Below are 914,474 nucleotides of genomic sequence, written 5' to 3' on the forward strand. Positions count from 1 at the left end.
TGGGGACCATGACATTGTAAACGCCGCATCTGCTGATCATCGGCGTTGCCAAGGTAGAGCAATCAGATCTTCAACTCCGCCTTGATCCGATCCCACTCGACAGAAAGCTCATCATTCATTTCGCTAAACACGCGTGAAGAAAGCGTGATCGCGCCGTTTGCTTTGGCTGTTTCATACATGCCAAGGGACTCCAAGGTCATCGCATTGAACTTCGAAGCAGTAGGTTTCGACTGGAAGAGCCTATAGACATCCTCGTAGGTCTTCTCGAAGCGCATACGCAGCCATTCGAGCCGCAGCCATCGTGAGATGACTTGCTCACTGAAAACCGCCTGCGACGCAGCCACCACGATGCCGAGGTCTGTCCGGCGATTGAGCAGGCATACCAGCCAGATGAGGGCATAGGCAATCACTTTAGCCCGCTCAACCTTCGCCATGCGAAGCGCGATAGCTTTGCTGAAATGGCTGTTCTCCAGAACCTGAGCGGCCATGCGCTTGATGGGTTCGGTGAAATCGTTGTTGTAGTACCCGTCAGTTTTGTCGTGGGTGAGGCTCACTCCACATGCGCTGCTGAAAAAATCCTGTCGACGCTTGTCCTCCGCTCGCGGAGTGAGATAGAGGCGACTGGCTAACCCGATGGCAAAAAGAGCCACCACCGCGATTGCGAAGAGGATCAGCAGCCACTCGTAGACGATCGGATGCGCTTCCCTCTCAACCAGCAGCGTCACAATCGACAACGCAGCGCCGATGTAAAAGAGCCAGTCGGATGCTTTGTCGGCGAATTCGACGGCGTCGTAGTAGCGAGCGCGAATGGGGTCTGAACGAGACATCAGTGAACTCCTCGGTTTATCTTTGCAGCGGCGGCCTAGTAGTAGTACGTCGGAAACGCATCTGCGTAGACCAAACGCCACCAGTCGAACGCATCTGCGATCGCTCCATTCGCTCTGGCGTTGTAGGCCTTCTCGGCTCGAACGACGGCGGTACTCAACCTTGACAGAGCATCTTGCTCTTGCGCCTTGGTCTTGCAAGCGGAGATGTAGCCGGAAAACCCAGTTGGATCCTGCATTCGTGCCAGTTGGCAATCCCACAGGCTGCGCAACACGCGCTTGATGTCGATGTCATAGATGATGGTTGATTCGCCTTCCGCATATTTCGCAACCCGCATCTCGAGGTAAAACGATGAAATGGGCACGTTGCACAGGAACTTCCACCCCTTGATGAAGCGGATCAACGGTTTCAGGCGACCGGATAGCGCTGCGTCCACTCGAGCGACGTAGGCGTTGTGCGAATCCGGGCTTATTCGCATCCAGTCTCCATTGCCGTCGGCGATCTCGTAGATCTTGAATCCGTTCACTTCTTCGATGTAGTCGGCCGGCACGACCTCCGTGTCTTCGGATCTGTATTTCCCGAAGGGAACGCTGACAGCAGGGCTGTTGACTCTCACTCCCGTCGAAGGAAATCGGGCGTCTAGCGCATCTCGTACCTTCATCAGGGAGTAGGTCGACGAAGCGGTCAACATCGATGTGGGAATTGAGGCAAGGTAGTCGACGTCGCTATAGCCGGAAACACTGGTCCCGTTGCCAAAGGATCCGATGCGCGTGAAGCGCAGCAGGCCGAAGTTGTTTCTCAAGCATGCCTCGATGGAGGCACGATGCCGCTTTGCCGCTTCGACTTCCGGAGCGGTTGCCTTCAACTTGGCGAGAAAATCGGCGAATCCTTCTTCTGTAGAGCGTGGCATCTTCCTACTCCTGCGCGGCGCTGCTGCTTTGCCCTTGATGCGGCTGGCAAGGTGTGCCAGTGACAGCGGCCATTTCGCGCGCGTCCGCTGATGAAGGGACTGACCCATCGGCATTCGCATCCGGGGCAGACTGGGGCAGGATCAGGGGCCGGGCCCAGCGCTTCGGTGTCGGATCTGGATGTTGGCCGCCGCCCGACCATTCGCCTGTCAGGAGCCACAACTCGAAAAAGTACAACCATTCCGCAGTCCACGGCACAAAGGTGTCGGCCAGTCTCATGCTCGGCAGCCAGTCGCGCCCCTTGGGCCACCAGAGGCACAGTCTCGTACCTCTGCCGTCGTAGGCATACGTGTGCGGAATCTTCCTGCCGTCGGCCAGCGTGCGCAGGTCAGGCTCCAAGACGATGACGTCGGGCTGCTGGCCATCGGGTTTGACCTTCAGCAGGCATTGGTACAGACGTCCGAATGCGCCTGGAGAGATGCCGGCCCTGAAGTTCAAGATGCGGCCGCTGTAGCCAAGCGTCGCATCGGGCAGCCCCAGGCCTCTCAACTCCAGGGCGCGCTGCGCCAACGTGGGAGTCGGCGTGGGCGGAAGCCTCTTGCCCTTCATTCAGTCTCCGTAGAAGCTGTGGCTGCGTGCCGGCATCGAGATGGCTGTAGCCGCAGCTGCGGTGCCGACGGTGACGATCCGGCGGCCGATGGGCTGAACCTGCCGAGGAGCCTCCAACTCCTGAACCGCCTTGGCCGCGCGCGAACCGAAGGTGGACTGGACGATCTTGAGCAACTGATCAAGGCCTTGCCGTTGCTCAATGCACTGCAGGAGCAGTTCCAGGTCCGATTTGAGGCGAGCATGCCACTCGAAGTAGGCTTTCTGACGCTCGGGCGTGTTCATGCCGCTAGCCAGGTTGTCACCTGGCGCCGTCATGTTGGGGAGGACCCAGTGTTCGCCGCCGCCACCCAGGGGATGCCTCTGGATGAACATCGGCATGGTGTCAACGATGTCAAGGAGCAGATCGAGCGGACTGTCGTGGGCAATGGGCGCCCGCGTCGCGTAGGCCGTGGCAGCCAGATCGGTGATGAAGACGGACCGCGGGGAGAAATCGGGCCCTGCGCTGACGCCACCGAAGGCAACGTTGCGATGCAGCTTCAGCAGTTGGACGAGGCGACTCAGCAGGCGGCTCTGCACGTCTGCCATGTCCGGCAGCGGTTGAAGGTCCGCCCGGATCTGCGCCTCGTCGAAGCTCAACGCTTCGGTAACCCTGAAGAGGGCCTGGACACGGGCAGCGTCCGCGAAAGCATTGGCCAAGCCCTTGGGGTTGGTGGGCTCGAACAGCTTGAGGCTTCGGTCCGGGACGCGGGCGTGCGTTTCGCCGTAGGGAATGCCGATCCTTTCATCTTCGATGATCGGGGTAATGTCTACGCACATGCCGTCGGCGTACTGCAGGGTGATGCAGCGCTCCCAGCGCGTGACTTCCAAGCCGTGCATGGCAGCGTAGCGCTTGATCACGGTGTGCAGGTCGTTGATCAGGGCGACGGGATCGTTGCCGTATATCCGCATGGCCGCACGATGCAGTCGGACGACGATATCGATGTCGAAGCCTTCCGGCCTGAAGCGCATCGGTCGGATGATGGTGCCGAGCGCGCGTGACCCCTGGGCATGAACCGTCGCCGTCAGATCCCGAAACTCTTCGGAATTCATCACGTACTCGGCGGTCGAGTTGTAGGAGCGCTCCAGGGCATCCAGTTGGGATTGGGTCGGCTCGTTGTACTTGGCCACGGCATCGACCAGCCCGAAGAACTTGTGTCCGGTCGGTCTGGAGAACTGCCGTTTCGTTGGCACCGGGAGAGGATCGCGATTCACAGTGGACTCCTTCTTGGCAGTTACAAAAGGCAGTGATGTCCATGAAGTACTTGACCCGCAGGTCCGGCGCCCGAGCCGTGGAGCCACAAGGCGGTGCTTCGGTCTCCTCCCGGTGCTTGCGGATGTGCGCCTTGGCTGGCATAGTCACTGTCTGCGCAGGCAACGGAAGGGGCCTCCACCCAGGGGCGGAGTGATCGGGAGAGAGGGATTTCTGTTGCCTGCACAGGCAACAATTTACACTATTTCCCTACGGAAGGAAGATTTTTCATGCCGCAGTCCGGCTTGGGGTTGCTGTTGCGCAGGTTGCGCGAAGCCCGAGACCTGTCGTCGCGCGAGCTGGGACAGCTCGCTGAGATTGACCACACCTACATCTACCGCCTGGAGACCGGCGAGAAGCAATCACCCTCTGAAGAACTGCTGGCCAGGCTACTGCGGGTGCTGAAGGCCAAGCCCCGAGAGGTCGAGATGGCGCAGTTCATGCTGAACAACGACGTCAATCCGGACTGGGTCGAGCATGTGTTGGCAACGGACATGACTGCTGAAATGTTTGAGATGGGCGCCACGATGCGGCACCGAGGCGGAGGTCGACCCGACATGGCGGCGATTGAGGCGCGCGTGCGCAAGGCCCTGGAAGACGACGCATGATTGACGAGCTGGCGATCCGCATGAAAGCGCGCCAGTTCATGGCGGGTCTTGACCTTTCCCGCATCCACGAGGACCTAGCGGTGTACGTAGACAAGGTCAACGCCAAGCTCTCCGCCGAGGAGATGGACGAGGGCGAATCCGGCTACACGCTCACGCGCCGCAATGGAAAATCATCCATCGTGGTCAACGAGTTAGAGCGCCGAGAGCGCCAGAGGTTCTCGGCGTGCCACGAAGTGGCACATTTGGTGTTGGCCCTTGCTTCAAACCATCAAGAGACACCGAGCTGGTCGTACGCCAAGCGGGACGACAACGAGATCGCATGTGACATCTTCGCGTCTGAACTGCTGATGCCCTTCGAGGGGTTCAAACGCGACGTTGATCAGGAAGAGCCGTCGTTTGAGTTGGTGGAACGCTTGCGGGCAAAGTACGTGGTTTCCTTTGCCGCCTGCGCCTCGCGCTTGGCCGCCGTCACTGACTACCCGTGTGCCTTCGTCTTCATGAACTCCACTGTTGTGCGATATGCGTCGCGCTCCAAGGCGCTTCGCGAGCTCAACGCTTGGGTGGAAATGCGAGCGCCGATTCCCGTGGGATCGGTGGCCGCTAGATTGATTCAAGATGGCGAGTGGTCAGGCGAAGACTCGGGCATATCGCAGGATGTATGGTTTCGGGATTGGCCCAAGGGCTATGACCTGGTCGAGTTGGCGAAGCACTACCCGGCATTCGAAGAGACCTTCTCTTTGCTTTGGTTCGAGCAAGACAGCGGCCCAGAAGAGCCAGTGCAAAACTGGAGCGGTGTCCCAACGCAAGAAGATGATGGATTGAAGGAATTGGATGGAATGCTGAGTTTTCACAAGCGGTCGAAGAAGAGGTAGCTACGCAGCTTCATGCGGAGGTACGTTGCGGGTGAATGGGCGATTCCCCATGCGATTCAGTGGTGGCAACGGTCGGTCCAGAAACTCCTGAGTCAGGCCGCGCGAACTGGCGTGGTAGGCCCATCGATGGAATTGCTCCAGCAGCAGCATCTCGCGCTTGCGCAGTTCGGCATTTTCCCGTTCCAGGCGATAAATGCGGTCCGTGGCTGCCTGCAGCGCGGCGGACATTGGGCGGGTCCACTTGGCACTGATGGTGGTGGCCGCCGCGGCGCGCTGTTTCTCGTAGGCGACACGGATCCGGTCGTGCTTGAACAAGGCCTGCCGGGTGTACGTGGCGGAGCACTCCGAGGCGATGGCTTTGATGAGCGCAGGCCAAGTCAGGCGGCCTTGCCAAGCCCGTATCAAGTTCACGACAGTGTCTACGCGCGCAGACGTGAGGTTGGGTGCTCTTCGTTTCATGGTTTGAATTCCTTGGAAGTGGGCGCGGCAGACGCGCTCGGCGCGGGCAGGCGCGGTGCGGCGACGCCTACGAACCGGTCATGCAGGGCGCCTTCAGAAAGGGAATAGGTGCCAGCGTTGCTGAGTTGGATCACAGCGCCGTCCTCGATAGCCGGGTCATGCAGAATGCCCAGGAGCTGTGTCAGGCGATCTACGGTGGCCTGGTGGGTGGCGACCCAGTCGGTGGCGCCGTATACGCCTTCGGCAGCCGCGTCCTGTGCCATTCGAAGCTGCGTAGAGGCCAGGTCTAGTGCATCAGCGACCCGGCCGGTCTTGCCCTGGATCCGCTTGATGCAGACGTGCTCCCGGCAGTCCAGGCAGTTGCGAAACATCTCGCAAGGGGCTGAGGCGAAGTCATGAATGCAGAACCCGTACAGCGTTGTGTGCGCCGTCGGCACGGCCATCGCGGCGTACTCGTCGCGCGAGACCGGCAGATGCTTGGGGATCTCCGCCAGCGGGCCAATGGCCTTCGCATGGTCGCCCACCACGGAACGGATGTGTGTCACGATCTCGTGGCTGGAGACGTGATCGTAAGCCGTGTTCTGACGGATGTCCCTTCGACCGCTCCATTTGGCGATGTCCACTTGCGAGAGGTTGGCACTTTGGGCCAGCGTGTTGAGCCAATGGCGAAACTGGTGGCTCTTGATGGACAACTGGCGGTCCGGATCGAGCCCCACCCGCTGGAACACCGTCGTGCTGCCGGCCACGGCGTTCTGACCGAGTCCATTGCTGACATGGTGGTACTTCAGCGGTTCGAGCATGAACGCGCTGCCCAGGCCGCGGCGGAAGAAGCCCGCGGGAACGACTAAGAGCGCATCGGCGTACTTCAGCCCCGTCTTGGCATCCGCGATCGGGAACTGAGGGGGCAACTGCCCGATCGCGTATCGCTCGAAGTCCGAAAAGCGAACCACCGACGCCGGAATGTGGCCAGCCACTCGCACCACCTTCGAGATAGGAATCCCTGCTTTGAGAACCCAACGGCGCGCGCCATCTCGCTTGGCACCCGGCGTTCCGAGCAAATCGGCCATGTCTTCGAAGTCGATGAATTCCCGCGTGCGCAGATGCTCATACGGAGGCGGCAGGTAGAGACGAGTCGGATTCGCGGCGTACCAGCGGGCGAGGGTGCGTGCGGGCTCGGTGATGGCACGCAGCCGTCGCAAAGCTTCACGTACAACGTCGGCCATTCCTGGCAGGATCAGCTTGACATGCCCGGGATAGCCCTTCGAGCCGGACCAGCGCAGCCCGAGGTACGTCTTTCCGTCTTCGCCGACGCTCTCGACTTCGCAGTTGGCAGGCAGCGCCAGCACCTCGTTGAAGCGCTCCGGGGCAGAACACAGGATGGCGGCAACGGATGTGATGAGCACGTCTCTCGGATCGGTGGCGAGGTTGAACGCGCGCGCCAGCGCGTCGAGGGCCGCCGGGTCAGGCATCAGCTTGCGCCGGCGGGCCTCGAAGGCCTCGCCGACCCGGCCGCCGGTGCTGGGTAGTCGCTTCTGGTACCGCCAGAGCCCGGTCGAATGGGTGCACAACAGCTTGTCGTCGAGGAAGCGCGCGATCTTGCCCAGTCGCGGGCCGACCGCGTCGATCGTCGCGTCTCCGGAACTGCTGATCAACTCGGCGACGGCAGCGTCGAAGGTTGTCCTGTCGCACTCCGTCAAGGACTCGATCCCCTGACTGTCCATCGCGACACCCAGCGCGTGAAACGCTCGCACGGCCCGATCCATCGCGCTGAATGAAAGGTGGGCGACTTCGCTTCGGACATAGGCCCTCGCGAACGCTTGGACCCTTCGTGACAGCGTTCGACCGCCGGCGCCTGCGACCTCAGCGAAGTACAGGCGTGCGCGCCATTGCTTGGCCCGCCGATCCCCGCGCGCCAGGCAGTACGCAGTGACATCCCAGCAGTCGGAGTCGAAGTCCAGGTCCGATCCGAAGGCCGTGAGTTCGGTCCGCGCGCGGGTGATGTAGGTGTCCAGATTGGCTTGCGCTGCGCGCAGGGCCTTCGGCTTCAAGGGCGTGGTTGCGATCATGCTGCGCCCCTCTGGCCGGCTTCGCTGCACCGACGCACCACGTCAGCTACGGCAAGGATCGTCAGGTCGTTGACCGCCGCGATGCGAAGGTCGGTAGCCTTCAGCAGCGCGTCGCGCTCGCTCAGCAAACTGTCCAGCAGGGCTTCGTGAGGAGCGTCGTTCCAGGGATGGAAGTAGGCGCAGGTGTAGCAGGCCAGCGGCGCGGCGAGCCGGCAATAGTCGTGCTTGCCGCACCTGCCGACCGGGTCGATCGCGACGGCCGTCGCATGGTGGACGATGCGTCCCGGGGTGCCGTTGTCGCGCTGCACCAGGGTGCCTGCGAAAGCCTGGGCGAGCGGCGCGATCTGCAGCGCGAGCGCCTTGTCGATGCGTTCGATCATCGTGGGTCGCGTCTCGATGTAGACCAGGCTGGAATCGATCCAGCTATGGTCCATCAGGTCCGCGATGACGGAAGCAGAACAGCCCTCCGCAGCCGCGCGCGTGCCGAGCGTGCGTCGCAGCCGGATCGGAGCCAGTTCCAAGGGCTGGCCCGTGCGATGGGAGATGACCTGCAGCCCATGGAGCAGGCGCGAGAGCTTGTCGCTGATTCCTCTGCCCGCGAAGTGGCCGAGCAGGCCGATTCCTGCCATGCCGTTGGACTTGCTGACCTGCGGCGAGGGGAAGATCGGCGCTTCGCCAGCGGCGACGCCGTGCTTGGCGGCCCACTGCGCAGCGGCCTGGCACTGTGACCGCACGAGGGCGCCAACGCCGGCCGACAGTTCGCGCGCCCTGAAGAGCGTCCGAGGCCGGATGCCCTTGCCTTGCTTGAGCCGGGTGACCTGCAGGATAAAGACGCTGCCGCCCTCCTGCCGAGGCGTCTCGATGAAGTCCTTGCACTTCATCGTCGCCAACTGCTGAGGCCGGGCACCCAGGGTCGGCGCCAAGGTCATCAGCGTGTAGTTGCCCAAGCTGAGCCTGCCATTGGCGAACTCGCGGCGCATGGCCGAGGTGATCGCTTCGTACTCCAGGTCCGTTAAGGGGCCGCTGTCGGTAGCCATGGTGCGAACCGCTTTGCCGATCTCGTGGCGCTCGGTGGACAGTCGGGGCAGGGCATCCCGGAGGTCCTGATCCAAACCGGGGATGCCCAGCTCCATCCACAAGAGCAGGTGTTCCTTCAGCCTGCGCAGTTGGTAGAGCTGACGAGCCCCAAGGCCTTCACCGAACCGGACCACATCAGTCAGGGCGATGCTGTCGAGGCTGCGCCCCACGCCCGAAGTGCGCACGAGGACCCCGGAGCGCCGAGAGTGCCTGCTCTGCGCGCTTCGGCGAGATCGAGGCTAGCAAGGCCGCGCTGACTTCCTTGATGCGTTGGCATAGCTGCTCTGATGCGCCAGGTAGGTTGTTGAAGTTGAAGGAGGCGAGCCCCGTGGGTGTAGGAACCCGCCAGAGGTTCTCGTTGGGGTCGAAGACGAAGCCGTCGAGCGTGCGGGGCAGGGCGTTGCGCAGACGGCTGCCTGCGCCGGTTCGAATCCGTTTAGGCGTCATGCGGCAGCTCCTCGCCCAGCATCCCGCGCTGGATCTCGATGGAGGCCTGCGTTGCCATGCGGCGCGTGCGGCGATGCAGGTAGGTATCCGCGCTGTGTGAAGCGTCGGACCACCCCATGGCATGGTTGCGCGCCCGGCGCTCGTCGCCCTGCGACATCCTGGCCTTGTCCGCGATCTCGGAGAAGTCCTCGTTCCACGTGTGCCGCAGCACATGGGAAGAGAACGCAGCGCCGAGGGCTGGAGAGTGAAGACGAAGGCCTCTGAAGAGCTTGGTGACCGCCGACAGCGAAAGGGGGGCGCCGTGGGTCGTGACGAACAGGAAATCGTGCTTGCGTGCGCCTGTCATCCTGGCTCGGTGCTGGACGATGTGCTGGTGCGTCAGATAGGCCAGTTCCTCACTGATGCCGATGCTGCGTTCGCGTGTCTTGGTGTTGGGCTGCGCTGGACGGGGATCGGCCCTGTCGTCAGGCCGGCGTACGATATCTGCCATGTTGCGCCGGAAGTCGATGCCGCGTATCCGCAGACCGAGCAGTTCGCCGCGCCGGATGCCGGTTCCCAGTCCCCAAAGGACCAGCAGCCTGTTGCGGTCGCGGAGGAACGGCGTCGACCAGGGGTTGTTTGCCGTTGCAGGGTCGATGACCTGGAGCAGTTCGGCCTTGGCTTCCGCGTCCAGGCCCACCCGATGCCGGGTTGTGCGGGAGGTGGGTGTTCGGGACTTCAAGCGCGCGAGGAACTCCCGCAGCATGGCCATGTAGCTCGTGCGCTGCTCCAGGGTGGCGCATACGCGTGAAGCGACGGCATGCCCCAGCCAGGACAGGTAGGCACGCGCGTAGTGCAACCGGATACCGGAAGTGCCGCGGGCGACGGGCCGCGGTGTCGCTCCCGTCGTGGCGCCTCGAAGCGGCAGGTGTGACAGCGCGGCCAGATCATCCAGTTCGTGCAGGTCCAGAAAGCGTCCCGTGGCAAACCGCTCTCGCAGGTCGATGCCATGCAGGTCTGCAAATGCCAGAAGGAACTGCACTCCTCGCAGCGCCTGCTCGATGGTCGAAGAGGAGCCGCTGCGCGGGCGGACCTCCGTCAAGGCATAGACGCAGGCATCGAACACCGGCAAGCCCAAGGGCGTGCAGCACAGCACGGGCATGCGTTCCCCACTGGCGAACAGAAGGGTGCGCACTCGATGGTTCGAGAGAAGTTGTCGTGTTGGAAGGTGTCTGATTCTGGTAGTCAAGGTCGAAGGCTCTCGGAGTTAACAGATGGGTCAAAGTACCCCATAACTCCGGGCAACCGACTTGTGCCGAATGAGTGTCAACAGGCGAACCTCGGCGTGGACCAAGGAGGTTCGGGTGGCTGTTGACACAACCCGGATGCGGTCGCCCTAACACGTCAGAAATGAAAGGGGCAATTCTGTCGCGCGCCATGCGTGCGCGCCATCCAACCGGACCGATCGTCTCGGCAGTGGGGCTGCGCCGGGAGGAGAGTACGGCGCGGGCGCGCCAGCCGGTGGCCAAGCCCGATGCCCGCCTGACCCGCGCGCGTGGCGCCGGGCTGTCCTGGCATGCCATCCTCCACTGGCCGCGCCAAGACGTGCTCGACTACATCCGGCTGCATGGCGGCGTGCTGCACGAAGCCTACCGCATCTACGGCAGCACGCGGGTGTCCTGCGCCTTCTGCGTGCTGGCATCGCGCGCCGACCTGCGCGCGGCGTCCTGCTGCGATGACAACGCGGCCGTGTACCGCGAACTGGTGCGGCTGGAGGTGCGCAGCACGTTCGCCTTCCAGGCAGGGCACTGGCTGGGCGACGTGGCGCCAGCTCTGCTCGAACCCGCGCTGCGGGCCGGGCTGGCCGAAGCCAAGGAACGCGCGGCGCTGCGCCAGGCCGCCGAGGCGGAAATCCCCGCGCACCTGCTCTATGTCGCGGGCTGGCCGGTGAGCATGCCGACGCTGGCGGAGGCCCGCCACCTGGCGTCCGTGCGCTGCCGCGTGGCCGAGGCGGTGGGAATGCGGGTACGATGCACCGATGCGGAATCGGTCGTGGCGAGGTTCGGCGAACTGATGCACTGCAGGGCGCAGCGATTGCTCGCGCCCGCGTAACCCGCCGCGGCAAGGGCGGGCCGGGCGACACTTGATGGCCTGCGCCGCGGCATGAAGCTGGCGGCATGAACGCCACGACCACCACACCGCTGAACCAGGGACCGCTCTATCACGGCACGCGCCAGGCCAAGGCCCGCCAGATCCTGCGCGAGGGCTTCCGCCGGGCGGGTACGCCGCACTACCTCGGCACCGGCATCTGCCTGAGCGATTCGCTCTCGACGGCGTACGAGCACGGCGAATACGAGCGCGGCGGCTGCGTCTTGCAGGCATGGCTCGCGCCCGCCGCGCGCTGGACGGAGCGCCAGGACCTGCACCTGCGGGAGAACTGGTTCCAGGCGTGCGACCGGTACTTCCTCGACGCGGGGATGGACGCTGTGCGCGCGTATGGCGGCAATGTCTGGGTGGTGTGGAATCCCGCCGTGCTGGTTCGCATCCGGCGCCTGACGCACCGGCAGGCCTTGCGCCTCATGTGCCGGGAGTTCGAAGAGAACGGAGCGGACATCGGCTACAACGGCATCGCCCATGACTACGCGTCAATCTGGTGGGGCCAGGAGAATCAGAACGTGAACCTGACGCGATTCCCCGAGGACTGCGACGCGCTGCGCGAGCGCCTGCAGCGCCTCGTGGGCCGCGGCCGCTCGGAACGGGCCTTTTCGGCTACCGGCGGCGACGCCTCGCCGTGAGGCATCGCGGCGGCCCGCCGCTCGCCGCAGGACCCGGATCGATCCGAGCCCGGGTCGGCGCCGCGCCTACAGCGCCGCGTCCTTGAGCTTCTTGAGGGCGCGCGCCTTGATCTTCACCGAGGCGGGCTTGGCCGCGAAGACGCGCTCTTCCTTGGTGAACGGGTCGATGCCCTTGCGCTTGGGCTTGGCAGGCACCTTCACGACATCGAGCTTGAGCAGGCCTGGCAGTGTGAACGTGCCCACGCCCTTCTTGTTGACCGAGCCCAGGATGGCCGCGTCGAGCGCGGCCAGGACGGCCTTGACCGATCTGGCTTCGACGCCTGCCTGCTCGGCGATCTGGTTCACCAGCGCGGTCTTCGACAGCACTTCCTTGACGGGCTTGATGGGCGCCGCGCTCTTCGGGGCGGTGGTTGCCTTCACGGCCTTCGCAGGCGGGGCGGCTTTCTTTGCAGTTGCCATGGGATGGATTCCTTGGAGTTGGTAGACGGGGGCATGCGCCCCGTTGCATTGGAGTTGCACCCGGGATTTTAGAAGCGCGCCGGGAGGCCGCTGGCCGGAGGCATCGGCGCTGGTGACGCGGCAGTCCGCGCCCGTCCAGTCGTGGCGGCCGTGGCACTTGAAGGCGGTCCGCACGGGGGAAGCATGACGGCATCCACCCGATACAGACAGGAGCCCTCGTGACGCATCCCACCCAACCGACCCTGCCGATCCGGCGAATCGTGCAGGGCAAGAACCCCCGCGAATACTTCGACCCCGTCGAGATGGCCGAACTGGAAGAGGGCATCCGCGCCGTCGGCGTGCTCGAGCCCATTGTCGTGCGGCCCGTCCCCGGCACCGAACTCTACGAGATCATCGCGGGCGAGCGCCGCTGGCGTGCCGCGAAGAACGTGTTCGGCGAGGACTACGACATGCCCGTGGTCATCAAGGACGCGAACGACGAGACGGCCGAGGCCATGTCGGTGATCGAGAACTACCACCGCGCCGCGATGTCGCCCGCCGAGGAAGCCCACGCGGCCCAGCGGCAGCTTCTGCGCCAGCGCGGCGACAAGGAGGAAGCCGCGCGCCACATGGGCTGGTCGCCTGAAGTCCTGGAGCGGCGGCTGGCATTGCTGGCCTGCACGCCCGCCGTGCTCCAGGCGCTGACCACCCGCGCCATCCAGCTCGGCCACGCCGAACTGCTCTCGGGCATCCCGCCCGACAAGCAGGACACCGTGCTCGCGGGCATCCTGGCGCAGAAAGTGCCGGTGGCCGTGCTCAAGGCGCAATTGGGACGCTACGCGCGGCGTCTGGCCGACGCGATCTTCGACACGGCGCAATGCGCTGGCTGCGCGCACAACTCGGCGCGGCAGGCGGGTCTTTTCGGGGAATCCCTGGGCGAGGGCTACTGCCAGCATCCGAGCCATTTCGAGGAACTGACGCTTGAGGCGATCCAGGCCCGTGCGGATGCGCTGCGCGACGAGTTCCCGGTGATCCGCATCGTCAAGGCTTCCGACGGCTTCACGGCGCTGCCGCTGGCCGCCGATGGCGAACTGGGCGTCGGCGCGCCGCAGTACACGTCCTGCCAGGGCTGCCAGTCCTTCGGCTGCGCGGTGTCGGCGATGCCGGGGAACTACGGCGAGGTCACGCGTTCACTGTGCTTCGACGCCGCGTGTAATAGCCAGAAGGTGGCGCTGTGGCGCAAGGCGCAGCGCGACGCCCAGGCGGCGAAGGCCGGGACGCAGGACAAGGGCCTGAAGGCGGGCAAGACGAAGCGGGCCGGGTCGGCCACGGCGTGCGCCGCCCCGGCCAACCAGACCCCGCAGCGCGTGGTCGCGCATCGCCTGGGCGAGTGGCGCAAGTGGCTGGCCAAGGCCTTGATGGCGCAGCCGCAGCGCAGCCAGCGCGTGCTGATCGCGCTGGCGCTGGCAGGACGCGGTGCCGATCTGCGCGAAGCGCAGTTCCGCAAGGCCTTCGAACGGATCGCGGGCCAGCCCGACAGCGGCGCGTCCGGCGTGCGGGGCGGCCTGCAACGGGCCGATGCCGCGCCCGAGGACGCGCTGGCCTGCCTGTTGCAGGCGGCCACCGCATCCGCCGCCTTCGGGGTCAATACCAGCGACCTGGAATTGCTGCTGAACTACGCCGAGGTCGATGAAGGCCGGTACTTCCAGTGGGACAAGGCGTTCCTCGACCTGTTCACGATGAGCGAACTCGAAAGCCTCGCCGCCGAGGTCGGGCTCAAGGAGGCGATGGGGCCGGGCTTCAAGGCGGCGCGCGCCGGCAAGAAGCAGGAGTTCATCGCGGCGCTGCTCCAGGTGCCGGGCTTCGCCTACCAGGGCACGGTGCCCGGCGTGATGCGCTACCCGCGCCACGCGGTGCTGGCGGATGGCGCGGACGATGGCGAGTCCGGCGGCATCAACGGCGGCGACGAGTCCGGTGAGGCCGGCGTGGTCGAGGCCGGGGGCCACCCGGCGCAGCAGCCCGAGGCGGCGCTGGCCTGACGCGCAACCACGCCCTGGACGCGCGAGGGTCAGGTCCTAGCATGGCCTGGACGGTCCCGCACAGGGGCCCATTCCCAACCAAGGAGCATGACATGACGATGTTCGAGGAACTGTTCGCGCTGGCCTGCGGCGCCGCGCTCACGATGACGGTGAGCGCCGATGAGAAGTCCGGCCGATTGACGGTCAACGTGATCCCCAAGCCGAGGCACGATGCGGGCGAACCCGCATTGGCGCAGCCCCTGAGCCTGACGGCCACGCCGCAGGAGTTCGACACCGGCTTCATCGAGGCGCTGCGCGGCTACCGTGAGGTCCGGACCAGCCTCGCGCAGCAGGCCGAGGCCACGAAGGAAGTGATCGAGGCCGCCAAGGCGGCTTCGGTGAAGAAGGCCAGCGACGCGACGGCCAAGGCCGCAGCGCCCAAACCGGCCAGCGCCAAGCCCGTGCCTTCGGCCACGGCCGGCCCGTCCCCCCAGGCCGACGACGGGGACGGCGGCGAGGGGGAAGAGGGGGGCGCGGATGGCACGCCACAGGCCGGCGCGGCAAGCGGCGGCAGCGGCGATTCCTTCGACCTGTTCGGCTGACCCGGCGCCATGCCCTTGCGCAGGGCGCTCGCGGCGAGAGACTGATTCCCAGGCCATCGCCGTGGTGGCCGCAGCCATTCCCAAGGAGCCAATTCCCATGTCGATCGAGGTCACCCCCATCGTGCGCACCTTCACCTACAACGGCATCCTGCTGCCGGACGTGCCCGGCCTCGCGCCGCGCGAGGTGCGCGATCTCTACAGCGCGCAGTATCCCGAACTGGTGAGCGCCGAGGTCGAGGCCGGCGAGGTCGCCAACGGCCGCCAGGACTTCACCTTCCGCAAGGCCGTGGGCACCAAGGGCGCGGACTCCAAGGGCGCCGCCCGGCCGCTGCAGCCCGGTCCCCGCCTCGCGGCGCTGCTGGAGCGCGTGCAGGCCGTCGAGCGCGGCAACGCGGGCGCCGAGTCGAAGCTGGCCCGTGCGTTGTCGCAGCGGACGGTGCAGGCCCGCTCGGCGGCCTGGAGCCGCTTCGCGCACCGGACGCTGGAGCAGCGGCGCCAGGATGCGGCCGCCCACCGTGCCAGCGCCACCAGCGACATGCTGGCCCCCTTGCCATGAAATCCACTGCCGCGGCCCGCCCGCCGGTCCTGGGCCTGCCGGACCTGGGCGCTGGCGTGCCGCTCGCGGTCGCATCTCGTTCGCAGGCCCAGGCCAATGCCGCGCTGTGCCGCTTCCTGGTGGAGGCGGGCGTGGTGCGCGAGCACGATCTGCCGGAGGAAGAACCCGACCCGCTCAGGGCGTGCGAGCGCGCCATCGATGCCTGGATCAAGCGGCAGGTCGGGCCGCTCCGGTGCCTGGAGCCGCGCTTCGCAGTCAGCGTGCTGGACGAGCACGGCCACTACCCGGCGCTGCGCGATGGTCGGCCAGCCGCCTATGCCCAGCTCGATGTGTACTGGTGCGAGTACCGGGAGGCCGAATGGGCCGTGGGCCGGCGCTTGGAGGCGCTCGACGCCGCGATGCAGGACCTGGGGGCCACGGTCCTGCAAGTGCTGCGCGAGCAGAGCCGCTATGTGTATCCGCTGTTCACCCCGGACATCGCCGACGACGTGGCGTCGTACGTGTACTGGCAGGGGGAGATGGATGAGGAAGCCGCGCTGGACATGATGTGCGAGGACGGGGACGAGGCCGAGCGTGAAGCGATGCGCGAGGAAATGGTGACCCGCCGCATGCTGGACGAGGCCTACCCCGAATGGGCGCGGCGCTGGCTGTCCCGGCCGGCCAAGGGCACGCGGCGGCGCAAGGGCATGGCGGCCTGGAGGCCCTGCGACCTGCGGCGGGCGGCGCGGACGCTGGCCGACCCGCAGATGCGCCAGATCGCCGCCGATGCGCTGGCGCTGTCGCGCCTGACGCTCACCGACGAATTCCGGCCCGACATCGACGGCGAGTACATCGGCTTCGGCGCGGTGCTGTCCTGGGACGAGGGCGACGTGACCACCCGGATCTACGACGACCTGCTCAACCTCGCGCACCAAGCGGAGTTCTGCGACCGCATGGGCGAGGCGCAGATTCCGATGAACGACCCCGGCGCGCTCGGCGCGTGGTTCCACCGCATGGGTCAGCGCTTCAAGGCCATCGGCCTGATCGACCGCTTGATCCACGCGCTGTCCGTCTGACACTGGCTGCAGGAGGTCATCACCGATGAATGAAGCGGAGTTTTCCATCCAGACGCCCACGGACGACGTGCTGACGCTGGACCAGGCCGTGCTGCTGTACCACGGGCGCTCGGGCGCGGCGCTGGCCACCGTGCATGAGGTCCTGACCGTGGACGGCGCCCCGGTGATCGGCGCGGGCCGTGCCATGACCGCGCAGGCGGCGCGCGAACTGGCCTCGGCCTTGCTCCAGCGCGCGGCCCACGGCGGCTTCCTGCCCGAGACGGTGCTGTACGTGCATGGCGACGTGCTCGTGTGGTGGGCGCCCCCGGCGCGGCGGCACATCGCCTTCCGGGTGGGCAGCGACCATGCCGCGTCCTTGGGCGGCGGCGAGCGCGGCGAGGCGGTTCCGCAGCCAGCGCTGGTCTTCGCGGCGTCGAGCCGTGCATGGCGGGTGTGGGCGGTCAAGGGCGGACGGCGCCCGACGCCCCGGACAGCGCTGTTCCAGGCGCCGTTCTTCAACGTCGATGCGCAGGGCCACATTTGCCAGGGCAACGTGCCGGTGCCGGAAGGCACCACGGTGGAGAAGATCGGCGCCTGGAACGATGCGTTCTTCCGGTCCTACTTCACCCACCCCAACGTGCCGGGCAAGCTGCTGCGCTACCGGGGCGGCTCCTATGCCTTCTGGCGCGACATGCTGGACCAGCGCTTCGCGCGCTTTCCGGAGCGGGTGCTGGTCGATGCCCAGACGACCCTGGGCCAACTGCTCGGCGAGCCGGAGGCGGCATGATGGACCCGAGGGACCAGGCCCTGCTTGCCGCCTGCCCGGTGGTGGCCGCGCCGCGCTTCGGCGCGCTCCCGGACATGGCCAATGGCCAGCGCATCATCGTGGCGCGCAACGGGTGGTTCGTGCAGACCCGGCTCGACTGGCTCGACAGCATCACCGCCCTGGGACTGGAGCCTCCGGCGATGCGCCTGCCCTACGGAGAGGTGCGCGAGCACCTGCGGTTCAGCTTCGGGCAGTTGCCGATCCGGATGATCGAGGACTTCGTGGCCCACGGGCGCGAGCATCTGCCCGATGAAGTCGCCGGTGTGTTGATCTATTCGCGCGGGACCGGACGCCTGCGCCTGGACTTCTGCGATGCCGAGTGGTCCTCGCCCGTGCGCATCGACTACCGCAGGCCGCCGATGGCCCGCGACGAGACGGTGGCGGTGGACCTGCACACGCACGGCCGGGGGCCTGCCTTCTGGTCGGCCGACGACGACCGGGATGACCAGGGCATCAAGGTCGCCGGCGTGTTCGGACGGCTGGACCGGGCCCGGCCGATGGCGTGCTTCAGGCTGGTGATCAACGGCCTGTACAAGTCCTTGCCGCGCCACCCGTGGCAGGGTCCGCAGGCGCTTGCATCCGAGCCGGAGCGTGAGGAACCCGATGGCGGGCACGATGGGTGGATGCGCCGCATGGCGCGCCGCTGGCGCCGTGCTTGAAGGACGCCTCCCGCGCGGGACACTGGCGGCAGGACATTGAACCGGAGGCGCTCGTGGAACACCTGATTCATCCGAAACTGCTGGAGCGCCGCGTGGCGGTGCATCTGGTGGGCGTGGGCGGAAACGGCGCGCAGATGGCGGCGTGCCTCGCGCGCCTGGACATCGCGATGCGCGCCCTGGGCCATCCCTGCGGCCTGTACGTCAGCGCCTTCGACGCCGACCGCGTGAGCGAGGCCAACGTCGGGCGTCAGCTCTACAGCGCCGCCGACATCGGCCGGCACAAGGCACTGGTGACCATCCACCGCCTGAACCAGTTCTACGGCCTGGACTGGGAGGCCCATCCGATGCGCTACGAGGAGCATGTGAACGGCCAGCGCTTCTCGGCGGGGGCGGACCTGCTCATCAGTTGCGTGGACAGCCGTTCGGCGCGGCGGGCGCTGCACCGGATCGCGTGGCGGGAGGGCAGCCGCTATCGCTACTGGCTGGACCTGGGCAATACCGAGGCGACCGCGCAGGTGGTGCTGGGCGAGCCCGGAGGTGGTTCGGGCTTGGAGCCTGGGGCACGGGGGCCGCGGTTGCCGTGCGTGACCGAACTGTTTCCCGAACTGCTCGACGATGCGGCCCCCGAGGACAACCAGCCGTCCTGCTCGGTGCGCATGTCGCTGGCCGCGCAAGGCCTGTTCGTCAACGACGTGGCGGTGCGCTTCGCGGCGCAACTGCTGTACGAACTGTTTTCCAGGGGACGGCTCGCCCAGCATGGGGTCGTGGTCAACCTGGACTCGAAGCGGGCAGGCCCCATCGAGGTCGATCCCCGGGCCTGGGCACGGTTCGGCCATGTGGCCGAGCCCGCGCAGGAGACGGCGATGAGATACCAGGGGACGGTGCTCGCGGACGACGGCGATGCGGACGATCCGGGCCAGGTCTAATTGGGCGACCGTGGTGGTCGCTGCGGACACCGAGCGCGGCGCCACGGAGGCGGCGCTGAGTGCCGTCCCCGGGCCGGTCCAAGACACGCCGGGAATGACCGCGAGGGCCGCGACGCTGCCCCGGTGAACGACGCGATGGAGCGAGCAGGCGGCAACGCCTGCCGGGGCGCAGCGGCGGCTGCTCGCGCGATGCCGCCGTGGCGGCTCGCCCGATGCAACCGCAAGTGCCGGATACCGGACCTGGACTCGGGCTCGGACCCGGACCCGGACCCGGACCCGGACTGTCCCCGCGCGGCGCGGCGCGCCGCCGCCGGCTCCGGCCGGCCCTGCCGTGGGCGCGGTGCCGCCGCGCGGATTGCCGGCGCGGCCGCTCGCACGGGGTGCGGCGAGCGCGGCGCGCACGCCCGGCCGTGCCCTTGATGCGGGGCGGGCCGATGCGATCCTGGGTTCGCGGGGCAGGCGCAAGGCCCGCTCCGTTCCAACGCACAGGAGTACCCATGAAAATTTCCAAGGCGGAGATCGAGGCCCTCATCGAGGCCTCGCCGCGCACCTACATTCCGTTCAACCAACTGATCCTTTCCGACCATCACCAGGCACGCACGCCCGGGCCCGCGCCGGGCGGCAGGCCGCAGATGAGCTTCACCGAACTGGCCGCCTCCATCAAGGAATGCGGCGTGCTTCAGAACCTCATCGTGGTCAAGGGGCCGCGCAACCTGCACGAGGTCTGCGCAGGCGGTCGCCGCCTGCAGGCCATCGGGTTGCTGGTGGCTGCGGGCGGCTTGCCCGAGAACTATCCCGTGCCCGTGCTCGTCGTGCCCGCCGACCGGGGGCTGCTGGCCAGCCTCGCGGAGAACACCTTCCACGTGCCGATGCACCCGGCCGACGAGTTCGTTGCCTTCGCCAAGCTCATCGGCATGGGCAAGTCCGTCGAGGACGTGGCGGCGGCGTTCGGCGTCACGCCGCTGGTGGTCAAGCGCCGCATGAGGCTCGCATCGGTCTCGCCCGGGCTCATGGCGCAATACCGCGACAAGAAGATCGACCTCGAATGCCTCATGGTGCTGGCCTCGGTGGACGACCACGACCGGCAGGAACAGGCCTGGGCCGGCCTGGATCCGTGGAACCGCCATCCCGACCACCTGCGCCGCATCCTCACCCAGGGAGAAATCGAGTCCGACCGCAGCCCAGTGGCCCGGTATGTCACGGTCAAGGCCTACGAGAAGGCGGGCGGCCCGACGCGGCGCGACCTGTTCAGCGACGACGACAGGAAGGTCTATCTGCTCGACCCGGTGCTGCTCGACCAGTTGGCCGTGGCCAAGCTCCAGCGCAAGGCCAAGCAGGTCGCCGCCGAGGGTTGGAAGTGGGTCGACGTCCGCGCGCGCTATGTGCATGACGAGTACGCCAAGCACGGCGAGATGCGCAAGGCCGCGCGCGAGGCCAGCGCCGACGAAGACGCCGAACGCGACAGCCTGCACGCGCAGATCGCCGAACGCGAGCAGCGCATGGCGGCACTCTGCGACCAGGATGAGGGCACCGGGACCGGCGACGGCGAGGAAGAATTCCGGCGCCTGGAAGGCGAGTGCAACGAACTGAACGCCAGAATCGAGGCGATCACCGCATCGCTGTCGGTGTGGCCGCCCGACCTCATGGCCCAGGCCGGCTGCGTGGTCTACGTCGGCAACGACGCCGCGCCAGCCGTCCACTGCGGGCTGATCCGCCCGGAAGACCGCAGCGAGATGGCGCAACTCGCCCAGGCCGCGCGCGGCGGGGCGGCGGGCGAGGGCGGCGGCGCGCTGGTGTCCCTGCCCGCCGCCAGGACCCGGCCCGTCCATTCTGACCGGCTGACGCGCAACCTGACCGCGCACCGCGTGGCGGCGATGCAGGCAGAACTGCTGCGCCGCCCCGATGTGGCCGTGGCGGCGGTCACCGCGCAACTGGCGGCGAAGCTGCTCATCGATGGCCACCGGCACCCGGGCAGTGGCTGCGATCCGCTCGCGCTGTCGGCCTCGGACAGCCATGCGGCGCTGCGCCAGGACGCCGAGGACATGCAGGCGTGCGCGGCATGGCAGTCGCTGCACGCCGAGCGCCAGCACTGGCAGGCGCTGCTGCCGCCCCGGGCGGATGCCGTCCTGCCCTGGGTGCTCCAGTTGGACGCGGCGGCCATCTCGCGGCTCTTCACGTTCCTGGTCGCGCTCACGGTGACCGGCGTCCATTCCGCAGAGCCAAAGACGCCGCGCACCGACGGCCTCGCCCTGGCGCTGGGCCTGGACATGCGCAAGTGGTGGACGGCCACGGCGGCGTCCTATTTCAACCACGTGTCCAAGTCCCGCATCGCCGAGGTCGTGAAGGAAGCGGCGGGCGCCCAGGCCGCTGCGGCGCTGCAGGCGCTCAAGAAGGAGGCGGCGGCGAACGGCGCCGAACAGGCGGTCGCCGCCACGGGGTGGCTGCCCCCCGTGCTGCGCCTGCGTTCCCCGGACGGCGCCGCGCAGGCTGACGAGGTCGCCCCAGCGGCCGGTGAAGGCGGTGGCGACGGCGAGCACGCCGGCCCGCCAGAACCGCAGGAGGACGCGGCAGGCAGCGGTGCCCAGGCCGGCACGGACGCCGAAGGCCCGCAGCAGGAAGAGGCCCACGCCCTGGCCCAGGCGGCGTGAGCCTCGGCGCTTGGCCCGCTCCACGCCCGCGAGGGTGCCGGGACCGGCCTTCCCCATCGACAACCTTCCCAGGCCGGGAAGCAGCGACAACAGGAGTGCATGGCATGAACATCAAGGACTGGCGGGTCCGCGTGGCCCGCGACGGCGGCATGGTGGACCTCGGCAAGGTCAGCGAGGCGAGCGAATCCCTCGCCCGCTGCGCGGCCCTCTCGCGCTACGGGGTCAGCGACGAAGAACTCGCCCTTGGCGAAGTGAGGCCGCGCGGCGCCTCGATCTATCCCGACGAGGACTTCGAGGTGTCGCCAATGGCGTGAGCCACCGGGCGCCCGCGTCGGGCACGCCCCCGGCCCGTCCTGCGTGGGCGCCGGGGGCGTTTGTATTGGCGGGGCAGCCGCCGCGCGGACGCTGCTGCGAAGGGCGGACACTCCATGGCCCTGGCGAGACGGATGCCCATGGCAGTCGTCCTCATGGCCGCCGCGCGGCGGCCTGGTCCACCGCGCGTTCGTCGTTGGCCGCACCCGTGCCGGGCGGAGCTCCCGCCGGGCGCTGGGCGCGGACCGAACCGATGTACGCGCCCGCCGCGCGCTTGCGGGCATGTCCGGCCAGTTCCGCGATGTCCTGCCGCGCGGCCTCCCGCACCTCCTTCGGGGGCAGTGCGCCTCCCCGCACCGGGGGCTGGGTGCCGGTGGCGCCGACCCAGACTTCCACGAAGACTTCATGCCGCAGGCCGTGGCCGGTCGCGCCGCGTTCCTTCAGGGACAGGCCGAAGCGCCGCATCACGTAGCTGAAGTGGTTGAGGTTCTGCTTGAGGTCGCGCTTCGGGTTGCTCAGGTGGGCGTCGATGCCCACGGCCACGGACTGCGCATACGCCAGGGCCTGGTGCTGCGGTTCGGTGGCGATGGCCACGAAGCGCGGCCGTCCTCCCTTGCTGCCCTGGCACACCCACAGGTAACTCTCGGCCTTCTTGCGCTCCTGCGGCAGCCGGGTGGCCGAGAACGGCACGACGCAGGCGTGGGGCCGCATCATCACCGCTTCCTTGCGGCGCAGCCCGAAGGCCCGAATCAGCCGCAGGGCCGCTCCCACGTGGCGGTCGTAGGCGCACACCTCCTCGATCAGGGGCTCGATGTCGATCCCCGCGCCGGTCCAGCTCCTGTCGCGCTGGGCCACTTCGTGGCGTTGGTACTCCTGCATGTCCATGCCATACGCGCCAGGCTTGCGCACCAGCCCGGGCTTGCCGATCCATTGCGCCAGTCCGCGCAGGAAGCTCAGGTAGGTCTGGATGGTCGCGGCCGCGAGGCGGTCCTTGCGCCAGAGGTCCACCATCGCCTGGATGTGGCGCCCGCCCAGGTTGCGGGGGTCTGGAATCGTCGCGAAGCCCGCCTTGGCGTGGAGGTCGCGCAGGAAGCGCCGCAGGAACACCGCCCGGTCGTGCCGCGTCTTGTGGGACACGCTCTTGAGCATGGCCGTGTGCTGTTCGTTGAACAGGTCCAGCAGGATCTCCAGCACGTCCTCGGGCGGCGTCGATCCTGGCGGGTGGCGGGCCAGGACGTCGGCGGCGCTCAGGCCCGCCCAGTCGAGGTGGCGCCGCCCGGGGTGGCGGCGGGAGGTCTTCTTCGCGCGCCTGGACCGCCTGCGGGGCCGGTCGGGCGAAGGGGTGTCGGCATTCATTTGGCTCTCCTGTGACACGGGCCCGCGTCCCGAACGCGTGCCGTCTGGTGTGTGAAAGGGAATCCCGGTGGATGGGCTTGCCGTCGCTGGCGGATTCCGTTGCCAGTGCCGGTCCGTGGCCGATGCGTCAAGCGCCGTGCGCGGCCACGCCGCACGGCACCTACCCAGGGTTTCGCTGCACGGCTGCGGTGGGCAGTCCGGCGGCGCGGTCGGTCTTAAAAATGAACACGGGTTGATCCGGACCTGTGCGCGCGTTTCCGCGACGGACACAGGGTGGGGTGCGCCAGGACCTTGGAGGTCCATGTGCGCTGCGCGATCGGCCTGGCCGACGCGCGTCTGCGGGATCAGTGCTGGATTCGTAGCGCCACCCATCTGCTGGGTCGCTCCCCTGACCGGGGCCAGGGAGCGTCAGATGTCCGAGCAGGAACACACGTGGAGCCCACAAGGGCAAACACGACCGTGTGCCGCGCGATGCGCGTGCTCGGAAGGTGGCGGGAACAGTGCTTGGGCATCAGGTGCCCAGCGAACGGTTTGACCTGCACCGCGACGCGTCCTTGAAGAACGCCCAGCCGCGCGGGCTGGCAAGTCACGGGCTTTCACTACGAAGGGGATCCCTCTGGGCGCTGCTCTGAGGCAGGGCTCCGTCCGGGCTCGGGGCCGGGACATGAAGGGCGGGTAACGACCGCAACGCCTTTTTGCGCTCCCCGATGGGAGCCAGGGCAAGGAGCCTTCGGGAGTGCCCAGTGGACAGCAGTCCCCTGCGCGCCGTCAAGCCATCGCGGACGCTTTCGGGGTGGCGTCCGCACCTTCCTGTGAGGCGCCTCTATGTCTGGATGCCGACTTTGCCGCAATTGCGCGGGAGGGGGTTGACAAACAGGGCTTAGGCCTCTGGTTGTGAATCCGGCCTGGAGGGGGACTTGGGCGGTGCCGCGTGGGACGCGATGAAGTCCCGCCCGACTTGAACAACCTTTGAAGAATGGTGCGAGGCCAACGCCTCAGAAGGCTCGGCGCTTCAGTCTTCCTTGAAGTAGCCATCCGGAAAAGCCGGCGTCCCTTGTCTCAACACGCCGCAGTCCGAAGTATGTGGAGCGTTGAGTGGCGGGCAAGGCCTGCGCTTTCATCTTGGATCTTGGATATGCGTCGGGATCATTGGGCCGAAAGAAGGGGTCAATCAACTGCGGCTGATTCTGCGATCGTCAGGCACGGCTTGTAGACTAGTAAGGCACGCTAGGCTTTACCCGGAGGGTTATGCAGGAGATCGAAAAGCAGCCGGTTGATTCGTCGGCATCACAGCTCGATATACAGCCGGACGATTTTTCGCGGCGATTTTCTATGCGCCCCGGAAGCTTGATGTGGTTCTTGGGCGCAGGTGCTTCAGCCGCCGCCGGCATCCCGACAGCCGGCGACATGATTTGGGAGTTCAAACAGAAGCTGTTCGTAAGCCAACGGCGGGCGTCCCCCGAAATGGTCGCCGACCTATCGGCGCCAAGCGTGCGCCAACACTTGCAATCCCACATCGACTCAACAAGCAGCCTGCCAGCCGAGGGCGCTCCCAACGAGTACTCGGTCATCTTCGAGAAGGTCTTTCCCGCTGAGGCGGATCGTCGGGCGTATCTCGACGCCAAGTTGAGCGGAGCAAAGCCTTCCTATGGCCACATGGCTTTAGCCGCCCTGATGAAGGCTGACCACACGCGCATAGTCTGGACGACGAACTTTGACCCTCTGGTGGCGGATGCATGCGCCAAGGTGTTTGATGGGACAGGCGCACTCACTTCCGTGGCCTTCGGTGTTGGTCCCGAGATCGCCCGCAAGGCGATGGCGGACAGCCGTTGGCCCATCGAGCTCAAGCTCCATGGAGACTTCCGCTGGCGTCAGCTGAAGAACACCGACGATGAACTCCGCCATCAGGACCGTGAGCTGCGCGCGGTCCTGGTCGACAGTTGCCGACGCTCTGGGCTTATTGTCTGCGGCTACAGCGGACGTGACGATTCCATCATGGACGCATTGGAAGAGGCCGCGGCAATCCCGGGTGCATTTCCGGCGGGCCTGTTCTGGCTGCATCGGGGTGACGGGCCCCCGTACGAGCGGGTAACCGCGCTTCTCAACCTGGCACATACCCACGGCGTTGAGACCGGCCTGGTTCGAGTCCAAAGCTTCGACGAGGGGCTTCGAGACCTCGTGCGCGTTGTCTCCAAACTCGATGCCAAATCCTTGGAGGCCTTCGGCAAGCAGAGAGAGGTCAAGACAGCGGCGCCGGCCATCGTTGGCAAAGCCCATTGGCCGGTCGTGCGCTTGAACGCGCTGCGGATCGCGCAGATGCCGACCGTGTTCAGACGCGTGGTGTGCAAAGTCGGAGGAACTGGCGACGTGCGCGAAGCTGTGGCGGCGGCTGGTGTCGATGTACTTGCCGCGAGGACAAGGCCTGGCGTTCTTGCGTTTGGAGCCGATGCCGACGTCCGCAAGGCCTTTGCGCCGTTCGACATCGCCGAGTTCGACTTGGCTTCCATCGAAACCCGGCGATTGCGCTACGACTCGGCGGAGAGAGGTCTGCTTCGCGACGCCGTCGTTCGGGCTCTATGCCGCCATCGGGGGCTGGGGCGGATTCGCAAGCGCACTACCGATCTCCTGTATCCGATGTCTGTGGACGAGCCTGGGCTTCAGGAACTAAAGAAGCACGCGGCCCCCTTGGGTGGAACGGTGCCCAAATTTCCCAACCTTCAATGGCGCGAAGGCTGCGCCGTGCGCATCGAATGGGCAGCAGATGCCCTGTGGCTGCTCCTGGAGCCCGGCCCCATCTTCCTGACGCTGACGGCCGAGACCAGGTTCGCGGCGTCGAGCTTCGGCAGGGAGCGCACCTTCAAGCGCTACAACCAGAAGCTCGATTCCCTGGTCGATTTCTGGTCGTCGTATCTTTATGGCGACGGCGAAGAGGTTCACGCCTTGGGCGTGTCTACCGGCGTCGACGCCGCGTTCAGGTTCGGTCACCGAACCGCCTTCACTCGGAGGGCCGGAGCATGAGCGCAAGCCAGTTGGCCAACCACGTTCTCCTCAGCGAGCCGAAGCTGTCCTTTCACCCGGCGCGGCGTGGCGACGTGCACATCCATCCGCTCCGGGGCCTCATTCAGTACGGACCTTACTCGAGAGGCCTCCTGGTCCCGGACCCTATCAGGGTGGCTGCGTTGGCGCCGGCGGGCGAAAGTCAGCGCCTCTACGAATTTCTCAAGGAACTCAATTCGCACTACGAGCCCACCGAGCGCACGGATTACCTGCCCGCCTGGCCCGGTTTCCAGCACGTCTTCAATGTTCGGATGACGGGAGCCGGGAACGGCTGCCATATGGAGCTGGAACCGCATCTTGAGCGCGAGTACGAGGCGAGCCGCTCGCCGCACATTGTGCTGGCGGCCGCACTTACGCGCGCGTTGCAGCAACTGGACGGCAGGCGGAACCTCTTCGACGTCCTCTTCATTTACCTGCCTGACCGTTGGGAAATGGGGTTCACGGGAAGCGCGGGCGAGGACTTCGACCTGCATGACCACGTCAAGGCCATCACGGCTTCGGCCGGCATGCCTGTGCAAATCGTTCGCGAAGGCAGCGGTCTCACGTACAAGGATAGAGCGAGTGTCATGTGGCGCATCGGCCTGGCTCTCTATGCCAAGGCTGGCGGCGTTCCTTGGAAGTTGGCCCACACCGAATCAGAAACGGCCTACATCGGCCTGTCCTACTCGCTACGTCCCGTCGTTTCAGGCAAGCCACGCTTCGTGACCTGCTGCAGCCAGGTATTTGACGCCGACGGGGCGGGGGTGGAGTTCATCGCTTACGACACGAACGAGTTCGAGGTGCAGCGCGAGAACCCGTTCCTGTCGCGAACCGAGATGTTCAAGGTCATGACCCGCGCCATGGACTTGTACAGACGCCGGCACGCCGGCAGGGTGCCGCGACGAGTGATGGTCCACAAGACCACAGAGTTCAAGCCCGACGAAGTCGACGGCTGTATGGAGGCATTCCATCTGCGCGAGTCCGTCGATCTCATCCAGGTCGTCGAAGATGTCGGATGGCGGGGCGCACTTCATGAGCAGCCCAGGGTCAAAGGCGAACCCCAGGCAGCGATGTATCCAGTCACGCGCGGCACGCTACTTGGGCTGGGTCCCTTTGACGCCTTGCTTTGGACGCACGGGGCTGTCGCAGGTATCAGCAATCGCCCCTACTTCCAAGGCTCGCGAAGCACTCCGCGGCCGATCCGGCTGGTCCGCCACGCTGGCCACGGGTCTTGGGATGATGCCGCTTGGGCCATTCTCGCCCTCAGCAGAGCCTGTCCCGAATTTTGTGTGCGAGGCATAGCATGACGATCAGGAGCATGTATGCCAAGCAAGACGACGAAGAAGGCGGCGGCCAGCGCTGCTGCGGCGGCGAAGCTGCCGCCCATTCCCAAGGAACTGATTGACCAGTTCGTGACCGGGCCGATGACGGGCGAGGCGGTCAACGCCGCGACGGTGGCCTTCAAGAAGGCGCTGATCGAGCGTGCGCTGGGCGCTGAGCTCAGCCATCACCTGGGCTATGCCCCCGGGGGTGCCAAGCCCGAGGCCGGGGCCAACCACCGCAACGGCAGCACGGGCAAAACGGTGCTCACCGACGACGGCCCGCTGCGCATCGAGGTGCCGCGTGACCGCGCTGGCAGCTTCGAGCCAGTGCTCATCCCCAAGCACGAGCGACGCTTCACCGGCTTTGACGACAAGATCGTGGCCATGTACGCGCGCGGCATGACCATGCGCGAGATCCAGGGCTTCTTGCTGGAGAGCTACGGCACAGAGGTCTCGGCCGAGTTCATCAGCTCGGTCACCGACGCCGTCATGGCCGAGGTCACCGCCTGGCAGGCCCGCCCGCTTGAACCGATGTACCCGGTGGTGTTCTTCGACGCGCTGCGCGTGAAGATCCGAGAGGACGCGGTGGTGCGCAACAAGGCCATCTACCTGGCCCTGGGCGTGCTGCCCGATGGCAGCCGCGACATCCTGGGCCTGTGGATCGAAGGCACCGAGGGGGCCAAGTTCTGGATGAAGGTCTTCAACGACCTGAAGACCCGGGGCGTCAACGACATCCTCATTGCTGTCACCGATGGTCTCAAGGGCATGGCCGAGGCGTTGGGGGCGGTTTTCCCGGCCACCACGCTGCAGACCTGCATCGTGCACCTGATCCGCAACAGCCTGGACTACGCGAGCTGGAAGGATCGCAAGCTGCTTGCGCAGGCCATCCGACCCATCTACACGGCGCCCAGTGCTGAGGCGGCACAAGCCGAGCTGGAGGCCTTTGAGCAAGGCCCTTGGGGTCACAAGTTCCCCACCGTGGTGGCGGCCTGGCGTCGGGCCTGGGACAAGGTGATCCCCTTCTTCGCCTTCCCGCCAGCCGTGCGCCGCGTGGTCTACACCACCAACGCCATTGAGAGCATCAACGCGAGGCTGCGCAAGATCATCAAGACGCGCGGGCACTTCCCCAGCGATGACGCGGCCACCAAGCTGATCTGGCTGGCCCTGCGCAACATCACGGCTGACTGGGGCCGCGCGGCCAAGGATTGGAAGGAGGCAATGAACCAGTTCGCGATCCTCTACGAGGACCGCTTCACCAGGAGGACTGCTTAAGATGCAGTCTCCACTTGCCCAGGTATCCGTCGTTGTCTCATGCAACTCCGGCTGACCAGGGCAAGTCAATGAGAGCCTTGCACACAAAAATTCAGACAGGCCCCCTCAGCAAAATGGATTGGAACAACGACGCTCTCTACAACCCGCTGCCGGTAACGCTGGAGTACGCAAAGGTCCTGTCACGCGTGGTCAAGCGCATTGACCGGCTGGGCACAACTCCCTACCAGTTCCGGTTCTTCATGTAGACGCGAAGGCGGATCCACGGGCGGACCAGCCCACAGCCGGATTCGTGCAGCGCGGCTTTGGGTCGGCGCAACACCAGCCTCGCCAGGCCCGCGCGCAAGTCTTGTGCGCAACGCATCTGGTCGGCCCGCGCCTGCTGCAGCCAGGCGATGTCGATCCTACAGGCGTCGGCCTTGACAACTGCTTGATCGACCACAGGCGCTCAGCAGGACCCTGGACCTCGCCGCCGACTGGCGGCTATCCCCTTGCCTCGCCGTACACCCTTGAACGAAGCATCAACCTGTGAAGCCGCGGCAGCGCGGCTACATGCCGGGGCAGGTGGGCAGAAATCCGTCTGGTTTCAGGATGCTGGCCTGAACCGCCCCGTATTTTGAGGAGGCTCTTTTCTCTGAGAGGATTGAGCCATGAGCAAGAAGTCGAACCAGTTTTCACCCGAAGTCCGCGAACGCGCTGTTCGCATGGTGCGCGAGCACCGCAGCGAGTACCCCTCGCTGTGGGCCGCCATCGAATCCATCGCTCCCAAGATCGGCTGCGTGCCCCAGACCCTCAACGAATGGGTCAAGCGCGATGAGATCGACACCGGTACCCGGGCCGGCGTCACGACGACCGATCTGCAGCGCCTGAAAGAACTCGAACGCGAGAACAAGGAGCTGCGCAAGGCCAACGAGATCCTGAAACTGGCCAGCGCGTTTTTCGCCCAGGCGGAGCTCGACCGCCGTCTGAAGTCCTGAACGACTTCGTCGACCAGCATCGACAGGCCCACGGGGTCGAGTCGATCTGCAAAGTGCTGCAGATCGCCCCGTCAGGCTATTGGCGTCACGCCGCTCACCAACGCAACCCCCAGCTGCGCTGCGCGCGCACCCAGCGTGACGACACCTTGGTGCCGCACATTGAGCGTGTCTGGCAGGCCAACATGCGGGTCTACGGCGCCGACAAGATCTGGAAGCAGATGAACCGCGAGGGAGTTGTCATTGCTCGCTGCACGGTCGAACGCTTGATGAAGCGCCTGGGCTTGCAGGGCGTGCGCCGTGGCAAGGTGGTGCGCACCACCCTCAGCGATGCCAAGGCGCCGTGCCCACTGGATCGGGTCAACCGACAGTTCAAGGCCGAGCGGCCCAACCAGCTGTGGGTGTCGGACTTCACCTACGTCTCAACCTGGCAAGGCTGGTTGTACGTGGCCTTCGTGATCGACGTGTACGCCAGGCGCATTGTGGGTTGGCGGGTCAGCACCTCCATGCACACAGACTTCGTTCTGGATGCCCTGGAGCAGGCCCTATATGCCAGGCAGCCCGAGCGTGATGGTGCCTTGATTCACCATTCCGACAGGGGGTCGCAATACGTTTCCATCCGCTACAGCGAACGGCTGTCAGAGGCAGGCATCGAGCCATCTGTGGGCAGCAAGGGCGACAGCTACGACACTCAGTTCCAATGCTCTTGGACGCCGACGTGATCTGACCCGAGCTACGACTGGCCGTGCTGCCTTTGCGTTGACCTGTCGATCACGTCGGATGTTCCCCCGAGCGCTGTCGGGCTCAATGCACGTGACCTAATAGGAGCCTTGTTCTGCACCATGAGTGTCCTGTCCCGCTATTGAGGTTGGCGGCGCCTTCTGCAACACGGAGGAGCTTGTGTGAATCAGGACGAAGTCATTCTTGGCGTTGATACGCATCTGGACGTGCATGTCGGCGCAGTGATCAGCTGCACTGGCCGGCTGCTTGGGACGCAGGCCGTAGAAACCACCGCTGCCGGCTATTTGAAGCTGCTGGACTGGGCTCGATCATTCGGAGAATTGCGTCGTGCCGGTGTGGAGGGTACGGCCACCTACGGTGCTGGATTGACGAGGCTGATGCGCGATCATGGCGTCGAGGTGTTCGAAGTAAACCGCCCTGACCGCTCCGCGCGGCGGACGCGTGGCAAATCCGATCCGACCGACGCTGAAAGCGCTGCATGTGCTGTTCTCGCAGGCCGTGCGACAGCCGTCCCTAAACAGCAGTCTGGCGCTGCGTACGCGATGCGCGCTGTCTCAGCGGCGCGCCGGAGCGCGGTGAAGGCCAGAACGCAGACCATCAACCAGTTGCGCGGAATTCTGGTCAGCGCGCCACAAGACATCCGAGATCGTTTGCTGCGTCCCAACGCTGAGGATTGCGTGAACATGTGCTCCAAAGTGAGATCGCTGGGGGCTGAGCCCTTGCTGCAGTCTCTGCTGGCAACCCTGCGTCTCCTGGCGAAACGTTGGCTGGCGTTGAAAGCGGAGGTCAAGGTTCTGGATGCGGAGCTCGAGCAGCTCACCTGCCAGCATGCTTCGCGGCTCCGGCAGAAGTTTGGAGTCGGTGCCCAAACCGCTGCCGTCCTGGTTTGCGTGGCTGGAGACAACCCGGATCGACTGAAGAGCGAGGCCTCCCTGGCAGCCCTCTGCGGGGTCAGTCCCTTGCAAGCCTCATCCGGGAAGACCAAGCGCCATCGCTTGAATCGAGGCGGCGACCGTTCCGCGAACAATGCACTCTGGACCATTGCGATGGTCCGAATGCGAAGTGATCCGCGTACACGCGAGTACGTCGCTCGCCGAACGGCACAGGGGCTGTCGACCAAGGAGATCCAGCGGTGCCTGAAGCGGTACATCGTGCGCGAGCTGTACCCGTTGATATTGGGTGATCTGGGCCGGTCACCCGGCGCCCCTTGACATAGGAGCGTCAACGCCTTGGCCGAGACGATCAACGGCCTGTACAAGGCCGAGGTGATCCATCGCCGGTCCTGGCCAACCCGCGAATCGGTGGAACTGGCCACACTGGAATGGGTGTCCTGGTTCAACCATCACAGGCTGCTCGGACCTATTGGATACATACCGCCTGCAGAGGCTGAGGCAAACTACTACCGGCAACTCGCCAGTCAGACCTCCATGGTGGCGGTCTAACTTAAACCAACCGGCCTCCACGAAAACCGGGGCGGTTCAGGCCCGAGCGAACCCGTCGAATCCACTGGGCATCCCCGCGCCCGGGCGCCGGTACGCCCCGTCCGAGCCGGAAAGCGGAGCTGCCGTCGAAATCTGCTCACTTGCGCTCGGATTTCGCGTTGCGTCCCCGGGCCGCGATGGATGACGCTTCCGGTGTTTGCGTCCATGGCTAGGAGCCTGCAATGAGCAAGATCGTCAGGGCCATCGACGTCGGCTTCGGCAACACGAAGTTCGTCGTCGGGCTCACGGAGCAAGAGATCAGGTGCGCGTCCTTCCCCTCACTGGCCTATACCAGCGTCAAGGATCCGGGCACGAGGCCGGCGGCCGAGCGGCGGCGGACGGTGGCCATCCCGATCGACGGCACCTTCTACGAGGTCGGCCCGGAGGTGCACCTGGCGGCGGACACCTTCCGCGCGACGCAGCTGCACGACCAGTACGTCGAGACGCCCGAGTACATGGCGCTGGCGCGCGGAGCCATGGCCTACATGAAGCTCAGCGTGATTGACCTGCTCGTCGTGGGACTGCCGGTGTCGTCCTTCCAGGCGCGCAAGAGCTACCTGGAAAAGGCCATGGCGGGCGTGCACGACCTCGGGGGCGGCAAGTCGGTGGAGGTGAGGAAAGCCATCGCCGTCGCCCAGCCCCAGGGCGCGCTGGTTTACTACACGGCGGCGTACCACAAGCAAAAGAGCATCGAACACGAGCAGAGCCTCATCATCGATCCAGGATCGCGCACATTCGACTGGCTGCTGTCGCGGGGCATGCGCCTAGTGCTGAAGGTCAGCAACTCCGTCAACCGCGGCATGTCCGACGTTCTCAAGACGATCGCGCAGGAGATCAGCAGCGACATCGGTCGTCCCTACAGCGACCTGCCTGCCATCGACGCGGCATTGCGCACCGGCAAGCCGCTGATGATCTACCAGAAGCCCTACGACCTCGCGCCGATCCTGCCGACCGCGCGCGCGGTCGCGCGGCGCGCCGTCTCCTCGATGATGGAGTGGATCACGGAGGACTACAGCATCCAGAACGTGATCCTCGTCGGCGGCGGCGCGTTCATGTTCAAGGATGCGGTCAAGGCGGCGTTTCCGAACCACAAGATCTACGTGGTGAAGGAGCCGATGTTCGCCAACGTCAAGGGCTTCCAGATCGCGGGGGACAACCTGCTCAAGGCCCAAGGCTTGTCCGCCGAGGACCATGATGGACAGCGATGAAGCACCTGGCCCGCAAGCCATGCGCCTGCGCGTGACGCTGGAGCTGAGCCGCAGCGACGATCCCCTCCTGTTCGACGCACTGGTGCAGTTGAAGAAAGGCCGCCGGCGCGTAGCGCGGCTGCGTACCCTGGCCCATGACGGCTTGCTGGCCGCCATCCCGCAGCCGTCGGCCGCGCAAGCGCAGGGGCCGGCGAAGTCCGTTCCCGTTGACATCGAGCATGGCGGTGAGCGGACCGATCTTGCCGCGCTGGACCCGCGGGTGACCGCCGGGCTCTTCGATGTGCCGCTGGAGGAGTGAGCGACAGACCCTGGTGCCACGGCGTCCCGAATCGCGACCTTGACGGGTGCGACTCCCGTGAGACCGTGGTGAGACGGAATGCGCACCGCTGGGCCCCGACGGGACGGCGCGGGACGAACCGGGACCCAGGTCGGCGTGGAGTCACACCCGGCCGCGATCACGGGATGCCCTGGCGCAGTCTGCGTGGGTGCCTTCGGCGGGTGCCCGATTCGCAAACCAATTCTTCAGGAGAGCCATATGAAACCAGTGGTCAGGGCCGTAGACGTCGGGTTCGGCCATACCAAGTTCGTGACGGGGGTGGCCGGCACCGAGATCCGGTGCGCCAGTTTTCCGTCGATCTGCTATCCGGCGGCGAGGGATTCCTCGAAGGTCGCCGCGATCGAGGGCCGCGCCACGTTCTGCATCCCCATCGGCGGCCTGTTCTACGAGGTCGGCCCGGACGTTGCCCTCGCCGGCGAAGCCTTCCGCCCCTCGCAGATGCACGACCGCTACACGGAGACGCCCGAGTATCTGGCGCTGCTCAGGGGCGCCCTCCGCATGATGAACGTGCCCGAGATCCATCTGCTCGTCGTCGGGCTTCCGGTGGCCCTGCTGGTCGCGCGCAAGGCCAAGCTCGAGCGCGCGATGATGGGAACGCACGACGTCGGAGGCGGCCGGCGGGTGCTCGTGCACAAGGCCATGGCGATCGCGCAGCCGCAGGGCGCCCTGCTGTTCTTCTCCTCCGTCGCGGGAAAGATGGACAGGATCGCCAGCGAACAGAGTCTCGTGGTCGACCCCGGATACCGGACCTTCGACTGGGTCGTGGCGAGGGGTGTCCGGTTCGTGCAGAAGCGCAGCCACTCTGTTCCCCGCGGCGTCGCCGACGTACTGCAGGTGCTGGCATCCGAGATCACCCAGGACATCGGCGTCCACTACAGGGACGTCGATGCGATAGACGCCGCGCTGCGGGCGGGCAGGGGACCCATGATCTACCAGCGGCCGTACGACCTGGACCGGATGCGCCCCATGATCGAGAAGATCGCCGGCCAGGCGGTGTCCTCGATGCTGCACTGGATCGGCGATGCCACGGGCTTCCACAACATCGTGATGGCGGGTGGAGGCGTCCATCGCTTCAAGGGTGCCGTCAAGGCGGCGTTTCCGCGCCAGCGTGTGCTGGTGCTCAAGGACGCGATGTTCGCCAACGTGCGGGGCTACCAGATCGCGGGCATGAACTACCTGGCCAGCCGAGGCGACATCGAGACGGGAGGCGTGCGATGAGCGAGGAAAGCCGCAACGATGGGACGATCAGACTCCTGTTCGAGATGTCGCGCGAGGACAACCCGCCGCTCTACGACGATCTGGTCCGGTTCAGCAAAGGAGTGAAACGCGTCAACCGCCTGCGGCTGCTGGCGCACGAGGGCCTGCGGGCGGTTCGCGCGCACGGTTTGCCTGTGCCGGGAGCTGGGCTTCCCGCCCGCGGGGGCGGTGCGCCGAATGAAGCAGCGGCGCCTGTTGCCGCTGATGTAAATCCGCTGCTAATCGCTGGCGAGGTGGCGGATTTGCAGGGGGGCGTGGATTTGCGGTGAAGTGACCCCGGCCGAACGGCATCAGGGCCTGCATGCAGGCCCTGATGGGGGGGTGGGTGTGATGCCTGAGCTGGTAGGGCCTGGCCGGTGTGCGGAAGGTCAGAACGGCTCGTCGGGATCGAACTCAGGCGGGTCGGTGTCAGGCATGAGCTGTTCGCGCCAGGCCTGCTGCATCTGGGGCCCATAGGCGGCCCACAGTGCCTGGCGCATGGCCTGAAGGCACTCGGCAACGGCCAGTGCTTGCTCGGGCGTCCAGTGCCTTGGCACGACCGCCGCAGCGCTCGATGTCGGTGATGGCGACGATGTCGACGGCGATGCACTCATGCTGCGGCCTTACGAGACCGCGCTGGCGTTGCCTTGGCCGAGCGCGCGGCCAGGCGTTGGGCCTCGCGCTCCTGCGCTTCCTTGGCCCGGTAGGACTCGCCGTCGATGCGCACCACCTCGGCGCGGTGCATCAGCCGGTCGATCAACGACACCACGCACGCCGCGTTGGGGAAGACCTCGCCCCAATCGGCGAACGCTTTGTTGGTCGTCACCACCGTGCTCTTGTGCTGGTAGCGCCGGCTGACCAGCTCGAACAGCAGATCGGCGTGGCGGTTGGAGTACGACAGGTAGCCGACCTCGTCGATGATCAACACGTCCGGGGCGGCGTACTGGCGCAGCTTGCGGCGCAGGCTCGAGTCGCTGTCCAGCGCGGCCAGCTCGCCCAGCAACTGCCCGGCGGTGGTGAACAGGGCTGTGTGCCCGGCCAGCACCGCCTGGTAGCCGATGTTGCAGGCACACATGGATTTGCCCACCCCGTTGGGGCCGACCAGGACGACGTTGCTGGCGTCCTTGACGAACGCCAGCGTCATCAGTTCTTCGACCGCCGCGCGGTCGATCTGCCTGGGCCAGGCCCAGTCGAAGTCGGCCAGCGGCTTGAAGCGCCCGATGTGCGCCTCACGCAGGCGGCGCTCCAGGCTGCGGCGGCTGCGCTCGGCGGCCTCCCAGGCCAGCATCTGCGCCACCCAGTGCGCCTGCTCGGGTTGGGCCATCACCTCAGCCCAGTGCTCGAGCAGGCCATGCAGGCGAAGTGCGGCGGCCTGCTCACGCAGCGCGGCCGGTGTGGCGATGTCATTCATCGGGGCTCTCCGGTGGATCCTGGGGGCTGTCGGGTTGCTGGTCGGGTTGCGGGTCGTGCTGGCGGTCTGGCTGACGGTCATAGGAGCGCAAGTCGTGGGTGCGCACCGGCGCGTCGCGCTTGGCCACGTGCTCGGGCAGCACCAGCGCCACCGGCGGCGGCTCGCCACTGGCCGCGCGGGCGCGCTCCAGTGCCAGCCGCACGGCGTTGGGGTGGGCCACGTCGCGCGCGAGCGCCTCGGTGATCGCCGCCTGCAATGCGGCGGCCCCCCAGCGCTCGAGCAGCCGCATCAGCGTGGCGGTGATCGAGCCCAGGTTCTCGCCGCGCGCGCCGGCGCGCTGGAGCAACTGTGCGCTGGCCGGTGCGGCTTGGGCCAGGCGGTCGCAGGCGCGGTGGGCCCGGCCGGCGCGCTTGGCCTCGACCAGGCACTGCACATGGGCGTCGTCCTCGATCTGCGTGCGGCTGTCCCAGCAGCGCCGGTGGCGCGCCAGCTCGGTGGCGCCGTCGAGCACACGCACCCACTGCTCGTCGGCCCACACCGTCAGCGTGCGCTGGACTTGGGTGTGTGGCACCGAGTAGTCGTTGGTGTCGAAGCGCACGTAGGGCGTCTTGCCCACCCGCGCGGCCACGCGCTCGCCGAGTGCGAAGGCCGCATCAGGCAGCACCATCAAGCTGCGCCCCTCGGCCTCGAAGGCCTGGCGCACGCTCAAGGCGCTGTCCTCGGGCCAACGCCGGTCGGCGGCCGAGCCGGCTGCCCAAGCCCGTGCCTGCGCGTTGAGGTCAGCCAAGTCGGTGAACGGGCGCCCTGCGAAGAAGCTGTCGCGGATGTAGCGGATCGAGCGCTCGACCCGGCCCTTCTCATTGCCCCGCGCCACTGCCACCGGGCGCGGCTCGAAGCGGTAGTGCGCGGCCAGAGCGAGCAGTTCGGGATTGAAGCGGATCGCGTCACCCTGGCGCTCAAGCACCGCGCTCTTGAGGTTGTCGTACAGGGCCACCCGGGGGCAGCCGTTGAAGGCGCCGAAGGCCTCGACATGACCACGCAGGAAGCTGTCCATGCGCGCGTCCAGGAAGAAGCGCAGGAAGATCATGCGGCTGTGGCTGAGCACCATGACGAAGGCCATCAGCGGACGCCGGGCGCGGCCTACTGCCAAGTGACCGAAGTGGCCCCAGTCCACCTGCGCTTGCTCACCAGGCAGCGTGCGCAGGCGCAGGTAGGCCTCGGCGGGCGGCCTCGGGCGCAGCTCAGCGATGAGGTGGCGGAAGTGCGAGTCGCAGCCCACGTAGCCGCGCTCGCCCACCATGGCGTACAGCCGCGCCGCGGTGAGCGTGGGGAACTTGGCCAGCGTGGCGAGGATGAAGGGCCGGTAGGCATCGATTCGGCTGGATCGCAGCGGTGACGGCGGCACGGCTTGGCCGTTGACCGCCAGCACCCGGCGCACGGTGTCGCGGTGCACATGCAACTGCCGGGCAATGGTGCCCACCCGCCACTTCTCCGCCGCATGCAGACGCAGGATCTGCGCGACCAGGTCAGGGGCTATGGTCATGGCGCCACCCAGCGCGCGCGCAGCCCAGGCCATGACGAAGGAAGCCTTGGCGCACCCAGGCGGGCTGTGGCCGGGCACAGCGCCGGCACAGCCAGGGCGTGGTGGTGGGTGTGGCGGTGGTGGGTGTGGTGGCGGCCTCCACGGCGACCGGCGTGGTGGCCGCCGTGTGCGCAGGCGCCGAGGTGATGTGGTTTGTCCATGCGACCAGTGGAGCCGCAGCCGCCCCGCTCGGGCAACCCTGGTGCGTCACGTTGTGCTGCAGACCACCTCCACCGCCGGTGCCACCATCACCGCGGGCACGGCGCCGTTGGCGCCAGCGCCGCGACCGCTCGGCGTGGGCAAGCCGGCCGCGCCGAGACCGTTGGTACCGACGTGCGCTCTCGCGCCGAGCCGCCTCGCGCGCCAGGCGCTGGCACTGCCGGCCGCAATAGCGATTGCCACGGTCGCAGTGGCTGCACAGCAAGACCTGCACGCGGCAACGCGCACACAGGAACAGGCGCCCCGGAACATCCATGCCCACCTCGGTCAACGACCGAAGCTGCAGTGCTGGACGGACGCGTCCCAGCGGTGCCACACTGACGCAGCACCACCTTCATCGGCACGGTGTAGGGCGCGGTACGGTCGTCAAGCTTGCCGGCCAGAGAGACCGATGCCGCGCCCACCTTCTTCGGCATGAGCGCTGTTGTATCCCGAGCGCTGCCCCGTACGACCGCCGTACCGCCGAAGTCACCACGTCACCCTGATACCCATCGACTGCGTCGGCATCGCGCCCACGCCATCGGCTGCGCCTGCCCGGCCGCCCTGCAGGGCGGCCGGGCAGATGCTGTCCCTCCAACCCACCGATCAATCAGCCCAAGATCAAATCCGCCACCTCACCAGCAAATACACGCGGTTCCTGACCAGCGTTCACAGCGCCGAACTTCGGGTCGGGCGCGGTGACAGACGCGGTGTTCGCCGAGCCGCTGGGGGAGTAGTTGGCCATGGCTCGGGAAGGAATGGATCGCGGTGGCCACGGGTACGTCAGCGCGTCGGAAATCGCGGCCATGGGCATGTGCGAGCGCAGGATGGTCCTCGAACACCGCCATGGGCGGCGGCTGTCGGCCGGACAGCACGAGGCTGTCCTGCGGGGACGGCGGCTGCATGCGGCGTTCGATGCGCAGGCCGAAGCCGGGCAGGCTGGTCTTCGGGGCCGTTGCTTCATCGCCACCCAGGTCTTCGGAAGTACCGCGCCGCAGACCTCGGTGCTCAGGCGCTATCGGGACCGCGTGCTGAGGGCCAGCGCCCCGGGGCGCTGCCTGATCGCCTGGTACTACCGAGCTGCGCCGCGCGTATGCGCGTGGCTCGCGCGCCACCCTTGGGCCCGCGTGCCGGTTCGCCAAGGCCTTCGCCTCGTGGTCCTGTACGCGCATTGGCGCTGTAGCTGCGAGGAGACGGACCGTGGGTGCTGAGCTTGCCGCCGCGGGCATTCTCATCGCGGCAACCCTGTGGTTCGGCGTTCGCCGCTGGCTCAGGGCGAGGACTTCAGGGCAGCCGCTGCTGCCGCGTGAACTGCGGCAAGCCGAGCTCGCCTACAGCGAGCGGCTGTTCCGCGCCAGTGACCCGGAGGCGATCTCGGCGAAGGTCGACCGTGCCTACAGGCGGCGCGACGGCATGTTCGTGCTGCTGGAACTCAAGACGCGCGTGCACGCGAGGGTCTATCCCTCGGACGTGATCGAACTCTCCGCCCAGCGGGTGGCCTTGGGCTTCGAACTCGGCCAGCCGGTCTCGGCGCGTGGCTATGTGCTCATCCAGGCGCCGGACGGCCGCCAGCTTGCGTGTTGCCGCGTGCGCCTTCTTCCCGCGGCCGAGGTCATCGCGCTGGTCCAGCGGCGCAGGCAGGTGCTGGCGGGGACCATCGAAGCTCGCGCCAACGGCGCACCCCATCTTTGCGGCGGCTGCGCGCAGCGCCAGCGGTGCGGTCTCTGAACTGCACGCCTGCCTCTGCGCAAACGAGGTCGATGGCCCGGCCATCGGGCGAGGCGGCGACAGGGCGACTGCGCGTCCCACGTGTCCCGTGCATCAAGGTGCGGCCTGCACGGCCAGTGTCTGTACGCCTGCCGCATGCAGCATGGCATAGAGCGGGGCGATCTCGCGCCGGGCGCCCCGCTCGGCCGTGTAGGTGAAGACGACGCGCTGCTTGGCCCGCGTGAACGCAACGAAGAAGCCCGCCGTGGCGTCCGCGCTGTCGTACTTGAAACTCCACCATGCCGAGTCGTCCAGCCCGAGGAAGATCACCGTGTGGTATTCCAGTCCCTTGCTCTTGTGCAAGGTCATGAGCGCAAGCGCATGGGTGCCTTCATAGTCGTCGAGCGCGGCGGGCCAGCGCGTCTTGCCGACGGAACTGGACCACAGATGCTGCGCGACACTGCTCTCCACCTGCTGCAACCAGTCGCCATGCGCGTAGGGATCATGGGCGGCGACGAGACGTTCGCGTCCCAGGAAGGCGACGATCTCCTGGACGATGGGACGAGCGGCTTCAAGCGTCTGCGGCGGGAGAGGGAAGCGCTCGAGGAACTGCTGCGCGAAGGCATCCAGCGCTCTCGCCTGCCGCCGCCGTGCGCGCTCGTCCGCATGCTCGACGCCATGCAGCTCGCTCAGCAGGTGCAGCGATTCACTCCAGGCCCGTCCTGCGCTGGCCGCCGTTGCGAAGCGCAGCAACAGGACCACCGCGTCCGAAAGCGGTTCGGTCAGCAGCTCCTGCAGCATCTGCGCCCCGACTTGCGCCGCCTCATTGCGCAAGGGGATGCCAGCGGCCTGGAAGGCAGGAGCCAGAACTCCCGCATAGTCGTCCGCCTTCTGGCGCACAAGCAGCACAAAATCGGTGGGCTTGAGCCCATGCTCCCGCATTTGCGCAGCGATGAACCGCGCCAGGTGCTGCGCCTCTTCGTTCGCGCCGCGAAAGTCCCAGATCGCGCAGCAGGCATCCGGAATGCTCGAAGCGGTCCTCGATTGGGGTTCCACGGCTTCGGCGTCGAGCGACCGAGCCAGCACGTGCTGCATCCGCACGAGCTCGGGCGAGGAGCGGTAATTGCTGCGCAGCGGGATACGCTCAGCGCCGTAGGCTTCCTCGAACGCGGTGAACGGATCATCCATGGCCAGTGCGAAGCGCATGATCTGCTGCTTGTTGTCGCCGACGGCCGTCATTACGGTGCGGGTCCCGTGGAAGATGGTTTGCACCAGGTCGAATTGCGCCTGCGTGGTGTCCTGGAACTCGTCCATGAACACGTGCGAATAGGTCAGGGCCAGTGCATTGCGCGCGGCCGCGTTCACCCGTACCAGCAGCTCGGCAAGCCTGCTGAGCATCGGAAACGTGAGATAGCTGCGCGCGGCGCCGCGCAGCTGCTCGTCCCAGAAGCGTTGGCCGGCCCAGCGCCCGGCCGTATTCGTGGGCCATCCGGCTTCCGGTATTGGTTCCGCAAGCACGTGACGTCGCTCGAAGTCCTTGACGGACAAGGCCCGGACCGCCGCCTGGGATTCCGGCTTGGTCAGCGAGCTGCTCGCGCGATCGAGAAAATCCTCCCAATGCGCGCGTTTGGGAAAAAGGATTCCGTAGTCGGGCGTGGGCCGCCAGCGCTCCGGCAGGGCCTGGCCGAAGCGGTCGACCAGGCTCTTGGCGAAGGCATCGAAGGTCAACGAATCGAAGCGCGCTGCATGTTCCGGATGGCACCGTTGGCGCACGCGCCGTGCCAGGTTTCTGGCGGCATCGCGCTTGAAGCTGATGGCCAGAATGCGCTGCGGTGCCGGCGAGGCGCCGGTCTGCAGCAGGAAGGCCGCCCGCTGCGCCAGCAGTTCGGTCTTGCCGGCGCCAGGGCCGGCCAGGACCGAATGGTTCCTTGCGGAGCGCACGACCGTCAGGGCGTTGTGCTCCAGGCCGTCGAGACCGACGGGCCGCCAGTCCTCGGAGCGGATACGGCGCGCAGGCAAGGGCATGCTCAGAGCCCCGAGAGCTGCAAGGTGATGTGGTTCAGAACCCGCCGCAAGGTGTCCGGCATCCCCGCCTTGAGCGCCTCGGCATCGATGTGCGTCAGCGCGCGAAGGTGCGTGGCGGGCTTGCTATGGGTCAGGAAGTGGTAGCGGTAGGCGGCCATGTGCACGCGCAACGCTTCCGCGGTGCCGATGTAGCTCGCCAGCCCCGGGCCGGCCGTGCCGAGGACGACCTCGGCGGCGGCCTCGTTGGTCATGCGCGGCCCGGTGCCCTCGATGGTTGCTGCGTAGGCCGCGGGGAAGGCAGACAGCATCGCAAGGTCGAGGTCCAGAGGCCATGAGAAGAATACGGAGGAAGACCGCTCGAGGTAAGCCAGCCAGCCCTGAAGATTCGTCAGGTCGGGAACCCAGCCGTGCATGGCTTCCAGTTCCGCCTCGTCCAAGACCGAGCCGCTTCCCGTCGTGAGGATGCTCTCGCGGGGCACGCCGAGCGCAACGAGTTGCTGCAAAGCGTACTTGACCCGGCCGAAAGCTCCGCCTTCCCGGCCGAGATCGAGGTCCAGGAGCGTGGCGTACGGAATGCCCAGCCCCTTGAGCAGGCGCCAGAAGTGCTGCACATGGCGTCCGCCGAGCGGCACGATGGCCACGAACGAGGGGTCGACCGTGAGATCCAATGCCTCGGCCAGACGGGGCAGCACGATGCGCTCCGAGTCGCCTTCGACCAGCAACGCGAACCGGGCGAAATAGAGTTCCGGGAACGCCAGCATGGCGTTGCGCACGAACTTGACCGCTTCGACCTCTCCCGTCGGCAGCGGGATCGGTGACACCGAGGATGTGCCGGTTGCGTTGTCGCGGCGGCAGTAGCGGACGTCGTCGGGCACGACGCGCGCCAACACGGAGGGCGAATGGCTGGACACGACGGCCTGGCCGGCGCCCGTGTCCACGAGGGTGCGCAGTTGCTGGACGATGCGCGAGAGGTAGTAGGGTGCGAGGTGGTTCTCGGGCTCCTCGACGGCGAAGAGCGTGAGGGCGGGAATGCTCAACTCCTCGGCCCTGAAACCTTCGATGGTCCCCGCGACGGCCGCGCGTTCGACATCGAACACCGCGGCCGCCAGCGCGAAGTAGAAAAGCGACTGCTGGCCATCGCTCAGCGCCTCGAGCCCGCGATCCTTGCCGGCGGGCCCGCGCCTGAACAGCACGCCGATGCGGGCAACGACCTCCTCGAAGCGCCGGCTCATCAGGCTGAGCTCGGGGTCGCAATCGATGTCACCATCGTGGAGTGTTCCCCAGCGCTTCGAAAGAGATTCGCTGATGGCCTTGATCGCCTTCTCGCTGCCGAATGCCGTGGTCAGTTGCTCGGTCGCGGCATCCACCACGCGTTGCGTGTCAGGCGACCACTCGATCGCCCGAAGCAGGCGGGCCGCGAGTGCGCCCGTGCTGGCTCGTATCTGGGTGGCGGCGTCCCGGCTGGCCGGGGTGTAAAGGAGCTGGATCAGTCCCCGATCGCCGGGGGCCACCGGCGCCGCCTGATCGTCGCGCACAGCTTCGTCGGCGGTGGAGATCCAGCACAGGTCCTGACTAACGGTGCCCTCGGCCGTGCCATCGTCGTCCCAGCGCGCCCTCAGCCGAAGGCGGCAGATCGGCGTGCCGCCGGGCCGTTCGATGCGCATGTGGCGAAAGACCGGCGCGACTGTGGCGGCTGTCGCCGAGCCGTCCGCCAACTCCGGCAGGCTCAGCCGGACGTCGATCGTGAGGGCCCGGGATTTCGGCTGTTCGCCCTCGGCCAATGGGATGTGAAAGTCGGAGGGGACGATGGTGCGCTGCGCGCGGGTGACACCGAACAGACGCATCAAGGCATGCAGCAGTGCCGTCTTCCCGGACGCATTCGGACCGACGATGGCGGTGAGGCCTTGGCTCAGATGTATCAGCGTCGGATGAGGGCCGAAGCACCGAAACCCGCTGATGACGATGCTCTCGACATGCATGGAACTGTCTCTGTGGATGACGCGCGTCCGCAAGATACGCGCGGATACAAAGACGACATCATGTCACGCGATCAGGTGCCTCGGGCTTGGGCAAAGCCCTGGCTTTTCCCTGGCTTGATTTGAATCTCGGTAGCCCGACGCTGGCCTCGTGACGGCCCGCTTTCAGGCCGCGAGCATGCACGTGTCAGCCCGGGCCTTTGCCTCGCAGTTGGCAATGAACTCAGCCCAGCGCTCAAGCGCGACGCGGCGCTCGGGAATCTCTTCGCGCACGTCATAGATCCCTTCCACGCCCTTGAGCACATGGTTCAAGGCCACCTCGGAAATCTCCCGGGAGATGCCCATGTTGCGCATGTGGCCCTTGGCCGTACTCCGCGTGTCGTGAGGAGTGAACCGGCGGATCTCGATGTCTCCCCGCTCGAAGGCACGGGTGATCGCCGCCCACAGGGTCGTGCCTCCCACGTGGATGTCGCCGCCGAACCGGCGCCGGCGGCGCTCGACGCGGCAGGGCAGCACCCAGTCGGAGTTGCCAGCCAACTCCTTCAGTTCGCTGAACCAGCCGATCACTGTGGGCGTCAGCGGGACGAGGAAGCCTGTGCGAGTCTTGACCACGGTGTCGGGCACCCACCAGGTTCCCCTTTCCAGATCGACGTGTTCCCAACGGGCCTTGGAGAGCTCGGTGGACCGCACGCAGGTGGCCAGGAGGATCCGGAAGGCGAGGGCGTTCTCCACCCCGATGTCTTCGATGTCCTTGAGCAGGATCCGCAGTTCCTCCTCCAGCAGCATGACACGCTTGCGCACCGGAGGGCGCGGGCCCATCAAGGCGGTGAGGTCGATGCCGGCGGCAGGGTTGGAGTGGATCAGCTTCTTGCCGCAGGCGTGCGCGAAGAGCTGCTTGCAGGAAGTGAGGAGCCGCTTGGACACGGTCCAGGTCCGCTCTGCGGACTCGACGACATGGACGATGTGCGCCGGGGCCACCTTGTCGACCCGCATGGAGCCGAGCTTGGGCAGGATCACGTTCTCCAGGTCCCACTTACGGTAGTAGATGGTGCCTTCGGCCAAGTCGGCGGGCCTGAGCTTCTTCTCCTTGAAGTCGGCGATCAGGGCGCGAACCGTCCAGGACATCTTGGACTCCATCTTCACGACCTTCTTGCTGGCCGCCGGGTCCTCGCCGCGGTCGATGGCGGCGCGCTGCTCGCGCGCCAGCTGGCGCGCCTTCGCCAGCGAGATGTCGGGATAGTTGCCGATCGTCAGTTCGCGGCGCCTGCTTCCGGGAACGCTGTACCTGAGAACCCAGGTGGCGGTGCCGGCGGCGGACAACGTGAAGGTCAGGCCGTCGCCGTCGGACTTGGCGACCGCCGCGCCCTGTTTGATCCAGTGCTTGATCTGGATGTCGTCGAGTAGGTGGATTTGCTTGCCCATGTCGCTCACTCCCGCCGGGCACAGCTTCTGCCGCACCGGCTCATGTGGAGTGAAACTGTACGCTTTTGATGGACTGGTAGCTAGACCTAGAGAAGGGTTCTAGCTACCAGACGAGCTACCGGAAACCGGCGCGCTTCAGTGAGCTTGTCTGAGACGGGGTGATTTGATAACCTATTGATGGCAAAGGGGTTTTAATACTTTGCCGGGACGCGTCTGGAGGCGCTGAGACCACTATTGACATTCCAAGTGGCGATTTTCATTTGAAGAATGGTCCTTTGATTTGATTGTCGCATCACGGGTGGCAAGGCTACGATCCCGATGCTGATCTGCCTGGAGGAGCTTTTGGGAGGGCACATCAGAACCGTCACACTCCATCGACAAGACTATTCAAGATGATGAACTGGCTCTCACAAGCCGCGCCCTGGCTGGCGCTGCTGGGCGCGATTCCCTTGCTGTATGCGCTCTCGCTGCTGCTGGCCACTTTGAACTGCATGCGCCTGCGCCTGCGTGCTGCGCCTATGGCCGTGGTGGAGCGCCAGGCGCTGGAGCCCGAATCACGGGCGGTGCTGGATGCCATGCGGCCGGAGTTGCAAGCCTTGGGCTTCACCTGGTGTGCCAGCCTGCAGGGCACGCATCCGCAGGCCATGGATCCCGACCTGCCTCTGGAGGTGGACTTGTTCGTCCATGCCGACGGGCGGGCCTGGGCGATGGTCCAGGCCGAACAGGCGGGAAGCGCCAGGCATGGCCGCACCGTGGGCTCCGTGACCTGGCTCACATTCTTTGCCGACGGGCGCAATTGGATGGGCTTCAATGGCCTACCTCAGACAAGCCTGCCTGCGCCGCCCGGCTGGACCTACCTGGACGATGCCCAGCCCGATACCGCATCGGCCTGGGCCGCCTACGCCGAGCGCCTGTCCGGCGACCGGGCTCCCGTGGTCCAGGGCCTTGACCAGGCGGTACAGCGCCTGGATGAGTGGGGCCGGAGCCAGGTCCCTGCACTGGTGGCCCAGGGCCGTGCGCTGCCTGCCGGGCCAGGGTTCTGGCGGCTCAGCTGGCGCGAGTCGCTGCGGTTGGCCTGGCGCGCCTTGCGCCAGGTGCGCAAGGAAGACAGGCCGGTGCCCGCCAGCCCATCTGCCGACGCATGCCTTCATGGGCCGCAGGTCCGGCAAGTGTCCGAGGCGCTGCGCTTTCGCTACCAGAAGGCCGTGCAGCGCGGGCTGGGCATGGCGCACAACCGCCACCGCAGTTTCTGGATCACGGCGGCGCTGTTCCTGGCAGCAGGCGCCGTGCTGTTTTCATGGGACATGGCGTGGATGCTTCTGGTGGTGATCGCCGTGCATGAAGGAGGGCATTGGCTGGCCATGCGCTGGGCGGGCTACCAGCGTCAATCCGTCTTCTTCATTCCTGGCCTGGGCGGCATGGCCACCGGAGAAAAGGCGGACGCCACGCCGCTGCAAAAAGTGGGCGTCTATCTGGCCGGTCCCATGCCTGGGCTGTTGCTGGCTGTGGGAGCGCTGGCTGCCGTAGGCTGGGGCCTGCTCCCGCAGCCACCCGCCTGGACCATGCAATTGCTGCTGCTGACCCTGGTCGTCAACGCCTTCAACCTGTTGCCCCTCACGCCTTTGGATGGCGGCCGCGTGGTGGAGAGCCTGCTGTTCGCTCGCCTGCCCGCAATGCGGCTGGTGTTTGCACTGGCGGGCATGGCCGCGCTGGGTGGGCTGGCCTGGTTCAGCCGGGACCCCCTGATCTCCATCCTCACCGGCGTGCTGCTGATGGGGCTGCCGTGGCAATGGCGGGTGATGCAACTGGAGCGGGCCGTGCATCGCACCCTGCACACGCTTCCTCAACAGGAGGCATGCCAGGCCCCGGTCAGTGAGGCCGATGCCGTACACCGCGCATTCGGCGTGCTGCAGCAACCCGCTTTTGCGCGCTGGCCTTTTGTCCGGCGCGCGGCCGTTGCAGGCGCGCTGCTGCCTGCCTTGCAATCGCGTGCGCCCGGTTGGGCCGAAGGCGCAGCGGGCCTGGCAATCTACCTGGCCTGCCTGCTGCTGCCGGTGGCCATGGTCATGGGCATTCATCAAGCTGCGCCGCAGGGGCGGCAGGTTCTTGCTGCGCTGTGGGATGTGGAGCTGTCTGCCCGCCGTGATTACGTACCGGAGCAGCACCTGGCCGAGATCGAGGCTCGCCTGGCCCAGGCCAATCAACTGCCCCCGTCTGCCCAAGAGCAACGGGTGGAGATCTACCTGGAGGCTGCCCGGGAACTGCAACTCATGGACGACCATCCTCCGGCCGAGGCGCGCGCCAAAGCACTTTACCAATCGGCCTGGGCGATGACGCAGTCCCGGGCACAGAGTGATCTGCAGCGTGCCCATGCATTGAAAGGCATGGCCGACACGGCGGATACCGCCGAGCAGGCAACGAATTTGCGCCAGCAACTGGTGGCCGACCTGCAGGACGTGCAAGGCCCTGCACGCCGGGTGCTGGCCAGCGTGCAGGAAGTTCTTGCGTTCTGGGGACCGCCTGATCAGACCGTGGCGCAAAGGCTTGATCGGATGGTGCAGGCCGTGGAGATCCGCCGCGCCGACGCCGATGCGCCGGACGATTTCCTGCTGCTGCACGCGCGCATCAAGCTCGCCCGGTTGCTGGATGCCAGCGGCCACCCCGAAGCGGCGCAAGCCCAATTGCAGGCCAATGTGATCGCGCTCCAGGCCGCGCTTCAGGCAGCGCCGCAAGCTGCGCATGCCGTGACTGCGGATTCGGCTCAGCGCCGTGAATGGAAAATCTTCTCATTGATGCAGGCCGAAACCCTGCATGCCCGGTTCATGGCCGAGCACGGCCAGACTGGCGCTGCCGTGGCACTGGCCCGCCAAAGCGTGGAGCGCACCCCGCCGAAGAAGGCCGGCCACTACGCCTCCCAGGACAGCTGGATCGCCTGGCTCTGGATTGCCATAGGCATGGGTGATGCCGCTGAAGTGCGCCAGGCCCTGGCGCAACAGCTGCCTGCACCCCGTGCATATGCCGAAATCGGAATCGCCCAGGCCCGGCTAGCCGCCGCGCAACTGCTGAACGACGATGCCCTGCGCCTGCAGGCACTGGCCGCGTTGCAACCGCTGTCCCAGGCGCGCCACGTTGCGCTTTGCAGGAGCCCGCGCGTGGCGCGCGACCTTCATAGCGACTGGCAAAACCTGGAGCGCAGGCTCCAGCACGAGTCTGCGCAGGCCGCAGGACTGTGCCCCCGATAGGTATCGTCGGGGAGGGCGCGCGCATGCCGGCAGCGCAGGGCCAGCTATCCGCAGGCCCTGATGAAACCCCACCGAAAGAGAGAGCGCCGGGCCCTGCCCGCAGCATACGCAAATGCTTGATCTACTCGTCATTCACGCCACGCTGCGGCAGCGCGGCTGTCAGCCCTGGCTTCGGCCAGCGTATCGGCATGCGGGGCCGTTGACGTGATGGGGCCTGCCTCGCCACGACCTTCATGGCACCGGGCAGACCTTGAATCAGATTGATCTGATTTCATCTCGGATGAAAGATGTCTACGATTGAAAATTTTCCAAGGAAATGCGGCCTTGGAATTTTTTCATTATCCGAAGGTATTCAAAATGCATATATTCATAGGCGTTTTTTGCAGAATAAACAAGGCTGTCATGATATTTATTTTGGCAATGATGGCCACCTCCGCATGGTCCGCATGCGCAATTGAAAATACAACTGATGGGTCAGGCTATTACAAGTATGTGTTCAGTAATTTCAATCCTCCAGAATTCAATTCCAATGTGGCCAAGAATACGGTGATTTACTCAAAAAACGCTGTAGCGGTAATAAGTAATGGGCTTGGCGCTAGATTGATGAATTGTGTTCCATCGGTCACGGGCTATATTTTAGGTAAATCTACACCAGTCAATAATATATATCCGACGACAGTCGAGGGTATTGGCATGAGGGTTTCGACTAGATATGGTGCTGCGCCTGTAAGTGGTTTGGGGTATTCCAATCACAACGGATCTTTTGCATATCCACTTATCGATGTCACAGTTGAGTTGATCAAGACCGCAGATGGCGATATCACTGCAGGTGGCGTGCTGGACAGCGATTTCCTGTACGAACGCGCGAATGATGCATTTGGCCAGCTTCTCGCTCAATACAACTTTTCCTCGCCCGTCGTCCTCCGGCCCAAGGTGCCCACCTGTACCCCACAGGCGCCGGAGCCCGTGCGCATGGCCCAGACTGTCACTCAAAAACTCACCTCAATCGGCTCAACCGGTGCTCCCCGCTCCTTCCTCATCTCGTTGTTGTGCAAGGGCGGCATCCCAGGTTCGTTGACCAACGCCTATGTCACGCTGACGGACGTGGAAAATCCTGCAAATATCGGGAATGTTTTGACCCTGTCCAAAACCTCGGTGGCAAAAGGTGTGGGTGTGCAGATCCGCAAGGATGACCAGATACTGGGCTTTGGCCCGGACTCCAATGCCGCCGGCAACAGGAATCAATGGTTTGCAGGGTCTGTTGCCTACGGGCAGGAGCGGTTGGATATCCCGCTGACGGCGCGCTATGTCAAGACCGAAGAGAACGTGACCATAGGCAGTGCCAATGCGGCGGCGACCTTCACCATCAGCTACCAGTAGTTCCCCCTGATCCCTTGCGCTTTCGGTCTGACCGCTGGCAGGCCATTCAGCGTGGTCAGGCAAGACTGCGGGTGCGTGGCCATGCCCGCAGAATACGCAGATGCTTGATCTACTCGTCATTCACGCCACGCTGCCCGACGGCCGCCAGGACATGTCCATCGCCGTGCAGGGCGGGCGCATCGTCGAGGTCGCGGCGGGCCTTTCAGCGCCTGCCCACCAGGTGGTCGATGCACAGCACCAGCTGGTCTCGCCGCCCTTCGTCGATCCGCATTTCCACATGGATGCCACGCTGAGCCACGGTCTGCCGCGCGTCAACCGCAGCGGCACGCTGCTGGAGGGCATTGCGCTGTGGGGCGAGCTCAAGCCGCTGCTCACGGCCGAGGCGCTGATCTCGCGCGCGCTGGAGTATTGCGACTGGGCGGCGGCCAAGGGGCTGCAGGCCATCCGCAGCCATGTGGATACCAGCGATGCCCGCCTGCTGGCCGTCGATGCGTTGCTGGAGGTCAAGCGCCAGGTGGCTCCCTATATCGACCTGCAACTGGTGGCGTTTCCGCAGGACGGCGTGCTGCGCTCGCCCGGCGGCGTCGCCAACCTGCGGCGGGCGCTGGACAAGGGCGTGGACGTGGTGGGCGGCATTCCCCACTTCGAGCGCACCATGGCCGAGGGTGCCGACAGCGTCAGGCTGCTGTGCGAGCTGGCGGCCGAGCGCGGCCTGCTGGTGGACATGCACTGCGACGAGTCCGACGACCCGCTGTCGCGCCACATCGAAACCCTGGCCTTCGAGGCGCAGCGCCTGGGACTGCAGGGCCGCGTGACGGGCTCGCACTGCACCTCCATGCACAGCATGGACAACTACTACGTGAGCAAGCTGCTGCCGCTGATCGCCGAAAGCGGCGTGGCCGTGATTGCCAATCCGCTGATCAACATCACGCTGCAGGGCCGCCAGGACAGCTATCCCAAGCGCCGCGGCATGACGCGCGTGCCCGAGCTGCTGGCCGCAGGCGTCAACGTGGCCTTCGGCCATGACTGCGTGATGGACCCCTGGTACGGTATGGGCTCGGGCGACATGCTGGAGGTCGCCCACATGGGTCTGCATGTGGCGCAGATGACCAGCCAGGACGGCATGCGCGACTGCTTCGACGCCGTGACCACGCGCGCGGCGCGTGTGATGCACCTGGACGGCTATGGCATCGAGGCAGGCTGCGATGCCAGCTTCGTGCTGCTGCAGGCGCGCGATGCGGCCGAGGCGATACGGCTGCGCGCCACGCGCCTGAAGGTGTTCCGCAAGGGCCGGTTGCTGGCCGAGGCGCCTGCTGCAACGGCTGCGCTGCATCTGCCGGGCCGCCCGGCAAGAATCGACTGGCGGCGCTGAACCGGCGCTGAACTGCCGCTGCGCTGGCGCCGGCCTCAGGCGCCGGCCAGGCTGGCCTCGCGCACGATGGTCTGCAGGGCCACCAGGTCCCTGACCACCAGGCCCTGGGCTTCCACGCGAATGCAGTTGTCGCGCTCCATGCGCTTGAGTTCCTGGTTCACGCGCTGGCGCGAGGCGCCCAGCAACTGGGCCAGCTCCTCCTGCACCAGTTGCAGGCCTATGCGCAGCTCGCGCGGGTCGTCCAGCACCTGTGTGCCGTAGCTGCGCGACAGGTGCAGCAACTGCTTGGCCAGGCGTGCGCGCAGGGGCAGGGTGTTGAGGTCTTCCACCAGCCCGTAGGTCTGGCGTATGCGGTGGGCCTGCAGGCGCAGCAGGGCGTCGTAGAACTCCACATGCGTTGCCAGGATGGCGTGAAAGCTCTCCTTGTCCACGCACAGCAGCGTGGTGTCGCCATGGGCATAGGCATCGCGCGTGCGGGGCTCGTCAAGAAAGGTGGACATGGCACCGAACCAGGCACCCGGCTCCACATAGGCCAGCGTGGTCTGCCGACCCGACAGGCTGGTCGAGCTCATGCGCACGGCGCCCTGCGCACAGGCATACCACCTGTGCGGCACATCGCCGCGTGCATAGATCAGTGCCCCGTCCTTGAGCCGCCGGACCGTGGTCTGACGCAGGATGTCATGGCGCAGCGAGGGCGAAAGGCTGCAGAACCACTGGCCGGAATTGATGGCCTCGCGCTCGGCGGGGGTGAGCATGGGCTCGTGGGTACTCGTTTGCAAACCGCTTGTCTCCAATCGGCCGCAATTTTAGGGCGTGCGGGCCTGCGGATAGGCGTGCAATTGCTCGCGCAGCAACTGCACGAAGCAGTCAGCCCTTTCGGTGGGCGCGTATTGGGGCGGCAGGGCCAGCACCACCTCCACCGCGCAGGCTGGAAGCAGTGGCAGCACACGCAGGTCGCGCGCGAACACCGAGGCCACGTAGGGGTTGACCACGCCCAGCCCCAGCCCCTGTGCAGCCAGGGTGCAGATGGTGGAGGAGTAGGTGGTCTCCATGGTGGAGCCGGCTTCTATGCCCTGCTCCTGCATGGTGCTGCGCAGTTGCAGGTAGATGTCGTCATCGGCGTTGAGGGTCAGCAGCAACTGGCCCTGCAGATCGCGCACATGCAGCCGCGTGCGCATGGCCAGCGCATGGTCCGGGTGCATGACGCAGACGGCGCGGCTGCGGTGCAGCACGGTGGCATCCAGCTCGGGCGTGCTCAGCGCCATGGTGCTGACCACCAGGTCGAAGTGGCCATGCAGCAGGCCCTCGCGCAAGGGCGTGGAGCCCAGGGTCTGCAGGCTGATGTGGGTGCCCGGGTAGCGCTGCGCGAAGCTGCGCACCACGGCCGGGATCACGCTCAGGCCCAGGGCCGGCGTGCAGCCTATGCGCAGCGTGCCGGCGCCGGACTGGCGCAGTGCGGCCAGGTCGCGCTCTATGCGCTCGCGCCCCAGGAAATGCTGCTGCACGGTGGCGAACAGTTCCACGGCCTCGGCCGTGGGGCGCAGGCGGCCCTTGTGCATGTCGAACAGCTTGAGCCCTGCGGCCGCCTGCATCTGGGCCAGCAGCCGGCTGACCGAAGGCTGCGTGGTGTGCAGCAGCCGCGCCGCGGCCGTGGTGGTGCCGGTCTGCATGACGGCACGGAAGGCTTCGATCTCTCGGGCGCTCAGGGGTCTGGACATGGCGATTCGGTCCTGCTCGGGGTGGCTGGCAATGTATATCTTTTTTGTATAGAGGCCACGGAAAAATGCATTTTTCCAAAGATGCCCGGATTTCTACACTGGCCCCATTGCATCGTTTGCCCAGGCGCAGCAGCGCCATCGAAAGGATTCCATGATCAAGACAAGCGCAGGCCGCAAAGCCGCCATGCTCGCTGCGGCCATCTCCGCCTCGGTGGCAGGCGCGGCGCCAGTCACCGCCATCGCGCAGGATGGCTTTCCCCAGCCAGGGCGCCAGCTGCGCATCATCGTGCCGTTCACTGCAGGCGGCAGCTCCGACGTGCAGGCACGCATGCTGGCCGACCGCCTGAGCCGGCTCTGGGGCCAGCCGGTGGTGGTGGAAAACAAGCCCGGCGCGGGCGGTCATCTGGGAGGCCGATATGTGGCCGATCAGCCGGCCGACGGCTACACGCTGATGGTGGGCTCCATCGGCCTGCATGCCGCCTATGGCGTGTACGGCAAGCTGGCCTATGACCCGGCAAAGGATCTGCGCGTGGTGACCGTGCTGGCCGAGATGCCGCATGTGGTGGTGGCCACGCCCAGCCTTCCCGCCAGCAACCTGGCCGAGCTGACAGCGCTGGCCAAAAAGGCGCCTGGCACGGTCAACTTCGGCTCGGCCGGCGTGGGCTCGTCCGTGCACATGATGGGCGAGCTGTACAAGCTGCAGGCAGGCGCGCCCATCGTGCACGTGCCTTATCGCGGCAGCTCGGCCGCGCTCAACGACCTGCTGGGCGGCCAGATCCAGCTCATGTTCGAGAACCCGCCCACGGTGCTGTCGCACATACGCGGCGGCAAGCTCAAGGCGTTGGCCGTCACGGGCAGCCAGCGACTGCCGGCCCTGCCGGACGTGCCCACGGCGGCCGAGTCCGGGCTCAAGGACTATGTGGCCACCTCCTGGACCACGGTGGCCGTCTCCTCCAAGGTGCCCGAGGCCATCGTCAAAAAGCTCAATGACGACATCCGAAAGGTCGTGGCCACGCCCGAGTTCCGCAAGGGCCTGCAAGAGCAGGGCATGAGCGCCGTCGCCAACAGCCTGCCTGAGGCGCAATCCTTCGTTGCCCGCGAAAAGCAGCGTTGGGACCGCGTGATCGCCGAAGGCCACATCTCCGCCCAATGAAACGCTCCATGACTTCGAACACCCCCGCATCCTTCGTCCCCTGCCGTCGCCTGGGCGATGGCCGCCAGCACCACTTCTTCGGCTACTACAACAAGTCCAGCTGGGACCGCAGCAATCGCCTGGTGCTGGCGCAGCAAACGCCGTGGCTGGACCAGTACCTCACGCCCCAGGCGCGGGCGTCCATCGGCTACTTCGATACCGAAAACGGCGACCGCTTCCACGCCGTGGGCGAGACCGGCGCCTGGAACTGGCAGATGGGCAGCCAGCTGCAGTGGCTTGACGGGCTGGCGGGCCGCCAACTGATCCACAACGACAGGACGGCAGAATCCGGGGGGCGCTATCCGGGGTTCGGCTCCGTGGTCATCGATGTGGACAGCGGCGAGCGGCGCACCCTGCCCATGCCCGTCTATGTGGTGGCGCCCAGCAGCGCCTGGGCGCTGTGCGTGGACTACCGGCGCCTTTACATCACGCACGAAACCATCGGCTACAGCGAAGAGGGTGCTCCCTTCGCCTTGCCCCTGGCGCCCGAGGACGACGGCATCTGGCGCATGGAGGTCGCGACGGGCGAGGCAAGGCTGCTGGCCAGCTATGCGCGGCTCAAGGCCTTTCATCACCGCACATCGATGGACAAGGCCATCCACTGGGTCAGCCATATCGAGGTCAACCCCTCGTCATCGCGCATCCTGTTCCTGCACCGCTGGACCGAACGCGTCAAGGACGAAACCTGCTTTCTGCACCGCCTGATCACCATGGCGCCCGACGGCTCCGACATGCGCCTGCTCGAATGCTCGGACCATCCGCTGCCCCAGCTGGCCGACGACTTCGACCCGATGGCCGTGGGCACGTTCGACTACGAAAAGTCCGAATACCAGATCTCGCATCCGCTATGGCAGGACGACAGCCACATCATTGTGTGGGGCCCGCATGCCGGGGAGATCCACTATCACCTCTATGACGATGTGGAGGGCGGTGACGTGCAAGTGGTGGGCGCAGGCGTGCTGGTGGAGAACGGCCACATGAGCTTCTCGCCCGTGGACACGCGCTGGCTGCTCAGCGATACCTACCCCGACGACCGCACGCACGAGCGCTTCCTGTTCCTGTACGACATGCACACGGGCGAGCGCCACGACCTGGGCAGCTTCTACGCCTCGCCCGATCTCAGCAAGGAAAACCGCTGCGACCTGCACCCGCGCTGGAGCCGTGACGGGCGCCAGGTCTGCATCGACTCCGTGCACGAGCACCAGCGGCAGATGTATGTGCTGGATGTGTCGGGGATCGTGGAGGCTTGACTCGGGTAGTCGGGGGCGCGTGAGCAGCCCCCGGCTACAGCGTACGACTCAGCGCGGCTTGCGCATTCGCGTGCGGCGTCCGGCCAGGACTGCGACGCCCAGCATCAGCGCTGCCAGCATCCACTGACCCCATTGCGAAAGCGTGGGAATGGCCGCGGGGCTGCCGCCGGCAGCGGCGGCCACCACGGCCACGCCGCCCGGGTCACTGATGAAGGCGTTCACATCCAGGTCGTCATCGCCGTTCCTGCCGTCTTCAATCGTCAGCGTCACGCTGTTGTCGCTGGCGTTGAACTGCGCGCCGGTGAAGTGATACCAGTGCGGCGTTGCGTTGTCGGACGTGGGGCCGTACTTCCAGTACTGTGCATTGCGGGGCAGATTGTTCGGGAACGTGAGCTTGATGCTCACCGTGGATCCCGGCGCACCGTTGTGGACAGCGAAATCGAACAGGCCCAGCGGGAACTGAAGATTGGCAGGCGGTGCGTCGGCAGGTGACCTGATGTGCCCCTGCAGCGGGATGAAGCCCGCAGTCTGCGCCGGGCCTGTTCCCATGGGTGTGAAGACCCATGGGCTTCCCGCAGCAATCTCTGCTGAGACCGTCGTTCCGCCCACGGCACCGGTGATGGTGCTCAGAGAGTGGGGGGGCAGGGTGATCGTGAAGGTCTGGTTCACGGGCGTTGCCGCGGCGTACTCGGCATCGCCGGCCTGGCTGGCCTGCAGCGTGCAATCTCCCGTGCGCATCAGCCGCAGCGAGGTGCCGGTGACCACACAGGTCTGAGGAGTGAGGCTGCTGAAGCTGATCGGCAGGTTGGAGTTGGTTCCGGCGGCGTTTGCCAGCGACAGGGCCTGGGGGCTCAGATAACGCAGGGACGAGAAATCGAAGGTAATGTTCTGGATTGCCTTGCCGACTGCAATCTGTACCGAGCCGGTGGCCTGTGCATGGTTGGCATCGGCCGCCTTGGTCGCCGTCACCGTGCAGCTGCCTACGGCCGTGCCGGTGACGGTGTTGCCGAACAGCGTGCAGTTGCCAGCGCCTGCCGTCAGCGCCAGCGTGAGCACACCGCTGCCGCTGCCGCCAGTGACGGTGACCGTGCTGGAGTCGCCTTTGGGAATGCTGGCGGGTGATGCCACCACGGACAGGGCCACCTGGCTTGCCTGGGATACCGTCACCGAAGTGCTGGCCGTGGCCTCTTCATGGTCGGCATCCGCTGCCTTGGTGGCCGTGACCGTACAGGTTCCGATACCCAGGCCGGTGAGCGTGGAGCCCGCGATGCTGCAGGGGCCCGCGACGCTCAAGCCGATGGCGCCGGTGCCCGAGCCGCCCGTGGTGCTCAGTTGCGAAATGCCGCCAAAGCTGATGGCTGCAGGACTGGCCTGCACCGACAGTGCTGTCTGTCCAGCCTTGGCCACGATGACGGTGGTGCTGGCGCTGATGGCTTGGTGGTTGATGTCGCCAGCCTTGGTGGCCGTGATGGTGCAACTGCCGGCGCCAATGGCACTCAACTGGTTGCCCGTCACCGCGCAGAACTGGGCACCACCCGTCACGGCGTAGGTGACGGCGCCGCTGCCCGAACCCCCAGTGGTCGCCAGGGTTGCCGTGGCGCCGAAGGTCAGGGTCGAAGGCGTGGACTGCACGCTCAGGGTGACCTGGGCTGCAGGGGTCACGGTCACCACGGTGGTGGCCAGCGTGTCCTGGTAGTTGGCATCGCCCAGCTTGGTGGCGGTCACTGTGCAGGAGCCCGTGCCTTCCGCAGTGAGCGTGTTGCCGTTGACGGAGCAAAAGGCGGCTCCATCCGTGATGGAAAAGCCCACGGCGCCGGCCCCTGCGCCGCCACTGGTTGACAGCGCGGCCGTGCTGAAGGCCGCCAGCGTGCTGGGCGTTGCCATCGCCGTCAGAGCAGGCTGCTGGGCCTTGATCACCGAGATGTCCACGGTGGTCGTGGCGGCCAGGTAGCTGGCGTCTCCCGCCTTGGTCGCCGTCACGGTGCAATCGCCCACGGCCGTGGCTGTGACCGTGTTGCCTGTCAGGGTGCAATAGGCCGCGCCTGCGGTTACGGCGTAGCTGATGGCGCCTGCGCCAGAGCCGCCGTTGGTGCTCAGCGTGGTGGTGCTGGCATAGGGCAGGGTCTGGAGTGCTGCACTTGCCGTCAGTGCAGCCTGCGGGCTCTTGTCATTGGTCAGCGAGAACGAGGTGCTGGCCGCCCCTGCCTGCGCCGTCACGGTATAGCTGCCGGCGAACAGGTTGGCCGTGGCACTCAGCGATGCGATGCCCTGGGCGTTGGTCGTGACCGAGGTTCTTGTGGCAAAGGTGGTGGATGGCCCCGATGCGGCAGGCGCATTGAAGTCCACCATGATGCCGGCAAGCGGCTGGTCGTCGATGTCGGTGACCTTGACCGACAACGGCGTGGCAAAAGGCTGCTGGATGCGGGTGGACTGTTGAGAGCCAGTGAGCACCGCCATGGCCGCAGGTGGGCCGAAAGGATCGATGCGAAATACCAGGCCATTCGAAAGGCTCTCGTTTGCGCTGAGGGCGCTGTTCGCAGGGTTGGTCAGGCCGTTGGTGCCCGATGTGGTGGTGGCGCCGCCCACGGAAAGAAGGGTCCTGCCCTGCACATTGGTTGCGGCCAGGCTGCGCATGGCCTCGTTTTCCGAGGTGCCCAGGAACCCGGCATAGTCCCAGCTGTTCGGATTGTTGGTTGCGACGCTGACCAGGAAGCCGTCCTGCTTGCCACCTGGCGTGGTGGACAGGCCGCTTTGAGCCTTGACGGGAAAGCCTGCGCCATTGTTGGTGCTGCCCGTGGCGAACCAGCTCCTGCCGTCGCTGGCCAGCCCTTCCACGCTGTCGTAGCCATTGCCACCCAGGTAGGTGGCGTCCAGCACCTGGTCTCCTGATGCATTCAGGCGCAGTACAAAGCCGTCCATGCCGGTGCTGCGCGCGATCTGCGGCCCGAGGCCCTGGCGCCGTCCGCTGTTGTCGGCGGGAAAGTTGTCGGACCCGGTCTCCCCGCCCACGAGCAGTGAGCCGTCATACATCAGGTTCAGGGCCAGTGCACGGTCCGCACCGGCGCCCGAGCCTGTCAGCAGCGTGAAGTAGTCGAAGACGCTGCCGTCGGCCCGGATCTTGGCGACGAAGCCGTCTGATCCATCGATGGCGCGCGAATTGATTTGTGTCCTGAGGCCCGTGGCGCCCGGCATCCCCGAGACAGAGTCGGTCGCGCCAGCCACATAGGCCGCGCCGGTGCCGTCCACGGCAATGGCATATCCGATGTCGGCGCCGCCGTCGCCGCCGATGTATCCGGCGTACTCCAGCCCGCTGCCTGAAGCGTCGATGCGGGCCACGAAGGCATCCCGCATTTCTGACTGCGCAGGGCCGGAGCCGTGGTTGAGCTGCGGTCCGCTCACGGCAGGAAAGCCTTTGCCTTCCGTGAATCCGGTCACATAGACCCGGCCAAGGGTGTCCAGAGCCAGGGCATTGGCCTGATCGTCACCCGTTCCACCAATCAGGCCCGAATACAGAATGCCGGCACCGTCTGGTGCCAGGCGCATGACGAAGGCATCCCTATCCGTCGTGCTCTTGCTGCGCCGAAAGCGTTGGTTGGCATCTGTGCCAAGCAGGGGGAAGCCGGTGGATTCCGTGCTGCCCGCCAGGTGGATGCGGTTTTGTATGTCCACGGCCAGGCCGTTGCAGGCGTCGTCTTCCGATCCGCCCACATAAGTGACGCTCATGGGGACACCCTTGGGATCGAATCTGACGACGAAGGCATCCTCGCCACCTTTGCTGCTGCCCGCGTTGGGCAGGTCGGACGATTGCGTCACGCCACAGGCGTAGGTATTGCCGTCGCTGTCTCGCGCCACGGCGTTGACCTGGTCGGCCGAGTTGCCTCCGACCAGGCCCGAGTAGCCGGTCCAGGCCGGATCGATGACCAGCGGCAGGCCTTTGTCATGGCTGCCCAGCTCAAAGCCCACGCGCCAGGTGGTGGCGTCTAGCTGCTCCAGCCGGTAGCGGGCGGGCACGTCCACGCGGCCATTGCCCCGGGGTTGATAGACCAGCGGTGCATCGTCGGTGAAAAGGTCGTTGCCTATGCTCCACTGAAGCGCTCCCGAGGGCAGGATGCGTGCATCCGTGGCACCTTCCACGCGCAGCCAGACCAGCGAGGCATCGGCGCCAGGCGCCAGCTCAAACTGGTACTTGAGGCCACCGGGCTCACCCTGGAAGACGGCATCGATGCCGGGCCAGACACTGCGGTAGCCCAGCGCACCGAAGCTGCGCAGGCCCTTGCGCCATTGCGCGGCTTCGCCGACCAGCCAGTGGTAGAGCGTGGGCGAAGGGTGCAGGCCCTGCGGGGCCGACATGGTCCCGTTCTCGAAGCTGTAGCGCAGGCGCGAATCCGGGCGCAGGCTCAGGCTCCGGGCCACGCCGGATGCGGCCACCGACCGGCCTTGCACGCCGTTGATCTGGCCGGGCAGGTCGATGCTCATGCCTTGCGCATCGAAACTGATGCGCTTGCCTGCGGCCATGGCGCGAAAGCCGGCACCGGGTATCTCTATGAAGCGGTTGTCCCTGCCGGAGAATTCGCGTTGGACCAGGGGATCGGCCTGGACCCCCGTGGTCAGGGCCAACATGGTCAGGGCCGCAATGGAACTGCGCATAGGTGTACTCAGCTCCGTGCGGGGAAGATGCCCTGCAAGGCGATGATGAAGTTCATGACCAGGTAGGGCGGAAGATTGTTGTGTGGCTGGCTGCCGCCCGCAGGTTGAGGGGGAGCCATGGTGACCGCAGAGGTGTTGGAGGCTGGCGCGATGTAGGGGCGCGTCGGTGCGGTGCCCAGGACGGCGCCTGCCGGGCTTGCTACAGCGGGATCCGCAGGCGTGCCCGCTCGGGCCAGATGGCTGTGGACGGGAATTTCCGATGCCTGCAGCGTCACGGTTTCAACACCGCCGGATTCGCCCAGATCGCGCAGTGACAGTCCAGGTCCTTGGCCCGGGTGCATGGGCATGCGGCCCTGCAAGTCGGGAAGCGCGAAGTTGGACTTGCCATCTCCACCATATGCCGTTCCCAGCAGGGAAAACAGCGCCGTGTTCTGAGAAAGCGGTATGAGCTGACCATCGCAAAAGGCCCAGCCCTTGGGTGCGAAGTTGAACCCGCCAAGGCGGATTTCGGCGACGAAGGGATCGGACATGGTCTTCAGGTCTGAGAAGGAAAGAGGCCTTGCATGGCCATGCAAAAGCTCAGTGCCAGATAGGGCGGCATATTGAGGTGTGGCTGGCTGCCGCCCACATTGGCCAACAGGGCGGGCATGGTCGTATTGCCGCTTTGCGCATAGTGGCCGCGCGCCGCTGCAGGCAGGTTGCCGTTGCCCGATGTCGCCTGGCCCGTGGTGCCGGAAGCGGCCATGGCGTGGCTGTGCTGCGGTATCTCTGGCAGGGTCAGGGTATGGGCTTGCTCGCCTGCTCTCTCTCCCAGCGTATGGCCGGCTCCCATGTGCATGGGCATGCGGCCGCGCAGGTCGGGCAGTGCAAAGTTGGTCTGCCCGTTGCCACCGTAGGTGGTGCCCAGCAGCGAGAACAGTGCCTGGTTCTGGTTGATGGGCAGCAATTGCCCATTGCAAAGGGCCCAGCCTTTGGGGGCGAAGTTGAAGGAGAAGACGCGAACCTCTCCGAGAAAAGGGGTAGACATCAGGTGGGTGAGGGATAGATGCCGAACAGCGAGATGATGAAGTTCACGCAAAGATAGGGCGGCATATTGGTATGCGGCTGTGACCCACCGACCGCGCCCACCATCGAGGCCGCCATGGGCGTAGCGGGGGTACCGTTCGCAAAGGCCTTGTGATCCCTGTGCTTGGCAAACACCGCATCGGCGGGCGAGGCCAGAAATCCGGTGCCGGAGGACGCGGGGATGCCGTGCGTGTGGGCTGGAATCTGATTGACGGTCAGCGTGACCTCTTCGACTCCAGCGGCCTGTGCCAGCGTGAATTCGTTGCCTGCGTGCAGGGGGATGCGGCCACGCATGTCTGGCAGGGCGAACGTGCTTTGGCCATCACCGCCGTATGTCGTGCCGATCAGAGTGAAAAGGGTTTCGTATTCCGAGATGGGCATTTGCTGCCCTTCGCAGAACATCCAGCCTGATGGCGCGAAGTTGCCGGCAAACATCCGGATTTCCCCAACATAGGGTTGAGCCATGGCAAAGTGGGGTGAAGTTAGAAAACGTTAATAATTGCAAAATAGTTTAGTATGCCAACCTGTTGCGCGGCAAAAATATTTTGCTGCCGTTGCTTTGGCAGGAAGGGCCACGATGAAGACAGGACGCCGTGCTTTCATGCAGGTTGCAGGGGCCTTGCCCGCTGCAGCGGCCGTTTCCGGGATTCCAGTGATCGCCTGTGCGGCTGGCATGGAGTTGCGCCGCAGCCACTTTCAGCCGCTGCTGGGCCATAGCTTCTCGGTAGCAGGAGAAGTTTCCGAGTTACGTTTGGTTTCGTTGGCAGCGCTGCCGCACACACTGCAGGGCGACCGCTCTTTCAGCGCACTGTTCGAGTTGTCCCGCCCTGGCGCGTTGCTGCAGGACACCTGGGAAATCTCTCATCCGGCTCTGGGAAGCCACGCCGTCTTCCTGAGCCCCAGCGACGCGCAAGGCGGTCTGCTGGAAGCCGTGTTCAACCGCGGCTGAGCGCCGCGGTCCTGCGCATGCGCAGGTAGATGCCTTCCTGGTCCTGCTCGACAAAGCCCAAACGCGTATACAGGCGCCGGGCTGGATTGTTGGCTTCCACGAACAGCTGCATGTCGCGCCCTTCTTGATCTGCCCAGCCGGCCAGCCATTGCATGAGGGCCGTGCCCAGTCCCTGGCCTTGAACAGCGGCGTCGAGCGAGATGTCCATCACTCCCAATGGCCCGGGTGCGAGATTGAGGTAGAGCCGGCCTATAGGCAGACCTGCCCTCTCGATCACGAAAAACGCGCTGTGTGCGTAGTGCTTGCGGTAGTGCTGGTCCTGCAAAGCGAACTGCGAATCGCAGAAGGCATGCTTTTCAGCTTCGCTCCAGGGCACGGGCGCCAGTTCGGCAGCGCGTACCTGGCGGTACAGGGCGCGGAGAAAAGCGTAGTCGGCTTCTTCGGCCAGGCGCAGCCGCACATCCTCCAGATTCAGCGGTGGCAGCTCGGGCACGAACGGCTCAGACGGCATGGGAAAAGCAGGCCTCGTAATCGACATGGCCTGCCGACTGCGCAATGGGCGTGATGAAGATGGCGTAGTCACCGAGCTGCGCATGGCGCACGCGGTAAGTGCGCTGCGGCAGCTGCGGCTGGCGCGGACCGCGAAACACCAGGGAGAACTGCAGCATGCCGGGCGTGTCGGCCGATGTCTGCATTGCGCTGAGCACTTGCATATCGATGCCGATGGTGTGCTCGCCTTCGCGCATGAAGAAGCTCACGGTCTGCTGGGCCAGGGCCTGTGCGTCGCTCCACTGCAGGATTCGGGCGTAGAGCGCGTCGTCAATTTCGAAGTTCGCAGAGCTTGGTGCAGTCATTGGTGTAGAGGGGCATGTCGTTGGCGGCAGCCAGCATAGCCCAGGCTTTCGTTTGCTGGTGGCGGAACCCGCTGCTGTAACTGATTTTGGTGACTTGTTAAAAAGTACGGGTGCATGCAACATCGCGTTCAATAGCCATTGCGGCATTTTCTCCATTCATTTCCGTTTCCCCTTTTTATGCATCAAGCCTTTCGAGTCTTTTCATTGAGTGCGCTTGCCTGCGCGACTTTGTTTGCTTTTCCTCAATCGCATGCGCGGGAACTTGCCTCCATTGATGCCTTGGCGGACGCGCCGTTGCTTGTGCACGCCCAGTCTGCCCGCGCGACTGTTCTGCCTGAGCGAGTGCAAAAGCTCTCACGAGAGGAGCGTCTGGGCTTGCCCACCTTTGTTCAGTTGCGTACGGATCGCACGGGTCGCAGTGGCGAGGTACGGGCCCAGGCTGCGGCAGTCGACGCGGAAGGCGCGGCACGGCGTGAACTCAAAGCCGTGGCGGATCTCTACGGTCTGACTTCCCAGGAGGTGGATGCAGCGCCGCTTGGCCATGTGCAGGCTCTGCGGGGAGGTGCACGCTTGGTGAGCCTGGGCAACCAGCGCGATGGCATCGAGGTCTTTCGAGACCAGGCTACCGTCTTGCTCGATGGTCAGGCCCGGGCTGCGGCCATTGGAGGATATCTGGGAAGCACCGCACTGGCGGCGGCCTCGGGCTCGGCCAAGCTGGGCGCACCTGAGGCCGTGGCGAGGGCGTTGCAGGACTATGGTTTTGGGGCCGAGGTGGCGTCCTCGCTGCACGAGGTCGCTCCTCCCGCCAAATCAGAGGTGGGTCCCTACAAGTGGCTGGCGTTGCCGAAGGGGGTGAAGGGGGCGCATGGTGCCGTGCTTGAGGGCCCCGTGCGCGTCAAGCCTGTCTGGTTCCGCCTGCCCCAGGGCCTGAGTGCTGCTTTCTACGTTGAATTGCTGGTGAATGAGCAGGGTGAGGAGTACGGCTTCGCCTATGTGGTGGCTGCCGATGATGGCCGGCTGCTGCTGCGCAACAACCAGTCTGCCCATGCCCACGACTACCGGGTTTGGGCTGACCCTGTCTCGGGTGTGCCGCATCCCGGTCCTCAGGGGCGCAATGGCTCCCCACACCCCACGGGTCTGGCCGATGGCTATGCGCTGCCTCTGGTGCAGCCCAGCCTGGTGAGCGGTGGAGGGGGCGTCAACCCCTGGCTGGCTTCAGGGGCTACGCTGACCGACGGCAACAATGTTCAGGCCTTTGCCAACCTGGTCTTGCCAGATGGCCTCGGCCCCGTGGATGCCAACGAATGCGCCGGAGGTCCTGTTGCGGCGGACTTCCGCGCTTGCGTTACGGCCCCCGGGGTTTTTGACCATTACTACGATGTGACTCGGGGGGCCTTGGCAGACAAGACCCAGGCTGCAGCCTCCGTGGTGCAGTTGTTCTATGTGACCAACTGGCTGCACGATTGGTTTTATTCCGCTGGCTTCAACGAAGCGGCGGGCAATGCGCAGAACGACAACTTTGGGCGAGGTGGCCTGGGTGGCGATGCCCTGCTGGCCCAGGCCCTGGATTTCAGTGGGACGAACAATGCCAACATGCTGACGCGCGCTGATGGCGCGCCGTCCCGCATGCGCATGTATCGGTTCAACAACCGGGGCGTCAGCGCATCGGTACTGCCTCCTTCTTCGTTGGCTGGAGGTGTGTCCGTTGCAGGAGCTGCGTTCGGCCCGGAGCAGTTCGAGGTGGCCTCCGACCTTGTCTCCGCTCAGCCTGCCATTGCGTGCTCGGCGCTCACCAATGCGGCGGAAGTGGCTGGCAAGATTGCGCTGGTTGAGCGTGGTTCCTGCTCCTTCGATGCCAAGGTGGCTCAGGCGCAGAACGCAGGTGCTGTGGGTGTGGCGGTGATCAACAACGTGGCAGGCACGCCATCCCAGATGGGTGCCAACGATTCTTCGCTGAATATCACCATTCCCTCTGTTCATGTTGCACAGTCCGACGGCAATGCATGGAGAGCCCGGCTGACGGCTGGTGAGGTTGTGCCGTTGCGTCTCACGGGCATTGCTGCGGAGCGCAGCAGTGCGCTGGACGGCAGCATCATTGCCCACGAGTGGGGGCACTTCATCAGCAACCGCCTTATCGGCAATGCCAATGGCCTCGGGAGCAACCATGCGTCGGGCTTGGGCGAAGGCTGGGGAGACTTTCATGCCCTGCTGATGATGGTTGCCGACCAGGACCGCAACCAGGCCGGCAATCACCAATTCCAGGGCGCCTACAGCGTCGCCGCGTATTCGCTGGGAGCTGTCGAGGGCCCTGCAGATGCCGACATCCGCAATACGGCACTGTATGGCATGCGCCGCTATCCGTACTCCACGGATATGGCTAGGAATCCGTTGACGTTCAGGCATATACAGAATGGCATCTCTCTGCCTCCCAGCCCTGCGCCAGCCTTTGTGTCTGGCAATGCCGAGGTTCACAACATGGGGGAGGTATGGGCCTCCATGCTTTGGGAATGCTATGTGGCCCTGCTCAATGCCCATCCATTTCAAGAGGCCCAGGATCGCATGAAGCGCTACCTGGTCTCCGGCTACAAGCTCACCCCTGTCAATCCGCTGCTGACCGAGGCGCGCGATGCACTGCTGGCTGCCGCTTTGGCCGAGGATCCTGCCGATCACCAGCGCTTTGCCCAGGCCTTTGCCAAGCGCGGAGCAGGCACCTGGGCCCGGTCCATGGCCGATCGCTATTCAGAAACCAATGTGGGCGTGGTTGAAAGCTTCAGCCTCAGTGGTGCCTTGGAGCTCGATGCCATGGCCTTGAGCATGGCCGATGCCAACAGCCAGCGCTGCGATGCCGACGCCATCCTCGACAACGGCGAAACCGGCGTGCTTCGCCTTACCTTGCGCAATCGCGGCGCTTTGCCGGTGACAGGGGCACAGTTGCAGTTGTCGTCCAGCATGCCGGGACTGTCATTTCCTGACGGTGCAGCAGTCGCCGTGCCTGGCATCGGTGCAGGGCAGAGCCTGGTGGTCACGGCAAGTTTGAAGCTCGACGGCCTGTTGGTGCCCGCCAATGCACGCGTCACGGCCATGCTCAGCCATGCGGAGCAGGAAAACGGCCCGGTGCAGCAGCAATTGGATCTGCCTCTGAATATCGATGTGTTGCCGGGGCGACTGGCATCGGACGATGGGCAGGCTGTTCCCAGTGTCATGCAGATGGGCAGCAGCCTGCCTGTGTTTCCAGACAACTGGAGAGTGCGCGCCGATGGCGCCTCCAACCGTCTCTACGGCGGCGGCTCCCCCGAAGCGGCTGGCTCGCACTGGTTGATGACGCCACCGCTGCAGGTTGCCGCCACAGGCAACTTCATCGTGTCGTTCAATCACCGCTATCGTTTTGAGCAGGATGGCCAAAACAACTACGACGGCGGGCAATTGATGCTTTCCACGGACGACGGTGCGACATGGGCTCGCATCATGACTCCCGGCTATTCGGATTTGCTCTATGTGGGCTCCGGCAATCCTGCAGAAGGCCAGCCCGCCTATGTCGGCCAAAGTCCGCACTGGCCTGCGGCGGAAAGCGAACAGGTGAATCTGGGTCCCCTCTATGCCGGGCGGACTGTTCGGCTGGCCTGGGTCATCCAGACCGACATGGGGGGAGGCGAGGAAGGCTGGGAGGTTGACGACATCGTCATCTCGGGAATTTCCAACACGCCGTTTCCCGAAACCGTTGCCGACGCTCAGACCTGCGCTGCGCCAGGCGTACTGAGCACGGCAGCGGGCACGCCTCAATCGGCGCCTGTAGGGGCAGCATTCGGGCAGAGCTTGCGTGTCCGCTTGTTGGGCGCGGGTGGCGCGGCACTCGCGGGACGTCCTGTGAGCTTCACTGCGCCCGGGGCCGGTGCTTCGGCAAGCTTTGCCGGCGGGCAGGTGCAGACGCAGGTCAGCACCGATGCCAACGGCTATGCGGAGACTGCAGTCACTGCCAACGGCTTGATGGGCGACTATGCGGTGACTGCTACGGCAGCTGGTGGTTCAGCCAGCTTCACCCTGCGCAATACGGTTGCGCCAGTTGGCACGGGTGGGTTGGCGGGTGGTGGCGGGCTCTTGTCCGTCAGTGGTCCTTCGCCCAGCGGTGCGGGCACGGTGACGGTCACGGTTCAGTCGGCCGCACAGGCCTTGCCCGCGCATGCCTATTTCTCACAGGCCGGATTCAACACCACAATCGACGCTGGCGTGCCGCCACTGGCAGGCCGCAGCTTCCCTTTCGGGCTGGTGAGCTTTGTGCTTGAGAACGTGGGTGCGGGCAACTCCGTGCGCATGCGCCTCGACTATCCGTCTGCCGTGCCGGCCGGCGCAACCTACTGGAAATATGGCCGCAGCACCCCTGCGGGGGTGTTGCACTGGTACCAAATCCCGATTGTTGCCACCGGTTCATCCTGGGTGGAAATCGATCTCATTGACGGTGGTCAGGGCGATAGCGACGGCTTGAAGGACGGCCGTATCACCGACCCGGGCGGCTTGGCCATCCTGGCCGCACCTGTGGCGCCCGCGGGTGCCGCACCGATTCCCTTGCTTTCGCCTTGGTCACTCGGTTTGCTGGTCCTGTGCATGGCCTGGCTAGGCGGGCGGCGCAGACGGCGTGGATGAGGCCGGTTGCGCGCGATTCTTGGGCCATCGACTCCCTCAGCGCCCCCAGCGCAGCACCAGCGGATCGAGCCGCCGCGCAATGTCCAGCAACTGGCGGCGCACCTCGGGGTGCATGGGCGGCCAAGGCGCGCGCGGCGCGTCGCAGGCGATCACGCCGCCGGCCTTCATCAGCGCCTTGGCGGCCAGGAAGCCGGCCTGGCGGTTTTCGTGGTTGATCAGCGGCAGCCAGCGCTGGTAGAGGGCGAATGCGGTGTCGGGGTCGCCGTTTCTGTGCGCTTCGATGATGGGGCGTATGCCGTCGGCAAAGCCGCCGCCCGTCATGGAGCCCGTGGCGCCGGCCTGCAGGTCGGCCAGCAGGGTGATGGCTTCCTCGCCGTCCCAGGGGCCTTCGATGGCGTCGCCACCCAGCGCGATGAGCTCGCGCAGCTTGCCGGCGGCGCCTGCGGTTTCCATCTTGAAGTAGCAGACCTGCTCGATCTCGCGGGCCATGCGCGCGAGGAAGGCGGGGGGCAGCGGCGTGCCTGCGGCCGGCGCGTCCTGCACCATGATGGGAATGGCGATGGCATCGGACACGGCCTGGAAGAAGTCCTGGATCTGGGGCTCGCCGAAGCGGAAGGTGGCGCCGTGGTAGGGCGGCATGACCATCACCATGGCCGCGCCCATGTCCTGCGCGCGGCGGCTTCGCTCGGCGCACACGCGCGACGAGGTGTGCGTGGTGGTGACGATCACGGGCACGCGGCCCGCCACATGCTCCAGCGCCGTGCGCGTGAGCACCTCGCGCTCGTCATCGGCCAGCAGGAACTGCTCGGAGAAGTTGGCCAGGATGCACAGGCCGTCCACGCCCGAGTCGATCATGAAGTCCAGGCAGCGCCTCTGGCTGGCCAGGTCCAGCGTGCCGTCCTCGTGGAAGGTGGTGGGGACCACGGGGAAGATGCCGCTGTAGCGCGGCCGAGAAATTCCGGGCATGGCGTGCTCCCTCATTCGACGATGCGGAACTGGTCCAGGTACTCGGTCTTGAGCGTGAGGCCCAGGCCCGGCACATCGTCCCTGAGCTGCAGGAAGCCGTTCTCGGCCACGGGCTCGCCGTCGAAGATGTACCAGAACAGCTCGTTGCCCACCTCCACGTCGAAGATGGGGAAGTACTCGGCCATGGGCGAGGCCAGCGTGCTCATGGTCAGGTGGTAGTTGTGCATCTGGCCCGCATGCGGGATGACGGGCACGCTGAACGCCTCGCACAGCGCATTGATCTTGTGCGCCGCCGTGATGCCGCCCACGCGGTTGGTGTCGTACTGCACGACGCTGACGGCCTTCTTGTCCAGCAGTTGCTTGAAGCCGTAGAGGCTGAACTCGTGCTCGCCGCCCGAGATCGGAATGCTGCTGAGGCGGCTGAGTTCGGCGTAGCCGTCGATGTCGTCGGCGATCACGGGCTCCTCCAGCCAGCGCGGCTCGAACTTCTCCAGCTTGGGGAGCATGCGCCTGGCGTACTCCAGGTTCCAGCCCATGTAGCACTCCAGCATCAGGTCGCAGTCGTAGCCTATGACCTCGCGCACGGCCTCGACCGAGCGCAGGTTCTCGCGCACGCCTTCCTGCAGATGGGCCGGGCCGTAGCCGAAGCGCATCTTGAAGGCCTTGAAACCCTGGTCCAGGAATTTTTGCGCCTCTTGCTGCATGGCCTTGAGATCGGTGCGGTAGAGCTTGCTGTAGTAGCAGGGAATCCTTTCCTTGGTGCGCCCGCCCAGCAGCTTGAACACAGGCTTGTTCACGCTCTTGCCCAGGATGTCCCAGATGGCCAGGTCCACGGCCGAGATGGCGGCCATGGTCACGCCCTTGCGGCCCCAGGCGTGCGTGGCGCGGTACATGCGCTGCCACAGGTACTCGTAGTCCCATGGGTCGTGGCCGATGACCAGGGGCGCCAGGTACTCGTCGATGATGGCCTTGGCGATGCGCGGCGCCAGCGCCACGTTGCCCAGGCCGACGATGCCGTCGTCGGTCTCGATCTCCACCACCGTCCAGGAATGGAAGCGGAAGGTGGACATGGTCTCCTGCGGCGCATAGAGCAGGTCCATGGGGTTGGAGCAGAAGTTGCCCTGGGGCGGCACGGTCTTGCCTTGCCATTCGTAGACGCGGGCGCGGACGGATTTGATTTTCATGATGGTGATGGCGAGGGAGTGAAGTCAGTCAGGGCAGGCGCGCGGCGCCCATGCGGCAGGCGATCAGAAAGGCCTGCCACGTGGCCTCCACGCTGGCCCGGCCCTGGCCCGCGATGTCATAGGCCGTGCCGTGGGCCGGCGTGGTGATGGGGATCGGCAGGCCGCCCTGCACGGTCACGCCGCGCGAGAAGCCCAGCAGCTTGATGGCGATCTGGCCCTGGTCGTGGTACATGGTCACGATGGCCTGGTACTCGCCCGCCTGGGCCTTCAGGAAGATGGTGTCGGCCGGGAAGGGGCCGTGGAACGGATCGGGCGTGGGCCAGTCGCGGGCCTGCAGCGCGCGCACGGCCGGCGCGATGATGTCGATCTCCTCGCGCCCGCAGGTGCCGCCATCGCCGTTGTGCGGGTTGAAGCCCGCCACCGCCACCTTGGGGGCCGCCATGCCGCTGGCCAGCAGCGCGCGGTAGATCAGCTCGGCCGCCTGCGCTATGCGCTCCTGGCTCAGGTAGCCGGCCACGTCCCTGAGCGGCACATGCGACGAAATGCGCGAGGTCCACAGATCGCCCAGCGTATTGAATTCGCAGAAATAGCCAGTCACACCCAGGTACTCGGCAAAGTGGTGCAGCTCGTCCTCATGGCGCAGGCCGCCCAGCTTCATGGCCTGCTTGTTGAGCGGCGCAAAGCAGATGGCGTCGATCTGGCCGGCCTGGGCCGCGTCCATGCACCGGTCCAGCACCTGCAGCACCGAGCGCCCGCCTGCGGCTTCGGCACGGCCCTGGTGCACGGCATCGGGGGCCACCGTGTCCAGGGCCAGGAAGGCGGGCAGGGCGGTATCGGTGCGGCCCCGTGCATGGGCCATGCTGGCGATGGGCGCGGTGGCCACCTGCAGGCCCGCGATGCGCTGGCCCTGCTGCCACAGCCAGGGGTCGCCGGCCAGCACGATGTTGGCCTTTTGCATGGCCTCGGGCCGCGCCAGCAGGCGTGCGATCAGTTCGGCGCCTATGCCGGCGGGATCGCCCAGGGTCAGGGCGACGACGGGAAGTTCGGATGCGGGCATGTGCGGCTCAGTCGATCTTGATGTGGTTCTTGCGGATGATTTCGCCGAAGCGCTGGTACTCGGCCGTGTGGAAAGCGATGAACTCCGCCTGGCCCATGGGCTGCAGCTCGGCGCCCACGGCCTCCAGGCGCGTGCGCGTCTCGGGCATGGCCAGCACCTTGTTGACCTCGTCGTGCACCCGGGCCTGCACGGCGCGGGGTGTGGCCGCTGGCATGTAGATGCCGTACCAGGCGCCTATCTCCACGCCGGGCAGGCCGGCCTCGGCCAGCGTGGGCACCTGGGGCAGCTGGGCGTTGCGCCGGGCCGATGTCACGCCCAGGGCGCGCAGCTTGCCGGCCTTGATCTGGCCGATCACCGAAGGCATGGTGTCGAAGCTCATCTGCACCTGGCCGCTGACCAGGTCCACCAGGGCGGCGGCGCTGCCCTTGTAGGGCACGTGGGTCAGTTCAATGCCGGCCGCGTCCTTGAACATCTCGGCCGCGATGTGCTGGGTGCTGCCCGTGCCGCTGCTGGCGAAGTTGATCCTGCCGGGCTCCTTGCGGGCCAGGGCGACCAGTTCCTGCACCGAGTTGGCGGGCAGGTTGTTGCCCACCACCAGCACATTGGGCACTGCGCCCACATAGGCCACGGGCACCAGGTCGCGGTTGCTGTCGTAGCCCAGCTTGAGCAGGTGCGGGGCAATGGCATGGGCCGTGACCACGCCCATCACCATGGTGTGCCCGTCCGTGGACTTGGCCGTCATGTCCACGGCCAGGGTGTTGGAGACGCCGGGGCGGTTTTCCACGATCACCGGCTGGCGCAGCAGCGGCGCCAGCCGGTCGGCCACGGCGCGGGCCATGGCATCCGTGCCGCCGCCCGGGGCCGAGCCCACAAGCATGCGCACGGGCCGCGTGGGCCAGTCCGGCGGGGTTTGGGCCAGGGCGATGGCGGGCAGCAGGGCAGCTGCGGCCAGCAGCAGGGGGCGGCGTTGCATGTCTTGTCTCCGGTGCTTTTGTTGTGGACCCATGCTAGGCAGATGATTGATTGCCGTAAACTGAAAGTTGCTGATGAATCAATAACCTTGGGTAATCAATTCACGGGATATTGCTATGGGCTCCATCGACCGCAGGGACAGCACGCCGCAACTGCTCAACCGCCTGCGCATGCGGCAGGTGGCGCTGATGCTGGCCATCGACCAGAAGGGCACGCTGCGCGGCGCCGCAGCCGAGCTGGGACTGAGCCAGCCGGCCGCCACCAAGATGCTGCATGAGCTGGAAAGCGCGCTGGGCCTGCCCCTGTTCGACCGCGTGGGGCGCGGCCTGCAGCTGAACGCGGCGGGCGAGCGCGTGACGGGCTACTTCCGCCACCTGCGCGGCGGCATGGAGGCGCTGAACCGCGAGCTGCAGGAACTGCGCGAGGGCTGTGCGGGGCGGCTGGCCGTGGGCAGCATCATGGCGGCCTCGCCGGGGCGGCTCACGCAGGCGCTGCTGGCGCTCAAGCGCCAGTGGCCGCTGCTGTCCATCGAGGTGGCCGTGGACACCAGCGACCGGCTGCTGGCGCAGTTGCAGGACGGCGTGCTGGAGGTGGTGGTGGGCCGGCAGACCGGGCAGGCCGATCCCGCCCATCTGTTCCGCACGATTGATGACGAGGCCCTGTCCATCATCGTGGGCTGCAGCCATCCGCTGGCGCGTGCCCGCAGCGTGGGCTTTGCGCAGCTGCAGGCCCATGGCTGGGTGCTGCAGCCGCCCGGCAGTCCCATGCGCGCACTGATCGACCAGGAATTCCAGGCCCATGGCCTGCCGCTGCCGCGCGGCCTGATCGAGACGGGCTCCATCCTCACCACCATGAACCTGGTGCGCAACTCCGACCTGATCGCCGTGATTCCGCAGGCCGTGGCCCGGGACAGCGCCGCGCACGGCATGGTCCGCATCCTGCCCTATCGCATGCGCCGCAACCTGCAGGCCTACGGCAGCCTGGTGCGCCGCGACCGGCCGCTGAGCCAGGCGGCCGACAGCTTTCTGGCGCTGTTGCATGGGCAGGAGCCGCCGCCGGCATCCGCGCCCTAGCCGATGTACCGCGCCAGATGCGGGCTGACCCGCTTGCAGTAGCTCTTGCAGACCCGGCGCAGCACCTGGGCGGTGTCGGTGACGCCGGGCGGCGGGCTCTTGGGGTACCAGGTGGTGATGCGAAAGGAAGGCGGCGTGGGCAGCTCCAGCTCCACCAGCTCCCCGCTTTCGAGCTGCGGCGCCACCAGCATGCCGTGCATGATGGCGACGCCCAGGCCCTCGCGCACCAGCGAGACCAGGGCCGCCAGCGAGGGCGATCCCGAGATGCGCAGATCGCTGGAGACCATGCCGCTTTGCACGGCCAACTGCTGTGCCATCGCCACGGCCTGCTCGTAGGGGCCCGTGCCCCGCATCTGGGTCAGCAATTGCTTGCCCAGCGCCTTGTGCAGACCATCCTTCCTGGGCACCAGGCCCCGCCTGGCAATCCAGTGCACGGGCACTTCCAGCAGGTTCTCGACCACGGCGAACTGGGGGTCCACGCCGCTGCCGGTGCGCACGATCAGGTCCAGGTCGCGCCGCATCATCTGCTCCGACAGGTGGGTGCTCAGATCGACGGTCAGGTCCAGCTCGATGTGCGGCAGGCTGGCGCCCATCGCCTTGACGAATTCGGGCAGGAAGGTGTGTACCGCCGTCTCCAGCACGCCGACCCGCAGGCGGCAGCCGATGGCGTCGTCGGACCTGGCGGCACGCTCCAGGGTGCGTGTGGCTTCGATGACGGCTTCCGCATGCCGCAGCAAGCGGGCGCCGGCATCGGTGATCTGCAGCGTCTTGCGGTCCCAGTGGAACAGGGTCACGCCCAGGTCCGACTCCAGCCCGCGGATGCGCATGGAGACGGCGCCGGGGCTGGCGTGCACCAGTTCGGCCACGCGGCGCACGCTGCCGATGCGTGCCAGCAGCACAAAGGTTTCAAGAAAACGGATGTTCATGGGGGTGCTGCGCGGGCTGCAGTGGCTGTTCAGTTTTCCTGGGGGAGGCTGCGCACAATTCCTGAGTGGACCGGTGGCCTGCTGCTTTTTACATTGGGGGGCATCTCCATTCAATAGAGGCTCCCCCATGACGCATTGGACCCATCCGACCGAGTTCCGCCAGGAGGTGCGCGCCGGACGCTTTCGCGGGCAGACGGCCGGGCAGTGCCCCGGCTACACCCAGGGCAACCTGGCGATACTGCCGCGCGAGTGCAGCGAGGAGTTCCTGCGCTTTGCCCGGCTGAATCCCAAGTCCTGCCCGCTGATCGGCGTGACCGAGCCCGGCAGCAGCCGCGTGCCCGAGCTCGGCGATATCGATCTGAAGACCGATCTGCCCTCGTACTGGGTGTTTCGCGATGGTCACAGGGCCGAGCAGGTGAATGACCTCACGGGCCTGTGGCGCGACGACCTGGTGGGCTTCGTCATCGGCTGCTCCTATTCCTTCGAGGACGCGCTGCGCGACGCGGGCGTGCCCGTGCGCCATATCGACGAGGGCCGGGGCGCTCCCATGTTCATCACCGACATTGCCAACGGCCAGGCGGGCCGGTTCGGTGGCCGGATGGTGGTCAGCATGCGGCCCATGACGGCCGCCCAGGCCATCCGTGCGATCCAGGTGACTTCGCGCTTTCCCAGCGTGCATGGGGCGCCCGTGCACCTGGGCGACCCCGCGCAGATCGGCATTGCCGATATCGAGCGGCCGGACTTCGGCGAGCCCATGGCGCTCAAACCCGGGGAGATCCCCGTGTTCTGGGCCTGCGGCGTGACGCCCCAGCAGGCCATCCGCTCGGCGGCCCTGCCATTCGCCATCACGCACGAGCCGGGCCACATGCTGGTGACGGAGTTGCGCAACAGCCATCTGGCCGCGTTCTGACGGCCTGCCCGCCCGCCTGCCTGGCATGGGGCCCGCTTCGGCGGGCCTTTTTCTTTGCGTCGCCGGCCGGCAAGGGGCCGCTCCTGTTCAGTTTTCGTGAACAGAGGGGGCGAAAACTTCTCGATGGACGCGGTCCAGGGGCACTTTTAGATTGGACGCCAGTGGTGGGCACCGGCGGAGGGCCGTGCTCCAGGCCACGGTTTTCCTGACTTCAACTTCGAGACAAACGGGTTCCGACACCATGCAAGAACGCTCCACTCCCCATGACAGGCGCTGGCAATTCTGGATAGACCGCGGCGGCACATTCACCGACATCGTGGGCAAGCGGCCCGATGGCAGCCTGGCCACGCACAAGCTGCTGTCGGAAAACCCCGAGCAGTACCGTGATGCGGCCGTGGCCGGCATCCGCCACCTGCTGGGCCTCAAGCCCGGCGAGCCGGTCACGCCGGACCTTGTGGAGTGCGTGAAGATGGGCACCACGGTGGCCACCAATGCGCTGCTGGAGCGCAAGGGCGAGCCCACGCTGCTGGTGACCACGCGGGGCTTTCGTGATGCGCTGCGCATTGCCTACCAGAACCGCCCGCGCCTGTTCGACCGGCATATCCAGCTGCCCGAGCTGCTGTACAGCGAGGTGGTGGAGGCGCTTGAGCGCGTGGATGCCCGTGGGGAAGTGCAGCAGGAACTGGACGTGCTGCACCTGCACACCGCGCTGCTGCAGGCCCATGCCCGGGGCCTGCGCAGCGTGGCCATCGTCTTCATGCATGGCTACCGCTACATGCGGCACGAGCAGATTGCGGCGCGCATTGCGCGGCAGGCGGGATTCACGCAGGTCAGCACCTCGCACGAGACCAGCCCGCTGATGAAGTTCGTGAGCCGGGGCGACACAACGGTGGTCGATGCCTACCTCTCACCCATCTTGCGCCGCTATGTACAGCAGGTGGCTGGCGAGATGCCGGGCGTGCGGCTGTTTTTCATGCAGTCCTGCGGCGGGCTGGCCGATGCGGGCAGCTTCCAGGGCAAGGATGCCATCCTGAGCGGGCCGGCCGGCGGCATCGTGGGCATGGCCCGCACGGCAGGGCTGGCCGGGCACGACAAGGTCATCGGCTTCGACATGGGCGGCACCTCCACCGATGTCAGCCACTACGCTGGCGCCTTCGAGCGCGAGTTCGAGACCCAGGTGGCCGGTGTGCGCATGCGCGCGCCGATGATGAGCATCCACACGGTGGCCGCCGGTGGCGGCTCGGTACTGGCCTATGACGGCTCGCGCTTTCGCGTGGGACCGGAGAGCGCGGGTGCCAACCCCGGCCCCGTGAGCTACCGCCGTGGCGGGCCCCTGGCCGTGACCGATGCGAACGTGATGGTGGGCAAGGTCCAGCCCCGCTACTTCCCCAGCGTGTTCGGCCCGGCCGCCAACGAGCGGCTCGATGGCGAGGCCGTGCGGGCGCGCTTCGATGAACTGGCGGTGCAGACGGGGCGCAGGCCCGAGGAAGTGGCCGAAGGCTTCATCCGCATCGCCGTGCAGCAGATGGCCAACGCCATCAAGAAGATCAGCGTGGCGCGCGGCTATGACGTGACGCGCTACACGCTGCAGTGCTTTGGCGGCGCGGGTGGCCAGCATGCCTGCCTGGTGGCCGATGCCCTGGGCATGACCCGTGTGTTCGTGCATCCGCTGGCCGGCGTGCTCAGCGCCTACGGCATGGGCCTGGCGGACCAGACCGTCATCCGTGAACAGGCGATGGAGGTGGCGCTGTCTGCTGCGGCCTTGCCGCTGATCGCGGAGTCGCTGGATTCGCTGGGCGACGCGGCCAAGGCCGAGCTTGAGCGCCAGCAGGTCGGCGCCAGTCCCGTGCAGGTACGCTACAACGTGCATGTGCGCTATGAGGGCACGGATTCCGCCCTGGCCGTGCCCTTCGGCGGGCTGGACGACATTCAGGCGGCCTTCGAGTCGGCCTATCGCCAGCGGTTCGCCTTCCTGATGGCGGGCAAGGGCCTGGTGGTGGAAGCCGTTTCCGTCGAAGCCGTGATTGCGGGCGATGCGCCCAGCGAGCCGGTGCTGCAGGAGCATCCGCCGCGCGAGCATCCGCGCCGCGAAACCGTGCGCATGTACTCCGACGGTGCCTGGCATGACGCGGCCCTGGTGGTGCGCGAGGACCTGCGGCCCGGCGACGCCATTCCCGGCCCGGCCATCATCGCCGAGCGCAATGCCACCACGGTGGTCGAGCCTGGCTGGCTGGCGCGGCTCACGGCGCTGGACCATCTGGTGCTGGACCGCGTGGTCGCGCGCAAGATCGAGTACGCGGCCGGCACCTCGGTGGACCCGGTGCTGCTGGAGGTCTTCAACAACCTGTTCATGAACATCGCCGAGCAGATGGGCCTGCAGCTGCAGAACACGGCCTACTCGGTGAACATCAAGGAACGGCTGGACTTCAGCTGCGCGCTGTTCGACGCCGAGGGCCATCTCATCGCCAATGCGCCGCACATGCCCGTGCACCTGGGCTCCATGGGCGAGAGCATCCAGACGGTGATCCGCAAGAACGCCGGGCGCATGGCCCAGGGCGATGTCTATGTGCTCAACGACCCCTACCAGGGCGGCACCCACCTGCCCGACATCACGGTCATCACGCCCGTGTACGTGGCCGACGAGGCCTCCCCCACCTTCTACGTGGGCAGCCGGGGCCACCATGCCGACGTGGGCGGCATCACGCCCGGTTCCATGCCGCCGTTTTCCACGCGCATCGAGGAAGAGGGCGTGCAGATCGACAACTTCAAGCTGGTCGATCGCGGCGTGCTGCGCGGCCAGGAGATGGTCGAGCTGCTGCAAAGCGGCGAGTACCCGAGCCGCAACCCGCACCAGAACCTGGCCGACCTGAAGGCCCAGATCGCGGCCAATGAAAAAGGCGTGCAGGAGCTGCGCAAGATGGTGGCCCAGTTCGGCCTGCCCGTGGTGCAGGCCTATATGGGCCATGTGCAGGACAACGCCGAGGAGTCGGTGCGCCGCGTCATCACGCGGCTCAGGAACGGGCAGTTCACGCTGCCGCTGGACAACGGCGCGCAGATCCGCGTGGCCGTCACCGTGGATACGGCGGGCCGCAACGCGATCATCGACTTCTCGGGCACCAGCGCCCAGCAGACCAACAACTTCAATGCGCCGCGCGCCGTGTGCATGGCGGCCGTGCTGTACGTGTTCCGCACGCTGGTGGACGACGACATCCCGCTCAACGCGGGCTGCCTCAAGCCCTTGAAGGTCATCATTCCCCAGGGCTGCATGCTCAACCCCAATGCACCGGCCTCGGTGGTGGCGGGCAACGTGGAGACCTCCACCTGCATCACCAATGCGCTGTTCGGCGCGCTGGGCGTGATGGCGGGCAGCCAGCCCACCATGAACAACTTCACCTTCGGCAATGCGCGCCACCAGTACTACGAAACCATTGCCGGCGGCAGCGGCGCGGGCGCGGTGCTGGACGCCGAGGGCCGGGTGGAGCGCGGGTTCAACGGCACCAGCGTCGTCCAGACGCACATGACCAATTCGCGCCTGACAGATCCAGAGGTGCTGGAGTTCCGCTTCCCCGTCATGCTGGACAGCTATGCCATCCGCGAAGGCTCGGGCGGCAGCGGGCGCTGGCATGGGGGCAGCGGCGGTGTGCGGCGCGTGCGCTTCCTGGAAGCCATGACGGCCAGCATTCTGTCCAACGGACGCCTGAACCCGGCCTTCGGCATGGCGGGCGGCCAGCCGGGGCAGCCGGGCATCAACCGTGTGCTGCGCGCCGATGGCCAGGTCGAGGCGCTGGAGCACATCGGCGCCGTGCAGATGCAGCCCGGCGATGTGTTCGAGGTCTGCACGCCGGGGGGCGGCGGCTACGGAACGGCGGCCTGACACACCGCCTGCAGGGGTCTGTCCGGGTGGTGGATGAGGGCCGCCCGGCCAGGCCTGGTTCATCACCGATGCAATGCCATTGAAGGCAAGACGCTTCTCCATACCGAAGCGCAAGGAGACTGAAAAATGACAAGCCTTGAAAATGCCAAGCCCCTGGCTGGCGAACAGTCGCAGGGCAGCTGGCTGGGCCAGCTCGAACCCCGGGAAAAACGCGCACTGACGGCCTCGTTCGGCGGCTACGCGGTCGATTCCTTCGACTACTACACGCTGCCCCTGGTCACGCCCATCCTGCTGTCGCTGTGGGGCATGAGCAAGACCGAGGTCGGCCTGATCGGCACCTCGACCCTGGTGGCCTCGGCCATCGGCGGCTGGATGGCCGGCATCCTGGCGGACCGCTACGGGCGTGTGCGCGTGCTGCAGTGGACGATCCTCGTGTTCGCCCTTTTCACCTTCGCCTGCGGCCTGGCGCAGACGCCGGGCCAGTTGCTGCTGGCGCGCACGCTGCAGGGGCTGGGCTTTGGCGGCGAATGGGCCGTGGGCTCGGTGCTGATCGCCGAGACCATACGGCCGGCTTTCCGTGGAAAGGCGGTGGGGCTGGTGCAAAGCAGCTGGGCCATAGGCTGGGGGGCGGCCGTGCTGGTGTCCATGGCGCTGTTCTCGTTTCTGCCGCCCGAGATCTCATGGCGGGCCATGTTCCTGCTGGGCCTGCTGCCGGCCTTGCTGATCCTGTTCATCCGCCGTTCCGTCAAGGACCCCGAGGTCTACCTGAAGACCCGCGCCGCCGTGGGTCGGGGCGAACGCAGCGGTCATTTCCTGGACATCTTCAAGGGCGGCATGCTCAAGACCACGGTGCTGGCCAGCCTGATGTTCACCGGCATGCAGGGCGGCTACTACGCCATTGCCGTGTGGCTGCCCACCTTCCTGAAGAACGAGCGCCACCTGACGGTGCTGGGCTCGGGCGGCTACCAGTTCATGTTCATCTTTGGCGCCTTTGCAGGCTATCTGTGCGGTGCCTACGCCTCCGACCGGCTGGGCCGGCGCCTGGCCTTCACGCTGTTCGCCATCGGCGCCGGCAGCCTGGCCTATGCCTATACGCTGCTGCCCATCACCGATGCCTGGATGCTGGTGCTGGGCTTTCCGCTGGGATTTTTCATGTCGGGCATCTTCAGCGGCGCCGGAGCCTTCCTGGCCGAGCTGTTCCCCAACGAACTGCGCGGCTCCGGCCAGGGCTTTTGCTACAACTTCGGCCGCGGCATCGGGGCCACCTTCCCCGCGCTGGTGGGCGTGTTCAGCGACCGGCTGGGCCTATCGCTGGGCACGGCCATCGGCATCTGCGCCACGGCCGGCTACGTGATGGTGGTGATGTTCGCCATGTGCCTGCCGGAGACGCGAGGCCGGGATCTGGCCGCGCAGTGAAGCGCTGGCCAGACCGGCCACGGCACGTTCAGTAGCTGCCCATGTAGTCGCGCTTGCCGACCTCGACACCGTTGTGGCGCAGCAGGGCATAGGCGGTGGTCACATGGAAGAAGAACTGCGGCAGGCCGTAGTGCAGCAGGTAGGCGCTGGCGCTCAGCTTCTTTTCCTTGGGCGTGCCGGGGCGCAGCACGATCTCGCGGGACTCGCTTTGCGCGAACTGCTCGGGCGCGAACGAGCCCACATGGTCCAGCGCCTTGGCGATCAGCGCCTGCAGGTCGGCAAAGCTGGTCTGCGTGTCGGGCCACGAAGGCACCTCGGCGCCGGCCAGGCGCGAGGCGATGCCCTTGGCGAAGTCCGCAGCAATCTGCACCTGGCGCACCAGCGGGAACATGTCGGGGAACAGGCGGGCCTGCAGCAGGGCGTCGGGATCGATGTTCTTCTGCGCGGCGTGCTCCTCGGCCTTTTTGAGCACGTCGGACAGGGCCTTCAGCATCTGCTGCAGGACGGGAATGGAGGCGGTGTACAGGGGGCTGGTCATTGCGGGCTCGCTAAGAATTGTGAAGGGCTGGCAATCGCATGCATCTGCATCCATCGCCAGCCGGCACAGGCTAACAGCAACTGCTTTCACTTGCCGCCTGCGCTAGCATGCGCGCCATGCAAATCCCTGAAGCCGCTCCCTCGTTCGCAGGCCTTGGCCAGGCGGGATTCGGCGCCGCCATCTTCGACATGGACGGCCTGCTCATAGACTCCGAGCCCTTCTGGAAGCGTGCCGAACGCGAGTCCTTTGCCGAGGTCGGCATCGACATCACGGCCGAGATGTCCCGCGTGACGGCGCCCATGACCACGGCGCAGGTTGCCGCGCACTGGTATGCCCACCGGCCCTGGCAGGGGCCCAGCCAGCGCGATCTGGAGAGCCGCGTGGTCGCGCGCGTGGCGGCCCTGGTCAGCGCGCATGGACAGGCCCTGCCCGGCGTGCGCGAAACACTGAGCGCCTGCCGCGCCCTGGGCTGGCGCGTGGCGCTGGCCTCGAACTCTCCTTTGTCTTTGTGCCACCACACCCTGGATGCGCTGGGCCTGCGGCCGGCGTTCGACGCCATCGTCTCGGCCGAGCAGGTGGTGCGCGGCAAGCCCGCGCCCGACATCTACCACTTCGCGGCGCAACGCCTGGGCGTGCCGGCCGGGCGCTGCCTGGTGTTCGAGGACTCCGTCACGGGAACACATGCGGCGCGGCAGGCCGGCATGACCGTCATCGCCGTGCCGTCCGAGGACCAGTGCTTCGACGGGGCGCAGCCTGCGCCGCACTGGGTGGTGCCCACGCTGGTGGCGCTGCATGGGGCAGCGGGCCGGTAAGGCATTGGCAGGGCCCGCATCGCATGGCGCGTGCCGGCCGCAAAGGTGTTGATGAGAACCATTCTCAGTACAATCGCCGCCCGTGCCGTTCTTCTTCGTCCTGTCCGTTTCCCATGCTGGCGTGCCTGCCCGCGTCCAGACCGCCGTGCCGGGAGCCTGCCCGTGAGCGCGCGCGTGCCAGGCGCGGACGATGATGCCGCTCCCTCGCTGCTGGCCCGCGTGTATGCGCGCTGGCACCAGCCTCTGCGCCGCCTGCTGGGCCGGCAGATGCGCAACCGCGAGGATGCCGAGGATGCGGTGCAGGAGGTCTTCGTGCGCTATGCGGCCTCGGGCAAGGCCCTGCCGCCCGAGGAGCAGGAACCCTATCTGCGCGTGATCGCCCGCCATGTCTCGCACGATGCCTGGCGCCGCTCGGCGGGCGCGCCGGGGCGCGAATCGGTCTCGCTGGATGAACACATGGAACTGGCGCAGCAACTGCCGGCCGGCGAGGGGTCGGACCCCCTGCAGGCGGCGCACCACCGCGAGCGCCTGGGCCGCCTGGAGCAGGCCATGGCCGAGCTGCCCGAGCGCCGCCGAGAGGCCTTCGTGCTGCACAGCATCGACGGTCTCACGCAGACCGAGGTGGCGCAGCGCATGGGCATTTCGCGCCGCATGGTGCACAACCATGTGACGCTGGCCATGGCCTATTGCGAACTGCGCGTGCAGTACGGCAGCGCCGAAGACATGCGCCTGATGCAGGGCTTGCTGGCGCAGGCCGCGACGGACGGGGAGGGCCGGGAATGACGCTGACCCCGAAACGCCTGCAACTGCACGCCCGCGCCGCCGACTACTTCGCCCGCCGCCGCGAAGCCGACTGGACCGGCGCCGATGAGCGCGAACTCGACGCCTGGCTGGCCGCCGACCCGCAGCACCGCAGCATCTTCGAGAGCCTGGGGCGCACGGTGCTGGACCTGCAGCAGTTGCGCAGGCCGGCGCTGGCCTGCGACGCGGCTGCTGCGCCGCAAGCCAGGGCGAGCGGGCCGCGTGCGCAGACACAGGCCCACTTGCCCGCGCCGGCACGTCAGCGCACACGCCGCGGCCTGATGCCTGCGTTGCTGTCGGTGGCTCTGGTCACGACGCTGGCCCTGGGCGGCGGCTGGTATGCCTGGGACAACCACGCAAGCCATGTGATCGAGATGGCCACCGGCCCCGGCGAGGTGCGCGAGGCCGAACTGCCCGATGGCACGCGGGTCACGCTGAATTTTTCCTCCAGGCTGCAGGTGCGCTACTACCCGCGCCGCCGCGAGACGGTGCTGGACCAGGGCGAGGCCTTCTTCCAGGTCGCCGCCGACCGCTCGCGGCCCTTCACCGTGGACAGCGGCACCAGCCAGGTCCGGGTGGTGGGCACGGCCTTCAATGTGCGCGCCGGGCCGCCCGCGCTGGTGGTGAAGGTGCTGGAGGGCAAGGTGGAACTGCGTCCCGACCGCCATGCTGCGGACGGCAGGCGCCTGCTGCTGGGCGCGGGTGCCGGCATGTCCGTCGATGCCCGCGACGGCACGCAGCATCCGCTGGCGGCCGGCGCGGATACGGTGGGCGACTGGCGCAGCGGCCAGATGGTGTTCCAGCAGGCAACGCTGGCCGAGGTCGCCGCCGATCTGTCACGCTACCTGGGCCAGCCCGTACGGGTGGATGGCGATGCGCGGCTGGCCGCGCTGTCCGTGTCCGGCGTAGCGCTGACGGGCAAGCCCGAGGTGTTTCTGCGCTCGCTGCCGCACTTGTTGCCGGTGCGTGTGCAGGCCGAAGTGCAGGGCGGCTGGCGAATCTCGGCGCATTGAGTGTCTTGTCTATTTGTAAATTAATGTAAACAAATCGCTTTCTCGGTTCGGCCACGTTCCCACTTTGGCGCGGTAGCGGGTTTTACCTTCATGGAGGCCGGGTTTTCTCGCGCCTCCATGGTTGCCAGCCAGGCCGCTGCCCAGTGCACAGCTCAGCCAACAACCGCGACGGCCGCGCACGCGCGTGGCGGGTGGACGCTCAACTGTCTGCCTGCCACCCACCGCGCACACCGCGACAGCGGGCAATGGACACAGTGCAGCAGGAGCAGGGATGCAAGCAGGAAAAGAACACGGCAGCGCCGCCATGGGCGCGGGCATTTGGGGAGGAGAGTTTCAGCACAGGGGCAGGCCATGGCGGCGGGCAAGGATGCCGTCGCTGGTGGCCGCAGCCCTGGTCGCGCTGGCGCAGCCGGCGGTGCAGGCGCAGCAGCCATCGTCCGTGCAGGCGGGGCAGGCGGGCCAGGCAGGGGAGCTGGCCTTCAGCATCGCGCCCCAGCCGCTGGCGGGCGCGCTGCGCCAGTTCACGCAGCAGGCCCAGCACCAGGTGCTGTTCGATCCGCAGATCGTTGCAGGCCGCACTTCGCCGGCCTTGCAGGGCCGCTTCACGCCGCGCCAGGCGCTGGACCGGCTGCTGGCCGGCACGGGCGTGACCGTGATCGATGCCGTACCGGGCGCCTACACGCTGAAGGCGCCGCCCAGGGAGCCGTCGCCGGCAGCCGATGCTGCGCTGGGCACGGTACTGGTCACGGCCCAGGCGCACGCTGGCGATACCACGGAGGGTTCGGGCTCCTACGCGGCCTCGCGCGTGTCGCTGGGCAAGGGGCAGAGCGTGCGCGAGACGCCGCAGTCCATCTCCGTGGTCACGCGCCAGCGCATCGAGGACCAGGGCCTGGTCTCCGTGGGCGACGTGATGCAGCAGACCACGGGCGTGACGGTGGACTACGCGGGCTCGGGTGGCCTGGGCGGCACGGCCAACAGCTTCTACGCGCGGGGCTTCCAGATCAGCAATGTCCAGATCGACGGAGCGGCGGTGGATGCCTTCAGCCAGGGCACCTTCGACCCCAACATGGCCATGTACGACAGCGTGCAGGTGATCCGCGGCGCGGACGGCCTGTACAGCGGCAATGGCGAGCCCGGCGGCTCCATCAACCTGGTGAGAAAGCGCCCCACGGCCCAGCCCCAGGTGCTGGCCTCGGCCTCGGTGGGCAGCTGGAACCAGCGCCGGGCCGAACTTGATGTGGCGGGTCCCCTGGCTGCCGATGGCCGGGTGCGCGGCCGCGCCGTGCTGGCGCACAGCGACCGCGAGTTCTTCTATGACTACGCCGATGCGCGCAACACCTTGCTCTACGGCATCGTGGAAGCCGATCTCACGCCTGCGACCAAGCTGACCCTGGGCGGCAGCTACGACAAGTCGGCCAGCCTGCCCTGGCGCGGTGGCCTGCCGCGCGCGGCCAATGGCGACGATCTGCACCTGCCGCGCCATACGGCACTCATGGCGGGCTGGGGCCATTACGACAGGACCAACAAGGAGCTGTTCGCCCAGCTGGAACAGAAGCTGGAGGGCGACTGGCGCGTCCGCGCCCATGCCAACTATGTCAAGGTGGACAGCGACAGCCGGTTGGCCGATGTCACCGGCGCGGTCGATCCGACGACGGGCCTGGGAGCCACGCTCAACGGCTTCTCCAACGACTTCTATTCCACCAAGAAGGCGCTGGATGCCAACGTCAGCGGAACGTTCTCCCTGCTGGGGCGCAGGCACCGGCTGCTGCTGGGCGCGGACTGGGCCAAGATCCGTGACACGCAGGACACCTTTCTGTCCGAGGTGGACATGCCGGGGGGCATCAACGTGTTCGGCTTCGACCCGGGCGCCATTCCCCTGCCCAGCTTCGTCTGGAAGACGCGCAGCTTCGCGGGCTATGGCGCCACGCAGAAGGGCCTGTACGGCCGGCTCAACCTGAGCCTGACGGACCGCCTGACCGCCATCGTCGGCGCGCGCCGCGCCAGCTATGCAACGCAGACACCCTGGCTGCGCTTCGACCAGGCCGGCAATCTCACCAGCCGCATCGTGTCGTCCAATAGCGAGAGCGGTATCTTCACGCCCTATGGCGGCCTGGTCTACGACATCGACGACCGCTGGACGGCCTACGGCAGCGTCGCCGAGATCCACAAGTCCCAGGCCGACAAGCTGGGTGGGCCCTTGCCCGGCACGCCGCTGGACCCCATCAAGGGCCGCAATTTCGAGCTGGGCGCCAAGGGCGAGTTCAACGAGGGCCGGCTGATGGCCTCCATGGCCCTGTACCGCATAGAGCGCAATGGCGAGGCCGTGGCCGATCCCTCCTACCCCAACACCGACATCGGCGACGCGGGGCTGAACTGCTGCTGGCTGAGCAAGGGCAAGGTGGTCAGCCAGGGCGTGGAAGGCGAGATCTCGGGCGAGCTGGCGCGCGGCTGGCAGCTGTTTGCCGGCTACACCTTCAACCGCAACCACAACAAGACGCCGGGCATCGAAGGCATCTACCACTCCGTCACGCCCAAGCATCTGTTCAAGCTGTGGAGCACCTACCGCCTGCCCGGCGAGCTGTCGCAATGGACGATTGGCGGCGGGGCCAATATCCAGAGCGCACATTTCGTCAGCGGCACGGCCAAGGCCTTCAATCCTGACACGGGCAAGTTCGATGGCGCGGCCGTGCCCTTCAAGTTCAGCCAGGGCGGCTATGCCGTGTGGAATGCCAGCGTGCAGTACCGCATCAACCGCAACTGGCAGGCCGTGCTCAACCTGAACAACCTCTTCGACAAGGTCTACTACCGCACAGTGGGCACCAGCGGCGGCAACAACTGGTATGGCGAGCCACGCAATGTGATGCTGACGCTGCGCGGTAGCTTTTGAAGACCCCCTGAGGCGCTGCGCGCCTTCCCCCTGAAGGAGGACGACACCCTCGGTGCGAGGCGGCTCTTCCTCGGTGTCTCTGGTTCTGGAGCGCGCCGGTTTGCGAAGGGGAGGGCATCAAGGCCTAATCCTTATAGAATGAGAATCTTTCTCATTCATGTGGCGCACGCCTGCACGTGCTGCCGCACCAGGAGCCTGTCTTGCCCGCCGCCCCCGCCGCTTTGCACCAAGAGGTCGATACGCTGTACCGCGTCCATCATGGCTGGCTCCAGGGCTGGCTGCGGCGGCGATTGGGCAATTCCACGGAGGCGGCCGATCTGGCGCAGGACACTTTCATGCGCCTGCTCACGCGCAGCGAGCCCATTGCCGCACGCGAGCCGCGTGCCTTTCTGACCACGGTGGCGCAGGGCGTGGTGGCCAATTTCATGCGGCGCAGGCAGATCGAAGAGGCGTACCTGGCCACGCTGGCGCATTTGCCCGAGCCGCAGGTGCCGGGCCCCGAGACGCGCGCCATCCTGCTGGAGACGCTGGTCGAGCTGGACCGCCGCCTGGACACGCTGGCACCCACCGTGCGCCGTGCCTTCCTGCTGTCGCAGCTCGACGGCATGAAGCAGGCCGACATCGCGGCCGAGCTGCAGCTGTCGCTGGCCACGGTGCAGCGCCATATCGCCAAGGCCGCGCACTGCTGCTTCTTCGGCGGTTGAGCGCCAGCCCATGACCGAATTCCGCCACGCATCCACCGGCCTGCCCGTTTTTGAAGGCCCGCCCGTTTCAGAAGCCGTGAGCCTGCAGGCCGTGCAATGGCTGGTGGCCCTGCAGGCCTGCGATGCCGGCGAGGACACGCAGGCCTCATGGCGGCGCTGGCGTGCCGATCATCCCGACCATGAGCGCGCCTGGCGGCACATCGAGGCCTGCGGCCTGCACTTGCGCGATCTGCCCGCACCGCTGGCGCATGGGGCGCTGCAGCCGCGCCGCAGCCGTGCGCGCGGCCGGCGCCAGGCCATGAAGCTGCTGGCCCTGGCCGCGTTCACAGGCAGCAGCGCCTGGTGGATACAAGGCGGCGATTGGCGCGAATGGTCGGCCGACCACCGCACGGCCACCGGCGAGCGCCAGGCACTGACCCTGGCCGATGGCACGCGCATCCACCTGAACACGGCCAGCGCCATCGACGTGCGCTTTGACGCCAGCCAGCGCCTGCTGCGGCTGCTGGGCGGCGAGGTGCTGGTCACCACGGCCAGCGACCCGCATGCCCGCCCCTTTCTGGTTGAAACCGCGCAAGGGCGGCTGCGTGCGCTGGGTACGCGCTTTGCGGTGCGCCAGCGCGATGGCGCCAGCCATGTGGCCGTCTTTGAGGGCGCGGTCGAGGTGCGGCCGGCTGACGCCCCGCAGGCCGTGCGCATTCTGGCCGCGGGCGAGCAGGCCGGTTTTGACCGCCTTGCCGTGGACGCGCCCCAGCCCGCCGACGAACTGGCCGCCGCCTGGAGCACAGGCCTGCTGGCCGCGCGGGACATGCCGCTGACCGACTTCATTGCCGAGCTGGCGCGCCACCGCAGGGGCCGCCTGGCCTGCGATCCCACGCTCGCCTCGCTGCGCGTCTCGGGCATGTATCCGCTGGACGATACCGACCGCGTGCTCGACATGCTGGTGCGCACCCAGCCCATCGAGCTCACCGGCTTTGGCCGCTACTGGCTGACCGTGCGCGCCCGGCAGAGCAGGACATGAGCCAAGACAGGCTGGATGGTTGTTGTTGCGAATTGTTGCAATTTGATCGATGCCTGGACCCGTTGGCATGAGGTGTTTTCTTTTCTCGCGTGGCAAGTCCTGAAGAAGCCACTTTTCAGGGAAGAGATATTTCATGGTCCAACGACTTGCTCACACTGCGGCACCGGCCTTCCGGCGCCATTCGCTGGCACTGGCTGCCAGCACCACGCTGGCGCTGTGCGCCGTCAGCGCAGCCCTTGCGCCGCAAACCGCGCAGGCCCAGGCCCAGTCAACCTCCGAAGTGCGCAGCTACGCCATACCGGCAGGCCCGCTGGAGGGCGCGCTGGCCCGCTTCGCCCAGGAAAGCCGCGTCATGCTGTCGTACACGGCGGCCGACATCGCTGGCAGGCGCAGCGCGGGCCTGAGTGGAAACCATGCAGCGCCTGCGGCCCTGGATGCGCTGCTGGCCGGCTCGGGGCTGGCCGCCCATGCGCAGCCCAATGGCGGCTATGCGCTGCGCCCCTTGCCCGAGGTGCGCACATCGCGCGGCCAGGCTGCCGCTGGGGCAGAGGCGGGCCTGCCGGCCGTCATGGTGACCGACACGCGCATCCGTGACGGCGTCACCGAAGGCTCGGACTCCTACACCAGCGGCACGGTCACGCTGGGCAAGACCGCGCAGGCGCTCAAGGACATTCCGCAATCGGTCAGCGTGCTCACGCGCCAGCGCATGGATGACCAGGGCATGACCAACCTGCCCGACGCCATCCACAACGCCACCGGCATGGTGGCCGTGCAGGGCGTGGGCGCAGGCCTGGCCATCAATGCGCGCGGCTTTGCGGTGGACTCGCTGCAGTACGACGGCCTGCCGTTCACGCGCAATACCTACAGCCTGGGCAACTGGGAGCAGGAGTCGCTGGTGTTCTATGACCGCGTGGAAATCCTGCGCGGCGCGGCCGGCCTGCTGCAGGGTGCGGGCAGCCCCGGCGGCGCGATCAACCTGGTGCGCAAGCGCCCGGGCCGCGAGCGCTCCGTGGTCTTCACGGGCAAGCTCGGCTCCCATGACCACTACGGCCTGCAGATGGATGCCAGCACGCCGCTCAATGCGGAAGGCACGCTGCGCGGCCGCGTGGTGCTGGACGGGGACTACAGCCACGGGTTCACCGAATACACGCGCGACCGCGTGCGCAACATCTACGCGGCGCTGGACTACGACATCAGCGCCAGCACCACGGTGGGCCTGGCCGTGGGACAGCGCCACAGCCGCTCGCGCCCCATGATCGTGGGCCTGCCGCGCTTTGCCGACGGCAGCGACATCGGCCTGCCGCGCTCCACCTACACAGGCGCCATGTGGAACCGTGCAGGCAATGACCAGAACATGCTGTTCGCCGACCTGGAACACCGCTTCAATGCGGACTGGCGCTTCAAGATGGTGGGCATGGCCATGAACGAGAAGAACACCAACGTGCACCAGCGTGCCGTGGGCCCCATCAAGCCCGATGGCAGTGGCATGAGCTACGGCGATTTCGGCGTGGACTTCAACAACCAGCAGCGTGGCCTGGACATGTCGCTGTCGGGCCGCTTCAAGGCGCTGGGCATGGAGCAGGAAGTGCTGCTGGGCGCCAACTACGCTGGCTACACCACCAGCGACCGCTTCGTGCGCGCCTGGACCGCGGGCGGCAACATCTTCGATATAGACCACAACCGCCCCTGGCAGGACATGGAAAGCATCGCCGCGCGTGGCGCGGATGTGCGCAGCAATTACGACATCACGCAAAAGGGCCTGTACGGCACCTGGCGTGTCAGGCCCACGCAGGCGCTCACGCTGATCGCCGGGGGGCGCCTGGGCTGGTATGACTTCGCCTACCGCGCGCAATCGGGCGATTCTTCCACCAGCAAGACCACGGGGCGTTTCATCCCCTACGCGGGTGCCGTCTATGCGCTCAACGACAACTGGTCGCTGTACAGCAGCTACTCCACCGTCTTCGAGCCGCAGACCGCGCGCACGGTGCAGGGCGACCTGATCAAGCCGGTGCAGGGCCGCAACTACGAGGCCGGCATCAAGGGCGAGATGGCCGACGGCCGCCTGAACATGGCATTGGCCGTGTTCCGCTACGAGCACAAAAACCGCGCCGTCAATGATTACGACAGCGGCTTTGCATGTGATGACTGGTACTGCTCGCGCTCCTCGGGCAAGGTGCGCAGCCAGGGCCTGGAGGCCGAGGTCTCCGGCAAGGTCGCCACAGGCCTGGAACTGGCGGCCGGCTACACCTACAACACCACGCGCTACCTGTCCGACCCCGACTACCAGGGCCAGATCTTCAACACCTGGACGCCCCGGCACATGCTGCGCCTGTGGGGCAGCTACCGCCTGCCGGGCGAGCTGGGCCGCTGGACGGTGGGCACGGGCGTGAATGCGCAGACCGACACCCTCAGCTCCGACCGCGCCTTCCGCCTGGCAGGCTTTGCGCTGTGGAATGCACGCGTGGCCTACCAGGTCTCGCCCGAGCTGAGCGTGGCGCTCAACGTCAGCAACCTGCTGGACAAGCGCTACTACGTGCCTTCTTACAACACGGTGTCGGGCAACAACTACTACGGTGCGCCCAGGTCGCTGTTGCTGACGCTGCGCTACGCGCCGCGGATCTAGCGCGTGTTATGCGGCAGCGGCCGCCGCAACGCCAAACTCCTCGCTGTCCGCCTGGGCGCCGTCGTCGAACACCAGGCGGCGCTCGGGCCAGCGCATGGCGGCGAGCTTGAAGCGCTGCTGCGGGTCCTCGCCCGCCAGGCGGGCGTTCCAGCGGCCGCCGACCGAGTAGTCCACGCAGAACACATTGCCGCGCCGGCCGTGCCAGGACAGCGGACCGGTCTGGCCGAACAGGTTCTCGGCCTGCGCGCCGTGGAAGGACGGGCCGCCCCGGTTCAGGCGCCGCCAGTAGTGGCCCACGACCACGGCCTGGGCATCCTCGTATTCGTTCCACCAGGCCACGCGCTCGACGAAGCGCCACTTGCCGCCCGCGTAGAAGGGATTGCGGCATTCGCGCTCCACGCCCGAGGTCAGCACCTTGAGCGGATTGACCATGGCCTTGGCCAGTTCGCTCTCGCTGTGCGCGGGCAGGAAGGGCGGCAGCCAGTTGCGGTCTTCCAGGTCATGCGGCCATTGCTGGCGTTCGGCACGCATGCGCTCGGCCACCTTGTTGACCTGGGCCTGCTGGGCGGCCAGGGCCTCGTAGTGGTCGTAGGCGCTGCGTGCGCTGCCCAGCGGCAGCTCGCGCGCCATGGCGATCTGCTGCGGGCGCCAGGCCGCATGGACCACGCGCAGGTCCTCGCGCTCCATGGCGATGGGCAGGCGTTCCAGCAGGGCCAGGGTGTCAGGGATATCGCACAGCGGCATGCGCGCGAACGGCGCGTACTTGGGCGTATCGGAGGCCACGCGGCTGTCGAAGAACCAGCCGGAGCCGTCCTTGGCATCCTCGCGCAGCAGGTTGATTTCGTGGTTGCCGAGCACGGCCAGCGCATGGCCCGACTCCAGCATGGGCACCACACGGGCGAGCACGCCCGGGCTGTCGGGGCCCCGGTCGCAGAAGTCGCCGACGAAGACCAGGCGCCGACCCTGGGGATGGCGGCCCAGCGCGTCGTAGCCCAGGTGCCCCAGCAGTTGGTCCAGCGCCTCGGACTCTCCATGGATGTCGCCGACGATGTCGAGCGGACCGGGGGGCAAGGGCTGGACGAGGCTCATGGCGAAGAGGCGCGAAAGACGGCGAAGGCGTGGAAAAACGACATTATTTGCACAGACCCGCCGCGCCCGCCAGCCCCGTGTGCGACAGGGGTATGTCAGCGTCGTTGCAGGCGCACAAAGCTGTAGGGCAGCCCGTTGGCGGCCACATGGCGGCTGCGTGACGCTTCCTGCCACTCGGGGCCGAGCGTGGGGGCGAAGGCATCGCCTTCGTAGTCGCGCTCTATCTCGGTCACCTCGATGCTGTCGGCCAGCGGCAGGGCCTGGGCGTAGATCTGGGCACCACCCATGACCCAGACGTCGGCCGATGCCTGGCGGCCCAGTTCCATGGCCTGCTCCAGGCTGGTGGCATGCAGCACGCCGGGGGCGGCCGGCTCGGGCGCCCAGTCTGCCTGGCGCGTGACGACGATGTTGGTGCGCCCGGGCAGCGGCCTGAAGCGGGCCGGCAGCGAGTCCCAGGTCTTGCGGCCCATGACCACGGCCGAGCCCTGGGTCAATTGCTTGAAGTGCGCCAGGTCCTCGGGCAGGTGCCAGGGCATGGCATTGTCCTTGCCGATGACGCCGTTGGCGGCGCGTGCGTAGATGAGATGGATGGCCATCGGGCGGGTCTTTCTGCGGCCTCAGACGGCCACGGGGGCCTTGATGGGCTCGTGGTGCTGGTAGCCGACGACCTCGAAGTCCTCGTACTCGTAGCCGAAGATGGAGTCGGGCCGGCGCTTGATCTGCAGCGTCGGGTAGGCGAAGGGCTGGCGCGCCAGCTGGGTCTCGACCTGGGCGAAATGGTTGTTGTAGATATGGCAGTCGCCGCCGGTCCAGACGAAATCGCCCACCTGCAGGTCGCATTGCTGGGCCAGCATGTGGGTCAGCAATGCGTAGCTGGCGATGTTGAAGGGAACACCCAGGAAGATGTCCGCGCTGCGCTGGTACAGCTGGCAACTGAGCTTGCCGTCGGCCACATAGAACTGGAAGAAGGCGTGGCAGGGCATGAGCGCCATCTGCGGCAGGTCGGCCACGTTCCAGGCGCTGACGATGATGCGGCGGCTGTCCGGGTTGCTCTTGAGCTGCTTGACCACTTCGGCGATCTGGTCGATATGGCCGCCGTCCGGCGTGGGCCAGTTGCGCCATTGCACGCCGTAGACCGGACCCAGGTCGCCGTCCTCGCGTGCCCATTCGTTCCAGATGGTGCAGCCACGCTCCTGCAGCCAGCGCACGTTGCTGTCGCCGCGCAGGAACCACAGCAGTTCCAGGATGATGGATTTGAGGTGCACCTTCTTGGTGGTGACCAGCGGAAAGCCTTCGGACAGATCGAAGCGCATCTGGTGCCCGAACACGCTGCGCGTACCCGTTCCGGTACGGTCGGTCTTGGACACGCCATGTTCGTAGACATGGCGCATGAAATCTTCGTACTGTGAGCGGGCAGGGCGGGGCGCGGCAGTCATGTTCATGGCGGGGATTATCCCTTGATGAATACGGCGCCTTGTCCGACGGTATCCATGCCCCTCGAAACAAGGTTTGCAACCCCGGGTGCGAAAATGGCTGCCGACGGGCGCCGGTGTCTTGCCTGGGCTTTCACACCGGCGCCATGGTTTTTTCGCATCCGCTTTGACAAGGAGCTTGCGCATGTCTTCCATGCTCTCCCCCTGGCAGGCCGGAATCGCACTGGGTGCCGCCATGCTGGCGCTGACAGCCTGTGATCCGCGCTCTCCCACCGTTCCCACTCCCAAGGCCGTGCAGTCCGTGGCACTCGATGTGGCCGCGCCCGCGCCCGCATTGACGCTGAACTTTCCCGAGCGCACGCGCCTGCCGTCCACCGCCAAGGCGGGGGAGCCCGGCCTGGACAGCCTTGCCGAGTACGTGGGCAAGTATCCCTACGACGGCACCAACTACCTGGAGCAGGGCGTGCTGGCCGAGCGGCTCAAGGCGCTGCTGGGCACCAGCTACCCGACCTTGCTGAGCAATATGCGCACCGTGGGCCCGCTGACCAAGGAGGGCGATGTGTGGAGCATCGTCGGCCTGCGCCCCCACCAGGGCGGCGAGGAGATGGGCGCCATCGTGATCGACCCCGCGCGCAACGCACTGCGCGTGTGGCTGCTGACCGATGGCAAGCAGACCGACTTCTCCGACGCGGCCGGTGCCGACATCGCCTGGCCCAGCCAGGTGCAGAAGTCCTTCGCCGTGGTCGAGAGCAACAAGCCAGCTTCCTGATCTGCGCCTGGCCGAGTTTGGCCGCACCTGACCACGTTTGGATGCAAGAAGGGGCAGCGCCGCCACGCGGCCCCGCCCCTTCTTGATAAGCCGGCGCTGCCCGATCAGGCGCGCGCCAGGATGCAGCCGGGATTCATCAGGCCTTGAGGATCCAATGCCTGCTTGATGGCGCGCATCATGCCCAGGGCCACGGGCGACTGGTACTTTTCCAGCTTGTCCACCTTGAGCGCGCCCACGCCGTGCTCGGCAGAGAACGAGCCGCCGAATTCGGCCACGGCCTCGTAGACCAAGTGGTTGACCAGGTGCTCGCGCTCATTGAGGAAGGCCTTGGCGTCGCCGCCCACGGGCGCCTGCACGTTGTAGTGCAGGTTGCCGTCGCCCAGGTGGCCGAAGTTGACCAGGCGCACACCCGGGATCTCGCGCTGCAGCACGGCATCGGTGTGCTCGACGAAGGCGGGAATGCGCGATGCCGCAATGGAGATGTCGTGCTTGATGTTCAGGCCTTCCTCGGCCTGGGCCAGGGGAATGCTTTCGCGGATGTGCCACAGCTCATGGGCCTGCGACAGGCTTTCGGCCACCACGGCGTCAAGCACGCAGCCGTCCTCGAAGGCCAGCTCCAGCAGCGCCTCGAAACGCTCGCGCGCATGCTGCTCGGACTCGCTGTCCGAGTTCTCGACCAGCACGTAATAGGGCGGCGCGCCGTCCAGGCCCGCAAAGGGCACGCGCAGCTGGGGCATGTGCTTGATCACCAGGGACAGCGCGAACTGGCCCATGACCTCGAAGCCCGTCAGCCCCGCGCCCAGGTGCCTGTGCGCCATGCCCAGCAGGCGCACGGCCGCTTCCATGGAGGGCACCGCTGCAAAGGCCGTGAGCTGGGCCGCAGGCTGGGGGAACAGCTTCATGGTGGCGGCGGTGATGATGCCCAGCGTGCCTTCGCTGCCGATGAACAGGTCGCGCAGGTCGTAGCCGGTGTTGTCCTTGCGCAGGCCCTTGAGGCCGTCCCAGACCTCGCCCTGCGGCGTGACCACTTCCAGGCCCAGGCACAGCTCGCGCGTGTTGCCGTAGCGCACCACCTGGGTGCCGCCCGCGTTCGTTCCCAGGTTGCCGCCAATGGTGCAGCTGCCTTCGGCGGCCAGCGACAGCGGGAACAGCAGGCCCTCTTTCTCGGCAAGCTCCTGCAGGCTTTGCAGGATGCAGCCGGCCTCGACGGTGAAGCTCAGGTTGTCGCGGTCGATGTGGCGCACGGCATTCAGGCGCGTGAGGCTGAGCACGACCTGCGTGCCGCTGTCGTCCGGCGTGGACCCCACCGACAGGCCGGTGTTGCCGCCCTGCGGGATGATGCTGGTGCCTGCGGCCGCGCATTCGCGCACCACGGCGGCCACCTCGGCCGTGCTGGCCGGGCGCACCACGGCCAGGGACTTGCCGCGCACGCGGCGGCGCCAGTCCTGTTCATAGGCCACGAGGTCGCCCTCGGTGAGGACATGGGCTTCGCCGACGATCTGGCGCAGGCGTTCAAGCAGTGCAGTCATGTTGCAACTTCTTTCAAAGACGTGAAGGCATGAAAACGGGGACTCAGCCGCCGGCCGCCTGGGCCGCGCGGCGCGCGCTGCGCTGGCGCCAGCGCACATGCAGGGCGCAGGCGGTGAACAGCATCAGGCACAGGAAAACTTCGAGCAGCGCCAGCCAGCGGCCGGGCGCCGCGTCGCTCCAGGCGCGCACGACGCCCTCGGTGAAATAGATCCACACCAGCAGGCTGACCCAGCGGTAGGTATACATGCGGTGCTTGAGCAGGCCGATCAGCGGAATCGCCAGCGGCAAGGCCTTGAGCACCAGCCAGGAGCCCCCGGGGCGCATTGGCGCCAGCCACAGTTCCCAGGCCAGGCTCAGCACGATCAGGCCCATGAGGCTGGAGACCGCCAGCCAGCGGGTGGCGGCGACATCGGCGCCGGGGCGAGAAATGGAATCAGTCATCGGGGTGGCATCATATCGGCCATGGTCTTGTCCTTTGAACATGTGATTGCTTGGATGGTCACGCGCGTTCCCGTTTCAGGCACGCGCGTTGCAGCGGAGATATGGCGATGAGCGGCGGCCCCGGGCAGGAGCCTGCCGGTGGCCTGGAGGACGGTGCCGTTGCACTGCCCGCGCCCGAACAGGAGCGCAGCCTTTCGCTGATGGAGCGGCCCGAGCCGGTGGTGCCCCCATCCTGGCGCGAACGCCTGCGCTGCTTTCCCTGGCGCAATACCGCGCACACGCTGCGCGAACGCTTTCGCGAGGACCGGCTGGGCGTCACCGCCAGCAGCCTGACCTTCACCACGGTGCTGGCCCTGGTGCCGTTCTTCACGGTGGCGCTGGCGCTGTTCACGGCGTTTCCCATCTTCTCGCGCGTGCAGATCGTGCTGGAGCGCTGGCTGATCGACAGCCTGATTCCGGAGACCATTGCACGCCAGGTGCTCGGCTATCTGACGCAGTTCGCCTCCAAGGCCAGCCAGCTGGGCATGGCCGGTTTTTCCATTCTGGTGATCACGGCGGTCGCGCTGATCCTCACCATAGACCGCACGCTCAACAACATCTGGCGCGTGCGCCAGCTGCGGCCGCTGGGCCAGCGCGTGCTGATCTACTGGGCCGCGATCACGCTGGGCCCGCTGGTGCTGGGCCTGAGCCTGGTGCTGTCGTCCTATGTGATGTCGGCCTCGCGCGGGCTGGTCAATGCGCTGCCCGAAGGGTTGCGCTTCATCTTCGATTCCATCGAGTACCTGGCGCTGGCCGCTGGCATGGCGGGCCTGTACCACTATGTGCCCAACACGGCGGTGCGCTGGCGCCATGCCTGGGTGGGCGGCCTGTTCGTGGCCACCTGCATGGAGCTGGCGAAGAAGGCGCTGGGCCTGTACCTGGCCTCGGTGCCTACCTATTCGGTCATCTACGGCACCTTTGCCACCTTGCCGATCCTGCTGATCTGGATCTACATGGCCTGGATCATCGTGCTGCTGGGCGCCGTGGTCACCGCGTATCTGCCCATCGTCATGGCCGGCGTGCAGCGCATGCCCGGACAGCAGGGCTGGCAGTTCGAGATGGCCGTGGAAATCCTGCAGTACCTGGAGCAGGAGCGCGAGTCGCCCGCCAAGGGCCTGTATGCCAGCGATCTGGCACGCCGCCTGCATGTGGACTGGCAGCAGATCGATCCGGTGCTGCAGGCGCTGTCCGTGCTCGACTGGGTGGGAACGGTGCAGGCGCCAGGCGTTGCGGCGGGCAGCGAGGGCACCGAGCCCCGCTACATGCTGCTGGTGGACCCGCAACACACGCCCTTGGCCCCCCTGGTCGAACGCCTGCTGCTGGCTCCTTCCGCGGCCGTGCAGCCGCTGTGGGAGCGCACGGGCCTGGCGGGCATGACGCTGGCCAGCCTGCTGGAGAGCCGGCCCCGGCCGTAGTGCCCGGCGCGGCGCTTTAGAGCGCAATGCGTCCGGTGAGGATGTCGCGCCACATCACCCAGTCGCCGCGAAAGCTGTACAGCGGGCGCTTGAAGCTGGCGGGCCGGTTTTTCTCGAAGCCGAAGTGCCCTATCCAGGCAAAGCCGTAGCCGAACAGCAGGCCGCCGAGCAGGAACCAGAAATTGCCGGTCAGGAACAGCGCGAACAGGCACAGCAGCGCCAGCGTGGAGCCGACGAAGTGCAGGCGCCGGCAGGTACGGTTGCTGTGTTCCTGAAGGTAGAACGGATAGAACTCGGCAAAGCTCTTGAACTGGCGCGGGTCCACGGCAGCCTGTGCGGCGCCGGGCAGGGGAGCGGAAGCGTGTGACATGGCAGGCCTTCGCGTGCATGGGGTGGCTTCAACTTATACGCCGCTGCCTGGCCTTTCACCATCGGAGGAACCCGCGCGCCCGGGTTCGCAAAAGCTGCCCCGAGAGAGACAAAAGCTGCCGCATTCCGCCCCGCGCGTCGCCACGGTGTCGCCCTCTGGCGGCATGCAGGCGCATGATGTCTGCCGGGCCGGCGCCGACCGGCATGGAGTTTTTTTCGATGCCTTCCTCGTGCATGACCGACATCCCCGCATCCTTGAACGAAATCCGCATTCCCACGCCGCAGGGCAGCATCTACGTCAGGCGCTGGCAGGCGCCGGCGGCCGGCGAAGGCGAACAAGGCCCGGCGCGCGCGCCCATCGTGCTGCTGCACGACTCGCTGGGCTCGGTGGCGCTGTGGCGCGATTTCCCGCAGCAATTGGCCGAGGCCACGCGCCGCGATGTGCTGGCCTATGACCGGCTGGGCTTTGGCCAGTCCGATCCCTATCCGGGCACGCTGGGGCCGGGCTTTGTGGCCCGGGAGGCAGAGACCGTGTTCCCGGCCGTGCACCAGGGGCTGGGCCTTGAGGATTTCATTGTGCTGGGCCACAGCGTGGGCGGCGGCATGGCCGCCATGGTGGCGGCCCGATATGGCGCGCAGTGCAAGGCGGTGATCACGGAGTCCGCCCAGGCCTTTGTGGAAGATCGCACCTTGCAGGGCATTCGCGCGGCCCAACAGGATTTCGCCCGGCCCGGCCAGCTGGCGCGCCTGGAGAAATACCACGGCGACAAGGCCGCCTGGGTGCTGTCTGCCTGGGTCGATACCTGGCTGTCCCCGCCTTTTGCCGACTACCGGCTGGACGAGGCGCTGGAGCGCGTGCGCTGCCCGGTGCTGGCCATCCATGGAGAGCTCGACGAGTTCGGCTCCCTGGTCCATCCCGAGCGCATCCGCGACCGCGCCAGCGGCCCGGTGGAGGTGGAGATCGTGGCCGGCGGCGGCCACGTCCCCCACCGCGAGCAGCCCGAGCGCATTGCCCAGCGCATCGCGCGTTTCCTGGCACGGGTCTGATCCCGGGCGGGCTTCATGGGCCCGCCTGGGTGGACGCCGAGAGCTCCGGCGGAAACAGCGCCTTCTTGATCACGGCGTGCACGCCCCAGTTGCCGTCCACCACCTGCGTCACGGCGAAGTCCACGGCCACGGAGATCAGCGATACGGCCTCGTCCTCGTCCAGCCCGTGGGCCAGCATCAGATAGCGCCTTGCCTTGTGGAAGGCGTCACGCATGGCGCCTTCCAGCGATGACTTGCGATAGACCTGGGACTGCGCCTGGCTGCCCAGTTCGGCCAGGTGGTCGGTGAAGCTGAAGCCCTGTATCACCCATTCGGAGCCGGTCTCCAGGAAAGGGTGGTCCAGCTCTGCAAGGAAGCGGTTGTCCAGCGCGGCGCGCTTGTGCACCCGCAGCTCGAAGCTGCCGGTCAGCGAACATTCGATGGCCGTGCCGCACAGTTCCGAGTCGCCTTGGGATGCATGCGGGTCTCCCACCGAAAACAGCGCGCCGGGCACCGATACGGGCAGGAAGAGCGTCGCGCCCTTGCCGGCGCGCCAATTGTCCAGGTTGCCGCCGAAGTAGCTCGGCGGTATGGAGTCGATCAGGCCGGCCTCTCGCGGTGCCACGGCCAGCATGCCGAAATGCGGACGCAGCGGCACGCGTGCCTTGTCCAGCACACCAAAGCGCCGGGTGATGCTGGCGGGGTCCACGGGCACGCCCGGGTAGTCGATGGTCGGATGGACCACGCCGAAGGGGTCGGTCTGCGGCGTCCAGCGGTAGTTGTAGACAGCGCGGGCCGTGGGCTCCTCGGGCAGTGCGTGGTCGATTTCGTAGATGGTGACCACTTCGCGCTGGCGGGGCTCCGTGATCTGGTCGCGGTAGTGAAAGCCCCACCAGGCGGCGGCGTTGCTGCCGAAGACACGGCCGTGGTGGGCGGGGCTGCAGCTGGGGCGTGGCTGCACGTCGAGGATGCGTATCTCCAGCAGGTCGCCGGGTTCGGCCTCATGCACATAGACGGGGCCGGTGCAGATGTGCACGCCGAAGCCCTCGCCCGCGCCGCGGCCGTAGATCGAGGCATCCATCGGGCCCGCGCCGCGCCGGTCCACGGCCTTCTGGGCCGCGGTCCAGTGGAACACGCTTTCGGCGCCCGGATCGCCTTCGATCATGCGTTCCCAGTCGTCCGAGGCATGCTGGGTCAGCGTCTCCATGGTCACCACGTCACCTGAGCGCACCGAAAGCACGGGCTTGAGTGAACGGCTCAGGTAGCCCCAGTGCACGGTCTTGTCGGAGACCGGAAGGTAGTAGTGCTGGGGCGACGCACCGCCATTGTCTGCATGCGCCGAGCGCTTGGGCACAAGGGCCAGCGCCTGGGCGTAGCGTGCGTGGTCGCGCAGCAGGGCCTGGAACGGGCTGTGTGCCAGGCGCGCTGCGGCCGGTTCTGCACCCTGCGCAGCGCTCTCGGCGGGCGAGGGGCGTCCGCGCTGGCCGGGCGGCGCATCCTGCACGCGCGCCGGACTGGCGCGATAGGCCTTGGGGGACAGACCATAGCGGGCCGTGAAGGCACGGCTGAAGTTGGCGGCATCGCCAAAGCCCCAGCGAAAGCACAGCTCGGCGATGGAGAAATGCTGCAGCGAGCGGTTGCTCAGGTCCATGCGGCAGCGCTCCAGCCGGCGTTCGCGCAGGTAGGTGCGGAAGCTGGTGGCAGCCCCCTTGAACAGCTTTTGCAGATAGCGCGTGGACAGCCCCTCGGCGCCGGCGATGGCATCGATGGACAGCTCGGCATCGCCCAGCCGGGTTTCGATGGCGCGGCAGATGCGGCGCAGATGGCCAAGCTGTACGGCGCTTGGCGGCTCTGTCGCCTCGGCCTGCTCCTGGTCGGGATTGCCGGCGCGTGGTGTCAGGCAGGTGACCAGCATGTCGGTGAGCGTGGCCTCCACCGACAGCAGATCGTCCTGTGCCAGTGTGTCGATCTGCTCTGCCAGTGAGGCCGCCATTGCCATGCACATGGCCCCCACGCCGCCTGTCCCGCCGATGTGCCTGGCCTCGGGCGGGCACGAGCGCAGCAGGCGCAACAGAAAGCTCGAGGACTCCAGCCGCGCAAGCAGCAGGCGGCCGTCGCCGGGCAACTGCAGCTGCCAGTCCCGGTCTGACTCCAGCAGCAAGGCCGAGCCGGCCTCGAGCGGGAACGCGGCGTCCTCGATCACCGCATCGGCGCTGCCTTGCAGCAAGGCGCACAGCAGCAGGCCCGGGCCGCGCAGCCGCTTGGCCACGGCCCGCAGCGTCAGGGGCGAGGTGGCCAGCGTGATGAACACCGATCCCAGTGGCGAGCTGCGCAGCGCCAGGTGGGTGGCCGGTGGCGTGGGCGCTTCGCCATGGATGTCTGCCCTGGACAGCGCCTCATTGAGCGCAGCCTGCCGCAAGGCATCGGGAAATGCGTGGGTGGAAAAGCGTCTTGGATCGTCGTGCATCAGGGTCGAACTATGAACGCCCGCGTACTGCCTGTCCAAGCCCGGCGCACCGGATGGCAGCCGCGACAAGTTTTTGTGCGCGCAGGAACAACCGGCCTGGACATGCTCGCCTGGACACTGGCGCTGCCGGCACCGATCCACAACAGCAGGAGTATTTTCGATGACCATCCCCCACCAAGAACATATCTGCGGCCCGGGCTGCCAGCACGGTGCTTCGCCAGCCGACGAGAAGCTGATCCGCGAGGAATTCCAGGTTGCACGCCGTTCCTTCCTGCGCGACGCCATGGTGGTCGGTGGCGGCGCGGTCTCGGCCGGCGCCATCAGCGGCGCGATGGCACCGTCCCGGGCCTTTGCCCAGGGCGCGCCTGGCGCCCGGGCCGGCCAGGGCATGGCCAGCCACTACTACATTCCCGCCTCTGCCAGCACCGTGCTCTGGGGCTACTTCAGCAGATCGGCCAAGCCGGTGGTCGAAGTCGAATCGGGTGACTACGTGACCATGGAGACGCTCACCCACCACGCCAATGACGATGCCGAACGCATGGTCCGGGGCGACCCTGGCGCCGAGAGCGTGTTCCACTGGGACAGCCAGCGCAAGAACGTCGATCGCCGGGGCGCCGGTCCCATGGATGCCAAGAACGGCGCAGGTGGCGGCCAGGGCGTGCACATCTGCACGGGGCCGGTACGCATCAAGGGCGCCCAGCCCGGCGATGTGCTGGAAGTGCGCATCATTGATGTGGTGCCACGCCCCTCGGGCAACCCGCAGTTCAAGGGCCGGACCTTCGGCAGCAATGCGGCGGCGAACTGGGGCTTTCACTATGGCGACACGCTCACCGAGCCCCGAAAGCGCGAGGTGGTCACCATCTACGAGGTGGATGCGACCGGCGAGCGCAACTGGGCCCGCGCCGTCTACAACTACCGCTGGACGCCGCAGACCGACCCCTTTGGCGTGGTCCACCCGACCATCGACTATCCGGGCGTACCCGTGGACCACCGCACGATCAGCAAGAACGAAAACGTGCTGCGCAATATCCGCGTTCCCGTGCGGCCGCACTTCGGCACCATCGGCGTGGCGCCGGCCGAGGTGGAGATGGCCAGCTCCATTCCGCCCAACCACACGGGCGGCAACATCGACAACTGGCGCATCGGCAAGGGGGCGACCATGTATTTCCCCGTGGCCGTGCCAGGGGCCAACTTCACCGTGGGCGATCCGCATGCCTCGCAGGGGGACTCCGAGCTGTGCGGCACGGCCATCGAGTGCTCGCTGACCGGCACCTTCCAGCTGGTCCTGCACAAGAAGGCGGATCTGCCTGGAACGCCGCTGGCCGAACTGGCCTATCCGCTGCTCGAAACCCAGGACGAATGGCTGCTGCACGGCTTCAGCTACGCCAACTACCTGGCGGAGCTGGGGCCTGATGCACAAAACCAGATCTTCAAGAAGTCTTCCGTGGACCTGGCGCTGCGCGACGCCTATCACAAGATGCGCCACTTCCTCATGACCACCCAGGGGCTGGGAGAGGACGAGGCCATCTCGCTGATGTCGATTGCCGTGGATTTCGGCATCACCCAGGTGGTGGATGGCAACTGGGGCGTGCACGCGCTCGTGAAAAAGAGCATCTTCCCCGCGCGCGGCGCGTGAGTGCGTCCGGGCCCTGCGGGCAGGACCCGGCCGGGCTCAGCGCGCCAGGAAATCCCGGATGGCGAACAGCGTCTGGTCGGGCGCCTCGGTCATCTGGTTGTGGCCGCTGGGCAGGTGCACGATGCTGACCTGGCGCTGCGCGCCCCGGGCCGCCTCGATCAGGCCCTTGGCGGCCTTGGGCGGCGTCATCTGGTCCTGCTCGCCCAGGGCGAACAGGACCGGACATTGCAGCGCCGCCATGGCCGCCTCGCCGCCCGCATAGCTGTCGCAGGCCTTGAAGCCGGCGTGCAGCAGGTTGGTGCGGTCATTGCTGGCCAGCACGCGCCGGCCCAGCGCCATGCCGGCGCCGAACACCCAGCTGCCTGCGCCGCTGGGTGGCGCCAGCGTGGCGCGCGAGAACACATTCACCATGCGGATGGCCTGCTCGGGCGTGCTGAGCGCGGAGTCCAGCAAAGCAGGCGAGACCTTCATCGGGTAGGCCGTGCCCACCAGCACCAGGTGGCTGACGCGCGCGGCCAGCCGCGCGGCCGCTTCCATGGCGATCAGGCTGCCCCAGCTGTGGCCGATCAGCGCGGCCTTCCCGATGCCTGCCGCATCCATGAGCTGGCCGATGAAATCCGCTGCTGCCTCCACGCTGGCGGGCGCGTCACCCGCGCTGCGGCAGTGGCCGGGCAGGTCTATGGCCAGCACGTTCCAGCCGTGGTTGGCCAGGTAGCGACTTTGCAGAGCCCAGACGCTGTGGTCGCACAGCACGCCGTGGATGAGGATGGCCGTGGGCTGGGCGGGGTTGAAGGCCTTGCCGCCGGTATAGGCGTAGATGGCGTGGCCCTGAACATCGATCTTCATTGTTGGTGTCTCCCTTGTCGGCTCACGCTGCCTTTTCAGCGGCCTTGAGGGCGCGCTTGAGGTCATCGATCAGGTCGTCGGCATCCTCCAGTCCGATGGACAGGCGTATCGTGCCCTGGCCGATGCCGGCCTGGGCCAGTGCTTCGTCGCTCATGCGGAAATGCGTGGTGCTGGCCGGATGGATCACAAGGCTGCGGCAGTCGCCCACGTTGGCCAGGTGGCTGAAGACCTTGAGCGTCTCGATGAACTTGCGCCCCTGGTTGCGGTTGCCCTTGATGTCGAAGCTGAACACCGAGCCCGCGCCGCGCGGCAGCAGCTTCTTTGCCAGTTGGTGCGAGGGATGGGTCTCCAGCAGCGGGTGGCCCACGCGGCCCACCAGCGGATGGCTGGCCAGGAATTGCACCACCTTCTCGGTATTGCGGATGTGGCGCTCCATGCGCAGCGGCAGCGTCTCTATGCCCTGCAGGATCAGCCAGGCCGTGTGCGGGCTCATGCAGGCGCCGAAGTCGCGCAGGCCTTCGCGCCGCGCGCGCAGCAGGAAGGCGCCGGTGCTGCTCTCCTCGCTGAACACCATGTTGTGGAAGCCGTCGTAGGGCTCGGTCAGCTCGGGGAAGCGCCCCGATTTTTCCCAGTCGAAGCTGCCGCCATCCACCACGATGCCGCCGACCACGGTGCCGTGGCCCGACAGGAACTTGGTGGCCGAGTGGTAGACGATGTCCGCGCCATGCTCCAGCGGCTTCATCAGCCAGGGCGAGGTCAGCGTGGAGTCCACCAGCAGCGGTACGCCGGCCTCATGGGCTATGGCGCTGATGGTGGGGATGTCCATCACATCCAGGCCCGGGTTGCCCACCGTCTCGCCGAAGAACAGCTTGGTGTTGGGGCGCACTGCGGCGCGCCAGCCGTCGATGTCGCCGGGCTTGACGAAGGTGGTCTCTATGCCGAAGCGCGCCAGCGTGTAGTGCAGCAGGTTCTGCGAGCCGCCGTACAGCGCCGTGCTGGCCACGATGTGGCTGCCCGCGCCCATGAGCGTGGCCACCGACAGGTGCAGCGCCGCCTGGCCACTGGCCACGGCGACGGCGCCCACGCCGCCTTCCAGGGCCGAGACGCGCTGCTCCAGCACGGCGTTCGTGGGATTGGAGATGCGGCTGTAGACGTGCCCTGGGCGCTCCAGGTTGAACAGCGAGGCCGCATGGTCGCTGGACTCGAACACGAACGAGGTCGTGAGGTGGATGGGCGTCGCGCGCGCTCCGGTGGCGGGGTCGGGCTGTGCGCCCGCGTGCAGCGCCAGGGTGTCAAAGCCGGGGTCCGAGTAGCCGGGCATTCCTGTCTCCATGGTTGTCAAGGCAAGCGGGCATTGTGGGCTATATTTCCTGTCAGACACGGGCTTGCCGCAACCACGGCGACACAGACAAATTTGGAGATACGGCATGAAAGTAAGTGACATCCTGCGCGTCAAGGGCAACACCCTCTACACGGTGTCGCCGGACGAAAGCCTGGCCAGCGCGGTGCAGGTGATGTCGGAGCGCGATATCGGCTCCCTCGTGGTCATGGAGCATGGCGACGTGGTCGGCATGCTGACCTTCCGCGAAGTGATCCAGGGCTTCGTCAAGCACGGCGGGGTGGGCGAGACGCTGGTGCGCTCGGCCATGGACGACGCTCCCATGACCTGCACCATGGAAACCGACATGGACGAGGTGCGCCGCATGATGCTGGACCGCCACGCACGCTACATGCCGGTGATGGACAAGCGCATGCTCATGGGCGTGATCAGCCTGTACGACGTGGCCAAGGCCGTGGTGGACAGCCAGAACTTCGAGAACCGCATGCTCAAGGCCTACATCCGCGACTGGCCCGAGGGCGAGCGCCAGGGCGCGGACTGATCGCCAGGTCGATATCTACCGACCGTTCGACCGTTTCACTTTGAGCAGCAAGGCCTCCGAACGCAAAATGCGGCGGAGGCCTTTGTCTTTGCGCGCAGGGCGCAAAGCAGACAGTCGCGTGAACAGCGAATGGATGGGCTGCAGGACCTGTCAGTGCACCCGGCGGCGTTTGGGCTTGAGCAAGGCGCTGGGCGGCACGTCATAGGCCTGTCTGAAGACGCGGCTGAAGTGCGAGAAGCTGGTGAAGCCACAGGCCAGCGCCACATCGGTCACGCGCCGCGCATTGTCTGCCCGAAGCAGCAGGTGCGCCTGGGCCAGCCGTTCGTTCCAGAGCCAGCGGCTAGGGGTCAGGCCTTCGGTGGCAAACAACCGTGCCAGGCTGCGCAGCGACATGCCCATGTCCTGGGCCACCTGCAAGGGCTTGAGCTCGGGGTCGTCGAGCCGGGCCCGCATGTACTGCTTGGCCTGGGCAAGCCTGTTGCGGGTTCTGAAATCGCCAGGGCTGGACGATGTCAGCAGCACATTCAGCAGCGAGGGGCGAAGGTCCTGCTCCTCGTCCTTGGGCTGAAGGCCTGGCGATGCCGGTGGAGTGCTGCGCGCAGGGTCGCTGTGATCCTGGCTTTGTGTTGAGTCGGAAGAGGCCTGCATTTCACGAACCTCCCGCAGTTTGCGGCTGGTGCCTGTGTGGTGATCCGCAGGCGGTTGAAAAAGGGTGGATTGCAATTTTAACTATGAATATTTGCAATCCGATAGCTATATTTGTTATCGCCGGGCGATGGCTGCCTGCGCAATGCACCGCCGCCGCAGGCACGGCGCTTGCGGGCTACCCGGGCATAATCGTCGGCCTATGAGCGGCAACACCTTCGGCACCCTATTCACTGTCACCAACTTCGGCGAATCGCATGGCCCGGCCATAGGCTGCGTCATCGACGGCTGTCCGCCCGGCATGGCGCTGAACGAAGCGGATATCCAGCAAGAACTGGATCGCCGCCGCCCCGGCACCAGCAAGTTCGTGACCCAGCGCAACGAGCCCGATGCGGTGGAAATCCTCTCGGGCGTCTACGAAGGCCGCACCACGGGCACGCCGATCGCGCTGCTGATCCGCAATACCGACCAGCGCAGCAAGGACTACTCCAACATTGCGCAGAGCTTTCGTCCCGGCCATGCCGACTACGCCTACTTCCAGAAATACGGCATCCGTGATCCACGCGGCGGCGGCCGTTCCTCGGCACGGCTGACGGCCCCCACGGTGGCCGCTGGTGCCGTGGCCAGGAAGTGGCTCAAGGAAAAGTTCGGCACCGAGTTCCGCGCCTGCATGACCCAGGTGGGCGAGTTGTCCCTGCCCTTCGAGAGCTGGGAGCATGTGCGCAACAACCCCTTCTTTGCGCCGGTGGCCGATGTGTCCCAATACGAGGAATACATGGATGCGCTGCGCAAGTCGGGCGACTCCTGCGGCGCCGCGCTGCGCGTGCAGGCCAGCGGCATGCCGGTGGGCTTGGGCCAGCCGCTGTATGACCGCCTGGATGCCGACGTCGCCTACGCCATGATGGGCCTGAACGCGGTCAAGGCCGTGGAGATCGGTGCCGGTTTCGACAGCGTGGTCCAGCGCGGCACCACGCACGGTGACTCGCTGAGTCCCGAAGGCTTTCGCAGCAACAACGCCGGTGGCATCGTCGGCGGCATCAGCACGGGTCAGGACCTGGAAGTGCGCATAGGCATCAAGCCCACCAGTTCCATCATCACGCCGCGCGAATCCATCGACGTGCAGGGCCAGAGCACCGAGGTCATCACCAAGGGGCGCCACGACCCCTGCGTCGGCATCCGCGCAGCGCCCATCGCCGAGGCGCTGCTGGCCCTGGTGGTGATGGACCATGCGCTGCGCCACCGCGCACAGTGCGGTGACGTGGATTCGGGCCTGGCTCCCATCCCTGCCGCCGCGCCCTGAAAGCACTGCCAGGCACCAAAGAAAAAGCCGCCCAAGGGCGGCTTTCTTGCGTCCTGCCGGCCTGATCAGCCGGGATTGCGCACCTCATCCATGACGTTCTTGAAATCGTCCACATCCTCGAAGCTGCGGTAGACGCTGGCGTAGCGAATGTAACCGACCTTGTCGAGCAGCTTGAGCTCGCGCATCACCATCTCGCCCAGGCGGCTGGAGAGCACTTCGCGCTCGCCCAGGTTGCGCAGCCGCTCCTCGATGCGCTCGATGGCGGCATCGATCTGCTCTGTGCTTACGGGGCGCTTGCGCAGCGCGATCTTGAACGAGCCCAGCAGCTTGGCGCGCTCGTACTCGATGCGCCGCCCGTCCTTCTTGACGATGGCGGGAAAGCTGACCTCGGGCCGCTCGTAGGTGGTGAAGCGCTTGTCGCAGCCGCCGCACTGGCGGCGGCGGCGGATGAAGCCCCCATCCTCGGCCTCACGGGTCTCCACGACCTGGGTGTCCGGATGGCTGCAGAACGGGCACTTCATGGCAGGCCTCTATGCGTGCAACTCAGGCGCCGTAGACCGGGAAGCGGGCCGTCAGCTCGGCCACCTGGGCGCGCACGCGGGCCAGGTTGGCTTCGTCGGCGGGGTTCTCCAGCACGTCGGCCAGCAGGTTGGCTGTCAGGCGGGCTTCCTCTTCCTTGAAACCGCGCGTGGTCATGGCGGGCGTGCCCACGCGGATGCCGCTGGTCACCATCGGCTTTTCGGGATCGTTGGGGATGGAGTTCTTGTTGATCGTCATGTGGGCGGCGCCCAGCGCGGCTTCGGCCGCCTTGCCGGTGATGCCCTTGGCGCGCAGGTCCACCAGCATGACGTGGCTTTCCGTGCGGCCGGAGACGATGCGCAGACCGCGTGCCGTCAGCGTTTCCGCGACAACCTTGGCGTTCTTCACGACCTGTTCCTGGTAGGTCTTGAACTCGGGCGACAGCGCTTCCTTGAAGGCCACGGCCTTGCCGGCAATGACATGCATCAGCGGGCCGCCTTGCAGGCCGGGGAAGATGGCGCTGTTGATGGCCTTCTCGTGCTCGGCCTTCATCAGGATCACGCCGCCGCGCGGGCCGCGCAGGCTCTTGTGCGTGGTGGTGGTGACCACGTCGGCATGGGGCACGGGGTTGGGGTACACGCCTGCGGCGATCAGGCCGGCATAGTGGGCCATGTCCACCCAGAAGATGGCGCCGACTTCCTTTGCGATCTTGGCGAAGCGCTCGAAGTCGATGGCCAGGGCGTAGGCCGATGCGCCGGCCACGATGATGCGGGGCTTGTGCTCGCGCGCCAGCGCTTCCATCTTGTCGTAGTCGATGGCTTCTTCGGCATTCAGGCCGTAGGAGACCACGTTGAACCACTTGCCCGACATGTTCAGCGGCATGCCGTGCGTCAGGTGACCGCCTTCGGCCAGGCTCATGCCCATGATGGTGTCGCCGGGCTTGGCAAAGGCCATCAGCACGGCCTGGTTGGCCTGGGAGCCGGAGTTGGGCTGCACGTTGGCGGCTTCGGCGCCGAACAGCTTCTTGACGCGGTCGATGGCGAGCTGCTCGACCACATCGACGTTCTCGCAGCCGCCGTAGTAGCGCTTGCCCGGATAGCCTTCGGCGTACTTGTTGGTGAGCTGGGAGCCCTGGGCTTCCATCACGGCAGGCGAGCAATAGTTCTCGCTGGCGATCAGCTCGATATGTTCTTGTTGACGCAGGTTCTCGGCCTGGATGGCGGCAAAGACTTCGGCGTCGACCTTCTCGACGGTATTGGTGCGTTGAAACATGGCAGTCCTGTGAACTTGAAATTCCCTTGAGGCCAAGGGCTGCCCAGGCGAACGGCGGAACACTCCAGATCCCGCGTGCGCATGGAGGCTGGGCGGTACGCTCCCCGGTGGTTCACAGAAGGTGGTCCTTCTCGGGCCTTCTGCTGGTTTCCACGTCAGCGGCAGCGGTGCGTGAAGCGGCTGCGCCTATCGCCAGTTGCGTACCCCGCTAGTGTAGCTGAGCCGGTGGCGCCGAAGACCTGGCAGGGGCGTTGCAGAAGGCGTTTGCGTGGGCCACCTGCAGTTGGATCGGGCATGAAAAAAGCTGGCCTTGGCCAGCTGTGCACTCACTATGCCGGGAAGTCAGGCTACAGCGCCGGCTCCTGGGACTGAAGGGCCACCTGCTCGGAGCGGGCAGAGGTGTTGCTCGAGCTGACCGGCACGGCTGCAGGTGCAGCCGCTGCTGCCGGGACCGAGGCCTCGGCCACGGGGGTCGCCGGCTTGGTGGAGGCGATCTGTACGGCCTGCCGGGGCTGATCGACCTTGGCGGTCATCAAAGGCACGGCACGCAGGCCGGCGGCCATGCGCAGGCGCTGGTGCTCGGCCAGCACCTTGGCGGCGTAGCCACCATCGGTGGGCAGGTTGGCCGCGCCCACGTAGTAGCGCAGGCCTCCTTCGATGGAGCCGGCGCGCTCGATGCATTCCTTGAGCACGCGCACGCCCACGCGCAGATTGCTGACCGGGTCGAAGGCAGCATTCTGGCCACCGAAGTTCTCATACTTGTCGGTATGCACCGTGGTCATCACCTGCATCAGGCCCTGCGCGCCGACAGCGCTTTGCGCAAACGGGTTGAAGCTGGATTCGATGGCCATGATGGCCAGGATCAGCGTCGGGTCCAGGCGGTTGACCTTGCCCAGGTCATAGGCCTCGCTGACCAGTGCCGCGATCGGCTCAGGCGCCACGCGGTACTTCTTGCTGAGCCAGAAGGCCACGGCTGCCTGCTCCTTGGGCAGGTTCTTGGGGTTGGTCGCCGTCGCCCGATCGCTGGCAGCGAGTTCGACGGGAACACCCAGCTCGGCCATCTGGCGAGCGGTCAGCCAGGAGCGCAGCTGGCTCTCTCCGGCATCGCGCAGGTCAGGGCGGGCGAACAAGGTGATGGCCATGAAGGCCACAGCAAGGCCCAGCAGGGCGAAGCTGTTGTGGATGATGGCAAGAAAACCGTTGGCCACATCGATGGCGAACGTTCGCGCGGCGGCGAAAAATTTTCCTGACGCTGGCATAGCTTTTTCCTTTCTAGGGGCACCAACCCGAAACGGCCTTCGCCGAAGCGAAGGCCGGTGAGGCTGACACCCTGGATTGGGTGCTGCGGATCCGGGAGGCTGGCGCTTGGTGCGCCATTGCGTTGTAGGCCTGCGGGATCTGCTCAGTCGTGAGGCAGCAGAAACAAAAAACGCTCTATTCGAGCGCTGGCGGATTCTAGGAGTTCACCAAATACACGGTCAACACTATGAAATCAACTTTTTAGATCAATGAATAATAACAAACCATGGATGCAAACACAGTTTTGAGGTCTTGAAGAGCGGGTGGCGTGCTACCGATGTACGCCGCCTCCGCCGTTTTCAGAGCGCGTCATGAAATTGCAATGAAATGCAAAAGCACTGGCAGGCCGACCCTGCGTCCTTCTATATTGGAGGTGACTGCTCTTGCAGTCGTCTCGCCAAGGTGGAAGACAGGTAAAAGTGGTGTTCGATAGTGCGGACACCGTGGTTCAAGTCTTCTTCCGCGGCCTTCCTGGAAGCAATCTCTTGCTTCCAAGCAGCAAGGACCATCCTCTCCTTGACTGCGGAAAACGGTCGGGACTTGTGCCCGCCGTAAAGCCCGGAAGCCGGTTCACGGCTTCCGGGCTTTGTCGTTCAAGGATGGCCGCAACGTCAAGAAATGTGCCGTGGTGCGGACCCAGCCGTTGCTGCCGCCCCAATTTCTGGTGCAATGCAGCCGTTGCCCTGTCCTGTGTCCCAGGATAGGGCTGTACTAGTTACCAGAGCCCCATGCAATCTCTCTTCAAGCACCGCTGGCTGCGCAGGCTGGCCATCGCCCTTGTGGCGTTCCTTTTGCTGTGGCTGCTGTTGTGGGCGCTGGTGCCCGTTGTGGCCAAGAGTCAACTGGAAAAGCAGGCATCGGCCAAGCTGGGCCGTCAGGTCCGTGTGGGTGCAGTGGAGTTCCGGCCCTGGTCGCTGGAGCTGACCCTGCGGGACCTGAGCATTGCCAGGAGCCAGGCGGAAGGCGCGGCGCCGGAGTCCGTGCCGTCTTCATCTTCGTCCCCCCAGCTTCAGATCGACCGCATCTATGTCAATGCCAGTATCCAGTCGCTGTTTCGGCTGGCGCCGGTGCTGGATGCCATCGAGGTCGATGCGCCGGTGCTGCGCCTGACCCAGCAGAGCCTGGGGCATTTCGATGTGGACGATGTGCTGGCCAGGCTGGCCGAACCCGGCGACACGCCGCCCTCCAGGCCCGTGGGCTTTGCGCTGTACAACATTGCGCTGCGCGACGGCCGCGTGGAATTGCAGGACGAGGTCCAGCAGCGCCAGCACATGCTCGAGCAGTTGCAGCTGCGCCTGCCCTTCATCAGCAACCTGGAGTCCAAGCGCGAGATCAAGGTGCTCCCGCACCTGTCCTTTGCGCTCAACGGCAGCCGGTTTGAATCCAGCGCCCAGAGCACGCCCTTCACCGAGCAGCGCCAGACCGCTGTCGATCTGAGCTGGCAGGGCGTGGACCTGACACCTTATTTGGGCTATGTGCCCGTCACCGCACCTGTCAAGCCGCGTTCCGGCGTGCTGGATGCCAACCTGCACATCTCCTTTGAGCAGGCCGAGCAGGCCGTGGTCCGCATCACTGGGGAGGTCAGCCTGTCCGGCGCCGAGCTGCACGACCGCGACGGCGCCCCCCTGCTGCGCTTCGAGCGCCTGGCCGCCGTGCTCAAGAACGTGCAGCCGCTGCAATCGGTTGCGGAGCTGGAGTCCGTGCAGTGGAGCGCTCCCGAGATTTTTGCGGCCCGCGATGCGCAAGGCCGCATCAATTGGACGGCGATGGGGGGGGCTTCCTCCCCGGATGCCAGGCCGGCAGCGGAAAAGCCTGCCTCCGACGCGCCCCAGCCGTGGAAGGTCAGCCTGGACAGGCTGTCCGTTGCCAATGCCACGGTGCACTGGCGCGATGCCGCTCCCGACGCTGGAAAGTCGGGCGCTGCGCTGCAGGCGCGCGAGCTGTCGTTGCAGGTGCGCGATATCCGCTGGCCCCTGGAGCAACCGCTGCAGCTTGCTGCCAGCATGCAGGTGCAGCCCGAATCGGCGGGGGAGGGGGCGAAACCTGCCGAGTTGCAGCTGCGAGGCGCCTTGACCGACAAGCAGGGCCAACTGGCCATCTCCGCGCGGCAATTGCCGCTGCAACTGGCAGCACCGTACCTGTCCGCCCATCTCAAACCCGAGCTGACGGGTCTGTTGAGCACCGATGCAGGCCTGGGCTGGAACGGTTCCGCCATGGTGGTTCAGGTGGCCGGGCTGGGCGTGGAGCAGTTGAGCCTCAAGGACAAGGCCGCGCCCGTCGATATCGCGCACCTGCAGCTGGAGCAGGTGCAGGTCAATCTGGCCAGCCAGCAGGTCTCCGTTGGCCGCCTGGCACTGCAAAAGCCGCAGCTGGCCGTGTTGCGCGATGCCCAGGGCCGGTGGATGTACGAGCAATGGCTGCCGCCCGCCTCATCGGCGTCCGCATCGCAGGACGCCGGCAAGGACAAGTCCCGGCCCTGGGGCCTGAAGCTGCAGGCGGTGGAGGTCGATGGCGGCGCCATTGCGCTGCGTGACGAAGCTCCCGTGCGCAACGCGGATTCGGCGCGCACCGTGTCGCTGGACCTGGGGTCACTGCGCCTTCGCATGGGCGCCATCGAGCCGCTGGCCGCAAAATCCGCGCCCACGCCGCTGGAGCTGTCCGCGCAGGTCAGCTCGGGCCGGCGTGTCCAGGCGGGCTCGCTGAGCCTACGGGGGGACCTGGGGCTGGCGCCGCTGTCGCTTCAGGGCAAGTTGCAGGCGCGCAGCCTGCCGCTGCATGCGCTGGAGCCCTACTTTGCCGACATGCTCAATGTCGAGTTGGTGCGTGCCGACGGAAATTTCCTCGGACAACTGCGCTTTGTCAGCCAACCGGCCGGCCCCGAGCTGGCGGTGCAGGGGGATGTCGAGCTCGTGGATCTGCGCATGCGCTCCGCGCTGGCCTCTCCCGTGCAAGCAGCGGGCGAGGCCGCAGGGCAGGGCGCGCCACGCACGGCGGCAGGTGCCGTGGCTGCCGTGCTCAGCGAGTCCACGGCCGACCGGGCCAAGGCCCAGTCGGTTGCCTTGGGACTCGGCCTGCGCGATGAACTCGTGGCCTGGAAGACGCTGGCCGTGCGCGGCCTTGACCTGCAGATGCAGCCCGCCCAGCCGCTGCGCCTGAGCGTGCGCGAGACGGCTCTCAGTGACTTCTTTGCGCGCGTCATCGTTCAGCGCAACGGGCGCATCAACCTGCAGGACATCGTCAAATCGGCGAAGTCCCAGCAGTCCCTGGAGCAGAACGCCGCGCCGGCCGCGGATGGCACGGCGGCTTCCGCCGAACCGGCGCCGCCGCAGGCTGCCTCCGGGCCTGCGCCCGTCATCAAGATCGGGCCGATTGTGCTGACGGGCGGCAGGGTCCAGTTCTCCGACTACTTCATCCAGCCCAACTACTCGGCCGACCTCAGCGAGCTGGCGGGTCGCCTGAGCGCCTTCTCGTCCGAGCAGCCTGCCAGCCAGCAGGCGCCGCAACTGGCGGATGTGGAACTGCGCGGCCGCGCCCAGGGCACGGCTTCGCTGGAGATTACCGGCCAGGTCAATCCCCTAGCCAAGCCGCTGGCCCTGGACATACGAGCCCAGATGCGCGACCTGGAACTGCCCCCGCTGTCGCCGTACTCCATCAAGTACGCGGGCCACGGGATCGAGCGCGGCAAGCTCAGCATGGACGTCAACTACAAGATCGAGCCCGATGGCCAGCTCACGGCGCGCAACAAGCTGGTGCTGCATCAGCTCACCTTCGGCGAAGCCGTCGAAGGCGCGCCCGCCTCGCTGCCCGTGCGCCTGGCGGTGGCGCTGTTGGCTGACCGCAACGGAGTCATCGACCTGGACCTGCCGGTCAGCGGCTCGCTCAACGATCCGCAATTCAGGCTGGCGCCGGTCATCTTCAAGATCATTGGCAACCTGATCATGAAGGCCATCACCTCGCCGTTCTCGCTGCTGTCGGGCGCTTTTGGGGGCGGCAGCGAATCGGGCGTGGTGGCCTTCGCGCCGGGGCGTGCCCAGATCGACGGCAAGGCCCGCGAGAGCCTGGACAAGGTGGTTGCCTCCCTCAAGGATCGCCCGGCCCTCAAGCTCACCGTGATCGGCGAGGCGCGCGAGGCGCAGGACAAAGAGGCCTGGAAGCAGGCGGAGCTCGATCGCCTGCTGCTCGCCCAGAAACGCCGCCAGGTGCTGCGCGACGGCAAGTCGGCAGAGTCCGTGACCGAGTTGCCTGCCTCCGAAGTACCGGCCTTGACCAAGGCGCTGTACAGTCGCGCCGACTTTGCCAAGCCGCGCAATGTCATCGGCATGGCCAAGGACCTGCCCACCGACCAGATGCGAAGTCTGCTGCTGGAGCAGATTGCCGTGCCCGACGACGCCATGCGCGAACTGGCGCTGGCCCGCGCCGTGGCCGTGCGCGACTACCTTGCCCAGCAGCAGTTGCCGCTTGAGCGCCTGTTTCTGGGGGCTCCAAAACTGGACTCCGACGACCAGGAATGGAGTCCGCGCGCCCAGCTCAGCCTGTCCACGCAGTAGCCCGGTTTTGGCTCCGCTTCAAATAACGGCGAGAATATGGTTTTCCCGGTCCGGCTAGCATGCCCGCATGCGGCCTGGCCGGCCGCGTCTGGCGGCCCGCGGCAGCCAGACATTCAACGATTGATTCATGTCTTCTCTTTCCCCCCGCAGCACCATGTCCGATGCACCTGAAGTGAGCCCTGCTTCTGCCAAGAATCCCGAACAACACCCCTTGGATGTGCTCACGGGCGGTGCCTTCTCCGCCGAAACCTCGGGTGATCGCGCCGCGCGCATCCGCGACTGGCTGGCAACCCAGCCTTCGGTCGAGCAATTGCAGGACGTCCTCAAGGAACTGAGCGCGCGCGACAAGGGCGCGGCCCGTGCCGTGCGTGAGCGCCTGGACGAGATCCGTCGCACCAAGGACCAGGAAAAGATCGCAGTGGAGTGGGCTGAAAAGGCCCAGGCGCTGCTGGTCGCATCGCCCTTCAATGCCGCCGACGCCATCGCCTGGCAGCGCGACGCCGCCAAGGCGGGCGCCCCGCTGTCGCGTGAACCTCTGTCGCAGCACAAGGCCCAGCTGGCCGAGCGTGTCAAGGCCATCGAGGAGCTGCAGCACCGCGTGCAGGTCCAGCGCGAAGTGGCCGTTTTGCTGGCCCAGCGCATCGAGGTCCTGTCCACCAAGCCCTGGCGCGATGCCCAGGCTGTGCTCGACAACCTGCGCGCCGACGTGGCCCGTTGGCAGGAGCAGGCCGGCGAACTGACTGGCGATGACAACTGGGCCAGCGTGGACGGACGTTTCCCGCCCCAGCTGGAAGCCGCCAGCGCACAGCTGATCCTGGTCTGGGATGCCTTCCAGTCTGCACTGGCGCTCACCGAAGCTGCCGCCGCCGACGAAGCCGCTCCGCTGCCCACCGTGCCCGTGTGGGCCGATGAGCTGCGTGTGGCGCGTGGCCTGCCTCCCGAGGCAGCGGCTGCCGAGCCGTCCAAGCCCGCTCCCGCAGCCCGCAGCGCAGCCCAGCCCAAGGCGAAGACATCGCCTGAGCAAGTGGCTGCCGCCAGCAGTGCTCTGACCCAGGCGCTGGAGCAGCTCCAGGCCGAGACGGCTGCCGGCGAAAGCAAGGCCGGTTCCGCCGCCGTGCAGGCCGTGCGCGCCGCCATCAAGGCCCATGGCCGCCTGGTGGACGATGCACTGGTCACCAAGGTGCATGAGGCCCTTCTGGCCGCTGGCGAGTCCGAAGGCTGGCCGCGCCAGAACGCCGACAAGCTGCGCGAGGAACTGGTTGCCAAGGCCGAAGCCCTGCTGAACCGCCCTGAAGGCCAGGCGCTGGGTGGCCGCAAGATCCAGGAATCGCTGCGCAGCCTGCGCGAGCAATGGAAGCTGGCCGACCAGGGCAGCGCAGCCAACCACGCACTGTGGAAGAAGTTTGACGAAGCCTGCAACACGGCCCACAAGGTGGTCGAGTCCTGGCACGACAAGCTGCGCACCGAAACCACCCAGTCCAAGGCACAGCGCCTGGCGCTGATCGAAGAGATCAAGGCCTGGGCAGCACAGCAGTCCGCCAGCGAAGATCTCAAGGGCGCGGCGCGCGCACTGCGCCAGTTCGCTGAACGTTGGCGTGAAAGCGGCCACATCGGCGAGAAGCTGTTTGCCGAACTGCAACCCCAGTTCAAGCAGGCCATGGCCCTGGCCGAGGCTCCGTTGCATGCCGCGCAAAAAGCCAGCCTGCAGCGTCGCCACGCCATGATCGACGAGGCCACGGCGCTGGGCGCAGCGCCCAATCTGCGCATCGACGCCGTCAAGGCCCTGCAGCAGCGCTGGCAGGCCGAGGCGCAGGCCGTGCCTCTGGACCGCAAGCACGAGCAAAAGCTCTGGGATGCCTTCCGCAAGCCACTGGACGAAGCCTTCAACCGCAAGGGCACCGAGCGGGGCCCCCGCGCCGCAGCCGTGGCGCTCAGCGACCATGATCGCCGCGTGCTGGAAGCGTCTCAGGCCGTGGAAGCTGCCAACACCTCGGGTGATGTGCAGCAAATCCGCGCTGCGGTGGAGGCCCTGGAGCAAGCGCTGCGTGGCCGTGCCGATGCTTCCGTGAATGCGGCCCAGCCAGCGCAGGAACCTGCCGCTGCTGCTGCTGCTGCTGGTTCGGAAGAATCCGAAGCCAAGCCGGTGCCGGTGCGCCCCGTGGTTGCCGTGCGCGGCGATGATCGTCCTGGCATGAAGAAGGAAGAGGGCGGTGCACGTGCTGCCCGTCCTGGCGACCGCCGCGATGGTGGCCGTGGCCGCGACGGCCGGGATGGCCGAGACAGCCGCGACAGTGGCCGTTTCAGCCGCGAGCCGCGCGAAGAGCGCGGACCGCGCCTGGCGGATCCCGCCTTCCGCGCCCAGCGTGAAGCCATGGAACATGCCCAGGACGCTCTGCGCAAGCTCGCGGCCCAGGCCCATGGTGAGGCACTGACCCAGTTGATGGCGGCATGGGAGTCGCGTGATGCTGCCCAGATGCCGGCTGCCCAGCAGCTTGGCGGCCGCGTGTCTGCACAAGTGCGCAGTGCCTGGTCGCAGGCCCTGGGCCAGGCTCCCAAGGGAGACGCGGGCGAAGCCCTGCTGCGCCTTGAAATGGCCGCCGACGTTCCCACGCCTGCGGAATATCTGAGCGCCCGCCGTGCCCTGCAGCTGCAGCTGCTGACGCGCCGCAACGATCCTGCTCCGCAGGAAACCTGGGGCAACGATGCCGCCCGGGTGCTGGCATCGCCGCGCGATGATGCCAGCGCGCGCCGCCTGCAGAACGTGCTCAAGCAACTGCTGCGCAAGTGATGCACGGGAGGTGATCCTCTCATCCAGGAAGGGAGCCGCTGGCTCCCTTTTTTTTTGTGCCATGGATGCGATCTTCTGGGGTCGATGCGTCTGCAGCGCCCAAGAAAAAAGGCCGTTGCATGTGCAACGGCCTTTTCATGTTTGGTGCCCAGGAGAGGACTCGAACCTCCACGGAGTTACCCGCTAGTACCTGAAACTAGTGCGTCTACCAATTCCGCCACCTGGGCATTTCAGAGTGATCAAATTATATAGCGCGAAATCTCCGTCTGAAGCCGATTTCCCAAGTTTTTGAGAAATTTCTGCGGGATGGGGGAGGGGCTTGCGACGGTGCCGGCGAGGCAAAGAAAAAAGGCCGTTGCGTGTGCAACGGCCTTTTCATGTTTGGTGCCCAGGAGAGGACTCGAACCTCCACGGAGTTACCCGCTAGTACCTGAAACTAGTGCGTCTACCAATTCCGCCACCTGGGCATTTCAGAGTACGCAAATTATATAGCGTGAAAGCGATGTGCCGGGCAGGTTTGCAAAGATTTTCCTGAACTTTTCTTGGCGAGATGCCCTTGTCATCGGCTTTCAGCGATCAGAAAAGAAAAAGGCCGTTGCGTGTGCAACGGCCTTTTCATGTTTGGTGCCCAGGAGAGGACTCGAACCTCCACGGAGTTACCCGCTAGTACCTGAAACTAGTGCGTCTACCAATTCCGCCACCTGGGCTTGCTGAAGCTGAAATTCTACTGCATTTTTTGCAGAAGCATCCCGATCTTCGATTTTTTTCTTGAGACTGTCATCTGCCAAGTCATGAAGCCAGGGAACTGCCTTCTGCTGAAGATAGTTCCTTAGTTCACCGCAACCTCTGCAGGTTGTCGTTAAACTTGGTGCCCAGGAGAGGACTCGAACCTCCACGGAGTTACCCGCTAGTACCTGAAACTAGTGCGTCTACCAATTCCGCCACCTGGGCATCTCAGGAAAGATTTAGATTGTATACCAAGAAAATGAACCCTCACGCCAAAAGCGCCGATGTGAACGACGAAATCGAGGGCAGTGTGCAGGGGCACCGCGACGGACATGGCTTCGTCATCCGCGATGACGGCGAAGGCGACATCTTCCTCCCCCCCAATGAAATGCGTGCCGTGCTGCACAAGGACCGCGTGAAGGTCCGCATCGTGCGGCAGGACCGCCGCGGCCGGCCTGAAGGCCGTGTGGTCGAGATCATCGAGCGCCCTGCGCACAACATCATTGGCCGCTTCTTGCAGGAAAGCGGTGTGTGGTTGGTGGCGCCCGAGGACAAGCGCTACGGTCAGGACATCCTGATCCCCGCCAATGCCACAGGATCGGCCAAGATCGGCCAAGTGGTGGTGGTGGAACTGACCGAGGCGCCTGCGCTGTTCGGCCAGCCCGTGGGACGCATCATCGAAGTGCTCGGTGAAGTCGATGATCCCGGCATGGAGATCGAGATCGCGGTGCGCAAGTACGGCGTCCCGCATGTGTTTTCCGATGCCTGCCTGGCGCAGGCCAAGGCGCTGCCGGACAGGGTGCGGCCTGCCGACTGCAAGAAGCGCATCGACCTGACCGATGTGCCCCTGGTGACCATCGATGGCGAGGACGCGCGCGATTTCGACGATGCCGTCTACTGCGAGCCCGCCAAGGTCGGGCGCAGCAAGGGCTGGCGACTGCTGGTGGCGATTGCCGATGTGAGCCACTACGTGACCACGGGCAGCGCCATCGACATCGATGCCTATGACCGCGCCACCAGCGTCTATTTCCCGCGCCGCGTGATCCCCATGCTGCCCGAGAAGCTGAGCAATGGCCTGTGCTCGCTCAACCCCGATGTGGACCGCCTGTGCATGGTCTGCGACATGCTGATCACCGCCAAGGGCGAGATCCATGCCTATCAGTTCTATCCGGCGGTGATGCACAGCCATGCGCGCTTCACCTATACCGAGGTGGCGGCCATCCTGGCCAATACGCGCGGCCCGGAGGCTGCGCGGCGCTCGGAGCGCGTGGGTGACTTGCTCAATCTTCATGGCGTCTACCAGGCGCTGCTCAAGTCGCGCGAGGCGCGCGGCGCCGTGGACTTCGAGACCACGGAGACGCAGATCGTCTGTGACGAGAACGGCCGCATCGAGAAGATCGTGCCGCGCACGCGCAACGAGGCGCACAAGCTGATCGAGGAGGCCATGCTGGCCGCCAATGTCTGCAGTGCGGACTTCATCGAGCAAAGCGGTCGCGTCGGCCTGTTCCGCGTGCACGACAAGCCTTCGCTGGAAAAGCAGGACATTCTGCGCAACTATCTGAAGGCCATGGGGGTCGGTGTGGCGCTGAGCGAGAACCCGGCCACGTCCGAGTTCCAGGCCATTGCCAACGCCACCAAGGACCGTCCCGACGCCCAGCAGATCCACACCATGCTGCTGCGCTCGATGATGCAGGCCTTCTACACGCCCGAGAATTCGGGCCACTTCGGCCTGGCATTCGACGCCTATACGCACTTCACCAGCCCGATCCGCCGCTATCCCGATTTGCTGGTGCACCGCGTGATCAAGGCCGAGCTCGAAGGCACGCACTATCGCCTGCCCGAGCTGCCCACCCCCGGAGAAGCCGAGGCCAAGCTGGCCAAGCGTCTGGCATCACGCGTCAGCCCACCCGGCCAGAAGCCGCGCAAGCGCGCGCCCGCTGCCGAGGTCCAGGCCTGGGAAGCCGCTGGCCTGCACTGCAGCGCCAACGAGCGCCGGGCCGACGAGGCCAGCCGCGATGTCGAAGCCTGGCTCAAGTGCAAGTACATGCGCGAGCATCTGGGCGAGGAGTTCGGCGGCATGGTCTCTGCGGTGACCACCTTCGGCATCTTCGTCACGCTCGACGCCATGTATGTGGAGGGGCTGGTCCATATCACCGAGCTGGGTGGCGACTATTTCCGATTTGACGAGGCGCGCCAGGAACTGCGCGGCGAGCGCTCGGGCATTCGCTATGGCATCGGCACGCGGCTGCGCGTGCAGGTCAGCCGCGTGGACCTGGATGGCCGGCGCATCGATTTCCGCCTGGTGCGCGATGGCGAAGAGCAGCCGGCCTCGGGCCGGCCCGGCAGGACGCCGGCGCGCACGGAAACCCATCAGGGCGAAAAATGGGGCCGCCGCGATGCCAAGGAAAAGCGGGCGCAGCGCAATTCGGGAGGCTCCGGCGGTGCAAGGCCTGAGTCTGATGCAGCGTCGTCGGCCGGCAAGCAGGGGCGCAAGGCGTCTAAAAAGGCCATGGTCAAGGGTGTGAACCTGGCCGCGCTGGAAGCTGAATATGCGAATGCCCAGCCGCGCCCGGCTACCACGGCGCGGCAGAGCGATATGGGCGAGGCGGTTGCGGAGCCATCATCCGCTGGCTCCGCTGCGCGACCCCGCAGAGGCCGGGCGTCCGAGGCGCGCAAGTCCGAGGCACGCAAGCCTGCGGCCACGGATGCTGCTGCCCACGGCCTGCCGCAGCTGCCTCCACCGTCGCCGGTGCAGGCGCTGCGCGCCTTGGGCAAGAAGGCCTTGGGCGCCGTCAAGTCCAAGGTGACGGGCAACACATCCAAGCCCCGGCGCAAGTCCTGAGGGTTTTTATGCTCCGAGCTGCTGGGCCAGTGCACTGGCGCTGAACGGGATGTGCGCAGGCCAATGGTCTGCTGCAAATCCATGGCGCCAGGCCGCCAGGGCTGCTGCCTGCGTGGGCTCCAGGCCCTGGGCCCACAGTGCGGCAATCAGCCCGGCGAGCACATCGCCGGTTCCTCCGGTCGACAGGCGGGCGTTTCCCGTGGGATTGATCCAGCAAGGCAGTGCATCACTCTCTTCCTGGGGGCCGGCGATCACGGTGCCGGAGCCTTTGAGCAGTGCGGTGCAGTCGAAGCGTTGCGCCAGCTGCCTGGCGGCGTGCAGCCGCTGTGCCTGGACCTGTGCGGTGTTCGTCTTCAGCAGGCGGGCGGCCTCCAGCGGGTGGGGCGTCAGCACCGTGTGCAGGTCGCGCTGGCGGCGCTCTTTCAGGAGCGAGGCCAGCGATTCATCTTCGGCAATGGCATTCAGTGCGTCCGCGTCCAGCACCAGCCTGGGGGCTTGTTCCAATATCTGGGGCAGCCATGCGCGCACCGCCACGCCGCCCCCGCATCCGCAGGCCACGGTGGTGCTGCGCCAGTCCTGCGCTTGAGGGCTGCGCAGCATGATTTCGGGCCAGGGCGCGGTGGCCTGGCCTGACCCGGCCGAGGCATCGAGCAGGGCGAGCATCACGCGCCCCGCGCCCCCATGCAGCGCGGCCAGGGCAGCCAGCCAGGCGGCGCCGGTCATGGAAAGGCCGCGCTGTCCCAGCCCCTCTCCGCCAAGGATGGCCACGTCGCCAAAGCTTCCCTTGTGGCTGGCATGCGGGCGCGGGGTGCTGGCGCCTGGTGAAAACAGTTGTGCGCAGGGCGGGGGAGTGAGGATTCGCTCGCCTTTCGCCAGTCCCGTGTCCAGGTCATCCCACCATATCTGGCCGCAGGCATCGCGGCCACTTCCTGTGAACAGTCCGGGCTGCAGCGTCAGCAGCGCCAGTGTGTGCCGTGCACTGGCTGGGGCGTTCGGGGGGGCGAACCCAGGCAGGTACTGCCCGGTGTCGGCATCCAGTCCGGAGGCTATGTCCGCGCAAAGGACCGGGCTGGTGCTGGACTGCAGGCTGCGCAGCACAGTGAGCAGGCGCTCATTCGTGCCGGTGCGTGGGCTTGCGGCGTCTGGCTGGCGCAGGCCGATGCCCAGCAATGCGTCAATGCACAAGTCCTGTGGCCCCATGTCGGCGGGCATGTGCTCGGTCCATTGCACGCCGGCTTCGCGGGCGGCGTCCCAGGCGGCGCGTGCATCGTCTGGCATGTGGGCGCGTTCGCGCACGCAGCTGACCAGAATGCGGCAACTGCGGGCCGTTTCTGGCGCCGCATTCAGGCTTTGTTGCAGCCAGGCGGCTGCCTGCAAGCCATCGCCGCCGTTGTTGCCGGGGCCACAGGCTATCCAGATGCAGCGTGCATGGGGAGCGATGGCGCGTGCCAGGCGTGCCAGGCCCGCGCCTGCACGTTGCATGAGGCTGTGCGCGGGCAGTCTGGCTGCCGCCTGCTGTTCCAGGGTGCGAGTGGCCGCCGTATCAAACAGCGGCAAGGCGGTGGATGTGGGAATGCGCAGCATGGACCGAGCATAGCGGTCCGCCGCCCGGTGGTGGATGGGGCGATCAGCCGAAGCGGCGCGGGTCGAGCAGTGCGCTGTCCAGGAAGCTGGCGCGGTTGTCCATCAGGTCGCTCAGCATGCTTGCACACCCCTGCGCGATGGCGGCGCCGCAGCTGCCGTGTCCCAGGTTGAGCCAGATGCCGGGCAGTCCGCTGGCGCCCACCAGCGGCAATGCATCGGCCGTGCACATGCGCGTGCCATGCCAGATCTGTACGCCCGAGGCCAGCACCGCGCTGCCAGGGAAAACCATGTTGAGGCGGTGATACATGCGCTGCAGCGTGGCCTCATGCATGGGGCCGCGGCGGCCCAGCTCCGCGCCGGCCACGATGCGCATGCGCTGGCCCAGGCGGACCAGGGTCATCTGCTCACTCCAGTCCACGATGGCGTGGCGGGGGGCATAACCTTGTTCGCGCAAAGGGGCGCTGACGCCATAGCCGTGCAGGGCGATCATCGGTGGGCGCAGGCCCAGCGGCGTGAGCAGGTTCGCGGCCTCGGCGCCGGCGCAGACGACGATGGCGTCGTGCGAGCGGGGGACGTCTTCGCCCAGCAATTGCAGGCGTGCGGTGCGCCCGGCGCCGCCGGGCTGCAATTTCTGCACCAGGCGCTGCGTCTCGAATCGTGCTCCTGCCGACTGCGCTGCCTGGCGTTGCATCAGCGTGGCAAGGCGGCCATTGGCTGCGCCTGCCTGTGGAAAATACAGGGCGCCTGCGAGCGTGGTTTCCTCGCCCAGAGCGGGTTCGCGCAGCCGGGTCTGGGTGGCATCCAGTGCCTCGCAGCGTGTGCCGGCCTCGGCCAGTGCGTCCAGCGCAGGCTTGAGTTGTTCGTGCTCGGCCTCGCTGCCCAGAAGCACCAGGCTTCCGGCGACATATTCCGGGTCAAACTCCCATTGCCGCCACAGCGATTGCTGGAACTGCTGGCTGCGCTGCGTGAGCGCCTCCAGCGCCGCCATGGCGGCTGTGGGCACGTTGCCTTTGCGCAGCTGCCGTCCGGCCTGGCGCCATTGCCATAGCCAGCGCAGCTGGGCTGCAAGGTTTCCGGAGCCCAGTCGCGGCAGGGCCTGCCGGCCGGGAAGGGTGGGGGAGCGTTCGGCGGTCGAAAGGCCGGGGACGCTCCAGGGCTGGAGCAGGCTGGGGCCCAGCCAGCCGGCATGTCCGAAGCTGGCTTCTTCGGCTGCGGTGCCGTGACGCTCGTAGACGGTGACCTCGTGGCCGGCCTGTGCCAGTGCGTGGGCTGTCGCAACGCCAATGCTGCCGGCGCCCACAATCGCGATGTTCATTTTTGGGTGGAATCTGCTGAAGTGCCCGGATTATCAAGCGGATGCAGCTATCACTACAGGAGTGTGTGCATGTTGCGCAACTGCCGCGGCCGTGAGGGGTGGTGAGCGCGCTTTGAGAGCGAAGCCTCGGTTGAGGGGTGGCGTGTGCTAGAATCTTGCGGCTTTGCTAGGGGTTCCCCCTGATTTTCTCCGCGATTGCCGGGGGTCAGGCGAAAGCTTTTGGGTGCGGGGTGTTCGTCAAGAACGCCTGCCCATGCTTGGGGATCCTGCGCAAAGTCAATCGCAAACCAGTCCCTTCAAGGTGTTGCGCCCTGTGTTTCAGGGGGCAATTGTCGGGCTGGATTTTAGACCTAACCTTTGAGGTATTCATATGTCCGTCACTATGCGCGAGATGCTGGAAGCAGGCGTCCACTTCGGTCACCAGACCCGTTTCTGGAACCCCAAGATGGCCCCCTTCATCTTCGGTCACCGCAACAAGATCCACATCATCAACCTGGAAAAGTCGCTGCCGATGTTCCAGGACGCCCAGAAGTTCGTCAAGCAACTGGCGTCCAACGGCGGCACGATCCTGATGGTCGGCACCAAGCGCCAAGCCCGCGAGATGGTGGCTGCTGAAGCCCAGCGCGCTGGCGTGCCCTTCGTTGACCAGCGTTGGCTGGGCGGCATGCTGACCAACTTCAAGACCGTCAAGACGTCCATCAAGCGTCTGAAGGAAATGAAGGCCCAGCAAGAAGCCGGCCTGGAAGCCATGAGCAAGAAGGAACAGCTGATGTTCGTTCGCGAACTGGAAAAGCTGGAAAAGGACATCGGCGGCATCCAGGACATGAACAGCCTGCCCGACGCCATCTTCGTGATCGACGTGGGCTTCCACAAGATCGCCGTGGCCGAAGCCAAGAAGCTGGGCATCCCCCTGGTTGGCGTGGTTGACTCCAACCACAACCCCGAAGGCATCGACTATGTCATCCCCGGTAACGACGACTCTGCCAAGGCTGTGCAACTGTACGCCCAAGGCATCGCCGACGCGATCCTGGAAGGCCGCGCTGCTGCACTGACCGACGTGGTCAAGGCTGCATCCGGCGAGAGCGGTGACGAGTTCGTGGAAGTGGAAGAATCCGCTGCCTGATTGAGCTTGTCCGGCTGAGCGACCTCGTCGCTGAATAAGAAGCGGGGCTCAGGGTAGCCCCGTTTTTTTAGCCGAAATCCTGTAACGAATCGAACTGACATTGGAGAAATACGATGGCTGCAATTACCGCAAGCATGGTGGCTGAACTGCGCGCAAAGACTGACGCGCCCATGATGGAATGCAAGAAGGCCCTGACCGAAGCCGAGGGCGATCTGGTCAAGGCCGAAGAGTTGCTGCGCGTCAAGCTCGGCACCAAGGCTGGCAAGGCTGCCTCGCGCGTGACCGCCGAAGGCGTGATCACCGCCTTCATCGATGGCAACAAGGGTGCCATGATCGAAGTCAACAGCGAAACCGATTTCGTGTCCAAGAACGACAGCTTCATCGCGATGGCCAATGCCGCCGCCAAGCTGGTCGCCGAGCAAAACCCCGCTGACGTGGCCGCGCTGAGCGCCCTGGCCTATGAGCAGGACGGTTTCGGCCCCACCCTGGAAGACGTGCGCAAGGGCCTGATCGGCAAGATCGGCGAGAACATGTCCTTCCGCCGCTTCAAGCGTTTCGACGGCACCAGCCTGGCTTCGTACCTGCACGGTTCGCGCATCGGCGTGATCGTCGAGTTCGAAGGCGATGCAACCGCTGCCAAGGACGTCGCCATGCACGTGGCCGCCATGAAGCCCGTGTCCGTGACCAGCGCTGACGTGCCTGCCGAGCTGATCGAAAAGGAACGCACCGTTGCTGCCGCCAAGGCTGCCGAATCCGGCAAGCCTGCCGAGATCGTCGCCAAGATGGTCGAAGGCTCGGTTCAGAAGTACCTGAAGGAAGTCTCGCTGGCCGACCAGGTCTTCGTGAAGGCTGCCGACGGCAAGCAGACCGTGGCCCAGATGCTCAAGGCCGCCAACACCAACGTCAAGGGCTTCACCCTGTACGTGGTCGGCGAAGGCATCGAAAAGAAGGTTGACGACTTCGCTGCCGAAGTGGCTGCCCAAGTGGCCGCTGCCAAGGCCGGCGCCTGATTCGTCTGAGCGCCTGAACCGTTCCCTTCACCATCCACCACCATCCACCTTTCGGAGAAACACCATGTCCAACGCCGCACCGGCCCACAAGCGCATCCTGCTCAAGCTGTCCGGTGAGGCGCTCATGGGCGACGACTCGTTCGGCATCAACCGTGCCACCATCGAGCGCATGGTCTCCGAAATCGCCGAAGTCACCCGCGTGGGTGTCCAGGTGGCCGTGGTGATCGGTGGAGGGAATATTTTCCGTGGCGTGGCTGGTGGTTCGGTCGGAATGGACCGCGCCACCGCCGACTACATGGGCATGCTGGCCACCGTGATGAATGCCCTGGCCCTGGCCGATGCCATGGACAAGCAGGGCCTCATCGCCCGTGTCATGTCGGCCATTGCCATCGAGCAGGTCGTGGAGCCCTATGTGCGCCCCAAGGCCCTGCAGTATCTCGAAGAGGGCAAGGTGGTGGTGTTCGCCGCCGGCACCGGCAACCCGTTCTTCACGACCGATACGGCCGCGGCACTGCGCGGCGCGGAGATCGGTGCCGAAGTGGTGCTCAAGGCCACCAAGGTCGATGGTGTCTACACCGACGACCCGATGAAGAATCCCAACGCGACCCGCTATCACAAGCTGGCTTTCGACGAGGCCATTTCGCGCAACCTGGGCATCATGGACGCCACTGCCTTTGCGCTGTGCCGCGATCAGAAGCTGCCGATCCGGGTGTTCTCCATCATCAAGCCCGGCGCGCTCAAGCGCGTGGTCATGGGCGAGGATGAGGGCACGCTGGTGTACGCTTGAGCGTTTTGATCCCGCGTTTCACAGCTCTTCAAGGAACAAGAACATGACGATTGCAGACATCAAGAAGACCACCGAGTCCAAGATGGGCCAGTCCATCGAAGCGCTCAAGAACAATCTTGCGCGTGTGCGTACCGGCCGTGCCAACCCCTCGCTGCTGGACTCCATCCATGTGGATTACTACGGCTCCATGGTGCCGCTGTCCCAGGTGGCCAACGTGAACCTGCTCGATGCGCGCACCATCAGCGTGCAGCCCTGGGAAAAGAGCATGTCCGCCAAGGTGGAGAAGGCCATTCGCGAAAGCGATCTGGGTCTGAACCCTGCCTCGCTGGGCGATCTGATCCGCGTGCCCATGCCTCCGATGAGCGAGGAACGCCGCAAGGAAATGACCAAGCTGGCCCGCAACGAAGGCGAAGCTTCCAAGATCGCCGTGCGCAACCTGCGCCGCGACGCCAACGAAGCCGTCAAGAAGCTGGTCAAGGACAAGGAAGCCTCGGAAGACGACCAAAAGCGTTGCGAAGCCGATGTCCAGAAGATGACCGACAAGCACATCACCGAGATCGACGCGCTGGTGGCTGCCAAGGAACAAGACATCATGGCGGTCTGAGGCGTTCTGCCTCGCTTGCCTCAGGGCCCGTACCTTTGACAAACCAAGACTCCGGCGCGGTGCCGCGCCATATTGCCGTCATCATGGATGGCAATGGACGCTGGGCCAATCGCCGCTTTCTGCCGCGACTGGCTGGCCACAAGCAGGGCGTGGAATCACTGCGCCGCTGCGCCCGCGCCTGCGTCCAGCGCGGCGTGCAGGTCCTGACCGTCTTCGCTTTCTCTTCCGAGAACTGGAGCCGCCCCGAAGAGGAGGTTTCCGGTCTCATGGGCCTGCTGGCCAATGCCCTTGCCAAGGAAGTGCAGCAGCTGAGCCGCGATGGCGTGCGCCTGCACTTCATCGGCGACCGCAGTGGCCTGAGCGAGAAAGTGTGCGCAGGCCTGGCCCAGGCCGAGCAGGTCACGGCACACAACAACCGCCTGGTGCTCAATGTCTGCTTCAACTACGGCGGGCGCTGGGACATTGCCCAGGCCGCAGCCCGGCTGGCAGAGCAGGGCGAGCCCATCACCCCGCAGAGCCTGGACCGCGCACTCGCGCTGTCCCATGTGCCCGACCCGGACCTGCTGATCCGCACTGGCGGGGAGATGCGCATCAGCAACTTCCTGTTGTGGCAGGCCGCGTATTCAGAGCTCTTCTTCAGTGCCAGCCTGTGGCCTGATTTCGACGAGGCCTGCCTGGACGAGGCCATTGCCGCCTTCACTTCGCGCGAGCGGCGCTTTGGCCAGACCTCCGCGCAAGTACACCAATCACAATCGAAGTCGTCCCATCAACAGACGACCTGAACAAGGGGGAGCCATGCTCAAGCAGCGAGTCATCACCGCCCTGATCCTGCTGGCCATCTTGCTGCCTGCGCTGTTCTATCCGACGGGCGTTCCGTTCGCCGTGGTGGTGCTCGTGCTCATGGCAGCGGGTGCCTGGGAATGGGGCCGTCTCAACGGCTTTGGCTCCGCTGGTGCCATCGGCATAGGTGCCATCTGCACGGCGATGTGCGTGGGGACCTGGGCCGCGGGATGGCTGGAGCGGCCTCTGACCGCGGTCTGGGTGGTCGCTGGCTCCGCCTGGGTGCTGGGCGGCGCGGCGCTGCTGCGCGCAGGCGTGGCCGGCTGGCCGCGCATTGCGGGGCCTGTGCGACTGGTTGGCGGAGTGCTGGCCCTGTGGCTGGCCTGGGTGGCCGTGGTGCAGGCGCGCATGACGGGCATCAACTTCCTGCTGTCGGTGCTGGTGCTGGTCTGGGTGGCCGATGTCTTTGCCTATTTCGCAGGCCGGACCCTGGGCCTGAAATTCACCAAGTCCAAGCTCGCGCCGTCCATCAGTCCCGGCAAGAGCTGGGAAGGCGTGTGGGGCGGCATGGCCGGCGTGCTGGTGCTGGCCTTGGCCTGGGTCTGGGCGGACCGCCACTACGCGGTGGCCGTGCCCAGTTTCTATTCGTTGCTGTTGGCGCGCGGGGCCTGGTTCCTGCTGCTGGCGGTTGTGTTCATGGCCGCGATGAGCGTGGTCGGCGACCTGGTCGAATCCCTGGTCAAGCGCAGCGTGGGCGTCAAGGACAGCAGTGGTCTGCTGCCCGGCCATGGCGGCGTGCTTGATCGCGTCGATGCCCTGCTGCCGACCCTGCCGCTGGCCATGATGCTTTCCTCTTTCGCGCATTCATGAAGCAGAAAATCACCGTCCTGGGCTCCACGGGCTCCATCGGTACCAATACGCTGGACGTGGTGGCGCGCCACCGCGAGCACTACGAGGTCTTTGCACTCAGCGCGGCCACGCAAGTGGACCTGATGCTGCGCCAGTGCGCCGAATTCAAGCCCGCCTATGCCGTCATGGCCAGCGCGCCACACGCGAAGTTGCTGGCTGAACAGCTGCGCAGCAATGGGCTGGCGACCGAAGTGCTGCAGTCGCCAGACGCGCTGGAGCAGATCGCCTCGCATCCCGAGGTCGATGCCGTCATGGCTGCCATCGTCGGTGCGGTGGGCCTTGCGCCTTGTCTTGCGGCCGCGCGCGCGGGCAAGCGCCTGCTGCTGGCCAACAAGGAGGCTCTGGTCGTTGGCGGCGCACTCTTCATGGACACGGTCAAGCGCCACGGCGCGACCCTGCTGCCCATAGACAGCGAGCATTCGGCCATTTTTCAGTGCCTGCCGGAAGACCGAGCCAGCTGGCCCGATCGCGTGGACAGTCTGCTGCTCACGGCGTCGGGCGGACCCTTTCGCCTGCGCGATCCGGCCACCTTGTCCGAGATCACGCCGGAGCAGGCCTGCGCGCACCCGAACTTCTCCATGGGGCGCAAGATCTCCGTGGACTCGGCGACCATGATGAACAAGGCGCTGGAGGTCATCGAGGCACGCTGGCTGTTCGACATGGCTCCCGACAAGATCAAGGTCGTCATCCACCCGCAGCAGATCGTGCACTCCATGGTGCAGTTCAAGGATGCTTCGGTGCTGGCACAACTGGGCACGCCCGACATGCGCGTGCCCATCGCCTGCGGCCTGGCCTGGCCCCAGCGCATCGCCAGCGGCGCAGCGCCCCTGGATTTCGCGAAGCTGTCGGCCCTGACCTTTGAAGAGGCGGATGCCGTGCGCTTTCCGGGCCTGCATCTTTCCTGGCAGGCGCTGCTCGCCAGCGAGGGAACTACGGCGGTTCTCAATGCTTCCAATGAAGTCGCCGTTGCCGCCTTCCTGGAGCGACGCCTGGCATTTGACCGTATCCACGCTGTGAATTTGCGCACTCTCGAAACCTTGCTGCCGCCTACACTGGGCAGCCTGGACGATCTGCTGGCCCTGGACGCCCAGGCCCGTGAAATCGCGCACACCGTGGCGCGGCAGTGGCAGCTGTAATGCCGGCTTCGCGGGCCAGACCGGGTTTCTCGGTGGGCCTGCGGCGGTATCCAGGTGCGCATTGGATTCAAAGGAGTATCAATTGTTGCTGACCGTAGTTGCATTCGTGGTCGCGCTGGGCGTGCTGATTGCCGTCCACGAGTGGGGCCACTACCGCGTCGCTGTGGCCTGCGGCGTGAAGGTGCTTCGGTTTTCCGTCGGCTTCGGTCGCCCCATCCTGCGCTGGAAGCGCAAAGGTTCGGACACGGAATTCGTCATCGGTGCACTGCCGCTTGGCGGCTATGTGCGCATGCTCGACGAGCGTGAGGGCGAAGTCCCTGCCGATCAGCGCCATCTGGCATTCAACACCCAGCCGCTGCGGTCACGTGCGGCCATCGTAGCGGCAGGCCCGGTGGCCAATCTCGTGCTGGCCATTGCGCTGCTGGCCATCGTCAATTGGATGGGCATGCAGGAGCCCGTGGCGCGATTGGCCACGCCGCCGGCGGGCACGGTGCTGCAGATGGCGGGCGTGCAGGGCGGTGATCGCGTGCTGCGCATCGCCTTGGGCGACCAGGAGTGGGAAGAGGTCCGCTCCATCAATGATCTGCGCTGGACACTGACGCGCGCCGCGCTCGATGACGAGTCGGTGCGCATGGAAGTGCTCCAGGGCCGTCGCACCGCTCCGTCCGAACTGCGGCTGGCGCTGGCCGGGCAGGTGCAGGGCGAGCCCGATGCCGCCTTCTTCGAGCGCCTGGGCCTGCTGGGGCCCTGGACGCAGCCCGTGCTGGACAAGGTAATTGCCGGTGGTGCCGCCGAAAAGGCCGGCTTGCGCCAGGGCGACCTGGTGCTGCGCGTGGGCAGCACCCCGGTGGATGACGGCACCCAACTGCGCAATCTCATCCGCAAGATGGGTGCATCGGGCCAGGTCCAGCAGCAGGTCTGGCTGGTGGAGCGCGATGGCAGGCAACTGCAGATTCCCGTGCTGCCTGATCTGGGCCGCTCGGAAGATGGCAAGGAGAGCATTGCCCGCATCAGTGCCTACATCGGCAGTGCTCCCGAGATGGCTCTGGTGCAGCGCGGTCCGCTGGAAGGCCTGTGGGCTGGCGTGCAGCGCACCTGGGAGCTGTCGTCGCTGACGCTGCGCATGATGGGCCGCATGGTGATAGGCGAGGCATCGCTCAAGAACATCAGCGGCCCCTTGACCATTGCCGACTATGCGGGGCGCTCGGCCAGCATGGGCCTGGTTCAATACCTCTCGTTCCTTGCGCTGATAAGCATCAGCCTGGGGGTTCTCAACTTGCTCCCCCTGCCGGTGCTCGATGGCGGGCACCTGATGTATTATCTTTGGGAGGGCGTGACTGGCCGAAGCGTGTCGGAAGTCTGGGCCGGGCGCTTGCAGCGTGCAGGCGTGGCGGTTTTGATGATGATGATGTCCGTCGCCTTTTTCAACGATATCAACCGGCTTTGGGGCTAACTTTTCAGCCGTTTTCGGCAAGCCGCAGCGGCGGCAAATCCATTCATGACTAAACGTATCAATCGCCTGGGCGTGCGCGCTGCATCGACCCTGGCTGCCATGGTTTTGGCTGCCAATGCAGCCTGGGCGCTGGAGCCCTTCCGGGTACAGGACATCCGCATCGAAGGCCTGCAGCGCGTGGAGCCGGGCACGGTCTTCGCATCCATCCCGCTGCGCGTGGGCGACCAGTATGACGATGACAAGGGCGCAGCTGCGATCCGCTCGCTGTTCGCGCTGGGGCTGTTCAAGGACATCCGCCTCGAAGCCAATGGCAACGTGCTCGTTGTCGTCGTCGAAGAACGCCCGACCATCGCCGAGGTGAACTTCGCCGGCACCAAGGAGTTCGACAAGGAAACCCTGCAAAAGGCCATGCGCGATGTGGGCCTGGCAGAAGGTCGTCCCTTCGACAAGGCCCTGGCCGACCGTGCCGAGCAGGAGCTCAAGCGCCAGTACATCAACCGCAGCCTTTATGGCGCGGAGGTCGTCACCACGGTCACGCCCATCGAGCGCAACCGCGTCAACCTGACCTTCACGGTGACCGAGGGCGATCCGGCCCGCATCAACGAGATCCACATCGTCGGTAACAAGGCCTTCAGCGAATCCACGCTCAAGGACCTGTTCGACCAGGACACCGGCAACTGGATGAGCTGGTACACCAAGTCGGACCGCTATGCGCGCAACAAGCTCAACGCCGACCTGGAAACGCTGCGCTCGTACTACCTGCAGCGTGGCTACCTGGAGTTCCGCGTGGACTCCACCCAGGTGGCCATCTCGCCCGACAAGCAGACCATCTCGCTGACCCTGAACATCCATGAAGGCGAGCGTTTCGTCGTCTCCGGCGTCAAGCTGGAGGGCAACTACCTCGACCGCGACGACGAGTTCAAGTCCCTGGTCAAGATCAAGCCCGGCGAGCCCTACAACGCCGACCAGGTCACGGCGACGACCAAGGCCTTCACCGAGCACTTCGGCAACTTCGGCTTTGCCTTTGCGCGCGTCGAGGCCGTGCCGGACATCGACCGTGCAACCAACCGGGTGGCCCTGGTGCTGCACGCCGAGCCTTCTCGCCGCGCCTATGTGCGACGCATCAATCTCAGTGGCAACAACCGCACGCGCGACGAAGTGATCCGCCGCGAATTCCGCCAGTACGAGGCCTCCTGGTATGACGGCGACAAGATTCGCCTGTCGCGCGACCGTGTGGACCGCCTGGGCTTCTTCACCGAGGTCAATGTCGAGACCCAGGAAGTGGCGGGTTCGCCCGACCAGGTGGATCTGGTCATCTCGGTGGCTGAAAAGCCCACCGGCTCGCTGCAGCTGGGCGCTGGTTTTTCCAGCGCTGAAAAGGTTTCGCTGTCGTTCGGCATCAAGCAGGAAAACGTGTTCGGCTCGGGCAATTACCTGGGCGTGGACGTGAATACCAGCAAGTACCGCCGCACCATGGTGCTGTCCACCACGGATCCGTACTTCACGGACACCGGCATCTCGCGCACCTACGACCTGTACTACCGCACTGACCGTCCCTACTACGACGATGCGGCCTACAAGATCGTCACCTCGGGCGGCAGCGTGCGCTTTGGCGTGCCCTTCAGCGAGATCGACACGGTGTATTTCGGCGGCGGCGTGGAGCGCTCCGAAATCAAGCCCGGCACCTACCTGCCCCAGGCGTACAAGGACTATGCCGACAAGTACGGCTACTCCAACACCGGCATACCGCTGACCCTGGGCTGGTCACGCGACAGCCGTGACAGCGCGCTGGCGCCCAACTCCGGTCTCTACCAGCGCCTGAACACCGAGTGGTCGGTGGGTGGCGAGGCCCGCTATGTGCGAGCCAACTACCAGATCCAGCAGTACATCCCTCTGAGCAAGAAGTACACGCTGGCACTGAACGGTGAACTGGGCTACGGCAAGGGCCTCAATGGCCGTCCGTTCCCGCTGTTCAAGAACTTCTTCTCGGGCGGCCTGGGCTCGGTGCGTGGCTTCGAGCAGGGCTCGCTGGGTCCGCGCGACACCAAGGAAAACTTGGCGCTTGGCGGCTCCAAGAAGGTGACCTTGAACGCAGAGTTCATGATTCCCTTCCCCGGTGCCGGCAATGACAGGACTTTGCGTCTTTTTACATTCCTCGATGTGGGCAATGTCTACGGGGCCAACGAGAACTTCGATCTCGGGGAGCTGCGGGCTTCCACGGGCCTGGGCATCAGCTGGATTTCCCCGCTGGGCCCCTTGCGTCTCGCCTTTGCTCAACCCATCCGCAAGCAGACCGGGGATAAAATCCAGCGACTGCAATTCCAAATCGGAACCTCTTTCTAATGAAATCTCTATCTAGCCATTTTTCCCTGGCTGTGCTGCTTGGCGCCATGGCTGTTTCTGCGCACGCTCAAGAGTTCAAGGCCGGCTTTGTGAACACGGACCGCATCTTCCGTGAAGCGTCGACGGCCAAGGCTGCGCAGTCCAAGCTGGAGCAGGAATTCTCCAAGCGTGAGAAGGAACTGGTCGACCAGGGCAATACGCTCAAGAGCGCTTCGGAGAAGTTCGAGCGTGAAGCGCCCACCATGGCCGAAAGCCAGCGCGTCTCCCGTCAGCGTCAGCTGGTGGACCAGGACCGCGAGTTCCAGCGCAAGCGCCGTGAGTTCCAGGAAGACCTGAACTCCCGCAAGAACGAGGAACTGGCCCAGGTTCTGGAGCGCGCCAACAAGGTGGTCAAGCAAGTGGCCGAATCCGAGAAGTACGACGTCATCCTCCAGGAAGCCGTCTACATCAACCCCAAGTACGACATCACTGACAAAGTGATCAAGGCGCTGAACGGCGGCGGCAAGTAAGCCAGCGTCCAGGGCTGCATGCCGTGAGCGTATTGTTGGGTCAGATCCTCGATGCACTCGGTGGCGAACTGGTCGGTGGCGAAAGGGAGATGCCCATCTCCCGCATCGCGCCGCTGGATTCCGCCGGGGCCGGGGATCTCAGTTTTCTGAGCAACCCCCGCTACCGCCAGCAACTGGCCGCCTCCGAGGCGGCCTGCGTTATTGTGGCGCCCGCCATGCGTGAGCTGGCGCAGCAGCGGGGTGCCTGCATCGTGGTCCCTGACCCGTATGCCTACTTCGCCAGGGCCACGCAGTGGTGGAAGCGGAACTGCAGGTCTGTGGCGCCGGCCGGTATCCATCCAAGCGCGGTGGTGCACGAGAGTGCCATCGTTGATGCCTCTGCCACGATCGGCCCGCTCTGCGTGGTTGAAGAGGGCGCCACCATCGGTGCCCACACCGTGCTCAAGTCGCGCGTCACCATTGGCGAGAACTGCCATGTGGGGGCGCGCTGTTTGCTGCATTCCGGCGTGGTGCTGGGAGCGGACGGCTTCGGGTTTGCGCCTGAGAACGGAGCATGGGTGAAGATCGAGCAGCTCGGTGGCGTGCGGATCGGCGACGATGTGGAAATCGGCGCCAATACCTGCATAGACCGCGGAGCGCTGGACGACACGGTGATCGAGGACGGGGTCAAGCTCGACAATCTGATCCAGATCGGTCACAACGTGCACGTCGGCAAGCATACGGCCATGGCCGGTTGCGTGGGGGTGGCCGGCAGCGCGCGCATTGGCGCGCATTGCACCGTGGGAGGCGGCGCCATCGTGCTGGGCCATCTGCAGCTGGCCGACAGGGTGCATATTTCGGCAGCGACGGTAGTGACCCGTTCGCTGACACAATCAGGTGTTTACACGGGCATGTTTCCCGTGGATGAAAACGCCAAATGGGAAAAAAATGCTGCGACGCTGAAGCAGCTGCACTCCATGCGCGATCGCATCAAGGCCCTGGAGCGGCAACTGCAGCAATCGGCGGATCAAGGCCATAACGGAACGCAATGATGGATATTCACGCAATTCTCAAGCAACTGCCCCACCGCTACCCCTTCCTGCTGGTGGACAAGGTCACGGAGCTTGAGCGCAATACACGCATCAAGGCGATCAAGAACGTCACGTTCAACGAGCCCTATTTCATGGGCCATTTCCCAGGCCGTCCCGTCATGCCGGGCGTGCTCATCCTGGAGGCGCTGGCGCAGGCTGCCGGCCTGCTGGCCTTCGATGCCATGGGCCAGGTTCCCGACGAAAACAACATCTACTACTTCGTGGGCATCGACGGTGCGCGCTTCAAGCGCCCCGTGGAGCCGGGCGACCAGCTGGTGCTGGAGATCACCATCGATCGCGTTCGCGGCGGCATCTGGAAGTTCAAGGGCGTGGCCCGCGTCGAGGACGAAGTGGCCTGCGAAGCCGAGCTGATGTGCACCATGCGCAACGTGGGCTGACGGGCGCATGGCTGGCATTGAACGCATCCATCCCACGGCACTGATAGATTCCGCTGCACAGCTGGATTCATCGGTGTCGGTCGGCCCCTATGCCGTCATCGGGCCGCATGTGGAAATCGGCGCCGGCACCACGATTGGCGCGCATTGCGTTGTCGAAGGCCATACCCGCATTGGTTGCGACAACCGGATTTTCCAGTTCGCGTCCCTGGGCGCGCAGCCCCAGGACAAGAAGTACGCAGGCGAGCCCACGCGGCTTGTCATCGGTGACCGCAACACGGTGCGCGAGTTCTGCACCTTCAATGCGGGCACCGTGCAGGACCAGGGTGTCACGGTCATCGGCCATGACAACTGGATCATGGCCTATGTGCATGTGGCCCACGACTGCGTCGTGGGCAGCCACACCATCCTGGCCAACAACGCCACCCTGGCTGGCCACGTGCATGTGGGCGACCATGTGATCCTGGGCGGCCTGACGGGCGTGCACCAGTTCACCAAGGTGGGCGCTCATGCCATGGCGGGCTTTGCCAGCCATATCTCGCAGGATGTGCCGCCCTTCATGATGGTGGATGGCAATCCCCTGGCCGTGCGTGGCTTCAATATCGAAGGCCTGCGCCGGCGCGGATTCGGGCCGCAGCGTATCCAGGCCATCAAGCAGATGCACCGTCTGCTGTATCGCCAGGGCCTGACCCTTGAGGCCGCGCGCGACGCCATTGGAGCGCTGGCTGGCGAGCAGCCCGAGGCCGCTGCCGATGTATCGCTGATGCTGGATTTTCTGGCCGCTTCGACCCGGGGCATTGCGCGCTGATCCGGCGCGCGAAAGGACGGCATGACAGAGAACGCGGCGCCATTGGCGCGCCTGAGTCCATCGATTGCCATGGTCGCCGGGGAAACCTCAGGCGACCTGCTGGCGTCCTTGCTCCTGGGTGGGCTGCAGGCCCGCTGGCCCGAGGCTTCGGCCTTTGGCATCGGCGGGCCCCAAATGCAGCAGCGCGGTTTTGAGGCATGGTGGTCCTGCGAGCGGTTGGCCGTGCATGGCTACAGCTGGGAAGTGTTTCGCCGACTGGCCGAGATTCTGAATATCCGCCGGCAGTTGCGCCAGCGCCTGCTCAAGCAGCCGCCAGCCGTTTTTGTCGGCATCGATGCGCCCGACTTCAATTTGGGCCTGGAGACCGATCTGCGGGCTGCGGGCATCAAGACCGTGCATTTCGTCTGCCCCTCGATCTGGGCCTGGCGTGCCGATCGCGTCGAGAAAATCCGGCGTGCGGCTGACCATGTGCTGTGCATCTTTCCCTTCGAGCCCGAGTTGCTGGCCCGTCACGGCATAGATGCCACCTACGTGGGCCATCCCCTGGCCAGCGTGATTCCGCTGCAGCCCGACCGTGCCGCCGCGCGCCGTCGGCTGGGCCTGCCGGAAGATGGTCTGGTGCTGGCCGTGTTGCCCGGCAGCCGACGCTCCGAAATCCGCTATCTTGCAGCCCGTTTCTTTCAGGCTGCAGCTTTGGTCCGGAAGGCGCTGCCAGCTATTAAAATAGTAGTGCCTGCCGTGCCTTCGCAACTGGACGAGTTGCGGCGCATTGCCCAGGAGTCCGGCATGGCCTCGTCGCTGCACATCGTGCGCGGCCAGTCCCATGATGCATTGGCAGCCTGCGACGTGACGTTGATCGCCAGCGGCACGGCCACGCTGGAAGCCGCGTTGTACAAGCGTCCCATGGTGATCGGCTACAGCATGCACCCCTGGAGCTGGCGCCTGATGCGTGGCAAGCAGTTGCAGCCCTGGGTGGGCCTGCCCAACATCCTGTGCGGCGATTTCGTCGTGCCCGAGCTGATCCAGGATGCGGCAACGCCCCAGGCGCTGAGCGCGGCTGTGCTGCAATGGCTGCAGGCGTGCGAACATTCCCCTTCAACCGTCGAGGCGCTGGTACAGCGCTTCACAGCGCTGCACCATGAATTGCGGCGCGATACTGCCGAACTGGCCGCCCATGCGATCGAGAAAATCATTGCCCCCACTGCCGCCTGAACAGGCGTGCCTGCCCTGGCATCCGCCGGGGTTGGTTGCGGGCGTGGACGAAGCGGGCCGCGGCCCGTTGGCCGGCCCTGTCGTGGCCGCTGCTGTCATTCTTGACGATCTCAATCCCATCGAGGGCCTGAACGATTCCAAGAAGCTCACGGCTGCGCGCCGCGAGGCACTCTATGACGAGATCCGTGCCAAGGCGCTGTGCTGCAGCATTGCCGAGGCCTCGGTCGAGGAGATTGATCGCCTGAACATCCTGCAGGCCACGCTGCTGGCCATGCGCCGCGCGGTGCTGGGCCTGCGCCTGAAGCCGGTGCTCGTGCTGGTGGATGGTAACCAGCTGCCCGTGCTGGATGTGCAGGCCGAGGCCATCGTCAAGGGGGACTCGCTGGTGCAGGCCATCTCGGCAGCCTCCATTCTGGCCAAGGTCACGCGCGACCGCTGGTGCGAACGGCTGCATGAGCAATATCCGGAGTACGGCTTCGACGGCCACAAGGGCTACGGAACGGCGGCCCACCTTGCGGCGCTGCGCCTGCACGGTGCCTGCGAGGAGCACCGGCGAACCTTCGCGCCGGTGGCCCATGTCGTGAGCATTGCCCGCATGGCCGAGCCTCTGGCCGCTGCCCGCGTGGCAGCTGCGGCGCAGGGCGCGCAAGCCTTGCTGCTGTCGGCCTGAGCGCCTTGCCGTTTCTTTCTGCGCCCGTGGCGCGCTGTTCCCTTTGCCCGAAAGCCTCACCATGAGCCGACAACCCGCCGCCACATTGATCCAGTCCCGTGACAACGTCCTGGTCAAGGATTTGCGCAGGCTTGTCCAGGACAGTGGGGCCTACCGCAAGCAAGGGCGCGTCTGGCTGGAGGGGGACCATCTGTGCCGTGCCGCGCTGGCGCGTGGCATGCAGCCCTCCGTGGCCGTGGTGGCCGAATCCTTCTGGCCGCTGGTGCCGCTGGAATGGGTGCAGGGTGCGGGCAAGTGCGTGGTGCTGGCAGATGCCCTGTTTGCCGAAGTCAGCGGCCTGGAGTCCCCGGCGCGCATCGGTTTTCTGATGGACTGGCAGGCATCGGCGATCATCCGTGCCGGCGTGGCCACGGTGGTGTTGGATCGCGTGCAGGACGCAGGCAATGTGGGCTCCATCCTGCGCAGTGCCGCTGCCTTCGGTTTCAGCCAGGTCGTGGCCCTGAAGGGCACGGCTGCGCTGTGGAGCCAGAAGGTGCTGCGCGCCGGCATGGGGGCGCATTTCGGTCTGCAACTGGTCGAGTCGGCCTCGCCCGAAGACCTGGATGCGCTTGGCTTGCCCCTGATCGTGACCAGTTCCCATCAGGGCGAACTGATCCAAAATGCCGCGCTGCCCTGGCCTTGTGCCTGGGCCATGGGCCATGAAGGGCAGGGCGTTGGAGAGGCGCTGATGCAGCGGGCAGCGCAGCATGTGCGCATCGGCCAGCCAGGCGGTGAGGAGTCGCTGAACGTGGCTGCAGCAGCGGCGATATGCCTGCACGCAAGCAGCGTGAGTGCCGGCTCACGTCAAGGGTAATCCCGCCTCCTGTCAGGAGGCTGAAGCACGACCAGCCTATAATGGGCGGCTTTCAAGCATTCCACACTACGCCTAGCGACGCTTCCTCGCCACCCCCTGCAGACAAGCTATAACCCGCCCGGATCCGTCCGTGCGGCACGCTGGGCGTAACCGTAATTAGAACCGGAGAACCCAGTGCTTTTGTCTCTCAAGGGAGCATTCCCATCCGCCATCCTGGCGCTCGCAGACGGCACGGTCTTTGTTGGCAACTCGATCGGTGCGCAAGGCACCACGGTTGGTGAAGTCGTTTTCAACACGGCAATCACCGGCTACCAGGAAATCCTCACCGACCCCAGCTACTGCCAGCAGATCGTGACGCTCACGTATCCGCACATCGGCAACTACGGCGTCAACGCAGAGGATGTCGAGGCTGGCAAGGTCCATGCGGCGGGCCTGATCATCAAGAACCTTCCGCTGCTGGCCAGCAACTTCCGCAAGTCCGAGACCCTGCCCGACTACCTCACGCGCAGCGGCACGGTGGCGATTGCCAACATCGACACGCGCAAGCTCACACGGCTGCTGCGCGACAAGGGCGCACAAAACGGCGCCATCGTCGGTTTGGCCGCTGGCGAAGAAGTGACCCAGGCGCGCATCGACGAGGCACTGGCTGCGGCCAAGGCGGCCCCCAGCATGAAGGGCCTGGATCTGGCCCAGGTGGTGAGCGTAGCCCAGCAGTACGAATGGACGGAAACCGAGTGGAAGCTGGGCGAAGGCTACGGCCAGCAGCAGGCCCCGCGTTTCCATGTGGTGGCCTATGACTTCGGCGTGAAGTTCAACATCCTGCGCATGCTGGCCGAGCGCGGCTGCAAGCTGACCGTGGTGCCGGCCAAGACGCCCGCCAAGGATGTGCTGGCACTCAACCCCGACGGCGTTTTCCTGTCCAACGGCCCTGGCGACCCGGAGCCCTGCGACTACGCCATTGCCGCCACCAAGGAGCTGGTGGAGTCCGGCAAGCCCGTCTTCGGCATCTGCCTGGGTCACCAGATCATGGCCCTGGCCGCTGGCGCCAAGACCTTCAAGATGGCCAACAGCCACCACGGCGCCAACCACCCCGTCAAGGACTTGGACAACGGCCGGGTCAGCATCACCAGCCAGAACCACGGTTTTGCCGTGGAGATGGAGTCCCTGCCCGACACGCTGCGCGCCACGCACATCAGCCTGTTCGACGGCACGCTGCAAGGCCTTGAGCACAAGGACAAGCCTGCGTTCTGCTTCCAGGGCCACCCCGAGGCTTCGCCCGGCCCGCACGATATCGCCTACCTGTTTGACCGCTTCACGGCGCTGATGGAGAAACACAAAAATGCCTAAGCGCACCGACCTCAAAAGCATTCTGATCATTGGCGCCGGTCCCATCGTCATCGGCCAGGCCTGCGAGTTTGACTACTCCGGCGTGCAGGCCTGCAAGGCGTTGCGCGAAGAGGGCTACAAGGTCATCCTGATCAACAGCAACCCTGCCACGATCATGACCGACCCGGCCACGGCCGACGTCACCTACATCGAGCCCATCACCTGGCAGACGGTCGAGAAGATCATCGCCAAGGAGCGTCCCGACGCCATCCTGCCGACCATGGGTGGCCAGACCGCGCTGAACTGCGCGCTGGACCTGTGGCGCAACGGCGTGCTGCACAAGTACAAGGTCGAGCTGATCGGCGCAACTCCCGAGGCCATCGACAAGGCCGAGGACCGCCTCAAGTTCAAGGATGCGATGACGCGCATCGGCCTGGGTTCGGCGCGCTCGGGCATCGCCCATTCGATGGACGAAGCCTGGGCCGTGCAAAAGGAAATGGGCTTTCCCACCGTCATCCGCCCCAGCTTCACGCTGGGCGGCACGGGCGGCGGCATTGCCTACAACCCCGAAGAGTTCGAGACCATCTGCAAGCGCGGGCTGGAAGCGTCCCCGACCAATGAGCTGCTGATCGAGGAATCGCTGCTTGGCTGGAAGGAGTACGAGATGGAAGTCGTCCGCGACAAGGCGGACAACTGCATCATCATCTGCTCCATCGAGAACCTGGATCCCATGGGCGTGCACACCGGCGACTCGATCACCGTGGCACCCGCGCAGACGCTGACCGACAAGGAATACCAGATCATGCGCAACGCCTCGCTGGCGGTGCTGCGCGAGATCGGTGTGGACACGGGCGGCTCCAACGTGCAGTTCTCGGTGAATCCGAAGGACGGCCGCATGATCGTCATCGAGATGAACCCGCGCGTGTCGCGTTCCTCGGCGCTGGCCTCCAAGGCCACGGGCTTCCCCATCGCCAAGGTCGCTGCCAAGCTGGCCGTGGGCTACACGCTGGACGAACTCAAGAACGACATCACGGGCGGCAAGACGCCCGCTTCGTTCGAGCCCTCGATCGACTACGTGGTCACCAAGATCCCGCGTTTCGCGTTCGAGAAGTTCCCCGCTGCCGACAACCGCCTGACCACGCAGATGAAGTCCGTGGGCGAGGTCATGGCCATTGGCCGTACCTTCCAGGAGTCCTTCCAGAAGGCGCTGCGCGGCCTGGAAGTCGGCGTGGACGGCATGAACGAAAAGACCCAGGACCGCGAAATCCTTGAAAAGGAACTCGGCGAGCCAGGTCCGGACCGCATCTGGTATGTGGGCGATGCCTTCGCTGCCGGCTGGACGCTGGACGAGGTGCACAACATCACCAAGATCGACAAGTGGTTCCTCGTGCAGATCGAAGAGATCGTGAAGATCGAACTCGAGCTGGACCAGGTCTACGAGGAAAAGGGCGATGCCGCGCTGGCCGCACTGGACGCCACCACGCTGCGCACGCTCAAGCAAAAGGGCTTCTCCGACCGTCGCCTGGCCAAGCTGCTGCACAGCAATGAAAAGGCCGTGCGCGAGGCGCGCAAGGCACTGGGCGTGCGCCCCGTGTTCAAGCGTGTGGACACCTGCGCTGCCGAGTTCGCCACCGACACGGCCTACATGTACTCCACCTATGACGAGGAGTGCGAGGCCGAGCCGACGGACAAGAAAAAGATCATGGTGCTGGGCGGTGGCCCGAACCGCATCGGCCAGGGCATCGAGTTCGACTACTGCTGCGTGCATGCTGCGCTCGCCATGCGCGAGGACGGCTATGAAACCATCATGGTCAATTGCAACCCCGAGACCGTGTCCACCGACTACGACACGTCGGACCGCCTGTACTTCGAGCCGCTGACGCTGGAAGACGTGCTCGAAGTCGTGGCTGTCGAGAAGCCTGTTGGCGTCATCGTGCAGTACGGCGGCCAGACGCCCCTGAAGCTTGCGCTGGGTCTTGAAAAGGAAGGCGTGCCCATCATCGGCACCACGCCCGACATGATCGACGCGGCCGAAGACCGCGAGCGCTTCCAGAAGCTGCTGCATGAGCTGGGCCTGCGCCAGCCGCCCAATGCCACGGCCCGTACCGAGCCCGAAGCGCTGGAAAAGGCGGCCGGCCTGGGCTACCCCCTGGTCGTGCGTCCCAGCTATGTGCTGGGTGGCCGTGCCATGGAAATCGTGCACGAGCAGCGCGACCTGGAGCGCTACATGCGCGAAGCCGTCAAGGTCAGCAACGACTCGCCCGTGCTGCTGGACCACTTCCTGTCCAACGCCATCGAGTGCGATGTGGACTGCGTGCGCGACCGCGAAGGCGCCGTTTTCATCGGCGGCGTGATGGAGCACATCGAGCAGGCTGGCGTGCATTCGGGCGATTCCGCCTGCTCGCTGCCGCCTTACTACCTCAAGCCCGAGACCGTGGCCGAGATCAAGCGCCAGACTGCCGCCATGGCCAACGCGCTGAGCGTGGTCGGCCTGATGAACGTGCAGTTCGCCATCAAGGAAACGGCCGACGGCGACGTGATCTACGTGCTGGAAGTCAACCCGCGCGCCTCGCGCACCGTGCCCTTCGTCTCCAAGGCCACCGGCATCCAGCTGGCCAAGGTGGCTGCACGCTGCATGGCCGGCGACACGCTGGCCCAGCAGGGCATCACCAAGGAAGTCACGCCGCCGTACTTCAGCGTCAAGGAAGCCGTCTTCCCGTTCGTGAAGTTCCCTGGCGTGGACACCATCCTCGGCCCAGAGATGAAGTCCACTGGCGAAGTCATGGGCGTGGGCAAGACCTTTGGCGAAGCCTTCGTTAAGAGCCAACTGGGCGCCGGCGTCACGCTGCCGACCCAGGGCAAGGTCTTCCTGACCGTGAAGAACGCCGACAAGCCGCGTGCCGTGGCCGTGGCCAAGGAACTGGCTGCGATGGGCTTCGTGCTGTGCGCCACGCGCGGTACGGCAGCGGCCATTTCCGAGGCCGGCATCGAGGTGCAGCTCGTCAACAAGGTGACCGAAGGCCGCCCCCACATCGTGGACATGATCAAGAACGGCGAGATCGCCATGGTCATCAACACGGTGGAGGAGCGCCGCAACGCCATCGCCGACTCGCGTGCCATCCGTACCAGCGCCCTGCTGGCGCGTGTGACCACCTTCACGACCATCTTCGGTGCAGAAGCTGCCGTCGAAGGCATGAAGTCCATGGGCAACATGGACGTGCACTCGGTCCAGGAATTGCACGCCCAACTGCAGGCTGCCTGAGATCCTTCCATTGCCGCTGCGCCTGTTTTTTGATGGCGCGCAGCGAGCGGCACTGTCCGACAGTGCCGCCGGGTTATCCCACCATTTCGGGTGGGTAAACACGGCATAATGGAACGAATCATTCGATGAAACCGCCGCGCGGCAACGTGCGGCGGTTTGCTTTTGGGGTGCAGGTCCAGCCGCAAAGTCGCCGGCCCGCCTGTACCAAAGAAACCGCGCAGCGCGCGGCGTTCGCTGAACATGGAGACTTTTCAATGGCCACCATTCCCATCACCAAGCGCGGAGCCGAGAAGCTCAAGGACGAACTGCACCGCCTGAAAACCGTGGAGCGTCCCTCCATCATCCAGGCCATCGCCGAGGCACGTGCCCAGGGTGACCTGAGCGAAAACGCCGAATACGAGGCCGCTAAGGATCGTCAGGGCTTCATCGAAGGCCGCATTGCCGAGGTCGAGAGCAAGCTGTCGGCTGCCCAGATCATCGATCCCTCTTCCGTGGATGCCGGTGGCCGCGTGGTCTTCGGTGCAACGGTGGAGCTCGAGGATGAAGACAGCGGCGACACGGTCAAGTACCAGATCGTCGGCGAGGACGAGGCCGACCTCAAGCTGGGCCTGATCAACGTCTCCAGCCCCATCGCGCGCGCGCTGATCGGCAAGGAAGAGGGCGATACCGCCGTCGTGCAGGCACCGGGCGGCGAGCGCCGCTATGAAGTGGTGTCGGTGCGCTACCTCTGATGCGTCGGCGCCTGTGCCTCGATCATTGAGGAAGGCCTAAGCCCATGAGCAACCTGTACGAACGCGTTCCCCTGCTGGCTGCTGCTCTGTGGTGGGGCAGCCTGTCGGCCATCGGCTTCATGGCCGTGCCCATGCTGTTCGCCCAATTGCCCACGCCGGCTGTCGCGGGCTTCATGGCAGCCAAGCTGTTTGCCGCGCAGACCTGGGTGTCCATCGCCTGCGCGGCCCTGCTGCTGGTCCTGTCCCGGCGCAACAAGGAGCCGGTCCTGCAGCCCTGGGCCAAGGCCTGTCTGGGCTTTGTGATCGCAGGCATGCTGCTGGCATTTCTGGTCCAGTACGGCGTGTCGCCGCGCATCGTTGCACGCGACAACCTCAAGCTGTGGCACAGCGTGGGCACGGTGATGTATGCGCTGCAGTGGCTGTGTGCGCTCGTCGTGCTGTGGCGCATAGGCAGTCTGTCTCAAGCGAAAGCCGAGGCCACGGCCTGATCCCGGTCCTGCCGGTTCGGTGCCATGCCAAACGAAAACGCCCGCAAGCGCGGGCGTTTTTTTGTGGGTCGAGCTGCTTACTCGTGCCAGTGCTCGGCCACCCAGGTAGCAGGCCGGATATAGCGAAAGCGCCGATTGCGCCGGCCGGCCAACGCGTCGGGCGGGTTGCATTCTCCGTGGAAGATCACCACGCGTGCACCATCCGGCACGAAGGGCGGCTTCCAGTAGTTCGTCGGCCATGCGGGAATGCAGTGGTACTTGAAGCTGGGGCACCAGGCCTGCGGCCAGTACTTGAGCTTGCCCTGCTTGTGCAGCATGTCGGACAGGTAGGCCTGCTCGTTGCGGAAGCTGCTGCGGATCTCTTCGAAATGCGTGCGGAAGTAGTCCAGTACCTCGGGGTGTGCACCCAGCTCGAAGCGGTACACCGAGGAATTGCCCGTGATGCGCCAGGGGCGCTTGTAGTCGTGGATGATCAGGAATTCGCCGGGCTCGGTGAAAAAATCGTCCAGCGGCCCGGTGATGACCACGTCCACGTCAAGAAACAGCGCCGTGCCGCGCAGGCCATGCAGGTCGGCACTGAAGGTGGCCAGCTTGTTCCAGCCGCGCTCGGGAATGCCGGCGGGCAGGTTCAGCGGCGGAATGGGCAGGCATTCGACTTCGTCACGAATCCCCACGCCGTCATCGGTCAGGCAGACAAGGCGAAAATCGCCCTTCAGATGCCGACGCACCATGGCGTAGAGCCTGTTGACATACTCCGGACCGTACTTCTTGCCCCACTTCATGCAGATCACGAAGCGCTGCTGCGCAGAGGGGGAGGCGGAGGGCGGTTGCGCGGCCTGGGCCACGCTGGCGGCATGGGATGCTACGGTCATGGATGCGGCGGACTCAGTCTGCCTGGCGCTTCTTGACCGACTTTTGCTTGGGCTTGGCGCGCTTGACCTGGCCACCTGCCGTCAGGCGCTGGTTGCCCAGCACGCGGATCTGCTTGACCTCGGGCTTCTGGCCCGAGCGCTTGCTGAACTTGAGCAGCTTGACATCGCGAGGACCGGGCATGCGGTTCTCGTCGACGGCTTTTTCCTTTTCTGGCATGGGGCGCCAGAGCACCAGCAGCTTGCCGATGTGTTGAATGGGTGCAGCGCCAAGTTCGTCGCACAGCTGCAGATACATCTGCTCGCGTGCGGCGCGGTCGTCGTTGAAGACACGGACCTTGATCAGGCCATGTGCGTTAAGGCCGGCGTTGACCTCCTTTTGCACGGCAGCCGTCAGGCCGTCACCTCCGATGAGGACCACGGGGTCCAGGTGGTGTGCGTTGGCGCGGTGTTCCCGGCGCTCGGCGGGAGTCAATTGAATTTGGGGCATGGCCGTATTATCGAGGCTGAAAGAATCCAGCATGAAAGTCAACACAAAAAGCAAGAAGGTCAACAAGGCTTGGCTCAACAGCCACGTCAACGATCCTTACGTCAAAGCCGCCCAGAAGGACGGCTACCGCGCTCGCGCGGCCTACAAACTCAAGGAGATCGACGAGCAGCTCAAGCTCATCCGGCCGGGTGCCACGGTGGTGGACCTGGGCTCTACGCCAGGAGCGTGGAGCCAGTATGTGCGCCGCTGTCTGTCGCCAGAAGGCGCGGCGGTGGGCGCGCTCAATGGTCGCATCATCTCGCTGGATCTGCTGCCCATGGAGCCTATCGAGGGCGTGCAGTTCATTCTGGGCGATTTCCGCGAGGAGCCGGTGCTGGCGCAGCTGCAGGAAGCGCTGGGCGGTGGCAAGGCCGATGTGGTGGTCTCCGACATGGCTCCCAACCTGTCGGGCAACGGTACGACGGATGCGGCGCGCATTGCGCTGCTGGTGGAGCTGGCGGTTGATTTTTCCATCCACCATATGAAACCTGAAGGGGCCTTGGTCGTGAAGCTCTTTCACGGCGGGGCCTACGACGACCTGGTAGCGCTGTTCCGGCAGACCTTCAAGGTGGTCAAGCCGATCAAGCCCAAGTCCTCGCGCGACAAGTCTTCGGAGACGTTTCTGGTGGGCATGGGGCTCAGGTAGCCCTGCACAGCCGCCCGGCGCGGCCCTGACGCGGGTCAAGACCGCATTCAAGCTATGGCTGCTATAGAGGGATATAGGCGACCAGCCAGCTTGAAACACCTAAAATGAACCGCAAATACGCTTCGAGCACGCTGGAAGTCGTTTTATCTGTATCCCCATTGGAGCCCCGCTTGAACAATCAGTGGTTTTCAAAAATTGCCGTCTGGCTGGTCATCGCCATGGTGCTGTTTACGGTGTTCAAACAATTTGACACCCGTGGCGGCGCCGGCGCGTCCCATGTCGGTTACTCCGAGTTCCTGGAAGAGGTGCGCAGCAACCGCATCAAGAGCGCCACCATCCAGGAAAGCCCCGGCGGCACCGAGATCGTGGCCACGACCAACGATGATCGCAAGGTGCGCACCACGGCCACCTACCTGGATCGTGGGCTCGTGGGCGATCTGATCAACAACAACGTCAAGTTCGACGTCAAGCCCCGCGAAGAAGGCTCGGTCCTCATGACCCTGCTCGTCAGCTGGGGCCCCATGCTGCTGTTGATCGGCGTGTGGGTGTACTTCATGCGCCAGATGCAGGGCGGCGGCAAGGGCGGTGCTTTCAGCTTCGGCAAGAGCAAGGCGCGCATGCTGGACGAGAACAACAACACCGTGACCTTTGCCGACGTTGCAGGCTGCGACGAAGCCAAGGAAGAGGTCAAGGAAGTCGTGGACTTCCTCAAGGACCCCAACAAGTTCCAGAAGCTCGGCGGCCGCATTCCGCGTGGCCTGCTGCTGGTCGGGCCTCCGGGTACCGGCAAGACGCTGCTGGCCAAGTCCATCGCTGGTGAAGCCAAGGTTCCGTTCTTCAGCATCTCGGGCTCCGACTTCGTGGAAATGTTCGTCGGCGTGGGCGCTGCCCGTGTGCGCGACATGTTCGAGAACGCCAAGAAGAACGCACCCTGCATCATCTTCATCGATGAAATCGACGCCGTGGGCCGCCAGCGCGGCGCAGGCCTGGGCGGTGGCAACGATGAGCGTGAACAGACCCTGAACCAGATGCTGGTCGAGATGGACGGCTTCGAGACCAACCTCGGCGTGATCGTCGTGGCTGCGACCAACCGTCCCGACATCCTGGATGCCGCCCTGCTGCGTCCCGGCCGTTTCGACCGCCAGGTGTATGTGACGCTGCCCGATATCCGCGGCCGCGAGCAGATCCTCAATGTGCACATGCGCAAGATTCCTGTCGGCCAGGACGTGAATCCGGGCGTGATCGCCCGCGGCACGCCCGGCATGTCGGGTGCCGATCTGGCCAACCTCTGCAACGAAGCAGCCCTGATGGCCGCGCGCCGCAATGCGCGTACCGTCGAGATGCAGGATTTCGAGAAGGCCAAGGACAAGATCATCATGGGCCCCGAGCGCAAGAGCATGGTCATGCCCGAGGAAGAGCGCCGCAACACGGCCTACCACGAGGCGGGCCACGCACTGATCGGCAAGCTGCTGCCCAAGTGCGATCCCGTGCACAAGGTCACCATCATCCCGCGCGGTCGTGCGCTGGGCGTGACGATGAGCCTGCCCGAGAAGGACCGCTACTCCTACGACAAGGAGTTCATGCTCAACCAGATCGCCATGCTGTTCGGTGGACGCATTGCCGAAGAAGTGTTCATGAACCAGATGACCACGGGCGCGAGCAACGACTTCGAGCGGGCCACGCAGATCGCACGCGACATGGTCACGCGCTATGGCATGACCGACGCGCTGGGTCCCATGGTCTATGCGGAGCAGGAAGGCGAGCCATTCCTGGGCCGCTCGATGAGCAAGACCAACAGCATGAGCGAGCAGACGATGCAGAAGGTGGACCAGGAGGTTCGCCGCATCATCGACGAGCAGTACGGACTGGCGCGCAAGCTGATCGAGGACAACTCCGACAAGATGCATGCCATGGCCAAGGCCATGCTCGACTGGGAAACCATCGACGCCGAGCAACTCGATGACATCATGGCCGGCCGCGAGCCGCGTCCTCCCAAGGACTGGGTGCCGCGCAACCCGCCGTCGTCCGACGGTGGCAACTCGTCCGGCGGCACGCCGGCAGTGGATGCCGACCCTGCGCCCACCACGGCCTGATCTGCTTGCCGCAGAATCTGCCAATCCCATGCAAAGGGCCCCGAGGGGCCCTTTTGCTTTGCTTGCAGGATGTGCTCAATCGCCCGCAGCGGTGGCCGAGCGAGGGGCCCGGTCCGGCAAGCGCCTACCTTCAGGAAATCCCATGCCGCATCAATGGCAGACTTCGCGCTTTGTTCTAGACCTTCAGCGTCCACTGGTCATGGGCATCGTCAATGTGACGCCCGACTCGTTTTCCGACGGCGGACGGCACAACACGGTGGAGCAGGCCTTGCGGCATGCAGAGCAGCTGGTCGGTGAAGGCGCGCACATCCTCGACATCGGCGGCGAGTCCACCAGGCCCGGCTCACCGGCCGTGCCGCTGGACGAGGAATTGCGGCGCGTGCTGCCCGTGGTGCAGGGCGCGGTGCAACTGGGCGTGCCTGTCTCCGTCGATACCTACAAGCCCGAGGTCATGCAGGCCGTGCTGGATCTGGGGGCCGACATCGTCAACGACATCTGGGCGCTGCGCCAGCCGGGCGCGCAGCAGGTGGTGGCCGCGCACCCGCGCTGCGGCATCTGTCTCATGCACATGCATGGCACGCCGCAGGACATGCAGACCACGCCCATGCAAGGCGATGCCGTGCCCGCCGTGCGCGATTTCCTGCAGTTGCACAGCGATGCCCTGCTGGCCCAGGGCGTGGCGCGCGAGCGCATTGTCTGGGACTACGGCATCGGCTTCGGCAAAAGCGTGGCGCAGAATTTTTCGCTGCTTGCGCGCCAGCAGGAATTGCTGGGCCTAGACTTCCCGCTGCTGGCGGGCTGGTCGCGCAAGGGCTCGCTCGGGCAGGTCAGTGGCCTTGCGCAGGGCCAGCGCATGGTGCCCAGTGTGGCGGCGGCGCTGCTGGCCGTGGAGCGGGGTGCGCGCGTGGTGCGCGTGCACGACGTGGCCGATACGGTGGCGGCATTGACGGTCTGGCAGACCATGCACGACAACAACTGAACAACAAAGGAGCACTATGGCACGCACATATTTTGGTACCGATGGAATTCGCGGCCTGGTGGGCCGCTCGCCCATCACCCCCGACTTCTCGCTGCGCCTGGCGCACGCCGTGGGCCGTGTGCTGCGGCGCAAGGAAGCCCGCCCGATGGTGCTGATCGGCAAGGACACCCGGATCTCGGGCTACATGCTGGAAAGTGCCCTGGAGTCCGGCTTCAACTCGGCCGGCGTGGACGTGATGCTGCTCGGTCCCCTGCCCACCCCGGGCGTGGCCTACCTGACGCGCGCCCAGCGCGCCAGCCTGGGCGTGGTCATCAGCGCCAGCCACAACCCTTATTACGACAACGGCATCAAGTTCTTCAGCGCACAGGGCACCAAGCTGCCCGATGCCTGGGAGGAAGAGGTCGAGCAGGCCTTGACCGAAGATCCCGTGTGGGCCGACTCTGCCGCTCTGGGAAAGGCCCGGCGCCTTGAAGACGCGGCAGGGCGCTACATCGAGTTCTGCAAGAGCACCTTTGACCATGCGCTCACGCTCAAGGGCGTGAAGATCGTTGTCGATGCGGCCCATGGCGCGGCCTATCAGATCGCACCCAAGGTCTTCCATGAACTGGGGGCCGATGTGGTGGCCATAGGCTGTGCGCCCGATGGACTCAATATCAACGAAGACGTGGGTGCCACGCACCCCGAGGCTCTGGTGCTGGCCGTGCGCGCCAACAAGGCCGACTTCGGCGTGGCGCTGGATGGCGATGCCGACCGGCTGCTGCTGGTCGATGCGGCAGGGCGGCTCTACAACGGCGACGAACTGCTGTATCTGCTGGCAGCCGACCGGCTGGCGCGCGGCGAGGCCGTGCCGGGCGCCGTGGGCACGCTGATGACCAATATGGCCGTGGAGGTGGCGCTGAAGTCCCAGGGCGTGGGCTTTGTGCGTGCCAAGGTCGGCGACCGCTATGTGCTGGAAGAGCTGCACCGCCAGGGCTGGACCCTGGGCGGTGAGGGCTCGGGACATTTGCTGGCGCTGGACAAGCACACTACGGGCGACGGCCTGGTCAGCGCGCTGCAGGTGCTGCAGGCCTGCGTGCGCTCGGGCAAGAGCCTGTCGCAGTGGCTGTCGTCCGTGCAGCTGTTTCCCCAGGTGCTGCTCAACGTGCGGCTGCAGCCGGGCCAGGACTGGAAGCGCAACACCCAATTGGAAGAGGCCACCGAGGCCGTCCAGGCCGAGCTGGGAGATACGGGGCGTGTGCTCATCCGAGCCAGCGGCACCGAGCCTTTGCTGCGCGTGATGGTGGAGGCGCGCGATGGCGATCAGGCCAGCCGCTGTGCCGAGCGCCTGGCCAGCGTGGCCAAGAATTCGCCGGTTGCCTGAGCGGTTGCACGCTCCTGTGCATGGAAGGCCGAGGCTTCATGCCCCGGCTTTTTTTTCGTCTGGATTCCGGTGCGCGAGGTGATGCGATGCGCGCGGTGATGCGGCCCGGTCAGCCCTGGCTGCGCAAGAAGGACTCCAGCGCCTCTGGTGCCAGCGGGCGGCTGAAATGGTAGCCCTGGGCCTCATCGCAGCCTTGCTCGCGCAGGAACTCCAGCTGTGCCTCGGTCTCCACGCCCTCGGCCGTGGTCTGCATGCCCAGGGCCTGGGCCATGCGGATGATGGCGCTGACAATGGCGCGGTCGTTGCTGTCGTGGTCCAGGTCCTGGATGAAGGACTGGTCGATCTTGAGCTTGTAGATCTGAAAGCGCTTGAGCTGGCTCAGGGATGAATAGCCGGTGCCGAAGTCATCCATGGCCAGGCGCACGCCGTGCTCGCGCAGCCGGTCCATGGTGGCTGTCGCCTGGCGCGGATCATGGATGGCCACGCCTTCGGTCAGCTCCAGCTCCAGAGAATCGGCCGGCAGGTCGCTGTCGAGCAGGATGCGGTTGATGATCTCGGGCAGTTGCTGCTGATGGAACTGGATGGCCGAAAGATTCACGGCCACCTTCAGGTCGCGCAGGCCCGCATTGCGCCAGACCTGCAACTGCTGCATGGCGCTGCGCAGCACCCATTCGCCGATCTGCAGGATCTGGCCGCTGTCCTCGGCCACGGGAATGAACTCGGCCGGCGAGACCGAGCCCAGTTCCGGGTGCTCCCAGCGCAGCAGCGCCTCGACGCTGCGCACACGGCCCGTGCTCAGCGTGATCTGCGGCTGATAGTGCAGATACAGCTGATTGCGCTCCAGCGCCCGGCGCAGCGCATTCTCCAGCTGCAGGGCTCGCAGGGACTGGGCCTGCATCTGCGGAGTGAAGAAGCGGTAGGTGTTGCGGCCGGCCTGCTTGGCGTGGTACATGGCCGCATCGGCGGCCTGGGTCAGCGAGTCGATGTCGTGGCCGTCGCGCGGGTACAGCGCAATGCCCATGGACGGCGCAATGGTCAGCTCATGGCGGTCGATCTGGTAGGCCTGGCGCGACGCCTCCTGCAGCTTGCCGGCCACGCGGGCCGCACCCTGGGCATTGGCGCCGGGCAGCAGCAGCACGAATTCGTCGCCGCCGATGCGGGCCACCGTATCGCGGTCGCGCACGACGGCACGCAGGCGGCGGGCAATCTCCACCAGCAGGGCATCGCCCACGCGATGGCCCAGCGAATCATTGACATGCTTGAAGTGGTCCAGGTCCAGGAACATCACGGCCAGCGGCGTGTCGTTGGCCTTGGCCAGCTCGATGGCGCGGGCACTGCGCTCGGCCAGCAGCGTGCGGTTGGGCAGGCCGGTGAGCGCGTCGTAGTGCGCCATCCAGTAGATGCGTTCCTGGTCCAGCTTGCGGTCGGCAATCTCCCGGTGCAGGTTCTCCACCGTGGCGCTGAGTTCGCGTGTGCGGTCGCGCACCTGCTGCTCCAGCAGTTCGTGGGCCTGGCTCAGGGCCTGCTGGGCTCGCAGGCGGTCGTCGATATCGCTCACGATCCAGATCGATCCCTCGCGCGCATCGCCCGGATTGATGAGCCGCCCTGTGAGCTCTCCCCAGAACAGGCTGCCGTCCTTGCGGCGCAGGCGGCGCTGCGTGCGAAAGGACAGGCCGGCGCTCAGCGTGCGGTAGGCCTCGCGTCCCAGGCTGCGCAGCTCATCACGGCTGGGATGCAGGTGTTCGCTGTTGATGCCCACCAGCGCATGCTCGCCCGCGTAGCCGAAGATGTCTGCGTAGCACTGGTTGCAGCGGACGATGACGCGTTGGCGAATGAAGACGATGCCGACGCCGGCATTGTCGAGCAGGGCCTGCTGCTCGCGCAGGCTGCGTTGCAAGGACGCCGCCATCATCGAAGACGGACGTTCGAGTACAGGGTCGTACGCAATCGTCGGCGCGGACATGGCGAAGCGGTGGGGCGGTAATGAAGGGAGGGTGGGAAGCTTACAAAGTGTAGCACTTGTGCGGAAAACACTCTATCGGCCTTCCCTGACGCAAGCAGGGCCTGGGCCGTCATGGGCCGTCATGGGCCGGGTGCAACTTGCCTGCGCCTGTGTTTTCCGGAGGCTTCGGCATCCAGCCGATCGGCCAGCTCATACAGCACGCCATGCCGCAGGGCGCCATGCGTCACGCGCATGCGCTCGATGCCCAGGCTGGAGAAGATCGCCCGCATCACGCTCATGCCGCCGCCGATCATGGGACGCAGTTCTTCCTTGAGCCCGTCCATGTTCACGCGGCTGACATGCCCTGCACGCAGCAACTGCGCCTGCAGCCAGTCCAGTCCCTGCCGCGTGATCCAGCCGGCCGTGCCATCGGGTGCATGTGCCAGCACCTTGACGATGGCACCGGCCGTGCCGGAGGACCCATAGGCATGGCTCCACTGCCCGGCGGCAAACCGCGCGGCTTCGGGCGCAATGATGTCGGCCACCGCCGCTTCGGCCTGGGACAGTGCCTGGGCCGACAGCTCTCCATCGGGAAAGTGGCGCAATGCCCAGGTCACGCTGCCGAAGGCGAAGGAGCGTGCCTGCAGCACCTGCCGCTGCTGGCCAAGGCACAGCTCGGTCGATCGGCCACCGATGTCCACCACCAGCCGCCGCTGGGGACCGGGCGGCAGCAACTGGGCAACGCCACGATAGATCAGGCGCGCTTCTTCCTCGCCGTCGATGACTTCGATGGCGCAGCCCAGGATGCGCTGGCCTTCGTCCAGGAAGACCTGGCGGTTCGATGCCTCTCTCAGCGTCTGCGTGGCCACGGCACGAACGCGGTGGCGGGGCAGGTCGCCCAGCACCTGCGCATAGCGCTCCAGGCAGGCCCAGCCACGCTGCATGGCCTCCAGGCTCAGGGCTCCCTGTGCGTCCAGGGCGCTGCCCAGGCGTATGGCTTCCTTGCGGTGGCTGAACAGCTGTACCTTTGCGCCGTCGCTGCGGGCCATGGCCAGCAGGCAGCTGTTGGAGCCAATGTCGATGGCGGCCAGGCGGCTTTCGGGGGGATTGGAAGAGGGCATGCGCGAAAGGCGGACGACGACACGGCTGCGGCAGGTTTGCAGCAGCCAACGCCATCCAGGGGGATGGCAGTGAGCTTAGCACCCTGGCGATACAGCGTGGCCCTCGTGGCTGCGTGACCTGGTCATGACCTTTGCATGACAGCGCCAGCGCAGCCATTCATTGCCGGAAGTCGCTTGTATGACAGGTGTCATGCGTGGTTGGGATCTATGTCATGAACATGTCACAAACCCGGGGCAGACTGCCCGAATCCCCGGTCCACGGGGTGACTACCGGGTCCTGCACAGGCCGGGCCCCTGCATCCATGCCCCAGACATTCACGCCGATTCCCGCCAGCGCCTCTGCCGCGCCTGCCGAGCCAGAACATGAACAGGGGCTGCGCACCATGCCCGCAGGGCCGGCCTCGCTGGGCATGGCCCGCGAGACAGCGCCCATACCCGTCTGTGCACCCTTGAATGTCCCGATGATGCCCCTGGCCAAAAGCCTTTCCACCGCCCTGCTGGAATTGCAGGGCCAGGCGATGCCAGCGTCTGCCCCGGTCTCTGCTGCGGGGCTGGCCGCCGCGGCATACACTGGCCTGTACGCCACAGCCGAAAGCGGTGAAGTGCAACAGCAACAGCAGCAGCAACAACAGTTTCTGGACCGCGACCATTGCATCCTGGCGTTCAACGAACGCGTGCTGGACTGGGCTGTGCGCGAGGATGTGCCGCTGCTGGAGCGGCTGCGCTACCTGTGCATCGTCTCTTCCAATCTCGACGAATGGTTCGAGGTGCGCTGCGCCCCCCATGTGACGGCGGCCAAGGCCGGCGACGCCAAGGGCCTGTACACGCTGCAGAGCTTTCGCTCGCTGATGGACAAGGCGCATGAGCTGGTATTGCGCCAGTACACGCTGTACAACCAATCGCTGATTCCTGCCTTTGCGGGGCAGGGCATACGCGTGGTCTCCCATGGCGAGCGCAGCAGCGCCCAGCGCAAATGGGTGCGCGAATACTTTCTGCGCGAAGTCCAGCCCCTGCTCATGCCGGTGGGCCTGGACCCATCCCATCCATTTCCCCAGGTGGCCAACAAGGCGCTGAACTTCATCGTGCGCCTCAAGGGTGTCGATGCCTTCGGCCGCGCCAACGAGGTGGCCATCGTCAAGGTCCCGCGCGCCTTGCCTCGCCTGGTGCGCCTGCCGGAGAAGATCGCGGGCAAGCAGCGCCTGTTCGTGAGCATCTCCAGCATCGTGCGCGCCCATCTGGTCGAGCTGTTCCCGGGGCGTGAGGTGGCGGAGTTCGCGCAGTTCCGTGTCACCCGCCATTCGGACCTGGCGGTGGATGAGGACGATGTCAGCGACCTGCGCATGGCGCTGCGCCAGGGTCTGCACCACCGCCACTACGGCCAGGCCGTGCGGCTGGAGGTGTCCTTTGCCTGCTCGCCCATGTTGTCCGACCTGCTGCTGGGCCAGTTCGGCCTGCCGACCGAGGCATTGTTCCGCGTCAAGGGGCCCGTGAACCTGGTGCGCCAGTCGCAGCTGGTCGATCTGGTCGATGACCCCGCGCTGCTGTTCCCGCCGTGGCGGCCGGCATGGCCGCGCCAGCTGCAGCCGGGCCGCTCGGTGATGGCCCAGATCCGCAAGCGTGACGTGCTGATCCACCAGCCTTTCGAGAGCTTCGACGGCGTGCTGGAGCTGCTGCGCGAGGCCGTCAACGACCCCGAGGTGCTGGCCATCAAGCAGACCATCTACCGCACCGGGTCCGACTCCGAAATCATGCAGTTGCTGGCCGAGGCCGTGCGCCGCGGCAAGGAGGTGCTGGCCGTGCTGGAGCTCAAGGCGCGCTTTGACGAAGAGGCCAACATCAACTCCGCCGAGAAGCTGGAGGCCCTGGGCGCCCAGGTGGTCTACGGCGTGCTGGGCCTGAAGACGCACGCCAAGATGCTGCTGATCACGCGCCGCGAAAAGCGCAGCGGGCAGCTCAAGCGCTATGGACACCTGTCCACCGGCAATTACAACGTGCGCACGGCGCGCCTGTACACGGACATCAGCCAGCTGACCTGCGATGCGCAGATCACGGCCGATATGGATGCCGTGTTCAGCCACCTGTCCAGCCACAACCGCCTGCCCAAGCTGCACCAGCTGGTGATTGCGCCGTTCCAGCTGCACGACCGCATGCTGGCGCTGATCAACCAGGTGGGCGAGGCGGCGCAACGCGGCGAAGAGGCGCGCATCGTGCTCAAGATGAATGCGCTGACCGACGAGCTGCTCATGCAGGCCCTGGTGCGTGCCGGCCAGCAGGGCGCGCGCATCGATCTCATCGTGCGCAGTGCCTGCATGCTGCCGCCGCAGCGCAAGGGCTGGACCGACAACATCCGCGTGCGCTCCATCATCGGCCGTTTCCTGGAGCACTCGCGCGTCTTCTACTTTGCCTGGGGCAAGCAGCAGGAACTGCTGCTGTCCAGCGCCGACTGGATGAACCGCAACATGATGCGCCGGGTGGAGCTGGCCTGGCCCGTGCGCGACCCCGTGCTGCGCCAGCAGGTGATAGACGAATGCCTGGTCGCTGGCCTGTATGACAACCGCGATGCCTGGACCCTGGAGGCCAATGGTGCCTACCAGCGTGCACCCTATCCGACCACGGGCCTGGGTGCGCAGTGCGCCTTGATGGAGCGCTACGGGCCCCAGGTCTGAGCTGCGTCACGGCCGGCGGGCCGGCCGCCCCGCGCCATCCCGGCGCAAGCCGAAGCGGGTGGCCGTGCTCAGTGCAGATGCAGCTGCAAGGTCCAGGGCGTCTTCTGCCAGGCCACGGCCTCGGTGCGCAGCAGCTGGGCGGACTGGGGATAGCTTTTGGCCCAGCCTTCCGGCACGGTCAGGTGAAAGACGCTGTCCGAGCGATGCAGGCGTATGCCCTGCAGATCGGGGTCACGCCGGGCATGGCACAGCTGCACGGCCAGCCGCAGTGCCAGCAGGGGCCAGGCCACGGCCTGGTCCTCGATGGCGGCTTCCAGCTTGCGCAGCTTGCCCTGGTGGCCGAGCACGAGCTGGGTGATGCGCGCGCGCAGCTCCACGGGCCATGTCGCGGCACCGCAGTGCTCGGTGATGTAGGCGCCGTGCCGGTGGTAGGCGCTCAGTGAGATGCGCATGCCGATCTCGTGCAGGCTGGCGGCCGTGTCCAGTGCATGCGTGGACAGGGCATCGGGCGGTTGTTGTGCGTGCAGCGATTGCCAGGCCCAGCGTGCCACCTTGCGCACGCGCAGCGCATGCGGGGCGTCAATGCCGAAGTCCTGCTGCAGCGCGGCAATTTCGGCTGCCTCGCGGTCGGCGGGGGGCTCGTGCTCCAGCAGGTCGTGCAAAACGCCCTGGCGCAACGCGCCCTGGGCGACTTCCAGTTCATTGATGCCCAGCAGGCCCAGGGCCGCAATCAGGATGCTCAGGCCTCCGGCGATGACGGCGCGGCGGTCTTCCTTGAGTCCGGCCAGCCGGATGCGGTCCACATGGCCGGCCTCCATCAGCTGCTCATGCAGCCAGCGCAGGCTGTCGGGCGTGATCAGCCCGCCGGAATATCCGTTGGCAGCCAGGATGTCGCCCACGGCGTTGGCCGTGCCCGACGAGGCATAGGCGCAGTCCCATGCAGTGGCCGGGTAGGCCGAGACGGTCTGGGTGAGGGCCGCCTGCGCGGCCTTGATGGCGGCCGAGAAATGTGCGCGCGACAGCGTGCCTTCGCCAAAGAACTGCGTGCTCCAGGCGACGCTGCCTATGGGGTAGGAGGCCACCTGACGCGCCTCGCCATGCTGGCCGATGATGACTTCGGTCGAGCGGCCGCCAATGTCCACCACCAGGCGCCGCTGCTGCGAGGGCGGCAACAGGCTGGAGACGCCGCGATAGATCAGCCGGGCCTCTTCCTCGCCCGAGATGACCTCGATGGGAAAGCCCAGCAGGGCGCTGCCGCGTGCGATGAAGACATCGCGGTTGCGGGCCTCCCGCAGGGTTTGTGTGGCCACGGCGCGGACCTGGTCGGCAGGAAAGCCGGCCAGTCGCTCGCCAAAGCGTGCCAGGCAGTCCCAGCCGCGTTGCATGGCCTCGTCGGTCAGCTCATGGTGCTCGTTGAGCCCATTGCCCTGGCGCACGGTCTCCTTGAGATATTCCACGCGCTCTATGCGCTGGTGGCTGCCGACGCGGCCTATTTCTAGGCGAAAGCTGTTGGATCCGAGGTCAACGGCGGCGAGCAGGGATTCTGGTGCCATGAAAGAAACGCCAATCAAGATTCGTCGAGCAGGAGTGCGCAGCGGTGCCGGGTGGCAGGGCTGCGCTTGTCTGGTGCCAGCTCGTGCGAGGCACAAGACTAAGACGGAATTGTGACACCGCGATGACCCGGGTCTTACAGACTATGGCCCAGCATTTGTGACGCCTTTTCTCCGTGTCATATCAATGTCACAAAGCCTTCTTACAGTCCAGCCATCGCATCTTTCAACCCCTAAGAGGTCTGTACATGAAGTTGTCTGTGATTCACATTCTGGTGGCTGGTGCTCTGTCTGCGGGCGGTATGGGCCAGGCCCTGGCCCAGCAGGAAGCCACCGGCGCCGGCGCCAGCTTCCCTGCGCCGCTGTACTCGAAGTGGGCCGCCGATTACCACAAGGCCACCGGCGTGAAGATCAACTACCAGTCCGTGGGCTCCAGCGCCGGCATCAAGCAGATCGAAGCCAAGACCGTGGACTTCGGTGCTTCGGACGAGCCGCTCAAGGACGACGAACTGGCCAAGAAGGGCCTGGTGCAATTCCCCACCGTGATCGGCGGCATCGTGCCCGTGGTCAATATCAAGGGCATCCAGCCCGGCCAGCTCAAGCTGACCGGCCAGGTGCTGGGCGACATCTACCTGGGCAAGATCACCAAGTGGAACGACGAGGCCATCAAGGCCCTGAACCCCGGCGTGACCCTGCCTGACGCCACGATCGCTCCCGTGCGCCGTGCTGACGGCTCGGGCACCACCTTCGGCTTCACGAACTACCTGTCCAAGGTCAATGCCGAGTGGAAGGAAAAGGTTGGCGAAGGCAAGGCCGTGAACTGGCCCACGGGTGCCGGCGGCAAGGGCAATGAAGGCGTGGCCGCCTTCGTGGGCCGCCTGCCCAACTCCATCGGCTACGTCGAGTACGCCTATGTCAAGCAAAACAAGCTGACCTACACGCAGCTGCAGACCGCTGGCGGCGCTTTCGTGTCGCCCGACGACGCCACCTTCAAGGCCGCTGCCGCCGGTGCCGACTGGGCCAAGAGCTTCTACCAGATCCTGACCAACCAGCCCGGCAAGGATGCATGGCCCATCACCTCGGCCACGTTCATCATCATGCACAAGGCCCAGGACAAGCCCGCACAGGCCGCTGCCTCGCTGAAGTTCTTCGAGTGGGCCTACAAGTCCGGCGACAAGACCGCCACCGACCTGGACTACGTGCCCATGCCTGACGCCGTCAAGAGCGTGATCTTCCAATCCTGGGGTCAAGTCAAGGACGCCTCGGGTACCGCGATTTCCCTGAAGTAAACCCTGAAAAGGGGCCGTGGCGCACCGCCGGCAGGTGCATCATGGCCCCCCTGATCTCCCCACAAACCGCGAATAAAGGCGCCTCACGTGTCCACAACGTCGCCCTCGAACTCGCTGGCCGCCTCCGCACAGGCTTCCCAGCGACGCACACCTTCTCCGCTACGCCCCCCGATGCTGTCGGGGCGCGTGGCGGATCGCTTGTTTGGCGCTCTCGCGCGTCTGGCCGCGCTGCTGACGCTGGGCCTGCTGCTGGCCATCCTGGCTTCGCTGCTGGTCGGCGCCTGGCCCGCCATCTATGAATACGGCCTGAGCTTTCTGGGCCGCAGCGTCTGGGACCCCGTTCGCAACGAATATGGCGGCCTGGTCATGATTTACGGCACGCTGGCCACTTCGGCCATCGCGTTGCTGATTGCGGTGCCCGTGAGCTTTGGCATCGCCCTGTTCCTCACCGAGCTGTCGCCCGCCTGGCTCAAGCGCCCGCTGGGCACCGCCGTCGAGCTGCTGGCTGCCGTGCCTTCCATCGTCTACGGCATGTGGGGCCTGATGGTCTTCGGTCCCGTGCTCTCCACCTATGTGCAGCAGCCGCTGCAAAAGCTGTTTCAGGGCGTTCCTTATCTGGAAGCCTTCGTGTCCGGCCCGCCCGTGGGCATCGGCATCCTGTCGGCCGGCATCATCCTGGCCATCATGATCATCCCCTTCATCGCCTCGGTGATGCGCGATGTGTTCGAAGTCACGCCGGCCCTGCTCAAGGAGTCGGCCTACGGCCTGGGCTCCACGACCTGGGAAGTGGTCTGGAAGGTCGTGCTGCCCTACACCAAGACCGGCGTGCTCGGTGGCGTGATGCTGGGTCTGGGCCGTGCGCTGGGCGAGACCATGGCCGTCACCTTCGTGATCGGCAACATGAACCAGCTCAACTCTCTGTCTGTCTTCGAGGCTGCCAACAGCATCACCTCGGCGCTGGCCAACGAGTTTGCCGAAGCGGGCGAAGGCCTGCACCAGGCTTCGCTGATCTATCTGGGCCTGGTGCTGTTCTTCATCACCTTCGTGGTGCTGGCCTGCTCCAAGGTGCTGCTCAACCGTCTGCAGAAGAATGAAGGAGCCCGCTCGTGAGCAGCACCTCCACCAAGATGATCAATGCCGCCGAACTGACTCGCGTGCGCCAGGCCAAGTACGCCAAGCGCAAGCGCGTGAACCAGGTGGCGCTGACCCTGTCGCTGGCTGCCATGGCCTTCGGCGTGTTCTGGCTGGTCTGGATCCTGTGGGAAACCATCACGCTGGGTATCGGCGGCCTGAGCCTGGCGCTGTTCAGCGAAATGACGCCTCCGCCCAATGAGGCGGGCGGCATTGCCAACGCCATCTTCGGCTCGCTGATCATGGTGGCGCTGGCCACCTTCGTCGGCACGCCCATCGGCGTGATGGCCGGTGTCTACCTGGCCGAATACGATGCGCGCGGCTGGCTGGCCAATACCACGCGCTTCGTCAACGACATCCTGCTGTCGGCGCCTTCCATCGTGATCGGCCTGTTCGTCTACACCGTGGTCGTGGCGCGCTTCAAGAGCTTTTCCGGCTATGCGGGTGTGGTGGCGCTGGCGCTGATCGTGATTCCCGTGGTCATCCGCACCACCGAGAACATGCTGGTGCTGGTGCCTGCCAGCCTGCGCGAAGCGGCCTATGCACTGGGCACGCCCAAATGGAAGGTCATCATCATGGTGACGCTGCGTGCAGCGCGTGCCGGCGTGATCACCGGCGTGCTGCTGGCCGTGGCCCGCATTGCCGGGGAAACTGCTCCGCTGCTGTTCACGGCGCTGAACAACCAGTTCTGGAATGCCGACCTGTCCAAGCCCATGGCCAGCCTGCCGGTGACGATCTTCAAGTTCGCGATGAGCCCCTACGAGAATTGGCAGCAACTGGCCTGGGCCGGCGTGTTCCTGATCACCGTGGCGGTGCTCGGTCTCAATATCCTGGCGCGGTTCCTGACCCGCCAGAAGTAATGCAGCAATAAGCAATCAACAAGGACAAGGATCACGCAATGACTGCGACCTCTTCCACCGCGCTGAACTCCTCCAAGCTGACGGTTCGCGACCTGAACTTCTACTACGGCAAGTTCCACGCCCTCAAGGGCATCAACCTGGACATCCCCGAAAAGAAGGTCACGGCCTTCATCGGCCCGTCGGGCTGCGGCAAGTCCACGCTGCTGCGCACCTTCAATCGCATGTTCGAGCTGTACCCCGAGCAGCGCGCCGAAGGCCAGATCATGCTGGACGGCGAGAACCTGCTGACCAGCAAGCAGGACGTGGCGCTGATCCGCGCCAAGGTGGGCATGGTCTTCCAGAAGCCCACGCCGTTTCCCATGTCCATCTACGACAACATCGCCTTCGGCGTGAAGCTGTTTGAAAACCTCAGCTCCTCCGACATGGACGACCGTGTGGAATGGGCACTGCGCAAGGCGGCCCTGTGGGGCGAGGTCAAGGACAAGCTGCAGCAAAGCGGCTCGGGCCTGTCCGGCGGCCAGCAGCAGCGCCTGTGCATCGCGCGCGGCATTGCCATCAAGCCCGAAGTGCTGCTGCTCGACGAGCCCTGCTCGGCCCTGGACCCGATCTCCACGGCCAAGATCGAGGAGCTGATTGCCGAGCTGAAGAACGACTACACCGTCGTCATCGTGACGCACAACATGCAGCAGGCAGCGCGCTGCAGCGACTACACGGCCTACATGTACCTGGGCGATCTGGTGGAATTCGGAGACACCGAGCAGATGTTCTTCAAGCCCCAGCGCAAGGAAACGGAAGACTACATCACAGGCCGCTTCGGCTGAGCAGGAGCAATCGATGAACGAAAAACACCTTTCCAGCCAGTTCGACAGCGAACTCAACCGCGTCTCTGCGCGCGTCATGGAGCTTGGCGGCCTGGTCGAGTCCCAGATCCGCCAGGCGGTCTATGCGCTGTCGCGCTTCAGCATCGAGGCCGTGGAGCAGGTCGATGCCGCGGAAAAGCGCGTCAACGCCATGGAAGTGGAGATCGACCACGAGCTCTCGTCCATCATCGCCCGGCGCCAGCCCACGGCGCGCGACCTGCGCCTGCTGATCGCCTTCTCCAAGGCCACGGCCAATCTGGAGCGCATGGGTGACGAAGCGCACAAGATGGCGCGCATGGTCAAGTCCATCATCGAAAGCGGTGCTGCGCGCTCCCTGCCCACGGGCGACCTGCGCACGGCGGCCGAGATGGCCTCGGGCCTGCTGCGCAAGACGCTGGATGCCTTTGCGCGCCTGGATACCAAGGCTGCCGTGGCCATCCTCAAGGAAGATGATCTGATCGACCAGGAGTTCGACGGCTTCGTGCGCAAGCTCATCACCTACATGATGGAAGACCCGCGCACCATCTCGGCCAGCCTGGACCTGCTGTTCCTGGCCAAGGCCATCGAGCGCATCGGCGACCATTCCAAGAATGTGGCCGAGCTGATCATCTATCTGGTGGAGGGCAAGGATGTCCGTCACCAGACCATGGATGCCATTGAGTCGGCAGTGCTGTAAGTGCCGGAGGCGAACAACGGATGAAGAAGATGCCCATGGTCCTCATCGTCGAGGACGAGCCCGCCATCGCGGAGCTGATCGCTGTCAACCTGCGGCACAACGGCTTCCAGCCGGTCTGGGCCGAGGATGGCGTGACGGCTCAGCGCGAGCTGGATGCCGTGCTGCCCGACGTGATCCTGCTTGACTGGATGCTGCCCGGCGCCAGCGGCCTGTCCCTGGCGCGCAAATGGCGCGCGGACAGCCGCACCAAGGCTGTGCCCATTCTGATGCTCACGGCGCGCGGCGATGAACCTGACAAGGTGGCGGGGCTCGATGCGGGCGCCGATGACTACATCACCAAGCCCTTCTCGACCCAGGAGCTGCTCGCGCGCATCCGTGCCGTGCTGCGGCGCCGTGCGCCCGAGCAGATTCAGGACAAGGTCAATATCGGCGAGCTGGTGCTCGATGCCGCCGCGCACCGCGTGAGCTGGCAGGGCGACATGATCAAGGTGGGCCCCACCGAGTTCAAGCTGCTGCACTACCTGATGAAGCACCCGGAGCGCGTGCACAGCCGTGCCCAGTTGCTGGACAAGGTCTGGGGCGATCACGTCTTCATCGAGGAGCGCACGGTGGACGTGCACGTCAAGCGGCTGCGCGAGGCGCTGGGCATGGCCGGTGCATTGATCGAGACGGTACGCGGCGCCGGCTACCGGCTCAGCGCGCAGGCGCTGGCCTGAGGCCGTTTTTTCCGCATGAATCCACGCATGGCCTTCGCGGGTCATGCCATGGCGCCGCTGCCCAGGGCAGCGAATACAACGCAAAGAAGGCGCAAGTATGGGTTGGCGAGGTTTCCGCTTGTTGGCGTCCCAGATCGCGGGCGCATTGCTGGGCTGGTGGCTCTGGGGCGTCATGTCCGCCTCCAGCCCCGGCATGGCCGCCCAGGCCGTGGCGGCCCTGACGGGGGCGCTGTGCGCGGGCTGGATCTGGTGGCTGGTGGACAGCTGGAACGCCATGCGCCTGCTGTCCTGGCTGCGCCAGTCGGAGCTGCGGGAGGCGCCCGAGCTCAGCGGAATCTGGGGGGAAGCCAGCGTGCGCATGCGCCGGTGGCTGCGCCAGAGCGTGCAGCAGGTGCAGCAGGGCGATCAGCGCCTCAACGACATTCTTTCCGCCCTGCAGGCCAGCCCCAATGGCGTGGTCCTGCTGGACGCCGATGGGCGCATCGAATGGTGCAACCAGATCGCGGCGCGGCAGTTCGGCTTCGATGCCGAACGCGACCTGCTGCAAAGTATTGGCAACCTAGTGCGCGACCCCGAGTTCAGCGCCTACTTCGCCACCCAGGATTTCTCACGCGACCTGGTCATGCAGGGCCGCGAAAGCACGGCCTCGCGGCCCGTCAAGCTGTCGGTGCAGCTGTATGGCTATGGCGAAGGGCGCAAGCTGCTGCTGGCGCGCGATGTCACCGCGGTGGAGCAGGCAGAGGCCATGCGCCGCGACTTCGTGGCCAATGTCTCGCATGAAATCCGCACGCCGCTGACCGTGCTCGTGGGCTTTGTGGAGACGCTGCAGAACCTGCCGCTGGAGCCCGAGGAGCGCAACCGCTACCTGGGACTGATGGCCCAGCAGGCCGAGCGCATGCAGCATCTGGTGGAAGACCTGCTGGCGCTGTCGCGCCTGGAGGGCAGCCCCTTGCCCAGCAGCAACGAATGGGTGCCCGTGGCCCAACTGATGCAGCGCTGCGAGAACGAGGCACGCGGCCTGTCTTCCATGCTCACGCGCAAGCAATCCCTGCCGCATGCGCTGAGCTTTCCGTCGGCCGAGATGCTGGCGCAGGCCGGTGAGGTGGCCGGCGCCAGCGCCGAGCTGCAAAGCGCTTTCTCCAACCTGCTGGCCAACGCCATGCGCTACACGCCGGCAGGCGGGCGCATCGAGGTGACCTGGGAGAGCCTGCCTGATGGATCGGCACGCTTTGCCGTGCAGGACTCCGGGCCAGGCATCGAACCCAAGCACTTGGCGCGTCTGACAGAACGCTTTTACCGTGTGGACCGCAGCCGTTCGCGCGATACCGGCGGCACGGGCCTGGGCCTGGCCATCGTCAAGCATGTGCTGCAGCGCCATGGCGCCAAGCTGGGCATCACCAGCGCGCCGGGCCAGGGGTCGGAGTTTTCCGTGACCTTTCCGGCCAGCCGCGTCCGCATCGCGGCCCCAGGCACACGCGAAGTCGGCGAGGCCCGCGAAAGCCGCGCCGCATAGGCGTGGCCCCGTGTGAACGGTCGTTGCCGTTCAGCGGCCTGTGGCTTTGCGCACGATGGCGCTGAACACCAGGGCCGTCACCAGCAGCGCACAGGCACTGCTGGCCCAGAACGGGGCGGGCGTGCCATGGTGCAGCCAGGCGGGCAGGGCGCTGTCCGTGCCGTAGGCCAGCCAGTATCCGCCGGCCAGTCCGCCGCCCCACAGCAGCAGGCAGTAGATGACCAGCGGCGCCACGGTGATGCGGTAGCAGCGCAGTACGAAGAGGCAGAAGGTCTGCACGGCGTCGGCCACATGGTAGGCAGCCACCCAGGCCAGCAGGCTGGCGGTAGTGGCCACCACCTCGGGGTTGCTGCTGTAGATGCGGGCCAGGCCCTCGCGGGACAGGAACAGTGCCGAGGCCAGCACCAGTCCACCCGTTGCCGCAAGCCGCCAGCCCATGGTGACAAGGCGGCGCGCCATGGCCTCGTCCCCCGCGCCGCGCCAGTAGCTGATCCGCGCGCTGGTGGCAATCGCCAGCGACAGGGGCACCATGTAGCACAGCGCCGCAAGATTGGCAGCAATCTGGTGGCTGGCCGAGGACAGCGTGCCCTGGCGCGCCACGAACAAGGCCATCAGCGTGAACGAGGTCACCTCCACCAAAATTGCCAGCCCTGCAGGAACGCCCAGTCGAGCGAACTGCGCCAGTTGCGGCCAGTTCGGGGGCTCCATGCGCTGCCACAGCGCCAGGGGCGCATACAGGCTCTGGCTGCGCATCAGCACGAATGCGAGGGCAACCATGGCGTAGTTCACCACCAGCGTGGCCCAGGCACAGCCCTCGGCGCCCAGCGCAGGCAGGCCGGCGCCGCCAAAGGCCAGCCAGATCGACAGGGGGATTTTCAGCAGCAGCGACAGCAGCTGCAGCCAGGTCACCAGCAGGGGATGGCCCAGCGCCTGGTTCAGTGTGCTGTAGATGCGAAACAGCAGCGCGGCCGGAAGGCTCCAGGCCAGCACCGAAAGATAGGCCCGCACCTCCACCTGCAGCGGTGGCGGCACATCGGCCCAGCGCAGCAGCGCATCGGGAAACAGCAGCACGCCCATGCCCAGGGCGCAGGCGGCCAGCAGCATGTACATGGCCTGGCGCAGCGTGCGGCCTATGGCCTCGGGCTGTCCGGCACCGCGATGCTCGGCCCACAGCGGCAGCAGGGCCTGGAAGATGCCCATCAGCGAGACATAGACACTCACGAAGATGGCCGAGCCCACGGACAGCGCTGCCAGCGCTTCTTCGGCGTAGCGGCCCGCCACGATGGTGTCGGTCACGCCGAAGGCCATCACCGCCAGCTGCCCGGCCAGCACGGTCAGCGCGTGCTGGGCGATGGTGCGCCGTTCGGTGCCCAGTGGCGCGCGCGCGGGCTGGCTCATGGCCTGGCCTGGGCGCGGCTCGCCTCGGGCCTGCGCTTCAAGACCAGCAGGAAGTCCTTGCGATCGGTGGGGCGCACCACGCGGGCCACGGTTTCCCAGGTGCCCTGCAGGCGCGCGCTGTGCGGGTCCAGCCAGGTTTCTTCCTCGGCCACCATCCAGTCGCAGCGTGCGGCGCCGGCCATGCTCAGGCGTTGGGTGTCGATGTCGCCGTAAAAGCGCAGCGCCGCAATGTGTGCGCGGGGCAGGCCATAGGTTTGCACGCAGCTGCCGTCCTTGGGCAGTTCGGCCAGCACCTGGCGCATCTGCGGCTCGAAGCTGCGCGCGTGGTCCAGCAGCGGCAGCCACAGCGTCATCAGCAGCAGCCAGCCCAGCGTGGCGCCGCTGGCCGGCAGCACCAGGCTCTTCCAGATGGCGGCGCGGTTGCGCGATGTGCGCCAGGCGACGAGCACGCACCAGGCCAAGGTGGCGGCAACCGCCACGGCGAAGGAGAACACCGAGAATTCCGGCGTGAACTGCGGAGCCAGCCTGGCCACATTGGCGGCCGGCTTGGCGGGAATGCCCGTCTGCAGCGAGAGCCAGATCACCCAGATGGCAATGGCGGCGGCGCTGAAGAACAGCAGGGTGAACCAGTCGATCAAGGCGCTGATGCTGCGGCGCAGCGTCGGCAGGGCAAAGGCTGCCAGCGTGGCGATGGCGGGCAGGCCCAGCAGCAGGGCGCGGTCCGCAGGCAGCGTGCTCAGCGAAGCGATCACCGGAATGACGGCGAACCACAGCGGCAGCGCCAGATGGGGATAGCGGCGAGGCGCGGCGATCTGGCGGCGCCAGACCCACAGGGTCCACATGGCCAGCGGCCAGGCCGGCCAGCTGAACCACAGCAGCAGCCTGACCAGGCTTTGCCATTCCTTGGCGGTGCCGCTGTCCACCAGGCGCCAGGCCCATTGGTCCAGCCACCAGGACAGTGCAGCCGCCAGCAGCGTGACGCCCAGCCACAGCGCGGTCCAGATGCGCGCCTCGCGCGGCGCGAGCGAGGGCTCGTCACCCCAGGTGCGCGAGAAAAACGCCATGGTCGCACCGCCCAGGCCGAACAGCGTGGCCACGGTGGGCGCGCCGCTCAGCGCCAAGCCTGGCAGGCCCAGCAGCAGCGCCAGCATGGCGGTGCGGCCGTGGTAGGGCATGGCTGCGGCGGCAAAGAACAGCAGGGCCGCGCAGCCGAGCTGGGTCATGTAGCTGGTGGTTTCATGGGAAAGCTGGGCCAGGCCCAGGCAGGCCACCAGGGCCAGCAGGCCGCCATCGGCCATGGCGCGCGCATAGTCGGTGGGCTGTGCCTCGCCGCCAAAGGCAAAGGCCACGGGGCGCGCGCCCGGCGTGCGCGCCAGGTAGTACACGCCCCACCAGGTGGCCGTCAGCGTGAGCACCAGCATGGCGATGAAGGGCAGGCGTGCCGCCATCTCCAGATTCAGCCAGGAAGGCGCTCCCTGCATGGCCAGCGCGCCAAGCCAGTACGACAGCAGGCCCTCGGATTCGGGCAGCAGGCCCGCCATGCGCGGTGCCAGCCACGAGGTATGGCCCAGGGCCAGCTCCCGCATGTAGCCGAAGGCCTCCATGTCGGCCATGCGCCAGGGGCTGCGCCCCACATATCCGGGCACGACATAGGCCAGGCACAGCAGCAGCAGCGACCAGCGGGGCAGGCGGCGCACGGCGCTTTGGGCAACGATGGCAGGGGTGGGCTGGTTCACTCACAGGACTTTCTGCAACGGAGGGCGCAAGAATACGCGAAGCAAGGGCCTCGAAAAGCGTGGAACATGGCTGGCCGGCAGGGATTGGCCGGACTGCGAAAAACAAAAGGGCAGCGCGGTTGCCCGTGCTGCCCTTCTGGCCGGAGAAGCAGGATTTACTTCTTGCCGAAACGGTTGCGGAAGCGCTCCACACGGCCGCCCATGTTGTCCACCGACTTTTGCGTGCCGGTGTAGAACGGGTGCGACTCGGACGAGGTGTCCAGCTTGAACAGGGGGTAGTCCTTGCCTTCGAAGGTGTCGGTTTCCTTCGTGTTCACGCAGGAGCGGGTCACGAACTTGAAGCCGTTGGACAGGTCCACGAACAGAACTTCGCGGTAGTTGGGGTGGATGCCTTCTTTCATGATCTTTCCTTCTGATGCAAGTGCGGTAGCCGTGCCTGACCCGCTGCAACCTTTGTAGCGGTTCAAATCAAGCGTACTTTCCGCAAGAAAAAGCCCTGCATTATCGCATAGTGCTCAGTTGCGTGCCAAGCCGGCGGGCCTGGGGCCAGTGTACGCCGCGCGTGGCCGAATGATCTGCCGTGTGGCGCGCTGCTCCAGCGCCTGTGCCAGCCAGCCTGCGCAGCGGCCCAGCGCGAACAGCCCGAAGGCGCTGCCCGCCGGCAGCTGCAGGTGCCGCCGCAGGGCCACCAATGCGAAATCGACCGAAGGGGCCAGGCCAGTGAGTGCCATCACTTCGGCCGCCAAGGCCGCCGCCGGTCCCTGCCTGGGCAGCATTTCCAGCAACAGGGCGGCGCGCACATCGCCTTCGGGGTAGAGGTGGTGGCCGAAGCCGGGCAGGGTCTCGCCGCGCGCCAGGCGCTGGCGCAGGCGTGCCGGGGCCTGCGCCTCGCCCAGCTCGTCCCAGAGCGCCTCGACGCGCGCGGTCGTGCCGCCGTGGCGCCCGCCCGTCAGGGCGGCAAGGCCTCCCACCACGGCCGCCCGCAGGCTGGCGCCCGTGGATGCCACGCAGCGCGCCGTGAAGCCGGAGGCGTTGAGTTCATGGTCGGCGCACAGCACCAGGGCCATGCGCACTAGGTCGGCGCCTTGTGCGTCCAGCGCCCAGGCCTGGGCGCATTGCAGGTGGATGGGGGCCTTGTCCGGCGCCGTGCCCAGCAGGCAGGCTGCCAGCAGGCGCAGGAGCGCTCCGCAGCCTGCCGCCAGCCGTTCTGGCGATTGCTGCCATGCGGCAGTGGCCGCGTCATCGCTGGCGACGGTGAACAGGGCCAGCAGCGTGTTTTCGCAAGGCTGGCCGGCCATGCGCTGCTGCAGGTCGGGCAACACAGGGGCGGCCTCCACGGCGTGTGCGGCGAAGGCGGCATCGGCCGGGTATTGCCAGAGCAGGGCGGCGGTCTCTTCCAGCGTGTGCGCGCGTGCCCAGTCCACGGCGTCCTCGCCACGGTAGTAGAGGCGGCCCTGTTCTATCAGCGTGATCGATGACTCCAGCACCGGCAGGCCCCAGTTGAGCGCGGCCTGGGCGACTTCGCGGGGTTTGCGGCCCTGGCCGCGCTGGCGCGCGAGCTGCTCGACCTCTTCGCGCAGGTAGCGGCTTTCGCGCGGCGTGTCTGCCGCATGGGCATGGAGCAGCCCCCGGCTGACATAGGCATACAGCGTGGCGCGGCTCACGCCCAGCAGTGCGGTGGCTTCGGTCGAGTTCAGGTAGTCGGGCATGGACGTGATGATATGTTGATTTATTTAATCAATATTGACAATATTTTCTGGAAATCTATCGTGCGAGTTCCAACCCTTGTTTCCGTTGCCAGGAGTGCTCCATGTCCAGTCTTCCGTCCCCTTGCGCTTTTGATCACTGCGCCGCCCAGATCTGGGCGGCACTGGACGGTGCCCATGGCGCGCTGCACCGTCTGGAGATGCGCGGGCAAGGCGCCTTGGCCTCGGTGTTTCCGGTCTCCGATCTGGCGGCGGCCAGCCTGGGTGTGGCAGGCCTTGCCATCTCCGAGCTGGTGGCCCAATGCGGCGCTGCCGCGCCGCAGGTGGTGGTGGACCGCAGGCTCGCGTCCCTGTGGTTTGGCAGCAGCCTGCATCCACTGGGCTGGGAGATGCCCGCGCTGTGGGACGCCGTGGCCGGTGACTACCGCACGGCCGATGGCTGGATCCGCCTGCATACCAATGCGCCCCACCACCGCGCAGCGGCGCTGGCCGTGCTCGACGCGCCGGCCGACCGGGAGGCTGTGGCGACGGCGGTCAGGCGCTGGGCGGCGCATGAGTTGGAGTCGGCCGTTGTCGCGCAGGGTGGCTGTGCCGCCGCCATGCGCGGGCTGGCTGCCTGGGCTGCGCATCCGCAGGGGCAGGCCGTGCAGCAGGAGCCTTTGCTGGCGTGGCAGGTGCATCCGCAGCCGGGCCAGCCCTTCAGTTTCAGTGCTGGTGCGTGGCAGCCATCGGCGCAGCGGCCGCTGCAGGGGCTGCGCGTGCTGGATCTGACGCGCATCCTGGCCGGTCCCGCCGCCACGCGCTGGCTGGCGGGCCATGGTGCCGAGGTGCTGCGCATCGATCCGCCCGGTTGGGAGGAGCCGGGTACGGTGCCTGAAGTCACGCTGGGCAAGCGCTGCGCCCGGCTGGACCTGCGGGCGCCCCAGGATCGTGCCGTGTTCGAGCAACTTCTGGCCGGCGCCGACGTGCTGGTCCACGGTTACCGGGACGGTGCGCTGGAGGGGCTGGGATTCGGGGCCGCGTGGCGCCGTCGGCTGAATCCCTCGCTCATCGATGTGTCGCTCAACGCCTATGGATGGAGCGGGCCCTGGCAGCGGCGGCGCGGCTTCGACAGCCTGGTGCAGATGAGCGCCGGCATTGCCGATGCAGGCATGCACCGGCTGGGCCGTGACCGGCCCACGCCCCTGCCGCTGCAGGCGCTGGACCACGCCACCGGCTATCTGATGGCTGCCGCCGTGGTGATGGCGCTGGTGCGGCGCATGCAGGGGCAGGGCGGCAGCACGGTGCGCGCCTCGTTGGCGCGCACGGCCCATCTTCTAGCCGGACATGGCGTGGGCGACCCGGATACCTGCCCGCTGGCGCCGGTGAGCGGTGCCGAGGATTTCAGCGTGGCGATCGAGGCGACCTCCTGGGGCGCGGCGCGGCGCCTGCGGGCGCCAGAGGAGGTGGCGGGGGCGCCCATGCATTGGGAGCGCGCGGCCTGTGCGCTGGGCACGTCTGTCGCAGCGTGGTGAGACGGGGGCGGCTGGAATGCAAAACGCCCCGCGTGAGCGAGGCGTCTGTGGGGGCCGTGGGCTGGATCTGTGCGATCAGCCGCCGCGGCGCATCATGTCGAAGAAGTCCACGTTGGTCTTCGTGGCACGCATGTTCTTGATCATCAGCTCCATGGCCTCGATCTCGTCCATGTTGTACATGAACTGGCGCAGGATGCGGGTCTTTTGCAGGATCTCGGGAGCCAGCAGCAGTTCTTCGCGGCGTGTGCCGCTCTTGTTGAGTTCGATGGCGGGGAACACGCGCTTCTCGTAGAGGCGGCGGTTCAGGGCCAGTTCGCTGTTGCCCGTGCCCTTGAACTCTTCGAAGATCACTTCGTCCATGCGGCTGCCGGTATCCACCAGGGCTGTGGCGATGATGGTCAGCGAGCCGCCTTCTTCCACATTGCGAGCCGCGCCGAAGAAGCGCTTGGGGCGCTGCAGGGCGTTGGAGTCCACGCCGCCCGACAGCACCTTGCCCGACGAGGGCACGACGTTGTTGTAGGCGCGGGCCAGGCGGGTGATGGAGTCCAGCAGGATGACCACGTCCTTCTTGAGCTCGACCAGGCGCTTGGCGCGCTCGATCACCATCTCGGCCACGTGCACGTGGCGCGTGGCGGGCTCGTCGAAGGTGGAGGCGATGATTTCGCCCTTGACCGAGCGCTGCATCTCGGTCACTTCTTCGGGGCGCTCATCGACCAGCAGCACCATCAGGTGCACGTCGGGATGATTGGCCGTGATGGAATGGGCGATGCTCTGCATCATCATGGTCTTGCCGCTCTTGGGCGGTGCGACGATCAGCGCGCGCTGGCCGCGGCCGATGGGGGCGATGATGTCGATGATGCGGCCGGTGATGTTCTCCTCACCCTTGATCTCGCGCTCCAGGCGCAGCTGCTGGGTGGGGAACAGGGGGGTCAGATTCTCGAACAGCACCTTGTGCTTGTTCTGCTCGGGCGAGCCGCCGTTGACGGAGTCGAGCTTGGTCAGTGCGAAGTAGCGCTCGCCATCCTTGGGCGTGCGCACTTCACCTTCGATCATGTCGCCGGTGTGCAGGTTGAAGCGGCGGACCTGGCTGGGCGAGATGTAGATGTCGTCGGTGCTGGCCGTATAGCTGGTGTCGGGGCTGCGCAGAAAGCCGAAACCGTCCGGCAGGATTTCCAGCACGCCGTCGGCGAACACTTGTTCGCCTGCCTTGGCTCGCTTTTTGATGATGGCGAACATCAACTCTTGCTTGCGCATGCGACCGACGTTTTCGATCTCAAGCGCTTCGGCCTGCTTCAGGACTTCAGACACGTGCAGTGCCTTGAGTTCATTAAGGTGCATGGAGTGACTCCAGAACGGAGTGGAAAGAAACCAGGGGAAGGCGTTGAGCCAAGCGAAACACTGTGGAAGTGGGCTGGCTTGCCTGAGGGTCTCAGCGCGGCCTTCAATGCATAAGGCCGGTGATGAAGGGCATTATGACAGGAAAAAATCCGAAGGTCACAGGGAAATTTGCGCTGGCGCCTCGTTTATGCGCCAGTGCGATGCGGTGCTGCGGCCAACGCCGGCCCGCATCTGTGACGGCCCCGTGTGCGGGGCCGTCGGGGGAATCAGGCCAGGTGCTGTTCCAGGAAAGCGGACAGCTGTGCCTTGTTGAGGGCGCCCACCTTGGTAGCGGCCAGCTGGCCATCCTTGAACAGCATCAGCGTGGGGATGCCGCGGATGCCGAACTTGGCGGGGATCTCGCGGTTCTCGTCCACATTCATCTTGGCGATGGACAGCTTTTCCTTGTAGGTCTGCGCTGCTTCGTCGAGGATGGGGGCGATCATCTTGCAGGGGCCGCACCATTCGGCCCAGTAATCGACCAGCACCGTGGTGCCAGGCTGCAAGACGTCGGCTTCAAAGCTTGCGTCGGAGATGTGTTTGATCAGTTCGCTGGCCATGGGTGGAGTCCTTGATTTTTCGCAATGAGGAAGGCGCAGGAAAATCCGCACCGCAAAAAGATTGTGACAGAAACCTATCACCTGCTGCACCGTATGGGCGGTAGCTCAATGCTATGACTGTCATAGCTGTTTATGGGGTGGCGACAGGGTTGCCGGGACTCCGGGAATTAGTGGCGCCTGCGCGCAGACCGGCCTGCGGCAGGGTATTCTGCGCGCCCGCGCTGCAGGCATATGTGCCGGCCGGCAGCGCCAAGTTGAATGCGAGCATGGAATGGAAACTGATGTGATGGATGCTTTTGAACCCGGTGCGGCAGCGCGCACGATGGACTGCGATGTGGCGGTGATCGGTGCGGGGCCTGCGGGCCTGATGGCGGCCGAAGGGCTGGCCGGCAAGGGGCTGGATGTCCATGTGTTCGAGGCCAAGTCCTCCGCTGGGCGCAAGTTCCTCATGGCAGGCAAGGGCGGGCTCAACCTGACCCATTCCGAAAACCTGCCCGCCTTTGTCTCCCGCTACGGCGAGCGCAGTGCCGAGGTGTCGCGCTGGCTGGAGCTGCTGTCCCCGGATCAACTGCGTGCCTGGGCCGGCGAGTTGGGCGTGGAAACCTTTGTGGGCAGCTCGGGCCGCGTATTCCCCAAGGACATGAAGGCTGCGCCCTTGCTGCGTGCCTGGCTGGTGCGTCTGCAGACCCAGGGCGTGGTCCTGCACACGCGCCACCGCTGGCTGGGCTGGCAAGACGGCGATGCGCTGGGCTTTGATACACCCGAAGGGCGGCTGCAGGTGCGGGCAAGGGCCGTGGTGCTGGCATTGGGCGGTGGCAGCTGGGCGCGCCTGGGCTCGGATGGCGCCTGGCTGCCCTTGCTGGAGCAGCGCGGTGTTGAAGTCGCTGCGTTGAAGCCTTCCAACTGCGGGTTCGATGTGGGTCTGGACGGCGCGGCTTCGGGCGGACAGATCGATCGCCGGGAGTTCATGGCCGAGCTGCTGGGCGCCAGCCCCCAGCCTGCGCGCGGCTGGAGTCCTTACTTCACCGAGCGCTTTGCGGGCCAGCCGTTCAAGTCGGTGGCGCTGTCCTTTGATGATGGCAAGGGCCATGTTTTCTCGCGCAAGGGCGAATTCATTGCCACGACCACGGGCGTGGAAGGCAGCCTGATCTATGCCGTCTCTGCGGCGCTGCGCGAAGCCATTGCGCGCGATGGGCAGGCCACCGTCCATCTCGACCTGCTGCCCCAGTTGACGCCCGAGCGCGTGCTGGTGGAAGTGCGCCATCCGCGCGGCTCGCGCAGCCTGGCCAGCCATCTGAAGGGGCGCCTGGGCCTGGACGGCATCAAGGCCGCCGTGCTGCATGAGGTGCTGGGCAAGGAAGGTGTGGCTGACCCTGTGCGGCTGGCCCATGCCATCAAGGCCCTGCCCATCACTGTGGTGGCGGCCCGACCCATTGACGAGGCCATCAGCACGGCAGGCGGCGTGCGGCTGGAAGCTCTGGACGCCAACGGCATGTGCGCAGCCGCTCCTGGCGTTTTCTGTGCCGGCGAGATGCTGGACTGGGAGGCTCCCACGGGCGGCTACCTGCTGACGGCGTGCATGGCCAGCGGCCTGCAGGCGGCGCAAGGCGTTGCGCGCTATCTCAAGGCGGATGGCGCAGAGCGTTAAGGAGAAGAGGGTGCCGCAGCGGGCCTGGACGGGGCAGGCGCCCGCAGGGCCTGCTGTTCAATGAAGGTGACGAGCCTTGCCCTCGGCACTGGTTTCACGGTTAGGGCTGCTTGGTTCCCCACCTGACCCGGTTGGCCGCTTCCCCATGCGAGGAGGCCCGTCACTCTCGATTATAGGGGCAAACACCGGGCCGCCCGGACGACATGGCCGGCCAAACCCGGGTCGCCTCGGGCAAGGGCGCCCAGCCCCGTAGAATCGCGGGATGTCTTATCTTGTGCTGGCCCGCAAATACCGCCCCCGCAATTTCTCTGAAATGGTGGGGCAGGAGCATGTCGTTCAGGCGCTCACCAATGCCCTGACGCAGCAGCGCCTGCACCATGCCTATCTGTTCACCGGCACGCGCGGCGTGGGCAAGACCACGGTCTCGCGCATTCTGGCCAAGTCGCTCAACTGCCAGGGCGCTGATGGCCAGGGCGGCATCACGGCAACGCCCTGCGGCGTCTGTGCGGCCTGTACCGAAATCGACAGCGGGCGCTTTCCCGACTACACGGAGCTGGACGCTGCCTCCAACCGTGGCGTGGACGAGGTGCAGAGCCTGCTGGAGCAGGCTGTCTACAAGCCGGTGCAGGGACGCTTCAAGGTCTTCATGATCGACGAAGTGCACATGCTCACGAACACGGCCTTCAACGCCATGCTCAAGACGCTGGAGGAGCCGCCCGAATACCTGAAGTTCGTGCTGGCCACCACCGATCCGCAGAAGGTGCCCGTGACCGTGCTCAGCCGCTGCCTGCAGTTCAACCTGCGGCCCATGGCGCCCGAGACCGTGCTGGAGCATCTGGGCCAGGTGCTGGGGCAGGAAGGCGTGGCCTCCGAGCCCCAGGCCCTGCGCCTGCTGTCGCGCGCCGCGCGTGGCTCCATGCGCGATGCGCTGTCGCTGACGGACCAGGCCATTGCCTTTGGCAGCGGACAGCTGCAGGAGGCCACGGTGCGCCAGATGCTGGGCAGCGTGGACCGCAGCCATGTGTTCCGCCTGATAGAGGCACTCGCCCAGGCTGATGGCCAAGTGGTTGTGGAAACCTCCGACGCGCTGCGCCGCAATGGCCTGTCTGCCGCCTCCACGCTGGAGGAAATGTGCGCCGTGCTGCAGCGCATGGCCGTGGCACAGGCCGTGCCGCAGATGGCCGCCGACGCCAGCGATCCAGAAGCCGCAGAGATCGCCCGCCTTGCGGTGCTGATGCCGCGCGACGAAACCCAGCTGCTCTACAGCATCTGCCTGCATGGTCGGGCCGAACTGGGCCTGGCCCCCGACGAGTACGCGGCGCTGACCATGGCGCTGCTGCGGCTGCTGGCGTTCAAGCCGCAATCTGCAGAGCCCGCCCCGGGCGCGGCTGAAAAAAAAACTCCAGCGCTGACCCCCTCCACGGCGAAGCCTGAATCTCCCGCGCCCGTGGCGCAGGCGCGGCCCGCACAGCCCGCTGTGCCTGAGGCTCCCGCTGTGCCGGCCAAGGCGGCCATGCCCGTCCCGGTCGCGCCTCCTGCTCCTGTCGCGCCTGTCGCATCTCCCGTGACCGCTGCGCCCGCCGTGGTCACTCCCGTGGTGCAAGCCGTTGCGGCTGCAGCACCTGTTCAGGCGCCCGTGGCCGTGGCCCCAGTTGCCAGGCCGGAACCCGTGCTTGCGCCTGTCCGGGAGGCCAGGCCTTCCGCTGCTCCAGAGGTTAAGCCGGCCGCCGGTGTCGCCCAGGAGCCCCTGGACGAGCCTGTGGATGAGCCCGTGGACGATGTGCAGGAAGACGAAGACTCTTCTGCCGATGAGGCGCCGCAGGCGCAGGATGCCGATGCACCGGACGAGGGTGCCTGGGCCGGGATGCCCGATGAAGGCTGGGCCGACGAAGGCCGCTGGAGCGATGACGGAGATCTGGCCCTGGAGCCGCCTGCCGCTGCCGTGGCACGGCAGTCCGAACCGCAGATCGACACTCAGATCGATGTGCAGGACTTCGCTCCCGAACGTGGCCGCCAGTCCCCCGGTGCGCCTCCCGCGCCGACCGTGGAGCGCACGCCCGACGGCGATGTCTGGCACGCTGCCGTCCAGCAACTGGTGCAGGCCGAGGCCGTCACGGCGCTGGCGCGGCAGCTGGCGCTGCAGTCGCAACTGGTGGCGCGCGATGGCGATGCATGGACGCTGCGCGTGGAAAGCAGCTCGCTGGCCCAGCCCGCCACGCGCGAGCGCCTGCGTGCGGCGCTGGAGGCCGCTGGCCTGGCGCGGCAACTGCATGTCGAGCAAGGCGCCGTGGCAGACAGCCCCGCGCGGCGCAATGCGGTGGCCAGCCATGAGCGCCAGCGCATTGCAGAAGACATCGTGATGAATCATTCTCTGGTGCAGACCCTGATCCGCAGCCATGGCGCGAAAATCGTGCCCGGCAGTATCAAGCCCGTATCCATTCAGCCCTGACACGCTCTAGAGCGTTTCGTTTTTACCCTACAGAAGAAGGAACTCACATGTTCAACAAAGGACAACTGGCCGGCCTGATGAAGCAAGCCCAGGCCATGCAGGACAACCTCAAGAAGGCCCAGGATGAACTGGGCAACATTGAGGTGGAAGGCGAGTCTGGCGCGGGCCTGGTGAAGGTGGTCATGACCTGCAAGCACGACGTCAAGCGCATCACCATCGACCCCAGCCTGCTGGCCGAAGACAAGGACATGCTGGAAGACCTGGTGGCTGCCGCCTTCAACGCCGCCGTGCGCAAGGCCGAAGAGACTTCCAACGAGAAGATGGGCAAGCTCACGGCCGGCATGCCCGGCCTGCCGGGCGGCATGAAGTTCCCGTTCTGAGGCAGGCCCCAGCGGTTGTGCCGAACAGCCTGGAGAGGCCATGCCGGCTTCTCCAGCTGCCCACTCGTGTGGAGTGGCCATCGAGCGATCTGCCCCTGCAGATCGCTTTTTTTCTGAGAACCTTCTCCATTGAAAGGAAGCTGCCATGTCGGACGTGCAATCGCTCGATGGCCTGATCGAGGCCTTGCGCAGGCTCCCGGGTGTGGGCATCAAGTCGGCGCAGCGCATGGCCTTCCACCTGCTGCAGCGCGACCAGGACGGCGCGCGGCAACTGGCCCGTGCCCTGACCACGGCCGTGGAGTCGGTCACCCACTGCGAGCGCTGCCATACCTTCACCGAAGGCCGCATCTGCTCCATCTGCCAGGATGAAGGGCGTGACGCGGCCCGGTTGTGCGTGGTGGAGGCACCCGCCGATATGGCGGCCATGGAGCGCACGGGTGCCTACCAAGGCTATTACTACGTGCTGATGGGGCGGTTGTCGCCACTCGACGGCATAGGTCCGCGCGATCTGAACCTGTCATCCCTGCTGGAGCGTGCCGGCGACGGCAAGGTGCAGGAGGTGATCCTGGCCACCAGCTTCACGGCCGAAGGCGAGGCCACGGCCCATGCGATCAGCGAGGCCCTGAAGGCGCGCGGCATCCATGTGACGCGGCTGGCGCGCGGCGTGCCCATAGGCAGCGAACTCGAATACGTGGACCTCGGTACGATCGCCCATGCGCTGGTGGACCGCCGGTAGTGGCCGAGGCGGCTGGCGTTTCTTGTCTATTCATCAGGAGCCTGTATGCCGACCTCTGTCATCCTGCCGCCCGGCGGCTTCTCCATAGCGCATTGGTGCCTGCTGGTGGCGGCCCTGCTGCCGCTGGCCTGCGCCTACATCGCCAAGGCGCCCGGCATGAAGCACCGGCCGGGGCAGCGCGGTTTCGACAACCACGAACCCCGGGCCTGGCTGGCGCAGCAGACGGGCTACCAGGCACGGGCCAACGCGGCGCAGGCCAATAGCTTCGAGTGCCTGCCTTTCTTCATTGGCGCCTTGCTGGTTGCCTGGCAATTGGGTGCACCGTCCGCGCGTGTCGATGGCCTGGCCGTGGCCTTTGTTGTGTTGCGCATTGCCTACATCGCCTTCTATGTGACGGACCGCGCCACGCTGCGCAGTCTGGCCTGGGCGCTGGCGCTGGTGGTGAATCTGCTGCTGTTTTTCGCGGGCTACCGCTGAGGCCTGGGTGAGACCTGGGTGAGGGCCGGGCGCGTGTTCACCGCTCGCCGTGCTGGCCCTGAAGCCTACGGTGTTTCACATACGGGCAAGCACCGATGCTGTGCATGCGGGCTCTGGGCATGATCTTGTTGCACTGCAGCAAAATAACCACCATGTCTTCCCACGTGCTTGATCGCCGAACCTTGTTGAGCCTCATGGGGCTGGGTTCCCTTTGGTCGCTTCCTTCCCTCGGTTCGGCCGAGCTGGTGACGATTTCCGTGGGCGGTCAGGGCCTGCTGTATTACCTGCCGCTGGTGATTGCCCAGCAACTGGGGTATTTCGAGGCCGAGGGCCTGACCGTGCGCATCGATGACTATCCGGGCGGGTCTCAGTCGCTGCAGGCGCTGGAATCGGGCGCCGCCGATGTGTGCGCGGGTGCCTATGAACACACGCTTGTCGCGCAGCAGCGCGGCAGTGTGCTGCGTGCCTTTGTCGTGCAGGGGCGTGCGCCGCAGATTGCGCTGGGCGTGTCCTCGCGCTGGATGCCGCGCTACCAGACGCTGGCTGACCTGCGCGGGCGGCGCGTGGGCGTGTCCTCGCTGGGCGCATCCACGGCCCGGGCCGTGCAACTGATGCTGCTGGGCGATGGTCTGGAGGCCGATCTGGTGCAATTGGTGGGTGTGGGCTCGGGGCCTGACGCCATGGAGGCGCTGCGCACCGGGCGCGTGCATGCGCTTTGCCATGCGGACCCGCTGATGAGCGTGCTGGAGGACAAGGGAGCCGTGCGCATCGTTAGAGACCTGCGTGATCTGCGCAGCAGCGCACAGCTGTACGGCGGCTCCATGCCCTCGGGCACGCTGTACGCGACCCAGGCCTTTTTGCGCAAGAACCCTGCCAAGGCCCAGGCGCTGAGCAATGCCATGGTCCGATCGCTCAAGTGGCTGCAGACCGCCGCGCCCATGGATGTGCTCAGGGCCGTGCCTGCACCTTATCTGCTGGGCTCGCGGCGCGCCTATCTGTCGGCCTTCGAGCACATGCGCACCACGATCTCCCCGGATGGCCTGATGCCCGATGACGGGCCTGCCACGGCCCTGCGCGCCCTGGTCCGGCTCAACCCTGCGCTGGCGCGCAGCGGTATCGACCTGGAGCGCTCGTTCACCAACGAATTCGTGCGGCAGTCCCGCCAGCGTTTCCACACCTGAGCCCCCGGGCCGTACGCAAAAGAGCCCGCGAAAGCGGGCTCTTTGGAGTGGGGCAGTGGCGGTGCCTTCAGCGCCTTCAGCGCTTTTTCACCTTGGATGGCTTGCCGCCACGCGGCGCCGTGGTGACCGACACCTTGGCGTTGCGGTTTTGCGGCTGCACGGCCACCTTGCGTGCGGTTCCGGTGGACTTGGCCGCCCGGGCATTGCCGCCGCTGCTGGCGCGCACCGGCAGGTAGGCCACCAGCGATTGGCCGGCATGCAGGGTGGCGGAGGACTTCAGGTCATTCCAGTCCGCCAGATTGGATGCGCTGACGCCGTAGCGGTTGGCCACGCTGATCAGCGTGTCGCGCTTGCGGGCCTTGATGGTGGTGCGGCGCGTGACGATCTCGGGGGCAAAGCTGATCTGGCCGTTGTCGGCCACGTGGCCGGCCACGTCGGCACGCACGTTGGCGCCGCGCGGCACCATGAGCGCGGAGCCGGCCTTGATCAGCATGCGGGGCGGGATGTTGTTGAGGGCGCGCAGGTCGGACTCGCCCAGGCCCACGCGCTGGGCCGCCTCGGCCACGCTGATGGTGGAAGGCACGGTCCACACGGTCCAGCTCGCGTACTGGCCTTCGTCGAAGGCCTGCATGTTGCGGCGGAACACCTTGGCGTTGTCCCAGGGCAGCAGGATCTCCGGCGTGCCGGCCGCAAAGATCACCGGCTTGCGGAAGCTAGGATTCAGCGCCTTGAAGTCATCGGTCGACACGTCGGCCAGCTTGGCCACCAGTTCCACGTCGATGTCACGGGTGATGGTGACGGTCTGGAAGTAGGGGTGGTTCTCGATCAGCGGCAGCTCGGTGTTGAACGCATCGGGGTTGGCCACGATGTTCTTGACGGCCTGCAGCTTGGGCACGTACATGCGGGTCTCGGCCGGCATCTGCAGGTCGGTGTAGCCCGTGGGCAGGCCCAGCTTCTCGTTGCGCTTGATGGCGCGGCCCACGCTGCCTTCGCCCCAGTTGTAGGCAGCCAGGGCCAGGTGCCAGTCGCCGAACATGTCGTAGAGCTTTTGCAGGTAGTCCAGCGCGGCGCGCGTGGAGGCCAGCACGTCGCGGCGGTCGTCGCGGAAGGCGTTTTGCTTGAGGTCGAAATAGGTGCCGGTGGCCGGCATGAACTGCCACATGCCGGCCGCCTTGGCGGTGGAGACGGCCTGCGGGTTGAAGGCGCTCTCGATGTAGGGCAGCAGTGCCAGCTCGGTGGGCATGTTGCGCCGCTCCAGTTCCTCGACGATGTGGAACAGGTACTTGCTGGAGCGCTCGGTCATGCGCTGTATGTAGTCGGGCCGGCTGGCATACCACTGCTCGCGGTCCTTGACCAGATCCTGGTCCAGGTCGGGCATGGCGAAGCCCTGGCGAATGCGTACCCACAGATCGCCCGTGGTCTCCAGCGAGGCCACGCCGCCGTTGCCGGCGCTGCCTGTGCCCAGCGGGCTCAGCGGTCCGTTGGGGTACATCGGGGAGTGCGGTGCGGTGCTGGGGGCGGGGGCCGTGCTGGCCAGGTCCGGGCTGCTGGTGGTGGCGCAGCCCGCAAGAGCCAGCAGGCTGCCCAGCAGCAGGGTGTGTAGCAGTTTCATCAGAAGACGTTTTTCCATTGGCGCAGGCCGGCCAGCACGCCGGCGGGGTCCTGCTGTCTCACCTGTGCGTCGAAGCCTGCGGCGGCGGCGGCCACTGCGGATTCGCGCGTTCTAAGAAAGGGATTGATGGAGCGCTCGGTCTCCATCAGGGAAGGCAGCGTGGGCCGGCCGGCCTCGCGCAACGCCTGACAATGCCTCTGGTAGTGAGCCAGGGCCTGGTTGTTTGGTTCCACGGCCTGCGCAAAGCGCAGGTTGGACATTGTGTACTCATGTGCGCAGCAGACCAGGGTGTTGTCCGGCAGCGCGGCCAGATCGTCCAGCGATTGCTGCATCTGCTGCGGCGTGCCTTCGAACAGGCGCCCGCACCCCCCTGAAAACAGCGTATCGCCGCAGAACAGCACGGGCTGCGCCTGCGCCGCCGTGCTGTAGAAGGCGATGTGGCCGCTGGTGTGGCCGGGCACGTCAATGACCTGCCAGGGGCCGCCCAGGGCCTGCACGGTATCGCCACCCTGCACACGCTGCACGGGTTCGGGCAACTGCTCGTAGGCGGGGCCCCAGACCTGGGCGCCCGTGGCCTGGCGCAGCTGCGCCACGCCGCCGACATGATCGGCATGGTGGTGGGTGACTAAAATGCCCTGCAACTGCAAGTCCAGCTGGCGCAGGCTGGCCAGCACGGGCGCTGCATCGCCGGGATCGACGACCAGGGCCTGCCCTGCGTCGTACAGCAGCCAGATGTAGTTGTCGGAAAAAGCGGGGATGGGCAACAGGTTCATGAGCAGCAAAATTATAGGGACGCATCACTGGACGCAATCTGCCCTCGGCCACTACCTGCTGGAATGGGAGCAGCAGCGCTGCGACGAGGCGGTGGCCGATATTTTCGGCTATCACAGCCTGCAGTTGGGCATGCCCATGCTCCAGGGGCTGCGCGCCAATCGCATGCCGCACCGCTGGCTGGCCCTGGATTCCATGCAGGATGCGGTGCCAGCCGAGGCAGTGCCGCCGCTGGAGGTGCCCGTGGCGCTGCTGGCCGATCCGGCCGCGCTGCCGTTTTCCGAGGCCAGCCTCGACCTCGTCGTCATGCCGCACACGCTGGAGACCTCGCCGGACCCGCATGCCGTATTGCGCGAGGCGGCCAGGGTGCTGATGCCGGAGGGCCGTATCGTCGTGTGCGGGCTCAACCCCGCCAGTCTGCTGGGCGTGCAGCGCCGTGCCGAGCGCGGCGTGTATCTGCCCGATGTGGGCTGGGGCGTGGGCTACTGGCGGCTGCGCGACTGGCTGCGATTGCTGGCCTTCGAGATCGAGGCCGTGCAGTTCGGCTGCTATCGTCCTGCCGTGCAGACGGATCGCTGGCTGCGGCGCTGGCAGTTCATGGACCGCGTGGGGCGGCTGGGCTGGCCCATGCTGGGCGGCGTGTACTGCGTGGTGGCCGTCAAGCGCGTGCCGGGCGCACGCATGCTGGAGCCTGCCTGGCGTGGCCGCGCAGCCGTGTCGGGCGCCTCCGTGCCTGTGGCCCACCGCATGCCGGCGCAGGCGGTGCAGGGCAGCGATCCGCATTCCAACCGGCCTGAAGGCCGGGCCATTCAACCCAAGGAAATTTTTTGAATCAAGTTGTTATCTACACGGACGGCGCCTGCAAGGGCAATCCGGGTCCCGGCGGCTGGGGCGTGGTGCTGGAGGCCGGCAGCGCCAGGAAAGAGCTGTTCGGCGGCGAGCTGAACACGACCAACAACCGCATGGAGATGATGGCCGTGATCGAGGCGCTGTCCGCGCTCAGGCGGCCCTGCGATGTGGTGCTCTACATCGACAGCCAGTACGTGCTCAAGGGCATCACCGAATGGATCCATGGCTGGAAGGCCAAGGGCTGGAAGACGGCCTCCAAGGAGCCGGTCAAGAACGTCGAGCTGTGGCAGCGGCTGGACGCCCTGGTCCAGGGTGGCGGCCACCGCATCGACTGGCGCTGGGTCAAGGGCCACGCAGGCGACCCTGGCAACGAGCGGGCAGACGCCCTGGCCAACAAGGGCGTGGACCAGGCACTGGGGCGCTGAGCGCCTGGTGCGGGGGCGGGTGCAATGCCCGTCCCTTGCTTCCACCTCCCGAGACCTACCTACAACGCGGTAGATGAAAACCCCAGAACCAGAATTCGGCCCGCGCAGCTAATATTTCCATAAGTGGAAATTAGTTCGCGCCCTGCCAGGCATCTTCCGTGGCGTGGTGTTCAAAATTGCCACTTGTGGAATTTTTTTACCCATCTCACGATGAAAGAGCCTTGCGATGAAATACAAAGCAATTGCCGCATTGGCGATGCTGGGCGGCGCGGGAGCGGCGCTGGCCCAGAGTTCGGTGACGCTGTACGGCAGCATGGACCTGACCATGCCCTGGATCAGCGATGTGCGCGGGAGCCGGCTGACGCGCATGGATTCGGCCATTTCCCAGCCTGACCTCTGGGGCCTGCGCGGCTCGGAGGATCTGGGGGGCGGCATGAAGGCCTCGTTCCAGCTGGAGAACGGATTCCTCACGGACATCGGCTCGCCGATCTCGCCGACCAGCTACTTCAACCGGGCTTCCTGGGTGGGTCTGGACAGCGCGTCGATGGGCTCGGTGCGGCTGGGTCGCCAGGTCGATTTCACGGCCGGCACGCTGAGCCAGTGGGGCAACGGCTACCAGCTCTACAACTTCTATCTCTACCACCCCGGCAACCTGGACGGCCTGTCCAGCCAGTTTCCGGTGGACAATTCCGTGGTCTACCTGACGCCCAGCATGGGCGGCATGCAGTTCGGCGCGCAGTACGGCTTTGGCGAGGTGCCGGGCCGCTCGCAGGCCAACCGTACCTACAGCGTCATGGGCAGCTATTCCAGTGCCAAGCTCAATCTGGCCGTGGCCTACACCGATGCGCGTGGCCGTGCCTTCGATATCGCCGGGCGCACGGGCCTGGCGAACGCGCTGGGCCAGGACCTGGTGGCGGGCCGGCCGCTGGTGCTCGACACCTTCCAGGTGCTGGGCATAGGCGGCGGTTACCAGCTCGATGCGCTTCCGGTCCGGCTCAACGCGCTGCTGACGCGCTCCACGCTCAAGTACGGCGGGGCCTCCAGCAACATGAGTGCGCTCGACCTGGGCCTGGCCTGGCAGACCAGCCAGGCCGTGACCATCAACACGGGCTACTCCTTCAGCCGTTTCGAGCAGACGAAGTGGAACCAGGTCCACCTGGGCGCGCGCTACGCCTTCTCCAAACGCACGCAGCTGCATGCCTCGGTCACGCACCAGCGCGCCTCGGATGGCGTGGCGGCGATGAATTCCGTGGGCGTTGCCAGCGGGCGCACGCAGACCGTGATTGCGGCAGGCATACACCACTCGTTCTGAGAGGCATGACACATGCAGCCCGGTCGACGCGGGCGCATTGGAGACCCCACGATGAAATTCACCCTCAATTCCCGAAGCGTGGCCTTTGACGGCGACGGGCAGACCCCGTTGCTGTGGGTGCTGCGCGATCACTTCAAGCTGCCCGGCACCAAGTTCGGCTGCGGCATCAGCATGTGCGGAGCCTGCACGGTCCATGTCGATGGCGAGCCGGTGCGCTCCTGCGTGCTGCCCGTCTCGACGGTGGGCGGCAAGGCGGTCACGACCATCGAAGGGCTGTCCAGCAACCGTTCCCACCCCATCCAGAAGGCCTGGATGGACAAGGACGTGCCGCAGTGCGGCTACTGCCAGTCCGGCATGGTCATGGCCGCTGCCGCGCTGCTCAAGACCCATCCACAGCCCACCGATGCGCAGATCGACGAGGCCATGACCAATCTGTGCCGCTGCGCCACCTACCACCGCATCCGGGAGGCCATCCATGCCGCAGCGTCCAAGCAATGAACGGGGCCGCACGGCCGGCTCTGCCATCTCGCTGCGGCGCAGGCATCTGCTCCAGAGCGCTGCTGCGCTGCTGGTGGCGCCTGCTGCCGGCAGCCTGCTGATTCCGCTGGCGCAGGCCGCGCCAGCGGGGGCCGGTGCAGCGGCAGCAACGGCCTCCTCCATCGGCGACTGGGTCTGGATCGAGCCTTCGGGGCAGGTCGTGATCGGCGTGTCGCAGTGCGAGGTGGGCCAGGGCATCTACACGGGCCTGCCCCAGGTGCTGGCCGACGAGCTCGATGCCGACTGGGCCAGCGTGACCGTGCGCTTCGTCACGGGGCGCGACGCCTATCGCAACGATGCGGGCGAGATGCCGTTCCAGCAGTTCGTGGGCGCGTCGATGTCGATGAACTATTTCTACGAGCGCATGCGCCTGGCCGGTGCCCAGGCCCGTGATGTGCTGCTGCGTGCCGGCGCGGCCCGGCTGGGGGTGCGGGCATCCCAGTGCAGCACGCGCGCCGGCCGCGTGCTGCACTCCGCGACGGGCCGCAGCGTGGGCTACGGCGAGATCGTGGCCGATGCCTCCAGGCTGTCCATCGCCGCGCGCCCGCGCATGAAGTCGGCTTCCGAGCAGGGCCTGATCGGCCGCAACCTGCGCCGGGTGGACACCCCGGCCAAGGTCGATGGCAGCGCGGTCTTCGGCATCGATGTCGAGGTGCCCGGCATGCTGATCGGCGCCGTGCGCATGGCGCCCAGCGTGACGGGGCGCATCGTGCGCATCCGCAACGAGGCAGAGGTGCGCGCGCGCCCCGGCGTACATGCCGTCGTGCGCACCACGCAGTGGCCCGACCCTGAGCCCAGCACCGTGGTGGTGGTGGCTGATTCGTACTGGATCGCCAAGCAGGCTGCCGATGCGCTGGACATCGAATTCGACGCCGGCGCGGCGGCCGGCGTGGACAGCGAGCGCATCCATGCGCAGTTCGTCGCAGGTCTGTCGAACGACAAGGCCGTCGTTGCCCGCAGCCTGGGCAAGCCGCGCGAAATGCTGGCGGCGGGCAAGCCGATCACGGCCGACTACCACTCGCCCTACATCACGCACGCCACCATGGAGCCGTTGGCCGCCACTGTCCATGTGCGCGACGGTGAGGTCGAGACCTGGGGGCCCTACCAGGGCCAGGACTTCCTGCGTGGCGAACTGGGCAAGGCCTGCGGCGTGCCTGCGGACAAGGTCATCGTGCACACCACCTTCCTCGGAGGCAGCTTCGGGCGCAAGTACATGCCCGACTTCGCCTTGCATGCGGCAGCGGCATCCAAGGCCGTGGGCCGGCCCGTCAAGGTCATCCGCTCGCGCGAGGACGACATACGGCATTCCTACTACCGGCCCGGTGCCTCGGGGCGGCTGAGTGCCGTGCTGGGCGCCGACGGCCTGCCGGCCGCGCTGCATGCGCGCATCTCGGGCCAATCGCTGTACGGCGCCATCAACCCCAAGAAGATGGCCGATGCCGGCGGCTGGGACGAGACCATGGTCGAGTCCATCTACGACCTGATCTACGGCGTGCCCAACCTGCTGGTGGATGCTGTGGACGTGCAGCAGCCCATACCGCTGAGCTATCTGCGCAGCGTGGGCACCACGTCCAGCGTGTTCTTCCTGGAAAGCTTCATCAGCGAGCTGGCCCACACCGCAGGCGTGGACGACTACCAGTACCGGCGCCGCCTGCTGGCCGGCCAGCCGCTGGCGCTGGGCGTGCTGGACGCGGCGGCCAAGGCCGCGCGCTGGGAGCAGCCCGCACCGGCAGGCCTGCACCGCGCCATGACCTTCAACGTCTACACGGGGCGGGGCGAGAGCTTCCAGACCTTCGTCGCGCTGGTCATGGAATTGCGTGTTGTGGAAGGCCGCGTGCGGCTGGAGCGCGCCATCTGCGCCATCGACGCGGGCCGCGTGGTCAACCCGGGACTGGTCAAGGCCAATGTGGAAGGCGGCATCGGCTTTGCGCTGACCAACACCTTCAAGAGCCGGCTGCGCTTTGACAAGGGCGTGGTGCAGCAAAGCAATTTCCACGACTACCCACTGCTGCAACTGTCCGAAATGCCCCGCGTGGAGGTGGTCCTGGTCGAAAGCGACCGGCCGCCCCAGGGCTGCGGCGAAGTGGCCCTGGGCCCCACGGCGCCTGCCGTGGCCACGGCCCTGTTCCATGCCACCGGCCGCCGGTTCCGCTCCATGCCGCTGCCGCAGGACATCGCGTCCACCTGATCACCCCCCAACCCGCTTTTTTCGAGAAAAGGAATTTCATGCAAGTCGAACACATCACCCCGTGCATAGGATCGGAGATCTACGGCATCGATCTCTCGGACCCGGCGCAGGTGCATGACCATGCGGACGCGCTGCGCCGGCTGCTGGCCGAGCGCCAGGTCATATTCTTCCGCGACCAGACGCTGGACCCTGCGCAGCAGGTGCGCGTGGCCCAGGTGTTCGGCAAGGTAGAGCCCGTGTCCTCCACCTTTCCCTCGCACCCGGACGATCCCCATGTCGAGCTGCTGATCAGCCAGGGCACGCGCACCGGCACCGACATCTGGCATGCCGACCTGACCTGGCAGACCAAGCCGCCCGCCGGCGCCTGCCTCTACGCCGTGGACGTGCCGCCCACGGGTGGCGACACCATGTGGGCCAGCATGACCACGGCCTTCGCCTCGCTGGCGCCCGAGCTGCAGGCCTATCTGCGCAAGCTGCGCGCCACCCACAACTGGGAGGCGCCAGCGCTCAGGCAAAGCCTGATGCGCCGAGATCCGTCTGGCGAGGCCTATCGCGCCACCCGCCTCAAGCATCCGCCGCTGGAGCAGCCCGTGGTTCTGGAGCACCCGGTCACCGGGCTGCCCGTGGCCTTTGTGAACTCGCTCTACACCACGCACATAGAAGGCGTGACCAGCGACGAGAGCGCGGCCCTGATCGCCATGCTCAGCGGGCTGGCCAAGGTGCCTGAATGGCAGGTGCGCTTTCGCTGGCGCAAGGGCTCGGTGGCTATCTGGGACAACCTGGCCACGCAGCACTACGCGGTCAATGATTACCACCCCGCAGCGCGGCGGATGCACCGTGTGGCGATACGCCAGGCTTGAGCCCGGCAACAACCTTTGCTGACAATGAAAAAACCACGATGAAAGCCCTCTCCATGAAAGCGAAACGCAGAACGCTCGCCCTGGGCGCGGCCATGGCCCTGGCGCTGCTCGCCGGTCCGGCGCAGGCCCAGACCTACCCCCACAAGCCGGTCACCATCGTCGTGGCCTACCCCGCAGGCGGCGATACCGATGCGCTGGCGCGGCTGCTGGGCGAGAAGCTGTCGGCCCGCATCGGCCAGTCCGTGCTCGTGGACAACCGCGCGGGCGCCAGCGGCACCATAGGCAGCAGTTTCGTGGCCAAGGCACCGGCCGATGGCTACACGCTGCTGCTGGCGCCCAATACCTTTGCCATGGCCCAACTGGTGCTCAAGCTGGGCGCGGGCCACGGCTACGACGTGCTCAATGGCTTCACGCCCGTGATCGAGGTCGGCTCCACTTCGCTGTTCCTCGTCGCCGGGCCCGGTGCGGGCGTGCGCAGCTTCAAGGAGGCCATCTCCTCCAGCCAAGGCCGCTCGCTGGGCTATGCCACGCCGGGCAACGGCTCGCCCATGCACTTCCTCGGCGAGATGGTCCGGCGCGCCACGGGCGCCCGCTTCGAGGCCATACCCTACAAGGGCGTGGCGCCGGCCGTCACCGATGTGGTGGGCGGCCATGTGCCCTTCACCTACAGCACGCTGGGCTCCATCGCTCCCTACCTGCCCGGCGGCAAGCTGGTGGCGCTGGCCGTGGCCGACGCCCAGCGCTCACCGCTGGCGCCCGACGTGCCCACGCTGGCCGAGCTGGGCTACAAGGACGTGGAACTGACTGCCTGGTACGGCCTGTTCGGCCCCAGGAACATGCCCGCCGAGGTGGTCAAGCTGCTAAATACGCATCTCAACGAGATCCTCAGGATGCCCGACGTGGTGGCTCGCATGGCCACGCTGGGAACCGTCCCTGTGGGCGGCCCGCCCCAGCGGCTGGGCAAGACCAATGCCGGCGATTTCGAGCGCTTCGGGCGGCTGGTCAAGGAGCTGGGCATACAGCCGGACTAGATCGAACAGGCGCTGAACGAAAGGAGGGAGGAAGCAGCGGGCGCCGGCGCAAGTCATCCCGGGTGGTGGCCCGGGGACGGAGGGTGGTCTTGCGCCGGCGCATCCTGCCTGATGCGCTCGGCCAGCAGGTGGGACATGAAGCGCAGGTAGCGCTCGATCTGCTGGTCTGCCTCGGGTCCCTCACCGAACAGCTCGGCCAGCAGCGGCCGTGCCGTGGGCAGGAAGGCCGAAATGCTGAGGATGGCCAGGTGGATGAAGCGCGGGTCCACCTGTGCCGGCTGGCTGGCCTGCGCTCCGTCCATCAGCATGGTCGAGGTCAGCTCCAGCCCGCGCCGCGTGATGCGCTGCAGCGGCGTGCCCGAGGGCGGCGGCTCTTCTTCGCTTTCGTAGTGGTAGATCTCGGAGAGCGCCAGCCGCTCGAACTGCGGGTGCTCGCGCATGAAATCCAGCCGCAGCAGCAGGCGCTGGTAGACGCGCTCTTCCACCGTGCCCTGCGTCCTGAGCGCCACTTCCATGCGGTTTTGCAACTCGCGCATCAGTGACTCCGTCACCTCCTGCAGCAAGCCCTTGAGGCTGCTGAAGTAGTAGCGCACCAGGGCACGCGTGACACCGGCTGCCGCCGCGATTTCCAGAATGCTCAACTGCTCCGGCGTGCGGGTCTTGAGCAGGTTGACCGTGGTCTGCAGGATGATGTCCCGTCCCACGGCATCGTCGGCCAGCGGGCGGCCGCTGTTGCGGCGGGGCTTCTTGGGCGCGGATTCGGTTGGCTTCTTTTGAGGCGGCATGCGGGCCATTGTCGGCGATACACAGGCAGCGGCCGCGCCGCAAGCGTCAGGGCTGGGCGGTAATGCGGGCCAGCGCGTCCGCGATCTCGCGGGCCTGCTGGGGCCGCACCAGCCTTTGCACCTCCTGCCCGTCACGCAGAAAGATCAGGGTGGGCCAGAGCTTGACGCGGTAGCTGCGACCCAGGGCCCGGCCGGGGCCGTCTTCCACCTTGATGTGGGCCACCTGCGGGGCGGCCTCCAGCGCCTGGGCAATCAGCGGTTGCGCGCCCTGGCAGTGGCCGCACCAGGCGGTACCGAACTCCAGCAAGGTAGCGCCGGGCAGCGTGTCGACGGTGCTGCGATCGGGGGCGTCGGTCAGGTGCTTGGACTGGAAGGGCATGGGAATCTCCTGTCAGGGAAAGGCCTGCAGCGGCAGGATGGACACGGTTTCACCGGCTTGCACGGCACCGCGCTCATGTTCGAGCACGATGAGGCAATCCGCCTCGGCCATGGAGCGCAGCACGCCCGAGCCCTGCGGCCCGGTGGTGCGGACCAGGCAGCGGCCATCGGCGCCTGTGGACAGAAGGCCGCGCTGGTACTCGGTGCGGCCCGGCCGCTTGGACAGCGCATGGGCAGCCACGGCCTGGGGCAGGGCGGCCGGCTCGGCAGCTGCCTGCGCAGCGCCCATGAGCTGCAGCAGCGCCGGACGGACAAAGACCAGAAAGCTGACCATGGCGGCCACGGGATTGCCAGGAAGGCCGATCAGTACCGTGGTGCGTGCAGGCGTGCGGCTTGCGGCAAACGGCGTGCCCGCATCGGGCTGCAGCAGGCCCACGGCCAGCGGCCGGCCGGGCCGCATGGCCAGTCGCCAGAAGTGCACGCAGCCCATGCGCTGCAGCATGGCGCGCGTGTGGTCGGCCTCGCCTGCGCTGATGCCGCCGCTGGTCAGCACCACGTCGGCCAGGGAGGCGGCTTCGCGCAGGCGCTCCTGCAGGGCCTCGGGCTCGTCGGCCACCACGCCCAGGTCTAGCACCTGCACGCCCATGCGCTGCAGCAGGCCGATGAGGCTGAAGCGGTTGCTGTCATAGACAGCACCCTCGCGCGGTGCCGTGCCGGGGTGGAGGATTTCATCGCCCGTGGAGAAATAGGCCACGCGCAGCCGCCTGCGCACGCGCACCTGGGGCTGGCCCAGGCTTGCGATCAGGCCCAGGGCCGCGGGATGCAGGCGCTGGCCCGCCGCCAGGGCCACGCGGCCCCGGCTCAGGTCCTCGCCGCGCAGGCGCCGGTTGTCCCCGGCACGCACGCTGCCTGCCGGAATGCCGATGTGGTCAGTGCCTGCGGACACGGTGCGTTCATGCGCGATCACCGTGTCCAGCCCGCTAGGCAACACGGCGCCGGTCATGATCTTGATGCACTCGCCGGCCTGCACGGTGCCGTGCCAGGGTTTGCCGGCCAGGGCCTGGCCGACCACGCGCAGCACCAGCGTTGCAGCGGGCGAACCGGCGTGAGCAGCCTGCAGCTGGCCGCCATCGAAGGCATAGCCATCCATGGCGGCGTTGTCATGCGCTGGCACATCGACGGGGGAGACGATGTCTTCGGCCAGCACGCGGTCCAGCGCATCGGCCAGCGCCAGCGTCTCCAACTCCGCCACCGGGCCCAGGGGCTGCAGCAGGCTGGCCAGCTGTGACAGGGCCTGATCGACCCTCAGGTCCTGGGTGGATGCGGTGGTGGGGGATGCGGGCTGGAAGGATGCTGTCATCAGAACGGAATCCGGTTGGGCAAGGCGGCGTGCGGGCCGGCGGCGCGGGGCACTACGACGGGGTGGCTGCGGCGCGCGTCAGCGCCTGCAGCTCCTGCTGCGTGTTGGCGTTGGCAAAGGCCAGCGGGCTGTCGCCTGCGCGGTCGAAGAGGGCCGTGGCGCAGCGGTGCTGGCCCGTCCATGCATCGATCTTGCGGCCGCCCGAACGTATGAACGATTGCAGACTATCACGCAGCGATGACCGCATCAGGCAGAACACGGGCTGGGCCCGCAGCAGGGATTGATCTGCGTCAAGCGAGCGCTCCCAGCCATGGGCGACGACGATGTCGGCCGCAGGCTGCTGCGACAGCGCCGCCTGCACAAGCCGCTCAACAAGGTCCAGCGGGAACAGCGGCGTATCGCAGGGCACGCAGACCAGCCAGGGCGTCCGGCAGTGCATCAGGCCACTCAGGAAGCCGGCCAGCGGGCCGGGATAGTCGGGTTCGGCATCGGGCCAGACCGGCGCACCGTGGGCCGCGCCCAATTGCGCATAGGCCTCGGCATGGCGGTTGGCGTTGATCAGCAGATGCCCGACCTGGGGCGCCAGGCGGTCCAGCGCATGGGCCGCCAGCGGCTGGCCCAGAAAGGGCTGCAGTCCCTTGTCGATGCCGCCCATGCGCATGCCGCGCCCGCCTGCCAGCACGCAGCCCGTGATGTCGTTCAGGGGCAGGGGGGCGGGCTGGACAGCGGGCTGGGAAGAAGGGGGCATGTGGGGCGGGAGGGAGCAGCGGGAAAAGGAGTAGGGGCCGGGGCGGCGATGGCAGGGCGCCGACGCCCCGCGCACGCCGCACGGATCAGCCGCCGATGTAGCTCATCTCGATGCGCCTGCGCTGCGTGCCCGTGCTGGCCGGCAGGCTGGCGCGCAGCTCGGAGTAGCGGTCGCTGCGCTGCTGCCAGATGGGGGCCAGCGCGGAGGCGACCTCTGCATCGCTGGCGCCGCTGCGCAGCAGGCTGCGCAGGTCCCAGCCTTCGGAGGCGAACAGGCACAGGTACAGCCGGCCTTCGGTGGACAGGCGCGCGCGGTTGCAGTCGCCGCAAAAGGCATGGGTGACGCTGCTGATCACGCCGACCTCGCCCAGCGACGGGTCGTGCAGGCCGCGCGCGTCGGCATAGCCCCAGCGCACCGCCGTCTCGCCGGTGGCGCTGGGCTGCAGCGGCACCAGGGGCAGTTCGGCGCGCAGCCGGGCGATGACCTCGTCGGAGGGCAGGACCTCGTCCATGCGCCAGCCGTTGGTCGCGCCCACATCCATGTATTCGATGAAGCGCAAGGTCACGCCCGTGCCCTGGAAGTGGCGTGCCATGGGCAGGATCTGGTCTTCGTTGGTGCCGCGCTTGACCACCATGTTGACCTTGATGTTGGTCAGGCCCGCGGCCTGGGCCGCCTCGATGCCGGCCAGCACGTCGGAGACCGGGAAGTCCACGTCGTTCATGCTGCGGAACACCGCGTCGTCCAGCCCGTCCAGGCTCACGGTGACGCGGTTCAGGCCGGCGTCCTTGAGCGCGCGGGCCTTGCGGGCCAGCAGGGAGCCGTTGGTGGTCAGCGTCAGGTCCAGCGGCTGGCCGCCGGGCGTGCGCAGGGCGGAGAGCTGCTCCACCAGCGTTTCCACGTTCTTGCGCAGCAGCGGCTCGCCACCCGTCAGCCGGATCTTCTGCACGCCGTGCTGCACGAACAGGCGCGCCGTGCGAGTGATTTCCTCGAAACTCAGCAGCGAGCCGTGCGGCAGGTAGCTGTAGTTCTTGTCGAAGACTTCCTTGGGCATGCAGTAGCTGCAGCGGAAGTTGCAGCGGTCGGTGATGCTGATGCGCAGGTCGCGCAGCGACCGGCCAAGCCTGTCCTGCAGATCGCCGGTGGGCGTCTGCAGCAGACTTGGCACGGCGGCCGGGCGCGTGGGGGAGCGCTCGTCGACCAGGGGGATCACTCGTTCTGCCATGCCTGCGATTTTGCCCGAATGCCTATGTCCAGGCACTGCGCAAGCCTGCAGTTCTTGATCTGTGTCTAGACGCAGCGCGCTCCGTCCACCTCGATGCAGGTGCCGCTGATGAAGGCGGCCTCGTCGCTGGCCAGATACAGCGCGGCATTGGCCACGTCCAGCGCTGTGGAAAAGCGGCCCAGCGGAATGGTCGCCAGAAAGCGTGCGCGGCGCGCTTCGTCCACCGGGCCGCCGGCAAACTCGGCGGCCAGGCCGGTGTCCGGGTTGAACACGGGGTTGATGCAGTTGACGCGGATGTTCTCGGGCCCGAGCTCGGCCGCCATGGACTTGCTGGTGATGATGACGGCACCCTTGGAGCCGTTGTACCAGGTCAGCCCCGGCCGAGGGCGCAGGCCTGCCGTGGAGGCGATGTTGATGAAGCTGCCGCCGCCAGGGCGGCCATCGGCCAGCGCCGGGTTGGCGCGCATGGCGGGCACGCCGTGCACGGCAGAGAGGTAGATGCTCTTGACGTTGATGGCGTAGACGCGGTCGAACTCGGCCTCGCTGACTTCGAGCATGGGGCGGTTGCGGTGCGTCCAGCCCGCGTTGTTGATGAAGGCGTCGAGCCGGCCATGCGCCTGCAGCGTGGCCTCCACCAGGGCCTTGACCTGTTCGCTGCGTGTCATGTCCGCCTGCACGAAAAGTGCCCGGCCGCCTTCGGCGGTGATGGACTGTGCCACGCGCGTGCCGGCCTCGCGGTCGATGTCGTTGACGATGACCCGGGCACCTTCGGCGGCTAGCCGCTTTGCGATGCCGGCCCCGATGCCGCTGCCGGCGCCTGTGACGATGATGGATTTGTCCTGGACACGCATCGGGCTTTGCTCCTCGGTCGGGGGTCAGGCCCCCTGGGTTTCGGTGGTTGCTGTGGTCGCCGGGATCGGGGTCGCGCCGCCTGTGCCGGGCTGCCAGCCCACGAATTGCGGGTAATAGCGCGCCACGCCGGGGCCATTGAAGTCCCAGCCCAGGCACTGGCCCAGGTGGCGTGGCGGCTGGCTGGGGTCGGCATCGCCAAAGACGCCCGGCACGGACTGGAAGGCGGCCGTTGCCATGTTGAACAGCAGCTCGCGCAGATGCGTGCAGCTGGCCACGCCGCCCAGGTTCTCGTTGATGGCCTTGCGCCAGCCGCGCGCCATGCTGCAGCCCACCATTTTCTGCAGGGCCCGCGTGGCCTCGGGGCAGTGGCCCAGCGGGTGGGAATCCATGACGACCTCGATGGCCTGCACCGCCAGGCGGGCATCGACCGTGGTGCGTATCCACATGTGGTGTATGGCCGTGCCGGCGGGCATGTGGCGGCCGCCGCTCAGTTCGATGTCATGGGTCTTGCTGTCGCGCAGCTCGCCTTCAATATCCCAGAGGCCGTCGGCGCGGGCGTAGCTGCGGTAGCGCACGTCGCGTTCATGCTGGGGCGTGCGGTCGGGAATGGGGGACAAGGGCATGGGGGAAGCTATTCTTTCTGTCGCGGGCTGCCGGCTGGCGCCGGGCATCCCGCGATTTTCCGTCATGCGCAAAGATCAGCCATGCCGTATGGCGACGGTCTTCAGCGTGGTAAAGCCGTAGAGCGCCTCGAAGCCCTTTTCGCGGCCATGGCCGCTGGACTTGACGCCGCCGAAGGGCAGCTCCACGCCGCCACCGGCGCCGTAGTTGTTGATGAAGACCTGGCCGCAGCGCAGGCGCCGCGCCAGACGCAGCTGGCGCGCGCCGTCGCGCGTCCACAGGCCGGCCACCAGGCCGTAGGCCGTGCCGTTGGCCAGTTGCACGGCATGGTCCTCGTCATGGAAGGGCATGGCGCAGAGCACGGGGCCGAAAATCTCTTCCTGCGCCAGCCGGTGCTCGGGCGGCACGTCGCGCAGCAGGGTGGGCGCCTGGTAAAAGCCGCTGTCGGGCGCATCCTCGACGATCTGGCCCTGCGCCACCACGGCAATGCCGGCCACCTGGGCGTCGGACAGGAAATCCCAGACGCGCTGCTGCTGGCTGGCGCGGATCAGCGGCCCCAGGTCCAGGTCCATGGCAGCCGGGCCCACGCGCAGCGCCTCGAAGGCCTGGCCCAGGCGTTCGAGCAGCGGCTCGTAGATCAGCGAGTCGATCAGCACGCGCGAACCTGCCGAGCAGGTCTGGCCCGCGTTCTGCACGATGGCGTTGACGATGGCGGGCACGGCGGCATCAAGGTCCGCGTCTGCAAACACGATCTGCGGGCTCTTGCCGCCCAGCTCCAGCGTGACGGGGCAGTGGCGCTCGGCCGCCGCCTGCTGGATCAGCGTGCCCACGCCGGGGCTGCCCGTGAAGCTCAGGTGGTCTACGCCGGGATGGCGCGCCAGGGCCTCGCCCACCTCGTGACCCAGGCCGGTGACCACGTTGAAGGCACCGGCTGGAAAGCCTGCCTCGGTGGCCAGCCGCGCCACGCGCAGCACGGACAGGCAGGCGTCTTCCGAGGGCTTGACCACACAGGTATTGCCCGCGGCCAGCGCCGCGCCCACGCTGCGGCCCAGGATCTGCATGGGATAGTTCCAGGGCACGATGTGGCCGGTCACGCCGTGGGGCTCGCGCCAGGTCAGGGCGCTGTAGCCCTGCTGGTAGGGCAGGGTCTCACCGTGCAGCTTGTCGCAGGCACCGGCATAGAACTCGAAGTAGCGCGCCAGCGCCAGCACGTCGGCACGGGCCTGGCGCGTGGGCTTGCCGCAGTCGCGCTGCTCAATGGCCGTGAGCTCATCGGCATGCTGGAGCACGCTGCCCGACAGGCGCATCAGCAGGCGCCCACGCTCTGCGGCAGAAAGCTTGCTCCAGACGCTGTCCTGGCACTCGCGCGCCGAACGCACGGCCAGGTCGATGTCCTGGGGCGCGCCGCGCTGCAGCTCGTCGAAAGCCTGCCCGTCCGACGGGTCCAGCACGGGGATCGTGCGTCCCGACTCCGTGGGCACGGACGCATTGCCGATGTAGTGGTATTGCATGGAGCCCGATTGTGGGGTGCCCGCGCCGCTTGTCCAGTCCCGGGCGTTGCTGCGTCCCCTCGATCGCCTTGGTGGCTCCAGCGGCTACAGCGGTTTCAGTGGCTTCAGTCCTCGGGCCAGCCCGCGTCGCGCAGGCCCTGCCGGTCCAGCACCTCCATCTTGCCGCGCCGCAGTTGCAGGCAACCGGCCTGCTGCAGCTCCTGCAGGATCTGGTTGGTCGTCTGGCGCGACAGGCCCAGCATGCGCGCCAGCTGTTCCTGGGAAACATCCAGCTCGCGGCGCCAGCGCTGGCGGCCCTGGCCATCCGGCTGCCACTGGTCAAAGCCTTCGGCCATGCGCACCAGGCGCCGCGCCAGGCGCTGCGGCGCAGGCAGCAGCGTGTGCTCCTCCAGCGCCATCAGGCACACGCGCAGCTTGTCGGTCAGCAGCAAGGCCAGCACCTGCCAGTGTTCGGGATGGGCCGCCAGCCATGCCTGCAATGGGGCCTGGGGCACGTGCAGCACGGTGCAGGCCGTGGCTGCCTGGGCATCGTGGGTGCGCTCGGCTCCATCGAACAGCGCGATTTCCCCCAGCCACATGGGAGGCTCCACCAGGGTCAGCAGCGCCGTGCGGGCCTGCTCGCCGCAGGCGGCCGTTCCCGAGATGCTGAGCGCACCACGCGCCACCGCATACAGGCCGCAGGGCGGGTCGCCGCGCCGGAACAGCCAGTCGCCTGCCGCCAGCGTGCGGGGCTGGGCCAGTGCCTTGAGCTGTGCGCCCAGCTCCGGCGGCAGGGCGTGGAACCAGCGGCCCGCCTCGATGGTGGCCCAGAGATCGGCCATGCCCGGCGGGCCGGCCGCAGCACGGCGCCGTACGCCGCGCGGGGCGGCGTGGGCTGCCGGAGCTGCCGGGGCGGGTGCGGGTAAGCCCGAGGTGTGCGATGAGGCTTGTGTCGGATCCATGACAGACGCCAATCCTTGATGACACCACCATGGTTGCGCAACATCCACCGCAGGTGCAGCCTATGAAAACCCTCATCGACCAACTGTCCCAGTACGCGGACTATCACCGTGATCCGCGCAACATCCTCACGCACTTCGTCGGCGTGCCGCTGATCATGTGGGCCGTGGTGATTTTGCTGGCCCGCCTGCAGTGGGCTGCCCCCTTGGGCGATGGCCTGCCCGAGCTGCCATTGAGCCTGGCCCTGCTGGCGGCACTGGCGGCAGGCATCTACTACTGTCTGCTGGACCTGCGCTACGGCATCGCCATGGCCCTGGTGCTTGCCCTGATGCTGGCACTGGCCCAGCCCATCGCCATGCTGCCGATGGGGGCTTGGCTGGGCTGGGGCCTGGGCATCTTCGCCGTGGGCTGGGTGATCCAGTTCGTGGGCCATTACTACGAGGGCCGCAAGCCGGCTTTCCTGGATGACATCGTGGGCCTGGTCATCGGGCCGCTGTTCGTGCTGGCCGAGCTGGGCTTTGCCCTGGGCCTGCGCCGCGAAGTGCAGCATGCGGTGGAGCAGCGCAGCGGGTCCGTGCAACGGCGCGCGGGCGGCGCACACGCCTGAAAACGGCCCGGGCGCTGCAAGCTTGGCGCAGGCTTGCCGCCGTAGCATGGCAGGCGTTCCTGCGGAGCCATCCGTGGGGGCGTGTGCCTGCGCCTAAAATCACGCTGCTATCCCCCTGCGGGGGCTTTTTTGTTTCAACTCTCCTCATCCATCATGTCTTTCGACAAAGTCACACCGGGCAAGAACGCTCCTGAATCCTTCAACGTCGTGATCGAGATCTCGGCCAACTCCGATCCCATCAAGTACGAAGTGGACAAGGAAAGCGGCGCCGTCTTCGTGGACCGCTTCATGGGCACGGCCATGCACTACCCGGCCAACTACGGCTATGTGCCCCAGACGCTGTCCGGCGACGGCGATCCGGTGGACGTGCTGGTGATGACGCCCTTCCCGCTGCCCCCGGGCGTGGTCGTGGCCTGCCGCCCCATCGGCATCCTGTTGATGGAAGACGAGTCCGGCGTGGATGGCAAGGTCCTGGCCGTGCCCACGCAAAAGCTGCTGCCCGCCTACGACAAGATCAACACGCTGGAAGACATCCACGAGATCACCCTCAAGCAGATCCAGCATTTCTTCGAGCACTACAAGGACCTGGAAAAGGGCAAGTGGGTCAAGGTGCTGGGCTGGAAGGGCGTGGACGAGGCCAAGAAGGAAGTCGTGGACGGCATCGCCAACTACAAGGGCTGATCCTTTTCACTCCCGTTGAGGGAGTCTCAACTGCGCTGAGGTAAATGCCCGCTTCGCAGTTGATACAATTTGAAACGCACCCGTTGCCTACGCGCCGGGTGCGTTTTTTGTTTTGTCGTGGATCAGGGTTTGGGCAGATCAATCAGGCGCTGGTGCGAGCCATCGGCCCGGGAGCGAGCAAATGAAGTTGGCAGATTGGCGCATGGGCACGAAGCTGGGCATGGGATTCCTCGTCATGGTCCTGTTCTCGGCCATCCTGGGGGCGGTGGCCTGGTTGCAGCTGGCGCAGATGCACCGCAACGCATTGCATTTGTCGGATGTTGCCCTGCCCAGCATGTTCCATGCGGGCGCCATGCGATCCGAATACAACCGCCTGCGCCGTCACGAGGCCGGCATTGCCTCGGCGCGCAGCCTGGGCGAGGTCGATGGCTTTGCCAAGCAGGTGCAGGACCGGCTGCAGACCATCGGCGAGCATGAGACGGCGCTGCGTGCGCTGATCGACCAGCAGGCCCTGCGCGCGGCCTTTGACGACTACCTCGGCTTCAAGCAGCAGTTCCTGGCCATGCATGCGCGCCTGCTGGAGCGCGCGCGTGCCGGCAACTATTCGACCACCGAGGAGCAGGCCTTCATGGCCGACGAGATGGGGCTGATGTTTGCCGGCGAATCCGAGGCGCAGTTCGGCAAGCTGGCCGAAAGCGCCGGCCGCCTGCTGACCCTGCAGCGCGAGGCGGGCGAGCAGGCACGCCAGCAGGCGCAGGCCGGCTTTGACCTCGCCCGCATCTGGGTGCTGGGCACGCTGACCGTGGTAGTGGCCATTGCCGCCCTGGTGGGCTGGGCCATCACGCGTGCCGTGACCGGCCCCGTCGCCCAGGCCGTCCATGTGGCGCGCAACGTGGCGGCCGGCCATCTGGAGACGCCGGTCACCAGCCGCCGCCGCGACGAAATGGGCCAGCTCATCAACGCGCAGGAAGACATGCGCCGCAAGCTCGCCGAGCTGGTGGGCGAGGTGCGCGGCAACGCGCAGGGCGTGGCACTGGCCGCTGGCGAGATCGCCCAGGGCAATGCGGATCTGTCGGCGCGCACCGAAAGCCAGGCCAGCGCGCTGGAGGAAACGGCAGCCTCCATGGAGCAACTGGGCGCCACCGTGCGGCAGAACGCCGACAGCGCGCGTCAGGCCAACCAGATGGCGGCCTCCGCATCGGGCATCGCCGCGCGTGGTGGCGAAGTCGTGGCCCAGGTGGTGGACACCATGAAGGGCATCAACGACAGCAGCCGCCAGATCGCCGACATCATCGGCGTGATCGATGGCATTGCCTTTCAGACCAATATCCTGGCGCTGAACGCCGCCGTGGAGGCGGCCCGTGCCGGCGAGCAGGGCCGGGGCTTTGCCGTGGTGGCGGGCGAGGTGCGTTCGCTGGCCCAGCGCAGCGCCGAGGCGGCCAAGGAGATCAAGGCGCTGATCCAGGCCAGCGAGCAGCGCGTGGAGCAGGGCACGCAACTGGTGGACAAGGCGGGCGAGACCATGTCGGAAATCGTCACCGCCATCCGGCGCGTGACGGACATCATGGGCGAGATCAGCGCGGCCAGCAGCGAGCAGAGCGCGGGCGTGGCCCAGGTGGGTGATGCCATCACGCAGATGGACCAGGCCACGCAGCAGAACGCGGCCCTGGTGGAGCAAAGCGCGGCCGCCGCCCAGTCGCTGCAGCAGCAGGCACAGGCCATGGTGGCCTCGGTCTCGGTATTTCGCACGGCGGCTGCCGATGCGCCAGCTGTCACTGTGGCGACTGCCGCAGCATCGCGCGCAACGGTTGTTGCCTCCTTGGCACCGCGTCCGGCCCTGGCTCCCATGGCCGCCGGGCCGGCGCAACAGATCGCTGCGGCCACCCCGGCCAAGGCCACCAAGGCCACCAAGACGACCACCGCCGACGATGAGGAGTGGGCCGCGTTCTGAGGCCTCACGCGCAGTTCGGCTTCCTTTTCTGGCGGCTCCATGCTTTGCATGGGGCCGCTTTGCTTTTGTGTCTGCCGCTGAGCTGGCGCAAGACGGGAGCGAGAGGCTGTGGCACAAATCTGCCAGTGAAGGTTTCTGCCTACTACCAGTACCTGAACTTGTCCTGAACAATGCCTGGATACTGGCAGAATGTAAGTGGATGTAGTCCTAGTCTTACAGCGTGAACAATGGCGGCTTCTGGTGCCGCTCCCTAGGAACGAAGGGGTATCCCGTGATCACCTTGTTCTCATGGCCGCCACGCCTGGCGGCAATCAGTCTTCCAGCGGACCGCGCCACCGCGGTGGCTCTCCCTCTCCAATCCTTGCCCACAAGCCGACTTGCGCGGTTGCGGCAGATCTGTTTTTGCGAAGTCCGCGCCGGGCCTGGCTGACGCCTGTCCATGGCGCAACACAAAGCTAGGCACAACAAGATGGCAGGACTTCGACAAGAAAGACGAACGTGAAAAACCTCAAGATCTCAACGCGCATGCTGGGCACCTTCGGCCTGCTGGTGGTGCTGCTGCTGGCCGTGGTGGCCGCAGCCCTGGTGCAGTTGCGCGCCATGCGCGCCAGCATGGAAGTCATCACGGGCAACGCCATGCCCAGCGTGGAAGTGATCAACCAGATCGGCACCGATGTCGTGCGCACGCGCCTTCTGGAAGTGCGCCATGTCAACAATGACGATGCCGCCTACAAGACCGATTCGGAAAAGCAGCTGGAACAACTGCAGCGCCGCCTGGCCGAGCGCAAGAAGGCCTATGAGCCGCTGCTGTCATCGGACGAAGAACGCAGGCTCTACGCGCAACTGGTCCAGGAACGCGAGCGCTACCAGCAACTGAGCCAGCAGGTGCTGGCGCTGTCGCGCCAGGGCGAGAAGGAAAAGGCCCAGGCGGTGCTGGGCGGCGAGTCGCTGAAGCTCTACAACGATTCGTCGAACACGCTGGATCTGCTGGTCAAGCTCAACAGTGATGCCGCCTTGCAGGAAAGCCGCAACGCCGAGGCCGTGTACGGGCGCTCGGTCGTCGTCCTCAGCGTGGCGGCGCTGGCGGCCGTGCTGCTGGCCGTGCTGGCCGGCCTGTGGCTGACGCGCTCCATCCGCGCGCCGCTGGCGCATGCGGTCGATGCCGCAGACCGCGTGGCCAACGGCGACCTGGGCGGGACCATCCGCATCGATCGCAATGACGAAACCGGCCTGCTGCTGGGAGCGTTGCAACGCATGCAGTCCAGCCTGGTGCAGACCGTGCGCAGCGTGCGCCAGAACGCCGAAGGCGTGGCCTCGGCCAGCGCGCAGATTGCCTCCGGCAATGCCGACCTGTCCAGCCGCACGGAAGAGCAGGCCAGCGCCCTGGAGCAGACGGCAGCCTCCATGGAGGAGCTGGGCTCCACCGTGCGCCAGAACGCCGACAACGCACGCCAGGCCAATCAGCTGGCGCTCAATGCATCCAGCGTTGCGCGCCGTGGCGGCGACGTGGTGGCCGAGGCCGTGGAGACCATGAAGGGCATCAACGACAGCAGCCGGCGCATCGGCGACATCATCGGCGTGATCGACTCCATTGCTTTCCAGACCAACATCCTTGCGCTCAATGCCGCCGTGGAGGCGGCCCGCGCAGGTGAGCAGGGCCGGGGCTTTGCCGTGGTCGCGGGCGAGGTGCGCTCGCTGGCGCAGCGCAGCGCCGAGGCCGCCAAGGAAATCAAGGCGCTGATCACGGCCAGCGTGGAGCGTGTGGAGCAGGGCTCGCAACTGGTGGACCGCGCAGGCACGACCATGACCGAAGTGGTGGCCGCCATCGGCCGGGTCACCGACATCATGGGCGAGATCAGCTCGGCCAGCACCGAGCAGAGCTCCGGCGTGGCCCAGGTTGGCGAAGCCGTCACGCAGATGGACCAGACCACGCAGCAGAACGCGGCCCTGGTCGAGGAAAGCGCGGCCGCCGCTGCCTCGCTGCGCAAGCAGGCGCAGGACCTGGTCGAGGCCGTGGCCGTCTTCCAGTTGCCCCGTGGCGCCACGGACAGCCATGCGCATGTGCCGCACAGGGTGGCGGCACCGGCCAGCCCCGCAGCGCGCCCCGCAGCCCCGCCTGTCCGGCCCGCCCCACCCGCCAGCCCTGCGCGGCCTGCGGCCCTGGGCGGCGGCGGTGCGCCTGCAGGCGGCGAGACGCTGGCCCGCCGGCTTGAGCGCGATGCCACGCCCCCCATCCGGCCGCGCGCCGGACCCACGCAGGCCGGCAAGCCGGCACCACGCCAGCCCGGTCAGGGCGATGACGACTGGGAAACCTTCTGAGCCTTGGCCCTCGCCTTACCCCTGGCGCAGCGGGCTGTGGGCCTGCAGCTCCTGCAGATAGCCGGCCATGCCCTCGCCCTCGCGGTCCAGAAAGCGCGAGATGGCATCGGCAAAGGACGGGTGGGCAATCCAGTGGGCGCTGGGGGTGACCACGGGCAGCAGTGCCCGCGCCATCTTGTGCTCGCCCTGGGCGCCTCCCTCGAAATGCGCAATGCCGCGTTCTATGCACCAGGCGATGGGCTGGTAGTAGCAGGCCTCGAAATGCAGGCAATCCACGCGCTCCAGTGCACCCCAGTAGCGGCCGTAGGCCGTTCCCTGCGGGGTCTGCGGCGCGTGGGCGCGTCCGCCTGGATGGCCCGCTGACAGCCTTGCGGCCGCAGCATCCAGCGCGATCAGGCTGCAGGCCATGGGCTGGCCGTCGCGCTCGGCGATGAACATCAGCCAGGCCTCGGGCATTTGGCGCGCCATGGCCTCGAAGAAGGCCGGTTCGAGGTACGGGGCGTTGCCATGCTCCAGGTAGGTTCGCTCGTGGCAGCGGTAGAAAAAGGCCCAGTCCTGTGCGCCCATGTCCGGCCCGTGCAGGGTGCGAAAGCGCACGCCGGCCTCATGCACCTTGCGCCTTTCCTGGCGTATCTTCTTGCGCTTTTCCTGGTTCAGCGTCGCCAGAAAGTGGTCGAAATCGCTGTGCCCGGCGCCATCGGCGCCCTGGTTGCTCCAGTGGAACTGCACGGTGCTGCGCTGCATCCAGCCGTCGGCATCGCAGGCTGCCAGATCCTCGGCATCGCTGAACAGCAGGTGCAGCGAAGACAGTTGCTGCGCCTGGGCCCATTCGCGCACCGCGCGCACCAGGGCTGCACGCAGCAAGGGCGTGCGCGCCAGCAGGCGGCTGCCCGGCACGGGCGTGAAAGGCACGGCCAGCACGCCCTTGGGATAGTAGTCCAGCCCATGCTGGGCGTAGGCACGTGCCCAGGCAAAGTCGAACACGTACTCGCCATAGGAGTGCGCCTTGGCGTAGACCGGGCAGGCGGCGACCAGCTCGCCGCCCTGCCAGAGCGTGACCACGCGGCCGGCCCAGCCGGTTTGCGGCACGGCGCTGCCGCTGGATTCGAGCGCGCTCAGGTACTCGTGGCGCATGAAGGGAGTGGGCGCGGCCTGCGATGCCAGCAGCGCATTCCAGGCCTGGGCATCGAGCTGCTGCACGCTGTCCAGCACGCGGGTGATAATTGCGGTTTCAGCCATGCCATTCCTTGCAGGCCGGTGTGACGCGCGCTGCCGCCTTTCGCTGTGGGGTGGCCTTGTCGGCCCTGTTGGCTCCATTGCATTCCATGACGCTCTCCATCTGCACTGCCCAGCTCAACTTTGTCGTGGGCGACCTGCCCGGCAATGTCCAGAAAATCATTGCCGCAGCCCGTGAAGCTTATGCCACGGGAGCGCGCTTGCTGCTGACGCCCGAGCTTGCCCTGTGCGGCTATGCGGCCGAAGACCTGTATCTGCGCCCCGCCTTTCTGGATGCCTGCGACCAGGCCGTGCAGCAGCTTGCGCTGGAGACCGCGCAATGGCCGGGCCTGGCGCTGGTGCTGGGCCATCCCTGGCGCGACCAGGGCGCCGTTGGCGCGTTGCGCAATGCGGCCAGCGTGCTGCGCGACGGGCGCGTGGAATGCAGCCATGCCAAGCAATGCCTGCCCAACTACGGCGTGTTCGACGAGCAGCGCTACTTTGTGGCCGGCCAATCGCCCTGCGTGATCGAAGTGCAGGGCGTGCGCGTGGGCCTGCTGATCTGCGAGGACGCCTGGCATCCCGAACCCGCACGCGCCGCCGCCCAGGCCGGCGCGCAATTGCTGGCCGTGATCAATGCCTCGCCCTTCCATGAGGGCAAGCAGGCCGAACGCGAAGCCACGCTGGCCGCGCGTGCGTGCGAGACCGGCCTGCCCCTGGTCTACGCGCATCTGGTTGGCGGCCAGGATGAAATCGTCTTTGATGGCAGCTCCTTTGCCGTGCAGGCGGACGGCTCCATTGCCGCGCGTGCGCCGGCCTTTGCCGAGGCCTTGCCGCGGGTGGAGGTCCGCACGGGCGGGCATGCGCTGGTGCTGGCCGGCGAGGTGATTGCGCAGCCAGGGCACCTGCCGGCGCTGTGGTCCGCCCTGGTGCTGGCCGTGCGCGACTACGTGGGCAAGAACCGTTTCCCCGGCGCCCTGCTGGGCCTGTCGGGCGGTATCGACTCGGCCCTGGTGCTGGCGATTGCAGTCGATGCCCTGGGCGCGGACAAGGTGCATACGGTGATGATGCCTTCGCCCTATACGGCCGACATCAGCTGGATCGACGCGCGTGACATGGCCGAGCGCGTGGGCGTGCGCTATGACGAAATCTCCATCGCGCCCCAGTTCGAAGCCTTCAAGGCCGCCCTGGCCCCGGCCTTCGCGGGCCGCGCCGAGGACACGACCGAAGAAAACCTGCAGGCCCGCATCCGCGGCACCTTGCTGATGGGCCTGTCCAACAAGTTCGGCTCCGTGGTGCTGACCACCGGCAACAAGAGCGAGATGTCCACCGGCTACTGCACGCTCTATGGCGACATGGCAGGCGGCTTTGCGGTGATCAAGGACGTGCTCAAGACCGAGGTCTTTGCGCTGGCGCGCTGGCGCAATGCCAACGATCCGTTCGGCACGGGGCTGGACCCCATCCCGGATCGCATCATCACGCGCCCGCCCAGTGCCGAACTGCGCCCTGACCAGAAAGACCAGGACAGCCTGCCCGCTTATGAGGTGCTCGATGCCATCGTGCGCCGTTACATGGAAAATAACGAAAGCATCGCCTCCATCGTGGCCGACGGATACGCCAGCGCCGATGTGGAGCGAGTGACGCGCCTGATCCAGATCAACGAGTACAAACGCCGCCAGGCGCCCGTGGGGCCGCGACTGACGCGCCGCAGCTTCGGCAAGGATTGGCGCTACCCCATCACCAACCGCTTTCGCGCTTGAAGCACCTGAGGCGGCGGGGTTTCCCGGCCAGCCGTCTTGCCCCGTATTGCATGCACTGAGGAGTTCACCCCATGAAAATGATCACCGCCATCATCAAGCCGTTCAAGCTGGAAGAGGTCCGCGAGGCACTGGCCGACTGCGGCGTCAACGGCCTGACCGTCACCGAGGTCAAGGGCTTTGGCCGCCAGAAGGGCCATACCGAGCTTTACCGCGGTGCTGAGTACGTGGTGGACTTCCTGCCCAAGGTGAAGATCGAGGTCGTGGTCCGCACCGAGGACGTGGACCGCTGCGTGGATGCCATCGTCAACGTGGCGCGCACGGGCAAGATCGGTGACGGCAAGATCTTCGTCACGGCCGTGGAGCGCGTGGTGCGCATCCGTACCGGCGAGCTCGACGACGGAGCCATTTGAGTCCGAGAGCAGGGCAGGGCGCATGCGGCGCCCTGCATTCTGGATATCTCGACGCTGGCGGCCATCCTCTCAAGGGTGGCCGTTTCCGTTTCCGCTTGTGTTCAGATCACGGCGCGCAAGGGCGCAGTCTCCAGGCCCGTGCCGGCGTTTTGCACCAGTGATTGCAGCAGCGTGGGGATGTCGCTGCCGCTTTCGATCAGTCCCATCTGCCACTCACCCATGAAGCCATGGCCCACGCAGGTCTGCAGGAACTGCAGCATGCTGTCGTAGTAGCCATCCACATTGAGCAGGCCGATGGGCTTGTCGTGGTAGCGCAGCTGGCGCCAGGTCCAGACCTCGAACAATTCCTCGAAGGTGCCTATGCCGCCGGGCAGGGCGACGAAGGCATCGCTGCGCTCGGCCATCATGGCCTTGCGCTCGTGCATGGTCTGGACGATGTGCAGCTCGTCGCAGGCATGGTTGGCCAGTTCCTTGTCCACCAGCGCCTGCGGGATCACGCCCACGACGCGGCCGCCGGCCTGCCGCGTGGCCTCGGCCACCTCGCCCATCAGGCCGCTGCGGCCGCCTCCATAGACCAGCTGGCCGCCGTGCTCGCCGATCCAGCGGCCGGTGGCGCGGGCCGCCTCGATGAATCCGGGCTGGTCGCCGGGGCGCGAGCCGCAATACACACAAATGGAAAACGTGGGATTTGTCATGCAATGAACCGTTGATAGAGGGCGGCCAGCCAGACGCCGGCGCACAGCAGCAGCGCCAGCATCACGGCCGCGCTGCCCATGTCCTTGGCCTGCTTGGACAGAACGTGCCATTCGGGGCCTATGCGATCGACCACGGCCTCGATGCCGCTGTTGAGCAGCTCCACGATCAGCACCAGCAAGACCGTGCCCGCCAGCAGTGCGATCTCGATCCAGCTGCTTCCCAGCCAGAAGGCGGCAGGGATCAGCACGATGGCGGCCAGCGCTTCCTGGCGGAAGGCTTTTTCATTCCATCCGGCGCGAAGGCCTGACAGCGAATAGCCTGCCGCGTGCCAGATACGCGTCAGGCCTGTGCGGCTTTTCTGGGGATTGACAGGTGCACTGTCGGTCGGGTCGGGAGATGCGGCGGGCATGCTTGCGAGTGTAGGAGATGCGACGCTGCCTCTGGGCCTGTCAGCGCTTTTTCCTGGGTGCCGGGGCCTGGTGGATCAACTGGGTGCCGGCCCATGCGTCATGCCAGAACTGGCGGCGCGGATGAAAGCGGCTGAGCAGCGCCCAGAGCGCCACCCACAGCACCAGCAGCATCAGCGTGGTCAGTGCAGGCACGCCGGTCGAGTAAGCCGCCAGCGGCGGCAGCAGCCAGATCCAGCTGAACACATAGCGCCGCAGCGCGCGCAACTGGCTGACGGGCTGGCCTGCCGCATCCACCAGGCGGATGTGCCAGGTCTTCATGGCCAGCGTCTGGCCCTTGGACCAGAACCAGACGAAATAGATGCCCAGCACCACGAACATGAAGGCCTGCAGCGCATGGCGGTTGTCCATGGCATTGCGTGTCTGCGACAGGGTGCCGAACAGATAGCCTGCAATGAAGACCACGCCGAACAGCAGCATGCCCTCGTAGAGCCAGCAGGCCATGCGCCGCGCCAGTCGCGGGGCCATCTGTGGGGAGGCTGCGGTTGCGGCTGCCGTGGTGGAGGCGGGGGATGTGGCGTTCGTCATGCGGACGGGGAGATCGGTGCGTCAGTGCGTCAATGCGAGAGGGGCGCTTCGCCGTGCGATGGCTGGGATGCAGCATCAGGGCTGTCATGCAGTTCCATGGGCGGCAAAGGCATGGGCGTGGCCGAGGGCACTTCCACCGGCGCCGTCTCCACCAGCGCCGGCGGGCGCACGGGATGGGTTTCCACGGCCGCAGGCGATGGGGCCGGGGGTACGGGAAGCGGCGGGTTGTAGATGGTGGCGGGCGGAATCTTCGGCGGATTCGGAATGGTGGCCGGAGCCACCGAGGCCGCAGGAATCCGCGCCAGCCGCTTGGGCGCAACGGGCTCTATGGCGGTGGCGGCGCCCTTGGCCTTGGGCGCGGCGCGCGCGGCCAGCAGGCGTTTTTCCTCGTCGCTGAGCGCCTGGTAGGCCTCCCACTGGGCGCGCTTGTCCGTGGCCAGGCGGTTGGTCAGGGCGAAATTCAGGCGGGCCTGGCTGCGCTGCTGGGCGCTGAGGCTGGACCAGGTCTGCATGCGATCGCGCAGCTTTTCCTGCTCTTTTTCACTGAGCTTGTCCCAGCCCTCGGCCAGCGCCATCCAGCGGCGCTTTTGCAGCGCGTCCATCATGGACCAGCGCTCGGACAGGGGTTCAAGCACGCTGCTCTGCGCCGGTGTCAGCTCTGCCCAGCGCGGGCCGGAGGCCAGGTCCGTGGCGCGCTGGCGTGTGGCTGCATCACCGTGCAGGGTCTTGGAGGCTGCGATCGTGGCCGGCGAGACGGTGCTGGGTGCCAGCCGTACCTGCTGCACGACGCGCCAGCCGGTCCAGGCCAGCGCCATCAACAGCACCGCCGCCAGGATGGCGGCGGCTGAGCGGTGGAACGCGGCGCGTGAATCAGTGGGCATGCAGGCAGGCAAGGCGGGGATCAGCGTTCCGTGTTGGTGGCCGAAGTCTTCAGGTACTGGATGAAGCCGGGGTCGGCATAGGCGGCGGGCGGCAGATCATCGGTCAGCAAGGCGGTATCCACCTCGGCAACCTCAGTCAGACCTGTCTGGTCCGTCTGCACGTTGACGACCACCAGGCCAACGATCAACGCCAGCACCGGCACGGCCGAGATCAGCGCGCGCCACCAGGTGCCGCCCTCGTCGCCGGAGCCCAGCGTCAGCGTGCCGCCCTGGGCCTGGGTTGCGCTGGCAGCCTGCACGGGCGCAGCGCGCAGCTCACGCCGGCGAACGGAAAGGGCGCGCTCGCGCCCAGCGCGCAGCCGTTCGGTGATGTCGTATGGCAGCAACGCCTCGCCGTCACCCAGGCGCGCGGTGATCCGGCGTGCGATGCGGTCTGCCGCCATTTCGCTGTGGAGAGTGAGAGTGGGCGCAGTCTTCATAGCTCGATTCCTTTGGCCTTCAGTGCCTTGCTCAATGTCTGGATGGCGCGGAAACAATGTGTTTTTACACTTCCTTCGGAACACCCCATCGCGGCAGCGGTCTCCGCGACGTCCATCTCTTCCCAATAACGCATCAGGAAAGCTTCGCGTTGACGTGCTGGAAGCTCCTGTATCTCTTTTTCAATGCTTTGCAAAATCTGGGCCCGCTCGGTCAGATCTTCGGCGCTGCGGGCGGTTTCGCCGTTCTGGCCGGAGTCGGCATAGGTTTCAAGCCAGTCGAAGTCCGCATCGTCGCCGGCCGAGGCCTCCAGATCGCTCATGCGGGTGAAGAGGGCGTTCTGCGTTTTTTGCCTGCGAAACCAGTCCAGCGTGCTGTTGGACAGGATGCGCTGGAACAGCATGGGCAGCTCGTTGATGGGCTTGTCGCCATAGTGCTGCGCCAGCTTGAGCATGCTGTCCTGCACGATGTCCAGCGCCGCCTCCTCATCCCGGACGTGAAAAAAGCTGCGCTTGAAGGCTCGCTTTTCTACGCTTTTGAGGAAGTCGGATAGTTCTTGCTCGGTTGCCAAAAGGAACGCAGGCCCGGATGAGGGGCTCGTTGATGAGGGGCTGAACGGGTGCGGGGCCTGATTATCGCACCGCACTGTCAATTTTTTTCGCAGGATGGCGCGCAGGCTTGTTGCAGTGCGATAATGTCTGCTGCAATTCAAAAAGGCAAACGGGTCACGGTCCGGCGTTTACTCACTCGCCCATGTCTGTTGGTCCTAAGTCCCGCACCGGCCTCACAAGGGCTTCAGGCAAGGGGCACCCAAGGTTTTTCGTTAGAGAAATTCACAAAGGTTGATCATGGAAATTTCCAAAGCCGAGTACTCCAGCGCGGCAGCAGCGGCGTCGCAGTCCCATGCATCCCAGGAGCTGATGGGCTCCGAGATCCTCGTCAAGTCCCTGCAGGCCGAAGGTGTCAAGCAGCTTTGGGGCTATCCGGGCGGTGCGGTTCTGTACATCTACGACGCCCTCTACAAACAAGATTCCATTCAGCATGTGCTGGTGCGCCACGAACAGGCGGCCGTGCATGCGGCAGACGGTTTTGCCCGTGCCACGGGTGAAGTCGGCGTGGCCCTGGTGACCTCGGGTCCCGGCCTGACCAACGCCGTGACCGGCATTGCCACCGCCTACACCGATTCCATTCCCCTGGTCGTGATCAGCGGCCAGACCTCGACGGCCTACATCGGCACCGATGCGTTCCAGGAATGCGACACCGTCGGCATCACCCGCCCCATCGTCAAGCACAACTTCCTGGTGAAGGATGTGCGCGAGCTGGCGGACACCATGAAGAAGGCCTTCCACATCGCGCGCACCGGCCGTCCCGGCCCCGTGGTGGTGGACATTCCCAAGGATGTGTCCTTCAAGAAGGCTCTCTACGCCGGCTACCCCGACAAGGTGGAGATGCGCTCCTACAACCCGGTGCGCAAGGGCCATGCCGGCCAGATCCGCAAGGCGCTGCAGTTGCTGCTGGCCGCCAAGCGACCCTATATCTACACGGGCGGCGGCGTTCTGCTGGGCAATGCCTGCAACGAGCTGCGCACGCTGGTGGACATGCTGGGCTACCCGGTCACGCATACGCTGCTGGGCCTGGGTGCCTATCCGGCCAGCGACCGCAAGTTCCTTGGCATGCTGGGCATGCACGGCACCATCGAAGCCAACAATGCCATGCAGAACTGCGACGTGCTGCTGGCGGTGGGTGCACGCTTCGATGACCGCGTGATCGGCAACCCCAAGCATTTCATGTCGGTGGAGCGCAAGATCATCCACATCGACATCGATCCCTCTTCCATCTCCAAGCGCGTGAAGGTGGACGTGCCCATCGTGGGCGACGTCAAGGAGGTGCTGACCGAGCTGATCTCCATGATCCGCGAGGCAAGTGCCCGTCCCGACGCAGCGGCCCTGGGCCAATGGTGGGAGACCATCGAAGGCTGGCGCAGCCGCGACTGTCTGCAGTACAGCCGTGGCGATGGCTCGGTCATCAAGCCCCAGTACGTGGTGGAGACGCTGTGGAACATGACCCGCGACGCCGATGCCTACATCACGTCCGACGTGGGCCAGCACCAGATGTGGGCTGCGCAGTACTACCGCTTCGACGAGCCGCGCCGCTGGATCAACTCCGGCGGCCTGGGCACCATGGGCGTGGGCCTGCCCTACGCCATGGGCATCAAGCTGGCCAAGCCTGAATCCGAGGTGTTCTGCATCACGGGTGAAGGCTCCATCCAGATGAACATCCAGGAGCTGGCTACCTGCCTGCAGTACAACACGCCGGTCAAGGTGGTGTCGCTGAACAACCGCTACCTGGGCATGGTGCGCCAGTGGCAGGAGATCGAGTACTCGGGCCGCTACAGCAGCAGCTACATGGACTCGCTGCCCAACTTCGTGAAGCTGGCCGAGGCCTATGGCCACGTGGGCATGCTGATCGAGCGCCCCGAGGACGTGGAGCCCGCCCTGCGCGAGGCACGCAAGCTCAAGGACCGCACGGTGTTCATGGACTTCCGTACCGATCCCACCGAGAATGTGTTCCCCATGGTGCAGGCCGGCCGTGGGATCACCGAGATGCTGCTGGGGGCTGACGACCTCTGAGCATGGTCCCTTGCGGGATCTGCCCAGGTTCATTCCTGCCGCATCCGTTCCAGTGAGCCGTCCTCGAGGCGGCCCCTTTGACGAATCTATTGCCTGCCAAGCCCGACGTTTACCGGCGCCGGGGGAGGGCAGCGAAAAGAGGAATCTTTCTTTCATGAAACACATCATTGCCGTGCTGCTCGAAAACGAGCCGGGAGCCTTGTCGCGCGTGGTGGGCCTGTTCTCGGCCCGCGGCTACAACATCGAATCGCTGACCGTGGCCCCCACGGAAGACGCATCGCTGTCGCGCATGACCATTCAGACGAATGGCTCCGAAGACGTGATCGAGCAGATCACCAAACACCTGAATCGCCTGATCGAAGTCGTCAAGGTCGTGGACCTGACCGAAGGCTCCTATACCGAGCGCGAGCTCATGATGGTCAAGGTCCGCGCCGTGGGCAAGGAACGCGAGGAGATGAAGCGCATGGCGGACATCTTCCGCGGCCGCATCATCGACGTGACCGAAAAGAGCTACACGGTCGAGCTGACCGGCGACCAATCCAAGAACGACGCCTTCCTGCAGGCGCTGGACCGCACGGCCATTCTGGAAACCGTGCGCACCGGCTCCTGCGGCATCGGCCGCGGCGAACGCATCCTGCGCGTTTGATGCGCTGCAACGCACCTGAAACCTGTCCCCTTCCCCTTTTCAACCCCTACACACACTAAGCCTGGAGCCAACATGAAAGTTTTCTACGACAAGGACTGTGACCTGAGCCTGATCAAGGGCAAGACCGTTGCCATCATCGGCTACGGCAGCCAGGGCCACGCACACGCGCAAAACCTGAACGAAAGCGGCGTGAAGGTCGTGGTCGGCCTGCGCAAGGGCGGCGCTTCCTGGGACAAGGTCGCCAAGGCTGGCCTGACCGTCGCGGAAGTCGATGACGCCGTGAAGTCCGCCGACCTGGTCATGATCCTGCTGCCGGATGAGAACATCCCCGAGGTCTACAACAACAACGTGGCCCCCAACATCAAGCAAGGCGCCACGCTGGCCTTTGCCCACGGCTTCAATATCCACTACAACCAGGTCGTGCCCCGCGCCGATCTGGACGTGATCATGGTCGCCCCCAAGGGTCCTGGCCACACCGTGCGTTCCGAGTACCTGAAGGGCGGCGGCGTGCCTTCGCTGATCGCTGTGTACCAGGACAAGTCCGGCAAGGCCCGTGACCTGGCCCTGTCCTATGCCATGGCCAACGGCGGCGGCAAGGGCGGCATCATCGAGACCAACTTCAAGGAAGAAACCGAGACCGACCTGTTCGGCGAGCAAGCCGTTCTGTGCGGCGGCGCGGTGGAACTGGTGAAGATGGGCTTCGAGACCCTGACCGAAGCCGGCTACGCTCCCGAAATGGCCTACTTCGAGTGCCTGCATGAGCTCAAGCTCATCGTGGACCTGATGTACGAAGGCGGCATCGCCAACATGAACTACTCCATCTCGAACAACGCCGAGTACGGCGAGTACGTGACGGGTACCGAAGTCATCAACGACAAGTCGCGCGAAGCCATGCGCGCTGCCCTCAAGCGCATCCAGACCGGCGAATACGCCAAGATGTTCATCCAGGAAGGCCGCACCAACTACCCGAGCATGACGGCCCGCCGCCGCATGAACGCCGACCACGCCATCGAGAAGGTCGGTGGCCAGCTGCGCGCCATGATGCCCTGGATCTCCAAGAACAAGCTGGTTGACCAGAGCCGCAACTGAGATTGCTGCATTCCATCTTGCCTGGGTCGCGCAAGCGGCCTACGCAAGGTGCAGGACAAGGCCACCCCGACGGGTGGCCTTTTTCGTGCAGGGAAGGGGTGCGGCGCGCAGGTACACTGACCCTTTCGGGGCGGCGCGGTCCGCTCCCTTAGAATACTATCGTTTTAATAGCTGCCCGCGCCCGTAGGCGCTGTGCTGGAGGCTGGATTGATGCAAAACCACAATGAGTCCAACGAGATTGAGGGCGTGGTGGTGCGCAAGCGCCGCAAGGGTATCTACATCCTGCCCAACCTGTTCACGCTGGCTGCGCTGTTCGGTGGCTTCTACGCCATCGTGATGGCCATGAATGGCCGCTTTGAGCTGGCTGCCGCAGGCGTGTTCTGCGCCATGGTGCTGGACAGTCTTGACGGCCGCGTGGCACGCATGACCAATACGCAAAGCGCCTTTGGCGAACAGATGGACTCGCTGTCGGACATGGTGTCCTTCGGCGCCGCTCCCGCCTTGATCGCCTATGAGTGGGCGCTCAAGGGCATTGGTCGCTGGGGCTGGATTGCCGCCTTTGTCTATTGCGCCTGCGCCGCCCTGCGGCTGGCGCGTTTCAACGTGAATACCGGCACGGTGGACAAGCGCTGGTTCCAGGGCCTGCCTTCGCCTGCCGCGGCGGCGCTGGTCACGGGCTTCATCTGGCTGCTGGACGAGGCGGGCCTGCTGCGCGGGCAGGATGCCTGGCTGAGCTGGACGCAGATCACCTGGATCATGTTCTTCCTGACGCTGTACGCGGGCCTGACCATGGTCACCAATGTGCCGTTCTACAGCTTCAAGGACGTGCACTTCAAGAAGAGCGTGCCGTTTGCCGCCATCGTGCTGATTGCGCTGGGCATTGCCATCATCAACATCCACCCGCCCATCGTGCTGTTCGGCGTGTTCCTGCTCTACGGTTTCTCGGGCTATGGCGTCTACGCCTGGCGCAAGGCCAAGGGCCAGCGCACCAGCGTCATCAGCACCTCGACCGACGAGCCCGAGGAGCGCGGCCTGCACAAGTGATGCGGCGCAGCATCTTCACAGCCTTTGTGAACCTGTGCTAAAGTTGTCCGAATGCAATACCTGTCGCTAGCTCTACTACTGATGTCCAACGGGCAGAGACAGTAGCGCGCGCGTACATACCTACTTTCACGGCCCGTTTGCACCAGCGACGGGCCGTTTTGCATTTGTGGGGTCGCTGGAGCAGGTGGGTCTTGTTTTTACCTAGACGATAGAAAGCACTTCAGCCATGTTGCAAAACCCTTCGACCAAGTACCGTCCGTTCGCTTTCGCTCCTGTGCGTCTGCAAAATCGCAGCTGGCCCGACGCGACGATTACCAAGGCTCCGATCTGGTGCAGCGTGGATCTGCGCGATGGCAACCAGGCGTTGATCGAGCCCATGGACATCGATCGCAAGATGCGCATGTTCGAGCAACTGGTGAAGATCGGCTTCAAGGAGATCGAGGTCGGCTTCCCCTCCGCTTCGCAGGTGGAGTTCGACTTCATGCGCAAGCTCATCGAGGAAAACCGCATTCCCGATGACGTGACCATCCAGGTGCTGACCCAGGCGCGCGAGCACCTCATCCGCCGTACCTTCGAAGCGCTCGAAGGCGTGCCCCGTGCCATCGTCCATCTCTACAACGCCACCGCGCCCGTGATGCGCCGCGTGGTGTTGAACATGAGTGAAGACGAGATCGTCGAGCTGGCCACCACCAATGCCCGCATGTTCAACGAGATCGCTGCCGGCTACCCCCAGACGCAGTGGACCTTCCAGTACTCGCCCGAGATGTATTCGGACACCGAGCTGGAGTTTTCCAAGCGCGTCATCGATGCCGTCACCGATGTATGGCAGCCCACGACCGAGCACAAGTGCATCATCAACCTGCCCACCACGGTGGAGCATTCCACGCCCAATCTGTTTGCCGACATGGTGGAGTGGACGCACCGCCATATCCAGCGCCGTGATTCCATCGTGCTGTCCGTCCATCCCCACAACGATCGCGGCACGGGCACGGCCACGGCCGAGCTCGCGCTGATGGCCGGTGCCGACCGCCTCGAGGGCTGCCTGTTCGGCAACGGCGAGCGCACGGGCAACCTCGACGTGGTCAACGTGGCGCTGAACATGTACATCCAGGGCGTGTCGCCCGGGCTGGATTTCTCCGATATCGACGGCATCCGCAGCACGGTCGAGCATTGCAACCAGTTGCCCGTGCACCCGCGCCATCCGTACGTGGGCGACCTGGTCTACACCTCGTTCTCTGGCTCGCACCAGGATGCGATCAAGAAGGCCTTCGCCGACCGCAAGGAAGGCGACGTCTGGGACATGCCCTATCTGCCCATCGATCCCAAGGACCTGGGTCGCAGCTATGAGGCCGTCATTCGCGTCAACAGCCAGTCGGGCAAGGGCGGCATCGCCTATCTGCTTGAAAGCGAATATGGCCTCCAGTTGCCGCGCCGCCTGCAGATCGAGTTCAGCCAGGTCGTGCAGCGCGAGATGGATGCCAGCGGCAAGGAATTGGCTGCCGCCGACCTGTGGAATCTGTTCCAGCGCGAATACGGCCTGCAATCCGTGCAGGCGCCGCACTACCGGCTGAGCGAGAACGATGGTGTGGTCAGCCTGTCGGCCGACCTGGCTGTCGAGGGCGGCAAGCGCACGGTCGAGGCCGAGGGCACGGGCCCGATCGACGCCTTCGTGCAGGCGCTGAGCGAGCACAGCGGCCGCGCGGTGCGCGTGCTGGACTATGCCGAGCACGCCATTGGCGAAGGCGCCAACGCCAAGGCCATCGCCTATGTGGAACTGCGCGTGGACGAGTCCCACGTGTGCTACGGCGTCGGGGTCGATGCGAATATCGTCTCTGCCTCGTTCCGGGCCATCATGTCGGGCTTGCAGCGTGTTCCCTCCGCCGAGAATGCGGTGGAGCAGGAGGCGGTCGCCGCCTGAATTTCGTTCCCGAGCCGGTGCAGCCACAAGCGCACCGGCTTTTTTCATCGCCTGCCCGTGGGCAGGGGCTTCGCATCCACAAGAAAGACGAGACTCCCCATGACCGACCAATTGATCATTTTCGACACCACCTTGCGTGACGGCGAGCAGTCGCCCGGTGCCTCCATGACCCGCGACGAGAAGCTGCGCATCGCGCGCCAGCTCGAACGGCTGAAGGTCGATGTGATCGAGGCCGGTTTTGCGGCGAGCTCCAACGGTGACTTCGAGTCGGTGCAGGCCATTGCACGCGCCATCAAGGACTCCACCATCTGCTCGCTGGCGCGGGCCAATGACCGTGACATCGCCCGTGCAGCCGAGGCTCTGAAGGATGCCAACCGCGCGCGCATCCACACCTTCATTGCGACCAGCGCGCTGCACATGGAGAAAAAGCTGCGCATGACGCCCGAGCAGGTGCTGGAGCAGGCGCGCCAATCCGTGCGCTTTGCGCGCAACCTGATTGCTGACATCGAGTTCAGCCCGGAGGACGGCTACCGCAGCGACCCGGATTTCCTGTGCCGCGTCATCGAGACCGTGATCGCCGAGGGCGCAACCACGATCAACGTGCCCGACACCGTGGGCTATGCCATTCCCGAGCTCTACGGCGCCTTCATCAAGAACCTGCGCGAGCGTGTGCCCAACAGCGACAAGGCGGTCTGGAGCGTGCACTGCCACAACGACCTGGGCATGGCCGTGGCCAACTCGCTGGCCGGCGTCAAGCTCGGCGGCGCCCGCCAGATCGAATGCACCATCAATGGCCTGGGTGAGCGCGCCGGTAACTGCTCGCTGGAAGAGGTGGTGATGGCCATCAAGACGCGCAAGGACTACTTTGGCCTGGACGTCAACATCGACGCCCTGCACATCGTGGCCGCCAGCCGCATGGTCAGCCAGACCACCGGCTTCGTGGTGCAGCCCAACAAGGCCGTGGTGGGGGCCAACGCCTTCGCCCACGCCTCCGGCATTCACCAGGACGGCGTGCTCAAAGCGCGCGACACCTACGAGATCATGCGTGCCGAGGACGTGGGCTGGAGCGCCAACAAGATCGTGCTGGGCAAGCTCAGCGGCCGCAACGCCTTCAAGCAGCGCCTGCACGAGCTGGGCGTGGAGCTGGACAGCGAAGCCGCGATCAATACCGCCTTTGCCGCCTTCAAGGAGCTGGCCGACCGCAAGAGCGAGATCTTCGACGAGGACATCCTGGCCCTGGTGACCGAGCAGGACGCGCATCAACAGGCCGACCCCTTCCAGTTCATCTCGCTGGCCCAACAAAGCGAGACAGGTGAGCGCCCACACGCGTCAGTGGTGTTCAGCCGCGACGGCCGAGAGATCAAGGCCCAGTCCGACGGCAATGGCCCGGTCGATGCCTCGTTCAAGGCCATCGAGTCCGAGGTGAAGAGCGGTGCCGAGATGCTGCTGTACTCGGTCAACGCCATCAGCGGGTCCACCGAAAGCCAGGGCGAAGTGACCGTTCGCCTGCAGCGCAGCGGGCGCGTGGTCAACGGCGTGGGCGCCGACCCTGACATCGTCGTGGCTTCTGCCAAGGCCTATCTGAGCGCGTTGAACAAATTACACAGCAATGCAGAGATCGTGGCTGCGCAGGGGTAAGCACTCGCCTTATAATTTCACTTAAATTATCGAAAAGTCGCACAAGTTATTGTCACAGTGCGACTTTTTCGATTAATGTAAGGTCTAGTCACAAATTCTTGCTGCTTGGAGCATTTCTCATGCCCACCCTACGCCGTGCCCGCCTCGGTCGATTTGCTCAGGTCATGTCCTTTCTGGCCCTGAGTTGTGCTCTTGCTGCTCCGGGCGCATATGCCGCGCCCGCCAAGAAAGTTGCCAAGAAACAGGTGGCCGTGGCCCCTGTCAAGAAGAAGGCGGTGAAGGAGCGCGCCACGGCCGCTCCCCAGGGCAAGCGCGTTGCCAAGAGCGCGCGCCAGCCCAGCCGCGTCGCTGCACGCAGCGTGGCCAGCCCCATTCGCGCCGTTGCCTACGAGCCACGCCTGTCCTTCGGCCAGATGGCCGGTCTGCATGCGGTGGCCGATCCTCTGGATCTCAAGAGCAGCGTGGCCCTGGTCCTGGACCAGGACACCCATGAGGTGCTGCTGAGCAAGAACGACCATGCCGTCTTGCCCATCGCCTCGTTGACCAAGCTGATGACCGGCCTGCTGATTTCCCAGGCCCATCTGCCGATGGATGAAACCATCACCATCACGCAGGACGACGTGGATACCGAAAAGGGCAGCAGCTCGCGCCTGGCCGTCGGCACCACGCTCACGCGCGGTGAAATGCTGCACCTGGCCCTGATGTCCAGCGAAAACCGCGCTGCCCATGCCCTGGGCCGCACTTTCCCTGGTGGCCTTGATGCCTTTGTCCAGCAGATGAACGCCAAGGCCCGTCTGCTGGGCATGACCGATACCCGCTACGTGGAGCCCACCGGGCTGTCCAGCCGCAACCAGTCCAGCGCCCGTGATCTGGCCGTGCTCGTCAATGTGGCGCACAGCGATCCGCTGGTGCGCGAGTACACCACCTCGCCCGGCTATGAGGTGGCCGTGGGCCGCCGCACGCTGCAGTACAACAACACCAACCGCCTGGTGATGAGCCCCACCTGGGACATCGGTCTGCAAAAGACCGGCTACATCTCCGAGGCAGGCCGCTGCCTGGTTATGCAGGCGCAGGTGGCTGGCCGCAAGATCATCATGGTCTTCCTGGATTCGGCCGGAAAGTTCAGCCGCCTCGGCGATGCCGAGCGCGTGCGCCACTGGGTGGAGTCCATGGGACAGGTGGCTGGCGATCCCATGATCCACAAGGTCAAGGGCTGAGTTTTCTTTCCCCTCACAACAAAGGCGCCGATGGCGCCTTTGTTGTTTCTGGTGGGCAGGGGTCTGTGTAGCCAATGGCCCCTGGCCAATGCCAACGGGGCCGACGACCGTTCAGTGGCTGCTGCGCGCGTAGGGGTTGGGTGGCGGTGCCGCCGGGCGGGTTGCGTTGAAGCCCAGGGCGCCCGAGATCTCCTGTGCGGTGGACTGGAGCTTGGACATCCAGCTCTCGTCCAGCCGGTCGGCGGGAGCGGAGATGGACAGGCCGGCCACCAGCTTGCCCTGGTCGTCGTAGATGCCGGCGGCCATGCAGCGCACGCCCAGTTCCAGCTCTTCGTTGTCGCGGGCCACGCCATGGTGGCGTACCTTGTCCAGCTCGTTTTCCATGTCGGCCAGCCGCGTGATGCTGAAGTGCGTCTTGCCGGGCAGGCCGGTGCGCGTGGCGTAGGCGCGGACCTGTTGCGCATCGTCCGCCGCCAGGAACAGCTTGCCGTTGGACGTCAGGTGCAGCGGCGCATGGCCGCCGATGGCGCGCACCACCTGCATGCCGGAGCGCTCGCTGTAGGCGCGTTCCACATAGACGATTTCATCGCCCTGGCGCACGCTGAGGCTGACTGGCTGCTGGATCTGCTTGTGCAGCTGGCGCATGGGGATCAGGGCCGCTTCGCGCACGCTCAGGCGGGCCTTGACCAGATTGCCCAGTTCCAGGAAGCGCATGCCCAGGCGGTAGCTGCCCGATTCGGGGCGATCGACAAAGCGGCCAATGGCCAGATCGTTGAGGATGCGGTGCGTGGTGGAGGGGTGCAGGCCGGTGCGCTCGCTGATCTCCTTGAGCGATACCGCTTCCTCGCGCGAGGCCAACACGTCGATCAACGTGAACATGCGTTCCAGGACCTGGACGCTGGGCTTGGGGGAGGCCGCGTTATCGTTTTTTTTCATGAGGCGGAGTGGAGTTTCGGCATTCGGTCATTCTAGCGGCGGCCATGGCATGGCGGCATATGTGCCGCCAGCAAACAGCGGCTATGCGCATAAGAAATGTCGCTGAAAAGGCGTGGAGTGACGCTGTATCAGCGCGGCAGCTGATCCACGCGCTGCCAGCGCTCGTCAACGCGCACTTCATGGGGCAGGAAGCGCGCCTTGTAATTCATCTTCTGGCTGTCGGCGATCCAGTAGCCCAGGTAGACATAGGGCAGGCTCATGGACCGGGCCTGGTCGATCTGCCACAGCACATTGAAGGTGCCGTAGCTGGCGGGGTCGTTGGGTTCGTAGAAGGTGTAGACGGCAGACAGCCCATCTTCCAGCACATCGAGGATGGAGACCATCTTCAGCGTGCCGATGCCGCCATCGGCCGCCGGCGTGCGGAACTCCACAAGGCGCGAGTTGACGCGGCTTTGCAGCAGGAATTGGGTGTACTGGTCCACGCTGTCATGGTCCATGCCTCCGCCGCTGTGGCGGCTTTGCTGGTAGCGCAGGTACAGCTGGTAGTGCTCGTTCGAGTAGTGCAGGCGCTGGATCGATGCCGTGAGATCGGCGTGGCGCGCGGCGGCGCGGCGCTGGCTGCGGTCGGGGCGGAAGTCGTGGACCAGGATGCGCATCGGCACGCAGGCGCGGCATCCGTCGCAATACGGCCGGTAGGTGAACATTCCGCTGCGTCGAAAACCCAGTGAAACCAGCTCCGAATAGGCGCTGTTCTGGATCAGGTGGCTGGGCGTGGCCACTTGCGAACGCGCCAGCCGGCCATCGAGATAGCTGCAGGGGTAGGCGGCGGTGGCATAGAACTGCAGGGCCTGCAGCGGAAGATCGTTCGGGTGCGTCATGGTGTGCTGGCGGCAGCCGGTGATGTGTCGCCAGCCTCACCGGACGGTGGCAGCAACGCGTCCCAGTATACGTTTTCGAACTGCCAGCGCATGGGCGGCAGCTGGCTTTGCTCGGCCACGGTTTGCAGGAACCGGGCGCGCGGCATTTCGCGCGCCCCCAGCGAGGCCAGATGCTGCGTGGCCTGCTGGCAATCGATCTGCGCGGCGCCTTGGTGTCTGCACAGTGCAACCAGTGCGGCCAGCGCGATCTTGGATGCGTCGGTGGCATGCGCGAACATGGATTCTCCAAACACGGCGCGGCCCAGTGCCACGCAATACAGGCCGCCCACCAGGCGTCCGTCCACCCAGGTCTCCACGCTGTGGGCTGCACCCTGGTGGTGCAGGTCGGTATAGGCGTCAAGAATTTCCTGCACGATCCAGGTGCCATCCTGGTCGTGGCGCACCGTCTGGGCGCAGTGCTGCATCACGGTCTCGAACGCGCTGTCGATGCGGATCTCGCAGCCTGGCGTGGCGCGAAAGCGCTGCAATGTTTTGCGCAGGCTGCGGTGCAGCCGGAACTGCGATGTCTGCAGCACCATGCGTGGATCGGGCGACCACCACAGCGTGGGCTGGCCTTCGCTGAACCAGGGAAAAATCCCCTGGCTGTAGGCGATGCGCAGGTGCGCCGCATCCAGCGTGCCGCCTGCGGCCAGCAGGCCCGGGATGGGGTCGTTGGGGCCCCATGCCGTTTCCACAGGAGGGAAGGCCTGATGGGGGATGAGCCATGGGAGGGGATGGGACATGATCGGGTGCGGACGGAGGAAATGGATTCGTATTCTCTGCAGCCGCAGTCTTGCACAAACCATGCGCAAGAGGGCTGCGTGGATGCGAGGGCATCGCCTGGCCGGGGTAAGTGAACCTCCTACGCGGCCTTGTCGCGCCAGGGGACAATGCCGCCTGGCAGGCTTGGGCTATGCTGGTTCCGTCTTCTTGCGGATGCTTGGCTTTCGCTGTGAAGGCATCGAAGGAGGATGAGCGATGTTTTTCAGCAAAATCTTTGGCGCAAGCCTTGCCGAGCCGCGCTATATCCGTCGCACCCGGGCCTACCTGCAGGAAGCCCGCATGGCGATGCTGGAGCACACCATTGCAGCGGAGTACTACAAGTCCTCTGCTGACATGTATGCGGAACGTGCCGCACGGCTGGAAGAAGAGCTGCGCGCATGGGAAGAGGGCGTCGAGCAATCCCGTGCCGCCCATGTTTCGCGCCGCACACATGCCAGGCACAGCAAGCCCGTCACCGTGGAGCCCGCTGCAGCGCCATCGCCACCGAACACGCCCACCGTGGGCATGGTGCGCGCAGCCTGACCCAACAAAAAAGCCCGCATGCGTTGGCATGCGGGCTTTTCATCTGGCTCCTCAACCTGGGCTCGAACCAGGGACCTACGGATTAACAGTCCGGCGCTCTACCAACTGAGCTATTGAGGAATATGTTGGCGTTGGGTCTTGTGCGATTGCAAGGCCACTGAAATTTGGCTCCTCAACCTGGGCTCGAACCAGGGACCTACGGATTAACAGTCCGGCGCTCTACCAACTGAGCTATTGAGGAATACACGTCTATCGACAGAGATCTTGTGCGGTTGCAAGATCTTGAAATTCTTTTGGCTCCTCAACCTGGGCTCGAACCAGGGACCTACGGATTAACAGTCCGGCGCTCTACCAACTGAGCTATTGAGGAACAAGACCTAGATTATATGACGTAAAAAACACGTCACAGAAAACTCGGGGGAATTTTTTCAGGAAGGGCGGCTGCAGGCCTTCATTCTCACGGCTCGGGCCTGAACCACAGCCACACCAGCACGCAGCCCATGGAGGTCAGCGCCACGGCCTGCACCCAGGCGGGCGGGCGTGTCCACAGCAGTATGACGGCGCACAGGCTCATCATGGCGCTGGCGCTCCATTTGGCGCGCCGGCTCACGCAGCCGCCCCGTGCCCAGTTGCGCAGCATGGGGCCGAACAGGCGATGGCGCCACAGCCAGGTGTGCATGCGCTGCGAGCTGCGCGCCGCGGCCCAGCCGGCCATGAGCACGAACACCGTGGTGGGCAATCCTGGAATGAAGATGCCGGCAATGCCCGTGGCCAGGCTCAGGCAGGCAAACAGCTGCAGCGCCCAGCGCAACGGGGCGGCCGGCATGCGGTGCAGGGGGGGGGGATCGTCATCATGGAAGGCCGGCGCCGTGCCTGCCTGCGCAGTGGCCTCGGGCTCCAGGGCCTGTGCCGTGGGTATTTGCTGCGCGCCTGCCTCACGGTCCTCTGGGGACGCGGTGGATGACTCTCTGGCGGTGCTGGGCATGCTGCGATTGTGCCAGCGCGCTGTGGCCATGGCGGCCAAGAGGCGGCCAAGAGGCGGCCAAGAGGTGGCCAGGGGGGCGGCCGGGAGCCGGGCGGCAGCTATGCTTGGCAACCCACATTTACATGCATAGCCTTGCACTGCCATGACTGTCCGCACCATTTTGAAGATGGGCGATCCGCGCCTGCTGCGCGTCGCCCAGCCCGTGACCGAATTCGACACCGACGAACTGCACCTGCTGCTCAGCGATTTGCTGGACACCATGCATGCAGCCAACGGCGCGGGATTGGCCGCGCCGCAGATTGGCGTGGACCTGCAGATGGTGGTGTTCGGCTCCGGCCTGCCCAATCCGCGCTACCCCGATGCGCCTGTGGTGCCGCGCACCGTGCTCATCAACCCGGTCATCACGCCCATGGGCGAGGACGAGCAACTGGACTGGGAAGGCTGCCTGTCCGTACCCGGCATGCGCGGCATGGTGCCGCGCTGGAACCATATCCGCTACACGGGCTTCGATGTGTTTGGCGATGCCATCGACCGCACGGTGGATGGCTTTCATGCGCGCGTGGTCCAGCATGAGTGCGATCACCTCTGGGGAAAGCTCTATCCCATGCGCATGCGTGACTTCAGCCAGTTCGGCTTCACCGATGTGCTGTTCCCCGGCATCAGCGCGGCCGAGGACGACTGAGCGGGCGGGCGCTGCCCGTATTCAAGGATCTTCGGTCAGGTCTTTGTATACAAATCGGTAGACAATTTTTCCATGCTGGCGCCGTACATTGGCACTTCCCGCCAAGGCGGGGATTGTGTGCGTTCGCCCGCCAAGAGCTGCCAAGCAGCCACCGGGCTTCGCGATGCAGGATGCAGGAGAGCGCGGCCTATCGGGTCGGCGGCAAAAGGTGCGCGGGGGCGCGCCTGCCGCCATCCGGCTGCCGCGTACTTGTCCGGCGTTCTGTGAACAAGAGGACAAGGAGACAGCGATGGAAAAAAGTTCTGGCAATGCGCCGGCCCTGGGTACAGACATCCGCCCGGAGGACGAGCAACTCGGCCTCACGGCCAACACCCTCTATGGTTTGCAGCATGTGCTGACCATGTACGGAGGCATCGTGGCCGTGCCCCTGGTCATGGCCAATGCGGCTGGCATGTCGGCGGCCGACACGGGCCTGCTGATCACGGCCTGCCTTTTCATGGGCGGGCTGGCCACGCTGCTGCAGACGCTGGGCATTCCGTTCTTCGGCTCGCGCCTGCCGCTGGTGCAGGGCGTGTCCTTCTCGGGCGTGGCCACCATGGTCAGCATCCTGCACACGGGCGGCGGCATGCAGGGCGTGCTGGGCGCCGTGCTCTTTGCCTCGGTGTTCGGCCTGATCATTGCGCCCATTTTTTCCAAGCTCACCCGGTTTTTCCCGCCGCTGGTCAATGGCTGCGTGATCACCATCATCGGCCTGTCGCTGATGCCGGTGGCGGCCCACTGGGCCATGGGCGGCAATCCCCAGGCGGCCGACTACGGCAGCATGGGCAACATCGGGCTGGCGGGCCTGTCGCTGGTCATCGTGCTGGCACTGAGCAAGCTGGGCAACGCCATGATCTCGCGCCTGTCCATCCTGCTGGCCATCGTCATCGGCACGGCGGTGGCGGCCATGATCGGCAAGTCCGACTTTTCCGAGGTGGGCAGCGGCGCCTGGTTCGCCGTGCCCATGCCGCTGCACTTCGGCTGGCCGACCTTCAGCCTGGCGGCGACGCTTTCCATGTCCATCGTGATCCTGGTGACCCTGGTGGAAACCTCGGCCGACATCCTGGCCGTGGGCGACATCGTGGGCACCCGCGTGGATTCGCGCCGCCTGGCCGACGGCCTGCGCGCCGACATGCTGTCCAGCGTGGTGGCGCCGTTCTTCGGCTCGTTCACGCAGAGCGCCTTTGCCCAGAACGTGGGCCTGGTCGCGGTCACGGGCATCAAGAGCCGCTATGTGGTGGCCTTCAGCGGCCTGATCCTGATCGCCTTCGGCCTGCTGCCCATCATGGGGCGCATCGTGGCCTGCGTGCCGCCCTCGGTGCTGGGCGGCGCGGGCCTGGTGCTTTTTGGCACGGTGGCGGCCAGCGGCATCCGCACGCTGGCCAAGGTGGACTATCACAACAACATGAACCTGATCATCGTGGCAGCGTCCATCGGCATGGGCGTGCTGCCCATGGTCAAGCCGGACTTCTATCACCACTTCCCGGACTGGTTCGCCACCATGTTCCATTCGGGCATCAGCTCCACGGCGGTGACCGTGCTGCTGTTGAATCTGGTCTTCAACCACTTCAAGCAGGGCAACCCCGAGGAGCCTTCGGTGTTCGGCGCAGGTTCTGAGCGCGTGCTCAGCGAGGCCGTGCTGTCTGCCCTGGCCGATGGCGACCGGGTGGTCGACGGCAAGCTCTATGACCGCGAGGGCAAGGAAGTGGCCACGGTGTCGGCGCCTGCGGCCGCCATGCACTGACGGCTGCACCCGAGCCCGCGCCTGGACGCAAAAGGCCCGCCCTGGTTGACAGGGCGGGCCTTTTTTTGCCGCAAGCTCAGACCGCCAGGGCCTGCAGCAGCTCGGTTTCTATGAGCAGCTGGCGCTGGTTGTTCTGCAGTTCGGCGCCCTCGATCAGAAAGCTGTCTTCCACGCGCTCGCCCAGCGTGCTGACCTTGGCCAATTGCACGCTCAGGTGGTGCTGGGCCAGGATGCGCGCCACGGTGTAGAGCAGGCCGGCGCGGTCCGTGGCCGAGATGGACAGCAGCCAGTGCTGGGCTTTCTCGTCGGGCTGCAGCGTGACGCGCGGCGCAAAGGGGAAGCTTTTGACGCGGCGCGACAGGCGGCGGGGGGATGGCTCGCGCAGCGGCCCGCCCTGCATCAGCGCGGCGACCAGGTCGTTTTCGACCATGTGCATCAGCTCGCGGTACTGCTCCTGCATGGCGGGCGCGACCACCTGGAAGGTGTCCAGCGCATAGCTGTTGTGGGCCGTGTGCACGCGCGCATCCAGAATGGAGAAGGCCGCCCGGTCGAAGTAGCCGCAGATGCGCGCGAACAGATCGGGCTGGTCAGGCGCGTAGACCAGCACCTGCAGCCCCTCGCCGGCCAGGGAGCGGCGCGCGCGCACCACGGGGCGGGTGGTGCCCACATGGCGCGACAGGTGGCGCGTGTGCCAGGCGATGTCGGCCGCCTCGTGGCGCATGAAATAGTCCACGCCCAGCGTGTCCCAGAGCTTCTTGTGCGATTCGAAGGGCTGGGCTGTCAGTGCCAGCTGCACCAGGGCCTCGCGGCGGCGGGCCTCGATTTCGGCGGCTGCATCGGGCGCGCGTCCGCCCATGACGCGCAAGGTCAGGCGATAGGTGTCCTCCAGCAGCTTGCCCTTCCAGGCGCTCCAGACCTTGGGGCTGGTGCCGCGGATGTCGGCCACGGTCAGCAGGTACAGGGCCGTGAGGTTGCGTTCGTTGCCCACGCGCTCGGCAAAGGCCTGGATCACCTCGGGGTCCGACAGATCCTGCTTTTGTGCGACCTGGCTCATGGTCAGGTGCTCGCGCACGAGGAATTCGATCAGCTCGGCGTCGGCGCGCGCAATGCCGTGGGCGCGGCAAAAACGCTTGGCCTCCACGGCGCCGATGATGGAGTGGTCGCCGCCGCGGCCCTTGCCGATGTCGTGGAACAGCGCGGCCACGTACAGCAGCCAGGGCTTGTCCCAGCCGCTGGCCAGCTGCGAGCAGAACGGGTACTCATGCGCATGCTCGGCCATGAAAAAGCGCCGCACATTGCGCAGCACCATGAGGATGTGCTGGTCCACCGTGTAGACGTGGAACAGGTCATGCTGCATCTGGCCCACGATGCGCCGGAAGGGCCACAGGTAGCGCCCCAGCACCGAGGTCTGGTTCATCAGCCGCATGGCGTGCGTGATGCCGCTGGGCTGCTGCAGGATCTTCATGAAGGTGGCGCGGTTGACCGGGTCGCGCCGGAAGGCCGCGTCCATCAGGTCACGCGCGCCGTACAGCGCGCGCAGCGTGCGCGCCGACAGGTCGGTGAGGCCCACATGGGTCTCGTACATCAGAAAGGTTTCGAGGATGGCGTGCGGCTCGCGCTCGTAGAGATCGTCACTGGCCACCTCGATGGTGCCGGCCTTCTCGTAGAAGCGCGAGTTCAGCCGGATGCGCGGCGTGGGGCGCGGGTTCAGCCGCTCCTCGATGTTCAGCCGCAGGATCTGGCACAGCTGGGTCACGGCCTTGGCCGCCCAGTAGTAGTGGCGCATCAGCGTCTCGCTGGCACGCATGGCCAGCTTGCGCCCCTCGGCCGAGGTGGAGCGGTAGCCAAAGGCCTCGGCCACGGCGGTCTGCTGGTCGAAGACCAGGCGGTCCTCATGCCGGCCCGCCACCGCGTGCAGGCGTGCGCGTATCAGGCTCAGCAGGGCTTCGTTGTCCTCGAGCTGCCGGCGCTCGAAATCGGTGATCAGCCCCTTGCCGGCCAGGGCCTGCCAGCTGCTGCCCAGGCCTGCGGCACGGGCCAGCCAGATCATGGTGTGCAGATCGCGCAGGCCGCCGGGCGATTCCTTGCAGTTGGGCTCCAGCGAGTAGGGCGTGCTCTCGTACTTGTTGTGGCGCTGGCGCATTTCCAGCAGCTTGCCGGACAGAAAGGCGTGCGCATTCATCTGGGCCTGGTAGCGCGTCTGGAACTCGGCGAACAGCGGCTCGCTGCCGCAGATGCGGCGTGATTCCAGCAGGGCGGTCTGCACCGTCAGGTCGCGCTCGGATTCCTCCAGGCATTCGGCCAGCGTGCGCACGCTGGAGCCGATCTCCAGGCCCGCGTCCCAGCAACTGCCGATGAATTTCTCGATGCGCGAGGCCAGCTCGGCATCTGCCGTGCCAGCGGCTGGCAGCAGCACCAGCACGTCGATGTCGGAATAGGGAAACAGCTGGGCGCGCCCGAAGCCGCCCACGGCGGCCAGGCAGGCCTCGGGCGGCATGCCGGCGCGATGCCACAGCGCGCGCAGCAGCGTGTCGGCCAGATCGCTCAGGTGCTGCAGCACCAGGCGCACGCCGCGCCGGCCCATGGTGGGCGCCAGCAGCGAGCCTATCCAGCGCCCGCGATCCCGGGCGTACTGCACGCGCAACTGCTCCAGCGAGTCCGGGGCAGAGGGCGCAGCGTGGGAAGGAGTGTGGTCAGTGGTCTGTTTCATGCGCGGCGAGGGCAGGGAAGGCGCCGGGAGCGGGTGCCCCGGACGCCATGCCATTTTGCCTGCGCATCACGCAAGAAACATGCCGAGCCTCAGCAGCTCGTGGTGGTAACGAAGGGGGGCAGCGCGGGCGAGCCGGCCGACAGGGTCATGACTTCGTAGCCGGTCCTGGTCACCACCAGGGTGTGTTCCCACTGGGCCGAGAGGCTGTGGTCCTTGGTCACGATGGTCCAGCCGTCCTTGCCCAGTTCCTTGATCTCGCGCTTGCCCAGGTTGAGCATGGGCTCGACGGTGAAGACCATGCCTTCTTCCAGCACGGTGCCCGTTCCGGGGCGGCCATAGTGCAGGATCTGGGGCTCTTCGTGGAACTTCTGGCCGATGCCGTGGCCGCAGAACTCGCGCACCACCGACAGGCCGTGGCCTTCGGCAAAGGTCTGGATGGCGTTGCCGATGTCGCCCAGCGTGGCACCGGGCCTGACCTGCTGGATGCCCAGCCACATGGCGTCGAAGGTCAGTGCCGACAGGCGCTTGGCCGCGATGGAGCACTCTCCGATCATGAACATGCGGCTGTTGTCGCCGTACCAGCCGTCCTTGGTGATGACCGTGACGTCCACATTGACGATGTCGCCCTTCTTGAGCGGCTTGTCATTGGGAATGCCGTGGCAGACCACATGGTTGACCGAGGTGCACAGGTGTCCGGGGTAGGGAGGGTAGCCGGGCGGCTGGTAGCCGATGGTGGCGGAGACCGTGCCCTGCTGCGCCATGCATTCGGCGCCCAGGCGGTCGATCTCGGCCGTGGTGATGCCGGGCTTGATGTGGGGGGTGATGTAGTCCAGCACTTCCGAAGCCAGGCGGCAGGCCACGCGCATGGCTGCGATGTCTTCAGCGCTCTTGATGGTGATGCTCATGCCCGCAATTATCCCATTGCGCCTTCGGGCGTGCAGGGGTAAGGGGCGGCTGTCGCCATCGGGACGGCTCAGCCCGGTAAAATAGCGGCCTCACCGATTCAGCGCCTTGCAGCCAGCCCCCGGAGGGCGGGGCCGCAGGGCGCTTTTCACAAGCCTCCTCACCCAACAGGCCGCCACGTGACCTTGCATCTGACACAGTTGGAGGGTGGAAACGCTCTCAGCTCGTTCCGCGCCCAGCAGCTCCTGACCGAACTGGTCTCCATCCATCCCAAAATCACCGGCATTGCCGCGCGCTTCGTGCACCTGGTGGCCACGGACGCCGCACCCACGCCCGCATTGCAAGAGCGCCTCCAGGCGCTCTTGACCTATGGAGACCCCTATGAAGGCCCGGCCGACGGTGCTGCCCTGGTGGTCACGCCGCGCCTGGGAACGATCTCCCCCTGGGCCTCCAAGGCCACGGACATTGCCCGCAACTGCGGCCTGGGCGTGTTCCGCGTGGAGCGCATCACCGAATACCGCATCGCCTTCAAGACCGGTCTGCTGAGCAATGTGCTGGGCAGCGCGCCTGAGCTTTCGGCCGAGCAGACTGCACGGATCGCCGCCTTGCTGCACGACCGCATGACCGAGTCGGTCTTCGCCACGCGCGCCGAGGCCGAGCAACTGTTCTCCGCCCTGGACGCCGCTCCCATGGAGTTCGTCGATGTGCTGGGCGGCGGCCGCGCCGCGCTGGAGACCGCCAACCGCCAATGGGGCCTGGCCCTGGCCGACGACGAGATCGACTACCTGGTCGATGCCTTCAAGGGCCTCAAGCGCAATCCCACGGACGTGGAGCTGATGATGTTCGCGCAGGCCAACAGCGAGCACTGCCGCCACAAGATCTTCAACGCCCAGTTCACCATCGACGGCGAGGCCCAGGACAAGAGCCTGTTCGGCATGATCCGCAACACGCACCAGGTCTCGCCCCAGCACACGGTGGTGGCTTATTCGGACAACGCCTCCATCATGGAAGGCCATGAGGTCGAGCGCTTCGTCGCCACCTTCGAGGCGGCCCTGGACAAGATCAAGGCGCCCAGCTACCAGAAGAAGCAGGCCGTCAACCACGTGCTGATGAAGGTGGAGACGCACAACCACCCCACGGCCATCTCCCCCTTCCCCGGCGCATCGACCGGCGCGGGCGGCGAGATCCGTGACGAGGGTGCCACGGGCCGCGGCTCCAAGCCCAAGGCCGGCCTGTCGGGCTTCACGGTTTCCAAGCTGTGGGGCAGCGAAGTGGGCAAGCCCGAGCACATCGCCAGCCCGCTGCAGATCATGATCGAGGGCCCGCTCGGTGGCGCGGCCTTCAACAACGAATTCGGCCGTCCCAACCTGACCGGCTATTTCCGCGAGTACGAGCAGCAGGTCGGCGTGGGTGCCGATGCCGTGATGCGCGGCTACCACAAGCCCATCATGATCGCGGGCGGCCTGGGCGTGATCGACTCCGAGCTGACTCAGAAGATCGAGTTCCCCGCCGGCACCCTGCTGATCCAGCTGGGCGGCCCCGGCATGCGCATCGGCATGGGCGGCGGCGCTGCCAGCTCCATGGCCAGCGGCACGAACGCGGCCGAGCTGGACTTCGACTCCGTGCAGCGCGGCAATCCCGAGATCGAGCGCCGCGCCCAGGAAGTCATCAACCATTGCTGGGCCCAGGGCGACAAGAACCCCATCCTGGCCATCCACGACGTGGGTGCCGGCGGCCTGTCCAATGCCTTCCCCGAGCTGACCAACGATGCGGGCCGTGGCGCGCGCTTTGACCTGCGCGCCGTCAACCTGGAGGAATCCGGCCTGGCGCCCAAGGAAATCTGGTCCAACGAAAGCCAGGAACGCTATGTGATGGCCATCGCTCCCGAATCGCTGGCCGAGTTCACGGCCTTCTGCGAGCGTGAGCGCTGCCCGTTCGCCGTGATCGGCACGGCCACGGAAGAACGCCAGCTGGTGCTGGAGGACACGGCGGTGGCCTCGGGCGACCAGAAGTTCCCCGTGGACATGCCCATGAACGTGCTGCTGGGCAAGCCGCCCAAGATGCACCGCGACGTGGCCACCGTGCAGCGCGAGCTGCCGCCCATGGACCTGACCGGCGTGCCCCTGGAAAAGGCCGTGATCGACGTGCTGGCCCACCCCACCGTGGCCTCCAAGCGCTTCCTGATCACCATTGGCGACCGCGCCGTGGGCGGTCTCACGCACCGCGACCAGATGGTCGGCCCCTGGCAGGTGCCCGTGGCCGACGTGGCCGTGACCCTGGCCGACTACCGTGGCTTCAAGGGCGAGGCCATGGCCATGGGCGAGCGCACGCCGCTGGCCTCCATCAACGCCCCGGCGTCGGGACGCATGGCCGTGGCCGAGGCCATCACCAACATGCTGGCCGCCCCCATCGAGCTGTCCAAGGTCAAGATGTCGGCCAACTGGATGGCGGCCTGCGGCGAGCCCGGCGAAGACGCGGCGCTCTACGCCACCGTCAAGGCCGTGGGCATGGAGCTGTGCCCGCAGCTGGACATCTCGATCCCTGTGGGCAAGGACAGCCTGTCCATGCGCACCCAGTGGAACGAGGGCGGCCAGGTCAAGAAGGTGACCTCGCCCGTCAGCCTGATCATCACGGGCTTCGCCTCCATCGACGATGTGCGCGGCACGCTCACGCCCCAGCTGGACGCCTCGGAAGACGACAGCACCCTGGTCCTGGTGGACCTGGGCCGCGGCAAGATGCGCATGGGCGGCTCCATCCTGGGCCAGGTGCTGGGCCAGTCCGGCAATGAAACGCCTGACCTCGATGACGCCAAGGACCTGATCGCCCTGGTCGATGCCGTCAATGACCTGCGCGCCAAGGGCCAGATCCTGGCCTACCACGACAAGGGCGACGGCGGCCTGCTGGCCACAGTGGCCGAGATGGCCTTTGCCGGCCATGTGGGCGTGGCCATCAACGTGGACATGCTGGTCACCGAAGGCGACGGCATCAGCGACAGCCGCATGGACTCGGGTGAAGGCAAGAACTGGGCCTCCCAGATCAGCGGCCGCCGCGACGACATGACGCTGCGCGCGCTGTTCAACGAAGAGCTGGGCGCCGTGCTGCAGATCCGCACGGCCGACCGCGCCGCCGTGCTGCAGACCCTGCGCGAGCATGGCCTGTCCACCTGCAGCCACATCATCGGCAAGACGCGCCCCGTCTCGTCCAAGGTCGATGCGGGCAAGGGCGAACTGCAGGTCTGGCGCGATGCCAAGTCCGTCTTCGGCGCCTCGCTCAGCGACCTGCACCAGGTCTGGGATGCCGTCAGCTGGAAGATTGCCCAGCAGCGCGACAACCCGGCGTGCGCCGACAGCGAGCACGCCGCAGCCGGCGAGCCTGCCGACCCGGGCATGCACCTGCACCTGACGTTCGACCCGGCCGAGAACCCCGCCGCACCCTTCCTGAACCTGGGCGCGCGCCCCCGCGTGGCCGTGCTGCGCGAGCAGGGCGTGAACTCCCATGTGGAAATGGCCTACGCCTTCACCGAGGCCGGCTTCGACGCGGTGGACGTGCACATGACCGACCTGCAAAGCGGCCGCGCGCAGCTGCAGGACTTCGCCGGCGTGGTGGCCTGCGGCGGCTTCAGCTACGGCGACACTCTGGGCGCCGGCATCGGCTGGGCGCGCTCCATCACCTTCAACGACAGCCTGTCCGCGCAGTTCCAGCAGTTCTTCGGCCGCAGCGACACCTTCGGCCTGGGCGTGTGCAACGGCTGCCAGATGTTTGCCGAGCTGGCCGACATCATTCCCGGTGCCCAGGACTGGCCGCGTTTCACGCAGAACCAGAGCAATCGCTTCGAGGCGCGCCTGTCCATGGTGGAAGTGCTGGAGTCGCCCAGCCTGTTCCTGCAGGGCATGGCCGGCAGCCGCCTGCCCATCGCCGTGGCCCACGGCGAAGGCTTTGCCAACTTCCGCTTCCGCGGCAATGCGGACAAGGCCATCGCCTCCATGCGCTATGTGGACAACCACGGCAAGGCCACCGAGCAGTACCCGTTCAACCCCAACGGATCGGCCGGCGGCCTGACGGCAGTGACCACGGCCGACGGCCGCTTCACGGCCATGATGCCCCACCCCGAGCGCGTGTTCCGCAACGTGCAGATGAGCTGGACCAACGGCGACAAGTCGGAATTCAGCCCCTGGATGCGCGTGTGGCGCAACGCCCGCAAGTGGCTGGGTTGATGCACTGAGCAACGCTGCAAAGCAGACAAAGGCCCTTCGGGGCCTTTTCTGTTTCTGTTTCTTTTTGGCGGCTGTCGTTACGGCGCCAGCATCTGCGCCGTGCGCGCGCGGGCCTGCTGGACCAGGGTGGAGATCAGCACCGTCTCGGGCAGGTTGTGCCAGTAGCGGCGCGGCATCTCGCGCAGCATGGCCTGCTCCTTCAGGCGCGCCGGGTTGAAGGTGCTGGCGTAGTAGGTCAGCCACAGGGCCTCGCCCGCGTCGGCTGGCGGGGCATCGCTGCGGCGCGCACCGGGCGCCAGGCGCAGCGCATGGCCGTCCCAGTGCGCGCTGCATTGCGGCGTGAGGATGGCCCAGTGCATGTTGGCAAAGCGCTTGCAGAAGAAGGGCGCTGCCGCGCGCACGATGTGGTGCTCGGGCTCGAACCAGGCAATGTGCAGCTCGGGCTGGTTCTGCCGCTGCGTCGTCCGAAAGCGCACAAAGGCGTGCATCTTGTGGATCTCGCGCGAGACGGGGCGGGCCAGGGCCTCGATGGCGCGCCAGTCCGCATCCAGCGCATCCAGCCTCAGTTCGGGCCGGGCCTGCATGCGCGCCAGCCAGCGGTGGCATAGCTCGAAGCGGCCCGCCGCGCGGTGCATGCAGGCATGGCGCAGCGCGGACATCTGGGTGTCAGACAGGGACAGCCCGGCCTCGCCGGGGCCGGCCAGCCCGGCGAGTGCCGAGGCGGGCATGGCCTGCTCCGGCGCTCTGGAAAACAGATCCACCCCCGCGCCGAGTTGCTGCGCACCCCGCGTGTCGGGCCACCGCCAGCGCACCAGGGCGGGGTCGGCGCCATGGGCCAGCAGCGCCCGGCAGGCTGCGCGAAAGCCGGGCCAGTCGTCGGGGCTGTCGAGTTCGATGGTGAGAGCCTGTTCTTGCATGGCGTGCTCCAGGCGCTAGAACAGGCTGGCCTGCAGCGCGTTTTGCACGCGCATGCCGCTGTGCCGTGCCTGGGCCTGGCTGGCCTGCGACTGCGCGATCAGCCGGGTGCGCAGCGCGGCCGAGTCGGTCTCGCCCAGCAGGGGCCGGTGGCCGTCGATCAGCACGAAGGGCAGGGCCTTTTGCACGGGGGCGCGCAGCCGCAGCAGATCGTCCAGCCGCAGCCTGCGCACGCGGCGCGCCGCCAGCAGGCGGTCCACCGTCTGCGTGCCCAGGCCCGGCACGCGCAGCAGCAGGCTGCGCGGCGCACGGTTGAGGTCCACGGGGAACTGCTGTCGGTTGGCCAGTGCCCAGGCCAGCTTGGGGTCGATCTCCAGGTCCAGCATGCCGTGGCGGCTGGCTGCCGCGATCTCGCCCGCCCCGTAGCCGTAAAAGCGCATCAGCCAGTCGGCCTGGTAGAGCCGGTGCTCGCGCATGAGGGGCGGTGCCTGCGGCGGCAGGTCGCGCGAGGCATCGGGAATGGGGCTGAAGGCCGAGTAGTACACGCGGCGCAGGCCGTAGCCCGCATACAGCGTATGGCTGGATTCGAGGATGTCGGCATCGGTTGCGCGGTCGGCGCCCACGATCATCTGCGTGCTCTGCCCGCCCGGCGCAAAGCGCGGCACGGCGGCGCGCTGCGCGGGCGCGCCGGGCAGGGACTGCGCCTGGCGCTGCTCGCGCGTGGCCGCGCGCCAGGCCTGCACATGCCGGTCCACGCCCTGCATGGCCTGGCGTATGCGCTGTCCATCCTTTTCAGGCGCGAACTGCGCCAGGCCGCTGGCCGTGGGCAGTTCCACATTGATGCTCAGGCGGTCGGCATGGCGGCCTGCCTGGGCCAGCAGTTCGGGGGCGGCATCCGGGATGGTCTTGAGGTGGATGTAGCCGCGAAAGTCATGCTCCTCGCGCAGGCGGCGCGCCACTTCCACCAGTTGCTCCATTGTGTAGTCGCTGGAACGGATGATGCCGCTGGACAGGAACAGCCCCTCGATGCAGTTGCGCCGGTAGAAGTCCAGCGTCAGCTGCACCACCTCGGCCACCGTGAATCGGGCGCGCTGCACGTTGGAGCTCTTGCGGTTGATGCAGTAGCGGCAGTCGAAGATGCAGACATTGGTCAGCAGGATCTTGAGCAGCGAGATGCAGCGCCCGTCGGGCGCATAGCTGTGGCAGATGCCCATGCCGGTGACCGAGCCCATGCCCTTGCCGTCCAGCGAGTCGCGCCCCTGCGATCCGCTGGAGGCGCAGCTGGCGTCGTACTTGGCGGCGTCGGCGAGGATGAAAAGTTTGCGTTGCAGCTCCATGACTGTATAAATATACAGTATATTTGCCTGGCACGTCCGGTTTTCTGAGAACCCATCCCCCAGCCAGGGTCTGGTCCGGCCTTGCCTGGCTGCGGGTCGAACGCACTGTCGCGCTATCGCAATGGCCAGCGGATTGCAATGGTTGCCAGTGCAATGGAATGAAACCGTTTTCAGGTGCGGAATGAGTGCTTGCTTTCAATGGGTGGCGATGTGCATCGCAGGAAATGGTGAATGCGTGTTTTCTGCGTCTTTCGCAATGCCTGAAGACTGGCATGGCTTGGTGCCATCAATGCACGCGCTGATATAGCGCAGCTGGCTGCACGCCATGGGGGGTTCCCATTCATGGGAGAGAGGTTGGGTGTTGTTGTGAATTGTTTCAAATTGCCGATAACTATTGCTGATAGGCTTTCGGGTTTGCCGGGCGGTGCCGTTTCATTCAATGCGCTCGGCGATGACAAACACTTGGAGAGGGAGCTTCGGTGTCGCGTGTATTAGGAACAGAGAGCGAAGTGCTGGCGCTGTCGCCGGACGCCTCATCCAGCAAGGCCGCCAAGGGCCTGCAATCGCCCGCCAAATGGCCCTCCATGGGCGCCAATGATGTGGCGGTCTGGGGTGAATGCCAGGGCAGCGGCAGCAAGCCCTACCAGACCCAGGTGGACCTGTCGGGGCCTTCCTTCAAATGCTCTTGCCCCAGCCGCAAATTCCCCTGCAAGCACGGGCTGGCGCTGATGCTGATGCGTGCCGGCGGGCAAGTCCCCGAAGGCGTTGATCCGCCCGCCTGGGTGCAGACCTGGCTGGACAGCCGCCAGGAAAAGGCCGAGAAGAAAGAGGCCAAGGCTGCCGCCGCAGCGGCCGAGCCGCCACCCGATCCCGAGGTCGCGGCCAAACAGCAGGCCAGGCGCGAGGACAAGCGCTGGGACAAGGTCGAAGCCGGCCTGCAGGAACTGTCGCTGTGGATGCAGGACATGGTGCGTGCGGGCCTGGCCAACCAGGCCAGCGACACGCAGATGCGCCAGCGCTGGAACAACATGGCCGCGCGCATGGTCGATGCGCAGGCCACGGGCATGGCGGCGCGCATCAAGGATTGCAGGGATCTGGTGGACAGCCACCGCGACTGGCCGCGCGACATGCTGGTGCAGCTGGGTCACTGGCAGTTGATCATCGACGCCGTGCGCCGCCGCGAATCGCTCAGCCCCGAGGTCAAGGCCGACGTGATGGCCGCGCTGGGCTGGCCCATGGACAAGGCCGAGGTGCAGGCCAGGGGCCAGCTGGTCGAGGACGAATGGCTGGTGGCCGGCCTGCGCATGATCGAGCGCGAAGGCCGGCTCATGGAGCGGCGCGTCTGGCTGCAGGGCCAGCGCACCGGGCGCATGGCCCTGGTGCTGGACTATGCGCAGGGCGGGCGCGGCTTTGAATCGGCCTGGGTGCCGGGCCATCGCTACGGTTGCGCGCTGAATTTCTATCCGGGCCATGCGCCGCTGCGCGCCATTGCGGCCAATGGCAACGGGCCTGCGCTGCCTGCCGATGGCGCCAGCCCGCTGGCCAACTCGGCCGGGGGCGACGTCCTGCAACTGCTGGGCCAGCGCATTGCTGCCAACCCGCTGCAGGCCACGCAGCCGCTGTGCCAGGACCGGCTGCGGCTGGTGCCCGCCCAGGGCCAGTGGTTTGCGGCCTGGCCCCAGGCGCTGGATGCATCGCCGGTCGCCCCTGGCACGGCAGCGCCAGTGCAGCCCGTTCCCGTGGCGATTGACGATGCCGAGGCCTGGCGCCTGCTGGCGCTCAGCGGCGGTGCGCCCATGCAGCTGTTTGGCGAATGGGAACCCGGCCCGGCCGTGGGCCGCTGGCGGCTGCTGAGTGCCTGGCAGGCCCGCGAGGGCGAAACCGCCCAGCAATGTATCTGGCAGAACCAGGGTGATCCGGTATGAGCAACGCACAACTTTGGGCTGCGCTGCAGCAATCGGCCATGGTCGGCTCGGACCGGCTGGCCGTGCCGCCTGCGCTGGCTTCGGGCGTGGACCCGTCCGCAAGCGGGTCGCAGCAGGCCGTGCAGGCCGCGCTGCAGCCCCGCACTGACGTGGCCGGTGACTCGCCCGCCCAGCAACTGCTGCGCGCCAGCGCCGTGGCGGCCGTGTTCGAGCGGGCCGGCTGGCAGCCTGGCGCGCTGGTGCGCCTGACGGCACCGCTGGCCGTGCCGGCCGCAGCGCCTGCGGAGTCGCGCACTGCGCCTGCCGATGCGCGCCTGCACACCCTGATGGGCGACGTGCTCAAGGACGGCCCGTTCGAGCTGCAGGCCTCCATGCTGCGCACCCTGGACCAGGCCGGCCAGCGCCTGCCCCATGACCTGCTGGTGCCTGCGCTGGAGCAGGGCCGCCAGTCCGTGGAGCTGCGCCAGTGGCTGGCCCCCGTGCTGGGCGAGCGCGGACGCTGGCTGGGCACGCTCAACCCGCAATGGGGCTATGCCAGCGGCGTGGAGGAAACCGCCGACCCCGAACTGGTCTGGCAGGAGGGCTCGGTGGAGCAGCGCGTGGCCCTGCTGCGCAGCGAGCGCGCAACCGATGCCGCCAAGGCCCGCACGCGGCTGGAAGGCAGCCTGAAGGAGCTGGGCGCCAAGGAGCGCCTGCCCCTGGTCCAGGCCCTGGCCGTGGGGCTGGGCATGGACGATGAGCCGCTGCTCGAAAAACTGCTGTCCGACCGCAGCAAGGAGATCCGCGAGAACGCCGCGCAAATGCTCTCGTGCCTGCCGGACAGCGCGCACAGCCAGCGCGTCATGGGCTGGATGCAGTCCATGCTGCAGCAGGACGACAAGGGCCAGTGGATCGTGGAGCCTCCCGAAGAAGGCCTCAAGGAATGGGAGCGCGACGGCATCACGCTCAAGCCCGACGCCTACCACCGTGGCGGCAAGAAGGCCTGGCTGCTGGAGCAGATGGTGCAGCTCACGCCTGTGTCCTTCTGGACCCGCGCCCTGGGCCTGACGCCCCTGGAAGTGATGGAGTGGAGCCGGCGCAGCGACTGGAAGTCCTCGCTGCGCCAGGGCTGGGTGCAGGCCCTGCAGTACCAGCTGGACGTGGAATGGATCGATGCCGCCCAGACCATGGGCCGCGACATGCGCCACGACGCCCTCCTGCCCGCCCTCATGGCCCGGCTTTCCCGCGAGGAACGCGAGTCCCGCTGGATTGCCCAGTTCGAGCGCGACAGGCACAAGCTCATCGATGCCATCGAAGGCATGTCCCAGTCGCTGGGCGGCGCCGAACTGCTCTCGCCAGCGCTGTCGGCGCGGCTGACCGAGGCACTGCACGTGGCCGTGGGCGGCAAGCAGATCACGGGCAACTGGCACAGCTACCGCGCCGACCAGGCCCTGCTGTCCTGTGCGCGCATGCTGGACGTGACCGCGCTGGAGCGCTTTGCCGAACTGTGGCGCAAGCCCTCGGTGCTGGATGCGCAGCCCGAGCCTGAGCCCGAGCCGCAAACCGAACCTGCGGCAGCTGCGGCAGCAGTCACGGCCACCGCTGCCGCCACAGCCGCTGCAGTTGCCGCACCGGCAAGCATTCCCCTCACGCCCCAGCAGCAGGCGCGCCTCGAACGCAGCCGCGTGCGGCCCTGGGACGAGGAGCGCATGCGCGGCCATCTGGAGCGCATCGTCGATCTGCGCCTGGGCCTGCACCAGGCCTTTGTCGCCCTGCGCGGCCCGGCCTGAGCCGCGCCCGTCCTGCCGCATACCCCGAACCGAATCCAACCCTTACCCCTTCCCGGAAGCACACCATGAGCCAAGTCCTGCGCCAGCATGCCGAACAGCAATTCGCCGAAGAACTCGAAGCCCTGCGCAAGGTGGACGATCGTCCGCGTCCGCCCAACTGGAAGCTCTCGCCCTGGGCCGTGCTCCAGTACCTGATGGGCGGCAAGCTCGGCAACGGCTTTGAAGTCAGCCCCAAGTACATCGGCAATCCGCGCCTGATGGAAATCGCCGTCTCCACCCTGGCCACCGACCGCGCCCTGCTGCTGTACGGCGTGCCGGGCACGGCCAAGTCCTGGGTGTCCGAGCACCTGTCGGCCGCCGTCAGCGGCGACTCCACCATGCTGGTGCAGGGCACGGCCGGCACCAGCGAGGAGCAGCTGCGCTACGGCTGGAACTACGCCCAGCTGCTGGCCCACGGCCCTTCCGAGAAGGCGCTGATCCCCAGCCCCCTGGTCAATGCCATGAAGCTGGGCAAGATCGCCCGCATCGAAGAGCTGACCCGCATCCCGGCCGACGTGCAGGACACGCTGATCACCGTGCTGTCCGAAAAGACCCTGCCCGTGCCCGAGCTGGGCAGCGAAGTGCAGGCCGTGCAGGGCTTCTCGGTCATTGCCACGGCCAACAACCGCGACAAGGGCGTGAACGAGTTGTCCAGCGCGCTCAAGCGCCGCTTCAACACCGTCATCCTGCCCGTGCCGGCCTCGCAGGACGAAGAGGTGCAGATCGTCACCAAGCGCGTGGCCGAGCAGGGCCGCGCCCTGGCCCTGCCCGCCGAGCCGCCGGCCCTGCAGGAAGTGCGCCGCGTGGTGCAGATCTTCCGCGAGCTGCGCAACGGCCAGACCGAAGACGGCAAGACCGTGCGCGTCAAGTCGCCCAGCAGCACGCTGTCCACGGCCGAAGCCATCTCGGTCATCAACAGCGGCATGGCGCTGGCCGGGCATTTCGGCGACGGCGTGCTGCGCGCGGGCGATGTGGCCTCGGGCCTGCTGGGCGCCGTGATCAAGGACCCGGTGCAGGACAGCGTGGTCTGGAAGGAATACCTGGAGACCGTGGTCAAGGAACGCAGCGACTGGAAGGACCTGTACCGCGCCTGCCGCGAGCAGCTCTGAAGCCCCCAGTCCCGCACCGCTGACCGACCGCACCCTCTGCGCATCCCCTGTATGGCCACCTCTGCCAATCCGCTTCATTTCTTCGGCATCCGCCACCATGGCCCGGGCTGCGCGCGCAGCCTGCTGCAGGCCCTGGAGCAGCTGCAGCCCGACTGCCTGCTGGTGGAGGGCCCGCCCGAGGGCGAGTCCCTGCTGCCCATGCTGCAGCATGCCGACCTGCAGCCGCCCGTGGCCATGCTGGTCTATGTGCAGGACAGCCCGGCCCATGCCGCCTTCTATCCCTATGCCGAGTTCTCGCCCGAATGGCAGGCCCTGCAATGGGCGGCGCGCCAGGGCGTGGCCACGCGTTTCATCGACCTGCCCCAGACCCACCGCATGGCGCTGGACATGGCCGAACAGGAGCGGCGCCGGGCCGAGGCGGCGGCAGCAGATGCAGCTGATGCAGGCGCGGATGCGGCCGATGGAGGCCAGGATGCAGATGCAGATGCCGACACCGGCTCCGATTCCGGCGCCGCTGCGGCAGACGGCAGCCAGCTCCAGAGCAATGCCGCCGAGGCCCTGGACCGCGACGACACCACGCAGTCCGTGCCGGCTGCCGACCTGGCCGTCGATCCCTCGGCACCGTCCCCGCAGGACTGGCACGATCCGCTGGACCTGCTGGCCGAGGCCGCTGGCTACCCCGACGGCGAAAGCTGGTGGAACCGCATGGTCGAGGAACGCGGCGACGGCGCCACCCTGTTCGAGGGCATTGCCGAAGCCATGACCGTGGTGCGCGCCGAGCTGCCCAACGAAGTGCGCGGAGAACGCCACGCCCAGCGCGAGGCATTGCGCGAAGCCTGGATGCGCCAGTGCATGCGCGAGGCCGTCAAGGCCGGCCACCAGCGCATTGCCGTGGTCTGCGGCGCATGGCATGTGCCTGCCCTGCAGGCCCAGGTCACCGCCAAGGCCGATGCCGCCACGCTCAAGGGCCTGCCCAAGGCCAAGGTCCAGGCCACCTGGGCGCCCTGGACCTACCGCAACCTGTGCTCATCCAGCGGCTATGGCGCTGGCGTGGATTCGCCGGGCTGGTATGAACATCTGTGGCGCTGCTCCGAGCCTGTGCCCGAGTCCTTGCTCCAGCCCGCACCTGCTGCCGACCCGGCACGCGCCAGCACCCAGCGCACCGTCGGCTGGCTGGCGCGCGTGGCCCATCTGCTGCGCTCCAAGGACCTGGACTGCTCCAGCGCCCACATCATCGAGGCCACGCGCCTGGCCGAAAGCCTGGCGGCCCTGCGCGGCCACGCCAGCCCCGGCCTGCCCGAGCTGGACGAGGCCATCGTCACCGTCATCAGCATGGGCGAGCGCACGCCGCTGCGCCTGATCGAGCGCGAACTCAGCGTGGGCGACCGCATCGGCGGCGTGCCCGCCGACGTGCCCCAGGTGCCGCTGCAGCGCGACATCGAGCAGCAGCAAAAAAGCCTGCGCCTCAAGCCCGAGGCGGCCGCCAAGGTCCTGGCCCTGGACCTGCGCAAAGACACGGACCGCGAACGTAGCCACTTCCTGCATCGCCTGCGCCTGCTGGGCATAGAGTGGGGCAGCGTCACCACCGACCAGCAGCGCAACCGTGGCACCTTCCGCGAAAGCTGGCAGCTGCAGTGGGAGCCCGAGCTGGCCGTGCGCATCATCGAGGCCAGCCGCTACGGCGGCACCCTGGTGCAGGCCGCCGCCGCCAAGGTGCGCCAGGCGCTGACGCCCGAGACCCCGCTGCCCGAGCTGGCCAAGACCATCGACGACGCCCTGCTGGCCGACCTGCCGCACCTGGTCGATGCCCTCATGCACGACCTGGCCGACCGCTCGGCCAGCACCGGCGATGTTTCCCAGCTCATGCAGGCGCTGCCGCCGCTGGCCAATGTGCTGCGCTACGGCAGCGTGCGCCAGACCGACACCCAGGCCCTGGCCACGGTGATCGACAGCATGGCGCTGCGCGCCGCCATCGGCCTGCCCCTGGCCTGCATGGCGCTGGATGAAGACGCTGCAAGACACATGCAGGCCACGGTGCTGCAGGCCCACGAGGCCCTGCGCCTGCGCGATGCCGAGGAGCCGCGCGAAGCCTGGTTCGGCGCCCTGCGCAGCATTGCCATGGGCGACGCGGGCGCCGCCTTGCTGCGCGGCGCGGCCTGCCGCCTGCTGCTCGATGCCCACCGCCTGGACAGCGAGGCCGTGGCCACGCAACTGGGCCGCAATCTCTCGCTGGGCGTGCCGCCGCTGGACGCTGCCGCTTGGCTGGACGGCTTTCTCAACCGCCAGGCCCTGGTGCTGCTGCACGACGACGCCATCTGGGGCGCCGTCGATGCCTGGCTGGCGCAGCTGGGCGAGACCCAGTTCACCCAGATCCTGCCCCTGGTGCGCCGCAGCTTCTCGGCCTTCTCCAACCATGACCGCCAGAGCCTGGGCGAAAAGGCCCGGCGCGGCCAGGGCAGTGCAGCCGTGGCGGCTGCATCCGCAGGTGCCGCGGGTGCCGCAGGCGCGGCAGGCGATGGGGACGACGGCGCCTGGAACGAGGCGCGTGCCGTGCTCGCCATTCCCGTACTCGATCAACTGCTGGGCCTGAACCTGCCCGCGCAACTGCTGTCCAGCCCGCAGGAGGCCCAGCCATGAACACCGCTGCCACCGTGAACGATGCATCCCTTGCCGGCGCCGACCTGCAGGAGACCGCCCCCCAGCCCACCACCCGCCTGCAACGCTGGCGCCTGGTGCTGGGCCAGCCGTCCGAGGCCAGCTGCGGCGGGCTGGGCCCCAAGGGCAGCTCCATCGACGAGATGGACAAGGCCCTGGCCGCGCTCTACGAAGAGGACAACAAGGACGGCGGCCTCTCGCGCCGCGGCGGGCGGGGCAACTCCTCGCCCAGCGTGGCGCGCTGGCTGGGCGACATCCGCAAGTACTTTCCCAGCCAGGTCGTGCAGGTCATGCAGCGCGACGCCATGGAGCGCCTGAACCTGCGCGAACTCATGCTCCAGCCCGAAATGCTGGAGCATGTGCAGCCCGACGTGCACATGGTGGCCGACCTCATTTCCCTGGGCTCCGTCATCCCGCAGAACACCAAGGAGACCGCGCGCATCGTCGTGCGCAAGGTGGTGGACGACCTCATGAGCCGCCTGGAAGAGCCCATGCGCAGCGCCGTCTCGGGCGCGCTGGACCGCAGCCAGCGCAACCGCCGTCCGCGCCACTCCGAGATCGACTGGAACCGCACCATCCGCGCCAACCTGCGCCACTGGCAGCCCGACTACCGCACCATCGTGCCCGAGACCCTGGTCGGCTACGGCCGCAAGGTGCGCCGCCCGCAGCGCGAAGTCATCCTGTGCATAGACCAGAGCGGCTCCATGGCCAACTCCGTCGTCTACTCCAGCATCTTCGGTGCCGTCATGGCCAGCCTGCCGGCCGTCAGTACCAAGCTGGTGGTCTTCGACACGGCGGTGGTGGACCTGACCGACAAGCTCTCCGATCCCGTGGACGTGCTGTTCGGCGTGCAGCTGGGCGGCGGCACCGACATCAACCGTGCCGTGGGCTACTGCCAGGGCCTGATCAGCGAGCCGCGCAACGCCATCGTCGTGCTCATCTCCGACCTCTATGAAGGCGGTGTGGAAAGCGGCCTGCTGCGCCGCGCCTCCGAACTGGTGGAGTCGGGCGTGCAGTTCATCACCCTGCTGGCACTCAGCGACGAAGGCGCCCCTGCCTACGATGCGCAACTGGCCGCCAAGCTGGCCGCGCTGGGCGTGCCATCGTTCGCCTGCACGCCGGACGCCTTCCCGCAGCTCATGGCCGCCGCCATCCGCCGCGACGACGTGGCGGCCTGGGCGGCAGGGCAGGGCTTCAAGACCAGCAAGTGACGCACGGCCGGTCGGCCCCGTGACCGGGCTGGCCGCCGGGCATCTCCTACATGGGCAGGACATGCCCAGGCCCCATGATGGCGCCCAGGCAAAAAGAAGTTCCCCGAACAATTCACTGGAGTAATGCGATGGCTGGTGCTGGTTTGCTGATGCTGCTGGACGATATTGCAGCGATCCTAGACGACGTGGCCCTCATGACCAAGGTGGCGGCACGCAAGAGCGTGGCCATGGCCGACGATGTGTCCGTCATGACCAAGGTGGCCGCGCAGAAGACGGCCGGCGTGCTGGGCGATGACCTGGCCCTGAACGCCCAGCAGGTCACGGGCGTGCGGGCCGAGCGCGAGATTCCCGTGGTCTGGGCCGTGGCCAAGGGCTCGCTGATCAACAAGGCCATCCTGGTGCCTGCGGCGCTGCTGATCAGCGCCTTCATTCCCTGGGCTGTCACGCCGCTGCTCATGGTCGGCGGTGCCTTTCTGTGCTTTGAGGGTTGCGAGAAGCTGGCCCACAAATTCCTGCATTCGCCCGAGGAAGATGCCGTGGAGCGCGAGCGCCTGACCCAGGCCAATGCCGATGCGGGCGTCGATCTCGTCGCCATGGAAAAGGACAAGATCAAGGGCGCCGTGCGCACCGACTTCATCCTCTCGGCCGAGATCATCGCCATCACGCTGGGCACCGTGGCCTCGGCGCCGTTCGGGCAGCAGGTCGCCGTGCTGGCGGGCATTGCCCTCATCATGACCGTGGGCGTCTATGGCCTGGTGGCCGGCATCGTCAAGCTCGATGACCTGGGACTGTGGCTGGGCCAGCGTGCCAGCGCCGCGGCCCGCGCGCTGGGCCGGGGCATCGTCGCCGCCGCGCCCTGGCTGATGAAGGGGCTGTCCGTTGCGGGCACGGCCGCCATGTTCCTGGTGGGTGGCGGCATCCTCGTGCACGGCGTGCCTGCGCTGCACCACGCCGTGGAAGGCCTGGGCGAGGCCGTGGCCCAGGGCGCGCTGGGCGGCCTGTGGCGGGTGCTGGCGGTGAATGTGCTCAACGCGGTGGCCGGCATCGTGGCCGGTGCCATCGTGCTGGCGGCTGTCGAAGGCATCAAGCGTCTGCGCCGCCGCTGAGTCGCGGCAAACATCGCCGGCCGGCCCTGCAGCCGGCAAGGCACGCCACGGGGGCCGGACGGCCCCCGTTTGCATGGAATTTTCGCTTCGGCGCATCGCATTTGACTGTGGGCGCAAGCACATGCATTCCCCCTGGAACTCCGCAAGGCCAGGCGTCCTCCTGTCCCTTGGCGGCGGCGCAATGCGTTTGCGCCTGCCGGCCGCCGAGGCTTCGGGAGCGGCCCATTGCCGCAGCGGAGCCGTTGTCGGGACCGGGCGGCTGAATTCGCATCCGCACCGGTCCCTGGGTGTTCATCAGGGGGACTCCATGATTTCCAACCTCACCAAGGCCAGCGTGCTGCGGTCCGTCATCGCCGGCTGCACGCTCGCGCAAGCGGGCAGGGCCGAGAAACTCAGCACCGAGCGCGCGCGCACGGCGCTCAACCGCATCTGCGAGCTGCTGCATCTGCCCAACGACCTGGCCGCCATCCACGCGGAGCCGCAGCTGTACCTCGAATCCCTGGCCCACTTCGAGAGCCTGCCCCAGTTCGAGCTGCGCACGCCGCTGGTGGCCAAGCTCAAGCAGGTGCTGGGCCTGCGCTCGTCCAGGCAGCTGACGCCGGCCGTGCTCGCGCAGGTCAGCGCGTCACAGCTCATCAACCAGGGCGTCTCCATCATCGCCCTGGCCGATCTGCAGGAGTGGCTGCTCAAGCATGACCTGTCGCTGATGCATGGCCCGCCCATCACGGACATCGACTTCAGGGAGGCCAGAAAAGCCATTGCCTTGCTCGACGCCTTCGACTTCGACACCGAATCGCTGGAATGGCAAATGAATCACCTGGCCCGCAAGCGCGGCCGGGCCAGGAGCCGGCCTGCCCCGGCTGCCTGCGCAGTGGAATCCCTGCCTGCCGTCAGCACCACAGGGGCTGCGCCCTAATATCGGGGCTTCCCAACAAGGCCCGATACACCATGAAGCTCTCCTTGCTTGCTGCCGCGGCTGTGGCATTGCAACTGCTGGCGCCGGCGCCTGCCCTGGCGGCCGACGACATCGTGTTCAAGGACAGCGCCGGCCGCGTGCTCAGGCGCAGCGACCTGGACAAGGCCGATGGCCGCTTCAGCTGGGAGCTGCCCTCCGCCACACCCGTCAGCCAAGCCGCGCGCGATGCCCATGCCTTGGGCCGCGCTGCAGGGCAGAACGGCGATTACCGCACCGCCCTGGCACATTTCGAGACCGCCTCGAAGCTGGCGCCCCGCTGGCCCTATCCCGTCTACGACGCTGCATTCACCTACCTGCTGCAAAAGGACTTTGACGCGGCCTATCGGCATTACCGGCGCGTGGATGCACTGGCGCCCAGGGGCTTCTTCACCGCCAAGACGGCCGTGCACAGCCTGCGCATGGAGCGTGACGGCAAGCTCCCCCAAGGCACCTACCTGCGCTACCTTGCCCTGGAGTGGGAAACCGACCGCGACAAGGCGCGCCAGGCCGCGCTGGCCATGACCCGCGAGACGCCCGGCTTCGCTCCCGCCTGGAAGACCGCCGCCCATCTGGAGGACGACCCCGCAAAACGTCTCGCCCTGCTGGACAGCGGCCTGAAGGCCGGCCCCGATGCCGAGACCCGCGGCTTTCTGCTCCTGAACAAGGCCATGGTGCTGCGCGAACGCAACCAGATCCCCGAGGCCATGGTGATGCTGGGAGAGCTTGCGGTAGACCCGCAGTCTCCGCTGGATGTCGAGGCCCTGGCGCGGCACACGCTGGCGCAGTGGGCGCGGCCTTGAGGCTAGCACCTGCACCTTCACCCGCCCTGCAGCCCGCTCAGCGCAGGGCGAGCTCCACGGCTTCCGCAGACAGCCCGTAGGCCTCCACGAAGACCTCGATGCGGTCCTGCGTCTGCGCGTTCACAAACGTCTCCATACCCACGCTGTCCATCTCCCCTGACAGCATCTGGCCCGTATTCACGGGGCGGGTATCGAGCTGCTGCGCCAGCACGCAGCTGTCCTCTCCCTCCGGCTGCAGGCCGATGAGCCCCGTCTGGTTGTTGATGGCAATCACCCTGGCTTGTCTTTGCATGCTCCACCCTGTCGTCTGAATCCGTCGTTTCTGGAATGGCGAAAAGGCGCCGCCTTGTGCAACGCCCCTGCCTGTCCTGGCGACTGTAGGCAAGGCTTGGGGACGGCGGTAGAGGCCCGGGGCTTGGTGGACTGCCAAGGAAAATTTACGAATGGCTTTCGGAGATGCTGGGTTTTCTGTTGAATTTGGCGGATGTGCCGAGGCGGTTGCAAGGCGCTTTGACCCGGCGACCTGGAGCGGATGCAATAGACGCGGCATCTGCTGTGCGATGGCCATGCATGGCGAGGAATGCATGAAACCTTCCGAAGCGCTGGCTTTGAACCGTACCGGGATTCGCCATGTGGTCGAGTCCCACCGTGCGACCCTGATGGATGAGGCCGCCATTCAGGAGGAACTGCAGCGCCTGCTGGGCATGTCGGTCGATGGGCTGACGCCCAGTGCCTTGCCGGAGGCCTTCCGCAGCCAGGTGCTGGCCGAGGCGCTGCCGATGTGAGCAAGGCATTGCGCGCCAGCGTTCCTTCCTGATGAATCGGCAAGTGAACGGCATCTGCCGCAAACCTGCGATAGATACCTGACCCAAGCACCTTCATTGCGGGTATCGCGGGCAGCCTCCCCCTCTCAGTTCCCCAGCGCCCCGCGCACGGCAGCGCGCTCGCCCATGCGCTTGAAATGCGCCTGCACCTTGGGGAAGCCGGCGATGTCCACGCCGTCGCCTTCCAGCCAGCCGGCAATGGTGAACAGATAGGCGTCGGCCACGGAATAGTCCGAACCCAGCACCCAGGGGGCATCGCCCAGGTAATGGCGCTCGATCACGCCAAAGCATTCGGCCATGTTGGCTGCCACCTTGCGCTGCATGGAGGCAATGGCCGCTTCGTCATCGGCCCAGCGGCCTGCGCGGCGCCCGTGGGCGTGGGCCACGTGCACGGTGGAGGACAGGTAGCTGTGGAAATCCTGCATGTGGGCAAAGGCATACGCATCGTCGAGCGGGGCGAGCCGGGCCTCGGGGAAGCGGCGCGCAACGTAGGCCAGCAGGGCCGGCGTTTCGGTGAGCACGCCGCGCTCGGTCACCAGGGCGGGCACGCGGCCCTTGGGATTGATGGCCAGGTATTCAGGGCTGCGCTGCTCGCCCTTGGGGAAGTCGAGCTTGATGACTTCGTGCGGCGCATTGGCTTCGATCAGGGCGATGCGGGTGGCCAGGGCGCAGGTGCCGGGCGCGTAGTAGAGCTTGAGGGTGGTCATGAAAGAGACGGGTAGGGATGGGATACGTGCAGATTCTGCCGTCGGCGCCGATGGCCGGGCCGGCCCTCCAAGTTAGTGCGTATCGCACGGCCGTGCAAGCGGCATCTGCGTCTTTGCTTATGCCTGCTCGGCATTCCAACGCACGGTGCGTGCGGGCAGGTCAATGTGGATGGTGTGGCGGCCGCCGTCATGCAGTAGCAGGTCCAGCTTCCCGTCCTGGCCATCCACGAACGTGATGCCTTCAATCATGGGTGCGTCGATCAGGTCGTTGCAGTCGAGCGCGATCCAGGCATCGGTCTGCAGATCCAGCAGGCGCAGATTGGGGAAGTCGGGGTCCTCGCCATATTCGACGCAAGCCACCATGGCCCAGGGTCTGGAGACGGCCACGGCCGTGAGGGTGCTATCCGGGCTCTGCGCGCAGGCGCGCGCCTGCAGGGCATCGAGCAGCGTGGGCGCGTCGTCCAGCATGTGTGCGTAGGGAGACTCGGGTGGCACGGTGCGCACCGGCTGGGTGGCGGCCTTGGCGCTTTTGGCGCGTTTTGCGCGTTTGGCAGGCTCTGCCGTTTGGGTGCTGCGCCTGCGGCCCGCTGGCGGAAGGTGCTGGATTTTGCCGCCCGCAATGCCCAGAAAGACACCGCATTCGCTCACGCTCAGATGCCTGTAGTTGCGGCTGCTGCACGGGGTTTCCCAAAGCGGGGTGCCGGTGTCCGGGTCCACGGCGACAAGATAGGCCCGCTCCATGCCGTCCTCGTGCCTGTCCTGTATTCCATAGAGGACGCCGGCATGGCATTGCGGCGCGCTGACATGGGTAGGCGACAGGCACGGTCCGAAACGGTTGCTGCGAATGTCATAGCCATACATGCCCTGGCGTGCAAAGCAGAAATAGACCACGCCGTCACGATGTGCTGCCCGCTGGGCATGCACATGCCGGCGCTCATCGTCAGGTTGAACGGGAGGTGTGATGGCCAGGACTTCGCCGCTGCAAGGATGGATACGAAGCCAGGGTGCATCGATGTCCACGTGGTCTCTGCTGCCGGGGCCGAACACGGCCCACGCGCCTGCAATGGCGGGCGAGTACAGGTTGCGCGCACTGTCCACCCACAGCACATGCTCGGTGTGCCCGTCGGTTTCATGCCAGCGCCGCAGCTCCGAGCGCTCAGGGTGGACGATCCAGCCGTAGACCGCCCCCTCCAGCACAAACGCACCCTGCAGGCCCAGCGCCAGCGTGCTGCCCTGCCAGTTGCGACGGTCCAGCAGCAGATAGCGGCCCTCGGGACTGCTCTCCTCCATCGCGACGAGCCAGCGATGCGCGTCCAGCTCCACGGGAACGGGCCAATGCCTGGCCTGCATGCCCGGCACGGCATGGAAGTCGAACAGGCATTCGCCGGTGCGGGCATCAAGCACCTGGTCGCAGAGCATCAGGTGCCGCTCGTCCACGAACCACGACATGCCCTCGCTCTCGCGCATGCGGTGGTCCCAGAGCACGTTGCCGGTGGCCACATCAACGGCGCGCAGAAAGGACGTTGTGCTGTCCCCCTTGTTGCAGTACTCGTAGTAGAGCCGGCCATCGACCACGCTCATGGCGGTGTCGATGATGAAGATGCTCTTGTCTCCAATGGCCTGGGATTTGCCGTAGTGCATGCGCGCCTTTCAAAGACCTGATTGTCGCCAGCAGAGCGCGGTGTGGACTGGGCGAAATGTCAAGTCGATGGCGTCGTGCGCGCCTGAACCAATGCAGCTGCGGCGGCGCAACGCCATCCGATCCAGGCGAGCAGGTCCGCGATGCGCTGTGCCGGATGGAAGCTGCACCGAGCGTGCTGCAGATGCATGCCGAGTGGGCTGTCTGTTGCTGTCCGCCAGGCGTTGTTCCAAGAGCGGGGCCTGCATTGCTCCCGCCCTGGCGGGCAGCAATGGAGGCACTTAGAACCGATAGGCCGCAGCCACACGCACCTCACGCCCGAAGCCCAGCGCGCAGAATTGCGCGCCGCCACGGAAGGTGTTGCATTGCGTGCGGTACTGCCTGCCGGTGAGGTTGCTGAGGTTGACCGAGAAGCGCCACGGGCCGGTGGTGTAGGCGGCCATGGCGTCCCACAGCGTGTAGGCGTCGTTCATGGGGGTCTTCACGCCGTCCATGGGCAGCTCGCCAGGCGTGGCGCTGATGTGGCGCAGGCCCAGGCCCAGCTCCAGGGCGCCGCGCTGGTACTTGCCCCACAGCGATGCGGCATGGCGCGGCGTGGCGCCGGGGCGCGCGCCGATCTCGATGGCGTTGTTGCTGCGCGTGACCCTGGAGTCGAGGTAGGTATAGGCCGCAATGGCCGAGAAGCCGCCGCCGATCTCGCCCTGGGCCTGCAGCTCCAGCCCCCGGTTGCGCACTTCGCCGGTCTGCACGTCGAAGCGAGGGTTCAGTGTGGATGGCGTGCGCACATTGCGCTTGCGCAGGTCGAACACGGCGGCGCTGAGCGTGTAGCCGGCCGATGGAGGCGCGTAGCGCAGGCCGGCCTCGAACTGGCGCGCGGTCTCGGGCTCGTAGGGCCTGCCGTTGGCGTCGGTGGCCGTGACCGTGGTCAGCGGCGGCTGGAAGGAGTTGTTGAAGGACACATAGGGAGCCAGGCCGCTGGGCGCCAGGTAGATCAGGCCCAGCCGCCCGGTGACGGCGCTGTCGGTGCGGCGCACGGTGGTGATGGCGAAGGGCGCGGTGGCTGCGGCGCGCGCGTCGTAGTCGGTGTCTATGCGTGCGCTGTCGCGGCGCAGGCCGGCGCTGAGCACCCAGCGCTCGCCGAACTTGATCTGGTCCTGCACGTACAGGCCTGCCTGGTGCGTGCGGGCCAGCGCGCGGTCGCTGAGGTAGTTGTCATTCCAGTTCGGCGCGATGTGGATGGGGTTGACCAGGTCCAGCGGCGCCACGGCGCCGTTGAGCGAGTAGATGCGCCAGTCGAGCCTGGAGCGGTAGTAGTCGAAGCCCACGGCCCACTGGTGCGAGACGGCACCCGTCCGGTGGCGCCCTTCGATCTGCGTGTCCATGACCCAGGTCTGTTCGGCGTCGGGCCGCACCATGGCCAGGCGTGCCATGTCGCGCTGGTCGGCCGTCAGGCCCCGGTTGCGCATCTCGCGCCGGTCGTTGCGGCCGTCCAGGTAGCGCAGGTTGTTGCGCAGCGTGAGCTGGTCGTTCAGGCGGTGCTCCAGCAGCCAGCCCACGCTGGCATTGCGCTTGTGGTGGCCAGATCCCGGTCCGCTGACGTTGATGTCCCTGGCCGACCAGCCTGCAGGCGTCTGGCGGTAGTAGGGGATGACGAAGCCGGTTTCGTCCTCCTGGTACTGCGCCAGCAGGGTGAGGCTGGTGCGCTCGCCCAAAAGTGTGAGGGACGGGGCGATGTAGCTGCGATCGGCGCGCAGGCCATTCCACTGCGTGCCCGATTCGCGCTTGAGCACGGTCAGCCGGGCCAGTGCCGTGCCCTGTTCATTGATGGCGCCACCGATGTCGGCCGTGAGCTGGCGCCGGTCGTGGCTGCCGAATTCCACGCCCACTTCGCGCTGCATGCCGGCGCGCGGGCGCTTGGTGACGGCATTGATCAGGCCACCGGGCGCGGACTGGCCGTACAGCACCGAGGCCGGGCCGTGCACGACTTCCAGCCGCTCCAGCCCATATGGCTCCAGGTTGGTCATGAAGCCGTTGTGGACCATGCGCATGCCGTCGCGGTACAGGCCCGTGCCGGTCAGATAGAAACCGCGCACGGCCACGTCGTCATCGGTGACGCCGTAGTCCATGGGACGCACGCCCGCGCTGTAGCGCACGGCCTCGGCCACGCTGGAGATGGCCTGGTCGCGGATCTGGGCCTCGCCGATGATGCTGACCTGCTGCGGCGTCTCCAGCAGCGGCACATCCATCTTCATGGCCGAGGCGCTGCGGCGCGGCGCGTAGCCGGGCACGGCGCCCCAGGCGCTTTCATGCTCGGCATCGGCCAGCACGTTCACGGTGGGCAGTGCATGCTCGGCCGCGGCCCCGGGCCGCGCACGGTGCACGGCCCAGCCGCCTTCGGCCGTGCGCGTGGCCTGCAGCTGGTGCGGGGCGAGCAGGGCGGCAAGTCCTTCTTGCACGCCGCGCGTGCCGCTCAGCGCCGCCGACTGTCGGCCCTGGACCAGGGCTGGATCGAACGAGAGGGTGATGCCTGCCTGGCGCGCAAGGCTGTGCAGGCTGGTCTCCAGATCACCGGCCGGCAGGTCGAACCGGATGGACCTGGCATCCGGGGCGGAGCTCGGGCTCTGGGCCAGAGCGGTCGCTGGCAGGCCCAGCGTGATCAACAGGCCCAGCGCCAAGGCCTGCGTGGCCAGGGCCGTGGGGCGTGTGCAGGAGGGCGGATGGGCAGCGTGGCGGGTACTGGGCAGGCTGGGCATGGAGGCAGTCCTTGAGAAGCGGCAAAGGAAAAAGCGATGTCTTTGCTCCTATGCCGAACGGGCGGTGTGAAACCCGTAATGACTGCCTGAAAAAAATTCCGGATCAGGCTTTGACCAGGCGCATGGCGCTGTGGGCACCGCTGGCCGCACCTTGTCCGCGCTCCACACGCACAGGCAGCGTGCGGGCAATGGCGGCCAGCGCACGACCCGCCGGATCCGGCCCGTCCAGCTGGAATACGCCTGAAACATGCAGGGCAGCCACGTCGTCGGCGCATTCCATGGGAATGCCGGTCTGGCGTGACAGCTCGGTCATGAAGGCGTCCAGGCGCATGCGGCGGGCGACCAGTACGCCGTCGGTCCATGCGTCGGGCACCAGGCCTTCGTCGGGCAGGCGCACAGGGCGGTGCTGGCCGGCGTGCAGCACATGGGTTTCGCCGGAGGTGGCGACGATGGCGTCCAGGGAGCCTGGCGCAGTGCCGTCCAGCGCCCTGACATGGATGGCCACGCGGCCCTCGGTGACGTACAGGCGCGTGGCCGTGTCCGGATGTTTTTCGTGGCGCACGCCGAAGCTGGTGCCCAGGGCCTCGAAGCGGGCCAGCGGCGTTTCCACCCAGAAGGAGCGTCGGCCCGCGAGGGAGCGCGGGTCGCTGCCGGTGTCGATGAAGATCTCGCCGCGTGCCAGGCGGACCACGCGGCGCAGCAAGGTGAAATCCACCTGCACCAGTGTGTCCGGTGCCAGGTGCAGGCGGCTGCCGTCGGCCAGCAGGGTGCTGCGGCGCTCACCGATGGCCGTGCCCAGCGCGATCTGCTCGCGCGGTGCAGCCCAACGCCATGCCATGGATCCCAGCAGCAGGGCCGCGGGGCCCAGGAACAGCAGCCGCTGCAGGCTTGCGCGCCGGCCTCGCGCCGGACCTGGGCCAGCGGACCGCAGCACGCCGTGGGCCAGTCCCGCCTGGCCGGCGGGCAGGGCGAACTGGGCCTCCACCGCCTGGACCTGTTGCCAGGCCTGTTCGTGCGCGGCGTGGCTGCTGCGCCATGCCTGGCAGGCGGCGCGGTCGGCATCGGTGGCCGTGCCGGAGGCCAGCCGCACGGCCCAGGCAATGGCCTGTTCCAGCGCCTGGGGGGCCTGGTCCGTGCTCACGCCGTCAGTTCCTTGCGCAGGGCAAGGCAGTGGCGTATGGCGGTGGCCATGTATTTCTCGACGGAGCTCAGGCACACGCCCAGCTGCAGGGCGATTTCCGGGTAGCTCAGGCCTTCCAGGCGAGAGAGCAGAAAGGCGCTGCGGGCCTTGGGCGGCAGGCCGGCCAGCAGGTTGTCCATGCGCACCAGGGATTCGATCAGCAGATGGCGCTCCTCGGCCGAGGGCGCCAGCGGCTCGGGCAGGCTGGCGATGGCGTCCAGGCAGGCGCGCTCCAGCGCGGCGCGGCGGGTGTGGTCCACGACCAGGCCGTGGGCGATGGTGGTGAGCCAGGCGCGCGGCTCGCGCACGCCATGCAGGGACTGGGGCTTGCCCAGCACGCGAACGAAGGTGTCCTGGGCCAGGTCTGCCGCATCGCAGGGATTGCCCAGCCTGCGCCTGAGCCAGCCCACCAGCCAGCCGTGGTGGTCGCTGTAGAGCAGGGCGATGTCGGGGTGCGAAGGCGCGGCGGCCATGGAGCGGGTTCCTGGGAATGCGGATTTGATAATGATTCGCATTCTATTTGAGCAATGGCTGCAGCCTGCCCGCAACTGGCCCGCCGCGCAATGCGTTGCATGCATCCAACGCGATCCGGCCATGCGGGGCTGCGCACCTTCGGGTTTGAGCTAGGACAAGATCGGCCACGTCCGCCCCTGATGCAATACAGCTACGGGATTTGCCCCGGGCTACTCCAAGACTCTCCATCATGAAAAGAACTCTGCTCGCCGTTGCTGCCGTTTGCGCCCTGTCGTCGGGTGCCGCGTTTGCGCAGCAGGCCGAAGGCCCCTGGATGGTGCGCGTGCGCGCCGTGAATCTGGACAGCGCCAACAAGGACAGCACGGGTCTGGGTCTGTCGATCAACAACAAGTGGATGCCCGAACTGGACGTGTCCTACTTCTTCACGCCCAACATCGCGGCCGAGCTGGTGCTGACCTACCCGCAAAAGCACGACCTGCGTGCCAACGGCCTGGGCCAGATCGGCAGCCTCAAGCACCTGCCGCCCACGCTGCTGGCGCAATACCACTTCACCAATTTCGGCGCCTTCAAGCCCTACGTCGGCGCCGGTGTGAACTACACCCGCTTTTCGAGCGTGAGCTTCAACCCTGCCGTGCAGGCCGCGCTGAACCCCTCGATCAAGAAGAACAGTTTCGGCGGCGCGCTGCAGATCGGTTTCGACTACGCGCTGGACAAGAACTGGTCGCTGAATTTCGACGTGAAGAAGGTCTTCATTGAAACGGACGTGAGCTCCGCCGGCACCAAGGTGGGCACCTTCAAGGTGAACCCGGTGCTGGTCGGTGTGGGACTGGGCTATCGCTTCTGATCTCCGGATCATGAGTGAGGCACGCGCTGCTTCATCCGGCAGCGCGTAGTGAGGCAAGGATGGGTACTTGGTCCGGTATGCCGTTCGCGGCATACCGGATTTTTTTCGTCCGAACCGGCGCTTTCGCCTGCTGCGGACGTGCTGCGGCGCACCACCTGACAGGTCACGAAAAAATCACGCGCGGGGGAAACTGTCCTACCCGCATGCCATGGGCAGGCGCCTAGGCTGGTGCCTCGGCCTGCCGGTGCGAGTCTTGCGAGGCTCGCTTGCCGTTTGCAGGCGTCAGTCACCATTGGCTGTCCGCCCCGTGGCGACCGCGCCCTGCTGCAAGCCGGGATGCGGCATTCACCATGCTGCGGCGGGCGGCGCACAACGCGAGGCCCCCACCATGCTGTCTGCCCACGATTCGACCGTGTCTTCCTCTGCCCTGGCATCGCGCGCCCAGCGCGTGCCGCTGCCTTTGCCTTCGGCGCCGCGTGCGCCAGCCCAGGGCGGCAGGCGCGAGGCGGCCCCGGAATGGGCGGACCACGCACTGCGCGCGACCCGCGCCGAACTGCAGCACGGGCTGATGCAGCCCCAGGCCCAAGTCTCTCCCAAATACCTCTACGACGCGCGCGGCTGCGACCTGTTCGAGCAGATCACGCGGCTGCCCGAGTACTACCCCACGCGCACCGAGGCCGCCATCCTGGCCGACTCTGGTGCCGCCATGGCCGAGGCCCTGCGCGGCAGCGAGGTGCTGATCGAGCTGGGCGCCGGCAATTGCGAGAAGGTGCGCGCCCTGTGCCGCAGCCTGCGGCCACGGCATTTCGTGGGCGTGGACATTGCGGGCGCGTTCCTGCGCCAGTCCGTGCGCCGGCTGGCCGAGGAATTTCCGCAGCTGCAGGCCCATGCCGTCACGGCCGACATCACCGAGCCGCTGACCCTGCCGCCCCATATCCCGCAGGCCGGGCGGCTGCTGTTCTATCCGGGCTCGTCCATCGGCAATTTCGACCCGGTACAGGCCCAGCGCATGCTGGGCCAGATGCGTGCCATGGTCAACGACGACGGCGGCCTGCTGATCGGCATAGACCTGCCCAAGTCCACGCAATGGCTGGAGCCCGCCTATGACGATGCCCAGGGCGTGACGGCGCGCTTCAACCTGAACCTGCTCAGCCACGTCAACAGCCTGCTGGGCAGCGACTTCAACCCGGACGACTGGGAGCATGTGGCCTTCTTCAACGCCGAGCATTCGCGCATCGAGATGCACCTGCGCGCGCGCCGCCCGCTGATCGTGGGCTGGCCGCAGGGGCTGCGGCATTTCTCGGCCGGCGAGACCATCCACACCGAAAACAGCTACAAGTACCCGCTGCCCGAATTCCTGGGCATGCTGGCCTGCGCGGGCTTCGGGCCCTGCCAGGTCTGGACGGATGAGCGCCAGTGGTTTGCCGTGATCCATGCCCATGCGTGAAATGCCCGCCGTCTTCCGCTGGGTGCAGCGCTACGAGGCCGTTCGCCAGAGCACCGTGCTGCTGGCCGCGCCCCTGTCGGCCGAGGATGCCTGCGTGCAGTCCATGCCAGACGCCAGCCCGGCCAAATGGCATCTGGCGCATACCACCTGGTTCTTCGAGACCTTTGTGCTGGCCGAGCACGCGCCCGGCGTGCCGCCCTTCGATGCCGACTTTCGCGTGCTGTTCAACTCCTACTACCAGCAGGTGGGCGAGCGGCATCCGCGTGCCCAGCGCGGGCTGCTGACGCGCCCCTCGCTGGCGCGGGTGCTGGCCTACCGCGAGGCCGTGGACCAGCGCATGCTGCAGATGTTCGAGGACTGGGGCACGCAGCCGCCTGCACGGCTGGCCGCGCTGCTGGAGCTGGGCCTGCAGCATGAGCAGCAGCACCAGGAACTGCTGCTGACCGACATCAAGCACCTGCTGTCCTGCCACCCGCTGTGGCCTGCGTACCGGGCGCAGGAAGAGGGCGTGCCTGCGCCGCAAGAGCCCGATGGATTGCCCCCGCCGCTGCAGTGGCTGACCGTGCCGCGCGGCATGCATGCCGTGGGCCATGCGGGCGAGGGCTTTGCCTTCGACAACGAGCGCCCGCGCCACGAGGTGTTCCTGCAGGGCTGCGAGATGGCGCAGCGGCCCGTGAGCAATGCCGAGTTCCTGCGCTTCGTCAAGGATGGCGGCTATGCCCAGCCGCAGTGGTGGCTGGCCGAAGGCTGGGACTGGCGCTGCGCGCAGCAGCTGGAGCACCCGTGGTACTGGCGGCGCCAGGCCGGCGGCGTGATGGACGGCATGTGGCAGGAATTCAGCCTGCATGGCGCGCTGGCGCTGGACGGGCGCAGGCCCGTCTGCCACCTCTCTTACTTCGAGGCCGATGCCTATGCGCGCTGGGCTGGCGCGCGCCTGCCCACCGAGGCGGAATGGGAGGCGGCCCTTGCCGCGCAGATGGCGCAGCGCCCGCAGCACGGCGAGCCGCCCGGCCCCGTGCACCCGCGCGCCATGCAGCCCGGCAGCCATGCGCTGGGCGAGGTCTGGGAGTGGACCCAGTCCGCCTACACCGCCTACCCGGGCTTTGTGGTGGCCGAGGGCGCGGTGGGTGAATACAACGGCAAGTTCATGGTCAACCAGTACGTGCTGCGTGGCGGCTCCTGCCTCACGCCGCCCGGCCATGCGCGCGCCAGCTACCGCAATTTCTTCCCCACCCAGGCGCGCTGGCAGATGACCGGCCTGCGGCTGGCAAGGGATCTGGCCTGAGCCTGCCCGTGCCGCGTTGCCTGGCATTGCATCGCGCGCCGGCGCATGCAGTAGCATCGTCGGCCTCAATGATCCGAGGGAGTTCCATGTTGTTGCGTTCGCTTGTTCTTGCCATGCCGCTGTCCCTGGTCCTTGCCGGCTGCGCCACTGCGCCGCCCCAGGCACCGGCGCTCAGCCAGCCACAGGACCAGCCCCGGCCCGAGGTGCCCGCCAAGGCCCCGGCCGATGCGCCGCACGCCGAGCCCGAGGTCGCCAACCTCACGCCCCTGCCCAGCCTGCTGCTGATCGGCGAAGACGCTGCCGGCCGCTACTACTCCATGGTGGCCAAGGCCACCTTCACCATCGAGGCCGATGGCCGCCTGAGCCTGGCCGACCAGGGCGGCGGCCACGGCGGCGAGCCCATGGCGCCCCAGGCCGACATGCAGGACCAGAGCATGTCCACCGAATGCAAGCCCTATGGCGCCGTGGCCAACCAGCGCACCACCTGGTTCCCGTACACGGGCGTGTTCGTGCGCGGCGGCACGCTGGTTGGCGCCAGGGCCGACGGTGCGGACGTGGCCGCCAAGGCGCTCACCGAGCATGAAGGTGCCCAGATGCTCTACACGGGCAAGGATGCCGACGCCACCGAGTACTACTACGCGCCCTGCGTGGGTGCGCAGCGTGTATCCACGGGCTGGCGGCTGGACCGCTACCTGCCCGACGGCGGGCAGCTGCGCGTGCGCGCCGATGCGCGCGGCGGCAAGGGCCAGACGCTGGAGCTGAAGATTCCCAAGCCCTTCGCGCCCTTCGTGCTGGTGCGCTACCAGTCGGGCGCCATGATTCCCGTGCCCATGCGCGCCGTGCTGGCCACGGTGGACTTGGCCGAGCGCCGCGTGGTGATGCAGTACCAGGGCACCTATGCCGTGGAGCCTGCCATCCGCAAGATGGAGCTGCGCCTCATCGTGCCCGGCAGCCGCCCGTCCGAAGGCGAGACCGCCGCGCGCCACGCCGAACGCACCCAGGCCCAGTTGCGCGACCTGGCCCGCTGCGCCCCGCCCAAGGGCCACGCCATCGAGCCCTGCGCCAACCCGCAACGCACGCCCGATCCGCTGATCTTCTACTCCTCGCAGCAAGCGCGGGAGCGCGCCAAGCGGCGCTGACAGGCCAGGAGCCTGCCTGCAAGGGCCGGGCCGCCGCGCAGTCCGGCCCGCCCTTGCGCGGGAATCAGACCTTGGCCAGCGCCTGCTCCAGGTCGGCCAGCAGGTCGCTGATGTGCTCGATGCCCACGGACAGGCGCACCATGCCTTCGGTCACGCCGGCCTTGGCAAGCTCCTCGGCGTCCAGCTGGCGGTGCGTGGTCGATGCCGGGTGCGTGGCCAGGGACTTGGCGTCGCCGATGTTGACCAGGCGCGTGAACAGCTGCAGCGCATCCAGGAAGCGCGCACCGGCGGCGCGCGTGTCGCTGTCGCCGCTGCTGTTCTTGAGGCTGAAGGAGAGGATGCCCGAGGCGCGGCCGCCCAGCTGCTTCTTCACCAGGGCGTGGTCGGGGTGGTCCTGCAGGCCGGCGTAGCGCACCCATTCGATCTTGGGATGCTTTTGCAGCGTCTCGGCGATCTTCTGGGTGTTCTCGCAGATGCGGTCCATGCGCAGGGCCAGCGTCTCGATGCCCTGCAGGATGAGGAAGGCGTTGTGCGGTGACAGGGCGGCGCCGGTATTGCGCAGCGGCACCACGCGCACGCGGCCGATGTAGGCGGCCTCGCCCAGGGCCTCGGTGTAGACCACGCCGTGGTAGCTGACATCGGGCTCGTTCAGGCGCTTGAAGCGTGTCTTGTGCTCGGCCCAGGGGAACTTGCCGCTGTCCACGACGGCGCCGCCCACGCTGTTGCCGTGGCCGCCCAGGTACTTGGTCAGCGAGTGCACGACGATGTCGGCGCCGTGCTCGATGGGGCGCAGCAGATAGGGGCTGGGCACCGTGTTGTCCACGATCAGCGGCACGCCATGGGCGTGGGCCACGTCGGCCAGCGCGCGGATGTCGGTGACATTGCCCAGCGGGTTGCCGATGGACTCGATGAAGATGGCCTTGGTCTTCTCATCGATGTGCTGGGCGAAGCTGGCCGGGTCGCGCGGATCGGCAAAGCGCACCGTGATGCCCTGCTGCGGGAAGGTATGGGCGAACAGGTTGTAGGTGCCGCCGTAGAGCGTGCTGGCCGAGACGATGTTGTCGCCGGCCTCGGCAATCGCCTGGATGGCATAGGTGATGGCGGCCATGCCCGAGGCCACGGCCACGGCGGCAATGCCGCCTTCCAGCGCCGCGACGCGCTTTTCCAGCACGTCGGTGGTGGGGTTCATGATGCGCGTGTAGATGTTGCCGGCCACCTTGAGGTCGAACAGGTCGGCGCCATGCTGGGCACTGTCGAAGGCGTAGGCCACGGTCTGGTAGATGGGCACGGCGGCCGACTTGGTGGTGGGGTCGGGCGAGTAGCCGGCGTGGACGGCCAGGGTTTCGATGCGCATGGAAGATTGCCTTTCTGGTGACGGCTTACGCAAGAAGGGCACGGTCGGGCCATTTGCCATGGGGAGCGGCGCGTTCCCGCATCCTGTTTGCGTAAGTCCTGAGGTTTTACTAGCGGAGGACGGTTGGCATTGTGGCGTGCCGGCCTGCGGTGCCCAACGATGCGTTGGTTACGAACATATACGCCGCAGCCCGGTTGCTCCTCTGCCACGCGCAGATATGCCCGGCCTGCCATCGCCAGAACCGTGAGTGAATGTGTATTTTTGTTAACGACGTGTTGTAACGTGACCTGATCGCTAGACTCCATCAGGGAGTTGATGGTGACGTTGACAGCAAGACATCTTCTGGCGCTGGCGGTGCCCCTGTGCACCTTGCTGCTGGCCGGCTGTTTCTATGTCTGCTGGCGGCATCTGCGTGCCCGGCGCGAGTTGCGCAGCATGTCCTTCGCCTTCACCGGCTTCAGCCTGGCGCTGCTGCTGCAGATCCTGGAGCGGCCTGCGGCCGTTCCCGTCAATGCATTGACGACGGCCGCGCTGCAACTGTGCGCGGCCTGGTTCATCACCGAGGCCATGGCCATACGCCAGGGCGTGCGCCCCGATGCACCGCTGGCGGCCGGCTTTGGCGGCGCGGTGCTGGTGGTGCTGGGCTACTACGCCTGGGCCGTGCCCGATGCCCAGGCGCGCCAGCATGTGCTCAATTTCGGCCTGGGCCTGCAACTGGCCCTGCCGCTGTGGCGGCTGCCACGCAGGCATCCCTGCACAGGCTGGGACCGGCTGCTGCTGTGGGTGTTCGTGGTCTTTGCGCTGAGCTTTTTCGTCCGCACGCTGTGGGTGACGCCGCGTGCTGCTTCGGTATCGGCCAGCGCAGCCGGGGAATGGCTGGGCATTTCTTCCTCGTGGATGGCGCTGCAGCTGAGCCTGCTGGTGTTCGGCCTGCTGTTTGCCATGCTCTTCCTGGCCGCAGCGGTGCGCGACACCGTGCAGGAGCTGCACGAGGAGCGCGACCGCGATCCGCTGACCGGGCTGCTGAACCGGCGCGCCTTCAAGGAGGCCGTGCAGCGCCGGCTGGCCGAGCAGCCGCAGCTGTCGGCCGCCGTACTGGTGTGCGACCTGGACCATTTCAAGCGGGTCAACGACGGCTGGGGCCATGCGGCGGGCGACGAGGTGCTGCAGCGCTTTGCGCGCCTGCTGCTGCGCAGCACACGCCAGCAGGACCTGGTTGCACGCTTTGGCGGGGAGGAGTTCGTGGCCCTGCTGCCGCACGCCGACCCGCTGGCCGCGCAATGGATCACCCGGCGCATCCAGACCCAGCTGCGCCTGATGGGCTTCAGCGCGCTGCCCGACGACATACGCATCACGGCCAGCTTTGGCGTGGCCTGGATGGCCCAGGGCCAGACGCTGGAGCAGGCGCTGGCGCGTGCCGACGCCATGCTCTACGAGGCCAAGCGCGCAGGCCGCGACCGGGTGCGGCTGGTGCCGCAAGAGGAAGAGGCCTAGCCGGGGCTTGGCTTGCCCGGTGTGACCGGCGCCTGCAGCAGGCGTGGGGTGCGGGAAGGGCGTGGCGATGAGCGCGGGGCGCTGGACTCGCGCGGTACATGTGGCTCATGCGGCTTGTGCTGCTCGTGCGACACATGCGGCTCGCGCGGTGCATCCTGCTCGCGTGGCGCGTGGGGCCTGTGTGGTCCCCGCGGGCCGCTGGAGCTGCCGGGGCCGCGGGGTTCAGGCGCAGGCCTGGCGGGCCTGGCCGGGCGTTCGGCCACGGCCGGCTGGCGCTGTTCCCAGGCGGGCAGGGCGGCATGCACCATGGCGGCGCCGTGGGCGTCGTTGGCCGCGTAGTGGCGCTGGGCCAGGCTCAGCTGCGGTGCAGCCCAGTTGGAGGTGGAGATCTTCTTGGACTTGTGGAAGTTCTGCCCCAGCACCAGGGCCACGGCCGCGCGCACGCCTACCGAGCTGGCATAGCCGTGGCGCTTGAACACGCGGTCCAGGTCGATCACGTTGTGCAGCGCAACGCCCAGGCGCGCGGGCAGCGCGCTGCGGTCATGGTCCAGGCCGAAACCGGCCTTGCAGATGGACTCGCTGGCCAGCACGTCGGCCGCAAGCGCGCGTGCCTGCGCATGGTGCAGCTGCAGCAGCCAGGCCTGGTCGCAGGTGGCCAACTGCACCACATGGGGGCCGGTGTCGGTCTGGTGGGCGTGGAACAGGGGCTTGCTCTCGGTATCGAAACCGAGCACGGGCGCCGCCATCAGCGCGGCGCGTGCGGCCGCGAATTCGGCGTCGGTGGCGGGCACGTGGATGCAGCGCTCAGGCAGGGCGGCAAAAGGCGGCAGCAGGCGGCTGTCATCCTTGCTGGGAGCGTGCAGGCGGGGCATGGGAAAAGAGGGGGAAGCCGAGGCAAGCCGTCAAGTATGCCTGCACTTGCATGCCCCTCAGGCACCGGGTTTTTATCCCCGGTGCGTGTGGACGGAGTTGTGGAAAACTCCGGGTGTAACTTGCCGAATCCGCGCCCTGCAAGGCTTTCCACGGAATGCCTAAAAAATCAGCGCAGTGGCGAAAGGGCGTCGAATAAGGGTATTTGCGGATGGCTGCGCCGGACCCCGATGCAGGGTCCGGCGGCTGTTTCAAAAGGTGTCTAAAGGCCTTGATCGTTGAAGACCGGCACCCGCTTTTCCAGGCCGGCGCGCACGGCCTCGGCCTGGTTGGAGCTGCCCAGCAGGGCCTGCTGCTCCTGCGCCTCGGCCAGCAGGATGTCTGCGGGAGAAGCGGTTTCGCTGAGCTGCATCAGCCGCTTGGACGCGCGTATGGCGTGCGGGCTGCTGGCCGCGATCTGGCGGGCCAGGTGGCGCGCTTCCTCCAGCGGCGCGGCGCTCACGCGCGTGGCCAGGCCCAGGGCCACGGCCTCGGGGCCGGGCACGATGCGGCCGGTGTAGACCAGCTCGCGCAGCACATCGCCGCGCACCAGCGGCGCGGCCAGCGCGCAGCCGGCCATGTCGGGCACCAGTCCCCACTTGATTTCCATGATGGACAGCCGCGCATCATCGGCCACCAGGCGGATGTCCGCACCCAGCGCCAGCTGCAGGCCGCCGCCGTAGGCCACGCCGTGCACGGCGGCGATCACGGGAACGGGCAGTTCGCGCCAGCCCCAGCAGATCTGCTGGAAGCGGTTGGCCATGCCGTGCGTGCGCGCAGCCAGGTCCGTCATGTCCGCCGTCTGCTGGCCGTCGGCAATGCCGGCCATGCTGCCCATGTCCAGGCCCGCGCAGAAGGCGCGCCCTTCGCCATGCAGCACCACGGCGCGCAACCCGGGCGTGTCCCGCAGCCGCGCCAATGCGTCGATCAGGGCGTCGAACATGGCGGGGTCCAGCGCATTCATCTTGTCGGGCCGGGCCAGGGTCACCTCGGCCACGCCGTGGTCCACCGATATGCGCACGCGTTCTTGGCTCATGGCTTGTCTCCTTGTGTCTATGCGGTTCTTTGCTGGCGGTCGGCCGCGTTGCGCGATTCGATGGCGCTGCGCGCATTCGCCCAGTCCTGGTCGCTCCAGCTGGCCAGCCCGGCGAAGTTGCCTCCCGTCGCCTGGTATTGTCCGCCGTCTATGGCGATGGTCTGTCCCGTCAGGTACTCGGCCTGGGTGCTCATGAGGAAGACGGCCAGGTTGGCCAGCTCGGGCATGCGGCCGTTGCGGCCCATGGGGTTGTCGGCGCGTACATGCTCGCCGCCCTGCGGGTTCAGCCGCGCGCTCATGCCTTCGGTGGGGAACAGGCCCGGCGCGATGGCGTTGAAGCGTATGCCCCGGTTGCCCCATTCCACGGCCAGCGACTGCGTCATGGCATGCACGCCCGACTTGGCCATGGCCGAGGGCACGGTGAAGGCCGAGCCGTTCCAGACCCAGGTGGTGAGGATGGACAGCACGCTGGCCTTGCGCCCCTCGGCCAGCCAGCGGCGGCCGCACTCCAGCGTGAGGTTGAAGCTGCCGCGCATGACGATGTTGGCCACGGCGTCGAAGGCGCGCATGGACAGGTCCTCGGTGCGGCTGACGAAGTTGCCGGCCGCGTTGTTGACCAGACCCGTGAGCGCGCCGCCATCGGCCCAGATGGCCTCGATCATCTGCTCCACGGCCTCGGGCTGGCGCACGTCGCAGGCATGGCCCGTGGCCCGGCCGCCGTGCTGCTGCATCAGCTCCTGGGCGGTCTGCTCGACCACGGCGCCGCGCCGGCCGCACAGGTGGATGTCGGCGCCCATCATGAGAAAGGCCTCGGCCATGACACGGCCCAGGCCGGTGCCGCCGCCAGTGACGAGGATGCGTTCGCCCTTGAGCAGGCCGGGCTTGTAGATGAGGTCGTCGAGGGTCATGGCTGCTGTCTCCTGTGCTGCCGGGGAAGGGATAGGGGGGACTGCGGCAGCGCTAGGTGCCGCGAGGGGATCAGAGCGTCAGAGCACGCGCGAGATCACTTCCTTCATGATTTCGCTGGTGCCGCCGTAGATGCGCTGCACGCGCGCATCGGCGTACATGCGCGTGACCATGTATTCGTTCATGTAGCCGTAGCCGCCATGCAGTTGCACGAGTTCGTCAAGCACGCGGCCCTGCGCTTCCGAGCCCCAGAGCTTGGCCATGGAGGCCGTGGCCGTGTCCAGCGTGCCGGCCACCAGCTGCTCCACGCAGCGGTCGATGAATGCGCGGCCCACGGTGAGGGTGGTGGCCACCTCGGCGAGCTTGAACCGGGTGTTCTGCATGTCGGCAATGGCCTGGCCGAAGGCGCGGCGCTCGCGCACGTAGGCCAGCGTGGCCTCGTAGGCGCCTTCCATGCAGGCCAGGGCGGCCAGGCCGATGATCAGGCGTTCGTAGGGCAGGTCGCCCATGAGCTGGTAGAAGCCCTGGCCTTCGCGCCCGCCCAGCAGCGCGTCCTGCGGCACGGTCACGTCATCAAAGAAAAGCTCCGAGGTGTCCTGGGCCTTCATGCCCATCTTGTCGAGTACGCGGCCCACGCGAAAGCCCGCGCAGTCCCGGGTCTCCACGATGAGGATGGAGGTGCCGCGCGCGCCCTGGGCCGGGTCGGTCTTGCAGACCACGAGGATCAGGCCGGCCAGCAGGCCGTTGGTGATGAAGGTCTTGCTGCCGTTGATGCGGTAGCGTCCGTCCCTGAGTTCTGCGCGCGTGCGCACGCCCTGCAGGTCCGAGCCCGCGCCGGGCTCGGTCATGGCGATGGCGCCCACCAGTTCGCCGCGCGCCATGGCGGGCAGGTACTTGCGCTTTTGCGCCTCGGTGCCGTGGTTGAGCAGGTAGTGGGCCACGATGGAGTGCACGGAGTTGCTCATGCCCGAGAGGGCGCGGCGCGCCATCTCCTCGTGGATCACGGCCTCGTGGCGGAAGTCGCCGCCGCCGCCGCCGTAGTCCTCGGGGATGTCGGTGCACAGCAGGCCCAGCTCGCCGGCGCGGCGCCAGATGGCATGGCCCACGTTGCCGCGCTGGCGCGCGGCCTCGTCCTGAGGCTGCATTTCGGTTTCCAGAAAGCGCACGGCGGTGGCGCGCAGGCTTTCCAGCTCGGGGGTGCTCCAGGAGCGTGTCAGTTGCAGTGGCATGGCGTGGCCTGGTGGTTCGTGGGGGTCAGTTGATGCGGCGTTCGCGGCCCTGCCAGTAGGGCTCGCGCAGTTGGAATTTCTGCAGCTTGCCGGCGGCCGACAGCGGCAGCTCGGCGCGGAACTCCACCGAGCGCGGGCACTTGTAGCCCGCGATGCGTTCGCGGCAGTGGGCGATGACCTCGGCCTCGGTCAGCGGCTGGCCCTCGCGCGCGACGATCACGGCGTGCACGCGCTCGCCCCAGCGTTCGTCGGGCACGCCGATGACGGCGCACATGGCGACCTGGGGCAGCTGGGCGATGGCGTTCTCGACCTCGGCCGAGTACACGTTCTCGCCGCCGCTGACGATCATGTCCTTGAGCCGGTCCACGACGAAGAGGTAGCCGTCGGCATCCAGCCGGCCCATGTCGCCCGTGTGCATCCAGCCGTCCTTGAGCGCGGCGGCCGTCTCGGCAGGTTTGTTCCAGTAGCCCTGCATGACCATGGGGCCGCGCGCCGTGATCTCGCCCACCTCGCCGGGCGGCAGCTCGCGGCCCTCGCCATCGACGATGCGCACCTCGGCAATGGTCACGGGCCGGCCGGCCGCGCGCAGCAGGCGCTCGCGCTGCGGGCCGGGACGGTGCTCGGCCGGGCCCATGGACACGATGGTGGGCGACAGCTCGGTCATGCCGTAGGCCTGGGCGAAGTCGGCGCCGGGCAGCGCCTGCATGGCGCGCTCCAGCAGGCTGGCGTCTATGGGCGCCGCGCCATAGAGCATGAGGCGCAGGCTGGACAGGTCGAACTCCGCCAGGCGCGGATGCTCGATCAGCCGGCGGATCATGGTGGGCACCAGGAACAGCTCGTTCACGCCGTGCTGCTGCACGCCGGCGAGGATGGCCAGCTCGTCGAATGCCGGCACGATGACCTGGGGCACCAGGCGCTGGGCCATGAGCAGGGCCAGGCCGCAGCCGGCCACATGGAACATGGGCGTGACCACCATGCCCACCTTCACATGCTGGCGCGGCACGTTGCTGGCATTGGACAGGGCGTTGATGAACAGGTTGTCGTGGCTGAGCATCACCCCCTTGGGCCGGCCCGTGGTGCCGCCTGTGTACATGACGGCAGCCAGGTCGTTGCCGCTGCGCAGCGCGTCTGCGCAGGGCGTGGCGGCGGCCAGCAATTGCTCGTAGTGCAGCGCGCCTTCGGGCGCGGCGCCCGTGCCGCAGAACACCACGGTGCGCAGGCTGGAGGACAGCTCGCGCAGCCGGGGCACCAGGGGCGCGAAGGCATCGTCCACGAAGAGCACGCGCGTGTCGCAATCGTCCAGCGAGTAGGCCACCTCGTGCGCGCTCCAGCGGATGTTGACGGGGTTGACCGCGGCGCCTGCCCACCAGCAGCCATAGAAGTATTCAAGGTAGCGGATGGAGTTCAGGCCCATCATGCCGACGCGGTCGCCGGGCGCCACGTCCAGCGCCCGCAGCAGGCCGGCGCAGCGTTCGATGCGCTGCGCAAGCTGCGACCAGCTGGCCTGCTCTGCGCCGCAGATGGCCGCCGTGGCGCCGGCCCTTTCGCGGCGGCCCTTGTGGATGGCCTGGGTGAGATACATGGGCATGGGGTTTCCTCAGGAGCGGGCGTTCCAGGCGGCCAGCGTGTCCTGCAGGCTGGCGGCGCGCGGGGGGCGGGGCTGCTCGGGCACGCTGCGCGAAAAACGCGGCGCCGGCGCGGGCTGGAGCACGCCACCGGCCTCGGTGAACGTGGCGCGCGCGCGGTTGTGGGCATGCTGCGGCGCCTCGTCCCAGTCAAGCACGGGGGCGAAGCAGGCATCGCTGCCTTCCAGCAGCTCGCACCACTGCTGGCGCGTGCGCGTGCGGAACACATCGGCCAGGCGCAGCTTGAGCAGGGGCCAGCGTGCGGCGTCCAGTTGCGCGTCGAACAGCGGGTCCTGTATGCCGCAGCGCTGGCGCAGCTCGGCGTAGAACTGCGGCTCGATGGCGCCTATGGCGATGTATTTGCCGTCGGCGCAGGCATAGGTGTCATAGAAGTGCGCGCCGCCGTCCAGCAGGTTCTCTCCGCGCTGGTTGCTCCACTGGCCCTTGGCCTTGAAGCCGTACATGAAGGCCGACAGCAGGGCCGTGCCATCGGTCATGGCCGCGTCGATGACCTGGCCCCGGCCGCTGCGCCCGGCCTCGTGCAGTGCGGCCAGCAGGCCCACGGCCAGCAGCATGCCGCCGCCGCCGAAGTCGCCCACGTAGTTGAGCGGCGGCACGGGCGCCTCGCCCGCGCGGCCGATGGCGTGCAGGGCGCCGGAGATGGCGATGTAGTTGATGTCATGCCCCGCCGCATGCGCCAGCGGCCCGTGCTGGCCCCAGCCCGTCATGCGGCCGTAGACCAGGCGCGGGTTGCGCGCCAGGCAGGGCTCGGGCCCCAGGCCCAGGCGCTCCATCACGCCGGGCCGAAAGCCCTCGATCAGCAGATCGGCGCGTGCGATCAGCGCCAGGGCCGAGGCCTGGCCTTCCTCGCCGCGCAGGTCGATCTCGACCTGGCTGCGGCTGCGCGTGGTGATGTCCTGTGCATCGACCGGCGTGCCGGGCCGCGCGATGCGCAGCACCTCGGCACCCATGTCGGCCAGCAGCATGGCGCAGAACGGCCCCGGGCCCAGGCCCGCGAACTCGACCACGCGCACGCCTTCAAGCGGTCCTGGCATGGAGGTCTCCTTTCAGGCCGTGGGCAGTGGATGGTTCTTGTACTGCTCGCGCAACTTCGTTTTCAGCAGCTTGCCGGTGGCTGTGTGCGGCAGCTCGGCTACCTGCAGCACGTCGTCGGGCAGCCACCATTTGGCGATGCGCGTGGACAGGAAGTCGAGCATGGACTCGCGGCTGACGCTGTGGCCTGCGCGCGGCACCACCAGCAGCAGCGGCCGCTCCTGCCACTTGGGATGGGCCACGCCGATGATGGCGGCCTCGGCCACGCCGGGATGGCCCATGGCGGCGTTCTCCACGTCGATGGAGGAAATCCACTCGCCGCCCGACTTGATCACGTCCTTGGCGCGGTCCACCAGCTGCAGGAAGCCGTCGGCATCGATGGTGGCCACGTCGCCCGTGGTGAAGAAGCCTTCCTCATCGACGGGCGAGCCGCCTTCGCCCTTGAAGTAGCCGCTGGCGATCCAGGGGCCGCGCACGCGCAGGTGTCCCCGGGCCTGGCCGTCCCAGGGCTGGGGCCGGCCGTCGTCGTCCACGATCTTGAGGTCCACGCCCCAGACGCCGCGTCCCTGCTTGAGCTTGACCTTGACCAGTTCCTCGCCCGACAGCGCGTCGTGCCGGGGCAGCAGCTTGCTGACCACGCCGATGGGGCTGGTCTCGGTCATGCCCCAGCCCTGCACGACCTGGGCGCCGAACTGGTCCTCGAAGCGCTCCAGCATGGCGCGCGGCACGGCCGCGCCGCCGATGCCTATGCTCTTGACGCCCAGCGCGCGCGGGTCGATGTCGGGATGCGCATCCAGGTACTGGAACAGCATCAGCCACACGGTGGGCACGCCCTGCGAGAAGGTGACCTTCTCGTCGCGCATGAGCTCGTAGACGCTCTGGCCGTCCAGGTGCGGGCCGGGCAGCACCAGCCGTGCGCCGGCCATGGCCGCCGCATAGGGCGTGCCCCAGGCGTTGGCATGGAACATGGGCACGATGAGCATCACGGTCTCGCTCGCGTTCAGGCCGAAGGTGTCGGGCGCCAGCTCCATCAGCGTGTGCAGCACGGTGGAGCGGTGCGAGTACAGCACGCCCTTGGGGTGGCCCGTGGTGCCCGAGGTGTAGCACAGCGAGGAGGCCGTGCGCTCGTCGAACTCGGGCCAGTCGAAGTCCTCGCTCTGGTTGCCCACCAGTTCGTCCCAGCAGTGCAGGTCGGGCAGGTCCAGCGCGGGCATATGCTCGCGCGAACTCATGCAGACATAGGTGGTGACGGTCTTCAGATGCGGTGCGAGCTTTTCCACCAGCGGCGCGAAGGTCACGTCGAAGAACAGCACCCGGTCCTCGGCATGGTTGGCGATGTATTCGATCTGCTCGGGAAACAGGCGCGGGTTGATGGTGTGCAGCACCGCGCCGCTGCCCGAGACGCCGAAGTACAGCGCCAGGTGGCGCCAGCTGTTCCAGGCCAGCGTGCCCACGCGTTCGCCAGGCTGCACGCCCAGCGACTGCAGGGCGTTGGCCACCTGGCAGGAGGCGCGGCGCATGCCGGCCCAGTCGGTGCGGTGCAGGCCACCGTCCCGGGATTCCGGCAGGCGCGAGACGATCTCGGTGTGCGGATGAAAGCGCGCCGCATGCTCGATCAGCGACGAGATCATGAGCGGGCGGTCCTGCATCAGTCCTTGCAAGGCGGGCATGGGGTGTCTCCTGTCGTTGTCCTGAAGGCCGGGGTCATTGCACGGGCGCGTAGCGGCTGCCGTCGAAGCGCACGAGCTGCATCTTCTTGATGGGGAAGAAATCGTCCCCACCGGTCTGCAGGCTGATGCCCGGGTAGAGCATGGGCAGGTCCATCTTCAGGCTGGCGGCCTGCTTCATGATGTTGGCGCGCGTGAGCTCGTCGCCTGCCTGCCTGAGCACCTGCACCAGGGTCTGGGCCTGGGAGTAGCCGATGACGTTGAGCGAATCGTTGGGGTCGCCGGCCGGGTAGAACTGCTTCATGAAGGCCAGGTAGCCGGCCAGCTCGGGCGTGCCCTGGTTGGTGGGGTCCGAGGGCTCGCGCAGGTAGCTGGCCGTCATCACGCCGCGCGCGTTGTCCAGGCCCGCGGGCTTGAGAACCGAGCTGATGGACAGCGAGACGCTGACCAGGTAGTGCGCAGGCTTCCAGCCGATGTCGGCGGCCTTGCGTAGGGACTGGGCCGCGAACTTGGGCGTGCTGATGTTGATGAAGGTGTCCGCCCCCGAGCCCTTGAGCGCCACCATCTGGCTGTCCACCGTGGGGTCGCCGACCTCGTAGGTCTGCTGCACGACGATGCGCTGCTTGGCCTGCTCGCCAAAGCCGTCGAGCACGCCCTTGAGGTAGTCCTTGCCGAAGTCGTCGTTCTGCATCAGGACGGCCACCTTGGCCTGGGGCCGCGTGGCCAGGATGTGCTGGGCGAACGTGCGGCCTTCGAGCTGGTAGGTGGGCTGCCAGCCCATGGTCCAGGGGAAGTTCTTCGGATCGCCCCAGCGCGTGGCACCCGTGGAGACGAACAGCTGGGGCACCTTGCGCTGGTTCATGTAGCGATGCACGGCCTGGTTGTGCGAGGTGCCCAGCGCGCCGAACATCAGCAGCACGCCGTCGCGCTCGACCAGCTTGCGCGTCTGCTCCACGCTCTGGGCGGGGTTGTAGGCGTCGTCGGCAGAGATGTAGGTGATCTTGCGGCCGTTGATGCCGCCCTCGGCATTGATCTTGGCGAAGTAGGCCGCATGGGCCTTGCCTATGGTTCCATAGGCCGACACGGGGCCCGAGTAGGGCACGAAGTTGCCGATGCGGATCTCGGTGTCGCTGGCGCCGGTGTCGTACTTCTTCTGGGTCTGGGCCTGGGCCTGGGCCTGGGCTGGCGCCTGGGTGATGGCCGGCAGGGCCAGCGCCAGGCAGGCGATCAGGGCCCAGGGGCCCCGGGCGATGGTGTTGCGCATGGTTGTCTCCTGGCTTGCGGGCGCCGTGCCCGCTTTTCTTGTGGTGGCCGGTCCATGGTAGGAACCGGCCCGGCGCGCGCCCATCGTCGATTCCGACGAATGCATGTGCAGGCGCAGCAAGGTGCGTCGGGAAGGCGTGGGGGGAAGGCGCGGCGGTCAGCCCGGCTGGCGTGGCGCGAACACGGGTTCGCGCTTTTGCATGAAGGCCTGCACGCCTTCCATGAAGGCCGGCGCGCCCACCAGATCGCGCTGGCGTTCGGCCTCGTAGTGAAGCTGCTGCTCCAGCGTGGAAGCGGCTGCGTGGTCCAGCGCGCGGCGGGCTTCCAGCACGGCACCGGCCGGCAGCCGCGCCAGGCGGGCTGCCGTGGCCAGGGCCTGCTCGCGCAGGGCCTCGTCGTCCACGCAGGCCCAGACCAGGCCCCAGTCGGCGGCCTGCTGCGCGCCCAGCCTTTCGCCCAGCAGGGACAGGCCCATGGCGCGCGCACGGCCCAGCCGGCGCTCGATGAACCAGGTGGTGCCCAGGTCCGGCACGATGCCCAGGCGCGGCAGGAAAGGCAGGTAGAAGTAGGCCGAGCGCGCCGCCAGCGCCACATCGCCAGCCAGGGCCAGGCCCACGCCGGCCCCGGCTGCCGCGCCGTTGATGGCGCAGACCACGGGCACGGGCAGCTGCTGCAGGTCCAGGATGAGGCGGTTGGACAGCTGGTGCATGTTGTCGGCCGTCTGCGCGCCCAGCGTGCGGCCATCGGCCTGGGCCCCGCCTTGTGCCCCGCCTTGCGCCCCGCCTTGCGCGCCGCCCATGGACGACAGGTCCGCGCCCACGCAAAACCCCCGGCCCTCGGCGGTGAGCACCAGGGCGCGTAGGGAGGTGTCCTCGCGCACCTCGGCCAGCAGTTCGCGCAGCCGCAGCTGCAAGGGCCTGCCCAGCGGATTCATGCGGGCGCTGTCCTGGAGGACGATGAGGGCGATCTCGCCGTTGTTGCCGTTGTCGCCGTTGTTGCCGTGGCGTTCCATGCGGACGGCCGGACTGGAATTCATGGGGGACTCCTGTGGGTGGGGATGGAAAGTCAGGCACGCGGCCGCTGCCGGGGCAGACGCCGGCCCGGCCGGCCCAGCCGGTGCAGCAGGCCCATCACGCCGCCGGGCATGGCGAACATGAAGACGATGAGCACGGTGCCGTAGACGGCCCAGGGCGCGGCCTTGGAGACCTGCTCGGCCAGCCCCGGGATGAACATGATGAACAGGGCGCCGAACAGCGCGCCCCACAGCGTTCCCACGCCACCCACCACCACGCCCACCAGCAGCGAGATCGACAGGAACATGGTGAAGGAGTCGGGCGCCACGAACTGCACGGCAATGGCCGACAGCGCGCCGCCCACGCCCGTGTAGCCGGCCGAAATCGCAAAGGCCATGGACTTGCAGTGCGCGTTGTCCACGCCCATGGCCTCGGCCGCCATGGCGTGGTCGCGGATGGCGCGCAGCGCCAGGCCGCTGCCGCTGTCTATGAGGTTGCGCGCCATCCAGAACAGCAGCGCCGCCACGGCCAATGCATAGAGGTAGAACCACTGGTCGGCATCCAGCGGCAGGCCCCAGGGCGCCTCGGGCTTGGTCAGCACGATGCCGCCCACGCCGCCGGTCCAGGCCTCCAGGTGGCGGTACTTGAGCAGTTGGGGCATGGCCACGCCCAGCGCAAAGGTGGCCAGCGCCAGGTACAGCCCTTCCAGCCTGAGCGCGGGCCGCCCGAACAGGTAGCCCGCCGCCAGGCTCACCAGGCCCGCTGCAGGCACGGCCAGCCAGTAGGCCAGGCCCGCGCGGTCCATCAGGATGCCGGCCGCATAGGCGCCTATGGCGAAGAAGGCGCCATGGCCCAGCGAGATCTGGCCGCTGTAGCCCGTGAGGATGTTCAGCCCCACCAGGGCCACGGCATAGGCCAGCACCATGGTGGCCTGGAACAGCTGGTAGCCCTTGGCCACGAAGACCAGCGAGCAGGCCGCCAGCGCCAGCGCCGCGATCAGGACCGTGCCCAGGGGCAGGGGGCGGCGCGCGCTGGTGGCGGCGACCAGTGCGTCAGACGAGGAGGCGGACCGTGTGGACATCATTGTTCTCCAGGGCGTTGGGCACAAAAATGGCGTGGCCCAAAAGCGAGGGACACCGAGCAAGGGCCTACGCCGGCCGCGCCGCCCCGCCGCGAGGGTGTCGTCCCCCTCCCGCGTAGCGAGAGAGGGGGCGCCGTGCAACGGGAAGCGGCGTAGCCGCTCAGGGAGGGCATTGTTCAAACCCTCCTGACGACTTTGCGGCCCATCAGCCCGGCCGGCCGCACGATGAGCACGCCCACGATCAGCACCAGGGCCACAGAAAGCTTGAGTTCGGTGCCGACGACGTAGCTGCCCACGAGGTTTTCAAGCACGCCCACGATGAAGCCGCCCAGCACGGCGCCCGCGGGGCTGTCGATGCCGCCCAGCAGCGCGCCCGCAAAGGCATACAGCAGCACGCCGCTCATCATGTGCGGATCGAGGAAGACCACGGGCGCCACCATCATCCCGGCCACCGCACCGATGGCGCCGGCCAGGCCCCAGCCCAGCATCAGCATGCGCCCCACGGAGATGCCCACCAGCCGCGAGGAGGCCGGGTTCTGCGCGGCCGCGCGCATGGCCAGCCCCAGCGGCGTGAGCCGGAAGAAGGCAAACAGCAGGGCCACGATGGACAGCGCCACGAAGATGGTGCCCACCTCGTGGGCCGACATCAGGGCGCTGCCATACCCGGCGTCGGCCGGGAACGGGCTGGGAAACTCCTTGATGGTGTAGCCGAAGATCCAGCCGGCCAGGCTGTGGAAGACGATCAGCAGGCCGATGAAGACCACCACCTGGGCCAAGTCCGCCGCCTTGTGCATGGGGCGGATGATGGCGAACTCCACCGCCGCGCCCAGCACGAAGGACAGCGCCACCGTGGCCAGGAAGGCCCACCAGTACGGCAGCCCCGCCTGCAGCAGCGCCCAGGCGATGAAGGTGGAGAACATGGCCATCTCGCCCTGCGCGAAATTGATGTGGTGCGTGGCCTGGTAGATCATGACCAGGGCCAGCGCCACGGTGGCGTAGATGCCGCCCGTGGCCAGGCCGGCCAGCAATTGGTGGATGAAGGCGTCCATGGCCGCTACTCCCCGAGATAGGCCTGGCGCACCGCGTCGTTGCGGCGCATGGCTTCGCTGGGGCCGTGCAGCACGATGCGGCCGGTCTCCAGCAGGTAGGCGCTGTGCGCCAGCTCCAGCGCCAGGCGCGCGTTCTGCTCCACCAGCAGGATGGTCGTGCCCTGTTCCTCATTGATGCGCCGCAGGATGCCGAAGATGTCGCGCACCACCAGCGGCGCCAGCCCGAAGGAGGGCTCGTCCAGCAGCAGCAGGCGCGGGCGGCCCATGAGGGCGCGGGCAATGGCCAGCATCTGCTGCTCGCCGCCCGACAGCGTGCCGGCCTGCTGGGCGCGGCGTTCCCTGAGCCGCGGGAAGTAGCCGAACATGCGCTCCATGTCGCCGGCCACGTCGGCGCGGGCCGCCCGCGTGGGGCGCGCCTGCGCGCCCAGGCGCAGGTTGTCCTCGGCGCTGAGCTGGGCGAAGGTGCCGCGCCCGTCGGGCACATGGCCCACGCCCTGGCGCGCGATGCGCTCGGTGCTGTGCCGGTCTATGCGTTCGCCGGCCAGGCGCACCTCGCCGCGTGTGTCCACGAGGTGGCGGCAGATGGCGCGCAGCGTGGTGGTCTTGCCCGCGCCATTGGCGCCCAGCAGGGCCGTGACGCGGCCTTCGGCCAGGTCCATGTCGATGCCGTCCAGCACGCGCACCGACCCGTAGGCCGCATGCAGTCCGCGGATTTCAAGCAGTGCCGGCATGCGCCACCTCCCTGTCCTGATCCTGCGGCTGCATGTCCGAACCCAGGTAGGCACGGATGACTTCGGCATGGGCGCGAACCTCGCCCGGCGTGCCTTCGGCGATCTTGCGGCCGAAGTTCAGCGCCACGACCTTGTCGCTCACGCGCATGACCAGGCCCATGTGGTGCTCCACCAGCAGCACGGTCAGCCCCAGCCGGTCGCGCAGCGACAGGATCAGGTCGCCCAGGCCGGCCAGCTCCTCATGGTTGAGGCCGCAGGCCGGCTCGTCCAGCAGCAGCAACTGCGGGCGGCAGGCCAGGGCACGCGCCAGCTCCACGCGCTTTTGCGTGCCGAAGGGCAGGTCGGCCACGCGGCGGTCTGCCACGCCCGTCAGCTCCAGCAGGGCCATCAGCGATTGCGCCTGGGCGCGGGCTTCTTCCTCGCGCCGGCGCACGCCGGGCAGGCGCAGGGCGTCGCGCACAAAGCCGGCGTGCTGGCGGCTGTGCGTGCCCAGGCGCACGTTGTCGGCCACCGTCATGCTGGAAAACAGGGCCAGGTTCTGGAAGGTACGGCCCATGCCCAGCGCGGCCATGCGGTGGCGCGCCAGCGTGGCCAGCGGCTGGCCGCGAAAGCGGATGTGGCCGGCCTGCCAGGCATACAGCCGCGACAGGCAGTTGAACAGGCTGCTCTTGCCTGCGCCGTTGGGGCCGATGAGGCCGCAGATCTGGCCTGCCGCAACATCGAAACTCACGCCGTCCAGCGCGACGATGCCGCCGAAGCGCAGCGAAACGCCTTCGATGCGCAGCAGGGGCTGCGAGTCCTGGCTCATGGCTTTCCCTCCCCCCGATGGTGGGCGACCGGCGCGGGCCGCGCCGGCCGCACGGTGGCCTGGCGGCGCCTACAGGCGCTCGATGATGGTGACGTTGGCCATGCCGCCGCCCTCGCACATGGTCTGCAGGCCATAGCGCCCGCCGCGCGCATGCAGGGCGTGGATCAGCGTGGCCATGAGCTTGGTGCCCGAGGCGCCCAGCGGATGGCCAAGCGCAATGGCGCCACCGTTGACGTTGAGCCGCGCCGGATCGGCGCCCGTGGCCTGCAGCCAGGCCAGCGGCACGGGGGCAAAGGCCTCGTTGACTTCGTACAGGTCGATGTCGGAGATGCGCATGCCGGCCTTTTTCAGCGCGGCCTGGGTGGCGGGGATGGGGGCCTCCAGCATGATCACGGGGTCATGCCCGAGCAGGCTCATGTGGTGGATGCGCGCCAGCGGCTGCACGCCCAGGGCCTTGAGGCCGCGCTCGCTGACCACCATGACGCCGCTGGCGCCATCGCAGATCTGGCTGGCCGTGGCGGCGGTCACGCAGCCGCCCTCGCGGATGGTCTTGACGCCGGCAATGCCTTCCAGCGTGGCGTTGAAGCGTATGCCTTCATCCACCGTGTGCGGCTGGCCTTCCCCCTCGGCACCGCCTTCGGCGCTGCGCGCCTGCACGGCCAGGATCTCGCGGTCGAAGCGGCCCTCGCGCGCGGCCTGCACGGCGCGCTCATGGCTTTGCAGCGCATAGGCGTCCAGCTGGTCCTTGGTCAGGCCGTACTTGCCGGCCATCATCTCGGCGCCCATGAACTGGCTGAACTCCACGCCCGGGTAGCGCTGCTGCATGGCCGGGCTCATGTACACGCCCAGGCCGGCCTTGGCGGGCAGGGCGTTGGGCGTGCCCATGGGCACGCGCGACATGCTCTCCACGCCAGCGGCGATCACCATGTCCATGCTGCCCGACATCACGGCCTGGGCCGCGAAATGCAGTGCCTGCTGGGACGACCCGCACTGCCGGTCCACCGTGGTGCCCGGCACGGACTCGGGCAGGGACGAGGCCAGCACCGCGTTGCGCGCCACGTTCGTCGCCTGCTGGCCGACCTGGCTGACGCAGCCCATGATCACGTCCTCGACCTGGGCCGGGTCGGCCTGGCTGCGGCGCACCAGCTCGTCCAGCACCTGGGCCGCGAGATCGGCCGGATGCCAGCCCGAGAGCTTTCCGCCGCGCTTGCCGCCCGCCGTGCGCGTGGCGGCGACGATGTATGCCTGTGCCATGGATATGTCTCCTGTTCCTGTATTCCTGGGGGGATGGTGGCCCGGCCGGCGCGGGCCGGGCATCGTCGCAAGCGACGATTCCGGCCAGGGAAAACGCGGGGACGGTGCCTGCCGTGAGGCCTGGGCTGTACGCCTAGCGCGGCGCCATGCGGATGGCGCCGTCCAGGCGCACGCACTCGCCGTTGAAGTAGCCGTTGGTGATCATGGTCTCGGCCAGGTGGGCGTATTCGTCGGGCTGCCCCAGCCGCTTGGGAAAGGGCACGGAGGCGGCCAGCGCCGCCTTCACGTTGTCGGGCGCGCCTTGCAGCAGCGGCGTGTCGAAGATGCCGGGCAGGATGGTGTTCACGCGGATGCCCTCGCCCATGAGGTCGCGCGCGATGGGCAGGGTCATGCCCGTGATGCCGGCCTTGCTGGCCGAGTAGCTGGCCTGGCCCATCTGCCCGTCCTGCGCCGCCACCGAGGCGGTGTTGACGATGGCGCCGCGCTCGCCGTCGGCCAGCGGCTCCAGCGTGAGCATGCCTGCCGCCGACTTGGCGATGCAGCGGAAGGTACCCACCAGGTTGATCTGGATGATGCGGTCGAAATTGGCCACGGGCAGGTGCCGGATCTCGCCCGTGGCCTTGTCGCGGCTGGCCGTCTTGACGGCATTGCCCGTGCCCGCGCAGTTGACCAGGATGCGCTCCTGCCCGTGGGCTGCGCGCGCCTGGGCAAAGCCCGCGTCCACGCTGGCCTCGTCGGTCACGTCCACGCGGCAGAACAGGCCGCCTGTCTCGCGCGCCAGCGCCTGCCCGGCCGTCTCGTTGAGGTCGAACAGGGCAACGCGCACGCCCCTGGCGGCCAGGCGGCGCGCGGTGGCCGCGCCCAGGCCCGATGCCCCGCCCGTGACGACGGCGCTGATGCTTGCGTCAAGCTGCATGTGAAGGTCTCCTTGGTTGGTGCGTTGGCGGCGCGCCGTTGCCTGTCGCCTTGGATCGGGACAGGCGGCAGGCCGCCACCTATGATCTGCCTTCAAGTCTAGGAATCGCCCCTTCTTGCCGCCATCGTCGAAACCGACGAAAGTGCCCGGTGCCTCACCCCTTCACAGTGCCCCCTGCCTGCATGCAGCCCCCAGCGCCCACCCATTCCTCCGGCCCCGGTCCGGGTTCCGGCTACGTGCCGCAGGCCAAGCTGAGCCCGCCGCGCGCCGCTGCCGCCCAGGTGGCCCGGCTGGCCGTTGCCGCGCGCTGGCCCGAGGCCTTGCGCGCCCGCGTGGTGCTGGTGCGCGCCCCTGCCGGCTTCGGCAAGACCACGGCCATGCGCCAGATGCGCGAGCGCCTGCAGGCCGAGGGCCAGGCCACGGCCTGGCTGACGCTGGATGCCGCCGACAACGATGTCTCGCGCTTTCTGCAGTGCCTGGGCGCGGCCGTGCGCACCCTGGGGGTGGGGCCGTCGCAAGGCGCCGGCGAGTTGTCCCAGGCCCTGCATGCGCTGGCCGGCGAGGGCCGCTCCTTTGCGCTGTTCATCGATGATTTCGAGGTGCTGCACAACGATGCCGTGCTCGGCCTGGTGCGCCAGCTCATGGAGCAGCTGCCCGAGCGCGGGCGTCTGGTCATAGGCTCGCGCGCGCTGCCGGCCCTGGGACTGGGGCGGCTGCGCACCAGTGGCCAGTTGCTGGAGATCGATGCGGCGCTGCTGCGCTTTTCCGTGGGCGAGGCCGAGGAGTTCTTTCGCCTGCGCGGCTGCCCGCTGCCGCGCGAGGCCCTGGCGCGGCTGCTGGACAAGACCGAAGGCTGGATAGGCGCGCTGTGGCTGGCCTCGCTGGCGCTGGAGCGCCATGGCCTGCACAGTGATTTCATCGAGCGCTTCTCGGGCTCGGAGCGCGCCGTGGCCGACTACCTGGCCGAGGATGTGCTGGCCCAGCAGCCCGCGTCCGTGCGCGACTTCCTGCTGCGCACCAGCATCCTGCGCACGCTGGACGCCCAGGTTTGCCAGGCCCTGGTGCCGCGCGCCGACGGCGCCGCCATGCTGCAGGCGCTGGAGCAGGCCCACCTGTTCCTGGTGCCGCTGGCCGACGAGGCGCAGGGTGGCCAGGGCGGGCACAGCTGGCGCTACCACAGCATGTTTGCCGACTTCCTGCGCGCACAGCTGCTGCGCGAGCAGCCCGGTGAATTGACGCGACTTCACCTGGCGGCCAGCGGCTGGTACGAATCCTGCGGCCGGCCCGTGCCCGCCATCGAGCATGCGCTGGAAGGCGGCGACCTGCCGCATGCCCTGTCCCTGCTGGCGCGCCATGCCGAGGCGCTGATGGAGCAGGGCCGCATGCGCCTGCTGTCACGCTGGTTCTCGGCCATGCCGGCGCCGCTGATGGTGCGCGAGCCGCTGTTGCAGGCCGTGGCCGCCTATGCCGACTGCTTCACGCGCGGCCCCTGGCAGGCGCAGCAGCGGCTGGACGCCTTGCGGCCCCGCATGGCCGCAGACCCCGCCGCGCAGGCGCTGGTCATGGCCCTGCAGCCGCTGCTGCTGGCCATGATGGACCGCGTGGAAGAGGCGGCGCCCCTGGGCCGCCAGGCGCTGGCCTGCCTGCCCAGCTGCCGGCCGTTTGCAGACAGCTCGCTGACCAATGCCATGGCCTACGTGGTGTCGGTGCTGGGCGATGCCGAGGAGGCCCACCGCCTGCTGGACGCGGCGCGCAGCACCCAGGCCGGCAGCCTGTTCAGCCGCATGTACACCGAGGCCATGGAGGGCGTGCTGGACCTGTCGGGCGGGCGGCTGCGGCAGGCGGCATCGCGCTTTCGCGTGGCGCTGGCCGCCACGCCGCGCAGCGCCTCCTACAACCCCACCAACGGCAATGCCTGGGCCGGCGTGCTGCATGCCGGCGTGCTCTACGAGACCAACGACCTCGACGGCGCCGACCACCTGCTCAACGTCTACCTGCCGCTGGCCCGCGACGTGGGCCTGCCCGACCATGTGATCTCCAGCTACCGCATGCGTGCGCGCATTGCCTTCGTGCGTGGCGATGTGGATGCGGCCTTCGGCCTGCTGACCGAACTGGAGTACCTGGGGCATGAACGCCAGCTGCCCCGCGTGACGGCCAGCGCGCGGCTGGAGCATGCGCGCATCTTCGTGCTGCAGGGCAACCGGGCCGCCGCGTCCGAGGCGCTGGAGCGTGCCGACGATCCCGGCGTATGGCCGCGCGTGGAACGCCTGCGCCTGCCCCCGCACGAGGTGGAGGACATCGCCATCGCCCGGCTGCGCTGGGGGCTGCACTTTGGCGACTGCCGTGCCGTGCGCGATGCCATCGCCCCCTTGCTGGCCGATGCGCAACTGCGCGGGCGCCGCCACCGCAGCCTCAAGCTGCAGGTGCTGTGCGCGCTGGCCGAGGCGGGCTGCGGCGACATGGACTCCGCAGCCGCCATGCTGGCCCAGCCGCTGCGCCACGGGGCCAGCGAAGGCTTTGTGCGCCTGATGCTCGATGAGGGGCCGCTGCTCGCGCCCGTGCTGCAGCGCGTGCTGTCGCCTTCACTGACGCCTTCACTGACGCGCCGCACGGAACCGGCGGAGCCGGAGGCGGCCGCCCATGCGCAGCGGCTGCTGTCTGCCCTGGGCGAGCCTGCCGAGCCCGCCGATCCCCCCGAGCTGCAGGCAGCGGATGCTCCCCAGGGCCCGGCGCCAGCCACGGCGCTTGCCGAGCCCCTGACCCGCAAGGAGCTGCGCGTGCTGGAGCTGCTGGCCTCGGGCTACTCCAATGCGGCCATGGCCGAGAAGCTCTTCGTCTCCGACAGCACGGTGCGCACCCACCTGCGCAGCATCAACCTCAAGCTGGGCGCGCGCAGCCGCACCCAGGCCGTGGCGCTGGCGCGGGAGCTGCGGGTTTTGCGCTAGGCCGCTGGCGGCTCAAGCCTGCAGATGGCGCGCATAGGTCAGGAACACTTCATCACGCACCCAGCCCAGCGACTCGTACAGCGCCTGGGCGCGCAGGTTGTTGCGGGCCGTGGTCAGGTCCATGCGTGCATGGCCCGTGGCGCGGGCATGGGCTTCGGCCGCCAGCAGCAGGGCGCGGCCCACGCCCAGGCGGCGCGCGTCGGGCACCACGAAGAGGTCGTAGAGCACGTAGATGGGCGCGGCCAGCACCGAGCAGAACGAGGGATAGAGCTGGCAAAAGCCCAGGGCACTGCCGTCCGGTCGGCGGGCCAGCAGGATCACGGATTCGCCGCGCTCCAGCCGCGCCGTGATGAAGGCCAGCGCCGCGTCGGCATCCGCAGGTTGCTCGTAGAACTGGCGGTAGGCGTCGAACAGCGGCGCGATCAGCGCAGCGTCTTCGGGGATGGCGGTGTGTATGGCTGTTGAGTTCATCGGTGGTCCGGGGCTGAGGTTGCCAGCATGGCGCAGGGCAAGGATGCCGTGCTCATATCTTTGCTGAATCTCTCCATTTGGAGATGTGATTTGACCTGGATCATGGACAGGCGGAACACTTCCGGCCCATGTCCGAACAAAAGATCGAGTTCTACAAGGGGGCCGCTGGCGGCTGGGGCGCACTGCGCAGCGTGAGCCAGGCCCTGATGCGCCAGGATATCGCCGTCAAGGGCGCCAAGACCCTGCTGTCGGCCAACCAGCCCGACGGCTTCGACTGCCCGGGCTGCGCCTGGCCCGACCGCAACCACCATTCCACCTTCGAGTTCTGCGAGAACGGCGCCAAGGCCGTGGCGGCCGAGGCCACGGCGCGCCGCGTGACGCCCGAATTCTTTGCCCGGCACACGGTGGCCGAACTCATGGCGCAAAGCGATTTCTGGCTGGAAGACCAGGGCCGGCTCACCGAGCCCATGGTGTACGACGCGGCCAGCGACCGCTACCGGCCCATCGCCTGGGACGACGCCTTTGCGCTGATCGCCCGCCACCTGAACGCGCTGCCCGACCCGAACCAGGCCATCTTCTACACCTCGGGCCGCGCCAGCAACGAGGCGGCCTTTCTGTACCAGCTGTTCGTGCGCGCCTACGGCACGAACAATTTTCCCGACTGCTCCAACATGTGCCACGAGCCCAGCGGCAGCGGCATGAAGCCGCAGATCGGCGTGGGCAAGGGCACGGTGCAGCTGGCCGATTTCGAGCAGGCCGATGCCATCTTCATCTTCGGCCAGAACCCCGGCACCAACCACCCGCGCATGCTGGGCGAGCTGCGCGCAGCCCACAAGCGCGGCGCGCGCATCCTGAGCTTCAACCCGCTGCGCGAGCGCGGGCTGGAGCGCTTCCAGGACCCGCAAAGCAAGCTGGAGATGGCCACCCTGGGCGCCACGCCCATCAGCACGCACTACTTCCAGCTGCGCGTGGGCGGCGACATCGCGGCCGTCAAGGGCATCATGAAGCATGTGATCGCGCAGGACGATGCACTGGGGCACGGGCGCGGCGGCGTGCTGGACCATGCCTTCATCGCCGAACACACGACCGGCTTCGAGGCCCTGGCCGAGGACCTGCGGGCCGAGGACTGGGGCCTGCTGGAGGTCGAGTCCGGCCTGAGCCGCGCGCAGATGCAGACGGCGGCCGAGGTCTACATCGCCGCCCGCAGCACCATCGTCTGCTGGGGCATGGGCATCACGCAGCACATGCATTCGGTGGCCGCCGTGCAGATGCTGGTCAACCTGCTGCTGCTGCGCGGCAACATCGGCCGCCCCGGCGCAGGTGCCTGCCCGGTGCGCGGCCACAGCAATGTGCAGGGCGACCGCAGCATGGGCATCTGGGAGAAGCCGCCGGCCGCGCTGCTGGACCGGCTGCAGCAGGTCTTCGGCTTCGAGCCGCCGCGTGCCCACGGCGTGGACGTGGTCGAGTCCATACGCCTCATGCTCGAAGGCAGGGGCAAGGTCTTCTTCGCGCTGGGCGGCAACTTCGCGGCGGCCACGCCCGACACGCATGCCACCTGGCAGGCGCTGCGCCGCTGCGACCTGACCGTGCATGTGACCACCAAGCTCAACCGCAGCCACCTGGTGCACGGCCGCGAGGCGCTGATCCTGCCCTGCCTGGGCCGCACCGAGATCGACATGCAGGCCACCGGCCCGCAGGGCGTGACGGTGGAGGACTCCATGGGCATGGTCCACATCTCCAGCGGCATCAACCCGCCTGCGTCGGAGCATCTGCTCAGCGAGATCGCCATCGTCGCGCGCCTGGCCGCCGCCACGCTGGGCGCGCAGCGGCCCGTGCCCTGGCTGGAGCTGGCCGGCGACTATGCACGCATACGCGAGCTGATCGAGCAGGTCTTCGACGACTTCCACGACTTCAACGCGCGCGTGGCCGTGCCAGGCGGCTTCAAGCTGCGCAATGCGGCGAGCGAGCGCATCTGGGAGACGCCCCGGGGCAAGGCCGGCTTCTTCGTGCACGCCGTGCCGCGCGACACGCCCGTGCACCGCGCACGCGCCGCGCGCAGCCCCGGCGCATCGCCGGTGTTCACGCTGTTCACCACGCGCTCGCACGACCAGTACAACACCACCATCTACGGCATGGACGACCGCTACCGCGGCGTCTTCGGCCAGCGCCGCGTGGTCTTCATCCATGCCGAGGACATCCGCGCCCTGGGCTTGAAGGATGGCGACTGGGTGGACCTGCAGACGGTGTGGGATGACGGCCAGCAGCGCAGCGCCGAGCGCTTCAGGCTCGTGGCCTACGACATTCCGCGCGGCTGCATCGCTGCCTACTATCCGGAGACCAATCCGCTGGTGCCGCTGTCGGCCACGGCCATCGTGGCGGGCACGCCCAGCTCCAAGTCCATTCCCGTGCAGATGGTGGCGCACAGGCTGCCTGCCGTGCCATCTCCCGCGCTGGAAGAAATGGCGGCCTGAAGTGCAAGGCATGGAAGAACTGGCCGCCGCCATCCTGCGCGAATTGGCCACCGAGCCCGCACCCATGTCCCTGCCCAGGCTGGGCAAGCGACTGGGGCAGGGCGCCAGCGTGCTCATGCGCTGCCTGGCGCTGATGGGCGATGCGCCCATTGCCGGCACACCGGGGCCGGGCTGGGTCAGGCTGGAGCAGGAAGAGGGGCGGTGGCTGGCGGCCCTGACGGAGCGCGGGCGCTTGTGGGTGGAGGCCGAAGCCTGTCAGGCGCTGGCCGAAGGCACGGGACGCGTGCGGTAGAACTGCATCGGAAACTCCTGCATTTCCTTGGCGTGCTGGTTGATCACCGCGCGCTTCATCTTGCCGACCACATGCATCTCGCAGGGCTTGCAGTCGAAGCGCAGCGTGAGTTTTTCCTTGCCGTTGATCAGCTGCAGCGGCTCGGCCTTGATCGTGCCCTTGACGCCGATGACGCCCTTGGCCTGCTTGGGGCACAGGCTCATGGAAAAGCGCACGCAATGCTTGGTGATCATCAGGCTGACTTCGCCTTCTTCTTCCTTGCTCTCGTAGGCCGCGTCCATGACCTTGACGCCGTGCTTGATGTAGAAGTCGTGTGCCTTCTGGTTGTAGACGTTGGCCAGATAGGTCAGCGTGTCCTCGGGGAAGGGCACGGGCGGCTCCACGGGCAGGGCGCGCGGCAGGCGCACGAAGCCGGCCTGGCGCGCGGCCTCCAGCGCGGCGACGGCGTCGCGGCGCAGCTGGTTCAGGGCCGAGGCCGGCACGAACCAGGGCTGGCTCAGCTGCAGGCCGATGTCATGCACGGAGAAGATGGTGGCGCCGAAGCGGCCCAGCTGCTCGCGCAGCGTGGCCTCGGCACGGGCTGCGTCGGTGGCGGCCTGGTGTTCCTGCGCGATGGCGGCAGTGGCGGTGAAGCCATCCTCGTCGGTCAGCGTGAGCGCAAAGCCGTCGGGCGTTTCCTTGAGTTCGGCCCACAGGCCGATGCGGCGGTCGCTGGACTTCTTGTCCAGCGTGCGCACCCAGGCCATGTCGCGGTTGCGGTTGACCTCCAGGCCCTTGCGCAGGTCCTTGAAACCGGCGATGGGGTCCTTGGGGAACAGGCGCCACAGCGACTTCTTCGCATCCACCGACTCGGCGCGGTTGATCTGCAGGCCCACCAGTTCCTTTTGCAGGTCGTAGTAGCACAGGCCGTCGCCGTTGTGCAGTTCGGTGTCGCGGCTCGATGTCTCGATCTCCACGAAGTTCTCGCCCACCTTGGTGACCCAGCCGATGGCGCGGCCCGGTGTCTTGGGCGTGTCGAAGGCGCCGATGTCGTCCTTGCGGCCGTTGACGAAGTAGTCGGTGAACTCGCGGTTGAAGTTCTGGTCGGGGTCGGGCGTGAAGCTGAACGTGGTGCTGCCCGAGGATGAGCGCGCCAGGGGCGTGTCGGAGAACTCGCGCTCCTCGATGATTTCGTCCAGCAGCTTGCGGTAGTGGGCCGTGATGTTCTTCACGTAGCCCATGTCCTTGTAGCGGCCCTCGATCTTGAAGCTGCGCACGCCGGCGTCGATCAGGGCGCGCAGGTTGTCGCTCTGGTTGTTGTCCTTCATGGACAGCACGTGCTTTTCGTGGGCGATGATGCGGCCGCTGGCGTCCAGCACCTCGTAGGGCAGGCGGCAGGCCTGGTTGCAGTCGCCGCGGTTGGCGCTGCGGCCCGTGTGGGCGTGGGTGATGTAGCACTGGCCCGAGTAGGCCACGCACAGCGCGCCGTGCACGAAGAATTCGATGGTGGTGCGCGCCGGGTCGGTGGCCGCGCGCACGGCGGCGATCTGCTGCAGGTCCAGCTCGCGCGCAACGACGATCTGCGACAGGCCGGCGTCCTGCAGGAAGCGCGCCTTCTCGGGCGTGCGGATGTCGGTCTGGGTGCTGGCGTGCAGCTGGATGGGCGGCAGGTCCAGCTCCAGCAGACCCATGTCCTGGATGATCAGCGCGTCGGCACCGGCCTCGTAGATCTGCCAGGCCATCTTGCGGGCGGCCTCCAGTTCATCGTCGCGCAGGATGGTGTTGAGCGTGATGAAGATGCGGCTGCCGAAGCGGTGCGCGTGGTTGATCAGCCGCTGCAGGTCGCGGATGTCGTTGCCTGCCGTGGCGCGTGCACCGAAGGCCGGGCCGCCGATGTAGACGGCGTCGGCGCCATGGTTCACGGCCTCGATGCCGATGTCGGCATCGCGCGCGGGAGACAGGAGTTCGAGCTGGTGGGGCAGGAGGGACATGGGGCTTTGTGGTGTTCTGTGTTCGTACCCGCACCGGCGTGGGGGCCGGGCGTCGGGCGCAATGCGGGGGAAACTGGCCCCCACGCTACCCTTGCTGCGCAAGGTCCGCTGCCCCCCAAGGGGGCCGCTTTTTGTCTTGGGGCGGCCCGGCGACAAAAAAAGGCCCCCACTCTTGGGGCGGTCCGGCGACGAAAACCTCGCAGCCCGCTTGCGGTGAGGCGCAGCATTATCGCCGCAGCCCCGAAAAAACGCGCGCCAGGGGGTATGCGCCCGATGCCCTGGCGGGCGGCGCCGGTTTTTGCCTATCCTTTAGGATGCGCACTGCACGGGCCGGGCCGCCATGCCGGATACCCCGGCCCGTGCCTGCCCCGCCCCGGGCCTGATGCGCGCTTTCTGCGCCAGGCCTTGCCCGGCCGGGCAGCGCCCGAGTGGGCCACGCCGCAGCGGATTTCGTTTGCCAGGGCGCCTGTTTCACAGATTGACCGTTTTTTCCAGGAGTTGCCATGCACGCCTCGATTCGCCATTTCCCGTGGGCCGGCCCGGCCCTGCTGTGCACCCTGCTGGGCAGCGGCGGCCTGGCCTGGGCGCTGCCGGGAAGCGGCCCGGCCAACGGGCAGTCGGCAGGGGCTTCCGCTGCGGCGGCTGCACCCGGTACGGCCGCTGCACCTGCTGCACCTGCTGCACCCGCTGCACCCAGTTCAGCCGATGCGCCCCTGGTGGTGCGCATTGCCCATGCGGGGCCGGTGTCCGGCCCCATTGCCAGCCTTGGCAAGGATGAGGAAAACGGCGTGCGCATGGCCCTGGACGATCTCAACGCCAAGGGGCTGGAGATCGGCGGGCGCAAGCTGCGCTGGAAGCTGGAGGCCGGCGACGATGGCGGCGACCCCGGCCAGGCCGTGGCCCTGGCCCGGCGCCTGTGCGACAAGAAGGTGGCGGCCGTGGTCGGCCACCTGCAGTCGGGCACCACGCTGCCGGCCACATCCATCTACCACGACTGCGGCATCGTCATGGTCACGCCCGCAGCCAGCAACCCGGCCATCACCCAGGCGGGCTACGACACCACCTACCGCGTGATCGCCGACGACCGCGCCATGGTCGATGCGCTGGTTGCGCACGCCGTGGGCAAGCTGGGCGTCAAGCGCGCGGCCATCATCGATGACCGCTCGGCCTACGGCCAGGGCATCGTGGCGCTGTTCGAGGCCGAGGCGCGCGAGCAGGGCATCGAGATCGTGGACAAGCAGTTCACCGGCGACAAGGCCACCGACTTCGTGCCCATCCTCACCGCCATCAAGGGCAAGAAGCCGGACGCCATCTTCTTCGGCGGCCTGGACGCCCAGGCCGGCCCCATGCTCAGGCAGATGGCCCAGCTGGCCATGGACAAGGTGCGCCTGCTGGGCGGCGACGGCCTGTGCACGCTGCGCCTGCCCGAGCTGGCGGGCAACACGTCCCCGCTGCGCAATGTGACCTGCGCCGTGGGCGGCAGCCCGCTGGAGCGCATGCCGGGCGGCGCTGCCTGGAAGCAGCGCTACGACCAGCGCTTTCCCGACCAGTACCAGGTCTTCAGCCCCTACGCCTACGACGCCACCATGGTGCTGGCCCAGGCCATGCTGCGGGCCGACTCCATCCGGCCCGACGCCTATATCCCCTATCTGCGCCAGACCCGGCATGACGGCGTGACGGCGCCGATTGCCTTCACGCCCCAGGGCGAGCTGCAGGCGCCGGTCGTCACGCTCTACCACTATGCGCAGGGCGTGCGCAAGCCGCTGCCCTGACCCCCAGTCGCCCGGACACTGTGACACCTTGACTGCCGAGCACCGTCCACTGCCGCAGGCCGACGACGAGGCCTGGATGCGCGCCGCCCTGGAGCTGGCGCGTGCCGCCGCCCAGGCGGGCGAGGTGCCTGTGGGCGCCGTCATCGTCAAGGACGGCGCCATCGTCGGCCAGGGCCGCAACGCGCCCGTGGCCCAGGGCGACCCCACGGCCCATGCCGAGGTGCTGGCGCTGCGCGACGCGGCCGCGCGCCTGGGCAATTACCGGCTGGACGATTGCACGCTCTACGTGACCCTGGAGCCTTGCACCATGTGCAGCGGCGCCATGCTGCATGCGCGCCTGGGCCGCGTGGTCTATGGCGCGGCCGAGCCGCGCACGGGCGCGGCCGGATCGGTGCTGGACGTGTTTGCGCTGCCGCAGATCAACCACCACACGCAGGTGACGCGCGGCGTGCTGGCTGGGGAATGCGCGGCCCTGATGTCGGACTTCTTTCGCACGCGCCGCGCCGAGCAGCGCGCGGCCCAGCCGCATCCGCTCAAGGACACGGCGCTGCGCCATGCGGATTCCACCTTCGGCGGCTTTGCCCAGCCGCAGTGGCGCAGCGATCTGCCGGCGCTGGCAGGCCTGCGCCTGGCCGTGGTCGATGAAGGACCGCGCGATGCGCCGCTCACCTGGCTGTGCCTGCACGGCAGTCCCTCATGGGGCCAGCTGTTCCAGCCCATGCTGCCCGGCTGGCTCCAGGCCGGCCATCGCGTGGTGGTCCCCGACCTGCCGGGCTTTGGCCGCAGCGACCAGCCCAAGAAGGAGAAGGCGCACAGCGCGGCCTGGCATGTGCAGGTGCTGCGCGAGCTGGTGCTGGCGCTGGACCTGCGAAGCATCGTGCTGGTCGGCCATGACGATGGCGCGCGCCTGGGCCTGGCCGTGGCGCAGGCCGAGCCCGCCCGTTTTTGCGGCGCCTGGCTCATGAATGCCTGGCCTGCAGGCCCGGCACCCGATGCCTGCGTGCAATGGTTTGCGCAGGCGGCGCGCAAGCCGTCATGGCCCGTGGGCCGCGCCATGCACGAGGCGGGTGGGGAGGCCGGCGCACAGCCGCAGGCCTGGAACCTGCCGTTTTCCCAACCCGGCCACCGCGCCGCGCTGCAGGCCTGGCCCCGCGTGCAGGCCGAAATGCCGGCCCTGCCGATGGCGTTGCTGGCGCAGTGGAGCCAACAGCAACGCCTGTGGGTGCAGGGCGGAGAGCACGATGCGCTGATGCCTGCGCCCGCATGGCGCCATGCCTGGCTGCAGGCGCTGCCACAGCTGCCGCCAGCGCAGCTGCGCCTATCCCCGTGCGGCCATTGGGTTCCCCTGTGCGCTGCCGGCATGGTGGCCGACGCTGTGGAATACTTCCGCCCGTAGGCCTGCGCCGCCGGCCCCTTGCCGGGGCTGCGCAGCGGCAGGTCCCCGTCTTCACTCCCCTTGCAATATGGAGCATGCCGGCCAGGGCCGGCATGGAACCACCTTGGCCACTTCGCGCAGTTCCCGCTCTTCCAGCACGCCCGGCACACCCAGCACATCCGGCACGCCCCGCAAAAAGGCAGCCGCTGCCGCGCCTGCACCCGTTGATCACGCGCACGAACATGTGCATTCCGCCGACGGCACCTGCTGTGCCCACGGGCACGAACATCCACATGGCCATGACCGTGCACAGGAGCATTCGCATGCTGCGGCGCATGACCATGGCGCTGCCCACGAGCACGATCACGGCCATGTGCATGCCGCGGACGGCAGCTGCTGCGGCCATGCGCATGACCAGGGTCCGCGCCACATCTATATCTATTCGCCCGCCGGTGCCGTGCGCGACAAGGCCGGCTTCAAGCGCGGCGTGCGCCGCCTGGAGGCCATGGGCCACCAGGTGGAGATCGATGCCGATGCACTGAGCAGCCACCAGCGTTTTGCAGGCGACGACGCCACGCGCCTGGCGGCCATCGAGCGCGCAGCGGCCAGCGGTGCCGACCTGGCGCTGCCCACGCGCGGCGGCTACGGCCTCACGCGCATCCTGCCGGGCATCAAGTACAAGGCCGTGGCCAAGGCCATCGCAGGCGGCACGCGCTTCGTGGGCCTGAGCGACTTCACGGCGCTGTCGCTGGCCCTGCTGGCCAGGACCGGCGCCACCACCTGGGCCGGCCCGCTGCTGGTGCACGACTTCGGCCGCCCCGACGATGAGGGCGGCGTGGACGACATCATGCTGGACTGCTTCAACGACCTGCTCAGCGGCCAGGGCGAGGGCGCGGGCTGGCAGATGCCGAAGATCGGCCTGCGCGAAGACGGCAAGCCTGCCGTCAAGGACTTCTACATCAGCGGCGGCGCCACGCTGTGGGGCGGCAACCTGGCCGTGCTGGTCTCCCTGCTGGGCACGCCTTACTTCCCGCAGATCAAGGGTGGCATCCTGTTCCTGGAAGATGTGGGCGAGCATCCCTACCGCGTGGAACGCATGCTGACCCAGCTGCTGCATGCCGGCGTGCTGGCCCAGCAAAAGGCCATCGTGTTCGGCCAGTTCAGCGAGTTCAAGCTCAGCTCGCATGACAAGGGCTTCAAGCTGCAGACCGTGATCGACTGGCTGCGCAGCCAGGTCAAGTGCCCCGTGCTGCAGGGCCTGCCCTATGGCCATGTGCCGACCAAGGTGATGCTGCCCGTGGGCGCGCCCGTGTCGCTGTCGGTCGAAGGGCGCGATGCGCTGATCTACTGGGGCCACGTGCACTGAGCGGCAAGGAGCAGGCGGCATGCTGCAGATGTGGGAGTTCGCGGCCTACCCGCTGCTGGCGCTGATGTTCGTCGGCATCTTCACGCGCGAGGTGATCGCGCCGGCTTCGCGCAACCATTGCGACCGGCGCTGGCTGATCCTGTCCACGCTGCTGGGTCTGGGCACGCTGGCCACCACCTTGGCGGTAGGCCATCTGTTCTCGGACAGCATCCGCCGCCATGCGTTGCTGGACGTGGGCCGGCAATGGCCGGCCTGGGCCGTGGGCGCGCTGAGCTTTGTGCTGACCAGCTTTGTCTTTTACTGGTGGCACCGCGCCACGCACCGGTCGGACACGCTGTGGCGCCTGTTCCACCAGCTGCACCACAGCGCGCCGCGCGTGGAGGCGCTCACGGCTTTCTTCGCCCACCCTATGGACACGGCCGCCGCCGTGCTGCTGAGCGCGCTGTCCAGCTACTGGGTGCTGGGGGCCAGCCCGCTGGCTGCCGCCTTCGCCATCGGCCTCACGGGGGCGTTCGACCTGTTCCTGCATGCCGACATCCGCACGCCGCGCTGGCTGGGATACATCGTGCAGCGGCCCGAGATGCATACCGTGCACCACCAGTACGGCCACCATGCGCAGAACTACGGCCTGCCCGTCTGGGACCTGCTGTTCGGCACCTGGGCCAATCCGGCCGAGCGGGTGGAGCGCCTGGGCTTTGATGCCGACAAGGCCGAGCGCGTGACCGACATGCTGCGCTGGCAAGACGTGCACAAGCAGAACTCCCCCTGAGGCGCTGCGCGCCTTACCCCTCTCGCTTCGCGGGGGGGACGACAGCCTCGCTGCGGGGCGGCGCGGCCGGCGTAGGCCCTTGCTCGCTGTCCCTTGTTCTTGGCCGCGCCAGTTTTTGAGGCTCTGTACGGTGGCGGTGGGGGCTGACTGCTATTCGAGATACCGGCCGTTTTCCTTGCGGCGGGCGCGCATGCCGGTGCGCAGGAAGAGCACGGTGCCGCCTTGCTCGGCCAGCGGCACGCGCGTGTCGCCGGCCAGGTGGGCGTCCAGGCGCTGGGGCAGGTTCTCCAGCAGGGAGTGGATGGCGGACAGGTCGGTGTCGGCCGCTTCGGGGTGGTCGCGCACGAAGCCTTCAAGGTAGGCGCGGGCGTCGGCCTCCAGCTGCTCGCGCGTGGTGGCCAGCGAGACATAGCTGACGCCGGCCTGGCCCGGCGCCTCGGTGCCCAGCAGGTAGCAGCCGATGTAGTTACCACGGGGCTGGCCCACGGGCGGGTCCTGGGTGAGCTTCTTCAAGAGGCTGAAAGGCCACATTCCACGTACTTCCTGTTTCTGTCGGTTGCCCTGCATCCATGTGCGCAGGGCCGGCAGTGATTGTCGCCTGAAGCCTGCGCCCTGCAGGCGCGGCTTTCTGTCGTGAGCAATGTGAGCATGTCGCGCGCGCATATGCTACAAACTGCAACACTACGATACGAAAAAAGCAGAGGGTGGGGAAAAGAATGGGAATCATGCGAATCCTGAACTCGCGGTGGTGGGGTGTGGGCGCCGTGGCGGTGGTCGGCTCGGCCCTGCTGGCCGGCAGCGCGCTGGCCATCTATGCCGTGCGCGTGCAGCCGGTGCTTGACGGACAGCTCACGCTGGCCGGGCTGGAGCAGCCTGTGCGCGTGCGGCGCGATGATGCCGACGTCACCCATATCAGCGCCTTCTCGCCGCAGGACCTGTGGCGTGCCCTGGGCCATGTGCATGCGCAGGAACGCGGCTGGCAGCTGGAGTTCAACCGCCGCCTGATGCATGGCACGCTGTCCGAGATCCTCGGCCCGGCCACGCTGGATACCGACAAGCTCATGCGCGCGCTGGACATACGCGGCGCGGCGCGGCGCCAGTACGCATCCCTGCCCGCCAACGCGCGCGAGGCGCTGCAGGCCTACAGCGAAGGCATCGCGGCCTTCTATGCGGCCCTGCCCATGCGCCAGCACCCGCAGGTGCCCGAGTTCATGCTGCTGGACACGTCGCCGGGCGGCGGCGACAACTCGGCCTGGGCGCCCGAGGACAGCGTGGGCTGGGCGCTGATGATGGCGCTGGACCTGGGCGGCAACTGGGGCAACGAGTTCGCGCGGCTGGCCGCGCTCTCGCAACTGGACACACAGCAGCTGTGGCAGCTGATGCCGCCTTATCCCGGCGAGGCGCCGGCCACCTCCACCGATCTGGCCGCGCTTTACCGGGGGCTGGGCGTGTACCGCCAGGAGGCACAGGCTGCGTCTGCGTCCAAGGTGGCTGCCGCCAGCGAGGCGAGCGATGCCTGGGCCCGCTGGTCCCGCGACATGGTGCGCGATGCGGGCACCAACGACGGCAAGGGCAGCAACAACTGGGTGCTGTCGGGCAGCCGCACGGCCAGCGGCAAGCCGCTGTTGGCCAACGATCCGCATCTGGGCCTGAGCGCGCCCGCCATCTGGTACTACGCGCGCCTGCAGTCGCCTGCCGGCCAGGCGCAGGACGGCACGCCGCTGTCGCCCATCGACGTGGTGGGGGCCACCCTGCCGGGCCTGCCCTTCGTGGTGCTGGGACGCACGCGCGAGGTGGCCTGGGGCTTCACCAACACGAATCCCGATGTGCAGGATCTGTACCTGGAGCAGATCGATCCAGGCAACCCGGGCCGCTACCGCACGCCGGATGGCTGGGCGCCTTTCACCGAGCGCAGCGAGCGCATCAGGGTCAAGGGCCGGGCCGATGTGCAGCTCACGCTGCGCAGCACGCGCCACGGTCCCGTGATCAGCGATGTGCAGCCCCAGTACGAGGCCGTGCTCGACAAGCGCCGCTACGCCGTGGCCCTGCGCTGGGCGGCGCTGGACACCGACAACCTCACCGTGCAGGCGGGCCTGCGGGCCAACGAGGCGCGCAGCGTGGCCCAGCTGTTCGAGGCCTTTGCCGACTACCACTCGCCCATGCAGAGCATCGTCGCGGCCGATGTGCATGGCGCCATCGGCTTCAAGGCCGCAGGCCGGGTGCCGCTGCGTGCGGCCGACAACGACCTGCGCGGCGTGGCGCCCGCGCCTGGCTGGGAGGCACGCTACGACTGGCAGGGCTGGCTGCCCTACGACCAGGCTCCACAGGACGATGGAACGGCGCTGGGCTATCTGGCCACCGCCAACCAGCGCATCACGCGCGAGGGCTATGCCCACTTCCTCACCCAGGACTGGAGCCTGCCGTACCGGCACCGCCGCATCTCCGAGCTCATCGAGGCGAAGGACAGGCACGACGTGGTCAGCATGGCCTCCATCCAGAACGACCAGACCTCGCTGGCCGCCCGCGCCCTGCTGCCGCAAATGCTCAAGGCCCTGGACGAAGCGCCGGCCACACATCCGCTGGCCCCGCAGGCGCGCCGGGTGATGGCGCAGTTCGACGGCCGCATGGACGCTGCGCAGGCCGCGCCGCTGATCTTTGCCGCCTGGGTGGACGAGCTGACGCGCGGCCTGGTGATCCCGCGCATTGGCGCCCAGACCTTTGCGGCCACCTATGGCAAGCGCGACTACCGCGCAGGCATCGAAGGCATGCTGGAACGCCGCGACGGCTGGTGGTGCGCGGCTGCAGGCTGCAGTGCCCAGGTCAGCCAGGCGCTGGACCGGGCGCTGGTGCGCCTGCAATCCATGCAGGGCAGCGACCTGGGCCGCTGGCGCTGGGGCACGGCGCATGCGGCCTTGAGCAGCCACCGGCCGCTGGGCAGCGTGGGGCTGCTGGCGGGCATCTTCAATGTCAGCGTGCCTTCGGGCGGCGACAGCTACACCGTCAACGTGGGACAGTACCTGCCCGGTGATGCCAGGGCGCCGTTCGCCAACCGCCATGCGGCATCGCTGCGCGCCATCTACGACCTGGCCGAGCCCGAGCGCTCGCTGTTCATCTACCAGACCGGCCAAAGCGGCGTGGCCCTGTCCAGCCGCTATGCGGACATGTCTGCCGAATGGGCCGACGGCCGCTACCGGCCGCTGCAGATGGCGCCCGCGCGCTGGCGCCATTCGATGATGCTGCGGCCCCAGTAGGTTGCAATAGGCTGCATTAGGCTGCAGCAGCGGCGCGCGCCGGCCTCAGGTGCTGAGGAATTGCTCGATCAGCCCGGCCACGTCCGCCGGCTGGTCGTGGTGCAGCATATGGCCCGCGTCCTGGACCACGGCCGTGCGGCAGTCGGCAATCTGCCCGATGCGCTCGTGGTACTCGGCCAGCGTGTAGCGGTCCTTCCACCACATGCCCAGGCTGTCGTCGCTGGCCTCGACGGCCAGTACCGGCGCCGTGATCGCCCGGTACAGGGCAAGGATTTCTTCCACGCGGAACAGCTGCGCGCTGATGAGCTTGTGCGCCGTGTCGCCCAGGATTTCCCAGCGGCCCTGCGCATTGGGCGCCGCCCAGTGGTGGGCCAGCCACAGCGCCTTGTCCCCGGGCAGGCGGCGGTTGGTCTTCATCAGCCTGCGCGCCACGTCCTGCACGCTGTCATAGCTCTTGAGCTCCATGCCGCCGCTGCGCAGCTGGCGCAGCTCGTCCATCCACTGCGCGTAGCGTGCGGGCGCCTGGTCGGGCCGGGTGGCCGGCATGCCGAAGCCCTCCAGATTGACCAGCCGGCGTATGCGCGCAGGCCGCGCGCCCGCATACATCATGGACACGTTGCCGCCCATGCTGTGGCCCACCAGGTCCACGGGCGTATCGCCCACCAGGGTGTCCAGCAGGTGGTCCAGGTCGCCCAGGTAGTCGGCAAAGTCATGCCGGTCGGCAGGCCAGGCCGGCCGGCTCAGGCCGAAGCCGCGCCAGTCCGGCGCAATGATGCGGCGCCCCGCCATGAAGGCCTCGCCAAAGGCATCGACCACGAACTGGTAGGAGGCCGCCACATCCATCCAGCCGTGCACCAGCACCAGCGGCGCCAGGGCGGGATCGCCATCCACGGGCCCCCACTCGCGCACGTGGTACTCCATGGTGCGCACCGGCACCATGCGCGAGCGCCAGGGGCGGCTGGCAACGTAGATGGGCGCTTCTTCAGCGGCCGTGGCGGGGAGGGAAGAGGGGGCTTGCAGCATCCCGCCGATTATTCCGGTTTGCTGCTGTGCAGCAGTCAGGGGCGGGACAGCGGTGGCTGGGGATTTCCCGGTGCGCCAGCACGGCTCCCGGCCGGGGTGGGCATCAGCCGTGGCTTTCCGAGGCGGCGGTGCGCGGGCGGGACAGCAGGCTCTCGGCCGGTATGCCCAGGTCATGAAGCCTGTAGAGCATGTTCAGCGTCAGGGGGCGGCTGCGGTTGAGTATTTCGTAGATGCGGTTGGTCTGCCCGATGTAGGGCACCAGGTCCTTGACCGTCATGCCCCGGGACTCCATGAGCAGGCGCAGCGCATCGATAGGGTCGGGGGGAGCGATGGGGTAATGCCTTGCCTCGTAGGCCTCAACCAGCGTTCCGAGAATGTCCAGCCTGTCGCCGTCGGGCGTTCCCGAGGCCGGGTCCTTGTCGATCAGTTGCGAGATCTCGGTCAGTGCTGTCCTGTAATCCTGCTCGGTCCGGATGGGGCGGATTTCCATGGTCATTCCTTTCATTGCAGGCTCTGGTCCACTGTGGCGGCATCCACCTTGTCGTACTGCGCGTGCGTGCCTATGAACTTGATGTACAGCCACTGCTGCCTGTAGGCGATGGCGGCAATCAGGCGGTAGTCGTTGCCTTTGACGTTGAACACGACCCGGTTGTTGCCCACGATGCTGGCATTGCCGATCTGGTCCTTCACGTCCTGAGGGCAGGTCCACTGCGCGCGGGTGGCCATGTCGAACCACGCCTCAAGCGGCCCTTTGGCATCCGCATGCTCCGGCCTGCTGTAGAAATTGACGAGGGTGGAACGGGCCACGATGTGCATGGGTGGATGTTAGTCCCAAATTGGGACTGAGGCTGCTGGCATGGTCTTTGTGCTCTTTGCCGTGCTTGTGTTTTCGCGCCGGGTTAACCCGAGCGCCGCCGCCGCTGATGCACGGCATCAGAAACAATGATTGGCCGGCCGGGCCGGCGCTGCCTACAGTGGGTTGCAGATTGACCGCACAACAACCCGAAGGAGACAGCAATGCAGCAACGCAGATGGCTGACGGCCGCCATGGCCGCAGGATTGTGGGGCGCCGCCATGGCGGCCCAGGCCGGCACGGTGACGGTGCTGACCTCGTTTCCCAAGGAGCTGACCACGGCCTACCAGAAGGCCTTCGAGGCGGCCAATCCGGGGATCAAGATCGAGATCCTGAACAAGAACACCACGGCCGCCGTGGCCTATGTGCGCGAGCTGCCCGAGGGCCAGCGGCCCGACATCATGTGGGCCAGCGCCCCCGATGCCTTCGAGGTGCTGGCGCGCAACAAGCTGCTGACCGCCGCGCCCGAGACGCGCAATCCGGCCGCGCCCGCCAAGATCGGCAACTACCCGCTCAACGACCCGCAGGGCCTGTACTACGGCCAGGCGCTGGCCGGCTACGGAATCATGTGGAACACGCGCTACCTGAAGGCGCACAAGCTGGCGGCGCCCAAGGAGTGGAGCGATCTGACGCGGCCCGAGTACTTCGGCCACATCGCCATCTCCTCGCCCTCGCGCTCGGGCACCACGCAGTTGACGGTGGAGACCATCCTGCAGGGCGAGGGCTGGGACAAGGGCTGGCGCCAGCTGCTGTCCATGATGGGCAATGCCGCCGCCGTGACCGATCGCAGCTTTGCCGTGCCCGATGGCGTGAACAACGGCCAGTACGGCATAGGCATCGTGATCGATTTCTTCGGGCTGGCGGGCAAGTACTCGGGCTTCCCGGTGGACTTCGCCTATCCGGCGATGACGGCCGTGGTGCCGGCCAACATCGCGCTGATCGCGGGTGCCAAGAATGCCGATGAGGCGCGCAAGTTCATGGCCTTCACCATGTCGGTGCCGGGCCAGCAGCTGCTGTTCGACCCCAAGATCAGCCGCCTGCCCATCCTGCCCTACAGCCAGCTCAAGGCGCCGGCCGGCTACCCCGTGCCGCAGGAGGTGGCGCAGCGCGCCAAGGTGCAGTTCGATGCCAACCTGTCCGAGTCGCGCTACGCCGTGGTGATCAGCCTGTTCGACCAGATGGTGACCTTCCGCCTCAAGGAACTGCAGGCGGCCACGCGCGCCATCCAGGAGGCGCACAAGGCCCTGCAGGCCAAGCCCAATGCCAAGGGGCAGGAGCTGCTGGCGCAGGCGCGCGACATCGCCTACTCGCCGCTGGTGGGCGAAGCCAATGTGAAGGACGAGCAGTTCCTGGAGCTGTTCCGCAAGAGCCGGCGCGACGTGGCCGTGTCCAAGGAGCTGACGGGCCTGGAGCAGATGTGGGCCGACAAGGCGCGTGCCAACTACGAGCGCGCAGGCAAGCTGGCGGCCGAGGCGCGCGGCCTGGCGCGGTAGGCGGCGTGGTAGGTGGCGCAGGGGCCCGGCACCGGGCGCCTGCATGCACTCCCCTTGACAGTCTCTTTCGCTGCGGAGCATTCGCATGAGCATCGATTCCATGGCGGCGCCCGGCGCCGCCCCCCTTGCTGCGCGCGCACGGCGCATTCCGTCGGGCTGGGGGCCGTGGCTGGCCTTCGCGCTGATCCTGGCCTTTTTGCTGGCCTTTCTCATCGTGCCCGTGGGCATGGTGGTCTACACCGCCTTCGTCAATGAGGGCGGCGGGCTCACGCTGGGGCACTTCGGCAATTTCTTCGGCCAGAGCGTCTTCCGCGAGTCGTTCTTCAACAGCCTGGGCGTGTCCCTGGCCAGCGTGTTCTTCGCCAGCCTGATCGCCGTGCCGCTGGCCTACCTGACCGTGCGCTTCGAGTTCCGGGGCGCGCTGCTGATACAGACGCTGGGCGTGCTGCCGCTGATCATGCCGCCCTTCGTGGGGGCGGTGGCGCTGCAGCTGATCTTCGGGCGCAGCGGCTCGGTCAACCTGCTGCTGGACGACTGGTTCGGCTTCACCGTGCCCATCATGGAGGGGCTGACGGGCGTGATCTTCGTGGAGAGCATCCACTACTTCCCGTTCATCTTGCTCAACCTCGTGGCGGCCATGCGCAATATCGACGGGGCCATGGAGGAGTCGGCGCTGAACCTGGGCTCGCGTGGTTTCCGGCTGTTCCGGCGCGTGATCTTTCCGCTGGCCATGCCCGGCTACCTGGCGGGCGCGGCCCTGGTGTTCGTCAAGGTGTTCGACGACCTGGGCACGCCGCTGGTGATGGGCGTGACCAATATGCTGGCGCCCCAGGCCTATCTGCGCATCACTTCGGTGGGGCTCGATGATCCGCTGGGCTATGTGATCAGCGTGATCATGATCGCGTTCTCCATCGTCGCCCTGTGGCTGGCCGCGCGGGTGATGAAGGGCAAGGACTACGCCACCTTGCAAAAGGGCGGCAGCGCGCTGCAAAAGCGCCGGCTGTCGGCCTGGGAGGCGCTGCTGGCCTATGGCTGGATCGCCCTGGTGCTGCTGGTGGTGCTGGCGCCGCACATCGGCATCTTGCTGATGTCGTTCTCCAAGGTCTGGAGCTTCTCGGTGCTGCCCGACAGCTACACGCTGGAGCACTACGCCACGGTGTTCACCGACTCGGGCTACATGATCGGCAACACGCTGCTGTACTGCCTGATGGCGGCGGGCATCGACGTGGTGATCGGCACCGCCATCGCCTACCTGATCCTGCGCACCCGGCTGCCTGCCCGGCAGTGGCTGGACTACCTGGCCTCGGTGGCGCTGGCGATTCCGGGGCTGGTGCTGGCCATCGGCTACCTGCGGCTGTTCAAGGGCGTGAATCTGCCCTTCACCGACACACCCATCGTCACGACCTGGGTGCTGATCATGCTGGCCTATGCGGTGCGGCGGCTGCCGTATGCGCTGCGCTCGTGCATGGCGGCGCTGCAGCAGGTGCACATCTCGCTGGAGGAGGCCGCGCAAAGCCTGGGCGCGGGCCGCACCAGCGTGATACGGCGCGTGATGGTGCCGCTGATGGCCGGCGGCATCCTGGCCGGCTTCGTCACCAGCTTCATCACGGCGGCCGTGGAGCTGTCGGCCACCATCATGCTGGCCTCGGCCCAGAGCCAGGCGCCCATGAGCTACGGCATCTACCTGTACATGCAAAGCATCTCGGGGCGCGGGCCCGGTGCGGCATTGGGCGTGCTGGCCGTGGTCGTGGTCGGCCTGGGCACGTATTTCTCGCACCGCTTCGTGGAGCGCTCGCGCGCCACCGTGCAATCGACTTCGGAGTGAAACGCCATGCACCTGGACCCTGTCTCCCTCGAATGCAGGCACATCAGCCTGAGCTACGGCAGCAACGAAGTGCTGCGCGACGTTAACCTCAAGATCGAGCCCGGCGAGTTCTTCGCGCTGCTGGGGCCTTCGGGCTCGGGCAAGTCCACGCTGCTGCGGCTGATCGCGGGTTTCAACCGGCACCAGCGCGGCGAGCTGCTGGTGGGCGGGCAGGACATCACGGGCGTGCCGCCGCATGCGCGCAACATCGGCATGGTGTTCCAGAACTACGCGCTGTGGCCGCACATGACGGTGTACGACAACGTGGCCTTCGGCCTGGTCGAGCGCCGCGAAAGCCGCGACACCATCCGCCGCAAGGTGGGCGAGGTGCTGGAGCTGGTGGGCCTGTCGCAGTACGCGCAGCGCCGCCCGGGCCAGCTGTCGGGCGGGCAGCAGCAGCGCGTGGCGCTGGCGCGCACCGTGGTCATCGCGCCCAAGCTGCTGCTGCTGGACGAGCCGCTGTCCAACCTCGACAAGCAGCTGCGCGTGCAGATGCGCGAGGAACTGCGCAGCCTGCAGCGCAAGCTGGGCCTGACCACCATCTTCGTCACCCACGACCAGGAGGAGGCCATGACCACGGCCGACCGCATGGCCGTGCTGGACAAGGGCGTGCTGCAGCAGGTGGGCTCGGCGGCCGGGCTGTACGACTATCCGGCCAACCGCTTCGTGGCGGGCTTTGTCGGCACGGCCAATGTGCTGGAGGGCGAGGTGCTGCCAACGATAGGCGAGTCGCTGGTCTTCAAGGTGCCGGGCCTGGGCACGCTGACCCTGCCGCGCCCGGCCCAGCCGCCCGTGCCAGGGCGCGCGGCGCTGGCCTTCCGGCCGCACCAGGTGCAGATTGCGGTGCGCGACGATGCGGGCGATGCCTCGCGCGTGTGGGTGGAAGGGCAGATCGAGAGCGCCGAATTCCTGGGCGAGTTCTCGCGCTACCGCGTGCGCGTGGGCGAGGTGGCCGTGGTCGCCGACCAGGCGCACTACGCGGGCATTGCCATGTTCCCCATGGGCATGCCGGTGCGCCTGGGCATCGAGCCCACGCAGCTGCGCTACCTCGATGAGTGAACGATGAGACGGCTAGGGATGTTCCCTGAAACCCGGGCCTGCCCGGGCCGCAGGCCCTGGCGCCTGCGCTAGGCTGGCCGCCCATGGAGATGTATCAGCTGCGCGCCTACGTCACGGCGGCCACGCTGGGCAGCGTCACGCGCACGGCCGAGGCCCTGCACCTGACGCAGCCCGCCATCACGGCCCAGATCAAGGCGCTGGAGGAGGAGCTGGGCGTGGCGCTGTTCGACCGGCGCCCGGGCCGCATCAGCCTCACGCGGGCTGGCGAGGCCCTGATGGAGCCCGCCCGGCAGGTGCTGGATGCGGCAGGACGCCTGCAGGGCCAGGCCCGCGAGCTGCAGGGCGAGATCACCGGCCAGCTGCTGCTGGGCACGGTGGCCGACCCCGAGGCGCTGCGCCTGGGCTCGCTGCTGCATGGCCTGGTGGAGGCGCTGCCGCTGCTGGACATCAAGACACGCCAGGGCTGGGCCGAGGAGTTGCGCGCGCAGGTCGCGGCCGGCGGCCTGCAGGGCGCGTTCTACATCGGCGCCCACATGCCGCGCGACCTGGGCGCGCTGGTGCTGCAGACACTGCACTACCGCGTGGCGGCGCCGCCCGCGCTGCGCGAGCGCGTCCTGCAATCGGGCTGGAAGGACCTGGCGCAACTGCCCTGGATCGGCGCGCCCGCGCAGCACCATGAGCAGGCCCTGCTGCTGGCGCTGTTCGCCCGCCAGGGGCTGAGCCCCAATCAGATCGTGGAAAGCGATGCCGCCGCCGCGCCCGAGAGCCTGGTGCGCGCCGGCCTGGGCCTGGCGCTGCTGCGCGAGGACCGCGCCCTGGCCGCGGCCGAGCATGGCTGCGTGGCCATCTGGCCGCATGCGCGCGTGTCGGCGCAGCTGGGCTTCATCCACCCGCGCGAGGCCGAGCACGATCCGGCCCTGGTGGCCACGCTGTCGCAACTGCGCAGGGTCTGGGGGCTGACCGAGGTTCAGGCGGCGCCGCCGCCGCCGGCCTGAGGGGTGCCTGCCTGGACGATGGCCTCGACCAGGGCATCGAGGCTGCCCTGGCGCTCCTGCTCGCCCACCTCGAACAGCTCCAGCACGCCGGTGCCGCGCAGGATGGCGAAGGCCATGGCCGCAAAGCCCTGGGGACGGGGATGGTGGGCCGCGATCTCGGGGAAGACGTCCAGGAAGCGGGTGTAGAACACGCTGTCCACATGTACCCGGCGCGCGTCCACGCGGTCGAACAGCGAGGGGGAGGCCTTGCAGCCGAAGAACATGCTCCAGGCTGCCTGGTAGTTGGCCGCGCCGAAGATGTTGTCCCAGGCCAGGGTGACGAAGGTCTGTGCACGCTCGCGCAGGGGCAGGGCCTTGTCGGGCCAGACCGTGCCCTGGTCGCTCAGCGGCTCCATGACCTCGATGACCAGCCGCTCCATCAGCGCGTCGCGGCTCTCGAAGTGGTGCTGCAGCGCGCCCAGCGACACATCGGCGCCACGCGCGATGGCCTGCAGTGTGGCGCTCTTGAAGCCGCCCTCGCGCAGCAGCGCCAGGGCGGAGTCGATGATCTTGCGTTGCGTTGTCTCCACACGCTCGGTCTGCGGCGTGCGTGCGCGCCGCTGCGTGGCGGACGTCGTCATGTTCTGGGCTCCAGAGGGCAAAAAAATAATAGTAGATTGTTTTTGTTTGTTGCGGGCGTTCAACCGTTGCCGCAGTGCGGCATGGCGGGCGGCAATGCGTCGATCGCCTTCGCTACTCCTTCTTTTTGGGCTTGTCCATAGGGATAAATTACAAGAAATAATAATTTATTGTTTTTTATAGTTGATACCCATCAACAAGGGGCGCACAACGCCCCGCATTCCAACAGGCACCCCACGAGGAGACATTGCCGTGAAGACCACCGAAGTGTTCCAACCCCTGCGCCGCCGCGCGCCTTGCTGAGAGCCGGAGCGCCCCCTTGATGCACAGTTCTTCTTCGCAGGGCCATCTGGAGCGCAGGCTCAAGAACCGCCATATCCAGCTCATCGCGCTGGGCGGCACCATCGGCACGGGCCTGTTCCTGGGCTCGGCCGGCATCATCGAGCTGGCCGGCCCGTCCGTGCTGCTCGGCTACGCCATTGGCGGGCTGATCATCTTTTTCATCATGCGTTTCCTGGGCGAGATGCTGGTCGAGGAGCCCAACGCGGGCTCGTTCAGCTATTTCGCCAACCGCTACCTGGGCCGCTTCGCGGGCTTTCTGGCGGGCTGGAACTGTGTGGCGCTGTATGTGCTCGTGGGCATGCTGGAGCTGACGGCCGCAGGCAAGTTCATCCAGTTCTGGTGGCCCGGCATACCCACCTGGGTGACGGCGGCGGTGTTCTTCGTGCTGATCAACGGCGTGAACTTCATCAACGTCAAGGCCTATGGCGAGTTCGAGTTCTGGTTCGCGCTGATCAAGATCGCGGCCGTGCTGGCCATGATCGCTGCGGGCGTGTATCTGCTGGCCAACGCCGACCGGCCCGAGCAGACCGTGCGCAACCTGTGGACGCACGGCGGCTTCTTCCCCAACGGCCTGTCCGGCCTGGTGATGGCCTTCGCCTTCATCATGTTCGCCTTCGGCGGCGTGGAGATGCTGGGCTTCGCGGCGGCCGAGACCGACCAGCCGCGCATCGTCATCCCCAAGGCCGTGAACCAGCTGATCTACCGCGTGCTGGTGTTCTACATCGGCTCCATGGCCGTGCTGATGTCGCTGATGCCCTGGACGGACCTGCTGGGCCAGCTCAAGGCCGGCGGCGACACCTACAGCAGCAGCCCCTTCGTGCTGGTGTTCTCGGGCCTGGGCGAGAACACGGCCGCCCATCTGCTGAACTTCGTGATCCTCACGGCCACGCTGTCGGTCTACAACAGCATGGTCTACAGCAACAGCCGCCTGCTGTACGGCATGGCCAGCGAAGGCAATGCGCCGCGCTCGCTGATGCAGGTCAACCGCCGCGGCGTGCCGGTGCGGGCCATCGTCTATCCGGCCATCTTCACGGCGCTGGCCATCGTGCTGAACTATGTGGCGCCGGCCGGCGTGCTGGAGTTGCTGATGTCGCTGATCGTGGCGGCCCTGGTGATCACCTGGACCATCATCATCGTGGCGCACTGGCGCTTTCGCCGGGCGCATGTGGCGCGCAAGACCGTGCTGGGCTTTCCCGCACCGGCCGCGCCGCTGACCAACGCCATCTGCCTGGCCGCCATGGCCCTGGTGGTGGGCGTGATGCTGCTGACACCGTCGGTGCGGTCCTCCGCGCTGGCCATTCCGATCTGGGTCCTGGTGGTCTACGGGGCCTATCGCCTCGTGTTCCGCCAACGTCCCACGCCTGTGCTGGAATCCGTACTGGAACCCGCGCACATCCCCCGTTGAAACCTTCAAGGAGAACCAACCATGGCAGACCTGTTCGACAACCCGATGGGCCTGATGGGCTTCGAATTCGTGGAATTCGCGTCGCCCGCGCCCGGCGTGCTGGAGCCGCTGTTCGAGAAGCTGGGCTTCACCCTGGTGGCCAAGCACCGTTCCAAGAACGTGCTGCTGTACCGCCAGGGAGGCATCAACTTCATCATCAACAATGAGCCGGGGCAGGCCGCCTATTTCGCGGCCGAGCACGGCGCCTCGGCCTGCGGCCTGGCCTTCCGCGTCAAGGACGCGCACCAGGCCTACAAGCGTGCGCTGGAGCTGGGCGCGCAGCCGGTGGAGATCCCCACGGGTCCCATGGAGCTGCGCCTGCCGGCCATCAAGGGCATCGGCGGCGCGCCGCTGTACCTGATCGACCGCTTCGACGAAGGCAAGTCCATCTACGACATCGACTTCGAGTTCCTGCCCGGCGTGGACCGCAACCCCAAGGGTCACGGCTTCCACGTGGTGGACCACCTGACGCACAACGTCTACCGCGGCCGCATGACCTACTGGGCGGACTTCTACAGCAAGCTGTTCAATTTCCGCGAGATCCGCTACTTCGACATCTCGGGCGAGTACACCGGCCTGGCCTCCAAGGCCATGACCGCGCCCGACGGCCTGATCCGCATTCCGCTGAACGAGGAATCGCGCCAGGGCGGCGGCCAGATCGAGGAGTTCCTCATGCAGTTCAACGGCGAGGGAATCCAGCACATCGCGCTGCTGACGGACAACCTGCTGGACTCCATCGACCAGCTGCAGATGGCCGGCATTCCGCTGCTGACCGCGCCCAACGACATCTACTACCAGAACCTGGAAGGCCGCCTGCCCGGCCACGGCCAGCCCGTGGGCGAGCTGCAGGCACGCGGCATCCTGCTGGACGGCACGACCGAGGGCGGCCAGCCGCGCCTGCTGCTGCAGATCTTCTCCCAGCCCATGCTGGGCCCCGTGTTCTTCGAGTTCATCGAGCGCAAGGGCAACTACCGCGAGGGCTTCGGCGAAGGCAATTTCAAGGCCCTGTTCGAGTCCATGGAGCGCGACCAGATCAACCGCGGCGTGCTGCAGACCGAGGCACCGCAGGGCGCCTGATCCCGACGGACGCAGCGCGCCCGCCCGGCCCTGGCCGGGTGGGCGCGCTGTCGTCAGGGTAAACACGGGCGGCCCTACACTCGGTGCCCATGAATTCCCCCTCCATGCAACCGGTGGCGCTCGGTCAAAGCGCATTGCAAGTCAGCCCCATCTGCCTGGGCACCATGACGTTCGGCGAGCAGGTCGGCGAGGCCGAGGCCTTCGCCATCATGGACCGCGCGCTGGAGCGCGGCGTGGACTTCTTCGACACGGCCGAGATGTATGCCGTGCCCGCACGCGCCGAAACCTGCGGCGCCACCGAAACCATCATCGGCCGCTGGTTCGCCCAGCGCCCCGGCGCGCGCGCCAAGGTCGTGCTGGCCACCAAGGTGGCCGGTCCTTCGCGGGGCATGCCCTGGGTGCGCGAGGGCAAGGGCATGACGGCGGCCGACATCGCCGCCTCCTGCGAAGGCAGCCTGCGCCGCCTGGGCACGGACGTGATCGACCTCTACCAGATCCACTGGCCCGAGCGCAATGTGCCGGCCTTCGGCCAGCTGTACTACGACCCGGCCAAGGAAAGCTCGCAGACCGGCATCCACGAGCAGCTCGAGGCGCTGGGCCGCCTGGTCCGTGAAGGCAAGGTGCGCCACATCGGCCTGTCCAACGAAACGCCCTGGGGCGTGCACGAATTCGTGCGCCTGGCCGAGCAGCACGGCCTGCCGCGCGTGGCCTCGGTGCAAAACGCCTACTGCCTGCTGAACCGCAGCTGGGAAAACGGCATGGACGAAAGCTGCCACCGCCTGGGCGTGTCACTGCTGGCCTATTCGCCGCTGGCCTTCGGCCTGCTCACGGGCAAGTTCGACGTGCATGCACCCACCGATCCCGCAGCGCCGCAGGCCGCACGCATTGCGCGCTACGAGTCCGTGCGCAAGCAGCGCTGGGGCCGGCCCGAAGCCCTGGCCGCCGCGCGCCGCTACAACGCGCTGGCGCGCGAGCATGGCATGACGCCCACGCAGCTGGCGCTGGCGTTTTGCTACACCAAGTGGCAGGTGGCCAGCACCATCATCGGCGTGACCTCGGTGGCCCAGCTCGATGAGGACCTGAACGCCTGGGGCACGCAACTGTCGCCCGAACTGCTGTCGGCCATCGACGCCATCCGCTGGGAAGTGCGCGACCCTGCGCAATAGGCCTCAGCCCTGCGCAATAGGCCTCGGCCCCGCGCCTTCAGCGGCTGCACTCGCCTTTGAGCGCAGCGGCCGCCAGCATGGGCAGGCTCAGCAGGCCCATGCCGCCGCCCTTGAACTCGCCCTTCATGCAATCGCCCTGGGCGGCCTCGCGCATGCCGCTGGCCAGCGGGTCCTCGCGCTGCGCAGGGATCTGGGGCCTGACCAGGCCTTGCCGGGCCGCCGACTGCACGGCCTCGCGGCCTGCGGCCGAGTCCAGCAGGCGGCCCATGGCCCTGGCGCTGCGCGCGGTGTCCGGGACGGCCTCGGTGTCGGCGGGGACAGGCGCTTGCGGCGCGGCGGCTGTCGCGGCCTGCTCCGTGGCCTTTGCAGCCCCTGCGCCTTGCCTTGAAGGCGGTGCGACGGCGGCGGTGTCCGGCCGTCGCGTAGGCGGGGACGCGGGCGCCGGTCCGGGCCGGGCAGCCGCTGGAGCAGGAGAGGGGGCCGGCGTCGGCGTCGAAGTCGGCGTCTCGACCCAGACCACCTGAAGGCGGTGCGCCTCGGCCTGCCCGGTGCCGGGCCGCGCAATGTCCGGGGCCAGACCCTGCCACAGCAGCGCCCCGTGCAGCAGCAGCGACAGCAGCAGGCCCGCGATCAGTCGCAGCCGTCCGCTGCTCAAGCCTCGGGCCCTGCCACCCATTCCAGCAGGTCGCCGGGCTGGCACTGCAGTGCCTCGCAGATGCGCTCCAGCGTGTCGAAGCGCACGCCGCGCACCTTGCCGCTCTTGAGCAGTGAAATGTTCTGTTCGGTGATGCCGACCATCTCGGCCAGTTCGCGCGAACGCATCTTGCGGCGCGCCAGCATCACATCGAGGTGGACGATGATGGGCATGCTCAGACGAATCCCGCGTTCTCGTCGGCGATGCGCCGCGCCTGCAGCATCACATGGGCGATGGAGACCAGCACCACGCCGAGCAGGACCAGCAGGCCATCGTGCCAGTACAGGCCCAGCGTGACGAAGCGCTGCCCCGGCGGATTGCCCATGCTGGCCGCCACCGACATCAGCGCGCGCGTGAAGGGCAGGGCCAGCGCGCCCGCCAGCACCGTCCAGGCAAAGCGCATCAGGGCGTGCTGCGCCTGCTGGCCGAAGACACGGCCCTGCAGATACTCGCCGAACAGTGTCCACAACTGGCGCAGCGCATAAAGGCCGCAGCCCACGGGCAGCAGGCTGACCAGTGCGGTGCGCCAGCGCGCAGCCATGTCCAGCGGCTGGCCGGGCGGCATGCCCAGCAGGCCTTCCGCCTGGCCCGAAAGATCTTGCGGCGACAGCAGGGCGGCTGCCGGCAGGGCCAGCAGCGCGACGGCACCGAGGGCAATCAGGATGCGCGCCGCCTGGGAGTGGCGCCTCAGGGCGTTTCCCGCGGCGTGGGGCGTATAGTTCATGGCACAGCCTTGTATTGATGAATCGATAAAAAATTATTGTAAAACGATAAAAAATTCATGTCCAAGAAAAACTCTCATGTCAGCGAGACACCGGCCACGCAGCTGCTGCGCGCCCACAAGGTGGAGTTCACCGAGCACCCCTATGAGTACCTGGAACACGGCGGCACCGAGCACAGCGCGGCCAGCCTGGGCCTGGACGAGCACATGGTGGTCAAGACCCTGGTGATGCAGGACCAGGACGCCAGGCCGCTGATCGTGCTCATGCACGGCGACTGCAAGGTTTCCACCAAGAACCTGGCACGGCAGATCGGCGCCAAGAGCGTGGAGCCCTGCAAGCCCGAAGTCGCCAACCGCCACAGCGGCTACCTGGTCGGCGGCACCTCGCCCTTCGGCACGCGCCGCGACATGCCGGTCTATATCGAAGAGAGCATCCTGGCGCTGCCGCGCATCGCCATCAACGGCGGGCGCCGGGGCTTTCTGGTGCAGCTGGACCCGCAGGTCTGCGTGCAGCTGCTGGATGCACGGCCCGTGCACTGCGCGCTGGCAGAATAGATGCCCTGAAGAAATGAACATGACTTGCGCACACGGGAAGGCGGCCACCGCCTCCAACGGGTTCGCGCAGGTCCTGATGAAAAACATGTGTCGGCGATCAGGGAGGGCGGGCCATCATGGCCGGCCGGATCGCGCGCCGGCGCTCCACAGACCGGCCAAGGACTTCAATTGAACGCGCTCTACCCCCTTCTCGCCACCGTGGCGGCCTACCTGATCGGCTCGCTGTCGTTCGCCGTCATCGTCAGCCGGGCCATGGGCCTGAATGATCCGCGCACCTACGGCAGCGGCAACCCCGGCGCCACCAATGTGCTGCGTTCCGGCAGCAAGGCGGCCGCAGCCGTGACCCTGTTGCTGGATGCGGCCAAGGGCTGGCTGCCCGTGGCCCTGGTGCAATGGTTCGGCAGCCGCTTCGGCCTGGGCGACGGCACGGTGGCCATGGTGGCGCTGGCCGCCTTCCTGGGCCACCTGTACCCGGTGTTCTTCCGCTTCAAGGGCGGCAAGGGCGTGGCCACGGCCCTGGGCGTGCTGCTGGGCATCAGCGTCTGGCTGGGCCTGGCGGTGGCGCTGACCTGGCTGATCATTGCCGTGTTCTTCCGCTATTCCTCGCTGGCGGCCCTGGTGGCCTCCGTGTTCGCCCCCGTCTACTACCTCCTGTGCAGTGGCGTGGTCTGGTATGCCGAGACGCCGATTGCCGCCGCCATCGTCGCCATGGCGGCCCTGCTGATCTGGCGCCACCGCGAGAACATCCAGCGCCTGATGGCCGGCAAGGAATCCAGGCTGGGCAGCAAGAAGGCCGACCCGGCAGCCGCCGCGGCCAAGCCCGGCACGGCCAAAGGCAAGCCGCATTGACCGCCGCCGCCGCGCTGCGCTCCACGGGCGCAGCTTGCGTGAATGGCGTGGCCGGCCAGCCGCGCTCCAGGCCCTCTCACCACTGACGACCTTCCCACATGGCATCGAGTCCATCGCAGCGCGTCTACCGCGCACCTTGCCCCGGCTGCGGCGCGCCCGTGGAATTTTCCAGCGCCCAGGCCAGCTACGCCGTCTGCGAGTTCTGCCGCAGCACCGTGGTGCGCCAGGGCGATGTGCTGCAGCGCCGCGGCTCCATGGCCGAGGTCTTCGAGGACTACAGCCCCCTGCGCATCGGCGCCACGGGCCAGATGCTGCGCAACGGCAAGCCCGAGCACTTCACCCTGGTCGGGCGGCTGCAGCTCAAGAGCGAGGCGGGCGCCTGGAGCGAATGGGTGGCCGCGTTCAGCGATGGTGCGCTGGGCTTTCTGAGCGAGGACAACGGCCAGTTCGTCTGGTCCTGGCCCTGGGAGGCCGAGGCCCTGCGCAACGGGCCGTTCAAGGCCTCCGACTGGCTGCTGGGCTCGCAGCGCGTGCTCGGCGGCAAGAGCTTCACGGTCAGCAGCGTGCAGAACGCGCGGCTGGTATCGGCCCAGGGCGAACTGGCGCAGCTTCCCGAGCCCGGCACGCCGTACCGGCTGGTGGAGCTGCGCAGCGAGCAGGGCCAGGTCCTGTCCGTGGACTTCTCGGCCCAGCCGCCTGCGCTAAGCCTGGGCGAACGCGTGGTGCTGGACGACCTCAGGCTGCAGGGCCTGCGCGACGGCGCCTCGATCAAGGGCGAGCAGGGCCGGCATTTCAACTGCCCCAAGTGCGGCGCCGTGGTGCCTGTGCGCTTTTCCACCACCAAGAGCCTGAGCTGCCCCAGTTGTGGATCGCTGGTGGACCTGAGCCAGGGCATTGGCAAGGAACTGTCCTATGCCGAACAGAACGAGCCCGTGCGCCCCGCCATCCCCCTGGGCAGCAAGGGCGCATTGGAAGGCCTGCAATGGCAGGTGGTGGGCTTTCAGCACCGCATGGGCGAGGAGGCCGGCGACGACGAGAGCTTTGGCTGGGAGGAATACCTGCTGTTCAGCCAGAAGGCCGGCTTCGCCTTCCTGGTCGATTCCTCCGATGGCTGGAGCGTGGCCCGCGTGACCACGGGCGTGCCCAAGCTCTCCAAGAACCGCAGCACGGCCAAGTACATGGGCCGGCAGTACCAGCTTGAATCGCGCTACACGGCCGAGACCACCTACGCTTTGGGCGAGTTCTACTGGCCCGTGCAGCGCGGCCAGACCACGCGCAATGTGGACTATGTGAGCGCAGGCGCGCAGAACAAGGCCTTCCTGGCCAGCGAGACCGAGAACGGCGAGACCACCTGGTCGCATGGCAGCGCCGTCTCGGCCACCACGCTGGCCACGGCCTTCGGCCTCAAGCAGCTGCGGGACCGCTCGCAGGTCGGCGTGATGTCGGGCAGCCGCTTCGGCCTGTGGACCATCGTCATCGGCGTGGTCATCCTGTGGCTGGTGTTCGTCATGCTGCGCGGCTGCATGTCGCGCCCGAACTGCAACCCGAACACCGATCCCAACTGCAACAGCTACACCCGCAGCAGCGGCGGCTCCTGGGGTGGCTACACCTCGGGCGGCAGCCACAAGTAAACAACGGAGAAACTGATCATGAACTTCGACTGGTTCAACCCCGCCGCCTTCTTCGGCTCGATCCTCTATGCGCTGGTGGGCGTGGTGGTGTTCTGGCTGTGCTTCATCATCATCGACAAGATCACGCCCGTGGACATGTGGGCCGAGATCGTCGAGAAGCACAACAAGGCGCTGGCCATGGTGGTGGCCGCCATGTGCCTGGGCATCAGCATCATCGTCGCTGCCGCCATCCACTGAACGGGGCCGCCTGGCCCCCCCTGCACTCCCCATCTCCCGCCGACACGCAGCCCGCCTGAAAAGGTGCGGCTGCGCTGCGCATGGCGGCGTTGCTGCGTCGCAACAAATTCCTTGTTGATAGTGAGTTTGCAAATGATATTCGTTTGCATTCTAAATAGAATCGCCCCCTTCATTCGAAGAGAGGGTTTCCATGACAGACCATCAAGCCGCCCGCAGGGCAAGGCTTTCAGCGGGTGTGACCGCTGGCATCATCACCACCGCGCTGGCGGGCGCGGTCCATGCCCAGGAGGCCGCTCCAGCCGTTCCTGCCGATCCGGCCCAGGCACAGACGCAGACGCAGACGCAGACGCAGACGCAGCCTCAACAGGCCCACACCCTGCCCACGCTGCAGGTCAACGCCTCCCAGTACGACCCTGACGACGTGCGCCCCGAAGGCGTGACCACGGCGACCAAGACCTACCTGGCGCCCAAGGACATCCCGCAGACCATCGATACGCTGGAGGTCAACAAATACAAGAGCTACGGCATCAACGACCTGGCCACCATGCTGGACGGCGTGCCGGGCGTGAACACCACCTACGACATGCGTGGCGAGGGCGTGTACATCCGCGGCTTCAAGGCCGACGAGAGCGACATCTACCGCGACGGCGTGCGCGAAAGCGGCCAGGTGCGCCGCAGCACGGCCAATGTGGAGCGCATCGAGATCCTCAAGGGACCGGCCTCCGTGCTCTATGGCCGCAGCGCGGGCGGCGGCGTGGTCAACATGGTGAGCAAGCAGGCGCGCTTCGACGCCAAGAGCAGCATCACGCTGCGCGGCGGCTCCTGGGACAACGTGGGCGGCACCATCGACATCAACCGCGTGCTCAACGAGAACGTGGCCGTGCGCCTGACGGCCGACCGCGAGCAGGCCCACAGCTTCCGCGAAGGCATACGCAACCGCAACGAGATGGTCTCGCCCAGCATCCTGGTGGACACCCGCACGGGATGGCGCTGGACCGGCCAGTACACCTATGACAACGTCTGGCGCGTGCCCGATCGCGGCCCGGTCTATGACCAGTTGCCGGCCGGCGTTTCCATCCGCAAGGGCTTCGCGGCGCCTGGCGACTACGTGGAAGACCGCCTGCGCGTGCTGCGCTCCGACCTGTCCTATGACTTCAACAACCGCTGGAGTCTGCGCTGGGTGGCCAGCAAGCGCGAGGCCAGCCAGGACTTCGACCACTATTTCGCCGGCACCTACCGCGCCGCGACCGGCAAGATCACGCCCAACTACGCTTGGCAGCAGACCCGCAACACCACGCTGTCCAACACGCTGGACCTGACGGGCAAGTTCAGCACGGGCAGCATCAAGCACGACCTGCTGGTGGGCCTGGAGGCCAGCGAGGAAGAGCGCGCGCCGCGCGTCGGCCAGCCCGGCAGCACCTTCTCCTACGATCCGTTCCAGCCCATCGTCTGGCCCAGCCGTCCGGCGCAGGGCAAGCCGACCCAGGACAACTATCACAAGGGCAAGGGCCAGGCGCTGTACATGCAGGACCTGGTCAGCCTGACCGAGCAGTGGAAGCTGCTGCTGGGCCTGCGCTACGACAGCTATGACTTCCAGAGCACCAACAAGATCGCCAACCTCACGCGCAAGACCGACGGCAACGGCTTCAGCCCGCGCGTGGGCGTGGTGTGGCAGCCGGTGCGTGAGCACAGCTTCTATGCGTCCTGGAACAAGAGCTACTCGCCCTATGGCGGCCGCGGCATCCTGACCGTGGAAACCGCTGTCGGCGCGGTGCCGGACGACGAGCCCCAGTACTCGCGCCAGTCCGAGGTCGGCGTCAAGAGCGACTGGCTCGGCGGTGCGCTGTCCACCCAGGTCTCCGTCTACCAGCTGGAGAAGTACAACATCCGCTACCGTCCCGATCCCGAGAACGATCCCTACACCTGGGCCATCCGGGGCAAGGACCGTTCGCGCGGCATCGAGTTCAGCGCGGCGGGCCGCGTGGCCAGTTCCTGGTATGTGCGCGGCGGCGTGGCCTTCATGGAGGCCAAGGTGGCTGAAGACGCGCAAAGCCCCGCCAACGTGGGCCTGTACCTGCGTGACACGGCCAAGCGCAACGGCAACCTGTTCCTGCGCTATGCGCCCAAGGGACCCTGGTACGGCGAAGTCGGCGTGACCTACACGGGCAGCCGCTTCACCAACGCCGCCAACACGGCCCTCCTGCCCGGCTACACGCGCTGGGATGCGCTGGTGGGCTGGCGCCAGGACGCCTGGACGGTGACCGTGGCGCTGTCCAACCTGTTCGACAAGCAGTACTGGCGCTCCAGTTCCATGCCAGGCGCACCGCGCAGCGTTCTGGTCAGCGCCAACTACCAGTTCTGACGGCGGCGCCCGAGGCGCTGCGCTCCTTCCTGCTTTGCACGGTGTCCGTTGCACGCGGGAAGGGGCGCATCGCGCACAATACCGGCCGTGCAAACCTCAGCCCCTCTTGCCGGCGCGCAGCCGGCGCGTCCCATCGACATCGCCCTGCTGGTCAGCGTCTTCGTGATCGCGGCCTGCGGCCTGCTTTACGAACTGGCTGCGGGTGCGCTGGCTTCCTATCTGCTGGGCGACTCGGTCCTGCAGTTCTCCACCATCATCGGCAGCTACCTGTTCGCCATGGGCATCGGCTCATGGCTTTCGCGCTATTTCGAGGACCATCTGCCCGCGCACTTTCTGCGCATCGAGCTGATGGTGGCCCTGGTCGGCGGCGCGCTGCCGGCCACGCTGTTCATTGCCAATGCCTACGCGCCCGGCGCGTTCCGGTTCCTGCTGTACGGCATGGTGCTGGTGGTGGGCACGCTGGTGGGGCTGGAGATTCCGCTGGTGATGCGCATCCTCAAGCGCAATGTGACGCTCAAGGACCTGGTGTCCCAGGTGCTGACCTTCGACTACCTGGGCGCGCTGGCCGTGTCGCTGGCATTTCCGCTGCTGCTGGTGCCCAAGCTGGGCCTGGTGCGCACGGGGCTGCTGTTCGGCTTCATGAATGCGGCGGTGGCGGTCTGGGCACTGTTGCTGTTTCGGCATGAGCTGCGGCGCCCGCGCGCCCATGCCCTGGCCTGCGCGGCCGTGCTGGCCCTGCTGGGCACGGGCATCTGGGGCGCCGACCATCTGACGCGCCTGGCCGACGACCATTTCTACCAGGACCGCATCGTGCTCTCCAGCAGCTCGCCCTACCAGCGCATCGTGGTGACGCAGGGGCGCCAGGGCGCGCGGCTGTACCTCAACGGCAACCTGCAGTTCGCCCAAAGCGACGAGTACCGCTACCACGAGGCCCTGGTCCACCCCGTGATGGCCGCGCATGGCGCGCCCAAGCGCGTGGCCGTGCTGGGCGGCGGCGACGGCATGGCCGTGCGCGAGGTGCTCAAGTACCCCTCGGTGGAGTCGGTCACCCTGGTGGAGCTGGACCCGGCCATGACGGACCTGTTCAAGGACAACGCCATGCTGCGCCGGCTCAACGGCGAAGCGCTCAGCGATGCGCGCGTGCACATCCTCAATACCGATGCCTTCCACTGGCTGCAGCAGGGCGGGGAGACCTTCGACGTGGTCATCGTCGATTTCCCTGACCCGACCAATTTCGCCATCGGCAAGCTGTTCACCAACAGCTTCTATGCCTTGCTGGACAAGCGCCTGGCGGCCAGCGGCTACGCCGTGGTGCAGACCACCTCGCCCCTGATTGCACGCAAGAGCTACTGGACCGTGGTGCAGACCATCGAATCCATCGGCCTGCAGGCCACGCCCTACCACGCCCATGTGCCCAGCTTTGGCGAATGGGGCTTCGTCATCGCCAGCCACCGGCCTTGGCGCGAGCCCGATGCCCTGCCTGCGGGCCTGCGCTTTCTGAGCGCGCAGACCATGGCGCTGATGTTCGACTTCCCGCTGGACATGGCGCGTGTGCCGGCCGAGGTCAACCGCCTGTCCAACCAGGTGCTGGTCAACACCTACGAGCGCGAATGGGGCAGGGTGGAGCGTTGAGTACCGGCCTCTCGCCCCTGTGGAGCCGGCGCCAATGGCTGCAGGGCCTGGCGGGCGGTGCAGCCCTGGGGCTGGGCCTGCCCGGCTGCACGCCAACGCCACCGCGGCTTGAAGACCTGCCCGGCGGATTCAGCGGCGTGGCGCTGGAGCGCGGCCATGCCTTGCGCGCGTTCTGGCAGCGCCTGGGCCAGGGCCTGGCGCTGCCGCCGCCGGCCGTGGTGCACCGTGCCAAGGTGGTGATTGCCGGCGGCGGCATGGCAGGCCTGGCCGCCGCGCGCGCACTGGAGCTGGCGGGAGTGCAGGGCGTGGCCCTGCTGGACACGCAGCAGGCCATGGGCGGCAACAGCCAGGGCGGCAGCATTGCGGGCCTGCCCTGTCCGCTGGGTGCCCACTATCTGCCCCTGCCCGGCGACGATGCGGCCGAGGTGCAGGACTGGCTGGAGGCCCTGGGCCTGCGCCAGCGCCGCGCGGGCCGCTGGCAGTACGACGAGCGCCATTTGTGCCACAGCCCGCAGGAGCGCCTGTTCTGGCAGGGCGCCTGGCATGAGGGCCTGCTGCCCGTCGATGGCGTGGCTCCGCGCACGCTGGAGCAGTACGAACTCTTTGCGCGCAGCGTGGCCCAGGAGATGGAGAGGGCGGCCTTTGCCATGCCGTCCATCCGTGTCTGGCAGCGCGAGAGCCGGCTGCCCGCCGCCCATGCCGCGCTGGACGGCCAGACCATGCAGGCCTGGCTGACCAGCCAGGGCATCGATGATGCGCAACTGATCTGGTATCTGGAGTACTGCTGCCGCGACGACTTTGGCGCGGGCCTGGCGCGCGTATCGGCTTGGGCAGGCATTCACTATTTCGCCAGCCGCCATGGCTTCTCGGCCCCGCGCCGCCAGGACGAGCGCACGGCAGAAGAGGCCGGCGACGCCGTGCTGACCTGGCCCCAGGGCAATGGCTGGCTGTCACAGCAGCTGGTGGCAGGGCTGGGCTCCACCGACCTGCAGACGGATTGCAGCGTGCTATCCATCGCCGAAGGTGCCGACGGTGTGGAGATCGACGTCTACCACCATGGCCGCCAGCAGCACGAGCGCTGGCTGGCCGCGCGCTGCGTCGTGGCCCTGCCCAGCTTCATCGCGGCACGCGTGGTGCGCGATGCGCCGGATTTCCTGCGCGCGGTGGCGGGCCGGCTGGACTGGGCGCCCTGGCTGGTGGCCAACATCCATCTGCAGCGGCCGCTGGCCGACCGGCCCGGCGCCGATCCGGCCTGGGACAACGTGCTGTTTGCCGATCCGAATGCGGGCGGTCTGGGCTACGTGGACGCGGGCCACCAGGGCCTGGACCGGCTCACGCCCCGGCCCACGGTGCTCAGTTACTACCAGGCGCTGGGCGACTGGCCTGACGGGCGCGCGCAACTGCTGGGCCAGCCCTTCGGCTTCTGGCGGGACCGCATCGTCGGCAGCCTGCTCGTCCCCCATCCCGACCTGCTGCACAAGGCCACGCGCATGGAGATCACGCGCTACGGCCACGCCATGGCCATTCCCCGGCCTGGCGACCAGCAACTGCTCAGCCAGGTGGCGCTGCAGTCGCACCACCGGGGCCGCAGCGCGCAGTGCGCCGGCGAGCGCGTGGCCCTACTGCCCACGCCGGGCACGAGACGCCTGTGGTTCGCGCATTCCGACTGGGCGGGCTACTCGGTGCTGGAAGAGGCCTTCACGCGCGGCCACCATGCGGGCCTGTGGGCCGGAGCGCGGACCTGAGGCTGTTCGCGGTGGCCACATGCGCGTGGCAGGCGCTTCAGATGTTGCCCGGCACCTGCACCATGCGGTACAGCGACTGGCTGCCGCGTGCGGCCAGCACGCCCAGCTGCGCCAGCGTGCGCGGGTCCAGCTCCAGCGTGATGGCGGCGCGCGCCAGTGCCGAGCGGATGCGGGGGCCGTCCTCGCCTTCATGGATGACGGGCGGGTAGAGGCTGGCGCCGTCGGCGCCGATCACGCTGGCCACCAGCGGCGGCTGCGGCGGCTCGCCACGGCGCAGCACCACGGCGATGTCGCCGTTGTCCAGCCGCACGTAGGTGCCGGGCGGGCACAGGCCCACGGCGCGCACCAGCGCAAAGCCCACCTCGTCGGAGTAGCGCTGCTGCTGGGTGAGTGCGCGCAGCGACTCGGCGGCGCTGCGGCCTTCACGTGACTTGCGCGGGCTGATCAGGGCCGCGTAGCGGTCCACCGTGCCCAGGATGCGCACCAGGCGCTGCACCGGGGGCAGTGTGGCCAAGGGCTGCTGAGGTACGGCTTCATGGTGGCGGGCCACCAGTTCCAGCCACAGCGCGTCGTTGACGAACAGACGCGCCAGCAGGGCCTGGCTTTGCAGCGGATGGCGCTGCACGGCCTGCTGCTGGCCGGGGGTCAGCGGCTCGCGCTGCAGCGCCAGTTCGTCCTGCAGCGCGTTCATGCCGATGTTCATGGTCAGCGCGCCGCGTACCAGGGTGCGGTGCTCGGTCTCGTTCAGGCGCAGCTCGCGCGCCAGCACATGGCACAGGCAGGCGCAGACCAGGGCATGGGAGGCGCTGTAGCCCACGGTGGAGGAGCAGGCGCGCTGGAACATCAGGTACAGCGCGGCATCGCTGTCGTGGGCGATCAACTCCTGCAGCCACAGGTCGATCTGCTGCAGCTTGACCAGGAAGCCCTGCACCTGCAGCGGCGCGGACAGCAACACGGACAGCGCGGCCTCCAGGTCGGACCACAGGCCCAGCAGGTCTTCGTAGGAATCGTCGGGGCGTCGGCTCATCGGTGGCGGGGTGCGGAAAACGGGGCGCGTGCAGGCCGCATCAGCGCCGCTCCAGCACCATCTCGCTGCCCTGGCGGGTCATCTGGACGTGGGCCAGAAAGCTGTTTCCCAGCAGCACATAGGGCATGGCAAGAGGGGCGACCACGGCGTCCACGCCAAAGACCTCGACATCGCCCACGCGCACCGAGTCCAGCCGCAGGCTCCAGCCCTGGGCGTCGCCGTTGGCGGTGCGCATCATCACGGGCTGGCCCTTGAGAAAGGGCAGGCCCATGCGTTCGGCGTCGGACCGGCCTATGGCTACCGAGCTGGCGCCCGTGTCCACCATGTAGACCATGGTCTTGCCATTGATCTGGCCGCGTTCGATGAAATGGCCCCGGTTGTCGGCCTTGAGCACCACGCGCCGGCCAAGCGCGGGATCGCCCGCTGCCGCGCCCCGGCCGCCCAGGCTGATGGGCGCTTCGCCCAGGCGCAATGTCTGGCGGCGGCCCTTGATTTCCACCTCGGCCGTGTCGCCCGATACCTGCAGCACGCGCACGTCCTGCAGGCTGTCGCCGGCCGCCAGCGCGCGCGGCGTGCCGCCGTCGATGACCAGCAGGGCCTTGCTGCCCAGCACGCCGCGGAGTGCCACGGACTGCGCTGTCGCCGGTGGCGGAGCCAGCACGGCCACGCCGGCCAGGCTCAGAAGTACGGCACGTAGGTGGCGCATGGGGCTTGTGATGGAGGGGCGGATGCCGGGCGATCAGTCGCGGAAGTTGTTGAAGGACAGGGGATGGTCGGCCAGGTCCTTGCGGATCAGGGCCATGGCCGCCTGCAGGTCGTCGCGCTTGGCGCCCGTGACGCGCACGGCGTCGCCCTGGATGGCGGCCTGCACCTTGAGCTTGCTGTCCTTGATCAGCTTTTGCAGCTTCTTGCCCAGCTCGGCCTCGATGCCGTTCTTGACCTTGATGGTCTGCTTGAGCTTGTCGCCGCCGATCTTCTGGGCCTTCTGGATGTCCAGGAAGCGCACGTCCACGCTGCGCTTGGTCAGCTTGTTGCGCAGGATGTCCTCGACCTGCTGCAGCTGGAAGTCGGCATCGCCGAACAGCGTGATTTCCTTGTCCTTGAGTTCGATGGCGGCCGAGGTGCCCTTGAAGTCGAAGCGCGTGCCGATTTCCTTGGCGGTGTTCTCCACGGCGTTCTTCACTTCGACGAAGTCGGCTTCGCACACGGTGTCAAAAGAAGGCATGGCAAATATTTCCTGTAAATGTTCTGAAAAAGTATCGCAGCGCGGGACCGGGCGATGCGGGCACGGTGCCGGAGGCGTGGGGACGCGGTGCGACAATCCGGCTGATGTTAGTCGAGAAAAATGTTCCGCTGCAGCATTGCAACAGCTTCGGCATCGCCGCCCGTGCCCACACCCTGGTGCGTGTGCGCAGCGATGAGGATATTCGCCATTTCCTGGCCGATCCGCTGTGGGGCCGCCAGCCCGTGTTCGTGCTGGGCGGCGGCAGCAACGTGGTGATCACGGGCGATGTCGATCCCGTGGTCCTCAAGATGGAGATAGCGGGCATGCGCCTGCTGCGCGAGACCGATCGCCACTGGATCGTCGAGGCCGGTGCCGGCGAGCGCTGGCACGACCTGGTGGCCTGGACCCTGTCGCAGGGCTATGGCGGCCTGGAGAACATGGCGCTGATTCCCGGCACCGTGGGCGCATCGCCGGTGCAGAACATCGGCGCCTACGGGCTGGAGCTGCAGGACCGCTTCGAGTCGCTGGATGCCATCGACCTGGCCACCGGTGAATCCTTCACGCTGGATGCCGCGCAATGCGCCTTCGGCTACCGCGACTCGGTGTTCAAGCACGCCCCGGCCGAACCCACGCCCGTGGCGCGGGCGCGCATGAGCGGCGTGCCGCCGCGCGGCATGGGCCTCAAGGGTCGCGCCGTGATCACGCGCGTGCGCCTGGCCCTGCCCAAGGACTGGAAGCCCGGCCTGGGCTACCTGGACCTGCAGCGCCGCCAGGCCGAGGCCGGCGTGGCCGAGCCCACGGCCCGCCAGATCTTCGACTGGGTCTGCGAGATCCGCCGCGCCAAGCTGCCCGATCCGGATCAGATCGGCAACGCCGGCAGCTTCTTCAAGAACCCGACGGTGACGCCCGAGCAGTGCGCCGACATCATTGCGCGCGAGCCCAAGATCGTGCACTACCCCATGGACGACGGCTCCATCAAGCTGGCCGCCGGCTGGCTGATCGATGCCTGCGGCTGGAAGGGCAAATCCATGGGCCGCGCCGGGGTGTATGACAAGCAGGCCCTGGTGCTGGTCAACCGGGGCGACCGGCACAGCGTGGACCGCAGCGTCACCGGCGGCGAGGTCATGACGCTGGCCGGCGCGATACAGACCAGCGTCTACGAGCGATTCGGCATCCGCCTGGAGCCCGAGCCCGTCGTGGTCTGATCGATCGACGGCCTCAAGAAAACAGCGGCCCGCAGACCATGGAGGCCTGCGGGCCGCTTTGCTTGCTTTGTATTAGCGCTTCAGTGGGCGGAGTGGCTGCTGCGCCAGCTCATGTAGTCCTTGTCGGTCATCAGCACCCACAGCGCCAGCACCATGACCACCACGCCGGACACCACGGCATTGCGCATGGCATCCATCTGGCCCGCATAGCCCAGCACCCAGGGCGAGATCACCATCCACAGTCCCAGCAGGCCTTCGGTCCATTCCTCCCACGCGCGGGGCATGAAGATGGCCCCCAGCGCAGCGGCAATCAGCGCCAGGCCGATGACCACGCCATTGGCCGTGGGCGCCATCTGGTCCTGGAACCCGAGCGCCCAGGGCGAGACCGCCAACCAGGCTCCCAGCAGGACATTGATCGGGTCCTGCCAATGCTTCATGTATTTCATGGCTGCACCTCCTGCCGCCACGAAGAATGAGGGCGGCAATTCGTTGGATCAAGGCCGCAGCATGCAGGTTCCATGAGGATTTTTGTGAAAGTGCCTGCTTACCAGGGCATCTCGCCCTTGTTCACCTTGGCGCCAATGTCCAGCGACAGCGCCATGCCGGCCTGCGGGTAGGCCTGCTTCATGGCGCCGCTCAGCTCGGCACTGTTTGCGGCCTTGGCGGCGGCGGCCTCGAAACGCTGGAGATAGTCGCGTGTATAGGCGATGGCGCTGGCGTCCATGGCGGTGCCGGCCTGCATGTGGCCGGGCACGACGACGGCGGGCTTGAGGGCCTGCATCTCGTCCAGCTGCGCCAGCCAGGCCTTGCGCTCGGCGCTCTTTTGCGTGTCCGCCGTCCAGACATGCAGGTTGCCGAACACGCCCACGTTGCCGACGATGGCCTGCAGCGCAGGCACCCAGACATAGGGGCGGTGGGCCAGCGGGCCGGTGGTGCCGCGCAGCTCCAGCGTCTGGCCGTCCACGGTCACCGTATTGCCCTGCAGGGCTTCGGGGAGGACCGGCTTGCCGGGTGCGTTGGCGCCCATCTTGGGGCCCCAGAAGGCCAGCTTGCCCTGCAGCTTGGACTCGATCTTCTCGCGCACGGCGGGCGTGGCCACGACCTTGGCCTGCGGGAACAGGTTCTTGAGCACCTCGGCGCCGAAGTAGTAGTCGGGGTCGGCATTGCTGATGAGGATGGTGGTCAGCTGCTTGCCGCTGTCCAGCACATTGGCGGCAATGCGCAGGCCGTCGGCGCGGGTGAAGCCGCTGTCCACGACCACGGCCTCCTTGGCGCCGGTGATCAGGGTGGAGGTCACGGCAAAGCTGTGTTCGTCGGCCTGGTAGACCTTCATCTGCAGCGGGGCGGGCGCCTGGGCATGGGACAGGCCGGCCGACAGGGCCAGGGTGAGCGAAAGCACGGTGGTGCGAAGCATGACGATTTCCTTTGAAAAAAGCACAAGACAGAAAACGGGTGGCAGCGCCGTGCTGCCATGTGTCGTACTTTAGTTTTTGAAATCGAGCAGATAAACCGCAGAATATGCGCTTGTTTGTTGCAGAAATCGAGCAGATCCATGGACCGATTGCTGGCGATGCAGGTGTTTGCCACGGTGGCCGAATGCGGCAGCTTCACGGCGGCGGCCGAGCGGCTGGACCTGTCGCGTGCCATGGCCACGCGCCATGTGGAGTCGCTGGAGCAGTGGCTGGGCGCGCGCCTGCTCCACCGCACCACGCGCCGTGTCTCGCTCACCGATGCCGGTGCGCAGTGCCTGCGCTACAGCCAGCAGATGCTGGCCCTGGCCGATGAGGTGCAAGGCGAGATGCGCGCCGGCGACAGCCAGTTGCGCGGCCTGCTGCGCGTGACCTGCAGCATGTCCTTCGGCCATGCGCAGATGGCGCCGGCCATTGCGCAGTTCATGCGGCTGCACCCGCACCTCAAGATCGACCTGCTGGTGGACGACGGCGCGCTGGACCTGGTGCAGCAGCGCATCGACCTGGCCATACGCATCAGCGCCGATCCGGGCGCCGCACTCATCGGCCGGCCGCTGGCCGTGTGCGAATCGGTGCTGGTGGCCTCGCCCGCCTACCTGGACGCGGCAGGGCGGCCGCAGACACCGGCCCAGTTGCAGGCCCACCGCTGCCTGGGCCATATGCGCGTGGGCCGCAATGTCTGGCAATTGGCGCGGCGTGACGATGAAAGCGATGAGCAGCAGATCGCCGTCACCACCTGGTTCAACGCCAACGAAGCCACCGTGCTGGCCGCCGCCGCCGTCGAGGGTGCGGGCATCGCCTTCCAGCCCACCTACCTGGTCCAGCCCATGCTGCAGGCCGGCCAGCTGGAGCTGGTGCTGCCGGACTGGCGCCCGCAGCCGCTGACCGTGCATGCGCTGTACAGCTCCCGCCGCCACCTGCCGGTGGCCGTGCGCGCGCTGCTGGATTTTCTCGTGCAGCGCTTCGAGGGCGCGCGCTGGTAGCAGGGGCGTAAAAAAAGCCGCCTTGCGGCGGCTTGTGGGATGCAAGTGTGCGATTTTTGGCCCATGGCGTCGCGTGCTTGGCGGGCGCGTCCCATGCCAGGGACGCCGAGCAAGGGCCGCCCCGCAGCGAGGGCGTCGTCCCCCTCCCTCGCGAAGCGAGTAGAGAGGGGGAAGCGGCGTCAGCCGCTCAGGGGGTGTAGGTCATTCCTTGCCGCCCAATTGGGGCAGGGCGGTGCTGGTGCCCAGCGACAGCAGGCCGGCCTTGGAGTAGATGGCCAGCTTGTCGCGCGTGTCCATCAGGTCCAGGTTGCGCATGGTCAGCTGGCCAATGCGGTCGGCGGGACTGAAGGGCGCGTCCTCGACCTTTTCCATCGACAGGCGCTCGGGGGCGTAGGTCAGGTTGGGCGATTCGGTGTTCAGGATGGAGTAGTCGTTGCCGCGGCGCAGTTCCAGCGTCACGGTGCCGGTCACGGCGCGGGCCACCCAGCGCTGGGCGGTTTCGCGCAGCATGATGGCCTGCGGGTCGAACCAGCGGCCCTGGTACAGCAGGCGGCCCAGGCGCAGGCCGTTGATGCGGTACTGCTCGATGGTGTCCTCGTTGTGGATGCCGGTCACCAGGCGCTCGTAGGCGATGTGCAGCAGGGCCATGCCGGGGGCTTCGTAGATGCCGCGGCTCTTGGCTTCAATGATGCGGTTCTCGATCTGGTCGCTCATGCCCAGGCCGTGGCGGCCGCCGATGCGGTTGGCTTCCAGGAACAGCTCCACGGGGTCGGCGATTTCCTTGCCGTTGATGGCCACGGGGCGGCCTTCGTCAAAGGTCACCGACACTTCCTCGGCCTTGACCTCGACTTCGGGCTTCCAGAACGCCACGCCCATGATGGGGTTGACGATGCGGATGCCGCTGTTCAGGAACTCCAGGTCCTTGGCCTCGTGCGTGGCGCCCAGCATGTTGCTGTCGGTCGAGTAGGCCTTCTCGGCGCTCATCTTGTAGCCGAAGCCTTCCTTGGTCATGAAGGCCGACATCTCGGCGCGACCGCCCAGCTCGTCGATGAAGGTCTGGTCCAGCCAGGGCTTGTAGATCTTCAGCGCGGGGTTGGTCAGCAGGCCGTAGCGGTAGAAGCGCTCGATGTCGTTGCCCTTGAAGGTCGAGCCGTCACCCCAGATGTTGACGTCGTCTTCCTTCATGGCGGCCACCAGCATGGTGCCGGTCACGGCACGGCCCAGGGGCGTGGTGTTGAAGTAGGTGATGCCGCCCGTGGAGATGTGGAAGGCGCCGGCCTGGATGGCGGCAATGCCTTCGCCAGCCAGCTGCGAGCGGCAGTCGATCAGGCGGGCCTGCTCGGCGCCGTACTCCATGGCCTTGCGGGGGATTTCGTCGTAGTCGGCCTCGTCGGGCTGGCCCAGGTTGGCCGTGTAGGCGTAGGGCAGGGCGCCCTTGTTCTTCATCCAGCGCAGGGCAGCGCTGGTGTCCAGGCCGCCCGAGAAGGCGATGCCGACCTTCTGGCCGACGGGAACGTTTTGCAGGATGGTTTCCATACGATGCTTCTCTCAATAACGATGGCGGCTGGCGTGCGGGACGCGGCTGCCGGAAAACACGGAAGGCGCCTGGGCGCCGTCAGGTCGAATGCGTCGGTCTGCTCAGGCGCTCAGGCGCTCAGGCGCTTAGGCGTAGTGGCAGATGTAGTGGTAGGCCTCGGTCACGCGGATGTCGAACTTGGAGTTCGCAGGCACCTGGAAGGACTCGCCGGCCTTGGAGGTCAGCCACTGGTCCGAACCGTCGAGCTTGTACTCGCAGGAGCCGGCCACGCATTCCATGATCTCGGCAGCGGCCGTGCCGAAAGTCAGCTGGCTGGGCAGCACCACGCCGGCAGACTTCTTCGTGCCATCGGCCAGCGTGAAGCCGTGGCTGATGCATTTGCCGTCGAAATAGACATTGGCCTTGGTGGTCAGGGTGATGCCAGAGATGGTTTCGGTGGTCATGGAAGCTGGGCAGAGGGTGGACTAAACCGCCCATTTTAGGCCAGCACCCGGCCGCTGCCCGTACGTGCTGGCCGCCGCCATGCAAAAAGCCCCTTGTCGGGGCTTGCGGGGCGAGCGCATGGCGGCCTCAGCGGCGCCAGCCATGGCGGTAGCCGCCGCGCCAGCCGTGATAGCTGGGGCGCGAGGCGTAGTACACGCCGGCAGCAAGGGCTGCACCAATCACCACGGGCGCCACATAGTCACCGGCCGAATACACCGGTTGCACCGGCTGGGCCGGGTAGTAACCACCGTCGTAGTAATTGTTTTCATAAACCACGGGCGGCGGCACGGGCGTGGTGGAGTACGCGGCCTGGGGCGGCTGGTTGGTGCTGTAGTAACCATTGCTGCCGTAGGCGCCGCTGTTGGCGGCGGGCTGCACGCTCAGTGCGATCCAGTCGCCAGGCGGCGTGGCGGTCCGCGTCGTGTAGTTGCGGCCCGCGTACTCATAGACCACGTCGTAGGCCACGGCGCGGTTCTGGTAGTAGGTCTGGGTAGTGCAGTTGCGCACCGTCTGGTATTGGGGCTGCTGTCCCGAGGCTTCAGCCTGGTTGCCCAGCATGGCGCCGCCAATCACGCCGGCTGCCGTGGCCGCAGCGCGTCCGCCGCCGTGGCCAATGGCGTTGCCCACCACGCCGCCCGCCAGCGCACCCAGCACGGCGCCCGCGCCCGAGGTGCTGCGCTGGCCCGAGTAGACGTTCTCATCGCGGCAGACCTGCTGGGGCACGGCCACCTGTTGCGTCACCGGGGTCACGGAAAGCACCCGGCCTTGCTCCTGGGCCAGGGCTACGGTGGCGGTCGTGGCCGCCAGCGTCAAAAGAACCAGGGATTTCATGATTGCACTCCTGTTGCGCTGGCGGTACTTCCTGCCAGGCTCCATGCAAGTGTATTCCTCGGGCCCGAAAAGCAGTTTGCGGCCGCGTAAATCCACGTAATAAGCTGTTCCAGGCTTGACGGCAGTGTTAGCGCTTGCCCTCGTGGGCCAGCTCTGCCCAGGCGTCGGGCGCAAAACCCACGGTGATGCGTCCCTGCGGCCATTGGACGACCGGGCGCTTGATGACGCTGGGCTGCTGCTGCATGAGGGCTGCGGCACCGGCCGCATCCTGGGCGCCGGCCTGGGTGTCGGCATCGAGCTTGCGCCAGGTCGTGCCCTGGCGGTTGAGCAGCTTTTCCCAGCCCACGGCCTGCATCCAGGCAGGCAGTTGCGCGGCAGGGACGCCCTGTTTCTTGAAGTCGTGGAATTCGTAGGCGATGCCCTGGTCGGCAAGCCAGGCGCGGGCCTTCTTGACGGTGTCGCAGTTGGGAATGCCGTAGAGCGTCACAGTGTTTGAGGTGGTCATGATTGGTTGCAGTTGCCGCAGTCCGCGGATGGCGAGGACCCCATAAGGACACTGTCCCTGGGTAACAATAGCGCGCAGTATGCACACCTCATTTCCCACATTGGATGCATGGCTCGCATATTGCGAGCGCCTGCACCCCAAGAATATCGCGCTGGGCCTGGATCGCGTGCGCGAAGTCGCCCAGCGCCTGGACCTGCGTTTCGACTGCCCCGTGATCACGGTGGCGGGCACCAATGGCAAGGGCTCGACCTGCGCCATGCTGGAGGCCGTGGCGCTGCAGTCGGGCTTTCGTCCCGGCGTCTACACATCGCCGCATCTGGTGCATTTCGAGGAGCGCTGCCGCGTGGGCGGCGAGATCGTGAAGGCCGCCGAGCTGCTGCCGCAGTTCGAGGCCGTGGAACAGGCGCGCGTGCAGGGCACGGAAGTGGCGCTCACCTATTTCGAATTCACCACGCTGGCCATCCTGCGGCTGATGAGCCAGTCCAGGCTGGATGTGGCGATTCTCGAAGTGGGGCTGGGTGGGCGGCTGGATGCCACGAACGTGATCGACGCCGATTGCGCCGTCATCACCAGCATCGACATCGACCATGTGGAATTCCTGGGCCCGGACCGCGAGAGCATCGGCCGCGAGAAGGCCGGCATCATGCGCGCCGGCCGGCCGGTGGTGGTCAGCGATCCAATGCCGCCGCAAAGCGTGCTGGACCATGCCCAGGCCATTGGTGCCGATCTCTGGCGCCTGGGCCAGGACTTCAATTTCTCGGGCGACAAGCAGCAGTGGGGCTGGGCCGGACGCGGGCGGCGCTATGCGGGTCTGGCCTATCCGGCGCTGCGCGGCGCCAACCAGCTGGTCAATGCATCGGGTGCGCTGGCCGCGCTCGAAGCCATTCGCAGCCGCCTTCCGGTCACGGCCCAGGCCGTGCGCACGGGGCTGGCCATGGTCGAGCTGCCAGGGCGTTTCCAGATCATTCCGGGCCAGCCCACGCTGGTGCTGGACGTGGCGCACAACCCGCATTCGGTGGCGGCGCTGACGGCCAACCTCGACGCCATGGGTTACTTCCCCTGCACGCATGCGGTGTTCGGCGCCATGCACGACAAGGACCTGGCGCCCATGCTGGGCAGGATCGCACCGCTGATCGACCGCTGGTACCTGACCGACCTGCCCACGCCGCGTGCCGAAAGCGCCGAAGTGCTGCGCCAGAAGATCGAAGCCCTGCCGCCCGCGCCCGGCGTGCCCCGCGAGCTGTCGGTGGCCACCTTCGCAAACCCGCAGCTGGCGCTGGATGCAGCGGTTCTGGCCGCAGGTCCCACTGATAGAATCGTGGTCTTTGGCTCGTTCTTCACGGTGGGCGGCGTGCTGCAGGACGGCCCGCCCCGGCTGAACGCCAAGCATCTGGGCACCTGAATCCAGTGATCCGCACCGCAGGCGGCCATCGTGGCCGCTGTGGTGGCCGATATGAACGAGTCCGCACTCCATGGCATTTTTCAATTTTCGTTGGCCCGGCAAAAAAGACGACGGTGATTCGTCGTCCGCATCGAGGCGGCCCACACGGCTGGGACAGGCGGAAAGCGTCGATGTCATGCGCCGCCGGGCGCGCCACCGCCTCATCGGCGCTGCCGTGCTGGTCCTGGCGGGCGTGGTGGGTTTCCCCCTGCTGTTCGACACCCAGCCGCGTCCGATTCCCGTAGACATCCCCATCGAGATTCCTGACCGCGACAAGGTTGCGCCCCTGGTCGTGCCCGGCGCCAATGCCGTGGATGCCCATTCGCATGGCGCGGCTGCGCCGACGGGCCGCGTGTCGGCCCAGGCCTCGCTGGGTGCCGATGAGGAAGAGGTTCCCATGGGCAGGCCTTCGGCGCCGTCCGTGCCGTCCGTGCCTGTGGCGCCTCCCGTTTCCCAGGTGGCTCCGGTCAAGCCTGAAGCGAAGCCCGAGGCAAAGCCGGAGCCCAAGCCCGCCGCCAGGCCTGAGACCAAACCCGAGCCCAAGCCGGAACCCAAGCCCAAGCCTGAGCAGCCGAAGCCCGAACACAAGCCGGAGCCCAAGCCCGAACCGAAACCCGAGCCCAAGCCAAAGCCCGAACCCAAGCCCGAGCCGTCCAGGAGCGACGACGCCGCGCGTGCCCGGGCCCTGCTGGAAGGACGCAGCGCGCCCGCCGCTTCAACGGCAGCCGCGGCGACGGACGAACGCTTCATCGTGCAGGTCGGTGCCTTCTCAGACGCCGGCAAGGCCCAGGAAATCCGCGCCAAGCTGGAGCTGGCGGGCCTGAAGACTTTCACGCAGGTGGTGGACACCAAGGACGGCAAGCGCACGCGGGTGCGTGTGGGCCCGTTCAACGGCCGTGCCGAAGCCGACAAGGCGGCGGCGCGCGTCAAGGGCCAGGGCCTGCCGGCGTCGGTGATCAAGCTCTGACGCGGTGACGTACATCTTGCAAAGCAGCACGGGCGCACAGAAATAGCGTATGTCCACGGTGGACTGGGTTTTGCTGGCCTGCGTGCTGGCCTCGATGCTGCTTGGCGCCTGGCGCGGGCTGGTGTACGAGGTGCTGTCTCTGCTGGGCTGGCTGGTGGCCTTTGTCGTGGCCCGCATCTGGGCGGCCGATGTGGCGCTGTGGCTGCCCATGCAGGACTGGGACATGCAGCTGCGCTACGCCGCAGGCTTTGTGCTGTTGTTCGTGCTGGCGCTGTTCGGCTGGGGCCTGGTGTCCTGGCTGTCGCGCCGGCTGATCGAGGCGGTGGGCCTGAGGCCCGTCGACCGCACGCTGGGCGCGTTGTTCGGCGTGCTGCGCGGGGCGCTGCTGGCCCTGGTGGCAACGATGGTGATCAGCTACACGCCGCTGCACCAGGGGCAGTGGTGGCAGGATTCAGCCCTGGCGCCATGGCTGATGCAGGCGCTGGCTGTGGTTTTGCCGCAGCTGCCGCAGGAATGGGGACGCTATCTGCCGGCTGCATGACAAGGCGCTGCAGCGCAGGAGTCGGCTGGCAGAAACAGTTTGGATAGAGAAATCGGGCGCAGGCGTGGCCAATGGGTGGCTGCTACGGCCCAGACAGCGAAGGGCGACCTTCGCAAACGGATGGAACGCAACTATGTGTGGAATCGTTGGTGTAGTCAGCACCGCGCCCGTGAATCAACTGATCTATGACGCCCTGCTGCTGCTGCAGCACCGTGGCCAGGATGCCGCAGGCATCGTGACCCAGCAGGAGCGCAAGTTCTTCATGCACAAGGCCAAGGGCATGGTGCGCGACGTGTTCCGCACCCGCAACATGCGTGCCCTGCCGGGCACGGTGGGCCTGGGTCAGGTGCGTTACCCGACGGCCGGCAACGCGACCAGCGAGGAAGAGGCCCAGCCCTTCTACGTGAACGCGCCCTTCGGCATCGTCATGGTGCACAACGGCAACCTCACCAATGCCAAGCAGCTGCGCGAGGAGCTGTCGGACACCGACCACCGCCACACCAATACCGAGAGCGACTCCGAAGTCCTGCTCAACGTGCTGGCCCACGAGCTGGCCCGCGCCAGCAGTGGCGCGCCGCTCAAGAGCGAAGACGTGTTCCAGGCCGTCAGTGCCGTGCACAAGCGCATCAAGGGCTCGTATGCGGTGATCGCGCTGATCGCCGGCTACGGCCTGCTGGCCTTCCGCGACCCGTTCGGCATCCGCCCCCTGTGCATGGGCCGCGGTGCCGACGGCTCGGTGATGCTGGCCAGCGAGTCCGTGGCCCTGGAAGGCACGCTGCACCAGCTCGAGCGCGATGTCGCCCCGGGCGAGGCCGTGTTCGTGCACAGTGACGGCCAGGTCGAAACCCGCCAGTGCTCTGAAAAGAGCGAGCTGCACCCCTGCGTGTTCGAGTACGTGTACCTGGCCCGCCCGGACTCCGTGCTGGATGGCATCTCCGTCTACCAGGCCCGCCTGAACATGGGCGAGACGCTGGCCAAGCGCGTGGTCTCCACCGTGCCTCCCAACGAGATCGACGCCATCATCCCGATTCCCGAATCCAGCCGCCCCAGCGCCATGCAGCTGGCCCAGCTGCTGGGCATTCCGTACCGCGAAGGCTTCGTCAAGAACCGCTACGTGGGCCGGACCTTCATCATGCCGGGCCAGTCCTCGCGCAAGAAATCGGTGCGCCAGAAGCTCAACGCCATCGGCAGCGAGTTCAAGGGCCGCAAGGTGCTGCTGGTGGATGACTCCATCGTGCGCGGCACCACCTCCAAGGAAATCGTGCAGATGGCGCGTGATGCCGGTGCCGTCAAGGTCTACCTGGCCTCGGCAGCGCCTCCGGTGCGCCATCCCAACGTCTACGGCATCGACATGCCCACGCGCGCCGAACTGGTGGCGCATGGCCGCACGGTCGAGGAAATCCGCCAGGTCATCGGTGCCGACGCGCTGATCTACCAGGACGTGGCCGCCATGAAGCAGACCGTGGGCAAGATCAACCCGCAGGTGCAGGGCTTCGAGGCCTCGTGCTTCGACGGCGTCTACATCACGGGCGACATCTCCGAGGACGAAGTCACGGCACTCAATGAAGGCCGCAACCGCGGCGGCGAGGAAGAGTCCAGCGACGCCTCGCGCCTGTCCCTGCCCAACGCCCAGGAAGCCTGAGCCCGAGCCCGAGCCTGAGTCAGAGCGATCGGGCTTCAGTGACAATACGGGGGCGGGCCTGAGGCCCGCCCTTTTTTGACAAATGAGCTAAAAGCGCTGGTGCTGGAGGACTGCAGGCTGCAACGCCCAGCAAGTCCCCAGGTGACAAGTGTTTCTAGCTCCTTTTTTCCGGGCACCGCCGCCATCGGCGGGCCGCGCCCGACCCCAAGGACCATCAACGTGACGAACAAGACACTTCCCGAAGGCCTGCACCCCGATACGCTGGCCCTGCGCGTGGCCGTGGAACGAAGCCAGTGGGGCGAGCACAGCGAAGCCCTGTACATGACCAGCAGCTTCGTGCAGCCTGACTGCGCAACGGCAGCGCGCCGCTTCGCCAACGAAGAGCCCGGCTACACCTACAGCCGCACCTCTAACCCCACGGTGACCAGCTTCGAGCAGCGCCTGGCTGCCATGGAAGGCACGGAATGCGCCGTGGCCACGTCCACCGGCATGTCGGCCATCTTGCTGGTGGCGCTGACCACGCTCAAGGCGGGCGACCATGTGATCTGCTCGCAGTCCATGTTCGGCTCCACCATCAAGCTGCTGGGCGGCGAGATGGCGCGCTTCGGCATCGAGACCAGCTTTGTCTCGCAGACCGATGTGCAGGCCTGGAAGGCCGCCATCCGTCCCAATACGCGATTGCTGTTCGCCGAGACGCCGACCAACCCGCTGACCGACCTGTGCGACATCGCCGCGCTGGCCGAACTGGCGCACGCCCATGGCGCGCTGCTGGCGGTGGACAACAGCTTTGCCTCGCCCGCGCTGCAGCGGCCCGCGCAGTTCGGTGCCGACCTGGTCGTGCACTCCGGCACCAAGCTGCTGGACGGGCAGGGCCGCGTCATGTCGGGCGCGGTCTGTGGCACGACGGCACTGGTGGACAAGGTCATGGGCACCTTCCTGCGCAGCGGCGGCCTGAACCTGGCGCCGTTCAACGCCTGGGTGGTGCTCAAGGGCCTGGAGACGCTGTCCCTGCGCGTCAAGGCGCAAAGCGCCGCCGCGCTGGAGCTGGCCACCTGGCTGGAGGCCCATCCCAAGGTCGCCCGTGTCTACTACCCGGGCCTGGCCAGCCACCCGCAGCACGAGCTGGCCATGCGCCAGCAAAACGGCATGGGCGGCGGCGTGCTGTCCTTCGACGTGGTGGGCGAGGGCGCCGAACAGCTGCGCGCCAACGCCTTCCATGTGGCCGACAGCACCCTGGTGTGCTCGATCACGGCCAACCTGGGCGACGTCAAGACCACCATCACCCACCCGGCCAGCACCTCGCATGGCCGCCTGAGCGAAGAGCAGCGCCGTGCCGCCGGCATCGGCCAGGGCCTGCTGCGCATCTCCGTCGGACTGGAATACCTGGGCGACATCAAGAACGATCTGTCCCGCGGACTGGATACCCTGCAATGACACAAAAAGTACGAACCCGTTTTGCCCCGTCTCCCACGGGCTTCATCCACCTGGGCAACATCCGCTCGGCCCTGTATCCCTGGGCCTTCGCGCGCGCCACGGGTGGTGATTTCATCCTGCGCATCGAAGACACCGACGTGGAGCGTTCCACCCAGGCCTCGGTGGACGTGATCATCGAAGGCATGGCCTGGCTGCAGCTGGACCATGACGAAGGTCCGTTCTATCAAATGCAGCGCATGGACCGCTACAAGGAGGTGCTGGCCGGCCTGCAGGCCTCGGGCCATGTCTACCCCTGCTACATGAGCGTGGAAGAACTCGACGCCCTGCGCGAGCGCCAGATGGCCAACAAGGAAAAGCCGCGCTACGACGGCACCTGGCGCCCTGAAGAAGGCAAGGTGCTGCCGCCCGTGCCCGAAGGCGTGCGCCCCGTGCTGCGCTTCAAGACGCCGCAGGGCGGCGTCGTGGCCTGGGAAGACAAATGCAAGGGCCGCATCGAGTTCCAGAACAGCGAGCTGGACGACCTGGTGATCGCGCGCCCCGATGGCACGCCCACCTACAACTTCTGCGTCTGCGTGGACGATATGGACATGGCCATTACCCATGTCATCCGTGGCGACGACCACGTCAACAACACGCCGCGCCAGATCCACATCTTCGAGGCGCTGGGCGCCAGCGTGCCCGTGTTCGCCCACCTGCCCACCGTGCTCAACGAACAGGGCGAGAAGATGAGCAAGCGCAACGGCGCCAAGGCCGTCACCCAGTACCGCGACGAAGGCTACCTGCCCGACGCCATGGTCAACTACCTGGCCCGCCTGGGCTGGAGCCATGGCGACGACGAAATCTTCAGCCGCGCCCAGTTCCTGGAGTGGTTCAACCTCGACCATCTGGGTCGCAGCGCAGGGCAGTTCGACGAGGCCAAGCTGCGCTGGGTCAATGCCCAGCACCTGAAGGCGCTGGACGATGCGGCCCTGGCAGAGCTGGTGCGCCCCTTCGTGCTCAAGACCGGCCTGGACCAGGCGCTGCTCGATGCCGATGACCGCCTGCCGCGCATCTGCGCCCTGTTCAAGGACCGCTGCGAAACCCTGGTCGATCTGGCCGCCTGGGTGCGCCTGTTCTATGTGGACGCCTTCGACCGCAACGCCGAAGACCTGGCCAAGCATGTGACCGACGCCGTGGCGCCCGCCCTGGACGCCTTCGCCGAAGGCATCGCCTCGGTGGAGTGGAGCAAGGAAGCCATTGCCGCCCTGATCAAGGAAGTGCTCAAGGCCCAGGGCCTGAAGATGCCGCAACTGGCCATGCCGGTGCGCGTGCTGACGCTGGGCACGGCGCACACGCCTTCGGTGGACGCGGTGCTGGAGCTGCTGGGTCGTGAAAAAATTCTGGCCCGTTTGAAAAACCGCTAAAAACCTGTCTATAATTCGAGTCTCTGATGCAAACGCAGCAACTAACAAGAAGCAGCGATTGCAGCATGAAGGGGGTATAGCTCAGCTGGGAGAGCGCTTGCATGGCATGCAAGAGGTCATCGGTTCGATCCCGTTTACCTCCACCAAAAATTGAGACTTGAGTATTTACGCAAGTTCTAGGATTGACCCTATCGTCTAGAGGCCTAGGACATCACCCTTTCACGGTGAGTACCGGGGTTCGAATCCCCGTAGGGTCGCCAAGTTTGCAGCACTTGGCTCGAAAGAGCGCAAAAGCTGTCTGCCAGGAGTGGTAGTTCAGTTGGTTAGAATACCGGCCTGTCACGCCGGGGGTCGCGGGTTCGAGTCCCGTCCACTCCGCCAAAATTTGCCGCTTGGTATGTAAGCGCCTTTGAAAAACGAAGGCGCTTTTTTATCGGCGGATCATAGGCTGTGACCCTATCGTCTAGAGGCCTAGGACATCACCCTTTCACGGTGAGTACCGGGGTTCGAATCCCCGTAGGGTCGCCAAGTTTGCGGCACTTGGCTCGCAAGAGCACAAAAGCAGCCTGCCAGGAGTGGTAGTTCAGTTGGTTAGAATACCGGCCTGTCACGCCGGGGGTCGCGGGTTCGAGTCCCGTCCACTCCGCCAGTATCGGATTTTTGGGGGTATAGCTCAGCTGGGAGAGCGCTTGCATGGCATGCAAGAGGTCATCGGTTCGATCCCGTTTACCTCCACCAAAATTGAGACTTGGGTTTTTACGCAAGTTCTAGGATTGACCCTATCGTCTAGAGGCCTAGGACATCACCCTTTCACGGTGAGTACCGGGGTTCGAATCCCCGTAGGGTCGCCAAGTTTGCAGCACTTGGCTCGAAAGAGCGCAAAAGCTGTCTGCCAGGAGTGGTAGTTCAGTTGGTTAGAATACCGGCCTGTCACGCCGGGGGTCGCGGGTTCGAGTCCCGTCCACTCCGCCAGATTCCTTGTGCAAACCCAGCGTCTGCACAGACAAGAAGCCACCGCAAGGTGGCTTTTTTGTTTCTGCCGCGTGCAGCTCGCCTGCATGGCTGCCTCGCTTTCGCTTGGCAGCAGGCAAGCATGTGCGAAAAGCGGGCTTTGCCACAGATTTTTTAAGGGCAAACCCGGAACTTTGCCTCAACATTCGTAACAATAGATGGTGTCCCGATCACGGGACATTCACTTTCACTGCTCCCGCCTTCGTCTCGCCCCATGCGCCTTGCGCCATCGTTCCTGTTTTCCTTGCTGATGCTGTTGTCCATCTTCTGTGGACAGGTGGCGGCGTCGGCATCGTCCGATGGACTGGAAAGCGATGGCTTGCTGGCGCACCACCCCATCGTGACCATCGATGAGGAATTCCTCGAAGAACTCGCGGAAGTCGAGGAAGACGACGAGACGGAGTTTGCCGAGCTGACGGCACACGGCGGCAACACCCGCCAGCTGCTGGCCCTGCTGGCCTGTGGCGAGGACCGCTCCGCCGAGATGTACTGGCCGCCCGAGCCCATCGCCGTGCAGGTGGTGTCGCTGTGGGCCCCGCCTTCGACCTATTCCCAGGCGCACCTGTCGCCCGCTCCGGGCCAGCTGCTGCGCCCTCCAAGACCTTCCCTGCTCGGCTGACCGCATATTGCGGCGCAGGCATGCCCTGCGCCCCTTGCGCCCCTTGTCGGCTGACGCATCCCACTGCCTGATCACTGCTCGTGCGCGCCTTGCTGGCGTGCATGCCATGCCGTCGTCCGCGCGCTGACTGCGCACGGCCCGGCCATGCCCGTTCCCGCGTTGTCCGCAGGGGAGGGCCCATCTCTTACTCAACCCCTCGACTGTCGTTTCGCGGCAGATGCATGCCATGGTGAATCCAACGGTATTGGCGGGAATGGCCCCCGCTCGTTTTCCATCCTTTTCGCGCAAGGCCTTGCAAGGCGCGATCTGCAGCCTGCTGGTGGGCTGGGGTGCCGGTGCCTCGGCACAGGCATCCCAGCCTCCCATGACCCAGGCGGCACCCGCCGCGGCTGCAGCTGCCGAGGCCGCAGCGGCCCGCGCACCGGTCACGCCTAAGGCCGCATCGACAGCTTCTGCGGCTTCCGCGGCTTCGGCCGCCGCACAGCGCCTGCCCCAGCTGAGCCTGAACGAGGTCGTTCGCGCCGTGCTGGACCACAACCCCGATCTGCGCGCCGTCGAGCAGTCGCGGACCACGGCGCGCGCAGGCGTGGTCAGCGCCTCGGCGCTGCCCAATCCCAAGCTTGAATGGAACCAGGGCCGCAACAGCGCCCGCGTGCCCGGCGCGGCGGCCGGCACGGTGCAGGGCTGGGCCGTGGCGTTGCCCATCGAGAACCCCGCCGTGCGCGGTGCGCGCGTGGAGGCCGCCAAGGCAGGCGAGCAGGGGTCGGTGCACTTCGTGGCGACCACGCGCAATGCGCTGGTGGCCCAGGTGCGGCTGCGCGCCTACGAAATGGTGCTGCGCGAGGCGGAGGTGGAGGCCGCCAAGGAGGCGGTGCGCCTTCTGGAGCAGGCCCATGAGCGCGTCCGCGTCCGCGTGGACAGCGGCGAGGCGGCCCGCTACGAAATCATCAAGGCCGATGCCGAAATCATCCAGGCGCGCCAGCAGGAGCAGACCGCAAGGCTGCGTGCCGAGCAGGCGCAGCTGTCGCTGGGCCGCCTGGCCGCAGGCCAGCTGCCCGTGCGCTTTCGCCTGGATGTGTCGCTGGAGGACCCGCTGCGCATCGAGGACATGGGCGAGATCGATCCCATGGAGCATCCCGAACTGCGCCAGCTCAAGGCGGAGGTCGAGCGTGCCCAGGCGCGGCTTGATGGGGCAAAGGCTTCGCGCTGGCCGGGCGTGGAGCTGCGCTACGGCCAGACGCGCGAGCCCGACGTGCGCCTGAACACGGTGGGCGTGAGCATTCAGATCCCCTTGCTCGACCAGCACCGCGGCCCCATCGACGAGGCGGCCTCCGAGCTGGAGCGCGCGCGTCTGCAGCTGGAAGGCCGGCAGATCGAGCTGCGCCAGCAGACGCTGCAGGCCTGGAAGGAGCTGGAGATGGCACGACTGCGCACCCAGGCACTGAGCCAGGGTTCGGTGCGCGAGGCCGAGTCGGCCCTGCGCGTGGCCGAGGCCGCCTACCGCTTCGGCGAGCGCGGCATTCTCGATGTGCTCGATGCGCAGCGCGTGCTGCGCTCCATCCGTGCAGACCTGCTCGATGCGCGCTACCAGCTGCAGGCGGCGCGCATACAGCTCGAATACCTCGCGGGCCGCTACGACGATCCGTCCGCGCTGTGAAGCGCGCCGTCCCTGCCTCACACCCGAAATCAGAAACGAACATGTCCTTGAATATGCATCCGAAACCCATCGCCGCCCGCGCAGGCAGCAGCACCTTGGTGAACTCCCTGGCCCTGGCCGGCCTGCTGGCCGCAACGCTGGCGCTGAGCGCCTGCGGCAAGAACGAAGAGGCCGAAGCCAAGGCGGCGCACGCAGCGGCCGCTGCCCAGGAGCAGGATCCGATGGAGGTCCGTGTGACCGCCGAGATGGCTCCCAACTTCGCCGTCAAGCCCGTGGCGCAGGCGCAGATCGCGCTGCTGCAGGAGGTGTCCGGCCGCATCGAGGCCAATGAGCGCCAGGTCACCCGCATTGGCGCGGCCGCCACGGGGCGCGTGACCGAGGTGCTGGTCGAAGTGGGCGACCGCGTGCGCGCGGGACAGGTGCTGGCCCGCGTGGCCAGCCCCGAGCTGACCACCGCCCAGCTTGCCTATCTGCGTGCACACTCCGCCGCCACGCTGGCCGAGCGCGGCGTGGAGCGCGCGCGCCAGCTGATCGCCGCCGACGTCATCGGCTCGGCCGAGCTGCAGCGCCGCGAGTCCGAGCTGTCGATTGCCCGTGCCGAGCAGCGCGCTGCTGGCGACCAGTTGCGCCTGATCGGCATTCCCGACAGCGCCATCGCCCAGCTGCGCGACAAGGGCACGCTGCAGTCGCATGCGGCCGTGCTGTCCACAGGGGCCGGCGTGGTGATCGAGCGCAAGGTCAGCTCCGGCCAGGTGACCCAGCCCGGTGATCCGCTGTTCACCGTGGCCGACCTGAGCAGCGTCTGGGTGGTGGGCGCGATTCCCGAGCAGATGGCCAGCGGCGTGCGCGCCGGCCAGGCCGTGGAGATCGCCGTGCCCGCCCTGGGCGAGCGCGTGCTGTCCGGCCAGATCGTGCATGTGGGCGACACCGTGACGCCCGAGACCCGCACCGTCACCATCCGCACCCAGGTGGACAACACCGAGCGCGACCTCAAGCCCCAGATGCTGGCCACCATGCGCATCCAGGGCGAGGTGCGCCAGCTGCTGGCCGTGCCGGCCGAGGCCGTGGTGCGCGAGAACGACCGCGACCATGTCTTCGTCAAGAAGGGCGAGAACCACTACCGCCTCACGCCCGTCGAGCTGGGCACCGCCAGCGGCGGCATGCGTCCCGTGAACAAGGGCGTGGCCGATGGCACGGTCATCGTCACCACGGGCGCCTTCCACCTGAACAACGAGCGCAAGCGCGCAGAGCTGGAGTAAGCCCATGATCGCTTCCATGATCCGGGCCGCACTGAGCCAGCGACTCATCGTGATCGTGCTCTCGCTGGTGCTGTGCGGCTTTGGCCTGCGCGCCGCCATGAATCTGTCGGTGGACGCCTTTCCTGACGTGACCAACGTCCAGGTCCAGGTCGCTACCGAGGCGCCAGGCCGCTCGCCCGAGGAAATCGAGCGCTTCGTGACCGTGCCGCTGGAAATCGCCATGACCGGCATGCCGGGCCTGGTGGAGATGCGCTCGCTCAACAAGAGCGGCCTGTCCATCATCACCCTGGTCTTCACCGATACCACCGACGTGTACTTTGCGCGCCAGCTCGTCACCGAGCGGCTGATGGAGGTCACGCCGCGCATGCCCGAAGGCATCATCCCCGTGCTGGGGCCGGTGTCCACGGGCCTGGGCGAGGTCTACCAGTACACGCTGGACCATCCCGACGACGGCAAACGGGCCCTCACGCCCGAGGAGCTGACCGAGCGCCGCACCATCCAGGACTGGGTGGCGCGCCCGCTGCTGCGCTCCATTCCCGGCGTGGCCGAAATCAATTCGCAGGGCGGCTACGTCAAGCAGTACCAGGTGGAGGTCGATCCCGGCCGGCTGCGCCACTACGGCCTGTCCGTGCGCCATGTGGTCCAGGCCATCGCCGACAACAACGCCAACGCCAGCGGCGGCATCCTGCCCCAGGTCACCGAGCAGTACCTGATCCGCGCCGTGGGCCTGATCCAGTCGCTGGAGGACATCGGCAACATCGTTCTCAAGCAGGATGGCGGCGTGCCGGTCTTCGTGCGCGATGTGGCCGAGGTCCAGCTGGGCCAGGAAGTGCGCCAGGGCGCCATCATCAAGGGCGGCTATACCGAAGGCGTCTCCGGCATCGTGCTGATGATGCGCGGCGGCAATGCCAAGGAAGTCGTCACCCGCGTGAAGGAGCGCGTGCAGGAGATCAACTCCAAGGGCATGCTGCCCGGCGGCCTGCAGATCGTTCCCTACTACGACCGTACCGACCTGGTCGACTCGGCGCTGTGGACCGTGGGCAAGGTGCTGATCGAGGGCATCCTGCTCGTGGTCGTGGTGCTCTTCGTCTTCCTGGGTGACGTGCGCTCCAGCCTGATCGTGGTGGCCACGCTGATCATCACGCCGCTGACCACCTTCATCATGATGAACCGCTGGGGCATCTCGGCCAACCTCATGTCGCTGGGAGGGCTGGCGATCGCCATCGGCCTCATGGTCGATGCCACCGTGGTGGTGGTGGAGAACGTGTTCCACAAGCTCGGCCAGGCCGGCGACAGCATGGGCGCACGCGTGCGCACCGTGCTCTCGGCCACCACCGAGGTGGCCACGCCCACCATCTTCGGCATCGCCATCATCATCCTGGTGTTCCTGCCGCTGATGACGCTGCAGGGCATCGAGGGCAAGATGTTCGGCCCGCTGGCGCTGACCATCGCGATCTCGCTGGCGGTCTCGCTGGCCGTGTCGCTGTTCCTGTCGCCCGTGCTGTGCTCGTACTTCCTCAAGGGCGGCGCGGACCATGACACGCGCCTGATCGCCTTCCTCAAGCGCCACTACCTGCGCCTGCTGGACCTGGCCACCGCGCGCAACCGCGCCACGCTGGCCGTGGCCGTGGCGCTGCTGCTGGGCTCGCTGGGACTGTTCCCGCTGCTGGGCAAGTCCTTCATGCCCACCATGAAGGAGGGCGCGCTGACGCCGCAGATCAACCGCGTGCCCAGCATCTCGCTGGACGAGTCCATCCGCATGGAAATGGCGGCGATGAAGGCCGTGGCCGAGGTGCCCGGCGTGCTCAGCGTGGTCTCCAAGCTCGGGCGCGGTGAATCGCCGGCCGATCCCGCAGGCCCCAACGAGTCCGACCCCATCGTGCTGCTGGACCCCGAGTCCGACCGCACCCAGGACGAGATCGACGAAGACATCCGCCAGCGCCTGTCCTCGATCCCGGGCGTGCAGATCGTGCTGTCCCAGCCGATCTCCGAGCGCGTGGATGAAATGGTCACGGGCGTGCGCTCGCAACTGGCCATCAAGGTCTTCGGCGACGAGCTGGACGATCTGCGCGATGTCTCCGAACAGGTGGCCCGCATCCTCAAGAGCGTGCCGGGCAGCACCGACATCCGTGTCGAGCGGCTGTCGGGCCAGCAGGCGCTCACGGTGGATATCGACCGCAAGGCCATTGCCCGCCACGGCCTGAACGTCACCGACGTGCAGGGCGTGATCGAGTCGGCCATCGGCGGCAAGGACGTGACCACGGTCTACGAGGGCGAGCGCCGCTACAACGTGGTCGTGCGCTTCCCCGAGCCCTTCCGTGGCTCGCCCCAGGCTGTCGGCGCCACCTTGCTGACCACCAGCACCGGCGCGCAGGTTCCGCTCAACAGCGTGGCCCGCATCGAACTGGTGGACGGACCCGCGCAGATCAGCCGCGAAGGCGGCAAGCGCCGCGTGGTTGTGGGCGCCAACGTGGAAGGGCGCGACCTGGGCGGCTTCGTGACCGAAGTGCAGCAGCGCATCGACAAGGAAGTGCAGTTGCCCGACGGCTACTACTTCAAGTACGGCGGCCAGTTCGAGAACATGGAGCGCGCCATGGGCACGCTGCAGGTGATCGTGCCGCTGACCATCGTGGCCATCTTCTTCCTGCTGTTCGTTCTGTTCAATTCGGTCAAGCTGGCCGGGCTGATCATCCTGGTGCTGCCCTTCGCCTCCATCGGGGGACTGATAGGCCTGTTCGTCACGGGCGAATACGTGAGCGTGCCGGCATCGGTGGGCTTCATTGCGCTGTGGGGCATTGCGGTGCTCAACGGCGTGGTGCTGGTCAGCTGCATCCGCAAGCTGCGCGAGGATGGAATGGACGTGGCCGAGGCCGTGCGCGAAGGCTGCGTGCAGCGCTTCCGCCCCGTGATGATGACGGCCACCGTCGCGCTGCTGGGCCTGGTGCCCTTCCTGTTCGCCACCGGCCCCGGCTCGGAGGTGCAACGCCCGCTGGCCATCGTCGTGATCGGTGGCCTGATCTCGTCCACCCTGCTTACGCTGGTGGTGTTGCCGACCCTGTACCGCTGGTTTGACGAAAAACCGCTGGAAGCCTGATGAAGGAGACACTGCAATGACCATGAAGGAAATCCGGGCCATCGTGCGCCCCAGCCGCCTGGAGCGCCTGCGCGACGCGCTGCGTGCCATTCCCAACTTCCCCGGCGTGACGCTGTTCCGTGCCGAGGGCTTCACGGCCCCGGCCGCCATCGACAAGCGCAGCGTGAAGGAGGAGTTGACCGACTTCTCCGACAAGATCATGGTCTGCGTGCTGGCCGAGGCCTCCATGGTCGAGCCTATCCGTGCGGCCATCACCACGGCCTGCCATTCGGGCCAGGTCGGCGACGGCCTGGTCTGGGTGGTGGACATCGCCGAGATCCACCGCATACGCGATGGGCAAAGCCTGGCCTGACCCGGGCTTGAGCAGGGCGCCGGAATGCAGGGCGACATAAAAAAGTCATGCATTCCGGAATTGCCCCAAAAACGCTGTGCTACAATTTTTGAATCGCAGCAACGAAGCAGTGCAACGTTGCAGCAAGGGGGTATAGCTCAGCTGGGAGAGCGCTTGCATGGCATGCAAGAGGTCATCGGTTCGATCCCGTTTACCTCCACCAAAAATTGAGACTTGAGTATTTACGCAAGTTCTAGGATTGACCCTATCGTCTAGAGGCCTAGGACATCACCCTTTCACGGTGAGTACCGGGGTTCGAATCCCCGTAGGGTCGCCAAGTTTGCAGCACTTGGCTCGAAAGAGCGCAAAAGCTGTCTGCCAGGAGTGGTAGTTCAGTTGGTTAGAATACCGGCCTGTCACGCCGGGGGTCGCGGGTTCGAGTCCCGTCCACTCCGCCAGATTCCTTGTGCAAACCAAGCGTCTGCACAGACAAGAAGCCACCGCAAGGTGGCTTTTTTTTCGTCTGCAGGTTGCAGCAGCAGGCTGCGCTCCTTTCGCTTTTCCTGCCTGCGCACCCAGCCCTTCGGTGCCCCCCGCGCTGCGCTTGGGGCATCACCAGTCCGTCATGATCCAGGCCCATCATCCATGGCGAGGGAAAGCCATGGGGACGGGAATCCATAGGCACCGGCTGCCGATTTTCCAATGCCGATAGCCGTGTCTTCGTTTACCTTGGCGGGACGTCTTCCAGACAGGTACGAGATGCCGATCCAGACCCGGTTTTGTCGCCGGAGCTGTTAATGCTTCTCATTTCATGTTCTGGAAAACGTTAAAGGAGCACCACTGCATGCCTTGGTCCCGGTTCAAGTTTCAGCACGTCTGCAAGGCCGCACAGCCCTTGCCGATCCTGTTCCAGGACGCATGGGCCCGGCGAGGTCGGCCGCCGCCATGAAGCCGCCATGAAGCCGGTATGAGGCCGATCTAAGGCCCGTCTCCCCAAGTCACGCCGATGCGCATCGGCGTGCACTGATGCCCTGCGGTCAGCGGTCGTGCCGCCGCTTTCCGCCTGTGCCGAGTCCCGTTCCCGTCCTTTTTGCACGGGCGGCGCGCCGGCAGTCCATCGACCTGCGGTCGACATTTCCCCTTGACGTTCTTGCCTAGCTTGCGAGAGGAACTGCATCGTGTCCTTGAATCACACACATTCTTCGCTGGAAGAGGTTTTCATTGCTTCGCGTGGACAGTTGGTGAGGGTCGCGCGAAGAATTCTCAGGAATCCCGAACTGGCCGACGACGCCGTGCAGGACACCTATCTGCGCGTTGCCGAGATGCGCAGCGATGCCGAGATCGCCAAGCCTGCCGCCTACTGGACGCGCGCCGTCTGCAACATGGCGCTGGACTACCTGCGCCGCCAGGAGCGCGAGAACAGCTACCGCACCCACGGCGTGGATGTGGAGACGCTGGAGATACCGGACAGCCGCTCGCCCGAGCGCCTTTTGTTCGAGTCCCAGGCCATACGCCTGATCGACCGGGCCCTGGACGAGGTGCCGCCCAAGACCCGCGAGACCTTCGAGCTGTACCGCATCAAGGGCCTCACCCAGCGCCAGATCGCCGAGCACATGGAGTGTGCGCTGGGCCTGGTGAACGCCAGGATTGCCGATGCCTGCAAGGCCATCCATGTCCACCGCTCGCTGCTGGATCACCATTGAACGGTGCAGCCCCGCGCATGACCCGGAACCGGCGCGCACGCGGCGTGAACAGTTTCGGATTCGGAACGTCATGTTCAACAGAGGCGCAGTACCGGGTCGCCGCGATCCGGTACTGGCCTCACCGATGTTCAACCGCATAAAGGACGCCTGCATGTCTACAAGCTGCTTCGACCGCGAAGACGAAACCTTCATCGTTCTGGTCAACCACGAGGAACAGTATTCCATCTGGCCGCACTGGAAGGCCGTGCCCGGCGGCTGGACCGCCGTGGAGGGCGTGAAGGGCGACAAGAAAACCGTGCTCGACTACGTGGACGCCACCTGGACCGACATGCGGCCCAAGTCGCTGCGCGTGTGGATGCAGCAGCAGGAACAGGCGGGCTCCGGCGCCGCGCGGCACAAGGCCGATACCGATACCGAAACTGCAGCGGGCTGACGCGCATGCACGCGCCGCTGACCCTGCTGTGCCTGCCGTGCGCAGGCGCCAGCGCCACCATGTACCTGCGCTGGCGCAGGCTGCTGCCCCACTGGATCCGCATTGCGCCTGTGGAGCTGCCGGGGCGGGGCAGCCGGCTGGGCGAGCCTGCGGTCGAGGACTTCGGGCAATTGGTCTCGCTGCTGTGCGCCGAGCAGCGCCAGGCCATGCGCGGCCGCTTTGCGCTGCTGGGCCACAGCATGGGCGCGCTGCTGGCCTTCGGCATGGCGCGGCAATTGCGCGAGGAGGGCAGGGAGCTGCCGCTGGCCCTGGTTGCCTCGGGCAGCCCGGCACCGGCCTCCCGCGATCCCGAGCGCTTTGCGGGCAAGGGCGACGATGCGGCGCTGATTGCCGATCTGCGCAGGCAGGGCGGAACGCCCGAAGAGGTGTTTGCCAGCCCCGAGCTCATGCGCATCACGCTGGATGTGCTGGGCTCCGACTACCGCGTCTGCGAGAGCTTCGGCCATGTGCCCGCTGCGGGCCTGCCGCTGCCGGTGCACGTCTTTGCGGGGCGGCAGGACGACATCGAGGCGCCCCGCGTCCAGGCCTGGTCGCAGGAGGCCGCCGGGGCCTTCACGCTGGACTGGTTCGAGGGCGGGCATTTCTTCATCAAGCAGCGCGAAGGCGATGTGCTGGCCGTGCTGGTGCAGCGCCTGGCCGGGGCCCAGTCACTCCAGGGGGAAATCCATGCAGCTCGTGTCCGTGCGTGAGGCCATGAGCCAGGGCATCGAGGTCTTCAGGCTGGACCTGGACCTGTCGGCCGAACTGAGCGACAGCCTGCCGCACCTGACCCCCGAGGAGCGCGGTCGCGCCGCGCGCTTCGTGCGGGCCGCCGACCGGCTGCGCTTCGCACAGACGCGCGCTGCCACGCGGCGGCTGCTGGGGCGCAGACTGGGCTGCTGCCCGGCCGATGTGCCGCTGGCGGTCGGCGTCCACGGCAAGCCCTTTGTCGACGAGGACCCGCTGCGGGCACCGCTCTTCAATGTCTCGCATTCGGGCGGGCATGCGCTGATCGCGCTGGCCGATCCCGGTGGCGTGCTGCACCTGGGCGTGGACATCGAGCAGCACAAGCCCGACCTCGATGCCGAGGTCATGCTCGACGCCGTCTGCACCGACCAGGAGCGCGCCAGCGTGCGCCGTGCGCCTGATCGGCTGGCGGCCTTCTACCAGCGCTGGGTGGGCAAGGAAGCCGTGCTCAAGGCCATCGGCATCGGCGTGGCCGACCACCTGCGCTCCATAGGCATCAGCCCGGGAGGGGACGGACGGCTGGCCATCGCCTGCGCGGTCCCCGACTGGAATGGTTTTCAAGCGATGGCGCTGCCAGCGCCGCCGGGCTACGCGGCAGCTCTTGCGTGGCGCACCAAGGAATCGACATGAACGAAACCCTCCAGCGCTTCGAGCGCAAGGCGCCCGCGGGCTCGCTGCTTCCCCATCTCATCACGCCCGCCCAGCCGGGCCAGGACCTGCTGGCCGCGCTGCCGCCGCTGCGCCGCGACATCGACGAGGCCCTGCTGACCACGGGCGGCGTGCTGCTGCGCGGCTTTGGCGTGCCCGATGTGGAGACCTTCCAGCGCTTCGCCTCGGCCTTCGGCCATCCGCTGCTCAAGTACGAATTCGCCTCCACGCCGCGCAGCGCGGTCGAGGCCTCCAGCGGCGCGGGCGTCTATACCTCCACCGAATACCCGGCCCACCAGAGCATTCCGCTGCACAACGAGCAGGCCTACACGCGCGAGTGGCCCATGAAGATCTGGTTCCACTGCGTCACCGCATCGCCCGAGGGCGGCGAGACGCCGATTGCCGACAGCCGTGCGGTCTACCGCCGCATTCCGGCGCGCATCCGCGAGCTGTTCGAGCCCGGGATTCTGTACGTGCGCAACTTCGGCGAGATGGACGTGCCCTGGCAGAAGGTCTTCAACACCGAAAGCCGCGCCGAGGTCGAGGCCTTCTGCCGCCATGCGCGCATGGACTGGGAGTGGAAGGAGGACGACGGCCTGCGCACACGCCAGCTCTGCCAGGCCATGGAGAGCCACCCCGTCACGGGCGAGATGGTCTGGTTCAACCAGGCCCACCTGTTCCACATCTCGGCGCGCGAGCCCGAGGAGCGCGAGGTGCTGGAGGAGGTCTACGGCATCGAGAACCTGCCGCGCAACACCTTCTTTGCCGACGGATCCACCATCGGCGACGACATCTTTGCCGAGGTGCGCGCCGCGCTGGACGCCGAGACCGTCAGCTTCCCCTGGGAGCAGGGCGACGTGCTGATGCTGGACAACATGCTCGTTGCCCATGCCCGCTCGCCCTTCAAGGGGCCGCGCAAGGTCATCGTCGCCATGGCCGAGCCGCGCAGCAATCTGGACCGTTTCTGAGAACCCGGGAGGCAGCTGACATGCTGAGTGGACAAAGTGCAATCGCGGCAGCAGGCCAGGCGCCGGCCAGCCTGGTCGAGCATCTGAGGGGACTGGCGCAGCAGCGGCCCGACGACATCTGGCTCACCGTGGCCGCCGTGCAGGACGGCCGCGTGGTCGAGCGCAGCCACAGCTATGGCGAGTTCGACCGCCGCGTGCGCGCGCTGGCTGCCGGGCTGCAGCAGCTGTGCCCCGTGGGCGCGCGCGCCCTGGTGATGATGGACAACGACGAGCACTACGCCGCCAGCATGCTGGCCTGCTTCTACGCGGGCGTGATCGCCGTGCCGGTGCCGCCGCTGGAATCGCTGCGCGTGCAGCATCTGGAGCGGCTGCTGGGCATCGTGGGCGACGCGGACGCGGCCTGCGTGATCAGCACGGCCGAAGTGATGCAGGCCCTGCCCGGCGCCGATGCGCGCTTTGCAAGCATTGCCGCCGTGGCCGCCGATCAGGTGGACCTGGCCGATGCCGACGCCTGGCGACCCCATGCGCCGGCTGCCGACGACATCGCCTTCCTGCAATACACCTCGGGCTCCACCTCGGCGCCCAAGGGCGTGATGGTCAGCCACGGCAACCTCATCGCCAACGAGGCTGCCATCCAGCAGCGCATGGACATCGGCGCGGGCGACCGCTTCATGTCCTGGGCGCCGCTCTACCACGACATGGGCCTGATCGGCGGCCTGCTGCAGCCGCTGTACAGCGGCCTGCCGCTGGTGCTGACCTCGCCGCGCCTCTTTCTGGAAAGCCCCGTGCGCTGGCTGGAGCTGATCTCGCGCCACCGCGCCACCATCAGCGGCGGCCCCGACTTCGCCTACCGCATGTGCCTGGAGCGCATCAAGCCGTCGCAGCTGGCGCAGCTGGACCTGTCGAGTTGGCGGCTGGCCTACACGGGCGCCGAGCCTGTGCGTGCCGACACCGTCACGGCCTTCGCGCAGCGCTTTGCTGCCTGCGGGCTGCGGCCCGACGCAGCCTATGCCTGCTACGGCCTGGCCGAAGCCACCCTGTTCATCACCGGCGGCAGTTGCGGCGCAGGCGCCACGATCACGTCCTTCGATACCGAGGCCCTGGCGCAGGGCCGGGCCGAGGAAAGCTCCTGCGCCTCGCAGACCACCCCGCTCGTGGGCTGCGGCCCCGCCGTTCCCGGCCATGTCGTGGCCATCGTCGAGCCGCACAGCCTGCAGGTGCTGGAGCCCGGCCGCGTGGGTGAGATCTGGGCGCACGGCCCCAGCATCAGCCAGGGCTACTGGGGCAAGCCGCAGCAAACGCAGCAGGCCTTTGTCGAGCATGCAGGCCGGCGATGGCTGCGCACGGGCGACCTGGGTTTCGTGCACGGCGGGCAGGTCCATGTGGCGGGCCGCATCAAGGACCTGATCATCGTGCGCGGGCACAACCTCTACCCGCAGGACATCGAGCGCGTGGTCGAGGCCGAGGTCGAAGCCGTGCGCAAGGGGCGCGTGGCCGCTTTTGCGGTGGAGGGGCCTGCCGGCGAGGGCATAGGCGTGGCCGCCGAGATTTCGCGCGGTTTGCAAAAGCTGGTGCCGAGGGAGACGCTGGTCGACGCACTGGCTGCCGCCGTGGCCACGGCCTTTGGCGAGGCGCCTGCCGTCGTGGTACTGCTGGAGCCCGGCGCGCTGCCGCGCACATCGAGCGGCAAGCTCCAGCGCCAGGCCTGCAAGAAGGGCTGGGCGCAGCGCAGCCTGGATGCCTATGCGGTCTGGGAGCATGGTGCCTTCGTGGACGCAACGGAATCTGCAGCGAATGACGGTGCAGATCAGTCCGCCCCCCCGCCGCTCGATGCCACCGAGACTGCGCTGGCCATGCTCTGGTGCGAAGTGCTGCGCCGTGCCGAGCTGCCTGCGGGCGATCCGCAGTTCTTCCTGCTGGGCGGCAACTCCCTCTCGGCCGTGCAACTGGCTGCACGCGTGTCGCAGCAGTGGGGCGTGGACTTTGCGCCAGGCCTGCTCTTTGACCGGCCCCGGCTTTCGGCGTGCGCGGCTGCATTGCGCGAACTGCAGGCGGCAGGACCCGGAACTGGCATCCCTCGTCCTGGCCCTGTGGCGCGCGGCCCCGGTGCAAGCCAGCCCCTGTCCCACGCCCAGCAGCGGCAGTGGTTTCTCTGGCACCTGGATCCTGCGGGCACGGCCTACCACGTGACGGTGGAGCTGCAGCTGGGCGGCACGCTGGATGCGCAACGGCTGCACACGGCCCTGGAGCGCCTGGTGGCACGCCACGACGCGCTGCGCACCGTGTTCCTGCCTGCCGCCGACGGGTCGGCCCGGCAGCATGTGCTGGATAGCGGCGGCCTGGAGTTCCAATGGCTGGACCTGGACCACGAGCCGCAGCGTGCCCATGAAGAGGCACGCCGCCTGCACGCCAGGCCCTTCGACCTGGGCAAGGGCCCGCTGCTGCGTGCGCTGCTGATGCGGCTTGGGCCGGATGACCACCGTCTGGTGCTGGTCATGCACCACATCGTGTGCGACGGCGTATCCCTGCAGAACCTGCTGGACGAGCTTGCGCAGCAATACCTCCATCTGGGTGATGCGGCGGCGGCCGCCGAGCCCGCTGCCCCCGCATTGCAATACGCCGACTACGCAGCCTGGCATGCGGCCTGGCTGGATGGCGGCGTGCGCGAGCGGCAACTGGCCTACTGGCGCGGGCAACTGGGCAGCGAGCATCCCGTGCTGGCCTTGCCCAGCGACCGGCCGCGCGCAGCCGTGGCCCGCTACTCGGCTGCCCGGCATGGCTTCGCGCTGCCTGCGCCGCTGGTGGACGCGTTGCGCGCGCGTGCCGCCGAAGCCGGCGCCAGCCTGTTCATGGTGCTGCTGGCAGGCTGGCAGGCCGTGCTGCACCGCCATACGGGCCAGCAGGTGCTGCGCCTGGGCGTGCCCGTGGCGGGCCGCCAGCATGCGGGCACGCAGGGCCTGATCGGGTTCTTCGTCAACACCCTGGTGCTGCAGGCCGAGGTCGATGGCCGCACCCCGCTGGCCCAGGTGCTCAATGCGGCCAGGCGCGCCACGCTGCAGGCCCAGGAGCACCAGGACCTGCCTTTCGAGCAACTGGTGGAAGACCTGCAGCCCCAGCGCAGCCTGGCGCATCCACCGCTGTTCCAGCTGATGTTCAACCATGTGCATGAGGACTTGCGCGGCTTCGAGCGCATGACGGGCTGCATGGCCGAAGCGGCTTCAATGCCCGGAGGCACGGCGCAGTTCGAGCTGTCCCTGGAAGTGCGTGAACGCGCAGGCGGCGCCGTGCGCGTGGGCATGGACTATGCGGCCGAGCTTTTCCTGCCCGCCACCATGGAGCGCCTGGGCCAGCACTATCTGCGCATGCTCGAGGCCCTGGCCCATCACCCCGAGGCCACCGTGGGCGAGGTGGATCTGCTGTCCGATGAAGAGCGCGCACAGCTGGCGTCCTGGCAGACCGGCCAGGGCGGGCAGGGCGGCCATGCCGTCCCCGAGCTGGTCCATGCCGCCTTCGAGCAGCAGGCGCGCCGCAACCCGCAGGCCACGGCCCTGGTCTTCGGGGAAGACTCCTGGAGCTATGGCGAACTCAATGCGCGCGCCAACCGCCTGGCCCACCATCTGATCGCACTTGGTGTGCGGCCCGAAGTGCAGGTCGGCATTGCCATGGAGCGTTCGCTGGAAATGGTGGTCGGCCTGCTGGCCATCCTGAAGGCCGGCGGCGCCTATGTGCCCATGGACCCCGAGCACCCGGCCGAGCGCCTGCGCTACATGGCCGACGACAGCGGCATCGGCGTGCTGCTGACGCAGTCGGGCCTGGTCGCACGGCTGCCGCCCGCGCTGCAGCCGCTGTGCCTGGCGGTGGACGCCATCGATCTGTCCTCCTGTCCGGCCCATGACCCGGGCGTCGCGCTGCACGGCGAGAACCTGGTCTACGTCATCTACACCTCGGGCTCCACCGGCCGCCCCAAGGGCGCGGGCAACCGCCACCGCGCGCTGTGCAACCGCCTGGCCTGGGGCCAGCAGCACCAGCCGCTGGCCGCGCAGGACACCGTGCTGCAGAAGACGCCGTTCAGCTTCGACATCTCGTTCTGGGAGTTCTTCTGGCCGCTGTCCACAGGCGCCCGGCTGGCGCTGGCTGGGCCCGGGGAGCATCGCGATCCTGCGCGTATCGCGGCCCTGGTCGAGCGCCATGCCGTCACCTGCATCCACTTCGTTCCGTCCATGCTGCAGGCCTTTCTGTCCAGCGGCCATGCCCCGTCCTGCACCGGGCTGAAGCACATCGTCTGCAGCGGCGAGGCCCTGCCGGCCGAGCTGCGCGACCGCGCACTGGCCCTGTTGTCGGGCGCGCGCCTGCTCAACCTCTACGGACCGACCGAAGCCGCCATCGAGGTCACCTACCACGACTGCCGCGAGCCCGGACCGCAGGCCGTGCCCATCGGGCGGCCGCTGGGCAACGTGCAGGTGCATATCGTCGACGCTGGCCTGCAGCCCGTGCCGCGCGGCGTGGCCGGCGAGCTGCTGCTGGGCGGCCTGGCGCTGGCGCGCGGCTACTGGGGCCGGCCCGCGCTCACGGCCGAGCGCTTTGTGGCCAGCCCTTCGGCGCTGGCCGGCGAGCGTGCCTACCGCACGGGCGACCTGGTGCGCTGGAACGAGCAGGGCGAGATCGAGTACCTGGGCCGGCTGGACCACCAGGTCAAGATCCGTGGCTTCCGCGTGGAACTGGGCGAGATCGAAGCCGCCCTGCTGGCCGTGCCAGGCCTGCGCGAGGCGGTGGTGGTCGCAGACTCTGCCGAAGGCGGCAGCCGGCTGGTGGCCTACCTGGCCGGTGAAGGTGCCGCGCTGCAGGACCTGGCTGCACTCAAGGCGCAGCTGGGCCGCAGCCTGCCCGACTACATGGTGCCCTCCCTCTTTGTGCGCCTGGACGCGCTGCCGCTCAACAGCAACGGCAAGGTGGACCGCAAGGCGCTGCCGGCGCCCGCGCCCCTGCCTGCATCGGGCGATGGTGCGCAGCCGTTCGAGGCGCCCGAAGGCGGTGTGGCCGAGACCATTGCCACCATCTGGCGCGAGCTGCTGCAGCTCGAACGCATAGGCGCCAACGAAAGCTTCTTCGACCTGGGCGGGCATTCGCTGCTGCTGATACGCGCGCACCGGCGGATCGAGGATGCGCTGGGCAGCGGGCTTTCTGTGATCGACATGTTCCAGCACCCGACCGTGGCCACGCTGGCCCGCCGCATCGAGGCGCAGCGCGGCGTGGGGGCGGCGCAGGAAGGGCTGCAGAACCAGCAGGCCGACGAACGCGCCCAGCGCCGCCGCGCCGCGCTGCTGGGCCGCCGTGGTCTGACCGAGGAGGTGAACTGATGCGTGCTCAGGATGCGGGCTACAGCGGCGTGGAGATCGCCATCATCGGCATGGGCGGGCGCTTCCCGGGCGCGGACAGCGTGGACGCGCTGTGGCGCAACATCCGCGAAGGCCGCGAATCCGTGACGGTCTTCAGCGACGAGGCCCTGCGAGCCGGGGGCACGGAACAGGCCCTGCTGGACGATGCCGCCTGCGTGAAGTCCGGCGTGGTGCTGGAAGGCCTGGACTGGTTCGATGCCGGCTTTTTCGGCTACACGCCGCGCGAGGCCGGCCAGATCGATCCCCAGCAGCGCGTCTTCCTCGAATGCGCCTGGCAGGCGCTGGAGCATGCGGGCTATGACGCCGAGCGGCTGGACGTGGCGGCCGGCGTGTTCGCGGGTGCGGGAGCCAATCTCTACCTGATGCGCCATCTGCTGGGGCGTGCGCAGTGGAGCGGCGGCATCGCCGAGCTGATCGCCCTGCTCAACGGCAACGCGGCCGATGCCCTGTGCACGCGCGTGGCCTACAAGCTCAACCTGCGCGGCCCGGCCGTGACCGTGCAGACGGCCTGCTCCACCTCGCTGGTGGCCGTGCACATGGCCTGCCAGTCCTTGCTGGGCATGGAGTGCGACATGGCCTTGGCCGGCGGGGTGTGGCTCAACCTGCTGCAAGGCGCGGGCTACCTGCACCAGCCGGGCGCCATCCTGTCCTCGGACGGCCATTGCCGCGCCTTCGATGCGCGCGCCGACGGCACCATGCTGGGCAGCGGCGCAGGCGTGGTCGTGCTCAAGCGCCTGGACGAGGCGCTGCGCGACGGCGACACCGTCCATGCCGTGATCCGGGGCAGCGCCGTGAACAACGATGGCGCGCGCAAGATCGGCTACAACGCGCCCAGCGTGGACGGCCAGGCCGAGGCCATACGCGCCGCCCAGGCCATGGCTGGCGTCGATCCCGCCTCAGTGGGGTATGTCGAGGCCCATGGCACGGGCACCACGCTGGGCGATCCCATCGAGATCGCGGCGCTGACCCAGGCCTTTGGCGGGGCTGGGGGACTGACGGGGCGTGCGCCCGGTCACTGCGCCCTGGGATCGGTCAAGACCAATGTGGGTCACCTGGACGCCGCTGCCGGAGTGACCGGCCTGATCAAGGCCGTGATGGCGCTGCGCCACCGCACCCTGCCGCCCAGCCTGAACTTCTCCACGCCCAACCCGCGCGTGGACTTCGCTGGCAGCCCCTTCCGCGTCCAGACCACGGCGCAGGACTGGCCTGCCGGCCCGCTGCCCCGGCGTGCCGGCGTGAGTTCCTTCGGCATGGGCGGCACCAATGCGCATGTGGTGCTGGAGGAAGCTCCGGCCACGCTCCCTGCCGATCCATCGGAAAGCGCAGGGCATACGCCCCAATTGCTGCTGCTGTCGGCGCGTACGCCGCAGGCGTTGCAGGCCTCGGCCAGCCAGCTGGCCAGACATCTGGAGCAGCACCCGGGCATGGCCCTGGCCGATGTGGCCCACACCCTGCGTGTGGGCCGCAAGCGCCATGCGCATCGGCTGGCCGTGCTGGCCCATGGAGTGACCCAGGCCATCGAGGCGCTGGACCATCCGGCGCCCCTGGTGCATTTCACGGGCAGCGTGCTCTCGCCCCAGCCCGGCCTGGCCTTTCTGTTCCCCGGCCAGGGCGCCCAGCACGCAGGCATGGCGCGCAGCCTGCATGCGCAGGAGCCGGTGTTCCGCGACATCGTGGACCGCTGCTGCGAGAGGGTGAGGACGCAGACCGGCATGGACCTGCGGCCCTGGCTGCTGGCGCAGGCCGACGATGCCCAGGCCGCGCAGGCGCTGGCGCGCACCGAGGCCACGCAGCCTGCGCTGTTCATCGTCGAGTACGCCATGGCGCGGCTGTGGATGTCCTGGGGCCTGCAGCCCGAGGCCATGCTGGGCCACAGCATCGGCGAGTATGTGGCGGCCTGCATCGCCGGGGTCTTCTCGCTCGACGATGCGCTGGACCTGGTGGTCGCGCGCGGCCGCATCATGCAGGCCACCGAGCCCGGCGCCATGCTGGCCGTGGGCCTGCCTGAGGCCGCGCTGCAGGACTGGTTGTGCCGGGGCTGCGATCTGGCCGCCGTCAATGCGGCCGATCTGTGCGTGCTCTCGGGCCGGCCCGACGCCATTGCGGCCGCCGAGCAGGCCCTGGCCGGCACGGGCGTGCTGCTGCGCAGATTGCAGGTGTCGCACGCCTTTCATTCCGCGCTGCTCGATCCCGTGCTCGATGCCTTCGCGCACAAGCTCGCCAGCGTTCGACTCAATCGGCCTGCCATTGCCTTCATCTCCAACCTCAGCGGCCGCTGGATCCGCGACGAAGAGGCCCAGGACCCCCACTACTGGCTGCAGCATCTGCGCGGCACGGTGCGCTTTGCGCAGGGCCTGGACACGCTGCTGGACCAAAGCGACCGCATCCTGCTGGAAGTGGGCCCGGGCCAAGGCCTCAGCGGCCTGGCCCGGCGCCATCCCAAGGCTGGCGCACGCACCGTGCTGGCATCGCAGGCAGCCGCCAACCGCGAAGAACTTCAGGCCGACCAGCCCGCGCGCTGCCTGGCCCAGCTTTGGGCGGCGGGCGTTGACGCGGCCAAGGCACCGCTGCTGAACAGCGCACAGGGCGCGCGCCGCGTGCCCCTGCCCGGCTATCCGTTCGAGCGCGAATCGCACTGGGTTGCCGCCACGGTGCCGGCCTCTGAGGCCGCTCCTGCTGCTCCCGGTGGTCTGCACGGCACCGATCCCCGGGGCTGGCTGTATGCCCCTGTCTGGCAACGCTCAGCGCCCGTTGTACGGGCCGCCTCGGTACCCGCCGGCGGCTGCATGCTGCTGCTGGCCGAGGCCGGATCGACACTGGCCGAATCCCTGGCGCAGGCCTGGTCCGACACCCAGCCCGCGCCCGTGGTCCGCATCGAACCCGGTCCGCTCCATGAACGCCTGGGGCCTGCCCGCCATGCGCTGCGCATGACCGAGCGCAGCGACTGGACGCGCGCCCTGGGGCAGATAGCGGCCGAGATCGGCCCGGTGGCCTGCATCTGCGATCTGTGGAGCCTGGGCACGCTGGATGACGCACAGGCGGCTGAGCGCTGCCTGCTCGGCCCGCTGGCCCTGGCCCAGGCGCTGGAGGCCGTGTCTGCCGCATCCGCTGTGGGCGCTGCTGGCCGGCAGCAGATGCTGCTGGTCACGGATGGGCTGGAGGACGTGACAGGGACCGAATCCCTGCAGCCGGCCAAGGCCATGCTCCATGGCCCCTGCCTCGTGATTCCCCAGGAGCTGCCGGGCATGGCCTGCCGCATCGTCGATGTGCTGCCTGTGCAGAGCGGGCATGCCCAAGGGATGGCAGCGCTTGCGCAGCGCATCCTGGCCGAGTTCAGCGAGCCCGCACCGGCCTGCGTGGCCTTGCGCGGCCCGCACCGCTGGACCCGGCGCTACGAGCGCATTGCGGGGCAGACGGCACCCGCCGTCACGCCAGCTGCGCCAGCCACCGCGCCGCGCCTGCGCCGTGGCGGCTGCTATCTGATCACGGGCGGCCTGGGCGGCATGGGGCTGGCGCTGGCCCGGCACCTGGCCGAGCACTGGCAGGCCCGGCTGGTGCTGCTGGGCCGCTCGGCGCTGCCTGAACGGGGTCAGTGGCAGGCACTGGCGCAGGATGCGCAGACGGAACCTGCGCTGCGTGCCCGGCTGCAGCAGTTGCTGGAGCTGGAACGGCTGGGCGCCCAGCTGTGCCTGGTGCAGGCCGATGTGGGCAGCGAAGCCCAGCTGCGCACCGCGTTGGAACAGGCGCAGCGCGCGTTCGGCGGAATGCATGGCGGCATCCACGGCGTCATCCACGCCGCCGGCCTGGCCGGCGACGGCATGCTCGCGGACAAGCGGGCACACGAGGTGATGCAGGTGCTCGCGCCCAAGCTCCAGGGCACGCGGGCCTTGCTGGCCGCACTGGCCGGGCAGCCGCTGGACTTCATGCTGCTGTGCTCTTCCCTGGCCGCCGTGGCGGGCGGCCTGGGCCGCATCGACTATGCGGCCGCCAATGCCTGCCTGGATGCGCTGGCCGTGGCCCATGGCCGCACGGCCGGCTGGCCGCTGATTTCCGTGGGCTGGGACGGGTGGCGCGGCGTGGGCATGGCGGCAGGCACGTCCATGCCCGAAGGTGTGGGCATCGCACCAGAGCAGGGCGTGCATCTGTTCGAGCGCATCCTGGCCGGCCCTGTGCAGCCCCATGTCTGCGTGTCCACCACCGATCTGGAAACGCGTCGCCATGCGGACCTCGCCGAGTTGCTGGACCAGGCCCTGCCTGCAGCAGCGACAACGGCAGCGACGGCCGGGCCTGTGCCCACCCAGGTGCGGCCCGGTGGCATGGCCGGCTTCGTGGCGCCCGAGGGCGACCTGGAGACCGGTCTGGCCGCGCTCTGGAGCGGCTTCCTGGGCGTGGCTCCCGTGGGCGCCGAGGACAACCTTTTCGAACTCGGCGGCGACTCGCTCATGGCCATACAGCTGCTGGCGCGCGTGCGCCAGGCCTATGGCGTCGAAATCCATCCTGCGGCCTTGCTGCGCACGCCCACGGTGCGGCGCCTGGCCGAACTCGTTGAAACCCGGTTGATCGAGGAAATCCAGGCGCTGGACGCCGAAGCCGAGCCCGCCCCGACCACCGCATCGCCGATTTATTCGTGAAGATCGCCATGACAGCACCGCAAGATATTCAGTCCCTGCGCGCCCGGCTCAGCCCCGAGCAGCGTGCCCAGCTCGATGCCCGCCTGCGCGGCAGCGGCAGCCCGGCCGTGCGCGCTGGCCAGGACATTCCACGCCGCGATCCGGCCAGCCCGGCCCTGCTGTCCCATGCCCAGCGCAGCCTCTGGCTGACCTGGCAGCTGGCGCCCGACAGCCCGGCCTACAACCTGGCCGGCAGCCTGGACATGGAAGGCCCGCTGGACGCGGGGGCGATGGCTGCGGCGCTGGACGATCTGGTGGCGCGGCACGACATCCTGCGCACGCGGATCACGGCCGGCGACGATGGCCAGGCGCTGCAGGCGGTGCAGCCGATGCAACCGGACGGGGCCACGTCGCTGCAAATGCCTGTGGTCGATATGCCAACGCAGGCTGCGCTGGAAGACGCATTGGCCGGCTTCGCGCAGACGCCTTTCGCCCTTGACCGCCAGGCGCCGCTGCGCGCCTGCCTGTACCGCCTGGACGCGCAGCGCCATGTGCTGGCGCTGTCGCTGCACCATATCGCGGCGGACGGCTGGTCGCTGCGCATCCTGGTCGACGAGCTGCTGCACTGCTACGAGGCCCGCTTGCGCGCGCAGCCCCCCGCACTGGCGCCCATGGCCATCCAGTTCGCCGACTATGCGGCCTGGGAACGCCAGCGCCTGGACGGCGGCGAGCGCGAGCGCCAACTGCGCTACTGGCGCGAACGCCTGGGGCAGGAACACGCGCCGCTGGAGCTGCCCCTGAGCCATGCGCGCGGCGCCGTGACCGGCGCGGCCGAGGGCCGGCACCGCTTTGTCTGGCCCGCCGAGCTGTCCGATGCGGTGCGCGCGCTGGCGCGGGCGCGCGGCGCCTCGCTGTTCATGGCCATGACGGCCTTGCTGGACCTGCTGCTGTACCGCCTGAGCGGCCAGCGCCGCATCCGCGTGGGCACGCCCATTGCCAACCGGGGCAAGGCCGAGACGCATGGGCTGATTGGCTATCTGCTCAACCTGCAGGTGCTGCAGGTCGATGCCGCACCGCAGATGGGCTTTGGCGAACTGCTCGAACAGGTGCGCCAGGCCGTGCTGGATGCGCAGCAGCATGCCGACCTGCCGTTCGACATGCTGGTCGAGGCGCTGGCGCCCGAGCGCCTGCCGGGCGTGCATCCGCTGTTCCAGGTCAAGTGCACGCAGCAGGACGCCATGGAGCGCGAGCGCAGTGCCGCCGGCGTGCGCGTGCGCATGCAGACACTGACGGCAGGCCAGGCGCATTTCGACCTGAGCCTGGACTTCACCGACCGGGCCGAGGGCATCGAATGCGTGTTCATCCACGACACGGGCCTGTTCGATGCGCAGCGCATCGCCGTCTTCGCGGACAGCCTGACCCGCTGCGCCCGGCAGGTGGTGGCCGCGCCCGATGCCGCGCTGGCGGCCATTGCGCTGGCCGACCCGGTTGACGTGGCTGACGGAGGCGAGGCTCCCCAGGCCGCAACCGTGCTTGCGCTGTGGAATGCCGCTGTTGAACGCCAGGGCCTGGGCATGGCGCTGCGCGCCGAAGCGCGCACCGCATCCTTCGTGCAGTTGGACCGCGCGGCCAACCGCCTGGCCGCGCAGCTGCGCGCGCAGGGCCTGGGACAGGAAACCCGCATCGGCGTGCTGGCGCCGCGTTCGCCCGAGCTGGTGCTGGGCATGCTGGCCGTGCTCAAGGCCGGCTGCGTCCATGTGCCGCTGGACCCCGAGCTGCCGGCCGAGCGCCTGGCCTACCAGCTGCACGACTGCGGTGCACGCCTGCTGCTGGCGGCGCAGCCCGTGGCGTGGCAGCCGGCGATTCCTGTCTGGCCGCTGGCACTTTCCGACGACATGGAGCCTGAAGCCACCACGCAGGAGCCCGTCACGCTCCACCGCGACCAGGCCGCCTACCTCATCTACACCTCGGGCTCCACGGGCCAGCCCAAGGGCGTGGTGATCAGCCACGGCGCGCTGGCCAACTATGTGCAGGGCGTGCTGGCCCGGCTGGACCTGCCGGCCGGCGCCTCCAGCATGGCCATGGTGTCCACCGTGGCCGCCGACCTGGGGCATACGGTGCTGTTCGGCGCGCTGTGCTCTGGGCGCCTGCTGCACCTGATGGCCCCTGAGCGCGCCTTCGATCCCGATGCCTTTGCGGACTACATGCACACGCACCAGGTCGATGTGCTCAAGATCGTGCCCAGCCATCTGCAGGCCCTGCTGAACGCTGCCCGGCCCGCGCAGGTTCTGCCACGCCATTGTCTGGTGCTGGGGGGCGAGGCGACGGGCTGGGCGCTGCTGGAGCGCATCACCGCGCTGCAGCCCGCTTGCCGCGTGCTCAACCACTACGGCCCCACCGAGACCACGGTGGGCACGCTGACCCAGTCCGCAGACCAGGCCGACCGTGCAGCCGCCAGCCTGCCCATGGGCGTGCCGCTGGGCGGCACCGTGGCCCATGTGCTGGATGCGGCGCTGCAGGCCGTGCCTGCGGGCCTGCCGGGCGAGTTGTTCATTGGCGGAGCGGGTCTGGCGCGCGGCTACCAGGGCCGGCCTGCGCTCAGCGCGGAACGCTTTGTGGCCAGCCCCTTCGAGCCCGGCCTGCGCCTGTACCGCACGGGCGACCAGGTGCGTCAGCGTGCCGACGGCAGCCTCGAATTCCTGGGCCGTCTCGACGGCCAGGTCAAGATCCGTGGCTTCCGTGTGGAGCCCGGCGAAGTTGCCCAGGCGCTGCGCGAGCAGCCTTCCGTGCGCGAGGCCGAGGTGCTGGCTCTGGCCAGCGAAGACGGCCAGCTGCGGCTGTGCGCCTATCTGGTGCGCGAACCGGACCAGCCGGGCGACCATGACGGCCTGCGTGCAGCGCTGGGCGCCCGGCTGGCCGACTACATGCTGCCAGCGCACTTTGTCGATCTGCCTGCCATGCCGTTGACGGCCAACGGCAAGCTTGACCGCCGCGCGCTGCCAGCTCCTGTGCCGCAGGCGGCAACGGCTGCCACCGACGGGGGCCAAGCGCCCCAGGGAGCCACCGAGCAGCTGCTGGCCGAGATCTGGGCGCAGGTGCTGCGCACCGAGGCGCCCGGCCGCCATGACAACTTCTTCAGCCTGGGGGGCGACTCCATCCTGGCGCTGCAGATCGTGGCGCGCGCACGCAAGCGCGGCCTCAAGCTCACGCCCAGGCAGCTCATGGAGCAGCAGACCATTGCCGCGCTGGCCGCAGCCACGGGCGGTGCCGTGGCGGCCGCACCAGCTGCGCCCACCGCCCCGGCAGCCCCGGCCGCTGAAGCCGGTGCAGCATTTGGCCTGACGCCTGTGCAGCACTGGTTCTTCGAACAGGCCTTTGCGCAGCCCCACCACTGGAACCAGTCTGTGCTGCTGACTTTGGGCGAGGTGCCGGACCTGGCGCGCCTGCGCACGGCGGTCGATGCCGTGGTCACCCAGCATGAGGCGCTGCGCCTGTGCTTCGCCTGCAAGAACGGGCGCTGGACGCAGTGCGTGGGTGCCACCCCCGCGCAGGCGCCGTTCGAAACCCAGGACCTGTCGGCCGAGCGTGACGCGGGTGCGGCCATTGCGCGCACCGCCGCAGCGCTGCAGACGACGCTGAGCCTGGAGCGGCCATTCAAGGCCGTGTGGCTGGATCTGGGCGGCACGCGCTCGGGCCGGCTGCTGCTGATCGCCCACCATCTGGTGGTGGATGCCGTCTCCTGGCGCATCCTGATCGAGGACCTGCAGACCGCCTATGCGCAGCTGGGCAAGGCCCAGGCTGTCGATCTCGGCCCGCGCACCAGCGCCTTGCGGGAATGGGCGCAAGCGCTGCAGTCGCGCGCCGCACAGTCCGCAACGCAGGCCGAACTGGCCCATTGGACCGAGACGCTGGCGCAGGCCGGCGCGCCGCTGCCCGGCCACGCCGCAGGCAGCAACACCGTCGCGGACACGGTCACGGTGGAGTGCAGGCTGGGCGAGGACCTGACCGAACAATTGCTCAGCGAAGTGCCGCCGGCCTACCGCACCCAGATCAACGACGTGCTGCTGACGGCTCTGGCACGCACGCTGTGCGCCTGGGACGGGCGCGACAGCGTGCTGGTCGAACTCGAAGGCCATGGGCGCGAGCCCTGGAGCGAGGACATGGACCTGGCCCGCAGCGTGGGCTGGTTCACCACGCTGTACCCGGTCTGCCTGCGACCGGGTGCCGACGCCGAGCCGGGCGCGAGCCTCAAGGCCATCAAGGAGCAACTGCGCGCCGTTCCCGGCAAGGGCCTGGGCTACGGGCTGCTGCGCCATCTGGCCCCCCAAGGAACGCAGCTGCCGAAGCTGCAGCCGCAGCTCACCTTCAACTACCTGGGCCAGCTGGACCAGGCGCTGGACGGTGGCCTGGGCTGGCGGCTGGCGCGTGAGCCGGTGACCGGCCAGCGCGCACCGCAATCGTCGCGGCGCGCTTGGCTGGAAGTGGTGGCCTGCATACAGCACGGCGAGCTGGTGCTGCAGTGGCACTACAGCGCAGCCGTGCACGATGGGGCGACGGTGCAGGGTCTGGCCGATAGCTTCCTGGGCGAGCTGCAGGCGCTGATCGCGCACTGCGTGGACGGCGGGCGCGGCGTGACGCCCAGCGATTTCCCGCTGGCCGGGGTCTCGCAGCAGCGGCTGGATGCGCTGGCTTTGCCGCTGGACAGCCTGGAGGATCTTTATCCGCTGACACCCACCCAGGCCGGCCTGATGTTCCACAGCCTGTCCGATACGCAGGAGACGGTCTATGTAAACCAGCTGCAGATGGACATGGACCGGGTAGACCCTGCGCGCCTGCGCGAGGCCTGGCAGTCGGCCAGCGACCGGCACGAAATACTGCGCACCGGCTTTCTCGACGGGCAAGGCCTGCTGCAGTGGGTGGCACGCCGAGCAGACCTGCCCTGGACCGAACATGACTGCAGCGGCCAATCCGATGCCGCGCAGGCCGCCGCGGCGCTTGCTTCGAGCGAGCGCGAGCGCAGCTTCGACCTCGCGCAGCCGCCGCTGATGCGTCTCGCGCTCGTGCGACTGTCCGCTCAGAGGCACAGGCTGATCTGGACCCGCCACCATCTTCTGCTCGACGGTTGGAGCAGCTCGCAACTGCTGTCCGAAGTTCTGCAGCATTACGCGGGCGACCGGCCCGCAGCTCCTGCGCGGCGCTACCGCGACTTCATTGCCTGGCTGGGTAGACGCGATCCGCAGGCGGGTCGGGCCTGGTGGCGTGAACAGCTTGCGGCGCTGCCGGCTCCCACGCGCCTGGCGCCGGCCATGGGAGCTCACGACAGGCGGGGAGCATCGATCGCAACGGGCCATGCCACGTTGGACGTGGCGCTGGACCGGCCGGCCACGCAGGCGCTGATGCGCTTTGCGCGCGAAGAGCGCGTGACGCTGTCCACGCTGGTGCAGGCGGCATGGAGCCTGCTGCTGTCGGCCTGCACGGGCCAGCCAGCCGTGGTTTTCGGCTCGACGGTGGCGGGCCGGCCTGCCGAACTCGATGGCGCCGAGCGGACGCTGGGCCTGTTCATCAACACCTTGCCAACGGTGGTCTGTGTCGATGCGGGCCGCGATGTGGGCGACTGGCTGCGTGCCCTGCAGTCCAACGGTGTGGCCGCGCGCGAGCATGAGCACACGCCGCTGTACGAGATACAGCAATGGGCAGGCGCTGGTGCCGAAGGCTTGTTCGACAGCATCGTCGTCTTCGAAAACTATCCGCTGGGCGAGGCGCTGTCACAGGCTGGTGGCGCAGGCGTCGTGCTGGAAAGCGTGCGCAGCAGCGAGCAGACCCACTACGCCATGACCGTGGTCGTGCACCAAAGTGACAGCCTGCGCCTGGGGCTGGACTATGCGTGCGCGCAGTTCAGCGAAGCGCAGGTCCGGCAGTTGTCGGACCGCCTGCTGTATCTGCTGCTGCAACTGGCCGCGTCCTCTGGCCGCCGCGTGGGTCAAGTGGTGCCCGCCGAGCCGGCCGAAACCGCAACGCTGGCCCAACGCGGCAGGCCGCAGCCATGCCTGGCTCCGGCCCAACCGCTGCACCAGCGCTTCGCGGCCCAGGCCCATCTTCACCTCTCAAGGCCGGCACTGGCTTTTGGCCCGTACTCTCTGAGCTACGCCGAACTCGACGCCCGGGCCAACCGCCTGGCTCACCGCCTGATCGCCCTGGGCGTGCGCCCGGAGACCCGCGTGGGCATTGCCATGCAGCGCTCGGTGGAGATGGTGGTCGGCCTGTTGGCCATCCTCAAGGCCGGTGGCGCCTATGTGCCGCTAGACCCGGACTACCCTGCGGATCGTCTGGCACATATGGTCGAGGACAGCGGCATTGCCCTGGTGCTGACGCAGGCTGCGGTGCGCGAGCGCATTCCCGGCGCTGTCGCCTTGCCGGTGCTGGAGATCGACACGCTGGACCTGTCGGGCGAACCCGGTACCGATCCGCAGGTCGATGTGAACCCGGACAGCCTGGCCTATGTGATCTACACCTCGGGCTCCACGGGCCGTCCCAAGGGCGCGCAACTGAGCCACCGCAACGTGGCACGGCTGCTGGACGCTACCGATGCCTGGTTCGGCTTCGGGCCTGACGATGTCTGGACCCTGTTCCATTCCTACGCCTTCGACTTCTCGGTCTGGGAGATCTTTGGTGCGCTGTGCACGGGCGGCCGGTTGGTGGTGGTGCCGTACTGGGTCAGCCGCTCGCCCCAGGACTTCCTGGCTTTGCTGCGTGCGGAGCGCGTAACGGTTCTCAATCAAACACCTTCGGCCTTTGGGCAACTGGTGTATGCGGTTGAACAGGAAGATGTGAACGAGCAGGGCGGCGCTGGCCTGGCGCTGCGCCATGTGGTCTTCGGCGGCGAGGCGCTGGAGCCCGAGAGCCTGCGGCCCTGGTTCGACCGCTTCGGTGACCAGAGCCCCCAACTCATCAACATGTACGGCATCACCGAGACCACGGTGCATGTGACGTACCGGGAGATCACGCGGAAGGATCTGGAGGGCGGACGCAGCCCGGTGGGCGTGGCGATTCCGGACCTGGGCCTGTATGTGCTGGACGGCAGCCTGAACCTGCTGCCTGAGGGCGTGGCGGGAGAGTTGTATGTGGCGGGCGAGGGCCTGGCACGTGGTTACCTGAACCGCGCCGGTCTGAGCGCCGAGCGCTTCATCGCCAATCCCTTCGCGGAGTACGGCGAGCGCCTGTACCGCACGGGCGATCTGGTGCGCTGGAACGCTCAGGGCGAACTCGAATACCTGGGCCGTGCCGACCAGCAGGTCAAGATCCGGGGCTTCCGCATCGAGCTGGGCGAGGTGCAGTCGCAACTGCTGGCCCAGCCTGAAGTGCGTGAGGCGGTGGTGCTGGCCAAGCAAAGCGCAGGCGGGGCGCGATTGGTGGCCTATGTCTCACTGAATTCGCCAGCCGAAGACGGTTTGCTCAAGGACCGGCTGGGCCATGCGCTGCCCGACTACATGGTGCCCTCGGCCATCGTGGTGCTCGATGCCCTGCCGTTGACGGCCAATGGCAAGGTGGACCGCAAGGCCTTGCCCGAGCCGGAGCTGGCGGGTGCGCAGGTCTACGAAGCGCCGCAGGGCGAGGTGGAGCAGATGCTGGCAGGCATCTGGGCCGAAGTGCTGGGCGTGGAGCGCGTGGGACGCCATGACAGTTTCTTCGAGCTGGGCGGGCATTCGCTGCTGCTGGTGCAGATGCTGGCGCGTGTGCGCACCGAGATGGGCACGGACCTGGGCCTGGCCTACGCGCTGCGCCATCCGGTGCTGTCCCAGATGGCCCAAGGCCTGAGGGAGCAGCAGGTCCGGTCCGAAAGCCTGCCGCTGGCAGCGCTGGAATCCTTCATAGACGGTTTGGAAATCGCACCATGACACAGAACCAGTTCGACAGCATTGCGCGCAAATTCGCCCTGCTGCCGCCCGAGCAGCAGCGCCTGGTCTATCGCAAGATGCGAGAAAGCGGCGTGGACATGCGGCAATTGCCGATTCCGCCGCGTACCCAGGCATCGGCGCAGGACGGCCTTCCCCTGTCCTATGCGCAACTGGGCCAGTGGCTGCTCTGGCGCATGGAGCCGGCCAGTTCGGCCTACCACATCGGCACGGCGCTGAAGCTGTGCGGTGCGCTCGACGCCGCTGCGCTGCGCGAGAGTTTCCAGGCACTGATCGGCGCGCACGAGTCGCTGCGCACGGTGTTCGACGTGGACGGGCAGGGCCTTCCCTACCAGCGCGTGCTGGCACAGGCCGAGCCGGACTTCGTGCAGGAGAACCTTGGCGAGGCGGCACCCGCCCGCCAGCAGGCCTTGCTGGAGGCGCGCTGCGCGCAGCTGGCCCGCCAGCCCTTCGATCTCGGCACCGGGCCGCTGCTGCGCGTGCGCCTGTTCAGGCTGGCCGACGATGTGCATGTGCTGGCCATCGTCATGCACCACATCGTCTCCGATGCCTGGTCGTTGCAATTGATCGTCAATGCCCTGGTGGACCAGTACCGGGCCCGTGCCACAGGCGCCGTGCAGGCGCTGGAGAGCGCCGCCCTTCAGTATGCGGACCATGCGCTGTGGCAGAAGTCCTGGCTGGACGCTGGAGAGTCGGAGCGCCAACTGGCCTATTGGCGTGACACGCTGGGGAACGATTCACCCCTGGTCGAACTGCCTGCGGACCATCCCCGGCAGGCCCGGCCATCCTATGAGGCGGCCCGCCATCTTGCTTGCGTGCCCGATAACCTGGCCCGGGGCCTGCGCGAAAGGGCCTGCGAGGAGGGGTGCACCGTCTTCACACTCCTGCTGGCCGCCTTCCAGGCGCTGCTGTACCGCCATACGGGGCTGCAACACATACGGGTGGGCGTGCCCATGGCCGGGCGCGACCATGCGCAGACCCAAGCAATGGTGGGCATGTTCGTCAACACCGTGGTCATCGGCACGCAGGTGGGCGGTGGCAGCAGCCTGCGCCATCTGGTGGAACAGGTGCGCTCGGCCGTGACGGGCGCGCAGTCGCACCAGGACCTGCCTTACGAGCAACTTGTCCAGGCGCTGCGTCCCGGGCAGGGTACGTTGTTCCAGGTGATGTTCAACCATGTGCACCATGACGATGCGGCGCTGGCCCGGCTGCCCGGACTGAGCGTCACCCCCATGGAGTGGGGCGGCCAGTCGGCCCAGGTCGAACTGGCGCTGGACATTTTGGAAGGTGCCGATGGCCGGCTGCAAATGCGTTTCAGCTACGCCAGAGAGCTGTTCGAACCGGATTCGGTGGCGCGCTGGCAGGCGCACTATCTGTCCTTGCTCCAGGCCCTGCTGCATTCGCCCGACCAGGCGCTGGGCAATCTGTGTTTGGTCGACGCCGAGCCTCTGAGCCGCCTGCAGGGGTGGGCAAGGGGAGAGGGCTCCCGGTTGACCGACGGCCTGGTCCACGAACTGATCGCCCGGCAGGCGCAGGCCCATCCCGATGCGCCTGCGGTGATTGATGGTGGCGCAACGCTCAGCCATGGTCAGCTGCAGCACCGTGTCGATCGCGCCGCGCGCCTGCTGGTGGCGCATGGCATCGGCCCCGATTGCCGGGTGGGACTGGCTCTGCCGCCCTCGGCCGACATGATCGTGGGCCTGCTGGCCATCATGAAGGCCGGCGCCGCCTTCGTGCCGCTGGACCTGCGGCATCCGCCGCAGCGCCTGGCCCATATGCTCATGGACAGCGGCGCGACCTGTCTTCTCACCCAGCCCGGACAGTTGCCGGAGCTGGATACCGTGTCCCTGGTGCTGACATTGGACGCACCGATGCCTGCAGGCGCCCGGCCTGCGCAGCCGCTGCCGGCCGTGCATGCGGACAGCCTGGCCTATGTGATCTATACCTCGGGCTCGTCGGGGCGTCCCAAGGGGGTGGCCGTGTCCCATGGAGCCCTGGCCATGCATATCCAGGCCATGCGCGAATTCCATGGCATGCAGCGCCAGGACTGCGGCCTGCTGTTCGCCTCCGTGGGCTTTGACGCCGCCTGCGAGCAATGGATGGTGCCGCTGGCCAGCGGGGCGGCCGTGCTGACGGGGGATGCGCGGGCGTGGACGGCGCGCGAATTCGTGGCAAGAACGGCCGAGGCTGGCGTCAGCGCGCTGGACCTTCCGCTGGGCTATCTGCGGCTGCTTGCCGACGAGCTGGGCTGTCCTCTGGAACTGCCCCGGCTTGGGCGTTGCATCATCGGCGGCGAGGCCCTGCCGACCCAAGGGCTGTCGCTGGCCCGGAGGATGTTCCCCGGCGCCCGTATCTTCAATGCCTATGGCCCGACCGAGGCCGTGGTCACGCCGTCCATCTCGGATGTCAGCGAGGTCACTGACGTGGGTGCCCATGCGCCCATAGGCCGGCCCGTGGGCGAACGCGAGGCCTGGGTGCTGGATGCCGACATGCAGCCCGTGGCGCCCGGCATGGCCGGAGAGCTGTACCTGGGCGGCCAGGGGCTTGCGCGCGGCTATCTCGGCATGCCCGCGCTCAGCGCGGAGCGCTTCGTCGCCCACCCGCTGGGCGAGCCGGGCAGCCGCCTCTACCGCAGCGGCGACCTGGCGCGCTGGCGCGCCGATGGCCAGCTCGAATTCCTGGGACGCGTGGACCAGCAGATCAAGCTGCGCGGCCTGCGCATCGAACCCGGCGAGATCGAGGCGGTGCTGCTGGCGCAGCCTGGCGTGCGCGAGGCCGTTGTCATGGCTGACGCCGTTGGCGCGCGGCTCGTGGCCTACGTGTCGGCGCTTGCAGGGCAGACCGTGCAGGCAGAATCTCTGCGCGCGCAGCTGGTGCATGTGCTGCCCGACTACATGGTGCCCGGCGCTGTGGTGGTGCTGGACAGGCTGCCCCTGACGGTCAATGGAAAGATCGACCAGAAGGCCCTGCCGGCCCCGGTCCAGGCATCGGTGACCTGGGAGGCTCCCCAAGGGGCGCAGGAGGAGATGCTCGCCGGCATCTGGGCTGGCCTGCTGGAGGCCGGGCGCATCGGCCGCCAGGACCATTTCTTCGAACTGGGCGGGCATTCGCTGCTGGCCATCCAGGTGGTCGAGCGCCTGCAGCGCGCCGGCTGGCAGGCCGAGGCGCGCGACCTGTTCCGGCAGCCGAGACTGCAGGATTTCGCTCTGACGCTGCGGCCTGCGCAACAGGCACAGGAAGACGGCGCCGCGGCGGCTTCAGGGGTGCCCGAGGGGTGCGAGCGGCTGGAGCCCTCCATGCTGCCGCTGGTGACTCTGCAGCCCGGTCATCTGCGCGCCATGGAGGCCGCCATCCCGGGCGGCGCGGCCAATATCCAGGATGCCTATCCGCTGACGCCCTTGCAGGAAGGCATTCTGTTTCATCACCTGGTGCAGTCGCGTGGCGACAGCTATGTGACCCACTGCCTGCTGGGCTTTGATTCGAAGGCCCGGCTGCTGGCTTTCGTGGAGGGGCTGAACCAGTGCATCGCGCGCCACGACATCCTGCGCACGGCGGTGCTCTGGGAGGGGCTGCCGCAGCCGGTGCAGGTGGTCTGTCGGCAGGCTCCGCTGCGCCTGGAATGGCTGCCCGAAGGCGATGGACCCGTCACCGCTGAACAGCGGCTTGCCGCGCTTGTGGACCCGGCTGAGTTCCGCCTCGATGTGCGGCAGGCTCCCATGGTCCGGGCCATTGCCGCCTTCGATCCCGCGCATCAGCGCTGGCTGCTGCAACTGCCCAGCCACCACCTGGTGATGGACCATACGGCGCTGGAGCTGCTGGTGGGCGAGGTGGGGCTGATCCATCAGGGCCGGCCCGATCTGCTGCCCGCGCCCGTTCCCTTTCGCCGGTTCGTGCAGCTGGCGCGCGACGAGGCCGCGCTCCAGGGCCATCAGGCCTTCTTCTCGGAACTGCTGGGCGATGTGGACCAGCCCACGGCGCCCTTCGGCCTGCTGACGCTGCAGGAGCCGGTGGCCGAGCACCGGCTGGCACTGGATGCCGGGCTGGCGCGCGCGCTGCACGGCTGCGCCCGAGGCCGGCAGGTCAATCCGGCCACGCTGTTCCATCTGGCGTGGGCCCTGGTGTTGGCCCGGGTCAGCGGCACGCAGGACGTGGTGTTCGGCACAGTACTGTTCGGCCGCATGCAGGCCGCGCAGGACATGGGCCGCGCTGTCGGCATGTTCATCAACACGCTGCCGGTGCGCCTGCGGCTCGGTGGCGCAGACCTTGACGGATTGCTGCGCCAGACCCGCGACTGCCTGGCCGGACTGCTGGCGCATGAGCATGCCCCCCTGTCGCTGGCCCTCAAATGCAGCGGCCTGCCCGGCACCACGCCGCTGTTCAGCAGCCTGCTGAACTACCGGTACGGCCAGGGCGGGGATGGGGCGCCGGCCGGCTGGGAAGGCATCAGCGTGCTTTCGGCCCGCGAGCGCACGACCTATCCCGTGGCCATGTCGGTGAACGACCAGGGTGGAGGCTTCACGCTGGCCGCGCAGGCCGCCGACGCCGACCATGCGCGGCGGTTGTGCCTGTACCTGGAGCAGGCGCTGCAGGCCATGGTGCAGGCCCTGGCCGAAGGAGGGCGCACCCGCGCCTGCGGCCTGGACCTGCTGCCGCCGCAGGAGCTGCTGCAGCTGCAGCGGTGGAGCACCAACACACGGCGCTTCGACGAGGGACCGCCGGTCCACCGCATGTTCGAGGCCAGGGCCGCCCAGGCGCCCGAGGCCATCGCCCTGGTCTGCGCAGACCAGGTCCTGTGCTACGGCGAACTCAACCACCGGGCCAACCGGCTGGCCCACGCACTCATGGCCCGGGGTGTAGGGCCCGAGTCGCGCGTGGGCATTGCCATGGAGCGCTCCATCGGCATGGTGGTGGCACTGCTGGCCGTTCTCAAGGCCGGTGCTGCCTATGTGCCTCTGGACCCCGACTACCCCGCCGAGCGCCTGCGCTACATGGTGGACGACAGCGGCATCGCCTTGCTGCTCACCCACGGCCACCTGGGCGCGCGCATGCCGCAATGGCCTGAAGCCGTGCAGGTGATGGAGCTGGATGAGCCGGCGCCCGAAGAGGCTGGAAGTGCCAACCCCGATCCAGCGCTCAGCGCGGAGAACTTGGTCTATGTGATCTACACCTCCGGCTCCACCGGGCGGCCCAAGGGCGCGGCCAACCGCCATGGCTCGCTGCGCAACCGGCTGCTGTGGATGCAGCAGGCCTATGGGCTGCAGCCATCTGACGTGGTGCTGCAAAAGACACCCTTCGGCTTCGATGTCTCGGTGTGGGAGTTCTTCTGGCCCCTGATGCATGGCGCCAGGCTGGTGCTGGCCGGTCCCGGGGAGCACCGCGACCCCGAGCGGCTTGCCGAGCTGATCGAGCGACACGGGGTAACCACGCTGCACTTTGTGCCGTCCATGCTGCAGGCCTTTTTGCAGCATGCGGATCTGGCGCGCTGCGCCAGCCTGCAGCGCATTTTCTGCAGTGGAGAGGCCTTGCCCGCCGAAGCGCAGGCCGGGGTGTTCGCGGGCTTGCCGCAGGCGGGCCTGTTCAACCTCTACGGGCCCACCGAAGCGGCCATCGACGTGACGCACTGGAGCTGCCGCGACGACGGGCGCAGCCAGGTGCCCATAGGCCGTCCCATCAGCCAGACCGGCGCCCATGTGCTGGACGCAGATCTGGGCCCGGCGCCCGTGGGCGTGGCCGGCGAGCTGTACCTGTCGGGTGCGAACCTGGCGCGCGGCTATCTGCACAGGCCGGCTCTCAGCGCAGAGCGCTTCGTGGCCAGTCCGTTCGGCGACGGCGAGCGCCTGTACCGGACGGGCGATCTGGTTCGCTGGCGGGTCGACGGGGAACTGGAATACCTGGGCCGCATCGACCAGCAGGTGAAGATACGCGGCCTGCGCATCGAACTGGGCGAAGTCGAGGCGCAACTGCTGGCCCAGCCGCAGGTGCAGGAGGCTGTGGCGGTGGCGCGCCAGGGGCCCGGCGGCATGCGGCTGGTCGGCTATGTCAGTGCGCGGCCCGGGCAGGCCATCGATGTCCAGGCACTGCGCGCGGCGCTGGCGCGCACCCTGCCCGAGTACATGGTGCCTGCCTTGATCGTGCAACTGGACGCGATGCCGCTCAATGCCAACGGCAAGCTCGACCGCAAGGCGCTGCCCGAGCCGGACGCACAGGCCGATGCCGGCCACGAGGCGCCGCAGGGCCCCGTGGAGCAGACCCTGGCCCGGGTCTGGGCGCAGGTGCTGGGCATCGAGCGCGTGGGGCGCCAGGACAATTTCTTCGCGCTGGGCGGGGACTCCATCCTCAGCCTGCGCGTGGCCGCGCTGGCGCGCCAGCGCGGCTTGCAGGTGTCGCCCGCCCAGATCTTCGAGAACCAGAGCCTGGCGGCGGTTGCGCAGGCCCTGGGCGATGGGCGGCTGCCGTCGCTGGAAGGCATCGCACGCCATGCCCCGCAGCCGGTGCGGGCACCCTCATCGGCTGAAGCGCGGCAATGGTTCCTCTGGCGCCTGGAGCCCGACAGCTCGGCCTACCACATCGCGGCCACCTGGACGCTGCGCGGCGCGCTGGACCGGGAGGCCCTTCGCCGCAGCTTCGCGGCGCTTGCCCTGCGCCATGAGGCGCTGCGGACCGTGTTCCCGCAGGGACCGTCAGGACAGCCGCAGGCCGTGGTGCTGGAGGGAGCCCAACCGGACTTGCGCGTGATCGACCTGACCGTCGTCCCGCAACCGCAGCGCCGGGCCGATGCGGCCGCTGAACTCCAGCGGCTGGCCGGGACGACATTTGACCTGGCCGCAGATCCGCCCTGGCGCGTGAGCCTGCTGGCCCTGGGGTCGGATGAGCACCGGCTTGCCGTGGTCATGCACCACATCATTTCCGATGGGCAGTCCATGCAGATTCTGGTCCAGGAGCTGCTTGCGCTGTACCTGGCGGGCGTGCAGGCGGCCCCGCCTGCCGAGGGCGCTGGAGCCCCGCCCCTGGCCCCCCCTCTTTGCTACGCAGACTATGCCGCGTGGCAGCGCGGGTGGATGGGCAGTGCCGAGCATGCGCGGCAGCTGCGCTACTGGCAGGACCAACTGGGCGGCGAACACCCCCTGCTGCAACTGCCCGTGGACCATCCGCGGCGAGCCGACGGCCGCTACGAGGCCGGGGAGTGGCAATTCGAGTTGCCCGACACCCTCGCGCGGCAGCTGCATGCCGTCGCGCGGGCCCAAGGCACGACCCTGTTCACGGTGCTGCTCACGGGCCTGCAGATCCTGCTGTATCGCTACAGCGGACAGCAGGACATCCGCGTGGGCGTGCCGATCGCCAACCGCCATCGGCCCGGTGCGGAGGGCATCGTCGGCCTGCTGGTCAACACTCAGGTGCTGCGCGGCCAAGTGCATGACGGCCTGACGCTGGACGAGGCGCTGGCCCGGGCCGGCGAGACCGTCCGCGGGGCGCTGGCCAACCAGGACCTGCCTTTCGAGCAACTGGTGGAGGTGCTTCAGCCGCAGCGGCAGTTGGGCACGCATGCGCTGTTCCAGGTCGTGCACAACCATCAGCGTGCGCAGGCGATGGAGGAGGCCCGCTCTCTGCCCGGCCTGGTGGTGGAGGACGCCGCAAGCGGTACGCGGGCGGCGCAGTTCGAACTGGCACTGGACAGCACGGAGCTGGTGGACGGCAGCATCCACCTGAGCCTGGTCCATGCGGTGGAGTTGTTCGACCGCGCCAGCATGGAGCGCATGGCGGGGCACTATGTGCGGGTGCTGCAAGCCCTGGCGGACGATGGCGCCCAAGAGGTGGGCAGCGTGCCCTTGCTGGGCGAGGACGAGCGCCAGGCGCTGCTGCGACAGGCTCCCGCGGCCATTGCGCTTCGCGCAGCCGGTTGCCTGCACGGGCGCGTGGAATCGCAGGCCCGATGCCAGCCCCAGGCGCCGGCCCTTCGCAGCGAAGGCCACACGCTGTCCTATGCACAGCTCAATGCTGAGGCCAACCGCCTGGCCCATCGCCTGATCGCCCTGGGCGTACGGCCCGAGTCGCGCGTGGGCATCGCCATGCAGCGCTCGGTGGAGATGGTCGTGGGCCTGCTGGCCATCCTCAAGGCCGGTGGCGCCTATGTGCCGCTGGACCCGGACTATCCTGTCGGCCGTCTGTCGCATATGGTCACCGACAGCGGCATCGGCCTGGTGCTGACGCAGGCGGCTGTCCGTGATCGCATCCCCGGCACCGAGTCCCTGCAACTGCTGGAGATCGACACGCTGGACCTGTCGGCCGAATCGGATGCCGATCCGCAGGTGCAGGTCTCGGCCGACAGCCTGGCCTACGTGATCTACACCTCGGGCTCCACGGGCCGCCCCAAGGGCGCGCAACTGAGCCACCGCAACGTGGCGCGGCTGCTGGACGCCACCGATGCCTGGTTCGGCTTCGGGACTGACGACGTCTGGACGCTGTTCCACTCCTACGCCTTCGACTTCTCGGTCTGGGAGATCTTCGGCGCGCTGTGCACGGGTGGCCGGCTCGTGGTGGTGCCGTACTGGGTCAGCCGCTCGCCCCAGGACTTCCTGGCGCTGTTGCGTGCCGAGCGCGTCACGGTGCTCAACCAGACGCCTTCGGCGTTTGGCCAACTGGTCCATGCGGTGGAGCAGGATGAGGAGGGCGGCTCCGGCCTGTCGCTGCGCCATGTGGTCTTTGGCGGCGAGGCGCTGGAGCCCGAGAGCCTGAGGCCGTGGTTCGATCGCTTCGGGGACGAAAGCCCCCGACTCATCAACATGTACGGCATCACCGAGACCACGGTGCATGTGACGTACCGGGAGATCACCCGGAAGGATCTGGAGGGCGGACGCAGCCCCGTGGGCGTGGCGATTCCCGACCTGGGCCTGTATGTGCTCGACGGCAGCCTGAACCTGCTGCCGCAGGGCGTGGCCGGGGAGCTGTTCGTGGCGGGCGAAGGACTGGCACGCGGCTATCTCAACAGGCAAGGGCTGACGGCAGAGCGCTTCATTGCCAACCCGTTCAGCGAGACGGGCGAGCGCCTGTACCGCACAGGCGATCTGGTGCGCTGGAACGCCCAGGGCGAACTCGAATACCTTGGCCGTGCCGACCAGCAGGTCAAGATCCGGGGCTTCCGCATCGAGCTGGGCGAAGTGCAGGCCCAGCTGCTGGCGCAGCCGGAGGTGCGTGAGGCCGTCGTGCTGGCCAGCCAGGGGCCGGGCGGGGCGCGGCTGGTGGCCTATGTCTCGTTGAATTCGCCAGCCGAAGACGGTTTGCTCAAGGACCGGCTGGGCCATGCGCTGCCCGACTACATGGTGCCCTCGGCCATCGTGGTGCTCGATGCCCTGCCGCTGACGGCCAATGGCAAGGTGGACCGCAAGGCCTTGCCCGAGCCCGAGCTGGCGGGTGCGCAGGTCTACGAAGCGCCGCAGGGCGAGGTGGAGCAGATGCTGGCGCGCATCTGGGCCGAGGTGCTGGGCGTGGAGCGCGTGGGACGCCATGACGGCTTCTTCGAGCTGGGCGGGCATTCGCTGCTGGCGCTGGGGTTGCTGGAGCGGGTGCGCGCCCTGGGCCTGGGCGTGCAGGTGCGCACGCTGTTCCAGCACCCGAGGCTGGCGGACTTCGCCCAGGCGCTGGGTCGTGAGCAGGGCCAGTTGCAGGGCAAGGTGCAGATCGAGGTGCCCGCCAACCTGATCCCCGAGGATTGCACGGCCATCACGCCGCAGATGCTGACGCTGGTGGACATCGACGCCGCGGAGATCGCCGGCATCGAGGCCGCGGTGCCGGGCGGCGCCGCGAACATCCAGGACATCTATCCGCTCGCGCCCCTGCAGGAAGGCATCCTGTTCCACCACATGCTGAATGCGGACAGCGATGCCTATGTCACCTCGCATGTGCTGGCCTTCGACAGCCGGCAGCGCCTGGAGCGCTTTGTGGCGAGCTTCAACGAGGTGATTGCACGCCACGACATCCTGCGCACGGCTGTGCTGTGGGAGGGCCTGGGCGAGCCCGTGCAGGTGGTGTACCGCCACGCGCAGCTACAGCCCGAATGGTCGGCGGCCGATGCGCAGCAGCCCCATCCGCGCATCGATGTGCGGCAGGCACCCATGGCGCGCGCGCTGGCCGGGTCGCGCGCGCAGGACGGGCGCTGGCTGCTGCGCCTGCTGTGCCATCACCTGGTGATAGACCACCAGACGCTGGAGCTGCTGGTCCACGAGATCGCGCTGATCCAGCAGGGGCGCCGGGAGCTTTTGTCCGCGCCCCTGCCATTCCGGCGCTTTGTGGCACATGCGCGCAGGGGCGTGGGCGAGGCCGAGCACAGGGCGTTCTTCACGGCGCTGCTGGGCGATGTCACCGAACCCACGGCACCCTACGGCCTGCTCGATGTGCAAGGCGACGGCGGTGCCGTTCAGGAGGCGCGCCTGCGCCTGGATGACGGCCTGGCCGGGCGCATACGGCAACAGGCCCGCCGCAGCGGCGTGAGTTCCGCGGCGCTGTTCCACCTGGCCTGGGCGCTGGTGCTGGGCCGGGCCACGGGGCGTGACGACGTGGTGTTCGGCACCGTGCTGTTCGGGCGCATGCAGGGGGGGCGCGGCGCGGAACGCGCGGTCGGCCTGTTCATCAACACGCTGCCCGTACGGCTGCAGCTGGGCGCGCGCAGCGTGCGCCAATGCCTGGATGACACGCATGCGCTACTGGCCCAGCTGCTGCACCACGAACATGCCAGCCTTTCGCTGATCCAGCGCTGCAGCGGCCTGGCGGGCGGACTGCCCCTGTTCAGCGCCCTGTTCAACTACCGCTACGGCGCTCAGGGCAGCCAGGACACGGCGCCGGCCTGGGAAGGCATGGACATGCTGGAGAGCCGGGAGCGCAGCAACTATCCGTTCGGCATGTCGGTGGACGAACAGGGAAGCGCATTTACGCTGGCCGCGCAGGTGGCGCAGCCCGCCGACGCCCTGCGCGTCTGCGAGGACCTGCGCGATGCGCTGGAACAACTGGTGCAGGCGCTGCAGCAGGCGCCGCAGACGCCGGTCTGCGAACTGGCGCTGGGTCGCGAGGCCGAGCACCGCCGACTGCTGGACTGGGGCGACAACCGGGCAGGCGAGGTCCATGACGCGACGGTCCATGGTCTGTTCGAGGCGCAGGCGCGCCGCCAGCCCGATGCACTGGCGCTGGCTGGCGACGGGCGGCCATGGACCTACGGCGAACTCAACCGGCATGCCAACCGCCTGGCCCATCGGCTGATGGCTTTGGGGGTCGGCGCCGAGGTCCGTGTGGGCATCCTGTTCGAGCGCTGCGCCGACATGGTCGTGGCCCTGCTGGCCGTGCTCAAGGCCGGTGGTGCCTATGTGCCGCTGGACCCCCAATGGCCGGATGGGCGCACCGGTGCCATGTGCGAGGACGCGCGGCTGCGGCTGGTGCTGACCCACGAATGCTGGCTGGAGCGGCCCGTGGGAGATGCCGGATTGCGATGGCTTGCGCTGGATGCACCGGACCCCTGCGTGTGGCCCGATCACGACCCGGCCCGGGCGCTGCACGGGCAGGGCCTGGCCTACCTGATGTACACCTCGGGCTCCACGGGGCGTCCCAAGGGCACGGAGATAGCCCACCAGAGCATCTGCCGCCTGGTGCGTGACGCGGACTGCGCGCGGCTGGGGACCGGGCTGCGCATGCTGCAGTTCGCGCCGCTGGCCTTCGATGCCTCGACCTTCGAGATCTGGGGGGCGCTGTGCAATGGCGGCACCCTGGTGCAGGCGCCGCCGGGCAGGGTGTCCTTCCAGGACCTGGCGGCATTCATGGAGCGCCATGACGTGCGCTGCGCCTGGCTCACGGCGGCGCTCTTCAACCGGATGCTGGAGTCACACCCCGAAGCCCTGGCGCGACTGGACCAGCTGCTCAGCGGGGGCGAGGCCATGTCGGTGCACCATGCGCGCCAGGCGCTGGAGATCATGGGCACAACGGCTCTGATCAATGGCTACGGGCCCACCGAGTGCACGACCTTCGCGGTCTGCGGCCGCGTGGAGGTCGGCGATGTGCAGGGCGCTTGCGTCCCGCTGGGCCGGCCGGTGCGGCAAACCCTGGTCCGGGTGCTGGATGCCGCCATGCAGCCCGTGCCGGCCGGCGTGGTCGGTGAACTCTATCTGGGGGGCGCGGGACTGGCGCGCGGATACCTGGGCTGTGCGGGCCTGACGGCCGAGCGCTTCGTGGCAGATCCGCTGTCGCAGGAGGGCCGCAGGCTGTACCGCACCGGCGACCTGGCGCGCTGGCGTGCCGACGGCCGCATCGAGTACCTGGGCCGCGCGGACCTCCAGATGAAGGTGCGGGGCTACCGCATCGAGGCCGGCGAGATCGAGGCCGGCCTGCTGGCCCAGCCCGGCGTGCGAGAGGCCGCCGTGGTGTCCCGGCCCGGGGCCGGCGGCACACGGCTGCTGGCCTACGTGGTTGCCCAGGCCGGCCACGTGGCCGATCCCGAGGGACTGCGACTGCAGCTGTCCGCGCTGCTGCCCGACTACATGGTGCCCAACGCCATCGTCGGGCTGGACGCCTTGCCTCTCAACGCCAACGGCAAGCTGGACCGCCGGGCCCTGCCCGAGCCGGACCTGGGCGGCGGACCCAGCCATGACGTGCCCCGCGGCGAGACCGAGCGGCGCCTGGCAGCGATCTGGTCGGCCGTGCTGGGCGTGGCGCAGGTGGGGCGTGGCGACAACTTCTTCGAGCTTGGCGGCCACTCCATGGCCGTGCTCGATGTGCAGGCCCGGGTGGGCAGGCAGTTCTCGGTGCAACTGCCCCTGAGGGCCTGCTTCGAGAGCCGCTGCATGGCCGACATGGCCCTGCTGGTGGAACAGACCTTGGGCGCCGCCGATGCCGGCAAGGCCGCCGATCTTCAAAAAATGGCATCCCTTCTGGAAGAGTTGGACCTGGAATGAAAAACACGGAATTCGACATCGCACAGCGCTTCAATCGCCTCGCTCCGGGCAAGCGGCGCCTGTTTCTCGAAGCACTGGCGGCCCAGGGCATCAACTTTTCCAGTCTGCCCATCGTCGCGGGGCAGGATGACGGGACGGCCGTGCCTGCGTCCTATGCGCAGGCACGGATGTGGTTTCTCTGGAAGCTGGAGCCCGACAGCGCGGCCTACCATATCAGCGCAGTCTGGCGCCTGCAGGGTGCGCTGGACGCACAGGCCCTGAGGGCGGGTTTTGCGGATCTGGTCGCCCGGCATGCCGCGCTGCGCACCGTGTTCAGGGCCGGCCCCGACGGCCAGCCCCTGCAGCAGGTGTGCGATTCCCAGCAGGTCGACATTCCCCTATGGGATGGTGAAGCGGCCGGCGATGCGCAGGCCCGGGCATGGGTGCGGCAGGTCTGCGAGCAGCCGTTCGACCTGGAGGCGGGGCCGCTGGTGCGCGTGGCCCTGGTGCGCGAGGGGCAGGACCGGCATCTGCTGGTGGTCGCCATGCACCACATCGTGTCCGACGGGCGCTCCATGCAGATCCTGATCGAGGAATTCGCCGCCCTGTACGGTGCCCATCTGCAGTCCCGGGCCCCCGGACTGCGCCTCCTGCCCGTGCAGTACAGCGACTATGCGGCCTGGCAGCGCAATTGGATGGAGGCGGGCGAGCGCGAGCGCCAACTGCGCTACTGGATGCAGCAACTGGGCGGTGAGCAGCCCGTGCTGCAACTGCAGGCCGACCATGCACGGCGCGCCGACGCCGTCCACCGCGCGGCCGAGCACAGGCTGCAGCTGCCTGCGGCGCTGGCGCATTCACTGCAGGCCCGTGCCCGTGCCGAGGGCGCGACCCTTTTCATGGCGCTGCTGGCGGGATGGCAGGCGTTGCTGGCCCGCTACAGCGGGCAACAGGACATCCGTGTGGGCGTGCCCATCGCCAACCGGCACCGCGCCGAGACCGAAGGGCTGGTCGGCCTCTTCGTCAATACCCAGGTGCTGCGCAACCGCATGGACGCTCGCCGCCCCGTCGTCGAGGTGCTGCGCCAGGCCCGCGAGGCTGCGCTGGCCGCGCAGGCGCATCAGGACCTGCCCTTCGACCAGCTCGTCGAGGCCTTGCAGCCAGAGCGCAATCTCGGCGTCCATGCCCTGTTCCAGGTGATGCACAACCACCAGCGATCAGCCCTCGGCGGGGGAGGACGGCTGGGCGGCCTCACGCTGGAGCCCTGTGCCCAGGAGGGGCGCAGCGCGCAATTCGAACTCACGCTCAACAGCACGGAAGATGCCGACGGCGGCGTGCTGCTGGAGATCAGCTACGCTGCGGGCCTGTTCGAGGCGGCGACCATTGCGCGCATGGCCGGGCATTTGCAGGCCATTTTGCAGGCCCTGGCCGATCATCCCGACCAGGCGTTGGGCGATATCGCCCTGCCGGGCGAGCCGGAGCGCCGGGAACTTGAAGCCTGGGGGCGCGATGCCGAGGTGGCCGGCGACGGACAGCCCGTGCACCGCCGTTTCGAGGCCTGCGCTCGGCGCCTGCCTGAGGCGCCGGCCCTGGCTTTCGGCGATGAGGTTTTGGGCTATGCCGAACTCAACCGGCGTGCCAACCGTCTCGCCCACCGCCTGATCGCGCTGGGCGTGCACCCCGAGACCCGTGTCGCCATCGCGGCCGAACGCTCGGTGGCCATGATCGTGGCCCTGCTGGCCGTGCTCAAGGCCGGCGGCACCTATGTGCCCCTGGATACCGACTATCCGCGAGACCGGCTGGCCTACATGCTGGCCGACAGCGGCGCACGCCTGGTGCTCTGCCAGGGGCCGGGGCGCGGGCTGCTGCCCGAGGATGCGGGCCTGCAACTGCTGGACATCGAGCCCGAGACGGCCGCAGCCGGGCCCGAGCACGATCCCCAGGTGCCGCTCGATGGCGAAAACCTGGCTTACGTGATCTACACCTCGGGCTCGACGGGGCGGCCCAAGGGTGCCGCGAACCGGCATGCCGCACTGAGCAATTGCATGGCCTGGATGCAGCAGCGCTATGCGATAGGCGCCGGGGATGCCGTGCTGCACAAGGCGCCGTTCGGCTTCGATGTCTCGGTCTGGGAAATCTTCTGGCCCCTGACCGTAGGCGTGAAGCTGGTGCTGGCAGGACCCGGCGACCAGCGCGAGCCTGCACGCATCATCGCGCTGATCCGCCGTCACCAGATCACGACGCTGAACTTCGTGCCCTCGATGCTGCAGGCCTTTCTGGCATACGAGGGCATAGAGGAGCAGACACGGCTGCGCTACGTCATCTGCGGTGGCGAGGCCATGCCCGCGGCCACCCAGAGCGAGGCCTTGCGGCGCCTGCGCGGCGTGAGCCTGCAAAACCTCTATGGGCCCACGGAGGCCGCCATCCACGTGACGCAGTGGACCTGCCGTGACGACGGCCTCAGCCTGGTGCCCATTGGCCGGCCCATCAGCGCCACCGAAGCCTGGGTGCTGGATGCCGACATGGCGCCCGTGCCCCAGGGCGTGGCGGGCGAACTGTACCTGGGTGGCATGGCGCTCGCGCGCGGCTACCTGAACCGGCCGGGGCTGACGGCCGAGCGCTTCGTGGCCCATCCCTTCGATGGCAGCGGCAAGGGGCGGCTGTACCGCACGGGGGATCTGGTGCGCTGGAATGCGCAGGGCCAGATCGAATACCTGGGCCGGCTGGACCACCAGATCAAGGTGCGCGGCCTGCGCATCGAGCTGGGCGAAGTCGAGGCCCAACTGCTGGCCCGGCCCGGAGTGCGCGAGGCCGTCGTGGTCGCCGCCCAGGGCGCGGGCGGCACGCGGCTGCTGGCCTACGTGGCCGCGCCGCAGGCTGGGGAAGGCCTGGCGGCCGAGCTGCGCCAGGCTCTGGCCGCCGTGCTGCCCGACTACATGCTGCCTTCCGCCATCGTGGTGCTGGATGCGTTTCCGCTGACACCCAACGGCAAGGTGGACCGCAAGGCCTTGCCTGAACCGGAAATGGCAAGTACCCAGCAATACGAGGCGCCGCAAGGTGAGCTGGAAGAGACGCTGGCCTGCATCTGGGCCGAGGTGCTGGGCGTGGAGCGCGTGGGACGCCATGACAGTTTCTTCGAACTGGGTGGTCATTCGTTGCTGGCCCTGAAGCTGCTCGAACGCATGCGCGCCAGGGGGCTGGCGGCCCAGGTGCGCAGCCTGTTCCTTCAGCCCAGGCTGGCCGACTTTGCGCAGGCCCTTGGTGGCGAACAGGCCGATGCTCGACCCGAGGTGCAGGTGCCGCCCAACGGCATTCCCGAAGACTGCGCGGCCATCACCCCGGCCATGCTGACCCTGGTGGCGCTGGACGCCCAGGAGATTGCACGGATCGCCGCAGCCGTGCCCGGTGGTGCAGCCAACATCCAGGACATCTACCCGCTGGCACCGCTGCAGGAAGGCATTCTTTTCCACCACATGCTTCACCAGCAGGGCGATGCCTATGCCACGCCCAAACTGCTGAGCTTCGATACGCGCGAGCGGCTGCAAGGCTTTGTGGACAGCCTCAACCAGGTGATCGCAAGGCACGACATCCTGCGCACGGCCGTGCTCTGGGAGGGATTGGCCGAGCCCGTGCAGGTGGTCTGGCGCAAGGCGCAGGTGGTTGCTGAATGGGTGGAGGTGCAGGCTGGCGCCGATGCAGCGGCGCAGTTGCACGAGCGGCTGGACCCGCGCGTGCAGCGCATCGAAGTGCGCAAGGCACCGATGATCCGCGCCGTGGCGGCGCAGGATGCGCCGCAGGGCCGCTGGCTGCTGCAGCTGCTGACGCACCATCTGGTGCTGGACCACACGACGCTGGAGCGCATCGTCGAGGAGATTGGTTTGATCCGCCAGGGGCGCGAGCATGCGCTGCCCCAGCCGCTGCCGTTCAGGCGCTTCGTGGCGCAGGCACGGCTGGGGGTGAGCGCCAGGGAGCACGAAGAGTTCTTTCGCGCCATGCTGGGCGATGTGGATGAGCCCACGGCGCCGTTCGGTCTGCTGGACGTGCAGGGTGACGGCAGCGGGGTGCAGGAGGCGCGCCATGTGCTGGATGCGGGGCTGGCACGCGCCGTGCGCCTTGCAGCGCAGCGCCAGGGCGTGAGCGCGGCCAGCCTGTTCCATCTGGCCTGGTCGCTGGTGCTGGGCCGGACCACGGGCAGGGACGACGTGGTGTTCGGCACGGTGCTGTTCGGGCGCATGCAGGGCGGTGAAGGGGTGGAGCGTGCGCTGGGCATGTTCATCAACACCTTGCCGCTGCGCGTACGGCTGGGAGAGCGCAGCGTGCAGGAGTGCCTGCGCCAGACGCATGAGGGGTTGTCGGGGCTGATGCACCATGAGCACGCGACGCTGTCGCTGGCGCAGCGCTGCAGTGCGCTGGAGGGTGGTACGCCGCTGTTCTCCACCCTGCTCAACTATCGCTACAGCGCGGCGCAGGACGTGGACACTGCCGCCAGAACCTGGGAAGGCCTCACGGTCCTGGGTGGTGAGGAACGCACCAACTACCCGGTAACAGTATCGATCGACGATCTGGGCGAGGGCTTCGGCATCGTGATGCAGGCCAGCGAGTCCATTGGTGCCCAGCGGCTGTGCAGCTACATGGGGGCCGCCATCCAGGCGGTCGTCGGGGCGCTGGAGCGGGCTCCACACAGCAATGCAGGGGCGCTGCAGATTCTGGGTGAGACGGAGCGGACGGCGCTTGAGCGCTGCGGCAGCAGGCAGCCATGCCTTGCGCATGCCGTGCCGCTGCAGCACGCGATCGAAGAACAGGCGCGTGTGCGGCCTGGGGCGAAGGCCCTGGTATTCGAAGCACAAAGCCTCAGCTATGGCGAACTCAACGCCCAGGCCAACCGCCTGGCCCACCGCCTGATCGCCCTGGGCGTGCGCCCCGAGTCGCGCGTGGGCATTGCCATGTCGCGCTCGGTGGAGATGGTGGTCGGCCTGCTGGCCATCCTCAAGGCCGGTGGCGCCTATGTGCCGCTGGACCCGGACTACCCGGCCGACCGTCTGGCGCACATGGTGGAGGACAGCGGCATTGCCCTGGTGCTGACGCAGACTGCTGTGCGTACGCGCATTCCGGGCGCAGACCGCTTGCAGATTCTGGAGGTCGATACGCTGGACCTGTCGGCCGAATCGGATGCCGATCCGCAGGTGCAGGTGTCGGCCGACAGCCTGGCCTACGTGATCTACACCTCGGGCTCCACGGGCCGCCCCAAGGGCGCGCAGCTGAGCCACCGCAACGTGGCACGGTTGCTCGCTGCCACCGAGGCCTGGTTCGGCTTTGGGCCTGACGATGTCTGGACCCTGTTCCACTCCTACGCCTTCGACTTCTCGGTCTGGGAGATCTTTGGTGCGCTGTGCACGGGTGGCCGGCTCGTGGTGGTGCCGTACTGGGTCAGCCGCTCGCCCCAGGACTTCCTGGCCTTGCTGCGTGCGGAACGCGTCACGGTTCTCAATCAAACGCCTTCGGCCTTTGGGCAGCTGGTGCATGCCGTGGAGCAGGACGAGGAGTGTGGCGCTGGCCTGTCGCTGCGCCATGTGGTCTTTGGCGGCGAGGCGCTGGAGCCCGAAAGCCTGAGGCCGTGGTTCGATCGCTTCGGGGACGAAAGCCCCCGACTCATCAACATGTACGGCATCACCGAGACCACGGTGCATGTGACGTACCGGGAGATCACCAAGACTGACCTTCAAGGAGGACGCAGCCCCGTCGGAGTGGCGATTCCCGACCTGGGCCTGTATGTGCTCGATGGCGGCCTGGACCTGCTGCCGCAGGGCGTGGCGGGCGAGCTGTTCGTTGCGGGCGCGGGCCTGGCGCGTGGCTACCTGAACCGGCAAGGCCTGAGCGCGGAGCGCTTCATCGCCAACCCCTTCACGGACGATGGCAGCAGGCTGTACCGCACAGGCGATCTGGTGCGCTGGAACGCGCAGGGCGAGCTCGAATACCTGGGCCGGGCCGACCAGCAGGTCAAGATCCGGGGCTTCCGCATCGAGCTGGGCGAAGTGCAGGCCCAGCTGCTGGCGCAGCCGGAGGTGCGTGAGGCCGTCGTGCTGGCCAGCCAGGGGCCGGGCGGGGCGCGGCTGGTGGCCTATGTCTCGTTGAATTCGCCAGCCGAAGACGGTTTGCTCAAGGACCGGCTGGGCCATGCGCTGCCCGACTACATGGTGCCCTCGGCCATCGTGGTGCTCGATGCCCTGCCGTTGACGGCCAATGGCAAGGTGGACCGCAAGGCCTTGCCTGAACCGGAAATGGCAAGTACCCAGCAATACGAGGCGCCGCAGGGCGAACTGGAAGAGGCGCTGGCGCGCATCTGGGCCGAGGTGCTGGGCGTGGAGCGCGTGGGACGCCATGACAGCTTCTTCGAGCTGGGTGGTCATTCGTTGCTGGCCCTGAAGCTGCTCGAACGCATGCGCGCCAGGGGGCTGGCGGCCCAGGTGCGCAGCCTGTTCCTTCAGCCCAGGCTGGCCGACTTTGCGCAGGCCCTTGGTGGCGAACAGGCCGATGCTCGACCCGAGGTGCAGGTGCCGCCCAACGGCATTCCCGAAGACTGCGCGGCCATCACCCCGGCCATGCTGACCCTGGTGGCGCTGGACGCCCAGGAGATTGCACGGATCGCCGCAGCCGTGCCCGGTGGTGCAGCCAACATCCAGGACATCTACCCGCTGGCACCGCTGCAGGAAGGCATTCTTTTCCACCACATGCTGCACCAGCAGGGCGATGCTTACGCCACGCCCAAACTGCTGAGCTTCGATACGCGCGAGCGGCTGCAAGGCTTTGTGGACAGCCTCAACCAGGTGATCGCAAGGCACGACATCCTGCGCACGGCCGTGCTCTGGGAGGGATTGGCCGAGCCTGTGCAGGTGGTCTGGCGCCATGCGCAGGTCCAGACCGAATGGGTGGATGTGGTGGCGGGCGCCGATGCGGCGGCGCAGTTGCACGAGCGGCTGGACCCGCGCGTGCAGCGCATCGAAGTGCGCAAGGCACCGATGATCCGCGCCGCGGCGGCGCAGGATGCGCCGCAGGGCCGCTGGCTGCTGCAGCTGCTGACCCACCATCTGGTGCTGGACCACACGACGCTGGAGCGCATCGTCGAGGAGATCGCGCTGATCCGCCAGGGGCGCGAGCATGCGCTGCCCCGGCCGCTGCCGTTCAGGCGCTTCGTGGCGCAGGCGCGGCTGGGGGTGAGCGCCAGGGAGCACGAAGAGTTCTTTCGCGCCATGCTGGGCGATGTGGATGAGCCCACGGCGCCTTTCGGCCTGCTGGACGTGCAGGGTGACGGCAGCGGGGTGCAGGAGGCGCGCCATGTGCTGGATGCGGGGCTGGCACGCGCCGTGCGCCTTGCAGCGCAGCGCCAGGGCGTGAGCGCGGCCAGCCTGTTCCATCTGGCCTGGTCGCTGGTGCTGGGCCGGACCACGGGCAGGGACGACGTGGTGTTCGGCACGGTGCTGTTCGGGCGCATGCAGGGTGGCGAGGGGGTGGAGCGTGCGCTGGGCATGTTCATCAACACCTTGCCGCTGCGCGTACGGCTGGGAGAGCGCAGCGTGCAGGAGTGCCTGTGCCAGACGCATGAGGGGTTGTCGGGGCTGATGCACCATGAGCACGCGACGCTGTCGCTGGCGCAGCGCTGCAGTGCGCTGGAGGGTGGTACGCCGCTGTTCTCCACCCTGCTCAACTATCGCTACAGCGCGGCGCAGGACGTGGACACTGCCGCCAGAACCTGGGAAGGCCTCACGGTCCTGGGTGGTGAGGAACGCACCAACTACCCGGTAACGGTATCGATCGACGATCTGGGCGAGGGCTTCGGCATCGTGATGCAGGCCAGCGAGTCCATTGGTGCTCAGCGGCTGTGCAGCTACATGGGGGCCGCCATCCAGGCGGTCGTCGGGGCGCTGGAGCGGGCTCCACACAGCAATGCAGGGGCGCTGCAGATTCTGGGTGAGACGGAGCGGACGGCGCTTGAGCGCTGCGGCAGCAGGCAGCCATGCCTTGCGCATGCCGTGCCGCTGCAGCACGCGATCGAAGAACAGGCGCGTGTGCGGCCCGGGGCGAAGGCCCTGGTATTCGATGCACACAGCCTCAGCTATGGCGAACTCAACGCCCAGGCCAACCGCCTGGCCCACCGCCTGATCGCCCTGGGCGTGCGCCCCGAGTCGCGCGTGGGCATTGCCATGTCGCGCTCGGTGGAGATGGTGGTCGGCCTGCTAGCCATCCTCAAGGCCGGTGGCGCCTATGTGCCGCTGGACCCGGACTATCCGGCCGATCGGCTGGCGCACATGGTGGAGGACAGCGGCATTGCCCTGGTGCTGACGCAGGCTGCAGTGCGTACGCGCATTCCGGGTGCAGACCGCTTGCAGATTCTGGAGGTCGATACGCTGGACCTGTCGGCCGAATCGGATGCCGATCCGCAGGTGCAGGTCTCGGCCGACAGCCTGGCCTACGTGATCTACACCTCGGGCTCCACGGGCCGCCCCAAGGGCGCGCAGCTGAGCCACCGCAACGTGGCGCGGCTGCTCGCTGCCACCGATGCCTGGTTCGGCTTCGGCCCGGACGATGTCTGGACGCTGTTCCATTCCTACGCCTTCGACTTCTCGGTCTGGGAGATCTTTGGCGCGCTGTGCACGGGTGGCCGGCTCGTGGTGGTGCCGTACTGGGTCAGCCGCTCGCCCCAGGACTTCCTGGCGCTGTTGCGCGCCGAGCACGTCACGGTGCTCAACCAGACGCCTTCGGCGTTTGGCCAACTGGTCCATGCGGTGGAGCACGATGAGGAGGGCGGCTCCGGCTTGGCGCTGCGCAAGGTGATCTTCGGCGGCGAGGCGCTGGAGCCCGAAAGCCTGCGGCCGTGGTTCGATCGCTTCGGGGACGAAAGCCCCCGACTCATCAACATGTACGGCATCACCGAGACCACGGTGCATGTGACGTACCGGGAGATCACCAAGACAGATTTGGACGGTGGCCGCAGTCCCGTGGGAACTGCCATTCCGGACCTGGGCCTGTACGTGCTGGACGGCAGTCTGAACCTGTTGCCGCAAGGCGTGGCGGGCGAGCTGTTCGTTGCGGGCGCGGGCCTGGCGCGTGGCTACCTGAACCGGCAAGGCCTGAGCGCGGAGCGCTTCATCGCCAATCCCTTCACGGACGATGGCAGCAGGCTGTACCGCACAGGCGACCTGGTGCGCTGGAACGCGCAGGGCGAGCTGGAATACCTGGGCCGGGTCGATCAGCAGGTCAAGATCCGGGGCTTCCGCATCGAGCTGGGCGAGGTGCAGTCGCAACTGCTGGCCCAGCCTGAAGTGCGTGAGGCGGTGGTCCTGGCCAAGCAAAGCGCAGGCGGGGCGAGATTGGTGGCCTATGTCTCGCTGAATTCGCCAGCCGAAGACGGTTTGCTCAAGGACCGGCTGGGCCATGCGCTGCCCGACTACATGGTGCCCTCGGCCATCGTCGTGCTCGATGCCCTGCCGTTGACGGCCAATGGCAAGGTGGACCGCAAGGCCTTGCCCGAGCCCGAGCTGGCGGGTGCGCAGGCCTACGAGGCGCCGCAGGGCGATGTGGAGGCGATGCTGGCAGGCATCTGGGAAGAGGTGCTGGAGCTGGATCGTGTGGGGCGCAGCGACAACTTCTTCATGCTGGGCGGCGATTCCATCCTGAGCCTGCAGATCGTGAGTCGGACGTACCGTGCCGGCTGGCGCATCACGCCCCGGCAATTGTTCGAGCGGCAGACGGTGGCCGAACTCGCGGCCGTGGCAGAACCTGCGGACCAGCGCGCGGCGGTGGCGGGGACCCCGTCGGACGGGCAGCGTGGCCGCCTGGTGGACTTTTTCGATGCCCAGGCCCTGGCGGGCCTGCCGTTTGCCCAGGAAGACGTGGAGGATGTGTATCCGCTCACTCCGACGCAGGAAGGCATGTTCTTCCATGCCATGGAGGCGCCGGGAACCGGTCTGTATGTCAATCAGCTCGGGGTGGACCTGTCCGGGGTCGATGCCGAGCGCCTGGCCCGCGCCTGGTCGGCCATGGTGCAGCGCCACGCCATGCTGCGCACGGCCTTTGTCTGGCAGGCTGGCATGCAGCGACCGCTGCAGGTGGTGCTGCGCCAGGCAACGGCAAAGTTCGTGCAGCATGACTGGCGTGGGCTTGATGATGCGGTCGAGCGCGCGGACCGCCTGGGCAGGGAGGAGTTGTGCAGGGAGACCGACTGGATGGCTCCGCCGCTGGTCCGCATCCACCTGATCCGCATCTCGGACACGGGCTTCCGGCTGCTGTGGACACAGCACCACATCCTCACGGACGGCTGGAGCGATTCCCGGCTCTGGGGGGAATGGCTGCAGAGCTATGCGGGCGAGCAACTGCCCGCCCAGCCTCCCGCCTACGGGGACTTCCTGCGCTGGCTGCAGCGGCAGGATGCCGAGGCTGCCAAGGCCTTCTGGCAAGGGGAGCTGGCCGGGCTTGAGGGGCCGGTTCTGCTGGCCGACCCCCAGCAGCGCACCGGCACCGACGGCTATGCCAAGCTTTTCACGCGGCTGGATGCGCAGCGGACAGCCGCCCTCGTGGGCCTGGCCCAGCGCGAGCGCGTGACCATGAACACCCTGGTGCAGGCCGTCTGGTCGCTGGTGTTGCAGCGGCAGGCCGGCAGCCGGCAGGTCGTCTTCGGCGCCACGGTGGCCGGCAGGCCTGCAAGCCTGGAGGGCGCCGAGCAGATGCTGGGCCTGTTCATCAACACCATTCCGATCGCCGTATCGGTGCGCGCTGGGCTGTCCATCGGCGAATACCTGCGCGCGGTGCAGTCCGGCAATCTGAGGGCGCGGGAATTCGAGCACTCGGCATTGGCCGACATACAGCGCTGGGCAGGATCTGCGGGCAGGCCCCTGTTCGACAGCATCATCGTTTTCGAGAACCATCCGATGGACCAGACCATGAAGCGCCTGGACCAGTTCGGGCTGGAATTCGGTGCCGTGGCCGGCAGCGGCCTGACCGGCTACGCCATGGATTTGCAGGTCACCGTGGGTGAGGTGCTGGAAATCGAGTACTGCTACGCGCGCCAGTCCTTCGACGAGGCCCGTGTGGCGGACATGCGGCAGCTGGTCGAGCATTTGCTGCACCAACTGTTGGTTCTGGATGCGGACCAGCCCCTGGGGCAGCTGGGGTGGCTGGGCGCTTCGCAGCAGGCCGGCATGCTGGCATTGGGCCGCTCCGAGTCGCAGGCTCCCCCGGGGCCGCGCAGCACGGTGCATGCGCTGATCGCGCAGCAGGCGAGCGCGCGGCCCGAGGCCATCGCCTTGAGGATGGGCGATGCGCACATGAGCTATGCACAGCTCGACGCCCAGGCCAATCGCCTGGCACGCCATCTGGTGGAGCTGGGGGTGGGGCCCGACAAGGTGGTCGGGGTGGCGCTGGAGCGCTCCATGGACATGGTGGTTGCCTTGCTGGCCGTGCTCAAGGCCGGTGGTGCCTACGTGCCGCTCGATATCGCCTATCCCTGCGACCGGCTGGCCTTCATGCTCCAGGACAGCGGGGCCATGCTTCTGGTCAGCCAGAGCAGCGTGCTGCCCCGGCTGGCCGCGTTGCACGTGCCGACACTGCGCATGGAAGACGTGCCCTATGGCCAGCTGAAGGCGCACGGCTTGGCGCCGCGCTGCGACGCCGATCATCTGGCCTACGTGATCTATACGTCGGGCTCCACCGGGCTTCCCAAGGGCGTGGCGGTATCCCACGGCCCGCTGGCCATGCACTGCCTGGCCACGGCGCAAATCTATGGGATGACGCCCGCATCCTGCGAACTGCACTTCATGTCCTTCTCGTTCGACGGTGCCCATGAGCGCTGGCTGACGCCCCTGTGCGTGGGAGCCAGCCTGGTGCTGAGGGACGGCGAACTCTGGACGGCCGAGCAGTCCTATCAGGCGCTGCAACGCCATGGCGTGACCACGGCGGCCTTCCCGCCTGCCTACCTTGGCGAGATCGCCGATTGGGCCGCGCCGCGCGACGATGTTCCCGAGGTAGAACTCTATGTCTTTGGCGGAGAGGCCATGCCCAAGGCAGCCTACGACAAGGTGTCCACCCATCTGCGGCCGCGCTGGCTGATCAACGGCTATGGACCCACGGAAACGGTGGTGACGCCGTTGATCTGGCGCACCGGCGGCGATCAACGCTTCGAGTGCGCCTATGCACCCATAGGCAGGCCCGTGGGCGAACGTTCCGTCTACGTGCTGGACGAGGACATGCAGCTGTTGCCGGCCGGCAGGGTGGGCGAGCTGTATATCGGAGGCTACGGTCTGGCGCGCGGCTATCTCGGGCGCAGTGCACTGACCGCCGAGCGCTTCATCGCCAATCCGTTCGATGCGCAGGGCGGGCGCCTGTACCGGACCGGCGACCTGGTGCGCTGGATGGATGACGGCAATATCGAGTACATAGGCCGTGCCGACCATCAGGTCAAGATCCGGGGCTTCCGCATCGAACTAGGCGAGGTGGAGAAGGCCGTGCGCGCGCTGGCCGGCGTTGCCGATGCCGCCGTGGTTGTGCAGGAGGCTGCCTCTGGCCGTCAACTGGTTGCCTATCTGGTGCTGGACGGCCTGGCAGCGGACAACCGTGCAGGTCAGCGCATACGCCAGCAGCTTTCCGAGCGCCTGCCGGACTACATGGTGCCGGCGCATTGCGTGCCGCTGCCCGCCCTGCCTCGTCTTGTCAGCGGCAAGCTGGACCGCCAAGCACTGCCCCTGCCCGAGGCCGACGGTGCGAGAGCTTTCGTGCCGCCCTCGACGGACGAGGCCCGTGCGCTGGCCAAGGTATGGCAGGAGGTGCTGGGCGTGGACCGGGTGGGCGAGACCGACAACTTCTTCGAACTGGGCGGAGATTCGCTGCTCAGCCTGAAGATGCACGCCAAGGTGCGCAAGCTCGGCAACCGGCGGCTGGATTTCAAGCTGCGCGATCTGTTGCAACGGCCCACGATCGCCGGCCTGCTGGGTCTGGGCGCCGAACAGGAGACACGCGCTGCAGGCCTGATCGCTCTCAATGCCGTATGCGAGGGGGTGCCACCGCTTTTCTGCATCCATGCGGGCTTTGGAACCATCTTCGACTACCAGCCGCTGGCCAGGGCGCTCAACGGCGTGCGGACCGTGTATGCGATCGCCTGCCGCAGTCTGTCTGCGCCAGACCACCTGGACCATTCGCTGGAACAGATGGCCGATGACTACTGCCGCATGGTCCGCGCCGTTCAGCCCAGCGGGCCCTACCACCTGCTGGGATGGTCATTGGGCGGCAGCCTTGTGGCCTTGATGGCATCCCGGCTGGAGGCCCAGGGCCAGACGCTGGGACTGCTGGGACTGGTCGATCCCTTCGTTCCCGAGGCCGGGCAGACCTCGTCCGATGACTGGTGGCCGGATTTCCTGGCCTTTGTGGGCCATCTGCTTCCCCATGCAGATATCGATGATGTGGCCGAGGTCCACACCATCTCCCAGCCCAGCGCCGACCTTCTGGCGGGTCCTCTGGGACGCGCTGCGGCCCGAGCAGGCGCGCAGCTGGCCGAAGGCAGCGTACCCATGGAGGGGGCTGATCTGGCCCAGACCTTCATGACGGCGCTTCATCTGAAGCGCCTGTCATTGCAGACCGAGAGGCTCAGGCCGGTGGCTGGCGCGGCGCAGCTGTGGTGGAGCGAGGGCCGCAATGCCAGCGACCGCACCAGGTTGCAGCAGCAACTGCGGCAGGACGATGTCCCGGGCTCGGAGATCGAGGCAGACCATTTCTCCATGCTGCGGGATGCCGGCCTGCTTGCGCAGTTGCTCGAACTGCTGGCCTGCGAGTTCGAGCCCGGATGATCCGGCGCAGCCCCTTGGCGTGGGTCGCTGCGCCAAGGGGCTGCTGCGGGGCCGCCGGGCTCGCTGTGGCCTCCCCTGGCTGCCGCCCAATCGTCCGGGCAGAGCGTTGGCCAGGTCTTTGAATCCCCGTGGCGCCTGGCCTTGAATCCGACCAATCTGGCGGACAAGACCTATGCTTGCGGCTGCACGCACGACTGCTTCTGCGGCGAGCCGCGCAGGGTCATGGGTACGGCCACCTCCCGGTGGCAGTCCGCCACCAGGCATGGGCCACGGCCGGAGCGATCCGGCCGTGGTCTTTTGGTTTTTGCAGGCGCCGAAGGCGCCGTTCAGGGAGTCTGCAGCTGCACGGCGCCGCCGGCCTGCGGGCGCATCCTGCAGGGCCGGCCTCGCGGCAGTCCGTTCTACCAGCGATAGGTTGCCGTACCGATGACCCTGCGCGGTTCGCCGTAGAAGCAGCCGTAGGTGCAGTTGCCTATGTAGGTCTTGTCGGTGAGGTTGTTGACGTTCAGCGCAAGCCTCCAGGGGCCCGTGGTGTAGCTGACCATGGCGTCGAACAGCGTGAAGGCGGGCACGGGGTTGTTGGTCTGGCTGCGCGTGCTGCCCACGTAGCGCATGCCTGCGCCTATCTTCAGGCCCGGCAGGCCGAGGATGCCGAAGTTGTAGTCGCCCCAGATCGAAAGCTGGTTGTAGGGCACGCCCGGGGAGCGCAGGCCTTCCTGTTCGGGCTGCAGGGGACTTGCCTTGATGGTGGCTGCCTCCGTATAGGCATAGGCCAGGATGAGGTTGGCATTGCGGCCCACGGCGGTGCGGGCCTCCAGCTCGAAGCCGCGCGAGCGGACCTCTCCCTGCTGGATGCTGTAGGTCAGGGTGGGATCTTGCGGATCGGCGACGAGCACGTTCTGGCGCGTCAGCTGGTAGACGGCGGCCGAGATCATCGTATTGGAGCCCTTGGGCTGGTAGCGCACGCCGGCCTCATACTGCTGGCCCGTGGTCGGCTTGAAGCGCGAGCCCAGGCGGTCCCGGCCCGAGGTCGGTTCGAAGGATTCGCTGTAGCTCAGGAAAGGAGCCCAGCCGTTATCGGCCAGGTAGACCAGGCCGGCACGGCCCGTGAAGGCGTGGTCCTTCTCGTTGTCCACGGATTTCGCGCCGGTGAAGAAGCTGCTCTCGTCGTAGCGGACGGAGTCATAGCGTCCGCCCACCAGGACCACCCACTTGTCGTTGATCTTCATCTGATCCTGGGCATAGAGGCCCATGCGTTTGGCCGTGCTCTTCCAGGAATACGGGTTCTGTGTGATCTCGGTGCCCATGGGGCTTCCATAGACAGGGTTGTAGAGATCGATGTTGTCGATGCTGCGCGTGTAGCGTTCGCTTTCGTGGCGGGGTGCCGAATAATCGAAGCCCACCAGCATGGTGTGCCGCACGCTGCCAGTCTCGGCCTGGTATTCGAGCGAGGTATCGGAGACCACGGCGGAGGAGCGGTCCCACCGCGGTGCCACCCCCCTGTATGCCGTGGTGCGCTGGTCGGCCGCCAGGCCGGAGATCCAGATGGACGCGTATTCGTTGTCTGCCTTCATGTAGCGCAGGCTGTTCCTCAGCTTGACTCTGTCGTTGAAGGCGTGCTCGAACAGATAGCCGATGGAGAAGCGGTTCAGTTCGAACTTGTCGTAGCCTGGCTCTCCAACGAACAGGTTACGGGGTAACCGCCCGTTGATGTTGGGCAGGATGGTCCCCTCCTCGGGCAGGCCGTAAACATAGGCCGAACTGTCCTTCTGGTAATCGGCCAGGATGGTCAGCGAGGTCGCTGCATTGGGCTGCCACTTGAGCGCCGGCGCGATGAAGAGCCGGTCGTCGGGCGTGTAGTCCACGAAGGAATTGCTGTCGCGCTTGAGGAAGGTCAGCCGATAGGACCATTCACCGTCCTTGTCCAGCGGGCCGCCGAAGTCGCCGGAAACCTGCTTGCGGCTGAAGCTGCCGACTTCGACATTGAGCTCGTGCAGGGGGGTGGACGTCGGGCGCTTGCTCACCGTGTTGATGATGCCGCCGGGCGCGGCAGAACCGTAGAGCACCGATGCGGCGCCCTTGAGCAGCTCGATGCGCTCCAGGCCGTAGGGCTCCTGCTGGCCGTTGAAGATGTTGACGGTGTACTTGGTGCCGTCGCGGTACTGGTTGCCGTTACCGTCGAGCTGGAAGCCCCGCACGATCAGCGTGTCCGAAGTCCTGTCCAGGCCTTCGGAGCGGCTGACGCCGGCCACGTAACCGAGCGCGTCCTGCAGGTTCTGCGACTTGAGCACCTCGATTTCCTCGGCGCCGACGATGGAGATGGACTGCGGCGTTTCGATCAGGGGCGTATCCGTCTTGGTGCCCGTGGCGCTGCGTTTGGCCACATAGCCTTGCAAGGGGCCCGTCGGGCTTTCGCCCTCGTGCGCAGCCAGCACATTGACCACAGGCAGCGTGGTGCTGCCGCTCACCAAGCGCCGGATGGCGAAGCCTCCATTGGCCGTCCTGGATGCTTCCAGGGATGAGCCTGCCAGCATGTCCCTCAAGGCCTGCTCCACGCTGAGCTTGCCGGAAACGGCGCGGGAATTCAGCCCGGACACCAGGTCCCCGGCTGCAAACACCTGGGTCTGGGTCTGCCGGGAAAGCTCGTTGAGTGCCGTTGCCAGCGGCTGTGAGGGCACATGGATGTCGAAGGCCTGTGAAGGAGCCTGGGCGGCGGGTTGCGCGGCAGCGGGAAGAGCGCAGAGGGTGGTGGTGCCGAAGGCCGCGGCGAGCGCGGCGCTCAGCAGATGCTGTCTGGGCAGAGAACGCATGGTTGATGGTGTTCCGGGTGCATTGAATGAGAGCTATTCCTGAAGAGGCGCGGGCTCCCGTTCTTTCCCGGTTGCCACATGCCGCACTGCGAAGACGTATGGGCCGCCGAAACGAAGACAGTCTGTTGCAATTTTTTTGCACTGGCAGGCGCCCGAATGCCTGCCTGGAATGCTTTCAGAGCGCCTGCAACTGCACCCCGCCATCCGGCTGCGGGCGCACCCTCAGCGGCAGGATGGACGGCAGCACGGCCAGCAGGCCGGCCGAGTCATTGGCGCGAAAGCGCCCGGTCAGGCGCAGCGCGGCCACGCGCGCATCGGCGGCTTCGATGGGCTGGGTGCGGTAGGCGTTGACCGTGGCCAGGGCCTCGGCCAGCGGGGTGTTCTCGAAGACCAGCCAGCCCTCGCGCCAGGCGGACAGCGTGGCGGCATCGGCCTGGCGCACGGCCTCGGCCTGGCCGTTGCGGATGTCCACGATCTGGCCGGGCAGCAGGTCCAGCGTTGCCGCCGCCGGGCCCGTCGCATCCTGCGCATCCCTGCCCAGCACGCGGACCCTGACATGGCCATGCTCCACGCCCACGGTGACGGGGCCGCCGCGGTCGCGCACGGTGAAGACCGTGCCCACGACCTCGATGCGTGCCTCGCGCGTGATGACCTCGAAGGGCCGGTCGGGATCGGGGGCCACGTCGAATCGCACTTCGCCCCGGGCCATGGACACGCTGCGGCGCTGGCGGTAGAGCGTCACGGCAATGGCGCTCTGGGGCGCCAGTTCCACCAGGCTGGCCTGCAGCGGCAGCTTGCCGTCGGCCAGAGTGATCTTGAGGATCTGCGAGTTGCGCGTGGCGTAGGCCGAGGTGTGTATGGGCTGCTGCCAGTACCAGTAGGCGCCCCGGCCCGCCAGCGCGCCTGTGCCCAGCAGCCCGGCGAAGGACAGCAGCAGCTTGCGGCGCCGGACGGCCTGGGTGGAGCGCGAGGCCCGGTCGGCCAGCAGGGCGGTTTCCTGGAACTGCTCGCGCAGGCCGCCGGACATGCCGCCCAGCAGGTTCCAGCGCAGGTGCGCCTCGCGTGCGGCGGCATCGTGCCGGGCTGATTTCCCGCGCCATTCGCCCAGGGTCAGGCGGGCCTGGTCGGCCACCGGGTCGGGAGCGATTTCGCTTTGAACGATCAGCGTCAGCGCATGCTCGACCATGCGCTCGCTAGGTGCACTTGCCATGGAAAGGGGGAGTCAGGATGCGTCGTCGGTCAGTGTACTGTTGTCGAAATCCATGGCGCTGCCCAGCGCATGGTCCTCGATCAGTTCGGAGCGCAGCTGGGCCAGCACGCGCGAGCAGTCCAGCGTGGCGCGCACCATGTGCTTGGCGACGGCCATTTCGGTGATGTTGAGCTGGTCGGCGATTTCCGCGCGCGTGTAGCCATGGGCGCGAAAGAGGATGAAGACTTCGCGCCGGCGAGGCGGCAGGCCTTCCAGCGCCTGGACGACGCGGTTCAGGATCTGGCGCTGGGCGGCCAGGGTTTCGCTGGAGGGCGCACTGTGCTGCACCACCAGTTGCTGGCGCGTCCATTCCTGGGCGGTCTTGCGCTTGCGCGCGTCGTCGATGCACAGATTGCGTGCCACGCGAAACAGCAGGGCGCGTGGGGATTCGATGCCGGCGTCGGGCAGGGTTTCGGCCTTCTTGCCGCTGCGCAGGCCCAGGGCGTGCACATAGACCCGCTCGAAGCTCGATTGCGCGATGTCGGCCGCATAGTGCGGATCCCTGAGATCGCGCGTGAGCTGGCGGCGCAGATCGCCATAGTGAGCCACGAGTTCCTGGATCAGGTCACGCATCCGGATACCTGCCTTTCCGCAAGGGCGATGGGTTGGAACCCCTGGGTCCGTACAGAGAAGGGCCTACCGGATGCTGCAACCCCGGCCAGGGCCGGGGTGGTGCAGCAGCGGGTATGGGATTCAGCGGCGCAGGTGATTCAAATTCAAATGCAAATGGTTTGCATTCAAATTATGGCATGGGAGATCCCTGCGCCATCATGCCCTGTGCGATCTTTCAATCCTGCAGCGCCAGCTGTTCTGTGCGCGCAACATCGGGTCTTTGGGCTTGCGCTGCCAGCAGGGCTTCACCGATTTCGCCGGTGCGCACCGAAGTGACGGACAGCAGGGTGTCGCTGAGGCCGTGGGAGCCCTCGCAGGCGCCCTGCAGGAAGATGGCGGGGCGAAAGTCCGACGTGGTGTGCACCTGGTAGTCGCGGCTCACGGAGAAGTCGCCCAGGTAGGGGGCCAGCGGGTCCAGCAGGGTCTTGTGGTGCTCGCGCGCATAGCCGGTGGCCAGCACCACCACGTCGTAGCGCGATGCATGGTCGATGCCGCTGTTGAGATCGCGCAGCCCCAGGTGGATGCCGTCGCTGGCCGCGCGCACGTCCTGCACCTCGTGGCGGCGCAGGAAGCGATGGCGCGTATCGCCGACGACCTTCTGTTCATAGAACACCTTGAAGATGCTCTCGATCAGTTCCAGGTCGGGACAGGCGTAGTTGGTGTGCCAGAACTCGCGCAGCAGGGCGCCGCGCTCGTCGTGCGGGCGGCTGTAGACATGGTCCACGAAGTCGGCGTTGAAGATTTCGTTGACGAAGGGGCTGTCGTCCGAGGGGCGGATGGAGCGGGCGCGCATGACCAGGTCGATCTCGGCGGCGGCGTAGCGGCCGTGCAGGTCCATGAAGATTTCGGCGGCGCTCTGGCCCGCGCCCACGACGGCGATGCGCAGCGGCCTGGCATGCTCGGCAATGCTGCGCAGGTAGGCGCTGGAGTGGAAGACGCGCGCGTCGCCGCGCAGGGGCTTGAACTGCTCGGGAATGCTGGGCGTGCCGCCGATGCTCATGACCAGGTTCTGGCCCAGGCGCTCATGCACGTTGCCGGCCGCATCGCGCGAGCGCACGCGCAGCAGCTCCACCTTGCCGTCGCGTTTTTCAGGCAGCACCTCGATGACTTCCTGGCCGTAGACGCAACGGTCCTCGAACTTGGAGGCGGCCCAGGCCAGGTAGTCGTTGAACTCGTGGCGGCTGGGAAAGAAGGTCTTGAGGTTGATGAAGTCCTGCAGCCGGCCCTTCTCGTGCAGGTAGTTGATGAAGGTGAAGCGGCTGGTGGGATTGCGCAGCGTGGCCAGGTCCTTGAGGAAGGACACCTGCATGTGGGCCTGCTCCAGCAGCATGTCCCGGTGCCAGGCGAAGCGCGGCTGCTTTTCGATGAAGACGGGGTGCATGGCCCGCGCGGTGGTTTCGCGCTCCTTGAGGGCGATGGCCAGGGCAATGTTGGAGGGGCCGAAGCCGATGCCGATCAGCGGGTGGGTTTGCATGGAAGGTCCTTTCATTGGGTCGATGCGTCCAGTGCGTCCGGCGCGGCTGCGTCGGTCTGCGGTATCCACAAGGCGTCTGCGAAAAAGCGTTCCCTGAGAAGGACTCCCAGCACGGCGCGCTTGTGCGGGAAGTCGAATTCCTTGACCAGCGCATAGCCGCAGCGCGGCAGGCTTTTGCGCATCTTGCGGTTGTCGGCGCGCGGCTCCACGACGATGCGCTGCGTGCGGCAGTCGTCCAGAAAGAGGTAGTGCGACAGCGAGGGCAGCCAGGCCGTCAGGTAGGGCTGGCCGCGAAACCGCGCCTCCCCCACCAGCGCATGCCAGCCCCGGTCATGGTCGCCCGCGTCATAGAAGGGGGCGATGCGGTCTTCCTTGGCCCAGTAGGCCTCGAAGTAGCCGAAGGGCTCGGCGTCGAAGCAGCCGATGAGGCCGAGCGCATGCGGGTCGCCGGCCATGCGCTGCAGGTAGGCGCGGTGGTGGGCGAGGTCGCCGCTTTCCTCCCAGAAATGCGCGACGACCGGGTCGTTCATCCAGCGGTGGATGAGGGGCAGGTCGGCCTCGGGCTCCACGGTGCGAAAGCTCAGCGTGCGGCCCAGCCAGGGGATGAAGCGGCGGTAGACCTCGCCGCGCGGCTTGTGCAGGCGCACGGGGTGGCGCCGGCCTTCGCTGATCGTGTAGTGCAGCGCATAGGGTGGGCGCGGGCGGGGCAGCCACAGGGGCTGCTGCCACAGCACGCTTCTTGCCACGCACGGTGCCTGGCCCGGCTGCACTGTGGCGATGCTGTCGCGCAGGCCGGGCGGCAGCCGGGGCAGGGACAGCTCGATGGCTTGCGTATCGGGATGCAGGCCAAAGCCGGCCTGCAGTGCGGCCAGCAGTTCATCCGCTTCGGGCATGCCCGAGCAGGGGCCCAGCCATTGCAGCTGCATCAGGCCTGGCGCGGCCGTGGGCGACAGGTTCCAGAGACTGTGCTTGCCGGGCCTGCCGGCATGCACGGACCCCGAACGTTCCAGGCGCAGCCGCTGTCCATCGCCGAAGACGCTGATCGTCTCGGCGCCTGCATGCGCAAGGTAGCTGGCGCCGGAGGCGTCTGGTGACGGTGTAGCGGTGGCTTCGACTGGACGCACGTGGACTCTTTCAGATGGAGTGGCCCGCGTGCGGGACACGGGTCGGGGCTCGGGCAAGGGCACAAGGGACACAAGGGACACAAGGCAGCCTCATGACCGGGATGACGCGCAGGAGCGGCAAATGTTCATGCCAGGGCCGTTCATGCCAGGGCCGGGCTGCGGGCCGCCTGGAAGGCATGGGCCAGTGCCTTGCAGAGCCGGTCGCGCAGCACCTCGGTCTCTTCGGTGACGGCGCCCAGCCGCGCAAAGTCATGGACCATGCCGGCGTAGATCTGCAGGTCCACGGCCACGCCGGCGGCCTGCAGCCGCTCGGCATAGCGCTTTCCTTCGTCGATCAGCGGGTCGTACTCGGCCAGCACCATCAGCGTGGGGGCCAGCCGGCCCAGGTCGGATGCCTGAAGGGGGGCAAAGCGCCAGTCCTGCCGGTCCGCATCGCTGCGCAGGTACTGGCCGAACATCCAGGCCAGGGTGTCACCTTCCAGCAGATGGCCGGTGGCCAGACGCGCATGCGAGTCACTGTCCTGCTGCGCTGCCGTGCAGGGGTAGAGCAGCAACTGCAGCAAGGGCTGGGGCATGCCCGCGTCGCGCGCGGCGATGCACAGGGCCGTGGCCAGCGTGCCCCCGACGCTGTCGCCGCCAATGGCCAGGCGCTGCGCGTCCAGGCCATGGCGGCCGCCGTGCGCCAGCAGCCAGGCCAGGGCGTCCTGTGCGTCGAGGAAGGCTGTGGGAAAGCGGTGCTCTGGCGCCAGCCGGTAGTCGATGGCCAGCACATTGCAGGGCGTGCCCAGCGCCAGGCTGCGGCACAGGCTGTCATGCGACTCGAGCCCGCCCAGCACATAGCCGCCGCCGTGAAAGAACAGCAGGCAGGGCGCGGCTGTGTGTTCAGGGGCTGCGCGGTAGAGCCGGGCACGGATGCGCGCGCCGTCGCGCGTGGGCAGATCCAGGTCCTCGGTGGGCAGATCGTCGCCCGGCAGGTCCAGCGCCAGCGTGGCGTTGTCGTAGGCGGCGCGCGCCTGCGCTGCCGTCATCTGGCTCATGCGCGGGCGGCTGGATGCCTGGGCGTTGGCGAGTTCAAGAAATGCTTGCAGGTCGGGGTGGAGAGCCATGGCGTCCTTCGGGTGTGCGGGAGACAAGGCAAAGCGGGCCGGTGCAGGGCAGGGCGCCCGCGCTGCCCCTTCTTCGTGATGACGCAGGGCGGCGGAATTTGTTCATCGCCTGGGCGGTGAACATTTTTGGCGCACGCACGTCTTGCAGGGAGTAGGGAGTGCTCGCCGTGCGCCGCGCTCCAGGAAACGCCGGGCCGCGCCGGCATTGCAAGGTCATGCGCCCACGGGCGCCAGAGGAATCCCTTATGGAAAACGCCAGCCGACCGCCTTCCGAGGTACTGCGCCTGCTCAGGCCCTTCCTGCCGTGGATGGCGCTGTCCGTGGTCACGGGCATTTGCGCGGGTGGGGCCACGGTGGCGCTGCTGGCGACCATCAACCAGGTGCTCAACCGCCCCGGTGGGCTGGCGGGCGGGCTGCTGCTGACCTTCATCGCCCTGTGCGCCACCGTGCTGGTGTGCCGGGCCACGTCCGACATGTCGGGCAATTTCGTGGGGCAGCGCCTGGTGGCGCAGCTGCGCAAGGAGCTGGCCGGCAAGATCCTGGCCGCGCCCATCGATGCGCTGGAGCGCTACCGCACGCACCGCCTCATGCCCGTGCTCACGCAGGATGTGGACATGATCAGCGACGTGGCCTTCGTGCTGGCCTCCAACGTGATCGCCCTGGCCATTGCGCTGGGCTGCCTGGCCTATCTGGCCCTGCTGTCGCCGCCGCTGTTTGCCATGCTGGTGGTGGCGCTGGTGCTGGGCGTCAGCCTGCAGGCGCTGGCGCAGTCACGCGGCGTGGCGGGGTTCTGGAAGGCGCGCGATCACGAGGAAGTGCTGCACAAGGCCTACCGCGCCATCAGCGAAGGCGCCAAGGAGCTGCGCATGCACCGCGCGCGCCGGGGCCGCATCTTCGACGGGCAGATTGGCTCCACCGTGGATGCCATCCGCCGCATCAACAGCCGCGCCATCAACACCTATGTGCTGGCCTCGGCCTTCGGTTCGGCGCTGTTCTTTCTGTTGATCGCCCTCATCCTGGGCTGGGCCGCGCTGCGCACCACCGAGCCCGTGGTGCTCAGCGGCTTCGTGCTGGTGCTGCTGTTCCTCAAGGGCCCCATGGACCAGATCGCGGGCGCGCTGCCCAACCTGGGCCGTGCCAAGGTGGCGCTGCAGCGCATTGCCGACCTGTCGGCGCGCTTTGCCAGCCCCGAGCCGCACCTGCACCTGGACAGCCCGCCCGGCGAGGTCCGCCTGGACCACGGCCTGGAGCTGCGGGGCGTGCGCTATGCCTTCGATGCGCCCGAAGACGGCAAGGCCTTCGAGATCGGTCCCATCGACCTGAAGCTGGGCAAGGGCGAACTGGTCTTTGTGGTGGGTGACAACGGCTCGGGCAAGACCACGCTGATCAAGCTGCTGCTGGGCCTGTACGCGCCCCAGCAGGGCGAGATCCTGCACGACGGCCAGCCGGTCACGGCCCTGGCGCGCGACGACTACCGCCAGCTGTTCACCACGGTGTTCTCGGACTTCTACCTGTTCGAGGATCTGGTGGCCGGCGGCGAAGAGGGCCAGGCCGCCGCGCTGCCCGAGGCCGCGCTGCCCTACCTGCAGCGGCTGGAGATCGCCCACAAGGTCAGCGTGCGCAACGGCAGCTTCAGCACCATCGACCTGTCCACCGGCCAGCGCAAGCGCCTGGCCCTGGTCCACGCCTATCTGGAGGGCCGGCCCGTGCTGGTCTTCGACGAATGGGCGGCCGACCAGGACCCGAGCTTCCGCCACCTGTTCTACACCGAGCTGCTGCCCGAGCTGCGCGCCAGGGGCCACCTGCTGGTGGTCATCTCCCATGACGATCGCTACTTCCACCTGGCCGACCGCATCGTGCGCATGGAGGCCGGCCGCATGGTCCTGCCGCAAGAAGGGGCGCAGCCGGTGGCGGCTGCATCGGCCAGTCCCGCCAGTCAAGGCGCGCTGGCCGACATCTGAATTCCTGCTGAATCCACGAACATGGCAAAGACAAAACTCGTCTACATCTGGTCCCTGAGAAACGCCGCCGCCGACCAGGCCGGCCAGCACATCGCCTACAAGGGCGCAACGCGCTACATGAAGTCGCCGCTCGAATACCTGGGCGAGTTGCTGGACACCAGCCCGCTGGGCGATATCTACAGCCTGGAGGCCGTGATTCACGACGACGACGAGGCCTCGCCGCGCGACCGCGAAAAAATCGGCGACTACGGCTTCAGCTACCAGCCGGGCGGCCGCTGGTTCTATCCGCCGGACCTGCGCATCCAGGGGCGCAGGGTCAATGACCTGCTCATGGCCGTGCCGTCCTCCTACCGGCGCCTGCCGCTGAACGATCCGCAGCGCGCCGCGGGCAAGCAGATGTTCGAGGCACAACTGCAGGACAGGCTGGTGCAGCTGGGTGCCGAGCGGGTGGTGCTGGACGGCCTGCTCGTCATCCTGGACCGGCTCGTGCGGCCCGGGGCCCTGTTCCACCGCAGGATCGCCAACATCCATCCCGGCATCACGCGCCTGGAGTCACCCTATGAACGCCGGGGCGCCTGTGCCACGCTGGACGCGCTGCATGGCGCGCAGGGCTACAAGATCGTGGACTGGAAGACCATGGAACAGCGCCCGGTCCAGCCCCTGTTCAAGACCGGCGCATCCTTTCACTACGTGGACAACGGCATCGACTCCGGCGAAGTCATCGCCGACGTGCTGGGCACCGACATCGATCCCGAAGACACCATCCTCGAACTGCGCTGGAACAACTTCCAGCACAGCCTGTTCCCTGCATTGCGAAAGGGGCTGGAGATGATGGCCAGAGCGCCTGCAGACACGCCTGCAGACACCATGGTGTGACAACGCGCGTATCTCAAAAACCGGCACGGCCCAAAGCGAGGGACACCGAGCAAGGGCCTATGCCGGCCGCGCCGCCCCGCCGCGAGGGTGTCGTCCCCCTCCCTCGCGAAGCGAGAAAGAGAGGGGGAAGCGGCGCAGCCGCTCAGGGGGTGCTTACTTCGGCGCCAGACGAATGGCCCCATCCAGCCGGATCACCTCGCCATTGAGCATGTCGTTGTCCAGAATGTGGCGCACCAGCTTGGCGTAGTCCTGGGGCGTGCCCAGGCGGCTGGGGAAGGGCACGCCGGCGGCCAGCGCGTCCTGCACTTCCTGCGGCATGCCGAATAGCATGGGCGTGCCGAAGATGCCGGGAGCAATCGTCATGTTGCGGATGCCGTTGCGCGCCAGATCACGCGCAATGGGCAGCGTCATGCCGACCACGCCGCCCTTGGACGCCGCATAGGCCGCTTGGCCGATCTGGCCGTCGTAGGCCGCCACGCTGGCCGTGGAGATCAGCACGCCGCGCTCGCCCGTGCTCTCGGGCTCGTTGGCCGACATGGCGGTGGCGGCCAGGCGGATCATGTTGAAGCTGCCGATCAGGTTGACCGTGATGGTCTTGGAAAACAGCGCCAGGTTGTGCGCGCCGTTCTTGCCCACGGTCTTCTCGGCCGGCGCAATGCCTGCGCAGTTGACCAGGCCTGCCAGCTTGCCCAGGCTCACGGCCTTGTCCACCACGGCCTGGCCATCGGCTTCCTGGCTCACGTCGCATTTGACGAAGACGCCACCGATCTCGCGCGCCACGGCTTCGCCCTTGTCCGCCTGCATGTCGGCAATCACCACCTTGCCGCCCTCGGCCGCCAGCATGCGCGCCGTGCCTTCGCCCAGCCCGGAGGCGCCGCCCGTGACGATGAATACCCGGTCCTTGATCTGCATGGAATGTCTCCTTGGTTATCTGACGTTGACGTAAACGTAACTCTCAAATTATGCATGCAGCCCCGGCCGCAGCCATGCCGCGCCCAAGAAAAAGCCCGGCAGTGCCGGGCTGGTGATGGGCGCGATGGGGGTTACTGGAACCCGGCACGGTCCAGCATTTGCTGGACCTTGGTCATGTTCTTGCCCACGGCCGTGATCGGGATGGTCTCGCTCTTGAAGGGCTTGCCGCCGGTCATTTCCTTGAGTGCGGGGTTGTCCAGTTCCACGCCCTTGGCTGCGGGCCACTCGTTGTTGCCGTTGGCAAAGTAGTTCTGGGCGGCGGGGCTGGCCAGGTACTCCAGGAACTTGACGGCGTTGTCCTTGTTCTTGGCATGGCGTGCCACGGCGCCGCCTGCGATGTTCAGGTGCGTGCCCCAGCTGGACTGGTTGGGGAAGACCACGCCGATCTTGCCGACCACGGCCTGGTCCTCAGGCTTGCCCGAGCGCATCATGCGCGCCAGGTAGTAGCTGTTGGTCACGCCGATGGTGCATTCGCCCGAGGCCACGGCCTTGATCTGGTCGGTGTCGCCACCCTTGGGCGGGCGGGCCAGGTTGGCCTTCATGCCCTGGATCCAGCCTTCGGCCTTCTGGTCGCCCATGTGCTCGACCACGGTGCCGAACAGGCTCAGGTTGTAGGGGTGCGAGCCCGAGCGGATGCACAACTGGCCCTTGAACTTGGGGTCGGCCAGCGATTCGTAGTTCTGCACATCGGCGGGCTGGACCTTGGCCTTGTTGTAGACGATGACGCGGGCACGTGTGGACAGGCCGAACCAGCTGATGCCATCGGCCGTGGGCTGGGCGCGCAGGTTGGAGGGAATGGCGTCTTCCAGCAGCTTGGAGTGGATGGGCTGGAACAGGCCATCGACCTCGCCGCGGTACAGGCGTGCGGCATCGACCAGCAGGATCACGTCGGCCGGCGAGGCCTGGCCTTCGGCCTTCAGGCGCGCAATGATGCCGGCGTCGTCGCCGTCCACGCGGTTGATCTTGATGCCGGTGGCCTTGGTGAAGCCGTTGTACAGCTCCTCGTCCGTGGAGTAGTGGCGCGCGGAGTAGAGGTTGACGACCTGGGAGTCGGCAATGGCTGTGCCGGCAGCCACCAGGGCGCAAGCGGCAAACAGGGCTTTCAGGGATTTCGACATGAAGACAGGCCTCTCTTTGTTGGCAAAGCGCGATGATAGGTCAAACGCGAATTGTTCTTAATAAAGGGTGGGGCCCGTCTAAGGGCTTGTGCGCGGTGGTCCCTGGTGGGCCGTGAGCCAAGGCGCGCGAAAAGCGCACGAAAAAAAACCCAGTCCAAAGACTGGGTTTGAAAGGATCCAGAAACGGGGGTTTCAAGAGGATCCAAGGAGACAACTGGTCAGGTCTTTCGACCCGGGATGCGTGCAATTATGCGGGTAATCACTGATTCTTGCACGCAGCCCCGTTGTAAGACAGCGTGATCAACGCTTGCGGGTCTGGGCCGACTGGACGGCTTCGTTGGCGGTGTTGGTCACGGCCGTGAAGTTGGCTTCCGCCAGATCCGAAGCCTGCTTGACGGCCTTTTGCACCGACTCGAAGGCATTGTTGGCAGCCGACACGGCGCTCTTCATCACGGCAACGGCGGTTTCGGAACCGGCGGGTGCGTTCTTGGCCGTGGTGTCCACCAGAGCGCTGAAGTTCTTTTGCAGGTCGGAAGCCTGGCTTTCGAAGGTCTTGGCCAGTTCGGCGCCGGTGCCGCTGGCGATGTCGTACAGGTGACGGCTGTAGGCAGCGGTCTTTTCAGCCAGGGGCTGGAACAGGTTGGCCTGCAGCGACAGCAGTTCCTGTGCGTCCTTGACGCTCAGGACAGCCTGGGTGTGCTGGGCAGCTTCGGTCAGTGCGGCGCGCGAGGCGGTCACGTTCAGTTCCACCAGCTTTTCAACGCCTTCGAAGGCCTTGCTCGTCAGGCCGAACAGGGTTTCCAGGTTGGCCTTTTGTGCGCTCAGGATTTGGTCAGGGGTCAAGCTCATGTCAGTCTCCAGAAAAACGGACCACAGGGGTCTCGGGTTACGGGGAATTGCCTGCGCTGACCTGACTGAGTGTCATGTTGCAGTGCAGCATGGGTCTTATTGTAGGGATTGCAAAAAAGGAATCAAGTACCTGATGCTGCGGTGCAGCAAAAAAATTAGGAAAGCTGTGGGTTTTTTGTAAGTCTTTGATTTTGAATTGGTTTTATGTCGGTTTGACGACATTTTTCAGTTGGCATGCTTACTCGCTTGGCGAGTGATCGGCAGCAGTGCGCGTCGTGATGGCGACAGTGGCCGGGGACAGGGCGCATTCGGCCGGCGGCACAATGGCCGCCATGAATGAATCGCTCCCGAGCCGCCCCGCGCCGCAGCCCCGTTCGGCCTATGCGGCATTCCGACGCATCAGCACGCGCTGGTCGGACAACGATGTCTACGGGCACGTCAACAACGTCGTCTATTACAGCTGGTTCGATACGGCGGTGAATGCCCATCTGATAGAGCAGGGCGCGCTGGACATTCATGCGGGCGAGACGATAGGACTGGTCATAGAGACCCAATGCAATTACTTCGCCCCGCTGGCCTTTCCGCAGGAGGTGGAGGCCGGCATCCGCGTGGCCCGCATCGGCGGCTCCAGTGTGCGCTACGAGGTGGGGCTGTTTGCACAGGGTGAGCCGCTGTCGGCCGCAGCCGGGCATTTCGTCCATGTCTATGTGGACCGGCAGACGCGTCGGCCTGCCCAGATTCCGCAGGCGCTGCGCCGGGTGCTGGAGCCGTTGCTGCGCGGTTGATGGCGTTCGGGGCGCATGCAAGGCGCCCGCTCGCAGCGCGGCGGCGTGTGGATGGCCTACACTCGAAAGCTGTCTGCCATCTGACCGCTTGGGCGCTTACCGCCCGGCTCTGTCCATGATCATCACCAGCCTGCTCGATACCGACCTGTACAAATTCACGATGATGCAGGTGGTGCTGCACCAGTTTCCCGGGGCACAGGTCGAGTACCGTTTCAAGTGCCGCAATCCCGGCGTGCAGCTTGCGCCCTATGTGAACGAGATCCGGGCCGAGATCCGCTCGCTGTGCAGCCTGCGGTTCCAGGATGCGGAGCTGGCCTACCTGAGCTCGCTGCGCTTCATCAAGAGCGATTTCGTCGATTTCCTGAGCCTGTTCCACCTCAACGAGAAGTGCGTCACGGTGCAGGCGCTGCCCAGCGGCGAGATCGACATCACCATCCGCGGGCCCTGGCTGCACACCATCTTGTTCGAGATTCCCGTGCTGGCCATCGTCAACGAGGTGTACTTCCGCAACACCCAGCCGGTGCCCGATTTTCCCGAGGGCCGGCGCCGGCTGGATGCCAAGATCGCGCTGCTGCAGCAGCCGGGCCTGGAGCAGCTCAAGATTGCCGACTACGGCACGCGCCGCCGTTTTTCGCGGGCCTGGCATGAAGAGGTGCTGCGCGTGCTGTGCGCACGCCTGGGCCGGCCCGGCGCATCCGCGGAGTCCGAGGGGCAGTTCGCGGGCACCAGCAACGTGCTGTATGCCATGAAGCTGGGCGTGCGGCCCCTGGGCACGCTGGCCCATGAATACCTGCAGGCCTGCCAGTCCCTGGGCCCGCGCCTGCGCGACAGCCAGATCTTCGGCTTCGAGTCCTGGGCGCGCGAGTACCGGGGCGACCTGGGCATTGCGCTGTCGGATGTCTACGGCATGTCGGCCTTCCTGCGCGATTTCGACCTGTACTTCTGCAAGCTCTTCGATGGCGCGCGCCATGACAGCGGGGACCCGTTCGAGTGGGGCGAGCGGCTGCTGGCCCACTACCGCGCCAACCGCATCGATCCGCTGACCAAGACGCTGATCTTCAGCGACGGCCTGACGGTGCCGCGCACCATCGAGCTGTTCCAGCGCTTCCACGGGCGCTGCCAGCTGGCCTTTGGCATCGGCACCAACCTGACCAATGACCTGGGCGACGCGCCCGACCATGTGCCGCTGCAGATCGTCATCAAGATGACCCGCTGCAACGGCCAGCCCGTGGCCAAGCTCTCGGACACGCCGGGCAAGAGCATGTGCGACGACGAGAAATACCTGGCCTATCTGCGCCAGGTATTCGAGATCGCGGCGCCCGCGGCACAGACTTGATCGCTGCGCGGCCCGCTGCCAGGAGGGGACAGTGAATACAGAACAAAGAGGAGACGGGACCATGAAGGCCTTGCGTGGATTGTTGGTGCTGCTTGTCGCCTGCGTGCCCTCCTGGGCCCTGGCGGCCGAGATCGATGGCGGCCAGCTGTCGGTGCTCTGGGGCGTGCCCTTTGCGGGCATGCTGCTGTCGATTGCCCTGGTGCCGCTGGCGGCGCCCCATTTCTGGCACCGGCATTTCGGCAAGTTGACGGCGGCCTGGGCGCTGGCCTTCCTGCTGCCCTTTGCAGCGGTGTTCGGTGCGGGTGCGGCCCTGGCCAACCTGGTGCATGCGCTGCTGGCCGAGTACCTGCCCTTCGTGATCCTGCTGACGGCGCTGTACACGGTGTCTGGCGGCATCTATGTGCGCGGCAATCTCAAGGGCTCGCCGGGGCTGAACACGGCCATCCTGGCGATCGGCGCCGTGCTGGCCAGCTTCATGGGAACCACGGGCGCATCGATGCTGCTGATCCGGCCGCTGCTGCGCGCCAACGACAACCGCAGGCACCAGGTGCATGTGGTGGTGTTCTTCATCTTCATCGTCTCCAACGCCGGGGGCTCGCTGACGCCGCTGGGCGATCCGCCGCTGTTCCTGGGCTTTCTCAAGGGCGTGGACTTCTTCTGGACGGTGCGCCACATCTTCACCGAGACCCTGTTCCTGGTCGGCGTGCTGCTGGCGCTGTTCTACGCGATCGACACCTGGCTGCTGCGCAAGGCCGGCGAGGCGGACCTGCCCGATCCCACGCCCAGCATCGACGCCTCGGGCCGCGCCAGCCGCCTGGGCTTCGATGGCAGCGTGAACTTCGCGCTGCTGCTGGCCGTGGTGGCCCTGGTGCTGATGAGCGGCCTGTGGCGCACCGATGCGGGGCTGGTGCTGGCCGGCACGCATGTGGGCCTGCCGGGGCTGGTGCGCGATGCGGGCCTGATCGTGGTGGCGCTGCTGTCCCTGCGGCTCACGCCGCGCAGCGTGCACCAGGCCAACGAATTCGGCTGGGGCCCGATGCAGGAAGTGGCCAAGCTGTTCGCGGGCATCTTCCTGACCATCATCCCCGTGATCGCCATGCTCAAGGCGGGCACGGGCGGGCCGTTCGGCGCCATCGTGGGCGCCGTCACGCGCGCCGACGGCACGCCCGATCCGCTGATGTACTTCTGGGCCACGGGCCTGCTGTCCTCCTTCCTCGACAACGCGCCGACCTACCTGGTGTTCTTCAACACCGCAGGGGGCGACGCCGCGCAGCTGATGACCACGATGGCCTCCACGCTGGCGGCCATCTCCGCGGGCGCGGTGTTCATGGGTGCCAACACCTATATCGGCAACGCGCCCAATCTGATGGTCAAGGCCATTGCCGAGGAGCGCGGCGTGAAGATGCCCAGCTTCTTCGGCTACATGGCCTGGTCGCTGGGCATTCTGGTGCCGCTGTTCGTATTGATGAGCTTCATCTGGTTCCGCTGAAGAACCGCCTCCCGCCAAGACAAGGAAAGAGACAGACATGGAAAGCAAACCCCGCATCCTGATCGCCCGCGCCATCCCGCCCGAGGTGGTGCGCAAGCTGGAGCAGCACTTCGAGGTCGAGTCCAACCAGGACGACGTGGTCTGGAGCCAGCAGGAGCTGGCCGCGCATCTGCAGGACAAGGACGGCGTGCTGACCACAGGCTCGCAGACCATCGATGCGGCACTGCTGGCGGCCTGCCCGCGCCTGAAGGTCGTGGCCAACATGGCCGTGGGCTACAACAACTTCGACGTGCCCGCGATGACGGCAGCGGGCGTGCAGGGCACGAACGCGCCCGACGTGCTGACCGAGACCACGGCCGACTTCGGCTTCGCCCTGCTCATGGCCACGGCCCGCCGCGTGACCGAGAGCGAGCACTACCTGCGCGCCGGAAAGTGGAACTCCTGGCGCTACGACCTGTTCGCCGGCTCGGAAGTGCACGGCAGCACGCTGGGCATCATCGGCATGGGCCGCATCGGCCAGGGCATTGCCCGGCGCGGTGCGCATGGCTTCGGCATGAAGGTGGTCTATCACAACCGCTCGCGCCTGTCGCCCGAGCTGGAAGCCGAATGCAAGGCCGGCTACGTGGGCAAGGACGAACTGCTGGCCATGGCCGACCATGTGGTGCTGGTGCTGCCCTACACCAAGGAAAACCACCACACCATAGGCGCGGCCGAGATCGCAAGGATGAAGCCCACGGCCACGCTGATCAACATCGCGCGTGGCGGCATCGTCGATGACGCGGCGCTGGCCAGGGCGCTGCGCGACAGGACCATTGCCGCCGCCGGCCTGGACGTGTTCGAGGGCGAGCCCTCGGTCCATCCCGACCTGCTGACCGTGCCCAATGTCGTGCTGACCCCGCACATCGCCAGCGCCACCATGGGCACGCGCAGCGCCATGGCCGAGCTGGCAGCCGACAACCTGATCGACTTTCTGAGCGGCAAGGGCCCGCGCACGCCCGTCAACCAGCCCGAGGCGGCGGCCGCAGGCGCGCGCGCCAAGGCCTGAGTGCCGTATTCCGACAATTGCGGGAAGGCAGGCCCTGGCCGCTTCCCGCTGCATGGAGCTGAAGCAAGATCTTGACCCAGATATCCGGAGTGTGGTGGGCGGCATGGGCTGTGCTGCTGTTGGGGCAGGCGGCCGTGATCTGGCTGCTGTGCAGGCGCTCGGCGCAGCGCGATGACGGGGTGGCGCCGCAGCAGTTGCTGCAGGCGCTGCAGATGCTGGATGTGCGGCTGCAGCAGCTCGAGCGCGGCGCCCAGGCCACGCAGATGGCCGTGGCCAAGAGCGACGGCGGGCTGGACCGCGTATCGCAGCAGCTGCAGGCCCATCTGGCCCAGGCCCAGCTCGATGCACAGGCTGCGCGGCGCGAGCAGGGCGAGGCGCTGGCAGCCTTTCGCATGGAACTGGGCCGGCTCACGGTGCGCCTGGCCGCCGACAGCGCCCAGGCCCGCGAGGCGCAGGGTGAAAGCACGCAGCGTTTCAACGCCCATGTGCAGGAGCGCTTCGAGGCGCTGGCGCAGACCACGCGCAGCACGCTGGACTCCCTCAAGAACGACATCCAGCAGCAGCTGGGCGGGCTGGCGCAGTCCAGCCAGGTCCATGCCGAACAGCTGCGCGGCACGCTCAACGAGCGCCTGGCCACCATCCAGTCGGACAACGCGGCGCGGCTGGAGGAGATGCGGCGCACGGTGGACGAGAAGCTGCATGCCACGCTGGAGCAGCGCCTGGGCGAATCGTTCAAGCTGGTCAGCGACCGGCTGGAGCAGGTGCACAAGGGCCTGGGGGAGATGCAGACACTGGCCGGCAGCGTGGGCGATCTCAAGCGCGTGATGACCAATGTGAAGACGCGCGGCACCTGGGGCGAGCTGCAGCTGGGCGCCATCATCGAGAACGTGCTCACGCCCGAGCAATACGCGCGCAACGTCAAGACCGTGCCCGGCAGCGACGACATGGTGGAGTTCGCCATCCGCCTGCCCGGGCGCAGCGACGAGACGCCGGTCTGGCTGCCCATCGATGCCAAATACCCGGTCGAGCAATACCAGCGCCTGCTCGACGCCCAGGATGCGGCCGACAAGGCCGCCATTGCCTCGGCCGGCAATGCCTTCGAGGCATCGATCAAGTTCGAGGCCCGCAAGATCCATGGCAAGTATGTGAGCCCGCCCCACACCACGGACTTTGCCGTGCTCTACCTGCCCACGGAAGGCCTGTTTGCCGAGGTCATGCGCCGCCCCGGCCTGGTCGAGGCCGTGCAAAACGGCTGCCGCGTGATGGTCACCGGCCCGGCCAACCTGGCGGCCATGCTCAGCAGCCTGCAGATGGGCTTCAAGACGCTGGCCATCGAAAAGCGCTCCTCCGAGGTCTGGGCCGTGCTGGGCCAGGTCAAGACCGAGTTCGCCAAGTTCGGCGAAGTGGTGGATGCCACGCGCAAATCCATCGATGCCGCCGCCAAGCGCTTCGAGCAGGTGGGTGTTCGCACGCGCGCCATCCAGCGGCAATTGCGCGATGTGCAGGAGCTGCCCGCGCCGGCCTCGAGCGCAGGGCTGCCCGGTTTGCCGGACGGCAAGGACACGGCGGCAGGCATGGAGCCAGGGCCGGAGCAGGACTGAGATGAATCTGGCGCTGTTCAAAGTCATCATGGCCCAGGTCAGCGTGCACGCCACCATGGCCGGCATGCGGCTGGCCGCGCCTTTGCTGGCGCTGCAGCAGGGCTACAGCGCGGCGGCCGTGGGGATCTTGCTGGCGCTGTTTGCGCTGACCCAGGTGTTCCTGGCGCTGCCGGCCGGGCGCTTTGCGGACAAGCATGGTTTTCGCAAGCCGTTTTTCCTGTCCATGCTGGCGGCCAGCGGCGGCTGCGCGCTGGCGCTGGCGTTTCCGGTCTATCCCGTGCTGTGCCTGGTGGCGCTGCTGACGGGCGGAGCCAGCGGCGCGGTGGTGATTGCCGTGCAGCGCCATGCAGGGCGGGTCACCCACGATGCGTTGGCGCTCAAGAAGGTGTTCAGCTGGCTGGCCATAGGGCCGGCCATCTCCAACTTCATCGGGCCTTTCAGCACCGGGCTGCTGATCGATCACGCGAATTTTGGCGGCGAGGGCAGCACCATGGGCTACCGCGTCGCCTTCGGCCTGCTGGCCCTGGTGCCCGTGCTGGCCTGGAGCTGGGTGCGCCACACACAGGAGCTGCCGCCCGTGCGCGCGCCCATAGGCGGTCCGAAGCAGCATGCCTGGGACCTGCTGCGCGACCGCAACTTCCGCAACCTGCTGCTGGTCAACTGGCTGCAGTCGGCGTGCTGGGATGTGCACACCTTCGTGCTGCCGCTGCTGGGCCATGAGAAGGGGTTGAGCGCCTCGGTCATCGGCACGCTGCTGGGCATTTTTGCCGTGGCGGCCGCCGCCATCCGCCTGGCCATGCCGCTGGTGGCCGAGCGCCTGCGCGAAGGCGCCGTGATCTCCGGTGCCATGGCCATCACCGCCTTCGTCTTTGCGCTGTACCCCTTCATGGACTCGGCACTGACCATGGGCGTGTGCTCGGTGCTGCTGGGCTTTTCGCTGGGCTCGGTGCAGCCCATGGTCATGAGCATGCTGCACCAGATCACGCCCGAGCACCGCCATGGCGAGGCGCTGGGCCTGCGGCTCATGGCCATCAATGCCTCCAGCGTGGCCATGCCCGTGCTGTTCGGCTCGGCGGGGGCGCTGATCGGCGTGTCTGCGCTGTTCTGGGTGGTGGGCGCGGCCGTGGCCTCGGGCATCCGCACGGCCTGGTTCATGGGGCTGCCGCCGCGCAAGCCGGAATGAAAAAGGCGACCTGCGCCTTGGTGCGCAGATCGCCTTGCGATGCGTTGGCGGCCTGCCGGCCGCTGCGGCTTACCAGCCGCCAGCGTGGAACTGCTTGATCAGCGCCCAGGCCTCCACCGGATCATCGGTATACCGGAACAGCTGCAGGTCCTTGGGCGAGATCGTGCCTTCCTCGATCATCAGGTCGATGTTGAGCAGCCGCTTCCAGAACTCGGTGCCGAACAGGATCACGGGCACGGAATGCGTCTTGCCGGTCTGCATCAGGGTCAGCACCTCGAACAGCTCGTCCAGCGTGCCGAAGCCGCCGGGGAAGGCCACCAGGGCCTTGGCGCGCATCATGAAATGCATCTTGCGCAAGGCGAAGTAGTGGAACTTGAAGCTCAGGTCCGGCGAGATGAAGCGGTTGCCGTTTTGCTCGTGCGGCAGCTCGATGTTCAGGCCGATGCTGGGTGCGCCCACATCATGGGCGCCACGGTTGGCCGCCTCCATGATGCCGGGGCCGCCGCCGGTGCAGATATAGAGGCGCTCCTCGGGCGGCTGGTTCAGGCTGTCGGCGGCCACGATGCGCGTGAAGGCGCGGGCCTGCTCGTAGCGGTGGGCGTTGCGCACGGCGCGCTCGGCCACTGCAATGCGCTGTGCATCGCCGCTGGCCTGCGCGTCGGCCAGTTGCTGCTCGGCCTGCTCCAGGTCCACGAAGCGCGCGCTGCCATAGACCACGACGGTGTTTTCTATGCCGCGTTCGATTTGGGCCAGGTCGGGCTTGAGCAGCTCCAGCTGCATGCGGATGCCGCGGGTCTCGCGGCGGAACATGAATTCCGGGTCCGCGAAGGCGAGGCGATTGGAATTCTGCTGCAATGCCATGCCGTTGTGTGCCTGGTTGTGAAGGGCCGACCAGCCGTTGGCCAGATCGGTATCGGTCAGGGGGGAAGAGATTTGCATGAACCCTCGTACACAGAAAAACCCAGGGCGGCCACGCCTGTGGCCGTTCCATCAAATGCGTTGCCAGCGCAGATGATGACTGCACTATACGCTCACAAACTCATAGCCGCGGGGCTCGCGTATCCGTTGCTTTGCGCATTGACGGGGCCGGTGGCAGATTCATATGCTGAGCAGTTGGGCAGGGCTTGGGCCTGGGGCCCGCCACCGGCAATGGGCGGGTATTTTCAGGCGCCGCAAGCGATTTCAGACGTCCGGGTGCTCGGCCGGTTCGTTGCGCACGACGGTGCTCAGCGGCGGCGGCACGTCCTGGCCCGCACGGCGCGCGCGGAACAGGGCTGCGCGCATCAGGAAGATGGTGGTGATGGGCACGGTCACGGAAATGAAGACCGCAATCAGCAGCGCATGCACGGCCAGGCTCTGGCCGCTGACGGAAAAGTAGATCCAGGTGGCATGCATGATCAGCCAGCAGCCCATGGTGGCGATGATGGAGGGCGCATGGACGCGCTCGAAATAGCTGCCCAGCCGCCACAGTCCCATGGAGCCCAGGAAGGCGATGATGGCGCCGCCCAGCGCCAGCGCGGCAACCAGGATCTGGCACCACAGCGGCAGTGTGGTCTCCGGCGTCATTCGATCACCTCGCCGCGCAGCAGGAACTTGGCCATGGCGGTGGAGCCCACGCAGCCGAACAGAGCGACCAGCAAGGCCGCCTCGAAGTAGCTTGTGCTGTCGTAGATGATGCCCATGAGCAGCATGGCCAGCATGCCGTTGAGGTACATGCAGTCCAGCGCCAGCACGCGGTCCTGGGCGTGCGGACCCTTGAGCAGGCGCAGCACGGCGCAGCCCATGGCCGCGACCAGCAGGCCCAGCGCGAACATCAAAGTCCAGTGGAACCAGGGCATCATTCGAAAATCTCCATCAGGGGGCGCTCGTAGCAACGCTTGACGTGCTGGACGATCTCCTCCGGATCATCGACCTCCAGCACATGCAGCATGAGCTGCGAGCGGTCGCGCGAGATCTCGGCCCAGGCCGTGCCGGGCGTGATGCACACGATCATGGCGAGCACGGCCAGGCCGTTGGGGTCGCGCAGTTCCAGCGGGATGCGCACGAAGTTGGCCGGGTGCTTGCGCATGCCCGGAAACAGCATGAACCGCACGACGTTGAAGTTGGACAACGAGGTGTCCCAGACCACGCGCAGCGCCAGGCGCAGGATGGTCAGCGGATGGCGCACCCGCACGGGCAAGGGGCGCAGGCCGCGCAGCAGCAGCGGCAGCAGCAGGCCCAGCAAGGCGCCGAGCAGGATCTGTCCACTGCTGAACGAACGGTTGAGCAGCAGCCACAGCAGGAACAGCGCCACCGACAGCAGCGGCGCGGGCAGCAAGGTTTTCATCATCGGGAATCCTCCTTGCCCGCCGTCGTGCCTGCATCGCCTATGCCTGCGGGTATGGGCGCGCCACTGGCCTGGGCCGCGGCGCGTGCCGCGCCTTCAGGGCCGGCTTCCAGGCGGGCCTTCTTTTCTGCCGGGCTGGGCTCGGGCTGCGTGCCCATGACGGAGCGTACATAGACATCGGGCGCCAGCAGCGCATCGGCTGCGCGCTGTGTGTAGCCCATCAGTTCGCCGCCGCGCATCGTCAGTGCCACGCAGCAGGCCAGCAGCAATGCGATGGGCAGGCCTTCGACCACGCGCAGCGAGGGGGAGTTCTGCTCCTCGGTCGCCCAGAAGTGGCGTATGCCGGCGCGCACCAGCGACAGCAGGGCCAGCAGCCCGGTGATGATCATCAGCGTCACCAGCACCCAGCCGGCCCAGCCGGCCTGGAAGCCGCTGGAGTTGCCCAGGCCCAGCGGGTTGAGCAGGGCAGACAGCATGGCGAACTTGCCCACGAAGCCCGACAGCGGGGGCAGGCCGGTAACCACCAGGGTGGCCAGCATGAAGCTCAGGCCGATGAAGGCGGCTGCGGCGGGAATGGCGCGGCCGATCAGCACCTCTTCGGATTCGTCAAGGTTGAATCCCTCGGTGGGAAGCAGCTCGGCGTTGAGGAAGGGCGCCTCATCGTCTTCATAGGGCTCGCCCGCGTCGTCGTCCACGCGCCAGCGGTCCACCACGTCGGCAATCAGGAAGAGCGCGCTCACGGCCAGGGTGGAGCTGGGCAGGTAGTACAGCAGCCCCGCCGTCAGCGCGTTCTGGCCAAAGCCCGTGGCAGCCAGCAGGGTGCCTGACGACAGGATGGCCGCAAAGCCCGCGATATGGGTCAGGCGCTGCGAGCCCAGCATGCCCAGGCCGCCGAAGGCCATGGTCAGCATGCCGCCGACGATCAGCCAGGTGCTGCCGAACAGGGCGGAGGAGCCGGCCTCGGAGCTGAACAGCAGCGTCCACAGCCGCAGCACCACGTAGACGCCCACCTTGGTCATGAGCGCGAACACGGCACCGACGGGCGCGGTGGCCGCGCTGTAGGCCGGCACCAGCCAGAAGTTCAGCGGCCACATGGCCGCCTTGGTCAGGAAGGCGATGCCCAGGATGGCCGCTGCCGAATGCAGCAGCCCGCGGTCGGCACTGCTGATCTGGGGAATGGCGCGCGCCAGGTCGGCCATGTTCAGCGTGCCGGTCAGACCGTAGAGCATGGACACGCCGATGAGGAACAGCGACGAGGCGGCCAGGTTGATGGCGATGTAGTGCAGGCCCGCCTGGATGCGCGCCCGGCCCGAGCCATGCAGCAACAGGCCGTAGGAGGCCGCGAGCATGATCTCGAAGAACACGAACAGGTTGAACAGGTCCGCAGTGAGGAAGGCGCCGCTCAGGCCCATCAGCTGGAACTGGAACAGCGAGTGAAAGTGCATCCCCGCGCGGTGCCAGCGGGCGCTGGAGAAGATCAGCGAGGCCAGGGCCACCGTGTAGGTCAGCACCAGCATCATGCCGGTCAGGCGGTCCAGCGCCAGCGAGATGCCGAAGGGCATGGGCCAGTTGCCCGGCATGTAGACGCCCAAGTTGACGGGTGCGCCGGCCTGGTCGGTCCACAGCATCAGCAGCACGGCCACGCCCAGGCCCAGCACGGTGGACACCAGGCCGAGGGCGAACTTCACGCGCTGGCGTTCCTCGCGCAGCAGCAGCATCAGCGCTGCCGAGAGCATGGGCAGCACGATGGGCGCCAGCATCAGGTGCGGCATGAGACGGGCGGTCAGCTCGTTCATGGCATCTCCTGCTCGGTGCGGGAATGGGCTCCGTCCACATGGTCGGTGGCGGTGGTGCCGCGCGAGGCCAGCAGCACCACGAGGAACAGCGCCGTCATGGCAAAGCCGATCACGATGGCCGTGAGCACCAGCGCCTGGGGCATGGGATCGGCATAGTGCGCGAGATCCTGCGGCACGCCGGCCCGCAGCACGGGCTCCTTGTCAATGGCCAGGCCCTGGCGGCCCATGCTGAAGATGAACAGGTTGACCGCATACGACAGCAGGGCCAGTCCCATGATGACCTGGTAGGTCCGTGGGCGCAGCAGCAGCCACACGCCCGAGCCGGTCAGTACGCCGATGGCAATGGCAAGCACGACTTCCATCAGAAACCTCCTCGCGCCAGGGCTGCGGCGGTGGCCTGCTGCACGGCGGCTTCGGCCTCCTCGGCCTGTTGTTGCTGCTCCTCCAGCAGGCGGGCGTGGTAGCGGTGGCTGCGCACCGATTGGTGGGCGATGGCCGTCAGAATGAGCATGGTCGCGCCCACCACCAGCGAGAACACACCGATGTCGAAGAACAGGGCGCTGGCGAGATGCACGTCGCCGACGACTGGCAGGGTCATATGGAAGGTGTGGCTGGTGAGGAAGGGATAGCCGGCCACGATGGAGCCCATGCCGGTACCCAGTGCGAACAGCAGGCCGACACCGATCCATCGGCGCGGGAAGATCGGCAAGTGGGCCTCGACCCACTGCGTGCCGGAGATGATGTACTGCATCAGCAAGGCGACCGAGAACACCAGGCCGGCGACGAAGCCGCCTCCGGGTTCGTTGTGGCCGCGCATGAAGATGTAGACCGAGACCAGGGCCGCGAAAGGCAGCAGCAGGCGGACCAGCACGGCGGGCACCATCAGGTAGCCCACGGCCGTATCGCCGGCATTGCGCGGATTGAACAGATCGGTCTGCAGGTCGCCTGGCACGTAGCGCTGCTGTTCGGGCAGGTCCAGCGTCTCGCGCGCCGGGCGGAAGCGCCGCAGCAGGGCATAGACCACCAGGGCCACGATGCCCAGCACCACGATTTCGCCGAAGGTGTCGAAGCCACGGAAGTCCACCAGCATGACGTTGACCACATTGGTGCCGCCGCCGTCGCTGAGCGCATGTTCCAGGAAGAAGGTGGAGGCGCCGTCATAGAAGGGGCGGCTCATCATGGCGAAGGCCAGCCAGGCCATGCCGCCCCCGGCCACCAGCGACAGCAGCAGGTCGCGCATGCGGCGCGAGCGGGCACGCAGCTCGGCGGACAGCACGGGAATGTGCAGGCTCTTGTCGCGCTTGGGCATCCAGCGCAGGCCCAGCAGCATCAGCACCGTGGTGGCGACCTCGACCACCAGCTGGGTCAGCGCCAGATCGGGCGCCGAGAACCACAGGAAGGTCAGGCAGGTGCACAGGCCGGCGCCGCCCAGCATGATCAGCGCGGTCAGCCGGTGGTACTTGGCCTTCCAGGCCGTGCCCAGGGCGCAGAGAATGCCCACGGCCCACAGCAGCACGAAGGCGGGCGACAGCGGCAGCATGCCCCGATCGCCCAGCTTGATGCCCTGCAGCCACAGCGGCAGAACGCCCGCCAGCACGGCGGTGCAGACCAGCCACAGCATCTGCCACTGCAGGCGCATGGTGGACAGGCGCCGGCGCGACCAGCGGCCCAGCAGGGACAGGCGGGCCAGCAGGTTCTCGAAGATGCGCTGGCCGCTGAGCGTGCCCACCAGCGGTGCGGTATCGATATGGCCGGCCTGGCGCTGCCAGCGCAGCAGCATGTACAGCAGGATGCCGCCAATCAGGGCGACCAGGCTCATGATCAAGGGCATGTTCCAGCCGTGCCAGATGGCCAGGCTGTACTCGGGCAGATCGCCGCCGACCACGGGCGTGGCGGCCGCTGCAAGGAAGCTGCCCACCGCCCATGCCGGCAGCATGCCCACCACCAGGCAGGCCAGCACCAGCAATTCGACGGGCACTCGCATCCAGTGTGGCGGCTCGTGCGGCTCGTGCGGCAGGTCGGTGGCCTTGGGGCCGAAGAAGACGTCGATGGTGAATCGCAGCGAATAGGCCACGCTGAACATGCCCGCCACCGTGGCGGCCACCGGCAGGGCCGTGCGCACCCAGGGGGCAGCGTCCAGGTAGACGGTCTCGGCGAAGAACATTTCCTTGGACAGGAAGCCGTTGAGCAGCGGCACGCCCGCCATGGCCGCACTGGCCACGCAGGCCAGCGTGGCCGTGATGGGCATCATGTGCCGCAGGCCCGAGAGGCGGCGGATATCGCGTGTGCCGCTTTCATGGTCAACGATGCCTGCGGCCATGAACAGCGAGGCCTTGAAGGTCGCGTGGTTCATGATGTGGAACACCGCAGCCACGGCCGCCAGCTTGCTGTTGAGGCCCAGCAGCAGCGTGATCAGGCCCAGGTGGGAAATCGTCGAATAGGCCAGCAATCCCTTGAGATCGTGCTGGAACATGGCCAGATAGCCACCGATGAGCAGCGTTGCCGCGCCGGCTCCGCCCACCAGCCAGAACCAGGCATCGGTGTCACCCAGCACAGGCCACATGCGCGCCAGCAGGAACACACCCGCCTTGACCATGGTGGCGGAGTGCAGGTAGGCCGACACCGGGGTGGGCGCGGCCATGGCGTGCGGCAGCCAGAAGTGGAAGGGGAACTGCGCGCTCTTGGTCAGTGCGCCCAGCAGGATCAGCACCAGGGCGACCAGGTACAACTGGTGGTCGCGCACCTGCTGGCCGGCGATGAGCACGTTGTCCAGGTCATAGCTGCCCACGATGTGGCCCAGCACCAGCATGCCGGCCAGCATGGCCAGGCCGCCCGTTCCCGTCACCGTCAGCGCCATGCGCGCGCCCCGGCGTGCATCCTTGCGATGGTGCCAGTATCCGATCAGAAGAAAGGAGAAGAGGCTGGTCAGCTCCCAGAAGAAGGCAATCTGGATGATGTTGCCCGACAGCACCACGCCCGCCATCGCGCCCATGAAGGCCAGAAAGAACGAGAAAAAGCGCGGCACGGGATCGGCCGGCGACATGTAGTAGCGCGCATAAAGCACCACCAGCGAGCCTATGCCCAGCACCAGCATGCAGAACATCCAGGCAAAGCCGTCCATGCGGATCACCAGATTCAGCCCCAGTGCCGGCAGCCACTCGATCTCCTGGCGCAGCACCTCCCCATCGGCGATCTGGGGGAACAGCAATGCCGTCTGGATGGCGCAGCCCAGAGCAATGACGCCGGCCAGCGTTGACTCCGTATTGCGCGCATTGGCGGGCAGCATTGCGGCAATCAGGCTGCCGATGAAGGGTAGGAGGATGAGGGTGATCAGGGGCATGGGCGGTTCATTTTACGGGCAAGGTTTTTTGCTTCGCTATGAAAACCTGAGCATGTTTCAGGCTATGGCCGCGCATAGCCCGAGGGTAGTACGCATGAAAAACCCGCCGAAGCGGGTTGGATAGAGACAGTTGGCGTACTCAGGAGGCCGCGCCGGCCTTGGCCGGCGTGACCGGTTTGGCGGCCTGGTCCTTGGTCGGCTTGGCGCCTTTGGCTGCCGTGTCCTTGGTGTCCTTGGCGGCCGTGTCCTTTGCATCGGGCTTGGCTCCCTGGCCCTTGTAGCTGGTGCCATTGACCGTCAGGCCGTCACCCGAGAACTTGGCGGCGGTCGGTTCGCCCACGCCTTTGACGCGGGCAATGAAATCGGGCCAGTCCTTGAAGGCGGAGGATTTGCGCTCCTCGAGAATGCGTGCCGACATGGCCGGGCCAATGCCCTTGATGGATGTCAGTTCGGCTTCATTCGCCTTGTTGACTTCCACGGCAGCCAGGGCCATCACGGACCACAGCAGTGCAATGAAGCCAGCCATCAGTTTTCTGAACATACAAACCTCCTGATCCCAAAATGTTGAGGGCCGCAACATTGCGACCCAGAGGCATCTTATGCAGGGCCTTGGCGTGCGGCTAGGCGGTGAAGGGGGGCGGCAGGCCCGTGCAGGCATGGCCGAACGTGTGCAAAGTCAATGGCCATGCGCCTGCCAAGGCGGTTTCTAGGAATACTCTGAAAATACACCGTCCATGCCGTGTTTGCCAATGGGGGTGACGCGATGCAGGGGGTGGAGCTGCTTCTCGCGCCTGCCCCGCATCACAGCTCCTCGACGCGCCGGGCCGGATAGCTGTCCCAGCTCTGGCAGCCGGGGCAATGCCAGAAATGCTGGCGTGCCTCGAAGCCGCAGGCCGCGCAGCGGTAGCGGGTCAGCGGCTTGGCCGCGTGGTCCAGCGCGCGTTGCACGGCCGGGTGGTATTGCTCCTCGGCCAGCTTCTCGCCTGTTAGCCACTGCGCGGCAGCCACCAGGGAGGGCTCCCTGTCCAGATGCTGGACCAGGCGTGCGCGTCCCGGCGCCTTGGTTTCACCATCGTTGCTCTGTTCTTCAATCTGAGCGTCCAGCGCGACCAGCGCCTGCAGCAGATCCAGCGAGGGTGCCTGCTCGTACTGCTGGCTGAGCAGTTGGTGGATGTGCTGGCGCTGGCCCGTGGCGGCGGCAATGTCCACCAGCAGCTGAGCCGCCAGCGGCAGCGAAGCCGGGGACTGCTCGGCCAGGCTTTCCAACGTGTTCAGGGCCTGGGCCGATTGCCCCATGCGGTGCTGCAGCTGCGCGTGCTCCAGGCGCGGGCGTGCGGCCTGTGGGGCGGTGGTGATGGCCTGCTGCAGCCGCTGCAGTGCCTCGGCCTGCTGGCCCTGGGTCAACAGGGCCTGGGCGTCTTCGCAGAGGTAGTGGGCCAGGCGGCCGCTGAAGTCGCCCTGGTTGGCTTCCTGCATGCGGCGCGCAATGGCGGCGGCCTGTGTCCAGTCGCGCGAGCGTTCGTAGATGGCCAGCAGGGCCAGACGGGCTTCGGCCTCGAAGGCCGTGCCTTCCAGGCGGCGCAGCGCGTCCTCGGCACGATCGAGCAGGCCTGCCTTCAGAAAGTCCTGGGCCAGCGCGTGCTGAGCGCGGTCGCGGTCCACGCGGCTGAGGTCGCCGCGCGACAGCAGGTGTTCGTGCACGCGCACGGCGCGGTTGTATTCGCCACGGCGGCGGAAGAGGTTGCCCAGCGCGAAGTGCAGCTCCGAAGTGTCGGGGTCGTTCTGCACGGCTTCGATGAAGGCGTCGATGGCCTTGTCCTGCTGCTCGTTGAGCAGGAAGTTCAGGCCCTTGAAATAGGCCTTGGGCGCCTGGCGGTTTTCGGCGCGAATCTGCCTCAGGTCCCAGCGCGAGGCCAGCCAGCCCAGCACGAAGGCGACGGGCAGGCCCAGCAATATCCAGCTCAGATCAAATTCCATGCACGTCGCCCGGCAGGATGGGGGATGGGGCGGGCTTGGGCGCCGTGGCCGCTGCCGGTGCCTCGGCCGCTGCAGGCACTGTGGCCTGGGTCGAGCGCGCGGCGTTGCGGTGCTTGAGCCAGCGCGGCACCATGCCCAGAACGCCCACGATCAGGCCCAGGGCGAAGGCGGCCAGCACCACCAGTACCAGCGGCGCAGTCCAGGAGGTGCCGAAGAAGAAGTGCACCGTCGCGTCCTGCTGGTTGTTCAGGGCGAAAGCGAACAGCGTAAAAAAAATGGCCGCCTTGAGCAGCCACAGGAAGTACTTCATGTGTTCCCTTGTGTGACGGGAACGATTCTAGAGCCTGGCGGAGAGGGTGGCTGCGGCGCGCGCAGCCGGTCAGCCCGCTTTCAGGCGGCAGGGCCGGTGCCTGTGCCGGAGCCTGTGTTGTCTGTATCGATGGCCGCGCCGGGGCGCAGGTCCACGGCTTCACGCAGGGCCTTGCCGGGCTTGAAGTGCGGCACGCGCTTGGACGGAATGTGGACGGCCTCGCCACTGCGGGGATTGCGGCCCATGCGGGGCGGGCGATGGTTGACCGAGAAACTGCCAAAGCCGCGGATTTCGATGCGATGGCCTCGCACCAGGGCATCGCTGACGGCGTCAAGAATCGTCTTGACGGCCTGCTCGGCATCGCGCTGGCTCAGTTGGCCAAAGCGGGCGGCGAGTTCTTCGACGAGATCGGATCGGGTCATCAAGGATAGGAATCAGGGGTTGAAATGGCGACGGGCGCCCGGAGGCGCCCGTCGCATCCGACCTTCAGCGGTCAGCAGACTGGCTGCTGATTACTTGTCGGAGTTGTCCAGCTTGGCGCGCAGCAGGGCGCCCAGGCTGGTCGTGCCGGCGTTTTCCTTGGCCGACTGAGCGGACAGGGAAGCCATGGCTTCTTGCTGGTCGACCTGGTCCTTGGCCTTGATCGACAGCTGGATGTTGCGGGTCTTGCGATCCACATTGACCACCACGGCGGTGATCTCGTCGCCTTCCTTCAGCACCGAGCGGGCATCTTCCACGCGGTCCACGGCGATTTCCGAAGCACGCAGGTAACCGATGATGTCTTCGCCCAGGTCGATTTCAGCACCACGTGCGTCCACCGTCTTGACCTTGCCCGACACGATCTGGCCCTTGTCGTTCACGGTCACGAAGGTCGTGAAGGGATCGCTGTCCAGCTGCTTGATGCCCAGGGAGATGCGCTCGCGCTCGACGTCCACGGCCAGCACGATGGCTTCGACTTCCTGGCCCTTCTTGTAGTTGCGCACGGCGGCTTCGCCGGGCTCGTTCCAAGACAGGTCGGACAGGTGCACCAGGCCGTCGATACCGGCAGCCAGACCCACGAACACGCCGAAGTCGGTGATCGACTTGATCGGGCCCTTGACGCGGTCGCCGCGCTTGGTGTTCTGGGCGAACTCTTGCCAGGGGTTGGCCTTGCACTGCTTCATGCCCAGCGAGATGCGACGCTTGTCTTCGTCGATCTCCAGCACCATGACTTCGACTTCGTCACCCAGGGTAACGAGCTTGGTCGGAGCAATGTTCTTGTTGGTCCAGTCCATTTCGGAGACGTGCACCAGGCCTTCGATGCCGGGTTCCAGCTCGACGAACGCGCCGTAGTCGGCAATGTTCGTGACCTTGCCGAACAGGCGGGTGCTCGAGGGGTAGCGGCGCGAAACGCCCATCCACGGGTCGTCGCCCATTTGCTTCAGACCCAGCGAGACACGGTTCTTCTCGGTGTCGAACTTGAGGATCTTGGCGGTGATTTCCTGGCCAGCCTGCACGACTTCCGAGGGATGACGTACGCGGCGCCATGCCATGTCGGTGATGTGCAGCAGGCCGTCGATGCCGCCCAGGTCCACGAACGCACCGTATTCGGTGATGTTCTTGACCACGCCTTGAACGATGGCGCCTTCCTTCAGCGTTTCCATCAGCTTGGCGCGCTCTTCGCCCATCGAGGCTTCGACCACGGCGCGGCGGCTCAGCACCACGTTGTTGCGCTTGCGGTCCAGCTTGATGACCTTGAACTCCATCGTCTTGTTTTCGTACGGAGTCAGGTCCTTGATCGGACGGGTGTCGATCAGCGAACCGGGCAGGAAGGCGCGGATGCCGTTGACCAGCACCGTCAGGCCGCCCTTGACCTTGCCGGAGGTCGTGCCGGTCACGAATTCGCCCGATTCCAGGGCCTTTTCCAGAGCCAGCCACGAGGCCAGGCGCTTGGCGGTGTCGCGCGACAGGATGGTGTCGCCGTAGCCGTTTTCGATCGAGCCGATGGCGACCGACACAAAGTCGCCCACCTGGACTTCGATTTCTCCCTGGTCGTTCTTGAATTCGTCGATTGGCACGTAGGCTTCCGACTTCAGGCCAGCGTTCACGACGACGAAGTTGTGCTCGACGCGCACGACTTCAGCGGTGATGACCTCGCCAGGACGCATTTCCGTGCGTTGCAGCGATTCTTCAAACAGGGAGGCAAAAGATTCAGACATGTATTTCCTTGCCCGCAAACAGGTTTCCGCCGGCACTATTGCCAGGCGTTTCTAGGACTGTTTGCGGAGGTGTTGTGGGTTCAACCACGGTGTTGGAGTCTATGGACCTCGGGCCGTACATGGGGCGGTGCCGCCATGTCTGGGCCCGGAGGGCGGGTTTGCCGACCGTGCGGCGCAACTGGCAATCAGTCGCGGCCGAACGGCTGGCGTTCCTGCCACCACGAAAGCACCTGTTCTGCCACCTCTTCGATGGAGAGCTCGGAGCTGTCAAGCAGCATGGAATCCTGGGCGGGCTTGAGCGGTGCGACGCTGCGGTTCATGTCCCGCGCATCGCGTGCTTCAAGGTCAGCCCGAAGGGCGCTTATGTTAGCGGCAATTCCTTTGGAAATCAACTGCTTATGCCGGCGCTCGGCGCGACAGGCGGCGGAGGCCGACAAATAGACCTTGAGGGGAGCATGGGGAAAGATCACCGTGCCCATGTCGCGGCCATCGGCAACCAGCCCCGGAAGCTGCTGGAAGGACAGCTGCAGGTCCACCAGCGCGTCGCGCACGGCAGGCAGGGCCGAGACGCGCGAGGCGTTCATGCCCGACTCCTCGCTGCGCAGGATGAGGGTGACATCCTCGTCACCCAGCCAGATGCGCTGCTCGGCGTCAAAGCGCACGGGCAGCTCGCGCGCCAGCACGGCGATCTGCTGGGCGTGCGGTTCGTCCAGCACCAGGCCGGCGCGCGATGCGGCCAGCCCCGTGAGCCGGTACAGCGCGCCCGAGTCCAGCAGGTGGTAGCCAAGAGCCTGGGCTACCTCGGCGGCAATCGTGCCCTTGCCCGAGGCCGTGGGGCCATCGATGCAGATCACGGGAATGCGCGCGCGCGCCGTCTCGCAGACCGAGAACAGGGCCTCGAAGTAGTCGGGGAAGGTCTTGGCAACGCACTTGGGGTCTTCGATGCGCACGGGCAGGGCGGCCGGATTGAAGGCCGCCAGCGAAAAGCACATGGCCACGCGGTGGTCGTCATAGGTGTGGATGCTGGCCGCACGCCATGCGGCGGTGGACGCGGGCGGCGTGATGCGGATGTAGTCCGCGCCCTCCTCGACGTCGGCGCCCAGCTTGCGCAGCTCCTTGGTCATGGCCGCGATGCGGTCGGTTTCCTTGACACGCCAGCTTGCGATATTGCGCAGCGTGGTCGTGCCATCGGCATACAGGGCCATGACGGCCAGCGTCATGGCGGCATCGGGGATGTGGTTGCAGTCCAGGTCGATGGCCTTGAGCGGCCATGCGCCACGGCGGATGCGCAGCCAGTTGGGGCCACCTTCCACCTCGGCGCCCATGGCGCGCGCGGCCTCGACAAAGCGGATATCGCCCTGGATGGAGTCCAGTCCCACGCCGAGGATGCGGATGCCTTCGGCGCTGTCCGAGGCGATGGCGCCCAGTGCGATGAAGTAGCTGGCCGACGAGGCGTCTGCCTCGACATGGATCTCGCCCGGCGAGCTGTAGCGGCTGCCGGCCGGGATGGTGAAGCGCTGCCAGTTCTCGTTGTGCACGGCAATGCCGAAGCGGGCCAGCAATTCCAGCGTGATGTGGATGTAGGGCTTGGAGATCAGCTCGCCCACGACTTCGATGGTGATGTCGCGCGTGTTGGCCAGCAGCGGCAGCGCCATCAGCAGCGAGGTCAGGAACTGGCTGGAGACATCGCCACGCACCTGGATGGGGCTGTGCGGCAGCTGCGAGAAATCGGGCTGGCGGATGTGCAGCGGAGGAAAGCCCTCGTTGCCCAGATAGTCGATGCGGCAGCCGAGCTGGCGCAGCGCATCGACCAGATCACCGATGGGGCGCTCATGCATGCGCGGCACGCCGCTGAGCTTGAAGTCACCGCCCAGCACGGACAGGGCTGCCGTCAGCGGCCGCATGGCCGTGCCGGCGTTGCCCATGAACAGCTCGGCACTGGCGCCAGAGGGCAGGACGCCGCCCAGGCCGGTGATGCGCACGGGCTGGCCGAGGGTGATGGTCGCGGGCTCTACCGTGCAGCCCAGTTGCTGCAGGGCCCGGAGCATGACGCGCGTGTCGTCCGAGTCGAGCAGGTCGTGGACCACGGTCGTGCCCTGGCTCAGTGCCGCGAGCAGCAGCACGCGGTTCGAGATGCTCTTGGAGCCCGGCAGGCTCACCGTGCCCTGCGCGCGGGAAAGAGGGGGGATATCGAGAAAGGCGGTACTGAACATGGCAATTCGAAGGCAAACAGGCTGTCGGGAGGCATTGCGGCCGCGCCGGCCGCAATGCACAGGAGCGCTTTGGGTGCGCCGGGCTTGCGTCTGGCGCTTGCCCTGCGTTGCGCGTCAGCGGCGCGGAGCGCCCATGCGCCAATGGGCGCGCGCGGCACTGGCCAGGGTCAGGCGGTCTTCAAGACCTTGTCCGTCACCGGCCTGGATCAGGGATTCGAGTTGCTGCAGCGCCTGCTGGAACTGGCGCGACTGTGCCAGAACCTGCTCGCTGTTGGCCAGCAGCACATCACGCCACATCTTGGGATCGCCCGCGGCAATGCGCGTGAAGTCGCGGAAGCCGGGGCCGGCCAGGGACAGCACGTCGTCGGAGTCGGGCTGGGTGATCACGCTTTGCATCATGGCGAAGGCCAGCAGATGCGGCAGGTGGCTGACCGTGGCAAAGGCGCTGTCGTGGGCTTCGGGCGACATGGCGCGCACGCGGCAGCCCAGCAGTTCCCACAGGGAGCGGGCCTTTTGCAGGTGGTCGGTCAGCGTGCGTTCGGTGGGCGTCAGGATGACCTGTGCGCCCTTGTACAGCTGGGGGTCGGAGTGCTCGACGCCCGAGACTTCCTTGCCTGCAATGGGGTGGGCCGGGACGAAAGAGCCGAGCTGGTCGCGCAGGGCCGAGCGGGCGGCATGCACCACATCGACCTTGGTGGAGCCTACGTCCATGATCATCATCTCGGGCGTGACCAGGTGCTTGATGGACTTGAGCGTGGCCTCGGTCGCCGCCACGGGCACGGCCAGCAGCACCAGGTCGGCACCGGCGGCGGCCAGCAGGGCGGAGGGGGCCTCCACATCGATGACGCCCATCTGGCGAGCGCGTTCGGTCGTCGAAGGTGACTTGCTGTAGCCCACGACGCGCTTGACCAGCCCTGCCTGCTTGAGCGCCAGGGCGAACGAGCCGCCCATGAGGCCGCAGCCGATCAGGCCCAGTTGTTCAAAGGGCTGCATCACTTGGATACCGGGTAGGTGCCCAGCACCTTGTAGAAGGCGCACAGGCCGCGCAACTCTTCCAGCGCGCTGGCCACGTTGGGCTGTGCCGGGTGGCCTTCGAGGTCGATGTAGAAGTAGTACTCCCACTGGCCGGTGCGCGCGGGGCGCGACTCGAAGCGCGTCATCGACACGCCGTGCCTCTTGAGCGGCACCAGCAGGTCATGCACGGCGCCGGGGCGGTTGGGCACCGAGATGATGATGCTGGTGCAATCCTGGCCGCTGGGCGAGGGCGTGGCCAGCGTGTGCGGCAGGCAGATGACGGCGAAGCGCGTGCGGTTGTAGGCATCGTCCTGGATTGCATGCGCCACCACATGCAGGCCGAATTGCTGGGCCGCGCGTTCGCTGGCCAGGCCGGCGATGTTGGGGTGCAGCGCGGCCAGGCGGGCGCCTTCGGCATTGCTGGACACCGGGCGGCGCTCGGCATGCGGCAGGTGCTTGGCCAGCCAGCCCTGGCACTGTGCCAGGGCCTGGGGATGGGCTGCCACGACCTCGATGCCCTCGGTCGTGTTGCTGCTGCGAAGCAGGTTGTGGCGCACCAGCAGGCTGACCTCGCCCACCACGTGACAGGGCGTGTGCAGGAACATGTCCAGCGAGCGCGTGACCACGCCTTCGTTGGAGTTCTCCACGCCCACCACGCCGTACTGCGCGCTGCCTGCGGCCGTGGCGTGGAACACCTCGTCGAAGCTGTTGCAGTACATCAGATCGGCCGCGCCGCCGAAGTACTGGATGGCGGCTTCCTCGCAGAACGTGCCCGCCGGGCCCAGCACGGCCACGCGCTGGGGCGACTCCAGCGCCAGGCAGGCCGACATGATCTCGCGCCAGATGGCCGAGACATGGCCGTTCTTGAGCGGGCCGGGATTGGCGGACTCGATCTTCTGGATGACCTGGGCCACGCGGTCCGGGCGGAAGAAGGGCGTGCCTTCACGCTTCTTGACCTCGCCGACCTGCTCTGCCACGCGGGCGCGTCGGTTCAGCAGGTCCAGCAGTTGCTGGTCGATATCGTCGATCTGCACGCGCAGATGCGCCAGATCGGGAGAGGCTTGGGGTGTGGTGCTCATGGGCGGGAGTGTGGGTCGGTCAGGCGTTGCGCTGTTCGAATTCGCGCATGTACTCCACCAGCGCCTGCACGCCAGCGATGGGCATGGCGTTGTAGATGCTGGCACGCATGCCGCCGACGGACTTGTGGCCCTTGAGCTGCAGCAGGCCGCGTTCCCGGGCTCCGGCCAGGAAGGCGTCATTGCGCGATTCGTCGCGCAGGAAGAAGGGGATGTTCATGCGCGAGCGGCAATTGGCAGCGACCTTGTTCACGTAGAACGAGGACTGGTCCACGTACTGGTAGAACAGGTCGGCCTTGGCGATGTTGCGCGCCTGCAGGGCTGCCACGCCGGTCAGGCCGCCTTCGGTCTGGCGCTTGATCCATTGGAACGTGAGGCCCGCGATGTAGATGCCCCAGGTCGGCGGCGTGTTGTACATCGACTGGTTGTCGGCCACGGTCTTGTAGTCGAAGGCCGAAGGGCAGGCCGGCAGGGCGTGGCCCAGCAGATCCTCGCGCACGATGACCAGGGTCAGGCCGGCAGGGCCCAGGTTCTTCTGCGCGCCGCCGAACGCCAGGCCCACGCGGCTCCAATCGACGGGGCGCGAGGCCACGTGCGAGGAGAAGTCAACCACCAGCGGAGCATCGCAGCCCAGCGCCTTCAGGTCGGGCAGCTCCTGGAACTCCACGCCATGGATGGTTTCGTTGCTGCAGATGTGCACGTAGCTGGCGCCGCGGCTCAGTTGCCAGCTCTCGGGGGCGGGCAGGGCGGTGAACTTGCCGTCCTCGCCGCTGGCCGCGATGTGCGCGTCGGCCACGTACTTGCGTGCTTCCTTGGCCGACTTCTGGCTCCAGCTGCCGCTGAGCACGAAGTCCACCGTGCCTGCGCGCGACAGGTTCAGGGGAACGATGGCGTTCTCGGCCAGACCGCCGCCCTGCATGAACAGGATCTTGAACTCGGGCGGTACGGCCAGCAGCTCGCGCAGGTCGGCTTCGGCCTGTTCATAGATGGAGATGAACTCCTTGCCGCGGTGGCTCATCTCCATCACGCTCATGCCGGACCCGTGCCAGTCGAGCATTTCGGCGGCTGCCTGCTGCAGCACTTCGGCGGGAATGGCGGCGGGGCCGGCGGAGAAGTTGTAAGGGCGGTTCATGGAGTTCACTGTCAAGTCACGCGCAGGCGCCAGTTCGGGCGGTGCCTGCAACTGTCAAAAATCTGGGCCGCCGCTGGGGCTGCGCTCCCGGTGCGGGAGGCAGCCCCAGCGGCGGCTGGGTCATCAGGCGGGCTCGCCCGTGCCTTCGGCAGCGGCTTCGTCGCCGCCTGCGGCCTCCTCGCCCGTGGCCTCGTCCTCGACTTCGTTGGCATCGTTTTCAACGATGCGCTGCAGGCCGCCGAGCTTGGCGCCTTCGTCCAGCGAGATCAGCGTCACGCCCTGGGTGGCGCGGCCCAGTTCGCGGATTTCCGAGACCCGGGTACGCACCAGCACGCCAGTGTCGGTGATCAGCATGATTTCGTCATCGGCATGCACCAGGGTGGCGGCGACGACCTTGCCGTTGCGCTCGGACTGCTGGATGGCAATCATGCCCTTGGTGCCGCGGCCATGGCGCGTGTACTCCACGATGGAGGTGCGCTTGCCGTAGCCGTTCTCGGTGGCCGTGAGCACGCTTTGCGACTCGTCCTCGGCCACCAGCATGGCGATCACGCTCTGGCCTTCTTCCAGGTTCATGCCCTTGACGCCACGCGCGTTGCGGCCCATGGGGCGCACGTCGTTTTCGTCGAAGCGCACGGCCTTGCCGCCGTCGCTGAACAGCATCACGTCATGCTTGCCGTCGGTCAGGGCTGCGCCGATCAGGAAGTCGCCCTCGTCCAGGCCCACGGCGATGATGCCGGCCTTGCGCGGGTTGGAGAACTCGTCCAGCGCCGTCTTCTTCACGGTGCCCATGCTGGTGGACATGAACACATAGTGGTCGGCCGGGAAGCTGCGGTACTCGCCCGTCAGCGGCAGCACCACGTTGATCTTCTCGCCATCCTGCAGCGGGAACATGTTGACGATGGGGCGTCCGCGCGAGCCGCGCGAACCTGCGGGCACTTCCCAGACCTTGAGCCAGTACAGGCGACCGCGGTTGGAGAAACACAGCAGGTAGTCGTGCGTGTTGGCGATGAACAGCTGGTCGATCCAGTCGTCTTCCTTGGTGGCCGTGGCCTGCTTGCCGCGTCCGCCGCGCTTTTGCGAGCGGTACTCGGACAGCGGCTGGCTCTTGATGTAGCCCGTGTGGCTGAGCGTGACCACCATGTCGGTGGGCGTGATCAGGTCCTCGGTGGACAGGTCCTGCGCGCTGTACTCGACCGTGCTGCGGCGGGCGCCGACCTTACTCTGGCCGAACTCGGCCTTGATCTGCTTGAGCTCGTCGCCAATGATGGCCGACACGCGCTCGGGCTTGGACAGGATGTCCAGCAGGTCCTCGATGACGGACATCACGTCCTTGTACTCGGCGACGATCTTGTCCTGCTCCAGGCCGGTCAGGCGTTGCAGGCGCATCTGCAGGATTTCCTGGGCCTGGGTTTCGGACAGGCGGTACAGGCCATCGGCCTGCATGCCGAATTCGCGCTCCAGCCCGTCGGGGCGGTAGTCGTCGGCGTTGACCACGCCGCCATCGGTGCGGGTGCGCGTGAGCATCTCGCGCACCAGCTTGCTGTCCCAGTTGCGCGTCATCAGCTCGGCCTTGGCCACAGGCGGCGTCGGCGCGTTGCGGATGATGGCGATGAAGTCGTCGATATTGGCCAGCGCGACCGCCAGGCCTTCCAGCACATGGCCGCGCTCGCGCGCCTTGCGCAGCTCATACACCGTGCGGCGCGTGACCACTTCGCGGCGGTGCTGCAGGAAGACCTCGACCAGATCCTTCAGGTTGCACAGCTTGGGCTGGCCATCGACCAGTGCCACCATGTTCATGCCGAAGGTGTCTTGCAGCTGGGTCAGCTTGTACAGGTTGTTGAGCACGACCTCGGGCACTTCGCCGCGCTTGAGCTCGATCACCAGGCGCATGCCCGACTTGTCGGACTCGTCCTGGATGTGGCTGATGCCTTCGATCTTCTTCTCGTGCACCAGCTCGGCCATGCGCTCCTGCAGCGTCTTCTTGTTGACCTGGTAGGGCAGCTCGTCAACGATGATGGCCTGGCGCTGGCCGCGATCGATGTCCTCGAAGTGGCACTTGGCGCGCATCACCACGCGTCCGCGACCCGTGCGGTAGCCTTCCTTGACACCGTTGATGCCATAGATGATGCCGGCCGTGGGGAAGTCAGGCGCGGGAATGATCTCCATCAGCTCGTCGATGGTGGCCTGAGGCGTCTGCAGCAGGTGCAGGCAGGCATCCACCACCTCGTTGAGGTTGTGCGGAGGAATGTTGGTGGCCATGCCCACGGCAATGCCCGAGGAACCATTGACCAGCAGGTTGGGCAGCCGCGCAGGCAGCACCAGCGGCTCGCGCTCGCTGCCGTCGTAGTTCGGGCCGTAGTCCACCGTCTCCTTGTCGATGTCGCCCAGCATCTCGTGGGAGATCTTGGACAGGCGGATTTCGGTGTAACGCATCGCCGCCGCGCTGTCCCCGTCCACCGAACCGAAGTTGCCCTGCCCGTCGACCAGCATGTGGCGCAGCGAGAAATCCTGTGCCATGCGCACGATGGTGTCGTACACCGCGCTGTCTCCGTGCGGGTGGTACTTGCCGATCACGTCGCCGACGATACGCGCCGACTTCTTGTACGGCCGGTTCCAGTCGTTGTTGAGCTCGTGCATGGCGAACAGCACGCGCCGATGCACAGGCTTGAGACCATCTCGCGCATCGGGCAGCGCCCGGCCCACGATCACGCTCATTGCGTAATCGAGATAGCTGCGACGCATCTCCTCTTCGAGGCTGATGGGCAGGGTTTCTTTAGCAAACTGGGTCATGTGTGGCGATACTCTGACGGCGGGAAAAGGCCCATTTTAGGTCGAATGACGTGTAGCAGCCGAGCAACATAACCCTGGAATTCCGCCGCTGTCCTACTTGTTGGCGCCCGCTTGGCGGTCCGTCTGCTTGTGACGTATGGCACAATCAATTCAACGTTTTTGGTGATGGTCACTGATAACGTCCACAGATTCGCAGCCCTGCTGCGGCTTTTTCCCCAAGAGGAGAACCATGAAGAAACTGAACAAAGTGGCGATGTTGTTTGCCTCTGCCGCCCTCGCAACGGCTGCTGGCGCACAAGTGAAGGCTGCTGACGGTGGCAAGACCATCGACAACTGGCAAAACGGCACCAGCGAACTGGTGTGGAAGAACGGCACGAACGAACTGTGCTGGCGCGATGCCAACTGGACGCCCGCCACTGCAGCAGCTGACTGCGACGGTGCCCTGAAGCCTGTGGCAGCCGCTGTGGCTCCTGCCGCAACGCCCACTCCGGCAGCTCCCGCTCCGGCACCGGCTCCCGCTCCGGCCGTGGCTTCCAAGGTGACCTTCTCTGCTGACGCTTTCTTCGACTTCGACAAGTCGGTTCTGAAGCCCGAAGGCAAGGCCAAGCTGGATGACCTGGCCTCCAAGGTCAAGGGCATCAACCTGGAAGTGGTCATCGCCGTCGGTCACACCGACTCCGTTGGCTCTGACGCCTACAACCAGAAGCTGTCGGTTCGCCGCGCTGAAGCTGTGAAGGCTTACCTGGTGTCCAAGGGCATCGAAAAGAACCGCGTCTACACTGAAGGCAAGGGCGAAAAGCAGCCCATCGCCGACAACAAGACCAAGGAAGGCCGCGCAAAGAACCGTCGCGTGGAAATCGAAGTGGTCGGCACCCGCGCCGCTCAGTAATCTTTCGATTGCTTCCCGCAAAAGCCCCGGCAACGGGGCTTTTTTTATGGCCGAACGGTCGTCGCAATCACCGACAATCGAGCCATGAGCAACGCAATCAACGTCAATGCCGACCCGGCGGAGCTGGAGAAATTCTCCAGCCTGGCCCATCGCTGGTGGGACCCGGAAAGTGAGTTCAAACCTTTGCATCAGATCAATCCGTTGCGCCTGGACTGGATTGATGCGCAAGCTCCCTTGAAGGGCCGCAGGATCCTTGATGTCGGCTGCGGTGGCGGCATCCTCGCCGATTCCATGGCCCGCAAGGGGGCGAGAGAGGTGGTGGGCATCGACCTGGCCACCAAGGCATTGCGCGTGGCCCAGTTGCATGCGCTGGAAACGGGCACTCCGAACATCCACTACCACGAAGTCAGCGTGGAACGTCTGGCCGAGGAGCAGCCGGGCTCCTTTGACGTGGTGACCTGCATGGAGATGCTCGAGCATGTGCCCGATCCCGCTTCCGTGGTCGCGGCCTGCGCCGAGCTGGTCAAGCCTGGGGGCTGGGTGTTCTTCTCCACGATCAACCGCAGTGCCAAGGCCTTTGGTCTGGCCATTGTGGCGGCGGAGTACCTGCTCAAGATGATTCCCAAGGGGACGCATGAGTACGCCAAGCTGATCCAGCCCAGCGAACTCGCCATGTTTGCCCGTCAGGCTGGCCTTGACCTGCAGGCCAGCAAGGGTCTGCAGCACAACCCCATCACCGGGCGCTACTGGCTCAGCGCGGACACGTCGGTGAACTACATGCTGGCAACGCGCCGGGCAGAAGGGTGAGCCGCATGTGGCAAGAAGTCCGAGCTGTTCTGTTCGACCTGGACGGCACCTTGATCGACAGTGCACCCGACCTGGGTGCGGCCGCAGACAGGATGCGCATTGACCGTGGCCTGCAATCGCTTCCCTATGAGCGGTATCGGCCCATGGCGGGCGCCGGGGCACGGGGGATGCTGGGAGTGGGCTTCGGGCTCACGCCCGACTCGCCGGAGTTTCCGGAGATGCGCGAGGAGTTTTTCCGCAACTACGAGCAGTGCATGACCGAGCGCACCTATGCGTTCGATGGTGTCCCGGAGCTCATTGCACAGCTCCAGGCGGCATCCATGCCCTGGGGTGTGGTCACCAACAAATCCATGCGTTTCACCGACCCGCTGACGCAGCAGATGCCGCTTTTCGCGAGCGCTGGTGCCATCGTCAGCGGTGATACCACGCCCCACGCAAAGCCCCATCCAGCACCGTTGCTGGAGGCTGCCGCGCGTATCGGACTGCCCCCGCAGTGTTTTGTCTATGTGGGTGATGATGAGCGCGACATCGTTGCAGGCAAGGCCGCAGGCATGAAGACCGTGGCGGCCTGCTACGGCTACCTCGGCGCAGCGGGCGATACGCTGCAGTGGCAGGCGGATGCGCAAATCTATTCTCCCCTGGAGCTCTTGAAACTGCTGGAAAGAGGCTAAGATAGGAGCCTTGGGGCTGTCCTGGTTTCGACGTGGGTTCGGGACCGGTGTGGTGCATGTCGAGCTTGAGTGACGCTCGTAAATCTCCATTCAAAAAACTAACTGCAAACGACGAACGTTTCGCACTCGCCGCTTAAATCCGGTGAGCCTTGCAACAGCACGCTGATGGGCTGGGCAAGGGGGTAGCAATACCTCCCGGCTGCAAGGGAATTTACATCAGCTGGCTGCGTGCTGGGCTTCTTAGTACGTGGCAAGATCCAAGGAAGCTGGCATCCTGGGTAGCGTGCGCCTGCGCGACTTGGGAGGCGAGACTCAAAACAGAACGCTAAACATGTAGATCTGCCCGGCGAAGGCTTGCGGACGCGGGTTCAATTCCCGCCAGCTCCACCATCCAAGACACCGCCACACACTGATGACCTCAGCGTGTGGCGGTTTTTTTTGTCTTCAAGTGTCTTGCGGTGTCGTCGGAATCGCACGGATTTCGCACGGGCTGCGGGGGCGGGCTCGGCAAGGAGGCTGGCCCATGGTCGCTTCAGCTGCTGCCCATGTCTGGCATGGGCTGTTGCGACAGTTCCTGGATCAGCGTGAGGCGGAAATGCGCCAGGGCCTTGGCGCCGTGCTGTATGTGGTGCAGGTCTGCCACCCCGCCGATGCCCGAGACCAGCAGCTCTGGTTTGTTGGACAGGATGACTTCTATGAAGTGGTCAGCCAGTTCTGCTGCCAACAGGGTTTCTGTGCTCTGTTTGCTCATGTGCGTTTCCTCCTTGTGTTGGAAATCGCATGGTATGGCATCGCGGCGGAATAGGGGGGGTGCCGACTGGAGGCATGGCCGGCGCCCGGTGTCGATTCTCAGATGGCGAGGCTTGCGCGGTCCTTGCCTTCTATCCATTTGGGCGGCTTGCCGCGGCCTGTCCAGGTGGCGCCGGTTTCAGGATTGCGGAATTTGGGCTCTCCCACGCTGCGCTTGCTGGCCTTGCCGGGCTTGCCGGATTTGCTCTTGGCGGAGGGGAAGACGTCTTCCTTCGTCAGGCCATATTGCTGCACCATCGCCTTTGCTTCAGCGATCGCATCGGTTTTCGCGTGCTGGATGAGTGCGTCGATTTTTTTCTCAAGCTCGGCTTTTTGTTGCAGCAGGGCCTTGTAGTCGGATGTCATGGCAATGATGATTTTCAGTGGGAGATGCGCGTGTATATCACGGGCATGAATATTTTGTAAGTTATCAGTAAGAAAAAGAGTGTGCGAATGCAGGAACGGTCACCAGCGACGTGGCGCGTTCAGAACAGTTGATGGGGATGGTTGGGGCGGCGAGGTGCGCCCAAGAAAAAGGCCAGCGGCTTGCGCTGGCCTGGGAAGAAAGAGCCGGTGCTTTTTGAAAGCTTCCTGGGGGAATGAGAGGGAGGGAGGAGGAAATGCCCCAGACCCGGCAATGAAACGGTGCAGAAACTGATGGCGATGATGCCTGCCGTGCGCAGGCCGGCCGATGGGTGAGAGGCGAGTCTGCACGTAGGACGGGGGAGCATCTGCCGAGTCACAGGCTGGTCATCTCCATGCGCGATAAACCGGGAGTTGCGCAACCATGGGGGGGAGCGCATTGTTTTTTTATTGCGCATCCATGTCCATTGCTGCCACGCTGATTCCATTTGTTTTCAACCCGGCCAATCCGATGAGTGCGCCATTGCAGCGCCATCGTTGGCGCCTGTATGGTGCGGGCCTGCTTCTTTCGGCATCTGCCGGGGTATGGGCGCAGGTTCCCTTCAACGGCACCTACACGCAGGATTTCGACACCCTGGCCGCGTCCGGGGCGGGGCTGGCCTGGGCCAATAACAGCACCTTGCCGGGCTGGTTTCTCTTCAACAAGAGCCTGGCATCCATCACCTCTTATGTGGCTGGCAATGGTGCCTCTAACACCGGCAGCTTCTACAGCCTGGGGCTGAGCGCGGACCGTGCCTTGGGGGGCGTGGCATCAGGCGGGGCCTACTTTGGCAGCCCGGCCCAGGGCGCTGTAGCGGGTTGGATTGCGCTGGCGGTGCGCAATGACACGCGTGGCTCGGTCGACGGCATCACCTTGCGATTCAACGGCGAGCAATGGCGCAATGGCGGCAATACGGAATCGCAGCCCATGGTGCTGGAGTACGGCATGGGAGCCACCTTTGCCGACGTGCCTGAATGGCTGCCTGCCGGCGCGAACTTCAATTGGCAATCGCCTGTTGCCACTGGCACTGCTGCCGCCGTGGACGGCAATGTGGCCGGGCGGGTGAGCAATGTGGGCGGGGATCTGCGCGGCCTGGGCTGGGCGCCAGGTGCCACGCTGTGGCTGCGTTGGGTGGAGCTCAATGATGTGGGCAACGACCACGGCCTGGCCATTGATGACGTCTCCATCACTCTGGCGCTGCCCGACACCACGGCGCCCACGCTGCAGGCAAGCATTCCCGCGGCGGCGGCGACCGGGGTGGCGCTGAATCCGGAAATCAAGCTGAGTTTCGATGAGGCGGTGAAGCCCGGTAGCGGCAGCTTCGAACTGCGCCAGGGCGCCACGGTGGTGGCAACGCTGCAGGCTGGCGATGCGGCGCAGGTGAAATTCAGTGGCTCGACCCTCACGCTCAACGCGGGTGTGCGGCTGGCGGTCAATACGCCCTACAGCCTGGTTTCCGTGGGCGAGCCGGTGTTGGATACCTCGGGCAATGTGTGGACCGGCACGACGTTGGGCTTCACGACGGGAGACGAGCCGCCGGTCACCAGGATTTCTGCGGTCCAGGGCTCTGGCGATCAGTCTCCGCTGGTGGGGCAGAAGGTGACGGTGAGTGCCGTGGTGACGGCCTATATGCCTGGACTGAGCGGCTTCTTCGTGCAGGAAGAGGCGGCAGACTCCGATGGAGACGCTGCTACCTCGGAGGGCATCTTTGTCTACTACGGCAACGCCAATCCTGGCGTGGACGAGAGCACGGTGGGCAAGCTGGTGCAGATTTCCGCCTCGGTGAGCGAGTTCCGCAATCAGACCCAGCTCAGCGCCATCACGGACTTCGTTGTCCGCGGCGCGGCGGCCTTGCCGGAGCCGGTGCGCATCGCACTGCCTGTCAGCGACATGGGGCAATGGGAACGTCTGGAAGGCATGCGTGTGGAGGTGGCATCCGCCACCGCAGGCGGCAAGCTGGTGGTGAGCGACAACCGCACGCTGGGCCGCTACGGCAATGTCACGCTGTCTGCCGATGCGCCGTTGGCGCAGTACACCGAAGTCAACGCTCCCAGCGTGGCGGGCTATGCAGCCTACGTGCAGACGCTGCAGCGCAGCCAGATCATTCTCGATGATCGCTCCGGGGCCCAGAATCCCGAGTTCGTGCCGGGTCGTGGCGGCTTGCCGCTGTCGGCGTCCAACACGCTGCGCGCTGGCGATGGCGTGGACCGCGTCATCGGCGTGCTCGACCAGTTCTTTGATGCTGCCGCCAGCGAGCCCTATCTGACCAGCTACCGCGTGCAGCCCACGCAGACGCCACAGTTCACGGGGGCCGCGCGACCTTCAACTGCTGAATTGCAGCAGGCTGTGGGAGCGGCCACGCTCAAGATCGCGTCTGCCAACGTTCTCAATTTCTTCAACCTGACCGGTGCCACAAGCGGCTCTTCCCAGGTGATGTTCAACACGCCGCTGGGCAACCAGCAGGGCATTCGCGGTGCCAACAGCATTGCCGAGCTGGACAGGCAGCGCGCCAAGATCGTGGCCAATCTGCTGGGGCTGGGCGCCGATGTGTACGGCCTGATGGAGGTGCAGAACAATGGCTTTGGCCCAGGCAGCGCCATCCAGGATCTGGCCGACGCCTTGAACGCGAGTGCGGACAAGCCTGCCGGCGCCGTGTATTCGGTGGTCAAGGCGCCCTTCAGTGAGGCTGCAGGCACGGTGCCAGGCGCGGGCACGGATGCCATTACCGTGGCCATCGTCTATCGCAGCGACCGCGTCACGCCGATGGGCAGCGCAGCGGCACCCAATGTCTCTACCTACGATGCCTTCAACGGAAGCATCGGCGGAGCCCGGGTGCCGATTGCGCAGACCTTTGCCGTGGGCGGCAGCACGGAGCAGTTCACCCTGGTGGTGAACCATTTCAAATCCAAGGGCAGCGTGCTCGGTGGCGCAGGCAATGCGGACGTGCTTGACGGCCAGGGCGCCAACAACGCGGCGCGCGTGAAAACGGCCCAGCAACTGAGCAACTGGCTGGCAACCCGGCCCACAGGCGCGACCAGCCCCCACGTGGTGCTGGTGGGCGATTTCAACGCCTATGCGAAGGAAGACCCCATCACCACGCTGGAGTCCGGCGGCTATGTCAAGGTCTCCCAGGGGCTGTCCTATGCATTCGACGGAATGTGGGGTTCGCTGGACCATGTGCTGGTCAGCACCAGCCTGCAGCCCAGCGTGGGGCGTGCGGTCAAGTGGGCCATCAACGCCGAGGAGCCCGAGGTGCTCGACTACAACGTCGAGTTCAAGTCGTTGGATCAGCAGGCCAGCTTCTATGCGCCCACCGCCTATCGTTCCAGTGACCACAACCCCATTCTCCTGGGCCTGAATTTCGGTGGCCAGGCGCCATCGTTCAGTGGCGTGCCTGCCAATGCGCAGGCCGTGGTGGTGGGGCAGGCGGCCGATCTGGCGGACGTGGTGGTGGCCGATGCCGACAGCCCCGTCGTCACACTGTCCATTGTCGCCAGCGGCGGACAGGTGCTGGGCCTGGAGGATGCTGATGCTGCACAGCCCGGCATACAACTGCGCGGCAGCCCCGAACAGGTATCGCAGCAATTGCGCGCCGCCATGTACATGGCTTCGGTAGCCGGCCCGGCCAGCCTGCAACTGAGCGTGAGCGATGGTGTCCATGCGGCTGTGACGGCCAGCTATCCGCTGCTGGCGACCGCAGCCGGCGCGGTGGACCCGGCCAATCGATTCAGCATCACCGGAGCAAGCCAGATTGCGGTTGCGGGCGAGGTCGTGGGCGGTGGCGCCAACTGCCGCCTGGCCGAGCCGCCGCAGGTCGTGGCGGCACCGGGTACTCCACGTCCTGGGGCGGTGGTGCCACACGGGCTGTTGAAGCTCAACACCGATGGCTGTGATGCGGGTGCGCTCGTGACGGTCAGGCTGACCTATCCGAACGATCTGCCCAGTGGTGCCGAATACTGGAAGTGGGGCCGCACGGCAGATAACACCACGCAGCACTGGTACCGCATACCTGCAACGCTGCAGGGGCGCGTCGTCTCCTTCGTGCTGCGCGATGGCGGCCTGGGCGATGACGATCTGCTGGCCAATGGCCGTGTGGAAGACCCTTCGGCCCTGGTGCTGCCTGCAGCGGTCGGTGGCGGCACGCCGGCGGCGATTCCGTCACTGAGCGAGTGGGCGGTCGCGCTGCTAAGCCTGATGATGGGTGGACTGGCCATCCGTCTGCGCCGCCGCAACCCTTGATGCTGCCGTGAAAAAGCCCGGTCTGCACCACGTGCAGGCCGGGCTTTTTGCATTGGGGCAGGGGAAACTGCGGACAGGCATTTGCCCGACTGCGTGCAAGAGGGATGGGTGGGAGAGGGTCTTGGGGTGCAACCGCAGGCCGATGCTTGATGACGGCCGGGCTGGGTGCGAAAGTGGCGCGTCTGCTGCTGCGGGCGCCGTCTCGGTGCAAGGAATGAGAGAGATATCCAGAAACGATCGTGCTTGAAAAAGAGCCTGGCTAACCGGCATACCGCTGGCTGGCAAAAACGACTGCAGGCTGAACTGGCCTGACGAGTCGCCCCACGATGAAACTGAACTGCTGCAACACCATGAATGCTGCAGCATGGGTTGAATGATATACGCAAACAAGAATCATTCTCAAATAAACCCAGAACTTTCTCTGGAATTAGAAAAAGCTTGTGTTTTGCGGTTTTCGCCTGCTGGGCTGGTATCTGGCGTGGTGCCGCTCAAGAAAAAACGCCCCGGCTGCGGAGGCGGCCGGGGCGCTGAATGGAGCGTTCCATGCGATCAATCCAGGAAGGACACATGCTAGGGGTTTTGAATGAGAGCGCTTGCGTCTGCGTCTCCGGTCCTTCCTGGTTGTCAAGTGTAAATTGAAACAAGGTGCTTGATGGGGTCAAAGCAGCCGAAGTTGCATGCATCTGAGCCGTAAAGCTGTTTTTTTGTACTCCGATGCAACCGCCTCAAGCCAAATGCGCCGTGCAATGCAAAAAGCCCGCTGTGGAGCGGGCTTTTTTCTGGGAATGTGGACGATGGCTCTTACGCGACCATCGTTTTACGGCAGAACGTCTCTGCGGCTGTCACCGTTGTTTTTTTCGTCGTAGTGCACGACGCGCCGGCGTGAGATACAGCATTGCCTGCGCAGACAACCACGGGATTATAGCAGAGGCAGAATTTGCCGCTGGAGCCATGGGCCTGTGTTGCCGCAGAAGGGGTTTGAAGATGAATGAAATGACGCAAAGGCTTGAGGGCCTGCTCGCATCCGGCAAGGACTCGGCCCTGCTGCGCTGTACCTTGGGCAAAACCTATCTTGAAAACGAGGCGCCTGAGGTGGCTCATTCACACCTGGAGCGGGCCATTGAACTCGATCCCGGCTATTCGGTGGCGTGGAAGCTGCTGGGCCGGGCATTGCTGGCGCTGGGCGACGCTGCTGGAGCGCGGCGGGCGTGGAATACGGGATTGGCCTGCGCGCAGCAGAAGGGGGACGCCCAGGTCGTAAAGGAGATTGGGGTGTTCCTCAAGCGCCTGGACAGGCAGCAGGCGGCCTGAGTCGAGACGCTGCGCAAGGGTGGGTGTGGGTGCGGGTGCGGAGCGGGATTCACGCCTGCAAAAGAGCTTCCCTGGCCAGGGCGTCGGCCTCGGTGTTGCGGTGGCGGGGTATCCAGCGCAGGTGCACGTGCTCGAACCCGGTCAGCATGGTGCGGGCCTCATCAAAGAGGTCTGCCAGGCGCGCGATGGGCTTGATGGGGCGTGGCGATGGAGTCAACTGCTCCACCAGGATGCTGCTGTCCGTGAAGATGGTCAGGCGGCGCGCCTGCAGGACTTGCAGGGCCTGCAGCGCGGCCATCAGGGCGCGCAGTTCGGCTTCGTTGTTGCAGCCTCGCTCGGGGCAGGGCTCGGACAGAAGGTGGCGGCGTCCGTCGGGTGCGGTGATGACGGCGCCCATGGCCATGCGTCCGGGGTTGGGTACGGCGCTTGCATCGATGTAGGCAGTCCAGAGGTCTGCATCTGAGGGCGCGGGGCCGCAGGCGCTTGGGCGTGATGGGGGCTTTTCCAGAGGCATGCCTGCATCATGCGGCAGCGGTGGAAGTTTGGTCGCATTTCTTGTCGGATGGCGCGGGACAATGCAGGTCTGCAAATCACCGAAACCGAAGAAGGCAGCGAATGATCAGGATTCTGGGCAAGTCATCGTCCATCAATGTGCGCAAGGTGCTGTGGCTTTGCGTGGAGTTGGGAGTTTCGTTCGACCAAGAGGAATGGGGTTCAGGCCATCGATCGACGCAAGAGCCGGGATTTCTGGCGCTCAATCCGAATGCGATGGTTCCGGTGCTGCTTGATGGACCGCTGGTGCTGTGGGAGTCCAATACCATCTGCCGCTACCTGGCGACCCGCCATGACCGGCAGGACCTGCTGCCGGCAGCACCCGCCGAGCGCGCGCTTGTCGAGCAGTGGATGGACTGGCGGGCAACCGAGCTGAACAATGCCTGGCGCTATGCCTTCATGGGGTTGGTGAGAAACAGCCCCGAGCACCAGGACCCCGTGCAACTGGCCGGCAGCATGGCGAACTGGCATCGCCACATGCGCATTCTGGAGGACCAGTTGTCGCGCACCGGCGCCTTTGCTGCTGGCGCGCAATTGAGCCTGGCCGATATCGTGCTGGGTCTGTCCACGCACCGCTGGATGTCGGCGCCCATGGAGCGCCCTGAATTGCCTGCAGTCCGCGCCTACTACGAACGGCTTTGCGAGCGGCCGGGCTTTCGCCTGCACGGCGCCAACGGCACGCCTTGATGGCGGTCTGGCGCCCTGCGTGACAAAGCCCGCCAGGTTTCCTGCGGGCTTTGGTTGTTCAAGGAGTGGGTCAGGGGGCGACGCGCACCAGCATCATGTCGGCCTTCGAGCCTGCACCACGGGTCAGCACCGGGTGGACGGTGTCATTGATGAAGATGAGTTGGTTGCCCTGGGTAATGCGTGAGGTGACCGTGTACTGCGAGGCAGGATTCAGGCGGCTGGGCTCGACGGGCAGCTTGAAGCTGTAGGGCGGCTTGAGGCCTTCGAGCCGCATGGACTGCTGGGATATAACCGGGGCGGGAGCATCGGCGCGCGAGGTGTCCTGCAATTCGACGACCAGCACGGCATCGGGCGCAAGCGGAGCGGGCTCCCTCAGGTCAACCGTTCCCATGACCGCAGTGACGGGCGCATTGGGCGCCGGCTGGGTCTGGGCGCATGCACCCAGCAGTGCCGCGGACATCACGAGGGCCAGGGCTGTGCGGCGCTGAAGGCTGTTGGAATTCATTGGAGCTCCTTCTTGATTTGGGAGTCCCAGTCTGGCCTGGCGCGGCTTGCGGGGCTGTAGGAGCAGGCTCAACGCAAGCTGCTGCCATTTCCCAAAGTCGCATGGGCCGATCTGCTGGCTGGTTGCCAGTCTTGGCGGCAAGGCTGTGAAAGGTTTGTGCCCGTGCTGCGGGCGCTGCGCTGGCGACGCTCGGTTGGACAATTGCGATCTGAAGTGTAGACACCTTGCAGATATGTAGACAAAAGCCCCTGGCTCTTTCGAACCAGGGGCTTGAATCATTTGGTCGGAGCGGCGGGATTCGAACTCGCGACCCTCTGCTCCCAAAGCAGATGCGCTACCAGGCTGCGCTACGCTCCGACTAAAACGCTATTGTAGCGTCAAAAAAATGGGTATTTTCGCAATGGGCGAATTTTTTGCTCAACGCGAGCCGGGTCCCGGGCCGCGGTTGGCCAGGTGGCGGAAGGTGATGCGGCCCTTGGTCAGGTCGTAGGGCGACATCTCCAGCGATACCTTGTCGCCAGCCAGGATGCGGATGTGGTGCTTGCGCATCTTGCCGCCGGTGTAGGCGATCAGCTGGTGTCCGTTTTCCAGCGTCACACGAAAGCGAGAGTCAGGCAGGACTTCCGTGACGGAACCCTGCATTTCAATCAGTTCTTCTTTGGCCATGTGTTCAATCTCTCAGGTCTGGGTCGGTTGCGGCACTCACTTGTCGGAACCACGAAGGCCTTGCCTGGCCCACAGAACATGGGGTACGTGGGCCGAGGCTGAAAAAGCAGTGGATGTTCTGCGCAAGAGGCGCAGACCGAACGGAAGGCCAGGTCACAATGGTGTCGCAAAGGCAAAGCCCGGCAACAGCTAAACCTCCCAATTCTACAGCGTTGCATTCCCGCGCGTGCGCGGCCCAATGCGGCCGTCGCACGCAAAACACAGGTTGGATTTTTGCTGGAACGGTGCTGCCTTTGTCATCTGCGTTTCATCCGCGGCCTCCGGAAATCGTGCGCTTGGCTTCAAGGCGGGCGTGACAAGTGCTGAAAGCGGCGGGAGGAGTGGGGGGCGAGGGGTTTGGGTTGGCTAGAATCCGCCCACAACTTCTATTACTTTCATAGCAAAACCTCGATGTCTGATCGACTTGCCGTTCTCTCCCAGTATCTTTTGCCCAAGCAGGCGCTGACTGCCGTCATGGGGCGCCTGGCCCAGGCGCGTGCTGGCGACCTGACCACGGCAGTCATCCGGCGCTTCATTGCACGCTATGGCGTGGACATGTCGGAAGCGGCCGATTCCGATCCTGCGGCCTATGCCAGCTTCAACGAGTTCTTCACGCGGGCGCTCAAGCCCGGTGTGCGGCCGCTGGCTTCGGCCGACTGGGTCTGTCCGGTGGATGGCGCCATCAGCCAGATCGGCGCCATCGAGGGCGAGCAGATCTTCCAGGCCAAGGGGCACAGCTACAGCGCCACGGCGCTGGTTGGCGGCGATGTGCAGTTGGCGCGGCAGTTCGACAACGGGCATTTCGCCACCATTTACCTGAGCCCGCGCGACTACCACCGCATCCACATGCCCTGTGCAGGCCGGCTGCGGCGCATGATCTATGTGCCGGGCGAACTGTTCTCGGTCAACCCGGTCACGGCGCGCGGCGTGCCGGGCCTGTTTGCGCGCAACGAGCGCGTGGTCTGCGTTTTCGATACCGACCATGGCCCCATGGTGCTGGTGCTGGTGGGGGCCACCATCGTGGGCAGCATGGGAACGGTGTGGCACGGCATCGTCAATCCGCCCCGTCCCGGACGCATCCAGGACTGGCGCTATGACGACCAGTCCATCGTCCTGGGCCAGGGCGAGGAAATGGGGCGCTTCCAGCTGGGCTCCACCGTCGTCATGCTGTTCCCCGCATCGGCAGGGCTTCGCTTCAACGAGCAGTGGACGCATGCTGCGCCCGTGCGCCTGGGCCAGAAGATGGCCGGGCGCAACGAGGCCTGAGCCTGGATAGATGATCGATGAAACCGGGCCCAGGCCCGGTTTCTTTCAAAGGATCCAGCTCAAGGCTTCAGGGCGCCGCTGTGTGGTGAACATCGAAGGCGTGATGCTCAGCCGTTCAGGCCTGACGGGGTCTTCATGGCCGACCAGGTAGACCATCAGTTCGCGGCGGCGCAGTATCACGTGGCTGACCTTCTCGGCCTTGCCGTTTTGCGTGACATGCGTGCCGGGGCGAAACAGCGGCATCTGGAAGGTGAAGCTGCGCGGATCGGCCGGTGGCGCGATGGCGGTGTTGGGAGGGGCTTCGAGTGTGGCAACCATAGGCTTGATGTGCATGAGTGGACGCTGCCAACTCTATCGACACTGCCGCGCCAAACTGTAGGGCCGCGGGGGTGCGGCCGCGAGGAATCATGCCTGCGGGTGGGAAACGCCGAGGATGGCGTGCAGCCGTGCGCTGGTCGTCGTGTACTGCAGCAGCGGTTTTTCGCCCTGCAGATACTCGGCGGCGGCAAAGGCCGCCATGGTGGCTTCATGGAAGCCGCACAGGATCAGCTTGTGCTTGCCCGGGTAGCTGACGATGTCGCCAATCGCATAGATGCCGGGCGCATCGGTGGCCTGGGTTGCTGGGCTCACCAGCAGCTGCTTGCGCTCCATGGCCAGGCCCCATTCGGCGACCGGGCCCAGGCGGGGGGAGATGCCCAGGCAGACGACCAGTTGCTGCGCCGCCAGTTCATGCTCCTGCCCTTCGCCATCCATCCACTGCACGGCACGCAGCAGGCCTGAGTCGGCATGCAGTTGCGTGATCTGGCCGATCACCACGCGGATGGCGCCGCTGTCGCGCAGCTCCTGCAGGCGCTCCAGCAGTGCGGCCGAAGCCTGGAAGGCGTCGCGGCGGTAGAGCAGGTAGGTGGCCTGGGCCCTATCGGCGCAGGCAATGGCTGCGGCCACGGCCTCTTCGTCGCCACCGTGGACGATGGCGGTCTGGCCGCGCACCATTTCCAGATCGGCAGGATGGTAGTGAAGCTGGCCTGCAGCCAGCAGCTCCACGCCGGGCACCTTCAGCGCCTTGGGCACAAAAGCGCCCACGCCAGCTGCAATGAAGACGCTGCGCGCATGCAGTTCAAGGCCGTGCGTGGTCTGCGCCAGCCAGCGGCCATCGTCCATGCGCTGCAGCTGGGAGACCTGCTGGGAAAGGTGCAGTTGCGCGTCCATGGGCGCGATCTGCCGCTGCAGCAGCTGGACCAGTTCATGGCCCGTGCATACCGGAATGCCCGGGATGTCGTAGATGGGCTTGTCGCCGTACAGCTGCGCGCACTGCCCGCCCACATGGGGCAGGGCATCGACGACATGGCAGCGAATGCCTTGCAGGCCCAGCTGGAACACCTGGAACAGGCCCGCCGGGCCCGCGCCTATGACGAGGGCATCGGTCTGGATCGGTTGCGTGCCGGAGGTGTCTTGCATGGGCTGCGCGGCTTCAGCGTTCGAGCTGGTCGATCTTGCCGGGCTTGCCGTTCCAGTCGTCGGCGTCGGGCAGCGAGGCCTTGCGCTTGGTGATGCTCTTCCAGCCCTTTTCCAGCGACAGCTCGGCATTGAGCTTGATGAAGGCCAGTTGGTCGGCGGGGACGTCTTCCTCGGCAAAGATGGCATTGGCCGGGCATTCGGGGATGCACACGGCGCAATCGATGCACTCGTCAGGATCGATCACGAGGAAGTTGGGGCCTTCGCGGAAGCAGTCCACGGGGCAGACATCCACACAATCTGTGTATTTGCACTTGATGCAGTTTTCGGTGACGACGTGAGTCATGGGAGTCTTTTATGGCAGTGTGAATGTCGGTATCAACCCGGGATTCTAAAATTTTTCAGGAGCCAGTCCCGCACATGGCAAGGATTCTGGCGCGGACTGCTGCGGTTTTCCGAAAGCCCACGAGCCGGCATGTGCCGGCTCGCGAAGCGGGACTGTCCAGTTGCTCAATCCAGCAGTGCAGCGCCTGCGGTAGCGTGGCTGGCCGTGTCCACAAGGATCAGCGCACCCAACTGGCGGGCCTGGGCGAAGGGCGCTGCGGGAATGCTTTCCTGCAGCAGCAGCTCCACGCGGCCGATGGCGTTGGGCTCCAGCTGGGTGGCCTCTTCCTGGGCCAGCGTGTGGATGTTCAGGCGGTGCACCACGCGGCGGGCCTTGACCTTGATCCAGCGGTGGCCGTGCAGCGCCAGGTAGGTGCGGCCGGGGACCAGCGGCTGCTCGTCCATCCAGGCCACGGTGGCGGTCAGCTCGCGCTTGCTGGGCCATGCGGGCTGCGCTTCCTGGGCGTCGAAGTCGTCATCGGCAGCGACCGCTGCAGCCGCAGGGGCTGCGACGAGCCAGTCGCCGCGCGAGACATCGACCTCGCGGTCCAGCGTGATGCCTGCCGACAGGCCTGCGTCGATGGAGCCGGGAACGCGGGCATGGTCCAGCACCTGGGCAATCACGGCCTGCTGGCCGCTGGGCAGGATCTGCACGGCGTCGCCGACGCGTGCGCGGCCTGCGGCCACGCGGCCCCAGAACACGCGGCGGCCCTGGCTGGTATCGGCCGAGGACGAGAATTTCTCCACCCACTGCACGGGGAAGGCCAGCGCCAGGCCGGTGTCGGTCGGCGTGTTGGGCAACTGCTCTAGCAGTTGCAGCAGGCTGGGGCCGTCGTAGCCGGCCCAGCCGGGCTCGGCGTTGACCACGTTGAAGCCCTTGAGGGCCGAGACGGGCACGGTGGCCGCCGAGGCAATGCCGGCCTCGGCCGTGAAGCGCTCCAGCGCGCCGCGGATGTGGACGAAGGCCTGTTGCGGGTCTTCGATGGCGTCGAGCTTGTTGACGGCAAACACCAGCGAGTGCACGCGCAGCAGGTGGGCCAGCAGGCTGTGGCGGCGCGTCTGCGGCAGCAGGGTGAGTTGCGGGTTCTTCCAGTCGAGCTTGGTGGCATCGACCAGCACCACGGCGGCGTCGGCGCTGCTGGCGGCCGTGACCATGTTGCGCGTGTACTGCTCATGGCCCGGCGCGTCGCCGATGATGAACTTGCGGCTTTCGGTGGCGAAGTAGCGGTAGGCCACGTCGATGGTGATGCCCTGCTCGCGCTCGGCCGAGAGGCCGTCGGTCAGCAGCGCCAGGTCGGTCTCGCCGCTCTTGGTGACGCCGGCCAGCTGGTCCTGCAGCACGGCGCGCGTGTCCACCAGAAGGCGGCCGATCAGCGTGCTCTTGCCGTCATCGACGGAGCCGCAGGTGATGAAGCGCAAGGCCGAGGCGTTGGCGGCGGTCTGCTGTGTGGCCTGGCTGGCCTGGGTGGCCGTGGAATCCGCGACGGCTGCGTCGGCGGCAATGCTTGCGGTGGTCATCAGAAATATCCGTCCTTCTTGCGCTTTTCCATGGAGGCGTCGCTGGTCTTGTCGTCCATGCGCGTGGCGCCGCGTTCGCTGACTTCGGCGGCCAGGGTTTCGAGCACGATGTCGGCTGCCGTGGCGGCTTCGCTTTCCACGGGGCAGGTGCAGGTGATGTCGCCCACGGTACGAAAGCGCACGTCGCGCACCACGACTTCCTCGCCGTCGCGTGGGGGCGTGAGTTCGGTCACGGGCACCAGCAGGCCGCGGCGCTCCACCACTTCGCGCTTGTGCGTGTAGTAGATGCTGGGCAGGGCGATCTGCTCGCGCTCGATGTATTGCCAGACATCGAGTTCAGTCCAGTTGCTGATGGGGAACACGCGGAAGTGCTCGCCGGGGGCCAGACGCGTGTTGAACAGCGTCCACAGCTCGGGGCGCTGGGCCTTGGGCTGCCATTGGCCGAAGCTGTCGCGGTGGCTGAAGATGCGTTCCTTGGCGCGGGCCTTTTCCTCGTCGCGGCGCGCGCCGCCGATCAGGGCGTCGAAGCGGAATTCATCGATGGCCTCCAGCAGCGTTACCGACTGGTGGACGTTGCGGCTTTCGCCCGGATGGGCCAGGCGCACGGTGCCGCGTGCCATGGAGTCCTCGACGCTGCGCACGATGAGTTCGGCGCCGAGCTCTTTGGCACGCAGGTCGCGGAAGTCGGTCACTTCCGGGAAGTTGTGGCCGGTGTCGATCATCAGCAGCGGATAGGGGATGCGGCCCTTGCCGAAGGCCTTTTCGGCGCAGCGCAGCATGACCAGCGAGTCCTTGCCGCCCGAAAACAGCAGGGTGGGGCGCTCGAAGGCGGCGGCCACTTCGCGCAGCACGAAGATGGTTTCCTCTTCGAGGGCGTCGAGGTGGCGGTTGCTGAGATGGCTCAGCACGGAGGTGTCCACACGGGCATTCATTTCTTGGTTTCCAATCAAATCGGTGTCAAACCCTGCAGGCTTCACTTCTTGGCATGCAGGCCGCATTCCTTGGCCGCTTCATCCTCCCACCACCAGCGGCCGGCGCGGAAGTCCTCGCCAAGACTGACCGCGCGCGTGCAGGGTGCGCAGCCGATGCTGGGATAGAACTGGTCGTGCAGCGGGTTGTAGTCCACACCATGGCTGGCGATGTAGTGCCAGACATCGCCCTGGGTCCAGTCGGTCAGCGGGTTGAACTTGGTCAGGCCCTTGGTCTCGACCTCGCTGCGGTCCACGGCGGGCACGTCGGCGCGGGCGTTGGACTGCTCGCGGCGCAGGCCCGTGATCCAGGCGCTCTTGCCAGCCAGCGCGCGCGCCAGCGGCTCCATCTTGCGCACGCCGCAGCAGGCCTTGCGCAGCTCGATGCTGCGGTACATGGCGTCCTGGCCGTTGTCGCGGATGAAGTGGATCACCGATTCGAGCTGCGGCCGGTAGACCTTGACGCTCAGGCCGGGCAGCGACTGGGTGCGCTCCAGCAGGGCCAGGGTCTCGGTGTGCAGGGCGCCGGTGTCCAGCACGAAGACGGGGATGTCCAGGCCCAGGCGGTGGATGATGTCGGTGATCACCACATCCTCTGCGCCCAGGCTGGAGGCCTGCGTCACGGCCTCGGCGCCCAGCGCCGCAGCCTCGCGCAGCAGGGCCTCGGTGGCGGCCAGCTTGTCGGCAAAGCCGCTGCTGGCACGGCCGTTGACCTCGGTGGCCTTGGCCGATGCCTGTCGCGACAGAAAGCTTTGCGCACCCATGTCAGGCCGCCTTGACGAAGTGGGGCTCGGGATGGACGGCATCGCCCTGGTAGAAGCCGTGGAAGCGGTCGAGCTGGCGCTGGGCGTCGGCGATGTCCACGCCTTCGCGCAGCACGGCCACGTCGAAGCCGCAGCGCTGCATCTGCACCAGCTGGTCGATCAGCACGTCGCCGGTGGCGCGGATTTCGCCCTGGAAGCCCAGGCGCTTGCGCAGCAGGCGGGCCTGGCTGAAGGCGCGGCCATCGGTGAACTTGGGAAAGTTGAGGTCGATGCGCTGCACGCCGGTCAGATCCAGCGTGAAGGGATCGGCGTCATTGGCCGGGGCGATGATGGTCTGCTGGCCTTCGGCCGGGCTTTGGTGCTCTTGGGTGGCGATGATTTTCATGGGGATCTCCTGCGGCTCTCACCTGGGGTCAGGCGGCCGCCTCCTCGGTGTGCTTGGCGGGGTGGCGGGCGGCATTGCCGGCGGCCTTGAACGGGTCGATGCCCACGCGGCGCACGGTGGCGATGAAGGTCTCGAAACGGCCGCCTTCGCTTTGGCGCTGCTCACGGTAGGTGGCCAGCAGGGCTTCGATCACGCCGGGCACTTCGGCGGCGCTGAACGAGGGGCCGATGATCTTGCCGGGCGTGGCCGGACCGGACAGGTGGGAGCCGTCGGCGCCGCCCAGCGTGATCTGGTACCACTCCTTGCCGTCCTTGTCCACGCCCAGGATGCCGATGTGGCCGCTGTGGTGGTGGCCGCAGCTGTTGATGCAGCCGCTGATGTGCAGGTCGATCTCGCCCAGGTCCCACAGCTCGTCCAGATCCTGGTAGCGCTCGGTGATGGCCTCGGCAATGGGCAGGGAGCGTGCATTGGCCAGCGAGCAGAAGTCGCCGCCAGGGCAGGCGATCATGTCGGTCAGCAGGCCGATGTTGGGCTTGGCCAGGCCCAGGGCCTTGGCCGCCTTGTACAGCTGGGGCAACTGGTCGCGGCGCACCCAGGGCAGCAGCAGGTTCTGCTCGTGGGTGACGCGCATCTCGCCGGCCGAGAACTGGTCGGCCAGCGCGGCGGCGGCATCCATCTGGTCGGCCGTGGCGTCGCCGGGCGCGTAGCCCAGGCGCTTGAACGACAGCAGCACGGCGCGCAGTTGCGGGTGGCGGTGCGGGCGCACGTTGCTGATCAGCCAGCGGCCGAAGTCCTTGTCTTCCTCGGCGGCCGTGCGCAGCAGGGCCAGGGTCTCGGCCTCGGCATTGGCGGGCGACAGGTCCAGCTCGGGCTCGCGGAAATTGGCGGCCACGCGGTCGTACTCGGCTTGCGTGATGGTGTGGGGACCACCCTCGACCTCGACGATCTGGCGGAATTCCTCATCGACTTGGTCGATGAAGTTCTGGCCCTCGGACTTCACGAGGATCTTGATGCGCGCCTTCCAGGCGTTGTCGCGGCGGCCGTAGCGGTTGTAGACGCGGATCACGGCTTCCAGGTAGTTCATCAGCTGGTTCCAGGGCAGGAACTCGCGCAGCACTGGGCTGATGGTGGGCGTGCGGCCCATGCCGCCGCCCACGCGCACCTTGAAGCCCAGCTCGCCAGCCTCGTTCTTGAGCAACTGCAGGCCCACGTCGTACCAGCCCAGCGCGGCGCGGTCTTCCTCGGCGCCGCTGATGGAGACCTTGAACTTGCGCGGCAGGAAGCTGAACTCGGGGTGCAGCGTGCTCCACTGGCGCAGGATTTCGGTGAAGGGGCGGGGGTCGGCGATCTCGTCGATGGCAATGCCCGCCAGCGCGTCGCTGTTGATGTTGCGGATGCAGTTGCCGCTGGTCTGGATGCCGTGCAGGTTGACGCTGGCCAGCAGGTCCATCACGTCGGCGGCCTTGGACAGCGGAATCCAGTTGTATTGGACGTTGGTGCGCGTGGTGAAGTGGCCGTAGCCGAACTTCAGGTCGGAGCCGATGCGGCGGCCGTCGTGCAGCGGGATGTCGCCCAGCCGGTCCTGGGTGGCGCGGGCCTCGGCCAGCAGGGCGGCGTCGGGCTGGTCGTACTCGCGGGCCACGCGGGCCAGAACGCGCAACTGGGCGCTGGACAGTTCGCCGTAGGGCACGGCCACGCGCAGCATGGGCGCGTAGCGCTGCACATACCAGCCGTTTTGCAGGCGCAGGGGCTTGAACTCATCCTCCGAGAGCTTGCCGGCCTGCCAGCGTTCGAGCTGGTCACGGAACTGCTCGGCGCGCAGGCGGATGAACTGTTTGTCGAATTCGGTGTATTGGTACATGGCGCTTCGGATGTGGGGTCTTCGACTGCCGCCAGTGGCGGCGGTGCAGGGGTTCATTGCGTGGCACCGAGGCACTTGCGGGAAACGCGCGCAGAACCCTGCATGGACGGAAATGTAAGCAATGGCCTTATAGAAGCAAACGATTGTTTTGTCCTGCAAGTATGTGGATATGGATATAAGTGAATGGCAGCAGGCTTTGTGGGGCTGGGCATGTCAAACGCATGGGCGGCCGATATGCTTTCCGGCCAGAGGGAGGATTTCAGAATGCGAAACCGTTGTGCCGCCATCGGGCTGGCCTTGGCATTGGCAACTGCTGCTCAGGCGCAGGCCCAGAAGCCGGCACCGCCGCCGTCCCCGTTGTCAGCAGCGCACACAGCTGACACGCCTGAACCCGACGAATCCGCACAGGAATCAGCCTGGGATGCGTATCTGCATCGCGTGGCGGCGCAGTTGGCCGGTTCCGGCAGCGGGCGCGATCTGGCCTTTGCGGCCATCCTGATCAATCTGTCGCCCCGCGACAAAAGCGCTGTCAGCCAGGCCGAGGGCTGGCGCCAGGACGCGCTGGAGCGGGCAGGGCAGGATGCGCTGGCCTATCAACTGCTGGCCTCCAAGGCCCCTGAGGACGAAGGCGAAGTGCGCTCCGAGGCTGCTCGCCGCTGGCTGGCGCTGGAGCCCAGCAATTTCTCTGCGCTGATGCAGCAGGCGCTGGGACCGCAGGAACTGCTGGTTGCAGCGCGCGAAAGCCGCTATGCGGACCTGCACATGTATGACGGCGTGCGCTGGATGCAGTCCGCTTTGCTGCGTCATCCGCCCACGGCACAGGAGCTGCAGGCGCTGGGTGGCAGTCCGAACTACCGGCTCGAGGAAGGCGCGGTGATCACTGCAATAGGTATCTGGACAGCCTTTCCCTTGACGGGCTACAAGGCGCTGCTGGATGCCTGCAAACCCGAAGCGATGGGCAAAACCCCGGCGCGCGAGGCCGACTGCCTGCATGTAGCCCACCTGCTGACGGAGCGCGCATCGACCGTGCTGGACGAGGGCTTTGGGCTGGCGATTCAACGCCGGCTGGCCAAAACCCCGACCGAGCGCGCCGCGGCCCAGGCCCGGCGCCGCCAGTTGGAGTGGCTGATGCAAGCGTCCGCCCCGCTCGGCATGCAGGACGGAGGAGCCCAGTTTGCCCGGCTGCTGGCCGATCCTTCCATCCACAGCGAGCAGCAATTGCTGCAGCGCTTGCTCAAGGATGCAGGCCGGCCCTTGACGCCGCCGCCGTGCTGGAAGTGGCGCCCGCCCAGACCTTAGGGATTGCCGGCAGCCGCGCCGCCACCGCCGCCTCGCTCACCCCATAGAGCGCAGCCAGCGCGGCCGGTGTCGCCACTTGCGCCGCCGCACCGCAGGCCTGCAGGCCGCCGCGGCCCAGCAGGGCGATGCGGTCGGCCACCTGCAGCGCATGCTCGGGCTGGTGGGTGGACAGCAGCACGGCCATGCCGCGTGCACGCAGCGCGGCAATCTGGTCCAGCACGCGGATCTGGTTGCCGAAGTCCAGGCTGGCCGTGGGCTCGTCCATGACCAGCAGCGCGGGCTCCTGGGCCAGGGCGCGTGCGATCAGCACCAGCTGGCGCTCGCCGCCGCTCAGCTCGGTATAGGGGCGCAGCGCCAGATGGGCGATGCCCAACTGCTCCAGGCAGCCCAGCGCCAGGGCACGGTCGGCACTTGAAGGCCGGGCCAGCGCAGGCAGGCGCGCGGCACGGCCCATGAGCACCATGTCCAGCGCTTCGAAGCCGAAGACGCCGGCCTGCGCCTGGGGCACATAGCCCACGCGCCGCGCAAACTCGGCACGCGGCCAGCTGTGCACGGGCTGGCCCTGCACGCGCACCTCTCCGGCCAGCGGCGCCAGCAGGCCCAGCACGGTGCGGAACAGCGTGGTCTTGCCGCAGCCGTTGGGGCCCAGCAGGCACAGCACCTCGCCTGCGGCAATGGCCAGGTCCAGCCCCTGGCTGACGCGCCGGCGCCCATGGCCCGTGGCCAGGGCCAGCGTCTGCAGCACGGGTGGGGCCTGCACTTCAGTCATTGCGCCCCGTGCGCGACAGCAGGTAAAGAAAGAAGGGCGCGCCGACCAGGGCCGTGAGAATGCCCAGCGGCAGCTCGATGCGCGCCGCGCTGCGCGCCAGGGTGTCGGCCGCCACCACGAAGCCCGCGCCCAGCAGCGCCGAGGCCGGCAGCAGGCGCACGAAATTGGGGCCGACCAGCAGGCGCGCCACATGCGGCACCACCAGCCCCACCCAGCCGACGATGCCGGCCAGCGACACGGCGGCCGCCGTGCCCAGCGTGGCACAGGCCACCAGCAGCAGGCGCAGGCGTGCCACGGGCACGCCCAGGGCCAGCGCCTCCTCGTCGGGCAGGCCCAGCAGGTTGATGCGCCAGCGCAGCAGCAGCAGGGGCAGCAGGGCGCACAGCATCACGGGCGCCGTGGCACCCAGCTCGGGCAGCGTCACGGCGCTCAGGCCGCCCATGAGCCAGAAGGTGATGGATGGCAGCTGCGTATTGGGGTCGGCCAGCGTCTTGACCAGGGCGATGCCCGCGCCCAGCAGCGCGCCCAGCGCAATGCCGGCCAGCACCAGAACCAGCACCGGGTCATGGCGGCGCACGCTGGCGCTGATGGCCACCACCACGGCCACTGCGGCCAGCCCGCCACCAAAGGCCAGGGCCTGCACGGCCGCCATGGACCAGCCCAGGAAGATGCCCAGCACCGCGCCCAGGCCGGCACCGGCCGAGACGCCCAGGATGTCGGGCGAGACCAGCGGGTTGCGGAACATGCCCTGGTAGGCCGCACCCGCCGCCGCCAGCGTGGCGCCCACGGCCAGGCCTGCGGCGATGCGCGGCAGGCGGATGTTCCAGAGCACGGTCTCGGCGCTGGCCGACAAGGGCGAGGCAGTGCCCATTGCGCGCGCCAGCAGCGACTGCCACAGCTGCTGCGGCGCGATGGAGAACTGACCCGCCGCCAGTGCCCACAGCAGCACGGCGGCCAGCAAGGCCAGTGCGAGCACCCACCCCAGGCGGCGGCCTGTGGCAGGCATCAACGCGCAGCCTCCATCAGCCTGCCCAGCGCTGCGGGCGACAGGTCGGCGCCGTAGAACAGGCGGTAGAAGTCGCGCACCTCGCGTTCCAACGGCGGCAGTCCCTGCAGGGCCGGCGCCTGTGGGTGGAGCTTTTCCAGCAGCCAGCGCACGCCGATCAGCCGGTTGACGCCGGGCGGACCATCCAGCCAGCCGAAGGGCCAGACCGGCGCGCAGTGCACGCGGCCCGAGCGCACGGCGGCCACGCCGCGCCACAGCGGGTCCTGGCGCATGCGCTCGGCAAGGCCGGGTTCCTGCGTGACGATGACCTGCGGGTCCCAGGCCAGGATCTGCTCCATGGACACGCGCGTGAGCCCGCCGCGCCCTGCATCGGCGGCCACATTGCGCCCGCCCGCGTACTCGACGGCTTCCACATTGATGGAGCCCGCCAACCCTGTTTCCAGCCCATTGGCGCTGCGCGCGAAATAGGCGCGCGGGCGCTCGGCCGGTGCCAGGCCCTGGGTGGCACGCTGCGCCAGCGCTGCCACGGCATCGGCATGGCGGGCCAGCGTCTCGCCGCGTGCGGCCTCGCCCAGCAGGGCGCCGACCTCGCGCAACTGGCGTGGGTGGTCGGCCAGCGAGCCCTGGATCAGCACGCAGGGCAGGCCGGTCTGGCGCGCCAGCCGCTCGGTGGCCGAGATATAGGTGGCATCGGCCGTGCCGGCGTCCAGCACCAGGTCGGGCTGCAGCTTCAGCAGCGACTCCAGCGGCATGGTGCTGCCGCGCCCGGACAGGCGGCCCAGATGCGGCAGCGCCTGCAACGTGGGCCCCAGATAGGCGCGCGAGACATCGTCCAGCTGCTGGGGCCAGCCCAGCAGCTTGTGCGGTGCCAGCGTAGCCACCAGTACGCCTGCGGGGGGGCCGGCAGCAAACACCCGGCGCAGTTTGGTCGCGTCCGGTATCTGGCCTATGCGCGCGGCAATGGTCGTGGTCTGGGCATGGCCGGGAACAAGAGCCGATGAGGCCAGTGCCGCCATGGCCTGGCCCAGCCAGCGGCGGCGGGTGAACAGAAGATCGGTCATGAAAATCAGGGGATGGGGCTGGCGCAGCCACGGCGCTCAAGCTGTGCCTGGCACCATTGCTCGATCTGCACCTCATCGGCTGCCAGCTCGGCATGCAGGCTGCCGGTATACCTGCGCCAGTCTTCAAGATGGCGGGCCGCGACGGCCGTGAGCACGGGCGTGCCGGCCTTGACAAAGGCCGCGAATTCGGCGGCAAAGCCCTGGCCCGAGGCCTCGACGATGCCGAAGCGGTTGATCACCACCAGATCCACGCCATCGTCCAGCGCCTGGCGCAGCACGGCGCTGGCCTGGGCCAGGGCCTGGGGGTTGAGACTGCAGGCGCGCGAGGCGCAGCCCAGGTCCTGGGACAGCTCGAATTGGCGGTCACTGCGCAGGTCGAACAGCTGCATGCGCTTGTTGCCGTTGGCATAGCGGTCCTGGCGATGCACCAGCCCGCCCACGCGCCAGCCCGCGCCTTGCAGGCGGCGTGCCACGCGTTCGAGCAGCAGCTCCATTGCATGCTCGTCGTCGGGATGGACCAGGGCGGCCAGGGGCAGGGTGGCAGGTGAGTTCATGGCATGCGGTGCTTGTGGGATCCAGGCAGGTTTTTACTCCTGGCCGCCGCCGGTGTCGTTGACCAGGGGCATGCTGTCGCGCCCGAAGATCCAGGGACCTCCGGCTGCCACATTGGCCAGCGCCAGTTCCTGCTGGCCCGGTGCGGACAGCAGATGCTCGGCCAGCCGTTGCGCGCTGCGGCGCTGGCCAGCGTCGGCCGGGTGGCGCGGCCCGGGCGTGAGCAGCACATAGGGCCGGCGCATCAGCGGGTCGCCGTGCAGCAGCAGTTCGATGCCGGGCGCGCCCATCTTGCCGAAATGCAGCGGGATATGGCCCACCACGGCATAGGCCTGGAGCTCGGCCGCCAACTGCAGCACGGCCTGGGGGCGCGGCCCGGTGTCGGCGCGCAGCCAGCGGGCGTCCGGCCGTATGCCGGCGCGGCGCCACAGCCGCTGGACCACGGTATAGCTGCCGGGGTCGCGCAGCGCGATGAAGGGCGAGCCGCTGGCAACGATGCGGCGCATGGCCTCGACGCCATCGGCCGCGCCGCGCACCCCGGCCGGATCATGCGCTGGGCCGGCGAACACATGCTCGTTCCAGCCCCAGACCCGCGCGGCCGATGCCAGGCCGGCAGCCTCCAGCGACATGGCTTCGTCGCTGGCGTGGATGAGCAGCAGCTGGGCGCGGCCCTGGGCCATGGCGGGGATCACGCCCTCCTTGGGCGCGGCAACGGCGGTGCGCACGGACAGGCCCAGGCTGCGGCCCGCCGCGTCGGCCAGGTGCGGCCACACACCGCACAGCGACAGGCCGCCGACCACGGCCACGTTCACGCTGGCAGGTTCGGCCGGCTGGGCGGCGCAGCCGCTCAGGGCGGCCAGCGCGGGCAGGGCGCCCAGCAGGCGGCGGCGAGGGTGGCAGATCGGTTCCATGGAATCAGGCACGGGCACAGTCTCCGACCCGTTTCAGAAGCGATAGCCCAGGTTGACATACCAGCTGCGGCCCGGCATGGGCAGGCCGTCATCGAACTGGTACCACTTGTCGCCGATATTGGCCACGCCGAAGTCCACGGTGATGTCGCTGCGCGGCTTGTAGCGTGCACGCAGGTTGGCAATGCCGTAGCCGGGCAGTTTGAGCGTCTGCAACTGGCCGCTGCCCGACAGCGGCACGTAGCGGCCCTTCTCGGTCTCGACCTCGGCATTGAATTCCCACTGCGCCAGCGGACGCCACTGAACGCCGGCCAGCAGGCGGTGGCGCGGCGTGTTGGTCAGCGTGATGCTGGAGTCGCTGGTGTTGCGGCGGTCCAGGTAGGTGTAGCCGGCGTTCACGCCCCATTGCGCGGACAGTTGCTGGGCCAGGGACAGCTCCATGCCGATGTTGCGCGTGCGCCCCACGTTCTGCGCCTGGTTGCAGGTGGTGCCGCCGCACTCGGCAGAGGCCACGACCACGGTCTGGATCTGGTTGCGCACGCGGCTGTAGAACAGCGCGGCCTGGCCCTGGCCGCCCTGCCAGGGCGAGCCGCTGACGCCCAGCTCCAGGTGGTTGGCCGTCTCGGGCTGCAGGTCGGGGTTGGCCAGGGCCGTGCCCATGCGTGCCGAGTAGCGGTCCTTGATGGTGGGAAAGCGCGTCTTGTGCGAGGCGATGAAATACGCCTCGCTGCCGCCGCCCAGCGCATAGCCGAGCTTGGCCACGCCATTGGTGGCGCTGGCGGAGCCCGTGGGCCACTGGTAGACCTCGCGCGCATCGCGCTGGTCGTGGCTGAGCGCCAGGTTCAGGCTCCAGCGCTCGGCCAGGGAGATCGTGTCCTCGACCACCAGGGAGCGCGTCGCGTCGCGGTAGTGCTTGCTGGGATCCTTGGCCGAGGCGGCATCGGTGTGCTCGTCGATCTTGTAGTGCGCGCCCAGGCGCAGCGCATGGCCCTTGAAGCTGTAGTTGGCCCACTCGACGCTGGCGCCCTGGCTCACGTCCTTGTAGCTGCTGGTGGGGTCATGGCGCGAGTAGCTCGCGTCCGTGTACATGTCCAGGCCGTTTTGGTAGGTGTCGTGGTAGATGCGCGTCTTGAGCAGGTTGTCGGCATTGATGCGCGTGGTGCTCAGAAAGTACACGCTGTCCTTGTCCCAATAGGGCCAGCGCCAGTAGCGGATGACGTTCTTGCCCGTGGCGCTGCCGGTATACACGGGGTTGCCCTTCTCGCCTTCCTGGCGCACATAGCCCAGCGCGTATTCGTCCGTGGCATTGGGCGTGAGGCCCAGCTTGAACGACAGCCGCTTGTCCGTGCGGTAGGCGTTGTCGCGGTAGTTGCCCGTGTCGGTGGGCTGCTTCTTGAAGTCCTTGAAGCCCTTGGGCAGCGGAAAACTGTCCGCGTCCAGGTAGGAGGCGCCAAGCTGGTAGTACCAGGTGCCCAGGTTGCCGCCCAGGTTCACGGCGGCCTTGCGTTCGCCGCCTGCGCCTGCGCCGATGCGTGCATCGCCCTCGAAGGATTTGACCGGCTTGCGCGTGACCAGGTTGATGGCGCCGCCCAGCGTATTGGGGCCATACATCAGCGATGCGCCAGCCTTGGCCACGCGGATCTCGGACAGGTCGAAGGTGGTGAAGCGGCCGAAGTCCACATAGCCGTCATAGGGCACGTACAGCGGCACGCCGTCCACGAAGACCGGCACCTGGCGCGGATCGAAGCCGCGCAGGTAGATCATTTCCTCGTTGCGATTGTTGCGCGACAGCGTGGCGCCCGGCAGCAGGCGCACGGCGTCGGCCACGGTGTCGGCATTGCGCTGGCGCATCTCGTCGGCGTCCAGTCGCTGTTCATCGCCGGATATGGCCTGCGCCTCATCACGCGCACCGTGCACATCGACCGTGCCCAACTGGAAGGTCTGCGAAGCCTGTGCTGCAGGTGCACCCGATGGGGCCTCGACCTGGGCTTGCGCCTGCGTGCTGGCGGCCAGGCCTGCGAGCAGCAGGGCTTGTGTCAGTGCGGAGCGAAGGCGGAACGAGGGTGAGCAGAGGGCGGGTGAGGATGCGGGAGCGCAGGAGCGGGGCTGGCGGGTCACGGTTTCAGGTTCTTGTGTGGTTGAACGCGGGGAGCGGCTGGTTGTTTCCTTTTGAAAACAGGTTCCGGATTCTAGCGATATGCACCAACAAACATAACGAGTGACAAAAAACCGTCTGCGGGAAGACTCGGGTTTTCTTTCAGGCCGTTGTGTGAATGCCGGGCCGTTCAGCGGCCGGGCGGTTCAACGGCTCAGCGCCTGCGGCCCAGGCGTTCGCTGGCCAGGGCAGCCGCCAGCCTGGCGTCCAGGGGCAGCGGTTCGTCGTGCACGCGTGCTGCCAGCAGCTCGCCGCACAGCAGCGACAGCGTGAGCCCGCGCGAGCCCATGGCCGTCAGCGCCCACAGGCCGGGAGCCTGATCGGACACCGGTCCGACCACGGGCAGCCGGTCTGGCGAGGCCACGCGCACGGCGCCCCAGGTGGCGCGCGGTGGCGCGTCGAAGAAGCCTTGCAGGCCCTGGTAGGCACGTGGCAGCAGCTGCGCCAGCTTTGCGCCATTGGCTGCATGGGCTGCGGCCTGGTCTTCGGGACTTGGCGGCAGCGCGGTCTGGTCGCGCTCGAAGGTCGATCCCATGACCCAGCATGGCCCGGCTGCATCGCCGGGCAGCGGCATGGCAGGCACCAGATTGCCATGGCCGTTGACGGGAAAGGGCGGCATGGCCTGCGCGCTGGCCGGGGTGTGCACATCCCAGCTGACCTGGCCGCGAATGGGCTGCAGCGGCCACCCGGCCTGGGCGCCCAGGCTGTGCTCCAGCAGCGCATTGGTTGCGGGGCCCAGTGCGAGAACGACCAGTTCAGCCTCGGCCAGCAGATTGCCCTGTGCATCCAGGGCCTGCCAGACGGGCGCGCCACCGGCTGTGTCGGTACATGCAAGACGCGCCACGCAGGCGCGGCCCTGCCAGCGCACGCCGGGCAGCGCCAGCTGCGCCTGCACCAGCCGCGCCGGGCGCACCCAGCCGGCCTGCGCATGCCAGCAGGCAGGGGCGTCGGCGGGCAGGCCGGCCGCCGAGAGTTGATCGGCGCTTGCGGGCCGGCTCCAGTGGGCGCCCGGGCCGGGGGATTGCCAGTCGCGCGGCAGCCGCGGGGCGGCTTCCACGCCGTGCTCCAGCACGCCGGTATCGCACCAGTCCGTGCCCGGTTGCAGCAGGCCCTGGCCGGAGAGCATTTGCAGCTGCGCCAGGGTCAGGCGTGCGCCGTCGCGGCTCAGGCGGGACAGCAGGCTGTCATCGGGCGAGACATGGGGGCAGAACAGGCCTGCGGGCAGGGCGGAGGCGCCCGCTGCAGGCGCGTCGGCAGCATCCAGCACGGTGACCTGCCAGCCACGGCGCGACAGGCTGGCGGCGGCGGCCGCGCCGGCAATGCCTGCACCCAGCACCATGCAGCGCCGTGGGGTGAGGGGTTCCTGCGGCTGTGCACGCGGCCCGCGCGGTTGCCAGGCCGGGTCAAACACGGCATGCAGGTTGTGGCGCTTGGGGCGCACGCCATCCACCTTGCGCACCTGAAAGCCGTGCTGGGCCAGGCCATCGCGCACCGTGCGCGCCACGCACCAGGTGGACAGCTGCGTGCCGCGCCGGCAATGGCGCGCCAGCGCGCGCAGGGTATCGGCGCTCCAGAGGTCGGGGTTGAGTTCCGGCGTGAAGCCGTCCAGGTAGATGCTGTCGGCCGTGATCTGCTGGCGCCGCAGCATGGCCTGGGCATCGCCGATGTACAGCGTCAGCAGCACGCGCCCCTGCTCGAAGGCGAGGCGGTGCACGCCGGGCAGCAGGCCCTGGAACCGGGTGGCCAGCTCCTCGGCCAGCAGGCGCAATCCTGGCTCGCGCGGCATGGCCTGGCGCATGGCGTCGGCACTGACGGGAAAGGCCTCGGCCGAGACGAAATGCAGCAGCCTCGGGCGCCGGGGATCGGCCTTCCAGGCTTCCCAGGCAACGAGGAAATTCAGTCCGAACCCGAAACCGGTCTCCAGGATGCGCCATTGCGGCGCATCGGCCCAGGCCGCCGGCAGGCCGCAGCCGCCCAGAAAGACGTGGCGGGCCTGGTCCAGGCCGCCGAGTTCGCTGTGGTAGCGGTCGCCGAAGCGCGGGCTGTAGGGCGTGCCATCGGGCAGCCATTCAATGGGTTCGGACATGGGCAAGGGGCAGAACTACTCCTCCCAGCGCTGCTGGTAGGAGAACACGGGCAGCCGCCAATTGAAGCGGATGGCAGCCAGGCGCAGCGTGAGTCCGCCGGCAAAGCAGACGACGGTGCTGAGGTTGGAGCCCACTTCCAGTGTGCGCAGCCCCAGGAACAGCAGGCACACGGCCAGGGACACGCTGGCGTACAGCTCGCGCCGGAAGACGACCGGCACCTGGTTGCACAGCACGTCGCGCAGAATGCCGCCGCTGATGCCGGTCAGCATGCCTGACATCACCACCACCACGGGCGGGTAGCCCAGCTCCAGCGCCACGTTGCAGCCGATCAGCGAGAAGGCGATCAGCCCCATGGCGTCCAGCAGCAGAAAGACCTGCTTGAGATGGTGCATGTGGCGTGCCACGACGATGGTCAGCAGCCCGGCCGAGATGACCAGGTAGACATATTCAGGGTGCTGCGTCCAGCCGATGGGGTAGTGGCCCAGCACCATGTCGCGGATGGTGCCGCCGCCCAGCGCGGTGACGAAGGCGATCACGGCCACGCCGAAGATGTCCATGTTGCGCCGGCCCGCCGCCAGCGCGCCCGACATGGCTTCGGCCGTGATGGCCACGAGGTAGATCACCAGCATGACGGTGAACTGCGATGCCTGGAACGATTCCAGCAGGGAGACGGATGGAAGCACGGAAAACCTCGGGTGAAGACCGGCCCGCGCCGCAGGGTGTGCGGCCACTGCGCCGTCCAGCGCAAGAAGGCGGGCATTGTAGGCGGTCTCTGGGCGGCGGCCGTTTGCGGCACCGCAAATGAAACCGCCCCCGGCGCAGTGCGACGGGGGCGGTGAAAGGGCGCGAAGCGGCTCAGGCCGAAGGAGGCACGTAGCCGGCCGCCGCATCGGCGCCGCCGCCGAAGAAGTGGTTTTCCATCTGGCGGGCCAGATACTGGCGGGCGCGTGCGTCGGCCAGGTTCAGGCGGTTTTCGTTGACCAGCATCGTCTGGTGCTTGAGCCAGTCGGCCCAGGCCTGCTTGCTCACGCCTTCAAAAATGCGCTTGCCCAGCTCGCCGGGGTAGGGCGGGAAATCCAGGCCTTCAGCGTCAACGCCAAGCTTGATGCAGTGAACGGTACGTGCCATGGGGAATTGAGTCCTTGTCTTGTGGAGATTCAGATGTTTTGGGAATAACAAACTGAAATCTTATTGGTTTGAGTTTTAAGAGTTGGCTTTGAGAATGCTTTCCACGGCACCAGACCGTCGTCTCCACTCTCTACCGACACTCCAATGAAAATTCGCCGCCACTTTATCAAGTTTCCTGTCGCCGCCGGCCTGATCGCGGGCTTGACCCTGTCGGCTCTGCCGGCGTTGGCCCAGTCGGTGCAACTGCTCAATGTCTCCTACGATCCGACGCGCGAGCTGTACGTGGAATACAACCAGGCCTTCGCCAAGCACTGGAAGGCCAAGAGCGGCCAGGACGTGAGCGTCAAGCAGTCGCATGGTGGCTCGGGCAAGCAGGCGCGTTCCATCATCGACGGCATCGACGCCGACGTGGCCACGCTGGCGCTGGCCGGCGACATCGACGCCCTGGTCAAGAACGGCAACCTGCTCAAGGCCGACTGGCAAAAGCGCCTGCCGCACAACTCGGCGCCCTACAGCTCCACCATCGTCTTCCTGGTGAAGAAGGGCAATCCCAAGAACCTCAAGGACTGGGACGACCTGGTCAAGCCCGGCGTGCAGGTGATCACGCCCAACCCCAAGACCAGCGGCGGTGCGCGCTGGAACTACCTGGCCGCCTGGGAATTCGCCAAGCGCAAGTACGGCGGCGACGCACAGGCCAAGGACTTCATCGGCAAGCTGTTCAAGAACGTGCCCGTGCTGGACACGGGCGCGCGCGGCGCCACCATCACCTTCGTGCAGCGCGGCGTGGGCGATGTGCTGCTGGCCTGGGAGAACGAGGCCTTCCTGGCACTCAAGGAGTTCGGTCCCGAGAAGTTCCAGATCGTCGTGCCTTCGCTGTCCATCCTGGCCGAGCCTTCGGTGGCCGTGGTCGACAAGGTCGTGGACAAGAAGGGCACACGCGCCGTGGCCGAGGAGTACCTGAAGTACCTGTACTCCGAGGAAGGCCAGCGCATCGCCGGCCGCAACTACTACCGTCCCACCGATGCCAAGGTCAAGGCCGAGTTCGCGGACAAGTTCCCCAAGCTGGAGCTGGTCACCATCGACCAGGCCTTCGGCGGCTGGGCCAAGGCCGACAAGGACCACTTTGCCGACGGCGGCAGCTTCGACCAGATCTACACCAAGAAGTGAGTGCGGCGCGCCGGCCCGGCCGGCGCCCACCCACCCACTGAATTCACCCGCTTTCCCAGACCCCTGCCAACCCCCACGATCCGCCATGTCCATCTTGCTGACTTCCCGCCACTCTTTGCAGGCCCCGCGCCGCACGGCGCAGGCAGGCGTGCGGATGCACAAGGCAGGAGTGGCAGGCAAGGCAGGTGTGGCAGGCGTGGTGGCATCCAGCCCTTTTCCTCGCTTCGAGACCATGGCCTTCGCCAGCCGGCGATGTAGCACCTGACGACTCCGTGCGGCGCGTCTGCAGGCCTGGTCCTGCAGGCGGCTGCCCCTTGCTCCGCCTTCCCTTTTTTTGTTTTCTGGCTGCATGCCGCGCGCATGCATGGGCAGCGCTTTGCCTGCACCACGCACCACTCTTCCAAGGATGTCCGTCATGGTCTCGTTCGATTCTTTCCCCCGACACACAGCCAACTGGCGCCGACGCCAACTGCTGGGCGCGGGCCTTGCCGCAGCAGTCGCCACGGTGGCCGGCCCGGCCCTGGCCCAGGACAAGGCGGGTGACCGCGTGCTGCGCGTGGGCCACCAAAAGGGCTGGCTGTCCATCCTGAAGAGCCGGGGCACGCTGGAAAAGCGGCTGGCGCCGCTGGGCGTGTCGGTGCGCTGGATCGAGTTCAACGCCGGCCCCGTGCAGCTGGAGGCGCTGAACGTGGGCTCCATCGACTTCGGCGATGTGGGCGAGGCCCCGCCCATCTTTGCGCAGGCAGCAGGCGCGCCTTTGGTCTATGCGGGTGCCACCGTGCCGCGCCCCGGGCTGGAGGCGGTGATCGTGCCCAAGGATTCGCCCATCCGCAGCGTGCAGGACCTCAAGGGCAAGCGCGTGGCCTACAACAAGGGCTCGAACGTGCAGTACTTCCTGGTCAAGCTGCTGGAAAAGCATGGCCTGAAGTACGGCGATGTGCAGTCCGTCTTCCTGGCGCCGGCCGATGCGCGCGCCGCCTTCGAGCGCGGCTCCGTCGATGCCTGGCTGATCTGGGATCCCTTCCTGGCTGCCGCGCAAAAGACGCTGGACGCCCGCCTGCTGGCCGATGCCACGGGCGTGGTCAACAACCGCGCCTACTACTTCACCTCGCGCGATTTCGCCACGCGCAATGCCGATGTGCTGCGCATTGCCATCGAAGAGGTCGATGGGATTGACCGCTGGGCCTCGAAGAACCAGATGGCGGCGGCCGCCGAGCTGTCCAGCATCCTGGGCCTGGACAAGTCCATCACCGAGCTGTACCTGAGCCGTGCCCGCTTCGGCACCTCGTCCGTGACGCGCGAGATCCTGGCCGAGCAGCAGCAGATCGCCGACACCTTCTTCGAGCTCAAGCTCATCCCCCGCAAGCTCAACCTGCTGCATGCCGCGCCCGTGGACCTGATCGCGTCGCGCCCCTGAGCCCACTGCAAGGAGTCCGCACCATGAACGCCATCCCCAAGAAGCCCCGCCTGGACCGCGTGCGCCGCCAGGCCCTGCAACTGCTGGGCACCACCGCCTTCAGCTGGAGCCTGGCCGGCCAGTACGCACGCGCCGAGACGCCGGCCGCCGTGGCCGGGCCCGAGCAGTTGCGCATCGGCTACCAGAAGTCGGCCGTCAACCTGGTCATCCTCAAGCAGCAGGGCGTGCTGGAAAAGCGCTTTGCGGGCACCAAGGTCAGCTGGCTGGAGTTTCCGGCCGGCCCCCAGCTGCTGGAGGCCCTGGCCGCTGGCAGCCTGGATTTCGGCCTGACCGGCGATTCACCCCCGGTCTTTGCCCAGGCCGCGGGCCGCGACCTGCTGTACGTTGGCGCCGAGCCGCCCAAGCCCGAGAGCTCGGCGATTCTCGTGCCGTCGGACTCGCCCCTGCGCGCCCTGGCCGACCTCAAGGGCCGGCGCGTGGCGCTGCAAAAAGGCTCCAGCGCCCATTACCTGCTGGTGCGCGCGCTGGACAAGGCGGGCCTGGCCTGGAACGAGATCCAGCCCGTGTACCTGGCCCCGGCCGATGCGCGCGCCGCCTTCGAGCGCAAGAGCGTGGACGCCTGGGCCATCTGGGACCCGTTCTACGCGGCCACCGAGCTGGCGATTCGCCCGCGCGTGCTGGCCAATGGCGAAGGCCTGTCGGGCAACGCCTCGTTCTACCTGGCCGCGCGCGGACTGGTGGAGCGCCATCCGCAGGTGCTGCGCGCGCTGTTCGACGAGCTCACGCGCGCCGATCGCCTGGCCCAGAGCGCACGCCAGGAGGCCGTGGCCCTGGTGGCCGGCTTCAGCGGTCTGGATGCGGCGGTGGTCAGCCGCTTCATTGCGCGCCGGCCCAGCTCCCCCGTGGGCCTGCTGGCTGCGCAGACCGTGGTGGACCAGCAGCGCGTGGCCGATGCATTTTTTCGGCTGGGCCTGATTCCGCGCCAGGTGCAGGTGGCCGACATCGTCTGGCGGCCCTCGGCGGCCGAGTACGCGCGGCTGGCCGAGCCTGCGGCGGCACGGCCTTCTTCCGCCCTTTGATTCCCTTCCTCGATTCCGTCCCCTGACTGGAGCAGCGCATGCAGGTTTTCTGGTTCATTCCCACCCACGGCGACAGCCGCTACCTCGGCACGGCCGAGGGCGCCCGCCCGCTCAGCCACGACTATGTCAAGCAGGTCGCCATCGCGGCCGACAGCCTGGGCTACGAGGGCGTGCTGATTCCCACGGGCCGCTCCTGCGAGGACCCCTGGGTCGTCGCCTCCAGCCTGATTCCGGTCACCAGGCGCCTGAAGTTCCTGGTCGCCGTGCGGCCCGGCCTGCACCAGCCCAGCCTGGCGGCGCGCATGGCGGCCTCGTTCGACCGCCTGTCGGGCGGGCGGCTGCTGATCAACCTGGTCACGGGCGGCGACCGCGCCGAGCTGGAGGGCGACGGCGTCTTCCTCGACCATGCGCAGCGTTACGAGCAATCGGCCGAGTTCATCCGCATCTGGCGTGAGATCCTTGAGCGCAGCCATGAGGGCGGCACGCTCGACTACGAAGGTGAACACCTCTCGGTCAAGGGCGCCAAGCTGTTGTTCCCGCCGCTGCAAAAGCCGTATCCGCCCGTGTACTTCGGCGGTTCGTCCGAGGCCGCGCACGACCTGGCCGCCGAGCAGGTCGATGCCTACCTGACCTGGGGCGAGCCCCCGGCCGAGGTGGCCAAAAAGATTGCCGATGTGCGCGAGAAGGCGGCTCGCCATGGCCGCAGCGTGAAGTTCGGCATCCGCCTGCACGTCATCGTGCGCGAGACCGAGGACGAGGCCTGGGCCGATGCCGATCGCCTGATCAGCCGCCTCAAGGACGAGACCGTGGTCCAGGCCCAGGCCGCCTTCGCGCGCATGGACTCGGAAGGCCAGCGCCGCATGGCCGCCCTGCATGCCGGCGGCAGCCGCCGCACGCGGGCCGAGCTGGAGATCAGCCCCAACCTCTGGGCCGGCGTGGGCCTGGTGCGCGGCGGCGCGGGCACGGCCCTGGTGGGCGATGCGCAGACCGTGGCCGACCGCATCAAGGAGTACGCGGACCTGGGCATAGACACCTTCGTGCTGTCCGGCTATCCGCACCTGGAAGAGGCCTACCGCTTTGCCGAACTGGTCTTCCCGCTGCTGCCGCTGTCCGTGCGCGACAGGCTGGCTGGCGGCGTGGGCGGGCCGCTGGGCGAGACCGTTGCCAACCTGTACTCGCCGCGCGCGTCGCAAAGCTGAGGGAGTCACGCATGTCCGATGCACGTACCGTTACTGCGCTGCCGGCCTCCTCGGCCCCCCCGGCCGGCGATGCCTGGTCGCCGCTGCTGCGCTTTGCGGCCGGCGTGGGCCGCCGCCTGGTGCCCTGGCTGGTGCCGCTGGCGCTGATCGCCGTCTGGCAGGCCGCCTCGGCCTTCGGCTGGCTGTCCACGCGGGTGCTGCCCGCTCCGCTGGATGTGCTGCGCGCCGCGCAGGCGCTGGCCGAGTCGGGAGAGCTGCTCAAGCATGTGCAGGTGAGCGCGGGCCGCGCGCTGGGTGGCCTGGCCATCGGCGGCGGGCTGGGCCTGGCGCTGGGCCTGCTCACGGGTTCGCTGCGCTGGGCGGAGACGCTGCTGGACTCCACCATCCAGATGGTGCGCAACATCCCCGCGCTGGCGCTGATTCCGCTGGTCATCCTGTGGTTCGGCATCGACGAGAGCGCCAAGCTGTTCCTGATCAGCGTCTCGGTGTTCTTTCCCATCTACCTGAACACCTTCCACGGCATACGCAATGTGGACCCCGCGCTGATCGAGATGGGGCGCAGCTACGGCCTCACGCGCTGGCAGCTGTACCGCGAGGTCATCCTGCCGGGCGCGCTGTCCTCCATCCTCGTCGGCCTGCGTTTTTCGCTGGGCCTGATGTGGGTGATCCTCATCGTGGCCGAGACCATTTCGGCGCAGTCGGGCATCGGCTACCTGACCATGAACGCCCGCGAGTTCCTGCAGACCGACGTGGTGCTGGTCGGCATCCTGCTGTACGCCCTGCTGGGCAAGCTGGCCGACTGGTTTGCGCGTGCGCTGGAGCACTGGTGGCTGCGCTGGCATCCGGGCTACCAGCCCAAGTGACACAAGGAGCACGACATGAGCCGATGGAACCGCATGAAGACCACGCTGGCACAGGCCGTGGAGCTGAACACCACCGCGCCGGCGATGGCCTGGGAGGCCTCGTTCGATGCCGATGGCCTGGACGTCAGCGACCGCCTGGCCCAGAACGACGATGCGCCGCAGTCCGCATCCCCCCAATCCGCACCGCGCCGTGGCGTGCGCCTGCAGGCCGGCGGGCTGACCAAGCGCTACGGCCAGCGCGAGGTGCTGCACGAAGTGCAGCTGCAGGTGGAGCCTGGCGAATTCGTCGCCATCGTGGGCCGCAGCGGCTGCGGCAAGAGCACCTTGCTGCGCCTGGTCGCAGGCCTGGAGCAGGCCACGGCCGGCACCCTGCTGCTGGACGGCGAGCCCGCCCGCGCCGTGCAGGGCGCGCAGGGCGGCACGCGCATCATGTTCCAGGACGCGCGCCTGCTGCCCTGGCGGCGCGTGCTGGCCAATGTGACGCTGGGCCTGCCCGCCTCGGCCCAGGAACGTGGCCGCGAAGTGCTGGCCCAGGTCGGCCTGGCCGATCGCGAGGGCGAATGGCCGGCGCGCCTGTCCGGGGGCCAGCGCCAGCGCGTGGCCCTGGCGCGTGCCCTGGTGCACCGCCCGCAACTGCTGCTGCTGGACGAGCCGCTGGGCGCGCTCGATGCGCTCACCCGCATAGAGATGCACCGCCTGATCGAAGGCCTGTGGCAGCGCCACGGCTTCACGGCGCTGCTGGTCACGCATGACGTGCAGGAGGCCGTGGCCCTGGCCGACCGCGTGGTGCTGATCGAGGACGGCCGCATAGCGCTGGACGAACGCATCGCCCTGCCACGGCCGCGCGTGCACGGCAGCGTGGCGCTGGCGGCCATCGAGCAACGCATTCTCGACCGCGTGCTGCAAAAGCCCGCCGCCGAGCCCGAAGCCAATCCGCTGACCGACACCACGGCCTGGCCCGGCGTACCGGCCCATGGCCTGCGCTGGGCGGTCTGACTTTCCGTTTCCCCCAACCTTCCTTTGATTCCTTTTGATCCCCAGGAGAAAAACATGTCCATTCAAGCCATCAACGTGCGCAACCAGTTCAAGGGCCAGGTGCGCGAAATCATCCGTGGCGACGTTGTCTCCGAAGTCGATGTGCAAACGCCCTGGGGCGTGGTCACCTCGGTGATCACCACGCGCTCGGTGGACGAGCTGGGCCTGGTCGTGGGCTCCGATGTGGTGGCCCTGGTCAAGTCCACCGAAGTGTCCATTGCCAAGCTCTGAGGCCAAGCTCTGAGGCCAGGCACTGAAGGCACTGCCGATGCTCAACCGCCCCAGAGCATCGGCTTGTTGACCATGAGGTAGTAGGTCACGGCCATGGCAATGAAGGCCGGGTAGCCCAGCGCCTCCCAGCGCCGGGCGTAGACGGCATACAGCGCGGGCAGGGCGGCCTGCGCTGCGTGCGCGCCGCGCGCCATGGCGGCCATGCGCACCTGCAGCCAGACCACGGGCAGCCAGCAGGCGCCGGCCAGCAGGTACAGGCCCAGCGACAGTGCCAGCCACGGCGTGGTCAACGGCCAGCCTGCCATGTGGGCCAGGGCAATGCCGCTCACAGGCTGTATGACCACGCAGGGCGTGGTGAACCACCAGTCCGCACGCACCACCAGGCGGCTGACCACGGCCTGGGCAGCGACGCTGCCGCTGCGGTTGGCGAAGAACATGTAGAAGGCCGAGCCCAGGCCGGTGCCGACCAGCAGCACGCTGGACGCGATATGCAGCGTCTTGAGCAACAGGTAGAGATTCATGCGGACTCCTTCGGGGTGACAGGCGCCGACATCAGGTGCAGCAGCATGGCGGCGATCGGCAGGTTCTTGAGCAGCGGCCCCAGCGGGTGCAGCCACAGCGTCGGCTGCAGCGCCGTGGCCAGCACGGTCATGGCGGCCATCAGCAGCAAGGCCGCCAGATAGCTCTCCCGGCCGGGCCGCAGCCACAGCGCCAGGCCCACGGCCAGGTCGGCGAGCAGGCCGCTCCAGATCAGGAATGTCTGCCAGCGCGCATCGTGGATGCCGGCATCGGCCAGCACCTGCACGCTCAGGCCGCGGTGCTCGATGGCGCTGACCAGGGCCGTGCCCAGCCAGACGGCGATCAGGCTCAAGTGCATGGTGCGCTGTGAAGGGGGCACCTGGCGCAGGCGGTGTTCACCCATGGCGCAGCGTGGCCAGCAACTGGGCGGGAGCAATGCCGGGCCGGCCCAGCAGGGCTTGCAATCCGGCCGGATCGGTGACGTTGTCGCTGGCCAGCAGTGCCAATGTCTCGCTGCACCAGGGTGAGGCGCTGACCCAGTCGCCAGCGCGTGCGCTGGCGCGGGTGAGCCAGCCGGGCAGCGTGCCCACGCGGGCGGGGGCGCGGCCCATCTGCGCGCGCAGGCTGGCAATCAGTGCGGCCAGCGGCAAGGGCAGGGGGCCACCGATCTCGATCATGCCCACGGGCTCGGAGCGCGTCACCAGGCCGGCCACGGCCTCGGCCAGGTCGCGCACGGCCACCGGTTGCACGCGTGCCTGCAGCACGGGGCGCGGCAGCAGCAGCGCCGGCAGGCGCGCCATGGACAGGAACATCTCGCTGCTGGCCCCGCCGGCGCCGAACACCACGCTGGGGCGCACCACGCAGCCCTGCAGATGGCCGGCTGCCGTGAGTGCCAGCAGATGCTCGTCAGCGGCGCGCTTGGTAGTGGCGTAGCGCGTGGCACTGCCTTCTATGCCCAGGGCCGATATCTGCACCACGCGCCGCACGCCGGCCGCCGCGCAGGCATCGAACAGGGCGATGGGGGCCTGGGCGTGCATGGCATCGATGGGCCGGGAGGCGCTGTCGCGCAGCACGCCCACGGCATTGACCACGGCATCCACGCCCGCCAGGTGCGGCAGCCAGGCGTCGGGCGTGGTGGCCTTGGCGTAGTCGAGCGCAGGCAGGGAATGGCGGCTGCGCGCCACGGGATCATGGCCGGCCAGGGCCAGCAGGTTGACGATATGGCGGCCGATGAAGCCGTTGCCGCCGCAGACCAGAATGCGCATGGTGATCTCCAGTTTCTCTTGTGACGGAAATTTCAGGCTCGGCGTCCGCGCTTGGCGCGGGTGTCAGCGGCCTCGGAGCGCACGAAGCGCTGCACGCTGGCGCCCAGGCGCAGCAGCTTGTCCAGCGTGGAGGGCGACAGCCGCAGCATCTCGTCGGTCCAGATGCCCAGTGACTCCATGAGGCGCAGCGTCTCGTGCACGCGGTCCTGGGTGTCGGGGGATTCGTCGTCGAAGCCAGGCTCGGCGATCAGTTCGCGCAGCATCTCCGAGGTCGGGTCGAACTCGCGCTGCTTGCGCTCTCGCACGATGGTGCGCAGCAGCTCCCAGACATCGGAGGAGGTCTCGAAGTAGTCGCGGCGGTCGCCGGGCCTGCGGCTGGTGCGGATCAGCTCCCAGCCTTGCAGTTCCTTGAGGCTGTTGCTCACGTTGGAGCGAGCGGCGCCCAGCGTGTCGGCAATCTCTTCCGCGTTGAGCGGGCGGCCATGGAAAAACAGCAGGGCGTGGATCTGGGCGACCGTGCGGTTCACTCCCCAGGAGCTGCCCATGTCTCCCCAATGGTGGATGAAACGGTGTGCGATGGGACTCAGTTGCATGGCCTCAGTGTCTGCAGGCCTGAAATTTCTGTCAAGAGAGAAATTTGTGAAAGCTGAAAAATCAAAACCGGCTGCAGCGCGGAGGCGGCGCCTGGCGTGGCGCGGCATGTGCTGCTCCATAATGCTGGGCAGCCTGGCCTGCCACCCAGTACATACACAGGCGGGCCGCCGTTTTGAGGGGAACACCATGACTGCTGTGCAAAACCTGCGTGCCATCACCGTGCTGGCCGCCTGCGCGCTGGCGCAGGCCGCGTCTGCCGCCTGCTATTCCGTCTACACGCCCGAGCAGGAACTGATCTACCGCTCCAACCGCCCGCCGGTGGACCTGACCTTGCCGCTGCACCAGACCGTGGACAAGATCGAGCGCGGTGCCACCATGGTGTTCACGCTGGACGAATTCAACTGCATCACCGAAATCAACCTGCTGGCCGAACGCGAGCAACTGGCCCGGGCGCGCCAGGAGCGGCAGCGGGACCTGGGCCGCAGCAGCACTCCGCGGTCCTGAGAGGCAAAAGCGAGTTGGGGGCTTTTTTGGGGAGCCGCCAACAGGGCAAGGGGAGAGCCTGAGACAATCGTGCCCCATGAGTGAACCCCGCGACAACAAGATCCCCGACAACCTGCCCGAAGCCGACATCGACGCCCCTGCACTGCCCGAAGGCTGGCTGCAGGTGCTTTCCATGGATATGGACGCCCAGGGCGTGGCCCGCAAGAGCGATGGCAAGGTGGTATTCATCGACGGCGCCCTGCCGACCGAACTGGTCAGCGCCAACACCCATCGCAAGAAAAACAACTGGGAAGCCGCCAGCCTGACGGCCATCCACCGCGAATCTTCCCAGCGCGTGCGCCCCGGCTGCCCGAATTTCGGTCTGCACGCCGGTGCCTGCGGCGGCTGCAAGATGCAGCATCTGCACGTGGGCGCCCAGGTGGCCATCAAGCAGCGCGTGCTGGAAGACAATCTCTGGCATCTGGCCAAGGTCAAGCCCGAGACGCTGCTGCGCCCCATCGAAGGTCCGTCCTGGGCCTACCGTTTCCGCTCGCGCCTGTCGGTGCGCTATGTGGCCAAGAAGGGCAAGGTGCTGGTGGGCTTTCACGAGCGCAAGAGCCGCTACATCGCCGACATGGAGACCTGCAAGATCCTGCCGCCCCATGTGGACGCCATGCTGCTGCCCATGCGCGCGCTGATCGCCTCCATGGATGCGCGCGAAACCTGCCCGCAGATCGAGGTTGCCTGCGGCGACTCCGTCACGGCCCTGGTGCTGCGCCATCTGGAGCCGCTGTCCGAGGACGACCAGGCCCGGCTGCGCGCTTTCGCAGCCGAGCACAACGTGCAGTGGTGGCTGCAGCCCAAGGGCCCGGACACCGTGCACCTCATGGAGCAGGGAGGCGCCCAGCTCGACTATGGCCTGCCCGATTTCGGCATCACCATGCCGTTCAAGCCCACGGACTTCACCCAGGTCAATCCGCACATCAACCGCGTTCTGGTCACGCGCGCGCTGCGCCTGCTGGATGTCAAGAAGGATGAGCGCGTGATCGACTGGTTCTGCGGTCTGGGCAACTTCACCCTTCCCCTGGCCACGCAGGCGCGCGAGGTGTTGGGCATCGAAGGCAGCGATACCCTGGTCAAGCGCTCCCATGAAAACTACGCGGCCAACAACGCACAGCGCACAGAGGGCGACAAGCTCGCGCCCACGCGCTTTGTGGCGCGCAACCTGTTCGAGATGACGCCCGAGATGCTGTTCGCCGACGGCGTGGCCGGCAAGTGGCTGGTCGATCCGCCGCGCGAAGGCGCGTTTGCGCTGTCCAAGGCCCTGGCCGACATCCACCAGGCGCGCATCGGTGCCGAAGGCGCCGAGCCCCTGCCGGCAGGGCATGAGGCCTGGCGCTTTCCCGAGCGCATCGTCTATGTCAGCTGCAATCCCGCAACGCTGGCGCGCGATGCCGGCCTTCTGGTGCATCTGGCCGGCTATCGCTGTGTATCGGCAGGCGTGGTCAACATGTTCCCGCACACGGCCCACGTGGAGAGCATGGCGGTGTTCGAGCGCTGCGCAGACTGACGGCCTGGCTGCCCGTGCCATGAAAAAAGCCGTGGAGCCCTCGGGCGGCCACGGCTTTTTAACGGGCGGATCCAGATCTCAAATCCGGATCTCAAAAGGGGTCAGCTGCGATTGCGGCCTGAGGTCGGCTCGGCAGGCGCCTCGTCCTTGTCGCTGCGGCGGCGGTCGCTTTGGCCCAGGACCGAAGGCGTGCCCTCCATCTTGTTGGCGCGCATGTATTCGTCCATATCCTTCCAGCCTGCAAACACCAGGGCCTTGGACGATTTGGGGTTGAGCGTGTAGCAGTCCTCCAGCCCTCGCAGGGCATGGCGGCACGCCCCGCCGATGGCCTTGGCCTCGGCCTCCTTGGCGACGGTGCGGGGGTCCGGTCCCAGGCCCGGAATATCATCCAGCTTGCAGCCGGCGAGCAGCGTGGGCAGCAGCAGGATGGCGAAGGTGCGGGGAAGATTAGGCATGGTCATCTTGAGGAGATTATCGGCAGGCCTCGGAAGAAGTTGAGTCCGCTTTGCACAAATGATGATCCCGGACATGCAAAAGGCCTCCCGAAGGAGGCCTTTGGTGTGCAGCAGGGAAGGCGAAGCCTTCCGCGTGCGGCATCAGTCGCGTTCGCCGCCCATGATGCCCAGCAGGGCCAGCAGGCTCTGGAACACGTTGAACAGGTCCAGGTACAGAGCCAGCGTGGCACTGATGTAGTTGGTCTCGCCGCCGTCCATGATCTGCTTGAGGTCATAGAGCATGTAGGCGCTGAAGATGCCGATGGCCGCCACCGAGATCGCCATCATGCCGGCCGTGGAGCCGATGAAGACGTTGATGATGGAGCCCACGAACAGCACCAGCACGCCGACGAACAGGAACTTGCCCATGCCCGACAGGTCGCGCTTGATCACCGTGGCCAGCGAGGCCATGACCAGGAACACGCCGGCCGTGCCTGCAAAGGCGGTCATGATCAGCTCGGAGCCGTTCTTGAAGCCCAGGATCATGCCGATCATGCGCGACAGCATCAGGCCCATGAAGAACGTGAAGCCCAGTAGCACGGGGATGCCGGCTGCCGAGTGCTTTGTCTTCTCGATGGCGAACATGAAGCCGAAGGCGCCGCCCAGGAAGACGATGAGCCCCAACCCGCCGCTCAGCGAGCGCGTGATGCCCGTGGCCACGCCCAGCCAAGCGCCCAGCACGGTGGGGAGAAGACTCAGGGCCAGCAGCCAGTAGGTGTTGCGCAATACGCGATTGCGCTCTTGCTGCGAGACACCGTAGCCCGCAGAGCCCAGTGTGGTGACTTGATCATTCATGTGGCCAGTCCTCCGAAGGAGTGTTGTTGCGACTTGCCCATTCTAGGTGGCGGCTTGCGCGCGACTTGCAATACCCCGAGCCGCCGCCATGGTTTGGTTTCGAATGTTTTGTTCTGCGCATGCATTGTCAGTCCTCATACGATTGCTATGCTTATAGGACATTTGTGATGGAATGGATAATTGGAATCTTATGAAGACCAAGCATGAACTCGAACTGGCCGACGTGAAGGCCATTGCCGCCGCCGCAGAAGCCGAGGCGCTGAAGAACAAGTGGGCCGTGACCATTGCCATCGTCGATGACGGCGGCCACCTGCTGTGGCTGCAGCGCCTGGATGGCGCCGCCGCCGTGTCGGCCCACATCGCTCCGTCCAAGGCCCGCTCGGCGGCCCTGGGCCGCCGCGATACCAAGGGCTATGAAGACATGATCAACAACGGCCGCACGGCCTTCCTGAGCGCCCCCGCGCTGGACGGCCTGCTCGAAGGTGGCGTGGCCATCATGAAGGACGGCCAATGCCTGGGCGCCGTGGGCGTCAGCGGCGTCAAGGCCAGCGAGGATGCGCAGGTTGCCAGCGCCGGCATTGCTGCTCTGGGCCTGTAATAGCTCCTTGTGCACCCATGCTGCATGAATCGGTCCCTGGGGACTGATCCATGCAACCAAGAAAAAGCCCCTGTGCCGATGGACAGGGGCTTTTTCTTTGGTCAATCTGCGCTGCAGCGCGGGAAAAAATGCTTGGCTACGCAAAATCCGGAGATTTTGTTGGCTGGCTAATCGACCTCTGAGACTGGAAGTCCCAAGGTCGCCCCACGATGAAACGAAGAAGCCGCCGGTCGGGCATCCGACGACGGCCGGAATCTTGCTTATTTGGTCAGGATGAGCTTGCCCAGCTTGGTGGCCTGCAGGCGGTAGGGCGTGCCGTTGTGCACGATGGTCACAGCCTTTTGTCCATTGAGCAGCAAGGTGCTGTCGAGTCCGCTGGCGGCCCCGGTCAGGGCTGCAGATGCTGCGGCCTGCAGCGCTGCAAAGGCCTGGGCGTTGGAGTTGCCGGACAGATGCGAGGTGGCGGCGGAAGTGGCAGACATGCAGGGAATTCCTCAAAAATTGGAAAGTTTTGTGAATGATAACAATTCTCAATTGAAAATCAAGTGAGACTTACTCGCATTGTGGTTTCTGGGACCAGTCCTATCCCTGCGACCCGATGCACTGCCAACGCAAAGAGAATGAAAAACGGCCCCGAAGGGCCGTTGTCGTTGATCGCCAGGCAAGGAATGCCTGCCACGGCCTACTTGGCCGGGTCCGTCACGAAGCCGATCTTGCGCACGCCTGCACGCTGTGCGGCGGCCATGGCCTGGGCCACGCGCTCGTAGCGCACTTCCTTGTCGCCCTGGATATGCAGGTCAGGTTGCGGCTCCTTGGCCGCCTCGGCCTTGAGGTTCTCCTCGAACTGCGTATCGCTGACGGCAACGCCATTCCAGTGGTACTGGCCATCGGCGGAGACGGCCAGGCGCACGGTGGCGGGCTTGACGTCCTCGGGCTGGTTGGTGGCGCGGGGCAGGTCAACGTTCACCGAATGCTTCATCACCGGCACGGTGATGATGAAGATGATCAGGAGCACCAGCATGACGTCGACCAGCGGCGTCATGTTGATCTCGTTCATCACCTCTTCGCCGTCATCGTCCATTGTTCCGAATGCCATGGCTTACGCGCCTTTCTTCAGCGGCAGCACGTTGCCGGCTTCCTTGCCGTCGATGGACACGCGGGCGCCGGTCACGAAGTAGGCGTGCATGTCGTGGGCAAAGCTGTTGAGGGCGTTGAGGATGGACTTGTTGCCACGCACCACTGCGTTGTAGCCGAGCACGGCGGGAATCGCCACGGCCAGGCCCAGGGCGGTCATGATCAGCGCTTCACCGATGGGACCCGCGACCTTGTCGATCGAGGACTGGCCGGACAGGCCGATGGCGACCAGCGCGTGGTAGATGCCCCAGACGGTGCCGAACAGGCCGATGAAGGGAGCGGTCGAGCCCACGGAAGCCAGAATGGCCAGGCCCGATTGCAGGCGGGCGGTGAACTCGCTGATGCCGTTGCGCATGCAGCGGGTCACCCAGTCGCTGATGTCCAGCGTGTCATGCAGGTGGGCGCTGGTCTTGCGGTGGTGGGCGGTGGCTTCGCGGCCTTCCAGCACTAGGTAGCGGAAGGGGTTGGAGCGGTCATCGCCCAGCTTTTCCAGGCCGCTGGCCAGGTCGGGGCTGTGCCAGAAGTCCTGGGCGTTGCGCGCCAGCTTCTTGAACTTCACGATGTCCAGGGCCTTGATGATCATCACGAGCCAAGAGGCCACCGACATGGCCAGCAGGATGATGGCGACGGCACGGGTGACGAAGTCTCCCTGCGTCCAGACGTGGGCAATGCCGAATTGGGAATCCATGGATACTCCTGAGAATCAATTGAGGGTGAATTTGACCGGGACGGTGACCCACATGGGGGTTGGCGTGCCGTTGCTCTTGCCGGGGACGAATTTCCAGTTCTTGACGCCGTCCACGGCCTGCTGGTCCAGACGGTCGTAGCCGCTGGATTTGCTGACCTCGATCTTTTGAGGCAGGCCTTGCGCGTCCACGAAGATGCGCAGCGTGACCGTTCCCTGTTCCCCCATGCGCCTGCTGATGGCGGGGTAGTTGGGGGCCGGGTTGTTGAGGTAGGCCGCGTTGTTGGACGGCAATTCGATCTTGGGCGGAGCCGGTGGCGCCGGGGGAGCGGGAGGCGCTGGCGGCGCAGGAGGGGCGGGCGGTGCCGGCGGTGCTTCCACCACGGGCTTGGGCTCGTCGTCCAGCGTGCCGCGCGGCGCCGCAGGTGCAGGCTTGGGGTCGGCAATGGCCTTGGGCAGCGGCGGTGCCTTCTTCACGACCGGCTGCGGTTTGGGAGGTGGTGGCGGAGGAGGGGGCTTGGGTGCCTCGGGCTCGGGAGCGGGTGGCGAAATGAATTCCGCAATCACCTGGGCTGGCACGATGACCTCTTCGGGTGCGCGCTGGAGCAGTCCATGCTGCATCGCCCAAAGGGTTGCTGCATGCAAGACCACGACCGAACCCGCGATGGCCACGTTACGGCCAAGGCCCCCGGGGGGGCCAAAACGATCAGACTGGGACATAGAGACAGAAGGAGCGGTCAGCGTATGGGAGCCGGGTGCTGTCGCTCGGAAGACGGAGTATCAGCTGCGCAGAATCCACCAGGTGCATGTAACGACGAGGATCAGGCTGCCGACAAGTGCTGAGAGGAGGACCATGCTTTGCTCTCCAGAATGTTGTTGGCAAGCTGGACGGTCTGGGCCGCGACCTCGTTGTGGATGGCCGCCACGGGCTGGCTGGCGCAGCATTGCGCCACCACATCCCGGGCGCAGCTTTCGCAGCGGCCGCACTGCATGGCGATACCCAATTCGAACTGGATCTCGTCAAAGCTCATGCCCGCATGAGCGTGGCGTGCGATCTCACGGTCGGAAACCCGGCGGCATACACAGACGATCATGGCTACAGGCAGTAGTGGCTGGCTATTGATAGGATGAAAAATTATAAATGAGAATTCATCGCATTTGCAATTCTTGGTTGTCTGTAGGGCTGTAAGGCGCTCGGCTTTACTCGGTATCCAGTAGTTCCACAGTGGCCTGGGCAAGGGTGGCACACCCTGTCAGCGCCATGGCGATCTCCAGTTCATCGCGCAGCAACCTGAGCACATGGGCCACGCCGGCGGCGCCCGCATTAGCCAGCCCCCAGAGTACGGGGCGGCCTATCAGAACCGCCGTCGCACCGAGGGCGATCGCCTTGAGCACGTCTGTGCCGCGCCGTATGCCCCCGTCGGCCAGCAAGGGGAGCTCGTGGCCCGCGCCGCGCACGGCCCTGGCCACGCGGGCTAGGGCTGTTGCCGTGGCCGGTGCGGTGTCCAGCGTGCGCCCTCCATGGTTGGAGACGATGATGCCCGCGACTCCCAATCTCGCGGCCTGCAGCGCATCGGCCGGGTGGAGCACGCCCTTGAGCAGCAGCGGCAGCCGTGTCTGCTGCTGCAGCCAAGCGACGTCATCCCAGGTAGGGGCATGGTGCAGCAGGCCGTCGAACAGGGGGCTTTGGCCTGGTGCGAGTTGCATGGCTGCAAGTGGCGCCATCCCCTGCAGATTGACGGCAGACACTCCCGGCGGAAGACAAAAGCGCGCGCGGCGTTCACGGTCCCGCACACCGCTGGTGGGCGCGTCCACCGTCAGCACCAGCGCTTCGTAGCCTGCGGCCTCTGCGCGCTTGATCAGTTGCGTGGTGAAGCCACGGTCATGCTGCAGATAGAGTTGGAACCACAAAGGGCCATGGCCAGGCGTGAGCCGTGCTGCCTGTGCCACTGTCTCCAGCGGCAGGCTGGCCTGTGTGCTGAGCACCATGCCCGCGCCCAGCGCCGCTGCGGCATAGGCCGTTGCAAGCTCTGCGTCCTCATGGGCCATGCGCTGGAAGGCCATGGGGGCCACCAGCAGCGGGCAGGCCAGCTCCCTGCCCAGCAACTGCAGCCGGGTGTGACCGCCTGCAAGGGGGCGGAGCACGCGCGGCCACAGTGTGAGCGCGTCCCAGGCGCTGCGGTTGGCCGCAAGACTGCGCTCATCGGCCGCGCCTCCCGAGAAATAGGCCCAGGCGTTGTCGTCCATCCGCTGCCGCGCATGCGCCTCGTGGTCGGCCAGATTGATGATGCCGTCGGGAACGGCTTGCAGCGCGGGCACTTGACTCATGGCATTGGAATGTTGTCGGTGTGCAGCATCTTCGGCAAGAAGAGGAGATGGCATCCCGGAAAAAAGAAAAGCCGGCCCAGGGGCCGGCTTTCATCCGTCGTGGCGCAGGCCCGAGGATTACTTGACGTGCTTGCCGATCAGGCCAGCCATCTCGAACATCGAGACTTGGGGCTTGCCGAACACTTCCTTGAGCTTCGCGTCGGCGTTGATCATGCGCTTGTTGGCAGCGTCTTGCAGCTTGTTGGCCTTGATGTAGACCCACAGCTTGCTGATGATCTCGGTGCGGGGCAGGGGAGTGGAACCCACCACGGCAGCCAGAGCGGGGCTGGGGGTGAGGGGTTTCATGAAGGCGGCGTTGGGAGTGCGCTTCTTTGCGGGAGCTGCCGGAGCAGCCGTTGCCTTCTTTGCAGTTGCCATGTTGCTTGTTCCTAGTATGGAGTGGATTCTTTACCAGCGAAAAACCGTCGCTATCCACTGGCAGGCTGATGCTAATGGGAAAAAAACGCTCTTCCAAGCTTACCCGTCAAATTTTTGCCTCGATTTGTTGCTGTGGCGCTGTTTTTTGAGGAGTTTTTGCATTCTGGCTCGCTTTCGAGGGCCGCACTGGCAGGTTGGCCGTCGGCGGCAGCGTCTTCAGAGGGGGCTGGCACCGCTCGCGGAAGGGTGTTGTGCAAGGCGTTTTCTGCCCGGCCAGGTGGCCACGAGAATGCCCAGCAGGGCGATCGCAAAGGCCAGCGCCTGCATGGATGTGACCCGTTCGCCCAGTACGCACATGCCGACCACGGCAGCGCTGATCGGCAGCAGTACCGTAAAGGTGCCGGCCTGGGAGGCTGGCACATTGCGCAAGCCTGTCATCCACAACCACACGGTCCATACGCAGGCGGCAAGGGCGTAGAACAGCAGCAGACCCCAGATGCTCCATGCCACGCTGCCGAAGTCGAAGCGCCACGCCAGATACAGCCCGAAGGGCGTAGAGAGCGCGAATCCCCAGAGATTGACGATGGATGTGATGCGCTTGGGCCCCAGGGACGTGGTCAGGCGCTTGCCGATGACGGCGTAGAACGCCTCGCAAAGCACGGCGCCTACCAGCAGCATCTGCCCCAGCCACGCCTGCGGTGAGGCTGATGCTGCCGAGGCGGCGCCAGCGTCCGGGCGGGACAGTGCATACAGGCCGATGCCCGCCACGGCCAGCGCAATGGCCAGCCAGGTGCGCGCAGCCACGCGCTCGCGCAGAAACAGCCAGCTCATCAAGGCCACGGCGGCAGGGATGGCAGCCATGGTCACGCCGGCCGTGACGGCGCTCGTCAGGCTCACTCCAGTCACCATGCAGATGGTGAAGAGAAAGTTGCCGAACAGCGACTCAAGAAACAGCAGGCCCTGCGTGCGCCGAGATAGGGGTGCCTCCTCAGCCGGCTTGCGCAGCCAGCGCAGCATGGCGATGGCCCCGATGCCAAAGCGCAGCCAGGCCAACAGCAGCACCGGAAAGATGGCCGCCAGAGGCTTGGAGAGGGCGACATAGCTGCCGACCAGGGACATGCTCAGCGCCAGGCAGGCATAGGCAGATCTGCGATGGGAGGTGTTCACGGCAAGTGCAGGTTTGAGAGGCGGGAGCGCCGCCTGAACGCGCGATGGTACCTGTGAGCGCGTCCGGTGTGCGTGACATGTGCCTGTCGCGGACGCTTGCCATGCTGTGGTTACTTTTCATGGCATGGAATTCATGTTTTGCATTGTGAAATATTGAAATGCTGCAATGCGCCAATTTTTCTCAATACGAGAAATGTGATTTCATATTGAAAAATATGAAAATAACTCGTTGATTTATATGATGAAAAATTTAGTCTTGTATAAGACACAAGATGTTGATGAGGTCTTCTATAAGACTTAAATTTGATCCCAAGGCCGACGCAAGAAAGCCGCTTGTTTCAACCACCTCCCAGGAGAGCAACATGCCCCAATCCCTGACCCAGCAACTGAGCCGTGAACAGCAGATTTCCGCCCTTGAGAAAGACTGGGCGCAGAACCCCCGTTGGAAGGGCGTCAAGCGCGGCTACAGCGCCGCCGACGTGGTGCGCCTGCGCGGCAGCCTGCAGCCCGAGTACACGCTGGCCCAGCGTGGCGCGGAACTGCTCTGGGACAGGATCAACGGCGGTGCCAAGAAGGGCTACGTGAATGCCTTTGGCGCCATCTCCGCAGGCCAGGCCATGCAACAGGCCAAGGCTGGCCTGGAAGCGGTGTACCTGTCGGGCTGGCAGGTGGCGGCCGACGGCAACACCAGCGAAACCATGTACCCCGACCAGTCGCTGTACGCCTATGACTCGGTGCCCACCATGGTGCGCCGCATCAACAACACCTTCAAGCGTGCCGACGAAATCCAGTGGGGCCGTGGCATCAACCCCGGCGACAAGGAGTTCATCGACTACTTCCTGCCTATCGTCGCCGATGCGGAAGCCGGTTTTGGCGGCGTGCTCAACGCTTTCGAACTGATGAAGAACATGATTGCCGCTGGCGCAGCCGGCGTGCACTTCGAGGACCAACTGGCTGCCGTGAAGAAGTGCGGCCACATGGGTGGCAAGGTTCTGGTGCCCACCCAGGAAGCCGTCGAGAAGCTGATCTCCGCCCGCTTTGCCGCTGACGTGATGGGCGTGCCTACCATCGTGCTGGCCCGCACCGATGCTGAAGCCGCCAACCTGATCACCTCCGATCACGACGCCAACGACAAGCCGTTCCTGACCGGCGAGCGCACGCAGGAAGGCTTCTACCGTGTCCGCAATGGCATGGAGCAGTCCATCAGCCGCGGTGTGGCCTATGCGCCCTATGCCGACCTGGTGTGGTGCGAAACCGGCGTGCCCGACATCGGCTTTGCCCGCGAGTTCGCCCAGGCCGTGCATGCCGCCTGCCCAGGCAAGCTGCTGAGCTACAACTGCTCGCCTTCGTTCAACTGGAAGAAGAACCTCAACGACAGCCAGATCGCGTCTTTCCAGGAAGACCTGTCTGCTCTGGGCTACAAGTTCCAGTTCATCACGCTGGCCGGCATTCACATCAACTGGTTCAACACGTTCAAGTTTGCCCACGCCTACGCCAACGGCGAAGGCATGAAGCACTACGTGAACATGGTGCAGGAGCCCGAATTCGCAGCCCGCGAACAAGGCTACACCTTCGTGTCCCACCAGCAGGAAGTGGGTGCAGGCTACTTCGACGACGTGACCACGGTGATCCAGGGCGGCTCGTCCAGCGTGAAGGCGCTGACCGGCTCCACGGAAGAGGAGCAATTCCACTGAAGCGCGGCTTCGGTGAGTGCAACTTCAGGTAGATAGGGGTGAGAAAGCGTCCGGGGCCTTGTGCTTCGGGCGCTTTTTCTTTGCTGGGGTTAAAATGGCGGAAGTTTTCAATTGACAACAACTGACAAGGGCGAGAAAGGCATCATGGTTATGACACCGCGAACTACATCGGAGATGTACACCGGCCGCTAGCGGCTGGCGGTTCGCGCCTGCACGAGATTCACTCGACCCCAAGAAAGCGCGGACCTGGCTCCGCGCTTTTTGCTTTTGGGGGATGCGCGCCCCCTGAGAAATATTTTAGGAATCCCATGATCCACATTACGCTTCCCGATGGTTCGCAACGTGAGTACCCCGGCCCGGTCACCGTGGCCGAAGTGGCCGCATCCATAGGCACGGGCCTTGCCAAGGCTGCACTGGCTGGCAAGGTTGGCACGGGCGACGACGCCAAGGTGGTTGACACCAGCTTCGTCATCGACAAGGACATGCCCTTGTCCATCGTGACGGCCAAGGACGCCGATGGCCTGGAGGTGATCCGCCATTCCACGGCCCACTTGCTGGCCTATGCGGTCAAGGAACTGTTCCCGGAGGCCCAGGTCACCATCGGTCCCGTGATCGAGAACGGCTTCTACTACGACTTCTCGTACAAGCGCCCCTTCACGCCCGAGGACCTGGTTGCCATCGAAAAGCGCATGGCCGAACTGGCCGCCAAGGACGAGCCCGTGGTGCGCCGCGTGCTGCCGCGCGACGAGGCCGTTGCGTACTTCAAGGGCATCGGCGAGAACTACAAGGCCGAGATCATCGCCAGCATCCCCTCCAATGAGGATGTGAGCCTGTACCGCGAAGGCAGCTTCGAGGATCTGTGTCGCGGCCCGCACGTGCCCAGCACCGGCAAGCTCAAGTTCTTCAAGCTGATGAAGGTGGCTGGCGCCTACTGGCGTGGCGACCATCGCAACGAGATGCTGCAGCGCGTGTACGGCACGGCCTGGGCATCGAAGGACGACCTGCAGCAGTACCTGCACATGCTGGAGGAGGCTGAAAAGCGCGACCACCGCAAGCTGGGCCGCGAACTGGATCTGTTCCACATCGACGAGCATTCGCCGGGCACCGTGTTCTGGCACCCGAAGGGCTGGTCCCTGTGGCAAGAGGTTGAGCAGTACATGCGCCGCGTGTACCGCGACAACGGTTACCAGGAAGTCAAGGGTCCGCAGATCCTGGACAAGACCCTGTGGGAGAAGACGGGCCACTGGGACAAGTACCGCGAGAACATGTTCACGACCGAGTCGGAAAAGCGCGATTACGCGCTCAAGCCGATGAACTGCCCCGGCCACATCCTGATCTTCAAGCAGGGCATCAAGAGCTACCGTGACCTGCCGCTGCGCTACGGCGAATTCGGCCAGTGCCACCGCAACGAGCCCACGGGCGGCCTGCACGGCATCATGCGCGTGCGCGGCTTCACGCAGGATGACGGCCACGTCTTCTGTACCGAGGACCAGATCCAGCCCGAGGTGCTGGCCTTCACCACGCTGCTGCAAAAGGTCTACGCGGACTTCGGCTTCAGCGACATCATCTACAAGGTCGCCACGCGCCCCGAGGCGCGCATCGGCTCCGATGAAAGCTGGGACAAGGCAGAAGCTGCGCTGATCAACAGCCTGGAGGCTTCGGGCTGCGAGTACGTGATCTCGCCCGGCGATGGCGCGTTCTACGGCCCCAAGATCGAGTACACGCTCAAGGACGCCATCGGTCGCCAGTGGCAGTGCGGAACCATCCAGGTGGATTTCTCCATGCCCGAGCGCCTGGATGCGGAGTACGTGGGCGAGGATGGCGACCGCCATCGCCCCGTGATGCTGCACCGTGCCATCGTCGGCAGCCTGGAGCGTTTCATCGGCATTCTCATCGAGCAGCACGCTGGCGCCATGCCGACCTGGCTGGCTCCGGTGCAGGCCGCCGTGCTCAATATCACCGACGCGCAGGCGGACTATGTGCGGGAAGTCGCACAAAAGCTGCAAAAAGCATTTCCGAATCAAGGCCTTAGGGTGGCGACAGATCTGCGCAACGAAAAGATTACGTATAAAATACGGGAGCATTCGTTGCAAAAGCTGCCTTACATCCTTGTTGCTGGCGACAAGGAGAAGGCCGCTGGTGCAGTGGCAGTGCGCGCACGGGGCAACAAGGACCTCGGTGTGATGTCGGTCGATGCGTTCATTGAACTCGTGGCCAAGGACATCGCGGCGAAGGCCTGATGGAGCATCTCCAAAGGCGGTAGCCGCTTGCGTGTACTGCACACAAGCGGCTACGCTGTTGTAGCAACTTAAATCCAAGGGTGAGAACCATAGCTACTGAATTTCGTGATCGGCGCCACCGTGAAGAGCGCAAGCATCGTCTCAACCGTGAAATCATGGCGCCTGAAGTGCGTCTGTCCGGCCCGGAGAACGAGCCGCTGGGCATCGTGCCTCTGCAGGAAGCGCTGCGCATGGCGGGCGAACTGGACGTGGACCTGGTGGAAATCGCCGCCACTGCCACTCCGCCTGTCTGCCGGTTGATGGACTATGGCAAGTTCAAGTACCTTGAACAGAAGAAGGCTGCCGAAGCCAAGGCCAAGCAGACCGTCATCGAAATCAAGGAAGTGAAATTCCGCCCTGGTACCGACGACGGCGACTACAACATCAAGCTGCGCAACATCCGCCGTTTCCTGGCCGATGGTGACAAGTGCAAGATCACGCTGCGGTTCCGCGGCCGTGAAATCACGCACCAGCAGATTGGTCTGGATCTGCTGAACCGTCTGCGTGACGATCTGGCGGATTCCATCCAGGTGGAGCAGTTCCCCAAGCTGGAAGGCCGCCAGATGGTGATGATGATCGCCCCTGCGCGCAAGAAGCCCACAGCTGGCGGCAAGCCGGCAGAAGTTTCTGCTGCACCTGCGGTGGCTGATAAGGCATAATCGCGGTTTCGCCCTTCTTTGAGGGGCGACAGAATTTGCAGGCCGTGCGCGAGTTGATTGCGCGGGGCGTGCGATGCAAGGGACATGGTTTCCATGTCCCTTGTTCTTGCCGGCCTCCGGGCTGGCACAGAAGTGTCTCGGGGCCAGCAAGTGCGCGCAGTGTTGCGAGCCGCCTCACGAGCACAAACAACAGGAGCATTCAAATGCCCAAAATGAAGACCAAGAGCAGCGCGAAGAAGCGTTTTCGCGTTCGTCCCGGTGGCACCGTCAAGCGCGGTCAAGCCTTCAAGCGTCACATCTTGACCAAGAAGACCACCAAGAACAAGCGTCACCTGCGTGGTGCAGTGTCTGTGCATGAGACCAACATGGGCTCTATCGCACAAATGCTGCCGATGGCTGGCCTGTAATTCACTGACGAACAAGGAGAAAACACATGCCTCGCGTCAAACGTGGTGTAACGGCCCGCGCCCGTCACAAAAAAGTTCTGGCCCTTTCCAAGGGTTTCCGCGGCCGCCGCGGCAATGTCTTCCGCATCGCCAAGCAGGCGGTGATGAAGGCTGGGCAATATGCCTACCGTGACCGCCGTGCCAAGAAGCGCGTGTTCCGCCGTCTGTGGATCGCCCGTATCAACGCCGCTGCACGTGAACTGGGCCTGACCTACAGCCAGTTCGCCAACGGCCTGAAGAAGGCAGCCATCGAGATCGACCGCAAGATGCTGGCCGATATCGCGGTGCACGACAAGGCTGCGTTTAGCAGCATCGTTGATCAAGTCAAGGCCAAGCTGGCTGCTTGAGATAACGGTCTGCGGCCATCCTCGTGATGGTCTGCAGCGCAAACAGCAAGGGCTAGGGCTTGAAAAGGCTGCTAGCCCTTGTTTCTTTTCACAGTCGATAAAGAGTCGATATGAACGAGTTGGATTCTCTGGTCGAGAGCGCGCAGCAGCTGTTCGCGCAGGCACAAACCCCCGCTGATCTGGAAAACGCCAAGGCGCAGTTTCTGGGCAAGTCGGGCAAGGTGACCGAGCTCATGAAGGGCATGGCGCAGCTTTCCGTCGAAGAGAAGAAGTCGCGCGGAGCCGCCATCAACGTGGCCAAGCAAGGCATCGAGGCCGCGCTGACCGCGCGCCGCAAGGCCCTGGCCGATGCCGAACTGCAGGCCCACCTGAAGGCCGAGGTGCTGGATGTGACCTTGCCGGGCCGCCGCCGTGGCCAGGGCGGCCTGCACCCCGTGTCGCTGACGCTGGAGCGCATCGAGGGCATCTTCGGCTCCATGGGTTTCGATGTGGCCGAGGGCCCCGAGATCGAGTCCGACTGGTTCAACTTCACGGCGCTGAACACGCCGGAAGACCATCCTGCCCGTTCCATGCACGACACCTTCTACGTGGAAGGCGGCACGGAGCAGGCTCCCAATCTGCTGCGCACGCACACCAGCCCGATGCAGGTGCGCCACGCTGTGCAGCACGTCAAGAAATACCGCGAGCGACTGGACGCCGGCCAGGGCATGCCCGAGATCCGCGTGATCGCGCCGGGCCGCACCTACCGCGTGGACAGCGATGCCACGCACTCGCCCATGTTCCACCAGTGCGAAGGCCTGTGGATTGGCGAGAACGTCAGCTTCAAGGACCTGAAGGTGGTCTTCACCGACTTCTGCAAGACCTTCTTCGAGAGCGACGACCTGGTGCTGCGCTTCCGTCCCAGCTTCTTCCCCTTCACCGAGCCCAGCGCCGAGATCGACATCCAGTTCCAGAGCGGCCCGCTGGCCGGCCGCTGGCTGGAAGTGGCCGGCTCCGGCCAGGTGCACCCCAACGTGGTGCGCAACATGGGGCTGGACCCCGAAAAGTACATCGGCTTTGCCTTTGGCATGGGGCCTGACCGCCTGACCATGCTGCGCTATGGCGTCAACGATCTGCGACTGTTTTTTGACGGCGATATCCGCTTCCTGTCGCAATTCCGTTGATCCGGCTGCAAGCCTTCGCCAAAGAGTCCGCCAGCGCCACGGCGCGCGGACTGAACCAACGCCAAAGAGTCTGATATGCAATTTCCCGAATCCTGGCTGCGCGAGTTCTGCAATCCGCCGCTGACCACCCAAGAACTGGCCGACACCCTGACCATGGCCGGCCTGGAGGTGGAGGAGCTGGAGCCCGTGGCGCCGCCGTTCACCAAGATCGTCGTCGGTGAGATCAAGGCTGCCGAGCAGCATCCCAATGCCGATCGCCTGCGCGTGTGCCAGGTCGATGTGGGCGGACCCGAGCTGCTGACCATCGTCTGCGGCGCGCCCAACGCGCGCGTGGGCATCCGCGTGCCCTGCGCCACGGTGGGCGCCGAGCTGCCGCCCGGTGAAGATGGCAAGCCTTTCCTGATCAAGATCGGCAAGCTGCGCGGTGTGGAGAGCTTCGGCATGCTGTGCTCGGCACGCGAGCTCAAGCTGTCCGAGGACCATGGCGGCCTGATGGAGCTGCCGCTGGACGCGCCCCTGGGCCAGAACATCCGCGAGTACCTGAACCTGGATGACACGCTGCTCACGCTCAAGCTCACGCCCAATCTGGCGCATTGCCTGAGCGTCTACGGCGTGGCGCGCGAAGTGGCTGCGCTGACCGGCGCGCCGCTCAAGCCCCAGTCGTTCACGCCTGCCGCCGTGGGCGTGCAGGACAAGCTGGCCGTGAAGATCGAGGCGCCCGACCTGTGCGGACGCTTCTCGGGCCGCGTGGTGCGCAATGTCAACACCCAGGCGAAGACGCCGCAGTGGATGGTCGATCGCCTGGCGCGCTGCGGCCAGCGCAGCGTGGCGCCGCTGGTGGACATCTCCAACTATGTGATGTTCGAGCTGGGCCGTCCTTCGCACATCTTCGACCTGGACAAGATCCACGGCGGCCTGCAGGTGCGCTGGGGCAAGGAAGGCGAGCAGCTCAAGCTGCTCAACGGCAACACCGTCACCGTGGATGGACAGGTGGGCGTGATCGCCGATGACCGCGAAGTCGAGTCGCTCGCCGGCATCATGGGCGGCGACGCCACGGCCGTGTCCGACGACACGCGCCACATCTACATCGAGGCCGCATTCTGGTGGCCCAAGTCGATTGCTGGCCGTTCGCGCCGCTACAACTTCTCCACCGATGCGGGCCACCGCTTCGAGCGGGGTGTCGATCCCGAACTGACGGTCGAGCACATCGAGCGCATCACCGAGCTGGTGCTGCAGATCTGCGGCACGCCCGAGACCGTCTGCGGCCCCATCGACGACCAGCAGGCCAACATGCCCCAGCCCAAGCCCGTCACGCTGCGCGTGGCGCGTGCGGCCAAGGTCATCGGCATGCCGCTCACGCAGCAGCAGTGCCACGATGCGCTGGCCGGCCTGGGCCTGCCGGTGGAGCAGGGCGATGGCGTGCTCACCGTCACGCCGCCCAGCTTCCGCTTCGACATCAACATCGAGGAAGACCTGATCGAGGAAGTGGCGCGCATGGTGGGTTACGAGAACCTGCCCACGACCAAGCCGCTGGCGCCCATTGCGCCCAAGCTGCGCGCCGAAAACCGCCGCAGCCATTTCGCCGTGCGCCGCGCGCTGGCCGATCTGGGCTACCAGGAAACCATCAACTTCAGCTTTGTGGAAGCCGCATGGGAGAAGGATCTGGCCGGCAACGCCAATCCCATCCAGCTGCTCAACCCCATCGCAAGCCAGCTCAGCGTGATGCGCTCCAGCCTCATCGGCTCGCTCATGCAGGTGCTCAAGTTCAATGCAGACCGCAAGGCCGAGCGCGTGCGCGTGTTCGAGCTGGGCCGTGTCTTCCTCAAGGATGACAGCGTTGTTGACAGCGACACCACGGTCAAGGGCTTCTACCAGCCCATGCGCGTGGCGGGCCTGGCCTGGGGCGCTGGAGAGCAGCTGCAATGGGGCCGCGCCGAAGCCAAGGTGGACTTCTACGACGTCAAGGGCGATGTCGAGGCGCTGCTGGCGCCGCGCAAGCCCGTGTTCGAGCCGGCCGAGCATCCGGCCATGCACCCGGGCCGCTGCGCGCGCGTGCTGCTCGATGGTCAGTCCATCGGCTTCATCGGCGAGCTGCATCCCCAGTGGCGCCAGCAATGGGATCTGGCCCAGGCGCCCGTGCTGTTCGAGCTGGAGCTCGATGCCGTGCTGGCGCGCGAGGTGCCGGTGTTCAAGCCCGTGGCCAAGCACCAGGCCGTGGAGCGCGACATTGCCGTGGTCGTGAACGAAAAGGCCACGCATGCCCAGCTGATGCAGGCGGTGGAAGCTGCCCAGACCGGCGGCCTGCTGCGCTCCGCTGTGCTGTTCGATGTGTTCCGCCCCAAGGCGCTCAAGGCCGGCGAGACAGCGGCACCGGGCGCGCTGGCGCAGGACGAAAAGAGCCTGGCCGTGCGCCTGACGCTGGGCCATGACGACAGCTCGCTGACCGATGTGCAGATCGAACAGGCCGTGCAGGCCGTGCTCGAGCAGCTGCAGCAATGCCTGGGCGCGCGCCTGCGCGCCTGATGGAAGGCCCATGCCGTGAAAGGAGATCCCATGATGGAACTGACGGTGGAAAGTCTTGATTCGCCCGCGCTGACCAAGGCGCAGCTGGCGGACCTGCTGTTCGACGAGATCGGCCTGAACAAGCGCGAATCCAAGGAAATGGTGGATGCGTTCTTCGAGCTGATCTCGCAAAGCCTGGTGACGGGCGAGGATGTGAAGCTGTCGGGCTTCGGCAACTTCCAGATCCGCACCAAGGCACCGCGTCCGGGGCGCAACCCGCGCACGGGCGAGGCCATTCCGATCGAGGCACGCCGCGTCGTTACCTTCCATGCGAGCAGCAAGCTCAAGGAGCAGATCCAGGAAGGCACGACGGGCTCCGCGTCCTGAAGGGGCGTCCCCGGGGCCCGGCTTGCCGTGGCCCAGCTGTCGTCAGCCTGTCTGCCTTGCGGTGGATGGGCTGTTTTTACGACAGGGTGCTGGCCTGCAAGCGAGCTGTGCAGTAGGCTCGGCCTTCTTCCCGGATCGGCGTCCGCGCACCAGCGGCATTGCACATCCTGACCTCATCCACATTTGCCATGGCTTCACTTCTGCCCCAGATTCCCGCCAAGCGCTACTTCACCATCGGTGAGGTCGCGGATCTGTGCGACGTCAAGCCGCATGTGCTGCGCTACTGGGAGCAGGAGTTCACGCAGCTGCGTCCCATGAAGCGGCGCGGCAATCGCCGCTACTACCAGCACCACGAAGTGCTGATGATCCGGCGCATCCGCGAGCTGCTGTACGAACAGGGCTTCACCATCAACGGCGCGCGCAACCGCCTGCGCGAAGCCTCGGGGTCTGCCGTGGTTCCCGCGCTGCAGGCCGGTGTCGTGGTGTCGGCGCCGGCTGCGGCGCCGCTGCTCGGTGGCGATGCCGCAGCCAGCGTTCCGCTGGAGCCGGAGGCCGTGCGCGAGGAGCTTTTGCAGATTCGTGCGCTGCTTTCTATTTGAGAGCAAAAAGCTGTATATAATTGAATTCTTCGGCGTGTAGCGCAGCCTGGTAGCGCACTTGCATGGGGTGCAAGGGGTCGCGAGTTCGAATCCCGCCACGCCGACCATAAATGAATACGGACCACAGCTTCTGGCTGTGGTCCGTTTTTCTTTGTGCCATCGCCAACCGCTACCAACCGCTGAAGGGGAGTGGCCGTTGCGCAGGAATCAACCCTGAGCGCAGGTCTCAAGCAGCCATTGCCGGAAGGCTGCCAGCGCCGGCAGTGTCGCGTTCCTCTCGGGATAGACCAGGTAGTAGCTGCGCTGGCTGGGGATGGCGTCTCCCACCACGTGCAGCTCACCGCGCGCTATCTCCTCTTCCACCAGCACCCGTGGCACCAGGCCCACGCCCATGCCTGCCAGCACGGCCTGTATCAGGTGCGAGGTCAGCTCGAAGCTCGGCCCTATTCGCATCTGCCGGTGATCGAGCCGATAGTGCGTGAACCACTCGCTCCATGCCTGCCGGTTGCTGGCCACCGTGAGCAGCACCTGTTGGCCCGCCCAATCCGGCGAGGCTGCTGCCTGCCCGGCCTGCTGCAGCGCCTGCGGGCTGGCCACCGCCACCAGAAACTCGTGATACAGGCGATGCGCGGTCAGCCCGGGCCAGTCTCCCGTGCCCACGGTGATGGCGGCGTCTATCTCTGCGCTGTCGAAATCGATATCGCCGATGCGCGAGTGGATGTGCATCGTCACCCCGGGCTGCGCCTGGTAGAAACCATGCAGGTGCGGCAGCAGCCATTTGGAGCCGAAGGTGGGCAGGGTGGCCAGGTTGAGGGTGCCGCCGCCGGACTGGCGTGACATGGCCTGCAGGGTGGCGCTGCGTATGCGGCCCAGCGCGGCGCCCAGGTCGATGAAGTAGCGGCGCCCCACATCGGTCAGGCGCACCGTGCGGCCCTCGCGGCGGAACAGGCTGATGCCCAGCTGCGCCTCCAGCGTCTGCACCTGCCGGCTGATGGCGCTCTGGCTGAGCGACAGCTCCTCGGCCGCACGCGCATAGCTTTCGTGGCGCGCGGCCGCCTCGAAGACCAGCAGCAGGGACATGGAGGGCGTCAGGCGTCGGTAATTCATGAGTTTTATGCAGTGTTTGCGGCAGCAATTTTCGTTTGTTCCAGAGGAAGAGTGTAGGGATACTTGCGGCCATGGTCGGCCTGAAATCGTGTATTGCATGCATGGGTTTTCTGGGCTGATCGCCTGCAACAAAACTCCCCACCTTGCCTTCCATGTCGATTGCCCCATTGCCCCACGCCAGCGCCCCCGTGCCTGCCCAATACCTTGAGTTTCTTGACGCGTTGAAGGCCGCCGGCTTCGAGGGCGACGTGGACACGGACCATGCCAGCCGCACCGTGCTGGCCACGGACAACTCCATCTACCAGCGCATGCCGCAGGCGGCCATCTACCCGCGTCACGCCGAGGATGTGGCCAGGGCGGCGCAGGTGCTGGCGCGGCCTGAGTTCCGCGATGTGGTGCTGACACCGCGCGGCGGCGGCACCGGAACGAATGGCCAGTCGCTCACGCATGGCGTGACCATGGACTTGTCACGGCACATGAACGGCATCCTCGAAATCAATGCCGAGCAGCGCTGGGTGCGCGTGCAGGCCGGCGTGGTCAAGGACCAGCTCAACGCCGCGCTCAAGCCATACGGGCTGTTCTTTGCCCCCGAGCTGTCCACCTCCAACCGCGCCACCATCGGCGGCATGATCAACACCGATGCCAGCGGGCAGGGCAGCTGCACCTATGGCAAGACGCGCGACCACGTGCTGGCGCTGGACTTCGTGCTGCTGGGCGGCGAGCGCCTGCACAGCGCGCCGCTGGATGCCGAGGCGCTGGAGCGCATGTGCGCCGATTCGGGGTGCATCGGCAAGGTGCACCGCACGGCGCGGCGCATCAGCGAGGACCAGGCGGAGTTGATCGAGGCGCGGTTTCCCAAGCTCAACCGCTGCCTCACCGGCTATGACCTGGCCCATCTGCGCGAAGGCGACGGGCGCTTCAACCTCAACAGCGTGCTGTGCGGCGCCGAAGGCTCGCTGGGCTTCGTGGTGGAGGCGCGGCTCAACGTGCTGCCCATTCCCCGGTACTCGGTCCTGGTCAACGTGCGCTATGCGGGCTTCATGGATGCGCTGCGCGATGCGCGCGCGCTGATGGCGCACCGGCCGCTGTCCATCGAGACGGTGGACTCCAAGGTACTGCTGCTGGCCATGAAGGACTTCGTCTGGAGCAGCGTGGCCGAGTACTTCCCGCAGGACGGCCAGCGCCCCACGCTGGGCATCAACCTGGTGGAATTCAGCGGCGACGATCCGCAGGAGGTCGATGGCCGCGTGCAGGCCTTCCTCGCGCACCTGGGCGCCGACGCCTCGGTGGAGCGGCTGGGCCACACGCTGGCGGCGGGCAATGCAGCGGTCCACCGCGTCTATGCCATGCGCAAGCGCGCCGTGGGCCTGCTGGGCAACGTGGCGGGCGAGGCGCGGCCCCAGCCCTTTGTCGAAGACACGGCCGTGCCGCCCGAGAACCTGCCCGAGTTCATTGCCGAGTTCCGCGCGCTGCTGGACAGCCACGGCCTGCAGTACGGCATGTTCGGCCACGTCGATGCCGGCGTGCTGCATGTGCGCCCCATCCTGGACATGAAGAACCCCGTGGACGCCGCCCTGGTGCGCCCCATCTCCGACGCGGTGGCCGAACTCACGCAGCGCCATGGCGGCCTGCTGTGGGGCGAGCACGGCAAGGGCCTGCGCTCCGAATATGTGCCGGCCTTCTTCGGCGAGCTGTATCCCTCGCTGCAGCAGCTCAAGGCCGCCTTCGACCCGCACAACCAGCTCAACCCCGGCAAGATCGCCACGCCGCCGGCCAGCAAGACCTTGCTGCTCAAGGTGGACGGCGTCACCACGCGCGGCGAGCTGGACCGGCAGATCGACGAGCGCGTATGGCAAAGCTATGGCGCGGCCATGCACTGCAACGGCAACGGCGCCTGCTACAACTTCGACCCGGACGACGCCATGTGCCCGTCCTGGAAGGCCACGCGCCAGCGCGTGCATTCGCCCAAGGGCCGGGCCTCGCTGATGCGCGAATGGCTGCGCCTGCAGGGGCAGGCCGGCGTCAACGTGCTGGAGGTCGCGCAGCGGCCCCAACCCTTCCTGTCCAGCCTGGCCGCGCGCTGGCGCAACAGCCGCGCGGCGCGCCGCGGCGAGGCCGATTTCTCTCACGAGGTCTATGACGCCATGGCCGGCTGCCTGGCCTGCAAGTCCTGCGCCGGGCAGTGTCCCGTCAAGGTCAACGTGCCCGAATTCCGCTCGCGCTTTCTGGAGCTCTACCACCGCCGCTACCTGCGGCCCGTGCGTGACTACCTGATCGGCTCGCTGGAGTTCACCATGCCGTGGCTGGCGCGCATGCCCGCGCTCTACAACGGGGTGATGGGCTCGCCATGGATGCGCGATGTGCTCAGCCGGCGCATCGGCATGGTCGATGGCCCGCTGCTGAGCCGGCTGGACCTGGCAGCCACCTTGCGGCAATGGAAGGTGCGCGCGGCCGATGCGCAGGTGCTGGCCGCGCTCACGCCCGAGCAGCGCGCGCGCAGCGTGGTCATCGTGCAGGACAGCTTTACCCGCTACTTCGAGACCGGCCAGCTGCAGGTGCTGATCGAGCTGGCGGCGCGCCTGGGATTCCAGGTCTGGCTGGCGCCGCTGCTGCCCAATGGCAAGCCGCTGCATGTGCAGGGATTCATGGGCGCCTTTGCCAAGGCGGCCATCCGCAATGCCGCGCAGCTGGCGCAACTGGCGCAGTCCGGCGTTGCGCTGGTGGGGCTGGATCCGGCCATGACGCTGGCCTATCGGCAGGAATACCTCAAGGTGCCGGGCATGGGCGAGGTGCCGAAGGTCGCGCTGCCCCAGGAGTGGCTGCTGCAGGTGCTGCCCGAGGCAGTGACCAGCGTGGCCAGCGTGGCCTACCGGCTGCTGCCGCACTGCACTGAAAAGACCAATGCGCCCGACAGCGGCAAGCAGTGGACGCAGCTTTTCGAGCGACGGGGGCTGCGCCTGAGCGTGGAGGCCACGGGCTGCTGCGGCATGTCGGGCACCTACGGGCATGAGGCGCGCAACCTCGAAACCTCCAAGACCATCTATGCCCAGTCATGGGAGAAACAGATCGAGAGCAAGCAGAACCTGGGCGAGCCGCTGGCCACCGGCTATTCCTGCCGCAGCCAGGTCAAGCGACTGTCTGCACGCCAGTTGCGCCATCCGTTGGAGGCCTTGCTGGACCACGTGCGCGCCACGCATCAGGGGTGAGAAGATGCGGGGGGCTGATCGTCGCCATTTCAGGAATTTGCAGACATTTTTGAAAAATCTCTGCGTTTTCCCTGAAGGCCTGTTTTTAGTCCCTATAATTCAATGCTTCGGCGTGTAGCGCAGCCTGGTAGCGCACTTGCATGGGGTGCAAGGGGTCGCGAGTTCGAATCCCGCCACGCCGACCAAAACGCAAAGCTCCTGACGGAAACGTCAGGAGCTTTTTGCTTTGTACGTTCGTTTTTTTGCGCGCGATGGCGCCTTGCCGCGAAGAGCAAGGGCATGTGCAAGTGCAGCTTCGCCAGGCAGGTCCATCACGGATGGCGAGGGCAGCCAGCGCATGAAAAGTCCATGCACCGCGAAGATACGCGTCCCGGTCTGGGCACGTAAAACCTGCACCTACAATGGCGTCTTTTGTAACTGACGATTTCTTCCTGGTCTCGCACATGATGGATGGACTGATTACCGGCAGACTCACCGGTACGCCCGAACACCGCAGCGACCGCAATCGGCGCCCCTTCATGGTGGCCCGCGTGCGTTCCGAGGCATCCGATGGCACCTCCATCCCGGTCAACGTGGTTGCATTCGATGCCCAGGCCTGCGAGGTGCTGCGCAATCTGATCGAAGGCGATGCCGTGGCGCTGCGTGGCAGCTTCACGCCCAAGGTCTGGATAGACCGCCAGGAACAACCCCACCCTGTGCTGGACGTCGTGGCCCACCAGGTGATGGCAACGCCCGAGTTCCAGGACCGCTGACGCCCGCGCTGCGGCGCCGGTTGTGAGCTACTGAAAAAACTGTCTAGCCGCAGTGTGCCGGTACGGCCGCCGCGCGCTGTGTTGGCGCTACAGTGTGCGCCTGTGTTTTTGACAGGTTACAAGGAACCGCATCCATGCCCACCAAGCGCCATTTCCTCCGCCGCACGCTCACGGCCGCCGCGATTGCCAGCACCGCCGCCATGACCCTGCTGGCCATGCCCGCGCAGGCGCAGGACAAGCCCATCAAGGTCGGCGTCACGGCCGGCCCGCACGCCCAGATCATGGAACAGGTCAAGAAGGTCGCCGAGAAGAACGGCCTGAAGATCCAGATCGTGGAATTCGGCGACTACGTGCAACCCAATGCCGCGCTGTCTGCCGGTGACCTGGACGCCAACAGCTACCAGCACCGCCCCTACCTCGACGCCCAGGTGCGCGACCGCGGCTACAAGATCGGCTGGGTGGCCGACACGGTGAATTTCCCCATCGGCATCTATTCCAAGAAGATCAAGCAACTGGCCGACCTGCCCCAGGGCGCCAAGTTCGGCATCCCCAACGATCCCACCAACGGTGGCCGCGTGCTGCTGCTGCTGCAGGCGCAGGGCCTGATCAAGCTCAAGGAAAGCGCAGGCCTGAAGGCCACGCCGCTGGACGTGGTTTCCAACCCCAAGAAGCTGCGCTTCGTGGAGCTGGACGCAGCCCAGCTGCCACGCTCGCTGGATGACCTGGACGCCTCGGCCATCAACACCAACTTCGCGATCTCGGCAGGCCTGAACCCCAAGACCGATGCCATTGCGCAGGAAAACGCCAAGAACCCCTATGTGAACATCCTGGTCGCGCGCGATGCCGACAAGGGCAAGCCCTGGGTGGCGCAACTGATCAAGGCCTACCACTCCGATGAAGTGCGCCAGTTCATCGATGTGCAGTTCAAGGGGTCGGTGATTCCTGCATTTTGATAGGAAGCACCCCCTGAGCGGCTGACGCCGCTTCCCCCTCTCTCGCTTCGCGGGAGGGGGACGACACCCTCGCTTCGGGGCGGCCCTTGCTCGGTGTCCCTCGCTTTGGGTTGCGCCGGTTTCGGTCGCCGTGTTCAGTGCGAGCGAGGGCTGAATTGCAAAAGCTGCCATTGGCAGCTTTTTTTCATTCCCCCAGCACTTTGAAATATTCGCCCAGCGGTGCGCGGGTGGTCTGGGTGCGGTTGACGGGGGCGGCCTCGTCGGGCCAGCCCAGGGCCAGGCCGCAGACGATGTGCTCGCCGGGCGGCAGGTCGAGCACGCGGCGCACGGTGTCGGGGTAGGAGGCCAGGGCGCCGATGGCGCAGCTGCCCAGGCCCTGGGCGGCTGCGGCCATTTGCAGGCCGTACAGGGTCATGCCCAGGTCCATGTAGCCGCCTGCGCCGAAGCGGGCGTCGATGCTCACGACCAGGGCCACGGGCGCATCGAAGAAGCGGTAGTTGCGGCCGAACTGCGCGTCGCGCCCTGCGCGGTCCTCGCGGGCCACGCCCAGGGCGCTGTACAGGGCCTGGGCCGACGCCACCTGGCGCTTGCGCAGCGCCATGGGCATGGGGCGGGGGAAGTAGCCGTAGTCCTCGCGCTCAGGCGCTCCGCCTTGCCAGTCGGCCAGCAGCGCCTGTGTGAGTGCGCCGCGCAGGCTGCCGCGCACCTGGATGAACTGGCCGGGCTGCAGGTTGCCGCCGCTGGGCGCCCGGCGGGCCGATTGCAGCAACTGGTGCAGCAGCGCATCCGGCACGGGATCGGGCCGGTAGGCGCGCACGGAGCGGCGCGCGTGCACCAGGGCCTCATGCGCATCGCCAAAGGGAAGGGTGTCGAACGGTGGGTTGGCGGACATGGGAAATGCGGAGTCCATGGATTCAAAGCGCCTGCACCAGGCAGGCCGCGCCTATGCCGCCCGCCCCTGCAATGGCGGCCAGGCCCAGGGCCGGTCTGTGGGCTGCTGGCGTGCGGTGCAGGTCTGAGAGCATGCGCACCAGCGCAACCGCGCCCGATGCGCCTATGGGATGGCCGCGCGCCAGGCCACCGCCGCCGGTGTTGAGCTGCTGCAGCGGCAGGCCCAGGGTTTCGGCAAAGGCCAGGGCCTGCACGGCGAAGGCATCGTGCAACTCCACAGCCTGGAGCTCTGCCGCAGTCAGGCAAGGCAGCTGCAGCATTGCGGCTCCACGCTCCAGCACCTGCTGGGCCGCCAGTGCGGCGGCGACCAGCGGTGTTTCCGGCGCATGGCCCAGCGAGGCACTGGCCACCCAGCGGGCGCGTGGCTGCAGGCCCAGGCGTGCACAGGCCTGCGGCGTGGCCAGCAGCACCAGGGCTGCGCCATCGGCCTTGGGCGAGATGGTGGGTGTGCTCAGCGCATGGCGCTGGCGTGCATGGGCGTCAACGGCGCCAGCCGCTTCGGCCACCACGGGCATGCGGGCAACGCGGGCCGGGTTCAAGGCGCGCGGATAGGCGTCATGGTCCAGCCCGGCCATGGGCACGATCTCTTGGGCCAGCCGGTCGCGGTGCGCGAGCGCCAGCGCGTGGCTGTGGATGGCATGGGCCTCCTGAACGGCGCGGGTGATTCCATGGGCCAGCGCGTGGTCGGCGGCCGATTGCAGCAGGTCCGGGTCGCGTGCGGGGTCGGGGGCGAACGCGGGGCGGTCATAGGTGACGGGCAACTCGCCTGCATGGCGCGGGCGTGTCTGGCGGATGGGGGCGCGGCTCCAGGCCTCGGCACCACCGGCCACCACGATATCGGCCTGGCCCGACAGCAGCAGGCCCGCAGCCAGGGCCACGCTGTCCAGGCCAGAGCAGCATTGGGTGTCCACGCTGTGGGCCGCGCAGCGCTCCGGCAGGCCCGCAGCCAGGGCCAGCATGCGGGCCGGGTTGCCGCCTGCGCCCAGGGCGTTGCCTAAGACCACGGCATCCACGGCCCGGGCAGGCAGGCCGGCCCGGGCCAGCAGGGCCTGGAGCACGGGCGCGCCCAGTTCGTGCGCCGCAAGCTCGCGCAGCGCACCGCCCACGGGGGCGACGGGGCTGCGCGCCCAGGCCAGGATGACGGGGGCGTCTTGCGGGTTCATGGCAGGGGCAGCAGTGCGGGTTCGCCGGGCAGTGCCCGGCCAGTGTCCGTGTCCGTGTCCGTGTCCGTGGCGGTGGCGGTGGCAGTGGCCGCCAGCGCGCGCGCCAGCCGGCCATGGTCGGTCTTGCCGCTGGCGGTCTGCGGCCAGTCGGTGCAGCTCCACCATTGGCGAGGCAGCTTGTAGCTTTCCAGGCGCTCGCGCAGCCAGGCTGCCAGCGCCTGTGCGGAGCCTGCGGGCGCGGCGCCGTGCCATTGCACGACGGCGTGCACCTGCATGCCGCGCAGCGCGTCGGGAAGGCCTTGGATGGAGACCTGGGCCACGCCCGGGTGCGCGGCCAGCAGGGTTTCGACTTCCTCGGGGAACAGGTTCTTGCCCTGGGTGACGAGCATGCGGCTCTGGCGCCCGGCCAGGCACAGCTGGCCGCCGGCATCGATATGGCCCATGTCGCGCACGGACAGCCATTCGCCGTCGCGCAGCGCGGCCGTGCCGTCGCGCGCCTCGCCCACATAGTCCATGAACAGCATGGGGCTGCGCATGTAGATCAGGCCGTCCTCGCCCGGCTGCAGGGGCTGGTCGCCGGGCTGCTGCGTGGCGGGGCGGATCTGCAACTGCACATTGCTGAAGGGCCGGCCCACGGCCTGGGGCGGGGCCTGTTCGTCGGCCTCCATCCAGGCGATGAAGCTGGCCTCCGAGGCGCCGTAGAACTCGATGATGCGTGCGCGCGGAAACAGCGCGCGCAGGGCCGGGGTCTGGGCGCGCATCCAGCGCGCGCCGCTGATCATGATCAGCTCCACCTCGGGGATGGGCGCCAGCGCGCGGTGTGCGGCCCATTGCAGCATCAGCAGCAACTGGCTGGGCACGGCGACCAGGCAGGGCGCCTCGCCGCGCGCCAGCGAGGCCAGGCAGCGCGCCGCCGAGAACCGCTCCTGCACCACGGCGCCTTCGCCGCACCACAGGCCCTGCATCACGCCGAACAGGAACAGCGAATGCGAGATACGCCCGGGCGCCATGGTGCGCTGCGCGGCCACGGGGCCGAAGTCCTCGAGGCAGACGCGAAAGCTCTCTGTCCACGAACGGTGGTGGCGCATGAAGCCCTTGGGCAGCCCGGTGCTGCCCGAGGTGAAGCCGGTGTAGAAGGCGCAGGTGGCGGTGGCCTCGGCCAGTGGGCTGGGCGCCGTGGGTAGCCAGCCCTCGATGCGGCTGCGCACGGCCTCGGGCCAATCAGGGTCGGCCACGGCGGCGCAGCGGCCGCTGTGCAGGATGGCGAGGAATTCGACGATGGCATCCACGGTGTTGGCGCTGCCGCCCGTGTCCAGCAGCAGCATCTCTGGCGCCTGGCCGGCCACCAGCGCGGCCGAGCGCTGCAGCACGGCGGCATGCAGCGCGGCAAAGCTCCATTGGCCCGCCTCGCTTTGCAGCGCCATCGCATCGGGGCGCTGCCGGGCCCAATGCTCCAGCGGGCCATGGACCAAGGTCCACGGGTGCTGCAGCGGCGCGGCCAGCGGGTGGGACGCGAGCGGCTCAACCATGCTGGCGGCCTCCGAACGGCCAGTCCGGCATGCCGCGCGCCACCGTGTGCACCACCAGGGCGCACAACACGCACTTGATCAGATCGCCGGGCACGAACAGCAAGGTGGCCATGAAGGCCTGCGACAGGCTGAGCTTGGCCATCAGCATGAGGCCCAGCACGCCAAAGGCATGCAGGGCCACCAGCCCGCCCAGCGCCGAGGCCGCAAAGGCGCTGAACGCCGCGCGCCGGGGCGAGCCCTGGGGCAGCGCACGCATGACCAGGCCGGCAATGCAGGCCGCCAGCGGGTAGCCCAGCAGGTAGCCGGCCGAGGGCGCCATGAAGACGGCAATGCCGCCGCGCCCGCCCGACAGCAGGGGCAGGCCCACGGCCACGGCCGCGAGGAACAGCAGCATGGACTGCATGCCGCGCCAGGGGCCGAGCATCACGCCGGCCAGCATCACGCCCAGCGACTGGATGGTGATGGGCACGCCCAGCGGCAGGTCGATCTTGGGAATCAGGCCCATGACCGCCATCAGCGCCGCAAACAGCGAGACCTGGGCCATGGAGCGCGCAGAGGCGCGTGAGACGGTGGAGGGGGCGGTCATGGACGGTTCTCGGAAGGTTCTCGCAAGGCTTTTGCGTATGGATCGGTCGGGGAATGGGGCAGGGCAGGCCTCAGCGGCCCAGGCGAGCCCACAGCGCATCGGACACGCGGCGCGTGGCCTGCAGCATGTGGATGGTCAGCGGCGCAATCAGGCGCAGGCCGCCGGCGCGGCCCGTGCGCAGCCGGTGGGCATCGTCCATGCGCTTCCACTGCACAAAGAAATGCTCGGTGAAACGCAGCATCAATGCCAGCTGCAGGGCCACCTGTTCGGGGGAGATGCCGATGCGCTCCAGCGGCGCTAGCAGCCGCTCCAGCACATCGACCAGATCGCTGGGGCGCGTGCTCACGGTCAGCGCCATGCCCAGCGTGGAGGCGCAGACCAGGCGCAGCGCGCTGGCGGCGGCCAGGGCGTAGTGCTGCATCCACGCATGGAAGGCAGCAACCAGCAAGGCGGCCACGGTGACCGACAGCATGAGCCGCCGTGCGCCCTCGGTGGCACGGCCCAGCGACAGCCACAGCAGGCCGCAGGCGGCGCCGGCCAGGGCCAGCAGCCACGGTGAATCGATGAGGAACAGGCCCGTTCCCAGCAGCGCCATGAGCAGCAGCTTGCGGCCCGCGCTCCAGGCATGGAGCCAGCTGGTGTATTCGCTGTAGAGGCTTCCCATGGCGGCCGGCTCCTGCGTCAGTCCTGCGCTTGCAGCCGCCGGGCCACGTCGGCTTCATAGGCCGCGCAGACCTCATGGCCGGGGCCGTCTGCGCGCACTTTGCCGCGCTCCAGCCAGAGCACGCGGCCAAAGCTGCGCACGTGGTCCAGCACATGGGTGGAGACCAGCACCTGCTGCTCGGCGGCCGCGATGTCCCGGGCCAGCCGCGCCTGGCCCGGCAGGTCCAGGCTGGCGAAGGGCTCGTCCAGCAGCAGCACGCGCGGCGCGGCAATGAGCAGGGCCAGCCAGCACACCTGCTGGCGCTGGCCCTGGCTGAGCCCGGCCACGGCGCGCGGTGCCCAGTCGGCCAGGCCGCGGCTGGCCAGCAGGGAACGGGCGCGCTCCGTGGCCTCGCGCCGCGAGATGCCCGAAGGGCGCAGACCCAGGGCCAGCTCTTCCTCCACGGTGGGGAAGATGATCTGGTCGTCGGGGTTCTGGAACATCAGCCCGACCTGGCCCGGGCGCTGTGCACGGGCTTCGTGCAGTTCGGTGCCGTCCAGCAGCACGCGCCCGGCCTCGGGCGCATCCAGGCCGCACAGCAGGCGGAACAGGCTGGTCTTGCCGGCGCCGTTGTCGCCGATGAGGCCCACGCGCGGCTCGTCCAGCCGCAGGTCGAGGCCGTCAAAGACTGTTGTGATGCCGCGCCGCAGGCGCACGGCTTCCACGCGCAGGCTGGCGGTGCTGGCAGGGCGGTCGGCAGTTCGGGAGGATTCGGGCATGGCAAAAGAAAGCGGGCACTTACCTGTAATGCACGCAACCGCAAGGGATCTTGCCGTTGTACAGGCCTGTCGGGGGCGGATTCTAGCAATGCCGTCCAGGCCGTACATCAAGGCTTGAAAGACGGCAATCGATATAAGCACCGTATTTTTTATTCTTTTGTTTGAACAACGTTTTGCAACACACTCGTTAGAACACTAATGACGGCAGATCCTGGGGATTCGCCTGTGCTTGGCGACGACGCGAGACAACGCATGCCCATCGGCTTGCAACTGCGTCCAACTGCGCAGCACAGGGCCCGGAAATTGCGCGCCATTGCCTGGAGATGGCGGTGCAAAGGCTGCCGTTGCCGATCCCAGGACCGTTTTCACTGCCGAACCGAGACTCCATGACCGTCCAGACCGCCCATTTGGCCCCGGAAAACGCGCTGATCCGCCTGCGCGACCTGCAAAAGAAATTTGTAACAGCCGATGGCAAGCACTTCGATGCCGTGCGTTCGGTATCGCTGGACATCGGCCAGGGCACGGTCTTCGGCCTGATCGGCAAGAGCGGCGCGGGCAAGTCCACGCTGCTGCGCCTGATCAACCTTCTGGAGCGTCCCGACAGCGGCGAGGTGGTGGTGGCAGGCCAGCGCCTGACCGACCTGGGCCGCCGCGCGCTGCGCGAGGCGCGCCAGAACATCGGCATGATCTTTCAGCAGTTCAACCTGCTGCAGAACGCCACCGTGTTCGAGAACGTGGCCTTTCCGCTGCGCATCCACGGTGGCCATTCGCGTGCCCATATCGAGCAGCGCGTGCGCGAGTGCCTGGACATCGTCGGCCTGACCGACAAGGCGGCCAGCCATCCTGCCCAGCTGTCGGGCGGCCAGAAGCAGCGCGTGGCGATTGCGCGCGCCCTGGCGCCGCGCCCGCAGGTGCTGCTGTGCGACGAGCCCACCTCGGCGCTGGACAGCGAGACCACGCGCTCCATCCTGGCCACGCTGGCCGACATCAACAGCCGCCTGGGCGTGACCATCGTCATCGTCACGCACGAGCTGGCCGTGGTCGATGCGCTGTGCAGCGAGGTGGCCATCATCGAGCAGGGCCAGGTGGCCGAACGCTTCACGCTGCCCGCCCTGCCGCAGGGCCGTGCCTACGAGGCGCCGCAGCGCGCCACGCTGCTGGGCAGCGAACTCGAGGCCCTGCGCGTGGAGCGCGCCGACAAGGCCCTGCGCGAGCGCGGCGCCACCCGTCCCGTGGTGCTGCGCGCCGTGGGCGGCTCCGAGCACTGATGGGGTCTTCGCCCCTTCCCGTTTTTCCCTTCTTTTCGATTCCGCATTCCCATGTCTGAAAACATCGTCGAAATCCTGCCCGAGCTGTGGCTGGCCATGGGCCAGACCCTTTTGATGCTGGGCATCGGCCTGTCGGCCGCCGTGCTCATCGGCGGCCCGCTGGGCGTGCTGCTGTTCCTGCTGGGACCCGGCCAGTCGCTGGACAACCGCCCGGCCTTTGCCGTGCTGAACTGGACGGTCAATACCGTGCGGTCCTTCCCCTTCATCATCTTGCTGGTCGCGCTGGTGCCCTTCACGCGCTGGCTGGCCGGCACCTCCATCGGCCCGCTGGCTGCGGCCGTGCCGCTGTCCGTGGCGGCCATTCCCTACCTGGCTCGCCTGGTGGACCAGTGCCTGCGCGACGTGCCGCGCGGCGTGATCGAGGCCGCGCACGCCATGGGCGCATCGGAGCTGCAGATCGTCTGGCGCGTGCTCATCGTCGAGGCGCGTTCGGGCCTGGTGCTGGCGCTGACCGTGCTGGCCGTGAGCTTTCTGTCGTACTCGGCCATTGCCGGCGTAGTGGGCGGCGGCGGCATTGGCGATCTGGCCATCCGCTACGGCTACTACCGCTTCCAGACCGATGTGATGGTGCTCACCGTGACCATCCTCGTGGCCATGGTCCAGGTCATCCAGTTCGTGGGCAACACGGCGGCCCGCCGCCTGGACAAGCGCGGCTGAGCGCGCTGTCCAGACCCGCTTTCTTCTTTCTTCCCGCTCTCTCCCAAAAAAAGGATTCCGACATGACCGCATCCCTTTCCTTCGTGCGCCGCCACCTGCTGGCCTCGGCCGCCGCCCTTGCCGCTGCCAGCGTGCTGGCGCTGCCCGCCCACGCCCAGGCCGACAAGAAGCAGCTGGTGATCGGCGGCACGGCTGGCTCCAACATCGACCAGCTCAAGCAGGGCATCGTGCCGCTGCTGCAAAAGAAGGGCTATCAGGTCAAGCTGGTGGAGTTCAACGACTACGTGCAGCCCAACCTGGCGCTGGCCCAGGGCTCGCTGGATGCCAACTTCTTCCAGCACCGCGTCTACCTGCAGAAGTTCGCGGCCGACCAGAAGCTGGACCTGGTGGAGCTGGTGCAAGGCCCCATCGCCCCGCTGGGCGTGTACTCCAAGACCCGCAAGACCCTGGCCGAGGCCAAGGAAGGCGACCGCGTGACCCTGCCCAACGACCCGAGCAACCTGGCGCGTGCGCTGGTGCTGCTGGAGCAGGCCGGGCTGATCAAGGCCAAGCCCGGCATCGATCCGCTGCGCGTGTCCGAAAAGGACCTGGCCGAGAATCCGCGCAAGCTCAAGTTCATCCCGCTGGAAGCCGCACAGCTGCCGCGTTCGCTGGGCGACACCGAGTACGCCATCATCAACGGCAACTTCGCCATCTCCTCGGGCCTGAAGCTGACCGAGGCCGTCTCGCTGGAAAAGACCCCCGACCACTACCTGAACGTGGTGGCCATCAAGAAGAAGGACCAGGGCACGGCATGGGCCAAGGACCTGGCCGAGGTCTACCGCTCCGCCGAATTCAAGGCCGTGGTGGACAGCAAGTTCCAGGGCTACGCCAAGCCCTCCTTCCTACAGTGAGCCCGCTGAAGGCGGCCACATAATGGCTGCTTGCGGGAGGTGCCCCTCCCGCCTCTTTCCCGCCCGTTTCCCGCCATTTCCTCCAGGAGCAATGCATGAGCCAGATCAAGGTCGCTGTCATCGTGGGCAGCCTGCGCAAGGATTCCTTCAACCGCAAATTCGCCGACGCCATTGCGCGCCTGGCGCCCGAAGGCCTGGTCTTCGAGCAGGTCGCCATCGACAGCCTGCCCCTGTACAACCAGGACCATGACGGCAATGAGGTGGACGTGGTCAAGCAGTTCCGCGCCCAGATCCAGTCGGCCCAGGCCGTGCTGTTCCTGACGCCCGAGTACAACCGCTCGATTCCCGGCGTGCTCAAGAACGCGCTGGACCAGGGCTCGCGCCCCTACGGCAAGAGCGTCTGGGCCGGCAAGCCCGCTGCCGTGGCCGGCGTCTCCGTGGGTGCCATCGGCACGGCGCTGGCGCAGCAGCATCTGCGCAATGTGCTGGCCTACCTGGACATGCCCACTCTGGCCCAGCCCGAAATCTTCATACAGGCCAAGGACGGCCTGTTTGCCGAAGACGGCTCCATCGGCGCCGGCAGCCGCGATTTCGTGAACGGCTTCTTGCAGAAGTTCGCTGCCTGGGCGCGCAAGCACCAGTGAGCGGTGCGGCAAGGCCGCTCAAGACACAAAAAAGCCCGGCAATGCCGGGCTTTTGCGTTGGGGGGCCTGCGGGCGCAGAGCCCAGGAAGCGTCAGGAAGCGGGAGAAGGGTTGGCAATCGCCGCAGCAGGGCGTGCGGCGGACGATGCCTTCTCGCGCGCCTGGGCCTGGTCGATGGCGTCGATGATCACCACGCCGGTCGACTTGACGCCGGGCGCCGAAAAGCCGGCACCGGGCGTCACGCCGGGATGGGCCAGCAGCTTGCGCGTCATTTCCTGGTTCAGCTGCTGCTGGCTGGGCTTGGCGGGGGTGGGCGTGGCGGCGGGCTGCTCGGGCTCCTCGGGCGCAGGTGCCTCGTCGGTGTTGCGCACATAGCTGCGGTACACGCGCGAATTGAGCTGCTCCTGGTCCTGCTCGCGCTGGTACTGCATGAACTGGTAGACGCCGATGCCCAGCACGGTAATGGCCAGCAGGGACACGGCAATCACCGTGATCACCAGGTTTTCATCGGACGGCGGGCGGGCATGGACATGGACAGGGCCGCGGGGCCGGGCATGGGGACGGTGGCTTGTGGCTGGCATGGATGGAAGGCAGTGAATGCAATAAGGCTGCCTGGATATCGGCAGGTCCGCCGTCTTTCTGAAATACAGACGGTTCGTGTCGGACAAAGCCGCGAATATGGCGGTGATGGTTCAGCCTAACAGCTTCGTGTGTCGTGCAAGGCCAGGCAGGCATTGGATTTTTCAAAGAAGCGGAAACAGCGGATACCTGTTTTGTTTGGTAACGCCCACTAGACTGCTGGCGTGACGTTCATGACGGCATTCATCCATAAGGGCGAGACAAGATGCAAAAAAAGGGCTGGAGAAATCTGTGCAGAGGCGGCGCGCTGAGCGTGGCATTGGTGACCGTTTTGGCGGCGTGCGGCGGTGGGGGAGGCGATGGCAATGGCTCAGTTGTCGAACCGCAGCCGGCGCCTGTGCAGATGTCGCTGCTGGCGGGTTCGCTGGCAAGCAAGCCCGACGCACTGGCTCAGGACCACTGTGGTCAGGTCAACGGCGTGGGCGCGCAGGCGCGGTTTTCGAGAATCACCGATCTCGCCCTTTCGCCGCTTGGCGACATTTATGTGTCGGAAGATGTTTATCCGCCTGTGTCACCGCAGCCGCCTTGCCCCACGCCCGAGCGCTCTCGCATTCGCCGGATTGCGGGGGAAGGTGTGGTGTCCACCTTCTCCACAGGTGGGGACAGCGACTGGGGCGAGTCCCGCAACTTTCTGTATCCGCGCGCTATTGCAGCAGGTGGCAGTGGCGAGGTCTTTGTTGCGGATGGCCTGACCTGTGCAGAGTGCGCTGTCTTCAGTGGAGGCATGCCCCGCAATGGCATGGGCGTCTGGGTGCAGCAGGCATCGGGTGCAGTGCGGGCGCTGGCCGGTGGTGGGCCCAATTCAAGTGGCCCTAAGGATGGCGTTGGCGCTGCAGCGATTTTTTCCGGCCCCCATGCCATGCGACGTACGCCCGATGGCCGGCTGTTCGTGCTGGATTGGAGCAGGCTGCGTCAGGTCACGGCCGATGGTGAGGTCACCACGTTGCCAGGCGAAGGTTTCAACGCGCTCGCCGTCGCCGGCAATGGGCAACTGCTGGTTGCCCGTGGTGGAGAAATCCTCAACTACACGACAGGCCAAACGCTGGCTAGGCTGGATGACAACGTGTCTTCCATGGCCCTGGACAGCAGGAATGGCATCTACGTTGTGACCAGCAACCGCAGCACCCTGGTCCAAAAGCTTTCGGATAGCGGGCAGCTCAGCATCGTGGCAGGACGTGTGGACAGCGCACCCCTGGCATACGAGCTCGGGCCACTGCCTGGCAAGCTGCTGCACGTCAAAGCCATTGCTTTCGACCGCCAGGACCGCTTGTTGATCGCCGGCGCGTACGCCGTCGTTCGCACCAGTCCGCTGGTGCGCTGATTGCGACGGCTGTCAGGCTCGGCGGCCAGCAAAAAGCGCAGGCGCCCGGTCAGGGCGCCTGCGCTTTTTTATGCGCAAGACCGGGTTCAGGCGGCGATGGCCGCTTCCTGATTGGCGGCAGCCGCTGCACGCACGATGTCGCTGTGGGCCGATTCCAGGGCCTTGGCCTTGGACTCATCGCCCATGGCCACGCCTTCTGCGCGCACGATGCTCACATCGGTGATGCCCAGGAAGCCGAACACCGTCTTCAGGTAGCTTTCCTGGTGCTCCAGGGCCTGGCCCATTTCGCTGGTGGAGTACACACCGCCGCGCGTGGAGGCCACGATGACCTTCTTGCCCTTGGCCAGGCCTTCGGGGCCGGCTGCGGTGTAGCGGAAGGTGCGGCCGCCCTGGGCGATGCGGTCGATCCAGGCCTTGAGCTGGCTGGAGATGGTGAAGTTGTAGAACGGAGCGCCGACCACGACCACATCGGCCGCCAGGAACTGGCTCACCAGGGCTTCGGAGATGGCGTTCTGTGCGCGCTCGGCTTCCGTTGTGGCGGCCTGGCCGGTGCGAAAGCCCATGGACACTGCGTTCAGGTGGTCGGGGGCGTTCACGGCCAGATCCAGGTATTCGACCTTGGCGCCGGGGTTGGCGGCGACCAGGGCAGCCACTGTCTGGGCGGTCAGCTGGCGGGACACCGAAGCGGCGCCGGTGATGGAAGAGTCGATGTGCAGCACTTGCATGGAAAAGCTCCTGAGATGTCGGTTGGGATCGCGGTTGGGATCGGCCACTCGGGAAAGCTTGTAGGGCCGACGATGGGATCAATTGTGAATTTGGACAGAGTCTTTGATAAGCCGCCGAAATTGCGATAGATTGTCCTGAATTTGCAGTCAATGAGCACAGGGGAGGGATGCGCGACATGATGGATCTCAACGACATGCTGTACTTCGCCGAGGTGGTGGAGCGCGGCGGCTTTGCCTCTGCCGGGCGGGCGCTGGGCATACCCAAGTCGCGGCTGTCGCGGCGCGTGGCGGAGCTGGAGGCCCGGCTGGGCGTGCGCCTGCTGCAGCGCACCACGCGCAAGCTCTCACTGACCCAGGTGGGCGAGGCCTATCTGCGCCATTGCCAGGCCATGCGCGATGCGGCCCTGGCCGCCGCCGACACCGTGGCCGAGGTGCAGACCGAGCCGCGCGGCACCATCCGCGTGAGCTGCCCCGTGACCCTGGCCCAGACCGTGCTGGGCGAACTCATGCCCCAGTTCCTGCAGCGCTGCCCGCTGGTGCATGTGGAGATGCAGGTGACCAACCGGCCCGTGAACCTGGTGGAGGAGGGCATCGACGTGGCGCTGCGCGTGCGCCCCAGCCTGGAGGACAGCGGCTCCATGGTCGTCAAGCGGCTGGATGTGGCGCGCCAGATCCTCGTGGCCAGCCCGGAGCTGCTGGAGCGCCAGGGCACGCCGCGTGCACTGGCCGACCTGCAGCACCTGGACAGCATGTCCATGTCGGCGGTGGATGGCCAGTCCAGCCTGCTGCTGGTCGGCCCCGAAGGCCGCGAGCAACGCCTGCAGCTGCAGCCGCGCTACGTGGTGGATGACCTGCTGACGCTGAAATTCGCGGCGCTGGCCGGCAGTGGCATGTGCTGGCTGCCTGACTACATGTGCCACGAGGAACTGGCCGAGGGCCGGCTGGTTCATCTGCTGCCGGGCTGGGAGCCGCCCCAGGGCATCGTGCACGCGGTTTTCCCCTCGCGGCGCGGCCTGGCGCCGGCCGTGCGGCATTTCCTGGACTTCCTCGGCGAGACCGTGCCGGGGCGCAACAGCCATGCCACGCGCGAGCCGGCGGCACGCTAGGGTTGGGTTGCACCTCGCCACGCCATAAGAAAACAACAAAACGTTCGTTGGGATAGTTGGCGGTGTTCTCCACAATCGGGGCCCATGTCCAGCAATGGACAGTCCAGGAGAACCCATGAATCCCCACCGCATCATCATCGTGCCCGGCTGGCGCAACTCCGGTCCTGACCACTGGCAAAGCCTGTGGGCGCAGCAGCTGCCGCATGCCGAGCGCGTGGAGCAGGACGACTGGCTGGTGCCCCACCGCGATCCCTGGGTGGCCGCGCTGGAGCAACTGGTGCTGTCCCGGCCTGAACCGGTGGTGCTGGCCGCCCACAGCCTGGGCTGCATCACGGCCGCGCACCTGGGCCCCGAGGCCAGTGCGCGCGTGCGCGGTGCGCTGCTGGTGGCGCCGGCCGATCCCGAGCGCCGTGCCCAGCTGGCCGACTTTGCGCCCGTGCCCTATGCGCCGCTGCCATACCGCAGCGTGCTGGTGGCCAGCAGCAACGACCCCTACTGTCCGATCCGCCGGGCCGGCGCCTATGCGCGGGCCTGGGGAAGCGAGTTCGTGCGGCTGCAGAATGCGGGGCACATCAATGTCGAATCAGGCTTTGGCGACTGGCCCCTGGGCCTGGCGCTGCTGCAGTCGCTGATGCAGGGCGACAGCTGGCAGCCGGCGCAGCCCCGGCCTGCCGTGCGTTCCCCGCGCTCGCCGCGTCCGCCACGTGTGGCGGCTGCGCATGCCTCCGTCTCTGCGGGCACTGGCGCTGGCGCGCCATGGGCTGCTGGCCTGTGATGGGTCGGCGGGGGACCGCGGGCAGGGCAGGTCCTTTATATGGTGACAGGCCATTAACAAACAAAAATATATTCTTTTGAGTTTTAAGTCAGCGTTCGCACAATGTGACTGTCTGTGAATACACCGCAGAGATGTCCACTAATAAAAGGCAGCGAACCATGCATTCTTTGAAGCTCAAGACTTTGTTGGCCACCCTGGCGCTGGCCGCCGCGGGAACGGTATCGGCGCAGAACCAGCTGCTCAACGTTTCCTACGACGTGGCACGCGAGTTCTACAAGGACTACAACGCCGCCTTCGTCGCCCACTACAAGAAGACCAAGGGCGTGGACATCAAGGTGGACCAGTCGCACGGTGGCTCCAGCGCCCAGGCGCGTGCCGTCAATGACGGCCTGGCCGCCGATGTGGTGACCTTCAACACCACCACCGACGTGCAGTTCCTGGCCGACAGCGGCGTGGTCGCCAAGGACTGGGCCAAGAAATTCCCCAATGACGCCTCGCCCACCACATCGACCATGCTGTTCCTGGTGCGCAACGGCAATCCCAAGAACATCAAGGACTGGAGCGATCTGATCCGTCCCGACGTGAAGGTCGTGGTGGTCAATCCCAAGACCGGCGGCAATGGCCGCTACGCCTACCTGGCGGCCTGGGGTTCGGTGCGCGAGAAGGGCGGCACCGACGCGCAGGCGGCCGAGTTCGTGCAGCAGCTCTACAAGAACGTGCCCGTGCTGGGCAAGGGCGGCCGCGACGCGACCAGCATCTTCCTGCAGCGCAATATCGGCGACGTGCTGATCACCTTCGAATCCGAAGTGGTCTCCGTGGATCGCGAATTCGGCAAGGGCAAGGTCGATGCCGTCCATCCCTCGGTGTCCATCGTGGCCGAGAACCCCGTGGCCGTGGTCGAGCGCACCGTGGCCAAGAAGGGCACGGGCCAGCTGGCGCACGACTACCTGGCCTGGTTGTACTCCGACGAGGCCCAGGAAATCGCCGCACAGCACGCGCTGCGCCCCCGCTCCGAGGCCGTGCTCAAGAAGCATGCCGATGTGTTCAAGCCCATCAAGCAGTTCACCGTGGCCAAGTATTTCGGCTCGCTGTCCGAAGCCCAGAAGGTGCACTTCAACGACGGCGGACAGTTCGACAAGATCTACGTTCCCGGCAAGTAAGCAAGCAAGCAGGCATGAAGGCGGCGCAGTCCGCCTGAGGCCCCCTCCCCACACTGGCTGATTTGGAATCCAACATGGTGTCTGCCGTTCCGACCAGCCCAAGGCCTGGCGCCGACGCTCCTGTGCCCGCACCGTCCGGTGCGGCGCGCAAAGGGCGCGGCGCCAAGCGCGTTTTGCCCGGCTTCGGGCTGACCTTGGGCTATACGCTGTTTTATCTGAGCCTGATCGTGCTGATCCCGTTGTCGGCACTGTTGTTCAAGACCTTCTCGCTCACCTGGCCCCAGTTCTGGGAGGCCGTGGCCTCGCCGCGCGTGCTGGCCTCGTACCGGCTGACGTTTGGTGCCTCGTTTGCGGCGGCCTGCGTGAACCTGGTGTTCGGCCTGCTGATCGCCTGGGTGCTGGTGCGCTACAAGTTCCCGGGCAAGAAGATCGTCGATGCGCTCGTCGATCTGCCCTTTGCCCTGCCCACGGCCGTGGCCGGCATTTCGCTGACTGCCTTGCTGGCCGGCAATGGCTGGGTGGGCCAGTACCTGGAGCCCTACGGCATCCAGCTGGCCTTCAATCCGAACGGCGTGGTGATTGCGCTGATCTTCATCGGCCTGCCTTTCGTGGTGCGCACGGTGCAGCCGGTGCTGGAAGACTCCGAAAAGGAGCTGGAAGAGGCTGCCACCAGCCTGGGCGCCTCGCGCTGGCAGATCTTCTACAAGGTGATCCTGCCGGCCATCACGCCCGCGCTGCTCACGGGCTTTGCCATGGCCTTTGCACGCGCCATCGGCGAGTACGGATCGGTCATCTTCATCGCGGGCAACATGCCCATGATTTCTGAAATCACACCGCTGATCATCATTGGCAAGCTGGAGCAATACGACTACGCAGGCGCCACGGCCGTGGCCGTGGTGATGCTGCTGTTCTCCTTCGTGATGCTGCTGGTCATCAACGCGCTGCAGGCATGGCAGCGCAAGCATTCGGGAGGGGCTTGAGATGGCGTTGTCTCCACAGGAAGCATTGCTTCTCAAGATCATTGGCGCGGTGCTGGTCGCCGTGCTGGTGCTGTACAGGCTCACCGCGCCCCCGAAGGGCCGGCGCGAAAAGCTCACCACCACCGAGCCGCGCGCCGTGCGCTGGATTCTCACGGGCATTGCGCTGATCTTCATCGGCCTGTTCCTCGTGCTGCCGCTGGCGGCCGTGTTCACCGAGGCGCTGCGCAAGGGCTGGGACGCCTATGTCGCCGGCCTGCAGGAGCCCGATGCCTGGTCGGCCATCAAGCTGACCCTGATCACGGCGCTGATCGCCGTGCCGGTGAACCTGGTGTTCGGCGTGGCGGCGGCCTGGTGCATCGCCAAGTTCGAGTTCCGGGGCAAGGCCTTTCTGATCACCCTGATCGACCTGCCGTTCTCGATCTCGCCTGTGGTGGCGGGCCTGATGTACGTGCTGGTGTTCGGTGCCCATGGCTGGTTCGGCCCCTGGCTGGCCGAGCATGACATCAAGATCATCTTCGCCGTGCCCGGCATCGTGCTGGCCACCATCTTCGTGACCTTCCCCTTCATCGCCCGCGAGCTGATCCCGCTGATGCAGGCGCAGGGCAGCGACGAGGAGCAGGCCGCCATCGTGCTGGGTGCCACGGGCTGGCAGACCTTCTGGAAGGTCACCGTGCCCAACATCAAGTGGGGCCTGCTGTACGGCGTGATCCTGTGCAATGCGCGTGCCATGGGCGAGTTCGGCGCGGTGTCGGTGGTCTCGGGCCACATCCGCGGCCAGACCAACACCATTCCGCTGCATGTGGAGATCCTCTACAACGAGTACCAGTCCGTTGCCGCCTTCGCTGCCGCCTCGCTGCTGGCCCTGCTGGCGCTGGTGACCCTGGTCATCAAGTCGGTGGCCGAGTGGCGTGCCGAGCAGCAGGCCAAGGCCGCTGCCGACCTGCCTCCCGAGCGCCCCACGGCGGCATCCCAGGCATCCCAGGTGCCGCAGGTGTCCTGAACCTCGGCCCCGACCAGACAAAAGCAAGAGCAAGACCATGAGCATTGAAATACGCAACGTCAGCAAGCAGTTCGGCGATTTCCAGGCCCTGCGCGATGTGAGCCTGGACATCCAGTCCGGCGAACTCATCGCACTGCTCGGCCCCTCGGGCTGCGGCAAGACCACGCTGCTGCGCATCATCGCGGGCCTGGAGACGCCCGACGTGGGCAGCATCCACTTCAGCGGCGAAGACACCACCGATGTCCATGTGCGCGAGCGCAATGTGGGCTTCGTGTTCCAGCACTACGCGCTGTTCCGCCACATGACCGTGTTCGAGAACGTGGCCTTCGGCCTGCGCGTGAAGCCGCGCAGCCAGCGCCCCAGCGAGGCCCAGATCCGCGAGAAGGTGATGAGCCTGCTCAAGCTGGTGCAGCTGGACTGGATTGCCGAACGCTTCCCGTCCCAGCTGTCGGGCGGCCAGCGCCAGCGCATTGCCCTGGCCCGCGCCCTGGCGGTGGAGCCCAAGGTGCTGCTGCTCGACGAGCCCTTCGGCGCGCTGGATGCCAAGGTGCGCAAGGAGCTGCGCCGCTGGCTGCGCCGCCTGCATGACGAGCTGCACGTGACTTCCATCTTCGTGACCCACGACCAGGAGGAGGCACTGGAGGTGGCCGACCGCGTGGTCGTCATCAACCAGGGCCGCATCGAGCAGGAGGGCACGCCCCAGCAGGTCTGGGACAACCCGGCCACGCCCTTCGTCTACGGCTTCCTGGGTGATGTCAACCTGTTCAAGGGCCGTGCCAGCGATGGCCGCGTCTACCTGGACGACGGCACCCAGCTGGACAGCCACGACGCCAAGGGCGCCAGCGACAGCAAGGCCTTCGCCTATGTGCGCCCGCACGATCTGGAGGTGGAGCGCTACTCGCCCGGCCAGAACCTGGACGTCCAGGGACGGCCCACGGGCATCGTCGTGCAGCTGGCCCGCGCCATCGTCGTGGGGCCCATTGCGCGCCTGGAACTTATTCCATCGGAGAGCACCGAAAGCACGGACAATGCCGAAGAGGGTGGCCTGATCGAGGCGCAGATTCCTGCGCAGCAGTTCAGGGACATGGCCCTGCGCGAGGGGGAAACCCTGGTGGTGACACCGCGCCGTGCCAAGGTGTTTCTGGACGAGGCGGCTGGCATCTGACGGCGCGGCAACGGCTTCCTGCACCCGCTGAACAGGGCTGCAGCGCCGGGCCGGCGCCGCAGCCCTGATTTCATTCAACCGGGTGACGAAAGACAAGAATGCTTCAATGGTTTGACAACGCTCCGCGCCGCATCCTGGCGCTCATCAGCCTGGCCTGCGTGGCCATGCTGGCCTTCGGCATGTATCTGCAGCATGTGGTCGGGCTGGAGCCCTGCCCGATGTGCATCGTGCAGCGCTATGCATTGATCGGCGTGGCCCTCTTCACGGGCCTGGGCAGTGTGCGCGGCGGCCGTGGCTGGCTGATCAGCTGGGGCGTGCTGGCGCTGGTGGCTGCAGGCTTTGGCGCCTTCGTCGCCGCGCGCCAGAGCTGGCTGCAGTGGTATCCGCCCGAGTTCGCCACCTGCGGCCGCGACTTCTATGGAATGATCGAGAACTACTCCATCAGCCGTGCCGTGCCCATGATCTTCCGTGGCTCGGGCGACTGCGCCGCCGTGGACTGGAGCTTTCTGGGCGGCTCCATCGCCAACTGGTCCTTCATCTGCTTTGCCATCATGAGCGTGGCCGTCTTGGTGCTGCTGGTGCGCGGCGCTGCCCGCAGGCGCTGAGCCCTAGGCTGAGGCTTGCGCCAGTCGCCGCTGCAGCGACTGCGCCAGGGTGCTCAGAATCAGCCAGCAGGACGTGGCGCCCGCGTCCAGCACGCCAATGGAGCGCGGCCCCAGCCGGGCCGAGCGCCCGATGCGGGCCTGCAAGTGGCGCGTGGATTCCTTGCCCGCTTCGGCCGCGGCCTCCATGGCCTGCAGCGCCTCGCGGAAACCGGCGCCGGCCTGCAGCGATTGCCGGTAGGCCTGCAGGGCCGGGGCCAGCGTGTCGATGAGGGTCTTGTCGCCCACCTGGGCCTTGCCCATCTCCTGCACATCGGCGACGGCCCGCGCCAGCGCCTGGCCGAACAGGGCTGCATCCATCTCCTGCTCCGGCCCAAGAACATCGGCGAAGCCTTGGAAGAAGCTGCCGTACAGCGGGCCCATGGAGCCGCCGATATCGTCCATCAAGGCCTGGGACAGCTGCTGCAGCGCCGCAGGCAGCTGCGCTGCCTGGCTGGCCTCCATGGCATCAAGCCGTGCGCCGCAGCCGGAAAAGCCCTTGGCCATGTTGATGCCGTGATCGCCATCGCCGATCAGGCCGTCGATCTCGCTCAGGAACTCCCGGTGGCTGACGATGGCCGTGATCAGTTCACGCACGATGCTGCCCGCGCCATCGAGCGCAATGGCCGGCCCTTTGCTGGTGCGCCTTGCGGCTTGGGGGCGGGCGGTTTGTGCTTGTTCCTGGGCCTGTGCTGGCGTCCTTGCCGGAACAGAGGGCGGCGTTGGAATGGCCTCCTGCGGCTGGGGCGGCAGCCCGCCGGCCAGGGTCAGGGCGACTGACTGGCAGGGTGCCTTGAGGCAGGCCAGCAGCTCGTCGTCCAGCTGCATCAGCGTGAGCGTGATGCCCATCATCTCCAGCGAGGTGAAGAGATTGCCCACCAGCCGGAAGGCCACCTGAATGCCGCGTTCTTGCAGGCGCCGGGCCACCTCGCCATAGAGGATGTACTGCTCCATCAGCGGCGTGGCGCCCAGGCCGGACAGCAGCACGGCCACGCGGTCGCCCGGGGAGAAGGGCAGGTCGGGCAGCAGGGTGTCCAGCATGCGCTCGGCCATATCGGCCGCCGTGGCCGTGCGGTGCACGGACATGCCGGGCTCGCCATGGTGGCCTATGCCCACCTCCATGCTGCCGCGCTCGATATGGAAGTTGGCCTTGCCCACGGCGGGAATGGTGCATGCCGACAGGCCGATGCCGATGCTGCGCGTGCGGGCCATGGCGTGCCGGGCGAGGGCGATCACTTCGTCGAGGCTGGCGCCCATGGCCGCCCGGGCGCCCGCCACCTTCCACATCAGGATCTCGCCGGCCACGCCGCGGCGGCTGGCTTCGTCGCCCCGCGCGGCTGAAGGCACGTCGTCGTTGGCCACCACGGTCCTGACCGCCATGCCTTCGGCCGCGGCCATCTGCACGGCCATGGCCACGTTCATGTTGTCGCCCGCGTAGTTGCCATACAGGCAGGCCACGCCGGCGCCGCCATCGGCCGCGCGCATGGCGTCGTAGAAGCTTCTGGCCGTGGGGGACGAGAAGACCTCGCCCACGGCGGCGGCGTCGCACAGGCCTGCGCCCACATAGCCCAGAAAGGCCGGCTCATGGCCCGACCCGCCGCCCGTCACGATGCCCACCTTGCCCCTGCGTGGCGCGCCATGCAGGCGCACGACGCGGGCATTGCCGGCGTCGATGCGCAGGGTGTCGCCATGGGCGGCGATCCATCCCTGGAGCATGTCCTCCACCACCCGGTCGGGGTCGTTGATCACGCGGTTGGTCGTCATGCCTTTGTCTCCTCCAAGTGCAGTCCCGGCGGGTGTGCCGAAGACTGTTCATATGATCATTGAATGGTCATTTTTGATTTGTTGAAATTGGCATGTCAATGCCTGTTGGCTATTCAATAGCCAAGGGAAAACGATAGGATTTGATGGATTTTGTAGAAAATTCAACGGGTTACGTATTTGTCTTGCCGATTCGCATAGCTATCTTTGTTTGACAACTGCTCTCCGATTGAGAAGACTCTCAAAAAACATTGATCAAATGATCATGTTATGGTCTTTTGTAATGAAGGGGATGCCATGAACCTGGCCATCGGCTGCGACGAAGCCGCCTGCGACCTCAAGAACGCCGTGAAGCAGCATCTGCTGGCCCAGGGCCACGAAGTGGCCGACTTCGGCACGCACGACGGCGAGCCGGTGCTCTACCCCGACATCGGCATCGCGGTGGCGCAGGCCATCGTCCAGGGCCGCCATGAGCGCGGCGTTCTCCTGTGCGGCACGGGCATAGGCATGGCCATTGCCGCCAACAAGGTGGCGGGCATCCGCGCCGCGCAGGCGCATGACACCTATTCGGCCGAGCGCGCCAGCCGCAGCAACGACGCGCAGATCATCACGCTGGGCTCGCGCGTGATCGGGGTGGAACTGGCCAAGGCCATCGTGGACCGCTTCCTTGCATCGCGCTTCGATGGCGGCAGCTCGGCCCTGAAGGTGGATGCCATCACCGGCTTCGAACGCTCGCAGGCCGCCGCGGCCGGGCGCGGGCAGGGCGCGTGACCATGGGCACCGGCACCGGCACCGGCACCGGCACCGGCACCGCACTGCTGCAGGCGCGCGGCGTGGCCAAGAGCTTCGGCGGCGTGCCTGCGCTGCGCAACGGCTGCCTTGAGCTGCAGGCCGGCAGCGTGCACGCGCTGTGCGGCGGCAATGGCGCAGGCAAGTCCACCTTCCTGAACATCGTGATGGGCCTGTTGCGGCGCGATGCCGGCGAGATATTGCTCAAGGGCCGGCCGGTGGATTTCGCCACGCCGCACGAGGCGCTGGCGCACCGCCTGTCCATCATCACGCAGGAGCTGTCGCCCATCCCGGGCATGAGCGTGGCCGAGAACATCTTCCTGGGCCGCGAGCCTCGGCGCGCCGGCGTGGTGGTCCGCCATGCCGCGCTGCTGGAGCAGGCGGATGCGCTGCTCAGGCAGCTGGGCTTCGATATCGATCCGCGTGCGCAGATGGGCCGCCTGAGCCTGGCGCAGACCCAGCTGGTGGAGATTGCCAAGGCCCTGAGCCGGCAAAGCGAGCTGATCATCATGGACGAGCCCACCTCGGCCATTGGCGAAAGCGAGACCGCCATCCTCTTCGACGCGATACGCCGCGTGACCGCGCAGGGCGCTGGCATCCTCTACGTGTCGCACCGCCTGACGGAGATCTTCACCATTGCCGACAGCTACACGGTGTTCCGCGATGGCGGCTTCGTGCAGACCGGCGCGCTGGCCGATATCGACCGGCGGCAGCTGGTGAAGCTCATCGTGGGCCGGGAGGTCCGCGCTGCCGCCAGCGAGCGCAGGGCTGCGGCGCCGGGCGAGCCGCTGCTGTCGGTGCAGGGGCTCACGCGCCGGGGCGAGTTCGAGGACATCAGCCTGGACGTTGCCCCCGGCGAGGTGCTGGGCATCTACGGACTGATGGGATCGGGCCGCAGCGAATTCCTCAACTGTCTGTACGGCCTCACGCGCGCTGACCAGGGGCAGGCGAGCCTGGGCGGACGGCCCCTGCCGCGCGGCAATCCGGCGGCGTCGATCAAGGCGGGCCTGGCCCTGGTGACCGAGGACCGCAAGGCCACGGGGCTGGTGATGAGCTCCTCGGTGCGCTTCAACACCAGCTTGCCCGCACTGCCGGGCCTGCAGCGCGCCGGGGTGGTGGATGGCGCGGCAGAGCGCGTGCTGGTGGGCGGCCTGCTGCAGCGCCTGCGCGTGAAGCTGGCCAGCCCGGCCATGCCGGTCTCGGGCCTGAGCGGCGGCAACCAGCAGAAGGTGGTGCTGGCCCGCTGCATGGCCACCAACCCCGTCTGCCTGCTGTGCGACGAGCCCACGCGCGGCATCGACGAAGGCGCCAAGCGCGAGGTGTACGCCTTCCTGGCCTCGCTGGCCGAGCAGGGCCATGCCGTGGTGGTGGTGTCCTCCGAGGCGCCGGAACTGCTGGAGCTGAGCGACCGCATTGCCATCTTCCGCAAAGGCCGGCTTGACCGCGTGGTGGCCGGCCACGGCATCACGCAGGAGGCGCTGATGCACCTCGCGTCCTGAGCCCGGGCGATGCCCGTGCTGCGTTTTTCCCCTTGCCTTTCACAACACACAGGAGACATGACCATGCCGTTTTTCCGCTTCACCACCGTGCTTGCCGCCGCGCTTGCCGGTGGGCTGTTCCTGGCCGCAGCGCAGGTCCGGGCCCAGGCTCCGGCCCCGCTGTCGGCACCAGCACCAGTGCCATCGCCGGCCAAGCCCTACCGCATAGGCGCGGCCGTCTATGGGCTCAAGGGCGAGTTCATGCAGATGTGGACCAAGGAGCTGAAGGCGCATCCGGCCGTGAAGGACGGCACGGTGCAGATCACCGTGTTCGACGGCAACTACGACGCGCTGACGCAGAGCAACCAGTTCGACACCATGATTACGCAGAAGTACGACGGCATCCTCTTCGTGCCCATCGACCTGAAGGCGGGCGCGGCGCCCGTGCAGAAGGCGGTGAAGGCCGGCATTCCCGTGGTGGGCTCCAACACGCGCGTGCAGGGCGATGTGCTGACCTCCTACGTGGGCAATGACGATGTGGTGGCCGGCCGCATGCAGGCCGAGGCGCTGATGAAGGCCATCGGCGGCAAGGGCAATATCGTCGTCATCGAGGGGCCCATAGGCCAGTCGGCACAGATCGAGCGGGCGCGCGGCAATGACGAGGTGCTGGCCCGCCACAAGGACGTGAAGGTGCTGGCGCGCAAGACCGCCAACTGGTCGCGTGCCGAATCCATGGGACTGATGGAGAACTGGCTGACCGCATTCCCGGGCCAGATCCAGGGCGTGATCGCCCAGAACGACGACGAGGCCCTGGGCGCGGTGCAGGCCATCAAGACCAAGGGCATCGACATCAAGACCATCCCGGTGGTGGGCGTGGACGGCGTGGCCGCCGCCATCACGGCCGTCAAGCGCGGCGAGATGACCACCAATTTCCAGGATGCCCAGGCCCAGGCGCAGGGCGCGCTGGATGTGCTGCTGCGCCAGCTTGTCGGCCCGTCCTACCGGCCGCGCTCGGTGGTATGGAGCGAGTATGCCCAGGCCATGCCCTGGGGCGATGGCACGGCCAAATCCTACGAGGTGCCCTGGACCGCCATCGTGCCCGCCAATGCCGACGCCTTCTTGCAGAAGGTGCGCAAATGAGCGCCGCCGGCCTGGAGCGGGACTTCGACGGCCGCACGGCCCTGGTCACCGGCGGCGCGGGCGGCATCGGCCTGGCGATTGCCCGGCAGCTCGCCGAAGGCGGTGCGCGTGTCGTCCTGCTGGACCTGGAGCGGCAGGCACTGGACGTGGCCGCTGCCAGCCTGGCGGAGCCCCGGCATCACCTGCCGCTGGCGGTGGATGTGACCAGGCCCGAGGGCGTGGAGCAGGCGGTGGCCACCGTGCTGGAGGCCACGGGCCGCATCGACATCCTGGTCAACAGCGCCGGCGTGGCGCTGCTGGAGCCGGCCGGCGAAATCAGCGAGGCCGCGTGGGAGCGCACGCTGGCCGTCAACCTCACGGCGCCGCTGCTGCTGGCCCAGGCGGTGGCCCCGGCCATGCGCCGCCAGCGCCACGGCCGCATCATCAACCTGGCCTCGCAGGCCAGCGTGGTCGCGCTCAGGCGCCATGCCGCCTATTGCGCCAGCAAGGCGGGCCTGGTGGGACTGACGCGCGTGCTGGCGCTGGAGTGGGCATCGGACGGCATCACCGTCAACGCCATCTCGCCGACGGTGGTGGACACGCCGCTGGGCCGCAAGGCCTGGGCCGGGCAGGTGGGGGAGGCCATGCGGGCACTCATCCCCACGGGCCGCTTTGCGCAGCCCGAGGAGGTGGCGCGGCTGGCCGTGTTCCTGGCCGGTACGCACGCCGGCATGCTGACGGGCGAGAACATCGTCATCGACGGGGGCTACTCCATCCAGTGAGCGGTCAGCCGGCACCACGCCTTTCTTCCATCAACGCGGGAGTCCTCCATGACGAATCTTCAAGCCGCATCTTCGCCGCCGCTCTTGGGGCGGCGCGCGCTGGACCTGCGCAGCCTGCGCGAGCGCTACGGCGTGGTCATCGCGCTGATTGCACTGTGCGCGGCGCTGGCGCTGGCCAACCCCCATTTCATGACCTGGGGCAACTGGGCCGACATCCTGCGCCAGACCTCCATCAACGGCATCCTGGCCATCGGCATGACGTGCGTGGTGCTGACGGCGGGCATCGATCTGTCGGTGGGCGCCATCCTGGCGCTGGCCGGCATGGTCGGCGCCTGGCTGGCGGCCGATGGCCAGGGGCTGGCGGTGAGCGTGGGCGCCGGGCTGGGCGTGGGCATGCTGCTGGGCGGCGTCAACGGCCTGCTGGTGGCCTGGTTCGCGGTGCCGCCCTTCGTGGCCACGCTGGGCATGCTCAGTGCGGCGCGTGGCCTGACCTACATCTACAACGACGGCATGCCGGTGTCCGAGCTGCCCGACGGCTTTCTTGCCATCGGCGCCGGCCAGCTGGGACCCGTGCCCATGCCCATCGTGATCTTTGCCGTTGCCGTCGCGGTGTTCGCCTTCGTGCTGCGCTACACCGTGTATGGCCGCTACATCTACGCCGTGGGCGGCAATCTGCGCAGCGCCAAGACCAGCGGCATCAACACCCGCGCCATCGTGCTGCTGGTCTATGTGGCCAGCGGCCTGCTCGCGGGGCTGGCCGGCATTTTGCTGGCGTCGCGCACCACGGCGGCGCTGCCGCAGGCCGGCGTGTCCTACGAGCTGGACGCCATCGCGGCCGTGGTGATCGGCGGCACCAGCCTGTCGGGCGGCACGGGCAGCCTGGGCGGCACGGTCGTTGGCGCCCTGCTCATCGGCGTGATCAACAACGGGCTGAACCTGCTGGGCGTGTCCTCGTACTACCAGCAGTTGATCAAGGGCGTGATCATCGTCGGCGCCGTGCTGCTCGACAGTTCGCGCCGCAGGGCATGAAGCGCTGCGCCCACGTCCTGTCCACCATCTGCAACCCGGGAGAGTTCCATGCAAAACACCCTGCCTGACGCCGCCGATACGAACATGCTGGCCGTGGTCTGCCACGGGCCCAGGGATTACCGGCTCGAACGCGTCGCGCGTCCGCAGGCCGGGCCGCGCGAGCTGGTCATCCGCGTGGCTTCTTGCGGCATTTGCGCGGGCGACTGCAAATGCTGGGCTGGCGCGCCGCGCTTCTGGGGAGATCCGGAAAAAGGCCGCCCCGCCTATGTGCGCCCGCCGGTGATCGCGGGCCACGAGTTCTGGGGCCATGTGGTGCAGGTGGGCGAGGGGGCCCAGGAGCACCACGGCGTGCAGCTGGGTGACCGGGTGATCGCCGAGCAGATCGTGCCCTGCCATGCCTGCCGCTATTGCAGGACCGGCTTTCGCTGGATGTGCGAGGTGCACGATGTCTACGGCTTCCAGGGCCAGGTGGCCGATGGCGGCATGGCCGAGTACATGCGCCTGTCCGCCCGCGCCGTGGTGCACCGGATTCCCGAGAGCGTGGCCTTCGAGGATGCGGCCATCACCGAGCCGCTGTCCTGCGCCATCCATGCCGTCAACCGCGGCGACATCCAGCTCGATGATGTGGTGGTCATCGCCGGCGCGGGCACGCTGGGCCTGCTCATGGCCCAGGTGGCGCGCCTGAAGACGCCGCGCCGGCTGGTGGTCATGGACCTGTCGGACCAGCGCCTGGCGCTGGCACGCCGCTGCGGCGCCGACGTGACCATCAACCCCGCACGCGAGGATGCCCGCGCCATCGTGCACGCACTGACCGACGGCTATGGCTGCGATGTGTACATAGAGACCACGGGCGCGCCCTCGGGCGTGACGCAGGGGCTGGACCTGGTGCGCAAGCTCGGCCGCTTCGTGGAGTTCAGCGTCTTCGGGCGCGAGACCACGGTGGACTGGTCCATCATCGGCGAGGAAAAGGAGCTGGACCTGCGCGGCGCCCACCTGAGCGCCCATTGCTACCCCATCGCCATCGACCTGCTGGCGCGCGGGCTGGTCACCTCCGAGGGCATCGTCACCCACCGCTATGCGCTGTCGGAGTGGGAGAGCGCCATCCGGGTGGCCGATTCCATGGACTCGGTCAAGGTCCTGCTGCTGCCCCACGCTGGCGAGGCCCGGTGAGCGGCGCTACACTGCGCGCCTTTCCCGGCACCCTTGGAGGCACCCTTGACTGAAAGCGACCTGACGCGACTGGCGACCCTGTACTACGTCGATGGATGCACGCAGGACCAACTGTCCAAGGAGTTCGGCATCTCGCGCGCCACCGTCGGGCGGCTGCTGCGCCGCGCGCAGGAAGAGGGCATCGTCGAGATCCGCGTGCGGCCGCATTCGCTGGTGTCCGCCGACCTGGAGCGGCAGCTGACCGAGCGCTTTCACATCAAGCGCGCCCTGATCGCGGTGGACCACAAGGATGCCGACCGGCAGCGCGAACTGCTGGCAGGCCTTGTGGCCAGCGAGCTGGAGCGCATCCTGGTCGACGGCTCCATCGTGGCCGTGGGCATGGGGCGCAACGTGTCCTCGGTCTCCGAGCACGCCCTGTCCGCCACACGGCGGGAATGCCATTTCGTCAGCGCCATCGGCGGCTCCTACCGTGGCGGGGAGGCGATGAACGCCGACCACATCGCGCGCCGCCTGGCAGCGCGCTTTGGCGGCAAGTCCGAATCGCTCTATGCGCCGGCCCTGGTGGGCGATCCGCAACTGCGCAAGGCGCTGCTGGACAACGACACCGTCAGGCACACCCTGGACAAGGCGCGCCGCGCCGACATCGCCCTCATCGGCGTGGGCGATGTCAGCGTGGACAGCAACATGGCCCGCATGGGCTGGTTTTCCGCGCAGGAGATCTCGGACGCCCGCCGCGCGGGCACGGTGGGCGACATGATGGGCTACGACTTCATCGACATCCACGGCCAGCCGGCCGCAACCCCCATGCAGGACCGCGTCATCGGCCTGAGCCGCGAGGACCTGCTGCGCATACCCAACGTCATCGCCGTGGCGGCCGAATCCAGCAAGGTCACGGCCATCCTGGGGGCCCTGCGCACCGGCGCCATCGACACCCTGGCCACCACCACCGCCAACGCGGCGGCCGTGCTGCAGCTGGACGATGTCATGGGGACGACGCGCTGACGCAGTGGGGGAGGCGAGGCTGTTGGGCGGCGCGCCTAGTTCGACGCGCGGCGGTAGAAGGCCAGCGAGCCTGCCAGCGCCAGCAGCATGCCGCCGCACAGGCGGTCCAGCCACATCACGGCCCGCCCGCGCAGCAGCCGCGCGGCGCGTGATCCGGCGAAGGCATAGGCCAGCATCACCAGGAAATCGATGAGCGCGAACACCAGCGCAATGGCGATGTACTGCGGCGCCTGGGCGGCCGCCGGGTCGATGAACTGCGGCAGCAGGGCCGAGCAGAACAGGTAGCCCTTGGGATTGGTCACGGCGACCAGGAACGATTTGAACAGCACGGTGCGGGCGCTGTAGCCGTCGGCGCCGGCCTCTGCCTTGCCGTCACCCTGGGGTGCCGACAGCGATCCGCCCTGGCTGCGCAGCATGCGCAGGCCCAGCCAGGCCAGGTAGGCCGCTCCCGCCCACTTGACCACCGAGAACCAGAACTCCGAGGCTGCCAGCAGGGCGCCCAGGCCCAGCGCGACCGCGCCGACCAGCACGAAGTCCGACAGCACGGCGCCCAGCATGCCCGGCAGGGCGCGGCGCACGCCGTGGCGCGAGCCATTGGCCAGCGCCAGCAGCACGGTGGGACCGGGGGTGATGATCGCGATCAGCGCGACCAGGGAGAAGACGAGCAGGGTGGCGAGGGTCATGTCGGCGAAGGCTCATGCGGTTGGCAACAGCCTGCCACTGTGCCAGCTTTGCCTGCCTTGCGCAGCCCCTGCCGACCCGGGGCAGGGCACACGGGGCGGGCAGGCGTCAGTCGCTGCCCACGCCGCCGGCGGCAAAGACCGGGCCGCGCGTGCCGGGCACCCAGCCCGGGTAGGTTTCCATCACTTCGGCGAACAGGGCCGAATCGATCCAGCGCTGCAGCCAGGCCTGCAGGTGCGGCCAGGGCTGCTCGTTCCATTGCGACTCGTCGATGCGCGCGTACTGGCGCACGAAGGGGCGCAGCGCCATGTCGGCCAGGCTGGGGTTCTGGCCGAACAGGTAGCCGGTGGCCTCCAGTTGGTCGTCCAGCTCGGCCAGCCAGGTCAGGGCATCGGCCTGGGCGTGGTTGACCTCTTCGGCCGTGTAGCGCTCGGGGTACTTGCAGCGGTCCAGGGCGTGCTTGAAAAAGCCGTCGTTGCGCTCGATCAGCGCCAGCATGTCCGGCAGCGAACCGCTGGTCGGTGCCAGCCAGCCGTCCGGGTCATTGGCGCGCAGCGCGTGCAGCATGACATCCAGGCTCTGCTCGATCACGCGGCCGTCCTCCAGCACCAGCACGGGCACCGTGCCCTTGGGCGAGGCATCGAGCAGCGCCTGCGGCTTGTTGCGCAGGTTGATTTCGCGCAGCTCGCAGGCCAGGCCGGCATGGGCCAGCGCCAGGCGGGCGCGAATGGCGTAGGGGCAGCGGCGAAACGAGTAGAGAACCGGCAGGGTCTGGGTCATGGAGCGGGGACGGGGCTAGGGGCCAAAAGCGGCAGATGATAGCGCCGGGGCCAAAGTCAGGCGGCCTGCGGGTCTTGCCGCGGGCGTCCGTGGCTATTGCAGCTGCGCCAGCAGCCATTGCCTGAAGGTCTTGAGCGCTGCGCTGGGTGCGCGCGAGCGCAGATGGGTCAGCCAGTAGGCGCCCGTGTCCACCTCCTGCTCGAAGGGGCGCACCAGCCGGCCCTGCTGCAGCAGGTGCTGGAACATGCGCGCCGGCAGCAGGGCCACGCCCGCGCCCTGGGCCGCCGCCTCGGCCAGCGTCAGCGAGGAGTCGAACATGGCCCCGCGCGCCAGCGGCGCGCTCTGGTCCAGGGTGGCAAACCAGCTCTCCCACTCCTGCAGGCGGTACGAGCGCAGCAGCGTCTGCCCTGCCAGGTCGGCCGGCTGGCGCAGGCGCTGGGCCAGGGCCGGGGTGCACATGGGCGTGAGCGGCGCGCGCAGCAGCAGCTCGGCGCGCGTGCCCTGCCAGGCGCCGTCGCCAAAGCGCACGGCCGCATCCAGCCCTTCGCCGGCCAGGTCCACGCGGTTGTTGTGCGTGAGCAGTCGCAGGTCGATGTAGGGGTGCTGCTGCTGGAACTGCCCCAGCCTGGGAATCAGCCAGCCGATGGCGAAGGTGCCGACCACGCCCACGGTGAGGACCTCGCGCGGGCGCGGTTCGGCCACCTGCTGCAGCGAATGCTCTATGCGCGCAAAGCTCTCGGCCACGGCAGGCCACAGCGCATGGCCTTCGTCGGTCAGCGCCAGGCCGCGCGGCAGGCGCCGGAACAGTGGCTTGCCCAGGCGCTCCTCCAGGTTGCGGATGTGCTGGCTGACGGCGGCCTGGGTCACGCACAGCTCGTCGGCCGCCCGCGTCAGGTTGAGATGGCGCGCGGCCGCATCGAACATGCGCAGGGCATTGAGGGGCAGTTGCATGGTGAGCCAAAAGTTTTTCTAAGGGATGCTGCCAATTATTCACGCTGGTCGCAGATTGGGCGCGGCGCTATCGTTGCGGTTGTCGATCTGCAACTGAAAAGGAAAAACAATGCAAAGACGCGATTTTCTGATGACGGGCGGCGCGGCCGCCTGGATGGCGGCCGGGCTGGCGGGCTGCGCCCTGCCATCAAAAAAACAGGGGGCTGCCGACCAGGCCTTCAGGACCGAGCTGGCGCGCATCGAGAAAAGTGTGGGCGGCCGGCTCGGCGTGGCCGTGCTGGAGGCGGAGTCGGGCGCCAGCGTGGACCACCGCGGCGACGAGCGCTTTGTCATGTGCAGCACCTTCAAGCTGCTGCTGGCCGCCCAGGTGCTGGACCGCGTGCAGCAGGGCGATGAGCGCCTGTCGCGCCGCGTGCACTACGCCAGCTCCCGGCTGGTTCCCTACTCGCCGGCCAGCGGTCCGCGTGCCGGTGATGGCGGCGGCATGACCATCTCCGAGCTGTGCGAGGCCGCCGTGGTGCTCAGCGACAACACCGCCGCCAACCTGCTGCTGGACGCCAGCGGCGGCCCGCAGGCGCTGACGCAGTGGCTGCGCGCCAGCGGGGACGAGACCACGCGCCTGGACCGCATGGAGCCCGAACTCAACGAAGGCCTGCCCGGTGACGAGCGCGACACCACCACGCCGCTGGCCATGGTGCAAAGCATGCAGCGCCTGCTGCTGGGATCGGTGCTGGACGGCCATGGCCGCGCCCTGCTGCAGCAATGGCTGGTGGCCAGCCGCACGGGCGACAAGCGCCTGCGCGCGGGCATGCCGGCCGGCTGGCGTGTGGGTGGAAAGACGGGCACCGGCGATCGCGGCACGGCCAACGATGCCGTCATCGCCTGGCCCACGCCGCAAAGCGCACCGCTGCTGGTGACCGGCTACCTCACCGAATGCCCGGCCGACGCGCCACAGTGCGATGCGGCGCTGGCAGCGGCCGGCAAGGCGGCCGCACGCTGGCAGGCAGCAGTGCAAGGCTAAGTTGCGCCACCATGTCGCTTGATTTGGGCGATTTCAGAAAATTGGCGCGGCCTGAAGACGAGAGACACCGAGGAAGGGCCTGGGCCGGCCGCGCCGCCCCCGCACCGAGGGTGTCGCCGGCCGCCCGTATGCCCCCCTCGTGAGGGGGAAGGCGCACAGCGCCTCAGGGGGTTACAACTTCTTGACCAGGACCTGACTTTTGCGGTCCCAGTTGTACTTGGCCTTGCGCGCCTCGGGCAGCCAGTCGGGGTCCACGGGCTGGAAGCCGCGCTTGATGAACCAGTGCATGGTGCGCGTGGTCAGCACGAACAGGCTGTCCAGGCCCTGGGCCTTGGCGCGCTGCTCTATGCGCTTGAGCAGCTTTTCGCCGTCGCCCGTGCCCTGGCTCTTGGGCGAGACGGTGACGGCCGCCATCTCGGCCGTCCTGGCGCTGGGATAGGGGTAGAGCGCGGCGCAGCCGAAGATCACGCCATCGTGTTCGATGATGGTGTAGTGGGCGATGTCGCGCTCAATCTCGGTGCGGCTGCGCTTGACCAGGGTGCCGTCCTTCTCGAAGGGCTCGATCAGCTGGATGATCCCGGCCACGTCGTCGGGCGTGGCCTCGCGCAGCTCCTCCAGCTTCTCGTCGATGATCATGGTGCCGATGCCGTCGTGCACATAGATCTCCAGCAGCAGCGCGCCGTCGATGGCGAAGGGCAGGATGTGGCTGCGCTCCACGCCGTGCTCGCAGGCATGCACGCAGTGCTGCAGGTAAAAGCCCGTGTCCGTGGGCTGCTCGGGCGTGGGCAGCTCGGCCAGCATGCGGCGGGCCGTGGCCAGCGGCAGCTCGGTGTCGATGGGGTTGGTCTCGTCGGCCGGGCCCGTGGGGTCCATGCGGATGCCCGGCACCTCGGTCATGAAGATCAGCTTGTCGGCCTTCAGCTCGATGGCCACGCGCGTGGCCACCTCTTCCATGCTCAGGTTGAAGGCCTCGCCGGTGGGCGAGAAGCCGAAGGGCGACATCAGCACCATGGCATCCATGTCCAGGGCGCTGCGGATGCCGCTCACATCGACCTTGCGCACCAGGCCCGAATGCTTGAAATCCACGCCGTCCACGATGCCCACGGGCCGCGCCGTGAGGAAGTTGCCCGAGATCACCCGCACCCGCGCGCCGGCCATGGGCGTATTGGGCAGGCCCTGGCTGAAGGCGGCCTCGATCTCATAGCGCAGCTGGCCAGCGGCTTCCTGGGCGCAGTCCAGCGCCACGGAGTCGGTGATGCGCACGCCGCGCGAGTACTGGGCCTCATGGCCCTTGGCGGCAAGCTGCTCGTTGACCTGGGGACGGAAGCCATGGACCAGCACGATCTTCACGCCCATGGCCTGGATCATGGCCAGGTCCTGGACGATGGAGCTGAGCTTGCCCGATGCGATGGCCTCGCCCGTCAGTCCCACCACAAAGGTCTGGTGTCGGAACTTGTGGATATAGGGAGCCACGGACCGGAACCAGGGGACGAAGGTGAAGTTGAAGACGGTGGACATGGTGGTCAGTCGGGGCATCGGGCCGATGCCGGGCAGAAAAAAAAGGCCTGCGGACAGGTCCGCCAGGACATGCTCGCGCAGGCAGGCGCCAGTGTAGCGGCATGGCGCGGCACCTGCGCACAGAAATGGGATGGAACGCCACGCAAATCGGCCCTGCTGCACAGTGCCGGGGGCACAAGGCACAGGACCTTGTCCGACGGGGGCCCGCCTGCAAGCCCGTGTAAGCTTCGCCACCATCGGTGAACCACGCAAGGCGCCCCCATTCATGCCATTGAGCGCTTCCATGTTTTTTCCGTTGCTTGCGCGGCCCGCGCGCCTTGTGCCGTGGCTGGCGGCGCTGGGCATGGTCGCAGGGGCAGCCCAGGCTGCAGGGGAGGCTCCGGCCTCCCAGGCCGCCGCCGCGATGAGCTTCGTGCAGGCCCGCCAGGCGCTGCTGCAGGGCTCCGACCAACTGGCCGCCTCGGCCAAGGCCGTGGAAAGCGCGCGGCTCAGACGCCAGGGTACGCAGGGGCTGGGCGGGCCTTCCGTGGCCATCACGGGCCTGGGCTACCGCTACTCGGCCAATGCCGACATCGATCTCGATCCTGCGCGGCGCACCCTGGACGGCGTCCTCGGCCAGCTGCCGCCCTCGGTGGGGCCGGCCATTCCCTCGCTGCCGCAACTGCCCACTTCCTATGCCTTGCAGCGCAAGAGCACGAATGCCTCGGCCAGCCTGTCCCTGGTCTGGCCGCTGTACCTGGGCGGCCTGTCCGATGCGGTGCGCAGTGGCCTGGACGCTGCCACCGACGAAGCCCTGGCCGATGCCGCCAGCAGCAGCCACGCCCTGCATTCGCTGCTGGTGCAGCGCTACTTCGGCGCCCAGCTGGCCGAGCGGGCCGCACGGCTGCGCGAGCGTGCGCTTGAAGGCGTGCGCGTGCATGACACGGCGGCGCAAAGCATGCTCAAGGCCGGCGTGATCTCCCGGCTGGAGCGCCTGCAGGCCCGTGCCGCGCTGGCCGACGCCGAGCAGCAGGCGCGCAAATCGCGCGACGACGCAGACCTGGCTGCAGCGGCGCTGGCGCGCACGGTCAAGGCGCAGCGGCAGGTGCTGCCCAGCACGCCGCTGTTCGTCAGCAGCCGACCCTTGCCGCCGCTGGACGGCTTCGTCACCGCGGCCCAGTCGCACCATCCGGGTCTGGACAAGGTGCAGGCCAAGAAGCGCCAGGCCGAGTCCCTGCACGACGCGCAGGAGGCGCTGCGCCGGCCGCAGCTGCTGGCCTTCGGTTCGCGCGAGGTCAATACCAGCGGCAAGCCCAACTGGGTGGCAGGCGTGGCCGTGCGCTGGACGCTGTGGGACAGCATCGACCGCGATGCGCTGGCCGCCTCCTCGCAGCGCAAGATCGAGCAGGCCGAGCTGACCGAAGCCCAGGCGCTCAGCGACATCGCGCTGCTGGTCGAAAAGAACTGGCTGGGCGTGGAGCAGGCACGCCGCCAGTACCAGGCCCAGCAGGCCCAGGAGGATCTTGCGCGCGAGCTGCTGCGGCTGCGCGAGGCCGGCCTGCGGGAAGGCACCAGCACCACGCTGGACCTGATCGATGCCAGCCTCAATCTCGCCAAGGTCCAGACCCAGCGTGCCGAACTGGCCAACCAGTATGTGCAGGCCCTGGCCGCACTGCTGGAGAGCACGGGCCAGAGCGAGGAATTCGACCGATTCATGGCCCAGGCCGACATACAGATCCCACCCGACGCACCATGAGCACAGCCACGCCCGACCATCCCCGCAGCGCCCCCGAAGCACCCGGCCCCGCGCCCGTGCCGCCGGGGCGCAGGCGCCCCTGGCTGGCCCTGGCCATCGTGCTGGCCGTGCTGCTGCTCGTGGCCTGGGGCTTTTGGCGTGCGGCGCAGCCCGCCCCCCTGTATTTCCAGGGCCAGATGGAGGCACGCGAGACCGACATCGCGCCCAAGGTCACGGCGCGCATCGCCAAGGTGCGCGTCACCGAAGGCCAGAAGATCCAGCCCGGCGATCTGCTGGTGGAGATGGACAGCCCCGAGGTGCGCGCCAAGCTGGCCCAGGCCGAGGCCGCGCGCGATGCCGCCCAGGCCCAGGCCGACAAGGCGCAGGCCGGCGCACGCCCGCAGGAAGTGCAGATGGCGCGCCTGAACTGGCAGCGCGCCCAGACGGCCGCCGACCTGGCCCAGACCTCGCTGCGCCGCGTGCAAAGCCTGTTCGACCAGGGACTGGTTGCGGCCCAGAAGCGCGATGAAGCCGATGCCAACTGGCGCGCCTCGCGCGACCAGGCGCTGGCCGCGCGCGCGCAGTATGAAATGGCGGCATCGGGCGCGCGCCAGGAGGATCGCAGCGCCGCCCAGGCCCAGGCACGCCAGGTGCAGGGCGTGGTCGCCGAGGTGGAGGCCGCGCGTGCCGAGACCGAGCTGCGCAGCCCCGTGGGCGGCGAGGTGGTCCAGGTGCTGGCCCGCCAGGGCGAGCTGTCTCCGCAGGGCGTGGCCGTGGTCACCGTGGTGGACCTGGCCGACCAGTGGGTGGTGCTCAATGTGCGCGAGGACCAGCTTGCACGCTTTGCCCAGGGCAGCCGCTTCACCGGCCGCCTGCCGGGCCTGGACAACCGCGAGGCCGGCTTCGAGGTCTACTACCTGGGGGTGCTGCCCGACTTCGCCACCTGGCGCGCCACGCGCGCGGGCCAGGGCTTCGATGCGCGCACCTTCGAGGTCCGCGCGCGGCCACAGCAGCCCATTGCAGGCGCGCGGCCCGGCATGAGCGTGGTCGTGGAAGGCGGCCGTTGAGCGGCCGGCGGCAGTGAGCGCGAACCCGCCCACGGCCTTTGCCGCCAGCCTGCGGCGCGAATGGCGTCTGCTGCGCGGACGGCCCTGGGACCTGGCCATGGTCAGCTGGGTGCCGCTGCTGGCGCTGCTGCTCATGGTCTGGATCTTCTCGGCAGGCCTGGTCCAGCGCCTGCCCGTCGCCGTCTGGGACCAGGACCACAGCGCCCTGTCGCGCCAGCTGGTGCGCATGCTGGATGCCACGCCGGGCCTGTCCGTGCAGTCGCAGGCGCTCAATGCCTCGGAGGCGCAATGGGCGCTGCAGTCCATGAATGCCTACGCCGTGGTGCAGATCCCGCCCGGCTTTGCGCGCGACATCAAGCGGGGCCAGGGGGCCGACGTGGTGCTCATGCACAACGCCCAGCTGGCCACGCATTCCAGCCTGATCCAGCGTGACCTGCGCCAGGTGGTGGGAACGCTGTCGGCCGGCGTGGAAATGCAGGCCCGTGCCAAGCGCGGCGACCCGGCCCAGGCGCTGCGCGCGCGCATGGAGCCCATACGCACCAACCTGGTGTCGCTGTTCAACATCTCCACCAATTACGAGCAGTTCCTGGCGGCGGCGCTGATTCCCGCGCTGCTGCACATCCTGGGCATGACGGCCGGCGCCTGGTCCGTGGGGCGCGAGCTGCGCGACCGCACGCTGGGCCAGTGGATGGCCGAGGCTGCGGGCCCGGGAAAGCCCGTCTGGAGCGCCATTGCGGGCGCCTTGGCGGGCAAGCTGGCGCTGTCCTGGGCCAGCCTGGGCCTGGGCGGTACGCTGGCCATGCTGTGGCTCACGGCCGGACGGGGCTGGCATCCGGGGCAGGGCGCTGCCAGCCTGGCCTGGGTGGCGCTGGCCCTGATGCTGCTGATCGCCGTGAGCCTGGCGGCCGGGGCGCTGCTGGCGGCGCTCACGCTGTCGTTGCGCACGGCGCTGTCGGGCGCGGGCCTGCTGTCGGCGCCGGCCTTTGCGTTCAGCGGCGTGGGCTTTCCGCTGCTGGCCATGCCGGATTCGGCACGTGCCTGGGCCCTGTCCATGCCCTATACCCACTATGCGCGGCTGCAGATAGAGCAGTTGCAGATGGGCGCGCCCATCGTGCAGAGCCTGCCCGTGGTGGCCGGGCTATTGCTGGCCGCGCTGGTGTTGCTGCTGCTGGCCACGGCAGGCCTGGCGCGCGGCCTTTCCCGTCCCGACAAATGGGGAGGGCGTTGAGATGGCCAGGGGCTTTGCGCATGACTTCATCAGCGCCCTGCGTGCCGTGTTCGGCGACGTGGGCGTGCTCATGCTGCTGGTGGGCGCGCCCGTGCTCTACGGCTTCTTCTATCCCTGGTTCTATGGGCAGGAGGTCGTGCAGCGCGTGCCCGTGGCCGTGGTGCAGCACGACGGCAGCGGCCTGGCACGCCAGATGCTGCGCTTTGCCCAGGCCAGCCCGCGCATCGAGGTGACCCTGGTCACGGGCGACGAGGCCCAGGCGCAGCAGGCCCTGCTGGATGGCCGCGTCATGGGCTACGCGCTGCTGCCGCGCGACCTCAAGCGCCGCGTGGTGCGCAGCGAAGAGGCCGTGGTCCCCGTCTATGCCAACGGTGCCTACCCGCTGGCCGCCAAGCAGGTGCAGTACGGCTTTGCCGAGGCCTTCGGCACGGTCTCGGCAGGCGTGGAGCTGCGGCGCCTGACGGCCGGCGGACAGAGCGCACGGCAGGCCCAGGCCAGCCGCTCGCCCGTCAACCTGCAGATGCAGGCCCTGTTCAATCCGACGGAAGGCTACGGCAGCTTCGTCGTCGCCGCCGTGGCCATCATCATCCTGCAGCAGACACTGCTCATGGGCGGCGCGCTGCTGGTGGGAACCTGGCGCGAGCAGGGATTGGACAGAGCGCCGGCACGCACCTGGCTGGCGCGGCTGCTGGCGCTGTGCACGCTGGGCTGGCTCTCGGGCCTGTACTACTTCGGCTGGATCTTCGTCTGGCACGACTATCCGCGCGGCGGCAATCCCTGGGGTGCGCTGGCGCTGCTGGCCGTCTTCGTCCCGGCCGTGGCGGGAGCGGCGGCGCTGCTGGGCTGGTGGCTGGCCAACCGCGAGCGTGCCATGCAGGTAGTGCTGTTCACCTCCATCCCGCTGGCCTTCGTCGGCGGCTTCAGCTGGCCGGCCGAAGCCCTGCCGCAACTGCTGCAGGCGCTGCGCTGGCTGTCGCCCAGCACGGCCGCCATCCAGGCCTCGCTGCGACTGAACCAGGCCGGCGCGCCGCTGGAGGCGGCGCTATGGCATCTGTCCGTGCTGCTGGCCCTGGCGCTGCTGGGCTGGGTGGCCGTGCTCTGGCTGGGAAGCCGCCGCGTGGACCTGCCCGAGGGTGGCCGCAAGTAGCCTGGTGCTGCGTTCAGCACAGGCCCTCCTTGGCGGGCTCATCATGGGTTGGACGGCGCTGCTCAGTCGCAGCGAATCGTGTCGCCTTCCAGCAGGCAGATCAGCCCGTTGTAGGCGGTCAAGGTGTCGCGATACCGGCGATAGAGGTTGCCTTTGATGTCGAAGCAGCTGTCTGCCTTGCACCGGTCGAGCTTTACGGTGCGGGTGCCGGCGGGAGGGGTCAGGACAATCTTGGGTGGCTCCTGGAGCAAGGGCATATTCGTGCCGCAGGATGCGTTCACGTTGGAGATCTGCGCATTCATGCGCATGCGCTTTTCGCCTTCGGAGAGACTGCGGATGCTGGAGACGAATTCCAGCTCCTTGCGAGCCTGGCCGCAGCCCGGGGAGGCTGATGCAGGCGTGGGCTGCTGCGCCTGCTGGTCGATCATGCGCTGCTGGCTATCGATCTGGCGCCGCTGTGCGTCTACGGCCTGCTGGCGGTATTTGCGCTCGTTGGCCCGCGCGGCCTCGGCGCGCTCCTGGAGAATCTCCGCATCCGTCTTTCGGCGCTCGATCATGCCGCCGACTTGCGCGCTGCTGCATGGACGGTCGGAGAAATTCATTTCTCCGGATGGATCCCTGCATTGATAGATCTGCGCCAGGGCTGGAACTGCGAATGCCAGGCCACACAACAGCGCAATGGCTTCACGCATGGATTCTCTCCACAAGAGGTCTGGACCACGATTTCCGATGGCCTGGCATGGCGTCCGTTCCGACATGCGCTTCACACTTCAGGCCGGCGCGCCCGCGCCGCGACCCCGTCCCTGCACGGCCAGCATCAGGAGCACCACGCCCACGATGGGCAGCAGCCAGGTGTTGATGCCGTCCCAGCCGGCCGTGTGCAGCAGCTGGCCCGAGCCGAACGAGGCCACGGCCACGGTGCCGAAGACCAGGAAGTCATTGAGGGCCTGCACCTTGGCGCGCTCGGCAGGGCGGTAGCACTCGGTCACCATGGCCGTGGCGCCGATGAAGCCGAAGTTCCAGCCCACGCCCAGCAGCACCAGGGAGCCCCAGAAGTGCAGCAGCTCCAGCCCCATCAACGCCATCAGGGCCGAGGCGGCGATCATCACCAGCCCCAGCGCCGTGATGCGGCGCTTGCCAAAGCGCGCGATCAGCCGGCCCGTGAAGAAGCTGGGCGCGAACATGGCCAGCACATGCCACTGGATGCCCAGCGCCGCCTCGCCCACCGTGTGGCCGCAGCCCACCATGGCCATGGGCGCGGCCGTCATCAGAAAGGCCATGAGGCCGTAGCTGACCACGCCGGCCGAGGCCGCGACGATGAACTGGGGCGTGCGCGCAATCTCGGCCAGCGGCCGGGCCTCGCCCGCCACGGCGCGGGCCTGGGGCGGCGGCAGCTTCAGGCCCAGCAGCAGCGGCAGGGCCAGCAGGGCGAGCACGGCCTGGCTGTAGAAGCTGCCTGCGAACGGCGTCATGGGCAGGGCGTCGCGCGTCCAGATCACCACCTGCGGGCCGATGATGGCCGCGATCAGCCCGCCGATCATCACGCGCGAGATGGCGCGCGCCTGCTCGGCGGGGTCGGTCATGGCGTCGGTGGCCGCGAAGCGGTAGCTCTGCACGCAGGCCGCGTAAAAGCCCGCCAGCGCCGTGCCGATGCAGAAGGTCACGAAATCGGAGTGCGCAATGCCCTGGGCCGCGATCACGCCCGAGACCACGCCCAGGATGGCACCCAGCACATAGGCCGTGCGCCGCCCCATGCGCTGCATCAGCCAGGCCGCAGGCAGCGTGGACAGCGCCAGGCCCAGCTGGTAGATGCTGACCGGCAGCGTGGTGGCCGTGGGATTGGTGGACAGCTGCTGCCCCACCAGGCCGCCCAGCGAAATGATGATGGGCGGCGACGCGCCCCCCAGCGATTGCGCGGCCACGAGCAGGCCGAGGTTGCGGCGCTGCAGCGCTGGAGTGTGTTGTTCTGGTGTCATGGCTTGTGCGGCGGAAAGACCGCATCTTCACCGAAAAGCATGAGGGCTGGGTTAAGCGTTGCTCCGCGTGCCAGCCCTGTCCAGGCGCTGCTGGAGCAGGGATTTGCTGTACGCCTCCTGGAAGATCTGGTGGATCAGCTCCCTGAACCATTTGTGCCCCGCGTCATGGTCGTTGCGCGGATGCCAGACGGCGTCGATGGACAGGGCCAGCTCGGGCAGGGGCATGGGGCGCGCCACGCAGTTGGAGCCGGACAGCACGCTGTGCATCCAGTGCGCGGGCATGGCGGCCACCAGGTCGGTGGATTCGATGACGGGCACCATGCCCAGCCAGGTGGGCACCTGGAACATCACGCGCCGCGCCAGCCCGCGCTCGGCCAGGAGTTCGTCCACGATGCTGCTGCCCACGCCCGTGACCTTCAGGTGGCCCTGCTCCAGGTATTTCTCCAGCGTGAGCGGGGAGGCGGCGGCCGGATGGTCCTTGCGCATCAGCACCATCCACTGGTCATCCAGCAGGCGGCGTGACGCCGACAGCACCGAGCGCCCGCGCGAGACGGAAAGGCGGATTTCCACGCCTTCGTACTCGACGCGGTCCGAGGGCTGGCGGCCGTCGAAGGACTGCACCGACAGGCTGATGCCCGGCGCCACCGCACGCAGATGGATGCACAGCTGCGGGAGCAGCAGCACGCCCACGTAGTCGGACAGGCGCAGGTGGAAATTGCGCCGCGCCGTGGCCGGATCGAAGCCCTTGCTGACCTCGATGGCGCTTTCGATCTCGCTGAAGGCCTTGCGGAAGCTGCGCGCCAGGCGCACGGCCTCGGGCGTGGGCGACATGCCTTCGGCCGTGCGCAGCAGCAGCGGGTCGTTGAACTGGGTGCGCAGCCGGCGCAGCGCATGGCTGACGGCCGAGGAGGTGATGCCCAGCCGCGCGGCGGCCTTGCCCACGCTGCGTTCTTCCACCAGGGCCTCGAAGATCACCAGCAGGTTGAGGTCGATGCTGCGCAGGTTGACCGGAGCGCGCGGCGCGCCGTCTGCATGTTGAATGCTGTTCATTTTGATGATGACAAAGATGAGCTTGACTGAATTTTACGTGCGTCACGACAATGCACCAGCTTTGAAATGAATGCCCATGAATTCACCCAGTTTCAACCGCTGTGCCGGTGATTGCGACGCAGTCGAAAATCCAGCGGAACAATATCTGTTTCCGGAAAATTCCTGCGATACGCATTTCCATGTATTTGGTCGTTTCGATGATTTTCCGTTGATTGCGGAGCGCGCCTATACACCGGCCGTCGCGTCCATGGACGATTATTGGAAAGCCTTTCGCCCATTGGGCGTGGACCGCTGCGTTCTGGTCCAGCCCAGCGTGTATGGCCGCGATCACGGCCTTCTCAAGCAGACGCTGCGCCATGCCGAGGCGGGCCGCATGCGGGGCGTGGCCGTGATCTACGAGGACACGCCGGATACAGAGATCGAAGCGCTGCACGCCCTGGGCGTGCGGGGCGCACGGTGCAATGCGCTGTTTTCGGGCGGGGTCTCCGTCTCCAGCCTGCGGACCGTGGCCGACCGCATCCGGGGCCTGGGCTGGCATGTGCAATTGCTGGTGAACGTGGATGAAGACCCTGGCCTGGCGCAGCGCGTGGCCGACATGGGCGTGGCCGTGGTGGTGGATCACTTCGGCCACCCGTCGCGCCAGCTGGGCGCCGACGGGCCGGGCAGCCGAAACCTGCAGGCGCTGATGAATGAAGGCCGGGCCTGGGTGAAGTTCTCGGGCGCCTACCGGATATCGGCAACGGCATCGGCCGTGGACCCGGCCGTGGTTCCCATTGCACATGCCCTGGTGCAGGCCAATCCGCACCGGATCGTATGGGGGTCGGACTGGCCGCACCCCGGAATAAAGGCCCGTTCGAATTCCGCTGGCGAATTGGCGCAGGCATTGATGGATTGGGTTCCAGAGGAATACAGGCACACGGTATTGGTCGATAACCCCGTGCGCCTGTATTGGGGTCATTGATTTTCAAATAGCAGGAGACAGAGAAAATGAATCGAATCACATCGGGCCGCAGAGGCTTTATCCGCACGGCGGTATCTTTCGCTGCGCTGGCTGCGGCATCGGCTGCATCTGCAGTGCAGGCGCGCGCATTTCCCGCCAAGCCGCTCACGCTGGTCGTGCCCTTTGCACCGGGCGGCAATGTGGACATCGTGGCCCGCACGCTGGGCATACCGCTGGCCCGGCATGCGGGCCAGTCCGTGATCGTGGACAACCGTGCGGGCGGCGGTGGTGCCGTGGGCTCGGGCTGGGTGGCGCGCGCCGAGCCGGACGGGCATACGCTGCTGGTGGCCACGCCGGGCCAGTTGGGCACCTTGCCCGAGATGATCAAGCTGCCCTACCGCGCCGACAGCTTTGCGCCCATTGCCGTGGTCAGCCGCACGCCCGTGGTCGTGGTGGTACGCGCCAACGACGCACGCTTCAAGACCGCTGCCGATTTCATCAAGGCGATGAAGGCCAAGGATGGCAGCGTGACCGTGGGCCATGCCGGTCCGGGCTCGCCCAATCACCTGGCCGTGCTGCAGCTGGAAGATGCGGTGAAGGTGCGCGTCAATCCCGTGCCCTACAAGGGATCGGGGCCGGCCCTGGTCGATCTGATCGGTGGGCAGATCGATGCCGTGGTGGACCAGATCACCAGCTCCACGCCGCATATCAAGAGCGGCGCCCTGCGCGCGCTGTTCGTGCTGGGGCCGCGCGCCGGGGGCGGGCTGGCCGATGTGCCCGACCTGGCCCAGCTGGGCCTGCCGGTGTTCGATGCCACCACCTTCGTGGGCGTGTTCGCGCCCAAGGGTGCGCCCACGGCCAGCGTGGACAGCCTGTATGGCTGGATCTCCCAGTCTGTGGCCGACCCGGAGTTCAGCCGCCTGATCCGCGAGCTGGGCAGCGAGCCCTTCCCGGCCAGCGCGGCCGTGCTGCAGCGCCTGGTCAGCGAAGAGGCCGCGCTGGCGGCGCGGCTGACCCGGCAGGGGCGTCTGCGCGCGGAGTAGCCGCCGCGCGCACTTCTAGTACCCGGCCGCCAGCCCGTCGCGGCGCGGGTCGCTGGCGATCTGGTAGCCCTCTACGGCGGGATCGCCCATGCGCCAGATGAACTGGCCGGCACCGAAGTCCTGGTAGGGGTCGTGGATGACCTCCACCTGGTGGCCCAGCGCCTGCAGGCCGGCAATGGTGGCCGGCTCCATGCCGCCTTCCACGTTGATGGCCAGGCCTTCGTTGACGCGCCAGCGCGGCGCATCGCAGGCCGCCTGGGGCGACTGGCGGTAGTCCAGCATGCGCACCACAGTCTGCATGTGGCCCTGGGGCTGCATGTTGCCGCCCATGACGCCGAAGCTCATCACGGGCTGGCCGTCGCGGGTCAGGAAGGCCGGAATGATGGTGTGGAAGGGGCGCTTGCCCGGGCCCACCAGGTTGGCGCGGTTGGGGTGCTGGGGGTCGGTGCCGAAGCCGTGGCCGCGGTTTTGCAGGCTGATGCCGAAGCTCGGCTCCACCACGCCCGAGCCAAAGCCCGAGAAGTTGCTCTGGATGAAGCTGACCATCATGCCGTGCTCGTCGGCTGCCGTCAGGTAGATGGTGCCGCCGCTCACGGGGTTGCCGGCCTTGAAGTCTTGCGCACGGCGCGGATCGATGAGCCTGGCGCGCGAGGCCAGGTAGGCGTCGTCCAGCATCTGTGCGGGCGTCACCTCCATGTCCGCGTCGGCCACGTAGCGGTAGATGTCGGCAAAGGCCAGCTTCATGGCCTCGATCTGCAGATGCTGGGAGGCCACGCCATCCACGGGCAGGCTGGCCAGGTCGAAGTTGGACAGAATGCCCAGCGCGATCTGCGCGGCAATGCCTTGCCCGCCCGGCGGGATCTCGTGCAGCGTGTGGCCGCGGTAGTCCTTGGCCAGCGGCTGCACCCATTGCACCTCGTGCGCGGCCATGTCGGCCATGCCCAGGCAGCCGCCGTGCTGCTGCACGAACGAGGTCACGGCCCGGGCAATCTCGCCTTCATAGAAGGCCTTGCCGCGCGTGGCACCAATGGCGCGCAGGGCGCGCGCTGCGGCGGGAAAGCGGAACAGCTCGCCCACTTCCGGCGCGCGGCCCCGGGGCAGGAAGCTTTCCCTGAACCCCGGCTGCGATTGCAGCTCGGGCGCGCCTGCGGCCCATTTCTGCTGGACCACGGGCGGCACCAGGTAGCCGCGCTCGGCGATCTCGGCGGCCGGCTCCATCAGCGCGTCAAAGGGCAGCTTGCCGAAGCGCTCGTGCAGGGCCACCCAGGCGCTGACGGCGCCCGGCACGGTGATGGAGTCCACGCCCCGGCGCGGCGGCTTGTCCTGGCGGCCATAGCGCTGGTGGAAGTACTCGGGCGCCCAGCCCTGCGGTGCGCGGCCGCTGGCGTTGAGCCCGTGCAGCTCCTTGCCATCCCAGAGGATGCAGAAGGCGTCCGAGCCCAGGCCGTTGCTCACCGGCTCGACGATGGTCATGGCCGCCGCCGCCGCAATGGCCGCGTCCACCGCGTTGCCGCCTGCCCACAGCATGCGCAGGCCGGCCTGCGCCGCCAGCGGGTGGGAAGTGGACACGGCATTGCGCGCGAACACGGGCACCCGCCTGGAGTCGTAGGGGTTGCCGGGAGTGAAGGGAGAGGAAGAGGCGTGCATGAAAGAACCTGCCTCAGTCGGCGGTGATGCCCATGGTCTTCACGTCACGGCTCCAGCGCGTCAGCTCGCGGTCGATCTGCTGCTTGAAGGACTTGGGGTCGCTGGTCTCGGGGTCCAGGCCCTGGGCCTCGAACTGGGCCTGCACTTCGGGGCGCTCCATGATCTTGCGCACTTCCTGGGCCAGCCGCTCGACGATGGCCGGGTCCGTGCCGCCCGTGGTGAACAGGCCGTACCAGGACGTGAAGGCATAGCCTGGCAGGCCGGCCTCGGCGACGGTGGGCACGTTGGGCAGGTTCTTGACGCGCTGCTTCGTGGTCACGGCCAGGATGCGGGTCTGGCCGGTCTTGGCCGAGGTGATGGCGGGCGGAATGCCCGAGAAAATGGCCTGCACCTGGCCGCCCGACACATCGGTGATGGCCGGGCCGTTGCCGCGGTAGGGCACGTGCACCAGGTTCACGCCGGCCTGCTGCGCGAACAGCGCGCCGGCCAGGTGCAGCGTGGAGCCGTTGCCCGACGATGCGTAGTTGATGCTGCCTGGCGCCTTGCGCGCGGCCTCGATCATTTCCTGCACCGTCTTGTAGGGCAGGGCGGCGTTCACCAGCAGCGCGTTGCCGGACTCGGCCACCAGGGTGATGGGCTCCAGGTCCTTGCGCGGGTCGAACGACAGCTTCTTGGCCAGCACGGGCGCCACGGTGTTGCTGCCGATGGAGCCCAGCAGCAGCGTGTAGCCGTTCTTGGGCGCCTTGGCCACCACTTCGCTGGCGATCAGGCCGCCCGCGCCGCCGCGGTTCTCCACCACCACGCTTTGGCCCAGGCGCTGCTGCAGCTCCTTGGCCAGGATGCGGGCCACGATGTCGTTGGCGCCGCCGGCGGCAAAGCCCACCATGATCTTCAGCGGCTGCGAGGGCCAGGCATCGGCGGCGGGCGCGGCCCAGCCGGGCGTGGCGCAGGTCAACAGGGCGGCGCAGCAGACAAGCAGGCGGCGGGACACGGGTGCAGGCATGGAGATCTCCAGAAATCCGGGAAGTGGGAGGGTGCGATCAGGACGATCGGCTATCGGTTGCCAGCGATTTTGATGATAGAAACTGTTTGGTGAAAGCTGGAATTTCTTACGAATCTTGAAAGAAAAACTTTTATGCCAAGCCTGCGCATTCTTCGCACTTTTCTGGCCGTGGCGGCCGAGGGCTCCTTCACCGCCGCCGGACAGCGCGTGGCGCTGACCCAGGTGGCCGTGGGGCTGCAGATGCGCACGCTGGAAAACGACCTCAAGCGCAAGCTGTTCGCGCGCCAGGGCAAGCTGGTCACGCTCAACGAGCAGGGCCGGGCGCTGGTGCCCATTGCCACCCAGCTGGTGGCGCTGTACGAGCAGGCCAAGCACGGCACGCGGGCCGACGCACCGCTGGCCGGCACCGTGCAGTTCGGCTCCATCGTCTCGGCGCTGAGCCAGCTGGTGCGCGCCACGCTGGAGCTCAAGCGCCACCATCCGGCGGTGGACCTGCATGTGGTCTCGGGCAAGTCCAACCGGCTGATCGCCCAGGTGGAGAACCATGAGCTGGACGCGGCCGTGGTGGTCTACAACCCGGCCATCAAGCGCCCCTCGCTGGTCTGGACGCCGCTGTATGCCGAGTCCATGGTGCTGCTGGCGCCGCGCGCCGCCCGGCCCGCGGCGCCCGCCGACATGGTGGAGCGCTATCCCTTCATCCGCTTCGACCGCACCGAGCACACGGGCGAGCTGGTGGAGCGCACGCTGCGCCGCCTGCGCGCCAAGCCCCAGGAGTTCCTGGAGCTCAACTCCATCGAGACCATCGTGGAGCTGGTGCGCGACGGCATGGGCGTGGCCATGCTGCCCAATCTGGCGCGGCATGGCTGGGAGGGTGACCCGCGCCTGCGCGTGCTGCCCATTGCCCAGACCGCCGAGAGCCGGCAGATCGCCCTGGTGCAGCTGCGCACGGCGGCGCGCGCCGAGATCATCACCGCCGTGGGCCAGCAATTCGTGGCGGCGCTGGCGGTGCCGGCCTGAGCGCGGCGCTGTGGGTGTTGCGCCGATCCGCGTGTCTTAAGTTGCGTATTGCGCTAGCCCGTGGCCCATGGACCAGTTCTCCTTGTCCACCTCGACCAGGTTGACGAACACGTCCTCGGGCCGCAGGCCGGGGCTTTCGACCAGCAGCTCGGCGATGCGGCGGAACAGCGCCTTCTTCTGCTCTAGGCTGCGGGTGTTGCTGACCGTGAGCTGCACCAGCACCAGATCGTCGCTGCGCGCCACGCCCAGGTAGGAGGCGCCGTAGCGGAAGTTGTCGCCGTCATGCTCGGTGATGGTCATGAACTGGTCGTCCTCCGGCACGTTGAAGGTCTCGCGCATGGCGCGGTAGAGGCTGTCGCAGATGGCCTGGCGATAGGCGGGGGACTTGCCGGCGCGCATGTTGATCCGGGTCATGGGCATGGTGTGGCTCCTTTGCGTTGCGTTGAATTGCGTTGCTTTGCGTTGTGGGAGCCTCGAAGGTAGGCCGTGCCAGCTATTTTGAAAAGCCATGATTACTGATATCAGTAATAATGAATTGCAATGATTCAACGACCCCTTGACCTGGATGCCGTGCAGAGCTTCGTGCACATCGCGGAGCTGGGCAGCTTCACGCGCGCAGCCGAAGCCATGCAGACCACGCAGGCCGCCGTCAGCCTCAAGCTCAAGCGGCTGGAGCAGCGGCTGGGCTGCAGGCTGGTCGAGCGCACGCCGCGCCATGTGCAGCTGTCGGCGCTGGGCGCCGACTTCCTGCCCCATGCGCGCGAACTGCTGCAGGCCCATGAGCGCGCACTGGCGCTGGCCGTCAGCACGCGCCAGCGGCTGACCATCGGCATCAGCGACCACGTGGCCGGGCCTGAGCTGCCGGCACTGATCGCCCGCATGAATGCGCAGGACCCGCAGCTGTTGATCGACATCCGCATCGCATCGTCCGGCCCGCTGCTGCAGGGGTTTGACCGGCGCGAGTACGACACGGTGATCGTGCGCACGCATGCCGGGCGTGACGACGGCGAGCTGCTGGCCGAGGAGCCCTTCGGCTGGTTTGCCGCGCCCGGCTGGCAGCACCGCGCGGGCGAGCCCCTGCCGCTGGCCACGCTGGCCGAGCCCTGCGGCGTGCGCGCCATGGCCGGGCAACTGCTGGATTCGGCGCGCATGCCGTGGACCGAGGTGTTCGTGGGCGGCGGCGTGGCCGCTGTCTCGGCCGCCGTCATGGCGGGGCTGGGCGTGGCCGCGCTGGCGCCGCGCATGCTGGCCCTGGGCGCCGTGGACGTGGGCCCGCGCCTGGGCCTGCCCACGCTGCCGCGCCTGCCCGTGCTGCTGCACACCCGCGTGCGCGAAGGCCGGCCGCGCGCGGCGCTGGATGCGCTGGGCGCCGCCTTCAAGTCCGCCGTGCGTGGCTAGCAGCCAACAATCGGCCCGGCATGGCGCGCAGCCGCTTGTGCCTGCGGGGCAACGGGCGATAGACTCGCACCCCTCCCATCCACCCTCACCCTTTCGAGGTGCACCATGCCCCGCCGCACAGCTTCCTGCTGAACGACTTCGTCACACGCTGATCCTGGCCTTGCCCCGGATGTCTTTTGCGTGTGCGCTGCGGTGCGTGGCCTTTTGAGGGCTTGCGGCTGACCGTCCGGTTTGCGGACGGCCCCGACAGTCCTGCCATCTTCCCCTTCGACAGCCTGCCTGCCCGGCCACCACGGGCCAGGCCGCGCTGTCGCTGCATCCCCTGCATTGCGGCGCCTGGCGTCGTCGTCGGCTTTTCCCGCTCCACGGCATGTCGCCGTGGGGTGCTGCATCGTTTTCGGAAAGCACGACATGACCCCATCCATTGCCCAAGGCGCTCACTTTCTTTCGAGCGTCGAGATCCTCAAATACCCCCGCACGCCGCACCTGCGCGGCTCGCGCCTGCAGTCCGGTGACCAGGACGACGCCGTGCCCTATGAGCGGCTGGCCGGCCTGCACATCGTCGTCGAGGAAAAACTCGACGGCGCCAACGCGGCGCTGAGCTTTGCCGGCGACGGCCAGTTGCTGCTGCAGTCGCGCGGCCACTACCTGGACAGCGAGCGGCCCGGCGGGCGCGAGCGCCAGTTCAACCTCTTCAAGCAATGGGCCCAGGCCCATGAGGGCGCGCTTCTGTCCCTGCTGGACGACCGCTACCAGGTGTTCGGCGAGTGGATGTACGCCAAGCACTCGCTGTTCTACGACGCGCTGCCGCACTGGTTCTGCGAGTTCGACATCTGGGACCGCTCGGCGCAGTGCTTCCTGGACACGCCGCGCCGCCATGCTCTGCTGGCCGGCGTGCCCGTGGTCTCGGTGCCCGTGCTCTACAGCGGGGCGGCGCCCCGGCGCATGCAGGACCTGCTGGCGCTGCTGGCCCCTTCGCTGGGCCGCAGCGCGCGCTGGCGCCAGGCCTTCGAGCAGGTGGTGGCCCGCCAGAAGCTGGACCTGCCGCTGTGCTGGCGGCAGACCGACGGCTCCGAGCTGGCCGAGGGCCTGTACCTCAAGGTGGAGGAGGACGGCCAGACCGTGGCGCGCTACAAGTTCGTGCGGCCGGACTTCGTGCAGGTCATCCTCGACTCGGGCTCGCACCACAGCGAGCGGCCCATCGTCCCCAACGGGCTGCGCGAAGGCGCAGACATCTTTGCGGCCGATATTTCAAAAAGCTGGTGAGGCCTGCAGCGCAGGCCCATCGCAAGGAGATTTCCATGACGAACTGGAAACAGATCCAGTCCCTGGTGCCGCAGCCCGGCGCCGACCCCGACTTCGCGGCCTGCCTGGCCGCCTTCCCCCAGCTGGAGCAGGCCAAAACCACGCCGCAGGACCCGGTCTATCACGCCGAAGGCGATGTCTGGACGCACACGCAGATGGTGGTGCGCGAGCTGCTGGCCGACCCCGGCCATGCGGCGCTCATCGCCACCGAGCGCGAGACGGTCTTCCTGGCCGCGCTGCTGCACGACGTGGCCAAGTGCTCGACCACCGTGGTGGGCGAGGACGGCCGCATCGGCCAGCCCGGCCATTCGCGCCGGGGTGCGCTGGATGCGCGGCTCATGCTCTGGGAAGCCGGCGCGCCCGTGGACCAGCGCGAAGCCATCTGCCGGCTGATCGCCGTGCACCAGGTGCCGTTCTTCGCCTTTGCCGACTCGCGGCGCGGCCTCTCGCCCGAGTTCATCGTGCGCGAGCTGTCCTGGCAGGTGGACCTGCACCTGCTCACGCTGCTGGCGCGCGCCGACATGCGCGGTCGCATCTGCCCGGACATTGCGTCCGTGCTGGTCAACATCGAACTGGTGCGCGAGTTCGCGCTGGAAGAGGGCTGCCTGCGCACGCCACGCCGCTTTGCCTCGGCCGAGACGGCGGTGCGCTACTTCCGGGGCGCGCAGCTGCATCCCGACTATGCGCTGCACGAGCAGACCGGCTCGCGCGCCATCGTCATGTGCGGCCTGCCGGCCAGCGGCAAGAACACCTGGGTGGCCGCCCACCATGGCGACCTGCCCGTGGTCTCCTTCGACGATGCGCGTACGGAGCTGGGCCTGCGCCACGGCCAGAACGAGGGCGCGGCCGCCCACCATGCCGTGGACAAGGCCAAGGCCCTGCTGCGCGCGGGCCAGCCCTTCGTCTGGAACGCTACCCACCTGTCGCGCCAGATGCGCGGCAAGACCGTGGACCTGTGCCTGGCCTACGGCGCCCGCGTGGAACTCGTGCACCTGGAAGCCAGCCGCCCAACCCTGCTGGCCCGCAACCGCGCGCGCGACACCACGCTGACCAACGCGGCCCTGCTCGGCCTGCTGCAGCGCTGGGATGTGCCTTTGCCTACTGAGGCGCATGCGCTGTCGTTGCTGGTCAATGAGGGGTAGGTCGAGGGTGGGGGTAGGCCCCGCCTTTCGCTCAATCCCTTCGGATTCCGCGCTCCTTCACCAGCCGGCCCCACTTGGCGGCTTCGCTGTCGATGAAGGCGGCGAACTCCTGGCTGCTGCCGCCGCCGAACTCGTTGCCCTGGGAGACGATGCGTTCCCGGACTTCCGGATGGTCCATGGCCTTGGCGAACGCCTTGTTGAGCCGGGCCACGATCTCGGGCGGCGTGCCTTTGGGCGCCACATAGCCCATCCAGTTGGAGACGGTGACCTGGGGGAAGCCGGACTCGGCGAAGGTGGGCACGTCAGGGAGCATGGCCAGGCGCTGTGCCGAGGTCACACCCAGCGCGCGGATCTTGCGCGCCTGTATGGAGGGCGCGGCCGCACCGGTCTGCTCGAACATCAGGTCCACCTGTCCCGACAGCAGGGCGGTGGCGGCGGGACCACCGCCCTTGAAGGGCACGCCGACCATGTCCAGGCCTGCCGCCGCCTCGAAAAGCTCGGCCGAGAGATGGTGCGCACCGCCCGGCCCTGCATTGGCGATGTTCAGCTGCCCCGGCCTGTCCTTGGCGGCCGTCACCACATCGGCCACGCTGCGATAGGGCTTGTCGGCGGGCGTGACCAGCACCAGCGGGCTTTTCTCCAGCAGGATGATGGGGACAAAGGTCTTGGGATCGAAGTTGAGCTTGGGATAGATCCAGGGATTGACGGCCAGAGGCCCGAAGCTGCCCATGGCGATGGTGTAGCCGTCGGCTGCGGCGCGGCCCACGAACTCCATTCCGATGTTGCCGCTGGCGCCGGGCTTGTTGTCCACGATCACGGGCTGGCCCAGTATCTGCGCCAGCTGCCTGGCCACGAGCCGGGTCTTGACGTCGGTGTTTCCGCCTGCCGCGAAGGGCACGACGATGGTGACGGCGCGGACCGGGTAGCCGTCGGGGGCGGTCTGGGATCGGGCCGTGGCCGAAGCCAGGACCAGGATGGCGGCGGCCGTGGCGGCCAGCGCGGGATGAAGCTGCATGTCGTCTCCTGTGGTTTTCTGAAGGGAAAGGCAAATGCCGGGAAAGGGCGCGCGCCCTCACTCGGCCACGATGCGTGCTGAGGTCACGATGGCGGCGTACCTGGCGGTCTCGGCGGCGATGAAGTCCCTGAACTGCTGCTGGGACATGGGGGCGGGCTCGCCGCCCAGTTCGCGCAGGCGCGGCAACAGCGCGGGATCCTTGAGCGCATTGACCACCGCCGCATGCAACCGCGCCTGGACGGCCGGCGGCGTGGAGGCGGGCGCGAAGAGGCCGAACCAGTTGTCCAGGTCGTAGGAGGCCAGGCCCGTGGACTCGGCAATGGCGGCAATGCCGGGGGCGAAGCTGGCGCGCTGCGCTGAAGTCACCGCCAGCGCCTTGACACGGCCGCTCTTGATGAAGGGCGCGGCCCCCGCGTAGCTGACGAAGGCCAGTTCGACCACGCCCGAGGACACGTCCACCAGCTGGTTGGCCGCGCCCCGGTAGGGCACGTGGTTCAGCCGGATGCCGGCCAGCGACTGCAGCAGCTCGCCATTGAGGTGCTGGGGATTGCCCACGCCGCTGGTGGCGTAGCCGAGCTTGCCGGGGCTGGCCTTGGCCAGGCGCACCAGTTCATCGATGTTGCCGGCCGGCAGGCCGGGCGAGGCCACCAGTACGTTGGGCACGCGCGTGACCAGGGTCAGGGGCGCCAGGTCGCGGGACGGCTGGTAGGGCATGCGGCCCTGGTGCACCAGCGGGGCGATGGCGGTTTCGCCGGCCGAGCCCAGCAGCAGCGTGTGGCCGTCGCCCGCCGCGCGTGCCACGGCCCCTGCGCCCAGCATGCCGCTGGCGCCGGGCCTGTTGTCCACCACCACCGGCTGCTTGAGCGTCACGCGCAGCCGCTCGGCCAGCAGCCGGGCCATGGCGTCGACGCCGCCACCTGCCGTGAAGGGAACCACGAGAGTGATGCTGCGCTGCGGCGCGTCCTGGGCCGCAGCGGGCAGGCTGCCGATGAGGCCGATGAGGCTGATGAGGCCAATGAGGCCGGCGAGCAGCGCGGTGCCCAGGCTGCGCAGCAAGCTGCGGCGGGAGGGAGCGGACATGTCAAAACTCCTTGGCGGCCTTGTGGCCGGGGTTTCAGGGAAAGCGAGATGAGGCGTTTGATTGCATTTTAGAAATTCAAAATGCAAAATATCAGCTATGGAAAACACCGAGACCCCCTTTTCCCGCGTCCTTGAACTGGACGGAGTCCGCTACCACGCTGCCGATGTGCCGGGCGTGCTGGGCGAGTGCCTGCCGCGCCTGCCCGTGGTGCTCAGGTTGTTGCTGGAGAACGTGCTGCGCCACATGGAGGGGCAGGAAAGGGACGCTGCCGTGGCTGCCCTGCGGGCCTGGCTGGATCACGGCAGCAGCGAGGCCGAGATCGCCTTCCAGCCGGGCCGCGTGCTCATGCACGACACCACCAGCACGCCGGCGCTGGTCGACATCGCGGCCATGCGCGATGCTCTGCACGAAGAGGGCGTGGATCCGGCCGTGCTCAATCCGGTGCTGCCCGTCGATGTGTCGGTGGACCACTCGCTGGCCGTGGAGGCCTATGCAGCGCCGGGCGCCGCCCAGGCCAACCTGGAGCACGAGATACGGCGCAATGCCGAGCGCTACCGCTTCCTGCGCTGGGCCTCCAGGGCCCTGGTCCATGTGACCATCCACCCGCCGGGCACGGGGATCATGCACACCATCAACCTGGAGCAACTGGCCACCGTGGTGACCACCGAGGAGCGCGGCGGCAGGCTCTGGGCCGTGCCCGACATGATGCTGGGCACGGACAGCCACACACCCATGGTCAACGGCATCGGCGTGCTGGGCTGGGGCGTTGGCGGGCTGGAGGCGCAGACCGTGATGTTCGGCATGCCCACCATGCTGCGCATCCCCGACGTCATCGGCGTGCGGCTGACCGGCGCGCTGCGCCCCGGCGTGCAGGCCAGCGACCTGGCCCTGGTCGCCACCCAGCGGCTGCGCGCCCTGGGGGTGGCCGGCGAGTTCGTCGAGTACTTCGGCCCCGGCGTGTCCACGCTGACGGCGGGCCAGCGCAGCGTGGTGGCCAACATGGCGCCCGAGTACGGCGCCACCACGGGCTACTTCGCGGTCGATGGCCAGACGCTTGACTACCTGCGCGCCACGGGCCGCAGCCCACAGCGCGTCGCCCTGGTCGAGGCCTATATGCGTGCCCAGGGCCTGTGGTTCGATCCGCAGGCCCAGCCGCGCTACACACGCCAGATCGAGATCGACCTGGACACCGTGGGCTGGCACATTGCCGGTCCGCGCCGCCCGCAGGACCTGCTGGACTATGGCGACAGCGCCCGCGCGCTGCAGGCCGCGGGCTTTGTTGCGTCCGGCGCGAAGGCCGGGCTGCCGCGCCATGCCGTGGCGCTGGCCGCCATCACCAGCTGCACCAATACCTCGGATCCCGCGCTGCTGGTCGCCGCCGGGCTGGTGGCGCGCAAGGCGCGGGCGCTGGGGCTGAAGGTCCCCGCATGGGTCAAGACCTCGCTGGCACCGGGCTCGCCGGCGGCTGCCTCCTATCTGGCGCGCGCCGGGCTGCTGCAGGACCTGGAGGCCGTGGGCTTCGGCATCGTGGGCTACGGCTGCACCACCTGCATCGGCAACCCCGGCCCGCTGACGGAGCCGGTGCGCCAGGCCCAGCGCGCCGGCCAGGCCAAGGCCGTGGCCATTTTGTCGGGCAACCGGAATTTCCCGGGCCGCGTGCATCCGGACATCGAGCTGAGCTTCATCATGTCGCCGTCCCTGGTCATCGCCTTCGGCCTGGCCGGCGACGCGGCCCGCAACCTGCGCCTGGAGCCCGTGCAGCACCTGGCCGATGGCCGGCCCGTGTTCCTGGCCGACCTCATGCCCACCCGCGAGGAAGTCCAGGCGGCGCTGGCGCTGGGCCTGCACCCGCAGGACTTCGGCCGCGACTTCGCGCGGGCCACGCTCAACCCGGCCTGGCATGCGCTGAAGGCGCCCGAGGGGCCGTTGTTTCCCTGGGATGCGCGATCCACCGCGCTGCGCCGCCCACCCTTTGCCGCGCTGTCCGAGGGCAGCCAGCTGGGCCGCTACCAGGCCCACCCGCTGCTGGTGGTGGGCGACGACATCACCACGGACCATATCTCGCCGGCCAGCGCCATCCCGCCCGACAGCCTGGTGGCCGATTTCCTGGTGGAGCGCGGCGACGACCGGGGCGATCTCAACGTCTTCGCGTCGCGGCGCGGCAACTGGGAGGTGATGGTGCGGGCGGCCTTTCACAGCAAGACACTGAAGAACCTGCTGGCGCCCGGTGCCCCCGTGGCCCATGGCCTGCATGCGCCATCGGGCGAGATCGCGCCGCTGTGGGACATCGCGCAGCGCTACCGCAAGGCGGGCCAGTCCGTGGTGCTGGTGGCCGGCGAGCGCTACGGCACGGGCTCCTCGCGCGACTGGGCCGCCAAGGGCCAGCGCCTGCTGGGCATACGTGCCGTGCTGGCCCTGAGCTTCGAGCGCATCCACCGCTCCAACCTCATCGGCATGGGCATCGTGCCGCTGCGCTTGCCTGCGGGCATGGGGCCGCAGGAACTGGCCCTGCAGCCGGGCGACCGTATCGAGATCGATGCACCGTCCGACGCCCTGGCGCCGCGCTGCGCCGTGCCCGTACGCATACTGCGCGGCGATGGCAGCGTGCAGGCGCTGCAGGCCACGGCCGCCGTGGAGACGCAGCTGGAGGCCGGGCTGCTGCGTAGCGGCGGCGTGATTCCTTCTATCTTGCGGCAGGCGGCCGGGCGCTGATGTGGCATGGCATGACAATGGGGGCATGAAGACCTCCACCCAGCTGTGCTCGCAAATCCTGGCACTGGCCCGTTCCGAGCAATGGGACAGCGGAACCCACCTGGCCGCCCAGGGCCTGGCCGACCGGCTGCGCGTCTCCCGCCAGCCCGTCAACGAGGCCTTGCAGCAGCTGGAAGAGCAGGGTGTGGTGCGGCGCGAGCGCAACCGGGGGTTTTTCCTGGCCCTGCCGCATGACCGGATTCCGGCCGAACTGCTGGCCGAGGCGGCGGCCGGCGACCAGGACCTGACCGAAGCCATCTACTTTCGCATCGCCGAGGACCGGCTGCGCGCCAGCCTGCCCGAATCCGTCACCGAGGCCGCGCTGCGCACGCGCTACGGCCTGAGCAAGGCCCAGCTGGCGGCCGTGCTCAACCGCATCTCGCAGGAGGGCTGGATCGAGCGCAAGCCCGGCTACGGCTGGACCTTTGCGGCCATGCTGACCACGCCCGACAGCCTGCTGCAGTCCTACCGCCTGCGTATGGCGCTGGAGCCGGCCGCGCTGCTGGAACCCGGCTACCGGCTGGACCACGCCGTGCTGCAACATTGCCGCGCGGCCGAAATCCACTTGCTCGAAGGCGGCATCGCCACCGACCCGGCCGACCGCATCCACGACCGGGGGGTGAACTTCCACGAGTCCCTGGTCGAGGCCTCGGGCAACGTGTTCTTCATCGACACCATCCGCCGCGTCAACCGCGTGCGGCGCCTGCTGTCCTACCGCTCCATGCAGGACCGGGCGCGCTACCGCGAGCACTGCGAGCAGCATCTGAACATCCTGGAACTGCTGGGGCGCGAGCGCAACGAAGAAGCCTCCCTCGCCATGCGCGAGCACCTGGCGAGCACCTTGCGCAACCTGGCCAGCATCAGCGATCTCCTCGGTCCCGGTGCAGCGTCCCCGGAACCTTCGCGTACCCCTTCGCGTACCTCTTCCACGCCCCGGCGGGCATCCCGTTGACCCTTGAAGCGAGCCATCCATGAACCTTTCCTCCCAGCTGCTGTCCACCCTCGCGCCGCTTGGCCGCATCCGCGCATCCATCAACACCGGCAATCCCATCCTTGCGCGGCTGCAGGCCGATGGCCAGCCCGCAGGCGTGTCCATCGACCTGGCCCGGCGCCTTGCGCAGCAGCTGGGGCTGGAGCTGGAACTGGTGGTCTTCGATACGGCCGCCAAGTCGGTGGATGCCGTCACGCGCGAGGAGGCCGACTTCGGCTTCTTTGCCGTGGACCCCGTGCGCGGCGCGGGCATCGGCTTCACTGCGCCCTATGTGCTGATCGAGGGCAGCTACCTGGTGCGCCAGGATTCGCCGCTGACCGACAACGCCCAGGTGGACCGGGCCGGGTACACCGTGGTGGTCGGCAAGGGCAGCGCCTATGACCTGTACCTGAGCCGCGAGCTGCAGCATGCGCAGATAGAGCGCGCCGTGTCCTCGCCCGCCGTGGTGCAGACCTTTGTGGAATCGACGGCCGATGTGGCCGCCGGCGTCAAGCAGCAATTGGAGGCCGATGCCGCCCGCCTGCCCGGCCTGCGCCTGCTGCCGGGCCGCTTCATGGTGATCCAGCAGGCCATGGGCCTGCCCAAGGGGCGGGGCGATGAGGCCCTGCGCGTGCTGGCGGCTTTTGTGGAAGAGGCCAAGGCTTGCGGCTTTGTGGCCGAGGCGCTGCAGCGCCATGGCATTCAGGGCGCGGCCGTCGCACCGCTGGCGGGCGCATCGGCATGAGCACCTGTGCGTCGCGCCCCCTGTACGCCTACGTGGGTTCGCGCACCACGCGCGAGCGCGACGCACGTGGCGAGGGCATCACCGTCTATCGCGTGGACGAAGCCACGGGCGGCCTGCAGCATCTGCAGACCGTGGACGGGCTTGCCAACCCCTCGTTCCTGGCGCTCGATGCAGCCGGCACCCGGCTCTACACCGTGCATGGCGATGGCCATGAGGTCAGCGTCTTCGCACGCGATACCGCAACGGGCCGCCTGGCGTTGCTGCAGACCCGGGACTGCGGCGGGCGCAACCCGGTGCACCTGGCCATCGCCCCGGGCGGACGGCAGCTGGTGGTCTCCGACCATCTGGGCGAGCCGGCTGCCAGCGACGGCCACCGGGGGTATGGCGGGCCAGGCGGTACGCTGGCCGTGATGTCGATCGCACCGGACGGGCGCCTGGGCTCCGTGCAGCAGCGGCTTGCGCTACCGGGCCAACCCGGGCCGCATCGCAAGGAGCAGCCGTTTGCCAAGCCGCACTTCAACCCCTTCTCGCCGGACGGGCGCTTCGTGCTGGTGCCTGACAAGGGGCAGGACCGGATCTTCATCTTCGCCTTCGAGCACGGGCGGCTGGTGCCTGCGCCCCAGCCCTGGCTGGACTGCCGCGAAGGCTCGGGCCCGCGGCATATCGCCTTCCATCCTGCGCTGGCCTGCGCCTATGTGGTCAACGAACTGGACAACACCGTGCTCACCTGCCGCTTCGATGCGGCCACGGGGGCACTGCAGGGCTTGCAGATCCTGTCCACCCTGCCGGAGGGCTTTGTGGGCAACAGCCGGGCGGCGGGCATCGAGGTCTTGCGCGACGGCCGGCAGGTGCTGGTGTCCAATCGCGGCGCCGACGGCATTGCGGTCTTCGATGTCGATCCTTTGACGGGGCTGCTGCACACCAGTGGCGGCTTCGCCTCGGGCGGGCGCACGCCGCGCTTTTTCACGTCCTCGCCCGACGGGCGCCTGCTCTATGTGCTCAACGAGGACAGCGACAGCATCGTCTGCCATGCCCGGGATGACGCCTGGCGCCCGCTGGCCAGCACCCACTGCGCCAGCCCGGTGTGCATGGTGTTCGCGCGGTAGCCGTCCACGCCGCCCTCCGGGGCAGGATCAGGCGCCGCGCAGCACCAGCAGGTCGATGCTGGCCGGCACGCCCAGGCGCACGGCAAAGCCGGCCCACAGGCCTGCGCCGGCGCTGACGAAGAGCTTCATGGCGCCGACCTCGTACTCGCCGCGCACAAAGCCGTCATTGGCGGGGGCCACCAGCCATTGGTCCATGCCCAGGATCAGTCCGCCGTGCGTATGGCCCGACAGCTGCAGGCCCACGCCGTGGGCAGCGTTGTCGCGGGCGGTCTTGGGCTGGTGGGCCAGCAGCAGGTGGTATTGCGCGCCGGCCTCTTTGGCCTGGCGGGCCACGGTGTCGATGTCGGGCGGCACGCCTTCGGCCACGGAGGGGTCGGTGTTCTGGCGCGACAGGCGGCCATAGGCCGGATCGCCGATGCCCGACAGCGCCAGGCGCGCGCCCTGCACATCGATCAGCTGCATGCGGTTTTCCAGCAGGTTCAGGCCCAGGCGGCGGAATTCGGCCATCCAGGCGTCGTAGCCGCTGTAGTACTCATGGTTGCCGGGCGCGGCCCAGACGCCGTAGCGTGCCTTGAGCTGCGCCAGTGGCGCGACGTTGGCGCGGCCGCTGCCCACGTCGCCGTCCACCATGTCGCCGGGCAGCACGATGAGGTCGGGCCGCGCCTCCAGCGTGCGCTCCACGATGGTCTGCACATAGCGCGCGTTGTTGATGGGGCTGGCGTGGATGTCGGCCAGCACGGCCACGCGCAGGCCTTCCAGGCCGGTGGGCAGGCCGGGCAGGCGCAGCGTGCGTTCGTGCACCTCGGGCGGGCGCAGCGCATTGGCCACGCCCCAGGCCGACAGCAGGCCCGCCAGGGCCAGTGCGCTGGCCGTGAGCAGCGGGGTGTGCAGGCGCTGCTTCCAGTCCTCGCGCCGGGCCACGGCGGCCAGCGCCCAGAGGCCGTCGCGCAGCACGATGAAGACGGCCAGCATCAGCAGCAGGGCCAGCACCCAGCCGCCCGGCACCTGCAGATAGGCCAGCGTGCGGTATTCCACCGTGCCCTCGCGCAGCAGCACCAGCAGCAGGGCGGGCGTGCAGCCCAGGGCCGCCGTGGCGACGGCCGCCATCAGGCGTGCGCGGCGCGGCATCAGGCGGACGGGCCACCACAGCCACAGGGCCAATAGCGGAATGACGAGGGCGGCAAGAGAAACCATGGGGAGCAGATCGAGGAAGGCGGGTGAGATGGCCAGCGCCGGGCGCGGCCGGCAAGGCGAGCGCCGATTGTGCGCAATGCCATGCATGCCGCTGGCCTGACTTGGCGAAGGCCCTGGCATGCGGGGGTTTTCATGCGGGCGGCACAGGGCAGGCGTATGGAAATCTGCAGCCGCGTGGCGCCGCCGGCATGGCGCGGGGATAATCCAGCCCCTTATGCCTTTGAAGATCAGCTTCCCTGAATCCCTGCCCGTATCCGCCCGCCGTGAGGAAATCATGGAGGCCATGGACCGGCACCAGGTCATCATCGTGTGCGGCGAGACGGGCTCGGGCAAGACCACGCAGCTGCCCAAGATCGCGCTGGCGCTGGGCCGGGGCAAGGTCAACGCCACGCCCGACGACAAGGGCCAGGTGCGCGGCCACCTGATCGGCCACACGCAGCCGCGCCGCATTGCCGCCAGCTCGGTGGCCAAGCGCATTGCCGAGGAGCTGAACACGCCGCTGGGCGATGTGGTGGGCTACAAGGTGCGCTTCCAGGACCGGCTGTCCAAGGACGCCTCGGTCAAGCTGATGACGGACGGCATCCTGCTGGCCGAGACGCAGACCGATCCGCTGCTCAAGGCCTACGACACCCTCATCATCGACGAGGCCCACGAGCGCAGCCTCAACATCGACTTCCTGCTGGGCTACATCAAGCAGATCCTGCCCCGGCGCCCCGACCTCAAGGTGGTGGTGACATCGGCCACCATCGATGCCGAGCGGTTCTCCAGGCACTTCGAAGGCCCCAAGGGGCCTGCGCCGGTGATCATGGTCTCGGGCCGCACCTACCCCGTGGAGATGCGCTGGCGCCCCTTCGAGGAAAAGCGCGACCACGACCTCAACGACGCCATTGCCGAAGGCGTGGACGAGCTGTGGTCCGGCGGCGTCAGCGGCGACATCCTGGTGTTCCTGCCCGGCGAGCGCGAGATCCGCGAGGCCGCCGACCACCTGCGCAAGCACCTGGCACAGCAGCCCGTGCTGCGCCATGCCGAGGTGCTGCCGCTGTTCTCGCGCCTGTCGCAGGCCGAGCAGGACCGCATCTTCGACAGCCACACGGGCCGGCGCATCGTGCTGGCCACCAACGTGGCCGAGACCTCGCTGACCGTGCCCGGCATCCGCTATGTGATCGATGCGGGCACGGCGCGCGTCAAGCGCTATTCCTTCCGCAGCAAGGTCGAGCAGTTGCTGGTCGAGCCCATCAGCCAGGCGGCGGCCAACCAGCGCGCGGGCCGTTGCGGCCGCGTGGCCAACGGCATCTGCATCCGCCTGTACGACGAGGCCGACTTCGGCACGCGCGCGCGTTTCACCGACCCTGAAATCCTGCGCTCCTCGCTGGCCGGCGTCATCCTGCGCATGAAGTCGCTGGGCCTGGGCGACGTGGTGAACTTCCCCTTCCTCGAATCGCCCTCGGGCCGCGCCATTGCCGACGGCTACCAATTGCTGGGCGAGCTGGGCGCCGTGGACGAGCGCGGCGAGCTGCTGCCCATGGGCCGCGAGCTGTCGCGCCTGCCGCTGGACCCGCGCGTGGGCCGCATGATCCTGGAGGCGCGCACGCGCGGCGCCGTGGCCGAGGTGCTGGTCATCGCCTCCGCCCTGTCCGTGCAGGACGTGCGCGACCGGCCGCTGGAGGCCCAGCAGCAGGCCGACCAGCAGCACGCCAAGTTCGACGACGAGAAAAGCGAATTCAGCGGCTACCTGCGCCTGTGGAAATGGCTGCAGGATGCGCGTGGCGGCAAGGTGGTGGCCAAGAGCCGCAAGGAAATGGCCACGGCCCAGGCGCCTGCCGCCAAGCCATCGGCGCGCAATGCCGCCTTCCTGCCCGTGGCCCAGCGCAGCGGCGGGCAGAGCGTGGCCGCCCCGGCGGCCGAGGCGCTGGCGGCCTTCCATCCGCAGGACACCGGTCCCGGCACGGATGACGAGCCCTCGCACAAGCTCAGCAACCGCCAGTGGGAGCAGCTGCTGCGCCAGAACTTCATCAACATCCGCCGCGTGCGCGAATGGCGCGACATCCACTCGCAGCTGCTGACCGTGGTCAACGAGCACAAGTGGAAGATCAACACCGAGGCCGCAGGCTACGACGCCGTGCACCTGTCCATGCTGTCCGGCCTGCTGGGCAACCTGGGCTACAAGGGCGATGAAAGCGACGCCTACCTGGGCGCGCGCGGCATCCGCTTCTACCCGCACCCGGGTGCCCACCTGTCCAAGAAGCCGGGGCGCTGGATCGTTGCGGCCGAGCTGGTGGAAACCTCGCGCCTGTACGGCCGGGGCATCGCCGCCATCGATCCGCAGTGGCTGGAGGAAGTCGGCGCCCACCTGCTCAAGAAGCAGCTGCTCGATCCGCACTGGTCCAAGAACCAGGCCGACGTGGTGGCGCTGGAGCGCGCCACGCTCTACGGCCTGGTGGTCTACAACGGCCGGCGCATGAGCTATGGCCGCATCGATCCGCAGTCCGCGCGCGAGATCTTCATCCGCCAGGCCCTGGTGGAGGGGCAGTGGGACACGCGCTGGCACTTCCTGCCCGCCAACCTCAAGCTGGTGCGCAAGGTCGAGGAGCTGGAGCACAAGAGCCGCCGCCAGGACGTGCTGGTCGATGACGAGCTGATCTACGCCTTCTACGACCAGCAGATCCCCAAGGACGTGTTCAGCGGCGCCACCTTCGACCATTGGTTCCGCGAGGCGGCCAAGGAAAACGCCGACCTGCTGCGCCTGTCGCGCGACGAGCTGATGCGCCACGAGGCGGCCGGCATCACCACCCAGGCCTTTCCCAAGGTGGTCAAGCTCGGCGGCGTGGACTGCACGGCCAGCTACCTGCACAGCCCGGGCGACGCGCGCGACGGCATCACCGTCACCGTGCCGCTGTTCGTGCTCAACCAGGTCAGCGATGAGCGCGTGGAGTGGCTGGTGCCCGGCATGCTCAAGGACAAGCTCCAGGCCCTGCTCAAGAGCCTGCCGCAGCGCCCGCGCAGCCGCTTCGTGCCCCTGCCCGAAAGCGCCCAGCGCCTGGCCGAACTCTTCACCACGCCCGAGCGCTGGGGCCAGGGATCGCTCATCGATGCCCTGCTCAAGCAGGTGCGCGACGAGACCTCGCTGGACGTCAAGCGCGCCGACTTCAAGCTGGACATGCTCAGCCCGCACCTGTTCATGAACTTCCGCATCACGGACGAGCATGGACGCCAGCTGGGCCAGGGCCGCAACCTGGGCGCGCTCAAGGCCGAACTGGGCGCCAAGGCGCGCGGCGCCTTCCAGGCGCTGGCCGCGCTGAAGGTGGCTTCGGTCACCGAGGCTCCTGCTGCACCCGCTGCCAACGCCGCCACCGCGCCCGAAACCGGCAGGAAGCCTGCGCCCGCTGCCAAGGCGGAAAAGCCCGACCAGGCCACGCCTGCCAGGAATGCCAAGCCCAGCCAGCCCGCCGAAAGCCGCTACAAGGAATGGAGCTTTGGCGAGCTGCCCGAGCTGATGGAGATCGGCCGGGGCGGGCAGACGCTGATCGGCTTCCCTGCGCTGATCGACCACGGCGATGCCGTCGGCATCGAGGTCTTTGACGAGCCCGAGGTTGCGGCCGCACGCCACCGCGTGGGCCTGCGCCGCCTGTTCGCGCTGCAGATCCGCGACGCGCTCAAGTACCTGGAAAAGAACATTCCAGACCTGCAGAAGATGGCGGTCGCCTACATGCCGCTGGGCACGCAGGAGGAACTGCGCGAGCAGATCATCGACGTGGCCATAGACCGCGCCTTCCTGCAGGAGCCGCTGCCCACCAACGACGCGCAGTTCAAGCAGCGCGTGCAGGACGGACGCGGCCGGCTGACGCTGATCGCCAACGAGGTGGCGCGCATGGCCTCCACCATCCTGGTCGAGTACGCGGCGGCGCAACGCAAGATCAAGGACACCAAGAACGCGCCTGACGCCACGGCCGACGCCGCCCAGCAACTGCAGCGCCTGGTGCCCAAGAACTTCATCGCGGCCGCGCCCTGGACCCAGCTGCAGCACTATGCGCGCTACCTCAAGGCCATCACCAGCCGCCTGGACAAGTACCGCGCCGACCCTGCGCGCGACGCCGGCCGCCTGACCGAGCTGCGCCCGCTGGAGCAGCGCTACTGGCGCCTGGTGGCCGAGCGCAAGGGCCACATCGATGCGCGCATGCAGGAGTACCGCTGGATGCTGGAGGAGCTGCGCGTGAGCTTCTTCGCCCAGGAGCTGCGCACGCCGTACCCGGTCAGCATCAAGCGGCTGGACAAGGTCTGGCAGCAGCTGCAGAACTAGCGCCGTGCCGGCCTGCGGCCCTTTCTTGAGCGGGAGGGCCGCAGGCCATGTTTCAATGCGGCATCGCCACCTTCACCGGCACGCGGCCGGTTGGAGCGATGCAAGGCCCAAGGCCGTATGCGCCATCACAGAGATGGGGCATTTTTCAAAGCATGGGTGATCTGTGCAGAACCTGCACAGATGCTGGCCGCTCCATGGCGTTGCGGCGGACCCTGTGCGTTTCTAGACTGCAGGCATCAACCACTTCCCGTTTTCAGGAGCACTGCATGTCACTCGCAGAACAGGCCAGCCAGGCCACCCAATCCACCAGCCATCCCACCCTCCGCGCCCTGTCAGGCGCGCCGGGGCGCAGCCAGTTGCCACGGGATGCCACGGCGCTGCTGGTCATCGACTTCCAGAACGAATACTTCAGCGGCCGCCTGCCCATCCCGCGCGGCCCGCAGGTCCTGGAGCAGGCCCGGCGCCTGCTGCAATGGGCCGATGCCGGGCAGGTTGCCGTGTTCCACATCCAGCACATTGCCCCTGAAGGTGCGCCCGTGTTCGCCGTCAATGGCAGCACCGTCCAGTTCCACCCCGGCCTGCAGCCGCGCGCGGGCGACACCGTGGTGCAAAAGCGCAGCGTCAGCGCTTTCGTCGGCACCGACCTGGCCGACCAGCTGCGCGCGCGTGGCATCACCACCGTAGTCATCTGCGGCCTCATGACCCACGCCTGCGTGGCCGGCGCCGCACGCGATGCCGCGCCGCTGGGCTTCGAGGTCGTCGTGGCCAGCGATGCCGTGGCCACACGTGCCATCACGCGCAGCAATGGCGAATCCGTGGACGCCGACAGCCTGCACCGTGCCGCGCTGGCCGAGATCGAGGATGTGTTTGGCGATGTCATGCCCACCGCGCATGTGATGCAACTGGCCCTGCGCTGAGCCTGCAGGCGGGGCCCACGCATCGTCTCCTAGCGAGAATCCACGGCGTTGCCGTACTCCGTCGTGGTACTGGCCGCATCCTTGCGCACCGGCAATGCGACCTGCTCGAACACATTGCCCTCGATCACTACGTCTTTGGACTCCAGCAGGTTGATGCCGGCCTGGGGTTCCTCTTCCTTCTTCCTGAACAGCCCGCTGCGCTTCACGATGAAGCGGTTGTTGCGGATGATGGAACCATCGGCATCGCGCAGCTTGAGGATGGCGGGCAGCGGGGCCTTGTCGCGCGGGTCCATGTGCACGATGAAGGTGTTGCCCTCCACCAGCGAGCGCGGGCCGTACAGGTAGACGGCGGTGCGGCCATCGACCTCGATGGTGTTGTTGCGCACCACGTTATCGGAGCCCGCCATGATGATGGCGCGGCCGCCGGATTTGATTTGGAGGTTTTCTGCGGTGTAGAAGGTGGGTGGGAAATAATCCCAAGGGATTTTGTTAAAAGTCTCGGTTTCCGGGTTCCAGTTGGATTCTTTTGTAACAGAAGTGTCTTCTGTCAGCATTTTCATTCTTTTATTTATCATAATATTTGGTGCCATGTCAACACCTATGCCAAAAGCCCCAGGAGTCTCTATTTTTCCGTTATGAACTTTTAAAAAAACTTGATCATTACCCAATATTCCTATTCCATTTACATTCTTAAATGGTCTACCGGAGATTAGATGTTCTCTCAAATCTAATTCAGATAGACTGTTTTTGTAAAAAGTCAGTACGCCACCATCACCTTGACTATCCGTGGGTGAACCATGCTCTATTCCACCCTCTATCCAATCAATGGCCTTTCGCTGTATAAAATCGTGAATTACACAATAACGGCCATTGCCTCTAATAGCCGCTGCTATGGGATAATAGCCTCCGAGATATTTAATCGCTTTGCACCCTTCCGGTAGGGGGGAAGTATCGCTAGGTGGGTGACGACGCTCCGCCCATTCTTCTGTTGTTAGCTGTTTTTTTTGATTTGAATGACATTCAATCAATAGTACGGAATTAAGCATCAAGAATAGAGTGATCATACCTCTTTGCATACGCTGCTCCCCGGAAGGCAAACCCCTGGGTATTTTTCTTCCTGTCCGATAAGATCTCCTAGAAAAATCTCTCTATTGATTTGCGCCTGATCTTTATCATATTTTTCGCTCATCTTATCAAGAAAATTTATTTCTTTATTTTCTTTGTCATTCTTTCCTTTTGGATTTAATTTTCCATTGGCAATTAATCTATTAACGGATTTTTGCAGTAAATCAATCTTCTTTGGAAATTCTTTCCCTTCCTCTCTAATTGCATTGAATCTCTCGAGCACTTTCCTGATCTCCTCAAACCCTAGCGCAGGGCTAGTTCCATATGCCGTTAAAAACTCATAAACCGCCTTCTCCCCTTGCAGCGATCGATACTCCCGTTTGTCCCAATAAGGCATATCTGGATCAGGCATATTCCCCAGTATTGGCATGTCCTCGTCATAGGTGTAATCCGGCTCGGACCCCGCAAGCCCATGCCCTATGCCCAGCTTCACGCTGATGGCATCGAACGGCCGGTTGTCCTTGTCCCGGTGGCTGAAGGTGTCCAGGTAGGAGTGCAGGAATTCGCCCAGGAACTGGTATTCGGCGCAGGGCTGGGCCGGGTTGCCCAGGCGGCTGGCGTTGAGCAGGTTGATCAGTTGCGGGCTCAGGTTGCCCACCACGCTGTTGACGTTGTCGTTGGCGTACTGGGGCAGCGTGGTGCCCTTGTCGTCGGACAGCGTGAAGTGGTACCACAGCAGTTGCCGGTGGTTCTTGAAGATCGATCCCACCGTGGTGAGGGTGTTGGCATCGTCCAGCGGCTTGGTGATGGGGTTGTCATCCACGTACTGCGAAGCCAGCGCCGTGATGCGCGCAGGTTCGTAGTCCAGGCCGGCGGCCAGGGCCAGGAAGAAGACCATGTAGTAGTGCATGTCCTCCTGGTACAGCCCGGTGGGGTCGATGCGGTTGAGCGGGTCGCCGCCGGCATACAGGTAGGTATCGGGCCCGTCCGGGTAGCCCAGCGGGTCCGGCTGCAGATAGCGGCCGCTGGCCGGGTCGTAGCTGCGGTGCCAGTTGTCGTGCAGTCCGCTTTCCTCGTCGAAGTACTGGCCCGGCAGGCGCAGGTTGAGCACGGCCTGCTGCCGGGACAGGCTTGTGTGGCCGGCCTGATGCATGGCCGGCGCTCCCCAGGGCGTCTGGCGGGCACGCCAGACCACGCGCTGGCCTGCGTCCGTCATGGCCTGCGGACTGCCCCGGTGGTCGTTGTGGATGTGTAGCATGCGCGCCTTGCCGCTGGCGTTGTCCCGGTTGTGCGCGGATTCCAGCTTGGCGATGGGCAGGGTGCGAGTCCCCTCGCTCAGGTACAGGTACTGGCTGGTGATGCGGCCTTCGCCATCCATTTCCGCGACGAGCCGGTTGTCCTGCCACAGGTAGTGGCTGTGCGTTTGCCTGTCGCCCTGGTGCACGGTCTTGCCCACGCGCTGGCCCAGGCTGTTGTAGCGGTAGCTGGCGATGGGCCGCTCCTGGTGGTCGCTGATGCCCTGGAGCTGTCCTGCTTCGGTGTAGGTGTAGCGGTGCAATGCGTCCTGGACAGTGCGGCCCTGGCTGTCGCGCTGCACGGGCGCTGGTGCTGACGGTGCGTTGTCCTGCACCAGCCTGCCGAAGCCCTGGTAGCGGTAGTCGGTCTTGTGCAGGCCGGCTGGTGGCCCCTCCTGCTCGATGGCGCGGATGCGCGGGCCCACCCCGTAGCGGTAGCGCTGGCTGAGGATGGGTGCGCTGCCTTGCGATGTGCCTTGCGATGTGCCTTGCGATGTGCCTTGTGATGTGCCTTGCCCGGTGGTCTGCTGCGTGAGGCGCCCGGCAATGTCGTATTGGCGCGAGGTGGCCAGGCCATTGCCTGCCGTGTAGTGCTGCAGGCCGTTGAAGGCGTCTGTTTGGATGTCGCCGACCACCGTCTGCGCGGGCAGCAGGCGTTCGAGCAAGCCTGTGGCGCCGGCGCCCAGCCAGTGGTCGCTGGCCTGCAGCAGGCCGGCCACCCAGGCGCTTTGCAGTTGCAGCCCTTGCACGCTGGCGCCGTCGCTGGCGGGGCCGCGCCGGGTGACGAGCACGCGGCCATCGGCCAGGGTGCGGCTGTGGACCCGGCCGTCCGGGCCATAGCGCGTGGCGGTGCGATAGGTATGCTCGGCCTGGCCGTCGGGCGTGGCCAGCGAAATGGTGCGTGCCACGGGGCGGCCCAGGGCGTCGTATTCGATGGATTCGCGCTGCCAGTTGCTGTCGATGGTCTGCAGCAACCGGCCCTGGTAGTGCAGCCGGGTTTGCGAGGAAGAGCGACGATCTGCGCCGGGCGCCGCTTCGTAGCGCTTGGCCAGCAGACGCCCGCTGGGAGCGTACTGGTAGTGGGTGCTGCTGCCGTCGGCGCGGGTGTGCACCCGCAATTGATCGGCTTCGTTGTAGCGTGCGCTTTGGCGGCCATTATCGGCAAGCTGAAGCCAGACGGTACGGCCGAAGTCGTCGCGCAGGGCCTGGCGGCGTTCGGCGGGTTGGGTGCTCCGGGATTTGCTGGTGATCTGCTCCATCGCCGCGCTGGCCGGGCCTTGCAATGCCAGCCGCACCGCCCCATCGGGCGTTTGCGACAGGCTGGCATGGAGACTGCCGTTGTTCAGCCAGCGCGTGCGGGTGTCGTCGCCATCGGTGTGCTGGAGCAACTCGCCCGCGTCGCCGTAGGTGTAGCTGTCCAGGCGCCCATCGGGCAGCAGGCGGTGGCTCAGGCGCCCCTGCGCATTCCAGCCGTAGTAGGCCGCACGTTCGGGGAGGTCCTGGCCTTCGCGGTACAGGCCCAGCCCCTTGATGCGGCCTTCGCTGTCGCGCTCGATCTGGCCCCGGTTGCCCAGGCCATCGAGCCGAGCCTGGGTGCTGCCCTGGTAGGTCCAGGTGGTGCTGCGGCCTGCCGTGTCGATGGCCTGGCTGGGGCGGCCCAGGGCGTCGTGGCGGATGCGGTATGGATTCAGGCTCAGCCGGCTGCTGGCGCGGGGCTGGCCGTCGGCGTCCAGCAGCCAGCCGCTGGTGGTGATTTCTTCGGCCTGAAGGGCGTTGGCAGACAAGGCGCTGTAGCGCATCCGGCGCTGAAGGCGCCGCACGCCGTCGTCTTCGGTGCGGGTCGTGATGCGCCCGGCCTTGTCATGCTCCAGCGCCACGGTCGTGCCATCGGGCTGCATCACGCGCGTGACGTGGCTGCCGCTGCGGTCCCAGCGCAGCCGCGTGAGGTCGTTCTGCGCTGGGCTGCCGTCGTCATAGCCTGCCAGCGAGGTGGGCAGCGGCCCGTCGATGTCCACCAGCACGCTGCGGCCGTTGATCTCGGTGTAGCGGTAGCGCGTGCTGCGTTCGATGGGCGTGGCGCCGTCCGCATTGCCTGCGGGCTGGCCCTGGGCATCCAATGGGCTGAAGCCCGTCTCGGTGATCTGCAGCGGCTGGCGGCTGCTGTTGTAGCGGATGCGGATCTGGTGTTCGCGCCCGGGCACGACGCTGGGCCGGGCGATGAGTTCGGGCGCGTATTGCTTCCAGGGGTCCTTGCCGTAGCCGTAGCGCACCTGCAGCTGCGGGGCCCGGGCTTGGCCTTGTGTGTAGGGAATGCGGTACACGGCCAGCGGGCGGCCGAAGGGGTCCAGCTCGGTGCGCGTGCCTTCCAGCGGGCGGCCTGCGGGATCGAGCCGCGTGGCTTCGGTCAGGCGTCCTTGCGCGTCGTACCGGTAGCGCATGTCGCCGGGGCCGCAGCTGGCGCAGCCCGGGCCGCGCACTTCAAGCAATCGCCATTGCCCGCCTATGGTGTCGTAGTGGTAGGTGGTCGTTTGCCCGATGCTATTGGTGAGGGTGTTCTTCCAGGGCTGGCTGAGGTCCAGGGTGACTTTTTCCTGCTGGCTGTCCGGCGGGCCGCGCACGCTCAAGGTGGCGCGGCCGGTGTCGCCGTAGGCGTAGCTGGCGATGCGCTCGTCCATGGGCTTGCCGTCGCTGCCCTGGCCCTGGACGCTGATGCCGGTGAGCAAGGTGGGGTGGCGCGGGTCCTCATAGTGGTAGTGGCGCTGGACCGGGGCTTGGCCATCGGCCGACGGGAGGCTGACCTGCACGAGGCTGGCGTTCAGCTTGGCCTGGGGCTGGGTGCTGCCGGGCAACGGTGCGCTGCCGTGGCGGTAGTCGATGCGGCCCAGCGGGGTGTCGATGGCCTGCACGCCGGTGAAGCTGCCCTCGCCCGAAGATTGGGCGTAGTGCAGGCGCAGGCTGCGGCCCTGCGGGTCGGTGACCTTGAGCAGGCGGTTGCCCTTGGCGTTGTAGTCCAGGCGGACCTGTTCGCCCGAGGGCAGGCTGATGCGGGTCAGGCGCCCCCGGTGGTTGAAGCGCAGCTCGCGCCCGTCCATCCATTGCCAGGTGTAGTGCCGTTCCTGGCCGGGCTTGGTTTCCTTGGTGCCCTTTGTATCCGGGCCTTCGATGCGCACGATGCCGTTGCCCGGCTGCTCGCTGGCGCACAGGCTGGGGTGCTCGCGCAGCTTGCTGAAGATGATGCGGGTGCCGTCGGCCTGCACGATCTGCAGGTTGGTGGGGTGGTCGTACAGGCGGGCCTCGTAGCTGAGCAGCCAGCCGCGGCCGAGCAGGCCTGGCGGCACGTAGGCCCGGCTGTAGCTGCTGTTGTAGTGGCGCACGACTTCCAGGCCGAGCAGGCCTGGCAAGGCGGGCATGTCCACTTCGCGCTGGTATTTGTTGCCGTTGATGAGGTGGATGGGGTTGCCTGCGCCCTGGTTGGTGCTGCTGGAGTTGCCCTGGGTGGCGGGGCCGGCGCCGCCGCAGGGGCTGCCGCCGGGCGTGGGGGTGCAGGTGCCGCCGCCCGAGCCGCCACCGCCACCGCCGAGGTCGATGCCGCCGCCCGTGCCGGGGGCGCAGCTTTGCACGGTGGGGTCGCATTTGCTGGTGCCGCCGCCCAGGTTGGGGGCGGCAGTCGCCAGGGTCGGCGTGGCCTGGGCCAGCAGTGCGGCAATGCATAGCAAGGCGCTGCGCAGCAGGACGTGCCTTCGGTTCATGGATGTCTTCCTCCCTCGGTCTTGGCGAATCTCGGGTATGGAACGGCCATCCGTCTGGCGTCGGGCTGGTGGCGGCGTGTCCCGGTTGGGGTAGCCGGCCAATCTAGGCAGTTAGTGTCCGCGTGTCTCTAGGAATAGTCTGTTTCTGAGGCAGAGGATGAGGAAGGGGGCGGAAATGAGGGCTGGCTTGGGGCCGCTGCGCAACGGGATGCGGCCGCGTCCATGCTCCACAATTCCCGCCAAAGGAGTGCATGAGCAATGGACAGATGGCAAGCCATGCGGGTGTTCTGCGGCGTGGTGGACGCGCAGGGTTTCACGGCGGCCCAGGATCGGCTGGGCATGACGCATTCCACGGCGTCGCGCCATGTCAAATGGCTGGAGTCGGAACTGGGCACGCAGCTGCTGCAGCGCAATTCGCGCGGGCTGAGCCTGACCGATGCGGGGCGCAGCTACTACCTCAGCTGCGTGCAGTTGCTGGAGCAGCTCGATGCGGCCGAGGCCGCACTGGCGCAGCGCCGTGCGCGCGTGGCGGGTGTGTTGCGCATCACGCTGCCGCTGGCCGTGGGCGCCATCGAGCTGGGCGACTGGCTGCCCGAGTTCGAGCAGCAATTCCCGGATCTGGAGCTGCAGCTGCTGTGCACCGACCGGCTGGTGGACCTGGTGGCCGAGGGCGTGGATGCGGCCGTGCGCATCAGCCGCCAATTGCCGGACAGCGGGCTGCAGGCGCGGCTGCTCACGCATTCGCCGCTGGTGCTGGTGGCGTCGCCCGCCTACCTGATGCGCCAGGGCGTGGTGCAGGCGCCCGAGCAATTGGCCGAGCACCGCGCCCTGGCCTTTGCGGCGGGCCCGGCCCCATTGCGCTGGAGCGTGGTGTCCGGGCAGGGCGCCGTGACCGAGGTGCAGCCGCACACGGCGCTGCGCACCGATTCGGTGGCCACCATCTTCGAGGCCGCACGCGCGGGCCGGGGCATTGCTGCGCTGACCTGGCATACCGTGCGCTCGGCCGTGGAGCGCGGCCAGCTGGTGCGGGTGCTGCCCTGTTTTCATCTGGGGCAGTACAGCTACCACGCGCTGTATCCGCGCACGCGGCATCTGCGCCCGGCCGTGCGCGCGTTTGTGGATTTCATGGCGCGGCGCTATCGGCAGGGGCCGGGCGGCTGAGCATGGTCTTCTGGAGCCGGCCACTGGATGCGCAGGAGCAGGCCTTTGTGCGCACGCATTTCGGCGCCTCGCTCGATGCGCTGCTGCCGCGCCTGCGCCTGTACCAGCGGCGGCTGGGCGATACGCGCAGGGCGCTGTCCATGAATGGCGGGCGCATCTTCATGCCGCGCGCCTTCTTCACGCAGTCCGATCCGCGCCAGCCGCTGCGCCTGTCGCATCCGCAGATCGCAGGCATCTTTGCCCATGAGCTGCTGCACCAGTGGCAGCGCCTGCAGGGCATTCCCGTCACGCGTCAGGCCGCCTGGCTGCAGTTCAAGGCGCTGTGCACGCGCGGCGATCCGTATGCCTATGAGCGCTGCGACGATCCCCGGCGCATGCTGCAGCGCTTTGTCCATGCCCAGGTGGAGCAGCAGGGCCAGATGTGGGAAGACCATGTGCGCGCCTGCGTGGCGGGGCAGGGCGATGCGGCGGGCGCCCTGATCGCGGCCCACGTGCGGGGCCAGTGAGTCAGCTGGGCTGGATGCTCAGTGCTTCGATCAGGTCATGGGCCGACACATCGCGCGCCGCGCCAAAGCCCGCCACGTGCCGGGCGATGGATGGCGTGATGCAGACAAAGCGGAAGTCGTCCAGATCGGTCATGAACGCGGCTTCGGGGAAGCGCAGCACATAGCTGTCGCGCGCGCCATCGGCCAGCACGCTGCCGGGAGGCGGTGTGCTGGCCACGCCTTCAATGGCCACGCGCTCCAGTGCATGCACGCCCTCGCCGTCCACTTCGGCCGCGCACACCAGCAGGCTGACGGCCGGGTGCAGTTCCATGGCCCGCGTGTGCGCTGCCAGTGCGCTGACGTGCAGCACAAAGCAGCCAAACTGCGCATTCCAGGCCCAGGGCACCATGGACAGCCGGGGAGCGGGCAGTGCATCGCCAGCCCCGGGGGCAGGGGAGTCGGCGGGCTGGGTGGCGAGGGCCGCGCTGCGGTGGCGGGCCAGCAGATCGCGCAGCGACAGCTGCAGGCGGGACAGGTGGGGCGTGGCGGGCGTGTCGGGCATGGCGCCATCGTACCTGTGGCGTACCTGGGGCGTACCTGTGGCGTGCCCGTGGCCGGCTTGCGAAAGCACAAGGCGAGTTGCGGTGGCAGCGGTATGCCATGGGCGCTCAAGCGTCACTTTGGCGACGATCTCCTGGGGCCTTCCCCAATGCCGGGAAGCGGGTGTGGGCCTAGCCTCGCTGGCAAGGCGGATTGCCGCCGTCCCTTCCACTCACCGACACTTCAAAGCCCATCCACCCATGCCCTCCCAGCCCGCGCACCACGCTTTCTGGCCCAGCCGCCTGCCCCATTCCATCACCGTGCCCGCCACCAGCGTCTGGGACAACCTGGCCGTCAATGCGCGACGCTACCCGGACAAGGCAGCCATCCGCTACTTCGGCAGCTCCATCAGCTACCGCGAGCTGTGCGAGGGCACGGAGCGCATGGCGGCCTACCTGCACAGCCTGGGCGTGCAGCGCGGCGACCGCGTGATCCTGCTGATGCAGAACACGCCTCAGCTCATCCTGGCGCACTACGCCATCTTCCGCGCCAATGCGGTGGTGGTGCCGGTCAACCCCATGAACATGGCCGAGGAGCTCAGGCACTACATCACCGACGCCGACGCCAAGGTCGCTATCACCACGGCCGACCTGGCCCCCGAACTGGCCAAGGCCAGCAATGCGCTGGCGCCCGGCCAGCGGCTGGAGCACCTGGTCGTCACCCAGTTCACGGACGCCTTCGATGCCGGGGTGCAGGGCGACGATGCCCCGCCCGTGCAGTGGCACGACTGGCTGCTCACCCGGCGTGAGCCGGCCGTGCTCGATGGCGGCAGCGTCCACACCTGGCAGCAGGCCCTGGCCTGCACCGAAGCCGCGCCGCCCCATGTGGTGGGCCGCGACGACATGGCCGTGCTGCCCTACACCAGCGGCACCACGGGCCACCCCAAGGGCTGCATGCACCCGCACCGCTCCATCAACCACAACGCCGTGGCGGGCAGCTACTGGGGCAGCGGCACCAGCGAGACCGTGGTCCTGGCCGTCGTGCCCATGTTCCACATCACGGGCATGGTCTCGGTGCTGCACACGGCCATCTTCGTGGGCGCCACCCTGGTCGTCATGCCGCGCTGGGACCGCGAGCTGGCGGGGCGGCTGATCTCTCGCTACCAGGTCACCAGCTGGACCAATATTCCCACCATGGTCATCGACCTACTGGGCAGCCCCAACTTTGCGCAGTTCGACCTCACCAGCCTCAAGTACATAGGCGGCGGCGGTGCGGCCATGCCACAGGCCGTGGCCCAGCGCCTGCTGGAGCAATACGGCCTGCGCTTCAGCGAGGGCTACGGCCTGACCGAGACGGCCGCGCCCACGCACAGCAACCCGTTCGAGCATCCCAAGCAGCAATGCCTGGGCATTCCCTTCATGAGCACCGAGGCGCGTGTCATCGACCCCGAAACCGGCGCCGATGTCCCACAGGGCGAGCAGGGCGAAATCGTCGTCCACGGCCCCGAGGTCTTCGACGGTTACTGGAAGCGGCCCGACGCCACGGCCCAGGTCTTCATGGAGATCGACGGCAAGCGGTTCTTTCGCACCGGCGACCTGGGCCACGTGGACGAGGACGGCTACTACTTCATCACCGACCGCCTCAAGCGCATGATCAACGCCAGCGGCTTCAAGGTCTGGCCGGCCGAGGTCGAATCGCTGATGTTCCGCCACCCCGCCATCCAGGAAGCCTGCGTGATCTCCACGCGCGACGCCTACCGCGGCGAGTCGGTGAAGGCGGTCGTCGTGCTGCGCGCCGGCAAGGAAGACACCACGGCCGAGGACATCATCCAGTGGTGCCGCGAGAACATGGCCGTCTACAAGGCGCCCAAGATCGTGCAGTTCGTCAAGGCCCTGCCCAAGAGCGGCAGCGGCAAGGTGATGTGGCGGCAGCTGCAGGAGGCGGAGGCCCAGGCCTAGGAGCAGTCACAGTCCACAGGCACAATGTCCGGGACCATGGTCTGCGACTTGCCCCTGATCCGCCGCTACGCCCCAGCCGACCTGCGGGGTGCCTATGAACTGCTCATTTCCAATGGCTGGGGCCATCGCATCGCCAGCCAGGACTATCTGGAGCGCCTCATCGGTGCGTCCCAGGCCGTGGAGGTGGCTGTGGCGGGCAACCAGGTGGTGGGTTTTGCGCGCGCCATCACGGACGGGCTGTCCAATGGATACCTGTCCATGGTGGTGGTTGCCCCCGGTTACCGGGGGCAGGGCATAGGGCGAAGGCTGGTCGAGGCCGTGACGGGTGCCGATCCCGGGATCACCTGGGTGCTGCGGGCCGGCCGTGAACAGGCCCCGCAGTTCTTTGCCAGGCTGGGCTTTGTCGCATCCGAAGAGGCGATGGAGCGCCGACGGGCTCGCGGCACATGACGGATTTCCAGTGCCACAGCCCGTCTATCATCGCGCGCCAGTCCTCATGAAACATTGATCAATGCGCCGATTCGTTCCCGTGGCTGCCGCAATGGTGGCCGGGGCCTTTTTCTGCATTCCGGCCACCGCGCACGAACTGTGCACCATCGTCGCCGACGCCGACACGGGCCAGTCCCTGGTGCACAGCGGCCCGGCCTGTGCCGAGCGCGTCACGCCGGCCTCCACCTTCAAGATCGCCATCAGCCTGATGGGCTATGACGCCGGCATCCTGCAGGACGAATCCCGGCCCGCGTGGCCGTACCAACCGGAGTATCCGGACTGGGGTGGCGATGCCTGGCGGCGCGAGATCACGCCCCAGGCGTGGATGAAGGACTCGGTGTTCTGGTACTCGCAGCAGGTGGCGCGGGAGCTGGGCCAGCAGCGGTTTGGCGCCTACGTGAGGGCCTTCCAGTACGGCAACGAGGATGTCTCCGCCGTTGCCGTTGCCCATCCCGGCCACAACGGCGCGTGGGTGGTGTCCTCGCTGCGCATCTCGGCGGCCGAGCAGGTGGCCTTCCTGCGCAAGATCGTGCGCCGGGAACTGTCTGTGAGCAGTCAGGCCATCGACATGACTGCGCGCATCACCCGGCACCCCGTGCCTGTGGACGGCTGGACCGTGCATGGCAAGACCGGCACCGGGTCGCCCGGCAGCGACAACCGCTACGATGCCAGCCGGGCCTACGGCTGGTATGTGGGCTGGGCCACCAAGGACCAGCGCAGGCTGGTGTTCGCCACGCTGATCCAGGATGAGCAGGCCCAAAAGCCCAATGCCGGCCTGCGCGCACGCGATGCCCTGCTGCAGCGACTGCCTGCCGCGGACCGCTGACAATGCACGGGCGTTTTCCTTTCCGCACCTCGCCCACACATCTCCCGCACAAGAGCGACAGACCGACACCCGATGAAGACCATTGACGAAATGCTGAACCTGGACCTGCTCACCCCCGAGCAGCACGTTGAGATCAGCGACTGGATTGCCCGCGCGAACTCCCCCGAGGAAATACTGCAGATGCCCGCCCCTCTTTGGCAGGCCGTGGAGCGGGCCAGCGAGGCCATGGGCGTCAATGCCGATCTTCTGCGGCCGCCCTCGCTGGATGCGGGCGGCGCCATTTTCGGATAGACCCAGCAGCGGGGATGGGCCGGCCCACCAGGCAACCGGCCCACCTGCGCACTCCCATGGCGTGCCGGCCAGGTCAGCTGGCCGGTGCCGGTGAGTCCTTGGTGTCCTGATGCGCCGGCCTGTCGCGCGGCGCGGACCACACACTGTCCTGCGGCCCACTGCGCGTGCGCCGTGCCGTGGCACGCGCCATCCAGGCCAGGGCCAGCACGCCGGCCACGGCCGTCAGGTCCAGGCCGATCAGCGAGGTGTCCACCCACGCGCCGGTGCCTGGCGCCAGCCAGCCCAGCAGCGATGACAGCGCGATCGCGGCCGTGCAGGCAGCGGCCAGCCACAGCAAGGCCGGGGCCGCGCGTGCCGCGCCGCGCACGAAGGCCCAGGCCATGCTGGTGAAGAACACGGCGTAGTAGATACCCATGTGCCATGCGGCCAGGTCATCGACGCGGCCCGGCAGCCACTTGGCGGCGGCAATGGTGGCGGAAATGCCGGCCACGCAGCCCAGGCAGACGCCGACGGTGGCCGAGGCCATGAGGGTCGTGTCGCGCCGCTGCACGGGCAAGTCTGCGCCCTTGCGTTGGGCCTTGCGCCGCGTCTCCACCCACAGCAGATTGCCGCCGTAGAACAGCCACGCGCCGGCCAGGCCCAGCAGGAAGTACAGCCACCAGACCGCGAGTCCGCCGAAGGAGGCCATGTGCAGCGCGAAGAAGCTGCTGATGAACAGGTTGGGCGTGCTCTGTCCGCCCGGGAGATAGTCGGCCGAGATCAGCTTGCCGCTGTACGGATCGAGCATGGCAAAGCCGCCCACGGCGCGCGGCGATACGGCCTGGGGATTCCTGCCCCAGACGCGCACGGTGGGCTTGGGGCCGGTGATCTGGGCGTACTGCAGTCTTTCGGGCTCGAAGCCGGGCGCGGCGGCCCTGACGATCTCCACCAGCTGCGAGGGTTTGAGCATGTCGGCGGGACTGCGTGCCGGCGCGTCCGGGGCCTTGCCCGAGGGGCGCGCAAAGGTCTGGGCCCATTGGCCTTCGTGGATCAGCCTGTCCTGCACGTCGAAGATCTGGTCGTGGTAGGCGAAGACCACGGCGCTCAGGGCCATGACGATATGAAAGGGCAGGCTGACGATGCCCACCACGTTGTGCGCGTCCAGCCACATGCGCTTGAGGTTCCTGCCCACGCGCAGTGCGAAGAAGTCCTTGACCAGCGAGGGCAGCAGGATCACCACGCCCGACACCAGGGCCAGGAAGTACAGGGCCGAGATCGCGCCCATGATCCAGCGGTTGGGGTCCGAGTCCACGGGCAGGCCGACCACGCGGTGCAGCACGTCGATGAACTCCACCAGGCGGGACGGGCGCTGCTCGCTGATCTGCACGCTGCCGTCGGCCGACAGCTGGGCCGTGTAGTGGCGTACGGCGCTTTCGTCATGGTCGTCGGCGTTGGGATCGCGCACCTGCCATTGCAGGCGCGGTATGGCGTTGTCGCCCTGCAGCTGCACGATGGCGCCGCGCGCGGCCGCCTGCGTGCTGGCCAGGGTCCGGGCGATCAGCGGCTGCACCTCGTCCATGGGCACGGCCTGCACCACGGCGGCAGGCGGCGTGGACCATCGCCGGATGGGTTCCTTGAACACCGTCAGCGCACCCGCGTAGAAGGCGATGAACAAGGCCATGCCGCTGAGGATGCCCGTCCAGGTGTGTACGGATTTGTAGATGCGGATGTAGTCGGCTCTCATGACAGGCCTCCTGCGCTGCTGTGCATTGCCGCGCGCACCAGCCACCAGGCGGCCAGGGCCAGCGCGTTGGCCCCGCCCAGCCAGGCCCAGGCGCGCAGGCCGCTGGAAAAGAAATACACCAGGGACTGCACCAGCAGCCAGACCGGCGGCACCAGCCACATGACCAGCTGCCCGCTCACTGCCAGCGGCATGCCGTGCAGCAGGGCGGCCAGCAGGCCACTGGCACTGATCGCCAGGCCCGGGCCCAGCAGCAGGCCGGCCAGGGTCTTGGAGATCCAGTCCGGCCGGATTGGGGCTGGCTTGCGCGGGCGGGCCTCAGGGTGTGCGTCGGCCATGGAACAGCGCTCCGATATAGGGCAGCAGGGCAAAGGCCAGCATCAGCAGGGTGAGCCAGGTGAACGTGGCGGCCAGCGTCCGCATGTCCTGGGCGAATGCCAGCCAGCCCGCTGCGAGCAGGCCGCCACCGGCCAGGAGGGCAGGCCGGCGCGGCCAAGCGGCCGCCCATAGCCGCTGGTTGGGCGAGGCGGCGTAGATGCACAGGCAGGCCAGCGAGGTGGCAAGCAGGCCGGCGACGGTGAAGAACGGCATGGAAATTCGATCGTGGGAAGCAAAAGACCCGGCGGGACACATGCGCCCCGCCGGGTGGCCCGCGCAGTGCGTCAGGCGGTCAGAACGACACGGTGGCCGACAGCCGGAAGGTGCGCGGTGCGCCGGGCATGACGAAGCCGTCGGTGAACATGCCGATCCAGTAGTTCTTGTCCGTCACGTTCTCCACGCTGGCATTGAAGCGCACGGGCGTGGCGCCGAACCTGGTCTCGTACTTGGCCATCAGGTCGAAGCGGTTCCAGGCCGGGGCGCGCAGCTTGTTGCCGGAGTCCACCCACTGCGAGCCGGTGTACAGCACGCGGCCGCCGACCGACAGGCCCTGCACGGGCGTTTCCCAGTCGATGCCGATGCGCGCGCGCAGCTTGGGCACGCCGTAGTTCTCACGGCCGGAGTTGATCTGGCGCGACTTGATGTACTCCACCCCGCCCAGCAGCGACAGCGTCTGCGTGAGCTTGCCGAAGGCGCTCCACTCCAGGCCCTTGAGGCGCTGCTCGCCATCGAGCACCTGGGCATTGCCGCTGTTGGTGATGATGGACGGCTTTTCGATGCGGAAGGCGCTCAGCGTGTGCGTGGTCTGGCCCGCCTGCAGCTTCACGCCCACCTCGCCCTGCTTGGTCTGCATGGGCGCCAGGGTCTCGCCGGTGTTGGCAAAGCCCGCGCCCACGGTGCGGCCGGGCTCCAGGCCTTCGGTGTAGTTGGCGTACAGCGAGACGTTGTCGCCCCAGGGCCGCACGACCAGGCCGGCCATGGGCGAGACGCGGCTCTTGCTGTAGTTGGACGACACGCCGTTGACCAGCGGCGTCTTCACCGTCTGGTGGCGTGCGCCCAGCGTCAGCAGCACCTTGTCGTTGGCGAAGCTCATCACGTCGGCCAGGGCCAGCGAGCGGAATTCGTTTTCGGTGGTGTAGCCCTTCCACTGCGGCGCGCCCGGGAAGGTGGGCGTCGTCGGCTCGTACATGTTGGTGGTGTAGCAGTAGTTGCAGGCCGTGTTGTAGGTGCCTTCCTTGTGCTTGAGGATGTTGAACGACAGTTGCAGCCGGTGCTGCACGCTGCCCGTGCTCAGCTTGCCGATGACGCCGGCCTCGGCCGTGCGGCGCTCGGACTCGGTGTGCACGTTGTAGATGGCGCCGCGCGTGGTGCCATCCAGGCCCGTGACGATGGCGCGGGTGCCGAACAGCAGGCCCTTGCCCTGCGCCTCGGAGGCGCCGAAGGCGAAATAGCCCTGCCAGTTCTGCGTGAAGTCCACCTCGGCACGCGCCAGCAGGCCGCTGTTGTCGTACTGGCCGTGGGTGCCGCGGAACATGTTCACGTCGCCGCTGGGCGGTGCCAGCAGCCGGCCCACGCCGGGGATGGCCGCGCTGCCCAGGAAGCTGAACATGCCCGGGCTGCCGCCGTCGATCTTGGTGATGCTGTTGTACAGGTCCAGCGAGAAGCGGGCCCTGTCGCCCAGGTAGTCCAGGCCCAGGGCGCCCACGCGGCGCTTCTGGCTCTCATCCTTGGCGCCCATGTCGCCCGAGCCGTAGACGCCGTTGAAGCGCAGGCCCAGCCGCTGCTCGGGGCCGAAGCGCCTGCCCACGTCGGCATGCATCTGCAGGTAGGAGTCCGAGACGTAGGTGGCCGTCAGGTCGGCCATGGGCTGGGCCAGCGCGCGCTTGGTGACCATGTTGACGGAGCCGGCCACGCTGGCCAGCGGCGGCATGCCGGACAGCAGCACGTTGGGGCCGCGCATCACCTCCACGCGCTCGAACATCTCGATGGGCACCGAATTGGCCGGCGCCACGCCGTACAGGCCGTTGGTGGCGATGTCCATGGCGGTCACATCCAGGCCGCGCAGGTTGAAGTTCTGCAGCAGATGTCCCTTGTTGGTGGTGAAGACCACGGCCGCATCGTTTTCCAGCACATCCTGCAGCGACAGGGCGGACCAGTCCTCGGCCAGCTCGCGGGTGTAGGCATTGACATGCACCGGCGCGTCCACGATGGAGGTGGCGCCCAGAATGCCCAGGCGTGCACCCTTGGCGGCCTTGCGCCCCGGTGCCAGCGTGGGCAGGTCCTCGCGCTCATACTTGTCGCGCACGTCGATCTGCGACAGCGTCGGCGTCGTTGCGGTCGGCGCCTGCGCTGCATCCTGTGCGATCGCCGTGGACCCGGCGCCGGCGGCCAGCATGGCCAGAACAATGGAGTTGAACCGCAGCGCGCGGCCGTTGGTGGTGTGCATGGACTGGACTCTTGATGTTGTAGATGTCAATGAGAATCAGTCTTAATTATATTTACGGATTTAGTTAGCATGGGAAGTTGTTGTATCCACGCATCGTCCGGCGGGCAGTTGATCTGCGTCCATGCACGGGCCCAAGGCCCGCCCCCCATCACCACCCCATCACCAACCATCACCACCCCATCATCGACCGGTGCGCGCCAATGCCCGCCATGGCGCCATCGCTCACCGCCATGGCCACGTTGCCGGCCGCGCGAGCCGCGTCGCCACAGGCGAACACGTTGGGGACGCTGGTGGCCTGGCCTTCCGCGACCTTGATGAAGGTGCCCATGGGGCCTTCTTCCAGGGCGCAGCCCAACTGCTCGGCCACGGGGCTGGCGATGCGGGTGCGCGGCTGGGTGAACAGGCCGTCCATCACCAGGCGGCGGCCATCCTGCAGCACCACGTCGGCCCGGCCTTCCAGGCGGGCGATGGGCGTGGTCTCCACCTGGGTGCCCCGGCGCGCAAGGGTGGAAAGTTCTTCGGCGCCGGGCGTGTAGGCGCCGTTGAGCAGCAGCGTGGTCTGGCCCCAGTCGGGCAGCATGACGGCGTGATGGTGGGCCAGGGCCGAGCTGGCGATGATGCCGATGCGCCCCGCATTCATCTCGTAGCCGTGGCAGTACGGGCAGTGAAAGACGCTGCGGCCCCAGCGCTCGGCCAGTCCCGGCACGGGCGGCAGGCTGTCATGCACGCCCGGCGCCAGGACGATGCGGGCGGCGCTGATGGCCGTGCCCGCTGCACGGAACTCCAGCCGGCCATCGGTCGCCACGCGGGCGTCTTCGGCCGTGCCGTCCAGCCACTGCACGGTGGGATAGGCCATCAGCTGCTGCCGGGCCTGGGCGGCGATCTGGGCGGGGGCCACGCCATCCTGGGTGAGAAAGCCGTGCGATGTCTCGCCGGCCTGGTCCACGAAGCGGTTGCGCCGCAGCCCGGCATCGACCACCAGCACCTGGCGGCGCGCACGCGCCAGTTGCAGCGCGGCGGACAGGCCGGCATAGCTGCCGCCGATGACGGCGAAATCAACGTGTTTCATGGGAGTGCTCCTGCAGTTGGTGCCAACCCTGGCCGCCTGCTGCGCGATGGCGGGCCAGGCGGGCGTGGAAGTCTTGGGACAGGGCAGCCAGCGTCACCGTGCCCAGGCGTGCAAGCAGGGCGGCCTCGGCCTGCTGCACCGCGTTGCTCAGGGCTTCGTTCACGGCCTGGGCGACCAGGCATTCGGGCCGGTCTTCCCTGAAGCCCAGCGCCACCAGGCCGGGCGCGCCCAGGGCCTCATGCACGTCGCGCAGCGTGGTGCGGTCCAGTTCGCAAGAAAGCACCCAGCCCCCGCCATGGCCCTTGGCGGAGGTGACAAGGCCTGCATCGCGCAGGCCCGACATCAACCGGCGCAGCACGACCGGGTTGGTCTGCAGCGCGGCGGCGAGCATGTCGGAGGTGGCAGGTCCATCGCCCTCGGCCATGTGCAGCAGCACATGGAGGACGTCCGAGAATTGGCTGTTCTGTTTCATGCAACATTATTTGTTGCATGATTGTGGCCTTGTCCCGTGAAGGGGAATGGGCCCGCCGCCGACTGATCAGGACTCGCCCGTGAACCCGATCTGCTTGACCAGCGAACTCCAGCGCTCGAACTCGGCCTGCTGGTCGGCCGCCATTTCCTGCTGTGTGCTGCCGCGCGCCAGCAAGCCCAGGGCGGCCAGCCCGTCGATCACGGCCTTGTCCTTGAGCGCGGCCGTGATGGCCGCGTTGGCGTTGGCAATGGTGGTGGCCGGGGTCTTGGCGGGAGCGTAGAAGCCGAACCATTCCTCCACCGTGACATCGGGAAAGCCCAGTTCGGTGAAGGTGGGCACGTCGGGCAGGAAGGGCGAGCGCTGCTTGCCCGAAGTGGCCAGCACGCGCAGGCGGCCCGCCTTCAGGTACTGCAGGTAGTCGCCGCTGGGGTTCATGGTGGCCGCGACCTGCCCGCCCACCAGGTCGGTGATGCTGGGCACGGTGCCGCGATAGGGCGCGTGCTTGAGTTCCACCCCCGAGCGCAGGCTCAGCAGCGCGCCCAGCAGGTGCGGCATGGAGCCCGCGCCCGGCGAGCCGAAGTTGGCCCGGTCGGGGTGGGCCTTGGCCCAGGCCAGGAAGTCCTTGAGGGTCTTGACCTCGGCCGGCACGGCAGGCCCCACGGCCAGGCCGTGGTAGATGACGGCGCCGATGGAGACGGGGATCGCATCCTCGGGCTTGTAGGTCAGCTTGGGGTAGATGTGCGGGTAGACCGAGAAGGCCGACACGGGCGCCAGCGCCAGCACCGAGCCGTTGGGCGGGGCGTTCTTCAGGGCCTCCACCGCGATGCGGCCACCGGCGCCGGGCTTGTTTTCCACAAAGCCCGGCCCTTTGCTGTAGGGCGTGCCACCCAGCCGCTCGGCCACGCGGCGGGCCACGCTGTCGCCCGAGCTGCCTGCCGGAAAGCCGTACATGATCTTGACTTGGTCCAGCGCCTGGGCCAGGGCCTGCAGTGGCGACAGCGACCCCAGGGCGGCGGCGCTGCCCAGGGCCTGGACGAAATGACGGCGATGTATCTGCATGGATGTCTCCTGGTGAAATCGAAAAAAGGAAAAGCTGGAAAGAACAGGCTCAGAACATGTGGCGGATGCCGACGTTGATGCCGGTCTGCGAGCGGCCCGGCGCGGTGTTGCTGCCCGGGGCGCCGCCGCTGACCGAGACGGTGGCCAGGCGGTCGTTGCGGATGTGGCCGAGCTGGGTGTAGACCGCCGTGCGCTTGGACAGGTTGTAGATGGCGCGTGCCACCAGCAGGTCGGAGTCGTAGCCCGACACGCCGCGGTAGCGCAGCGTCAGCCATTGGGTTTCGAGCACCAGCGCCTCGGTGACCGGGTACGAGGCGCCCACATACCAGAGGTTGCTGCGCGGCTTGACGGCGTCGCCATCGTTGTCGCGGCGCAGCAGGCCGCCGCCGACCTTCACGCCGGCCAGCTTGAAGTAGCCGCCCAGGTGCAGGCGCTCGTCATGCTTGGCGCTGGAGGTCATGCCGCCGAACACCGGGTCGGTGGACGAGGCCGGCGTGCGGCCGTTTTGCTGTTCGTAGCCCAGCGCCAGGCCCCAGACGGGCGTGTCGTACTTGGCATACAGCGACCACTGGCGGCAGGCCTGCGTGTCCGATCCGCTCTCGCCCGGGCAGTTGGTGCCCGCGGGGCTGGGGCCTGCGTTGACGGCATCGCGCCCGAAGCTGTAGCCCGCGCCCAGTGCCAGGCCGCCGAAGTTGCCGCGCCAGGCCAGCATGTTGTCGGCGCGCGAGTTGGGAATGTAGGCGTCCAGCGAGCCCATGGCGAAGACGGCCGGGCCGATGATGTCCGAATCGAGCAGCGACCAGAACAGCATGGAGTTCTGGCGGCCCATGGTCAGGCTGCCCCAGTTGCCGCCCAGTCCCACCCAGCTTTGGCGCCCAAAGCCGCGCCCGCCCTGGTTGAAGGTGCCCTGGTCGGGCGCAAAGCCCGACTCCAGCGTGTAGATGGCCTTGAGGCCGCCGCCCAGGTCCTCGCTGCCGCGCAGGCCCCAGCGCGAGGGCACCAGGCTGGTGGTCGATGGCATGCGGCTGAGACCGCCGCCCGCCGCCACGTTGTTCAGGTGCTCCACGCCCACATCGACGATGCCGTAGAGCGTGACGCTGGAGGTGCCTTGCGCGAAGGCGCCGAAGCTGGTGCTGGAGCCGGCCAGGGCCAGCACGGCGGCGGCCGCCAGGGTCAGCGGGGAAGGGGTTTTTTGCATGGTGATGTCTCCTCTGGTTTGAAAAATCGTTGCCGTCTTGGCGTGGGTGTCCGTGCGCCTTTTTTTCAGGCGCAGCGGGGCCCGGCCCCGCCGGGGGCGGGACTGCGGACAAGGGGTGGATGAGGGCGGAGGGGGCGGGCCGTTCAGGAGACCGTTCAGGCGCCGCCCGCCTTCAGTGCACGGTCAGCGGCAGCTGAAGCTGGCAGCGCTTTCCATGTCGCCGCTGCCGTTGTAGTGGGCGGCCAGCGGATGGGGGCACAGCGGCCGGGTGCGCGTGGGCGACCAGGTGGCGGGCAGGTCGGCGTTGACGCCGCCCGCATTGCCTGCGCCGCGCGCACTGGCGATCACGCGGTCTGGCGCCTGGCCTTTCTCCACCCAGGCCACGAGGGACCTGAGCATGTCGAACTGCTCGGTGGCCGGGCCGCCGCTGCAGTGGTTCATGCCGGGCACCAGGTACAGGCGGGCGAAGTCGGCGGCGTCGCCATGGTTGCGGCGCAGCGTGTCGTACCACTGCACGGTGTCGTCGCTGGAGAAGATGGGATCGGCCGTGCCGTGGTAGACCATGAGCTTGGCGCCCCGGTTGCGCAGCACGGGCAGCTTGCCGTAGTCGGGCGGGAGCATGAAGGACAGCGCGCTTTCGGTGTACAGCGCCGTAGTGGCCTGGACCTTGGCCAGCATGCTGTCCACGCTGCCTGTCAGCGCGAACTGCGGGCCGTTGAAGCTGGCCGGGTTCTCGGGTGGCGCCTGCCAGACCAGGCCCACGGCGCCGGTGTCCAGGTTCAGCGAGTTGGAGAATTTCCAGCCGGCCCAGCCGGCCGTATCCAGCCCTGCGTCATACGGGAAGCTGCTGTAGATGCGGCTGCCGCCGCTGGTGGTGGCGCCCTTGAACAGGCCGGCAATGGTGCTCTTTTGCTCGGCGCTGAGGCAGCTGCCGTCGCGCGCGCCGCCGCAGGTGGGCACGTCGCGCGCCAGGTCGAAGCTCGCCTGGCAGGCTGCGCCGGCCTGCACCATGCCGTCGGTGGCGCCGTCCAGCGCATCGCACCGGGCCAGCACGGCCTGGCTGACCAGGCGGCGCTCGGCCTGGGTGAAGCCCGTGCCCAGGTCGGCGGGCGTGGTGGCCAGCTTCGCATAGCCCTGGGCGCCGGCAATGTTGGCAATGGCCGCCAGCGGCAGGCGCGTGCCGGGGTTGCCGGCAATGATGCCGTCGTACTGGTCGGCATAGCGCGAGGCCGCCACCATGGCGTGGCGCCCGCCGTTGGAGCAGCCGCCCAGGTAGGAGCGGTCCGGGCCCTTGCCATAGGCCGTCTGCAGCGCGCTGCGCGCCATGGGCGTGAGCTTGCCCACGGCCTGGTAGCCGTAGTCCAGCCGCGCCTGCGGGTCCAGGCCGAAGAAGGGGCCCAGGCTGCCTGCATGCCCCGCATCGGAGCTGAGCACGGCAAAGCCCATCTGCAGCGCATTGCCCAGCGGCCCGCCGCCCAGTGCGCCCACGGCCGTGCTCACGCTGCCGTCCAGGCCGCCGTTGGCCTGGTAGAAAAAGCGCCCGTTCCAGTCGCGCGGCAGGCGCATCTCGAATCCCACGGCGTAGTTCTGACCATCGACGGTGCTGACGCGCTCGTGCATGCGGCCGGTCACGCGGCAGTGCTCGGCAATGGGCTTGCCTGCCACCGTCAGCGTGCCGGCGGCCACGGTCTCGGCGGCGGTGATGCGGGTGTTGGGGAAGGATATTTTCGCGGCCAGGTCCGTGCACGACAGCAGCGTGGCGGGGCGGGCCTCGGCCAGCTGCGCGATGCCGTCGCTCGAGCCGCCGCAGGCCGACAGCAGCAGGGCGGGAAGGGCGGCGGCCAGCGTGGCCGGCAAGGCGCGGGAACGGGTCTTGTGGATCTTTCTGTCCATGTCTGTCTCCTCGGAAGGTGGTGTGAAGCCTCAGCGCGAAACCGTTGCGTGGCAGCCGTTGCCCGCATCCGCATCGCTTTCTGATGGCCGCGATTTTGGTTATATTTAATAACCAATTCAAGCGGCCTTTGCGAATTTCTTATTGGGACTTCCCCTTGATGCCGGGGCAGGCAGCAGGCCGCACAGGAGACAGACATGGACCACGAAAAACTGATTGCCATCGACATCCACACGCATGCCGAGGTGAGCTGCTGGAACCCGTTCGACAACTACGGCGAGGAGTACGACCGCGCCGCCGACAAGTACTTCGGCAACGGCCGGCGCCCGACCATTGCCGAGACCGTGGCCTATTACCGTGAGCGCAACCTGGGCCTGGTGATGTTCACGGTGGACAGCGAATCGCAGCTGGGCCGGCGCCGTATTCCCAACGAGGAGATCGCCGAGGCTGCGCGGGCCAACAGCGACATGATGGTGGCCTTCGCCAGCATCGATCCGCACAAGGGCCGCATGGGCGCGCGCGAGGCGCGGCGGCTGATCGAGGAAGAGGGCGTCAGGGGCTTCAAGTTCCACCCCACGGTGCAGGGCTTCCATCCCTACGACCGCATGGCCTGGCCGATCTACGAGGTGGTGGCCGAGTACCAACTGCCGGCCATCTTCCACACGGGCCACAGCGGCATTGGCAGCGGCATGCGCTGCGGCGGCGGCCTGCGCCTGGCCTACAGCAATCCCATGCACCTGGACGACGTGGCCATCGACTTCCCCGACATGCAGATCGTGATGGCCCACCCCAGCTTTCCCTGGCAGGACGAGGCCCTGTCCGTGGCCCTGCACAAGCCCAATGTCTGGATCGATCTGTCGGGCTGGAGCCCCAAGTACTTTCCCCGGCAGCTGGTGCAGTACGCCAACACCCTGCTCAAGGACCGCGTGCTCTTCGGCAGCGACTATCCGCTGATCACGCCCGAGCGCTGGATGAAGGATTTCCAGGAAGCCGGCTTCAAACCCGAGGTGATGCCCGGCATCCTCAAGGGCAACGCGGTGCGGCTGCTGGGGCTGGAGCAGCCGGCAGCGGAGAAGGCGGACTGAGCGCGCTCAGTTGTAGATCTTCTGCAGCAGCTGGATCAGCGTCCTGCGCTCGGCGTCGGTCAGGCGGTAGGTGGCATCCATTTCCAATTCCGCCGCCGTTCTTTCCGCCCGGGCCGTGAGCTCGGCGCCAGCCGGCGTCAGGTGCACGCCCACGGCGCGGCGGTCGGTGGGGTGGGTGCGCCGCTCGATCAGCTTGCGGCGCTCCAGCGCTGCGATCAGGCCCACCAGGTTGGGCGGCATCACATCCAGCGCCGCGCACAGCTGGCGCGACGTGATGCCGGGGTTGTGGGACACCAGGGAGAGCACGGAGAACTCCACCATCTTGAGATCGTGGGTGGCCATGCGCTCCACGAACACTTCGATGATGGACAGCGAGGCACGCCGGGCGTTGTAGCCCACGAGGGTGTGCAGGAAGGAGGCGTCGATGGACGGCCCCGGCGCTGCAGTGCTGGACGGGGCCGTGTTCTCTGCGGCAGGAGCGGGCTTGGGTGTGCGGGCGCGGGGCATGGGGACAAGGAACTGAAAGCCGAATCATAGTGGGGCGCGGCTACCATGTCCCGATGCCGGCGCAGCGGACTTGCCCTGGTGCTAGAAGTCGAAAAGATCGGAGAGAAAGCCCTCGCGCTTCTTGCGGCGGTAACCATCGTGGCTGGAGTGCTCGCGCCGGTCATGGGATCCGTCAGGGCCCGCGCGCCGTTCCTGCGGGCGTTCATAGGCTGTTGGCGCTGCGGGTGCCTGGGCGGCGGAGCGCTCGATGAGCTTGTCCAGTTCTCCGCGGTCCAGCCAGACTCCGCGGCACTGAGGGCAGTAATCGATCTCTATGTTCTGGCGCTCGGAGATGATGAGCGTGGCATCTCGGCAGGCGGGACATTGCATGACAGTTTCACCTTTGCCTGTTCAGGCAGTGGCTCCATCGGCAACGATGGAGTGTGGGCCGGGCTGTTATGCGTTGAGGTCTCCAGCGAAGGCCGTTCGACTGCGGGGGCGATGGATAGTTCCGTCGCTCCAAGCGCCATCACCATGTCGTGCCAGTTCATGCCGCCCCCGGGGCCGAGGGCCGTGGCGACTGGCCGCGTTCGCCTTCAGCCTGTCTTCAGGCGCGCTTCAGCGCCACTTCAGCGCCCCTTCAGCCCCCCTTCAGCCTGTGCGTGCGCCATGTGCCCGGACGGTCCTACATTGCGGCCTGCCCCCTTGCGGGCATGACTGCATCAGCAACCAGGAGGACCATCCATGATGACTTTTCGCCATTCCCGCGCGTGGCTCGGCGCGGCCGGCATCGCCACCCTTGCCCTGGGCCTTGCGGCCTGCGGCGGGGGCTCTTCGGGCAGCACCAATCCCGGGCCGCGCATCTGGGGCTACATCCAGCTGCCTGACGGCAACAAGATGCGCTATTCGGTGGTCTTTCCCAAGGGGCCGGGGCCGTTTCCCGTGCTGATGGAGTACGACGGCTACGGATCGGGCTCGGTCACGGAACAGACCACCCAGGAGTGGACCAAGGAAGGCTATGCCGTGATGGGCCTGAACGTGCCCGGCACGGGCTGCTCCACCGGCGAGAACCAGTGGGCCGACGCCTCCGTGGGCGCGGCCGGGGCGCATGCGGTGGAGTGGGCGGCACGCCAGGCGTGGTCCACGGGCAAGGTGGGCATGGTGGGCTATTCGTATTCGGGCTACGACCAGCTGTGGGTGGCGGCACAGCGTCCGCCCAGCCTCAAGGCGATCGCGCCGGGCAAGAACGTGGCCGATCCCTACCGCGACGTGGCCTATCCGGGCGGCATCCAGAACATCGGCTTTCCCGCCAACTGGTGGCGGCAGTTCCCCGCGATATGGCGCCAGGCCGCCGACGATGCCAGGGCGCTGGATGGCGATACCGGATGCGCCCAGGTCGTGGAGGACAACATCCGCAAGATCCAGCGCCCCGACCTGGACATGGCGCGCTGGCTGGACGAGGACCGCTTCTTCGGCGCCCGCTACGCGCTCAAGAGCGCCATGAACTCCACGCACCGCATCGATATCCCCACGCTGGGCACCCAGTCCTGGCAGGACGAGCAGGTGGGCACCCGCATGGGCTACTACGAGGACAGCATCGCCCCGGACAAGATGTGGCTGATCAGCTCCAACGGCGACCACCACACCGACAACGCCCCCTTTCTGCGCGAGACCATGAAGCGCTTTTACGCGCGCTTTCTCAAGGGCGAGAGCAATGGCTTCGAGCACACGCCCCGCGTGCTGCTGGCGCAGGAAATGCAGTGGATGAACGGTGGGGGCGACTATGGGCAGCTGCGCCCCTCGGCCGTGGCCAGCTTTGACCGGCTGCCCGTGCGCGTCACGCCCATGACGCTGTGGCTGCAGCCTGGCGGCGGGCTGGGCGATGCGCCCCCGCAGGCCGAGCGCCAGTCGGCCAGCTACCGCTACCCGCTGCCGGGCGCCGAGGCCAACCATCCCGACGCGGACACCGAGTCCGGCGCGGGCCAATGGACGGCCAGCCCCGCCGGGCAGGGCCTGCTGCGTTTCACCACGGCCCCGCTGCCGCGCGCGCTGAGCTTTTATGGCGAGGCTTCGCTGGACCTGTGGCTCAGCGCCACGGCCGGCGATACCGATGTGCAGGTCACCGTCTCGGAAGTGCGTCCCGACGGCCTGGAGATGTTCGTGCAGCGTGGCTGGCTGCGTGCCTCCATGCGCGCGCTGGACGGCCAGCGCTCCACCGCCTTGCGGCCCTGGGGCGATTTCACCGAGGCCGCCGTGCGCCCGCTGCGCCCCGGCGAGCCCACGCCGATGCGCGTGGAAATCCAGAAATTCGCCCATGTGTTCCGCGCGGGCTCCAGCCTGCGCGTGACCCTGGACACGCCTTCGCAGACCGGGTACTGGGCCTTCGACCATCTGTCCACGCCTTCGACCAACACCGTCTGGCTGGACCGCAGCCGGCCGTCGAAGATCGTGCTGGGCCACATCGCCTATGCCCATGAGCGGCAGCTGCCGGACTGCCGGCGCATGCTGCGCCAGCCCTGCAGGCCCAACGAGGAGGCCGTTCCTTCCGGCGTGGGCCCCCAGCCGCCGCTGTGATTCCATGCCCCGGTGTTGACTATGAATGAACGTTCGTTCATTATTCGGGGCATGAAAAAGAAAGAAGACATCAGCGAGCGCCGGGCTGTCATCGTGGAGGCCGCCCTGCAGTGCTTCGTGGAGCGCGGCTTTCACTGCACCAGCATGCGCGACATTGCGCAGGCTGCCTCGGTGAGCCTGGGCAACCTGTATAACCACTTCGACAGCAAGCAGGCCTTGATTGCCGAGGTCGCCACGCAGGAGCAGACCGAGCTGCTGCCCTTGCTGCAGGCGCTGGAGCGGGCCGCAGCCCCTTCGCTGCCTGTGGTGGCGCAATTCCTGGCCGCCTACCAGGCGCTGTGCCGCCAGCGGGAATGGGCCGTGCTCAGCGCCGAATGCCTGTCCGAGATCGCGCGTTCGCCCGGGCTGGCGCCGGCCTTCGAGGCCAACCGCAGGCGCATGCTCGACGGCCTGGCAGGCTTCATGGAGCGCGGGGCGCAGCAGGGCCTCTTGCGGCCCGCCGTGCCCGTGCGCCTGGCTGCGCAACTGCTGCTGGATGCCGTGGAAAGCGATGCGCTGCGCTTTGCGCTGGCGGTGACGCCGCAAGAAGACGCGGGGGCGGATGAAGGGGTCGATGTGCTGCATCCCGCCTTGCTGGCCTGCCTTCTTGGAGGCGAGGCACGGGGGGGCGCGACATGAGGCACGCCACCGGCAGGGGCGCTCGCCTGGCGGGGCTGGACCTGGCGCGCTACCTGGCGCTGGCAGGCATGGTGTTCGTCAACTTCAAGCAGGCCATGCATCCCGCGCTGCAGGAGCCTGGCTGGCTGCTGTCGTTCTTCCATTTTCTGGAGGGCAAGGCCTCGGCCACATTCGTGGTGCTGGCAGGCTTGGGCCTGGTGCTGGCCACGCGCTCGCTGGAGCCGGCCACGGCGCGCCTCTGGACACTGCGCCGCGCGCTGTTCCTGCTGGTGGCCGGTGGCATGAACCTGCTGATCTTTCCGGCCGACATCATTCACTACTACGCGGTCTACTTCGTGCTGGCCATCGCCTGGCTGCAGGCCGGCGCCGCTGCACTGCTGGCCGGCATGGCGGCCGTGGCCGTGCTGTCCGCCTGGGCCTTGCTGCAGCTGGACTACAGCCAGGGCTGGGACTGGGCCAACCTCTCCTATCAGGGCCTGTGGGAGCCTGCCGGCTTTGCGCGCAACCTGCTGTTCAACGGCTTCCATCCGGTGCTGCCCTGGTTTGCGTTCTTCCTCTGCGGCATGCTGCTGGCGCGCCTGCCGCTGGCCGAGCCGCGCGTGCAATGGGGCCTGGTAGCTTGCGGTGTTGCGATGGTGGGCTTGGCCTGCGCCGTCTCGGCACTTGCGGCACAGAGTGAATGGGCTGCCTGGCTGGCCACCGGCCCCATGCCGCCCGGCCCAGCCTACCTGCTGATGGGCCTGGGCTGCGCCAGCATTGCCATCGGCGCCTGCCTGCGGCTGGCCGACCGCTGGCCCGCTGGACCGTGGCGCGGCCTGCTGCCGGCCGGGCGCATGACGCTGACCCTGTACCTGGCACACATCCTCATCGGCATGGGCCTGCTGGAAGCCATGGGCGCGCTGGACGGTTCACGCAGCCTGCGCGAAGTGGCCGTGGCCGCCGCGCTGTACGTGATCATCGCCAGCCTGGCCGCCTGGGCCTGGAGCAAGAAGGTGGCGCAGGGGCCCGTGGAGTGGGTGATGCGGCGGCTGACGGCCGTGGGCTGATACGGCCCGCAGCAGGATTGTCCCGGTCCTGCACCCTTGGCGACCCTGCTGTAAGATAGCCCTCCGCTCCGGGGTGCACGCCAGTGCTGAGATCCACACCCGAGAACTTGAACCGGGTCATTCCGGCGGAAGAAGAGCTTGCACCCCTGCGTGGCCGCCCATGCGCCACGGGCGGGGGAGCCTTCGGAGCATCACGTCCCAGCTCTCGAAGGAATTCCATGGACAAGGCCCGGCCCCAGGCGGCTTCTCTGGTCGCAGACCTGCTTGCATTCATCGCCATGGACGGCTGCACCGACGAGCAGTTCGACGCACTGGCCCTGCGGCTGTTCGCCTACCAATACGAATCGAATGCGCCGTTTCGCAGCTTCTGCCAGCGGCGCGGCGCCACGCTGCGCAATGTGAAGACCTGGAGCGACATTCCCGCCGTGCCGATTGACGCGTTCAAGGCCATGGAGCTGCGCAGCGAGCCGGCCTCGCCCACGGAGCGCGTGTTCATGACCAGCGGCACCACGGGCCAGGCCAAGGGGCTGTCTTCGCGCGGGCGCCACTTCCATCCCGCGCTCGATGTCTACGATGCGTCGATGACGCGCAACTTCGCGCAGCGCTTCATGGCCGGGCACGAGCGCCTGCCCATGGGCATCCTCTTTCCCGACGAGCAGGCCATGCCCAACTCTTCGCTGGCCCACTACCTGGCGCTGGCCAAGACGGAATTCGGCACTCCTGACAGCCGCTACTTCCTCACCCCCGAAGGACTGGACATGCCCGGCCTGTGCGCCGTGCTGGAGGAGTCCGAGCGCAGCGGCCGCCCCTATGCGCTGCTGGGCGCCAGCTTCAGCCTGGTGCATGTGATGGACGCACTGCGCGAGCAGGGCCGCAGCTTCCGTCTGCCGCCGGGCAGCCGCATTCTGGACACGGGCGGCTACAAGGGCCAGTCGCGCGAGCTGCCGCTGGAGGATTTCTACGCCGACCTGTCCCGGTTGCTGGGCGTGCCGCGCAGCCACTGCATCAACATGTACGGCATGACCGAGTTGAGCACGCAGTTCTACGACGACGGCAATGCCACGCTGCCCTCGGTCAAGTCGGGGCCGCACTGGATGCGCTCGCGCCTGGTCGAGCCCGTCACCGGCCGCAGCGTGGCGCCCGGCGAGCGCGGCATTCTCGTGCACTGCGACCTGGCCAACTACAACGCGGTCACCACCATCCTCACCGAGGATGTGGGCCTGTGGGCCGGCCATGGCGAGAACAGCGGTTTCCTGTTGCTGGGGCGTGCCGAGGGCGCAGCGGCCAAGGGCTGCTCGCTGGCGGTCGATGAATTCGTGAAGGCCGCTGCTGCATGAACATCGAGCGGATCACGGCCGGCTACCTGCCCGAACTGCCTGGTTTGCGCGAGGACGAGGTGCAGTGGCATGTGCTGCCCTTCGAACGCGGCGGCGTGCGGCTGGAAGTCTCCGTGCCCCTGCTGACCGGCCCGCAGATGCATGCGCTGGCAGCCCATGTGCGCCGAGCCGCCGACCGCCACCTCAGGGCCATGCCCGTGGCCGAGATCATCGATGCCATCGACCGCGCCATCGCCCGCCTGCTGGACCGCAGCGATCCCTATCGGCGCCAGGCCGAGACCTGGCTGCCCGTGGTCAGCGGCTATGACGCCGACATGGTACGCATGGGGCTGACGGGCTTCTTCAAGACCTTTCGCGCCGCGCAGCTGCGGCGCTTCGTGGCCGAGGACTTTGCCAACCCGGCCGTGCTCGACGGCTTCCAGCCCGCGCCCAAGGGCGGCGCGGTGCGTGCCTTCGGGCCTGACCTGCTGATGCACAGCTGGGCCGGCAATGTGCCTGCGCTGTCCCTGTGGAGCCTGGTCTGCGGCCTGCTGGTCAAGGCGCCCGCCATTGGCAAGCTGGCCAGCGCCGAGCCGCTGTTCGCGGGCTGGTTCGCACGGCTGCTGGCCGAGGTGCACCCGCCGCTGGCCGATTGCCTGGCCGTGGTGTGGTGGAGCGGTGCGGGGGGTGTGGATGGGGCGGATGGCGCGAATGGAGATGCCGCCGCCGCGCTCCACGCCGAGGCCGACACCGTGCTCGCCTACGGCGGCAACCAGACGCTGCAGGCACTGCGCCAGCGCCTGCCCGTGACCACGCGCTTTCTGCCGCACGGCCACAAGCTGGGCTTTGGCATGGTGGGCGCTGCCGCGCTGGACACGCTCAAGGCGCCCGCCGTGGCGCGGCTGGCGGCCTGGGACGTGATGCGCTACGACCAGCAGGGCTGCTACTCGCCCCATGTCTTCTACGTGGAGCGCGGCGCCCCCGTCTCTGCGCGTGCTTTTGCCGACTATCTGGCGGCCGAGCTGGCCAACCTGCAGCGTCGCTTTGCGCGCCGGCCGTTGGAGCTGGAGGAGGGCGCCGCCGTGGCCCGCTGGCAGCAGTCCGTGGAATGGTCGGGCGACGCGCAGCAACTGCTGGGACCCGTTGACGCACCCTGGAGCGTGGCTTACAGCGACAGCCTGCAGCCGCTGGCGCCCACGGCCCTGTACCGCACGATTGCCGTGGTGGGCGTGGACCGCCTGGATGACGCCGTGCCCGTGGTGGCCGCGCAGCGTGACTACCTGCAGACGGCCGGCATTGCCGCCTCGCCCGAGCAGCTGTACCGGCTGGCGGGCCTGCTGGGCGCGGCCGGCGTCACACGCATCAGCGCCATCGGCTCCATGAGCATGCCCGAGGCCGGCTGGCACCATGACGGCCGCTTCAACCTGCTGGACCTGGTGCGCATGACCGAGATCGAGCAATCTGCCGAGGCGGCGGCGCAGCCGTTCGCCCCGTATGCGGATTGACATCCATGCACACCGGCACGACGGGCATGACGGGCATCACAGACGGGGCTGACGGCATGGCGTTTCTAGATATCGAACAGGTGGTGTTCACCTACCCGGGCCGCCCGCCGGTGGTGGACGGCGTGGACTGGCGCGTGCAGGCCGGTGAGGTCCACTGCCTGCTGGGCCGCAGCGGCTGCGGCAAGACCACCTTGCTCAAGCTGGCGGCGGGGCTGCTCAGGCCGCAGTCGGGCCGCATTCTGCTGCGTGGCGCCGAGCTGGCCGAGCCCGGCCCGCAACTGGGCTTCATGTTCCAGGCGCCCACGCTGCTGGAGTGGCATACGGCGCTGGGCAATGTGCTGCTGCCCGTGTCGCTGCAAAGGCGCCCCGCGCCGCAGGACGAGCAACGCGCCCTGGCGCTGCTGGAGCAGCTGGGCCTGGCCAGCCACGCGCAGCGCCATCCGCGCCATCTCTCGGGCGGGCAGCAAAGCCGCGTGGCGCTGGCACGGGCGCTGGTGCTGGACCCGCCCCTGCTGCTGCTGGACGAGCCCTTTGCCGCGCTGGACGCCATCACGCGCGCCGAGCTGCAGGACGACCTGCTGCGCACCTGCCGCGAGCGCGGCACCACGGTGCTCTTCGTCACCCACGACATCAACGAGGCCGTCTACCTGGGCGACCGCATCGCCCTCATGCACGGCGGGCGCATCGTGGCCGATATGGCGGTCGATCTTCCCGCGCCGCGCACCCAGGCCATGCGCCACGGGCCGGCGTTCAACGAGCACTGCGCCCGCGTGCGCGCAGCCATGGACAGGACGGCGGCATGACGGTGTCCTTGTTCCATGCCCGCCTGCTGGCCGCCGCGCTGGCGCTGGTCCTGCTGGGCCTGTGGGAGCTGCTGGTGCGGCAATGGGGCCTGTCCGCCCTGGTGCTGCCGGCGCCCTCGGCCATTGCGGCATCGCTGTGGACGGGGCTGGCCACGGGCTATTTCTGGCCGCACATCCGGGCGACGCTCCAGGCCCTGCTGCTGGGGCTGGCGGCCGGCAGCGCGATCGGCCTGCTTGCGGGCATGGCCCTGGCTGAATCCGAGCTGCTCGAGCGTGTGCTCAAGCCCTATGTGGTGGTCAGCCAGGTCGTGCCCAAGCTGGCGCTGGCGCCGCTGTTCGTGCTGTGGTTCGGCTTCGGCATGCTGCCCACGGTGCTGATCACCGCGCTGATCTGCTTTTTCCCGCTGATGGAAAACACCTTGACCGGCCTGCGCCAGGTCGATGCCCAGCGGCTGCAGCTGTTTCGCATGCTGGGCGCCACGCGGCTGCAGACGCTGCTGCGCCTGAAGCTGCCCACGGGTCTGCCCGCCATTCTTGCGGGCCTGCGCGTGGCCGTGGTGCTGGCCCTGGTCGGCGCCGTGGTGGCTGAGTTCATGGGCGCCAGCCGCGGCCTGGGCGCCGTGGTCATTGCCGCCCAGGGAATGATGGACACCACCCTCATGTTTGCGGCCCTGGTGCTGATCGCCGCCATGGGCCTGCTGCTGTACCAGGCCTGCCTGGTGCTGGAGCGCCGGCTGCTGCGCTCGCGCGCCGCCTGACCACCCTGAACACTTCCGAAACCTTTTCCCCAAGCGCCATGCACACACCGCAATCCCCCTTCCTCACCCGTCGCAGCCTGCTGGGCGCCTCTGCCGGTTTTGCCGGCCTGGCGCTGGCCGGCAATTGCCTGGCCGCTCCTGTGCAAGGCAAGATCCGCCTGGCGGGCTGGAGCAAGCCCATCAGCGAGATCACCAACATCCTGGCCGAGCCCGACAAGGGCTTCTTCAAGGCCCAGGGCGTGGAGCTGGCCTATCTGCCCGGCGCGGGCGGCGGCGACGCCATACGCAACATGCTCAGCGGCCAGGCCGATGTGGCCTTCACCGATCCCGGCTCCTTCTTCATGGCCCTGGACAAGGGCGAGAAGCTGGTCGCCATCTACGACATCTACCCGCAGAACGTGTTCAACGTGGTCTCGCTCAAGTCGGCCGGCATCCGCAAGCCGGCGGACCTCAAGGGCAAGAAGATCGGCGTCTACAGCCTGTCCAGCGGCACGCGCCAGAACCTGCTGGTGATGCTGCACCAGGCCGGCCTCAAGGAGTCGGACGTGACCATCGTCGTCACCGGCCTGCTCAACTTCGCGCCGCTGATGCAGGGCCAGGTCGATGCCACGGCCGCCACCGATACCGGCCTGGCCGTGGGCCTGCGCAAAGGCATTGGCGAGGTCGATGTGATGCAGGTGCGCGACCACCTCAACATCTCCAGCGACATGTTCGTGGTGCGCGAGGACACGCTGCGCGACAAGAAGGACCTGCTGCGCGCCTTCCTCAAGGGCTACCGCGACAGCGCTGCCTGGATGATGGCCAACCCCGATGAGGCCGCCACGCTGGCCGGCAAGCACGCCATCGACGGCACCCAGCGCGATATCAACCTGGACGTGATCCGCCTGCGCAATGCGTCTTCGCAGCCGCTGCAGGCCGGCAAGCCGCTGGGCAGCTTCGACCTGGCCGCCCTGCAAAAGGGCGCCGACGTCTACCGCGCGCTGGGCATGGTGCAAAGGCAGATCAAGGTGTCCGACGTGGTGGACACCAGCCTGCTGCCCGGGGCCTGAGATGGCACAGCCGTCTTCCCTGGGCCTGCAAGGCAAGGTGGTGCTGGTCACCGGCGCTGGCCGCGGCATAGGCGCGGCCATTGCCATCGCCTTTGCGCGCGAGGGCGCCACCGTGGCGGTCAACCACCTGTCCAACGACGAAGCCGCCGCCCGCACCGTGGCGGCCTGCCAGGCTGCGGGCAAGCAGGCCGGAGGCGATGCCTGGGCCATCAAGGCCGATGTGGGCTCGCAGCCCGCCGTCCAGGCCATGGCCGATGCCGTGGCGCGCGAGGCGGGCGCCATCGACATCGTGGTCAACAACGCCTTCAAACCCTACGCCTTCGACCCCGAGCGCCGCCGCCTCTTCGACGACCTGCAATGGAGCGACTACCAGGCCCAGTACGACGGTGCCGTGGGCGCGGCCTTCAACGTCTGCCGCGCGGTGCTGCCGCAGATGCGCCAGCGTGCGCGGGGCAGCATCGTCAACATCGCCAGCAACCTGGTGGAGCACCCCGTCGTGCCCTACCACGACTACACCACGGCCAAGGCCTCGCTGGTAGCTTTCAGCCGGAACCTGGCCAGCGAGCTGGGGCCCGTGGGCATACGCGTCAACTGCGTGGCGCCCGGCCTGGTCTATCCCACGCAGGGCACGCAGGACACGCGCGAGTCCTTCCGAGAATCGCTGATGGCCGCCACGCCGCTGCGCCGCCTGGCAAGCCCCGAAGACGTGGCGGGGCCGGTGCTGTTCCTGGCCTCGGAACTGAGCGGCTTCATGACGGGGCAGGTACTGTTCGTCGATGGCGGCCTGGTGATGCGCTGAGCCTGTTCTAGAACTGCTCCCACTCCTCCGCCATCTCGGCCGCCGTGGCGTGGCGGGGTGCCGTGGTCCTGGCAGGCAGCGCCACAGGCGCGCTGGAGGCCGCCGCCGCTGCCGCACGCAGGGGCTTGGTACGGGGCGCGGCGGGGGCCAGCGCTGGAGACGGCCTGGCGGTCTGTGCGCGCGCCGGCACGGCAGCTGTCACGGGCGCGGACACGGCCTGTGCCCGGGCCTCGCTTTCATCCAGGCGGAACACGCTGACCAGTTGCACCAGCTGCGCCGCCTGCTTGTTCAGGCTGTCGGCAGCGGCGGCAGACTCTTCCACCAGGGAGGCGTTTTGCTGCGTCACCTGGTCGAGCTGCTGCACGGCGTCGCTGACCTGGGTCACGCCCTGGGACTGCTCCTGCGTGGCGGCACCGATGTCGGAGATCAGTTCGGCCACGCGGTGCGTCTGGGTGACGATGTCGTTCATGGTGCTGCCGGCCTCGGCCACCTGGCGGGAGCCGGCAGCGACCTTGCCCACGCTCTCGCTGATCAGGCCCTTGATCTCCTTGGCCGCGTTGGCGCAGCGCTGGGCCAGGGAGCGCACCTCCGAGGCGACCACCGCAAAGCCCTTGCCCTGTTCCCCGGCACGCGCGGCCTCCACGGCGGCGTTGAGCGCGAGGATGTTGGTCTGGAACGCAATGGCGTCGATCACGCCGATGATTTCCTCGATCTTGCGCGAGCTGTGCGTGATGTCCTCCATGGTGCTGACCACGCCATGCACCACCTCGCCGCCGTGCACGGCCGTGGCGCTGGCCGACTGGGCCAGGCCCGAGGCACTGCGCACCGTGTCCACGTTCTGCTGGATGGTGGCGGTCATCTGCTCCATGGAGGCGGCCGTCTCCTCCAGGTTGGCGGCCTGCTCTTCCGTGCGAGCGCTCAGGTCCGCGTTGCCCGAGGCGATCTGGCTGGCGCCCGTGGCAATCGATTCGCTGCTGTGGCGCACCTGGCTGACGATGTCTGCCAGGCTCGCGCGCATGGAGTTCAGCGCAGCCAGCAGGCTGGTGGTGTCACCGGGCCGCAGCGCCACGGCCACCGCCAGGTTGCCCCTGGCGACTTCCTGCGTGATCTGCGCCGCGTAGGCGGGCTCCCCGCCCAGCAGGCCCGTGATGCGCCGCGTGATGGCCCAGCCCACCAGCGCGCCTATGGCCAGTGCGGCCAGCGCCAGGGACAGCATCAGCCGCCCGGCAGCCAGGGATTTGTCCTCGGAGGCCTGCGCCGTTTCCGTGGCGCGCACCTGCTGGTGGGCAAGGATGTCATTGATGGAGTTGAAGAACGCGTCCTGGCGTTTGCGGAACTCCCCGCTTTCGCCGAGCATGGCCGAGACGGCCTGCAGGTCGTGGCGCGTGGCCGCCTCCATGAATTGGTCGAGCAGCGGCAGATAGGCAATGCGCGCGTTCTTCATGTTGTCGTACAGCGCAACGCCCTGCGGGGTGCTCAGGCCTTCGCGGAATTTCTCCATCAACTGGCTGATCTTCTGGCGCTGTGCATCCAGTGCGGCCTTGGCCAGCTTCTTTTCCCCGGCGTCCTCCATCAGCGCCATGCTGCGCACGCCGCGAAAGATGAACTCCACCGAGCCCTTGATCTCCACCAGCCGGAGCAGGCTGGTGATCCGCTTGTCGGCCAGGTAGGCCACATCATCGGAGGCCTGTACCAGCTGGGCGCGGCCATACAGCGCAATCGACAGCGCGATGGCAATCAGAATCGAAAATCCCAGACCCAACATGGAGCCCGTCTTCATGTTTTTCAGGTATTTCATGCGTATTCCTTTCAGTATTCAATATGGCTGCATGCCACGCAATCGGGCCGCATCGCATAAAAATCCGGATCACGCCAATCGATGATGGCGCACCCAGACAGACGGCGGTATTCCATAATGTCCGGAGAAATCTCTGGAAAATGATGAAAGCGAGGAATAACCAAGCTGCGAGGAAATCTGTCCTATGCTCTGGTCGGTGGTCAGCAGCGATTCGGCCGCAAGATGGATACGGCTTTGCCTTATATATTCGCCGATACTGCACGACCGGCTGTTGCGAAAGGAAACCTCCAATGTGCGCCGACTGACGCGGCAATGGTCGGCAATGGTCTGGATAGGTAGTTTCTTGTCCAGGTTTTCCTGTATGTATTGGAGGGCGCGCTTGACATAGGCGGGTTCCAGATCGTGCAGCCGTGCCTCGTCCATGGCCGTGAATCTGGATTTCTCCAGATAGGGGCTGATGGCCATGCTCTTGAGCCGCATGATGTTCAGCGCCTTCAGCGTGGACAGCGCGCCTGCAAAATCGCCCTGCGTTTCCTGTATGTGGTACTCGTAGACCAGGGCATTGCGGCACAGGCCTTCGAGCTGGTAGGTCTGGGCCGTGGACTTTGCCAGCATCACCGCCTGCAGGGCCTGGGCATATTGGCGCTTGCTGCAGTGCACCAGTGCGCTGCTCAGCCAGGCCCAGCCGGCAATCGGCGGGTTCTTGATCTGGTGGCGGACGCCGATGCGTTCAATGGCACGGATCACGCCAGCGGCTTCGCGGCGGCCCGCATCCAGCCCTTTGACCGAGAGCTGCAGCAAATCGCTGTAGGGCCAGGCCAGGCCCGTTGGCAGCTGGCGGCCGACCCGCTCCAGCAGCGCCTGCAGGTCGGCGCTGTTGGGTGCCGCGGCGCCGAGCTGGACCAGGCCTGAATCCGGGGGTGGCCCGCACCACAGATTCTGGTGATTCTTGTAGAGATAGATCTTCCACAGAATCTGCGCCCTGGCCCAATTGATCAGGGCGGACAGCCAGGGCGTGACGCCCGGCGCCATCAATGCGAAATCATGGTCCTTGCCTTCGATCAATTGCAAGGCGGTATCGAGCTCGCCCAGCCGGCTGTGCGCCAGCGCCCTCACATAGGTGGCGCAGGCCATGGATTCCGGCTGCAGCATCGCGGGATTGGCCATTGCCGCAGTGGCCAGTGCAATCGCATTGCGCTCTTCACCCAGCTGGCAATGGATGAAGGCGGCTGCAATGCGGCATGAGACCACGCGGTCGGGCATGCGGTGCAGCTCGAAAATGGCCTGTGCTTCCTGCACATATCTGAGCACCAGCAGGGGATATATGGAAGGCTCTGGCCATTTGCAGGCCTGTAGCAATTCCTCGGCCCGGCTGATTTTGTTATATCCAGTATCGGCTTGCTGGTGATGGGCGGATATTATTCTCCATAATCTGGATGCGCTCTCATCTTGGTGGCCGTGGATGTGGTGCGTCAAAAGATTGAATGAGTAAGAATTCTTATATGAAAAAATCAATGGCCAGGCGGGTGCGATGCATTTTCCCGATGAATGCATCGGCGAGGTGCTTCACAACACCCTCCTGGGGAAACACTGATTGACTGGAAGAATCTTACAGGCCAGATAAACAATTGTTTACATTTGGATTTTATTTTTCTTGCCGGATCACGCAGGCACTTGTCTTTTTGCGAAATTTTCTCTCTTGCAAATCGCCTAATTCGCTGATTGGACAGACTTTTTCTGATTGGAAAAATCCATTCAAATAGGCGAATATTCCCTGGATTTCATGGGGTTGTTACAACGGCCAGACTCCAGCCGGGCCGCCCTGTCGGCATGGCAGGCGCTGGCCGCGCCTGCCCCGGCAATCAGAAGGCATGCGATATGCCAAGCACCACGGAGCTGGGCCGGCTGCCTGCCTGGACCACCGGCCCCGCATTGCTGGCGGTGTTGATGGTGAAGGCGGCACCCGCCTCGTTGTGGATGCGGCCCACGCCCGCATAGAGCTTGGTGCGCTTGGACAGCGAGTGGTCGTAGCGCACGCTCAGCGCACGCGCATCGCTCTGGGCGCGAGCCTGTCCGTGGTAGGCGCCATAGGACAGCAGCCACTGCCCCGCCATTCCCATGGGCACGGTCACGCTGGCCTCGTAGAAACGGCCCTGGCCGCTGGTGGCGGCAGGCAGGTCGTCGCGCCGCGTGTACAGCAGCAGCGCGGCGCGCGCCACGCCGAAGTCATAGGCCGCGCCCAGCAGCGCATAGCGGTCGGTATTCACGGCCGTGGTGCGCCGCTGCATCCACGATGCACCCAGTGCCCAGGGCCCGGCCGCATAGTCCACGGAGCCGCCGTACAGGCTGGCCACGCTGGAGCCCGCCGCCTCGCCGAACGAATACATGCCGCGCACCGTGAAGCCGCCCATGTTCGGCGACTGGTAGCGTGGTTCGCCTGGGCCTGGTTCCGTCGGCCATGCACTCGGTGCTGCCCGGCCTGCTGCGCCGCATTGCCGACGCCGGCTGGAACCTGCGCGTGGAAGCCCGCGAGATGATCACCTCGCAGCAACTGCGCGCCCTGCGCGCCGGAGAGCTGGACCTGGGCTTCGGGCGCCCCGGCAAGGGCGAGCCACTGGCCGAGGAAGTGGCCGGCATGGACGATCCCTACTGCCTGGCCATGGCGCCGTCCCATCCACTGGCGGCTGGCGAAGGCGCGCTACCGCTGCAGTCGGCTGCGCATGAGCCCTTCGTGGGCTTTGCGCGCTACGAGGACGCCGACTACTTCGTCCGCACCGTGGCCCTGTGCCTGGACGCGGGCTTCACCCCTTCCATACGCCACGAGGCCGGCCAGTTCGTCAACGTGCTCGCCCTGGTGGCCTGCGGCCTGGGCGTGGCCATCGTCCCCTCGTCCTTTGCCTCGCTGTACCGGGGCAAGCTGGTGTTCAGGCCGCTGCAGAAATTGCGCTACCAGAGCCGGCTGGCGGTGCTGGCTGTGGCCGGGTCGACTGACGGCGAAAGCGACGCAGGACGCGTGGCGCAGGCTGCCGCGCTGGAGTTGAAGCAGTTCGGGCGGAGATTGGCGCGGTTGCGGTAAGGGGGTTACCGATGCTGGTATGGCCATGCGGCCTTCAAATGGCCCCTTTCTTCGCGGCGTCGGCTGGCCAATTACCTGTTTTCAGGGATATGCGCGGCGAAAGCGATCGCCTAGAGTAAGAATTTGTCAGCAGCGCAATCGCTTGTGATGTGCCTGAAGGCAGCGGCGTGGGCTGTTCCCTCGCCTGTTTGGTTCGCATTCTCCAGGCAAGGCCCATGCTGCAACGTTTCCATTTCCCCGCTCGTGGCGTCGGCTTCATACAGGCGTGCAGCGCTCTTGCTGCTGCCGTTGCCTTACCGGCCGCCCAGGCCCAGAGCATCACGGTGGCACCGCTGGCAGCCGTGGCGCCGGCGGCGATTCCTGTGGACCACCCTGGCGCTCTTGCGCTGCTGGCGTTGGCCTTGGGGGCCTGCCTTGTGCGGGGTGTGCAAAAAGGGCGGATCTCCCTGGTCGGCCTGCGTGCCTGGGCCATGGGCGGTGCTGTTGTCATGACCGCAGCCACGGCGGTCTGGGTCGAGCGGGTGCAGGCCCAGATTCAGGAATTGCAGGAAGCCTTCAACCAGGCCGCAGGCGAGACGCTCACCGTTCCCGTGCAGACGACAGCGGTGGGTGCCGATGGCGCACCGCAGGGATTCCTGCCCGTGGTCTATCGCAACCAGACGTCGGTGCGGCTGAAAATCATCGGCATCACGGACCCTGTGTGGAACACCTGCTTTCCGCTGGGCGTGCCCGGCGCGATTCCCTCGACGGCCCCACGTCCCGGCAGCGCCTGCGCAGTCGGCGCCGCGCTGGAGGCGGGCGATTCCTGCTGGGTGGACGTGGCGCAACTGTGCGCCGAGGCGGCGGACACCGTGCGCGGCAGCCATCCCAGCGTGCTTGCGCCCGACAGCGTGCAGGTGGACACGGCCGGGCAGCGCACGGGCAATGTGCTGTCCAACGATTCCGATGCCGATGGGGCGCTCGTGGTCGCCAGCTTCACCTATGAAGGCCAGACCGTGGCGGCCGGCAGCTCCCGGAACGTGGCGGGGCGCGGGACCTTCGCGCTGCAGGCAGACGGCAGCTTCACTTTCCAGGCGGATGCGAACTACAGCGGCGGCCATCCGCTGGCCATCAGCTACACCGTGCAGACCGGCGCGTCCAGCACGCTGAGTGTTTTCGTGAACCGGGTGCCCGTGGCCGGCAACGATACGGCCACCACCGATGCCGATACGTCCGTCACCATCGCCGTGCGCGGGAACGACAGCGATGCGGATGGGGACAGCCTGACCGTTTCCGGCATCACCCAGGGCACCCACGGTTCCGTGGTCGTGGATGCCGTCACGGGCAATCCGGTCTACACGCCGAACGCCAACTTCACCGGCAGCGACAGCTTCACCTACACCATTGGCGACGGCAGGGGCGGTTCTGCCACGGCCAGCGTGTCGGTGACGGTTGCTGCTGCGCCCTCCGGCAATCAACCGCCAGTGTCTGTCTCCGATGCGATAGTGGTGGCCGAGGGCGCTGTGGCCACGGTCCTTGCCAGCGGTGCAACCAGCCTGCTGGCCAACGACACGGACCCTGACGGCAATCCGCTCGTCGCGGTGCTGGTGACGGGTCCGGCGAACGGGTCCCTGACGCTGAACGGCAATGGCACCTTCACCTATATCCACAACGGCAGCGAGACGACTTCCGATAGCTTCACCTACCGTGCCAGCGACGGGCAGGCCATGGGAAACATCGTCACCGTTTCCATCACGGTCACTCCCGTGAACGATGCACCGGTTGCCGTGGCAGATCAATTGATGGTTGCCACGGACATCCCGCTGAGCATCAGCTTTGCCACGCTGCTGGCCAATGACACGGATGCCGACGGCGACAGCCTGACCATCACCTTGGCTCATTCGCCGATCAATGGCAGCCTTGCATTGCAGGCGGGCGGGGTGCTGTTCACGCCCGCTGCAGGCTACGAAGGACCGGCCAGCTTTCTCTACGACGTCAGCGATGGGCGCGGCGGCACCAGTATCGGCACGGTCAATCTGTCGGTTGGAACGGCCAGCGCTCCTTCGGTCGTTGTCCTGAAGTCCCTGCTGGCCATCGCACACGGCACAGGCGGGACCAGCGTCAGGTTTCCGATAACCACGAAGCTGGTGGATACGGATGGCTCGGAAACCCTGTCGATCAGGATCAGTGGACTGCCCACCAATCTGTCCTTCAATGCGGGTACGAACCTGGGTGGTGGTGTCTGGCAATTCACCGAGGCCGACCTGCCCAATCTCATCCTGAATCTGCCTGGCAGCTACACCACGAACGCCACGTATCTCACGGTCCAGGTCACGGCGACGGAGGTCAGCGGCGGCTTCACGGCATCGACATCCACCGTGGTCACGCTCAAGGCCTCATATACGACCGTGGATATCACCACGACCGAGAGCGGCAGCCATACGGGCAGCTCGGCCAACGAATACATCACCGGTGGCAACGGCGCCAACACCATCAACGCCGGCAGCGGAAACAACATCGTTTTCGGGGGCGGTGGCGACGACAACCTGTCGGCGGGCTCGGGCTCCGATGTGCTGATCGGCGGCAGCGGCAACGACACCCTCAACGCGGGATCGGGCACGGACCGGCTGATCGGAGGCTCCGGCGACGACCTGTTGATAGGCGGCGATGCGGGCGAGAACTTTGTGGATGTCTTTGTCTGGTTGCTGGGAGATCAGGGGGCGGCGGGAACGCCGGCCTTGGACCGAATCCAGAACTTCTCCACGGCGGCAGCGGGAACCAACGGCGCAGGCGGTGATGTACTGGACCTGCGCGACCTGCTGCAGGGTGAATCCGCAGGCCCCCCCAGTAATGCCGCAGGCAACCTGGCCAACTACCTGCACTTCGAGATCACGGGAGGCGATACCTGGGTCCATGTCAGCCACACGGGCGGCTTCGGTGCAGACTCCCATGCGGTGGGTGCAGGCTACTCGGCATCGGCCGAGACCCAGCAGATCATCCTGGAAGGCGTGAATCTGCAGACGCTGTATTCCGGTGCCGCCACGGATCAGCAGATCATCACGCAGCTGCTGAACAACAATAAATTGATCGTGGATTGAGGCTGCCGCTCGGGCCTCGCCGTGCGAGAAATGCTCCCGCAGCTCAACGCCGCTCTTGCGCAGGCGCAGACTGCTCCTGGCCCGCCTTGGTCGCGCGGGGCGGCGCCACCGGCATGGGAAACCCGACAAGCGCAAGCGCCACTGCGAAAGGCAGCAGGCAGTAGAAGAGCACGCGCTTGAGCTTCATTCGCCGGAATTGAGGGTGCTTGCGCAGCCTTCAAGTGGGCTGTTCCCCGTCTACATGAAATTCCTCGTATGCAATGAAGCCAGCCGCTCGGCATGCCCACGCTCGAACCCCAGCCGCAGCAGCTTGGAAAACCGGCCGTCGGCCATGTCGCGCATGAGCTGCTGCACGCGGGCGGCGCCGCGGGCCAGGGCTTCGGGGGTGAGGGCGCCGGCGGCGATGAGGATCAGGGCGTCGAAGACTTCCTCGTTCAGGCCCGAGGTGCCGGCCAGGTTGTCGAAGCGCTGCTCCACGGCCTGGGCCAGCTGATGCTGGAAGCCGGGCTCGTGCTGCAGGCGGTACAGCAGGTGGGACATGCCCAGGGCCACATGGCGCGCCTCGTCGCGTGCGGCCAGGCGGCAGATCTGGCGTGTGAGGGGGTCGGGCGCCTCGGTCTGCAGGAACTGCAGCAGGTGCACGAAGGTGCCTTCGCCCAGCACCGACAGCAAGAAGCCCGCCACGGAAAAATCCGTCTCGTCCAGCAGGCTCTTGAGCGAGGCCTGTCCACCCGCCGTGGACAGCGCGGGCTCGCGGCCGTGGCGGCGGATGCGGCGCGTGAAGACATCGATGTGCCGCGCCTCGTCGGCCACCTGGATGGCCAGCGCCGCCTGCAGCTCGCGATAGTGCGGGTGCAGCTGGCCCAGAAAGCGCGCAGGCACCAGCAGGGCCGCGTTCTCGTTCTCCACCATGTAGGTCATGAGCTGCACGATGGCGTCCTCCACGGGCGCGGGCAGCTCGGGTGCATCGCACCAGTCGATATCGGTGTCGGCATTCCACTGCGCGGCCACGGCCTGGGCGTAGAGGTCGGCGGCGCTGTCGGTCCAGACCTGCAGCTTGTCGCTGAGCCGGAAATGGAAGGCCGGCGCCCCGGCTTCCACCTGCGCGCCACGCGCGGCCAGGCCCCAGAAAGGCTGGGCCTGCGCGGCCACGGCATCGCCGCCCGCGCGCGCATCGCTGCGGCCCGTGTGCGCCGCGCCGCGCCAGCGCCCGGCCTGGGCGCCGCCGCGCGCCACGATGGCCATGGCCTGTGCAGCACCCGCGCCGTCCTCCCAGCGCAGGCCGTGGCCCTGGTCACTGCACCAGCCCGACAGTTGGGCCTGCCAGCCCGGCGCGCTGCCGGTCACGCGCAGCTGCCCGCCCACGGGCAGGGCGGCCAGCGCGTGCTTGACCAGAAGATGGGCACCGGCATCGAAGCCCAGGCCATGCAGGTCGATGACAGGCAGGGTGGAGGCGTGCAGGGCGCGGGCGTGCAGGGCGCCGCTGTCGGAATCAGGCATGGCCATGGCGCGTATCAGTAACGGTAGTCCTGCACGGTGATGCGGCCTTCGGCGTCGTAGAAGGCCTCGTCCGTCACCGCGCGCTCCAGCAGGCCGTAGCCCGTGCCGCGGCCCGGGTGCCAGACCTTCAGGCCTTCCAGCTCCAGCAGCGGGCGCACGGCCGCGTCGTCCCAGGACATGGCCAGCAGGATGTCGCGGAAGGCGGCGGCGCGTTCGGCATCGATGTGCGGGCCGGCCGTCATGTTGCAGTGGTCGAAGGCGCCCGAGGTGGCCAGCACGCGCGTGCCGCCGGCCGGCAGCGTGCCTTCGCGCGCAAAGGCCTGGTAGTTCTTGCCCACCATCCATGAAGCCTGTATCTCGCCGGCCACCATGGCGGCGGCGGCCAGGCGCTCGCCGCCGATGTGGTCGCCATGCTTGCCGCCCAGCACGTCAAAGCGGCGTGCCGTGTAGTCGCGCCCGGCCACCAGCCCTTCCTGGCGCAGATGGTCCAGCGGGATCAGCGTGGCCTGGGGCGAGTCCACCGCACCGAAGCCCACGGTCTTGCCGCGCAGGTCCTGCACGCTCTGGATGGGGCTGTCGGCGGGCACCACCAGCAGCGAATGCAGGTCCAGGTCGGTGTCGCGCATGGCAATGGATTCCACGCGCAGGCCGCGCGCGCGGGCCATGCGGTCGGCGCGCACAAAGGCCAGCGGCGAGTTCCAGGCCAGGTGCACATCGCCTGCGATCAGTGCCTCGGTCAGCGACTCGTAGTTGGAATAGAGCACGTAGTCGAAGTAGTAGCCGCGCTCGATGAAATACGCCTTGAAGCCTTCCCAGATGGTGATCACCTTGGGGGCGTAGGCCACGGCGCCGAGCTTGATCACGGGGGCGGTTGTCGTCATTCGGAAGTCCTTTGCTGGATGGGGAAGGGGGTTGAGGCTATCGGCAGGATCTGCGGCGCAGGTTCAGGCAGCGGCGTCGCACATGGCCTTGCCGAGCATGTCGTAGATCACGTCGGTGGTGGGCGCCATGACCGAGGCGGCACGCGCATCGCGGAACAGGCGCTCTATGCCCAGCTCCTTGCGGAAGGCGGCGCCGCCGCACACGCGCATGGCAATGTCGGTCACCTCCAGCGCGGCTTCGGCGGCGGCGGCCTTGGTCTGCAGCAGGCGCGTGCGCGTGTCGGGGCGGGCGGCCTGCACGGCGGCCACGGTGTCGTCGCGCAGCAGGCGCGCCTGCTCCAGGCGCAGCTGGGCACGTGCCAGGTAGGCGCGGATGGTGGGCAGGTCGGCCAGCGAGCTGCCGCTTTCCGCAAAGCGCGTGCCCGCCACATGGGCCACGGCGCGGCGCAGTGCGCCCTGCATCAGGCCGATGGAGGTGGTGGCGATCAGCGTGGGGAAAAAGGGCATCAGGTGGCGGCCCTTCACGGCCTCGCCCTCGCCATCGGAGCCCAGCATGCGGGCGCGCGGCACGCCCACATCGCGCGCCTCGATGGGCGACGACGCATTGCCGCGCAGCCCCATGCCGTTGAAGCGCCCGGGAATGGACAGCCCCGGCAGGCGGCTGTCCACCAGCCACAGCGTATTGCCCTCGCCCTGCGTGGCGCGCGAGATCCAGACATAGGAATCGGCCTCGCCGGCCGAGGTGATCATGCTCTTGAGCGCATTCAGGTGGATGACATCTTCTGCGGCGGTGGCCGTGCCCGTGGGTGCCCAGATATGGCTGCGCGATCCGGCCTCGGACACGGCCAGCGTGGTGATGTGGCGGCCGGCGGCAATGTCGCGGCGCACCGCGTCATCGGCAAAGGGCTCGATCAGCGCCACGCCGCAGTAGTGCATGGTCAGCACCATGGCCGTGCAGGGGCAGTCCTGGGCAATGCGCTCGATGACCTGCACCGCCTCGGCCAGGCCCTTGCCCCGGCCGCCCACCTCGCTGGCGCTGATCAGGCCCAGCAGGCCGGCTGCGGCCAGCGCATCCAGCGCAGCGCGCGGGTAGCGTGCCTGCTCGTCAATCTGCGCGGCCTGGGGCGCGATGATCTCGCGCATGAGGGGTTCGAGTTGCTGCAAAACTTCCATCTGGGTTCACCGTAGGCATGCCCATGGCCGCCTGCCAAGAGGCACTTGCTGGAAGTCTGGGGAAATGCTGGAGCGCCGCGATGGCCGCTGGGCGCGCCTGCCGCATGCAGACCTGCAATGGCGGATGGGCTGGGGGAAAGAATGCGAAAGATTATGCGCCGGGTGCGCGGCGGCCGGGCGCAATTGCCGGTGGCGCTTGATTTCGGTCAATTGGTGGCGGGGTACTGCCTTCGGCGGTTTCGGCCAACAGGCGGCCGGCAGCCAGACGAGGATGCCTGCTGGAAGATCGTGGTCTATATTGCAGCGCCCATTGCCAGCGCCTCTTGCGGCCCTATCGGCTTGGCAAAAAAGTAGCCCTGGGCCAAATCCACGCCCAGGCTCGCCAGAGTGTTGAATTCCTCGGCTGTCTCCACACCCTCGGCAACCACCACGCTTCCTATCTCGTGCGCGAAGCTCGTGAGGCCCTTGGCCAGCGCACGGCGGCTGCGGTCGGTATCGACATCGTGCGTGATGCTCATGTCCAGCTTGATCATGTCTGGTTGCAGATGCAGGATGTGCCGCATGCTGGAGTAGCCGGCCCCCGCATCGTCGACTGCCAAGGTCGCGCCCCGGCGCCGCAGCGGCGCCAGTGCATCGGCCAAAGCCCTGTAGTCATCCACGGCGGCATGCTCCGTGATTTCCAGCGTCACGCGAGAGAGATCCCGGTCCGAACCCAGAAGCCTGGGCAACTGCCCCGACTGGATCAGCTGCGGCGAACAGTTGACGGCGAGCAGCCAGTCGGTGGGCAGGCTGCCAAGTGCGCCAAGCGCTGTGTCGATCGCATGGCGCTCCAGCTCCAGCCCCAGCCCCACCTCATGCGCTGCCTTGAACCACTGGTCGGGCGGGCGACGTGGCTCCAGGTCAAAGCGTGACAGACATTCGAAACCGTGCAGCTTGCCGGTCGCGATGGTGTATACGGGCTGAAATACGGGGCGCAGCGCATTGCCTTGCATTGCAAGTCGAATTTCGTGCGTCACTTTGTCTCTTGCATGCCGGACGGCAGAAGTCGCACTGAAATGAAGTCCCAATAAATCGGAGAATGCCCGCAGCAGTGACATATCGTGCGCATTCAGCGCAGGATTGGGCTGGTGGCTGAAGCAGCACAAGGTGCCGAACAATTGGTTGTCATCCAGGCGGATGGGAACGCTCAGGTGCGAGCCGATAGGAATGGTGTGCGTTTCCGGTATCTCCTGGGCAGCGGCCAACAGGGAGGTGTCGGGAATCAACTCCGGCAACTCTCCATTGACCACTTTCTGGCAATAGCCCTCGCTCAATGGAATCTTCTGATGCTGGAAAATCACTCCGGCAGTGCTCTCGTCCACATGCTCCAGCACCCGATCCTCTTCCCGGAATCGGGCCACAAAGGCGACATCCATGCCGAGATGCCGACGAACGACAGACAGAACACGGTCGACTCCATCCAGTTCAATGGCAAAAGCGAAAATTCTGCTCAAAGGTGCGAATGTGGATTTACGAAGGGTCATTTCGTTGATCTGCTCTATCAGATGTGTACGCACATTGAATTCACGCGCTGCCTGCGGGCTGGCTATCCTCGGTTCCGAGTGCGATGGCCAAGCGGTGCGATATGAATTGATAAAAGGAATGAATTATCATTAACCCGCTCCATTGACCGATACGCGGCAAATCGTGGTTGCCGCGCGATAGAAAATCCCAATCGAACCCCCAGTTGCAAGCTCAGTGGCAACCCCGTTTGCAACCCAAAGCAGTAGTGAGAAGAACAGACTTAAGTATGCGCGGTTGAAGTGCGCAGGTCGAGTCCGTCTGTTCGGATTGACAATAGTTATGAAAATCCAACACGGGCAACTGAAAGGGCCCGGCACTCCCTGGAAAGCCCGTCAAACCCTATGTCCTGGCTGTGGCTGTCTCAGGTGCTCCATCATTGCTTGCCAGTGTGATGAATGCGGGCCAGGTACTGGCGGGGAGTCAGTCCCAGAGTCTTGCGGAAAGCGGCGCCCATGTGCGACTGATGGCTGAAGCCGCAATCGAGGGCGATACCCGCCAGGGAATGGGTGTCTGCCCGCATCATGGAGCGGGCCGCCTGTACGCGGGTTTCCACAAGAAAGGCATGCGGCGTCATGCCCAGCAGCTGGGAAAACTCGCGCAGAAACTGCAGCGGCGTGCGCTGGACCATCCGGGCCAGCTGGGCAATGCTCAACGGCTGCGCAAACTCGGCCGCCATGCGCTCCAGGACAGGGCGGTACACCGGGCGCAAGGCCTCGACGCGGGCGGTGGGTGCATGGCATTGCCCGGCCATGAAGCACAGCGCGGCCTGCTCGATGGCCAGCGTGTCCGGTTCGGTGCTCAGCAGCAGCTGGCGCAGTTGGTGCGCCATCTGCAAGGCGCTGCGCTGCCCGGGCGTCACAACGCGCCGTGCCTGGGTTGCAGGCGCTCCCTCGCTGAGCCATTGTTCCCAATGCGCCTGGGTGCAGCGAACCACCAGGTACTCGCCGCCCGTGGCCGATTCGGAAAACACGTCGACGCCCGGCGGCGTGCATGCCACCGTCCCGGGCCAGGTATCGAAGTCGACGCGGCGATCGCTGGCAATGGCATGCACGCCTTGCTGGCGCTCCAGCGCGATGCCCAGCGAATGCAGGCGGGTCGGGTCATGGCTGCTGTAGGGCGTGCGGCCCAGCAGCTGCACCTCGAATCCCGGTGGTTCGTGATCTGTCATCGCTGTATTGCCTTGTATGGCCCTTGCCTTGCGTTCCTGAACTGAAATTTCCTGATAGACGCGAAATCGGCCGCTGCCCACACTGCGGGCATGAACTCAAACCACACGGAAATTCACCGCGTCATCGGTCTCATCGGTGGCATGAGCTGGGAGTCCAGCGCCGAGTACTACCGGCTCATCAATCAGGGTGTGCGTGACAGGCTGGGTCCGCTGCGCTCCGCAAAGCTGCTCATGTACAGCGTGGATTTTGGCCCCATCGAGCAGGCCCAGCATGAAGGCCGATGGGACGACGCCGCCGCCTTGCTGGAGGATGCCGCGCGGCGGCTGCAGCAGGGCGGGGCGGATGGCGTGCTGCTGTGCACCAACACCATGCACAAGCTGGCAGACCGCATTGCGGCAGCGGTGCGCATCCCTTTTCTTCACATTGCCGACCCGGTAGCCAACGCAGCCCGCACACGCGGCTACCGGAAGCTGGGGCTGTTGGGCACACGCTTCACCATGGAGCAGCCCTTCATGCGCGAGCGGCTGCAGCAGCAGGGTCTGGAGGTGCTGGTGCCGCAGGAGGCAGACCGCGCCGAGGTGCACCGCATCATCTACGAGGAACTGTGCACAGGCCGGATTCTTGAAGAGTCGCGGCGCACGTATCAGCGCATCATGGCGCAGCTGGCCGGGCAGGGTGCGCAGGCCATGGTGCTGGGCTGCACGGAAATCAGCCTGCTGGTGCAGCAGGAGCATTGCCCTGTACCCGTGCTGGATACCACCGCCCTGCATGCGCAGGCGGCGGTGGACTTCGCTCTGGAGCCTTGAGCGGCCAGCGAGCCATGCCCAGGCCTGCTTTCAAAGGCATGCACCCCCCCCGGGTTGCCGGGGCGCCTTGAGCCGTTGCGGCAACCCATCGGCACAACGCCTCACGCCTCGATGCGCGCTGAACCGCTAAACCACGGCGGCGCTGAACGACTCGGGCAGGCGCGCAAGCAGATGCGACAGCCGTTGAAGGCCTGCCTGCAGGCGTCCACGGTCCTTGATGCTGCCCAGGGAAATGCGGATGGCATTCACGGATTCGCCTCCGGTGGCGAAGGCCTGCGCCGGCGTGACGGCGATGCCCTCGCTGTCGGCGGCACGCGCAAGCTGCGAGGGGCTCCAGTAACTCGGCAGCTCCAGCCATACATGCAGGCCGTCTCCCGCGCCGCTGTACCGGCCGGCCAGCACATCCCTGGCCATCCGGTGGCGCAGGCGCGCCTCCTTGCGCACGCCTTCCATCAATTTTCCGGCCGAGCCGTCGAGGATCCACTGCGTGGCCAGGGCGGCCGTCAGCGGCGTGGCCATCAGCGCAAAGGATCTCAGCGCGACCAGGAAACGCTGGCGCTCGTGCGGGTCAGGCAGGAGCACGAAGGCCACCCGCAAACCGGGCGTCAGGCATTTGGAGAGGGTGGAGATGTAGTACACCTGCTCCGGGGCAAACCTGGCGATCGGCGGCGGCGGGGCATCGGCCAGCAGCCAGTAGGGATCGTCCTCGACGATGCGCACATGGCAGCGCTTTGCGATGCTGGCGATCTCTTGGCGTCGGTCCTCGGCAAGCGTGATGGCGGTCGGGTTCTGCAGCGTGGGGTTCAGGTAGACCAGCCCGGGCCTGTGCTGGCGGCATGCCTGCTCAAGCCGCTCGGGCATGATCCCCTGGCTGTCCGCTTGCACCGCAATGATGCGCCGGCCGAACTGGGCCGCTGCGGCACGCAGGCCGGGATAGCTGGTGGGCTCGGTCAGGATCACATCGCCCGGCTCCGTCAGCGCAAGCACCAGGGCGGCAATCGCCGCCTGCGCGCCCGGGCAGACCACCAGCTGCCGGGCATCCACATCTCCGAACATGGGCTGCAGCCACCTGGCGCCCGCCTTGCGGTCGGAGTCGCTTCCCCCGCCCAGGTGGTAGGTCATCAGCAACTGGGCATCCGCACCCATCAGCACTTGCGACAGGCCCTGCTTCAACATGTCGTCCAGGTCCACGCCAGCCGGCGGTGGCGGGGTGTTCATGCTCAGGTCCAGCACGGCGTTCAGCTCCACCTTGGGCGCCGCGACATAGGTGCCTCTGGCGCCGCGTCCCTCCAGCAACTGGCGGCGCCTGGCTTCGTCGTAGGCGCGCGTGACCGTCGTCAGGTCCACATCCAGCTGGGCCGCCAGCCGGCGTTGTGGGGGCAGGCGGTCACCGGGCTTCAGCGATCCGTCTGCCAAGGCTGCCTGCAAGGCATCGGCGATCTGCAGGAATCGGGGGCCGCCCTGCACGGCCAGTTGCGGCAACCAGAGGGGCAAAGGCTCATCTTGCATGGATTTAAGCGGCAACGTATGGGTTCATGTATGGAAATTGCTTTTGGGTAGTATGCGCCACAAGGTGTGGCAGCACCGTGCTTGCATGGCCGTCGCTGACGCTCTCGCCTCCCATGTCCGGGAGGGAGGCTCCCCACCATGGACAGTGCCAAGTCATTGGCTGGAAGCTCTCAAAATGATCGATTGGGTCCCCATAGTCTTCGTCACCTTCAAGGTGCTCGTGTTCGGCACGGCCATGTTCTTCGCCATCAAGTGGCATTACGACCAGGGCAAGAAGAAGGGGGCGAGCCGGCGTGAGCTGCTCATTGCCAGCGGCAAGATCGTTGCCGTCTTCACGCTGCTGCTGCTGTGCGTGCTGCTCTTCACCTTCGGTCTGGCCACCATGCTGGGCATGGACCTGAGCCTTTGATGGCAGGTGGCGCTGCCAGCGCCGGGCCTGTGCCCGCAGGCCGTGCCCAGCGCGGCAACCATCCCCCAGCTGCCTACTTCGGTGTGAGCCGATACAGACCGCCCCTGCGGTCGTCCTCGATCAGCCACAGCGCACCATCCGGCGCCTGCGCCACGTCGCGGACGCGAAAGCCTACCGTCCAGTGCTCGGCAGGCGTGGCACTCGCGCCGTTCACCTCGATCCGGTGCAGGGCGCGGGTCAGCAGGCCGGACGCAAACGCTGAGCCCTTCCACTGCGGAAACATCTCGCCGCTGTAGAACATCAGGCTGCCCGGCGCGAAGACAGGCGTCCAGTAGATCACGGGCTTGGTGAGGTCCGCTCGCGTATCCGGGCTGGCAATGGGCACGCCGTTGTAGTTCACCGCATAGGAAACCAGCGGCCAGCCATAGTTCTTGCCCGGCTCGATCAGGTTGAGCTCATCGCCGCCGCGCGGCCCATGCTCAAGCTCCCAAAGACGCCCATCCGGCGCGAACGCCAGGCCGTAGGGCGTGCGATGCCCCGTGGACCAAGTCTCGGACGGCGTCAGATTCGGACCGTCAAAGACAAACGTGCGCAACACCGGCGCGGTCTTGGCGGCTTCGGTGTCCTTGGGCGGATCGATCACAGGAACCGACGTTGCACCGGTCTGCCCCTGCATCGGATTGCCGGGCGCGGGCTTGCCGTCCAAGGTCAGCCGCAGGATCTTGCCGGCCGGCTGATTCGGGTCCTGGGCAGGCGTGAAGCGCTGCCGGTCCCCGGCCGTGAGGAACAGAAACTTCTGGTCCGGCGAAAAAGCCACGGCGGCACCCACCTGCCCGCCCTTGCCCTTGACCGGGTCGCGCCAGATGACCTTGAGGTCTTCCAGCGCAGCGGTGCCGGCACCGATCCTGAGCGTGGCGCGCGCGAGCGCCAGGCTCGACGTGCCGCGGATCTCTCCGGGCTCCGAATAGGTCAGGTAGATGGCCCCGTCGCTCGCATACGAAGGGGCCAGGTAGACGCCCAGCAGGCCGTTCTGGTTTTCATGCAGCACGGGCGGCACGCCGGTGACTTCGAGCTTTTGCCCGTCCTGGGCCGCGAGAAACAGCTTGCCAACCTTCTCGGTGACCAGCATGCGCCCGTCCGGCAGGAAGGCGATGCGCCAGGGCAGATCGAATTGCGCGACCTTGGTGACCTTGAACGGAGGCGATGCAGTGGCAGGTAGCGTTCCCGCATTGATCTGCGCCAACACAGGGGTTGCAACCATGAGCAACCAGGGGATGAGTCCAGACTTCGGCAATCGCATGCTTTGCTCCGCAGTGGGGGACGGGACAGTATCCGCGCATCACCGCCGCACCGCAGAATGCACCGCCGAATTCCGGGCTATCTGCGCGGCAAGCCTGAAGTGGCGTCCAGCCGCGTTCAACCTCGCTCACCCAGCGGATGCAGGCATGGCCGCCGGGTCCATCCACAGCGCCGCCCACATGTGCCCATCAGGATCGGCCAGATCGCGCGTGTACATGAAGCCGTGGTCCTCCATCGGATTCACGTCGGCCTGCCCACCATGGGCCGCGGCGGCCTCGTTCATCGCATCGACGGCGGCGCGGCTCTCAAGGGCCAGGGAAAGCATCAACCCGCAGGAGCTGGCTGGCGGCAACGGGCGCTGGGTGAAGGTGCGCCACTTGGCATGCGTGACCAGCATGACCTGGATCGCCTCGCTCCAGACCATGGCGGAACCATCCTCACTGCTGAACTGCGGGTTCTGGCTGAAGCCCAGCGCCTTGTAGAAGGCGGTGGAGGCGCCGAGGTCGGTCACGGGGAGACTGATGAAGAGGGACTTGGTCATGCTTGGCTCCGTGGGGTTGGGCTGCAGTTCTGGTGGGTGCAGGACGGCTCGGTCAGAACATCCATCATGCAGCACTTGCACTCCGGATGCTGCCCCATTATCTGGAAGAGCCATTGAGTTGCTGAAGCTCAAGTTGCCTTGCCGCACTGGCTTCAAGGTTTGTGCGCTCCGCATCCAAATACCGATAAATGCTTTTGAGGTCAGTGATTTTCTTTCTGATTTCCGCCATCTTCCTTTCAATCAGTCTTGCACCCCCGGCGCAATCTATTGACTTGTTTCTCTGAGCATTCAGAATTTCGCCTATTTCCCCAAGAGAAAAACCCATGCTTTGTGCCCGCTGGATAAAGTCCAGGTCTTGCAGGGTTTGCGGTGTGTAAACGCGATAATTGTTGGTTCGCCGCAAGGGTGAAATAAGGCCGATTTTCTCGTAATAGCGCAAGGTATGGCGCGTGGCGCCACTGCGGACCTCAAGTTCCCCGATATTCATGGAAAAAATCGCTTGACTGTAGAGTTGAGTCGACAGTCTACACTTGGTTTTTTCATCGTGCCAAGGAGCAGAAAAATGAGCGTGGAGTGCTTTGTTACGGGAGGGACGGGCTTCATCGGCCAGCATTTGCTGTCGTACCTGAGCGCGAAAGGTCACACCATTCGGGTGCTGATGCGTCGCCCGGAGAGCCTCGCTGAACTGCGCCAGCAGGTCGATGGTTTGGGTGGCGTTGCAGCCCGCGTCTTTGCCGTAGCCGGCGATCTGGAGCAAGAAAACCTTGGTCTGAGCCATGCGGATAGAGAGGTCCTGCGGCAGGCCAAGGTCGTATTCCATCTGGGAGCCCACTTTGCCTGGGGCCTTTCGATGGAGCATGCACGTGCAGTGAATGTGGAAGGGGCAAGGCGCGTGGCGCAGTTGGCGGCCGAGCAAGAGAGCCGGTTGGTGATGATCGGTGGCTACATGCTGAAAAACCATGAACATCTGCAACGCATCGGGATTGATCCCGGCCATCCGGAGCTGACGGATTGGCCTGCCATCTATCGCCAAGTCGGTGCTTACGAGGCGAGCAAACTGGAGGCGCATTTCGCGACCCTCGGCTTCATGAATGCCAAGGGTGGAGAGATGACCGTTGTACACCCCGCCACGGTTTGCGGACATAGCCGCACGGGGCATATCGCGGATGGCCAGCCGCTGGTGGATCTGATACGCAATCTGGTGCAGGGAAAGCTGGCTGCAGTACCCGGTACTGCCGCACACTGGTTGCCACTGGTCACTGTGGATTATCTGGTCGAGTTGGTGGCGGCTTGCGCCTTTGATCCTTCCATGGTGGGCCAGGAACTGCTGGCCCTCGATGCCCAGAGCCCCGGCTTGCAGGAACTTCTCACGCAGGTGGCACAACCTCTTGGGCTGAAGGCGCCCGGGCGTCATATCCCGCTGCGATTGCTGAAATGGCTTTTGGGTATTCGTCCCATTGCGAGGTTTTTGAATACCAGCGCCGAGGCCCTGGATTTTATCCAGACGACCCGTTTTGACACGACGGAAGTGGAGCAATTTGCCCAAAGGCACGGAATCAAAAAGCCGGATATGCGCCAGTCGTTGAGGAATACTGCAATATATGTCAACTCATATTGCATTCCAAAAGGCAAGGCCCGTCGGCTTGCCCCTCCACTGCACAGAACATCATAATCATCGCTTTCAATGGTGCCCGAGTTGCCGCTGCGCACCAAAATCAAGGAGCTCGTTTCAGTGAATCAACCAACCCATCCACGCATTGCGGTGCTGGGGCCCGGGGCAATCGGGACAACGGTTGCTGCTGCGCTGCATGAAGTCGGTCGCACGCCGTTGCTGTGCGGTCGTACGCCGCGCGACAGCCTGACGCTGCACGGCAGCGGTCTTCGCATCGTGGTTCCCGGCCCGGTCAGAACGGATCCGGCCCAGGTCGAAGGTCCGGCGGACCTTGTTTTTCTCGCGGTCAAGGCGACTCAAACTGCTGCGGTTGCGCATTGGCTGGCGGCGTTGAGCGGTCCGCAAACCGTCGTGTGTGTCCTGCAAAACGGGGTTGAGCAGGTGGAGAGTGTCACCCGGCTGTGCCCGCAGGGGCGAATCGTTCCCGCAGTCGTGTGGTTCCCTGCACAGGCGCAACCCGACGGATCGGTGCTCCTGCGCAGCGACGCCCGGATCAGCCTGCCTGACGAGGCTGCGGCCCTCGTGGTCGCGCAGGCACTGCAAGGCACCCGATGCTCGGTAGACCTGGTTTCGAATTTCAAATCCCTGGCGTGGCAAAAGCTGCTGCAGAACGCAGCGGCCGGGCTCATGGCACTCACGCATCGCCGCTCAGGCATGTTCGGCCGGCACGACATTTCGACGCTCACTCTGGACTATTTGAGGGAGTGCCTGGCCGTCGCACGCGCCGAAGGTGCTGAACTGGGCGATGAGGTCCCGCAGGCGATCCTCGACAAGTTCCAGGCATTTCCGGCCGACCTGGGCACGTCCATACTGGCGGATCGCGAAGCAGGCCGGCCGCTCGAATGGGATATCCGCAACGGTGTCATCGCGCGCCGAGGCCGGGCGCGTGGAGTTCCGACACCGATTGGTGATGTCCTGGTGCCGCTTCTCGCCGCAGCGAGCGACGGCCCCGGCTGATCATTCGTGCCTTGACCACAAAGCCCGCGATCGCCAAAGCAAGGCTTCAGCCCATGAACCCCAGATCGATGGGATATGCCGAGCCGCCGAAGTTGCCGATGTGCGGCAGCACCCCCGCCAGCTCGGTATTGGCCACGCCGAACCAGCGCGCCAGGGTGGCGGCGTACTGGTCCACGGCGGTGCTGGGCAACAGGCGCCCCTGGCCGACATGCCACTGGTCTTCGCTGCCGCTGCCGTTGCCCACGCTGATGGGCGGCGGTGCGCCATAGAAGGACGCGCCACGCACCGCGCCGCCCACGACGAAATGGTGGCTGCCCCAGCCATGGTCCGAGCCGTCGCCGTTGGAAGTCAGCGTGCGGCCGAAGTCCGACGCGGTGAAGGCCGTGACCTTGTCGGCCACGCCGAGCTCGGCCGTGGCGTTGTAGAAGGCCGTCATGGCGCTGCTTACCTTGTCGAGCAGTTGCGGCTGGTTGGCGATCAGGTTGTCGTGCAGGTCGAACCCGCCCAGCGAGACGAAGAACACCTGCCGGCGCGTGCCCAGCGCGTTGCGTCCGGCTATGAGCCGGGCCACCACCTTGAGCTGGTCGGCCAGCGGGTTGCTGGCAGGGAAGGCGGTGGACAGGCTGCCGCTGGAGAGGGCCGAAGAGATCTGCCCCTCGGCACTGATTGAGCGCTGCGTGACGCGGGCGTACTCGGCCTCCATCGCGTGGCTGCCGGCCGTCTGCACCAGCTCGTTCAGCAGGCCGCGCACGGCGGTCGATCCATAGACATTGGCGCCCTTGACGGCGTTGATGGGCACGGCGCCGCCCGGGCTGATCTGGTACTGCAGCGCCTGGTCGCCCGAGAGAAACACGGCGTTGCCCGTGGCCGAGATGCAGGTGAAGAGCGACGTGGCGTTGGACGACAGCGCCAGGTCGCCCAGGTTGCCGCCCCAGCCCACGGTGGAGCCTTCGGCGCCCTGCGACTGCCACACCGACTGCTGGTCGTTGTGCGAGAAAAGCTTGGGCGGCAGCGGGTAGCTGCGCCGGTCGCCGGTGGCATATTGGGCCCGCGTGAGCGGCACCAGCAGCGGGCCGACGTTCAGCTGCACCGCCGCGCGGCCCGCGTTGAAGAGGCCGGCCAGGCCCGTCATGGACGGGTGCAGCGCGTACTGCATGCCACCGCCCAGCGCCGTGCGCGGCTGCAGCAGCGTATTGCCCAGCGCGGCGCGGGCCAGGGCAATGCCACCGGCCGTGCCGTCGCTGTTGCCGCCGCGGATGGTGGAGTACTGCCCGTAGCGGGTGCTGTCGTAGGGCACGACGGTGTTGGCGTAGTCGCAGCCGCCGTAGAGGAAGACGCAGACCAGCGCCTTGTAGTCGTTCGCCTCGAAGGCGGCGGCCTCGCCCAGCGCGGCGAGGTTCAGGGCGAAGGGCAGGGCGGTACCGGCGGCGGCCAGTTGCGTGCTGCGGCGCAGGAATGCGCGGCGCGTGTGGCGAGCGGGGTCGATGAAATTCATGGCGATATCGCTTTGCTTTGCAGACGTTCGGTCACTTCTGCACCAGATATTCGGGGCAGGCCATCACCAGCAGCACGGCGGCTGCCACGCGGTTGAGCTGGGTGGCGGTGTTGCTGGTGGCCGTCACCGGCGTGGCATTGAGCGCTGCCACGATGCGCGCCTGTGTGGCGGCCGATACCTGCCCTGCCGACAGCAGCAGCGCCACCTTGCGCACCAGCGCGGCGGCGTCGGCCACCAGGGGCAGCAGGTTGGCGTAGCTGCAGGTGATGTCGAAGCCGTTGGCTGCGCTGCTGCCGCCCTGGGGCAGGTCAGGCGCGTTCACGTAGTAGCCGAAGCGGATCACGTTCTGCATGAAGTTCAGGTAGCCGCTCACGCTGGTCTCGGTGACGATCTGGAACTCCGGCGCCACCTGGCCCGTCGTGGCCAGGGGGGTGGAGGGCGGCACGTAGCCCGGGCGGAAGAAGTTGAACACCGAGCCCGAGCGCAGCGGGCTCTGGCCCAGGCGGGTGGCCGGGTCGCTCAGGTTGTCGATCTTCCAGGTGCCGCGTGCCGACCGCAGCCCGAAGGTGCGACCCCACTGCACGAAGCGCACCATGGGCTCGCGCAGGCGGCCGTACTGGGGGCTGGCAAGCCCTGCCGCGCCGCGCGCCTCCGGGTCCAGCAGCACGGTGGCGATCACGGCGCGCAGGTCGCCCCGCGTGCCGCTGCCGTTGTCGGCGAAGGCGGCGGCCACGCGCCCCACATAGGCGGGGCTGGGGTTGCTGGTGACCAGGCGCTGGATCAGCTGGCGCCCGATGAAGGGCCCGACGTTGGGGTGGTTGAACAGCGTGTCCAGCGCCGCCTTCAGCGCCGCTGGCCCTGACGTGCCCGCAGCCACGGTCGTGCCCAGGAAAGTGGCGGCCAGCGTGGAATGGCGCGCGGCGTTGAAGGCCATGGGCAGCAGCGCCTGCTGCAGCCCCGTCACCGTGCTGCCGCTCAGGTTGGTGGGCTGGTTCTTGCTGGTGTCGTAGTCGTAGCCGGTGAAGACGCGCGCCAGATTGCTCACATCGGCTGCCGAATAGGTGTCGATGCGGTTGCCGCTGCCGTCGCGCTGCTCGGTGCCGTCGGGGTTGAGGCGGTAGAGGCCGATGGTGAACAGCTGCATCACCTCGCGGGCGTAGTTCTCGTCGGGCTGGCGGCCGCTGCGGGCGTCTTCCTTCTGGTTGCCGCGCGTGCTCAGGTAGATGCCCATGGCCGGGCTGAGCGTGACGCCCTCCAGCAGCGTGCGGAAATTGCCGAAGGCGTGCTGGTTCAGCAGATCCCAGTAGCCGGAGGCCAGGAAGATGCTCCACGGCTGCTCCAGCCCGGTGGTGGAGACCACCATGATCTCCGACAGCGCCAATGCCACGCGCTTGCGCACCGCGTCGCGCTCCGTGAAAAGCTGGCTCCAGAGCATGAAGTCGGAGGGATACGAGACGTTGTCGTAGCGCGTGCCGGCCTCTGCCACGCCGTAGCCGCGCTGCATCAGCCAGGCCGTGCCCGTGGTGTCCACGGGCAGCGCGAACTGCTCGGCCAGCCAGGGGCCGTAGCCCTTGGCGCGCAGCGCTGCGATCTCCTCGTCGGTGGCCGAGAACTGCGCCTGCAGCAGGAAACGCGCGGCTTCTTCGTCGCTGGCAGGGGTGGCCGTGGTGCCCGTACCGGGACCGGTTCCGCCACCAGGGCTGGTGCCCGTGCCGCCGTTGCCTCCATTGCCGGTACCGGGTGCCGTATCGCCCCCGCCGCCTCCGCAGGCCACCAGCAGCGCGGCCGCCAGGGAGGAGGCCAGGGCGGGGGGGATCAAGGAACTCTTGGCTTCATGGCCGAGGTGGCCGGGCTCTGCGCAGGCAGGCAAGGAGTTCGCGGGTGCGCGGTCGGGCGGCTGCAACGTGGAGGCTGCAGCCTGTGGTGTGGGGTGCATTGCGGGGCTTTCAGGCGGCGGCCGGGGCGGGGTGACGGACTGCCTCGCTCCTCGGCGCGTGGCGCAGAGTGTTCCAAGGATTTCGGATGTGAGCGGACACTTTTCAGTCCTAAAGCGTGTCAAGATGTTATGCGTTGCAGGGGCGGCATGCAGAAACACGGCGTTGGGCCAAGACGCATGGGTCTCGCCTGGGGGCCGTCGCCGGTTGACGCGTCTTTTGCCATCCATGGCTTCAACCCCCCCGCTGGCCGTCCTCTCGCACATGCTGGCAATGGCCCAGCATGCCTCCTGTTCTTTTTCAGTGACCAACGTGTGCGCTGCGGTCTTGAAATCGCCAACTTTAAAATGCCCCCCATGACTCCTCCCTCGGCTTCCCCCCATTCCTTCGACAAACTTGCGCTTTCGCCGGCAACGCTCGCCAATCTTGAGCGGCTCGGCTACCTTGAAATGACGGCGATCCAGCTCGCCAGCCTGCCCCCTGCGCTTGAAGGCAAGGATGTGATCGCTCAGGCCAAGACCGGCAGCGGCAAGACTGCAGCCTTTGCACTGGCGCTGCTGGCGAAGCTGGATACGCGCAATTTCTCGGTGCAAGGCCTGGTGCTCTGCCCCACCCGCGAGCTGGCCGATCAGGTGACGACCGAGATTCGCCGCCTGGCGCGTGCGGAAGACAACGTCAAGGTGGTGACCCTGTCCGGCGGCGTTCCGCTGCGCGGCCAGAACGCGAGCCTGGAGAACGGCGCGCACGTGATCGTCGGCACGCCCGGCCGTGTGATCGATCACCTGGACCGGGGCAATCTGAACCTTGATTCGCTGAACACCTTGGTGCTTGACGAAGCGGATCGCATGCTCGACATGGGTTTCGTCGATGACATCGCCAAAGTCGCCAAGCAGTGCCCCCCACAGCGCCAGACCTTGCTGTTCTCCGCCACCTACCCTGAAGGCATCGCCAAGCTGGCCGCGCGCTTCATGCGTGACCCGGTCACGGTCAAGGTCGCCGCACAGCACAGCGGCGAGCAGATCGAGCAGCGCTGGTATGAGGTGGACAAGGAAGAGCGCTTGCCCTCGGTGGCTCGCCTGCTGGAGCATTTCCGGCCCGAGAGCACGTTGGCCTTCTGCAATACCAAGGCGCGCTGCCGGGCCCTTGCCGAGCTGCTGCAGGCCCAGGGCTACAGCGCGCTGGAGCTGCACGGCGATCTGGAGCAGCGTGATCGTGACCAGGTGCTGGTGCGCTTCGTGAACGGCAGTTGCTCCGTGCTGGTCGCCACCGATGTGGCGGCTCGCGGGCTCGATGTGACCAATCTGGGCGCCGTCATCAACGTGGACATCACGCCCGACCCTGAAGTGCACGTGCACCGCATCGGCCGCACAGGCCGCGCCGGCCAGAAAGGTTTGGCTCTGAGTCTTGCGACGATGGACGAAATGGGCGCGGTCGGAAACATCGAACAGATGCAAGGCAGCCCATCCGTCTGGTACCCGCTGGACGAGCTGACACCGGCTCCCGGCGGCCGGCTCCTGCCATCCAAGGCCACCATCCACATCAATGCCAGCCGCAAGGACAAGATCCGCCCCGGCGACGTGCTGGGTGCGCTCACCGCAGACCTGGGCTACACCCGCGAGCAAGTGGGCAAGATCGACATCAACGAGTTCGCAACCTATGTGGCCGTGGACCGCAAGATTGCGCATGACGTGGTTGCCCGGCTCAATAGCGGGAAGATCAAGGGGCGAACGGTGAAGGCGCGCTTGCTCAAGGATTGAGGGGTTTCAGGCGCATCAGTCGGTATGCATGTCTGCACTTGGCTGAACGCGCTCCGGTCCTTCAAGCGGCCCGGTCTAACCCCCAGGCCCCCTCATGACCTCCCGGGCCTGCACCGCCTCAACAGCCCCCTGCAGCGCGTCCCGCTGTGCAATCAGGAAGCTCAACAACGCTTCAGTCCCGACCGTGGTCTGCACGGCAGAAATCCCGCAGCCCAGGTCCACAAGCAGCGATATCTGCTGCATGCAGTCCTGAACCACTTGCAGCTCTTCCTCGGCAATCGGGTAGTACATGCGGCACTCCCTTCAGCGACGGAGTGACGGAAGTGGCTTGCAGCCATGAAGCTGCGAAAGAGGTGGGGGTGGGTGCACGGCAGCGAATGCGCCGTGTGTGATGGTGGTGTCAGCCATGGCAGCTCCTGTGTGACAAGTAGAGCCTGCCGCCCCTCCGCCAAGAGAGGTGGCAGGACTGTGCAGGTTGGCGGACCGGACACAGGACCGGCACCCCCTTTCGGAGGTCCCGCACAGCCCCGCCAAAACGGGAGTGTGTCCAGCGCAGCCCTGGAGAAAGCGTAAAAAGTCGCCGCCTCATCAAGAGGTGGCGACTGCTGCGTCTGTGTCCGGGCCGCCAAGCCCGTGTCCCCCTGAGGGACGGCGAAATGGTACCGCAAATACGTTGCCGGTCCAGCCTGCACCACGCCCCAATCCCAACCCGTCCGGCCGATTTTTCCGAAGCCGGGGACAATACCGGGTTCGCGGGTTTTTCCGGCTTGACTTGGGTCAAGGTCCGAAACGCCCGCGCAAAGACGCTGCCCAGGTGCTGAACCGGACGCAGAAAACCCAAGATCGGACGGCAGCAGGACTGCCGAGATGGCGCAGGTGCATGTGATGGAGAGGGATTGGTGGACAAAGGCCTGGTGCGGGGGCAGAGGCCGGCCCGTGAAGCGTGATGCCCGCCTGGTGGCCTGGTTGCTGGCGGTGGTGTTCGTGTCGGTTTCTGCGGCCACGGTCTGGCAATTGGTGGCGGCGCGCCAGCGCACGCTGGCCGAGGTCGATACCAGCAACCGCAACCTGGCCCAGACACTGAACACCTATGCCGAGGGCGTGATCACCCAAAGCTCCATGCTGCTGCTGGGCATTGCCGAGCGGCTGGAGGTGGATGGCACCAGCCCCGTGCTCCTGGAGCGGGTGCTGTATCTGGTCAACCGGCAGGAGCATCTGCTGAACCAGCTCAACGAGCTGCTGATCGTGGATGCGCAGGGCCATTGGCTGATGTCGTCCAAGGGGGCGTTCCCCGAAGGATCGGAAAGCTCCGACCGGGACTACTTCACGCACCACCGTGACGACGCATCGTCAGGCATCTACATCGGGCCGCCGATCCGCAGCCGCTCCACGGGCGAATGGGTGATCACCATCAGCCGGCGCTATACGGACGCCGAGGGCCAGTTTGCAGGCGCGGTGGTGGTGGCGCTGGGTGTGGAGAATTTCCTGCGGCTGTTCGGCAAGATCGATATCGGCGAGAAGGGGGCCATTGCGCTGAGCACGCCGGGCGGGCAGTTGCTGGTTCGCCACCCGTTCCGCGAGCAGGACCTGGGGCGGGACTTCTCGCAGTCGCCCAATTTCCTGCGCCACTACGTGGGGGCGATGTCGGGCACGGCGTCGTTCCGCTCGGCCCTGGATGGCACGGAAAGAATCTATGCCTTTCTGCGCAGCGAGCGCTATCCGCTGGTGACCACGGTGGCCCTGGGCCGCGATGAGGCGTTGAGCTCCTGGCGGCGCCAGGCGCTGCTGACGCTGGCCGTGGTGCTGGGGCTGTTTCTGGCGATTGCATTGATCGGCTGGCGCCTGACGGCGGCGATGCGGCTGCGTTCGCGCGCCGAATGCTCCCTGGTCAGCGCGCGCGAGGAATTGCTGGACGCCAATCGCCGGCTGGAGGTGCTGGCCGCCCAGGACCAGTTGACGGGCCTGGCCAACCGCCGCCGCTTTGACGAGGTGCTGGAGCGCGAGGCCCGTCGCGCTGCGCGCGAGGGCACGCCGCTGTCGCTGCTGCTGATCGACCTGGACTACTTCAAGGGCTACAACGATGCCTACGGCCATGTGGCGGGCGATGCCTGCCTGCAGGCCGTGTGCAGCGCGCTGGCCCAGGCGGTGCAGCGGCCCGGCGACATGGCAGCGCGCTATGGCGGGGAGGAGCTGGCCGTGGTGCTGCCCAATACCGACAAGGCCGGCGCGCAGCAGGTGGCCGAGCGGCTGCGCGCGCGCATCGAGGGCCTGGCCCTGGAGCACCGCATCAGCCGCTTTGGCCATGTGACGGCCAGCATTGGCGTGGCCACGACGCAGGGCGATGAGGCTGGCGCAACCCAAGGCACTACCCCCGGCTCCACCCAAGGTGCCGCCATGGCGCTGGTGGAAGCGGCCGACCGTGCGCTGTACCGCGCCAAGGCCGCAGGGCGCAACTGCGTGCAGGGCTGAATGGGGTTGGGTCTGCGCGCGCTCAGTCCGTGGGCGAGCGGTGGGCCACCACCTGCTGCTTGAGGTCGCCCAGCGCCTGGTACAGGTCGTTGCGGCTGGCCTGCGGCATGTCGCCGAACATGCCCATGACCCAGGACTCATGCGCCTTGGCCATGCGCGCAAAGGTCTTGCGGCCCAGCGGGGTGAGGTGCAGCACGGAACTGCGCCGGTCGGACTCCACCTTGGTGCGCACCACCAGGCCTTCTTTCTCCAGCTGGTCGGTGATGCCGGTGATGTTGCCGTTGGTCACCATCATGTGGCGCGACAGCTCGCCCATCTTCATGCCCTCGGGCGCGCGCTGCAGCTGGGCCATGAGGTCGAAGCGGGGCAGGGTGGTGTCGAATTCGCTGCGCAGGCGGTTGCGGATCTCGCCTTCGATGAGGTTGCAGCAGGTGAGCATGCGCAGCCACAGGCGCAGCGCATGGTGGTCGTCGGGCGCGGCGCGCGACTCCAGGTCGGGAGCGTGGGTCATGGCTGGTTCTGCGGTGTGGGGGCGCTCAAGCCCATCTGCGCGAGGATGGCGCGCGTCAGCGGGCTGGCCGGGTCGTTCAGGGTGAGCACGATGTCGAAATGGTTGGTGCCGGGCATGGCCACGTACTGGCCTGACGATGGACCGGGGCCACGGCTCTGGTTCCAGGCGGCCAGGTAGTCGTCGCTCTGGCGCTTGAATTCATCGGTCTCGCTCTCGCCGTAGCTGACGATGAGCGGGCAGGCCGCGCCGTACGGCAGGAGGGCGGGGCTGTTGCGAATGGCGTCCTGCTCGCTCAGGCGCATCCATTCGTTGATGTGGGTGTGCACCAGCGGGCGCAGGTCGAACAGGCCCGACAGTGGTGCGGCGCCGCGCACCACTTCTTCGGGCACGCCGTAGTCCGCATGCCAGCCACCGGCCAGCAGCATGCCCGCCAGGTGGCCGCCGGCGGAGCTGCCGCAGACATGGATGCGGCCCGGGTCGCCGCCGTAGCGGGCGATGTGGGCATGCACCCATGCCAGGGCGCGGCGTGTCTGGTCCACGATGCGGTCCAGCGTGACGGCGGGCGCCAGCGAGTAGTTCAGGGCCACCACCACGGCGCCGGCGCGCGTGAAGGTGGGCGCCATGCTGCTGGAGTCGTCCTTGGACAGCAGCCGCCAGTAGCCGCCGTGGATGAAGAAGAGAACAGGGGCGCCTGCCGCCCCGGTTGCTGCCGGGAAAATGTCCAGCAGCTCGTCGGCATGATCGCCATAGGCCACGTTCAGCGCGCAGGGCAGGCTTTGGCGCGCAGCCCGGCTGTCGTCGGCATAGGCCTTGATGATGGGGGTGATGTCGGGTACCGTCGCGCGGGCGTTGTACTGGACATCGAGTCCGGCGCGGTCGTACTGACGGTAGAGTGCGGGCATTGGAACGGAGATGGCGCGAAATGGTTTGTATGGCAGGTATTGGTACAAGTCCCAGACTTGTTCTGCAAAATACTTTAAACCTAAACTAAGACCCGCGCCAACCGTTCCAGCCCTTACAGAGTTTCCCGTCCAGCGTGACGGAAGACTGCCTCACCACCGATTGCCATCCGCGCGGCCCGCGCAAGGAGCACAGCAGCATGCGTTTCCTCACCCCCTTCCTGGCCGCAGCGGCCCTGGCCCCTGCCTTTGTTCCCGCGCTCGCGCAGGCGGACACCATCAAGGTCGGTATCGCCAACGATATTTCCGGGCCGTTTGCCGCGCTGGGTGCCGAGGCGCGTGACGGCTTCAACCTCGCCATCAAGCAGTTGGGCAGCAAGCTGGGCGGCCAGCCGGCCGAGTTCCTGCAGACCGACATGGGCGGCAACCCCGACCAGGCGCGCCAGCTGGTCACGCGCTACATACAGCGCGACAAGGTGGATTTCTTCACCGGCCCCATCGGCTCCAACGTGGCCCTGGCCGTGGGCCCGGCGCTGTTTGGCGCCAAGGTGCCCTACCTGTCCAACAACCCCGGCCCCAGCCAGTTCGCGGGCGCGCAGTGCAATGCGTTCTGGTTCGGCACCTCCTACCAGAACGATGCCTTCCACGAGGCAGCCGGCAAGCTGGCCGCCGACCGTGGCTTCAAGAAGATGTTCATCATGGCGCCCGACTATCCGGCGGGCAAGGATGCGCTGGTCGGCTTCAAGCGCGGCTACAAGACCGCGCCCGGCGAAGAGGTCTACACCAAGCTGGGCCAGATCGACTACGCGGCCGAACTGGCCCAGATACGCGCGGCCAAGCCCGATGCGGTCTACATCTTCCTGCCGGGCGGCATGGGCATCAACTTCGTCAAGCAGTTCGTGTCCACGGGGCTGTCGCAAAGCGTCAAGCTGATCGGCCCGGGCTTCTCGGCCGACGAGGACGTGATCCAGGCCGTGGGCGAGCCCATGCTGGGCATGGTCAATACCGCGCAGTGGGCGCATGACCTGGACGTGCCGCAGAACAAGGCCTTCGTCGAGGCTTTCCGCAAGGAGTACAAGGGCCGCAACCCCTCGGTCTACGCGGCCCAGGCGTATGACGTGATCATGGCCATGGATGCGGCGGTCAAGCAGGCCGGCGGCAAGGCCTCGGACCGCCAGGCCATTGTCAAGGCGCTGGAGAAGGCCGACTACGCCTCGGTGCGCGGCCCCTTCACGTACGGCAAGAACCACTATCCCATCCAGGCCTACTACCAGCGCGTGATCGAGAAGGACGGCAGCGGCCGCATCACCAACAAGCTGGTGGGCAAGGTGTTCGACAAGTACCAGGACGTCTACGTCAACGACTGCAAGATGTAGGCCCCCTGAGTCGCTTCGCGCCTTCCCCCCAGGGGGACGACACCCTCGCTGCGAGGCGGCTCTTGCTCGGTGTCCCTGGCCTGGGCAGGGGCGGTGGCCGACGCTGCGGGCAATGCCCGGCACCTGGATTTCTCATGATTTGTTGACCGCGCGCGGGCCACTGCGCCTGCGGCAGGGGGCGTGTGGATGACGTGGACGCTGCTCTTGGAGCAATTGCTGAATGGCCTGCAGTTCGGGCTGATGCTGTTTCTGATCGCGGCCGGGCTGACCCTGGTGTTCGGCATCATGGACATCATGAACCTGGCCCATGGCTCGCTGTACATGGCGGGCGCCTATGTGGCGGCCGAGACCATGCAGCGCACGGGCTCGTTCACCGCGGCCGTGCTGGTGGCTGCCGTGGCCACGGGCGTGGCGGGTGTGGTGCTGGAGCTGGTGCTGATACGCCGCCTTGCCGTGCGCGACCATCTGGCCCAGGTGCTGGGCAGCTATGCCGTCATCCTCATTGCCAATGACCTGGTCAAGATGGTCTGGGGCCCGGCGCCGGTGATGCTGAACATGCCGGCCGCGCTGTCCGGCCCGGTGCAGTTGCTGCCCGATCTCATGTACCCGGCCTACCGGCTGATGATCATCGTCTTCGGCCTGGCCGCCGCGTTGGGCCTGTACTGGTTCGTGACGCGCACGCGCGCCGGCGTGCTGGTGCGGGCAGGAGCCTCCAACCGCCAGATGGCCACGCTGATGGGCGTGCGCGTGCCGCTGCTGTTCCTGGGCGTGTTCACGCTGGGCGCCATGCTGGCGGCGGTGGCGGGGGCGCTGCTGGGGCCCATCACCTCGGTGCAGGTCGGCATGGGGGAAGAAATCCTCATCCTGGTGCTGGTGTGCATCGTCATCGGCGGCATAGGCTCCATACGCGGCGCCCTGGTGGGCGCCTTGCTGGTGGGCATGGTGGACACGGCCGGGCGGGCCTTCCTGCCCATGCTGCTGCGCCAGGTGTTCTCCCCGGCGGTGGCATCCAGCGTGGGGCCCACGCTGGCGGCGATTTCCATCTATGTGCTGATGGCGGTGGTGCTGGTGTACCGGCCTTCCGGCCTTTTCCCTGCGCGAGGCTGAGCATGGAACACAGCACATTACAGGGCAGGTTCCAGGCCCGGTTCTTCTGGACCGTACTCGCGCTGCTGGCGCTGGCGCTGTTCCCGCTGGTGGCTCCGGCGCTGGGGCTGGACTTCTACATCTCCTTCGTGCGCCGCGTGCTGATCTACGCGCTGGCCGCCACCAGCCTGAACCTCATCCTGGGCTATGGCGGCATGGTGGCGCTGGGGCATGCGGCCTTCTTCGGTGCGGGGGCCTATGCGGTGGGCATCCTGGCGATGAACGGCGTGACCTCGGCTCTGGTGGCCTGGCCGGCCGCCGCGCTGCTGGCCGGGCTGCTGGCCGCCGCCACGGGCGCCGTGTCGCTGCGCACGCGCGGCGTGTACTTCATCATGATCACGCTGGCCTTTGCGCAGATGCTGTTCTACATCTTCATCTCGCTGCGCCAGTACGGCGGCGAGGACGGGCTCAACCTGCCCGGCCATTCCGTGCTGCCCGGGCTGGACCTGGGCCACGATGTCTCCTTCTATTACGTGGTGCTGGCGCTGTTCGCGGTGCTGATGGCCGTGTTCGGGCGGCTGGTGGATTCGCGCTTCGGCAAGGCGCTGCAGGGCGTGCGCGAGAACGAGTCGCGCATGGAGTCGCTGGGCTACCCGGTCTACCGCATCAAGCTGGCAGCCTTTGTGCTCAGCGGCGCCGTGGCCGGGCTGGCGGGCGCGCTGCTGGCCAACCACAACCTGTTCATCTCCCCCAGCCTCATGCACTGGACCCAGTCGGCCAACCTGCTGATCATGGTGCTGGTGGGGGGCGTGGGCCTGCGCTGGGGCGGCGTGGCCGGCGCCGTCGTCATGCTGACGCTGGAGGAAGTGCTTCGCATGTGGACCGAGTACTGGCACCTGCCGCTGGGCCTGCTGCTGCTGTGCGTGGTGTTCGGTGCGCCGCGCGGCCTGATGGGCCTGTGGCCCGCACGCGGGAGGCAGGCATGAGCGGCGCGGCCACCCCTATCTCCATTCCCACCCCGGCCCTGGAAGCCAAGGGCCTGGTGCGCCGCTTTGGCGCGCTGCTGGCCACCGACCATGTCTCGCTGTCGCTGGCGCCTGGCGAGATCCATGCGCTGATCGGCCCCAATGGCGCGGGCAAGTCCACGCTCATCCATCTGCTGTCCGGCACGCTGGCGGCCGATGCGGGCACGCTGGTGCTGGCGGGGCGCGATGTGAGCGCGCTCAACGCCCACCAGCGCGTGGCGGCGGGGCTGTCGCGGTCTTTCCAGATCACCAACATCTTCAAGCAGTCCAGCGTGCTGGACAACCTGGTGCTGGCCGTGCAGGCGCATGCGGGCAGCAGCTTCAGCTTCTGGCGCCCGCGCGCGGCCGAGACCGCGCTCTACGAGCAGGCCCGCGAGCTGGCGCGCGAATGCGCCATTGACGCCAGCCTGCTGCAACGCCCCGCAGGCACGCTGCCCCATGGCGAGCAGCGCAAGCTGGAGTTCGCGCTGGCCCTGGCTGCGCGCCCCGGCGTGCTGCTGCTGGACGAGCCCATGGCCGGCATGGGCCCTGATGAAACACTGCGCCTGACCGAGCTGATCGAGTCCCTGCGCGGCCGTGCCGCCATGCTGCTGGTGGAGCACGACATGCAGGCCGTGTTCCGCCTGGCCGACCGCATCTCCGTGCTGGTCTACGGGCGCATCATCGCCACCGGCACGCCCGACGAGATACGTGGCAACGCCGACGTGCGCCAGGCCTACCTGGGAGACGAAGAAGTGAAGGAGGGCGCGTGATGCTCGAAATGCAGGCCGTGCAAAGCGGCTACGGACCCAGCCAGGTGCTGTTCGGCGTGGACCTCCGCATCGAGGCAGGCCAGGTCGTCACCCTGCTGGGCCGCAACGGCATGGGCAAGACCACGCTGCTTCGCACGCTGCTGGGCCAACTGCCCCTGCGCGCCGGCCGCATGGTGTTTGCCGGGCAGGACATCGCCGGCTGGGCCACCGACCGCATCGCCCGCGCCGGCGTGGCCATCGTGCCCGAAGGCCGCCAGTGCTTTCCCAATCTCACGGTGCGCGAGCACCTGACGGCCTTTGTGGCCCATCGCAATTCGGGCAGCCCCGGTGCGGCAGAGCCCTGGACGCCCGAGCGCGTGTTCGCGCTGTTTCCCCGCCTGGGCGAGCGCGCCTCCAACATGGGCAACCAACTGTCGGGCGGCGAGCAGCAAATGCTGGCCATAGGCCGCGCCCTGGTCACCAACCCGCGCCTGCTTATCCTGGACGAAGCCACCGAGGGCCTGGCCCCCCGCATCCGCGAAGAGATCTGGTCCTGCCTGGCCCAGCTGCGCGCCGCCGGCCAGACCATCCTGGTCATCGACAAATACGTGGAGCGCCTGCTGGGCCTGGCCGACCGCCACCTCATCCTGGAGCGCGGCAAAGTCGTGTGGAGCGGAGATTCGGCCGCGCTGGATGGGGACAGAGCGCTGTGGGAACGGTATTTGGGAGTGTGAGCACGCGCAATGCATTCGCGGTTCAAGGCGAAATTCAAGGCGCGATGGAGGGTTGAATGGCATTGAAGATCAATGGGTGGCATGCCATTCAAATACATGACTGTATCCAAGATAGGCAATTGCTTACATTTACAGGATGTATCTGGCCCTGCATTTGATTGCCCTATGGCCATCGGCTTGTCTATGATCCCCGCTCACCAAGAGCAGGGAGGCCGCCCGCAGGGCGGCGCGCACTATGACACGCCGAGTCACCATACACACGCCATTGGGCGAGCAGCTGCATTTCCGTGAATTGCGCGGCCAGGAAAACATCAGCCAGCTCTTCAGCCTCGATGTGGAAATGCTCAGCGAAAGCGAAAGCATCGATCCCAAGGCCCTATTGGGCAAAAACGCCACCATAGAAATAGAAACCCAGGGCGGCGGCAGGCGCTTCATCGACGGCATCGTCACCCGCTTTGGCATGCAGGGCCAGGACCACCGCCACTACGCCTACAAGGCCCGCCTGAGCCCTTGGCTGTGGCTGGCCACGCGCAAGAGCGACTTTCGCATCTTCCAGAACCAGACCGTGCCCGACATCATCGAGCAGGTATTGGGCGTCTATGGCCATCCCCTGCAAAAGAAACTCACGCGTGCCTATCGCAGCTGGGACTACTGCGTTCAATACAACGAAAGCGATTGCGACTTTGTCTCGCGATTGATGGAGCACGAAGGCATTTACTACTTCTTCGAGCATGCCTCGGGCCAGCACACCCTGGTGCTGTGCGACGACATCATTGCCTCGCACAGCGTATTGCCCGGGGGCGCCTCCATTCCCTTTTATCCCCCGGAAAAAGCCGCCGCAGGCGATCAGGAAAACATCCACGCCTGGCAGCTGGAGCAGGAAATCAAATCGGGCCGCCATTACAGCGACGACTACGACTTCAAGAAACCCCGGGCCGACCTCACCCACCTGCGGCGCGACCCACCGGGCCACGCCCATGACGGCCACGAAATCTACGAATGGCCAGGCGGCTACACCCAGCTGAGCGACGGCGAGGACTACATCCGCGTGCGCCTGAAGGAAAGCCTCACCGGCCAAAGCCGGGTGCGGGGCCAGTCCTGCCACCGGGCGTTGGCCACGGGCTACACGTTCAGCCTCTACAACTACCCGCGCGGCGACCAGAACCAGCAGTACCTGATCACGGGCCTGAGCTACCACTTGAAGGAGAACCCCCGCGTCAGTGCCGTGGCCCCGGGCGCCAAGGGCAGCGCCGCGGAAGACGGCTCCTTCCAGCGCTACGAGTTGCAGGCCCAGCCCACGAGTCTTGCCTACACGCCCGCGCGTACCACGCCCAAGCCGCGCACCACGGGCCCGCAGACCGCCGTCGTCGTGGGCCCGGCCGGAGAAGAAATCTGGACCGACGAATACGGCCGCATCAAGGTGCAGTTCCACTGGGACCGGCTGGGCGGCATGAACGAGAACTCCAGCTGCTGGATCCGCGTGGCCACGAACTGGGCGGGCCCGGGGTTCGGGGCCATCTCCATTCCGCGCATAGGCCATGAGGTGGTGGTGGACTTCCTCAACGGCGACCCGGACTACCCGCTGGTCACGGGCTGCGTCTACAACGCGGCCAACATGCCGCCCTGGGCGCTGCCGGCCAACGCCACGCAATCGGGCATCAAGACCAGATCGAGCAAGGGCGGGGCCGCAGGCGCGGGCATGAAGAACGGCCCGGGTGACGCCAACGCCATCCGCTTCGAGGACAAGGCCGGTCAAGAACAGCTGTGGCTGCATGCGCAAAAGGACCAGCTCACCGAAGTCGAGAACGACGAAGACAAATGGGTGGGCAACGACCGGCGCAAGACGGTGGACCGGGACGAGACCAGCGTGATCCACCGCGACCGCACGGAGACCGTGGACCGCGACGAGACCATCACCGTGCACAACAACCGCACGGAGCGGGTGGACCACAACGAGAAGGTCAGCATTGGCGACAACCGCAACGAAGATGTTGGCATCGACGAGAACATCTCGATCGGCAAGAACCGCAGCAAGACCATCGGCAAGACCGAGACCGACAAGATAGGCCAGAACTGGCACGTCACGGTGGGCCTGCTCAAGACCCAGACCATAGGCATGGCCTACATGCAGAACGTGGGTGTGATGAAGATGATGAACATCGGCGTCAACTACATGGAGAACATCGGCGTGGCCATGCAGACCACGGTCGGCATGAGCCAGAACCTCACCGTGGGGCAGGAGCGCCAGGTCAAGGTCGGCAGCAAGCAAAGCACGGAAGTGGGCTCGCAGTACTCGCTGACCGTGGGCGGTGGTGGCGGGGGTGGTGGCGGCAGCGGTGGTGGCGCGGGAGGCGGCATGGCCATGAACATCACGGCGCCTGGTGGCGGCGGCAGCGGTGGGGGCGGTGGAGGCGGAGGCGGAGGCGGCAAGGCCTCCCAGCTCACCATGGATGGGCAAAGCATCCAGCTCAACGCCGCCAAGATCCGGCTCGAAGCCCAGCAGGAAATCCTGCTGACCTGCGGTGAAAGCACCATCCGCATCACGCCCGGCGACATCCAGATTCTCTCGCCCACGGACCGGCTCAACTGCTGAAGGCAGACAGCCCGTACCGCGTTCCCCGTATCCGCATTCCCGTTCTCCCCCATCTCTCCAGGAGCAGCCTCGCATGAGTGGCAAACCCGCAGCCCGCATCACCGACAGCGTCGTCAAGGGCAAGATCGTCACCGGCTCGCTCACCGTGCTCATCGGCAGCCAGGGGGGCCTGGCCTGCTCCGTCTGCCCGGACGGCATCACCGTCGGATCCCCTGTGAACCCCCAGCTCGGCGCCAAGGTCCTGCGGGGCGCACAAGACCTGGACTTCGCTCTGCCGTCGGCTGCGCTGCCTGTGGCCTGGCAGCGCCAGTACAGCAGCTACGTCAACCCCGAGCACGGCGCTGCCTGCGGCCTGCTGGGCCATGGCTGGCACCTGCTGCAGGAGCTCAGCATCCGCCTGCAGGACGAGGCCACCTTGCTGCTGGATGCCAGCGGCCGCGTCATCACCTTCGACCAGCCCCTGGCGCCGGGCGGCCAGCTGCACAGTGCCAGCGAAGACATCTGGCTGCTGCGCGGCGGCAGCACGGAGCCGGACGGCGGCACAGCGCCCTGGGCCGCCAATCCTCGGTGGTCGCATGTGGAACAGGCACTGGTGCGCAACCCGCAAGCCATCCTTGCGGTCAGCGGCGATGGCGACACGCTCTGGGGCTTTGGTCCTGCTCCCGGTGAGTCTGTCGATGGCCCTTGGCGCCTCATGGCCCAGATCGACCGCTTCGGGCGCCGCCAGCTTTACCACTACAGCGACGGCACCACGCCCGAGGCCGGCCACAGTGCCAGCAAGGACCTCATCCCCGCAGGCCGCCTGGTCTCGCTGAGCGACGGCACAGGCCGGCGCTACCGGCTGCTGCACCAGCGCATCCATGGCGGCAGCGACGCGCAGGGACTGAACGGACTGTGGGGCGCCGACGACGGCTGGCGAGTCACAGGCGTGGACCTCACACAGGACCCGTTGCACCCCCTGTCCACCCCCATCGCCCTCGTGCGCTACGGCTACAGCAGCGCAGGCGACCTCATCACCGTCCACGACCGCGCAGGCCAGCTCGTGCGCGAATTCGAATGGGACCACCACCGCATCAGCGCCCACCGCCATGCCAGCGGACCCTGGCACCGCTACCGCTACGAGAGCGCCCAGCCCGGTGCCCGCGTCATCGAGCACAGCAACCAGGAAGGCCTCAGCTACCGCTTCGACTACCTGGCCCAACCCCCGGGCCCCGACGGCCAGCCGCGTGCCGCCACCCGCGTCAGCGACAGCCTGGATCGCATCGAGACCTACTACTTCGAAGGCGCAGCGGGCCTGTCGCGCCTCATCGCCCACCACAAGGCCGATGGCAGCCGCTGGCTGCAGGCCTACGACAGCTTCGGCCGCCTGGCCTCGCGCACCGACCCGCTGGGGCGCAGCGTCCACCTCAGGCGTGATGGCCAGGGCCGGCTTATCGGCGTGCAACTGCCCGACGGGCGCAGCACCCAGCAGGAACACGACGAAGCCACCGGCCGCCTGCTGCAAAGCACTGACACCGCAGGGGCCACCACCAGCTACGAATACGACAACTGGGGCCGCATCACCCAGATCACCCAGGCCGACGGCAGCACCGAGCGCTACCACTACCCCGACCCCAAAGAAGCGCCGCTCACCTGCGACAGCCCCCGGCGCATCGAAGACGCCCAGGGCGGCAGCAAACAGCTGGCCTGGAGCGACGCGGGCCAACTGCTCAGCTACACCGACTGCTCGGGCCACAGCACGCACTACCACTACGACCGCTGGGGCGCGCTCATCGAAGTGGACAACGCCCTGGGCCAGCGCCAACGCCACCAGCGCGATGGCCAGGGGCGCATCGTGGCCAGCGAACTGCCCAACGGCCAGATCGAGCGCTACCACTACGACAGCGCAGGCCACCTCACGCGCATCGATCCGGCCCAGCCTGCGGGCACCTCCAGCGACACCCAGACCGCCGACCCCAGCATCCACCTGCGCTACGACCTCTGGGGCAGGCTGGTCCAGCGAACACATGGCGGCCTCACCCTGGCCTTCGAATACGACAGCGCCGGCCGCCTCCTGCGCCTCGTCAACGAGAACGGAGCGCAAAGCCGCTTTGCCTGGGACGCGCTGGACCGGCTCGTGCAGGAAGAAGGGTTTGACCAACGGCTGCAGCGCTACCGCTGGGACGCGGCAGGCCAGCTCATGGAAGCCACGGACGGCAACGCCGCGCAGCAAAGCAGCAGCCACTACCGCTGGGACGAAGGCGGGCGCCTCGCCGAACGGCAGCTGCCCGCCACGCCCCATGCGCTCGCACAAACCCACCGCTACGAATGGGATGCGGCCGGGCGCCTCACGGCGGCCAGCGTCTGGCAACACAGCACCACAGACAACGACAACGGCCTCATCGCCCAACTGCAAAGCCGCATAGCACTGGAGCGCGACGCCCTGGGCCGCATCACCGCAGAAGTGCAACAGCTGTACCGCCCCGGCAAGGACGGCAACGGCAACGGGGGCGCAGAGCAGATCGAATACGAACACCGCATCGCCCACAGCCTGGACGCGCTGGGCGCACGCCAGCACAGCCAACTGCAAAGCCTGGGAGAGATCGCCTGGCTCACCTACGGCTCAGGCCATGTGCACGGACTGCAGCTCAACGGAGCCAGCCTCATCGACTTCGAGCGCGACAACCTGCACCGCGAAGTCCGCCGCAGCCTGCACCCACCCACCTCTGCAGCAGACGCACACAACCCCCTGCAGGTGCAACGCCAATGGGACAGCCTGGGCCGACTCACGGCCCTGGGCACCACAGGCCTGCAAGCGCTGCAGCAAACGGATCTTAATGACACCGGCGCCCAGGCCCACGCCCTCATAGGCCAGATCCTCGGCCGCCGCTACCACTACGACAGCCTGGGCCAGCTCGTTGCCATCGAACAGGCCGGTGCCCCAGGCCAGGCCGCGCAACTGCTGCGCTACGGCTACGACAGCGCCGGGCGCCTGAGAGCGGCCACCGACAGCCAGGACCCCCAGATCACCACCCGCTGGCAGATCGACCCTGCCGGCAACCGCCTGCCAGCACCCGGTGCAACGGGTCAGACAGACTCACAAGACAACTGGGCCGCCCAGGTCCACGCCCACTGGCGGCACACCGACTTCAACCTCATGGGCCTGGCCCACCTTGCAGGCCAGCGGCAAGGCCCCGTGCAGCGCTGGGAAGACAACCGCATCGGCTTCACTGAAGACCGCGTCTGGCGCTACGACCCCTGCGGCAACCGCATCGCGCAAATGCAGGCGGACCACAGCCAGCAGCAACTGCACTACGACGGAGCCCACCAGCTCATAGCCGTGCGCAGCAGCCAGATCCAGGGCAACGCCGAGCAGCTGCGCCACCACAGCCGCTACACCTACGACGCCCTGGGCAGGCGCCTGAAGCAGCAAGTGGAAAGCGCGGACTCCACAGAATCCACCCGCACCCACTACTACGGCTGGGACGGAGACCGCCTCATCCACACCGAACGCCTGCAGGACGGCGATGACACCCGCCACATAGAGCACACCATCTACGAACCGGGCAGCTTCACCCCCCTGGTGCGCCTGAGCACCACGGCCAGCGGCGACCCCCAAGACCAGCCCCACCTGCTGGTGCAGGCCATCACCGCAGGCCTGCCCGACCAGGACGACCCCAACCACACGCCGGCCCTGGCCCTGATGCAAACCATGCTCAGCGCCATGCCGCGCGACATGCAGCAAGACGCCGCCCGCCACCTGCGCCACACCCTGGAGCACGGCCTGCCGCCCGGCGCCCAGGCCATGCTAGGCGAACAGGCCGAGGGCACGGCCCGCCTGCTCAGCGGCATGCAGGAAAAGCTGCAGAAACAGGAAAAAGAACAGCACGCCCGCATCGCCATCCACCACTACCACTGCGACCACCTGGGCACACCCATGGCCCTGACGGACCAGACCGGCCAGGTGGCCTGGGCCGCGAAGCTGGACCCCTGGGGCAATGTGCTGCAGGAGTACAACCCGCAGGGCATCCACCAGGCGATCCGGCTGCCAGGGCAGCACCATGACAGGGAAACGGGGCTGTATTACAACCGGCATCGGTATTACGATCCGGTGGTGGGGGGTTATGTGAATCAGGATCCGATTGGATGGAATGGAGGCACTAATCACTATGACTACCCAGTAGATCCGCTTTCGTGGATAGATCCACTGGGGTTGCAAGGGCAAGGAGGTGTTGGTGCGGCTGCAAGTACAGCAAATAAAGCAAGGAAATCTGCAAATTTTGGAAAAGATGTGGCAGATGCACAGCAAAAGACGAAAAAAGCCAATCAGGAAAAATCAGATTTATACAAATGTATTGCTGTACCAACACCGCCCAATTGTCCGAAATCCGCTCAAGATCTTGAGGCAATGAGTGAACAAGCGGGAGAATCCGAAAAAGAAGCTATCAAAGCTATGCGCGAAGCATATAAAAGTGGCTTGAAGGTACCCGGGACGCTAACCGGGGGACCGCTTGCAAAACCAATCCCATAAATAGATTTAGTACGATGATTAATTTTTATTTCGAAAAAATCAAGAGCATACTTCATGCGGCAATTTTATTGCCATCAACAATATTTCTTATATCTGGTTGTACTCAATCAGCTGAATTTAAATTAAAAAACAAGAATATTCACGAACATTCTATTATTGATATAAATGATTATGAGATTTATATTCCAGATTTCTGCAAATTGAGTTACTTAAACTACGATGACGACATGGGTTTTGCGACAATTTTGTGTAAATCAGAAATTGATAACGAATTAAATGCGATAAGCATTCTTGATTTAAGGAGAAATAAAGAAAAAGAATCAATTGTGAAACAAACCATGGCGCAGACAAGAAAAATTAAATCTCATGACTGCGGCATTATTCTATACCCTAAATTATCTTGTTATTCGGAGGAGATTGGTGTGTTAATAAGTTCTGATAGTACTTTTGTTTTGGAGGAGTTTATTAAATATCAAGATGAGGTTGGCGATTCACGGTGAAAAGATTGAAATAAATAATTTGCTCAAAAATAAGATTCTTCAGGAATTTAAAAGATGTCAAATTTACTTTGATGGAAAACAAAATCAAGCTCATTTATTATTTCCGCTCTAGCTTCTTAAAGAATATAACCTGTTTTACTTGAATAAATCGCTTGATTCAGTATTTGCAAGATATCCGGGGCAGTTCTACTGATAATTCTCTAAGAATTGTAATGCGCTAAAATTCTTTCGAATGCAGATGGACGAGTAATCCTGGACCCGATCTCTGGGCGAACAGACCGAGGACACCACGCGCGTGCTCGGCATGCATGCAGGCCTAACTGCAGGAACAGGCAAAAGCGTAGCAGTCGCGCATCGCTATCCTCCATTACCACTGCGACCATCTTGGCACACCAATTGCCCTGACAGATCAGACCGGCCAGGTGGCCTGGGCCACCAAGCTGGGCCCCTGGGGCAATGTGCTGCAGGAGTACAACCCGCAGGGCATGCACCCGGCGATCCGGCTGCCGGGGCCGCACCATAACAAGGAGACGGGGCTGTATTACAACCGGCATCGGTATTACGATCCGGTGGTGGGGAGTTATGTGAATCAGGATCCGATCGGGTTGATGGGTGGGGTAAATTTCTTCACCTATCCCTCAAATCCATTGACAAGAAGCCACGATAGTATTCCTTCCACTCCTAAATCAATGCCTTTACCAGTTGGCGAAAAATGCAATAAATCCCGACTGAAGAGCGACCCCGCCGGGCCAGGCACCGCTCCTGCAGCAGATACGGACGATATATTGGAAATGATGCAAAAAATCAGGACTAGAAAAATAGGCACTCGACGATGAGATATTTATTTTATGTATTTGCTATTTGTTTGAATTTTTCTTCATCGTACGCCAAAGATATTGAAAATCGAGAGCCGGAATGTTTGGTTGGCGTAGACTCAAAGAAATTTGTGGCCAGTTTTCAAATTATTGATAAAGATCAAAAAATATGGATTATTAATGATAGAAGTAATGAAAAAATGAAATCAACTATTATTGGATGGTTGAGCCTAGGTTAATAAAGAATGGTAATTTTCTTCCTGTAAAATATGCATTTGGTGTCGGGCATAGAAATGAGTATGAATCAAAGGGGAGGCAAGAAAATTCGCTATCGGTTTTGTTGGAAGAAATAAAAAATAGTGGAACGATTTATATAAATAGCCCTGATAAAAAGAGTAGGCAGAAAATATCGAGAAATTTGGAAAATATTCAAATTCATATGATTTTAAACAAAGATGAGATAATTCTCTATTCCAGGGATATTGAGGGGAAAAACGCTATTTTCTCAAGTAAGCCTACACATGCAAGGATGACCATGAGAACTCCATATAAATCGCAATCTTACATCTGCTTAGTAGAAATTGATTATCAATAGAATTCTTGCTAGGAGATCATTGATTAGTTTTTTGCAGATTATTTATATCTCTGAATTCGGTGTATTTATTGCTATTGACGCAACTAAGGTATTCATTTTAATAATTGACTATGCTTTGGGGCTAGGCTGGGTATTTACTTGGGGAACCTCTGCACAAAGCACGATTTCTACTTTGTAGACATAGGTGGTTCCTTAGGAGCAGGGGCACCATTAAACAGTATTAGGATATCAGTTCGACCAGGAACAAATGAATTAATAACGGCATATCCTGACTGAATTATGAAAATATTCGAAACCATTGAATGTCCAAGCTGCAGGCAAGATAAATTAATTATCTCGAAAAATACAGATACGGGAAAACTTTATTTGTATTGTAGCGAATGCTTCGCTGCGTGGAATTCAATTGAAGAAGTTTCCGAAAAAAATCGCATGTTTATTGATCTGGATGGAAATTCAGAAGATCCTAGTTACGAAGAAATATTGGCTAATGGATGGGATCTATTTGTATCTAGAATAGTTGAGGTTTAATTTTCTAAAAATAACAATTAAGGTGAATATGTTTATTTCTGATTTAAAATCCAATTGCTATTGACCATGACGTGGTTTGTGGTTGTCGGTTAAATAGTATTTAATAAATATTATTGCTTTCTATTTTCTCTAGTTAATAATCCAATGAAAACGGCAATCTCATGAATGGTAAGATAAATGGGCGCTGCAGAGTTTTACTTTGGATGAAAGTTCCTGACAGGGCCCTTGGTTTCAAAACACCAAGCCTAGAGATATTGAACCAGAGAGCTTGATGCAATTGTTGAGTCCTTCTCCCGACGAAGTGATGCATATGCACCCCATGCTGTGCTTCCCCATCGAAGGAAAGGGGGGCAGACATGGGGTGTAGTGGCCACCTGCGACCAACAAAACAGGCTGAGTACTTTCAGCCTGGTGAATTCTGGAGACTGGCGGGAAGCGGCGCCTATTCCACAGACTGAGCAAGCCAGTGCAGCGCCCGGTGAAATACCTACACGCAGATCATTGACTTACCGCTCTGGAGCAAGAGCACCCGAATCAGGTATCTGGGAAGGGCGGCTACCGGCTGGCCATCCATAGGCTCAGATGCTGGCAGAGGCACCGCACAGGTTTGTTTTCAAGCGTGCTGGTGATGCAATGGCTGACTTGGGTCTTGCCCCGTTTGATGAAGCAACGGTGGTTTGGACTTGGCTACGAGCCTAGTGCTACTCACAATCGACAGGGAACAAGACAGGACGATATTGAGATGCCTCGCTTGAAATACCCTGAAATGAGGATGGAATTGCTCGGATATTTGAGAAAAATCAAGGATTTGAAGTATCAAATTAAAGCCTGGGTGAATCATGATTTCCCTGCAGACATTCAATACGACCATCTTGATTTGGCCATACATTTAATTTTTGACGATACGGATCTTGGCAGTGATGCTCGTATGGCGATCGGTGAAATTCTTCTCGATGAGCAGGAGGCAGCACTGATGAGGCAGTTGGTGGATGCCATCAATGCCGTCTTTGAGGCGTACGGCACGGACATGCCGGACAGCTTCTACATGCAAGTTGGCGAATGGACGAGGGTTGTGGCCTGTGCCGAAAGGGCGTTCGATTGTCTGGAGGGGAGCAACGCCGCTGGCTGCCCCGAGCCGCTGGATTGACACGGGCATGCCTGCCAGCCGACTAGCCGGGGCAAGACCATGGCTGATCGTGATGTCCAGTCGGTGGTGAAGAGTACCGTAGCGTTGCCAGGTTCGTGGAACAACAAGATGTTTTCCACGCCGGTAGCCCGCCCCCAAACCTGCCGGACAATCCATGGAAACCAAGGCACCGTTCCATGACAACTTCAACCCCCCTTGCCGAACCCGAATTGAGAGCCTTCGCCGCAGCGGCGGCCGAGCAGCAGCGATGCACGGACTGCGCTGTGCTGTGGAGGCCGGGCTGGGAGTCCCTGTCGGGGGCGGACAAGACTTCGCATCTGCAGGAGGTTGGTGCGCTGGGCACGCCGGAGACACGGGAAATGCTCGATGAATATCACCCAGAGGGCACGAACCAGTGGTCGCCGGATGCTCCCATCGCCCTGGGCTGGCACCCGTACAACCGCTGCACGCTTTGGCGCTGCCACCATTGCAATGCCGCCTTTCTGCGCTACACGGAATACGGCGGCTACTACCAGGACGATCGCATCCGGCCGCTGCTGGCGCATCTGATCGTCACGCCCGAGCAGGGCCGCGTCTGAGCGGCGCTGCTCGGCCGGCTCAGGTCCAGTCGAACGTGAACAGCACCGTGCGGCTCTCCGGTTCGTAGAACAGCAGGATGCTGTCCGCTCCCGTGGCGCACCAGTTGTAGCCGGCCACGTTGGCCACGTGGAAGAAGGGTTTGCCGTCGCGGGTGATGCGGATGCCGTCGTCTTCCAGTTCATCGCCCATGCCGGCGTTTTCCGCTTCGTCCAGCTGGAAGGCCGGGGGAATGGGCGGGTGGCTGGTCCAGTTGCCGTACCAGATGCCGCCGCCCAGGCCGTCCAGGTAGTCGTGCTCCATGGGCTCGCCCGTGCCGTAGCGCGAGTAGCTGGCCAGGCGGCCGTGCTCGGCGTAGTAGGCACTGGCCTTGGCGTGGCTGGCCAGCATTTCGTCGGTGTGCTCGCAGGCGAAGGCGTCCTTGGTGAACTGGTCGCCATGCTGCGGCGCGCGCTGGAAGAAGCCTTCGTTGCCCAGGAAGCGGTAGCGGTTGTCGGGCGTCAGCTCCAGCGCAAACCAGTTGGGGGCGGTGAAGGCGTTGTGGTGGGCTTCGGTCTCATCGCCGATGCAGCCCTCGAAGGGCTCGACGGGGCACAGCATGTGGACCACGGTGCCGGCCAGTTCGGGCCGCACCAGGCCCAGGTCGATGGAGATCAGCGGCAGCAGGTGCTCGGCCAGCCAGGGCTGGTCGGCCACGAAGATGTCGGCGGCATCGGGGAAGGGGGTGAGGCCCGGCCTCAGTTCGCGGACTTCGGTTTGCTGGGTCAAGAGGAACTCCTGGGTGAGGGGGTGGTGGTGCCGGGGGTGATCTCGAAGATGTCCTGGTCCGATGCGGCCGCGCTCTCGTGGTAGATGTCGTAGAGGTACTGCGCCAGTTCGGCGTGGGTGACATCGCAGGGAATGGCCAGCAGGGCGGGAGCACGCTTGCCGTCGGCGCCGACGTTGAAGCAGCGCCACTGGGCCTGCGCGCGTTCGATGGCGATGATGCGGCCGAAGACATTGAACCGGTATTTTTCCAAGGGAGATCCTCCTGGCGATCCGGCATCGTAGCGGCTGTCGAGGGGCTCATGCGTGTTCTCCCTAGGTTCGTGCCGGCGTTTCGTCTATATATTTCAAACCTAAACTATTCAGGCTTAAAGTTGTTAGGCCTGGATTCTGAACCTGGGGCGTCCTGTGCCGTCGCCCTGCGAGAAAAGGGTTTGCGGTATGAAGATCGTTTGCATCGGCGGTGGTCCCGCCGGCCTGTACTTCGGCCTGCTGATGAAGCTGCAGGACCCCGCCAACGAGGTCACGGTGGTGGAGCGCAACCGGCCCTACGACACCTTTGGCTGGGGCGTGGTGTTCTCGGACGCCACCATGGACAACCTGCGCGAGGCCGATCCGGTGTCGGCCCGCACGATTGGTGACGCCTTCAACCACTGGGACGATATCGACATCCACTTCAAGGGCCGCAGCCTGCGCAGCAGCGGCCATGGCTTCATCGGCATAGGCCGCAAGAAGCTGCTCAACATCCTGCAGGCGCGCTGCGAGGACGTGGGCGTGAAGCTGGTGTTCGAGAACTTCGTGCAGGACGACCAGGCGATTGCGCGCGAGTACGACGCCGACCTGGTAATCGCCTCGGACGGCATCAACAGCCAGGTGCGCACGCGCTATGCCGATACCTTTCGGCCCGATATCGACCAGCGCCGCTGCCGCTTCGTGTGGCTGGGCACGACCAAGGTGTTCGATGCCTTCACCTTCGCCTTCGTGCAGACCGAGCATGGCTGGTTCCAGGCCCATGCCTACCGCTACGAAGACGGCATGTCCACCTTCATCGTGGAGACGCCCGAGGAGACCTGGCAGGCCGCCGGCATAGAGCAGATGAGCCAGGAGGAGGGCATTGCCTATTGCGAGAAGCTGTTCGCCCCCTGGCTGGACGGCCATGCCCTGGTCAGCAATGCCACGCACCTGCGCGGCTCGGCCATCTGGATCCGCTTTCCGCGCGTGATCTGCAATACCTGGGTGCACTGGAATGCGCTGGACACGCCGCGCGGCCCGCGCAGCGTTCCCGTGGTGCTGATGGGCGATGCGGCGCACACGGCGCATTTCTCGATTGGCTCGGGCACCAAGCTGGCGCTGGAGGATGCGATCGAGCTGGCGCGCAGCCTGCGGTCTGCGGGGGGCATCGAGGCCGGCCTGCGCCACTACGAGGAGGTGCGCAGCGTGGAGGTGCTCAAGATCCAGAACGCGGCGCGCAATTCCACGGAATGGTTCGAGAACGTGCAGCGCTATGCGGGCCTGGAGCCGGAGCAGTTCGCCTATTCGCTGCTGACGCGCTCGCAGCGCATCTCGCACGAGAACCTGCGCCTGCGCGATGCCGCCTGGCTGCAGGGCTTTGAGCGCTGGATTGCCGAGCATGCGGGCGAGACCGTGCCCGAAGGCCGCCGTCCCCCCATGCCCATGCTCACGCCCTACCAGGCGCGCGGCCTGCGGCTGAAGAACCGCATCGTGGTCTCGCCCATGGCCATGTATTCCTGCACCGACGGCGTGCCTGGCGACTTCCACCTGGTGCACCTGGGCGCGCGCGCCATGGGCGGCGCGGGCCTGGTGATGGTGGAGATGACCTGCACCTCGCCCGACGCACGCATCACGCCCGGCTGCCCCGGGCTGTGGAACGACGAGCAGGCGCAGGCCTTTGGGCGCATTGTCGATTTCGTGCACGCGCAGGGCGGTGCGCACATTGGCGTGCAGCTGGGGCATGCGGGGCGCAAGGGATCGACCCAGCTGGGCTGGCAAAAGATCGACCATCCGCTGGAGCAGGGCAACTGGCCGCTGCTGTCGGCATCGGCCCTGCCCTATATCGAGGGACTCTCGCAAGTGCCCGCTGCCATGACCCGTGCCGACATGGACCATGTGCGCGAGGACTTCGTGGCCGCCACGCGGCGCGCCGCGGCAGCGGGCTTTGACTGGCTGGAGCTGCACTGCGCCCACGGCTATCTGCTGTCCAGCTTCATCTCGCCGCTCACCAACCGGCGCGATGACGAATATGGCGGCAGCCTGGACAACCGCCTGCGCTTTCCGCTGGAGGTGTTCAAGGCGGTGCGTGCAGCCTGGCCGCAGGACAGGCCCATGTCGGTGCGCATCTCGGCCCATGACTGGGTGGAGGGCGGCATCACGCCCGACGATGCGGTGGAGATCGCACGCCGCTTCAAGGCGGCGGGCGCCGACATGATCGATTGCTCCTCGGGCCAGGTCAGCCCCGACCAGAAGCCGGTGTACGGCCGCATGTACCAGACGCCGTTTGCCGACCGTGTGCGCAACGAGGCCGGCATACCCACCATTGCCGTGGGCGCCATCTTCGAGGCCGACCATGCCAACGCCATCATCGCCTCGGGCCGGGCCGACCTGTGCGCGCTGGCGCGTCCTCACCTGGCCGATGCCGCCTGGACGCTGCGCGAGGCTGCGCGCCTCGGTGCGCAGGATGTGGATTGGCCGAACCAGTACCAGCCCGGCAAGCGCCAGTTGGAAACCAACTTCGAACGCGCCGCCGCCATGGCGCAGTTGGACCTCAAATGACTCCAAGTTCACAAGCCCTGGAAGGGCGCCATTCCCTGGTGACGGGCGGGGCGCGCGGCATAGGCCTGGCCTGCGCGCGGGCGCTGCTGGCGCGCGGCGCGCGGGTCACGCTGTTGGGACGCGATGGTGCGGCGCTGGAGGCTGCCGTGCGCGAGCTGGGCGGCACGGCACCGGCAGCACAGATGGTGCAGTCCGTGCAGGCGGATATTGCCGACGAAGCCTCGGTGCGCCAGGCCTTCGCGCAGGCCGAGGCGGCCTTCGGCCCCGTGCAGGTGCTGGTCAACAACGCGGGCCAGGCCAGCAGCCAGAAGTTCGAGCGCACCGACGCCGCACTGTGGCAGGCGATGCTGGCCGTCAACCTCACGGGCACCTTCCACTGCATGCAGGCCGCGCTGCCAGGCATGCTGGCTGCGCGCTGGGGCCGCATCATCAATGTGGCCAGCACGGCAGGGCTGATCGGCTATGCCTATGTCAGCGCCTATTGCGCGGCCAAGCATGGCGTGATCGGCCTCACGCGCTCGCTGGCGCTGGAGACGGCGGGCAAGGGCGTGACGGTGAATGCCGTCTGCCCCGGCTACACCGAGACCGACATCGTGCGCGGCGCCGTGGCCAACATCGTGGACAAGACCGGCATGACGGCGGATGAGGCCCGCGCCAGGCTGGCCGAACGCAACCCGCAGGGCCGCCTGGTCCAGCCCGAGGAAGTGGCCGAGACCGTGGCCTGGCTGGCCCTGCCGGCGTCCGCCTCGGTCAACGGCCAGTCCATTGCCGTCGACGGCGGCGAGGTGATGACCGGCTGAACCCGGTCCACTCCCCCCGTTTTCTGAATTCTTGATGGAGACACCATGAGCACCCAGCCCGAAGAACACAGCATGAAGCACCACAAGCGCCCCCTGGCCGGCTACGAGGCCAGGACCTTTGTGTGGCAGGTATCGGCCGACGGCAAGATCGGCACCATCACCCTGAACCGGCCCGAGCGCAAGAACCCGCTGACCTTCGGCTCCTACGCCGAGCTGCGCGACCTGTTCCGCGCCCTGGTCTATGCCACCGACATCAAGGCCGTGGTGGTCACGGGCGCGGGCGGCAATTTTTGCTCGGGCGGCGATGTGCACGAGATCATCGGCCCGCTCACCAAGATGAGCATGCCCGAGCTGCTGGACTTCACGCGCATGACGGGCGACCTGATCAAGGCCATGCGCGCCTGCCCGCAGCCCATCGTGGCGGCCGTGGACGGCATCTGCGCGGGCGCGGGCGCCATGGTCGCGCTGGCGGCCGACATGCGCCTGGGCACGCCGGCGGCGCGCACGGCGTTTCTCTTCACCCGCGTGGGCCTGGCCGGTGCCGACATGGGCGCCTGCACGCTGCTGCCGCGCATGATCGGCCAGGGCCGCGCCTCCGAGCTGCTGTACACGGGCCGCGCCATGACGGCCGAGGAGGGCGCTGCCTGGGGCTTCTTCAATGCCTTGCATGGCGCCGAACAGATCGGCGAAGCCGCCCACGCGCTGGCCGCCCAGCTGGCCGCAGGCCCCACCTTTGCCCATGGCGTGACCAAGAAGCTGCTGCACCAGGAATGGAACATGGGCGTGGACGAGGCCATCGAGGCCGAAGCCGAGGCCCAGGCCATCTGCATGCAGACGCGCGACTTCCACCGCGCCTACGAGGCCTTCGTGGCCAAGCAAAAGCCTGTCTTTGAAGGAAACTGAAAATGCGTGATTCCTCCTGGCTGGACTGGCCCTTCTTCGACGACGCCCACCGCACGCTGGCGCATGAGGCCGACGCCTGGTGCGCCCAATCCCTGGGCGATGTGGACCACCACGATGCCGATGCGGCTTGCCGCCAACTGGTGAAGGCCCTGGGCCAGGCCGGCTGGCTGCGCTATGCCGTGCCGTCCGGCCCCGGCGGCGCCTGGGGTGGGGCCTTGCCTGAGGTGGACTCGCGCGCGGTCTGCATCCTGCGCGAGACCCTGGCCCGCCATGAAGGCCTGGCCGACTTCGCCTTTGCCATGCAGGGCCTGGGCAGCGGTGCGATATCGCTCATGGGGTCGGATGCGCTGCGCCAGCGCTACCTGCCGCGCGTGGCGCGCGGCGAGGCCATTGCGGCCTTTGCGCTGTCCGAGCCCGATGCCGGCTCCGACGTGGCCGCCATGGCCTGCGAGGCACGGCTCGAAGGCGACCACTATGTGCTCAACGGCGCCAAGACCTGGATCTCCAACGGCGGCATTGCCGACTTCTACTGCGTGTTCGCCCGCACGGGCGAGGCGCCGGGCGCGCGCGGCATCAGCGCCTTCGTGGTCGATGCGGACACGCCGGGCTTTTCCATTGGCGAGCGCATCGAACTGATCGCGCCGCACCCGCTGGCCACCATCCGTTTCGACAACTGTCGCATACCCGTGTCGCAGCGCCTGGGCGAGCCGGGGCAGGGCTTCAAGCTGGCCATGATGACGCTGGACATCTTCCGCGCCTCGGTGGCCGCCGCCGCACTGGGCTTTGCGCGCCGCGCGCTGGATGAAGGCCTGGCACGCGCCAAGTCGCGCCGCATGTTCGGCCAGACCCTGGGCGACCTGCAGCTGACCCAGGCGGCGCTGGGCGACATGGACACTGCCATCGACGCATCGGCCCTGCTGACCTACCGCGCCGCCTGGATGCGCGATGTGAAGAAGACGCGCACCACGCGCGAGGCGGCCATGGCCAAGATGACGGCCACCGAATCGGCCCAGGCCGTGATCGACCGCGCGCTGCAGATGTTCGGCGGGGCGGGCGTGGTCTCGGGCATGCCTGTGGAGACGCTGTACCGAGAGATCCGCGCGCTGCGCATCTACGAGGGCGCGACCGAGGTGCAGAAACTCATCATCGCGCGCGAGCTGCTCAAGGCCTGAGCGGCAGGCTGCCCATTCAACGCAAAGCCAGGGAACATCGCATGCAAGCCTCCGCCCACATCGATACTTTCGCCCGGGACAATCTGCCGCCGCCCGACCAATGGCCCGAGTTCCTGCTCGACGGGCCGGACGTGGCCTATCCCGAACGCCTGAACTGCGCGGCCGAACTGGTCGATGCCATGGTGGCGCGCGGCCAGGGCGGCCGCGTGGCCCTGCGCTGGAGGCAGGGCGCGGACCAGGCCGCCATGACCTATGCCGAACTGCAGGCGCTGACCAACCGCATCGCCCATGTGCTGGTGGAAGACCTGCAGCTGGTGCCCGGCAACCGGCTGCTGCTGCGCGGCCCCAACAACGCCATGATGGCCGCGTCCTGGCTGGCCGCCATCAAGGCCGGGCTGGTGACGGTGCCCACCATGCCGCTGCTGCGCGCCAAGGAGCTGCAGCAGATCATCGCCAAGGCCCAGGTGCAGGCCGTGCTGTGCGATGTGCGCCTCAAGGACGAGGTGCAGCTGTGCCTGCAGCCCGGCCATGAACAACATTGCCCGGACCTTTCGCGCGTGCTGTATTTCAACGACGGCGCAGCCGATGCGCTGGACGCCCTGGCCGCAGCCAAGCCGGACACCTTCGCCTGCTGCGATACAGCGGCGGACGATGTCTGCCTGATCGCCTTCACCAGCGGGACCACGGGCGCGCCCAAGGGCTGCATGCATTTCCACCGCGACGTGCTGGCCATGTGCGACCTGTTCCCGCGCCATGTGATCCGGCCGGGCCCGGACGACATCTTCTGCGGCACGCCGCCGCTGGCCTTCACCTTTGGCCTGGGCGGGCTGCTGTGCTTTCCGCTGCGCGTGGGCGCCAGCACCGTGCTGGCTGAGAAGCTCACGCCCGAAGGGCTGCTGCAGCTGGTGCAGGATTTCCGCGCCACCATCGTCTTCACCGCGCCCACCTTCTACCGGCAGATGGCGGCGCAGGCAGCGCGCTTCGATCTGTCGTCGCTCAGGAAAAGCGTGTCGGCGGGCGAGGCCCTGCCGGACGCCACGCGCCAGCTGTGGAAGCAGGCCACGGGCATCGAGATGATCGACGGCATCGGCGGCACCGAGCTCATCCACGTCTTCGTGTCCAGCCCGCCCGAGGAGGTGCGTGCGGGCGCCATCGGCAAGGTCGTGCCCGGCTACGTGGCCCAGGTGGTGGACGACGACATGCAGCCCGTGCCCGACGGCACGCCCGGCCGCCTGGCCATCAAGGGGCCGACCGGCTGCCGGTATCTTGCCGACGAGCGTCAGAAGCGTTTTGTGCAAAACGGCTGGAACCTGCCCGGCGACACCTTTGTGCGCGACGCCGACGGCTATCTGTTCTATCAGGCGCGCAATGACGACATGATCATCTCGGCCGGCTACAACATCGCCGGCCCCGAGGTGGAGGATGCGCTGCTGCGCCACGAGGCCGTGGCTGAATGCGGCGTGATCGGCGCGGCAGACGACGAGCGCGGCCAGGTGGTCAAGGCCTTTGTGGTGCTCAAGCCCGGCTTTGCGGCCGGCGACGACATGGCGGCCACACTGCAGGCCTTCGTCAAGGCCAGCATTGCGCCCTACAAGTACCCGCGCGCCATTGTCTTCGTGCCGGCCCTGCCGCGCACCGAGACCGGCAAGCTGCAGCGATTCGTGCTGCGCAAGATGCCGTGAGCGCGCGCCATGGCCTCCGCCTTCGTCAGCCAGGTGCAGGTGCTGTTTCGCCATTGCGATCCGGCCGGCATCGTCTTTTACCCGCGCTATTTCGAGATGGTCAACGACCTGGTCGAGGAATGGTTCGACAGGGGAATGGGCCTGCCATTCCACACCCTGCATGTACAGCGCCAGGTGGGCACGCCCACGGTGTCGGTGCAATGCGATTTCACGGCGCCCAGCCGCTGGCACGACACGCTGCGCCAGGTATTGGAGGTGCGCCGCATCGGCGGGGCGTCGTTCCAGTTCGATGTGCGTTTCGAGGGGCCAGATGGCCAACGCCGGCTGTCTGCGCGCATGACCATCGTCACCATGGATTTGCGCAGCATGAAGGCCACGCCACTGCCGGCCGATCTGCGCGAGCGCCTGCAGGCCTATCTGGTGCCGCAGGACGGTTTTATGGATTCAACGAGAACAGGATGAAGCAATGAAGACTCTGCAACCCCCGGACTGGCTGGCGCCCCGAGGCTATGCCAATGGCATCCTGACCGAGATGACGGTCGGCTCCCGGCTGGTGTTCGTCGGCGGCCAGATTGGCTGGAACGGCCAGCAGCAATTCGAGTCGGACGACTTTGCGGAACAGGTGCGGCAGGCGCTGGCCAATATCGTCGCCATCCTCGCCGAAGGCGGCGCCAGGCCCGAGCACATCGTGCGCATGACCTGGTATGTGACCGACAAGCAGGAATACGTGGCTGCCTATCCGGCCATTGGAAAGCACTACCGCGAACTGATCGGGCGGCATTTCCCGGCCATGACGGCGGTGGAGGTGGCGGATCTGGTGGAAGACCGGGCCAAGGTGGAGATCGAGGTCACGGCGGTGGTGCCGGCCTGATGTCCCTCCGTGCGCCATTCGCGCTCCAACCGGGCAATGCCCGCGCATGCGTGCCGCCGAGCGGGCGGGCCCATGCGCGGCAGGGACTCACTTGATTTCGAACAGGGTGCGGTCCTTGCCCAGGATCCAGTTCGGCGGCTTGCCGCGGCCGGTCCAGGTCTTGCCGGACTCGGGGTCCTGGTATTTGGCGGGAGCGCTCTTTTTGCCATCGGGCTTCCAGGGGAAGACCTGTTGTGCCGTGAAGCCGAACTCACGGACCAGCTCCTGCACCGATGCCAGGGCCGCTTTGGACTCCAGCTTGCGGGCATCGTCGATTTGCTGGTCGAGCAATTTTTTCTGGGCAATCAGCTCTTGGTATGTAGTCATCTTGATGGAAGAATTTCTAAGTGCGGCTATTTGTGTGAAAACTGCGCAGCAAGAGCCTGGACCCAGGACTCTTTGCAGAATGGTCAATTCTGGTGCATGTGCAGTGGGGATGAAGAACTCACCGTAAGTACAAATACTGATGATGTTGGCGCTCTATGGAGGGTAGGGCGCTTCTTCTCATGCCCGGGCATATTCCAAGGCGATCCGCATTATATCCAGGGCAATCTGGATAACCGGCACTTTACAAAAGCTGTTGTGCCGTTGTTACATTTGCAGAGCACTGTGGTTGGCGCTTCCTCCTCTGGAGACGACGTGCTGTCATGGCTTTTTCAGGGGAGTGCGCAACGTTGGCCGCGAAAGTTCCGCCTTGGTTATGGAAAACAATCAACATTTGCATTTTAACAATCAAATCATAAAATCGATTTATAAAATATATTACATGTGATTTGATCGAGTTATTCAATGCATTGATTGATACCTGCGGTTTCATTTGAATAATCGATTTGCGGGATAGGTTTTTTTTATTGTTAAAGACCGCTTGTTCGAATGGTGAATGGCGGCGCCTTCTGTCTATACAGGACAAGCGCATCGGCTTCCCGATTGCCGGAGCCATTGCAGCCTGCAGTTGTTTCAAGGGTGATTCCTGAATCGGATTTCGCGGCCCGGCCATGTGGCAGTCGGCGGGCGGCAGGCACCGAACGCTTGATTGGCGCGCTACCAACAGCCTGTTAGGATCGCCGCACTACAACGATCCACCACCTGGCAGACATGGCAAGAAGGCAGACCAGCGCCCACGACGGCAACGAGACCCGCGAGACCCTTCTCAAGCTGGCCGCCCGTACCTTCGGTGAGCAGGGCTACTCTGCCACCACCATGCGCAACATTGCCGAGCAGTCCGGGATCGAGGCCGCCAGCATCTACTACCACTTCGCCTCCAAGGAGGAACTGGTGGACGAGGTCATGGAGCAGGGCGGCAACCGCATCATCAGCCAACAGCAGGAGCGCCTTGCCGCGCTGGGCGCCGACGCCACGGCCGAGCAGCGCTTTCGCGCAGCCGTGCTGGGCCAGATGGCGGGGCTGGTAAAGCATGGCGACTTCGCCCTGGCCCACGGCCGGCTGCTGGGCCAGCTGCCCGACAAGGTGCGCGAGCGCCAGATCAAGCGCCGCGAGCGCCACCAGAAATTCTGGAGCGGCCTGCTGGAAGACCTGCGTGCCGAAGGCCGCCTGCGGGCCGACGCCGACATCCACCTGGCGCGCATCATGATCCTGGGCAGCATCAACTCCATACAGTCCTGGTTCAACCCCCGCAAGGGCTCGCTGGAGAAGGTCGCGGACCAGATCTGCGACATGTTCTTCCGGGGCGTGGGACCGGCAGATAAATAGGCGCAAGGCTGAAAATCGCCAATCGGACTGTCACATGCCGGTGGCATATTCCCGCGCTGCTGTCCCGGCCCTGTGCAGAAAATGGCGGCGGGTTGTTAATGATATTCAACTGTCAATAGTAAGATCGCCGTCTTATGCGTCTGCTTGTTTTGCGCCTGCTATTGCTGGCCGTGTTCTTCAACACGGCCATTGGCATGCCCCTGCACGGCGCAACGCATATCCGGCAGGCGGTGGCCGGGCCTGCACAGGCTTTTGTAGGCCTCAACGGCTGCGAAGATGATGCGCTGGCCGGCCAGGCCGGCCAACGCGGCCAGGCTGGCGAAAAGGCTGAAGTCGTCGAAGCCGCCGAAGCCGTCTGCGCATGGTGCATGGGCCATGCACCGCATGCGGCGGCCTGGCTGCCGCACTTCGGCCTGCCGCTGGCCGTGGCCGCGCCGCCTGAGAGGGTGCCGCCGCGCACCGTGGGCGGCGCCATCCCCTCGCAGAACCGCTGGGCCTTTGCATCGCGCGACCCGCCGCGCTGAACCCGCAAGCACTTTTCTCCTTCTCTGCCGCCAGCGCTTATTGGTGCCGGCGGCATGTCCGTGTTTGCGCGCGCCGGCTGTGGATGCCGGCGGCATGCGCCTGTGCCCGTTTTCACTATGACTGCCTTCTTCTTCCCCGCGAAGCCGCTTCCCCGCCTTCGCCCGCTGCCGCTTGCCCTGAGCGCTGCCGCCTTCCTGTCCATGCCTGCGCTGGCCCAAGGCCAGGATCCGTCCTCCGGCCCTGGCCCCGGCCCCGGCCCCGGCCCCGCCCCCGCTGCCTCCGCTTCCCCGCAGGAGCAGACCCTGCTGCCTGCCGTGGAAGTCGTGGGCCGAACGGCCTCTGGTGCCTATCACACCGACGAGGCGGCAGGCGCCAAGACCGACCTGCCGCTGCGCGAGCTGCCGCAGTCGGTGCGCGTGATCACGCGCCAGGCCATAGACGACCTGGGCGCCACCAAGCTTGACGACGTGCTGGACTACGTGGGCGGCGTCTCGCGCCAGAACAACTTTGGCGGGCTGTGGGACAACATCGTCATCCGCGGCCTGCCCGGCGACCAGAACGTGGGCATGGCCACCCTGTTCAACGGTTTTTCCTCGGGGCGCGGCTTCAATGCGCCGCGTGACCTGGCCGGCGTGGAGCGCATCGAGTTCCTCAAGGGCACGGCTGCTGCGCTCTACGGCAGCAGCGAGCCGGGCGGCACGCTGAACGTGGTCTCCAAGCGCCCGCTGTGGACGCCTTCGCATTCCGTGGAAGCCTATGCAGGCAGCTACGGCCTGCGGCGTGGCGCGCTGGACACCACGGGACCGGTGGGCGAGAACTTTGCCTACCGGCTCAACATCGCCGCGGAGGACCGCGACAGCTTCCGCGATTTCGTGGGCGCCAGCCGCCAGGTGATCGCACCGGCCTTCACCTGGAAGCTGGGGCGCGATACGGTGCTGGAGTACTCGGGCGAGCTGCTGCGCCACAAGACGCCGCTGGACCGCGGCGTGGTGGCCGTGGGCGACCGGCTGGGCGCCATCTCGCGCAGCCGCTTCCTGGGCGAGCCGGGCGACGGCGATGTGACGGTGGAAAACCGCACCCACCAGTTCATCGTCTCGCACGAGTGGAGCGCGCAGTGGCGCAGCCGCCTGGGCCTGTCCTATCGCGAAACCTCGATCAACGGCTTTTCCACCGAGCCGCACGCGCTGCTGGCCAATGGCGACCTCACGCGCCAGCGGCGCTTTCGCGACTACCAGTCTGACGACATCGCCGTGCAGGCGGAACTGCAGGGCACGGTGCACACGGGCGCCATCGAGCACGAACTGCTGCTGGGCCTGGAGAGCTTTCGTTTCGAGATGGACACGCTGATGCTGCGCGCCAACCCGACGGCGGCCAATCCCTACGCCATCAACATCTACAACCCCATCTACGGCGGCGCGCGCCCCGTGCCCACGGCCAATACCGACACCTTCGAGCGCCAGCGCAACACGGCGTTCTACCTGCAGGACGCCATCAAGCTCTCGCCCCAATGGCGCGTGGTGGCCGGCCTGCGCATGGACCGCTACGACCAGTCGCTACACAACCGCCGCACGGGGGCGACCACCCAGCAGGACCCGACCTCGACCTCGCCGCGCCTGGGCCTGAGCTGGCTGCCGCTGCCGCAATGGACCTTCTATGCCAACGCGGGCCGCTCGTTCCGGCCCAACGTGGGCATCGATGTGGCCGGTGCGGGCTTCAGCCCCGAATCCGGTCGTTCCATGGAGCTGGGCGCCAAGTGGGAAAGCGCCGACCAGCGCATGGGTGCCACGGCCGCGCTGTTCGACATCCGCAAGCGCAATGTGCTGACGGCCGACCCGGGCAACGCCGGCTATTCGGTCTCGGCCGGCGAGATCCGCAGCCGGGGCCTGGAATTCGACTTCGCCGGCCAGGTCACGCAGCGCTGGCGCCTGAACGCCAGCCTGGTGCTCAACGATGTGGAGATCTCGCGCGACAACACGCTGGAGGTGGGCGGGCGCCTGCTCAACGTGCCCAAGGTCAACGGCAGCGTGCTGGCGGTCTACGAGAACGCCTTCTCCAACGGCCAGCGCTATGGCATCGGCGGCGGCATCACCCACATGGGCAAGCGCCTGGGCCAGGCCCGCACGCAAGCCGAGGCCGATGCCGGCAAGGCCGCCTTCGAGCTGCCCAGCTACACCACGGCCAAGCTGGTTGCCTACTGGCGCATCAGCCCCACGCTGCGCCTGACGCTGGACGTGGACAACCTCTTTGACAAGACCTACTACACCAGCTCGTACAGCCGGCTGTGGGTGACGCCGGGCACGGCCCGCACCGTCACGGTAGGCCTTCAAGCAAAGTTCTGAGCCCCGCCATGCATCCATCCCTTCCTGTTTCTTCCAACCCCACTTCTGCCTCCACGCCCGTGCTGCAAGCGCTGGGCGCCGTGGTGGACTATGGCGAGCGCACCATCCTCCAGGGCCTGGACCTGGCCGTGCATGCGGGCGAGATCTATGCGCTGCTGGGCGCCAACGGCGCGGGCAAGACCACCACGCTGAGCCTGCTGCTGGGCTTTGTGCGGCCGCGCAGCGGACAGGTGCGCGTGCAGGGCGTGGACCCGGGGACGGCGCCTGCGCAGGCGCGTGCCCTGATCGCCTATATCCCCGAGAACGTGGCGCTGTACGAGCACCTGAGTGCGCGCGAGAACGTGGCCTACCTTCTGGAGCTGGCGGGCCAGCCGGCCGCGGCTGGTGCCATCGGCCAGGCGCTGTCTGCCGCAGGGCTGGACGCCGCCGCGCACGACCGGCGCGTCTCCGGCTTTTCCAAGGGCATGCGCCAGAAGGTGGCGATTGCGCTGGCGCTGGCGCGCAGGGTGCCGGCGCTGCTGCTGGACGAACCCACCTCGGGCCTGGACCCGCAGGCCACGGCCGAGTTCAGCCGGCTGCTCATGCAGTTGCGCGGGCAGGGCGTGGCCATTCTCATGGTCACGCACGACCTGCTGGGGGCCGCCGACGTGGCCGACCGCATGGGCTTCATCGCAGGCGGGCGCCTGGTCGAGGAAGTGGCGGCCAGCGGCGAGGAGCGCTTCGATGTGCGCGCACTGCACCGCCACTATGCAGGGGTGGGCACGGACACGGACGCGCACACGAACACGCACATTGAAGCCGACACGCAGGGAGCGGCGGCATGAGCGCGGCCTGGACCATTGCGCGCGAGGAATGGCGCCTGCTGCTGCGCGACCGCGTGGCCGTGCTGGGGATGGCGCTGTGGCTGCTGCTCAGCGCCGCTGCCGCCTTCACCGCCTGGGACCAGCGCAGCGCGGCCCAGGCCCAGCGCGAGCGCCACCAGTCCCAGGTGGACAGCGAGTTCGAAGCCCAGCCCGACCGCCATCCGCACCGCATGGTGCATTACGGCCATTTTGTGTTCCGCCCGCTCAATCCGCTGGCGGCCTTCGATGCGGGCATCGACGCCTACACCGGCCACACGCTGTTTCTGGAGGGCCACCGCCAGAACAGCGCCAACTTCGGCGATGTGCGCCAGTCCTCTCTGCTGCTGCGGTTCGGCCAGCTCACGCCGGCCTTTGTGCTGCAGGTGCTGGCGCCGCTGCTGCTGATCTTCATGGGCCATGCCTGCATTGCGCGCGAGCGCGAGGCCGGCACCCTGCGCGTGCTGCTGGCCCAGGGCGTGGGCACGCGGCAGTTCGTGGCCGGCAAGCTGCTGGCGCTGGCGGGCGTGGCGGCCCTGGTGCTGCTGCCGGCCCTGCTGGCCCTGGCCTGGATGGTCGTGGCCACGCCGGTGCCCATCAGCCTGGTGGCCACCCTGGCGGCAGGCCATGTGCTGTGGCTGATGCTCTGGGCGGTGGGCATCGTCGCTGTCTCGGCCTTCATGCGGCGCGGGCGCGATGCCTTGCTGGCCCTGCTGGCGGCCTGGGCCGTCGCCGTGGTGCTGCTGCCCCGTCTGGTGCCGGAGCTGGTGGGATCTGCCCTGGCGCTGCCCACGCGCTTCGAGACCGACATCGCCACCGCGCGCGAGCTGGCGGCGCTGGGCGACAGCCACAATCCCGACGATCCCTATTTCGCCGCTTTCCGCGCCAGGGTGCTGGCGCAGTACGGTGTCTCGCGCGTCGAGGATCTGCCCGTCAACTACAAGGGACTGGTCGGCATGGAAGGCGAGCGGTTGACGAGTGAACTCTTCAGGCGCCATGCCGAGGCCAGCTTCGATCTGCAGGCCGAGCAACTGCGCCGGGCTGACGCATTTGCCCTGATCAGCCCCGTGATCGCGCTGCGCCGCCTGTCCATGGCCGTGGCCGGGACCGACTTGCAAGGCTACCGGCGCTTTCTGGAGCAGGCCGAGCAGCATCGCTACCGCATGGTGCAGGCCCTCAACCGCCTGCAGGTGGACAAGCTCAGCTATGCGGGCGACCGATCGAGCCGCGACAACCGCATCGGCCACGAGCACTGGCGCGGCGTCTCCGATTTCCACCACGAGCCCGATCCACCGCTGGCGGCCCTGCGTCGCGCGGCGCCTGCCGCCTATGTGCTGCTGGCATGGCTGGCTGTATTGACGGTGGCCTTGCTGCTGGCCACGCAACGGCTGGGGAGGGTGGCGCGATGAGCTGGCTCCTGCATGAATGGCGTCTTCTGACGCGCTCGCGCCTGGCGCTGTGCGCCCTGGCCTTGCTGTTGCTGCTGTCCACGCTGGCCGTGCTGTCTGGCCTGCGCGAGATCGCTTCGCAACGCCTGACCCTGGACCGCCTTGCGCAACTGCAGCAGCAGGACATGGCGGCCCAGGCAAGCCGGCATGCCCAGTCCGGTGACGCAGGCTCGGTGGCCTATTACGGCTTTCACGCCACCTGGGATGCGCCATCGTCCACGGCCTTCCTCGCCCTGGGCCTGCGTGATGCCGCGCCCTATGTGCTGCGCGTGCGCGCCCTGGCGCTGCAGGCACAGCTGCATGAAGGCGAAAGCTTCAACCCGGAACTGGCGCTGGCGGGCCGCTTCGACTTCGCCTTTGTGCTGGTCTACCTGGTGCCGCTGTTCCTGATTGCGCTGCTCTACGACCTGGTCTCGGGCGAGCGCGAATCGGGTCGCCTGGGCATGCTGCAGGCCATGCCTGGCACCGGGCAGCGGCTGTGGCTGCGCCGTGCGGGACTGCGTTCCGTGCTGGTGCTGGCCTGCGTGGCGCTGCCTGCCCTGGCAGGCGCACTGGCCGGCGGGGCATCGGCGGGTGCCCTTGCCACGGTGCTGCTGTCCGCCACGGCCTATGTGGTTTTCTGGAGCGGCCTGTGCCTGGTGGTTGCCGCGCTGGGCGGCAGCTCGGTCGCCAATGCCATGGCCCTCATGGGCTGCTGGGCCGTGCTGACCCTGGTGCTGCCCACGCTGGCCAATGCCGCACTCTCGCGCGCCATCCCCGTGAGCCAGGGCGTGGAGCTGATGCTGGCCCAGCGCCAGACCGTGCATGGCGCCTGGGACCTGCCGCGCGAGCAGACCATGGAGCGCTTTTTCCGCAACCACCCCGAATGGCGCGACACCGCGGCGCTGCCTGCAGGCTTTCACTGGAAGTGGTACTACGCCTTCCAGCAGCTCGGCGATGAAAGTGTCGCGCCCCAGTTCGCCGCCTACCGCGCCGGCCTGCAGGCACGCCAGGCCTGGACCGGACGCCTGGGCTGGCTGCTGCCCGGCGTGGGCGTGCAGGCCGCGCTGCACCGCCAGGCCGGCACCGACCTGCTGGCGCAACTGGCCTATCAGGACGACATCGCCGCCTTTCACGCACGCCTGCGCGCCTTCCTCTATCCCTACCTGTTTGAGGACCGCACATTCGGTGCGCATGATTTTGCAGCCCAGCCCGTCTTCACGGCCAGCCCACGGCCTGCGCGGCAGGCCTGGGGGCAGACGGCAATGCTGTGGGTGGTGGCTGCGCTGGCCTTGCTGGCCGGCGGTGTTGCCGCAGGCCGCGTGCGGCCGGGCAGGCGCTGAGGCCAAGGGCGAGTGAAAAAGGAAACAGCCATGGTTCAGGCGGGGCCTGCACCATGGCTGTCATCTTCTTGGATCCGTGGGCCCGAGGCTGAGCCTGAGGCGGGCGGCTCCCTGTTATTGCACGTTCTGGTGGCAGTCGCTGCAGACGCCGTACAGCGTCATCTCATGGCGCTCCACCACAAAGCCTTCGGGGGCGATGCGCTGCATGTCGCCCGGACAGCCGGGCACGTTGAACACGCGGTTGCAGCTCATGCAGCGGAAATGGTGGTGGTGGGCGCGGCCGCTGAGTTCGTAGCGCGTGGCCTCGCCGGGCAGGTCCACGGCCTGCACTTCGCCCGCTTCCATCAGCTGCTTGATGTTGCGGTACACCGTGGCCAGCCCGATGGCTGGCACCTCGCGCTGCGCTGCGCCGAGGATCTCGGCCGGAAGCAAGGGGCGTCCAGCCTCTTCCATGACCGTGCGTATCGAACTGCGTTGACGGGTCGAGCGTTCCATAGGCCTGAACAAGCGCTCCACGATGGGCTGAGTGTGTCTAGTCATGGTGGTTCCGTTATTTACTATAACAATCTCGACGCGATTAATCAGTGCTCACGAGCGCTCACAGCTGAAATTTACACTGTGTTTACCTGCGGGTCCGACAAGCATGGAGATGCAGTGTGTGCAATGGATCTCTGCCCCAAGGAGAAGAAATTCCATTTGACATAAACCAGATGCTCCATTCCTGCCAGTTTTCGCGAGTATATGTGGTGAGCATTCGATGGACCTTATGCGCTGGTTAAATGCCATAGCCGTCAACAATGCTGTAATGGGATGTAATTGATCTATTGATTGAAGAGTGCTTGGAATGAAGGTGTGTGTGGTGCTTACCGTCAGGGCTGCAAGAGGCGGTGCCGGCCCAAGGTGAGATGCAATTACTTACATGGACAGTGTATTGCCAATACGGGTAGATTGCCTCAATGCGCTTCGTTTGTCCATGATCCGTTTCCTTGAAAGGGGAAAGGACGCCGCCCCGGAACTGGCGCCCAGGGTGGTTTGCGCAATGACATTCCGAGTCGCGATCCACAGGCGATTGGGCCATGAAGTGCATTTTTGCGAATTGCGCGGCCAGAAAAAGATCAGCCAGCCTTTCAGCCTCGATTGGGAAATGCTCAGCGAAAGCATCTTCGCCAAGGCCCTGTTGGATAAAGCACCACCCTAGAAATACAAATCCAGGGCGGCGCAATGCGCTACATCTACGGAATCGTCGCCCGCCTGGGCATGCAGGGCCAGGTCCACCGCGGCTACGCCTGCAAGGCCCGCCTGAGCCCCTGGCTGTGGCTGGCCAAGCGCAGGAGCGACTTTCGCATCCTCCAGAACCAGACCGTGCCCGACATCATCGAGCAGGTATTGGGCGTCTATGGCCATCCGCTGCGAAAGAAACTCACGCGCGGCAATCGCAGCGGGTACTGCTGCGTTCAATACAACGAAAGCGATTGCGACCTTGTCCCGCGGTGGATGCAGCACGAAGGCATCTACTTCTTCTTCGAGCATGCCTCGCACGGCGCATTGCCTGGGGATGAATCCATTCCTTTCTATCCTCCTGAAAAGGCCGGCGCAGGCGATCCGCAAAACAACCACGCCCGGCAGCTGGAGCAGTAAATCAAGCCGGGCCGCCATTGCAGCGACGGCCCTGAAGTTGCACGGGCAGGCATGGCCAGGACATACCGGTAAGCCGCATGGGACAGATGCGGTCCAGGCGCTGCGGCCCCTGGCCCGGGGCATGCCGGCCAGGGATCTCGTTCAAGTCCGGTTGATGGACACGCCACCATCGACCACCATGGCCGTCCCCGTGATGAAGCTGGATGCGTCCGACGCCAGAAACAGCGCCGCCGCCGCGATTTCTGCGGGCGTGGCGAGGCGCTTGAGCGCGTGCAGGTTTTCGACGAAGGCGCGCACCTCGGGCGTGGGGGTGCTGGCGCGGCCCATGGGAGTGTCGGTGCCCCCGGGCAGCAGGGCGTTGGCGCGCAGGCCGCGGGGGCCGTATTCGGCGGCGATGACCTGGGTGAGGCCGACGAGGCCAGCCTTGCTGGCGGCATAGGCGCCCATGCCGGGCAGGCCCGCCGTATGGCCCACGAAGGTGGACGTGAAGATCAGCGAGCCGCCGCCGCGTGCCAGCAGGGCCGGTATCTGGTGCTTGGCGCCCAGAAAGGCACTGGTGAGGTTGGTGGCGATGGCGTCCTGCCAGGCCTGCAGCGAGAGATCGGGGAGGGCGCAGGGATCGCCGGTCATGCCTGCATTGTTGAAGGCGATGTCCAGGCCGCCAAAGCGCTCCGTGGCGGTCTCGACCAGGGCCTGTGCCAGCGGCTCGTCCCGCACGTCGCCGGCCAGCGCGATGGTCTGGCCGCCGTCCTGCTCGATCTCTGCCACCAGCGTCTGCAGTTCCGGCTGGCGGCGGGCCGTGAGGACCAGCCTGGCGCCGTGGCGGGCAAACAGCCTGGCGGCTTCGCGGCCTATGCCTGAGCTGGCGCCCGTGATGAGGGCGACTTTTCCGTGGAGTTGCTGTGGCGATGGCTGCATCTCGCACCTTTTCTTTCCGTGAATGAGGGAAAGCGGTTTGTGGTGCGCCGCAGGCGGACGCGCATCCCGCTTCTTGCACGGGCGCCGGGCCGCGCTCGGTGGTGCCAGGCTGTGCCGCGCTGCACATGGTTGCAGCGGGCTAAGGAGAGCTCAGTCTTCGCCCAACTCCAGGTGCGCGAACAGGTCGGCCAGCGTGGGCGTGGAGCGTGCGGGCCAGATGGCGCTGAGGTCCAGGCTGGGCAGGGCCTGGCCATCACGCACCTCGCAAAAGCGCACGCCGCGAAAGTCCATGGAGCGTATCCAGCTGGGCAGAAGGGCCACGCCGCAGCCGCCGGCCACGCAAGCCAGCACGGTGAGGGTGCGGTTGGCTTCCTGCGCCACATGGGCTTCGTGCCCGGCCTTGCGCAGCGCGTCGAGGATGCCGGCATGCAGCACGGGCAATTGCGCTTGCGGGTACATCACCAGCCCGGCATCGGCGATCTGGGCCAGGCTGACTTGGCCGTCCTCGCCGATCTGGAATTCATCGGGCACGGCGGCCACCAGGCGCTCGCGCAGCAGCTGGCGCTCGCGCATGCGCCCGCCCACGGCCACGGGCGTGTGCATGAGGCCGATGTCGATGGCGCCGGTCTGCAGGGCCTCGGCCTGCTCGGCATTGCTCATCTCGCGCAGGATGACGCGCACGCCGGGCGCCTGCTGCCGCAACGCGCGCAGGGCGCGGGGCAGGGTGCCGAAAAGCGCCGAGGACACCAGGCCCACGGTCAACTGGCCCGCACTGCCCCTGGCGATCTCGCGCGCGCGGCTGGCGGCAGCGTCAATGCGGGCCACGCTGGTGCGCACGTCGTCCAGCATGGCCAGGGCGGCCGGGGTGGGCAGGGCGCCCTGGCGTGAGCGCTGGAACAGCTGCACGCCCAGGTCTTTTTCCATGCGGGCCAGGGTCTGGCTCAGGGCCGGCTGTGCAATGCCCAGCCAGTCGGCTGCGCGGCTGACGCTGCCCTGGTCCACCACCGCGAGAAAGTAGCGCAGATGCCGGGTTTCCATATTGATCAGGTATGAATAAATCCATTTTGAAGAATGGAAATATATACCCCCCGTTCCTAGAATCCGACCCCATGCCCCCAGCGCCGCGCCTTGCGTGGCGCAACCCACAAGGAGTTCTTCCCGTGTCTGCCGTGCCCCGGTTCGCCATTGCGTCCAGCGTCGATACCCATGCCCATGTCTTCGAGCGTGGCCTGCCCATGCCGGATGCGCGCCGCTATGCGCCCGACGAGGATGCGCTCCTGGGCACCTATCTGCACCACCTGGACACGCACGGCCTGGCCCATGGCGTGCTGGTGCAGCCCAGCTTTCTGGGCACGGACAACAGCTACCTGCTCCAGGCGCTGCGCACCCAGCCTCAGCGCCTGCGCGGCGTGGCCGTGGTGGATGAGAGCACGGGCGATGAACAACTGCAGGCCCTGGCCGATGCCGGCGTGGTGGGCATGCGCCTGAACCTGATCGGCCTGCCTTTGCCCGATCTGAATGCGCCCGGTTGGCTCCGCGTGCTGGAGCAGGCCAACACCCTGGGCTGGCATGTGGAGCTGCACCTGCAGGCCGGGCGCTTGCAGGACCTGCTGCCCGCCTTGCTGGCGGCCGGCTGCCGCGTGGTGGTTGACCACTTCGGGCGTCCTGACCCGGCCCTGGGCGTGCGCGACCCTGGCTTTGGCTATCTGCTGCAGCAGGCCGGCAGCGGCCGTGTGTGGGTCAAGCTGTCCGCGCCCTACCGCATCTGGCGGGCCGCCGACTGTGCCGCCTCGGGCCGGCAGGCCACCGCGCAATTGCTGCAGGCCTTCACGGCCGGGCGGTTGCTCTGGGGCAGCGACTGGCCGCACACGCAGCACGCCGGCCAGGCCAGCTATCCGGCGGCCGTGCGCTGGCTGCAGGACTGGCTGGACGATGCCGGCCCCCTGCAGGCTGTGCTGGGCCGCACCGCCTTCGAGCTGTTCCGATTCCAAAACGACATGCCAAACCAAGGAGACACACCATGAATTCCCTGTCCAGACGCACCGCCAGCCTGTGGGCAGCAGCAGGCCTGCTTTCGGCTGTTGCCGGCATGGCCGCGCCGGCTGCAGCGGCTGCTGCGGCCGCAGCGGCTACAGTGACCAACTACCCCGATCGCCCTGTCACCCTGGTCGTGACCTATCCGCCCGGCGGCACCGTCGATGTGGTGGCGCGCCTGATCGGCCCCAGGCTGGCTGCCGAGCTGGGCCAGCCCGTGGTGATCGAGAACCGGGGCGGGGCAGGCGGCATGATCGGCGGCGCCCAGGTGGCCAAGGCCCAGCCCGACGGCTACACGCTGATGCTCGATGCCTCCAACCACGCGCAAAACCCCGCCATCCACGCGCGCATGCAGTTCGACACGCTCAAGGCCTTCGCGCCGGTCTCGCTGCTGCTGCGCGTGCCCAATGTGCTGGTGGTTGCGCCTTCGTCGCCCATCAAGAGCGTGCAGGACCTGATCCAGGCCGGCCGCTCCGAAGGGGGCGGGCATCTGTACTTTGCGTCGGCAGGCCCGGGCTCGGCCCAGCACCTGGCGGGCGAGCTGTTCAACCTGCTGGCCAGGACGCAGCTGCACCATGTGGCCTACAAGGGCGGCGGCCCGGCCATGATGGATGTGATGTCGGGCCAGGTGCCGCTGATGTTTGCCAGCATGGGCTCGGCTTGGCAGCACGTGAAGACCGGCAAGCTGCGCGCGGTGGCCGTGGGCGGGCTGGAGCGCTCCAAGGCCGCGCCCGAGCTGCCGACCATCGCCGAGTCGGGCGTGCCCGGCTACGAGACCTATGAATGGAACGCCATCTTTGCGCCGGCCGGCACGCCGCAGGCCATCGTGAACCGGCTGTCCACGGTGCTGGCCAAGGTGCTGCGCGAACCCGCCATCGTGGAGCGGCTCGCTGGCATAGGCGCCGAGCCCATAGGCTCCACGCCGGCCGAGCTGGAGACCTTCCGCCGCGCCGAGATCGCCAAATGGCAGAAGGTGGTGAAGGATTCCCGGCTCAAGCTGGACTGAGCGCGTGCAGGCCAGAAAGCGGACCATTGCGGTCTGCTGTGCACCGCAGGCAGCCCTGGCGCGTTGAACAGGTACGGGCGCTGGCTTGAACGGGTTCTTACACCTTTTCAGGCGCAGCGGCCCACGCGGCCCCGCGCGCTTGGTAGAAACGGGGCCTTTCCTGTTTCACCCACTTCAAAAGAACATGGCCCTGCTCACCTTGCGAACCACCTTGCGCGCCGCGGCCGCCTTTGCGCTGGCCTGCTCGGCCCTTGCGGCCCAGGCGCAGACCTATATCAGCGGCTCGGTCTCGGGCCAACTGGCACCGGGCGTCTACGGCACCGTGGACATCGGCAACGCGCCGCCGCCAGCGCTGCTGTACCAGCGCCCCGTGATCATTGCGCCGGCCCCCATGGCTCCGCTGCCTGTCTACATGTGGGTGCCCCCGGGCCACGCCAAGCACTGGGGCAAGCACTGCGCCCGCTACGGCGCCTGCGGCCGCCCGGTGTACTTCCTGCGCAACCCGCCGCCGCACTGGCATGCCGGGCCGCCGCGTCCCGATCCGCGCTGGCGCGAGGAGCGCCGCCACCGCGAATGGGAACACCGCCGCGATGACCGCCGCTGGGACCGTGACGACCGCCACGATCGCCATGGCGGGCGTGGTGACGACCATCGTGGCGACGGCCACCGTGGCCGCGGGCATGACCATGATCGTGGCCGGGGCCACGGCCGCGATTGAGCGGCACCGCACAAAAATAAGTTGTATCAAGCAGTTGCGGCGCATGGGCGCCGCAACCCGCAGCGCAAGCCTGGCACTGAGCTATGCCGGTTTGCTATAGCTGCTAGCGGGCTTGCTCAGTGGTGCCTGGCCCGCGCCATGCTCACAATAGCTGTCATACCCATACTGATAGAGACAGCCATGCAAACGGCCATTCCCTGCCTGCTGATGCGGGGCGGTACTTCCAAGGGCCCCTTCTTCCGGGCCACCGATCTTCCCTCCGACCTGCCCACGCGCGACCGCGTGCTGCTCGCGGCCATGGGCTCGCCCGACAAGCGGCAGATCGACGGCGTGGGTGGCGCGCATCCGCTGACCAGCAAGGTCGGCATCGTCAGCCTCTCCGACAAGGACGGCATCGACCTCGAATTCCTCTTCGCCCAGCTGCAGCCCGACAAGGACACGGTGGACACCACGCCCAACTGCGGCAACATGCTGGCCGGCGTGGTTCCCTTTGCGCTGGAGACCGGCATGGTCTCCTCGCGCGGCGAGACCAGCACCTTCCGCGTGCTGACGCTGAACACCGGCATGGCGGCCGACATCACCGTGCAGACGCCCGGCGGCCAGGTGGAGTACGAAGGCTCGGCCCGCATCGACGGCGCGCCGGGCAGCTCGGCACCCATCGAAATCAGCTTTCTGGACACGGCCGGCTCGGTCTGCTCGGGCCTGCTGCCCACGGGCAAGCCCCGGGACACGGTCACGGTGACGGGCGAGGGGTTCGAAGACTTCACGCTTGACGTCACCTGCATAGACAACGGCATGCCGCTGGTGATCTTCAAGGCCGCCGATGTGGGAGCCACCGGCCTGGAGACCGTGGCCGAGCTCAACGCCGACACCGATCTCAAGCGCCGCATCGAGGCGCTGCGCCTGCAGATCTCCCGGACCATGGGCCTGGGCGATGTCTCGGCCAAGAACTACCCCAAGATGACGCTGATCGCGCCGCCCCAGCATGGCGGCGCGCTGACCACGCGCAGCTTCATCCCCCACGTCTGCCATGACGCCATCGGCGTGCTGGCAGCCGTCACCGTCGGCACGGCCGTGAAGATGCCGGGCACCGTGTGCGACGGCGTTGCGCAGCTCACGCAGGGCGCGGGCCCGCTCACGGTGTCGGTGGAGCATCCCACGGGCGAATTCAGCGTGACGCTGGACAGCGACCCGGCCCATCCCGAAGTGGTGACCAAGGCCGCCTTGCTGCGCACGGCGCGCCTGCTGATGCGCGGCGAGGTCATGGTGCCGCGCTCGGCCTGGGACGGACGCAGGCAGGACTGAAGAAACAGCGCAGGGGCTTGCCGGCCCCTGCAGTGCAAGGGGCGGGTCGCGCGCGCAGATGCGGTATCCGCCAGGCTGAGAGACAGTGGAAGAGACAAGTCATGACATCCGTCCAGAAGGACGCCGCAGCAACCGGCGTCAATGTGCAGACCCTGCTCAACGAGCACCCGTTCTCGGGATTCCAGTGGGTCATCTTTGCGCTGTGTTTCCTGATCGTTCTGCTCGATGGCTTTGACACGGCGGCCATCGGCTACATCGCGCCCTCGCTGATCGGCGAGTGGGGCGTGAGCAAGCCTGCGCTGGCCCCCGTGCTCAGCGCGGCGCTGTTCGGCCTGGCCGCAGGCGCCCTGTTCTCTGGTCCGCTGGCTGACCGGCTGGGCCGCAAGTCCGTGCTGGTGGGTTCGGTGGCGGTGTTTGCCGTGTCCTGCCTGGCTTCGGGCTTTTCGCCTGACATCTGGACGCTGGCCGTGCTGCGCTTCGTCACCGGCCTGGGCCTGGGCGCCGCCATGCCCAATGCCGTCACGTTGATGAGCGAGTACTGCCCTGATTCGCGCCGCGCCACGCTGACCAACGCCATGTTCTGCGGCTTTCCGCTGGGCGCGGCCTTCGGCGGCTTTCTGGCGGCCTGGATGATCCCCCATTTCGGCTGGCGCAGCGTGCTCATCCTGGGCGGTGTCGCGCCGCTGCTGCTGCTGGTGGCCCTGGTCTTGCTGCTGCCAGAGTCGGTGCGCCACATGGTGGCCAACAACTACCCAGCCGAACGCATCCGCAAGGTGCTGGCGCGCATTGCCGGTGATGCCGTGCAGGGCGTGCAGCGCTTCGTGATGACCGAGTCCAAGCCCCAGCCCGAATCCCAGGCCAGCAGCGGCATGGGCGTGGTGCTGTCGCGCGAGTACCGGGTGGGCTCGATCATGCTGTGGATCGCCTACTTCATGGGACTGGTCATCTTCTACGCGCTGATGAACTGGATGCCCGTGCTGTTCAAGGAAGCGGGCCTGGACCCCAAGACCGGCACCCTGGTGGCCGCGCTGTTCCCGCTGGGCGGTGTGGGCGCCGTGCTGTTCGGCTGGCTCATGGACCGCTTCAATGCCAACCGCATCATCGCCATCGGCTATGCGCTGACGGCGGCCTCCATCTGGTGGATAGGCCAGACGGCTGGCCACCTGGGCTGGCTGGTGGTGGCCGTCTTCCTGGCCGGCACCATCATGAACACCGCGCAATCGTCCATGCCGGCGCTGGCCGCCGCCTACTACCCCACGCGGGGCCGTGCCACGGGCGTGGCCTGGATGCTGGGCATTGGCCGCTTCGGCGGCATCGCGGGCTCCTTCCTGGTGGCCGAGCTGTCGGCGCGCCAGCTGGGTTTCAGCGAGATCTTTGCGGTGGTGGCCATTCCGGGCGTGATCGCCATGGCCGCCCTCATCATCAAGCAGTACAGCAGTCCCGAGCCGCAAGGCGGCGCGGCGCCTGCCGCACCCCTCCACTGACCCCTCCACTGACACATTCCCACCCCATAAAGACGCAGGAGACCATCCGATGATCATCGACGTACACGGCCACTACACCACCGCGCCCGCGGCCCTGGGCGCCTGGCGCGACCTGCAGATCGCAGGCCTCAAGGACCCGTCCAAGGCCCCCAGGGCCAGCGACCTGAAGATCAGCGACGACGAGATCCGCGAGACCATCGAGACCAACCAGCTCAAGCTGATGAAGCAGCGCGGCTCCGATCTCACCATCTTCAGCCCGCGCGCCAGCTTCATGGCCCACCACATCGGCGACTTCCAGACATCGAGCACCTGGGCCGCCATCTGCAACGAGCTGTGCTACCGCGTCAGCGAACTGTTCCCCGAGCATTTCATCCCGGCCGCCATGCTGCCGCAGTCGCCGGGCGTGGACCCCGCCACCTGCATTCCCGAACTGGTCAAGTGCGTGGAGCAGTACGGCAACGTGGGCATCAACCTGAACCCCGATCCTTCAGGCGGCCACTGGACCTCGCCCCCGCTGTCGGACCGCTCCTGGTATCCCATCTACGAAAAGATGGTGGAGTACGACATCCCCGCGATGGTCCACGTCTCCACCAGCTGCAACGCGTGCTTCCACACCACGGGCGCCCACTACCTGAATGCCGACACCACGGCCTTCATGCAGTGCCTGACCAGCGACCTGTTCAAGGACTTCCCCACGCTCAAGTTCCTGATCCCCCATGGCGGCGGCGCCGTGCCCTACCACTGGGGCCGCTTCCGCGGCCTGGCGCAGGAGCTCAAGAAGCCGCTGCTGGACGAGCACCTGCTCAACAACATCTTCTTCGACACCTGCGTCTACCACCAGCCCGGTATCGACCTGCTGACCAAGGTGATCCCCGTCAAGAACATCCTGTTCGCCAGCGAGATGATCGGCGCCGTGCGCGGCATCGACCCGACCACGGGCCACTACTACGACGACACCAAGCGCTACATCGAGGCCACGGCCAACCTCACCGAAGAGGAGCGCTACCAGGTCTACGAAGGCAATGCGCGCCGCGTGTTCCCGCGCATGGACGCCGCCCTCAAGCAAAAGGGCCTGTAAACAGGCCGCCACCACAGATCCAAGGAGAACACCATGTACGAACTCGGTGTGGTTTACCGCAACATCCAGCGCGCCGACCGCGCGGCCGCCGACGGCCTGGCCGCCCTGGGCTCGGCCACCGTCCACGAGGCCATGGGCCGCGTGGGCCTGCTCAAGCCCTATATGCGTCCCATCTACGCGGGCCAGCAGGTCTCGGGCACGGCCGTCACCGTGCTGCTGCAGCCCGGCGACAACTGGATGATGCATGTGGCCGCAGAGCAGATCCAGCCCGGCGACATCGTGGTCGCGGCCGTGACCTCGGAATGCACGGACGGCTACTTCGGCGACCTGCTGGCCACCAGCTTCCAGGCGCGCGGCGCACGGGCGCTGATCATCGATGCCGGCGTGCGCGACGTGAAGACGCTGCAGGAAATGAATTTCCCCGTGTGGAGCCGCGCCATCTCCTCCAAGGGCACGATCAAGGCCACGCTGGGCTCGGTCAACATCCCGGTGGTCTGCGCAGGCATGTGGGTCACGCCCGGCGACGTGATCGTGGCCGATGATGACGGCGTGGTCTGCGTGCCCGCCGCCAAGGCCGCCGCCACGCTGGAAGCCGCGCAAAAGCGCGAAAGCTTCGAGGGCGAGAAGCGCGCCAAGCTGGCTTCCGGCGTGCTGGGCCTGGACATGTACAAGATGCGCGAGCCCCTGGAAAAGGCCGGCTTGCGCTATATCGATTGAGGAGGAGAAGCGCATGAGCAATTTCGAGAAGACCCCCGGCTGGCTGGACTGGTACGCCGGCCCCTCCAAGCCCAAGTTCCAGGTGCCCGCAGGCGCTGTGGATGCCCACTGCCACGTCTTCGGCCCCGGCGATGAATTCCCCTTCGCGCCCGAGCGCAAGTACACGCCCTGCGACGCCAGCAAGCAGCAGCTGTTTGCGCTGCGCGACCACCTGGGCTTTGCGCGCAACGTCATCGTGCAGGCCACCTGCCACGGCGCCGACAACCGCGCCATGGTCGATGCCTGCAAGGCCGCCAACGGCAAGGCGCGCGGCGTGGCCACGGTGCGCCGCAGCGTGACCGATGAGGAGCTGCAGGAGCTGCACGCCGCCGGCGTGCGCGGCGTGCGCTTCAACTTCGTCAAGCGCCTGGTGGACTTCACGCCCAAGGACGAGCTGCTGGAGATCGCGGGCCGCATCGCCAAGCTGGGCTGGCATGTGGTCATCTACTTCGAGGCCGTGGACCTGCCCGAGCTGTGGGACTTCTTCACCAGCCTGCCCACCACCGTGGTCGTGGACCACATGGGCCGCCCCGATGTGAACAAGCCCGTGGACGGCCCTGAGTTCGAGCTGTTCCTCAGGTTCATGCGCGAGCACCAGAACGTCTGGAGCAAGGTCAGCTGCCCAGAGCGCCTGTCCGTCACCGGCCCCAAGGCGCTGGACGGCGAGCAAAATGCCTACCGTGACGTGGTGCCCTTCGCCCGCCGCGTGGTCGAGGAATTCCCCGACCGCGTGCTGTGGGGAACCGACTGGCCCCACCCCAACCTCAAGGACCACATGCCCGATGACGGCCTCCTGGTCGATTTCATCCCGCACATCGCCCCCACGGCCGAACTGCAGCGCAAGCTGCTGGTGGACAACCCCATGCGCCTTTACTGGCCCGAAGAGGCCTGAAGGCGACCATGTCCGGCCTGGGTGCCGGACATATTCAAGGAGATATCCATGGCATTGGACAAACCCTATCTGGACGTGCCCGGCACCATCATTTTTGATGCCGAGCAGTCCCGCAAAGGCTACTGGCTCAACCAGTTCTGCATGTCGCTGATGAAGGCCGAGAACCGCGAGCGCTTCAAGGCCGACGAGCGTGCCTACCTGGACGAATGGGCCATGAGCGAGGAACAGAAGCAGGCCGTGCTGGCCCGCGACCTCAACTGGTGCATGCGCACGGGCGGCAACATCTACTTTCTGGCCAAGATCGGCGCCACGGACGGCAAGAGCTTCCAGCAGATGGCAGGCTCCATGACCGGCATGTCCGAAGAGGAATACCGCAACATGATGGTGGGCGGAGGCCGTTCGGCCGAAGGCAACCGCCGCGTGGGCGAGGAGGGCGATGCCCAGGCCCACCGCCAGCCGCAGGGCAAGGCCGGCAGCGTGGACAAGAACAACAAGGAAGGCAACTGACATGGCGCGCATCACCGCATCCGTCTACACCTCGCACGTGCCCGCCATCGGCGCGGCCATGGACCTGGGCAAGGCCGACGAACCCTATTGGCAGCCTTTGTTCAAGGGCTTCGAGCACTCGCGCCAATGGCTCAAGGACAACAAGCCCGACGTGATCTTCCTGGTCTACAACGACCACGCGACCGCGTTCAGCCTGGACTTCATCCCGACGTTTGCCATCGGCACAGCCGCTGAATACCAGCCCGCCGACGAAGGCTGGGGCCCGCGCCCCGTGCCCAAGGTTGTCGGCCATCCGGAGCTGGCCAGCCACATCGCGCAGTCGGTGATACAGCAGGACTTCGACCTCACCATCGTCAACAAGATGGATGTGGACCACGGCCTGACCGTGCCGCTGTCGCTGATGTGCGGCCAGCAGGACGCACGCACGGGCGCCTGGCCCTGCCCGGTGATTCCGTTTGCCGTCAACGTGGTGCAGTACCCCGTGCCGTCGGGCCAGCGCTGCTTCAACCTGGGCCGTGCCATCCGCCGCGCCGTGGAAAGCTTCGACGAAGACCTGAACGTGCAGATCTGGGGCACGGGCGGCATGAGCCACCAGTTGCAGGGCGCGCGTGCGGGCCTGATCAACAAGGAGTGGGACAACCGCTTCCTGGACCTGCTGATCGAGAATCCGGCAGGCTTGGCGAAGATGCCGCATATCGACTACGTGCGCGAGGCCGGCTCCGAAGGCATCGAGCTGGTGATGTGGCTGATCGCGCGCGGTGCCATGGCCGATGTGGATGGCCCCGCGCCGCTGCCCAAGGTCAACCACCGCTTCTACCATGTGCCTGCGTCCAATACGGCCGTGGGACATCTCATCCTGGAGAACGGCTGAGGCCCCCACGTTCATCACTGCGTGTATTCACTGCCCCCCGAGGGGGCCTTCGCCTCCTTGAGGCGGCTCTACGGAGACTCATATGAGCAACAAGACCATCAAAGTCGCCCTGGCGGGCGCCGGTGCCTTCGGCATCAAGCACCTGGACGGCATCAAGAACATCGACGGCGTTGAAGTCGTCTCCCTGGTGGGCCGCGAGCTGGCCAAGACCCAGGAAGTGGCCGACAAGTACGGCATCAAGCATGTGACCACCGAGCTGGCCGACAGCCTGGCCCTGCCCGAGGTGGACGCCGTCATCCTGTGCACGCCCACGCAGATGCATGCCGCCCAGGCCATCGAATGCCTGAAGGCCGGCAAGCATGTGCAGGTGGAGATCCCGCTGGCCGACAGTCTCAAGGACGCGCAGGCCGTGGCCGATCTGCAAAAGCAGACCGGCCTGGTGGCCATGTGCGGCCACACGCGCCGCTTCAACCCCAGCCACCAGTGGGTGCACAAGAAGATCGCGGCCGGCGAGTTCAACATCCAGCAGATGGATGTGCAGACCTACTTCTTCCGCCGCACCAACATGAACGCGCTGGGCCAAGCCCGCAGCTGGACCGATCACCTGCTGTGGCACCACGCTGCCCACACCGTGGACCTGTTCGCCTACCAGGCCGGCAGCCCCATCGTGAAGGCCAATGCCGTCCAAGGCCCCATCCATCCGGAGCTGGGCATTGCCATGGACATGAGCATCCAGCTCAAGGCCGCCAATGGCGCGATTTGCACGCTGAGCCTGTCGTTCAACAACGACGGCCCGCTGGGCACCTTCTTCCGCTACATCGGCGACACCGGCACCTACATCGCGCGCTATGACGATCTGGTCAACGGCAAGGAGGAGAAGATCGACGTTTCCAAGGTCGATGTGTCCATGAATGGCATCGAGCTGCAGGACCGCGAGTTCTTCGCCGCCATCCGTGAAGGCCGCGAGCCCAATTCCAGCGTGGCCCAGGTGCTGCCCTGCTATCAGGTCCTGCACGACCTCGAGCAGCAACTGCAGGCCTGACCCGCCCGGCGAGCCGTCGCAGCGCACCATGTTTCCATCCGGAGTACCGCAATGACCGATTCCTCCTCCAGCAGCCGGGAAGACGTGCCCGAGGCGTCCAATCGCCTCGGGATCGACGGCATAGAGTTCATCGAGTACACGACCAGCCAGCCCCAGGCCCTGGGCCAGGTGCTGGAGGGGCTGGGTTTTCGCCCCGTGGCGCGGCACCGCTCGCGCGAGGTGACGCTGTACCGGCAGGGGGACATGAACCTGGTGGTCAATGCGGGCGCTGCCGATGCGTTGGCCAATGCCGCCTCGGACGGGCAGCCCGTCATCTCGGCGGTGGCGCTGCGCGTGCAGGATGCCCTGCAGGCGCATACGCGCTGCATCGAGCTGGGAGCCTGGGCGGCGCCCAGCCAGGCCCAGGCGATGGAGCTGCACATCCCGGCCATCCACGGCCCGGGTGGCAGCCGCTTCTACTTTGTCGATCGATGGCAGGAGTTCTCCATCTATGACATCGATTTCAAGCCCATCGCCGGGGCCGATCCCCATCCACCGGCGCTGGCCGGCCTGGGCTATTTCGGCGTGGTCCAGTACATAGGGCGTGGCCGCAGCGCCGACTGGATCACCTACTTCGAACGCATGTTCGACTTCCACTTGCTGCCCGACGCGCAGCGCTTCGGCATCCTGCCCAAGGGCAAGCTCATGCGCAGCCCCTGCAAGCGCTTCCTGTGGCAGCTCATCGAGCCCGATCCGGGCCTGGAGTGGGACGACATGCCCGAGCGCCTGCAGCGCATCGGCCTGGGCACCACCGACGTGCCTGGCGCCGTGCAGGCGCTGCGCCAGCGCGGCGTGGAGTTCGTGGAATCGAGCCGTCTGCACCCCGATGACCGCGGTGCGCTCACGCGCAACGCCATGGGCACCGTGGTGTTCGAGCTGGTGCACCGCGACGCCTAGCGCAAAGCCTGGCGCGCCGCCGTCCGATTCAACCGCCGATACACACAACGATCCTGGAGGGCAACATGGGCTTGCTGGACAGCTATGGCATGGACACCATCACTCTGAATGGCTCGCTGGAGGCCAAGCTCGACGCCATCCGGCGCGCGGGCTTCACCCAGGTCATGCTCAGTGCGCGCGACCTGGCCGGCCATCCGGGCGGCGTCAAGGCGGCAGCGGCGGCCGTGCGCGCCAGCGGCCTGCGGCCCACGGGCTTTCAGGTGCTGCGCGACTTCGAGGGCCTGTCCGACCACCTGCACCACTACAAGGTGGACATCGCCAAATCCATGCTGGAGATGTGCGCCGAGATCGGCAGCCCCGTGCTGCTGGCCTGCTCGTCCACCTCGCGCCATGCCACGGGCGATCTCGACGTGATTGCGCGCGACCTGCGCAAGCTGGCCATGCTGGGCATTCCGCTGGGCGTGAAGATCGCCTACGAGGGCCTGTCCTGGGGCCGCTCCGTCAATGAGTTCACCACCAGCTGGGACGTGGTCTGCCGTGCCGACACGTCCAACCTGGGCATCGGGCTGGACTCCTTCCACATCCTGGCCGCCAAGACGCCGCTGGACGCGCTGGAGATGATCGACCGCGACAAGATCTTCCTGGTGCAGCTGTCCGACTTCATGTGGCACGACGCTCCCACCTTCGAAGAGCGCATGGCCACGGCGCGCACCTTCCGCGTGTTCCCGGGCGAGGGCGTGCACAGCGAGCGCCTGGCCGACCTGGTGCTGCGCCTGGACCGCCTGGGCTACCGGGGCGATTACAGCTTCGAGGTCTTCAACGACGACTACCAGCAACTGCCGCTGGACACCGTGGCCGAGCGTGCGCGCCGCAGCGCCATGTGGCTCAACGACGACGTGCTGCACCGGCCCGTGCCGCTGCCGGCCTGGGCGCGCACGGGCGTGAGGGGCACGTCGGTTTGACGGCAAAATGGGCCTTCGACATTGCAAGGGAGCGCTGGCCGCTCCCTTGCTTCTTTTCCCTGTGAGAAAACCATGACCAACCTGTCCACACGCCACCTGGGTCCCTTCTCCGTCAGCGCCGTCGGCCTGGGCTGCATGAACCTCAGCCACGCCTATGGCCATCCGCCGTCGCCCGAGCAGGGCAAGGCCGTGCTGCATGCGGCGCTGGACGCCGGTGTCACCCTGTTCGACACGGCGGCGCTGTATGGCTTCGGCGCCAACGAATCCCTGGTCGGCCCCGTGCTCAAGTCCCACCGCAACCACATCACCCTGGCCAGCAAATGCGGCATGGCCGGCGTGCGCGGCGAAGACGGCGTGGTGCGCCGCGTGATCGATGGCCATCCCAAGACCCTGCGCCGCAATTGCGAAGACAGCCTGCAGCGCCTGGGCACCGATGTCATCGATCTCTACTACCTGCACCGCTGGGACCGCCGCGTGCCCATCGAGGAATCGGTGGGCGAGATGTCGCGCCTGGTGGAAGAGGGCAAGGTGCGCGCCCTGGGCCTGTCCGAGATCGGCGTCGACGCGCTGCGCCGCGCCCATGCCACCTTCCCCATCGCCGCGCTGCAAAGCGAGTATTCGCTGTGGTCGCGCAATGCCGAACTGGGCACGCTGCAGGCCTGCAAGGAACTGGGCATTGCCTACGTGGCCTTCAGCCCGCTGGGCCGCGCCTTCCTCACCGGCAAGCTCCAGGAGGTCGAGGGCCTGGTCAAGGGCGATATCCGCGCCGCCATGCCGCGCTTCGCGCCCGAGGCCTATGCGAAGAACCTGCAGCTGCTCGCGCCCATGCAGTCGATTGCCGAGCGCGCCGACTGCACGCTGGCCGAGCTGGCCATCGCCTGGGTGCTGCACCAAGGCGAGCATGTGATTGCCCTGCCGGGCACCACCAGCGTGGACCATCTGCACGAAGACCTGCGCGGCGGCGCCGTGCGCCTGGATGCTGCCCTGCTGGCCGAACTGGACGACCTCTTCAAGCCCGAGCGCATCCAGGGCGACCGCTATGCCGTGGCCTCGCAACGCGAGGTGGACACGGAAAAATACGCGTTCGAAACCGTCTGAACACGCCGCAGGCCGCTCATGGCATGGATGCGGCCAGGTCGAATAGCGCCGTGGGCGTGCCCTGGTGGAAGCGCATCTGCCAGCCCCGGGCCGTGCGCAGCCAGAGCGAGGAGCGCAGCGTATGCCGGCCGGCCGTTCCATCCTCGGCCACGCTGGCCGAGCGGTAGGTCAACAGTGCGCTGTCCGGCCCCAGGCGCGCCAGCGCAAAGCCGCCTGACACCAGCCGGGCAGGGGGCCCTGCTGGCAAGGCGGCCGCCAGGCTGTCCACGGTGGCGGCCCGGTCGTGCACGCCGCCCGATCGGCCGAATTCCAGGAAGTCTTCATGCAGCAGCGCCTGCAGCTGGCCTGCATCCGATCGCACCTGCGGATCGTGCAGCCGCACTTCCAGTGCCTGCAGATGCTGCAGCAGACGGTCGTCGCCGCCATGCACGCCGGGGGTCGTGACCTGTGCCGACGTGCGTGCGCCCAGCACAGGGCAGTGGGCAGCGTCGGAGGGTTGGGGCGGTGGCGAGGGGACATGGCGTGGGTGCATTGGGCGTGTCAACAGGGTAGCGGCGCGGGGATGTCGAGATCAACTATGCACGATCCGTAGCGGCACTAGGCGCGCATGCCCGGATGTCGCGACCGCGCGAAGCTTGTGGAAGTGGCAGCGTGCTTGATTTACAACGACAAGCCTTCGGTACTGCGCGGTGCGCGGATCGTCGCCTGCGATCGCCGGTCCGAAACCCCCGCCCTGACGTGCGGCGGTTGTGTGGCCGGCACCACTGCGATGACTCCACACGGATAGTTTTCGGCATTCGCTGGCTTGGGATAAACCCGCAATCTGAGCGATCAATGGACTATTGTGTTCGATGAGCGAACGCGAGCCGCTGCTCCATGCTAGGAGAGCGCGGTCTTCGTTTCTACAGTCGTGCTCATGCATCTGCTTTTGCACTTCCACGTTCGACGCGTTCTGCGCGGTAACCAAGCTCCATTGAAATGAGCTGTACCGACTACGGCCCGTGCCGCACCGTCTCCTTTGCATTACTGCTGCCGCTGCTACTGGCCGCGCAGGTGGTTGCCACCGATAGTTATCTGCCGGCGTTGCCTGAGGTCGCCCGTGACCTGGGCTCGGCCAGCAGCAGCCTGACCGTGTTCATGCTGGCCTTCGGCGTCGCCCAACTAGCATGGGGGCCGTTGGCCGACCGCTTCGGGCGCCGGCCGGTGCTGCTAGTGGGGCTGGCCTGCTATGCGGTCGCGGCGGCCGGCTGCGCGCTGGCGGGCAGTGCGAACGCCCTGGTGGCCTGGCGGGCCCTGCAGGGCGCGGCCATGGCGGCCATACTAGTGTGCGCACGGGCCGCGGTGCGCGACCTATATCCGGCCCATGAAGGGCCGCACATCATGGCCCGCGGCCTGACGGGCTTGGGCATAGTGGCCCTGGTGGCTCCGATAGCCGGCGCATGGGGCGTCCAGACGGCCGGTTGGCGGTGGGTGCTGGGGGCGATGGGGGTCTACTCGCTCGCGTTGCTGGTGCTGTGCTGGCGCACCTTCAGCGAGACGCAGCAAGCGGAGGAGGAGGTGGCCCCTGTCTTCGCATCTGTATCCACTGGCGGAGTGCGCCAGGTGTTCGCCAGCCCCAGCTTTCGCGCCTGGACGGCGCTGGCCGCAACCACCTACGGCGGCATCTTTTGCTTTTTGCTGCTGTCGCCAATGGTGTACGTCGACCTGTTCGGCCTGTCGCCTGCGCGCTATGGCTGGATTCCAGCGGGCGGCTCGCTGGTTTACATCCTCAGCACCACATGGTGCCGGCGTTTGCTGTCACGGCGCGGTCCGGTGCGCACGGTGCAGTTGGGCGCTTCGCTCAGTCTGCTAGGGCCGTGCATTCAGATCACCGGCTGCGTACTGGCGCCGACCTCGCCCATTCCATTGTTGTTAGGGCATGCGGTGTACGCGTTGGGAAATGGCATCCACCAGCCTTGCGGCCAAGCGGGCGCGGTGGGTGAACTGCCGCCGCAGCTGGCCGGGAGGGCTGTGTCGTGTTCGGGCTTTGTGATCATGTGTGTGGCCTTCTGTGCCGGCCAGCTGGCGGCGCAATTTGTTGATCCGACGATGCACCACGGTGCCTGGCCGATGGTGTTGCCTATGGCGCTGGCGGGCGTTGTGCTGGTTCTGATCGCCTTTGTCTGGCTGCCGTGGTTGTATCGGGCGCGGGCGGCGGAAATGGTTCAGCCATCATGAGTTTGCTGCTGTAGTTCAAATCCGATAAAGCCTTGGCTTTGCTCAAACTAAAGGAGTATTCGGCTCGAAAAATTAATAAAAGATATTTTTTATAGTCCGCGCCTGATTTATGTTAGTTGTATTTGTGTAGAACTATATTTCGCCTAAAAGTGAATTAAGATCGGGCTTTAAAATCTTAAAAAATGGGAGGTTTCAGGAGTATCAGAGGTCTGATCTATTTTTGAGAGATTCTGTGTGGAAATATTGTTTAAATGGAATTAAATATGTTAAATCATAATTCAAGTTATATTTTTGTGGCACTTGATCATGGCATATCTATGGGGTCAATAGATGGGTTGCATGATATGGGTAAAACGATAGGAGACATCCTAGATGGGCCGGTGGATTTTTTGGTTGTCAATAAAGGCACGTTCCGCCGGTACAGGAATATCATTGAAGACGCTCGTTGTTTCATAAATATTTCTGCGGCTTACCGGAACTCTCTCGAAAAGGTATTGGTTGCAACACCTGAAGAAGTGGCGGCGATGGGTGCTTATGGCGTTTCTGTACATGTTAACCTTGGAAACGAGCATCAAAGTAATATGCTCAGAGACTTAGGTGGCGCTGTGGAGCAATGTGCAAGGTTGAATCTAAAATTATTGGCAATGATGTACCATCGTTCCTATAGTCAGAACGGCGAAGTGGTCGAACTACGGGACCCCGAAACCTTGAGCCATCTCTGCACCGTTGCTGCAGAGCTAGGTGCAGATTTTGTGAAAATTGCAGCTCCAAACCCAGCCTCTGGGTTAAGCGAAGTTGCCCGTAGTTGCCCTATCCCGATTTTAATCGCCGGTGGATCCAAAACAACTACGAATGAAGTAATTTGGAATGTGAAGCAGGCGATTAAAGCGGGTGTTGCCGGTGTGTCATTCGGCCGAAACATATTTCAAAGCGAAAACATTGCGCTAGTTCTCGAGAATATTAAAAATGCGATGCGAGAGGAAATTTGTCATGGCTAGGGAATTTTGGCTTCTGGTAAAAGATTGGAAGAAAGAAGTTGTAATGGATGCGATAGAAATTGGATTCAATGGTATCTTCACGCCACCGGAATATATAGCTCAAATCAGAGAATTGGCTCGCGTGAAAATAATCTCTGCCGATCCTGAAGCCGACATGATTTTAGGTACCGACGTTTTTGAGTTGCACCTTGACGAGAAAAACGCAGGATCAACGCTCAAGACCCCAAGCAGTGATGCTCCCGTTATTCTTTATAGCGATGATTGGCGTGTGATACCAATGGAAAATCTTTTGGCTTCTAGGTCAAATGTTATTCAGCATGTTCGGTGTTATGAAGAAGCGGAATTAAGCCTTGAGTCGCTTGAGCGAGGCGCCGATGGCATCCTTCTTGAAACTAGCTCGGTAGAAGAGATTAGGCGGGTCGGTCAACTTATTACAAGAGGAAATACTGAACGCATCTTGTTCGACACGGCGCAAGTAACTTCGATTTCTCAGGTTGGTGTTGGCGATAGAGTGGCAGTTGATTTTTGCTCGCTACTTGAGGATGGTCGGGGGGTGCTGGTTGGTAATTCCTCTTCTTTTCTTTTTCTAGTTCAGAACGAAAATGTCGATAATCCTTATTGCGATAAAAGGCCGTTTAGAGTCAATGCGGGTGGCGCACATTCTTATGTGCGTATGCCATTTGATGAAACAAAATACCTCATAGAGCTTCAGACTGGTATGTCAGTTTTGACAGTTGATCCCAATGGGGAATCTAGGTCGACCCTGGTTGGTAGAAGCAAGATGGAAAAAAGATCTATGTTGCTTATTAATGCTAAAGTTGGTGATAGATTAGGTTCCATCTTGCTTCAGAATGCGGAAACCATAAGGCTAACGAAGCCTGGTGGTGAAAGTGTTTCGGTTACTAAAATTGAACCTGGAGACGAAATCTTGGTTCAGTTGGATGCACTTTCTTTTGGGAGGCATTTTGGTAAAAGGGTAAAAGAAACGATTAGGGAGAAGTGATGAATGTAAAGATTGCTGGACATACTTCTATTTGTGTGGTTGTTGGTGATCCGATAGAATTTACCTTGTCACCAAAAATGCACAATGCAGCTTATCGTACTCTTGGTATCGATGATAAATTTGTATTTGTTTGCTGCGAAGTCAATAAAGAATATACCTCGAAGATTGCAGATTTTGCTCGCGTAATGGGTGTTTGTGGGCTAGCAGTTGCAAACCCTCACAATACTAAGATTGTCCAGTACCTAGATGAAGTCGACCCTGTTGCTGAATTGATCGGTTCGGTCAATACTGTTGTGAATAGAAAAAACAGATTGATTGGGTACAATACCGACTGGGTCGGCGCTGTTACTGCTCTTGAGCTAATCACCACGCTAGATAAGAAGAAGGTTGCTATTCTTGGCGCGGGCGGGGCTGCTAGAGCGATTGCGTTTGGATTGCGCGAGCGTGGATCGGATATTTCTATTTTCGCGCGAGACATCAAAAAAGCTTCGGCCTTAGCAAGGCGCGTCGGCGCTGTCTCATTGACGTTCGAGGAGATAGCTGGTGTGGCTGACTATGACATTATCGTCAATGCGACTCCCATTGGTAAATCTCCATTTCAAAATATATCGCTGGTGTCAGCTTCTTGTCTTAATTCCGATCAGGTTGTGATGGATGCAGTTTACCTTCCCCTGAAAACTCGACTCCTGGTCGAAGCGGAAAAAATAGGTGCAAAAATAGTACCTGGGATGGAAATGCTTTTGCACCAAGGAGCGGCGCAATTTGAGATACATACAGACTGCAAAGCTCCTCTTGATGCCATGCGAAGCAGCTTACTGAATATTTTTCAGGCCGTTTAATCTAACTGCAAAGGGAGCCTCCTCGGCTGTGTGCAACTCACATTCAAGGATGCCGCATACCAGAGCACAGGAACCAGTCGAATTTTGGCCGATGGTGTTGTCTATGGCGCTGGCGGGCGTTGTGCTGAGCAAAATGGATGGGCACCTCGCCGCAATCCGCTCAAGGGCGCGCTGGGCGATGCACTGCATGCAGTGATGTGCGTCGCCGAGCACAACCTGCGCCTGAACCTGGCCGCGCCGCGGCTTTATTGCACCCGCTTCGGGCTACCGATGCAGTGGGCCATTGCTGCACTGGCCCCGCGCCCGGTGAGCGCAAACCTGCCTGTGGCTGAGAACGGAATTGTTCAGTGCGTACTCTTTAAGTATCGGACCGGCTCGGGTAGCCCTAGTGGGCTCTGGGATTTTTGAAGCCTATGACTGAGCACTGGGTGCCTGAGCCGTACCGTCCTTATCTGCAGCCCAAACGCTTGTAGGAACTTGAAGTTCGCATAGACAAGCATGGGAGTGAGAAGACGTGTCCGACTCTGTTTTTATCGGTATTGATGTCTCCAGCCACACGCCGGAGATCGCCAGTAGCGACCAGTTCAAGACCTGGCAGGTCGCCAACGACGTCAGTGGCATCGAACAACTCGTCCACCAAGCCATAGCCCTGGCGCCGGCCCTGGTGGTGCTGGAGGCTACCGGCGGCTACGAGTTCGAGGCGGCCTGCAGGCCGCGGGCCTGGCGGTGGCCGTGGTCAACCCGTGCACGGTACGTGACTTCGCCCGCGCCACGGGGGCATTGGCCAAGACCGACGCACTGGTTGCGCGCATGTTGGTGGCCTTCGCCCACGTGCTGCACCAACATGCCGAGCGCAAACGCTTCGTTAAGCCGCTGGCCGACGCCGAGCTCCGCACGCCCGAGCATCGAGCGGGTCATCGAGTTCCTCAAGCACGAAATCGGCGATAGCGAAGCGCAGGCGACCACGCATTTGCAGCGCCTTCATGCCGCGCTGGTCGGCGTGGCGCCCTTGAACCGCGACTCTGGCCAGATGCGTGGGCAGCGTTGCATCTGGGGTGGGCGCGCCGATGTGCGACAAACGCTGTACATGACCACCATCACGGCAGTACGACACAACTCGGCACTCCACGCCTGCTACGAGCGCCTGCGGGTGGCCGGCAAGCGCAAGAATGTTGCCCAGGTCACCTGCATGCGCAAGCTGCTGACGATGCTCAACGACATTGCCAAACATGGCTCAATGTGGGATTCGACTATGCATAGTGCTTGGCGAGCAAGACGGTTGCTCAGTCGCACCAACGCGACCCCTCTGACACAGGCGCTGGACAAGCCCTCGGTCCCCAGGCTGCTCACGATGTTGCCCTGGGCATGTAGGCCGGTCGAGCTGACGAACTACAGGAAGAGCGGCAGCAGTCCGGAGGCGTCGCAGTGCAGTCCCAGATTGTGCAATCGCTGTCCCATCGCCTGAAGATGCAGCAAAAGCGCGAGGTCGCAGTCGCATCCCTGCCTAGCCGGCGCATGCATCAGATCAGATCCCGCATGGCCTGCGCCGTCTCACGCAGCACGGGCAGCACGCGGGCAACGGCGTCCTTGCCGGTTTCGTGGCCCATGGGCATGGTTACGTTGAGCGCGCCCGCCAGCGTGCCGTGGCGGTCACGCAGCGGCACGGCAATGCCGCGCGAGTCCAGGTTGAGCTGCTGTTCGCACAACGCCCAGTCCTGTGAGCGGATCAGCGCCAGCTCACGGCGCATCTGGCTAGCGCTGGTGATAGTGTGAGGTGTGAAGACGGTAAGCGTGTGGTTTCCTAACCAGTGCTCCAGCTCATCGTCGGGGCGTAAAGACAGCATCAGCATACCTGCGGCCGTGACCTGGGCCGGCACGCGCGCGCCCAGCACATAGCCGGTATTCATGTTGCGGTTGGGGCCGTTACGCGCGATGTAAACCACCTCGTCGTCGTCCAGCATCGCCAGGTAGGCAGTCTCATAGGTGCCGGCCGCAACGCGCTGCAAGAAGGGCTGGACGATGCGCGGCAGCCGTGCCGACTCCAGGTAGGACTGCCCCAGCCGCAGCACGCGCGGCGTAAGCCAGAACAGCTTGCCGTCCCCCGCGACATAGCCCATGTGCTGCAGCGTCAGTAGATAGCGCCGCGCAGCTGTGCGCGTCATGCCCGTACGCTGGCCGGCCTTTGTCGCCGTCATGCGTGGATGCACGTCGTCGAAGGCTTCGATGATGGAGACACCGCGCTCCAGGCCGGCAATCCAGTCGCGGGGATCGAGTAAGGGGGCAGTGGTCATGCAAGGCGTGGCTTCGGTATTAACCCTGAGTGTGTTCGATCATCGAACCGTGCTGAACGATCAGTGCACAAGCTATGGCAAATGGTCTTTGATTTGTCCATAGTAGAAAACTATATTTTCCACGACCCGTCGGCCTACCAGCAAGCATCCGTCAAAGGTTTTCCGCTGAGATGCTTTGAGACAAAAAGCTGTCGCCCTGGTGCCGCGGACCTTGCGCAGCATGGGGGCGCGGGGGCATTTTTCATGGAGGAGACAAGACATGAGCGCAACATCGATCGACACGCAGCAAGGCCTAAACCAGCCTGGGAAGGCCGCGACCAGCGGCTGGATTGGCTCGGCCCTGGAGTACTACGACTTCTTCATCTACGCCACGGCGGCTGCGCTGGTCTTTCCGCAGATCTTCTTTCCGCAGGGTGATCCGGCGATTGCCATCATCGCCTCGCTGGCCACCTATGGCGTGGGCTATGTGGCGCGGCCCATCGGCGCCTTCGTGCTGGGCCACCTGGGCGACACGCACGGGCGCAAGCAGGTGCTGGTGTGGTGCATGTTCCTGATGGGCTTTTCCACCATCGCCGTGGGCCTGCTGCCCACCTATGACCAGGTCGGCCTGTGGGCGCCCGCGCTGCTGGTGCTGATGCGGCTGATCCAGGGCTTCGCGGTGGCCGGCGAGATCTCGGGAGCCAGCGCCATGATCCTGGAGCATGCCCCCTTCGGGCGGCGTGGCTTTTTCGCCTGCTTCACTCTGCAGGGCGTGCAGGCCGGCCAGATCCTGGCGGCGGCCGTTTTCCTGCCCCTAGTCCACTACATGCCCGCCGAGCAGTTCAACAGCTGGGGTTGGCGCGTTCCCTTCATCCTGAGCTTCGTCGTCATCATTGCGGGCTGGATCATCCGCCGCGAGGTCAACGAGACGCCAGCATTCACCCATGCAGGAGCTAGGAAGGAGCGCGCGCCCTCGCCCGTGGTCGATGCGTTCCGCCACCATTCTCCCGACATGCTGCGCGTGGTCTGCATGGCGCTGATGAACGTGATCCCCGTGGTGGCCACCATCTTCGGTGCCACCTATGCGGTGCAGCCCGCCTACGGCATCGGCTTCGCCAAGGACATATACCTGTGGATTCCCGTGGTGGGCAACATTGTGGCCGTGCTGGTGATTCCCTTCGTGGGCAGCCTGTCCGACCGTATCGGACGGCGCCCACTCATCATCGTCGGCGCGCTGTTGTCGGGCCTGCTGGCCTTCGGATACCTGTACGCCATCAGCATTCGCAACATGCCGCTGGCCTTCGTGATGTCCATCCTAATGTGGGGCGTGGTCTACCAGGGGCACAACGCGGTGTATCCCAGCTTCTATCCTGAGCTGTTCCCCACCCGCACGCGAGTCTCGGCCATGGCCATCTCGCATAACATCGGCACGGCCATCACTGCCATGCTGCCCGCGCTGTTCACCGCCGTCGCGCCTCCAGGCTCGGCCAACGTCTGGCTGACGGTGGGCGCCATCACCTTCGGCATCACCATTCTGGCAGCCCTGGCCGCCTGGAGCGCCCGCGAGACCTATCGCATCCGCATGGAGGAGCTGGGCGAGCCCGGCGCCCGCGCCGTTGAAGCCTCCGAATACGACCGCCTGCGTGCCCAGGCTATGGCCCGTCGCTGAACCTCGACAACCGAAAGCAATGAGCTCCAGGAAATGATTTCCGGAAAAACCACCCTCATCGCGCACATCGGCGACCCGACCGAGACCTTCAAGTCGCCCATGATCTACAACCCATGGTTCGACGGCCGGGGCATAGACGCCTGCGTCGTGCCCATGGGCGTGAAGGCGGCGCATTTCGCGCCGGACTTCGCGGCCATCATGCGTTTCACCAACCTGCGCGGCGCGCTGATCACCATGCCGCACAAGGTGTCCGTGGTGGACCTGGTGCACGAGGTCACGCCCGCCGTGCACATTGCAGGCGCCTGCAATGCCGTGCTGCGGCGCGAGGATGGCTCGCTGCTGGGCGACCAGTTCGACGGCGCAGGCTTTGTGCGCGGCGTGCTGCGCAAGGGCCGGCAGCTGCAGGGCGCGCGGGTGCTGATTTCCGGCGCGGGTGGCGTAGGGTCGGCGATTGCCGCCTCGCTGGCGGCAGCCGGCGTGGGCGAGTTGATGCTGTTCGACACACGGGCTGAGAGCGCGCAGGCCTTGGCGGGGCGGCTCGCTGCCTACTACCCGAGGATGAAGGTGGGCACGGGCTCCAGGGACCCGCAGGGCTTTGACGTGGTCGTCAACGCCACGCCGCTGGGCATGAAGGCCGATGACCCGCTGCCGTTCGATGTGCAGCGCATTGCGCCCACCACCTTTGTGGGCGAGGTGGTGATGAAGTCCGAGTTCACGCCCCTGCTGCGCGCCGTGCGCGACAAGGGCTGCGACTTCCAGGTGGGCACGGACATGCTGTTCGAGATGATTCCCGCCTACCTCGAATTCTTCGGCTTCGGCAGCGCCACGCCCGACGAGCTGCGCGCCACCGCCCACATCTCCTACTGATCCAGCCGACAGACAACCGGCCCTGAATGCGTCCAGGGCAGGGCGCAGCCACGCCCGAAAAAGCATTTTTCACAGAGAAGGAGACAAGACCATGCAACAGCAAATGCACCAGACACCGCGAGTGCCGCAGCGCGGAGCCCTTCGCATCCTGGCCCTGACCACCGTGCTGGGCGCCTGGGGCGCGGGTGCCCAAGCCCAGTCCTCGGTCACCATCTACGGCAGCGTGGACCAGTACATCAACCACATGCGCAGCAGCTCGGGCGCATCCATGACCACGCTGGAGGACGGCGCCCTGCTGCGCAGCCGCCTGGGCTTTCGCGGGCAGGAAGACCTGGGTGGCGGCCTGTACGCGAAGTTCCAGCTGGAGATGGGCATCAACGCCGACAACGGCACGCAGGCCGACAGCACGCGCGGCTTCGACCGCCAAAGCTGGGTGGGTCTGGGCGGCGGCTGGGGCGAGGTGCGGCTGGGCCGGCAGAACACGGTGATCTTCGGGCGCGGCGACTACATCGACTTCACCTCGCGCACGTTGGGATCGATGGTCAACAACTTCGGCGTGCCCTCGCGCTTCGACAACGACATCTCCTACACCTCGCCGCGCATGGCCGGCTTCCTGTTCGAGGCCCACTACGCCATGGCCGAGACCGGTGCTCCAGCGCGCCAGGCCATCTACCAGCTGGGCCTGGACTACCTGAACGCCCCCTACCGCGTCGGCTATGCAGGCCTGTATGCGCGTGCGCCGCAGAGCGCGGCCTATACCGATGCGGTCCGCTACGACAACCTCTACGCCAACTACGACTACGGCAAGGGCAAGGTCCAGCTGGCCTTTGTGCGGTCCAACAACAGCACGGCGGGCTCGGCGGGCAACAACACGGGCACGGTGCTGGGCAATGTGGGCGGGCTGGTGGCGGGCACGAATGCCGATGTGCGCCGCTTCTACCGCGTCTGGCAGCTGTCGGCCGACTACCGCGTGACGCCGCAGCTGCGCGTGGGCGCACTGTGGGGCCGCATACAGGATGGCTCGGACAGCGGGCGCGGCGCATCGGGCGGCGCGGTCGCGGCCTACTACGACCTGTCCAAGCGCACCATGCTCTACGCGGTGGCCGAGCAGTTGAAGAACGACCGCAATGCGGGCTTCCGGCTGGCGGCCTCGGGCGGCATGAAGCCCAACTTCACATCGGCTGACGACGTCAACGGCCGCACCATCAAGGGCGTGCAGCTGGGCGTGCTGCACCGCTTCTGAGGGGCATGCCATGGCACAGCTGCACCCGCTTCGCATTGCGGTGGCCGGCGCCGGCGCGATCGGCCAGGCGCATATCGCCGCCATCGGGGCCCAAGCGGATTGCCGCCTGTCCGCCATCGTGGACCCGGCGCCCGCAGCCCGGGAGCTTGCCCAAAGGGCCGGAGTGCCGCTGTGGCGCGACCTGGGCGAGCTGATCGCCCATGACCGGCCCGACGCCGTGGTGCTGGCCACGCCCAACCGCCTGCATGCCCCGCAGGCGGCGCAGTGCATGCATGCGCGCCTGCCCATCCTGCTGGAAAAGCCCGTCACCTCCACCGTGGCCGAGGCGCAGCGCCTGGCCGCGCTGGCCGAGCGCAGCGGCGCCCGCGTGCTGGTGGGCCACCACCGCGCCCACAGCCCGATCATGGCGCGGGCCGCAGCCCTCATCGCCCAGGGGCGGCTGGGCCGCCTGGTGGCCATGACCGGCGCGGCCCTGTTCTACAAGCCGGACGCCTATTTCGAGGAAGGCCCCTGGCGCCGCGAGGCCGGGGGCGGCCCCATCCTGCTCAACATGATCCACGAGGTCCACAACCTGCGCATGCTGTGCGGCGACATCGTGGCCGTGCAGGCCTTCGCCTCGCATGCCACGCGCGGTTTTGCCGTGGAAGACACGGTGGCCATCAACCTGCGCTTTGCCAGCGGTGCGCTGGGCAGCTTTGTGCTTTCGGACACGGCCGCCAGCGCGCGCAGCTGGGAGCAGACCTCGCAGGAGAACAAGGCCTATGCCAGCTATGAGGACGAAGACTGCTACCTGGTGGCGGGCACCTTCGGCTCGCTGGCCATACCGAGCATGCGGCTGAAGACCTATGCATCGGCCGAGCAGCGCTCCTGGAATGAGCCCTTCGACCTGGATGTGGCCGCCGTGGAGCGCGAAGACCCGCTGGTGCGCCAGATGGCGCATTTCGCGCAGGTGGCGCGCGGCCTGGCGCAGCCCCTGGTCAGCGTGCACGATGGCCTGCGCAACCTGCAGATCACCGAGGCCATTGCAGAGGCTGCCCGCATGGGCGCCGCCATCGACACCACGGCGTGACCCGGGAACCACCGGCGCGCCATCCTCCATCCATGACATCAAGCCACGGAGCCTCCATGAAAAAGATCCTGATGCTGCACGGCATCAACCACAACATGTTCGGCCAGCGCGACCCCGCCCAATACGGCACGGTCACGCTGGCCGAGATCGACGCCTCGCTGCGCAGCCTGGGCAGCCAGCTGGGCTGCGAGGTAGACAGCTTCCAGACCAATTGCGAAGGCGCCATGTGCGATCGCATCCACCAGGGCTTTCGGGACGGCGTCGACGGCGTGCTCATCAACGCCGGCGCCTGGACGCACTACAGCTACGGCATCCGCGACGCGCTGGCCATGCTCACCGTGCCCGTGGTGGAGATCCACATGAGCAACATCCATGCGCGCGAGCCCTTTCGCCACCACTCGGTGTTTGCCGACATCGTCCGGGGCCAGATCTGCGGCTTCGGCGCGGACAGCTATCTGCTGGGCCTGCGGGCCGTGCTGTCCGCCGTCGCATAGGATGCATGGCGCGCAACTGGCCATGTATCGTCCTTCGAACTCCCTCGCTCGACGCGCCGCATGCCGTGACCAGGCTTCATTGAGATGAACTTCGCCGATCCCGGCCCGCGCCGCTCCGTTTCCTTTCTCCTGCTGCTGCCGCTGCCGCTGCTGCTGGCCGCGCAGCCGGTCGCCACCGATGGCTATCTGCCGGCGTTGCCCGAGATCGCGCGCGACCTGGGCTCGGCCAGCAGCAGCCTGACCGTGTTCATGCTGGCCTTCGGTGTCGCCCAACTGGTGTGCGGACCGCTGGCCGACCGCTTCGGGCGCCGGCCCGTTCTGCTGACGGGTTTGGCCTGCTACACGGCAGCGGCGGCAGGCTGTGCGCTGGCGGGCAGCGCGGACGCACTGGTGGCCTGGCGCGCCGTGCAGGGCGCGGCCATGGCGGCCATCCTGGTGTGCGCACGGGCTGCGGTGCGCGACCTGTATCCGGCCCATGAAGGGCCGCGCATCATGGCCCGCGGCCTGATGGGCCTGGGGCTGGTGGCCCTGGTGGCGCCGATTGCCGGTGCATGGGGCGTCCAGGCCACCGGCTGGCGCTGGGTGCTGGTGGCGATGGGCGTCTACTCGCTGGCTTTGCTGGCACTGTGCTGGCGCACTTTCAGCGAGACGCGGCAAGTGCCAGCGGAGTCTGCCCCGGTCCTCGCATCCGTACCCGTATCCGTATCCGCTGGCGGTGTGCGCCAGGTGATCGCCGACCCCGGCTTTTGCGCCTGGACGGCACTGGCCGCAGCCACCTACGGCGGCATCTTCTGCTTTTTGCTGCTGTCGCCGATGGTGTACGTCGACCTGTTCGGCCTGTCGCCCGTGCTCTACGGCTGGATTCCAGCGGGCGGCTCGCTGGTCTACATCCTGGGCATCACATGGTGCCGGCGCCTGCTGTCGCGCCACGGGCCGGTGCGCACGGTGCAGCTGGGCGCTACGCTCAGTCTGCTGGGGCCGTGCATCCAGATCGCCGACTGCGTGCTGGCGCCGACCTCGCCCTTTCCACTGCTGCTGGGGCACGCGGTGTATGCACTGGGCCATGGCCTGCACCAGCCTTGCGGCCAGGCGGGCGCGGTGGGTGGCCTGCCGCCGCAGCTGGCCGGGCGGGCCGTGTCGTGTTCGGGCTTTGCGATCATGTGCGTGGCCTTCTGCGCCGGCCAGCTGGCGGCGCAATTTGTCGATCCGACGATGCGCCACGGTGCCTGGCCGATGGTGTTGCCCATGGCGCTGGCAGGCGTTGTGCTGGTTCTCATTGCCTTTGTCTGGCTGCCGTGGCTGTACCGGGTGCCGTCAGCGCAAAGGGTTCAGCCCCGGTCATGACACCGTTCACGCATCCGCGCGGTATTCCCCCCGATGCTTCATGAACCGGTGGTAGGACATGCGCAGGTGCAGCTGCATCACCTGGCGTGCCAGCTCCCCATCCCTGGCACGTATGGCGATCACCAGGTCGCAGTGGTGGTGCAGGCTTTGCACCAGCTCTTCGGGCGTGTAGATGTAGAACGACCGCTTGATGATCGGCATGTCGATCATCGTCGCCAGCATGGTCTTGAGGCGCGGCGAGCCCGATGCCTCGATCAGCGCGTGGTGAAAATCCCGGTTGGCTGACTGCACCTCGCCAATGCCGTCGTGGCCAGCGGCAATGCCGGCCTCCATGCGCTGGTTGCTGGCCTCCAGCTCATCGGCCAGCCCCTCGCCGCCGCGTGTGGCCGCGAGGAATGAGGCGTACGGCTCCAGCAGCATGCGCAGCTGGAAGGTCTCCTCCACATCCCAATCGCTCCACTCCGACACGCGGATACCCTGGCCCGCGCCATCGGTGGCCAGGCCATCTTCCACCAGGCGGTGCAGCGCGTTGCGCACCGGCGTGCGGCTCAGCCCCAGGTCGCGGGCAATGGGCTCCTCCTTGAGCTGTTCGCCGGGTCGGTAGTGGCCGCCGATGAGCCGCTGCCGCAGAACCTCGTACGCCTTGTCTTTCACGTTTTGCACTGTGTTTGCACCAGGTGGGTGGGGATGGTGCGCCGATTCTAGGTGACCACGGAGGGACTCGCTGCGCTGCGCTCCATCTGGAAAAATACAAAACAAGTACAAATATCCGCAGTTCTACGGGAAATCTCTATGATTGGATAGCGGGTGCGCTCCATAGACTGCGCTCAATGTTTTAAATTTGTACTTTTATGAAGTTCGCAGTACTGGGTGGTGGAATGGTCGGCGCCTGCTATATGCAGGCCTTTGTGGAGCAGGGGCACAGCCTGGTGGGCCTGTGCGACCTGCAGCCCAACGCTGCGGTGGCCGACGCCGTGCAGGCCGCTGGCGCGCAGGTGCATACCGCGCCCGGTGCCTGGCTGGCCGAGGCCGACGTGGTGGTGAGCGCCGTGTTCGGCACCGTGGCGCGCAGCCTGTTCGAGGCCTGCCTGCCCCATCTGCGCGATGGCGTGGTCTATGTGGACATGACCACGGCCGACCCGCAGGAGATGCGCGAATGCGGCGAGCTGGCCCGGCGCGTCGCCCAGGGCAGGGCGGTGCACTTCGTGGACGTGGCCATCACCGGCGCGGTCAACCTGGGCGGCAGCAAGACGCCGCTGCTCGTGGCCGGTGGCAAGGCCGGTTTTGTACAGGAATTGTTCTTGCCCCTTGGCGGCTTCGTTCGCGTGGTGGGCGGACAGCCGGGCGATGCCGCCGCGCTCAAGCTCCTGCGCAGCATCTACACCAAGGGGACCGAGGCGCTGGCCGTGGAGTGCCTGGTGACGGCCCAGCAGATGGGCCTGCGCGAGCAGCTGCATGCCGTGCTGCAGGACATCGACGAGACACCGCTGCGCACGCTGATGGAGTCCATGGTGCGCACGCACATCCCGCATTCCGCGCGCCGCCGCAACGAGGTGGCCGAGGCCCGGCAGCAGATGGCCCGCAACGGCCTGGCGCCCATCGCCTCGCCCGCCGTCGAGGCGCTGTTCGCCGCCACGGCCCGGGCGCATGCGGTGCAGCCCTTCACCGGCACCTCCACCGACGAGGCCATCGATTGGCTGGGCAGCCACGTGCTCGCCAGCCAAGCCTGATCAACGTACCCCTGCGCCAACCGACACCACCAAAGGAGACATCCGCAATGACGACCCCGACCCGACGCCGCCTGGCCCTCGCCGGCCTGCTGGCACTGACCGCTGCCGCCATGGCCCCGGCCCATGCCCAGGGCACCTATCCGCAGCGGCCCATCAGGTTCATCGTGCCCTTTCCGGCCGGTGGCGGCACCGACAACCTCACGCGGCTGGTCGGCACCAAGCTCACCGAGGCCCATGGGTGGGCCATCGTGGTGGAGAACAAGCCCGGTGCCGGTGGCAACCTGGCTCTGGACCAGGTGGCCAAGGCCCCCGCCGACGGCCTGACCCTGGTGATGGCTCAGACCGACAACGTGGTGCTCAACCCGCTGCTGTACTCCAAGCTCACCTACAACCCCGACAAGGACCTGCGCGCCGTGGCCCTGGTCGCAGCCGGCCCGGCCGTGCTCGTGGTGAATGCCGATTCGCCGTACAAGTCCCTGGACGACATCGTCCAGGCGGCGAAGAAGAACCCCGGGCGCCTGAGCTTTGCCACGCCGGGCACCGGCACCATTTCGCACCTCATCAGCGAGGCCTGGCAGAAAAGCTCGAATGTGAAGCTCACCCACGTGCCGTTTCGCGGCATGGCGCAGGCCATGCCCGACCTGCTGGGCGGACGCATCGACATGTACATGGGCTCCGTCCCCACGCTGCTGTCGCACATCCAGTCGGGCAAGGTGCGCGCCATTGGCGTGACCACCGCGAGCCGCTCCAAGCTGCTGCCCGACGTGCCGACCTACACCGAATCCGGCATCAAGGGCGTGGAGCTGGCCAGCGTGTGGGGCGTGATGGCCCCGGCCGGCACCTCCGACGCCATCGTCAAGCAGCTCAACGAAGCCATCAACAAGGTGGTGAACGCACCCGACACGGCCAGGAAGATCGCCGACTCCGGCGCCGAACTCATCACCGGCACACCGCAGGACATGGCCAGGCTCTACGCCAGCGACCGCGCACGCCTGGCACCCATCGTCAAGAGCTCTGGCACCACGCTTGATTGAGCGGCACGGCTTTCATTCCATCCACTCTGAGAATCACACCATGATCGGTCTTCAAATTCTGAAGCGGCAGCGCGCTGTCAGCCTCGATATTGCCAGGCGCTATCTCGACGTGCCTGTTGCCAACGTCAGCGACTGCATGGCCCGCATGACGGCCGGCGGCGCGCGGTTGCGCCCCATGCACGGCGGCGGGCGCATGGCCGGCCCCGCGTTGACTATCAAGACACGCCCGGGCGACAACCTCATGCTCCACAAGGCACTTCAACTGGCCAGCCCAGGTGACGTGATCGTGGTGGATGCGGGCGGCGACCTCACCAACGCACTCATCGGAGAAATCATGGTCGGAGACGCCATGCGTCGCCAGCTGGGCGGGATCGTGATCAATGGCGCGATCCGGGACGCGGCATGGATTCGTGCTGGCAGCTTCCCGGTATTCGCCGCGGGCGTCACTCACCGCGGACCCTACAAGGACGGCCCGGGCGAGATCAATGTGCCTATCGCCATCGATGGCATGGTGATCGAGCCCGGTGACCTCATGATTGGCGATGACGATGGCTTGCTGTGCGTACCGCATGCGCAGGCGCAGGCCCTGCTGGATGCAGCACACGGAAAGCAGGTCGTTGAGGCCGGGATGGTGGCCGACATCGCTGCCGGTACCTACAGCGCGCCATGGATAGACGAGACGCTCAAGCGTCTGGGGTGCCCGATTCAGCCGTAGCGCCGGCGCGGCATCACCCATACAGCACCCATCCAGCACCCATGGCCCGTCCGCCTCAGGCCTCGGCCAGCGCCTTCAGATGGCTTTCAAGGCCACCCGTGCCGCTGGCCGCGTTCACATGGTCGAAGTAGCCGTACCAGCCGCTGGCCTTGATGCCCGCCAGCAGGGCATCGCGCGCGGCGGTATCGGGAAAGCGCCAGATGCCCAGGAAGCGGTGGGGGCTGGCCTGGTCCAGGTCGCGCTCGGTCTCGGCCAGGGCCAGCACCTGCACGCCCATGGCAGCCAGGCCGCCCATGGCGCTGGCAACCGCGTCCAGAAACTGCTGACGCTGCGCGGCGGGCAGGGCCAGCCAGGCGGGGTTGGGGGAATAGAGCTCGACCAGATAGTGGGACATGGTGTTTCCTGGGGTTGAGGCGCTGTGCGCCAGGTGTGGTGTCGGCATATTGTATGGTGGCTAACCATATATTTTCCTGATGAAACACCTTGGAGGGAAATGCTGCCACCGCCGTCCTGGCGACCGGTCGGCCCTACACTGGCGCATGCACGAATTCAGGGTGATGGTTGTCGGGGGATATGGCTTTTTCGGCAGCCGGCTGGTGCGCCGGCTGGCACGGCAGAAGGCGCTGCACATCGTGGTGGTGGGCCGCTCGGGCGCCAAGGCACAGGCCTTGGTCGATGCGCTTTTGCCCGATGCCCATGCCGGGCTGTCCGCCGTGGCGGTGGACGCCATGGACCCGGGGCTGCAGGCCCGGCTCCAGGAGCATGGCATCCATCTCCTCATCCATACCTCAGGCCCTTTCCAGGGGCAGGACCATCGCGTGGCACAGGCCTGCGCCCATGCGGGCGTGCACTACGTGGACCTGGCCGATGGCCGCGACTTCGTCGGCGGCATCACCGCCCTGCAAGCCGCTGCGCTGGCCCGGGGCGTGCTGCTGACCAGCGGGGCCAGTTCCGTCCCCGCACTGTCCACGGCGGTGGCCGATCGGCTGGCAGGCGGCATGGCCTGCGTGGATTCCATCGACATAGGCATCAGCCCCGGCAACCGCACGGAGCGCGGCCTGTCCACGGTGGCCGGCATCCTGAGCTACTGCGGCAAGCGCCTCGCGTCCGCTGGCCCGCAGCCGGTGTTCGGCTGGTCGGGCAGCTGGCGCCACCGCTATCCCGAGCCTGTGGGGGCGCGGCTGCTGTCGCCCTGCGATGTGCCTGATCTGGTACTGCTGGCACCCCGGTATGCGGGCAAGCCTGGCGTGCGTTTTGGCGCGGGGCTGGAGTTGGCATTTCTGCACAGGGGCATGAATGCCATGGCCTGGCTGGCGCGCCTGGGCCTGGTGCGCGACTGGTCGGTGCACGCCGCGTGGCTCAAGCGCGCGGCGGACTGCTTCAAGGACTGGGGCAGCGATGCGGGTGCCATGCATGTGTGCGTGCGTGGGCGGGACGCACAGGGCTTCGTGCAGGAGCGCCTCTGGGTGCTGGTCGCCGGGTCGGGCGACGGCCCCTATGTGCCCACGCTTGCCGCCTCGGCCCTGGCGCGGAAGCTGGCGGCAGGCCAACTGCCCGCCGTGGGCGCCATGCCCTGCATGGGCCTGCTGACCCTGGAGGATTTCGAGCAGGAGGCCCGTGGCCTGGACATCCGCATGAGGGAGATCCATCCATGAGCCGGAGGCTGTCCATGTACGAGCAGGCCATGGGCGAGCGCTTTGCTCGGCTGGACCCCGCCGTGCAGGCCTTCCACCGCCTGACGGGCCGCCATGAGCTCCATGGCTGGGTCCGCACCCAGGCGCCGCAGTCCCTGGCGGCCCGGCTGCTGGCGCTGTGTCTGGGCACGCCGCTGCGCGCCAGCGAGGGGCCCATCCGCTTCGCGCTGCATGCCCAGCCCCAGGGTGAGGTCTGGACCCGCCACTTTCCCGCGCAGACCATGCGTTCCAGCCTGCGCCTGCAGGACGGGCAGATCATCGAATCCCTGGGCGCAGCGCGGCTGAGCTTCGGGTTGGAGGCCGATGGCAATCGGCTGGTGATGCGCCTGCGTAAGTTGCGCTTTCTGGGCATGGCCTGCCCGGCCTGGCTGGAGCCGCGCATCGTGGCCGAGGAGCGCGGAGAGGGGGATCGCCTGCATTTCCACATCGAGGCAGCCGTGCCCTGGGTGGGCGTGGTCGCCAGCTACAGCGGGCATCTGCAATTGCCCACGGTGCGGCAAGACACTTCAGTGCCCAAGGAGGGCGAATCATGATTGTGGTGTTCGACGGCCAATGCCTGCTGTGCAATGGCTGGGTGCAGTTTCTGCTGAGGCACGACAGGCGCGGCAGGTTCCGCTTTGCCTCCATCCAGGGCGAGGCCGGCGGCAGGATGCTGGCCGATGCAGGCCTGCGGGTCGAAGGTCTGCAGACGCTGCTGCTGGTGGATGGGGACCGTTCCTGGCAGCACACGGACGCCATCCTGCGCGTGCTCCATGGCCTGGGCTGGCCCTGGCGGCTGGCATGGGCGGCGTGGCTGATTCCCCGCCCCCTGCGCGATGGGCTGTACCGCTGGCTGGCCCGCAACCGCTACCGCTGGTTTGGCCGCAGCGCGCAGTGCATGGTGCCCGATCCGCAGGTGGCCGCGCGCTTTCTGGACTGAGCGGCTGCGGCCCGCCTGCACGCAGACGTCCACTAATCATTTCTGCTTTGCATATGCGGCAGGCGTGTTTGCGCCAAGCGGAGTCGGCCCTTAGGCTGGCGCGCTTTGCCAGCACCATGTCCAGCCCTGCCACAAGCTCCCCTTCCCAATCCGGCGCATTCGCCACTTCCCCCCAACCCGCCACGGCGTTGTACCGTGCCACGCCAGCCACCCTGGCGGCCGCGCTGGAGCAACTGCCCCCGGCCCAGGCCCGATGGGCGCGCGCCGCAGGCTTTGATGCGCAGCCGGGCCGCATCCTGCTGTTGCCCGGCATGCAGGCTGAAGTGCAGAGGGAAGGGCAGAGCGAGGGCGCTGCCCTCGCTGGCGTGCTGGTCGGCGTGGACCCGGACCAGCCGCTGTGGCAGCTGGCCGGCCTGCCGGCTGCGCTGCCGCCCGGCACCTATGCGCTCGCCGATGCGGATGAGGCTCAGAGGCCGCATCTGCTCCTGGGCTGGGCACTGGGCGCGCTGCCGTCGACCCGCCAGGCGCGGCAGTCGGATGCGGCAACCGCTCCATCACTCGCTCTATCACTCGCTCGGTTGGTGGCAAGCCCCGATGAGCAGGCCGCCGTCGCGCCAATGGCCGCCGCCATTGGCGCGGTGCGGCGGCTGGTCAACCTGCCTGCCAACCAGCTGGGTCCCGAACAGCTGGCCCAGGCCGTGGCCGACCTGGCCGCGCGCCATGGCGCGCGCTACCGGCAATGGGTGGGCGACGAGCTGCCCGCCGCAGGCTTTGCCCTGGTGCACGCCGTGGGCCGGGCGGCGTCCCAGGCGGCCCAGGCGCCGCGCGTGGCCGAGCTGACCTGGGGCGATGCCGCGCTGCCCCATGTGGTGCTCATCGGCAAGGGCGTGTGCTTTGACTCCGGCGGGCTGGACCTCAAGCCCGCCGCAGGCATGCGCTGGATGAAGAAGGACATGGGCGGCGCCGCACACGCCCTGGCCCTGGCCGATCTGCTGATGCAGGCAGGCCTGCCCATCCACCTGAAGCTGCTGGTGCCTGCGGTGGAGAACGCCGTGGGTGCCGGTGCGCTGCGGCCCGGCGACATCATCGAGGCCGGTGACGGCCGGCGCGTGGAGATCGAGAACACCGATGCCGAAGGCCGGCTCCTGCTGGCCGATGCGCTGCACCACGCCATTCGCAGCGCGCCCACGCCGCCCGCGCTGCTGATCGACCTGGCCACGCTCACGGGCGCTGCGCGCACGGCGCTGGGGCCGGACCTGCCTGCGCTGTTCAGCAACCATGACGGCTGGGCCGATGAGCTGCTGGCCCAGGGCCGCGCGCAGGCCGACCCGCTGTGGCGCCTGCCCCTGTGGGCGCCGTACCGCCGCATGCTCCGCTCCGACCAGGCCGACCTGCTCAACGCCGCCAGCACGCCGCAGGGCGGCGCCATCACGGCTGCGCTGTTTCTGGAGAGCTTTGTGCCGCCCGAGCTGCCCTGGCTGCACCTGGACCTGTTCGCCTGGAATCTGGAGGAGCGCCCCGGCCGTCCCAGGGGCGGCGAGGCCCAGGGCCTGCGCGCGCTGTACGCCCTGCTGTCGCAGCACTTTGCATCTGCGCGCAGCGCATTTGCATAGGCGCAATCGGGCTTTGCGGCGGGCTGGTGGCTCCACACAATCGGCCGTCTGGTGCAGCCGGCGCGGCACCCGCCGCCGCCTTTCTGCGATCTTGTTCCGGCTGCCAGGACACTTCATGACCCAAAGACGCTTCCTGCCTCGCCTTTCCTTGCTGCGCACCCACTTGCGCACCCTGCGAACTTCCGCACTGCTTCCCGCCCTGGCCGCAGCCCTGCTGTGCGCACCGCCCGCCCAGGCCGAAACCCTGCGCTGGGCGCGCTCCACCGACGCATCCACGCTGGACCCGCATGCGCTGAACAACGGCCCCAACCACAACCTGCTGCACCAGATCTACGAGCCGCTGATCATCCGCACGGCCGATGGCAAGCTGCTGCCCACCCTGGCCACGTCCTGGGCGCTGACTGCCGACCCCTCGGTCTGGGAGTTCAAGCTGCGCAAGGGCGTGAAGTTTCATGACGGGAGCCTGTTCACGGCCGACGACGTGCTGTTCTCGCTGCGCCGCGCGCGCTCGGCCACCTCGGACATGCGATCGCTGCTGACCTCGATCACCGACGTGACCAAGGTCGATGCCTTCACCGTGCACATCAGGACCAACGGGCCCAACCCGCTGCTGCCGGCCAGCCTCATCAACATCCAGATCCTGAGCGCCGCCTGGGCCAAGGCCCACGGCGCGGAGCAGCCACAGAACGCGCTGGCCAAGGAAGAGAACTATGCCACGCGCAACGCCAACGGCACGGGGCCCTACGTCATCGCCTCGCGCGAGCAGGACACGCGCACCGTGCTGCGGCAGTTTCCCGGCTACTGGGGCAAGGGGCTGTTCCCGCTGGAGATCGACGAACTGGTCTACCTGCCCATCAAGTCCCAGGCCACGCGCGTGGCGGCGCTGCTGTCGGGCGAGGTGGACTTCGTGCAGGACCTGCCCATCCAGGACATTGCGCGCCTGAGCGCCGACCCGCGCTTTCGCATCAACCAGGCGGCCGAGAACCGCACCATCTTCCTGGGCCTGAACGTGGGCGCCGCCCCGCTGTCGCATTCCGATGTGAAGGACAAGAACCCCCTGGCCGACCTGCGCGTGCGCCAGGCCTTCCAGCTGGCCATCGACCGGCAGGCCATACAGCGCGCCGTGATGCGCGGCCTGTCCGTGCCCACCAACATCATTGCGCCGCCCTTTGTGCACGGCTACGAGAAATCCTTTGGCGCCGTGGGCAAGGCCGACCTTGTCCAGGCCAGGAAACTGCTGGCCGACGCCGGCTACCCCAACGGCTTCGGCATCACCCTGCATTGCACGAACGACCGCTACCTGAACGACGAGGCCATCTGCCAGGCCATCGCCGGCTTTCTGGGCCGCATCGGCGTGAAGACCGCCGTGTCGTCGCGGCCGCTGGCCATCCAGACGGCGGCCATCAACAACCAGGAAACGGATTTCTACCTCTACGGCTGGGGCGTGCCCACTTATGACTCGGCCTATGTCTTCGACTACCTGGTGCACACGCGCGGCAAGAACGGCAGGGGCAACACCAATGCCACGCGCTACAGCAATGCCGAGCTGGACAGCCAGATCGTCTCCCTGGCCTCCGAGGGCGATGCGCGCAAGCGCGACGCCACCATCCACTCCATCTGGAGCACGGTGCAAAAGGAGCTGATCTACCTGCCGCTGCACGACCAGATCCAGACCTATGCCATGGTGCGCAAGTTCGACATCCCGGTGAATCCCTCGAACACGCCGTACTTCAAGCTGTTCAAGCAGCCCGGTGCGCGCCAGGCTGCGGTGGCTGGCGCGCAATAGGCTCAGTGTGTCGCAGCCGGCTGCGGCCGGTTGACCTCCACCGTGACGTGGACCAGTTCCTCGTGCACGCCCAGCAACTGGCGCACGGCATCGGGGTCCACGCCTGCGGGCGCGTCCAGCGCCACGATGCAGGCGTAGCGCGCCTTGCCCACGCGCCAGACATGCAGGTCGGAGATCTGTGCGGCAAACGGCGCCTGGGCGATGGCCTCACGCACCTCGCGGACCACGGGGGCGTGCATCTCGGCGTCCAGCAGCACGCGGCTGCTGTCGCGCAGCAGGCCCAGGGCCCATGCCGCCACCAGCACGGCGCCGGCCAGGCCCATGGCCGGGTCCAGCCATCCCAGGCCCCAGGCCATGCCGCCGAACAGGGCGGCGATGGCCATCACCGAGGTGGCGGCATCGGCCAGCACATGCAGGTAGGCCGAGCGCAGGTTGAGATCGCCGTGGTCGTCATGGTCACCGTGGTCGCCGTGGTCGCCGTGATGGCGGTCGCCCGCGTGGCCGCCGTGCGCATGCCTGCCGTGCCCGTGGGGATGTCCGTGGTAGTGACCGTGACCATGGTGATGCCCGTGCCCGCCCTTCAGCAGCCAGGCGCAGACCAAGTTGACCAGCAGGCCCAGCGCGGCCACGCCCAGTGCCTGCTCGTAGTGGATGGGCGAGGGCGAGAACAGGCGCTGCACCGACTGCCAGGCCATGCCGCCCGCCACCAGCAGCAGCAAGATGGCGCTGGTGTAGCCGGCCAACACCTCGATCTTCCAGGTGCCGAAGGCAAAGCGCGTATCGCCCGCCAATCTGCGCGCGGCCGCATAGGCGCCAGCTGAGAGCCCCAGCGCCAGCGCGTGCGATCCCATGTGCCAGCCATCGGCCAGCAGCGCCATGGAGTTGAATCCGTACCCGCCTGCGATCTCCCCGACCATCATGGCCGCCGTCAGCCCCGCAGCCAGCATGGCACGGCGCTCGCCCAGCGGGTTGCCTTCGTCGAAACGGTGTGAATGCTGCCTGGGGCTGGCGCCGCCAGCGGTCGAGAGGGATGGAATGCTGCGCATGCAGATACTGTACCCCAGTATATGCAGGCGCCTAGAATGGCCCTCATGGCACATACGATTCAGAACAAGAAGCGCTTGCTCACGCGCATCCGCCGCATCCAGGGCCAGGCCCAGGCGCTGGAGCGCGCGCTCGAGGCCGAGCACGACTGCGCGGCCATCCTCCAGCAACTGGCAGCCGTGCGCGGCGCCGTCAACGGCATGATCTTCGAGGTGCTCGAGGGCCATGTGCGCACCCATCTGGTCGATGGCACGGCCGGCGGCCAGGCCCGTGATGACGACGTGGACCTGGTGCTGTCGGTGATGCGCTCGTACATGAAGTGATTGATGAAGTGATGGCCGGCCCTGCGGATTGGCGCTCTCGGCGCGGTTTCCTGCTCTCATTTTTTGCAAACAGTGACCCCTGAAAACCGCCCATCTCGGACACGGCGCCCCATTCGCAGCGGACAATCGTCGGGCCAGGAATATGACGGGATTTCGACAGTTCCCGCCGCCTGCTGGCCAGCCAAGGACTACCGCGCATGACAGAAGACCTCCGCCGAGATTCCCCCGCAGATGCCGCCCCCGCCGCCGCCCAGGCGCCGCAGACGGCCACGCAGCTGCGCATCGGCACCGTCGCCAAGCTCAATCTCGCCGACTTTCAGAACGCCGTGCCCGCGCTGCTGGAGCTGGCCATCGTCAACGAGGGCGAGCTGCCGCTGCAGGCGCTGAGCCTGCACCTGGCCTCGGAGCCTGCCTTCATCAAGCCGCGCACCTGGCGCCTGGAGTCGGTGGCCGCGCACAGCACCTATGCGCTGACCGACCTGGATGTGGCGCTGGACGGCGCCTTGCTCTCGCGCCTGACCGAGGCCGAGCCCGCCGTGCTGCGGCTGGAGCTGCGCAGCGGCCAGCCGGCAGAGACGGTGCTGGCCCGGCACGAACACCCGCTGGAACTGCTGGCACGCAACCAGTGGGGCGGCCTGGGGCATTTGCCCGAGATGGTGACTGCCTTCGTGCAACCCAACGATCCGGCCGTGGACCGCATCCTCAAGGGCGCGGCGCAGGCGCTGGAGGCGGCGGGCAAGTCCGGCGCCATCAACGGCTATGAACAGGGACCGCAGCGGGCCTGGGAACTGGCCTCGGCCATCTGGACTTCCGTGCTCCAGAAGAAACTCAACTACGCGCTGCCGCCGGCCAGCTTCGAGCATGCGGGCCAGAAGATACGCGGCGCTACCCAGGTGCTGGATGCGGGCCTGGCCACCTGCCTGGACCTGACGCTGCTGTTCGCCTCCTGCCTGGAGCAGGCGCACCTGAACCCGCTGCTGGTCTTCACGCGCGGCCATGCCTTCGTGGGCCTGTGGCTGGGCAGGCAGGAATTCTCGACCGCCGTGGTCGATGACATCACGGCCGTGCGCAAGCGGCTCAAGCTGCAGGAGCTGGTGGTCTTCGAGACCACGCTGGCCGCGCAAGGCCAGGCCGTGGCCTTCAGCCAGGCCATTGCCCAGGGCGCGCGCCAACTGGCCGAAGAGCATGAGGACCAGTTCGAGCTGCTGGTGGACGTGCGGCGCGCGCGCATGCAGCGCATCCGCCCGCTGGCGCTGGCCCAACCCCAGGACGCCGCGCCCGAGGCCGGGGAAGGCCAGGCCGAGCCCCGACTCACCGTGGAGCCGCCGCCCGAACTCCTGTCGCAGGCACAGACACGCGAAGTGCCCACCTCCCAGCTCGATCCCAAGGACAGGCTGGCGCGCTGGCAGCGCCGGCTGCTGGACCTGTCGCTGCGCAATGCGCTGCTCAACTTCAAGCCCGGCAAGAAATCGCTGCTGCTGCAGGTGGCCGCGCCCGCGCTGGAGGACACGCTGGCCCGGGGCCAGGTGCTCAAGCTGCTGCCCAGCCCCGAGCTCATGCAGGGCAAGGACCCGCGCAGCCAGCCATTGCACGAGGCGCGCAGCCTGGAAGACCTGCGCGGCGCGCACGCCGAAGAGGCGCTGCAGCGGCGCGAGGTCTTCATCGACCTGGAGCCGCTGGAGCTGGACAGCCGCTTTGTGGAGCTGTTTCGCGGCGCGCGCAACGCGCTGCAGGAAGGCGGCGCCAACACCTTGTTCGTGGCCCTGGGCTTTCTGGTCTGGAGCCGGCCAGACAAGCCCGATGTGCGCGTGCGCGCGCCGCTGATCCTGCTGCCCGTCACGCTGGAGCGCAAGAGCGCGCGCTCGGGCTTCACGCTGCAGGCGCATGAGGACGAGCCGCGTTTCAACCCCACGCTGGTCGAGATGCTGCGCCAGGACTTCCAGCTGGAGCTGGGCGTGCCCGCAGGCGACCTGCCGCGCGACGAAGCCGGGCTGGACATCACCGGCATCTGGGCCCGCGTGCGCGAGGCGATCAAGGACGTACGCGGCTGGGAGGTCAGCGAGGACGTGGTGCTGTCCATGTTCTCCTTCGCCAAGTACCTGATGTGGAAGGACCTGGCCGAGCGCGCCGACCAGCTGCGCAGCTCGCCCGTGGTCGCCCACCTGATCGACACGCCGCGCGAACCCTATCGCTCGGAGATCGCCTTTCCCGACACGCGGCGGCTGGACCAGGAGTTCGCGCCGCAGCAGGTCTTCAGCCCGCTGCCGGCCGATTCATCGCAGCTGTCGGCCGTGATGGCTGCTGCGCGCGGCAAGGACTTCGTGCTCATCGGCCCGCCGGGCACGGGCAAGAGCCAGACCATTGCCAACCTGATCGCGCAGTGCCTGGCCGAGGACAAGCGCGTGCTCTTCGTGGCCGAGAAAATCGCCGCGCTGGACGTGGTCTACCGCCGCCTGCGCGAAGTGGGCCTGGGCGAGTTCTGCCTGGAGCTGCACTCCAACAAGAGCCGCAAGCTCGACGTGCTGGGCCAGCTGCAGAAATCCTGGGACTCGCATGGCCAGGTGGATGCCGAGGCCTGGGCCGCCAAGGCCAGCCAGCTCGGCCGCCTGCGCGAGCAGCTGTCGGCCTATGTGGAGCGCCTGCACCGGCGCCACGCCAACGGCTGGACCATCTACCGCGCCATTGGCGCCGTGGCCGGTGGCGAGGCGCTGCCGCGCCTGGGATTTCACTGGCCCACGCCCCAGGCCCATGACGAAGCGGGCCTGGCCCTTTTGCGCGAGACTGCGGGCCGCCTGCAGGCCAATGCCCAGGCCGTGGGCGCGCAGCATCTGAAGGACGGGCCGCTGGCCACGGTGCAGGCCAGCGACTGGTCCGTGCGCTGGCAGCAGCAGATGGTGGATGCCGCCCAGGCGCTGCACGATGCAGGCCAGGGCTTTGCCGAGGCGGCGCAGCAGCTGGGCCGGCTGCTGCGCATCGAGTGGCCGGCGCTGGGGCGCCAGGCGCGCTCGGCGCTGGGCGTGATCGCGCGCGCGCTGCCGGCGGCCGCAGGCCGCAACCTGGCTTTCTGCGTGCTGCCTGACGGCTCGCGCATTGGCGAATCCCTGCAATCGGGCCTGCAGCTGCTGGCGCAGCACGGTGATCTGTCCGCACAGATTCCGGCGCCCTGGCCGGTCGAGCTGCAGACGCGCCTGGCCCAGGCGCTGGACCTGCTGGCGCAGCGCCGGCGCCTGCAGGCCGGGCTGGGCACGCCCTGGCCCGTGGCCTTGGGCGACGAGCTGGAGCGCGGCCTGCAGTGCATCGACGAGATCGCGGCGCTGCGCCAGGGCCTGTCCGTCAAGTACGGCGCGGGCGTGGGCCAGCTCAATGTCTCGCAGCTGCAGCGCGAATGGGCCAGGGCCGGCAAGTCCTTGTGGCCGCTGTCCTGGCTGGGCCGGCGCAAGGTGCGCGCGGCGCTGGAGGCCACCATCGAAGGCGCGGGCGAGCCGCGCGTGGCCGATGACCTGGCCGCCCTGGTGCGCATCCGGGGCCTGCGCGAGGAACTGGACCAGATCCAGCCCGGCGCCGCAGCCGACGGCCTGTGGGCTGGACACCGCACGCGCACCGACCATGCGCGCAGCGCCTTGAAGGCCAATGCGGCCCTGCTGGCCGCGCGCGCGCAGAAATCCTTCTCGCTCGATGGACTGGAGGCCGTGGCCGAAGGCCATGGCGGCGAGCGCTGGGCGGCCGAAGTGCAGCGCCTGCAGGCCCTGTACCAGATCGACCGCCAGCTCGATGGCTACCTGCCGCTGGCCGATGCCAGCCACGGCCTGTGGCGCGGCCTGGAAACCGATGCCCAGGCCTTGCAGGACGCGCTGGCCTTCGAGCGCGAGCGCCTGCAACTGACGCGGCGCGGCGGCCTGATGGCCTCGCACGCCGCCGTGGCCCAGGGCCGCTGTGGAGCGGCACTGCAGCAGGCCCATGCGCAGCTGGCGGCCCGCAGCGCCATCGAGGAACAGCTGCTGGCGCTGGACGATCTGGGCTTGCGCTGCCCCGGCGTCTGGGACGGCCTGGACACGCGCCCGCAAGCCGTGGAGCATGCGCTGCGCCTGCAGGGATCGCTGCAGGCAGGGCTGACCGGGCTGGGCTGGCAGGAGGCCGAACTGGCCCAGGCACGCCAGGCGCTGCACCAGGTGCTGGCCTTGCGCAGCGCCGAGCTGGGCGAGGGCGCCGCGGTCGGCATGGCCTGCCAGCAGTTGCTGGACAGCCTGGCCGGCCTGCACGCGGCCATAGATCCCTTCAGCGCGGCGGCAGCCCATGGCGAGCCGCAGCAGCGTGCCCTGGCACAGCGCACGGCCGAGCAGCTGGCGGCCACGGCGGGCGGCGTGCTGGCCGGGCAAGGCGGCCTGCATGCCTGGTGCGCCTGGCGCAATGCCCAGGCCTCGGCCCGCGCGGGCGGGCTGGGTGCGCTGGCCGACGCCATCGAGTCCGGCAGCCTGGAACCGGCCCAGGCACCCCAGGCCTTCGAGGTCAACTACGCGCGCTGGTGGCTGGCGCTGGCCGTGGACGAGGACGAGGTGCTCAAGCGCTTCGTCTCTGCCGAGCATGAGCGGCGCATTGCCGACTTCCGCGCGCTGGACGATGAATTCACCTCGGTCACGCGCCAGTGGATACGCGCGCGGCTGTGCGCGGGCCTGCCGTCGGCCGACAGCATCCAGCGCAACAGCGAGTGGGGCATTCTGCGGCGCGAGATCACCAAGAAGCGCCAGCACCTGCCGCTGCGCCAGCTGCTGGAGCAGATCCCCTCGGCCGTGCTGCGCCTGACGCCCTGCCTGCTGATGAGCCCGCTGTCCATTGCCCAGTACCTGAGCGCCGAGACCAGCAACTTCGACATCGTCATCTTCGACGAGGCCTCGCAGATCCCCGTCTGGGACGCCATCGGCGCCATGGCGCGTGCCAGGCAGGTGGTCATGGTGGGCGACCCCAAGCAGCTGCCGCCCACCAGCTTCTTCGGCCGCGCCGACACCTCCGACACCTTCGACGACGACACGCAGGGCGTGGAAGGCGACATGGAAAGCATCCTGGACGAATGCCTGGGCGCCAGCCTGCCCACGCGCAACCTGTCGTGGCACTACCGCTCGCGCCATGAAAGCCTGATCGCCTTCAGCAACCACCGTTACTACGGCGGCGGGCTGGTGACCTTTCCCTCGCCCGTCACCGATGACCGCGCCGTCAGCTTCCACGCCGTGCAGGGCCGCTATGAGAAGGGTGGCGCCCGCATCAACCAGCCCGAGGCCAAGGCCCTGGTGGCCGACCTGGTGGCGCGGCTGCAGTCGCCGGGGTTTGCGCAGTCGGGTGCCACCATCGGCGTGGTCACCTTCAACTCCGAGCAGCAAAGCCTGATCGAGGATTTGCTGGACGAGGAGCGCCGCAAGGACCCGGGGCTGGAGCCGTTTTTCTCCGATGCGCTGCTGGAGCCCGTCTTCGTCAAGAACCTGGAAAGCGTGCAGGGCGACGAGCGGGACATCATGTACTTTTCCATCACCTACGGGCCCGATATCTCGGGCGCGGTGTCCATGAACTTCGGCCCGCTCAACCGCGACGGCGGCGAGCGGCGGCTGAACGTGGCGGTGACGCGCGCGCGGCAGGAGCTGCGCATCTTCTCCAGCCTGCGCGGCGAGCAGATGGACCTGTCGCGCACCCAGGCGGCGGGCGTGCGCGACCTCAAGCACTTCCTGGAATTTGCCGAGCGCGGCCCGCGCGCGCTGGCCGAGTCGCACCATGGCAGCCAGGGCGATTTCGACAGCCCGTTCGAGGCCAGCGTGGCCCAGGCGCTGGAGCGCAAGGGCTGGCGCGTGCACACGCAGATCGGCGCATCCTCATTCCGCGTGGACCTGGGCGTGGTGCACCCGGACCATGCGGGCAGCTACCTGGCGGGCGTGGAGTGCGACGGCGCCACCTACCACCGCTCGGCCACGGCGCGCGACCGCGACAAGCTGCGCGAGCAGGTGCTGCGCGGCCTGGGCTGGCAGATATTGCGCATCTGGTCCACGGACTGGTGGGTCAACCCGGGCGGCACGCTGGAGCGCATCCACGCGGCGCTGACCGCGCTGCTCGAGCAGGACCGGCGCAAGCGTGCGGCCGAGGTTGCCGAGGTGCCGCAGGCGGCTGCAGTCGCCGGGGCAGAGCCAGCGCCAGCGCCAGAGACGCCTGAGGCGTCCGAGGCATCCGTGGAGGACGGCGAGGCGCATAAGGTCTGAAAGTCGGCCGTGCGCATGAAATGGGCACTTGCTGAAGCCAGAGACACCAAGGAAGGGCCGCCCCCGCACCGAGGGTGTCGTCCCCCTCCCCCGCAAAGCGGGTAGAGAGGGGGAAGGCGCGAAGCGCCTCAGGGGGTGTCAGTACTTGTCCGGAACGTACATGTGCTGGGGAACGGGGTTGCGTGTGTATTCGGGATTGCGCGTGCGCTCTGGCAGCACGATGGCCGGGTGCTCTATCTCTTCATAGGGCAGCTGCGTCAGCAGGTGGGAGATGCAGTTGAGCCGGGCCTTCTTCTTGTCCACGGCCTGCACCAGCCACCAGGGCGCCTCGGCGATGTGGGTGCGCTCCAGCATGGCTTCCTTGGCCTTGGTGTAGTCCTCCCAGCGGCGGCGGCTCTCGAAGTCCATGGGACTGAGCTTCCACTGCTTGAGCGGGTCGTGCACGCGGCCCAGAAAGCGCAGGTGCTGCTCGTCGTCGGTGATGGAGAACCAGTACTTCACCAGCGTGATGCCCGAGCGCACCAGCATCTTCTCGAACTCGGGCACGGAGCGGAAGAACTCCTCGTACTCCTCGTCGGAGCAAAAGCCCATCACGCGTTCCACGCCCGCGCGGTTGTACCAGCTGCGGTCAAAGAGAACGATCTCGCCACCCGCGGGCAGGTGGGAGACATAGCGCTGGAAATACCACTGCGTGCGCTCGCGGTCGTTGGGCGCGGGCAGGGCGGCCACGCGGCATACGCGCGGGTTCAGGCGCTGGGTGATGCGCTTGATCACGCCGCCCTTGCCGGCCGCATCGCGGCCCTCGAAGAGAATGACCACCTTTTTCCTGTGGTGCTGCACCCAGTCCTGCAGCTTGACCAGCTCGCCCTGCAGGCGCAGCAGCTCGCGAAAGTAGGTCTGGCGGCTCACGGAGTCGGCACCGTCCAGATCGTCGCCACCGCTGCCCAGGCGGGCGTCGTCTATCTCCATCTCCAGTTCTTCGTCGTAGCTGTCGAGCAGATCGCGTTCGATGCGCTGCATCAGCGAATCATGGTGGTCGGGCAGAAGTTCGTCGTACATGGTGGGGAATCCGGGCGTCCAGGAGTTGGCGCCTGGGATGGTGGCGTGGATGTGTGACGCGGCTGTGACGGTGCGGCTGGGTGAATACCCTGGCACCGCTCGCCTTCCCGCCGCCTACAGCCACCCCGCCTTGCGGAACTTGTAGTAAAGCAGGCCGCAAACACCCAGCACGAACAGCAGTGCGGCCGGATAGCCGTATTGCCACTTCAGTTCGGGCATGTTCTCGAAGTTCATTCCCCAGACGCCGAAGAAGGCCGTGCAGATGGCGAAGATACTGGCCCAGGCTGCCAGCCGCTTGGTGACTTCGTTTTCCTCGATGGACACCATGGACAGGTTCACCTGGATGGCCGTGCCCACGGTGTCGCGCATGGTGTCGATCTGGGCGTTGATGCGGCCCAGGTGATCCATCACGTCGCGGAAGTAGTCCCTGGAGCCCACGCAGATCTGGGGGACGCGCCCGCCGTTGAGCTTGCCCACGGCTTCCAGCAGGGGGGCCACGGCGTGCTTGAGGTCCATGGCGCGGCCCTTGAGTTCATACAGCTGCTTGATGTTGTCGCGCGCCGCGCCCTTGGTGAAGATCTGCTGCTCGATCTGCTCCAGCTCCACCTCCAGCGCGTCGATGATGGGAAAGTAGCGGTCCACCACCGCATCCATCAGCGCATACAGCACAAAGCCCGAGCCGTGGCGCAGCAGCTCCGGCTCGCTCTCGCAGCGCTCGCGCACGCCCAGGAAACCGCGCTTGCTGCGATTGCGCACCGACAGCACGTAGTTGGAGCCCACGAAGACATCGACCTCGCCGTGGTTGAAGTGACCGGGCCGCTCGGGCTCGGGCTCCAGCAGGTGCATCACGGCAAACAGCGAGCTGCCGTACTCCTCCAGCTTGGGCCGCTGGTGACCGTGCAGCGCATCCTCCACGGCCAGGGCATGCAGGCCGAACTCCTGGCGCATCTCCTCCAGCTCGGCCGGCGTGGCGTCCGCCAGCGCCACCCAGACGAAGCAGCCGGGCCGCTCTATGTAGTTGCTGATGTCGGCGACGGGAATGTCCGCCAGCTTGGCCCCGTTTTCGTAGGCGACGCAGTTGATCAGCATGGGAGTTCCCTCGGTAATTCTGGTGCTGGTGATCCTGCCATAACGGGGGAGGGGGAAAAGCCAGAGGCCAAGGTGCCGGCAAAACCGCCAGCAGCCCAGGTTTGCACATCTGGTAACAATACGTGTATAACCTGTCACGACACTGCTGGGCGCCGCCCAGCGCCTGCGATCCAAGGACTTCGATGATCTTTCGCCAGTGGGGAATTGCGTTGGGTGCGTTGGGCCTGTCGGCCTTGAGCGGTGTATCTGCAGCCGGTGTGCTGGACAAGGTCCAGGCCGGTGGCGCGCTGGTGATTGCGCACCGGGAATCGTCGGTCCCCTTCTCCTACATCGACACGCGCAGCGGCAAGCCCGTCGGTTACGCGCTGGATCTGTGCCTTCGCCTGGCCGAGGCGGTGCGCAAGCAGACAGGCAGGAAGGACATGAAGGTGGAGTTCCTGATGGTCACGCCCGCCAATCGCATGGCCGTGATCGAGCAGGGCAAGGCCGACATGGAGTGCGGTTCGACCACGAACAACGCGCAGCGGCGCCAGACCGTGGCGTTCACGGTCCCCCATTTCATCACCGGCGCCCGGATGCTCGTGAAGGCCGAAAGCACCATCAACGCGATGGAGGATCTCAAGGGCAAAAAGCTGGTTTCCACCAAGGGCACCAGCCCGATGGCCCTGGTGACGCAGGCCAACAGGCAGCGCCTCATGGGCATCACCATTGTGGAGGCCCCCGATCACGCGAGGGCCCTGGAGATGGTGGAGAAGGGCGAAGCCGACGCGTTCGTGATGGATGACGTGCTTCTCAACGGGCTGGCCGCTGCACGGCCCGATCCACGCGCCCTGAAGGTGGTGGGCAAGTTCCTGTCCACCGAACCCCTGGCCATCATGCTGCCGAAGGCAGATACCGCGTTCAAGAAACTGGTCGATGAAGAGATGAAGCGGATCATCACCAGCCGCGAAATCCATCCCATCTACGAGAAGTGGTTCCTGCAGCCGATTCCACCCAGCTCCACGAATCTGAACCTGCCGATCAGCTACCTGCTGCGCGACTTCTGGAAGTACCCCACGGCGGACATTCTGCTGTAGGCCTGTCTGTGCAGCCGCAGCGCCGCATCGGTCAAGCCGCCAGCGCTTGCTCCCTTGGGCGCGCGGCTGGGGCATCACCTGCCCCCGTCCCCGCCAGCTCCCCCAGCCCGAAATGCCCGCGCAGCGTGCGGCTTTCGTATTCCTCGCGGAACAGGCCGCGCTTGCGCAGGATCGGCACGACTTCGCTGGTGAACAGCTCGAATTGCTGGTTGAGTATGGGCGGCATGACGTTGAAGCCGTCGGCTGCGCCGTGCCTGAACCAGTCTTCGATGATGTCGGCCACCTGTTCGGGCGTGCCGGCCACGGCCAGGTGGCCGCGGGCGCCGGCCAGGCGCTTGAGCAGGCCGCGCAGGGTGAGGCCGTCGCGCAGGCTGGTTTCCACATAGCCCACGGCGCGGCTGCGCGAGGCTTCGACCTTGTCGGGATCGGGGAAGTCGTCGCGCGTGAGCAGGCGGTCCAGCGGCACGGCCGAGAAGTCGTGGCCGCCAAAGCGTGCTGACAGGCGGGCCAGGCCGACCTCGATGCTGGTCAGGCTGTCGAGCTCTTCCCAGACCTGGCGCGCCTCGTATTCGGTGGAGCCGATGGCGGCGCTGATGCCGGGCAGGATCACGATGTCCTGCGGGCGGCGGCCAAGCTGCTGCGCCTGTCCCTTGATGTCGGCATAGAAGGCCTGGGCTGATTCCCGCGCGCCGTGGGCCGTGAAGATGGCCTCGGCCCATTGCGCGGCAAAGGCGCGGCCCGATTCGGACTGGCCGGCCTGCACGAAGACGGGCCGGCCCTGCGGGCTGCCGGGCACGTTGAGCGGGCCGCGCGTGCGTATGTATTTGCCCTCGAAGTGGATGGGCCGGATCTGCGATGCGTCGAGGAACTGGCCGGCCGCCGTGTCGTCCAGCAGGGCGCTGGCCGGAAAGCTGCGCCACAGCCCATCGACGGCGGACACGAATTCCTCGGCGATGCGGTAGCGGTCGCCGTGGTCCACGTTGTCGGCCAGTCCGAAGTTCAGGCCCGCGTTGGGCGCCCAGGAAGTGACGATATTCCAGCCCGCCCGCCCCTTGGACAGATGGTCCAGCGAGGCGAACTGGCGCGCCAGCGTATAGGCATGGCTGTAGGTGGTGGAGGCGGTGCCGATCAGGCCGATGCGCTCGGTGCGCAGCGCCAGTGCCGTCAGCAGCACCAGCGGGTCCAGCAGGCCCGAGGTGATCTGCTGGCCGTTCTCGGGCCCGACCAGGCTGTCGGCCAGGAAGACGGCGTCGAATTTGGCGGCCTCGGCGATGCGTGCGGCATCGACGTACAGCTCCAGGTCGGTGAGCGCCTTGCGGTTGGCGCCGGGATGGCGCCAGGCGCCTTCATGGTGGCCGCGCGTCATGAGGAACAGGTTCAGGTGCAGTTGCCGAGACATGGGAGCAGTCCTTTGTTGTGTGGGTTGTTTCGCGGGCGGGGCCGGCGTCAGGCGATCTCTGTCTCGACGCCCAGGCTGCGCAGCAAGGTGGCGCGCAGCTGCATGAAGGCAGGATGGTCGGGGCGGCGGGGATGGGGCAGGTCCACGGCGTGGTCCTCGGCGATGCGGCCGTCCCTGAGCACCAGGATGCGGTCGGCCAGCAGCAGGGATTCGTCCACGTCGTGTGTGACGAGGATGACCGTGGGCCGTATGCGCTCGACCAGGCGCAGCAGCAGGCCGTGCATGCGCATGCGCGTGAGCGCGTCCAGCGCGCCGAAGGGCTCGTCGGCCAGCAGCACGTGCGGGTCGCGCAGCAGGCTGCGGGCCAGCGATGCGCGCTGCTTCTGGCCGCCCGACAGCGTGGCGGGCCAGGCGCCAGCCTTGTCCTGCAGGCCCACGTCGTGCAGGATTTGCCGTGCTGCGGGCAGCACGGCGCGGGCGTCCAGACCCAGCGTGAGGTTGTCCAGCACCGACAGCCAGGGCAGCAGACGCGCGTCCTGGAACAGCACGGAGACGTTGCCCTGCGCACTGGCCGCGCCGCTGGACTGCGCATGGCCGTCCAGCCCGGCGAGCGCGCGCAGCAAGGTGGTCTTGCCCGAGCCGGACTCGCCCAGCAGGGCCACGAACTGGCCCGGGGCAATGTCCAGGTCGATGGCGTCCAGCACGTTCTTGCCGCCGAAGCTGCGCGTGAAGCGCTGCAGCCGCACGGCGCCCGGGGTGGGGTGATGGCTCATGATCCCAGCGACCTCCGGTAGGACAGCACGTGCGCCTCGATGCGGCGCACCACGGCGTCGGACAGCAGGCCCAGCAGGGCGTAGATGAGGATGCCCACCACGATCACATCGGTCTGCCCCCAGTCGCGGGCGCGGTTCATGAGGTAGCCGATGCCGGTCTGCGTGTTGATCAGCTCCAGCACCACCAGCGCCGTCCAGCACAGCGACACGGCAATGCGCAGGCCCACGAAGAAGCCCGGCAGCGCCCCTGGCAGCGCCACCTTGCGGATGAATTCGGCGCGCGACAGGCCCAGGGTCTGGGCCAGCTCCACATGGCCGATATCGATGCCGCGCAGGGCCGCGTGGGTGTTGATGTAGACGGGCACCAGCACGGCCGTGAAGATCAGAAAGATCTTCATGGACTCGCCAATGCCCAGCCAGATGATGGCCAGGGGAATCAGCGCCAGCGTGGGCACGGCGCGCTTGATCTGCACCAGGCCGTCGAGCAGGGCCTCGCCCGTGCGCGTCAGGCCCGAGGCCAGGGCCAGCAGCACGCCAGCCACCACGCCCAGCAGCAACCCGCTGTAGGCACGGCCTGCCGATGCCAGCAGGTGGGGCAGCAGGCTGCCGTCGGCCACCATGCCGTAGCCGGCGACCAGGGCCTGCGAGGGCGCGGTCAGCGTCTCGGGCGACAGCCAGCCCAGGCGCGAGGCCGCCTCCCACAGCACCAGTAGCAGGCCGGGACCCACCAGCAGCGCGCCCTGCGACAGGCGCGCGGGCACGAGTTGCACGGCGGCCCGGGTGGCGGGCGCGGATTGAGCGGTGGCTGCGGTGGCCGGTGCCAGACCGGCCGCGTTGATGTCCAGTTGCGCTTGCGTCATCGTGTGTTTTCTGGCCGGTTCATCGGTTGGCCACGATCACGCGGTCGTAGGTGGACACGAAGGAGCCTGCCGCATCCAGCCGCTGCGGCAGGCTGCCGGCGACGTGCAGGATGTCGATCAGCTTCTGGTGGTGGGGCTGCGCCTCGGCGGCCGTCTGGAACAGCAGATCGGACTGCGATGCCAGGATGGCCGCCGTGCTCTCCGCATCGATGCGCTGGAACTGCGTGTAGTAGTGGCGGCCCCATTCCTGCTCGTGGCCATTGCTCCACTTGCCTGCGCGCACGAAGGCGCCCAGGAAATCGACGATGGCCTGGGACTTGGCCGGGTCGGCCAGCACGTCGGGCCGTGCGTAGATGTACGAGGTGGCGGGCAGCAGCGCGCGCTCCTGCGGATCGGGCACGGGCCGCGCGCCGATCTGCTTGCCCAGGCGCGTGACATGGGGCTCCATGAGCACGGCCACGTCCACCGCCTTGGCGCGCAGCGCGTCGTTGAGTTCGGCCACGCGCAGGTTGACCAGCTTCACGTCGGCCAGCGTCAGGCCCGCGCGTGTCAATGCCTCGATCAGGAAGACCTGGCGGCCCGAGCCTTCCACATAGCTCAGGCGCTTGCCGCGCAGGTCGGCCAGGCGCTCTATGCCTGCATCGGCACGCTGCACCAGCCGGTACTGGGCGCGCTCGCGCGTGAAGGTGGCGATGATGGGCAGCTGCACACCGGCGGCGCGCGCCTGGATGGGCGGCGTGTCGCCCACATAGGCAATGTCCAGCGCGCCTGCGCGTATGGCCTCGAAGATGGCCGGGCCGCCCGCGAAGTTGGGCAGCTCCAGCTGAAAGCCCAGGCGCTTGCGCTCACCGCTGGCATCCAGCAGGTGGCGCAGCAGCTCGCTCTGGTCGGCGACGACCAATCGGGTCCGGGGATCCGCCGCAGCCCGCGCGGCGGTGGTGGAAGCCAGGGCGGCAGCGGCCAGCAGAGAAGGGCCGGCCAGCAGGAAACGACGCTTGTTCACGCGCTCCATCCTCAAAAGATTGCAATGGGATGGATGCTAGTTAGCGTGCTTCAGTTGTGAAAATACCGATTCCGTATTTGCAAACGCGCGCCACGCACATGGGCGTGGCGCGGGGGGAGGTTCAGCCGAACACCGGGCGCATGAAGCTGCGCTCGTAGCTCAGGATGCAGCGCGTGTCCTCCGCGTAGCGGAAGGCGGCCTGGCATTCGGGGTCCTGCATGGACTTGATGCGGTACTCCTCGTACAGCGCCATGCTGGGGAAGCTGAACATGGCCAGCGCCACATTGTTGGCGCCTTCGGACGGCAGGAAGTAGCCGTGGTGCTTGCCGCCGAATTTCTCGACCAGCGGAATCCAGGTCTTGCCGTACTCCTCGAATTCCTTGGCCTTGAACGGGTCGATGATGTAGCGCAGGTAGCAGGTGATCATGTCTGAAAAGAGAAAGGAAGCGAAGCCTAGAGTTTGAACGATGCCGTCAGGCGGGAGAGCTTCTCCGACTCCTGCTGCAGCACCTGCGTGGCGGCCGAGGACTGCTCCACCAGTGCGGCGTTCTGTTGGGTCACGCGGTCCATGTCGGTCACGGCATGGCCCACCTGCTCGATGCCGCTGCTTTGCTCGCGGCTGGCCGAGGCGATCTCGGTCACGATGCCTGTGATGTTGCGCACCGTGGTGACCACTTCGCGCATGGTCTGCCCGGCCTGGTCCACCAGGGTGGCGCCGGCATCCACACGCTCCACCGAGGCCTGGATCAGCGTCTTGATCTCGCGCGCGGCCGAGGCGCTGCGCTGCGCCAGGGTGCGCACCTCGCCCGCCACGACCGCGAAGCCGCGCCCCTGGTCGCCAGCGCGCGCAGCCTCCACGGCCGCGTTCAGCGCGAGGATGTTGGTCTGGAAGGCGATGCCGTCGATCACGCCGATGATGTCCACCACGCGGCGCGACGAGGTATTGATCTCGCCCATCGTGCTCACCACCTGGTCCACCACGGTGCCGCCGCGCTCGGCCACCGCGCAGGCGCCCGAGGCGATCTGGCTTGCCTGCTGCGCGTTTTCCGCGTTCTGGTGCACGGTGGCGGTCAACTGCTCCATGGACGCCGCCGTTTCCTCCAGCGAGCTGGCCTGCTGCTCCGTGCGCTGCGACAGGTCCAGGCTGCCCGTGGCAATCTCGCCGGCCGAGCGGTGGATGATGCCCGCCGTGTCATGGATGCGCGTCACCAGTTGGCGAAGCTGCTCGCTCATGCGCTGCACCGCCGCGATCACGCTGCCTTCCGGTGCGTGCGATGCCCCCTCCAGCCCGGTTTGCGACAGATCCCCGGCGGCGATGCGGTTGGCGATCGCTGCCGCCACGGCCGGCTCTCCGCCGATGGCATGGAGCACGCTGCGCGTGGCCATCCAGGCAATCAACGACAGCAGTGCGCCCAGCACCGCCAGCGCCGCCACCGACTTGATGATGGTGGCGATGAAGGCCTGCTGGATGTCGTCCACATAGTCACCCGCGATCAGGTCCCAGTTCCAGGAGGTGGATCGCTTGGCATAGGCCAGCTTCTCGCTGGGCTCCTTCGCGCCGGGACGGGGCCACCAGTAGGTGAGATAGCCGTTGCCCTGGGCAGAAGCGCCCACGGCGGCAATGCTGCGGTAGAGGTAGCTGCCCTTGGCGTCCTGGAAGCCGGCCATGTTCTTGCCGTTGATGCCCGGGCTTGCGGGGTTGTTCAGCACCACGGAATCCGTCGTGATGCTGGTGATGTAGCCCGCACCACCGGCATAGCGCAGCTGCCCCACGCGGGCAACGGCCGTGGCCTTGGCGTCTTCTTCAGGCAGCTTGCCGGCCTTGGCCTCTGCCGCAATGGCAGCAATCAGGCTGTCTGCCGAATCGACAAAGTCCCGCAGCGCCTGCTGCCGGGCCTCATAGGCCTTGCTTCGTGCCTGGTAGGCGTTGAACAGGGTCAGCGCAAGCAGCGCCAGCAGGCAGAAAACCAGCGGAGCCAGCAGTTTCTGGCGAAGGGACAGGGCAGGCATGGAAGCGGGTTCGAAGAAGAGGCAGGGACGCCGTGAATGCTACAGAAACTTCTTCTTTGGTTTCATGTGTTTACAAATTTTTCCGCGCTCGCACAGTGCCGGCGCGGCCCCGTTTCTGCGGGACCTGTCCTGCCGCTGCCAACTTCGGCACCAGCGCGTGCACCGCACTGCCAGGCTCGCGGTCCATCACAAGGGAGAATCACCCCATGCAAGAAACTCCGCCCCCCGCCGCCCAGCCCCGCAATCCGCTGCACGGCGTCACGCTCGAAGCCATCGTCCGTGCCCTGGAGGCCCGCTATGGCTGGCCCGCCCTGGCACGGCAGGTTCCGGTGCGCTGCTTCACGCTGGACCCCAGCGTCAGCTCCAGCCTCAAATTCCTGCGCAAGACGCCCTGGGCGCGCGAGAAGGTGGAAGCGCTCTATCTGGACATGCTGCGCAAGGACAGGCGCAGGCCCGCTTCCACAGACTGAAGGCGCAAGCCGGACGCCACCGGACAAGATGTCCAGTGCGCAGGCACAGGCTGTGCCTATCATCGGCACCGTCTCCGATCCCGCAACCCTTTCAGACACCACCATGACCCAGAGCCAGAACCCTGTCGCCGTGATTGCCTCCGCCATGAAGACGCACGGCATCGTGCCTGCGGATTTCGACATCGCCTCCATCGAGGACGAGTACGCCTTGATGGCGGCACTGCGCCAGCACACCAAGGCCGCCCAGGTCAAATTGTTCGATGGCGGCATTGGCGAAGACAACGAGGCCGACGAAGACTACGTGGCCCTGCTCAAGCGCTTCGCCAAGGCTTGCGGTGGCGCCATCGGCTATGAGGGCATCGAATCCGGCATGGAGGGCGACACCGTCACGCTGCGTTTCCAATCGGGCGGCGAGGAGCACAGCTGGTCCTTCGAGCAGGACGGTGACCGCGTCAGCGAGGAGTTTCTGGACTTCATCATTGACCACTCCAAGTCCTGCACGGCGGGGGAGTTCATCAATCTGCTCGACGAGAACTCGCTGCTGACAGGCTTTGTGCCCAAAGACATCTCCAGGTTGCTGTACGAGCACGACATCGTTTACTGAGTGCGGATGGCGGTGGCGGCGCGCCCGCCTCGACTTCACATCACGCGCACGCCCAGCCCGCCCACCAGCTCGGCAGCCTGCTCATGCGAGATCAGGCTGCCCTTGAAATGCTGGCTGAGCGAGGCAATCGTCAAGCCGCGCAAGTCCGCGGAGCGCAGGTCCGCGCCATCGAACCGGGCATTCTTGAGATGGGCATCGCGCAGGCTTGCCTTGTGGAAAACGGCATCGCGGAAGTCGCAGCCGGCCAGGTCGGCATCGCTGAAGTTCAGGCCTTCCAGCGTTTTCTTGCGGAAGGACATGCCGCGCAGATCGGCACCAATCAGCAGGGACTCATGAAAATCAATGCCCAGGGTTTGCGCACCGCCAAACCTGGCGCCGGTCAGCTTGACTTCAAGAAAGCGTGCTGAGGCCAGCTTGGCCAATTCCCAGTTGGTGTTGTTCAGGTCGCTCTGGCAAAACAGGGCATCCGTCAGGTTGGCCAGCCGAAAATCGGCGCGTCCCGCCTTGCAATGCAGCCAGCGGGTGCCGGCCAGTTGGCAGCTTTCAAAGCAGGTGTCGGCAAAACTGCACTCCACAAATTGCGCGCCCTGCAAATCGAGTTGATAGAGATTCAATCCATCGAATTCGCATTGCTCGAAACCAAGGCCATCAGAGGCTTCTTGTTTCAATAGCTCCGACAAACGGTCCTCATCAAAAATCTGATTGACGATGGTTTTTGTGGAAGGCGTGGTTTGCATGGTCAATATCAGGCATGGCGTATTTCATAAAGGCTGGGCAGTGTATGGCCTTGCCGCGCGCAGGTGTGAAATGCCCTTGGAATTTTCCAAGGGCATGCATTGCGCAGTTTGACGGATGAAAAAACCTGTGAGCACACGGGTTGCGGGCTGCTTCCGGTGCCGGTTCCGCCCTCCAGGAAGGGCGGAGCCGGCGTGCCCACGTCCCCCGTGGCTGCGTACCGGGAGCTTGCTGACCTGGGGCTTGCTGACCAGGTGGCGGCTTGGCGGACATGCATCTGTCGAAAAACCCTTACAGGAAGATGCCATTTGATATTACAAAATGTGTCTCTCGTGGCGAGGGTGCCAGTAAATAATCTGCAGAAAACATGGTTGGCACGCCAGCTGTATTTTCACCAATGCAGTTCCCTGGCAGCCTCAACGAATAATTTATTTGAAATCCAGCAAATATCTATGACCGGAATTATCCAGCAAACACTCCAAAATGATATTGATGCCTTGATCCATGATTGGATGGCCCAGGCCAGCGTGGGTGATTCCACGCTTGGAAAGAATGCTGAAAAAGAAGCGCGCGGGATTATCAACGCCATTGTGGGCGCCTTCGCCTCCGGCGCCGATCCGCAAAGATTTTCGGACGAGGGCTGGAATCCCGCGCGGCGCCTGCTGGCCGAGCTGTCCCGCACCCGCGCCGCCCAGGGCCAGCGTGCCGGTGAGACCAGCCAGTTCATCCTGTCGCTGAAAAAGCCGCTGTTCGAGCACATCCAGCGCGGGCTGTCGGGCGATCCTGCAGCGGCCATCCAGGAAATCTGGAAGGCCACCGTGCTGGTGGACAACATGGCCCAGCACACGGTCAGCAGCTTCCAGCAGGCACGCGAGGAGATCATCATCCGCCAGCAGGAAGAATTGCTGGAGCTGTCCACCCCCGTCGTCAAGCTGTGGGAGGGGGTGTTGGCCATTCCGCTGATCGGCACGCTGGACAGCAACCGCACCCAGGTGGTGATGGAGTCCTTGCTGCAAAGCCTGGTGTCGACCGAGTCGGAGCTGGCCATCATCGACATCACCGGCGTGCCCACGGTGGACACGCTGGTGGCCCAGCACCTGCTGCGCACCGTGACGGCCATTCGCCTGATGGGCGCGGAATGCATCATCAGCGGCATCCGGCCCCAGATTGCCCAGACCATCGTGCACCTGGGCATCGACATGCGCGACATCACCACCAAGGCCACGCTGGCCGAGGCGCTCAAGCTGGCCATGGGCAAGACCGGCTGGCGCATCACCCGCCAGACACAGGAGTGAGCCATCCATGGACCGCATTCCAATCCTGCGCATGGGCGATGTGTTGCTGGTTTCCATCCAGATCGACATGCAGGACCAGACGGCGCTGGCGCTCCAGGACGACCTGGCCGAGCGCATCGCGAGCACGGGCGCCAGCGGCGTCATGATCGATATCTCGGCGCTGGAGGTGGTGGACTCCTTCGTCGGGCGCATGCTGGTGACCATCTCGGGCATTGCCCGCATCCTGTCTGCTGCCACCGTCGTGGTGGGCATGCAGCCTGCCGTTGCAATCACCCTGGTGGAGTTGGGCCTGTCCCTTGGCGGGGTCAGGACGGCGATGACCGTCGAGAGGGGAATGGCCCTTTTGCGGGCTCAGCAGTCGGGAGCCACCCTTGGAACATGATCGCAGCGGCCAAATGCCGTTACAAAACGAGCAGCAGATTGTCGCCACGCGCCAAACGGTGCGCTCGCTTTGCCAGATGCTGAAGTTCTCGCTGGTCGATCAGACAAAGATGATTACCGCTGCAAGCGAGCTGTCCCGCAATACGCTGATTCATGGAAAAGGTGGCCACATGAACTGGGCCATCATCGACGTCAATGGAAAACAGGCCTTGCAATTGATTTTTGAAGACACAGGGCCCGGAATCAAGGATCTGAAAATGGCCATGACCGATGGCTTCACCACCGGCACGGGAATGGGCCTGGGCCTGCCGGGAAGCAAGCGGCTGGTGAATGATTTCAAGATAGAAACCGAGCTGGGCCAGGGCACACGAGTGAGTATCACCAAGTGGAAGTAATCCGGGGCTGGACCCATCGTTCATTTCCAATAGGCGATGCGAGCCGTGTGGGTGAGGTCAGGCGCCATGTGGTTGCACTGGCCTCCGACATGGGCTGGGGCGACGAGGACATGGGCCGTTCTGCGCTGGTGGCGACCGAGCTGGCCACCAACCTGGTGCGGCATGCCCGGGATGCTGAAATCTGGATAGCCGCGCGGCCGCTCCTGCATGACATCGAAATCATCTGTGTCGACCGCGGCCCGGGCATCGAGGACATTGCCACCGCCATGCAGGACGGGGTGAGCACCGGCTCGGGCTCGCCGGGCACGGGCCTGGGGGCCATCTCCAGGGTGGCCGACGACTTCTTTGTCGTCTCCGAAGCCACCGGCACGGTGAGCCTGGCGCGGCTGCGCGAAGGCCGCAGGGCGCCGTCGGCACTGTCGCTGCGCATGGGCGCCGTTTGCCTGGCCGTGGCGCCCGAGACCATCAGCGGCGACGCCTGGGCGGTCAGGTCGGGCGCGGGGCTGGCCGAGGTGCTGGTGGTCGATGGCCTGGGCCATGGGCCGCTGGCGGGTGAGGCGGCACGTGCGGCGGTCGATGTCTTTGCATCGCAGAACGGGAACGTGAACGAGAACCGGAACGGCGGTGCCGATGCCGCCATGCCGCTGGACGAGTTCGTGGCCCAGGCCCATGCAGCGCTGCGCGGCACGCGCGGGGCGGCCCTGTTGGCGGTGCGCTTCGGCGCACAGGCCGTGCACAGCTGCGGTGCGGGAAACATCAGTGGCAGGCTTTTCAATGGCGTGGCCAGCCTTTCCCTGAGCAGCCAGCACGGCACGGCAGGTGTACAGATCTCGCGGCCCAGGGTGGCCGACTGCTCCAGCCTTGACCATGGCGTTCTGGTGCTGCACTCCGACGGCGTGTCTGCCCGCTGGAAGCATGAGGACTATGCGGGCCTGCTGGGCAGGGATCCCGGCCTGCTGGCCGCCTGCCTTCTCTGGCACAACACCCGCAGCAGGGATGACGCCACCGTGGTCGTCCTCAAGGCCGAGGAAGGGCAATGAACGAAGACGATCTCAAAGCTGAACTGGAACTGTGCCGCGCCGAGGTCAGGTCCTTGCGCGAGGAGCTGGACGAGACCAATCGCGGCGTGGTCGCGCTCTACGGCGAGCTGGATGTGCAGGCCGAGAAGCTGCGCAAGGCCACCGAACTCAAGAGCCATTTCCTCTCCTACATGAGCCATGAGTTCCGCACGCCCATAGGCGCCATCCGCAGCAATGCGCGCCTGCTGCTGGACCATGTGGATGGACCGCTCACCACCGAGCAGACCCGGCAGGTCGGCTTCATCCAGGAAACCGCCGCCGAGTTTTCCGAGATGGTCAACGACCTGCTCGACCTGGCCAAGATCGAGGCGGGCCGCCTGGAAATCTCGCCGGGCTGGTTCGAGATGATGGATTTGTTTGCCGCCTTGCGCGGCATGTTCAAGGCCATGGCGGACAACGTGGAGTTGAGCCTGGTGTTCGAAGAGCCCGGTGATCTGCCGCGCTTCTACACCGACAACCGCAAGCTCTCGCAGATCCTCAGAAACTTCATCTCCAATGCACTGAAATTCACGCCGCAGGGTGAGATCAAGGTGTCGGCAGAACTGGTGGGGGACATGCTGGTGAAATTCTCGGTGGCGGATACCGGCATAGGCATCGCCTCGGAATTCCACGACGCGATTTTCAATGACTTCACCCAGGTCGATTCACCCATCCAGAAGCGCCTGCGGGGCACGGGCCTGGGCCTGGCCCTGTCCAAGCAGCTGGCACAGCTTCTGGGGGGCTGGGTGGAGGTGCAAAGCGCCCTGGGCGAAGGCTCGACCTTTTCCGTGATCGTTCCCGCGCATCTTCCGGTCGATACCAAGGATCTGAAGGCCTGATACGGCCAAGCCGGTCTTCATCCCATCAAAAACAACAGGAACATCATGCCCAAGAACACGACTGGAATGATTCTTCCCTCATTCGACCGAAGCCTGCACACCATTCTTGTCGTTGACGACAACCCTGCCACGCGCTACTCCACGGCACGGGTCATCAGGGCGGCGGGATTCCAGACGGTCGAGGCGGAAACCGGGGAAAAGGCCATTGCCCTGTCGGAGACCGGCGTGGCAGCCGTGGTGCTGGATGTGCACTTGCCCGATATCTCGGGCTTTGACGTATGCCGCACCATCCGCGGTGCGCGGCATACCAGCCTGATTCCCGTGGTGCACCTGTCGGCCGAGTATGTGCAAAGCAACCACCAGGTGGCGGGCCTCAACGCCGGGGCCGACGCCTACATGGTGCACCCCGTGGAGCCGCAGCTGCTGATCGCCACGCTGCATGCCCTGATCCGCGCACGCCTGGCGGAAGACGGGCTGCGCCGCAGCGAGTCACGCTTTCGCGCCATCTATGACCAGGCGCCGGCGGCCATGATGCTGGTCAGCGCCGACGGTCTGATCAGCGATGCCAACTCCCAGGCGCAGGCACTGCTGCAGCGCGGCATTGACGACCTGGCGGGCAAGCCGCTGATCGGCTTTGTTCCGCAGGCCGTTCGGGAAAAAGCTGCGCAGCAATTGACCGAAGACCCCGAAAAGTCCTGGCGCGGCGAGTTCCCCATCCTCCCGGCAGACGGGCAGGAGCGCCTGATCTCCTGGAAGTTCTCCGATCCCATCGAGCCCGGCATCCGCCTGGCTGTGGCCCAGGACCTGACGGAGTCGCTGGAGTTCGAGAGGCAGCGCCAGCAGATGCTGGAGCAGGAGCAGGCGGCGCGCGTGGCCGCAGAGCGCATCAGCCGCACCAAGGATGATTTTGTCGCTGTGCTCTCGCATGAACTGCGCACCCCGCTGTCCCTGCTCAACGGGGGCACGCATTTGCTCAAGCGCGCCAACCTCAGCGAGGCCATGCTCAAGAAGGGCATAGACGCCATCGAGAAAGGCGTGAAGGCACAAAGCCGCATCATTGCGGACATTCTGGATATCTCGCGCCTGACGACGGGAAAACTCAATCTGCACCGCGAGGAGGTCAATGTCTGCTCATTGGCCGTGCAAAGCCTGGAGCCGTTGCGCGACAACGCCGCCGACAAGAACATTACCCTGCAGTTCGAGGCGCCGTCCGATGACATCATGGCGTGGATCGATGTCACGCGATTCCAGCAAATCCTGTGGAACCTGGTCTCCAACGCCATCAAGTTCTCCAATGCGCGCAGCGTGGTGAAGGTGGGCCTTGAAATCAGTGACGAAAGCCTGGTGATGAGCGTGGCGGACGAGGGCGTGGGCATCGCGCCTGAATTTCTTCCCCATGTCTTCGAGCGCTTCTCGCAGGCCTCGGCCCCCGCCACCCGTGGGCATTCCGGCCTGGGATTGGGGCTGTCCATCGTCAAGCACCTGGTGGAGCTGCATGGGGGCACCGTGCGTGCCCACAGCGAAGGCGTGGGCCTTGGCGTCACCATGCGGGTGGAGATTCCGCTGCATGAGGCAAGCGCCTCCCAGGCCGACCCGATGAATGCGCATCTTGAAAATGGCGAATCCCTGGAAGGCAAGGACATCGTCATCGTTGAAGACAATGCGGACACCAGCGAAATGCTGAAAGTGGTGCTGACCGACCAGGGCGCCACCGTCAGGAGTGCCGAGAACTTCGACCAGGCCATGGCCCTGGTCCAGGCGCAGTGGCCCAGCCTCATCGTCAGCGACATAGGGCTGCCGGGAAAGGACGGGTTCCAGCTGGTCAAGGCCCTGCGCGAAGCGGAGGCCGCGCACTTTGGCGGAACAAGACAGGTGAAGATCGTGGCGCTCAGCGCCTTCGCCCGGGAGCAAGACCGCACCCAGGCGCTGCAGGCGGGCTTTGACCACTATCTGGAAAAGCCGCTGCAGCCGCACCTCCTCATCCGGGTGCTGCTGGAGCAGGGCTGATCGTCTGGCCCAGCGCCTGGGCCAGGAACTCGGCCGTGACGCGCACCCGGGTCGTGCGCTGCAGGTCGGGGTGCATGACCTGCCAGACCTCGTAGTCGTCCGAGCGCTGGCGCTGGGGCCAGATGCGCAGCAGGCCTTCGCGCTCGCCCATGCTCACGGGCATTTCGCCCAGGCCGATGCCGGCCGCCACGGCCTTGCGCACCAGCAGGCTGGAGTTGGCGGCCATGGCAATCCGGGCCTGGCGCGCGGGCACATCGACCATGGTGGGAACGGGCCGCTGTTCCAGAAAGGGGCCATAGACCACGAGGTGGTGGCCGCGCAATTCGTCCTCTGCCGACGGCTGGCCAAAGCGCGCCACATAGGCTGCGCTCGCAAACAGTCCCACGGGCCAGGCGACCACGCGGCGCACCACCAGCTCGGGTGCCTCGGGGCGAACGTTGCGAAACGCGATATCGGCCTGGCGGCGGCCCAGGTTCAGCATGTGCGTGGATACCTCCAGATCGACGCGGATGCCGGGCCAGCGCTGCTGCAGGCGCTCTATGGCGGGCAGCAGGAATTCGGTGGCGATCGAGTCGGTGCTGGTCACGCGCACCAGGCCGGCCGGGCTGTCGTCCAGCCCCTCGATGCGCGTGCGCAGGTCCAGCGCCGCGCCTTCCATGCGCCGCGCGGCGCCCAGCGCGGCCTCGCCAGCGGCGGTGAGCAGGTAGCCATCCCTGGCGCGCAAAAACAGCTTGCTGCCCAGCTCGGCCTCCAGCGCGTTCAGGCGGCGGCCCACGGTGGCCTGGTCCACGCCCAGGCTGCGCGCGGCGGCGCGCAGGGAGGGCGTGCGCGTCAGCGCGAGGAAGATGCGGGTGTCATCCCAGTTCATGGCGTTTTCGGTGATGCAGATTTGCAGCACTGTAGAGCGAAATCGCTGCGTTTGAGCGGCTTGGAGCAGTCGTAAGCTTTGGGTATCGGACCTTCAACCCTTTTTTGAATACTCATTGCGCAATGAAAGACAGCACAAGCATGCAAGCCATTGTTTTCGACGACTTCGGCGGCCCCGAAGTGCTCGTGGCCCGCGACGTGGCCCGGCCCGAAGTCCGGCCCCATGACCTTCTGGTGCGCAACGCCGCGATTGGCGTGAACCGTGCCGATGTATCCCACCGCAAGGGCGCCTATGGCCGCGCCCACTTTGGCGAATCCGACCTCATGGGCCTGGAGATCGCCGGCACCGTGGTGGAGGTGGGCGCGCAGGTGCAGGGCTTTGCCGTGGGCGACCGCGTCATGGGCATCGTGGGCGGCGGCGCCTATGCCGAGCTGTCGCGCATCGACCACCGCATGGCCATGCATGTGCCCGAGAGCCTGTCGCTGACCGACGCCGGCGCGGTGGCCGAAGTCTTCGTCACAGCGCATGAGGCGCTGTTCCACCTGGCCAGCCTGCAGCCCGGCGAATCGGTGCTGATCCACGCGGCGGGCAGCGGCGTGGGCTCGGCGGCCGTGCAACTGGCGCATGCGGCCGGCGCGCGCGTGTTTGCCACGGCCAGCGGCGACAAGCGGGACGCCGTCACGGGCCTTGGCGCCGACGTGTTCATCGACTACCGCAGCGAAGACTTCCAGGCCGTGGTGGCCGACAGGACGGGCGGCAAGGGCGTGGATGTGGTGGTCGATTTCATTGGCGCCCCCTACCTGGAGCGCAATATGCGCTCGCTGGGCATGGGCGGGCGCATGGTCTGCGTGGGCCTGCTGGGCGGCGCGCTGGCGGCGGCCGTGCCCATGGATGTGCTGCTGTACAAGCACCTGCGGATCTTCGGGACGGTGATGAAGTCGCGCCCGCCCGAAGTCAAGCAGGCCATGGTCCAGCGCTTCGCCCAGCGCTGGCTGCCCGCGCTGGCGGCCGGCACCATCCGCCCGGTGATCGACAGCACCTACCCGCTGGCCGAGGCCGCGCAGGCGCACCGGCGCATGGAATCGGGCCAGAGCGTGGGCAAGCTGCTGCTGATCCCCGAGCAGGCCGGACAGTAAGGCGCCTGCCCGGGGCGCGCATCCCCTGGGCAGGAATCCTCAAGTTCTGCAATATTCCAAGTCTCCGGATGCGCGCAGCCCCTGCGCGCATCCAGTCTCTCAACCAGGAGCGATGCCCCCGGCCGCCTCCCGCGCCGACATCGAGCCGCCTCTCCAGGAGATAACCGTGATTGTTGAAATTGCCGAACTGAGGGTCGATCCCGCCAGGCACGAGGAATTCGGCCAGGCCCTGACCCAGGCCGTGGCCGAGGTGCTGTCCAAGGCCGGTGGATACCGTGGGCACAGCATTCTTGCCTGCATGGAAACGCCCGGCCGCTACGTGCTGCAGGTGAACTGGGAGACCCTGGAAGACCACACCGTGGGCTTTCGCGAGTCACCCGCCTTCGCGCAGTGGCGCGCCATCATCGGCCCATACTTTGCGCAGGCACCGCATGTGGAGCATTTCGTGGTGAGGGATGCGCGGGCGACCTGACCCTGGCATCTGCGGCCGCGCCGCCCGCCCTTCGTGGGTGTGGCGGGCGTTGCGGGCGTGGCGGGCGCTGGGGGCGGGCTTGCATTCGCCTCATCCTCTTGCATACGCAGCGTTTCAGGGCTGGTATGGCACGTCGGCAGCAATGTATTGATTTGATAACTGTTGATAAATGCGCTAGGCTTTGTTGCAGTTTCAAATCCCACGAGGAGGGCGCAGCATGATTTCTGCAGATTTGGGCAAGCAACTCGAAGGCTATGTCCAGCAGCTTGTCGACACCGGGCGGTATGGATCCAAGAGCGAAGTGTTGCGTGAGGGGGTTCGGCTGGTGCAGGACAGGGAAACCAGGCTGACTGCGCTCGACGCGTCCATCAGGCGCGGATTGGCTGACGCGGACGCGGGGCGCACAAAGCCAGCTGGCGCTGTGTTCGACAGACTGGAAGCCAAATACCGCGCAATGGCCGAACAGGCCGAACAGGCCGAAAAGAACAACCAGTCCGCATGATTGTTGAATTCACGGGCAATGCGGAATGCGACCTGGAGCACATCGCTGACTACATAGCTCAGGACAATCCGCGCCGCGCACTGTCATTCGTGCAGGAGTTGCGTGACAAGTGCGAAGCCCTGGCACGCAGGCCATTCGCTTTTCCGCTGGTACCCCGGTATGAAGGCCACGGCATTCGTCGGCGCGTGCATGGCAACTATCTGATCTTCTACCGCGTGGCCGAGCAAGAAGAGCGGACCATCATTCTTCACATCCTGCACGGCGCAATGGACTACGCCGCTGTTTTGTTCGAAGAGGGTGAGTAGTAGTAGCGGGCCAGCCCGTGCGAGCAAGGGCTGCGCACGCACTCAGCCCAGCTTGTGCCGTGTCCTGAGCAGTCCCACACCCAGCGCGATGAAGGTGCCGCCCACGATGCGGTTGAACAGCTTGGCGTGTGCCACCAGGTGGCCCTTGATCAGGGAGATGAGCAGCACGTAGCAGGCGTGCGAGATCAGGGCGCAGACCGCGAAGGTGGTGGTCAGCACCAGGTACTGCGTGAGCAGCGGCTCGCCCGGGACGACAAACTGGGGAAACAGCGCCGAGAAGAACAGGATGGCCTTGGGATTGGTCAGCGACACGCCCATGCCCTGGGCCACCAGTTGCCAGTTCTTGCGCTCGCGCCGCTGGGTGGGGGCCAGGCCCGCATCGCTGCCCAGCAAGCCGTCCTTGCTGCGCCAGCGCTTGACGCCCAGCCAGATCAGGTACATGGCGCCCGCCACCTTCATGGCCAAAAATGCATGGGCCGACATGGCGAGGATGGTCCCCATGCCGATCATCGCCAGCCCGGACACCACAAAGATGCCGACCGAGCTGCCCAGCGAGCTCAGTGCCGTTCGCCTTGCGCCCACGTCCACCGAGTTGGAGATGGCCAGCAACACGGCGGGGCCGGGGGTGAAGCACATCAACAGCGAGACGCCGCAGAAAACAAGCCAGTGGGCGATGGTCATGATCGGGGGGAGGTCGGTGGGGGAAGACAGCCAACATTCTCGTGCAATTGGGGGGTCTTCGCGGCCTTGGCGTTGCGAATGGCACCGGCCCGTGCAAACAGCTGCATGGCCCAGCCCGCGCAGGCCGCCGCACAGGCCCAGACCAGCCCCCAGCCCTGGGCCGACAGCAGATGCGGTATGGCCAGGGGCACCAGAAAGCAGACCGCGAACACGGAGGTATTGGCCATGCCCAGCGCCGTGCCCGCGCGGGCTGCGCCGGCCAGCCCGGCCAGCTGCGTGTAGGCCACGCCATGCCAGGCGGACACGCAGATGCCGCAGATGCCCAGCATCACCATGAGAGCCACACCCATCGCAGCAGACCCGGCCGGGTGGCCGGCCCAGCTCAGGACCGCAAGGCCCGCGAACAGCGCCAGGGTGAGCTGGCAGCAGGCGCGCAGAAAGGCGGGCCTGTTCCGGTGCCTGTCGGTCCAGCGGCCGCTCCAGATCCGCAAGGCCATGGAAGCCAGTTGCACGACCGACATGACGGCCGCTGCCGCGCCCAGCCCCAACTGGGCATAGTCATGCAGGAACACCGTACCGAAGGACAGCACGGCGAACTGCGGGGCGCACAGGATGCCGATGCCGGCGGCCATGCGCCAGGCCTGCAGATCGCGCAATGGGCCGGATGTGGTGGTTGCGGCGTGGTGCGGCGCGGCGGCCTTGCTTCGAAGCGGTGACTGCGGCGGCTCCTGAATCCACAGCGCGGCGAATGCGGCAGCCCCAAGGCACAGCGCAGCCAGCACGCCATAGACAGCGGCAAAGCCTGCATGCGTGGCCAGGCCGGTCAGCAAGGGCGCGCCGATGGCGCCACCCAGCGGCACGGCGGTCTGGCGGATGCTCATGGCCAGGCCGCGCTCGCCTTCGGCAAACCAGCCCATGACTGCCCGGCCGCTGGCACCGTTCACGCTGCCGCCCAGCAGTCCCACCAGCACCAGGCCCCCAGCCAGCAAGCCAAACGGCGGGATATGGGCCGGCGATGGCGAAGCCCATAGCGCCATGGCCGCCAGGGCCACGGCCGTGCCGCACAGGCCGAGCAGCAGCACCGGCCGGTCACCCCAGCGGTCCGTCAGCAATCCCCAGGGCAATTCACTGAGCGCAATGCCCAGGCCCATCAGCCCCAGCGCCAGGCCCAGCGTCCGGGTGTCCAGCTGGTAGCCCGAACGCATGAGGATGGCCGTCATGGGAATCCCGCTGAAAGCCACGGAAAACGCGGCATTGGCGATGACGCCTGCCGCCAGCACCTTCCATCGGTGGCGGGGCGGGGAGGGCAAGGGCAGGGAGCCCGGATCGGCGCCGGGTGCAGGAGAAGAGGAGGTCATGGGCGGCAGTATGTTGGGCCTCGACCATCCTGAAAATCACATAATTTCGTATCTACAATCCATTTTTTCAGCACGATTGGGGGCTTGGCAATGACACGCGTTCTCTATGACCTGGATGTGCTGCGAACCTTTTGCACCGGCGTCGAACTGGGCAGCTTTGCCCGGGCGGCGGACCGGCTGGGCCGCTCCACATCCGCCGTCAGTGCCCAGCTCAAGAAGCTGGAGTTCCAATGCGGCACGCCCTTGCTGCGCAAGTCCGGCCGGGGACTGGTGCTGACGGAGGCGGGGGAAACCTTGCGCGGCTACGCGCTGCGCCTGCTGGAGCTCAACGACCGCGCCGTGGCGGCCGTGCGCGGCAGCGAGCTGCGCGGCCTGGTGCGCCTGGGCCTGCAGGAAGACCTGGGCGAAAGCGTGCTGCCCCATGTGCTGGGGCAGTTCGCACGTGCCCACCCGCAAGTGCGCATCGAGGCCAGCGTGGCCCGCAGCGATGAACTGCGCGAACGCATGGCCCTGGGCCAGTTCGACCTGGCGCTGCTCTGGGATGTGGGCATGAGCCATGCCTGCGTGCATGGCGAGCACATCATGCGGCTGCCGCTTCAGTGGATTGGCCCGGCATCGCTGGATGCGGCCGAGGCCGGCTGGGCGCGCGGCCTCAACGGCGGGGCGCAGGGCGATGAGGCGCTGCCCCTGGCCATGCTTGAGGCGCCTTGCCCCCTGCGGGACATCGTGACGGCCGCCCTGGACAAAAAGGGCCTGGCCTGGCGGCACGCCTTCAACAGCGCCAGCCTGACCGCCGTCTGGGCCGCCACGGCGGCCGGCCTGGGCCTGTCCGTGCGCACGCCGTTCGGCCTGCCCGCCCACGTCAGGCCGCTGGATGCGCAGGCCCTTGGCCTGCCGGCCCTGCCGTCCATGGACCTGATCCTGGGCCGCGCCGCGCTGGATGCCCCTGAGCCCGTGGACCGCCTTGCGCGCATCCTGGTCGATGCAGTGCGCGAGCATGTGCACAGGCAGGAAATCGCAATTTGAATTTATTTCTTCGTGATCAGGCCACTGAAATACTCATTCAGGTCACGAAAATCCTTCACCGTCCAGGCATGGGGCGGTACTTTCACGCCGTTTTCCCGCAAGGTCCGGGGAATCAAATCTCCATTCGGGCGAAGAATGACGGACGAGACAATCACGCCCGGATAATCATGCAGCCTTTTTCTGAAGGCGGCGGTCGTCAGGTCTGGCGTGGGAGGGTTGCTCTTGTTGGCCAGCGGGCCCGTGCCCTTGGCATCTGCCCCGTGGCACATGGCGCATCTCGATGAGTAGAGCTGCTTCCCATTGCTGTTGTCCGCAAAGCAGGGCGATGCCTGAATGACCAACGATATTCCCAATGACGCGGCGAAGAGTATTTTCATTTGCTCGTGGATTTTTTGTATGAATCTGATCCGCCGCGATCATATTGCCTTCCACGGCCACCCTGGACGCTTGCCTGGCTGCCAGCCACGCGCCCACGAAAAAGCCCTGCAGTGCAGGGCTTGTGAATGAGGCGAGAGGGCGCGCCTGGCTTACTTCTTCGCGTATTCGAACTTGGGCAGCGCCTTCAGCGCGTCCTTGGTGGCGCCGGGCAGGGTGATCTTGTTGTTTTCCACGCGGAACTGGTTCACGGGAATGGCCACGTCGTGCTTGCCCATGCCCAGGAAGCCGCCTGCGCCGATGATGGCGTACGACACGGCCTTGTCGGGTGCGACGATCACATCGTCGATCTTGCCCACGGACTTGCCTTCCTCGTTGTAGACGCTCTTGCCCAGCACGGACTTCTTCAGGCTCCAGCCCGTGGCCACGGCCTGGACTTCAGTGGCCGCCACGCCCAGCGTGGTGGTGCCCGCCACGGGCTGGGCCCAGCTGGTGGAGGCTGCACCTGCGATCAGTGCGGCAGCGATCAAACCCATCTTCAGCGTCTTGTGACCTGTCATAGAGAACTCCTGGAAAACAAAATTTGAAGCCCTCATTAGGAGCGCTGCCCAAGCGCACGGAGATCGGAAAAGCAAGCAAAGGCCTGTCAGCCAATCGAGCGGCGCGGCGAGGAGCTTGCCTACAAGCTCCCGCAACCGTGCGCTGGCGGGGTGCCGGCCCCAATCAGATGGCGCTCAGATGCTCATACAGAATCACCGAGCCGATGCCGATGAGCAGCACACCGCCAACAGCCTCCGCCCAGCGGCCCGCAATGCTGCCCAGCAGGCGGCCGACCATGACGCCCAGGGTCACCATGGCAAAGGTGGCAAAGCCGATGGCCAGGGCCACGGTGGTAATGCTCACATCCAGGAAGGCCAGGCCCACGCCCACGGCCATGGCGTCGATGCTGGTGGCGAATCCGGTGGCCACCAGCAGCCAGAAGCCGTGCCGGGCGGGCTTGGCCTCTTCTTCGCCGTCAGCAGTCTTGAGGGCGCCCAGCAGCATGCGGCCGCCCAGCACCAGCAGCAGCACGAAGGCAATCCAGTGGTCCCATGCCTTGACATAGTCGGAAGCCGCATAGCCCAGCGCCCAGCCGGCCAGCGGCGTCAGGGCTTCGATGACGCCGAAGATGGCGCCGGTGCGCAGGGCTTCGGACCAGCGGGGTCTGAGCAGGGCGGAGCCCTTGCCCACGGCAGCGGCAAAGGCGTCGGTGGACATGGCAAAGGCCAGGAGCAGGATGGATGCGGCGTTCATCTGGGAGGGGTTCTTCACGGCCGGGCAAGCGCACAACGGCACTTCACCGCTGCCCGACCTTGTGACCTGTGTCGCGGTGAAATGCCGATGGTCTCGCCAACCGAAGAACGGATGCCTGCGCCACAGCATGCAGGATGCCGAGTGTGTTGACGCAGGCGCTTGCAGGTTGCAAGCAGGCTACTCCCCAAGGGATGCGTGATTCTAGGAGCGCAGGGCGTGATCGGGGCCTATGCCCCCATCGGCATGCGGCTCTCTGGAAATGATTCGTATCTTCGTGGCTGCCGCTATTTTCCGTTGGCGTACCGATTGCGCTCTCCAACGAATTTCTTGATTTCCGACACTTCAATGGGCCTGCTGAAATAGTAGCCCTGTATTTCATCGAAACCCAGGGAAACCAGTAAATCAAAGACTTCGGCGCTGTCAACGCCCTCTGCCACCAGGCGGTAGCCAAGATCCGAGGCCATGGTCATGATGGATTTCAATACGGACAGGGCCCGGTCATTGGTATCGATGTCGCAGACCATGGACCGGTCTATCTTCAATATCTCGGCAGGCAGATTCTTGAGCGATGCAAGATTGGAATATGCGGCGCCAAAATCATCCAGTGCAACCTTGATGCCGAGTTTCCTGATGTGTTGAAGCGCCTGAACCGTGCCCTGGCCTGTCAGCACATCGCTTTCTGTGCACTCGATCACGATGTTTTTCAGCGGAACGCCGTGCTGGTTGCACATGGCGTTCAGGTAGTCCGGAAAGTCGACCTCATCCAGATTGCGCGGGGAGATGTTGATGGAGACCTGAAGATCGAGTTTCTCGGCTTTCCAGGCCGCCACCTGCGCCAGCGCCGTTTTGATCACGAACCGTGTCAGGCTGTGGATCAACGGCGTGGCTTCAACCAGGGGGATGAATTCGCTGGGCGGGATTTCTCCCATTTGTGGATGCTTCCAGCGTATGAGCGCCTCCAGTCCCTTGCAGCTGAAACTGTGGTTGTCGAATTTGGGCTGGTACACCAGCCGCAGCTGCCCATTGCCCAGCGCATGTCCGAAGTCCCGCAGGAGCCGATAGGACCTTTGCTGGAGACTGTCCTCGGTCTCCTCATAGCGGTGAAATGATCGTGCGTTGTATCCGGCCTGCTGCACGCACACCATCGCCTTGCGAATGACATCGTCCACCTCGTCCTGGTTCAGGTAGAACCGCACCACGCCTGCCCTGGGTTGAAGTTCAAACCGCAGATCGGCGCTGGTGATGGGTGTTTGCAGGTACTCCAGCAATTGGTTGACCAATGCCTCTTCATCTTCTTGCCTGCCGGCGCTGATCACCCAGGCAAACCTGGCCAGGCCCACGTGGTAGACGGTTGCGTGCGGCCCCGTCATGTCCGTGACTGCCTTGGCAATGTCGCGCATGAGCTGCTCGACATAGTTCAAGCCCAGCGCATTGCTCATTTCCAGCAGGCTGGCGTGGTTGAGCACCTCCATCAATACCAGACCGCGTGCCGATCCCGGGGCCAGAATGCAAAGGCTCTTCAGGTCCAGCTTGAGTTGCGTGCGATTTGGCAGGCCCGTGACTTCGTTTATTTTTCCAATTCTGTGATGGTAGTGAAGTTGAGCCTGAACGATGGCGGCCATGGCTTGCAGTTGCTGGCCTTGCTCTTCGGAGAATGTCCTGGGCTGGGTATCGATGATGCACAGGCTGCCGATGGCGTGGCCGGATTCCATTATCAAAGGCACACCTGCATAGAACCTGATATTGGGCTTGTGGGTGACCAGGGGATTTTCTGAAAATCTGCTGTCCAGGTGCGTATCGGGAATCACCATGATTCCTTCGTTTCTGATGGTGTGGTCACAGAAGGCATCCGTGCGCAGGCTGCCATCCATATCCACACCCACCGGTGCCTTGAACCATTGCCTGTGCTCGTCCAGAACCGTGATGATGGCAATTGGAGCCATGAACATGCGGCTGGTGAGCTCGGTGATGCGCTGGAATTCTTTTCTGGCATTCAGGTCCAGGATTTCAGCGGTCTGCAGTCCGAGCAGTTGCTCTTTCTCGGATTCGGTAGTCCAACGGGTAAGCATCGATTTCCTGCCTCAGTGAACCCATACTATAAAACTGCCGCGCCTTTGGGGTCAAAGGGATTACTGGGCGTCCAGCAGCGGTAAAAGCTCCTGCAGTTTTTCCAGTGCGCCTGGGCCTTGAAGCTCGGAGATGGTGCCCAGCGGCTCCGTGTCTTCCACAATCACATAGGCCATGGACCACTTGGCAAAACGCCTTTGATCAAGGCGTGCCTGCGGAAACAGGGGCGTGAAGTTGATGTGTCTTTCGTCGCGCTAGATGGACTCCACCAGCAGCGCCAGTTGCTCTGGCGGCCCTTCGACATACTGGAAGAAGCGTTCCCCGTCGAAAACCAGCATGCCCGTGATCCCAGCCGACCAGTTGAAGGTGCGCGCCGCCTTGATGATCGCCGCGATGCATGTGGTGTCAGCCCCTGGGGCCAACTGGCTGTGATAAAGGAAACATTCGAGAGAATTTTCTTGCATACCCTCCCCCTTTCTGAGTTGTTGGGCGGCGATGGTATGCGTTGCGCGAGGGGGGTCACGTAGGTGCGCAACCCGTTGTTGCATATGTAACCATACTGCTTGCACCCTGGGCCTGGGCGGCTGCGGGGCCCAAGGACAACAAGCCCCCACAAGCGCTGGCGGGCAGGGCTTGCGGGGGCTTGTGCAGGAGGAGGAGAGTGCTCCAGGCCTGGATTTGACGTGGCCGGCCTCACAGGCGCGGCATCGCCCTCATTGCTGCTGCTTTTGCGGCAAGGGCTGGCCTATCTGTCGCTGGTTGGCCTTGGTCTGCTGCTGGGTGTAGTTGCCGTCGCTGATGGGCTGGCCCATCTGCATGGGGACATACGAACGGTGATGGGACCCTGCCATGGGAATGAGCTGCTTCATGGAGAGAACTCCTGATCCGGCGGGTTGCGGCTGGGGCCGATGCCGCCGGTCTTTAGGGGTTGCGGGAGGAATGCAGCAAGTGTGTGGCGCGCCGTGAAATCCGGGTGTAGGAAAGATCGGAAGCCGTGTAGTCATGCCTGCGCAAATGCAGGAAAGCGCTGACCTGCACGAGGGGGCAGGGCACCCCCTTGGCACAGATCAGCGCTGTACAGGCCGCGCCTTGTTTGTCAGAACTTCAGGCTGTCACTGCCTTCCGCGCGCAGCGTCCTGGCGTCGAAGTCCACCGAGAAATGGTCGCTGGGCTTGCCCGAGCCCAGGCCCTTGAGGATGGAGAACACCTGCTTGAAGCTGTACTGGAAGGGCTGGCCCACGGGCGTGCTGTCGGCCAGCTTGTCGCCTGTTTTCTGGGGTGCCGAGGTCAGGGCAGGGAAGGCGCTCATCAGCAGACGGTACTGCTCCACGCGCTGCTTGCCCATGTCATTCAGCGACAGGCCGCCCGCGTAGACGGTGCGGTGGAAGTCGCCGTAGAAGGTATAGGCCGACACATTGGCCAGCGCGTTGAAGTCCACGCCCGCGGCCTGGGCCTTGGCGCGGGCGGCGTTCTCGGCAACGCTCCAGTCGGATGCCCACTGCGCGGCATTGCCGGCCACGGGGCTGCCTTGCAGGCAGCCGGCGCTGGGCTTGAACGGCACGGCAACGCCTTGCGCGGCCAGGCCGGCGAGCTGGGCGTAGGTGACCTTGGTGTCCAGCTGGGCCATGGTCAGCATCTGCTGCAGGTTGAGCTGGCTGACCAGGTCCTTCATGTCGCAGGCCCAGTACTCGTCCAGGAAGCGCAGGCGCGACAGCTCGCCGAAGTAGCGGCTGGTGAAGTCGCCATAGCTGGTGCTGGACAGAATGGCCTTGTCCCAGCGGCGCTTGGCGTCCTCGGGCTTGCTGCTGCCTTCCACGTACTTCCATTCCATCTCGTACAGCGGAAAGAGCTCGTTGAAGCGCGGCACGTTGTTCAGCGCCACGGTCTGCACGTCCACCTTGCGCGGCGTGTCGAAGCGCACGATCTTGTAGGCCGCGCCGTAGACGGCCAGCGACGGCGACTGCACGTTCACCAGGTACTTGCCGCTCTTGCTCAGGTAGTCGTTGGTGCCGTTGAAGTGCATGTGGCCGCCGATGTGCAGCGGCAGGCCCGTGGCGGCCACCGCCTCGGCCGTGGCCTGCTCGGGCACGCGCGCCGTCTGGAAGGCGCCGGGCTTGAAGGCGGCCTTGATGGCATCGGTCTGGTTGGCGTAGAAGTCCATGGTCGGGTAGTGCGAGAAGGCCACCAGCTGCTTGCCCTGGGCCTTGGCGCGCGCGCTTACCGATTCGATCCACGCCATCACGCTCTTCTTGTGCGTGGTCATCTTGTTCCAGCCTGCATTGCCGGCGCCGGTGAAGCCCTTGGGCGAGTTGGGCTTGGCGGGGTCCAGCTTGTCCGGCACGAAGACGTTGGCGTCCACCGACAGCAGCCACAGGCCCTTGACGGGCTCGACCAGGTAGCTCACATCGGCAATGCTGGTGCAATTGGTGTAGCCGGCCTGCTTGAACCTGCCGCCTTCGCCTTCCTTGCAGATCTCGTAGCTGCGCTGGCCCAGCTGGGCCTGTCTGGCGGCCTCGGCATAGCTGTACTTGTCCTGCGCGTAGGTGCTGTAGGGCGTCTCCCAGTACACGTCCTTCTCATTGGGCATCAGGCCGTAGGGGGCCAGGTCGCGCAGCAGCGAGGCATAGCCTTGCTCCATCAACTGGTCGGTACAGACCACGTTGGCTTCGGCGTTCAGGCAGCCCTGGTAGTTCTTGGCGTAGACCTTGACCGTGCTGCCGTTGGCGGCCATGAAGTCGTCCTTGCCCTTTTCGTCATCGTCGTAGGGGGCGACAGGGTCATGGTTGCCGGGCGCGATGAAAAAGCGCATGCCCTTTTTCTCGTACTCGGCCAGCACGGCGCGAAAGCCGTTCACGTTCAGCGGCTGGCCGTCGTCGGAGAAGTCGCCGGGAAAGGCCACCAGCTTCACGCCCTTGGCCAGCGAATCGTCCAGCGCGGCGCGGAAGGCGAAGTAGTTCTCGTTGAACAGCCGCGTGGAAGTCAGCTGCGCATACATGGTGCGGATGGTGGCGAACATGCCATTGGCCGTGGGCACGCCCTTGAAGCTGCTGTTCTTGAGGTCGCCGTACACGTCCTGGAAGTGCACATCGGCCATGAAGGCCACGGCCTGGCTGTTCGTTCCCCCATCTGCCCTATCGCCATCACTGCCACCACAACCCGCCAGGGCCAGCGCTGCGGCACCGGCCACCATTCCCAATTTCCAGACTTGCATTCTTCGTGTTGCGCGGGGCGCTCTGATTGACAAAGTCCGGCATTGTCTGCAGCCGATGTTTCATGGGTGTGACAGGGCAACCCAGCCAGGCGTGGTAGCCGGCGTCCGGTTTTTGCAGGGGGCGGGCGCGCAGCGGGCACGCCGATTGCTACGTATCCCTGGCCTGCAACCACAGGCGGAGAGTGCCCATGAATTCCATGAATCACCCCTTGCTGAGGCTGGCCGATTCAACCCCCGCCCTCAGGCCCGGCAAATTCAGGCCCGGCAAATACACGGACCACCGCAGGTCGGCCGTCTTGCCGCAGCTGCGCAGAATCGGCGTGTTCCGCGCGCGCCGCTTCGGGGATCTGCTGTGCGCCACGCCCGTTCTGCGTGCATTGGCTGCGGCCTGGCCCAAGGCACGTATCACCCTGGTCGGGCTGCCCGAGGCCGAAGGCCTGGCGCAAAGGCTGTCTTCGGTCGATGACTTCGAGCTGTTTCCCGGCTGGCCCGGTCTGCCCGGCGTGCCCTCGGCCAAGGCCGATGAATACAGCTTCTTCCAGCGCCGCATGCGTTCGCGCCGCTTTGACCTGGTGGTGCAGCTGCACGACTCGGGCCGCAACACCAATGCCCTGGTCGCCAACTTTGGCGCGCGCCGCAACGCGGGCTTTGCGGACCCCGATGACTGGGTGCCCGAGGCGGATGCGCTGCGCTTTGTGCCCTGGCCCGGGCAGGGCAGCGAAGTGCTGGGCCTGCTGGCCCTGACCGACTACATGGGCCTGCCGCGCCGCGGTCTCAAGCTGGACCTGCCGTTGAATGCCGATGACCGCGCCCGCGTCCGCCCGCTGCTGCCCGCAAGCCGCCGCTACGCCATCGTGCACCCGGGCGCGCGGCTGGCTGTGCGCCGCTGGTCCGCCAGCGGCTTCGCGGCCGTGGCCGACCGGCTGGCACAGGCGGGGCTGGAAGTGGTGCTCACCGGCAGCGAGGACGAGCGCACCCTGGTGGCATCGGTGGCCGCGCAAATGCGCCACCCCGCGCTGGACCTGAGCGGCCGCACCGACATCTGGATGCTGGGCGCGGCGCTGGCATCGGCCAGCGTGGCCGTGTGCAACAACACCACCGTCTCCATGATGGCTGCTGCCCTGGGCACGCGCAGCGTGGTCGCCTCGCAAGCCGGCGAAGTGGACCGGGGCCCGCCGCTGGACCCGCAGCGCCACCGGGTCTTCTCCCCCGGCAGCGATGCGCATGCCGCCGAACTGCTGGCACAAGCAGCGCTGGCGCTGGCGGATGAAGAGCTGGCGTGAGGCGTGCCCAGGGCCAGGGCACCCTCGGCACCCTTGGCACCCTCAGTGCGGCCGCCCGGGCGCAAGCGGGACCAGTTCCATCCGGTCCCGTCCCTTGCGCTTGGAGGTGTAGAGGGCTTCGTCGGCCTGCTTGAGCCAGTGGGACAGCTCCACTCCGGGCTGGTCGAACAGGGTGGCACCGATGCTCAGCGACACCGGTTCCGGCGTCTCGAACATGGTGCGCGCCTGCTGCGCGAAGGCCTCGCGCAAGTCCTGGCCCAGCGCCTGCGCTGCCGCGTGGTCGACGCTGCGCAGCACGATCACGAACTCGTCCCCGCCCAGCCGGGCTGCCAGTGCGCCGCGCGGCAGCGCGCTGCGGATGAGATCGCTCAGGGTCAGCAGCAGGCGGTCGCCGGCATCGTGGCCGTGCAGGTCGTTGACCTGCTTGAAGTGGTCGATATCGATCAGCAGCAGGGCGCAGGGGCTGGCTGCTGAGGCCTGCTCCAGCAGCTGGGGTGCGCGCAGATAGAGCGCGCGGCGGTTGTCCAGGGCGGTGAGCGGGTCGCGGGCGGCGATCTGCGCGATGCGTTCCTCGCGGCGATGGCGCTCCGTGCCGGTCATGGACATGGCGAGCAGCATGATCGCCATCACGCCTTCCACCAGCGAGACCAGGATCACCGTGCCGTGGAAATTGGCCAGGTTGATGAAGGTGTCCAGCGCCACGGCCGAGGCGGCCTTGGCGAAATAGAACAGGCCGTGGGCCAGCAGAACGAAGCGCAGCTGCGCCGCGCCCACGCCCAGCGTGCCGCCGTGCGGGCGCAGCAGCAGGCCGGCGCGCAGGCTGATGACGGCGATCAGCAGCGACTGGATGCCCAGCATTCCCCTGGACCACCACGGTCCGCTGGGCATGAACAGCATTGCCAGCCAGACGACGGCCACCAGCCACCACAGGCGCGGCAGCCGGGTGTGCGTGAACGCTGCAACGCCGGCCAGGAACAGCCAGTGCGCGCAGATCAGCAAGCCGTTGGGAAACCAGATGCCCAGCAGCACATGGCCGCTGGAGCGCAGCAGGGCCAGCACACAGCCCACGGCGATGATGGCAAACCCTCCGCTCCACAGCAGCAGCGAGCGTTCGCGCACGCTGCCCCATTCCGCAGCCAGATACAGCGCCGAGGCGGCGGCCATGGCCGTGGTGAGAACGAGCAGGGTGAAGGGATCGAGAACCATGGACGATGAAGATATCGGCGCAGGCAGGCCCCGTGCAATAGCTGCCAGGCAAGGCGCAATGCGGCGCAGGTCGGGGCCGTCGCATTGAAATGGAGCGGAGCGCGCGGGCCGAATTGTCGCAGGATGCGGGCCTTCAGGCCCTTGCTGCGCGGCAGTCCGTTGGGTGGAAGTCACGGATCGGGCGGCCCGTGAACGGGAGCCCGTTGTCTGATTTTCGGCCTGATTTCCGTGATGCAGCCGCCGTGGCGCTGGTCAGCGCGGATGCGGCTGGAGTCGTGAACAGCCCGCCACAGCGGAGCACCAAGGGTGCGGTGACCGGGAAGCCGGCTGTCAGATCGCCGCTGCGTGCAGGCGGGTATTGAAAAGCGGCCCTTGCGTGAAGGTGGCCAGACGCTTGGCCAGCCACAGCACGGCCAGGTCCACCAGGGGCTCCACCAGCACCACGCACATGTAGGCGGCACCAAAGCTTGCGACCTCGGTCATGGTGGCCAGGCTGGCGCCATGGCCGTAGATGGCCCAGAAGGCGACCCACAGCACGATGCCGCCCTGGTAGGTGGTGGACAGGGCCAGGGCCTGCCGGTAGCTGATGTCCACATAGGCCGTGCCGGCCGGAATCAGCCGGCGCGCCAGCTGGCTCACCGCATACAGCGGCACCAGCAAGGTGGTGACGTTCATGCCGTACTGCGGCAGGTCGAAGGGTGCAAAGAACAGGCCCTGGACCAGCAGGCCGCACGCCAGGCCAATGGCCGCAGCACCCGCGCCGAACATCAGCAGCAAGGTCGAGCCCAGAATCAGATGGACCTCGGATACGCCGACCGGCTCATGCGGAAACACCTCGAAGAAGCTGAACACCAGCGCGGTGGTGATCACACTGCGCACCAGCAGCGCGAGCGCGCCGCCGTTGTCGCGCAGGCTTTGCCGTGCCAGGGCGGCGGTCAGGCCGAAGGCCGCTGCGGCAGTGACGTAACTGAGGGCGATTTTCTCGGGGCTGACGACGCCGGGTTCGATGTGCATGGGAGGTCCTGAACAGGCAAGGTCCGTTGGAGAGCCGGCGGGCACCGACTGCGCAACGGCAAAGGCACCGAGCATAGCCGGGGACGGTGTGCTGCGCCATGTTCATTTCACGCGTGTGGCCACGCTGTAGTCACGCTGCCGCACTTCGGATAGCCATCGGTTTCACGCGCTCGAATTCACGCCGGGCTCTCGGCCGCTTTTTCGCATGGCCAGGAATCGCTGTGCTGTTCCGCGCAGATCTCCCGTACGCACCCGCGCAGCCACCGGTGCGCCGGATCGGCATGCAGCCTCGGGTGCCACAGGAGTGAAACCGTGATCTCCGGCACAGGGACGGGGAGGGGGAAGCTGTGCATTCCGGCACGCAGGTTCCCCGTGTGCCGTTCGGGAACACTGGCGATCAGGTCGGAGGCCCGGGCCAAGGCCAGCGCCGCTGAAAAGCCGCCAACGATCGCAACAATCTGCCGTTGCAGGTCGAGAGAACTCAAGGCTTCATCGATGGGCCCCTTGTCCTGCCCTCGTCGGGACACGAGGATATGCCTGCCGGCCGCATAGCGCGCGGGCGTGATCTCGCCCTGGCTCAGCGGGTGCCCCATTCGCACGACGCCAATGAAACGGTCTCGGAACAACGCCTGCGCACGCACCTCCGGACCTATCGTGCTCCCGACAACGCCGGTCTCCAGGTCGACCGTGCCGTCGCGAAGCGGGCCGCTCCCTTTGTTTGACTTCTGCACAAAGCAAAGGCGAACGCCAGGCGCTTGCTCGCCGACGCGGGCAATCAGGTCCGGTCCGAAATTCTCCACAAAGCCTTCGCTGGTCCGCAGTGTGAACGTTCGGACCAGCTGCTGGAGGTTGGGCTGCTCGGCAGGGCGCAGAACCGCTTCCGTGTCCTGCACGAGCTGGCTGACCCGCTCGCGGAGTTCGAGCGCCCGAGGTGTGGGAACGAGGCCGCGACCGGCCCGGACCAGCAGCGGATCGCCCGTGGTCTCCCGCAAACGCGCCAACGCCCGGCTCATCGCTGAAGGGCTCAGCCGCAACCGTTGGGCGGCGCGCGCCACGTTGCCTTCCGCAAGCAGCACATCCAGGGTAACAAGCAGGTTGAGATCGGGTCTTGACATGGATTGACCGTAGCACGGCGTGTGGTGACATGGCGCCAGACGCATGAATAAAGTGAAAGTGGTGCGCCTTCCGCCATGCCGGGCAGGGAACTACGCTTCCGATAGCTCAATTTCGGGAGTCACCAACAATGAAAATCACACCAGAATCAGCCACGACAGCAAGAGATGGGATAGCCGCTGACCGTGCAGAGCAGACGCCGTCGATTCGGTGGGTGCTTGCCAGCCTTTCGCTATCGATGTTGCTGTCATCGCTGGGCACCAGCATCGCCAATGTGGGGTTGCCGACCTTGGCTCAGGCGTTCGGCGCCTCTTTCCAGCAGGTCCAGTGGGTCGTCCTTGCCTATCTGCTGGCCATCACCGCCCTGATCGTCAGCGTCGGACGGCTCGGCGACGTCATGGGCCGCCGACGGCTGCTGCTGGTCGGCATCTTCCTGTTCACGCTGGCCTCGGTCCTTTGCGGCCTGGCGCCCACGCTCCGGCTGCTGATTGCCGCCCGGGCGGTGCAGGGTCTTGGCGCGGCCATCATGATGGCCCTCACCATGGCGTTTGTCGCCGGGACGGTGCCGAAGGAAAGGACCGGCAGCGCCATGGGACTGCTCGGAACGATGTCCGCAATGGGCACCGCTCTCGGTCCATCGCTGGGCGGCGTTCTGATCGCCGGACTCGGTTGGCAGGCGATCTTTCTCGTCAACGTACCGCTGGGTATCGTGGCATGGGTTCTCGCGCACCATTACCTGCCCGCCGATTGCCGGGGGGAGAAGACGGGGCGGGCCCGCTTCGACAATCTGGGCACCTTGCTGCTGGCTGTGACGCTTGTGGCGTACGCACTGGCCATGACGCTGGGGCGCGGAAGTTTCGGTCCGCTCAACGGGGCTCTTGTGTTGACCACTGCCTTGGGGGCCGTGCTCTTCGTGCTTGCCGAGGCGAAAGCCGCATCGCCCTTGATTCGATTGGCGATGTTCCGTGATCCAGGCTTCAGCGCAAGCCTTGCCATGAATGCGCTCGTCTCGACGGTGATGATGTCGACGCTGGTGGTGGGGCCGTTCTACCTCGCCCGCGCGCTCGGGCTCAACGAAGCCCTTGTTGGCATCGTGATGGCGGTGGGCCCGTTGATCGCCATATTGAGCGGAGTCCCCTCTGGCCGTGCCGTCGATCGTTGGGGTGCGCCATCCATGGCCATTGTCGGGCTCATCGCCATGGGGGCGGGGGCATTTGCACTGTCCGTGCTTGCGGCGATGTTCGGCGTGGCGGGATACGTTGCGGCCATCGTCGTCCTGACCCCTGGATATCAACTCTTCCAGGCGGCCAACAACACCGCCGTCATGGCGAATGTCCATCCAGACCAGCGCGGCGTCATCTCGGGCATGCTCAGCCTGTCGCGCAACCTCGGGCTCATCACCGGGGCATCCATGATGGGGACCGTTTTCGCGCTCGCTTCAAAGTCGCCCGACATCGCAACGGCGCATCCCGAGGCCGTTGCCAACGCGATGCAGATCACGTTCGCAGTCTCGGCCGTTCTGATCGTCGTTGCCCTGGCCATGGCAATGGCAGTTGCAAGCCGTGCTCTCGCGACAAGCCGTTCGTGACGAGGCTCAGTGCACCGGCCGGCTCAGCCGCCTGCTCGCCCTCGATATCGCGTAGTTCACCAGGCAGTACAGCACCGCCACCACCAGGTACACGGGCACCAGCGCGTGGTAGTTGGCGATGAGCACCTTGGCGTTCTGCATGAGTTCGCCATAGGTGACGATGTAGCCGAAGGTGGTGTCCTTGACCACGATGACCAGCTGCGCGACCAGGGCCGGGACGATGTAGCGCAGGGCCTGCGGGAAGACGACGAACCGGAAGACCTGGACCTCGGTCAGCCCCAGGCTTCGCGCGGCATCGGTCTGGCCGCGAGGGACGGCCAGCACGCCTGCGCGGTACACCTCGGCCACCACGGCGGCGGTGCTCAGGCCTATGGGCAGGGTCAGCATCCAGTAGGTGCCGAGCTTGATGCCGGCTGCGGGAAGCACCAGAAAGCACACATAGATCAGCAGCAGCGTGGGCGTGCCGCGCAGGAATTCGATGACGGCGATGCTGGGCCAGCGCACGATGCGGGGCCGCGCCAGGCGCCCCGCCAGCAGCACCAGCCCAAGGCTCAGCGCAATCACGGCGGCCATGGCCGAGGATGCCAGCGTGCCGAGCAGACCCTTGGCCAGAAAGGCCCAGGTGGTGGGCCAGGCGAAGAATTCCCAGAACCGGGCCTCGAGCTGGCCTGCGGAATGAAAACGCCACACGACGCCCGCAGCCAGCGCAATCAGCCCGGCCGCGGCGATCAGGCTGACCACCTGCGTGATCTTCCTGGCCTGCGGGCTGGGCGCGCCAAACAGAATGTCTTCCAGAGAACGGCTCATCGCAGTATCCGCAGCTTCTTTTCCAGGATGGCGCCCACCCAGGCAATGAGCAATCCGGTGGCCACGTACAGGGCGGCGGCCACCGCGAACGCGGCCATGCCGGCGGCGGAGTCGTTGGCGATCTTGGACACGAGCGCCGTGAGCTCCCGGCCCGCAAGCGGCACCTGGGACGCCAGCGAGGTGGACAGCATCAGCGCAATGAGCAGCGACGTCATCGGCTGCACCACCGAGCGCAGCGCCTGCGGCAGCACCACGGCCGAGATGATCTGCATGGGCCGCATGCCCAGGCTGAGCGCGGCCTCGATCTGGCTGCCGGCAATGGTGTTGATGCCCGCGCGCAGATAGTCCGCCGTGAACGCGGAGCAAACCAGGGTCAGGGCCAGGACCACGCTGGGCTCATAGTCGATCACGACATTGAGATCGGGCAGCGCGAACACGATGAAGATCAGCAGCGCCACGCTGGGAATGTTGCGGAAGATCTCGACGTAGCCCGTCAGCACGAAGCGCAGCGGCGGCAGGGGAAGCAGCCTGAGCACCGTCACGACCACGCCCAGCAGGAAGCCGGGCAGGAACGAGAAGGCGGTGAGCTTCCAGGTCAGCAAGAGGGCCTGCCAGAAGGCAGGCCCGTGGTCGGCGAGGAGCCGGGAGATGTCACCCATCGTTCAGGGCAGGGCGGGCGGCGTGGGAACGGCCGTGCTGCCGGTGCGCTGTCCGATGGAGACGGTCCACAGCTTGGCCCAGGTGCCATCGGCTTCGATTTTCTTCAGGAAGGCGTTGATGAAGGCCACGCCGTCCGAGCCCTTGGGCAGGCCGATGCCGTAGGAGTCCTGGGCGCCAAAGGGCGCGCCTGCCAGCCGCGCGTCGCCAGTGCCCAGGCTCAGGGTGTTGAGCAGCAGGGTGTAGTCGGTCACATAGGCGTCCACACGGCCCTGGCGCAGGGAGTCCAGCGCCTCCTGGTGGGTCTGGAACTCCTGCACGACCGCCTTGGGCGCGTGCTGCGCCAGGATGGCGGGGCCCGTGGAGCCGGCCTGCGTGGCCACCTTCTTGCCTGCCAGGTCGCTGTAGGACTGCACGGTCTTGTTGCTTGCCTTGACCAGCACCCCGGCCTGCGAGGTGTAGTAGGGGCCGGCAAACGAGATCTTCTCGGCGCGTGCGGGGGTGATGGAGTAGGTGGCGATCACCATGTCCGCCTGGTTGTTGATGAGCACCTGCTCGCGCGTGGACGAGGTCACCTGTGCGAACTGGTACTTGGACGCATCGCCCAGGATGTAGCGCGTGAGCAGCTGGGCCAGGCCTGCGTCGAAGCCGCGGATCTTGCCGTCCTTCTCGTTGAGCAGGGAGAACAGATTCGAAGTCTGGGTGCTGCCCAGGCGCAGCGTGCCGGTCTGCTTGATCTTGCTGGCCCAGGTGCTCGATGCAATGGTCGCGGCGTCGGCGACGGGGCCTTGCGCCACCAGGGCGTCAAACGCCGCTGTGTTCAGGGGCGCGCCCTGCGCAAAAAGCGATCCACTGCCCACGATCGCCAGCGTCACCACGGTGGATTTCAGAATGGATTTGATGGGCATGTGGTCTTCCTGCTTGGTCTGTGATGTAAATCTGGGGATGGCTGCCAGGGGCAAGGGCCGATTATGGCGACTCGCGGCCCTTGCTGCCGCACAAGGGCTCAGTCCCTGGTCACGCGCCGGTCATGCGCCGGTCACGTGCCGGCCATGCGCCGACCGGGCGCGATGGTGGGGGCTGCGGCATTGAGCGTCTCGATCGCATAGCCGGCTGCTGCCTTGTAGCGGGCCATGAAGCCCTCGCGCTCCTCGCGCGGCAGCACCTCGTCGATATGGTCGAAGACGCCGCCGCAGCGCTCGTCCACCAGCCCCAGCAGGCCGAAGGGGCCGGCCCCGCGGTTGCGCAGCACCAGGGCCGAGATGTCCTTGCACAGCCTGTCGTCATAAGCGAGCAGCGCCTGCGGGCCCACGCCGTGGTCCAGCAGCTGCGCGCCCAGCACGCGCGCGTCCACGATGGCCTGGCTGGCGCCGTTGGAGCCCACTGGGTACATCACATGCGCCGCATCGCCCAGCAAGGCCACGCGGCCGTCCACCCAGGTGGGCACGGGGTCGCGGTCGATCATGGGGTACTCAAAGACATCCGTGGCGCCGCGCAGCATGGCCGGCACGTCCAGCCAGCCGTAGTCCCAGCCGTCGAAGTGGTGGATGAATTCCTCCAGCGCCACGCGCCGGTTCCAGTCGCCTTGCTGCCAGCCGCCGTCGTTGTCCACCGTGATCTCGGCGATCCAGTTGATGGTGGCCAGGCCCGTGACGGGGTCCGGCGGCGTGATGGGGTACAGCACCACGCGATGGCGCAGCGAGCCCACGCCCACGAAGGACGCGCCGGTGCGCACCGGCACGCCCGGCGTGGTGCCGCGCCACATGATGGCGCCGCCCCACTGTATGGGCGGCTGCGCGGGGTGCATCTGCGCGCGCACGGCCGAGTGCAGGCCATCGGCCGCCACCAGCAGCGAGCCCTGCACCTCCAGCCGCTGGCCATCGCGGGTGTCGATCAGGGCGGTCACGCCCTCGGCATCCTGCCGGTAGCCCACCACGCGCCGGCCCAGCTGCACGGCGTCGTCGCCCAGGCGCTCCCGCACGGCGTTGAACAGCATCATCTGCAACTGCCCGCGGTGCACCGCGTACTGCGGCCAGTGGTAGCCCGCCTGCAGCCCGCGCGGCTCGGCATACACCTCGTTGCCGTTGCGGCCCACCAGCGCCCATTCCCGCGCCTGCAGGCCGATGGTGTCCAGCACATCGTTGCCGAAGCCCAGGTCATGCAGCTCCCGCACCGCGTTCGGCTGCAGGTTGATGCCCACGCCCAGCGGTTGCAACTGCGCCACCGACTCGAACACGATGCAGGGCACGCCGATCTGGTGCAGCGTGAGGGCAGTGGCCATGCCACCGATGCCGCCGCCGGCAATGAGCACGGGGCGGGATGGATTGTTGTGTGAAGCAGCAGCAGACATGCCGGGATTGTCCATGCAATGGCTGCGGGCGGATGTCTCATCTGCGGCGCGTGCATGGCGCAAACAATGTATGATGATCATCATGCGAAACACAAATTCCAGCGCCCGGGCCTCCGCCAAGGAGGCCACGCATGAGCGCATCGTCTCCGTGGCGGCGCGTGCCATCCGCCGCAGCGGCTATGGCGGCACCGGGGTGGCGGACATCATGAAGGAGGCGGGCCTGACGCACGGCGCTTTCTACGCCCATTTCGCCTCGCGCGATGCCATGCTGGCCGAAGCGGCGGGCAAGGCCTGCGCCGAGTCCTGTGCCGCCGTCGCCGACGTGGTGGCCAAGGCACCGCCCGGCATGGTGCTGCAGGCCATGCTGGCCGCCTATCTTTCCAAGGAACATGTCCAGCGCGCCGAGGTGGGCTGCCCCCTGGCGGCCCTGGGTTCCGAGACCTCGCGCCAAGCGCCTGAGGTGCGCCGCGTCGCCACGGGCCACATCAAGGAAATGGTCGATCTCATCGCCCGCCAATCGCCGGACTGGGGACAGCCCGGCGCCCATGAGCGCGCGCTCGTCACCTTGTCCACCATGGTCGGCAGCCTGCTGCTGGCACGGGCAGTGGACGATCCGGCACTGTCCGACAGCCTGCGCGAGGCAGCACTCAAGCACCTGGCGCCGGCCGGCCAGTGATGGCGCATGCCCTGTGCATGTGCCTGGTTTTTTTTCGCCATTAAATATGATGACCATCATATAAAGGAAAGCCATGAAGGCATTTGTTCTGGAAAGCCATGGAGCGAGCCGCGCCTTGCAACTGGCAGAGGTGCCCGAGCCGCCGCTGCGTGACGACGAAGTCCTGGTCCAGGTCCATGCCGCAGGCGTGAACCAGCTGGACTCCAAGATCAAGGACGGGCAATTCAAGCTCATCCTGCCCTATCGCCTGCCCCTGATCCTGGGCCACGACGTGGCCGGTGTGGTGGTCAAGGCCGGCCCGCGCGTGCGGCAGTTCAAGCCGGGCGACGAGGTCTATGCACGCACGGACGATTTCCGGATCGGTACGTTCGCGGAGTTCGTGCCGGTCAAGGAGTCGTCGCTGGCGCCAAAACCCAAGGGGCTCACGATGGAAGAGGCAGCCTCCATCCCCCTGGTGGGCCTGACGGCCTGGCAGGCCCTGGTGGAGACGGCGAAGCTGACGAAGGGGCAAAGGGTCTTCATCCAGGCCGGCTCCGGGGGCGTGGGCACGTTCGCCATCCAGCTGGCCAGGCACCTGGGTGCCACTGTGGCCACCACCACGAGCGCGGCCAACTTCGAACTGGTCAGGAGCCTGGGCGCGGATGTCGTCATCGACTACCGCACGCAGGACTTCGAGGACGTCCTGCACGACTACGACGTGGTGCTCAACAGCCAGGACGGCAAGACGCTTGGCAAATCCCTGCGCGTGCTCAAGGGCGGCGCGAAGCTGGTCTCCATCTCCGGCCCGCCCGATCCCGCATTTGGCAGAAGCATCGCGGCGCCCGCATTCGTGCGGCTGGTGATGCGGCTGCTCAGCTCCGGTGTCAGGCGCCGGGCGCGAGGCCGTGGCATTGACTACTCCTTCCTCTTCATGCGGGCCAACGGCGGCCAGCTGCGCGAGATCACCCGCCTCATCGAAGCGGGCGCCATCCGCCCGGTCGTGGACAAGGTCTTCGCATTCGAGTCCACCAACGAGGCCCTTGCCTATGCCGAAGCCGGCCATGCCAAGGGCAAGGTCGTCATCAAGATCCGTTGAATCTGTTTTCCCCCACCCCTGGAGTGCTCCATGAAAATTGAAAATGCTGTTGTTCTCGTCACCGGCGCCAATCGCGGCATCGGCCTGGCTTTCGCGCGCGAGCTGCTCGCCCGTGGCGCCCGCAAGGTATACGCCGGCGCGCGCGACCCCGCCACCGTCACCCAGCCCGGCGTGCATGCCCTGCAGCTGGACGTGAACCGCCCGCAGGACGTGGCCGCCGCCGCCGCGCAGGCGTCGGACGTCACGCTGGTGATCAACAACGCCGGCATCGCCCAGCCCGGCGGCTTCATGGCGCCCGACAGCGAAGAGGTCGCCAGGCGCATCTTCGAGACCAACTTCTTCGCCGTGCTGCGCATGAGCCAGGCCTTCGCGCCGGTTCTCAAGGCCAACGGAGGCGGGGGCTTGCTCAATGTGCTGTCGGTGGCTTCCTGGGTGAACGGCGGCGAGCTGGCCGCCTATTCGGCCAGCAAATCTGCCGCCTGGTCGCTCACCAACGCCCTGCGCAGCGAGCTTGCAGGGCAGAAGACACAGGTGCTGGGCCTGCACATGGCCTATGTCGACACCGATCTCACGCGCGGGCTTGACGCGCCGAAGTCCAGCCCCGAGGACATCGTCAGCCGCGCGCTGGATGGACTGGAGGCCGGGCTCGATGAAGTGCTGGCCGACGAGCTCACCCAGCAGGTCAAGCGCGGCATGACGGCGGCCCGGCCAAGCTATCTGCCGCAGGGCGCCTGAGATCGGACCGTGCCCGGTTGCCTGCGCTTTTCGGCAACCGGGCGCGGCGGTCGGCCGTGGGTGCCCATCCGCATGGGGTGGCGTGGGTTGGCATGGGCTGGCACGATCGGGCAGCGCCGGCCTGGCCTATATTTCCATATTTGTTGAAATATCGTATGATTTGCCCATGGATGAATCTGAAGTCGTCGAATCCCTGGCCGCGCTTGCCCACCCCTTGCGCCTGCGCATCTTCCGCGCGCTCGTCGTGGCTGGGCCCGAGGGGCTGACGCCGGGCGTCATGGCAGAAAGCCTGGGCGCCGCCAACACCACGCTGTCTTTCCATCTCAAGGAGCTGACCCGCTCGGGCCTGGTGACGCAGGAGCGGGCCAGCCGCAACCTGGTGTACCGCGCCGCCTATGAGCGCATGAACGGCCTGCTCGGCTTCCTGACGCAGAACTGCTGTGCAGGTGCGTCATGCGAGGTGGCCGACATGTCCTGCAAGTCCTGCTGACGCTGCTCCCCCGGTTTCCCGCCCCGAACACTTCCTGCCATGACTACCGACAAACCCCTGAACGTCCTGTTTCTGTGCACGCACAACTCTGCCCGGAGCATCCTGGCGGAAGGCCTTCTGAATCACCTCGGCGGCGGGCGCTTCAAGGCCTACTCCGCAGGCAGCAGCCCCCGCGACAACCAGCAGCCCCATCCGATGGCGATTGCGGCGCTGGAGCAGGCGGGCGTGTGCACCGAAGGCCTGCGCAGCAAAAGCTGGGACGAGTTCGGCGCGCACGATGCACCCCCTATGGACCTGGTCATCACCGTCTGCGACAGCGCCGCTGGCGAGGCATGCCCCTATTGGCCGGGCCGGCCCGCCACCGCGCACTGGGGCTACGCGGACCCGTCGCAGGCCGAAGGCAGCGACGAAGGCCGGCAGGCCGCATTCCGCCAGACCCTGCTGGCCATGCGACAGCGCCTGGAGCGGCTCGTCAACCTGCCGCCATCGTCCCTGGCCAGTCACGCGCTGCAGCAGTCTGCCCGCGACCTGGCCCGTGACTGAAGCCTGCCACTGACACCTGCTACCGACACCTGCCACCGAAACCGCTGCGGCCCCCGCTGCCGCCTGCACATCCTCGAAGAAAACAGCACATGCTTGCGGCCCTCCTGATCTTTGCAGCCACCCTTGTCCTGGTCATCTGGCAGCCCGCAGGCCTGGGCATCGGCTGGAGCGCGTCGCTCGGCGCCATCGTGGCACTGGCCCTGGGGGTGGTGCACTGGGCCGATGTCGCCGTCGTCTGGGGCATCGTCTGGAACGCAACGGCCACCTTCGTGGCGGTCATCATCATCAGCCTGCTGCTGGACGAGGCCGGGTTCTTCGCTTGGGCTGCACTGCACGTGGCCCGCTGGGGCCGCGCAAGCGGCAGGCGCCTGTTTGCCTTCATCGTGCTGCTGGGCGCCGTGGTGTCTGCGGTCTTTGCCAACGATGGCGCCGCGCTCATCCTGACGCCCATCGTGATGGCCATGCTGGTGGCCCTGGGCTTTTCTGCCGCAAGCACCCTGGCCTTCGTCATGGCGGCAGGGTTCATCGCGGACACGGCCAGCCTGCCGCTGGTGGTGTCCAACCTGGTCAACATCGTCTCGGCGGACTTCTTCGGCATCGGCTTCAACGACTATGCATCGGTCATGGTGCCGGTGAACCTGGTTGCCGTGGCCGCCAGCCTGGGCGTGCTGTTCCTGTTCTTCCGCAAGGATCTGCCCCGCACCTACGCCTTGGAGCGCCTGCAGCAGCCATCGGCCGCCATCCGGGACCTGGCCACCTTCCGCGCAGGCTGGGTCGTGCTGGCGCTGTTGATGCTGGGCTTCTTCGGGCTGGAGCCGCTGGGCGTTCCCGTCAGCGCGGTGGCCGCAGCCTGTGCGCTGCTCTTGCTGGCCGTCGCCGCCCATGGCCGGGTCATCAGCGCAGGCCGGGTCCTGAAGGGCGCGCCATGGCAGATCGTCGTGTTCTCGCTGGGCATGTACCTGGTGGTCTATGGCCTGCGCAACGCGGGGCTGACCGGTGCCCTGGCCAAGGTGCTGGAAGTGTTTGCGGGCGGCGGCGTGTGGGGCGCCGCAATAGGCACCGGCTTTCTGTCGGCGGGCCTGTCTTCCGTGATGAACAACATGCCCACGGTGCTGGTGGGCGCCCTGTCCATCGAGCACTCCGGGGCCACGGGGCTGGTGAAGGAAGCCATGGTCTATGCCAATGTGATCGGCTGTGACCTCGGCCCCAAGATCACGCCCATCGGCAGCCTGGCCACCTTGCTCTGGCTCCATGTGCTGGCCCGCAAGGGCATGACGATTGCCTGGGGCTACTACCTGCGCGTCGGCATCGTCCTGACCCTTCCGGTCCTTGCCATCACGCTTGTCGCGCTTGCCCTGCGGCTGAGTGTGGGCTGAGTGTGGGCTGAGCGTGGGCTGAGCGTGGGTTGAACGCCGGCCGGCCGGCGCGCTGGCGCATCAGCTGCTGCCGTCCTGCGCAGGCATCGGCACTTTGGCGCGGCGTTCAAACAGGTGGGGCATGGCCTTTGCCGCCGCCTCGGCCGCTTCAGCGCGGCGCATCTCGGCCGCGTCTTCGAACCCGCAGCCCATGGCCTGGGCCTCGGTGCCGGCGTAGTCGGCCAGCGTCTCGGCGCTGTCGCGGATGCTTTGCAGGGCGCGGGCCACCACGTCCATGTGGCGATGGCCCTTGGGCGTCTCCAGCCATGCCAGGGCGAGCTGGGCAATGGAGGAGATCTCTGCACAGCCTTGCTGCACGAGATGGTCCACCTGGGTGAGGGCGTTGGACAGCTGCCGGGTGCTGTGGCTGTCTGTGGCGGGGGGCTGGGTGGGGTTCATGCCTTGGCCCTCCGCAGTTGGCCGGGCACAAAGGGCTGGCATGAGGGAGGGGCTGCGCCAAAAGACGGCGCGCAGGCGAGAGAAACGGCGTTCATTGTTCCGTGCTCCATTGCGGATCGAAACCACAGGCCATTGCATCTGCATTGACTGATGGATTCGGTGTACCAAGCCTCGCTTTCGGAGAGGCTGTGCCGCTATACGACGGATGTTTTGAAGCATCAGCCCCGGGACAGGGGGCCGGGGCGGATGATAGCGCGGGAGGGGAGGGGAACGCCCCTTTTTTTTGGGGGGTGAGGCTTGCGAAACGTCCAGTCAAGCGCGGCACGAACGCACAGTCAAGCCGCCAGGGCTGCGCGCCCGCAAGATGGCCGGCAGTGCGCATCCACCCGTGCCACACGCTTCCATAAACATGGCTTTCAGCGCTTGATACACAAGTGCTGAAAGCATTTTTCATGGCCGATCGCGGCTGGGTGGAACACAGCTCCACCCACCCACCACATCGCCATGAAAACCCTTGCCCTTCGAATTGCCATGCTGCTGCTGACGGCGGCGGCTTCAGTGTCTGCTGGTGCAGTCACGGTATTCGACAACCTGGCAGCCGCCAATGACCCGTGGCTCATCCAGCACAACTCCAGCTACCACACCAACCTGTGGGTGGCCAACCGGATCCCGATTGGCAGCCAGTCGCTGCGCATCACGCAGGTGAAGATGAATCTCACCCAGATCGACCAGTTCGAGCTGCAAGTGTGCGCAACCGACGCCAGCGCCGCCACGCCGTTCGTGGACATGACGGCCTGCGCCCCCTTCACCGCCGACGCGGCCACGCCAGGCATGCGCGTGTTCACGGGCGACCGCATCGTGGCGGCGGGCGACTTTGCCTGGGTGGTGGTGCGCAGCATCGGTCAGACCATGATCCGCCGCCAGATCACCACGGCCACCAACGACGGGCTGACCTGGTATTCAGGGGCGAGCCACAACCCGGCCTGGGTGGCCGAGCCGCAGACCTCCATCGGCATGACGGTCGAGGCCGGTTCCGTGCAGCTCGATGGCGTGTGCGGCAGTGCCAGCAGCGCCACGCCTCGCCGCTATCCGCCAGATGCCTTGCTGTGCAGCGTGGGCACGACCAGCGGCGTGATGGGTGATACCTACTCCTTCTCCTGGGTGTGCCAGAGCAGCTACGGCGGCAACCCTTCGCCGCAATGCTCCGTGCCTCGCGCCTACCTCGTTACCTCCCAGGCCACGGGCGGCGGCAGCATCGAGGCGGGGCGCGATGTAGCGGCGGGGCAGCAGGCCAGCTTCACGCTCACCACGCCACCGGGCTATACGGTGCAGGCCAGCGGCTGCGGCGGATCGCTTGCGGGCAACACCTACACCACTGCGACCATTACCGGCAATTGCACCATCAGCGCCACCTTCGCTCCGCCGCCCACCAACGGCGCGTGTGGCAGCACGGCGCCTTCGCTCACCTTGCCAACCCTCTTGTGCAGCGCCGGTTCGGCCACCAACCAGTCTGCCGCGGCCGATGCCTTCCGCTGGAATTGCGCGGGCATCAGCGGCGGCACCACGGCCGCTTGCCTGGCACCGCGCCAATACATGGTGACAGTCAACACGGATGCGGGCATCGCCAGCGCACAGTGCACCCCGAACCCCGTGACCCATGGCTCCAGCGCCACCTGCACGGCCACGGTGCATGACTCAGTCGCCCGCCCCTTCAGCGGCTGGGGCGGCGCATGCAGCGGCACGGGAGCTTGCCAGCCCGTGGTTCTCGGGGCTACCACCGTCTCTGCCAATACGACGCTCATCACCTACGCCATCACCACTACTGCCACCACGGGCGGGAGCATGTCGTGCACGCCCAACCCCGTGCCCCACGGCCAGAGCGCTGGCTGCACTGCCACGCCGCAAACGGGCTTTCAGTTCACCGGCTGGACGGGCGATTGCGCGGGCACGGGTGCATGCCAGTTCACCAACGTGACCAGCGCGCACAGCGTGGGAGCCACCTTCGCGCCCATTACCTACGCCATTACCACCCCCACAGTCACCGGCGGCAGCGTGAACTGCACGCCCAACCCCGTGCGCCATGGGCAAGACACTATCTGCGTCGCCTCGCCCGCGATGGGCAACCACTTCACCCATTGGTCGGGCGATTGCGCGGGCACTGCCAGCGCGTGCATTCTCTACAACGTGACCAGCCCGCGCAGCGTGGGTGCCACATTTGTACTCAACACCTATTCCATCGACATCGTCCCCGCCCCGGCCAACGGCACAGTCACCTGCACGCCCAACCCCGTCACCCACGGCCAGGATGCAAGCTGCACCGCCACGCCCGATGCGGGCTACCACTTCGCCAGTTGGTCGGGCGATTGCACGGGCACAGGTGCATGCCAGTTCACCAGCGTGACCGCGTCGCGCACCGTCTCGGCCACCTTCACGCCCAACACCCACTCCATCGCCACCCCCGCCGCCGTCAACGGCACGGTCACCTGCGCACCCAACCCCGTCACCCACGGCCAGGACGCAAGCTGCACCGCCACGCCTGATGCGGGTTACCACTTCACCAGTTGGTCAGGCGATTGCGCGGGCACAGGTGCATGCCAGCTAACTAACGTGACGAGCCCGCGCAGCGTGAGCGCCTCATTTGTGCTCAACACCTATTCCATCGGCATCGTCCCCGCCCCGGCCAACGGCACGGTCACCTGCGCACCCAACCCCGTTAACCATGGGCAGGGTACAAGCTGCACCGCCACGCCCGATACGGGTTACCACTTCACCAGTTGGTCAGGCGATTGCGCGGGCACAGGTGCATGCCAGCTAACTAACGTGACGAGCCCGCGCAGCGTGAGTGCCACCTTCGCGCTGAACACCTACCCCATCAGCATCACCCCCGCCACAACCAACGGCACGGTCACCTGCGCACCCAACCCCGTTAACCATGGGCAGGGCGCAAGCTGCACCGCCACGCCCGATGCGGGCTATCACTTCACCAGTTGGGCGGGCGATTGCACGGGCACGGGTGCATGCCAGCTCACCAATGTGACCAGCCCGCGCAGCGTGAGCGCCACTTTCACCCACGATCCGGTCGATGCCACCTGCGGCTCAGCGGCCAACGGCGCTGTGGCCTTCAAGCCCAGCGCGAATCTGTGCGTCACGGGCACGCCAGGGATCGTGCTATCCGCTGGCGGCCAATACAAATGGCAGTGCAGCGGTGAATATGGCGGCGCAGCGCAGCAGTGCAGCGCACCGTGGCAGAGTGCGGGCGGCAACGGCAATCTGGGGGCGGTGGAGGTGGACAGCGCGAACGGCTGGGAGATCAGCAGCGCCGCCTTTGCCTCCACCTTGCCCGCGCCCTTGCCGTCCCATGTGCGTGCGGTGCACGCGCCGCTGGGCCTGGTGCTGGGGCGTGTCGCTGGCAATGCAGATGCACAGGTGACCGTGCACTTCACCACACCAGTGCCGCAGCGGGCCGTTTATTACAAATACGGCCCCAGCCCCGACGGGCTGGGCTGCACCGGCGCTGCCTGCGCGCAGCCGCACTGGTATGCGCTGCCGGGCGCGCAGTTTGCGCCCGACGGCCTGAGCGTGACCTTCACCCTGGCCGATGGCGGCGTGGGTGACAGCGATTCCGTGCCCAACCAGATCACCGACCCCGGCATGCCCGTGCTGCTGGCCCCGCAGGCCATCCCCGCACTCGGGCCCTGGGCGCTGGCGCTGCTTTCGCTGCTGGCGGCGGGTCTGGTGGCGGTGCGTCGCCGAGCGTTGAGCGGTGGTTGCGCACCGCTGATCAGAAAGTGAAGCCAAACTGTCACCAAGGCAAAGCCGCCCCAGTGACGGGTTTCAGATGAGTTGCCGGCGGGACACAGGGGCTCCGCAAAGTTTCCTGTTGTGGCCCATGCATAAGTGCTGCCGAAACAGCGCCGCCGTTGAGTGTGTACAACGGGGGCCGAGGCGACTTCGCAGCTGTGTACCGTCATACTTCACGCAACGCTGAATCATTTGCAAAGTTGCCATGTACACACTCCGCACATCACGTCCTGAAGATGGCGCCGCTCTGGTTGACCTTTGGCGGCGTTCCGTGGACGCCACCCATCACTTTCTCAGTCCCGATGATCGAAAGGCAATTGATGCCGAAGTGGTCGAGTTTCTGCCTCATGCGCCGGTGACTGTTGCTGTCGATGAACATGACCAGCCCCATGGCTTCATGCTGATCGATGGCAAGCATATGGAGGCGCTGTTCATCGATCCGGATGTCCGCGGCACCGGCATCGGCCGCAGGTTGTTGCAGCATGGATTGGCGCTGCACGGGCAATTGAGCACAGACGTCAACATGCAGAACTCCCAAGCGGTTGGCTTCTATCAACGGATGGGGTTCGTTGAAACTGGACGTTCGCAGGTGGATTCGCAGGGACGCCCTTATCCTCTTGTTCACCTGCGATACCAGGGCTAGCTGGAAGCAGGTCGCAGCTCGCATGGGGCCTGCCTTGCAGCAGCAGCAACCCCTTACTGTGGACGGCTGCCCCCTTGGCTGACGCTCAGATACACGGTCGGCAACCACCGTTTTTTTACGCTTTGAATTTGATGGATAGACAACCAGATACAGGCATGAATTTGAAATTTAAGCGGCTCACTGAAGTTGATCCGGCTCACATTGTTTCGCTGAACAACAATCCAGATGTGCTGCGACAAATGCCGCTTGGAAGTGCGGATTTCGACCTGGCGAAAGCAAATGAGTGGGCTCAGCAAAAAGATGCCCAGTGGCAGCAATACGGCTATGGGCCATGGGCGTTTGAAATTGATCAGCAATTTGCCGGCTGGGGCGGCTTGCAGTACGAGGAAGGTGATGCCGACCTCGCTTTGGTGCTTCACCCCAAGTTCTGGGGAAGTGGCAAAGCCATCTATCAAGAGATAGTGAAACGTGCATTCACTGGCTTGGGGCTGAACTCCATCACAATTTTGCTGCCACCTTCAAGAACCAGAATAAAAGGGATTCTCAAGCTGGGATTTCGGCCAGATGGCGCATTGGATATCGAGGGGACCCGTTTTTTACGCTATCGCCTGCATGCACCCGGCAAACCCGCTTGACCAGATATTTGAGCAGCGCGTCTTGATCCCACGCGCTCATACCTTGGCGAGGAAGGCCGCCGCATCACCCGCTTCACACTTCCAGTCTGCGAAGACCCCAACCAGGTTGCATTCCACGCAGTGGCAAGCGATGTAGTACCAGCGCACGTCGTGTGTGCCCTCGTACACGGAGACGCCGGACATCAGTTCGAACGTCTCGTTCTCGCACACGCACTCGTGTGCCTCGGGGGTGGCCTCTTCAACATATTCCGCGCTGTCGCCCATAAGGTGTTCCTGCCCGCAGTCGGTGCAGGTGCGGATGGCCACGCCGGCTTCTTCATCCGTCTGCAGCGCAAAAGTCCGGCACCCGCAATCGCATTTGGACGAGGCAAACCGGACGGCCTCATGAAGATTCGCAATGCTGTAGCTGCGCAGCTCGGCTTGGGTGTCGCCGGAAGTTGTCCCGTACCAGAACTCGCCCTTCTTCGTCAGTGCCATTGATACTGTTCCATTCTTCAAGTTGGGCTTCCCGGCAGACCTGACGCCAAGCTTTCCCGATGTTCCGGATTTTGCCTGATGGCACGGTGAATTGTCGCCAAGGGGCCGGGCCGAGGTGGACGCCGGCAAGGGCTGCGGAAATCCATGGATGCTGGTTCTTGGAGACTGCAGCCAGAGACCATCCAGTTCAGCTGTTGATCGCCGCCGATGTTCGATGTTGAAGCTCCTGCGTCAGCTCTCAGCCTGAGACCATTGTTCGAAAACCTGCAGCTGCCGGCTTCTCCGCAGCGGTTGCTGCCGCCCAGGGCCTCCTCGCGAGCTCGCTGCCGGTGCCGCGCGTCAGCAGCCGTGAGCACGCTTGTGCGAAAGGAAGAAGCGCAGCATCTCGGCGCTGGCGTCGATTCCTCCTGGCGTGGTGTAGCTGCCCTCTGAGCTGCCGCCGGACCATGCGTGGCCTGCGCCATGCAGTTGCCAGTGTTCAATGGCGGTACTTCCGTCGGCCGCGACATAGGCAGAGCGGGTGAATCGCTGGCGGTTCGGCGCATGGCCCTGGATGACGCGAGGTGCGCCTTGGGGAATTTGCGCGCTGCGTGCAGCATTCACCACGGCCGCGCCGTTGTCGTGATGCACCGTCGTGTCGGCATCGCCGTGAAACACGATCACCGGACACACGCTGGGACCGCTGGCCGGGCCTGACGCTGCGCCTCTTCGCATCGCCTCGAGGGCTGATGGCAGATTGGACGCAGCACCGGCGGGCAAGCCCGAATGCACACCCACGGCGGCGAACAGCTCAGGATAGGTGCGTCCCAATATGTCCGCCATTGCGCCTCCAGCCGATAGTCCGGCGACATAGACACGCGATGCGTCCGCGCCATGGTCAGCCACCACTTGGCGTGTGAGGCCCGCCAGCAGTGCTGGCTCGCCCCGGCCCCGCTGCTGATGCTGGGCCTTGAACCAGTTCCAGCATTTTTGCGAGTTCGCATGCTGTGTTTGTTCAGGATAGAGCACCAATACACCAGCCCTGCGTGCCTGGTCATTCATGCGCGTGCCGGCGGCGAAGTCTTCCGGCCCTTGGGTGCAACCGTGCAGCATGAGGACGAGCGGCCGAGGCCCCGCTTCAAGTGCACTGCCTGGCGGCACATACAGCCGATAGGCCAGCTGCCGGCCTCCGTGCGAGTAGCTGCCGCGCAGCCATTGCTCGTCGCTGGAGGTGTCTGCCTGCGATGAGCCCGCAGGCACGGCGAGTTCGGGAGCATCGTCGATGAAACGGGCTTCGGCATCGACGATCCAGCCTTCTTCCCTATGACTGGTTGCGGCGGTCTTGCCGTGGGGCGCGGGCGCGCTTTCGCCTCGCAACGTGCGCTGAATCAGCTCGGTTGCTTCCAGCAAATTGCCAGTGCGCGTCAGGCGTGTAGCCTCGCCCAGCATGTCGTGAAAAAGCTGTTTCATGGAATGGTTCTCAGGTAATGCGGCCGGCCAGAGCGGCACGAACGGCGGGGCTGGCCTGGAGCGCTCCCAGCACCGTGATGGATTCGATGGTTTCTGCGGCCAGCTGCGCAGGCACGTCCTGCGCGATGCTGGCCAAGCCCAGCACCCGGATCTGCAGCTTTTCGCCGGCAGCCTGCACCCGCATGAGATCGGCCTGGGAGAAATGCTGCATACCCAGGACCAGCATCTTGCGGGCGACGACCTGTTGCAACGCGTCCGCGTGGCTGCGCAGGTGATTGCGTATCGCTGTACGGATGAAATCACTGCGGTTTGCGTAGAAGCCTTCGGCGACCAGCAGGTCGATTTGGCCCAGGTCGACATAGCCCAGATTGATGGTGAGCTTCTCGGATTCGCTCACGCGAGGGGTGGAGGTGGTTGTGGCCATGGAACATCCTTATGCCATCCATATGGATGGTTTGAGGATGGTTTCAAGGTCTGATGTTTCAATTTGGCGCTGCACGTCGTGTGGTGTCCGGTGGACGGGCTCTCCAGCGTGTCCGTTGCCATCATTGCCCTGTCACGTCTGGGCCGTAGGGTGGCCGAGCCGGGCCGCCGCGCCCGGCGTTGCTCAGCCATGCGCCAGGAGGCTCCATGCAAGATTTGCAGGCAGGCTCGCCGCACGGCCCTTGCGTTTGGGGCCGGCCCGGCGAACGGTTCAATACCTGGAGTCATCTGGCAGCCCTGCCCGTGGGCCTGGCGGCCAGTGTGGTTCTCATCTGCGAAACGGTGGCCGGCGGCGATGCGCGCAAGATTGTGGGCGCTGTGGTGTTTGGCCTGTCTCTGGCGGCGCTGTTTGGCGCATCGGCCCTCTTTCATGGCTGTACCGGGGCGCGCAAGCGTTTCTGGCAGCGCGTCGACCACGCCTGCATTTACCTGCTGATTGCCGGCAGCCACACGCCCTTTGCCTTGATGGCGCCCCCTGGCTTGTGGGCTTGGCTGCTGCTTGGCGGCGTATGGGGACTCGCATTCCAGGGTGCGATACGTGCACTGGGTTTCGATTCGCCGCCGCGCCTGTCCCTGTACATCAGCCTTGGCTGGCTCAGCTTGGGGGGCGCGGTGCCGGTGGCCTTTCGCCATGGTGCGCAGACCCTGGCCTGGCTGCTCGCCGGCGGACTGCTCTATTCGGCAGGAACGGTGTTCTACCGTCGTCTGGCGAGCATGCGCCACGCGCACGGCATCTGGCATCTGTTCGTGGTTGCCGGCAGCGCCTGCCATACCGTCGCGGTAGCCGGTTTGCTCGCCTGACCTCCTGCCATTCATGGCTTCGACACCCTGCCGTCCTGATGAGGCTGTTTGCTTACGCAATTTCGGCGGGGCGGACCTCATGGAAAATTCTGGCATGGGCTTAAAACATGGTCGAGGCGGGGTGCATCCATCTCTTCCTCATCTTCGAGGAGAAGGCCATGACTGCATCGATTTCACTCAGGTCACTGCTTGGCAGGCCGCAGGACCCTGATCTTGCCGACCAGGCGGTTCCAGGGCACGGTGTTCCTTCGCAGGACCCCGACCCGGCAGCACAGATTCGAATGGGCAAGGCAGAGGCCTTGCGGGAGTCCAAATCAACCATGGTGGCCGGCTTCATGATTTTTGGCGCAGCACTGGGGTCTGTGCTTGGCGCGGCCGTGGGAGGACCGGTTGGAATATTCGTGGGGGGCGCCGTCGGTGGCCTGGTGGGCGCCGGATGCGGGGAGGCGGCTGGAGCCACGTGGATCAAACACAAGGATTGATAGACCGGCCGAATGCAGAAACCCGTCCTTTGCGTCCATTGAAATCAAAAAGGGCCCGAGGGCCCTTTTTCGTTACGGAGCGGCTGGATTACTGCTTCGGTTGCCCTTGATGGGCTTGCTTCTTTTGCTCTTCAGCGGAGCCCGGCTGATGCTGCTTGGGAGCAGTTTGCTGTGGCTGGGGCTTGCTGGGCTGGCCAACGGGCTGCTGGCTTTTGCCTGGCGTGTTCTGGGAAACGGACATGTGAAACTCCTATGGTCTTCAAAAGCCAAGATGGCTCCTGAAAGTCCACTGTGTTCCTGGTCCAGGTGATGGGATGTAGTCAAACCGGCCGCAGACAAATTATGTTGTAAGCGTGGCGGCACAAGGGTTTTCGGGGGGCTTTCTGGATGCGGGGGGGGCCGCAGGGCCAGGCACAGATGCCACTGCCGGTATGTGCGGTACCGCACAGAGCCGGTGGGCCTGGCCCGTAAGATGCAGGAGCGTCATTTCTGCTGTCTCCAGACTCTCTTGAAGTGCCGGGATGACTGCACTGGAATTGCCTTTATGCCCTCTTGCGCCGCGTCCACCGGCAATCATTTGCTCGCCTCCTTGCCGCCCGAGCCATGGCAGCGGTGGGAGCCTGCGCTGGAGCCCGTGGAGCTTGCCCTGGGTCAGGTGCTGTATGAAGCGGGCCGGGTCATGAGTCATGTGTACTTTCCCACGACGGCGATCGTCTCCCTGCTGTACGTGATGGAGAACGGTGCGTCGGCGGAGATCGCGGTGGTGGGCAACGAAGGGATTGTGGGCATTTCCCTCTTCATGGGAGGAGGGTCCACGACCAGCAGGGCGGTCGTCCAAAGCGCCGGCAGGGGCTATCGGCTGAAGGTCGGCGCCATGCAGGCGGAGTTCGAGCGCGGTGGCCCGGTTCTTCACCTGTTGCTGCGCTACACGCAGGCGTTGATCACCCAGATGGCCCAGACCGCCGTCTGCAACCGTCACCATTCACTTGACCAGCAGCTTTGCCGCTGGTTGCTGCTGAGCCTGGACCGGCTCCAGGGCACGGACCTTGTGATGACGCAGGAGCTGATCTCCAACATGCTCGGAGTCCGCCGCGAGGGAGTGACCGAGGCCGCGCTGAAGCTGCAGCGCGCCGAGATCATCCGCTATTCGCGTGGCCGCATCAGTGTGCTGGACCGTACGGGCCTGGAGCAGCGCTCCTGCGAGTGCTATGCGGTGGTGAGAAAAGAGTACGACCGGTTGCTGCCGGACATCACGGCTTGCTAGGTCCCGATCGCGGCCTCTTGCACAGGGATGACAAAGCAGCTGTGCGCTGCCAGCTCTGTCCAGCGCAGCCTCTGCGATACCTGGAGCATGACCGCGCCCTCCACGGCACACCTGGCCGCCAGCGCGTCGGTGCTGCCGCGAATCAGGAGAAAGCGCATGCTGCGGCCCTCCCGTTTCAATACCAGTTCGGCCTGGGGCCAATGGGAAGGAAGGCAGGGGGTGAAGAACAGTTCCCCGGCGTGTATGTGCAGCCCCAGGATGGATTCCACCGCGGCGCGATGCATCCATGCAGCCGAGCCCGTGTACCAGCTCCATCCGCCCCGTCCGACAAAAGGGGGCTGGGTGTATACGTCTGCTGCCATGGCGTAAGGCTCGATGGCGTATTGGCTGCCCCATACGGGATGGCTGGCGCGATGGGCCGGACTCAGGTAGGTGAAGTACCGGTAGGGTGTGTCCTGGAGGCGCTCGCTGCCGGTGGCGGTGGCGTGCGCCGCCTGGCGCAGGGCCAGCGAAGCGGCGGCCATCACGGCCCACGCTCCGGCATGGGTGTACTGCCCGCCGTTTTCCCGCACCCCTGCCGGGTAGGCCTGGATATAGCCCGCATGCGGAAGGCCATGGACCAGGGGCGGTGCCAGCAGCGGGATCAGGCCTGTATCGGGCTGGACCAGCTCCGTGTCCACCGCTTCCATGGCAATGCGCGGGCGCGAGGTGCCTGACGTGGTGACCAGGACCGACCAGGCCTGCGCAATCAGATCGATGCGCGCCTCGGGCTGCCGGGCCGAACCCAGTACCGTGCCGTCATCGAAGAACGCCCGCCGGTACCAGCGCCCATCCCAGCCTGCAACATCCAGGGCCTGGCGCCAGCCGGACAGGGCTGTCTGCCAGGCGTCGGTGCGTGCTTCGTCGCCGCAGCCGCGTGCCAGCGGTATCCAGTCCGTGACGATGGCGCACAGGAACCAGGCGAGCCATACCGATTCGCCCCGGCCTTGGTGACCAATAGCGCTCATGCCATCGTTCCAGTCTCCTGCGCCCATCAGGGGCAGGCCGTGCACGCCCACGGCAAGGCTGCGGTCGATGGCGCGCGCCGCATGCTCGTAGACCGAAGCCGAAACTTCGCTGATGCCCGGTGTTTCGTAGACGTCGTCCACGCCGTCGGCAATGGCGGGCGCCTCCAGGAACGGAACCTGCTGCTGCAGCAGCGCCGTGTCGCCAGTGGCCTGGAGATAGTGCGAGCAGGCGAAGGGCAGCCACAGCAGGTCGTCGCTGCAGCGGGTGCGCACGCCGGCACCCGAAGGCGCATGCCACCAGTGCTGCACGTCCCCTTCGAGGAATTGCCGTGAGGCGCACAGCGTGATCTGTTGCCGCAGCACGCCGGGATCGGCCCAGACAAGCGCCATGGCGTCCTGCAATTGGTCGCGGTAACCGGTGGCGCCTCCCGCCTGGTAGAAACCGGCCTTGGACCACAGCCGCGAGGAGACCGTCTGGTAGGGCAGCCAGCGGTTCACAAGCACGTCCATCAGCGGATCGGGCGTGTGGATCTGCGTGGCCTGGAGCAGGCCATCCCAGTAGTCGCTGTTGGCCTGTTCTCGTGCCTGGGGGGCTAGGACGGTGGCTTGCTCCAGCAACTGGCGCGCCGCATCGGGACTCGTTGCATGGCCGATCAGATAGGTCTGCTCCCAGGTCACGCCGGGCCGAAGCGTGGCCAGGCGCGACAGGGCTGCGCAGGGTTCGAGCCCGTATCCGCTGCGCTGCCCCAGCTGTGCCGGGAGCTGCAAATGTCCGTCGGATGCAAAGAACTCGCTGCGGTCGCAGGTCCAGTCAAGGCTGTCGTGCTTTCCGGCGAGGGTACCTTCGCCGGCATGCGATTCGCAGAAGAAAGCCGTGCCGCCGCCAAAGCCGCCCGCAGCCTCGGTCTGGGTGCATAGCAGGCCCAGAAAGCGCTTGTCGGGCGCCGGTGCCCACAGGGCCATGGTCTCCAGCGTGGCGCGGTCGGCCCGGCGCTCGCCCAGCATCCACTCCACCATGCCAGCCATCCTCAGGTGCATCTTGGAGTTGCCATGGTTGACCACGGTGATGCGCACTTGCTTGACGGCCGTCCTGATGTCCACGCACCAGCGCGCACGGATGCCCAGGTCGCCGTGGCGGTGGGCGATTTCAGTGAAGCCCTGGCCATGCACCACGCTGTAGCGGGCCTGGGCATGCCCCCAGGCGCTGGGGGCCACGCTCCATGTCTCGCGTGTGCGCCGGTTCTGGAGAAAAAACCACTCGGACGGCATGTCGCAGACGGGATCATTGGACCAGGCCGTGACCTGATTGAGCCGGCTGTTGATCGCCCAGGTATTGCCTGCGCCGCTTTCGGATATCTGCCCTCCGAAGCCCGGGTTGGCCAGGACGTTGATCCACGGCCTGCCTGGACGCCGGGATGCGCTGACATCGAATTGGAAGTGGCCACGGTCACCGAGGAACTGTCCGGTCGATGCGGGGACAGCCGAGCCCCGGCTTGGCTGGACCGGTATTTTCTGAGGCAGATGCGCTGTGCGCCGCCGGCTGGCCTGGGCCTCGAACTGCTCGCTCCAGGCATGGATCTGTTGCAGCAATGCACGGCCATCGGCATGCAGGCGCACACATGCCAGGCGCTCCAGGCAGGCTGCCTGCGCGGGGGTGAGCGTGTCCTGGCCCAGGACATGAAAGCCTGTCGTGCTGAGCCCTGGGCGAGCGTTGCCGGCCGCCTCATGCTGTTCGCCGATGGCGTTCAGCTCGGCCTGCACCGGCATGTAGTAGGAGTGGAACTCGCTGCTGAGCACGACCAGGTCGCAGGCTACGCCGGCGCGCGACCATTCGCCCAGGGCCTGTCCCAGTATGCGCAGCAGGCCCAGGCCCTGGGGCGCCGCGGCACTCACCACGATGATCGGCCTGTCGCCCGAAAGGCCCAACTGCCACAGCACGCGCCGGTCCTGGATCTGCGGCAGGCGGACGGCGCCTGCGCGATGCGGGTGCAGGCCGGGCTGCAGCTTGGGCAGGGTGAACATCAGCGCCGTGCCCAGCAGTTGCAGTGCCGGCAGGTACTCGGGCCGGGGCCGGTGCTGCAGGGCATCCTGGCCCTGCGCCAAGGTGGCGGAGATCACGGAGGTGCGCTCCACATAGCTGGGCTGGCGGTACTTGTCCAGGATGGCCATGAGGGTGCTGGCACTGTCGCAGGCGGCCGTCGCAAACACCACGGTCACTTGTCCGCCAGGGCCCACGCGCATGCGCACGCCCAGCACGGCGACGGGATCCAGGCCGGTGTCCAGCGCGACAGCTTCACCCGGTGAGGGCTCCAGGCACGCCTGCGGCTGGCTGGCCGCGTGATTGCGGCCGGCCCATTTCGCCCGATCGCTCTGGTAGCGCAGGCCCAGGACCTCCCCCTGCGTGCCGGCCACGAAATGGGCCATCTGCACCACCTTCTCCTCCTTGTGGCGGGCAACCCGCTCAAAACGCATGCCCTGCTGCTGCGCCAGCCACTGCGCCTTCACGAACATGCTGGAGAACGCCGGGTGGGCCTCGTCCGCGCCCGCGCCGGCCAGGACCACCTCCATGGCCGATATCAGCTCCACGTCCATGGGCAGGTTACCCAGGTTGTTCAGCACGACCTTGCGCAGCTCTATATCGTCTTCAGGGCTGATCCAGACCGTGGTGCGCACACGCCATTGCGGCCAGCGGGCATCGAAGCACATGCGGTCCGGGTGGAACGTGCTGGTGTAGGCCGCCTGCGGGTCGGGCGCAGGGCTGCGGGTCACGGACACCGGGGCGCTGTCCCGGTCCGTTCGCAGGTAGACAAAGCTCCCGTGCGCATCGCGCAGCAGGTCGTCGCGCCAGCGCGTGATGTGGGTGTTGCCCAGGCGGCTCCATCCGGCTCCGTTGGCGCGCAATGCAACGCTGTAGCGCCCATTGCTCAGCAAGAGGGTCGGCTCCAGGGCCCGGGCCCCCGGGACGACGGTGCGGATCGCGTTGGCAGGCCGTCGGGACTGGGCATGCAAAAAGGGTGCGGCCAGCGCGCCGGGCCTCAGGCCTGCAAGCTCGCGGGGGGTGCGCTCCTGCAGCAGCGTGGACATGGCCTGGATGCGGGGGTGGTCAGAGCCCCAGCGCTGTGCAACCCCTTGCAGCAGCACATTGGCCAGGGCCACGATGGTCATGCCCTGGTGATGGGCCATGTAGGTGCTGACGAGCGTGAACCTTCCGCCATGGATTTGCCGTGCGGCAGAAAAGTCCAGGGCCTCGTAGAAGCCATAGCGCCCGCGCGCAGCCAGGGAGGCCAGCGCGCGGAAGTTCGCGCACGCAGGCACCGCAGCCACCTGGCAGGCCAGCGCCGTGGCGTAGGGGGCGATGACTTTCTCTGCCATCGGCGTGCGGCGCAGTGCCAGGCAGGGCACTCCCTGGGAGGCGTACTGGTAGGCCAGCGACTGGTCGCGCGCCGCATAGGCGCTTTCCGACATGCCCCAGGGAATGCCCAGGCCCTTGGCAAAAGCCATCTGTTCGCGCAGTGCGCAGCGGTTGGCCTCGTCCAGCGCGCTGCCCGCTGGCTCCACTGCCACCAGCGAAGGCATCAGGTACTCGAACATGGACCCCGACCAGGACCGCAAAATCGCGTTGCGGCCATGGGCGAAGAACGGCCGGCCCAACGCCTTCCAGTGCCTGGCGGGAAGGTCGCCCTTGGCAATGGCCAGCAAGCTGGTGGTGCGGGACTCGGAGGCCAGCAGGTCGTAGAACGATGCGTCGAGCTGCTGCTCCTCGAGCCGGTAGCCTATGTGTAGCAATTGCCGCCGCGGGTCGAGCAGGAAACGGAAATCCGCATCCCACGCCAGCTGTTCCAGGGTGTAGGCCATCGTCCGCAGGCGCAGGGAGATCGCATCTTGCTGCCCCGCGCCGACGGCGCTGACGTCCAGGGCCGCCGACTGCAGGGTGGCCAGCAGGTCGGCCAGCAGCCATGGCAAGGGGTCCTGCGGCCCGGGCGGGGTGTCGGCCACGGCCCCAGGTTCCGGCAGATCGAGCGCGTGAAGCTCCGCAAAGGCGTCGCGCAGCAATCCCTGCAGCATCATCTGGGCCGATATGTCTGCGGGATCGGCCAGGGGGCTGTCCAGCAACTGGCCGATAGCCGTCTGCTGCAGCGGGCGCTGCAACAGGCGCGCTGCGCCCGCCAGGCAGGGTTTCAACCGGCGCCTGGCCGCACGGATCGCCTGCTGGCTGGCCGCAGGATCCAGCGGGGCGCGGGCCAGCTCAAGGCAGGCGCGGGATACGGCAAGCAGATGGGCTCCGAGGTTGCCGCTGTCCACGGTGGAGACATAGCGAGGCAGCAGCGGCTGCAGGCTCTGGGTGTCATACCAGTTGAGGAAGTGGCCGTTGTGGCGCTCCATCCTGGCCAGCGTGGCCGAGGTCGCTTCCAGGCGCATCAGCAGATCCTGGGTCCCTATCCAGCCGAACTGCCGCGCACAGACGGCGCTGAGCAGATAAAGGCCGATGTTGGTGGGAGAGGTCCGGTGGGCGAGCACCTCGAACGGCGCCGTCTGAAGGTTGTCCGGGGGCAGGTGGTTGTCGCCTTCGCCCACGCAGCGCTCGAAAAGCCGCCAGGTGTCACGCGCAATGTCCTGCAGCAGTTCGCGGTCTGTGGTCTGCAGCCCTGCATGGCTGAAAGGGCCCCGCCACGGGGCATTGCACAGCCAGACCAGGGCCGGGGTGAAAACCCAGGCGGACAGCAGCAGCCATGCCGCGGCTGGCAGCGGGGCGGGCAGCAGCCACAGGGCCGCCAGCAGCGCAAGCGCGAGCACGGTGCTGTGCCAGTGCCTTGACAAGGCCGGCGCCCAGCCGGGCCGGATGGCGGCATGGGATGCTTCGGCGGTGGTCCATTCCAGCAGATGCCTTTTGCTTACGGCCATGCGGTACAGCGTGCGGGCCACGGCATCCGCGTGGAGCATGGCCTGCGGCAGCAGTTGCGCCAGGTACCACGCGCCGGACAGTGCTACCTGCAGCAACTGCCGTGCGCACTGCAGGGCGAAGCGGCTGCCCACGAATCGCGCATGGTGCGGAAGGGCACCGGCGATGGCGCCTATCAACGGCCCGGTGATGCAGGCCGCCGCCGCCAGTGCCAGGGACAAAGGCAGGGCCAGGCCATGTCCTGCCATGGACAGCACGATCAGCAGCAGCGACACGGGCGCAACCAGGGAGCGGCGCAGGTTGTCGAACAGCTTCCATCGGTGGATGACCGCCAGTTGCCAGTATCTGCCGTGCCACAGCACGGGCAGCAATTGCCAGTCCCCGCGCACCCAGCGATGCAGCCGGGCTGCTGCCGTGTCGCTGTGCAGCGGGTCCGACTCCATCACGGTCACATCGGAGATCGCCGCGCAGCGGGCCAGCGAGCCTTCCAGCAGGTCATGGCTGAGGATGCGGTCCTCGGGCAGTCGCTGCGACAGCACGGCGTGCAGGGCCTGCACATGGAGAAGGCCCTTGCCGATGAAACTGCCTTCTCCAAAGAGGTCCTGGTACACATCCGAAGTGGCTGCGCTGTAGGGGTCCATGCCCCGCTGTCCGGAAAAAAGCCACTGCCAGGCAGAGGTTTGCCGCGTCTGCGGCAAGGGTGCCACCACGTGCGGCTGCAGGATGCCGTAGCCGCGTATGACCTTGCGCCCGGTGGCATCCAGTTCGGGCTGGTTGTGCGGGTGCTCGGCGATGCCCACCAAGGCCCTGACCTGGCCCGGCGGCAGTTCGGTGTCGCTGTCCAGCGTCAGCACATAGCGCACGCCGGCAGGCAGATCGGACAGCACGCCCATCTCCAGGAAGGGGGCCGGCATTTCCGTCGCCAGCGCCGTCACCAGTTGCTCGAGCTTGCCGCGCTTGCGCTCCCAGCCCATCCACAGGCCCTGCGTCGCGCTGAAGGACCGGGGGCGGTGCAGCAGCAAAAAGCGCTGCGCCTGGCCCTCGCCGGCGGGGTAGCACAGGTTGAGCGCCTGTATCTGTTCGCGTGCCTGCGCGAGCAGCGGCTCATCGTCGGCCGTGCCCTGCCGGTCCGCATCCGCCCAATCGCTCAGCAGCGCGAAATGGACACAGTGCTCGGGATTGGCGAGATAGTGCAGCTGCAGGCGGTGTGCCAGTTCGGAGATGGCAGCAGGCTTGCTCAGCAGCGCAGGAATGACGACCAGGGTGCGCGCCGAGGGGCCGATCCCCTCCTTCAAGAGAAAGCGCGGCAGATGCGCTGGAGTTGCGGACTCGCATATGAGCCGGTTCACCAGGGCCAAAACCGCCTCGGAGGCCGGGAAAAACATGAGCAGTCCCAGCAGGGCCAGGCCTGCATGGCCCACCCATGCGTCCAGCGGGCCCAGGGGCCCCAGCGGACCCTGCATCGCGGCGGCATTGCCTGCGCCGTTGAGGTGCAGCATCCATGCCACCAGGGCCAGCGAGGCTGCCACAACGGCGCCGATGTAGGTGACCGTGCGCGACACCAGGAGGATGGCATACCAGCGGTCCGACAGGGGCCGTCGCGCGCCGAACATGTCCTCCAGTTGGGCGCGTCCCTCGCCCTGCAGCCAGTACCCGGCCAGTTGGGCTGCGCCCTGCGACTGGCCCATCAACCGGATGAGGGCCCTGGCCACGGCGGCCTCGGAGCGATCAGGGCTGCGCGCGGCCAGGCGCTCTATGCCATGCAGCGTAGTGTTGCGGCTGGCATCGTCCTCGGCCAGGAAAACGGGCGAGGCTTGCAGTGCGCGCACAACCAGGCTGGTCCTGCCCACGATACCGGGCCAGTCCCCGGCGCCCACCAGCCGCAGCGAGGCCACCGCATTGCCCACGCTCAGGTGGTCGGCCGCGCTGTCGGCATGCTGCTGCACCTGCAGTGCCGCCAGATCGGGCACTGCACTGCGCAGCCACTCTTCGATCTGCATGTACGCGCCGTCGCTGAAGACCGAGCGATGCCCAAAGAGTGTTTGCGCCAGATGGGACAGGAAGACCTGGCCTACGCCGCGCAATTGCATCAAGCGGTGGATTTCGTGGAAGCCGGCGGCATCGAGCCTGTCGATATGGCCCGCAGCCAGGGTGGCCACCTCCTTGGCCGCCGCCTGGCACGCAATACGCTCCGCCAGGCGCCTCAAATTCTCGATCAGAATCACCCGCAGCGTGGTGGGCAGCGCCCAGAGCTCACCCTGGCTGAGTTCGCTCTTGCTCTGGTATGCGTCAAGAAAACAGGTCAATAGCGATTCATCGAAGGCACCATCGGTGTGGGCGACAAAGGACCATGCCACCTGGTAGATGCGTGGAAGGCCTGTGAGCGGGGCCTCCTGCAAGACGGGCAGCGAGCGGTAGTAGCGGATGGAAAGGCCTTCGCTGATCTCCCGCAGCTGATCCTCGATCAGGTGGAAATTGTCGAAAAGCCACTCTGCGCCGGATCCCAGCTCATGGCCCTCCTGGTGCAGGCCGGCGATGTACCTGAATGAGGTGCGCAGGGATCTGAGATTGTTTTCAAGACGTGGATAGAACGTCGCCTGGCCAAAACGGGGGCGGCCCACGGCATGCGCGCCCCCCAGGGTCATCCCATACTGTTCAAAGTGTGCGCAGCCAAAAAGCTCCGACCTGATGGGTGCCAGGACTTCTCCATGGCGGGCATCCAGCAGGTGGCTGATATGTGGCGGTATCCATTTCCAGCGCTTGCGCATTTGCATTCATGGCTTCCGGGCAGCGCACTACAGCGCAAGCCACACGACGGCGGCCAGGGTTGCGATCAGCAGCATTCCCGTCAGCGTGCGCTCGCCCAGCATGCGGTGGATGGCCGTGAATCCCGTCCAAAGCGCGAGCAATGGCCTTCTCAGCGCATCGCAGTGCGCCAGGTGCTCGGTGAGCATGAGGCGATCCATCTGGGACAGGCTGGCAGGCCCGCCGACGCAGGAGGTGTCCCAGGTCGGGACGAGGTTGGAAAAGCGGGGCATGGGCGGAACTCCTGGTGCGGATTGCGCGGATGCAATCCCTTGGACACATGCCCTCTTGTAGGGGGCGCAGGCCGCGGCGTCTGTGCGCAGACGAACATTCACGGGCAACACGCGGCGATGTGCCCTACCGCACCGACGGCGATGTGCGAACAGGCCACTGTGGGATGGCATGGCAGGCACAGCGCAGCGCGTGGGTGCGGTGGACGGCGTTCCTGACCAGGGCGGGCAGCCTCCACGCCATGCGCCAGTCCACTACGTTTCAAAGAGGTTCTCCCATGAAAAAAATCAAGGTCAATGCGCTCGCCCTGGCGGCGACAGTCCTGCTGATGGGCCTGGCCGGCTGCGGCAATATGTCCAAAAGGGATCAAAGCACGGCGATCGGTGCGGGTGCAGGAGCGATCGGCGGGGCCGTGCTCACAGGAGGCAGCGCTGTGGGGACGGTCGGTGGTGCTGCGGTCGGTGGAGTCATCGGCAACCAGGTCGGCAAGGACAAGAAGTAAACCTGGCCATGCAGGCTTGGCATCCTGCATGGCCATGTAGAAATCGCTGGCGGATCAAGGGCTTGTCTGTGAAATGGTGAAGGCGATATTCATCTTCCGGATCTGCGAATCATCCGTTTCCCTCAAGCATGGCGAATTCTGAGGAACACCATGGCTCAAAGGTATCCAAGGCACATCGGATCAAGAAGAACAGGTCCTTTTTTTGCAGACGAAGCAGGCCTTCGCCCCCACGCCATCCAGTCGGATTTCGAGCGAAATCACTGGCTGGGCATCTCCGTGGAAAACCGAATGCGCAAGGGGCTTGAAGCCTGTTTGCAAGGCCTGCAACGGCAATGCGACTCACTGCGCGAGGAGTTGCACAACACGCGTATCGCCCTGGGAAAGGCGCATTTCGAGCTTGACAGGACCAAGGCGGATGAACGCGCAGCGCATCACCTGGCGACACATGACCATCTGACCTCCCTGCCGAACAGGTTCTCATTCCTGGATCGGCTTTCCAGAGCGATCGGCTTTGCCATGCCCCAGGCCATTCCCATCGCAGTGTTGTATATGGATTTGGATGGCTTCAAGACAATCAACGATCTCCATGGCCACAGTGCGGGAGATGAAGTCCTCAAGGTCGTATCGGGCCGCCTGAGATCCTTCATCCGCCGAGAGGATCTGGTGTGCAGGCTGGGAGGCGACGAGTTCGCATGCCTGCTGGAGCCCTCTCCGGAAATGGAGCAGCTGCGCGCCCTGGCCAGAATGATCTGCAGGGAAATAGCCAACCCCATTCACTGCAACGGGCTGGAGCTGAAAGTGGAGGCCAGCATGGGCATCGTGATCGCACACGAATGGCCTGTGTCTGCGGAGCAATTGATTGCTGATGCGGATCGCGCCATGTATCGGGCCAAGCGCATGCGTAGCGGCTATCAGTTCAGTGTTTTTGAGGGCACTTAGGCCCGCCCCGTAAGCAGCAATACCACGACCACCACCACCAGCAGGCTTATCGCGATGCTGGGAGCGTATCCCCAGTTGCGGCTGTGGGGCCATGAAGGCAGAGCGCCTACAAGCACCAGGATCAGGATGATTAGAAGAATGGTGGTCAGACTCATGATGCTCTCCAAGGCGCTTTGCAATGCACGGCGTAGAGTTGCATTGCATCGTGTTCCCAAGCGATGGTCTGTGCGCTGGCGCACGTCCTTGGATTTTTGGCTTTTTGAATTTTGGCCTTTCAGGCCGGGGTGCCCATGATTCTTAAATAGATTTGTCTGTCTGCTGCGTAGCAGCTGCACGCCCTGTTTTCCAGCGCTGCGCGGTTCAATACCATCATCTCACCACGTTTGTAGGCAATCATGCCGTCGCTCTGAAATCTGCTGGCGATATTGGTGATGCTGACACGCCGTACGCCCAGTATGAGTGCCATGAATTGCTGTGTGACATGAAAGCTGCCGGCACATCGGTCGCTGCTCATCAACAGCCATCGGGCCAGACGGGAGGCTGCCGTATGGTAGTTAAGGCAGACTGTGAAACGTGCCTGTTGATGCAAGCGCACAAGTATGAACTTTTTAATCAATTCACCGAGCATGGGGATCTCTGTGCACTGCTTTTCTAAATCCGTGCGGCTTATTCGCCAGCAGGTACCAGATTGCTGTACCAAGATCTTCCAAGGAGGAGGTGTTGCATGGCCTAGAATGATTTCTGACCCGACCATCGCCTCATTCCCTACCATGCCTATTCCCAGGGAATGTCCCAGGGAATGGTTGCTGTTGATTTCCATAACCAAGGAGATGCATCCGCTTTCAGGAAAGTAAGCGTGCTCCAGAGGGTTGCCTGCTTTGCTCAATTCTGATAATGCGATCAATTCGAAGATTTCACAGTGCTCAACAAAGTGATCTGCCGATGCAGGATAAAGCAGGCGTATTATCCTGTTTTCAATATTGGCATGATGGGCGCCCGAATTTTTCATACAATTCCAATGAAATGAGTTTCGTTCATTTCTCGTGATGGATACCTTGATGACTGACGCTGAAGCCAGGTCATCAGATGATTTTTCTCTTCAAGCAGGCCGCACTATTGATCATGGTGCTTTTTTGATTCCATGTATGTGCGGCTGCGTACGTAAAGCCCGCTGCCGGGAAGGCGGTGTTTTATATGAAACTCAGTTCTGCTGCCGAATCCGAGATGAGGTCATTTAAGTGCGCATCCAGAATATTTTTTCCATGATGTGCGCTGGCGAACAGAAAAATAGAAAAAATAGATCCAAAAATAACGCTGACCAGCCTACGCAACTAAAAAAACGAAGAAATGCCACGCACGGAAGACGCCATGACCGCCAATTCAAAAATCTCGGAACTTGGGCGCCGGCAGCGCCTTGCAGAACAACCAGCGAGTGACCGGTCTTGACCGTTGCAGCCACTCACGCACTGCGCCGTGAATGTCGCAGTTCAGCCTGAAGCAGCCAACCCAAGCGGGCGTCGCAACCAGCCGCTCCTGGCCGAACCAGCCCCCGATCACCCCATCCCAAAATCCACCCACCCCATCCCCACGCCTCGATTCACATGCCGCTGCCCACCCACCACCAACTCCGAATCCAGCGTGGCCAAAGCAACAGAGATCCAGGCGCCCTCTGCGTAATGCGCGCTGTGCCACGTCAGCGATGAGCCGCATTGCTGGCAAAAGCAGCGCGTGATGCCGGGCGATGAGGCAAAGGAGCGCAATTGCTCCTGGCCCTTGCTGAAGACAAGGTCCTTTGCCGGCACGCTGCCGTAGGTGGCGAATGCGGCGCCGTGGGCCTTCTGGCAGATGCGGCAGTGGCAGTGCGACACGGCCTTGGGGCTGGACCGCAGTTCATAGGCGATGGCGCCGCACAGGCAGCTGCCGGTCAGGGCAAGAGGGGGGCTATCCGGGGCGTTGCTCATGGTCAGGCGGGCGCAAAAAAGGCGCATGCAATTGCGCATGCGCCCCAATGCCGCGACAGGGATGCGCGGCAACCCCAGGAGTCATCCGTTTCGTCAGTCGCCGATGACCTGCAGCCCGCTGCCGTCCCCATGCGCCTGCAGGCACATTCTTCCGAGGTCGTTGAGAAAGCGCAGCACGGGCATCTCGCCCACGCAGGCTGGGATGGCGGCCATGATGTCGTTGTGCAGTTCCAGCAGCTGGTCGGAGGCCACGAACATGGCGGCGGATTCGCCGTAGTAGTGCCGCCAGAAGTCCTGCAGCAGGCCGTGGCGGGCCTTGCCTACGACCAGGGGATAGCCGTTTTCCCAGACCTGTGCGTCCATGGAAAGGCTGGCCAGGCCAGGGTCAACAGGCCGCGCGCTGGCGGGGATCAACAGTACACGTCGCATGTCCATGCTCATTTGCGTCTTCCAGGTGCGCCAGTGGACTCGGGCAACCCGGTCCGGGAGGAGGGTGAGAGGGTTCGCACCGCAGGCGGCAAGAACCGGTTCCCACTTTATTCACGTGTGCACAACAAGAAAATTACAGCTGATTACATGCGGCTAGCGATGCGCCGTGTGCCTGCCGTTCTCCGTTCCAGTTCGCCGTTCAGGCGCTGCGCGCCCCGCCTTCGATCTCGAACGGAAAGTCCCCGAAGCGCAGGCTGCCACGCCGCCGCTCCACCAGGGCGGGCGAGGCAGCGCATTCGGGCAGGGCGCTGAGGATCTGGTGCTTGGCGCGGAAGATCTGGATGTTCACGTACGAGGGCTCCACGCCCAGCATGCGTGAGAGCGCATCGAGCTCTATCCAGCCCTGGCTTGCGGGGGCCAGGCCTTTTTCTGCGTCCTGCTGGCGCACGCGGGCCAGGGTGACCAGGGTGTAGTGGTGTATGCGTTCGCCCAGCGCAATGGGCTTGCCGTCGCTCATGACGGTCAGGCTGGCGTGCTCTTCGTTCTGGCTGACGGTGAAGCGAAAGGACACTTCCGGCGGCTTGGGCGCACGCGGGTCGAAGCTGCTTTCGCGCGTGGATTCCAGGTCGTCGCATTGCACGAATTCCCAGCTGCCTGCGGAGGTGTGGACCATGGCGCCATCGACCAGGGGCTCGGTGCCGTCGCCGGACTCCTGCAGCCAGCGGCCGTCCTCGAAGAAGACGTTGGCTTCGGGCTCCTGCGCGTCGGGCAGCAGGGTGCCGCGCGGGTTCAGGGCCAGGGGGCCGTCCTGGGGCAGGCCCGGGCCGGGGCTCAGGCAGGTGATGGGCGGGCCCAGGTCTTCCACGGTCCAGGCCGCTTCTGCGCCTTCGCCCATGCTGAGCTTGGCGCCCACCGCCAAAACGGTCCAGCGGCCGGCGACCAGGCGCACGCCGTTGAGCATGGTGCCGTTGCGGCTCTGGTCCACGATTTCCCAGGTCTGCCGGTTCCAGCGGAACAGTGCGTGGACCTGGGAGACGTCGGGCGCCTTCATGACGGTCTGGCAGACCGAGGGGTGGCGGCCGAAGGTATGCAGGGGCCGCAGCACGACGATGCGGCCGTCGAGTTGGTTACGAAAGAGGGCCATCGCCTCGAATTCTCCTTGGGGCTTGTGTGAACAGGGGGTGGGCTGGGGGCGCATTGGCCCGGAGCCGGCAGCCTGTTGCCAAGCTGAGAGAGTACATGCCCGCTGCGCGTTTCAGTTTGTCAAACGTACAGAGCCTGCGGATTCAGTTCGGATTCCTGCAGCGGCCGGCTGCGCCAGCCCAGGGCCACGGGTACGTTGCGCAGCCGTGGATTGCCCAGTTCCGGCCAGATATGGCACAGGCCGGGAATCACGACTTTGACGGTGTGCACAGGGATGTCGGGGCGCGAATGGTCGTAGACGATGGTCTCCAGGCCCAGGCCGCGTGCGATGTCCACGCAGCGCGCAATGGCCTGGGCAATGTCTGGCGGCGCGGTGTCCGGCGTGTGCCCAGACAGTGGCGCAGGCTGTTGCGGCGGCGCATCGGCGCTGTCCGCAGGGTGCAGGAAGGCCTGCAGTGGCTCGGGCACGGCAAAGCTTTTGCCGGCCGCGATCAGCTGGCTGATTTCGGTGAGGGCGCGTTCGCAGGCCAGGGCGCGGTCCAGGCTGCAGCCAAAGCCCACGGCCCATTGGCCGGTCTGTGCATGACGGCCCACAGAGACGACCACCGGTATGCCGAAGTCATGCGTGATGTCCAGCAGCCAGTACGACCATTGCGGGCCGCAACTGCGGTCCAGGCGCTGGCGTATGGCCTGGTCGATGCCTTGCAGCGCAATGGCGGGCCTGCGGATCTGGCCGTACCACCAGATGGCGGCGGCGTCGCGTTCCACCAGTTCCATGAAGCCTTGCAGGATGGCCTCTTCCCGCGTGTTGCCTGCGGCGCAGCCGTTGGAGGTCCAGCCCACGTGGTGCTGGCTTTGCGCGGGCGCATGGGCCAGGCAGAAGGCCAGCGGTAGGTAGCGGCGCGCATCGGTGGTCAGGGACCAGGCTGGCGCCCACCACAGGGGTTCGACCTGGCCGGCGCTGGCGGGCACGGCATGCGGCGGCCTGTCGGTGGCAAAGCGGGCAGTCTGCCGGTCGCTGAAGCGGGCCAGTTCCGTGGGCGCGATGCAGGGCGCGTCCAGCTCGGCGGCGGGGGCGATGACCACGGCTTCGTCGCCCTGGTGGAAGGCGGCGTAGCGTTCCACCGCTTCGCACATGGCGCTGGCGCGGGCCTGCACGGCCGAGAGGCCCTTGCCCAGGCACAGCTGTGTTCCGGAGCCGGCCAGGCGGGCGCTGTCGGGGGCCGGTGTTCTGAAGATTTCGCTGCGGTAGACGGTGAGCGCTTCGTCGGTCTCGGCCGTCAGCGGCGTGACCCGGGCAATCACGCCGGTCAGCGGGCTGACGTGCTGCGACAGGCGCTGCACCGTGGTCTCGGCCGGCACGCTGCGCCAGCCGCCGTCGGCGCGCGCGGCATGCGTGCCGGGAACTGGCGCAATGCGTTCACGCTGGCGCAGGGCCATCAGCCCTGGCGTGCCGCAGTGCGGGCATTGCGGGCGGGCGGCCACCGGGTGGGGCTGGTCAGGCTCCAGCGTCCACACGGTTTGCGCCGCATCGGTGTGCGCCAGCAGGCGCTGCACCGTGGGCAGCAGGGCCTGCAGCCGCGTGGCGATGAGGTCGGCGCCGGCGCGCACGGGCGGGCAGCGGCCGCTGTCCTGAGCCTGGCCGTGCTTGCCGCCGCGTGCGGGATGGTTGCGTTGCCAGCGGTGTGCGAGGCAATGCCAGCAGGCCGCTGCCTGGGGTTTGAAAAGCGGTCCCGCCATGGCCTGCTCGCCCGCAGGCCGCACCAGCAGCCAGGGCCGGCCTGCGGCACGCTGGTTGGCGTCAATGGCGCCCAGGCGCGGGTCCAGATAGTCGTCGCAGAAAACGATGGTGAGCGGGGTGGGGGCGGGGGCGGGTGCCTGCGTGGCCACGGCCCCGGCAACGGCCGCAGCCCAGCGGCAGGCGGCTGTGCTGTCCAGCGCTGCAGTCAGCATGACGATGTCGATCTGCTCCGATGCCTGCAGGCGCACGGGCGGGGCCGAGAAATCCGGTTGCAGATAACCGTGGCCGTTCAAGTCGCTGTGCAGCACCGGCTGTACCAGGCCCTGGCGCAGCAGGGCGCCTAGGGCGTGCAGCATCTGTGCAAGCGGCGCATCGGGCGCTGTGGCGCAGTGCTGCATGAGGCTGGTGCCGGCCTGCAGCGGGGCGTTCAGCGCCAGCACGGCGGCAGAACCCAGGGCCAGGGTGTCGCGTTCGCTGGCCAGCAAAAGGCGGTCGCCCTGCTGCACGGGCGGCAGGAATTTCTCGTGCCAGCGAAAGGCGTGGGCGAACAGGTCCGGGGCCATGGGCTCAGGCAAGAGACGGTGCTCCGAGTTCAAGGCGGACGACGGCATAGGGGTGCTGGCCGGTGGTGGCGTGGAAGGCGGTCTCGAACAGCTGGTGCTGCTGCGAGAAGCGGGCATACAGGTGCTCTTGCAGGCTGATGCGGATGGCGGGGTGGATGCGCTCTATCTGCGCGCCGTCCGCAAAGCCCGAGACGACGGGCAGGCGCATTCCGCCCACCTGCATGGGCAGCCGCGCAAGGGCCGGGTGCACATGGTCGAGCACGACGGTGCACGGCGGGCTGCCGGGCGCGGCAAAGCGCTGGGCCAGCTGCTGCAGCATGGCCTCCAGCGCCGCCTGGGGAAGATAGGGGCAGACGCCTTCCAGCAGCACCAGAACGGGCTGGTTGCCGGGCAGGGCGGCGGTGTCCAGCCAGGAGGTGTCGAGGATGGAGCAGGCGAGGTTGGCTTCAGGGCCTGCAATGTATTGCGCGCGCAGGGCGATGGCGTCGGGCAGGTCCACGTTCAGCCAGCGTGCGGTGCCGGCCTCGGGGGCCAGGCGGTTGCGCCGCGTGCACAGGCCTGCACCCAGCGCAATGCACAGGCCGGACGGATGGGCGGTCAGAAATTCGGTGGTGAGCCGGTCGAACAGCTGAGAGCGCAACACCACGCTGCGTACAAAGGCGGGGTCGGCCGCATGGGCCTCGCTGGCCTGGGGCAGGGCGGCGGCAATGCGGCGCGCCTCGGGGTCGGAAAAAGGCGGCAGGTCCGGCAGTTCCGAGGAAGCTGCCGGACCTGCTGCCCGGGCACGTGCCGCCAGCGTCAGCAGCAAGGTGGCCGTGGCCCCTTGCAGCTGCGCCGGTGCCGTATCAGCAGGTGAAGGGGTAGGCGTCACCGGTGTTGTTGTAGGAGGTCAGGGCGATGGCCCACAGGTCCTGCTCGGCGGGTGCCACCGGGTAGTTCAGCACGATGCCGTTCTTGATGGCCGTGCCGTCTGCGCGCTGCAGGTTCCATTCGCCGCGTGCCGCATCCCAGGTGAAGGCCTGCTCGGTCTCGAAACGCACCTGGAAGTTGAACGGGTTGTTGTAGCCCAGCCATTGGCTCAGCACGGGGGCCTTGTCCTTGCCGTCGTCACGCGTCAGCTCTGCGTGGAACTCGGGCGACTGCCAGGCCAGGGCGATGGCGCGCAGCACCACGCCGCCAAAGGCCAGCAGCGAGTCGGGGCCGCCGCCGGGGATGCCCAGGCCCGTGGGCAGGGCGGCCCTGAGCGTGCCGTTGCTCGGTTCCTCGAACGAGGTGCTGACGCCCATGAAGTTGGGGAACAGCTGGTAGTAGGCGGCCAGCGCTTCGGAGGCGTGGGTCTGGGGCGCCTGGGGCAGGACGATGACGAATTCATCGTCAGGACCGATCCAGCCGGCCGTGAGCACGGGCTTCCATTCGGCTCGCTGGGTGGGGTCGTCGCTCAGGCGCAGCGACACATCGACCTGGGGCCACTGGGTCGGCAGGCTGAAGTCGCGGTGCAGCATGGGCTGGATGTCGCGCTGCCCCAGCAGATCACGGCGGTAGGCGTCATCCTGCCAGGAGCGGGCGATGGCCCGCAGATAGGCAAGGCGGAATGCGAGCAACGGTTCAGTATTCTGCAGCTGGGTGGTCATGTGACTTCATCCTCGGTTCAAGAAAAATGCGCCTGGCCGGGCAGGGGCCCGGACAGGTGCACGGACAGTTCAGGCCGCAATGCGGCCAGCTCACTCAGGCGCGCGGCCACGTCCGGCCTGGCGGGTGCCAGGGTCTGCGACAGGGCCAGCGCCTCGGTTTCGGTGCGGTACTTGCCGGCGGTGCGCGCAGTCCCTGCCGCCTGGGCCAGGCTGTCCTGCACGGCTGCGTGGTCGGCGCCCATGGCCAGCAGGAAGCGGGCCTTCTTCAGGTGCAGCTCGCTGCTGTGCAGCCGCTCGTCCAGCACGTCGGCCAGGCGCAGGCATTCGTCGATCTTGTCCAGGGCCTCGGCCCAGCGCCCGCTGGCCGCCAGCATTTCGGCGACGAAGGAGCGGTAGTAGGTCTGGCAGTAGCGGCAGCCCATGTCCCAGAGCAGCTGCGCCGTGCCGCTGGCGCGTTCAATGCCCTCGGCGCTGGCGCTGCCTGCGCTGTCACCCAGCGCCCAGCAGCGGATGATGTCCGCATAGCCCGAGAACGCGGGCAGGCCGTAGCGGGCCGAGATGTCCAGCAGCTCGCCCGTGGTGGCCAAGGCGCTTTCCTTGTCGCCACGTGCCTGGTGGACCAGGGCCTGGTAGAGCAGGGCCATGCTCAGGGAGGGGATGTGCGAGACCTCGTGCGCCAGGCGCACGGCGTCGTTCGCATCGGCCAGCGCGGCCTGGTCAAAGCCGGCGAACCAGCGCACCAGGGCGCGCCCGCAGGTGGCCCAGACGCGCGTGTCGAAGCCGAACTCGGCCGCATGGTGGGCATGGGCCACGGGGTCGTAGCGGGTGATGGCGTCGGTCAGCGCTTCTTCGGCCTGCTCGAATCGGCCGTCGGAGTAGTGGGCCAGGCCCAGGTAGGTCTGCGCGGCCACCAGCACGCCCGTGTCCTGCTGGCGCACCGCCTGCTCCAGCAGGCGGTGGCTGAGCTGGCGCACTTCCTCGCGGTTGCTGGCCACGTGGTGGTAGGTGATCAGCATCCACAGGTGCTGCACCTGCTTGTAGTCGGCCACCGCGTTGGCGCCCGGGCCGGCCAGCAGCTCCTGCGACAGCGCGATGCTTTCCACCACCTGGGCATGGGCCCAGCCGTGCTTGTTCATCAGCGCCTGGGTCACGTAGCTGTTGACGTCCAGCCGCGCCTCGCGCTGGGCCACGCCCTGGAGCTGGTGCAGCCAGTCGTCGATGTGGCGCGCGTAGGCAATGGTTTCATCGTTGAGCGAGCGCAGCTGCGTGATGCGCAACTGCCGCACCGCAAGCGCCACGGCCTGGGCATGGTCGCCCGCGTCTGCCCAGTGCTGGGCCACGCCTGCGGGTTCTGCGGCAACGCGCTGGGGCTGGTGCTGCATCAGGGCCAGGGCCACGTCGCGGTGCAGCAGCCGGCGCTGCGATGCCAGCATGCATTCGTAGGCCGTGTCGCGGATCAGCGCGTGGCGGAACATGAAGGCGCCGGCGCCCGCACGTTCATCGGCAATGACCAGGCCGGCCTGGCCCAGTTGCGCCAGTTCCTGCTCGACCTCGCCTTGCGGGCGTTCCACGCAGGCGCACAGCAGGCCGAAGTCGAAGTGCCGGCCCATGGTGGCGGCCAGTTGCAGCAGCGGCTTGAGCGGGCCGATGCGGTCAAAGCGGCTGACCAGCGAGTCGCGCAGGGTCAGCGGAATGGCGGCCGGCAGCCCGGCATGGCGAAAGTCCCAGACGCCGTCCTGCTCCACCAGGTGGGCATCCAGCAGCATGCGCGCCATTTCCTGGATGAACAGCGGCACGCCGTCGGTGCGCTCCACCACGTGGCGGATCACGGCGGGGCTGAGCCTGCGCGGCGCCAGCGTCTGGCGGGCCAGCTCGGTGGCCTGGGCGTCTTCCAGGCGCCGCACGTCCACGCACTCGGCCTGCAGGCCTTCGGGCGGCTGCCACTGCGGCCGCGCCGTGAGCACCAGCAGCACGCGCCGCCCGGGCAGGCGCGCTACCAGTTGCTCCAGCAGTTCGATGCTGGTGGGGTCGGCCCAGTGCACGTCCTCGACGACCAGCAGCAAGGGCTCAGCTTCGGACATGTGCAGCAGCCATTGCGCGGTGGACTGCAGCAGCAGCGCCCTTTGCATGACGGCCGAGATGCGGCTGGGCTCGCAGTCGCCCAGGGGCAGCGAGAGCCAGGCGCACAGAATGGGCAGGGCGGCCTCGGCATCGCAGCCTGCGGCGCGCAGGGCTTCGCGCATCTGCTCGCGGTGGTCCTGCGGGGGATCGGCCGCCTCCAGCCGCTGCCGTATCAGGCCCAGGAAAGGGGTCAGCGCGGTGTTGCGGTGCTCGGGCTGGCATTGCAGCACCACTGTGTTCGCGCCCTGTGTCCTGGCGTGGACGAGCAGCATGTCGGCCAGGCAGGATTTGCCGATGCCCGGCTCGCCGCGAATCCACAGCGCATTGCCCCCGGCTTCGCGGGCCCGCGCCCATGCGTCGTTCAGGCGCTGCAGTTCGGGTTCGCGGCCTATGCACTGCAAGGCCGCATCGGACACAGGCCCTGGCAGTGGCTCGGCCGGCTGTTCCAGCTCCAGGCGATAGGTCTGCATGCCCGTGGGCTGGCCGGGCAGGCGCAGGCTGCCGGCTTTCTCGAAGCGCGCATGGCGGGCCAGCAGGCGATGGCTGCTTTCGCTGGCCAGCAGGGTGCCCGCATCGGCGATGGCCTCCAGCCGCATGGCCACGTTGACGGCATGGCCCGAGGGTGCTTCGCCGCCGACCACCACGGCCATGCCGGTGTGCAGGCCCATGCGGATTCCGAGGTGCAGTCCGTGGACCTGCTCGATGGCGGCCGCGCGGCTGCGGCTGAGCGTCAGCAGCTCCTGCGCCGTCATGCCGGCCTGGCGGGCATCGGTGTCGCTGGTGTGCGGGTAGCCGAAGAGCACCAGCATGCGGTCGCCCAGCGTGCCCGCCAGCATGCCTCCGCGCCGGGTGGCAACGTCGGAGAACAGCGTGAGTTCCTCGCGCTGCAGCAGTTCGATGTCTTCGATGTTCAGCCCCTGCGAGGGCTGGCCTGCGGTGCGTGCCGCGCTGTCCATGCCGTGGGTGTCGCTGCCCGGCCACAGGGAGACGCTGCAGCACAGCACGGTGAGCTGGCGCACTTCGGAGAACACGCGTGTGGTGGCCACGGTGCGTGTCAGGTCCGCCTGCTGCACCTGGGCGGCGGCGGGCAACTGGCCCACCAGATCGTCCAGCCGCACGCGCATGAGGTCCCTGAGCAGGGCCGCCGCCGAGTCGCTGCGCTCCGCGGGCCGCTTCTTGAGCGCCTTGCGCAGCAAGGTGGCGATGGGGTGGGTGGAGATGGCCGGCGGCAGCTGCACTTCCTGCGGGCTGAGCTGGCGGTGCACGATCTCGGCCACCGAGGCGCCCTGCACGGCGGGCGTGCCCGTCAGGCATTCGAGGAACATCAGTCCCCAGGCATACAGGTCGGTGCGGGCGCTGGGCGGCTCGCCGCGCAGCTGCTCGGGCGCGCTGTAGGCGGGCGTGCCCAGGCATTCGTCGCCCATGGTGAGTTGCGAGACCTGCGGGCCGGCAAACTGCGGAATGACGGTGCCGATGCCGAAGTCCAGCACCATGGCGTGCCGCACGGCGCCCGTGGAGGTGACCATCACGTTGTCGGGCTTGAGGTCGCGGTGCACGATGCCGGCCGCGTGCGCGCAGTCCAGCGCATCGAGCACCTCGGCCATGAGGCGGCCGGCCTCGGCGGCAGTCAGCACGCCCTGGCGGCGGATCAGGCTTTTGAGGGTCTCGCCCGGCACATATTCGAAGACGCCGTAGACGCAGTCGCCTTGCTCGCCCTTGTCCAGCAACTGGACGATGTGCGGATGGTGCAGGGACGCGCACAGCATGGTCTCGCGGTGGAAGCGCTCCACCTGGCGGCCGCCTTCCTGCAGCCTGACGACCTTGATGGCCACCGATGCACCCGTGCGCCGGTGGCGCGCGCGGTAGACGGTGCCGTAGCCACCCGATCCCAAGGTTTCCAGCAGTTCGTAATCGGGTATTTCCAGGGGGGCTGGCGCCACCGGGGTCACCGCAGCTTGCGTGGGGTTGGTGATGGCATCGTGCATTTCAGCCTCGGTTGGGGGTCCTCCTGGAGGGTATCCAGTCGTCCATTTGTCATACGGCAGACCGTGCTTTTGATACCGTTCGTTACTATAGCGTACGTCCGAATGCAATTGACTGTTTTTGCCTACGTGCTTGCCTATGGTTGCCGTCGCCGTGGCGTCCGGCGCTCAGTCCAGTTGCAGCAGTGCGCTGACGGCGGTCTGCAGCATGTCCACCAGCTCGGGGTCCATGTAGCGGTACTCATCAGGAATATCGAGCACATGCACGCGCTTTTGCGCCAGCAGCCGGCCGAAATCGACCTTGAGGCGGGACTGGTGCCTTTCCTCCATCACGAGAATCACGTCGGCCCAGGCCACATCGTCGGCCGACACGCGGTGGCGGGCGCCCGCACTGGTGCCGCCCGAGCGCACCTGCAAGGCAGGGTGCCTGCGCCAGACCTGCTCTGCCGTGGGACTGCGCCACTGGTTGCGGCTGCAGACGAAGAGGACCTTGAGGCGGTTGTCATTGCGGGGCATGTTGGAAAGAGGCGTTGGTCTTTGAATGCAAGTGCGCTCAGGCCCAACTGGCCGCATTGCGCAGCCGTATGCCGCTGGCATGCAGCGAGCTGTCCCAGACGTCGCGCAGCGGCTGCAGCGAATCGACGATGCGCAGCTCGGTGCCGCATTCCGCTAGCGCTTGCGGCAGATCGACCAGCAGGTCCCGGCGCAGGGGCTGCACGGCCTGCCGGCTGACGTACATGCCGGCGTCCTCCAGACTTTCAAACGTATCGGCTGGCAGCTCGTACCGGTGTATCCGGGCCGCTTGCAGGCGCGCGGCCCAGGCGGTCTCCACATAGGCCACGGCCAGCGCTCCATCGGGCAGGGCGTTCAGCCATTGGGCCCTGTCTTCGCTGGTGCTGTGCTCGTGCGGCCATATGACGATGCGCGGGCATTCGCGCGGAAACAGGTACAGCCGCTGATGCGTCTGGGCGATGGCCCACACCAGGGGGCCGTTGAGCCATTCCTGCCCCTGGGGGCGGGGTGCCGCCTTCAGGACCGGGCGGGGCTGGAATTGCCGGATATCTCCGTCTTCGCTGAAGTGAAAAAGCTGCATGGCGCGCAGTGTAGGGCGCCGCGGTTTGCAGGTGCTGCGCCATCGCCTATGATGCGCGGCACCTGTGAATAATCACAGCTACTTGCAACCCACGGAAAGGTCCACGCACCATGAACGGTCACTGTCTTTGCGGCGCAGTCAGCTTTGTCTCTCCCCAGGCCCGGGAAATCGGGGCCTGCCACTGTGGGTACTGCCGGCGCTGGGGCGGCGGCCCCATGCTGGCGGTGCATTGCGGGCCCGATGTGAAGTTCGAGGGCGGCGAGCACATCGGCACCTATGCATCCTCCGAATGGGCCGAGCGCGCCTTCTGCAGGCAGTGCGGCACGCACCTGTACTACCGGCTGCACGCCACGGGCGAGTACTTCGTGCCGGCCGGCGCCTTCGAGTCGCAGGACTTCGAGCTGGCCACGCAGATCTACATCGACAAGAAGCCCGGCTACTACGACTTCGCCAACCAGACGCCGACCATGACCGAGGCCGAGGTCATCGCCCAATACGCGCCCCCGCAGGAATGAGGCACAGCCCCATGCCCCTGCACGATGACTCCAGCGGCCTGGCAATGGAGCCTGCCGCACGGCCCGGCGATCCGCTCGACCGGGTCGATACACCCAGCCTGGCGCTGGACCTGACCGTCTTCGACGCCAACCTGCGCACCATGCAGGACTGGGCCGACCGCCACGGCGTGGCGCTGCGCCCGCATGCCAAGGCGCACAAGTGCCCCCAGATCGCGCTGCGCCAGCTGGCGCTGGGCGCGCGCGGCATCTGCTGCCAGAAGGTGAGCGAGGCCGTGCCCTTTGTGGCGGCCGGCGTGCGCGACATCCTGATCAGCAACGAGGTGGTGGGACCCGCCAAGCACGCGCTGCTGGCCCGGCTGGCGCGCAGTGCGCGCATGGCCGTGTGCGTGGACAACGCGGCCAACCTGGTGCAGTTGTCCGAGGCCATGTCGCAGGCGGGCGTGGAGATCGACGTGCTGGTGGAGGTGGACGTGGGCCAGGGCCGCTGCGGCGTCACGGGCCCCGAGGCCGTGCTGGCCCTGGCGCGGCAGGCGCATGACCTGCCGGGCGTGAATTTCGCGGGCCTGCAGGCCTACCACGGCGCGGTGCAGCACCGGCGCAGCCGCGAAGAGCGTGCGCAGGTCTGCCGGGAGGCGGCGCGCCAGGCGGCGGCATGCGCGCAACTGCTGCGCGACAACGGCATGGCCTGCCACACCATCACGGGCGGCGGCACGGGCAGCGTGGAGTTCGACGCGGCCAGCGGCGTCTACACCGAGCTGCAGCCGGGCTCCTATGCCTTCATGGATGGTGACTACGGCGCCAACGAGTGGGACGGGGCGCTGGCCTTTCGCAGCAGCCTGTTCCTGCTGTCCACGGTGATGAGCACGCCCGCGCCGGACCGCGTCATCCTGGACGTGGGCCTGAAGTCCACCTCGGCCGAATGCGGGCCGCCTGCCGTGTACGGCACGCCGGGCCTGCGCTGCGTGGCCATCAACGACGAGCACAGCGTGGTGCGCGTGGAGCCGGGCGCCCAGGCGCCCGCCCTGGGCAGCGTGCTGCATCTGCTGCCCTCCCACGTGGACCCGACTTTCAACCTGCACGACGAGCTGGTGGTGCTGCAGGACGGCGTGGTGCACGCGCTGTGGCCGATTGCGGCGCGCGGGCTGTCGCGCTGAAGACGGCATGAAAGAAGCCGTCGGCCTTGCGGCGCGGCGGCTTTTTTTGCGTCTGCGGCCTGCTGTGGCCTGTGGCTTACAGCTCGATCTTGGCGCGGCGGATCACGTCGCCAAAGCGCTTGTTCTCTTCGACGATGAAGGCCTTGAACTCTTCGGGCGTGGGGAAGTAGTTCTCGTAGCCGAAGGTCTGGAACTTGGGCTGGATGTCAGGCTCGCGCAGGACTTTCATGGTGTCCTGGCGGATCTTCTCGACCACGGCGGGCGGCGTAGACTTGGAGACGGCAAAGGCATTCCAGCCGGTGACCACGGCGTCGGCCGGGCCGCCCGATTCGGCCACGGTGGGCACGTCTTCATAGCCCTTGAGGCGGTGGGGTGCCAGCACGGCCAGGAAGCGCAGCTTGCCCGAACGCATCAGCGGGCCGGCCGTGCCCGAGGAGCCCAGCGCAAAGGCCAGCTCGCCCGTGGCCACGCTGGTGTACAGCTGGCTGGTTTCCTTGTAGATGACGTGTTCCATCTTGGTGCCCGTCAGCGACTCCAGCAGGGCCGAGCCCAGGTGCACCGGGTTGCCCACGGACCACGAGCCGTAGTTCAGCTTGCCGGGGCGCGCCTTGGCGTCGGCAATCAGGTCGGCCACGGTCTTGTAGGGGCTGTTGACCGGCACGCAGACGAAGAAGAAGGTACGAAACAGCGGCAGGACGACCTCGAAGTCCTTGTCGATGTTGTAGGGCAGCTTCTTGAACAGGTGGGGATAGGCGGCCAGGTGGACGTTGTCCAGCTGGATGATGTCCGTGCCGTCGGTGGCGCCGCGCTTGAAGGCCTCGATGGCGATGAAGCCGTTGCCGCCGGGGCGGTTTTCCACGATGACGGGCTGGTTCCACAGGCGCGCCAGCTTGTCGGCCACCAGGCGCGAAGTGCCGTCCGGCCCGCCGCCCACGGGGAACGGATTGATGATGCGCACCTGCTTGGTGGGCCAGTTGGCGGCGGCACCCGATTGGGCACGCGCAGGCGCCAGCGCGCCCAGGGCCAGGGCGCCAAGGGCGAGGCCCGCCTGGCGGCGATTGATGCTGAAGGCGCTGTCTTTCATGGTTTGTCTCCGAGTCGCTGTTGGGCTTGCTGGGTGGCTTGGCCCTATGCCGGGAATGCACGGGCCGCTCTTGTTTTTCACGCTCTCTTGCGGGAGCGGCTGGATGATCCAGTCGCCGCATTGTGTCAGTTCGCTGCAAAGCACCTAGCCATGGCTGCCGCTAGCAGCTATAGCAAAATGGCATAAGTGAGGAGACGATAGAACATGAATTTGCAGCAGATAGAGACCTTTGTGCATGTGGCCGAGACCGGCAGCTTCAGCAAGGCGGCCGTGCTGCTGGAGACGGCCCAGCCCGCACTGAGCCGCCAGGTGCGGGCGCTGGAGACCGAGCTGCGCGAAACCCTGCTGATCCGCACCGGCCGCGGCGTGACGCTGACCGACGCGGGCCGCCGCCTGCTGGAGCACGGCCACGCCATCATGCAGCGTGTGGCGCTGGCCAAGGAGGATCTGGGCAGCCAGCGCGACGAGCCCGTGGGCCGCATCGTGGTGGGCCTGCCGCCCAGCCTGGCGCGGCGCCTGACGCTGCCGCTGATCGACCTGTTCAGCAAGGACATGCCCAAGGCCCGCCTGGCCGTGGTCGAGGGCTTTTCCATGAACATTGCCGAATGGCTGACCTCGGGCCGCATGGACCTGGGCCTGGTCTACACGCCCGAGCCGCATCCGCACATCGAGGTCACGCCCGTGCTGGAGGAGCGCCTGTGCCTGATCGGCCCGGCGCGCACCCTGGGCGGGCGCAGCGGCGTGCGCTTTGACGAGCTGTCGCAGTTCCCGCTGATCATGCCGCAGCACGGCCAGATCTTCCGCAAGCTGATGGAAGCGCAGGCCACGCTGTCCCAGGTCAAGCTCAACGTGGTCTGGGAAGTGTCCAGCGTGCCGGCCATCCTGGACCTGGTGCGCGGCGGCTACGGCTACGCCGCGCTGACCGACAGCGCCATGCGCAGCCACCTGACCGATGCCGAGCTGGTGGGCATTCCCATCGAGTCGCCCCATGTGGTGAGCACGCTGTGCCTGGCGCAGTCGGCCAAGAAAAAGGCCACGCCGCTGATCCGCAAGACCTCGCTGGCCCTGCGCGAACTGAGCCAGCAGGTGTGCGCGCCGCTCTGAGCGGTTGCAGCGACGGCGGCAGGTCGCAGGCCAGCAGGCCTCAGAGCAGCGGCCGCAGCTCCCGCGCCGCCTCCTGCAGCAGCGGCAGCAGCTCGGCCGCCATGTCGGCGGGCGCCATGCGCTGGGGCGAGGTCACGATGTTGAGCGCGGCCACCGTGCGGCCCTCCATGTTGCGCAGCGGCACGGCCAGGGCCTGCACGGCCAGCTCATGCTCTTCCAGGGCCAGGCAGAAATCCTGTCGGCGCACTTCGTCCAGCACGCCTTCCAGCGCGGCGCTGTCCGTCACCGTGTGGGCGGTCAGGCGCCGCAGATCGTGCGATGCCAGCCATTGCCTGAGCTCGGCCGCAGGCAGGGCAGCCAGCAGCACGCGGCCCGTGGAGGTGGCATGGGCGGGCAGGCGGCTGCCCAGGTGCAGGCCGTGGGCCATGAGGCGCTGGCCGCGCTCGTGCAGGGCGCTGCGCGCGACGATGACCACCTCGTGGCCATCGCGCACCACGCAGGAAAACGACAGCTGGGTCTGCGCCGCCAGCCGGTAGAGCACGGGCTGGACGATACGCGGCAGCCGCGCGGAGGCCAGGTAGCTGCCCGACAGCCGCAGCACCTTGGGCGCCAGCCAGAAATGGCTGCCGTCCGTCTCCAGGTAGCCCAGGTGCGTCAAGGTCAGCAGATGGCGGCGCGCGGCCGTGCGCGTGATGCCAGAGCGCTCGGCCGCCATGGTGGCGTTCAGGCGCTGGCGCTCGGTGTCGAAGCTCTCCAGCACGGCCAGGCCCTTGGCCAGTCCGGCGATGAAGTCATCCGGGTCGATGGGAAAGGGCTGGTTCATGGGCGGGGAGGGCGGGCATGCAGGTAGTGCGCGATTGTCGCGCAGATTGCGCGATCACCGCGCAACGCGTGCTGCAGCCCCTCGTCTTTGCGCTGCCTCAAAACTAATCTTGGGCGCAGGCCATGGCATGAACCGGCCATGACATCGAACAACGCAACGGAGACAAATCAATGCGCACCCAAGTCGCCATCATCGGTGCAGGCCCTGCCGGCCTGCTTCTCGGCCAGCTGCTGTACCGCGCGGGCATAGACAACGTCATCATCGAGCAGCGCAGCGCCGACTACGTGCTGGGCCGCATCCGTGCTGGCGTGCTCGAACAGGTCACGGTGGACCTGCTGGAGCAGGCCGGTGCCGACGCCCGCATGCGCGCAGAAGGCCTGCCGCACGACGGCATCGAGCTGCTGTTCGGCGGCCAGCGCCACCGCATCGACCTGCATGGCCTGACCGGCGGCAAGCGCGTCATGGTCTACGGCCAGACCGAGGTCACGCGCGACCTGATGGAAGTGCGTGCCGCCGAGGGCCTGACCACGGTCTACGAGGCCAGCAACGTGCAGCCCGTGGGCTTCGATGGCGACAGCCCCGTCGTGCGCTATGAGAAGGACGGCCAGGTCCATGAGCTGCAATGCGACTTCATCGCCGGCTGCGACGGCTTTCACGGCATCTGCCGCGCCAGCGTGCCCCAGGACAAGGTGCGCACCTTCGAGAAGGTCTACCCCTTCGGCTGGCTGGGCCTGCTGTCGGACACGCCGCCCGTCTCGCACGAACTGATCTACGCCCAGACCGAGCGCGGCTTCGCACTGTGCAGCCAGCGCAGCGCCACGCGCAGCCGCTACTACCTGCAGGTGCCGCTGACCGAAAAGGTCGAGGACTGGAGTGATGAAGCCTTCTGGAACGAACTGCGCCTGCGCCTGGACCCCGAGGCACGCGAGCGCCTGGTGACCGGCCCCTCGCTGGAAAAGAGCATTGCCCCGCTGCGCAGCTTCGTGACCGAGCCCATGCGCTTCGGCCGCCTGTTCCTTGCCGGTGACGCGGCCCACATCGTGCCGCCCACGGGCGCCAAGGGCCTGAACCTGGCCGCCTCGGACGTGGGCTACCTGTCCAGCGCTTTCGCGCAGTACTACCGCGACAAGGCGCCCGAAGGCATCGACGGCTACTCCGAGCAATGCCTGCGCCGCGTCTGGAAGGCCGAGCGTTTTTCGTGGTGGATGACCTCGCTCATGCACCGCTTCCCCGATGCGGGCGGCTTCGACACCAAGGTGCAGGAGGCGGAGCTGGACTACATCGTCAACTCCCGTGCAGGCTCGACCTCGCTGGCGGAGAACTATGTGGGGTTGCCGCTGGTGTGAGGTCCGGTATGAGGCCTCGGGCGCCGCCGAGGCTGCGCCCGCATTGATGCGCGCCTGTCGCCACAGCATTGCGCAAATTTGCAGCCCGCCTCGCCCGGACGGGTGCGGGCGAGGAGTAAGCTTGTCGGGTTATGGCGCACATCACGTTTCCCCCTCCCTATATCGCCCCCCAGAATGCAGCGCAGTCGCTGCGCGACGCAGGCTATGCGGTGCTGCGCCCCGATGAATTCGCGGCCTGGGCAGGCGTGTCATTGACCGAGCTGCATGCGCTCGATGCCGACTGGGCCCAGCTGCCGCCCGATGCCTTTCTGAAGGACGGCGGGCGCTACCGGCGCCGCCGCCATTCCTGCTTCATCGCCGGGCAGGACGGGCTGCAGCAGGTGGAGCACCGCGCGCACTGGCAGCCGGTGGAGTACAACGCCCTGCATGGCGGCATGTTGCGCATGTTCGATCCCATGCGCGACGCCACGGCGCAAAGCGCCACCTGGAGCCGGCTGCTGCTGGCGCTGGCCGGCCTGTCCGACCAGGTGTTCTGCGCCCAGGGCAATGATGTGCAGCACGAGCGCTGGTTCATCGAGTCCCACCAGTTCCGCATCGACACCACGGACGGCATTGGCCGGCCCACGCCCGAAGGCGCGCACCGCGACGGCGTGGACCTGGTGGCCGTGATCCTGGTCGGGCGCGAGGGCGTGAAGGGCGGCGAGACGCGCATCTTCGAGGCCACGGGCCCCAGCGGCCAGCGCTTCACGCTGACCGAGCCCTGGTCGGTGATGCTGCTGGACGATGCCCGCATGATCCACGAGACCACGCCCATCCAGCCAGAGCAGCCGGGCGGCGTGCGCGATACCCTGGTGCTGACCTATCGCCGCCAGGGTTTCCAGGGCTCGGAGCTGACGCGTCGCCGCAAGGATTGATGCAGCTCAAGACGCTGGCGCATGATGGGCGCACACTTTGGTTCATCGACCCGGCCGCCCCCGATTGTTGACGGCGGCCAAGCACAAAGGAGAAAACGCATGTTCAAGCACATCCTGGTTCCCGTGGACGGCTCCAACAGCTCGATGCTGGCAGTTCACAAGGGCGTGGAGCTGGCCAAGGCCTTTGGCAGCACGCTGACGGCGGTCTACGTGGTGGACCCCTATCCGTTCACGGGCGTGGGCGCCGACTTCGCCTACGGCCAGTCGCAGTACCTGAGCGCGGCCACGGCCGAGGCCAACACCACGCTGGACGCCGTCAAGAAGATCACCGACGAGGCCGGCATCACCGCCACCACCGTGGTGGGCGAAGGCCATGCGGTGCACGAAGGCATCGTGCGCGTGCTCGAGAGCACGGGCGCCGACCTGATCATCATGGGCTCGCAAGGCCGCCGTGGCCTGGAAAAGCTGATGCTGGGCAGCGTGACCCAGCGCGTGCTGGGCGCCGTGCGCGTGCCGGTGCTGGTGGTGCGCGAGTAATCACCGGGCCGCTCGGCCCTTTGCCGGGTAAAACGTCAACGGCTCCCTCGGGAGCCGTTTTTGTTGGTGCGCTGCAGGGGGAGAGGGTGATCAGCGATTGAGCAGCCGTGCCAGCCAGCCCTTTTTCTTGCGCTGCAGTTCCAGCTCCTGCAGCACTTCGTTCTTGAGCCTTTCCTTCTCGGCGGCAGGACTGGACTCGCGCGCCATGCGCAGATAGGCCTTGGCCGAGTCCACGTAGCCGGTGTCTTCGTTGCGGATGTGGTTGAACAGCCAGCGCGAGAGCATGCCGTGCAGCTCGGCGGCCACGTCCTCGCCCGCATCGAAGCGGGTCTGCATCTCGATCACGCGGCGCGTGAACAGCTCGTGCACCTTCTTGTGCGGGCCGGCGAACATGTAGCCGGCGCTCTCGATCAGGCTTTCCTCGAACACGAAGTGCGAGACGGTGTAGTCGATCATCTCGCCGATGACATCGCCCAGGGCCTCGCGGTCGGGCGAGGAGCGCAGCTCGTAGAGCTTGTTGATGTAATCGACGATGCGGCGGTGCTGCCGGTCGATTTCTGCAATCCCGGTGTCCAGCTCGGGGACCCAGACCAGCAATGCCATGACGTTCTCCAGGAATTCGGTGATTTCCAGAGAAGTATTCACGGGACTGTCACATAGCTCCTTGATGCAGATCAGGCTGATCTGCATCAATGAAATGCGGCGTTGGCCATTGCAGGCGGTGCCGGGCATGCAGCCCTGGCACCGCAGGCATGTCACTCGATCTTGGCGCCCGAGGACTCGACGATCTGCTTGGACTGCTTGAAGTCGGCCTGGAACATCTTGTCGAAGTCGGCCACGCTCATGGACTGGGGTTCGGCGCCCTGGGTCTGGATGGCATCGCGCACTTCGGGCATGGCCAGCAGCTTGTTCACTTCGGCGTTGACCTTGGTCACGACGGCCGTGGGCGTGCCCTTGGGCATGAACAGGCCGTACCAGGTGCTCACGTCAAAGCCCTTGAGGCCTGCTTCGGCCAGCGTGGGCGTGTCGGGCAGCGAGGACGAGCGCTTGGCCGAGGTCACGGCGATGGCGCGCAGCTTGCCGGCCTTGATCTGGCCGATGGCCGAGGGCACGGAGGACACCAGCAGGTCCACGTTGCCGGCCAGCGCATCCATCAGGGCCGGATTGGAGCCCTTGTAGGGCACGTGCACCAGCTGGATGCCTGCCGCCTTCTCCAGCAGCACGCCCGAGATGTGGATGCTGGTGCCATTGCCCGGCGAGCCGTAGGTCACCTTGCCCGGGTGCTGCTTGGCAGCGGCCACGATGTCGGCCAGGGTCTTGTAGGGCGAGTTCACGCTGGTGGCGATCACGATGGGCGTGTAGGCCACGTGGGCCACGGGCACCAGGTCCTTGACGGGGTTCCAGGGCAGGTTCTTGTAGAGATAGGGGCCCAGGACCACGTTGTCCTTCTGGCCCATGACCATGTCGTAGCCCGTGGGCGCTGCCTTGGCGGCCTCGGTGATGCCGATGGTGCCGCCTGCGCCCGCGCGGTTGTCGGGCACCACGGTCCACTTGCTGACTTCGGTGAGCTTGTTGGACACCACGCGCGCGAGGATGTCGGTGCCGCCGCCGGGCGGGAAGGGCACGATCATGCGCACGGGCTTGTTCGGATAGTCGGCAGCCGCACCTTGGGCGGCTGCGGAAAAGCTCATGCCCATGGCGGCGGCCACGGCGGTGCAGGTGATCAGTTGGCGGAACATGAAAGAAGAAACTCCAGGGTCTGATGGGGCGGTGCAACCCTCTCGCAGCGGACCGGCAGTGCCGGGCCGCCCATGCGGTGGGTTGTCGATGATCGGGGAGGGTGGTTCCGCCATCTTGCATTGGGAAACCCGCTATTTGGGCGGATTTCCGCAATCTGTGCCACAGGGGCTTTCACCAAGGAGCAGCTTGTGCCTGCTCCAGAGGGAAGCGGGCTATTTTATGCCGCCTTGGTGTCTGGCCGCAGGCCAGGCGCTCAGGCCTGTGCCAACTGCCTGTCCAGCACGCGCACCGTCTCGTACAGCACCCTGGTGCCGTCCAGCAGCTGGGCGGGTTCTATCCATTCCTCGGGCGCGTGGCTGCGGCCGTTGAGGCAGGGGATGAAGATCATGCCCATGGGGCCGGTGGGCGCCATGTAGACGGCGTCATGGCCGGCGCCACTGGGCATGCGCATGTAGGCGTAGCCCAGGTTTGTGCAGGCCTGCTCCACGCCCTGCATGACCAGGCCAGCGCAGTCCGTGGGCTGGGAGCGGCTCACGTCGGCCATCTCGGCACGCACGCGCAAGGCGGCCAGGCCGGGCAGGACTTCGGCCAGCAGTTCCTCGGGGAAGCGCTCCAGCACGCCGGCGTGGTCGCTGCGCACTTCCATCATCATCTCGACCAGGCCGGGCACGGCGTTGGAGGCATTGGGCGTGAGCGAGAGCCGGCCCACGGTGGCCACCACATAGTGGGGTTGGCCGCTGAGCGCAGCGGCCTTGCGGTTGGCCGCATCGATGATGCGCGCCGCGCCCACCAGCGCGTCCTGGCGGATGTCCATGGGCGTGGTGCCTGCGTGGTCGGCCTGGCCGCGCACGGTGAAGCTCACGCGGCGTATGCCCACGATGTTCGTCACCACGCCGATGGGCAGGCCGCGCTGCTCCAGCACCGGGCCCTGCTCTATGTGCAGTTCCACAAAGGCGGCCGTGCCGCCGGCGCTGCGCAGCGGGCGGTCCAGCGCCTCGGGCCGCGCGCCGATGCGGCGCATGCCTTCGGCCAGGGTTTCGCCTTGCGGGTTGCGGGCGGCCAGCATGGCGGCGTCCAGCTTGCCCGACAGCGCGCGGCTGCCTATGCAGGAGATGCCGTAGTCGCTGGGTTCTTCGGACAGGAAGTCGATCACCTCGAACGGGTGCTGCAGGGCGATGCCGTTTTCGTGCAGGCAGTGCGCGACCTCGATGCCGGCCAGCACGCCGATGATGCCGTCGAAGCGCCCGCCCATCATCACGGTATCGCAGTGCGATCCGGTGGAGATGGGGGCGCGTTGCACCGGGCCTGGGGCAGCCGGCAGGCGGCCCACCAGGTTGCCGCCCTCATCCAGATGGACCTGCATGCCCGCTGCCTCGAACTGCCCGCGCAGCCAGGCACGGGCCTGGTCGAATTCAGGGGAGAAGGCGCGGCGCGTCCACGGCACGTCGGGCAGGGTGAAGGTGGACAGGGTCTCCACGCGGCGCCACAGGCGCTCGGCATTGATGGGGGGAAGGTTGGGGGCGGAGGAAGCGGGCAGGGCGGTCATCGGTCTCGGTGGCGTCTGGGGCAGCTGGATCGGGCAGCCCGAATTCTCGCGCGAAAAAAGCAGTCCTCAGGGCAGGGGGCGCAGGCCCGCCAGCAGACGCTCGAGCGTGTCGAAGCTCACGGGTTTGACCAGGTGGTGGTCCATGCCGGCTTCCCGCGATCGTCTCAGGTCCTCCTCCTGCCCCCAGCCCGTGAGCGCGATCAGCACGACCTGGTCGCGGCCGTGCTCGGCACGGATGCGGCGGGCGACCTCCAGGCCGTCCATGCCGGGCAGGCCGATGTCCAGCAGCACCACTTCTGGCCTGAACGCCGCGTGCATGGCCAGGGCGCCGGGGCCGTCGCGGGCAATCTCGACTTCGGCGCCCAGCAGCCTGAGCAGCATGGCCAGGGTGTCGGCGGCGTCGATGTTGTCATCGACCACCAGGATGCGGCCGAAGGCCGTTGCATCCTCGGGCTGGGCATTCGGTGCCTGTCCCGCCAGGGGCTGCGCCTGGGTGGGCAGGGGCAGGTGCAGCCTGAATTCGCTGCCCTGGCCCTTGCCTTCGCTGAGCGCCTGCACGCTGCCGCCGTGCATCTCGACCAGGCTGCGCACCAGGGTCAGCCCGATGCCCAGGCCGCCCTGCCCACGGCGGCCGTTGCGGTCCACCTGCATGAACAGATCGAACACCTTGCCCAGCAGGGCGGGCGGGATGCCGATGCCGTTGTCGCGTACCGAGACCACGGCCTGCGCGCCATCGGTCCAGGCGGCCAGAACGATGTGGCCGCCGGAGTGCGAGTACTTGGCGGCATTGTTGAGCAGGTTGGAGACCATCTGCGCCAGCCGCATCGGGTCGGCCAGCAGCGATACGGGCGCGGCGGGCAGTTCCAGGCGCAACTGGTGGCTGCCTGCCTCCATGACCGCGCCGCTGGCCGCCACCACGCCTTGCAGCACATCGTTCAGGTCCACCAGTTCCTTGCGCAACTGGACCTTGCCCGTGGTGATGCGCGAGACCTCCAGCAAGTCGTCCACCATGCGGATCATGTGGTTGACCTGGCGCTCCAGCATCTCGTGGCTGTGGCGCACGCTGTCGTCGCCGCTGGCGGTGCGCTTGAGGATTTGCAGGCCGTGGCTGATGGGTGCCAGTGGATTGCGCAGCTCATGCGCCAGCGTGGCCAGGAATTCGTCCTTGCGTCGGTCGGCTTCCTTGAGGTGGTACTCGGCCTGTTTGAGTTCGGTGATGTCCTGGATGACGGAGCAGGTGCCTATGAGCTGGCCGTCGTCATCGCGCAGCGGCGCGCAGCTGACGCGCATCCACCATTCGCGGCCATCGTCGTCGGTGTGCAGCATCTCCAGACCCGGCATGACCACTTCGCCGCGCAGCGCGCGCTTGCCGGGCCAGTTCTCGGGGGCAATGGGCTGGCCCTTGTCATCCCATCCCTTCCAGCGCGGCATGCGGTCCGCCAGGGTGGAAGGAATGGCGCGCGGCACGAAGCGGTCCATGAGCGCATTGCTCAATACCATGGTGCCGCTCATGTCGGAGACGCCCACGCCCGCAGGCATCTGGTCGATGATGGCGCGCAGCTTTTTCTCGTTGGCCTGCACGGCGACGTGGACCTGTTCGCGCACACGCACCAACTGCAGCAGCGATGCGATGCGCGCCAGCAGCTCGCGCGCCGAAAAGGGCTTGACCAGGTAGTCGTCCGCGCCCGCGCGCAGGCCTTCGACCTGGGCCTCCTGGCCGGCCCGCGCGGACAGCATGATGACGGGAATGGCGCGCGTGGTCTCGTCACTGCGCAGCGCGTGCAGCAGCTCGAAGCCGTCGAGCACGGGCATCATCACGTCAGCCAGCACCAGGTCGGGCCGCTGGCGGTGGATGCTGGCCAGCGCGGCGCGGCCATCGCCCACGATCTCCACTTCATACAGCGGCTCCAGCAACTGGCCGATGTAGCTGCGCATGTCGGCGTTGTCATCGGCGCAGACGATGCGGGCACGCGGGGGCAGGGCACCACCGTGCATGTCCCGCTGCATGGGCCTGGCTTCGTCGCTGGCAGCCGGGGCGGGCTCGCCGGGCAGCCAGCGCAGGGCCTCATCCACCTGCGGGTGCGATGCAGGCGGGCGCGCGGGCCGGTGCTCGGCCGGAAGATGCGCATGCCCCCTGGGCAGGCGCACGGTGAAGCGGCTGCCTTCGCCCTCCGTGCTGCTGACCGTAACGGTGCCGCCATGCAGCCGTGCCAGCTCCTGCACCATGGCCAGGCCGATGCCCGTGCCCTCGTGCGTGCGGGCCGGCTTGCCGGGAATGCGGTGAAAACGCTGGAAGAGATGGGGCAGGTGCTGGGGCGCAATGCCCGATCCGGTGTCGGTGACGGACAGCTCCACCGCACCACAGGCCCCCCCCGCGCCGTGCGCATCATGCACATCGCGCAGCGCCACTGCGATTTCGCCTTGCAGCGTGAACTTGAAGGCGTTGGACAGCAGGTTGAGCACGATTTTTTCGTACATGTCGCGGTCCACATGGACCGGTCCGTCCAGCGGCGGGCAATCCACGCGCAGCCGCAGGCCGGCTTGCTCCACGGCCGAGCGGAACATGCTGGCCAGCTCGGCCGTGGTGCGGGCCAGGTCCGTGGGCTCGTAGCTGGCCTGCATGCGCCCGGCCTCGATGCGCGAGAAGTCCAGCAGGGCGTTGACCAGTTTTTGCAGGCGCAGCGCGTTGCGGTGGATCATCTGCGTCTGCCCGGCCGGCACCTGGCCGCCGTGCTCGCGCAGGGCATCTTCCAGCGGGCCCAGGATCAGGGTCAGCGGGGTGCGCAGCTCGTGGCTGACGTTGGAGAAGAACACGGTCTTGGCGTGGTCCACCTCGGCCAGCGCCTTGGCGCGCCGTGCTTCCTGCTCGTAGGCCTGTGCGTGCGCGACCACGCTGCCCGTGTGGCTTGCCACCATGTCGAGGAAGGCGCAATAGTCCACATCCAGCGGGCGGCGCGGGCTGACGCCCAGCACCATCACGCCCGAGACCTGGCCGTCGCCCGACCAGCGCACAGGCACGATGCGCGCCAGACGCGAGGCCTCGGGCCAGGGGCCGCCGGGCAGGGACAGGCCCAGGGGCGCCAGTTCCACATTGGCGGGCTGGCCCGGCTGGGCCGCCTGATCCGCCTGATGCGCCTGGACCGTTAGGTCCGCTCGGTCCGATGGATCGGATTGCACGGCCCGGTCCAGCGGCCAGCGCGAGGGGTCGGCCGCCAGCTCCATGTCCAGATCCATGCCCGTGGCGCAGAGAAGCCTGAAGGCCGGGCCGCTGGCGCCTGCGCTGCCCGCGGCAGGGGTGTCCACGCATTCGTAGATGATGGCGAAGGGCACGTCATAGGGGTTCTCGTCCAGCACGGCGCAGACTTTCTGGGCGGCGTCCCTGGCGTTGTGCATGTCCAGCGTGCGTATGCCCAGGCGGTGCAGCGTCTCCAGGCGCCTGCGGCTGACGATTTTCTCCGTGGTCTCGGTGCAGGGGCAGAACACGCCCTGCACGGTGACGCCGTCATCGGCCAGGATGGGGCCGTAGGTGAAAGTCACGAAGACCTCTTCCTGCGGCAGGTCGCGGTCGAAGAAGTAGCGGGCGTCGGTGGACCAGGTGGCCTCGCCGGTACGCATCACGCCTTCCAGCATGGGGCCGATATCGCTCCAGATCTCGCTCCAGCAGTGCGCGCCGGCCTGGCCCAGCGCCTGGGGGTGCTTGCTGGTTCCCAGGAAGGGGATATAGCCATCGTTGTAGATCAGGCGGAAGTCTTCGCCCCACCAGATGGTGATGGGAAAGCGCGAGCCCAGCGCCAGGCTCACGGCGTTGCGCAGGGTCTGCGGCCAGCCGTCCGGCGCTCCCAGGGGCGTGGCCGCCCAGTCGTGGGAACGCACGCGTGCCGGCATTTCGCCGCGCTGCGGCAGGAATCGAAAACTGTCTTCTGAGTTCACACTTTCTCCCACGGCAATTGCGGGTCTCGGGTCTCGGGTCTGGCCGCAGTCGCGGCTATTTTGACTTGGACTGGCCCGCTTGCCTGCCCCGGCCCGAGCCCGACAGCTTGCCGCCGCCGCTTTGCCTGTTCACGGTGGCCCAGGCGCGCTTTTCAGCTTCTTCGTGGCCCACGCCGCGCGACTCGTAGCTGTCTTCGATATGCCGAGCCTGGCGCTTTTGCTTATCGGTATAGGCCGATTTGTCACCTTGTGGCATGTCACTCTCCCTTGCGCGTCTGTTCCTGCTCCGGGGACGGTGGCAGCTCGATGGGCGGCGCCGTGGTGGGCGGGTCGATGGGCTCGGGCCCGCGCGGGCGGCCGGGCTGGCGGTTGGGATCATCGGGGGCCACGGGGTCGTTGGGCGTGGTCGGCACCTGGGGAATATTGGGTGCGTGGGGCAGGGGGTGGTTCATGGTGCGTGTCCTTTTGGGGGTGTGTGGTGATGAGGGGTGCATGCCCTCTCAGCGCGCAGGCGTGGAGGTGGGGGCAGGGGCCGTGGCCGGACCAGCCTGCTGCGGCGCGGCGGAAGGCGCGGGCGGCGACCCGGGCTGTGTCGCGGGAGACGGTGAGGGCGAAGGTGAGGGCGAAGGCGTTCCAGTCGCTCCAGTGGCGCTGGGCGCATCCAGCCGGCCCTTGGGGGCCATGAAGTTGAACATCAGCACCAGGATCAGTGCGACGGCGGCGGTGAGTGCGCCTATGCGCAGGGGCCAGCGTCCGTCGCGGATGTGGTTGTTCTCGCTGCGCTGGCGTTCGAGGGGGGCATGCATTCGGCGGGGTGAGTTGTCCATGGCGGGCTCCTTCAGTCCATGAGCTTTCACCTTAGGCCGGGCGGCGGCCTGCAACTGTCGGACAAGGCATGCCCTGCGGGAGCGACAAGCCGCTACACGGCGGTGGGGCTTGGCAGGACGGGCCGGACAGGATTTTGGACAGGCACGCCGCTTGCCACCACGCCAGGTTTCAGGCGTGGCGCCTGCGCCGGTCGGCCGGTTCTATGCGCAGCAGCTGGCGGTATTTGGTGACGGTGCGGCGCGCCACGACCAGGCCCTGGGCACCGAGCTGGCGTGCGATTTCAACATCCGACAGCGGCCGGGCATCGGACTCGGCCGCGATGATGTCGCCGATCAACTCGCGGATGGCCGTGGCCGAGCAGGCATTGCCGCTGGCGCTGAGCATGGGGCGCGAGAAGAAATGCTTGAGTTCGAACACGCCCGTGGGCGTGGCCATGTATTTGTTGTTGGTCACGCGCGAGACGGTGGACTCGTGCACGCCCACTTCCTCGGCAATCTCGCGCAGCACCAGCGGCTTCATGGCCATGGCGCCGAACTCCAGGAACAGCTGCTGCTTGCGCACGATGGCCTGCGCCACGTCGAGGATGGTGGAAAAGCGCTGCTCCACGTTGCGCACCGTCCAGCGCGCATCCTGCAGGTGGTCGGCCAGTTGGTTCTGGCCGCTGCGGCGGTGGCGCTGAAACAGCTGCTCGTAGACGCGGTTCAGGCGCACGCGCGGCACGACCGCGGGGTTGAGGTGCACGTTCCAGCCGTTCTGGCCCCGGCGCACGATCACGTCGGGAACGATGTAGTCCACGTGGGAGGAGCCGAAGTTCCAGCCCGGCCTGGGGTTCAGCCGACGTATGCAGTCCAGCGCCTGCGTGATCTGCGCGGGCGGCACCTGCAGCGCCCGGGCCAGCCGGGGCACGTCGCGGGCGGCCAGTGCATCCATGTGGTCCTGCACCATGGCCTGGGCCAACTGGCGCAGGTGGGCATCGCCGATCTGCGGGCATTGCAGCAACAGGCATTCGCCCACGCTGCGGGCGGCCACGCCGGCCGGGTCCAGCGATTGCACCAGGCGCAGGGCAATGAGCATTTCCTGCGCGTCAGGTGCGGGGCTGAGGGCCAGCAGGCCGGCCAGCTCCTGCAGGTCGGTGCGCAGATAGCCGTCGTCGTCCAGCGACTCCACGATGGCGCGGGCCATGCACAGGTCGCGCGGCGTCATCGCCATCACATTGAGCTGGCCGTGCAGGTGCATGGCCAGCGTTGTCTCGCAGGCCGCCAGATCCATGGCCGTGCCTTCTCCATCCACCCCCTGGCGCGCGCCGGTATGCATGTCGGCCAGCCACAGGTCGCGGTCGTCGGCGGGTTCGGTGGCGGGGCCGGGCAGGTGGTCGGCCGGGTCGGGCGGGTGCTGCATGCCGGGGAGATCGCGGTCCATGTCCAGACCGATGCCCATGCCGATGCCTTCATCCATGGCCGTGTCCGGGGACAGGCCTGCCTCCGGGGCCAGCCTGCCCATGCCGCCTTCCCGGTCCTCTTCACCCAGCTCCTTGCCGTCGAGCAGCCCCTGTTCATACTCGCCGTCCTGCGCATCCTGCGGGTCTTCCAGGAACGGGTTGTCCTCCAGCTTGCTGCGCACCACGGCGGCAAAGTCCAGCGAGGACATCTGCAGCATCCGCACTGCAAGCTGCAGGCGGGGAGAAAGCGTCTGGGACTGGCGTATGTCCGCCCTGAGGTGCATGGAACCCATTTCATCTCCTTGGTGCGATGACCCGAAGACGCAAGCTCCATGCCGCCATGCGGGCGACGAATCGTCTGGATACACTTTGGGCACGAAACCTGCTGTGGTCTCCCTGCGCAGGCGGCACGGGGCCCAGGGTTTTGCCGCCGCTGCGGGGGATCGGTTCTGGAACAGCGGGGCCGGTCATGGCGTCCACGGCAGAAATTGCCGTTTGGGCGCAAGGTTTTCTGCAAACTTTGCCATGTACCAGTCCACCAGCTTCCACACGGTCCCGCCCCCGGGGGCCCAGAATTCCGTTCCACGGGAGGCGCCGCGTGATGCCCTGCCCGAAGATCCCATGTCCATACGCCTGAGGTTGGTCCTGCTGCTGCTGGCCTTGCTGGTCTTTGTGCTGGCGGCCTCGTCCTGGCTGCTGTTGCGCGCCTACCAATCCGAGCATGCGGCGCAGGAGCAGGCCGCGCGCGTCAGCAGCATGGCCGTGGCCCGTCTGCTGGACAAGGAGCCGCGCACGGCCGGAGCCGATCAGGTGCTGGCGGCCTTGCGGCCCTTGCTGGACTCCGGCTGGCCCGGCTTTCTGGTGGACAGCACAGGCCGCGCCCTGCCGGCCGGGCCCGGCGCGGCAGCCGACCTGCCTGCCTTGCCCGCCGATTTCAGCGAGCGGCTGGCGGCCAGCCTGGCGCAGGCTGCGCCCGGCGTGAAAAGTGCGGGGCAAGGCGCAGAGCAGAGCGCAGGGCAGGGTGCAGGGCAGGGCGCTTTGCAGGGGTGGCTGGATCTGCCAGATGCGCAGGGCGGGCCGCTGCGGGCCTTCTTCAGCAAGTCCGCCCAGGGCTGGACCTGGGTGAGCTGGGTCCCCTGTTCTGCGCTGGACCCCGCATGCTCCCGGCCCCTGAAGGGGGTGATCTGGGTGGCCATCGTTTTGTTCGCGGTGGCGGGCCTGGGATTGGCGCGGCTGGCGCTGCGGGGCAGCACGGCCCTGGTGTTGCCGGCAATGGGGGGCAAGGCGCAAGACCAGGGCCAAGGCCAGGGCGGTGGTGATGCCGGCCTGTCCGAAGGCGCTGCGGTGGACGCTGCCGGTCTCGAAGCGGCCGCTGCCCGTCTCCAGAGCGAACGCCTGCAGGTGGTGGGGCGGCTGGCAGGCCGGTTTTCCCATGAGTTCAACAACCAGCTGGGCATTCTGAGCAACAGCGCCTATCTGATAGAGCGGCGCTCCGAGGACCCGGGCCTGCGCCTGCCCGCCCAGGCCATGCTGCGCTCGGTGGACACGGCCAGCCGCCTCACGCAGCAACTGTTGCGTTTCGGGGCGCACCATTGCACGCATGCGCTGGTGGTGGACCTGTACCGCTGGCTGCCCGGCCTGCAGGGCACGCTGGCCGTGGTGCTGGGCAAGCGCATGGCGCTGGAGGTGGCGGAGCCTGCCGAGGCCAGTCAGCCCGGCCAGCCGGCGCCGCGATTGGGCGTGCATGTGGACCCGGATGAGCTGGAGCTGGCGCTGATCAGCATTTTTCTCGCCATCCGCGAAGCGATGACCGATGGCGCGCAGGTGCACATGGCCGCCCGGCCCCTGTCCGAGGACTTGGCCCAGGCCCAGGCCCAGGCCGCAGCTTCTCGCGGGGGTGCGCTGGTGGAGATCCGCATCGAGGCCATGGCCCACGGGGCGGGCGCCGTCAGCACCGGCTCCGGTACCGGCGAGGCGGGCGCGCCACGGCTGGAACGTGTGGAAAGGCAGGACCCGCCGCCTGTCTTCACTCCATTGAACGATGCCGATGCGGACGCCACCTGCGGCCTGAGCCTGGCGCGCCGCCTGTGCCTGGAGCGCGGCGGCGTGGTGCGGGCCGAGGGTGAGCATGGCCGCTGCCTGGCGGTCTCACTGGTGCTGCCGCGCGTGGCCATGGCGGCGCAGGACTGCCTGGCGCAAAGGCTGGACTGACAGGCTGCCTGGCCGCTTTCAGCGCGGCACGCTCCGCTTGCACAGGTTGAAGATGGCCAGCAGCGCAACGGCGCAGGCCAGAGAGACGAAGATGGACATGGAGGTGGCCGGCGCCTCCGTCTGCGCATTCATGGCCGAAGGCCCCAGCATCGGCGCCAGCAGCCAGCCGCCCAGCAGTGCGCCTATGGCGCCTATGACCACGTTGAGCAAAATGCCTTGCTCGGCCTGGGTGTTCGTGACCATGCTGGTAATCCAGCCGATCAGGCCACCCACCATCAGCCAGATGAGGAAGTCCATGGCATCGCCCTTGAAAAAAGTTACGGTTGGTGGTCAAGGGCAATCGGCGTGCCCGGCTCCTGCAGGCCGTTCAGAGCCTAGGCTTGTCAGGGGCGGTGTCCTGGCCCGAGGCAGGGCGAATCTCTGCACGCTCCGCCTCATGGCCCGAAGGCGTCTGGGCATCCAGGCCCCGGTCGGGCGACTCGCTGACCTGGGGCAGGTCGGCGGCGTGCTCTATCAATTCCTCGATGATGAAGCGGCCATAGAGTTGAGCGCGCTCGGCACCGGCGGCCTTCAGGGCATCGGCGGCCGTGCGTGCGGCCTCGTCGCTGTCCACGCGCACCACCAGCCAGTGGTAGCCGCGTTCGGCCAGGGCCTGGTGGGCCTTGACCAGGTTGAGCTCCTGGCCCACGGCAGCAACGGGGCTGGCCTGGCGCAGGTCTTCATCGATCTGGGCCAGCATTTCCCGGTCGGAATAGCGCTGGATGTCCTGGACGGGCAGGTCCAGCGCCTGCAGCGCGGCCACGCCGTCGTCGGCCTGCGCAGCTGTGGGAAACGAGACCACCATGTGGCCCACGGGCTTGAAGACACCGTAGGCGCGGGGAGGAGAGGAGTCCATGGGCTTGTCCTTGGTTGCACGAAGGTGCAAGCAAGGTGGCAAGCAGCGTGCCTGCCGGCGGGTATCAGCCGTGCTCGGCGTCCGTTTCGCCCTTTTTGCCGCCCGCATAGTCCCTGAGCCGGTTGTACAGGGTCTTGAGGCTGATGCCGAGCACGGCCGCCGTGCGTTCCTTCTGGTACTTGCACTGCTTGAGCGTGGCCTGGATGAGCAGCCGCTCGGCCTGCGCCATGGTCATGCCGATGGGCAGCTGTATGGTGGCCGGCTCGGTGTCGGGCAGGTCGTAGGTGGCGGCTGCATGCGCGTGGTCGGCGGGCGCATGCGCTGTGATGGTGGGGGTGATGGGCGTGGTCGATGGCGCTGTCAGTGGCGCGGTCAATGGCGCGCTCATTGGCATGGACCCCGCCTGCGGCATATGTGGCATTTGCGGCAGGTGCAGGGCGTGGGCGGCCGGATGCACCGGGGCCGGCTGCTGGGCAATGGCCACGGGCGGCCGGGGCAGCCATTCCTGGCTCACCAGCGGGCCGGGCTCCATCACATAGGCGCGCTGCACGGCGTTGCGCAATTCGCGCACATTGCCGGGCCAGCTGTATTGCGCAAGCTGCTTGAGGGCCGATGCCGTGAATTGCTTGGCCTGGCCCTCGCGCTGGGAGATAGCCTCCATGAAATGCTGCGCAAGCAGCGGAACGTCGGTCAGGCGCTCGCGCAGCGGCGGCAGCTCGATAGGGAAGACGTTCAGGCGGTACAGCAGGTCTTCGCGCAGCTTGCCGCTGGCCACGGCCTCGTAGGGGCAGCGGTTGGTGGCGGCGATCACGCGCACATCGGTCTGCAGCGTCTGGGTGGAGCCCACGCGCATGAAGCGGCCGGTCTCCAGCACGCGCAGCAGCTTGACCTGCAGCTCCATCGACATTTCCGTGATTTCGTCCAGAAACAGCGTGCCCGTGGCCGCGCGCTCGAAAAAGCCCTGGTGCTGGCGGTCGGCGCCGGTGAAGCTGCCCTTTTCATGGCCAAAGATCTCGCTTTCGATCAGGTGCGGAGAAATGGCACCGCAGTTGACCGCCAGGAAGGGCCGGCTGCGCCGCTGGCTCAGCTCATGCAGGGTCTGTGCCACGACTTCCTTGCCGGTGCCGCTTTCGCCCGTCAGAAAGACCGTGACCGAGGTGCCCGCCACGCGCTCCATCTGCTGGTACAGCCGCTGCATGGGGGCCGAGCCGCCCCACAGCCGGCCAAAGCGCCCTTCCTGCGCGCAGTAGCCGGCGCCTGGCCTGTCTTGCGGGGTGATCTGGTCGAAGGCCGCGCCCGTGACGGTGCTGGTGCCCGTTTCCGGCAGGCCGGCCGTGGGGATCAGAAAGCGCGAAAGAATGTCCTCCAGCCGCCCGATGCCCACGGGCTTGACCAGATAGTCCATGGCGCCGCGGCGCAGGGCCTCGATGGAGGAGTCCAGGCTGGCGTGGCCGGTCACCAGCACGATCTGCGAGTCCTGCGGCACCTGCTGGTCACCGAAAAGGTCCATGCCGTTGCCATCGGGCAGTTGCAGGTCCAGCAGCACCAGGCTGGGCGGCTGCATGGCCATCTGCCGGCGCGCGTCGCGCAGGGTGTGGGCCACGGCGACCGAGAAGCGGTCCACGCCCACGAGTTCGCGCATGGTCGCTGCGGAATCCGCATCGTCATCGACGATCAGCACGTGGTTCATTGCATGGCCTCCAGGGGTCCTCGCCGCAACGCGTTTTGACAAAATTTCATGATCTGCCAGTTTAAGGGCGAGCATGCAGGCGTCTTTGTCAGTCCACAGGCACAGTGTTTGCCGGGCGTGCGGGAGGCGGGATCAGGGAGGCGGCTGGCGACTGGCGCGCCGCCCGCTGCGGGGCTGCAGCAACCCCAGGAACAGGCATTCCTTGGCGCTCAGTCCGCGCGGGCGCCTGTCCGGTGCGGTGGGAATGTCCTGCCCAGGTTGCTCGCACAGGGCCAGCACCTGGGGATGGATGTAGAACTTGCGGCAAACCGCACAGGTATTGCCCAGGCGCCGGGCGACCTGCGTGACCAGAGCGTTCAGCGCCGCCGCACTGGTGCCTGCGCCTTCTTGCGATGCTGCCTTGCCTGCGGTCAGCGCAAGTTCCAGCGCAAGTTCCAGCGCGTACACGCTGGCATGCCAGGTGCGGAAATCCTTGGCGCTGAAATCCGGGCCGTCTGCGGTATCTCTGGCATCTGCGGCATCAGCCCCATGGGCCGCAGCCTTGCCGCAAATCCTGCGGATGTAGTCGTTCACATGCTCGGATCGCACATGGTGGACTTCGCCTTCATCGTCGATGAACTGGAACAGCCGCTGGCCCGGCAGCTCCTGGCAGCGCTTGACGATGCGGGACACGGCCCGGTCGGACACGCGGGCCTGCTGCAGCACGCCGCTCTTGCCCTTGAAGCTCAGCGTCAGCTCACCCGCGTGCACCTGGGCATGGCGGTTTCTGAGCGTGGTGAGGCCGTAGGAGCCATTGCTCTCCGAATACTCGTCATTGCCTATGCGCAGGGCCGTGCAGTCCAGCAGCCAGACGATGGCGGCCACCACGGTGTCCAGCTGCGGCCGGCCAGGCTTGAGATCGCGCGCCACCGCCCGACGGATGGCGGGCAGGTGGCGGCCAAAGGCACGCATGCGGTCGAACTTGACCTGCTTGCGCTGTTCCTGCCACTGCGGGTGGTAGCGGTACTGCTTGCGGCCCCGCGCATCGCGGCCCGTGGCCTGCAGGTGGCCCTGGGCATCGGGGCAGATCCAGACATCCACATAGGCCGGTGGAATGGCCAGTTTGCCGATGCGCGCCAGCGCCTGGGCATCGCGCACGGGCTTGCCATCCTGCGCCACGTAGGAAAAGCCCTTGCCGCGCCGCACGCGGCGCCAGCCGGGCATGCGGTCGTTCACATAGGTCAGGGCAGGGCCGGGGCCGTCTGCTTTCGCTGCCCTGCCCCTGGCTGGTGCGGAGCTCAGTGCACCCCCTGCGGCGGCGGTGGCGGCGGGGCAATGGGCGGGTCGGAGTAGGGCGAAGGTGCCGGGGCCGGTGGCGGGTCGCCCACGGGGGGAACCAGCGGCTCGGTGGGCGGCGGGTTGACGGGGGGCGCGACAGGCGGGGTGACAGGCGGGGTGACAGGGGGTGCAGGTACCGAAGTGATCATGGGAAGTTGCTCCTGTAGGTGGCAGGCCGGGCCGGCCTTGGTGTTGCCGTGGCAAGCGCCGTGCCTGGACCCGAGGGAAATGGCCCGGGTACAAGGTTGGTTGAAGTCCGGCGCGGTGCCATCTGGTGGCAATGATGTGGCGCACGCCGGGACGGGGGTCAGGCCAGCGTTCTCAGCTTCGCTTCGCGGGCCCAGAAGCGCTTCTTGGCGCCTTCGATGAAGGGTTCGGGCTTGTCGATGGGAAACACGCCCTCGTCCGGTGTGATGCCGGCCGTCTTCATGATGTGCTGCGTGGCCTTGCAGGCGGCAATGGCCTTGAGGTGGCCGAAGGCGTCGCGGAACCAGTCCTGCGCGGCTGCCTCATGGGCCAGCGCCTGGCCGCGCTCCAGCGTGATGATGGACACCACGGCATCGAACTGCGCGGATGGCGATCCGGCCAGCTGGCCGTCGGCCGGCAGGTGGCTGCCGTCGTCCAGCGTGGCGCCGCCGATCTTGGGCGCAATGATCTTCACGCTGGCCTTTTGCGCCACCAGCGCCTTGTGGAAGGCGGCAACGTGCCGGGCGCTGGAGCCTTCGTCCACCAGGATGGCAACGCAGCGGCCCTGCAAGGTGGGCTTCATGCGGTCGATGATGCGCGTGGCCGGGCTGGGCGGCAGCTTTTGCGGGGGCACGGCAGGCTTGGCGGCAGGCGGCAACTGGGGCAGGCCCAGGCCGTCTGCCACGCGCTTTGCCAGGTCGGCGTCAATCACCTGCAAGTGGCCGACGACGGCCAGGCGCACATGCGGCGTCTGTACCTTGGACAGCTCGAACACCAGGGCGCTGGCGATGTGGGCCTGCTCCTGCGCGCTCTGGCTTTGGTAGAACATGCGCGCCTGGCTGTAGTGGTCGGCAAAGCTCTCGGGGCGGATGCGGCCCTTGGCACCCTCCTGCGCGGGCTGGGCAAAGTGCCGCAAGCCGCGGGCTGCCGAGGCGCGCGGGCTGTCGGCCTGCAGGCTGGAGGGCTCATAGGCCACGCGGCCCTTGGGCACCTCGGTCTGCATGTGGCCGTCGCGCTGGTGGTGGGCGAACGGGCATTTGGGCGCGTTGATGGGCAGCTGCGTGAAGTTGGGCCCGCCCAGGCGCGACAGCTGGGTGTCCAGGTACGAGAACAGGCGGCCCTGCAGCAGCGGGTCGTTGCTGAAATCGATGCCGGGCGGGATATTGGCCGGGCAGAAGGCCACCTGCTCGGTCTCGGCGAAGAAGTTGTCGGGCCAGCGGTCCAGCACGAAGCGGCCGATCTTGCGCAGCGGAATTTCCTCTTCGGGGATGAGCTTGGTGGGGTCCAGGTGGTCGTAGGGCAGGGCGTCTGCCTGCTCCTGCGAGAACAGCTGCACGCACAGCTCCCAAGCTGGGTAGTCGCCCGCCTCGATGGCCTCGAACAGGTCGCGGCGGTGGTAGTCGTTGTCTGCGGCCTGCAGCTTGAGGGCCTCGTCCCAGACCGTGGACTGGATGCCCAGCTCGGGCCGCCAGTGGAATTTCACGAAGGTGCTTTCACCCTGGGCATTGACCAGCCGGAAGCTGTGCACGCCAAAGCCCTCGATCATGCGCAGGCTGCGTGCAATGGTGCGGTCGCTCATGATCCACATGACCATGTGCATGGACTCGGGCATGAGGGAGATGAAGTCCCAGAACGTGTCGTGCGCCGTGGCGGCCTGCGGAAAGCCCCGGTCGGGTTCCATCTTCACGGCATGGACCAGGTCGGGGAATTTCATGGCGTCCTGGATGAAGAAGACCGGGATGTTGTTGCCCACCAGATCCCAGTTGCCCTCTTCGGTATAGAACTTGATGGCAAAGCCGCGCACATCGCGCGGGGTGTCCACCGAGCCTGCTCCACCGGCCACGGTGGAGAAGCGCACAAAGATCGGTACTTGCTTGCCGGTTTCGGTCAGGACCTTGGCGGTGGTGTATTGCTCCAGCGAATCTGTCAGCTGGAAATAACCGTGGGCGCCTGTGCCGCGTGCATGGACGATTCGCTCTGGAATGCGCTCATGGTCGAAATGCGTGATTTTCTCGCGCAGGATGAAATCTTCCAGCAGCGTAGGGCCTTTTTCCCAGGCGGTGAGAGAGTTCTGATTATCAGGAACCGGAATGCCTTGCTGCGTGGTCAATCCGGGGTGCTGTCCGTCGGCCTGTTGCTGTAATTCTCCGCCATGGCCTGTGGGGGATTGCTTGGACGATTTCTTTTCACCAGGGGATTTCTTAGCCACGATTTACTCCTTGAAAGAAAGAGGATGGCCTGTTGTATGAGGCAATAATTATTGGAAGAGGCGATTGGCTGAACCAAAGGGCATCGTCAGCAAAGCTCTGGAGATAAAAAAAGGGCCCAGGGGGCCCTTTGCCAGTTCACGCTATCGGCAGCTTAACGCTGCTGATGGCTGCCCTGCTTTTGCTGTTCCCCTGGTTGGTTGCGCTGGGGATTGCTCTGTTGCTGCTGTTGGTTGGGATTGTTCGGGTTGTTGGGATTGCTTTGCTGCTGCTGCCCCGGATTGTTCTGTTGCTGCTGCTGCTTGTTCTTGTCGTTTTGCTGGTTGCTGGCCGTGTTGCCTTGAGGGTTGTTGGTCTGTTGCGTCATTTCCGTACTCCTTAAGTAAACAGCGATGCCGTCATCACTGCAATTTCATTGTGCGACCGTGAAAATGGCCGGCTTGTAGGATATTTGGAAGATTACTTTTGGTAAAGCATTGGAATTTGCTATGGAGTGGTCTTGTTCCATTTTGTCGGTACAAATGGATGTATTTCTTATAATGAAATTGCTTTTGTAAAAAATGCAGCCAGGCCAAATATGGGGTTATTTGGCGGCGGGGCGTTTTGCAGGGGCCCTGGCCGGGGTCTTTGTGGATTTTGTCGATTTTCTGGATGCTGGCGTCTTTGCATTTTTTACCGTTGACGAGGTATTTTTTTCCTTAGCTGCGGTGGCGGATGGTCCGCCTGCGCCCTTGCCCAGGCTGTTCTTGAGCAGGGCCGTCAGGTCCAGCACGGCCGCGTTGGCCGGCGCGGCGGGTGCGGTCTCCTGTTTTTCCACGTTTTGGACATCGCCCGCATGCGCTTTGGCCTGCACGAGCTGGTGGATTTCCTCGCTGAAGGAGTTGCGGAACTGGTCGGCGTCCCAGGCCTGGCTCATGTCCTTGATGAGGGCCATGGCCATGGTCATCTCGGCGCTCTTGATGCCGGCGGCCTTGGCGTCCAGCGGCGGAAGGTCCAGCTGCTCGAAGGAGCGGATCTCGCCGCCCCAGCGCAGCAGGTTCAGCACCAGCGCCCGGCCGCAGGGGATCAGGATGGCCAGATGCTGCTTGGTCTGGATGACCACCTTGGCCACACCCACCTTGTTGCTCTTGCGCAGGGCCTCGCGCAGCAGGGCGTAGACCTTCTCGCCACGGTGCAGGGGGGCGGTGTAGTAGGGGCGTTCCAGGTAGATGAAGGGGATGTCCTGGGCATCGACAAAGGCCTCGATCTCGATGGTCTGCGTGGTCTTGGGAAAGGCGGCGGCAATCTCTTCAGCGCTCAGCACCACGTAGCGGCCTTCTTCGAATTCCACGCCCTTGACGATGTCGGCCGTGGCCACTTCCTTGCCCGTGACCTTGTTGATGCGCTTGTAGCCCACGGGCTGCATGTTGCGCTTGTCCAGCCAGTCGAAGTCGATGTCCGAGCTGGCCGTGGCCGCGTACAGGCCGATGGGAATGTGCACCAGGCCAAAGCTGATGGCGCCCTTCCACACGCTGCGCGCGGAGGTGGACGGGCTGGATTTGGGGGAGGCGGCTTTCTTCATGGCGGTGCTTTCTTCGATTCCTGCAGGACGGTGCTCAACGCTGCGCCTCGAAGCCCAGCGCCTTCATGGCGCGGCCCAGGCCCACGGCGGCCGTGCCGTAGTGCTCCCAAGGGGAGTTGCCCAGGCGCAGGCGCTGGTCTACCGAGCGAATGGTCCAGTGCGCGCCGCCCGTGAGCCTGTCCAGCTCGTTCCAGGCCACGGGCACGGAGATGCCCATGCCCGGCCGCGCCCGGGCCGTCCACGCGCAGGCCGTGGTGGCGCCGAAGCCGTTGCGCAGGTAGTCCACAAAAATCTTTCCCACGCGGTTGCGCGGCCCGCTTTTGGCCACGAAGCGCTGGGGCACAGCATGGGCCAGGTGCTGGACCACGGCCTGCGAGAAGGCCTTGACGGTGTCCCAGTCCAGCAGCCGCTTGATGGGCACGACCACGTGCAGGCCCTTGCCGCCGCTGGTCTTGAGGAAGGCCGGCAGCTCCAGCTCCTGCAGCAGCACATGCAGCAGGCTGGCGGCCTCCTGCACCTGCTGCCAGGGCACACCTTCGCCGGGGTCCAGGTCGAAGGTCATGCGGTCGGGCCGGTCGATGCGGTCCTTGCGCGCGTTCCAGGTGTGCCATTCGATGGTGTTCATCTGCGCCGCCGCCACCAGGCCTTCGCGCCGGGACACCTCCATCAGCGGGGCATGGCCGGGGTCCAGTTCCGGCGACAGGGCGGCGATGCCCTGCAGCGGCGCCTGGTCGAGGTGCTTTTGGAAGAACAGCTCGCCCTCGATGCCGTCCGGCGCCCGCACCATGGCCACGGGCCGGGACTTGAGGTGGGTGATCATGAAGGGCGCCACCGTGGCGTAGTAGCGCGCCAGATCCATCTTGGTGATGCCGGTGGAGGGATCGATGACCCGCTCGGGATGGGTGATGGTCATCGAGGCGGGCAGTCGTGCCGCCCTGGCATTGCGGGTTTTCGGTCGTGCAGCGCCAGGCATGGCTGCAGCGCTGGCGGAAGATGCGGTCGATGGCACGTGCTGTGGCTCCTCTTTGACAATGCTGCGTGCAGGCTTGTCCGCACGCAGGCCGTGGAATACGGCATGGCGGACCTGGCCGTCCTCGGTCCACTGCGCGAACGAGACCTCGGCCAGCAGCGTGGGGCGCACCCAGTGCACCCCGCTGCCAAGGCCCCGGCTGTCCGCCAGCGGCGAGGTGCCGGTGGCGAGGCGCTCCAGGCGCTGGCGCAGGTCGGCCAGGGTGCGCCTGTTGAACCCCGTGCCCACCTTGCCTGCCGCGCGCAGCTGACCGTCCTCGCCATGCACGGCCAGGATCAGGGCGCCCAGGCCCGTGCGCGTGCCCTGGGGATCGGTGTAGCCCGCGATCACGAATTCCTGGCGCAGGCCGCACTTGAGCTTGATCCAGTCCGCACTGCGCCGCGAGGCATAGGCGCTGCCGCGCCGCTTGCCGATCACGCCCTCCAGGCCCAGCTGGCAGGCGGCGGCCACCAGATCGGCGGGCGGGGCGTCAAAGGCCTCACTGAAGCGAAGGCGGTCCGAAGGCGCCTTGTGCAGCAGGGACTGCAACTGCTGGCGGCGCTGCTCCACGGGCTGGGGCCGCAGGTCCTGGCCGTCCTGCCACAGCAGGTCAAACGCGAAGAACACCAGGTGGTCGGTGCGCTCGCCGTCAAAGGCGTTTTGCAGGGCCTGGAAGTCAGGGCGGCTGTCGCTGTCCAGCATGAGCACCTCGCCATCCACCCAGCCCGATTGCAGGGGCAGCGCGGCAAAGGCGCGGGCCAGGGCGGGCATTTTGGTGGTCCAGTCCTTGCCGTTGCGTGTGAAAAGGCGAACGGCGCCGTCCTCGATGCGCGCCAGCAGCCGGTAGCCGTCGAACTTGCTCTCGAAGATCCATTGCCCGGCATCTGCAGGTGCATGGTCCACCAAGGTTGCCAGCTGCGGGGCGATGCTCTGCGGCATGGGCGCGGCGACGGGCGTAGCGACGGGCGTGGTGACGGGTGTGGTGATGGGCGCTGTGGCGGTGGGCAGGGGAAGGCCGGCCACGCTGTCGGGCATGTCCTCGACCACGTTGAATTCGCTGGCAGCACGTTCCAGGCCGTCGTGCTCCTTGATCAGCAGCCAGGCGGGCTTTTTGGCGTCGTCCTTGCCGCGCATGCGCACCAGGGCCCAACGGCCCTGCAGCTTGTGGCCGCGCAGTTCGAACTTGAGCTTGCCCTTGCGATAGCCTTCGGCCGCATCGCCTTCGGGCAGCCAGGTGCCACGGTCCCAGATGATGACCTTGCCCGCGCCGTACTGTCCCGGTGGAATCTGGCCCTCGAAGCGGTTGTAGGCCATGGGGTGGTCTTCCACCTGGACGGCCATGCGCTTGTCGGCCGGGTCGTAGCTGGGGCCCTTGGGCACGGCCCAGCTCTTCATGCTGCCGTCCAGCTCCAGCCGAAAGTCGTAGTGCAGGTGGCTGGCCCAGTGCTTTTGAATGACGAATTGCAGGGCGCCCGCGCCGGGCTGCCCTGCAATCGTCTCACTGGAAGGTTCTGCCGAAGGTTCCGGTGTGCGCGTGAAGTCGCGCTTTTGCCGGTACAGCGCGAGCGAGGCCTGGGGTGTCGCCGCCTTGGTCGCCCCTTTGGTGGGGCGGGCCGGGCGGGATGCCTGGGACTTGCTGCGCGTGGCCGGCATGGCGGCATCCGTCAGTGAATGAGCGCAATCAGGATGATGATGGGAATGGGAACGCCCAGGAGAAAAAGCAGTATGGATCGCATGGCAAGCCTCCGTTGAATGGATTGAATTGGATTGATTGGGTTTCAGTGCCGGGGATTATCAAAAGGCATCGCGTTGACGACCACCCCAGGTGGCGCACAGGCTGCCCACAAAAGCGCCCAGCATCAGGGAAACAAACAGCCAGAGCATGGAATGGGCCGTGGCCTTGCGTGCCTCTTCGGCTGCCTGCTTGGCCTTTTGCTTGGCTTCTTCAGCCTTTTGCTCGGCCTGCTTTATCTGCATTTGCACGGAATCAAAGGTGCTACGCACTTTCTTTTGCGCATCTTCCACGGACATATCGGAATTGCGCGCAATCAGCTGGGCCAGGTATTGCTCGTCGGCGGGAGACAGCTGGCCGGTGCGCAGCGACTGGGCAAAGATCACGCCGGCCTCGCGGGTGGCGCTGGCCAGGTCGGCGGGGGTGGCATTGCTGGTGGTGGTTGCGGCGCCGGAATTGCGGAACAGGCTGCCGGTCCAGTAGGCCAGGCCCTGGGGCGAGGCATCGGCGCCCGAGGCACCGGCCATGGCTGCGGCACCGCCAGCAGCCGCACCACCGGCGGCGCCGATCGCGCCGCCCACCACGTTGGAGGCGCTGGTGGCCACGGTCTGCGCAGCCTTGAAGGCGCCGGAGACGGCACCGCCTGCAGCGGCGCCCATCAGGGCCACCATGGCCAGCGTGGCCAGTGCCCAGGACAGAAAGCCGTGGGCCGTGTCGCGGAAGTAGACCTCGTCCGTGTGCACGCCTTGCCAGCGTGTGCGCAGCCGTCCGGCCAGATAGCCGCCCACGCCGGCCGAGGCCAGCTGGGTGAAGGCAATCCAGGCCACGGCCGTCAGGCCCAGGGCGCCGGCATCCAGGCCTTCACCGGACCATACCGACACCGACGACAGGCCCAGGCCCGTGCCCAGAATGAACAGCAGCAGCGACAGCGATGCCGCCGCCATGGCGCCGGCAAATATCGCGGCCCATGAAACGCCGCTGCGTGAGGTATCTACGGTGGCGACCGTGTTGACCACTGGCGCTTCAGCCAGGGGCGCGGATTCGGAATAGGCAATGGACATGGCCGACTTTCTTGGAGTTGAGTGCCCCATTCTTGCCAGTCGCAATAGACGCCGCTGTAGGAGGATTGGAAATGCAGGACTGGCAAACGCAGATGAAAAACGTCATCCTTTGCCAGATGACGCTTTTCAAGCGAATGCTCAGGATGGATATGGAAAATGCTGCCTGCAATCGGTAATTCTTGCAGAACATTTTCCAGGGCGGGTATTTGGATTATTCAGATCAGTGCGGCGATGCCTTTTTCCATTGCCGGATATTCATCGCCGCATTGAAGCTGCCATCCGAAAAATGCTCAGGGCTGGCGCACGTCGGCCACCACCTGCTCGCCAAAATCGGCACGCTGCAGCCAGCCCAGCACCTGGGCTGCCGCCTGCTCGGGCGTGGACAGCTTGCCGCCCTCCTTGAGCTGGGCGAAGTTGCCTGCATCGGGGAAGGCGGCGGCATCGGCGCTGCGCAGCTGCACCTGCATGTCGGTGTCGATGACGCCGGGCGCCAGCGAGCAGATGCGCGCGCCGTGGGGCTTGAGCGCCTCGTCCAGCGCCACGCTGCGGCTGAAATGGTCCATGCCGGCCTTGGCCGCGCAGTAGGAGGCCTGCGAGGCAATGGCGCGCCGGCCCAGGCCCGAAGAAATGTTGAGCACCTTGCGCGGCACGGCCGTCCAGCCCTCGGTGGCGGCCAGGAAGGCGGCCGTCAGCAGCATGGGCGCCTCCAGCCCCACGCGCATGGCCTGGGCAATGTCGGCGGGCTGCAGCTGCGACAGCGGCGCAATCTGCGGAATCACGCCCGCGTTGTTGATCAGGGTGACGCTGGCGTAGCGCGCGGCGTCCAGGCCGGCCAGCCAGTCGCCCAGTCTGCGGGCCGCGGCCTCGGGCTCGCCCAGATCCACGCTCCACTGCTGCAGCGGCGCGCCCGCCGTGGCGGCCGCCTGGGCCAGGTCTTCGCTGGTGGAGCGCGACAGCGTGAGCAGTTCATGGCCGGCATCCAGCAGTTGCCGGGCCATGGCCAGGCCCATGCCGCGCGAGGCGCCGGTAAGAATCGTCAGGGAAAGAAGAGGCGATGCATTGTTCATGCGGGCGATGGTATCGCTTGTGCCCGTGCTGCCGGCCCGGCCGCTGCCTGGGCGGCGACAGGGTCCGATGGCAGCAGCAGCTCGGCGCTGTGCGCCTGCCGGGTGCGCTCCAGCGCCTGCACGATGCGTTCGCAGGCACGCTCGGCCGCCTCGTGCAGGCTGGCGCCCTGCAGCCAGTGGCCGGTGAGCGCGGCACTGAACAGATCGCCCGTTCCCTTGGGCACCGCATCCACCCGCGCGTGGGTGATCACATGCACGTCATCGCGCGTGACCAGGGCCACGCGCATGCGCTGGGCAGGCTCGCCATCCAGCTCGGGCGATGCGCTGGTCACGGCCACCCACTGCGTGCGTCCCTTGAGCAGGCTGCGCGCGGCCTGGACCACATCGTCCATGCCGCGCACAGGGCGCGCGGTCAGCCGCTCCAGCTCGAAATGGTTGGGCGTCAGCCCGTCGGCCAGCGGCAGCAGGTGGCGCTGGTAGGCCTCGACCATGGCGGGGTCCACATAGATGCCGCTGTCGTGGTCGCCGATCACCGGGTCCACCACCACGCGCAGGCCGGGCCGCTGCGCCAGCAGGCCGGCAACCCAGTCCGCCAGCAGCGTGGCCTGGGCCGGCCCGCCCAGGTAGCCGGCCAGCACGGCCTGCAACTGCCGCAACCCGCCGCGCGCGCCCAGGTCCTGCAGATAGCCCGCAAACCACTCGGCGGCAATTGCTCCGCCGTGGATGCTGGGATAGTGCGGCGTGTTGCTGAACACCACCGTGGGCACGGCCGCCGCCGCCAGCCCCAGCGCCTGCAGCGTGGGCATGGCCACGTTGTTGCCAACGCGGCCGTAGACGACCTGGGACTGCACTGACACCACGTCGATGGCCAGGGGTTGCAGCATGTCTTGGGGGGCGCAGGCGTTCATGGGCTTGGGGGAGCAATGAGAGGCAGGGACGTGTTTTATAACGCCTGCGCCCAGGCCGCAGACCCCACAATCGGCCGCGCATGACCAGACCACTGTGCGATCTGCGCGTGAAAAGAAAAAGGCCCGCCAAAGGGCGGGCCCGTGGAGCGCCAGGCGCCTGTGCGTTGTCAGGCGCCCAGGTAGGCGCGGCGCACTGCGTCGTTGGTCAGCAGGTTGGCGCCTGTGTCTTCCAACACCACCTTGCCGGTTTCCAGCACATAGCCGCGGTCGGCGATCTGCAGGGCGCGGTTGGCGTTCTGCTCGACCAGGAAGACCGTGACGCCGGCCGTGCGGATGGTCTGGATGATCTCGAAGATCTGCGCAATGATCAGCGGCGCCAGGCCCAGCGTGGGCTCGTCCAGCAGCAGCAGGCGGGGCTTGCTCATCAGCGCGCGGCCGATGGCCAGCATCTGCTGCTCGCCGCCCGACATGGTGCCGGCGCGCTGGTGGGCGCGCTCACGCAGGCGCGGGAAGAGGCCGAACACATGTTCGATGCCGGCCTCGATCTGCGGCTTGTCCAGGAAGAATCCGCCCATCTTCAGGTTGTCCGTGACCGTGAGGTCCGAGAAGATGCGCCGTCCCTCGGGCGAGACCGCGATGCCCTTGCGCATGATGTGGTGCGAGGGCAGCTGGGTGATGTCCTCGCCCTCGAACGAGATGCGGCCCGAGCTGGCGCGCGGGTTGCCGCACACCGTCATCAGCAGCGAGGTCTTGCCGGCGCCGTTGGAGCCGATCAGCGAGACGATTTCGCCCTGGTTGACGTGCAGGCTCACGCTGTCGACCGCGCAGATGGCACCGTAGTGGGTGGAGATGTTCTCCAGTTGCAGCATGGCAGGCATCAGGCTTCTCCCAGGTAGGCCTTGATGACCCGTTCATCGTTGCGGATGGCATCCGGCAGGCCCATGGCGATGGGTTTGCCGTACTCCATGACGAGGATGCGCTCGGACACGCCCATGACCAGGCCCATGTCGTGCTCGATCAGCAGCACGGCAATGCCGTACTGGCGCCGCAGCTGGTCGATCAGGCCCTGCAGGTCCTTCTTCTCCTGCGGGTTCAGGCCGGCGGCGGGTTCGTCGAGCATGAGCACGCGCGGCTTGGTGATCATGCAGCGCGCGATCTCCAGGCGGCGCTGGTGGCCGTAGGCCAGGTTGCCGGCCTCGCGGTTGACGAACTCGCGCAGGCCCATGACGTCCAGCCAGTGCAGGGCGCTCTCGATCTTTTCCTCTTCGCTGCGGCGGTAGCTTGCCGTGTTGAACAGGCCCGACAGCAGGTTGACGCCCGAGCGGCGGTGCTGTGCCACCAGCAGGTTTTCCAGCACCGTCATGGACTTGAACAGCCGCACGTTCTGGAAGGTGCGCACCACGCCGTGGTTGGCCACGTGGTGGCTGCTGCGGCCCTCGATGGCGTTGCCGTCCAGCGTGACGGAGCCGCTGCTGGGCTGGTAGAAACCGCTGATGCAGTTGAACACCGTGGTCTTGCCGGCGCCGTTGGGGCCGATGATGGCAAACACTTCCTGCGGGCGCACATTGAAGCCCACATGGTCCACGGCCAGCAGGCCGCCGAAGCGCATGCACAGGTCTTTGACTTCTAGCAAATACTCGCTCATTGCCGGCCCTTGCTGCTTTCTGTTGTCCCAAAAATCATGGTGTCGGCATGCCTCATGAGCGCACCTCCACATGGTGGCGGCGCATGGGCAGCAGGCCCTGCGGGCGCCAGATCATCATCAGCACCATCACCAGGCCGAAGATCAGCATGCGGTACTCGGAGAACTCGCGCGCCAGCTCGGGCAGCACCGTCAGCAAGATGGCCGCGATGATCACGCCCAGCTGCGAGCCCATGCCGCCCAGCACCACGATGGACAGGATCAGCGCCGATTCGATGAAGGTGAACGATTCGGGGTTGACGATGCCCTGGCGCGCCGCGAAGAAGGCGCCGCCCAGGCCGGCGAACATGGCGCCCAGCGTGAAGGCAGACAGCTTGATCTTCATGGGGTTCAGGCCCAGGGAGCGGCAGGCGATCTCGTCCTCGCGCAGCGCCTCCCAGGCGCGGCCTATGGGCATGCGCACCAGGCGGTTGGAGATGCACAGCGTGATCACGGCCAGCAGCAGCGCCATCAGGTACAGGAAGATCACCATGTGCAGCGAGCTGAACTCCAGCCCCAGGAACTGGTGGAAGGTCGTGCCGCCCTCGGTGGAGGGGGTGCGCGTCATCTCCAGGCCCAGCACCGTGGGCTTGGGAATGCTGGAGATGCCGTCCGGCCCGCCCGTGATGCTGGTCAGGTTGACCAGCATGAGGCGGATGATTTCGCCGAAGCCCAGCGTCACGATGGCCAGGTAGTCACCGCGCAGCCGCAGCACCGGAAAGCCGAGCACGAAGCCGAACATCGCGGCGGCGGCGCCGGCCAGCGGCAGCGCTTCCCAGAAGGACCAGCCGGCCCAGTGGAACAGCAGCGCATAGGTGTAGGCGCCCACGGCGTAGAAGCCCACGAAGCCCAGGTCCAGCAGGCCGGCAAAGCCCACGACGATGTTCAGGCCCAGGCCCAGCATCACGTAGATCATAGCCAGCGTGGCGATGTCCACCGCGTTGCGGCCCGCGAAGAAGGGCCAGGACACGGCGATCAGCAGGGCGGCCAGGATCAGGCCGTTGCGGTGGCTGGGGCGTGCGTGCGGCAGCGAGGGCAGCGAGACCTTGGGCATCTTCGCCGCGATCAGCGGGCGCAGCAACTGCACCAGGAAGACCAGGGCGCAGGCCCAGGCCACCACCGTCCAGTCGGGGTTGATGATGGTGCGGGTGCCGGCGCGCTCCAGGTGCAGGCCGAAGATGGGCGTGACGACCACGGCGGTCATCACCGTGGCGATCAGGGCGTCGCGCAGGTTCAAGGTGGGTTTGGCTTTCATCAGACCTTCTCCACTTCAGGCTTGCCCAGCAGGCCCGTGGGGCGGAACAGCAGGATCAGCACCAGCAGGCCGAAGGCCACGATGTCCTTGTACTCGGACGAGATGTAGGCTGCCGCAAAGGTCTCGGCCACGCCCAGCAGCACGCCGCCCAGCATGGCGCCGGGGATGGAGCCGATGCCGCCCAGCACCGCCGCCGTGAAGGCCTTGATGCCGGCCAGAAAGCCGATGAACGGGTTGAGCTTGCCCACGGCCAGCGCGATCAGCACGCCGCCCACGGCCGCCAGCATGGCGCCCAGCACGAAGGTGAACGAGATCACGCGGTTGGTGTCGATGCCCAGCAGGCTGGCCATGTGCATGTCCTGGGCGCAGGCGCGCGAGGCACGGCCCATGCGGGAATGGCGGATGTACAGCGTCAGCAGCACCATGAGCACGATGGCGACCACGATGATCAGGATGCGCGAGTAGGGCACATAGATCTCGAAGCCACCTTCGGCGCCGAAGCGCAGCGCACCCGGCAGCAGCGAGGGCACGGCCATGTCGCGCGCGCCCTGGCCCAGGGCCACCCAGTTCTGCAGGAAGATGGACATGCCGATGGCCGAGATCAGGGCCACCAGGCGGGGGCTGCGGCGCAGCGGCTTGTAGGCCACCTGTTCCACCACCAGGCCGTAGACGCCGGTGACGAAGACCGACACCACCAGCATCAGACCGATGATGGCCCACACGGGCAGGCCGCTTGTCGTGCCGATGGCCGACAGCGTGACCAGGCCGATGTAGGCGCCGATCATGTAGATGTCGCCGTGGGCGAAGTTGATCATCCCGATGATGCCGTAGACCATTGTGTAGCCGATGGCGATCAGGGCATAGATGGCGCCCAGGGACAGTCCGTTGAACAGCTGCTGTATCAGCTGAGGTAAGAGTTCTGACATGGTGTAATGCCGCCCCAAAACAGGAAAAGGCCTAAAAGGCCAGGATGCAGACAACCGGGACACGCGCAAGCGTGCCCCGGCCAGTCAACGAGGGGGATTACTTGGCAGCGACCGACTTGCTGCCGTCCTTGTGCCATTCGAACACCTGGAAGTCGAAGGACTTCAGGTCGCCCTGCTTGTTCCAGCCCACCGAGCCCAGAACGGTCTCGAAGTTGGACTTGTGCAGGTGGTCAGCCACCTTGGCGGGGCTGTCGCCCACGGCCTTGATGCTGTCCAGCAGCACTTGCGTGGCGGCAAAGGCGGTCAGCTGGAAGGCGCCCGAGGGATTGCGCTTCTTGTCCTTGAAGGCCTTGACCACGGCGGCGTTCTTGGGGTTGGCCGAGAAGTCTGCAGGCAGGGTCACCAGCATGCCTTCGACGGCGTTGCCGGCGATGGCGTTGACTTCGGGGTTGCCCACGCCTTCGGGGCCCATCATGCGGACCTTCAGGCCCTGCTCGGAAGCCTGGCGCAGCAGCAGGCCCATTTCAGGGTGGTAGCCACCGTAGTAGATGAAGTCCACACCGGCGCTCTTGAGCTTGGTGATGACGGCGGAGTAGTCGCTGTCGCCGGCGTTGATGCCTTCGAACAGGGCCACTTCCACGCCGGCCTTCTTCAGGTCGTCGCGCACGGAGGAGGCAATGCCCTGGCCATACGACTGCTTGTCGTGCAGCACGGCAACCTTCTTGGGCTTGGCCTTGTCCAGGATGAACTTGGCGGCGGCAGGGCCCTGCTGGTCATCGCGGCCGATGGTGCGGAAGATGAAGTGGTAGTTCTTGCCGTCGGTCAGGGCAGGGGAGGTGGCCGAGGGGGTCACGACGACCACGCCTTCGTTGTTGTAGATCGGGGCGGCGGCAATCGATGCGCCCGAGCAGACGGGGCCGATCACGTAGCCGATCTTGGCGTTGACCACGCGGTTGGCGGCCACGGGGCCTTGCTTGGGTTCGCAGGCGTCATCGACGGACACCAGCTCGATCTTCTTGCCATTGACGCCGCCAGCCGCATTGGCCATTTCCACGGCGGTGTTCACGCCTTCCTTGACCATGTCGCCGTACTGCGTCAGCGGGCCGGTGGTGGGAACCACCATGGCGATCTTGATTTGCGCATGCGCTGTGGAGAACAAGGCGGCACCAGCCAAACCCAGGGCGGCGACGACGGTGTGCATGCGGAACGGAATGCTCATGAGTACTTCCTTCAACTTTGGGTAAAGCGTTCTGAAAAACGCGGTGGCTCCTGTAGGGGCGATCCGCGCAAAGAAGCACAGATTAATCTCCTGGTTACCAATGGCAACAGGGTATCCCGGGGCTGGCGCGCATGCAGGCTTTTCGCTAAGGGCTGGATGCCATCGCAGGCCGCTTGTCAACGCCGGTTTTGGGCGACGAAAACGCCTGATGCCGACGGTGCACCCAGACGGTGCTGCATGAAACCAATATGACCGACTGCAAGAAGGGGAAACACGTACACGGAATGTTGCATTGCAGCAACGCGCCAGAGGGCGCCGGTTTGCGTGTTTCTGCGGTGGATCAAAACGGCACGGCGGATTCGAAACGCAGCGTTTGGCCCGACAGGGGATGGGCCAGCTCCAGCTGGTGCGCATGCAGCAGCAGGCGCGGCGACAGGGCCTGCACGGCGGCATCGGCATAAAGCGCATCGCCCAGGATGGGATGGCCCAGCGCCGCCATGTGCACGCGCAACTGGTGGGTGCGGCCCGTCACGGGTTGCAGCTGCACCCGCGTGGTGGGAGCACCCTGGCCTTCGGTGGCTGATGACATGGCGCGCCACAGGGTCTGGCTGGGCTTGCCCTGCAGGGCGTCGATGATGCGCAAGGGGCGCCGCTCCCAGTCGGCGGCTATCGGCAGGTCGATGCTTTGCCAGGCGTCGGCCTGCTGCGCGGCAGGGCGGCCGGCGACCACGGCCACATAGCGCTTGTGCACGCGGCGCTGCGCAAAGGCTTCGCTCAGGAGGCGCTGGCTGGCCAGGCTGCGCGCCATGACCACCAGGCCCGAGGTGGCCTGGTCCAGCCGGTGCACGACCAGCGCATCGGGCCAGCGCTGCAAGGCGCGGCCGCTCAGGCAGTCCTGCTTGTCGGGGCCGCGCCCGGGCACGCACAGCAGGCCGGAGGGCTTGTCCAGCACCAGCAGCTCGGCGTCCTCGTACAGGCAGGAGACACCTGCATCGGTATCTGCATCGGCATCGGCATCGGCAGCAGTACCAGCACCGATGCACTCCTGCGGCGTTTCAGTGTTCAAGCCGCTCACCGTTCATTGAGGAGCCTGTGCACGGTGGCGCACAGTTCCTCCACGTCATTGGGCTTGTGCACCAGGGCCCGGGCGCCTGCGGCCATGGCGGCCTGCTCGATCTCGGCGGTGATGTAGCCCGAGGCCAGGGCGATGGGCAGCAGGGGCTGGATGGACAGCGCCTCATACACCAGGTCGATGCCGCTGTAGCCGGGCATGTTGTAGTCGGTGACCAGCAGGTCGTAGTCCTGGGGGGCGGCGCGCAGCGCCTCGGTGGCCTCGTGCGGATCGGTGAAGCCGCTGACCTGGTAGCCGCGACGGCGCAGCAGGCGCTGCACGAGGAAGACCAGGGCCTGGTCGTCGTCCACGTACATCACATGCTGCTGTGCGGCCTGCGGGTCGGGCAGCAGGGCGAACTGCGGGCCGGTCGGGGTTTCTGCGGCTGCCAGCGGCTCCGGCAGGCTGGGCGGTGTTTCGGCCACGGGCGCCTGGGCAGGTGCGTACTCGGCGGGCGTCAGGGCGTCGGCCGGGGGAAAGTACAGCGTGAAGCGGCTGCCTTGTCCGGGAATGCTGTACACGTCCACGGCGCCGCCGTGGTTGCGCATGACGCCGTGCACCACGGGCAGGCCCAGGCCCGTTCCCTGGCCCACGGGCTTGGTGGTGAAGAAGGGCTCGAAGATGCGCTGCAGCGTGCGCGCATCCATGCCGGGGCCGTTGTCCTGCACCGACAGCGCCACGTAGCTGACGGGTGGCAGGCCCAGGCGCTCGCACAGGCGCTGGTCGGGGCGCACCAGGTCGGCGTCCATCTGGATCAGGCCGCGCCGCTCACCCAGGGCGTGCATGGCGTTGGTGCACAGGTTGAACAGGGCCTGCTCCACCTGCATGGCGTCGGCCAGCATGGGGGGCAGCTGTGGCGGCACATGCACCTGCAGCTCCACGGCGGGCGGCAGGGTCACGCGCAGCAGCCGCGCCGTGTCGCCCATGACTTCGCGCGCCTGCACGGGCTTGCGCTGGGGCGGCTCGTTGCGGCTGAAGGTCAGGATCTGGCGCACCAGGTCGCGCGCGCGGCGGCCGGCCTTTTCGATCTCCTGCAGGCTTTCGATGGCTGCGGCATTGCCGCCGCAGTCGGCCTTGGCCAGTTCCACGTTGCCAAGGATGGCGCCCACGATGTTGTTGAAGTCGTGCGCAATGCCGCCGGCCATGGTGCCCAGGGCCTGCATCTTGTGCGATTCGCGCAGCTGGTCTTCCAGCTCGTTGCGCTGGGCCTCGGCCTTCTTGCGGCTGGTGAGGTCGCGCGCGAACACGGTGGTGGTCTCGCCGCCGCTGTGGTGCTCGAAGGAGACACTGACCTCGACCGGAATCTCGCGGCCGCTGGCCGTGCGCGCCGTCATCTCGCCCAGCACGGCCTGCGTGGTCAGCGGTGCAAAGGACAGGGCCTGTGCCGCATCGGGCAGGAAACGCTCCAGCGGGCTGCCGAGCGCGTCGTGCGGCGGGCACAGGAACAGGGCGGCGGCCGTGGGATTGAACACGGTGATGCGCTGGTCCGAGTCCAGGCAGATGATGGCGTCCAGCGCCGAGTTGATGACCGATTCCAGCCGCCGCTCGCTCAGGAACAGCTGGTGGTTGCGCTGCTGCAGCGCCAGGCGCTCGGCCAGCAGCGGGCCCTGGTCCACCACGGCGCACAGGTACTGGGCAATGGGCGGGCCGCTTTGCTGGGGGATGGCGATGCAGGCCACGTGCAGGTCGGCGCGCAGCTGGTGCTGCTCGGTGATTTCGAAGCAGACCTCGTGGGCCTCGGTGCGGCCCAGCTCGCGTGCTGCGGAGAAGGTCTCGCGCACGCGCTCGGCATCATCGGGGTGCACGAAGGGTGCGAAGTTCACCAGCAGCCGGTCATGCTCGGAGGGCTGGAAGGCGCTGTGCGCCATGGCGTTGGCCTGCACCACCATGTCGTGCTCGTCCACCACCAGCAGGGGCAGGGGAATGCTGGCGAACAGGGCCTCGAAGCGCTCGGAGGCGCTTTCGGCCACGGCCTGGCTGTAGTCCAGCACGCGGTTCTGGATTTCCAGTTCGCGCTGGTAGTTGCGCAGCTCGGCCACCAGGGCCTGCAGCGGGTCGTCTTCGGGCTGGAAGAGGGGGAAGCGTTCGACGGGGGGCAGGTCGGCGCCGGGCGCCAGCAGCGCATGCAGGGGCAGGTGCTCGTCGTCGCGAGGCGGATCGGAATGGTCTGGGCTGCTCATCGCGGGCTGGCGCTGGGGAAAGCGGCACATGCCGCACAAATCCTGGTGGCCCGCGCCCGGCGTCCGGCAGATTACCGGAGCCCGGCGCGGGCAGGGCCGCAGTGTACGCGCGCCAGGCGGGGCGCCACAAGCGCCCCTTTCGGTGGCAGGTGCTTCAGCTCAGGTAAGCGTCCACGGGGATGCAGCTGCAGTACAGGTTGCGGTCGCCGTAGACGTTGTCCACGCGCCCCACCGGGCACCAGTACTTGGACTGGCGCAGGGCGGCCACCGGGTAGGCAGCGGCCTCGCGGCTGTAGGGGTGGGCCCATTCCGAGGCCAGCAGCGTCTCGGCCGTGTGCGGCGCGTTCTTGAGCGGGTTGTCGTCCTGGGGCAGGCGGCCCTGTTCGATGGCGCGGATTTCCTCGCGGATGGCGATCATCGCGTCCACGAAGCGGTCCAGCTCGTACAGGCTTTCGCTTTCGGTGGGCTCCACCATCAGCGTGTTGGGCACGGGGAAGGACAGCGTGGGCGCATGGAAGCCGTAGTCGATCAGGCGCTTGGCCACGTCCTCGGCCATGACGCCCGTGCTTTCCTTGAACTGGCGCAGGTCCAGGATGCACTCGTGCGCCACATGGCCGTGCTCGCCCGCGTACAGCGTCGGGTAGTGGTCGCGCAGCCGGGCGCTGATGTAGTTGGCGCTGAGGATGGCGGTCTCGGTGGCCAGGGTCAGGCCCTGGGCGCCCATCATGCGGATGTACATCCAGCTGATGGGCAGCACGGCCGCATTGCCCAGCGGCGCGGCGCTGATGGCACCCGTGCCGCCCGCAAGGCCCGCCGTGGCATGGCCGGGCAGGAAGGGGACGAGGTCCTCGACCACGCAGACGGGGCCCACGCCCGGGCCGCCGCCGCCGTGCGGAATGCAGAAGGTCTTGTGCAGGTTCAGGTGGCTGACATCGCCGCCGAAGCTGCCCGGCGCGGCCAGGCCCACCAGGGCGTTCATGTTGGCGCCGTCCACGTAGACGCGGCCGCCGTGGTCATGCACCAGCTTGCACAGCTCCTTGACCTGGGTCTCGAACACGCCGTGCGTGCTGGGGTAGGTGATCATGATGCAGGCCAGGTTGGCACTGTGCTGCTCGCACTTGGCCGCCAGGTCCGCCATGTCGACGTTGCCGTTGGCATCGCAGGCGGTGACCACCACCTGCATGCCCACCATCTGCGCGCTGGCGGGGTTGGTGCCGTGGGCGCTGCTGGGAATCAGGCAGACGTTGCGGTGCGACTGGCCCCGGCTCGTATGCCAGCCCTTGATGGCCAGCAGGCCCGCGTACTCGCCCTGGCTGCCGGCATTGGGCTGCAGGCTGATGCCGGCGTAGCCCGTGGCCTGGCACAGCCAGTCGCGCAGCTGCTTGTCCAGTTCCGCATAGCCCTGCTGCTGGTCGGCCGGGGCAAAGGGGTGCACCTGGGCGAACTCGGGCCAGGTGATGGGAATCATCTCGCTGGTGGCGTTGAGCTTCATGGTGCAGGAGCCCAGCGGGATCATGCTGCGGTCCAGCGCCAGGTCCTTGTCCGACAGCTGGCGGATGTAGCGCAGCATGGCGGTCTCGGAGCGGTGGGTGTTGAACACCGGGTGCGTGAGGAAATCGCTGCTGCGGCGCAGGCCGTCAGGGATCAGCGGCTCCACGCCCTTTTCGAAGGCGGCGAAGCTGGGCAGGGTCTGGCCGTCCCGGGCGAAGATCTTCCACAGCAGCTCGACGTCGGCGCGCGTGGTGGTCTCGTCCAGCGAGATGCACAGGTATTCCTTGAAATACACGCGCAGGTTGGCGCCCATGGACACCGCACGCTCCACGATGGCCTGGGTGGCCGCACCCGTGTGCAGGCTCAGCGTGTCGAAGCTGGGCACCTCGCGCAGCGGCGCGCCCAGCTCGGCCAGGCCGCGCGCCAGGATGGCCGTGTACGAGGCCACGCGGCGGGCGATGCGCTCCAGGCCCTCGGGGCCGTGGTAGACGGCGTACATGCTGGCCACGACGGCGGGCAGCACCTGGGCCGTGCAGATGTTGGAGGTGGCCTTTTCGCGGCGGATGTGCTGCTCGCGCGTCTGCAGTGCCAGGCGGTAGGCGGGCTTGCCATGCACGTCCACGCTCACGCCGACCAGGCGGCCGGGCAGGGAGCGCTTGAACTCGTCGCGGCAGGCCATGAAGGCGGCGTGCGGGCCGCCTGCGCCCATGGGCATGCCAAAGCGCTGGGTGGTGCCCACCACGATGTCGGCACCCCATTCGCCGGGCGGCGTGATCAGGGTCAGCGCCAGCAGGTCGGTGGCCACGATGAAGGCGGCCTGCTTTGCATGGGCCTTGTCCACGTCGGCGCGCAGATCGTCGATGCGGCCGCTGGTGGCGGGGTACTGGGCCAGCACGGCGAAGTAGTCGCCCTCCATCAGTTGGTTCCATTCCTCCAGCGAGTTGGCCAGCAGCACCTCGATGCCCAGCGGCGCGGCGCGCGTCTGGATGACCTCGATGGTCTGGGGGTGGGCATCGCCGGCCACCACGAAACGGTTGCTCTTGCTTTTGACGGAGCGCTTGGCCAGCGTCATGGCCTCGGCGGCCGCCGTGGCCTCGTCCAGCATGGAGGCGTTGGCAATCGGCATGGCCGTCAGGTCGCAGACCATGGTCTGGAAGTTGACCAGGGCCTCCATGCGGCCTTGCGAGATCTCGGCCTGGTAGGGCGTGTAGGCCGTGTACCAGGCGGGGTTCTCGAGAATGTTGCGCAGGATGACGCCGGGCGTGTGCGTGCCGTAGTAGCCCTGGCCGATGAAGCTTTTGAGCAGCTGGTTGCGGCCTGCCAGCGCCTTGAGTTCGGCCAGCGCCTGGGCTTCGGTGGCCGCTGGCGGCAGCGCCATGGGCTGGTGGCGCCGGATGGAGGGCGGGACGATGGCGTCGATCAGCGCATCGCGCGATGCCGCGCCAATGGCGCTGAGCATGTGGGCCTCGTCTTCGGGCGCAATGCCGATATGGCGGGCCACGAATTCGGTGGCGTTCTCGAGGGCGGCAAGGGGCTGGGTGGAGGACATCAGCATGGAGGGACCTGTCTCAAAAGCTGAAAAGCGCCAGGGCGGGCCCTGGCGCCCGTCCTGGCCGGAAAGTGGCGTCAGTTGCTCTGTGCGAAGGCCGTGTAGGCGGCTTCGTCGAGCAGCGCGGCCAACTGGCCTGCGTCGCTGAGCTTGACCTTGAAGAACCAGCCTTCGCCCAGCGGGTCGCTGTTGGCCAGGGAGGGGTCGTCGCGCAGGGCTTCGTTGACTTCGACGATCTCGCCGCTGACGGGCATGTAGACATCGGCGGCGGCCTTGACGGACTCGACCACGCCGGCCACATCGCCCTGGTTGAAGCTGGTGCCCACGGCGGGCAGATCGACGAACACCACGTCGCCCAGCGCATCCTGCGCGTGGAGGGTGATGCCGACGATGGCCGCGTCAGGGTTGGCGGCGTTGATCCATTCGTGGTCCTTGGAATACTGGATGCTCATGGCTTGCTCCGATAGAAACTGAAAAGAAACCTGTGAAAGGCGGTTTGAGAAAGGTCAGTGCGCACTGTAGCGGCATGCGATGGCAGGAAAAACGAATCCGCCGAACTCGATCCACGCCAAGCGCGCAGGCTGTCCTCAACCGCGGTGATAGCGGGGCGCCACGAAGGGCGTGGCCTGCACCTGCATGGGCACGGCCTTGCCGCGCACCATGGCCTGCAGCGTGGTGCCGATGGCGGCGCTGCCCGGCTCCACATAGGCCAGTGCCACGGGCTGGTTCAGCGTGGGCGACAGCAGGCCGCTGGTGACCTCGCCGACCTTGCGGCCGCTGGCATCCAGCAGCTCCGTGCCTTCGCGCACGGGTACGCGCTCCAGGGCCACCAGGCCCACGCGCTTGCGCGTGAGCAGCTCGGGCGACTGCAGCTGGGCCAGCACGGTGGCCGCGCCGGGAAAGCCGCCTTCGCGCTCGCCACCAATGCGGCGGACCTTCTGCACGGCCCAGTTCAGGGCGGCCTCGGCCGGGGTGGTGGTCGTGTCCAGATCGTTGCCGTACAGGCACAGGCCGGCTTCCAGGCGCAGCGAATTGCGCGCGCCCAGGCCCACGGGCCTGACTTCGGGCTGGGCCAGCAGGGCACGGGCAAAGGCCTCGGCGTGGCTGGCGGGCAAGGAGATCTCGAAGCCGTCCTCGCCGGTATAGCCGCTGCGCGTGATGTACAGCTCGGCGCCTTCCCAGTCGAAGTAGCCGCCCGTCATGAACACCAGGCCGGCCGTGTCGGGCAGCAGGCGCTCCATGGCGGCTGCTGCCTGCGGGCCCTGCAGCGCCAGCAGGCCCCGGTCGAACTGGGGCTCGATTTCACAGCGCTGGCCGATGCGGGCCTCTATGTGCGCCAGGTCTTCGTGCTTGCAGGCGCCGTTGACGATCAGGAACAGGTCGTCCTCGCGGCGCACGAACATCAGGTCGTCCAGAATGCCGCCCGCGTCGTTGAGCAGCAGGCCGTAGCGCTGGCGGTGTTCGCCCAGGCCCAGCACGTCCATGGGCAGCAGCGATTCCAGCGCCGCGCCGGCATCCGGGCCGCGCAGGCTGATCTGGCCCATGTGCGAGACATCGAACAGGCCTGCCGCCTCACGCGTGTGCAGGTGCTCGGCCATCAGCCCCTGCGGGTATTGCACGGGCATGGAGTAGCCGGCAAACGGCACCATGCGCGCGCCCAGTTCCTGGTGCAGGTCGAACAGCGGGGTCTTGAGCAGATCGGTGGTGGAGGCAGCGGTCAAGGAGGGACTCTCTTTTCGGCAAGGGGCAAGGCACAACGCCATCCCGGAATCCCGGGATGTCCTGCCCTGCTGTCCGCTTTACCTGAGAGATTCACCCGCACCTTCCATGCGTGGGGCTTGCTCCTTCGGTGGATGGGGCACACCGCCGTGCCCTGCATCTCTCTCCAGCTAGGAACGCCTGCGGCCGTGGCGGCAGGCGGTGCCAGTCCTTTTGCCTGAGCGTTCGGGACGAACCCTGCGCCTTCGGCGGTGCCGCTGCCTGTGACCATTGCGGCCGGGCGGGCACTCTCTCCTGACCGGCGCATTCTAGCTGCGGCCAGCGCCCGCGCGGCTTCGGGATTTCCGCGGGCCGGCCCCAGCTCCATGCGCTTGCCTGCATGGATGCATTTGCAAATTGCATAACTGTCTAAAAAATCTCCTACATTGAGATGCATCGATATATGAAATCTCGTGAGCGAGAAGGAAGAAGCGCACATGCAGCAGACGCTGGGAGACACATTGGCCTGGCCGGCACGTTACCTGCCGAACAAGGAGGCCCTGGTCGCGTGGGAGGGCGGCGAGCGCCGCGCCTGGACCTACGCCCGGCTCGATGCCGAAGTCAACCGCCACGCCCACGGCCTGGCCGAGCTGGGCATAGGCCATGGCGACGTGGTCGCGGCCTTTCTCTACAACACGCCGGCCTTTGTCTTCACCATGCTGGCGGCCGCGCGCCTGGGCGCCATCTTCAACCCCATCAACTACCGGCTGGCGGCGCAGGAGCTGGCCTTCATCCTCAAGGACGGTGCTGCGCGCGCCCTGGTGTTCGAGCACGAGGGCGGCGAGGTGGCCGCGCGCGCCCAGGCCCTGCTCAAGGCCGAAGGCGGCGGCACTGGCGCAGGCATCGAGCACTGGATCTTTGCCGACGATGCCCCGGCCGACCCGCTGCCGGTCTGGGCCACGCAGCGCCTGTCCGCCCTGGCCAGGGGCCGCAGCAGCGCGCCGCCCCAGGCCCATGTGCGCGAGAGCGACCCCTGCATCCTCATGTACACCAGCGGCACCACGGGCCGGCCCAAGGGCGTGCTGCATACGCACCGCAGCAAGCTGGCGCACAACGCCCTCATGCACCAGACCATGCAGTTCACGCGCGACGACGTGGGCCTGGCCATGGCGCCGCTCAACCACACGGCCGAGCTGCACACCAGCTTTTTGCCGCGCCTGCAGGCCGGTGCCACCCAGGTGCTGCTGCGCCGCTTCGACGTGACCGAGGCCTGGCGCCTGATCCGCGAAGAGCGCGTGAGCTTCTTCTTCGCGGCGCCCACCATGGTCACCATGCTGCTGGCCGACCCCATTGCCTCGCCCGAACAGGCGCCCGCGCTGCGGCTGGTGGAGTACGGCGGCGCCTCCATGGCGCCGCACCTGATCCGCGAATGGACACGCAAGGTCGGCAGCGACCTGGTCCAGGTCTACGGCACCACCGAGATGGGGCCCTGCATGTCCATCCTCCTGCCGCGCGAGCAGCTTTCGCACGCGGGCTCGGCGGGACTGCCCTCCATGGGCCATGACCTCATCGTGGCGCGCCTGCGCGAAGACAACGCCCCCACCGATCCGGCCGAAGCCTGCCTGCCCGGCGAGGTGGGCGAAATCCTGGTGCGCGGCCCCTGCATGATGGCCGGCTACCTCAACCGCCCTGACGCCAACACCCGCGCGCTGGCGCACGGCTGGTACCACACGGGCGACCTGGGCCACATCGACGACGACGGCTATCTCTGGATCCGTGACCGCATCGACTACATGATCAATTCGGGCGCCGAGAACGTCTATCCCCGCGAAGTGGAAGACGCACTGGTCGAACACGCCGACGTGCTCGAGGTCGCCGTCATCGGCGAGGCCGACGAGCGCTGGGGCCAGATCGTCGCCGCCCACGTGGTCGCCAAGCCTGGCGCCAGGCCCACGGCCGAGGCGCTGGACGCCTTCCTGGTCCACGGCGACCGCCTGGCCGCCTACAAGCGCCCGCGCCGCTACCACTTCCGCGAGGCCCTGCCCAAGACGGCCAGCGGGAAGATACAGAAGCAGTTGCTGAGGGTGGTGGTGGCGGCCTGAGGCTGCGGCCTGCACTTACTTCTGTGTTTGCCCCTGCGCAGTGCAGCACTGCGCCATCGAGTTGCGCAGCCACCGATGCATGGCATCCCCCTGCTTGCGCACATGCCAGGCCTGCTGGTAGGCGAACCGGGGCAGCTTCAGCGGTGGCGTGAAGCGGCGCAGCGTTTTGTGGCGGCGCAGGTCGCCAATGGCGCGGCTGCCCACGGTCAGCACGAGGTCGGTGCCTGCCAGCACCTCCAGCGCCGCGCTCCAGTGGGGCAGGGCCAGCACCACGCGGCGGCTCAGGCCTTGGGCGGCCAGCGCCTTCTCGATTTCCTCGCTGGCGTCGGGCCGCATGGCCAGCATGACGTGCGGGCGCTGCAGCCAGTCCTGCAGTGACAGCCCGCCGCGTGCCGGCAGCACGGCCTGGTCGGCCACGCTCACGAATTGTTCCTGGAACAGATCCTGCACCTCGATGCCTTCGGGCAGGTCGGGTGCGTCGGGGAAGGGCCCCAGTGCCAGGTCCAGTTCGCCATCGGCCAACTGGGCCAGCATCACCTCGCGCGTGGACTGGCTGATGGCCAGGTCCAGCCCGGGTGCGTGCTGGCGCAGATGCCGCATCAGCGGCGGCAGCACGATGCGCGATGCGTAGTCCGACAGCGCCAGCCGCAGCCGTCCGCGTGCGTGGGCCGGGTCGAATTCCGCCTGTGCCAGCAAGCCGTTGAGGCTGCCCAGCGCATCCGCCAGCGGTTGCACCAGGCCTTGCGCGCGTGCCGTCAGCGCCATGCGGCCACCGCGCCGCACCAGCAATGGGTCGCCCAGATGCTCGCGCAGCTGCGCCAGCGAATGGCTCATGGCCGGCTGGCTCTTGTGCAGGCGCAGGGCCGCGCGCGTCACATGTTTTTCGGCCAGCAGGGCGTGCAGGGCCAGCAGCAGGTTGAGGTCGATCCGGCGCAGTTCATCCATGCCATGAATATAGACCGTGCACACAAACGATTTTCATCAACGTGCTGGATGCGAGAGCATGCAGGCATCGATTGACAGAAGAAGAAAGGTCTTGCCGCATGACAGGTAAAAGCACATTCACCGCCCTTGCTCCCGTGGCCCTGGCGCTGCTGGCGGGGGCCATGCTGCCATTCCAGGCCGCCAGCAATGCCCTGGTGGGCCGCCTGCTGGGCCACCCGCTGTGGGGCGCGCTGGTCTCGCTGGCCGTGAGCGTCATGGTCGTGGTGCCTGCACTGTGGGTGCTGCGCGCGCCCGCTCCGGCCATGGCCCAGGCGGCAGCGGGGCCATGGTGGCTATGGATAGGCGGTGTACTGGGGGCCATCTATGTGGCCAGCGCGGCCGCCGTCACGCCCAGGCTGGGCGCAGGCGGCTTCCTGGTCTGCGTGGTGGCGGGGCAGATCGTGGTCTCGGTGCTGGTGGACCACTTCGGCCTGATGGGCCTGGGCGCACGGCCGGTCAATGCGACGCGCCTGGCCGGCGTGGCCTTGATCCTGGGTGGCGTGCTGCTGGTGGTGCAGGGCGGGACGGCCCGTTCAGCGGCGGCCCCATGAGCGCCGCGAGGACGCCCTGCTTCAGCGGCGAAGGCTCCGGCCTTGCCCGCGTCAGGCGGGCATGCCCGGCGGCACGGCGGCCGGCCTTGCCACTGGCGGACATTCCTGGCGGGCATCTGCCGTGCCGGGCAGGAACCGGCCCAGCCGGATGACAAAGCAGGCCCCGCCTCCGGCAGCCGGCTGGAAGAACGCGTCGCCTGCGTGCAGCCTGGCGATGCGCCTGACCACGGACAGGCCCAGGCCATGCCCGTTGACGTGCCGGGTGGCGCTTGCGCGTTCATAGGGCTCGAAAACCTGTCCTGCCGCTTCGGGCGCAAGGCCCGGTCCCTGGTCGCTGACGGAAATCAGCAGGTCACCGGACGCATCGCAGCGGGCGGCCAGGGTGATGTCGCCCGCCTTGGCATATTTGATGGCGTTGCCGACAAGGTTGGAGATGGCGATGCGCACCAGGACAGGGTCGCATTGCCATTGCTGCGGGCCGTGTTCCAGATCCAGTTTCAGGCGATGCCGACGGGACCAGCCGACGAGCTCTGCAGACTCCTCCAGGAGTTCATCCAATGGCGTCTGCTCCAGTTGCAGCCGGAACGCGCCCGCGTCCAGCCGGTCGTTGATCAGGCAGGTGTCCACCAGGGTCATCAGCCGGCGCGAAGCCCTGCGTATCTGCGACGCCTGCTCGATGAGGGAGTCCGCATCCGTCGTCGGGAACGTCTGCAGCTCGGTCGCGGCGCCGTCCACGATGGTGAGTGGGGTGCGGAACTCGTGGTTGATCATGTTGAAGAACTGGCGCTGTTCCAGCCGCATCTCCCGCTCGCTGTGCAAGGCGGTCTGCAGGGCCTGCTGGGCCGTTTGCAGTTGTGCGGTGCGCTGCAGGACCTTGGACTCCAGCTCGCGCTCGGCAGCCTGGGCGCGTGACAGGGCCTGCATCCGCTCACTGCGCAGGGCACGCTCCGCCACCCGCGTGCGGTTGGTCACCGCCATTCCCAGCAGGATGGCCTCGGACACACGCCCGGCAAACCACAGCATCTGTGCCGATGGCAGCGCAACATCCGGCAGCAGGCCCTGGGTTCTCAGCAGGTTCAGGATGCCCAGGGCGGATGGCACCGCAAACGCCAGCGCGCCCGGCAGGTATTGCCACTGCCTTCGAACCACCAGCAGGTACAGCACGAAGACCGCACCGAACGATGTGGACACCAGGGCCGTGAACACCACGGCACGCGAGATCTGCGGATAGCCCCCCAACAGTGCCAGGCCCAGTGCGATGGCATTCAGCCAAGCCACCACGCTGAAGAGATGCGCAGCCCAGATCCAATGGCGGCGGAACTCGAACAATTGGCTGAAAAACACCGTCGCCACCACACAGAAGCTGCAGTAGGCGATGGACAGCGCATGCTGGGGCTGGTCGGCGCCGGGCAGCCACAGGCCTTCGGGCCGGTAACGGAAAGCAGCGTAGGCAAAGCCGGCTGCCAGGAGCGCGGCGCAAAGAATGTAGAGCCTTTCCCTGAGCCAGCACCACAGGATCAGGCTCATCAGCGTGATGGCCAGGGCCGAGCCCATGTACGCGTAAAGCAGCATGGCGGCCGGCGCCATGCTCCTGCCGGGAAAGACCGCAATGCCCTGGTCTGCCTGGGGGTTGGGCAGCAAGCGGGTGAGCAGTGCCAGAAGCGCTGCGGCTGCCAGCGCCTGCACCAGGGCCTGCACCAGCCATTGCGTTGCAGCACCCGTTTGCCAGTGCCCCCGGCCGCCTTCGGTGGGGTTGTCTTGCGTGTGGATCAAGGGTCCGATTGGTTGAAGTGGCGTGCGCCCATATATGTCCGCCGTGCAGGCTTGCGGGGGGCCATTGTGCACCGGCGGCCATTGCGGGAAAGCGCTGTCTGCCGTCTGCCAGGTGCCCCAATGCAACAGGCCGCCCCGCTGCGGATAAGCGGGGCGGCCTGTAACGGGCTCCTGGTCTGGATCACGCATCCGGGCGCTGGCGGTAGTCGGCGGGGCTGGGTGAATGGTTTTGCTGCGCCGGTAAGCGTGCTTCCATGCAGACAAGTGTGCGCGTTTGGTCTCAGAAAATGCTGCTTTATTTCTTCAAAACAGGCGTTGCTACAGAAAATTATTCTGCGTCTGCCTGTTTTGCAGTAGATTGCCGGCCATGGACATCCTCGACAGAAAGATTCTTTCCGCCCTGCAGGCCAACGCGCGCGCCAGCCTGCAGGAAATCGGCGCGGCCGTGGGCCTTAGCGCCTCGCCCTGCTGGGCACGCATCAAGAAGCTGGAAGAGGCGGGGGTGATCGAGGGCTATACCGTGCGCCTGAACCCGCTGGCGCTGGGCCTGGGCGATACGGTGCTGGTGCAGGTCACGCTGGACAGCCATTCGGACAACACGCTGGAGAAATTCGGCGAGATGCTGGCGACCATTCCCGAGGTGGTGGAGGCGCATCTGGTCTCGGGCGAGTACGACTACCTGCTGCGCGTCGTCGTCAAGGACACGCGTGACTACGAGCGCCTGCTGCGCGAGAAGCTCTACAAGATCAAGGGCATTCGCCACAGCCAGTCCAGCTTTGTGCTGCGCACGCTGAAGAAGGCCGACCTGCCGCTGGGGGTCTGAAGTCCATGCCCTCTGGCCAGGCGCCGCCGCCCGCTCCCTACCGCGAACACTCCCCGCCGCCCGCCCTGCAGCCGCACTTCCAGTGCCTGTGGAGCAGCACCGTGGCCCCGGACTATGCCGGTGGCTTTCTCGTGGTGCCCGATGGCTGCGTGGACATCGTTTGCAAGGGCGGGCGGCTGCTGGCCGTGGGGCCTGACAGGGTGGCTGCGCGGCCCACGCTGGTGCCGGGGTCCGAGGTATGGGGGGCGCGCTTCGGGCCCGGTGCGGCCAGCGCCTGGCTGGGCCTGCCCATGGACGAGATCGTGGGGCAGGCGGTGGAGCTGGGCGATCTGCTGGGGCCGCGCGCGCGGGAGTGGGTGCATCGCATCAACGATGCGCAGCCGGGCGCAGGGCAGGCCGTGTTCATCCATGGACTGGTGCAAATGGGCCGCGACGCCCCAGCGCCGGACCGGCAGGCCATGGAGCTGTTCAATGTGGCGGCTGCAGCCGGGCGTGATGAATCCGGCGTGCTGGCCGCCATGCGCGCGCAGCTGGACATGCCGGAGCGCAGCCTGCGCCGCTTGTGCCACGCGCAGTTTGGCTACGGCCCCAAGACGTTGGAGCGCGTGCTGCGCTTTCAGCGCCTGCTGGCCCTGGCACGGTCTGACCGGCAGGCAGGTCTTGCGGCGCTGGCGGCGGACGCCGGCTATGCGGACCAGGCGCATCTGTCGCGCGAGGTGAGGGCGCTGTGCGGCATCACGCCCAGCGCCGCCATGGCGCAGCTGCTGGATTGAGCAGTCCGGCTGGCCGTTTTGTTCAAGACCGCTGCCACGGCGTGGCCGATGATGGCGGCCTACCGACATTCAATGGAGCATCACATGGGCATCAGGGGCAAGAACCACCAGATCGACAACATCGAGTTCAACGTGGCCGACATCGCGCGCAGCAAGGCGTTCTACGGCGAGGCCTTCGGCTGGAGCTTCACCGACTACGGGCCGAGCTACACCGAGTTCAGCGACGGCCGGCTGACGGGCGGCTTCACCACGGGCGAGGAGGTGCGGCCCGGCGGCCCGCTGGTCATCCTCTACGCCGACGATCTGGCCGAGGCACAGCGCCGCGTGGAAGCGGCCGGGGCCGGGGCCGTGATCAGCCGTGCGGTGTTCGCGTTCCCGGGTGGCCGCAGGTTCCACTTCACCGATCCGGACGGCTACGAGTTGGCCGTGTGGTCGGCCGATGCCTGAAAGACGACAGCCCGCATCTGCGGGCTGTTTTTCATGGGGACTGGGCAGGGCGTCAGTCGACGTTGGAGCCCAGCTGCATGTCCTTGTACTTCACGATGTGCGTGCCCTTGACCAGGCGGTAGCCGCCCCAGATCAGCAGGAACAGCGGCAGGCCGATGTAGGTGGCGACCACGCCGGTCCAGTCGATGCGGTCGGCCATGAAGGCCTCGTAGTTCTGGCCCAGCGTGATCACCATGCACAGCACGAAGGCGAAGATGGGGCCGAACGGGAACCAGGATGCGCGGTAGGGCAGCTGGTTCAGGTCCAGGCCCTGGGCCTCGAAGCCCTTGCGAAAGCGGTAGTGGCTGATGGCAATGCCCAGCCAGGCGATGAAGCCCGTCATGCCCGACAGATTCAGCAGCCAGATGTAGACCAGCTGCGGGCTGAAGATGTTGGTCAGGAAGCACAGCGCCGCCACCACGGTGGTGGCCAGCAGGGCCAGCGTGGGCACGCCGCGCTTGTTGACATACGAGAACATGCGCGGCGCCATGCGCTGGCAGGCCAGCGTGTAGAGCATGCGCGTGGAGGCGTACATGCCCGAATTGCCGGCCGACAGCACCGAGGTCAGCACCACGGCGTTCATCACGGCGGCGGCCGACAGCAGGCCCGCGCGCTCGAAGACCAGGGTGAAGGGGCTCACGCTGATGTCGCCCAGATCATTCTTGAGCAGGTGCGGATCGGTGTAGGGGATTAGCAGGCTGATGACCAGAATGGCGAAGACGTAGAACAGCAAAATGCGCCAGAACACCTGGCGCACGGCGCGGGGCACGTTCTTGGCGGGGTTCTCGGATTCGCCGGCAGCAATGCCGATGAGCTCCGTGCCCTGGAAGGAAAATCCCACGATCATGGCCACGCCGATCAGCGCCGAGAAACCGCCCGCAAAGGGCGCGTCGCCCTGACTCCACAGGGCAAAGTTGCCCCAGACGCCTTCAGGCGCGCCGCCCCGCACGATGCCCAGGATCATGAGCACGCCCACGCCGATGAAGAGGATGACGGTGGTCACCTTGATGGCGGCGAACCAGTACTCGGCCTCGCCGAAGCCTTTGACCGAGATGGCGTTGAGGCCGAACATGATGGCCAGGAACAGGGCGCTCCACAGCATGCCGTTGCCGTCGGGAAACCAGTAGGCCATGACCAGCTGGGCGGCCACCAGGTCCACGGCAATGGTGACGGCCCAGTTGTACCAGTAGTTCCAGCCCAGCGCGAAGCCGAAGCCTTCGTCCACATAGCGCGCGCCGTAGGTGGCGAACGAGCCCGAGACGGGCAGGTTCGCGGCCATTTCGCCGAGGCTGGTCATGAGGAAGTAGACCATCAGGCCCACGATCATGTAGGCCAGCAGGGCGCCGCCAGGGCCGGCCTGCGAGATGGTGGCGCCCGAGGCAACGAAGAGGCCGGTGCCGATGGAGCCGCCGATGGCGATCATGGACAGATGCCGCGCCTTGAGTTCGCGCCTGAGCGCGGTGGGAGCGGCATTCTTGGAGTTGTCTGCTGCCATGGATGTGTCGTTTGGTGGATCAGATCCCGCGCGGCCGCTGGCCGGCGCGGGGGCAGGAATGCAAAACAGGAAAAACAAAAGAGCCGCTGTGTCGCGGCCCCATCAAGGTGCATGCACCACGAAAAGGCGTGATTGTCCGAGAACGCTGCCATCGTGGAAAGGCAGGAGTTTAATCCCCCTTCACCCACATAAGCGGAACTGAATCCGAACCCACTGTGGGCATGGCGCCACGCCGTCTGCGGCCCGCCTGCCTGCTTACCACTGTGTCTGCGCCAGCAGCAGCTGGGCCAGTGCCTTGATGCGCGGCGAGGCCTGGCGCGTGCGCGGGTAGACCAGGGACAGTTCGCGGGCGCGGCCCTCGTGCTGGGGCAGCAGCCGCACCAGCCGGCCCGCCTGCAGGTGCTCGCGCACCGCGAACTCCATGACCTGGGCCACGCCCAGGCCGCCCAGCGAGCCTTCCACCAGCGGGTCGCCGCTGTCGAAGGTCACGGTCTGTGGCGCAGGCCAGTCCAGCATCTCGCCATTGCCGGCCAGGAACTGCCAGGGCACGCGCCGGCCCAGGTAGTGGTTGTAGACGGCCATGCAGCTGTGCTGCGCCAGCTCCTGCAGCGTCTGCGGCGTGCCGCGCGCCGCCAGGTAGGCGGGCGAGGCCACGGTCACCCAGCGCAGCGGCGGCAGGGCGCGGGCAATCATGCGGCTGTCTGCCAGCGGGCCTATGCGCACGGCGGCGTCAAAACCTTCTTCCACCATGTCCACCATGCGGTCGGTGAAGCTGGTGTCGATCTGCAGCTGCGGATGCTCGCGCAGCAACTGCCCCAGCAGCGGCACCAGCACGATGCGGCCCAGCATGGACGGCGCCGTCATGCGCAGCACGCCGCTGGGGGCGCAGCGCCGGTCGCTGACCAGCTGGCGCGCCTCTTCCAGCCCGGCGATCAGCGGTGCGCAGCGGTCCACCAGCGCGCAGCCATCAGGCGTGAGCGAGACGCTGCGCGTATTGCGGTGCAGCAGCCGCGTGCCCAGGTCCTTTTCCAGCTGGGCCACGGCGCGTGAGATGCGTGGCTGGCTGGTGCCCAGCAGCGTGGCGGCCTGGGTGAAGCTGCGGCTTTCGGCCACCTTGATGAGCAGGTGCACGGCGTTGAGATCCATGGCATGTCTCCAGATTCGATTAATGCAGTTTTGCATAAGAAAAATGAAAATCTGCTGTTTATCTTCACAAGTGCATTAATTAGGATCGGCGCCATGCCAATGACCGATTCCCCCGGCGCCCTGCGCCACCCGCGCGCCGCCCTGGCGCTGCTGTCCCTGTCCCAGCTGCTGATTGCGCTGGATGCCACCATCGTCTTCGTCGCGCTCGACGCCATGGGCCAGCAGTTGCAGATGGATGCGCACCACCTGCAATGGGTGGTCAGTGCCTACAGCGTGGCCTTTGGCGGCTGCCTGCTGCTGGGCGGGCGCTGCGCGGACCTGCTGGGCAAGCGGCGCATGTATGTGGCGGGCATGGCGCTGTTCGGCCTGGCCTCCCTGGTCGGCGGCTTTGCCTCGCAGCCCTGGCAGCTGGTGCTGGGCCGCGCAGGGCAGGGCGTGGCCGGGGCGCTGCTGTTTCCGGCCACGCTGTCGCTGATCAACACCTTGTATGCGGCCGGGCCCGAGCGCAACCGCGCCCTGGCCGTGTGGAGCATGGCGTCGGCCGGCGGGCTGGCGGCCGGCGCGCTGCTGGGCGGCGTGCTCACGCAGACGCTGGGCTGGAACTGGGTGCTGTGGGTGCTGGTGCCCGTGGCCTGGCCGTGTGCCATGGTGGCGCTGCGCTTTCTGCCGCCCTCGGCCCAGACCGGGCGCGCCGCGCCGGGCCAGGGCTTCGATCTGGCCGGCTGCCTGAGCGTGACCGTGGGCAGCAGCCTGCTGGTGACGGCCCTGGTGCAAGGCCCTGAATGGGGCTTTGCCAGCGCCGCCACGCTGGGGACGCTGGCCGTGGCCATGGCGGCGCTGGCCCTGTTCTGGCGCATCGAGGCGCGCATCGCCTCGCCGCTGATGCCGCTGTCCCTGCTGCGCGTTCCCAGCCTGCGCGCGGCCATGCTGCTGACCATGATCTTCATGAGCAGCTTTGGCGTGCAGTACTACTTTCTGGCGCTGTATTTCCAGCAGATCTTCGGCTGGAGCCCGCTGCAGGCCGGCATGGCCTTTTTGCTGCCCACGGCGGTCTGCACGCTGGGCATCCGCTGGGCCGAACACTGGCTGCACCGCTCCACGCCGCGCGCCGTGCTCATGGGCGGCTGGGCCGCAGGCACCATCGGCCTGGCCTACATGGCCTGGGCGCTGCCGCTGGGTGGCAGCTATGTCTGGCTGGTGCCCGGCTTCGTGGTGCTCAGCCTGGGCCAGGGCGCGTGCTGGACCGCCATGTGGGTGGTGGCCGGCCAGGGCGTGGCGGCTGCGCAGCAGGGCGTGGCCTCGGGCATTGCGGCCACGGCCCAGCAAGTGGGCGCGGCGCTGGGGCTGGCCCTGCTGGTCATGGTGGCCACCGCGCCGCTGGCCGGAATCACGGCGCCCGATGCGCTGCGCGAGGCCACGGCCCGGGGGCTGCAGCAGGCCGAATGGGGCGCTGCGCTGATCGCGCTGCTGGGGTGGGTGGTGTCTGCGGGCATGCGCCGCGCACCGTCAAGCCAGGCCGTGCCGGGCGCGGAGCAGCCGGCCTGCTCGCCTTGAGGTCACTGGCCCGCAGTTACCATCTGCGGCTGCTTTGCACACCCCTCACCACCAACCCACATGGCAGAAACGAGCATCTCCAGCGACTGGGTCCGGCATTCGCAGCTGGGCGCAGGCCTGGAGCGCATCGAGGCCTACTTCGGCGGGCACGGCTATGCGCCCCACAGGCACGACACCTACGCACTGGGCCTGACGCTGTCCGGCGTGCAAAGCTTTGCCTACCGCCGCAGCCAGCGGCACAGCCTGCCCGGTGGCGCCATGGTGCTGCATCCCGATGAATTGCATGACGGCCACGCGGGCACCGACGCAGGTTTTCGCTACCGCATGGTCTATGTGGAGCCGGCCCTGATCCAGCAGGTGCTGGGCGGCAGGCCCTTGCCCTTTGTCGAGGGCGGGCTGTCTGCCGATCCGCGGCTCAAGGCCGCGCTGCTGCCGCTGCTGCAGGGCCTGGATGAAGACCTGGAGCCGCTGGCGCGCGACGACGCCATCTACGACCTGGCATGGGCGCTGGACGCCGTGGCGGGCCGCCGCAACGTCCGACGCCTGCCCGACCTGGGGGCCGTGGAGCGCGCCCGCGCCTGCATCCACGACGCGCTGGTGCAGGGCGTGACCCTGGATGCCCTGGCCCAGGCCAGCGGCCTGGACCGCTGGCGGCTGTGCCGTGACTTCCGCGCGCTCTACGGCACCAGCCCCTACCGCTACCTGACCATGCGCCGGCTGGACACCGTGCGGCGCCTGCTGCTGGTCGGGCAGGGCGTGGCCGATGCCGCACTGCAGGCCGGCTTCTTCGACCAGAGCCACATGGCGCGCCAGTTCGCCATGGCCTATGGCGTGCCGCCCGCACGCTGGCTCAGGCGCCTGGGCGCGGCCTGAGCTGCACGATCGTGCAAGACCGGAGGGATGGCGCTTCCTAGCATGGAGGCTTCACACGCTTTCATAAGGTCTGCCCATGACGTTCCCCGTTGAAAACCGCCCCTACGAGGCCATCAACTTCCCCGAGAAATTCAGCCGCTTCACCGGCCAGTGGAGCCCCCGCGTCGTCGCCGAGATGAACGACTACCAGTTCAAGATCGTGCGCGTGCAGGGCGAGTTCATCTGGCACTCGCATGCCGAAACGGATGAAGCCTTCCTGGTGCTGGACGGCGAGCTGCGCATCGACTTCCGTGATGGCCATGTGCTGCTGCGCCAGGGCGAGCTGTACGTGGTCCCCAAAGGCACGGAGCACAAGCCCAGCGCCGAGCGGGAAGCCCGCCTCATGCTGATCGAGCCGCGCGGGGTGCTTAACACCGGGGAGGAAGGCGGCGAGAGGACGGCGATGAACGATGTGTGGGTATAGCCAGCCCGTAGCCATCCCATGAACAAGGGGCGCCGCAGCGCCCCTTGTTCCCGGAAGTGCGGGGCGCTCAGCCCAGCAGCAGCGCGTCGTCGGCCAGCTTTTCGCCGCGCACCTTCTCGAACATGTGCAGCAGGTCGGGCACGTCCATGCGGGCGCGTTCCTCGCCGCTGACGTCGAGCACGACCTGACCCTGGTGCAGCATCACCGTGCGCTCGCCCACGTCCAGCGCCTGGCGCATGCTGTGGGTGACCATCATGGTGGTGAGCTTGGCCTCGGAGACGATGCGCGCCGTCAGCTGCAGCACGAAGTCGGCCGTGCGCGGGTCGAGCGCGGCGGTGTGCTCGTCCAGCAGCAGGATGCGCGAAGGCTGCAGCGCCGCCATCAGCAGGCTCACGGCCTGGCGCTGGCCGCCAGAGAGCAGGCCGATGCGGTCGGTCAGGCGGTTTTCCAGGCCCAGGCCCAGGATGGACAGGCGCTCGCGGAAGTTGTCGCGCATCTCGGCCTTGACGGCGCGGCTCAGGCGGCGGAAGGTGCCGCGGCGCTGGGCCAGGGCCATGTTTTCCTCGATGGTCAGGTCCTCGCAGGTGCCCGCCATGGGGTCCTGGAAGACGCGGGCCACGCGTTCGGAACGTGCCCACACGGGCAGGCGCGTCATGTCCTGGCCGGCGATCTCGATGCGGCCCTTGTCCACGGACAGGTCGCCCGAGACGGCGTTCAGGAAGGTGGACTTGCCGGCGCCGTTGGAGCCGATGACGGTGACGAACTGGCCGTCGGGAATGTCCAGCGACATGCCGCGCAGCGCCCGCGTTTCGATGGGCGTGCCGGGGTTGAAGGTGATTTCGAGTTGTTGTGCGCTCAGCATGAGGGTTCTCCGGCGATCAGGACTTGCGCTGTGCAAATTTGCGCTTCAGTTGGGGGATCACCAGGGCGACGGTCACCAGCAGGGCGGTGACGAGGTTCAGATCCTGGGCCTTGAGGCCGATGAAATCGCTGTTGAGGGCCGCTGCAATGAAGAAGCGGTACACGATGGCGCCCACCACCACGGCCAGCGTGGCCCAGACGATGCGGCGCGAGGGCAGTATGGACTCGCCCACGATCACGGCAGCCAGGCCGATGACGATGGTGCCGATGCCCATGGAAATGTCCGAGCCGCCCTGGGTCTGCACGAACAGCGCGCCGGCCAGGCCGACCAGGCCGTTGGCGATCGCCATGCCCAGCAGGATCATGGCGCCGGTGTTCACGCCCTGCGAGCGTGCCATGCGGGCGTTGGAGCCCGTGGCGCGGATGGCCAGGCCCCGCTCGGTGGCGAAGAACCAGTCCAGGCCCAGCTTGGCGAGCACGACGATCACGAACAGGATCACCGGGCGCATCACATAGTCAGCCACGCTGTCGGGCTGCAGCAGGGTGAACAGCGTGGTCTCGTTGATCAGCGGCACGTTGGGGCCGCCCATGATGCGCAGGTTGACCGAATACAGGCCGATCATCATCAGGATGGAGGCCAGCAGATCCATGATCTTCAGGCGCACATTGAGCCAGCCCGTGATCAGGCCCGCGACGGCGCCCGCGGCCGTGCCGGCCAGCGTGGCCAGCCAGGGATTGGTGCCCGTGGAAATCAGGATGGCGCAGACGGCGCCGCCCAGCGGGAAGCTGCCGTCCACCGTGAGGTCGGGAAAGCGCAGCAATCTGAACGAGATGAAGACGCCCAGCGCCACCAGGCTGAAGATCAGGCCGATCTCGACGGCACCGAGCAATGAGAAAAGAGACATAGGAGGAGCGACAGGCGCGTGGGACAGAAAACGACTTAAAAAAAGGGCAGGGCCATGTTGCCATGGCGCCTGCCACCGTGGGCGCACTGCCCGGGTTGGTCCCGGGCAGGCAAACCCCGGGTATTACTTGATCACCTGGGCGGCCGACTTGACCAGCGCGTCGGACAGCTTGACGCCTTGCTTCTCGGCGGCGCCGGGATTCACGAACAGCTCCATCTTGGTGCTGACTTCGGTCTTCATGTCGCCGGGCTTTTCGCCCTTGAGGATGCGCACGACCATGCGGCCGGTCTGCTCGCCCAGATCGCGGTAGTTGATGCCCAGGGCAGCCACGGCGCCGCGCTTGACGGAGTCGGTGTCCGAGGCCACCAGCGGGATCTTGGCGTCCTGGCCGACCTTGACCAGCGACTCGTAGGCCGAGACCACGTTGTTGTCGGTGTTGGTATAGATCACATCGACCTTGCCGACCAGGCTGCGCGCGGCGCTGCTGACGTCCACGGAACGGGGTGCGGCGGCTTCCACCAGGGTCATGCCCAGCTTGGGCAGCAGGGCCTTGAGTTCCTTGACCACCACGGCGGAGTTGGCCTCGCCGGGGTTGTAGACCATGCCCACGCGCTTGGCGTTGGGCACGACCTGCTTGACCAGATCCATCTGCTTGTCCAGGGCCAGCAGGTCGGACACGCCGGTCACGTTGTTCTTGGACGGCTCCCAGCTGGGCACCAGCTTGGCGGCCACGGGGTCGGTCACGGCGGAGAACACCACGGGCACGGTCTTGGTCGATGCGACCACGGCCTGGGCCGAGGGCGTGGCGATGGCCACGATGGCGTCAGGCTTGTCGCCCACGAACTTGCGTGCGATCTGCGCGGCCGTGCCGGTGTTGCCCTGGGCACTCTGGTACTGCCACTTGAGGTTCTTGCCGGCTTCGTAGCCTGCTTCCTTGAGCGCGGCCTGCACGCCGTCGCGCACGGCGTCGAGTGCAGGGTGCTCGACGATGGCGGTCACTGCGACCGACTTCTCGTCAGCGGCGTGGGCGCCGCCCGCGATGGCGGAAATTGCCAGGGCCAGCGCGCCCAGGGGCGCCCAAGACAAGTGCTTCATACGTGTATCTCCAACGTGCTTGTGTTTGTTCCTGTTTGCTCAGCAGAAGGCCGCACAGGACGGTCGCGGCGCTTCGCGGCAAAGTCTACTGCAGCCGCCCTGTACGCCTTGGCGTTTGGACGACCCGGTTTTCACCTATAGGTTTGTATCTAAAAATTGGCATGAAATCTGCGGGGAATGCCCTAGGTGCAACTTTTTCATGCGTGTTGGACAGGTTTGGCGGTGCAGGTTTGCGTCTTCAGGGGCTTGTTTTTGGCTTTGTCGTGCATTTTTATTGCGTGCAAGCGCCTTTCGGATGGCCTTCTATGCTTTCTGGGCCTGCATGGCTTTGACGGCGCTCAAAGAAAAAGCCTGCACAAGCAGGCTTGGGCAGGCTTCAGAGGAGGGCCGGTGTGGCGTGCGGATCACATGCCCGCGTAGTTCGGCCCGCCGCCGCCTTCGGGCGTGACCCAGACGATGTTCTGCGTGGGGTCCTTGATGTCGCAGGTCTTGCAGTGCACGCAGTTCTGGGCGTTGATCTGCAGGCGCTTGCCGCCCTGGGCCGTGTCGTCCACGAACTCGTAGACGCCGGCCGGGCAGTAGCGCTGCTCGGGGCCTGCGTACTTGGCCAGGTTGATGGCCACGGGCACCGAGGCGTCCTTGAGCGTCAGGTGGGCGGGCTGGTCTTCGGCGTGGTTGGTGTTGCTGATGAAGACGCTGGATAGGCGGTCGAAGGTCAGCTTGCCATCGGGCTTGGGATAGTCGATGGGCTTGCACTCGGCCGCAGGCTTCAGGTAGGCGTGGTCGGGCTTGTCGCGGTGCAGCGTCCAGGGAATGTTGCCCTTGAGCACGAACTGCTCGATGCCGTTCATCAGCGTGGCCGTGGTCAGGCCCTTCTTGAACCAGGCCTTGAAGTTGCGCGACTTGTTCAGCTCTTCGTACAGCCAGCTGTTCTCGAAGGCCTCTACATAGGCGCCCAGCTCGTCGCCCTGGCGGCCTGCGACGATGGCGTCATAGGCGGCCTCGGCGGCCAGCATGCCGGTCTTGATGGCGGCATGGCTGCCCTTGATGCGGCTGACGTTCAGGAAACCTGCGTCGCAGCCCACGAGCGCGCCGCCCGGGAACACGAACTTGGGCAGGGACAGCAGGCCGCCTGCCGTGATGGCGCGCGCGCCGTAGCCCAGGCGCTTGGCCGGCTTGATGCCCTTGGACTCGTCGCCTTCCAGGTAGTAGCGGATGTTGGGATGGGTTTTCCAGCGCTGGAACTCCTCGAAGGGGCTCAGGTAGGGGTTGGCATAGTCCAGGCCCGTGATGAAGCCCAGCGTGACCTTGTTGTCGTCCAGGTGGTAGAGGAAGGCGCCGCCATAGGTCTTGCTGTCCATGGGCCAGCCGGCCGTGTGCATCACGAAGCCGGGCTTGTGGCGTGCCGGGTCGATTTCCCACAGCTCCTTGATGCCCAGGCCATAGCTTTGCGGGTCCTTGCCGGCGTCCAGCTGGTATTTGGCAATGATCTGCTTGCCCAGGTGGCCGCGTGAGCCTTCGGCAAAGATCGTGTACTTGGCGTGCAGCTCCATGCCCAGCTGGAAGTCGCCCGTGGGTTCGCCGTCCTTGCCGATGCCCATGTTGCCGGTGGCCACGCCCTTGACCGAGCCGTCGTCGTTGTAGAGCACCTCGGCGGCAGCAAAGCCCGGGAAGATTTCAACGCCCAGTGCCTCGGCCTGCTCGCCCAGCCACTTGACCACATAGCCCAGGCGAACGATGTAGTTGCCATGGTTCTGGAAGCAGGCCGGCAGCAGGAAGTTGGGCGTGCGCAGGGCGGATTTCTCACCCAGGAAGACCATGGCGTCGTCGGTGACGGGCTGGGTCAGGGGCGCGCCCTTTTCCTTCCAGTCAGGGATCAGCTCGGTCAGCGCACGCGGGTCCATGATGGCGCCCGACAGGATGTGGGCACCGGGCTCCGAGCCCTTTTCCAGCACGACGACGGAGACATCCTGGCCTTTTTCGGCCGCCAGCTGCTTGAGGCGGATGGCCGTGGCCAGGCCGCCGGGGCCGCCGCCAACCACCACCACGTCGTATTCCATGGCTTCGCGCGGCCCGTACTGGGCCAGGATTTCTTCGTTCGTCATCGGGGTGTCTCGCTTGGATATTGAAAAAACAGGATGTTCGGCAGACCGAACGTTCGTTCGGCTGCAGCGCAAATGCCGCAATGCGGTGGATTCTATGACGTGCGTGGACCCCGTCGTTGCTGATAGGTGACAGCGCGGGAATCCGCCCTGCTGCACAGTGACCGGGGGCTGCGGGGCATGGTGCCTTGCGGTGGCGCTACAACAAGGAGACTGCAGGCATGCGCATAGAGATTCCAGAATATAAAAAATGCGTTCACGAGATGCGATTCAAAGTGCGCTGGGGCGACATGGACGCCATGGGCCATGTCAACAACGCCATGTACTTCCGCTATCTGGAGACTGCCCGCATCGACTGGATGGTTGAAGCGGGCATGGCGCCTACGCCGGGCGGGCAGGGGCCGGTCATCGTCAATGCGTTCTGCAACTTCCACCAGCAGCTGGCCTATCCCGACGAGGTGCTGCTCAAGATGTACGTCAGCGACCCCGGCCGCACCACCTTCGAGACCTGGGGAACCATGGAACGCATCTCCGAGCCCGGCGTGATCTGCGCGGCCGGCGGCGGCACCGTGATCTGGGTGGACTTTCCCAGGCAGAAGGCCATCGAGTTGCCGGGCTGGGTGCGGGAGATGGTGGGATAGCGGCCCTGGCGCCCTTCACATGATGTGCCTGGGCACTGCACGCCAGGCCGTGGCGCCCGGAGTGCCTGCGGGCGAGGGAGCCTCGCGGATCATCGGATGAACGACACATGCCGTGTCGTCCATGCCCGCATTCCCCAGGAGGTTCGATATGGATTGGTTGCAAAAGCTGCTGTGCCGGCTGTTTGGCTATCGCTGCCCGTTGAGCATCGAGCTCAACGGCGACAGCATTCTCAACGGCTACGGCGTGGACATCACGCCGGTGCAGCGCATCCAGGCGGCACGCCCCTGGTGGACGCTGGATGACAGGTGCATCAACGGCCTGCGGCTGCAAAAACTCATGCTGACGTTTGCCGATGTGCCGCACAACAGCCGCGTCACGGTCATCGCCCTGGGCGCCAATGACGGCTTCGGCCTGGTCCCGCCAGACGAGTACCGGGCCGACCTGCTGGAGGCCGTGCGCATCAGCCGGGAATGCGGCTCCACTCCCGTGTTCACGGGCCTGCCCGGCATGCCGCTGGGGCGCTTTCCCGTGGAATGGACGGACAACCTGGACGCCCTGAACGCGGTGATGCACGACATCGCCACGCAACAGGGCATACCGCACGCCGGCTGGGATGCCGATTTTCGCGGTGACGAGGACCTGAACCCGGATGGCGTGCACCGCACCCAGGCCGCCAGCGACAGGTTGGCGCAACTGCTGATCCAGACGATTGACGGGCTACCGCGCTGAGCCTGCAGAGCCGGGTCAGTTCCGACCGAGCCGCGGTCTTCAGGCTGACTGGCGCAGCACCAGCTTGGGCCTGGCCAACAACTGCTGGCGGGGCTGGCCCGGATGGGCCATGCGTGCCAGCAGCAAGGTGGCAGCCTGTTCGCCAAGCTCGGCGGGGCGCACGTCCACCGTGCTCAGGGGGGGATGGGAATGCGCGGCATCGAACACGTTGTCGAAGCCCATGAGCGCGAAGTCTTTGCCTGCGCGCAGTCCGTTTTCGTCCAGGGCAGACAGTGCGCCAAAGGCCACCAGATCGTTGTAGCAGATGGCCGCCTTGATGGCTGGTTGCGCGGCCAGCAGGCTGCGCATGGCGTCATGCCCTCCCGTGCGCGTGGGGCTGGCGGAGAAAACCAGGTCTTCATCGAAAGCCAGGCCCGCATCGGCAAAGGCGGCCCTGCAGCCGCTCAGGCGCTGCTCCAGCATCAGGCCGTCCAGCCCTCCCAGAAAACCGATGCGGCGATGCCCGGCCGCCAGCAGGTGGCGCGTGGCCGCCATCACGCCATGGGCGTTGTCGGCGCCTGCGAAGTCGTAGCTTCCCTCGCCCAGCGTGCGGATCATGACCACCAGGGGAATGCCCCATGACTGCAGGTCCTGCGCCAGCGAGGCCGGCGTGTCCAGCGCCGGGCACAGCGCAATGCCGGCCGCGTTGTGCTCGCGCATGGCGGTCAGCACTTTTTGCTGGCGCTCCAGGCTTTCGCTGGTATGGGCCATGAGCGTGATGAAGCCGGCATCGGCCAGCCTGCGCTCCAGCCCCGCCAGCACCTCGGCAAAGAAGGGGTTCATCAGGTCGTTGATCACGACACCGACCATGTTGGACGACTGGCGCCGCAGCTCTCCGGCGCGACGGTTGTAGACATAGCCGAGCTGCGCTGCCGCTGCACGCACGCGCTCCGATGTCTCGGCCGGAATCAGGGGGCTGCCCTTGAGCACCAGCGACACCGTTGATTTGGAGACCTGGGCCGCAGCCGCCACGTCAAGGATGGTCACGGCGCGCACGGAAGGGGGCTTGTTCATCATGGTTCGGTGTTTTCCCTGGGTCGGCGCGATTGTGCTTGATCTTCTTTTGGAACGTTCCAATAATTAATTAGAACGTTCCAATAGAAATTATCAATACAGGGAGGGAGACCATGAGCGAGGTCGGTTGGGGATTGATAGGGGCCAGCACCATTGCTGCCGATCACATGATCGGTGCCATCCGCGCGCAGCGCGGGCACACGGTGGCGGCGGTCGCCAGCCGCAGTGCAAAGCGCGCGGCGCAGTTTGCTGCCGAGCAGGGCATTGCCCGCGCCTACGACTCGGTGCCCGCCCTGCTGGCCGACCCGTCAGTCCAGGTGGTCTACGTCAGCTCCGACAACGAACTGCGCCACGCCCAGGTCCTTGCTGCGGCAGCGGCCGGCAAGCATGTCCTGTGCGAGAAGCCATTGGCGCTGACCGTGGAGCATGCGCTGGACATGGTGAGGGCATGCCGGGCCGCAGGCGTGGTGCTGGGCACCAACCACCACCTGCGCAACGCGGCAACGCACCGCAGGATGCGCGAGCTGGTGCGCGATGGCGCCGTGGGCCAGCCGCTGTTTGCGCGCGTCTTCCACGCCATCGAGCTGCCGCCCTCTGTGCAGGGCTGGCGGCTGGAGCGGCCCGAGGCCGGTGGCGTGATCCTCGACATCGGCGTGCATGACGTGGATGCGCTGCGCTTCATCCTGGGGGCTGAGCCGGTGGAGGCGGTGGCGCTGGAGCAGCAAGGACCGCTGTCCCGCAACGGCGTGGCGGACGGCGTGATGGCCGTGCTGCGGCTGGACAACGGCGTGCTGGCCCAACTGCATGCGGCATTCACCGTGGCGCATGCGGGAACCGGCATCGAGATCCATGGCGCCTCGGGCTCGCTCATCGGGCGCGATGTGATGACGCAGCGGCCGGGCGGCGAGGTGCTGCTGCGCAATGGGGCCGGCGAGCAGTCCATTGCCGTGGAGCACCACGGTCTCTACGCGCATGGGGTGGTCGCGTTCTGCGCCGCCCTGCGCGGCGAAGGCCTGCCTGCCGCCACCGGCGAGGACGGCGTGCGCTCGCTGGCGGCGGCGGTGGCCATGGCCCAGGCCTGCCGCACGGGCCGGGCCGTACCCATAGCCAATCCCCTTGCACGGGAACGGGGAGCAGCCGCATGAACAAGCACATCACCGCCGCACAGGCTGCAGCCTTGCTGCGCGACGGCGACATCGTCAGCGTGAGCTCGTCCAGCGGGCTGGGCTGCCCCGACAAGGTGCTGGCCGCCATTGGCGAGCGCTTCGAACGCGAGGGTGCTCCGCGCAACCTGACCACGCTGCACCCGATTGCGGCCGGCGATATGTACGGCATCAAGGGAATGGACCATCTGGCCCGGCCCGGGCTGCTGTCGCGTGTCCTGGCCGGCTCGTATCCCAGCGGCCCGTCCTCGCTGCCCATGCCTGCGATCTGGCGCATGGTGGTGGACAGCCAGATCCAGGCCTACAACATCCCCAGCGGCATCCTGTTCGACATGCACCGCGAGGCGGCTGCGCGGCGCCCGGGCGTGCTGACCCAGGCGGGCATGGGCACCTTTGTCGATCCCGCACAGCAGGGCTGCGCGATGAACGAGCCGGCCAGCCGCCATCCGGTAGTGCGCCTGCAGCATTTCGACGGGCGCGACTGGCTGTTCTTTCCCGCTGTGGCGCCCGACGTGACCGTCCTGCGCGCCACCACGGCCGATGAGCGCGGCAACCTGGGGTATGAGCACGAAGGCGCGCTGCTGGGTGCGCTGGAGCAGGCGATGGCCGCACGCAACAACGGTGGCATCGTCATCGCCCAGGTCAAGCGCATCGTCAGGGCCGGCCACCTGAGGCCGCACGATGTCCGCGTCCCCTGCCATCTGGTGGACCATGTGGTGGTCGATGCCGATCAGTGGCAGACCACGCAGACGGTGTATGACCCGGCCATCAGCGGGGAGGTGGCGCAACCGCTGTCCGGCTTCGAGCCCCAGGCCTGGGGGCCCGAGAAGGTGATTGCGCGCCGCGCCGCCATGGAACTGGCGCACGGGCATGCTGCCAATCTGGGCTTTGGCATTGCGGCCAATGTGCCGCGCATCCTGCTCGAGGAGGGCCTGCATGGCGAGGTGACCTGGATCATAGAGCAGGGCGCCGTCGGCGGCATGCCGCTGCTGGGCTTTGCCTTTGGCTGCGCGGCCAATGCCGATGCCATCGTGGCCTCGCCCCAGCAGTTCACCTATTTCCAGGGCGGGGGCTTCGATGTGACGCTGCTGTCCTTCCTTCAGGTGGATGGCGATGGCAGCGTCAATGTCTCGCGGCTGGGCGCCAGGCCCTATCTGACGGCCGGCTGCGGCGGCTTTGTGGATATCACGGCCCATGCGCGGCGCATCGTCTTCTGCGGACTTTTCACGGCCGGCGCCAGGCTGCGCGTGGGCGACGGGCGGCTGGACATCCTCGAGGAGGGCGGCACGCGCAAGTTCGTCGGCACGGCCGAGCACATCAGCTTCAGCGGCCTGGTCGGGCGCCAGCGCGGGCAGCGGGTGCGCTATGTGACCGAGCGCTGCGTCATCGACCTCGAAGACCAGGGCCTGGTCGTGCGCGAGATCGCGCCCGGCGTGGACCTGCAGCGCGATGTGCTGGAGCGGGCCGGCATGGCGCTGCAGGTGGCGCCCGACCTGCGGCGTATGGATGAGCGCCTGTTCCACGATGCGCCCTTTGGCCTGGCCCTGCAGGCCCGGGAGGTCCGCCGTGGCTGAGACCCTGGTTCAACTGGTGCGCCAGGGCCCCGTGGCCCAGGTCACGATAGACCGGCCTGCACGGCTCAACGCGCTGACCCCGTGCATGCTCGACGCACTGGAGCACATAGCGCGCGAGATCGAGGCCGATGGCGCCATCCGTGCCGTGGTGCTGACCGGCCGTGGCGACAGGGCCTTTTGCGCGGGCGCCGACATCCATGCCTGGGCCGCGCTGCAGCCGCTGGACATGTGGCGGCAGTGGGTGCGCCGTGGCCACCAGGTGTTCGACCGGTGGGCGCGGCTGCGCCAGCCCGTGATTGCGGCGCTCAACGGCCATGCGTTCGGCGGCGGGCTGGAGCTGGCCATCACCAGCGATGTGCGCATCGCCGTCGATACGGCGCAGTTCGCGCTGCCAGAGGCATCGATCGCCACCTGTCCCGGCTGGTCCGGCTCGCAGCGGCTGGTGCGGCTGATCGGCCCCGGCCACGCGAAGTACCTGGCCCTGGGCGGCGTGCGGCTGTCCGCCGATCAGGCGCTGGCCTGCGGGCTGGTGCATGAACGGGTGCCGGCCAGCGAACTGGGCCTGCGCGCTGCTGCGTTGGCCCACGACATGGCAGGCCAGGCGCCCGTGGCACTGCAGCTGACCAAGCAACTGATCAATGCCGCCGCCGGCGAAGACGCACCCGCCGCACTGGAAGCCATGGCCGCAGCCCTGGCCGCGAGCACGGCCGATGCAGCCGAAGGCCTGCGCAGCTTCAAGGAAAAGCGCGTGCCGCGCTACCTGGGCCGCTGAATCTGCGCCGACCTGCCGACCTGCCGATTCGCCGTCCCGCCCTTGCCCCCTGAACCACCCAAGGAGACCGCCACCATGACTGCCGCGAACCCGCTTCCAGCCCATGCAACTGCAGTGAATGCAGGGGCCATGGCCGGCCTCATCCACAGGCCCCCGTTCCATGGCCGGCTGCTCATCGATGGCGCCTGGGCCGATGCGGCCGACGGCGCGACGCTGGAACGCCGCTCCCCGGCCCACGGCACCGTGGCCAGCATCCATGCGCGGGCCGGGCGGGCCGATGCCGCGCGTGCCATTGCCGCAGCACGCCGCGCTGCGGACCACGGGCCCTGGCCCCGCATGAAGGGTGCGCAGCGCGCCAGCGTGCTGCGTGCCGTGGCCGAACGCCTGCTGGACCGCAGGCAGGAATTGGCGCGTATGGAGACGCTGGAGACCGGCAAGCCGCTGGCCCAGTCGCTGGACGAGGTGGGCGCGGCGGCCGACCTGTGGCACTACGCCGCCGCACTGGCGCGCAACCTGCATGGCGACAGCTACGACACGCTGGGCGAGCAGACGCTGGGCGTGGTGCTGCGCGAGCCGCTGGGCGTGGTCGGCATCGTCACGCCCTGGAACTTTCCCCTGCTCATCGTCAGCCAGAAGCTGCCCTTTGCGCTGGCCGCCGGCTGCACGGCCGTGGTCAAGTCGGCCGAGGAAACATCGGCCACCACGCTGATGCTGGGCGAGATCCTCATGAACGCCGGCCTGCCGCCCGGTGCCGTCAACATCCTGCCAGGCGGCGGTGGCGCTGTCGGCGAGGTCCTGGCCGCGCACCCGGACATCGACATGCTGTCCTTCACGGGCTCCACGGAAACAGGCCGGAAGGTGGCCGCAGCATCGGCGCAGACCCTCAAGAAGCTGTCCCTGGAGCTGGGCGGCAAGAACCCCCAGATCGTCTTTGCCGACTGCGACTTCGAGGCGGCCGTCGATGCCACGGTGCTGGGCATGCACTTCAATGCCGGCCAGTGCTGCAACAGCGGCAGCCGCGTGCTGGTGCAGGCGGCCATCGCCGAGCGCTTCGTGGCCGCCGTGGCCGAGCGCGCGCGGCAGGTGCGCGTGGGCGATCCGCTGGACCAGGGCGTGCAGGTGGGCGCCATCACCACGCAGCGCCAGCTGGACGCCATCCTCACCCACATCGAGGCCGCGCGCCAGGCCGGCGCCCGCGTGGTGCTGGGCGGCAGCCGCATGGCGCGCCCGGGCCTGTATGTGGAGCCCACGGTACTGGCCGGCGTGACGCCGGACATGGCCATTGCCAGGCAGGAGGTCTTCGGGCCCGTGCTCGCGGTGCTGGTCTTCGAGGACCTGGACGATGCGATCGACCTGGCCAACGCCACGCTCTACGGCCTGTCGGCCGCCGTCTGGAGCCGTGACTTCAGCACCTGCCTGGCGGCGGCGCGGCGCATCAAGGCCGGCACGGTCTGGGTCAATACCTTCCTCGAAGGCCATGCCGAGCTGCCTTTCGGCGGCTACCGCCAAAGCGGCCTGGGCCGAGAGCTGGGCCGCCGTGCCGCCGAGGACTACACCCAGGCCAAGACCCTGCACATGCACCTGGGTGCGCGCAGCCACTGGTATCTGCCCATCCACGAAGGAGACACGGCATGAAGCGGCCACTGACTGCCATGGCGCTGGCCATGGCCCTTGCCACACCGCCGGCCGCCATGGCCGGGCAGAGCGTCGAGGTCCTGCACTGGTGGACCGCTGGCGGCGAGGCCGCCGCGCTGAACCTGCTCAAGAGCGGGCTGGAAAAGCAGGGCGTGCGCTGGAACGACATGCCCGTGGCCGGTGGCGGCGGCGAGGCGGCCATGACGGCGGTGCGCGCCCGCGTGACCTCGGGCAACCCGCCCACGGCGGTGCAGATGCTGGGCTTCGACATCCTGGACTGGGGCGGCCAGGGCGTGGTCGCCGACCTGGATGCCCTGGCCGCGCGCGAGGGCTGGGACAAGAGCGTGCCGCAGGAGGTGCAGAAATTCTCGCGCTACCAGGGCCGCTGGATCGCGGCGCCGGTCAACATCCATTCGACCAACTGGCTGTGGGCCAACCGGCAGGTGCTGGCCCAGGCGGGCGTGACGGCCGAGCCAGCGAGCTTTGACGAATTCATCGCGGCGGCGCGCAAGGTGCGCCAGGCCGGCTTCATCGCCATCGCCCATGGCGGCCAACCCTGGCAGGAGGCCATCGTGTTCGACAGCGTGGCCCTGTCCACGGGCGGCGCCGACTACTACCGCAAGGCCTTCATCGAGCGCGATCAGGCCACCATCCGGTCGGCGACCACGCGCAAGGTATTCCAGCGCATGGCGCAGATCCGCAGCCTGGTGGACAAGGATTTTTCGGGGCGCGACTGGAACGTGGCCTCGGGCATGGTCATCGCCGGCAAGGCGGGCTTCCAGATCATGGGCGACTGGGCCAAGGGCGAGTTCCTCAACGCCGGCAAGCAGCCCGGCAAGGACTTTGCCTGCTACCGCTTCCCGGGCACCCAGGGCATGGTGGCCTTCAGTACCGACCAGTTCGTGATGTTCAGGCTGTCCGACGCGGGCAAGGCGGCCGCTCAGCGCAAGCTGGCGGCCGCCATCATGGAGCCGGCCTTTCAGTCGGCATTCAATGTCGTCAAGGGTGCGGCGCCTGCGCGCCTGGACGTGGCGGATACGGCCTTCGACGAATGCGGCAAAAAGGCCATCCGCGACGTGGCCGAGGCCGATGGCCGGCGCAGCATGCTGGGCTCCATTGCGCTGGGCCATGCGACGGCCGCATCGGCCAAGAACGCCATCTATGACGTGGTCACGCGCCACTTCAACGGCCAGATCGACGATGCCAGGGCCGTGGCCGAGCTGGCCTCGGCCCTGGCCGACTGATGGAGGACCCTGCCATGAAGGCCGGCTGGCTCCCCAGGCTGCTGCTCAGCCCCAGCGTGCTGCTCACGCTGGTGTGCGTGTACGGATGCATTCTGTTCACGGTCTATCTGTCGTTCACGGCATCGACCCTGCTGCCGCGCCATGAATGGGCCGGCACCGCTGCCTACACGCGGCTGCTGGGGCTGGAGAACTGGAAGATCTCGGCGAACAACCTCGCGGTGTTCGCCAGCCTCTACATCGCCATTGCCATGGCGCTGGGCCTGGTACTGGCCATCCTGATCGACCAGAAGATCCGCGCCGAGGCCGTGCTGCGCTCCATCTTCCTGTACCCCATGGCCCTGTCCTTCATCGTCACGGGAACGGCGTGGAAATGGCTGCTCGACCCCGGCGTGGGCCTGGAAAAATCCATGCACCTGCTGGGCTGGCAGGGTTTTGCGTTCGGCTGGATCAAGGACGGCGACATGGCCATCTACTGCGTGGTCATCGCCGCCGTGTGGCAGACCAGCGGCTTTGCCATGGCCCTGTTCCTGGCGGGCCTGCGCGGGGTGGACTCCGAGCAGATCCATGCGGCGCGGCTCGATGGCGCGCGCACCTGGCAGATCTACTGGCGCATCATCCTGCCGCAATTGGGGCCGGTTTTCGTATCGGCCTTCGTGATCCTGGCGCACATGGCCATCAAGTCCTATGACCTGGTGATTGCGCTGACCAATGGCGGGCCCGGCCGTTCGACCTGGCTGCCCTCGGTGTTCATGTACCAATACTCGTTCACCCGCAACGAGATGGCCGTGGGCGCGGCCAGCTCGGTGCTGATGCTGCTGGCCGTGGGTGCCATCGTCCTGCCCTATCTCTGGGGCGCCATGCGCAGCGCAGGAGGTCGCCATGACTGAGCTGCGCACACCCTGGTCCGTGACACGGCGGCTTCAGCCCTGGCGCGTGCTGCTGTATGCGGCGCTGGTCCTGCTGGCGGCGGTCTTCCTGCTGCCGGTCTATGTGATGCTGGCCAATTCGTTCAAGCCGCTCGACGAGATCCGCAGCGGCCACCTGCTGGCGTTGCCCGGCCAGTGGACGCTGGCGCCCTGGCGCAGCGCCTGGAGCACGGCGCAGATCGGCGTGCAGGCCACGGGGCTGAGACCGTTCTTCCTCAATTCCTTCCTGGTGGCCGTGCCATCCGTGCTGCTGTCCACGGCCCTGGGCGCGCTCAACGGCTGCATCCTGACCCAGTTCCGTTTCCGGGGGGCGGACCTGCTGTTCGGCGCCATCTTGCTGTCGGTCTTCATTCCATTCCAGATCGTGCTGATTCCCATGGCCAAGATGCTGGGGGTGCTGGGCCTGGCGGGCAGCCTCAAGGGCCTGGTCTTCGTCAACACGGTGTACGGCATAGGCTTCACCACGCTGTTCTTTCGCAACTACTACGCGGCCTTCCCGGCCGAGCTGGTGCGCTCGGCGCGCATGGATGGCGCGGGGTTCTTCGGGCTGCTGTGGCGCGTGCTGCTGCCCAACAGCCTGCCCATCGTCGTGGTGGCCGCGATATGGCAGTTCACCAGCATCTGGAACGAGTTCCTGTTCGGCGCCTCGTTCAGCGATTTCAGCTCCTACCCGCTGACCGTGGCGCTGAACAACCTGGTCAACAGCAGCACCGGCGTCAAGGAATACAACGTCCACTTCGCGGGGGCGTTCATCGCGGCCTTGCCGACGCTGGCCGTGTACCTGGTGTCGGGCCGGTTCTTCGTGCGCGGGCTGATGGCCGGCGCCGTCAAAGGCTGATGCCCAGCATCTTGCAGTGAGGCATTCCATGGCATTCCTTGATCTCGACCGCATCCACAAGCGCTTCGGCGCGGCCAGCATCCTGCAGGACATCAGCATTGCCGTGCAGGAGGGCGAATTCCTGGTCCTCGTCGGCCCGTCGGGCTGCGGCAAGAGCACGCTGATGAACATCATCGCGGGCCTGGAGCCGCCCAGCGGCGGCCGCCTGGCGCTGGGCGGCCGCGACATCACCCACGCAGCGCCGGCCGAGCGCGACATCTCCATGGTGTTCCAGTCGTATGCGCTGTACCCCAACATGACCGTGGCGGGCAACATCGGCTTTCCGCTGGAGATGCGCAAGGTGGACAAGTCGCGGCGCCTTGCGCGGGTGCAGGAGGTGTCCAGGCTGCTGCAGATAGAGCACCTGCTGGGGCGCAAGCCGCGCCAGCTGTCGGGCGGCCAGCGCCAGCGCGTTGCCATAGGGCGGGCGCTGGCGCGCGAGCCGCAGCTCTACCTTTTCGACGAGCCGCTGTCCAACCTCGATGCCCAGCTGCGCGTGGACATGCGCGCCGAGATCAAGAAGCTGCATCAGCGCCTGGGCGCCACCATCATCTATGTCACGCACGACCAGATCGAGGCCATGACCCTGGCCACGCGCATCGCCGTCATGAAGGGCGGGGTGCTGCAGCAGCTGGGCACGCCGCAGCAGGTCTACAACCGGCCGGCCAACACCTTTGTGGCGGGCTTCATGGGGTCGCCGCGCATGAACCTGCTGCCTGCGCGCGTGGGTGAGGGGGCGGGTGAGGGGCAGGGCGGTCCCTTCCTCGATATCGGCGGCCAGTCCCTGCCCCTGCCGCAGCCGCTGGCCACCGCGCTGCAGGGCCACGCGGGCCGCGAAGTCATTGCCGGCATACGTGCCGAGGCCGTGGGCCTGATGCCCGAAGGCGTGCCGGCCGCCCCCGGCCAGGGCCTGGCCGAGGCCCGCGTCGAACTGCTGGAGCCCACCGGATCGGACACGCTGGCCCTGCTGAAGCTCGGTGGCCATGCGTTCACCGCGCGGCTGCCGCCCGATGCGCCGTTGCGCGCCGGGGACAGGGCACGCCTGCTGATCGACCTGTCTCGGCTGGTCTGCTTCGATGCCGCCACCCAGGCGCTGATCGCATGACCGCCATGGCGCACAACGGGCTGGACTGCGATGTGCTCATCATCGGCTCGGGCGTGGGCGGCTCGGCCGTGGCCCTGCAACTGGCGGACAGCGGTGCGAGCGTATGGGTGCTGGAGCGCGGCCCGGTGCTGCCGCGCGAGGCGCAGAACTGGGACATCGAGGCCGTCTTCGCCGAAAGACGCTACCAGACCGACGAGGTCTGGTACGCCAGCGGGCGGGCGTTTCGGCCCGGCATGTTCTATTTCGTGGGCGGGCACACCAAGTTCTACGGCACGGCCATGCTGCGCTTTCGGCAGCGCGATTTCGAGGCGGTGGAGCATGAGGAGGGCATCTCGCCCGCCTGGCCGCTGCGCTATGCCGATCTCGAACCCTGGTATGCCCTGGCCGAGCAACTGTTCGGCGTGCGCGGCCAGGGCGGCGCCGACCCCACGGAGCCGCCGCGCAGCACGGCCTATGCCCATCCCCCGGTGCCGCACGAGCCGCTGCTTTCGCGCATCGAGCAGCGCTTGCGTGCCCAGGGCCTGCGGCCGTTTCCCATGCCCTGCGCCATCGACCTGGGACCGGGCGGGCACTGCCGGCGCTGCGCCAATTGCGACGCCGTGCCCTGCATGGTGGGGGCCAAGGGCGATGCCGAAACCTGCCTGCTGCGGCCTGCGCTGGCGCGCCGCAATGTGCGGCTGCACACCGGCGTGCACGTTCAGCGCCTGCTCACCGATGCGGGGGGGCGGCGCGTCGTCGCGGCGGAGGTGGTGGACCGCGGCGTGGCGCGCCGCATCACCGCGGGGCTGTTCGTGCTCAGTGCCGGTGCCATCAACTCGGCGGCCCTGCTGCTGCGCTCGGCCAATGCGCGGCATCCGCGCGGCCTGGCCAATGGCAGCGACGTGGTGGGCCGCCACTACATGACGCACAACACCACGGCCCTGATGGCATGGCACCCGTTCAGGCGCAACCGCACGCGCTTTCCCAAGACGCTGGCGCTGCACGACTTCTATTTTGGCGACGGCGCGGGCGGCCCGCCGCTGGGCAGCCTGCAACTGCTGGGAAAGATCCGCGAGCCCATGCTGCGTGCCGCCCTGCCGGGCACCCCGAGGTGGCTGCGCAGCGCGCTGGCCGAGCGCAGTGTGGACTGGTACGCGCAAAGCGAGGACCTGCCCCACCCCAGCAGCCGCGTCACGCTGCGCGCAGACGGAGCCATCGACCTGCACTGGCACCGCACCAACCTGCGCGCCCACCAGCGTTGGGTGGCGCGCTGCGCCCAGATACTGCACGGCACCGGCTACCCGCTGGTGCTGTCGCGCGGCTTCGGCACCGAGGTGGTGTCGCACCAGTGCGGAACGGTGCGCCTTGGGAGTGATCCGGCCACCTCGGCGCTGGACCCGCAGTGCAAGGCCTGGGAGCTGGACAACCTGTATGTGGTCGATGCGGGATTCTTCCCGTCCTCGGCCGCCGTCAACCCCGCGCTGACCGTGGCTGCCCAGGCCCTGCGCGTGGGCAGCCACCTGCGTCACCACCTTCAGGAGCTGCTGCCATGAATCCGCAATCGACGGCACGGCGCCCCGTGGCCCTGGTCACCGGCGGCAGCCAGGGCATAGGCGCCGCCATTGTGCTGCAACTGGCGCACGACGGCTTTGACGTGGCCATCACCACGCTGCAGGACGACGGCGCCAGTGACGGCGCCAGCGTCGCGCAGATCCAGGCCTGCGGCGCGCGTGCGCTGCATGTGCGCGGCGACCTGGCCGACGTGCACGACCACGCTCGTGTGCTCGATGCGGTCTGCGCCTGGGGCGGTGTGCCGTCCTGCCTGGTCAACAACGCAGGCATGGGATCGCCGCGCCGCGGCGATCTGCTGGACATCCGCGCCGAGGATTTCGACCTGGTGATGGCCACCAACCTGCGCGGCAGCTTCTTTTTCACGCAGGCCGTGGCGCAGCGCATGCTGGCTGCGCCTTCCGGCGCTGCGCGGTCCATCGTCACCGTGTCCTCGGTCAGCGGCGAGATGGCGTCGGTGGAGCGCGGCGAGTACTGCCTGTCCAAGGCCGGCCTGGGCATGCTGACGCGCCTGTTCGCGCTGCGCCTGGCGGCGCACGGCATTGGCGTGTTCGAGCTGCGCCCCGGCATCGTCCGCACTGCCATGACGGCGGGCGCTGCCGATCGGTACGACGGCCTGATCGCTGCGGGCCTTGTGCCCATGGGCCGCTGGGGCCGGCCCGAGGACGTGGCGCAGGCCGCCAGCGCGCTGGCAAGCGGCAGGCTGGCGTTTGCGACGGGGTCGGTGCTGCATGTGGATGGCGCGCTCTCCATCGCGCGGCTGTGAGGAGGATGACCATGGACAGCTATGACTACATCATCACGGGCGCGGGCTCGGCGGGCTGCGTGCTGGCCAACCGGCTGAGCGCCGACCCCTCGGTGCGCGTGCTGCTGCTGGAGGCCGGGGGCTGGGACTCGCATCTTCTGTACCACTGGCCTGCGGGCTTTGCGCGCATGACCCGGGGCCGGGGCTCCTGGGGATGGCAGACCGTGCCGCAGCGGCATCTGAACCAGCGCGTGCTGCGCTACACGCAGGCCAAGGTCATCGGTGGCGGCTCGACCATCAACGCCCAGCTGTACACGCGCGGCGTGCCGGCAGACTATGACGACTGGGAGCGCCTGGGCGGCGCCACGGGCTGGTCCTGGCGCGACGTGCTGCCGTACTTCAAGCGGTCGGAGAACAACCAGCGCTTTGCCAACGAGTACCACGGCTACGGCGGCCCGCTGGGCGTGTCCTGCCCCGTCAGCCCGCTGCCCATCTGCGAGGCCTTCTTCCAGGCCGGCCAGGAAATGGGCATGCCCTTCAACCCCGACTTCAACGGCGCCGCGCAGCAGGGCCTGGGCTACTACCAGCTCACGCAGTGGAATGCGCGCCGTGCGTCGGCCGCCACCGGCTTCATCGATCCGGTGCGCATGCGCCGCCCCAATCTGACCATCCAGCTGCAGACCCAGGCGCTGCGCGTGCTGGTGCAGGGCAGGCGCGCGGTTGGCGTGGAGGCGGTCTCGGGCACCAGCCGCACGCCTTTCAGCGTGCACGCCAGCCGCGAAGTCATCGTCTGCTCGGGCGCCATAGGCTCGCCCAGGCTGCTGATGCACTCCGGCATAGGCCCTGCCGACCATCTGCGCAGCGTGGGGCTGGCGCCTGTGCATGACCTCCCTGGTGTCGGCTCCAACCTGCAGGACCACCTGGACCTGTTCGTGATCGCCGAATGCACGGGCGACCACACCTACGACAAATACCAGCGCCCCTGGCACGCGGCCTGGGCGGGCCTGCAGTACCTGCTGCTCAAGAAAGGGCCGGCCGCCTCCAGCCTCTTCGAGACCGGGGGCTTCTGGTATGCCGACCCCGATGCGCTCGCGCGCTCGCCCGACATCCAGTTCCATCTGGGGCTGGGCTCGGGCATAGAAGCCGGAATGACCGGGCTGGAGAACGCGGGCGTGACGCTGAACACGGCCTACCTGCGCCCCCGCTCGCGTGGCACGGTCCGGCTCGCGGATGCAGACCCGGCGTCGGCGCCCTTGATCGATCCCAACTACTGGGCAGACCCGCATGACCGGGCCATGTCCATCAAGGGCCTGCGCCTTGCGCGCAAGCTGCTGTGCCAGCCCGCGCTGCGGCGCTACGTGCACGGCGAGGTATTGCCGGGCGGACATCGGGACAGCGATGCCGAACTGTCTGACTACGCCTGCGCCCATGCCAAGACCGACCACCATCCCGTGGGCACCTGCCGCATGGGCCCCGAGCACGACCCGGACAGCGTGGTGACGCCGCAACTGCAGCTCATCGGCATGGAGGGGCTGCGCGTGGCCGATGCGTCCGTGATGCCCTTCATCCCATCGTGCAACACCAACGCTCCCACCATCATGGTGGCCGAGAAGGCTGCCGACCACATCCTCGGCCGACTGGCTTGAGGCAGGAGACCCCCATGCAGATCCTCCTTCCCCGAAGCGACGGCCGTCTCGTGCCACTGGCCATGAAGGCCAGTCCCATCGCTCCCGCGGGCCCGGCCCCTGCCTTCAACCGCAGCGTCTACGCAGCGGCCCATGTGGTGATCGACCCGTTGGCCGCCACGCATCCCTGGGATGGCCCGCCTGCCATCGATTGGGAGGCGACGCTGGCCTTCCGCGAGCATCTGTACCGCCTGGGCTTCAAGGTCGCCGAAGCCATGGACACGGCCCAGCGCGGCATGGGCCTGGACTGGCCATCGGCACGCGAACTCATCCAGCGCAGCGCGCGCCATGCGCGGGCAGTGGGCGGCCAGCTGGCCTGCGGCGCGGGCACCGACCAGCTGGCGGCGCAACCCGGCGTCACGCTGGCACAGGTCGAGGGGGCCTACCGCGAGCAGATGGACGTGGTGCAGGCCGAAGGCTGCCCCGTGGTCCTCATGGCCAGCCGCGCCCTGGCCCAGGCCGCGCGCGGCCCGCAGGACTATCTGCAACTCTATGACCGGCTGCTGGACGCTGCCGACCAGCCCGTGGTGCTGCACTGGCTGGGCGAGATGTTCGACCCTGCGCTGCGCGGCTACTGGGGCAGTACGGACCTGGCGCAGGCCCTCGATACCGTCGCCGCGCTGATCGCAGCGAAGGCGCCCAAGGTCGAAGGCATCAAGGTATCGCTGCTCGATGCGCAATGGGAGAGGGCGCTGCGCCGCAGGCTGCCTGCGGGCGTGAAGATGTACACGGGTGACGATTTCCACTACGCCGAACTCATGGCCGGCGATGGGACGGCAGCCGGTGAGGGCGGCCACTCCCACGGCCTGCTGGGCATCTTCGACCCCATCGCCCCAGTGGCGGCCGTGGCGCTGGCAGAACTGGCCCAGGGCCGCAGCGGGCGCTTCCGGGAACTGCTGGATCCCACGGTGGCGCTGTCGCGCGAGATTTTTTGCGCGCCCACGCGGCATTACAAGGCAGGCATCGTGTTCCTGGCCTGGCTCAATGGCCACCAGAAGCACTTCTCCATGGCCGGCGGAATGCAGTCTGCACGCGGGGCTGTGCACTTTGCCAAGGTGTTCGAGCTGGCCGATGCCTGCGGTGCGCTGGCCGACCCGGAACGGGCCAGCGCGCGCATGAAAAGCTATCTGTCGGTGGCCTGTGGCGTCGAGGCTTGAAGCAGGATTGCCCGGATCTTGCTCCGCCTTCCCCAGGCCGGCAGCTCACACCGCACTCACTCCACGCTCACACCAGGCTCACACCAGGCTCAGGGATTCATCGCATCCTGGCTGCAGCATCGGCTGCAGCCCGAGCATCAGATCAAGGTTCTGCACCGCCGCGCCGGCGGCGCCCTTGCCCAGGTTGTCGAACACGGCGGTCAGCAGCACCTGCTGCTCCTGCGGCTGCCCGAACACCGCGAGCCGCATCCGGTTGCTGCCATTGAGCGCGCGCGGATCGAGCCGCTGCGCATCGGCGTCCTCCTCCAGGGGTTGCAGCTCGATGCAGGGCTGGCCCTGGTACCGCGCCTGCAGCGCAGCGTGCAGGCTGCGTGCGGTCACACCCGCGGGCAGCAGCCGCAGATGCAGGGCGATGGTCAGCACGATGCCTTGCCGGTAGTGGCCATAGGCCGGCACGAACACCGGCGCATGGGCCAGGCCGGCATGCTGCTGGATCTCGGGCACGTGCTTGTGGTGCAGACCCAGGCCATAGACCTGCAGGGGCACGGCAGTCGTGGCGGCAGCGCCCTCATGGTCCAGCAGTCCTGCGCGGCCCCGTCCCGAATAGCCCGATACCGCGTGAATGGCCAGCGGGTAGTCGGGGGGCAGCAGGCCCGCGTCGATCAAGGGCCTGAGCAGTGCCAGCGCACCTGTCGGATAGCAGCCGGGATTGCTGACGCGCCGGGCATGGGCGATGCGTTCAGCCTGGCCTGCCTCCAGTTCCGGCAGGCCATAGACCCAGCCCGGTGCGGTGCGATGCGCAGAACTCGCATCGATCACGCGCACGCCGGGCCGGCGCACCAGCGCCACGGCCTCGCGCGCAGCCTCGTCCGGCAGGCACAGCAAGGCGATGTCGCAGTCGTTGAGCGCCTCGGCCCGGTGCGCCGTGCTTTTGCGCAGGTCGGCCGGCAGTTGCAGCAGGCGCAGGTCGGTCCGATCCGCCAGCCATTCGCGCACCTGCAGGCCGGTGGTGCCTTGGTCGCCATCGATTAAAACAAGAGAGGTCATGGGTTGCTCCGATTGGGTGTGGAACGCATGGTGCAGCGCCTGCCGCATGCAGGCCAGTTGAATCTGACAAACTACGGATTCATGATTCCTGAATTGCTGGCAACCTGGGACACCGCACCATGCGCGAAATCAATCTGGACCGTCTGCGCACCCTGCTGACGGTGGCCGACCTGGGCTCATTCGTTGCCGCCGCCAAGGTGCTGCACCTGGCGCCGCCCACGGTGACGCTGCATGTGGCGCAGCTCGAAGAGCGTCTGGGCACACGTCTATTGCACCGTGCACCGGCCGGCGTCACCGCCACATCGGCGGGCAGCCTGCTGATAGACAAGGCGCGCCAGCTCCTGGCCGAGGCCGATGATCTCCTGCAGACCGTGCAGCGCCAGATCGCCACGCGCGGGGGCCGCGTGCGCCTGGGCGCCTCCACCGGCGCACTCGCGCACCTGTTGCCCCAGGCGCTGGAAACCCTGGCCGCCCGGCATCCCGAGATCGACGTGCAAGTGGCGGTGATGACCAGCGAGGAAGCCCTGGCGCGCCTGGCTGCCGGCAGCCTGGACATCGGCATCGTTGCCTTGCCGCAGCCCGTGCTGCGCGGGCTGCAGGTGCAGGCCTGGCGCCAGGACCCGGTGCTGGCCTTCATCCCGGCCGCCTGGAAGCCGCCGCGGCACATCACGCCCGCCTGGCTTGCAGCCCGCCCCCTGATCGCCAACGACCGTGGCACCCGGCTGTCGCGCCAGACCGCCGAATGGTTTGCCGCAGGCGGCGCCCGGCCGCAGGCACGCATCGAGCTGAACTACAACGACGCAATGAAGAGCCTGGTGGCGGCGGGCTACGGCGCCGCGCTGCTGCCCCATGAGGCCGGCGCACCGCAGCCTGACCCCCGCATCACCACGCGGCCCCTGCGGCCGGCACTGTCAAGGGCGTTGGGCATCGCGCATCGCAAAAGGCCGGATGACGACGCGACGACGGTGACGATTGAGGTTTTGATGGGGATGCGGGGGCGTTGAAGGGGGAGGGGGCGCCGTGCGTTCGGGGCCATGGCTGATGTTGCTTGCGCCGCATCAAGCGCGGCCTGGTCGCCCGACTTTGCCCCGGAGCTCGCTGGGGTTGAGTACGTACTCGGGGCTGTCCACCAGACGTTGAACGGCCAAATCGATGAATGCACGGGCTCGTACTGGCTGGGACGACCTGCTTCCGAAGTAGACGAAGTAGCTGGCGTAGTCCGGCATGTGGTCCACGAGGATCGGGATCAGCTTGCCGGAGCGGATAAACGGTGCCGCGGTGACGCCCGCGAGCTGGGCCAGCACCTTGCCGGCCAGGACGGCTTGCAGCTCAAACAGCTCGTCGTTGCTGCAGATCGTCGGGGCGACTGGCTGGTCGGCGGCCTGGCCGTCGATCTTCACCCGCCACGGCAGCACTTTCCCCGTGCTCGGATGCCGATAAGCGCTGCAGCGGTGTGTGGCCAGGTCAGCCAACGACTCGGGCACACCGTGCTTCGCGAAGTAAGAAGGTGCACCGCAGATGGGTAACTGAACCGGGAACAGCCGCCGTGCAATCACGCCCTCATGGGGCGACGGGCCGAGGCGAAAGCCCACGTCCACGCGATCCTCCACCCAGTTGCCGATACGGTCGTCCAGCAGGACGTCGGGCTGGATCCCTGGATGCATATCGCAAAACTCGTCGACCAGGCGCCAGAGAATCGGCTGGAACGTGGTGCGAGGGCCCGTGATGCGCAGCGGGCCCGCAAATTCATCCCGTGCCGACTTGGCGGACTGCAGCGCTCTGTGCATTCCCGTCACGGCCGGCCGCACGTCTTCGAACAGCCGCTGTCCTGCATCGGTCAGCGACATCACACGCGTTGTCCGATGGAACAGGCGCACGTCCAGATGGGCTTCCAGCTGGGCCAATGCCTTGCTTGCCGCCTGGGGGCTGATGCCAAGGTCTGCTGCGGCTTTGCGCAGGCTGCCAAGTTCCGCTGCCTTGATAAAGGTCGTGATGGATCGAAGCTCGTTGATCGCCATGAATGGCCTCCTCGCGGCTTTCATTGTCATTGAATTGATGCTAATTCAACAACTCAAATGCATCTATTCAGATGCCAGTCCGTTGCCTAAAGTTCGTGCCATCGAACCTCTACAAGGCAAAGCTCATGCAACACGTCGTTCTGAACAACGGTCTTCACATGCCCATGGTCGGGTATGGCGTCTTCCAGATCGCCGATGCCAATGAGTGCCAGCGCAGCGTCGTCGACGCCATCGAAACCGGCTACCGGCTGATCGACACCGCCGCCTCCTACATGAACGAAGAAGCGGTCGGCAAGGGATTGCGCTCCAGTGGCGTGCCGCGTGACCAGCTCTTCGTCACCAGCAAGCTCTGGGTGCAGGAGACCGGCTACGAGCGCACGCAGCAAGCCATCGACAAGTCCCTGCGTCGGCTGCAGCTCAGCTACCTCGACCTGTACCTGATTCACCAGCCCTTCGGCGACGTCCACGGTTCGTGGCGCGCGATGGAGGACGCCTACCGCGCGGGCAAGCTGCGCGCCATCGGCGTCAGCAACTTCCAACCGGACCGCCTGATGGACATCAAGGCGTTCAACGAGATTGCACCGGCGGTCAACCAAGTCGAAGTGAATCCCTTCCAGCAGCAGTTGGAAGCCGTGCCGTTCATGAGAGAGATGGGTGTGCAGGCCGAGGCCTGGGCTCCGTTTGCCGAAGGCCGCAACGGTCTCTTCCAGAACGAAGTGCTGATCGGCATCGCCCGGCACTACGGCAAGTCGGTCGGCCAGGTGGTGCTGCGCTGGCTGGTACAGCGCGGGATCGTCGCGCTCGCCAAGTCGGTCCGCAAGGAGCGCATGGCAGAGAACATCGCCATCTTCGACTTCGCACTCAGCGACGCCCACATGGCAAGCATCGCCACGCTCGACACCAACACGAGCAGCTTCTTCTCTCACCGCGACCCGGCCATCGTCAAGTGGATGTCCGAGCGCAGGCTGGACATCTGAGTGACCGCGATGAACGCCGCGCAATCCTGCCCCATCCGCAACGAGAACAAGGTCCTGGCCATCATCGTTGCCAGCTACCTGATGATCGTCGTGGACATCTCCATCGTCATCACGGGTCTGCCCCGCATCCAGTCAAGCCTGGGCTTCACTTCGGCGCAACTGTCATGGGTGACCAATGCCTATACGCTGGCTTTCGGTGGCTTGCTGCTCCTGGGTGCCCGCGCTGGCGACATCCTGGGCCGCCGGCGGATGTTCATCCTGGGGCTGGCGCTGTTCACACTCGCCTCCGTCTCCATCGGCCTGGCGCCTGGCGCAAGCTGGTTGCTGGTCTCCCGCGCAATTCAAGGTGTAGGCGCCGCCGTCCTTGCACCGTCCACGCTCGCACTGCTGTCCACGCATTTCGCGGAGGGGCCAGGCCGCACCCGGGCGCTCTCGCTGTACGCGGCGGCTGCCGGTGTCGGCGCAACCCTGGGCCTGGTCTTGGGCGGCCTGTTCGCTGATTTGGTGTCCTGGCGCGCAGGCTTTTTCATCAACCTGCCGATAGGGTTGCTGTTGATCGTCGCTGCGCGTGGCCACATTGCCGAGACCCAGAAGCAGGAAGGCCAGTTCGACGTGGGCGGCGCCATCAGCTCGACCATAGGGATGACGGCGCTGGTCTACGGCCTGGTTCGAGCAGCCGAAGCTGGCTGGCACGATGGCCTCGCACAGGGGGCCCTGGTCGGGGGCATGCTGATGATCCTGCTCTTCATCGGCATTGAGCGCCGGGTCCGGCAACCCATCCTGCCGATGCGCCTGCTCACCAGCCCGCAGCGAGCCGGTGCGTACATCACGCGCATGCTCTTCCTGGGCGGCGCCGTCGGCTTCTGGTTCTTCTGTACGCAGTTCCTGCAGGGCGTGCTGCATCTGCGGCCCATGCAAGCGGGCATTGCCTTCCTGCCCGTGACGCTGCCCAACTTTGCCTCGGCCATGGCCGTGCCCGGGCTGGCCCGCCGCTTCGGCAACGAAACGCTGCTTCTCGCCGGCCTGCTGCTCGGAATGGTGGGCCTCGCCTGGTTGGGCCAAGCGCATGCGCTATCGAGCTATTGGACCGGCATCGCCCCGCCCATGGTCCTGATCGGACTGGGCCAGGGCTTGTTGCTGGCACCGCTGACCGCGGCCGGTGTGGCGGGAGTGGCGCGTGAGGACGCGGGTGCTGCCTCCGGCCTGGTCAACGTGGCTCACCAGTTGGGGGGAGCACTGGGGCTTGGACTGCTGGTTCTTGTCTTCGCCAGCGCTGGTTCGTCCATCGATCAACAAGACAGTGCTGCCCTCGCGCATCGCATTGCTGCCGTCATGGACGTGGCCGCTGTGCTGCTCGGCCTGGCGCTGATCGTCTCGTGGTTCTTTATCGTCAAGCCGCACCGCCGCCATCAGGCGAAACAACAGGAGGCGCTCTCGTGAAATCACTGCTTTCAATGGCCCTGAGCGGTGCGGTGACAGCCGCTGCGGCGCAGTCTGCCGGTCCTGGCGCAATGCCGCCCGTCGTCGAAGTTCGCCCCGCGTCTGCGCAGCAGGTCACCGTTGGATCGGCCGAGACGTTCACCGGCGACGTCCGCATCAGCTCACCCTTTCAGGCGCTGCTCCCCGCAACGGCCGGTGGAGCGACCGTCACGTTCACGGCCCGTGCGCGGACGGCCTGGCATACCCATCCGCTCGGTCAGACGCTGATCGTCACCGAGGGACAGGGCCTTGTGCAACAACAAGGCCAGCCGGCGCTCATCATTCGCCCGGGCGATGTCGTGACCATCCCGCCCAACGTGCGCCACTGGCATGGCGCCGGGCCTCAAGGCTCCATGACCCACATCGCCATTGCCGAGAAAGAAAACGGCAGCGCCGTGGCCTGGCAGGACAAACTCTGCGAGCAGGACTACCAGGCCGCCGTGGTGAGCGCAGGCCTTTCCGCGATGACCGGCCAGAGGGCACAGCAGCCGCAGAAGCCACAGGAGCCACAGGAGCCACAGAGGGTCGTGCAGCCTGCGTCCGATTCGCTGAGCCCCAGGCAACGCGCCATTGCGCTCATGGCCGCCTTCACGGCAATCAGCGACATGCCCCGGCTGGGCATGGCACTGAACCAGGGGCTGGACGCGGGCATGACAGTCAGCGAGGCCAAGGAAGTCCTGGTGCAGCTCTACGCCTACGCGGGCTTCCCCAGAAGTCTCAATGCGCTCGGCGAACTGCTCAAGGTCGTCGAGCTGCGCAAGCAGCGCGGCGTGCAGGACGCGCCGGGTCGCGACCCCAGCCGAGCCGTGTCCACCGGCCGTGAGTTGGTGCTGGCCGGCCAGGCCAATCAGACCGAGATTTCAGGTGGACCGGTCCAGGGCCCGGTGTTCGAGTTCGCGCCGATCATCAATCAGTTTCTGCAGGCTCACCTGTTTGGCGACATTTTCGAGCGCGACAACCTCGATTGGCGCAGCCGCGAGCTGGCCACGGTCGGAGCGCTGGCTGCGACACCGGGCGCAGAGAACCAGCTGCGGTCCCACATGCGAGCCAGCCTGCGCGTGGGTCTGACCGCATCGCAACTGCGGCAGCTGAGCCAAGCGCTGGCGCAAGGGGTCGGCCCCGAGGTGGCAGCCCGCGCCAATGACGCACTCGTGCAGGTCCTCGACGCTGCATCCAAAGGCTGATGATGAGCATCACCCGCATCTTCCGCGCAGGAGCACTTGTCTTGGCTGTATCGCTGGCAGGTTGCGCCTCTCATTCGGACAGTTCGCCGAGGCCCCTGGTCATTCAGCGCCAGGGCAGCTTCGCGGTCGGTGGCGTTGTGAAGACGGTGCCCGGCGTCTACGACAACGACAAGCCGACAAGCGCAGGGCAAAGCTTCCACGGCGATCACCTCTACGCCTTCTATCAGGTCCCGCAGAATCCGAGGCCTTTGCCCATCGTGATGCTGCACGGCGCCTTCCAGTCGGCTCGGAGCTGGGAAACGACGTCGGATGGCCGCGAGGGCTTCCAGAACCTGTTCCTGCGCCGCGGCTTCCCGGTCTACCTTGTCGATCAGCCGCGCCGAGGCAGGGCCGGCAACAGCACCGTCGCCACGACGACCGAGCCGACGCCCTACGACCAGCTGTTCTTCGACCAGTTCCGTTTTGGCAAGTGGCCGAGCTATTTCGACAACGTGCAGTTCGACCGCCAGCCGGAGACGCTGAACCAGTTCCTGCGCTCGGTGACGCCGAACACCGGCGCCTATGACGCCAACGTGATCGCCGAGGCGATGGCTGCGCTCTTCACCAATACAGGCCCGGCCATCCTCTTCACGCACTCGCAGGGCGGCGGACCTGGCTGGCTGACAGCCATCAAGAGCGCCAACGTCAAGGGCGTCGTGGCGTTCGAGCCGGGCAGCGGCTTCATCTTCCCGCCGGGGGAGCTGCCGGCCGCCATGCCCAGCGCTGCGGGAACCCTGGCGCCGGAGGCTGTATCGGCACAAGACTTCCAAAAGCTCACCCGCATCCCCATCGTCATTTACTACGGCGACAACTTCCCCACTGAGCCCACCACCGAGCGCGGCCAGGACAACTGGCGCGTCCGGCTCGCCATGGCTCGCCTTTGGGTGGACGCCGTCAACAGGCACGGCGGAGATGCGCAGCTCGTGCATCTGCCTGAGGTGGGCATACGCGGGAACACCCACTTCATCATGTCCGACCTGAACAACGTCCAGATCGCGGACCTGGTGTCCTCCTTCCTCACCAGGAAGAGGCTCGATTGACCCTTTCGCCTGGTTCGCAAGAACCGCACAGATGTCTCAGTAGATCGGACGACCCATGACCCACGTATCCATTGACACGAAGCGCCGCGAGTTCCTGGGCACTTCGGCCATCGCAATTTCTGCAGCAGCCCTCGGAGCTACAGCCATGGCTCTTCCCTCGCCGTCATCAGCGGCCGATTACAAGAAGAACCCCTTCACGCTCGTCTATGGCGACGCCATCACGCAGAACCTGCCTGGCAAGGTGAACATCCACCCGGTGAAGTACAAACTCGGCGGCTTGGACATCGTGGCCAATGTCTATACGCCGGCGAACTTCGACCCGGCAAGGAAGTACCCCGCTGTCGTCGTTGCACACCCCAACGGTGGTGTGAAAGAACAGACCGCCGGTCTGTATGCCCAACGCTTGGCCGAGCACGGCTACGTGGCGATCACGGCCGATGCAGCCTATCAAGGCGGCAGCGGTGGCCTGCCGCGTTCAGTGGACACGCCGATGAACCGCATCGAGGACATTCATGGCATGGCGGACTTCATCACCACCTACGCGGGCGTCGATGCGGATCGTCTCGGCCTCCTCGGCATCTGCGGTGGCGGCGGCTATTCGCTGGCAGCGGCGAAGACGGACAAGCGCTTCAAGTCCGTTGCAACGCTGAGCATGTTCAATTCCGGCAGGGTCCGCCGCAACGGTTTCGCAGACTCGCAGCTATCCACGATCCAGCAGCGCCTGAAGCAGGCCTCGGATGCCCGTGCTCAGCAGGTGGCCGGTGGCAAGATCCTCTACTCGGGCGACGCGGACATGACGGACGAGCAGATCGCAGCGCTGCCCTTCGAGATGTACCGACAGGGCTATGAGTACTACTGGCGCACGCATGCCCATCCCGGCTCGACCTTCAAGTACACGACGAGCAGCCTGCTGGACCTGATGCGCTGGGACGCCACTGACCAGATCGAACTGATCGAGCAACCCTTGTTGATGATTGCCGGCAGCAAGGCGGACAGCCTCTACATGACCGAGGAGGCGTTCGCCAAGGCCAGCGGTGCCAAGGACAAGGAGCTGTTCAAGATCCAGGGCGCAACCCACATTGAAACCTATTGGGTCCCTGAATACGTTGAGGCCGTGGTGGCCAAGCTGGTCCCGTTCTACGGGAAGAACATTTGACAGGGCGGGGTGAAACACTCCGATGCAACACGGGCGTGTGAAGGCGGCTGAGTCCAATGACATTGAACGCCAATGCAGCCTGGCGACTGCTGGAGGTCCGTGCTCGCGGCTTGTGCACAGGCGCTGCCGGCCCGAACCGGGCCTTCACCAGGTGCACCAAAGCAGGTCGCAGTGTCCAGGCCCCAGGCTCCCCGGCATGATGGAGATGCCGGGGGGTGCAGACAGCCAGCGAGCCGTCGGGTTTGTCTTCGACCTGGTATCAGGGATCTGTAGTTTGCCGCTTGACCTTCAACTCAAGTTGAAGCTTAAGCTCCTTATCCTCTCATCAAACAAGATGCTGCAAGGATCGATATGCAAACCATTTTGGGCGCCAATGGCCAGATCGCGGTGGAGCTGGCGCGCGAGCTCCAGCGCAACTACACGCAGAACCTGCGCCTGGTCAGCCGCAAGCCGCGCAAGGTGAACGATACGGACGAGCTGGTGTCCGCCGACCTGATGAATTCCGCGCAAACCCTGGAGGCCGTGCGTGGCAGCGAGGTCGTGTACTTCACCGCTGGCCTGCCACCAGACACCGAATTATGGGAAAGGCAGTTTCCTGCCATGCTGCGCAACGCGCTCGATGCCACGCGGGCAGCGGGGGCCAAATTTGTCTATTTCGACAACACCTACATGTACCCGCAAACCGCGCAGCGGCAGACCGAGGAAACCGCCTTTGCACCGGTGGGCCGCAAGGGGCGCGTGCGCGCCTTGATGGCCGAGATGGTGCTGGCCGAGATGCAGCGCGGCGATATCCCCGTCGCCATTGCCCGCGCGCCAGAGTTCTACGGCCCCGGAAAAACCCAAAGCATCACCAACACGCTGGTGATCGGCCCGCTCAAGGCGGGCCAGAAGGCCAAAGTGCCGGTCCGTGACGACAAGCTGCGCACCCTGATCTGGACGCCCGATGCAAGCCGCGCCATGGCAGCCATTGGCAATGCGCACGATGCGTATGGCCAGACCTGGCATCTGCCTTGCTGGGACGAGCGGCTGACCTATCAGGCCTTTGTGAACCTGGCGGCTGCAACCTTTGGGGTTGAGCCGCGCTACAAGGTACTGAGCCACCTGGCCATGGTGGTTGCTGGCTGGGTCTCCAAGCCCGTGCGCGAACTGCGTGAACTGCTGCCACGCTACGCGCACGACAATGTGTTTGATTCGTCCAAGTTCAAGCGCCGCTTTCCCGACTTTGCTGTCACCAGCTACGCACAGGGCCTCAAACAAATCGCGCAGGAGTCTTCATGAGTACGCCACGTGTCTTGCATGTCGTCACCAATGTCGCTCATTACGACGACCCTGCGCACGCCACAGGGCTGTGGTTGTCGGAGCTGACCCATGCCTGGGATGTGTTTGCTTCGCAAGGGTACCCGCAGCAACTGGTGAGCCCGCTGGGTGGCGCCGTACCGCTGGAGCCGCGCGCACTCCAATGGCCGCTCTTCGATGCTTCGGCCAAAGCCTGGCTCGATGATCCCGCGCGCATGGCCCTGCTGGCGAACACTGCGGCACCTGCCGATATCGATGCGAACGATTTCGATGCCATCTACTTCACTGGAGGGCATGCGGTGATGTGGGATTTTCCCGATAGTGCGGGGTTGCAGCGCATCACACGCAGCATCTGGGAGCGAAGTGGCATCGTTGCATCGGTTTGCCACGGCTACTGCGGCCTGCTCAATACGCAGCTCAGCGACGGCTCTTTGCTGGTCGCGGGCAAACGGGTCACGGGTTTTTCATGGACGGAAGAAATCCTGGCCGGAGTGGCCCGGTCCATGCCCTACAACGCCGAGCAGGAAATGAAGATGCGCGGTGCGCGCTATCAAAAAGCCTTGCTGCCTTATATCTCGTATGTGGTGGCCGATGGCCGCCTCATCACCGGTCAAAACCCGGGGTCGGCCAAAGCGACTGCAAAGCAGGTGGTGCACGCTCTGGCAAGGCGCTAGGGCCGCGTTCCAAACTGCCGCAGGCCTATGCCACGCTTGCCCGCTTCTTGTGTCCGGTGCGCATGAGCTTGCCCATTTTTTCTTCAGCCGCTGCTTCAGAGGCCAAGGATCCGGATTGCTGGGCCAGTACATGTGAGAGCACGCGGCGTGCGTTGTCATGGCAATCCATGTTGTCTGGCCGCGCTTCAATATCGGTCAACAAAGCCTGCAACTGCTTTTTGCTGGTTTGCAGCTTTTTCTCCATGGCCTTGATATCGGCAATTTTTTGGCGCAGCGCGCCCACGACGGCCTCATGGTCCCAGCCTTGCAGGCCGGGCGGCAAGAGTGCACGAATTTCATCCAGGCTGAAGCCCACGCCCTGCGCCATCGCAATCAGCTCCAGCATCTGCACCATCTCAGGCGGATAGCTGCGGTAGCCATTCAAGCCACGCTCAGCCGCTTGCAGCAGGCCGCTTTGCTCATAAAAACGAATGCGTGATGTGGACAGTCCTGTGCGTTTGCTCAGTTCACCAATGTTCATGCGCAACCTTCGGCAAGGGGTCCTTGACCTTCAACAAGACTTGAAGCTTATCGTACTCGCAAGCCCTTCGCTCCAGCGGCAATTTGCGGCGAGCGCGACGTGCCCTTGTCGAAGAATGCGTGCTGGCGGCCATTCAATGGCCAAGACACCTACCTCGCATCGCCTGGCTTCCTTGTTCCACTGCGTCGCATGCAGGCGTACGGCAGCACGAAGAGGTACAGACCGCTCAACAGCAAGAGAAAGAGCGGGGGCAACGGCGAGTAGCTGACCCAGGAGGGAGTTTCCCCCTGCGCCCGGACAATGAAGTTGGCGAGGACGGTGACCGTGAAGGCGACGGACAGCCAGCGGTGGATCTGCCGGATCCGGTGGTTCCAGTTCAAGGCGGCCTCCCTTAGCGGCGCGCCTGGATCATCTTCCACCCGTTCCCCGATGGATCGCGGAAGCCTGCGTCCACGGTGCCGTACCGTGCCACGGGTTCCTGCGTGAATTCCACCCCGCTTGCGAGCATTCGGTCGTAGGCCGCGCGGCAGTCGTCCACGGTCAGTACGAGGGGCGGCATGGCGCCTTTGGCCACAATCGCGCGCACTGCCTGCGCCGTTGCTGCGTCGAGCACGGGCGGGCCGGGTGTGAACAGGCCGAGCTGGAACGACGGCTGTTCCGGGTGCTGCACCGTGAGCCAGCGATAGTCGCCGTTTGCCACGTCCGTGTGGACGCGGAACCCGAGTTTGTCGACATAGAACGCGAGTGCTTCGTCTTGATCGCGCACATACAAACCAACCACTTCAACGCCTTGAATCATGGGATCTCCTGTTGTTCGGGTTCGTTTGTATCGCTTGTTGCCCGGCGTCGCTTCTCCGAAACTGCGGTCGTGAGGTCGGGGCGGTACGCGGCGCTGACGATGCAGGCGGGCACGCGGCCCAGCTCGCGCATCGTCGCCCGGGCGCGCACCCGGACTGCGCTGGGACTGTCGCCTGTGATATCGCGGAAGGTGCGTCCGAAGGTGCCCAGGCTCGCCCAGCCTGTATCAAAGGCGATGTCGGTGATGGCCAGATCGGTTTCGCGCAGCAGCGTCATTGCCCGCTCGATGCGCCGCGTGAGCAAGTACCGGTGCGGCGGACTGCCGAAGGCCTGCTTGAACGACCGGGCGAAGTGCGCTTCGGACACGCCACTGACCTGCGCCAGTCGCCCGACAGGCCAGGCCTCGTGCGATGCGGCGTCAATGCTGTCCTTCGCGCGCAGCAGCCGGCGCAACAGTTCAGGATCCTGGTGTGCAAGGTCGTTGTTCATGCCGTCTCCGGTGCCATCGGGAAGCATTTTCATCTCTTGGGAGTCCACGGTTTGGGAATAGACCCCTGCGCGCGAACTGTATGGATGGACAGTAGAATTTCGGGCTCGATAGTTTCCACAAGGGAAGGGTCTGGACATGTCCGCAGAACTCGAACAAGAAGTCGTCTCAATCTTCGAAGACCGCCTTTGGCATCACAACGGCTGGGAGGCCCGCGTCATCAAGAATGAAGACGACGATGGCTGGGCCGTTGCCATGACCCAGGACGGCCAGGTGGAGCCAAGCCTGGTCGGCCCGTGGACCATGGGCCGCGACAAAAAAAATCCCAAGCCGCTGGACGTTTCCGCCTTCAACACGCTCGTGAAGACGGCGCACGAGGTGATGCGCCGGCATGAGCAGCATCTGGCAGCGCAGTTGCACAAGGATGTGCAGATCATGGTGGGCGGGTCACGCGTGACCGTCTCTCTGGATATCGAGCCCGATGAGGACAATCCCAGCGCCACGCTCACCGCCACTGCCGCCGACGGCAGCGAGCTGGCCAAGGTGGGAGTCAGGCCGGACCATCAGCTCACCCGGACGTCTGCGCAAGCCTGGGCAGAGGCAGGCTACCCCCGTCCCAGCGAGGACTGAGCCGCGGGCAAGGCCGGGGAATCAGGGGGCTGCTTCACAGCTGCCTTCCAAGGCGGATATGCGGCTTTGCGGCTTTGCCACACGCTCTAGATGTGCAGCATGGCCAGCCCGCCCACGCCAAGGCCTAGCGCTGCCACGCCGAGCATGGCGTATTCCAGCCATTTCTTCTTGGTCAGCAGCGCGATGGCTGCAAGGGCAATGGCGACCTGCAGCGCGGTGGTGGCCTGCGCCCAGCGGTGATGCAGATGCATCTGCATCTCGGACTTCTCGTCCCATTGCCGGGCCTCGGCTTCCAGGCGGTCGGCATCGCGCTTGATGTCGTCCTTTTCCTTTTCGTAGCGCTCCACCTTGGCCTGGTAGGCCGCCCGCCTGTCCTCCGTGGTCGCCAGATCACGCGCGAACTCGGACAGCGATTGCTTGGTGCTCTTGGCCTGGAAGAAGGCCCACTGGTTGGCCGCTTCGGTCTTCTTGATGGCTGCGTCGTTCTTGTACAGCCCGGCATTGGCCTGGGTGGCTCCGCCCATGTACGCGAAGATGGCTCCCACCGTGGCGATGACTGCCGTGCACATGGCGATCTGGTTGGTCAGGCTGCCGCCGCCGATGCCGTGGTGGGCGGTTTGGCCATGCTCGCCCTGGGCAGCATGTTCGAGTTCGTGATCGTGTGGGCCGTGGACGTGAAAGCCGCCGGAAGACATAGGTGCCAATTCCTTGATGCAATGGGGTGGCGCATTATGGGGCCGGCCTGGCGGCAATCCAGGGCTCCAGGATGTGCGGGGCGCATGGCCCGCTTGGAGGTCAGCGCCTTGGCTGACGGCCTGCAGATGGGGGAGTGGGATCAGGCGGCAGTCGCGCGGTGCGGCAGCGCTGCGAGCAGTATTTGACCTCGTCCCAATCACGTGCCCATTTTTTGCGCCATGTGAACGCAAGACCGCAGCACGCGCACAGCTTGGAGGGCAGGTGGGGCTTCTTGTGCATGGTGCGGGCGTTCCTGTGGTTCAGCGCGTCAGCGTGGCCAGGGCGCGCCGGGCCAGCGCCCGTCCGCTGAGCCAGGCGCCTTCAACGCCTGCGCCGCACATCCAGTCGCCACACAGGCCCAGGCCCGCAGGCGCATCCCACCAGCAGCGGTTGACCAGGTGCGGTGCCGGCAGCGCATAGCGCCAGCGGTGGGCAGTGACGCGCAGGCCGCCTGGCAAAGGGTGGGGCAGTGGCCCGGCCAGGGCCTCGAATGCCTGCAGCAGTTGCCGGGCCACGGATTCGGCGTCCGACTCGATGTGATCCTGGCTCCACCGTGCACTGGCATGCAGCACCCAGGTCTGAGGTCCTTGCGGCACTTGCGGCCCCTGCCGCCCTGGCTTGGCGCTGTCGCGTGCCACCCAGCACAGCGGGCCATCCGTGATTTCTGCCGCATCCCAGTCCAGCGGCAGGGGGGCGTCGGTGCGCAGCATGGCCACCCAGCAAGGCTGCATGCGCGCGCTGGCGGCTAGTGCCGACGCATAGGGCGAGACCGGCTCCAGCAAGGCTGCCGCCTGCGGTGCAGGCACTGCCAAAACCAGGGCGCAGTATTCCGATCCGATCTGCCCGTGTTCGGCACAGTGCACAGTCCAGCAGGCAGATTCGTACTGCAACTGCTGAACCGTGGTTTGCAGGTGCAGCCGTGCGCCATGCCCCTGTTGTGCAAGCCGCTGGACAAGAAACGCTGAGGGAGAGGTCATGCGCGGCACGCCCACCCAGCGGTCGGGGCCCGCATCTGCGGGCACCACGTCTTTGCCCTGCAGGCGCACTGCGCGCGGACGCCAGGCGGCGACAACGCCGTGCTGCTCCCACTGGCGCACCTCCTGCACAAACTCCGGGTCCTGGGCCGCAAACGATGGAGCGCCGTGATCGCACTGCCACGCACCCTGCGGATCCTGCGCGCGCCGCGTGCTCATGCGCCCGGATGGGCCTCGGCTTTTCTCGAAGATATCCACGCGGCAGCCAGCCTCGGCCAGCAGCTGTGCACATGCCAAACCCGCCATTCCCGCGCCGATCACCGCGACGGGGGGCGCGCCGTTCACAAGGCCTCCTGGCTGTGCGCTTCCTGGTGGCGCTCATGGCTGACCCAGATCAGCGCGCCGGTATCTACGCCCAATTCCGCGGCCTTGGCGACGATGGATTGCAGCGTCTGCGGGGGCAGTTTCGGCTCCCTGGCCAGTATCCAGCAGTACTGCGTGTCCGGCCCGAGGACCAGCGCCCAGCGGTAGTCAGGGTCCAGGGCGGCCACATGGTAGCCGCCGTAGAACGGGCCGAAGAAGGAGACCTTGAGCGAAGCCGTGTCCGGCTTGCCCGTGAACAAGGCCTTGCCGACGGCACGCTGCCACTGGCCCCGGGGCACGGAAAACCCCCGGTTCACCACCTTCACGCTGCCGTCTGCCTGCGGCGTGTACTCGGCGGTCACATCGGTCATGCCCCGCTCGAAACCATGGTCCAGCCGTGCCAGTTCGTACCACAGGCCCTGGTAGCGCTGCAGGTCGAACGGTGAGACGGGCGTGACCGAGCCGGGCGGGCGCATGCTGGCGCAACCGCTGGCCAGCAGGCCGGCGCCAAGGGCCGCTGCCAGCAGGGTGCGCCGCCTGGCGGTGAAGACGGGGCGGGGGGCGGGAAAGTTCATGCGTATGTCCTTGGTGTTCTTGTCGTCTGCCGCCATCGGGCGACCAGCGGTTGCAGATCCGTGAGATGGCGCACCGGCGTCATGCCCGCGACCGGGCTGGAATAAAGCGCCGGGCATGCTCCACCGGCCCACAACTCGATCGACGGCGGCAGGTGGCTGCGCAGCTCGCCCAGGCAAGCCTGCGCCATCGCTCCGTTGTGTGCGCTGCTGAAGCTCAGCCCCACGATGTCGGCGCGATGCGCCCGCGCGGCCTGTGCCACGTCGCCGATGGGCGTCTGGGTGCCCAGCGATACGCAGTTGCAGCCTTCCAGGGCCAGCAGGGCTTCGACCATGAGCAGGCCCAGTCCATGCATCTCCTGCGGCAGCGTGGTCAGCAACACCTTGGGCGCGGACGGCGGGGAAGGAGGGGCGAGCGAGGCGATTGCCTGCCTCAAGACGCCGGTGAGCACCTCGGTGTACAGGTGCTCTTCGAACACTTCAAAACGCCCCTGTGCCCAGAAATCGCCGACCGCCGTGGTCAGCGGGGCCACGAGCGTGGTCACGAAACCGGCCAGGCCCATGCGCGACTGGGCTAGGCTCAGGCAATGCCTGAGCTGGGCGGGATCATGGGCGGCAATGGCGTTGAGCATGGGGGCGAAGCGGTCAGAGTCCGCTGCATTCTCTAAATTTGTCCTGGACAAATCCTTGCCCGGCGAGGTGTCAGCGCGGGCCAGCAGCGCCTGCAGGCCGTCCAGATCCACACCCATCAGCTTGCTGGGACGCAGCCCCGTATCCATGAGCCGCCGGATCAGGGTCAGTTGTCGAACCTGGTCTGCCGGGTAGCGGCGATCGCCTGCCGAATCCCGTTCAGGCCTTGGAAAGCCGTAGCGTCTTTCCCAGACACGCAGGGTGTCCTTGGCAAGTCCGGTCTCGCGTTCGACGGCCGAGATAGGCAGCCCGGGGCCAGGCGCCAAAGGCAGGGGGTCAGAAAGTGGCGTCATTGATCTGAAGGGGACAAAACGTCCGGTCATGGCCGGGATGTTTTGAGGGATTTTCTGAATTGTCTAGGACAAAAATATGTTTTGTCCAATATATTACATAGAGAAACAAAGCGCAGGCCCGCTGGTCGCCACCCGGCAGCCGCTGGCGCGAGTGCTTTGTAGATCCCGGCCAGGAGATGACGGCCCCAGGCGCAGGCGAGGCTTCACACCATGATCGCCGCGCCCTTGTGCAGTCTTTCCGGCCACGCAGTTCGTACCGATGATCATCATGAATTTGTCCAACTGGCCACTGGCCCGCCGTCTCGCAGCTGCCTTCGCATGCGTCATCGCCATTTTTCTTCTTGTCATCGCGCTGGCCGTGAGCAGCCAGTCCCGGCTCAAGGAGGCCCAGCAATGGAACGAGCACACCTTCAAGGTCATGTCCCAGGGACAGCGCATGCTCACGGGCATGGTCAACATGGAGACGGCCTCGCGGGGCTATCTCCTGTCGGGTGACTCCCGTTTTCTGGCCCCCTGGGATGAAGGACTCAAGGAGTTCGAGGCCTCCTGGCAGGAGGCCGTACGCCTGACCGAGGACAACCCCGCCCAGCAGCGCCGGCTCGACGGAATCCGGCTGCGCCACCGTGAATTCGTGCAGGCGGTGCAGCCGCTGCAGGCGCTGCGGCGGCAAGTTCAGGACGGCACGGCGACCGTCGAGGATCTGGTCCGCGAGTTCTCCCTGGGGCGCGAGAAGGCGGCCATGGATGGGCTGCGCGCACTGCAGGCGGACCTGGTGCGAGAGGAGGAGCAGCTCATGGCCGAGCGCCTGACGCGCACCGAGTCGCTGGCGGCAATGACGCTGGCGTTCGAGCTGGGCGGCGCGCTGGTGGCCGTCGTGCTGGCCGCTCTGCTGGGCACCTGGGTCACGCGCTCCATCACCGGCCCCATCGGCCGGGCCATCCAGGTAGCACGTGCGGTGGCATGCGGGGATCTGACGCAGCGGGTGGAGGCCACCACCCACGATGAAGTGGGGACCCTGCTGCGCAGCCTCGGCGAGATGAGTGATGCGCTATCGCAGGTCGTGGCTGTCGTGCGCAGCGGCAGCGAATCCGTGGCAAGTGCAAGCACGCAGATTGCCCAGGGCAACACCGACCTGTCCTCGCGAACCGAAAGCCAGGCCAGCGCGCTTGAACAGACGGCGGCCTCCATGGAGCAGCTCGGAGCCACCGTGACCCAGAACGCGGATGGCGCGGGCAAGGCCAACGCGCTCGCGCAGCGGGCCAGCGGCGTGGCCGGGCAGGCGGGCGAGGTGGTCACCCAGGTCGTGGACACGATGAAGGGCATCAGTGAAAGTTCGCGCCGCATCGCCGACATCATCAACGTCATCGACGGCATCGCGTTCCAGACCAACATCCTGGCGCTGAACGCTGCGGTGGAGGCTGCGCGTGCCGGAGAACAGGGCCGTGGCTTCGCTGTGGTGGCCTCCGAGGTCCGCAGCCTGGCCGGCCGCAGTGCGGCGGCGGCCAAGGAGATCAAGGCCCTGATCTCCGACAGCGTCGAGCGGGTCGAACAGGGCTCTGTGCTGGCCGACCGCGCGGGGGGCACCATGGCTGAAGTGGTGACGAGCATACGCAGCGTCACCGACCTGATGGGAGAGATCAGCGCGGCTTCTGCCGAACAACGCAGCGGCGTGGCACAAGTGGGCGAGGCGGTCATGCAGATGGACCAAGCGACACAGCAAAACGCGGCCCTGGTGGAGGAAATGGCGGCGGCAGCCACGAGCCTGCGCCAGCAGGCGCATGACCTTGTGCAGTCCGTGAGCGTTTTTCGCCTGGGGCCCCAGACGCAGGGTTGAGGCACCAGCGAGCAGCGCAGTTGCCCCCGGCCCTGCTGGCTATTGAAAAAACGCCGGGCAGGTGCTGGGCAAGGCGGTGGTGGAAATGGCCTCGCAGGTGTTGCGGAAGGTCAGGTTGCCTTGCCTGTCGGTGGACAGTTCCCACACGCTGTCGTAGTCGTCAAAGCTCCAGGGCGGCACTTGCGCTGCGGCGGCCGGGTTGCGGTACATGCCGGTCAGCAGGTATTGCACGGCCTTTTCGATATGGGCGTGCTCCCAGCCCACCAGAACCGTGCCGCCCTGCGCCGCACGGCTGAAGTAGGGGGAGGCACGGTTGAAAAGCGCCTGTGCCAGGTCGATGGCATCGTTCCACTGGAACTCGGCCAGCGTCAGGGGCAGGCCGTGCTCGATGGCGAACGGCGCGACGGTCAGCGAGGGGCGGATGTACGAGCATGTTCCGTTGCAGCCGATGATGTTGTCGGGGTCGGACGTGAAGATGTGGTCCGGCTTGCGCTTCATGATGTCGCTGAGCCGGGCGTTGGCGCCCAGCGCGCGCCACTGCCCCTGGCACACGTAGTTGCCGTTTTCGAAGTTGCCGCTGGGGTGTGCTTCCACGTGGCGCACCAGGTACACCTTTTGTTCGGTGTAAGGCTGCCAGCCGCCCGGTGCCCTGGCCTGGATGGTGACCGGCGGCTGGGCACAGGCGGCGCGCGGGGGCAGGGGCAGCCTGGGGAACTGCGGGTCATCGGCAATGCCGTCGCTGTAGATGCCCAAGGCAAACGGCTGGCTCTGGCCCGACAGCACCACGTACTGGTGGGGGCCGTTCAGTGCCAGCGCATCGTTGCTGACACTGCCTGCCATGGCCTGGATCATCTCGGGCGGCATGGCCATCACATAGGTGCCGCGCGGCTGGTTGCCCAGCAACTGCTGCACGAAGTACGCCGGGGAGTTGTAGACGCTGGCATCGCCCTGGCTGAGTTTCTGCGAGCTCACCCCGAAGTTGTTCAGCAGCGCATAGGGCTCGATGGTTTGCAGCGGCACCATGCTGGGCGAGCCCGCATAGGTGAATGCATACACCTGGCGCACCTGCCCCGCCTTGCCTGCAAGCAAGCCGTTGAGCAACTGGCCAAAGCGCAGCGCGTGGTTGAGGCCCGTGGGCGAGAGGTTGTTGCCTTCGGCGGCCTGGCTTTCAAAGCCGGGCACCAGGACAAGGTTCCAGTCGTTCGGATTGAGGGCTGGAGAGGCCGCCAGGGCGGCGCGGTTGAGGCACAGCGCGCACAGCAGCAATAAAAGGACACGCAGCATCATGGTGTTTTTCAGGTGGCCCGCGCTGTGCGTTGTGGATGCGCGGTGAGGTGGGAGGGCGGTGGGTTGAAGGTGCGCGGGCCGGCCGATCAGGGCGTGAAGTACTGGCGGCGCTGGTGCTGCTCCTGGTGCATGGGGAACATCACGGCGTAGAACTCGGTCCAGCCACCCATGCGCACGCGCAGCAGGTCGTAGCGTTCCGGGTCCTTGCTTGCGGCCTGGTAGGTGGCCAGATCGGCGCAGGTCAGCGTGATCAGGTTGGAGCCCGTGCCGCCGTCGGCATAGACGCGCAGGAAGCGCTTCAGGTCCTCCAGCGGGAAGTTCTCGGAGATGTTCATGTCCACCGGGGAGGCGTTGGAGAGCCCGTAGTCAATGGCCTCGTTGCGCCAGCTTTCCAGCGATTGGTAGATGTTGCGGAAGGCCGGTGCCGCCGCCAGGTCCTGCGGCGCCGGCACGGGCGACAGGTCGGACGCAATGGGCATGCCGTTGCGGCGGCCATCGGCCGTGGCGCCGCAGGGCGCGCCATCGCCCACGTAGCCCTCGAAGGTGCCGATGCCCGGGGTGACGACGAATTCGAACGCGCCATAGGTCTTGGCAATGCCGTCCAGCACCGGCTGCAGCGCGGGATGGGGCTGGCGGATGACATCCACGCACAGGCGGATCAGGTGGTCCATCACCCAATTGCCCAGTTCATCCACGTCCTTGTGGCCGCTACCCCATTTGGGCAGCTGCAGGGCGATGTCGCGCCATTCCTGGTAGCGGCGTGCGCGCTCGCCGGCCGCCGCAGGCCCCATCAACGCGTTCTGGTAGGGCTCGACCGGGGTGTAGCCCCAGTCGTTGATCAGGCAGTCCACCAGCTCGGGGAGCGTGGCAATCGCCGTCTCGCGGTCGTACACCAGCTTCTTGATCGCATAGAGGGAATCGATGGTGTTGGAGACGCCCACGCACAGCGGCGCAATCATGTGAAAGCGCGCCCCGGCGTTGGTCAGGTCGCGGCCGGACTCGACACAGCCGTCGATCAGCGTGGACAGCAGGGGGCTGGGGCAGATGTCGCCCAGATTGCCGTAGGCACCGAGGATGACGTTGTAGGTCTGGATCACCAGCCATTCCAGTTGGCGCAGGAACTGCGACTGCAGCTGTTCGAAGCTGTCTATCTCATGTGCGGGCGGGGAGCGGAACGTCTGCTTCAGGCCGCGCAGGTAGATCGGCCCGGCCGCGCCATAGGTGGCGCCCTGGTTCAGCGCCTGCTCCAGCGCCGTCATGGGCGTGACGTTGGCAAACGCGAACTCTGTGGCACCTGCCAGCATCGGCTCGTAGCAGCCGTCGGCGGCGTAGTCGCGCGACCAGCGCAGCGACACGTCCTTGCCCGAGCGGCGCAGCGCTTCGCACAGCTTGTCATCCTGGTAGAGGATGGGGTGGGCACCGCCTGCCAGCAGCGACTGGGCCGCCGCGTCCAGCACCTCCTGGGGCATGTCCTTGTAGACCCGCAGCGAGAGCGTGGGCGCGTTCACCGGTATGCGGCGCGCCGCCTTCAGGCACAGCATAGTCACCGGGTTGACGCCGCCTGTGGGCTGGGCATCGTCATTGGCCACATAGCCGCCCACGGTGATCTGCTGCACCCACTGGTTGATGCCGCCGCCCTGCGGGAAGTTGCCGCCCAGCCCGCACACGGCCGTGGTGCCGTAGTTGACGTAGTCGGTGATGTTGGCCCGGTTCACGAAGGCGTTCTCGCCCATCTTCAGCCACAGGCAGTCGATGATCTCCTGCGCACGGGCCTCGTCCAGCGGATGCTTTTGGAGCAGCGGCCACAGGATCTGGTCCAGCCGCCCCAGGGCCGTCAGCTCGCCCAGCAGGTGCAGGCAGCAGTGAAAGGAAAAGATCAGCTGCACACCGTCATGGAAATCACGCGGCGGCTCGCTGCTCAGGTGGCGCAGGCGGGCGGCCACGTCGCGCATGTTCTGTGCGTCCTGCGGCGTGGTGGCGCGGGCCACGGTCTGCTCGGCATGCTCGGCCCAGTTGAGCAGGTAGCGCTGCACGCCTTGCAGCGACCAGATCGCCCCCTGATAGAACTCCTGCTGCGCCGCCGCCAGGCCGGGCTGTGCCTGCTTTTGCTGCAGCTGCGCCAGCAGGCCGCCCAGGCCCAGATCGACCAGGCGCTGGTAATGCGGCACCACATGGCCCATGGCCGACCATTCGTTGAGCTCGCCCTTGAGCCAGGCTGCAATGGTCTCCTGCTCGCTCAGGTAGGGCACCACTTCCTTGCCGCGCCCGAGCGTGAAGTCGGGAATGATGCCCACCAGCAACTCTTCGGGGTAGATGCGCAGCAGCTGGTTGTCCCGCGCCAGCCGCGAGTGCGGGGCCGAGAGCAGGTCGGCCAGCGTCTTCTGGTTGGCCAGCCCCTTGCGCAGCAGGGCCGAGCCCTGCAGCACCGGCGCTTCATCCGGTGTCGTCAGCGTGGACAGGTGCGGCAGGCGCGGAAAGGGTTGGCGGCGCAGCCAGCCGTCGCTCCAGTGCGAGAAGGTGCACCCCAGCAAGGCCAGCAGGCGGGGGCCGGGCGGGTCACCGGGCGCATAGCCGCCCTCGGCCATCTGGTGCAGGTAGTCCTGCGAGTTGTAGAACATGTAGCCGTTGGGGCTGCGCACGTCCCAGTGCGGGTCTTCCTCGGTATCGGCCACGCTGGCCACGTGGGCCACGTCCAGCTCTGCAGCCGCCGGCACATACCAGTAGGCGCCCGCCACGCCCTGCACCACGCTCATCAGCCGATCGACGGGGCGATCGGGCATGTCACCCATCAGGTGGTGCAGGATTTTCTCGAAACGCTCCTGCTCGTTGCAGAAGGCCACGAACATCAGCCCCGTCTCTCGCGCCGCGTGGCCGGCCTGCTCGCCAAATGGCAGCGCCTGGCGCAGCAGCTTGCGGTTGTCGCCATTGGCATCACGCACATGGGCGCGGTGGATATGCGCATCTCCAGGCGCCTGCGGCAAGATGGCTCCATCCGTATCGCGGCCGATCATGGCGTCTTCGCTGTCCGGCGACATGGCGGCAATGGCGCGCCAATCAAACAGGAATTTCTGGGTGAAGGCGAATGAGGCGCCCGCATACGCATCGCCCAGCAAAATATCCGCGGCCAGACTGATGGGATCGTTGGGATTGGTGATGCCGTCCAGATAGCGGCCGCTGATGACGCGGCCATCCTCTCGTTTGCCGGCCTCCACTACGTCGATGTGGCTGGCCAGTGCTTCCAGCGCGGACATGCATTCGCTCACCAGGCGGCGCGCAGTCTCTGCATCGGGCGCCTTGAGGAAAAGCAGCACATCTCCGCCGGTATTGCGCAATTTGGGCGAATGGTCGAGCACCTTGCGGCTGACCGGAATCTCGCGGTTCTGCCAGCGGCCCCACAACTGCGGCGCAAATGCAGCCACCAGCCCCGAGGGCTGGGGCGCAGCCTCGCTGGCCTGGGCCAGCTTGCGCACCACATCCAGCACCGCCTGCTGGCTGGCAGGTCCATGGTCCCGTAGCGTGATGGTGAGAACCTGGCCGAATAAGGCCCGCAGCAACAGGCCGCGTTGAGCACCCTTGACGACGTTGGCAAACATGCGACTTCCTTGCGATGGGGATTGAAAAGAAGCAACGCTCGTAAAGACTGTTCAAAGCGGTACTCCGGCAGCAAGACTGCGGAGCAGGCGGCGATGGATGCCGCTCAATACCCCACGTCCCGAACCGGATCGCAAGTTAAACCAAATGTAAAAAATTTTCCAACTGAATATAAATTCTTCTTGTTTACTCGGATAGAGTGATATTTGTTCGCCTTGTGCTATACGCGCAGACGCCTGCTTCATTACAACGAATGATTCGGTTTGTCACGCCCGGGCGATCCATCCATAAATACCCTGGACATCTTGGTTATTTGATATTGCCATATCGTTATCGGAAGTCTTGCGTGCTCTCGCGATTACGAGCGATTTCAAGCGATGTCGCCAATGCCAGGCCCGCAATGAATCCATTGAATATCCATCCCTATAGCATCGGCTCGATTGGCGATTCGATCGACAAGCCCGCATTTCCCGGAGTCAGGGTTTTCCAATGGCGACGGTGCTCGTCAGGTCCACGGCCCAGCGCCACCCCCAAAAAAAGAGGCGTGGACAGGGCGCACAGGCAGGTCGGAGGCGGCAGGCCCGGCCATCCGGTTTTCCGAACGACGCAGGCGTTCCAGTGTTCGGATTTCCGTGCCACCTTATGCATAAAAGTAAGGTCGATATAGGCGAATCAAGCAGTTAGCGCGGGGTGCAGGTGCCGGATGCGGCTGGCACGGTCTGTGCACTGTCAGGCGCAGGCCACGTGCATCGTGGTTGTGTATGCAGGGAGACAAGCCCGTCTTCGCTGTGGCATCCGGCCCGTGGCCGGCAGCCGTGGTGGCCGGGCTCGCTTGCAAGACCGAAATACGTCCAACGAAAAAATCCGCATGAAATTCAACCGCTTGACCACCATGGTGCTCGTGGCCATGGTCCTCGGCGTGCTGGTGGGCTATGCCTGCAACAGCTACGCACCCACGCCCGAGGCCGCCAAGGAAATCGCCAGCTACTTCGGCATCCTCACCGATGTCTTCCTGCGCATGATCAAGATGATCATCGCGCCCCTGGTGTTCGCCACCCTGGTGTCGGGCCTGGCCAACATGGGCGACGCCAAGGCCGTGGGCCGCATCGGCGGCCGCGCGCTGGGCTGGTTCATCGTGGCCTCGTTCTGCTCGCTGGCCATCGGCCTGATCTATGCGAACGTGCTGCAGCCCGGCCATGGCCTGAGCGTGGCCCTGCCGTCGTCGGCCGAGGGCCTGAACCTCAAGACCTCGGCGCTGAACCTCAAGGACTTCATCGCCCACGTGTTCCCCAAGAACATCTTCGAGGCCATGGCGACCAACGAGGTGCTGCAGATCCTGGTGTTCGCGCTGTTCTTCGGCATTGCGCTGGGCAACCTGCACAACCAGGCCGCGCGCTCCATGGTGGGCCTGATGGACGAAGTGGTCCACATCATGCTCAAGGTCACCGACTACGTGATGCGCTTCGCCCCCGTGGGCGTGTTCGGTGCCGTGGCCGGCACCATCACCATCCATGGCCTGGGCATGCTGTCGGTGTTCGGCAAGTTCATGCTGTGCTTCTACCTGGCCCTGGCCACGCTGTGGGTGCTGCTGATCGTGGCCGGCTACTGCGTGCTGGGCCGTGACATCTTCCGCCTGCTGAACCTGATCCGCGGCCCGCTGCTGGTGGGCTTTTCCACGGCCAGCAGCGAATCGACCTATCCCAAGCTGATGGAGCAGCTGGAGAAGTTCGGCATCAAGCCGCGCATCATCGGCTTCGTGCTGCCGCTGGGCTACTCGTTCAATCTGGACGGCTCGATGGTCTACACCACCTTCCTGGCCATCTTCATCGCCCAGGCCTACGGCATCGACATGACGCTGACGGCCCAGATCACCATGCTGCTGGTGCTGATGGTGTCCAGCAAGGGCATTGCCGGCGTGCCGCGCGCCTCGCTGGTGGTGGTGGCCGCCGTGCTGCCCATGTTCGGCCTGCCCGAGGCGGGCATCCTGCTGATCCTGGGCATCGACCACTTCCTGGACATGGGCCGCACGCTGACCAATGTGCTGGGCAATGCGATCGCCACGGCCGTGGTGGCCAAGTGGGAAGGCGCCGTCGATCCGACCGCGACCACGGATGACGACGAGTCCCTGCTGCCCACGGACCATTCCGAGCAAGGGCGGCCCGCTGTCTCGGCCTGAGGCCCAGGCGGCGCTGGGGGGCACTGATAACATCGGTGCCTTCACCATGCCCGCCCGCCGCCCCCTGCGCCAGCTCATCCTGCTTTTGCTGTGGCTTGCCCTGAGCGGGCTGAGCGGCTGGGGTGCGTACCTGCTGGCCCAGCGGCTGGGCATCGCCGATCTGCGTGCCACGGGAATGCACCGGCTGGAGCTGTACGGCGCCAGCCTGCAGCGCGAGATCGGCAAATACGCCTTCCTGCCCGACGTGCTGGCACTGGAAGGCAATGTGCAAAGGCTGCTGGCCGAGCCCGGCGACGAGCAGCTCACCAACCGCGTCAACGCCTACCTGGAGCAGCTCAACGACCGCGCGGGCACGCTGACCGCCTACCTGGTCGATGAGCGCGGCCACGTCGTGGCCTCCAGCAACTGGCGGCGCACCGACAGCTACATGGGCGAGGACCTGAGCTTTCGCCCCTACTACCGCACGGCCATGGCCACGGGCAGCGCGCGCTTCTTCGGCATAGGCACCACGCGCGGCGAGCCCGGCTACTACCTGGCCTCCACCCTGGGTGACGACACCCACACGCTGGGCGTGGCCGTGGTCAAGGTCAGCCTGGACCAGCTGGAGCAATCGTGGTCCACGGTGGAGGCGCCCGTGCTGGTGGGCGACGAGAACGGCGTCGTCATCCTGGGCACGGTCTCCGACTGGAAATTCACCACCTTGCGCACGCTGGACGAGGGCACGCGCGCCGCCTTCGACCACACGCGCCAGTACAACCGCCGCGCGCTGGAGCCGCTGGGCCTGCAGGTGCTGCGCGACCTGGGCCAGGGCGCGCGCCTGGTGCGCATTGCCCGCCATGGCGAGGAATCGCCAGGCTCGGTCTACCCGGTCAGCGGCCGCTTCCTGGCCCAGTCGCGCCAGCTGCCTGGCACGCCCTGGACGATCACCGTGCTCTCGCACCTGGAGCAGGTCGACCAGCTGGCCCAGAGCCGCGCGCTGGCCGCGGCCGTGGGCGCGGCCTTTGTGCTGCTGCTGGCCATGATGGTCAACGAGCGCCGCCGCCACCTGCGCGACCGGCTGGCAGCGCGCGAGGCGCTGCAGGCCGCGCACGACGAGCTCGAGCGCAAGGTGGAGCAGCGCACGGCCGACCTGTCGGCCGCCAACGAGGCGCTGCAGGCCGAGGTGGCCGAGCGCACCCACGCCGAGGCCACGCTGCGCGCCGCCCAGGACGAACTGGTGCAGGCCGGCAAGCTGGCCGTGATAGGCCAGCTGTCCACGGGCGTCGCCCATGAACTCAACCAGCCACTGACGGCGCTGCGCACCCTGGCCGGCAACAGTCAGCGCTTTCTGGAGCGCGGCGATACCGAAACCACGCGCGTGAACCTGGAGCGCATGGCGCAGCTGGCCGACCGCATGGGCCGCATCACCGGCCAGCTGCGCAACTTCGCGCGCAAGTCCAGCGGCGCCAGCCAGCCCGTGCCGCTGGCGCATGCGCTGGACAATGCGCTGGCGGTGCTGGAGTCGCGCGTGGCCGAGACCGGCGCCCGCATCCTGCGCGATGACGGCGTGCCCGAGGCCGTGGCCTGGTGCGACCGCAACCGCATCGAGCAGGTGCTGATCAACCTGATCAACAACTCCCTGGACGCCATGCGCGGCCAGCCCGCGCCCTGCCTGGAGCTGGCCTGCGCCGTGGCCGATGGCCGCGCCCAGGTCACCGTGCGCGACCACGGCCCGGGCCTGAGCGAAGCGGCGCAGGCCCATCTGTTCCAGCCGTTCTTCACCACCAAGGAAGAGGGCGTGGGCCTGGGCCTGGGGCTGGCGCTGTCGGCCGGCATCGTGCGTGAATGCGGCGGCACGCTGACGGGCAGCAACCATCCGGGCGGCGGCGCCGTCTTCACGCTGAGCCTGGCCCTGGCTCCCTCCACACCCTCTGCCGACACACCATGACCGACGCCCTCAAAGTCCTGATCATCGAGGACGACCCCGACATCGTGCTCGGCTGCGAGCAGGCGCTGCAGCTCGAAGGCATCGCCTGCGAAAGCGTGGGCAGCGCCGAGCAGGCGCGCCGGCGCCTGTCGCGCGACTTCGCGGGCATCGTGGTCAGCGACATCCGCCTGCCGCGCATGGACGGCATGGCCTTCCTGCGCGAACTGGTGGCCATGGATGCCGAGCTGCCCGTGGTGCTGATCACCGGCCACGGGGACATCTCCATGGCCGTGCAGGCCATGAAGGACGGCGCCCAGGACTTCATCCAGAAACCCTTCGCCCCCGAAACCCTGGTCGGCGCCGTGCGCCGCGCCCTGGAGCGCCGGCGGCTGGTGCTGGAGGTGCGGGCGCTGCGCCAGCAGCTGGACCAGCGCGACAGCCTGGAGCACCGGCTGATAGGCCGCGCGCCCAACATGCGCCAGCTGCGCCAGATGCTCACGGGGCTGGCGCAGAGCGCGGCCGATGTGCTGATCCAGGGCGAGACCGGCACGGGCAAGGAACTGGTGGCGCGCTGCCTGCACGAAGCCAGCGCGCGGCGCGAGGGCAACTTCGTGGCCGTCAACTGCGGCGGCCTGCCCGACACGCTGTTCGACAGCGAAATGTTCGGCAGCGAGGCCGGCGCCTATACCGGCGCGGGCAAAAAGCGCATCGGCAAGCTGGAGCACGCCAGCGGCGGCACGCTGTTCCTGGACGAGATCGAGAGCATGCCCCTGCCCATGCAGATCAAGCTGCTGCGCGTGCTGCAGGAGCGTGTGCTGGAGCGCCTGGGCTCCAACACCCTGATCCCCATCGACTGCCGCGTGATCGCGGCCACAAAGGTGGATCTGCTGGAGTTGAGCCGGCAAGGGCTGTTCCGCGCCGACCTCTACTACCGCCTGAACGTGGCCACCGTCTCGCTGCCGCCCCTGCGCGAGCGGCGCGAGGACGTGCCACTGCTGTTCGAGCACTTCGCGCTGCAGGGCGCCGCGCGCCACCAGCGACCCGTGCCCGAGCTGACCACCGCGCGCGTGCAGCAACTGCTGGGCTATGACTGGCCCGGCAACGTGCGCGAACTGCGCAATGTGGCCGAGCGCACGGTGCTGGGCATCGAGACCGGCTCGCCCCCCTTCGGCCAGCCGGCCGGCACCACCGCGCAGGACGCCGCGCCCCGGCCGCTGTCCGCCGCTGTCGAGGCCTTCGAGCGCGCCCTCATCGCCGACGCCCTGCGCCGCCACGCCGGCAGCCTGGCGCGCACGGCCGAAGCCCTGTCCATGCCCAAGACCACGCTGCACGACAAGATCCGCAAGTACGGGCTGGATGGATAGGCACCCTCAGCCCCTCTTCCCGAACTCCACGCTTTCGCGCGTCCAGCGACGTGCCTGCTCGCTCAGGCTCAGCCCCAGGCCGGGGCGCGTGGGCACGAGCATGCGGCCATTGGCGATGTCCAGGCGTTCGTTGAACAGCGGCTCCAGCCAGTCGAAGTGTTCCACCCAGGGCTCGTTGGCGCAAGTGGCGGCCAGGTGCACGTGCAGCTCCATGGCGAAGTGCGGCGCCAGGCTCAGGTGGGCCAGTTCGGCCTGGGCCGCGATCTGCAGGAAGGGCGTGATGCCGCCCACGCGCGGCGCGTCGGGCATCAGGAAGTCGGCACTGCGGTGGCGTATCAGCTCGCCGTGCTCGGCGGCGCTGGTCAGCATCTCGCCGGTGGCAATCGGCGTGTCGAAGCGCGCGGCCAGCGCGGCATGGCCTTCGTGGTCGTAGGCGTCCAGCGGCTCCTCGATCCAGACCAGGTTGAATTCCTCGAACACACGGCACATGCGCTGGGCCGTGGGGCGGTCCCATTGCTGGTTGGCGTCGACCATGATGGGCGCGGCATCGCCCAGGTGGGCGCGCATGGCCTCCACACGCCGTATGTCCAGCGCGCAGTCGGGCTGGCCCACCTTGAGCTTGATGCCGCCTATGCCGCGCTCCAGCGAGGCGCTGGCGTTGCGCTTGAGCTCATCGAGCGGCGTGTGCAGAAAGCCACCCGAGGTGTTGTAGCAGCGCACGGATTCGCGCTGCGAGCCCAGCAGCTTGGACAGCGGCAGGCCCGCGCGGCGCGCCTTGATGTCGTACAGCGCCACATCAAAGGCCGCGATGGCCTGCACGGCCAGCCCGCTGCGGCCCACGGAGGCGCCGGCCCAGCACATGCGCGTCCACAGCCGCGCAATGTCGCTGGGGTCCTCGCCCAGCAGGGAGGGCGCGATTTCGCTGGCATGGGCGAACTGGCCCGGGCCGCCTGCACGCTTGGCGTAGCTCAGGCCCAGGCCCCGGTGGCCGTCGCGGGTCTGGATCTCGGCGAACAGCATGGCGACCTCGGTCATGGGCTTTTGGCGGCCCGTGAGCACCTTGGCATCGGTGATGGGCCGGGCCAGGGGGAGGTAGCAGGACGACAGGCGTATCCACTGGATGCGGTCCTGGCTGGTGGTTTCGGAGAGCGCGGAAGAAGTCATGGCTGCGGGAGTGCGGTGGTTGGAAAAATGACAGGGGCAGGCATCAGTCGATGCTGATCTTTCCGGCCTCGATGACCGTCTTCCAGCGCGCGTATTCCTGGCGCTGGAATTCGGCGAACTGTTGGGGCGTGCCGGCCACCATCTCGTAGCCGATGGAGACGAACTGCTCGCGCACCCGGGGATCGTTGAGCGCCTCGACAAAGGCCGCATGGGCCTTGTCACGCAGCGCAGGCGGCAGGCCCTTGGGCGCGACGATGGCCTGCCAGGAGGCGACTTCCACGTTCTTCACCCCGGCTTCGGCCAGCGTGGGCAGGTCCGGCAGCACGGGCGAGCGGCGCGGGCTGGTCACGGCCAGGGCGCGCATCTTGCCGGCCCGGATGTGCTGTATCACGGCATTGATGTTCTGGAACGAGGCATCGACCTGGCCGCCGATCAGGTCGGCATGGGCCGGTGCGCCGCCCTTGTAGGGGATGTGCACGCCCTGGGTGCCCGTCTGCTGCCAGAACAGTTCGGCCGTCAGGTGGTCGCTGGAGCCGTGACCGGCCGAGGCAAAGCTCATCTTGCCCGGATGGGCCTTGAGGTGGGCGACCACGTCGGCCACGCTTTTGTGCGGCGAGGCGGCAGGCACGACCAGCACGTTGGGCGACTGCACGGCCACGGTGATCAGGTCGAAGTCCTTGAGCGCGTCGTAGGGCAGGTTCTTGATCAGGTGGGGCACGATGACCAGCGGGCCCAGCGAGGTGACGAGAAAGGTCTGCCCGTCCGCCGCCGCGCGCTGCACGAAGGCCGCGCCGATGGTGCCCGTGGCGCCGGCCTTGTTCTCCACCACGAAGGACTGCCTGAGCTTCTCGCCCAGCCTGGGCGCCACGGCGCGCGCGACTTGGTCGGTGGAGCCGCCGGCGGGAAAGGGCACGACCAGGGTGACGGGCCTGTCGGGCCAGGCCTGGGCCGATGCAGAAAAGGCGGTGAGCGCGGCCAGGGCCAGCGCCATGGCACGAAGAATGTGATTCATCTTGTCTCCTGATTTGTGAATGACATCGTTGTCATTTCCGGGAAAATGAAAAAGCGCCGATGCCATTTTTAGATGCAAGGATTTGCGCTTTCAGCAAAATGATATCGTTGTCATTTTGGCTGTCAATCAAGATTTCTGCGATGCAGGGCAGGCCTGGCACCCGTGCGTGGAGGGCGGTCTGCTATCTTCAGGCCCGTCCCCGATACCAGCCCGCGATCGCGCTTGCCCATGAACACACCCACACCACCCAGGCCCGCCACGCTGCACGACGTGGCCGAGGCGGCCGGCGTCTCGCTGATCACCGCCTCGCGCGCACTGGGCAATCCTTCCATCGTTTCGGAGAAGACGCGCGAGCGCGTGCGCCAGGCCGTGGAGGCCACGGGCTATATCCCCAATCTGCTGGCGGGGGGGCTCAAGTCCAGGCGCAGCCGTATGGTGGCCGGCGTGGTGCCCGCGCTGTCGGTGTCGCAGTTTCTGCCCACCGTGCAGTCCCTGACGGCAACGCTGGCGCAGGAGGGCTATCAGCTGCTGCTGGGCCAGACCTTCTACGACGAGCAGCGGGAGGAGGAGGTACTCAACGCCATGATCGGGCGCCAGCCCGACGGCATTGTGATGATGGGCCTGGTGCAGTCCGACAAGGCGCGCGAGCGGCTGCGCAGGACCGGCATTCCCGTGGTGGAAACCTGGGACTTCAGCGACCGGCCGCTGGACATGGTGGTGGGCTTTTCCCACCTCAAGGTGGGCAGCGCGCTGGCCGGCTATTTCCTCTCGCGCGGCCTGCAGCGCGTGGGCATGGCCACGGGCAGCGACCACCGGGCCCAGCAGCGGCGCGAAGGCTTTCTCGCAGCCTGGGGCCGCGAGGTGCCCACGGTCACCGTGTCCGCGCCCGGCAGCCTGGAGCTGGGCCGGCAGGCGCTGGGCCAGTTGCTGGCGCAGCAGCCCGATCTGCAGGCCGTGGTCTGCAGCTCTGACATGCTGGCCCACGGCATTTTGGTGGAAGCCCAGGCGCGCGGCCTGCGCGTGCCCGTGGACCTGGCCGTCTCGGGCTTCGGCAATGCCGATTTCGCGGCCCACCTGCTGCCGTCGCTGACCACCGTGCATGTGGACGGACCGGGCATAGGCCGCCTGGCCGCCGAACTCGTGCTGGCACGCTGCAAGGGCCACAGTGCCGGGCGCTCGGCGTTCGACCTGGGGTTCGAGCTGATCGAGCGGGATTCGACCCGCCGAGCTTAGAGGGTCAGCACACGGCAGCCGCCTGGCGCTCGGTCGCCAGCCCGAACAGGCTGCCCAGCACGTGCTGGATCTCATCAGGCGCCAGTTGCCTGGTCTCGGTGCCGCTAGCCGTGATGGTCTTGAGCGCGTCGCCCACCAGGATCATGCGGCCGGCCGGCTGGTGCAGCACCACCACCCGCTTTTGCACGAAGATGGCGTCCGGGTGCGTGGAGTTCAGGTAGTTGGCGGGGGCGAAATCCACCCACTCCTGGGGCGACAGGTTGAAGGCGTACTGGTTGGCCCATTCACCATCCACGCGGGCCTGCAGCAGGTATTCGCCCTGGTCGTCCAGGCTCAGGCGGAAGGTGTCGCCGTCCTGGCGGACCTCGGTATCCAGCTCGTCCAGGGCCATGGGGGCGCGTATGCCGTAGCTGCCAAAGCCCAGGTCGCACAGCCAGCGCCGTCCCTCGACCTCGGCCACCAGGGCCATGTGGGTGCGGGGGCGGCGGGCCGGATAGAACATGGGCCGCGCCGCCACAAAGCGGTAGGCAATGCCCAGGGCCTGCAGCGCCATGGCGAACAGGCCGTTCACCTCGTAGCAGTAGCCGCCCCGGGCGCCGCCGAGGATCTTGCCCGCAATGTCTTCGGGCACCAGAGAGACGATCTTGCCGGCCTGCACGTCGAGGTTCTCAAAAGGCACCGCGAACAACTGGTGGCGCATCAGCGCATGCAAGGTGGCGGTATCGGCCTGGGCGGAGTCACCGGCACTGAAGCCGATGCGGCGGAAATAGGCCTGGACATCGAAATTGCTGGCTTGCATGGGTTTCCTCGGGTTGCTTGATGGCTGCAACGATAAATCGGGACCATCAATGCCTGTATAAGCAGAATCCAAGAAAACTGACCTGTACAGATTGGCATGCCCACCACCAACGAACCCTTGCCCCAGTACCGCCGCATTGCCCAGGCCCTGCGCCAGACGCTGGCCTGCGGCGCACTGCGCCCCGGCGACAGGCTGATCTCCGCCCGCAGCCTGGCCGAGCGCGAACAGGTCAGCCTGCCCACCGCATTGGAGGCGCTGCGCTGCCTGGAGGCGGAGGGCCTGATCGTCGCGCGCCCGCGCTCGGGCTACTTTGTGCGGCAGGCAACGGGCGGCGCGGCGCTGCAGGCGTCCCGCCCGTCGTCGCGCCCCGTGCCCGTGACCCTGTCGGCCTTGGCGCGTTCGCTGTTCAGCAGTCCCGACACGCGCCTGATCCCGCTGGGTGCGGCATTGCCCGATCCGGCCTGGCTGCCCACGGCCCGGCTGCAGCGCGCGCTGCAGACCGCCGGGCGCCGCCTGGACGCGCACGGGCAGACCTACAGCATGCCGCCGGGCCGCGCCGACCTGCGCGGCCAGATCGCGGCCCGGGCCGCGCAATGGGGTGCGCGCTTCGGCCCCGATGACCTGGTCCTGACGGCAGGCGCCACCCAGGCCGTGCGGCTGGCGCTGCGCGCCGTGTGCAAGCCCGGCGATGTCGTGGCCGTGGAGCGGCCCGCCTATTTCGGCAGCCTGCTGCTGCTGGAGGACCTGGGCCTGAAGGCGCTGGAGATTGCCACCGATCCCCGCGAAGGCCTGCTGCTGGAGCCGCTGGCCGAGGCCATTGCCCGCCACCGGCCGGCTGCCGTGCTGGCATCGCCCACCGTGCAGAACCCGCTGGGCGCCAGCATGCCGGTGGAGCGCAAGCAGGCCCTGGTGGCGCTGCTGGAGCGGGCGGGCATTCCCTTGATCGAAGACGATGTCTATGGCGACCTTGCGGGCGACGGCCAGCGCCCGCCGGCCTGCAAGGCCTTCGACGGCAGCGGCAACGTGCTGTATTGCGGCTCCGTGTCCAAGACCCTGGCGCCGGGCTGGCGCGTGGGCTGGATTGCGGCGGGCCGCTTCCATGCCCAGGTGCTGCAGGTGCGCCTGGCGGGCGACTGGGCCGGTGCGCCGCTGCTGGAAGCCGCCGTGAGCGAGGTGCTGGCCAGCGGCGACTACGACCGGCACCTGCGCCGCGTCAAGTCCCGCGTGCAGGCCGGGGTGCAGGCCGTCACGGCCAGGGTCGAGGCCAGCTTTCCGCCCGGCACCCGTGTCTCGGCCCCGCGCGCGGGCTTTCTGCTGTGGGTGGAATTGCCGCGCCAGGTGAATGCACTGGAGGTGCACCGCCGCGCGCTGGAGTTGGGCATTGGCGTCAGCCCCGGCCCGCTGTTCTCATCGCGCTCGGACCTGCCCAACCACCTGCGCCTGAACTGCGCCAACGAGCCCACGCCGCGCCTGCTGGGGGCCGTGGGGCAGGTGGGGGAGATATGCCGGGGTTTGGCCGAGGGTGCTGCGGCGCGCCAGGGGGCGCAGGTCAGCCAGCCTACTTCTTCTCGCGCGGCACGCGCCCCATAAGGAAGAACTCGGGATTGGGCTGCATGCCGGCAAAGCTGGCCATGCGGTTGGACAGGCCGAAGAAGGCGGTGATGGCGGCGATGTCCCAGATGTCCTCGTCGTCGAAGCCATGCGGGTACAGCGCCTCGAAGTCGGCCTCGCAGATTTCATGGCTTCGCTCGCAGACCTTCATGGCGAAGTCCAGCATGGCGCGCTGGCGGGCGCTGATGTCGGCCTTGCGGTAGTTGACGGCCACCTGGTCGGCCACGTAGGGCTGCTTTTCGTAGATGCGCAGGATGGCGCCGTGGGCCACCACGCAGTACAGGCACTGGTTGGCCGCGCTGGTGGTGGTGACGATCATCTCGCGCTCGCCCTTGGTCAGGCTGCCTTCTTCCTTGAGCATGAGGGCATCGTGGTAGGCGAAGAAGGCGCGCCACTCGGCAGGGCGGCGCGCAAAGGCCAGGAAGACGTTGGGAATGAAGCCTGCCTTTTCCTGCACTTCAAGGATGCGGGTGCGGATGTCCTCGGGCAGGCTGGACAGTTCGGGCTGGGGGTAGCGGGCGGTGGCCATGTGTCTTGTCTCCTGGGTGTGGTGGTTGTCGTTGCGGGCCATGTTCGCATGGCCTGCGCTGCGCGGGGTGAACGCGCATGACAGCCTGTCTGCCGCCGAGGTTGCAGATTGCGCCCGGGCTCAGGCGGGCGCCATGTCCGGCTCAGGCCGTTGTGCAAACCAGTCGCCCAGAAAGCCGGTGAGCGCGCGGATTCTGGCCGACATCTCGCTGCGCGTGGCGTGCACCAGGTAGATGTCGGCCGCAGGCAGCTGCCATTGGGGCAGGACCTCGCGCAGCGCGCCTGCGGCCAGCGGCGCGGCCACGTCCCAGAGCGAGCGCTGCAGGATGCCGTGGCCGTCCAGCGCCCAGGCCAGGGCCGCTGCGCCGTCGTTGGTGCTCATCACGCCGTTGACCTTGATGTTGTGCTCGCTCAGGCCCTGGCGCGTGCGCCGGCTCAGGCGCCAGCTGCCATAGGTTTCGTCGCTCTCGCGGATCACGATGCAGCGGTGGGCCTGCAGGTCGGCGGGCTGGCGCGGCTCGCCGTGGGCGTTGAGATAGGAGGGCGCGGCGCACAGCACGCGGCGGTTGGGCAGCAGCAGGCGGGCGGTGAGGGCGGAGTCGGGCAGGGCGCCAAAGCGCACCACGGCGTCAAAGCCCTGCTCGACCAGGTTGACGGGCCTGTCCGTCAGTTGCAGCTGCACCTGCACCTCGGGATAGGCGCGCGCAAAGGCCGACAGCGCGGGCGCCAGCCGCTGGCGGCCAAAGCCCAGCGTGCAGGCAATGGACAACGGGCCGCGCGCCGTGGCGCGCGTGCCCGAGATGCTGCGCTCCAGCGTCTCCAGGTCGGCCAGGATGCGCGCGCCGTCCAGCAGGTAGGCTTCGCCCTCGGGCGTCAGGTGGATGCGCCGTGTCGTGCGCTGCAGCAGGCGCACGCCCAGGCGCCGCTCCAGCAGGGACAGGCGGCGGCTGACGGCGGGCGGTGTCACGCCCATCTGCTGGGCCGCGGCGGCCAGGCTGCCTTCGCGGATCAGCAGCGAGAAGAAACGCAGGTCGGAAAAGCCGTCCATGGTGGATGCGGTGGATGGTTGATTCGTAAATTGAACTGATGGATCAATGCAGTATTTTGCTATTTATGCAGCCTGGTTTACTGATTAGCATGGCAGGCTGACAGTCATGAACAACGTAGAAGGAATCTCCGGGATGCACACAGATCCATGGATGCCGGGCCTGCGCCAGCAGCGCATCACGGTCGATGACGGGGTGGAGATCAACGCCTGGGTGGGCGGCCAGGGGCCGGCCCTGCTGCTGGTGCACGGCCACCCGCAGACCAGCGCCATCTGGCACCGCGTCGCGCCCCGGCTGGCGCAGCAGTTCACCGTGGTGCTGGCCGACCTGCGCGGCTATGGCGACTCCTCGCGCCCGGCCGGCGACCCCGAGCATGTGAACTACAGCAAGCGCACCATGGCCCGCGACCTGCTGCGGCTGATGGCGCGGCTGGGCCATGAGCATTTCAGCGTGCTGGCGCATGACCGGGGCGCGCGCGTGGCGCACCGGCTGGCCATGGACTATCCCGCCAGCGTGCAGCGTCTGGTGCTGCTGGACATTGCGCCCACGCTGGCCATGTACGAGCAGACCGGCGAGGCCTTTGCGCGCGCCTACTGGCACTGGTTCTTCCTGATCCAGCCCGCGCCGCTGCCCGAGCGCCTGATCGAGGCCGATCCCGCCGCCTATGTGCGCGAGATCATGGGCCGGCGCAGCGCCGGCCTGGCGCCCTTCGATCCCCGGGCGCTGGCCGAGTACCAGCGTTGCCTGGCGCTGCCGGGCAGCGCGCACGGCATGTGTGAGGACTACCGCGCCTCGGCCGGCATCGACCTCGACCATGACCGCGAAGACCGCCAACTCGGGCGCAGGTTGTCCATGCCGCTGCTGGTGCTCTGGGGCGAGGAGGGCGTGGTGCACCGCTGCTTCGATCCGCTGCGCGAGTGGCAGCTCGTGGCCGACGATGTGCGCGGCCGGCCGCTGGCCTGTGGACACTACATCGCCGAAGAGGCGCCCGATGCGCTGCTGGACGCGGCCCTGCCATTTCTGCTGCAGGCCGGGTGAGTGCCGTCATTGGAGGCACTCGGTACGGCATTCGGGCAAGCCGGCAAATAGGGGAAAGGTGCATTCACGCCATATCCGTGACGCCATATGCATGACGCCATAGCGTTTTCCTCCGAATTCAATTGGCATGCCAATCATGTGCGGCAATGGTAAGCAATTGAAAAATCCGGGTGCCTGTCTTGCGCGGGCAATGCCGGGGGCGCAGATCTTGAAAACCGCTGCAGGCAAGGCCTGGCAAGCCCTGGGCAAGGGCCTGCGTCCATGCGTGCCTGCGACAGGAGGCATGGCTGCGTCAATGCGCAGCCCATTGCCGATCTGTGGTGAAACGCCGAACTGATACAGTCGCGCGGCCCGCCCGAGGGGGAGGGTCTTATTCATCACGGGATATTCACAATGAGCAACAAGAAAACCGTAGTGGCCGCTGCCGTGGCATTGGCCGTCGTGGGCTATGGAGGAACCACCTGGTATACCGGCCAGAGGGCCGAGGCTGGCTACAAGGAGGCCGTGGCCGAATTGCGCAAGGTGCTGGGCGAGAAAGTCGTCGTGACCGACGAGTACCACAAGGGATTCCTCTCCTCCCAGGCCAAGCTGGTGCTGCAGTGGCCTGCGGCGCAAGCTCAGGCAGCCGATGCGGCTGACGCGGCTGACGCGGCTGACGCGGCAAAAGCAGCCGACACAGCTGAAGCGCCCGCCGCCGCAGAACCGGTCGCTGCGTCCAAGCCCGTGCGCCTGGTGGTGGACACCACGGTGCGCCACGGCCCGCTGGCCGGTGGCCGACTGGCGGCAGCGGTTTCCGAGACACGCTTTGCGCTCGACGGCCTGGACGAAAAGAGCACGCAGATGCTGGCCAAGGCTGCAGCCCCCACGCTGACCAGCGTGCACCACTTCACGGGCGGCCAGGATGTGCGCCTGCTGCTGCCCGCCGGCGAGCTGGGCGACCAGGAAGTCACCATGCGCTGGCAGGAAATGGTGCTGGACACGGCCCTGGGCGGTGGCAGCGTCAAGGGCACCTGGCGCTGGCCCGAGGTGGCCCTGCTGGGCCTGCCCAGCCGCGACAAGTCCATGGGCGTGGAAGAGGAAGAGGGCGAGGAGGAGGAATCCGACAACGACGAGGCCCTCCCCACCCCGCCGGCCGCAGTGCCCGTGGAGCGCACCAGCATCATGCTCACGGGCCTGGAGAGCAGCTTCGAGAACAAGGTCATCGACGGCCTGTGGGGCCTGGGCCCCGGCAAGGCCAGCGTGCGCATCGCCCGCTTCGGCATGAGCAGCACGCCCGCCGAAGGCGGCGAGGCCAAGACGCTGCTGGACCTCAAGAACGTGGACGGCAGCTCGGTCATCGAGTCCGACAAGACCACGCTGGGCATGACCACCCAGGTCAAGGGCACGGGCCGCATCGGCCCCATCGATTTCGAGTCCGTGGGCTACGAGGAAAAGATCCAGCGCCTGGACATCGAGGCGCTGCGCGGCTTCCAGCGCGTCATGGTCGAGGGCTACCGCAAGGAGGGCCTGGCCAAGGCGCTGGAATCGCTGGAAGAGCAGGGCATGGGCGTGCTGATGCAGAACGCCCCGCGCCTGGTGGCGGCCCTGCCGGCCTACTCCATGAAGCTGCAGGCCACCTACCAGGGCCAGACCGGCCACCTGGAGTACGGCGCCGAAGTGCAAAGCGCGCCCACGCAGGAGCAGGTCGCCCAGGCCGGCTGGATGCCGGCGCTGCTCAAGACCTCGGCACTGCAGGCCAATGCCAGCCTGCCCAAGGCCTGGCTGGAGCCGCTGATCAAGGCATCGGGCAAGCCCGATGTCTCGGCAGAGGATGTGGAAGGCATGCTGGGCATGGCCCAGGCCACGGGCTATGCCCGCCTGGAAGGCGACAAGCTGGTCAGCGCGCTCAAGATGCAGGCCGGCCAGGTCACGCTCAACGGCAAGCCCATCGCCCTGCCCATGGGCGCGCTGCAGTAAGCGGCCATCCACCTTCCGGGCGTCGCCCCGGAAGGGATTCTCAGGGATGCCACTGGCTGGCGCGCACCACAGGGGCCTGTGTGCTGGCGCTGCCCGCCAGCGCATAGGACAGCTGGTTGGCCGCCGCCACCACGGTCTGCGCCATGGCTTCCAGCCGGGACTCGGGCAGGCGCGATGCCGGCCCCGAGATGCACACCGACCCCATCAGCCGCCAGTGCATGCCGAACACCGGCGCCGACACCGTGGCCACGCCCTGTTCGCGCTCGCCGATGGACCAGTGGTAGCCGCGCTGGCGGATCTGCTCGTACACCGGCCCCGGCTCGCCTGAAAACGCCAGGATCACGCGCCCCGGCGAACCCTGGTCCAGCGGCAGCCCCTCGCCCATGCGCGCATGGTGGCGCAGGGCCTGCGGCCCTTCCACGCGCACGAGGCAGGTGCGCACATTGCCTTCGCGCACATAGAAGGCCGCGCTCTCGCCGCTGGCCTGCGTGAGCGCGCGCAGCGCGGGCTCCAGCACGTTCTGCACATCGAAGCCCGCCTGGTAGCGCGCACCCAGCCAGCCTGCCGCCGGGCCCAGGCGCCAGTCCCCATCGTCCCTTTGCACCATGAAGCCCGACTGCGCCAGCGTGCGCGCCAGCCGCAGCACCGTGGTCTTGTGCAGCGCGCAGCGCCGGCTCAGTTCCGCCAGGGACAGGTGCGACTCCCCGAGGGCGAAGGCGCCAAGCAACTGCAAGGCACGCGTGACGGCGATGACGCCGCCGTCCTTGGCCGCGCTGGCCTTGTCATCGGGTGGCTGCGCCGGGGAAGGGGTGCTGGGGGGCTTGTTCATGGTGCAAGGCGTGCAATTGGTTGCGCTGTATGAAATGGCATTGTATGGGTTGAAACGTTTTCATAAAGTTCGTCCCACGCACCGCAGCCATGCGGGCGTTGGACACAACAAACGGAGACAAACCGCCATGCCGATTCCCTCGCTTTCGCGTTGCCTCAACGCACGCCTTCTTGCCGCCCTGGTCGGCGTTGCCGCCATCGTGCCCATGGGCGCTGCACAGGCCCAGGACACCTATCCCCGCAAGCCCATCCGCCTGGTGGTGCCGTTTCCGCCCGGTGGCGGCACGGACATGATTGCGCGCACCGTGGCCCAGCGGCTGGCGGACCACAACAAATGGACCGTGGTGGTGGACAACCGGCCCGGCGCAGGCGGCAACCTGGGCGTGGATGCCGTGGCCAAGGCCGCGCCGGACGGCCATACCCTGGTCATGGGCCAGACCAGCAACCTGGCCATCAACCCCTCGCTGTACGCCAAGCTGCCCTATGACCCGCTGAAGGACCTGGTGCCCGTCGCGCTGGTGTCTTCCGCGCCCATCGTGATGGCCGCGCCGGCCAACTCGCCCTACAAGACCTTTGACGACCTGGTCAAGGCCGCCAAGGCCAAGCCCGACGGCCTCACGCTGGGCTACTCGGGCAACGGCACGGTGGCCCACCTGGCCGGCGAACTGGCCGAGAACGCGGCCGGCATCAAGCTGCGCCATGTGCCCTACAAGGGCGCAGCCCAGGCCATGACCGACCTGGTGGGCGGGCAGATCGATTTCTACATGTCGGCCGTGCCCACGCTGCTGGGCCAGGTGCGCAACGGCAAGCTGCGCGCGGTGATGGTCACCTCGCTCAAGCGCTCCGACCAGCTGCCGCAGACGCCCACGCTGGCCGAGTCGGGCTACAAGGACTTCGAGGCCGTCACCTGGTTCGGCGTGCTGGCCCCGGCCGGGACGCCCCAGGCCATCGTGCAGCAGCTGAACAAGGCCATCAACGACGCGCTGCTGGTGCCCGAGGTGGCTGAGAAGCTGCGCTCCGAAGGCGGCGAGGTGCTGGGCGGCTCGCCCGAGAAGTTCGCCGCGCTG

General features: G+C 66.8%; 766 protein-coding genes, 21 tRNA genes, 2 other RNA genes, 3 pseudogenes, 5 riboswitches and 1 other annotated feature (2 of these 798 only partly in view). Of the genes and pseudogenes, 428 read left to right on the forward strand and 364 right to left on the reverse strand.

Features of this window, described 5'->3' with window-relative positions; genetic code table 11:
* On the forward strand, positions 1-85 hold the 3' end of the coding sequence (locus DELCS14_RS09020; protein WP_013801362.1) for a hypothetical protein. 416 nt of this gene lie to the left of the window's left edge; 85 of the gene's 501 nt are visible here — the last part of the coding sequence; its start codon lies off the left edge, out of view; its stop codon occupies positions 83-85.
* Here DELCS14_RS09020 and DELCS14_RS09025 read toward each other — a convergent pair.
* The 4 genes from DELCS14_RS09025 to DELCS14_RS09040 are packed head-to-tail and all read right to left on the reverse strand — an operon-like array spanning position 63 to position 3,593.
* Positions 63-827 (reverse strand): DUF4149 domain-containing protein, encoded by a 765-nt coding sequence (locus DELCS14_RS09025; RefSeq protein WP_013801363.1) that lies wholly within the window; start codon positions 825-827, stop codon positions 63-65. The genes DELCS14_RS09020 and DELCS14_RS09025 overlap by 23 nt on opposite strands.
* Positions 828-862: 35 nt before the next feature.
* Positions 863-1,735 carry a nucleotidyltransferase gene (locus tag DELCS14_RS09030; protein ID WP_013801364.1) on the reverse strand — a complete coding sequence of 291 codons (873 nt, stop codon included), beginning with the start codon at positions 1,733-1,735 and terminating at the stop codon, positions 863-865.
* 4 nt (positions 1,736-1,739) lie between these two features.
* Entirely contained in the window at positions 1,740-2,342 is a 603-nt protein-coding gene (locus DELCS14_RS09035) for a hypothetical protein (RefSeq protein WP_013801365.1), read from the reverse strand.
* The gene (locus DELCS14_RS09040; RefSeq protein ID WP_013801366.1) at positions 2,343-3,593 is read right to left on the reverse strand and encodes a nucleotidyltransferase; all 1,251 of its coding nucleotides are present in this window, start codon (positions 3,591-3,593) and stop codon (positions 2,343-2,345) included. It abuts the gene before it with no gap.
* A 267-nt stretch (positions 3,594-3,860) separates the two neighbouring features.
* Here DELCS14_RS09040 and DELCS14_RS09045 point away from each other — a divergent pair, with 267 nt between their 5' ends.
* A complete protein-coding gene (locus DELCS14_RS09045) occupies positions 3,861-4,238 on the forward strand; it encodes a helix-turn-helix transcriptional regulator (RefSeq protein WP_013801367.1) in 378 nt (125 codons plus the stop codon).
* The gene (locus tag DELCS14_RS09050) at positions 4,235-5,110 is read left to right on the forward strand and encodes an ImmA/IrrE family metallo-endopeptidase (protein WP_013801368.1); all 876 of its coding nucleotides are present in this window, start codon (positions 4,235-4,237) and stop codon (positions 5,108-5,110) included. The genes DELCS14_RS09045 and DELCS14_RS09050 overlap by 4 nt, the downstream gene beginning before the upstream one ends.
* On the opposite strand, the gene DELCS14_RS09055 is transcribed toward DELCS14_RS09050, so the two are convergent.
* The 4 genes from DELCS14_RS09055 to DELCS14_RS09070 all read right to left on the reverse strand — a co-directional run bounded on the left by DELCS14_RS09055 (position 5,111) and on the right by DELCS14_RS09070 (position 10,333).
* Positions 5,111-5,569, reverse strand: coding sequence for a hypothetical protein (locus DELCS14_RS09055; RefSeq protein WP_013801369.1), 459 nt, complete (start codon positions 5,567-5,569; stop codon positions 5,111-5,113).
* Positions 5,566-7,635, reverse strand: coding sequence for an integrase family protein (locus tag DELCS14_RS09060; protein WP_013801370.1), 2,070 nt, complete (start codon positions 7,633-7,635; stop codon positions 5,566-5,568). Before DELCS14_RS09060 ends, DELCS14_RS09055 begins: the two co-directional genes overlap by 4 nt.
* Entirely contained in the window at positions 7,632-8,897 is a 1,266-nt protein-coding gene (locus DELCS14_RS09065) for a site-specific integrase (protein WP_049801369.1), read from the reverse strand. The genes DELCS14_RS09060 and DELCS14_RS09065 overlap by 4 nt, the downstream gene beginning before the upstream one ends.
* A 251-nt stretch (positions 8,898-9,148) precedes the next feature.
* Positions 9,149-10,333, reverse strand: a complete 1,185-nt coding sequence (locus tag DELCS14_RS09070) for a tyrosine-type recombinase/integrase (RefSeq protein WP_043795880.1) — start codon at positions 10,331-10,333, stop codon at positions 9,149-9,151.
* Positions 10,334-10,548: 215 nt separating this feature from the next.
* Here DELCS14_RS09070 and DELCS14_RS09075 point away from each other — a divergent pair, with 215 nt between their 5' ends.
* Complete coding sequence (locus DELCS14_RS09075; protein ID WP_157158253.1) at positions 10,549-11,250, forward strand: phosphoadenosine phosphosulfate reductase family protein; 702 nt, start codon at positions 10,549-10,551, stop codon at positions 11,248-11,250.
* Between the two features lie 65 nt (positions 11,251-11,315).
* Positions 11,316-11,933: a hypothetical protein gene (locus DELCS14_RS09080; RefSeq protein ID WP_013801372.1), complete on the forward strand. Its 618-nt coding sequence runs from the start codon at positions 11,316-11,318 to the stop codon at positions 11,931-11,933.
* A 66-nt stretch (positions 11,934-11,999) separates the two neighbouring features.
* Here DELCS14_RS09080 and DELCS14_RS09085 read toward each other — a convergent pair whose 3' ends face one another.
* Positions 12,000-12,392, reverse strand: coding sequence for an HU family DNA-binding protein (locus DELCS14_RS09085; protein WP_013801373.1), 393 nt, complete (start codon positions 12,390-12,392; stop codon positions 12,000-12,002).
* Between the two features lie 218 nt (positions 12,393-12,610).
* Between DELCS14_RS09085 and DELCS14_RS09090 the strand changes: the two genes are divergently transcribed.
* The 9 genes from DELCS14_RS09090 to DELCS14_RS09130 all read left to right on the forward strand — a co-directional run bounded on the left by DELCS14_RS09090 (position 12,611) and on the right by DELCS14_RS09130 (position 21,954).
* Positions 12,611-14,410: a PRTRC system ParB family protein gene (locus DELCS14_RS09090; RefSeq protein WP_013801374.1), complete on the forward strand. Its 1,800-nt coding sequence runs from the start codon at positions 12,611-12,613 to the stop codon at positions 14,408-14,410.
* Positions 14,411-14,502: 92 nt separating this feature from the next.
* A complete protein-coding gene (locus tag DELCS14_RS09095; protein ID WP_013801375.1) occupies positions 14,503-14,991 on the forward strand; it encodes a PRTRC system protein E in 489 nt (162 codons plus the stop codon).
* 97 nt (positions 14,992-15,088) lie between these two features.
* Entirely contained in the window at positions 15,089-15,547 is a 459-nt protein-coding gene (locus DELCS14_RS09100; protein ID WP_013801376.1) for a PRTRC system protein C, read from the forward strand.
* The gene (locus DELCS14_RS09105; RefSeq protein ID WP_013801377.1) at positions 15,544-16,602 is read left to right on the forward strand and encodes a PRTRC system protein F; all 1,059 of its coding nucleotides are present in this window, start codon (positions 15,544-15,546) and stop codon (positions 16,600-16,602) included. Before DELCS14_RS09100 ends, DELCS14_RS09105 begins: the two co-directional genes overlap by 4 nt.
* A 25-nt stretch (positions 16,603-16,627) precedes the next feature.
* A complete protein-coding gene (locus tag DELCS14_RS09110; protein ID WP_013801378.1) occupies positions 16,628-17,368 on the forward strand; it encodes a PRTRC system protein B in 741 nt (246 codons plus the stop codon).
* Positions 17,368-18,066 carry a PRTRC system protein A gene (locus tag DELCS14_RS09115; RefSeq protein ID WP_013801379.1) on the forward strand — a complete coding sequence of 233 codons (699 nt, stop codon included), beginning with the start codon at positions 17,368-17,370 and terminating at the stop codon, positions 18,064-18,066. Before DELCS14_RS09110 ends, DELCS14_RS09115 begins: the two co-directional genes overlap by 1 nt.
* The gene (locus DELCS14_RS09120) at positions 18,063-18,992 is read left to right on the forward strand and encodes a PRTRC system ThiF family protein (RefSeq protein WP_013801380.1); all 930 of its coding nucleotides are present in this window, start codon (positions 18,063-18,065) and stop codon (positions 18,990-18,992) included. Before DELCS14_RS09115 ends, DELCS14_RS09120 begins: the two co-directional genes overlap by 4 nt.
* 497 nt (positions 18,993-19,489) lie before the next feature.
* Positions 19,490-21,640, forward strand: a complete 2,151-nt coding sequence (locus tag DELCS14_RS09125) for a ParB N-terminal domain-containing protein (protein ID WP_013801381.1) — start codon at positions 19,490-19,492, stop codon at positions 21,638-21,640.
* A gap of 104 nt (positions 21,641-21,744) precedes the next feature.
* Positions 21,745-21,954, forward strand: a complete 210-nt coding sequence (locus tag DELCS14_RS09130) for a hypothetical protein (RefSeq protein WP_013801382.1) — start codon at positions 21,745-21,747, stop codon at positions 21,952-21,954.
* A 151-nt stretch (positions 21,955-22,105) separates the two neighbouring features.
* On the opposite strand, the gene DELCS14_RS09135 is transcribed toward DELCS14_RS09130, so the two are convergent.
* A complete protein-coding gene (locus DELCS14_RS09135; RefSeq protein WP_228676865.1) occupies positions 22,106-23,326 on the reverse strand; it encodes an integrase domain-containing protein in 1,221 nt (406 codons plus the stop codon).
* Positions 23,327-24,556: 1,230 nt separating this feature from the next.
* On the opposite strand from DELCS14_RS09135, the gene DELCS14_RS09140 reads away from it, so the two are divergent.
* The 11 genes and pseudogenes from DELCS14_RS09140 (at position 24,557) to DELCS14_RS09190 (ending at position 35,202) form a co-directional block, all read left to right on the forward strand.
* Entirely contained in the window at positions 24,557-26,326 is a 1,770-nt protein-coding gene (locus tag DELCS14_RS09140; protein ID WP_043795886.1) for an SIR2 family protein, read from the forward strand.
* Positions 26,323-27,651 carry a hypothetical protein gene (locus DELCS14_RS09145; protein ID WP_157158254.1) on the forward strand — a complete coding sequence of 443 codons (1,329 nt, stop codon included), beginning with the start codon at positions 26,323-26,325 and terminating at the stop codon, positions 27,649-27,651. The genes DELCS14_RS09140 and DELCS14_RS09145 overlap by 4 nt, the downstream gene beginning before the upstream one ends.
* Positions 27,652-27,666: 15 nt before the next feature.
* Positions 27,667-28,938, forward strand: coding sequence for an IS256 family transposase (locus tag DELCS14_RS09150; RefSeq protein WP_013801385.1), 1,272 nt, complete (start codon positions 27,667-27,669; stop codon positions 28,936-28,938).
* A gap of 113 nt (positions 28,939-29,051) precedes the next feature.
* Entirely contained in the window at positions 29,052-29,183 is a 132-nt protein-coding gene (locus DELCS14_RS31390; protein WP_267234577.1) for a hypothetical protein, read from the forward strand.
* Between the two features lie 402 nt (positions 29,184-29,585).
* Positions 29,586-30,598 (forward strand): annotated as a pseudogene (locus tag DELCS14_RS09160) (IS3 family transposase); the annotation flags it as partial.
* Positions 29,867-29,983 (forward strand) — a sequence feature (AL1L pseudoknot). Its footprint overlaps the pseudogene before it by 117 nt.
* 213 nt (positions 30,599-30,811) lie before the next feature.
* Positions 30,812-31,861 (forward strand): IS110 family transposase, encoded by a 1,050-nt coding sequence (locus DELCS14_RS09165; RefSeq protein WP_013801387.1) that lies wholly within the window; start codon positions 30,812-30,814, stop codon positions 31,859-31,861.
* 12 nt (positions 31,862-31,873) lie between these two features.
* Positions 31,874-32,092, forward strand: a pseudogene (locus tag DELCS14_RS09170) (integrase core domain-containing protein); the annotation flags it as partial.
* A gap of 221 nt (positions 32,093-32,313) precedes the next feature.
* Positions 32,314-33,339, forward strand: a complete 1,026-nt coding sequence (locus DELCS14_RS09175; RefSeq protein ID WP_013801388.1) for a PRTRC system protein D — start codon at positions 32,314-32,316, stop codon at positions 33,337-33,339.
* On the forward strand, positions 33,323-33,637 hold the full coding sequence (locus DELCS14_RS09180) for a hypothetical protein (protein ID WP_157158255.1): 315 nt from the start codon (positions 33,323-33,325) through the stop codon (positions 33,635-33,637). Before DELCS14_RS09175 ends, DELCS14_RS09180 begins: the two co-directional genes overlap by 17 nt.
* Before the next feature lie 237 nt (positions 33,638-33,874).
* The gene (locus tag DELCS14_RS09185; RefSeq protein ID WP_013801390.1) at positions 33,875-34,894 is read left to right on the forward strand and encodes a PRTRC system protein D; all 1,020 of its coding nucleotides are present in this window, start codon (positions 33,875-33,877) and stop codon (positions 34,892-34,894) included.
* A complete protein-coding gene (locus DELCS14_RS09190; protein WP_013801391.1) occupies positions 34,891-35,202 on the forward strand; it encodes a hypothetical protein in 312 nt (103 codons plus the stop codon). The genes DELCS14_RS09185 and DELCS14_RS09190 overlap by 4 nt, the downstream gene beginning before the upstream one ends.
* 99 nt (positions 35,203-35,301) lie before the next feature.
* Here DELCS14_RS09190 and DELCS14_RS29800 read toward each other — a convergent pair whose 3' ends face one another.
* Genes DELCS14_RS29800 through istA form a run of 3 tightly spaced genes read right to left on the reverse strand, consistent with a single transcriptional unit; the run spans position 35,302 to position 37,866 of the window.
* Positions 35,302-35,526 (reverse strand): hypothetical protein, encoded by a 225-nt coding sequence (locus DELCS14_RS29800; RefSeq protein WP_013801229.1) that lies wholly within the window; start codon positions 35,524-35,526, stop codon positions 35,302-35,304.
* Positions 35,523-36,323 carry an IS21-like element helper ATPase IstB gene (gene istB / locus DELCS14_RS09195; protein WP_013801228.1) on the reverse strand — a complete coding sequence of 267 codons (801 nt, stop codon included), beginning with the start codon at positions 36,321-36,323 and terminating at the stop codon, positions 35,523-35,525. Before istB ends, DELCS14_RS29800 begins: the two co-directional genes overlap by 4 nt.
* The gene (istA, locus tag DELCS14_RS09200; protein ID WP_049801489.1) at positions 36,316-37,866 is read right to left on the reverse strand and encodes an IS21 family transposase; all 1,551 of its coding nucleotides are present in this window, start codon (positions 37,864-37,866) and stop codon (positions 36,316-36,318) included. The genes istB and istA overlap by 8 nt, the downstream gene beginning before the upstream one ends.
* A gap of 1,437 nt (positions 37,867-39,303) precedes the next feature.
* On the opposite strand from istA, the gene DELCS14_RS09210 reads away from it, so the two are divergent.
* Complete coding sequence (locus DELCS14_RS09210; protein ID WP_013801393.1) at positions 39,304-39,831, forward strand: hypothetical protein; 528 nt, start codon at positions 39,304-39,306, stop codon at positions 39,829-39,831.
* Between the two features lie 93 nt (positions 39,832-39,924).
* Here DELCS14_RS09210 and DELCS14_RS09215 read toward each other — a convergent pair whose 3' ends face one another.
* The 3 genes from DELCS14_RS09215 to DELCS14_RS09225 all read right to left on the reverse strand — a co-directional run bounded on the left by DELCS14_RS09215 (position 39,925) and on the right by DELCS14_RS09225 (position 45,233).
* Entirely contained in the window at positions 39,925-41,835 is a 1,911-nt protein-coding gene (locus DELCS14_RS09215; RefSeq protein ID WP_013801394.1) for an ATP-dependent helicase, read from the reverse strand.
* A 2-nt stretch (positions 41,836-41,837) separates the two neighbouring features.
* Positions 41,838-43,814 (reverse strand): AAA family ATPase, encoded by a 1,977-nt coding sequence (locus DELCS14_RS09220; RefSeq protein WP_013801395.1) that lies wholly within the window; start codon positions 43,812-43,814, stop codon positions 41,838-41,840.
* Between the two features lie 162 nt (positions 43,815-43,976).
* Complete coding sequence (locus DELCS14_RS09225) at positions 43,977-45,233, reverse strand: site-specific integrase (RefSeq protein ID WP_013801396.1); 1,257 nt, start codon at positions 45,231-45,233, stop codon at positions 43,977-43,979.
* Positions 45,234-45,625: 392 nt separating this feature from the next.
* Here DELCS14_RS09225 and DELCS14_RS09230 point away from each other — a divergent pair, with 392 nt between their 5' ends.
* From DELCS14_RS09230 to DELCS14_RS09240, 3 genes are all read left to right on the forward strand, one after another.
* Positions 45,626-48,475 carry a site-2 protease family protein gene (locus tag DELCS14_RS09230; protein ID WP_228676866.1) on the forward strand — a complete coding sequence of 950 codons (2,850 nt, stop codon included), beginning with the start codon at positions 45,626-45,628 and terminating at the stop codon, positions 48,473-48,475.
* Between the two features lie 297 nt (positions 48,476-48,772).
* Positions 48,773-49,855 carry a fimbrial protein gene (locus DELCS14_RS30430; protein WP_157158256.1) on the forward strand — a complete coding sequence of 361 codons (1,083 nt, stop codon included), beginning with the start codon at positions 48,773-48,775 and terminating at the stop codon, positions 49,853-49,855.
* 100 nt (positions 49,856-49,955) lie between these two features.
* Complete coding sequence (locus DELCS14_RS09240) at positions 49,956-51,227, forward strand: amidohydrolase family protein (protein ID WP_012206794.1); 1,272 nt, start codon at positions 49,956-49,958, stop codon at positions 51,225-51,227.
* A gap of 35 nt (positions 51,228-51,262) precedes the next feature.
* Here the strand turns inward: DELCS14_RS09240 and DELCS14_RS09245 are convergent, their stop codons facing one another.
* Both DELCS14_RS09245 and DELCS14_RS09250 read right to left on the reverse strand, forming a co-directional pair.
* The gene (locus DELCS14_RS09245; RefSeq protein ID WP_013801399.1) at positions 51,263-51,982 is read right to left on the reverse strand and encodes a Crp/Fnr family transcriptional regulator; all 720 of its coding nucleotides are present in this window, start codon (positions 51,980-51,982) and stop codon (positions 51,263-51,265) included.
* A 51-nt stretch (positions 51,983-52,033) separates the two neighbouring features.
* Complete coding sequence (locus DELCS14_RS09250) at positions 52,034-52,945, reverse strand: LysR family transcriptional regulator (protein ID WP_013801400.1); 912 nt, start codon at positions 52,943-52,945, stop codon at positions 52,034-52,036.
* 151 nt (positions 52,946-53,096) lie between these two features.
* On the opposite strand from DELCS14_RS09250, the gene DELCS14_RS09255 reads away from it, so the two are divergent.
* On the forward strand, positions 53,097-54,098 hold the full coding sequence (locus tag DELCS14_RS09255; RefSeq protein ID WP_013801401.1) for a tripartite tricarboxylate transporter substrate binding protein: 1,002 nt from the start codon (positions 53,097-53,099) through the stop codon (positions 54,096-54,098).
* Positions 54,095-55,387 carry a hypothetical protein gene (locus tag DELCS14_RS09260; protein WP_013801402.1) on the forward strand — a complete coding sequence of 431 codons (1,293 nt, stop codon included), beginning with the start codon at positions 54,095-54,097 and terminating at the stop codon, positions 55,385-55,387. The genes DELCS14_RS09255 and DELCS14_RS09260 overlap by 4 nt, the downstream gene beginning before the upstream one ends.
* A 48-nt stretch (positions 55,388-55,435) precedes the next feature.
* Here DELCS14_RS09260 and DELCS14_RS09265 read toward each other — a convergent pair whose 3' ends face one another.
* From DELCS14_RS09265 to DELCS14_RS09280, 4 genes are read right to left on the reverse strand one after another with little or no spacing between them, the layout of a single operon-like run.
* Positions 55,436-60,034 carry an IPTL-CTERM sorting domain-containing protein gene (locus DELCS14_RS09265; RefSeq protein WP_013801403.1) on the reverse strand — a complete coding sequence of 1,533 codons (4,599 nt, stop codon included), beginning with the start codon at positions 60,032-60,034 and terminating at the stop codon, positions 55,436-55,438.
* Between the two features lie 8 nt (positions 60,035-60,042).
* Positions 60,043-60,564 carry a tail fiber protein gene (locus DELCS14_RS09270; RefSeq protein WP_013801404.1) on the reverse strand — a complete coding sequence of 174 codons (522 nt, stop codon included), beginning with the start codon at positions 60,562-60,564 and terminating at the stop codon, positions 60,043-60,045.
* A gap of 5 nt (positions 60,565-60,569) precedes the next feature.
* On the reverse strand, positions 60,570-61,061 hold the full coding sequence (locus DELCS14_RS09275) for a tail fiber protein (protein WP_013801405.1): 492 nt from the start codon (positions 61,059-61,061) through the stop codon (positions 60,570-60,572).
* Entirely contained in the window at positions 61,061-61,534 is a 474-nt protein-coding gene (locus DELCS14_RS09280; RefSeq protein ID WP_043795894.1) for a tail fiber protein, read from the reverse strand. Before DELCS14_RS09280 ends, DELCS14_RS09275 begins: the two co-directional genes overlap by 1 nt.
* Before the next feature lie 142 nt (positions 61,535-61,676).
* Here DELCS14_RS09280 and DELCS14_RS09285 point away from each other — a divergent pair, with 142 nt between their 5' ends.
* Entirely contained in the window at positions 61,677-62,048 is a 372-nt protein-coding gene (locus DELCS14_RS09285) for a hypothetical protein (protein WP_043795897.1), read from the forward strand.
* On the opposite strand, the gene DELCS14_RS09290 is transcribed toward DELCS14_RS09285, so the two are convergent.
* Positions 62,035-62,559, reverse strand: a complete 525-nt coding sequence (locus tag DELCS14_RS09290; RefSeq protein ID WP_013801408.1) for a GNAT family N-acetyltransferase — start codon at positions 62,557-62,559, stop codon at positions 62,035-62,037. The genes DELCS14_RS09285 and DELCS14_RS09290 overlap by 14 nt on opposite strands.
* Entirely contained in the window at positions 62,549-62,902 is a 354-nt protein-coding gene (locus tag DELCS14_RS09295; protein WP_013801409.1) for a hypothetical protein, read from the reverse strand. Before DELCS14_RS09295 ends, DELCS14_RS09290 begins: the two co-directional genes overlap by 11 nt.
* Positions 62,903-63,079: 177 nt before the next feature.
* Between DELCS14_RS09295 and DELCS14_RS09300 the strand changes: the two genes are divergently transcribed.
* Positions 63,080-67,540, forward strand: a complete 4,461-nt coding sequence (locus DELCS14_RS09300) for an XrtH-dependent M36 family metallopeptidase (RefSeq protein ID WP_013801410.1) — start codon at positions 63,080-63,082, stop codon at positions 67,538-67,540.
* A 36-nt stretch (positions 67,541-67,576) separates the two neighbouring features.
* Here DELCS14_RS09300 and DELCS14_RS09305 read toward each other — a convergent pair whose 3' ends face one another.
* Genes DELCS14_RS09305 through DELCS14_RS09320 form a run of 4 tightly spaced genes read right to left on the reverse strand, consistent with a single transcriptional unit; the run spans position 67,577 to position 71,720 of the window.
* Complete coding sequence (locus DELCS14_RS09305) at positions 67,577-68,506, reverse strand: dihydrodipicolinate synthase family protein (protein WP_013801411.1); 930 nt, start codon at positions 68,504-68,506, stop codon at positions 67,577-67,579.
* Positions 68,507-68,517: 11 nt separating this feature from the next.
* Positions 68,518-69,690, reverse strand: coding sequence for an L-rhamnonate dehydratase (locus DELCS14_RS09310; protein WP_013801412.1), 1,173 nt, complete (start codon positions 69,688-69,690; stop codon positions 68,518-68,520).
* A 28-nt stretch (positions 69,691-69,718) separates the two neighbouring features.
* Positions 69,719-70,747 carry a 4-hydroxythreonine-4-phosphate dehydrogenase PdxA gene (locus DELCS14_RS09315; RefSeq protein ID WP_013801413.1) on the reverse strand — a complete coding sequence of 343 codons (1,029 nt, stop codon included), beginning with the start codon at positions 70,745-70,747 and terminating at the stop codon, positions 69,719-69,721.
* A gap of 7 nt (positions 70,748-70,754) precedes the next feature.
* The gene (locus DELCS14_RS09320) at positions 70,755-71,720 is read right to left on the reverse strand and encodes a tripartite tricarboxylate transporter substrate binding protein (protein WP_013801414.1); all 966 of its coding nucleotides are present in this window, start codon (positions 71,718-71,720) and stop codon (positions 70,755-70,757) included.
* A 115-nt stretch (positions 71,721-71,835) separates the two neighbouring features.
* On the opposite strand from DELCS14_RS09320, the gene DELCS14_RS09325 reads away from it, so the two are divergent.
* Complete coding sequence (locus DELCS14_RS09325) at positions 71,836-72,792, forward strand: LysR family transcriptional regulator (RefSeq protein WP_013801415.1); 957 nt, start codon at positions 71,836-71,838, stop codon at positions 72,790-72,792.
* Here the strand turns inward: DELCS14_RS09325 and DELCS14_RS09330 are convergent.
* Positions 72,789-73,718, reverse strand: coding sequence for a LysR family transcriptional regulator (locus tag DELCS14_RS09330; protein WP_013801416.1), 930 nt, complete (start codon positions 73,716-73,718; stop codon positions 72,789-72,791). The two genes, DELCS14_RS09325 and DELCS14_RS09330, sit on opposite strands and share 4 nt — an antisense overlap.
* 127 nt (positions 73,719-73,845) lie before the next feature.
* Here DELCS14_RS09330 and DELCS14_RS09335 point away from each other — a divergent pair, with 127 nt between their 5' ends.
* From DELCS14_RS09335 to DELCS14_RS09345, 3 genes are all read left to right on the forward strand, one after another.
* The gene (locus DELCS14_RS09335; RefSeq protein ID WP_013801417.1) at positions 73,846-74,628 is read left to right on the forward strand and encodes a putative hydro-lyase; all 783 of its coding nucleotides are present in this window, start codon (positions 73,846-73,848) and stop codon (positions 74,626-74,628) included.
* A gap of 241 nt (positions 74,629-74,869) precedes the next feature.
* Entirely contained in the window at positions 74,870-78,502 is a 3,633-nt protein-coding gene (locus DELCS14_RS09340; RefSeq protein ID WP_013801418.1) for a hydantoinase B/oxoprolinase family protein, read from the forward strand.
* Positions 78,503-78,628: 126 nt separating this feature from the next.
* The gene (locus tag DELCS14_RS09345; protein WP_013801419.1) at positions 78,629-79,918 is read left to right on the forward strand and encodes an MFS transporter; all 1,290 of its coding nucleotides are present in this window, start codon (positions 78,629-78,631) and stop codon (positions 79,916-79,918) included.
* Between the two features lie 28 nt (positions 79,919-79,946).
* Here the strand turns inward: DELCS14_RS09345 and DELCS14_RS09350 are convergent, their stop codons facing one another.
* On the reverse strand, positions 79,947-80,456 hold the full coding sequence (locus DELCS14_RS09350; protein ID WP_013801420.1) for a DUF1993 domain-containing protein: 510 nt from the start codon (positions 80,454-80,456) through the stop codon (positions 79,947-79,949).
* A 116-nt stretch (positions 80,457-80,572) separates the two neighbouring features.
* On the opposite strand from DELCS14_RS09350, the gene hxpB reads away from it, so the two are divergent.
* From hxpB to DELCS14_RS09385, 7 genes are all read left to right on the forward strand, one after another.
* A complete protein-coding gene (gene hxpB, locus DELCS14_RS09355) occupies positions 80,573-81,268 on the forward strand; it encodes a hexitol phosphatase HxpB (protein WP_228676867.1) in 696 nt (231 codons plus the stop codon).
* Between the two features lie 162 nt (positions 81,269-81,430).
* The gene (locus tag DELCS14_RS09360; RefSeq protein ID WP_013801422.1) at positions 81,431-82,051 is read left to right on the forward strand and encodes a sigma-70 family RNA polymerase sigma factor; all 621 of its coding nucleotides are present in this window, start codon (positions 81,431-81,433) and stop codon (positions 82,049-82,051) included.
* Positions 82,048-83,082 (forward strand): FecR domain-containing protein, encoded by a 1,035-nt coding sequence (locus DELCS14_RS09365; RefSeq protein ID WP_013801423.1) that lies wholly within the window; start codon positions 82,048-82,050, stop codon positions 83,080-83,082. Before DELCS14_RS09360 ends, DELCS14_RS09365 begins: the two co-directional genes overlap by 4 nt.
* A gap of 271 nt (positions 83,083-83,353) precedes the next feature.
* Positions 83,354-85,969: a TonB-dependent siderophore receptor gene (locus tag DELCS14_RS09370; protein WP_013801424.1), complete on the forward strand. Its 2,616-nt coding sequence runs from the start codon at positions 83,354-83,356 to the stop codon at positions 85,967-85,969.
* A gap of 200 nt (positions 85,970-86,169) precedes the next feature.
* The gene (locus tag DELCS14_RS09375; protein ID WP_013801425.1) at positions 86,170-86,673 is read left to right on the forward strand and encodes a sigma-70 family RNA polymerase sigma factor; all 504 of its coding nucleotides are present in this window, start codon (positions 86,170-86,172) and stop codon (positions 86,671-86,673) included.
* Between the two features lie 10 nt (positions 86,674-86,683).
* The gene (locus DELCS14_RS09380) at positions 86,684-87,691 is read left to right on the forward strand and encodes a FecR domain-containing protein (RefSeq protein WP_013801426.1); all 1,008 of its coding nucleotides are present in this window, start codon (positions 86,684-86,686) and stop codon (positions 87,689-87,691) included.
* Positions 87,692-87,824: 133 nt separating this feature from the next.
* The gene (locus DELCS14_RS09385; RefSeq protein WP_013801427.1) at positions 87,825-90,314 is read left to right on the forward strand and encodes a TonB-dependent siderophore receptor; all 2,490 of its coding nucleotides are present in this window, start codon (positions 87,825-87,827) and stop codon (positions 90,312-90,314) included.
* 6 nt (positions 90,315-90,320) lie between these two features.
* On the opposite strand, the gene DELCS14_RS09390 is transcribed toward DELCS14_RS09385, so the two are convergent.
* The 3 genes from DELCS14_RS09390 to DELCS14_RS09400 all read right to left on the reverse strand — a co-directional run bounded on the left by DELCS14_RS09390 (position 90,321) and on the right by DELCS14_RS09400 (position 92,845).
* Positions 90,321-91,403 carry a metallophosphoesterase gene (locus DELCS14_RS09390; protein WP_013801428.1) on the reverse strand — a complete coding sequence of 361 codons (1,083 nt, stop codon included), beginning with the start codon at positions 91,401-91,403 and terminating at the stop codon, positions 90,321-90,323.
* 95 nt (positions 91,404-91,498) lie between these two features.
* Entirely contained in the window at positions 91,499-91,999 is a 501-nt protein-coding gene (locus DELCS14_RS09395) for a dihydrofolate reductase (protein ID WP_013801429.1), read from the reverse strand.
* A gap of 21 nt (positions 92,000-92,020) precedes the next feature.
* Positions 92,021-92,845 carry a thymidylate synthase gene (locus DELCS14_RS09400; RefSeq protein ID WP_012206769.1) on the reverse strand — a complete coding sequence of 275 codons (825 nt, stop codon included), beginning with the start codon at positions 92,843-92,845 and terminating at the stop codon, positions 92,021-92,023.
* A 175-nt stretch (positions 92,846-93,020) separates the two neighbouring features.
* On the opposite strand from DELCS14_RS09400, the gene DELCS14_RS09405 reads away from it, so the two are divergent.
* Complete coding sequence (locus DELCS14_RS09405; protein ID WP_013801430.1) at positions 93,021-93,605, forward strand: hypothetical protein; 585 nt, start codon at positions 93,021-93,023, stop codon at positions 93,603-93,605.
* A 104-nt stretch (positions 93,606-93,709) separates the two neighbouring features.
* Here DELCS14_RS09405 and DELCS14_RS09410 read toward each other — a convergent pair whose 3' ends face one another.
* Together DELCS14_RS09410 and DELCS14_RS09415 are read right to left on the reverse strand one after the other, a co-directional pair.
* On the reverse strand, positions 93,710-95,134 hold the full coding sequence (locus DELCS14_RS09410) for an FAD-binding oxidoreductase (RefSeq protein WP_013801431.1): 1,425 nt from the start codon (positions 95,132-95,134) through the stop codon (positions 93,710-93,712).
* Between the two features lie 43 nt (positions 95,135-95,177).
* Positions 95,178-95,576, reverse strand: a complete 399-nt coding sequence (locus DELCS14_RS09415; RefSeq protein ID WP_013801432.1) for a DUF2069 domain-containing protein — start codon at positions 95,574-95,576, stop codon at positions 95,178-95,180.
* Positions 95,577-95,683: 107 nt separating this feature from the next.
* Here DELCS14_RS09415 and DELCS14_RS09420 point away from each other — a divergent pair, with 107 nt between their 5' ends.
* Complete coding sequence (locus DELCS14_RS09420) at positions 95,684-97,030, forward strand: YihY family inner membrane protein (protein WP_013801433.1); 1,347 nt, start codon at positions 95,684-95,686, stop codon at positions 97,028-97,030.
* 16 nt (positions 97,031-97,046) lie between these two features.
* Here the strand turns inward: DELCS14_RS09420 and DELCS14_RS09425 are convergent, their stop codons facing one another.
* Positions 97,047-97,400, reverse strand: coding sequence for a DUF962 domain-containing protein (locus tag DELCS14_RS09425; RefSeq protein WP_012206764.1), 354 nt, complete (start codon positions 97,398-97,400; stop codon positions 97,047-97,049).
* 218 nt (positions 97,401-97,618) lie between these two features.
* Here DELCS14_RS09425 and DELCS14_RS09430 point away from each other — a divergent pair, with 218 nt between their 5' ends.
* The gene (locus DELCS14_RS09430; RefSeq protein WP_013801434.1) at positions 97,619-98,446 is read left to right on the forward strand and encodes an alpha/beta hydrolase; all 828 of its coding nucleotides are present in this window, start codon (positions 97,619-97,621) and stop codon (positions 98,444-98,446) included.
* A 13-nt stretch (positions 98,447-98,459) separates the two neighbouring features.
* Here DELCS14_RS09430 and DELCS14_RS09435 read toward each other — a convergent pair whose 3' ends face one another.
* On the reverse strand, positions 98,460-100,892 hold the full coding sequence (locus DELCS14_RS09435) for an acetamidase/formamidase family protein (protein ID WP_013801435.1): 2,433 nt from the start codon (positions 100,890-100,892) through the stop codon (positions 98,460-98,462).
* Between the two features lie 160 nt (positions 100,893-101,052).
* On the opposite strand from DELCS14_RS09435, the gene DELCS14_RS09440 reads away from it, so the two are divergent.
* Positions 101,053-102,528: an acetamidase/formamidase family protein gene (locus DELCS14_RS09440; protein ID WP_013801436.1), complete on the forward strand. Its 1,476-nt coding sequence runs from the start codon at positions 101,053-101,055 to the stop codon at positions 102,526-102,528.
* A 36-nt stretch (positions 102,529-102,564) separates the two neighbouring features.
* Here DELCS14_RS09440 and DELCS14_RS09445 read toward each other — a convergent pair whose 3' ends face one another.
* Together DELCS14_RS09445 and DELCS14_RS09450 are read right to left on the reverse strand one after the other, a co-directional pair.
* Positions 102,565-103,374 carry an alpha/beta hydrolase gene (locus tag DELCS14_RS09445; RefSeq protein WP_013801437.1) on the reverse strand — a complete coding sequence of 270 codons (810 nt, stop codon included), beginning with the start codon at positions 103,372-103,374 and terminating at the stop codon, positions 102,565-102,567.
* 22 nt (positions 103,375-103,396) lie between these two features.
* A complete protein-coding gene (locus DELCS14_RS09450; protein ID WP_013801438.1) occupies positions 103,397-104,695 on the reverse strand; it encodes an O-acetylhomoserine aminocarboxypropyltransferase in 1,299 nt (432 codons plus the stop codon).
* Between the two features lie 106 nt (positions 104,696-104,801).
* On the opposite strand from DELCS14_RS09450, the gene DELCS14_RS09455 reads away from it, so the two are divergent.
* Positions 104,802-105,254: a CBS domain-containing protein gene (locus DELCS14_RS09455; RefSeq protein ID WP_012206758.1), complete on the forward strand. Its 453-nt coding sequence runs from the start codon at positions 104,802-104,804 to the stop codon at positions 105,252-105,254.
* A gap of 150 nt (positions 105,255-105,404) precedes the next feature.
* Here the strand turns inward: DELCS14_RS09455 and DELCS14_RS09460 are convergent, their stop codons facing one another.
* Positions 105,405-105,902: an AraC family transcriptional regulator gene (locus tag DELCS14_RS09460; RefSeq protein ID WP_013801439.1), complete on the reverse strand. Its 498-nt coding sequence runs from the start codon at positions 105,900-105,902 to the stop codon at positions 105,405-105,407.
* Positions 105,903-106,101: 199 nt separating this feature from the next.
* On the opposite strand from DELCS14_RS09460, the gene aroC reads away from it, so the two are divergent.
* A complete protein-coding gene (gene aroC / locus DELCS14_RS09465; protein WP_013801440.1) occupies positions 106,102-107,199 on the forward strand; it encodes a chorismate synthase in 1,098 nt (365 codons plus the stop codon).
* Positions 107,200-107,264: 65 nt separating this feature from the next.
* Here the strand turns inward: aroC and nrdR are convergent, their stop codons facing one another.
* The 3 genes from nrdR to DELCS14_RS09480 form a co-directional block, all read right to left on the reverse strand.
* Positions 107,265-107,720, reverse strand: coding sequence for a transcriptional regulator NrdR (gene nrdR / locus DELCS14_RS09470; protein WP_012206755.1), 456 nt, complete (start codon positions 107,718-107,720; stop codon positions 107,265-107,267).
* Between the two features lie 22 nt (positions 107,721-107,742).
* A complete protein-coding gene (glyA, locus tag DELCS14_RS09475) occupies positions 107,743-108,990 on the reverse strand; it encodes a serine hydroxymethyltransferase (protein ID WP_012206754.1) in 1,248 nt (415 codons plus the stop codon).
* A 34-nt stretch (positions 108,991-109,024) separates the two neighbouring features.
* Positions 109,025-109,200: riboswitch (ZMP/ZTP riboswitch) on the reverse strand.
* A 137-nt stretch (positions 109,201-109,337) separates the two neighbouring features.
* Positions 109,338-110,249: a lytic transglycosylase domain-containing protein gene (locus DELCS14_RS09480; protein WP_013801441.1), complete on the reverse strand. Its 912-nt coding sequence runs from the start codon at positions 110,247-110,249 to the stop codon at positions 109,338-109,340.
* Positions 110,250-111,017: 768 nt separating this feature from the next.
* Between DELCS14_RS09480 and DELCS14_RS09485 the strand changes: the two genes are divergently transcribed.
* On the forward strand, positions 111,018-114,836 hold the full coding sequence (locus DELCS14_RS09485; RefSeq protein WP_013801442.1) for a DUF748 domain-containing protein: 3,819 nt from the start codon (positions 111,018-111,020) through the stop codon (positions 114,834-114,836).
* A 154-nt stretch (positions 114,837-114,990) separates the two neighbouring features.
* On the forward strand, positions 114,991-117,624 hold the full coding sequence (locus tag DELCS14_RS09490) for a DUF349 domain-containing protein (RefSeq protein ID WP_013801443.1): 2,634 nt from the start codon (positions 114,991-114,993) through the stop codon (positions 117,622-117,624).
* 142 nt (positions 117,625-117,766) lie between these two features.
* On the opposite strand, the gene DELCS14_RS09495 is transcribed toward DELCS14_RS09490, so the two are convergent.
* The 4 genes from DELCS14_RS09495 to DELCS14_RS09510 form a co-directional block, all read right to left on the reverse strand.
* A tRNA-Leu gene (locus DELCS14_RS09495) sits at positions 117,767-117,851 on the reverse strand.
* Positions 117,852-118,006: 155 nt separating this feature from the next.
* Positions 118,007-118,091: transfer RNA gene (locus DELCS14_RS09500), tRNA-Leu, on the reverse strand.
* 155 nt (positions 118,092-118,246) lie between these two features.
* Positions 118,247-118,331 (reverse strand) — tRNA-Leu (locus DELCS14_RS09505).
* Positions 118,332-118,490: 159 nt separating this feature from the next.
* A tRNA-Leu gene (locus tag DELCS14_RS09510) sits at positions 118,491-118,575 on the reverse strand.
* Between the two features lie 34 nt (positions 118,576-118,609).
* Here DELCS14_RS09510 and rnr point away from each other — a divergent pair.
* Complete coding sequence (gene rnr / locus DELCS14_RS09515; RefSeq protein WP_013801444.1) at positions 118,610-121,192, forward strand: ribonuclease R; 2,583 nt, start codon at positions 118,610-118,612, stop codon at positions 121,190-121,192.
* A 6-nt stretch (positions 121,193-121,198) separates the two neighbouring features.
* Here the strand turns inward: rnr and DELCS14_RS09520 are convergent, their stop codons facing one another.
* A complete protein-coding gene (locus DELCS14_RS09520; RefSeq protein ID WP_013801445.1) occupies positions 121,199-122,776 on the reverse strand; it encodes an NAD(P)H-hydrate dehydratase in 1,578 nt (525 codons plus the stop codon).
* Positions 122,777-122,819: 43 nt separating this feature from the next.
* Positions 122,820-124,091, reverse strand: a complete 1,272-nt coding sequence (locus DELCS14_RS09525; RefSeq protein WP_013801446.1) for an FAD-dependent oxidoreductase — start codon at positions 124,089-124,091, stop codon at positions 122,820-122,822.
* A gap of 370 nt (positions 124,092-124,461) precedes the next feature.
* On the opposite strand from DELCS14_RS09525, the gene rpsB reads away from it, so the two are divergent.
* The 20 genes from rpsB to DELCS14_RS09625 all read left to right on the forward strand — a co-directional run bounded on the left by rpsB (position 124,462) and on the right by DELCS14_RS09625 (position 145,560).
* On the forward strand, positions 124,462-125,214 hold the full coding sequence (gene rpsB, locus DELCS14_RS09530; protein WP_012206747.1) for a 30S ribosomal protein S2: 753 nt from the start codon (positions 124,462-124,464) through the stop codon (positions 125,212-125,214).
* A gap of 113 nt (positions 125,215-125,327) precedes the next feature.
* A complete protein-coding gene (tsf, locus tag DELCS14_RS09535; RefSeq protein WP_013801447.1) occupies positions 125,328-126,224 on the forward strand; it encodes a translation elongation factor Ts in 897 nt (298 codons plus the stop codon).
* Between the two features lie 64 nt (positions 126,225-126,288).
* Positions 126,289-127,011 carry a UMP kinase gene (gene pyrH, locus DELCS14_RS09540; protein WP_012206745.1) on the forward strand — a complete coding sequence of 241 codons (723 nt, stop codon included), beginning with the start codon at positions 126,289-126,291 and terminating at the stop codon, positions 127,009-127,011.
* A gap of 43 nt (positions 127,012-127,054) precedes the next feature.
* On the forward strand, positions 127,055-127,615 hold the full coding sequence (gene frr, locus DELCS14_RS09545) for a ribosome recycling factor (RefSeq protein WP_012206744.1): 561 nt from the start codon (positions 127,055-127,057) through the stop codon (positions 127,613-127,615).
* Positions 127,616-127,650: 35 nt separating this feature from the next.
* Entirely contained in the window at positions 127,651-128,397 is a 747-nt protein-coding gene (gene uppS, locus DELCS14_RS09550) for a polyprenyl diphosphate synthase (protein ID WP_013801448.1), read from the forward strand.
* A gap of 13 nt (positions 128,398-128,410) precedes the next feature.
* Positions 128,411-129,265 carry a phosphatidate cytidylyltransferase gene (locus DELCS14_RS09555; protein ID WP_013801449.1) on the forward strand — a complete coding sequence of 285 codons (855 nt, stop codon included), beginning with the start codon at positions 128,411-128,413 and terminating at the stop codon, positions 129,263-129,265.
* Complete coding sequence (gene ispC / locus DELCS14_RS09560; RefSeq protein ID WP_013801450.1) at positions 129,262-130,440, forward strand: 1-deoxy-D-xylulose-5-phosphate reductoisomerase; 1,179 nt, start codon at positions 129,262-129,264, stop codon at positions 130,438-130,440. Before DELCS14_RS09555 ends, ispC begins: the two co-directional genes overlap by 4 nt.
* A gap of 82 nt (positions 130,441-130,522) precedes the next feature.
* Complete coding sequence (rseP, locus tag DELCS14_RS09565; protein ID WP_043795909.1) at positions 130,523-131,893, forward strand: RIP metalloprotease RseP; 1,371 nt, start codon at positions 130,523-130,525, stop codon at positions 131,891-131,893.
* 45 nt (positions 131,894-131,938) lie between these two features.
* Positions 131,939-134,236 carry an outer membrane protein assembly factor BamA gene (gene bamA / locus DELCS14_RS09570; protein ID WP_013801452.1) on the forward strand — a complete coding sequence of 766 codons (2,298 nt, stop codon included), beginning with the start codon at positions 131,939-131,941 and terminating at the stop codon, positions 134,234-134,236.
* Positions 134,236-134,745 (forward strand): OmpH family outer membrane protein, encoded by a 510-nt coding sequence (locus DELCS14_RS09575; RefSeq protein WP_013801453.1) that lies wholly within the window; start codon positions 134,236-134,238, stop codon positions 134,743-134,745. Before bamA ends, DELCS14_RS09575 begins: the two co-directional genes overlap by 1 nt.
* 23 nt (positions 134,746-134,768) lie before the next feature.
* On the forward strand, positions 134,769-135,776 hold the full coding sequence (gene lpxD, locus DELCS14_RS09580; RefSeq protein WP_013801454.1) for a UDP-3-O-(3-hydroxymyristoyl)glucosamine N-acyltransferase: 1,008 nt from the start codon (positions 134,769-134,771) through the stop codon (positions 135,774-135,776).
* Positions 135,773-136,213, forward strand: a complete 441-nt coding sequence (fabZ, locus tag DELCS14_RS09585) for a 3-hydroxyacyl-ACP dehydratase FabZ (RefSeq protein WP_012206736.1) — start codon at positions 135,773-135,775, stop codon at positions 136,211-136,213. The genes lpxD and fabZ overlap by 4 nt, the downstream gene beginning before the upstream one ends.
* Positions 136,214-136,220: 7 nt before the next feature.
* Positions 136,221-137,018 carry an acyl-ACP--UDP-N-acetylglucosamine O-acyltransferase gene (gene lpxA / locus DELCS14_RS09590; RefSeq protein ID WP_013801455.1) on the forward strand — a complete coding sequence of 266 codons (798 nt, stop codon included), beginning with the start codon at positions 136,221-136,223 and terminating at the stop codon, positions 137,016-137,018.
* Between the two features lie 21 nt (positions 137,019-137,039).
* Positions 137,040-138,230: a lipid-A-disaccharide synthase gene (lpxB, locus tag DELCS14_RS09595; RefSeq protein WP_013801456.1), complete on the forward strand. Its 1,191-nt coding sequence runs from the start codon at positions 137,040-137,042 to the stop codon at positions 138,228-138,230.
* The gene (gene rnhB, locus DELCS14_RS09600) at positions 138,193-138,900 is read left to right on the forward strand and encodes a ribonuclease HII (RefSeq protein WP_012206733.1); all 708 of its coding nucleotides are present in this window, start codon (positions 138,193-138,195) and stop codon (positions 138,898-138,900) included. Before lpxB ends, rnhB begins: the two co-directional genes overlap by 38 nt.
* Before the next feature lie 61 nt (positions 138,901-138,961).
* Entirely contained in the window at positions 138,962-139,753 is a 792-nt protein-coding gene (locus DELCS14_RS09605) for an RNA methyltransferase (protein ID WP_013801457.1), read from the forward strand.
* A 174-nt stretch (positions 139,754-139,927) separates the two neighbouring features.
* Positions 139,928-141,100 (forward strand): glutamine-hydrolyzing carbamoyl-phosphate synthase small subunit, encoded by a 1,173-nt coding sequence (gene carA, locus DELCS14_RS09610; RefSeq protein ID WP_013801458.1) that lies wholly within the window; start codon positions 139,928-139,930, stop codon positions 141,098-141,100.
* The gene (gene carB, locus DELCS14_RS09615) at positions 141,093-144,341 is read left to right on the forward strand and encodes a carbamoyl-phosphate synthase large subunit (protein WP_013801459.1); all 3,249 of its coding nucleotides are present in this window, start codon (positions 141,093-141,095) and stop codon (positions 144,339-144,341) included. Before carA ends, carB begins: the two co-directional genes overlap by 8 nt.
* A 254-nt stretch (positions 144,342-144,595) precedes the next feature.
* Positions 144,596-145,072, forward strand: a complete 477-nt coding sequence (gene greA, locus DELCS14_RS09620) for a transcription elongation factor GreA (RefSeq protein ID WP_012206729.1) — start codon at positions 144,596-144,598, stop codon at positions 145,070-145,072.
* 44 nt (positions 145,073-145,116) lie between these two features.
* On the forward strand, positions 145,117-145,560 hold the full coding sequence (locus tag DELCS14_RS09625) for a DUF4149 domain-containing protein (protein WP_013801460.1): 444 nt from the start codon (positions 145,117-145,119) through the stop codon (positions 145,558-145,560).
* A 77-nt stretch (positions 145,561-145,637) separates the two neighbouring features.
* Here DELCS14_RS09625 and DELCS14_RS09630 read toward each other — a convergent pair whose 3' ends face one another.
* Positions 145,638-146,432 carry a hypothetical protein gene (locus DELCS14_RS09630; RefSeq protein ID WP_013801461.1) on the reverse strand — a complete coding sequence of 265 codons (795 nt, stop codon included), beginning with the start codon at positions 146,430-146,432 and terminating at the stop codon, positions 145,638-145,640.
* 13 nt (positions 146,433-146,445) lie between these two features.
* Positions 146,446-146,919, reverse strand: a complete 474-nt coding sequence (locus tag DELCS14_RS09635) for a YhbY family RNA-binding protein (protein WP_013801462.1) — start codon at positions 146,917-146,919, stop codon at positions 146,446-146,448.
* A 31-nt stretch (positions 146,920-146,950) separates the two neighbouring features.
* On the opposite strand from DELCS14_RS09635, the gene DELCS14_RS09640 reads away from it, so the two are divergent.
* The 4 genes from DELCS14_RS09640 to glmM all read left to right on the forward strand — a co-directional run bounded on the left by DELCS14_RS09640 (position 146,951) and on the right by glmM (position 152,036).
* Positions 146,951-147,604, forward strand: coding sequence for an RlmE family RNA methyltransferase (locus DELCS14_RS09640; protein WP_013801463.1), 654 nt, complete (start codon positions 146,951-146,953; stop codon positions 147,602-147,604).
* Between the two features lie 170 nt (positions 147,605-147,774).
* Positions 147,775-149,697, forward strand: a complete 1,923-nt coding sequence (ftsH, locus tag DELCS14_RS09645) for an ATP-dependent zinc metalloprotease FtsH (RefSeq protein ID WP_016447469.1) — start codon at positions 147,775-147,777, stop codon at positions 149,695-149,697.
* A 142-nt stretch (positions 149,698-149,839) separates the two neighbouring features.
* Positions 149,840-150,676, forward strand: a complete 837-nt coding sequence (gene folP, locus DELCS14_RS09650; protein WP_013801465.1) for a dihydropteroate synthase — start codon at positions 149,840-149,842, stop codon at positions 150,674-150,676.
* Positions 150,677-150,692: 16 nt separating this feature from the next.
* On the forward strand, positions 150,693-152,036 hold the full coding sequence (gene glmM / locus DELCS14_RS09655; RefSeq protein WP_013801466.1) for a phosphoglucosamine mutase: 1,344 nt from the start codon (positions 150,693-150,695) through the stop codon (positions 152,034-152,036).
* Positions 152,037-152,145: 109 nt separating this feature from the next.
* On the opposite strand, the gene DELCS14_RS09660 is transcribed toward glmM, so the two are convergent.
* Both DELCS14_RS09660 and DELCS14_RS09665 read right to left on the reverse strand, forming a co-directional pair.
* Entirely contained in the window at positions 152,146-153,999 is a 1,854-nt protein-coding gene (locus tag DELCS14_RS09660) for an EAL domain-containing protein (RefSeq protein ID WP_013801467.1), read from the reverse strand.
* Positions 154,000-154,118: 119 nt separating this feature from the next.
* Positions 154,119-155,099 carry a Ppx/GppA family phosphatase gene (locus DELCS14_RS09665; RefSeq protein ID WP_013801468.1) on the reverse strand — a complete coding sequence of 327 codons (981 nt, stop codon included), beginning with the start codon at positions 155,097-155,099 and terminating at the stop codon, positions 154,119-154,121.
* A gap of 212 nt (positions 155,100-155,311) precedes the next feature.
* On the opposite strand from DELCS14_RS09665, the gene ppk1 reads away from it, so the two are divergent.
* Positions 155,312-157,765: a polyphosphate kinase 1 gene (ppk1, locus tag DELCS14_RS09670; protein ID WP_043795915.1), complete on the forward strand. Its 2,454-nt coding sequence runs from the start codon at positions 155,312-155,314 to the stop codon at positions 157,763-157,765.
* Positions 157,766-157,833: 68 nt separating this feature from the next.
* Here the strand turns inward: ppk1 and DELCS14_RS09675 are convergent, their stop codons facing one another.
* Entirely contained in the window at positions 157,834-159,318 is a 1,485-nt protein-coding gene (locus tag DELCS14_RS09675; protein ID WP_013801470.1) for a Ppx/GppA phosphatase family protein, read from the reverse strand.
* 245 nt (positions 159,319-159,563) lie between these two features.
* On the opposite strand from DELCS14_RS09675, the gene pstS reads away from it, so the two are divergent.
* The 7 genes from pstS to phoR all read left to right on the forward strand — a co-directional run bounded on the left by pstS (position 159,564) and on the right by phoR (position 166,360).
* Entirely contained in the window at positions 159,564-160,604 is a 1,041-nt protein-coding gene (gene pstS / locus DELCS14_RS09680; RefSeq protein WP_013801471.1) for a phosphate ABC transporter substrate-binding protein PstS, read from the forward strand.
* 171 nt (positions 160,605-160,775) lie between these two features.
* A complete protein-coding gene (pstC, locus tag DELCS14_RS09685; protein WP_012206716.1) occupies positions 160,776-161,714 on the forward strand; it encodes a phosphate ABC transporter permease subunit PstC in 939 nt (312 codons plus the stop codon).
* A 17-nt stretch (positions 161,715-161,731) separates the two neighbouring features.
* Entirely contained in the window at positions 161,732-162,595 is an 864-nt protein-coding gene (gene pstA, locus DELCS14_RS09690) for a phosphate ABC transporter permease PstA (RefSeq protein WP_034398840.1), read from the forward strand.
* Between the two features lie 38 nt (positions 162,596-162,633).
* Positions 162,634-163,416, forward strand: a complete 783-nt coding sequence (gene pstB, locus DELCS14_RS09695; RefSeq protein ID WP_012206714.1) for a phosphate ABC transporter ATP-binding protein PstB — start codon at positions 162,634-162,636, stop codon at positions 163,414-163,416.
* Between the two features lie 13 nt (positions 163,417-163,429).
* On the forward strand, positions 163,430-164,131 hold the full coding sequence (gene phoU / locus DELCS14_RS09700) for a phosphate signaling complex protein PhoU (RefSeq protein WP_012206713.1): 702 nt from the start codon (positions 163,430-163,432) through the stop codon (positions 164,129-164,131).
* A gap of 20 nt (positions 164,132-164,151) precedes the next feature.
* Positions 164,152-164,847, forward strand: coding sequence for a phosphate regulon transcriptional regulator PhoB (gene phoB / locus DELCS14_RS09705; protein ID WP_012206712.1), 696 nt, complete (start codon positions 164,152-164,154; stop codon positions 164,845-164,847).
* 118 nt (positions 164,848-164,965) lie between these two features.
* Entirely contained in the window at positions 164,966-166,360 is a 1,395-nt protein-coding gene (phoR, locus tag DELCS14_RS09710) for a phosphate regulon sensor histidine kinase PhoR (RefSeq protein WP_012206711.1), read from the forward strand.
* Between the two features lie 30 nt (positions 166,361-166,390).
* On the opposite strand, the gene DELCS14_RS09715 is transcribed toward phoR, so the two are convergent.
* The 4 genes from DELCS14_RS09715 to DELCS14_RS09730 all read right to left on the reverse strand — a co-directional run bounded on the left by DELCS14_RS09715 (position 166,391) and on the right by DELCS14_RS09730 (position 171,203).
* Positions 166,391-167,758 carry an MATE family efflux transporter gene (locus tag DELCS14_RS09715; protein ID WP_013801472.1) on the reverse strand — a complete coding sequence of 456 codons (1,368 nt, stop codon included), beginning with the start codon at positions 167,756-167,758 and terminating at the stop codon, positions 166,391-166,393.
* Complete coding sequence (locus DELCS14_RS09720) at positions 167,755-169,494, reverse strand: hypothetical protein (protein ID WP_013801473.1); 1,740 nt, start codon at positions 169,492-169,494, stop codon at positions 167,755-167,757. The genes DELCS14_RS09715 and DELCS14_RS09720 overlap by 4 nt, the downstream gene beginning before the upstream one ends.
* 155 nt (positions 169,495-169,649) lie before the next feature.
* A complete protein-coding gene (locus tag DELCS14_RS09725) occupies positions 169,650-169,895 on the reverse strand; it encodes a type B 50S ribosomal protein L31 (protein ID WP_013801474.1) in 246 nt (81 codons plus the stop codon).
* Between the two features lie 114 nt (positions 169,896-170,009).
* Positions 170,010-171,203 carry a citrate synthase family protein gene (locus DELCS14_RS09730; RefSeq protein WP_013801475.1) on the reverse strand — a complete coding sequence of 398 codons (1,194 nt, stop codon included), beginning with the start codon at positions 171,201-171,203 and terminating at the stop codon, positions 170,010-170,012.
* Between the two features lie 101 nt (positions 171,204-171,304).
* On the opposite strand from DELCS14_RS09730, the gene DELCS14_RS09735 reads away from it, so the two are divergent.
* Positions 171,305-172,714 (forward strand): CoA transferase, encoded by a 1,410-nt coding sequence (locus DELCS14_RS09735; protein WP_013801476.1) that lies wholly within the window; start codon positions 171,305-171,307, stop codon positions 172,712-172,714.
* A 75-nt stretch (positions 172,715-172,789) separates the two neighbouring features.
* Here DELCS14_RS09735 and rho read toward each other — a convergent pair whose 3' ends face one another.
* Both rho and trxA read right to left on the reverse strand, forming a co-directional pair.
* On the reverse strand, positions 172,790-174,052 hold the full coding sequence (gene rho / locus DELCS14_RS09740; protein WP_012206705.1) for a transcription termination factor Rho: 1,263 nt from the start codon (positions 174,050-174,052) through the stop codon (positions 172,790-172,792).
* A 266-nt stretch (positions 174,053-174,318) separates the two neighbouring features.
* Positions 174,319-174,651, reverse strand: a complete 333-nt coding sequence (gene trxA / locus DELCS14_RS09745) for a thioredoxin TrxA (protein WP_012206704.1) — start codon at positions 174,649-174,651, stop codon at positions 174,319-174,321.
* 271 nt (positions 174,652-174,922) lie between these two features.
* Here trxA and DELCS14_RS09750 point away from each other — a divergent pair, with 271 nt between their 5' ends.
* Entirely contained in the window at positions 174,923-176,299 is a 1,377-nt protein-coding gene (locus DELCS14_RS09750; protein ID WP_013801477.1) for a TIGR03862 family flavoprotein, read from the forward strand.
* Positions 176,300-176,364: 65 nt separating this feature from the next.
* Here the strand turns inward: DELCS14_RS09750 and ffs are convergent.
* An RNA gene (ffs, locus tag DELCS14_RS29410) (signal recognition particle sRNA small type) lies at positions 176,365-176,461 on the reverse strand.
* Between the two features lie 100 nt (positions 176,462-176,561).
* Here ffs and dnaX point away from each other — a divergent pair.
* From dnaX to DELCS14_RS09775, 5 genes are all read left to right on the forward strand, one after another.
* On the forward strand, positions 176,562-178,748 hold the full coding sequence (gene dnaX, locus DELCS14_RS09755) for a DNA polymerase III subunit gamma/tau (protein ID WP_013801478.1): 2,187 nt from the start codon (positions 176,562-176,564) through the stop codon (positions 178,746-178,748).
* 47 nt (positions 178,749-178,795) lie between these two features.
* Entirely contained in the window at positions 178,796-179,128 is a 333-nt protein-coding gene (locus DELCS14_RS09760; RefSeq protein ID WP_012206701.1) for a YbaB/EbfC family nucleoid-associated protein, read from the forward strand.
* A 145-nt stretch (positions 179,129-179,273) separates the two neighbouring features.
* Positions 179,274-179,864, forward strand: a complete 591-nt coding sequence (gene recR / locus DELCS14_RS09765; RefSeq protein WP_012206700.1) for a recombination mediator RecR — start codon at positions 179,274-179,276, stop codon at positions 179,862-179,864.
* A 45-nt stretch (positions 179,865-179,909) separates the two neighbouring features.
* Positions 179,910-180,341, forward strand: coding sequence for an MAPEG family protein (locus DELCS14_RS09770; protein ID WP_012206699.1), 432 nt, complete (start codon positions 179,910-179,912; stop codon positions 180,339-180,341).
* Positions 180,342-180,493: 152 nt separating this feature from the next.
* The gene (locus DELCS14_RS09775) at positions 180,494-181,522 is read left to right on the forward strand and encodes an ABC transporter substrate-binding protein (RefSeq protein ID WP_224986458.1); all 1,029 of its coding nucleotides are present in this window, start codon (positions 180,494-180,496) and stop codon (positions 181,520-181,522) included.
* A gap of 76 nt (positions 181,523-181,598) precedes the next feature.
* On the opposite strand, the gene DELCS14_RS09780 is transcribed toward DELCS14_RS09775, so the two are convergent.
* The gene (locus DELCS14_RS09780) at positions 181,599-183,134 is read right to left on the reverse strand and encodes a transglycosylase SLT domain-containing protein (protein WP_012206697.1); all 1,536 of its coding nucleotides are present in this window, start codon (positions 183,132-183,134) and stop codon (positions 181,599-181,601) included.
* Entirely contained in the window at positions 183,134-183,907 is a 774-nt protein-coding gene (gloB, locus tag DELCS14_RS09785) for a hydroxyacylglutathione hydrolase (RefSeq protein WP_043795919.1), read from the reverse strand. The genes DELCS14_RS09780 and gloB overlap by 1 nt, the downstream gene beginning before the upstream one ends.
* Here gloB and DELCS14_RS09790 point away from each other — a divergent pair.
* From DELCS14_RS09790 to DELCS14_RS09820, 7 genes are all read left to right on the forward strand, one after another.
* Complete coding sequence (locus tag DELCS14_RS09790; protein ID WP_013801481.1) at positions 183,906-184,736, forward strand: class I SAM-dependent methyltransferase; 831 nt, start codon at positions 183,906-183,908, stop codon at positions 184,734-184,736. The genes gloB and DELCS14_RS09790 overlap by 2 nt on opposite strands.
* Positions 184,733-185,179 carry a ribonuclease HI gene (rnhA, locus tag DELCS14_RS09795; protein WP_013801482.1) on the forward strand — a complete coding sequence of 149 codons (447 nt, stop codon included), beginning with the start codon at positions 184,733-184,735 and terminating at the stop codon, positions 185,177-185,179. The genes DELCS14_RS09790 and rnhA overlap by 4 nt, the downstream gene beginning before the upstream one ends.
* A 226-nt stretch (positions 185,180-185,405) precedes the next feature.
* Positions 185,406-186,491: a porin gene (locus DELCS14_RS09800; protein ID WP_013801483.1), complete on the forward strand. Its 1,086-nt coding sequence runs from the start codon at positions 185,406-185,408 to the stop codon at positions 186,489-186,491.
* Positions 186,492-186,542: 51 nt separating this feature from the next.
* Positions 186,543-186,989 carry a (2Fe-2S)-binding protein gene (locus tag DELCS14_RS09805; protein ID WP_012206692.1) on the forward strand — a complete coding sequence of 149 codons (447 nt, stop codon included), beginning with the start codon at positions 186,543-186,545 and terminating at the stop codon, positions 186,987-186,989.
* Positions 186,967-189,216, forward strand: coding sequence for a molybdopterin cofactor-binding domain-containing protein (locus tag DELCS14_RS09810; RefSeq protein ID WP_013801485.1), 2,250 nt, complete (start codon positions 186,967-186,969; stop codon positions 189,214-189,216). Before DELCS14_RS09805 ends, DELCS14_RS09810 begins: the two co-directional genes overlap by 23 nt.
* 38 nt (positions 189,217-189,254) lie before the next feature.
* Positions 189,255-190,076 carry a TauD/TfdA family dioxygenase gene (locus tag DELCS14_RS09815; protein ID WP_012206690.1) on the forward strand — a complete coding sequence of 274 codons (822 nt, stop codon included), beginning with the start codon at positions 189,255-189,257 and terminating at the stop codon, positions 190,074-190,076.
* Between the two features lie 53 nt (positions 190,077-190,129).
* Complete coding sequence (locus DELCS14_RS09820) at positions 190,130-191,107, forward strand: tripartite tricarboxylate transporter substrate binding protein (protein WP_013801486.1); 978 nt, start codon at positions 190,130-190,132, stop codon at positions 191,105-191,107.
* 53 nt (positions 191,108-191,160) lie between these two features.
* On the opposite strand, the gene DELCS14_RS09825 is transcribed toward DELCS14_RS09820, so the two are convergent.
* The 9 genes from DELCS14_RS09825 to DELCS14_RS09865 all read right to left on the reverse strand — a co-directional run bounded on the left by DELCS14_RS09825 (position 191,161) and on the right by DELCS14_RS09865 (position 199,525).
* Entirely contained in the window at positions 191,161-191,892 is a 732-nt protein-coding gene (locus DELCS14_RS09825) for a TetR/AcrR family transcriptional regulator (protein ID WP_228676868.1), read from the reverse strand.
* A gap of 46 nt (positions 191,893-191,938) precedes the next feature.
* Complete coding sequence (locus DELCS14_RS09830; RefSeq protein ID WP_012206687.1) at positions 191,939-192,271, reverse strand: thioredoxin family protein; 333 nt, start codon at positions 192,269-192,271, stop codon at positions 191,939-191,941.
* 12 nt (positions 192,272-192,283) lie between these two features.
* Entirely contained in the window at positions 192,284-193,630 is a 1,347-nt protein-coding gene (gene glp, locus DELCS14_RS09835; RefSeq protein WP_013801488.1) for a gephyrin-like molybdotransferase Glp, read from the reverse strand.
* Positions 193,631-193,682: 52 nt separating this feature from the next.
* Complete coding sequence (mobA, locus tag DELCS14_RS09840; protein ID WP_013801489.1) at positions 193,683-194,378, reverse strand: molybdenum cofactor guanylyltransferase MobA; 696 nt, start codon at positions 194,376-194,378, stop codon at positions 193,683-193,685.
* An 85-nt stretch (positions 194,379-194,463) separates the two neighbouring features.
* A complete protein-coding gene (moaA, locus tag DELCS14_RS09845; protein ID WP_013801490.1) occupies positions 194,464-195,600 on the reverse strand; it encodes a GTP 3',8-cyclase MoaA in 1,137 nt (378 codons plus the stop codon).
* Positions 195,601-195,665: 65 nt separating this feature from the next.
* Positions 195,666-196,451, reverse strand: a complete 786-nt coding sequence (locus DELCS14_RS09850) for an SDR family oxidoreductase (protein ID WP_013801491.1) — start codon at positions 196,449-196,451, stop codon at positions 195,666-195,668.
* 24 nt (positions 196,452-196,475) lie between these two features.
* The gene (locus DELCS14_RS09855; protein ID WP_043795924.1) at positions 196,476-197,075 is read right to left on the reverse strand and encodes a DUF2889 domain-containing protein; all 600 of its coding nucleotides are present in this window, start codon (positions 197,073-197,075) and stop codon (positions 196,476-196,478) included.
* Between the two features lie 75 nt (positions 197,076-197,150).
* Positions 197,151-198,584 (reverse strand): aldehyde dehydrogenase family protein, encoded by a 1,434-nt coding sequence (locus tag DELCS14_RS09860; protein ID WP_013801493.1) that lies wholly within the window; start codon positions 198,582-198,584, stop codon positions 197,151-197,153.
* Positions 198,585-198,688: 104 nt separating this feature from the next.
* The gene (locus DELCS14_RS09865; RefSeq protein WP_013801494.1) at positions 198,689-199,525 is read right to left on the reverse strand and encodes a Crp/Fnr family transcriptional regulator; all 837 of its coding nucleotides are present in this window, start codon (positions 199,523-199,525) and stop codon (positions 198,689-198,691) included.
* 62 nt (positions 199,526-199,587) lie between these two features.
* On the opposite strand from DELCS14_RS09865, the gene DELCS14_RS09870 reads away from it, so the two are divergent.
* The 4 genes from DELCS14_RS09870 to DELCS14_RS09885 all read left to right on the forward strand — a co-directional run bounded on the left by DELCS14_RS09870 (position 199,588) and on the right by DELCS14_RS09885 (position 205,081).
* Positions 199,588-200,130 (forward strand): Mpo1-like protein, encoded by a 543-nt coding sequence (locus DELCS14_RS09870; protein ID WP_013801495.1) that lies wholly within the window; start codon positions 199,588-199,590, stop codon positions 200,128-200,130.
* A gap of 153 nt (positions 200,131-200,283) precedes the next feature.
* On the forward strand, positions 200,284-200,811 hold the full coding sequence (ppa, locus tag DELCS14_RS09875; RefSeq protein ID WP_013801496.1) for an inorganic diphosphatase: 528 nt from the start codon (positions 200,284-200,286) through the stop codon (positions 200,809-200,811).
* A 181-nt stretch (positions 200,812-200,992) separates the two neighbouring features.
* The gene (locus DELCS14_RS09880) at positions 200,993-202,762 is read left to right on the forward strand and encodes a methyl-accepting chemotaxis protein (RefSeq protein ID WP_013801497.1); all 1,770 of its coding nucleotides are present in this window, start codon (positions 200,993-200,995) and stop codon (positions 202,760-202,762) included.
* Positions 202,763-203,260: 498 nt separating this feature from the next.
* On the forward strand, positions 203,261-205,081 hold the full coding sequence (locus tag DELCS14_RS09885) for a methyl-accepting chemotaxis protein (protein ID WP_071956479.1): 1,821 nt from the start codon (positions 203,261-203,263) through the stop codon (positions 205,079-205,081).
* A 15-nt stretch (positions 205,082-205,096) separates the two neighbouring features.
* Here the strand turns inward: DELCS14_RS09885 and DELCS14_RS09890 are convergent, their stop codons facing one another.
* Complete coding sequence (locus DELCS14_RS09890) at positions 205,097-206,320, reverse strand: GNAT family N-acetyltransferase (RefSeq protein ID WP_013801499.1); 1,224 nt, start codon at positions 206,318-206,320, stop codon at positions 205,097-205,099.
* Positions 206,321-206,406: 86 nt separating this feature from the next.
* Here DELCS14_RS09890 and DELCS14_RS09895 point away from each other — a divergent pair, with 86 nt between their 5' ends.
* Both DELCS14_RS09895 and DELCS14_RS09900 read left to right on the forward strand, forming a co-directional pair.
* Entirely contained in the window at positions 206,407-208,056 is a 1,650-nt protein-coding gene (locus tag DELCS14_RS09895) for an NAD+ synthase (RefSeq protein ID WP_013801500.1), read from the forward strand.
* Positions 208,057-208,127: 71 nt separating this feature from the next.
* Positions 208,128-208,466 carry a P-II family nitrogen regulator gene (locus DELCS14_RS09900; protein WP_012206673.1) on the forward strand — a complete coding sequence of 113 codons (339 nt, stop codon included), beginning with the start codon at positions 208,128-208,130 and terminating at the stop codon, positions 208,464-208,466.
* Between the two features lie 101 nt (positions 208,467-208,567).
* Here the strand turns inward: DELCS14_RS09900 and DELCS14_RS09905 are convergent, their stop codons facing one another.
* The 6 genes from DELCS14_RS09905 to DELCS14_RS09930 are packed head-to-tail and all read right to left on the reverse strand — an operon-like array spanning position 208,568 to position 212,086.
* Complete coding sequence (locus tag DELCS14_RS09905) at positions 208,568-209,161, reverse strand: TIGR00730 family Rossman fold protein (protein WP_012206672.1); 594 nt, start codon at positions 209,159-209,161, stop codon at positions 208,568-208,570.
* Positions 209,158-209,571, reverse strand: coding sequence for a diacylglycerol kinase (locus DELCS14_RS09910; protein ID WP_013801501.1), 414 nt, complete (start codon positions 209,569-209,571; stop codon positions 209,158-209,160). The genes DELCS14_RS09905 and DELCS14_RS09910 overlap by 4 nt, the downstream gene beginning before the upstream one ends.
* A 40-nt stretch (positions 209,572-209,611) precedes the next feature.
* Positions 209,612-210,157 (reverse strand): RDD family protein, encoded by a 546-nt coding sequence (locus tag DELCS14_RS09915; protein WP_013801502.1) that lies wholly within the window; start codon positions 210,155-210,157, stop codon positions 209,612-209,614.
* A gap of 29 nt (positions 210,158-210,186) precedes the next feature.
* Complete coding sequence (locus DELCS14_RS09920; protein ID WP_013801503.1) at positions 210,187-211,038, reverse strand: DUF3106 domain-containing protein; 852 nt, start codon at positions 211,036-211,038, stop codon at positions 210,187-210,189.
* A 20-nt stretch (positions 211,039-211,058) separates the two neighbouring features.
* The gene (locus DELCS14_RS09925; RefSeq protein ID WP_013801504.1) at positions 211,059-211,517 is read right to left on the reverse strand and encodes a DUF3619 family protein; all 459 of its coding nucleotides are present in this window, start codon (positions 211,515-211,517) and stop codon (positions 211,059-211,061) included.
* Positions 211,514-212,086 carry an RNA polymerase sigma factor gene (locus DELCS14_RS09930; RefSeq protein WP_013801505.1) on the reverse strand — a complete coding sequence of 191 codons (573 nt, stop codon included), beginning with the start codon at positions 212,084-212,086 and terminating at the stop codon, positions 211,514-211,516. Before DELCS14_RS09930 ends, DELCS14_RS09925 begins: the two co-directional genes overlap by 4 nt.
* Before the next feature lie 277 nt (positions 212,087-212,363).
* On the opposite strand from DELCS14_RS09930, the gene DELCS14_RS09935 reads away from it, so the two are divergent.
* From DELCS14_RS09935 to DELCS14_RS09965, 7 genes are all read left to right on the forward strand, one after another.
* On the forward strand, positions 212,364-214,145 hold the full coding sequence (locus DELCS14_RS09935; RefSeq protein ID WP_013801506.1) for an acetolactate synthase 3 catalytic subunit: 1,782 nt from the start codon (positions 212,364-212,366) through the stop codon (positions 214,143-214,145).
* Between the two features lie 154 nt (positions 214,146-214,299).
* Positions 214,300-214,791 carry an acetolactate synthase small subunit gene (gene ilvN / locus DELCS14_RS09940; protein WP_012206665.1) on the forward strand — a complete coding sequence of 164 codons (492 nt, stop codon included), beginning with the start codon at positions 214,300-214,302 and terminating at the stop codon, positions 214,789-214,791.
* A gap of 72 nt (positions 214,792-214,863) precedes the next feature.
* Positions 214,864-215,880, forward strand: a complete 1,017-nt coding sequence (gene ilvC, locus DELCS14_RS09945) for a ketol-acid reductoisomerase (RefSeq protein ID WP_012206664.1) — start codon at positions 214,864-214,866, stop codon at positions 215,878-215,880.
* Between the two features lie 210 nt (positions 215,881-216,090).
* Positions 216,091-216,924 (forward strand): CDP-diacylglycerol--serine O-phosphatidyltransferase, encoded by an 834-nt coding sequence (pssA, locus tag DELCS14_RS09950; protein ID WP_012206663.1) that lies wholly within the window; start codon positions 216,091-216,093, stop codon positions 216,922-216,924.
* A gap of 226 nt (positions 216,925-217,150) precedes the next feature.
* Complete coding sequence (gene leuA, locus DELCS14_RS09955) at positions 217,151-218,842, forward strand: 2-isopropylmalate synthase (protein ID WP_013801507.1); 1,692 nt, start codon at positions 217,151-217,153, stop codon at positions 218,840-218,842.
* 99 nt (positions 218,843-218,941) lie between these two features.
* A complete protein-coding gene (locus DELCS14_RS09960) occupies positions 218,942-220,480 on the forward strand; it encodes a 2-isopropylmalate synthase (protein WP_012206661.1) in 1,539 nt (512 codons plus the stop codon).
* Between the two features lie 119 nt (positions 220,481-220,599).
* On the forward strand, positions 220,600-221,697 hold the full coding sequence (locus DELCS14_RS09965) for a serine hydrolase (protein ID WP_013801508.1): 1,098 nt from the start codon (positions 220,600-220,602) through the stop codon (positions 221,695-221,697).
* Positions 221,698-221,808: 111 nt separating this feature from the next.
* Here the strand turns inward: DELCS14_RS09965 and DELCS14_RS09970 are convergent, their stop codons facing one another.
* The 3 genes from DELCS14_RS09970 to aat all read right to left on the reverse strand — a co-directional run bounded on the left by DELCS14_RS09970 (position 221,809) and on the right by aat (position 224,293).
* Complete coding sequence (locus DELCS14_RS09970) at positions 221,809-222,633, reverse strand: IclR family transcriptional regulator (protein ID WP_013801509.1); 825 nt, start codon at positions 222,631-222,633, stop codon at positions 221,809-221,811.
* Positions 222,634-222,761: 128 nt separating this feature from the next.
* Positions 222,762-223,511, reverse strand: a complete 750-nt coding sequence (locus tag DELCS14_RS09975; protein ID WP_012206658.1) for an arginyltransferase — start codon at positions 223,509-223,511, stop codon at positions 222,762-222,764.
* Positions 223,508-224,293, reverse strand: coding sequence for a leucyl/phenylalanyl-tRNA--protein transferase (gene aat, locus DELCS14_RS09980; RefSeq protein WP_013801510.1), 786 nt, complete (start codon positions 224,291-224,293; stop codon positions 223,508-223,510). Before aat ends, DELCS14_RS09975 begins: the two co-directional genes overlap by 4 nt.
* A 235-nt stretch (positions 224,294-224,528) precedes the next feature.
* Between aat and DELCS14_RS09985 the strand changes: the two genes are divergently transcribed.
* Entirely contained in the window at positions 224,529-224,855 is a 327-nt protein-coding gene (locus tag DELCS14_RS09985) for a hypothetical protein (protein ID WP_013801511.1), read from the forward strand.
* A 44-nt stretch (positions 224,856-224,899) separates the two neighbouring features.
* Here the strand turns inward: DELCS14_RS09985 and DELCS14_RS09990 are convergent.
* From DELCS14_RS09990 to DELCS14_RS10005, 4 genes are all read right to left on the reverse strand, one after another.
* Positions 224,900-224,975 (reverse strand) — tRNA-Asn (locus tag DELCS14_RS09990).
* A 45-nt stretch (positions 224,976-225,020) separates the two neighbouring features.
* A tRNA-Asn gene (locus DELCS14_RS09995) sits at positions 225,021-225,096 on the reverse strand.
* A gap of 53 nt (positions 225,097-225,149) precedes the next feature.
* Positions 225,150-225,225: transfer RNA gene (locus DELCS14_RS10000), tRNA-Asn, on the reverse strand.
* An 87-nt stretch (positions 225,226-225,312) separates the two neighbouring features.
* Entirely contained in the window at positions 225,313-225,681 is a 369-nt protein-coding gene (locus DELCS14_RS10005) for a YbaN family protein (RefSeq protein ID WP_049801494.1), read from the reverse strand.
* A 301-nt stretch (positions 225,682-225,982) separates the two neighbouring features.
* Between DELCS14_RS10005 and def the strand changes: the two genes are divergently transcribed.
* The gene (gene def / locus DELCS14_RS10010; protein WP_013801513.1) at positions 225,983-226,522 is read left to right on the forward strand and encodes a peptide deformylase; all 540 of its coding nucleotides are present in this window, start codon (positions 225,983-225,985) and stop codon (positions 226,520-226,522) included.
* Between the two features lie 289 nt (positions 226,523-226,811).
* Positions 226,812-228,305 (forward strand): nucleobase:cation symporter-2 family protein, encoded by a 1,494-nt coding sequence (locus DELCS14_RS10015; protein WP_012206653.1) that lies wholly within the window; start codon positions 226,812-226,814, stop codon positions 228,303-228,305.
* 76 nt (positions 228,306-228,381) lie between these two features.
* Here the strand turns inward: DELCS14_RS10015 and DELCS14_RS10020 are convergent, their stop codons facing one another.
* Together DELCS14_RS10020 and map are read right to left on the reverse strand one after the other, a co-directional pair.
* Positions 228,382-231,015, reverse strand: a complete 2,634-nt coding sequence (locus DELCS14_RS10020; RefSeq protein ID WP_013801514.1) for a [protein-PII] uridylyltransferase — start codon at positions 231,013-231,015, stop codon at positions 228,382-228,384.
* Positions 231,016-231,104: 89 nt separating this feature from the next.
* Positions 231,105-231,920 carry a type I methionyl aminopeptidase gene (map, locus tag DELCS14_RS10025; RefSeq protein WP_012206651.1) on the reverse strand — a complete coding sequence of 272 codons (816 nt, stop codon included), beginning with the start codon at positions 231,918-231,920 and terminating at the stop codon, positions 231,105-231,107.
* A gap of 177 nt (positions 231,921-232,097) precedes the next feature.
* On the opposite strand from map, the gene purL reads away from it, so the two are divergent.
* The gene (gene purL, locus DELCS14_RS10030; protein WP_013801515.1) at positions 232,098-236,132 is read left to right on the forward strand and encodes a phosphoribosylformylglycinamidine synthase; all 4,035 of its coding nucleotides are present in this window, start codon (positions 232,098-232,100) and stop codon (positions 236,130-236,132) included.
* A 77-nt stretch (positions 236,133-236,209) separates the two neighbouring features.
* On the opposite strand, the gene DELCS14_RS10035 is transcribed toward purL, so the two are convergent.
* Both DELCS14_RS10035 and DELCS14_RS10040 read right to left on the reverse strand, forming a co-directional pair.
* Positions 236,210-237,049 carry a TIGR03915 family putative DNA repair protein gene (locus DELCS14_RS10035; RefSeq protein WP_013801516.1) on the reverse strand — a complete coding sequence of 280 codons (840 nt, stop codon included), beginning with the start codon at positions 237,047-237,049 and terminating at the stop codon, positions 236,210-236,212.
* A 15-nt stretch (positions 237,050-237,064) separates the two neighbouring features.
* Complete coding sequence (locus DELCS14_RS10040; RefSeq protein WP_013801517.1) at positions 237,065-238,384, reverse strand: putative DNA modification/repair radical SAM protein; 1,320 nt, start codon at positions 238,382-238,384, stop codon at positions 237,065-237,067.
* 479 nt (positions 238,385-238,863) lie between these two features.
* On the opposite strand from DELCS14_RS10040, the gene DELCS14_RS10045 reads away from it, so the two are divergent.
* The 8 genes from DELCS14_RS10045 to DELCS14_RS10080 all read left to right on the forward strand — a co-directional run bounded on the left by DELCS14_RS10045 (position 238,864) and on the right by DELCS14_RS10080 (position 249,953).
* The gene (locus DELCS14_RS10045; RefSeq protein WP_013801518.1) at positions 238,864-240,309 is read left to right on the forward strand and encodes an SWIM zinc finger family protein; all 1,446 of its coding nucleotides are present in this window, start codon (positions 238,864-238,866) and stop codon (positions 240,307-240,309) included.
* Positions 240,306-242,078 carry a DUF5691 domain-containing protein gene (locus DELCS14_RS10050; RefSeq protein WP_013801519.1) on the forward strand — a complete coding sequence of 591 codons (1,773 nt, stop codon included), beginning with the start codon at positions 240,306-240,308 and terminating at the stop codon, positions 242,076-242,078. Before DELCS14_RS10045 ends, DELCS14_RS10050 begins: the two co-directional genes overlap by 4 nt.
* A gap of 65 nt (positions 242,079-242,143) precedes the next feature.
* Positions 242,144-243,226 carry an AAA family ATPase gene (locus DELCS14_RS10055; protein WP_012206645.1) on the forward strand — a complete coding sequence of 361 codons (1,083 nt, stop codon included), beginning with the start codon at positions 242,144-242,146 and terminating at the stop codon, positions 243,224-243,226.
* A 51-nt stretch (positions 243,227-243,277) separates the two neighbouring features.
* Entirely contained in the window at positions 243,278-245,863 is a 2,586-nt protein-coding gene (locus tag DELCS14_RS10060) for a DUF5682 family protein (RefSeq protein ID WP_013801520.1), read from the forward strand.
* Complete coding sequence (locus DELCS14_RS10065; protein ID WP_013801521.1) at positions 245,860-247,092, forward strand: VWA domain-containing protein; 1,233 nt, start codon at positions 245,860-245,862, stop codon at positions 247,090-247,092. The genes DELCS14_RS10060 and DELCS14_RS10065 overlap by 4 nt, the downstream gene beginning before the upstream one ends.
* 128 nt (positions 247,093-247,220) lie before the next feature.
* Entirely contained in the window at positions 247,221-248,198 is a 978-nt protein-coding gene (locus DELCS14_RS10070) for a DUF808 domain-containing protein (protein WP_012206642.1), read from the forward strand.
* Between the two features lie 307 nt (positions 248,199-248,505).
* The gene (locus DELCS14_RS10075) at positions 248,506-249,114 is read left to right on the forward strand and encodes a hypothetical protein (RefSeq protein WP_013801522.1); all 609 of its coding nucleotides are present in this window, start codon (positions 248,506-248,508) and stop codon (positions 249,112-249,114) included.
* A gap of 32 nt (positions 249,115-249,146) precedes the next feature.
* Positions 249,147-249,953: a hypothetical protein gene (locus DELCS14_RS10080; protein ID WP_013801523.1), complete on the forward strand. Its 807-nt coding sequence runs from the start codon at positions 249,147-249,149 to the stop codon at positions 249,951-249,953.
* Positions 249,954-249,990: 37 nt separating this feature from the next.
* On the opposite strand, the gene DELCS14_RS10085 is transcribed toward DELCS14_RS10080, so the two are convergent.
* A complete protein-coding gene (locus DELCS14_RS10085) occupies positions 249,991-250,245 on the reverse strand; it encodes a hypothetical protein (RefSeq protein ID WP_012206639.1) in 255 nt (84 codons plus the stop codon).
* Between the two features lie 292 nt (positions 250,246-250,537).
* Between DELCS14_RS10085 and DELCS14_RS10090 the strand changes: the two genes are divergently transcribed.
* A complete protein-coding gene (locus DELCS14_RS10090) occupies positions 250,538-250,738 on the forward strand; it encodes a DNA polymerase beta-like region (RefSeq protein WP_013801524.1) in 201 nt (66 codons plus the stop codon).
* A 125-nt stretch (positions 250,739-250,863) separates the two neighbouring features.
* Here DELCS14_RS10090 and DELCS14_RS10095 read toward each other — a convergent pair whose 3' ends face one another.
* From DELCS14_RS10095 to DELCS14_RS10115, 5 genes are all read right to left on the reverse strand, one after another.
* The gene (locus DELCS14_RS10095) at positions 250,864-251,484 is read right to left on the reverse strand and encodes a glutathione S-transferase family protein (RefSeq protein WP_013801525.1); all 621 of its coding nucleotides are present in this window, start codon (positions 251,482-251,484) and stop codon (positions 250,864-250,866) included.
* A 117-nt stretch (positions 251,485-251,601) separates the two neighbouring features.
* On the reverse strand, positions 251,602-253,125 hold the full coding sequence (locus tag DELCS14_RS10100; RefSeq protein WP_013801526.1) for a hypothetical protein: 1,524 nt from the start codon (positions 253,123-253,125) through the stop codon (positions 251,602-251,604).
* A 279-nt stretch (positions 253,126-253,404) separates the two neighbouring features.
* A complete protein-coding gene (locus DELCS14_RS10105) occupies positions 253,405-255,876 on the reverse strand; it encodes a TonB-dependent siderophore receptor (RefSeq protein WP_013801527.1) in 2,472 nt (823 codons plus the stop codon).
* Between the two features lie 103 nt (positions 255,877-255,979).
* Positions 255,980-257,017: a FecR domain-containing protein gene (locus DELCS14_RS10110; RefSeq protein ID WP_013801528.1), complete on the reverse strand. Its 1,038-nt coding sequence runs from the start codon at positions 257,015-257,017 to the stop codon at positions 255,980-255,982.
* Positions 257,014-257,529 (reverse strand): sigma-70 family RNA polymerase sigma factor, encoded by a 516-nt coding sequence (locus DELCS14_RS10115; protein ID WP_013801529.1) that lies wholly within the window; start codon positions 257,527-257,529, stop codon positions 257,014-257,016. Before DELCS14_RS10115 ends, DELCS14_RS10110 begins: the two co-directional genes overlap by 4 nt.
* A gap of 230 nt (positions 257,530-257,759) precedes the next feature.
* On the opposite strand from DELCS14_RS10115, the gene DELCS14_RS10120 reads away from it, so the two are divergent.
* The 4 genes from DELCS14_RS10120 to DELCS14_RS10135 all read left to right on the forward strand — a co-directional run bounded on the left by DELCS14_RS10120 (position 257,760) and on the right by DELCS14_RS10135 (position 262,245).
* Positions 257,760-258,374, forward strand: a complete 615-nt coding sequence (locus DELCS14_RS10120; RefSeq protein WP_013801530.1) for an OmpW family protein — start codon at positions 257,760-257,762, stop codon at positions 258,372-258,374.
* A gap of 388 nt (positions 258,375-258,762) precedes the next feature.
* Positions 258,763-259,821, forward strand: coding sequence for an L-histidine N(alpha)-methyltransferase (egtD, locus tag DELCS14_RS10125; RefSeq protein ID WP_013801531.1), 1,059 nt, complete (start codon positions 258,763-258,765; stop codon positions 259,819-259,821).
* Complete coding sequence (gene egtB, locus DELCS14_RS10130; RefSeq protein WP_013801532.1) at positions 259,808-261,106, forward strand: ergothioneine biosynthesis protein EgtB; 1,299 nt, start codon at positions 259,808-259,810, stop codon at positions 261,104-261,106. Before egtD ends, egtB begins: the two co-directional genes overlap by 14 nt.
* A gap of 86 nt (positions 261,107-261,192) precedes the next feature.
* The gene (locus DELCS14_RS10135; protein ID WP_013801533.1) at positions 261,193-262,245 is read left to right on the forward strand and encodes a hypothetical protein; all 1,053 of its coding nucleotides are present in this window, start codon (positions 261,193-261,195) and stop codon (positions 262,243-262,245) included.
* A gap of 64 nt (positions 262,246-262,309) precedes the next feature.
* On the opposite strand, the gene DELCS14_RS10140 is transcribed toward DELCS14_RS10135, so the two are convergent.
* Positions 262,310-263,599 (reverse strand): aminotransferase class I/II-fold pyridoxal phosphate-dependent enzyme, encoded by a 1,290-nt coding sequence (locus DELCS14_RS10140; RefSeq protein WP_013801534.1) that lies wholly within the window; start codon positions 263,597-263,599, stop codon positions 262,310-262,312.
* 315 nt (positions 263,600-263,914) lie between these two features.
* Here DELCS14_RS10140 and DELCS14_RS10145 point away from each other — a divergent pair, with 315 nt between their 5' ends.
* Positions 263,915-265,093, forward strand: coding sequence for a diguanylate cyclase (locus tag DELCS14_RS10145; RefSeq protein WP_013801535.1), 1,179 nt, complete (start codon positions 263,915-263,917; stop codon positions 265,091-265,093).
* Here DELCS14_RS10145 and DELCS14_RS10150 read toward each other — a convergent pair.
* The 15 genes from DELCS14_RS10150 to DELCS14_RS10220 all read right to left on the reverse strand — a co-directional run bounded on the left by DELCS14_RS10150 (position 265,090) and on the right by DELCS14_RS10220 (position 281,633).
* A complete protein-coding gene (locus DELCS14_RS10150; RefSeq protein ID WP_013801536.1) occupies positions 265,090-265,965 on the reverse strand; it encodes a 3'-5' exonuclease in 876 nt (291 codons plus the stop codon). The genes DELCS14_RS10145 and DELCS14_RS10150 overlap by 4 nt on opposite strands.
* A 260-nt stretch (positions 265,966-266,225) precedes the next feature.
* Positions 266,226-267,038 (reverse strand): crotonase/enoyl-CoA hydratase family protein, encoded by an 813-nt coding sequence (locus DELCS14_RS10155; protein WP_013801537.1) that lies wholly within the window; start codon positions 267,036-267,038, stop codon positions 266,226-266,228.
* 17 nt (positions 267,039-267,055) lie between these two features.
* Positions 267,056-267,946: an SDR family oxidoreductase gene (locus tag DELCS14_RS10160; RefSeq protein ID WP_013801538.1), complete on the reverse strand. Its 891-nt coding sequence runs from the start codon at positions 267,944-267,946 to the stop codon at positions 267,056-267,058.
* A gap of 78 nt (positions 267,947-268,024) precedes the next feature.
* Positions 268,025-269,173, reverse strand: coding sequence for an acyl-CoA dehydrogenase family protein (locus DELCS14_RS10165; RefSeq protein ID WP_013801539.1), 1,149 nt, complete (start codon positions 269,171-269,173; stop codon positions 268,025-268,027).
* 25 nt (positions 269,174-269,198) lie between these two features.
* On the reverse strand, positions 269,199-270,761 hold the full coding sequence (locus DELCS14_RS10170) for a long-chain-fatty-acid--CoA ligase (RefSeq protein WP_013801540.1): 1,563 nt from the start codon (positions 270,759-270,761) through the stop codon (positions 269,199-269,201).
* A 9-nt stretch (positions 270,762-270,770) separates the two neighbouring features.
* Entirely contained in the window at positions 270,771-271,853 is a 1,083-nt protein-coding gene (locus DELCS14_RS10175) for a CaiB/BaiF CoA-transferase family protein (protein ID WP_012206624.1), read from the reverse strand.
* Between the two features lie 12 nt (positions 271,854-271,865).
* Positions 271,866-273,521 carry a long-chain-fatty-acid--CoA ligase gene (locus DELCS14_RS10180; protein ID WP_013801541.1) on the reverse strand — a complete coding sequence of 552 codons (1,656 nt, stop codon included), beginning with the start codon at positions 273,519-273,521 and terminating at the stop codon, positions 271,866-271,868.
* Between the two features lie 34 nt (positions 273,522-273,555).
* Positions 273,556-274,782, reverse strand: a complete 1,227-nt coding sequence (locus DELCS14_RS10185) for an ABC transporter substrate-binding protein (protein ID WP_013801542.1) — start codon at positions 274,780-274,782, stop codon at positions 273,556-273,558.
* 156 nt (positions 274,783-274,938) lie between these two features.
* Positions 274,939-275,817, reverse strand: a complete 879-nt coding sequence (locus tag DELCS14_RS10190; protein WP_013801543.1) for an enoyl-CoA hydratase-related protein — start codon at positions 275,815-275,817, stop codon at positions 274,939-274,941.
* Between the two features lie 29 nt (positions 275,818-275,846).
* A complete protein-coding gene (locus tag DELCS14_RS10195) occupies positions 275,847-276,875 on the reverse strand; it encodes a branched-chain amino acid ABC transporter permease (protein WP_013801544.1) in 1,029 nt (342 codons plus the stop codon).
* Positions 276,876-277,051: 176 nt separating this feature from the next.
* Entirely contained in the window at positions 277,052-277,924 is an 873-nt protein-coding gene (locus tag DELCS14_RS10200) for a branched-chain amino acid ABC transporter permease (RefSeq protein WP_013801545.1), read from the reverse strand.
* A gap of 5 nt (positions 277,925-277,929) precedes the next feature.
* Complete coding sequence (locus tag DELCS14_RS10205; protein ID WP_013801546.1) at positions 277,930-278,655, reverse strand: ABC transporter ATP-binding protein; 726 nt, start codon at positions 278,653-278,655, stop codon at positions 277,930-277,932.
* On the reverse strand, positions 278,639-279,463 hold the full coding sequence (locus DELCS14_RS10210) for an ABC transporter ATP-binding protein (RefSeq protein ID WP_013801547.1): 825 nt from the start codon (positions 279,461-279,463) through the stop codon (positions 278,639-278,641). Before DELCS14_RS10210 ends, DELCS14_RS10205 begins: the two co-directional genes overlap by 17 nt.
* A 69-nt stretch (positions 279,464-279,532) precedes the next feature.
* A complete protein-coding gene (locus DELCS14_RS10215; RefSeq protein ID WP_013801548.1) occupies positions 279,533-280,717 on the reverse strand; it encodes an acetyl-CoA C-acetyltransferase in 1,185 nt (394 codons plus the stop codon).
* Positions 280,718-280,850: 133 nt separating this feature from the next.
* Entirely contained in the window at positions 280,851-281,633 is a 783-nt protein-coding gene (locus DELCS14_RS10220; protein ID WP_013801549.1) for an SDR family NAD(P)-dependent oxidoreductase, read from the reverse strand.
* Positions 281,634-281,815: 182 nt separating this feature from the next.
* On the opposite strand from DELCS14_RS10220, the gene DELCS14_RS10225 reads away from it, so the two are divergent.
* Positions 281,816-284,578 (forward strand): LuxR C-terminal-related transcriptional regulator, encoded by a 2,763-nt coding sequence (locus DELCS14_RS10225; protein ID WP_013801550.1) that lies wholly within the window; start codon positions 281,816-281,818, stop codon positions 284,576-284,578.
* 12 nt (positions 284,579-284,590) lie between these two features.
* On the opposite strand, the gene DELCS14_RS10230 is transcribed toward DELCS14_RS10225, so the two are convergent.
* Positions 284,591-285,049 (reverse strand): GNAT family N-acetyltransferase, encoded by a 459-nt coding sequence (locus DELCS14_RS10230; RefSeq protein WP_013801551.1) that lies wholly within the window; start codon positions 285,047-285,049, stop codon positions 284,591-284,593.
* A gap of 128 nt (positions 285,050-285,177) precedes the next feature.
* On the opposite strand from DELCS14_RS10230, the gene DELCS14_RS10235 reads away from it, so the two are divergent.
* Together DELCS14_RS10235 and DELCS14_RS10240 are read left to right on the forward strand one after the other, a co-directional pair.
* Positions 285,178-287,520 (forward strand): FdhF/YdeP family oxidoreductase, encoded by a 2,343-nt coding sequence (locus DELCS14_RS10235; protein ID WP_013801552.1) that lies wholly within the window; start codon positions 285,178-285,180, stop codon positions 287,518-287,520.
* Between the two features lie 10 nt (positions 287,521-287,530).
* Positions 287,531-287,812 carry a hypothetical protein gene (locus tag DELCS14_RS10240; RefSeq protein ID WP_012206611.1) on the forward strand — a complete coding sequence of 94 codons (282 nt, stop codon included), beginning with the start codon at positions 287,531-287,533 and terminating at the stop codon, positions 287,810-287,812.
* Here DELCS14_RS10240 and DELCS14_RS10245 read toward each other — a convergent pair.
* Positions 287,776-289,782 carry a U32 family peptidase gene (locus DELCS14_RS10245; RefSeq protein WP_013801553.1) on the reverse strand — a complete coding sequence of 669 codons (2,007 nt, stop codon included), beginning with the start codon at positions 289,780-289,782 and terminating at the stop codon, positions 287,776-287,778. The two genes, DELCS14_RS10240 and DELCS14_RS10245, sit on opposite strands and share 37 nt — an antisense overlap.
* A gap of 503 nt (positions 289,783-290,285) precedes the next feature.
* On the opposite strand from DELCS14_RS10245, the gene DELCS14_RS10250 reads away from it, so the two are divergent.
* From DELCS14_RS10250 to DELCS14_RS10265, 4 genes are all read left to right on the forward strand, one after another.
* Positions 290,286-291,554 (forward strand): branched-chain amino acid ABC transporter substrate-binding protein, encoded by a 1,269-nt coding sequence (locus DELCS14_RS10250; RefSeq protein ID WP_013801554.1) that lies wholly within the window; start codon positions 290,286-290,288, stop codon positions 291,552-291,554.
* Positions 291,523-292,950, forward strand: a complete 1,428-nt coding sequence (tadA, locus tag DELCS14_RS10255; RefSeq protein ID WP_083829074.1) for a tRNA adenosine(34) deaminase TadA — start codon at positions 291,523-291,525, stop codon at positions 292,948-292,950. Before DELCS14_RS10250 ends, tadA begins: the two co-directional genes overlap by 32 nt.
* Positions 292,951-293,302: 352 nt before the next feature.
* The gene (locus DELCS14_RS10260) at positions 293,303-294,295 is read left to right on the forward strand and encodes an LD-carboxypeptidase (protein WP_013801556.1); all 993 of its coding nucleotides are present in this window, start codon (positions 293,303-293,305) and stop codon (positions 294,293-294,295) included.
* A 19-nt stretch (positions 294,296-294,314) separates the two neighbouring features.
* Complete coding sequence (locus DELCS14_RS10265; RefSeq protein WP_013801557.1) at positions 294,315-295,064, forward strand: sterol desaturase family protein; 750 nt, start codon at positions 294,315-294,317, stop codon at positions 295,062-295,064.
* A gap of 150 nt (positions 295,065-295,214) precedes the next feature.
* On the opposite strand, the gene DELCS14_RS10270 is transcribed toward DELCS14_RS10265, so the two are convergent.
* Positions 295,215-295,595: a hypothetical protein gene (locus DELCS14_RS10270; RefSeq protein ID WP_013801558.1), complete on the reverse strand. Its 381-nt coding sequence runs from the start codon at positions 295,593-295,595 to the stop codon at positions 295,215-295,217.
* A gap of 185 nt (positions 295,596-295,780) precedes the next feature.
* Here DELCS14_RS10270 and DELCS14_RS10275 point away from each other — a divergent pair, with 185 nt between their 5' ends.
* A complete protein-coding gene (locus DELCS14_RS10275) occupies positions 295,781-298,315 on the forward strand; it encodes a penicillin acylase family protein (RefSeq protein ID WP_013801559.1) in 2,535 nt (844 codons plus the stop codon).
* Between the two features lie 45 nt (positions 298,316-298,360).
* Here DELCS14_RS10275 and DELCS14_RS10280 read toward each other — a convergent pair whose 3' ends face one another.
* From DELCS14_RS10280 to DELCS14_RS10290, 3 genes are all read right to left on the reverse strand, one after another.
* Positions 298,361-299,338 (reverse strand): alpha/beta hydrolase, encoded by a 978-nt coding sequence (locus DELCS14_RS10280; RefSeq protein WP_013801560.1) that lies wholly within the window; start codon positions 299,336-299,338, stop codon positions 298,361-298,363.
* Between the two features lie 103 nt (positions 299,339-299,441).
* The gene (locus DELCS14_RS10285) at positions 299,442-299,828 is read right to left on the reverse strand and encodes a DNA-binding protein (protein ID WP_012206602.1); all 387 of its coding nucleotides are present in this window, start codon (positions 299,826-299,828) and stop codon (positions 299,442-299,444) included.
* An 11-nt stretch (positions 299,829-299,839) separates the two neighbouring features.
* Complete coding sequence (locus tag DELCS14_RS10290; RefSeq protein WP_013801561.1) at positions 299,840-300,154, reverse strand: type II toxin-antitoxin system HigB family toxin; 315 nt, start codon at positions 300,152-300,154, stop codon at positions 299,840-299,842.
* Between the two features lie 201 nt (positions 300,155-300,355).
* Between DELCS14_RS10290 and DELCS14_RS10295 the strand changes: the two genes are divergently transcribed.
* The 4 genes from DELCS14_RS10295 (at position 300,356) to DELCS14_RS10310 (ending at position 305,602) form a co-directional block, all read left to right on the forward strand.
* Complete coding sequence (locus tag DELCS14_RS10295; RefSeq protein WP_013801562.1) at positions 300,356-301,684, forward strand: extracellular solute-binding protein; 1,329 nt, start codon at positions 300,356-300,358, stop codon at positions 301,682-301,684.
* An 85-nt stretch (positions 301,685-301,769) separates the two neighbouring features.
* A complete protein-coding gene (locus DELCS14_RS10300; protein WP_013801563.1) occupies positions 301,770-303,509 on the forward strand; it encodes an iron ABC transporter permease in 1,740 nt (579 codons plus the stop codon).
* 12 nt (positions 303,510-303,521) lie between these two features.
* On the forward strand, positions 303,522-304,607 hold the full coding sequence (locus DELCS14_RS10305; protein ID WP_170962126.1) for an ABC transporter ATP-binding protein: 1,086 nt from the start codon (positions 303,522-303,524) through the stop codon (positions 304,605-304,607).
* An 83-nt stretch (positions 304,608-304,690) separates the two neighbouring features.
* Positions 304,691-305,602, forward strand: a complete 912-nt coding sequence (locus DELCS14_RS10310; protein ID WP_013801564.1) for a LysR family transcriptional regulator — start codon at positions 304,691-304,693, stop codon at positions 305,600-305,602.
* Here DELCS14_RS10310 and DELCS14_RS10315 read toward each other — a convergent pair.
* Positions 305,575-306,222, reverse strand: a complete 648-nt coding sequence (locus DELCS14_RS10315) for a TetR/AcrR family transcriptional regulator (RefSeq protein ID WP_013801565.1) — start codon at positions 306,220-306,222, stop codon at positions 305,575-305,577. The two genes, DELCS14_RS10310 and DELCS14_RS10315, sit on opposite strands and share 28 nt — an antisense overlap.
* A 320-nt stretch (positions 306,223-306,542) precedes the next feature.
* Here DELCS14_RS10315 and DELCS14_RS10320 point away from each other — a divergent pair, with 320 nt between their 5' ends.
* From DELCS14_RS10320 to DELCS14_RS10330, 3 genes are all read left to right on the forward strand, one after another.
* Positions 306,543-307,967, forward strand: a complete 1,425-nt coding sequence (locus DELCS14_RS10320; protein WP_013801566.1) for an amino acid permease — start codon at positions 306,543-306,545, stop codon at positions 307,965-307,967.
* Between the two features lie 21 nt (positions 307,968-307,988).
* The gene (hppD, locus tag DELCS14_RS10325) at positions 307,989-309,083 is read left to right on the forward strand and encodes a 4-hydroxyphenylpyruvate dioxygenase (RefSeq protein ID WP_013801567.1); all 1,095 of its coding nucleotides are present in this window, start codon (positions 307,989-307,991) and stop codon (positions 309,081-309,083) included.
* A gap of 104 nt (positions 309,084-309,187) precedes the next feature.
* Positions 309,188-310,249, forward strand: a complete 1,062-nt coding sequence (locus tag DELCS14_RS10330) for an aldo/keto reductase (RefSeq protein ID WP_043795938.1) — start codon at positions 309,188-309,190, stop codon at positions 310,247-310,249.
* A gap of 37 nt (positions 310,250-310,286) precedes the next feature.
* Here DELCS14_RS10330 and DELCS14_RS10335 read toward each other — a convergent pair whose 3' ends face one another.
* From DELCS14_RS10335 to DELCS14_RS10345, 3 genes are read right to left on the reverse strand one after another with little or no spacing between them, the layout of a single operon-like run.
* Positions 310,287-310,904, reverse strand: a complete 618-nt coding sequence (locus DELCS14_RS10335) for a hypothetical protein (protein WP_043795941.1) — start codon at positions 310,902-310,904, stop codon at positions 310,287-310,289.
* Positions 310,901-311,116, reverse strand: a complete 216-nt coding sequence (locus DELCS14_RS10340; protein WP_013801570.1) for a helix-turn-helix transcriptional regulator — start codon at positions 311,114-311,116, stop codon at positions 310,901-310,903. Before DELCS14_RS10340 ends, DELCS14_RS10335 begins: the two co-directional genes overlap by 4 nt.
* A 2-nt stretch (positions 311,117-311,118) precedes the next feature.
* The gene (locus tag DELCS14_RS10345; RefSeq protein WP_013801571.1) at positions 311,119-311,667 is read right to left on the reverse strand and encodes a DUF2975 domain-containing protein; all 549 of its coding nucleotides are present in this window, start codon (positions 311,665-311,667) and stop codon (positions 311,119-311,121) included.
* Between the two features lie 57 nt (positions 311,668-311,724).
* Between DELCS14_RS10345 and ybaK the strand changes: the two genes are divergently transcribed.
* The 7 genes from ybaK to DELCS14_RS10380 all read left to right on the forward strand — a co-directional run bounded on the left by ybaK (position 311,725) and on the right by DELCS14_RS10380 (position 320,675).
* On the forward strand, positions 311,725-312,219 hold the full coding sequence (ybaK, locus tag DELCS14_RS10350) for a Cys-tRNA(Pro) deacylase (RefSeq protein WP_012206589.1): 495 nt from the start codon (positions 311,725-311,727) through the stop codon (positions 312,217-312,219).
* Between the two features lie 168 nt (positions 312,220-312,387).
* Positions 312,388-313,068: a glycerol-3-phosphate 1-O-acyltransferase PlsY gene (plsY, locus tag DELCS14_RS10355; protein ID WP_013801572.1), complete on the forward strand. Its 681-nt coding sequence runs from the start codon at positions 312,388-312,390 to the stop codon at positions 313,066-313,068.
* Between the two features lie 98 nt (positions 313,069-313,166).
* Positions 313,167-314,699 (forward strand): DUF4178 domain-containing protein, encoded by a 1,533-nt coding sequence (locus DELCS14_RS10360; RefSeq protein ID WP_013801573.1) that lies wholly within the window; start codon positions 313,167-313,169, stop codon positions 314,697-314,699.
* 18 nt (positions 314,700-314,717) lie between these two features.
* On the forward strand, positions 314,718-314,936 hold the full coding sequence (locus DELCS14_RS10365) for a DUF350 domain-containing protein (protein ID WP_013801574.1): 219 nt from the start codon (positions 314,718-314,720) through the stop codon (positions 314,934-314,936).
* Between the two features lie 190 nt (positions 314,937-315,126).
* Positions 315,127-317,298 (forward strand): TonB-dependent siderophore receptor, encoded by a 2,172-nt coding sequence (locus tag DELCS14_RS10370; protein ID WP_013801575.1) that lies wholly within the window; start codon positions 315,127-315,129, stop codon positions 317,296-317,298.
* Positions 317,299-317,385: 87 nt separating this feature from the next.
* A complete protein-coding gene (locus DELCS14_RS10375) occupies positions 317,386-318,930 on the forward strand; it encodes a polyamine aminopropyltransferase (protein ID WP_013801576.1) in 1,545 nt (514 codons plus the stop codon).
* The gene (locus tag DELCS14_RS10380; RefSeq protein ID WP_013801577.1) at positions 318,909-320,675 is read left to right on the forward strand and encodes an FAD-dependent oxidoreductase; all 1,767 of its coding nucleotides are present in this window, start codon (positions 318,909-318,911) and stop codon (positions 320,673-320,675) included. Before DELCS14_RS10375 ends, DELCS14_RS10380 begins: the two co-directional genes overlap by 22 nt.
* A gap of 37 nt (positions 320,676-320,712) precedes the next feature.
* On the opposite strand, the gene DELCS14_RS10385 is transcribed toward DELCS14_RS10380, so the two are convergent.
* From DELCS14_RS10385 to DELCS14_RS10395, 3 genes are read right to left on the reverse strand one after another with little or no spacing between them, the layout of a single operon-like run.
* A complete protein-coding gene (locus tag DELCS14_RS10385) occupies positions 320,713-321,702 on the reverse strand; it encodes an HD domain-containing phosphohydrolase (protein WP_013801578.1) in 990 nt (329 codons plus the stop codon).
* A 40-nt stretch (positions 321,703-321,742) separates the two neighbouring features.
* Entirely contained in the window at positions 321,743-322,408 is a 666-nt protein-coding gene (locus DELCS14_RS10390; protein WP_013801579.1) for a retropepsin-like aspartic protease, read from the reverse strand.
* Positions 322,409-322,441: 33 nt separating this feature from the next.
* Positions 322,442-322,927 (reverse strand): YajQ family cyclic di-GMP-binding protein, encoded by a 486-nt coding sequence (locus DELCS14_RS10395; protein WP_012206580.1) that lies wholly within the window; start codon positions 322,925-322,927, stop codon positions 322,442-322,444.
* Positions 322,928-323,031: 104 nt separating this feature from the next.
* Here DELCS14_RS10395 and murB point away from each other — a divergent pair, with 104 nt between their 5' ends.
* Positions 323,032-324,132: a UDP-N-acetylmuramate dehydrogenase gene (murB, locus tag DELCS14_RS10400; protein WP_013801580.1), complete on the forward strand. Its 1,101-nt coding sequence runs from the start codon at positions 323,032-323,034 to the stop codon at positions 324,130-324,132.
* An 80-nt stretch (positions 324,133-324,212) separates the two neighbouring features.
* Here the strand turns inward: murB and DELCS14_RS10405 are convergent, their stop codons facing one another.
* On the reverse strand, positions 324,213-324,578 hold the full coding sequence (locus tag DELCS14_RS10405) for an SPW repeat protein (protein WP_013801581.1): 366 nt from the start codon (positions 324,576-324,578) through the stop codon (positions 324,213-324,215).
* A gap of 98 nt (positions 324,579-324,676) precedes the next feature.
* Complete coding sequence (locus tag DELCS14_RS10410; protein ID WP_013801582.1) at positions 324,677-325,546, reverse strand: MBL fold metallo-hydrolase; 870 nt, start codon at positions 325,544-325,546, stop codon at positions 324,677-324,679.
* 138 nt (positions 325,547-325,684) lie between these two features.
* Between DELCS14_RS10410 and DELCS14_RS10415 the strand changes: the two genes are divergently transcribed.
* On the forward strand, positions 325,685-326,584 hold the full coding sequence (locus DELCS14_RS10415; RefSeq protein ID WP_012206576.1) for a LysR family transcriptional regulator: 900 nt from the start codon (positions 325,685-325,687) through the stop codon (positions 326,582-326,584).
* Between the two features lie 201 nt (positions 326,585-326,785).
* On the opposite strand, the gene argG is transcribed toward DELCS14_RS10415, so the two are convergent.
* The 4 genes from argG to DELCS14_RS10435 all read right to left on the reverse strand — a co-directional run bounded on the left by argG (position 326,786) and on the right by DELCS14_RS10435 (position 329,940).
* A complete protein-coding gene (gene argG / locus DELCS14_RS10420; protein WP_013801583.1) occupies positions 326,786-328,120 on the reverse strand; it encodes an argininosuccinate synthase in 1,335 nt (444 codons plus the stop codon).
* Positions 328,121-328,246: 126 nt separating this feature from the next.
* Positions 328,247-328,564 carry a pyrimidine/purine nucleoside phosphorylase gene (locus DELCS14_RS10425; RefSeq protein WP_012206574.1) on the reverse strand — a complete coding sequence of 106 codons (318 nt, stop codon included), beginning with the start codon at positions 328,562-328,564 and terminating at the stop codon, positions 328,247-328,249.
* Positions 328,565-328,691: 127 nt separating this feature from the next.
* Complete coding sequence (locus tag DELCS14_RS10430) at positions 328,692-329,435, reverse strand: glycine zipper 2TM domain-containing protein (protein WP_013801584.1); 744 nt, start codon at positions 329,433-329,435, stop codon at positions 328,692-328,694.
* Between the two features lie 127 nt (positions 329,436-329,562).
* On the reverse strand, positions 329,563-329,940 hold the full coding sequence (locus tag DELCS14_RS10435; protein ID WP_013801585.1) for an ArsC family reductase: 378 nt from the start codon (positions 329,938-329,940) through the stop codon (positions 329,563-329,565).
* A 79-nt stretch (positions 329,941-330,019) separates the two neighbouring features.
* Between DELCS14_RS10435 and folC the strand changes: the two genes are divergently transcribed.
* The 32 genes from folC (at position 330,020) to DELCS14_RS10595 (ending at position 394,530) form a co-directional block, all read left to right on the forward strand.
* The gene (gene folC, locus DELCS14_RS10440) at positions 330,020-331,342 is read left to right on the forward strand and encodes a bifunctional tetrahydrofolate synthase/dihydrofolate synthase (protein WP_013801586.1); all 1,323 of its coding nucleotides are present in this window, start codon (positions 330,020-330,022) and stop codon (positions 331,340-331,342) included.
* 70 nt (positions 331,343-331,412) lie between these two features.
* The gene (locus DELCS14_RS10445; RefSeq protein ID WP_013801587.1) at positions 331,413-332,348 is read left to right on the forward strand and encodes an SPOR domain-containing protein; all 936 of its coding nucleotides are present in this window, start codon (positions 331,413-331,415) and stop codon (positions 332,346-332,348) included.
* A 49-nt stretch (positions 332,349-332,397) separates the two neighbouring features.
* On the forward strand, positions 332,398-332,889 hold the full coding sequence (locus tag DELCS14_RS10450; RefSeq protein ID WP_012206569.1) for a CvpA family protein: 492 nt from the start codon (positions 332,398-332,400) through the stop codon (positions 332,887-332,889).
* 133 nt (positions 332,890-333,022) lie between these two features.
* Entirely contained in the window at positions 333,023-334,531 is a 1,509-nt protein-coding gene (gene purF, locus DELCS14_RS10455) for an amidophosphoribosyltransferase (protein WP_012206568.1), read from the forward strand.
* Between the two features lie 219 nt (positions 334,532-334,750).
* Entirely contained in the window at positions 334,751-335,965 is a 1,215-nt protein-coding gene (locus tag DELCS14_RS10460) for an O-succinylhomoserine sulfhydrylase (protein ID WP_013801588.1), read from the forward strand.
* Positions 335,962-337,368, forward strand: coding sequence for a glutamate--tRNA ligase (gene gltX / locus DELCS14_RS10465; RefSeq protein ID WP_013801589.1), 1,407 nt, complete (start codon positions 335,962-335,964; stop codon positions 337,366-337,368). The genes DELCS14_RS10460 and gltX overlap by 4 nt, the downstream gene beginning before the upstream one ends.
* 70 nt (positions 337,369-337,438) lie before the next feature.
* Positions 337,439-337,514, forward strand: a tRNA-Ala gene (locus tag DELCS14_RS10470).
* 38 nt (positions 337,515-337,552) lie between these two features.
* Positions 337,553-337,628: transfer RNA gene (locus DELCS14_RS10475), tRNA-Glu, on the forward strand.
* Positions 337,629-337,672: 44 nt separating this feature from the next.
* Positions 337,673-337,749 (forward strand) — tRNA-Asp (locus DELCS14_RS10480).
* A 71-nt stretch (positions 337,750-337,820) separates the two neighbouring features.
* Positions 337,821-337,896 (forward strand) — tRNA-Glu (locus DELCS14_RS10485).
* A 44-nt stretch (positions 337,897-337,940) separates the two neighbouring features.
* A tRNA-Asp gene (locus DELCS14_RS10490) sits at positions 337,941-338,017 on the forward strand.
* 13 nt (positions 338,018-338,030) lie between these two features.
* Positions 338,031-338,106 (forward strand) — tRNA-Ala (locus DELCS14_RS10495).
* Between the two features lie 37 nt (positions 338,107-338,143).
* Positions 338,144-338,219, forward strand: a tRNA-Glu gene (locus DELCS14_RS10500).
* A 44-nt stretch (positions 338,220-338,263) separates the two neighbouring features.
* Positions 338,264-338,340: transfer RNA gene (locus tag DELCS14_RS10505), tRNA-Asp, on the forward strand.
* 289 nt (positions 338,341-338,629) lie between these two features.
* On the forward strand, positions 338,630-338,998 hold the full coding sequence (locus DELCS14_RS10510; protein WP_224986538.1) for a hypothetical protein: 369 nt from the start codon (positions 338,630-338,632) through the stop codon (positions 338,996-338,998).
* Positions 338,999-339,224: 226 nt separating this feature from the next.
* On the forward strand, positions 339,225-340,655 hold the full coding sequence (locus tag DELCS14_RS10515) for a TolC family protein (RefSeq protein WP_013801590.1): 1,431 nt from the start codon (positions 339,225-339,227) through the stop codon (positions 340,653-340,655).
* Between the two features lie 41 nt (positions 340,656-340,696).
* Entirely contained in the window at positions 340,697-341,914 is a 1,218-nt protein-coding gene (locus tag DELCS14_RS10520) for an efflux RND transporter periplasmic adaptor subunit (protein ID WP_013801591.1), read from the forward strand.
* Positions 341,915-341,918: 4 nt separating this feature from the next.
* Positions 341,919-345,008 carry a CusA/CzcA family heavy metal efflux RND transporter gene (locus DELCS14_RS10525; protein ID WP_013801592.1) on the forward strand — a complete coding sequence of 1,030 codons (3,090 nt, stop codon included), beginning with the start codon at positions 341,919-341,921 and terminating at the stop codon, positions 345,006-345,008.
* Positions 345,009-345,024: 16 nt separating this feature from the next.
* A complete protein-coding gene (locus DELCS14_RS10530; RefSeq protein WP_013801593.1) occupies positions 345,025-345,360 on the forward strand; it encodes a P-II family nitrogen regulator in 336 nt (111 codons plus the stop codon).
* Between the two features lie 126 nt (positions 345,361-345,486).
* Positions 345,487-345,562, forward strand: a tRNA-Ala gene (locus tag DELCS14_RS10535).
* A gap of 38 nt (positions 345,563-345,600) precedes the next feature.
* Positions 345,601-345,676 (forward strand) — tRNA-Glu (locus DELCS14_RS10540).
* 44 nt (positions 345,677-345,720) lie between these two features.
* Positions 345,721-345,797, forward strand: a tRNA-Asp gene (locus DELCS14_RS10545).
* A 720-nt stretch (positions 345,798-346,517) separates the two neighbouring features.
* Complete coding sequence (locus tag DELCS14_RS10550) at positions 346,518-347,042, forward strand: sigma-70 family RNA polymerase sigma factor (protein WP_013801594.1); 525 nt, start codon at positions 346,518-346,520, stop codon at positions 347,040-347,042.
* Positions 347,043-347,193: 151 nt separating this feature from the next.
* Positions 347,194-347,475, forward strand: coding sequence for an MbtH family NRPS accessory protein (locus DELCS14_RS10555; protein ID WP_013801595.1), 282 nt, complete (start codon positions 347,194-347,196; stop codon positions 347,473-347,475).
* A gap of 5 nt (positions 347,476-347,480) precedes the next feature.
* Complete coding sequence (locus tag DELCS14_RS10560; protein ID WP_013801596.1) at positions 347,481-348,224, forward strand: alpha/beta fold hydrolase; 744 nt, start codon at positions 347,481-347,483, stop codon at positions 348,222-348,224.
* The gene (locus DELCS14_RS10565) at positions 348,202-348,891 is read left to right on the forward strand and encodes a 4'-phosphopantetheinyl transferase superfamily protein (protein WP_012206557.1); all 690 of its coding nucleotides are present in this window, start codon (positions 348,202-348,204) and stop codon (positions 348,889-348,891) included. The genes DELCS14_RS10560 and DELCS14_RS10565 overlap by 23 nt, the downstream gene beginning before the upstream one ends.
* Complete coding sequence (locus DELCS14_RS10570) at positions 348,888-349,877, forward strand: TauD/TfdA family dioxygenase (RefSeq protein ID WP_013801597.1); 990 nt, start codon at positions 348,888-348,890, stop codon at positions 349,875-349,877. Before DELCS14_RS10565 ends, DELCS14_RS10570 begins: the two co-directional genes overlap by 4 nt.
* Before the next feature lie 20 nt (positions 349,878-349,897).
* Positions 349,898-355,234, forward strand: a complete 5,337-nt coding sequence (locus tag DELCS14_RS10575) for a non-ribosomal peptide synthetase (protein ID WP_013801598.1) — start codon at positions 349,898-349,900, stop codon at positions 355,232-355,234.
* Positions 355,234-359,904 carry a type I polyketide synthase gene (locus tag DELCS14_RS10580; RefSeq protein ID WP_013801599.1) on the forward strand — a complete coding sequence of 1,557 codons (4,671 nt, stop codon included), beginning with the start codon at positions 355,234-355,236 and terminating at the stop codon, positions 359,902-359,904. The genes DELCS14_RS10575 and DELCS14_RS10580 overlap by 1 nt, the downstream gene beginning before the upstream one ends.
* 8 nt (positions 359,905-359,912) lie before the next feature.
* The gene (locus DELCS14_RS10585) at positions 359,913-367,778 is read left to right on the forward strand and encodes a non-ribosomal peptide synthetase (RefSeq protein WP_013801600.1); all 7,866 of its coding nucleotides are present in this window, start codon (positions 359,913-359,915) and stop codon (positions 367,776-367,778) included.
* Entirely contained in the window at positions 367,775-380,725 is a 12,951-nt protein-coding gene (locus tag DELCS14_RS10590; RefSeq protein ID WP_013801601.1) for a non-ribosomal peptide synthetase, read from the forward strand. Before DELCS14_RS10585 ends, DELCS14_RS10590 begins: the two co-directional genes overlap by 4 nt.
* Positions 380,722-394,530 carry a non-ribosomal peptide synthetase gene (locus DELCS14_RS10595; RefSeq protein WP_013801602.1) on the forward strand — a complete coding sequence of 4,603 codons (13,809 nt, stop codon included), beginning with the start codon at positions 380,722-380,724 and terminating at the stop codon, positions 394,528-394,530. Before DELCS14_RS10590 ends, DELCS14_RS10595 begins: the two co-directional genes overlap by 4 nt.
* Positions 394,531-394,931: 401 nt before the next feature.
* Here the strand turns inward: DELCS14_RS10595 and DELCS14_RS10600 are convergent, their stop codons facing one another.
* The 6 genes from DELCS14_RS10600 to DELCS14_RS10625 all read right to left on the reverse strand — a co-directional run bounded on the left by DELCS14_RS10600 (position 394,932) and on the right by DELCS14_RS10625 (position 402,905).
* The gene (locus tag DELCS14_RS10600) at positions 394,932-397,340 is read right to left on the reverse strand and encodes a TonB-dependent siderophore receptor (protein WP_013801603.1); all 2,409 of its coding nucleotides are present in this window, start codon (positions 397,338-397,340) and stop codon (positions 394,932-394,934) included.
* Between the two features lie 175 nt (positions 397,341-397,515).
* Complete coding sequence (locus DELCS14_RS10605) at positions 397,516-398,550, reverse strand: FecR domain-containing protein (RefSeq protein ID WP_013801604.1); 1,035 nt, start codon at positions 398,548-398,550, stop codon at positions 397,516-397,518.
* A 12-nt stretch (positions 398,551-398,562) separates the two neighbouring features.
* Positions 398,563-399,162 carry an RNA polymerase sigma factor gene (locus tag DELCS14_RS10610; protein WP_013801605.1) on the reverse strand — a complete coding sequence of 200 codons (600 nt, stop codon included), beginning with the start codon at positions 399,160-399,162 and terminating at the stop codon, positions 398,563-398,565.
* Positions 399,163-399,376: 214 nt separating this feature from the next.
* Entirely contained in the window at positions 399,377-400,675 is a 1,299-nt protein-coding gene (locus DELCS14_RS10615) for a lysine N(6)-hydroxylase/L-ornithine N(5)-oxygenase family protein (RefSeq protein WP_013801606.1), read from the reverse strand.
* Between the two features lie 11 nt (positions 400,676-400,686).
* On the reverse strand, positions 400,687-401,799 hold the full coding sequence (locus DELCS14_RS10620) for a GNAT family N-acetyltransferase (protein WP_043795957.1): 1,113 nt from the start codon (positions 401,797-401,799) through the stop codon (positions 400,687-400,689).
* 140 nt (positions 401,800-401,939) lie between these two features.
* Positions 401,940-402,905, reverse strand: a complete 966-nt coding sequence (locus tag DELCS14_RS10625; RefSeq protein WP_013801608.1) for an alpha/beta hydrolase — start codon at positions 402,903-402,905, stop codon at positions 401,940-401,942.
* Between the two features lie 245 nt (positions 402,906-403,150).
* On the opposite strand from DELCS14_RS10625, the gene DELCS14_RS10630 reads away from it, so the two are divergent.
* Together DELCS14_RS10630 and DELCS14_RS10635 are read left to right on the forward strand one after the other, a co-directional pair.
* On the forward strand, positions 403,151-404,866 hold the full coding sequence (locus DELCS14_RS10630) for a cyclic peptide export ABC transporter (protein ID WP_013801609.1): 1,716 nt from the start codon (positions 403,151-403,153) through the stop codon (positions 404,864-404,866).
* Between the two features lie 21 nt (positions 404,867-404,887).
* Positions 404,888-405,742, forward strand: coding sequence for a hypothetical protein (locus tag DELCS14_RS10635; RefSeq protein ID WP_013801610.1), 855 nt, complete (start codon positions 404,888-404,890; stop codon positions 405,740-405,742).
* A 153-nt stretch (positions 405,743-405,895) separates the two neighbouring features.
* Here DELCS14_RS10635 and DELCS14_RS10640 read toward each other — a convergent pair whose 3' ends face one another.
* The 3 genes from DELCS14_RS10640 to DELCS14_RS10650 all read right to left on the reverse strand — a co-directional run bounded on the left by DELCS14_RS10640 (position 405,896) and on the right by DELCS14_RS10650 (position 408,681).
* Complete coding sequence (locus tag DELCS14_RS10640; RefSeq protein WP_013801611.1) at positions 405,896-406,654, reverse strand: 3-hydroxyacyl-CoA dehydrogenase; 759 nt, start codon at positions 406,652-406,654, stop codon at positions 405,896-405,898.
* Positions 406,655-406,785: 131 nt separating this feature from the next.
* Positions 406,786-407,832: a Fe(3+) ABC transporter substrate-binding protein gene (locus DELCS14_RS10645; RefSeq protein ID WP_012206542.1), complete on the reverse strand. Its 1,047-nt coding sequence runs from the start codon at positions 407,830-407,832 to the stop codon at positions 406,786-406,788.
* Between the two features lie 300 nt (positions 407,833-408,132).
* Complete coding sequence (locus DELCS14_RS10650) at positions 408,133-408,681, reverse strand: phasin family protein (RefSeq protein ID WP_013801612.1); 549 nt, start codon at positions 408,679-408,681, stop codon at positions 408,133-408,135.
* A gap of 323 nt (positions 408,682-409,004) precedes the next feature.
* Between DELCS14_RS10650 and DELCS14_RS10655 the strand changes: the two genes are divergently transcribed.
* The 6 genes from DELCS14_RS10655 (at position 409,005) to DELCS14_RS10680 (ending at position 416,120) form a co-directional block, all read left to right on the forward strand.
* Positions 409,005-409,466, forward strand: a complete 462-nt coding sequence (locus DELCS14_RS10655) for a thioesterase family protein (RefSeq protein WP_013801613.1) — start codon at positions 409,005-409,007, stop codon at positions 409,464-409,466.
* 115 nt (positions 409,467-409,581) lie between these two features.
* Positions 409,582-410,802, forward strand: coding sequence for a nicotinate phosphoribosyltransferase (gene pncB, locus DELCS14_RS10660; RefSeq protein ID WP_013801614.1), 1,221 nt, complete (start codon positions 409,582-409,584; stop codon positions 410,800-410,802).
* A 61-nt stretch (positions 410,803-410,863) separates the two neighbouring features.
* On the forward strand, positions 410,864-412,291 hold the full coding sequence (locus DELCS14_RS10665) for a sodium:proton antiporter (RefSeq protein WP_013801615.1): 1,428 nt from the start codon (positions 410,864-410,866) through the stop codon (positions 412,289-412,291).
* Positions 412,292-412,328: 37 nt separating this feature from the next.
* Complete coding sequence (locus DELCS14_RS10670; protein ID WP_013801616.1) at positions 412,329-413,336, forward strand: D-glycerate dehydrogenase; 1,008 nt, start codon at positions 412,329-412,331, stop codon at positions 413,334-413,336.
* A 110-nt stretch (positions 413,337-413,446) separates the two neighbouring features.
* Positions 413,447-414,937, forward strand: coding sequence for a DNA recombination protein RmuC (rmuC, locus tag DELCS14_RS10675; protein WP_013801617.1), 1,491 nt, complete (start codon positions 413,447-413,449; stop codon positions 414,935-414,937).
* A gap of 1 nt (position 414,938) precedes the next feature.
* Positions 414,939-416,120 carry an MFS transporter gene (locus tag DELCS14_RS10680; protein WP_013801618.1) on the forward strand — a complete coding sequence of 394 codons (1,182 nt, stop codon included), beginning with the start codon at positions 414,939-414,941 and terminating at the stop codon, positions 416,118-416,120.
* A gap of 69 nt (positions 416,121-416,189) precedes the next feature.
* On the opposite strand, the gene DELCS14_RS10685 is transcribed toward DELCS14_RS10680, so the two are convergent.
* The 17 genes from DELCS14_RS10685 to gyrA all read right to left on the reverse strand — a co-directional run bounded on the left by DELCS14_RS10685 (position 416,190) and on the right by gyrA (position 436,292).
* The gene (locus DELCS14_RS10685; protein ID WP_013801619.1) at positions 416,190-417,059 is read right to left on the reverse strand and encodes an LOG family protein; all 870 of its coding nucleotides are present in this window, start codon (positions 417,057-417,059) and stop codon (positions 416,190-416,192) included.
* 243 nt (positions 417,060-417,302) lie between these two features.
* Positions 417,303-417,686: a monovalent cation/H(+) antiporter subunit G gene (locus tag DELCS14_RS10690; RefSeq protein WP_012206533.1), complete on the reverse strand. Its 384-nt coding sequence runs from the start codon at positions 417,684-417,686 to the stop codon at positions 417,303-417,305.
* Positions 417,683-417,961 (reverse strand): K+/H+ antiporter subunit F, encoded by a 279-nt coding sequence (locus tag DELCS14_RS10695; protein WP_012206532.1) that lies wholly within the window; start codon positions 417,959-417,961, stop codon positions 417,683-417,685. Before DELCS14_RS10695 ends, DELCS14_RS10690 begins: the two co-directional genes overlap by 4 nt.
* Complete coding sequence (locus DELCS14_RS10700) at positions 417,958-418,449, reverse strand: Na+/H+ antiporter subunit E (RefSeq protein WP_013801620.1); 492 nt, start codon at positions 418,447-418,449, stop codon at positions 417,958-417,960. The genes DELCS14_RS10695 and DELCS14_RS10700 overlap by 4 nt, the downstream gene beginning before the upstream one ends.
* The gene (locus DELCS14_RS10705) at positions 418,446-420,242 is read right to left on the reverse strand and encodes a monovalent cation/H+ antiporter subunit D (RefSeq protein ID WP_013801621.1); all 1,797 of its coding nucleotides are present in this window, start codon (positions 420,240-420,242) and stop codon (positions 418,446-418,448) included. Before DELCS14_RS10705 ends, DELCS14_RS10700 begins: the two co-directional genes overlap by 4 nt.
* Positions 420,239-420,604: a Na+/H+ antiporter subunit C gene (locus DELCS14_RS10710; RefSeq protein WP_012206529.1), complete on the reverse strand. Its 366-nt coding sequence runs from the start codon at positions 420,602-420,604 to the stop codon at positions 420,239-420,241. The genes DELCS14_RS10705 and DELCS14_RS10710 overlap by 4 nt, the downstream gene beginning before the upstream one ends.
* On the reverse strand, positions 420,604-423,582 hold the full coding sequence (locus tag DELCS14_RS10715; protein ID WP_012206528.1) for a monovalent cation/H+ antiporter subunit A: 2,979 nt from the start codon (positions 423,580-423,582) through the stop codon (positions 420,604-420,606). The genes DELCS14_RS10710 and DELCS14_RS10715 overlap by 1 nt, the downstream gene beginning before the upstream one ends.
* A 139-nt stretch (positions 423,583-423,721) precedes the next feature.
* Positions 423,722-424,123: a helix-hairpin-helix domain-containing protein gene (locus DELCS14_RS10720; protein ID WP_013801622.1), complete on the reverse strand. Its 402-nt coding sequence runs from the start codon at positions 424,121-424,123 to the stop codon at positions 423,722-423,724.
* 260 nt (positions 424,124-424,383) lie between these two features.
* Positions 424,384-425,559 (reverse strand): lipopolysaccharide assembly protein LapB, encoded by a 1,176-nt coding sequence (gene lapB / locus DELCS14_RS10725; RefSeq protein ID WP_013801624.1) that lies wholly within the window; start codon positions 425,557-425,559, stop codon positions 424,384-424,386.
* Entirely contained in the window at positions 425,549-425,869 is a 321-nt protein-coding gene (locus tag DELCS14_RS10730) for a LapA family protein (RefSeq protein WP_013801625.1), read from the reverse strand. The genes lapB and DELCS14_RS10730 overlap by 11 nt, the downstream gene beginning before the upstream one ends.
* 80 nt (positions 425,870-425,949) lie before the next feature.
* Positions 425,950-426,291 (reverse strand): integration host factor subunit beta, encoded by a 342-nt coding sequence (locus DELCS14_RS10735; RefSeq protein WP_013801626.1) that lies wholly within the window; start codon positions 426,289-426,291, stop codon positions 425,950-425,952.
* Positions 426,292-426,381: 90 nt separating this feature from the next.
* Positions 426,382-428,085, reverse strand: coding sequence for a 30S ribosomal protein S1 (rpsA, locus tag DELCS14_RS10740; RefSeq protein ID WP_288124655.1), 1,704 nt, complete (start codon positions 428,083-428,085; stop codon positions 426,382-426,384).
* Positions 428,086-428,252: 167 nt separating this feature from the next.
* Positions 428,253-430,280 (reverse strand): bifunctional 3-phosphoshikimate 1-carboxyvinyltransferase/cytidylate kinase, encoded by a 2,028-nt coding sequence (locus tag DELCS14_RS10745; RefSeq protein ID WP_013801627.1) that lies wholly within the window; start codon positions 430,278-430,280, stop codon positions 428,253-428,255.
* Between the two features lie 114 nt (positions 430,281-430,394).
* The gene (locus tag DELCS14_RS10750; RefSeq protein WP_012206521.1) at positions 430,395-431,273 is read right to left on the reverse strand and encodes a prephenate dehydrogenase/arogenate dehydrogenase family protein; all 879 of its coding nucleotides are present in this window, start codon (positions 431,271-431,273) and stop codon (positions 430,395-430,397) included.
* Positions 431,273-432,373, reverse strand: a complete 1,101-nt coding sequence (gene pheA / locus DELCS14_RS10755) for a prephenate dehydratase (protein WP_013801628.1) — start codon at positions 432,371-432,373, stop codon at positions 431,273-431,275. The genes DELCS14_RS10750 and pheA overlap by 1 nt, the downstream gene beginning before the upstream one ends.
* A 19-nt stretch (positions 432,374-432,392) precedes the next feature.
* Positions 432,393-433,502 carry a 3-phosphoserine/phosphohydroxythreonine transaminase gene (gene serC, locus DELCS14_RS10760; protein WP_013801629.1) on the reverse strand — a complete coding sequence of 370 codons (1,110 nt, stop codon included), beginning with the start codon at positions 433,500-433,502 and terminating at the stop codon, positions 432,393-432,395.
* Positions 433,503-433,625: 123 nt separating this feature from the next.
* The gene (gene gyrA, locus DELCS14_RS10765) at positions 433,626-436,292 is read right to left on the reverse strand and encodes a DNA gyrase subunit A (protein WP_013801630.1); all 2,667 of its coding nucleotides are present in this window, start codon (positions 436,290-436,292) and stop codon (positions 433,626-433,628) included.
* Positions 436,293-436,521: 229 nt separating this feature from the next.
* Between gyrA and ompA the strand changes: the two genes are divergently transcribed.
* The 4 genes from ompA to ssrA all read left to right on the forward strand — a co-directional run bounded on the left by ompA (position 436,522) and on the right by ssrA (position 439,049).
* Entirely contained in the window at positions 436,522-437,181 is a 660-nt protein-coding gene (gene ompA, locus DELCS14_RS10770; RefSeq protein ID WP_013801631.1) for an outer membrane protein OmpA, read from the forward strand.
* An 84-nt stretch (positions 437,182-437,265) separates the two neighbouring features.
* The gene (gene ubiG / locus DELCS14_RS10775) at positions 437,266-437,988 is read left to right on the forward strand and encodes a bifunctional 2-polyprenyl-6-hydroxyphenol methylase/3-demethylubiquinol 3-O-methyltransferase UbiG (protein WP_013801632.1); all 723 of its coding nucleotides are present in this window, start codon (positions 437,266-437,268) and stop codon (positions 437,986-437,988) included.
* 5 nt (positions 437,989-437,993) lie between these two features.
* Positions 437,994-438,659, forward strand: coding sequence for an HAD-IA family hydrolase (locus DELCS14_RS10780; RefSeq protein WP_013801633.1), 666 nt, complete (start codon positions 437,994-437,996; stop codon positions 438,657-438,659).
* Positions 438,660-438,671: 12 nt separating this feature from the next.
* Positions 438,672-439,049: a transfer-messenger RNA gene (gene ssrA, locus DELCS14_RS29815) on the forward strand.
* A 142-nt stretch (positions 439,050-439,191) separates the two neighbouring features.
* On the opposite strand, the gene DELCS14_RS10785 is transcribed toward ssrA, so the two are convergent.
* Both DELCS14_RS10785 and DELCS14_RS10790 read right to left on the reverse strand, forming a co-directional pair.
* Positions 439,192-439,410 (reverse strand): hypothetical protein, encoded by a 219-nt coding sequence (locus DELCS14_RS10785; RefSeq protein WP_013801634.1) that lies wholly within the window; start codon positions 439,408-439,410, stop codon positions 439,192-439,194.
* A 98-nt stretch (positions 439,411-439,508) separates the two neighbouring features.
* Complete coding sequence (locus DELCS14_RS10790; protein WP_013801635.1) at positions 439,509-439,814, reverse strand: H-NS histone family protein; 306 nt, start codon at positions 439,812-439,814, stop codon at positions 439,509-439,511.
* 457 nt (positions 439,815-440,271) lie between these two features.
* On the opposite strand from DELCS14_RS10790, the gene DELCS14_RS10795 reads away from it, so the two are divergent.
* Complete coding sequence (locus DELCS14_RS10795) at positions 440,272-444,090, forward strand: ExeM/NucH family extracellular endonuclease (protein WP_043795965.1); 3,819 nt, start codon at positions 440,272-440,274, stop codon at positions 444,088-444,090.
* Positions 444,091-445,074: 984 nt separating this feature from the next.
* Positions 445,075-445,401 (forward strand): tetratricopeptide repeat protein, encoded by a 327-nt coding sequence (locus tag DELCS14_RS10800; protein ID WP_013801637.1) that lies wholly within the window; start codon positions 445,075-445,077, stop codon positions 445,399-445,401.
* Between the two features lie 49 nt (positions 445,402-445,450).
* Here DELCS14_RS10800 and DELCS14_RS10805 read toward each other — a convergent pair whose 3' ends face one another.
* Complete coding sequence (locus DELCS14_RS10805) at positions 445,451-445,915, reverse strand: ribonuclease HI family protein (RefSeq protein ID WP_013801638.1); 465 nt, start codon at positions 445,913-445,915, stop codon at positions 445,451-445,453.
* Positions 445,916-446,016: 101 nt separating this feature from the next.
* Between DELCS14_RS10805 and DELCS14_RS10810 the strand changes: the two genes are divergently transcribed.
* Positions 446,017-446,640 (forward strand): glutathione S-transferase, encoded by a 624-nt coding sequence (locus tag DELCS14_RS10810; RefSeq protein ID WP_013801639.1) that lies wholly within the window; start codon positions 446,017-446,019, stop codon positions 446,638-446,640.
* 70 nt (positions 446,641-446,710) lie between these two features.
* On the opposite strand, the gene DELCS14_RS30440 is transcribed toward DELCS14_RS10810, so the two are convergent.
* The 3 genes from DELCS14_RS30440 to infA all read right to left on the reverse strand — a co-directional run bounded on the left by DELCS14_RS30440 (position 446,711) and on the right by infA (position 447,811).
* Complete coding sequence (locus DELCS14_RS30440; RefSeq protein WP_013801640.1) at positions 446,711-447,145, reverse strand: YbaY family lipoprotein; 435 nt, start codon at positions 447,143-447,145, stop codon at positions 446,711-446,713.
* 280 nt (positions 447,146-447,425) lie between these two features.
* Positions 447,426-447,502 (reverse strand) — tRNA-Pro (locus DELCS14_RS10820).
* A 60-nt stretch (positions 447,503-447,562) separates the two neighbouring features.
* Positions 447,563-447,811 carry a translation initiation factor IF-1 gene (infA, locus tag DELCS14_RS10825; protein ID WP_012206460.1) on the reverse strand — a complete coding sequence of 83 codons (249 nt, stop codon included), beginning with the start codon at positions 447,809-447,811 and terminating at the stop codon, positions 447,563-447,565.
* A 450-nt stretch (positions 447,812-448,261) separates the two neighbouring features.
* Between infA and asd the strand changes: the two genes are divergently transcribed.
* Positions 448,262-449,116, forward strand: coding sequence for an archaetidylserine decarboxylase (gene asd / locus DELCS14_RS10830; RefSeq protein ID WP_013801641.1), 855 nt, complete (start codon positions 448,262-448,264; stop codon positions 449,114-449,116).
* 45 nt (positions 449,117-449,161) lie between these two features.
* Here the strand turns inward: asd and DELCS14_RS10835 are convergent, their stop codons facing one another.
* The 8 genes from DELCS14_RS10835 to DELCS14_RS10870 all read right to left on the reverse strand — a co-directional run bounded on the left by DELCS14_RS10835 (position 449,162) and on the right by DELCS14_RS10870 (position 456,451).
* A complete protein-coding gene (locus DELCS14_RS10835; RefSeq protein WP_228676869.1) occupies positions 449,162-449,434 on the reverse strand; it encodes a hypothetical protein in 273 nt (90 codons plus the stop codon).
* 87 nt (positions 449,435-449,521) lie between these two features.
* On the reverse strand, positions 449,522-450,574 hold the full coding sequence (locus DELCS14_RS10840; protein ID WP_013801643.1) for an NAD(P)/FAD-dependent oxidoreductase: 1,053 nt from the start codon (positions 450,572-450,574) through the stop codon (positions 449,522-449,524).
* 13 nt (positions 450,575-450,587) lie between these two features.
* The gene (gene fdxA, locus DELCS14_RS10845) at positions 450,588-450,917 is read right to left on the reverse strand and encodes a ferredoxin FdxA (RefSeq protein WP_013801644.1); all 330 of its coding nucleotides are present in this window, start codon (positions 450,915-450,917) and stop codon (positions 450,588-450,590) included.
* A gap of 164 nt (positions 450,918-451,081) precedes the next feature.
* The gene (locus DELCS14_RS10850; RefSeq protein ID WP_013801645.1) at positions 451,082-452,473 is read right to left on the reverse strand and encodes a GTP-binding protein; all 1,392 of its coding nucleotides are present in this window, start codon (positions 452,471-452,473) and stop codon (positions 451,082-451,084) included.
* The gene (gene cysD, locus DELCS14_RS10855; RefSeq protein WP_013801646.1) at positions 452,473-453,405 is read right to left on the reverse strand and encodes a sulfate adenylyltransferase subunit CysD; all 933 of its coding nucleotides are present in this window, start codon (positions 453,403-453,405) and stop codon (positions 452,473-452,475) included. Before cysD ends, DELCS14_RS10850 begins: the two co-directional genes overlap by 1 nt.
* Before the next feature lie 41 nt (positions 453,406-453,446).
* Positions 453,447-454,205, reverse strand: a complete 759-nt coding sequence (locus DELCS14_RS10860) for a phosphoadenylyl-sulfate reductase (protein ID WP_013801647.1) — start codon at positions 454,203-454,205, stop codon at positions 453,447-453,449.
* 1 nt (position 454,206) lies between these two features.
* Positions 454,207-454,590 carry a DUF934 domain-containing protein gene (locus DELCS14_RS10865; protein WP_013801648.1) on the reverse strand — a complete coding sequence of 128 codons (384 nt, stop codon included), beginning with the start codon at positions 454,588-454,590 and terminating at the stop codon, positions 454,207-454,209.
* 28 nt (positions 454,591-454,618) lie between these two features.
* Positions 454,619-456,451, reverse strand: a complete 1,833-nt coding sequence (locus DELCS14_RS10870; RefSeq protein WP_013801649.1) for a nitrite/sulfite reductase — start codon at positions 456,449-456,451, stop codon at positions 454,619-454,621.
* Positions 456,452-456,715: 264 nt separating this feature from the next.
* Between DELCS14_RS10870 and DELCS14_RS10875 the strand changes: the two genes are divergently transcribed.
* Entirely contained in the window at positions 456,716-457,750 is a 1,035-nt protein-coding gene (locus DELCS14_RS10875) for a hypothetical protein (RefSeq protein ID WP_013801650.1), read from the forward strand.
* On the opposite strand, the gene DELCS14_RS10880 is transcribed toward DELCS14_RS10875, so the two are convergent.
* The 9 genes from DELCS14_RS10880 to DELCS14_RS10920 form a co-directional block, all read right to left on the reverse strand.
* Positions 457,686-458,519: an ABC transporter ATP-binding protein gene (locus tag DELCS14_RS10880; RefSeq protein WP_013801651.1), complete on the reverse strand. Its 834-nt coding sequence runs from the start codon at positions 458,517-458,519 to the stop codon at positions 457,686-457,688. The two genes, DELCS14_RS10875 and DELCS14_RS10880, sit on opposite strands and share 65 nt — an antisense overlap.
* The gene (locus tag DELCS14_RS10885; protein ID WP_013801652.1) at positions 458,512-459,525 is read right to left on the reverse strand and encodes an iron ABC transporter permease; all 1,014 of its coding nucleotides are present in this window, start codon (positions 459,523-459,525) and stop codon (positions 458,512-458,514) included. The genes DELCS14_RS10880 and DELCS14_RS10885 overlap by 8 nt, the downstream gene beginning before the upstream one ends.
* The gene (locus DELCS14_RS10890) at positions 459,525-460,586 is read right to left on the reverse strand and encodes an iron ABC transporter substrate-binding protein (protein ID WP_013801653.1); all 1,062 of its coding nucleotides are present in this window, start codon (positions 460,584-460,586) and stop codon (positions 459,525-459,527) included. The genes DELCS14_RS10885 and DELCS14_RS10890 overlap by 1 nt, the downstream gene beginning before the upstream one ends.
* A 5-nt stretch (positions 460,587-460,591) precedes the next feature.
* Entirely contained in the window at positions 460,592-461,140 is a 549-nt protein-coding gene (locus DELCS14_RS10895) for a DUF2478 domain-containing protein (RefSeq protein ID WP_013801654.1), read from the reverse strand.
* Positions 461,141-461,173: 33 nt separating this feature from the next.
* Entirely contained in the window at positions 461,174-462,061 is an 888-nt protein-coding gene (locus DELCS14_RS10900) for a tungsten ABC transporter permease (RefSeq protein WP_228676870.1), read from the reverse strand.
* Positions 462,062-462,082: 21 nt separating this feature from the next.
* On the reverse strand, positions 462,083-464,164 hold the full coding sequence (locus DELCS14_RS10905) for a TonB-dependent receptor (RefSeq protein WP_013801656.1): 2,082 nt from the start codon (positions 464,162-464,164) through the stop codon (positions 462,083-462,085).
* A 191-nt stretch (positions 464,165-464,355) separates the two neighbouring features.
* Entirely contained in the window at positions 464,356-466,287 is a 1,932-nt protein-coding gene (gene mnmC / locus DELCS14_RS10910; RefSeq protein WP_013801657.1) for an FAD-dependent 5-carboxymethylaminomethyl-2-thiouridine(34) oxidoreductase MnmC, read from the reverse strand.
* Between the two features lie 15 nt (positions 466,288-466,302).
* On the reverse strand, positions 466,303-466,971 hold the full coding sequence (locus DELCS14_RS10915) for a trimeric intracellular cation channel family protein (protein WP_013801658.1): 669 nt from the start codon (positions 466,969-466,971) through the stop codon (positions 466,303-466,305).
* 172 nt (positions 466,972-467,143) lie between these two features.
* Complete coding sequence (locus DELCS14_RS10920; protein WP_013801659.1) at positions 467,144-467,416, reverse strand: oxidative damage protection protein; 273 nt, start codon at positions 467,414-467,416, stop codon at positions 467,144-467,146.
* A 144-nt stretch (positions 467,417-467,560) separates the two neighbouring features.
* Here DELCS14_RS10920 and DELCS14_RS10925 point away from each other — a divergent pair, with 144 nt between their 5' ends.
* From DELCS14_RS10925 to DELCS14_RS10955, 7 genes are all read left to right on the forward strand, one after another.
* The gene (locus DELCS14_RS10925) at positions 467,561-468,583 is read left to right on the forward strand and encodes a sulfate ABC transporter substrate-binding protein (RefSeq protein WP_013801660.1); all 1,023 of its coding nucleotides are present in this window, start codon (positions 467,561-467,563) and stop codon (positions 468,581-468,583) included.
* A 415-nt stretch (positions 468,584-468,998) separates the two neighbouring features.
* The gene (locus tag DELCS14_RS10930; protein ID WP_013801661.1) at positions 468,999-470,000 is read left to right on the forward strand and encodes a sulfonate ABC transporter substrate-binding protein; all 1,002 of its coding nucleotides are present in this window, start codon (positions 468,999-469,001) and stop codon (positions 469,998-470,000) included.
* 23 nt (positions 470,001-470,023) lie between these two features.
* Positions 470,024-471,079, forward strand: coding sequence for an aliphatic sulfonate ABC transporter substrate-binding protein (locus tag DELCS14_RS10935; protein WP_013801662.1), 1,056 nt, complete (start codon positions 470,024-470,026; stop codon positions 471,077-471,079).
* Positions 471,080-471,117: 38 nt separating this feature from the next.
* Entirely contained in the window at positions 471,118-472,278 is a 1,161-nt protein-coding gene (gene ssuD / locus DELCS14_RS10940) for an FMNH2-dependent alkanesulfonate monooxygenase (RefSeq protein WP_012206437.1), read from the forward strand.
* Positions 472,279-472,289: 11 nt separating this feature from the next.
* Positions 472,290-473,141 carry an aliphatic sulfonate ABC transporter permease SsuC gene (ssuC, locus tag DELCS14_RS10945; RefSeq protein WP_013801663.1) on the forward strand — a complete coding sequence of 284 codons (852 nt, stop codon included), beginning with the start codon at positions 472,290-472,292 and terminating at the stop codon, positions 473,139-473,141.
* Positions 473,142-473,156: 15 nt separating this feature from the next.
* Positions 473,157-474,137 carry an ATP-binding cassette domain-containing protein gene (locus DELCS14_RS10950; protein WP_012206435.1) on the forward strand — a complete coding sequence of 327 codons (981 nt, stop codon included), beginning with the start codon at positions 473,157-473,159 and terminating at the stop codon, positions 474,135-474,137.
* A 54-nt stretch (positions 474,138-474,191) separates the two neighbouring features.
* Positions 474,192-474,407, forward strand: coding sequence for a molybdopterin-binding protein (locus DELCS14_RS10955; RefSeq protein WP_012206434.1), 216 nt, complete (start codon positions 474,192-474,194; stop codon positions 474,405-474,407).
* Positions 474,408-474,448: 41 nt separating this feature from the next.
* Here DELCS14_RS10955 and DELCS14_RS10960 read toward each other — a convergent pair whose 3' ends face one another.
* Genes DELCS14_RS10960 through DELCS14_RS10975 form a run of 4 tightly spaced genes read right to left on the reverse strand, consistent with a single transcriptional unit; the run spans position 474,449 to position 476,784 of the window.
* Positions 474,449-474,928, reverse strand: a complete 480-nt coding sequence (locus DELCS14_RS10960) for a DUF2269 domain-containing protein (RefSeq protein WP_012206433.1) — start codon at positions 474,926-474,928, stop codon at positions 474,449-474,451.
* Complete coding sequence (locus DELCS14_RS10965; protein ID WP_013801664.1) at positions 474,925-475,329, reverse strand: DoxX-like family protein; 405 nt, start codon at positions 475,327-475,329, stop codon at positions 474,925-474,927. Before DELCS14_RS10965 ends, DELCS14_RS10960 begins: the two co-directional genes overlap by 4 nt.
* Positions 475,322-476,191 (reverse strand): NAD-dependent epimerase/dehydratase family protein, encoded by an 870-nt coding sequence (locus tag DELCS14_RS10970; RefSeq protein ID WP_013801665.1) that lies wholly within the window; start codon positions 476,189-476,191, stop codon positions 475,322-475,324. Before DELCS14_RS10970 ends, DELCS14_RS10965 begins: the two co-directional genes overlap by 8 nt.
* A gap of 32 nt (positions 476,192-476,223) precedes the next feature.
* The gene (locus DELCS14_RS10975; RefSeq protein ID WP_013801666.1) at positions 476,224-476,784 is read right to left on the reverse strand and encodes a MarR family transcriptional regulator; all 561 of its coding nucleotides are present in this window, start codon (positions 476,782-476,784) and stop codon (positions 476,224-476,226) included.
* Positions 476,785-476,971: 187 nt separating this feature from the next.
* On the opposite strand from DELCS14_RS10975, the gene DELCS14_RS10980 reads away from it, so the two are divergent.
* Complete coding sequence (locus tag DELCS14_RS10980; RefSeq protein WP_013801667.1) at positions 476,972-477,289, forward strand: hypothetical protein; 318 nt, start codon at positions 476,972-476,974, stop codon at positions 477,287-477,289.
* Between the two features lie 76 nt (positions 477,290-477,365).
* Entirely contained in the window at positions 477,366-478,838 is a 1,473-nt protein-coding gene (gene rlmD / locus DELCS14_RS10985) for a 23S rRNA (uracil(1939)-C(5))-methyltransferase RlmD (RefSeq protein ID WP_013801668.1), read from the forward strand.
* A 101-nt stretch (positions 478,839-478,939) separates the two neighbouring features.
* On the opposite strand, the gene DELCS14_RS10990 is transcribed toward rlmD, so the two are convergent.
* Together DELCS14_RS10990 and DELCS14_RS10995 are read right to left on the reverse strand one after the other, a co-directional pair.
* Complete coding sequence (locus DELCS14_RS10990) at positions 478,940-479,299, reverse strand: hypothetical protein (RefSeq protein ID WP_198820203.1); 360 nt, start codon at positions 479,297-479,299, stop codon at positions 478,940-478,942.
* 135 nt (positions 479,300-479,434) lie between these two features.
* Positions 479,435-480,127 carry a Bax inhibitor-1/YccA family protein gene (locus tag DELCS14_RS10995; RefSeq protein ID WP_012206426.1) on the reverse strand — a complete coding sequence of 231 codons (693 nt, stop codon included), beginning with the start codon at positions 480,125-480,127 and terminating at the stop codon, positions 479,435-479,437.
* Between the two features lie 190 nt (positions 480,128-480,317).
* Between DELCS14_RS10995 and DELCS14_RS11000 the strand changes: the two genes are divergently transcribed.
* Positions 480,318-480,725, forward strand: coding sequence for a heme-binding protein (locus DELCS14_RS11000; protein ID WP_013801670.1), 408 nt, complete (start codon positions 480,318-480,320; stop codon positions 480,723-480,725).
* 260 nt (positions 480,726-480,985) lie between these two features.
* Here the strand turns inward: DELCS14_RS11000 and DELCS14_RS11005 are convergent, their stop codons facing one another.
* The 8 genes from DELCS14_RS11005 to DELCS14_RS11040 all read right to left on the reverse strand — a co-directional run bounded on the left by DELCS14_RS11005 (position 480,986) and on the right by DELCS14_RS11040 (position 486,456).
* Complete coding sequence (locus tag DELCS14_RS11005) at positions 480,986-481,207, reverse strand: hemin uptake protein HemP (protein ID WP_012206424.1); 222 nt, start codon at positions 481,205-481,207, stop codon at positions 480,986-480,988.
* Positions 481,208-481,407: 200 nt separating this feature from the next.
* Positions 481,408-481,821 (reverse strand): biopolymer transporter ExbD, encoded by a 414-nt coding sequence (locus tag DELCS14_RS11010; protein WP_013801671.1) that lies wholly within the window; start codon positions 481,819-481,821, stop codon positions 481,408-481,410.
* A 3-nt stretch (positions 481,822-481,824) separates the two neighbouring features.
* Positions 481,825-482,547 (reverse strand): MotA/TolQ/ExbB proton channel family protein, encoded by a 723-nt coding sequence (locus tag DELCS14_RS11015; protein ID WP_012206422.1) that lies wholly within the window; start codon positions 482,545-482,547, stop codon positions 481,825-481,827.
* A 15-nt stretch (positions 482,548-482,562) separates the two neighbouring features.
* On the reverse strand, positions 482,563-483,264 hold the full coding sequence (locus DELCS14_RS11020) for an energy transducer TonB (protein WP_013801672.1): 702 nt from the start codon (positions 483,262-483,264) through the stop codon (positions 482,563-482,565).
* A gap of 101 nt (positions 483,265-483,365) precedes the next feature.
* On the reverse strand, positions 483,366-483,638 hold the full coding sequence (locus DELCS14_RS11025) for a (2Fe-2S)-binding protein (RefSeq protein WP_012206420.1): 273 nt from the start codon (positions 483,636-483,638) through the stop codon (positions 483,366-483,368).
* Positions 483,639-483,744: 106 nt separating this feature from the next.
* On the reverse strand, positions 483,745-484,872 hold the full coding sequence (locus DELCS14_RS11030; protein ID WP_013801673.1) for an alpha-hydroxy acid oxidase: 1,128 nt from the start codon (positions 484,870-484,872) through the stop codon (positions 483,745-483,747).
* Between the two features lie 117 nt (positions 484,873-484,989).
* Entirely contained in the window at positions 484,990-485,289 is a 300-nt protein-coding gene (locus DELCS14_RS11035; RefSeq protein WP_012206418.1) for an SWIB/MDM2 domain-containing protein, read from the reverse strand.
* Between the two features lie 216 nt (positions 485,290-485,505).
* Positions 485,506-486,456 carry a DMT family transporter gene (locus tag DELCS14_RS11040; RefSeq protein WP_013801674.1) on the reverse strand — a complete coding sequence of 317 codons (951 nt, stop codon included), beginning with the start codon at positions 486,454-486,456 and terminating at the stop codon, positions 485,506-485,508.
* Positions 486,457-486,818: 362 nt separating this feature from the next.
* Between DELCS14_RS11040 and aceA the strand changes: the two genes are divergently transcribed.
* The 10 genes from aceA to DELCS14_RS11090 all read left to right on the forward strand — a co-directional run bounded on the left by aceA (position 486,819) and on the right by DELCS14_RS11090 (position 496,639).
* Positions 486,819-488,150 carry an isocitrate lyase gene (gene aceA / locus DELCS14_RS11045; protein ID WP_013801675.1) on the forward strand — a complete coding sequence of 444 codons (1,332 nt, stop codon included), beginning with the start codon at positions 486,819-486,821 and terminating at the stop codon, positions 488,148-488,150.
* A gap of 308 nt (positions 488,151-488,458) precedes the next feature.
* Positions 488,459-490,390, forward strand: coding sequence for a threonine--tRNA ligase (thrS, locus tag DELCS14_RS11050; RefSeq protein WP_013801676.1), 1,932 nt, complete (start codon positions 488,459-488,461; stop codon positions 490,388-490,390).
* Between the two features lie 80 nt (positions 490,391-490,470).
* A complete protein-coding gene (gene infC, locus DELCS14_RS11055) occupies positions 490,471-491,088 on the forward strand; it encodes a translation initiation factor IF-3 (protein ID WP_012206414.1) in 618 nt (205 codons plus the stop codon).
* Positions 491,089-491,291: 203 nt separating this feature from the next.
* A complete protein-coding gene (gene rpmI / locus DELCS14_RS11060; RefSeq protein ID WP_012206413.1) occupies positions 491,292-491,495 on the forward strand; it encodes a 50S ribosomal protein L35 in 204 nt (67 codons plus the stop codon).
* A gap of 26 nt (positions 491,496-491,521) precedes the next feature.
* Entirely contained in the window at positions 491,522-491,881 is a 360-nt protein-coding gene (gene rplT / locus DELCS14_RS11065; protein WP_012206412.1) for a 50S ribosomal protein L20, read from the forward strand.
* Between the two features lie 110 nt (positions 491,882-491,991).
* Positions 491,992-493,044 carry a phenylalanine--tRNA ligase subunit alpha gene (gene pheS / locus DELCS14_RS11070; protein WP_012206411.1) on the forward strand — a complete coding sequence of 351 codons (1,053 nt, stop codon included), beginning with the start codon at positions 491,992-491,994 and terminating at the stop codon, positions 493,042-493,044.
* 75 nt (positions 493,045-493,119) lie between these two features.
* On the forward strand, positions 493,120-495,567 hold the full coding sequence (gene pheT / locus DELCS14_RS11075) for a phenylalanine--tRNA ligase subunit beta (RefSeq protein ID WP_013801677.1): 2,448 nt from the start codon (positions 493,120-493,122) through the stop codon (positions 495,565-495,567).
* Positions 495,568-495,600: 33 nt separating this feature from the next.
* A complete protein-coding gene (locus DELCS14_RS11080) occupies positions 495,601-495,933 on the forward strand; it encodes an integration host factor subunit alpha (protein WP_012206409.1) in 333 nt (110 codons plus the stop codon).
* Positions 495,934-496,121: 188 nt separating this feature from the next.
* Positions 496,122-496,532 (forward strand): MerR family transcriptional regulator, encoded by a 411-nt coding sequence (locus DELCS14_RS11085; protein ID WP_013801679.1) that lies wholly within the window; start codon positions 496,122-496,124, stop codon positions 496,530-496,532.
* A gap of 30 nt (positions 496,533-496,562) precedes the next feature.
* Positions 496,563-496,639 (forward strand) — tRNA-Pro (locus tag DELCS14_RS11090).
* 100 nt (positions 496,640-496,739) lie between these two features.
* On the opposite strand, the gene DELCS14_RS11095 is transcribed toward DELCS14_RS11090, so the two are convergent.
* The gene (locus DELCS14_RS11095; protein ID WP_082138189.1) at positions 496,740-497,738 is read right to left on the reverse strand and encodes a LysR substrate-binding domain-containing protein; all 999 of its coding nucleotides are present in this window, start codon (positions 497,736-497,738) and stop codon (positions 496,740-496,742) included.
* Positions 497,739-497,791: 53 nt separating this feature from the next.
* On the opposite strand from DELCS14_RS11095, the gene DELCS14_RS11100 reads away from it, so the two are divergent.
* The 4 genes from DELCS14_RS11100 (at position 497,792) to DELCS14_RS11115 (ending at position 502,550) form a co-directional block, all read left to right on the forward strand.
* Entirely contained in the window at positions 497,792-500,845 is a 3,054-nt protein-coding gene (locus DELCS14_RS11100; protein ID WP_013801681.1) for an FAD-binding and (Fe-S)-binding domain-containing protein, read from the forward strand.
* A gap of 108 nt (positions 500,846-500,953) precedes the next feature.
* Positions 500,954-501,030, forward strand: a tRNA-Pro gene (locus DELCS14_RS11105).
* 216 nt (positions 501,031-501,246) lie between these two features.
* Positions 501,247-501,597: a single-stranded DNA-binding protein gene (locus DELCS14_RS11110; protein ID WP_012206405.1), complete on the forward strand. Its 351-nt coding sequence runs from the start codon at positions 501,247-501,249 to the stop codon at positions 501,595-501,597.
* Between the two features lie 134 nt (positions 501,598-501,731).
* Complete coding sequence (locus DELCS14_RS11115) at positions 501,732-502,550, forward strand: MetQ/NlpA family ABC transporter substrate-binding protein (protein WP_012206404.1); 819 nt, start codon at positions 501,732-501,734, stop codon at positions 502,548-502,550.
* 184 nt (positions 502,551-502,734) lie between these two features.
* Here the strand turns inward: DELCS14_RS11115 and DELCS14_RS11120 are convergent, their stop codons facing one another.
* The 6 genes from DELCS14_RS11120 to DELCS14_RS11145 all read right to left on the reverse strand — a co-directional run bounded on the left by DELCS14_RS11120 (position 502,735) and on the right by DELCS14_RS11145 (position 508,201).
* Positions 502,735-503,460, reverse strand: a complete 726-nt coding sequence (locus DELCS14_RS11120) for a nitroreductase (protein WP_013801682.1) — start codon at positions 503,458-503,460, stop codon at positions 502,735-502,737.
* Positions 503,461-503,464: 4 nt separating this feature from the next.
* Positions 503,465-504,664, reverse strand: coding sequence for a thiolase family protein (locus DELCS14_RS11125; RefSeq protein ID WP_013801683.1), 1,200 nt, complete (start codon positions 504,662-504,664; stop codon positions 503,465-503,467).
* Positions 504,661-506,193 (reverse strand): AMP-binding protein, encoded by a 1,533-nt coding sequence (locus tag DELCS14_RS11130; RefSeq protein WP_013801684.1) that lies wholly within the window; start codon positions 506,191-506,193, stop codon positions 504,661-504,663. Before DELCS14_RS11130 ends, DELCS14_RS11125 begins: the two co-directional genes overlap by 4 nt.
* Complete coding sequence (locus DELCS14_RS11135; RefSeq protein ID WP_013801685.1) at positions 506,186-506,779, reverse strand: biotin transporter BioY; 594 nt, start codon at positions 506,777-506,779, stop codon at positions 506,186-506,188. Before DELCS14_RS11135 ends, DELCS14_RS11130 begins: the two co-directional genes overlap by 8 nt.
* Before the next feature lie 70 nt (positions 506,780-506,849).
* The gene (locus DELCS14_RS11140; protein ID WP_013801686.1) at positions 506,850-507,443 is read right to left on the reverse strand and encodes an energy-coupling factor transporter transmembrane protein EcfT; all 594 of its coding nucleotides are present in this window, start codon (positions 507,441-507,443) and stop codon (positions 506,850-506,852) included.
* 17 nt (positions 507,444-507,460) lie between these two features.
* Complete coding sequence (locus DELCS14_RS11145; RefSeq protein WP_013801687.1) at positions 507,461-508,201, reverse strand: ABC transporter ATP-binding protein; 741 nt, start codon at positions 508,199-508,201, stop codon at positions 507,461-507,463.
* Positions 508,202-508,587: 386 nt separating this feature from the next.
* On the opposite strand from DELCS14_RS11145, the gene DELCS14_RS11150 reads away from it, so the two are divergent.
* The 4 genes from DELCS14_RS11150 (at position 508,588) to DELCS14_RS11165 (ending at position 511,723) form a co-directional block, all read left to right on the forward strand.
* A complete protein-coding gene (locus DELCS14_RS11150) occupies positions 508,588-509,469 on the forward strand; it encodes an ATP-binding cassette domain-containing protein (protein ID WP_013801688.1) in 882 nt (293 codons plus the stop codon).
* A gap of 51 nt (positions 509,470-509,520) precedes the next feature.
* Positions 509,521-510,186 (forward strand): methionine ABC transporter permease, encoded by a 666-nt coding sequence (locus DELCS14_RS11155; RefSeq protein ID WP_012206396.1) that lies wholly within the window; start codon positions 509,521-509,523, stop codon positions 510,184-510,186.
* Positions 510,187-510,248: 62 nt separating this feature from the next.
* Positions 510,249-511,079, forward strand: a complete 831-nt coding sequence (locus tag DELCS14_RS11160; RefSeq protein WP_013801689.1) for a MetQ/NlpA family ABC transporter substrate-binding protein — start codon at positions 510,249-510,251, stop codon at positions 511,077-511,079.
* A gap of 95 nt (positions 511,080-511,174) precedes the next feature.
* Positions 511,175-511,723, forward strand: coding sequence for an NAD(P)H-dependent oxidoreductase (locus tag DELCS14_RS11165; protein ID WP_013801690.1), 549 nt, complete (start codon positions 511,175-511,177; stop codon positions 511,721-511,723).
* Between the two features lie 91 nt (positions 511,724-511,814).
* Here the strand turns inward: DELCS14_RS11165 and DELCS14_RS11170 are convergent, their stop codons facing one another.
* Positions 511,815-512,303: a hypothetical protein gene (locus DELCS14_RS11170; RefSeq protein ID WP_013801691.1), complete on the reverse strand. Its 489-nt coding sequence runs from the start codon at positions 512,301-512,303 to the stop codon at positions 511,815-511,817.
* Positions 512,304-512,566: 263 nt separating this feature from the next.
* On the opposite strand from DELCS14_RS11170, the gene DELCS14_RS11175 reads away from it, so the two are divergent.
* A complete protein-coding gene (locus DELCS14_RS11175; RefSeq protein WP_013801692.1) occupies positions 512,567-513,682 on the forward strand; it encodes an NHL repeat containing protein in 1,116 nt (371 codons plus the stop codon).
* An 86-nt stretch (positions 513,683-513,768) separates the two neighbouring features.
* On the opposite strand, the gene DELCS14_RS11180 is transcribed toward DELCS14_RS11175, so the two are convergent.
* A complete protein-coding gene (locus DELCS14_RS11180) occupies positions 513,769-514,407 on the reverse strand; it encodes an FMN-dependent NADH-azoreductase (RefSeq protein ID WP_013801693.1) in 639 nt (212 codons plus the stop codon).
* 176 nt (positions 514,408-514,583) lie between these two features.
* On the opposite strand from DELCS14_RS11180, the gene DELCS14_RS11185 reads away from it, so the two are divergent.
* The 7 genes from DELCS14_RS11185 (at position 514,584) to DELCS14_RS11215 (ending at position 521,198) form a co-directional block, all read left to right on the forward strand.
* Positions 514,584-515,513, forward strand: a complete 930-nt coding sequence (locus DELCS14_RS11185; protein WP_012206391.1) for a LysR family transcriptional regulator — start codon at positions 514,584-514,586, stop codon at positions 515,511-515,513.
* A gap of 115 nt (positions 515,514-515,628) precedes the next feature.
* Positions 515,629-516,288, forward strand: a complete 660-nt coding sequence (locus DELCS14_RS11190) for an alpha/beta hydrolase (RefSeq protein ID WP_013801694.1) — start codon at positions 515,629-515,631, stop codon at positions 516,286-516,288.
* Between the two features lie 158 nt (positions 516,289-516,446).
* Entirely contained in the window at positions 516,447-517,448 is a 1,002-nt protein-coding gene (gene rpsI, locus DELCS14_RS11195) for a 30S ribosomal protein S9 (protein WP_013801695.1), read from the forward strand.
* Between the two features lie 74 nt (positions 517,449-517,522).
* On the forward strand, positions 517,523-518,428 hold the full coding sequence (cysT, locus tag DELCS14_RS11200; RefSeq protein ID WP_013801696.1) for a sulfate ABC transporter permease subunit CysT: 906 nt from the start codon (positions 517,523-517,525) through the stop codon (positions 518,426-518,428).
* Position 518,429: 1 nt separating this feature from the next.
* A complete protein-coding gene (cysW, locus tag DELCS14_RS11205; protein ID WP_013801697.1) occupies positions 518,430-519,428 on the forward strand; it encodes a sulfate ABC transporter permease subunit CysW in 999 nt (332 codons plus the stop codon).
* Positions 519,429-519,465: 37 nt separating this feature from the next.
* Positions 519,466-520,593, forward strand: a complete 1,128-nt coding sequence (locus DELCS14_RS11210; protein ID WP_013801698.1) for a sulfate ABC transporter ATP-binding protein — start codon at positions 519,466-519,468, stop codon at positions 520,591-520,593.
* Positions 520,594-520,691: 98 nt separating this feature from the next.
* Positions 520,692-521,198, forward strand: a complete 507-nt coding sequence (locus DELCS14_RS11215) for a disulfide bond formation protein B (protein ID WP_012206385.1) — start codon at positions 520,692-520,694, stop codon at positions 521,196-521,198.
* 3 nt (positions 521,199-521,201) lie between these two features.
* Here DELCS14_RS11215 and dhaL read toward each other — a convergent pair whose 3' ends face one another.
* A complete protein-coding gene (dhaL, locus tag DELCS14_RS11220; RefSeq protein ID WP_013801699.1) occupies positions 521,202-522,998 on the reverse strand; it encodes a dihydroxyacetone kinase subunit DhaL in 1,797 nt (598 codons plus the stop codon).
* 294 nt (positions 522,999-523,292) lie between these two features.
* Here dhaL and rpiB point away from each other — a divergent pair, with 294 nt between their 5' ends.
* From rpiB to DELCS14_RS11255, 7 genes are all read left to right on the forward strand, one after another.
* Positions 523,293-523,766 carry a ribose 5-phosphate isomerase B gene (gene rpiB / locus DELCS14_RS11225; protein ID WP_013801700.1) on the forward strand — a complete coding sequence of 158 codons (474 nt, stop codon included), beginning with the start codon at positions 523,293-523,295 and terminating at the stop codon, positions 523,764-523,766.
* A 2-nt stretch (positions 523,767-523,768) separates the two neighbouring features.
* Entirely contained in the window at positions 523,769-525,283 is a 1,515-nt protein-coding gene (locus tag DELCS14_RS11230; RefSeq protein ID WP_013801701.1) for a sugar ABC transporter ATP-binding protein, read from the forward strand.
* Between the two features lie 63 nt (positions 525,284-525,346).
* On the forward strand, positions 525,347-526,402 hold the full coding sequence (locus tag DELCS14_RS11235) for a substrate-binding domain-containing protein (protein WP_013801702.1): 1,056 nt from the start codon (positions 525,347-525,349) through the stop codon (positions 526,400-526,402).
* On the forward strand, positions 526,399-527,163 hold the full coding sequence (locus DELCS14_RS11240; RefSeq protein WP_013801703.1) for a GolD/DthD family dehydrogenase: 765 nt from the start codon (positions 526,399-526,401) through the stop codon (positions 527,161-527,163). Before DELCS14_RS11235 ends, DELCS14_RS11240 begins: the two co-directional genes overlap by 4 nt.
* Before the next feature lie 48 nt (positions 527,164-527,211).
* A complete protein-coding gene (locus DELCS14_RS11245; RefSeq protein WP_013801704.1) occupies positions 527,212-528,192 on the forward strand; it encodes an ABC transporter permease in 981 nt (326 codons plus the stop codon).
* Positions 528,193-528,240: 48 nt separating this feature from the next.
* Positions 528,241-529,362 (forward strand): erythritol/L-threitol dehydrogenase, encoded by a 1,122-nt coding sequence (locus tag DELCS14_RS11250; protein ID WP_012206378.1) that lies wholly within the window; start codon positions 528,241-528,243, stop codon positions 529,360-529,362.
* A 45-nt stretch (positions 529,363-529,407) separates the two neighbouring features.
* Positions 529,408-530,364: a sugar-binding transcriptional regulator gene (locus DELCS14_RS11255; RefSeq protein ID WP_012206377.1), complete on the forward strand. Its 957-nt coding sequence runs from the start codon at positions 529,408-529,410 to the stop codon at positions 530,362-530,364.
* 35 nt (positions 530,365-530,399) lie between these two features.
* Here the strand turns inward: DELCS14_RS11255 and DELCS14_RS11260 are convergent, their stop codons facing one another.
* The 3 genes from DELCS14_RS11260 to DELCS14_RS11270 form a co-directional block, all read right to left on the reverse strand.
* Positions 530,400-531,047, reverse strand: coding sequence for a LysE family translocator (locus tag DELCS14_RS11260; RefSeq protein WP_013801705.1), 648 nt, complete (start codon positions 531,045-531,047; stop codon positions 530,400-530,402).
* 106 nt (positions 531,048-531,153) lie between these two features.
* Complete coding sequence (locus tag DELCS14_RS11265) at positions 531,154-531,825, reverse strand: glutathione S-transferase (protein ID WP_013801706.1); 672 nt, start codon at positions 531,823-531,825, stop codon at positions 531,154-531,156.
* 93 nt (positions 531,826-531,918) lie between these two features.
* The gene (locus DELCS14_RS11270) at positions 531,919-532,776 is read right to left on the reverse strand and encodes a LysR family transcriptional regulator (RefSeq protein ID WP_012206374.1); all 858 of its coding nucleotides are present in this window, start codon (positions 532,774-532,776) and stop codon (positions 531,919-531,921) included.
* Positions 532,777-532,885: 109 nt separating this feature from the next.
* Between DELCS14_RS11270 and bla the strand changes: the two genes are divergently transcribed.
* Positions 532,886-533,797: a class A beta-lactamase gene (gene bla / locus DELCS14_RS11275; protein WP_013801707.1), complete on the forward strand. Its 912-nt coding sequence runs from the start codon at positions 532,886-532,888 to the stop codon at positions 533,795-533,797.
* A 171-nt stretch (positions 533,798-533,968) separates the two neighbouring features.
* On the opposite strand, the gene argA is transcribed toward bla, so the two are convergent.
* Positions 533,969-535,315 (reverse strand): amino-acid N-acetyltransferase, encoded by a 1,347-nt coding sequence (gene argA / locus DELCS14_RS11280; RefSeq protein ID WP_012206372.1) that lies wholly within the window; start codon positions 535,313-535,315, stop codon positions 533,969-533,971.
* 283 nt (positions 535,316-535,598) lie between these two features.
* Between argA and DELCS14_RS11285 the strand changes: the two genes are divergently transcribed.
* Genes DELCS14_RS11285 through DELCS14_RS11300 form a run of 4 tightly spaced genes read left to right on the forward strand, consistent with a single transcriptional unit; the run spans position 535,599 to position 540,471 of the window.
* Positions 535,599-537,050, forward strand: a complete 1,452-nt coding sequence (locus DELCS14_RS11285; protein ID WP_013801709.1) for a TolC family protein — start codon at positions 535,599-535,601, stop codon at positions 537,048-537,050.
* Complete coding sequence (locus tag DELCS14_RS11290; RefSeq protein ID WP_013801710.1) at positions 537,047-538,096, forward strand: efflux RND transporter periplasmic adaptor subunit; 1,050 nt, start codon at positions 537,047-537,049, stop codon at positions 538,094-538,096. The genes DELCS14_RS11285 and DELCS14_RS11290 overlap by 4 nt, the downstream gene beginning before the upstream one ends.
* A gap of 13 nt (positions 538,097-538,109) precedes the next feature.
* Positions 538,110-539,324: an ABC transporter permease gene (locus tag DELCS14_RS11295; protein WP_013801711.1), complete on the forward strand. Its 1,215-nt coding sequence runs from the start codon at positions 538,110-538,112 to the stop codon at positions 539,322-539,324.
* A 1-nt stretch (position 539,325) separates the two neighbouring features.
* Entirely contained in the window at positions 539,326-540,471 is a 1,146-nt protein-coding gene (locus tag DELCS14_RS11300; protein WP_013801712.1) for an ABC transporter permease, read from the forward strand.
* 62 nt (positions 540,472-540,533) lie between these two features.
* Here DELCS14_RS11300 and DELCS14_RS11305 read toward each other — a convergent pair whose 3' ends face one another.
* The 3 genes from DELCS14_RS11305 to DELCS14_RS11315 all read right to left on the reverse strand — a co-directional run bounded on the left by DELCS14_RS11305 (position 540,534) and on the right by DELCS14_RS11315 (position 543,497).
* On the reverse strand, positions 540,534-541,163 hold the full coding sequence (locus DELCS14_RS11305) for a DUF4124 domain-containing protein (RefSeq protein WP_013801713.1): 630 nt from the start codon (positions 541,161-541,163) through the stop codon (positions 540,534-540,536).
* A gap of 78 nt (positions 541,164-541,241) precedes the next feature.
* Positions 541,242-542,447 (reverse strand): MFS transporter, encoded by a 1,206-nt coding sequence (locus tag DELCS14_RS11310; RefSeq protein ID WP_013801714.1) that lies wholly within the window; start codon positions 542,445-542,447, stop codon positions 541,242-541,244.
* Positions 542,448-542,498: 51 nt separating this feature from the next.
* Positions 542,499-543,497, reverse strand: a complete 999-nt coding sequence (locus DELCS14_RS11315; RefSeq protein ID WP_013801715.1) for a LysR family transcriptional regulator — start codon at positions 543,495-543,497, stop codon at positions 542,499-542,501.
* A 70-nt stretch (positions 543,498-543,567) separates the two neighbouring features.
* On the opposite strand from DELCS14_RS11315, the gene DELCS14_RS11320 reads away from it, so the two are divergent.
* Entirely contained in the window at positions 543,568-544,458 is an 891-nt protein-coding gene (locus tag DELCS14_RS11320) for an amidohydrolase family protein (protein ID WP_083829076.1), read from the forward strand.
* Positions 544,459-544,484: 26 nt separating this feature from the next.
* Positions 544,485-545,480: a tripartite tricarboxylate transporter substrate binding protein gene (locus tag DELCS14_RS11325; RefSeq protein ID WP_013801717.1), complete on the forward strand. Its 996-nt coding sequence runs from the start codon at positions 544,485-544,487 to the stop codon at positions 545,478-545,480.
* A gap of 15 nt (positions 545,481-545,495) precedes the next feature.
* Here DELCS14_RS11325 and DELCS14_RS11330 read toward each other — a convergent pair whose 3' ends face one another.
* The gene (locus tag DELCS14_RS11330) at positions 545,496-547,127 is read right to left on the reverse strand and encodes a gamma-glutamyltransferase family protein (protein WP_013801718.1); all 1,632 of its coding nucleotides are present in this window, start codon (positions 547,125-547,127) and stop codon (positions 545,496-545,498) included.
* A gap of 13 nt (positions 547,128-547,140) precedes the next feature.
* The gene (locus DELCS14_RS11335) at positions 547,141-548,130 is read right to left on the reverse strand and encodes a tripartite tricarboxylate transporter substrate binding protein (RefSeq protein ID WP_013801719.1); all 990 of its coding nucleotides are present in this window, start codon (positions 548,128-548,130) and stop codon (positions 547,141-547,143) included.
* 132 nt (positions 548,131-548,262) lie between these two features.
* Between DELCS14_RS11335 and DELCS14_RS11340 the strand changes: the two genes are divergently transcribed.
* Positions 548,263-549,147: a LysR family transcriptional regulator gene (locus tag DELCS14_RS11340; protein WP_013801720.1), complete on the forward strand. Its 885-nt coding sequence runs from the start codon at positions 548,263-548,265 to the stop codon at positions 549,145-549,147.
* A 36-nt stretch (positions 549,148-549,183) separates the two neighbouring features.
* Here the strand turns inward: DELCS14_RS11340 and DELCS14_RS11345 are convergent, their stop codons facing one another.
* Positions 549,184-549,567, reverse strand: a complete 384-nt coding sequence (locus DELCS14_RS11345) for a tautomerase family protein (RefSeq protein ID WP_013801721.1) — start codon at positions 549,565-549,567, stop codon at positions 549,184-549,186.
* Between the two features lie 120 nt (positions 549,568-549,687).
* Here DELCS14_RS11345 and DELCS14_RS11350 point away from each other — a divergent pair, with 120 nt between their 5' ends.
* The 3 genes from DELCS14_RS11350 (at position 549,688) to DELCS14_RS11360 (ending at position 552,992) form a co-directional block, all read left to right on the forward strand.
* Positions 549,688-550,545, forward strand: coding sequence for a LysR family transcriptional regulator (locus DELCS14_RS11350; RefSeq protein WP_013801722.1), 858 nt, complete (start codon positions 549,688-549,690; stop codon positions 550,543-550,545).
* Between the two features lie 411 nt (positions 550,546-550,956).
* Positions 550,957-551,811 carry an RNA ligase family protein gene (locus tag DELCS14_RS11355; protein ID WP_013801723.1) on the forward strand — a complete coding sequence of 285 codons (855 nt, stop codon included), beginning with the start codon at positions 550,957-550,959 and terminating at the stop codon, positions 551,809-551,811.
* A gap of 35 nt (positions 551,812-551,846) precedes the next feature.
* On the forward strand, positions 551,847-552,992 hold the full coding sequence (locus DELCS14_RS11360) for an AAA family ATPase (protein ID WP_013801724.1): 1,146 nt from the start codon (positions 551,847-551,849) through the stop codon (positions 552,990-552,992).
* 31 nt (positions 552,993-553,023) lie between these two features.
* Here the strand turns inward: DELCS14_RS11360 and DELCS14_RS11365 are convergent, their stop codons facing one another.
* A complete protein-coding gene (locus DELCS14_RS11365; RefSeq protein ID WP_013801725.1) occupies positions 553,024-554,007 on the reverse strand; it encodes a tripartite tricarboxylate transporter substrate binding protein in 984 nt (327 codons plus the stop codon).
* 57 nt (positions 554,008-554,064) lie between these two features.
* Positions 554,065-555,087, reverse strand: a complete 1,023-nt coding sequence (locus tag DELCS14_RS11370) for a tripartite tricarboxylate transporter substrate-binding protein (RefSeq protein ID WP_013801726.1) — start codon at positions 555,085-555,087, stop codon at positions 554,065-554,067.
* A 97-nt stretch (positions 555,088-555,184) separates the two neighbouring features.
* On the opposite strand from DELCS14_RS11370, the gene DELCS14_RS11375 reads away from it, so the two are divergent.
* Genes DELCS14_RS11375 through DELCS14_RS11390 form a run of 4 tightly spaced genes read left to right on the forward strand, consistent with a single transcriptional unit; the run spans position 555,185 to position 560,660 of the window.
* A complete protein-coding gene (locus DELCS14_RS11375; RefSeq protein ID WP_013801727.1) occupies positions 555,185-557,800 on the forward strand; it encodes an aconitate hydratase AcnA in 2,616 nt (871 codons plus the stop codon).
* Between the two features lie 25 nt (positions 557,801-557,825).
* The gene (locus DELCS14_RS11380) at positions 557,826-558,791 is read left to right on the forward strand and encodes a GntR family transcriptional regulator (protein WP_013801728.1); all 966 of its coding nucleotides are present in this window, start codon (positions 557,826-557,828) and stop codon (positions 558,789-558,791) included.
* 19 nt (positions 558,792-558,810) lie between these two features.
* Entirely contained in the window at positions 558,811-559,554 is a 744-nt protein-coding gene (locus DELCS14_RS11385) for an ABC transporter substrate-binding protein (protein ID WP_013801729.1), read from the forward strand.
* Positions 559,551-560,660 carry a lactonase family protein gene (locus tag DELCS14_RS11390; protein ID WP_013801730.1) on the forward strand — a complete coding sequence of 370 codons (1,110 nt, stop codon included), beginning with the start codon at positions 559,551-559,553 and terminating at the stop codon, positions 560,658-560,660. The genes DELCS14_RS11385 and DELCS14_RS11390 overlap by 4 nt, the downstream gene beginning before the upstream one ends.
* A 27-nt stretch (positions 560,661-560,687) precedes the next feature.
* Here the strand turns inward: DELCS14_RS11390 and DELCS14_RS11395 are convergent, their stop codons facing one another.
* Positions 560,688-561,854: a metallophosphoesterase gene (locus tag DELCS14_RS11395; protein ID WP_043796700.1), complete on the reverse strand. Its 1,167-nt coding sequence runs from the start codon at positions 561,852-561,854 to the stop codon at positions 560,688-560,690.
* A gap of 214 nt (positions 561,855-562,068) precedes the next feature.
* Between DELCS14_RS11395 and hrpA the strand changes: the two genes are divergently transcribed.
* Both hrpA and DELCS14_RS11405 read left to right on the forward strand, forming a co-directional pair.
* A complete protein-coding gene (gene hrpA / locus DELCS14_RS11400) occupies positions 562,069-566,151 on the forward strand; it encodes an ATP-dependent RNA helicase HrpA (RefSeq protein ID WP_013801732.1) in 4,083 nt (1,360 codons plus the stop codon).
* Positions 566,152-566,417: 266 nt separating this feature from the next.
* Complete coding sequence (locus DELCS14_RS11405) at positions 566,418-567,068, forward strand: cysteine hydrolase family protein (protein ID WP_013801733.1); 651 nt, start codon at positions 566,418-566,420, stop codon at positions 567,066-567,068.
* Between the two features lie 29 nt (positions 567,069-567,097).
* Here DELCS14_RS11405 and DELCS14_RS11410 read toward each other — a convergent pair whose 3' ends face one another.
* Positions 567,098-567,622 (reverse strand): right-handed parallel beta-helix repeat-containing protein, encoded by a 525-nt coding sequence (locus DELCS14_RS11410; RefSeq protein ID WP_013801734.1) that lies wholly within the window; start codon positions 567,620-567,622, stop codon positions 567,098-567,100.
* Positions 567,623-568,128: 506 nt separating this feature from the next.
* Positions 568,129-573,177, reverse strand: coding sequence for a DUF6765 family protein (locus DELCS14_RS11415; protein ID WP_013801736.1), 5,049 nt, complete (start codon positions 573,175-573,177; stop codon positions 568,129-568,131).
* 258 nt (positions 573,178-573,435) lie between these two features.
* On the opposite strand from DELCS14_RS11415, the gene DELCS14_RS11420 reads away from it, so the two are divergent.
* Positions 573,436-574,338: a LysR family transcriptional regulator gene (locus tag DELCS14_RS11420; RefSeq protein WP_013801737.1), complete on the forward strand. Its 903-nt coding sequence runs from the start codon at positions 573,436-573,438 to the stop codon at positions 574,336-574,338.
* A gap of 2 nt (positions 574,339-574,340) precedes the next feature.
* On the forward strand, positions 574,341-574,844 hold the full coding sequence (locus DELCS14_RS11425; protein ID WP_013801738.1) for a hypothetical protein: 504 nt from the start codon (positions 574,341-574,343) through the stop codon (positions 574,842-574,844).
* A 1-nt stretch (position 574,845) separates the two neighbouring features.
* Here the strand turns inward: DELCS14_RS11425 and DELCS14_RS11430 are convergent, their stop codons facing one another.
* Positions 574,846-575,385, reverse strand: coding sequence for a pyridoxamine 5'-phosphate oxidase family protein (locus tag DELCS14_RS11430; protein WP_013801739.1), 540 nt, complete (start codon positions 575,383-575,385; stop codon positions 574,846-574,848).
* Positions 575,386-575,623: 238 nt separating this feature from the next.
* Here DELCS14_RS11430 and DELCS14_RS11435 point away from each other — a divergent pair, with 238 nt between their 5' ends.
* From DELCS14_RS11435 to DELCS14_RS11450, 4 genes are all read left to right on the forward strand, one after another.
* Positions 575,624-577,321, forward strand: a complete 1,698-nt coding sequence (locus tag DELCS14_RS11435; protein WP_013801740.1) for a long-chain fatty acid--CoA ligase — start codon at positions 575,624-575,626, stop codon at positions 577,319-577,321.
* A 24-nt stretch (positions 577,322-577,345) separates the two neighbouring features.
* On the forward strand, positions 577,346-577,771 hold the full coding sequence (locus tag DELCS14_RS11440; RefSeq protein WP_228676871.1) for a GNAT family N-acetyltransferase: 426 nt from the start codon (positions 577,346-577,348) through the stop codon (positions 577,769-577,771).
* 91 nt (positions 577,772-577,862) lie between these two features.
* A complete protein-coding gene (blaOXA, locus tag DELCS14_RS11445; protein ID WP_013801742.1) occupies positions 577,863-578,636 on the forward strand; it encodes a class D beta-lactamase in 774 nt (257 codons plus the stop codon).
* A gap of 72 nt (positions 578,637-578,708) precedes the next feature.
* Entirely contained in the window at positions 578,709-578,927 is a 219-nt protein-coding gene (locus DELCS14_RS11450) for a hypothetical protein (protein WP_013801743.1), read from the forward strand.
* Between the two features lie 73 nt (positions 578,928-579,000).
* Here DELCS14_RS11450 and DELCS14_RS11455 read toward each other — a convergent pair whose 3' ends face one another.
* The 9 genes from DELCS14_RS11455 to DELCS14_RS11495 form a co-directional block, all read right to left on the reverse strand.
* Complete coding sequence (locus DELCS14_RS11455; protein ID WP_013801744.1) at positions 579,001-580,650, reverse strand: PepSY-associated TM helix domain-containing protein; 1,650 nt, start codon at positions 580,648-580,650, stop codon at positions 579,001-579,003.
* Positions 580,647-580,985 carry a hypothetical protein gene (locus tag DELCS14_RS11460; protein WP_013801745.1) on the reverse strand — a complete coding sequence of 113 codons (339 nt, stop codon included), beginning with the start codon at positions 580,983-580,985 and terminating at the stop codon, positions 580,647-580,649. The genes DELCS14_RS11455 and DELCS14_RS11460 overlap by 4 nt, the downstream gene beginning before the upstream one ends.
* A complete protein-coding gene (locus DELCS14_RS11465; protein WP_013801746.1) occupies positions 580,966-581,238 on the reverse strand; it encodes a hypothetical protein in 273 nt (90 codons plus the stop codon). The genes DELCS14_RS11460 and DELCS14_RS11465 overlap by 20 nt, the downstream gene beginning before the upstream one ends.
* Positions 581,239-581,317: 79 nt before the next feature.
* On the reverse strand, positions 581,318-583,471 hold the full coding sequence (locus DELCS14_RS11470; protein WP_013801747.1) for a TonB-dependent siderophore receptor: 2,154 nt from the start codon (positions 583,469-583,471) through the stop codon (positions 581,318-581,320).
* 169 nt (positions 583,472-583,640) lie between these two features.
* Positions 583,641-584,540 (reverse strand): NAD(P)/FAD-dependent oxidoreductase, encoded by a 900-nt coding sequence (locus DELCS14_RS11475; protein ID WP_013801748.1) that lies wholly within the window; start codon positions 584,538-584,540, stop codon positions 583,641-583,643.
* Entirely contained in the window at positions 584,527-585,012 is a 486-nt protein-coding gene (locus DELCS14_RS11480) for an Rrf2 family transcriptional regulator (protein ID WP_013801749.1), read from the reverse strand. Before DELCS14_RS11480 ends, DELCS14_RS11475 begins: the two co-directional genes overlap by 14 nt.
* 66 nt (positions 585,013-585,078) lie before the next feature.
* On the reverse strand, positions 585,079-586,071 hold the full coding sequence (locus DELCS14_RS11485; RefSeq protein ID WP_013801750.1) for a tripartite tricarboxylate transporter substrate-binding protein: 993 nt from the start codon (positions 586,069-586,071) through the stop codon (positions 585,079-585,081).
* A gap of 49 nt (positions 586,072-586,120) precedes the next feature.
* Complete coding sequence (locus tag DELCS14_RS11490) at positions 586,121-587,269, reverse strand: porin (RefSeq protein WP_013801751.1); 1,149 nt, start codon at positions 587,267-587,269, stop codon at positions 586,121-586,123.
* Between the two features lie 183 nt (positions 587,270-587,452).
* The gene (locus tag DELCS14_RS11495; RefSeq protein WP_013801752.1) at positions 587,453-589,162 is read right to left on the reverse strand and encodes a tannase/feruloyl esterase family alpha/beta hydrolase; all 1,710 of its coding nucleotides are present in this window, start codon (positions 589,160-589,162) and stop codon (positions 587,453-587,455) included.
* Positions 589,163-589,357: 195 nt separating this feature from the next.
* Between DELCS14_RS11495 and DELCS14_RS11500 the strand changes: the two genes are divergently transcribed.
* Positions 589,358-590,245, forward strand: a complete 888-nt coding sequence (locus tag DELCS14_RS11500; RefSeq protein ID WP_013801753.1) for a 4-hydroxyphenyl-beta-ketoacyl-CoA hydrolase — start codon at positions 589,358-589,360, stop codon at positions 590,243-590,245.
* Positions 590,246-590,251: 6 nt separating this feature from the next.
* Here the strand turns inward: DELCS14_RS11500 and DELCS14_RS11505 are convergent, their stop codons facing one another.
* Both DELCS14_RS11505 and DELCS14_RS11510 read right to left on the reverse strand, forming a co-directional pair.
* Positions 590,252-590,752, reverse strand: coding sequence for a MarR family transcriptional regulator (locus DELCS14_RS11505; RefSeq protein WP_013801754.1), 501 nt, complete (start codon positions 590,750-590,752; stop codon positions 590,252-590,254).
* An 81-nt stretch (positions 590,753-590,833) separates the two neighbouring features.
* Positions 590,834-591,121: a zf-TFIIB domain-containing protein gene (locus DELCS14_RS11510; RefSeq protein WP_013801755.1), complete on the reverse strand. Its 288-nt coding sequence runs from the start codon at positions 591,119-591,121 to the stop codon at positions 590,834-590,836.
* 354 nt (positions 591,122-591,475) lie between these two features.
* Between DELCS14_RS11510 and DELCS14_RS11515 the strand changes: the two genes are divergently transcribed.
* From DELCS14_RS11515 to DELCS14_RS11555, 9 genes are all read left to right on the forward strand, one after another.
* Complete coding sequence (locus tag DELCS14_RS11515) at positions 591,476-593,305, forward strand: CocE/NonD family hydrolase (RefSeq protein ID WP_013801756.1); 1,830 nt, start codon at positions 591,476-591,478, stop codon at positions 593,303-593,305.
* 51 nt (positions 593,306-593,356) lie between these two features.
* Positions 593,357-593,983, forward strand: coding sequence for a TetR/AcrR family transcriptional regulator (locus DELCS14_RS11520; protein ID WP_043795991.1), 627 nt, complete (start codon positions 593,357-593,359; stop codon positions 593,981-593,983).
* Positions 593,980-595,029, forward strand: coding sequence for a DUF418 domain-containing protein (locus DELCS14_RS11525; RefSeq protein ID WP_013801758.1), 1,050 nt, complete (start codon positions 593,980-593,982; stop codon positions 595,027-595,029). The genes DELCS14_RS11520 and DELCS14_RS11525 overlap by 4 nt, the downstream gene beginning before the upstream one ends.
* 59 nt (positions 595,030-595,088) lie before the next feature.
* Positions 595,089-595,180, forward strand: a riboswitch (TPP riboswitch).
* A 67-nt stretch (positions 595,181-595,247) separates the two neighbouring features.
* Positions 595,248-596,366, forward strand: a complete 1,119-nt coding sequence (locus tag DELCS14_RS11530) for a long-chain-fatty-acid--CoA ligase (protein WP_013801759.1) — start codon at positions 595,248-595,250, stop codon at positions 596,364-596,366.
* Positions 596,363-597,850: an acyl-CoA reductase gene (locus DELCS14_RS11535; protein WP_013801760.1), complete on the forward strand. Its 1,488-nt coding sequence runs from the start codon at positions 596,363-596,365 to the stop codon at positions 597,848-597,850. The genes DELCS14_RS11530 and DELCS14_RS11535 overlap by 4 nt, the downstream gene beginning before the upstream one ends.
* A 26-nt stretch (positions 597,851-597,876) precedes the next feature.
* Positions 597,877-598,653: an ABC transporter ATP-binding protein gene (locus DELCS14_RS11540; protein ID WP_043783628.1), complete on the forward strand. Its 777-nt coding sequence runs from the start codon at positions 597,877-597,879 to the stop codon at positions 598,651-598,653.
* Positions 598,650-599,411 (forward strand): ABC transporter permease, encoded by a 762-nt coding sequence (locus DELCS14_RS11545; RefSeq protein ID WP_012206326.1) that lies wholly within the window; start codon positions 598,650-598,652, stop codon positions 599,409-599,411. Before DELCS14_RS11540 ends, DELCS14_RS11545 begins: the two co-directional genes overlap by 4 nt.
* Before the next feature lie 38 nt (positions 599,412-599,449).
* A complete protein-coding gene (locus tag DELCS14_RS11550; RefSeq protein WP_013801762.1) occupies positions 599,450-600,460 on the forward strand; it encodes an ABC transporter substrate-binding protein in 1,011 nt (336 codons plus the stop codon).
* 1 nt (position 600,461) lies between these two features.
* Positions 600,462-601,259 carry an SDR family oxidoreductase gene (locus tag DELCS14_RS11555; RefSeq protein WP_013801763.1) on the forward strand — a complete coding sequence of 266 codons (798 nt, stop codon included), beginning with the start codon at positions 600,462-600,464 and terminating at the stop codon, positions 601,257-601,259.
* A 7-nt stretch (positions 601,260-601,266) separates the two neighbouring features.
* Here DELCS14_RS11555 and DELCS14_RS11560 read toward each other — a convergent pair whose 3' ends face one another.
* The 3 genes from DELCS14_RS11560 to DELCS14_RS11570 all read right to left on the reverse strand — a co-directional run bounded on the left by DELCS14_RS11560 (position 601,267) and on the right by DELCS14_RS11570 (position 605,468).
* Positions 601,267-603,057 carry a methyl-accepting chemotaxis protein gene (locus DELCS14_RS11560; RefSeq protein ID WP_013801764.1) on the reverse strand — a complete coding sequence of 597 codons (1,791 nt, stop codon included), beginning with the start codon at positions 603,055-603,057 and terminating at the stop codon, positions 601,267-601,269.
* 69 nt (positions 603,058-603,126) lie between these two features.
* Positions 603,127-604,533, reverse strand: a complete 1,407-nt coding sequence (locus tag DELCS14_RS11565; protein WP_228676872.1) for an AraC family transcriptional regulator — start codon at positions 604,531-604,533, stop codon at positions 603,127-603,129.
* Between the two features lie 386 nt (positions 604,534-604,919).
* Positions 604,920-605,468 (reverse strand): porin, encoded by a 549-nt coding sequence (locus DELCS14_RS11570; protein WP_228676873.1) that lies wholly within the window; start codon positions 605,466-605,468, stop codon positions 604,920-604,922.
* 17 nt (positions 605,469-605,485) lie between these two features.
* Between DELCS14_RS11570 and DELCS14_RS11575 the strand changes: the two genes are divergently transcribed.
* Positions 605,486-606,133: a LysR family substrate-binding domain-containing protein gene (locus DELCS14_RS11575; RefSeq protein WP_228676874.1), complete on the forward strand. Its 648-nt coding sequence runs from the start codon at positions 605,486-605,488 to the stop codon at positions 606,131-606,133.
* 215 nt (positions 606,134-606,348) lie between these two features.
* Positions 606,349-609,210 (forward strand): midcut-by-XrtH protein, encoded by a 2,862-nt coding sequence (locus DELCS14_RS11580; RefSeq protein ID WP_013801767.1) that lies wholly within the window; start codon positions 606,349-606,351, stop codon positions 609,208-609,210.
* Positions 609,211-609,447: 237 nt separating this feature from the next.
* On the opposite strand, the gene DELCS14_RS11585 is transcribed toward DELCS14_RS11580, so the two are convergent.
* The 5 genes from DELCS14_RS11585 to DELCS14_RS11605 form a co-directional block, all read right to left on the reverse strand.
* Positions 609,448-610,716 carry a ferritin-like domain-containing protein gene (locus DELCS14_RS11585; protein ID WP_013801768.1) on the reverse strand — a complete coding sequence of 423 codons (1,269 nt, stop codon included), beginning with the start codon at positions 610,714-610,716 and terminating at the stop codon, positions 609,448-609,450.
* An 8-nt stretch (positions 610,717-610,724) separates the two neighbouring features.
* Positions 610,725-611,591: a phosphate/phosphite/phosphonate ABC transporter substrate-binding protein gene (locus DELCS14_RS11590; protein WP_013801769.1), complete on the reverse strand. Its 867-nt coding sequence runs from the start codon at positions 611,589-611,591 to the stop codon at positions 610,725-610,727.
* A gap of 63 nt (positions 611,592-611,654) precedes the next feature.
* The gene (locus tag DELCS14_RS11595) at positions 611,655-612,764 is read right to left on the reverse strand and encodes an acyl-CoA dehydrogenase family protein (protein WP_013801770.1); all 1,110 of its coding nucleotides are present in this window, start codon (positions 612,762-612,764) and stop codon (positions 611,655-611,657) included.
* A gap of 293 nt (positions 612,765-613,057) precedes the next feature.
* The gene (locus DELCS14_RS11600) at positions 613,058-614,287 is read right to left on the reverse strand and encodes an EAL domain-containing protein (protein ID WP_013801771.1); all 1,230 of its coding nucleotides are present in this window, start codon (positions 614,285-614,287) and stop codon (positions 613,058-613,060) included.
* Positions 614,288-614,700: 413 nt separating this feature from the next.
* On the reverse strand, positions 614,701-615,495 hold the full coding sequence (locus DELCS14_RS11605; RefSeq protein WP_013801772.1) for an AraC family transcriptional regulator: 795 nt from the start codon (positions 615,493-615,495) through the stop codon (positions 614,701-614,703).
* A gap of 90 nt (positions 615,496-615,585) precedes the next feature.
* On the opposite strand from DELCS14_RS11605, the gene DELCS14_RS11610 reads away from it, so the two are divergent.
* Positions 615,586-616,302 carry an aspartate/glutamate racemase family protein gene (locus DELCS14_RS11610; RefSeq protein WP_013801773.1) on the forward strand — a complete coding sequence of 239 codons (717 nt, stop codon included), beginning with the start codon at positions 615,586-615,588 and terminating at the stop codon, positions 616,300-616,302.
* Between the two features lie 126 nt (positions 616,303-616,428).
* Here the strand turns inward: DELCS14_RS11610 and DELCS14_RS11615 are convergent, their stop codons facing one another.
* The gene (locus tag DELCS14_RS11615; protein WP_013801774.1) at positions 616,429-617,811 is read right to left on the reverse strand and encodes a PLP-dependent aminotransferase family protein; all 1,383 of its coding nucleotides are present in this window, start codon (positions 617,809-617,811) and stop codon (positions 616,429-616,431) included.
* A gap of 175 nt (positions 617,812-617,986) precedes the next feature.
* On the opposite strand from DELCS14_RS11615, the gene DELCS14_RS11620 reads away from it, so the two are divergent.
* Positions 617,987-618,220, forward strand: a complete 234-nt coding sequence (locus DELCS14_RS11620) for a hypothetical protein (protein WP_012206300.1) — start codon at positions 617,987-617,989, stop codon at positions 618,218-618,220.
* A 73-nt stretch (positions 618,221-618,293) separates the two neighbouring features.
* On the opposite strand, the gene DELCS14_RS11625 is transcribed toward DELCS14_RS11620, so the two are convergent.
* The 3 genes from DELCS14_RS11625 to DELCS14_RS11635 form a co-directional block, all read right to left on the reverse strand.
* Positions 618,294-619,520: a PQQ-dependent sugar dehydrogenase gene (locus tag DELCS14_RS11625; RefSeq protein WP_013801775.1), complete on the reverse strand. Its 1,227-nt coding sequence runs from the start codon at positions 619,518-619,520 to the stop codon at positions 618,294-618,296.
* Between the two features lie 126 nt (positions 619,521-619,646).
* Positions 619,647-620,060 (reverse strand): VOC family protein, encoded by a 414-nt coding sequence (locus DELCS14_RS11630; RefSeq protein WP_013801776.1) that lies wholly within the window; start codon positions 620,058-620,060, stop codon positions 619,647-619,649.
* Positions 620,061-620,157: 97 nt separating this feature from the next.
* Positions 620,158-620,547 carry a MerR family transcriptional regulator gene (locus DELCS14_RS11635; RefSeq protein ID WP_013801777.1) on the reverse strand — a complete coding sequence of 130 codons (390 nt, stop codon included), beginning with the start codon at positions 620,545-620,547 and terminating at the stop codon, positions 620,158-620,160.
* A gap of 75 nt (positions 620,548-620,622) precedes the next feature.
* Here DELCS14_RS11635 and DELCS14_RS29825 point away from each other — a divergent pair, with 75 nt between their 5' ends.
* Positions 620,623-621,732, forward strand: a complete 1,110-nt coding sequence (locus DELCS14_RS29825) for an SDR family oxidoreductase (RefSeq protein ID WP_013801778.1) — start codon at positions 620,623-620,625, stop codon at positions 621,730-621,732.
* Between the two features lie 60 nt (positions 621,733-621,792).
* Positions 621,793-622,689 (forward strand): oxidoreductase, encoded by an 897-nt coding sequence (locus DELCS14_RS11640; protein ID WP_043796707.1) that lies wholly within the window; start codon positions 621,793-621,795, stop codon positions 622,687-622,689.
* Between the two features lie 46 nt (positions 622,690-622,735).
* Here the strand turns inward: DELCS14_RS11640 and DELCS14_RS11645 are convergent, their stop codons facing one another.
* Positions 622,736-624,184 carry a DUF1501 domain-containing protein gene (locus DELCS14_RS11645; RefSeq protein ID WP_013801780.1) on the reverse strand — a complete coding sequence of 483 codons (1,449 nt, stop codon included), beginning with the start codon at positions 624,182-624,184 and terminating at the stop codon, positions 622,736-622,738.
* Positions 624,185-624,215: 31 nt separating this feature from the next.
* Complete coding sequence (locus tag DELCS14_RS11650) at positions 624,216-626,120, reverse strand: DUF1800 domain-containing protein (RefSeq protein ID WP_013801781.1); 1,905 nt, start codon at positions 626,118-626,120, stop codon at positions 624,216-624,218.
* Positions 626,121-626,474: 354 nt separating this feature from the next.
* On the opposite strand from DELCS14_RS11650, the gene dbpA reads away from it, so the two are divergent.
* Entirely contained in the window at positions 626,475-627,875 is a 1,401-nt protein-coding gene (dbpA, locus tag DELCS14_RS11655; RefSeq protein ID WP_013801782.1) for an ATP-dependent RNA helicase DbpA, read from the forward strand.
* A 75-nt stretch (positions 627,876-627,950) separates the two neighbouring features.
* On the opposite strand, the gene DELCS14_RS11660 is transcribed toward dbpA, so the two are convergent.
* Complete coding sequence (locus DELCS14_RS11660) at positions 627,951-628,166, reverse strand: hypothetical protein (protein WP_013801783.1); 216 nt, start codon at positions 628,164-628,166, stop codon at positions 627,951-627,953.
* Positions 628,167-628,742: 576 nt separating this feature from the next.
* Between DELCS14_RS11660 and DELCS14_RS11665 the strand changes: the two genes are divergently transcribed.
* Positions 628,743-630,344 carry a sensor domain-containing diguanylate cyclase gene (locus tag DELCS14_RS11665; protein WP_013801784.1) on the forward strand — a complete coding sequence of 534 codons (1,602 nt, stop codon included), beginning with the start codon at positions 628,743-628,745 and terminating at the stop codon, positions 630,342-630,344.
* A 22-nt stretch (positions 630,345-630,366) separates the two neighbouring features.
* Here DELCS14_RS11665 and DELCS14_RS11670 read toward each other — a convergent pair whose 3' ends face one another.
* Both DELCS14_RS11670 and DELCS14_RS11675 read right to left on the reverse strand, forming a co-directional pair.
* Positions 630,367-630,855 (reverse strand): MarR family transcriptional regulator, encoded by a 489-nt coding sequence (locus tag DELCS14_RS11670; RefSeq protein WP_012206289.1) that lies wholly within the window; start codon positions 630,853-630,855, stop codon positions 630,367-630,369.
* The gene (locus DELCS14_RS11675) at positions 630,852-631,757 is read right to left on the reverse strand and encodes an alpha/beta hydrolase (RefSeq protein ID WP_013801785.1); all 906 of its coding nucleotides are present in this window, start codon (positions 631,755-631,757) and stop codon (positions 630,852-630,854) included. Before DELCS14_RS11675 ends, DELCS14_RS11670 begins: the two co-directional genes overlap by 4 nt.
* Positions 631,758-631,954: 197 nt before the next feature.
* On the opposite strand from DELCS14_RS11675, the gene DELCS14_RS11680 reads away from it, so the two are divergent.
* From DELCS14_RS11680 to DELCS14_RS11720, 12 genes are all read left to right on the forward strand, one after another.
* On the forward strand, positions 631,955-633,130 hold the full coding sequence (locus DELCS14_RS11680; RefSeq protein ID WP_013801786.1) for an ABC transporter substrate-binding protein: 1,176 nt from the start codon (positions 631,955-631,957) through the stop codon (positions 633,128-633,130).
* Positions 633,131-633,316: 186 nt separating this feature from the next.
* Positions 633,317-634,237 carry a branched-chain amino acid ABC transporter permease gene (locus DELCS14_RS11685; RefSeq protein ID WP_013801787.1) on the forward strand — a complete coding sequence of 307 codons (921 nt, stop codon included), beginning with the start codon at positions 633,317-633,319 and terminating at the stop codon, positions 634,235-634,237.
* A gap of 2 nt (positions 634,238-634,239) precedes the next feature.
* Positions 634,240-635,202, forward strand: a complete 963-nt coding sequence (locus DELCS14_RS11690; protein WP_013801788.1) for a branched-chain amino acid ABC transporter permease — start codon at positions 634,240-634,242, stop codon at positions 635,200-635,202.
* Entirely contained in the window at positions 635,199-635,993 is a 795-nt protein-coding gene (locus DELCS14_RS11695) for an ABC transporter ATP-binding protein (RefSeq protein WP_013801789.1), read from the forward strand. Before DELCS14_RS11690 ends, DELCS14_RS11695 begins: the two co-directional genes overlap by 4 nt.
* Complete coding sequence (locus DELCS14_RS11700; RefSeq protein ID WP_013801790.1) at positions 635,993-636,706, forward strand: ABC transporter ATP-binding protein; 714 nt, start codon at positions 635,993-635,995, stop codon at positions 636,704-636,706. Before DELCS14_RS11695 ends, DELCS14_RS11700 begins: the two co-directional genes overlap by 1 nt.
* 235 nt (positions 636,707-636,941) lie before the next feature.
* Positions 636,942-639,299: a type VI secretion system tip protein TssI/VgrG gene (gene tssI, locus DELCS14_RS11705; protein WP_013801791.1), complete on the forward strand. Its 2,358-nt coding sequence runs from the start codon at positions 636,942-636,944 to the stop codon at positions 639,297-639,299.
* A gap of 73 nt (positions 639,300-639,372) precedes the next feature.
* On the forward strand, positions 639,373-643,809 hold the full coding sequence (locus tag DELCS14_RS11710) for an RHS repeat-associated core domain-containing protein (protein ID WP_013801792.1): 4,437 nt from the start codon (positions 639,373-639,375) through the stop codon (positions 643,807-643,809).
* A gap of 14 nt (positions 643,810-643,823) precedes the next feature.
* Positions 643,824-644,309, forward strand: a complete 486-nt coding sequence (locus DELCS14_RS30445) for a hypothetical protein (RefSeq protein ID WP_157158258.1) — start codon at positions 643,824-643,826, stop codon at positions 644,307-644,309.
* Between the two features lie 359 nt (positions 644,310-644,668).
* On the forward strand, positions 644,669-645,145 hold the full coding sequence (locus tag DELCS14_RS31170) for an RHS repeat-associated core domain-containing protein (RefSeq protein WP_228676898.1): 477 nt from the start codon (positions 644,669-644,671) through the stop codon (positions 645,143-645,145).
* 199 nt (positions 645,146-645,344) lie between these two features.
* Entirely contained in the window at positions 645,345-645,719 is a 375-nt protein-coding gene (locus tag DELCS14_RS30450; protein WP_157158259.1) for a hypothetical protein, read from the forward strand.
* A 1,156-nt stretch (positions 645,720-646,875) separates the two neighbouring features.
* The gene (locus tag DELCS14_RS11715; protein WP_228676876.1) at positions 646,876-647,394 is read left to right on the forward strand and encodes a hypothetical protein; all 519 of its coding nucleotides are present in this window, start codon (positions 646,876-646,878) and stop codon (positions 647,392-647,394) included.
* Between the two features lie 176 nt (positions 647,395-647,570).
* Complete coding sequence (locus tag DELCS14_RS11720) at positions 647,571-647,972, forward strand: hypothetical protein (RefSeq protein WP_013801794.1); 402 nt, start codon at positions 647,571-647,573, stop codon at positions 647,970-647,972.
* Between the two features lie 19 nt (positions 647,973-647,991).
* Here the strand turns inward: DELCS14_RS11720 and DELCS14_RS11725 are convergent, their stop codons facing one another.
* Together DELCS14_RS11725 and DELCS14_RS11730 are read right to left on the reverse strand one after the other, a co-directional pair.
* Complete coding sequence (locus DELCS14_RS11725; protein WP_013801795.1) at positions 647,992-648,738, reverse strand: hypothetical protein; 747 nt, start codon at positions 648,736-648,738, stop codon at positions 647,992-647,994.
* Positions 648,735-648,989, reverse strand: a complete 255-nt coding sequence (locus tag DELCS14_RS11730) for a hypothetical protein (RefSeq protein ID WP_013801796.1) — start codon at positions 648,987-648,989, stop codon at positions 648,735-648,737. Before DELCS14_RS11730 ends, DELCS14_RS11725 begins: the two co-directional genes overlap by 4 nt.
* 187 nt (positions 648,990-649,176) lie before the next feature.
* On the opposite strand from DELCS14_RS11730, the gene DELCS14_RS11735 reads away from it, so the two are divergent.
* The 7 genes from DELCS14_RS11735 to DELCS14_RS11765 are packed head-to-tail and all read left to right on the forward strand — an operon-like array spanning position 649,177 to position 656,953.
* On the forward strand, positions 649,177-651,525 hold the full coding sequence (locus DELCS14_RS11735) for a bifunctional salicylyl-CoA 5-hydroxylase/oxidoreductase (protein ID WP_013801797.1): 2,349 nt from the start codon (positions 649,177-649,179) through the stop codon (positions 651,523-651,525).
* Positions 651,522-652,325, forward strand: a complete 804-nt coding sequence (locus DELCS14_RS11740) for an SDR family NAD(P)-dependent oxidoreductase (RefSeq protein WP_013801798.1) — start codon at positions 651,522-651,524, stop codon at positions 652,323-652,325. The genes DELCS14_RS11735 and DELCS14_RS11740 overlap by 4 nt, the downstream gene beginning before the upstream one ends.
* 45 nt (positions 652,326-652,370) lie before the next feature.
* Positions 652,371-653,228, forward strand: coding sequence for an enoyl-CoA hydratase family protein (locus tag DELCS14_RS11745; RefSeq protein WP_012206272.1), 858 nt, complete (start codon positions 652,371-652,373; stop codon positions 653,226-653,228).
* 2 nt (positions 653,229-653,230) lie between these two features.
* A complete protein-coding gene (locus DELCS14_RS11750) occupies positions 653,231-654,400 on the forward strand; it encodes an acyl-CoA dehydrogenase family protein (RefSeq protein ID WP_013801799.1) in 1,170 nt (389 codons plus the stop codon).
* A 41-nt stretch (positions 654,401-654,441) separates the two neighbouring features.
* Positions 654,442-656,082, forward strand: coding sequence for an AMP-binding protein (locus tag DELCS14_RS11755; RefSeq protein ID WP_013801800.1), 1,641 nt, complete (start codon positions 654,442-654,444; stop codon positions 656,080-656,082).
* 9 nt (positions 656,083-656,091) lie between these two features.
* Positions 656,092-656,544 carry an acyl-CoA thioesterase gene (locus DELCS14_RS11760; RefSeq protein ID WP_013801801.1) on the forward strand — a complete coding sequence of 151 codons (453 nt, stop codon included), beginning with the start codon at positions 656,092-656,094 and terminating at the stop codon, positions 656,542-656,544.
* 4 nt (positions 656,545-656,548) lie between these two features.
* Positions 656,549-656,953 carry a RidA family protein gene (locus DELCS14_RS11765; RefSeq protein ID WP_012206268.1) on the forward strand — a complete coding sequence of 135 codons (405 nt, stop codon included), beginning with the start codon at positions 656,549-656,551 and terminating at the stop codon, positions 656,951-656,953.
* A gap of 87 nt (positions 656,954-657,040) precedes the next feature.
* Here the strand turns inward: DELCS14_RS11765 and DELCS14_RS11770 are convergent, their stop codons facing one another.
* Positions 657,041-657,319, reverse strand: a complete 279-nt coding sequence (locus DELCS14_RS11770) for an H-NS histone family protein (RefSeq protein ID WP_012206267.1) — start codon at positions 657,317-657,319, stop codon at positions 657,041-657,043.
* Between the two features lie 241 nt (positions 657,320-657,560).
* Positions 657,561-657,953, reverse strand: coding sequence for a hypothetical protein (locus DELCS14_RS30455; RefSeq protein WP_157158260.1), 393 nt, complete (start codon positions 657,951-657,953; stop codon positions 657,561-657,563).
* Between the two features lie 134 nt (positions 657,954-658,087).
* Here DELCS14_RS30455 and DELCS14_RS11775 point away from each other — a divergent pair, with 134 nt between their 5' ends.
* From DELCS14_RS11775 to DELCS14_RS11800, 6 genes are all read left to right on the forward strand, one after another.
* Positions 658,088-658,702, forward strand: coding sequence for a TetR/AcrR family transcriptional regulator (locus DELCS14_RS11775; RefSeq protein WP_012206266.1), 615 nt, complete (start codon positions 658,088-658,090; stop codon positions 658,700-658,702).
* 134 nt (positions 658,703-658,836) lie between these two features.
* Positions 658,837-659,226, forward strand: coding sequence for a DUF2946 family protein (locus DELCS14_RS11780; protein ID WP_013801802.1), 390 nt, complete (start codon positions 658,837-658,839; stop codon positions 659,224-659,226).
* Between the two features lie 117 nt (positions 659,227-659,343).
* Entirely contained in the window at positions 659,344-661,566 is a 2,223-nt protein-coding gene (locus tag DELCS14_RS11785; protein WP_043795998.1) for a TonB-dependent siderophore receptor, read from the forward strand.
* Between the two features lie 8 nt (positions 661,567-661,574).
* Complete coding sequence (locus DELCS14_RS11790; protein ID WP_013801804.1) at positions 661,575-662,390, forward strand: ABC transporter ATP-binding protein; 816 nt, start codon at positions 661,575-661,577, stop codon at positions 662,388-662,390.
* Positions 662,387-663,814 (forward strand): DUF3526 domain-containing protein, encoded by a 1,428-nt coding sequence (locus tag DELCS14_RS11795; RefSeq protein ID WP_013801805.1) that lies wholly within the window; start codon positions 662,387-662,389, stop codon positions 663,812-663,814. The genes DELCS14_RS11790 and DELCS14_RS11795 overlap by 4 nt, the downstream gene beginning before the upstream one ends.
* Positions 663,811-665,175: a DUF3526 domain-containing protein gene (locus DELCS14_RS11800; protein WP_013801806.1), complete on the forward strand. Its 1,365-nt coding sequence runs from the start codon at positions 663,811-663,813 to the stop codon at positions 665,173-665,175. The genes DELCS14_RS11795 and DELCS14_RS11800 overlap by 4 nt, the downstream gene beginning before the upstream one ends.
* Positions 665,176-665,289: 114 nt before the next feature.
* Here the strand turns inward: DELCS14_RS11800 and DELCS14_RS11805 are convergent, their stop codons facing one another.
* Positions 665,290-665,715 (reverse strand): transcriptional repressor, encoded by a 426-nt coding sequence (locus DELCS14_RS11805; protein ID WP_012206260.1) that lies wholly within the window; start codon positions 665,713-665,715, stop codon positions 665,290-665,292.
* A 379-nt stretch (positions 665,716-666,094) separates the two neighbouring features.
* Here DELCS14_RS11805 and DELCS14_RS31175 point away from each other — a divergent pair, with 379 nt between their 5' ends.
* Together DELCS14_RS31175 and DELCS14_RS11810 are read left to right on the forward strand one after the other, a co-directional pair.
* Positions 666,095-666,373 (forward strand): hypothetical protein, encoded by a 279-nt coding sequence (locus DELCS14_RS31175; protein WP_228676877.1) that lies wholly within the window; start codon positions 666,095-666,097, stop codon positions 666,371-666,373.
* A gap of 23 nt (positions 666,374-666,396) precedes the next feature.
* A complete protein-coding gene (locus DELCS14_RS11810) occupies positions 666,397-666,813 on the forward strand; it encodes a phage late control D family protein (RefSeq protein WP_043796003.1) in 417 nt (138 codons plus the stop codon).
* Positions 666,814-666,954: 141 nt separating this feature from the next.
* Here DELCS14_RS11810 and DELCS14_RS11815 read toward each other — a convergent pair whose 3' ends face one another.
* Positions 666,955-667,731, reverse strand: coding sequence for an SDR family oxidoreductase (locus DELCS14_RS11815; RefSeq protein ID WP_013801807.1), 777 nt, complete (start codon positions 667,729-667,731; stop codon positions 666,955-666,957).
* Positions 667,732-667,881: 150 nt separating this feature from the next.
* Positions 667,882-668,769, reverse strand: coding sequence for a LysR family transcriptional regulator (locus tag DELCS14_RS11820; protein ID WP_013801808.1), 888 nt, complete (start codon positions 668,767-668,769; stop codon positions 667,882-667,884).
* A gap of 122 nt (positions 668,770-668,891) precedes the next feature.
* Between DELCS14_RS11820 and DELCS14_RS11825 the strand changes: the two genes are divergently transcribed.
* The 14 genes from DELCS14_RS11825 to DELCS14_RS11890 all read left to right on the forward strand — a co-directional run bounded on the left by DELCS14_RS11825 (position 668,892) and on the right by DELCS14_RS11890 (position 682,420).
* A complete protein-coding gene (locus tag DELCS14_RS11825; RefSeq protein ID WP_013801809.1) occupies positions 668,892-669,755 on the forward strand; it encodes an amidohydrolase family protein in 864 nt (287 codons plus the stop codon).
* Positions 669,752-670,771, forward strand: coding sequence for a tripartite tricarboxylate transporter substrate binding protein (locus tag DELCS14_RS11830; RefSeq protein ID WP_013801810.1), 1,020 nt, complete (start codon positions 669,752-669,754; stop codon positions 670,769-670,771). The genes DELCS14_RS11825 and DELCS14_RS11830 overlap by 4 nt, the downstream gene beginning before the upstream one ends.
* Positions 670,772-670,955: 184 nt before the next feature.
* Complete coding sequence (locus DELCS14_RS11835) at positions 670,956-671,489, forward strand: hypothetical protein (RefSeq protein ID WP_013801811.1); 534 nt, start codon at positions 670,956-670,958, stop codon at positions 671,487-671,489.
* A 180-nt stretch (positions 671,490-671,669) separates the two neighbouring features.
* Entirely contained in the window at positions 671,670-672,794 is a 1,125-nt protein-coding gene (locus DELCS14_RS11840; protein ID WP_013801812.1) for a 4-oxalomesaconate tautomerase, read from the forward strand.
* A 101-nt stretch (positions 672,795-672,895) separates the two neighbouring features.
* Entirely contained in the window at positions 672,896-674,278 is a 1,383-nt protein-coding gene (locus DELCS14_RS11845) for an aromatic acid/H+ symport family MFS transporter (protein WP_013801813.1), read from the forward strand.
* A 49-nt stretch (positions 674,279-674,327) separates the two neighbouring features.
* Entirely contained in the window at positions 674,328-675,356 is a 1,029-nt protein-coding gene (locus tag DELCS14_RS11850) for an amidohydrolase family protein (protein ID WP_012206251.1), read from the forward strand.
* A 33-nt stretch (positions 675,357-675,389) separates the two neighbouring features.
* On the forward strand, positions 675,390-676,073 hold the full coding sequence (gene ligK / locus DELCS14_RS11855) for a 4-carboxy-4-hydroxy-2-oxoadipate aldolase/oxaloacetate decarboxylase (RefSeq protein ID WP_013801814.1): 684 nt from the start codon (positions 675,390-675,392) through the stop codon (positions 676,071-676,073).
* A gap of 13 nt (positions 676,074-676,086) precedes the next feature.
* Positions 676,087-677,004 carry an amidohydrolase family protein gene (locus tag DELCS14_RS11860; protein WP_013801815.1) on the forward strand — a complete coding sequence of 306 codons (918 nt, stop codon included), beginning with the start codon at positions 676,087-676,089 and terminating at the stop codon, positions 677,002-677,004.
* A 48-nt stretch (positions 677,005-677,052) separates the two neighbouring features.
* The gene (ligA, locus tag DELCS14_RS11865; RefSeq protein ID WP_012206248.1) at positions 677,053-677,511 is read left to right on the forward strand and encodes a protocatechuate 4,5-dioxygenase subunit alpha; all 459 of its coding nucleotides are present in this window, start codon (positions 677,053-677,055) and stop codon (positions 677,509-677,511) included.
* A 1-nt stretch (position 677,512) separates the two neighbouring features.
* Entirely contained in the window at positions 677,513-678,382 is an 870-nt protein-coding gene (locus tag DELCS14_RS11870) for a class III extradiol dioxygenase subunit beta (protein WP_013801816.1), read from the forward strand.
* Positions 678,383-678,464: 82 nt separating this feature from the next.
* Complete coding sequence (locus tag DELCS14_RS11875; protein ID WP_012206246.1) at positions 678,465-679,424, forward strand: Gfo/Idh/MocA family oxidoreductase; 960 nt, start codon at positions 678,465-678,467, stop codon at positions 679,422-679,424.
* A gap of 51 nt (positions 679,425-679,475) precedes the next feature.
* Positions 679,476-680,360 carry a 4-hydroxyphenylpyruvate dioxygenase gene (locus tag DELCS14_RS11880; RefSeq protein ID WP_012206245.1) on the forward strand — a complete coding sequence of 295 codons (885 nt, stop codon included), beginning with the start codon at positions 679,476-679,478 and terminating at the stop codon, positions 680,358-680,360.
* 65 nt (positions 680,361-680,425) lie between these two features.
* Positions 680,426-681,322 (forward strand): sugar phosphate isomerase/epimerase, encoded by an 897-nt coding sequence (locus DELCS14_RS11885; RefSeq protein WP_013801817.1) that lies wholly within the window; start codon positions 680,426-680,428, stop codon positions 681,320-681,322.
* Positions 681,323-681,394: 72 nt separating this feature from the next.
* Positions 681,395-682,420 (forward strand): aldo/keto reductase, encoded by a 1,026-nt coding sequence (locus DELCS14_RS11890; RefSeq protein WP_013801818.1) that lies wholly within the window; start codon positions 681,395-681,397, stop codon positions 682,418-682,420.
* A gap of 16 nt (positions 682,421-682,436) precedes the next feature.
* On the opposite strand, the gene DELCS14_RS11895 is transcribed toward DELCS14_RS11890, so the two are convergent.
* Positions 682,437-682,952, reverse strand: coding sequence for a DUF4440 domain-containing protein (locus DELCS14_RS11895; RefSeq protein ID WP_013801819.1), 516 nt, complete (start codon positions 682,950-682,952; stop codon positions 682,437-682,439).
* A 446-nt stretch (positions 682,953-683,398) separates the two neighbouring features.
* Here DELCS14_RS11895 and DELCS14_RS11900 point away from each other — a divergent pair, with 446 nt between their 5' ends.
* The 7 genes and pseudogenes from DELCS14_RS11900 (at position 683,399) to DELCS14_RS11905 (ending at position 688,942) form a co-directional block, all read left to right on the forward strand.
* Positions 683,399-684,637, forward strand: a complete 1,239-nt coding sequence (locus tag DELCS14_RS11900) for an MFS transporter (protein WP_013801820.1) — start codon at positions 683,399-683,401, stop codon at positions 684,635-684,637.
* A 251-nt stretch (positions 684,638-684,888) separates the two neighbouring features.
* The gene (locus tag DELCS14_RS29835; protein ID WP_081816168.1) at positions 684,889-685,635 is read left to right on the forward strand and encodes a hypothetical protein; all 747 of its coding nucleotides are present in this window, start codon (positions 684,889-684,891) and stop codon (positions 685,633-685,635) included.
* Positions 685,628-686,638, forward strand: coding sequence for a 3-dehydroquinate synthase II (locus DELCS14_RS29840; RefSeq protein ID WP_013801822.1), 1,011 nt, complete (start codon positions 685,628-685,630; stop codon positions 686,636-686,638). Before DELCS14_RS29835 ends, DELCS14_RS29840 begins: the two co-directional genes overlap by 8 nt.
* Positions 686,638-687,477, forward strand: a complete 840-nt coding sequence (gene aroE / locus DELCS14_RS29845; RefSeq protein ID WP_013801823.1) for a shikimate dehydrogenase — start codon at positions 686,638-686,640, stop codon at positions 687,475-687,477. Before DELCS14_RS29840 ends, aroE begins: the two co-directional genes overlap by 1 nt.
* A gap of 30 nt (positions 687,478-687,507) precedes the next feature.
* On the forward strand, positions 687,508-687,885 hold the full coding sequence (locus DELCS14_RS29850) for a hypothetical protein (protein WP_141441589.1): 378 nt from the start codon (positions 687,508-687,510) through the stop codon (positions 687,883-687,885).
* Positions 687,886-688,129: 244 nt separating this feature from the next.
* Positions 688,130-688,305 (forward strand): annotated as a pseudogene (locus tag DELCS14_RS31180) (IS110 family transposase); the annotation flags it as partial.
* Between the two features lie 16 nt (positions 688,306-688,321).
* Positions 688,322-688,942, forward strand: coding sequence for a transposase (locus tag DELCS14_RS11905; RefSeq protein WP_043821240.1), 621 nt, complete (start codon positions 688,322-688,324; stop codon positions 688,940-688,942).
* 55 nt (positions 688,943-688,997) lie between these two features.
* On the opposite strand, the gene DELCS14_RS11910 is transcribed toward DELCS14_RS11905, so the two are convergent.
* Positions 688,998-689,768: an IclR family transcriptional regulator C-terminal domain-containing protein gene (locus DELCS14_RS11910; RefSeq protein ID WP_013801825.1), complete on the reverse strand. Its 771-nt coding sequence runs from the start codon at positions 689,766-689,768 to the stop codon at positions 688,998-689,000.
* A gap of 259 nt (positions 689,769-690,027) precedes the next feature.
* On the opposite strand from DELCS14_RS11910, the gene DELCS14_RS11915 reads away from it, so the two are divergent.
* The 6 genes from DELCS14_RS11915 to DELCS14_RS11940 all read left to right on the forward strand — a co-directional run bounded on the left by DELCS14_RS11915 (position 690,028) and on the right by DELCS14_RS11940 (position 696,433).
* A complete protein-coding gene (locus DELCS14_RS11915; RefSeq protein WP_013801826.1) occupies positions 690,028-691,416 on the forward strand; it encodes an MFS transporter in 1,389 nt (462 codons plus the stop codon).
* A gap of 33 nt (positions 691,417-691,449) precedes the next feature.
* Positions 691,450-692,283: a ThiF family adenylyltransferase gene (locus tag DELCS14_RS11920; RefSeq protein ID WP_013801827.1), complete on the forward strand. Its 834-nt coding sequence runs from the start codon at positions 691,450-691,452 to the stop codon at positions 692,281-692,283.
* Positions 692,284-692,374: 91 nt separating this feature from the next.
* Positions 692,375-693,526, forward strand: coding sequence for a porin (locus tag DELCS14_RS11925; RefSeq protein WP_013801828.1), 1,152 nt, complete (start codon positions 692,375-692,377; stop codon positions 693,524-693,526).
* Between the two features lie 10 nt (positions 693,527-693,536).
* Positions 693,537-694,595: a Gfo/Idh/MocA family oxidoreductase gene (locus DELCS14_RS11930; protein WP_013801829.1), complete on the forward strand. Its 1,059-nt coding sequence runs from the start codon at positions 693,537-693,539 to the stop codon at positions 694,593-694,595.
* Between the two features lie 56 nt (positions 694,596-694,651).
* The gene (gene aroQ, locus DELCS14_RS11935) at positions 694,652-695,089 is read left to right on the forward strand and encodes a type II 3-dehydroquinate dehydratase (protein ID WP_013801830.1); all 438 of its coding nucleotides are present in this window, start codon (positions 694,652-694,654) and stop codon (positions 695,087-695,089) included.
* 84 nt (positions 695,090-695,173) lie between these two features.
* Entirely contained in the window at positions 695,174-696,433 is a 1,260-nt protein-coding gene (locus tag DELCS14_RS11940; RefSeq protein ID WP_013801831.1) for an MFS transporter, read from the forward strand.
* 6 nt (positions 696,434-696,439) lie between these two features.
* On the opposite strand, the gene DELCS14_RS11945 is transcribed toward DELCS14_RS11940, so the two are convergent.
* Positions 696,440-697,096, reverse strand: coding sequence for a GntR family transcriptional regulator (locus tag DELCS14_RS11945; protein ID WP_012206234.1), 657 nt, complete (start codon positions 697,094-697,096; stop codon positions 696,440-696,442).
* 188 nt (positions 697,097-697,284) lie between these two features.
* On the opposite strand from DELCS14_RS11945, the gene DELCS14_RS11950 reads away from it, so the two are divergent.
* Genes DELCS14_RS11950 through DELCS14_RS11960 form a run of 3 tightly spaced genes read left to right on the forward strand, consistent with a single transcriptional unit; the run spans position 697,285 to position 699,912 of the window.
* The gene (locus DELCS14_RS11950; protein ID WP_083829078.1) at positions 697,285-698,163 is read left to right on the forward strand and encodes an NAD(P)-dependent oxidoreductase; all 879 of its coding nucleotides are present in this window, start codon (positions 697,285-697,287) and stop codon (positions 698,161-698,163) included.
* A 47-nt stretch (positions 698,164-698,210) separates the two neighbouring features.
* On the forward strand, positions 698,211-699,197 hold the full coding sequence (locus tag DELCS14_RS11955) for a tripartite tricarboxylate transporter substrate binding protein (RefSeq protein ID WP_013801833.1): 987 nt from the start codon (positions 698,211-698,213) through the stop codon (positions 699,195-699,197).
* A gap of 40 nt (positions 699,198-699,237) precedes the next feature.
* Positions 699,238-699,912 carry an RraA family protein gene (locus tag DELCS14_RS11960; protein WP_013801834.1) on the forward strand — a complete coding sequence of 225 codons (675 nt, stop codon included), beginning with the start codon at positions 699,238-699,240 and terminating at the stop codon, positions 699,910-699,912.
* Between the two features lie 55 nt (positions 699,913-699,967).
* Here the strand turns inward: DELCS14_RS11960 and DELCS14_RS11965 are convergent, their stop codons facing one another.
* Positions 699,968-700,306: a DUF6616 family protein gene (locus tag DELCS14_RS11965; protein WP_013801835.1), complete on the reverse strand. Its 339-nt coding sequence runs from the start codon at positions 700,304-700,306 to the stop codon at positions 699,968-699,970.
* Between the two features lie 145 nt (positions 700,307-700,451).
* Here DELCS14_RS11965 and DELCS14_RS11970 point away from each other — a divergent pair, with 145 nt between their 5' ends.
* From DELCS14_RS11970 to DELCS14_RS11990, 5 genes are all read left to right on the forward strand, one after another.
* On the forward strand, positions 700,452-701,567 hold the full coding sequence (locus tag DELCS14_RS11970) for a saccharopine dehydrogenase NADP-binding domain-containing protein (RefSeq protein ID WP_013801836.1): 1,116 nt from the start codon (positions 700,452-700,454) through the stop codon (positions 701,565-701,567).
* Positions 701,564-702,139 (forward strand): DUF4166 domain-containing protein, encoded by a 576-nt coding sequence (locus DELCS14_RS11975; RefSeq protein ID WP_043796013.1) that lies wholly within the window; start codon positions 701,564-701,566, stop codon positions 702,137-702,139. The genes DELCS14_RS11970 and DELCS14_RS11975 overlap by 4 nt, the downstream gene beginning before the upstream one ends.
* Entirely contained in the window at positions 702,136-702,525 is a 390-nt protein-coding gene (locus tag DELCS14_RS11980; RefSeq protein ID WP_013801838.1) for a thiol-disulfide oxidoreductase DCC family protein, read from the forward strand. Before DELCS14_RS11975 ends, DELCS14_RS11980 begins: the two co-directional genes overlap by 4 nt.
* A 116-nt stretch (positions 702,526-702,641) precedes the next feature.
* Positions 702,642-704,138, forward strand: a complete 1,497-nt coding sequence (locus DELCS14_RS11985) for a leucyl aminopeptidase family protein (RefSeq protein WP_043796016.1) — start codon at positions 702,642-702,644, stop codon at positions 704,136-704,138.
* Positions 704,139-704,253: 115 nt separating this feature from the next.
* Positions 704,254-705,924 carry an ABC transporter substrate-binding protein gene (locus DELCS14_RS11990; protein ID WP_013801840.1) on the forward strand — a complete coding sequence of 557 codons (1,671 nt, stop codon included), beginning with the start codon at positions 704,254-704,256 and terminating at the stop codon, positions 705,922-705,924.
* Positions 705,925-705,926: 2 nt separating this feature from the next.
* On the opposite strand, the gene dmeF is transcribed toward DELCS14_RS11990, so the two are convergent.
* Entirely contained in the window at positions 705,927-706,970 is a 1,044-nt protein-coding gene (dmeF, locus tag DELCS14_RS11995; RefSeq protein ID WP_013801841.1) for a CDF family Co(II)/Ni(II) efflux transporter DmeF, read from the reverse strand.
* Between the two features lie 45 nt (positions 706,971-707,015).
* On the opposite strand from dmeF, the gene DELCS14_RS12000 reads away from it, so the two are divergent.
* A complete protein-coding gene (locus tag DELCS14_RS12000) occupies positions 707,016-707,291 on the forward strand; it encodes a metal/formaldehyde-sensitive transcriptional repressor (protein WP_172642953.1) in 276 nt (91 codons plus the stop codon).
* A 197-nt stretch (positions 707,292-707,488) separates the two neighbouring features.
* On the forward strand, positions 707,489-713,527 hold the full coding sequence (locus DELCS14_RS12005) for a DUF4011 domain-containing protein (RefSeq protein WP_013801843.1): 6,039 nt from the start codon (positions 707,489-707,491) through the stop codon (positions 713,525-713,527).
* A gap of 138 nt (positions 713,528-713,665) precedes the next feature.
* Here DELCS14_RS12005 and ppk2 read toward each other — a convergent pair whose 3' ends face one another.
* On the reverse strand, positions 713,666-714,586 hold the full coding sequence (ppk2, locus tag DELCS14_RS12010; protein WP_013801844.1) for a polyphosphate kinase 2: 921 nt from the start codon (positions 714,584-714,586) through the stop codon (positions 713,666-713,668).
* A 114-nt stretch (positions 714,587-714,700) separates the two neighbouring features.
* A complete protein-coding gene (gene corA / locus DELCS14_RS12015) occupies positions 714,701-715,675 on the reverse strand; it encodes a magnesium/cobalt transporter CorA (RefSeq protein ID WP_012206223.1) in 975 nt (324 codons plus the stop codon).
* Positions 715,676-715,857: 182 nt separating this feature from the next.
* Between corA and DELCS14_RS12020 the strand changes: the two genes are divergently transcribed.
* Positions 715,858-716,751, forward strand: coding sequence for an amino acid ABC transporter substrate-binding protein (locus tag DELCS14_RS12020; RefSeq protein ID WP_013801845.1), 894 nt, complete (start codon positions 715,858-715,860; stop codon positions 716,749-716,751).
* Between the two features lie 31 nt (positions 716,752-716,782).
* Here the strand turns inward: DELCS14_RS12020 and DELCS14_RS12025 are convergent, their stop codons facing one another.
* The 6 genes from DELCS14_RS12025 to DELCS14_RS12050 form a co-directional block, all read right to left on the reverse strand.
* Complete coding sequence (locus DELCS14_RS12025) at positions 716,783-718,150, reverse strand: LLM class flavin-dependent oxidoreductase (protein ID WP_013801846.1); 1,368 nt, start codon at positions 718,148-718,150, stop codon at positions 716,783-716,785.
* 47 nt (positions 718,151-718,197) lie between these two features.
* Positions 718,198-718,923 (reverse strand): ABC transporter ATP-binding protein, encoded by a 726-nt coding sequence (locus DELCS14_RS12030; RefSeq protein ID WP_013801847.1) that lies wholly within the window; start codon positions 718,921-718,923, stop codon positions 718,198-718,200.
* On the reverse strand, positions 718,920-719,783 hold the full coding sequence (locus tag DELCS14_RS12035; RefSeq protein ID WP_013801848.1) for an ABC transporter permease: 864 nt from the start codon (positions 719,781-719,783) through the stop codon (positions 718,920-718,922). Before DELCS14_RS12035 ends, DELCS14_RS12030 begins: the two co-directional genes overlap by 4 nt.
* Before the next feature lie 19 nt (positions 719,784-719,802).
* Positions 719,803-720,795 (reverse strand): ABC transporter substrate-binding protein, encoded by a 993-nt coding sequence (locus tag DELCS14_RS12040; RefSeq protein WP_013801849.1) that lies wholly within the window; start codon positions 720,793-720,795, stop codon positions 719,803-719,805.
* 112 nt (positions 720,796-720,907) lie between these two features.
* Positions 720,908-721,213, reverse strand: coding sequence for an NIPSNAP family protein (locus tag DELCS14_RS12045; protein ID WP_012206218.1), 306 nt, complete (start codon positions 721,211-721,213; stop codon positions 720,908-720,910).
* 26 nt (positions 721,214-721,239) lie between these two features.
* Positions 721,240-722,796, reverse strand: a complete 1,557-nt coding sequence (locus tag DELCS14_RS12050; protein ID WP_013801850.1) for a methyl-accepting chemotaxis protein — start codon at positions 722,794-722,796, stop codon at positions 721,240-721,242.
* Positions 722,797-723,002: 206 nt separating this feature from the next.
* Between DELCS14_RS12050 and DELCS14_RS12055 the strand changes: the two genes are divergently transcribed.
* Positions 723,003-723,266 (forward strand): VF530 family protein, encoded by a 264-nt coding sequence (locus DELCS14_RS12055; RefSeq protein ID WP_013801851.1) that lies wholly within the window; start codon positions 723,003-723,005, stop codon positions 723,264-723,266.
* A 103-nt stretch (positions 723,267-723,369) separates the two neighbouring features.
* Positions 723,370-723,870 (forward strand): hypothetical protein, encoded by a 501-nt coding sequence (locus DELCS14_RS12060; protein ID WP_157158261.1) that lies wholly within the window; start codon positions 723,370-723,372, stop codon positions 723,868-723,870.
* A 35-nt stretch (positions 723,871-723,905) separates the two neighbouring features.
* Here DELCS14_RS12060 and DELCS14_RS12065 read toward each other — a convergent pair whose 3' ends face one another.
* Complete coding sequence (locus DELCS14_RS12065; RefSeq protein ID WP_013801853.1) at positions 723,906-724,607, reverse strand: pentapeptide repeat-containing protein; 702 nt, start codon at positions 724,605-724,607, stop codon at positions 723,906-723,908.
* A gap of 450 nt (positions 724,608-725,057) precedes the next feature.
* Between DELCS14_RS12065 and DELCS14_RS12070 the strand changes: the two genes are divergently transcribed.
* From DELCS14_RS12070 to DELCS14_RS12095, 6 genes are read left to right on the forward strand one after another with little or no spacing between them, the layout of a single operon-like run.
* On the forward strand, positions 725,058-725,900 hold the full coding sequence (locus DELCS14_RS12070; protein WP_013801854.1) for an STAS domain-containing protein: 843 nt from the start codon (positions 725,058-725,060) through the stop codon (positions 725,898-725,900).
* 7 nt (positions 725,901-725,907) lie between these two features.
* Complete coding sequence (locus DELCS14_RS12075) at positions 725,908-726,282, forward strand: STAS domain-containing protein (RefSeq protein ID WP_012206213.1); 375 nt, start codon at positions 725,908-725,910, stop codon at positions 726,280-726,282.
* Entirely contained in the window at positions 726,272-726,676 is a 405-nt protein-coding gene (locus tag DELCS14_RS12080; protein ID WP_013801855.1) for an anti-sigma regulatory factor, read from the forward strand. Before DELCS14_RS12075 ends, DELCS14_RS12080 begins: the two co-directional genes overlap by 11 nt.
* A 47-nt stretch (positions 726,677-726,723) precedes the next feature.
* Complete coding sequence (locus DELCS14_RS12085) at positions 726,724-727,716, forward strand: ATP-binding protein (protein ID WP_228676878.1); 993 nt, start codon at positions 726,724-726,726, stop codon at positions 727,714-727,716.
* Positions 727,713-728,573, forward strand: coding sequence for an ATP-binding protein (locus tag DELCS14_RS12090; RefSeq protein WP_013801857.1), 861 nt, complete (start codon positions 727,713-727,715; stop codon positions 728,571-728,573). The genes DELCS14_RS12085 and DELCS14_RS12090 overlap by 4 nt, the downstream gene beginning before the upstream one ends.
* Positions 728,574-728,618: 45 nt before the next feature.
* On the forward strand, positions 728,619-730,580 hold the full coding sequence (locus DELCS14_RS12095; RefSeq protein ID WP_013801858.1) for a response regulator: 1,962 nt from the start codon (positions 728,619-728,621) through the stop codon (positions 730,578-730,580).
* Here DELCS14_RS12095 and DELCS14_RS12100 read toward each other — a convergent pair.
* Positions 730,552-731,448, reverse strand: a complete 897-nt coding sequence (locus DELCS14_RS12100) for a LysR family transcriptional regulator (protein WP_013801859.1) — start codon at positions 731,446-731,448, stop codon at positions 730,552-730,554. The genes DELCS14_RS12095 and DELCS14_RS12100 overlap by 29 nt on opposite strands.
* A 140-nt stretch (positions 731,449-731,588) precedes the next feature.
* Here DELCS14_RS12100 and DELCS14_RS12105 point away from each other — a divergent pair, with 140 nt between their 5' ends.
* The 4 genes from DELCS14_RS12105 to DELCS14_RS12120 all read left to right on the forward strand — a co-directional run bounded on the left by DELCS14_RS12105 (position 731,589) and on the right by DELCS14_RS12120 (position 733,863).
* On the forward strand, positions 731,589-732,584 hold the full coding sequence (locus tag DELCS14_RS12105) for an NAD(P)H-quinone oxidoreductase (RefSeq protein ID WP_013801860.1): 996 nt from the start codon (positions 731,589-731,591) through the stop codon (positions 732,582-732,584).
* A 166-nt stretch (positions 732,585-732,750) separates the two neighbouring features.
* Positions 732,751-733,056 carry an antibiotic biosynthesis monooxygenase gene (locus tag DELCS14_RS12110; RefSeq protein ID WP_043796709.1) on the forward strand — a complete coding sequence of 102 codons (306 nt, stop codon included), beginning with the start codon at positions 732,751-732,753 and terminating at the stop codon, positions 733,054-733,056.
* Positions 733,057-733,273: 217 nt separating this feature from the next.
* Positions 733,274-733,558, forward strand: a complete 285-nt coding sequence (locus tag DELCS14_RS12115) for a type II toxin-antitoxin system ParD family antitoxin (protein ID WP_013801862.1) — start codon at positions 733,274-733,276, stop codon at positions 733,556-733,558.
* Positions 733,555-733,863, forward strand: a complete 309-nt coding sequence (locus DELCS14_RS12120) for a type II toxin-antitoxin system RelE/ParE family toxin (protein ID WP_013801863.1) — start codon at positions 733,555-733,557, stop codon at positions 733,861-733,863. The genes DELCS14_RS12115 and DELCS14_RS12120 overlap by 4 nt, the downstream gene beginning before the upstream one ends.
* Positions 733,864-733,905: 42 nt before the next feature.
* On the opposite strand, the gene DELCS14_RS12125 is transcribed toward DELCS14_RS12120, so the two are convergent.
* Positions 733,906-734,544 carry a LysE family translocator gene (locus DELCS14_RS12125; RefSeq protein WP_013801864.1) on the reverse strand — a complete coding sequence of 213 codons (639 nt, stop codon included), beginning with the start codon at positions 734,542-734,544 and terminating at the stop codon, positions 733,906-733,908.
* Positions 734,541-735,902, reverse strand: a complete 1,362-nt coding sequence (locus DELCS14_RS12130) for an MFS transporter (protein WP_013801865.1) — start codon at positions 735,900-735,902, stop codon at positions 734,541-734,543. Before DELCS14_RS12130 ends, DELCS14_RS12125 begins: the two co-directional genes overlap by 4 nt.
* Before the next feature lie 90 nt (positions 735,903-735,992).
* Here DELCS14_RS12130 and DELCS14_RS12135 point away from each other — a divergent pair, with 90 nt between their 5' ends.
* A complete protein-coding gene (locus DELCS14_RS12135) occupies positions 735,993-736,928 on the forward strand; it encodes a LysR substrate-binding domain-containing protein (RefSeq protein WP_013801866.1) in 936 nt (311 codons plus the stop codon).
* A 2-nt stretch (positions 736,929-736,930) separates the two neighbouring features.
* Here DELCS14_RS12135 and DELCS14_RS12140 read toward each other — a convergent pair whose 3' ends face one another.
* The 7 genes from DELCS14_RS12140 to DELCS14_RS12165 form a co-directional block, all read right to left on the reverse strand.
* Entirely contained in the window at positions 736,931-737,305 is a 375-nt protein-coding gene (locus DELCS14_RS12140) for a cytochrome c (RefSeq protein WP_013801867.1), read from the reverse strand.
* 150 nt (positions 737,306-737,455) lie between these two features.
* Positions 737,456-737,863, reverse strand: a complete 408-nt coding sequence (locus DELCS14_RS12145) for a PRC-barrel domain-containing protein (RefSeq protein WP_012206201.1) — start codon at positions 737,861-737,863, stop codon at positions 737,456-737,458.
* A 163-nt stretch (positions 737,864-738,026) separates the two neighbouring features.
* Positions 738,027-738,596 (reverse strand): manganese efflux pump MntP, encoded by a 570-nt coding sequence (gene mntP, locus DELCS14_RS12150; protein WP_043796026.1) that lies wholly within the window; start codon positions 738,594-738,596, stop codon positions 738,027-738,029.
* 14 nt (positions 738,597-738,610) lie between these two features.
* Positions 738,611-738,794, reverse strand: a riboswitch (yybP-ykoY riboswitch).
* 86 nt (positions 738,795-738,880) lie between these two features.
* Positions 738,881-740,665, reverse strand: a complete 1,785-nt coding sequence (locus DELCS14_RS12155) for a sensor domain-containing phosphodiesterase (protein WP_013801869.1) — start codon at positions 740,663-740,665, stop codon at positions 738,881-738,883.
* Positions 740,666-740,917: 252 nt separating this feature from the next.
* Positions 740,918-741,127 (reverse strand): BLUF domain-containing protein, encoded by a 210-nt coding sequence (locus DELCS14_RS31185; protein ID WP_228676879.1) that lies wholly within the window; start codon positions 741,125-741,127, stop codon positions 740,918-740,920.
* A 249-nt stretch (positions 741,128-741,376) separates the two neighbouring features.
* A complete protein-coding gene (locus tag DELCS14_RS30970) occupies positions 741,377-741,532 on the reverse strand; it encodes a hypothetical protein (protein WP_012206197.1) in 156 nt (51 codons plus the stop codon).
* A gap of 227 nt (positions 741,533-741,759) precedes the next feature.
* Positions 741,760-743,874: a metallophosphoesterase gene (locus DELCS14_RS12165; RefSeq protein WP_043796030.1), complete on the reverse strand. Its 2,115-nt coding sequence runs from the start codon at positions 743,872-743,874 to the stop codon at positions 741,760-741,762.
* 188 nt (positions 743,875-744,062) lie between these two features.
* Here DELCS14_RS12165 and DELCS14_RS12170 point away from each other — a divergent pair, with 188 nt between their 5' ends.
* Complete coding sequence (locus DELCS14_RS12170) at positions 744,063-745,157, forward strand: glycosyltransferase family 9 protein (protein ID WP_013801871.1); 1,095 nt, start codon at positions 744,063-744,065, stop codon at positions 745,155-745,157.
* A 42-nt stretch (positions 745,158-745,199) separates the two neighbouring features.
* Here DELCS14_RS12170 and DELCS14_RS12175 read toward each other — a convergent pair whose 3' ends face one another.
* The 3 genes from DELCS14_RS12175 to DELCS14_RS12185 all read right to left on the reverse strand — a co-directional run bounded on the left by DELCS14_RS12175 (position 745,200) and on the right by DELCS14_RS12185 (position 748,492).
* On the reverse strand, positions 745,200-746,363 hold the full coding sequence (locus DELCS14_RS12175) for a GGDEF domain-containing protein (protein WP_013801872.1): 1,164 nt from the start codon (positions 746,361-746,363) through the stop codon (positions 745,200-745,202).
* Positions 746,364-746,693: 330 nt separating this feature from the next.
* Positions 746,694-747,377 carry an energy-coupling factor ABC transporter permease gene (locus DELCS14_RS12180; protein ID WP_013801873.1) on the reverse strand — a complete coding sequence of 228 codons (684 nt, stop codon included), beginning with the start codon at positions 747,375-747,377 and terminating at the stop codon, positions 746,694-746,696.
* A 176-nt stretch (positions 747,378-747,553) separates the two neighbouring features.
* Positions 747,554-748,492 (reverse strand): LysR family transcriptional regulator, encoded by a 939-nt coding sequence (locus DELCS14_RS12185; protein WP_013801874.1) that lies wholly within the window; start codon positions 748,490-748,492, stop codon positions 747,554-747,556.
* A gap of 128 nt (positions 748,493-748,620) precedes the next feature.
* Between DELCS14_RS12185 and DELCS14_RS12190 the strand changes: the two genes are divergently transcribed.
* Positions 748,621-750,078, forward strand: coding sequence for an MFS transporter (locus DELCS14_RS12190; RefSeq protein ID WP_013801875.1), 1,458 nt, complete (start codon positions 748,621-748,623; stop codon positions 750,076-750,078).
* A gap of 6 nt (positions 750,079-750,084) precedes the next feature.
* Here the strand turns inward: DELCS14_RS12190 and DELCS14_RS12195 are convergent, their stop codons facing one another.
* From DELCS14_RS12195 to DELCS14_RS12210, 4 genes are all read right to left on the reverse strand, one after another.
* A complete protein-coding gene (locus DELCS14_RS12195) occupies positions 750,085-750,885 on the reverse strand; it encodes an amino acid ABC transporter permease (protein ID WP_013801876.1) in 801 nt (266 codons plus the stop codon).
* Positions 750,882-751,544: an ABC transporter permease subunit gene (locus tag DELCS14_RS12200; protein ID WP_013801877.1), complete on the reverse strand. Its 663-nt coding sequence runs from the start codon at positions 751,542-751,544 to the stop codon at positions 750,882-750,884. The genes DELCS14_RS12195 and DELCS14_RS12200 overlap by 4 nt, the downstream gene beginning before the upstream one ends.
* Before the next feature lie 3 nt (positions 751,545-751,547).
* Positions 751,548-752,450 (reverse strand): glutamate ABC transporter substrate-binding protein, encoded by a 903-nt coding sequence (locus tag DELCS14_RS12205; protein WP_013801878.1) that lies wholly within the window; start codon positions 752,448-752,450, stop codon positions 751,548-751,550.
* Between the two features lie 131 nt (positions 752,451-752,581).
* A complete protein-coding gene (locus DELCS14_RS12210) occupies positions 752,582-753,892 on the reverse strand; it encodes a flavin-dependent oxidoreductase (RefSeq protein ID WP_013801879.1) in 1,311 nt (436 codons plus the stop codon).
* 70 nt (positions 753,893-753,962) lie between these two features.
* On the opposite strand from DELCS14_RS12210, the gene DELCS14_RS12215 reads away from it, so the two are divergent.
* The 6 genes from DELCS14_RS12215 to DELCS14_RS12240 all read left to right on the forward strand — a co-directional run bounded on the left by DELCS14_RS12215 (position 753,963) and on the right by DELCS14_RS12240 (position 758,787).
* The gene (locus DELCS14_RS12215; protein WP_013801880.1) at positions 753,963-754,568 is read left to right on the forward strand and encodes a TetR/AcrR family transcriptional regulator; all 606 of its coding nucleotides are present in this window, start codon (positions 753,963-753,965) and stop codon (positions 754,566-754,568) included.
* 73 nt (positions 754,569-754,641) lie between these two features.
* Entirely contained in the window at positions 754,642-755,643 is a 1,002-nt protein-coding gene (locus tag DELCS14_RS12220) for an NADP-dependent oxidoreductase (RefSeq protein ID WP_013801881.1), read from the forward strand.
* Positions 755,644-755,673: 30 nt separating this feature from the next.
* Positions 755,674-756,378, forward strand: coding sequence for an SDR family oxidoreductase (locus DELCS14_RS12225; protein ID WP_013801882.1), 705 nt, complete (start codon positions 755,674-755,676; stop codon positions 756,376-756,378).
* 166 nt (positions 756,379-756,544) lie between these two features.
* Positions 756,545-756,868 (forward strand): metalloregulator ArsR/SmtB family transcription factor, encoded by a 324-nt coding sequence (locus tag DELCS14_RS12230; RefSeq protein ID WP_013801883.1) that lies wholly within the window; start codon positions 756,545-756,547, stop codon positions 756,866-756,868.
* A 39-nt stretch (positions 756,869-756,907) separates the two neighbouring features.
* Complete coding sequence (locus DELCS14_RS12235; RefSeq protein ID WP_013801884.1) at positions 756,908-757,411, forward strand: arsenate reductase ArsC; 504 nt, start codon at positions 756,908-756,910, stop codon at positions 757,409-757,411.
* A gap of 89 nt (positions 757,412-757,500) precedes the next feature.
* Complete coding sequence (locus tag DELCS14_RS12240) at positions 757,501-758,787, forward strand: arsenic transporter (RefSeq protein WP_013801885.1); 1,287 nt, start codon at positions 757,501-757,503, stop codon at positions 758,785-758,787.
* 60 nt (positions 758,788-758,847) lie between these two features.
* Here the strand turns inward: DELCS14_RS12240 and DELCS14_RS12245 are convergent, their stop codons facing one another.
* Entirely contained in the window at positions 758,848-759,225 is a 378-nt protein-coding gene (locus DELCS14_RS12245; RefSeq protein ID WP_013801886.1) for a hypothetical protein, read from the reverse strand.
* Positions 759,226-759,729: 504 nt separating this feature from the next.
* Here DELCS14_RS12245 and DELCS14_RS12250 point away from each other — a divergent pair.
* From DELCS14_RS12250 to DELCS14_RS29860, 3 genes are all read left to right on the forward strand, one after another.
* Positions 759,730-763,017, forward strand: a complete 3,288-nt coding sequence (locus DELCS14_RS12250) for an IPTL-CTERM sorting domain-containing protein (protein ID WP_228676880.1) — start codon at positions 759,730-759,732, stop codon at positions 763,015-763,017.
* Between the two features lie 214 nt (positions 763,018-763,231).
* Positions 763,232-763,669, forward strand: coding sequence for an acetyltransferase (locus DELCS14_RS29855; protein ID WP_013801888.1), 438 nt, complete (start codon positions 763,232-763,234; stop codon positions 763,667-763,669).
* Positions 763,670-763,824: 155 nt separating this feature from the next.
* Positions 763,825-764,304 carry a GNAT family N-acetyltransferase gene (locus tag DELCS14_RS29860; RefSeq protein ID WP_083829079.1) on the forward strand — a complete coding sequence of 160 codons (480 nt, stop codon included), beginning with the start codon at positions 763,825-763,827 and terminating at the stop codon, positions 764,302-764,304.
* Positions 764,305-764,340: 36 nt separating this feature from the next.
* On the opposite strand, the gene DELCS14_RS12260 is transcribed toward DELCS14_RS29860, so the two are convergent.
* From DELCS14_RS12260 to DELCS14_RS12270, 3 genes are all read right to left on the reverse strand, one after another.
* On the reverse strand, positions 764,341-764,781 hold the full coding sequence (locus DELCS14_RS12260; protein WP_013801890.1) for a hypothetical protein: 441 nt from the start codon (positions 764,779-764,781) through the stop codon (positions 764,341-764,343).
* 339 nt (positions 764,782-765,120) lie between these two features.
* The gene (locus DELCS14_RS12265; protein ID WP_013801891.1) at positions 765,121-766,230 is read right to left on the reverse strand and encodes a PHB depolymerase family esterase; all 1,110 of its coding nucleotides are present in this window, start codon (positions 766,228-766,230) and stop codon (positions 765,121-765,123) included.
* Positions 766,231-766,240: 10 nt separating this feature from the next.
* Positions 766,241-766,654 carry a CopG family transcriptional regulator gene (locus tag DELCS14_RS12270; protein WP_013801892.1) on the reverse strand — a complete coding sequence of 138 codons (414 nt, stop codon included), beginning with the start codon at positions 766,652-766,654 and terminating at the stop codon, positions 766,241-766,243.
* A 206-nt stretch (positions 766,655-766,860) separates the two neighbouring features.
* Here DELCS14_RS12270 and DELCS14_RS12275 point away from each other — a divergent pair, with 206 nt between their 5' ends.
* Positions 766,861-767,514 (forward strand): hemolysin III family protein, encoded by a 654-nt coding sequence (locus tag DELCS14_RS12275; protein WP_013801893.1) that lies wholly within the window; start codon positions 766,861-766,863, stop codon positions 767,512-767,514.
* A 158-nt stretch (positions 767,515-767,672) separates the two neighbouring features.
* Positions 767,673-767,996 carry a hypothetical protein gene (locus DELCS14_RS12280; RefSeq protein ID WP_083829121.1) on the forward strand — a complete coding sequence of 108 codons (324 nt, stop codon included), beginning with the start codon at positions 767,673-767,675 and terminating at the stop codon, positions 767,994-767,996.
* A gap of 88 nt (positions 767,997-768,084) precedes the next feature.
* On the opposite strand, the gene DELCS14_RS30460 is transcribed toward DELCS14_RS12280, so the two are convergent.
* Complete coding sequence (locus DELCS14_RS30460) at positions 768,085-768,237, reverse strand: hypothetical protein (protein WP_013801894.1); 153 nt, start codon at positions 768,235-768,237, stop codon at positions 768,085-768,087.
* A 303-nt stretch (positions 768,238-768,540) separates the two neighbouring features.
* On the opposite strand from DELCS14_RS30460, the gene DELCS14_RS12285 reads away from it, so the two are divergent.
* Positions 768,541-769,260 carry a Crp/Fnr family transcriptional regulator gene (locus DELCS14_RS12285; RefSeq protein ID WP_013801895.1) on the forward strand — a complete coding sequence of 240 codons (720 nt, stop codon included), beginning with the start codon at positions 768,541-768,543 and terminating at the stop codon, positions 769,258-769,260.
* Here DELCS14_RS12285 and DELCS14_RS12290 read toward each other — a convergent pair.
* Positions 769,257-777,812 (reverse strand): glucoamylase family protein, encoded by an 8,556-nt coding sequence (locus DELCS14_RS12290; protein WP_157158262.1) that lies wholly within the window; start codon positions 777,810-777,812, stop codon positions 769,257-769,259. The two genes, DELCS14_RS12285 and DELCS14_RS12290, sit on opposite strands and share 4 nt — an antisense overlap.
* 150 nt (positions 777,813-777,962) lie before the next feature.
* Complete coding sequence (locus DELCS14_RS12295; protein ID WP_013801897.1) at positions 777,963-778,205, reverse strand: hypothetical protein; 243 nt, start codon at positions 778,203-778,205, stop codon at positions 777,963-777,965.
* A 326-nt stretch (positions 778,206-778,531) separates the two neighbouring features.
* Here DELCS14_RS12295 and DELCS14_RS12300 point away from each other — a divergent pair, with 326 nt between their 5' ends.
* Both DELCS14_RS12300 and DELCS14_RS12305 read left to right on the forward strand, forming a co-directional pair.
* On the forward strand, positions 778,532-778,705 hold the full coding sequence (locus DELCS14_RS12300; protein WP_085929082.1) for a glycine zipper 2TM domain-containing protein: 174 nt from the start codon (positions 778,532-778,534) through the stop codon (positions 778,703-778,705).
* Positions 778,706-778,993: 288 nt separating this feature from the next.
* Positions 778,994-779,644: a GGDEF domain-containing protein gene (locus DELCS14_RS12305; protein WP_049801383.1), complete on the forward strand. Its 651-nt coding sequence runs from the start codon at positions 778,994-778,996 to the stop codon at positions 779,642-779,644.
* Here DELCS14_RS12305 and DELCS14_RS12310 read toward each other — a convergent pair.
* The 11 genes from DELCS14_RS12310 to DELCS14_RS12360 form a co-directional block, all read right to left on the reverse strand.
* Positions 779,641-779,799, reverse strand: coding sequence for a DUF3309 family protein (locus DELCS14_RS12310; RefSeq protein WP_013801900.1), 159 nt, complete (start codon positions 779,797-779,799; stop codon positions 779,641-779,643). The two genes, DELCS14_RS12305 and DELCS14_RS12310, sit on opposite strands and share 4 nt — an antisense overlap.
* Positions 779,800-779,918: 119 nt before the next feature.
* A complete protein-coding gene (locus tag DELCS14_RS12315; protein ID WP_013801901.1) occupies positions 779,919-780,653 on the reverse strand; it encodes a Crp/Fnr family transcriptional regulator in 735 nt (244 codons plus the stop codon).
* Between the two features lie 544 nt (positions 780,654-781,197).
* The gene (locus DELCS14_RS12320) at positions 781,198-781,605 is read right to left on the reverse strand and encodes a GFA family protein (RefSeq protein ID WP_043796720.1); all 408 of its coding nucleotides are present in this window, start codon (positions 781,603-781,605) and stop codon (positions 781,198-781,200) included.
* A 93-nt stretch (positions 781,606-781,698) separates the two neighbouring features.
* Positions 781,699-782,034: a hypothetical protein gene (locus DELCS14_RS12325; RefSeq protein ID WP_223275358.1), complete on the reverse strand. Its 336-nt coding sequence runs from the start codon at positions 782,032-782,034 to the stop codon at positions 781,699-781,701.
* Between the two features lie 199 nt (positions 782,035-782,233).
* On the reverse strand, positions 782,234-783,178 hold the full coding sequence (locus DELCS14_RS12330; RefSeq protein ID WP_012206172.1) for an FHA domain-containing protein: 945 nt from the start codon (positions 783,176-783,178) through the stop codon (positions 782,234-782,236).
* 119 nt (positions 783,179-783,297) lie between these two features.
* The gene (locus DELCS14_RS12335) at positions 783,298-785,493 is read right to left on the reverse strand and encodes a TOMM precursor leader peptide-binding protein (RefSeq protein ID WP_228676881.1); all 2,196 of its coding nucleotides are present in this window, start codon (positions 785,491-785,493) and stop codon (positions 783,298-783,300) included.
* The gene (locus tag DELCS14_RS12340; RefSeq protein WP_224986185.1) at positions 785,486-786,352 is read right to left on the reverse strand and encodes a class I SAM-dependent methyltransferase; all 867 of its coding nucleotides are present in this window, start codon (positions 786,350-786,352) and stop codon (positions 785,486-785,488) included. The genes DELCS14_RS12335 and DELCS14_RS12340 overlap by 8 nt, the downstream gene beginning before the upstream one ends.
* Positions 786,327-787,112, reverse strand: a complete 786-nt coding sequence (locus tag DELCS14_RS12345; RefSeq protein WP_013801906.1) for a BMA_0021/BMA_0022 family TOMM bacteriocin — start codon at positions 787,110-787,112, stop codon at positions 786,327-786,329. Before DELCS14_RS12345 ends, DELCS14_RS12340 begins: the two co-directional genes overlap by 26 nt.
* 17 nt (positions 787,113-787,129) lie before the next feature.
* Positions 787,130-791,218: a TOMM system kinase/cyclase fusion protein gene (locus tag DELCS14_RS12350; protein WP_013801907.1), complete on the reverse strand. Its 4,089-nt coding sequence runs from the start codon at positions 791,216-791,218 to the stop codon at positions 787,130-787,132.
* Between the two features lie 165 nt (positions 791,219-791,383).
* Complete coding sequence (locus DELCS14_RS12355) at positions 791,384-791,731, reverse strand: protein-tyrosine-phosphatase (protein ID WP_013801908.1); 348 nt, start codon at positions 791,729-791,731, stop codon at positions 791,384-791,386.
* Positions 791,732-791,768: 37 nt separating this feature from the next.
* Positions 791,769-792,308, reverse strand: a complete 540-nt coding sequence (locus tag DELCS14_RS12360) for a DUF6886 family protein (protein ID WP_013801909.1) — start codon at positions 792,306-792,308, stop codon at positions 791,769-791,771.
* 110 nt (positions 792,309-792,418) lie between these two features.
* On the opposite strand from DELCS14_RS12360, the gene DELCS14_RS12365 reads away from it, so the two are divergent.
* The gene (locus DELCS14_RS12365; RefSeq protein WP_013801910.1) at positions 792,419-792,823 is read left to right on the forward strand and encodes a GFA family protein; all 405 of its coding nucleotides are present in this window, start codon (positions 792,419-792,421) and stop codon (positions 792,821-792,823) included.
* An 11-nt stretch (positions 792,824-792,834) separates the two neighbouring features.
* A complete protein-coding gene (locus DELCS14_RS12370) occupies positions 792,835-793,977 on the forward strand; it encodes a DSD1 family PLP-dependent enzyme (RefSeq protein WP_013801911.1) in 1,143 nt (380 codons plus the stop codon).
* Between the two features lie 76 nt (positions 793,978-794,053).
* Here the strand turns inward: DELCS14_RS12370 and DELCS14_RS12375 are convergent, their stop codons facing one another.
* Positions 794,054-795,061, reverse strand: coding sequence for a tripartite tricarboxylate transporter substrate binding protein (locus DELCS14_RS12375; RefSeq protein WP_013801912.1), 1,008 nt, complete (start codon positions 795,059-795,061; stop codon positions 794,054-794,056).
* Between the two features lie 204 nt (positions 795,062-795,265).
* Here DELCS14_RS12375 and DELCS14_RS12380 point away from each other — a divergent pair, with 204 nt between their 5' ends.
* Entirely contained in the window at positions 795,266-796,165 is a 900-nt protein-coding gene (locus tag DELCS14_RS12380; protein WP_013801913.1) for a LysR family transcriptional regulator, read from the forward strand.
* Between the two features lie 40 nt (positions 796,166-796,205).
* Here DELCS14_RS12380 and DELCS14_RS12385 read toward each other — a convergent pair whose 3' ends face one another.
* The gene (locus DELCS14_RS12385) at positions 796,206-796,988 is read right to left on the reverse strand and encodes an IclR family transcriptional regulator C-terminal domain-containing protein (protein ID WP_012206162.1); all 783 of its coding nucleotides are present in this window, start codon (positions 796,986-796,988) and stop codon (positions 796,206-796,208) included.
* A 170-nt stretch (positions 796,989-797,158) separates the two neighbouring features.
* On the opposite strand from DELCS14_RS12385, the gene pobA reads away from it, so the two are divergent.
* The 3 genes from pobA (at position 797,159) to DELCS14_RS12400 (ending at position 799,785) form a co-directional block, all read left to right on the forward strand.
* On the forward strand, positions 797,159-798,334 hold the full coding sequence (gene pobA, locus DELCS14_RS12390) for a 4-hydroxybenzoate 3-monooxygenase (RefSeq protein WP_013801914.1): 1,176 nt from the start codon (positions 797,159-797,161) through the stop codon (positions 798,332-798,334).
* A gap of 131 nt (positions 798,335-798,465) precedes the next feature.
* Entirely contained in the window at positions 798,466-799,248 is a 783-nt protein-coding gene (locus DELCS14_RS12395) for a 2OG-Fe dioxygenase family protein (RefSeq protein WP_013801915.1), read from the forward strand.
* A gap of 99 nt (positions 799,249-799,347) precedes the next feature.
* Entirely contained in the window at positions 799,348-799,785 is a 438-nt protein-coding gene (locus tag DELCS14_RS12400) for a universal stress protein (protein ID WP_012206159.1), read from the forward strand.
* Between the two features lie 90 nt (positions 799,786-799,875).
* Here the strand turns inward: DELCS14_RS12400 and DELCS14_RS12405 are convergent, their stop codons facing one another.
* The 8 genes from DELCS14_RS12405 to rpoN form a co-directional block, all read right to left on the reverse strand.
* A complete protein-coding gene (locus tag DELCS14_RS12405) occupies positions 799,876-800,430 on the reverse strand; it encodes a bacteriohemerythrin (protein WP_224986183.1) in 555 nt (184 codons plus the stop codon).
* 110 nt (positions 800,431-800,540) lie between these two features.
* On the reverse strand, positions 800,541-801,524 hold the full coding sequence (locus DELCS14_RS12410; RefSeq protein ID WP_013801916.1) for a tripartite tricarboxylate transporter substrate binding protein: 984 nt from the start codon (positions 801,522-801,524) through the stop codon (positions 800,541-800,543).
* Between the two features lie 254 nt (positions 801,525-801,778).
* Positions 801,779-803,071, reverse strand: a complete 1,293-nt coding sequence (locus DELCS14_RS12415) for a Zn-dependent hydrolase (protein WP_013801917.1) — start codon at positions 803,069-803,071, stop codon at positions 801,779-801,781.
* A gap of 66 nt (positions 803,072-803,137) precedes the next feature.
* The gene (locus DELCS14_RS12420) at positions 803,138-807,001 is read right to left on the reverse strand and encodes an ATP-binding protein (protein ID WP_157158263.1); all 3,864 of its coding nucleotides are present in this window, start codon (positions 806,999-807,001) and stop codon (positions 803,138-803,140) included.
* A 55-nt stretch (positions 807,002-807,056) separates the two neighbouring features.
* Positions 807,057-807,257 carry a hypothetical protein gene (locus DELCS14_RS12425; RefSeq protein WP_013801919.1) on the reverse strand — a complete coding sequence of 67 codons (201 nt, stop codon included), beginning with the start codon at positions 807,255-807,257 and terminating at the stop codon, positions 807,057-807,059.
* A gap of 1 nt (position 807,258) precedes the next feature.
* Positions 807,259-807,453 carry a hypothetical protein gene (locus DELCS14_RS12430; protein ID WP_012206153.1) on the reverse strand — a complete coding sequence of 65 codons (195 nt, stop codon included), beginning with the start codon at positions 807,451-807,453 and terminating at the stop codon, positions 807,259-807,261.
* A gap of 48 nt (positions 807,454-807,501) precedes the next feature.
* A complete protein-coding gene (locus tag DELCS14_RS12435; protein WP_013801920.1) occupies positions 807,502-807,828 on the reverse strand; it encodes a hypothetical protein in 327 nt (108 codons plus the stop codon).
* 169 nt (positions 807,829-807,997) lie between these two features.
* Positions 807,998-809,560: an RNA polymerase factor sigma-54 gene (rpoN, locus tag DELCS14_RS12440; protein WP_013801921.1), complete on the reverse strand. Its 1,563-nt coding sequence runs from the start codon at positions 809,558-809,560 to the stop codon at positions 807,998-808,000.
* A gap of 328 nt (positions 809,561-809,888) precedes the next feature.
* On the opposite strand from rpoN, the gene DELCS14_RS12445 reads away from it, so the two are divergent.
* The gene (locus DELCS14_RS12445; protein WP_228676882.1) at positions 809,889-811,478 is read left to right on the forward strand and encodes a hypothetical protein; all 1,590 of its coding nucleotides are present in this window, start codon (positions 809,889-809,891) and stop codon (positions 811,476-811,478) included.
* An 18-nt stretch (positions 811,479-811,496) separates the two neighbouring features.
* On the opposite strand, the gene DELCS14_RS12450 is transcribed toward DELCS14_RS12445, so the two are convergent.
* The 22 genes from DELCS14_RS12450 to gcvT form a co-directional block, all read right to left on the reverse strand.
* On the reverse strand, positions 811,497-811,775 hold the full coding sequence (locus DELCS14_RS12450; protein ID WP_013801923.1) for a GlsB/YeaQ/YmgE family stress response membrane protein: 279 nt from the start codon (positions 811,773-811,775) through the stop codon (positions 811,497-811,499).
* Between the two features lie 70 nt (positions 811,776-811,845).
* Positions 811,846-812,373 carry a hypothetical protein gene (locus DELCS14_RS12455; protein WP_013801924.1) on the reverse strand — a complete coding sequence of 176 codons (528 nt, stop codon included), beginning with the start codon at positions 812,371-812,373 and terminating at the stop codon, positions 811,846-811,848.
* A gap of 64 nt (positions 812,374-812,437) precedes the next feature.
* Positions 812,438-814,063: a sigma-54 dependent transcriptional regulator gene (locus DELCS14_RS12460; RefSeq protein WP_013801925.1), complete on the reverse strand. Its 1,626-nt coding sequence runs from the start codon at positions 814,061-814,063 to the stop codon at positions 812,438-812,440.
* 132 nt (positions 814,064-814,195) lie between these two features.
* Positions 814,196-815,266: a DNA topoisomerase IB gene (locus DELCS14_RS12465; RefSeq protein WP_043796723.1), complete on the reverse strand. Its 1,071-nt coding sequence runs from the start codon at positions 815,264-815,266 to the stop codon at positions 814,196-814,198.
* A 74-nt stretch (positions 815,267-815,340) separates the two neighbouring features.
* Positions 815,341-815,529 carry a hypothetical protein gene (locus DELCS14_RS30465; RefSeq protein WP_141441593.1) on the reverse strand — a complete coding sequence of 63 codons (189 nt, stop codon included), beginning with the start codon at positions 815,527-815,529 and terminating at the stop codon, positions 815,341-815,343.
* Positions 815,530-815,687: 158 nt separating this feature from the next.
* Positions 815,688-817,775, reverse strand: coding sequence for a catalase (locus DELCS14_RS12470; protein ID WP_013801927.1), 2,088 nt, complete (start codon positions 817,773-817,775; stop codon positions 815,688-815,690).
* A 152-nt stretch (positions 817,776-817,927) separates the two neighbouring features.
* Positions 817,928-818,140 carry a hypothetical protein gene (locus tag DELCS14_RS12475; RefSeq protein WP_012206144.1) on the reverse strand — a complete coding sequence of 71 codons (213 nt, stop codon included), beginning with the start codon at positions 818,138-818,140 and terminating at the stop codon, positions 817,928-817,930.
* 216 nt (positions 818,141-818,356) lie between these two features.
* A complete protein-coding gene (locus DELCS14_RS12480) occupies positions 818,357-819,334 on the reverse strand; it encodes a Ku protein (protein ID WP_013801928.1) in 978 nt (325 codons plus the stop codon).
* A 34-nt stretch (positions 819,335-819,368) separates the two neighbouring features.
* On the reverse strand, positions 819,369-821,996 hold the full coding sequence (gene ligD / locus DELCS14_RS12485) for a DNA ligase D (protein ID WP_013801929.1): 2,628 nt from the start codon (positions 821,994-821,996) through the stop codon (positions 819,369-819,371).
* Positions 821,997-822,137: 141 nt separating this feature from the next.
* Complete coding sequence (locus DELCS14_RS12490) at positions 822,138-823,136, reverse strand: hypothetical protein (RefSeq protein WP_013801930.1); 999 nt, start codon at positions 823,134-823,136, stop codon at positions 822,138-822,140.
* 290 nt (positions 823,137-823,426) lie between these two features.
* A complete protein-coding gene (locus DELCS14_RS12495; protein ID WP_013801932.1) occupies positions 823,427-824,203 on the reverse strand; it encodes an SDR family NAD(P)-dependent oxidoreductase in 777 nt (258 codons plus the stop codon).
* Positions 824,200-825,111 carry a pyridoxine/pyridoxal/pyridoxamine kinase gene (gene pdxK, locus DELCS14_RS12500; protein WP_013801933.1) on the reverse strand — a complete coding sequence of 304 codons (912 nt, stop codon included), beginning with the start codon at positions 825,109-825,111 and terminating at the stop codon, positions 824,200-824,202. Before pdxK ends, DELCS14_RS12495 begins: the two co-directional genes overlap by 4 nt.
* Positions 825,112-825,278: 167 nt before the next feature.
* Complete coding sequence (locus DELCS14_RS12505) at positions 825,279-825,980, reverse strand: ABC transporter ATP-binding protein (protein ID WP_034398706.1); 702 nt, start codon at positions 825,978-825,980, stop codon at positions 825,279-825,281.
* A gap of 8 nt (positions 825,981-825,988) precedes the next feature.
* Positions 825,989-826,756 carry a high-affinity branched-chain amino acid ABC transporter ATP-binding protein LivG gene (gene livG, locus DELCS14_RS12510; protein ID WP_013801935.1) on the reverse strand — a complete coding sequence of 256 codons (768 nt, stop codon included), beginning with the start codon at positions 826,754-826,756 and terminating at the stop codon, positions 825,989-825,991.
* A gap of 52 nt (positions 826,757-826,808) precedes the next feature.
* Positions 826,809-828,047, reverse strand: a complete 1,239-nt coding sequence (locus DELCS14_RS12515; RefSeq protein ID WP_012206136.1) for a high-affinity branched-chain amino acid ABC transporter permease LivM — start codon at positions 828,045-828,047, stop codon at positions 826,809-826,811.
* Positions 828,047-828,973 carry a high-affinity branched-chain amino acid ABC transporter permease LivH gene (gene livH, locus DELCS14_RS12520; protein WP_012206135.1) on the reverse strand — a complete coding sequence of 309 codons (927 nt, stop codon included), beginning with the start codon at positions 828,971-828,973 and terminating at the stop codon, positions 828,047-828,049. Before livH ends, DELCS14_RS12515 begins: the two co-directional genes overlap by 1 nt.
* A gap of 97 nt (positions 828,974-829,070) precedes the next feature.
* The gene (locus DELCS14_RS12525; RefSeq protein WP_013801936.1) at positions 829,071-830,192 is read right to left on the reverse strand and encodes a branched-chain amino acid ABC transporter substrate-binding protein; all 1,122 of its coding nucleotides are present in this window, start codon (positions 830,190-830,192) and stop codon (positions 829,071-829,073) included.
* A gap of 340 nt (positions 830,193-830,532) precedes the next feature.
* Positions 830,533-831,168, reverse strand: coding sequence for an RluA family pseudouridine synthase (locus DELCS14_RS12530; RefSeq protein ID WP_043796724.1), 636 nt, complete (start codon positions 831,166-831,168; stop codon positions 830,533-830,535).
* A 95-nt stretch (positions 831,169-831,263) separates the two neighbouring features.
* Positions 831,264-833,483, reverse strand: a complete 2,220-nt coding sequence (locus tag DELCS14_RS12535) for a PAS domain-containing sensor histidine kinase (protein WP_043796726.1) — start codon at positions 833,481-833,483, stop codon at positions 831,264-831,266.
* Between the two features lie 154 nt (positions 833,484-833,637).
* A complete protein-coding gene (gene gcvP / locus DELCS14_RS12540; protein ID WP_013801939.1) occupies positions 833,638-836,529 on the reverse strand; it encodes an aminomethyl-transferring glycine dehydrogenase in 2,892 nt (963 codons plus the stop codon).
* Positions 836,530-836,600: 71 nt separating this feature from the next.
* Positions 836,601-836,975, reverse strand: a complete 375-nt coding sequence (gene gcvH, locus DELCS14_RS12545; protein WP_012206130.1) for a glycine cleavage system protein GcvH — start codon at positions 836,973-836,975, stop codon at positions 836,601-836,603.
* Positions 836,976-837,110: 135 nt separating this feature from the next.
* Positions 837,111-838,286 (reverse strand): glycine cleavage system aminomethyltransferase GcvT, encoded by a 1,176-nt coding sequence (gene gcvT, locus DELCS14_RS12550; RefSeq protein WP_013801940.1) that lies wholly within the window; start codon positions 838,284-838,286, stop codon positions 837,111-837,113.
* 17 nt (positions 838,287-838,303) lie between these two features.
* A riboswitch (glycine riboswitch) is annotated at positions 838,304-838,422 on the reverse strand.
* Between the two features lie 15 nt (positions 838,423-838,437).
* Positions 838,438-838,549: riboswitch (glycine riboswitch) on the reverse strand.
* A 169-nt stretch (positions 838,550-838,718) separates the two neighbouring features.
* Between gcvT and DELCS14_RS12555 the strand changes: the two genes are divergently transcribed.
* Complete coding sequence (locus DELCS14_RS12555; RefSeq protein ID WP_013801941.1) at positions 838,719-840,323, forward strand: fatty acid--CoA ligase; 1,605 nt, start codon at positions 838,719-838,721, stop codon at positions 840,321-840,323.
* A gap of 15 nt (positions 840,324-840,338) precedes the next feature.
* On the opposite strand, the gene DELCS14_RS12560 is transcribed toward DELCS14_RS12555, so the two are convergent.
* A complete protein-coding gene (locus tag DELCS14_RS12560; RefSeq protein WP_013801942.1) occupies positions 840,339-841,268 on the reverse strand; it encodes a LysR family transcriptional regulator in 930 nt (309 codons plus the stop codon).
* 98 nt (positions 841,269-841,366) lie between these two features.
* Between DELCS14_RS12560 and DELCS14_RS12565 the strand changes: the two genes are divergently transcribed.
* Positions 841,367-841,858, forward strand: a complete 492-nt coding sequence (locus tag DELCS14_RS12565) for a DMT family transporter (RefSeq protein ID WP_013801943.1) — start codon at positions 841,367-841,369, stop codon at positions 841,856-841,858.
* A 51-nt stretch (positions 841,859-841,909) separates the two neighbouring features.
* On the opposite strand, the gene DELCS14_RS12570 is transcribed toward DELCS14_RS12565, so the two are convergent.
* Positions 841,910-843,556, reverse strand: coding sequence for a sensor histidine kinase (locus DELCS14_RS12570; protein WP_043796728.1), 1,647 nt, complete (start codon positions 843,554-843,556; stop codon positions 841,910-841,912).
* Between the two features lie 442 nt (positions 843,557-843,998).
* On the opposite strand from DELCS14_RS12570, the gene DELCS14_RS12575 reads away from it, so the two are divergent.
* From DELCS14_RS12575 to DELCS14_RS12585, 3 genes are all read left to right on the forward strand, one after another.
* Positions 843,999-844,454: an Lrp/AsnC family transcriptional regulator gene (locus DELCS14_RS12575; RefSeq protein ID WP_012206124.1), complete on the forward strand. Its 456-nt coding sequence runs from the start codon at positions 843,999-844,001 to the stop codon at positions 844,452-844,454.
* 5 nt (positions 844,455-844,459) lie between these two features.
* Positions 844,460-845,227 carry a DUF6597 domain-containing transcriptional factor gene (locus tag DELCS14_RS12580; protein WP_013801945.1) on the forward strand — a complete coding sequence of 256 codons (768 nt, stop codon included), beginning with the start codon at positions 844,460-844,462 and terminating at the stop codon, positions 845,225-845,227.
* Positions 845,228-845,311: 84 nt separating this feature from the next.
* Entirely contained in the window at positions 845,312-845,674 is a 363-nt protein-coding gene (locus DELCS14_RS12585) for a VOC family protein (protein ID WP_013801946.1), read from the forward strand.
* Between the two features lie 52 nt (positions 845,675-845,726).
* Here DELCS14_RS12585 and DELCS14_RS12590 read toward each other — a convergent pair whose 3' ends face one another.
* Positions 845,727-847,208, reverse strand: a complete 1,482-nt coding sequence (locus DELCS14_RS12590) for an amino acid permease (protein WP_013801947.1) — start codon at positions 847,206-847,208, stop codon at positions 845,727-845,729.
* Between the two features lie 255 nt (positions 847,209-847,463).
* Positions 847,464-848,354, reverse strand: coding sequence for a LysR family transcriptional regulator (locus DELCS14_RS12595; protein WP_012206120.1), 891 nt, complete (start codon positions 848,352-848,354; stop codon positions 847,464-847,466).
* A gap of 93 nt (positions 848,355-848,447) precedes the next feature.
* On the opposite strand from DELCS14_RS12595, the gene DELCS14_RS12600 reads away from it, so the two are divergent.
* The 3 genes from DELCS14_RS12600 (at position 848,448) to DELCS14_RS12610 (ending at position 851,244) form a co-directional block, all read left to right on the forward strand.
* A complete protein-coding gene (locus DELCS14_RS12600; RefSeq protein WP_013801948.1) occupies positions 848,448-849,908 on the forward strand; it encodes an MFS transporter in 1,461 nt (486 codons plus the stop codon).
* 60 nt (positions 849,909-849,968) lie between these two features.
* Complete coding sequence (locus DELCS14_RS12605; protein WP_013801949.1) at positions 849,969-850,781, forward strand: AraC family transcriptional regulator; 813 nt, start codon at positions 849,969-849,971, stop codon at positions 850,779-850,781.
* A gap of 76 nt (positions 850,782-850,857) precedes the next feature.
* Entirely contained in the window at positions 850,858-851,244 is a 387-nt protein-coding gene (locus DELCS14_RS12610; protein ID WP_013801950.1) for a cupin domain-containing protein, read from the forward strand.
* Positions 851,245-851,311: 67 nt separating this feature from the next.
* On the opposite strand, the gene DELCS14_RS12615 is transcribed toward DELCS14_RS12610, so the two are convergent.
* From DELCS14_RS12615 to DELCS14_RS12630, 4 genes are all read right to left on the reverse strand, one after another.
* Positions 851,312-852,106, reverse strand: a complete 795-nt coding sequence (locus DELCS14_RS12615) for an ABC transporter ATP-binding protein (protein WP_012206116.1) — start codon at positions 852,104-852,106, stop codon at positions 851,312-851,314.
* A gap of 16 nt (positions 852,107-852,122) precedes the next feature.
* Entirely contained in the window at positions 852,123-853,010 is an 888-nt protein-coding gene (locus DELCS14_RS12620) for an ABC transporter permease (RefSeq protein WP_013801951.1), read from the reverse strand.
* A 123-nt stretch (positions 853,011-853,133) separates the two neighbouring features.
* Positions 853,134-854,105 carry an ABC transporter substrate-binding protein gene (locus DELCS14_RS12625; RefSeq protein WP_012206114.1) on the reverse strand — a complete coding sequence of 324 codons (972 nt, stop codon included), beginning with the start codon at positions 854,103-854,105 and terminating at the stop codon, positions 853,134-853,136.
* 404 nt (positions 854,106-854,509) lie between these two features.
* Positions 854,510-856,210, reverse strand: a complete 1,701-nt coding sequence (locus tag DELCS14_RS12630) for an electron transfer flavoprotein-ubiquinone oxidoreductase (RefSeq protein WP_013801952.1) — start codon at positions 856,208-856,210, stop codon at positions 854,510-854,512.
* Between the two features lie 218 nt (positions 856,211-856,428).
* Between DELCS14_RS12630 and DELCS14_RS12635 the strand changes: the two genes are divergently transcribed.
* Both DELCS14_RS12635 and DELCS14_RS12640 read left to right on the forward strand, forming a co-directional pair.
* On the forward strand, positions 856,429-856,848 hold the full coding sequence (locus tag DELCS14_RS12635) for a thioesterase family protein (protein ID WP_013801953.1): 420 nt from the start codon (positions 856,429-856,431) through the stop codon (positions 856,846-856,848).
* Positions 856,849-856,996: 148 nt separating this feature from the next.
* Entirely contained in the window at positions 856,997-857,578 is a 582-nt protein-coding gene (locus DELCS14_RS12640; protein ID WP_013801954.1) for a GDSL-type esterase/lipase family protein, read from the forward strand.
* A gap of 39 nt (positions 857,579-857,617) precedes the next feature.
* Here the strand turns inward: DELCS14_RS12640 and DELCS14_RS12645 are convergent, their stop codons facing one another.
* Entirely contained in the window at positions 857,618-858,634 is a 1,017-nt protein-coding gene (locus DELCS14_RS12645) for a LacI family DNA-binding transcriptional regulator (protein WP_013801955.1), read from the reverse strand.
* Between the two features lie 110 nt (positions 858,635-858,744).
* On the opposite strand from DELCS14_RS12645, the gene DELCS14_RS12650 reads away from it, so the two are divergent.
* From DELCS14_RS12650 to DELCS14_RS12705, 12 genes are all read left to right on the forward strand, one after another.
* Complete coding sequence (locus DELCS14_RS12650; protein ID WP_013801956.1) at positions 858,745-859,776, forward strand: Gfo/Idh/MocA family oxidoreductase; 1,032 nt, start codon at positions 858,745-858,747, stop codon at positions 859,774-859,776.
* Positions 859,773-861,368, forward strand: coding sequence for an acyl CoA:acetate/3-ketoacid CoA transferase (locus tag DELCS14_RS12655; RefSeq protein WP_013801957.1), 1,596 nt, complete (start codon positions 859,773-859,775; stop codon positions 861,366-861,368). The genes DELCS14_RS12650 and DELCS14_RS12655 overlap by 4 nt, the downstream gene beginning before the upstream one ends.
* The gene (locus DELCS14_RS12660) at positions 861,361-862,140 is read left to right on the forward strand and encodes an enoyl-CoA hydratase/isomerase family protein (RefSeq protein ID WP_013801958.1); all 780 of its coding nucleotides are present in this window, start codon (positions 861,361-861,363) and stop codon (positions 862,138-862,140) included. The genes DELCS14_RS12655 and DELCS14_RS12660 overlap by 8 nt, the downstream gene beginning before the upstream one ends.
* A gap of 75 nt (positions 862,141-862,215) precedes the next feature.
* A complete protein-coding gene (locus DELCS14_RS12665) occupies positions 862,216-863,775 on the forward strand; it encodes an aldehyde dehydrogenase family protein (protein ID WP_013801959.1) in 1,560 nt (519 codons plus the stop codon).
* Complete coding sequence (locus tag DELCS14_RS12670; RefSeq protein ID WP_013801960.1) at positions 863,772-865,019, forward strand: ABC transporter substrate-binding protein; 1,248 nt, start codon at positions 863,772-863,774, stop codon at positions 865,017-865,019. The genes DELCS14_RS12665 and DELCS14_RS12670 overlap by 4 nt, the downstream gene beginning before the upstream one ends.
* Positions 865,020-865,033: 14 nt before the next feature.
* Entirely contained in the window at positions 865,034-865,906 is an 873-nt protein-coding gene (locus tag DELCS14_RS12675; protein WP_013801961.1) for a sugar ABC transporter permease, read from the forward strand.
* Positions 865,899-866,783 (forward strand): carbohydrate ABC transporter permease, encoded by an 885-nt coding sequence (locus DELCS14_RS12680; protein WP_013801962.1) that lies wholly within the window; start codon positions 865,899-865,901, stop codon positions 866,781-866,783. Before DELCS14_RS12675 ends, DELCS14_RS12680 begins: the two co-directional genes overlap by 8 nt.
* 28 nt (positions 866,784-866,811) lie before the next feature.
* On the forward strand, positions 866,812-867,927 hold the full coding sequence (locus DELCS14_RS12685; protein WP_013801963.1) for an ABC transporter ATP-binding protein: 1,116 nt from the start codon (positions 866,812-866,814) through the stop codon (positions 867,925-867,927).
* Entirely contained in the window at positions 867,924-869,459 is a 1,536-nt protein-coding gene (locus DELCS14_RS12690; RefSeq protein ID WP_013801964.1) for a GMC family oxidoreductase, read from the forward strand. Before DELCS14_RS12685 ends, DELCS14_RS12690 begins: the two co-directional genes overlap by 4 nt.
* Positions 869,456-870,241 carry a 3-ketoacyl-ACP reductase gene (locus DELCS14_RS12695; RefSeq protein ID WP_013801965.1) on the forward strand — a complete coding sequence of 262 codons (786 nt, stop codon included), beginning with the start codon at positions 869,456-869,458 and terminating at the stop codon, positions 870,239-870,241. Before DELCS14_RS12690 ends, DELCS14_RS12695 begins: the two co-directional genes overlap by 4 nt.
* Before the next feature lie 11 nt (positions 870,242-870,252).
* Positions 870,253-871,866, forward strand: a complete 1,614-nt coding sequence (locus tag DELCS14_RS12700; protein WP_013801966.1) for a GMC family oxidoreductase N-terminal domain-containing protein — start codon at positions 870,253-870,255, stop codon at positions 871,864-871,866.
* A 14-nt stretch (positions 871,867-871,880) separates the two neighbouring features.
* Positions 871,881-873,062, forward strand: coding sequence for a dihydrodipicolinate synthase family protein (locus tag DELCS14_RS12705; protein ID WP_013801967.1), 1,182 nt, complete (start codon positions 871,881-871,883; stop codon positions 873,060-873,062).
* A gap of 78 nt (positions 873,063-873,140) precedes the next feature.
* On the opposite strand, the gene argC is transcribed toward DELCS14_RS12705, so the two are convergent.
* The gene (argC, locus tag DELCS14_RS12710) at positions 873,141-874,109 is read right to left on the reverse strand and encodes an N-acetyl-gamma-glutamyl-phosphate reductase (protein WP_013801968.1); all 969 of its coding nucleotides are present in this window, start codon (positions 874,107-874,109) and stop codon (positions 873,141-873,143) included.
* A 119-nt stretch (positions 874,110-874,228) separates the two neighbouring features.
* Here argC and DELCS14_RS12715 point away from each other — a divergent pair, with 119 nt between their 5' ends.
* Positions 874,229-875,113 carry a LysR family transcriptional regulator gene (locus DELCS14_RS12715; protein ID WP_013801969.1) on the forward strand — a complete coding sequence of 295 codons (885 nt, stop codon included), beginning with the start codon at positions 874,229-874,231 and terminating at the stop codon, positions 875,111-875,113.
* A gap of 54 nt (positions 875,114-875,167) precedes the next feature.
* Here the strand turns inward: DELCS14_RS12715 and DELCS14_RS12720 are convergent, their stop codons facing one another.
* On the reverse strand, positions 875,168-876,127 hold the full coding sequence (locus tag DELCS14_RS12720; RefSeq protein WP_013801970.1) for a LysR family transcriptional regulator: 960 nt from the start codon (positions 876,125-876,127) through the stop codon (positions 875,168-875,170).
* Positions 876,128-876,252: 125 nt separating this feature from the next.
* On the opposite strand from DELCS14_RS12720, the gene DELCS14_RS12725 reads away from it, so the two are divergent.
* The 7 genes from DELCS14_RS12725 (at position 876,253) to DELCS14_RS12755 (ending at position 883,972) form a co-directional block, all read left to right on the forward strand.
* Positions 876,253-877,104 carry an aldo/keto reductase gene (locus DELCS14_RS12725; RefSeq protein ID WP_043796054.1) on the forward strand — a complete coding sequence of 284 codons (852 nt, stop codon included), beginning with the start codon at positions 876,253-876,255 and terminating at the stop codon, positions 877,102-877,104.
* A gap of 9 nt (positions 877,105-877,113) precedes the next feature.
* Positions 877,114-878,544: an MFS transporter gene (locus tag DELCS14_RS12730; protein ID WP_013801972.1), complete on the forward strand. Its 1,431-nt coding sequence runs from the start codon at positions 877,114-877,116 to the stop codon at positions 878,542-878,544.
* Positions 878,541-879,767: a carboxymuconolactone decarboxylase family protein gene (locus DELCS14_RS12735; protein ID WP_013801973.1), complete on the forward strand. Its 1,227-nt coding sequence runs from the start codon at positions 878,541-878,543 to the stop codon at positions 879,765-879,767. Before DELCS14_RS12730 ends, DELCS14_RS12735 begins: the two co-directional genes overlap by 4 nt.
* 2 nt (positions 879,768-879,769) lie before the next feature.
* Complete coding sequence (locus DELCS14_RS12740) at positions 879,770-880,846, forward strand: alpha/beta fold hydrolase (protein ID WP_083829122.1); 1,077 nt, start codon at positions 879,770-879,772, stop codon at positions 880,844-880,846.
* 55 nt (positions 880,847-880,901) lie between these two features.
* Positions 880,902-882,002 (forward strand): alpha/beta hydrolase, encoded by a 1,101-nt coding sequence (locus tag DELCS14_RS12745; protein WP_083829080.1) that lies wholly within the window; start codon positions 880,902-880,904, stop codon positions 882,000-882,002.
* 351 nt (positions 882,003-882,353) lie between these two features.
* A complete protein-coding gene (locus tag DELCS14_RS12750; protein ID WP_013801976.1) occupies positions 882,354-883,280 on the forward strand; it encodes an NAD-dependent epimerase/dehydratase family protein in 927 nt (308 codons plus the stop codon).
* On the forward strand, positions 883,277-883,972 hold the full coding sequence (locus DELCS14_RS12755) for a type 1 glutamine amidotransferase domain-containing protein (RefSeq protein ID WP_013801977.1): 696 nt from the start codon (positions 883,277-883,279) through the stop codon (positions 883,970-883,972). The genes DELCS14_RS12750 and DELCS14_RS12755 overlap by 4 nt, the downstream gene beginning before the upstream one ends.
* Positions 883,973-883,997: 25 nt before the next feature.
* Here DELCS14_RS12755 and DELCS14_RS12760 read toward each other — a convergent pair whose 3' ends face one another.
* The 3 genes from DELCS14_RS12760 to DELCS14_RS12775 all read right to left on the reverse strand — a co-directional run bounded on the left by DELCS14_RS12760 (position 883,998) and on the right by DELCS14_RS12775 (position 885,779).
* Positions 883,998-884,492 (reverse strand): MerR family transcriptional regulator, encoded by a 495-nt coding sequence (locus DELCS14_RS12760; RefSeq protein WP_013801978.1) that lies wholly within the window; start codon positions 884,490-884,492, stop codon positions 883,998-884,000.
* Positions 884,493-884,883: 391 nt separating this feature from the next.
* Positions 884,884-885,291, reverse strand: coding sequence for a VOC family protein (locus tag DELCS14_RS12770; RefSeq protein WP_013801980.1), 408 nt, complete (start codon positions 885,289-885,291; stop codon positions 884,884-884,886).
* Positions 885,288-885,779 carry an AraC family transcriptional regulator gene (locus tag DELCS14_RS12775; RefSeq protein ID WP_043796731.1) on the reverse strand — a complete coding sequence of 164 codons (492 nt, stop codon included), beginning with the start codon at positions 885,777-885,779 and terminating at the stop codon, positions 885,288-885,290. The genes DELCS14_RS12770 and DELCS14_RS12775 overlap by 4 nt, the downstream gene beginning before the upstream one ends.
* Positions 885,780-885,915: 136 nt before the next feature.
* Here DELCS14_RS12775 and DELCS14_RS12780 point away from each other — a divergent pair, with 136 nt between their 5' ends.
* Entirely contained in the window at positions 885,916-886,407 is a 492-nt protein-coding gene (locus DELCS14_RS12780) for a hypothetical protein (protein WP_013801982.1), read from the forward strand.
* A gap of 86 nt (positions 886,408-886,493) precedes the next feature.
* On the opposite strand, the gene DELCS14_RS12785 is transcribed toward DELCS14_RS12780, so the two are convergent.
* The 5 genes from DELCS14_RS12785 to DELCS14_RS12800 all read right to left on the reverse strand — a co-directional run bounded on the left by DELCS14_RS12785 (position 886,494) and on the right by DELCS14_RS12800 (position 890,034).
* Positions 886,494-887,102 (reverse strand): DUF4337 domain-containing protein, encoded by a 609-nt coding sequence (locus DELCS14_RS12785; protein WP_012206105.1) that lies wholly within the window; start codon positions 887,100-887,102, stop codon positions 886,494-886,496.
* Positions 887,103-887,202: 100 nt separating this feature from the next.
* The gene (locus tag DELCS14_RS29865; protein ID WP_013801983.1) at positions 887,203-887,382 is read right to left on the reverse strand and encodes a DUF2256 domain-containing protein; all 180 of its coding nucleotides are present in this window, start codon (positions 887,380-887,382) and stop codon (positions 887,203-887,205) included.
* A 20-nt stretch (positions 887,383-887,402) separates the two neighbouring features.
* Positions 887,403-888,461 carry an FAD-dependent oxidoreductase gene (locus tag DELCS14_RS12790; protein ID WP_013801984.1) on the reverse strand — a complete coding sequence of 353 codons (1,059 nt, stop codon included), beginning with the start codon at positions 888,459-888,461 and terminating at the stop codon, positions 887,403-887,405.
* Positions 888,458-889,090, reverse strand: coding sequence for a lipocalin family protein (locus DELCS14_RS12795; RefSeq protein WP_013801985.1), 633 nt, complete (start codon positions 889,088-889,090; stop codon positions 888,458-888,460). Before DELCS14_RS12795 ends, DELCS14_RS12790 begins: the two co-directional genes overlap by 4 nt.
* Entirely contained in the window at positions 889,051-890,034 is a 984-nt protein-coding gene (locus DELCS14_RS12800) for a MerR family transcriptional regulator (protein WP_049801387.1), read from the reverse strand. Before DELCS14_RS12800 ends, DELCS14_RS12795 begins: the two co-directional genes overlap by 40 nt.
* A gap of 259 nt (positions 890,035-890,293) precedes the next feature.
* On the opposite strand from DELCS14_RS12800, the gene DELCS14_RS12805 reads away from it, so the two are divergent.
* On the forward strand, positions 890,294-891,868 hold the full coding sequence (locus DELCS14_RS12805; RefSeq protein WP_013801987.1) for a methyl-accepting chemotaxis protein: 1,575 nt from the start codon (positions 890,294-890,296) through the stop codon (positions 891,866-891,868).
* Between the two features lie 39 nt (positions 891,869-891,907).
* Here DELCS14_RS12805 and DELCS14_RS12810 read toward each other — a convergent pair whose 3' ends face one another.
* Together DELCS14_RS12810 and DELCS14_RS12815 are read right to left on the reverse strand one after the other, a co-directional pair.
* Positions 891,908-893,155, reverse strand: a complete 1,248-nt coding sequence (locus tag DELCS14_RS12810; protein ID WP_013801988.1) for a hypothetical protein — start codon at positions 893,153-893,155, stop codon at positions 891,908-891,910.
* An 86-nt stretch (positions 893,156-893,241) separates the two neighbouring features.
* A complete protein-coding gene (locus DELCS14_RS12815; RefSeq protein ID WP_013801989.1) occupies positions 893,242-896,748 on the reverse strand; it encodes a Dyp-type peroxidase in 3,507 nt (1,168 codons plus the stop codon).
* Between the two features lie 866 nt (positions 896,749-897,614).
* Here DELCS14_RS12815 and DELCS14_RS12820 point away from each other — a divergent pair.
* The 3 genes from DELCS14_RS12820 to DELCS14_RS12830 are packed head-to-tail and all read left to right on the forward strand — an operon-like array spanning position 897,615 to position 902,192.
* A complete protein-coding gene (locus DELCS14_RS12820) occupies positions 897,615-898,922 on the forward strand; it encodes a dicarboxylate/amino acid:cation symporter (RefSeq protein ID WP_013801990.1) in 1,308 nt (435 codons plus the stop codon).
* A 46-nt stretch (positions 898,923-898,968) separates the two neighbouring features.
* A complete protein-coding gene (locus tag DELCS14_RS12825; RefSeq protein ID WP_013801991.1) occupies positions 898,969-900,849 on the forward strand; it encodes an ATP-binding protein in 1,881 nt (626 codons plus the stop codon).
* A complete protein-coding gene (locus tag DELCS14_RS12830; RefSeq protein WP_013801992.1) occupies positions 900,846-902,192 on the forward strand; it encodes a sigma-54 dependent transcriptional regulator in 1,347 nt (448 codons plus the stop codon). The genes DELCS14_RS12825 and DELCS14_RS12830 overlap by 4 nt, the downstream gene beginning before the upstream one ends.
* A 6-nt stretch (positions 902,193-902,198) precedes the next feature.
* Here DELCS14_RS12830 and DELCS14_RS12835 read toward each other — a convergent pair whose 3' ends face one another.
* Positions 902,199-903,356, reverse strand: a complete 1,158-nt coding sequence (locus tag DELCS14_RS12835; protein WP_013801993.1) for a mandelate racemase/muconate lactonizing enzyme family protein — start codon at positions 903,354-903,356, stop codon at positions 902,199-902,201.
* Between the two features lie 43 nt (positions 903,357-903,399).
* Positions 903,400-904,368 carry a tripartite tricarboxylate transporter substrate binding protein gene (locus DELCS14_RS12840; RefSeq protein WP_013801994.1) on the reverse strand — a complete coding sequence of 323 codons (969 nt, stop codon included), beginning with the start codon at positions 904,366-904,368 and terminating at the stop codon, positions 903,400-903,402.
* 228 nt (positions 904,369-904,596) lie between these two features.
* Here DELCS14_RS12840 and DELCS14_RS12845 point away from each other — a divergent pair, with 228 nt between their 5' ends.
* Positions 904,597-905,601, forward strand: coding sequence for a LacI family DNA-binding transcriptional regulator (locus DELCS14_RS12845; protein WP_012206091.1), 1,005 nt, complete (start codon positions 904,597-904,599; stop codon positions 905,599-905,601).
* A gap of 4 nt (positions 905,602-905,605) precedes the next feature.
* Here DELCS14_RS12845 and DELCS14_RS12850 read toward each other — a convergent pair whose 3' ends face one another.
* Positions 905,606-906,400 carry an arylamine N-acetyltransferase gene (locus tag DELCS14_RS12850; RefSeq protein ID WP_013801995.1) on the reverse strand — a complete coding sequence of 265 codons (795 nt, stop codon included), beginning with the start codon at positions 906,398-906,400 and terminating at the stop codon, positions 905,606-905,608.
* Positions 906,401-906,496: 96 nt separating this feature from the next.
* On the opposite strand from DELCS14_RS12850, the gene DELCS14_RS12855 reads away from it, so the two are divergent.
* Positions 906,497-907,990, forward strand: a complete 1,494-nt coding sequence (locus DELCS14_RS12855; protein WP_013801996.1) for a PLP-dependent aminotransferase family protein — start codon at positions 906,497-906,499, stop codon at positions 907,988-907,990.
* On the opposite strand, the gene DELCS14_RS12860 is transcribed toward DELCS14_RS12855, so the two are convergent.
* Together DELCS14_RS12860 and DELCS14_RS12865 are read right to left on the reverse strand one after the other, a co-directional pair.
* Positions 907,959-908,540, reverse strand: coding sequence for a peroxidase-related enzyme (locus DELCS14_RS12860; protein ID WP_013801997.1), 582 nt, complete (start codon positions 908,538-908,540; stop codon positions 907,959-907,961). The genes DELCS14_RS12855 and DELCS14_RS12860 overlap by 32 nt on opposite strands.
* A gap of 120 nt (positions 908,541-908,660) precedes the next feature.
* Entirely contained in the window at positions 908,661-909,587 is a 927-nt protein-coding gene (locus DELCS14_RS12865) for a LysR family transcriptional regulator (RefSeq protein ID WP_013801998.1), read from the reverse strand.
* 133 nt (positions 909,588-909,720) lie between these two features.
* On the opposite strand from DELCS14_RS12865, the gene DELCS14_RS12870 reads away from it, so the two are divergent.
* The gene (locus tag DELCS14_RS12870) at positions 909,721-910,623 is read left to right on the forward strand and encodes an alpha/beta hydrolase (RefSeq protein ID WP_012206086.1); all 903 of its coding nucleotides are present in this window, start codon (positions 909,721-909,723) and stop codon (positions 910,621-910,623) included.
* A gap of 6 nt (positions 910,624-910,629) precedes the next feature.
* On the opposite strand, the gene DELCS14_RS30470 is transcribed toward DELCS14_RS12870, so the two are convergent.
* Positions 910,630-911,001, reverse strand: coding sequence for a hypothetical protein (locus tag DELCS14_RS30470; protein ID WP_156897988.1), 372 nt, complete (start codon positions 910,999-911,001; stop codon positions 910,630-910,632).
* 15 nt (positions 911,002-911,016) lie between these two features.
* Here DELCS14_RS30470 and DELCS14_RS12875 point away from each other — a divergent pair, with 15 nt between their 5' ends.
* Complete coding sequence (locus DELCS14_RS12875) at positions 911,017-912,579, forward strand: YdgA family protein (RefSeq protein ID WP_013801999.1); 1,563 nt, start codon at positions 911,017-911,019, stop codon at positions 912,577-912,579.
* Positions 912,580-912,619: 40 nt separating this feature from the next.
* Here the strand turns inward: DELCS14_RS12875 and DELCS14_RS12880 are convergent, their stop codons facing one another.
* On the reverse strand, positions 912,620-913,408 hold the full coding sequence (locus DELCS14_RS12880; protein ID WP_013802000.1) for an IclR family transcriptional regulator: 789 nt from the start codon (positions 913,406-913,408) through the stop codon (positions 912,620-912,622).
* A gap of 127 nt (positions 913,409-913,535) precedes the next feature.
* On the opposite strand from DELCS14_RS12880, the gene DELCS14_RS12885 reads away from it, so the two are divergent.
* Positions 913,536-914,474 carry the 5' portion of a tripartite tricarboxylate transporter substrate binding protein gene (locus DELCS14_RS12885; protein WP_013802001.1) on the forward strand. Its footprint extends 63 nt past the window's final position, so only the first 939 of its 1,002 coding nucleotides appear in the window; the start codon lies at positions 913,536-913,538; its stop codon lies off the right edge, out of view.

Source organism: Delftia sp. Cs1-4, from assembly GCF_000214395.1.
Lineage (GTDB): Bacteria > Pseudomonadota > Gammaproteobacteria > Burkholderiales > Burkholderiaceae_C > Comamonas > Comamonas acidovorans.

Coding starts and splice junctions, on each gene's coding strand:
- DELCS14_RS09305 (WP_013801411.1), bottom strand. CDS start 68,506: ATGCCCGGAATTTCTCGGCCGCGCTACAGCGGCATCTTCCCCGTGGTC.
- DELCS14_RS11100 (WP_013801681.1), top strand. CDS start 497,792: ATGTCGATTGCCCCATTGCCCCACGCCAGCGCCCCCGTGCCTGCCCAA.
- DELCS14_RS09660 (WP_013801467.1), bottom strand. CDS start 153,999: ATGTCCGCGCCGACGATTGCGTACGACCCTGTACTCGAACGTCCGTCT.
- DELCS14_RS10520 (WP_013801591.1), top strand. CDS start 340,697: ATGTCCTTGAATATGCATCCGAAACCCATCGCCGCCCGCGCAGGCAGC.
- dnaX (WP_013801478.1), top strand. CDS start 176,562: ATGTCTTATCTTGTGCTGGCCCGCAAATACCGCCCCCGCAATTTCTCT.
- map (WP_012206651.1), bottom strand. CDS start 231,920: ATGAGCATCACCATCAAGAGCGCTGAAGACATCGCAGCCATGCGCGTG.
- DELCS14_RS11310 (WP_013801714.1), bottom strand. CDS start 542,447: ATGACACCAGAACAACACACTCCAGCGCTGCAGCGCCGCAACCTCGGC.
- DELCS14_RS10705 (WP_013801621.1), bottom strand. CDS start 420,242: ATGAACGAGCTGACCGCCCGTCTCATGCCGCACCTGATGCTGGCGCCC.
- DELCS14_RS10120 (WP_013801530.1), top strand. CDS start 257,760: ATGAAAAGAACTCTGCTCGCCGTTGCTGCCGTTTGCGCCCTGTCGTCG.
- ispC (WP_013801450.1), top strand. CDS start 129,262: ATGAAGCAGAAAATCACCGTCCTGGGCTCCACGGGCTCCATCGGTACC.
- DELCS14_RS31390 (WP_267234577.1), top strand. CDS start 29,052: ATGGATTGGAACAACGACGCTCTCTACAACCCGCTGCCGGTAACGCTG.
- DELCS14_RS10450 (WP_012206569.1), top strand. CDS start 332,398: ATGTCCACGGTGGACTGGGTTTTGCTGGCCTGCGTGCTGGCCTCGATG.
- DELCS14_RS12815 (WP_013801989.1), bottom strand. CDS start 896,748: ATGTTTGCCAACGTCGTCAAGGGTGCTCAACGCGGCCTGTTGCTGCGG.
- DELCS14_RS10925 (WP_013801660.1), top strand. CDS start 467,561: ATGAAAATTCGCCGCCACTTTATCAAGTTTCCTGTCGCCGCCGGCCTG.
- DELCS14_RS10155 (WP_013801537.1), bottom strand. CDS start 267,038: ATGAGCCAAGAACGCGTGCGCATATCGGTGGACCACGGCGTGGCCGAG.
- DELCS14_RS12375 (WP_013801912.1), bottom strand. CDS start 795,061: ATGAAAGACAGCGCCTTCAGCATCAATCGCCGCCAGGCGGGCCTCGCC.
- DELCS14_RS10170 (WP_013801540.1), bottom strand. CDS start 270,761: ATGCCCATGTATCTCACCCAGGCCATCCACAAGGGCCGCCGCGAAAGG.
- DELCS14_RS12705 (WP_013801967.1), top strand. CDS start 871,881: ATGCAGATCCTCCTTCCCCGAAGCGACGGCCGTCTCGTGCCACTGGCC.
- DELCS14_RS10225 (WP_013801550.1), top strand. CDS start 281,816: ATGCAGCCCCCAGCGCCCACCCATTCCTCCGGCCCCGGTCCGGGTTCC.
- DELCS14_RS12140 (WP_013801867.1), bottom strand. CDS start 737,305: ATGAAAATACTCTTCGCCGCGTCATTGGGAATATCGTTGGTCATTCAG.
- DELCS14_RS12055 (WP_013801851.1), top strand. CDS start 723,003: ATGCAAGAAACTCCGCCCCCCGCCGCCCAGCCCCGCAATCCGCTGCAC.
- frr (WP_012206744.1), top strand. CDS start 127,055: ATGACGATTGCAGACATCAAGAAGACCACCGAGTCCAAGATGGGCCAG.
- DELCS14_RS11545 (WP_012206326.1), top strand. CDS start 598,650: ATGACGGTGTCCTTGTTCCATGCCCGCCTGCTGGCCGCCGCGCTGGCG.
- rho (WP_012206705.1), bottom strand. CDS start 174,052: ATGCACCTTAATGAACTCAAGGCACTGCACGTGTCTGAAGTCCTGAAG.
- DELCS14_RS11530 (WP_013801759.1), top strand. CDS start 595,248: ATGGACAAGGCCCGGCCCCAGGCGGCTTCTCTGGTCGCAGACCTGCTT.
- DELCS14_RS12795 (WP_013801985.1), bottom strand. CDS start 889,090: ATGGCGGCAGACGACAAGAACACCAAGGACATACGCATGAACTTTCCC.
- DELCS14_RS12205 (WP_013801878.1), bottom strand. CDS start 752,450: ATGCCCATCAAATCCATTCTGAAATCCACCGTGGTGACGCTGGCGATC.
- DELCS14_RS12400 (WP_012206159.1), top strand. CDS start 799,348: ATGTTCAAGCACATCCTGGTTCCCGTGGACGGCTCCAACAGCTCGATG.
- DELCS14_RS12690 (WP_013801964.1), top strand. CDS start 867,924: ATGACCGCCATGGCGCACAACGGGCTGGACTGCGATGTGCTCATCATC.
- DELCS14_RS12030 (WP_013801847.1), bottom strand. CDS start 718,923: ATGAGCCATCACCCCACCCCGGGCGCCGTGCGGCTGCAGCGCTTCACG.
- DELCS14_RS31175 (WP_228676877.1), top strand. CDS start 666,095: ATGGACAGTGTATTGCCAATACGGGTAGATTGCCTCAATGCGCTTCGT.
- DELCS14_RS12360 (WP_013801909.1), bottom strand. CDS start 792,308: ATGCAGCTTTTTCACTTCAGCGAAGACGGAGATATCCGGCAATTCCAG.
- DELCS14_RS10955 (WP_012206434.1), top strand. CDS start 474,192: ATGTCCATTCAAGCCATCAACGTGCGCAACCAGTTCAAGGGCCAGGTG.
- DELCS14_RS30970 (WP_012206197.1), bottom strand. CDS start 741,532: ATGAAGCAGCTCATTCCCATGGCAGGGTCCCATCACCGTTCGTATGTC.
- DELCS14_RS10980 (WP_013801667.1), top strand. CDS start 476,972: ATGACTGCTGTGCAAAACCTGCGTGCCATCACCGTGCTGGCCGCCTGC.
- DELCS14_RS10560 (WP_013801596.1), top strand. CDS start 347,481: ATGCACGCGCCGCTGACCCTGCTGTGCCTGCCGTGCGCAGGCGCCAGC.
- DELCS14_RS10405 (WP_013801581.1), bottom strand. CDS start 324,578: ATGAAATACATGAAGCATTGGCAGGACCCGATCAATGTCCTGCTGGGA.
- DELCS14_RS10605 (WP_013801604.1), bottom strand. CDS start 398,550: ATGGCAAGTGCACCTAGCGAGCGCATGGTCGAGCATGCGCTGACGCTG.
- DELCS14_RS12610 (WP_013801950.1), top strand. CDS start 850,858: ATGACGTTCCCCGTTGAAAACCGCCCCTACGAGGCCATCAACTTCCCC.
- DELCS14_RS09085 (WP_013801373.1), bottom strand. CDS start 12,392: ATGGCAACTGCAAAGAAAGCCGCCCCGCCTGCGAAGGCCGTGAAGGCA.
- DELCS14_RS12365 (WP_013801910.1), top strand. CDS start 792,419: ATGAACGGTCACTGTCTTTGCGGCGCAGTCAGCTTTGTCTCTCCCCAG.
- argG (WP_013801583.1), bottom strand. CDS start 328,120: ATGGAAACCATCCTGCAAAACGTTCCCGTCGGCCAGAAGGTCGGCATC.
- ssuD (WP_012206437.1), top strand. CDS start 471,118: ATGCAGGTTTTCTGGTTCATTCCCACCCACGGCGACAGCCGCTACCTC.
- DELCS14_RS11240 (WP_013801703.1), top strand. CDS start 526,399: ATGAGCGCCGCCGGCCTGGAGCGGGACTTCGACGGCCGCACGGCCCTG.
- DELCS14_RS11720 (WP_013801794.1), top strand. CDS start 647,571: ATGACAACTTCAACCCCCCTTGCCGAACCCGAATTGAGAGCCTTCGCC.
- DELCS14_RS11185 (WP_012206391.1), top strand. CDS start 514,584: ATGATGGATCTCAACGACATGCTGTACTTCGCCGAGGTGGTGGAGCGC.
- DELCS14_RS10005 (WP_049801494.1), bottom strand. CDS start 225,681: ATGCCGGCCGCCCCGTTGCGCTGGGCGCTGCAGCTGTTTGCCTGCCTG.
- DELCS14_RS11770 (WP_012206267.1), bottom strand. CDS start 657,319: ATGACTACATACCAAGAGCTGATTGCCCAGAAAAAATTGCTCGACCAG.
- DELCS14_RS11760 (WP_013801801.1), top strand. CDS start 656,092: ATGGCCTCCGCCTTCGTCAGCCAGGTGCAGGTGCTGTTTCGCCATTGC.
- DELCS14_RS09725 (WP_013801474.1), bottom strand. CDS start 169,895: ATGAAAGAAGGCATCCACCCCAACTACCGCGAAGTTCTGTTCGTGGAC.
- DELCS14_RS10135 (WP_013801533.1), top strand. CDS start 261,193: ATGTTGTTGCGTTCGCTTGTTCTTGCCATGCCGCTGTCCCTGGTCCTT.
- DELCS14_RS09780 (WP_012206697.1), bottom strand. CDS start 183,134: ATGAAACTGCTACACACCCTGCTGCTGGGCAGCCTGCTGGCTCTTGCG.
- DELCS14_RS09400 (WP_012206769.1), bottom strand. CDS start 92,845: ATGAACATGACTGCCGCGCCCCGCCCTGCCCGCTCACAGTACGAAGAT.
- DELCS14_RS11315 (WP_013801715.1), bottom strand. CDS start 543,497: ATGAACAGCATTCAACATGCAGACGGCGCGCCGCGCGCTCCGGTCAAC.
- DELCS14_RS12650 (WP_013801956.1), top strand. CDS start 858,745: ATGAGCGAGGTCGGTTGGGGATTGATAGGGGCCAGCACCATTGCTGCC.
- DELCS14_RS10435 (WP_013801585.1), bottom strand. CDS start 329,940: ATGACCACCTCAAACACTGTGACGCTCTACGGCATTCCCAACTGCGAC.
- DELCS14_RS09095 (WP_013801375.1), top strand. CDS start 14,503: ATGACGATGTTCGAGGAACTGTTCGCGCTGGCCTGCGGCGCCGCGCTC.
- DELCS14_RS11590 (WP_013801769.1), bottom strand. CDS start 611,591: ATGACGACAACCGCCCCCGTGATCAAGCTCGGCGCCGTGGCCTACGCC.
- DELCS14_RS11140 (WP_013801686.1), bottom strand. CDS start 507,443: ATGGGAAGCCTCTACAGCGAATACACCAGCTGGCTCCATGCCTGGAGC.
- DELCS14_RS11380 (WP_013801728.1), top strand. CDS start 557,826: ATGAAGACCTCCACCCAGCTGTGCTCGCAAATCCTGGCACTGGCCCGT.
- DELCS14_RS10690 (WP_012206533.1), bottom strand. CDS start 417,686: ATGACGCCGGAGACCACACTGCCGCTGTGGTGCCAGATCCTGGTTGCC.
- tsf (WP_013801447.1), top strand. CDS start 125,328: ATGGCTGCAATTACCGCAAGCATGGTGGCTGAACTGCGCGCAAAGACT.
- DELCS14_RS11330 (WP_013801718.1), bottom strand. CDS start 547,127: ATGCACGCCTCTTCCTCTCCCTTCACTCCCGGCAACCCCTACGACTCC.
- DELCS14_RS11845 (WP_013801813.1), top strand. CDS start 672,896: ATGACATCCGTCCAGAAGGACGCCGCAGCAACCGGCGTCAATGTGCAG.
- DELCS14_RS09345 (WP_013801419.1), top strand. CDS start 78,629: ATGACAAGCCTTGAAAATGCCAAGCCCCTGGCTGGCGAACAGTCGCAG.
- DELCS14_RS09175 (WP_013801388.1), top strand. CDS start 32,314: ATGAGCAAGATCGTCAGGGCCATCGACGTCGGCTTCGGCAACACGAAG.
- DELCS14_RS09060 (WP_013801370.1), bottom strand. CDS start 7,635: ATGATCGCAACCACGCCCTTGAAGCCGAAGGCCCTGCGCGCAGCGCAA.
- DELCS14_RS12670 (WP_013801960.1), top strand. CDS start 863,772: ATGAAGCGGCCACTGACTGCCATGGCGCTGGCCATGGCCCTTGCCACA.
- DELCS14_RS12385 (WP_012206162.1), bottom strand. CDS start 796,988: ATGAACCAGCCCTTTCCCATCGACCCGGATGACTTCATCGCCGGACTG.
- DELCS14_RS11175 (WP_013801692.1), top strand. CDS start 512,567: ATGCAAAAAAAGGGCTGGAGAAATCTGTGCAGAGGCGGCGCGCTGAGC.
- DELCS14_RS10750 (WP_012206521.1), bottom strand. CDS start 431,273: ATGCAGCCCTTTGAACAACTGGGCCTGATCGGCTGCGGCCTCATGGGC.
- DELCS14_RS31185 (WP_228676879.1), bottom strand. CDS start 741,127: ATGCAAGAAAATTCTCTCGAATGTTTCCTTTATCACAGCCAGTTGGCC.
- DELCS14_RS12785 (WP_012206105.1), bottom strand. CDS start 887,102: ATGTCTTCCGGCGGCTTTCACGTCCACGGCCCACACGATCACGAACTC.
- DELCS14_RS12675 (WP_013801961.1), top strand. CDS start 865,034: ATGAAGGCCGGCTGGCTCCCCAGGCTGCTGCTCAGCCCCAGCGTGCTG.
- DELCS14_RS10655 (WP_013801613.1), top strand. CDS start 409,005: ATGGCCGCCATGAATGAATCGCTCCCGAGCCGCCCCGCGCCGCAGCCC.
- glyA (WP_012206754.1), bottom strand. CDS start 108,990: ATGTTTCAACGCACCAATACCGTCGAGAAGGTCGACGCCGAAGTCTTT.
- DELCS14_RS11170 (WP_013801691.1), bottom strand. CDS start 512,303: ATGCCAGCCACAAGCCACCGTCCCCATGCCCGGCCCCGCGGCCCTGTC.
- DELCS14_RS11745 (WP_012206272.1), top strand. CDS start 652,371: ATGAGCACCCAGCCCGAAGAACACAGCATGAAGCACCACAAGCGCCCC.
- DELCS14_RS12300 (WP_085929082.1), top strand. CDS start 778,532: ATGGGCCTGGCCGGCTGCGGCAATATGTCCAAAAGGGATCAAAGCACG.
- DELCS14_RS10790 (WP_013801635.1), bottom strand. CDS start 439,814: ATGACATCCGACTACAAGGCCCTGCTGCAACAAAAAGCCGAGCTTGAG.
- DELCS14_RS11325 (WP_013801717.1), top strand. CDS start 544,485: ATGAATCGAATCACATCGGGCCGCAGAGGCTTTATCCGCACGGCGGTA.
- aroE (WP_013801823.1), top strand. CDS start 686,638: ATGAATGTAAAGATTGCTGGACATACTTCTATTTGTGTGGTTGTTGGT.
- DELCS14_RS11020 (WP_013801672.1), bottom strand. CDS start 483,264: ATGTCCCAGTCTGATCGTTTTGGCCCCCCCGGGGGCCTTGGCCGTAAC.
- DELCS14_RS11160 (WP_013801689.1), top strand. CDS start 510,249: ATGACCGCATCCCTTTCCTTCGTGCGCCGCCACCTGCTGGCCTCGGCC.
- DELCS14_RS10380 (WP_013801577.1), top strand. CDS start 318,909: ATGGGGCAGGGTGGAGCGTTGAGTACCGGCCTCTCGCCCCTGTGGAGC.
- carB (WP_013801459.1), top strand. CDS start 141,093: ATGCCTAAGCGCACCGACCTCAAAAGCATTCTGATCATTGGCGCCGGT.
- ligD (WP_013801929.1), bottom strand. CDS start 821,996: ATGCCGGCCACGCGCAGCAAGTCCCAGGCATCCCGCCCGGCCCGCCCC.
- DELCS14_RS11560 (WP_013801764.1), bottom strand. CDS start 603,057: ATGAAATACCTGAAAAACATGAAGACGGGCTCCATGTTGGGTCTGGGA.
- DELCS14_RS11765 (WP_012206268.1), top strand. CDS start 656,549: ATGAAGACTCTGCAACCCCCGGACTGGCTGGCGCCCCGAGGCTATGCC.
- DELCS14_RS11085 (WP_013801679.1), top strand. CDS start 496,122: ATGGCTTCACTTCTGCCCCAGATTCCCGCCAAGCGCTACTTCACCATC.
- DELCS14_RS12115 (WP_013801862.1), top strand. CDS start 733,274: ATGATTTCTGCAGATTTGGGCAAGCAACTCGAAGGCTATGTCCAGCAG.
- DELCS14_RS10590 (WP_013801601.1), top strand. CDS start 367,775: ATGACACAGAACCAGTTCGACAGCATTGCGCGCAAATTCGCCCTGCTG.
- DELCS14_RS10935 (WP_013801662.1), top strand. CDS start 470,024: ATGAACGCCATCCCCAAGAAGCCCCGCCTGGACCGCGTGCGCCGCCAG.
- DELCS14_RS12040 (WP_013801849.1), bottom strand. CDS start 720,795: ATGGAGCGCGTGAACAAGCGTCGTTTCCTGCTGGCCGGCCCTTCTCTG.
- DELCS14_RS10165 (WP_013801539.1), bottom strand. CDS start 269,173: ATGCCACTGCAACTGACACGCTCCTGGAGCACCCCCGAGCTGGAAAGC.
- DELCS14_RS09900 (WP_012206673.1), top strand. CDS start 208,128: ATGAAAATGATCACCGCCATCATCAAGCCGTTCAAGCTGGAAGAGGTC.
- leuA (WP_013801507.1), top strand. CDS start 217,151: ATGTTGCAAAACCCTTCGACCAAGTACCGTCCGTTCGCTTTCGCTCCT.
- DELCS14_RS10685 (WP_013801619.1), bottom strand. CDS start 417,059: ATGCAAATCTCTTCCCCCCTGACCGATACCGATCTGGCCAACGGCTGG.
- DELCS14_RS11265 (WP_013801706.1), bottom strand. CDS start 531,825: ATGACCCAGACCCTGCCGGTTCTCTACTCGTTTCGCCGCTGCCCCTAC.
- DELCS14_RS12645 (WP_013801955.1), bottom strand. CDS start 858,634: ATGATGAACAAGCCCCCTTCCGTGCGCGCCGTGACCATCCTTGACGTG.
- DELCS14_RS09410 (WP_013801431.1), bottom strand. CDS start 95,134: ATGACTGCACTGCTTGAACGCCTGCGCCAGATCGTCGGCGAAGCCCAT.
- nrdR (WP_012206755.1), bottom strand. CDS start 107,720: ATGAAGTGCCCGTTCTGCAGCCATCCGGACACCCAGGTCGTGGAGACC.
- DELCS14_RS11860 (WP_013801815.1), top strand. CDS start 676,087: ATGAGCAATTTCGAGAAGACCCCCGGCTGGCTGGACTGGTACGCCGGC.
- DELCS14_RS09260 (WP_013801402.1), top strand. CDS start 54,095: ATGAAACGCTCCATGACTTCGAACACCCCCGCATCCTTCGTCCCCTGC.
- DELCS14_RS12350 (WP_013801907.1), bottom strand. CDS start 791,218: ATGCACGATGCCATCACCAACCCCACGCAAGCTGCGGTGACCCCGGTG.
- DELCS14_RS11675 (WP_013801785.1), bottom strand. CDS start 631,757: ATGCCCGCACTCTACCGTCAGTACGACCGCGCCGGACTCGATGTCCAG.
- DELCS14_RS11460 (WP_013801745.1), bottom strand. CDS start 580,985: ATGGCCGACGCACACCCTGAGGCCCGCCCGCGCAAGCCAGCCCCAATC.
- DELCS14_RS11260 (WP_013801705.1), bottom strand. CDS start 531,047: ATGACCCTCGCCACCCTGCTCGTCTTCTCCCTGGTCGCGCTGATCGCG.
- DELCS14_RS09140 (WP_043795886.1), top strand. CDS start 24,557: ATGCAGGAGATCGAAAAGCAGCCGGTTGATTCGTCGGCATCACAGCTC.
- DELCS14_RS11470 (WP_013801747.1), bottom strand. CDS start 583,471: ATGCACACCACCAACGGCCGCGCGCTGCGGTTCAACTCCATTGTTCTG.
- DELCS14_RS11785 (WP_043795998.1), top strand. CDS start 659,344: ATGACTGCCTTCTTCTTCCCCGCGAAGCCGCTTCCCCGCCTTCGCCCG.
- DELCS14_RS11815 (WP_013801807.1), bottom strand. CDS start 667,731: ATGCAGCCATCGCCACAGCAACTCCACGGAAAAGTCGCCCTCATCACG.
- DELCS14_RS11285 (WP_013801709.1), top strand. CDS start 535,599: ATGTTTTTTCCGTTGCTTGCGCGGCCCGCGCGCCTTGTGCCGTGGCTG.
- DELCS14_RS09185 (WP_013801390.1), top strand. CDS start 33,875: ATGAAACCAGTGGTCAGGGCCGTAGACGTCGGGTTCGGCCATACCAAG.
- DELCS14_RS09145 (WP_157158254.1), top strand. CDS start 26,323: ATGAGCGCAAGCCAGTTGGCCAACCACGTTCTCCTCAGCGAGCCGAAG.
- DELCS14_RS09265 (WP_013801403.1), bottom strand. CDS start 60,034: ATGCGCAGTTCCATTGCGGCCCTGACCATGTTGGCCCTGACCACGGGG.
- DELCS14_RS12320 (WP_043796720.1), bottom strand. CDS start 781,605: ATGAGCAACGCCCCGGATAGCCCCCCTCTTGCCCTGACCGGCAGCTGC.
- corA (WP_012206223.1), bottom strand. CDS start 715,675: ATGCTGATCAACTGCGTCGCCTACGAAAACGGGGCCAAGCTGGCGGAC.
- DELCS14_RS11890 (WP_013801818.1), top strand. CDS start 681,395: ATGACCAACCTGTCCACACGCCACCTGGGTCCCTTCTCCGTCAGCGCC.
- DELCS14_RS12155 (WP_013801869.1), bottom strand. CDS start 740,665: ATGCTTACCCGTTGGACTACCGAATCCGAGAAAGAGCAACTGCTCGGA.
- DELCS14_RS09985 (WP_013801511.1), top strand. CDS start 224,529: ATGTTTTTCAGCAAAATCTTTGGCGCAAGCCTTGCCGAGCCGCGCTAT.
- greA (WP_012206729.1), top strand. CDS start 144,596: ATGGCCACCATTCCCATCACCAAGCGCGGAGCCGAGAAGCTCAAGGAC.
- DELCS14_RS11290 (WP_013801710.1), top strand. CDS start 537,047: ATGAGCACAGCCACGCCCGACCATCCCCGCAGCGCCCCCGAAGCACCC.
- DELCS14_RS11625 (WP_013801775.1), bottom strand. CDS start 619,520: ATGCGATTGCCGAAGTCTGGACTCATCCCCTGGTTGCTCATGGTTGCA.
- DELCS14_RS10185 (WP_013801542.1), bottom strand. CDS start 274,782: ATGCGCAACACCATCGCCCGGGGCCCCTGGGCCCTGATCGCCTGCCTG.
- DELCS14_RS11980 (WP_013801838.1), top strand. CDS start 702,136: ATGATTGTGGTGTTCGACGGCCAATGCCTGCTGTGCAATGGCTGGGTG.
- DELCS14_RS11900 (WP_013801820.1), top strand. CDS start 683,399: ATGAGCTGTACCGACTACGGCCCGTGCCGCACCGTCTCCTTTGCATTA.
- DELCS14_RS09330 (WP_013801416.1), bottom strand. CDS start 73,718: ATGAACATCCGTTTTCTTGAAACCTTTGTGCTGCTGGCACGCATCGGC.
- fdxA (WP_013801644.1), bottom strand. CDS start 450,917: ATGACTCACGTCGTCACCGAAAACTGCATCAAGTGCAAATACACAGAT.
- DELCS14_RS10145 (WP_013801535.1), top strand. CDS start 263,915: ATGGTGACGTTGACAGCAAGACATCTTCTGGCGCTGGCGGTGCCCCTG.
- DELCS14_RS10310 (WP_013801564.1), top strand. CDS start 304,691: ATGGAGATGTATCAGCTGCGCGCCTACGTCACGGCGGCCACGCTGGGC.
- DELCS14_RS09490 (WP_013801443.1), top strand. CDS start 114,991: ATGTCCGATGCACCTGAAGTGAGCCCTGCTTCTGCCAAGAATCCCGAA.
- DELCS14_RS10085 (WP_012206639.1), bottom strand. CDS start 250,245: ATGCAAAGACAAGCCAGGGTGATTGCCATCAACAACCAGACGGGGCTC.
- DELCS14_RS09870 (WP_013801495.1), top strand. CDS start 199,588: ATGAAAACCCTCATCGACCAACTGTCCCAGTACGCGGACTATCACCGT.
- DELCS14_RS11755 (WP_013801800.1), top strand. CDS start 654,442: ATGCAAGCCTCCGCCCACATCGATACTTTCGCCCGGGACAATCTGCCG.
- DELCS14_RS12865 (WP_013801998.1), bottom strand. CDS start 909,587: ATGGACGGCTTTTCCGACCTGCGTTTCTTCTCGCTGCTGATCCGCGAA.
- DELCS14_RS11680 (WP_013801786.1), top strand. CDS start 631,955: ATGCGTTTCCTCACCCCCTTCCTGGCCGCAGCGGCCCTGGCCCCTGCC.
- DELCS14_RS12025 (WP_013801846.1), bottom strand. CDS start 718,150: ATGTCTCGGCAACTGCACCTGAACCTGTTCCTCATGACGCGCGGCCAC.
- DELCS14_RS09880 (WP_013801497.1), top strand. CDS start 200,993: ATGAAGTTGGCAGATTGGCGCATGGGCACGAAGCTGGGCATGGGATTC.
- DELCS14_RS12190 (WP_013801875.1), top strand. CDS start 748,621: ATGAAAATCACACCAGAATCAGCCACGACAGCAAGAGATGGGATAGCC.
- DELCS14_RS11485 (WP_013801750.1), bottom strand. CDS start 586,071: ATGCAGATACATCGCCGTCATTTCGTCCAGGCCCTGGGCAGCGCCGCC.
- DELCS14_RS11345 (WP_013801721.1), bottom strand. CDS start 549,567: ATGCCCATGACCCGGATCAACATGCGCGCCGGCAAGTCCCCCGCCTAT.
- DELCS14_RS11710 (WP_013801792.1), top strand. CDS start 639,373: ATGAGTGGCAAACCCGCAGCCCGCATCACCGACAGCGTCGTCAAGGGC.
- DELCS14_RS09340 (WP_013801418.1), top strand. CDS start 74,870: ATGCAAGAACGCTCCACTCCCCATGACAGGCGCTGGCAATTCTGGATA.
- mnmC (WP_013801657.1), bottom strand. CDS start 466,287: ATGTCCGAACCCATTGAATGGCTGCCCGATGGCACGCCCTACAGCCCG.
- DELCS14_RS09790 (WP_013801481.1), top strand. CDS start 183,906: ATGAGCAGCAAAATTATAGGGACGCATCACTGGACGCAATCTGCCCTC.
- DELCS14_RS10625 (WP_013801608.1), bottom strand. CDS start 402,905: ATGGCTCTCCACCCCGACCTGCAAGCATTTCTTGAACTCGCCAACGCC.
- DELCS14_RS11245 (WP_013801704.1), top strand. CDS start 527,212: ATGACGAATCTTCAAGCCGCATCTTCGCCGCCGCTCTTGGGGCGGCGC.
- DELCS14_RS11985 (WP_043796016.1), top strand. CDS start 702,642: ATGTCCAGCCCTGCCACAAGCTCCCCTTCCCAATCCGGCGCATTCGCC.
- DELCS14_RS12575 (WP_012206124.1), top strand. CDS start 843,999: ATGGACATCCTCGACAGAAAGATTCTTTCCGCCCTGCAGGCCAACGCG.
- DELCS14_RS10885 (WP_013801652.1), bottom strand. CDS start 459,525: ATGCCTGCCACAGGCCGCCGCCTGGGGTGGGTGCTCGCACTGGCCTTG.
- DELCS14_RS09420 (WP_013801433.1), top strand. CDS start 95,684: ATGAGCGGCGGCCCCGGGCAGGAGCCTGCCGGTGGCCTGGAGGACGGT.
- DELCS14_RS12315 (WP_013801901.1), bottom strand. CDS start 780,653: ATGAAAAATTCGGGCGCCCATCATGCCAATATTGAAAACAGGATAATA.
- DELCS14_RS11395 (WP_043796700.1), bottom strand. CDS start 561,854: ATGGTTTCTCTTGCCGCCCTCGTCATTCCGCTATTGGCCCTGTGGCTG.
- ubiG (WP_013801632.1), top strand. CDS start 437,266: ATGAGCAACGCAATCAACGTCAATGCCGACCCGGCGGAGCTGGAGAAA.
- DELCS14_RS11305 (WP_013801713.1), bottom strand. CDS start 541,163: ATGCGTGAAGCCATTGCGCTGTTGTGTGGCCTGGCATTCGCAGTTCCA.
- DELCS14_RS12515 (WP_012206136.1), bottom strand. CDS start 828,047: ATGAAAGCCAAACCCACCTTGAACCTGCGCGACGCCCTGATCGCCACG.
- DELCS14_RS12435 (WP_013801920.1), bottom strand. CDS start 807,828: ATGGACAACTCACCCCGCCGAATGCATGCCCCCCTCGAACGCCAGCGC.
- DELCS14_RS10050 (WP_013801519.1), top strand. CDS start 240,306: ATGAGCAACGCACAACTTTGGGCTGCGCTGCAGCAATCGGCCATGGTC.
- DELCS14_RS11375 (WP_013801727.1), top strand. CDS start 555,185: ATGGAAAACACCGAGACCCCCTTTTCCCGCGTCCTTGAACTGGACGGA.
- DELCS14_RS09310 (WP_013801412.1), bottom strand. CDS start 69,690: ATGAAAATCAAATCCGTCCGCGCCCGCGTCTACGAATGGCAAGGCAAG.
- DELCS14_RS12535 (WP_043796726.1), bottom strand. CDS start 833,483: ATGAGCAGCCCAGACCATTCCGATCCGCCTCGCGACGACGAGCACCTG.
- DELCS14_RS12665 (WP_013801959.1), top strand. CDS start 862,216: ATGACTGCCGCGAACCCGCTTCCAGCCCATGCAACTGCAGTGAATGCA.
- DELCS14_RS11250 (WP_012206378.1), top strand. CDS start 528,241: ATGCAAAACACCCTGCCTGACGCCGCCGATACGAACATGCTGGCCGTG.
- DELCS14_RS11015 (WP_012206422.1), bottom strand. CDS start 482,547: ATGGATTCCCAATTCGGCATTGCCCACGTCTGGACGCAGGGAGACTTC.
- DELCS14_RS09055 (WP_013801369.1), bottom strand. CDS start 5,569: ATGAAACGAAGAGCACCCAACCTCACGTCTGCGCGCGTAGACACTGTC.
- DELCS14_RS12290 (WP_157158262.1), bottom strand. CDS start 777,812: ATGACCCTGGGGGGCGCGCATGCCGTGGGCCGCCCCCGTTTTGGCCAG.
- DELCS14_RS09405 (WP_013801430.1), top strand. CDS start 93,021: ATGTCTTCCATGCTCTCCCCCTGGCAGGCCGGAATCGCACTGGGTGCC.
- tssI (WP_013801791.1), top strand. CDS start 636,942: ATGACACGCCGAGTCACCATACACACGCCATTGGGCGAGCAGCTGCAT.
- DELCS14_RS09225 (WP_013801396.1), bottom strand. CDS start 45,233: ATGGGCAAGCAAATCCACCTACTCGACGACATCCAGATCAAGCACTGG.
- DELCS14_RS12495 (WP_013801932.1), bottom strand. CDS start 824,203: ATGAACAATGCATCGCCTCTTCTTTCCCTGACGATTCTTACCGGCGCC.
- thrS (WP_013801676.1), top strand. CDS start 488,459: ATGATCCACATTACGCTTCCCGATGGTTCGCAACGTGAGTACCCCGGC.
- DELCS14_RS12655 (WP_013801957.1), top strand. CDS start 859,773: ATGAACAAGCACATCACCGCCGCACAGGCTGCAGCCTTGCTGCGCGAC.
- DELCS14_RS12835 (WP_013801993.1), bottom strand. CDS start 903,356: ATGACTTCTTCCGCGCTCTCCGAAACCACCAGCCAGGACCGCATCCAG.
- DELCS14_RS10105 (WP_013801527.1), bottom strand. CDS start 255,876: ATGCCCAGCCTGCCCAGTACCCGCCACGCTGCCCATCCGCCCTCCTGC.
- DELCS14_RS11895 (WP_013801819.1), bottom strand. CDS start 682,952: ATGCACCCACGCCATGTCCCCTCGCCACCGCCCCAACCCTCCGACGCT.
- gcvP (WP_013801939.1), bottom strand. CDS start 836,529: ATGCTGATGTCCTCCACCCAGCCCCTTGCCGCCCTCGAGAACGCCACC.
- DELCS14_RS10240 (WP_012206611.1), top strand. CDS start 287,531: ATGGAAGAACTGGCCGCCGCCATCCTGCGCGAATTGGCCACCGAGCCC.
- DELCS14_RS11960 (WP_013801834.1), top strand. CDS start 699,238: ATGATCGGTCTTCAAATTCTGAAGCGGCAGCGCGCTGTCAGCCTCGAT.
- DELCS14_RS10735 (WP_013801626.1), bottom strand. CDS start 426,291: ATGACCCGATCCGATCTCGTCGAAGAACTCGCCGCCCGCTTTGGCCAA.
- DELCS14_RS09860 (WP_013801493.1), bottom strand. CDS start 198,584: ATGCAATACCACTACATCGGCAATGCGTCCGTGCCCACGGAGTCGGGA.
- DELCS14_RS09430 (WP_013801434.1), top strand. CDS start 97,619: ATGCCTTCCTCGTGCATGACCGACATCCCCGCATCCTTGAACGAAATC.
- DELCS14_RS11800 (WP_013801806.1), top strand. CDS start 663,811: ATGAGCTGGCTCCTGCATGAATGGCGTCTTCTGACGCGCTCGCGCCTG.
- DELCS14_RS09125 (WP_013801381.1), top strand. CDS start 19,490: ATGAAAATTTCCAAGGCGGAGATCGAGGCCCTCATCGAGGCCTCGCCG.
- DELCS14_RS11010 (WP_013801671.1), bottom strand. CDS start 481,821: ATGGCATTCGGAACAATGGACGATGACGGCGAAGAGGTGATGAACGAG.
- ybaK (WP_012206589.1), top strand. CDS start 311,725: ATGTCCAAGAAAAACTCTCATGTCAGCGAGACACCGGCCACGCAGCTG.
- DELCS14_RS10745 (WP_013801627.1), bottom strand. CDS start 430,280: ATGTTCAGTACCGCCTTTCTCGATATCCCCCCTCTTTCCCGCGCGCAG.
- DELCS14_RS12175 (WP_013801872.1), bottom strand. CDS start 746,363: ATGGTTCTCGATCCCTTCACCCTGCTCGTTCTCACCACGGCCATGGCC.
- pobA (WP_013801914.1), top strand. CDS start 797,159: ATGCGCACCCAAGTCGCCATCATCGGTGCAGGCCCTGCCGGCCTGCTT.
- DELCS14_RS10075 (WP_013801522.1), top strand. CDS start 248,506: ATGATTTCCAACCTCACCAAGGCCAGCGTGCTGCGGTCCGTCATCGCC.
- DELCS14_RS12295 (WP_013801897.1), bottom strand. CDS start 778,205: ATGCCCCGCTTTTCCAACCTCGTCCCGACCTGGGACACCTCCTGCGTC.
- DELCS14_RS10990 (WP_198820203.1), bottom strand. CDS start 479,299: ATGACCATGCCTAATCTTCCCCGCACCTTCGCCATCCTGCTGCTGCCC.
- DELCS14_RS12000 (WP_172642953.1), top strand. CDS start 707,016: ATGGCACATACGATTCAGAACAAGAAGCGCTTGCTCACGCGCATCCGC.
- DELCS14_RS11465 (WP_013801746.1), bottom strand. CDS start 581,238: ATGCCGTTCTTCACCGTCGCCGGCCTGCTTGCCACCTCGCTGGCCTGC.
- DELCS14_RS09925 (WP_013801504.1), bottom strand. CDS start 211,517: ATGAAGACTGCGCCCACTCTCACTCTCCACAGCGAAATGGCGGCAGAC.
- DELCS14_RS12635 (WP_013801953.1), top strand. CDS start 856,429: ATGCGCATAGAGATTCCAGAATATAAAAAATGCGTTCACGAGATGCGA.
- pstB (WP_012206714.1), top strand. CDS start 162,634: ATGACTGCGACCTCTTCCACCGCGCTGAACTCCTCCAAGCTGACGGTT.
- DELCS14_RS12280 (WP_083829121.1), top strand. CDS start 767,673: ATGACTGCATCGATTTCACTCAGGTCACTGCTTGGCAGGCCGCAGGAC.
- DELCS14_RS11700 (WP_013801790.1), top strand. CDS start 635,993: ATGCTCGAAATGCAGGCCGTGCAAAGCGGCTACGGACCCAGCCAGGTG.
- DELCS14_RS09335 (WP_013801417.1), top strand. CDS start 73,846: ATGACGCATTGGACCCATCCGACCGAGTTCCGCCAGGAGGTGCGCGCC.
- DELCS14_RS10975 (WP_013801666.1), bottom strand. CDS start 476,784: ATGCAACTGAGTCCCATCGCACACCGTTTCATCCACCATTGGGGAGAC.
- hrpA (WP_013801732.1), top strand. CDS start 562,069: ATGCCTTTGAAGATCAGCTTCCCTGAATCCCTGCCCGTATCCGCCCGC.
- DELCS14_RS12760 (WP_013801978.1), bottom strand. CDS start 884,492: ATGAACATTGGTGAACTGAGCAAACGCACAGGACTGTCCACATCACGC.
- DELCS14_RS12210 (WP_013801879.1), bottom strand. CDS start 753,892: ATGTCTGCTGCTGCTTCACACAACAATCCATCCCGCCCCGTGCTCATT.
- DELCS14_RS12345 (WP_013801906.1), bottom strand. CDS start 787,112: ATGACCACCCAGCTGCAGAATACTGAACCGTTGCTCGCATTCCGCCTT.
- DELCS14_RS11965 (WP_013801835.1), bottom strand. CDS start 700,306: ATGTCCCACTATCTGGTCGAGCTCTATTCCCCCAACCCCGCCTGGCTG.
- DELCS14_RS12725 (WP_043796054.1), top strand. CDS start 876,253: ATGCAACACGTCGTTCTGAACAACGGTCTTCACATGCCCATGGTCGGG.
- DELCS14_RS11215 (WP_012206385.1), top strand. CDS start 520,692: ATGCTTCAATGGTTTGACAACGCTCCGCGCCGCATCCTGGCGCTCATC.
- DELCS14_RS11925 (WP_013801828.1), top strand. CDS start 692,375: ATGCAACAGCAAATGCACCAGACACCGCGAGTGCCGCAGCGCGGAGCC.
- DELCS14_RS12680 (WP_013801962.1), top strand. CDS start 865,899: ATGACTGAGCTGCGCACACCCTGGTCCGTGACACGGCGGCTTCAGCCC.
- DELCS14_RS11850 (WP_012206251.1), top strand. CDS start 674,328: ATGATCATCGACGTACACGGCCACTACACCACCGCGCCCGCGGCCCTG.
- DELCS14_RS09290 (WP_013801408.1), bottom strand. CDS start 62,559: ATGCCGTCTGAGCCGTTCGTGCCCGAGCTGCCACCGCTGAATCTGGAG.
- DELCS14_RS10095 (WP_013801525.1), bottom strand. CDS start 251,484: ATGACCACCCTCAAGCTCTACTACGCGCCCGGCACCTGCGCCCTGGCC.
- DELCS14_RS29825 (WP_013801778.1), top strand. CDS start 620,623: ATGAGCGTGGAGTGCTTTGTTACGGGAGGGACGGGCTTCATCGGCCAG.
- DELCS14_RS09190 (WP_013801391.1), top strand. CDS start 34,891: ATGAGCGAGGAAAGCCGCAACGATGGGACGATCAGACTCCTGTTCGAG.
- ppk1 (WP_043795915.1), top strand. CDS start 155,312: ATGAACATGTCACAAACCCGGGGCAGACTGCCCGAATCCCCGGTCCAC.
- DELCS14_RS11125 (WP_013801683.1), bottom strand. CDS start 504,664: ATGAACCCGCAAGACGCCCCCGTCATCCTGGCCTGGGCGCGCAGCCCC.
- glmM (WP_013801466.1), top strand. CDS start 150,693: ATGGCACGCACATATTTTGGTACCGATGGAATTCGCGGCCTGGTGGGC.
- DELCS14_RS11930 (WP_013801829.1), top strand. CDS start 693,537: ATGGCACAGCTGCACCCGCTTCGCATTGCGGTGGCCGGCGCCGGCGCG.
- DELCS14_RS12525 (WP_013801936.1), bottom strand. CDS start 830,192: ATGAGCATTCCGTTCCGCATGCACACCGTCGTCGCCGCCCTGGGTTTG.
- DELCS14_RS10780 (WP_013801633.1), top strand. CDS start 437,994: ATGTGGCAAGAAGTCCGAGCTGTTCTGTTCGACCTGGACGGCACCTTG.
- DELCS14_RS11480 (WP_013801749.1), bottom strand. CDS start 585,012: ATGAAACAGAACAGCCAATTCTCGGACGTCCTCCATGTGCTGCTGCAC.
- DELCS14_RS09425 (WP_012206764.1), bottom strand. CDS start 97,400: ATGTCACACGCTTCCGCTCCCCTGCCCGGCGCCGCACAGGCTGCCGTG.
- DELCS14_RS09485 (WP_013801442.1), top strand. CDS start 111,018: ATGCAATCTCTCTTCAAGCACCGCTGGCTGCGCAGGCTGGCCATCGCC.
- DELCS14_RS09350 (WP_013801420.1), bottom strand. CDS start 80,456: ATGACCAGCCCCCTGTACACCGCCTCCATTCCCGTCCTGCAGCAGATG.
- DELCS14_RS09110 (WP_013801378.1), top strand. CDS start 16,628: ATGAATGAAGCGGAGTTTTCCATCCAGACGCCCACGGACGACGTGCTG.
- DELCS14_RS09300 (WP_013801410.1), top strand. CDS start 63,080: ATGCATCAAGCCTTTCGAGTCTTTTCATTGAGTGCGCTTGCCTGCGCG.
- DELCS14_RS29800 (WP_013801229.1), bottom strand. CDS start 35,526: ATGAGTGCATCGCCGTCGACATCGTCGCCATCACCGACATCGAGCGCT.
- DELCS14_RS12850 (WP_013801995.1), bottom strand. CDS start 906,400: ATGCAAGCCAGCAATTTCGATGTCCAGGCCTATTTCCGCCGCATCGGC.
- DELCS14_RS09030 (WP_013801364.1), bottom strand. CDS start 1,735: ATGCCACGCTCTACAGAAGAAGGATTCGCCGATTTTCTCGCCAAGTTG.
- DELCS14_RS09575 (WP_013801453.1), top strand. CDS start 134,236: ATGAAATCTCTATCTAGCCATTTTTCCCTGGCTGTGCTGCTTGGCGCC.
- DELCS14_RS12310 (WP_013801900.1), bottom strand. CDS start 779,799: ATGAGTCTGACCACCATTCTTCTAATCATCCTGATCCTGGTGCTTGTA.
- DELCS14_RS12465 (WP_043796723.1), bottom strand. CDS start 815,266: ATGCCCGGCTGGCGCCGCGTGCGGCGCGGCAAGGGCTTTTCCTACGTG.
- DELCS14_RS11210 (WP_013801698.1), top strand. CDS start 519,466: ATGAGCATTGAAATACGCAACGTCAGCAAGCAGTTCGGCGATTTCCAG.
- DELCS14_RS29855 (WP_013801888.1), top strand. CDS start 763,232: ATGTACACACTCCGCACATCACGTCCTGAAGATGGCGCCGCTCTGGTT.
- istA (WP_049801489.1), bottom strand. CDS start 37,866: ATGACCATAGCCCCTGACCTGGTCGCGCAGATCCTGCGTCTGCATGCG.
- DELCS14_RS11130 (WP_013801684.1), bottom strand. CDS start 506,193: ATGGTTGAGCCGCTCGCGTCCCACCCGCTGGCCGCGCCGCTGCAGCAC.
- DELCS14_RS12135 (WP_013801866.1), top strand. CDS start 735,993: ATGACACGCGTTCTCTATGACCTGGATGTGCTGCGAACCTTTTGCACC.
- DELCS14_RS12060 (WP_157158261.1), top strand. CDS start 723,370: ATGACCCAGAGCCAGAACCCTGTCGCCGTGATTGCCTCCGCCATGAAG.
- DELCS14_RS12035 (WP_013801848.1), bottom strand. CDS start 719,783: ATGACGCAAGCGCAACTGGACATCAACGCGGCCGGTCTGGCACCGGCC.
- cysW (WP_013801697.1), top strand. CDS start 518,430: ATGGCGTTGTCTCCACAGGAAGCATTGCTTCTCAAGATCATTGGCGCG.
- DELCS14_RS30445 (WP_157158258.1), top strand. CDS start 643,824: ATGATTAATTTTTATTTCGAAAAAATCAAGAGCATACTTCATGCGGCA.
- pheS (WP_012206411.1), top strand. CDS start 491,992: ATGAACGAGTTGGATTCTCTGGTCGAGAGCGCGCAGCAGCTGTTCGCG.
- DELCS14_RS11405 (WP_013801733.1), top strand. CDS start 566,418: ATGTCACTCGCAGAACAGGCCAGCCAGGCCACCCAATCCACCAGCCAT.
- DELCS14_RS12005 (WP_013801843.1), top strand. CDS start 707,489: ATGACAGAAGACCTCCGCCGAGATTCCCCCGCAGATGCCGCCCCCGCC.
- DELCS14_RS10300 (WP_013801563.1), top strand. CDS start 301,770: ATGAGCATCGATTCCATGGCGGCGCCCGGCGCCGCCCCCCTTGCTGCG.
- DELCS14_RS09630 (WP_013801461.1), bottom strand. CDS start 146,432: ATGACCGTAGCATCCCATGCCGCCAGCGTGGCCCAGGCCGCGCAACCG.
- DELCS14_RS12020 (WP_013801845.1), top strand. CDS start 715,858: ATGATCTTTCGCCAGTGGGGAATTGCGTTGGGTGCGTTGGGCCTGTCG.
- DELCS14_RS11150 (WP_013801688.1), top strand. CDS start 508,588: ATGACCGTCCAGACCGCCCATTTGGCCCCGGAAAACGCGCTGATCCGC.
- DELCS14_RS12305 (WP_049801383.1), top strand. CDS start 778,994: ATGCGCAAGGGGCTTGAAGCCTGTTTGCAAGGCCTGCAACGGCAATGC.
- DELCS14_RS12750 (WP_013801976.1), top strand. CDS start 882,354: ATGCAAACCATTTTGGGCGCCAATGGCCAGATCGCGGTGGAGCTGGCG.
- ompA (WP_013801631.1), top strand. CDS start 436,522: ATGAAGAAACTGAACAAAGTGGCGATGTTGTTTGCCTCTGCCGCCCTC.
- DELCS14_RS10575 (WP_013801598.1), top strand. CDS start 349,898: ATGCTGAGTGGACAAAGTGCAATCGCGGCAGCAGGCCAGGCGCCGGCC.
- DELCS14_RS09625 (WP_013801460.1), top strand. CDS start 145,117: ATGAGCAACCTGTACGAACGCGTTCCCCTGCTGGCTGCTGCTCTGTGG.
- DELCS14_RS11535 (WP_013801760.1), top strand. CDS start 596,363: ATGAACATCGAGCGGATCACGGCCGGCTACCTGCCCGAACTGCCTGGT.
- DELCS14_RS12425 (WP_013801919.1), bottom strand. CDS start 807,257: ATGCCACAAGGTGACAAATCGGCCTATACCGATAAGCAAAAGCGCCAG.
- DELCS14_RS09230 (WP_228676866.1), top strand. CDS start 45,626: ATGATGAACTGGCTCTCACAAGCCGCGCCCTGGCTGGCGCTGCTGGGC.
- DELCS14_RS09975 (WP_012206658.1), bottom strand. CDS start 223,511: ATGACGCACCCGAACGATCTTCCGCTGCAGGCCCTGCAGTTCTATGCC.
- DELCS14_RS10285 (WP_012206602.1), bottom strand. CDS start 299,828: ATGGAAATCCGCCCCATCCGGACCGAGCAGGATTACAGGACAGCACTG.
- DELCS14_RS10640 (WP_013801611.1), bottom strand. CDS start 406,654: ATGCAGATCAAGGACCGGGTATTCATCGTCACGGGCGGCGCCTCCGGG.
- DELCS14_RS30450 (WP_157158259.1), top strand. CDS start 645,345: ATGGTTGAGCCTAGGTTAATAAAGAATGGTAATTTTCTTCCTGTAAAA.
- DELCS14_RS11555 (WP_013801763.1), top strand. CDS start 600,462: ATGGCACAGCCGTCTTCCCTGGGCCTGCAAGGCAAGGTGGTGCTGGTC.
- DELCS14_RS09435 (WP_013801435.1), bottom strand. CDS start 100,892: ATGCACGACGATCCAAGACGCTTTTCCACCCACGCATTTCCCGATGCC.
- DELCS14_RS12695 (WP_013801965.1), top strand. CDS start 869,456: ATGAATCCGCAATCGACGGCACGGCGCCCCGTGGCCCTGGTCACCGGC.
- rpsB (WP_012206747.1), top strand. CDS start 124,462: ATGTCCGTCACTATGCGCGAGATGCTGGAAGCAGGCGTCCACTTCGGT.
- DELCS14_RS11270 (WP_012206374.1), bottom strand. CDS start 532,776: ATGCAACTGCCCCTCAATGCCCTGCGCATGTTCGATGCGGCCGCGCGC.
- DELCS14_RS10615 (WP_013801606.1), bottom strand. CDS start 400,675: ATGCAAACCCACCCGCTGATCGGCATCGGCTTCGGCCCCTCCAACATT.
- aat (WP_013801510.1), bottom strand. CDS start 224,293: ATGTCCCATCCCCTCCCATGGCTCATCCCCCATCAGGCCTTCCCTCCT.
- DELCS14_RS12810 (WP_013801988.1), bottom strand. CDS start 893,155: ATGATGCTGCGTGTCCTTTTATTGCTGCTGTGCGCGCTGTGCCTCAAC.
- DELCS14_RS09890 (WP_013801499.1), bottom strand. CDS start 206,320: ATGGCTGAAACCGCAATTATCACCCGCGTGCTGGACAGCGTGCAGCAG.
- DELCS14_RS10235 (WP_013801552.1), top strand. CDS start 285,178: ATGTCCGAACAAAAGATCGAGTTCTACAAGGGGGCCGCTGGCGGCTGG.
- DELCS14_RS12600 (WP_013801948.1), top strand. CDS start 848,448: ATGCCAATGACCGATTCCCCCGGCGCCCTGCGCCACCCGCGCGCCGCC.
- DELCS14_RS11910 (WP_013801825.1), bottom strand. CDS start 689,768: ATGACCACTGCCCCCTTACTCGATCCCCGCGACTGGATTGCCGGCCTG.
- DELCS14_RS09445 (WP_013801437.1), bottom strand. CDS start 103,374: ATGAAGATCGATGTTCAGGGCCACGCCATCTACGCCTATACCGGCGGC.
- DELCS14_RS09455 (WP_012206758.1), top strand. CDS start 104,802: ATGAAAGTAAGTGACATCCTGCGCGTCAAGGGCAACACCCTCTACACG.
- DELCS14_RS09220 (WP_013801395.1), bottom strand. CDS start 43,814: ATGCATGTCGAGAGCATCGTCATCAGCGGGTTTCGGTGCTTCGGCCCT.
- DELCS14_RS10860 (WP_013801647.1), bottom strand. CDS start 454,205: ATGGGTGCGCAAAGCTTTCTGTCGCGACAGGCATCGGCCAAGGCCACC.
- DELCS14_RS10360 (WP_013801573.1), top strand. CDS start 313,167: ATGGCATCGAGTCCATCGCAGCGCGTCTACCGCGCACCTTGCCCCGGC.
- rpiB (WP_013801700.1), top strand. CDS start 523,293: ATGAACCTGGCCATCGGCTGCGACGAAGCCGCCTGCGACCTCAAGAAC.
- DELCS14_RS09045 (WP_013801367.1), top strand. CDS start 3,861: ATGCCGCAGTCCGGCTTGGGGTTGCTGTTGCGCAGGTTGCGCGAAGCC.
- DELCS14_RS11030 (WP_013801673.1), bottom strand. CDS start 484,872: ATGAGTCAAGTGCCCGCGCTGCAAGCCGTTCCCGACGGCATCATCAAT.
- rpmI (WP_012206413.1), top strand. CDS start 491,292: ATGCCCAAAATGAAGACCAAGAGCAGCGCGAAGAAGCGTTTTCGCGTT.
- DELCS14_RS11650 (WP_013801781.1), bottom strand. CDS start 626,120: ATGCACCCCACACCACAGGCTGCAGCCTCCACGTTGCAGCCGCCCGAC.
- rplT (WP_012206412.1), top strand. CDS start 491,522: ATGCCTCGCGTCAAACGTGGTGTAACGGCCCGCGCCCGTCACAAAAAA.
- DELCS14_RS11735 (WP_013801797.1), top strand. CDS start 649,177: ATGAAGATCGTTTGCATCGGCGGTGGTCCCGCCGGCCTGTACTTCGGC.
- DELCS14_RS12870 (WP_012206086.1), top strand. CDS start 909,721: ATGCACACAGATCCATGGATGCCGGGCCTGCGCCAGCAGCGCATCACG.
- DELCS14_RS09480 (WP_013801441.1), bottom strand. CDS start 110,249: ATGCCAGCGTCAGGAAAATTTTTCGCCGCCGCGCGAACGTTCGCCATC.
- DELCS14_RS09810 (WP_013801485.1), top strand. CDS start 186,967: ATGCCGCAGCGTCCAAGCAATGAACGGGGCCGCACGGCCGGCTCTGCC.
- DELCS14_RS12120 (WP_013801863.1), top strand. CDS start 733,555: ATGATTGTTGAATTCACGGGCAATGCGGAATGCGACCTGGAGCACATC.
- DELCS14_RS11605 (WP_013801772.1), bottom strand. CDS start 615,495: ATGACAGATCACGAACCACCGGGATTCGAGGTGCAGCTGCTGGGCCGC.
- pncB (WP_013801614.1), top strand. CDS start 409,582: ATGATCATCACCAGCCTGCTCGATACCGACCTGTACAAATTCACGATG.
- DELCS14_RS11950 (WP_083829078.1), top strand. CDS start 697,285: ATGAAGTTCGCAGTACTGGGTGGTGGAATGGTCGGCGCCTGCTATATG.
- bla (WP_013801707.1), top strand. CDS start 532,886: ATGCAAAGACGCGATTTTCTGATGACGGGCGGCGCGGCCGCCTGGATG.
- DELCS14_RS10140 (WP_013801534.1), bottom strand. CDS start 263,599: ATGCGCATCGAAACCCTGGCCGTCCACGCCGGCTACTCGCCCGACCCC.
- DELCS14_RS09605 (WP_013801457.1), top strand. CDS start 138,962: ATGAGCCGACAACCCGCCGCCACATTGATCCAGTCCCGTGACAACGTC.
- DELCS14_RS11300 (WP_013801712.1), top strand. CDS start 539,326: ATGGCCAGGGGCTTTGCGCATGACTTCATCAGCGCCCTGCGTGCCGTG.
- DELCS14_RS11495 (WP_013801752.1), bottom strand. CDS start 589,162: ATGGACAGAAAGATCCACAAGACCCGTTCCCGCGCCTTGCCGGCCACG.
- DELCS14_RS09240 (WP_012206794.1), top strand. CDS start 49,956: ATGCTTGATCTACTCGTCATTCACGCCACGCTGCCCGACGGCCGCCAG.
- hppD (WP_013801567.1), top strand. CDS start 307,989: ATGGCAGACCTGTTCGACAACCCGATGGGCCTGATGGGCTTCGAATTC.
- DELCS14_RS12070 (WP_013801854.1), top strand. CDS start 725,058: ATGACCGGAATTATCCAGCAAACACTCCAAAATGATATTGATGCCTTG.
- DELCS14_RS11340 (WP_013801720.1), top strand. CDS start 548,263: ATGCCAAGCCTGCGCATTCTTCGCACTTTTCTGGCCGTGGCGGCCGAG.
- DELCS14_RS11595 (WP_013801770.1), bottom strand. CDS start 612,764: ATGGAAGTTTTGCAGCAACTCGAACCCCTCATGCGCGAGATCATCGCG.
- phoB (WP_012206712.1), top strand. CDS start 164,152: ATGAAGAAGATGCCCATGGTCCTCATCGTCGAGGACGAGCCCGCCATC.
- DELCS14_RS10715 (WP_012206528.1), bottom strand. CDS start 423,582: ATGCCCCTGATCACCCTCATCCTCCTACCCTTCATCGGCAGCCTGATT.
- DELCS14_RS12505 (WP_034398706.1), bottom strand. CDS start 825,980: ATGCTGCAACTGGAGAACATCTCCACCCACTACGGTGCCATCTGCGCG.
- trxA (WP_012206704.1), bottom strand. CDS start 174,651: ATGGCCAGCGAACTGATCAAACACATCTCCGACGCAAGCTTTGAAGCC.
- DELCS14_RS11990 (WP_013801840.1), top strand. CDS start 704,254: ATGACCCAAAGACGCTTCCTGCCTCGCCTTTCCTTGCTGCGCACCCAC.
- DELCS14_RS11440 (WP_228676871.1), top strand. CDS start 577,346: ATGTCCGGGACCATGGTCTGCGACTTGCCCCTGATCCGCCGCTACGCC.
- DELCS14_RS10965 (WP_013801664.1), bottom strand. CDS start 475,329: ATGGGTGAACACCGCCTGCGCCAGGTGCCCCCTTCACAGCGCACCATG.
- DELCS14_RS11110 (WP_012206405.1), top strand. CDS start 501,247: ATGGCGTCTTTTGTAACTGACGATTTCTTCCTGGTCTCGCACATGATG.
- DELCS14_RS11840 (WP_013801812.1), top strand. CDS start 671,670: ATGCAAACGGCCATTCCCTGCCTGCTGATGCGGGGCGGTACTTCCAAG.
- DELCS14_RS10680 (WP_013801618.1), top strand. CDS start 414,939: ATGAATCTGGCGCTGTTCAAAGTCATCATGGCCCAGGTCAGCGTGCAC.
- DELCS14_RS11230 (WP_013801701.1), top strand. CDS start 523,769: ATGGGCACCGGCACCGGCACCGGCACCGGCACCGGCACCGCACTGCTG.
- DELCS14_RS11335 (WP_013801719.1), bottom strand. CDS start 548,130: ATGCCTGCACCCGTGTCCCGCCGCCTGCTTGTCTGCTGCGCCGCCCTG.
- pdxK (WP_013801933.1), bottom strand. CDS start 825,111: ATGAACGCCTGCGCCCCCCAAGACATGCTGCAACCCCTGGCCATCGAC.
- DELCS14_RS09855 (WP_043795924.1), bottom strand. CDS start 197,075: ATGCCCTTGTCCCCCATTCCCGACCGCACGCCCCAGCATGAACGCGAC.
- DELCS14_RS10115 (WP_013801529.1), bottom strand. CDS start 257,529: ATGGCCGCCGCGCCTTCGCACCCCGACATCGCCCTGCTCTACAGCGAC.
- purF (WP_012206568.1), top strand. CDS start 333,023: ATGTGTGGAATCGTTGGTGTAGTCAGCACCGCGCCCGTGAATCAACTG.
- DELCS14_RS11520 (WP_043795991.1), top strand. CDS start 593,357: ATGAAAAAGAAAGAAGACATCAGCGAGCGCCGGGCTGTCATCGTGGAG.
- DELCS14_RS11005 (WP_012206424.1), bottom strand. CDS start 481,207: ATGTCTGCCACTTCCGCCGCCACCTCGCATCTGTCCGGCAACTCCAAC.
- DELCS14_RS09525 (WP_013801446.1), bottom strand. CDS start 124,091: ATGAACATCGCGATTGTGGGCGCCGGCAGCATTGGCGTTGCGACAGCC.
- pyrH (WP_012206745.1), top strand. CDS start 126,289: ATGTCCAACGCCGCACCGGCCCACAAGCGCATCCTGCTCAAGCTGTCC.
- DELCS14_RS10430 (WP_013801584.1), bottom strand. CDS start 329,435: ATGAAATCCCTGGTTCTTTTGACGCTGGCGGCCACGACCGCCACCGTA.
- DELCS14_RS12185 (WP_013801874.1), bottom strand. CDS start 748,492: ATGTCAAGACCCGATCTCAACCTGCTTGTTACCCTGGATGTGCTGCTT.
- DELCS14_RS10920 (WP_013801659.1), bottom strand. CDS start 467,416: ATGGCACGTACCGTTCACTGCATCAAGCTTGGCGTTGACGCTGAAGGC.
- mntP (WP_043796026.1), bottom strand. CDS start 738,596: ATGAACGCCGCATCCATCCTGCTCCTGGCCTTTGCCATGTCCACCGAC.
- DELCS14_RS11145 (WP_013801687.1), bottom strand. CDS start 508,201: ATGCCCGAATCCTCCCGAACTGCCGACCGCCCTGCCAGCACCGCCAGC.
- DELCS14_RS11095 (WP_082138189.1), bottom strand. CDS start 497,738: ATGCAATACACGATTTCAGGCCGACCATGGCCGCAAGTATCCCTACAC.
- DELCS14_RS10950 (WP_012206435.1), top strand. CDS start 473,157: ATGAGCCGATGGAACCGCATGAAGACCACGCTGGCACAGGCCGTGGAG.
- fabZ (WP_012206736.1), top strand. CDS start 135,773: ATGATGGATATTCACGCAATTCTCAAGCAACTGCCCCACCGCTACCCC.
- DELCS14_RS11365 (WP_013801725.1), bottom strand. CDS start 554,007: ATGCAGCTTCATCCCGCGCTGGCCGCCACGGCCGCCGCCATCCTGGTC.
- DELCS14_RS10635 (WP_013801610.1), top strand. CDS start 404,888: ATGGCAAAGACAAAACTCGTCTACATCTGGTCCCTGAGAAACGCCGCC.
- DELCS14_RS09100 (WP_013801376.1), top strand. CDS start 15,089: ATGTCGATCGAGGTCACCCCCATCGTGCGCACCTTCACCTACAACGGC.
- DELCS14_RS12460 (WP_013801925.1), bottom strand. CDS start 814,063: ATGAACCACGTGCTGATCGTCGATGACGATGCGGATTCCGCAGCGACC.
- blaOXA (WP_013801742.1), top strand. CDS start 577,863: ATGGTGGCCGGGGCCTTTTTCTGCATTCCGGCCACCGCGCACGAACTG.
- DELCS14_RS12775 (WP_043796731.1), bottom strand. CDS start 885,779: ATGAACAACGACCTTGCACACCAGGATCCTGAACTGTTGCGCCGGCTG.
- DELCS14_RS10210 (WP_013801547.1), bottom strand. CDS start 279,463: ATGAGCCAGGACTCGCAGCCCCTGCTGCGCATCGAAGGCGTTTCGCTG.
- DELCS14_RS10340 (WP_013801570.1), bottom strand. CDS start 311,116: ATGCCCATCATCGTCCACCTCGATGTGATGCTGGCGCGCCGCAAGATG.
- dbpA (WP_013801782.1), top strand. CDS start 626,475: ATGACTCCTCCCTCGGCTTCCCCCCATTCCTTCGACAAACTTGCGCTT.
- DELCS14_RS11615 (WP_013801774.1), bottom strand. CDS start 617,811: ATGCAAGATGAGCCTTTGCCCCTCTGGTTGCCGCAACTGGCCGTGCAG.
- DELCS14_RS12215 (WP_013801880.1), top strand. CDS start 753,963: ATGATGATCATCATGCGAAACACAAATTCCAGCGCCCGGGCCTCCGCC.
- DELCS14_RS10710 (WP_012206529.1), bottom strand. CDS start 420,604: ATGGAAGTCGTGCTTGCCATTGCCATCGGCGTACTGACCGGCTCGGGC.
- DELCS14_RS10250 (WP_013801554.1), top strand. CDS start 290,286: ATGCACGCCTCGATTCGCCATTTCCCGTGGGCCGGCCCGGCCCTGCTG.
- DELCS14_RS09830 (WP_012206687.1), bottom strand. CDS start 192,271: ATGCCCTTCCAGTCCAAGCACCTGACCGACGCCCCCGATCGCAGCACC.
- DELCS14_RS12260 (WP_013801890.1), bottom strand. CDS start 764,781: ATGGCACTGACGAAGAAGGGCGAGTTCTGGTACGGGACAACTTCCGGC.
- DELCS14_RS12225 (WP_013801882.1), top strand. CDS start 755,674: ATGAAAATTGAAAATGCTGTTGTTCTCGTCACCGGCGCCAATCGCGGC.
- DELCS14_RS10960 (WP_012206433.1), bottom strand. CDS start 474,928: ATGAATCTCTACCTGTTGCTCAAGACGCTGCATATCGCGTCCAGCGTG.
- rpoN (WP_013801921.1), bottom strand. CDS start 809,560: ATGGGTTCCATGCACCTCAGGGCGGACATACGCCAGTCCCAGACGCTT.
- DELCS14_RS09050 (WP_013801368.1), top strand. CDS start 4,235: ATGATTGACGAGCTGGCGATCCGCATGAAAGCGCGCCAGTTCATGGCG.
- DELCS14_RS09255 (WP_013801401.1), top strand. CDS start 53,097: ATGATCAAGACAAGCGCAGGCCGCAAAGCCGCCATGCTCGCTGCGGCC.
- DELCS14_RS09365 (WP_013801423.1), top strand. CDS start 82,048: ATGACGCTGACCCCGAAACGCCTGCAACTGCACGCCCGCGCCGCCGAC.
- DELCS14_RS11080 (WP_012206409.1), top strand. CDS start 495,601: ATGGAACTGACGGTGGAAAGTCTTGATTCGCCCGCGCTGACCAAGGCG.
- DELCS14_RS09850 (WP_013801491.1), bottom strand. CDS start 196,451: ATGCGTGTCCAGGACAAATCCATCATCGTCACAGGCGCCGGCAGCGGC.
- pstS (WP_013801471.1), top strand. CDS start 159,564: ATGAAGTTGTCTGTGATTCACATTCTGGTGGCTGGTGCTCTGTCTGCG.
- DELCS14_RS12090 (WP_013801857.1), top strand. CDS start 727,713: ATGAACGAAGACGATCTCAAAGCTGAACTGGAACTGTGCCGCGCCGAG.
- DELCS14_RS10180 (WP_013801541.1), bottom strand. CDS start 273,521: ATGCCCGCCTTGCAAGGACTGATGCAGGACCGCCCGCTCATGATCTCG.
- DELCS14_RS10215 (WP_013801548.1), bottom strand. CDS start 280,717: ATGGCACAGGCATACATCGTCGCCGCCACGCGCACGGCGGGCGGCAAG.
- dhaL (WP_013801699.1), bottom strand. CDS start 522,998: ATGACGACCAACCGCGTGATCAACGACCCCGACCGGGTGGTGGAGGAC.
- DELCS14_RS11370 (WP_013801726.1), bottom strand. CDS start 555,087: ATGTCCGCTCCCTCCCGCCGCAGCTTGCTGCGCAGCCTGGGCACCGCG.
- DELCS14_RS09970 (WP_013801509.1), bottom strand. CDS start 222,633: ATGAAAAAAAACGATAACGCGGCCTCCCCCAAGCCCAGCGTCCAGGTC.
- DELCS14_RS10230 (WP_013801551.1), bottom strand. CDS start 285,049: ATGAACTCAACAGCCATACACACCGCCATCCCCGAAGACGCTGCGCTG.
- DELCS14_RS29865 (WP_013801983.1), bottom strand. CDS start 887,382: ATGCACAAGAAGCCCCACCTGCCCTCCAAGCTGTGCGCGTGCTGCGGT.
- DELCS14_RS11620 (WP_012206300.1), top strand. CDS start 617,987: ATGATCGATTGGGTCCCCATAGTCTTCGTCACCTTCAAGGTGCTCGTG.
- DELCS14_RS11920 (WP_013801827.1), top strand. CDS start 691,450: ATGATTTCCGGAAAAACCACCCTCATCGCGCACATCGGCGACCCGACC.
- DELCS14_RS10850 (WP_013801645.1), bottom strand. CDS start 452,473: ATGACCACCGCAAGCATTGCCGCCGACGCAGCCGTCGCGGATTCCACG.
- DELCS14_RS10970 (WP_013801665.1), bottom strand. CDS start 476,191: ATGCGCATTCTGGTCTGCGGCGGCAACGGCTTCATCGGCCGCCATATC.
- DELCS14_RS12395 (WP_013801915.1), top strand. CDS start 798,466: ATGGCGCACATCACGTTTCCCCCTCCCTATATCGCCCCCCAGAATGCA.
- DELCS14_RS11500 (WP_013801753.1), top strand. CDS start 589,358: ATGGACCACGAAAAACTGATTGCCATCGACATCCACACGCATGCCGAG.
- hxpB (WP_228676867.1), top strand. CDS start 80,573: ATGCAAATCCCTGAAGCCGCTCCCTCGTTCGCAGGCCTTGGCCAGGCG.
- DELCS14_RS09370 (WP_013801424.1), top strand. CDS start 83,354: ATGCAAGCAGGAAAAGAACACGGCAGCGCCGCCATGGGCGCGGGCATT.
- DELCS14_RS11690 (WP_013801788.1), top strand. CDS start 634,240: ATGGAACACAGCACATTACAGGGCAGGTTCCAGGCCCGGTTCTTCTGG.
- DELCS14_RS09920 (WP_013801503.1), bottom strand. CDS start 211,038: ATGCCCACTGATTCACGCGCCGCGTTCCACCGCTCAGCCGCCGCCATC.
- DELCS14_RS11600 (WP_013801771.1), bottom strand. CDS start 614,287: ATGACCCTTCGTAAATCCACATTCGCACCTTTGAGCAGAATTTTCGCT.
- DELCS14_RS09385 (WP_013801427.1), top strand. CDS start 87,825: ATGGTCCAACGACTTGCTCACACTGCGGCACCGGCCTTCCGGCGCCAT.
- egtB (WP_013801532.1), top strand. CDS start 259,808: ATGCCCATGCGTGAAATGCCCGCCGTCTTCCGCTGGGTGCAGCGCTAC.
- DELCS14_RS12095 (WP_013801858.1), top strand. CDS start 728,619: ATGCCCAAGAACACGACTGGAATGATTCTTCCCTCATTCGACCGAAGC.
- DELCS14_RS10330 (WP_043795938.1), top strand. CDS start 309,188: ATGCAACCGGTGGCGCTCGGTCAAAGCGCATTGCAAGTCAGCCCCATC.
- DELCS14_RS09280 (WP_043795894.1), bottom strand. CDS start 61,534: ATGTTTGCCGGCAACTTCGCGCCATCAGGCTGGATGTTCTGCGAAGGG.
- DELCS14_RS10865 (WP_013801648.1), bottom strand. CDS start 454,590: ATGAAAATCATCGCCACCCAAGAGCACCAAAGCCCGGCCGAAGGCCAG.
- DELCS14_RS11390 (WP_013801730.1), top strand. CDS start 559,551: ATGAGCACCTGTGCGTCGCGCCCCCTGTACGCCTACGTGGGTTCGCGC.
- DELCS14_RS11585 (WP_013801768.1), bottom strand. CDS start 610,716: ATGGCCATGCCTGATTCCGACAGCGGCGCCCTGCACGCCCGCGCCCTG.
- rnhB (WP_012206733.1), top strand. CDS start 138,193: ATGCGATCGAGAAAATCATTGCCCCCACTGCCGCCTGAACAGGCGTGC.
- DELCS14_RS11550 (WP_013801762.1), top strand. CDS start 599,450: ATGCACACACCGCAATCCCCCTTCCTCACCCGTCGCAGCCTGCTGGGC.
- DELCS14_RS11635 (WP_013801777.1), bottom strand. CDS start 620,547: ATGAATATCGGGGAACTTGAGGTCCGCAGTGGCGCCACGCGCCATACC.
- DELCS14_RS10600 (WP_013801603.1), bottom strand. CDS start 397,340: ATGCGTTCTCTGCCCAGACAGCATCTGCTGAGCGCCGCGCTCGCCGCG.
- DELCS14_RS11830 (WP_013801810.1), top strand. CDS start 669,752: ATGAATTCCCTGTCCAGACGCACCGCCAGCCTGTGGGCAGCAGCAGGC.
- rnr (WP_013801444.1), top strand. CDS start 118,610: ATGAACCCTCACGCCAAAAGCGCCGATGTGAACGACGAAATCGAGGGC.
- murB (WP_013801580.1), top strand. CDS start 323,032: ATGTTAGTCGAGAAAAATGTTCCGCTGCAGCATTGCAACAGCTTCGGC.
- DELCS14_RS11360 (WP_013801724.1), top strand. CDS start 551,847: ATGACGAACTGGAAACAGATCCAGTCCCTGGTGCCGCAGCCCGGCGCC.
- DELCS14_RS10835 (WP_228676869.1), bottom strand. CDS start 449,434: ATGGTTGCCACACTCGAAGCCCCTCCCAACACCGCCATCGCGCCACCG.
- DELCS14_RS09325 (WP_013801415.1), top strand. CDS start 71,836: ATGGGCTCCATCGACCGCAGGGACAGCACGCCGCAACTGCTCAACCGC.
- DELCS14_RS12250 (WP_228676880.1), top strand. CDS start 759,730: ATGAAAACCCTTGCCCTTCGAATTGCCATGCTGCTGCTGACGGCGGCG.
- DELCS14_RS10270 (WP_013801558.1), bottom strand. CDS start 295,595: ATGTGGCCTTTCAGCCTCTTGAAGAAGCTCACCCAGGACCCGCCCGTG.
- DELCS14_RS10890 (WP_013801653.1), bottom strand. CDS start 460,586: ATGACCGATCTTCTGTTCACCCGCCGCCGCTGGCTGGGCCAGGCCATG.
- DELCS14_RS11695 (WP_013801789.1), top strand. CDS start 635,199: ATGAGCGGCGCGGCCACCCCTATCTCCATTCCCACCCCGGCCCTGGAA.
- DELCS14_RS12455 (WP_013801924.1), bottom strand. CDS start 812,373: ATGGACTCCTCTCCTCCCCGCGCCTACGGTGTCTTCAAGCCCGTGGGC.
- DELCS14_RS10530 (WP_013801593.1), top strand. CDS start 345,025: ATGACCATGAAGGAAATCCGGGCCATCGTGCGCCCCAGCCGCCTGGAG.
- DELCS14_RS09320 (WP_013801414.1), bottom strand. CDS start 71,720: ATGCAACGCCGCCCCCTGCTGCTGGCCGCAGCTGCCCTGCTGCCCGCC.
- DELCS14_RS09080 (WP_013801372.1), top strand. CDS start 11,316: ATGAACGCCACGACCACCACACCGCTGAACCAGGGACCGCTCTATCAC.
- DELCS14_RS12780 (WP_013801982.1), top strand. CDS start 885,916: ATGTCCGCAGAACTCGAACAAGAAGTCGTCTCAATCTTCGAAGACCGC.
- DELCS14_RS09390 (WP_013801428.1), bottom strand. CDS start 91,403: ATGAGCCTCGTCCAGCCCTTGCCCCCCGGTCCGCTCGACATCGTCGGC.
- DELCS14_RS10415 (WP_012206576.1), top strand. CDS start 325,685: ATGGACCGATTGCTGGCGATGCAGGTGTTTGCCACGGTGGCCGAATGC.
- DELCS14_RS10365 (WP_013801574.1), top strand. CDS start 314,718: ATGAACTTCGACTGGTTCAACCCCGCCGCCTTCTTCGGCTCGATCCTC.
- DELCS14_RS11915 (WP_013801826.1), top strand. CDS start 690,028: ATGAGCGCAACATCGATCGACACGCAGCAAGGCCTAAACCAGCCTGGG.
- DELCS14_RS12445 (WP_228676882.1), top strand. CDS start 809,889: ATGTCCATACGCCTGAGGTTGGTCCTGCTGCTGCTGGCCTTGCTGGTC.
- DELCS14_RS12355 (WP_013801908.1), bottom strand. CDS start 791,731: ATGCCCCGCAATGACAACCGCCTCAAGGTCCTCTTCGTCTGCAGCCGC.
- DELCS14_RS11780 (WP_013801802.1), top strand. CDS start 658,837: ATGCGTCTGCTTGTTTTGCGCCTGCTATTGCTGGCCGTGTTCTTCAAC.
- DELCS14_RS10525 (WP_013801592.1), top strand. CDS start 341,919: ATGATCGCTTCCATGATCCGGGCCGCACTGAGCCAGCGACTCATCGTG.
- folC (WP_013801586.1), top strand. CDS start 330,020: ATGCACACCTCATTTCCCACATTGGATGCATGGCTCGCATATTGCGAG.
- DELCS14_RS11820 (WP_013801808.1), bottom strand. CDS start 668,769: ATGGAAACCCGGCATCTGCGCTACTTTCTCGCGGTGGTGGACCAGGGC.
- DELCS14_RS11870 (WP_013801816.1), top strand. CDS start 677,513: ATGGCGCGCATCACCGCATCCGTCTACACCTCGCACGTGCCCGCCATC.
- DELCS14_RS09130 (WP_013801382.1), top strand. CDS start 21,745: ATGAACATCAAGGACTGGCGGGTCCGCGTGGCCCGCGACGGCGGCATG.
- istB (WP_013801228.1), bottom strand. CDS start 36,323: ATGAATGACATCGCCACACCGGCCGCGCTGCGTGAGCAGGCCGCCGCA.
- DELCS14_RS10880 (WP_013801651.1), bottom strand. CDS start 458,519: ATGACTGAAGTGCAGGCCCCACCCGTGCTGCAGACGCTGGCCCTGGCC.
- DELCS14_RS10570 (WP_013801597.1), top strand. CDS start 348,888: ATGAACGAAACCCTCCAGCGCTTCGAGCGCAAGGCGCCCGCGGGCTCG.
- DELCS14_RS09635 (WP_013801462.1), bottom strand. CDS start 146,919: ATGCCCCAAATTCAATTGACTCCCGCCGAGCGCCGGGAACACCGCGCC.
- DELCS14_RS09865 (WP_013801494.1), bottom strand. CDS start 199,525: ATGGATCCGACACAAGCCTCATCGCACACCTCGGGCTTACCCGCACCC.
- DELCS14_RS12285 (WP_013801895.1), top strand. CDS start 768,541: ATGCCCTCTTGCGCCGCGTCCACCGGCAATCATTTGCTCGCCTCCTTG.
- DELCS14_RS11665 (WP_013801784.1), top strand. CDS start 628,743: ATGGCGCAGGTGCATGTGATGGAGAGGGATTGGTGGACAAAGGCCTGG.
- DELCS14_RS09910 (WP_013801501.1), bottom strand. CDS start 209,571: ATGCCCGCCGCATCTCCCGACCCGACCGACAGTGCACCTGTCAATCCC.
- DELCS14_RS11180 (WP_013801693.1), bottom strand. CDS start 514,407: ATGCAAGTGCTGCACATCGACTCTTCCATCACCGGCGCCGCTTCGGTG.
- moaA (WP_013801490.1), bottom strand. CDS start 195,600: ATGGCAGAACGAGTGATCCCCCTGGTCGACGAGCGCTCCCCCACGCGC.
- ssuC (WP_013801663.1), top strand. CDS start 472,290: ATGTCCGATGCACGTACCGTTACTGCGCTGCCGGCCTCCTCGGCCCCC.
- DELCS14_RS12875 (WP_013801999.1), top strand. CDS start 911,017: ATGAGCAACAAGAAAACCGTAGTGGCCGCTGCCGTGGCATTGGCCGTC.
- DELCS14_RS11740 (WP_013801798.1), top strand. CDS start 651,522: ATGACTCCAAGTTCACAAGCCCTGGAAGGGCGCCATTCCCTGGTGACG.
- aceA (WP_013801675.1), top strand. CDS start 486,819: ATGCCCCAATCCCTGACCCAGCAACTGAGCCGTGAACAGCAGATTTCC.
- DELCS14_RS11515 (WP_013801756.1), top strand. CDS start 591,476: ATGATGACTTTTCGCCATTCCCGCGCGTGGCTCGGCGCGGCCGGCATC.
- DELCS14_RS09895 (WP_013801500.1), top strand. CDS start 206,407: ATGACGCTCTCCATCTGCACTGCCCAGCTCAACTTTGTCGTGGGCGAC.
- DELCS14_RS09675 (WP_013801470.1), bottom strand. CDS start 159,318: ATGGCACCAGAATCCCTGCTCGCCGCCGTTGACCTCGGATCCAACAGC.
- DELCS14_RS12740 (WP_083829122.1), top strand. CDS start 879,770: ATGAGCATCACCCGCATCTTCCGCGCAGGAGCACTTGTCTTGGCTGTA.
- DELCS14_RS09825 (WP_228676868.1), bottom strand. CDS start 191,892: ATGCCGCCTCAAAAGAAGCCAACCGAATCCGCGCCCAAGAAGCCCCGC.
- DELCS14_RS12715 (WP_013801969.1), top strand. CDS start 874,229: ATGCGCGAAATCAATCTGGACCGTCTGCGCACCCTGCTGACGGTGGCC.
- DELCS14_RS12125 (WP_013801864.1), bottom strand. CDS start 734,544: ATGACCATCGCCCACTGGCTTGTTTTCTGCGGCGTCTCGCTGTTGATG.
- DELCS14_RS09935 (WP_013801506.1), top strand. CDS start 212,364: ATGGAAATTTCCAAAGCCGAGTACTCCAGCGCGGCAGCAGCGGCGTCG.
- DELCS14_RS12745 (WP_083829080.1), top strand. CDS start 880,902: ATGACCCACGTATCCATTGACACGAAGCGCCGCGAGTTCCTGGGCACT.
- DELCS14_RS12100 (WP_013801859.1), bottom strand. CDS start 731,448: ATGAACTGGGATGACACCCGCATCTTCCTCGCGCTGACGCGCACGCCC.
- DELCS14_RS09960 (WP_012206661.1), top strand. CDS start 218,942: ATGACCGACCAATTGATCATTTTCGACACCACCTTGCGTGACGGCGAG.
- DELCS14_RS11025 (WP_012206420.1), bottom strand. CDS start 483,638: ATGATCGTCTGTGTATGCCGCCGGGTTTCCGACCGTGAGATCGCACGC.
- DELCS14_RS11775 (WP_012206266.1), top strand. CDS start 658,088: ATGGCAAGAAGGCAGACCAGCGCCCACGACGGCAACGAGACCCGCGAG.
- DELCS14_RS11660 (WP_013801783.1), bottom strand. CDS start 628,166: ATGTACTACCCGATTGCCGAGGAAGAGCTGCAAGTGGTTCAGGACTGC.
- DELCS14_RS09715 (WP_013801472.1), bottom strand. CDS start 167,758: ATGAGCCAGCCCGCGCGCGCGCCACTGGGCACCGAACGGCGCACCATC.
- DELCS14_RS12800 (WP_049801387.1), bottom strand. CDS start 890,034: ATGACGCCACTTTCTGACCCCCTGCCTTTGGCGCCTGGCCCCGGGCTG.
- DELCS14_RS12605 (WP_013801949.1), top strand. CDS start 849,969: ATGGCAGAAACGAGCATCTCCAGCGACTGGGTCCGGCATTCGCAGCTG.
- DELCS14_RS30440 (WP_013801640.1), bottom strand. CDS start 447,145: ATGAATTCCAACAGCCTTCAGCGCCGCACAGCCCTGGCCCTCGTGATG.
- DELCS14_RS10510 (WP_224986538.1), top strand. CDS start 338,630: ATGCTGTTGTCCATCTTCTGTGGACAGGTGGCGGCGTCGGCATCGTCC.
- DELCS14_RS12555 (WP_013801941.1), top strand. CDS start 838,719: ATGCAGCAGACGCTGGGAGACACATTGGCCTGGCCGGCACGTTACCTG.
- DELCS14_RS10875 (WP_013801650.1), top strand. CDS start 456,716: ATGCGAAACCGTTGTGCCGCCATCGGGCTGGCCTTGGCATTGGCAACT.
- DELCS14_RS11610 (WP_013801773.1), top strand. CDS start 615,586: ATGAACTCAAACCACACGGAAATTCACCGCGTCATCGGTCTCATCGGT.
- glp (WP_013801488.1), bottom strand. CDS start 193,630: ATGACAGCATCCTTCCAGCCCGCATCCCCCACCACCGCATCCACCCAG.
- DELCS14_RS10395 (WP_012206580.1), bottom strand. CDS start 322,927: ATGCCTTCTTTTGACACCGTGTGCGAAGCCGACTTCGTCGAAGTGAAG.
- DELCS14_RS11955 (WP_013801833.1), top strand. CDS start 698,211: ATGACGACCCCGACCCGACGCCGCCTGGCCCTCGCCGGCCTGCTGGCA.
- DELCS14_RS12450 (WP_013801923.1), bottom strand. CDS start 811,775: ATGGACTTCCTCATCTGGCTGATGGTGGGTGGCCTGATCGGCTGGATT.
- DELCS14_RS11540 (WP_043783628.1), top strand. CDS start 597,877: ATGACGGGCATCACAGACGGGGCTGACGGCATGGCGTTTCTAGATATC.
- DELCS14_RS12770 (WP_013801980.1), bottom strand. CDS start 885,291: ATGATTCAAGGCGTTGAAGTGGTTGGTTTGTATGTGCGCGATCAAGAC.
- livH (WP_012206135.1), bottom strand. CDS start 828,973: ATGTCAGAACTCTTACCTCAGCTGATACAGCAGCTGTTCAACGGACTG.
- rpsI (WP_013801695.1), top strand. CDS start 516,447: ATGCATTCTTTGAAGCTCAAGACTTTGTTGGCCACCCTGGCGCTGGCC.
- DELCS14_RS10730 (WP_013801625.1), bottom strand. CDS start 425,869: ATGAAGTACTTCCTGTGGCTGCTCAAGGCGGCCATTTTTTTTACGCTG.
- bamA (WP_013801452.1), top strand. CDS start 131,939: ATGACTAAACGTATCAATCGCCTGGGCGTGCGCGCTGCATCGACCCTG.
- DELCS14_RS12840 (WP_013801994.1), bottom strand. CDS start 904,368: ATGAATCACATTCTTCGTGCCATGGCGCTGGCCCTGGCCGCGCTCACC.
- DELCS14_RS10995 (WP_012206426.1), bottom strand. CDS start 480,127: ATGAATGATCAAGTCACCACACTGGGCTCTGCGGGCTACGGTGTCTCG.
- DELCS14_RS30460 (WP_013801894.1), bottom strand. CDS start 768,237: ATGTCCGTTTCCCAGAACACGCCAGGCAAAAGCCAGCAGCCCGTTGGC.
- DELCS14_RS12565 (WP_013801943.1), top strand. CDS start 841,367: ATGACAGGTAAAAGCACATTCACCGCCCTTGCTCCCGTGGCCCTGGCG.
- DELCS14_RS11385 (WP_013801729.1), top strand. CDS start 558,811: ATGAACCTTTCCTCCCAGCTGCTGTCCACCCTCGCGCCGCTTGGCCGC.
- lpxB (WP_013801456.1), top strand. CDS start 137,040: ATGACAGAGAACGCGGCGCCATTGGCGCGCCTGAGTCCATCGATTGCC.
- DELCS14_RS11350 (WP_013801722.1), top strand. CDS start 549,688: ATGATTCAACGACCCCTTGACCTGGATGCCGTGCAGAGCTTCGTGCAC.
- DELCS14_RS11420 (WP_013801737.1), top strand. CDS start 573,436: ATGGACAGATGGCAAGCCATGCGGGTGTTCTGCGGCGTGGTGGACGCG.
- lapB (WP_013801624.1), bottom strand. CDS start 425,559: ATGGAATTTGATCTGAGCTGGATATTGCTGGGCCTGCCCGTCGCCTTC.
- DELCS14_RS10695 (WP_012206532.1), bottom strand. CDS start 417,961: ATGATGCCCTGGTTCCACTGGACTTTGATGTTCGCGCTGGGCCTGCTG.
- DELCS14_RS10795 (WP_043795965.1), top strand. CDS start 440,272: ATGTCCATTGCTGCCACGCTGATTCCATTTGTTTTCAACCCGGCCAAT.
- DELCS14_RS12625 (WP_012206114.1), bottom strand. CDS start 854,105: ATGAAGCACTTGTCTTGGGCGCCCCTGGGCGCGCTGGCCCTGGCAATT.
- DELCS14_RS11510 (WP_013801755.1), bottom strand. CDS start 591,121: ATGCAATGTCCCGCCTGCCGAGATGCCACGCTCATCATCTCCGAGCGC.
- DELCS14_RS12270 (WP_013801892.1), bottom strand. CDS start 766,654: ATGGCCACAACCACCTCCACCCCTCGCGTGAGCGAATCCGAGAAGCTC.
- DELCS14_RS11750 (WP_013801799.1), top strand. CDS start 653,231: ATGCGTGATTCCTCCTGGCTGGACTGGCCCTTCTTCGACGACGCCCAC.
- DELCS14_RS12410 (WP_013801916.1), bottom strand. CDS start 801,524: ATGTTCCGCCAACTGATCACCTGCACCGCCGTGGCCGCCGCCATGGGC.
- DELCS14_RS10290 (WP_013801561.1), bottom strand. CDS start 300,154: ATGCACATCGTGGCCCGTTCCACCCTCGTCAATTTCTACAGCAGGCCG.
- DELCS14_RS09315 (WP_013801413.1), bottom strand. CDS start 70,747: ATGCCCGCATCCGAACTTCCCGTCGTCGCCCTGACCCTGGGCGATCCC.
- DELCS14_RS09115 (WP_013801379.1), top strand. CDS start 17,368: ATGGACCCGAGGGACCAGGCCCTGCTTGCCGCCTGCCCGGTGGTGGCC.
- DELCS14_RS09245 (WP_013801399.1), bottom strand. CDS start 51,982: ATGCTCACCCCCGCCGAGCGCGAGGCCATCAATTCCGGCCAGTGGTTC.
- DELCS14_RS09640 (WP_013801463.1), top strand. CDS start 146,951: ATGAAAGTCAACACAAAAAGCAAGAAGGTCAACAAGGCTTGGCTCAAC.
- DELCS14_RS11670 (WP_012206289.1), bottom strand. CDS start 630,855: ATGACCCACGCTCCCGACCTGGAGTCGCGCGCCGCGCCCGACGACCAC.
- DELCS14_RS12165 (WP_043796030.1), bottom strand. CDS start 743,874: ATGCAAGTCTGGAAATTGGGAATGGTGGCCGGTGCCGCAGCGCTGGCC.
- DELCS14_RS11435 (WP_013801740.1), top strand. CDS start 575,624: ATGCCCTCCCAGCCCGCGCACCACGCTTTCTGGCCCAGCCGCCTGCCC.
- DELCS14_RS12490 (WP_013801930.1), bottom strand. CDS start 823,136: ATGTCCATTGCCTATTCCGAATCCGCGCCCCTGGCTGAAGCGCCAGTG.
- aroC (WP_013801440.1), top strand. CDS start 106,102: ATGAGCGGCAACACCTTCGGCACCCTATTCACTGTCACCAACTTCGGC.
- DELCS14_RS12475 (WP_012206144.1), bottom strand. CDS start 818,140: ATGACGCAACAGACCAACAACCCTCAAGGCAACACGGCCAGCAACCAG.
- DELCS14_RS11580 (WP_013801767.1), top strand. CDS start 606,349: ATGCTGCAACGTTTCCATTTCCCCGCTCGTGGCGTCGGCTTCATACAG.
- DELCS14_RS10445 (WP_013801587.1), top strand. CDS start 331,413: ATGGCATTTTTCAATTTTCGTTGGCCCGGCAAAAAAGACGACGGTGAT.
- DELCS14_RS12170 (WP_013801871.1), top strand. CDS start 744,063: ATGAATTCCATGAATCACCCCTTGCTGAGGCTGGCCGATTCAACCCCC.
- DELCS14_RS10100 (WP_013801526.1), bottom strand. CDS start 253,125: ATGCACTACGGCAAATCCCAGGCCATTGGAGACAAGAGCATCTTCATC.
- pheA (WP_013801628.1), bottom strand. CDS start 432,373: ATGAGCACCACACCCCAAGCCTCTCCCGATCTGGCGCATCTGCGCGTG.
- DELCS14_RS09800 (WP_013801483.1), top strand. CDS start 185,406: ATGAAATACAAAGCAATTGCCGCATTGGCGATGCTGGGCGGCGCGGGA.
- DELCS14_RS11885 (WP_013801817.1), top strand. CDS start 680,426: ATGGGCTTGCTGGACAGCTATGGCATGGACACCATCACTCTGAATGGC.
- DELCS14_RS10070 (WP_012206642.1), top strand. CDS start 247,221: ATGGCTGGTGCTGGTTTGCTGATGCTGCTGGACGATATTGCAGCGATC.
- pstA (WP_034398840.1), top strand. CDS start 161,732: ATGATCAATGCCGCCGAACTGACTCGCGTGCGCCAGGCCAAGTACGCC.
- folP (WP_013801465.1), top strand. CDS start 149,840: ATGCCGCATCAATGGCAGACTTCGCGCTTTGTTCTAGACCTTCAGCGT.
- ppa (WP_013801496.1), top strand. CDS start 200,284: ATGTCTTTCGACAAAGTCACACCGGGCAAGAACGCTCCTGAATCCTTC.
- DELCS14_RS10665 (WP_013801615.1), top strand. CDS start 410,864: ATGAAGGCCTTGCGTGGATTGTTGGTGCTGCTTGTCGCCTGCGTGCCC.
- DELCS14_RS11570 (WP_228676873.1), bottom strand. CDS start 605,468: ATGGGCGGCTTCACGGTGCGCGGCATGTATTCGTTCGGCGAGGCGGCG.
- DELCS14_RS10565 (WP_012206557.1), top strand. CDS start 348,202: ATGCAGCTCGTGTCCGTGCGTGAGGCCATGAGCCAGGGCATCGAGGTC.
- DELCS14_RS12105 (WP_013801860.1), top strand. CDS start 731,589: ATGCAAGCCATTGTTTTCGACGACTTCGGCGGCCCCGAAGTGCTCGTG.
- DELCS14_RS11880 (WP_012206245.1), top strand. CDS start 679,476: ATGACCGATTCCTCCTCCAGCAGCCGGGAAGACGTGCCCGAGGCGTCC.
- DELCS14_RS10065 (WP_013801521.1), top strand. CDS start 245,860: ATGAACACCGCTGCCACCGTGAACGATGCATCCCTTGCCGGCGCCGAC.
- DELCS14_RS10315 (WP_013801565.1), bottom strand. CDS start 306,222: ATGACGACGTCCGCCACGCAGCGGCGCGCACGCACGCCGCAGACCGAG.
- DELCS14_RS12685 (WP_013801963.1), top strand. CDS start 866,812: ATGGCATTCCTTGATCTCGACCGCATCCACAAGCGCTTCGGCGCGGCC.
- DELCS14_RS12845 (WP_012206091.1), top strand. CDS start 904,597: ATGAACACACCCACACCACCCAGGCCCGCCACGCTGCACGACGTGGCC.
- DELCS14_RS12730 (WP_013801972.1), top strand. CDS start 877,114: ATGAACGCCGCGCAATCCTGCCCCATCCGCAACGAGAACAAGGTCCTG.
- pheT (WP_013801677.1), top strand. CDS start 493,120: ATGCAATTTCCCGAATCCTGGCTGCGCGAGTTCTGCAATCCGCCGCTG.
- DELCS14_RS10320 (WP_013801566.1), top strand. CDS start 306,543: ATGCACAGTTCTTCTTCGCAGGGCCATCTGGAGCGCAGGCTCAAGAAC.
- lpxA (WP_013801455.1), top strand. CDS start 136,221: ATGGCTGGCATTGAACGCATCCATCCCACGGCACTGATAGATTCCGCT.
- DELCS14_RS10650 (WP_013801612.1), bottom strand. CDS start 408,681: ATGAGCTTGACCCCTGACCAAATCCTGAGCGCACAAAAGGCCAACCTG.
- DELCS14_RS12065 (WP_013801853.1), bottom strand. CDS start 724,607: ATGCAAACCACGCCTTCCACAAAAACCATCGTCAATCAGATTTTTGAT.
- DELCS14_RS11235 (WP_013801702.1), top strand. CDS start 525,347: ATGCCGTTTTTCCGCTTCACCACCGTGCTTGCCGCCGCGCTTGCCGGT.
- DELCS14_RS12880 (WP_013802000.1), bottom strand. CDS start 913,408: ATGAACAAGCCCCCCAGCACCCCTTCCCCGGCGCAGCCACCCGATGAC.
- DELCS14_RS10190 (WP_013801543.1), bottom strand. CDS start 275,817: ATGAATTCCAGTCCGGCCGTCCGCATGGAACGCCACGGCAACAACGGC.
- DELCS14_RS09735 (WP_013801476.1), top strand. CDS start 171,305: ATGTCCAGTCTTCCGTCCCCTTGCGCTTTTGATCACTGCGCCGCCCAG.
- asd (WP_013801641.1), top strand. CDS start 448,262: ATGTCTGATCGACTTGCCGTTCTCTCCCAGTATCTTTTGCCCAAGCAG.
- DELCS14_RS11490 (WP_013801751.1), bottom strand. CDS start 587,269: ATGCAAAAAACCCCTTCCCCGCTGACCCTGGCGGCCGCCGCCGTGCTG.
- DELCS14_RS10205 (WP_013801546.1), bottom strand. CDS start 278,655: ATGCCGGCACTGCTTGAAATCCGCGGACTGCATGCGGCCTACGGGTCG.
- DELCS14_RS09905 (WP_012206672.1), bottom strand. CDS start 209,161: ATGACAAATCCCACGTTTTCCATTTGTGTGTATTGCGGCTCGCGCCCC.
- DELCS14_RS11970 (WP_013801836.1), top strand. CDS start 700,452: ATGCACGAATTCAGGGTGATGGTTGTCGGGGGATATGGCTTTTTCGGC.
- gloB (WP_043795919.1), bottom strand. CDS start 183,907: ATGAACCTGTTGCCCATCCCCGCTTTTTCCGACAACTACATCTGGCTG.
- DELCS14_RS12480 (WP_013801928.1), bottom strand. CDS start 819,334: ATGAAGAAAGCCGCCTCCCCCAAATCCAGCCCGTCCACCTCCGCGCGC.
- DELCS14_RS09025 (WP_013801363.1), bottom strand. CDS start 827: ATGTCTCGTTCAGACCCCATTCGCGCTCGCTACTACGACGCCGTCGAA.
- DELCS14_RS09395 (WP_013801429.1), bottom strand. CDS start 91,999: ATGGCCATCCATCTCATCTACGCACGCGCCGCCAACGGCGTCATCGGC.
- DELCS14_RS12245 (WP_013801886.1), bottom strand. CDS start 759,225: ATGAACCCCACCCAGCCCCCCGCCACAGACAGCCACAGCACCCGGCAG.
- DELCS14_RS10425 (WP_012206574.1), bottom strand. CDS start 328,564: ATGACCACCGAAACCATCTCTGGCATCACCCTGACCACCAAGGCCAAT.
- DELCS14_RS09150 (WP_013801385.1), top strand. CDS start 27,667: ATGCCAAGCAAGACGACGAAGAAGGCGGCGGCCAGCGCTGCTGCGGCG.
- DELCS14_RS11975 (WP_043796013.1), top strand. CDS start 701,564: ATGAGCCGGAGGCTGTCCATGTACGAGCAGGCCATGGGCGAGCGCTTT.
- DELCS14_RS10720 (WP_013801622.1), bottom strand. CDS start 424,123: ATGTTCAGAAAACTGATGGCTGGCTTCATTGCACTGCTGTGGTCCGTG.
- DELCS14_RS11165 (WP_013801690.1), top strand. CDS start 511,175: ATGAGCCAGATCAAGGTCGCTGTCATCGTGGGCAGCCTGCGCAAGGAT.
- DELCS14_RS12200 (WP_013801877.1), bottom strand. CDS start 751,544: ATGGGTGACATCTCCCGGCTCCTCGCCGACCACGGGCCTGCCTTCTGG.
- DELCS14_RS11410 (WP_013801734.1), bottom strand. CDS start 567,622: ATGCTGACAGAAGACACTTCTGTTACAAAAGAATCCAACTGGAACCCG.
- mobA (WP_013801489.1), bottom strand. CDS start 194,378: ATGCCCCCTTCTTCCCAGCCCGCTGTCCAGCCCGCCCCCCTGCCCCTG.
- DELCS14_RS12615 (WP_012206116.1), bottom strand. CDS start 852,106: ATGCTGAGCGCACAACAACTCGAAATCACCTTCAACCCCGGCACGCCC.
- DELCS14_RS11810 (WP_043796003.1), top strand. CDS start 666,397: ATGCGCTACATCTACGGAATCGTCGCCCGCCTGGGCATGCAGGGCCAG.
- cysT (WP_013801696.1), top strand. CDS start 517,523: ATGGTGTCTGCCGTTCCGACCAGCCCAAGGCCTGGCGCCGACGCTCCT.
- DELCS14_RS09035 (WP_013801365.1), bottom strand. CDS start 2,342: ATGAAGGGCAAGAGGCTTCCGCCCACGCCGACTCCCACGTTGGCGCAG.
- DELCS14_RS11425 (WP_013801738.1), top strand. CDS start 574,341: ATGGTCTTCTGGAGCCGGCCACTGGATGCGCAGGAGCAGGCCTTTGTG.
- DELCS14_RS12755 (WP_013801977.1), top strand. CDS start 883,277: ATGAGTACGCCACGTGTCTTGCATGTCGTCACCAATGTCGCTCATTAC.
- argA (WP_012206372.1), bottom strand. CDS start 535,315: ATGTCCACCGTCTTCAACTTCACCTTCGTCCCCTGGTTCCGGTCCGTG.
- tadA (WP_083829074.1), top strand. CDS start 291,523: ATGCGCAGGGCGTGCGCAAGCCGCTGCCCTGACCCCCAGTCGCCCGGA.
- DELCS14_RS09380 (WP_013801426.1), top strand. CDS start 86,684: ATGACCGAATTCCGCCACGCATCCACCGGCCTGCCCGTTTTTGAAGGC.
- DELCS14_RS09555 (WP_013801449.1), top strand. CDS start 128,411: ATGCTCAAGCAGCGAGTCATCACCGCCCTGATCCTGCTGGCCATCTTG.
- DELCS14_RS12430 (WP_012206153.1), bottom strand. CDS start 807,453: ATGAACCACCCCCTGCCCCACGCACCCAATATTCCCCAGGTGCCGACC.
- DELCS14_RS11645 (WP_013801780.1), bottom strand. CDS start 624,184: ATGAATTTCATCGACCCCGCTCGCCACACGCGCCGCGCATTCCTGCGC.
- pstC (WP_012206716.1), top strand. CDS start 160,776: ATGCTGTCGGGGCGCGTGGCGGATCGCTTGTTTGGCGCTCTCGCGCGT.
- DELCS14_RS10390 (WP_013801579.1), bottom strand. CDS start 322,408: ATGCGCCACCTACGTGCCGTACTTCTGAGCCTGGCCGGCGTGGCCGTG.
- DELCS14_RS09520 (WP_013801445.1), bottom strand. CDS start 122,776: ATGCTGCGCATTCCCACATCCACCGCCTTGCCGCTGTTTGATACGGCG.
- DELCS14_RS12370 (WP_013801911.1), top strand. CDS start 792,835: ATGCCCCTGCACGATGACTCCAGCGGCCTGGCAATGGAGCCTGCCGCA.
- DELCS14_RS10015 (WP_012206653.1), top strand. CDS start 226,812: ATGGAAAAAAGTTCTGGCAATGCGCCGGCCCTGGGTACAGACATCCGC.
- DELCS14_RS10160 (WP_013801538.1), bottom strand. CDS start 267,946: ATGACCCTCGACGACCTCATCTACAAGCCCGGCCTGCTCAAGGGCGAA.
- DELCS14_RS10580 (WP_013801599.1), top strand. CDS start 355,234: ATGCGTGCTCAGGATGCGGGCTACAGCGGCGTGGAGATCGCCATCATC.
- DELCS14_RS09770 (WP_012206699.1), top strand. CDS start 179,910: ATGCCGACCTCTGTCATCCTGCCGCCCGGCGGCTTCTCCATAGCGCAT.
- DELCS14_RS09215 (WP_013801394.1), bottom strand. CDS start 41,835: ATGCCCTTGCCTGCGCGCCGTATCCGCTCCGAGGACTGGCGGCCCGTC.
- DELCS14_RS10345 (WP_013801571.1), bottom strand. CDS start 311,667: ATGAACTATACGCCCCACGCCGCGGGAAACGCCCTGAGGCGCCACTCC.
- DELCS14_RS12585 (WP_013801946.1), top strand. CDS start 845,312: ATGGGCATCAGGGGCAAGAACCACCAGATCGACAACATCGAGTTCAAC.
- DELCS14_RS10295 (WP_013801562.1), top strand. CDS start 300,356: ATGCAGCAACGCAGATGGCTGACGGCCGCCATGGCCGCAGGATTGTGG.
- DELCS14_RS10515 (WP_013801590.1), top strand. CDS start 339,225: ATGGTGAATCCAACGGTATTGGCGGGAATGGCCCCCGCTCGTTTTCCA.
- DELCS14_RS11430 (WP_013801739.1), bottom strand. CDS start 575,385: ATGCCCGACACGCCCGCCACGCCCCACCTGTCCCGCCTGCAGCTGTCG.
- DELCS14_RS09815 (WP_012206690.1), top strand. CDS start 189,255: ATGCAAGTCGAACACATCACCCCGTGCATAGGATCGGAGATCTACGGC.
- DELCS14_RS12240 (WP_013801885.1), top strand. CDS start 757,501: ATGCTTGCGGCCCTCCTGATCTTTGCAGCCACCCTTGTCCTGGTCATC.
- DELCS14_RS11475 (WP_013801748.1), bottom strand. CDS start 584,540: ATGAAACACGTTGATTTCGCCGTCATCGGCGGCAGCTATGCCGGCCTG.
- DELCS14_RS10840 (WP_013801643.1), bottom strand. CDS start 450,574: ATGCAAGACACCTCCGGCACGCAACCGATCCAGACCGATGCCCTCGTC.
- DELCS14_RS09965 (WP_013801508.1), top strand. CDS start 220,600: ATGCCCACCCTACGCCGTGCCCGCCTCGGTCGATTTGCTCAGGTCATG.
- DELCS14_RS12560 (WP_013801942.1), bottom strand. CDS start 841,268: ATGGATGAACTGCGCCGGATCGACCTCAACCTGCTGCTGGCCCTGCAC.
- DELCS14_RS30465 (WP_141441593.1), bottom strand. CDS start 815,529: ATGATCACTTCGGTACCTGCACCCCCTGTCACCCCGCCTGTCACCCCG.
- DELCS14_RS11940 (WP_013801831.1), top strand. CDS start 695,174: ATGAACTTCGCCGATCCCGGCCCGCGCCGCTCCGTTTCCTTTCTCCTG.
- DELCS14_RS12415 (WP_013801917.1), bottom strand. CDS start 803,071: ATGACCGCCCTGCCCGCTTCCTCCGCCCCCAACCTTCCCCCCATCAAT.
- DELCS14_RS11120 (WP_013801682.1), bottom strand. CDS start 503,460: ATGGACTCCGCATTTCCCATGTCCGCCAACCCACCGTTCGACACCCTT.
- DELCS14_RS12860 (WP_013801997.1), bottom strand. CDS start 908,540: ATGGCCACCGCCCGCTACCCCCAGCCCGAACTGTCCAGCCTGCCCGAG.
- DELCS14_RS11505 (WP_013801754.1), bottom strand. CDS start 590,752: ATGCCCCGCGCCCGCACACCCAAGCCCGCTCCTGCCGCAGAGAACACG.
- DELCS14_RS10645 (WP_012206542.1), bottom strand. CDS start 407,832: ATGTCGAAATCCCTGAAAGCCCTGTTTGCCGCTTGCGCCCTGGTGGCT.
- ligA (WP_012206248.1), top strand. CDS start 677,053: ATGGCATTGGACAAACCCTATCTGGACGTGCCCGGCACCATCATTTTT.
- DELCS14_RS11355 (WP_013801723.1), top strand. CDS start 550,957: ATGACCCCATCCATTGCCCAAGGCGCTCACTTTCTTTCGAGCGTCGAG.
- DELCS14_RS09775 (WP_224986458.1), top strand. CDS start 180,494: ATGTCTTCCCACGTGCTTGATCGCCGAACCTTGTTGAGCCTCATGGGG.
- DELCS14_RS09075 (WP_157158253.1), top strand. CDS start 10,549: ATGAAAGGGGCAATTCTGTCGCGCGCCATGCGTGCGCGCCATCCAACC.
- DELCS14_RS10265 (WP_013801557.1), top strand. CDS start 294,315: ATGCTGCAGATGTGGGAGTTCGCGGCCTACCCGCTGCTGGCGCTGATG.
- DELCS14_RS10080 (WP_013801523.1), top strand. CDS start 249,147: ATGAAGCTCTCCTTGCTTGCTGCCGCGGCTGTGGCATTGCAACTGCTG.
- livG (WP_013801935.1), bottom strand. CDS start 826,756: ATGAGCGAGTATTTGCTAGAAGTCAAAGACCTGTGCATGCGCTTCGGC.
- phoU (WP_012206713.1), top strand. CDS start 163,430: ATGAACGAAAAACACCTTTCCAGCCAGTTCGACAGCGAACTCAACCGC.
- DELCS14_RS10870 (WP_013801649.1), bottom strand. CDS start 456,451: ATGTACCAATACACCGAATTCGACAAACAGTTCATCCGCCTGCGCGCC.
- DELCS14_RS12330 (WP_012206172.1), bottom strand. CDS start 783,178: ATGGCCCTCTTTCGTAACCAACTCGACGGCCGCATCGTCGTGCTGCGG.
- infA (WP_012206460.1), bottom strand. CDS start 447,811: ATGGCCAAAGAAGAACTGATTGAAATGCAGGGTTCCGTCACGGAAGTC.
- DELCS14_RS11630 (WP_013801776.1), bottom strand. CDS start 620,060: ATGACCAAGTCCCTCTTCATCAGTCTCCCCGTGACCGACCTCGGCGCC.
- DELCS14_RS29860 (WP_083829079.1), top strand. CDS start 763,825: ATGAATTTGAAATTTAAGCGGCTCACTGAAGTTGATCCGGCTCACATT.
- DELCS14_RS29840 (WP_013801822.1), top strand. CDS start 685,628: ATGGCTAGGGAATTTTGGCTTCTGGTAAAAGATTGGAAGAAAGAAGTT.
- DELCS14_RS09760 (WP_012206701.1), top strand. CDS start 178,796: ATGTTCAACAAAGGACAACTGGCCGGCCTGATGAAGCAAGCCCAGGCC.
- DELCS14_RS09180 (WP_157158255.1), top strand. CDS start 33,323: ATGATGGACAGCGATGAAGCACCTGGCCCGCAAGCCATGCGCCTGCGC.
- DELCS14_RS10555 (WP_013801595.1), top strand. CDS start 347,194: ATGTCTACAAGCTGCTTCGACCGCGAAGACGAAACCTTCATCGTTCTG.
- DELCS14_RS12825 (WP_013801991.1), top strand. CDS start 898,969: ATGCCCGCCCGCCGCCCCCTGCGCCAGCTCATCCTGCTTTTGCTGTGG.
- DELCS14_RS10020 (WP_013801514.1), bottom strand. CDS start 231,015: ATGAAACAGACCACTGACCACACTCCTTCCCACGCTGCGCCCTCTGCC.
- DELCS14_RS10035 (WP_013801516.1), bottom strand. CDS start 237,049: ATGCAAGAACAGGCTCTCACCATCGAACTCGACAGCCCCGACGACTGG.
- DELCS14_RS09805 (WP_012206692.1), top strand. CDS start 186,543: ATGAAATTCACCCTCAATTCCCGAAGCGTGGCCTTTGACGGCGACGGG.
- DELCS14_RS11450 (WP_013801743.1), top strand. CDS start 578,709: ATGAAGACCATTGACGAAATGCTGAACCTGGACCTGCTCACCCCCGAG.
- DELCS14_RS11115 (WP_012206404.1), top strand. CDS start 501,732: ATGCCCACCAAGCGCCATTTCCTCCGCCGCACGCTCACGGCCGCCGCG.
- DELCS14_RS12700 (WP_013801966.1), top strand. CDS start 870,253: ATGGACAGCTATGACTACATCATCACGGGCGCGGGCTCGGCGGGCTGC.
- DELCS14_RS12830 (WP_013801992.1), top strand. CDS start 900,846: ATGACCGACGCCCTCAAAGTCCTGATCATCGAGGACGACCCCGACATC.
- DELCS14_RS09275 (WP_013801405.1), bottom strand. CDS start 61,061: ATGTCTACCCCTTTTCTCGGAGAGGTTCGCGTCTTCTCCTTCAACTTC.
- DELCS14_RS12855 (WP_013801996.1), top strand. CDS start 906,497: ATGCCCACCACCAACGAACCCTTGCCCCAGTACCGCCGCATTGCCCAG.
- DELCS14_RS11715 (WP_228676876.1), top strand. CDS start 646,876: ATGCAATGGCTGACTTGGGTCTTGCCCCGTTTGATGAAGCAACGGTGG.
- argC (WP_013801968.1), bottom strand. CDS start 874,109: ATGACCTCTCTTGTTTTAATCGATGGCGACCAAGGCACCACCGGCCTG.
- DELCS14_RS12620 (WP_013801951.1), bottom strand. CDS start 853,010: ATGTCTCTTTTCTCATTGCTCGGTGCCGTCGAGATCGGCCTGATCTTC.
- DELCS14_RS12265 (WP_013801891.1), bottom strand. CDS start 766,230: ATGAAACAGCTTTTTCACGACATGCTGGGCGAGGCTACACGCCTGACG.
- DELCS14_RS10805 (WP_013801638.1), bottom strand. CDS start 445,915: ATGCCTCTGGAAAAGCCCCCATCACGCCCAAGCGCCTGCGGCCCCGCG.
- serC (WP_013801629.1), bottom strand. CDS start 433,502: ATGAACCGCCCTTACAACTTCTCCGCCGGCCCCGCCGCCATTCCCGCC.
- gyrA (WP_013801630.1), bottom strand. CDS start 436,292: ATGACCCAGTTTGCTAAAGAAACCCTGCCCATCAGCCTCGAAGAGGAG.
- def (WP_013801513.1), top strand. CDS start 225,983: ATGACTGTCCGCACCATTTTGAAGATGGGCGATCCGCGCCTGCTGCGC.
- DELCS14_RS11190 (WP_013801694.1), top strand. CDS start 515,629: ATGAATCCCCACCGCATCATCATCGTGCCCGGCTGGCGCAACTCCGGT.
- DELCS14_RS12195 (WP_013801876.1), bottom strand. CDS start 750,885: ATGAGCCGTTCTCTGGAAGACATTCTGTTTGGCGCGCCCAGCCCGCAG.
- DELCS14_RS10930 (WP_013801661.1), top strand. CDS start 468,999: ATGGTCTCGTTCGATTCTTTCCCCCGACACACAGCCAACTGGCGCCGA.
- DELCS14_RS09285 (WP_043795897.1), top strand. CDS start 61,677: ATGAAGACAGGACGCCGTGCTTTCATGCAGGTTGCAGGGGCCTTGCCC.
- DELCS14_RS12275 (WP_013801893.1), top strand. CDS start 766,861: ATGCAAGATTTGCAGGCAGGCTCGCCGCACGGCCCTTGCGTTTGGGGC.
- DELCS14_RS10670 (WP_013801616.1), top strand. CDS start 412,329: ATGGAAAGCAAACCCCGCATCCTGATCGCCCGCGCCATCCCGCCCGAG.
- egtD (WP_013801531.1), top strand. CDS start 258,763: ATGCTGTCTGCCCACGATTCGACCGTGTCTTCCTCTGCCCTGGCATCG.
- DELCS14_RS09665 (WP_013801468.1), bottom strand. CDS start 155,099: ATGCCCTCTTCCAATCCCCCCGAAAGCCGCCTGGCCGCCATCGACATT.
- DELCS14_RS12720 (WP_013801970.1), bottom strand. CDS start 876,127: ATGGCGATCAACGAGCTTCGATCCATCACGACCTTTATCAAGGCAGCG.
- DELCS14_RS10370 (WP_013801575.1), top strand. CDS start 315,127: ATGACAGACCATCAAGCCGCCCGCAGGGCAAGGCTTTCAGCGGGTGTG.
- DELCS14_RS10060 (WP_013801520.1), top strand. CDS start 243,278: ATGGCCACCTCTGCCAATCCGCTTCATTTCTTCGGCATCCGCCACCAT.
- DELCS14_RS10195 (WP_013801544.1), bottom strand. CDS start 276,875: ATGTCCACACGGTCCGCCTCCTCGTCTGACGCACTGGTCGCCGCCACC.
- DELCS14_RS09250 (WP_013801400.1), bottom strand. CDS start 52,945: ATGTCCAGACCCCTGAGCGCCCGAGAGATCGAAGCCTTCCGTGCCGTC.
- DELCS14_RS09730 (WP_013801475.1), bottom strand. CDS start 171,203: ATGCCCGACTACCTGAACTCGACCGAAGCCACCGCACTGCTGGGCGTG.
- DELCS14_RS12045 (WP_012206218.1), bottom strand. CDS start 721,213: ATGATCACCTGCTACCTGCGCTACATCATCGACCCGTTCAAGGCCAAG.
- DELCS14_RS12580 (WP_013801945.1), top strand. CDS start 844,460: ATGCCCTCTGGCCAGGCGCCGCCGCCCGCTCCCTACCGCGAACACTCC.
- DELCS14_RS10175 (WP_012206624.1), bottom strand. CDS start 271,853: ATGCCAGGACCGCTTGAAGGCGTGCGCGTGGTCGAGTTCGCGGGCCTG.
- DELCS14_RS10280 (WP_013801560.1), bottom strand. CDS start 299,338: ATGCTGCAAGCCCCCTCTTCCCTCCCCGCCACGGCCGCTGAAGAAGCG.
- DELCS14_RS11805 (WP_012206260.1), bottom strand. CDS start 665,715: ATGACTAGACACACTCAGCCCATCGTGGAGCGCTTGTTCAGGCCTATG.
- DELCS14_RS12230 (WP_013801883.1), top strand. CDS start 756,545: ATGGATGAATCTGAAGTCGTCGAATCCCTGGCCGCGCTTGCCCACCCC.
- DELCS14_RS09105 (WP_013801377.1), top strand. CDS start 15,544: ATGAAATCCACTGCCGCGGCCCGCCCGCCGGTCCTGGGCCTGCCGGAC.
- DELCS14_RS10090 (WP_013801524.1), top strand. CDS start 250,538: ATGAAACCTTCCGAAGCGCTGGCTTTGAACCGTACCGGGATTCGCCAT.
- DELCS14_RS12050 (WP_013801850.1), bottom strand. CDS start 722,796: ATGCCTGCCCTGTCCCTTCGCCAGAAACTGCTGGCTCCGCTGGTTTTC.
- cysD (WP_013801646.1), bottom strand. CDS start 453,405: ATGAATGCCCGTGTGGACACCTCCGTGCTGAGCCATCTCAGCAACCGC.
- DELCS14_RS10245 (WP_013801553.1), bottom strand. CDS start 289,782: ATGTCCCTCCTGCCCCACCAGCTCGAACTCCTGTCTCCCGCGCGCGAT.
- DELCS14_RS09295 (WP_013801409.1), bottom strand. CDS start 62,902: ATGACTGCACCAAGCTCTGCGAACTTCGAAATTGACGACGCGCTCTAC.
- DELCS14_RS10585 (WP_013801600.1), top strand. CDS start 359,913: ATGACAGCACCGCAAGATATTCAGTCCCTGCGCGCCCGGCTCAGCCCC.
- DELCS14_RS10150 (WP_013801536.1), bottom strand. CDS start 265,965: ATGCCCCGCCTGCACGCTCCCAGCAAGGATGACAGCCGCCTGCTGCCG.
- ppk2 (WP_013801844.1), bottom strand. CDS start 714,586: ATGTACGACGAACTTCTGCCCGACCACCATGATTCGCTGATGCAGCGC.
- DELCS14_RS10410 (WP_013801582.1), bottom strand. CDS start 325,546: ATGCTTCGCACCACCGTGCTTTCGCTCACCCTGGCCCTGTCGGCCGGC.
- DELCS14_RS12130 (WP_013801865.1), bottom strand. CDS start 735,902: ATGACCTCCTCTTCTCCTGCACCCGGCGCCGATCCGGGCTCCCTGCCC.
- DELCS14_RS11795 (WP_013801805.1), top strand. CDS start 662,387: ATGAGCGCGGCCTGGACCATTGCGCGCGAGGAATGGCGCCTGCTGCTG.
- DELCS14_RS10275 (WP_013801559.1), top strand. CDS start 295,781: ATGGGAATCATGCGAATCCTGAACTCGCGGTGGTGGGGTGTGGGCGCC.
- DELCS14_RS12820 (WP_013801990.1), top strand. CDS start 897,615: ATGAAATTCAACCGCTTGACCACCATGGTGCTCGTGGCCATGGTCCTC.
- gcvH (WP_012206130.1), bottom strand. CDS start 836,975: ATGAGCATCCAGTATTCCAAGGACCACGAATGGATCAACGCCGCCAAC.
- DELCS14_RS10040 (WP_013801517.1), bottom strand. CDS start 238,384: ATGGAGCTGCAACGCAAACTTTTCATCCTCGCCGACGCCGCCAAGTAC.
- DELCS14_RS10800 (WP_013801637.1), top strand. CDS start 445,075: ATGAATGAAATGACGCAAAGGCTTGAGGGCCTGCTCGCATCCGGCAAG.
- rlmD (WP_013801668.1), top strand. CDS start 477,366: ATGAGTGAACCCCGCGACAACAAGATCCCCGACAACCTGCCCGAAGCC.
- DELCS14_RS11790 (WP_013801804.1), top strand. CDS start 661,575: ATGCATCCATCCCTTCCTGTTTCTTCCAACCCCACTTCTGCCTCCACG.
- DELCS14_RS12180 (WP_013801873.1), bottom strand. CDS start 747,377: ATGCACATCGAACCCGGCGTCGTCAGCCCCGAGAAAATCGCCCTCAGT.
- DELCS14_RS30470 (WP_156897988.1), bottom strand. CDS start 911,001: ATGAATAAGACCCTCCCCCTCGGGCGGGCCGCGCGACTGTATCAGTTC.
- DELCS14_RS10630 (WP_013801609.1), top strand. CDS start 403,151: ATGGAAAACGCCAGCCGACCGCCTTCCGAGGTACTGCGCCTGCTCAGG.
- pssA (WP_012206663.1), top strand. CDS start 216,091: ATGCAAAACCACAATGAGTCCAACGAGATTGAGGGCGTGGTGGTGCGC.
- DELCS14_RS10610 (WP_013801605.1), bottom strand. CDS start 399,162: ATGCGTGACCTGATCCAGGAACTCGTGGCTCACTATGGCGATCTGCGC.
- DELCS14_RS09440 (WP_013801436.1), top strand. CDS start 101,053: ATGACCATCCCCCACCAAGAACATATCTGCGGCCCGGGCTGCCAGCAC.
- recR (WP_012206700.1), top strand. CDS start 179,274: ATGTCGGACGTGCAATCGCTCGATGGCCTGATCGAGGCCTTGCGCAGG.
- DELCS14_RS12145 (WP_012206201.1), bottom strand. CDS start 737,863: ATGACAGGTCACAAGACGCTGAAGATGGGTTTGATCGCTGCCGCACTG.
- DELCS14_RS09820 (WP_013801486.1), top strand. CDS start 190,130: ATGAAAGCGAAACGCAGAACGCTCGCCCTGGGCGCGGCCATGGCCCTG.
- DELCS14_RS10700 (WP_013801620.1), bottom strand. CDS start 418,449: ATGATGAAAACCTTGCTGCCCGCGCCGCTGCTGTCGGTGGCGCTGTTC.
- DELCS14_RS11000 (WP_013801670.1), top strand. CDS start 480,318: ATGAAGACCAAGCATGAACTCGAACTGGCCGACGTGAAGGCCATTGCC.
- DELCS14_RS11525 (WP_013801758.1), top strand. CDS start 593,980: ATGAGGCACGCCACCGGCAGGGGCGCTCGCCTGGCGGGGCTGGACCTG.
- DELCS14_RS12595 (WP_012206120.1), bottom strand. CDS start 848,354: ATGGATCTCAACGCCGTGCACCTGCTCATCAAGGTGGCCGAAAGCCGC.
- DELCS14_RS12325 (WP_223275358.1), bottom strand. CDS start 782,034: ATGCGACGTGTACTGTTGATCCCCGCCAGCGCGCGGCCTGTTGACCCT.
- DELCS14_RS09450 (WP_013801438.1), bottom strand. CDS start 104,695: ATGCCCGGCTACTCGGACCCCGGCTTTGACACCCTGGCGCTGCACGCG.
- aroQ (WP_013801830.1), top strand. CDS start 694,652: ATGAAAAAGATCCTGATGCTGCACGGCATCAACCACAACATGTTCGGC.
- DELCS14_RS11905 (WP_043821240.1), top strand. CDS start 688,322: ATGCCGAGCGCAAACGCTTCGTTAAGCCGCTGGCCGACGCCGAGCTCC.
- DELCS14_RS12630 (WP_013801952.1), bottom strand. CDS start 856,210: ATGACGAACGAAGAAATCCTGGCCCAGTACGGGCCGCGCGAAGCCATG.
- DELCS14_RS11835 (WP_013801811.1), top strand. CDS start 670,956: ATGGCCCTGCTCACCTTGCGAACCACCTTGCGCGCCGCGGCCGCCTTT.
- DELCS14_RS29835 (WP_081816168.1), top strand. CDS start 684,889: ATGGAATTAAATATGTTAAATCATAATTCAAGTTATATTTTTGTGGCA.
- DELCS14_RS12220 (WP_013801881.1), top strand. CDS start 754,642: ATGAAGGCATTTGTTCTGGAAAGCCATGGAGCGAGCCGCGCCTTGCAA.
- DELCS14_RS12075 (WP_012206213.1), top strand. CDS start 725,908: ATGGACCGCATTCCAATCCTGCGCATGGGCGATGTGTTGCTGGTTTCC.
- DELCS14_RS11415 (WP_013801736.1), bottom strand. CDS start 573,177: ATGAACCGAAGGCACGTCCTGCTGCGCAGCGCCTTGCTATGCATTGCC.
- DELCS14_RS10055 (WP_012206645.1), top strand. CDS start 242,144: ATGAGCCAAGTCCTGCGCCAGCATGCCGAACAGCAATTCGCCGAAGAA.
- DELCS14_RS12380 (WP_013801913.1), top strand. CDS start 795,266: ATGAATTTGCAGCAGATAGAGACCTTTGTGCATGTGGCCGAGACCGGC.
- DELCS14_RS12805 (WP_013801987.1), top strand. CDS start 890,294: ATGATCATCATGAATTTGTCCAACTGGCCACTGGCCCGCCGTCTCGCA.
- DELCS14_RS10220 (WP_013801549.1), bottom strand. CDS start 281,633: ATGCAGCTTGACGCAAGCATCAGCGCCGTCGTCACGGGCGGGGCATCG.
- DELCS14_RS12590 (WP_013801947.1), bottom strand. CDS start 847,208: ATGGCAGCAGACAACTCCAAGAATGCCGCTCCCACCGCGCTCAGGCGC.
- DELCS14_RS09415 (WP_013801432.1), bottom strand. CDS start 95,576: ATGACTGATTCCATTTCTCGCCCCGGCGCCGATGTCGCCGCCACCCGC.
- DELCS14_RS12640 (WP_013801954.1), top strand. CDS start 856,997: ATGGATTGGTTGCAAAAGCTGCTGTGCCGGCTGTTTGGCTATCGCTGC.
- ilvC (WP_012206664.1), top strand. CDS start 214,864: ATGAAAGTTTTCTACGACAAGGACTGTGACCTGAGCCTGATCAAGGGC.
- DELCS14_RS09915 (WP_013801502.1), bottom strand. CDS start 210,157: ATGACGAACGCCACATCCCCCGCCTCCACCACGGCAGCCGCAACCGCA.
- DELCS14_RS10385 (WP_013801578.1), bottom strand. CDS start 321,702: ATGAGCCGACGCCCCGACGATTCCTACGAAGACCTGCTGGGCCTGTGG.
- DELCS14_RS10810 (WP_013801639.1), top strand. CDS start 446,017: ATGATCAGGATTCTGGGCAAGTCATCGTCCATCAATGTGCGCAAGGTG.
- DELCS14_RS11135 (WP_013801685.1), bottom strand. CDS start 506,779: ATGACCGCCCCCTCCACCGTCTCACGCGCCTCTGCGCGCTCCATGGCC.
- DELCS14_RS12235 (WP_013801884.1), top strand. CDS start 756,908: ATGACTACCGACAAACCCCTGAACGTCCTGTTTCTGTGCACGCACAAC.
- DELCS14_RS10785 (WP_013801634.1), bottom strand. CDS start 439,410: ATGAGCAAACAGAGCACAGAAACCCTGTTGGCAGCAGAACTGGCTGAC.
- gcvT (WP_013801940.1), bottom strand. CDS start 838,286: ATGGCGTTGTGCCTTGCCCCTTGCCGAAAAGAGAGTCCCTCCTTGACC.
- DELCS14_RS11035 (WP_012206418.1), bottom strand. CDS start 485,289: ATGGCAACTGCAAAGAAGGCAACGGCTGCTCCGGCAGCTCCCGCAAAG.
- ligK (WP_013801814.1), top strand. CDS start 675,390: ATGTACGAACTCGGTGTGGTTTACCGCAACATCCAGCGCGCCGACCGC.
- dmeF (WP_013801841.1), bottom strand. CDS start 706,970: ATGCGCAGCATTCCATCCCTCTCGACCGCTGGCGGCGCCAGCCCCAGG.
- DELCS14_RS09270 (WP_013801404.1), bottom strand. CDS start 60,564: ATGTCCGATCCCTTCGTCGCCGAAATCCGCCTTGGCGGGTTCAACTTC.
- DELCS14_RS09750 (WP_013801477.1), top strand. CDS start 174,923: ATGGAAACTGATGTGATGGATGCTTTTGAACCCGGTGCGGCAGCGCGC.
- DELCS14_RS11685 (WP_013801787.1), top strand. CDS start 633,317: ATGACGTGGACGCTGCTCTTGGAGCAATTGCTGAATGGCCTGCAGTTC.
- DELCS14_RS10595 (WP_013801602.1), top strand. CDS start 380,722: ATGAAAAACACGGAATTCGACATCGCACAGCGCTTCAATCGCCTCGCT.
- DELCS14_RS11875 (WP_012206246.1), top strand. CDS start 678,465: ATGAGCAACAAGACCATCAAAGTCGCCCTGGCGGGCGCCGGTGCCTTC.
- ilvN (WP_012206665.1), top strand. CDS start 214,300: ATGAAACACATCATTGCCGTGCTGCTCGAAAACGAGCCGGGAGCCTTG.
- DELCS14_RS11320 (WP_083829076.1), top strand. CDS start 543,568: ATGCCCATGAATTCACCCAGTTTCAACCGCTGTGCCGGTGATTGCGAC.
- DELCS14_RS11155 (WP_012206396.1), top strand. CDS start 509,521: ATGTCTGAAAACATCGTCGAAATCCTGCCCGAGCTGTGGCTGGCCATG.
- DELCS14_RS10200 (WP_013801545.1), bottom strand. CDS start 277,924: ATGGACGCCTTCATCCACCAATTGCTGGCCGGCCTGGCCACGGGCGGC.
- gltX (WP_013801589.1), top strand. CDS start 335,962: ATGACACAAAAAGTACGAACCCGTTTTGCCCCGTCTCCCACGGGCTTC.
- DELCS14_RS11455 (WP_013801744.1), bottom strand. CDS start 580,650: ATGAGAGCCGACTACATCCGCATCTACAAATCCGTACACACCTGGACG.
- DELCS14_RS10895 (WP_013801654.1), bottom strand. CDS start 461,140: ATGAACTCACCTGCCACCCTGCCCCTGGCCGCCCTGGTCCATCCCGAC.
- DELCS14_RS09460 (WP_013801439.1), bottom strand. CDS start 105,902: ATGCAGGCCTCTTCCGACTCAACACAAAGCCAGGATCACAGCGACCCT.